Source organism: Streptomyces collinus Tu 365 (assembly GCF_000444875.1).
Taxonomy (GTDB): Bacteria; Actinomycetota; Actinomycetes; order Streptomycetales; family Streptomycetaceae; genus Streptomyces; species Streptomyces collinus_A.
Map to the genome: position 1 here is coordinate 4,112,279 of NC_021985.1, position 918,035 is coordinate 5,030,313.

The 918,035-nt window shown below is 72.1% G+C and carries 785 protein-coding genes, 22 tRNA genes, 6 rRNA genes, 1 other RNA gene, 12 pseudogenes and 4 riboswitches (1 of these 830 cut by a window edge); of the genes and pseudogenes, 465 read left to right on the forward strand and 361 right to left on the reverse strand.

Going from position 1 to position 918,035, the window contains the following annotated elements; translation table 11 throughout:
- Window positions 1–1,289 carry the 3' portion of a PP2C family protein-serine/threonine phosphatase gene (locus tag B446_RS17860; RefSeq protein WP_020940853.1) on the forward strand. 16 nt of this gene lie to the left of the window's left edge, so the window shows 1,289 of its 1,305 coding nt (coding positions 17–1,305); the start codon falls outside the window, past its left edge; its stop codon occupies window positions 1,287–1,289.
- A gap of 125 nt (window positions 1,290–1,414) precedes the next feature.
- Here B446_RS17860 and B446_RS17865 read toward each other — a convergent pair whose 3' ends face one another.
- The 7 genes and pseudogenes from B446_RS17865 to B446_RS17895 all read right to left on the reverse strand — a co-directional run bounded on the left by B446_RS17865 (window position 1,415) and on the right by B446_RS17895 (window position 6,798).
- The gene (locus tag B446_RS17865; protein WP_043478526.1) at window positions 1,415–1,765 is read right to left on the reverse strand and encodes a DUF2516 family protein; all 351 of its coding nucleotides are present in this window, start codon (window positions 1,763–1,765) and stop codon (window positions 1,415–1,417) included.
- A 101-nt stretch (window positions 1,766–1,866) separates the two neighbouring features.
- Window positions 1,867–2,460 (reverse strand): hypothetical protein, encoded by a 594-nt coding sequence (locus tag B446_RS17870; protein WP_020940855.1) that lies wholly within the window; start codon window positions 2,458–2,460, stop codon window positions 1,867–1,869.
- Window positions 2,461–2,545: 85 nt separating this feature from the next.
- Window positions 2,546–3,037 carry a helix-turn-helix domain-containing protein gene (locus B446_RS17875; protein WP_020940856.1) on the reverse strand — a complete coding sequence of 164 codons (492 nt, stop codon included), beginning with the start codon at window positions 3,035–3,037 and terminating at the stop codon, window positions 2,546–2,548.
- A 275-nt stretch (window positions 3,038–3,312) separates the two neighbouring features.
- A complete protein-coding gene (locus B446_RS17880) occupies window positions 3,313–4,692 on the reverse strand; it encodes an MFS transporter (RefSeq protein WP_078614742.1) in 1,380 nt (459 codons plus the stop codon).
- A gap of 140 nt (window positions 4,693–4,832) precedes the next feature.
- Complete coding sequence (locus tag B446_RS17885; protein ID WP_020940858.1) at window positions 4,833–5,330, reverse strand: HAD domain-containing protein; 498 nt, start codon at window positions 5,328–5,330, stop codon at window positions 4,833–4,835.
- An 11-nt stretch (window positions 5,331–5,341) separates the two neighbouring features.
- A pseudogene (locus tag B446_RS17890) lies at window positions 5,342–5,674 on the reverse strand (RraA family protein); the annotation flags it as partial.
- Between the two features lie 68 nt (window positions 5,675–5,742).
- Complete coding sequence (locus B446_RS17895) at window positions 5,743–6,798, reverse strand: aminoglycoside phosphotransferase family protein (protein ID WP_234967509.1); 1,056 nt, start codon at window positions 6,796–6,798, stop codon at window positions 5,743–5,745.
- A 297-nt stretch (window positions 6,799–7,095) separates the two neighbouring features.
- On the opposite strand from B446_RS17895, the gene B446_RS17900 reads away from it, so the two are divergent.
- Both B446_RS17900 and B446_RS17905 read left to right on the forward strand, forming a co-directional pair.
- Window positions 7,096–7,827: an HAD family hydrolase gene (locus B446_RS17900; RefSeq protein ID WP_020940861.1), complete on the forward strand. Its 732-nt coding sequence runs from the start codon at window positions 7,096–7,098 to the stop codon at window positions 7,825–7,827.
- 34 nt (window positions 7,828–7,861) lie between these two features.
- Window positions 7,862–8,845, forward strand: coding sequence for a hypothetical protein (locus B446_RS17905; RefSeq protein WP_020940862.1), 984 nt, complete (start codon window positions 7,862–7,864; stop codon window positions 8,843–8,845).
- Here the strand turns inward: B446_RS17905 and B446_RS40765 are convergent.
- The 4 genes and pseudogenes from B446_RS40765 to B446_RS17915 all read right to left on the reverse strand — a co-directional run bounded on the left by B446_RS40765 (window position 8,842) and on the right by B446_RS17915 (window position 10,814).
- A complete protein-coding gene (locus B446_RS40765) occupies window positions 8,842–8,964 on the reverse strand; it encodes a hypothetical protein (RefSeq protein WP_268825453.1) in 123 nt (40 codons plus the stop codon). The two genes, B446_RS17905 and B446_RS40765, sit on opposite strands and share 4 nt — an antisense overlap.
- Before the next feature lie 17 nt (window positions 8,965–8,981).
- Window positions 8,982–9,188: pseudogene (locus B446_RS41150) on the reverse strand (GntR family transcriptional regulator); the annotation flags it as partial.
- A gap of 37 nt (window positions 9,189–9,225) precedes the next feature.
- A complete protein-coding gene (locus B446_RS17910) occupies window positions 9,226–9,963 on the reverse strand; it encodes an HAD family hydrolase (RefSeq protein ID WP_234967510.1) in 738 nt (245 codons plus the stop codon).
- Window positions 9,963–10,814, reverse strand: coding sequence for a GntR family transcriptional regulator (locus B446_RS17915; RefSeq protein WP_043475910.1), 852 nt, complete (start codon window positions 10,812–10,814; stop codon window positions 9,963–9,965). The genes B446_RS17910 and B446_RS17915 overlap by 1 nt, the downstream gene beginning before the upstream one ends.
- A gap of 157 nt (window positions 10,815–10,971) precedes the next feature.
- Here B446_RS17915 and B446_RS17920 point away from each other — a divergent pair, with 157 nt between their 5' ends.
- Complete coding sequence (locus tag B446_RS17920) at window positions 10,972–11,160, forward strand: hypothetical protein (protein ID WP_020940866.1); 189 nt, start codon at window positions 10,972–10,974, stop codon at window positions 11,158–11,160.
- 5 nt (window positions 11,161–11,165) lie between these two features.
- On the opposite strand, the gene B446_RS17925 is transcribed toward B446_RS17920, so the two are convergent.
- The 3 genes from B446_RS17925 to B446_RS17935 form a co-directional block, all read right to left on the reverse strand.
- The gene (locus B446_RS17925) at window positions 11,166–12,005 is read right to left on the reverse strand and encodes a winged helix-turn-helix domain-containing protein (RefSeq protein WP_020940867.1); all 840 of its coding nucleotides are present in this window, start codon (window positions 12,003–12,005) and stop codon (window positions 11,166–11,168) included.
- A 462-nt stretch (window positions 12,006–12,467) separates the two neighbouring features.
- Entirely contained in the window at window positions 12,468–13,709 is a 1,242-nt protein-coding gene (locus B446_RS17930; protein ID WP_020940868.1) for a GNAT family N-acetyltransferase, read from the reverse strand.
- 93 nt (window positions 13,710–13,802) lie between these two features.
- On the reverse strand, window positions 13,803–14,396 hold the full coding sequence (locus B446_RS17935; RefSeq protein ID WP_020940869.1) for a hypothetical protein: 594 nt from the start codon (window positions 14,394–14,396) through the stop codon (window positions 13,803–13,805).
- 158 nt (window positions 14,397–14,554) lie between these two features.
- Between B446_RS17935 and dtd the strand changes: the two genes are divergently transcribed.
- Window positions 14,555–14,980, forward strand: coding sequence for a D-aminoacyl-tRNA deacylase (gene dtd, locus B446_RS17940; RefSeq protein WP_020940870.1), 426 nt, complete (start codon window positions 14,555–14,557; stop codon window positions 14,978–14,980).
- A gap of 27 nt (window positions 14,981–15,007) precedes the next feature.
- Here the strand turns inward: dtd and B446_RS17945 are convergent, their stop codons facing one another.
- The 3 genes from B446_RS17945 to B446_RS17955 are packed head-to-tail and all read right to left on the reverse strand — an operon-like array spanning window position 15,008 to window position 17,029.
- Window positions 15,008–15,973 (reverse strand): YgfZ/GcvT domain-containing protein, encoded by a 966-nt coding sequence (locus tag B446_RS17945; RefSeq protein ID WP_020940871.1) that lies wholly within the window; start codon window positions 15,971–15,973, stop codon window positions 15,008–15,010.
- A 10-nt stretch (window positions 15,974–15,983) separates the two neighbouring features.
- Window positions 15,984–16,421, reverse strand: a complete 438-nt coding sequence (locus tag B446_RS17950; RefSeq protein ID WP_020940872.1) for a Fur family transcriptional regulator — start codon at window positions 16,419–16,421, stop codon at window positions 15,984–15,986.
- Window positions 16,422–16,453: 32 nt separating this feature from the next.
- A complete protein-coding gene (locus B446_RS17955) occupies window positions 16,454–17,029 on the reverse strand; it encodes an FABP family protein (protein WP_020940873.1) in 576 nt (191 codons plus the stop codon).
- Window positions 17,030–17,292: 263 nt separating this feature from the next.
- Here B446_RS17955 and B446_RS17965 point away from each other — a divergent pair, with 263 nt between their 5' ends.
- On the forward strand, window positions 17,293–17,655 hold the full coding sequence (locus B446_RS17965) for a DsrE family protein (protein WP_020940875.1): 363 nt from the start codon (window positions 17,293–17,295) through the stop codon (window positions 17,653–17,655).
- A gap of 49 nt (window positions 17,656–17,704) precedes the next feature.
- Here the strand turns inward: B446_RS17965 and B446_RS17970 are convergent, their stop codons facing one another.
- From B446_RS17970 to B446_RS18000, 8 genes are all read right to left on the reverse strand, one after another.
- Complete coding sequence (locus B446_RS17970) at window positions 17,705–17,968, reverse strand: DUF3099 domain-containing protein (RefSeq protein ID WP_020940876.1); 264 nt, start codon at window positions 17,966–17,968, stop codon at window positions 17,705–17,707.
- 128 nt (window positions 17,969–18,096) lie between these two features.
- Window positions 18,097–18,384: a DUF1416 domain-containing protein gene (locus B446_RS17975; RefSeq protein ID WP_020940877.1), complete on the reverse strand. Its 288-nt coding sequence runs from the start codon at window positions 18,382–18,384 to the stop codon at window positions 18,097–18,099.
- A 44-nt stretch (window positions 18,385–18,428) separates the two neighbouring features.
- Complete coding sequence (locus B446_RS17980; RefSeq protein ID WP_020940878.1) at window positions 18,429–19,274, reverse strand: sulfurtransferase; 846 nt, start codon at window positions 19,272–19,274, stop codon at window positions 18,429–18,431.
- 136 nt (window positions 19,275–19,410) lie between these two features.
- Window positions 19,411–19,491 (reverse strand): Ms5788A family Cys-rich leader peptide, encoded by an 81-nt coding sequence (locus tag B446_RS41155; protein ID WP_350751515.1) that lies wholly within the window; start codon window positions 19,489–19,491, stop codon window positions 19,411–19,413.
- A 245-nt stretch (window positions 19,492–19,736) separates the two neighbouring features.
- Window positions 19,737–20,474, reverse strand: coding sequence for a DUF2993 domain-containing protein (locus B446_RS17985; protein WP_020940879.1), 738 nt, complete (start codon window positions 20,472–20,474; stop codon window positions 19,737–19,739).
- 149 nt (window positions 20,475–20,623) lie between these two features.
- A complete protein-coding gene (locus B446_RS17990) occupies window positions 20,624–21,889 on the reverse strand; it encodes a hypothetical protein (RefSeq protein WP_020940880.1) in 1,266 nt (421 codons plus the stop codon).
- A gap of 4 nt (window positions 21,890–21,893) precedes the next feature.
- Window positions 21,894–22,148, reverse strand: a complete 255-nt coding sequence (locus B446_RS17995) for a MoaD/ThiS family protein (RefSeq protein ID WP_020940881.1) — start codon at window positions 22,146–22,148, stop codon at window positions 21,894–21,896.
- 73 nt (window positions 22,149–22,221) lie between these two features.
- Window positions 22,222–23,088: an alpha/beta hydrolase gene (locus tag B446_RS18000; protein WP_043475917.1), complete on the reverse strand. Its 867-nt coding sequence runs from the start codon at window positions 23,086–23,088 to the stop codon at window positions 22,222–22,224.
- 159 nt (window positions 23,089–23,247) lie between these two features.
- On the opposite strand from B446_RS18000, the gene B446_RS18005 reads away from it, so the two are divergent.
- The 6 genes from B446_RS18005 to B446_RS18030 all read left to right on the forward strand — a co-directional run bounded on the left by B446_RS18005 (window position 23,248) and on the right by B446_RS18030 (window position 28,853).
- The gene (locus B446_RS18005) at window positions 23,248–24,027 is read left to right on the forward strand and encodes a winged helix-turn-helix transcriptional regulator (protein WP_020940883.1); all 780 of its coding nucleotides are present in this window, start codon (window positions 23,248–23,250) and stop codon (window positions 24,025–24,027) included.
- Between the two features lie 85 nt (window positions 24,028–24,112).
- Window positions 24,113–25,138, forward strand: a complete 1,026-nt coding sequence (locus B446_RS18010; protein WP_020940884.1) for a LacI family DNA-binding transcriptional regulator — start codon at window positions 24,113–24,115, stop codon at window positions 25,136–25,138.
- A 102-nt stretch (window positions 25,139–25,240) separates the two neighbouring features.
- A complete protein-coding gene (locus tag B446_RS18015; RefSeq protein WP_020940885.1) occupies window positions 25,241–26,311 on the forward strand; it encodes a S1C family serine protease in 1,071 nt (356 codons plus the stop codon).
- Window positions 26,312–26,340: 29 nt separating this feature from the next.
- Window positions 26,341–26,571, forward strand: coding sequence for a hypothetical protein (locus B446_RS18020; RefSeq protein ID WP_020940886.1), 231 nt, complete (start codon window positions 26,341–26,343; stop codon window positions 26,569–26,571).
- 87 nt (window positions 26,572–26,658) lie between these two features.
- Window positions 26,659–27,393, forward strand: coding sequence for a response regulator transcription factor (locus tag B446_RS18025; RefSeq protein WP_020940887.1), 735 nt, complete (start codon window positions 26,659–26,661; stop codon window positions 27,391–27,393).
- Entirely contained in the window at window positions 27,390–28,853 is a 1,464-nt protein-coding gene (locus B446_RS18030; RefSeq protein WP_020940888.1) for a HAMP domain-containing sensor histidine kinase, read from the forward strand. Before B446_RS18025 ends, B446_RS18030 begins: the two co-directional genes overlap by 4 nt.
- Window positions 28,854–28,979: 126 nt before the next feature.
- On the opposite strand, the gene B446_RS18035 is transcribed toward B446_RS18030, so the two are convergent.
- Entirely contained in the window at window positions 28,980–30,773 is a 1,794-nt protein-coding gene (locus tag B446_RS18035; protein WP_020940889.1) for a bifunctional metallophosphatase/5'-nucleotidase, read from the reverse strand.
- Between the two features lie 181 nt (window positions 30,774–30,954).
- Between B446_RS18035 and mshD the strand changes: the two genes are divergently transcribed.
- The 8 genes from mshD (at window position 30,955) to B446_RS18075 (ending at window position 39,090) form a co-directional block, all read left to right on the forward strand.
- Window positions 30,955–31,881: a mycothiol synthase gene (gene mshD, locus B446_RS18040; protein ID WP_020940890.1), complete on the forward strand. Its 927-nt coding sequence runs from the start codon at window positions 30,955–30,957 to the stop codon at window positions 31,879–31,881.
- Window positions 31,882–31,983: 102 nt separating this feature from the next.
- Complete coding sequence (locus tag B446_RS18045; RefSeq protein WP_020940891.1) at window positions 31,984–32,370, forward strand: GntR family transcriptional regulator; 387 nt, start codon at window positions 31,984–31,986, stop codon at window positions 32,368–32,370.
- On the forward strand, window positions 32,367–33,263 hold the full coding sequence (locus B446_RS18050) for an ABC transporter ATP-binding protein (protein ID WP_020940892.1): 897 nt from the start codon (window positions 32,367–32,369) through the stop codon (window positions 33,261–33,263). The genes B446_RS18045 and B446_RS18050 overlap by 4 nt, the downstream gene beginning before the upstream one ends.
- On the forward strand, window positions 33,260–34,261 hold the full coding sequence (locus tag B446_RS18055; protein ID WP_020940893.1) for a hypothetical protein: 1,002 nt from the start codon (window positions 33,260–33,262) through the stop codon (window positions 34,259–34,261). Before B446_RS18050 ends, B446_RS18055 begins: the two co-directional genes overlap by 4 nt.
- Complete coding sequence (locus B446_RS18060) at window positions 34,258–35,007, forward strand: hypothetical protein (RefSeq protein WP_020940894.1); 750 nt, start codon at window positions 34,258–34,260, stop codon at window positions 35,005–35,007. Before B446_RS18055 ends, B446_RS18060 begins: the two co-directional genes overlap by 4 nt.
- A 133-nt stretch (window positions 35,008–35,140) precedes the next feature.
- Complete coding sequence (locus B446_RS18065; protein ID WP_193384472.1) at window positions 35,141–37,495, forward strand: RNA degradosome polyphosphate kinase; 2,355 nt, start codon at window positions 35,141–35,143, stop codon at window positions 37,493–37,495.
- Entirely contained in the window at window positions 37,476–38,654 is a 1,179-nt protein-coding gene (locus tag B446_RS18070; RefSeq protein WP_043475921.1) for a CHAD domain-containing protein, read from the forward strand. Before B446_RS18065 ends, B446_RS18070 begins: the two co-directional genes overlap by 20 nt.
- A 22-nt stretch (window positions 38,655–38,676) precedes the next feature.
- The gene (locus tag B446_RS18075) at window positions 38,677–39,090 is read left to right on the forward strand and encodes an NUDIX hydrolase (protein ID WP_020940897.1); all 414 of its coding nucleotides are present in this window, start codon (window positions 38,677–38,679) and stop codon (window positions 39,088–39,090) included.
- A gap of 25 nt (window positions 39,091–39,115) precedes the next feature.
- Here the strand turns inward: B446_RS18075 and B446_RS39675 are convergent, their stop codons facing one another.
- Window positions 39,116–39,289: a hypothetical protein gene (locus B446_RS39675; protein ID WP_167543343.1), complete on the reverse strand. Its 174-nt coding sequence runs from the start codon at window positions 39,287–39,289 to the stop codon at window positions 39,116–39,118.
- Between the two features lie 143 nt (window positions 39,290–39,432).
- On the opposite strand from B446_RS39675, the gene B446_RS18080 reads away from it, so the two are divergent.
- Both B446_RS18080 and B446_RS39680 read left to right on the forward strand, forming a co-directional pair.
- Window positions 39,433–40,311 carry a hypothetical protein gene (locus tag B446_RS18080; protein WP_043475924.1) on the forward strand — a complete coding sequence of 293 codons (879 nt, stop codon included), beginning with the start codon at window positions 39,433–39,435 and terminating at the stop codon, window positions 40,309–40,311.
- 101 nt (window positions 40,312–40,412) lie between these two features.
- On the forward strand, window positions 40,413–40,580 hold the full coding sequence (locus B446_RS39680) for a hypothetical protein (RefSeq protein ID WP_167543344.1): 168 nt from the start codon (window positions 40,413–40,415) through the stop codon (window positions 40,578–40,580).
- A gap of 19 nt (window positions 40,581–40,599) precedes the next feature.
- Here B446_RS39680 and B446_RS18085 read toward each other — a convergent pair whose 3' ends face one another.
- Window positions 40,600–40,905: a metal-sensitive transcriptional regulator gene (locus tag B446_RS18085; RefSeq protein WP_020940900.1), complete on the reverse strand. Its 306-nt coding sequence runs from the start codon at window positions 40,903–40,905 to the stop codon at window positions 40,600–40,602.
- Window positions 40,906–41,111: 206 nt separating this feature from the next.
- Between B446_RS18085 and B446_RS18090 the strand changes: the two genes are divergently transcribed.
- Window positions 41,112–41,732: a DUF47 domain-containing protein gene (locus tag B446_RS18090; protein ID WP_020940901.1), complete on the forward strand. Its 621-nt coding sequence runs from the start codon at window positions 41,112–41,114 to the stop codon at window positions 41,730–41,732.
- Between the two features lie 7 nt (window positions 41,733–41,739).
- Window positions 41,740–42,738 (forward strand): inorganic phosphate transporter, encoded by a 999-nt coding sequence (locus tag B446_RS18095; protein ID WP_020940902.1) that lies wholly within the window; start codon window positions 41,740–41,742, stop codon window positions 42,736–42,738.
- A 128-nt stretch (window positions 42,739–42,866) separates the two neighbouring features.
- On the opposite strand, the gene pstB is transcribed toward B446_RS18095, so the two are convergent.
- From pstB to pstS, 4 genes are all read right to left on the reverse strand, one after another.
- On the reverse strand, window positions 42,867–43,643 hold the full coding sequence (pstB, locus tag B446_RS18100; protein ID WP_020940903.1) for a phosphate ABC transporter ATP-binding protein PstB: 777 nt from the start codon (window positions 43,641–43,643) through the stop codon (window positions 42,867–42,869).
- Window positions 43,644–43,716: 73 nt separating this feature from the next.
- Window positions 43,717–44,778, reverse strand: a complete 1,062-nt coding sequence (gene pstA, locus B446_RS18105; RefSeq protein WP_020940904.1) for a phosphate ABC transporter permease PstA — start codon at window positions 44,776–44,778, stop codon at window positions 43,717–43,719.
- Complete coding sequence (gene pstC, locus B446_RS18110) at window positions 44,775–45,782, reverse strand: phosphate ABC transporter permease subunit PstC (protein WP_020940905.1); 1,008 nt, start codon at window positions 45,780–45,782, stop codon at window positions 44,775–44,777. The genes pstA and pstC overlap by 4 nt, the downstream gene beginning before the upstream one ends.
- A gap of 126 nt (window positions 45,783–45,908) precedes the next feature.
- Window positions 45,909–47,039, reverse strand: coding sequence for a phosphate ABC transporter substrate-binding protein PstS (pstS, locus tag B446_RS18115; protein ID WP_020940906.1), 1,131 nt, complete (start codon window positions 47,037–47,039; stop codon window positions 45,909–45,911).
- Window positions 47,040–47,360: 321 nt separating this feature from the next.
- Here pstS and B446_RS18120 point away from each other — a divergent pair, with 321 nt between their 5' ends.
- Entirely contained in the window at window positions 47,361–48,947 is a 1,587-nt protein-coding gene (locus B446_RS18120; protein WP_043475927.1) for an FAD-binding oxidoreductase, read from the forward strand.
- Between the two features lie 116 nt (window positions 48,948–49,063).
- Here B446_RS18120 and B446_RS18125 read toward each other — a convergent pair whose 3' ends face one another.
- The 3 genes from B446_RS18125 to B446_RS18135 form a co-directional block, all read right to left on the reverse strand.
- Window positions 49,064–49,765 carry a phosphatase PAP2 family protein gene (locus B446_RS18125; protein WP_020940908.1) on the reverse strand — a complete coding sequence of 234 codons (702 nt, stop codon included), beginning with the start codon at window positions 49,763–49,765 and terminating at the stop codon, window positions 49,064–49,066.
- 231 nt (window positions 49,766–49,996) lie between these two features.
- Window positions 49,997–50,983: an NlpC/P60 family protein gene (locus B446_RS18130; protein WP_106960700.1), complete on the reverse strand. Its 987-nt coding sequence runs from the start codon at window positions 50,981–50,983 to the stop codon at window positions 49,997–49,999.
- A 205-nt stretch (window positions 50,984–51,188) separates the two neighbouring features.
- Window positions 51,189–51,959, reverse strand: a complete 771-nt coding sequence (locus B446_RS18135; RefSeq protein ID WP_020940910.1) for a trypsin-like serine peptidase — start codon at window positions 51,957–51,959, stop codon at window positions 51,189–51,191.
- A gap of 547 nt (window positions 51,960–52,506) precedes the next feature.
- Between B446_RS18135 and B446_RS18145 the strand changes: the two genes are divergently transcribed.
- The 6 genes from B446_RS18145 (at window position 52,507) to B446_RS18170 (ending at window position 59,712) form a co-directional block, all read left to right on the forward strand.
- On the forward strand, window positions 52,507–52,815 hold the full coding sequence (locus B446_RS18145; RefSeq protein ID WP_014673544.1) for a hypothetical protein: 309 nt from the start codon (window positions 52,507–52,509) through the stop codon (window positions 52,813–52,815).
- A gap of 168 nt (window positions 52,816–52,983) precedes the next feature.
- The gene (locus B446_RS18150; RefSeq protein WP_020940911.1) at window positions 52,984–53,814 is read left to right on the forward strand and encodes a hypothetical protein; all 831 of its coding nucleotides are present in this window, start codon (window positions 52,984–52,986) and stop codon (window positions 53,812–53,814) included.
- Complete coding sequence (locus B446_RS18155; RefSeq protein ID WP_020940912.1) at window positions 53,804–55,144, forward strand: hypothetical protein; 1,341 nt, start codon at window positions 53,804–53,806, stop codon at window positions 55,142–55,144. Before B446_RS18150 ends, B446_RS18155 begins: the two co-directional genes overlap by 11 nt.
- A complete protein-coding gene (locus B446_RS18160) occupies window positions 55,141–56,700 on the forward strand; it encodes an SCO6880 family protein (RefSeq protein WP_020940913.1) in 1,560 nt (519 codons plus the stop codon). The genes B446_RS18155 and B446_RS18160 overlap by 4 nt, the downstream gene beginning before the upstream one ends.
- Window positions 56,701–56,714: 14 nt before the next feature.
- Window positions 56,715–58,127 carry an ATP-binding protein gene (locus B446_RS18165; protein WP_020940914.1) on the forward strand — a complete coding sequence of 471 codons (1,413 nt, stop codon included), beginning with the start codon at window positions 56,715–56,717 and terminating at the stop codon, window positions 58,125–58,127.
- Between the two features lie 13 nt (window positions 58,128–58,140).
- The gene (locus B446_RS18170; protein ID WP_020940915.1) at window positions 58,141–59,712 is read left to right on the forward strand and encodes a type IV secretory system conjugative DNA transfer family protein; all 1,572 of its coding nucleotides are present in this window, start codon (window positions 58,141–58,143) and stop codon (window positions 59,710–59,712) included.
- A gap of 17 nt (window positions 59,713–59,729) precedes the next feature.
- Here B446_RS18170 and B446_RS18175 read toward each other — a convergent pair whose 3' ends face one another.
- On the reverse strand, window positions 59,730–60,296 hold the full coding sequence (locus tag B446_RS18175) for a GNAT family N-acetyltransferase (protein ID WP_020940916.1): 567 nt from the start codon (window positions 60,294–60,296) through the stop codon (window positions 59,730–59,732).
- Between the two features lie 90 nt (window positions 60,297–60,386).
- Between B446_RS18175 and B446_RS18180 the strand changes: the two genes are divergently transcribed.
- A complete protein-coding gene (locus B446_RS18180) occupies window positions 60,387–60,944 on the forward strand; it encodes a cysteine hydrolase family protein (protein ID WP_020940917.1) in 558 nt (185 codons plus the stop codon).
- 71 nt (window positions 60,945–61,015) lie between these two features.
- Here the strand turns inward: B446_RS18180 and rrf (B446_RS18185) are convergent.
- The 4 genes from rrf (B446_RS18185) to B446_RS18200 all read right to left on the reverse strand — a co-directional run bounded on the left by rrf (B446_RS18185) (window position 61,016) and on the right by B446_RS18200 (window position 67,351).
- Window positions 61,016–61,132, reverse strand: a 5S ribosomal RNA gene (rrf, locus tag B446_RS18185).
- Between the two features lie 69 nt (window positions 61,133–61,201).
- Window positions 61,202–64,322: ribosomal RNA gene (locus B446_RS18190) — 23S ribosomal RNA — on the reverse strand.
- Window positions 64,323–64,624: 302 nt separating this feature from the next.
- Window positions 64,625–66,150: ribosomal RNA gene (locus B446_RS18195) — 16S ribosomal RNA — on the reverse strand.
- A 652-nt stretch (window positions 66,151–66,802) separates the two neighbouring features.
- Window positions 66,803–67,351 carry a MarR family winged helix-turn-helix transcriptional regulator gene (locus tag B446_RS18200; RefSeq protein ID WP_020940918.1) on the reverse strand — a complete coding sequence of 183 codons (549 nt, stop codon included), beginning with the start codon at window positions 67,349–67,351 and terminating at the stop codon, window positions 66,803–66,805.
- Between the two features lie 110 nt (window positions 67,352–67,461).
- On the opposite strand from B446_RS18200, the gene B446_RS18205 reads away from it, so the two are divergent.
- Entirely contained in the window at window positions 67,462–68,745 is a 1,284-nt protein-coding gene (locus B446_RS18205) for an MFS transporter (RefSeq protein ID WP_234967512.1), read from the forward strand.
- Between the two features lie 52 nt (window positions 68,746–68,797).
- Here B446_RS18205 and B446_RS18210 read toward each other — a convergent pair whose 3' ends face one another.
- Both B446_RS18210 and B446_RS18215 read right to left on the reverse strand, forming a co-directional pair.
- Window positions 68,798–70,477: an ATP-binding SpoIIE family protein phosphatase gene (locus tag B446_RS18210; RefSeq protein WP_020940920.1), complete on the reverse strand. Its 1,680-nt coding sequence runs from the start codon at window positions 70,475–70,477 to the stop codon at window positions 68,798–68,800.
- Between the two features lie 130 nt (window positions 70,478–70,607).
- Window positions 70,608–71,987, reverse strand: coding sequence for an NAD(P)/FAD-dependent oxidoreductase (locus B446_RS18215; protein WP_020940921.1), 1,380 nt, complete (start codon window positions 71,985–71,987; stop codon window positions 70,608–70,610).
- A gap of 377 nt (window positions 71,988–72,364) precedes the next feature.
- On the opposite strand from B446_RS18215, the gene B446_RS18220 reads away from it, so the two are divergent.
- Both B446_RS18220 and B446_RS18225 read left to right on the forward strand, forming a co-directional pair.
- Window positions 72,365–73,126: a TetR/AcrR family transcriptional regulator gene (locus tag B446_RS18220; protein WP_043475936.1), complete on the forward strand. Its 762-nt coding sequence runs from the start codon at window positions 72,365–72,367 to the stop codon at window positions 73,124–73,126.
- Window positions 73,127–73,408: 282 nt separating this feature from the next.
- Window positions 73,409–75,343, forward strand: coding sequence for a sigma-70 family RNA polymerase sigma factor (locus B446_RS18225; RefSeq protein ID WP_020940923.1), 1,935 nt, complete (start codon window positions 73,409–73,411; stop codon window positions 75,341–75,343).
- Here B446_RS18225 and B446_RS18230 read toward each other — a convergent pair.
- Together B446_RS18230 and B446_RS18235 are read right to left on the reverse strand one after the other, a co-directional pair.
- The gene (locus B446_RS18230) at window positions 75,340–78,660 is read right to left on the reverse strand and encodes an ATP-binding protein (protein WP_020940924.1); all 3,321 of its coding nucleotides are present in this window, start codon (window positions 78,658–78,660) and stop codon (window positions 75,340–75,342) included. The genes B446_RS18225 and B446_RS18230 overlap by 4 nt on opposite strands.
- Window positions 78,661–79,260: 600 nt before the next feature.
- Window positions 79,261–81,339: an asparagine synthase-related protein gene (locus tag B446_RS18235; protein ID WP_020940925.1), complete on the reverse strand. Its 2,079-nt coding sequence runs from the start codon at window positions 81,337–81,339 to the stop codon at window positions 79,261–79,263.
- A 770-nt stretch (window positions 81,340–82,109) separates the two neighbouring features.
- Here B446_RS18235 and B446_RS18240 point away from each other — a divergent pair.
- The 4 genes from B446_RS18240 (at window position 82,110) to B446_RS18255 (ending at window position 87,193) form a co-directional block, all read left to right on the forward strand.
- A complete protein-coding gene (locus B446_RS18240; RefSeq protein WP_020940926.1) occupies window positions 82,110–83,534 on the forward strand; it encodes a hypothetical protein in 1,425 nt (474 codons plus the stop codon).
- Between the two features lie 63 nt (window positions 83,535–83,597).
- Window positions 83,598–84,815, forward strand: a complete 1,218-nt coding sequence (gene lhgO, locus B446_RS18245; RefSeq protein WP_020940927.1) for an L-2-hydroxyglutarate oxidase — start codon at window positions 83,598–83,600, stop codon at window positions 84,813–84,815.
- A 121-nt stretch (window positions 84,816–84,936) separates the two neighbouring features.
- Window positions 84,937–85,779, forward strand: a complete 843-nt coding sequence (gene trmB, locus B446_RS18250) for a tRNA (guanosine(46)-N7)-methyltransferase TrmB (RefSeq protein WP_020940928.1) — start codon at window positions 84,937–84,939, stop codon at window positions 85,777–85,779.
- A 103-nt stretch (window positions 85,780–85,882) separates the two neighbouring features.
- Window positions 85,883–87,193 (forward strand): PrsW family intramembrane metalloprotease, encoded by a 1,311-nt coding sequence (locus B446_RS18255; RefSeq protein ID WP_043475938.1) that lies wholly within the window; start codon window positions 85,883–85,885, stop codon window positions 87,191–87,193.
- Window positions 87,194–87,491: 298 nt separating this feature from the next.
- Here the strand turns inward: B446_RS18255 and B446_RS18260 are convergent, their stop codons facing one another.
- The 5 genes from B446_RS18260 to B446_RS18280 form a co-directional block, all read right to left on the reverse strand.
- Window positions 87,492–88,439: an aldo/keto reductase gene (locus B446_RS18260; RefSeq protein WP_020940930.1), complete on the reverse strand. Its 948-nt coding sequence runs from the start codon at window positions 88,437–88,439 to the stop codon at window positions 87,492–87,494.
- Between the two features lie 146 nt (window positions 88,440–88,585).
- Window positions 88,586–89,617 carry a M23 family metallopeptidase gene (locus tag B446_RS18265; protein WP_043475941.1) on the reverse strand — a complete coding sequence of 344 codons (1,032 nt, stop codon included), beginning with the start codon at window positions 89,615–89,617 and terminating at the stop codon, window positions 88,586–88,588.
- A gap of 7 nt (window positions 89,618–89,624) precedes the next feature.
- A riboswitch (cyclic di-AMP (ydaO/yuaA leader) is annotated at window positions 89,625–89,793 on the reverse strand.
- A 257-nt stretch (window positions 89,794–90,050) separates the two neighbouring features.
- The gene (locus B446_RS18270) at window positions 90,051–91,244 is read right to left on the reverse strand and encodes a PP2C family protein-serine/threonine phosphatase (protein ID WP_043475944.1); all 1,194 of its coding nucleotides are present in this window, start codon (window positions 91,242–91,244) and stop codon (window positions 90,051–90,053) included.
- A gap of 202 nt (window positions 91,245–91,446) precedes the next feature.
- Window positions 91,447–91,520 (reverse strand) — tRNA-Met (locus B446_RS18275).
- Window positions 91,521–91,586: 66 nt separating this feature from the next.
- Window positions 91,587–92,720, reverse strand: a complete 1,134-nt coding sequence (locus B446_RS18280) for a dihydrofolate reductase family protein (RefSeq protein WP_020940933.1) — start codon at window positions 92,718–92,720, stop codon at window positions 91,587–91,589.
- 70 nt (window positions 92,721–92,790) lie between these two features.
- Here B446_RS18280 and B446_RS18285 point away from each other — a divergent pair, with 70 nt between their 5' ends.
- Window positions 92,791–93,372 carry a MarR family winged helix-turn-helix transcriptional regulator gene (locus B446_RS18285; protein ID WP_020940934.1) on the forward strand — a complete coding sequence of 194 codons (582 nt, stop codon included), beginning with the start codon at window positions 92,791–92,793 and terminating at the stop codon, window positions 93,370–93,372.
- Window positions 93,373–93,495: 123 nt separating this feature from the next.
- Window positions 93,496–94,131 (forward strand): GTP cyclohydrolase II, encoded by a 636-nt coding sequence (locus tag B446_RS18290; protein WP_020940935.1) that lies wholly within the window; start codon window positions 93,496–93,498, stop codon window positions 94,129–94,131.
- Between the two features lie 48 nt (window positions 94,132–94,179).
- Here B446_RS18290 and B446_RS18295 read toward each other — a convergent pair.
- Window positions 94,180–94,252: transfer RNA gene (locus B446_RS18295), tRNA-Lys, on the reverse strand.
- 88 nt (window positions 94,253–94,340) lie between these two features.
- Complete coding sequence (locus B446_RS18300) at window positions 94,341–95,864, reverse strand: amino acid permease (RefSeq protein ID WP_043475946.1); 1,524 nt, start codon at window positions 95,862–95,864, stop codon at window positions 94,341–94,343.
- 245 nt (window positions 95,865–96,109) lie between these two features.
- Here B446_RS18300 and B446_RS18305 point away from each other — a divergent pair, with 245 nt between their 5' ends.
- On the forward strand, window positions 96,110–97,078 hold the full coding sequence (locus B446_RS18305) for an aldo/keto reductase (RefSeq protein WP_020940937.1): 969 nt from the start codon (window positions 96,110–96,112) through the stop codon (window positions 97,076–97,078).
- A gap of 121 nt (window positions 97,079–97,199) precedes the next feature.
- On the opposite strand, the gene B446_RS18310 is transcribed toward B446_RS18305, so the two are convergent.
- The 3 genes from B446_RS18310 to B446_RS18320 form a co-directional block, all read right to left on the reverse strand.
- The gene (locus tag B446_RS18310) at window positions 97,200–99,383 is read right to left on the reverse strand and encodes a DEAD/DEAH box helicase (RefSeq protein ID WP_020940938.1); all 2,184 of its coding nucleotides are present in this window, start codon (window positions 99,381–99,383) and stop codon (window positions 97,200–97,202) included.
- 216 nt (window positions 99,384–99,599) lie between these two features.
- Window positions 99,600–100,118 (reverse strand): hypothetical protein, encoded by a 519-nt coding sequence (locus B446_RS18315; protein WP_043478551.1) that lies wholly within the window; start codon window positions 100,116–100,118, stop codon window positions 99,600–99,602.
- Between the two features lie 104 nt (window positions 100,119–100,222).
- Entirely contained in the window at window positions 100,223–100,573 is a 351-nt protein-coding gene (locus B446_RS18320) for a metallopeptidase family protein (RefSeq protein WP_020940940.1), read from the reverse strand.
- Window positions 100,574–100,656: 83 nt separating this feature from the next.
- On the opposite strand from B446_RS18320, the gene B446_RS18325 reads away from it, so the two are divergent.
- The 8 genes from B446_RS18325 to B446_RS18360 all read left to right on the forward strand — a co-directional run bounded on the left by B446_RS18325 (window position 100,657) and on the right by B446_RS18360 (window position 107,663).
- Window positions 100,657–102,204, forward strand: a complete 1,548-nt coding sequence (locus tag B446_RS18325; RefSeq protein WP_020940941.1) for a metallophosphoesterase family protein — start codon at window positions 100,657–100,659, stop codon at window positions 102,202–102,204.
- An 80-nt stretch (window positions 102,205–102,284) separates the two neighbouring features.
- Window positions 102,285–102,357: transfer RNA gene (locus B446_RS18330), tRNA-Glu, on the forward strand.
- Window positions 102,358–102,393: 36 nt separating this feature from the next.
- Window positions 102,394–102,468, forward strand: a tRNA-Asp gene (locus B446_RS18335).
- A gap of 24 nt (window positions 102,469–102,492) precedes the next feature.
- Window positions 102,493–102,566: transfer RNA gene (locus tag B446_RS18340), tRNA-Phe, on the forward strand.
- A 129-nt stretch (window positions 102,567–102,695) separates the two neighbouring features.
- Window positions 102,696–103,034, forward strand: a complete 339-nt coding sequence (locus B446_RS18345) for a hypothetical protein (RefSeq protein WP_020940942.1) — start codon at window positions 102,696–102,698, stop codon at window positions 103,032–103,034.
- Window positions 103,035–103,141: 107 nt separating this feature from the next.
- Window positions 103,142–107,098, forward strand: coding sequence for an ATP-dependent RNA helicase HrpA (hrpA, locus tag B446_RS18350; protein ID WP_020940943.1), 3,957 nt, complete (start codon window positions 103,142–103,144; stop codon window positions 107,096–107,098).
- Window positions 107,099–107,194: 96 nt separating this feature from the next.
- Window positions 107,195–107,269 (forward strand) — tRNA-Asp (locus B446_RS18355).
- A 148-nt stretch (window positions 107,270–107,417) separates the two neighbouring features.
- Window positions 107,418–107,663, forward strand: a complete 246-nt coding sequence (locus B446_RS18360; RefSeq protein WP_020940944.1) for a DUF6274 family protein — start codon at window positions 107,418–107,420, stop codon at window positions 107,661–107,663.
- Window positions 107,664–108,153: 490 nt separating this feature from the next.
- On the opposite strand, the gene bldC is transcribed toward B446_RS18360, so the two are convergent.
- Window positions 108,154–108,360, reverse strand: a complete 207-nt coding sequence (gene bldC, locus B446_RS18365; RefSeq protein WP_003949541.1) for a developmental transcriptional regulator BldC — start codon at window positions 108,358–108,360, stop codon at window positions 108,154–108,156.
- Between the two features lie 520 nt (window positions 108,361–108,880).
- Entirely contained in the window at window positions 108,881–109,723 is an 843-nt protein-coding gene (locus tag B446_RS18370; protein ID WP_020940945.1) for a hypothetical protein, read from the reverse strand.
- Between the two features lie 200 nt (window positions 109,724–109,923).
- On the opposite strand from B446_RS18370, the gene B446_RS18375 reads away from it, so the two are divergent.
- A complete protein-coding gene (locus B446_RS18375) occupies window positions 109,924–111,021 on the forward strand; it encodes a Leu/Phe/Val dehydrogenase (RefSeq protein WP_020940946.1) in 1,098 nt (365 codons plus the stop codon).
- Window positions 111,022–111,338: 317 nt separating this feature from the next.
- Entirely contained in the window at window positions 111,339–111,590 is a 252-nt protein-coding gene (locus B446_RS18380) for a DUF3073 domain-containing protein (protein WP_020940947.1), read from the forward strand.
- Between the two features lie 83 nt (window positions 111,591–111,673).
- Here the strand turns inward: B446_RS18380 and purM are convergent, their stop codons facing one another.
- The 7 genes from purM to purS all read right to left on the reverse strand — a co-directional run bounded on the left by purM (window position 111,674) and on the right by purS (window position 119,924).
- Window positions 111,674–112,741 (reverse strand): phosphoribosylformylglycinamidine cyclo-ligase, encoded by a 1,068-nt coding sequence (gene purM / locus B446_RS18385; protein ID WP_020940948.1) that lies wholly within the window; start codon window positions 112,739–112,741, stop codon window positions 111,674–111,676.
- A 45-nt stretch (window positions 112,742–112,786) separates the two neighbouring features.
- The gene (gene purF, locus B446_RS18390; RefSeq protein WP_020940949.1) at window positions 112,787–114,316 is read right to left on the reverse strand and encodes an amidophosphoribosyltransferase; all 1,530 of its coding nucleotides are present in this window, start codon (window positions 114,314–114,316) and stop codon (window positions 112,787–112,789) included.
- A gap of 201 nt (window positions 114,317–114,517) precedes the next feature.
- Window positions 114,518–114,961 (reverse strand): META domain-containing protein, encoded by a 444-nt coding sequence (locus B446_RS18395; protein WP_234967513.1) that lies wholly within the window; start codon window positions 114,959–114,961, stop codon window positions 114,518–114,520.
- A gap of 68 nt (window positions 114,962–115,029) precedes the next feature.
- Window positions 115,030–115,827, reverse strand: a complete 798-nt coding sequence (locus tag B446_RS18400) for a maleylpyruvate isomerase family mycothiol-dependent enzyme (RefSeq protein ID WP_020940951.1) — start codon at window positions 115,825–115,827, stop codon at window positions 115,030–115,032.
- An 892-nt stretch (window positions 115,828–116,719) separates the two neighbouring features.
- Window positions 116,720–118,978: a phosphoribosylformylglycinamidine synthase subunit PurL gene (purL, locus tag B446_RS18405; RefSeq protein ID WP_020940953.1), complete on the reverse strand. Its 2,259-nt coding sequence runs from the start codon at window positions 118,976–118,978 to the stop codon at window positions 116,720–116,722.
- Window positions 118,975–119,655 (reverse strand): phosphoribosylformylglycinamidine synthase subunit PurQ, encoded by a 681-nt coding sequence (gene purQ / locus B446_RS18410; protein ID WP_020940954.1) that lies wholly within the window; start codon window positions 119,653–119,655, stop codon window positions 118,975–118,977. Before purQ ends, purL begins: the two co-directional genes overlap by 4 nt.
- Window positions 119,652–119,924 (reverse strand): phosphoribosylformylglycinamidine synthase subunit PurS, encoded by a 273-nt coding sequence (gene purS, locus B446_RS18415; RefSeq protein ID WP_020940955.1) that lies wholly within the window; start codon window positions 119,922–119,924, stop codon window positions 119,652–119,654. The genes purQ and purS overlap by 4 nt, the downstream gene beginning before the upstream one ends.
- Before the next feature lie 311 nt (window positions 119,925–120,235).
- Here purS and B446_RS18420 point away from each other — a divergent pair, with 311 nt between their 5' ends.
- The 8 genes from B446_RS18420 (at window position 120,236) to B446_RS18455 (ending at window position 124,781) form a co-directional block, all read left to right on the forward strand.
- Complete coding sequence (locus tag B446_RS18420; protein WP_020940956.1) at window positions 120,236–120,553, forward strand: histone-like nucleoid-structuring protein Lsr2; 318 nt, start codon at window positions 120,236–120,238, stop codon at window positions 120,551–120,553.
- Window positions 120,554–120,711: 158 nt separating this feature from the next.
- A tRNA-Gly gene (locus tag B446_RS18425) sits at window positions 120,712–120,783 on the forward strand.
- A 79-nt stretch (window positions 120,784–120,862) separates the two neighbouring features.
- A tRNA-Gly gene (locus B446_RS18430) sits at window positions 120,863–120,935 on the forward strand.
- 132 nt (window positions 120,936–121,067) lie between these two features.
- Window positions 121,068–122,009, forward strand: coding sequence for an ABC transporter ATP-binding protein (locus B446_RS18435; RefSeq protein WP_020940957.1), 942 nt, complete (start codon window positions 121,068–121,070; stop codon window positions 122,007–122,009).
- Window positions 122,006–122,785 carry an ABC transporter permease gene (locus tag B446_RS18440; protein WP_020940958.1) on the forward strand — a complete coding sequence of 260 codons (780 nt, stop codon included), beginning with the start codon at window positions 122,006–122,008 and terminating at the stop codon, window positions 122,783–122,785. The genes B446_RS18435 and B446_RS18440 overlap by 4 nt, the downstream gene beginning before the upstream one ends.
- Window positions 122,786–122,805: 20 nt before the next feature.
- A complete protein-coding gene (locus B446_RS18445; protein ID WP_020940959.1) occupies window positions 122,806–124,071 on the forward strand; it encodes a sensor histidine kinase in 1,266 nt (421 codons plus the stop codon).
- Window positions 124,068–124,682 carry a response regulator transcription factor gene (locus B446_RS18450; protein WP_020940960.1) on the forward strand — a complete coding sequence of 205 codons (615 nt, stop codon included), beginning with the start codon at window positions 124,068–124,070 and terminating at the stop codon, window positions 124,680–124,682. The genes B446_RS18445 and B446_RS18450 overlap by 4 nt, the downstream gene beginning before the upstream one ends.
- Before the next feature lie 23 nt (window positions 124,683–124,705).
- A tRNA-Gly gene (locus tag B446_RS18455) sits at window positions 124,706–124,781 on the forward strand.
- Between the two features lie 42 nt (window positions 124,782–124,823).
- Here B446_RS18455 and B446_RS18460 read toward each other — a convergent pair.
- The 6 genes from B446_RS18460 to ffs all read right to left on the reverse strand — a co-directional run bounded on the left by B446_RS18460 (window position 124,824) and on the right by ffs (window position 133,779).
- Window positions 124,824–125,723 carry a phosphoribosylaminoimidazolesuccinocarboxamide synthase gene (locus tag B446_RS18460; protein ID WP_020940961.1) on the reverse strand — a complete coding sequence of 300 codons (900 nt, stop codon included), beginning with the start codon at window positions 125,721–125,723 and terminating at the stop codon, window positions 124,824–124,826.
- Between the two features lie 70 nt (window positions 125,724–125,793).
- The gene (locus B446_RS18465) at window positions 125,794–127,290 is read right to left on the reverse strand and encodes a N,N-dimethylformamidase beta subunit family domain-containing protein (protein ID WP_020940962.1); all 1,497 of its coding nucleotides are present in this window, start codon (window positions 127,288–127,290) and stop codon (window positions 125,794–125,796) included.
- 284 nt (window positions 127,291–127,574) lie between these two features.
- On the reverse strand, window positions 127,575–129,716 hold the full coding sequence (locus B446_RS18470) for a hypothetical protein (protein WP_020940963.1): 2,142 nt from the start codon (window positions 129,714–129,716) through the stop codon (window positions 127,575–127,577).
- Between the two features lie 262 nt (window positions 129,717–129,978).
- A complete protein-coding gene (gene purD / locus B446_RS18475; RefSeq protein WP_020940964.1) occupies window positions 129,979–131,229 on the reverse strand; it encodes a phosphoribosylamine--glycine ligase in 1,251 nt (416 codons plus the stop codon).
- 94 nt (window positions 131,230–131,323) lie between these two features.
- Entirely contained in the window at window positions 131,324–133,612 is a 2,289-nt protein-coding gene (locus B446_RS18480) for a DNA polymerase III subunit gamma and tau (protein ID WP_020940965.1), read from the reverse strand.
- A 70-nt stretch (window positions 133,613–133,682) separates the two neighbouring features.
- Window positions 133,683–133,779, reverse strand: an RNA gene (gene ffs, locus B446_RS36480) — signal recognition particle sRNA small type.
- Between the two features lie 109 nt (window positions 133,780–133,888).
- Between ffs and B446_RS18485 the strand changes: the two genes are divergently transcribed.
- Window positions 133,889–133,976, forward strand: a tRNA-Ser gene (locus B446_RS18485).
- A gap of 82 nt (window positions 133,977–134,058) precedes the next feature.
- Here B446_RS18485 and B446_RS37155 read toward each other — a convergent pair.
- A pseudogene (locus B446_RS37155) lies at window positions 134,059–134,412 on the reverse strand (tyrosine-type recombinase/integrase); the annotation flags it as partial.
- A gap of 177 nt (window positions 134,413–134,589) precedes the next feature.
- Between B446_RS37155 and B446_RS18490 the strand changes: the two are divergent.
- Both B446_RS18490 and B446_RS18495 read left to right on the forward strand, forming a co-directional pair.
- Window positions 134,590–135,153 carry a DinB family protein gene (locus B446_RS18490; RefSeq protein ID WP_020940966.1) on the forward strand — a complete coding sequence of 188 codons (564 nt, stop codon included), beginning with the start codon at window positions 134,590–134,592 and terminating at the stop codon, window positions 135,151–135,153.
- 398 nt (window positions 135,154–135,551) lie between these two features.
- Entirely contained in the window at window positions 135,552–138,365 is a 2,814-nt protein-coding gene (locus B446_RS18495) for a SpoIIE family protein phosphatase (RefSeq protein ID WP_078614746.1), read from the forward strand.
- A gap of 114 nt (window positions 138,366–138,479) precedes the next feature.
- On the opposite strand, the gene B446_RS18500 is transcribed toward B446_RS18495, so the two are convergent.
- Window positions 138,480–138,845 (reverse strand): hypothetical protein, encoded by a 366-nt coding sequence (locus B446_RS18500; RefSeq protein WP_020940968.1) that lies wholly within the window; start codon window positions 138,843–138,845, stop codon window positions 138,480–138,482.
- 53 nt (window positions 138,846–138,898) lie between these two features.
- Window positions 138,899–139,585, reverse strand: a complete 687-nt coding sequence (locus B446_RS18505; RefSeq protein WP_020940969.1) for a TNT domain-containing protein — start codon at window positions 139,583–139,585, stop codon at window positions 138,899–138,901.
- A 194-nt stretch (window positions 139,586–139,779) separates the two neighbouring features.
- Between B446_RS18505 and B446_RS40295 the strand changes: the two are divergent.
- Both B446_RS40295 and B446_RS39940 read left to right on the forward strand, forming a co-directional pair.
- Window positions 139,780–139,977 (forward strand): annotated as a pseudogene (locus B446_RS40295) (SDR family oxidoreductase); the annotation flags it as partial.
- Between the two features lie 15 nt (window positions 139,978–139,992).
- Window positions 139,993–140,421 (forward strand): hypothetical protein, encoded by a 429-nt coding sequence (locus B446_RS39940; protein ID WP_052352298.1) that lies wholly within the window; start codon window positions 139,993–139,995, stop codon window positions 140,419–140,421.
- Here the strand turns inward: B446_RS39940 and B446_RS36135 are convergent.
- The 4 genes from B446_RS36135 to B446_RS18530 form a co-directional block, all read right to left on the reverse strand.
- Complete coding sequence (locus B446_RS36135) at window positions 140,330–140,983, reverse strand: poly-gamma-glutamate hydrolase family protein (RefSeq protein WP_020940971.1); 654 nt, start codon at window positions 140,981–140,983, stop codon at window positions 140,330–140,332. The genes B446_RS39940 and B446_RS36135 overlap by 92 nt on opposite strands.
- 29 nt (window positions 140,984–141,012) lie before the next feature.
- Complete coding sequence (locus tag B446_RS18520; protein WP_020940972.1) at window positions 141,013–142,803, reverse strand: copper resistance protein CopC; 1,791 nt, start codon at window positions 142,801–142,803, stop codon at window positions 141,013–141,015.
- A gap of 227 nt (window positions 142,804–143,030) precedes the next feature.
- A complete protein-coding gene (locus B446_RS18525) occupies window positions 143,031–143,669 on the reverse strand; it encodes a GNAT family N-acetyltransferase (RefSeq protein ID WP_020940973.1) in 639 nt (212 codons plus the stop codon).
- Window positions 143,662–146,115 (reverse strand): penicillin acylase family protein, encoded by a 2,454-nt coding sequence (locus B446_RS18530; protein WP_020940974.1) that lies wholly within the window; start codon window positions 146,113–146,115, stop codon window positions 143,662–143,664. Before B446_RS18530 ends, B446_RS18525 begins: the two co-directional genes overlap by 8 nt.
- 136 nt (window positions 146,116–146,251) lie before the next feature.
- Here B446_RS18530 and B446_RS18535 point away from each other — a divergent pair, with 136 nt between their 5' ends.
- From B446_RS18535 to B446_RS40770, 4 genes are all read left to right on the forward strand, one after another.
- The gene (locus tag B446_RS18535) at window positions 146,252–146,872 is read left to right on the forward strand and encodes an HhH-GPD-type base excision DNA repair protein (protein ID WP_020940975.1); all 621 of its coding nucleotides are present in this window, start codon (window positions 146,252–146,254) and stop codon (window positions 146,870–146,872) included.
- A 60-nt stretch (window positions 146,873–146,932) separates the two neighbouring features.
- Window positions 146,933–147,601, forward strand: coding sequence for an HdeD family acid-resistance protein (locus tag B446_RS18540; protein WP_020940976.1), 669 nt, complete (start codon window positions 146,933–146,935; stop codon window positions 147,599–147,601).
- A 457-nt stretch (window positions 147,602–148,058) separates the two neighbouring features.
- The gene (locus tag B446_RS18545) at window positions 148,059–148,382 is read left to right on the forward strand and encodes a hypothetical protein (RefSeq protein WP_020940977.1); all 324 of its coding nucleotides are present in this window, start codon (window positions 148,059–148,061) and stop codon (window positions 148,380–148,382) included.
- 74 nt (window positions 148,383–148,456) lie between these two features.
- Window positions 148,457–148,588: a hypothetical protein gene (locus tag B446_RS40770; RefSeq protein WP_268825382.1), complete on the forward strand. Its 132-nt coding sequence runs from the start codon at window positions 148,457–148,459 to the stop codon at window positions 148,586–148,588.
- An 18-nt stretch (window positions 148,589–148,606) separates the two neighbouring features.
- Here B446_RS40770 and B446_RS18550 read toward each other — a convergent pair whose 3' ends face one another.
- Window positions 148,607–150,148, reverse strand: a complete 1,542-nt coding sequence (locus tag B446_RS18550; protein WP_020940978.1) for a helicase HerA-like domain-containing protein — start codon at window positions 150,146–150,148, stop codon at window positions 148,607–148,609.
- A 115-nt stretch (window positions 150,149–150,263) separates the two neighbouring features.
- Here B446_RS18550 and B446_RS18555 point away from each other — a divergent pair, with 115 nt between their 5' ends.
- Window positions 150,264–150,560 (forward strand): type II toxin-antitoxin system VapB family antitoxin, encoded by a 297-nt coding sequence (locus B446_RS18555; RefSeq protein ID WP_003986294.1) that lies wholly within the window; start codon window positions 150,264–150,266, stop codon window positions 150,558–150,560.
- A gap of 98 nt (window positions 150,561–150,658) precedes the next feature.
- Window positions 150,659–151,297, forward strand: a complete 639-nt coding sequence (locus B446_RS18560; RefSeq protein WP_234967515.1) for a LytR C-terminal domain-containing protein — start codon at window positions 150,659–150,661, stop codon at window positions 151,295–151,297.
- A gap of 83 nt (window positions 151,298–151,380) precedes the next feature.
- Here the strand turns inward: B446_RS18560 and upp are convergent, their stop codons facing one another.
- Window positions 151,381–152,016, reverse strand: a complete 636-nt coding sequence (upp, locus tag B446_RS18565) for a uracil phosphoribosyltransferase (RefSeq protein WP_020940980.1) — start codon at window positions 152,014–152,016, stop codon at window positions 151,381–151,383.
- Between the two features lie 129 nt (window positions 152,017–152,145).
- Between upp and B446_RS18570 the strand changes: the two genes are divergently transcribed.
- The 9 genes from B446_RS18570 to B446_RS40965 all read left to right on the forward strand — a co-directional run bounded on the left by B446_RS18570 (window position 152,146) and on the right by B446_RS40965 (window position 157,688).
- Window positions 152,146–152,364 carry a hypothetical protein gene (locus B446_RS18570; protein WP_020940981.1) on the forward strand — a complete coding sequence of 73 codons (219 nt, stop codon included), beginning with the start codon at window positions 152,146–152,148 and terminating at the stop codon, window positions 152,362–152,364.
- Between the two features lie 331 nt (window positions 152,365–152,695).
- Window positions 152,696–153,238, forward strand: a complete 543-nt coding sequence (locus B446_RS18575; RefSeq protein WP_020940982.1) for a hypothetical protein — start codon at window positions 152,696–152,698, stop codon at window positions 153,236–153,238.
- A gap of 77 nt (window positions 153,239–153,315) precedes the next feature.
- Window positions 153,316–153,747 carry a tRNA adenosine(34) deaminase TadA gene (gene tadA, locus B446_RS18580; protein ID WP_043478571.1) on the forward strand — a complete coding sequence of 144 codons (432 nt, stop codon included), beginning with the start codon at window positions 153,316–153,318 and terminating at the stop codon, window positions 153,745–153,747.
- A 57-nt stretch (window positions 153,748–153,804) separates the two neighbouring features.
- A tRNA-Ser gene (locus tag B446_RS18585) sits at window positions 153,805–153,889 on the forward strand.
- Window positions 153,890–154,062: 173 nt separating this feature from the next.
- Complete coding sequence (locus B446_RS18590; protein WP_020940984.1) at window positions 154,063–154,242, forward strand: hypothetical protein; 180 nt, start codon at window positions 154,063–154,065, stop codon at window positions 154,240–154,242.
- Between the two features lie 31 nt (window positions 154,243–154,273).
- Window positions 154,274–154,567, forward strand: coding sequence for a Dabb family protein (locus B446_RS18595; protein WP_020940985.1), 294 nt, complete (start codon window positions 154,274–154,276; stop codon window positions 154,565–154,567).
- Between the two features lie 175 nt (window positions 154,568–154,742).
- The gene (locus tag B446_RS18600) at window positions 154,743–155,612 is read left to right on the forward strand and encodes an RNA polymerase sigma factor SigF (RefSeq protein WP_020940986.1); all 870 of its coding nucleotides are present in this window, start codon (window positions 154,743–154,745) and stop codon (window positions 155,610–155,612) included.
- Between the two features lie 312 nt (window positions 155,613–155,924).
- Complete coding sequence (locus tag B446_RS18605) at window positions 155,925–156,839, forward strand: RNA polymerase sigma factor SigF (protein WP_020940987.1); 915 nt, start codon at window positions 155,925–155,927, stop codon at window positions 156,837–156,839.
- A 606-nt stretch (window positions 156,840–157,445) separates the two neighbouring features.
- On the forward strand, window positions 157,446–157,688 hold the full coding sequence (locus B446_RS40965; RefSeq protein WP_420010340.1) for a hypothetical protein: 243 nt from the start codon (window positions 157,446–157,448) through the stop codon (window positions 157,686–157,688).
- An 18-nt stretch (window positions 157,689–157,706) separates the two neighbouring features.
- Here B446_RS40965 and B446_RS18615 read toward each other — a convergent pair whose 3' ends face one another.
- Window positions 157,707–157,910: a hypothetical protein gene (locus B446_RS18615; protein WP_020940989.1), complete on the reverse strand. Its 204-nt coding sequence runs from the start codon at window positions 157,908–157,910 to the stop codon at window positions 157,707–157,709.
- A 204-nt stretch (window positions 157,911–158,114) separates the two neighbouring features.
- Between B446_RS18615 and B446_RS18620 the strand changes: the two genes are divergently transcribed.
- The 3 genes from B446_RS18620 (at window position 158,115) to B446_RS18630 (ending at window position 162,087) form a co-directional block, all read left to right on the forward strand.
- Window positions 158,115–158,621 (forward strand): MarR family winged helix-turn-helix transcriptional regulator, encoded by a 507-nt coding sequence (locus tag B446_RS18620; RefSeq protein ID WP_020940990.1) that lies wholly within the window; start codon window positions 158,115–158,117, stop codon window positions 158,619–158,621.
- A 13-nt stretch (window positions 158,622–158,634) separates the two neighbouring features.
- Window positions 158,635–161,163 (forward strand): MFS transporter, encoded by a 2,529-nt coding sequence (locus B446_RS18625; protein WP_106960584.1) that lies wholly within the window; start codon window positions 158,635–158,637, stop codon window positions 161,161–161,163.
- A 102-nt stretch (window positions 161,164–161,265) separates the two neighbouring features.
- Complete coding sequence (locus B446_RS18630) at window positions 161,266–162,087, forward strand: YceI family protein (protein ID WP_020940992.1); 822 nt, start codon at window positions 161,266–161,268, stop codon at window positions 162,085–162,087.
- Here the strand turns inward: B446_RS18630 and B446_RS18635 are convergent.
- Window positions 162,070–162,774 carry a GAF and ANTAR domain-containing protein gene (locus B446_RS18635; protein WP_020940993.1) on the reverse strand — a complete coding sequence of 235 codons (705 nt, stop codon included), beginning with the start codon at window positions 162,772–162,774 and terminating at the stop codon, window positions 162,070–162,072. The genes B446_RS18630 and B446_RS18635 overlap by 18 nt on opposite strands.
- 41 nt (window positions 162,775–162,815) lie before the next feature.
- A complete protein-coding gene (locus B446_RS18640) occupies window positions 162,816–163,502 on the reverse strand; it encodes a GAF and ANTAR domain-containing protein (RefSeq protein WP_234967516.1) in 687 nt (228 codons plus the stop codon).
- 233 nt (window positions 163,503–163,735) lie between these two features.
- Between B446_RS18640 and B446_RS18645 the strand changes: the two genes are divergently transcribed.
- Window positions 163,736–164,206, forward strand: coding sequence for a PPOX class F420-dependent oxidoreductase (locus tag B446_RS18645; protein ID WP_020940995.1), 471 nt, complete (start codon window positions 163,736–163,738; stop codon window positions 164,204–164,206).
- A gap of 7 nt (window positions 164,207–164,213) precedes the next feature.
- Here B446_RS18645 and B446_RS18650 read toward each other — a convergent pair whose 3' ends face one another.
- The 7 genes from B446_RS18650 to B446_RS18680 form a co-directional block, all read right to left on the reverse strand.
- Window positions 164,214–164,969 (reverse strand): TetR/AcrR family transcriptional regulator, encoded by a 756-nt coding sequence (locus B446_RS18650; protein ID WP_020940996.1) that lies wholly within the window; start codon window positions 164,967–164,969, stop codon window positions 164,214–164,216.
- Window positions 164,970–165,174: 205 nt separating this feature from the next.
- On the reverse strand, window positions 165,175–167,385 hold the full coding sequence (locus B446_RS18655; protein ID WP_020940997.1) for an ArnT family glycosyltransferase: 2,211 nt from the start codon (window positions 167,383–167,385) through the stop codon (window positions 165,175–165,177).
- Window positions 167,382–168,839: a bifunctional glycosyltransferase family 2/GtrA family protein gene (locus tag B446_RS18660; protein WP_043475953.1), complete on the reverse strand. Its 1,458-nt coding sequence runs from the start codon at window positions 168,837–168,839 to the stop codon at window positions 167,382–167,384. The genes B446_RS18655 and B446_RS18660 overlap by 4 nt, the downstream gene beginning before the upstream one ends.
- Window positions 168,840–168,853: 14 nt before the next feature.
- A complete protein-coding gene (locus tag B446_RS18665; RefSeq protein ID WP_020940999.1) occupies window positions 168,854–170,488 on the reverse strand; it encodes a sensor histidine kinase in 1,635 nt (544 codons plus the stop codon).
- Entirely contained in the window at window positions 170,485–171,225 is a 741-nt protein-coding gene (locus tag B446_RS18670; protein WP_020941000.1) for a response regulator transcription factor, read from the reverse strand. The genes B446_RS18665 and B446_RS18670 overlap by 4 nt, the downstream gene beginning before the upstream one ends.
- A gap of 118 nt (window positions 171,226–171,343) precedes the next feature.
- Complete coding sequence (locus tag B446_RS18675; protein WP_043475956.1) at window positions 171,344–172,216, reverse strand: DUF2797 domain-containing protein; 873 nt, start codon at window positions 172,214–172,216, stop codon at window positions 171,344–171,346.
- A 123-nt stretch (window positions 172,217–172,339) separates the two neighbouring features.
- A complete protein-coding gene (locus tag B446_RS18680) occupies window positions 172,340–172,699 on the reverse strand; it encodes an HGxxPAAW family protein (protein WP_020941002.1) in 360 nt (119 codons plus the stop codon).
- Window positions 172,700–172,780: 81 nt separating this feature from the next.
- Between B446_RS18680 and B446_RS18685 the strand changes: the two genes are divergently transcribed.
- From B446_RS18685 to B446_RS18705, 6 genes and pseudogenes are all read left to right on the forward strand, one after another.
- Complete coding sequence (locus B446_RS18685) at window positions 172,781–173,272, forward strand: MarR family winged helix-turn-helix transcriptional regulator (protein WP_043475959.1); 492 nt, start codon at window positions 172,781–172,783, stop codon at window positions 173,270–173,272.
- 114 nt (window positions 173,273–173,386) lie between these two features.
- Window positions 173,387–174,661, forward strand: coding sequence for a lanthionine synthetase LanC family protein (locus tag B446_RS18690; protein WP_043475962.1), 1,275 nt, complete (start codon window positions 173,387–173,389; stop codon window positions 174,659–174,661).
- Between the two features lie 240 nt (window positions 174,662–174,901).
- Window positions 174,902–175,252, forward strand: a complete 351-nt coding sequence (locus tag B446_RS18695) for a hypothetical protein (RefSeq protein WP_234967517.1) — start codon at window positions 174,902–174,904, stop codon at window positions 175,250–175,252.
- A gap of 759 nt (window positions 175,253–176,011) precedes the next feature.
- Window positions 176,012–176,941, forward strand: coding sequence for a helix-turn-helix domain-containing protein (locus B446_RS41160; protein WP_419184160.1), 930 nt, complete (start codon window positions 176,012–176,014; stop codon window positions 176,939–176,941).
- 617 nt (window positions 176,942–177,558) lie between these two features.
- Entirely contained in the window at window positions 177,559–177,789 is a 231-nt protein-coding gene (locus B446_RS18700; RefSeq protein ID WP_020941006.1) for a hypothetical protein, read from the forward strand.
- Between the two features lie 85 nt (window positions 177,790–177,874).
- Window positions 177,875–178,809: pseudogene (locus B446_RS18705) on the forward strand (tyrosine-type recombinase/integrase); the annotation flags it as partial.
- Window positions 178,810–178,886: 77 nt separating this feature from the next.
- Here B446_RS18705 and B446_RS18710 read toward each other — a convergent pair.
- Both B446_RS18710 and B446_RS18715 read right to left on the reverse strand, forming a co-directional pair.
- Window positions 178,887–178,959: transfer RNA gene (locus B446_RS18710), tRNA-Arg, on the reverse strand.
- A gap of 214 nt (window positions 178,960–179,173) precedes the next feature.
- Window positions 179,174–179,264 (reverse strand) — tRNA-Ser (locus B446_RS18715).
- Window positions 179,265–179,446: 182 nt separating this feature from the next.
- Here B446_RS18715 and B446_RS18720 point away from each other — a divergent pair.
- Window positions 179,447–179,989 carry an SSI family serine proteinase inhibitor gene (locus B446_RS18720; protein ID WP_020941008.1) on the forward strand — a complete coding sequence of 181 codons (543 nt, stop codon included), beginning with the start codon at window positions 179,447–179,449 and terminating at the stop codon, window positions 179,987–179,989.
- Window positions 179,990–180,247: 258 nt separating this feature from the next.
- Entirely contained in the window at window positions 180,248–184,729 is a 4,482-nt protein-coding gene (locus tag B446_RS18725) for a PAS domain-containing protein (RefSeq protein WP_078614749.1), read from the forward strand.
- A gap of 55 nt (window positions 184,730–184,784) precedes the next feature.
- Here the strand turns inward: B446_RS18725 and B446_RS18730 are convergent, their stop codons facing one another.
- Window positions 184,785–185,378, reverse strand: coding sequence for a TetR family transcriptional regulator (locus tag B446_RS18730; RefSeq protein ID WP_020941010.1), 594 nt, complete (start codon window positions 185,376–185,378; stop codon window positions 184,785–184,787).
- 126 nt (window positions 185,379–185,504) lie between these two features.
- Between B446_RS18730 and B446_RS18735 the strand changes: the two are divergent.
- A pseudogene (locus B446_RS18735) lies at window positions 185,505–186,725 on the forward strand (MFS transporter).
- Window positions 186,726–187,349: 624 nt separating this feature from the next.
- Here the strand turns inward: B446_RS18735 and B446_RS18740 are convergent.
- From B446_RS18740 to B446_RS18765, 6 genes and pseudogenes are all read right to left on the reverse strand, one after another.
- A complete protein-coding gene (locus B446_RS18740) occupies window positions 187,350–189,005 on the reverse strand; it encodes a long-chain fatty acid--CoA ligase (RefSeq protein WP_020941011.1) in 1,656 nt (551 codons plus the stop codon).
- 140 nt (window positions 189,006–189,145) lie between these two features.
- Entirely contained in the window at window positions 189,146–189,730 is a 585-nt protein-coding gene (locus B446_RS18745; protein ID WP_020941012.1) for a SigE family RNA polymerase sigma factor, read from the reverse strand.
- A gap of 145 nt (window positions 189,731–189,875) precedes the next feature.
- Window positions 189,876–191,042 carry a lipid-transfer protein gene (locus B446_RS18750; protein ID WP_020941013.1) on the reverse strand — a complete coding sequence of 389 codons (1,167 nt, stop codon included), beginning with the start codon at window positions 191,040–191,042 and terminating at the stop codon, window positions 189,876–189,878.
- Window positions 191,043–191,323: 281 nt separating this feature from the next.
- A pseudogene (locus tag B446_RS18755) lies at window positions 191,324–191,746 on the reverse strand (MaoC family dehydratase); the annotation flags it as partial.
- Entirely contained in the window at window positions 191,736–192,719 is a 984-nt protein-coding gene (locus B446_RS18760; protein WP_020941015.1) for a bifunctional MaoC family dehydratase N-terminal/OB-fold nucleic acid binding domain-containing protein, read from the reverse strand. The gene B446_RS18760 and the pseudogene B446_RS18755, both read right to left, overlap by 11 nt.
- A 192-nt stretch (window positions 192,720–192,911) precedes the next feature.
- Complete coding sequence (locus B446_RS18765) at window positions 192,912–193,226, reverse strand: hypothetical protein (protein WP_020941016.1); 315 nt, start codon at window positions 193,224–193,226, stop codon at window positions 192,912–192,914.
- Between the two features lie 372 nt (window positions 193,227–193,598).
- On the opposite strand from B446_RS18765, the gene B446_RS18770 reads away from it, so the two are divergent.
- Entirely contained in the window at window positions 193,599–194,465 is an 867-nt protein-coding gene (locus tag B446_RS18770) for a bifunctional DNA primase/polymerase (protein ID WP_020941017.1), read from the forward strand.
- A gap of 255 nt (window positions 194,466–194,720) precedes the next feature.
- Here B446_RS18770 and B446_RS18775 read toward each other — a convergent pair whose 3' ends face one another.
- The 3 genes from B446_RS18775 to B446_RS18785 all read right to left on the reverse strand — a co-directional run bounded on the left by B446_RS18775 (window position 194,721) and on the right by B446_RS18785 (window position 197,425).
- Window positions 194,721–195,482, reverse strand: a complete 762-nt coding sequence (locus B446_RS18775; protein ID WP_020941018.1) for a hypothetical protein — start codon at window positions 195,480–195,482, stop codon at window positions 194,721–194,723.
- Between the two features lie 187 nt (window positions 195,483–195,669).
- Window positions 195,670–195,756 (reverse strand) — tRNA-Ser (locus tag B446_RS18780).
- 139 nt (window positions 195,757–195,895) lie between these two features.
- Complete coding sequence (locus B446_RS18785) at window positions 195,896–197,425, reverse strand: S1C family serine protease (protein WP_020941019.1); 1,530 nt, start codon at window positions 197,423–197,425, stop codon at window positions 195,896–195,898.
- 212 nt (window positions 197,426–197,637) lie between these two features.
- Here B446_RS18785 and B446_RS18790 point away from each other — a divergent pair, with 212 nt between their 5' ends.
- The 3 genes from B446_RS18790 (at window position 197,638) to B446_RS18800 (ending at window position 200,458) form a co-directional block, all read left to right on the forward strand.
- Entirely contained in the window at window positions 197,638–198,465 is an 828-nt protein-coding gene (locus B446_RS18790; protein ID WP_020941020.1) for a glycerophosphodiester phosphodiesterase, read from the forward strand.
- A gap of 219 nt (window positions 198,466–198,684) precedes the next feature.
- Entirely contained in the window at window positions 198,685–199,323 is a 639-nt protein-coding gene (locus tag B446_RS18795; RefSeq protein WP_043475965.1) for an ATP-binding protein, read from the forward strand.
- Window positions 199,324–199,492: 169 nt separating this feature from the next.
- A complete protein-coding gene (locus B446_RS18800) occupies window positions 199,493–200,458 on the forward strand; it encodes a DUF5926 family protein (protein ID WP_020941022.1) in 966 nt (321 codons plus the stop codon).
- Between the two features lie 244 nt (window positions 200,459–200,702).
- Here B446_RS18800 and B446_RS18805 read toward each other — a convergent pair whose 3' ends face one another.
- Window positions 200,703–201,317, reverse strand: a complete 615-nt coding sequence (locus B446_RS18805; RefSeq protein WP_020941023.1) for a hypothetical protein — start codon at window positions 201,315–201,317, stop codon at window positions 200,703–200,705.
- A gap of 55 nt (window positions 201,318–201,372) precedes the next feature.
- On the reverse strand, window positions 201,373–202,038 hold the full coding sequence (locus B446_RS18810) for a bifunctional DNA primase/polymerase (protein ID WP_020941024.1): 666 nt from the start codon (window positions 202,036–202,038) through the stop codon (window positions 201,373–201,375).
- Between the two features lie 606 nt (window positions 202,039–202,644).
- Between B446_RS18810 and B446_RS18815 the strand changes: the two genes are divergently transcribed.
- The 3 genes from B446_RS18815 (at window position 202,645) to B446_RS18825 (ending at window position 207,273) form a co-directional block, all read left to right on the forward strand.
- Complete coding sequence (locus tag B446_RS18815) at window positions 202,645–204,093, forward strand: PP2C family protein-serine/threonine phosphatase (protein ID WP_043475968.1); 1,449 nt, start codon at window positions 202,645–202,647, stop codon at window positions 204,091–204,093.
- Window positions 204,094–204,266: 173 nt separating this feature from the next.
- Window positions 204,267–205,772, forward strand: coding sequence for an aminopeptidase P family protein (locus tag B446_RS18820; protein WP_020941026.1), 1,506 nt, complete (start codon window positions 204,267–204,269; stop codon window positions 205,770–205,772).
- A gap of 136 nt (window positions 205,773–205,908) precedes the next feature.
- On the forward strand, window positions 205,909–207,273 hold the full coding sequence (locus B446_RS18825; protein ID WP_020941027.1) for a PLP-dependent aminotransferase family protein: 1,365 nt from the start codon (window positions 205,909–205,911) through the stop codon (window positions 207,271–207,273).
- A gap of 13 nt (window positions 207,274–207,286) precedes the next feature.
- Here the strand turns inward: B446_RS18825 and B446_RS18830 are convergent, their stop codons facing one another.
- Together B446_RS18830 and B446_RS18835 are read right to left on the reverse strand one after the other, a co-directional pair.
- Window positions 207,287–207,859 (reverse strand): GNAT family N-acetyltransferase, encoded by a 573-nt coding sequence (locus B446_RS18830; protein ID WP_419184161.1) that lies wholly within the window; start codon window positions 207,857–207,859, stop codon window positions 207,287–207,289.
- A 38-nt stretch (window positions 207,860–207,897) separates the two neighbouring features.
- Window positions 207,898–208,341 carry an ATP-binding protein gene (locus B446_RS18835; RefSeq protein WP_020941029.1) on the reverse strand — a complete coding sequence of 148 codons (444 nt, stop codon included), beginning with the start codon at window positions 208,339–208,341 and terminating at the stop codon, window positions 207,898–207,900.
- Between the two features lie 272 nt (window positions 208,342–208,613).
- Between B446_RS18835 and B446_RS18840 the strand changes: the two genes are divergently transcribed.
- From B446_RS18840 to B446_RS18880, 9 genes are all read left to right on the forward strand, one after another.
- On the forward strand, window positions 208,614–209,468 hold the full coding sequence (locus tag B446_RS18840) for a hypothetical protein (RefSeq protein ID WP_020941030.1): 855 nt from the start codon (window positions 208,614–208,616) through the stop codon (window positions 209,466–209,468).
- Window positions 209,469–209,683: 215 nt separating this feature from the next.
- Window positions 209,684–210,427 carry a YcnI family protein gene (locus tag B446_RS18845; RefSeq protein WP_020941031.1) on the forward strand — a complete coding sequence of 248 codons (744 nt, stop codon included), beginning with the start codon at window positions 209,684–209,686 and terminating at the stop codon, window positions 210,425–210,427.
- A gap of 89 nt (window positions 210,428–210,516) precedes the next feature.
- Window positions 210,517–211,170, forward strand: coding sequence for an SCO family protein (locus B446_RS18850; protein ID WP_020941032.1), 654 nt, complete (start codon window positions 210,517–210,519; stop codon window positions 211,168–211,170).
- Entirely contained in the window at window positions 211,167–211,634 is a 468-nt protein-coding gene (locus tag B446_RS18855; RefSeq protein ID WP_020941033.1) for a copper chaperone PCu(A)C, read from the forward strand. The genes B446_RS18850 and B446_RS18855 overlap by 4 nt, the downstream gene beginning before the upstream one ends.
- Window positions 211,635–211,647: 13 nt before the next feature.
- Window positions 211,648–213,582, forward strand: a complete 1,935-nt coding sequence (locus B446_RS18860) for a copper resistance CopC/CopD family protein (protein WP_020941034.1) — start codon at window positions 211,648–211,650, stop codon at window positions 213,580–213,582.
- A 7-nt stretch (window positions 213,583–213,589) separates the two neighbouring features.
- Window positions 213,590–214,885 (forward strand): iron uptake transporter deferrochelatase/peroxidase subunit, encoded by a 1,296-nt coding sequence (efeB, locus tag B446_RS18865; protein WP_020941035.1) that lies wholly within the window; start codon window positions 213,590–213,592, stop codon window positions 214,883–214,885.
- Window positions 214,886–214,966: 81 nt separating this feature from the next.
- The gene (gene pheA, locus B446_RS18870; RefSeq protein WP_043475971.1) at window positions 214,967–215,899 is read left to right on the forward strand and encodes a prephenate dehydratase; all 933 of its coding nucleotides are present in this window, start codon (window positions 214,967–214,969) and stop codon (window positions 215,897–215,899) included.
- 549 nt (window positions 215,900–216,448) lie between these two features.
- On the forward strand, window positions 216,449–217,726 hold the full coding sequence (serS, locus tag B446_RS18875) for a serine--tRNA ligase (protein WP_020941037.1): 1,278 nt from the start codon (window positions 216,449–216,451) through the stop codon (window positions 217,724–217,726).
- Window positions 217,723–218,526 carry an HAD family hydrolase gene (locus B446_RS18880; RefSeq protein ID WP_020941038.1) on the forward strand — a complete coding sequence of 268 codons (804 nt, stop codon included), beginning with the start codon at window positions 217,723–217,725 and terminating at the stop codon, window positions 218,524–218,526. Before serS ends, B446_RS18880 begins: the two co-directional genes overlap by 4 nt.
- A 35-nt stretch (window positions 218,527–218,561) precedes the next feature.
- Here the strand turns inward: B446_RS18880 and B446_RS18885 are convergent.
- From B446_RS18885 to B446_RS18910, 6 genes are all read right to left on the reverse strand, one after another.
- A tRNA-Ser gene (locus B446_RS18885) sits at window positions 218,562–218,646 on the reverse strand.
- A 316-nt stretch (window positions 218,647–218,962) separates the two neighbouring features.
- Window positions 218,963–219,229, reverse strand: a complete 267-nt coding sequence (locus tag B446_RS18890) for a hypothetical protein (RefSeq protein ID WP_020941039.1) — start codon at window positions 219,227–219,229, stop codon at window positions 218,963–218,965.
- Window positions 219,230–219,368: 139 nt separating this feature from the next.
- Window positions 219,369–220,088, reverse strand: a complete 720-nt coding sequence (locus tag B446_RS18895; RefSeq protein WP_020941040.1) for an ABC transporter permease — start codon at window positions 220,086–220,088, stop codon at window positions 219,369–219,371.
- Between the two features lie 10 nt (window positions 220,089–220,098).
- On the reverse strand, window positions 220,099–221,010 hold the full coding sequence (locus B446_RS18900; RefSeq protein ID WP_020941041.1) for an ABC transporter ATP-binding protein: 912 nt from the start codon (window positions 221,008–221,010) through the stop codon (window positions 220,099–220,101).
- Window positions 221,007–221,924 (reverse strand): integral membrane protein, encoded by a 918-nt coding sequence (locus B446_RS18905; protein ID WP_020941042.1) that lies wholly within the window; start codon window positions 221,922–221,924, stop codon window positions 221,007–221,009. Before B446_RS18905 ends, B446_RS18900 begins: the two co-directional genes overlap by 4 nt.
- Window positions 221,914–222,876 carry an ABC transporter ATP-binding protein gene (locus tag B446_RS18910; protein WP_020941043.1) on the reverse strand — a complete coding sequence of 321 codons (963 nt, stop codon included), beginning with the start codon at window positions 222,874–222,876 and terminating at the stop codon, window positions 221,914–221,916. The genes B446_RS18905 and B446_RS18910 overlap by 11 nt, the downstream gene beginning before the upstream one ends.
- 234 nt (window positions 222,877–223,110) lie before the next feature.
- Here B446_RS18910 and B446_RS18915 point away from each other — a divergent pair, with 234 nt between their 5' ends.
- The 6 genes from B446_RS18915 to B446_RS18940 all read left to right on the forward strand — a co-directional run bounded on the left by B446_RS18915 (window position 223,111) and on the right by B446_RS18940 (window position 229,285).
- Window positions 223,111–223,953 carry a M24 family metallopeptidase gene (locus B446_RS18915; protein ID WP_020941044.1) on the forward strand — a complete coding sequence of 281 codons (843 nt, stop codon included), beginning with the start codon at window positions 223,111–223,113 and terminating at the stop codon, window positions 223,951–223,953.
- Window positions 223,950–225,704, forward strand: a complete 1,755-nt coding sequence (locus B446_RS18920) for an SDR family oxidoreductase (RefSeq protein ID WP_020941045.1) — start codon at window positions 223,950–223,952, stop codon at window positions 225,702–225,704. The genes B446_RS18915 and B446_RS18920 overlap by 4 nt, the downstream gene beginning before the upstream one ends.
- A complete protein-coding gene (locus B446_RS18925) occupies window positions 225,701–226,651 on the forward strand; it encodes a MerR family transcriptional regulator (RefSeq protein WP_020941046.1) in 951 nt (316 codons plus the stop codon). The genes B446_RS18920 and B446_RS18925 overlap by 4 nt, the downstream gene beginning before the upstream one ends.
- A 140-nt stretch (window positions 226,652–226,791) precedes the next feature.
- Window positions 226,792–227,340 (forward strand): RNA 2'-phosphotransferase, encoded by a 549-nt coding sequence (locus tag B446_RS18930; RefSeq protein ID WP_020941047.1) that lies wholly within the window; start codon window positions 226,792–226,794, stop codon window positions 227,338–227,340.
- 70 nt (window positions 227,341–227,410) lie between these two features.
- A complete protein-coding gene (locus B446_RS18935) occupies window positions 227,411–228,313 on the forward strand; it encodes an LLM class flavin-dependent oxidoreductase (RefSeq protein WP_193384473.1) in 903 nt (300 codons plus the stop codon).
- 84 nt (window positions 228,314–228,397) lie between these two features.
- On the forward strand, window positions 228,398–229,285 hold the full coding sequence (locus tag B446_RS18940; RefSeq protein WP_106960585.1) for a Cof-type HAD-IIB family hydrolase: 888 nt from the start codon (window positions 228,398–228,400) through the stop codon (window positions 229,283–229,285).
- A gap of 33 nt (window positions 229,286–229,318) precedes the next feature.
- Here the strand turns inward: B446_RS18940 and cydD are convergent, their stop codons facing one another.
- The 3 genes from cydD to B446_RS18955 are packed head-to-tail and all read right to left on the reverse strand — an operon-like array spanning window position 229,319 to window position 235,506.
- The gene (gene cydD, locus B446_RS18945; RefSeq protein ID WP_020941050.1) at window positions 229,319–232,903 is read right to left on the reverse strand and encodes a thiol reductant ABC exporter subunit CydD; all 3,585 of its coding nucleotides are present in this window, start codon (window positions 232,901–232,903) and stop codon (window positions 229,319–229,321) included.
- 59 nt (window positions 232,904–232,962) lie between these two features.
- Window positions 232,963–233,982 carry a cytochrome d ubiquinol oxidase subunit II gene (gene cydB, locus B446_RS18950; protein WP_020941051.1) on the reverse strand — a complete coding sequence of 340 codons (1,020 nt, stop codon included), beginning with the start codon at window positions 233,980–233,982 and terminating at the stop codon, window positions 232,963–232,965.
- Between the two features lie 15 nt (window positions 233,983–233,997).
- On the reverse strand, window positions 233,998–235,506 hold the full coding sequence (locus tag B446_RS18955) for a cytochrome ubiquinol oxidase subunit I (protein ID WP_020941052.1): 1,509 nt from the start codon (window positions 235,504–235,506) through the stop codon (window positions 233,998–234,000).
- A 168-nt stretch (window positions 235,507–235,674) separates the two neighbouring features.
- Here B446_RS18955 and B446_RS18960 point away from each other — a divergent pair, with 168 nt between their 5' ends.
- Window positions 235,675–236,049 carry a cyclophilin-like fold protein gene (locus tag B446_RS18960; RefSeq protein ID WP_020941053.1) on the forward strand — a complete coding sequence of 125 codons (375 nt, stop codon included), beginning with the start codon at window positions 235,675–235,677 and terminating at the stop codon, window positions 236,047–236,049.
- 70 nt (window positions 236,050–236,119) lie between these two features.
- Here B446_RS18960 and hisC read toward each other — a convergent pair whose 3' ends face one another.
- Window positions 236,120–237,199, reverse strand: a complete 1,080-nt coding sequence (hisC, locus tag B446_RS18965; protein ID WP_020941054.1) for a histidinol-phosphate transaminase — start codon at window positions 237,197–237,199, stop codon at window positions 236,120–236,122.
- 428 nt (window positions 237,200–237,627) lie between these two features.
- On the opposite strand from hisC, the gene B446_RS18970 reads away from it, so the two are divergent.
- From B446_RS18970 to B446_RS18980, 3 genes are all read left to right on the forward strand, one after another.
- On the forward strand, window positions 237,628–238,740 hold the full coding sequence (locus tag B446_RS18970) for a LacI family DNA-binding transcriptional regulator (RefSeq protein WP_043475974.1): 1,113 nt from the start codon (window positions 237,628–237,630) through the stop codon (window positions 238,738–238,740).
- 298 nt (window positions 238,741–239,038) lie between these two features.
- Entirely contained in the window at window positions 239,039–240,118 is a 1,080-nt protein-coding gene (locus B446_RS18975; protein ID WP_020941056.1) for a metallophosphoesterase, read from the forward strand.
- 179 nt (window positions 240,119–240,297) lie between these two features.
- On the forward strand, window positions 240,298–241,161 hold the full coding sequence (locus tag B446_RS18980) for a hypothetical protein (protein WP_020941057.1): 864 nt from the start codon (window positions 240,298–240,300) through the stop codon (window positions 241,159–241,161).
- A 114-nt stretch (window positions 241,162–241,275) separates the two neighbouring features.
- Here the strand turns inward: B446_RS18980 and thiC are convergent, their stop codons facing one another.
- On the reverse strand, window positions 241,276–243,060 hold the full coding sequence (thiC, locus tag B446_RS18985) for a phosphomethylpyrimidine synthase ThiC (protein ID WP_020941058.1): 1,785 nt from the start codon (window positions 243,058–243,060) through the stop codon (window positions 241,276–241,278).
- Window positions 243,053–243,225: riboswitch (TPP riboswitch) on the reverse strand. Its footprint overlaps the gene before it by 8 nt.
- An 80-nt stretch (window positions 243,226–243,305) precedes the next feature.
- Here thiC and B446_RS18990 point away from each other — a divergent pair.
- On the forward strand, window positions 243,306–244,898 hold the full coding sequence (locus B446_RS18990; RefSeq protein WP_419184174.1) for a YibE/F family protein: 1,593 nt from the start codon (window positions 243,306–243,308) through the stop codon (window positions 244,896–244,898).
- Window positions 244,899–245,007: 109 nt separating this feature from the next.
- Here the strand turns inward: B446_RS18990 and B446_RS18995 are convergent, their stop codons facing one another.
- The 4 genes from B446_RS18995 to B446_RS19010 form a co-directional block, all read right to left on the reverse strand.
- A complete protein-coding gene (locus B446_RS18995) occupies window positions 245,008–245,445 on the reverse strand; it encodes an SsgA family sporulation/cell division regulator (RefSeq protein WP_043475980.1) in 438 nt (145 codons plus the stop codon).
- 98 nt (window positions 245,446–245,543) lie between these two features.
- Window positions 245,544–246,458: an IclR family transcriptional regulator gene (locus B446_RS19000; RefSeq protein ID WP_268825383.1), complete on the reverse strand. Its 915-nt coding sequence runs from the start codon at window positions 246,456–246,458 to the stop codon at window positions 245,544–245,546.
- Between the two features lie 201 nt (window positions 246,459–246,659).
- On the reverse strand, window positions 246,660–246,872 hold the full coding sequence (locus tag B446_RS19005) for a DUF5326 family protein (RefSeq protein ID WP_020941063.1): 213 nt from the start codon (window positions 246,870–246,872) through the stop codon (window positions 246,660–246,662).
- Window positions 246,873–247,037: 165 nt separating this feature from the next.
- Entirely contained in the window at window positions 247,038–247,355 is a 318-nt protein-coding gene (locus B446_RS19010) for a cupin domain-containing protein (RefSeq protein WP_020941064.1), read from the reverse strand.
- A 58-nt stretch (window positions 247,356–247,413) separates the two neighbouring features.
- On the opposite strand from B446_RS19010, the gene B446_RS19015 reads away from it, so the two are divergent.
- From B446_RS19015 to B446_RS19035, 5 genes are all read left to right on the forward strand, one after another.
- Window positions 247,414–247,791, forward strand: coding sequence for a phage holin family protein (locus B446_RS19015; protein WP_020941065.1), 378 nt, complete (start codon window positions 247,414–247,416; stop codon window positions 247,789–247,791).
- A 7-nt stretch (window positions 247,792–247,798) separates the two neighbouring features.
- Window positions 247,799–248,290: a low molecular weight protein-tyrosine-phosphatase gene (locus B446_RS19020; protein ID WP_020941066.1), complete on the forward strand. Its 492-nt coding sequence runs from the start codon at window positions 247,799–247,801 to the stop codon at window positions 248,288–248,290.
- Complete coding sequence (locus B446_RS19025) at window positions 248,287–249,435, forward strand: cystathionine gamma-lyase (RefSeq protein WP_020941067.1); 1,149 nt, start codon at window positions 248,287–248,289, stop codon at window positions 249,433–249,435. The genes B446_RS19020 and B446_RS19025 overlap by 4 nt, the downstream gene beginning before the upstream one ends.
- Before the next feature lie 212 nt (window positions 249,436–249,647).
- On the forward strand, window positions 249,648–250,553 hold the full coding sequence (locus tag B446_RS19030; protein WP_020941068.1) for a LysR family transcriptional regulator: 906 nt from the start codon (window positions 249,648–249,650) through the stop codon (window positions 250,551–250,553).
- 87 nt (window positions 250,554–250,640) lie between these two features.
- Window positions 250,641–251,123, forward strand: coding sequence for an NUDIX domain-containing protein (locus B446_RS19035; protein WP_020941069.1), 483 nt, complete (start codon window positions 250,641–250,643; stop codon window positions 251,121–251,123).
- 7 nt (window positions 251,124–251,130) lie between these two features.
- On the opposite strand, the gene B446_RS19040 is transcribed toward B446_RS19035, so the two are convergent.
- Window positions 251,131–252,357 (reverse strand): globin domain-containing protein, encoded by a 1,227-nt coding sequence (locus tag B446_RS19040; protein ID WP_020941070.1) that lies wholly within the window; start codon window positions 252,355–252,357, stop codon window positions 251,131–251,133.
- Between the two features lie 439 nt (window positions 252,358–252,796).
- Between B446_RS19040 and B446_RS19045 the strand changes: the two genes are divergently transcribed.
- The gene (locus tag B446_RS19045; RefSeq protein WP_020941071.1) at window positions 252,797–253,663 is read left to right on the forward strand and encodes a GNAT family N-acetyltransferase; all 867 of its coding nucleotides are present in this window, start codon (window positions 252,797–252,799) and stop codon (window positions 253,661–253,663) included.
- Window positions 253,664–253,735: 72 nt separating this feature from the next.
- On the opposite strand, the gene B446_RS19050 is transcribed toward B446_RS19045, so the two are convergent.
- Complete coding sequence (locus tag B446_RS19050; protein WP_020941072.1) at window positions 253,736–254,155, reverse strand: GlcG/HbpS family heme-binding protein; 420 nt, start codon at window positions 254,153–254,155, stop codon at window positions 253,736–253,738.
- A 152-nt stretch (window positions 254,156–254,307) separates the two neighbouring features.
- Window positions 254,308–255,516: an MFS transporter gene (locus B446_RS19055; RefSeq protein WP_020941073.1), complete on the reverse strand. Its 1,209-nt coding sequence runs from the start codon at window positions 255,514–255,516 to the stop codon at window positions 254,308–254,310.
- 143 nt (window positions 255,517–255,659) lie between these two features.
- On the opposite strand from B446_RS19055, the gene B446_RS19060 reads away from it, so the two are divergent.
- Window positions 255,660–256,118, forward strand: coding sequence for a MarR family winged helix-turn-helix transcriptional regulator (locus B446_RS19060; protein ID WP_020941074.1), 459 nt, complete (start codon window positions 255,660–255,662; stop codon window positions 256,116–256,118).
- A gap of 9 nt (window positions 256,119–256,127) precedes the next feature.
- A complete protein-coding gene (locus B446_RS19065) occupies window positions 256,128–256,583 on the forward strand; it encodes a GNAT family N-acetyltransferase (protein ID WP_020941075.1) in 456 nt (151 codons plus the stop codon).
- Window positions 256,584–256,699: 116 nt separating this feature from the next.
- Here B446_RS19065 and B446_RS19070 read toward each other — a convergent pair whose 3' ends face one another.
- On the reverse strand, window positions 256,700–258,088 hold the full coding sequence (locus B446_RS19070) for a serine hydrolase domain-containing protein (protein ID WP_020941076.1): 1,389 nt from the start codon (window positions 258,086–258,088) through the stop codon (window positions 256,700–256,702).
- Window positions 258,089–258,386: 298 nt separating this feature from the next.
- Here B446_RS19070 and B446_RS19075 point away from each other — a divergent pair, with 298 nt between their 5' ends.
- Window positions 258,387–259,688 (forward strand): phosphatase PAP2 family protein, encoded by a 1,302-nt coding sequence (locus B446_RS19075; protein ID WP_268825444.1) that lies wholly within the window; start codon window positions 258,387–258,389, stop codon window positions 259,686–259,688.
- Between the two features lie 39 nt (window positions 259,689–259,727).
- On the opposite strand, the gene dnaB is transcribed toward B446_RS19075, so the two are convergent.
- The gene (gene dnaB, locus B446_RS19080) at window positions 259,728–261,206 is read right to left on the reverse strand and encodes a replicative DNA helicase (RefSeq protein WP_020941078.1); all 1,479 of its coding nucleotides are present in this window, start codon (window positions 261,204–261,206) and stop codon (window positions 259,728–259,730) included.
- A gap of 459 nt (window positions 261,207–261,665) precedes the next feature.
- Here dnaB and B446_RS19085 point away from each other — a divergent pair, with 459 nt between their 5' ends.
- Window positions 261,666–263,003 (forward strand): MATE family efflux transporter, encoded by a 1,338-nt coding sequence (locus tag B446_RS19085; RefSeq protein WP_020941079.1) that lies wholly within the window; start codon window positions 261,666–261,668, stop codon window positions 263,001–263,003.
- Window positions 263,004–263,145: 142 nt separating this feature from the next.
- On the opposite strand, the gene rplI is transcribed toward B446_RS19085, so the two are convergent.
- From rplI to rpsF, 4 genes are all read right to left on the reverse strand, one after another.
- Window positions 263,146–263,592: a 50S ribosomal protein L9 gene (gene rplI / locus B446_RS19090; protein WP_020941080.1), complete on the reverse strand. Its 447-nt coding sequence runs from the start codon at window positions 263,590–263,592 to the stop codon at window positions 263,146–263,148.
- Window positions 263,593–263,610: 18 nt separating this feature from the next.
- Window positions 263,611–263,847: a 30S ribosomal protein S18 gene (rpsR, locus tag B446_RS19095; RefSeq protein WP_003949403.1), complete on the reverse strand. Its 237-nt coding sequence runs from the start codon at window positions 263,845–263,847 to the stop codon at window positions 263,611–263,613.
- Window positions 263,848–263,889: 42 nt separating this feature from the next.
- Window positions 263,890–264,480, reverse strand: coding sequence for a single-stranded DNA-binding protein (locus B446_RS19100; protein WP_020941081.1), 591 nt, complete (start codon window positions 264,478–264,480; stop codon window positions 263,890–263,892).
- 78 nt (window positions 264,481–264,558) lie between these two features.
- Window positions 264,559–264,849 (reverse strand): 30S ribosomal protein S6, encoded by a 291-nt coding sequence (rpsF, locus tag B446_RS19105; RefSeq protein WP_004950685.1) that lies wholly within the window; start codon window positions 264,847–264,849, stop codon window positions 264,559–264,561.
- A gap of 262 nt (window positions 264,850–265,111) precedes the next feature.
- On the opposite strand from rpsF, the gene B446_RS19110 reads away from it, so the two are divergent.
- From B446_RS19110 to B446_RS19120, 3 genes are all read left to right on the forward strand, one after another.
- Window positions 265,112–265,429 carry a hypothetical protein gene (locus B446_RS19110; protein ID WP_020941082.1) on the forward strand — a complete coding sequence of 106 codons (318 nt, stop codon included), beginning with the start codon at window positions 265,112–265,114 and terminating at the stop codon, window positions 265,427–265,429.
- Between the two features lie 178 nt (window positions 265,430–265,607).
- Window positions 265,608–266,726 (forward strand): lipid II:glycine glycyltransferase FemX, encoded by a 1,119-nt coding sequence (locus B446_RS19115; RefSeq protein WP_020941083.1) that lies wholly within the window; start codon window positions 265,608–265,610, stop codon window positions 266,724–266,726.
- 82 nt (window positions 266,727–266,808) lie between these two features.
- Window positions 266,809–267,840 (forward strand): alanine racemase, encoded by a 1,032-nt coding sequence (locus B446_RS19120; RefSeq protein ID WP_020941084.1) that lies wholly within the window; start codon window positions 266,809–266,811, stop codon window positions 267,838–267,840.
- 115 nt (window positions 267,841–267,955) lie between these two features.
- Here the strand turns inward: B446_RS19120 and B446_RS19125 are convergent, their stop codons facing one another.
- The gene (locus B446_RS19125; protein WP_193384474.1) at window positions 267,956–269,488 is read right to left on the reverse strand and encodes a glycosyltransferase family 87 protein; all 1,533 of its coding nucleotides are present in this window, start codon (window positions 269,486–269,488) and stop codon (window positions 267,956–267,958) included.
- A gap of 129 nt (window positions 269,489–269,617) precedes the next feature.
- Window positions 269,618–272,296, reverse strand: a complete 2,679-nt coding sequence (locus B446_RS19130; protein ID WP_020941086.1) for a transglycosylase domain-containing protein — start codon at window positions 272,294–272,296, stop codon at window positions 269,618–269,620.
- A gap of 362 nt (window positions 272,297–272,658) precedes the next feature.
- Here B446_RS19130 and B446_RS19135 point away from each other — a divergent pair, with 362 nt between their 5' ends.
- From B446_RS19135 to B446_RS19145, 3 genes are all read left to right on the forward strand, one after another.
- The gene (locus B446_RS19135; protein ID WP_020941087.1) at window positions 272,659–273,342 is read left to right on the forward strand and encodes a PadR family transcriptional regulator; all 684 of its coding nucleotides are present in this window, start codon (window positions 272,659–272,661) and stop codon (window positions 273,340–273,342) included.
- A 43-nt stretch (window positions 273,343–273,385) separates the two neighbouring features.
- Complete coding sequence (locus tag B446_RS19140; protein ID WP_020941088.1) at window positions 273,386–274,468, forward strand: inositol-3-phosphate synthase; 1,083 nt, start codon at window positions 273,386–273,388, stop codon at window positions 274,466–274,468.
- Between the two features lie 87 nt (window positions 274,469–274,555).
- Window positions 274,556–275,866, forward strand: a complete 1,311-nt coding sequence (locus tag B446_RS19145; RefSeq protein WP_020941089.1) for an MFS transporter — start codon at window positions 274,556–274,558, stop codon at window positions 275,864–275,866.
- A 44-nt stretch (window positions 275,867–275,910) separates the two neighbouring features.
- Here B446_RS19145 and B446_RS19150 read toward each other — a convergent pair whose 3' ends face one another.
- Entirely contained in the window at window positions 275,911–277,353 is a 1,443-nt protein-coding gene (locus B446_RS19150; protein ID WP_043475987.1) for a CCA tRNA nucleotidyltransferase, read from the reverse strand.
- Window positions 277,354–277,610: 257 nt separating this feature from the next.
- Here B446_RS19150 and B446_RS19155 point away from each other — a divergent pair, with 257 nt between their 5' ends.
- The 7 genes from B446_RS19155 (at window position 277,611) to trxA (ending at window position 287,423) form a co-directional block, all read left to right on the forward strand.
- Window positions 277,611–279,977: a DUF6049 family protein gene (locus tag B446_RS19155; protein WP_020941091.1), complete on the forward strand. Its 2,367-nt coding sequence runs from the start codon at window positions 277,611–277,613 to the stop codon at window positions 279,975–279,977.
- Window positions 279,978–280,023: 46 nt separating this feature from the next.
- Complete coding sequence (gene murJ, locus B446_RS19160; protein WP_020941092.1) at window positions 280,024–282,375, forward strand: murein biosynthesis integral membrane protein MurJ; 2,352 nt, start codon at window positions 280,024–280,026, stop codon at window positions 282,373–282,375.
- Between the two features lie 118 nt (window positions 282,376–282,493).
- Complete coding sequence (locus B446_RS19165; protein ID WP_020941093.1) at window positions 282,494–284,191, forward strand: protein kinase family protein; 1,698 nt, start codon at window positions 282,494–282,496, stop codon at window positions 284,189–284,191.
- Window positions 284,192–284,213: 22 nt separating this feature from the next.
- A complete protein-coding gene (gene sigM, locus B446_RS19170; RefSeq protein ID WP_020941094.1) occupies window positions 284,214–284,963 on the forward strand; it encodes an RNA polymerase sigma factor SigM in 750 nt (249 codons plus the stop codon).
- Entirely contained in the window at window positions 284,960–285,901 is a 942-nt protein-coding gene (locus B446_RS19175; RefSeq protein ID WP_020941095.1) for a hypothetical protein, read from the forward strand. The genes sigM and B446_RS19175 overlap by 4 nt, the downstream gene beginning before the upstream one ends.
- 171 nt (window positions 285,902–286,072) lie before the next feature.
- Window positions 286,073–287,044, forward strand: coding sequence for a thioredoxin-disulfide reductase (gene trxB / locus B446_RS19180; RefSeq protein WP_020941096.1), 972 nt, complete (start codon window positions 286,073–286,075; stop codon window positions 287,042–287,044).
- Between the two features lie 49 nt (window positions 287,045–287,093).
- Entirely contained in the window at window positions 287,094–287,423 is a 330-nt protein-coding gene (gene trxA, locus B446_RS19185) for a thioredoxin (RefSeq protein WP_020941097.1), read from the forward strand.
- A gap of 102 nt (window positions 287,424–287,525) precedes the next feature.
- Here trxA and B446_RS19190 read toward each other — a convergent pair whose 3' ends face one another.
- From B446_RS19190 to rpmH, 9 genes are all read right to left on the reverse strand, one after another.
- Window positions 287,526–288,143, reverse strand: a complete 618-nt coding sequence (locus B446_RS19190) for a GNAT family N-acetyltransferase (protein WP_020941098.1) — start codon at window positions 288,141–288,143, stop codon at window positions 287,526–287,528.
- A 316-nt stretch (window positions 288,144–288,459) separates the two neighbouring features.
- Window positions 288,460–289,557 carry a ParB/RepB/Spo0J family partition protein gene (locus B446_RS19195; protein ID WP_043475990.1) on the reverse strand — a complete coding sequence of 366 codons (1,098 nt, stop codon included), beginning with the start codon at window positions 289,555–289,557 and terminating at the stop codon, window positions 288,460–288,462.
- Window positions 289,554–290,627: a ParA family protein gene (locus B446_RS19200; RefSeq protein WP_078614750.1), complete on the reverse strand. Its 1,074-nt coding sequence runs from the start codon at window positions 290,625–290,627 to the stop codon at window positions 289,554–289,556. The genes B446_RS19195 and B446_RS19200 overlap by 4 nt, the downstream gene beginning before the upstream one ends.
- 288 nt (window positions 290,628–290,915) lie before the next feature.
- Window positions 290,916–291,632 (reverse strand): 16S rRNA (guanine(527)-N(7))-methyltransferase RsmG, encoded by a 717-nt coding sequence (rsmG, locus tag B446_RS19205; RefSeq protein WP_020941101.1) that lies wholly within the window; start codon window positions 291,630–291,632, stop codon window positions 290,916–290,918.
- Between the two features lie 118 nt (window positions 291,633–291,750).
- On the reverse strand, window positions 291,751–292,263 hold the full coding sequence (locus B446_RS19210) for a protein jag (protein ID WP_020941102.1): 513 nt from the start codon (window positions 292,261–292,263) through the stop codon (window positions 291,751–291,753).
- A 15-nt stretch (window positions 292,264–292,278) separates the two neighbouring features.
- Window positions 292,279–293,562 (reverse strand): membrane protein insertase YidC, encoded by a 1,284-nt coding sequence (yidC, locus tag B446_RS19215; RefSeq protein ID WP_020941103.1) that lies wholly within the window; start codon window positions 293,560–293,562, stop codon window positions 292,279–292,281.
- A gap of 3 nt (window positions 293,563–293,565) precedes the next feature.
- Entirely contained in the window at window positions 293,566–293,931 is a 366-nt protein-coding gene (gene yidD, locus B446_RS19220) for a membrane protein insertion efficiency factor YidD (protein ID WP_020941104.1), read from the reverse strand.
- Window positions 293,928–294,299 carry a ribonuclease P protein component gene (rnpA, locus tag B446_RS37170; protein WP_020941105.1) on the reverse strand — a complete coding sequence of 124 codons (372 nt, stop codon included), beginning with the start codon at window positions 294,297–294,299 and terminating at the stop codon, window positions 293,928–293,930. Before rnpA ends, yidD begins: the two co-directional genes overlap by 4 nt.
- 20 nt (window positions 294,300–294,319) lie before the next feature.
- A complete protein-coding gene (gene rpmH / locus B446_RS19230) occupies window positions 294,320–294,457 on the reverse strand; it encodes a 50S ribosomal protein L34 (RefSeq protein ID WP_005482975.1) in 138 nt (45 codons plus the stop codon).
- Between the two features lie 375 nt (window positions 294,458–294,832).
- On the opposite strand from rpmH, the gene dnaA reads away from it, so the two are divergent.
- The 9 genes from dnaA (at window position 294,833) to B446_RS19275 (ending at window position 307,800) form a co-directional block, all read left to right on the forward strand.
- A complete protein-coding gene (gene dnaA / locus B446_RS19235; RefSeq protein ID WP_043475996.1) occupies window positions 294,833–296,860 on the forward strand; it encodes a chromosomal replication initiator protein DnaA in 2,028 nt (675 codons plus the stop codon).
- Between the two features lie 1,025 nt (window positions 296,861–297,885).
- Window positions 297,886–299,016 carry a DNA polymerase III subunit beta gene (gene dnaN / locus B446_RS19240; protein ID WP_020941107.1) on the forward strand — a complete coding sequence of 377 codons (1,131 nt, stop codon included), beginning with the start codon at window positions 297,886–297,888 and terminating at the stop codon, window positions 299,014–299,016.
- 177 nt (window positions 299,017–299,193) lie between these two features.
- Complete coding sequence (gnd, locus tag B446_RS19245; RefSeq protein WP_020941108.1) at window positions 299,194–300,069, forward strand: phosphogluconate dehydrogenase (NAD(+)-dependent, decarboxylating); 876 nt, start codon at window positions 299,194–299,196, stop codon at window positions 300,067–300,069.
- A gap of 52 nt (window positions 300,070–300,121) precedes the next feature.
- Window positions 300,122–301,243 carry a DNA replication/repair protein RecF gene (recF, locus tag B446_RS19250; RefSeq protein WP_020941109.1) on the forward strand — a complete coding sequence of 374 codons (1,122 nt, stop codon included), beginning with the start codon at window positions 300,122–300,124 and terminating at the stop codon, window positions 301,241–301,243.
- Window positions 301,240–301,776, forward strand: coding sequence for a DUF721 domain-containing protein (locus B446_RS19255; RefSeq protein WP_020941110.1), 537 nt, complete (start codon window positions 301,240–301,242; stop codon window positions 301,774–301,776). Before recF ends, B446_RS19255 begins: the two co-directional genes overlap by 4 nt.
- Before the next feature lie 374 nt (window positions 301,777–302,150).
- Complete coding sequence (gene gyrB, locus B446_RS19260; RefSeq protein ID WP_043475999.1) at window positions 302,151–304,232, forward strand: DNA topoisomerase (ATP-hydrolyzing) subunit B; 2,082 nt, start codon at window positions 302,151–302,153, stop codon at window positions 304,230–304,232.
- Window positions 304,233–304,274: 42 nt separating this feature from the next.
- The gene (gene gyrA / locus B446_RS19265; protein WP_020941112.1) at window positions 304,275–306,869 is read left to right on the forward strand and encodes a DNA gyrase subunit A; all 2,595 of its coding nucleotides are present in this window, start codon (window positions 304,275–304,277) and stop codon (window positions 306,867–306,869) included.
- 18 nt (window positions 306,870–306,887) lie between these two features.
- A complete protein-coding gene (locus tag B446_RS19270; protein ID WP_043476002.1) occupies window positions 306,888–307,613 on the forward strand; it encodes a DUF3566 domain-containing protein in 726 nt (241 codons plus the stop codon).
- 110 nt (window positions 307,614–307,723) lie between these two features.
- Window positions 307,724–307,800 (forward strand) — tRNA-Ile (locus B446_RS19275).
- 94 nt (window positions 307,801–307,894) lie between these two features.
- On the opposite strand, the gene B446_RS19280 is transcribed toward B446_RS19275, so the two are convergent.
- Entirely contained in the window at window positions 307,895–308,338 is a 444-nt protein-coding gene (locus B446_RS19280; protein WP_020941114.1) for an STAS domain-containing protein, read from the reverse strand.
- Window positions 308,339–308,467: 129 nt separating this feature from the next.
- Between B446_RS19280 and B446_RS19285 the strand changes: the two genes are divergently transcribed.
- The gene (locus B446_RS19285; protein ID WP_020941115.1) at window positions 308,468–308,836 is read left to right on the forward strand and encodes a helix-turn-helix transcriptional regulator; all 369 of its coding nucleotides are present in this window, start codon (window positions 308,468–308,470) and stop codon (window positions 308,834–308,836) included.
- A 263-nt stretch (window positions 308,837–309,099) separates the two neighbouring features.
- Here B446_RS19285 and B446_RS19290 read toward each other — a convergent pair whose 3' ends face one another.
- Window positions 309,100–313,488 (reverse strand): hypothetical protein, encoded by a 4,389-nt coding sequence (locus B446_RS19290; protein WP_020941116.1) that lies wholly within the window; start codon window positions 313,486–313,488, stop codon window positions 309,100–309,102.
- Window positions 313,489–314,099: 611 nt separating this feature from the next.
- Window positions 314,100–314,579: a hypothetical protein gene (locus B446_RS36140; protein ID WP_148305736.1), complete on the reverse strand. Its 480-nt coding sequence runs from the start codon at window positions 314,577–314,579 to the stop codon at window positions 314,100–314,102.
- A gap of 194 nt (window positions 314,580–314,773) precedes the next feature.
- Between B446_RS36140 and B446_RS19300 the strand changes: the two genes are divergently transcribed.
- Both B446_RS19300 and B446_RS19305 read left to right on the forward strand, forming a co-directional pair.
- Entirely contained in the window at window positions 314,774–315,271 is a 498-nt protein-coding gene (locus B446_RS19300; protein ID WP_020941118.1) for a hypothetical protein, read from the forward strand.
- A gap of 115 nt (window positions 315,272–315,386) precedes the next feature.
- The gene (locus tag B446_RS19305; protein WP_020941119.1) at window positions 315,387–315,575 is read left to right on the forward strand and encodes a ferredoxin; all 189 of its coding nucleotides are present in this window, start codon (window positions 315,387–315,389) and stop codon (window positions 315,573–315,575) included.
- A 39-nt stretch (window positions 315,576–315,614) separates the two neighbouring features.
- Here the strand turns inward: B446_RS19305 and B446_RS19310 are convergent, their stop codons facing one another.
- Together B446_RS19310 and B446_RS19315 are read right to left on the reverse strand one after the other, a co-directional pair.
- Window positions 315,615–316,376 carry a glycosyltransferase family 2 protein gene (locus B446_RS19310; protein ID WP_020941120.1) on the reverse strand — a complete coding sequence of 254 codons (762 nt, stop codon included), beginning with the start codon at window positions 316,374–316,376 and terminating at the stop codon, window positions 315,615–315,617.
- A gap of 168 nt (window positions 316,377–316,544) precedes the next feature.
- On the reverse strand, window positions 316,545–316,892 hold the full coding sequence (locus B446_RS19315; RefSeq protein WP_020941121.1) for a DUF6344 domain-containing protein: 348 nt from the start codon (window positions 316,890–316,892) through the stop codon (window positions 316,545–316,547).
- 348 nt (window positions 316,893–317,240) lie between these two features.
- On the opposite strand from B446_RS19315, the gene B446_RS40305 reads away from it, so the two are divergent.
- Complete coding sequence (locus tag B446_RS40305) at window positions 317,241–317,369, forward strand: DLW-39 family protein (protein WP_003999697.1); 129 nt, start codon at window positions 317,241–317,243, stop codon at window positions 317,367–317,369.
- 296 nt (window positions 317,370–317,665) lie between these two features.
- Entirely contained in the window at window positions 317,666–318,967 is a 1,302-nt protein-coding gene (locus tag B446_RS19320) for a hypothetical protein (protein ID WP_020941122.1), read from the forward strand.
- Here B446_RS19320 and B446_RS19325 read toward each other — a convergent pair.
- Window positions 318,931–320,556, reverse strand: coding sequence for a serine/threonine-protein kinase (locus B446_RS19325; protein ID WP_020941123.1), 1,626 nt, complete (start codon window positions 320,554–320,556; stop codon window positions 318,931–318,933). The two genes, B446_RS19320 and B446_RS19325, sit on opposite strands and share 37 nt — an antisense overlap.
- A gap of 150 nt (window positions 320,557–320,706) precedes the next feature.
- A complete protein-coding gene (locus B446_RS19330) occupies window positions 320,707–321,255 on the reverse strand; it encodes a helix-turn-helix domain-containing protein (RefSeq protein WP_020941124.1) in 549 nt (182 codons plus the stop codon).
- Between the two features lie 183 nt (window positions 321,256–321,438).
- Between B446_RS19330 and B446_RS19335 the strand changes: the two genes are divergently transcribed.
- A tRNA-Ala gene (locus tag B446_RS19335) sits at window positions 321,439–321,511 on the forward strand.
- Window positions 321,512–321,782: 271 nt separating this feature from the next.
- Here B446_RS19335 and B446_RS19340 read toward each other — a convergent pair.
- Window positions 321,783–322,493: a DUF5324 family protein gene (locus B446_RS19340; RefSeq protein ID WP_020941125.1), complete on the reverse strand. Its 711-nt coding sequence runs from the start codon at window positions 322,491–322,493 to the stop codon at window positions 321,783–321,785.
- 241 nt (window positions 322,494–322,734) lie between these two features.
- On the opposite strand from B446_RS19340, the gene B446_RS19345 reads away from it, so the two are divergent.
- Together B446_RS19345 and B446_RS19350 are read left to right on the forward strand one after the other, a co-directional pair.
- The gene (locus B446_RS19345) at window positions 322,735–323,268 is read left to right on the forward strand and encodes a peptidylprolyl isomerase (protein WP_020941126.1); all 534 of its coding nucleotides are present in this window, start codon (window positions 322,735–322,737) and stop codon (window positions 323,266–323,268) included.
- A 115-nt stretch (window positions 323,269–323,383) separates the two neighbouring features.
- Complete coding sequence (locus tag B446_RS19350; RefSeq protein ID WP_043476006.1) at window positions 323,384–324,268, forward strand: rhomboid family intramembrane serine protease; 885 nt, start codon at window positions 323,384–323,386, stop codon at window positions 324,266–324,268.
- 245 nt (window positions 324,269–324,513) lie between these two features.
- Here B446_RS19350 and crgA read toward each other — a convergent pair whose 3' ends face one another.
- Window positions 324,514–324,768: a cell division protein CrgA gene (crgA, locus tag B446_RS19355; RefSeq protein ID WP_020941128.1), complete on the reverse strand. Its 255-nt coding sequence runs from the start codon at window positions 324,766–324,768 to the stop codon at window positions 324,514–324,516.
- A 140-nt stretch (window positions 324,769–324,908) separates the two neighbouring features.
- Here crgA and B446_RS19360 point away from each other — a divergent pair, with 140 nt between their 5' ends.
- The 6 genes from B446_RS19360 to B446_RS19385 are packed head-to-tail and all read left to right on the forward strand — an operon-like array spanning window position 324,909 to window position 329,099.
- Window positions 324,909–325,697: a DUF881 domain-containing protein gene (locus B446_RS19360; RefSeq protein ID WP_043476009.1), complete on the forward strand. Its 789-nt coding sequence runs from the start codon at window positions 324,909–324,911 to the stop codon at window positions 325,695–325,697.
- 31 nt (window positions 325,698–325,728) lie between these two features.
- Window positions 325,729–326,421 carry a class E sortase gene (locus B446_RS19365; protein WP_020941130.1) on the forward strand — a complete coding sequence of 231 codons (693 nt, stop codon included), beginning with the start codon at window positions 325,729–325,731 and terminating at the stop codon, window positions 326,419–326,421.
- A 16-nt stretch (window positions 326,422–326,437) separates the two neighbouring features.
- Window positions 326,438–326,635, forward strand: a complete 198-nt coding sequence (locus B446_RS37185; RefSeq protein WP_193384561.1) for a hypothetical protein — start codon at window positions 326,438–326,440, stop codon at window positions 326,633–326,635.
- Window positions 326,632–327,270 (forward strand): aminodeoxychorismate/anthranilate synthase component II, encoded by a 639-nt coding sequence (locus B446_RS19375; RefSeq protein WP_020941132.1) that lies wholly within the window; start codon window positions 326,632–326,634, stop codon window positions 327,268–327,270. Before B446_RS37185 ends, B446_RS19375 begins: the two co-directional genes overlap by 4 nt.
- Window positions 327,267–328,331 carry a class E sortase gene (locus B446_RS37190; protein ID WP_043476012.1) on the forward strand — a complete coding sequence of 355 codons (1,065 nt, stop codon included), beginning with the start codon at window positions 327,267–327,269 and terminating at the stop codon, window positions 328,329–328,331. Before B446_RS19375 ends, B446_RS37190 begins: the two co-directional genes overlap by 4 nt.
- A gap of 15 nt (window positions 328,332–328,346) precedes the next feature.
- Window positions 328,347–329,099 (forward strand): class E sortase, encoded by a 753-nt coding sequence (locus B446_RS19385; RefSeq protein ID WP_020941134.1) that lies wholly within the window; start codon window positions 328,347–328,349, stop codon window positions 329,097–329,099.
- Between the two features lie 66 nt (window positions 329,100–329,165).
- Here the strand turns inward: B446_RS19385 and pknB are convergent, their stop codons facing one another.
- From pknB to B446_RS19415, 6 genes are all read right to left on the reverse strand, one after another.
- Window positions 329,166–331,160, reverse strand: coding sequence for a Stk1 family PASTA domain-containing Ser/Thr kinase (gene pknB, locus B446_RS19390; RefSeq protein WP_020941135.1), 1,995 nt, complete (start codon window positions 331,158–331,160; stop codon window positions 329,166–329,168).
- A 172-nt stretch (window positions 331,161–331,332) separates the two neighbouring features.
- Window positions 331,333–332,811 carry a penicillin-binding transpeptidase domain-containing protein gene (locus B446_RS19395; RefSeq protein WP_020941136.1) on the reverse strand — a complete coding sequence of 493 codons (1,479 nt, stop codon included), beginning with the start codon at window positions 332,809–332,811 and terminating at the stop codon, window positions 331,333–331,335.
- Window positions 332,808–334,259, reverse strand: a complete 1,452-nt coding sequence (locus B446_RS19400) for an FtsW/RodA/SpoVE family cell cycle protein (protein ID WP_020941137.1) — start codon at window positions 334,257–334,259, stop codon at window positions 332,808–332,810. Before B446_RS19400 ends, B446_RS19395 begins: the two co-directional genes overlap by 4 nt.
- Window positions 334,260–334,286: 27 nt before the next feature.
- Entirely contained in the window at window positions 334,287–335,834 is a 1,548-nt protein-coding gene (locus tag B446_RS19405; protein ID WP_193384545.1) for a Stp1/IreP family PP2C-type Ser/Thr phosphatase, read from the reverse strand.
- A gap of 140 nt (window positions 335,835–335,974) precedes the next feature.
- Entirely contained in the window at window positions 335,975–336,493 is a 519-nt protein-coding gene (locus B446_RS19410; RefSeq protein ID WP_020941139.1) for an FHA domain-containing protein FhaB/FipA, read from the reverse strand.
- 10 nt (window positions 336,494–336,503) lie between these two features.
- Window positions 336,504–337,355 carry an FhaA domain-containing protein gene (locus B446_RS19415; RefSeq protein ID WP_020941140.1) on the reverse strand — a complete coding sequence of 284 codons (852 nt, stop codon included), beginning with the start codon at window positions 337,353–337,355 and terminating at the stop codon, window positions 336,504–336,506.
- Window positions 337,356–337,744: 389 nt separating this feature from the next.
- Here B446_RS19415 and B446_RS19420 point away from each other — a divergent pair.
- From B446_RS19420 to B446_RS19435, 4 genes are all read left to right on the forward strand, one after another.
- Window positions 337,745–337,828 (forward strand) — tRNA-Leu (locus B446_RS19420).
- 364 nt (window positions 337,829–338,192) lie between these two features.
- Window positions 338,193–339,629, forward strand: a complete 1,437-nt coding sequence (locus tag B446_RS19425; RefSeq protein ID WP_020941141.1) for a DUF2252 domain-containing protein — start codon at window positions 338,193–338,195, stop codon at window positions 339,627–339,629.
- Window positions 339,630–339,746: 117 nt separating this feature from the next.
- On the forward strand, window positions 339,747–340,559 hold the full coding sequence (locus tag B446_RS19430; RefSeq protein ID WP_020941142.1) for a hypothetical protein: 813 nt from the start codon (window positions 339,747–339,749) through the stop codon (window positions 340,557–340,559).
- Window positions 340,560–340,608: 49 nt separating this feature from the next.
- The gene (locus B446_RS19435; protein WP_020941143.1) at window positions 340,609–340,938 is read left to right on the forward strand and encodes a rhodanese-like domain-containing protein; all 330 of its coding nucleotides are present in this window, start codon (window positions 340,609–340,611) and stop codon (window positions 340,936–340,938) included.
- A 149-nt stretch (window positions 340,939–341,087) separates the two neighbouring features.
- On the opposite strand, the gene B446_RS19440 is transcribed toward B446_RS19435, so the two are convergent.
- Entirely contained in the window at window positions 341,088–342,221 is a 1,134-nt protein-coding gene (locus B446_RS19440; RefSeq protein ID WP_020941144.1) for an acyl-CoA dehydrogenase family protein, read from the reverse strand.
- A gap of 304 nt (window positions 342,222–342,525) precedes the next feature.
- On the opposite strand from B446_RS19440, the gene B446_RS19445 reads away from it, so the two are divergent.
- The 3 genes from B446_RS19445 to B446_RS19455 are packed head-to-tail and all read left to right on the forward strand — an operon-like array spanning window position 342,526 to window position 345,463.
- Window positions 342,526–343,365, forward strand: coding sequence for a DUF5819 family protein (locus B446_RS19445; RefSeq protein WP_043476023.1), 840 nt, complete (start codon window positions 342,526–342,528; stop codon window positions 343,363–343,365).
- A complete protein-coding gene (locus B446_RS19450) occupies window positions 343,362–344,708 on the forward strand; it encodes an HTTM domain-containing protein (RefSeq protein WP_020941147.1) in 1,347 nt (448 codons plus the stop codon). Before B446_RS19445 ends, B446_RS19450 begins: the two co-directional genes overlap by 4 nt.
- Window positions 344,705–345,463: a TrmH family RNA methyltransferase gene (locus B446_RS19455; protein WP_020941148.1), complete on the forward strand. Its 759-nt coding sequence runs from the start codon at window positions 344,705–344,707 to the stop codon at window positions 345,461–345,463. Before B446_RS19450 ends, B446_RS19455 begins: the two co-directional genes overlap by 4 nt.
- Here B446_RS19455 and paaN read toward each other — a convergent pair.
- Complete coding sequence (paaN, locus tag B446_RS19460; RefSeq protein ID WP_020941149.1) at window positions 345,460–347,151, reverse strand: phenylacetic acid degradation protein PaaN; 1,692 nt, start codon at window positions 347,149–347,151, stop codon at window positions 345,460–345,462. The two genes, B446_RS19455 and paaN, sit on opposite strands and share 4 nt — an antisense overlap.
- A gap of 159 nt (window positions 347,152–347,310) precedes the next feature.
- On the opposite strand from paaN, the gene B446_RS19465 reads away from it, so the two are divergent.
- Both B446_RS19465 and B446_RS19470 read left to right on the forward strand, forming a co-directional pair.
- Window positions 347,311–348,825 (forward strand): 3-hydroxyacyl-CoA dehydrogenase, encoded by a 1,515-nt coding sequence (locus B446_RS19465; RefSeq protein WP_020941150.1) that lies wholly within the window; start codon window positions 347,311–347,313, stop codon window positions 348,823–348,825.
- Window positions 348,822–349,409, forward strand: coding sequence for a TetR/AcrR family transcriptional regulator (locus B446_RS19470; protein WP_020941151.1), 588 nt, complete (start codon window positions 348,822–348,824; stop codon window positions 349,407–349,409). The genes B446_RS19465 and B446_RS19470 overlap by 4 nt, the downstream gene beginning before the upstream one ends.
- A 43-nt stretch (window positions 349,410–349,452) precedes the next feature.
- Here the strand turns inward: B446_RS19470 and B446_RS19475 are convergent, their stop codons facing one another.
- The gene (locus B446_RS19475; RefSeq protein WP_020941152.1) at window positions 349,453–349,938 is read right to left on the reverse strand and encodes an Lrp/AsnC family transcriptional regulator; all 486 of its coding nucleotides are present in this window, start codon (window positions 349,936–349,938) and stop codon (window positions 349,453–349,455) included.
- A 190-nt stretch (window positions 349,939–350,128) separates the two neighbouring features.
- Here B446_RS19475 and pdhA (B446_RS19480) point away from each other — a divergent pair, with 190 nt between their 5' ends.
- From pdhA (B446_RS19480) to B446_RS19510, 7 genes are all read left to right on the forward strand, one after another.
- Entirely contained in the window at window positions 350,129–351,274 is a 1,146-nt protein-coding gene (gene pdhA / locus B446_RS19480; RefSeq protein WP_020941153.1) for a pyruvate dehydrogenase (acetyl-transferring) E1 component subunit alpha, read from the forward strand.
- Window positions 351,271–352,275 carry an alpha-ketoacid dehydrogenase subunit beta gene (locus B446_RS19485; protein ID WP_020941154.1) on the forward strand — a complete coding sequence of 335 codons (1,005 nt, stop codon included), beginning with the start codon at window positions 351,271–351,273 and terminating at the stop codon, window positions 352,273–352,275. The genes pdhA (B446_RS19480) and B446_RS19485 overlap by 4 nt, the downstream gene beginning before the upstream one ends.
- Window positions 352,275–353,609 carry a dihydrolipoamide acetyltransferase family protein gene (locus B446_RS19490; protein WP_020941155.1) on the forward strand — a complete coding sequence of 445 codons (1,335 nt, stop codon included), beginning with the start codon at window positions 352,275–352,277 and terminating at the stop codon, window positions 353,607–353,609. The genes B446_RS19485 and B446_RS19490 overlap by 1 nt, the downstream gene beginning before the upstream one ends.
- A 102-nt stretch (window positions 353,610–353,711) precedes the next feature.
- Window positions 353,712–354,611: an NTP transferase domain-containing protein gene (locus tag B446_RS19495; protein WP_020941156.1), complete on the forward strand. Its 900-nt coding sequence runs from the start codon at window positions 353,712–353,714 to the stop codon at window positions 354,609–354,611.
- Complete coding sequence (locus B446_RS19500; protein WP_020941157.1) at window positions 354,608–355,960, forward strand: molybdopterin molybdotransferase MoeA; 1,353 nt, start codon at window positions 354,608–354,610, stop codon at window positions 355,958–355,960. The genes B446_RS19495 and B446_RS19500 overlap by 4 nt, the downstream gene beginning before the upstream one ends.
- Entirely contained in the window at window positions 355,957–357,054 is a 1,098-nt protein-coding gene (locus tag B446_RS19505; RefSeq protein WP_043476028.1) for a potassium channel family protein, read from the forward strand. Before B446_RS19500 ends, B446_RS19505 begins: the two co-directional genes overlap by 4 nt.
- Window positions 357,055–357,147: 93 nt before the next feature.
- Window positions 357,148–358,128, forward strand: coding sequence for an NAD(P)H-quinone oxidoreductase (locus B446_RS19510; protein ID WP_020941159.1), 981 nt, complete (start codon window positions 357,148–357,150; stop codon window positions 358,126–358,128).
- A 26-nt stretch (window positions 358,129–358,154) separates the two neighbouring features.
- Here B446_RS19510 and B446_RS19515 read toward each other — a convergent pair whose 3' ends face one another.
- Window positions 358,155–358,739, reverse strand: a complete 585-nt coding sequence (locus B446_RS19515) for a hypothetical protein (protein ID WP_020941160.1) — start codon at window positions 358,737–358,739, stop codon at window positions 358,155–358,157.
- Window positions 358,740–358,904: 165 nt separating this feature from the next.
- On the opposite strand from B446_RS19515, the gene B446_RS19520 reads away from it, so the two are divergent.
- Window positions 358,905–359,447 carry a bacterial proteasome activator family protein gene (locus B446_RS19520; protein WP_020941161.1) on the forward strand — a complete coding sequence of 181 codons (543 nt, stop codon included), beginning with the start codon at window positions 358,905–358,907 and terminating at the stop codon, window positions 359,445–359,447.
- A gap of 118 nt (window positions 359,448–359,565) precedes the next feature.
- Here the strand turns inward: B446_RS19520 and B446_RS19525 are convergent, their stop codons facing one another.
- The gene (locus B446_RS19525) at window positions 359,566–361,194 is read right to left on the reverse strand and encodes a Stk1 family PASTA domain-containing Ser/Thr kinase (protein WP_020941162.1); all 1,629 of its coding nucleotides are present in this window, start codon (window positions 361,192–361,194) and stop codon (window positions 359,566–359,568) included.
- A 345-nt stretch (window positions 361,195–361,539) separates the two neighbouring features.
- Here B446_RS19525 and B446_RS19530 point away from each other — a divergent pair, with 345 nt between their 5' ends.
- A complete protein-coding gene (locus tag B446_RS19530) occupies window positions 361,540–363,132 on the forward strand; it encodes a protein kinase domain-containing protein (protein ID WP_020941163.1) in 1,593 nt (530 codons plus the stop codon).
- Between the two features lie 55 nt (window positions 363,133–363,187).
- On the opposite strand, the gene B446_RS19535 is transcribed toward B446_RS19530, so the two are convergent.
- Complete coding sequence (locus tag B446_RS19535; protein WP_020941164.1) at window positions 363,188–364,231, reverse strand: phosphotransferase; 1,044 nt, start codon at window positions 364,229–364,231, stop codon at window positions 363,188–363,190.
- A 514-nt stretch (window positions 364,232–364,745) separates the two neighbouring features.
- On the opposite strand from B446_RS19535, the gene pdhA (B446_RS19540) reads away from it, so the two are divergent.
- The 3 genes from pdhA (B446_RS19540) to B446_RS19550 are packed head-to-tail and all read left to right on the forward strand — an operon-like array spanning window position 364,746 to window position 368,388.
- Window positions 364,746–365,951, forward strand: coding sequence for a pyruvate dehydrogenase (acetyl-transferring) E1 component subunit alpha (gene pdhA, locus B446_RS19540; protein ID WP_020941165.1), 1,206 nt, complete (start codon window positions 364,746–364,748; stop codon window positions 365,949–365,951).
- Between the two features lie 2 nt (window positions 365,952–365,953).
- Window positions 365,954–366,940, forward strand: coding sequence for an alpha-ketoacid dehydrogenase subunit beta (locus B446_RS19545; protein ID WP_020941166.1), 987 nt, complete (start codon window positions 365,954–365,956; stop codon window positions 366,938–366,940).
- Window positions 366,941–366,951: 11 nt separating this feature from the next.
- Entirely contained in the window at window positions 366,952–368,388 is a 1,437-nt protein-coding gene (locus B446_RS19550) for a dihydrolipoamide acetyltransferase family protein (protein WP_043476031.1), read from the forward strand.
- Between the two features lie 87 nt (window positions 368,389–368,475).
- On the opposite strand, the gene B446_RS19555 is transcribed toward B446_RS19550, so the two are convergent.
- The gene (locus tag B446_RS19555; protein WP_020941168.1) at window positions 368,476–369,507 is read right to left on the reverse strand and encodes a Bro-N domain-containing protein; all 1,032 of its coding nucleotides are present in this window, start codon (window positions 369,505–369,507) and stop codon (window positions 368,476–368,478) included.
- Between the two features lie 168 nt (window positions 369,508–369,675).
- Window positions 369,676–370,581: a D-alanyl-D-alanine carboxypeptidase family protein gene (locus B446_RS19560; RefSeq protein ID WP_043476034.1), complete on the reverse strand. Its 906-nt coding sequence runs from the start codon at window positions 370,579–370,581 to the stop codon at window positions 369,676–369,678.
- Window positions 370,582–370,770: 189 nt separating this feature from the next.
- Between B446_RS19560 and B446_RS19565 the strand changes: the two genes are divergently transcribed.
- A complete protein-coding gene (locus tag B446_RS19565) occupies window positions 370,771–371,421 on the forward strand; it encodes a GntR family transcriptional regulator (RefSeq protein ID WP_043476037.1) in 651 nt (216 codons plus the stop codon).
- Window positions 371,418–372,713 (forward strand): MFS transporter, encoded by a 1,296-nt coding sequence (locus B446_RS19570; protein WP_020941171.1) that lies wholly within the window; start codon window positions 371,418–371,420, stop codon window positions 372,711–372,713. Before B446_RS19565 ends, B446_RS19570 begins: the two co-directional genes overlap by 4 nt.
- A 452-nt stretch (window positions 372,714–373,165) precedes the next feature.
- Here the strand turns inward: B446_RS19570 and B446_RS19575 are convergent, their stop codons facing one another.
- The gene (locus B446_RS19575; protein WP_020941172.1) at window positions 373,166–373,945 is read right to left on the reverse strand and encodes an SAM-dependent methyltransferase; all 780 of its coding nucleotides are present in this window, start codon (window positions 373,943–373,945) and stop codon (window positions 373,166–373,168) included.
- A gap of 146 nt (window positions 373,946–374,091) precedes the next feature.
- The gene (locus tag B446_RS19580; protein ID WP_020941173.1) at window positions 374,092–374,916 is read right to left on the reverse strand and encodes a maleylpyruvate isomerase family mycothiol-dependent enzyme; all 825 of its coding nucleotides are present in this window, start codon (window positions 374,914–374,916) and stop codon (window positions 374,092–374,094) included.
- A gap of 218 nt (window positions 374,917–375,134) precedes the next feature.
- Between B446_RS19580 and B446_RS19585 the strand changes: the two genes are divergently transcribed.
- Window positions 375,135–375,929 carry a carbon-nitrogen family hydrolase gene (locus B446_RS19585; RefSeq protein ID WP_020941174.1) on the forward strand — a complete coding sequence of 265 codons (795 nt, stop codon included), beginning with the start codon at window positions 375,135–375,137 and terminating at the stop codon, window positions 375,927–375,929.
- A 57-nt stretch (window positions 375,930–375,986) separates the two neighbouring features.
- Here the strand turns inward: B446_RS19585 and B446_RS19590 are convergent, their stop codons facing one another.
- Window positions 375,987–376,481, reverse strand: a complete 495-nt coding sequence (locus B446_RS19590) for an LURP-one-related/scramblase family protein (protein WP_020941175.1) — start codon at window positions 376,479–376,481, stop codon at window positions 375,987–375,989.
- 215 nt (window positions 376,482–376,696) lie between these two features.
- Between B446_RS19590 and B446_RS19595 the strand changes: the two genes are divergently transcribed.
- Both B446_RS19595 and B446_RS19600 read left to right on the forward strand, forming a co-directional pair.
- Complete coding sequence (locus tag B446_RS19595) at window positions 376,697–377,584, forward strand: calcium-binding protein (protein ID WP_043476040.1); 888 nt, start codon at window positions 376,697–376,699, stop codon at window positions 377,582–377,584.
- Window positions 377,585–377,671: 87 nt separating this feature from the next.
- Window positions 377,672–379,495, forward strand: coding sequence for an NHL domain-containing thioredoxin family protein (locus B446_RS19600; protein ID WP_020941177.1), 1,824 nt, complete (start codon window positions 377,672–377,674; stop codon window positions 379,493–379,495).
- Between the two features lie 10 nt (window positions 379,496–379,505).
- On the opposite strand, the gene B446_RS19605 is transcribed toward B446_RS19600, so the two are convergent.
- The 3 genes from B446_RS19605 to B446_RS19615 all read right to left on the reverse strand — a co-directional run bounded on the left by B446_RS19605 (window position 379,506) and on the right by B446_RS19615 (window position 383,104).
- The gene (locus B446_RS19605; RefSeq protein ID WP_020941178.1) at window positions 379,506–379,757 is read right to left on the reverse strand and encodes a DUF6458 family protein; all 252 of its coding nucleotides are present in this window, start codon (window positions 379,755–379,757) and stop codon (window positions 379,506–379,508) included.
- A gap of 116 nt (window positions 379,758–379,873) precedes the next feature.
- Window positions 379,874–381,172, reverse strand: coding sequence for a M18 family aminopeptidase (locus tag B446_RS19610; protein ID WP_020941179.1), 1,299 nt, complete (start codon window positions 381,170–381,172; stop codon window positions 379,874–379,876).
- Between the two features lie 105 nt (window positions 381,173–381,277).
- A complete protein-coding gene (locus B446_RS19615; RefSeq protein WP_020941180.1) occupies window positions 381,278–383,104 on the reverse strand; it encodes an acyl-CoA dehydrogenase in 1,827 nt (608 codons plus the stop codon).
- Between the two features lie 142 nt (window positions 383,105–383,246).
- On the opposite strand from B446_RS19615, the gene B446_RS19620 reads away from it, so the two are divergent.
- The 3 genes from B446_RS19620 to B446_RS19630 all read left to right on the forward strand — a co-directional run bounded on the left by B446_RS19620 (window position 383,247) and on the right by B446_RS19630 (window position 386,153).
- Window positions 383,247–383,711 carry an SseB family protein gene (locus B446_RS19620; protein ID WP_020941181.1) on the forward strand — a complete coding sequence of 155 codons (465 nt, stop codon included), beginning with the start codon at window positions 383,247–383,249 and terminating at the stop codon, window positions 383,709–383,711.
- Window positions 383,712–383,827: 116 nt separating this feature from the next.
- Window positions 383,828–384,805 carry a pirin family protein gene (locus B446_RS19625; protein WP_043476043.1) on the forward strand — a complete coding sequence of 326 codons (978 nt, stop codon included), beginning with the start codon at window positions 383,828–383,830 and terminating at the stop codon, window positions 384,803–384,805.
- 301 nt (window positions 384,806–385,106) lie between these two features.
- Complete coding sequence (locus B446_RS19630; protein WP_043476046.1) at window positions 385,107–386,153, forward strand: AI-2E family transporter; 1,047 nt, start codon at window positions 385,107–385,109, stop codon at window positions 386,151–386,153.
- Here B446_RS19630 and B446_RS19635 read toward each other — a convergent pair.
- A complete protein-coding gene (locus tag B446_RS19635) occupies window positions 386,123–388,246 on the reverse strand; it encodes an ATP-binding SpoIIE family protein phosphatase (protein ID WP_020941184.1) in 2,124 nt (707 codons plus the stop codon). The genes B446_RS19630 and B446_RS19635 overlap by 31 nt on opposite strands.
- Before the next feature lie 225 nt (window positions 388,247–388,471).
- Between B446_RS19635 and aspS the strand changes: the two genes are divergently transcribed.
- On the forward strand, window positions 388,472–390,235 hold the full coding sequence (gene aspS / locus B446_RS19640) for an aspartate--tRNA ligase (RefSeq protein WP_020941185.1): 1,764 nt from the start codon (window positions 388,472–388,474) through the stop codon (window positions 390,233–390,235).
- A gap of 77 nt (window positions 390,236–390,312) precedes the next feature.
- On the opposite strand, the gene B446_RS40775 is transcribed toward aspS, so the two are convergent.
- The 9 genes and pseudogenes from B446_RS40775 to B446_RS19685 form a co-directional block, all read right to left on the reverse strand.
- On the reverse strand, window positions 390,313–393,420 hold the full coding sequence (locus tag B446_RS40775) for an FG-GAP repeat domain-containing protein (RefSeq protein ID WP_020941186.1): 3,108 nt from the start codon (window positions 393,418–393,420) through the stop codon (window positions 390,313–390,315).
- 170 nt (window positions 393,421–393,590) lie between these two features.
- Window positions 393,591–394,286 (reverse strand): hypothetical protein, encoded by a 696-nt coding sequence (locus tag B446_RS19650; RefSeq protein ID WP_020941187.1) that lies wholly within the window; start codon window positions 394,284–394,286, stop codon window positions 393,591–393,593.
- Window positions 394,287–394,346: 60 nt separating this feature from the next.
- Entirely contained in the window at window positions 394,347–395,285 is a 939-nt protein-coding gene (locus B446_RS19655; protein ID WP_043476049.1) for a hypothetical protein, read from the reverse strand.
- 126 nt (window positions 395,286–395,411) lie between these two features.
- Window positions 395,412–397,010: a methionine--tRNA ligase gene (metG, locus tag B446_RS19660; protein WP_020941189.1), complete on the reverse strand. Its 1,599-nt coding sequence runs from the start codon at window positions 397,008–397,010 to the stop codon at window positions 395,412–395,414.
- Window positions 397,011–397,017: 7 nt separating this feature from the next.
- Window positions 397,018–398,733, reverse strand: a complete 1,716-nt coding sequence (gene metG, locus B446_RS19665; RefSeq protein WP_020941190.1) for a methionine--tRNA ligase — start codon at window positions 398,731–398,733, stop codon at window positions 397,018–397,020.
- Between the two features lie 136 nt (window positions 398,734–398,869).
- The gene (locus tag B446_RS19670) at window positions 398,870–400,732 is read right to left on the reverse strand and encodes a VWA domain-containing protein (RefSeq protein ID WP_020941191.1); all 1,863 of its coding nucleotides are present in this window, start codon (window positions 400,730–400,732) and stop codon (window positions 398,870–398,872) included.
- Between the two features lie 102 nt (window positions 400,733–400,834).
- Window positions 400,835–401,152 (reverse strand): annotated as a pseudogene (locus B446_RS37200) (FUSC family protein); the annotation flags it as partial.
- Window positions 401,153–401,392: 240 nt separating this feature from the next.
- Window positions 401,393–402,346, reverse strand: coding sequence for an endonuclease/exonuclease/phosphatase family protein (locus B446_RS19680; RefSeq protein WP_043476054.1), 954 nt, complete (start codon window positions 402,344–402,346; stop codon window positions 401,393–401,395).
- A 10-nt stretch (window positions 402,347–402,356) separates the two neighbouring features.
- The gene (locus tag B446_RS19685; RefSeq protein WP_020941193.1) at window positions 402,357–403,145 is read right to left on the reverse strand and encodes an alpha/beta fold hydrolase; all 789 of its coding nucleotides are present in this window, start codon (window positions 403,143–403,145) and stop codon (window positions 402,357–402,359) included.
- A 106-nt stretch (window positions 403,146–403,251) separates the two neighbouring features.
- Between B446_RS19685 and B446_RS19690 the strand changes: the two genes are divergently transcribed.
- Complete coding sequence (locus B446_RS19690; RefSeq protein ID WP_020941194.1) at window positions 403,252–404,604, forward strand: PLP-dependent aminotransferase family protein; 1,353 nt, start codon at window positions 403,252–403,254, stop codon at window positions 404,602–404,604.
- Between the two features lie 451 nt (window positions 404,605–405,055).
- Here the strand turns inward: B446_RS19690 and B446_RS19695 are convergent, their stop codons facing one another.
- Both B446_RS19695 and B446_RS19700 read right to left on the reverse strand, forming a co-directional pair.
- Complete coding sequence (locus B446_RS19695; RefSeq protein WP_020941195.1) at window positions 405,056–406,027, reverse strand: hypothetical protein; 972 nt, start codon at window positions 406,025–406,027, stop codon at window positions 405,056–405,058.
- A 163-nt stretch (window positions 406,028–406,190) separates the two neighbouring features.
- Window positions 406,191–406,652 (reverse strand): hypothetical protein, encoded by a 462-nt coding sequence (locus B446_RS19700; RefSeq protein WP_020941196.1) that lies wholly within the window; start codon window positions 406,650–406,652, stop codon window positions 406,191–406,193.
- A gap of 144 nt (window positions 406,653–406,796) precedes the next feature.
- Here B446_RS19700 and B446_RS19705 point away from each other — a divergent pair, with 144 nt between their 5' ends.
- Window positions 406,797–407,951, forward strand: coding sequence for a PP2C family protein-serine/threonine phosphatase (locus tag B446_RS19705; RefSeq protein ID WP_020941197.1), 1,155 nt, complete (start codon window positions 406,797–406,799; stop codon window positions 407,949–407,951).
- A gap of 63 nt (window positions 407,952–408,014) precedes the next feature.
- The gene (locus B446_RS19710; RefSeq protein WP_020941198.1) at window positions 408,015–409,070 is read left to right on the forward strand and encodes a hypothetical protein; all 1,056 of its coding nucleotides are present in this window, start codon (window positions 408,015–408,017) and stop codon (window positions 409,068–409,070) included.
- Window positions 409,071–409,099: 29 nt separating this feature from the next.
- On the opposite strand, the gene B446_RS19715 is transcribed toward B446_RS19710, so the two are convergent.
- Both B446_RS19715 and B446_RS19720 read right to left on the reverse strand, forming a co-directional pair.
- Window positions 409,100–411,067, reverse strand: coding sequence for a hypothetical protein (locus tag B446_RS19715; RefSeq protein WP_020941199.1), 1,968 nt, complete (start codon window positions 411,065–411,067; stop codon window positions 409,100–409,102).
- A 145-nt stretch (window positions 411,068–411,212) separates the two neighbouring features.
- Window positions 411,213–412,454: an amidohydrolase gene (locus tag B446_RS19720; RefSeq protein WP_020941200.1), complete on the reverse strand. Its 1,242-nt coding sequence runs from the start codon at window positions 412,452–412,454 to the stop codon at window positions 411,213–411,215.
- Between the two features lie 536 nt (window positions 412,455–412,990).
- Between B446_RS19720 and B446_RS19725 the strand changes: the two genes are divergently transcribed.
- A complete protein-coding gene (locus tag B446_RS19725) occupies window positions 412,991–414,334 on the forward strand; it encodes a helix-turn-helix domain-containing protein (RefSeq protein WP_020941201.1) in 1,344 nt (447 codons plus the stop codon).
- A 142-nt stretch (window positions 414,335–414,476) separates the two neighbouring features.
- Here B446_RS19725 and B446_RS19730 read toward each other — a convergent pair whose 3' ends face one another.
- Window positions 414,477–415,259, reverse strand: a complete 783-nt coding sequence (locus B446_RS19730) for a hypothetical protein (protein WP_020941202.1) — start codon at window positions 415,257–415,259, stop codon at window positions 414,477–414,479.
- A gap of 223 nt (window positions 415,260–415,482) precedes the next feature.
- On the opposite strand from B446_RS19730, the gene B446_RS19735 reads away from it, so the two are divergent.
- Window positions 415,483–416,448, forward strand: coding sequence for a nucleoside hydrolase (locus tag B446_RS19735; RefSeq protein WP_020941203.1), 966 nt, complete (start codon window positions 415,483–415,485; stop codon window positions 416,446–416,448).
- Window positions 416,449–416,554: 106 nt separating this feature from the next.
- A complete protein-coding gene (locus tag B446_RS19740; protein WP_020941204.1) occupies window positions 416,555–418,201 on the forward strand; it encodes an alpha-amylase family glycosyl hydrolase in 1,647 nt (548 codons plus the stop codon).
- Between the two features lie 15 nt (window positions 418,202–418,216).
- On the opposite strand, the gene B446_RS19745 is transcribed toward B446_RS19740, so the two are convergent.
- Entirely contained in the window at window positions 418,217–418,966 is a 750-nt protein-coding gene (locus B446_RS19745; RefSeq protein ID WP_020941205.1) for a DUF4142 domain-containing protein, read from the reverse strand.
- Between the two features lie 249 nt (window positions 418,967–419,215).
- Here B446_RS19745 and B446_RS19750 point away from each other — a divergent pair, with 249 nt between their 5' ends.
- From B446_RS19750 to B446_RS19765, 4 genes are all read left to right on the forward strand, one after another.
- Window positions 419,216–419,902: a DUF6445 family protein gene (locus tag B446_RS19750; protein ID WP_020941206.1), complete on the forward strand. Its 687-nt coding sequence runs from the start codon at window positions 419,216–419,218 to the stop codon at window positions 419,900–419,902.
- Between the two features lie 94 nt (window positions 419,903–419,996).
- A complete protein-coding gene (locus tag B446_RS19755) occupies window positions 419,997–420,710 on the forward strand; it encodes a DUF4328 domain-containing protein (RefSeq protein ID WP_020941207.1) in 714 nt (237 codons plus the stop codon).
- A gap of 74 nt (window positions 420,711–420,784) precedes the next feature.
- Entirely contained in the window at window positions 420,785–421,450 is a 666-nt protein-coding gene (locus B446_RS19760; protein ID WP_020941208.1) for an SDR family NAD(P)-dependent oxidoreductase, read from the forward strand.
- Between the two features lie 119 nt (window positions 421,451–421,569).
- Window positions 421,570–422,514 (forward strand): MIP/aquaporin family protein, encoded by a 945-nt coding sequence (locus B446_RS19765; protein WP_020941209.1) that lies wholly within the window; start codon window positions 421,570–421,572, stop codon window positions 422,512–422,514.
- Here the strand turns inward: B446_RS19765 and B446_RS39945 are convergent.
- From B446_RS39945 to B446_RS19780, 3 genes are all read right to left on the reverse strand, one after another.
- Window positions 422,415–422,858 carry a transcriptional regulator gene (locus B446_RS39945; RefSeq protein WP_020941210.1) on the reverse strand — a complete coding sequence of 148 codons (444 nt, stop codon included), beginning with the start codon at window positions 422,856–422,858 and terminating at the stop codon, window positions 422,415–422,417. The genes B446_RS19765 and B446_RS39945 overlap by 100 nt on opposite strands.
- A complete protein-coding gene (locus B446_RS39950) occupies window positions 422,855–423,328 on the reverse strand; it encodes a hypothetical protein (protein ID WP_020941211.1) in 474 nt (157 codons plus the stop codon). The genes B446_RS39945 and B446_RS39950 overlap by 4 nt, the downstream gene beginning before the upstream one ends.
- 143 nt (window positions 423,329–423,471) lie before the next feature.
- Window positions 423,472–424,806 (reverse strand): hypothetical protein, encoded by a 1,335-nt coding sequence (locus tag B446_RS19780; RefSeq protein ID WP_020941212.1) that lies wholly within the window; start codon window positions 424,804–424,806, stop codon window positions 423,472–423,474.
- Between the two features lie 113 nt (window positions 424,807–424,919).
- Between B446_RS19780 and B446_RS19785 the strand changes: the two genes are divergently transcribed.
- Window positions 424,920–426,173 (forward strand): molybdopterin-dependent oxidoreductase, encoded by a 1,254-nt coding sequence (locus B446_RS19785; RefSeq protein ID WP_020941213.1) that lies wholly within the window; start codon window positions 424,920–424,922, stop codon window positions 426,171–426,173.
- Between the two features lie 352 nt (window positions 426,174–426,525).
- On the opposite strand, the gene B446_RS40970 is transcribed toward B446_RS19785, so the two are convergent.
- The 3 genes from B446_RS40970 to B446_RS19800 form a co-directional block, all read right to left on the reverse strand.
- Window positions 426,526–427,287, reverse strand: coding sequence for a class I SAM-dependent methyltransferase (locus B446_RS40970; RefSeq protein ID WP_020941214.1), 762 nt, complete (start codon window positions 427,285–427,287; stop codon window positions 426,526–426,528).
- Window positions 427,284–427,895, reverse strand: coding sequence for a TIGR04282 family arsenosugar biosynthesis glycosyltransferase (locus B446_RS40330; protein ID WP_020941215.1), 612 nt, complete (start codon window positions 427,893–427,895; stop codon window positions 427,284–427,286). Before B446_RS40330 ends, B446_RS40970 begins: the two co-directional genes overlap by 4 nt.
- Window positions 427,896–428,443: 548 nt before the next feature.
- Window positions 428,444–429,142 (reverse strand): glycosyltransferase family 2 protein, encoded by a 699-nt coding sequence (locus B446_RS19800; protein ID WP_020941216.1) that lies wholly within the window; start codon window positions 429,140–429,142, stop codon window positions 428,444–428,446.
- 105 nt (window positions 429,143–429,247) lie between these two features.
- Between B446_RS19800 and B446_RS19805 the strand changes: the two genes are divergently transcribed.
- Both B446_RS19805 and B446_RS19810 read left to right on the forward strand, forming a co-directional pair.
- Window positions 429,248–430,015, forward strand: a complete 768-nt coding sequence (locus B446_RS19805; protein ID WP_020941217.1) for a response regulator transcription factor — start codon at window positions 429,248–429,250, stop codon at window positions 430,013–430,015.
- 1 nt (window position 430,016) lies between these two features.
- Window positions 430,017–431,129, forward strand: a complete 1,113-nt coding sequence (locus B446_RS19810; RefSeq protein ID WP_020941218.1) for a sensor histidine kinase — start codon at window positions 430,017–430,019, stop codon at window positions 431,127–431,129.
- A 161-nt stretch (window positions 431,130–431,290) separates the two neighbouring features.
- On the opposite strand, the gene B446_RS19815 is transcribed toward B446_RS19810, so the two are convergent.
- Together B446_RS19815 and B446_RS19820 are read right to left on the reverse strand one after the other, a co-directional pair.
- Window positions 431,291–432,280 carry an NAD-dependent epimerase/dehydratase family protein gene (locus B446_RS19815; protein WP_020941219.1) on the reverse strand — a complete coding sequence of 330 codons (990 nt, stop codon included), beginning with the start codon at window positions 432,278–432,280 and terminating at the stop codon, window positions 431,291–431,293.
- 76 nt (window positions 432,281–432,356) lie between these two features.
- Window positions 432,357–433,415, reverse strand: coding sequence for a PucR family transcriptional regulator (locus B446_RS19820; RefSeq protein ID WP_020941220.1), 1,059 nt, complete (start codon window positions 433,413–433,415; stop codon window positions 432,357–432,359).
- 236 nt (window positions 433,416–433,651) lie between these two features.
- Here B446_RS19820 and B446_RS19825 point away from each other — a divergent pair, with 236 nt between their 5' ends.
- From B446_RS19825 to B446_RS19840, 5 genes are all read left to right on the forward strand, one after another.
- The gene (locus tag B446_RS19825; protein WP_020941221.1) at window positions 433,652–435,718 is read left to right on the forward strand and encodes a hypothetical protein; all 2,067 of its coding nucleotides are present in this window, start codon (window positions 433,652–433,654) and stop codon (window positions 435,716–435,718) included.
- A 123-nt stretch (window positions 435,719–435,841) separates the two neighbouring features.
- Entirely contained in the window at window positions 435,842–440,692 is a 4,851-nt protein-coding gene (locus B446_RS19830) for a DNA repair ATPase (protein ID WP_020941222.1), read from the forward strand.
- Complete coding sequence (locus tag B446_RS39240; protein ID WP_158506768.1) at window positions 440,692–440,832, forward strand: hypothetical protein; 141 nt, start codon at window positions 440,692–440,694, stop codon at window positions 440,830–440,832. Before B446_RS19830 ends, B446_RS39240 begins: the two co-directional genes overlap by 1 nt.
- Window positions 440,833–440,967: 135 nt before the next feature.
- Window positions 440,968–441,807 (forward strand): hypothetical protein, encoded by an 840-nt coding sequence (locus B446_RS19835; protein ID WP_020941223.1) that lies wholly within the window; start codon window positions 440,968–440,970, stop codon window positions 441,805–441,807.
- Window positions 441,808–442,023: 216 nt separating this feature from the next.
- Window positions 442,024–443,421 carry an FAD-binding oxidoreductase gene (locus B446_RS19840; RefSeq protein ID WP_020941224.1) on the forward strand — a complete coding sequence of 466 codons (1,398 nt, stop codon included), beginning with the start codon at window positions 442,024–442,026 and terminating at the stop codon, window positions 443,419–443,421.
- 4 nt (window positions 443,422–443,425) lie between these two features.
- Here B446_RS19840 and B446_RS19845 read toward each other — a convergent pair whose 3' ends face one another.
- From B446_RS19845 to B446_RS19940, 20 genes are all read right to left on the reverse strand, one after another.
- Entirely contained in the window at window positions 443,426–444,301 is an 876-nt protein-coding gene (locus B446_RS19845) for a DUF2637 domain-containing protein (protein ID WP_020941225.1), read from the reverse strand.
- Window positions 444,302–444,338: 37 nt separating this feature from the next.
- Window positions 444,339–444,572 (reverse strand): hypothetical protein, encoded by a 234-nt coding sequence (locus B446_RS19850; RefSeq protein ID WP_020941226.1) that lies wholly within the window; start codon window positions 444,570–444,572, stop codon window positions 444,339–444,341.
- Between the two features lie 156 nt (window positions 444,573–444,728).
- Window positions 444,729–446,117, reverse strand: a complete 1,389-nt coding sequence (locus B446_RS19855; RefSeq protein WP_020941227.1) for a hypothetical protein — start codon at window positions 446,115–446,117, stop codon at window positions 444,729–444,731.
- A gap of 156 nt (window positions 446,118–446,273) precedes the next feature.
- Window positions 446,274–447,731 (reverse strand): FG-GAP-like repeat-containing protein, encoded by a 1,458-nt coding sequence (locus B446_RS19860; RefSeq protein ID WP_020941228.1) that lies wholly within the window; start codon window positions 447,729–447,731, stop codon window positions 446,274–446,276.
- 259 nt (window positions 447,732–447,990) lie between these two features.
- A complete protein-coding gene (locus tag B446_RS19865; protein WP_020941229.1) occupies window positions 447,991–449,121 on the reverse strand; it encodes an acyl-CoA dehydrogenase family protein in 1,131 nt (376 codons plus the stop codon).
- A gap of 82 nt (window positions 449,122–449,203) precedes the next feature.
- Entirely contained in the window at window positions 449,204–456,112 is a 6,909-nt protein-coding gene (locus B446_RS36150) for a hybrid non-ribosomal peptide synthetase/type I polyketide synthase (protein ID WP_020941230.1), read from the reverse strand.
- Between the two features lie 25 nt (window positions 456,113–456,137).
- A complete protein-coding gene (locus B446_RS19875) occupies window positions 456,138–465,494 on the reverse strand; it encodes a type I polyketide synthase (RefSeq protein ID WP_020941231.1) in 9,357 nt (3,118 codons plus the stop codon).
- Between the two features lie 98 nt (window positions 465,495–465,592).
- On the reverse strand, window positions 465,593–465,889 hold the full coding sequence (locus B446_RS19880; RefSeq protein WP_020941232.1) for a putative quinol monooxygenase: 297 nt from the start codon (window positions 465,887–465,889) through the stop codon (window positions 465,593–465,595).
- A complete protein-coding gene (locus B446_RS19885) occupies window positions 465,889–466,857 on the reverse strand; it encodes an NAD-dependent epimerase/dehydratase family protein (RefSeq protein WP_020941233.1) in 969 nt (322 codons plus the stop codon). The genes B446_RS19880 and B446_RS19885 overlap by 1 nt, the downstream gene beginning before the upstream one ends.
- Window positions 466,850–468,103 carry an MFS transporter gene (locus B446_RS19890; RefSeq protein WP_020941234.1) on the reverse strand — a complete coding sequence of 418 codons (1,254 nt, stop codon included), beginning with the start codon at window positions 468,101–468,103 and terminating at the stop codon, window positions 466,850–466,852. Before B446_RS19890 ends, B446_RS19885 begins: the two co-directional genes overlap by 8 nt.
- Window positions 468,100–469,401 carry an amidohydrolase gene (locus B446_RS19895; RefSeq protein ID WP_020941235.1) on the reverse strand — a complete coding sequence of 434 codons (1,302 nt, stop codon included), beginning with the start codon at window positions 469,399–469,401 and terminating at the stop codon, window positions 468,100–468,102. The genes B446_RS19890 and B446_RS19895 overlap by 4 nt, the downstream gene beginning before the upstream one ends.
- Complete coding sequence (locus tag B446_RS19900; RefSeq protein WP_020941236.1) at window positions 469,398–470,660, reverse strand: ATP-grasp domain-containing protein; 1,263 nt, start codon at window positions 470,658–470,660, stop codon at window positions 469,398–469,400. Before B446_RS19900 ends, B446_RS19895 begins: the two co-directional genes overlap by 4 nt.
- A 56-nt stretch (window positions 470,661–470,716) precedes the next feature.
- Complete coding sequence (locus B446_RS19905; RefSeq protein ID WP_020941237.1) at window positions 470,717–471,667, reverse strand: transketolase family protein; 951 nt, start codon at window positions 471,665–471,667, stop codon at window positions 470,717–470,719.
- A complete protein-coding gene (locus B446_RS19910; protein WP_020941238.1) occupies window positions 471,664–472,482 on the reverse strand; it encodes a hypothetical protein in 819 nt (272 codons plus the stop codon). The genes B446_RS19905 and B446_RS19910 overlap by 4 nt, the downstream gene beginning before the upstream one ends.
- On the reverse strand, window positions 472,479–474,335 hold the full coding sequence (locus B446_RS19915) for a M20/M25/M40 family metallo-hydrolase (RefSeq protein WP_020941239.1): 1,857 nt from the start codon (window positions 474,333–474,335) through the stop codon (window positions 472,479–472,481). The genes B446_RS19910 and B446_RS19915 overlap by 4 nt, the downstream gene beginning before the upstream one ends.
- A complete protein-coding gene (gene argC, locus B446_RS19920; protein ID WP_020941240.1) occupies window positions 474,332–475,399 on the reverse strand; it encodes an N-acetyl-gamma-glutamyl-phosphate reductase in 1,068 nt (355 codons plus the stop codon). The genes B446_RS19915 and argC overlap by 4 nt, the downstream gene beginning before the upstream one ends.
- Window positions 475,392–476,711 (reverse strand): DegT/DnrJ/EryC1/StrS family aminotransferase, encoded by a 1,320-nt coding sequence (locus tag B446_RS19925; RefSeq protein WP_020941241.1) that lies wholly within the window; start codon window positions 476,709–476,711, stop codon window positions 475,392–475,394. The genes argC and B446_RS19925 overlap by 8 nt, the downstream gene beginning before the upstream one ends.
- Entirely contained in the window at window positions 476,708–477,337 is a 630-nt protein-coding gene (locus B446_RS19930; protein ID WP_020941242.1) for a DegT/DnrJ/EryC1/StrS family aminotransferase, read from the reverse strand. The genes B446_RS19925 and B446_RS19930 overlap by 4 nt, the downstream gene beginning before the upstream one ends.
- A 14-nt stretch (window positions 477,338–477,351) precedes the next feature.
- Window positions 477,352–478,221 (reverse strand): RimK family alpha-L-glutamate ligase, encoded by an 870-nt coding sequence (locus B446_RS19935; protein WP_020941243.1) that lies wholly within the window; start codon window positions 478,219–478,221, stop codon window positions 477,352–477,354.
- On the reverse strand, window positions 478,218–478,406 hold the full coding sequence (locus B446_RS19940; protein ID WP_020941244.1) for a hypothetical protein: 189 nt from the start codon (window positions 478,404–478,406) through the stop codon (window positions 478,218–478,220). The genes B446_RS19935 and B446_RS19940 overlap by 4 nt, the downstream gene beginning before the upstream one ends.
- Before the next feature lie 296 nt (window positions 478,407–478,702).
- On the opposite strand from B446_RS19940, the gene B446_RS40780 reads away from it, so the two are divergent.
- A complete protein-coding gene (locus tag B446_RS40780) occupies window positions 478,703–481,840 on the forward strand; it encodes an AfsR/SARP family transcriptional regulator (RefSeq protein WP_020941245.1) in 3,138 nt (1,045 codons plus the stop codon).
- A gap of 10 nt (window positions 481,841–481,850) precedes the next feature.
- Here B446_RS40780 and B446_RS39245 read toward each other — a convergent pair whose 3' ends face one another.
- Together B446_RS39245 and B446_RS19950 are read right to left on the reverse strand one after the other, a co-directional pair.
- Window positions 481,851–482,003 carry a hypothetical protein gene (locus B446_RS39245; protein WP_158506769.1) on the reverse strand — a complete coding sequence of 51 codons (153 nt, stop codon included), beginning with the start codon at window positions 482,001–482,003 and terminating at the stop codon, window positions 481,851–481,853.
- Between the two features lie 159 nt (window positions 482,004–482,162).
- A tRNA-Gly gene (locus B446_RS19950) sits at window positions 482,163–482,236 on the reverse strand.
- Window positions 482,237–482,542: 306 nt separating this feature from the next.
- On the opposite strand from B446_RS19950, the gene B446_RS39705 reads away from it, so the two are divergent.
- From B446_RS39705 to B446_RS19960, 3 genes are all read left to right on the forward strand, one after another.
- Window positions 482,543–482,701 carry a hypothetical protein gene (locus B446_RS39705; RefSeq protein WP_020941246.1) on the forward strand — a complete coding sequence of 53 codons (159 nt, stop codon included), beginning with the start codon at window positions 482,543–482,545 and terminating at the stop codon, window positions 482,699–482,701.
- A gap of 91 nt (window positions 482,702–482,792) precedes the next feature.
- Window positions 482,793–483,368, forward strand: coding sequence for a dCTP deaminase (gene dcd, locus B446_RS19955; protein ID WP_020941247.1), 576 nt, complete (start codon window positions 482,793–482,795; stop codon window positions 483,366–483,368).
- A 10-nt stretch (window positions 483,369–483,378) separates the two neighbouring features.
- Entirely contained in the window at window positions 483,379–483,876 is a 498-nt protein-coding gene (locus B446_RS19960; protein WP_020941248.1) for a phosphoribosyltransferase, read from the forward strand.
- Between the two features lie 80 nt (window positions 483,877–483,956).
- Here B446_RS19960 and B446_RS19965 read toward each other — a convergent pair whose 3' ends face one another.
- Complete coding sequence (locus tag B446_RS19965) at window positions 483,957–485,000, reverse strand: YIP1 family protein (protein ID WP_106960588.1); 1,044 nt, start codon at window positions 484,998–485,000, stop codon at window positions 483,957–483,959.
- Window positions 485,001–485,105: 105 nt separating this feature from the next.
- Here B446_RS19965 and B446_RS19970 point away from each other — a divergent pair, with 105 nt between their 5' ends.
- A complete protein-coding gene (locus tag B446_RS19970; protein WP_020941250.1) occupies window positions 485,106–485,432 on the forward strand; it encodes an antibiotic biosynthesis monooxygenase family protein in 327 nt (108 codons plus the stop codon).
- A 74-nt stretch (window positions 485,433–485,506) separates the two neighbouring features.
- On the opposite strand, the gene B446_RS19975 is transcribed toward B446_RS19970, so the two are convergent.
- Window positions 485,507–487,801 (reverse strand): (Fe-S)-binding protein, encoded by a 2,295-nt coding sequence (locus B446_RS19975; protein WP_020941251.1) that lies wholly within the window; start codon window positions 487,799–487,801, stop codon window positions 485,507–485,509.
- Window positions 487,802–487,995: 194 nt separating this feature from the next.
- Between B446_RS19975 and B446_RS19980 the strand changes: the two genes are divergently transcribed.
- The 7 genes from B446_RS19980 (at window position 487,996) to B446_RS20010 (ending at window position 496,154) form a co-directional block, all read left to right on the forward strand.
- On the forward strand, window positions 487,996–489,015 hold the full coding sequence (locus B446_RS19980; protein ID WP_020941252.1) for an MraY family glycosyltransferase: 1,020 nt from the start codon (window positions 487,996–487,998) through the stop codon (window positions 489,013–489,015).
- A 94-nt stretch (window positions 489,016–489,109) separates the two neighbouring features.
- Window positions 489,110–490,948 carry a molecular chaperone DnaK gene (gene dnaK / locus B446_RS19985; RefSeq protein ID WP_020941253.1) on the forward strand — a complete coding sequence of 613 codons (1,839 nt, stop codon included), beginning with the start codon at window positions 489,110–489,112 and terminating at the stop codon, window positions 490,946–490,948.
- Window positions 490,945–491,598 carry a nucleotide exchange factor GrpE gene (grpE, locus tag B446_RS19990; RefSeq protein WP_020941254.1) on the forward strand — a complete coding sequence of 218 codons (654 nt, stop codon included), beginning with the start codon at window positions 490,945–490,947 and terminating at the stop codon, window positions 491,596–491,598. The genes dnaK and grpE overlap by 4 nt, the downstream gene beginning before the upstream one ends.
- A gap of 36 nt (window positions 491,599–491,634) precedes the next feature.
- Window positions 491,635–492,810, forward strand: a complete 1,176-nt coding sequence (gene dnaJ / locus B446_RS19995) for a molecular chaperone DnaJ (protein ID WP_020941255.1) — start codon at window positions 491,635–491,637, stop codon at window positions 492,808–492,810.
- 7 nt (window positions 492,811–492,817) lie between these two features.
- Window positions 492,818–493,273, forward strand: a complete 456-nt coding sequence (locus B446_RS20000; RefSeq protein ID WP_020941256.1) for a heat shock protein transcriptional repressor HspR — start codon at window positions 492,818–492,820, stop codon at window positions 493,271–493,273.
- 412 nt (window positions 493,274–493,685) lie between these two features.
- Window positions 493,686–494,792 (forward strand): sugar ABC transporter substrate-binding protein, encoded by a 1,107-nt coding sequence (locus B446_RS20005; RefSeq protein WP_043476064.1) that lies wholly within the window; start codon window positions 493,686–493,688, stop codon window positions 494,790–494,792.
- Window positions 494,793–495,101: 309 nt separating this feature from the next.
- A complete protein-coding gene (locus B446_RS20010; protein ID WP_020941258.1) occupies window positions 495,102–496,154 on the forward strand; it encodes a helix-turn-helix transcriptional regulator in 1,053 nt (350 codons plus the stop codon).
- Between the two features lie 118 nt (window positions 496,155–496,272).
- Here B446_RS20010 and B446_RS20015 read toward each other — a convergent pair whose 3' ends face one another.
- Window positions 496,273–497,241, reverse strand: coding sequence for a helix-turn-helix transcriptional regulator (locus tag B446_RS20015; RefSeq protein WP_234967523.1), 969 nt, complete (start codon window positions 497,239–497,241; stop codon window positions 496,273–496,275).
- Between the two features lie 217 nt (window positions 497,242–497,458).
- Window positions 497,459–498,496, reverse strand: coding sequence for a helix-turn-helix transcriptional regulator (locus tag B446_RS20020; protein WP_078614755.1), 1,038 nt, complete (start codon window positions 498,494–498,496; stop codon window positions 497,459–497,461).
- Window positions 498,497–498,809: 313 nt separating this feature from the next.
- Here B446_RS20020 and B446_RS20030 point away from each other — a divergent pair, with 313 nt between their 5' ends.
- On the forward strand, window positions 498,810–499,145 hold the full coding sequence (locus tag B446_RS20030; RefSeq protein ID WP_020941262.1) for a hypothetical protein: 336 nt from the start codon (window positions 498,810–498,812) through the stop codon (window positions 499,143–499,145).
- A 179-nt stretch (window positions 499,146–499,324) separates the two neighbouring features.
- On the opposite strand, the gene B446_RS20035 is transcribed toward B446_RS20030, so the two are convergent.
- A complete protein-coding gene (locus tag B446_RS20035; protein WP_020941263.1) occupies window positions 499,325–499,738 on the reverse strand; it encodes a pyridoxamine 5'-phosphate oxidase family protein in 414 nt (137 codons plus the stop codon).
- Between the two features lie 143 nt (window positions 499,739–499,881).
- Here B446_RS20035 and clpB point away from each other — a divergent pair, with 143 nt between their 5' ends.
- Together clpB and B446_RS20045 are read left to right on the forward strand one after the other, a co-directional pair.
- The gene (gene clpB / locus B446_RS20040) at window positions 499,882–502,479 is read left to right on the forward strand and encodes an ATP-dependent chaperone ClpB (protein ID WP_020941264.1); all 2,598 of its coding nucleotides are present in this window, start codon (window positions 499,882–499,884) and stop codon (window positions 502,477–502,479) included.
- Window positions 502,480–502,615: 136 nt separating this feature from the next.
- Entirely contained in the window at window positions 502,616–503,146 is a 531-nt protein-coding gene (locus B446_RS20045) for a YbjN domain-containing protein (protein WP_020941265.1), read from the forward strand.
- Between the two features lie 42 nt (window positions 503,147–503,188).
- Here B446_RS20045 and B446_RS20050 read toward each other — a convergent pair whose 3' ends face one another.
- Window positions 503,189–504,373, reverse strand: a complete 1,185-nt coding sequence (locus B446_RS20050) for a pyridoxal phosphate-dependent aminotransferase (RefSeq protein WP_043476070.1) — start codon at window positions 504,371–504,373, stop codon at window positions 503,189–503,191.
- An 837-nt stretch (window positions 504,374–505,210) separates the two neighbouring features.
- Between B446_RS20050 and B446_RS20055 the strand changes: the two genes are divergently transcribed.
- From B446_RS20055 to B446_RS20065, 3 genes are all read left to right on the forward strand, one after another.
- Complete coding sequence (locus B446_RS20055) at window positions 505,211–505,744, forward strand: DUF2617 family protein (RefSeq protein WP_020941267.1); 534 nt, start codon at window positions 505,211–505,213, stop codon at window positions 505,742–505,744.
- A gap of 79 nt (window positions 505,745–505,823) precedes the next feature.
- Complete coding sequence (locus tag B446_RS20060) at window positions 505,824–507,461, forward strand: polyamine aminopropyltransferase (RefSeq protein WP_020941268.1); 1,638 nt, start codon at window positions 505,824–505,826, stop codon at window positions 507,459–507,461.
- 42 nt (window positions 507,462–507,503) lie between these two features.
- Window positions 507,504–508,445 carry an SRPBCC family protein gene (locus tag B446_RS20065; RefSeq protein WP_020941269.1) on the forward strand — a complete coding sequence of 314 codons (942 nt, stop codon included), beginning with the start codon at window positions 507,504–507,506 and terminating at the stop codon, window positions 508,443–508,445.
- Between the two features lie 51 nt (window positions 508,446–508,496).
- On the opposite strand, the gene B446_RS20070 is transcribed toward B446_RS20065, so the two are convergent.
- Window positions 508,497–508,910, reverse strand: a complete 414-nt coding sequence (locus tag B446_RS20070) for a YciI family protein (protein WP_020941270.1) — start codon at window positions 508,908–508,910, stop codon at window positions 508,497–508,499.
- Between the two features lie 63 nt (window positions 508,911–508,973).
- On the opposite strand from B446_RS20070, the gene B446_RS20075 reads away from it, so the two are divergent.
- The 5 genes and pseudogenes from B446_RS20075 to B446_RS39250 form a co-directional block, all read left to right on the forward strand.
- Window positions 508,974–509,762 carry a hypothetical protein gene (locus B446_RS20075; RefSeq protein ID WP_020941271.1) on the forward strand — a complete coding sequence of 263 codons (789 nt, stop codon included), beginning with the start codon at window positions 508,974–508,976 and terminating at the stop codon, window positions 509,760–509,762.
- Window positions 509,763–509,772: 10 nt separating this feature from the next.
- Window positions 509,773–510,321 carry an orotate phosphoribosyltransferase gene (gene pyrE, locus B446_RS20080; protein WP_020941272.1) on the forward strand — a complete coding sequence of 183 codons (549 nt, stop codon included), beginning with the start codon at window positions 509,773–509,775 and terminating at the stop codon, window positions 510,319–510,321.
- Window positions 510,322–510,466: 145 nt separating this feature from the next.
- Complete coding sequence (fbaA, locus tag B446_RS20085) at window positions 510,467–511,489, forward strand: class II fructose-bisphosphate aldolase (RefSeq protein ID WP_020941273.1); 1,023 nt, start codon at window positions 510,467–510,469, stop codon at window positions 511,487–511,489.
- Between the two features lie 69 nt (window positions 511,490–511,558).
- A complete protein-coding gene (locus tag B446_RS20090; protein WP_020941274.1) occupies window positions 511,559–513,025 on the forward strand; it encodes an MFS transporter in 1,467 nt (488 codons plus the stop codon).
- A 132-nt stretch (window positions 513,026–513,157) separates the two neighbouring features.
- Window positions 513,158–513,416, forward strand: a pseudogene (locus B446_RS39250) (DUF3151 family protein); the annotation flags it as partial.
- Between the two features lie 36 nt (window positions 513,417–513,452).
- On the opposite strand, the gene B446_RS20095 reads toward B446_RS39250, so the two are convergent.
- Window positions 513,453–513,872, reverse strand: a complete 420-nt coding sequence (locus B446_RS20095) for a DUF3151 domain-containing protein (RefSeq protein WP_020941275.1) — start codon at window positions 513,870–513,872, stop codon at window positions 513,453–513,455.
- A 122-nt stretch (window positions 513,873–513,994) separates the two neighbouring features.
- Here B446_RS20095 and B446_RS20100 point away from each other — a divergent pair, with 122 nt between their 5' ends.
- Both B446_RS20100 and B446_RS40345 read left to right on the forward strand, forming a co-directional pair.
- Window positions 513,995–515,443 carry a recombinase family protein gene (locus B446_RS20100; RefSeq protein ID WP_020941276.1) on the forward strand — a complete coding sequence of 483 codons (1,449 nt, stop codon included), beginning with the start codon at window positions 513,995–513,997 and terminating at the stop codon, window positions 515,441–515,443.
- A gap of 160 nt (window positions 515,444–515,603) precedes the next feature.
- A pseudogene (locus B446_RS40345) lies at window positions 515,604–516,161 on the forward strand (mobilization protein); the annotation flags it as partial.
- 194 nt (window positions 516,162–516,355) lie between these two features.
- On the opposite strand, the gene B446_RS20110 reads toward B446_RS40345, so the two are convergent.
- Window positions 516,356–520,036: a caspase family protein gene (locus tag B446_RS20110; RefSeq protein ID WP_020941278.1), complete on the reverse strand. Its 3,681-nt coding sequence runs from the start codon at window positions 520,034–520,036 to the stop codon at window positions 516,356–516,358.
- Complete coding sequence (locus B446_RS36155; RefSeq protein WP_052352166.1) at window positions 520,033–521,256, reverse strand: hypothetical protein; 1,224 nt, start codon at window positions 521,254–521,256, stop codon at window positions 520,033–520,035. Before B446_RS36155 ends, B446_RS20110 begins: the two co-directional genes overlap by 4 nt.
- A 674-nt stretch (window positions 521,257–521,930) precedes the next feature.
- On the opposite strand from B446_RS36155, the gene B446_RS20125 reads away from it, so the two are divergent.
- From B446_RS20125 to B446_RS20170, 10 genes are all read left to right on the forward strand, one after another.
- A complete protein-coding gene (locus tag B446_RS20125; protein ID WP_020941281.1) occupies window positions 521,931–522,779 on the forward strand; it encodes a tryptophan 2,3-dioxygenase family protein in 849 nt (282 codons plus the stop codon).
- Window positions 522,772–523,956: a kynureninase gene (kynU, locus tag B446_RS20130; RefSeq protein ID WP_020941282.1), complete on the forward strand. Its 1,185-nt coding sequence runs from the start codon at window positions 522,772–522,774 to the stop codon at window positions 523,954–523,956. Before B446_RS20125 ends, kynU begins: the two co-directional genes overlap by 8 nt.
- 195 nt (window positions 523,957–524,151) lie before the next feature.
- Window positions 524,152–525,048, forward strand: coding sequence for an alpha/beta hydrolase (locus B446_RS20135; RefSeq protein WP_020941283.1), 897 nt, complete (start codon window positions 524,152–524,154; stop codon window positions 525,046–525,048).
- A gap of 182 nt (window positions 525,049–525,230) precedes the next feature.
- Window positions 525,231–526,235, forward strand: a complete 1,005-nt coding sequence (locus B446_RS20140; RefSeq protein ID WP_020941284.1) for an alpha/beta hydrolase — start codon at window positions 525,231–525,233, stop codon at window positions 526,233–526,235.
- Window positions 526,228–527,514, forward strand: a complete 1,287-nt coding sequence (locus B446_RS20145; protein WP_020941285.1) for an acyltransferase family protein — start codon at window positions 526,228–526,230, stop codon at window positions 527,512–527,514. The genes B446_RS20140 and B446_RS20145 overlap by 8 nt, the downstream gene beginning before the upstream one ends.
- A gap of 10 nt (window positions 527,515–527,524) precedes the next feature.
- Window positions 527,525–528,874, forward strand: a complete 1,350-nt coding sequence (locus B446_RS20150) for a sensor histidine kinase (protein ID WP_234967524.1) — start codon at window positions 527,525–527,527, stop codon at window positions 528,872–528,874.
- Window positions 528,875–528,907: 33 nt separating this feature from the next.
- Window positions 528,908–529,633 (forward strand): response regulator, encoded by a 726-nt coding sequence (locus B446_RS20155; protein WP_020941287.1) that lies wholly within the window; start codon window positions 528,908–528,910, stop codon window positions 529,631–529,633.
- 122 nt (window positions 529,634–529,755) lie between these two features.
- On the forward strand, window positions 529,756–531,117 hold the full coding sequence (locus B446_RS20160) for a sensor histidine kinase (protein WP_020941288.1): 1,362 nt from the start codon (window positions 529,756–529,758) through the stop codon (window positions 531,115–531,117).
- The gene (locus B446_RS20165) at window positions 531,114–531,779 is read left to right on the forward strand and encodes a response regulator (protein WP_020941289.1); all 666 of its coding nucleotides are present in this window, start codon (window positions 531,114–531,116) and stop codon (window positions 531,777–531,779) included. Before B446_RS20160 ends, B446_RS20165 begins: the two co-directional genes overlap by 4 nt.
- A gap of 19 nt (window positions 531,780–531,798) precedes the next feature.
- The gene (locus B446_RS20170; protein ID WP_020941290.1) at window positions 531,799–533,019 is read left to right on the forward strand and encodes a cytochrome P450; all 1,221 of its coding nucleotides are present in this window, start codon (window positions 531,799–531,801) and stop codon (window positions 533,017–533,019) included.
- Window positions 533,020–533,056: 37 nt separating this feature from the next.
- Here the strand turns inward: B446_RS20170 and B446_RS20175 are convergent, their stop codons facing one another.
- Window positions 533,057–533,908: a hypothetical protein gene (locus B446_RS20175; protein WP_020941291.1), complete on the reverse strand. Its 852-nt coding sequence runs from the start codon at window positions 533,906–533,908 to the stop codon at window positions 533,057–533,059.
- 197 nt (window positions 533,909–534,105) lie between these two features.
- Here B446_RS20175 and B446_RS20180 point away from each other — a divergent pair, with 197 nt between their 5' ends.
- The 3 genes from B446_RS20180 (at window position 534,106) to B446_RS20190 (ending at window position 537,666) form a co-directional block, all read left to right on the forward strand.
- Entirely contained in the window at window positions 534,106–535,389 is a 1,284-nt protein-coding gene (locus B446_RS20180) for an adenylosuccinate synthase (protein WP_020941292.1), read from the forward strand.
- A 105-nt stretch (window positions 535,390–535,494) separates the two neighbouring features.
- The gene (locus tag B446_RS20185; RefSeq protein ID WP_020941293.1) at window positions 535,495–535,707 is read left to right on the forward strand and encodes a hypothetical protein; all 213 of its coding nucleotides are present in this window, start codon (window positions 535,495–535,497) and stop codon (window positions 535,705–535,707) included.
- A gap of 141 nt (window positions 535,708–535,848) precedes the next feature.
- Complete coding sequence (locus B446_RS20190; RefSeq protein ID WP_043476077.1) at window positions 535,849–537,666, forward strand: bifunctional metallophosphatase/5'-nucleotidase; 1,818 nt, start codon at window positions 535,849–535,851, stop codon at window positions 537,664–537,666.
- Here B446_RS20190 and B446_RS37220 read toward each other — a convergent pair.
- A complete protein-coding gene (locus B446_RS37220; RefSeq protein ID WP_020941295.1) occupies window positions 537,623–537,826 on the reverse strand; it encodes a DUF397 domain-containing protein in 204 nt (67 codons plus the stop codon). The two genes, B446_RS20190 and B446_RS37220, sit on opposite strands and share 44 nt — an antisense overlap.
- Window positions 537,823–538,671, reverse strand: a complete 849-nt coding sequence (locus B446_RS20195) for a helix-turn-helix domain-containing protein (RefSeq protein ID WP_020941296.1) — start codon at window positions 538,669–538,671, stop codon at window positions 537,823–537,825. The genes B446_RS37220 and B446_RS20195 overlap by 4 nt, the downstream gene beginning before the upstream one ends.
- A gap of 116 nt (window positions 538,672–538,787) precedes the next feature.
- On the opposite strand from B446_RS20195, the gene B446_RS20200 reads away from it, so the two are divergent.
- Window positions 538,788–539,216, forward strand: a complete 429-nt coding sequence (locus tag B446_RS20200) for a hypothetical protein (RefSeq protein ID WP_020941297.1) — start codon at window positions 538,788–538,790, stop codon at window positions 539,214–539,216.
- Here B446_RS20200 and B446_RS20205 read toward each other — a convergent pair.
- From B446_RS20205 to B446_RS20220, 4 genes are all read right to left on the reverse strand, one after another.
- Window positions 539,209–539,859, reverse strand: a complete 651-nt coding sequence (locus B446_RS20205) for a hypothetical protein (protein ID WP_020941298.1) — start codon at window positions 539,857–539,859, stop codon at window positions 539,209–539,211. The two genes, B446_RS20200 and B446_RS20205, sit on opposite strands and share 8 nt — an antisense overlap.
- Window positions 539,860–539,939: 80 nt before the next feature.
- Window positions 539,940–542,378, reverse strand: a complete 2,439-nt coding sequence (locus B446_RS20210) for a glycosyltransferase (protein WP_234967525.1) — start codon at window positions 542,376–542,378, stop codon at window positions 539,940–539,942.
- 20 nt (window positions 542,379–542,398) lie between these two features.
- Entirely contained in the window at window positions 542,399–543,094 is a 696-nt protein-coding gene (locus tag B446_RS20215; RefSeq protein ID WP_020941300.1) for a GntR family transcriptional regulator, read from the reverse strand.
- A 101-nt stretch (window positions 543,095–543,195) separates the two neighbouring features.
- Window positions 543,196–544,551: an aspartate aminotransferase family protein gene (locus B446_RS20220; protein WP_043476080.1), complete on the reverse strand. Its 1,356-nt coding sequence runs from the start codon at window positions 544,549–544,551 to the stop codon at window positions 543,196–543,198.
- Between the two features lie 224 nt (window positions 544,552–544,775).
- On the opposite strand from B446_RS20220, the gene B446_RS20225 reads away from it, so the two are divergent.
- Window positions 544,776–546,725 carry a serine/threonine-protein kinase gene (locus tag B446_RS20225; protein WP_020941302.1) on the forward strand — a complete coding sequence of 650 codons (1,950 nt, stop codon included), beginning with the start codon at window positions 544,776–544,778 and terminating at the stop codon, window positions 546,723–546,725.
- A 37-nt stretch (window positions 546,726–546,762) separates the two neighbouring features.
- Here B446_RS20225 and B446_RS20230 read toward each other — a convergent pair whose 3' ends face one another.
- On the reverse strand, window positions 546,763–547,512 hold the full coding sequence (locus B446_RS20230) for an SLATT domain-containing protein (RefSeq protein WP_043478718.1): 750 nt from the start codon (window positions 547,510–547,512) through the stop codon (window positions 546,763–546,765).
- 300 nt (window positions 547,513–547,812) lie between these two features.
- On the opposite strand from B446_RS20230, the gene B446_RS20235 reads away from it, so the two are divergent.
- The 7 genes from B446_RS20235 to B446_RS20265 all read left to right on the forward strand — a co-directional run bounded on the left by B446_RS20235 (window position 547,813) and on the right by B446_RS20265 (window position 554,280).
- Window positions 547,813–548,157 (forward strand): YbaB/EbfC family nucleoid-associated protein, encoded by a 345-nt coding sequence (locus B446_RS20235; RefSeq protein WP_020941304.1) that lies wholly within the window; start codon window positions 547,813–547,815, stop codon window positions 548,155–548,157.
- Window positions 548,158–548,250: 93 nt separating this feature from the next.
- Entirely contained in the window at window positions 548,251–548,850 is a 600-nt protein-coding gene (gene recR / locus B446_RS20240) for a recombination mediator RecR (RefSeq protein ID WP_020941305.1), read from the forward strand.
- Window positions 548,843–549,502 (forward strand): DUF5063 domain-containing protein, encoded by a 660-nt coding sequence (locus B446_RS20245; RefSeq protein ID WP_020941306.1) that lies wholly within the window; start codon window positions 548,843–548,845, stop codon window positions 549,500–549,502. The genes recR and B446_RS20245 overlap by 8 nt, the downstream gene beginning before the upstream one ends.
- A gap of 160 nt (window positions 549,503–549,662) precedes the next feature.
- The gene (locus tag B446_RS20250; protein WP_020941307.1) at window positions 549,663–550,934 is read left to right on the forward strand and encodes an aspartate kinase; all 1,272 of its coding nucleotides are present in this window, start codon (window positions 549,663–549,665) and stop codon (window positions 550,932–550,934) included.
- A complete protein-coding gene (locus B446_RS20255; RefSeq protein WP_020941308.1) occupies window positions 550,934–552,016 on the forward strand; it encodes an aspartate-semialdehyde dehydrogenase in 1,083 nt (360 codons plus the stop codon). Before B446_RS20250 ends, B446_RS20255 begins: the two co-directional genes overlap by 1 nt.
- A 333-nt stretch (window positions 552,017–552,349) precedes the next feature.
- Entirely contained in the window at window positions 552,350–553,030 is a 681-nt protein-coding gene (locus tag B446_RS20260) for a SigE family RNA polymerase sigma factor (RefSeq protein ID WP_078614758.1), read from the forward strand.
- Window positions 553,027–554,280 (forward strand): hypothetical protein, encoded by a 1,254-nt coding sequence (locus tag B446_RS20265; RefSeq protein WP_237751125.1) that lies wholly within the window; start codon window positions 553,027–553,029, stop codon window positions 554,278–554,280. Before B446_RS20260 ends, B446_RS20265 begins: the two co-directional genes overlap by 4 nt.
- A 187-nt stretch (window positions 554,281–554,467) precedes the next feature.
- On the opposite strand, the gene B446_RS20270 is transcribed toward B446_RS20265, so the two are convergent.
- Window positions 554,468–555,277, reverse strand: coding sequence for an SURF1 family protein (locus B446_RS20270; RefSeq protein WP_020941311.1), 810 nt, complete (start codon window positions 555,275–555,277; stop codon window positions 554,468–554,470).
- 156 nt (window positions 555,278–555,433) lie between these two features.
- Between B446_RS20270 and B446_RS20275 the strand changes: the two genes are divergently transcribed.
- Window positions 555,434–557,260, forward strand: a complete 1,827-nt coding sequence (locus B446_RS20275) for a prolyl oligopeptidase family serine peptidase (RefSeq protein WP_043476086.1) — start codon at window positions 555,434–555,436, stop codon at window positions 557,258–557,260.
- Window positions 557,261–557,297: 37 nt separating this feature from the next.
- Here B446_RS20275 and B446_RS20280 read toward each other — a convergent pair whose 3' ends face one another.
- Window positions 557,298–559,157: a potassium channel family protein gene (locus tag B446_RS20280; RefSeq protein WP_020941313.1), complete on the reverse strand. Its 1,860-nt coding sequence runs from the start codon at window positions 559,155–559,157 to the stop codon at window positions 557,298–557,300.
- A gap of 172 nt (window positions 559,158–559,329) precedes the next feature.
- Here B446_RS20280 and B446_RS20285 point away from each other — a divergent pair, with 172 nt between their 5' ends.
- Both B446_RS20285 and B446_RS20290 read left to right on the forward strand, forming a co-directional pair.
- Window positions 559,330–560,355: a permease gene (locus B446_RS20285; protein ID WP_020941314.1), complete on the forward strand. Its 1,026-nt coding sequence runs from the start codon at window positions 559,330–559,332 to the stop codon at window positions 560,353–560,355.
- Window positions 560,352–561,137, forward strand: a complete 786-nt coding sequence (locus tag B446_RS20290; RefSeq protein ID WP_020941315.1) for a TIGR03943 family putative permease subunit — start codon at window positions 560,352–560,354, stop codon at window positions 561,135–561,137. The genes B446_RS20285 and B446_RS20290 overlap by 4 nt, the downstream gene beginning before the upstream one ends.
- 40 nt (window positions 561,138–561,177) lie before the next feature.
- On the opposite strand, the gene B446_RS20295 is transcribed toward B446_RS20290, so the two are convergent.
- Window positions 561,178–562,101 carry an SCO2400 family protein gene (locus B446_RS20295; protein ID WP_020941316.1) on the reverse strand — a complete coding sequence of 308 codons (924 nt, stop codon included), beginning with the start codon at window positions 562,099–562,101 and terminating at the stop codon, window positions 561,178–561,180.
- A gap of 258 nt (window positions 562,102–562,359) precedes the next feature.
- Between B446_RS20295 and B446_RS20300 the strand changes: the two genes are divergently transcribed.
- From B446_RS20300 to B446_RS20315, 4 genes are all read left to right on the forward strand, one after another.
- Window positions 562,360–562,833: a carboxymuconolactone decarboxylase family protein gene (locus B446_RS20300; protein ID WP_020941317.1), complete on the forward strand. Its 474-nt coding sequence runs from the start codon at window positions 562,360–562,362 to the stop codon at window positions 562,831–562,833.
- Between the two features lie 143 nt (window positions 562,834–562,976).
- Window positions 562,977–565,367: an ATP-binding cassette domain-containing protein gene (locus B446_RS20305; RefSeq protein ID WP_043476089.1), complete on the forward strand. Its 2,391-nt coding sequence runs from the start codon at window positions 562,977–562,979 to the stop codon at window positions 565,365–565,367.
- 64 nt (window positions 565,368–565,431) lie between these two features.
- Window positions 565,432–565,932, forward strand: a complete 501-nt coding sequence (locus B446_RS20310; RefSeq protein ID WP_043476092.1) for a DUF1877 family protein — start codon at window positions 565,432–565,434, stop codon at window positions 565,930–565,932.
- Between the two features lie 104 nt (window positions 565,933–566,036).
- Complete coding sequence (locus tag B446_RS20315) at window positions 566,037–566,465, forward strand: hypothetical protein (RefSeq protein WP_020941320.1); 429 nt, start codon at window positions 566,037–566,039, stop codon at window positions 566,463–566,465.
- 50 nt (window positions 566,466–566,515) lie between these two features.
- On the opposite strand, the gene B446_RS20320 is transcribed toward B446_RS20315, so the two are convergent.
- The 3 genes from B446_RS20320 to B446_RS20335 all read right to left on the reverse strand — a co-directional run bounded on the left by B446_RS20320 (window position 566,516) and on the right by B446_RS20335 (window position 569,858).
- Complete coding sequence (locus tag B446_RS20320) at window positions 566,516–566,755, reverse strand: DUF6234 family protein (RefSeq protein ID WP_020941321.1); 240 nt, start codon at window positions 566,753–566,755, stop codon at window positions 566,516–566,518.
- Window positions 566,756–566,877: 122 nt separating this feature from the next.
- Complete coding sequence (locus tag B446_RS20325; protein WP_148305737.1) at window positions 566,878–568,722, reverse strand: PQQ-binding-like beta-propeller repeat protein; 1,845 nt, start codon at window positions 568,720–568,722, stop codon at window positions 566,878–566,880.
- A 110-nt stretch (window positions 568,723–568,832) separates the two neighbouring features.
- Window positions 568,833–569,858: a glycoside hydrolase family 26 protein gene (locus tag B446_RS20335; RefSeq protein WP_078614759.1), complete on the reverse strand. Its 1,026-nt coding sequence runs from the start codon at window positions 569,856–569,858 to the stop codon at window positions 568,833–568,835.
- A gap of 242 nt (window positions 569,859–570,100) precedes the next feature.
- Here B446_RS20335 and B446_RS20340 point away from each other — a divergent pair, with 242 nt between their 5' ends.
- From B446_RS20340 to B446_RS20355, 4 genes are all read left to right on the forward strand, one after another.
- On the forward strand, window positions 570,101–570,556 hold the full coding sequence (locus B446_RS20340) for a hypothetical protein (RefSeq protein ID WP_020941325.1): 456 nt from the start codon (window positions 570,101–570,103) through the stop codon (window positions 570,554–570,556).
- Between the two features lie 26 nt (window positions 570,557–570,582).
- The gene (locus tag B446_RS20345) at window positions 570,583–572,757 is read left to right on the forward strand and encodes a bifunctional polysaccharide deacetylase/glycosyltransferase family 2 protein (RefSeq protein ID WP_020941326.1); all 2,175 of its coding nucleotides are present in this window, start codon (window positions 570,583–570,585) and stop codon (window positions 572,755–572,757) included.
- A gap of 62 nt (window positions 572,758–572,819) precedes the next feature.
- Complete coding sequence (locus tag B446_RS20350; RefSeq protein WP_078614917.1) at window positions 572,820–574,049, forward strand: acyltransferase family protein; 1,230 nt, start codon at window positions 572,820–572,822, stop codon at window positions 574,047–574,049.
- Window positions 574,050–574,221: 172 nt separating this feature from the next.
- Window positions 574,222–575,706, forward strand: a complete 1,485-nt coding sequence (locus tag B446_RS20355) for an FG-GAP-like repeat-containing protein (RefSeq protein ID WP_020941328.1) — start codon at window positions 574,222–574,224, stop codon at window positions 575,704–575,706.
- A 20-nt stretch (window positions 575,707–575,726) separates the two neighbouring features.
- On the opposite strand, the gene B446_RS20360 is transcribed toward B446_RS20355, so the two are convergent.
- The 3 genes from B446_RS20360 to B446_RS20370 all read right to left on the reverse strand — a co-directional run bounded on the left by B446_RS20360 (window position 575,727) and on the right by B446_RS20370 (window position 577,878).
- Window positions 575,727–576,512, reverse strand: a complete 786-nt coding sequence (locus tag B446_RS20360) for an FG-GAP repeat protein (RefSeq protein ID WP_020941329.1) — start codon at window positions 576,510–576,512, stop codon at window positions 575,727–575,729.
- 85 nt (window positions 576,513–576,597) lie between these two features.
- Window positions 576,598–577,173, reverse strand: coding sequence for an SMI1/KNR4 family protein (locus B446_RS20365; RefSeq protein ID WP_043476101.1), 576 nt, complete (start codon window positions 577,171–577,173; stop codon window positions 576,598–576,600).
- Between the two features lie 177 nt (window positions 577,174–577,350).
- Window positions 577,351–577,878 carry a hypothetical protein gene (locus tag B446_RS20370; RefSeq protein WP_234967526.1) on the reverse strand — a complete coding sequence of 176 codons (528 nt, stop codon included), beginning with the start codon at window positions 577,876–577,878 and terminating at the stop codon, window positions 577,351–577,353.
- A 602-nt stretch (window positions 577,879–578,480) separates the two neighbouring features.
- On the opposite strand from B446_RS20370, the gene B446_RS20375 reads away from it, so the two are divergent.
- Window positions 578,481–578,717, forward strand: a complete 237-nt coding sequence (locus B446_RS20375) for a hypothetical protein (RefSeq protein ID WP_020941332.1) — start codon at window positions 578,481–578,483, stop codon at window positions 578,715–578,717.
- 209 nt (window positions 578,718–578,926) lie between these two features.
- Here B446_RS20375 and B446_RS20380 read toward each other — a convergent pair whose 3' ends face one another.
- Complete coding sequence (locus B446_RS20380; protein WP_419184175.1) at window positions 578,927–579,559, reverse strand: DUF4360 domain-containing protein; 633 nt, start codon at window positions 579,557–579,559, stop codon at window positions 578,927–578,929.
- A gap of 846 nt (window positions 579,560–580,405) precedes the next feature.
- On the opposite strand from B446_RS20380, the gene B446_RS37230 reads away from it, so the two are divergent.
- Window positions 580,406–580,681: a hypothetical protein gene (locus B446_RS37230; protein WP_148305738.1), complete on the forward strand. Its 276-nt coding sequence runs from the start codon at window positions 580,406–580,408 to the stop codon at window positions 580,679–580,681.
- A 237-nt stretch (window positions 580,682–580,918) separates the two neighbouring features.
- Window positions 580,919–582,163 carry a low temperature requirement protein A gene (locus B446_RS20385; RefSeq protein WP_020941334.1) on the forward strand — a complete coding sequence of 415 codons (1,245 nt, stop codon included), beginning with the start codon at window positions 580,919–580,921 and terminating at the stop codon, window positions 582,161–582,163.
- A 277-nt stretch (window positions 582,164–582,440) separates the two neighbouring features.
- Here the strand turns inward: B446_RS20385 and B446_RS20390 are convergent, their stop codons facing one another.
- The 4 genes from B446_RS20390 to B446_RS20405 form a co-directional block, all read right to left on the reverse strand.
- Window positions 582,441–582,737: a carbohydrate-binding module family 14 protein gene (locus tag B446_RS20390; protein WP_148305739.1), complete on the reverse strand. Its 297-nt coding sequence runs from the start codon at window positions 582,735–582,737 to the stop codon at window positions 582,441–582,443.
- 815 nt (window positions 582,738–583,552) lie between these two features.
- Window positions 583,553–583,626 (reverse strand) — tRNA-Pro (locus B446_RS20395).
- Window positions 583,627–583,692: 66 nt separating this feature from the next.
- Window positions 583,693–584,451, reverse strand: a complete 759-nt coding sequence (locus B446_RS20400; protein WP_043476110.1) for a Pr6Pr family membrane protein — start codon at window positions 584,449–584,451, stop codon at window positions 583,693–583,695.
- Window positions 584,452–584,578: 127 nt separating this feature from the next.
- A complete protein-coding gene (locus B446_RS20405) occupies window positions 584,579–585,508 on the reverse strand; it encodes a metallophosphoesterase (protein ID WP_043476113.1) in 930 nt (309 codons plus the stop codon).
- A 93-nt stretch (window positions 585,509–585,601) separates the two neighbouring features.
- On the opposite strand from B446_RS20405, the gene B446_RS20410 reads away from it, so the two are divergent.
- Complete coding sequence (locus tag B446_RS20410) at window positions 585,602–586,069, forward strand: GatB/YqeY domain-containing protein (RefSeq protein WP_020941338.1); 468 nt, start codon at window positions 585,602–585,604, stop codon at window positions 586,067–586,069.
- Between the two features lie 144 nt (window positions 586,070–586,213).
- Here B446_RS20410 and B446_RS20415 read toward each other — a convergent pair whose 3' ends face one another.
- Window positions 586,214–588,538, reverse strand: coding sequence for a transglycosylase domain-containing protein (locus tag B446_RS20415; RefSeq protein WP_052352167.1), 2,325 nt, complete (start codon window positions 588,536–588,538; stop codon window positions 586,214–586,216).
- A gap of 554 nt (window positions 588,539–589,092) precedes the next feature.
- Between B446_RS20415 and wblA the strand changes: the two genes are divergently transcribed.
- Window positions 589,093–589,431: a transcriptional regulator WblA gene (gene wblA, locus B446_RS20420; RefSeq protein ID WP_043476116.1), complete on the forward strand. Its 339-nt coding sequence runs from the start codon at window positions 589,093–589,095 to the stop codon at window positions 589,429–589,431.
- A gap of 375 nt (window positions 589,432–589,806) precedes the next feature.
- Here the strand turns inward: wblA and B446_RS20425 are convergent, their stop codons facing one another.
- Both B446_RS20425 and B446_RS20430 read right to left on the reverse strand, forming a co-directional pair.
- Window positions 589,807–591,162, reverse strand: a complete 1,356-nt coding sequence (locus B446_RS20425) for an ArsA family ATPase (RefSeq protein ID WP_020941341.1) — start codon at window positions 591,160–591,162, stop codon at window positions 589,807–589,809.
- The gene (locus B446_RS20430) at window positions 591,159–592,136 is read right to left on the reverse strand and encodes an ArsA family ATPase (protein WP_020941342.1); all 978 of its coding nucleotides are present in this window, start codon (window positions 592,134–592,136) and stop codon (window positions 591,159–591,161) included. The genes B446_RS20425 and B446_RS20430 overlap by 4 nt, the downstream gene beginning before the upstream one ends.
- 140 nt (window positions 592,137–592,276) lie before the next feature.
- Here B446_RS20430 and B446_RS38275 point away from each other — a divergent pair, with 140 nt between their 5' ends.
- The 4 genes from B446_RS38275 to B446_RS20450 all read left to right on the forward strand — a co-directional run bounded on the left by B446_RS38275 (window position 592,277) and on the right by B446_RS20450 (window position 594,846).
- Window positions 592,277–592,438 carry a DUF4177 domain-containing protein gene (locus tag B446_RS38275; RefSeq protein WP_003975360.1) on the forward strand — a complete coding sequence of 54 codons (162 nt, stop codon included), beginning with the start codon at window positions 592,277–592,279 and terminating at the stop codon, window positions 592,436–592,438.
- Entirely contained in the window at window positions 592,435–592,899 is a 465-nt protein-coding gene (locus B446_RS20440; RefSeq protein WP_020941343.1) for a RidA family protein, read from the forward strand. The genes B446_RS38275 and B446_RS20440 overlap by 4 nt, the downstream gene beginning before the upstream one ends.
- 151 nt (window positions 592,900–593,050) lie before the next feature.
- Window positions 593,051–594,019: an NUDIX hydrolase gene (locus B446_RS20445; RefSeq protein WP_020941344.1), complete on the forward strand. Its 969-nt coding sequence runs from the start codon at window positions 593,051–593,053 to the stop codon at window positions 594,017–594,019.
- Window positions 594,016–594,846 (forward strand): MBL fold metallo-hydrolase, encoded by an 831-nt coding sequence (locus tag B446_RS20450; RefSeq protein WP_020941345.1) that lies wholly within the window; start codon window positions 594,016–594,018, stop codon window positions 594,844–594,846. The genes B446_RS20445 and B446_RS20450 overlap by 4 nt, the downstream gene beginning before the upstream one ends.
- On the opposite strand, the gene B446_RS20455 is transcribed toward B446_RS20450, so the two are convergent.
- Together B446_RS20455 and B446_RS20460 are read right to left on the reverse strand one after the other, a co-directional pair.
- The gene (locus B446_RS20455) at window positions 594,843–595,673 is read right to left on the reverse strand and encodes a nucleotidyltransferase domain-containing protein (RefSeq protein ID WP_020941346.1); all 831 of its coding nucleotides are present in this window, start codon (window positions 595,671–595,673) and stop codon (window positions 594,843–594,845) included. The genes B446_RS20450 and B446_RS20455 overlap by 4 nt on opposite strands.
- A gap of 194 nt (window positions 595,674–595,867) precedes the next feature.
- Window positions 595,868–596,542, reverse strand: a complete 675-nt coding sequence (locus B446_RS20460; protein WP_020941347.1) for a Crp/Fnr family transcriptional regulator — start codon at window positions 596,540–596,542, stop codon at window positions 595,868–595,870.
- A 277-nt stretch (window positions 596,543–596,819) separates the two neighbouring features.
- On the opposite strand from B446_RS20460, the gene nth reads away from it, so the two are divergent.
- The 3 genes from nth to B446_RS20475 all read left to right on the forward strand — a co-directional run bounded on the left by nth (window position 596,820) and on the right by B446_RS20475 (window position 599,865).
- Complete coding sequence (gene nth, locus B446_RS20465) at window positions 596,820–597,812, forward strand: endonuclease III (RefSeq protein WP_020941348.1); 993 nt, start codon at window positions 596,820–596,822, stop codon at window positions 597,810–597,812.
- Window positions 597,813–597,864: 52 nt separating this feature from the next.
- Window positions 597,865–598,569, forward strand: a complete 705-nt coding sequence (locus B446_RS20470) for an NUDIX hydrolase (protein WP_020941349.1) — start codon at window positions 597,865–597,867, stop codon at window positions 598,567–598,569.
- A 96-nt stretch (window positions 598,570–598,665) separates the two neighbouring features.
- On the forward strand, window positions 598,666–599,865 hold the full coding sequence (locus B446_RS20475) for a MarP family serine protease (protein ID WP_020941350.1): 1,200 nt from the start codon (window positions 598,666–598,668) through the stop codon (window positions 599,863–599,865).
- Between the two features lie 96 nt (window positions 599,866–599,961).
- On the opposite strand, the gene B446_RS40350 is transcribed toward B446_RS20475, so the two are convergent.
- From B446_RS40350 to B446_RS20500, 6 genes are all read right to left on the reverse strand, one after another.
- Window positions 599,962–600,141, reverse strand: coding sequence for a hypothetical protein (locus tag B446_RS40350; RefSeq protein ID WP_078614762.1), 180 nt, complete (start codon window positions 600,139–600,141; stop codon window positions 599,962–599,964).
- 298 nt (window positions 600,142–600,439) lie between these two features.
- On the reverse strand, window positions 600,440–601,375 hold the full coding sequence (locus B446_RS20480) for an alpha/beta fold hydrolase (protein ID WP_020941351.1): 936 nt from the start codon (window positions 601,373–601,375) through the stop codon (window positions 600,440–600,442).
- On the reverse strand, window positions 601,372–601,860 hold the full coding sequence (locus B446_RS20485) for a phage holin family protein (RefSeq protein ID WP_020941352.1): 489 nt from the start codon (window positions 601,858–601,860) through the stop codon (window positions 601,372–601,374). Before B446_RS20485 ends, B446_RS20480 begins: the two co-directional genes overlap by 4 nt.
- A 54-nt stretch (window positions 601,861–601,914) precedes the next feature.
- Complete coding sequence (nhaA, locus tag B446_RS20490; RefSeq protein ID WP_020941353.1) at window positions 601,915–603,357, reverse strand: Na+/H+ antiporter NhaA; 1,443 nt, start codon at window positions 603,355–603,357, stop codon at window positions 601,915–601,917.
- 272 nt (window positions 603,358–603,629) lie between these two features.
- Complete coding sequence (gene acs, locus B446_RS20495) at window positions 603,630–605,585, reverse strand: acetate--CoA ligase (protein WP_020941354.1); 1,956 nt, start codon at window positions 605,583–605,585, stop codon at window positions 603,630–603,632.
- Between the two features lie 108 nt (window positions 605,586–605,693).
- Window positions 605,694–608,144, reverse strand: coding sequence for a SulP family inorganic anion transporter (locus B446_RS20500; RefSeq protein ID WP_020941355.1), 2,451 nt, complete (start codon window positions 608,142–608,144; stop codon window positions 605,694–605,696).
- Between the two features lie 332 nt (window positions 608,145–608,476).
- On the opposite strand from B446_RS20500, the gene B446_RS20505 reads away from it, so the two are divergent.
- The gene (locus B446_RS20505; protein ID WP_020941356.1) at window positions 608,477–609,742 is read left to right on the forward strand and encodes a hypothetical protein; all 1,266 of its coding nucleotides are present in this window, start codon (window positions 608,477–608,479) and stop codon (window positions 609,740–609,742) included.
- Between the two features lie 24 nt (window positions 609,743–609,766).
- Here B446_RS20505 and B446_RS20510 read toward each other — a convergent pair whose 3' ends face one another.
- Window positions 609,767–610,747 (reverse strand): ATP-binding protein, encoded by a 981-nt coding sequence (locus tag B446_RS20510; RefSeq protein WP_193384476.1) that lies wholly within the window; start codon window positions 610,745–610,747, stop codon window positions 609,767–609,769.
- Between the two features lie 100 nt (window positions 610,748–610,847).
- Here B446_RS20510 and B446_RS20515 point away from each other — a divergent pair, with 100 nt between their 5' ends.
- Window positions 610,848–611,672 (forward strand): Fic family protein, encoded by an 825-nt coding sequence (locus B446_RS20515; RefSeq protein WP_020941358.1) that lies wholly within the window; start codon window positions 610,848–610,850, stop codon window positions 611,670–611,672.
- Between the two features lie 328 nt (window positions 611,673–612,000).
- Here B446_RS20515 and B446_RS20520 read toward each other — a convergent pair whose 3' ends face one another.
- Window positions 612,001–612,834, reverse strand: a complete 834-nt coding sequence (locus B446_RS20520; protein ID WP_043476125.1) for an HAD family hydrolase — start codon at window positions 612,832–612,834, stop codon at window positions 612,001–612,003.
- Between the two features lie 582 nt (window positions 612,835–613,416).
- On the opposite strand from B446_RS20520, the gene ssd reads away from it, so the two are divergent.
- The 7 genes and pseudogenes from ssd to B446_RS20555 all read left to right on the forward strand — a co-directional run bounded on the left by ssd (window position 613,417) and on the right by B446_RS20555 (window position 618,759).
- A complete protein-coding gene (gene ssd / locus B446_RS20525; RefSeq protein ID WP_020941360.1) occupies window positions 613,417–614,523 on the forward strand; it encodes a septum site-determining protein Ssd in 1,107 nt (368 codons plus the stop codon).
- Window positions 614,520–615,821 (forward strand): TadA family conjugal transfer-associated ATPase, encoded by a 1,302-nt coding sequence (locus B446_RS20530; protein WP_020941361.1) that lies wholly within the window; start codon window positions 614,520–614,522, stop codon window positions 615,819–615,821. Before ssd ends, B446_RS20530 begins: the two co-directional genes overlap by 4 nt.
- A gap of 77 nt (window positions 615,822–615,898) precedes the next feature.
- A complete protein-coding gene (locus B446_RS20535; RefSeq protein ID WP_043478750.1) occupies window positions 615,899–616,744 on the forward strand; it encodes a type II secretion system F family protein in 846 nt (281 codons plus the stop codon).
- Window positions 616,741–617,526 (forward strand): type II secretion system F family protein, encoded by a 786-nt coding sequence (locus B446_RS20540; RefSeq protein WP_078614764.1) that lies wholly within the window; start codon window positions 616,741–616,743, stop codon window positions 617,524–617,526. The genes B446_RS20535 and B446_RS20540 overlap by 4 nt, the downstream gene beginning before the upstream one ends.
- A gap of 114 nt (window positions 617,527–617,640) precedes the next feature.
- Window positions 617,641–617,841: a DUF4244 domain-containing protein gene (locus tag B446_RS20545; RefSeq protein WP_020941364.1), complete on the forward strand. Its 201-nt coding sequence runs from the start codon at window positions 617,641–617,643 to the stop codon at window positions 617,839–617,841.
- A gap of 22 nt (window positions 617,842–617,863) precedes the next feature.
- A pseudogene (locus B446_RS20550) lies at window positions 617,864–618,190 on the forward strand (TadE family type IV pilus minor pilin); the annotation flags it as partial.
- 149 nt (window positions 618,191–618,339) lie between these two features.
- Window positions 618,340–618,759, forward strand: coding sequence for an Rv3654c family TadE-like protein (locus B446_RS20555; protein ID WP_234967527.1), 420 nt, complete (start codon window positions 618,340–618,342; stop codon window positions 618,757–618,759).
- A 24-nt stretch (window positions 618,760–618,783) separates the two neighbouring features.
- Here the strand turns inward: B446_RS20555 and B446_RS20560 are convergent, their stop codons facing one another.
- Window positions 618,784–621,387 carry a DEAD/DEAH box helicase gene (locus tag B446_RS20560; protein ID WP_234967528.1) on the reverse strand — a complete coding sequence of 868 codons (2,604 nt, stop codon included), beginning with the start codon at window positions 621,385–621,387 and terminating at the stop codon, window positions 618,784–618,786.
- An 83-nt stretch (window positions 621,388–621,470) separates the two neighbouring features.
- Here B446_RS20560 and bldG point away from each other — a divergent pair, with 83 nt between their 5' ends.
- The 12 genes from bldG to B446_RS20620 all read left to right on the forward strand — a co-directional run bounded on the left by bldG (window position 621,471) and on the right by B446_RS20620 (window position 639,461).
- Window positions 621,471–621,812, forward strand: a complete 342-nt coding sequence (gene bldG, locus B446_RS20565; RefSeq protein ID WP_010986038.1) for an anti-sigma factor antagonist BldG — start codon at window positions 621,471–621,473, stop codon at window positions 621,810–621,812.
- Between the two features lie 158 nt (window positions 621,813–621,970).
- Window positions 621,971–622,408, forward strand: a complete 438-nt coding sequence (locus tag B446_RS20570) for an ATP-binding protein (protein WP_020941368.1) — start codon at window positions 621,971–621,973, stop codon at window positions 622,406–622,408.
- Window positions 622,409–622,705: 297 nt separating this feature from the next.
- Complete coding sequence (locus B446_RS20575; RefSeq protein WP_043476128.1) at window positions 622,706–625,111, forward strand: sodium-translocating pyrophosphatase; 2,406 nt, start codon at window positions 622,706–622,708, stop codon at window positions 625,109–625,111.
- 225 nt (window positions 625,112–625,336) lie between these two features.
- A complete protein-coding gene (locus B446_RS20580; RefSeq protein WP_020941370.1) occupies window positions 625,337–625,945 on the forward strand; it encodes a hypothetical protein in 609 nt (202 codons plus the stop codon).
- Between the two features lie 978 nt (window positions 625,946–626,923).
- The gene (locus B446_RS20585; protein WP_020941371.1) at window positions 626,924–628,444 is read left to right on the forward strand and encodes a N5-glutamine methyltransferase family protein; all 1,521 of its coding nucleotides are present in this window, start codon (window positions 626,924–626,926) and stop codon (window positions 628,442–628,444) included.
- Window positions 628,445–628,759: 315 nt separating this feature from the next.
- Window positions 628,760–628,957 (forward strand): hypothetical protein, encoded by a 198-nt coding sequence (locus tag B446_RS20590; RefSeq protein ID WP_020941372.1) that lies wholly within the window; start codon window positions 628,760–628,762, stop codon window positions 628,955–628,957.
- A gap of 257 nt (window positions 628,958–629,214) precedes the next feature.
- Window positions 629,215–632,046 carry a type I DNA topoisomerase gene (gene topA / locus B446_RS20595; RefSeq protein WP_020941373.1) on the forward strand — a complete coding sequence of 944 codons (2,832 nt, stop codon included), beginning with the start codon at window positions 629,215–629,217 and terminating at the stop codon, window positions 632,044–632,046.
- Window positions 632,047–632,216: 170 nt separating this feature from the next.
- Entirely contained in the window at window positions 632,217–635,564 is a 3,348-nt protein-coding gene (gene tmk / locus B446_RS20600) for a dTMP kinase (RefSeq protein ID WP_043476132.1), read from the forward strand.
- A gap of 256 nt (window positions 635,565–635,820) precedes the next feature.
- Window positions 635,821–637,035, forward strand: coding sequence for a DNA polymerase III subunit delta' (locus B446_RS20605; RefSeq protein ID WP_020941375.1), 1,215 nt, complete (start codon window positions 635,821–635,823; stop codon window positions 637,033–637,035).
- Between the two features lie 96 nt (window positions 637,036–637,131).
- Window positions 637,132–638,748 carry an alpha/beta hydrolase gene (locus B446_RS20610; RefSeq protein ID WP_020941376.1) on the forward strand — a complete coding sequence of 539 codons (1,617 nt, stop codon included), beginning with the start codon at window positions 637,132–637,134 and terminating at the stop codon, window positions 638,746–638,748.
- 106 nt (window positions 638,749–638,854) lie between these two features.
- Window positions 638,855–638,931 (forward strand) — tRNA-Thr (locus B446_RS20615).
- Between the two features lie 59 nt (window positions 638,932–638,990).
- Window positions 638,991–639,461: a hypothetical protein gene (locus B446_RS20620; RefSeq protein WP_020941377.1), complete on the forward strand. Its 471-nt coding sequence runs from the start codon at window positions 638,991–638,993 to the stop codon at window positions 639,459–639,461.
- A 15-nt stretch (window positions 639,462–639,476) separates the two neighbouring features.
- Here the strand turns inward: B446_RS20620 and B446_RS20625 are convergent, their stop codons facing one another.
- Window positions 639,477–640,043: a hypothetical protein gene (locus tag B446_RS20625; protein ID WP_020941378.1), complete on the reverse strand. Its 567-nt coding sequence runs from the start codon at window positions 640,041–640,043 to the stop codon at window positions 639,477–639,479.
- A gap of 147 nt (window positions 640,044–640,190) precedes the next feature.
- Window positions 640,191–640,379: riboswitch (cobalamin riboswitch) on the forward strand.
- 26 nt (window positions 640,380–640,405) lie between these two features.
- Between B446_RS20625 and B446_RS20630 the strand changes: the two genes are divergently transcribed.
- A complete protein-coding gene (locus tag B446_RS20630; protein ID WP_020941379.1) occupies window positions 640,406–641,527 on the forward strand; it encodes a HoxN/HupN/NixA family nickel/cobalt transporter in 1,122 nt (373 codons plus the stop codon).
- Between the two features lie 77 nt (window positions 641,528–641,604).
- Here B446_RS20630 and B446_RS20635 read toward each other — a convergent pair whose 3' ends face one another.
- Window positions 641,605–642,753 carry a PQQ-dependent sugar dehydrogenase gene (locus B446_RS20635; RefSeq protein WP_078614924.1) on the reverse strand — a complete coding sequence of 383 codons (1,149 nt, stop codon included), beginning with the start codon at window positions 642,751–642,753 and terminating at the stop codon, window positions 641,605–641,607.
- Window positions 642,754–643,145: 392 nt separating this feature from the next.
- Here B446_RS20635 and B446_RS20640 point away from each other — a divergent pair, with 392 nt between their 5' ends.
- Together B446_RS20640 and B446_RS40355 are read left to right on the forward strand one after the other, a co-directional pair.
- The gene (locus B446_RS20640; protein ID WP_043476135.1) at window positions 643,146–644,039 is read left to right on the forward strand and encodes a glycosyltransferase family 2 protein; all 894 of its coding nucleotides are present in this window, start codon (window positions 643,146–643,148) and stop codon (window positions 644,037–644,039) included.
- Between the two features lie 460 nt (window positions 644,040–644,499).
- On the forward strand, window positions 644,500–648,939 hold the full coding sequence (locus B446_RS40355; protein WP_419184176.1) for a BTAD domain-containing putative transcriptional regulator: 4,440 nt from the start codon (window positions 644,500–644,502) through the stop codon (window positions 648,937–648,939).
- Between the two features lie 7 nt (window positions 648,940–648,946).
- Here B446_RS40355 and B446_RS20655 read toward each other — a convergent pair whose 3' ends face one another.
- Together B446_RS20655 and B446_RS20660 are read right to left on the reverse strand one after the other, a co-directional pair.
- A complete protein-coding gene (locus B446_RS20655; protein ID WP_020941383.1) occupies window positions 648,947–650,632 on the reverse strand; it encodes a bifunctional 3'-5' exonuclease/DNA polymerase in 1,686 nt (561 codons plus the stop codon).
- A 161-nt stretch (window positions 650,633–650,793) separates the two neighbouring features.
- The gene (locus B446_RS20660) at window positions 650,794–651,576 is read right to left on the reverse strand and encodes a Clp protease N-terminal domain-containing protein (RefSeq protein WP_020941384.1); all 783 of its coding nucleotides are present in this window, start codon (window positions 651,574–651,576) and stop codon (window positions 650,794–650,796) included.
- A 151-nt stretch (window positions 651,577–651,727) separates the two neighbouring features.
- On the opposite strand from B446_RS20660, the gene B446_RS20665 reads away from it, so the two are divergent.
- Window positions 651,728–652,834 carry a DUF2786 domain-containing protein gene (locus B446_RS20665; RefSeq protein WP_020941385.1) on the forward strand — a complete coding sequence of 369 codons (1,107 nt, stop codon included), beginning with the start codon at window positions 651,728–651,730 and terminating at the stop codon, window positions 652,832–652,834.
- Window positions 652,835–652,840: 6 nt separating this feature from the next.
- Here the strand turns inward: B446_RS20665 and B446_RS20670 are convergent, their stop codons facing one another.
- Together B446_RS20670 and B446_RS20675 are read right to left on the reverse strand one after the other, a co-directional pair.
- Window positions 652,841–653,368, reverse strand: coding sequence for a DUF4232 domain-containing protein (locus B446_RS20670; protein ID WP_020941386.1), 528 nt, complete (start codon window positions 653,366–653,368; stop codon window positions 652,841–652,843).
- 83 nt (window positions 653,369–653,451) lie between these two features.
- Window positions 653,452–653,937: a hypothetical protein gene (locus B446_RS20675; protein WP_234967530.1), complete on the reverse strand. Its 486-nt coding sequence runs from the start codon at window positions 653,935–653,937 to the stop codon at window positions 653,452–653,454.
- A 261-nt stretch (window positions 653,938–654,198) separates the two neighbouring features.
- Between B446_RS20675 and B446_RS20680 the strand changes: the two genes are divergently transcribed.
- The 4 genes from B446_RS20680 (at window position 654,199) to B446_RS20695 (ending at window position 655,811) form a co-directional block, all read left to right on the forward strand.
- Window positions 654,199–654,573: a VOC family protein gene (locus B446_RS20680; RefSeq protein WP_020941388.1), complete on the forward strand. Its 375-nt coding sequence runs from the start codon at window positions 654,199–654,201 to the stop codon at window positions 654,571–654,573.
- 7 nt (window positions 654,574–654,580) lie between these two features.
- Window positions 654,581–654,928 (forward strand): ArsR/SmtB family transcription factor, encoded by a 348-nt coding sequence (locus B446_RS20685; RefSeq protein WP_020941389.1) that lies wholly within the window; start codon window positions 654,581–654,583, stop codon window positions 654,926–654,928.
- Window positions 654,925–655,398: an SRPBCC family protein gene (locus tag B446_RS20690; RefSeq protein WP_020941390.1), complete on the forward strand. Its 474-nt coding sequence runs from the start codon at window positions 654,925–654,927 to the stop codon at window positions 655,396–655,398. The genes B446_RS20685 and B446_RS20690 overlap by 4 nt, the downstream gene beginning before the upstream one ends.
- A gap of 143 nt (window positions 655,399–655,541) precedes the next feature.
- The gene (locus tag B446_RS20695; RefSeq protein ID WP_020941391.1) at window positions 655,542–655,811 is read left to right on the forward strand and encodes a DUF397 domain-containing protein; all 270 of its coding nucleotides are present in this window, start codon (window positions 655,542–655,544) and stop codon (window positions 655,809–655,811) included.
- Window positions 655,812–655,920: 109 nt separating this feature from the next.
- Here B446_RS20695 and B446_RS20700 read toward each other — a convergent pair whose 3' ends face one another.
- Window positions 655,921–656,394: an ATP-binding protein gene (locus B446_RS20700; RefSeq protein WP_020941392.1), complete on the reverse strand. Its 474-nt coding sequence runs from the start codon at window positions 656,392–656,394 to the stop codon at window positions 655,921–655,923.
- A 355-nt stretch (window positions 656,395–656,749) separates the two neighbouring features.
- Here B446_RS20700 and B446_RS20705 point away from each other — a divergent pair, with 355 nt between their 5' ends.
- The 3 genes from B446_RS20705 to B446_RS20715 all read left to right on the forward strand — a co-directional run bounded on the left by B446_RS20705 (window position 656,750) and on the right by B446_RS20715 (window position 659,866).
- Window positions 656,750–657,574: a helix-turn-helix domain-containing protein gene (locus B446_RS20705; protein WP_052352323.1), complete on the forward strand. Its 825-nt coding sequence runs from the start codon at window positions 656,750–656,752 to the stop codon at window positions 657,572–657,574.
- 144 nt (window positions 657,575–657,718) lie between these two features.
- Window positions 657,719–659,179 carry an aldehyde dehydrogenase family protein gene (locus tag B446_RS20710; protein WP_020941394.1) on the forward strand — a complete coding sequence of 487 codons (1,461 nt, stop codon included), beginning with the start codon at window positions 657,719–657,721 and terminating at the stop codon, window positions 659,177–659,179.
- Window positions 659,180–659,323: 144 nt separating this feature from the next.
- Window positions 659,324–659,866, forward strand: a complete 543-nt coding sequence (locus B446_RS20715) for a DinB family protein (RefSeq protein ID WP_020941395.1) — start codon at window positions 659,324–659,326, stop codon at window positions 659,864–659,866.
- Between the two features lie 65 nt (window positions 659,867–659,931).
- Here B446_RS20715 and B446_RS20720 read toward each other — a convergent pair whose 3' ends face one another.
- Window positions 659,932–661,338 carry a glutamate decarboxylase gene (locus B446_RS20720; RefSeq protein WP_020941396.1) on the reverse strand — a complete coding sequence of 469 codons (1,407 nt, stop codon included), beginning with the start codon at window positions 661,336–661,338 and terminating at the stop codon, window positions 659,932–659,934.
- Window positions 661,339–661,366: 28 nt separating this feature from the next.
- Complete coding sequence (locus B446_RS20725) at window positions 661,367–662,653, reverse strand: ion channel protein (RefSeq protein WP_020941397.1); 1,287 nt, start codon at window positions 662,651–662,653, stop codon at window positions 661,367–661,369.
- 122 nt (window positions 662,654–662,775) lie between these two features.
- Between B446_RS20725 and B446_RS20730 the strand changes: the two genes are divergently transcribed.
- Window positions 662,776–663,537 (forward strand): MerR family transcriptional regulator, encoded by a 762-nt coding sequence (locus tag B446_RS20730; protein WP_020941398.1) that lies wholly within the window; start codon window positions 662,776–662,778, stop codon window positions 663,535–663,537.
- A gap of 14 nt (window positions 663,538–663,551) precedes the next feature.
- On the opposite strand, the gene B446_RS20735 is transcribed toward B446_RS20730, so the two are convergent.
- Window positions 663,552–663,917 (reverse strand): YbjQ family protein, encoded by a 366-nt coding sequence (locus tag B446_RS20735; protein WP_020941399.1) that lies wholly within the window; start codon window positions 663,915–663,917, stop codon window positions 663,552–663,554.
- 145 nt (window positions 663,918–664,062) lie between these two features.
- Here B446_RS20735 and B446_RS20740 point away from each other — a divergent pair, with 145 nt between their 5' ends.
- Entirely contained in the window at window positions 664,063–665,214 is a 1,152-nt protein-coding gene (locus tag B446_RS20740; protein ID WP_020941400.1) for a DedA family protein, read from the forward strand.
- Between the two features lie 12 nt (window positions 665,215–665,226).
- Here B446_RS20740 and B446_RS20745 read toward each other — a convergent pair whose 3' ends face one another.
- Window positions 665,227–666,888: a threonine/serine ThrE exporter family protein gene (locus B446_RS20745; RefSeq protein ID WP_020941401.1), complete on the reverse strand. Its 1,662-nt coding sequence runs from the start codon at window positions 666,886–666,888 to the stop codon at window positions 665,227–665,229.
- 117 nt (window positions 666,889–667,005) lie between these two features.
- The gene (locus tag B446_RS20750; RefSeq protein ID WP_020941402.1) at window positions 667,006–667,497 is read right to left on the reverse strand and encodes an inorganic diphosphatase; all 492 of its coding nucleotides are present in this window, start codon (window positions 667,495–667,497) and stop codon (window positions 667,006–667,008) included.
- A gap of 79 nt (window positions 667,498–667,576) precedes the next feature.
- Here B446_RS20750 and dacB point away from each other — a divergent pair, with 79 nt between their 5' ends.
- The 6 genes from dacB to folE all read left to right on the forward strand — a co-directional run bounded on the left by dacB (window position 667,577) and on the right by folE (window position 675,249).
- Window positions 667,577–669,178: a D-alanyl-D-alanine carboxypeptidase/D-alanyl-D-alanine-endopeptidase gene (dacB, locus tag B446_RS20755; protein ID WP_234967531.1), complete on the forward strand. Its 1,602-nt coding sequence runs from the start codon at window positions 667,577–667,579 to the stop codon at window positions 669,176–669,178.
- Window positions 669,179–669,257: 79 nt separating this feature from the next.
- Window positions 669,258–670,391 (forward strand): zinc-dependent metalloprotease, encoded by a 1,134-nt coding sequence (locus tag B446_RS20760; protein WP_043476149.1) that lies wholly within the window; start codon window positions 669,258–669,260, stop codon window positions 670,389–670,391.
- 191 nt (window positions 670,392–670,582) lie between these two features.
- Complete coding sequence (gene tilS / locus B446_RS20765) at window positions 670,583–671,647, forward strand: tRNA lysidine(34) synthetase TilS (protein WP_020941405.1); 1,065 nt, start codon at window positions 670,583–670,585, stop codon at window positions 671,645–671,647.
- A gap of 77 nt (window positions 671,648–671,724) precedes the next feature.
- Entirely contained in the window at window positions 671,725–672,285 is a 561-nt protein-coding gene (gene hpt / locus B446_RS20770) for a hypoxanthine phosphoribosyltransferase (RefSeq protein ID WP_043476152.1), read from the forward strand.
- Window positions 672,286–672,491: 206 nt separating this feature from the next.
- Window positions 672,492–674,531: an ATP-dependent zinc metalloprotease FtsH gene (gene ftsH / locus B446_RS20775; RefSeq protein ID WP_020941407.1), complete on the forward strand. Its 2,040-nt coding sequence runs from the start codon at window positions 672,492–672,494 to the stop codon at window positions 674,529–674,531.
- 112 nt (window positions 674,532–674,643) lie between these two features.
- Window positions 674,644–675,249, forward strand: coding sequence for a GTP cyclohydrolase I FolE (gene folE / locus B446_RS20780; RefSeq protein ID WP_020941408.1), 606 nt, complete (start codon window positions 674,644–674,646; stop codon window positions 675,247–675,249).
- A gap of 26 nt (window positions 675,250–675,275) precedes the next feature.
- On the opposite strand, the gene B446_RS20785 is transcribed toward folE, so the two are convergent.
- The 6 genes from B446_RS20785 to B446_RS20810 form a co-directional block, all read right to left on the reverse strand.
- Window positions 675,276–675,767 (reverse strand): DUF3180 domain-containing protein, encoded by a 492-nt coding sequence (locus tag B446_RS20785; protein WP_020941409.1) that lies wholly within the window; start codon window positions 675,765–675,767, stop codon window positions 675,276–675,278.
- 59 nt (window positions 675,768–675,826) lie between these two features.
- Entirely contained in the window at window positions 675,827–676,438 is a 612-nt protein-coding gene (gene folK, locus B446_RS20790) for a 2-amino-4-hydroxy-6-hydroxymethyldihydropteridine diphosphokinase (RefSeq protein ID WP_020941410.1), read from the reverse strand.
- Complete coding sequence (folB, locus tag B446_RS20795) at window positions 676,435–676,794, reverse strand: dihydroneopterin aldolase (RefSeq protein WP_020941411.1); 360 nt, start codon at window positions 676,792–676,794, stop codon at window positions 676,435–676,437. The genes folK and folB overlap by 4 nt, the downstream gene beginning before the upstream one ends.
- Window positions 676,795–677,044: 250 nt before the next feature.
- On the reverse strand, window positions 677,045–677,584 hold the full coding sequence (locus B446_RS20800; RefSeq protein ID WP_020941412.1) for a nuclear transport factor 2 family protein: 540 nt from the start codon (window positions 677,582–677,584) through the stop codon (window positions 677,045–677,047).
- Complete coding sequence (folP, locus tag B446_RS20805; protein WP_020941413.1) at window positions 677,581–678,495, reverse strand: dihydropteroate synthase; 915 nt, start codon at window positions 678,493–678,495, stop codon at window positions 677,581–677,583. The genes B446_RS20800 and folP overlap by 4 nt, the downstream gene beginning before the upstream one ends.
- Window positions 678,496–678,662: 167 nt before the next feature.
- The gene (locus B446_RS20810) at window positions 678,663–680,477 is read right to left on the reverse strand and encodes a phosphatidylglycerol lysyltransferase domain-containing protein (RefSeq protein WP_043476155.1); all 1,815 of its coding nucleotides are present in this window, start codon (window positions 680,475–680,477) and stop codon (window positions 678,663–678,665) included.
- A gap of 226 nt (window positions 680,478–680,703) precedes the next feature.
- On the opposite strand from B446_RS20810, the gene B446_RS20815 reads away from it, so the two are divergent.
- Both B446_RS20815 and B446_RS39495 read left to right on the forward strand, forming a co-directional pair.
- The gene (locus tag B446_RS20815; RefSeq protein WP_020941415.1) at window positions 680,704–681,828 is read left to right on the forward strand and encodes an alpha/beta hydrolase; all 1,125 of its coding nucleotides are present in this window, start codon (window positions 680,704–680,706) and stop codon (window positions 681,826–681,828) included.
- Between the two features lie 118 nt (window positions 681,829–681,946).
- Entirely contained in the window at window positions 681,947–683,368 is a 1,422-nt protein-coding gene (locus B446_RS39495) for a hypothetical protein (RefSeq protein WP_020941416.1), read from the forward strand.
- A gap of 88 nt (window positions 683,369–683,456) precedes the next feature.
- Here B446_RS39495 and B446_RS20825 read toward each other — a convergent pair whose 3' ends face one another.
- Entirely contained in the window at window positions 683,457–684,782 is a 1,326-nt protein-coding gene (locus tag B446_RS20825; RefSeq protein ID WP_020941417.1) for a PH domain-containing protein, read from the reverse strand.
- Window positions 684,779–685,282, reverse strand: a complete 504-nt coding sequence (locus B446_RS20830; protein ID WP_043476158.1) for a PH domain-containing protein — start codon at window positions 685,280–685,282, stop codon at window positions 684,779–684,781. Before B446_RS20830 ends, B446_RS20825 begins: the two co-directional genes overlap by 4 nt.
- 31 nt (window positions 685,283–685,313) lie before the next feature.
- On the opposite strand from B446_RS20830, the gene B446_RS20835 reads away from it, so the two are divergent.
- Window positions 685,314–686,462, forward strand: coding sequence for an NADH-quinone oxidoreductase subunit D (locus B446_RS20835; RefSeq protein ID WP_020941419.1), 1,149 nt, complete (start codon window positions 685,314–685,316; stop codon window positions 686,460–686,462).
- A 33-nt stretch (window positions 686,463–686,495) separates the two neighbouring features.
- On the opposite strand, the gene B446_RS20840 is transcribed toward B446_RS20835, so the two are convergent.
- Window positions 686,496–687,593: an SAM-dependent methyltransferase gene (locus B446_RS20840; RefSeq protein WP_020941420.1), complete on the reverse strand. Its 1,098-nt coding sequence runs from the start codon at window positions 687,591–687,593 to the stop codon at window positions 686,496–686,498.
- Window positions 687,594–687,711: 118 nt separating this feature from the next.
- Between B446_RS20840 and B446_RS20845 the strand changes: the two genes are divergently transcribed.
- A complete protein-coding gene (locus tag B446_RS20845; RefSeq protein ID WP_020941421.1) occupies window positions 687,712–688,917 on the forward strand; it encodes a sensor histidine kinase in 1,206 nt (401 codons plus the stop codon).
- Window positions 688,918–688,987: 70 nt separating this feature from the next.
- A complete protein-coding gene (locus tag B446_RS20850) occupies window positions 688,988–689,659 on the forward strand; it encodes a response regulator transcription factor (RefSeq protein WP_020941422.1) in 672 nt (223 codons plus the stop codon).
- A 93-nt stretch (window positions 689,660–689,752) separates the two neighbouring features.
- Here the strand turns inward: B446_RS20850 and B446_RS20855 are convergent, their stop codons facing one another.
- Both B446_RS20855 and B446_RS20860 read right to left on the reverse strand, forming a co-directional pair.
- Complete coding sequence (locus B446_RS20855; RefSeq protein WP_020941423.1) at window positions 689,753–690,895, reverse strand: DUF5937 family protein; 1,143 nt, start codon at window positions 690,893–690,895, stop codon at window positions 689,753–689,755.
- Window positions 690,896–691,094: 199 nt separating this feature from the next.
- On the reverse strand, window positions 691,095–692,303 hold the full coding sequence (locus B446_RS20860) for a threonine aldolase family protein (protein ID WP_020941424.1): 1,209 nt from the start codon (window positions 692,301–692,303) through the stop codon (window positions 691,095–691,097).
- A gap of 173 nt (window positions 692,304–692,476) precedes the next feature.
- Between B446_RS20860 and B446_RS20865 the strand changes: the two genes are divergently transcribed.
- The 10 genes from B446_RS20865 to B446_RS20910 all read left to right on the forward strand — a co-directional run bounded on the left by B446_RS20865 (window position 692,477) and on the right by B446_RS20910 (window position 700,681).
- On the forward strand, window positions 692,477–693,433 hold the full coding sequence (locus B446_RS20865) for a Rossmann-like and DUF2520 domain-containing protein (RefSeq protein ID WP_020941425.1): 957 nt from the start codon (window positions 692,477–692,479) through the stop codon (window positions 693,431–693,433).
- On the forward strand, window positions 693,430–694,431 hold the full coding sequence (gene panC, locus B446_RS20870; RefSeq protein ID WP_020941426.1) for a pantoate--beta-alanine ligase: 1,002 nt from the start codon (window positions 693,430–693,432) through the stop codon (window positions 694,429–694,431). The genes B446_RS20865 and panC overlap by 4 nt, the downstream gene beginning before the upstream one ends.
- Window positions 694,428–696,149: an L-aspartate oxidase gene (locus B446_RS20875; RefSeq protein WP_043476162.1), complete on the forward strand. Its 1,722-nt coding sequence runs from the start codon at window positions 694,428–694,430 to the stop codon at window positions 696,147–696,149. Before panC ends, B446_RS20875 begins: the two co-directional genes overlap by 4 nt.
- A 5-nt stretch (window positions 696,150–696,154) precedes the next feature.
- A complete protein-coding gene (nadC, locus tag B446_RS20880) occupies window positions 696,155–697,132 on the forward strand; it encodes a carboxylating nicotinate-nucleotide diphosphorylase (protein ID WP_020941428.1) in 978 nt (325 codons plus the stop codon).
- A 5-nt stretch (window positions 697,133–697,137) separates the two neighbouring features.
- Window positions 697,138–697,935: a type III pantothenate kinase gene (locus B446_RS20885; protein WP_020941429.1), complete on the forward strand. Its 798-nt coding sequence runs from the start codon at window positions 697,138–697,140 to the stop codon at window positions 697,933–697,935.
- Window positions 697,936–698,104: 169 nt separating this feature from the next.
- On the forward strand, window positions 698,105–698,770 hold the full coding sequence (locus tag B446_RS20890; RefSeq protein ID WP_020941430.1) for a hypothetical protein: 666 nt from the start codon (window positions 698,105–698,107) through the stop codon (window positions 698,768–698,770).
- Window positions 698,771–698,830: 60 nt separating this feature from the next.
- A complete protein-coding gene (locus tag B446_RS20895; protein ID WP_020941431.1) occupies window positions 698,831–699,010 on the forward strand; it encodes a hypothetical protein in 180 nt (59 codons plus the stop codon).
- Window positions 699,011–699,186: 176 nt separating this feature from the next.
- Complete coding sequence (locus B446_RS20900; RefSeq protein WP_043476165.1) at window positions 699,187–699,600, forward strand: BlaI/MecI/CopY family transcriptional regulator; 414 nt, start codon at window positions 699,187–699,189, stop codon at window positions 699,598–699,600.
- A 9-nt stretch (window positions 699,601–699,609) separates the two neighbouring features.
- Window positions 699,610–700,143: an amino-acid N-acetyltransferase gene (locus B446_RS20905; protein ID WP_020941433.1), complete on the forward strand. Its 534-nt coding sequence runs from the start codon at window positions 699,610–699,612 to the stop codon at window positions 700,141–700,143.
- Between the two features lie 202 nt (window positions 700,144–700,345).
- Complete coding sequence (locus tag B446_RS20910; RefSeq protein ID WP_020941434.1) at window positions 700,346–700,681, forward strand: histone-like nucleoid-structuring protein Lsr2; 336 nt, start codon at window positions 700,346–700,348, stop codon at window positions 700,679–700,681.
- Here B446_RS20910 and B446_RS20915 read toward each other — a convergent pair.
- Complete coding sequence (locus B446_RS20915; RefSeq protein WP_193384478.1) at window positions 700,660–701,346, reverse strand: SCO3374 family protein; 687 nt, start codon at window positions 701,344–701,346, stop codon at window positions 700,660–700,662. The genes B446_RS20910 and B446_RS20915 overlap by 22 nt on opposite strands.
- A 430-nt stretch (window positions 701,347–701,776) precedes the next feature.
- Between B446_RS20915 and B446_RS20920 the strand changes: the two genes are divergently transcribed.
- A complete protein-coding gene (locus B446_RS20920) occupies window positions 701,777–704,302 on the forward strand; it encodes an ATP-dependent Clp protease ATP-binding subunit (protein ID WP_020941436.1) in 2,526 nt (841 codons plus the stop codon).
- A gap of 67 nt (window positions 704,303–704,369) precedes the next feature.
- On the opposite strand, the gene B446_RS20925 is transcribed toward B446_RS20920, so the two are convergent.
- The gene (locus B446_RS20925; RefSeq protein WP_020941437.1) at window positions 704,370–705,017 is read right to left on the reverse strand and encodes an HAD family acid phosphatase; all 648 of its coding nucleotides are present in this window, start codon (window positions 705,015–705,017) and stop codon (window positions 704,370–704,372) included.
- A 461-nt stretch (window positions 705,018–705,478) separates the two neighbouring features.
- On the opposite strand from B446_RS20925, the gene B446_RS20930 reads away from it, so the two are divergent.
- Window positions 705,479–706,030: a M23 family metallopeptidase gene (locus B446_RS20930; RefSeq protein ID WP_020941438.1), complete on the forward strand. Its 552-nt coding sequence runs from the start codon at window positions 705,479–705,481 to the stop codon at window positions 706,028–706,030.
- A 1-nt stretch (window position 706,031) separates the two neighbouring features.
- Here B446_RS20930 and B446_RS20935 read toward each other — a convergent pair whose 3' ends face one another.
- Window positions 706,032–706,631, reverse strand: coding sequence for a TetR/AcrR family transcriptional regulator (locus tag B446_RS20935; RefSeq protein ID WP_020941439.1), 600 nt, complete (start codon window positions 706,629–706,631; stop codon window positions 706,032–706,034).
- 125 nt (window positions 706,632–706,756) lie between these two features.
- Between B446_RS20935 and B446_RS20940 the strand changes: the two genes are divergently transcribed.
- Window positions 706,757–708,346, forward strand: coding sequence for an MDR family MFS transporter (locus tag B446_RS20940; protein ID WP_020941440.1), 1,590 nt, complete (start codon window positions 706,757–706,759; stop codon window positions 708,344–708,346).
- Window positions 708,347–708,464: 118 nt separating this feature from the next.
- On the opposite strand, the gene cseC is transcribed toward B446_RS20940, so the two are convergent.
- The 5 genes from cseC to B446_RS20965 all read right to left on the reverse strand — a co-directional run bounded on the left by cseC (window position 708,465) and on the right by B446_RS20965 (window position 712,935).
- Entirely contained in the window at window positions 708,465–709,823 is a 1,359-nt protein-coding gene (cseC, locus tag B446_RS20945; protein WP_020941441.1) for a two-component system sensor histidine kinase CseC, read from the reverse strand.
- A gap of 12 nt (window positions 709,824–709,835) precedes the next feature.
- The gene (gene cseB, locus B446_RS20950) at window positions 709,836–710,540 is read right to left on the reverse strand and encodes a two-component system response regulator CseB (protein WP_020941442.1); all 705 of its coding nucleotides are present in this window, start codon (window positions 710,538–710,540) and stop codon (window positions 709,836–709,838) included.
- 31 nt (window positions 710,541–710,571) lie between these two features.
- Window positions 710,572–711,225, reverse strand: coding sequence for a hypothetical protein (locus B446_RS20955; protein WP_234967968.1), 654 nt, complete (start codon window positions 711,223–711,225; stop codon window positions 710,572–710,574).
- Window positions 711,213–711,752, reverse strand: coding sequence for a SigE family RNA polymerase sigma factor (locus B446_RS20960; protein ID WP_020941444.1), 540 nt, complete (start codon window positions 711,750–711,752; stop codon window positions 711,213–711,215). The genes B446_RS20955 and B446_RS20960 overlap by 13 nt, the downstream gene beginning before the upstream one ends.
- Window positions 711,753–712,059: 307 nt before the next feature.
- Window positions 712,060–712,935 (reverse strand): A/G-specific adenine glycosylase, encoded by an 876-nt coding sequence (locus B446_RS20965; protein WP_020941445.1) that lies wholly within the window; start codon window positions 712,933–712,935, stop codon window positions 712,060–712,062.
- Between the two features lie 192 nt (window positions 712,936–713,127).
- On the opposite strand from B446_RS20965, the gene B446_RS20970 reads away from it, so the two are divergent.
- Complete coding sequence (locus B446_RS20970) at window positions 713,128–713,964, forward strand: hypothetical protein (RefSeq protein WP_193384479.1); 837 nt, start codon at window positions 713,128–713,130, stop codon at window positions 713,962–713,964.
- 60 nt (window positions 713,965–714,024) lie between these two features.
- Here the strand turns inward: B446_RS20970 and disA are convergent, their stop codons facing one another.
- Window positions 714,025–715,149, reverse strand: coding sequence for a DNA integrity scanning diadenylate cyclase DisA (gene disA, locus B446_RS20975; protein ID WP_043476169.1), 1,125 nt, complete (start codon window positions 715,147–715,149; stop codon window positions 714,025–714,027).
- A gap of 80 nt (window positions 715,150–715,229) precedes the next feature.
- Window positions 715,230–716,639, reverse strand: a complete 1,410-nt coding sequence (gene radA, locus B446_RS20980; RefSeq protein ID WP_020941448.1) for a DNA repair protein RadA — start codon at window positions 716,637–716,639, stop codon at window positions 715,230–715,232.
- Between the two features lie 200 nt (window positions 716,640–716,839).
- Between radA and B446_RS20985 the strand changes: the two genes are divergently transcribed.
- The gene (locus B446_RS20985) at window positions 716,840–718,522 is read left to right on the forward strand and encodes a BACON domain-containing protein (protein ID WP_020941449.1); all 1,683 of its coding nucleotides are present in this window, start codon (window positions 716,840–716,842) and stop codon (window positions 718,520–718,522) included.
- 58 nt (window positions 718,523–718,580) lie between these two features.
- Here B446_RS20985 and B446_RS20990 read toward each other — a convergent pair whose 3' ends face one another.
- Window positions 718,581–719,435 (reverse strand): hypothetical protein, encoded by an 855-nt coding sequence (locus tag B446_RS20990; protein ID WP_020941450.1) that lies wholly within the window; start codon window positions 719,433–719,435, stop codon window positions 718,581–718,583.
- Between the two features lie 71 nt (window positions 719,436–719,506).
- On the opposite strand from B446_RS20990, the gene B446_RS20995 reads away from it, so the two are divergent.
- From B446_RS20995 to ilvD, 4 genes are all read left to right on the forward strand, one after another.
- Window positions 719,507–720,439 (forward strand): Ppx/GppA phosphatase family protein, encoded by a 933-nt coding sequence (locus tag B446_RS20995; protein WP_020941451.1) that lies wholly within the window; start codon window positions 719,507–719,509, stop codon window positions 720,437–720,439.
- Window positions 720,440–720,554: 115 nt separating this feature from the next.
- A complete protein-coding gene (locus B446_RS21000) occupies window positions 720,555–721,367 on the forward strand; it encodes a sugar phosphate isomerase/epimerase family protein (RefSeq protein WP_043476175.1) in 813 nt (270 codons plus the stop codon).
- Window positions 721,364–721,972 carry a TetR/AcrR family transcriptional regulator gene (locus tag B446_RS21005; RefSeq protein WP_020941453.1) on the forward strand — a complete coding sequence of 203 codons (609 nt, stop codon included), beginning with the start codon at window positions 721,364–721,366 and terminating at the stop codon, window positions 721,970–721,972. Before B446_RS21000 ends, B446_RS21005 begins: the two co-directional genes overlap by 4 nt.
- A 124-nt stretch (window positions 721,973–722,096) precedes the next feature.
- Window positions 722,097–723,950 carry a dihydroxy-acid dehydratase gene (gene ilvD / locus B446_RS21010; RefSeq protein WP_020941454.1) on the forward strand — a complete coding sequence of 618 codons (1,854 nt, stop codon included), beginning with the start codon at window positions 722,097–722,099 and terminating at the stop codon, window positions 723,948–723,950.
- A gap of 55 nt (window positions 723,951–724,005) precedes the next feature.
- Here ilvD and B446_RS21015 read toward each other — a convergent pair whose 3' ends face one another.
- Complete coding sequence (locus B446_RS21015) at window positions 724,006–726,108, reverse strand: serine/threonine-protein kinase (protein ID WP_020941455.1); 2,103 nt, start codon at window positions 726,106–726,108, stop codon at window positions 724,006–724,008.
- A gap of 177 nt (window positions 726,109–726,285) precedes the next feature.
- On the opposite strand from B446_RS21015, the gene B446_RS21020 reads away from it, so the two are divergent.
- From B446_RS21020 to proC, 6 genes are all read left to right on the forward strand, one after another.
- The gene (locus B446_RS21020; protein WP_020941456.1) at window positions 726,286–726,600 is read left to right on the forward strand and encodes an SH3 domain-containing protein; all 315 of its coding nucleotides are present in this window, start codon (window positions 726,286–726,288) and stop codon (window positions 726,598–726,600) included.
- A gap of 43 nt (window positions 726,601–726,643) precedes the next feature.
- The gene (locus tag B446_RS21025; protein WP_020941457.1) at window positions 726,644–727,150 is read left to right on the forward strand and encodes a hypothetical protein; all 507 of its coding nucleotides are present in this window, start codon (window positions 726,644–726,646) and stop codon (window positions 727,148–727,150) included.
- A 186-nt stretch (window positions 727,151–727,336) separates the two neighbouring features.
- On the forward strand, window positions 727,337–728,116 hold the full coding sequence (locus B446_RS21030) for a class I SAM-dependent methyltransferase (protein WP_020941458.1): 780 nt from the start codon (window positions 727,337–727,339) through the stop codon (window positions 728,114–728,116).
- Window positions 728,117–728,262: 146 nt separating this feature from the next.
- Window positions 728,263–729,057, forward strand: a complete 795-nt coding sequence (locus B446_RS21035; RefSeq protein ID WP_020941459.1) for an ABC transporter ATP-binding protein — start codon at window positions 728,263–728,265, stop codon at window positions 729,055–729,057.
- Entirely contained in the window at window positions 729,054–729,851 is a 798-nt protein-coding gene (locus B446_RS21040; protein WP_020941460.1) for an ABC transporter permease, read from the forward strand. Before B446_RS21035 ends, B446_RS21040 begins: the two co-directional genes overlap by 4 nt.
- A gap of 68 nt (window positions 729,852–729,919) precedes the next feature.
- Window positions 729,920–730,732 (forward strand): pyrroline-5-carboxylate reductase, encoded by an 813-nt coding sequence (gene proC, locus B446_RS21045; RefSeq protein WP_020941461.1) that lies wholly within the window; start codon window positions 729,920–729,922, stop codon window positions 730,730–730,732.
- 60 nt (window positions 730,733–730,792) lie between these two features.
- Here the strand turns inward: proC and trpS are convergent, their stop codons facing one another.
- Complete coding sequence (gene trpS, locus B446_RS21050) at window positions 730,793–731,818, reverse strand: tryptophan--tRNA ligase (protein WP_020941462.1); 1,026 nt, start codon at window positions 731,816–731,818, stop codon at window positions 730,793–730,795.
- An 822-nt stretch (window positions 731,819–732,640) separates the two neighbouring features.
- Between trpS and B446_RS21055 the strand changes: the two genes are divergently transcribed.
- From B446_RS21055 to B446_RS21105, 12 genes are all read left to right on the forward strand, one after another.
- Window positions 732,641–734,166: ribosomal RNA gene (locus tag B446_RS21055) — 16S ribosomal RNA — on the forward strand.
- A 302-nt stretch (window positions 734,167–734,468) separates the two neighbouring features.
- A 23S ribosomal RNA gene (locus tag B446_RS21060) occupies window positions 734,469–737,588 on the forward strand.
- Window positions 737,589–737,657: 69 nt separating this feature from the next.
- A 5S ribosomal RNA gene (rrf, locus tag B446_RS21065) occupies window positions 737,658–737,774 on the forward strand.
- Between the two features lie 71 nt (window positions 737,775–737,845).
- The gene (locus tag B446_RS21070) at window positions 737,846–738,490 is read left to right on the forward strand and encodes an HAD family hydrolase (RefSeq protein WP_020941463.1); all 645 of its coding nucleotides are present in this window, start codon (window positions 737,846–737,848) and stop codon (window positions 738,488–738,490) included.
- Window positions 738,491–738,583: 93 nt separating this feature from the next.
- Window positions 738,584–739,306: a VC0807 family protein gene (locus tag B446_RS21075; RefSeq protein WP_020941464.1), complete on the forward strand. Its 723-nt coding sequence runs from the start codon at window positions 738,584–738,586 to the stop codon at window positions 739,304–739,306.
- A gap of 95 nt (window positions 739,307–739,401) precedes the next feature.
- A complete protein-coding gene (locus tag B446_RS21080) occupies window positions 739,402–740,628 on the forward strand; it encodes an MFS transporter (protein WP_043476178.1) in 1,227 nt (408 codons plus the stop codon).
- A complete protein-coding gene (locus B446_RS21085; RefSeq protein WP_020941466.1) occupies window positions 740,579–741,751 on the forward strand; it encodes an acetoin utilization protein AcuC in 1,173 nt (390 codons plus the stop codon). The genes B446_RS21080 and B446_RS21085 overlap by 50 nt, the downstream gene beginning before the upstream one ends.
- A gap of 134 nt (window positions 741,752–741,885) precedes the next feature.
- Entirely contained in the window at window positions 741,886–742,701 is an 816-nt protein-coding gene (locus B446_RS21090) for a phosphatase (RefSeq protein WP_020941467.1), read from the forward strand.
- Window positions 742,702–742,830: 129 nt separating this feature from the next.
- Window positions 742,831–743,043: a helix-turn-helix domain-containing protein gene (locus tag B446_RS21095; RefSeq protein WP_004984898.1), complete on the forward strand. Its 213-nt coding sequence runs from the start codon at window positions 742,831–742,833 to the stop codon at window positions 743,041–743,043.
- 133 nt (window positions 743,044–743,176) lie between these two features.
- Window positions 743,177–743,275 (forward strand): 30S ribosomal protein bS22, encoded by a 99-nt coding sequence (locus B446_RS37255; RefSeq protein WP_003948845.1) that lies wholly within the window; start codon window positions 743,177–743,179, stop codon window positions 743,273–743,275.
- 239 nt (window positions 743,276–743,514) lie between these two features.
- Complete coding sequence (locus B446_RS21100; RefSeq protein WP_020941468.1) at window positions 743,515–744,576, forward strand: NAD-dependent epimerase/dehydratase family protein; 1,062 nt, start codon at window positions 743,515–743,517, stop codon at window positions 744,574–744,576.
- Window positions 744,577–744,590: 14 nt separating this feature from the next.
- The gene (locus B446_RS21105) at window positions 744,591–745,646 is read left to right on the forward strand and encodes a lysophospholipid acyltransferase family protein (protein WP_020941469.1); all 1,056 of its coding nucleotides are present in this window, start codon (window positions 744,591–744,593) and stop codon (window positions 745,644–745,646) included.
- Between the two features lie 72 nt (window positions 745,647–745,718).
- Here the strand turns inward: B446_RS21105 and B446_RS21110 are convergent, their stop codons facing one another.
- The 3 genes from B446_RS21110 to B446_RS21120 form a co-directional block, all read right to left on the reverse strand.
- Window positions 745,719–746,942: a DUF5667 domain-containing protein gene (locus tag B446_RS21110; RefSeq protein WP_020941470.1), complete on the reverse strand. Its 1,224-nt coding sequence runs from the start codon at window positions 746,940–746,942 to the stop codon at window positions 745,719–745,721.
- 235 nt (window positions 746,943–747,177) lie between these two features.
- Window positions 747,178–747,957: an ECF subfamily RNA polymerase sigma factor, BldN family gene (locus B446_RS21115; protein ID WP_020941471.1), complete on the reverse strand. Its 780-nt coding sequence runs from the start codon at window positions 747,955–747,957 to the stop codon at window positions 747,178–747,180.
- A 405-nt stretch (window positions 747,958–748,362) separates the two neighbouring features.
- The gene (locus tag B446_RS21120; RefSeq protein ID WP_078614768.1) at window positions 748,363–749,310 is read right to left on the reverse strand and encodes an HAD family hydrolase; all 948 of its coding nucleotides are present in this window, start codon (window positions 749,308–749,310) and stop codon (window positions 748,363–748,365) included.
- 94 nt (window positions 749,311–749,404) lie between these two features.
- Here B446_RS21120 and B446_RS21125 point away from each other — a divergent pair, with 94 nt between their 5' ends.
- The 8 genes from B446_RS21125 (at window position 749,405) to B446_RS21160 (ending at window position 757,972) form a co-directional block, all read left to right on the forward strand.
- Window positions 749,405–749,686 carry a glutaredoxin family protein gene (locus B446_RS21125; RefSeq protein ID WP_020941473.1) on the forward strand — a complete coding sequence of 94 codons (282 nt, stop codon included), beginning with the start codon at window positions 749,405–749,407 and terminating at the stop codon, window positions 749,684–749,686.
- A 247-nt stretch (window positions 749,687–749,933) separates the two neighbouring features.
- A complete protein-coding gene (locus tag B446_RS21130; RefSeq protein WP_020941474.1) occupies window positions 749,934–750,698 on the forward strand; it encodes a redox-sensing transcriptional repressor Rex in 765 nt (254 codons plus the stop codon).
- Window positions 750,695–752,395: a glutamyl-tRNA reductase gene (locus tag B446_RS21135; RefSeq protein ID WP_020941475.1), complete on the forward strand. Its 1,701-nt coding sequence runs from the start codon at window positions 750,695–750,697 to the stop codon at window positions 752,393–752,395. Before B446_RS21130 ends, B446_RS21135 begins: the two co-directional genes overlap by 4 nt.
- Complete coding sequence (gene hemC / locus B446_RS21140) at window positions 752,392–753,351, forward strand: hydroxymethylbilane synthase (protein ID WP_043476182.1); 960 nt, start codon at window positions 752,392–752,394, stop codon at window positions 753,349–753,351. The genes B446_RS21135 and hemC overlap by 4 nt, the downstream gene beginning before the upstream one ends.
- Window positions 753,348–755,057 carry a uroporphyrinogen-III synthase gene (locus B446_RS21145; protein WP_020941477.1) on the forward strand — a complete coding sequence of 570 codons (1,710 nt, stop codon included), beginning with the start codon at window positions 753,348–753,350 and terminating at the stop codon, window positions 755,055–755,057. Before hemC ends, B446_RS21145 begins: the two co-directional genes overlap by 4 nt.
- A gap of 126 nt (window positions 755,058–755,183) precedes the next feature.
- Window positions 755,184–755,588 (forward strand): hypothetical protein, encoded by a 405-nt coding sequence (locus B446_RS21150; protein WP_020941478.1) that lies wholly within the window; start codon window positions 755,184–755,186, stop codon window positions 755,586–755,588.
- A 73-nt stretch (window positions 755,589–755,661) separates the two neighbouring features.
- Entirely contained in the window at window positions 755,662–756,654 is a 993-nt protein-coding gene (gene hemB / locus B446_RS21155; RefSeq protein ID WP_043476184.1) for a porphobilinogen synthase, read from the forward strand.
- A gap of 112 nt (window positions 756,655–756,766) precedes the next feature.
- Window positions 756,767–757,972 (forward strand): PLP-dependent aminotransferase family protein, encoded by a 1,206-nt coding sequence (locus tag B446_RS21160; protein ID WP_020941480.1) that lies wholly within the window; start codon window positions 756,767–756,769, stop codon window positions 757,970–757,972.
- 10 nt (window positions 757,973–757,982) lie between these two features.
- Here the strand turns inward: B446_RS21160 and B446_RS21165 are convergent, their stop codons facing one another.
- From B446_RS21165 to B446_RS21175, 3 genes are read right to left on the reverse strand one after another with little or no spacing between them, the layout of a single operon-like run.
- Complete coding sequence (locus B446_RS21165) at window positions 757,983–758,795, reverse strand: DUF4253 domain-containing protein (RefSeq protein ID WP_020941481.1); 813 nt, start codon at window positions 758,793–758,795, stop codon at window positions 757,983–757,985.
- 35 nt (window positions 758,796–758,830) lie between these two features.
- Complete coding sequence (locus B446_RS21170) at window positions 758,831–759,019, reverse strand: DUF397 domain-containing protein (protein WP_020941482.1); 189 nt, start codon at window positions 759,017–759,019, stop codon at window positions 758,831–758,833.
- Window positions 759,016–759,831, reverse strand: a complete 816-nt coding sequence (locus tag B446_RS21175) for a helix-turn-helix domain-containing protein (protein ID WP_043476186.1) — start codon at window positions 759,829–759,831, stop codon at window positions 759,016–759,018. Before B446_RS21175 ends, B446_RS21170 begins: the two co-directional genes overlap by 4 nt.
- Window positions 759,832–759,943: 112 nt before the next feature.
- Here B446_RS21175 and B446_RS21180 point away from each other — a divergent pair, with 112 nt between their 5' ends.
- A complete protein-coding gene (locus B446_RS21180; RefSeq protein WP_020941484.1) occupies window positions 759,944–760,414 on the forward strand; it encodes an ATP-binding protein in 471 nt (156 codons plus the stop codon).
- On the opposite strand, the gene argS is transcribed toward B446_RS21180, so the two are convergent.
- Window positions 760,350–762,119: an arginine--tRNA ligase gene (gene argS, locus B446_RS21185; RefSeq protein ID WP_020941485.1), complete on the reverse strand. Its 1,770-nt coding sequence runs from the start codon at window positions 762,117–762,119 to the stop codon at window positions 760,350–760,352. The genes B446_RS21180 and argS overlap by 65 nt on opposite strands.
- Before the next feature lie 143 nt (window positions 762,120–762,262).
- Between argS and lysS the strand changes: the two genes are divergently transcribed.
- Window positions 762,263–764,002 carry a lysine--tRNA ligase gene (gene lysS / locus B446_RS21190; protein WP_020941486.1) on the forward strand — a complete coding sequence of 580 codons (1,740 nt, stop codon included), beginning with the start codon at window positions 762,263–762,265 and terminating at the stop codon, window positions 764,000–764,002.
- Between the two features lie 71 nt (window positions 764,003–764,073).
- Here lysS and B446_RS21195 read toward each other — a convergent pair whose 3' ends face one another.
- The 3 genes from B446_RS21195 to B446_RS21205 all read right to left on the reverse strand — a co-directional run bounded on the left by B446_RS21195 (window position 764,074) and on the right by B446_RS21205 (window position 767,388).
- The gene (locus tag B446_RS21195) at window positions 764,074–765,327 is read right to left on the reverse strand and encodes a DUF2637 domain-containing protein (RefSeq protein WP_020941487.1); all 1,254 of its coding nucleotides are present in this window, start codon (window positions 765,325–765,327) and stop codon (window positions 764,074–764,076) included.
- Between the two features lie 99 nt (window positions 765,328–765,426).
- The gene (locus B446_RS21200; RefSeq protein WP_193384481.1) at window positions 765,427–766,362 is read right to left on the reverse strand and encodes a DUF3558 domain-containing protein; all 936 of its coding nucleotides are present in this window, start codon (window positions 766,360–766,362) and stop codon (window positions 765,427–765,429) included.
- Window positions 766,363–766,473: 111 nt separating this feature from the next.
- Window positions 766,474–767,388, reverse strand: a complete 915-nt coding sequence (locus B446_RS21205) for a hypothetical protein (RefSeq protein ID WP_020941489.1) — start codon at window positions 767,386–767,388, stop codon at window positions 766,474–766,476.
- A gap of 226 nt (window positions 767,389–767,614) precedes the next feature.
- Between B446_RS21205 and B446_RS21210 the strand changes: the two genes are divergently transcribed.
- The 3 genes from B446_RS21210 (at window position 767,615) to B446_RS21220 (ending at window position 769,507) form a co-directional block, all read left to right on the forward strand.
- Window positions 767,615–768,808: an RtcB family protein gene (locus tag B446_RS21210; protein WP_020941490.1), complete on the forward strand. Its 1,194-nt coding sequence runs from the start codon at window positions 767,615–767,617 to the stop codon at window positions 768,806–768,808.
- A 130-nt stretch (window positions 768,809–768,938) separates the two neighbouring features.
- The gene (locus tag B446_RS21215; RefSeq protein ID WP_020941491.1) at window positions 768,939–769,214 is read left to right on the forward strand and encodes a hypothetical protein; all 276 of its coding nucleotides are present in this window, start codon (window positions 768,939–768,941) and stop codon (window positions 769,212–769,214) included.
- Complete coding sequence (locus tag B446_RS21220) at window positions 769,202–769,507, forward strand: hypothetical protein (protein ID WP_020941492.1); 306 nt, start codon at window positions 769,202–769,204, stop codon at window positions 769,505–769,507. The genes B446_RS21215 and B446_RS21220 overlap by 13 nt, the downstream gene beginning before the upstream one ends.
- A gap of 39 nt (window positions 769,508–769,546) precedes the next feature.
- Here B446_RS21220 and B446_RS21225 read toward each other — a convergent pair whose 3' ends face one another.
- Together B446_RS21225 and B446_RS21230 are read right to left on the reverse strand one after the other, a co-directional pair.
- A complete protein-coding gene (locus B446_RS21225) occupies window positions 769,547–770,323 on the reverse strand; it encodes an SDR family NAD(P)-dependent oxidoreductase (protein WP_020941493.1) in 777 nt (258 codons plus the stop codon).
- A 70-nt stretch (window positions 770,324–770,393) separates the two neighbouring features.
- Window positions 770,394–770,732, reverse strand: coding sequence for a YnfA family protein (locus B446_RS21230; protein WP_020941494.1), 339 nt, complete (start codon window positions 770,730–770,732; stop codon window positions 770,394–770,396).
- A 99-nt stretch (window positions 770,733–770,831) separates the two neighbouring features.
- Between B446_RS21230 and B446_RS21235 the strand changes: the two genes are divergently transcribed.
- A complete protein-coding gene (locus B446_RS21235; RefSeq protein WP_020941495.1) occupies window positions 770,832–771,314 on the forward strand; it encodes a MarR family winged helix-turn-helix transcriptional regulator in 483 nt (160 codons plus the stop codon).
- A gap of 21 nt (window positions 771,315–771,335) precedes the next feature.
- Here the strand turns inward: B446_RS21235 and B446_RS21240 are convergent, their stop codons facing one another.
- Window positions 771,336–771,764, reverse strand: coding sequence for a winged helix-turn-helix transcriptional regulator (locus tag B446_RS21240; RefSeq protein ID WP_020941496.1), 429 nt, complete (start codon window positions 771,762–771,764; stop codon window positions 771,336–771,338).
- A 131-nt stretch (window positions 771,765–771,895) separates the two neighbouring features.
- On the opposite strand from B446_RS21240, the gene B446_RS21245 reads away from it, so the two are divergent.
- The 5 genes from B446_RS21245 to B446_RS21265 all read left to right on the forward strand — a co-directional run bounded on the left by B446_RS21245 (window position 771,896) and on the right by B446_RS21265 (window position 776,907).
- Entirely contained in the window at window positions 771,896–772,786 is an 891-nt protein-coding gene (locus tag B446_RS21245; RefSeq protein WP_043476191.1) for an NADP-dependent oxidoreductase, read from the forward strand.
- Between the two features lie 84 nt (window positions 772,787–772,870).
- The gene (locus B446_RS21250; protein WP_020941498.1) at window positions 772,871–773,956 is read left to right on the forward strand and encodes an LLM class flavin-dependent oxidoreductase; all 1,086 of its coding nucleotides are present in this window, start codon (window positions 772,871–772,873) and stop codon (window positions 773,954–773,956) included.
- A complete protein-coding gene (locus B446_RS21255; RefSeq protein ID WP_020941499.1) occupies window positions 773,953–774,573 on the forward strand; it encodes a CE1759 family FMN reductase in 621 nt (206 codons plus the stop codon). Before B446_RS21250 ends, B446_RS21255 begins: the two co-directional genes overlap by 4 nt.
- A 117-nt stretch (window positions 774,574–774,690) precedes the next feature.
- Window positions 774,691–775,425 carry a response regulator transcription factor gene (locus tag B446_RS21260; RefSeq protein WP_078614769.1) on the forward strand — a complete coding sequence of 245 codons (735 nt, stop codon included), beginning with the start codon at window positions 774,691–774,693 and terminating at the stop codon, window positions 775,423–775,425.
- Between the two features lie 3 nt (window positions 775,426–775,428).
- Window positions 775,429–776,907, forward strand: coding sequence for a sensor histidine kinase (locus B446_RS21265; RefSeq protein ID WP_020941501.1), 1,479 nt, complete (start codon window positions 775,429–775,431; stop codon window positions 776,905–776,907).
- 100 nt (window positions 776,908–777,007) lie between these two features.
- Here the strand turns inward: B446_RS21265 and B446_RS21270 are convergent, their stop codons facing one another.
- On the reverse strand, window positions 777,008–778,843 hold the full coding sequence (locus tag B446_RS21270) for a phosphatidylglycerol lysyltransferase domain-containing protein (RefSeq protein ID WP_020941502.1): 1,836 nt from the start codon (window positions 778,841–778,843) through the stop codon (window positions 777,008–777,010).
- A gap of 98 nt (window positions 778,844–778,941) precedes the next feature.
- On the reverse strand, window positions 778,942–779,220 hold the full coding sequence (locus B446_RS21275; RefSeq protein ID WP_020941503.1) for a hypothetical protein: 279 nt from the start codon (window positions 779,218–779,220) through the stop codon (window positions 778,942–778,944).
- 280 nt (window positions 779,221–779,500) lie between these two features.
- On the opposite strand from B446_RS21275, the gene B446_RS21280 reads away from it, so the two are divergent.
- Together B446_RS21280 and B446_RS21285 are read left to right on the forward strand one after the other, a co-directional pair.
- Entirely contained in the window at window positions 779,501–780,517 is a 1,017-nt protein-coding gene (locus B446_RS21280; protein WP_020941504.1) for an ATP-binding cassette domain-containing protein, read from the forward strand.
- Complete coding sequence (locus tag B446_RS21285; RefSeq protein WP_020941505.1) at window positions 780,514–781,353, forward strand: ABC transporter permease subunit; 840 nt, start codon at window positions 780,514–780,516, stop codon at window positions 781,351–781,353. Before B446_RS21280 ends, B446_RS21285 begins: the two co-directional genes overlap by 4 nt.
- A 140-nt stretch (window positions 781,354–781,493) precedes the next feature.
- Here the strand turns inward: B446_RS21285 and B446_RS21290 are convergent, their stop codons facing one another.
- Window positions 781,494–781,991 (reverse strand): hypothetical protein, encoded by a 498-nt coding sequence (locus tag B446_RS21290; protein WP_020941506.1) that lies wholly within the window; start codon window positions 781,989–781,991, stop codon window positions 781,494–781,496.
- 267 nt (window positions 781,992–782,258) lie between these two features.
- On the opposite strand from B446_RS21290, the gene B446_RS21295 reads away from it, so the two are divergent.
- The 5 genes from B446_RS21295 (at window position 782,259) to B446_RS21315 (ending at window position 788,473) form a co-directional block, all read left to right on the forward strand.
- Window positions 782,259–783,224, forward strand: coding sequence for a cyclase family protein (locus B446_RS21295; protein ID WP_020941507.1), 966 nt, complete (start codon window positions 782,259–782,261; stop codon window positions 783,222–783,224).
- A gap of 107 nt (window positions 783,225–783,331) precedes the next feature.
- Window positions 783,332–784,921 (forward strand): GMC oxidoreductase, encoded by a 1,590-nt coding sequence (locus B446_RS21300; protein WP_020941508.1) that lies wholly within the window; start codon window positions 783,332–783,334, stop codon window positions 784,919–784,921.
- Window positions 784,922–785,097: 176 nt separating this feature from the next.
- A complete protein-coding gene (locus B446_RS21305) occupies window positions 785,098–785,937 on the forward strand; it encodes an SDR family oxidoreductase (protein ID WP_234967533.1) in 840 nt (279 codons plus the stop codon).
- Window positions 785,938–785,975: 38 nt separating this feature from the next.
- The gene (locus tag B446_RS21310) at window positions 785,976–787,436 is read left to right on the forward strand and encodes a cytochrome ubiquinol oxidase subunit I (RefSeq protein ID WP_020941510.1); all 1,461 of its coding nucleotides are present in this window, start codon (window positions 785,976–785,978) and stop codon (window positions 787,434–787,436) included.
- Window positions 787,433–788,473: a cytochrome d ubiquinol oxidase subunit II gene (locus tag B446_RS21315; RefSeq protein ID WP_020941511.1), complete on the forward strand. Its 1,041-nt coding sequence runs from the start codon at window positions 787,433–787,435 to the stop codon at window positions 788,471–788,473. Before B446_RS21310 ends, B446_RS21315 begins: the two co-directional genes overlap by 4 nt.
- A gap of 28 nt (window positions 788,474–788,501) precedes the next feature.
- On the opposite strand, the gene B446_RS21320 is transcribed toward B446_RS21315, so the two are convergent.
- Together B446_RS21320 and B446_RS21325 are read right to left on the reverse strand one after the other, a co-directional pair.
- Window positions 788,502–790,340 (reverse strand): glycoside hydrolase family 15 protein, encoded by a 1,839-nt coding sequence (locus B446_RS21320; RefSeq protein WP_020941512.1) that lies wholly within the window; start codon window positions 790,338–790,340, stop codon window positions 788,502–788,504.
- A gap of 204 nt (window positions 790,341–790,544) precedes the next feature.
- On the reverse strand, window positions 790,545–791,063 hold the full coding sequence (locus B446_RS21325) for a gluconokinase (RefSeq protein WP_043478803.1): 519 nt from the start codon (window positions 791,061–791,063) through the stop codon (window positions 790,545–790,547).
- A 173-nt stretch (window positions 791,064–791,236) separates the two neighbouring features.
- On the opposite strand from B446_RS21325, the gene B446_RS36170 reads away from it, so the two are divergent.
- Window positions 791,237–791,572 (forward strand): hypothetical protein, encoded by a 336-nt coding sequence (locus tag B446_RS36170; RefSeq protein WP_020941514.1) that lies wholly within the window; start codon window positions 791,237–791,239, stop codon window positions 791,570–791,572.
- A gap of 15 nt (window positions 791,573–791,587) precedes the next feature.
- Here the strand turns inward: B446_RS36170 and B446_RS21335 are convergent, their stop codons facing one another.
- From B446_RS21335 to B446_RS21345, 3 genes are all read right to left on the reverse strand, one after another.
- Entirely contained in the window at window positions 791,588–792,631 is a 1,044-nt protein-coding gene (locus tag B446_RS21335; RefSeq protein WP_020941515.1) for a cation transporter, read from the reverse strand.
- Window positions 792,632–792,753: 122 nt separating this feature from the next.
- Window positions 792,754–794,271 carry a HAMP domain-containing sensor histidine kinase gene (locus B446_RS36175; RefSeq protein WP_020941516.1) on the reverse strand — a complete coding sequence of 506 codons (1,518 nt, stop codon included), beginning with the start codon at window positions 794,269–794,271 and terminating at the stop codon, window positions 792,754–792,756.
- The gene (locus B446_RS21345; RefSeq protein ID WP_020941517.1) at window positions 794,268–794,939 is read right to left on the reverse strand and encodes a response regulator transcription factor; all 672 of its coding nucleotides are present in this window, start codon (window positions 794,937–794,939) and stop codon (window positions 794,268–794,270) included. Before B446_RS21345 ends, B446_RS36175 begins: the two co-directional genes overlap by 4 nt.
- Window positions 794,940–795,092: 153 nt before the next feature.
- On the opposite strand from B446_RS21345, the gene B446_RS21350 reads away from it, so the two are divergent.
- From B446_RS21350 to B446_RS21360, 3 genes are read left to right on the forward strand one after another with little or no spacing between them, the layout of a single operon-like run.
- Window positions 795,093–795,743: a DUF4956 domain-containing protein gene (locus tag B446_RS21350; protein ID WP_020941518.1), complete on the forward strand. Its 651-nt coding sequence runs from the start codon at window positions 795,093–795,095 to the stop codon at window positions 795,741–795,743.
- Complete coding sequence (locus tag B446_RS21355; protein ID WP_020941519.1) at window positions 795,740–796,564, forward strand: polyphosphate polymerase domain-containing protein; 825 nt, start codon at window positions 795,740–795,742, stop codon at window positions 796,562–796,564. Before B446_RS21350 ends, B446_RS21355 begins: the two co-directional genes overlap by 4 nt.
- Window positions 796,561–797,412, forward strand: a complete 852-nt coding sequence (locus B446_RS21360) for a phosphatase PAP2 family protein (RefSeq protein ID WP_020941520.1) — start codon at window positions 796,561–796,563, stop codon at window positions 797,410–797,412. Before B446_RS21355 ends, B446_RS21360 begins: the two co-directional genes overlap by 4 nt.
- A gap of 75 nt (window positions 797,413–797,487) precedes the next feature.
- On the opposite strand, the gene B446_RS21365 is transcribed toward B446_RS21360, so the two are convergent.
- The gene (locus tag B446_RS21365; protein WP_193384482.1) at window positions 797,488–798,120 is read right to left on the reverse strand and encodes a hypothetical protein; all 633 of its coding nucleotides are present in this window, start codon (window positions 798,118–798,120) and stop codon (window positions 797,488–797,490) included.
- A 300-nt stretch (window positions 798,121–798,420) separates the two neighbouring features.
- Here B446_RS21365 and hemL point away from each other — a divergent pair, with 300 nt between their 5' ends.
- The 8 genes from hemL to B446_RS21410 all read left to right on the forward strand — a co-directional run bounded on the left by hemL (window position 798,421) and on the right by B446_RS21410 (window position 806,666).
- Window positions 798,421–799,740, forward strand: a complete 1,320-nt coding sequence (gene hemL / locus B446_RS21375; protein ID WP_020941522.1) for a glutamate-1-semialdehyde 2,1-aminomutase — start codon at window positions 798,421–798,423, stop codon at window positions 799,738–799,740.
- Window positions 799,737–800,435, forward strand: coding sequence for a histidine phosphatase family protein (locus B446_RS21380; RefSeq protein ID WP_020941523.1), 699 nt, complete (start codon window positions 799,737–799,739; stop codon window positions 800,433–800,435). The genes hemL and B446_RS21380 overlap by 4 nt, the downstream gene beginning before the upstream one ends.
- Window positions 800,436–800,592: 157 nt before the next feature.
- The gene (locus B446_RS21385; protein WP_020941524.1) at window positions 800,593–801,882 is read left to right on the forward strand and encodes a hypothetical protein; all 1,290 of its coding nucleotides are present in this window, start codon (window positions 800,593–800,595) and stop codon (window positions 801,880–801,882) included.
- Window positions 801,883–801,984: 102 nt separating this feature from the next.
- On the forward strand, window positions 801,985–802,575 hold the full coding sequence (locus B446_RS21390; RefSeq protein WP_052352169.1) for a TlpA family protein disulfide reductase: 591 nt from the start codon (window positions 801,985–801,987) through the stop codon (window positions 802,573–802,575).
- Between the two features lies 1 nt (window position 802,576).
- Window positions 802,577–803,341 carry a cytochrome c biogenesis CcdA family protein gene (locus B446_RS21395; RefSeq protein WP_020941526.1) on the forward strand — a complete coding sequence of 255 codons (765 nt, stop codon included), beginning with the start codon at window positions 802,577–802,579 and terminating at the stop codon, window positions 803,339–803,341.
- 4 nt (window positions 803,342–803,345) lie between these two features.
- Complete coding sequence (gene resB, locus B446_RS21400; protein ID WP_020941527.1) at window positions 803,346–805,058, forward strand: cytochrome c biogenesis protein ResB; 1,713 nt, start codon at window positions 803,346–803,348, stop codon at window positions 805,056–805,058.
- Complete coding sequence (ccsB, locus tag B446_RS21405) at window positions 805,055–806,134, forward strand: c-type cytochrome biogenesis protein CcsB (RefSeq protein WP_020941528.1); 1,080 nt, start codon at window positions 805,055–805,057, stop codon at window positions 806,132–806,134. Before resB ends, ccsB begins: the two co-directional genes overlap by 4 nt.
- A 25-nt stretch (window positions 806,135–806,159) precedes the next feature.
- Window positions 806,160–806,666, forward strand: a complete 507-nt coding sequence (locus tag B446_RS21410; protein ID WP_020941529.1) for an SRPBCC family protein — start codon at window positions 806,160–806,162, stop codon at window positions 806,664–806,666.
- A gap of 13 nt (window positions 806,667–806,679) precedes the next feature.
- Here B446_RS21410 and B446_RS21415 read toward each other — a convergent pair whose 3' ends face one another.
- From B446_RS21415 to B446_RS21430, 4 genes are all read right to left on the reverse strand, one after another.
- Window positions 806,680–808,227: an ABC transporter substrate-binding protein gene (locus B446_RS21415; RefSeq protein ID WP_020941530.1), complete on the reverse strand. Its 1,548-nt coding sequence runs from the start codon at window positions 808,225–808,227 to the stop codon at window positions 806,680–806,682.
- The gene (locus B446_RS21420; protein WP_043476197.1) at window positions 808,227–810,341 is read right to left on the reverse strand and encodes a hypothetical protein; all 2,115 of its coding nucleotides are present in this window, start codon (window positions 810,339–810,341) and stop codon (window positions 808,227–808,229) included. Before B446_RS21420 ends, B446_RS21415 begins: the two co-directional genes overlap by 1 nt.
- Before the next feature lie 71 nt (window positions 810,342–810,412).
- Window positions 810,413–811,807, reverse strand: coding sequence for a condensation domain-containing protein (locus B446_RS21425; RefSeq protein ID WP_020941532.1), 1,395 nt, complete (start codon window positions 811,805–811,807; stop codon window positions 810,413–810,415).
- Window positions 811,808–811,961: 154 nt separating this feature from the next.
- The gene (locus B446_RS21430; RefSeq protein ID WP_020941533.1) at window positions 811,962–812,456 is read right to left on the reverse strand and encodes a nucleoside deaminase; all 495 of its coding nucleotides are present in this window, start codon (window positions 812,454–812,456) and stop codon (window positions 811,962–811,964) included.
- A 119-nt stretch (window positions 812,457–812,575) separates the two neighbouring features.
- Here B446_RS21430 and B446_RS21435 point away from each other — a divergent pair, with 119 nt between their 5' ends.
- Window positions 812,576–813,523 carry a DMT family transporter gene (locus B446_RS21435; protein WP_020941534.1) on the forward strand — a complete coding sequence of 316 codons (948 nt, stop codon included), beginning with the start codon at window positions 812,576–812,578 and terminating at the stop codon, window positions 813,521–813,523.
- Here the strand turns inward: B446_RS21435 and B446_RS21440 are convergent.
- Together B446_RS21440 and B446_RS21445 are read right to left on the reverse strand one after the other, a co-directional pair.
- Window positions 813,420–814,301 carry a LysR family transcriptional regulator gene (locus B446_RS21440; protein ID WP_020941535.1) on the reverse strand — a complete coding sequence of 294 codons (882 nt, stop codon included), beginning with the start codon at window positions 814,299–814,301 and terminating at the stop codon, window positions 813,420–813,422. The genes B446_RS21435 and B446_RS21440 overlap by 104 nt on opposite strands.
- Before the next feature lie 3 nt (window positions 814,302–814,304).
- Window positions 814,305–814,622 (reverse strand): PLD nuclease N-terminal domain-containing protein, encoded by a 318-nt coding sequence (locus B446_RS21445; RefSeq protein ID WP_020941536.1) that lies wholly within the window; start codon window positions 814,620–814,622, stop codon window positions 814,305–814,307.
- Between the two features lie 75 nt (window positions 814,623–814,697).
- Here B446_RS21445 and B446_RS21450 point away from each other — a divergent pair, with 75 nt between their 5' ends.
- The 9 genes from B446_RS21450 (at window position 814,698) to B446_RS21490 (ending at window position 821,859) form a co-directional block, all read left to right on the forward strand.
- Window positions 814,698–816,155, forward strand: a complete 1,458-nt coding sequence (locus B446_RS21450; RefSeq protein WP_020941537.1) for a menaquinone biosynthesis decarboxylase — start codon at window positions 814,698–814,700, stop codon at window positions 816,153–816,155.
- Complete coding sequence (gene mqnP, locus B446_RS21455) at window positions 816,152–817,054, forward strand: menaquinone biosynthesis prenyltransferase MqnP (RefSeq protein WP_020941538.1); 903 nt, start codon at window positions 816,152–816,154, stop codon at window positions 817,052–817,054. Before B446_RS21450 ends, mqnP begins: the two co-directional genes overlap by 4 nt.
- An 80-nt stretch (window positions 817,055–817,134) precedes the next feature.
- Window positions 817,135–817,809, forward strand: a complete 675-nt coding sequence (locus B446_RS21460; protein WP_043476200.1) for a UbiX family flavin prenyltransferase — start codon at window positions 817,135–817,137, stop codon at window positions 817,807–817,809.
- A 91-nt stretch (window positions 817,810–817,900) separates the two neighbouring features.
- On the forward strand, window positions 817,901–818,356 hold the full coding sequence (locus tag B446_RS21465; protein ID WP_020941540.1) for an Lrp/AsnC family transcriptional regulator: 456 nt from the start codon (window positions 817,901–817,903) through the stop codon (window positions 818,354–818,356).
- A gap of 38 nt (window positions 818,357–818,394) precedes the next feature.
- Window positions 818,395–819,558, forward strand: a complete 1,164-nt coding sequence (gene mqnE, locus B446_RS21470; protein ID WP_020941541.1) for an aminofutalosine synthase MqnE — start codon at window positions 818,395–818,397, stop codon at window positions 819,556–819,558.
- 36 nt (window positions 819,559–819,594) lie between these two features.
- Window positions 819,595–820,254: a UdgX family uracil-DNA binding protein gene (locus B446_RS21475; RefSeq protein ID WP_020941542.1), complete on the forward strand. Its 660-nt coding sequence runs from the start codon at window positions 819,595–819,597 to the stop codon at window positions 820,252–820,254.
- A 16-nt stretch (window positions 820,255–820,270) separates the two neighbouring features.
- Complete coding sequence (locus B446_RS21480) at window positions 820,271–820,795, forward strand: GNAT family N-acetyltransferase (protein ID WP_020941543.1); 525 nt, start codon at window positions 820,271–820,273, stop codon at window positions 820,793–820,795.
- 87 nt (window positions 820,796–820,882) lie between these two features.
- Complete coding sequence (locus B446_RS21485; protein WP_020941544.1) at window positions 820,883–821,182, forward strand: DUF4229 domain-containing protein; 300 nt, start codon at window positions 820,883–820,885, stop codon at window positions 821,180–821,182.
- Window positions 821,183–821,208: 26 nt separating this feature from the next.
- Window positions 821,209–821,859 (forward strand): TetR/AcrR family transcriptional regulator, encoded by a 651-nt coding sequence (locus B446_RS21490; protein ID WP_052352170.1) that lies wholly within the window; start codon window positions 821,209–821,211, stop codon window positions 821,857–821,859.
- Window positions 821,860–822,255: 396 nt separating this feature from the next.
- Here B446_RS21490 and B446_RS21495 read toward each other — a convergent pair whose 3' ends face one another.
- Window positions 822,256–823,182: a MaoC family dehydratase gene (locus tag B446_RS21495; RefSeq protein ID WP_020941546.1), complete on the reverse strand. Its 927-nt coding sequence runs from the start codon at window positions 823,180–823,182 to the stop codon at window positions 822,256–822,258.
- A 260-nt stretch (window positions 823,183–823,442) separates the two neighbouring features.
- Here B446_RS21495 and B446_RS21500 point away from each other — a divergent pair, with 260 nt between their 5' ends.
- The 4 genes from B446_RS21500 to B446_RS21515 all read left to right on the forward strand — a co-directional run bounded on the left by B446_RS21500 (window position 823,443) and on the right by B446_RS21515 (window position 830,650).
- Window positions 823,443–825,443, forward strand: coding sequence for an AMP-dependent synthetase/ligase (locus tag B446_RS21500; RefSeq protein ID WP_078614770.1), 2,001 nt, complete (start codon window positions 823,443–823,445; stop codon window positions 825,441–825,443).
- A gap of 291 nt (window positions 825,444–825,734) precedes the next feature.
- Window positions 825,735–826,553 (forward strand): biotin carboxylase, encoded by an 819-nt coding sequence (locus tag B446_RS21505; RefSeq protein ID WP_020941548.1) that lies wholly within the window; start codon window positions 825,735–825,737, stop codon window positions 826,551–826,553.
- Window positions 826,554–826,665: 112 nt separating this feature from the next.
- Complete coding sequence (locus B446_RS21510) at window positions 826,666–827,460, forward strand: AfsR/SARP family transcriptional regulator (RefSeq protein ID WP_020941549.1); 795 nt, start codon at window positions 826,666–826,668, stop codon at window positions 827,458–827,460.
- A gap of 172 nt (window positions 827,461–827,632) precedes the next feature.
- Window positions 827,633–830,650 carry an AfsR/SARP family transcriptional regulator gene (locus tag B446_RS21515; RefSeq protein ID WP_020941550.1) on the forward strand — a complete coding sequence of 1,006 codons (3,018 nt, stop codon included), beginning with the start codon at window positions 827,633–827,635 and terminating at the stop codon, window positions 830,648–830,650.
- Between the two features lie 136 nt (window positions 830,651–830,786).
- Here the strand turns inward: B446_RS21515 and B446_RS21520 are convergent, their stop codons facing one another.
- The 3 genes from B446_RS21520 to B446_RS21530 form a co-directional block, all read right to left on the reverse strand.
- Entirely contained in the window at window positions 830,787–830,990 is a 204-nt protein-coding gene (locus B446_RS21520) for a hypothetical protein (RefSeq protein ID WP_020941551.1), read from the reverse strand.
- 117 nt (window positions 830,991–831,107) lie between these two features.
- Entirely contained in the window at window positions 831,108–831,842 is a 735-nt protein-coding gene (locus tag B446_RS21525; RefSeq protein WP_020941552.1) for a class I SAM-dependent methyltransferase, read from the reverse strand.
- A gap of 213 nt (window positions 831,843–832,055) precedes the next feature.
- Entirely contained in the window at window positions 832,056–832,259 is a 204-nt protein-coding gene (locus B446_RS21530) for a cold-shock protein (protein WP_004984723.1), read from the reverse strand.
- A 287-nt stretch (window positions 832,260–832,546) separates the two neighbouring features.
- On the opposite strand from B446_RS21530, the gene B446_RS21535 reads away from it, so the two are divergent.
- From B446_RS21535 to B446_RS21560, 6 genes and pseudogenes are all read left to right on the forward strand, one after another.
- Window positions 832,547–833,395, forward strand: coding sequence for a menaquinone biosynthetic enzyme MqnA/MqnD family protein (locus B446_RS21535; protein WP_020941553.1), 849 nt, complete (start codon window positions 832,547–832,549; stop codon window positions 833,393–833,395).
- Between the two features lie 71 nt (window positions 833,396–833,466).
- Window positions 833,467–834,406, forward strand: a pseudogene (locus tag B446_RS41165) (serine/threonine-protein kinase); the annotation flags it as partial.
- Window positions 834,407–835,785: 1,379 nt separating this feature from the next.
- On the forward strand, window positions 835,786–836,565 hold the full coding sequence (locus B446_RS21545; protein WP_020941555.1) for a prepilin peptidase: 780 nt from the start codon (window positions 835,786–835,788) through the stop codon (window positions 836,563–836,565).
- 71 nt (window positions 836,566–836,636) lie between these two features.
- On the forward strand, window positions 836,637–837,851 hold the full coding sequence (mqnC, locus tag B446_RS21550) for a cyclic dehypoxanthinyl futalosine synthase (protein WP_020941556.1): 1,215 nt from the start codon (window positions 836,637–836,639) through the stop codon (window positions 837,849–837,851).
- A 17-nt stretch (window positions 837,852–837,868) separates the two neighbouring features.
- Window positions 837,869–838,468 (forward strand): hypothetical protein, encoded by a 600-nt coding sequence (locus B446_RS21555; protein ID WP_020941557.1) that lies wholly within the window; start codon window positions 837,869–837,871, stop codon window positions 838,466–838,468.
- 82 nt (window positions 838,469–838,550) lie between these two features.
- Window positions 838,551–839,246, forward strand: a complete 696-nt coding sequence (locus B446_RS21560) for a demethylmenaquinone methyltransferase (RefSeq protein ID WP_020941558.1) — start codon at window positions 838,551–838,553, stop codon at window positions 839,244–839,246.
- A 34-nt stretch (window positions 839,247–839,280) separates the two neighbouring features.
- On the opposite strand, the gene B446_RS21565 is transcribed toward B446_RS21560, so the two are convergent.
- Both B446_RS21565 and B446_RS21570 read right to left on the reverse strand, forming a co-directional pair.
- Entirely contained in the window at window positions 839,281–839,616 is a 336-nt protein-coding gene (locus B446_RS21565) for a PASTA domain-containing protein (RefSeq protein WP_078614771.1), read from the reverse strand.
- A 120-nt stretch (window positions 839,617–839,736) separates the two neighbouring features.
- Complete coding sequence (locus B446_RS21570) at window positions 839,737–840,243, reverse strand: GNAT family N-acetyltransferase (RefSeq protein WP_043476203.1); 507 nt, start codon at window positions 840,241–840,243, stop codon at window positions 839,737–839,739.
- Window positions 840,244–840,290: 47 nt separating this feature from the next.
- Between B446_RS21570 and B446_RS21575 the strand changes: the two genes are divergently transcribed.
- Window positions 840,291–841,625: a geranylgeranyl reductase family protein gene (locus tag B446_RS21575; RefSeq protein WP_052352171.1), complete on the forward strand. Its 1,335-nt coding sequence runs from the start codon at window positions 840,291–840,293 to the stop codon at window positions 841,623–841,625.
- 49 nt (window positions 841,626–841,674) lie between these two features.
- On the opposite strand, the gene def is transcribed toward B446_RS21575, so the two are convergent.
- Window positions 841,675–842,298: a peptide deformylase gene (gene def / locus B446_RS21580; RefSeq protein WP_020941562.1), complete on the reverse strand. Its 624-nt coding sequence runs from the start codon at window positions 842,296–842,298 to the stop codon at window positions 841,675–841,677.
- A 218-nt stretch (window positions 842,299–842,516) separates the two neighbouring features.
- A complete protein-coding gene (locus B446_RS21585) occupies window positions 842,517–843,338 on the reverse strand; it encodes a C40 family peptidase (protein ID WP_020941563.1) in 822 nt (273 codons plus the stop codon).
- Between the two features lie 745 nt (window positions 843,339–844,083).
- Here B446_RS21585 and B446_RS21590 point away from each other — a divergent pair.
- From B446_RS21590 to nuoN, 14 genes are read left to right on the forward strand one after another with little or no spacing between them, the layout of a single operon-like run.
- Window positions 844,084–844,443, forward strand: a complete 360-nt coding sequence (locus B446_RS21590) for an NADH-quinone oxidoreductase subunit A (RefSeq protein ID WP_007383963.1) — start codon at window positions 844,084–844,086, stop codon at window positions 844,441–844,443.
- A 15-nt stretch (window positions 844,444–844,458) separates the two neighbouring features.
- Window positions 844,459–845,013, forward strand: coding sequence for a NuoB/complex I 20 kDa subunit family protein (locus B446_RS21595; protein WP_020941564.1), 555 nt, complete (start codon window positions 844,459–844,461; stop codon window positions 845,011–845,013).
- Window positions 845,010–845,774: an NADH-quinone oxidoreductase subunit C gene (locus B446_RS21600; protein WP_020941565.1), complete on the forward strand. Its 765-nt coding sequence runs from the start codon at window positions 845,010–845,012 to the stop codon at window positions 845,772–845,774. The genes B446_RS21595 and B446_RS21600 overlap by 4 nt, the downstream gene beginning before the upstream one ends.
- On the forward strand, window positions 845,771–847,111 hold the full coding sequence (locus B446_RS21605) for an NADH-quinone oxidoreductase subunit D (RefSeq protein WP_020941566.1): 1,341 nt from the start codon (window positions 845,771–845,773) through the stop codon (window positions 847,109–847,111). Before B446_RS21600 ends, B446_RS21605 begins: the two co-directional genes overlap by 4 nt.
- Window positions 847,108–847,974, forward strand: a complete 867-nt coding sequence (nuoE, locus tag B446_RS21610) for an NADH-quinone oxidoreductase subunit NuoE (RefSeq protein ID WP_020941567.1) — start codon at window positions 847,108–847,110, stop codon at window positions 847,972–847,974. The genes B446_RS21605 and nuoE overlap by 4 nt, the downstream gene beginning before the upstream one ends.
- Entirely contained in the window at window positions 847,974–849,320 is a 1,347-nt protein-coding gene (gene nuoF / locus B446_RS21615) for an NADH-quinone oxidoreductase subunit NuoF (RefSeq protein WP_020941568.1), read from the forward strand. Before nuoE ends, nuoF begins: the two co-directional genes overlap by 1 nt.
- A complete protein-coding gene (locus tag B446_RS21620; RefSeq protein ID WP_020941569.1) occupies window positions 849,317–851,821 on the forward strand; it encodes an NADH-quinone oxidoreductase subunit G in 2,505 nt (834 codons plus the stop codon). Before nuoF ends, B446_RS21620 begins: the two co-directional genes overlap by 4 nt.
- The gene (nuoH, locus tag B446_RS21625; protein ID WP_020941570.1) at window positions 851,818–853,197 is read left to right on the forward strand and encodes an NADH-quinone oxidoreductase subunit NuoH; all 1,380 of its coding nucleotides are present in this window, start codon (window positions 851,818–851,820) and stop codon (window positions 853,195–853,197) included. Before B446_RS21620 ends, nuoH begins: the two co-directional genes overlap by 4 nt.
- Window positions 853,190–853,840 (forward strand): NADH-quinone oxidoreductase subunit NuoI, encoded by a 651-nt coding sequence (gene nuoI / locus B446_RS21630; protein ID WP_020941571.1) that lies wholly within the window; start codon window positions 853,190–853,192, stop codon window positions 853,838–853,840. Before nuoH ends, nuoI begins: the two co-directional genes overlap by 8 nt.
- Window positions 853,837–854,685 (forward strand): NADH-quinone oxidoreductase subunit J, encoded by an 849-nt coding sequence (locus B446_RS21635; RefSeq protein WP_020941572.1) that lies wholly within the window; start codon window positions 853,837–853,839, stop codon window positions 854,683–854,685. Before nuoI ends, B446_RS21635 begins: the two co-directional genes overlap by 4 nt.
- Window positions 854,682–854,981 (forward strand): NADH-quinone oxidoreductase subunit NuoK, encoded by a 300-nt coding sequence (gene nuoK, locus B446_RS21640; protein ID WP_020941573.1) that lies wholly within the window; start codon window positions 854,682–854,684, stop codon window positions 854,979–854,981. The genes B446_RS21635 and nuoK (B446_RS21640) overlap by 4 nt, the downstream gene beginning before the upstream one ends.
- 15 nt (window positions 854,982–854,996) lie before the next feature.
- Window positions 854,997–856,943: an NADH-quinone oxidoreductase subunit L gene (nuoL, locus tag B446_RS21645; RefSeq protein WP_020941574.1), complete on the forward strand. Its 1,947-nt coding sequence runs from the start codon at window positions 854,997–854,999 to the stop codon at window positions 856,941–856,943.
- Between the two features lie 5 nt (window positions 856,944–856,948).
- A complete protein-coding gene (locus tag B446_RS21650) occupies window positions 856,949–858,520 on the forward strand; it encodes an NADH-quinone oxidoreductase subunit M (RefSeq protein WP_020941575.1) in 1,572 nt (523 codons plus the stop codon).
- Entirely contained in the window at window positions 858,517–860,166 is a 1,650-nt protein-coding gene (gene nuoN, locus B446_RS21655; protein ID WP_020941576.1) for an NADH-quinone oxidoreductase subunit NuoN, read from the forward strand. The genes B446_RS21650 and nuoN overlap by 4 nt, the downstream gene beginning before the upstream one ends.
- A 62-nt stretch (window positions 860,167–860,228) precedes the next feature.
- On the opposite strand, the gene B446_RS21660 is transcribed toward nuoN, so the two are convergent.
- Window positions 860,229–860,828 (reverse strand): hypothetical protein, encoded by a 600-nt coding sequence (locus tag B446_RS21660; protein ID WP_052352172.1) that lies wholly within the window; start codon window positions 860,826–860,828, stop codon window positions 860,229–860,231.
- A 368-nt stretch (window positions 860,829–861,196) separates the two neighbouring features.
- Between B446_RS21660 and recQ the strand changes: the two genes are divergently transcribed.
- Window positions 861,197–863,197: a DNA helicase RecQ gene (gene recQ, locus B446_RS21665; protein ID WP_020941577.1), complete on the forward strand. Its 2,001-nt coding sequence runs from the start codon at window positions 861,197–861,199 to the stop codon at window positions 863,195–863,197.
- A 49-nt stretch (window positions 863,198–863,246) separates the two neighbouring features.
- Here recQ and B446_RS21670 read toward each other — a convergent pair whose 3' ends face one another.
- Window positions 863,247–864,185: a M56 family metallopeptidase gene (locus B446_RS21670; protein ID WP_020941578.1), complete on the reverse strand. Its 939-nt coding sequence runs from the start codon at window positions 864,183–864,185 to the stop codon at window positions 863,247–863,249.
- Window positions 864,186–864,382: 197 nt separating this feature from the next.
- Window positions 864,383–865,600 (reverse strand): fumarylacetoacetase, encoded by a 1,218-nt coding sequence (gene fahA / locus B446_RS21675; RefSeq protein WP_020941579.1) that lies wholly within the window; start codon window positions 865,598–865,600, stop codon window positions 864,383–864,385.
- A 280-nt stretch (window positions 865,601–865,880) separates the two neighbouring features.
- Here fahA and B446_RS21680 point away from each other — a divergent pair, with 280 nt between their 5' ends.
- From B446_RS21680 to B446_RS21690, 3 genes are all read left to right on the forward strand, one after another.
- Entirely contained in the window at window positions 865,881–867,131 is a 1,251-nt protein-coding gene (locus B446_RS21680; RefSeq protein ID WP_043478852.1) for a D-aspartate ligase, read from the forward strand.
- 45 nt (window positions 867,132–867,176) lie between these two features.
- The gene (locus tag B446_RS21685) at window positions 867,177–868,379 is read left to right on the forward strand and encodes an FAD-dependent oxidoreductase (RefSeq protein ID WP_020941581.1); all 1,203 of its coding nucleotides are present in this window, start codon (window positions 867,177–867,179) and stop codon (window positions 868,377–868,379) included.
- 196 nt (window positions 868,380–868,575) lie between these two features.
- Window positions 868,576–869,388, forward strand: coding sequence for a Cof-type HAD-IIB family hydrolase (locus B446_RS21690; RefSeq protein ID WP_020941582.1), 813 nt, complete (start codon window positions 868,576–868,578; stop codon window positions 869,386–869,388).
- 35 nt (window positions 869,389–869,423) lie between these two features.
- Here B446_RS21690 and B446_RS21695 read toward each other — a convergent pair whose 3' ends face one another.
- Window positions 869,424–869,903 (reverse strand): transglycosylase SLT domain-containing protein, encoded by a 480-nt coding sequence (locus B446_RS21695; protein WP_020941583.1) that lies wholly within the window; start codon window positions 869,901–869,903, stop codon window positions 869,424–869,426.
- 5 nt (window positions 869,904–869,908) lie between these two features.
- A riboswitch (cyclic di-AMP (ydaO/yuaA leader) is annotated at window positions 869,909–870,122 on the reverse strand.
- Between the two features lie 500 nt (window positions 870,123–870,622).
- Here B446_RS21695 and B446_RS21700 point away from each other — a divergent pair.
- The 4 genes from B446_RS21700 (at window position 870,623) to B446_RS21715 (ending at window position 875,076) form a co-directional block, all read left to right on the forward strand.
- The gene (locus B446_RS21700; protein ID WP_020941584.1) at window positions 870,623–871,633 is read left to right on the forward strand and encodes a polyprenyl synthetase family protein; all 1,011 of its coding nucleotides are present in this window, start codon (window positions 870,623–870,625) and stop codon (window positions 871,631–871,633) included.
- A 243-nt stretch (window positions 871,634–871,876) separates the two neighbouring features.
- Window positions 871,877–873,151 carry a LolA family protein gene (locus tag B446_RS21705; protein ID WP_020941585.1) on the forward strand — a complete coding sequence of 425 codons (1,275 nt, stop codon included), beginning with the start codon at window positions 871,877–871,879 and terminating at the stop codon, window positions 873,149–873,151.
- Between the two features lie 55 nt (window positions 873,152–873,206).
- Window positions 873,207–874,181, forward strand: a complete 975-nt coding sequence (locus B446_RS21710; protein WP_020941586.1) for an ABC transporter ATP-binding protein — start codon at window positions 873,207–873,209, stop codon at window positions 874,179–874,181.
- Window positions 874,168–875,076, forward strand: a complete 909-nt coding sequence (locus B446_RS21715; RefSeq protein ID WP_020941587.1) for an ABC transporter permease — start codon at window positions 874,168–874,170, stop codon at window positions 875,074–875,076. Before B446_RS21710 ends, B446_RS21715 begins: the two co-directional genes overlap by 14 nt.
- 181 nt (window positions 875,077–875,257) lie before the next feature.
- Here B446_RS21715 and B446_RS21720 read toward each other — a convergent pair whose 3' ends face one another.
- On the reverse strand, window positions 875,258–875,845 hold the full coding sequence (locus tag B446_RS21720) for a flavodoxin family protein (RefSeq protein ID WP_020941588.1): 588 nt from the start codon (window positions 875,843–875,845) through the stop codon (window positions 875,258–875,260).
- Window positions 875,846–876,121: 276 nt separating this feature from the next.
- Between B446_RS21720 and B446_RS21725 the strand changes: the two genes are divergently transcribed.
- Window positions 876,122–877,333 (forward strand): hypothetical protein, encoded by a 1,212-nt coding sequence (locus B446_RS21725; protein WP_020941589.1) that lies wholly within the window; start codon window positions 876,122–876,124, stop codon window positions 877,331–877,333.
- A gap of 37 nt (window positions 877,334–877,370) precedes the next feature.
- On the opposite strand, the gene B446_RS21730 is transcribed toward B446_RS21725, so the two are convergent.
- The 3 genes from B446_RS21730 to B446_RS21740 form a co-directional block, all read right to left on the reverse strand.
- Window positions 877,371–877,838, reverse strand: a complete 468-nt coding sequence (locus tag B446_RS21730) for a VOC family protein (RefSeq protein WP_020941590.1) — start codon at window positions 877,836–877,838, stop codon at window positions 877,371–877,373.
- Between the two features lie 187 nt (window positions 877,839–878,025).
- Window positions 878,026–878,991, reverse strand: a complete 966-nt coding sequence (gene rarD / locus B446_RS21735; protein ID WP_020941591.1) for an EamA family transporter RarD — start codon at window positions 878,989–878,991, stop codon at window positions 878,026–878,028.
- 128 nt (window positions 878,992–879,119) lie between these two features.
- A complete protein-coding gene (locus tag B446_RS21740; RefSeq protein WP_020941592.1) occupies window positions 879,120–879,974 on the reverse strand; it encodes an SDR family oxidoreductase in 855 nt (284 codons plus the stop codon).
- A gap of 91 nt (window positions 879,975–880,065) precedes the next feature.
- On the opposite strand from B446_RS21740, the gene B446_RS21745 reads away from it, so the two are divergent.
- The gene (locus B446_RS21745; RefSeq protein ID WP_020941593.1) at window positions 880,066–880,470 is read left to right on the forward strand and encodes a winged helix-turn-helix transcriptional regulator; all 405 of its coding nucleotides are present in this window, start codon (window positions 880,066–880,068) and stop codon (window positions 880,468–880,470) included.
- Between the two features lie 40 nt (window positions 880,471–880,510).
- Here the strand turns inward: B446_RS21745 and B446_RS21750 are convergent, their stop codons facing one another.
- The 5 genes from B446_RS21750 to B446_RS21770 form a co-directional block, all read right to left on the reverse strand.
- Entirely contained in the window at window positions 880,511–881,572 is a 1,062-nt protein-coding gene (locus B446_RS21750; RefSeq protein ID WP_020941594.1) for a 2-oxoacid:ferredoxin oxidoreductase subunit beta, read from the reverse strand.
- Entirely contained in the window at window positions 881,565–883,493 is a 1,929-nt protein-coding gene (locus B446_RS21755) for a 2-oxoacid:acceptor oxidoreductase subunit alpha (protein WP_020941595.1), read from the reverse strand. The genes B446_RS21750 and B446_RS21755 overlap by 8 nt, the downstream gene beginning before the upstream one ends.
- A 286-nt stretch (window positions 883,494–883,779) precedes the next feature.
- A complete protein-coding gene (locus tag B446_RS21760) occupies window positions 883,780–884,439 on the reverse strand; it encodes a response regulator transcription factor (RefSeq protein WP_020941596.1) in 660 nt (219 codons plus the stop codon).
- A 374-nt stretch (window positions 884,440–884,813) separates the two neighbouring features.
- Window positions 884,814–886,178, reverse strand: coding sequence for a sensor histidine kinase (locus B446_RS21765; RefSeq protein ID WP_020941597.1), 1,365 nt, complete (start codon window positions 886,176–886,178; stop codon window positions 884,814–884,816).
- Between the two features lie 196 nt (window positions 886,179–886,374).
- A complete protein-coding gene (locus tag B446_RS21770) occupies window positions 886,375–887,562 on the reverse strand; it encodes a sensor histidine kinase (protein ID WP_020941598.1) in 1,188 nt (395 codons plus the stop codon).
- Between the two features lie 224 nt (window positions 887,563–887,786).
- On the opposite strand from B446_RS21770, the gene B446_RS21775 reads away from it, so the two are divergent.
- The 12 genes from B446_RS21775 to B446_RS21830 all read left to right on the forward strand — a co-directional run bounded on the left by B446_RS21775 (window position 887,787) and on the right by B446_RS21830 (window position 899,565).
- Window positions 887,787–888,206 carry an NADH-quinone oxidoreductase subunit A gene (locus B446_RS21775; RefSeq protein WP_020941599.1) on the forward strand — a complete coding sequence of 140 codons (420 nt, stop codon included), beginning with the start codon at window positions 887,787–887,789 and terminating at the stop codon, window positions 888,204–888,206.
- On the forward strand, window positions 888,197–888,817 hold the full coding sequence (locus B446_RS21780; protein ID WP_020941600.1) for an NADH-quinone oxidoreductase subunit B: 621 nt from the start codon (window positions 888,197–888,199) through the stop codon (window positions 888,815–888,817). Before B446_RS21775 ends, B446_RS21780 begins: the two co-directional genes overlap by 10 nt.
- Window positions 888,817–890,436, forward strand: coding sequence for an NADH-quinone oxidoreductase subunit C (locus B446_RS21785; protein WP_020941601.1), 1,620 nt, complete (start codon window positions 888,817–888,819; stop codon window positions 890,434–890,436). Before B446_RS21780 ends, B446_RS21785 begins: the two co-directional genes overlap by 1 nt.
- Complete coding sequence (locus B446_RS21790) at window positions 890,433–891,401, forward strand: complex I subunit 1/NuoH family protein (protein ID WP_020941602.1); 969 nt, start codon at window positions 890,433–890,435, stop codon at window positions 891,399–891,401. Before B446_RS21785 ends, B446_RS21790 begins: the two co-directional genes overlap by 4 nt.
- 2 nt (window positions 891,402–891,403) lie before the next feature.
- Window positions 891,404–891,958, forward strand: coding sequence for a NuoI/complex I 23 kDa subunit family protein (locus B446_RS21795; protein WP_020941603.1), 555 nt, complete (start codon window positions 891,404–891,406; stop codon window positions 891,956–891,958).
- A complete protein-coding gene (locus B446_RS21800) occupies window positions 891,955–892,620 on the forward strand; it encodes an NADH-quinone oxidoreductase subunit J (RefSeq protein ID WP_020941604.1) in 666 nt (221 codons plus the stop codon). The genes B446_RS21795 and B446_RS21800 overlap by 4 nt, the downstream gene beginning before the upstream one ends.
- Entirely contained in the window at window positions 892,620–893,006 is a 387-nt protein-coding gene (gene nuoK / locus B446_RS21805) for an NADH-quinone oxidoreductase subunit NuoK (protein ID WP_020941605.1), read from the forward strand. The genes B446_RS21800 and nuoK (B446_RS21805) overlap by 1 nt, the downstream gene beginning before the upstream one ends.
- On the forward strand, window positions 893,003–894,997 hold the full coding sequence (locus tag B446_RS21810; protein ID WP_020941606.1) for an NADH-quinone oxidoreductase subunit L: 1,995 nt from the start codon (window positions 893,003–893,005) through the stop codon (window positions 894,995–894,997). The genes nuoK (B446_RS21805) and B446_RS21810 overlap by 4 nt, the downstream gene beginning before the upstream one ends.
- Window positions 894,998–895,003: 6 nt before the next feature.
- On the forward strand, window positions 895,004–896,578 hold the full coding sequence (locus B446_RS21815) for an NADH-quinone oxidoreductase subunit M (protein ID WP_020941607.1): 1,575 nt from the start codon (window positions 895,004–895,006) through the stop codon (window positions 896,576–896,578).
- Complete coding sequence (locus B446_RS21820) at window positions 896,575–898,110, forward strand: NADH-quinone oxidoreductase subunit N (protein WP_020941608.1); 1,536 nt, start codon at window positions 896,575–896,577, stop codon at window positions 898,108–898,110. Before B446_RS21815 ends, B446_RS21820 begins: the two co-directional genes overlap by 4 nt.
- Window positions 898,111–898,312: 202 nt before the next feature.
- Window positions 898,313–899,176: a zinc metalloprotease HtpX gene (gene htpX, locus B446_RS21825; RefSeq protein ID WP_020941610.1), complete on the forward strand. Its 864-nt coding sequence runs from the start codon at window positions 898,313–898,315 to the stop codon at window positions 899,174–899,176.
- Window positions 899,173–899,565: a YccF domain-containing protein gene (locus B446_RS21830; RefSeq protein ID WP_020941611.1), complete on the forward strand. Its 393-nt coding sequence runs from the start codon at window positions 899,173–899,175 to the stop codon at window positions 899,563–899,565. The genes htpX and B446_RS21830 overlap by 4 nt, the downstream gene beginning before the upstream one ends.
- A 77-nt stretch (window positions 899,566–899,642) precedes the next feature.
- Here the strand turns inward: B446_RS21830 and B446_RS21835 are convergent, their stop codons facing one another.
- Complete coding sequence (locus B446_RS21835; protein ID WP_020941612.1) at window positions 899,643–900,920, reverse strand: APC family permease; 1,278 nt, start codon at window positions 900,918–900,920, stop codon at window positions 899,643–899,645.
- 155 nt (window positions 900,921–901,075) lie between these two features.
- Between B446_RS21835 and B446_RS21840 the strand changes: the two genes are divergently transcribed.
- Window positions 901,076–901,342 (forward strand): GlsB/YeaQ/YmgE family stress response membrane protein, encoded by a 267-nt coding sequence (locus B446_RS21840; RefSeq protein WP_020941613.1) that lies wholly within the window; start codon window positions 901,076–901,078, stop codon window positions 901,340–901,342.
- A 113-nt stretch (window positions 901,343–901,455) separates the two neighbouring features.
- Here B446_RS21840 and B446_RS21845 read toward each other — a convergent pair whose 3' ends face one another.
- Window positions 901,456–901,944 carry a YajQ family cyclic di-GMP-binding protein gene (locus B446_RS21845; protein ID WP_020941614.1) on the reverse strand — a complete coding sequence of 163 codons (489 nt, stop codon included), beginning with the start codon at window positions 901,942–901,944 and terminating at the stop codon, window positions 901,456–901,458.
- A 225-nt stretch (window positions 901,945–902,169) separates the two neighbouring features.
- Between B446_RS21845 and B446_RS21850 the strand changes: the two genes are divergently transcribed.
- Window positions 902,170–902,251: transfer RNA gene (locus tag B446_RS21850), tRNA-Tyr, on the forward strand.
- A 164-nt stretch (window positions 902,252–902,415) separates the two neighbouring features.
- On the opposite strand, the gene B446_RS21855 is transcribed toward B446_RS21850, so the two are convergent.
- The 11 genes from B446_RS21855 to B446_RS21905 form a co-directional block, all read right to left on the reverse strand.
- Window positions 902,416–903,783, reverse strand: a complete 1,368-nt coding sequence (locus B446_RS21855) for a tyrosine-type recombinase/integrase (protein ID WP_020941615.1) — start codon at window positions 903,781–903,783, stop codon at window positions 902,416–902,418.
- 72 nt (window positions 903,784–903,855) lie between these two features.
- Window positions 903,856–904,044 carry a helix-turn-helix transcriptional regulator gene (locus B446_RS21860; RefSeq protein ID WP_020941616.1) on the reverse strand — a complete coding sequence of 63 codons (189 nt, stop codon included), beginning with the start codon at window positions 904,042–904,044 and terminating at the stop codon, window positions 903,856–903,858.
- Between the two features lie 184 nt (window positions 904,045–904,228).
- On the reverse strand, window positions 904,229–905,374 hold the full coding sequence (locus tag B446_RS21865; protein WP_020941617.1) for a DUF3631 domain-containing protein: 1,146 nt from the start codon (window positions 905,372–905,374) through the stop codon (window positions 904,229–904,231).
- The gene (locus tag B446_RS21870; protein ID WP_020941618.1) at window positions 905,371–905,712 is read right to left on the reverse strand and encodes a hypothetical protein; all 342 of its coding nucleotides are present in this window, start codon (window positions 905,710–905,712) and stop codon (window positions 905,371–905,373) included. The genes B446_RS21865 and B446_RS21870 overlap by 4 nt, the downstream gene beginning before the upstream one ends.
- Window positions 905,713–905,798: 86 nt before the next feature.
- Window positions 905,799–906,701, reverse strand: a complete 903-nt coding sequence (locus B446_RS21875; protein ID WP_020941619.1) for a bifunctional DNA primase/polymerase — start codon at window positions 906,699–906,701, stop codon at window positions 905,799–905,801.
- 89 nt (window positions 906,702–906,790) lie between these two features.
- Entirely contained in the window at window positions 906,791–907,255 is a 465-nt protein-coding gene (locus tag B446_RS21880; protein WP_020941620.1) for a hypothetical protein, read from the reverse strand.
- 203 nt (window positions 907,256–907,458) lie between these two features.
- Entirely contained in the window at window positions 907,459–909,576 is a 2,118-nt protein-coding gene (locus B446_RS21885) for an FtsK/SpoIIIE domain-containing protein (protein WP_020941621.1), read from the reverse strand.
- A gap of 91 nt (window positions 909,577–909,667) precedes the next feature.
- Window positions 909,668–909,985, reverse strand: coding sequence for a hypothetical protein (locus tag B446_RS21890; RefSeq protein ID WP_020941622.1), 318 nt, complete (start codon window positions 909,983–909,985; stop codon window positions 909,668–909,670).
- A 1-nt stretch (window position 909,986) separates the two neighbouring features.
- Entirely contained in the window at window positions 909,987–910,328 is a 342-nt protein-coding gene (locus tag B446_RS21895; protein WP_020941623.1) for an RRQRL motif-containing zinc-binding protein, read from the reverse strand.
- Window positions 910,328–911,461 carry a hypothetical protein gene (locus B446_RS21900; RefSeq protein WP_020941624.1) on the reverse strand — a complete coding sequence of 378 codons (1,134 nt, stop codon included), beginning with the start codon at window positions 911,459–911,461 and terminating at the stop codon, window positions 910,328–910,330. Before B446_RS21900 ends, B446_RS21895 begins: the two co-directional genes overlap by 1 nt.
- Window positions 911,461–911,730 (reverse strand): DUF6284 family protein, encoded by a 270-nt coding sequence (locus tag B446_RS21905; protein WP_020941625.1) that lies wholly within the window; start codon window positions 911,728–911,730, stop codon window positions 911,461–911,463. The genes B446_RS21900 and B446_RS21905 overlap by 1 nt, the downstream gene beginning before the upstream one ends.
- 452 nt (window positions 911,731–912,182) lie before the next feature.
- Between B446_RS21905 and B446_RS21910 the strand changes: the two genes are divergently transcribed.
- Together B446_RS21910 and B446_RS21915 are read left to right on the forward strand one after the other, a co-directional pair.
- Window positions 912,183–912,977 (forward strand): GntR family transcriptional regulator, encoded by a 795-nt coding sequence (locus tag B446_RS21910; RefSeq protein ID WP_020941626.1) that lies wholly within the window; start codon window positions 912,183–912,185, stop codon window positions 912,975–912,977.
- Window positions 912,974–913,648 (forward strand): YdcF family protein, encoded by a 675-nt coding sequence (locus tag B446_RS21915; RefSeq protein ID WP_020941627.1) that lies wholly within the window; start codon window positions 912,974–912,976, stop codon window positions 913,646–913,648. The genes B446_RS21910 and B446_RS21915 overlap by 4 nt, the downstream gene beginning before the upstream one ends.
- A gap of 145 nt (window positions 913,649–913,793) precedes the next feature.
- Here the strand turns inward: B446_RS21915 and B446_RS38995 are convergent, their stop codons facing one another.
- Both B446_RS38995 and B446_RS21920 read right to left on the reverse strand, forming a co-directional pair.
- A complete protein-coding gene (locus B446_RS38995) occupies window positions 913,794–915,269 on the reverse strand; it encodes a PIN domain-containing protein (protein ID WP_148305740.1) in 1,476 nt (491 codons plus the stop codon).
- A gap of 650 nt (window positions 915,270–915,919) precedes the next feature.
- Window positions 915,920–917,596, reverse strand: a complete 1,677-nt coding sequence (locus B446_RS21920) for an HNH endonuclease signature motif containing protein (protein WP_043478857.1) — start codon at window positions 917,594–917,596, stop codon at window positions 915,920–915,922.
- Between the last annotated feature and the right edge of the window lie 439 nt (window positions 917,597–918,035).

Sequence of the window (918,035 nt, forward strand, 5' to 3'; positions counted from 1 at the left end):
CGCGGCAGAGAGCGATCCCGGCCGTGGAGAGTGGTCAGGCGCACGCCGCAGCCCAAGGTGGCCCCCTCAAGGAAGAGGCTCACCGCAGCGCCACGACCGGCGGCGCGAACGCCGCCCCTCTCACCCTGCTGCTGATCGAGGACGATCCGGCCGGGTCGCCGATCGTGCCCGAACTCGTGGACGCCTCCGGCAAGCCCATCCGGGTCCGCACCGCCCGCAACCTCACCGAGGCCGAGCGGCTGCTCACCGACGACGTCCACTGCATCCTGCTGGACCTCGCGCTGCCCGCGCCCGGCCGGCCCGCCGGCGAGGACGCCGACGAGCTCGCGGTGCTCCGGCACGTGCTGCGGCTCGCCCCCCGGCACGCCGTGCTCGCCCTGACCGCCTCCGGCGACGCCGAGCGCGGCGCCGAGGCCGTGCGTGTCGGCGCCCAGGACTACCTGTTCCGCGACGAGCTGGACGGCCGGCTGCTCAGCCGTGCCATCCGCTACGCCGTCGAGCGCAAGCGCTCCGACACCGCCGAGCGGCGCCTCGCCGAGGGCAAGCTCCGCGCGCAGGAGAACCGGCGCCTCGAGCGCGGGCTGCTGCCCACGCCGCTGCTGGACGGCGCCTCGCTGCGCTTCGCGGCCCGCTACCGCCCCGGCCGCTCCCGCGCGCTGCTCGGCGGTGACTTCTACGACGCCGTCCGCACCCCGGACGGCACCGTGCACGCCATGATCGGCGACGTCTGCGGCCACGGCCCGGACGAGGCCGCCCTCGGCGTGGAGCTGCGTATCGCCTGGCGGGCGCTGACCCTGGCCGGGCTGTGCGGGGACGAGCTGCTGGGCACGCTGCAGCAGGTGCTGGAGCACGAGCGCGCGGACGACGAGATCTTCGCGACGCTGTGCACGGTGGACATCGCCCCCGACGGCCGCCGGGCCGGGCTCTGCCTGGCCGGCCACCCGTCGCCGCTGATCGCCCGCCCCGGCCGCGCGCCGAAGCTGCTGCCGTACGACAACAACGGCCCCGCCCTCGGCCTGCTCCCCGGCGCCCGCTGGCCCCGGATGCAGGTGGAGCTGGGACGCGAGTGGAGCCTGATGCTCTACACCGACGGCCTGATCGAGGGCCGGGTCGGCACGGACGGCGAGCGGCTCGGGCAGGACGGGATGGTGGACATGATCCGCCGCCAGCTCGCCGAGGGCCTGCGCGGCGAGGATCTGCTGCGCGCCGCCGTGAGCGAGGTACGCGACCTCAACGGCGGCGAGCTGACGGACGACGTGGCGGTGGTCCTGCTGGACCGCACCGGCTGAGCGGGACACCTGGCGGCGGCTCAGCGGCAGCGGGTGCCGGCTGAGCCGCTCAGCGGCAGCGGCAGCGGCAGCGGGTGAGGGTGTGGGCGCGGGACCGGCTCAGCGGCCCCGCCGCGGGCGCCGGCTCAGCGGCCGCCGTTGTAGGGGCCGTACGGGCCGTCGCTGCTGCTTCCGCCGCGGCGGCGGCCCCAGCCGTTGCCGCCGCCGGAGACCTGCTTGAGCGCGGGGCGCACGTCCACCAGGTAGACGATGCTCGCGATCAGGCCGGCGATCGGCAGGATGCCGAGGATCGAGAACAGGTAGCTGACCACGAGCGCGATGCCGAGGACGATCAGCCAGAAGACCTTGTTCTGCTTGTCGGCCGCGCGGAAGGCGTCCTCGCGCCGGAACGCGGCGTCGACCAGCCCGAACGCGGCGAGGGCCATCAGGACGATCTTCAAGATCCCCATGAACCCCGCGAAGCCCAACATCAGCATGGTGCCCACCGCCCGCCGTCTCCCGATCCTTACTTCGCCACGCTACCCGGAGAACGGGCCGGTCACCGCAAAGGTGCCCGGCCCGTTCGTGGTTCCCCCGGTCACTCGGCCGGCGGAGTCGTCTTCTTCGTGGTGGGAGTGGCCGCCTTGCGGGGAGCCGGGGCCTTCTTCGCCGCGGGCCTGCGCGCCGCGGCGGGCTCGGTCCTGGCCTCGGCCGGCTTCGGCTCCGCGACCGGCTCGGGCTTGCCCTCGACGGCGATCGCCAGGTCCTCGATCTCCTCGGCGGCCTCGCCGCGCCAGGTCTTCACGGCCTGCTCGCCGTGCTCGGCGACCCGCTCGTAGGCCTCGCGCGCCTTGACGGCGTACTCGGCGGCGACGCCCACCCCGCGCAGGGCGAGGTCCTGGGCGTTCTCACCGAGCTTCTTCAGGTCGACGTCGAGGTTCCCGATGAGCTCGTTGACCCGGGACTGCAGGGTGGCCTGCGCCTCCTTGGCGCGGTCGGCGGCCTTCTCCTGCACGGCCTTCGGGTCGGTGTTGCGCACGGCCTCGATGCGGGCCGGGGCCTCGGCGCGCAACTGCTCGACCAGCGCGGGCACCTTCTTGGCCTGCTGCAGGGCGAGGTCGGCCGTACCGGCGGCGAAGTAGAGCGGAGTCGGGTCGCTGAAGGTCTTGCGCAGGTCGTCGGTGATGGCCATGGTGATGGTCCTCCCGGATTCGCGTTCGGCTGAGGTTGGTGTGGTCCGCGGTGCCACGACCGGGGCTGACTTGTCGAGGGCCCGCCTATCCGGTCGTCCGCCGCGGACCGGCATCACTGCCGCCGGCCGTGCGGGTGCCGCGTACGTCGGTGTCGCTCGGGGCATCGGTGCCGCCGGCCGGTTCCTCCACGGTCCCCTCACCGGGGTCCCGCGCCGGTTCGCCGATCCAGAATCCGTTCTCCTTGCGGAACGACTCGTAGATCTGGAGCAGCACCTGCTTCTGCCGCTCGTTCAGCGTGGGATCGGCGAGGATGACGGCGCGCGTCTCCACCTCGTCCCGATCCCGTTCGGCGTCGAGGATCCCGGCGCGGACGTACAGCGTCTCGGCGGAGATGCGCAGCGCCTTGGCGACCTGCTGGAGCACCTCCGCGCTGGGCTTGCGCAGCCCGCGCTCGATCTGGCTCAGGTACGGATTGGACACCCCGGCGGCGTCGGCGAGCTGCCGCAGCGAGAGCTGGGCGTTGCGCCGCTGCTCGCGCAGGTACTCACCGAGATTGCCGACGTTGAGCGATGCCATGCCTCCACCATGCAGCAACTGCGCTAACAATTGCAAGCATCTGCTTGCAAGAGTGCGCCACACCACGCCGGAGGTTCACCCGCTCGCCGCGGGGCCGGTGGTCACGGCGCCCGCCGCTGCGGGGCGCCGGCCGCCGGGCGGGCCACCGACGCAAGGCGTGCTCGCCGGACGGCTCGCGCGCCCGACGTCCTCTCCGTCCCAGGCCGCCCGGCACGGGCCCCGCCATCGGCGAAACAGCCGCACCGGCCAAATCAGTACCCGTGTGCCGCAGGCTCTCACCTCCCTCCCGCCTCTCCGGCCGACCGGGCCGGGACACGCGGCACGGGGCCGGGGCCTGCGGGGCGCGTGGAACGGTGGAGCAGGAGGGCGGCGGTGAGGCAGACCGTTCCGGCGACCGCCAGTCCCGCGGCGGGGCCGAGCGTCGTCGTCACGCCGGCGGCCGCCGACAGGGTCAGGGTCTCCAGGCTCATCCGCGCCGTGCCGAACAGCGCGGCTCCCGCGCCCCCGCGCTCGGCGGGCACATGGGCCAGCGCCTGCCCGTCCGGGACGCCCTCGGTCAGTCCCAGGCACAGTCCGACGGTCCCGGCGGCGGCGAACAGGGCGGCGGGCCGGTCGGTCACCTGGAGGACGGCCGCGGTGACCGCGCACACCGTGAGCGCCCCGGTCACCAGCGGCCGGGCCCGCCGGCGCGCCAACCGCGCGGCGAACAGCGGAAGGACGGTGGACGGCACGGTCAGCAGGCTGAGCACGACCGCGGCTCCGCCCGGGCCGAGAACCCGGCCGGCAACCAGCCGGGGGAACACCGTCAGCCCCACCACGAGCATGCCCATGAGGGCGCCCGTCGCCACCGCGTACGCCCGGTAGGCGGGGATGCGCAGCAGGTCCAGGGGAATCACCGGAGCCGGGACGCGCCGCTCGACGCGGACGAGCGCGGTGGCGCAGGCGGTCGCGGCCAGAAGCAGGCAGACGGGTCCCCACCACGGGACGGCACCGCCGAAGCCGAGGCCGAACGCGGTCACCGCGGCGGCGACGGCCAGCCCGAACAGGACGGCGCCGGCCCGGTCGAAGCCCTCGGCCGGCTCGCCGCCGCGAAGGCCCGGAAGGCCGAGCGTGGCCAGTGCCGCGAGGGCGGCGACGGCGCCGGGCACGACGAACACGAGAGGCCATCCGCCGACGGCCATGAGGCCCTGGGCGACGACCGGCCCGAGCGCCAGACCGCCGCCGAGGACGGCGCCGACGTAGCCGTAGACCCGGCGCCGTTCGCCGGGCGGATGTACGGCCAGGACCATCGACGACCCGCCGGCGGCGCACATCGCCGCCCCGACACCGGCGACGGCCCGCAGCGCCACCAGGGCCGGGAGGCCGGGCGCGAGGGCGGACAGGAGGCCGGTGGCCGCGACCACGAGGTTGCCGGCGGCGAAGAAGCGGGTGCGGGCGGTGCGGTCCGCGGTGGCTCCCGCCAGCAGCAGGGCCGCGGCGAAGAGGCCGTTGTAGGCGAGGACGGTCCACGGGCCGAGGGCCGCCGGGCCCGGCAGCCCGTCGGTCGCCTCGGGTACGGCGGCCGTGGCGCCGGTGATGGCGAGCGGGAAGACCGCGTCGGAGAGGAGGGCGGCGGCGAGGACACGCCGACGGCGGCGGACGGACAGGGTGAACAAGGGTGCGCTCCGGGACGGAAGGAGTCCGAGCGCCACGAAGGCGCTCCTGGCCTGGGGTCAGGAGCGACGGCGAGAGGCTGGGGTTCGCGCCGCCGCTCTCAGCGGCGGCGCATCCTGTCCGATTCCGGCACGGGCTCACGCTAGCAGCGGGCCCGGTCGAGCCACTCCCGTACGGTCGTGAAGTCGGCGTCGGTCAGGCCGTAGCGGTGGTCCACGCGGTGCAGGAGCGCGGGGCGCGGGTGGTGCACGGCCACCCAGGCGCGGTCGGCCTCGGTGACTTCGTCGTCGATCCAGACGAAGGGCCGGCCGGCCGCCCAGGCGACCAGGGGGCGCGTCTTCCAGTGCAGGAGGTCCGGCGGCTCGTCCTCGTCCGGCCACTCGACGACGGGCAGCGGCGGCAGCCCCAGCCACGGCGCCAGACTGGCGTTCGCGTCGTCCATCCAGGTGGTGGCCCACACCAACTCGCACCCCAGGGACATCAGCCGCCGCCCGAGCGCCGGGTCGACGCGGTGCAGGAGGGGGTGCTCCGCCGGGCCGGGGCCCGGGGCCCCGGCGTGGCCGCGGTCGTACACGGGGTACGCGCGGTCCGCCGCCCCGAAGGGCAGCAGCGGACCGTCGACGTCGAGGAAGAGCAGCATCAGATCAAGGATCAGCCCTCGGAGCCGTGGTCGGCCAGGATCGCGTCGATCCGGGCCCGGTGTGCCGCCTCCCACGCGTCGAGCGTCTCGTCCGCCTCCTTGGCGAGCTTGGCGCGCGCCTCGGCGAGCACCCGCACCCGGCGGGCCGCGGGCACCACCACCACACCCTCCTCGTCGGCCACCACCATGTCCCCGGCCTCCACCCGCACGCCCGCGCACCGCACGGGTCCGTTCAGCGGGCGTACGACCTTCTTGGCGCCCGGGACCGGGACCACACCGCAGGCGAACACCGGGAAGCGCATGGCGCGGACCTCGGCCAGGTCGCGGAGCAGCCCGCGCGATACGGCCGCTGTGGGGGCCCGTGCCGCGGGTTTCGGGGATGTCATGGGTGTGACGGTAGCGCCGACGCCGTTCAACACTCCGCGGCCAGTACGCTCCCGTGCCGCCCGCACCAGCGCATCAGCGCCATCACGATGCGACGCGGACCGGGCACCAGCTCGACTCCGAGTGCCCCGGCCGCGTCGGCCAGAATGGCGCGCAGCCTGAAGGCCGCGGGAACAAAGTGCCGCCAGCCGACCTGCTCGATGGCTCCCAGCACGAGAGCGGTCCGGATGACATCCGTGAAGGCGGACTGGGCCTTCTTGTAGTCGACCAGCCGACGGAGATCGTCCTGCCAGCCGTTCGAGCTGTGCGGACGAACCGCTTCCACGGTGGTGCACCACTGCCGGACCACCGCCCGCGCCTGCCGGGCGGGATAGCGCATCAGGTGGAGGTGAGTGGCCAGGTCGTACAGGGGGTCGCCGACCATCGCCAACTCCCAGTCGATGGTCCACAGGCGCTGCTCCGCGTCCACGATGAAGTTCTCGCGGTGCAGGTCGGCGTGGAGCAGACAGAACGGACGTTTCTTCAGTCCGGACACATGCTTGCGCAGGTGACTGAAACAACCCGCGTTCAGTCCGAGCTCCTGGAAGAGCTCCTCGAACCTGTCCGCGTTGTGCTCGTACACCCGGTGCTCGGTGAAATGGACGAGCCGCTCCAGGAAACCCTGGGTGTCGCCGTCGTCGGGCCGGTCCTGCGCCTCACATCTTCGCTCGACCTCGAGGGCCGTGGGGTCGATGGCGACCAGCTGCCTGAACAGGTCCGTGATCTGACGCCCGAACACGTCCGGGACGACCGTGCCGGACCGGTGGAGTGAACCGAGTGTCTGTCCCTCGATGAAGCGCTGCAACCCCATACCGCCGACCTCGACGATGTCGGGAACGGAACGGATCCGGCCGCCGAGCGCCTTGAGCAACTGCTCTTCCGAGAAGAAGCAGCGCCGGTCGAACCACAGCAGGTCAGCCCGTGGTTCTCGGCATTTCCAGCGTCCCGACCGAAGCGGACCCGCTTCGCCGAGCAGCGGAAACACGTAGGTCTCATGGTGATACCCGTGGAGCGGACCTTCGACGACGCTCGCGTCACCGCTCATCTCGGCAGCGTGCAGCCGAGCAATCGAGGCTGATTCGGGGGACATTGGCCGTTTCTCTCGCCGTGTACCCTTCCGACGGGTGCAGAAGTGGCAGCACGGTACTCCTGTTGCCTCCTGCATCGTGCCAGATGCGTTCGACTCGTCGAGCCGCGTCCCACTGATCGGCGATCGAGCGCACACTTGTGCCGCTCGGGGCGCCATGTCCTCACCGGTGTCCGCGTTCCGCCATGAGCTGCGGTGCTGGCAGCACCGCCCGGCGTGGTCCAGACTGGCCGGGCGACCGGCGGGAGGAGACCCATGGCCTGCACCGAACGAACGGCTCCGGAAGTGCTGCTCCATGACGCGCATGCCGTGCTCTTCGACTTCGACGGGCCGGTCACCGACCTGTTCGGCCGCAAGTCGACCGCGCCCGTCGCTGCGGAGATCAAGAGGAAAGTGCTCGGCATCTGGGGGCACCTGGACCCCGACGTCGAGGCCTGCGACGACTCCCACGGCATCCTCAGGCGCCTCAGTGACATGTACGGCCGCCCCGCCGCCACGCCCTGGGATCCTCGCGCGCTCAAAGAGGCCGAGGCCATCGTCACCGAGGCCGAGCACGTCGCGGTGCGGACGGCCGTGCCCGCACCGCATGTCGAGCGCCTCGTCGAAGCACTGTCCCACTGCGGCCGGCGTCTCGTGATCGTCAGCAACAACGCCGACGGACCGGTTCGCGAGTTCCTCGACAAGTGGAGACTGCACTTCGACTTCGTGGTGGGCCGGGACCCACAACGACTGGACCTGATGAAGCCGCATCCCGCTTCGGTGAAACGGGCCCTCGAGCGCCTGGGGGGCCCGGCGCCCGAGCGGGCCTTCCTCATCGGTGATCAGCTCACCGACCTCCAGGCGGCGCACGCAGCAGGGATCCGCTTTCTCGGCTACACCCAGTCGGAAGAGCGCGCGGAATTGCTGCGGGTCAAACGGGCCAACTGGGTCGTAAAATCCCATGAGCCTCTCATCGAGGCCGCGGAGTTCCTGGTTCGGAGCAACTGACTTCCCACGAGGTTCAGCACACCGGGGGGTATGTGTGACATCTCGCGATCCCGGCAACGACGGCCCGAACAGACTCGACCGTGTCCGGGACACGCTGGGCGAGTGGAAGCCACGCATCGTCAGGGGACTGCTCGCACTGGTCGCCCTGCTCGGAGTCGCCGCCGAGCTCATCGACCCCTTGGGGGACATGCTCAAGGGACAGCAGCTTCTCGGCGGTTCCTTCGCCGCGCTGATGGCGCTCATCCTGTTCGACGCCATCAGCGAGTCCGAGCCCAGAGAGATCTCGGGCGTCCATGTGTTCGCCGACCGCAGCGAGCTGCACGCCGAGTTCCGGAAGGCGTTCAACGCGCGGCTCGTACGCGTCGACTTCTCCGGCTTCACCATGCAGACGCTGTTGGACGCCCTCCGTGAACCACTGGAGAGAATGGCCGACCACGAAGTACGGACGGTCGAACTGAAGCTGTGCGTCATCATCGCCCATCTCAACCTGCCGATGGGCCTGCCCGGAGGCCTCGTTCCCGCAGGCCCTCAGGGAGGGGCCCAGGGCGGGACGTTCCATTTCAGAGACTCCCCGGAGAACCGGAGGCGGATGCGAGTCGACTTCACGGAACACAACTGGCGCGCCTTGAAGGAACTGCTGAACCGCGTCCACCAGAGGAACCCCCGGATCGCCATATCCTGCGAGATACGGGAATCGCCACAGCTGCCCGAGCGGAAGCTGTACATCCTCAACCAGGAGTGCGTCTTCTCCACGCCCTACGGCATCGAGCCGAGAACGGTCACCGGGCACGGGGGCAGCTACGAAATCCTCGACACCGAGGGCTTCGGGCCGCTCTACGGCCGGGCTCGCTACATCGGCTGGGATCTGCGTTCGAAGTCACGCTCGACGAGGGACATCGCCGAGCACCACATGGAATGTCATCGAAATCTCTGGGACAAACTGGGCAATATCAAGCCCGAGCATCCCGTCATCGTGGACCCGGTGTGGGCTTCACCTGACCGCAGAGCGGCCTCCTAGCTGTGATGCTCGGCGATGCCCCGCAACCGCGCCCGCAGCCGGGCCTCGACGTCCGGGTCGGGGTTCCCCGCGTCTGCCTTCTTCGGGTACGGCAGCGCGTCGACGGCCGACGGGAGCATGATGAGCCGTGACCCTGCCGGGTCTCGATCCAGCCCTCGCCGCGCAGCTCGCGCAGCACCCGCTGGACGGTGTCCCGGGAGACACCGAACTCCGTCGCCAGCTTGTGCTGGGACGGCAGCAGGGTGTCGGGCGGACAGCCGCCGTCGGCCATCCGGACCCGCAGCTCCGCCGCGACCCGGCGCGACTCCCGGCCACGGGCCTCGTCCTTGCGCCTCACCGTCACGCGCGGTACGTACCTCCCTCCCTCCGTCGGCAAACGGTCACCGCCCCCGCAACCCCCGCAGCAGCGGCTCCAGCGACGCGACCACGTGCTCTGCTCCGGCCTCCCGCAGAAGCTTTCCCTTCTCTTCGGTGCGCGCGTAGCCGAGGAACGGGACGCCGGCGTGGTCCGCGGCGTCGAGGTCGGAGAGGGAGTCGCCGATCATCAGGGCGGACCCGGGGGCCGCGCCCATCGCGTTCAGGGCGCGGTTGAGGCAGTGCGGGTCGGGCTTGAGGAGGTGCAGGTCGGCGGTGCGGCCGTAGATGTGGGGGGCGAAGCAGGCGGTGAGGCCGCGGCCGTCGAGGTAGGAGCGGACCACGCGGGGCGAGTTGTTGGTGGTGATGGCCAGCCGGGAGCCGACGGCGGTCCAGGTGCGGATCAGCGGGTCGGCGTAGGCGGTGGGCAGCGCGGAGGTCGCGGCCCGCAGCTCCTCCTGGGTGAGGCGTTCCTCCAGTTCGGTGACGAGGTCGCTGCCGGGGTGCCGGCGGTCCACGGCGCGCAGCACCACGTGCGGGTCGAGCGAGGCGCGCTCGCGGTCGCTGAGCAGGCCGTGCAGCCCCCGTCCGGCCAGCCACTCCACCAGCTCGGCCGCCACCAGTTCGGCCTTGTGGCGGGCGAAGAGGCGGCAGATCGGGCCGTCGAAGTCCCAGAGGACCACCCGGGCACTTCTGATCAATTCCCGAAGCTTCTCGGACTCGTTCGTGGTCTCTTCGGTCTGCGTCGTCGTCTCAGAAGTCACTAGGAGAGTGTCAGGTCCGTGGTGATGGTTTCCCAGAGGGCGTCGAACCACTTCTGGGACTGCTCCACGAACGCGGCATCGCGCCGGCCGGCCCGCTTCTCGAAGGAGAACAGCAGGGACTCGGACCCGAGGGTGTCGTACATGTCCAGCGTTCCGCTGTCCGTCGGCTCCTCGCGGCGGGCGATCATGTAGTACGCGTAGAGCGCCTCCGCGCCGTTGAGCAGGTACAGCTTCGCCGGCGGGGTGAAGGGCAGGGCCCGGAAGGTGACGTGCACGTCGATGTCGTGGGTGGAGCGCAGGGCCTGGAGGTTGTACTGGAGCACCTGGCCCTGGGCGTTGCGCATCGCCAGCCAGCGCTGGTGCACGGCGTCGTCGTCGCCGTGGGCGTCGACGGAGACCGGGAAGGCGAGGTTGATGTCCCGGGAGGGCAGCAGGATGCGCACGTCGATGCGGTCGGGGCGGATCCGGCCCTCGTGGATCAGGCGCAGCGGCTCGCCGAGGGCGGGGATGAGGGACTGGGCGGTCAGGCAGGCCGCGTCGATGCGCACGTGCGGCGCGGAGAACGCCTCGGTCAGCCGGGGCGCGAGGCCCACCATCGTGGGCTGGGGCTCGGCGCGGGCGGGGGCGGGCCCGGCGACCCGGGGCGGGCTGCCCTTGCTGACGTCGCTGAGCAGGCCGTCGTCGGCGAGTGCCCGCAGGGCCTGGCGCACGGCGCCGCGCTCCACCCCGAACTCCTCCGCGAGCTCGGCCTGGGTGGGCAGGCGCTCGCCCGCCTTCAGCTCCCCAGCGCGGATGCGCGCGCGCAGGGTGTCGGCGATCTCCTGGGGCGTGAGCCTTCTGCTGCCGTTCACTGCCACGTTCTCCTGGGCCACGACCAAACGCTACAACCCTGATCCATCTTATGGGAGTTGTTGCAAAGTTGTTTGTGAGTATGTGCCAAGTGGGGACAACTTAAACAGAGTTGGTTGCCAACTTGGTCGAGTTGGCACACTGAAAGGGGGAACCACCATGCCCGTCCTCGCACTCGTGTGCGCCCTCTTCGTCGTCGGCTTCGAACAGCTCGTCGAATGGAGGTACGGCGCCGCCGGCGTCATCGGCCTGCTCCTGCTGTCCGTGGGCATCAAGGCCAAGAGCCCGGCGGTCAGCTCCGCAGGGGCCGTCCTGCTCGCGGTGCTCCTCGCGGGGCCGGCCCTCTGACCGGCCTACGAGGTCAGCACCAGCTCCGAACTGATCGTCTCCCACAGCGCGTCGAACCACAGGTGGGACTGCTCCACGAACGTCGTGTCGCGCAGGTCCGCGCCCTGCCCGAAGGCGAACAGCATCGACCGCGTGCCCTCGGCGTCGTACAGCTGCAGGTGCTCGTGGTCGATCTGCCGTTCACGGCGGGTGAGCGTGTAGTACGCGAACAGCGCCTCGGAGCCGTTGAGCAGGTACAGCTTGACCGGCGGGGTGAACGGCAGCGCGCGGAACGAGACGCGCACCTCGATGCCGTGCGTGGTGCGCAGCGCCAGCAGGTTGTTGCGCAGCACCTGGCCCTGGGCGTTGCGCTGGGCCAGCCAGCGCTGATGCAGCAGGGTGCCGTCGGAGGCGTCCACCGGCGCCGGGAAGGCGAGGTCGATGTCCCGGCTGGGCAGCAGCAGCCGGACGTCGATCTTGGCCGGTTTCAGCCGTCCGGCGTGGATCTGCCGCAGCGGCTCGCCGATCGCCAGCGTGAGCGAGACCGCGGTCAGGCACAGGGCGTCTATCTCCACGTGCGGGGCGGCGAACGCCTCGGCGACCCGTGGGGTGAGCCCCACCATGGTGGGCTGCGGCGCCAGCCCCGAGCCGGCGGCGGGACGGGCCTGCCCCGGAGGGGCGGCCACCGTGGCGGGGCTGCCCTTGGACACGTTGGTGAGCAGGTGCTCGGACTGCAGGATCCGCAGGGCCTCCCGCACCGCCCCGCGCTCGACGCCGAACTCGTCGGCCAGCTTCGCCTGGGTGGGCATGCGCTGCCCCGGCCGCAGCACACCGGACCTGATCCGGGCGCGCAGTTCGTCGGCCACCTCGCGATGTGACGTCCGTGACCGCTGTGGCCTCTTCCGCCCACTGGCGGAGGCGAGTTCCGGGTCCACGAAGAAACACTACAACTTCCCGCCATCTTGCGGCAGTTCACGGCAAGGTGGTTATGAGACGCGTCCAAGCGGAGATAAGTACAGTGAAGTTGGTAGCCAACTTGAACAACATGGTCGAGCTTCCCAGTGGTTGGCCGACCGGGCTCCCTTCCGGAGGGGAGCCGGGAGCCCGGTGAGGGGACGGCCACCGGAACGCACAGTCACAACTGAAGAGCAGGCACAGCCACAACTGAACACGGTAGGCGCACAGCCACAACTGAATACGCGGGACAACCGCGGGCAGTACAGGCGGTACAAGCAGTACAAGCAGTACATGAAGCACAACAGCACGAACAGCACGAACAGCACGAACAGCTACGGATGAACGGTCAGGCGCGTTCGGGAGGAAGGAGCCTAGAAGACGTCCGGGCACCAGGGCCGCACGGGCGTACGGAACAGGGCGTCGGCCTTACGGGCGGCGCCCTCGCTCTCTTCCCGGACCCGCCCCAGCGCCAGGAGCCGCACCGGCGACTCGTCCCCGAGCCAGATCCGGCTCAGCTCCTCCACCGGCAGGGTGAGGTCCGCGGCCGCGCCGCCGGCCGGCACACAGGACACGCCCTCGGGCGAGGCGTCCAGCCGGAACCGGCCCCCGGCGAGCCCGCCCGGGTCGACGACCTCCAGCACCAGCGAGCCCGTGCCCTCGTACGTGCGCGTCTCCAGGGCCCGGACGACGTCCAGGATCCGCACCCACAGCCAGTCCGCCTGCGTGGTCACCCGGACCGCGCGCGGGTTGGGCAGGTGGAAGGGCAGCAGGTCGTCCGGGCCGCGCCGGCCGGTCCTGAGCTCCGTGACCCAGTCGATCGAGCACAGGTGGCGCCAGAGCGCGGCCTCGGCCGCCGGCGTCGTCGCGATCAGTGCCCTGACGTCGGCCGTCTGCCGGGGCTGCTTGTCCACCCAGGTGTCGTCGGAGACGTACGCCGCGAGGCCCTCCACCTCGCCGGAGGCCGAGCGGTGGACCGCATAGAACGGCTCGGTCCAGCTCCGGCCGAAGGGCACCTGCCCGGTGTTCACCTGCCACCACAGCTCGTCGCGGCTCACCGCACCGGGCTGGAGACGGCACAGCCGCCGGTGCAGCTCGGGGCCGAGCTTGCGGACGTCCTCGGCGTCGACCAGGTCGATCCGCCCGCCGTCCTCGGGGCCCGCCCAGCGCGGGTCAAGCCCGGCCCGGGTGACGTCCACGCTCCACTCGGTCGTCCAGGTCGCCGGACCGAAGCCGTAGCGGCCGTAGATCGGGTACTCGGCGGCGATCAGGGTGGCGACGACGTCGCCGCGCTCCCGCGCCGCCGCGAGGTCGAGGTTCATCATGCGGGTCAGCAGACCGCGGCGGCGGTGCGTGGAGGTGACGCTGACGTTGGTGATGGCGTCCGCGGGCACGGCGGCCCCGCCCACCGCGGTGAGCTCCTGGGCGAACGACCGGAAGGTCGCCACACAGCGGTCCCCGTCGAAGGCGCCCAGCAGCCGGCCGGGCACGAACTGGCGGCGGCGGGTCTCCAACTGCTCGGGCGTCAGCACCGGTTCCCGCAGGAAGCCGGTGTTCAGCGCGCGCTGCCAGTCCTCGAACTCGGCCTCGGTGACGGTGCGGACTTCGGTGCTCATGGCATCAAGGTAGGCGGCGGCCCCGGTCGTGTCGCCCGAATTCCCCGCGGACGGCACCTCGTCGGGCCGGCGGGCTGTCGGGTCGGCGGCCCGTCAGGTCAGCAGGTCGTCGACCTGCGCCTCGCCGACCCGGTAGCGGCGGGCGATCTCCGCGCTGCAGTCGTCGGTGATGCGCTGCAGACGCTGGCGGCGCCGGGAGACCTCCTGCTCGTAGCGGACCAGCCGGCCCATCGCGGTGGTCAGTTCCAGGTCGGTCCGGGCCTCGAGGTCCGACAGCTCGACCTCGCCGAGCATGTCCGCGGCCAGCCGCCGGTACTCCTCGTTGTGCGGGGGACCGAGCGTGACGTGGCGGGCCGAGGAACGCTGGCGGGCCGGGGCGTCGGTGAGGATCTCCGGGAGCCGTTCCACCAGGGAGGCGTCCGCGGGCGCGGGCACCGCGGCCCGGCCGCGCCGCGCGAGCTCCGCGCGCAGGATGTCGATCCTCCCCTGGAGCAGCCGCCGCACATAGCTGAGATCCGCCTCGTCACGCTGCGCGTCGCGGCGCAGGGTGCGCAGTTCCGGCAGGCTCAGCGCGGACAGGTCGGGCTCCGGTGGGTCCGCGGGCAGCGAGGGGCCGGACGGTTCGTCGTCGCGCTGGGCGGGCGGGCGGTGCGTGTCCAGCCGATCGCTGGTACCCCGTGTGCTCATGTGCGTGTGACCGTCCCCTCGACCAGCGTGTGACAGCATCGTGCCACCCCAAGTGGCCACTATGTGACCGAGTGCCCCCGAACGGCCCACATGCGGGTTTAAGGCTCCATAATGGGCCGCCGCCGACCCCCGCCGGGCCACCCGGCATGATGGTCCGCATGCGTGCGGTGGTGCAGAGGGTGGACGGCGCCAGTGTCGTCGTGGACGGCGAGACGGTGGGCGCGATCGAGGGCGAGGGCCTGTGCGTCCTGGTGGGGGTGACCCACGAGGACACCAAGGAGAAGGCGGCCCAACTGGCCCGCAAACTCTGGTCGATCCGGATGCTGCGGGACGAGAGGTCGTGCAGCGACGTCGACGCGCCGCTGCTCGTCGTCAGCCAGTTCACCCTCTACGGCGACGCCCGCAAGGGCCGCCGCCCCACCTGGAACGCGGCCGCGCCCGGCGAGGTCGCCGAGCCTCTGGTCGACGAGGTGGTCGCGCAGCTGCGCGCCCTGGGCGCGACGGTGGCGACGGGCCGCTTCGGGGCCGCGATGCGGATGTCCCTGACGAACGACGGCCCGTTCACCGTCCTGCTGGAGATGTAGCCCCGGGTCCGCCCGGGTCCGCCGGCCCTAGGGCTCGACGACCGTCTCCTGGGCGGCGGCCGTGTCACCGGCCACCAGCGGGGCGTCGGTCGGCACGTTCCGCTTGACCAGGGCGAGGGCCACCGGGCCCAGCTCGTGGTGGCGCGCCGACGTGGTGACGAACCCGATCTTGCGGCCGTCGGGGCCCTCGTCCGCGAGGCGGATCTCGGTGCCGTGGACCGGCAGGTGGACGTCGCTGCCGTCCAGGTGCAGGAAGACCAGGCGGCGGGGCGGCTTGCCCAGGTTCTGCACCCGGGCGACCGTCTCCTGGCCGCGGTAGCAGCCCTTCTGGAGGTGGACCGCGCTGCCGATCCAGCCCAGCTCGTGCGGGATCGTGCGGTGGTCGGTCTCGAAGCCGAGGCGGGGGCGGTGCTGCTCGACCCGCAGCGCCTCGTGGGCGAGCAGACCGGCGGCGGGCCCGGCAGCGGCCGCGAAGGACTCCAGGTCGGCCCGGGGCAGGAAGAGGTCACGGCCGTACGCCGTCTCGCGTACGACGGCGTCCTCGGGGACCTCGGTGATCGAACCGGCCGGCAGGTGGACGACCGCGATGTCGGCGGTGCGGTCGGCGACCTCGACCCGGTAGAAGAACTTCATCGACTCCAGGTAGGCGATCAGCGCCTCCTCGGTGCCGGGCTCGACGTGCGCCCAGGTCGTCGCGCCGTCGTCCACCAGGTACAGGGCGTGCTCGATGTGGCCGTTCGCGGACAGGATCAGCGCCTCGGTGGCCTGGCCCGCGGGCAGGTCGCTGACGTGCTGGGTGAGCAGCAGGTGCAGCCAGCTCAGCCGGTCCTCGCCGGAGACGGTGACCACGCCGCGGTGCGAGAGGTCGACGAAACCGTCGCCCCCGGCGAGGGCGCGCTGCTCGCGGAACAGGTCGCCGTAGTGGGCGGCGACGCCTTCGTCCACGCCCTCGGCGGGAACGGCGCCGGGCAGGGACAGCAGGGGGCTCTTCATACGGGCAAGCCTACGACGTGGTAGTTGAACTCTTCAGGGAGCAGTCCTTGCAGCGGCCGAAGATCGCGAAGTGCTTCATGTCGGTGTCGAACCCGAACCGCTCGCGCAGCTTGGCCGTGAAGTCGGCGGCCACCTCCACGTCCGCCTCGATGACGTTCTCGCAGTCGCGGCAGACCAGGTGCAGATGGTGGTGGCGGTCGGCGAGGTGGTAGGTGGGCGCCCCGTGGCCGAGGTGGGCGTGGCTGACCAGGCCCAGCTCCTCCAGCAGCTCCAGCGTGCGGTAGACGGTGGAGATGTTGACCCCCGACGCGGTCCTGCGCACCTCGCCTAGGATCGCGTCGGGGGTCGCGTGCTCCAGGGTGTCCACGGCTTCGAGCACGAGTTGCCGCTGCGGCGTCAGCCGGTAGCCGCGCTGCCTGAGGTCGCTCTTCCAGTCGGTGCTCACCACACCGGAAAGTCTAGAGCCACCCGGTGCGGGACCTACTTGAAGAACGCGATGCCGTCGTCCGGCATATCGTCGGGCAGGGCCTTCGCCCAGCGCTCGACATCTTCGGGGGTGACGACCTTCTTCAGGTGGGCCGACATGTAGGGGCGCAGCTCGACCTCGGGGGTCTGCTTCTCGCCGACCCACATGAGGTCGCTCTTGACGTAGCCGTACAGCCGCTTGCCGCCGGTGTACGGCTGGGAGGCCGCCGTGCGCGCCACCGCGTCGGTGACCAGGTCGATCTGCGGCTTCTTGGCGGCCATCTCGCCGTACCAGATCTCGATGACGCCGTCGTCGCGGGTCATCGTCACCTCGACCTTGCGGTCGGCGTCGATCCGCCAGAAGCCGGACTCCGACTCCAGGGGCCGGACCTTGTTGCCCTCGTTGTCCAGGACCCAGGTGTGCGAGCGGTACTCGAGGAAGTCCCGGCCGTCGTGGGTGAAGGTGACTTCCTGGCCGAAGTTGCACTTCTCGGAGCCGGGGAAGTCGTGGACGCCCGCACCGGCCCAGTTGCCGAGCAGGAAGGCCAGCGGGACGAGGTCCTTGTGCAGGTCGGACGGGATCTCGATCATGAGGAAAAGTTCCTGGTCGGTTCTTCGGGGATGCTCAGCGCTGGCCCTGGAACAGCTTCTTCACGGTCAGTCCGGCGAAGGCGAGAACGCCGACGCAGACCAGGACCAGCAGGGTTTCGAAGAAGATCTCCACGGGTGCTCCTTGAGCGAGGGTGGGCGTACGACAGAGCCGGGGCCCAGCTTACGCGGCCCGGGCTCCGGGCTCCTTCCGAGGTAGGCCCTCGGGGCTCCGCCGCCGGCCGGCCGCGGATTACGATGCGGGCATGGCGAAGAAGCTCGTGATCAAGGTGACGGCGGGGGCCGATGCCCCCGAGCGCTGCTCGCAGGCGTTCACGGTGGCGGCGGTCGCCGTGGCCAGTGGGGTCGAGGTCTCGCTGTGGCTGACCGGGGAGTCCTCGTGGTTCGCGCTGCCGGGGCGGGCCGCCGAGTTCGAGCTGCCGCACGCCGCGCCGCTGCCGGACCTGCTCGACTCGATCCTCGCGGCCGGCCGCGTCACCCTGTGCACGCAGTGCGCCGCCCGGCGCGAGATCACCGAGAAGGACGTCCTGGAGGGCGTACGGATCGCGGGCGCGCAGGTCTTCGTGCAGGAGGCCCTGGGGGACGGGACGCAGGCGCTCGTCTACTGAGCCGCGCCCGCTGAACGGCGCCCGCCGGGCCGCATCCTGAGGCCGTGTCCTAGGAGCGGGGGCGCTTCTTGCCGTCCAGCTCGTCCCACCACTCGTCGGACTCCGGGTCGCCCGAGGGGTCGTCCCACCAGCGGTCCTCCGGACCGCGCCGGTTGGCGACCATCGCGGCCACGGGCGGGATGAGCATGGCCACCACGCACATGCCGACGGCCGCCGGCACCGACCAGATGCGCACGACGGCCCACGCCAGGACGAAGAGGCCGATGCAGATCCCCATCATGGCGAAGTACAGGTGCCGCCGCCGGGCGTACATGAGTACAGGGTAGGTCGGCCGGGGCCGGAGGGCCTCACCACGGACGGGACGGGGCGGGGCAGGCCGAAGGGCCGCACCCCGAGGCGTCCAACCCGGTGGGTGCGGCCCTTCGGACGCGCTGATCCTGCTCAGACCGCGATCGCGACCTCCGCGAGGCCGCCCTGCTGGGCGACGACCGTGCGGTCGGCGGTGGCGCCGGGGACGAGGGCGCGCAGCGTCCAGGTGCCCTCGGCCGCGTAGAAGCGGAACTGTCCCGTCGCGGAGGTGGGGACCTCCGCGGTGAACTCGCCCGTCGAGTCGAGCAGACGGACGTAGCCCGTCACCGGCTCGCCGTCGCGGGTCACCTGGCCCTGGATGGTCGTCTCACCGGGCTTGATCGTCGAGGCGTCCGGGCCGCCGGCCTTAGCTCCGCACATGTGTCTCTCCTGAGGGGTCTGACCGGGAAGGTCGGTCGGATGGGTTACTTGCCGGCGCCGAGCTCGATCGGCACGCCGACGAGGGAGCCGTACTCGGTCCAGGAGCCGTCGTAGTTCTTGACGTTCTCCACGCCGAGCAGCTCGTGCAGGACGAACCAGGTCAGGGCGGAGCGCTCACCGATGCGGCAGTAGGCGATCGTGTCCTTGGCGAGGTCCACGTCCTCGTCGGCGTAGAGCGCCTTGAGCTCGTCGTCCGACTTGAAGGTGCCGTCGTCGTTGGCGTTCTTCGACCACGGGATGTTGCGGGCGGTGGGCACGTGGCCCGGGCGCTGCGACTGCTCCTGCGGCAGGTGCGCCGGGGCGAGCAGCTTGCCGGAGAACTCGTCGGGCGAACGGACGTCGACCAGGTTCTGCGCGCCGATCGCGGCGACGACGTCGTCGCGGAAGGCGCGGATCGAGGTGTCCTGCGCCTTGGCCTTGTAGTCGGTCGTGGCGCGCTCGGGGACCTCGGTGCCGTCGACCAGCTCGCGGGCGTCCAGCTCCCACTTCTTGCGGCCGCCGTCGAGGAGCTTCACGCTGTCGTGGCCGTACAGCTTGAAGTACCAGTAGGCGTAGGACGCGAACCAGTTGTTGTTGCCGCCGTAGAGGATCACCAGCGTGTCGTTGGCGATGCCCTTCTTCGACAGGAGCTTCTCGAAGCCCTCCTGGTCGATGAAGTCACGGCGGACCGGGTCCTGGAGATCCTTGGTCCAGTCGATGCGGATCGCGTTCTTGATGTGGTTCTTCTCGTAGGCGGACGTGTCCTCGTCCACCTCGACGATGGCGACGTTCGGGTCGTCCAGGTGGTCCTGGACCCAGTCTGCGTCGACGAGGACGTCGCTGCGACTCATGCTCTTTCTCCTCCGGGGCAGTTACGGCGGGGCGTGCAGATAGAGAAGGTGCGCGCTCGGAAGACGAGCGGTCACACGGGTGCCCTTGACGCAGGGCGGCTGAGAGACGCGGAGGCGCGTGGGCGTCCGCTCGGAGTCAGAAGGGGCGACAGAGCATGGCGGCAACGCGGCACAGGTCCACTGCCCGCCGCTTCGTGAGGTCCGCCTGTCGCTTCATGGTCCCGATCGTAGGGACGTACGGGCGGGCGTGTCACCGGCGTGTCGCATCATGAGACACGATCGTCCGGATAATGGGATACGAAAGCGCCCGGGGCGTCGTTCGACGGCCACCGGGCGCCTGTGTCGGTCAGGGCTTCTGCGGTGCGGACGCGGGCGTCTCGCCTGTCGGACGTCCGCCGTTCACCGGCGGCCCCGCCCGTCTGCCGGCCGGTTCCGCACCGGCCCCGTGGCTGCCCCGCCCGACTACCCCGCGAGCTTGACGCCCGAACCCTTCACGCTGATCTCCACGCCGTCCGGGGCGGCCTGCACCTTGTCCAGCTTGATGCCGCCGGGGAGCTGGTCGATGGCCTGCTGGAAGTCGGTGATCTCGCGGATACGGCCCTCGGCGATGGGGGCACCGCCCAGCTTGGGCAGGGCGTCGGCCTGCACCTTGACCTTGTCGTTCTCGACGGTGACCGTGCTGAGGACGTAGACCGGCTTGGGCAGCCTGGTGCCGAGCACGGTGGCGTCGACCGCGACCTTGATCTTGCCGTTGCCGCCGTCGGAGAGGCCGACGACCCGGGCCGTGACGCCCGGCGCGACCTGGGTCGGCTGGGACTTGGCGGTCTTGAGCAGCTCGTCGTAGGCGATCGTCGCGGTGCCGGTGGCGGTGGAGGCGGTCGCGGAGCTGTAGTCGCCGGAGAAGTCGACGCCCTTCATGTCGGCCGTGAGGTCGTCGATCCGGATGGTCCTGCCGCCGGTGCCGGTGGCCGCCTCGTAGTTCTTGATGCCGACCTGGACGTCGTCCAGGGAGCCGCTCGCGACCTGGGTGAGGAAGGGGAAGCCCTTGATGTTCACGTCCGGGGTGGACGCCAAATTCTCGGTGTTCCGCAGCTTGTCCGCGGCCTCGTTCTCGGCGAAGTGCACGGCCACCCGGTCCGCGATCACGAACAGGCCGCCCAGGATCACGACGAGGATCAGGAGTATTCGCAGGGCACGCATGAGGAGTTCCCCCGGGTCGGCAGTGGTGTACGGCTACGTCACGGTAACCCTGCGGGGAGCGGCCGGGAGGTTTTGTGGATCACTTGTGACAGGGCGGCCGCGCCGGGCCGGCCCGGGCCGGCCCTTAAGGACCGGCCCGGAGAGCCGGCCTAGCCCAGGGCGCGTCCCAGGACCCACACCACCGGCGCCGCCGCCGCCAGCGGCAGCGCCACGCCCGCCGTGAAGTGGACGAAGCGCGAGGGGTAGTCGTAGGCGGCCACCCGGTGGCCGACCAGCGCGCAGACCGCGGCCGCCGCGCCCAGGGCGGCGCCCTTGGCGCCGAAGCCGGTCATACCGCCCACGGCGATGCCCGCGCCGGCGGCGGCGAGCAGCGCGACCACGAGCGAGGCCGGGGTGGGCAGCGGCAGGGCGCGGGCCAGGACCGCCACGGCGACCGCGGCCGCGCCGACCGACACCGCGTGCGGGGCGGCGGCCAGATAGCCCGTCGCGAGGACCGCGAGGGACGAGGAGGCGACGGTCGCCATCAGGCCGTACATGCGCTCGTCGGGGGAGGCGTGCGAGCGCAGCTGGAGGACGAGCGACAGCAGGACCCAGACGCCGAGCGGGCCGAGGATCGCGACCGGCGCGTGCGCGCGGCCCGCGGCGAGGACCGCCACGTCGGCGGTGAGCGCACCCAGGAAGGCCAGCGCGATGCCCTGGCGGGCGGGCCACATGCCGTTCAGGCGGAACCAGCCGGCGGCGGTCACGGCCTGGAGCAGCACCAGCGGCACGACGAGGGCGTACGAGCCGAGGGGGGCCGTCACGGCGAGCAGCAGGCCGAGCCCGGCGGTGAGCAGCGCGGGCTGCATACCGGGGTCGATGATCGGGGAGCGGCCCTCCAGGCGGGCCCGCTGGGCGTCGGTGATCCGGGAGTTCCCGGCGAGGGTGGCGGGCCCGTACTCGGCGACCGGCTCGGCGGCGGCTTCCGGCCCGGCGGCGCCCTCCGGTGCCTGGTGGGGCCGGGGTTCGGGGGCCGGCGCGGGCGGCGTGTACGGCTCCTGCGGGGGCAGGTACGCCGTCTCGGCCGCCCGGACCTGCGCCTGGGACTGCGTCTCCCAGGTGCGGCCCTGCCACTGCTGGGTGTGCTGCGGGTCGTGGCCGGCCTGCGGGTACGGCTCGGCGTACGGCTGCTGCCCGTACGGGTCGTGCCCGGCCCGGCCGTAAGGGGCCTGGTCGTACCCCGCCCGGGCCTCACCGGGCCACGGCTGCGCCGCCTGCTGCTGGTGCGGCTGCGCCTGGTGCCCGCCCTGATACGGCTGGTGCTGCTGGTTGTGGTGCTGCTGGTGCTGCTGGTGAGCCTGGTCCCCGTAAGGGTCGTACGCCTGGTGCCCGTCGTAACCCTCGTACGGCCCGCCCTGGTACGGCTGGTCGCTCATCGCCTCATCCTCCTGCGAACGGCGGGAGCACCTCGACCGTGCCGCCCTCGGCCAGCCGTACGGTCTCATGCGCGCGGGTCCCGACGGGGTCACCGTCGACGAGGAAGGAGCATCGCCGCAGGACGCGCGTGAGTTCACCGGGGTGTCGCTCGCGCACCGCGGCGAGCGCGTCGGCGAGGGTGGCCGCGTCGTACGGCTCCTCGGCGACCTGGGCCGCGGCCTTGGCAGCGGCCCAGTAGCGGACCGTGACCTTGGGCATCTGGTTCCTCAATCGACGGCGGACGGAAGGGGGACGGACGCTGTCAGGCTAAGCCACCGGGCCCGCGGCCCGGTCATGCCTCCCGCCCGCCCCGCGGCGGCCGGACGGCCCAGTCGCCGATCCGGTCGAGCAGCGCCTCGTCCGCCGCGTTCTCGGCGTGCCCCATGCCGGCCTCCACCCACAGCTCGCCGTGCGCACCGGCGGCCTCGGCGAGCATCCGCGGGTGGTCGAGCGGGAAGTAGCCGTCCCGGTCGCCGTGCACGACCAGCAGCGGGACCGGCGCGATCATCGGGACCGCCTGCACCGGGGAGAGCGGCACCGGGTCCCACTGCCGGTGGTGGACGCGGGTGCGCAGGCCGTAGCGGCTCACCAGGCGTCCCCCGGGCCGGGTCACCAGCCAGTGCAGCCGGCGCATGGGGGCGGTGCCCCGGTAGTACCAGCGCGCGGGGGCGCTGACCGAGACCACCGCGTCGACCGTGCCCGGGTACAGGGCCGCGTGCCGCAGCACCACCGAGCCGCCCATGGAGAAACCGACCGTCGTCACGCGGGTGTGCCCGAGGCCGCGCGCCCACTCCACCGCGGCGGCCAGGTCCAGCACCTCCCTGTCGCCGACCGTGGACCGGCCGCCCGAGGCGCCGTGGCCACGGAAGGAGAAGGTCACGACGGCGCCGTAGCGGGCGAGCACGTCCACCACCCTGCGCACGTGCGGCCGGTCCACGTCGCCGGTGAAGCCGTGGGCGACCACGAAGACCGTGCCGCCGGCCGCGGCCGGGGAGGCGTCCGGTGATGCTTCGTATACGACCGGTCCCGGATCGTATACGGCCTCGACCCGAACGCCGTCGGTTGTGCGCAGGAACGTCCTGATAGGGCCCGGTCCGCCGGTCTCGCCATGCGGACGAACGGTGAAACGGGTCTGTCGACCTGCCGGACGGTTGCTCATGTGGGCTATTCTGCTGGGCAGAGGACTCGGGCAGCGCAGCCCCCGGGTCCTTTTGTGCTTTCGAAAGCGTTGTATACGGCGCGGGCGACCGCGACTGTACGGGGCCTTCGGGATCGCAGAGCAGTCACGTACCGCAGGGACCGAGGAGGAACCAGACGTATGAGTTCTCTGCTGCTCCTGACCAACGCCCTCCAGCCGTCGACCGAGGTGCTCCCGGCGCTCGGCCTGCTCCTGCACAACGTGCGGGTCGCCCCGGCGGAGGGCCCCGCCCTCGTCGACACCCCCGGCGCCGACGTCATCCTGATCGACGGCCGCCGCGACCTGCCGCAGGTGCGCAGCCTGTGCCAGCTGCTGCGCTCCACCGGCCCCGGCTGTCCGCTCCTGCTCGTCGTCACCGAGGGCGGCCTGGCCGCCGTCACCGCCGACTGGGGCATCGACGACGTGCTGCTGGACACCGCGGGCCCGGCCGAGGTCGAGGCTCGGCTGCGGCTCGCCATGGGCCGCCAGCAGATCGTCAACGACGACTCCCCGATGGAGATCCGCAACGGCGACCTCTCGGTGGACGAGGCGACCTACTCGGCCAAGCTGAAGGGCCGGGTCCTGGACCTGACCTTCAAGGAGTTCGAGCTGCTCAAGTACCTCGCCCAGCACCCGGGCCGGGTCTTCACCCGCGCCCAGCTGCTGCAGGAGGTGTGGGGCTACGACTACTTCGGCGGCACCCGGACCGTGGACGTGCACGTACGGCGGCTGCGCGCCAAGCTCGGCCCGGAGCACGAGTCGCTGATCGGGACCGTCCGGAACGTCGGTTATCGATTCGTTACGCCCGAGAAGGGCGACCGGTCCGGCGAGGACTCCAGGGCCAAGGCGGAACGGGCAAAGGCGGACGATGCGGACACCTCCGCCGTGCTGGACGGAGTGGAGCTCCACGCGGACGCGTAGCGGGCTCCTCGGCAAGGCGTTGCTACCGCACAGTCAGCTTCGGTTTGCCCTGCCCAGCGGGGGTCCATCCGCGTAGACTCCGCGCGTGGCCAAGGTGACTCGGGATGATGTGGCACGGCTGGCTGGGACCTCCACCGCCGTCGTCAGTTATGTCATCAACAACGGACCCCGGCCGGTCGCCCCGGCCACGCGCGAGCGTGTCCTCGCCGCGATCAAGGAACTGGGGTACCGCCCGGACCGGGTCGCCCAGGCGATGGCGTCCCGGCGCACCGACCTCATAGGGCTGATCATTCCCGACGCCCGCCAGCCCTTCTTCGGGGAGATGGCGCACGCGGTCGAGCAGGCCGCCTCCGAGCGCGGGAAGATGGTGCTCGTCGGCAACACCGATTACATCGGCGAACGCGAGGTCCACTACCTGCGCGCCTTCCTCGGCATGCGGGTCTCCGGCCTCATCCTCGTCAGCCACGCCCTGAACGACCTCGCCGCGGCGGAGATCGACGCCTGGGACGCCCGGGTGGTGCTGCTGCACGAGCGCCCGGAGGCCATCGACGACGTGGCCGTGGTCACGGACGACCTGGGCGGCGCCCAGCTCGCCGTCCGCCACCTGCTGGAGCACGGGTACGAGTACGTGGCCTGCATGGGCGGCACGGCGGACACGCCGGCCGTCGGCGACCCGGTCTCCGACCACGTCGAGGGCTGGAAGCGGGCCATGGCCGAGGCGGGCCTCCCCACCGAGGGCCGGCTGTTCGAGGCGCCGTACAACCGCTACGACGCCTACCGGGTGGCCCTGGACCTGCTCTCCGGCCCCGACCGGCCGCCCGCGATCTTCTGCTCCACCGACGACCAGGCGATCGGCGTCCTGCGGGCCGCGCGCGAGCTGCGCATCGACGTGCCCGGGGAGCTCGCCGTGGCCGGGTTCGACGACATCAAGGAGGCGGCGCTCGCCGACCCGCCACTGACCACGATCGCCTCGGACCGCTCGGCCATGGCCCGGGCGGCGGTGGACCTCGTCCTGGACGACGGGCTGCGGGTCGCCGGCTCCCGGCGTGAGCGCCTGAAGACGTTCCCCTCCCGGCTGGTGGTCCGCACGAGCTGCGGCTGCGAGGCCTGAGCCCCCTCCGAGCCCGCGTCTTCACAAGGGACGAACGAGGTTCTGCCGGGCTTCTCAGGGAGCACTCAGGCGGCTCTCATGGTGGCGGGACATGCTCAAATCATGACCGAGAGCATGCGCCGCAGCGACGAGTACGAGTACGGCAATCCCACCGGCCACGGCAGCCCGCAGGGCCCGTACGCCCAGCAGCCCAGCCACTCCGCTCCCGTGAACCCCGCATGGCCGCCGCCGCCCTCCTACGAGCCGCCGGCGGACCCGGCCGGCACCCCGCAGCCGGGACCGGCCGCGCACAAGAAGCGCACCCGCGGCCCGGTGGCGCTGCTCGCGGCGGTGGCGATCGTCGCGGCCGCCGTCGGCGGCGGCACCGCCTACGCCTTCCAGGAACTCACCGGCAAGGACACCGTCGCCTCCGCCGGCACGACCACCACCGCCGTGGTGCCGACCGGCAAGCGGGGCGACGTCGCCGCGATCGCCGCCGCGGTCAGCCCGAGCGTGGTCGAGGTCCAGGCGAGCCTGGCCAACGGCTCGTCCACCGGCTCGGGCGTGATCATCACGTCCGGCGGTGAGATCGTCACCAACAACCACGTCGTCTCCGGCGCCTCCTCGATCAAGGTGCGCACCAGCGACGGCACGACCTACCCGGCCGAGGTCGTCGGCACCGACAGCTCCAAGGACCTCGCGCTGGTCCGGCTCAAGGGCGCGTCCGGTCTGAAGACCGCCTCGCTCGGCGACTCCTCCGGGGTCCAGGTCGGCGACACGGTCGTCGCCATCGGCTCCCCCGAGGGTCTGACGGGCACCGTCACCAGCGGCATCGTCTCCGCTCTTGACCGGGACGTGACCGTCTCCACCGACGAGAACCAGGGACAGGGCCAGGACGGCGGCGACGGGCAGTGGCCGTTCCAGTTCGGCGGCCGCCAGTTCAACGGCGACACCGGCTCGTCCACCACGACCTACAAGGCGATCCAGACGGACGCCTCGCTCAACCCCGGCAACTCCGGCGGCGCGCTGATCGACGCGAGCGGCCATGTCATCGGCATCAACTCGGCGATGTACTCGTCGGGTTCGCAGTCCTCGTCGTCCTCCGACGCGGGCAGCATCGGCCTCGGCTTCGCGATCCCGGTCAACACCGTCAAGTCCGACCTGGCCAAGCTGCGGGCCGGCTCCACGAGCTGAGCCCCGGCGTCGGCGAAAGGGAGTACGTCATGATCCAGCAGGTCTCGCACGACGCCGGCACCGGCACCGGTCCGGCCGCCCTCGCCCTGGCCCTCGCGGTCGCGCACGAACTGCACGCCCCGGACCCGGCCCCGCGCGCCGGTGAGGTGGCGGTCCCCGAGCTGATGGGACTGCGCACCTCCGCCGACCGCCCGCACCGCCGCAAGGTCCCGCTGTGCCGCCTCACCGCGGTCGGCGGTCTGGCGGCGCTCGGGGTCTGAGCCGTCGCTCGTGCCCGCCGGCCGGGAAACATGCGACGCTGAGAGACGCCCCGACCCCCGTCCCCGCACCCCGAGGAACCGCGAGCGATGAGCCCCGCCGAAGGCGACCGTGAGACCCAGCGCATCCTGATCGTCGACGACGAGCCCGCCGTACGCGAGGCGCTCCAGCGCAGCCTCGCCTTCGAGGGGTACGACACGCAGGTCGCCGTCGACGGCGCGGACGCGCTGGACAAGGCCGCCGCCTACCGGCCCGACCTGGTCGTCCTGGACATCCAGATGCCGCGGATGGACGGCCTGACCGCCGCCCGCCGCATCCGGGGCACCGGCGACACCACCCCGATCCTGATGCTCACCGCTCGTGACACGGTCGGCGACCGGGTGACGGGACTCGACGCCGGCGCCGACGACTACCTGGTCAAGCCCTTCGAGCTGGACGAGCTGTTCGCCCGCATCCGCGCCCTGCTCCGCCGCAGCTCCTACGCGGCCACCGTGTCGGCCCAGGCCCAGGAGGACGAGGCGCTGTCCTTCGGCGACCTGCGCATGGACCTCGCCACCCGGGAGGTCACCCGGTCCGGCCGTCAGGTCGAGCTGACCCGCACGGAGTTCACCCTGCTGGAGATGTTCATGGCCCACCCGCGCCAGGTGCTGACCCGCGAGCAGATCCTCAAGGCGGTGTGGGGCTTCGACTTCGAGCCGTCGTCCAACTCCCTGGACGTCTACGTCATGTACCTGCGCCGCAAGACGGAGGCCGGCGGCGAGCCGCGGCTCGTGCACACGGTCCGGGGCGTGGGCTACGTGCTGCGGCAGGGCGGCGCGGAGTGAAGAGCCCCACCCGCCGGTACCGGGCCCTGCCGATCCGGACCCGCCTCGCCATGCTGGTGGCGGCGGCGGTGGCGTTCGCCGTGGCCGCGGTCTCGGTGACCTGCTGGTTCATCGTGCAGAGCAAGCTGTACGACCAGATCAACGCCGAGCTGCGCAAGGCCTGGGTGCCGCAGCGGCTGAACGACGTGGCGGGCGCGCTCGACTCGTGCCCGCAGAAGCCGAGCGAGTCCGGGCTCGGCGGCTTCCGCACCCACGGCAACTACTACTACGTCGAGCTGGTCAAGACGGACGGCACGGCCTGCGTCTCCTCCAGCTCCGCGGGCCGGGTGCGGACCACCGCGGCGGACACCTCCGTCATCGGCGACCCGAGCGGCGAGGGCGTGCTGCGCAACGGCACCGACTCCGACGGCAACGCCGTACGCGTCATGACCGCGCCCCTCTCCGTCACCACCGGTCCGCTCACCCCGCCGCAGGCGTACCCGGACACCGCCCTGCTCGTCGCGGTACCGCTGAAGAACACCGAGAACACGCTCAACGACCTCGCCCTGATCCTGCTGCTGGTCTCCGGCATCGGGGTGGTCGGCGCCGGGGCGGCCGGGCTCGCGGTGGCCCGCACGGGACTGCGCCCGGTCGACAAGCTCACCGAGGCCGTCGAACACGTCGCGCGCACGGAGGACCTCAGCGTGCGCATCCCCGTCGAGGAGGACAGCGAGGACGAGGTGGCCCGGCTCTCCCGGTCCTTCAACTCGATGACGTCCTCCCTGGCCAGCTCCCGCGACCTCCAGCAGCAGCTGATCGCCGACGCGGGACACGAACTGCGCACCCCGCTCACCTCGCTGCGCACCAACATCGAACTGCTCACGCGCAGCGAGGAGACGGGCCGCCCGCTGCCGCCCGAGGACCGCAAGGCGCTGCTCGCCTCGGTGAAGGCGCAGGTGACGGAGCTGGCCTCGCTCATCGGCGACCTCCAGGAGCTGTCCCGCTCGGAGGGCCAGCGCGGCGAACGCGTCCAGGTGGTCTCCCTCCAGGACACCGTGGAGTCGGCCCTGCGCCGGGCCCGGCTGCGCGGCCCGGAACTGACGATCACCGCTGATGTGGAGCCCTGGTACGCCCGGGCGGAGCCCTCCGCCCTGGAGCGGGCTGTCGTCAACGTCCTCGACAACGCGGTGAAGTTCAGCCCCGAGGGCGGCACGATCGAGGTGCGGCTGAGCGAGGGCGTGCTGACCGTGCGGGACCACGGCCCCGGCATCCCCGAGGACGAACTCCCCCACGTCTTCGACCGGTTCTGGCGCTCACCGAGCGCGCGCGCCCTGCCCGGCTCCGGCCTGGGCCTGTCCATCGTCGCCCGCACCGTCCAGCAGGCGGGCGGCGAGGTGTCCCTGGCCCGGGCGGAGGGCGGCGGGACCGTCGCGACGGTACGACTGCCCGGCGCGCCCACGGCCCCGCCGGACACCCCGTAACCCGGTGGTACCCGCGGTCCCGTGGTCCGGCGCCGGACGCCGAACGACCCCGGGAGACGCCTCCCGGGGTCGTTGCGCTCGTGCCGTGGCCGCGAGGGCCGACGGCCGGGTGCTACCGCGTCCGCGTCACTGCGTGATGGTGATCCGGTTCGTGGCGGGCGGCGCGATCGGCGCGGACGGCGTCGAGTTCGCCGTCAGGTACTTCTCCAGCGCGGTCAGGTCGTCCGCGCCCACCAGGTCGCCGGTGCCCGCACCGAGGGTCGGGAAGCCGTCGCCCCCGCCCGCCAGGAAGCTGTTGGTGGCGATGCGGTAGGTGGCCGACGGGTCGACCGGGGCGCCGTTCACACGGATCGAGTCGGTGACGACACGGTCGGCGCCGGACTTCGTCAGGTCCAGCGTGTACGTCAGGTTCGCCGACGGCTGGAGGATCTTGGGCGCGGCCGCGTTGGCCCCGCTCACCTGCTCCTTGAGCACCTGGACGAGCTGGGCGCCGGTGAAGTCCTGGAGGTTCACGGTGTTGGCGAAGGGCTGGACCGTGAAGCCCTCCGCGTAGGTGACCACGCCGTCGCCCTCGGCGCCCTTGGCCGCGTAGGTGAGCCCGGCCCGGACGCCGCCCGGGTTCATCAGCGCCAGACTGGTCCTCGGGTCCAGCTCCTTGCCGTAGGCGAGCTGGGCGTCGGCGATCAGGTCGCCCATCGGGGACTCGGTGCCGGTGTTGCCGATGTCGGCGGAGATGTAGCCGATGGTGCGGTTGCCGATCGGGGCGGCCAGGGTGTTCCACCGCGCGATCAGGTCCGTCATGTCCTGTGCCTTGGGCACGTCACGGCTGACGACGCGGTTCGCCGACTTCACGGCCGTGCGCGCGATGTCGCCGGTGCGACGGTCGTAGGTCAGCGTGGTGTCGGTGTAGAGCCGGCCGAAGGAGGCCGCCGAGGTGACCATGCGCGGGCGGCCGGACGGGTCCGGGATGTCGCAGACGTACGCGTTGTGGGTGTGGCCGGTGACCAGGGCGTCGACGGCCGGGGTGACGTTCTTGGCGATGTCCACGATCGGGCCGGAGATGCCGGTGCCCGCGCCGCCCGCGTCGCAGTCGTAGTTGTAGGAGCCGGAGGCCGGGAAGCCGCCCTCGTGGATCAGCGCCACGATCGACTGGACGCCCTGGCGCTGGAGCACCTTGGCGTACTTGTTGATCGTCTCGACCTCGTCCTTGAACTTCAGGCCCTTGACGCCGTCGGCGGAGACGATGCCCGGGGTGCCTTCGAGCGTGACCCCGATGAAGCCGATCCTGACGTCCTTCTTCTTCCAGACCCAGTACGGCTTCAGGATCGGCTTGCCGGTCTTGTCGTCCAGGACGTTGGCCGCCAGGTAGGGGAAGTCGGCGCCCTTGAACTTCTTGTCCGTGTAGCAGCCGTCCGTCGGGTGGCAGCCGCCGTTCTGCAGGCGCGCCAGTTCCCTCGCGCCCTCGTCGAACTCGTGGTTGCCGACCGAGGTGACGTCCAGCTTCAGCTTGTTGAGCGCCTCGATGGTCGGCTCGTCGTGGAAGAGGCCGGACAGCAGCGGGGACGCGCCGACCATGTCGCCGCCGGCCGCGGTGACCGAGTACGGGTGGCCCTGACGGGCCTGCCGGAGGTGCGTGGCGAGGTACTCGACGCCCCCCGCGTCGATCGTCTTCGTCGTGCCGTCGGGCTGCCGCTCGGTGACCCGGCCGGAGGAACCGGACGGCGGTTCGAGGTTGCCGTGCAGGTCGTTGAAGGACAGCAGCTGGACGTCCTGGTAGCGGCCCGGGTGCTGGTGGCCGCCGTGACCGGGGTGCGCCTGCGCGGGCAGCGCGGCGGTCAGGGCGGCGGCCGTCGCGAGAGCGGCGGTCGTCCCGAGGAACGCGAACGTACGGCGTCTGGTGCGCCGGGGTGCGGCTGGCATGGACCCCCCTGTGGGTCGGCTGTGGCGAGTGGGCCGTCAGCCGCGAAGCCTAAGGTCAACGCGCGTAGCGCGACAGGGGGTTCGTGGTTACATCCTGGTTTACCTTTGCCGGTCCCTTTACCCGCCGCGTACCCGCTGCGCTGTCGGCACTTCGCCCCGGCGGCCCCGTACCCTCGTACGCATGAGCAGCGACGACACCCTACGGCCCTTCCCCTCCCGCTCCATCGAGACCCGTTCCGCCCTCGACCCGGACCAGGCCGAGGCCGTACTCGGACTGCTCGCCGAGGCCGCCCAGGTCGACGGCCAGCAGCCGGTGTCCGAGCAGGGGCGGCTGCAGCTGCGCGGCGGGGCCCGCGAGGGCGTCTCCCACCTGGTGCTGACCGTCGGGGACGAACTCGTGGGCTACGCACAGCTGGAGGACACCGACCCGGTGGAGGCGCCGGCCGCCGAGCTGGTCGTCCACCCCGCGCACCGCGGGCACGGCCACGGACGGGCACTGGGCTCGGCCCTGCTCGCCGCCTCGGGCAAGCGGCTGCGGGTGTGGGCGCACGGCGGCCACTCCGCCGCCCGGCACCTCGCCCAGGTCCTCGGCCTGACGCTCTTTCGCGAACTGCGGCAGATGCGCCGCTCGTTGACCGACCTGGAGCTGCCCGAGCCGCGTCTCGCGGAGGGGGTGACGGTACGCGCCTTCGTGCCGGGCAAGGACGACGCCGCCTGGCTCACCGTCAACGCGGCCGCCTTCGCGCACCACCCCGAGCAGGGCGGGCTGACCCAGCGCGACCTGGACGACCGCAAGGCCGAGCCGTGGTTCGACCCGGCCGGGTTCTTCCTCGCCGAGCGGCGCGGGGAGCTGGTCGGCTTCCACTGGACCAAGGTGCACGCCGAGGAGGGGCTCGGCGAGGTGTACGTGCTCGGCGTCCGGCCGGGTGAGCAGGGCGGCGGCCTCGGCAAGGCCCTCACCACCGTCGGCCTGCGCCACCTGGCGGCCCAGGGGCTGCCCACGGCGATGCTGTACGTCGACGCGGACAACACGGCCGCGGTGTCGGTGTACGAGCGGCTGGGATTCCGCACGCACGAGACCGACCTCATGTACCGCACCGAGACCTGATTCCGCCCGGGCGGACGCGCGCTCAGGGGCGGCCGACTTGACGGCCGCCCCTCTCTTACACCACCCTTTCACTACTCAATTAGTGAAAGGGTGGTTCAACGCGTGGTCGAATACCGCATCGACCGGCACAGCGGGGTCGCCACCTACGTCCAGATCGTCCAGCAGACCAAGCAGGCCCTCCGCCTGGGTCTGCTGCGGCCGGGCGACAAGCTGCCGACGGCACGCGAGGTCGTCGAGGCCACCGCCATCAACCCGAACACCGTCCTCAAGGCGTACCGCGAACTCGAACGCGAGGGCCTGGTCGAGGCGCGCCGGGGGCTCGGCACCTTCGTCCGGCGCGCACTGGGCGCCGCCCCCGCCGACTCGCCCCTGCGCGCGGAGCTGGACGCGTGGGCGGCGCGGGCCGCGGAGTCCGGGCTCGACCGGGACGACGTGGCGGCCCTGTTCACCGCCGTACTCGACAAGCACTTCCAGGGAGAACGTTCATGAGCGACACGGCTCTCGAGGCCGACGGCCTCGGCAAGCGCTTCGGCCGGCGGGGAGGCTGGGCCCTGCGCGACTGCGCCTTCCGGCTGCCCACCGGGCGGGTGTGCGCCGTCGTCGGCCCGAACGGCGCCGGCAAGTCGACCCTGCTCGCCCTCGCGGCCGGGCTCCTGCCGCCCACCGAGGGCCGGCTGACCGTCCTCGGCCGTACGCCCGCCGGGTCGCGTGCCCGGGTGGGCTTCGTCGCCCAGGACAAGCCGCTCTACCCCCAGCTCACGGTCGCCGAGACGCTCCGGATGGGCGCCGACCTCAACCCCGGGCGCTGGGACGCGGCCACCGCGGAGCGCATCGTGGCCGCCGGCGACCTGGACCCCGGGGCACGCATACGCTCCCTGTCCGGCGGACAGCGCACCCGCGTCGCGCTCGCCCTCGCGCTCGGCAAGCGGCCCGGACTGCTGCTCCTGGACGAGCCGATGGCCGACCTCGACCCGCTGGCCCGGCACGAGCTGATGGGCACGCTGATGGCCGAGGCCGCCCAGTACGGCACCACCATCGTGATGTCCTCGCACGTCGTCGCCGAGCTGGAGGACTCCTGCGACCACCTGCTGCTGGTCGGCGGCGGCCGGATCCGGCTGGCCGGCGAGATCGACGACCTGCTCGCCGCCCACCTGCGGGTCAGCGGCCCGGCCGACTCCGCCGCCCTCGACCCGCACACCGTGGTCGAGTCCCGGGTCACCGGCCGCCAGCTCTCCGCGCTGATCCGGCCCGCCGGACCGCTCGCCGGCGAGCTGCGCTCCTCGGCCCCCTCCCTGGAGGAACTGGTCCTCGCCCACCTGCGCAACCCGCAGGCCCCCGCCCTCACCCCCGCCGGGGCCGCGCGCGAGGAGGACGCCGCGTGAGCGCCGCCACCGCCGCCACCGCCGTCCGGCCCGCCACGGCGCGCCCCCGGCTGATCCGCTGGCTGCTGCGCCTGCACCGGCCTGCGCTCCTGGCCTGGACCGCCCTGGTGGTCCTCGGGGGCGCCCTGCTGCTCTGGCTCGCCGGACCGCTCACCGACGCGGCGGCGGCAGCCTGGCGGCAGTACGACGCCTGCGGCTTCGCCACCAGGTGCGCCTACGACCAGGACGCGATCCTGCGCTACAAGGACTGGTACGGCTACACCACCACCGCCCTGGACGGACTGCCGCTCGTGGTGGCCGCCTGGGCCGGGGCCGCCCTGACCGGCAGGGAACTGGAGTCCGGCACCGCCCGGCTCGCCTGGGCCCAGAGCACCTCACCGGCCCGCTGGCTCGCGGTCCGGCTGGCCGTCCCGGCCGCCGCCGTCACCGCCGGTACCTGCCTGCTGTTCTGGCTGCACCACCGTGTCTGGACCGCGGGCCGGGGCCGCGTCGACACCCTCAAGAGCTGGGCCGACTTCGCCACCTTCTACGCCAACGGCCCCACCGTCACCGGCCTGGCCCTCGCCGGACTCGCGGCCGGCGTCCTGGCCGGCCTGCTGCTGCGCCGCACGCTGCCCGCGCTCGTCACCGGCACGCTGGCCACCGCGGGCGTCTGGGCCCTGGCCCACACGCTGATGCCCCACCTGTGGCCGGCCGTCACCACGGTCGGCGGCCTCGACCGCGGGGCACCGGGCACCGGCATCGTCGTCGAGGAGGGCCTGGTGACCCGGAGCGGCGCGCACCTGCCGCTGCCCCACTGCAGCTCCACCGTCGACTGCGACGCGGCCTACGCGCACGCCGTAGGCCAGTTCAAGACCTACCACCCCTACGCCCACTACTGGCCACTCCAGCTCGTCACGACCGGGCTGCTGCTGGCCGTGGCCGGACTGCTCGTACTCGGCTCGTTCCTGGTGCTGCGGCGCCTGGCCGGGCCCCGGACCGGAGAGACCCCCGCATGACCGGCGCCGCCTTCCAGGGCCTGCCCCGCACCGCGCTGCGGCTGCACCGCCCCGCACTGCTGCTGTGGACCGCCTTCGTCCTCCTCGTGCTCGGCGCACTGCTGTGGGTGCACTTCTCCGGCGCCCCCCGCGACCGGATCTGCTTCCACCGACCGGGCGCCGTGTGCACCTACACCGCCTTCACCGACGTCAACAACGTCATGAACCTCCTCGGCGAGGCGCTCACCTGGGCGCCCTGCGCGGTGGCCGCCTGGGCGGGGGCCTCGCTGATCGGCCGGGAGCTGGAGTCGGGCACCGCCCGGCTGGCCTGGTCCCAGGCCGCCTCCCCCGCCCGCTGGCTCGCCGCCCAGCTCACCACGGCCGCCGTGCCCCTGCTGGCCGGCAGCGGTGTGCTCGCCCTGGCCTTCGGCCGGGTGTGGACCGCCGACGGGGACGACCTGGTCACCCACTGGACCTGGGACCGCGTCTTCGTACCCCGCGGCCCGCTGCTCCCGGCGCTGGTGCTGTGCGCCCTGGCCACCGGCGTGCTCGCCGGACTGGCCCTGCGCCGCACCTTCCCCGCGCTGGTCACCGCGTTCGCGGCGACGCTCGCGCTCCGGCTGTACCTGCGCGAGGCGTGGCAGCCGCTGCGCGGCACGCTGCCCGGATTCTGGCCCTTGCACCTGGCGGCGACCGGCATGGTCCTCGCCCTGACCGCGCTGGCCACCACCGCCGCCTGCCTGCTGCTGCGCCGCCGAGCCGGCTGACCCGGAACCCGGGGTGCGCCCGTGTCACGGGGGGCAGGGGCGCACCCCGACGCACCCCGGGGGCCGCCCCCCGATAGCCGGGACGTCATGTCTCCGTAACCATCGATTCAGACGGGCTTGCGACGCTCGGCCAATGAAGCCCGCCGTGCCAGAGCCTTCGCCGCCCCCCGAGGGGCCCGCGGGGAACGGGGCCGTCAAACTCCCGCCCGCACGTTCCGACGCGCCTGTCTCGCCCCTGGCGCGGAAGAATGGGTTCATGAGTCAGCAAGACACCCAGGCAGAGGTCCAGCACGTCCAGCCCTCCGTGGGCTCCATAGCCGCGCACCGCCAGCATGCCGTGTCCGCGGCGGTGTCCGATCTCGAACCCGACCTCGACGCCGACCTCGACGTGTACGAGGAGGCGCCGAGCGACGGGGCACCGCTGCCGCAGGGCCGGTTCCTCGACCGGGAACGCAGCTGGCTCGCCTTCAACGAGCGCGTCCTGGAACTGGCCGAGGACCCCGACACGCCCCTGCTGGAGCGTGCCAACTTCCTCGCCATCTTCGCCAGCAACCTGGACGAGTTCTTCATGGTCCGGGTGGCAGGCCTGAAGCGCCGCATCGCCACGGGTGTCGCCACCCGCTCCGCCTCCGGCCTCCAGCCGCGCGAGGTGCTGGAGATGATCTGGGCCCGCTCGCGCGAGCTGATGGCCCGGCACGCCGCCTGCTACCACGAGGACGTCGCCCCCGCGCTCGCGGAGGAGGGCATCCACCTGGTCCGCTGGAACGAGCTGACCGAGAAGGAACAGGCCCGGCTGTTCACCCTGTTCCGGCACCAGATCTTCCCGGTGCTCACCCCGCTGGCCGTGGACCCCGCCCACCCCTTCCCGTACATCTCCGGCCTGTCGCTGAACCTGGCCGTCGTCGTGCGCAACCCGGTCAGCGGCCACAAGCACTTCGCGCGTGTGAAGGTGCCGCCGCTGCTCTCCCGCTTCCTGGAAGCCGCGCCCGGCCGCTACGTCCCGCTGGAGGACGTCATCGCGGCGCACCTGGAGGAGCTGTTCCCGGGCATGGAGGTGCTGGAGCACCACGCGTTCCGGCTCACCCGCAACGAGGACCTGGAGGTCGAGGAGGACGACGCCGAGAACCTCCTGCAGGCCCTGGAGAAGGAGCTCATGCGGCGCCGCTTCGGGCCGCCGGTGCGCCTGGAGGTCGAGGAGTCCATCGACCGCGAGGTGCTGGACCTCCTCGTGCGCGAGCTGAAGATCTCCGAGGCCGAGGTGTACCCGCTCCCCGGCCCCCTGGACCTCACCGGTCTCTTCCGCATCCACAGCCTCGACCGCCCCGAGCTGAAGTACCCGAAGTTCATCGCGGGCACCCACCGCGACCTGGCCGAGGTCGAGTCGGCGTCCCCGCCGGACATCTTCGGCGCCCTGCGCGCCCGGGACGTGCTGCTGCACCACCCGTACGACTCCTTCTCCACCTCCGTCCAGGCCTTCCTGGAGCAGGCGGCGGCCGACCCGGACGTGCTCGCCATCAAGCAGACGCTGTACCGCACCTCCGGCGACTCCCCCATAGTCGACGCGCTCATCGACGCGGCCGAGTCCGGCAAGCAGGTCCTCGTCCTGGTCGAGATCAAGGCACGCTTCGACGAGCACGCCAACATCAAGTGGGCGCGCAAGCTGGAGGAGGCCGGCTGCCACGTCGTCTACGGCCTGGTCGGCCTGAAGACGCACTGCAAGCTGTCCCTGGTGGTCCGCCAGGAGGGCGAGACCCTCCGCCGCTACAGCCACGTCGGCACCGGCAACTACCACCCGAAGACGGCCCGGCTGTACGAGGACCTGGGCCTGCTCACCGCCGACCCGCAGGTGGGCGCCGACCTCTCCGACCTCTTCAACCGCCTCTCCGGCTACTCGCGCCGCGAGACGTACCGGCGCCTGCTGGTCGCCCCCAAGTCGCTCAGGGACGGCCTGATCGCCCGGATCAACAAGGAGGTCCAGCACCACCGCGCGGGCCGCCCCGCCTTCGTCCGCATCAAGGTCAACTCGATGGTCGACGAGGCGGTCATCGACGCGCTCTACCGCGCCTCCCAGGCGGGCGTGCCGGTCGACGTCTGGGTGCGCGGCATCTGCGCCGTCCGGCCGGGCGTCGCGGGCCTGTCGGAGAACATCCGGGTCCGCTCGATCCTCGGCCGCTTCCTGGAGCACTCCCGGGTGTTCGCCTTCGGCAACGGCGGCGAACCCGAGGTCTGGATCGGCAGCGCCGACATGATGCACCGCAACCTCGACCGCCGGATCGAGGCCCTGGTCCGGGTCGTCGACCCCGGCCACCGGGCGGCCCTGAACCGGCTGCTCGACACCGGCATGTCCGACAGCACCGCCTCCTGGCACCTCGGCCCCGACGGCGAGTGGACCCGGCACGCGAAGGACGCGGACGGACAGCCCCTGCGCAACGTCCAGGAGATGCTCATAGACGCCCGGAGGCGCCGGCGTGGCACAGCGACACCTTGACCCGACGGACCCCGGGGCCCCGGAGGTGACGGGAGACGCGCTCGCGGTCTACCTGCGCGCCCAGGCCACGGAGTTCCTGCGCGCGCTGCGCCTGCACCGCGAGACGGGCGGCGCCGCGGCGGGCGGCGCGCAGGAGACCGTTGACGCGGCCCGGGCGCTGCGCCGCTCGGCCCGCCGGATCAGCGGCAGCCTGCACACCTTCCGCCCGCTGCTGGACGCCGACTGGTCCGAGGACATCAGGCCCGAACTGGCCTGGCTCTCCGGCACGCTGGGTCTGGAACACGCCTACGCCGCCCGTCTCGAACGGCTGTTGCTCGCCCTGCACCGGCTGTCGGGCGCGGCCGTCTTCCCGGAGCAGAGCGTCGTCGCCGCGGGCACGGCGGCCCAGCGGGGCGGCTCGGTGGCCGCCCTCGCCGGGGGCGCCCGGGCCGCCGCGGCGGCCGGAGCGCGCGGCCCCGGGCGCGCGCAGGCGAGCCTGGCGGAGGCACCGCAGGACACCACGGGCCCCGCCCGCCCCGCACCCGCCCCGGACCGCGGCAACCTGACGGTCGGCGCGGCGAAGGCGGGCGCGCTGCTGGAGCGCCAGCTCACCCTGGCCAGGACCCGGGCCCACTCCACGGCGCTGCAGGCCCTCGGCTCCTCCCGCTTCCACGCGGTCGCCGACAAGGTCGCCCTGCTCGCCAGCGAGGTACCCCTGACGCCCGCCGCCGCAAGCACCGGCCTGCGCCCCCTCGCCGCCGCGGCGGAGGAACGCCTGACGGACTCCGTGGCCGCGCTGCCGCTGCTCACCGCCGGCCACCCCTACAACGCGCAGGCCCTGGTCCACGGCCTCTCCCCGGACCCGGCCCCGCACCCGCAGGACGGCCCCTGGCACCAGGTGCGCCTGCTGCTGCGCCTGCACCGCTACGCCCGGGAGGTGCTGTCCGGAGGCGGGACCCCGGCGGAGCCGGGGCTGCCGGCCGCGGGCCTCGCGCTGAACCGGCACCGGGACGCCTCGGAGGCGGCGGGCGCGGCCGCGCAGGCGGCCCGTACGCCCCGGATCACGCCGGCGACGGCGTACGCCCTGGGCGTGCTCCACGCCGACCAGCGGCACGAGGTGGAGGCGGCCAGGTTCGCCTTCCAGCAGGCGTGGCAGAAGCAGGCGGTCGGCGCGTCCTGATCCCGACACCCGAGGAGGCGGTGTGAACGACACCACGGTCCAGGCGGCGGGCTGCGTCCTGTGGCGCCGCTCGCCGGTGGACGGCGGCCTGCAGGTCTGCCTGGTCCACCGGCCCAAGTACGACGACTGGTCCCACCCGAAGGGCAAGCTGAAGCGGGGCGAGGACTCGCTCGCCGGCGCGCTGCGCGAGGTCGCGGAGGAGACCGGCTACACGGCCGTGCCGGGCAACGAGCTGCCCACCATGCGCTACCTGGCCAACGGCCGCCCCAAGCAGGTGCGTTACTGGGCGGCCGAGGCGGTCGACGGCCGCTTCGCGCCGAACGACGAGGTCGACCGCGTCCTGTGGCTCTCCCCCGCCGCCGCCCGCGACCGGCTGACCCAGCCCCGCGACCGCGACCTGGTGGACGCCCTCGGCCGGCCGGCCGAACGCGGATAGCGGCCGGAACCGGCCGCCGGGCGCCTCAGAGGCCCGCCGTGTGGGCCTCCGCGTCCGTTCTGGCCTGGCTGCGCGCCCGGCGGGCCGGTCCGCGCCAGCCGCAGACGCAGCGGGCCACACAGAAGCGGCCCTGCTCGGTCGTCGTCGTGAGATGGTCCCGCCCCTGCGGAGCCCGTTCCGGGCTCTCCTGCTGCGCCACGGTGACAACGTTACCGACACCCCGGTCAAGGGTTTGTATGCCCTTCCCCCGACCTGGTGCCGTGCGTGACGGCACCCCCTACCGGTCGTTAACCGGAACGACAGGGGGCCCGTGACGGCGTACCGGCTGGGGGTAGGCAGGCGATGGATCGGCGGCAGCACAGGCGGTCGGGCAGAACGGTCGTCGCGGTGGAGATCCTGGCGATCACGGCCGGGCTCGCGGCGGGCGCCACGGGATGCTCCGGCAGGGGAGCGGCGGCCGAGGGGGTGAACGGCGCGGGCGGCGACCCGGTGGCCGTCCTGCGGCAGGCCGCGGGCGCCCTGCGCGAGGCGGGCAGCTCGAAGGCCAGCACCTCCATGGAGATGGCGACCGGCGGCACCCGGGTCACCATCCGCGGCAAGGGCGTCTACGACTACCGGCGCCGGCTCGGGCAGCTGACCGTCGTGCTGCCCGAGGATCCCGCCGGCACCCCCGAGCACCGTCCCATCACCGAACTGCTGGCACCGGGAGCACTGTTCATGAAGAACCGGGGCGCGGGCGTGCCCGCCGACAAGTGGGTACGGGTGGAGACCGCCTCCCTGTCCGACGGCAATCTGGTCACCGGCGGGGTGACGGACCCGTACGCGGCGGCGGAGGTGCTGCGCGGGACGCGCACGGCCACGTACCTGGGACGCGAGGAGGTCGGCGGGATCGCGGTGCGCCACTACCGCGGCACGGCCGACCTGTCCCGCGCGGCCGCGGCCGCCTCGGCGGACGACCGGGAGCCCTTGCGGGCGGCGGCGAAAGGGTTCGCCACACCCGCTGTCCCGTTCGACGCCTATCTGGACGACCTGGGGCGCGTCCGCAAGCTGCGGCAGCACTTCAGCTTCGTCAACGGCCGGGAGAAGACACCGGTCGCGGTCGCCTCGACGACCCTGCTGTACGACTTCGGCGCCGCCGCTGACGTGCGTCTGCCCAGCCCACGGGACATCTACGCGGGCCGGATCGCGGAGAGCGGGGCCGGGAGCCGGACGGTGCACTAGTCCGGGACGCCACCCTGGGACTAGCCCGTCCGTGCCATGCGCGGCGTGTAGAGCCCTGCCTACTCTAGGAAGTCGGTGTCGGCGGAGAAGAGGTGACGCGCGTGGCTGGGGTCGGCGGTACGGCAGTCCAGGACCACGTGGCCCTCGCCGAGATCGAACTGTGCGGCGAGCTGATCATCGCCGCCTCGGCCGCCGAGGACCGGCTGAGCCTGGAGAGCATCGACGAGGTGCTGCGGGTGGCCGAGGAGCGGGAGTCCGCCGAGGTGTGAAAATCCCGGGTCCGGCGGCTCAGGTCCGCAGCAGCCGGCCGATGGCCTTCGTGGCCTCGTCCACCTTGGCGTCGATCTCGTCCCCGCCCTTGAGGGCCGCGTCGGCCACGCAGTGCCGCAGGTGCTCCTCCAGCAGCTGCAGGGCGAAGGACTGCAGGGCCTTGGTGGAGGCGGACACCTGGGTGAGTATGTCGATGCAGTAGGTGTCCTCGTCGACCATGCGCTGCAGGCCGCGGATCTGGCCCTCGATCCGGCGCAGTCGCTTGAGGTGCTCGTCCTTCTGCTTGTGGTAACCGTGCGTGGCGCCGGCCTCGGTCGTCGTCATCGCGGGCCTCCGTTTCGGGACGAACTTCGGATACATACCCCTGGTGGGTATATGGTAACGAATTTCGCGGGGTAGAGGGGCCTTGGTACGCCCCCCTGATGATCGTCGTGCCCGATGGGCGACACTGGAGGGCGGCCCGATAGCCGTGGCCGGATGATGCGCCTAGCATCACCCTGACCGAAACCGAAGCACCCCGAGGACCCCACGTGCGCTTTCGTCTGACCCCCAGGGAGACGAGCTTCTACGACATGTTCGCCGCTTCCGCGGACAACATCGTCACCGGCTCGAAACTCCTGATGGAACTGCTCGGAGCGGACTCCGCCGCCCGGGCCGAGATCGCAGAGCGTATGCGGGCAGCGGAACACGCCGGTGACGACGCCACGCACGCGATCTTCCACCAGCTGAACTCCTCGTTCATCACGCCGTTCGACCGCGAGGACATCTACGCCCTCGCCGGCTCGCTCGACGACATCATGGACTTCATGGAGGAGGCCGTCGACCTCGTCGTCCTCTACAACGTCGAGGAGCTCCCCAAGGGCGTCGAGCAGCAGATCGAGGTGCTGGCCCGGGCCGCGGAGCTGACGGCGGAGGCCATGCCGAACCTCCGCACGATGGAGAACCTCACCGAGTACTGGATCGAGGTGAACCGTCTGGAGAACCAGGCGGACCAGATCCACCGCAAGCTGCTGGCCCACCTCTTCAACGGAAAGTACGACGCGATCGAGGTGCTGAAGCTCAAGCAGATCGTGGACGTGCTGGAAGAGGCCGCGGACGCGTTCGAGCACGTGGCGAACACGGTGGAGACCATCGCCGTCAAGGAGTCCTGAGGCGTCGATGGACACCTTCGCCCTGATCGTGACCATCGCGGTCGCGCTCTTCTTCACGTACACGAACGGCTTTCACGACTCCGCCAACGCGATCGCCACCTCGGTGTCGACGCGCGCGCTGACCCCGCGGGCGGCGCTCGCCATGGCCGCGGTGATGAACCTCGCGGGCGCCTTCCTGGGCTCCGGGGTCGCCAAGACCGTCAGCGAGGGCCTGATCGAGACGCCCAAGGGCTCGACCGGTCTGGGCATCCTCTTCGCCGCCCTGGTCGGCGCGATCGTCTGGAACCTGGTCACCTGGTACTTCGGGCTGCCCTCCTCGTCCTCGCACGCCCTGTTCGGCGGCCTGGTCGGCGCCGCGCTCGCGGGCGGCACCGAGGTCCTGTGGAACGGCGTCGTCGACAAGGTCATCATCCCGATGTTCCTGTCGCCGGTGGTCGGCCTGATCGTCGGCTACATCGTCATGACGGCGATCCTCTGGCTGTTCCGCAAGGCCAACCCGCACAAGGCCAAGCGCGGCTTCCGCATCGCGCAGACCGTCTCGGCGGCCGGCATGGCGCTCGGCCACGGCCTCCAGGACGCCCAGAAGACGATGGGTGTCGTGGTGATGGCACTGGTGATCTCCGGCCACGAGACGTACGGCGACCCGATCCCGGTCTGGGTGAAGATCGTCTGCGCCGCGATGCTGTCGCTGGGCACTTACGCGGGCGGCTGGCGCATCATGCGCACGCTGGGCCGCAAGATCATCGAGCTGGACCCGCCGCAGGGCTTCGCCGCCGAGACCACCGGCGCGTCGATCATGTTCACGACGGCGTACCTCTTCAAGGCGCCGATCTCGACCACTCATGTGATCACCTCGGCGATCATGGGCGTGGGCGCGACGAAGCGGGTGAACGCCGTGCGCTGGGGCGTCGCCAAGAACATCGTCCTCGGCTGGTTCATCACCATGCCGGCGGCCGCCCTGGTCGCCGCCGCGGCCTTCGGGATCATCAACCTGACGATCCTGTAGTCACCGCCGGGGGCCCGCCCCCGAGACCGGTGCCCACAACGCGCTGGGCCCGCCCCCGGAAGCCGGGGGCGGGCCCTTCTGCGTCCTCGCGGTGGCACCGCCATGCAGCACCGCGAGGGGTCTGGGGATCAGCCGAAGCGGCCGGAGATGTAGTCCTCCGTGGCCTGCACCGACGGGTTGGAGAAGATCCGCTCGGTGTCGTCGATCTCGATCAGCCGACCGGGCTGGCCCACGGCGGCCAGGTTGAAGAACGCCGTACGGTCCGAGACGCGCGCCGCCTGCTGCATGTTGTGGGTCACGATGACGATCGTGAACCGTTCCTTCAGCTCACCGATCAGGTCCTCGATGGCGAGCGTGGAGATCGGGTCCAGGGCCGAGCAGGGCTCGTCCATGAGCAGGACGTCCGGCTCGACGGCGATCGCCCGCGCGATGCACAGACGCTGCTGCTGGCCACCCGACAGGCCGGAGCCCGGCTTGTTCAGGCGGTCCTTCACCTCGTTCCAGAGGTTCGCGCCCTTGAGCGACTTCTCGACGATGTCGCCCAGTGCGCTCTTCTTGTAGTTGCCGTTCAGGCGCAGACCCGCCGCCACGTTGTCGAAGATCGACATGGTGGGGAAGGGGTTCGGGCGCTGGAAGACCATGCCGACCTCGCGGCGCACCGACACCGGGTCGATGCCCGAGCCGTACAGGTCCTCGTCGTCGAGGAGCACCTTGCCCTCGACCCGGCCACCGGGGGTGACCTCGTGCATGCGGTTCAGCGTGCGCAGGAACGTCGACTTGCCGCAGCCGGACGGGCCGATGAACGCCGTCACCGAGCGCGGCTCGACGGACATGGAGATGTCCTCGATCGCCTTGTGGGATCCGTAGTAGGCGGTGAGCCCGCTTACGTCGATTCGCTTGGCCATGTCTACTTCACTTCCAGAAATTCAAGCTCGGTCGCTGGGTGGCCGCCATCGGCCGGTAGCCGCTAATCGGTGCTTAGCGACCGGTCTTCGGGGCCTTCCAGCGGGCGATGCCGCGGGCCACGAGGTTGAGGATCATCACGAAGGCGATCAGCGCGAGCGAGGCCGCCCACGCCCGGTCGTACGCCGCACCGCTACCCGCGCTGTTCGCGAACTGCTGGTAGATGTACAGCGGCAGCGACGCCTGCGCCCCCTCGAAGGGGTTGTTGTTGATGAACGGGTTGCCGAAGACCAGCAGCAGCACCGGCGCGGTCTCACCGGCGATACGGGCGACCGCCAGCATGATGCCGGTGGTGATGCCGCCGATCGAGGTCGGCAGGACCACCTTCATGATCGTGCGCCACTTCGGCACACCGAGGGCCAGGGACGCCTCGCGCAGCTCGTTCGGGACGAGCTTGAGCATCTCCTCGGTGGAGCGCACGACGACCGGCATCATCAGGATGGCCAGGGCCAGCGAACCGGCGAAGCCGAACGGCTGCATCTTGAAGATGAGCATCAGGCTGAGGATGAACAGACCCGCCACGATCGACGGGATGCCCGTCATGACGTCGACGAAGAAGGTGACGGCCTTGGCGAGCCTGCCCCGGCCGTACTCCACCAGGTAGATCGCGGTGAGCACGCCGATCGGGGCGCCGATCAGGGTGGCGAGGCCGACCTGCTCCAGGCTGCCGATGATGGCGTGGTAGATACCGCCGCCGGGCTCGGTGTCGGCGACGACACCCATCGAGTGGGTCAGGAAGTAGAGGTTCAGGACCTTCACACCGCGTGCGACGGTCACCCAGATCAGGGAGACCAGCGGCACCACGGCGACCACGAAGGCGACCCAGACCAGGCTGGTCACGATGCGGTCCTTGGCCTGCCTGCGGCCCTCGACGCGCGCGGCGATGCCGTACGTGCCGAGGACGAACAGGACCGCGGCGATCAGACCCCACTGGACGCTGCTGTGCAGTCCGGCGGCGAACGAGATGCCGATGCCGAGGGCGACGGAGCCGGCGGCGATCGCCCAGGGCGACCACGTGGGCAGGCTGGCGCCGCGCAGGGTGCTGGGGCGCTTGTGGCTGACGGCTGCGGTGCTCATGCGTTGGCCCCCGAGTACTCCGCGCGGCGGGCGATGATCAGCCGGGCCGCGCCGTTGACCAGCAGGGTGATGACGAACAGGACCAGACCAGACGCGATCAGCGCGTCCCGGCCGAACTCCGTCGCCTCGCTGAACTTGCTGGCGATGTTCTGCGCGAAGGTGCCGCCGCCCGGGTTGAGCAGGCTGGCCTGGATGTCGAAGGACGGGGAGAGCACCGTGGCCACGGCCATCGTCTCGCCCAGCGCACGGCCGAGGCCGAGCATCGAGGCGGAGATCACGCCGGAGCGGCCGAAGGGCAGCACGGACATGCGGATGACCTCCCAGCGCGTGGCGCCGAGGGCCAGGGCCGCCTCCTCGTGCATGCGCGGGACCTGGCGGAAGACCTCGCGGCTCACGTTGGTGATGATCGGCAGGATCATGATCGCGAGCAGGATGCCCACGGTGAGCATCGAGCGCGGGGCGCCCTGGTCCCAGGAGAACAGGCCGGTCCAGCCGAAGAAGTCGTTGAGCCAGCCGAAGAGGCCGTTCATGTGCGGGACGAGCACCAGCGCGCCCCACAGGCCGTACACGATGGACGGCACGGCGGCGAGCAGGTCGATCACGTAGGCGACCGGACCGGCGAGCCGGCGCGGCGCGTAGTGCGTGATGAACAGCGCGATGGCGACCGCGACCGGGACCGCGAGCAGCATGGCGACGACGGAGGAGACGATCGTGCCGAACGCCAGGACCGCGATGCCGAAGGTCGGCGGCAGGAGGTTGGTGTTCCACTCGAAGGTGGTCAGGAAGTTGCCGTGGTCCTTGCTGATGGCGAGGGAGGCACGGTAGGTGAGGAAGACCGCGATCGCGGCCATGATCACCAGAAGCAGGATGCCCGAGCCGCGGGTCAGGCCGAGGAAGATCCGGTCACCGGGCCGGGTCGCGCCGCGGGCGGCGCGCTTGACCTCGGTCTCGGTGGGACGCGGGGCGGGAGGAGGTGCGTCGGTTGTTTTCGTCGATATGTCCATCGGGTTCTCCGGTCTGCTGAGCCGTGCACCCGGGTGGGGTGTGCGGCTCTTGGCGGCGGTGCACCGGACGGTGCGGCCCGGTCCTCGGGGAAGTCCGTGTGGACCGGGCCGCACTCTCGGATCAGGTCAGCTCAGGCCCTCGATGGTGGTGCGGACCTTGGCGATGATCGCGTCGGGGACGGGCGCGTAGTCGATGCCCGACAGGACCTTCTGGCCGTCCTCGCTCGCGATGTAGCGGAGGAACGCCTTGGTGGCGGGCAGGGTGTCCGCCTTGTTGCCCTTGTCGCAGACGATCTCGTACGTGACCAGGGTGATCGGGTAGGCGCCCTCGGCCTTGGTCTTGTAGTCGAGCTTCAGCGTCAGGTCCTTGCCGGTGCCGACGACCTTGGCGGCCGCGATGTCGGCGGTGGCGCTGTCGGTGCTCGGGGCGACGGGCTTGCTGGCGCCGGTGTCGATGGAGACGGCCTTGATGCCGTCCTTGACGTAGGACAGCTCGAAGTAGCCGATGGCGCCGGAGGTCTGCTTGACCTGCTGGGCCACACCCGCGGACTGCGGGGCGGACTGGCCGCCCTTGGCCTGCCAGGCCTTGCCGCCGGAGTACTTCCAGTTGTCCGGGGTGGTGGCGATCAGGTACTTGGTGAAGTTGTCCGTGGTGCCGGACTCGTCCGAGCGGTGGAACGCCTGGATCTTGAGGTCGGGCAGCTTGACGCCCTTGTTCAGCTTGGCGATCGCCGGGTCGTTCCACTTGGTGATCTTGCTGTCGAAGATCTTCGCAAGGGTCGGGGCGTCCAGGACCAGGTTGTCGACACCCGGGACGTTGTAACCGAGGGCGATCGGGCCGCCGACCATCGGGAGGTCGATGCCCTGACCGCCGTTGCACACCTTCTTGGAGGCGGCGACCTCTTCCGGCTTCAGCGCGGAGTCGGAACCGGCGAAGGCGACCTGGCCCTGCGTGAACGCGGTCACGCCGGCGCCGGAGCCACCACCCTTGTAGTTGATCTGCACGCCACAGGCCTGGGAGAAGGTCTTGACCCAGGCGTCGATCGCGTTCTTCTGCGCGGAGGAGCCGTCGGCGAGCAGCTGGCCCTTGGCGTTGTCGCACTTGACCGAGCTGGCGTTGGCCGAGGCCGTCGACTTGCCGCCCGCGCCGTTGCTGCCGTTGTCGTCCGAGCCGCACGCCGTCAGGGCCAGGGCGCCGGAGACCGCGATCGCACCGAGGGAAAGGGCGCGCAGCCGGTTCTTGCGCTGAAGCTTCACTTTCGGGAGTTCCTTCCAGGAGCCGCCGCGGTGGGCGGCGTGCGAGGGAGTAGTGCGCGAGCGCTCGTAAGGCCGCACTCCGCACCGTGCACGGCCGAAATTAGGCAGAACAGGTGAAGCCGCCGATGGCCGGAAGTGAACGGCGGGTGAACCCCTGCCGTCGCCTCGGTGAGGTCACGGAATGCTCACGGGGAGGGCACGCGAAGGTTCCGACGGCGAGCCGCACACGAACGCACCTTCGACGTTCGCGACCCTGCCCGAGGGAACCCTTGTGCGCATGGCGTCGTCTCGTTCCAGGAGAGCCGAGGAAGGGCGACAGACATGGAACGGCGTACGTTCATTTCGGGCGGCGCGGCCGCGCTGGCGGCGACCGCGCTGACCGGTTGCAGTTCTGGCACGGGCACGTCCGCCGGCCGCCCGGCGCACCTGTCCGCGTCGTCTACGTCCTCTGCGTCGTCTACATCGTCGGTCACGGCCATGAAGACCACCACTCAGGCCGCCGCCGCGAACTGGACCGCCCTGGCCCGGGACCTCGACGGCCCGCTGATACGCCCCGGCGACGCGTCCTGGAAGGCCGCCCACCAGCTCTACAACACCCGCTTCGACGGCCTGAAGCCGGCCGCGGTCGCCTACGTCGCCCACGCCGACGACATCCGCACCACCCTGGCCTACGCCCACTCCCACGGCATACAGGTGGCGATACGCAACGGCGGCCACTCCTACGCCGGCTACTCCTCGGGCGACAACCGCCTGATCCTCGACGTGTCCAAGCTGAACCGGGTCCGGGTCAGCGGCGGCCAGGCGGTGGTGGGCGCCGGCTCCAAGCTGATCGACGTCTACCGGTCCCTGGGCGCGAAGGGCGTGACCATACCGGCGGGCTCCTGCCCCACGGTCGGCGTCTCCGGCCTGGTCCTCGGCGGCGGCCACGGTGTCGCCTCCCGCGCCTACGGCCTGACCTGCGACAGCCTCACCCAGGCCACCGTGATCACCGCGGACGGCACCCAGGTCACCGCGAACGCCACCTCCCACTCCGACCTCTTCTGGGCGCTGCGCGGCGCCGGCAACGGCAACTTCGGCGTCGTCACCGAGCTGCAGTTCCGCACCCACCCGGCACCGCAGGCGGTCACCGCGTACCTGACCTGGTCCTGGTCGAAGGCCGCGGCGGTGTTCAAGGCCTGGCAGGAGTGGGGGCCGACCCAGCCCGACGAGATCTGGTCCTCGCTGCACCTGTCGAACACCCCGGGCGGCACGCCGAGCATCTCGGTGGCCTGCTTCTCCCTGGGCACCTACGGCGAACTGCAGAACGCGGTGGACCGGCTGGCCCACCAGGCGGGCGCCGACGCCCGGTCCGTGACCCTGCGGCGGCGCGGCTACGAGGAGGCGATGGAGATCTACGCCGGCTGCTCCTCCTTCTCCACGGACGCCCAGTGCCACCTGCCGGGCTCCACCCCGGGCCGCTCCCCCCAGGGCGCCCTGGGCCGGGAGACCTACGCGGCCCGCTCCGACTTCTTCGACCGCTCCCTGTCCTCGGCGGGCGTGCAGACCCTGCTCCGGCAGATCGGCGCGGTGAGGGGCGGCGGGGGCAGCATCGCGTTCACCGCCCTGGGCGGCGCGGTCAACCGCGTCTCCCCCACGGCCACGGCGTTCGTCCACCGCCGCTCCCGGATGCTGGCGCAGTACATCGCCTCCTGGGGCGCGGGCGGCACCGGCGGCACGGCCCAGTCCTGGCTGACCTCGGCCCACGCCGCGATGAAGCCGTACGCCTCCGGCGCGGCCTACCAGAACTACACGGACCCGACCCTGACGGACTGGCGCAAGGCGTACTACGGCGACGCGTCCACCCGCCTGACCAAGGTGAAGAAGCAGTACGACCCCCAGCGCTTCTTCTCCTACAAGCAGGGGCTGTAGGGGCGTAGGGGCTGGACCCGCGGAAAACGCGCCCTGTGGAGTCACAGGGCGCGTTCCGACGCACCTCTCCGGGGCGGGCTTAGGAGGTCACCAGCGCTCGCGCGCCCCCGCAGGGGCTACGCGGCCAGGTCCTTCTCCGACTTCGCCGGCTTGCGGGCGCCCGGCAGGAGGGGGTTGTCCCGCCCGTCGGGGGACGTGCGGGCGCGGATCAGCCAGGCCGCACGCGGCGAGCGCTCCACGACCTTCGTCAAGGGCGTCAGCAGGGCCATGGCGAGCGGGGACAGCAGCAGGGCGACGGCCGTGCCGAGGGCGAAGCCGCCGACGACGTCCGTCGGGTAGTGCACACCCATGTAGACCCGGCAGAAGCCCTCCAGCAGCGCCAGCCCTATCCCCGCGAGCCCGAAGCGGCGGTGGGCGACGAAGAGGCCCACACCGAGCGCCATGGTGAGGGTGGCGTGGTCGCTGACGAAGGAGAAGTCGGTCTTGCCGGAAACGAGGACGTCCAGTCCCCGGTGGTCGACGAACGGGCGCGGGCGTTCGACGAAGCCGCGGATCGGGACGTTCACCAGCACCGCGAGACCGGCCGCGAGCGGCGCCCACACCAGGGCGGCCACGGAGGACGCGGCGTCCTCACCACCCCGGCGGCGCACCGACCACCAGCACCACAGCACCAGGAGCACCATCGCGACCGGCAGCCCGTATTCGCCCACGAACTCCATGACCCGGTCGAACCAGTGCGGCGCGTCCTTGGCCAGGCCGTTGATGTCGTAGAGCAGGCCGACGTCGGGGTTGGATCCGGATTCGGCGAGTACAGCCATGGTGCTGCGGCCCCTTCGTCGTCTTCCCGGACGCACCTCGTGTGCGCCGCGCCTGGCCCCCCGTGGGTCGTAGATCCGCTTCCGCTGCACTGGCGCACTGACGTCCGCTCGGCTACGTCAACAGGAACGCACAGGTCCCCTTGATACGTTCCACTCTCCACCGAATGATCACGCAGACGTTATCGAAGAGAGACTCATCACCCCAGCTCAGGGGGTGGGTTCACGCTCGGTTCACACCGCCGTGGGGAGTGCTTTCGCGCCATCTTCGGTGACCCGTGTGGCGCCGAAGTAGTCGGGGGTGTCCACCGGGTCGAAGCGGATCACCGCACCCGAGCGCGGGGCGTCGATCATGTACCCGCCTCCCACGTAGATCCCCACGTGCCGGATGGCCCGCGAGTCGGTGAGATCGTCGGAGAAGAACACCAGGTCACCGGGGAGCAGTTGATCACGCGAGGGGTGCGCGCCCGCGTTGTACTGGTCGTTGGCCACCCGGGGCAGACCGATGCCCACCTTCTCGTACGCCGCCTTGGTCAGCCCCGAGCAGTCGAAGCGCCCGCCCTGGTCGGCGGTGCCGTTGCCGCCCCAGAGGTAGGGCGTGCCCAGCTTGCTCTGCGCGAAGGCGATGGCGCCCGCCGCCTGCCGGGTCGGATCGAGCCGGCGGACCGGCGCGGCGAAGGACTTCTCCAGACTGCGGATCCGCTTGACGTAGTTCTGGGTCTCGCTGATGCCCGGCACCCCGCCGGACCTGATGACCCGGTAGGCGCCCGCGTTGTAGGCGGCGAGCATGTTGTCGGAGACGTTCCCCGGAACGTCCTTGACGTACTTGGCCAGTTCGCAGTCGTACGAGGCGGCCGACGGGATCGCGTCGGCCGGGTCCCAGATGTCGCGCTTGCCGTCGCCGTTGCCGTCGATGCCGTGCGTCGCCCAGGTACCGGGGATGAACTGGGCGATGCCGCGCGCGTCGGCGGGGCTGACGACGGTCGGGTTCCAGCCGCTCTCCTGGTACAACTGCGCGGCCAGCAGGGCCGGGCTGAGCGCCGGGCACAGATTGCCCCACTGCTGCACGAGCGGCTTGTAGGCGGCCGGCACGGCCCCCTTGGCGAGCCCCCGGCTGCCCGTGGTGACGCTGTTGACCAGGTTCCCGGCGACGATGTACACGCCCACGACGAGCAGCATCACGAACGCGAGCGCACCGCCGACGGCGGCGGCCACCGCGATCCACGCCTTACGCACCGTCAACCGCCCCTCACCGCCCGGGAGTACGCCGGGGTCAGTCTACGGCCGCCGGTCCCGGAGCCGGCCGTACCCGGCGCTGGTCGGAATCTGTCCCGTCGGGGCACCGGCCAATCACCCGTCCGGAGCAGTTTCGGAGCAGTGGGCGCCCTTCGGCCGGGGAGACGTCCCGCCCCGGCGGGGGCCGCGTTCAGGAACGGGCCGTGGCGTCCTTGTACAGCTCGGCGGCCTCCTTGCCCAGCACCACGCTGTACGAGGTGTCCGCGGTGGAGCCGCCGTGCTCGTGCCCGCCGAGCACACCGACGACCTGCCGGTCACCGTTCACCCAGGGACTGCCGCTGGTGCCGCCGGTGAACTCGGGACAGTCGATCCGCTGCTGGGTGCCACTGTGCCGGACCGGCTTGTTGGTGCAGCTGATCGGCACCTCACGGGCGTCCGGGTAGCCGGTGACGGTCACGGCGGTGGCGCCGGTGGCCGTGCCGGGGGCGAACCGGTTCCCGCCGACCACGTCCTCCACCCGCCGCCCGCCCAGCTCCCCGACGGTCGCGAAGGCGATGTCGCTGTCCTCGTCCTGCCCCTTGGCCCACCCGTCGGGCAGGAACCGCCTGCCGACCTTCCACACCCCGTAGGGCGCCTGCCCGTCCCGGTACCCCGGCGCGAAGACCAGGTCGCCGTCGCTGCCGTCGACGCAGTGCGCGGCGGTGACGATCAGGTCGCGCCCGGGGCTGTGCACGACGGAGGCGGTGCAGAAGTGCCCGCCGGACAGCCGGCCGGCCCGGTCCGCGCCGAACAGCGCGCCGACCCGGACGGTGTGCCGCGTCATGGCCGTCTCGGCGGTGACCCCGAAGGGCCCGGGCCCGTCATCGGCCGAGGCCACGGACGCGGACGTCAGGGCGAGCGTGATGACCGCGCAGCCCAGGGCGGGTCGCGAGGGGAGCCAGATGCGTGCGAAGCGCTTCATCAGGCGTCACTCTCCCCCACGAAGGTGAGAATCCCGTCCCGACTTCACTGAGATTTTCCTGAGAACCATCCCTACGGCCGCCGGGCCCGCGCAGCACCGCCGGCCGCCGGTGACCCCCCGGGCCCCGCACGGCTCCGGCGCCTGGCGCGCCTGCCTCCCCACCGTACGGGGAGCGCTCCGCGACCGCCTCTCCCGCCCGTCACCCGGAGCGACGCCGGCTCGACGAGGTCACCCCGCCGGCCCGGCCCCCGGCCGTGAGAACATCGTCTCGACACCTCACCCGACCGGCCGTCAGGCAGCCGTCCCAGGACGTCAAGAGGGCCGAAGAAGGTCAACGACGGAACCACACCACAGGTTCCGCACCGACCTCGTTGCCCGGCGTGACCTGCCGTGATACACAGAGTGACCGTACGGGTCATTCGTACGAAACCCGCCAGTCAATGACGTCAAGTCGACATACGACAGCCGGGTTGTCGGCGAGAATGAGTCCTGACCTCTGCACACCGCAGGGGCCACGCGGAACTACCCACCAGGGGCGGTGACTTACATGCTCTTTGCGGCCGACAAGGGAGACATCAACACCATCATCGGCGGGATCGCTCCGGACTGGGGCCCGTTCGGCAGCCTGGGCAACGAGGCCAAGGTGATGATCGAGGTGGTGATGGCCGTCGCCATCCTGCTCTGCCTCGGCATCGCGGTCTGGGGCGCGGCCAAACAGCGGATCGGCGCCACGGCCCTGCGGGACACCTTCAGCGCGGAACAGGGCAAGGGCCTGATCATCGCCGGTCTCACCGGGGTCTTCATCATCGGATCACTGGGCACCCTGTTCACCATCGTGTACGGCATGGCGGTCTGACACCCCCTGCCGCCCCGGGCGCGCCCGGCCGTCCCCCTCCACCCACCCACCCGTCGTGCCCACCGGCTGAGGTTGCGTCTCCCTGATGTCGAGTCACCACACCGCGCCCGCGCGGGAACCAGCACGGCTACCGTCGTATCTCTACGAGGGTGAGGGGGCACAGGCGGCATGAGTCTCGGAGACGAGCAGGGCTACACCGACTACGGCGACACGGGGCACACCCGTACCCGGCTGCCCGAGGGCGACCCCTACGGCGGCGCTCCACGCCGCGGCGGCCGCCGCTCCTCCTCCCGAAGCCTGGTCACGGTGGTCGGCGTGGTCGTCCTCCTCATCGCGGCGATCGCCTTCGCGAACCGCGGCCACGACGCGTCGTCCGACAACGCGACGAACAAACAGCCCCAGCCGAAGGCGGCCCCGACGACCGCGACCGGCACCAAGCCGGTGGAGAGCAAGTCCACCGGCGTGCCCACGGGATTCGCCCACACCGAGCAGGGCGCGCAGTCGGCGGCCTCGAACTACGCCGTGGCGCTGGGCTCCACCGGCATGTTCAGGAAGGACAGCCGACACACGCTGCTGGACCTCCTGTACACCTCCGACGCGGCGTCCCGCCTGCAAGCCCCCATGGACCAGGCCTATTCGGCGGAGTTCCTCGGCAGAATGGGTCTCGACGCTTCGGGCAATCCGCCCAAGGGCAGCACGTTCGTCTCGAGAGTGGTCCCGATCGGCACGACCGTGCGGCAGTACCAGGACGACAGGGCCAAGGTCGCGGTCTGGTACCTGGGGCTCATCGGCATGGCCGGCAACGCCTCGACCGACCCGGTCACCTCGACCTGGAAGACCTGGACGTTCGACCTGCGGTGGTCCGACGGCGATTGGAAGATCGCCTCGGACGCGCAGAAGGACGGCCCCGCGCCGGTGCCCGGCGACGACAAGGCCGCCACCTCCGACGAGATCAGCAAGGCCACCGAAGAGTACGGAGGGTTCACGTATGCCCGGTAGCTCGCACCGTGCGCTCAAGCTCGCCGGAGTCGTGACAGCCGTGCAGACCACGGCCGTACTGCTGGCCACCCGTGCCATCGCCGCGCCCACACCCACCCCTACGGGCAGCCCGTCCCCCTCGCCGTCGAAGAGCAAGTACAACTGCGACGTCATCTCCGGGGAGGCCAAGAAGTACTGCGAGCGCGGCAACACCTCCAGCGGGTCCGGTGGTGCCACCACGCCCGACACGAGCACACTCGACCCCCTGTCGTCGCTGGCGAAGGGATGCGCCGAGGCCGCCTCCTGGACCATCGGGAAGCTCAGCGGTGCCGTGAAGGAGACCGCGAACGTCGACTTCACGAACACCAAGTTCCTCCAGCAGTACGCCGTCGTGTTCGCCGCCTCCACGATCCTCACGCTCCTGCTGTGGCTGCTGGCCGTCGCCAAGCGGGCCGTCCGCGGAGTCCCCCTCACCACCGCCATCTCCGAAGCCGTCGGCTTCCTCTGGCTGACCGTGCTCGCCTCCGCCTTCACCCCGCTGATCCTCTACACCGTCGTCTCGGCAACCGACGGCGTCACGGACGTCCTCGCGAAGGCGACCGGCGACCAGACCCACACGTTCTTCGGCACCTTCTCCGGCGCCCTCGGCAAGGGCAACGACATCGGCGGCGGACCGATCATGCTGATCGTCGTCTCCCTGGTCAGCATCCTCGCCGCCGGCGTCCTCTGGCTCGAACTGGTCATCCGCGCCGCCCTGCTCTACGTCGGCGCCCTCCTCGGCACCGTCGTCTACGCCGGCCTCGTGGACAAGAACCTGTGGGGCCACGTCCGCCGCTGGGCCGGCATCATGATCGCCGTCATCCTGGTCAAACCGGTGATCGTCATCGTGCTCGGCCTCGCCGGCGCGCTCTCCGGCGACAGCGGCCCGGACGCCTTCTCCGCCGTCGTCTCCGGCCTCGCCATCATCCTGCTCGCCATCTTCGCCAGCGCGATGATCTACCGCTTCGTACCCGGCTTCGGCGACGAGATCGCCGGCTCCCGCAACAACCGCATGATGCAGGGCGCCGAGAGCAAGGCCGCCGCCGTCATCAGCTCCCCCGCCACCCTGGTCGCCCAGGGCATCAAGACCCACAGCACCCGCGCCGACAACAACGGAGGAGGCGGCGGCTCCAGCGCCGCCCGCCCCGCCAACCCCGCCTCCGGCGGCGTCGCGGCGCACAGCAGCCGCGGCTCCCAGGGCGGCGGCGGAGCCGTCCCCTCCGCCGCACCCGCGCCCCGCGCGTCCAGCCCGGCCAACACCCCGCACGCCAGTAACACCCGCAACAACCGCTCGGGAGGTGAAGGGCGTTGACGACCGAGTCCCACCTGTCCCATCCGGTCACGCCCCGCCGTACGTATCTGATCGGCCGCGCCCGGCCGAACGCGATCATCGGCAGGAACCGCGAGTCCGGAGAGATCGCGCTGATCGTCGCCGGCGCGTTCCTCGGCATGATGTGCGGCCTCCTCGTCCCGGTCCTGTCCCTGCGCATCGTGCTGCTGACGGGCTTCCCGCTGCTCGCGCTCGCCGCGGTCTACGTGCCGTACAAACGCCGCACCTTCTACAAGTGGTTCGAGGTCAACCGCTCCTACAAGCGCACCGTCAAGCGCGGCGCCGCCTACCGCTCCACCGCCATGGAGGCCGGCACCCGGCTCGACGGGCGGGAGGTGGAGATCGGCCCGCCGCCGGGCATCGGCCGGATCAACTGGCTCGCCGCGCCCTTCGGCCCCGACGAGATCGCCGTACTGCTGCACGCCGACCGCAGGACGGTCACCGCCTGCATCGAGATCGAGGGGCCCGGTGTCGGCCTGCGCGACTCCGAGGACCAGGAAGCCCTCGTCGACCGCTTCGGCACCCTGCTCAAGCACGTCGCCAACGGCGACGGTTTCGTCACCCGGCTGCAGATGCTCGCCCGCACCCTGCCCGCCGACCCCGACGCACACGCCAAGGACGTCGCCGTCCGCGGCGACAACAAGGCCCCGCACTGGCTGTCCGACTCCTACGACCAGCTCCAGTCCATGGTGTCCACCAGCAGCGAGCAGCACCGCGCCTACCTCGTCGCCTGCATGCACTACACCCGCGAACTGGCCGCCGAGGCCCAGGCCATGGCACGGGCCGCCCGGCCGCAGTCCGGCCGCAAGCTGGACCGGGACGCCGGCCTCGCCGTCGTCATGGCCCGCGAGCTGACCGACATCTGCTCGCGCCTCCAGGAGGCCGACATCCGCGTCCGCCAGCCCCTAGGGCAGGGCAGGCTGGCCTCCCTCATCCACTCCATGTACGACCCCGACCACCCCATCGACCACATCCAGGCGATGAGCAAGCGCAACGCCTGGCCGGCCGAACTGGACGCCATGGAGCCCACCTACCTCCAGGCCAAGACCCGCGAGTCCGCCACCCGCGCCCCCTGGTGCCACGCCACCGCCTGGGTGAAGGAGTGGCCGATGACCCCCGTCGGCGTCAACTTCCTCGCCCCGCTGCTGGTCCACACCCCGGACGTCATCCGAACGGTCGCCGTCACGATGGATCTCGAGCCCACCGAGGTAGCCATCGAACGCATGCTGACCGAGAAGACCAACGACGAGGCCGAGGCCTCCCGCGCCGCCAAGATGAACCGCACCGTCGACCCGCGCGACATCGCCGCCCACAACCGGCTCGACCAGCGCGGCGAGGACCTCGCCAGCGGCGCGGCCGGCGTCAACCTCGTCGGCTACATCACCGTCTCCTCCCGCTCCCCGGAATCCCTCAACCGCGACAAGCGGACGATAAGGGCGTCCGCCGGAAAGTCGTACCTGAAGCTGGAGTGGTGCGACCGCGAGCACCACCGGGCCTTCGTGAACACACTTCCCTTCGCCACCGGCATTCGACGGTAGGGGCTGATGCGCTGATGCGGGACCCGCTGTCCGTCCTCACGGACGCCTTCACGTCCTTCCTGTTCGGGAAGGTCGAGACGACCCGGCTGCCGGTACGCACCTCCACCGGCCAGGCCCAGGCGGTCTACCTGCCCACCGCCGCGCCCGGCCTCGGCGACTCCGGCGTCATCATCGGCCGCGAGGTCTACTCCGGGAAGGGCTACATCTACGACCCCTTCCAGCTCTACGGCCAGCAGCTCCCGGCACCGCACTGGCTGGTCCTCGGCGAGTCCGGCAACGGCAAGTCGGCACTGGAGAAGACCTACGTCCTGCGGCAGCTGCGCTTCAAGGACCGCCAGGTCGTCGTCCTGGACGCCCAGGGCGAGGACGGCGTGGGCGAGTGGAACCTCATCGCGGAGGAGCTGGGGATAACTCCCATCCGCCTCGACCCGACGGCCGCCCTGAACCACGGCATCCGCCTGAACCCGCTGGACCCGTCGATCACCACCACCGGCCAGCTCGCCCTGCTGCGCACCATCATCGAGGTCGCGATGGGCCACGGCCTGGACGAGCGCTCGGGCTTCGCCCTCAAGGTCGCCCACTCCTACGTCAACGAGTCCATCCTGGACCGCCAGCCGGTGCTCACCGACATCGTGGAGCAGCTGCGCCACCCCGAGCCGGAGTCGGCGGAGGCGATGAACGTCGCCATAGACGACGTACGGGCCTGGGGCCTCGACGTCGCCCTGGTCCTCGACCGGCTGGTCGACGGCGACCTGAGGGGCATGTTCGACGGCCCCACGACGGTCGGCATCGACCTCGACGCCCCCCTCATCGTCTTCGACCTCTCCCACATCGACCGCAACTCGATCGCCATGCCGATCCTGATGGCGATCGTCGGCGTGTGGCTGGAGCACACCTGGATCCGCCCCGACCGCAAGAAGCGCATCTTCCTGGTCGAGGAAGCCTGGCACATCATCAACAGCCCGTTCGTGGCCCAGCTGTTCCAGCGGCTGCTGAAGTTCGGCCGGCGTCTCGGCCTGTCCTTCGTCGCCGTCGTCCACCACCTGTCGGACGTGGTGGACGGAGCGGCCGCCAAGGAGGCGGCGGCGATCCTCAAGATGGCCTCGACGAGAACGATCTACGCCCAGAAGGCGGACGAGGCCAGAGCCACCGGCCGGGTCCTGGGCCTGCCGCGGTGGGCGGTGGAGATCATCCCCACCCTCACCCCCGGCATCGCCGTCTGGGACGTCAACGGCAACGTGCAGGTGGTCAAGCACCTGGTCACGGAGACGGAACGGCCGCTGGTGTTCACCGACCGCGCCATGACCGAGTCCTCCAGCGACCTGGCGGCCGACGACGCGCTGCGCGCGGCCGAGCTGGAGGCCGAGCAGCGGGCGGCGGCCTTCGTGGAGCAGCACCTGGGCGACGCCGAATCGACGGTGGCGTAGGGGGAGAACGCACGTGAGACCGGACGACCGCCGTGACGAGCGTCGCGACCCCCGCCGGGCCGGGCAGGGCGGCATCCCCGACGGCCTGCTGATCGGCATACTCGCCTTCCTCGTCGGCATGACGGTGCTGGTGTGGACGGCCACCGGTCTGTCGGGCCTGTTCTCCCGGGGGGCCTGGCCCGACGGCGTCACCTTCACCCACACCCCGGTGGCGATGCGCCACCTCATCGGCCGGCCGCACGACCTCGCCGGCGCCTGGCCGGACACCCCCGCCGCCCAGCTCTCCGGCTGGGGCCTGTTCTGGGGCCTCCTCATCGGCCAGCTGATGATCCTGCTCGTCCTCGCCCTGTTCGTGATGGGCACGGTCGCGCGGTGGCGGGCGGGCCGGGTGCGCCGGGCGTTCGACCGGGGCGCGGCACAAGGACGCGGGCAGGGGCACGGGCAGGCGGCGGCACCGGCCGGAGCGCCGCAGGAGCCGTACGAGGTCCCGGAACCGCGCACCGAGCCGCGACCGGCCCCGGAGCCACGACCGGAACCGGCGGCGGCGCCCGTGGCGCGGACGGCGCCCCTGGAGCAGGCGCAGGCCGCACAGCCGGCGGTACCGGTGGAGCGGGTGCCCGCCGGCACCGGTCAGCCGGTCGGCCGGGAGAGCGACCGCCCCGAGGCCGCTGTGCTCTACGGACCACCGGCGGGCCGCCACACGGCCGCGGCGCAGGCCGTCCGCGACGCGGAGGGCCCCGCCCTCGTGGTCACCTCGAACCCGGCCCTCTGGCAGGACACCAAGGACGCCCGGGCCAAGCTCGGCCCCACCCTGCTCTACGACCCCGCCCACCGCTGCGACACCCCGGCGCGGATGCACTGGTCCCCGACGGCCGGCTGCCAGGACAAGCAGACGGCCGTGGACCGGGCCAGGGCCCTCCTCGCACCCGTACAGCCGACCGCCAGGATCGACCAGGCGGTCGCCGACACCGCGACAACGCTGCTGCGCAGCTACCTGCACGCCGCCGCCCTGGAGTCGCGCACGGTCCGCCACGTCCACCGCTGGTCCCAGGGCCTCCAGGTGCAGGACGCGGTACGGACCCTCCGCACCCACCCCAAGGCCGCCCCGGGCGCCGCCGGCGAGCTGGAGGCGGCCCTCACCGCGTACCCGGAACGCCGTGACATGGCCCAGGAGCTGACCAGCCGGGCCCTGGCCGCCCTCTCCACGGTCAACATCCGCGAGGCTTGCACACCAAACCGAACTGATGCCCTCGCCTTGGATTCCTTCGTCCACGAAGGGGGCACGCTTTATGTGGTCGGTGAATCCATCGAGGACCCCAGGACCAGCCCGGGCGCGATGCCCCTCCTGACGGCCCTCGTCTCCAGCGTGGTCGAGCGCGGCCGGCACATGGCCGAACGGTCATCCTCCGGTCGGCTCGACCCACCACTGACCCTGGTGCTGGACGACGTCGCGGCCGTGGCGCCCCTGCCCCAACTGCCCGACCTGCTCACCACCGGAGCCGCCCAGGGACTGCCCACGCTCGCCCTGCTCCGTTCCCGCGAACAGGCCCGGGCCCGCTGGCCGCACCAGGAACTGCCGGTCTAGGCCCGGTTCCTGGCCCGCTACGGCCGCCGTTCGAGAACGAACTCCAGCTCCTTCTCCGACTCGTCCTTCACGAAGCACACGGAGACGCCGCTCGGCACGAACCCCGCCTTGCGGTAGGCCCCCTGGGCCCGCGCGTTGGCCTCGTGCACCAGCAGCCGCACCCGCTCGGCACCACGCTCCCAGGCCCAGGTCACGCCGGCGTCGAACAGCGCCTTGACCAGGCCGGTCCCACGCTGTTCGGGCCGTACGTACACCCCGACCACATGCCCCTGCCGGCGCTCCACCGGGTGCCCGGCCCAGTCCTGGGTGCCGGGCTCCTCGATGAGGACGGTGACGGAACCGGCCCAGGTGCCGTCCGGCGCCTCGGCGATGAACTGCCGGGCCCCGCTGGGCTCTTCCGCGGACCGCTCAGCCCGCTCCCGGTAGAACGAGTCCGGCCGGTCCACGGCGTCCTCGTAGGTCTCCAGGAACGCCATGGGCGCGGCCGGGTCGCGCAGCGCGTCCAGCCGGAGCTGCTTCATGGCGGCCCACTCGTCGGGGCGTATCGGACGGACGACGTGGTCTTCGCCGGTGGGGATGTTCATGCCGTCACGGTAGCGGCGCTCCGGCGACGGCTCATCCGATATAAGACCCGGCAGGCCCCGGTTGTCAGTGGCGCCCCCTACGGTGGGCGCATGACCACGCTCACCGATCGCCCTCATACCGCACTGCTCGTCATCGACGTCCAGAACGGCGTCGTGGCGGACGCACACGACCGCGACGGCGTCATCGCCAACATCGACGCCCTGGTCGGCAGGGCCCGCTCGGCGAACGTGCCGGTCGTCTGGGTCCAGCACTCCGACGCGTCGCTGCCGCGGGACACCGAGCCCTGGGAGTACGTGCCGGAGCTGAAGCGCCAGGACGACGAACCTCTGATCCACAAGACGTACGGGGACTCCTTCGAGGACACCGACCTGGAGGCCGTGCTGGCCGAGCGGAAGGTGGGCCGGCTCGTCGTCGCGGGCGCCCAGACGGACATGTGCATCCGCTCGACGCTGCACGGAGCCATCGCCCGCGGCTACGACGCGACGCTGGTCGCCGACGCCCACACCACGGAGGACCTGACCGAGTACGGGGCTCCCGTCCCGGCCCAGGTGATCGCCCACACCAACCTGTACTGGGCGGGACAGCGGGCCCCCGGCCGCAAGGGCGGGATCGTGAAAACGGCGGAAGTGTCGTTCCAGACGTTCTGACAGCCGGCGGAAAAGGACCCTGAACGCAGAAAACCCCCGCATCTTTCGATGCGGGGGTTTTCTCAAAAATTGTTCGGCGGTGTCCTACTCTCCCACAGGGTCCCCCCTGCAGTACCATCGGCGCTGTGAGGCTTAGCTTCCGGGTTCGGAATGTAACCGGGCGTTTCCCTCACGCTATGACCACCGAAACACTATGAAACTGACAACCGAAAAGGCTGTTCGTGGTTTCAGAACCAACACAGTGGACGCGAGCAACTGAGGACAAGCCCTCGGCCTATTAGTACCGGTCACCTCCACCCATTACTGGGCTTCCAGATCCGGCCTATCAACCCAGTCGTCTACTGGGAGCCTTACCCTCTCAAGGAGGTGGGAATACTCATCTCGAAGCAGGCTTCCCGCTTAGATGCTTTCAGCGGTTATCCCTCCCGAACGTAGCCAACCAGCCATGCCCTTGGCAGAACAACTGGCACACCAGAGGTTCGTCCGTCCCGGTCCTCTCGTACTAGGGACAGCCCTTCTCAATATTCCTACGCGCACAGCGGATAGGGACCGAACTGTCTCACGACGTTCTAAACCCAGCTCGCGTACCGCTTTAATGGGCGAACAGCCCAACCCTTGGGACCGACTCCAGCCCCAGGATGCGACGAGCCGACATCGAGGTGCCAAACCATCCCGTCGATATGGACTCTTGGGGAAGATCAGCCTGTTATCCCCGGGGTACCTTTTATCCGTTGAGCGACGGCGCTTCCACAAGCCACCGCCGGATCACTAGTCCCGACTTTCGTCCCTGCTCGACCCGTCGGTCTCACAGTCAAGCTCCCTTGTGCACTTACACTCAACACCTGATTGCCAACCAGGCTGAGGGAACCTTTGGGCGCCTCCGTTACTCTTTAGGAGGCAACCGCCCCAGTTAAACTACCCATCAGACACTGTCCCTGATCCGGATMACGGACCCAGGTTAGACATCCAGCACGACCAGACTGGTATTTCAACGACGACTCCACCCATACTGGCGTATGAGCTTCAAAGTCTCCCAGCTATCCTACACAAGCCGAACCGAACACCAATATCAAACTGTAGTAAAGGTCCCGGGGTCTTTCCGTCCTGCTGCGCGAAACGAGCATCTTTACTCGTAGTGCAATTTCACCGGGCCTATGGTTGAGACAGTCGAGAAGTCGTTACGCCATTCGTGCAGGTCGGAACTTACCCGACAAGGAATTTCGCTACCTTAGGATGGTTATAGTTACCACCGCCGTTTACTGGCGCTTAAGTTCTCAGCTTCGCCTGGACGAATCCAAGCTAACCGGTCCCCTTAACGTTCCAGCACCGGGCAGGCGTCAGTCCGTATACATCGCCTTACGGCTTCGCACGGACCTGTGTTTTTAGTAAACAGTCGCTTCTCGCTGGTCTCTGCGGCCACCCCCAGCTCACGGAGTAAATCCGATCACCGAGTGTGGCCCCCCTTCTCCCGAAGTTACGGGGGCATTTTGCCGAGTTCCTTAACCATAGTTCACCCGAACGCCTCGGTATTCTCTACCTGACCACCTGAGTCGGTTTAGGGTACGGGCCGCCATGAAACTCGCTAGAGGCTTTTCTCGACAGCATAGGATCATCCACTTCACCACAATCGGCTCGGCATCAGGTCTCAGACTATGTGCAAGGCGGATTTGCCTACCTCGCGTCCTACACCCTTACCCCGGGACAACCACCGCCCGGGATGGACTACCTTCCTGCGTCACCCCATCACTCACCTACTAACCGCTTGGTTCGGCGGCTCCACCACTCCCCTCAACTCCGAAGAGATCAGGGCGGCTTCACGGCCTTAGCATCACGATGCTCGATGTTTGACGCTTCACAGCGGGTACCGGAATATCAACCGGTTATCCATCGACTACGCCTGTCGGCCTCGCCTTAGGTCCCGACTTACCCTGGGCAGATCAGCTTGACCCAGGAACCCTTAGTCAATCGGCGCAAACGTTTCTCACGTTTGTATCGCTACTCATGCCTGCATTCTCACTCGTCAACCGTCCACAACTACCTTCCGGTGCTGCTTCACCCGGCAGACGACGCTCCCCTACCCATCACAGCACCCGTTGGGGCTATATGCTGCAATGACACGACTTCGGCGGTACGCTTGAGCCCCGCTACATTGTCGGCGCGGAATCACTAGACCAGTGAGCTATTACGCACTCTTTCAAGGGTGGCTGCTTCTAAGCCAACCTCCTGGTTGTCTGTGCGACTCCACATCCTTTCCCACTTAGCGTACGCTTAGGGGCCTTAGTCGATGCTCTGGGCTGTTTCCCTCTCGACCATGGAGCTTATCCCCCACAGTCTCACTGCCGTGCTCTCACTTACCGGCATTCGGAGTTTGGCTAAGGTCAGTAACCCGGTAGGGCCCATCGCCTATCCAGTGCTCTACCTCCGGCAAGAAACACACGACGCTGCACCTAAATGCATTTCGGGGAGAACCAGCTATCACGGAGTTTGATTGGCCTTTCACCCCTAACCACAGGTCATCCCCCAGGTTTTCAACCCTGGTGGGTTCGGTCCTCCACGAAGTCTTACCTCCGCTTCAACCTGCCCATGGCTAGATCACTCCGCTTCGGGTCTTGAGCGTGCTACTGAAACGCCCTGTTCGGACTCGCTTTCGCTACGGCTTCCCCACACGGGTTAACCTCGCAACACACCGCAAACTCGCAGGCTCATTCTTCAAAAGGCACGCAGTCACGAGATACAGCAAGCTGCATCCGACGCTCCCACGGCTTGTAGGCACACGGTTTCAGGTACTATTTCACTCCGCTCCCGCGGTACTTTTCACCATTCCCTCACGGTACTATCCGCTATCGGTCACCAGGGAATATTTAGGCTTAGCGGGTGGTCCCGCCAGATTCACACGGGATTTCTCGGGCCCCGTGCTACTTGGGTGTCTCTCAAACGAGCCGCTGACGTTTCGACTACGGGGGTCTTACCCTCTACGCCGGACCTTTCGCATGTCCTTCGTCTACATCAACGGTTTCTGACTCGTCTCACAGCCGGCAGACTGTGAAAGAGAGATCCCACAACCCCGCATGCGCAACCCCTGCCGGGTCTCACACGCATACGGTTTGGCCTCATCCGGTTTCGCTCGCCACTACTCCCGGAATCACGGTTGTTTTCTCTTCCTGAGGGTACTGAGATGTTTCACTTCCCCTCGTTCCCTCCACACTGCCTATGTGTTCAGCAGCGGGTGACAGCCCATGACGACTGCCGGGTTTCCCCATTCGGAAACCCCCGGATCAAAGTCTGGTTGACGACTCCCCGGGGACTATCGTGGCCTCCCACGTCCTTCATCGGTTCCTGGTGCCAAGGCATCCACCGTGCGCCCTTAAAAACTTGGCCACAGATGCTCGCGTCCACTGTGCAGTTCTCAAACAACGACCAGCCACCCATCACCCCCGGTCAACAACCGGAGTTCACTGGGGCCGGCGACTGAGGAAGTTCATTCCCTCAGACACCCAACAGCGTGCCCGACACGATCAGCTGACCAGATCAGCGTTCCACGCTCCGAAGAGCAGTACTTGCGCCTGGTCCATCCTGGACCGTGCCGAATAATCAACGTTCCACCCATGAGCAACCAGCATCAGACGTTCGCTGATGTTCTGGCCTCTGACCGAGCAGGCTCGGTAAGAAGTGCTCCTTAGAAAGGAGGTGATCCAGCCGCACCTTCCGGTACGGCTACCTTGTTACGACTTCGTCCCAATCGCTAGTCCCACCTTCGACAGCTCCCTCCCACAAGGGGTTGGGCCACCGGCTTCGGGTGTTACCAACTTTCGTGACGTGACGGGCGGTGTGTACAAGGCCCGGGAACGTATTCACCGCAGCAATGCTGATCTGCGATTACTAGCGACTCCGACTTCATGGGGTCGAGTTGCAGACCCCAATCCGAACTGAGACCGGCTTTTTGAGATTCGCTCCACCTCACGGTATCGCAGCTCATTGTACCGGCCATTGTAGCACGTGTGCAGCCCAAGACATAAGGGGCATGATGACTTGACGTCGTCCCCACCTTCCTCCGAGTTGACCCCGGCGGTCTCCTGTGAGTCCCCATCACCCCGAAGGGCATGCTGGCAACACAGAACAAGGGTTGCGCTCGTTGCGGGACTTAACCCAACATCTCACGACACGAGCTGACGACAGCCATGCACCACCTGTACACCGACCACAAGGGGGCGCCTGTCTCCAGACGTTTCCGGTGTATGTCAAGCCTTGGTAAGGTTCTTCGCGTTGCGTCGAATTAAGCCACATGCTCCGCCGCTTGTGCGGGCCCCCGTCAATTCCTTTGAGTTTTAGCCTTGCGGCCGTACTCCCCAGGCGGGGAACTTAATGCGTTAGCTGCGGCACCGACGACGTGGAATGTCGCCAACACCTAGTTCCCACCGTTTACGGCGTGGACTACCAGGGTATCTAATCCTGTTCGCTCCCCACGCTTTCGCTCCTCAGCGTCAGTAATGGCCCAGAGATCCGCCTTCGCCACCGGTGTTCCTCCTGATATCTGCGCATTTCACCGCTACACCAGGAATTCCGATCTCCCCTACCACACTCTAGCTAGCCCGTATCGACTGCAGACCCGAGGTTAAGCCTCGGGCTTTCACAATCGACGTGACAAGCCGCCTACGAGCTCTTTACGCCCAATAATTCCGGACAACGCTTGCGCCCTACGTATTACCGCGGCTGCTGGCACGTAGTTAGCCGGCGCTTCTTCTGCAGGTACCGTCACTTTCGCTTCTTCCCTGCTGAAAGAGGTTTACAACCCGAAGGCCGTCATCCCTCACGCGGCGTCGCTGCATCAGGCTTTCGCCCATTGTGCAATATTCCCCACTGCTGCCTCCCGTAGGAGTCTGGGCCGTGTCTCAGTCCCAGTGTGGCCGGTCGCCCTCTCAGGCCGGCTACCCGTCGTCGCCTTGGTGAGCCATTACCTCACCAACAAGCTGATAGGCCGCGGGCTCATCCTTCACCGCCGGAGCTTTACAGCCTCCACCATGCGGTGGAAGCTCATATCCGGTATTAGACCCCGTTTCCAGGGCTTGTCCCAGAGTGAAGGGCAGATTGCCCACGTGTTACTCACCCGTTCGCCACTAATCCCCACCGAAGTGGTTCATCGTTCGACTTGCATGTGTTAAGCACGCCGCCAGCGTTCGTCCTGAGCCAGGATCAAACTCTCCGTGAATGTTTACCGGTAATCCGGTTGAACACCACGAGAGCGGTGCGAGAGGAGGAATAGTCCCCTCGCACACAGCGTCCTCGCTGTGTTTTTCAAAGGAACCTCGTCCCAGCCGTGATGGCCGGAGACGGGGTATCAACATATCTGGCGTTGATTTTTGGCACGCTGTTGAGTTCTCAAGGAACGGTCGCTTCCTTTGTACTCACCCTCTCGGGCTTTCCTCCGGGCGCTTCCCTTCGGTCTTGCGTTTCCGACTCTATCAGATCTTTTCTCGATCCGATTTCCTCGGTGCTTTCCAGGTCTTCGCTCTCGCGTTTCCCTTTCCGGCGGTTCCGACTCTATCAGATCCTTTCGGCGTCTGACTCCCAGTCAGGGGGGTTTGCCTTCCCGGCTGTTGGGCCGTTCCGACGTCTCAAACCTTAGCGGATCCGCTCGGCGATTCCCAATCGGGCCACCGAGTCCCTATTCGAATTGAATTCGGGCACGCCGAAATCAACCCGGTCAGGTGATCGTGCTTGTGGTGTGAGTGCCGCTCGCAGCGGCTGAGGTGCTGCCGGAGAACCGTTACGGCCCGGTGGCAACCCGAAGAACTCTACGGATCGACCAGGGGCGTGTCAAGCATCCCCTGTCAAGATCTTTTCCGACGCCCGGCTGCCGCTCAGTCGAGATCGCTGAGCCGGCCGCCGGCGTCCGGCTGGGCGTCCTCCACCCGGCGCAGCAGCCTGGTCAGCACCTCGCCGAGCACCGCGCGCTCCCCGCCGGTGAGGTCCTGGAGCAGGTCCTCCTCGAACACGGTCGCGAGGCGCATCGCCTCCAGCCACTTCTCCCGGCCCTCGGGTGTCAGCTCGACGATCACCCTCACCCGGTTGGACTCGTCGCGTTCCCGGGTGACCAGCCCCTCGGCGACCATGCGGTCGATCCGGTGGGTCATCGCGGCCGGGGTGAGGCCGAGCCGCTTGGCGAGGTCGCTGGGGCCCAACCGGTAGGGGGCGCCGGACAGGACGAGCGCCTTGAGGACCTCCCATTCGGCGTTGCTGATGCCGAGGGCGGCCGTCTGGCGGCCGTACGCCACGTTCATGCGGCGGTTCAGCCGGGACAGTGCCGACACGATCTTCTCGACCTGGGGGTCGAGGTCCTGGAACTCGCGCTGGTAGGCGGCGATCTGTTCTTCGAGCGTCGGCTCCGTGACGCGGGGGGTCTCGGCCATGGCGGCAGTATCGCACGGGGCGACTTTGCCTTGAAGTCCTTGGATGTGTACTCTTTAGCTTCGAACTTTAGCTTCGAAGTCTTCAGGTCTAACTAGTGAGAGAGGTGAACGTGACCAGGGCGATGGGCGCAGCGATGCGCCGGATCCACGTGGGCAACGCACTCAGCGCATTCGGGCTCGGCTTCACGGTCCCCTACCTGTACGTCTATGTGGCGCAGGTGCGGGGGCTGGGGGCCATGACGGCGGGACTCGTGCTCGCCGTCTTCGCCGTCGCCGCGCTGATCGTGCTGCCGTTCGCCGGCCGGGCGATCGTGCGGCGCGGCCCACTGCCGGTCCTGCTCACCGCTCTGGTCACGGCCGCGCTGGGCGCGCTGAGCCTCGGGCTCGCGAGCAGCGCGGCGGCCGTGCTGCTGTCGGCGGCGGCGCTCGGTGCCGGGCAGGCGGTGATGCAGCCGTCGCTGGCGACGATGATCGTGGACTGCTCCACGGCTGACACCCGGTCGCGGGCGTTCGCGATGCAGTTCTTCCTGCAGAACCTGGGGCTCGGTGTCGGTGGCCTCATCGGCGGTCACCTGGTCGACACCACCCGGGTCTCCTCGTTCACGCTGCTTTTCGCGATCGAGGCCGCGGTCTTCCTGATGCTGGTCGTGGTGCTGGCGACGGTGCGGATGCCGCACTCCCCGCGGATCGCGGACGCGCCGGCCGTGTCGGCCGGGGCCAGCTGGAAGCGGCTGGTCGGGAACCGGGCGATGGTGCAGCTGTGCGTGCTGGGCTTCGTGCTGTTCTTCGCCTGCTACGGCCAGTTCGAGTCGGGGCTGAGCGCCTACGGCGTCGAGGCGGCCGGGATCTCCACCTCCGCGCTCGGTACCGCCCTGGCCGCGAACACGCTGATGATCGTCGTCGCACAGTTCGCCGTGCTGAAGTTCGTGGAGCGCCGGCGGCGCTCCCGTGTGATCGCCGCCGTCGGTCTGATCTGGGCGGTGGCCTGGCTGACCGCGGGGTACGCGGGGCTGGGTCACGGCAGCCAGGAGATGGCGACCGCCGCGTTCGTGTCGACGTACGCGCTGTTCGGGCTCGGTGAGGCCATGCTGTCGCCGACGCTCGCCCCGCTGGTGGCGGATCTGGCGCCGGAGGGCATGGCCGGGCAGTACAACTCGGCGTTCGCCCTGGTCAAGCAGCTGGCGCTGGCCGTCGGTCCGGCGGTGGGCGGCCCACTGGCGGCCTCGCTGCCCGCGCCGTACGTCGTGACCTTCCTGCTGTTCTCGGTGGGCATCACCGTGCTGGCGCTGCGCCTCGGGCGGCAGCTGACCGCCGTGCAGGACCAGCCGTGGGCCGGCGCGAAGAGCCGGGTGGTCGCCCGGGGCACGGCGCCCGCGGAGACCCTGGCCGCGTAGGCCGGCGGGCCACGGCGGTGGCGTACGGCGGTGCGCCCGGGTCGTGTCCGGCCTAGCCCTTCGGGAGAAGGAACTCGCACCACACGGCCTTGCCACCGCCCGGGGTTCTTCGGGAGCCCCAGTGGGAGGCGATCGTCGCGACGATGGCGATGCCCCGTCCCGACTCGTCGCCGGGTTCCGCCCGGCGCCGGCGCGGGAGGTGGTCGTCGCCGTCGGTGACCTCGATGATCAGCCGGCGGTCGGTGCGGCGGAGCCGGAGCCGCATGGGCGGTGTGCCGTGCTGGAGGCTGTTGGCGACGAGTTCGCTGGTCGCCAGGACGCCCAGGTCGTGCAGGTCGGCGGGGAACCGCCAGCTCGTGAGCACGCCGGAGGCGAACGCGCGGGCGCGCGGGGCGGCCTCCACCCCTCCGAGGAGTTCCAGGGCCGCGTTGCGGAACAGTTCGCCCTCGGGACCGGTGCGGGCCGGGTGCTGGAGGACCAGGACGGCGACGTCGTCGTCGTGGTCGGCGGTGACGCCGGCGGAGCGGACCAGGCGGTCGCAGACGACCTGGGGGGTGCCGGTCGCCCCGGACAGCGCGTGCTCCAGGGAGGCGATCCCCTCGTCCAGGTCCTCGTCGCGGCGCTCGACCAGGCCGTCGGTGTAGAGGACGGCGGTCGAGCCGGGGCCGAGCGCGATGGAGCCGGAGGCGTGGATCCAGCCGCCGGTGCCGAGCGGCGGCCCGGTGGGTTCGTCGGCGCGCGAGACCTGCCCGTTCTCGTCGCGGACCAGGATCGGCAGATGGCCGGCCGAGGCGTAGACCAGGTTGCCCTCGTTCGGGTCGTGGACGGCGTACACGCAGGTGGCGATCTGGTTGGCGTCGATCTCGATGGCGAGGCCGTCGAGGAGCTGCAGGACCTCGTGCGGCGGCAGGTCGAGCCGGGCGTAGGCGCGGACGGCGGTGCGGAGCTGGCCCATGACGGCCGCCGCGCGGACGCCCCTGCCCATGACGTCGCCGATGACGAGTGCCGTGCGGCCGCCGCCGAGGGTGATCACGTCGTACCAGTCGCCGCCGACCGCGGCCTCGGTGCCGCCGGGCTGGTAGGTCGCGGCGATGCGCAGGTCGTCGGGCTGTTCCAGTTCCTGCGGGAGCAGGGAGCGCTGGAGCGTGACGGCGGTCTCGCGCTGACGGCGCTCGCTGGCGCGCAGGCGTTCGGCGGCCTCGGCGTGGTCGGTGACGTCGGTGGCGAACACCAGCACACCCCGGTCGGCACGCCCGGCACGGTCGCTGTCGCCGCCTTCGGCCCCGCCGGTCTCCGCGACCGGGGTGCAGGTGAACGTGTAGGAACGGCCGTCGACGGCCTTGCGGGACTTCAGGGTGCGCGACTTTCCGCTGCGCAGCACCTGGTCGAGGAGCGGGAGCAGGCCGAGTTCGGCGAGTTCGGGAAGTGCCTCGCGGGCGGGCGAGCCCGGGGTACGGGTGCCGAAGGCCGCCGTGTAGGCGTCGTTGACGTAGGCGATGCGGTGGTCGGGGCCGTGGACGAGGGCGACGAGGGCCGGGACGCGGTCGAGGACGTCGCGTGCGGGCAGTTCGTCGACGGCGGGCACGGCCGGCGGGCCGTCGGCCGGGTGCTCGGCACGGGCCGCGGGCACGGAGCCTTCCCCCCGCCGGTCGGTGGGGACCGCGGTCTCGGTCCGCGCTGCGGCGCGGCGCTGCGTTCCGGGGAGCCGGGCGCTCCAGCGCGTGAAGTTCACAGTGGGGAAAGCCTCGTGGGTGCTGTGGACGGGCAGGTGCCCGTCCGAGGACGTGGGGCAGTCTGGCAGGTGGCCGTCCGCGGCGATATCCGTCAGACGCCGGGGCGGGCCGTGGAGTTCCTGGGACCGGTCAGGACGACCCCTTCGGGTCGTCCGACGGGTCGTGAGGAGGCTTTCCACCGGCCGCGAGTTCGAACTCGGCTCGGGGGTGTTCGAGTGAACCGAGCGAGACGATCTCCCGTTTGAAGAGCCCGGAGAGGGTCCATTCCGCCAGGACGCGGGCCTTTCGGTTGAAGGTGGGCACCCTGCTGAGGTGGTACGCGCGGTGCATGAACCAGGCAGGGTAGCCCTTCAGCCTGCGCCCGTAGACCTGGGCGACGCCCTTGTGCAGGCCCAGGGAGGCGACGGAGCCGACGTACCGGTGCGCGTACGTCTCCAGGGGCTCGCCGCGCAGCGCGTGGACGATGTTGTCGCCGAGGACCGCGGCCTGGCGCACCGCGTGCTGGGCGTTGGGCGCGGTGTCGGTGCCGGGCTCGGCGGCGGTGACGTCGGGGACGGCGGCGGCGTCGCCGGCGGCCCAGGCGTGTTCCGTGCCGTCGACGGTGAGTTCGGCGGTGCACCGCAGCCGGCCCTGGGGGGTGAGCGGCAGGTCGGTGGCGGCGAGCAGCGGGTGCGGTTTGACGCCGGCGGTCCACACGACCGTGCGGGTCGGGAAGCGCTGGCCGTCGCTGAGGACGGCGACGCGGTCGGCGCAGGAGTCGAGGCGGGTGTCCAGCAGGACCTGGATGTTGCGGCGGCGGAGCTGGGTGACGGTGTAGCGGCCCATCTCCTCGCCGACCTCGGGGAGGATCCGTCCGGAGGCTTCCACGAGGACCCATTTCATGTCCTCGGGGCGGAGGTTGTGGTAGTAGCGCGCCGTGTAGCGGGCCATGTCCTCCAGTTCGCCGAGTGCCTCGACGCCCGCGTAGCCGCCGCCGACGAACACGAAGGTGAGGGCGGCGTCGCGGACGGCGGGGTCGCGGGTGGAGGAGGCGATGTCCATCTGCTCGATGACGTGGTTGCGCAGCCCGATGGCCTCTTCGACGGTCTTGAAGCCGATGCCGTACTCCGCGAGGCCGGGAATGGGCAGGGTGCGGGAGACGGAGCCGGGGGCGAGGACCAGTTCGTCGTAGCCGATCAGTTCGGCGGCCCTGCCGTCCTCCGCGGTGGCGAGGGTGGTGACGGCGGCGGTGCGCACGGCGTGGTCGATGGAGGTGACCTCGCCGACGACCACGTGACACCGGTCCAGGACGCGGCGCAGCGGTACGACGACATGGCGGGGCGAGATCGAACCCGCGGCCGCCTCGGGAAGGAACGGCTGGTACGTCATGTAGGGGTCGGGAGTGACGACGGTGATGTCGACCTCGCCCCGCCTGAGCTCCTGCTTCAACCTCCGCTGCAGACGCAGGGCCGTGTACATCCCGACGTAGCCGCCGCCGACAACCAGAATGCGCGCACGTTCCTTCACCATCCCATGACGCACCCGGCGCTGTTGTTTGTCCACAGCCCCGGCAATTTGTGTGACCGGCGAGCTGATGTGCGCGGGCCCGGGCGCGCCGTCCCGATGGGGAGGAACCGGGCAGGTCAGCACAGACGTACGGACGGGAGTGAGGGGATGGAATCCGGACATAAATGACCCGTACTCCGATCGGGGGGCGCACTGTGCGGAACCTGCCCCTTCTGAATTGACTCCCTCTCAACTATGTTCGTGTGTCGACGGGGTGTAGGGAATGTGGTCGAACGGGTTCGCAAGGGTCGGTCCCGCTCGGGACCGACGCCGGTTCCACGCACTCCGGATTCAGTGGCGGGGAGTCTCCGGGGGGAGACGTCATTAACCGGGGGAAACACATGCATGTTCAGGACACTCATTGGTCGTCGGCAACCGCTCTCGCGACGGGCGGCCCGGCCGTGACCGCGGAGGCGGGCAACGGACGCGCGGACGTGTCGCGTACGACGCCGCTGCGGGTGGACGCACAGCGCAACCTGGAGCACGTGCTGCGTGCGGCGCGTGAGGTCTTCGGCGAGCTGGGCTACGGCGCGCCGATGGAGGACGTGGCGCGGCGGGCACGCGTCGGTGTCGGCACCGTGTACCGGCGCTTTCCCAGCAAGGACGTGCTGGTCCGGCGGATAGCCGAGGAGGAGACCGCGCGGCTGACCGAGCAGGCGCGGGCCGCGCTCGGGCAGGAGGACGAGCCGTGGTCGGCGCTGTCCCGCTTCCTGCGGACGTCCGTGGCGTCGGGGGCGGGCCGGCTGCTGCCGCCGCAGGTGCTGCGGGTCGGGGTCGCGGAGGAGGGCCAGGCCGGCCCCGCCGAGGAGGCCCGGGTGCCGCAGCAGCGGTCGCAGCCGGTGGTGTCGGGTCCGGGTGAGCTGCGGCTGGTGTCGGAGCCGGTCGCGGACCACGGCGGGGCCGACACGCTGCTGGAGGTCGTCGGGCAGCTGGTGGACCGGGCCCGGGAGGCGGGCGAGCTGCGCACGGACGTGTCCGTGGCGGACGTGCTGCTCGTGATCGCCACGGCGGCGCCCGCGCTGCCGGACCCGGCGCAGCAGGCCGCGGCGTCCGCGCGGCTGCTGGACATCCTGCTGGAGGGGCTCCGGTCCCGGCCGGTGTAGGCACCGAGGCCGCCGACGGGGCCGAACGTCCGTCGCCCACGGCCCTCGTTCCGCCGTCCCTCGGTTCCGCCGTTCCACGGTTCCGCCGTCCCCTGTTCCGCCGTTCCGCACGCGGCGGACGGGGGCGCGGGCGCGGTGCCCGTTCGGGTGATGCGCGTGCGCGTGCGGGGCAAGTCCGCCCGGACGAGTGGACGGTGGTGCGGGCGGGGCCCGGGCGCGGGGCGTTGTGGCACCCTGACCCGGTGACGGGTTGGGCTGGTCCGGCGTCGGGGGCTGCGCGCGATGGGCGTTGACGGGTGGGACGGGTCGCGCGGTGACGGTGACCCGGCGGAGGCCGGCGGGCTGACCTCGCCCCAGGTGCCCGGCCAGGGCGGGCGGAGCAGGACCCCGGGCGGGGCGCGCGCCGACGAGAGCGTGCCCGCCCAGCGTGGCCGCGAGGCGTCGGCGGCGCGGCGGACGCCGCCCGCGGACGGCGCGTTGATCGAGCGCATGCGGGCCGGCGACGACTCGGCCTACGAGGAGCTGTACCGGCGGCACGCCGACGCGGTGCGCCGGTACGCCCGTACCTGCTGCCGTGACGCGCACACCGCGGACGACCTCACCGCGGAGGTCTTCGCCCGCATGCTGCAGGCGGTGCGCGGCGGCTCGGGGCCCGAACACGCGGTGCGCGCCTACCTGCTGACCTCCGTGCGGCGGGTGGCCGCGCACTGGGGCAGGTCCGCCCGGCGCGAGCAGCTCGTGGACGACTTCGCCGTGTTCGCCCAGCAGGCCGCCCAGACCTCGGAGGCGTCCGACGACACCACCCTGGAGCTGGGCGCCGACGTGCGCGCCCTGCACCGGGCCGAGCAGTCCATGGCCATGCAGGCGTTCCGGTCGCTGCCCGAGCGCTGGCAGGCCGTGCTGTGGCACACCGAGGTGGAGGACGAGTCGCCCAGCGAGGTGGCCGTCCTGTTCGGTCTCGACGCCAACGGCACCCGGGTGCTGGCCAGCCGCGCCCGCGAGGGGCTGAAGCAGGCCTATCTGCAGGCCCACGTCAGCGCCTCCCTCGCCGGCGACGAGGAGTGCGCCCGCTACGCCGACCAGCTCGGCGGCTACGCCCGCCGCAAACTGCGCGTCCGGGCCGAACGGGGGCTGCGCGGGCACCTGGAGGGGTGTGCCAGGTGCCGGCTGGCGGCCGCGCAGATCGAGGAGGTCGCGAGCGGTATCCCGGGTGTCGTCCCGGTCGCGGTCATCGGCTGGTTCGGGGCCGCCGGGTACGCGAAGGCGCTCGGGATCGTCGCCGGGGGCGCCGGGGTGGGCGCGGCGGGTGCCGCGGCCGCCGCGGGCGGGTCGTCCGGGGGCACGGGCGGCGGAGGCGGAGCGGCGGCCGCTGAGGGGCTCGGCGCGCCGGTGAAGGCGGGGATCGCGGCCGGGGTGGTCGCGGTGGCCGCCGCCGCGGTGGCCCTGGCGCTGGTGAACGACGGCCATCCGGCCAGGGAGGTGGCCGAGCCCGCGCCTTCCACGCCTTCCGCATCCTCCGCTCCGTCCGTGCCGTCCGCTCCGGGCGTCCACCGGCCGCCGGCGCCGGCCCGCACGCCCACCGCGAAAAAACCCGCACCCGGACCGGCCGTACCGGTGTCGCGCCCGGTCCCGGCGGCGAAGCCCAGCCCCACCTCCCAGGCCAGGCCCGGACCCCACCGGTCGCCGGACCCGGCCCCCGAGCCCACCCGCGCCCCCACGCCCGCGCCCGAACCACGGCCCACACCGACCCCGACGCCCACGCTCCCTCCCCCGCCGGCTCCCGCCGTCTACACGTGGAACGGGCTGGGGTACGACGTCGGCGGGGACGGTACGCAGCCCGAGATGCGGCTGGGCGAGAGCAGCTGGGTGTGGCGGCGGTACGGGATGTCGGTCGCCCGTACCCGGTACGCGGGCGGTGTCACCGTGCACGGCCGGTCCTCCGTCACCGTCGACCTCAACCGCCCCTGCACGGCCTACGACGCCCTGGTGGGGGTGGACGACCTGACCCTCGGGCTCGGCCGGGTCACCTTCTCCGTCTACGCCGACGGGGTGAGGCTGTGGCGGTCCGGGCCGGTCGCGGGGCACGACGAGGCCGTGCCCGTCCATGTCGACCTGGCCGGGCGCCGCACGGTACGGCTCGTCGTGGAGCCGCACCGCGACGTCTTCGCCCAGGCCGCGCTCGCGGACTGGGCCGAGGCCAGGTTCACCTGCAGCTAGCGCCTCGGCGCGCCGGCCGCCGTCGCCGTCAGGTCCCGTGCGGCGTCCCGCGCGGTGAGCGCCGCGCCCCGCCTCCGCTCGGCCGCACAGCGGTCCGGGGACAGCGCGGCGCGGGCTGCGGTGTCCACCTCGGCGGCCCGGGTGCGCTCCGGTTCGGGGCGGGGGAGGCCGGCCCGCCAGTGGTCGGCGGCAGCGAACAGCCGGACGGCGCCGGGCAGGTCGCCCAGCCGGGCCAGCAGGTCGGCGCCGACGTCCACCAGACCGGCCGTGATCGACTCGGCGCAGTGCCGCTCCACCGCCTCGCACAGCGCCTCCGCCACGACCGGCAGGGCGGCCGCGGGCCCTGACTCACCGGCCGTGATCAGGGCCTCTACCGAGCGCAGGGCGGCGACGTACTGCGGGGGCGGCGTGCCGGCCCCCGCGGCCGCGCAGGCGGTGTCGTACAGCTCGCGCGCGCGGACCAGGTCGCCGTCCAGCTCGGCGATCCGGGACCGCATCAGCAGGACGAACGCCTCCGACTCGGCCGCCCCGTACCGTTCGGCCGCCGTGCCGGCCTGGTCGAGGGCGGCGAGGGCGGCGGCCCGGTCGCCCGACCGCAGGGCGATGTCGGCCAGCCGCGCCAGCAGGAACGGCGACTCGGCGTAGGCGCCCACCTCGTAGGCGAGGCGCAGCGCCTCCTCGTACTCGCCACGCGCCTCGCCGAACCTGCCCCGCGCCATGGCCACCTCACCGGCCGCGCTGCACACCTGCGCCCGCATCCAGCGGTCGCCGACGCGGCGGCCGATCGTCCGCAGCTCCGCCAGGTCCTCGTCGACGCCGCGCAGGTTGCCGGGCGAGTCGACGACCACGTGCGCGCGGTACATGAGGGCGACACCGAGTTCCCAGTCGCCTCCGTACCGGCGGCAGTTCTCGACCGTGGCGGTCAGGTCGGGGCCCAGGTCGGCCGGGTCGCCCAGGTAGTACGCGGTCAGCGGCCAGACGATGCCGGGGAGGCGGGCCGCCCGGGGACCGCCTTCCTCGAACGCGGCCCGTACCCGCGCGAGGTACCGCCCGGCCCGCTCGTCGGCCGCGAGGTTCCCGGCGCTCGACTCCGAGGTCAGGAACAGGTCGAACAGTCGCAGGTCCATGCGCAGCTCGTACAGCGGGTGGCCCGCCTGCCCGTCGGGGGCGGCGAGGAAGGCGCCGACCGGGTCCGCCGACTCCGCCGGCGGGCCCAGCGCGGCGGGGTCGGCGTCCGCCGGCAGGGCGTCCCGGGCGACGCCGAGGCGCAGCACCTGGCGCACCCGGTCCACCGCCTCCTGGCGGTAGTTGCGCAGCCACCAGAACCAGCCCATCGCCCGCACGATCGCGCCGGCCTCCGCCTCGTCGCCGGCGCGCACCGCGCGGTCCAGGGCGGCGCGGATGTTGTCGAGTTCGCCCTCCAGGAGCCGGATGCAGGGCAGTTGGTCCGCCGACCGCAGCCGCGGCTCGGCCTCCTCGGTCAGGGCGCGGACCCAGGCGCGGTGGCGCCGTTCGGCCGCCGCCCGCAGTTCGGGGACCTCGGCCGCGCGTTCGGTGGCGTACTCGTGGATGGTCTCCAGCATGCGGTAGCGCATGCCGGGCGGTGGCCCCGAGCCGTCCAGGGCGCCCGGGCCGTCCTGGGCGTCCGCCGGTTCCGGGGCGGCCACGACGAGGGACTTGTCCACGAGGGCGCCGATCAGGTCCGCCGCCGGGCCCGTGCACACGGCCTCGGCGGCCGCGAGGTCCCAGCCCCCGGCGAACACCGACACTTCGCGCAGTACGGTGCGCTCGCGCTCGTCCAGCAGGTCCCAGGACCAGTCGACCACCGCGCGCAGGGTCTGCTGGCGGGGCAGGACCGTGCGGCTCCCGGAGGTGAGCAGGCGGAAGCGATCGTCGAGCCGGTCGGCGATCTGCCCGGGGGTCAGCAGCCTGAGCCGGGCCGCGGCCAGTTCGATGGCGAGCGGCAGCCCGTCCAGGCGGCGGCAGATCTCCGCCACGGCCCCGGTGTCGCCCACCGCGCCGGCGCCGGGGCGGACGGCCTGCGCGCGCTCCGTGAAGAGGCGGCGCGCCTGCTCCGGCACGAGGGGTTCGACCGGGCGCACCGACTCGCCGGGAACACCCAGGGGTTCGCGGCTGGTGGCGAGGATCGTGAGCCCCGGGCAGTGGGTGAGGAGGGTCTCGGCGAGGGTGGCGGCCGCGTCGACGACGTGTTCGCAGTTGTCGAGGATCAGGAGGAGTTCGCGCGGGGCGCAGTGCTCGACGAGCAGGGTGGTGGGGTCGGTCTGCGGCGCCGCCAGGTCGTTGGCCAGCAGCACGGTCTCGCGCAGACCGAGCGCGCTGACCACCGCGCCGGGCACCGCCTCCGGCCGGTCGAGCGGGGCCAGCTCGGCCAGCCACGCCTGGGGCAGCCCCGTGGCGGCCTCCTCGGCGAGGCGGGTCTTGCCCGAGCCGCCCGGTCCGGTGAGGGTGACGAGGCGGGCCCTACGCAGATCGGAGCGGATGGCGGCGAGTTCGGGTTCCCGGCCGCCGAAGGAGGTCAACCGGCGGCGGAGGTTGCCGGTGCGCCCGGGCGGCCGGGTGGGCGGCGCCGCCGCGGGCGGCCGCCCGCTCAGCAGCGAGGCGTGCAGGGCCTGGAGTTCCGGGCCAGGGTCGGTGCCGAGGGCGTCGGCGAGGGTGCGGCGGGCGGACTCGTACGCGGCGAGGGCGTCGGCCGGGCGGCCCGTGTCGCGCAGGGCGCGGATGTGGAGGGCGCGCAGGGATTCGTCGTAAGGGTGCGCGGTGGTGAGTTCCGTCAGCTCCGGTACGACGTCCCGGGCGCGGCCGAGGCCGAGGGCGGCGGCGGCGCGGGCGCGGGTCGCCTCCAGGTGCAGCGCCTCGGGGCGGGCGGCGGCGGTGCGGTCGGGGAGGTCGGCCAGGGCGGTGCCGTGCCAGAGGGCCAGGGCCTCGGTGAGGGCGCGGTGGGCGGTGGCGGGGTCGCCGGCGGTGAGCGCTCCGGTGCCCGCGCGGGTGAGGCGGGCGAAGACGTGCAGGTCCACGTCGTCCTCGGTCGCCTCCAGGCGGTAGCCGCCCTCGGTGGAGGAGACGGTGTCCCGGCCGAGGGTGCGGCGCAGGCGGCCCACGAGGGCTTGGAGGGCGGCGGGCGCGTCCTGCGGCGGCGCGTCCGCCCAGACCTCCTCGATCAGCGTCTCGGCCCCGGCGGTGCGGCCGGGCCGCAGAGCGAGGGCGGTGAGAAGCGCCCGCAGCCGCCGCCCCCCGAGGTGCAGGGCGACCCCCTGGTCGTCCGTGACGCGGGCCGTGCCCAGGATTCCGTACCGCACCGGCTCATTGTCCCGGTGAGCCCGGGGCGGGGCCACGGTGTTTCGGTCCGGGGGTGTCCGGGGCGCGGGATGGGAGCGTGGTCCGGGGGCGGGCGCGCGGGCGGGGCGGCTGCGGTGGTTGGGCGAGCGGTACTCGGTGCCGGATGTCGGGGGCGGGCCGGGACGGCCGCCGTGCCCGAGCGGACGCTCGGTCTGCCGGGCCGGGGGGCACGGTGCCCACGTGCCACTGCGGGTGACTGCCGTGACGGCGTGGCTCGGCAAACGGCCGGCCGGCCGGATGCCCAGATGCGAGCCAGGGAGCGGCTGCCGCGGCAAGGCGGACGCCCGGTCGGCGGGGACGGTGGCACCCGGTGTCCCTCCGCCGGCCGCGGGCGACTGCCGCGGCCTCGCGGCTCGGGGAACGGCCGGTCGGCGTGGCCGGGTGCCCGCGTGGCGGCGGCTGCCGCGCTGGGTCCGGGAGCGGGCGGCGCGGGCGGGGCGGCTGCGGTGGTCTGCGGCTCGGTAGCAGGACGGCGGGGCCGGGTGCGAACCCGGAGCGGGGCGGCTGCCGCGATCGCACGGCTGGGCTCACCGGCGGGCTGCGTCAGCCGGGCAGCGGGCTCAGGCTCCCGAGGCCAGGGCGTCGCGTCTCGGCTGGATTCCGGAGGGGACGGCTCGGGCGCGGGCGGGGGTGCCGGTCCAGCAGGTGCCCCGGCGGGACAGCAGGCGGCGGAGCCAGAGTTCGAGGGAGACCAGGTCGGCCAGGCCGTCCAGGGGCAGGGGTTCGCCGGACGCGGCGGCGCGCAGGGCCTTGCGGACCACGCGGGCCTCAATCAGGCCGGCCTCAGCCAGGAACGGGGTGGAGAAGAGGTCCACCAGGGAGTCGGCGGCCAGCCGCAGCCCCGCGCGCGTGGCGGCGGCCGAGGAGGCGTGGGAGGGGGTGCCCCAGCCGGGCGGGAGGTCGGTGACGCCGGCGCCCTCCAGGACCGTGCGCAGGACGGCGGAGCGGGCCCCGGGCTGGACGCGCAGCGCCTCGGGGAGGTCGCGGCAGGCGCGGACGACCTGGTTGTCCAGGAAGGGTGCGTGCAGCCGCTGGGAGCGGATCTCGGCGGCCTGTTCCAGAACGCGCAGGTCGGCCGCGTAGCGGGCGAGCACCGCGCGCGCGTGGAACTCGCCGGGGCGCTGGCTCGCGCCCAGGGTGGAGCGGTCCGCCCCGGAACTGAGCAGAACCGATACTTCAGCCAGTGCCTCTCCGGTCAGCCAGCGCGCCGCCGGCCCGGGTCTCGCCCAGGCGAGCGCGGCGAGGGACGCGCCGACCGCACCCCTGGGTTCGTCGAAGCGGCGCCGGATCAGCCGCTCGGCGAGGAGTTCGAGGCCGGTCCGGTACGGGGTGCGGGCCAGCCGCCGCGCGGCGCCGTACACGCGCGCGGGGACCATCACCGAGCCGTCGGCCCGGGCGAGCGCCGCGACCGGGCGGACCAGGTGGCGCCGCTTGCGGTCCATCAGCAGGTCGGCGAGGCGGGCCGGGTGGGCGTCCAGGACCTGGCGGGCGCCGTGGCCGGTGAAGTGGTCGGCGCTGCCCGCGGCGAACCGGGCGCGGTGGCGGGCCGCGGTGACCAGCGAGGGGCCGGGCTCGTCGGTGAGGGGGCCGTCCAGGTCGGCGTACGGCAGGGCCTCCTCGCCGCCGGTGACCACCACGTGGTGCAGGCGCGGGTTGGCCGCGAGGGTCCCGGCGCGCTCGAGTTCGGCCTCCCGGCCGCCGACGGCCAGGTCGTTGAAGGTGACCGCGAGCAGCCGTTCGCCGGCGCCCGTGCCGTGGCCGAGCAGCGTGCCCGGCCGGCCGGGCAGCCCCGCCGCCAGCAGGGCCAGCGTGCCGGAGGCCGGGCCGCCGGAGAGGTCGGCGCCGATCCCGGGCATCGGCATGCCGCGCGCGGCGCGCCGCTCCGCCGGGCCCATCCCCGGCACCGGTCCGGGGTCGAGGTCGGGCACGTGCCGCGGTGCGGACATCCGCGCGCGTACGGCCTCGACGAGCGCGTCCCGTACGGCGTCCACCGCGCGGTCGGGGTCGGCGGGGGGCGCGGCCACGGCGAGGGATGCCACCGGCTCGTACCCGGTGATCTCGCGCGCTCCCGCGCGCAGTACGAGCGCGTGTCCGGGCGGGATGCGCCGTACCCCTTCGTACGGGGTGGTGTCGCGCAGCGCGGCGGGTACGTCGGGGGCGGCGAGCAGGGCGGCCAGGTGGCCGAAGTCGAGGTTGGCCTCGATGAGGTCGGCGAGCGGCAGGGCGGCCGTGGCGTAGGCCGTGCCGCCGGCCCAGGGGGTGTGGAACACCGGCCGGGCGCCCGCGAGGTCGCCGCAGACGGTGATCCGGCGGCCGACCTGGACGACGGCCGTGTAGCTGCCGGCCCACGCGGTCAGGTGGCGCAGGGCGCCGCCGCGCGCGGTGAACAGCGCGCGCCGCAGTTCCTCGTCGCCGGCCGCGCAGGTGCCGAGGACGGCGATCCGGTTCTGGGCGTCGGCGCGCACCACCCGTACCTCGTCCGGCCGCCAGTCCCCCACGGCCCACAGGGGGTCGGGGTCGCCCCACAGGAGGTGGGAGCCGACCGGGTGCAGGGTCTCGCCGTCGTATCCGGTGGCGCCGGCGGTACCGGTTCCGGAAGCGCCCGCGGCGGTGCTGCTCCACCCCACCAACCACCGCATCGACGCCTCCACAGGCTGTGGACCACCCAGTGCACCGCATGAACCGGATCCCCATGCTGCCATGAAGAACGCGCCGTGGAGGGGCGGTGACGCCGCCTTCGATCGAGGGAAAATCCCGTACCGGCCGGTGCGGCGGGCGGGCGGGCGGCCGCCCGGGCGCGGCGGGGAGGCCGGCCGAACGGCCGTGCCGCGCACGGCGGGTGGCGGCGAGGCACGAAGTCGGCGGCGGTAAGGTGCGATACGAATGCGCCCCCGAAACGCGCTCCGAATACGCCCTTCGCGCCCTCAAGTGCCGTGGTGGGAACGGAAATCACCGCCGGGAGCCGGGGTCGATTTTCAGCCAATTCGACTGCGGGCGCCGAGCTTTGAGCACGCTCCGTACAGGCCTGGGCAGCGCACGGCGGCCCGTGTACGCGCACAGTCCGGGAGGCGGGCATCGCCTCCCGGACCGGTCCGCCACCCGCGGGGATGTAGGTGGCGGTGTCCCCCAGCCCGCTGGATCCAGTACAGCGGGCCGACCCACGCAACAGCCATGGAACCGCTCCCCAGGTGGCCGGAGTAAGGCGCACGGACGGGCGCACGGCCACACGGGCGGGGGCACGTGGCGGCAGCCCGTGCACGGTGCGTACAGGGCCGTACTCCCGTACGGACCACAATCCCGCCAACCGGAACAATGCCCCTTAACGCTTGGGATGCGGCGAACTACGCTGGGTTTACGAATGCCGCACGGTTATGCCAGCGCGGCAGCCGTCTGTGTCGAGGGGTGGCGCATGTCCAGGGAGCAACGCGGGCCGAACGAAAAACTCGGCACCGTTCTCGCCCTCGCGGGAATCAGCAACGCAGGACTCGCGCGACGCGTCAACGACCTCGGCGCCCAACGCGGGTTGACGCTTCGCTACGACAAGACGTCGGTGGCGCGCTGGGTGTCGAAGGGGATGGTGCCGCAGGGAGCGGCGCCGCACCTCATCGCGGCCGCCATCGGCCAGAAGCTCGGCCGCCCGGTGCCGCTCCACGAGATCGGCCTGGCGGACGCGGACCCCGCACCCGAGGTGGGCCTCGCCTTCCCCCGGGACGTCGGCCAGGCGGTGCGCTCGGCGACGGAGCTGTACCGGCTCGACCTGGCCGGGCGCCGGGCCGGCACGGGCGGCATCTGGCAGTCGCTCGCCGGGTCCTTCGCGGTGAGCGCGTACGCGACGCCCGCGTCACGGTGGCTGATAACCCCCGCCGACAGTTCGGTCGCACGGGAGGCGAACCCCGCCGAGGGCTCCGGCGCACCGATCAAAGTCGGCCACAGCGACGTGCAGAAGCTGCGGGAGGCCGCCGAGGACGCCAGGCGCTGGGACTCCAAGTACGGGGGCGGCGACTGGCGTTCGTCGATGGTGCCCGAGTGCCTGCGGGTGGAGGCGGCGCCGCTGCTGCTCGGCTCGTACTCCGACGAGGTCGGCCGCGCCCTGTTCGGGGCCAGCGCCGAACTGACCCGCCTGGCCGGCTGGATGGCCTTCGACACCGGCCAGCAGGAGGCGGCGCAGCGGTACTACATCCAGGCGCTGCGGCTGGCGCGCGCGGCCGCGGACGTCCCGCTCGGCGGCTACGTGCTGGCCTCCATGTCGCTGCAGGCCACGTACCGGGGCTTCGGCGACGAGGGCGTCGACCTCGCGCAGGCCGCGCTGGAACGCAACCGCGGGCTGGCGACCGCCCGCACCATGAGCTTCTTCCGGCTGGTCGAGGCGCGGGCCCACGCGCGCGCCTCGGACGCGCAGGCGGCGGGGGCGGCGCTGAAGGCCGCGGAGAGCTGGCTCGAACGGTCCAGGGAAGGTGACAACGACCCCACGTGGCTCGGCTTCTATGGTTATGACCGTTTTGCCGCCGACGCGGCGGAGTGCTACCGCGATCTGAAGGCGCCGCGCCAGGTGCGGCGGTTCACCGAGCAGGCGCTGTCGAAGCCCACGGAGGAGTTCGTGCGCTCGCACGGGCTGCGGCTGGTGGTCTCCGCGGTCGCCGAACTGGAGTCCGGCAACCTGGACGCCGCCTGCGAGCAGGGGGTGCGGGCCGTGGAGGTGGCCGGGCGGATCTCGTCGGCCCGTACGACCGAGTACGTGAAGGACCTGCTGCACCGGCTGGAGCCGTACGGGGACGAGCCGCGGGTGGCCGAGCTGCGGGAGCGGGCCAGGCCGCTGCTGATGGCTCTGGCGTAGGCGCGCCGCCCTCACCGCGTTTGAAGGCGCTGTCAGTGGCGCAGTGCACTATCGAGGTGGGAGGTGGTGCAGGTGCGGGACGGTGCGTACGACTGCGACGTGCTGGTGGTCGGGGGCGGGATCGTCGGGCTGTCGACGGCGTATGCGATCACGCGGGCGGCGCCGGGTACGCGGGTGACCGTGCTGGAGAAGGAGCCGGGACCGGCCCGGCACCAGACCGGGCGCAACAGCGGCGTCATCCACAGCGGGATCTACTACCGCCCCGGCTCGCTCAAGGCGCGGTACGCGGTGCGGGGCGCCGCCGAGATGGTGAAGTTCTGCGCCGAGTACGGCATCGCGCACGCCGTCACCGGCAAGCTGATCGTCGCCACCGGGCGGGACGAGCTGCCGCGGCTCCACGCGCTCGTGCAGCGCGGCCGGGAGAACGGCATACCGGTGCGCGAGCTGGGCGCCGCGCAGATCGGCGAGTACGAGCCGGAGGTGCGGGGGCTCGCCGCGATCCACGTCGGCACGACCGGCGTGTGCGACTTCGTGGGCGTCGCCCGGCAGCTCGCCCGGGCGTCGGGGGCGGAGATCCGCTACGGGGCGCGGATCGTGCGGGTGGACCGCCGGCCGGAGCGGGGCGTGGCCGTGCTGACCGCGGGCGGGGAGGTCGTGCGCGGCCGGGTGCTGGTCAACTGCGCCGGGCTGTACTGCGACGAGGTGGCGCGGCTGGCCGGGGACGAGCCCGGCGTGCGGATCGTGCCGTTCCGCGGGGAGTACTACGAGCTGGCGCGGCCCGAGCTGGTGCGCGGTCTCGTGTACCCGGTCCCGGACCCGGCGTTCCCCTTCCTCGGGGTGCACCTGACCCGCGGGATCGACGGCGGCGTGCACGTCGGGCCCAACGCGGTGCCTGCGCTGGCCCGGGAGGGGTACGGCTGGGGGGTCGTGCGGCCCCGGGAGCTGGCCGGGACGGTGGCCTGGCCGGGGTCCTGGGTGATCGCCCGGCGGCACTGGCGGTACGGCGCCGGTGAGCTGCGCCGCTCGGTGTCCAAGGGGGCGTTCCTGCAGGCGGTGCGCCGGCTGCTGCCGGCGGTGGAGGAGACGGACCTGGTCCGGGCCCCGGCCGGGGTGCGGGCGCAGGCGGTGCTGCGGGACGGCACCCTGGTGGACGACTTCCTGATCCGCGAGGGCGCCCGCACCGTGCACGTGCTGAACGCGCCGTCCCCCGCGGCCACGGCCTCCCTGCCGATCGGCCGGGAGGTGGGACGCAGGGCACTGTCCATGCTGGCGGCGACGTGAGGCGCCCCACGGGCGGCGGCCGGCGGTGCGTCGCCGGACGGGGGCGTACGGAGGGGCGTCGGACGGGGGCGGGTGGAGCGCCGTCGGGCGGGGGCGGGTGGCGCCGTAAAATCGTGGCACTGTGTCTGACTCGCTGAACGCCTCCGAAGCCCCCCGGTCCGGTCCCGCCGAGCCGGTGTCCCCGCATCTTCCCGGTGTGTCCGTGCGGCACAGCCGGGCCAAGGGGGAGCCTCGGTTCCCGGACGGTCCGCGGGCCGATCCCGCCGGATCGCACTTCGAGCGGCGGATCCGGAGCTTCCAGCCGCGGCGCAGCCGGGTGACGGCGGGACAGGCGGACGCGCTGCAGCGCCTGTGGCCCAAGTGGGGCCTGGACATCGACGGGCAGCAGGTGATCGATCCGGCCGAGCTGTTCGGGAACGACGCCCCCGTGGTGCTGGAGATCGGCTTCGGAATGGGCGAAGCGACCGCACAGATGGCGGCCGGCGACCCCGGCACCAACATCCTCGCCGTGGACGTGCACACCCCGGGCCAGGGCAACCTGCTCAACCTGGCCGAGCAGAACGCCCTGTCCAACGTCCGGGTGGCCAACGGCGACGCGATCATCCTGCTGCGGGAGATGCTCCGGCCCGACTCGCTCGACGGACTGCGGGTGTACTTCCCGGACCCCTGGCCCAAGAAGCGGCACCACAAGCGGCGGCTGATCCAGCCCGAGTTCCTGACGCTGGCCGCGACCCGGCTGAAGCCCGGCGCGGTCGTGCACTGCGCGACCGACTGGGAGCCCTACGCCGAGCAGATGCTGGAGGTGCTCAGCGCGCACCCCGACTTCGAGAACACCCAGGCGGACGGCGGTTTCGCCCCGCGTCCCGGGTTCCGGCCGCTGACCCGTTTCGAGGGTCAGGGACTGGACAAGGGACATGTGGTGAACGACCTGCTCTTCCGCCGCGTACCGTCCCGGAACCCGTAGCCGCCCGGAAACCGCGGCCGCGCCGGAAGCCATGGCCGGGAAGCGCCCGGCCCGGCACCGGTGCCCGCCCCGTTCGCCGGAACCCCCCGTTAGGGTCGATGCCGTGGCCATCAGTCCTCCGTACCCGACCTTCCCGCCCGGCCCCACAAGCGGCGCACACCCGCACTGGTGGCAGCGCCGGTGGGTGCGGTACGGGGCGCTGATCACGCTGCTGGCGCTGTCCGGCCTCGTCATCCTCGCGATGGTGCGCCGGCAGACCGGCACCGAGGGCTTCCTGGTCGGACTGGGACTCGCGGTCCTGCCCGTGCCCTGGCTCATAGCCGCCTTCCGCTGGCTGGACCGGGTGGAACCGGGCCCCTGGCGGAACCTGGTCTTCGCGTTCGCCTGGGGCGCCTGCGCGGCCGCGCTGATAGCCATCGTCGCCAACACCTTCGCGACCAAGTGGATCGCCACGGCGACCGCCGACCCGGCCGGCGCCGACACCCTGGGCGCGACCGTGATCGCGCCGATCGTGGAGGAGTCCGCCAAGGCCGCGGCCGTGCTCCTGGTCTTCCTCTTCCGCAGACGGGACTTCACCGGGATCGTCGACGGCGTGGTGATAGCCGGGATCACCGCCACCGGGTTCGCCTTCACCGAGAACATCCTCTACCTCGGCACGGCCTTCGGGACCGACCAGATGACCGGCGGCCGCGGCATCGCCTCCGTCACCGCCGCCACCTTCTTCGTGCGCGTCGTGATGTCCCCCTTCGCGCACCCCCTGTTCACCGTGCTCACCGGCATCGGCTTCGGCGTCGCCGCGCTCTCCGCCGAGCGGCAGCACGCGCGGCGCGCCCTGGTGCCGCTCGGCGGACTGCTGCTCGCGATGAGCATGCACGCCTTCTGGAACGGCTCCTCGACCTTCGGCCCGTTCGGGTTCTTCGCGGTCTACGGCGCCTTCATGGTGCCCGCGTTCGGCCTGCTGACCTGGCTGGCGATCTGGACGCGGCAGCGCGAGCTGCGGACCGTGCGCGAGGAACTGCCGGTCTATGTGCACGCCGGGTGGCTGGGGCCGGCCGAGCCGTTCGTCCTCGGGTCGATGCGCGCCCGGCGCACGGCGCGGGACCACGCCCGGCAGCACTTCGGGCGGCGGCCCGCGGCCCGGGCGGTGGCCGAGTACGAGGCGTACGCCACCTCGCTGGCGTTCCTGCGGCACCGGGGGCGGCAGGGGCGGGCCGGGGCCGACTTCGTGGACCGGGAGCGGGAGCTGCTGGCCGAGCTGTGGCGGCGCAGGGCGGTGGCCCGGCCGGCGCTGGAGTACGCGGCCAGGGCGTCCGTGCGCCTGCCCGCGGCCCCGGCGTACTGGGCGCCCCACGGGTACCCGGCGCACGGCCACCCGGCGGGGCCGTACCCCGTGCACAACCCGTACCGGACCTAGGTCGTGTCCGTAAAGTCCCGTCATCCGCCCGGAGGGCGGGCCTCGCGGCGTCCGGTGCGTGCTCTCGGCGTGCCGGGCGCAGGCCCTTGTACTGGATGTACTCGGGGCTTCGCCCGGTGCGGCGAGAGTGCGTGCCGGGCGTCGCGGGGCAGGCGGGACTTTGCGGACACGGCCCAGGGCCTGGTGCGTGTCAGCGGCCCGCAGACCTGGGGCCCGCCGCCCGGAGGGTCACGCCGGCCCGTGGACGGGCGCCGGACCGCGCCGGGCCGGTGGTGACCGGGGCCCGGCGCGGCGGGGCTCAGGCGGAGGCCTGGGTCAGCCGCTCCGACTCCTCCTGGGTCAGCTCCAGCTCCGCCACTCCCAGCAGCGCCGGAAGCTGTTCCACGGTGCGGGCCGAGGCGATCGGGGCGGTCACCGTGGGCCGGCCGGCCAGCCAGGCGAGGGCGACCGTGGCCACCGGGGCGTCGTGGGCGGCGGCGATCTCGTCGAGGGCCGTGAGGACCTTCTGGCCGCGCTCCGACTCCAGGTGCTTGGCGGCCGAGCCGGCGCGGGCGCTGTCGACCTGCGTGCCGGGGCGGTACTTGCCGGTCAGGAAGCCCGAGGCGAGGGCGAAGTACGGGACGGCGGCGAGCCCCTCACGGGCGGCGAGGTCCTGCAGCGGGCCCTCGTAGGTGTCGCGGGAGACCAGGTTGTAGTGCGGCTGGAGGGCCACGTACCGGGCCAGGCCCTCGCGGTCGGAGAAGTCCAGCGAGGCCCGCAGACGCTCGGGGCTGATGTTGGAGGCGGCGATGTGCCGGACCTTGCCCGCCCGCACCAGCTCGTCCAGCGCGCCGATGATCTCCTCCACCGGCACTTCGGGCTTGTCGAAGTGGGTGTAGTAGAGGTCGATGTAGTCGGTGTCCAGGCGGCGCAGGGAGGCGTCGGCCGCGGCCTTGATGTTGGCGGCGGTCAGGCCCGGGTACTCCGGGTGCTGGCTGACCTTGGTCGCGACGACGACGTCGGAGCGGTTGCCGCGGGCCTTGAGCCACTTGCCGATGATCGTCTCGGACTCACCGCCCTTGTTGCCCTCGACCCACGACGAGTAGGAGTCGGCGGTGTCGACGAAGTTGCCGCCGGCGGCCGTGTAGGCGTCGAGGACGGCGAAGGAGGTCTCCTCGTCGGCGGTCCAGCCGAAGACGTTGCCACCGAGGGCGAGCGGGAAGACCTCGAGGTCGGAGGTGCCGATTTTGCGCAGGGAAGCAGTCATGTCTGTCTCAACCGTCGCAGCGGCACCGCCCATTCCGGTTCTCCCGCGAACGGTGTGTGAACACGACGGCCCGCGGCCCTGACGTCCGGGGGGTGCCGTCGGGGCCGCGGGGGCCGGTTCAGCGGCCGGTCAGGGGGCGGGGCAGGTCAGGGGGTGAGGCCCTTGCCGCGCAGCCAGGTCATCGGGTCGATGCCGGTGGCCTGCCCGTTCGGGTGGACCTCCAGGTGGAGGTGGGGGCCGGTGACGTTGCCGGTGGCGCCGATCCGCCCGATGACGTCGCCGGTGCCGACCTTCTGGCCGACCTTGACGTTGATCGAGGACTGGTGGCAGAACCACAGCTCGGTGCCGTCGTCCAGGGTGAGGATCGTGCGGTAGCCATAGGCGCCGGCCCAGCCCGCCTCGGTGACGGTGCCGCCGTGGATCGCCTTGATCAGCGTGCCCGTGGGGGCGGCGAAGTCGAGGCCGGTGTGGTAGCCGGAGGACCACATCGAACCGGGCTGGCCGAAGGTGCCGGTGATCGTGTACGAGACGACCGGGAGCTGGAACTGCTTGGCCAGCTCGGCCAGGCGCTCCTTCTCGGCCTGCTTCTCGGCGTCGGCCTCCGCCTTCTTCTTGGCGTCGGCGGCCTTGGCGGCGGCCTCCTTCTCCGCCTTGGCGGCCGCGGCGGCGGTCTGCTTCTCGGCGGCGGCGACGGCGGCGGCCGTGGCCTTGGTCTCGGCCTTGCTCTGCTGCTGCTCGGCCTGGGCCATGATCCGGTTGCGCAGGGCCTCGCCGGCGTCGCTGTGGTCGGTCTCGGCGGAGGCGGTGCCGACGTGGCTCAGCGAGGCCGTGGTGGCCGCGGGCGCGTCGGAGGTGTCGTCGCCGAAGAGGGATCCGACGGAAGGGAGGTCGGGCATGGAGAGGGACACCGGCGGCTTGCCGGTGTGCGCGCTGGCCATGCCTCCGGCGCCGACGGCGGCGATGACGCCGACACCGAGGACCGTGGAGCTGCGGGCGAGTCCGCCGCCGCGCTGCTTGGCGACGCGGTGCCGGCCGCGCACGGGGCGAATGGATTCCTCAGTGGGATTCCATTCCTCCCAGGGGCCCTCTTCGGTGCGGTACTCGCCGTAGCCGAAGGTGTCGGACTCGCGCTGAGCCGGCACGAACGGGGCTTCTGGGGCAGGCGGGTTGGACGCCACGCGGGCGTACTCCTTTCCTTCCTCCGCCTACCGGGTTAGCTGACGGGTTCGGAGCAGGAAGGTCTCCTACGCGCGTATACGAGCCGTGGACCAGTACGGTTCACGGCGGTATTCGCGTGATTCACCCCAGGGTGGTGGTTCCCCGGTTCCCTCGCGGGATTCGGCGCGTGCGCACGGAGCCGCCTCTGGTGACGGCTGGGACGACCGCGCTGCGTTATCGAACGTTAATAGACCCGGCTGTGAGATTCCAAGCCGTTCGGCTTGATCATTAAGGTTCTTTCGGCTGGACGTACGCGCCAGGAACGGCCAAAAACGGGCGAGTTGACCGAAGCTCAGCAGTCTCAGAGGTTTTGATGGTGACTCAGATGTGATGCGGAGGGCTCCCGTCCGGTGACTCTGGGTGAGAACGCTCGACAGGGTGCCGGGGAGCCGGTCAGGGCCGCCGTACGGCGAGCAGCGCCATGTCGTCCTCCGTGCCGCCGCCGGAGTGCCGGCGCACCTCGGCGACGAGGCGGGCGAGCAGGGTGCGCGGGTCGGGGAAGCGGCGTCCGGCGAGCCGGCGCCAGGGGTCGTAGAAACGGCCGTGCGCGTCCCGTGCCTCGGAGAGGCCGTCGGTGTACAGCAGCAGGGTCGCACCGCCCGGGAAGGCCGACTCGATCGCCCGGTCGGGCCACCGGCCCAGGTCGCTCATGCCGAGCGGCAGCGCGGGCTCGTACGGGATCAGGCAGCGCAGCGAGCCGTCGGCGTGCAGCATCAGCGGCGGCGGGTGGCCGCGGTTGACGATCCGGACGGTGTCCGCGCCGTGCGGGAGTTCGGCGAGGACGGCGGTGGTGAACCCCTCGAAGGCGTCGACCCCGTCGCGCCGGGTGCCCTCGCGGGCCAGCGCGCGCTCCAGCCGTTCGGCCACCCCCTCCAGCGCGCTCTCCTGCTCGGCGGCCTCGCGGAACGCGCCGATCACCACGGCGACGGCGGCGACCGCGCCCAGGCCCTTGCCGCGCACGTCCCCGACGATGACCCGGACGCCGTGCGGGCTGTCCTGCACGGCGTACAGGTCGCCGCCGATGAAGGCGTCCTTGCGCGCCGCCTCGTAGCGGGCCGCGATGTCGAAGCCGGCGATCCGGGCGGCCGGCTCGGGCAGCACGGCCCGCTGGGCGGCCTCGGCGATCTCGCGGGCGGAGGCGAGCCGCCGGTCGCCCAGGCGTACGACCCGGTTGATGGCGACGGCCAGCAGCGCGACGGTGGCCACCGTGACGACCTCGGTCACCAGGCTCGCGTCCGCGCCGGTGCCGAAGCGCGCGTGCACGGCGAAGGTGGCGACCAGGGCGGCGAGACCCGTGAGCAGCGTGGTGCGCAGTGCGGACAGGGGCGCGGCCACCAGCGGGGCGGCGGTGAAGAAGGGGACCGCGGTGAAGACGCGCGGGGTGAGCAGGTCGTACAGGATCCCGCCCGCGATCAGCAGCACCGGCAGGGCGCGGGCGAGGGTGCGCGGGGCGGGACGGCGGCCGTGGCGCCCGTCCGGCGGCAGCGGCGGGCCAGGGTGACCGGTCCCGGGATCGGGGACGGGGTCGCCGGGGAGCCGGCCGCCCGCTCTGGCGTACGGACTCTCCTCCACCTCACCAGGGCGCACCGCTCGTCTCCCGTGTCCTTGATCCCGCGTCCAGCGTGGCGGGGGGTGCGGGGTGCGGGCGACCGCTGTGGACCGAGCGGGCGACCGGGTGTGACGCACACCACTCGACGTCGGGGCGGGGGCGGGCCGGTGATCTGGCGGAGTGGGCCGGAAAACACTCAGGACCGGAATCCATTGCTGGATTCCGGTCCTGAGCCTTCAGTAGCGGGGACAGGATTTGAACCTGCGACCTCTGGGTTATGAGCCCAGCGAGCTACCGAGCTGCTCCACCCCGCGTCGTTGTGACTCCAGTGTACGCCATCCGCGGGGTGCCGAGCACACGGGTTTCCCGGGGGGTGCGGATCAGGGCAGGAGGTGGGCGTTGGGCGCCTTCGCGCGGCCCTCGTAGTCGGGCAGCTCGACGACGTCCACGCCGGCCCCGGCAAGGACGCCGGCGCCGTCCGCCGCCGGCACGAACGTGTCGGGCTCCCGCCACGCCGTGACGACCCTGCGGGCGCCCGCCCGCAGGATCAGCTCCGCGCAGGGGGCGGGACGGGAGGCGCGGCGGGAGCAGGGCTCCAGACTGCTGTAGACGGTGGCGCCGGCGAGGCGCGGGTCGGCGGGGTCGATCTTGGCGAGGGCCGCCTCCTCGGCGTGCACGACGGGGTCGCCGCCCTCCCGCGAGTGGCCGCGCGCCAGCTCGGTGCCGTCGGCGGCGACCACCACCGCGCCGACGCTGAAGGCCGTCCGCGAGGGCGGGCAGAGGGCGGCCAGCTCGCAGGCGGTGCGCAGCCAGCGCCGGTCGGCGGCGGTGGGTAGCGGGCCGGTGCCGGGCGCGGTGGGCTCGTAACGCATGAGGACGACGTCCTCGATCCGCCGGGTCTCGGTGAGCCGGAGCCGGCCGCCCTGGTACGCCCCGGGGCCGAACATCCGCGGGGCGGCCGGGTCGCCCACGAACAGCGGGGCGAGGACGAGCTGGAGCTCGTCGGCGAGGCCCTGCTGGAGGAGCTGGGTGTGGACGGTTCCGCCGCCCTCGACCATCAGGCGCCGGACGCCGCGCTCGTCGTGCAGGTGCTGCAGCAGGGCGCGCCAGTCGAGGGCGGGGCCGAGGGAGACCACGTCGGCGGTGCGGCCGAGGGCGCGGGCGGCCCGGGCGGCGCCTTGGTCGGTGGTGTACACGAGCTTCTCGCCACCGGTGTGCCAGAAGTGCGCGCCGGGGTCGAGGTCGCCGGAGGCCGTGACGGTGACCTTCAGGGGGTAGGCGGGCCTGCCGCCGGCCTCGCGGGCCGCGCGCCGCTCGGGCGAGTTCACCAGCAGGCGCGGGTTGTCGGCGCGGATGGTGCCGGCGCCGATCAGGATGGCGTCGACGGAGGCGCGCACCTCGTCGACCCGGTCGAAGTCGGCGGGTCCGGACAGCAGGAGCCGGTCGGGGCCGGTGTCGTCCAGGTAGCCGTCGAGGGAGACGGCGGCGGACAGCAGGACGTACGGGTACGGCATCGGCGCGCTCCCTCGCGAAGACCCCCTACGGGATCTTGGTTCAAGTTTGAAACAAACTTACACTGGTGGCATGACGACCCGCTGGCTCACTCCCGAGGAGCAGCGCGCCTGGCGCGCGTACATCGCCGCCTCCCGGCTGCTGGAGGACGCGATCGACCGCCAGCTCCAGCAGGAGGCCGGCATGCCGCACCTGTTCTACTCCGTGCTGGCCAATCTGTCCGAGGCGCCCGAGCGGCGCCTGCGCATGACCGACCTCGCCGAGACGCTGAAGATCACCCGCAGCAGGCTGACGTACGCGGTGACCAGACTGGAGCGGGACGGCCTCGTACGGCGGGAGGACTGCCCCCGGGACCGGCGCAGCAGCATCGCGGTGCTGACCGACGCGGGGACGGCCGTGCTGGAGCGTACGGCACCGGGGCACGTCGACACGGTCCGCACGACCCTCTTCGACCGGCTCACGCCCGAGCAGGTGGGGCAGCTGGAGGAGATCTGCTCGGGGATCGCCCGGACCCTGGAGGGGGAGGAGGCCGGGGCGGCCCCCGAAGGCGTGCCCTGGCGGCGGCGCTCGTCGCCGTGTGCGGGGACGAGCGGGGGGCTGTCCGGGGAGTCGGCCGAAGGCTCGTCCGCGGGGCCTTCCGGCCCGTCCGCGTAATGGCCGCGGGCACCGCGAGGGCATTGCTTTAACTTTTAAGCATGGGGTAGGGTCCCACACCTGCCGTCTGCTTCAAATCTGAAGCAGACCTCTGCAGCATGGGAACGGAACCCGGAGGCCCGCATGCCCGACACCCCCGCCGCAACGCCGCGCGCCCGCGTGCGGGTACCGCTGCACTTCGCCGACGGGTACGCCGTCGACGCCGAACTCGTCACCTTCCACGGCCTGGCCGACGGCCAGGAGCACATCGCCGTCGTCCTCGGCGAGCCCGGCCCGGTCCCCCTGGTGCGGCTGCACTCCGAGTGCCTGACCGGGGACGTCTTCGGCTCGGCCCGCTGCGACTGCGGCCCCCAGCTGCGCGAGGCGGTCGAGCGGATCGCCGAGCGCGGGGGCGTGCTGCTGTACCTGCGCCAGGAGGGGCGCGGCATCGGGCTGTACAACAAGCTCGACGCCTACGCGCTGCAGGACCGGGGCCTGGACACCTACGAGGCGAACGCCGCGCTCGGCCTGCCGGAGGACGCCCGCGACTACACGGCCGCCGCGCAGATGCTGCGCGCGCTCGGCGTCGACGAGCTCGACCTGCTCTCCAACAACCCCGACAAGGCGGGGCAGCTCCGCGCCCTCGGGGTCGCCGTCCGCGACCGCGTCCCCACGGGCGTCTTCACCACCGCCCACAACGTCCGCTACCTGCGGGCGAAGGTCCTGCAGACCCAGCACACGCTGCCGCTCGCGGAGTTGACGGAACTCAGCGCGGGCTGACACGAAAGGAGCCCCGGTCCGGACGGTGTCCGGACCGGGGCTCTCCCGTAGGCCCTGTGGGACTCGAACCCACAACCAATGGATTAAAAGTCCACTGCTCTGCCAATTGAGCTAAGGGCCCTGGCGATGTTGCCTGTCCGAGCATAGCCGGACGAGGCCGTGTCTCCGATCGGGTATCGGTGACCCGGCCGCGTCGGGTGCGGGATGGGCTACTTTTCGACCGGCTCGGGGGCGGGTCCGGGGACGTGCGCCGGCCTGAGGAACCAGTGGCGGGCGGAGGCCAGCCACCAGGTCGCGGCGAAGCCGAGGACGACCAGGACGGCGACCGGGGCGTAGTTGAACGTCTTCCAGGTGACCGGGGAGACCTGGGGCAGCATGAACAGCACGGTGATCAGCACGACCCAGGTGACGGACACCACGCCGATCGGCACCGACCAGCGGCCCAGGTGCCAGGGACCGCGCTCGAAGTCCGCTCCCCTGCGGACGCGCAGGAAGGTCGGCACGACGTAGGCGATGTAGAGGCCGATCACCGCGATCGACGTCACCGCCGCGTAGGCCGTCGAGTTGATGAGGTAGGGCAGGCCGAGGGCCAGGGCGCCGAACGCGGCCAGCCAGACCGCCGCCACGGGGGTGCGGGTGCGCGGGCTGACCGTGTGCCAGACGTGCGAGAAGGGCAGCGCCCCGTCGCGGGAGAAGGCGTAGATCATGCGGCTGTTGGCGGTGACCGAGGCCATGCCGCAGAACAGCTGGGCACCGATCACCACCAGCAGCAGCAGCTTTCCCGTGGTCGCGCCCAGCGCGTCCAGCAGGATCTGCGCGGGCGGCGCCCCGGTCGGGGAGGCCAGCTCCTTGTCGTACGACTGGATGGCGAAGGTGAAGCCCAGCAGCAGGACGAAGCCCGCGATCCAGGAGGTCCAGATGGACCGGACGATGCCCTTCGGGCCCGCGGTGGAGGCGTCGTGGGTCTCCTCCGTCATGTGCGCCGAGGCGTCGTAGCCGGTGAACGTGTACTGGGCCATGAGGAGGCCGAGCAGGACCACGTAGAAACCGCTGCCCCAGCCCGTCCCGTTGACGAACTTCGTGAACACGAAGGACGCCGACTGATGGCGGTCCGGGACGAGGGCCAGCGCGCCGACGATCACCGCCACGCCCAGGACGTGCCACCACACGCTGACGCTGTTCAGGAAGGCGACGATCCGGACGCCGAAGGTGTTCAGCAGGCCGTGCAGCACGAGGATGCCCGCGAAGAGCAGGACCGTGCGGCCGGGGGTCACCTCGAAGCCGAACTGGAGGTTCAGGTAGGCGCCGAGGAAGGACGCGGCGCCGAAGTCGATGCCCGCCGTCACCGCCACCTGGCCCAGCACGTTGAACCAGCCCGTGAACCACGCCCACGCCGCCGCCGAGCGCGGGGGCGCCAGGCGGTGGGCCCAGAAGTACAGGCCCGCGGAGGTCGGGTAGGCCGAGCAGATCTCGGCCATGGACAGCCCCACGAACAGGGTCATCAGGCCGACCGCGACCCAGCCCCAGGTGATCACCGCGGGACCGCCGGTGATCATGCCGAAGAGGTAGAGGGTCAGGCAGCCGGACAGCACCGAGATGATGGTGAAGGAGACGGCGTAGTTCGAGAACGCCGACATCCGGCGGGCGAGGACCTGGGTGTAACCGAGCTGGGCCAGCCGTTCCTCGTCGGACGGCCCTTCCGCTCTGCTGCGCACTGCCGCGTCTTCTGTCATGCCCCCAGCAATTCCCTGACGCGGGCAGTGACATGCGACACGTCGTCATCGCCCTGGCGTGGACGCGTGGGACGCGGCCCCCGCTCTCCCGCCCCGCCGCCCGCCGCTTCGGCCGCGGCGTCAAGCCGTGGCCAAGTCCCTTACAAATACGCCCTGTTCGTCATGACGGGACTTACGCTGGTGTCGCTCCCGCTGGTCATCCCGCTCCCTAACCGATGGTTCCACCACCACGAAGGGAAACACCGATGCGTCAGGTCGCTCTGGGCAGCCAGGGTCTGCGAGTCTCCGCACAGGGGCTCGGCTGCATGGGCATGAGCCAGTCGTACGGGGTCGGCAACGACGAGGAGTCGATCAGAACCGTCCACCGGGCCCTCGACCTGGGCGTCACCCTGATCGACACGGCCGACGTGTACGGCGCGACCGGCCTGTACGGCGTCGGCGCCAACGAGAAGCTGGTCGGCTACGCGCTCAGGGAGCGCCGGGACGAGGTCACCCTCGCCACCAAGTGCGGCATCGTCGACATGCGGCCCGGCGCCGGTATGGAGCTGCGCGCCGACCCGGAGTACGTCCGGCAGTGCTGCGACGAGTCGCTCAGGCGCCTCGGCGTGGACCACATCGACCTGTACTACCTGCACCGGATCGACCCGAAGACCCCCGTAGAGGACTCCATCGGCGCCTTCGCCGAGCTGGTGAAGGCGGGCAAGGTCCGCTACATCGGCGTCTCCGAGGTGACCGCCGAGGAACTGGAGCGCGCCCACGCCGTACACCCGGTCACCGCCGTGCAGAGCGAGTACTCGCTGTGGAGCCGCGAGCTGGAGGCGCAGGTCCTGCCGGCCGCCCGCCGGCTGGGCATCGGCGTGGTCCCGTTCTCCCCGCTCGGCCGCGGCTTCCTGACCGGCGCGGTCACCAGCCGGGACACCATGGCGGCCAACGACATGCGCCGCAACCTGCCGCGGTTCTCCCAGGACAACCTGGACGCCAACCAGCAGGTCGTGGACGTCATCCGGGAGATCGCCGACGCCCACGGGGTGCGGCCCGGGCAGATCGCGCTGGCCTGGGTGCACGCCCAGGGCGACGACATCGTGCCCATCCCGGGCACCAAGCGGATCAGCTACCTGGAGCAGAACACGGCCGCCGCCGACCTCACGCTGACCGACGACGACCTGGCCCGCCTCGGCGCGGCGGCCGCCCTGATCCAGGGCGGCCGCCGCTGACCCGTACGTGCCGTACGTGACCTCGGTCCGCGTCAGTGGCTGAAACGGCCGCGGGCCCCGGATCTCTCCGGGGCCCGCGGCCGTGGTTCGCGGGGACCGGCGGTCAGCCGGTCACCCTGTGTCAGCCGTTGCGCTTCCAGCGCGGCTTGTCGTCGCGGCGGCCGAACGAGCCGGAACCGGAACCGGAACCGGAACCGCGGTGGTCGTCACGACGGCCGTAGGGGCGGTCGTGACCGGCGGAGCGGAAGCCCGGACGGTCGTCGCGGCGGTCGCGGTTGAACGGACGGTCGCTGCCCCGGTGGCCACCGCGCTCGTCGCGGCGGAAGCCGCCCCGCTCGTCACGGCGCTCGAAGGGACGGCCACCACGGTCGCGGTCGAACGGACGGCGCTCGTCACGGCGCTCGAAGGAACGGCCGCCACGGTCACCGCCGCGGTCGCCCCGGTCGTCGCGGCGCTCGAAGGAACGGCCACCGCGGTCACCGCCACGGTCGTCACGGCGCTCGAAACCACGGTCGTTACGGTCGCGGTCGAACGGACGACGCTCCTCACGACGCTCGAAGGAACGGCCACCGCGGTCACCGCCACGGTCGTCGCGACGCTCGAAACCACGGTCGTTACGGTCGCGGTCGAACGGACGACGCTCCTCACGACGCTCGAAGGAACGCCCGCCACGGTCGTCACGGCGCTCGAAGCCCCGCTCGCCGCGGTCGCGGTCGAAGGAACGGCGCTCCCGGCGCTCGTACGGCGCCGAGGCCGCCGGACGCTCGTCGCGCTCGGTCTCGCGCTGGGCCGGCTCCTCGGCCACGGCCGGCTCGGTCACGGCCTGGGCCGCGGCCGCCTGGGCCTCGGCCACGGCGGTCTCCGGGTCCTCGCCGCGCTCGCGGGCGACCCGGGCGACCAGCCGGTCGGCCTCGTCACGCAGCTCGGCGGCGCGGCGCTGGGCGCGCTCCAGCTCCTTGGTGAGCTGGGCGAGCTCGCGCTCGGCCTGCTGCGCCGCGTTGTTCGCGGACTCGGCCTGGACCTCGGTCATCGACCGGGCGCCGGTGATCTCGGCGACCTCCGGGTCGAAGGTGCCGGCGCCCTGGATGATGTGGCGCGCGGCGTCGACGCCCGCGTCCTCCATCAGGCGGAAGATCTGGCGCCGCTGGTGCGGCAGGGACAGCGAGACGACCGTGCCGGTGCGGCCGGCACGCGCGGTACGGCCCGCGCGGTGCAGGTAGTCCTTGTGGTCGCCGGCCGGGTCGACGTTCAGCACCAGGTCGATGCCGTCCACGTGGATGCCGCGGGCGGCGACGTCGGTCGCGACGAGCGCGTTGACGTAACCGTCCTTGAAGTCGGCCAGCGTCCGGGTGCGGGCGCCCTGGGTCATGCCGCCGTGCAGCGCGTCGGCCTTCACACCGGCGTCACGCAGCTGCTCGGCGATGCGGTCGGCGCCCAGCTGGGTGCGGACGAAGATGATCGTGCGGCCCTTGCGGGAGGCGATCGCGGCGGTGACCGGCGCCTTGTCCTTGGGCTTCACGATGAGGATGTGGTGCGACATGGTCGTGACGTTGCCCTGGGCGCTGTCGACCTCGTGCGTGACCGGGTCGGTCAGGTAGCGCTTGACCAGCGTGGAGATCTCGTTCTCCATGGTCGCGGAGAACAGCATCCGCTGGCCGCCCGCCGGGACCTGGTCGAGCAGCTCGGTGACCTCGGGCAGGAAGCCCAGGTCGGACATCTGGTCGGCCTCGTCGAGGACCGCGATCTGGGTGTCCTCCAGGGAGCAGGCGCCGCGGTTGATGATGTCGCGCAGCCGGCCCGGGGTGGCGACGAGGATGTCGACGCCGCGCTCCAGGGCGTAGATCTGGTTGCCCATCGACGTACCGCCGCAGACGACCTTCATCTTCAGGCCGAGGACGTCGCCGTACGGCTGGAGGGCGTCGGCCACCTGCATGGCCAGCTCGCGCGTCGGGGTCAGGATGACGGCGCGGGGCTTGTGCTTCTGGGTGCGGCCGCCGGCCAGCGTGGCCAGGGTGGGCAGACCGAAGGAGAGGGTCTTGCCGGAGCCGGTGCGGCCACGGCCGAGGATGTCCTTGCCGGCCAGGGCGTCCGGGATGGTCGCGGCCTGGATCGGGAAGGGGACGGTGACACCGTTCTGGGCCAGCTTGCGCACGACGCCCTCGGGAAGCCCGAGGTCGGCGAAGGTGATCTCAGGGGTGTCGGTGGTCTGGGGGGTGTCAGTGGTCTCGGTGACCTCGGTGGTCACGTCGTCGAGCTCGTTCTCGTTCTCGGACACGACGATGTGATCAGTACTGGACACGGACATGCGAATGGGAAACCTTCCGGAGTCTCTTCGGCACGCGCCCGTCAACTCCGTGATTCGCTCTACGACCGCCTCAATGCGGTCCGCCACGGCAAAGGAGAGTACGCGCCACACGGCGCGCTCTGCAGTGGCGCCGGGCAAATGGGATCAAACGATCTACCACCATACGCACCCACGGCCCCCGAAGGCAAACCGCTCCATGGAGACCCTCGTCACTCCCTACACCGGCACTCCCGCCCGCGGCGCCGGCTCCCGCTGCGCCAGCTGCGGCTCCGGGTCCTCGTGCGCCGAGGACGACGGCTCGGCCGACGGCTGATCGGTGGGAGGCGCCGGCGGGGTGGTCGCCGGGGGCTCCGGCGGGGCGGAGGTCGCCGGGGGCGTCGGCTGGTCCTTGGTCGGCGCCGGGTCCCCGGAGACCACACCGCCTCCCGGCCGGCCCGGCTTCGACGGCGCCGCGGACGTGCTGTCCGCGCCGGACGGCGTGGCCGACGCCGACGCCGACTCGCCCTTCTTCGCCTTGCCGCCGTGCCCGTGCTTGCCGTCGGCCGCCCGGCCGCCGTACCCCGGGCCGCCGCCGCCCCCTCCCGGACCACCGTCCGGCGCCTCACCGCCGTGCTGCCCCGCCGAGTGCGCGGGCCGGGCCCGGCCCGCGTCGTCACCCACACTCACACAGCCGGCGGCGGTCGTGACGGCCAGCACCACGACGGCCAGACGGACGGGTACGTACAAGGGGCGCACGGCGGCCACCTCCGCGGAAAAGAAAGGGAGTCAACCTCCCCAACTCCCTTCGCCCGCAAGAGGACACGCGCCCCGTTCGAACCGGCCCCCGGTACGGCCCCCGGTCACCCGTACCCGAGCGCGTGCAGCCGGGCGTCGTCGATCCCGAAGTGGTGGGCGATCTCGTGCACCACGGTGACCTCCACCTCGGCCACCACGTCGGCCCGGGACGCGCACATCCGCAGCGTCGGGCCCCGGTACACGGTGATCCGGTCCGGCAGCACCCCGGCGTACCACTCGCCCCGCTCGGTCAGCGGGGTCCCCTCGTAGAGCCCGAGCAGCTCCGGATCGTCCGCGGGCGGTTCGTCCTCGACGAACACCGCCACGTTGTCCATCAGCCGCGTCAGCTCCGGGGGGATCCGGTCCAGCGCCTCGGCGACCAGTTCCTCGAACTCCTCGCGCGTCATCTCCAGCACACCGTCATTCTCCGGCACCGGGGCGCGGACCGAGAGTGCGCGGCCGCCGCATACCGGCGACGGTGTCCGGGCATACGGCCCCAATGGCCCGCGTCCCCGTCGCAGCCCTGGACCGCATGCTGAAACGCCGCTTCCGCCCGTCCGCCCGCCCGCTCCCCGCCCTCGAACTCGCCGAACGCCCCCGGCCGTGGCTGAACGCCCTCGGCCTCGCCGCGGTGGTGCTCGTCGGCGCCTGGCTGGGCCTGCTCGTCGTCGGCGACGTACGGGCCCCGGTCGGCCCGGTGAACACGACCATGGCGCTGCGCCCGTCCCTCACCGGCGGCACGAAGATCAACGTCTCCCCGCTCGGCGCGCTGACCCTGGACAGCCACGTCGCCCCGGTCCGCCTGGACGTCAACGTCGACCAGCTCGACCCGCTGCGCTCGGCGGCCCTCGTCGACCACCCCGAACGGCTCTCCGGGCTCCAGGACGAGGTGGCCCGGGACGTGGAGCACGGCACCCTCGACCTGGCGGTGCGTTCCTCGGTCGCCGTGGTGGCCGGGGCGTGCGCCCTGGGCCTGGCCGTCTACCGCCGCCCGGGCCGCGCCCTGGCCGCCGGCGGCCTGGCACTCACCCTGCTCGCCGCCTCGGGCGCGACGGCGTACGCCACCTGGAACCCCAGGTCGGTGCTCGAACCCCGGTTCTCCGGCCTGCTGTCCTCCGCGCCGTCCGTGGTCGGCAACGCGCGCAGCATCGTCACCGAGTTCGACGTCTACCAGAAGGAACTGGCCCGCCTGGTGACGAACGTGACCAAGCTCTACGACGTCACCTCCACGCTCCCGGCCTACCAGCCGGACCCCTCAACCCTGCGGGTCCTGCACGTCTCCGACATCCACCTCAACCCGGCGAGCTGGAAGATCATCGCCTCGCTGGTGAGGCAGTACAAGGTGGACGTGATCGTCGACTCGGGCGACACGATGGACCACGGCACGGCGGCCGAGAACGGCTTCCTCGACCCGATCCCGGACCTGGGCGCGCCCTACGTCTGGGTCCGCGGCAACCACGACTCGCGGGTCACCCAGCGCTACCTGCGGCACCTGAAGAACGTGCACGTGCTGGACGACGGGCGGGCGCGGACGGTCGGCGGCCTGCGCTTCGCGGGGATCGGCGACCCCCAGTTCACCCCCGACCGCTCCCAGGCCCGCGGCGGTGACGCGGCCGAGCGGCTCGCGGGCGACCGCCTGGCCTCGGCCCTGCACGACCAGCGGGCGGCCGGCACGCCGGTGGACGTGGCGATCGCCCACGAGCCCGTGGCCGCCCGGGAGACGGACGGCGAGGTGCCCCTGGTGCTGTGCGGGCACCTGCACCACGAGGGCACCGAGGTGCTGAAGTACGGCACCCGGCTGCGGATGGAGGGCTCGACCGGCGGCAGCGGCCTGCGCGCGGTGGAGCGCAGGTACCCGGCGCCCATCGAGGCCTCGATCCTCTACTTCGACCGCGACACCCGCCGCCTGCAGGCCTGGGACGCGATCCAGCTCGGGGGTCTGGGCCTGACGACGGCCGAGGTCAGCCGCCACCTGCCGGAGGAGAACCTGCCCGGCGCCACCCCGTCCCCGGGGCCCACCTCGCCCTCGTCCCCGGCGTCCCCGTAAACCGTTTTGGCGATACTCCCCGCCATCCCATATGCTTCTCACGTCCCCGACGCGCTGAGAAGCGCGCAGGCGGGCCGATAGCCCTCATCGTCTAGCGGCCTAGGACGCCGCCCTTTCAAGGCGGTAGCACGGGTTCGAATCCCGTTGGGGGCACGCAAGATCGTGTGCGACACTGTTGCACACAAGCTTGGTCCTGTGGAGCAGTTTGGAGTGCTCGCCACCCTGTCAAGGTGGAGGCCGCGGGTTCAAATCCCGTCAGGACCGCTGAGGTTTCCCCGGAAGCCTCGTGGCTGGGTAGCTCAGTTGGTACGAGCGATCGCCTGAAAAGCGATAGGTCGCCGGTTCGACCCCGGCCCCAGCCACAACCTCGAAGGCCCCGTCCAACTGGACGGGGCCTTCGTCGTGCGGCCTACGCCGCCGCTTGGCAGCCGGGGCGGGCGGCGCTACGTTCGGGCGGATCACACGGGTTTTCTCGGGGGACGGGGGAGCGGATGGGCCAGGACCGGACCAGAGCGATCGGGGACGCCGACCTGGAGAAGTACCGGGCGCGGTACGGGCTGATGGCGGTCGTCATCAGCAACTGCGCCATCGCCGCGGTCGCGGCCTTCGGCGTGTGGCGGCTCGACGGCGACAAGGCCGTGATCGTCGGCGTGCTGACCGCCGCCTTCACCGCGGTGAGCGGGGTGACCACCGCGTACCTGGGCATCAAGGCCGTCTCCAACACCGCGCGGTCGATCGCCCTCGGGGACGCGGCGGCCCGGCGGCAGAAGGAGCCGGAGCCCACCGCCGCACCGGCACCCGCCGCACCGCCCGCCCCGCGCGCACCCTAGCCGGGCGGGGCGGACACGCGCGGGTCCGCCCCGGGGAACGGGCACGTCACGGCCGCGCGGCAAATCGTTCGCCAGCGATTTCCCCGAGGTGAGATCCTGGACCGCGTATGTCTACGCACCCAGCCCCCGCCCTCGGCGCCCTCGCCCCTCGTCTGACCGAGCTGTCGCTGCGCGACGCGCACCGGCTCGGCAGGCGGCTCGAGGGCGCGCGCAAGATCCGTAAGCCGGAGGCCCGCGCCGCCGTCCTCGCCGAGATCGACGCCGAGGTCGGCAAGGCCGAGGCCCGGATGGCCGCGCGGCGCTCCCGTGTGCCCACCGTCGGCTACCCGGAGCAGCTGCCCGTCAGCCAGAAGAAGGACGAGATCGCGGCCGCCATCCGCGATCACCAGGTCGTGATCGTGGCCGGCGAGACCGGCTCCGGCAAGACGACCCAGATCCCGAAGATCTGTCTCGAGCTCGGGCGTGGGGTCCGGGGCATGATCGGGCACACCCAGCCCCGCCGGATCGCCGCGCGCACCGTCGCCGAGCGCGTGGCCGAGGAGCTGGACACCCCGCTCGGCGAGACCGTCGGCTGGAAGGTGCGCTTCACCGACCAGGTGAACCCGGACGCCACCTTCGTCAAGCTGATGACGGACGGCATCCTGCTCGCCGAGATCCAGACCGACCGCGAGCTGCGCGCCTACGACACGATCATCATCGACGAGGCCCACGAGCGGTCCCTCAACATCGACTTCCTGCTCGGCTACCTCGCCCAGCTGCTGCCCAGGCGGCCGGACCTGAAGGTCGTCATCACCTCCGCCACCATCGACCCCGAGCGCTTCTCACGGCACTTCGGCGACGCGCCGATCGTCGAGGTGAGCGGGCGGACGTACCCGGTGGAGGTGCGCTACCGCCCGCTGCTGGAAGAGGAGTCGGACGACGCCGACCGCGACCAGATCACCGCGATCACCGACGCCGTCGAGGAGCTGATGGCGGAGGGCAAGGGCGACATCCTCGTCTTCCTCTCCGGTGAGCGGGAGATCCGCGACACGGCCGACGCGCTCACCAGGAAGCAGTACCGGTTCACGGAGATCCTGCCGCTGTACGCCCGGCTGTCGCACGCGGAGCAGCACCGGGTCTTCCAGCAGCACACCGGGCGCAGGATCGTTCTGGCGACCAACGTCGCCGAGACCTCGCTGACCGTCCCGGGCATCAAGTACGTCATCGACCCGGGCTTCGCCCGCATCAGCCGGTACAGCCACCGCACCAAGGTGCAGCGGCTGCCCATCGAGCCGGTCTCCCAGGCCAGCGCCAACCAGCGCAAGGGCCGCTGCGGCCGCACCTCCGACGGCATCTGCATCCGGCTGTACAGCGAGGACGACTTCCTCGCCCGGCCGGAGTTCACGGACGCCGAGATCCTCCGCACGAACCTCGCCTCCGTCATCCTCCAGATGACCGCGGCCGGCCTCGGCGACATCGAGAAGTTCCCCTTCATCGACCCGCCGGACCACCGCAACATCCGCGACGGCGTGCAGCTGCTCCAGGAGCTGGGCGCGCTCGACCCGGAGCAGAAGGACCCGCGCAAGCGCCTCACGGACACCGGCCGCAAGCTGGCCCAGCTGCCCGTCGACCCGCGCCTGGCCCGGATGGTGCTGGAGGCCGACAAGAACGGCTGCGTCCGCGAGGTGATGGTCATCGCGGCCGCCCTGTCCATCCAGGACCCGCGCGAGCGCCCGTCCGACAAGCAGGCCCAGGCGGACCAGCAGCACGCCCGCTTCAAGGACGAGACCAGCGACTTCCTCGCCTTCCTGAACCTGTGGCGATACGTCCGCGAGCAGCAGAAGGAGCGGGGCTCCAGCTCCTTCCGGCGGATGTGCAAGCAGGAGTACCTGAACTTCCTGCGCATCCGCGAGTGGCAGGACATCTACAGCCAGCTGCGCACCGTGGCCAAGCAGATGGGCATGCACCTGGAGGAGCCCGCGGCGGGTGCCGACGCCCCGGCCGACCGCGTGCACGTCTCCCTCCTGGCCGGCCTCCTCTCCCACATCGGGATGAAGGACGTGAAGGACGGCAACAAGAACGAGTACCTGGGCGCCCGCAACGCCAAGTTCGCGGTCTTCCCCGGCTCGGCGCTGTTCCGCAAGCAGCCGAGGTTCGTGATGTCGGCCGAGCTGGTGGAGACCAGCCGGCTGTGGGCCCGGGTCAACGCGAAGATCGAGCCCGAGTGGGTCGAGCCGCTCGCCGGCCACCTGCTGAAGCGGACCTACAGCGAGCCGCACTGGGAGAAGGACCAGGCGGCCGTGATGGCGTACGAGAAGGTGACGCTGTACGGCGTCCCGATCGTCGCGCAGCGGAAGGTGAACTACGGCCGGATCGACCCCGAGGTCTCCCGCGAGCTGTTCATCCGCAACGCCTTGGTCGAGGGCGACTGGCGCACGCACCACAAGTTCTTCGCCGACAACCGCAGGCTCCTGAGCGAGGTCGAGGAGCTGGAGCACCGGGCGCGGCGCCGGGACATCGTCGTGGACGACGAGACGCTGTTCGACTTCTACGAGCAGCGGGTGCCCGAACACGTCGTCTCGGGCGCCCACTTCGACTCCTGGTGGAAGCGCAAGCGGCACGAGCAGCCGGACTACCTGGACTTCGAGCGGGAGATGCTCGTCCGCGAGTCGGCCGGTGCGGTCACCAAGGCCGACTACCCGGACAGCTGGCGGCAGGGGCAGCTCAAGTTCCGCGTGACGTACCAGTTCGAGCCCGGCGCGGACGCGGACGGCGTAACCGTGCACGTCCCGCTCCAGGTGCTCAACCAGGTCACCGACGAGGGCTTCGACTGGCAGATCCCGGGCCTGCGCGAGGAGGTGGTCACGGAGCTCATCCGTTCCCTGCCCAAGCCGGTCCGCCGCCACTACGTGCCCGCGCCGAACTACGCGAAGGCGTTCCTGGAACGGGCGGTGCCCCTGCAGGAGCCGCTGACGGTGACGATGGCGCGCGAGCTGAAGCGGATGGTCGGCGTGCCCTTCGATGCGGACGACTTCGACTGGGCCAAGGTGCCCGACCATCTGAAGATCACTTTCCGGATCGTCGACGAGCGGCGCCGGACGCTCGCCGAGGACAAGGACCTGGAGGCGCTCAGGCTGCGGCTGAAGCCGAAGGCACGCCAGGCGCTCTCCCAGGCCGCCGCGGCGACCGCCTCCCGCTCGGGCGGCGAGTCCCTGGAGCGCACCGGCCTGACGGACTGGACGATCGGCACGCTCACCCGGGTCTTCGAGACGCGCCGGGCCGGACAGCCGGTGAAGGCGTACCCGGCGCTGGTGGACGACGGCGACACGGTCTCGGTCCGGCTCTTCGACACCGAGGCGGAACAGGCCGAGGCGATGTGGAAGGGCACCCGCCGGCTGATCCTGCGCAACATCCCGGTCAATCCCGCGAAGTTCGCTTCCGAGAAGCTGACCAACGCCCAGAAGCTGGCGCTCTCCGCCAATCCGCACGGCTCCGTGCAGGCTCTGTTCGACGACTGCGCCATGGCCGCGGCCGACCGGCTGATCGACGGCTTCGGCGGCCCGGTGTGGGACGAGGAGTCGTACCGCAAGCTCTACGACAAGGTGCGCGCGGACATCGTGGACACGACCGTGCGCGCGGTCGGCCAGGTGCAGCAGGTCCTGGCGGCCTGGCAGGCCTGTGAGCGCCGTCTGAAGGGCGTGCGCAGCCCCACGCTGCTGGCGAACCTGACGGACGTCCGCAAGCAGCTCGACGCCCTCGTGAAGCCCGGCTTCGTGACGTGGGCCGGCATACGGCGGCTGCCGGACCTGATGCGCTATCTGGTGGCCGCGGACCGGCGGCTGCAGCAGATGCCGACGAACGTCCAGCGGGACACCACCCGCATGGAGAAGGTCCACGAGATGCAGGACGAGTACGCCTGGCTGCTGGAGCAGCTCCCGCAGGGCCGGCCGGTGCCCGCCGCCGTCCTGGACATCCGCTGGATGATCGAGGAGCTGCGGGTCAGCTACTTCGCCCACGCGCTGGGCACGGCGTACCCGGTCTCCGACAAGCGGATCGTGAAGGCGATCGACGCCGTCGCACCGTGACCGTACGGGTACCGGGGGTGAGTTCGACCAGGCGGCCCACCTCCTGTACAGTCTCTTTTCGCAGCGCAACGCGGTGAGCGGAGCGAGGCGAAACCTGGTCCTGTGGAGCAGTTTGGAGTGCTCGCCACCCTGTCAAGGTGGAGGCCGCGGGTTCAAATCCCGTCAGGACCGCACAGAGAGAAGGGCCCCCGCGAGGGGGCCCTTCTGCTGTTCCCGCCGCGCGCCCGGTCGCCCTCCGGCGCCCTTGACGACGCCCCCGCCCGCCGGTACCCAGGGACCAGGGCCCCGTCCTTCCCCGTGCGGCCCCTGGAGGTGGCGTATGGCGGCATCGGCCAGGCACGAGACGCGGGCGCTGCTGAGGGCGCACCTGTCGGCCGCCTCGTCGTACGGGCATCTCACCCGCCACTGCCCGATCTGCCACCGACTGCTCCGGCTGGCCATGGACGCGGCGCCATCACCCCAGGAGGCGGCCGCCGGCGTCGACGCGGCCGGGGCGGCCGACGAGGCTCCGGAGGCCCTGGAGGCGCTGGAGACGCTGGAGGGGGAGAGCCCCGGCAGCGCGTGACTTTCCGGTCCGGCACGGAGCGCCGACTCCCAACACCCGCGTGCACGTGGCACGGTGGTGCGGTGCGGTGGAGCGGCCGGTTCCACTACCGCACCCGGTCCGTGGGCAACAAGCGCTGAGCCGTGTGACGGGTGTCACCGCATGAGTTTTCAAAAGGGCGGTACTTACCCCCCTCATACAACTGGTCAATTTAATATGTGCAATTGCACCGACCGGAGGGGTCCTTCACAGCGGTTCCGACACCCCTCCCCAGACTCCGACAAGGCCGCTCACAGCCGCGCCGGTCCGCCCACGAGCAGCGCACAAAAAAGATCGCGCTGGACCCGGCGGAGTCCAGCGCGATCTACGACGCACCCTGTGTCGCTGCCTACAACGTTCTCTTCGGCCTGGGCGAGGGCCCTGTTGGGGCAGGTCCCGCGTCGCTCGGAGCTAGGGTTCCGGGCACGTCGACCAGTTGGGGGACCAGCCGGTTTGCCCGGTATTCAGTTGTTCAGGCCTCGCTGCGCTGCTGCGGGATGCCCGCGAGCAGTGCGCGGACTTCGGCCTCGCGGTAGCGGCGGTGCCCGCCGAGCGTACGGATGGACGTGAGCTTGCCGGCCTTCGCCCACCGCGTGACCGTCTTGGGGTCGACACGGAACATGGTGGCGACCTCAGCCGGGGTCAGCAGCGGCTCGGCATCAGGGGTGCGAGCGGTCATGAGCGGCCTCCTCGGGAGAACCGAACCTTCTCGGTTCTTTCCTCTAAATTCTGCACCTTGACCCGCGTTGCCCGAAATGGCGGACGCGAGTCGAGTCGGTTATAGGACGAACGGCTTGTCCTCGGCACTACAACTACACCATCTGTCCAGCCGCGTCGGCCAAACCGATGGAATTGCCCTCCCAGGTGTTCATCAGCGACGGAAGCCGATGGACCATGCCATAGCGGACAGTCACGCCACTGTGACGATCAGTCACAGGGGCGCTCAGGAGTCACCAGACCCCCCAAAGCGTGCAATGCTGAGATTTCGCCCTCGTTGGAGCATAGTTGGGCGAACGGAGCCCTCCCCGGGCTCCTTGTCCTATTTTGGCACGAGGGGCGGCAAGAGGCGCAAGGGCCGCGTAAGTGCCGTCCATCACCCTTGAGGCAAAAGCCCGGATCGGGACCAACATCCCGTCAGGTGGTCTAAGTTCCGTAGACGGTACGTCGTTCGGGGATATTTCGACCGTGACGTGCGTCACTCAGTTCGCGGAGCGCCGGTCCCGGACCGCACGCCACCGCTCCACCAGCCGCGCGTAGGCGGCGCCCGCGGCCGCCCCGTCGCCCCGGCGCAGCGCCTCGATGCCCTCGGCCACGTCCGCCGCCGAGCGGTCGCCCTCCAGGTCGCCGGCCGGCACCGTGTGCACCAGGCCGCCGTAGTCCAGCTCCACCAGGGAGCGCGGGTGGAAGTCCTCCAGCCAGCTGCCGACGTCCACCAGGCCGTCGATCAGCGGCCCCTCCCCCATGGCGTCCTTCAGGGTCCGCAGCGCCCGGGCCACCCGGCGCCTGGCCTGGACCATCGGGGTGCGGTAGCGCAGCAGCGGGGGCACCTGGGCGGTCCCCTTCTCGTACCGGCGCTCCTCGTCGGAGACCAGGACGAACCAGTTCACCGGCACCTGCCAGGTCGCCGTGCGGATCCAGGGGCGGGCGTCCGGGTTACGGGCGAGCCAGCGCTCGTAGTCCTGGGCCGCCTGGCGCCGCACGACCTCCGGCAGCACCGCCTCCAGGACCGGCTTGGGCAGTTCCTCGGGCAGCTCCTGCAGCGCCTGCCAGCCACGCAGCCGAGTCCGCCACGGGCAGACGCAGACCACCCCGTCGGCCTCCAGCACGAACGCGTCACCGCTCTCGTGCACCGGCACCGGGATCGGCGGCGTGGGCAGCAAGTCGGCGAGCGAGCGCCGCAGTTCGTCCTGGTAGGTGGGACGCTCGGGGCGCCGGGCGTAGCGCGCCCAGTGGGTGCGCTCCGGCTCCGGGAAGGCGGCCAGCGGCTCGTACACGCGCAGGTACGCGGCGTACGGGACGACCACGGAGGACACCTTGGGCACGCCTGCTCCCTCCCCATCGGACCCGGCTCGAAACCACGGCAAATCGTCCCACGGTCATGCGTGCAAGTACGGCACGGGAGAGTGATCCTGAACACTGCGAGGATGGCTGGTGGGCCGAGGCTCTACGCTCATGCCACAGCACCCGCCACCCGCACGGGCGCTGAGCCCCACCCGCCGCTCTTTACACAGGAGTCACCACAGTGACCGACGTAACCGGCGCACCTGCTGAGGTCCTGCACACCCTGTTCCACTCGGACCAGGGCGGCCACGAGCAGGTCGTGCTCTGCCAGGACCGCGCAACCGGCCTCAAGGCCGTGATCGCCATCCACTCCACCGCCCTGGGCCCGGCCCTCGGCGGCACCCGCTTCTACCCCTACGCCACCGAGGCCGAGGCCGTCGCCGACGCCCTCAACCTGGCGCGCGGCATGTCGTACAAGAACGCCATGGCCGGCCTGGACCACGGCGGCGGCAAGGCCGTCATCATCGGCGACCCGGAGCAGGACAAGACCGAGGACCTGCTGCTCGCCTACGGCCGCATGGTCGCCTCGCTCGGCGGCCGCTACGTCACCGCGTGCGACGTCGGCACCTATGTCGCCGACATGGACGTCGTGGCCCGCGAGTGCCGCTGGACCACCGGCCGCTCCCCCGAGAACGGCGGCGCCGGCGACTCCTCCGTGCTCACCGCCTTCGGCGTCTACCAGGGCATGCGCGCCTCCGCCCAGCACCTGTGGGGCGACCCCTCGCTGCGCGACCGCAGGGTCGGCGTCGCGGGCGTCGGCAAGGTGGGCCACCACCTGGTGCGGCACCTGCTGGACGAGGGCGCCGAGGTCGTGATCACCGATGTGCGCGCCGACGCCGTGCGGCGGGTCCTCGACCAGTACCCGGGGCGGGTCACGGCCGTCGCGGACACCGAGGCGCTCATCCGGGTCGAGGGGCTGGACGTCTACGCCCCCTGCGCCCTCGGCGGCGCCCTGAACGACCTCTCGGTGCCGGTGCTGACCGCCAAGGTGGTGTGCGGCGCCGCCAACAACCAGCTCGCCCACCCGGGCGTGGAGAAGGACCTCGCCGACCGCGGGATCCTCTACGCGCCGGACTACGTGGTGAACGCGGGCGGGGTCATCCAGGTGGCCGACGAGCTGCACGGGTTCGACTTCGACCGGTGCAAGGCCAAGGCGGCGAAGATCTTCGACACCACGCTCGCGATCTTCGCACGTGCGAAGGAGGACGGCATCCCGCCGGCCGCCGCCGCGGACCGGATCGCCGAGCAGCGGATGGCCGACGCGCGCGCGACCCGCTGATCCGGGGGGCCGGAACCCGACCGGGTGTCCGATCGCACGTATGAGCGGTACCCGTCGGCGGGAACTTAGAGAGAACTCTCACTTCCACCGGCGGGTCGTACCCCGATAAGTGGTTAAAATCGCCACTGACCAGCGAGGAAAGGGCACCTCGAGGGTCCTGTGCACACGCGCGTGCTGCGGGCGACGTACCGTATGGGCGCGGGCTCAGGTACCGTGGAAGCCCTACGGACCGGCCTCTCTGCGGAGGGTCCGTTTCGGATCATGAACGCGTGTCAGACTCTGGGGCCGTCGAGCCCCGTCACCGAGGGGGTCGAGCCATGGGGCGCGGCCGGGCCAAGGCCAAGCAGACGAAGGTCGCCCGCCAGCTGAAGTACAACAGCGGTGGGACTGACCTGTCACGTCTGGCCAGTGAACTGGGCGCATCGACTTCGAGCCAGCCGCCGAACGGCGAGCCGTTCGAGGACGATGAGGGCGACGAAGACGATCTTTATTCTCGTTACGCCGACCTCTATGAGGACGACGACGAGGACGAGGACCAAGGTCCCTCGCAGCACCGTCGCGGCGCTTGACCCAGTACTGAGCACCTGCCCGGTCGGTGGTACTCCCACCGACCGGGTTCTGTGCTACCCGCAGGTCTGTGCGACCCGGGGGGTCAGACCGCGTAGTCCCCGACCAGCTCGGCGCCGGTCGGCTGCTCGGTGCGGTCGGTGATCTCGCCGGCCACCCAGGCGTCGACCCCGCGGTCGGCCAGGGTCGCGAGGGCCACCTCGGTGGACTCCTGCGGGACGATCGCCATCATGCCGACGCCCATGTTCAGGGTCTTCTCCAGCTCCAGGCGTTCCACGTTCCCGGTCCTGCCGACCAGGTCGAAGATCGCGCCGGGGGCCCAGGTGGACCGGTCGACGACCGCGTGCAGCCCGTCCGGGATCACCCGGGCCAGGTTGGCCGCGAGCCCGCCGCCCGTGATGTGGCTGAAGGCGTGCACCTCGGTGGTGCGGGTGAGGGCCAGGCAGTCCAGCGAGTAGATCCTGGTGGGCTCCAGCAGCTCCTCGCCGAGGGTGCGGCCGAGTTCGGCCACCTCGGCCTCCAGGGCCAGGCCGGCCCGGTCCAGCAGGACGTGACGGACCAGGGAGTATCCGTTCGAGTGAAGTCCGGAGGACGCCATGGCGATCACCGCGTCACCCGTACGGATGCGATCCGCGCCCAGCAGCCGGTCGGCCTCCACCACGCCCGTACCGGCGCCTGCGACGTCGAAGTCGTCCTCGCCGAGCAGACCGGGGTGCTCGGCCGTCTCACCGCCCACCAGGGCGCAGCCGGCCAGCACACAGCCCTCCGCGATGCCCTTCACGATGGCCGCGACACGCTCGGGGTGGACCTTGCCGACGCAGATGTAGTCGGTCATGAACAGCGGCTCGGCACCGCACACCACGATGTCGTCCATGACCATGGCGACCAGGTCGTGGCCGATCGAGTCGTAGACGCCGAGTCGGCGCGCGATGTCGACCTTCGTGCCGACGCCGTCCGTGGCGGAGGCGAGCAGGGGGCGCTCGAAACGCTTGAGGGCGGAGGCGTCGAAGAGCCCGGCGAAGCCGCCGAGGCCACCGAGGACCTCGGGGCGCTGGGTCTTCTTCACCCACTCCTTCATCAGTTCGACGGCGCGGTCGCCCGCCTCGATGTCGACGCCTGCCGCTGCGTAGCTGGCACCAGTGGTCTCAGACATGGTCCTTGAGAACTTTCGTGTCGTACCGCTTGAGAACAGCGGGGGTTACGGGCGCCGGATCGCGTCGGAGGCCGCCGTGGCGGCGGGGCCCGCGGCCAGTTCGGTCTCCAGGAGCTGCTTGCCGAGCAGCTCGGGGTCCGGCAGCTCCATGGGGTACTCGCCGTCGAAGCAGGCGCGGCACAGGTTCGGCTTGGCGATCGCGGTCGCCTCGATCATGCCGTCGATGGAGATGTACGCGAGCGAGTCGGCGCCGAGCGAGGTGCCGATCTCCTCGATGGTCATCCCGTTGGCGATCAGCTCAGCGCGGGTGGCGAAGTCGATGCCGAAGAAACAGGGCCACTTCACGGGCGGCGAGGAGATCCGGATGTGGACCTCGGCGGCGCCGGCCTCGCGCAGCATGCGCACCAGGGCCCGCTGGGTGTTGCCGCGCACGATCGAGTCGTCGACGACGACCAGGCGCTTGCCCTTGATGACTTCCTTGAGCGGGTTCAGCTTCAGGCGGATGCCGAGCTGGCGGATGGTCTGCGAGGGCTGGATGAAGGTCCGTCCCACGTACGCGTTCTTCACCAGACCCGCGCCGAAGGGGATGCCGGAGGCCTCCGCGTAGCCGATGGCGGCCGGGGTGCCGGATTCCGGGGTCGCTATGACCAGGTCGGCCTCGACCGGCGCCTCCTTGGCCAGGCGGCGGCCCATCTCCACACGGGAGAGGTACACGTTCCGGCCGGCGATGTCGGTGTCCGGGCGGGCCAGGTACACGTACTCGAAGACACAGCCCTTGGGCTTCGCTTCCGCGAACCGGGAGGTACGAAGGCCGTTCTCGTCGATGGCGACGAACTCGCCGGGCTCGATCTCCCGCACGAAGCTCGCGCCGCAGATGTCGAGCGCGGCCGACTCGGAGGCGACCACCCAGCCGCGCTCCAGGCGGCCGAGGACCAGCGGGCGGATGCCCTGCGGGTCACGGGCGGCGTAGAGCGTGTGCTCGTCCATGAAGACGAGCGAGAAGGCGCCCTTGACCTTCGGGAGAACCGCGTGGGCGGCATCCTCGATGGTCAGCGGCTTGCCGTCCTCGTCGACCTGGGCGGCCAGCAGGGCCGTCAGCAGGTCGGTGTCGTTGGTGGCCGCGACCCGGGTGGACCGGCCGTTGTTGTCCTTGGGGAGTTCGGCGACCATCTCGGCGAGCTGCGCCGTGTTGACCAGGTTGCCGTTGTGGCCGAGCGCGATCGAGCCGTGCGCGGTGGCACGGAACGTCGGCTGGGCGTTCTCCCACACGGAGGCTCCGGTGGTCGAGTAGCGGGCGTGTCCGACCGCGATGTGACCCTGGAGCGAACCGAGCGAGGTCTCGTCGAAGACCTGGGACACGAGGCCCATGTCCTTGAAGACGAGGATCTGGGAGCCGTTGCTGACCGCGATTCCCGCGGATTCCTGACCCCGGTGCTGGAGGGCGTAGAGCCCGAAGTACGTGAGCTTTGCGACCTCTTCACCAGGAGCCCAGACACCGAAGACGCCGCAAGCGTCCTGGGGGCCTTTTTCGCCGGGAAGCAGATCGTGATTGAGTCGACCGTCACCACGTGGCACGGCACCGAGTGTAGGCGAGGTCGACCACTGGTCCGAATTGGGGATGCGTGCCCGTCTCCGGACCACCGCTGTGGATCACCTTGGCGGTTTCCTCGTTTCCGCAGGTCAGCCCAGCGGGGACGGGCCTTGGCCGGTTCTGGGCGGCCCTGCGGACGACGGTCGCGGACCCGTTCGCGGTGTGCGTGAGTGAGGTGTCGCACATCAATCGGGTGCGCCGGGGGCGAGGTGGACGACGTCGCCGTCGCCGTCGGTGAGGGTCGCCTTCCCGTCGTGCACCCGGGCGGTGAGGGTGCCGGTGGTGAGGGTGCGGGCGAGGGCGCGCTCGAAGTCCATCCGCGCCTGGTCGCAGGCCATCCGGGTCGTGCGCAGATCGCCGATGGTGATCCGGTCGCCGTGCACGGTGGCCATGGCGGCGAACTGGTTGCAGCCGAGGTTGCCGGCCGCCCGGCCGTCCGTGCCGATCCGGATGCGCGCGGAGGCGGGCCCGTGCCGGGTGGTGCCGCCCGTGGTGAGGCCGTCGACCCGCCAGTCGACCCCGGTCACGGACCGCGGCACACCGGTCGCGCCGCTGTCCGCCCGCCCGCTCCCGGCGCTGCCGCAGGCCACCGTGAGCGGGACGAGCACGGCGGCGGCCGTCAGGATCATGCACTGCTTGTACCGGTTCATATGCATTCGACGGTCCGGCGGAGCCGCCGGTTCCGTGCCGCCGGTGCTCAGGACAGCAGCGGCAGCAGTTCCCCGAGGTCGGCCCGCTCCCCGCTGGCGCTGACCTGGGCTCCGGCGACGGCGTCCGCCCAGGTCAGCCGGCCGGTCGCGAGCCTGATCCAGGTCATCGGATCGGTCTCCACGACGTTGGGCGGGGTGCCGCGGGTGTGCCGGAGCCCCTCCACGCACTGCACGACGGCGTACGGCGGCACGCGCACCTCGGTGGAGCCGCCGGGCGCCTTCGTCGCGAGGGCGTCGGCGAGGAGCCGGGTGGCGGTGGCCACGGCCTGCCGCTCGCTGGGGACGTCGAGGCCGGGGACGGCGGCGTTGAGGTCGTCGGTGTGGACGACGAGTTCCACCGTGCGGGTGACCAGGTAGTCGTCCACGGAGACGGCGCCCGCGGTGGTGTCCAGTAGCCGGGTGCCGGGGTGCTCCTCGAGGGCGGCGCGCAGGTCCTTCTCGACCCCGGCGAGGTAGGCGTCCAGGTCCGGCTGGGCGGCGGCCACCTCCCGCGTGCGGTCGGCGATGCCGGCGGCCCGGACGGCGGTGCCCAGCGCCCACTCGGCGACCGTCACGGTCGCCTTCGGGGGCGCCGGCGCGGCCAGCGCGCCGTGCACGGCGGTGAGCGCCATGCCGATGTGCGCGACCAGCTCCCGCACGGTCCAGTCGCCGAGCCGGGTGGGCCCGGCGAGCTGCTCGGGGGTGAGGCCGCGCGCGGCCTCCCGGACGTTCGCGAACTGGGCGAGGACCGCGCCGCGGGTCCTGGCGGGGTCATAGCTGCGGGCACGCTTCTTGGCCGGTGGCATGACAGCGACCCTATGCCTTCGACCCGCTCTCCCTCAGGCCGTTTCTCCCCCGCCCCGCAGCGGGCCGGACGCCGGCCGCGACAGGGGGCCCAACCGCCGCTGCCGCCGCCGATCCGCGGCCGACGCACCGGACCCCGGCCACGGCGCCCGGCCCCAGCAGGCCCGCGCTGGGGACAGGTCGAGGCGCGGCGAAGTGACGCGGCCCTGATGCCGGGGAGGCCCTGATGCCGGGGAGGCCGGGAGCCCCGGAGACCCGGAGGCCGGGAGGCCGGGAGGCCGGGAGGCCGGGAGGCCGGGAGGCCGGGAGGCCGGGAGGCCGGGAGGCCGGGAGGCCGGGAGGCCGGGAGACCCGGAGACCCGGAGACCCGGAGACCCGGAGACCCGGAGACCCGGAGACCCGGAGACCCGGAGACCCGGAGACCCGGAGGCCGGAAGCCGGGAGGCCGGGAGACCCGGAAGCCGGGAGGCCGGGAGACCCGGAAGCCGAAAGGCCGGGAGGCCGGGAGACCCGGAAGCCGGAAGGCCGGGAGACCCGGAAGCCGGAAGGCCGGGAGGCCCGGAGACCCGGAAGCCGGGAGGCCGGGAGACCCGGAAGCCGGGAGGCCCGGAGGCCGGGCCGGCCTTCAGCAGAGCGGTGCGCGGCGCCGAAGGCACGCGGAGCGCGACGACGGGTGCGACGGCTGGCGTCGGCGCGTCCCGCGCGCGGGCGGGGCCGGGCGGCTCCGGGAAGCGCGGGTGCACCGCGGCTGCGACCGGCTTCCGGTGGCCGGGGTCGCGGTCGCCGCCGTTCGGGCACCGGGCGGCCGGGCGGGCATGGTCCCGCCCGGTCTCCCGGAACGGGGAAGGCCCCGCCCGGAACACCGGGCGGGGCCTCGCCTCATGCTCCGGGCGGTTACGCCAGCAGCGCGGGGATGGTGGCCTCGTGGGCCTCGCGCAGCTCGGCGAGGGACAGCGAGAACTCGCCCTGCACCTCCACCGCGTCGCCGTCCACGACACCGATGCGGGTGACCGGGAGGCCCCGGGCACCGCACATGTCGTTGAAGCGGACCTCCTCCGAGCGGGGCACCGCGACGACCGCGCGGCCCGCCGACTCGGAGAGCAGGAAGGTGAAGGCGTCCAGGCCGTCGGGGACGACCAGCCGCGCGCCCTTGCCGCCGAGCAGCGCCGACTCCACGACCGCCTGGACCAGGCCGCCGTCGGAGAGGTCGTGCGCGGAGTCGATCATGCCGTCGCGGGAGGCGGAGATCAGGATCTCGGCCAGCAGCCGCTCACGCTCCAGGTCGACCTTCGGGGGCAGCCCGCCGAGGTGGTCGTGGACCACCTGGGACCAGGCCGAACCGCCGAACTCCGCACGGGTGTCGCCGAGGAGGTAGAGCAGCTGGCCCTCCTCCTGGAAGGCGACCGGCGTGCGGCGCGCGACGTCGTCGATGACGCCGAGCACGGCGACCACCGGGGTCGGGTGGATGGCCGCTTCGCCCGTCTGGTTGTAGAGCGAGACGTTGCCGCCGGTCACCGGGGTGCCGAGCTGCAGGCAGCCGTCCGCGAGACCGCGCACGGCCTCGGCGAACTGCCACATGACCGCCGGGTCCTCGGGGGAGCCGAAGTTCAGGCAGTCGGAGACCGCGAGCGGCTTGGCGCCGGTGGTGGCGACGTTGCGGTACGCCTCCGCCAGCGCGAGCTGCGCGCCGGTGTACGGGTCCAGCTTGGCGTAGCGGCCGTTGCCGTCCGTCGCGATCGCGACACCGAGCCCGGTCTCCTCGTCCACGCGGATCATGCCGGAGTCCTCCGGCTGGGCGAGGACGGTGTTGCCCTGCACGAAGTGGTCGTACTGCGAGGTGATCCACTTCTTGGACGCCTGGTTGGGCGAGGCGACCAGCTTGAGGACCTGGTCCTTCAGCTCCTCGCTCGAGGCCGGCCGCGGCAGCTTGTTCGCGTCGTCGGCCTGGAGGGCGTCCTGCCACTCGGGGCGGGCGTACGGGCGCTCGTAGACCGGGCCCTCGTGCGCCACCGTGCGCGGGTCGACGTCGACGATCTTGCCGCCGTGCCAGAAGATCTCCAGCCGGTCGCCGTCGGTCACCTCACCGATGACGGTGGCGATGACGTCCCACTTGGCGCAGATCTCCAGGAACCGGTCCACCTTCTCCGGCTCGACGACGGCGCACATGCGCTCCTGCGACTCGCTCATGAGGATCTCCTCGGGCGAGAGCGTGGAGTCGCGCAGCGGGACGTCGTCCAGGGTGACGCGCATGCCGCCGGAGCCGTTGGAGGCCAGCTCGGAGGTGGCGCAGGACAGGCCGGCCGCGCCGAGGTCCTGGATGCCGACGACCAGCTTCTCCTGGAAGGCCTCCAGGGTGCACTCGATGAGGAGCTTCTCCTGGAAGGGGTCGCCGACCTGGACCGCGGGCCGCTTCGAGGGCTTGGCGTCGTCGAAGGTCTCGGAGGCCAGGATCGAGGCGCCGCCGATGCCGTCGCCGCCCGTGCGGGCGCCGTACAGGACGACCTTGTTGCCGGCGCCGGACGCCTTGGCGAGGTGGATGTCCTCGTGCCGCATGACGCCGATGGCGCCGGCGTTGACCAGCGGGTTGCCCTGGTAGCAGGCGTCGAAGACGACCTCGCCGCCGATGTTGGGCAGGCCCAGGCAGTTGCCGTAGCCGCCGATGCCGGCGACGACGCCCGGCAGGACGCGCTTGGTGTCGGGGTGGTCGGCCGCGCCGAAGCGCAGCGGGTCGACGACCGCGACCGGGCGGGCGCCCATGGCGATGATGTCGCGGACGATGCCGCCGACGCCGGTGGCCGCGCCCTGGTAGGGCTCGACGTACGACGGGTGGTTGTGCGACTCGACCTTGAAGGTGACCGCGTAGCCCTGGCCGACGTCCACCACGCCCGCGTTCTCGCCGATGCCGACGAGCATGGCGTCCGACTGCGGCGCCTTCTCGCCGAACTGGCGCAGGTGGACCTTGGAGGACTTGTACGAGCAGTGCTCGGACCACATGACCGAGTACATGGCGAGTTCGGCGCCGGTCGGGCGGCGGCCGAGGATCTCCACCACCCGCTCGTACTCGTCCTTCTTCAGGCCGAGTTCGGCCCAGGGCAGCTCGACGTCGGGGGTCGCGGCCGCGTGCTCGACCGTGTCCAGAGGCGTCCGGCTCATGCGTTGACCAGCTTCTTGAGGATCGAGGTGAAGAAGGGGAGGCCGTCGGTGCGGCCGGTACCGATCAGCGGCTCGACGGCGTGCTCGGGGTGCGGCATGAGGCCGACGACGTTCCCGGCCTCGTTGGTGATGCCGGCGATGTCCCGCAGCGAGCCGTTGGGGTTGAAGTCCAGGTACCGGAAGACGACCCGGCCCTCCGCCTCCAGCTTGTCGAGCGTGTACTCGTCGGCGACGTACCGGCCGTCCATGTTCTTCAGCGGGATGTGGATCTCCTGGCCCTGGCGGTAGTCGCCGGTCCACGAGGTCTCCGCGTTCTCCACCCGCAGCTTCTGGTCGCGGCAGATGAAGTGGAGGTGGTCGTTGCCGAGCATGCCGCCGGGCAGCAGGTGGGCCTCGGTGAGGACCTGGAAGCCGTTGCAGATGCCGAGGACCGGAAGTCCGGCCTTCGCCTCCTCGATGACCGTCTCCATGACCGGCGAGAACCGGGAGATGGCCCCGGCCCGCAGATAGTCGCCGTAGGAGAAACCGCCGGGCAGCACCACGGCGTCGACCTGCTTGAGGTCCTTGTCCTTGTGCCAGAGGGCGACCGGTTCGGCGCCCGCGAGCCGGATCGCGCGCTGCGTGTCCCGGTCGTCGAGGCTTCCCGGGAAAGTGACGACGCCAATACGAGCGGTCACTTCGCGGCCTCCGCGACTTCCGCCGCCTCTTCCACCTTGACGGTGAAGTCCTCGATCACGGTGTTGGCGAGGAAGGATTCCGCAAGATCGTGGATGCGCGCGAGCGCGGCCTCGTCGACCGGCCCGTCAACTTCCAGTTCGAAACGCTTTCCCTGGCGGACGTCCGAGATCCCGTCGAAACCCAGGCGCGGCAGCGCACGCTGGACCGCCTGGCCCTGGGGGTCGAGGATCTCCGGCTTGAGCATGACGTCGACTACGACGCGTGCCACTGGCACTCCCGGTGTGTGGTGCTGAGCAGGTTCCTTCAGACTACCCGCACAAAATTTCTACGCGGGTAGAGTTGTAGGAAACTACGTGAGGCGCGTCACGATCGGGTGACGGGCGGGCGACTTCGCGAAAAGTTCTGGGAAAGTTCCAGCGGTCCGTCCGTGGCGGCTATTGCACGGGGACACGCGGGCGGATTTAGTCGGGCTTCACTTTGCAATGCCGGGCACTGTACAAATGAATTGGCAATAGCCGATACTCGGCACGTCATCGCCGATGAGCTGTATCGGCGTGCCGCACGAAGGGACCGATATTCGTGGCGCAAAAGGTCGTGGTCACTCTCTTTGACGACATCGACGGCTCGGAAGCGGCGGAAACGATCGCCTTCGGACTCGACGGCAGGTCGTACGAGATCGACTTGAACGAAACCAACGCCAGAAAACTGCGCAAGGCGCTCGCGCCCTACGTGGAGGCCGGCCGCAAGCGGTCCCGGTCGGGCAAGGCGTACAAGCAGACGGAGGTCGCTCCCGACCCCGCGGCCGTGCGCGCCTGGGCCCAGGCGAACAAGATGGACGTGCCGGCGCGCGGACGCATCCCCAAGAAGGTCTACGAGGCGTTCAGCGCCGCGCAGTGAGGGCCCGCGAAGGGGCGGCGCCCGGGGTCCCGTCAGCGGGCCCCGGGCGCCGTGCAGTTGGCCGCGCCGGGAACCGACTTGCGCTACCCCCCTGCTGATCAGCTAATGTCTGGGACACGCCGAGGGGCGAGGCCGAAAGGCCGGATCCCACGGACCGTGCGGGTGTAGTTCAGTAGTAGAACATCCCCCTTCCAGGGGGAAGGCGCAGTGTGCAATTCCTGTCACCCGCTCTGGCACCGGTCAGAACCACTCTTGTGGATCAGGTAGGCTGGTGCTCGCACCGATCGGTGGGAGCCGGTCGGGGGCAGTGCGGACGTAGCTCAGTTGGTAGAGCGCAACCTTGCCAAGGTTGAGGTCGCGAGTTCGAGCCTCGTCGTCCGCTCGGGATGAGACCCCGGTCCTCTGGACCGGGGTCTTCTTCGTGCGCGCGCTCGGTCGCGCATCTGACATTTGTCATGCCGGCCGATGACACCGCGCACTGCTGATCCGCCCCGTCCGGCGGGACGCTGAGGCCATGGACCACACAGACGAACACGAGCACGTGATCGAGGTCACCGACCTCCGGCGTGTCTACGGGGGCGGGTTCGAGGCCGTGCGCGGCATCGGTTTCTCCGTCGCGCGCGGGGAGGTCTTCGCGCTGCTGGGCACCAACGGCGCGGGCAAGACGTCCACCGTCGAACTGCTGGAGGGGCTCGCGCCGCCGTCCGGCGGCCGCGTCCGCGTCCTCGGCCACGACCCCTTCCTGGAGCGGTCCGCCGTGCGCCCGCGCACCGGGGTCATGCTCCAGGAGGGCGGCTTCCCCTCCGACCTCACCGTCACCGAGACCGTCCGGATGTGGGCGGCCTGCACGAGCGGGGCCCGGCCGGAGGGCGAGGTGCTGGAACGCGTCGGCCTCGGCGGCCGGGCCGGCGTCCGGGTGCGTCAGCTCTCCGGCGGCGAACGGCGGCGCCTGGACCTGGCGCTCGCCCTGCTCGGCGCCCCCGAGGTGCTGTTCCTGGACGAACCGACCACCGGGCTCGACGCCGAAGGCCGCCGCGACACCTGGGCGTTGGTGCGCGCGCTGCGCGACGCCGGCACCACCGTGCTGCTCACCACGCACCACCTGGAGGAGGCGGAAGGGCTCGCCGACCGGCTCGCCATCCTGCACCGCGGCCGGGTCGCCGCCTCGGGCACCCCCGCCGAGGTCACCGCGGGCCGACCCGCCCGGATGTCCTTCGAACTGCCCGACGGCTACTTCCTCGGCGACCTGCCGCCCCTCGCGGGGCTCGGCGTCTGCGGACACGAACTCGACGGCAGGACCGTGCGGCTGCGCACCCAGGACCTCCAGCGCACCGCCACCGCGGTGCTCGCCTGGGCCGGGCGGGCCGGGGTCGAACTGCGCGGCCTCGACGCGCGCTCGGCCTCCCTGGAGGAGGCGTTCCTCGGGATCGCGCGCGACAGGGCGGTCGCGGCATGAGCGGCCTCACGGCGGCACCGGCGGGCCGCAGGCTGCGGGCGCTCGCCCGCGCCGAACTCGCCCTCCTCGGCCGCAACCGCGGTGTCGTCCTCACCGCGCTCCTCGCGCCGCTCGCGCTGCCCTTCAGCCTGCGCCCGGCCCTGGACCAGATGGACCTGGGCCGGCAGGGGCTGACGCCCGGAGCGGTCCTGATGACGGCCGCGGTCGGCTTCTCCTTCCTCTTCGCCGTCTACTGCACCCTGGTCAACGCCTACGTCGCCCGCCGCGAGGAACTCGTCCTCAAACGGCTGCGCACCGGCGAACTCACCGACGCCGAGATCCTCACCGGCACCGCCCTGCCCGCCGTGGGCGTCGGCCTCGCCCAGGCGCTGCTGCTGTCCGCCGGGTGCGCGGTGCTGCTGCACAGCGGGGCGCCCAGGGCGCCGTACCTGACCCTGCTGGGACTGGTCGCGGGGCTCGTGCTCAGCGCAGCGCTGGCCGCCCTCACCGCGTCCTTCACCCGGAGCGTGGAGAGCGCGCAGATCACCGCCCTCCCGCTGGTGCTCGTCACCATGGTGGGCTCCGGGATCGCGGTGCCCACCGAGGTCCTGCCCCACCGGCTCGCCTCCGTCTGCGCGTTCCTCCCGCTGTCCCCGGCGGTCCGGCTGGTCCGGGCGGGCTGGACCGGCCGGCTCGACGCGCCGGAGGTGCTGGTGACGGTGGCGGCGGCGCTGGCATGGACCGTCGTGGCGGTGTTTGCTGTACGGCGGTGGTTCCGCTGGGAACCGCGGCGGTGAGCGGGCGGTCAGGGGGGCACATGCTCGGGCGGGTTCGAGGGTGGCACCGACGGCACTGGCGGGACCGGAGCAAGGCCGAGCGGGTCGAACTGCAGAGCCTGGTCACCTGGCACGGCAGCATCTGGGTGGTCCCGCTCGGCTGGCTGCTGCTGCCGATGGTCGGCGGACTCGCCCACCGGCCCGTGGCCGTGGCCCTCGGCATGCTGCTGGTCGCCGTGGTCGTCCTGCAGTGCGCGGCCGCGAGCCGGGTGCTGCGCCCGGCGCTCGACCACTACCTCGGACGCGCCGCGCTGCCCCCGGGCACCCTGCGCGGTCCCACCCTCCTGCTCGGCCTGGCGCTCGCGGCGATCGTGGCACTCGCCTCGGTCCACGGCTTCGACCCGTTCGCCACCCGGCTGGCGGTCGGGGCCGCGCTCATGTCCTTCGGGCTGCCGTACGCGCTCACCGTGTCCGTGCGGGAGTTCCTGCGACGGGCCGCGGTCCTCGCGGCGCTGATCCTGGCGGTCTTCACGGTCGTGCGCCCGAGCGCCCCCGGCCTCGTCGCCACAGCGGTGGTGACCGCCTTCGGCGCCGTCGTCTCGCTGACCGCCGCACGCTGCGGCGCCTGGACCCTGTCGGTGCTGTGGGAGGCGGAGCGCGCCCGGGAGATCGAGGCCCGGCTCGCCGTCGCCGAGGAACGGCTGCGCTTCGGGCGCGACCTCCACGACGTGCTGGGGCGGAACCTGTCCGTGATCTCCCTCAAGAGCGAGCTGGCCGTCCAACTGGCCCGGCGCGGAAGGCCGGAGGCCGTGGAGCAGATGATCGAGGTGCAGCGCATCGCGCAGCAGTCCCAGCGGGAGGTGCGGGACGTCGTGCGCGGCTACCGCGAGGCCGACCTCGGCGTGGAACTCGCGGGCGCCCAGGGCGTGCTGAGTGCCGCCGGGATCGCCTGCGAGGTGCGCGCCGACACCGCGGGGCTGCCCGCCCGGGTGCAGTCGGCGCTGGGCTGGGTGGTGCGCGAGGCGGCCACCAACGTGCTGCGGCACGGCGACGCGGGACGGTGCTCGGTGGAACTGGCGGTGCGCGAGGGACGCGTGGTGCTGGCGGTGGAGAACGACGGGGCGGCGGAGCCGGCCACGGGCGGCGGCTCGGCCACGGGCGGCGGCTCGGGCCTCGCCGGGCTGCGGGAACGCCTGACCGCCGTGGCCGGGACCCTGGAGGCGGGACCGGTCGGCGGGGACCGGTTCCGGCTGGTGGCCGAGGTGCCCTTGGGGCGGCAAGCCGGTGAGGTTGAGGTCCGCTCATGACCGGTCCGGTACGGCTGCTGCTGGCCGACGACGAACACCTGATCCGGGGCGCGCTGACCGCCCTGCTCTCCCTGGAGGACGACCTGCTGGTGGTCGCGGAGGCGGCGAGCGGCCCGGAGGCCCTGGCGATGGCCCGGGCGCACACCCCCGACGTGGCCGTGCTCGACCTCCAGATGCCCGGCGCCGACGGTGTGAAGGTCGCCACATCCCTGCGCGCCGAACTGCCCACGTGCCAGGTGCTGATCGTCACCGGGCACGGCCGGCCCGGACACCTGAAGCGGGCACTCGCGGCCGGTGTGCGGGGATTCGTCCCGAAGACGGTCAGTGCCCAGCGGCTCGCCGAGATCATCCGGACGGTGCACGCGGGAAACCGTTACGTCGACCCGGAGTTGGCCGCCGACGCGATCTCCGCCGGGGACTCCCCGCTGACCGCGCGGGAGGCCGAGGTGCTGGAGCTGGCCGCCGACGGGGCGCCGGTCGCGGAGATCGCCGAGCGGGCCGCGCTGTCGCCCGGGACCGTGCGGAACTACCTCTCCTCGGCCGTCACGAAACTCGGTGCGGGAAACCGTCATGCGGCAGTGCGTCTCGCACGCGAGCGAGGTTGGGTATAGTTGCTCTCGCGCCACGGCGCAGTGCGGACGTAGCTCAGTTGGTAGAGCGCAACCTTGCCAAGGTTGAGGTCGCGAGTTCGAGCCTCGTCGTCCGCTCCACATCGAAAGGCCCCCGGTTCCCACCGGGGGCCTTTCGCACTCCTACGACCAGCGCACACCCGTCAGCCGCTCGTACGCCTCCACGTACTTCGCGCGGGTCGCCTCGACGACCTCGCCGGGCAGCGGCGGCGGGGGCTGCTCGCTCCTGCGGTCCCAGCCGGACGCTGCGGAGGTCAGCCAGTCCCGGACGAACTGCTTGTCGTAGGAGGGCTGCGCGCGGCCCGGCTCCCACCGGTCGGCCGGCCAGAAGCGGGACGAGTCCGGGGTGAGCACCTCGTCGGCGAGGACGAGCGAGTCGCCGTCGAAGCCGAACTCGAACTTGGTGTCGGCCAGGATGATCCCTCGGTCCCGGGCGATGTCCCGGGCCCGCGCGTACACCGCGAGGGTGGCCTGGCGCAGTTCGGCGGCGGTCTCCGCGCCGACCTGGCGGGCGACCTCCTCGTAGGAGACGTTCTCGTCGTGCTCGCCGACCTCGGCCTTGGTCGCCGGGGTGAAGATCGGGGCGGGCAGCTCCGAGCCGTCGACCAGGCCCTCGGGCAGGGCGAGGCCGCAGACGGTACGGGACTCCTGGTACTCCGCCAGGCCGGAGCCGGTGAGGTAACCGCGGGCCACGCACTCCACGGGAACCATCCGCAGCGACTTGCAGACGAGGGTGCGGCCCGCCCAGTCGGCGGGGGCGCCCTCGGGCAGCGCGGTGCTCAGGACGTGGTTCGGGGCCAGGTCACGGAGCTGGTCGAACCACCACAGGGAGAGCTGGGTGAGGACACGCCCCTTGTCGGGGATCTCCGTGGGCAGCACCCAGTCGTAGGCGGAGATGCGGTCGCTGGCGACCATCACGAGGTCGCCCGCCTCGTTGCGGTACAGCTCGCGCACCTTTCCGGTGTGGAGGTGCACCAGGCCCGGAACCTGGATCGGCTCGGGCTTTTCTACGAATCCGGACACGGTTCCTCCCCGTGGTTCTGTCCAATGCCTCGATTCTCCCGTATGCCGGTGACCGGGGTGCGGCCAGGGGTCAGTCCCGTTTGCAGATGCGGTCCAGGAGGTTCGCCGTGGCCCGCTGGACGCGGGCGTCCACGTGGCCGGGGCGGTCCAGGGCCGGTGACCAGGCGAAGGTGCCCGAGGCGAACACCCAGGCGCCGGAGGGCGCGCGGTACAGGGAGGTCTCCTGGTGCCGCCGGGCGCCGTCGTTGTCCGTGTAGGGGGAGTGGGCGAGCAGCACGCGCTCCTCGTGCTCGGGCAGCGGGGTGCGCGGGAAGTAGCGGTCCGCCTCCCCTGCGACCAGCCCGTCGATCGGTTCGCCCTCGTGCGCGCCGGCCGCGTCCCACAGCCAGTGGCCGGCGTTGCGCACGATCAGCGGATGCGGTTCGGGGACCCGGCCCGCGTACTGGATGCCGACCACCTGCTGCTCGGGCCGGTCGACCTCGCGCCACAGCACCGGCCGGCCGGGGCCCCGGCGCTTGCGGCAGGTCAGCAGCCGGTCGGGCACGCCGGACGGGGAGGGGCCCAGCTCCACCTGCCAGTACATGGTGTTCGCGGACAGGAAGACCAGCGAGGTGCCGCGGTCCCGGGCGTCCTCGACGGCGCGCCGCATCGGCGCCGACCAGTACTCGTCGTGGCCGGGGAAGACCAGGCCGCGGTAGCGGGTGGGGTCGACACGGCCCGCGTGCAGGTCGCGGGCGTCGGCGTAGGCGAGGTCGTAGCCGTAGCGCTCGGCCCAGCGGATGAAGTCGTAGGCGTGGCCCACGTGCAGGGGCAGGCCCGCGCCCGCGTACGGGCGGTCGAAGGAGACCGTGGTGGCGGCGTCCGCCTCGCCCAGCAGGCAGCCCTTCTCGTCCCAGGCGTGGTACAGGCTGGCGCCGGTCCGGCCGTCCTCCGGGTAGAGGTTGTACGCCTGCCAGGTGATGTCGGGCAGCAGCAGGAGCAGGTCGGCCGGGTGGTCGTCGCGGACCGTGAAGGGCACGTGGGAGCGGTAGCCGTCGGCGGTGGTCAGGACGGCCACGTAGGCGCCCACGCTCCAGTAGGAGGGCACCTGGAGCCGCCAGGACAGCCACCAGTGGTGGCAGGAGACCGTGCGGTCGGCGGCCAGCGGCTGGGGCTGGACGATGCCGGACAGCCGCGGGCTGGTGGTGATCTTCGCGGCGCCGTCGCCGCCGTAGTGGCCGATCCGGTAGATGTCCACGCCGAACTGCTGGGGCGGGTCGACCGTGATGTGGAAGTCGATCGCCTCGCCGGGCGAGACCGCTCCGGTGGAGGTGAAGCCCTTGATCTGGCGGCGCACGTCGTCGGCCGAGCGCGGTCCCGAGCCGGACGAGCGCGGCGCGGGCACCCGCGGCCGCTCCCCGGTGGGCTGCTGCGGGGTCGGGTCGACGTACCAGGGCACGACGTGGCCCGTGTCGTCGAAGTACGTCTCACTGCCGCGCAGCCAGGGGACGGGGCCCTGGCCGAAGGGGTCCGTGACGGCGTGCGCGAGTGCTCCGGACTCCCAGCGGCGGATGTGGTCCGAGGCCATGGTCGCTCCCCTCCCTCATGTCCCCCGTGTCCCTGGACGATGGTGCTCGGTGCTGCTCGGCGGTGCTCGGCAGGCGCTCGGTCGCGCTGTCGTATGTCGCATGCCTTTGCCATGTGCGCGGTCGGTCCCAGCACATCACATAACGCACGGGGGCGGTCACTATTCGTTGCGAATTGACCTGAAGTGGAAGAAGGTTTTCCGGTAGTCGCGTCGGGGTCCGGCCCGGTCCCGCCACGGCTCCCGCCACGCCTCCCGGCCGGGACGGCGTCCGGCGGCGGCGGGCGTCAGACGAGGCGGACCGGCTTCTCGGGCCGTATCCCCGACGCGGCCAGCCAGTCGCGCAGCGGGCGCGGGTCCCCTTCCTCGATCAGGCTGAGCACCTTGGGCGCGAGGTCGGCGGCCCGTTCGCCGCCCAGCACCAGGGAGGGGCCGTCGAGCCAGTCGAGGCCGGGAGCGGCACCGGCCGTGTCGACGGCGGCGCAGCAGACCATCGCCGTCACGTGGTCGGCGAGGAGTTCGCGGGCGCCGCGCGGGGGTTGGAGCGGGAACAACGGGAGGGAACCGTCGTCCCACAGCGCACTGTCCGGAATCAGCCCACTGGCCGTGGCACCCCGCGGGGCGGCGATCTCCTCCCGCGCCAGCTCCGCGCTGAGCCCGGCGGCCAGAGCGGCACTGCGCTCGGTACTCGGATCGGCGTACTCGTCGTCCGCGTCCGGGTGCGGCGCGTCGTCGGCGGCGGCATCAGGATGCGGGGCCTCGGCGGCCGCGTCGGCCGGCGAGGCCTCGGCGGCGGTATCGGGGTGCGGGGCCTCGGCGGCCGCGTCCGGGAGCGGGGCGTCGGTTCTTCCCGGGGCGGCGGGCCCGGCCTGGTCAGCGGGGGCTTCCGCATGGGGCGCGGTGGCCTCCGGACGGGTCTGGGCGGCCGGTTCCCGGGGGCTCGCGCTGACCGGTTCCCGGGGGCTGTCGGCGACCGCTTCCCGGGGGCTCCCCTCGGCCGCTTCGCGGGGGGTCGCGTCGGCCGGTTCCTCGGGGGTCAGGCCGTCCGGGTGCGGGCGAACCTCGTCCTCCGGCCGGGGGAGGACTCCCTGGGCCACCGCCGGAACGGGCTGGTCACCCTGCTCCCAGTGGCCGGGTTCCGTGAGGTGGTCAAGGACGCGGGCCAGGGTCGGGCCGTCGGAACCGGGGGCGGGGGCGCCGGGGGCCGGGCGGACACCCAGGGAGTCCAGGACCCGGTGCAGCCGGGCCGCGTCCGCGCGCCAGGTGCGGTCGACGACCTCCTCCGGGTACGCCTGCCAGTCCACCGGGGCCCAGTCGGGACCGCACTCGGCCGGGCCGCCGTGGAAGAGGCGGGCGGCGAGCAGGGAGGTGGCCTCGTCGATCGCGCCCGGCTCCTCCAGCAGGTCGCAGGCGGGGCGCTCGCCGAGGCGGGAGGCGAAGCCCTCGGCCAGCCGGTCCCGGCGGGACAGCTCGGTGAGCGCGGCGACCACACCGGCGTCCAGCCGGGAGGGCCAGCGGCCCATCCGCCAAGCGGGCAGCGCCACCCGGGTCAGCAGCCGGTCCCAGCCCGCGTAGGCGAGCCCGACCTGCTCCTGGGCGACGATCCGCAGGCCGTAGTCCACGGCCTGCGCCCGCTCGGCCGCCGCCGCCGCGACCCCGCGCTCCATCAGCACCGCGTGCTCGCGGCAGCCCCGCAGCAGCAGCCGCGCGACCCAGCCGAGGACCGCGCACACGCCCCGGGTCAGCACGCACCGGCCGGGCGTCGAGGCCACGGCCACCGTCGCGTCCAGACCGCGCACGAAGCGGCGGGCGGCGGCTATGTCGGGGTGCGCGGAGGGTCCCGTACCGGCGACGACCGGGGCGAGGACGGCGCGCAGCTCGCCCACGCGCATCCACCACAGGAACGGGGAGCCGATGACGAGGACCGGGGCGGGGGCGGGGCGACGGTGGGCGCCGGGGCCGGTTGCGGGACCGGGTTCCGCAGGCTCGTCGGGCGCCGGCCGGGCGGGCGGACCGTGCGCCGGGTGGGTGCGGTCCTCCAGCCAGCTGTCGCAGTCGGGAGTGAGCGCTATCGCCGAGGGCGCGGGGACGTCGAGCCGGTCGGCGAGGTCACGCACGAGCCGGTACAGGTCGGGAGCCGACTCCTCGGAGACCGGGACCGTGGGGGTCATGGCGGGGCGGGCGCGGGCCACGACCAGGGCGATGCCGGCGGCGGCCAGCAGCACGACCACGGCGACCACGCCCACCACCCAGCGGGCGGTGTCCCAGCCCGGGCCGACGAGATGGCCGGTGGAACCACCGGTCAGCAGGATCACCTCGGCGGCAGCCGGCAGCAGGGCCACGGCCAGCGCCCGGCCCCGGACGCGCAGGACGGCCAGCGCCCGCGAGCGCGCCGCCTGCGCGCCCAGTTCCCCACCGATTCCGGTCATGAGCGGCTTCCACCCCCTCCCTGCCGATCCCGTGCTGTCCTGGCGTTGCTCACTCCCCCACTGTGGCACCCGCCACCGACATCGCAATGCCGGTGGGCCAAGTGCCGGAACGCTTGCGCCGCACCCTAGTTGGGGCCCCGGGCCTCGTCAGCCGTATGGAGGATTGGTCACCCGATGGAATGGCCTTGGTCAGAGGTGGGTGACAGGCAGCAAAGATCAGGCCCCGGATTTTCGTCCGGGGCCTGGAGGACTCAGGGGCAGGTCAGGCACCTGCCGCCCGGGCCGCGATGTCCGTGCGGTGCTGGGAGCCGTCGAGGCCGATGCGGGCCACCGCCCGGTACGCCCGCTCGCGGGCCGCGGTCAGGTCCGCGCCGGTCGCGGTGACGGACAGCACCCGCCCGCCCGCGCTGACGACCGCGTCGCCCTCCCGCCTCGTCCCGGCGTGCAGGACGTAGGCGTGCGGGGCGTGCTCGGCGGCCACCTCGTCCAGACCGGTGATCGGGTCGCCGGTGCGCGGGGTGCCGGGGTAGTTGTGCGAGGCGACGACCACGGTGACCGCCGCGTCCTCGCTCCAGCGCAGGGGCGCGAGGTCGCCGAGGGTGCCGTTCGCGGCGGCGAGCAGGACGCCGGCCAGCGGGGTCTTCAGGCGGGCCAGCACGACCTGGGTCTCGGGGTCGCCGAAGCGGGCGTTGAACTCGATGACCCGGACACCGCGCGAGGTGATCGCGAGGCCGGCGTAGAGCAGACCGGAGAACGGCGTGCCGCGGCGGCGCATCTCGTCCACCGTCGGCCGCAGTACCGTCTCCAGCACCTCCTCGACCAGCTTCGGGTCGGCCCAGGGCAGCGGCGAGTACGCGCCCATGCCACCCGTGTTGGGGCCCTCGTCGCCGTCCAGGGCGCGCTTGAAGTCCTGGGCGGGCTGCAGCGGGACGACCGCGACGCCGTCGGTGACGGCGAACAGGGAGACCTCGGGCCCGTCGAGGAACTCCTCGATCACCACCCGCTCGCAGCCGGCCGCGTGGGCCTTGGCGGCCTCGATGTCGTGCGTGACGACGACGCCCTTGCCGGCGGCCAGGCCGTCGTCCTTGACGACGTAGGGGGCGCCGAACGCGTCGAGGGCCTCGGCGACCTCCGCCTCCGTGCTGCACACGTACGAGCGCGCCGTCGGCACGCCGGCCGTCGCCATCACGTCCTTGGCGAAGGCCTTGGAGCCCTCCAGCTGCGCGGCCTCACCGGAGGGGCCGAACACGGGGATGCCCGCCTCGCGCACCGCGTCGGCGACGCCGGCGACCAGCGGGGCCTCCGGGCCGACGACGACGAGGTCGGCGGCGAGGTCGCCGGCCAGCGCGGCCACGGCCTTGCCGTCGAGCGCGTCGACCTGGTGCAGCTCGGCCACCTCGGCGATGCCGGCGTTGCCGGGGGCGCAGTACAGCGCGGTGACGTCGGGATCGAGGGACAGGGAGCGGCACAGGGCGTGTTCGCGGGCGCCGCTGCCGATGACGAGGACCTTCACGGGGTCAGCCTACTGGCAAGGTCGCCGAAGACCCGGGGCCGGGGATCCTGTGGGTTCCTACGAACGCGCCCGCACCGGCACCGGCACCACCGTCCTACTCGTTGGTGAACTCCTCCACCACGGTCGCGCCCAGTTCCCGCACGATCAGGTCGTGGCCGGACAGGGCCGACTCGTCGAGGTCGGGGTCGTCGTCCTCGGGGATGTCGTCCTCGGGGGCGACCGGGTGCGGCTCCGGCGGTGCGGACCGCGCGGGAGCCGCGGGCGCCGGAGCGGACGGGGCGCCACCTTGCGGGGCGGCGGGCGCCGGGGAGCCGGGCCGGGCCGCCGCCGGGCGCGCGGCGGCGGCCGGGCCGCCACCGGCGGGCGCGCCGGTGAAACCGCCGCCTCCGTATCCGGGGCCGCCTCCGCCGAAGCCGGGGGGACCGCCGGCCGGCGGGGCCGCCGAACCACCCGAGGGGTCGACCAGCGCCTCGATCTTCCACTGCACGTTGAACTGCTCGGCCAGCGCCTGCCGCAGCACGTCCTCGCTGCCGCTGCTCGCGAAGTTGTCGCGGGCCCCCGCGTTGACGAAGCCGATCTGGAGGGTGGTGCCGTCGAAGCCGGTGACCTGGGCGTTCTGGCTGAGCAGGATCCAGGTGAACCGGCGCCGGTTCTTCACCGCCTCCAGGACGTTCGGCCAGAGCATGCGCGGGTCCACGCTCCCGGCGGGCGCGGCCGGGCCAGGGGCCGCGGGCGCCGAGGGGGCGGCGGAAGCCGCGGCCGGGGGCGCCTGATGCTGGGGCTGGGGTCGGGACTGGGCGGGTGCGGCGGCCTGCGGGGCGCCCGCCGGGGCGGCCGTGGGCCAGCCGCCGGGGCGCCGGCCGCCGCCGGCGGGAGCGGCGGTCGGCCAGGCGCCGGGCGCGGGCGCCGAGGCCGCGGCCGCCGCCGGGACCGGAGCCGCGGGAGCGGGAGCGGCCGGGGCCTGGGGTGCCGGAGTCTGCGGTGCCGGAGCCTGGGCCGGGGCGGCGGGCTGGGGCTGGGGGGCCGGGGGCGCCGAGACGGCAGGAGCCACCGGGGCGGCCGGTCCGCCGGGACCCGACGGGACGCCGGGGCCGCGTACGGCCGCGCGCGCGGCGGCCGGTCCGCCGCCCGGCGGCACCGGGGCGCCACCCTGGGCCGGGCCGGCGTGGGCCTCGGGCCCGGGGACGTACCCCATGGCGGGCGCGCCGGCCCCGCCGGCGAAGCCGACACCGCGCTCCAGGCGGTCCAGGCGGGCCATCAAGGACCGCTCGTCGCCGTAGGCGGCGGGGAGCATCACCCGCGCGCAGATGAGTTCGAGCTGGAGGCGGGGCGAGGTGGCGCCGCGCATCTCGGTGAGGCCCTCGTTGACGAGGTCGGCGGCGCGGCTCAGCTCGGCGGCGCCGAACGTGCCGGCCTGGGCCTGCATGCGGTCCAGGACGTCCGCCGGGGCGTCGATGAGCCCCTTGTCGACGGCGTCCGGGACGGCGGCCAGGATCACCAGGTCCCGCAGCCGTTCCAGCAGGTCGGCGACGAACCGCCGAGGGTCGTTGCCCCCCTCGATGACGCGGTCGACGACCTCGAAGGCGGCGGCCCCGTCACCGGTGGCGAAGGCCTCGACCACGGAGTCCAGCAGGGAGCCGTCGGTGTAGCCGAGGAGCGAGGTGGCCATGGCATAGGTCACACCCTCCTCCCGGGCGCCGGCGAGGAGCTGGTCCATGACGGACATGGAGTCACGCACGGAACCGGCGCCGGCCCGGACGACGAGCGGCAGCACGCCCTCCTCGACGGGGATGTCCTCCCGGCCGCACACCTCGCCCAGGTAGTCCCGCAGGGTCCCGGGCGGCACGAGCCGGAACGGGTAGTGGTGGGTGCGCGACCGGATGGTGCCGATGACCTTCTCGGGCTCCGTGGTCGCGAAGATGAACTTGAGGTGCTCCGGCGGCTCCTCGACGACCTTCAGCAGGGCGTTGAAGCCGGCCGACGTGACCATGTGGGCCTCGTCGATGATGTAGATCTTGTACCGGCTGCTCGCGGGCCCGAAGAAAGCCTTCTCGCGCAGCTCACGGGCGTCGTCCACACCACCGTGGGAGGCCGCGTCGATCTCGATGACGTCGATCGAGCCCGGGCCGTTGCGCGCCAGGTCGCGGCAGGACTGGCACTCGCCGCAGGGCGTGGGGGTGGGGCCCTGCTCGCAGTTCAGGCAGCGGGCCAGGATGCGTGCGCTGGTCGTCTTGCCGCAGCCGCGCGGACCGCTGAACAGGTACGCGTGATTGACCCGGTTGTTCCGCAGCGCCTGCTGCAGCGGGTCGGTGACATGCTCCTGCCCGATGACCTCGGCAAAGGTCTCCGGGCGATAGCGGCGGTACAGCGCGAGAGACGACACGCATACGAGGTTAATGGCGTCCACTGACAACGGGCTCCGCCCGGAGAGCCCGGCGGAAGAGCCCCGGAAACACAAGGGCCCCCCACGCACCCGCCAGAGCCAACCTACCCTTGCTGCCTTCCGGCCCTGGGGGAGTTCAGTCAGATAGCGCCGCGTGAGGGGCTGTGCCCCACAGTACCCGATCCCGGGCCGCGGTCAGTACCGCGCCCGACACCCGATGCGGGCCTGCGGGAACGGGTTCGCGAGCACCCTCCTCGGTCATGTAATGTTTCCGGCGGAGGATTCGCCTAGAGGCCTAGGGCGCACGCTTGGAAAGCGTGTTGGGGGCAACCCCTCACGAGTTCGAATCTCGTATCCTCCGCCAGTGCCTCACCGGGCACGATGTCGAAGGACCCCACCGTTCGCGGTGGGGCCCTTCGACGTTCTCCGTCCCGGTTTCCGTCCCAGTTGGTTTTTTCCTCGGGCCCGGCCGCCTCCCAGAGCGCTTCCCCGACCTGCGGGGCGACTTTGCGGAGCATGATCCCCGTCACATGCATGTAGCGAGCGCGCATCCGGGCCGCTCCCCCAGGCTCCCAACCCGTGATCGAGTCGATCACGACGTCTGGGACGCCAAGGATCAGGAGAACGGTCGCGGCGGTGTGGCGAGCGTCATGGAGACGGCCGTCCCGCACACCGGCGTCACGAAGCAGGCGCTTCCAGACGTGGAAGTCAGTGTTCGGGCTCAGCGGCCCGCCGGTCGGCGAGGCGAAGACGTAGCCCTTGCCCTCCCAGTCGGCGCCGGCCGCGAGTCGCGAACCAGCTCCGCGGGCAGGTAGGAGGTCGCCATCTGCACCGGCTCGCCGTCCACCAGGTACCGCCGACTACGGACGACTCGGTTTCCCGATTTGCCTCAAATCCCCTTCATCGGCTGCAACCTGAATGCTTGTAGCTCAGTGGATAGAGCGGAGCCAAGTATCCGCTGTATGTAGTGTGCGGAAATGACAAGAAACGAGCGGCTCGCGGAGCAGCTGGACTGGCACTGGCGCACGAACCTGCGCCCACGGCTGGACGGTCTGGCCGATGAGGAGTACTTCTGGGAGCCGGTGCGCGGCTGCTGGAGCGTCCGCCCGCGTGGTACGTCGGCCGCACCGATGTCGGAAGGTTCGGGGGAGTGGGCGATGGACTTCGCGTCCCCTAACCCGGTGCCGGCGCCGGTGACCACGATTGCCTGGCGGCTGGCACACATCATCGTCTCGTGCCTGGGCTATCGGGTCGGGTGGTACTTCGGCGGCCAGGACGTCGACTCCCAGACATTCGCTTACGCGGGGACCGCTGACGAGGCGCTGAAACAGCTCGATGAGATGTACGGGAGATGGAACGAGGGAGTCCGCGCGCTCTCGGACGCTGACCTGGAGCGTCCGCCCATGGCGGGTCCCGAGCGGTTTCCCATGGAGAACAGGGTCCTGCACGTCAATAGGGAGCTGATCCATCACGGCGCTGAGATTTCCCTGTTGCGCGACCTCTACCGCTGGCAGGGCGGAGCTGTACCGCACCAGGTATGACTTTTCGGCAACCGGCGATCGATCTTCACCGCCGGCGTCCAGCTGGCCCGACGGAGGCAGCGCGGCACGGGCCTGGCCGTCGCGGGACTCCTCGTTTCCGTCTCATTCAGTGACGGACGCCACCGTTCAGGCGGGTCCAGCCCTCGGCTCGTGATGAGCGCCCGGACGGCCATGAACGCAGGTGAATGCCCCGGCACGGCCTCTGGCGGGCCGCCAACAGACTTGGCAAGCGTGTTGGGGGCAACCCCTCACGAGTTCGAATCTCGTATCCTCCGCCGGTTCAGAGGGCCGGGTCACGAAAGTGGCCCGGCCCTCTGGCGTTTTCCGGGGGCGCGGGCCCGCGCGCGCGACTTACCGAGTATGACTCCCGTCACACCTCGCGGTGTTATCAAGGGAGTATGGAGGAATTTTCCGGGCGCTCCAGCGGCCCGGAGCGTCATCCGTCCGCGGGAAGCCGGCCGCCAAGCCGGCCGCGGGGCCGTGCCTCCCTGCTGAACCTGCGCAGTGCGGCGGGCCAGGTGTTCCTCCTCCAGGTCGTCGTCGTGGTGCTGCTGGTCCTGGGGGCGGTGGCGGCCATGGTGCTGCAGGCGGCGGGCGACGCGCTGCAGCAGGGGCGGCGGGAGTCGGTGGTCGCGGCCCAGACGTTCGCCAGCTCCCCCGGGGTGGCCGACGCCCTGCGGAGCCCAGACCCGACGGCGGTGCTGCAGCCGCGGGCCGAAGAGGCGCGCAAGCGCGCGGGGGTGGACTTCGTCGTCGCCATGAACCCGGCAGGGATCCGCTACACGTACCCCTATCAGCGGGAGATCGGTAAGAAGTTCGTCGGGAACATCGGTCCCGCGCTGCGCGGCCGGACCGTCGTGGAGCAGGCCGGCGGCCCGCCGCTGCCCGCGGGCCAGGGAACCGCCGTGCAGGCCACGGTGCCGGTGTACGACGCACACGGCAAGGTCGTCGGACTGGTCTCCGCCGGCATCACGGTCCGCAACGTCGCGCAGCTGTGGATGCCGCAGCTGCCGATCATCCTGGGGTGCGGCGCGGCCGCTCTGGTCCTGGCCACGGTGGGCACGAGGCTGGTCTCCCGGCGGCTGCGGCGGCAGACCCGCGGCCTCGCGCCGACGGAGCTGGCGCAGCTCTACGAGCACCACGAGGCGGTCCTGCACGCCGTCCGGGAGGGCGTGCTGATCATCGACCCCGAGGGGCGGCTGCTGCTGGCCAACGACGAGGCGGCGCGGCTGCTCGCGCTGCCCCCGGACGCGGTGGGGCGGCCGGTGGCGGAGGCGGGACTGCCCGAACCGGTCCTGCGGCTGCTGGAGTCGCCGGAGCCCGCCAGCGACGAGGTGCACCTCGCCGGTGACCGGCTGCTGATGGTGAACAAGCGGCCGACGTACCCGCGGGGCGGGCCGGGCGGCAGCGTCGTGACCCTGCGGGACTCCACCGAGCTGGCGGCGGTCTCCGGGCGGGCCGACGTCGCCCGCGAGCGGCTGAAGCTGCTGTACGAGGCCGGGACGGGGATCGGGACGACGCTCGACGTGGGGCGCACCGCCCAGGAGCTGGCCGACGTGGCGGCGCCGCGGTTCGCCGACCTGGTGACGGTGGACCTGCTCGACGCGGTGCTGCGGGGCTGGGAGCCGACCGCGGAGGGCTGGCGGCATCTGCGCCGGGCGGCGATCGGCGGCGAGCAGGGGATCGTGCCGACCTACCCGGTGGGCGAGGTCATCACCTTCGACCCGGACGCCCCGCAGATGCGGACGCTGCGGGAGGCCCGGGGCGTGCTGGAGAGGGACCTGCGGGAGGCGCCCGGCTGGCGGAAGCAGGACCCGGAGCGCGCCCGCGGGGCCCTGGCGGGCGGACTGCGGTCGCTGGTGACCGTGCCGCTGCGGGCGCGTCACGTGCCGCTGGGCGTGGCGAGCTTCTACCGGACGGCGGACTCCCCGCCCTTCGAGCCGGAGGACCTCGCCCTGGCCGAGGAGCTCGCCGCGCGGGCCGCGGTGGCCCTCGACAACGCCCGCAGGTTCACCCGCGAGCACGCGATGGCGGTGACGCTCCAGCGCAGCCTGCTGCCGCGCGGCCAGCCGGAGCAGGACGCCCTCGAGGTGGCCTGGCGGTACCTGCCCGCCGAGGCGGGGGTGGGCGGTGACTGGTTCGACGTCATCCCGCTGCCGGGCGCCCGGGTGGCGCTGGTGATGGGAGACGTCGTCGGGCACGGGCTGCACGCGGCGGCGACGATGGGCCGGCTGCGCACCGCGGTGCACAACTTCTCCACCCTCGACCTGCCCGTGGACGAGGTGCTGGGCAACCTGGACGACCTGGTCGTCCGCATGGACAACGAGGAGGACACCGGGGACGCCGCCGCGGACCACGAGGGCGTGGGGGTGACCGGGGCGACCTGTCTGTACGCCGTGTACGACCCGGTGACGGGCGTCTGCACGATGGCCCGCGCCGGGCACCCCGAGCCGGTGGTGGTGAGCCCGGACGGGACGGTGAGCTGTCCCGGCGTGCCCGCCTCGGCGCCGCTCGGGCTGGGCGGCTACCCCTTCGAGACCGCCGACGTGCCCCTGCCGGAGGGCTCCCAGCTGGTGCTGTACACCGACGGGCTGGTGGAGAACCGCGCCCGGGGGATCGACTTCGGGATGAAGCGGTTGCGCCGGGCGCTCGAGGGGTCGGGCGACCGCACGCCCGAGCAGACGTGTCAGGCGGTGATCGACGCCCTGGAGCCCTCGCCCTCTCTGGACGACATCGCGCTGCTGGCGGCGCGCACCCGGGTGTTCCCGCCCTCGCGCGTGGCGGAGTGGACCGTACCGCCGGACCCGGCGCTGGTGCCCACCGTGCGGGCGCACTGCCGGCGGACGCTGCGCGAGTGGGGTCTGGAGGAGAGCGGGTTCACCACGGAGCTGATCCTGAGCGAGCTGGTCACCAACGCGATCCGGTACGGCTCGCCGCCGATCGGCGTACGGCTGCTGCGCGGCCGCTGCCTGATCTGCGAAGTGTCGGACGGCAGCGGCACCTCACCGCGCCTGCGGCGGGCGGCGAACACGGACGAGGGCGGCCGGGGGCTGTTCCTGGTGGCGCAGTTCGCCCAGCGGTGGGGAACGCGGTACACGCCCCGCGGCAAGGTCATCTGGGCGGAGCAGGCGCTGCAGGACGGCGCCCCCGGCGGCCAAGGCACCCCGCCGGTCGACTTCCTGCTGGAGCAGTTCGACGACCTCGGGCCGTGAGCCGGGCCCGTGCGTGGCCCCGTGCGCCCGTGCCTGGTCCCGCGCGGCCGGCCCGGGCCGTTCGCCGGCGGGTCCGCCGGCGGAGAGGGCCCGGGCCGCGCGCGGCCGGCGCGCTCAGCGGTCCGGGTCCTCCTCGGGTTCGGCTCGGGCCGCCCGCTCGAAGTCCCGCCACGCCTGCCGCTGGATCTCCTCGGGGTCCGCGAGCAGCTCTTCCAGGGGGTGCGCTGCCCCCGAAGGGGGAGGGGGCAGCGCCGTGAGTTTCGCGTAGAGGTACGCGCAGGCCTCCGCCTCGGTACCGAAACGCCGTGTCGCACCGTCCTGGGAGCGCTGCCGTACGCCCACGGTCCAGGCGCCCGCCTCGTGGCGCATGACGTAGTGGGCGTCCGGCCGTACGGGCACCTCGTGCACGCCGGTGATCTCGTAGTACGCCTCCGGGACGCCGGCCTCGCGGAGCCGTGAGACGAGTTCCGCGCTGTCCATGGCCCCGCCGTCCTCGTTGTCGTCGCCGCCCGGAGCGTCCCCGGCTCGCGGGGTCAGGTCACCGGCACCGCGTCCAGGTGGTGCGAGGAGACGAGGTCGGCGACCGAGGGGGTCGTCACGTACTGCAGGCCGAGGCCGGGCTGGCCGAACCAGGGCCGGATCGGTCCCGCGCGGACGGTGAACGGCTCGTGCACCCGGTAGAGGTGGTAGCTGAACGGATACTGCTCGACGTAGCTGTCGAGGTTGCTCGGCGGGATCGCGCGCTGGGCGTAGGGCGTGCCCGCCGGGGCGAGGAAGTTGCCGAAGCCGCTGCCGAAGAGGTCGACCAGCTGGCCCTTGCGCAGCGTCACGGTGCGCTCCAGGGGCTTGCCGTCGCGCAGCACGAAGCCGTCGTGGTCCGGGTACCACCAGCCCGACCTGCCGGTCTTGGGGTCGGTCTGCCAGTAGCAGCCGAGGAACCAGTAGGGCGAGACGGAGTCCGTGCGGTGGTAGCCGCGCAGCATCTTGCCGAGGGCGCCCGTGCGGGGCAGCTGCCGGGGACCGAGCCGCCAGTCGTCGAGGAAGTACGGCTGGAGTGCGGTCGACGGCGGGCTGTTGGTCCCGCGGCCGCGGTCCGCGGTCGGGCAGTGCGCACCGCGCACCGCGGGGTGCCGGTCGGCCTGGGCCGTGGCCGGCGCGATGCCGGCCACCAGGAGGAGCGAGGCGAGGACGCTCCCCACGAGGGCGCGCAGTACGCGCATCCGGGGTCCCTTCTCTTCCGGCACCCACCAGGCGCCGTACGGGTGGTCGGGCCCAGGTTCACGCGAGGCATATGCCGCGGTGCGGGAGGCGGCCCGCGAAGTCACCCGAAACGACGAGCGGATCGCCCGGACGGCGGACACCCGGCCCGGGACCCCCGTGCCGACGTGGCGTGACGCGCGTGGAGCCGCGCCGACGGGCCGACGCGGTGTCGCCGGGCACCGTCAAGACGCCCACGCATCCGCAGGAGACGTACGCGGCCCCCGCCGCCCTGCACCCGGTCGGGCGGATGGGCGAGCGGAGCGACGTCGTGGACGCGGTGCTGTACTTGGAGAACGCTCCGTTCGTCACCGGCGAGGTCCTCCACGTCGACGGCGGCATGGGCGCGGGCCACCGAAAGGACACCGTGATGAACGGCATGCCGGACACCGAGGCCGTCCTGCGCGGCGTCCTCGACCGGTGGAAGGCGGGCGTCGACGGCCACGAACCGCAGCGGATCGCCGCGCTGTTCACCGTGGACGCGACCTTCCAGGGGTTGCACCCCTACAGCGTCGGCAGGCAGGGCGTCGCCGACTACTACGCGTCCCAGCCGCCCGGACTGACGGCCGCGTACCGCGTGCTGGAGAGCAGGCGCCTCTCCGCGGACGTCGTGCTCGGATACCTGGACGTGGACTTCGGGTTCACCGACCGGCCCACGCTGCACGTCAAGCTCGGCGTGGTGCTGGTGCGGTCCGGGGACGAGTGGCTCATCGGCCACTACCAGGTGTCCCGTCTCGACCAGGTCCTGGGTGGGCGGGACTTGGCGGGCGGGCCGCCAGCCGCTCGACCGCGGCGGTGAGGGCGGCCGTCACCGACGGCGGCGGGAGGTCCGGGACCCCGCGGACCCTCCCGGGGCGCAGAGTCCGGGCGCCGAGCGGGAGTTCGACCTGGACACCCGCGTCGGCGGTGAGGTTGACGGGGTTGCGCGGGTGCAGTCCGCGCAGCCCGGCCGGGATGGCGTCCAGGTCGGTGACGGCCTCGAAGTCCGGTGCGTGCACGGTGAGTTCGTGCCCCAGGACGCGGGCCGCCTCGCGGTTGGCGCCGCCCAGGAAGACGGCCCGCGGCGTCTCGCGCCGCAGGTGGCCGTGGAGGGACACCACCACCGTCACGGAGGCGAGGAACTCCCGCAGCGCGGCACAGTGGTCCACCGCCATCCGGTGCGAGGGGAGGTGCACCGGGTCGCCGGCCGGCTGGGCGAAGACCAGCGCACTCGCCCCGGTCCGGGCCGCCACCTCCTCGGCCAGCTCCGCCGTGCCGCCCTCCGTGCCGGCGTGCAGGGCCAGCAGCCCGATGCCCGACCCGGACGTCAGGAAGGCGGTGAACTCGGCTCCCTCGATCACCACCCGCTCGCCGCGCGTCATGCTCCCGCCTCTCCCCCGGTCCGGGACCGCTACCGCACCACCCGCACGGTCCTCGACACGGTCACCTGGTCCACCTCGGACACCCGCACCGTCACCTTCATGGTCCACGTCCCGAGCAGCGGGACGTCGAAGGAGTCGGCCGCCCAGTAGCCGCCGCGGTCGGTGACCCGGGTGTCCAGGGGGCCGATCCGGCGGTCCGCGAGGGTCAGCGTGATCCGCACCTCGGGGACCGCGGACAGGCCGCCGTCGGGGCCGTAGACGACCGCCTGGACGGAGTTGGCGCCGACCCGGCCCGGGTCCAGGGTGACCTGGACCCTGCCGTGGCCGCCGGGGGTGCCGACGTCGAAGGGGATCGTGGTGACCGAGGCGGCCGGGATGCCGGCCACCGCCGTGCCGGAGCTCACCGCCTCGGCCGCGGCCCGGCCCGGCAGCGTGCTCGTCAGCAGGGTCGTCAGGACCAGCACCACGACGCCCACCGCGACCTCGGCGAGCACCGAGCGGCGCAGGCGGTCCGGCGAGGGCCGCGGCGCGGCGGGCGGCTCGGGTTCCGGCGGCGGGGGACCGCCGGCCGGCTGGGGGACCCGACCGGCGAGCGGCACGGGGGCCGGCTCCGCCAGGCGGGCCGTCCAGCGGCGGGAGCGGGAGGCGACGGCGAGCAGGAGCGTGACGGCCGCCAGTTTCGCCAGCAGGAGGCGTCCGTACGGCGTGCCGGTGAACGCCTGCCAGGAGCCGAGGCCCCGCCAGGACTGGTACACGCCGGTCGCGACGAGGACCGTCACGGAGGCGAAGGCGAGCCGGGAGAAGCGGGTGGCGACACGGGGGGTGGCGGCCATCGGCGCGGGTTCCCGCGGTGCCGTGCGGCGCAGGGTCAGCAGCAGTGCCGTCAGGCCGCCGAGCCAGGCCGCCGTCGCCAGCAGGTGGAGGGTGGCCGAGGCGATGGCGACGGGAACCTGGAGGCCCGCCGAGGCGTGTTCCGCGGCCGCCCAGGTCAGGCACAGGGCGACGGCGAGGACCGCCGCCGCCGTCAGGACGGCCCGGCGGGGGACCGTGTCGCGCCACCGCCGCGCGGACAGCGCGCAGGCCCCCGCGACGGCCAGCAGGAGCAGCCGGGCGAGGAGGAGTTCCCCGGGGCGGGTGGCGGCCGTGCGGGCGACGGCGGCGAGGCCGAGGGCGGAGGCCGGCCCCGTGCCCTCCTCGTAGGGCGCCCGGAGCAGGAACAACGCGGCCGTCGCTGCCGCCAGGGTCCAGCCGGCGGCCAGGGCCGGACGGCGCAGGTGGTCTCGGGCCTCCGGCCGGCAGTACGCCACGAAGGCGGCCGTGCCGAGGAGCAGGGCCACGGCGAGGTAGGCGACGTAGCGGGCGATGTTGTAGAGGGTGGTGGTCGCCGGGTCCTCGGTGCGCTCCGGCGCCAGGGCGGCGGTCGCCGTGCGCCGGCCCACCGAGAAGGTGAGCGCCCCGGACACCGGGTGGCTGTCCGCCGACACCACCCGCCAGGCCAGCGTGTAGGTGCCGGTGCCCAGCCGGGCGGGCAGGGTGACGCGTGCGGTGTCGGAGCGGCCCGGGAGGTGGTCCGCCTCACCGGTGCGCACCCGGTGGTTGCGCGGGTCGTAGACGCGGAAGGAGTCGGTCAGCAGGCCGACCGACTCGGTGAAGGTCAGGGTCACCTGGCGGGGCGCCGACCTGAGGACCGTGCCGTCGGCCGGATCGGTGCCGCGCAGGGCCGCGTGGGCCGAGGCGGGCGCCGCCGTGCCGAGCAGGGCCAGCAACAGGCCCGCGCACAGGACGGTCAGCCGCCGGGCCCACCCGTGTCGGTCGCGCACCCGATGCCTCCGTTCGCCGGCCCGCACGTCCTCCGTATACGTACGCGGCGATCGGCCGCCGTGCTCACCACGGCGGCCGGGCCTTTCCCGGGTACCGTCCGGGGCCGGGGTCGCCCCTACCGGGGCCGCCTCAGACCAGGGTCGCCCGAGACCGCGTCCGTCTCAGGCCAGGTCCGTCTCAGGCCAGGTCCGCCCCGGGGCCGGGGCCGCCTCAGACCGGGGTCGCCTCAGGCCGGGTCGGCCGGGAAGGCCGTCTCCCGGGTGAGGAAGGCCAGCCGGGCGTGCTTCTCCGGCAGGTACACGTCCGGCAGGTCGACCTCGGGCAGGACGACCTCGGGTCCGGGCGTGAATCCCTGGCGGCCGAAGCGGGCGATCGCCCTGGTGTTGCGGACGTCGGGATCGACGACGATCCGCCGGCGCCCCAGCCCCCGCAGGACGTACGAGGTGATCGCACCGAGTAGGGCGGCGGTCCAGCCGGGCTGCCGCCCCGCCGGTCCGGCGGGCGCCAGGAGGAGGTGGACGCCGATGTCGCCGGGCCGCACCTCGTAGCACTCGCCGACCCGGTCGGCGCCGGGCTCGTAGGTCTGGAGCAGGGCGGCCGGCTCGCCGTCCTTGGTGACCAGGTGGGCGTGGTGGGTGTCGAGCGTGGCCAGGTGGGCGTAGACCTCCGTCACCTGGTCCCGGGTGAGGCCGGTCATGCCCCAGAACGCGGCGCGTTCCTCGCTCACCCAGGCGTGCACCGTGCCCGCGTCGGCCGCGGGGTCGAGGGGGCGGATCCGGACGGTGCCGTAGCCGTCGACGCGCTGCTCGTGGGCGGGGGCGGGGCCGGGGCCGGACGCCGCGGTGGGGGCGTGCGGGTCAGTCATCGGTCTCCTCGGTGCGTTCGAGCGTCAGCTGGGCCCAGTCGGTGACGACCGGGGCGAGCTCTCCCCCGAGCCACAGGGGGAGCTGGTCGCGGTGGTGGGGTGCGCCCGGGACGCCGTCGGCGCCGAAGGGGACGACCCAGCGGCTGTCCTCGCGGCGGGCCAGGTCCCAGACGTAGCGGGCGGCGGGGCCGCGGGCCGCGCGGTCGGTGAGGCCGGGGACGGCCGAGGTGCACAGCACGCAGTCGTGGTCGCCGGAGAGCCCCGGCTCCTCGTACGGCTCCCCCGGCAGCGCCCGCCAGGGGGCGAGCCGGTGGCCGTCGGACCAGGTGCCGGCGGGCGGTGCGGCGGCGACCTCCTCCACGGCGGCCCGGACGGCGGCGTCGCGGTCGATGCCGTACAGCTCCTCGGCCCGCAGCAGGTGTTCGAGGGCGTACCCGATCCGCGGGACCAGGGCCAGCCAGGGCAGCAGGACCTCGGGGTGGGCGGGCGGTTCGGCCAGGGCGGCGAACACCGGGTGGGCGGCGAGGCGGCGGACGACCGCCGTGCGCACCGCGGCGTGGACCGCGGCGTCGGTGCTGTCGCCGTCCATGCGGCGGTCCCAGGCGAGCAGCCGGTCGCGCAGCCGGGCCGCCTCCGGGGTGAGTCCGTCCAGGGCGGCGAGCCGGTCGAGGAGGGGGGCGGCGGAGGCGAGGTGGGTGTCGGTGTGGACGGCGGCCGTCGCGGCGGCGGTCCAGGTGCCGCGCTCGGTGAGCAGGGCGCGGATGCGGTCGGCGCGGTGCGGCGGGGCGAACTCGACGCCGAGGGGGGCCGCCGGGCCGCGCTGGTTGGCCATCACCGCGATGCCGTCGGTGAGACCGGCGTACGGCGTCTCGTGCCAGCCCCGCCAGTCGTGGCCGGGCCGCCAGGCGGGGACCGGCTGGACGAGGTTGGCCGCCGCCCTGACCGGCACCCGGCCGGCCACCCGGTGCAGGAGGCCGCCCTCGGTGTCGGCGGCCTGGACGACGTTCACCGGCTCGGCCCAGGCGTCGAAGGCGGCGTCGACGTCCTCGACCCGACGGGCCCGCAGCAACGGCAGAAGCGCCCCGAAGCCGAGGTCACCGGTCACCCGGGGCGGGTAGCGCAGGGCGAGGGCGGTGGGGAAGCGGTGAGCGGGCGCGTGCGCCGCCCCGGAAGCGTCGGCGGACGGGGCGCCGGGAGCCTCCGCGGCCTCAGCGGCCTCGCCGGCATCCATGGCCTCCGTGGCCTCCGTGGGCTCCGTGGGCTGCGCCCCGGGCATGACGGCGGGCTCGGCCGACGGCGTACCGGGCGCTCGGGCGGCACCGGCGGACGGCGTGCCGGGCACGTCGGCGGACCGCGCACCGAGGGCGTCCGCGGCCTCGGCGGACCGCGCCCGGGGTACGTCCGCCGTCCCGGCGGACGGCACGCCGGGCTCGCCGGCAGACGGCGCCCCGGGCACCTTCGCGGTTCCGGCGGCCCCGGCCGGACGGGGCGCCTGCTCGGCGGGCGCCGCCTCCGCCGTCAGGCCCTCCGGGCCGCCGGCGATCACCGGGCCTCGGGCCGTCTCCAGCACCTCGATCTCCAGCGGGCGCTCTCCGGCCGTCTCGACCAGTTCGGTGTGGCGGGCGGCCCGGCGCCAGGTTCCGTCCGGGTCGAGGGCCTGGACCCCGGCGCCGGTGCGGCGCAGGCGCTCGCGGTAGAGGTCCTGGTAGTCGGCCATGGCGTTCGTGACGGACCAGGCGACCGTGCCGGTGTGGCCGAAGTGGGCGATGCCCGGGACGCCCGGCACGGCGAGGCCCACGACGTCGAACTCCGGGCAGGACAGCCGGATCTGCTGGTAGACGCCCGGGTCCTCGATGAAGCGGTGCGGGTCGCCGGCCAGCAGCGGCAGACCGGTCTCGGTGCGGTCGCCGGACAGCAGCCAGCCGTTGCTGCCCGCGGTGCCGGGGCCGTCGGTGGCGAAGAGGCCGACCGCCCCCGGGCCGAGATGCCGTACCGCCTGCTCGCGCCAGAGCTTGGCGGGGAAGCCGGCGAAGAGCAGGTGGGTGGCGAGCCACACGCCGAGCGGGGTCCAGGGCTGCCAGGCCCCGGGCGCGAGGCCGGTCCGCGCGAACTCCGGGGCGCGCCGGGCACCGTCCGCCAGGCCCTCGTTGACACCGTCGACGTACGACCGGACCCATCGCGCGGTCTCGGCGTCACGGCGCTCCAGGGTCGCGAAGCAGCGCCTGGCGGTGTCGTCGAGGCGGGCCCGGCGGACGAGGACGTCCCAGGACAGTGCGGGGGCGCCGAGGAACGCGGCCGAGGTGCCCTGGGCGCGGTGCCGTTCGACCTCGATCTGCCAGGCGCGGTCCAGGGCGGTGACCCGGCCCTGGGCGCGGGCGAGGGCCAGGACGTCGGGGGCCCGCAGATGGGGGATGCCCCAGGCATCGCGGTAGGTCTCGGTCGTCACCCGGGGACACCCCTCACTCGCCATTAATTTAGGTTAGCCTTGCCTAAATGAATCTCGGGCATCCTACGCCGGACGGCAGAGCCGCGGGAGCCACCCCCCGGCTGCGCCCCGCAACCCGGCGGGCGATCATCGAGCCATGGACGTCACCCTGCACCTCGCCCAGGACCCCGAGGCCGACGCGCTGCTCGGGCGCAGTCCGCTCGCCGCGCTGACCGGGATGCTGCTGGACCAGCAGATCCCGATGGAGTGGGCGTTCAAGGGACCCGCGGCCATCGCCGGACGGCTGGGCGCCGAGGACCTGGACGCGCACGAGATCGCGGTCATGGACCCGGAGACCTTCGCCGGGCTGCTCTCCGCCAAGCCCGCCGTGCACCGCTACCCGGGCTCGATGGCCAAGCGCATCCAGCAGCTGTGCCAGTACCTGGTCGAGCACTACGACGGGAACGCCGAGCTGGTCTGGAAGGGCGTCGACGACGGCGCCGAGCTGCTGCGGCGGCTCCAGGACCTGCCCGGCTTCGGCAAGCAGAAGGCGCAGATCTTCCTCGCCCTGCTCGGCAAGCAGCTCGGCGTGCGTCCCGAGGGCTGGCGGGAGGCCGCGGGCGGCTACGGCGAGGCGGAGTCCTTCCGGTCCGTCGCCGACATCACCGGACCCGAGTCGCTGGCCAAGGTGCGCGCCCACAAGCAGGAGATGAAGGCGGCCGCCAAGGCCGACAAGGCCACGAAGGCCGGCAGGACCACCAGGGCCGCCGGGAAGTGACCTCAGCCGCCCGGCCCCGCTCCGCTGGCGGCGGGGGCCGGGCCGGTACCAGCATGGAGCATGACCGAGGCACCCGGCGGCGGCCCCTCCTGGGACCGTGAGTACGACGACCGCACCGTCCACGCGGGCCACGCGCCGCGCGACCACCACGAGCCCGAGCCACCTCTCGAAGGCCCCCTGCACGCCCTGTCCCGGGCCGCCTGGCAGCTCGTCCTGGGCACCGGCGTCGTCTCGCTGGTCCTCGGCGTCCTGGTCCTCGTCTGGCCCGACCAGTCCCTGACGGTGGCAGGGGTCCTGTTCGGCGTGTACCTGCTCGTCAGCGGCGTCTTCCAGCTCGCCGCGGCCTTCGGCACCCACCAGCGGGCCTCGTTGCGCGTGCTGGCCTTCGTCAGCGGCGCGCTGTCCATCCTGCTGGGCCTGTTCTGCTTCCGCGGGCCCATGCAGTCGGTGCTGCTGATCGCCTTGTGGATCGGCATCGGCTGGCTGTTCCGCGGGATCACCCAGACCCTGGCCGCCGTCTCCGACCACCGCATGCCCGCCCGGGGCTGGCACATCGCCCTCGGGATCCTCACCTTCGCCGCCGGCATCGTGCTCATCGACGCGCCGTTCCAGTCGGTCGCGGTGCTGACCCTGGTCGCCGGCTGCTGGCTGGTGGTCGTCGGCGTCGTGGAGATCGTGACCGCGCTGCGCATCCGCGCACGCGCCCGGCAGGTCCCGCGCACGGTGTGAGCCGGACGCTGGGCCAAGCGGCACGGTGATGGCCGGACGCCGGCCCGAGCGGCACGGTGACAGCCGGACGCCGGCCCGAGCGGCACGGTGACAGCCGGACGCTGGGCCGACCGGGCGGCGTGGGCCGAACGCTGTACCGAGCGGCACGGTGACAGCCGGGCACGGGACCGAGCGCCCGGTGATGGCCGAACGCTGGACCGAGCGCACGGCGTGGGCCGAACGCCGGACCGAGCGGCACGGTGACAGCCGGGCACTGGCCCGAGCGCACGGTGATGGCCGGACGCTGGACCGACCGGGCGGCGTGAGCCGGACGCTGGGCCAAGCACACGGTGACAGCCTGACGCTGGGCCGACCGGGCCCTGTGGACCGGGCGCCAGGTCGTGTCGGCCTAGGCCGACCGGGCGGTTCCGGTGCGCCGCGCGAGTCGCGGCGGGGGCCGTGCGGGCACAGACCAGCCGTGAGCGGCACCCCGGGACTCCCCCGCACCCGCACCTGGCTGCGGGTGCTCGTGCTGCTCCTCGCCCTGTGGGTGCCCGGCGCCCATGTGCAGGCCACGACGGCGCCCGCCCCGGCCGCGTCGGCCGGAGCCGCCGAGCACGACGTCCTCGACTCGCTGCTGCGGCCCCCCGCCCGCGCCCTGCACCAGCCCGGCGCGGCCGACCGCGCCGCGCCCCCGGCGGACCCGCCGGTCCCCGCGCGCCCCGCGCCGGGACCGCGTCCCGCCGTGCCGCTGCCGCCGTCGGCCGTGCCCCTGCTGCGCACGGTGGTCCTGCGCTGCTGACCGGTCCCGCCCAGGCCGGTCGGTCCGACGCGAGGAACACCGAGACACACCGAGACACACCGAGGAACACCGCCATGCCCACAGACCCGTACGCGGTCCTGCGCGCCCTGCTGCGCGCGGAGGCCAGGCGCAGCACGCCGCCCCGGCCGGAAGGGCCGGAAGCCGAGAACCCGCCGGCGCCCGCGAAGGAGGAGGACGCCCGCTGACGCACCGGCGGGGGCGGTCTACCGCCTCCGCCGGGCCGTACCGAACAGGGACCGGGTGATCTCGCGGCCGAGCTGGGTGCCGACCGAGCGGGCCAGCGACTTGAACATGCCGCTGCCGACCACCTCCTCGACCAGCGACGGCTCCCGCTCGGGTGCCTTGGTCCGCGGGGCGGGGGCAGGACGGCCGGCCTCGGGCGGCGCGGTGCGCCGGGCGCTCAGCCGCTCGTACGCCGACTCGCGGTCCACAGCCTGTGCATAACGCGCGAAGAGCGCGGACGCCCGTACCTCCCGGTCCAGTTCGTCCGCGTCCACCGGGCCCATCAGGGACTCGGGGGCGCGCAGCCGGGTGGCGGCGACCGGGGTCGGGGCGCCCTGCTCGCCGAGGACGGTCACCACGGCCTCGCCGGTGCCCAGGCCGGTGAGCAGTTCCGCCAGGTCGTAGGGGGAGTCGGGGAAGGTCTTCACGGTGGCCGCGAGGGCCTTCTGGTCGTCCGGGGTGAAGGCCCGCTGGGCGTGCTGGATCCGGCTGCCGAGCTGCCCGAGGACGTCGGAGGGCACGTCCTTCGGGGACTGCGTGACGAAGAAGACGCCGACCCCTTTCGAGCGAATCAGCCGGACGGTCCGGATGATCGACTCCAGGAACGCCTTGGAGGCGTCGCCGAACAGCAGGTGGGCCTCGTCGAAGAAGAAGACCAGCTTGGGCCGGTCGAGGTCGCCGACCTCCGGCAGGTCGTGGAAGAGGTCGGCCAGCAGCCACATCAGGAACGTCGAGAACAGCCGCGGCCGGTCCTGCACGGCGGCCAGTTCGAGCACCGAGACGACGCCCCGCCCGTCCGGTGCCGTGCGCAGCAGGTCGGCCGTGCCGAACTCCGGCTCGCCGAAGAAGTCCGCCATGCCCTCGGCCTCGAAGGCGGTCAGCGAGCGCAGGATCACCCCGGCCGTGGCGGTGGACAGGCCGCCGATCTCGCGCAGTTCGGCCCTGCCCTCGTCCGAGGTCAGGAAGGCGACGACCGCCCTGAGGTCCTTCAGGTCGACCAGTTCGAGGCCCTTGGTGTCGGCGTAGTGGAAGATCAGGCCCAGGGACTGCTCCTGGGTCCGGTTGAGGCCGAGCACCTTGGACAGCAGCACCGGGCCGAAGGCGGTGACGGTGGCCCGCACCGGGACGCCATGGCCGAGCCCGCCGAGCGCCAGGAACTGAGCCGGGAAGCCTGCCGGGGTCCACTCCTGGCCCACCTCGGCGGCGCGCCCGCGCACCCGGTCGCCCGGCTGCCCCGGCCGCGCGATGCCGGACAGGTCGCCCTTGATGTCGGCGAGGAACACCGGCACACCCTGCGCCGACAGCTGCTCGGCGACGAGTTGGAGCGTCTTGGTCTTCCCGGTGCCGGTGGCGCCCGCGACCAGACCGTGCCGGTTGAGCACCGACAGCGGGACGCGCACCGGCGCGCCCGGGTGACAGCGGCCGTCCCACAGGAGGGCGCCGAGTTCAAGGGCGGGCCCGCCGAAGGCGTACCCGGAGGCGATCTCCTGAGCCCCGGCGGGCAGCGTCTCGCTGTCACTCATCTCAGGCCCCTGTTCCCGGTAGTTACCGTTATCACCCGTTTGGACACGGCTTTTCCAGCGTCGCACTCCGGCGCCATGGCTGCGCCCGGAAGGTCTTGACCGGTAGGCTTTCCGTGTGATCTTCAAGCGCATCGGAAACGGCCGGCCGTACCCCGACCACGGCCGGGAAAGCACCCGGCAGTGGGCGGACGTCGCGCCGCGCCCGGTCCGCCTCGATCAGCTCGTGACCACCAAGCAGCAGCTCGACCTGGAGACCCTGCTGGCCGAGGACTCCACGTTCTACGGCGACCTCTTCGCGCACGTCGTGAAGTGGCAGGGCGACCTGTACCTGGAGGACGGCCTGCACCGCGCGGTCCGCGCCGCCCTCCAGCAGCGCCAGGTGCTGCACGCGCGCGTGCTCGAACTCGGCTGACCCGGCGCAACACGCCCGTTGCCCCTTTCGGGTTCCGCTGAGCGGCGTCTGCTGATCATCTAATAGGCATCGCCGCTCGCGCGCACTACGCTGCGCTCATGAGCATGCTGACTCCCCCCGGCATGGGCGGCCAGTACCGCATCACGGGGGACAAATACCCGCGGATGCGCCCTCCGCGGCGGCGCGGCAGGCTCGCGTTCGCCGTCCTGGCGTCCGTCGCCGCGCTCGGCCTGATCGGCTGGGGGACGCTGCAGCTCATCGACGTCTTCACGGGCGGTGGCAAGAAGGACGCGGCGGCCGGGACCAAGGCGGACTGCCGCACCAAGGCACAGACCGCCGCCGTGCTCGCGCTGCCCAGGCCCGGCGACATCACGGTGAACGTCTACAACGCCACCCCCCGCGGCGGGCTCGCCAAGGACACGGCGGCCGAGCTGAAGAAGCGCGGCTTCCGGATCGGTCACGTGGGCAACGCGACCAAGGAGTTCGACAAGAAGGTCAAGGGCACCGGGGTGCTCCTCGGCCCCGCCTCCGCGCTGAACAGCTCGCTGCCCGTGCTCGCCACCCAGCTGGCCGGCGCCGAGCGCCGCACGGACGCCGCCCACAAGGGCGCCGACGTGGACCTGGTCATCGGCGACGGCTTCAAGAACCTCACCGCGCGCACCGACGCCGACCGGGCCCTGACCACCCTGGCCAAGGCCGGGCAGACCCCCGCCGCCCCGGAGAAGAAGCACTGCTGACCCGGACGGGGCCGGGACGGCACAGGCACGGTCACCGAGCCCGGTGACCGTGCCTGAGGAAACGCCGGGACGGCCCGGCGGGACTACTCGGCGGCGCCGTACAGACGGTCGCCCGCGTCCCCGAGGCCGGGGATGATGTAGCCGTGCTCGTTGAGGTGGTCGTCGACGGCCGCCGTCACGACCGTCACCGGGGTGCCCGCCAGCTCGCGCTCCATGACCGCGACGCCCTCGGGGGCCGCCAGCAGCACCACGGCGGTCACGTCGTCGGCGCCGCGCTCGATCAGCTCCTGGATGGCCGCGACCAGCGTGCCGCCCGTGGCCAGCATCGGGTCCAGCACGTACACCTGCCGGCCGGAGAGGTCCTCCGGCATGCGCGAGGCGTACGTGGACGCCTGCAGCGTCTCCTCGTTGCGGATCATGCCGAGGAAGCCGACCTCGGCGGTCGGCAGCAGCCGGACCATGCCGTCCAGCATGCCGAGCCCGGCCCGCAGGATCGGCACGACCAGCGGGCGGGGACGGGCCAGCTTGACCCCGGTGGTCGACGCGACCGGCGTCCGGATGTCGACGGCCTCGGTCCGCACGTCCCGCGTGGCCTCGTAGGCGAGCAGGGTGACCAGCTCGTCGGCGAGGCGCCGGAAGGTCGCGGAGTCGGTGCGCTGGTCGCGCAGCGTGGTGAGCTTGTGGGCGACCAGGGGGTGGTCGACGACGTGGAGACGCATGTCCCCAACAGTAACCGTGCCCGCCGCCCCCTCGTGCTGGCACCGGCCCGCATCCGGCCCCTGACCGGCCTGGCATCAAACCCCCCGTCCGAGGGAAAGTGGGAGGGACGGACCCGGGGTGGTGTGACTGTGCCTGACCTGCCTGACCACAAGACCGATGCCGCCGCGCGCGCCGAGGACGTCGCCGGTCCGGGAGAGCCCGAGACCGAGGCCCAGCGCCGGCGCCGGCGCGCCCAGTTCCTGCGCGACCTCGCCGAGGCACGCGCGCTGCGCGACCGGGTGCAGCCCCGGCGCGCCAAGGCCGCCCGGCTCCGGCACGCCATGCGGATGCGGACGTTCCGCTGGTAGGGAAGGCCGTCGTCGTACGATCCCGGCAGGAAAGACTCTGGTAAGGAAGATCATCGCCCACGCCGGTGTCCCGGGACGGAGTGCGTGGGCCTCCGGAAAAGCCGCGTACGATCCGCAGGTGGCGGCAACGAGCGCGCCGGTGGGTCGAGCACCCGCCGGATGCGGGCGCACGATCAAAAGAGCCGGACACAGGGAGCCGAAGACGTCCCCTGAACGCCTTGTTTCTGCCACGATTCCGAGTGGGCGGGGCTCGGAGCACAGCTCTCCCCGCCCAGAACCTCCGCCGGGGGGACCCCCAACCGGCACGCCTACGACCAGTGGGAGAGTCACGGTGTACTTCGCCGCACTGCTCGCGCGCACCGAAGACGGGTGGGAAGCGAGCGACACAGAGCTCGACGATGTGGAGACCCTGTCCGATCTGGCCGACCTGGCCCGGGAAGCCTCTCCCGACGAGGACACGGTGTTCGTCCTGATCGAGCAGGAGGACGCCTGGTTCGGTCTCGTCCGGGTCGACGGCGAGGAGGACCCTCGCATCTTCGTCTCGGACGCGGCCGCCGCCGCCCGCAGCGCCTACGGGGAGCTGCTGCTCACGGACGAGCTGCTCGGCCGGGAGCCCGGCGCGGACGACGGGCCGGACCTGGACGCCCTCGACCTCGACGGCACCGAGGACGGCGAGTCCGAGGAGGAGTCCGACGAAGTGGAGGAGGAGCCCACCGCCGCGGGCGCCGTGCCGCACGGCCCGGTGGGCGACGGAGGCATCCTCGACGACCTGGGTGTCGGCGAGAAGGAGCTGCGCGCCCTCGACCCGAACGATGCGCTGGCCGAGATCGCCGAGGCCCTGGGCGCCTCGGAGGTGCTGGAGACCGTCCGCTGATCACGCCCGGACAGCCCGAGAACCCCCGGGACGCGCGGCGGGCGGCCGACCCGGTGCGCGACCCCTGGCGGGCCGCGATGCGGCTCGCCCTGGACCAGGCGGAGCTGGCCGTACGGGGCGGGGACGTCCCCGTCGGCGCCGTCATGCTGTCCCCGGACGGCACGACGGTGCTCGGCGCCGGGCACAACGAACGCGAGGCCACCGGCGACCCCACGGCCCACGCGGAGGTGCTCGCGATCCGGCGGGCCGCCGCCGCGCTCGGCCAGTGGCGGCTGACCGGCTGCACGCTGGTCGTCACGCTCGAACCGTGCACGATGTGCGCGGGCGCGCTCGTGCAGTCCCGCGTGGACCGGGTGGTCTACGGCGCCCGTGACGACAAGGCGGGGGCGGCCGGCTCCCTGTGGGACGTCGTACGGGACCGCCGGCTCAACCACCGGCCCGAGGTCGTCGAGGGCGTCCTGGCCGAGGAGTGCGCCGGGCTCCTCACCGCGTTCTTCCGGGACCGCTGACCGGGGCCCGCCCAACCGATTTCAGCGCATGCCCCACCTTGCTGTAGGGTCTCCCTCGGTAGCGTGTCCGAGCGGCCGAAGGAGCTCGCCTCGAAAGCGAGTGTGGCGCAAGTCACCGAGGGTTCAAATCCCTCCGCTACCGCTTCAGAAGGGCCCCGTCGTGAGACGGGGCCCTTCGTGCATGCCCCGCGTCACCCGGTGGGTACCGCGGCAAGAGACCCCGGCGGGCGGGCCGTTGGTCCCTTCGGGGGGTGCGGCGGTTACACTCGCCGCCGGCAACAGAGCCCACGGGGCACAGGCACAGGGGAGGCCGCGGTGGCGGTGAACGCCAAGAAGATCGCCGTGTACGTGCTCGTGGTCTTCGCGCTGTACGTGATCATCACGGACCCGGCCAAGGCGGCCGACTACGTCCAGATAGCCTTCGAGGGCATCTCGGACGCGGCCAAGGCCATAGGCGACTTCATGACCTGGCTCGCCGACGGGGCGAAGAACTGAGAGAGCCGCCGAGGAAGCCGAGGTACACCCCATGATCCGCCACCTGGTCCTCTTCAGGCTCAACGACGGCGTCGAACGCGACGATCCGCGGGTCGTCGCGGGTGTGGAGGCCTTCCGGGCGCTCGGCGGCCGGATCGAGGAGCTGCGCTTCTGGGAGTGCGCCTGGAACATCAGCGACCGGCCGATCGCCTACGACTTCGCGATCAACTCGGCGGTCGAGGACACGGACGCCCTCAAGCGCTACCTGGAGCACCCGGACCACCAGGCGGGCGTCGCCCTGTGGCGGGAGTTCGCCACGTGGGTGATCGCCGACTACGAGTTCTAGGGCCTGTTGCCCCGCAGCCCCCCGCCCGGAAAGGCGGGGGGCTTTCGCGTGTCCGGGGGCCCAACTTGGCGCCGCGGGGCCACAACACGGGGTTATCGGGTGCTTGCACACAGTGCACATGTCTTGTGATGCTATGACCGCTTTTGACGGATGATTGACCGATGAAGAGGTGGCGTTGACCGTGTCGGCCAGTACTGCGCCGCCCCAGGAGGAGGCGCCCGCACCCGCCTCCGCCCCCGGCGCTCCCGGCGCCCCCGCCACCCCCGTCGCCCCCGAGAAGCGCCGCGGTGCCGACACCCGCGCGCTGACCCAGGTGCTCTTCGCCGAGCTGAAGGACCTGCAGCCGGGCACGCCGGAGCACAACCGCGTGCGGGGGGCGCTCATCGAGGCCAACCTTCCGCTCGTGCGCTACGCGGCCGCCCGCTTCCGCTCCCGCAACGAGCCCATGGAGGACGTGATCCAGGTCGGCACCATCGGCCTGATCAACGCCATCGACCGGTTCGACCCCGAGCGGGGCGTGCAGTTCCCCACCTTCGCGATGCCGACCGTCGTCGGGGAGATCAAGCGGTACTTCCGGGACAACGTCCGCACGGTCCACGTGCCGCGCCGGCTGCACGAGCTGTGGGTCCAGGTGAACAGCGCCACCGAGGACCTCACCACGGCCTTCGGCCGCTCACCGTCGACCGCCGAGATCGCCGAGCGGCTGCGGATCAGCGAGGAGGAGGTGCTCTCCTGCATCGAGGCGGGCCGCTCGTACCACGCGACCTCCCTGGAGGCCGCGCAGGAGGGCGACGGGATGCCGGGACTGCTGGACCGCATCGGCTACGAGGACCCGGCCCTGGACGGCGTGGAGCACCGCGACCTGGTCCGCCACCTCCTGGTCCAACTCCCCGAACGCGAACAGAGAATTCTCCTTCTGCGCTACTACAGCAATCTCACCCAGTCCCAGATCAGCGCGGAACTGGGTGTGTCCCAGATGCACGTCTCGCGGCTACTCGCGCGTAGCTTCCAGCGGCTGCGGTCGGCGAATCGGATCGAGGCATGACCGGCGCACGGGTGCACGGTCCGGAACACACCAGATCACCCCGGATCGAAAGCAGTATCGACCGGTAACCGGCACGAGCGAATCGCTCACCAGGGCGGTTCCCGACAGTTGTGCCCCGAAATACCGTCAGACCCCGTCTTTACAGGGCCGATTCGCATCTGACGTGTCGACATGTCACTACAGCGTGTTGCCGACATGTGACATTCTTCCGGAAGCGCGTTTGCCGGACCTCCGGCTCCGGTATTCAGGTGAAGGCTGCGTTGCTCGAATGGCATCGCCGCCGCGACCGTCCCGCGACCCAAAGGGGGTGGCATGTCCGCAGACCAGGGCAGCTCGAAGGTGCTCACGCCCACGAGCGAGGCAGCGCCCAAGGAGCTCGACGCTCTCGACGTGCTCGTTGACGTCACGGCCCTCCAAGCCGTGCCGGCGCCGCCCGTCCCCGCCGAGGCCGTTCCGGCACCGGCGGACCTCGACACCCGCACCCTGTCCCGCTCCCTGTTCCTGCGGCTCGCCGCACTCGACGAGAACAGCCCCGAGCGCGCCTACGTCCGGGACACTCTGATCGAACTCAACCTCCCCCTCGTGCGCTACGCGGCGGCCCGCTTCCGCTCGCGCAACGAGCCCATGGAGGACATCGTCCAGGTCGGCACGATCGGCCTGATCAAGGCGATCGACCGCTTCGACTGCGAACGGGGCGTGGAGTTCCCGACGTTCGCGATGCCGACGGTCGTGGGCGAGATCAAGCGCTTCTTCCGCGACACCTCGTGGTCGGTGCGCGTGCCGCGCCGGCTCCAGGAGCTCCGCCTGGCCCTCACCAAGGCCAGCGACGAGCTCTCCCAGAAGCTGGACCGCTCCCCGACGGTGGCGGAGCTGGCGGCGGTGCTCGGCGTCTCCGAGGAGGACGTGGTCGACGGCCTCGCGGTCGGCAACGCCTACACCGCCTCCTCGCTGGACTCCCCGGCGCCCGAGGACGACGGCGGCGAGGGCTCCCTGGCCGACCGGCTCGGCTACGAGGACAGTGCGCTGGAGGGCGTGGAGTACCGCGAGTCCCTCAAGCCGCTGCTGGCCAAGCTGCCGCCCCGGGAGCGCCGGATCATCATGCTGCGCTTCTTCGCCAACATGACCCAGTCACAGATCGGCGAGGAGGTCGGCATCTCCCAGATGCACGTCTCCCGGCTGCTGACCCGGACCCTGGCCCAGCTGCGCGACGGACTCATCTCCGACTGAGATCTGCGACCGAGCCTTCCCAACTGACGGAGCGTCAGCCACCATGGCCCGATGCTTCGTACCGGGATGCTTCGTACGACGACATGGACACATGGCCGCCGAGGCGCCGTTACGGCAGCGTCGGCGGCCGTCGTGTGTCTGGGCGCGGCGCTGGCCGCCTGCGGGGCCGGGACGGGCGGCGGCGGGTACACGGCGGTGGGCGGGGTGCCCCGGCAGCCGGACACGGCGACGGCGCCAACGGGCGCCGTGCGGATGGTGCCACTGGACGGCCCGGACGACGGCACCGGCCCGGACGACGGCACCGGCTCCGCCGGGAGGGCACCGCAAGGCGGAACGCGGCCGGCCGCCTCTTCGGCTCCGCCGGCCGGCGCGGCCGCTCCGCCGGGCCGGACAGGCAGTCCCGGAACGGCGGGCCCGTCCGGTCCGTCCGGTCCCGGGCACGCCGGACCGGCGACGGCCGAGCCGAGCGCGTCCGGCCGGGGTACGACCGCTCCGAGCCGCCCGGCGCCGGGCCCGACGACCTCCGGTACGGCGTCACCCGCGCCCGCGGCCCTCACCTGGGGTACCGCCGAGCGCGCGGGCACGGACCGGCGCTGGTGCGAGAAGGTGACCGTGCCCTTCCACAACTCGGGCGGCACGCCCGTGCGTTCGGGCACGGTGACGTTCGGGACGCACGTCATCGGCGCGCTCGGCGTCGACTGGGCGACGGTGGAGTCGACCGCCGCGCTCCCGGTGCCGATCGGCCCGGGTGCGCGCACGGACCACACCTGGACGGTGTGCGTCGACGCCTGGCGTGTGCCGCTCGGCATGCACGTCGAGACGCGCGACGTCTCCGTCCGGTGGGAGTAGGAGCAGGGCCGCGGGGCCTTACATGAACGCCAGCGCGGCGACTCCCACCACGACGGCGATCGCCACGACGACGCCGATGATCAGACCGACGCGGGGGCCCGAGGAGGAGGCGGCCGCCGCCTGCTGCTGCCGGCCCTGGGGAGCCTCGTCGACGAACGCGCGGAACATCTGGGTGCTGCCGGCGGGGTCGTAGTTGCCCTGGGGGCCCTGGGTGTTAGCCATGGCCCGAGACACTAGCGAATCACGGGGTCCGGCCCAAGTGCGGGGCCACCGGGACAGACAGGGGCACCCCGCCCGCGCCCACCTGCCTGTTTACGTTCGCAATACTTGCCTTTGCCAAGTTTTTGCGCCTGGCTGCCCGCCCTTATTTGCCTGCAGCAACCAACCGACTTATGGTTGCCCTAAGCAACGAATACGGGAGGTGTGATGGCCGAGCGGGCGCAGTACGAAGAGCTGGCGCGTCAGCTCAGTGCCGTCGGAGCCGTGAAACGGGACATGGGGCGCATCCTGCCGCCCGACTGCCCGACCGGCTCGGCCGCCGTGCTGACCCTGCTGGGCCGCCACGGCGACATGCGCATGAGCAAGCTCGCCGAGCTGCTCTCCGTGGACATGTCGGTCACCAGCCGGCACGTCGCGCACGTCGCCGCGCGCGGCTGGATAGAGCGGCACCCGGACCCCGCGGACAAGCGCTCGCGCATCCTGCGTCTGACGCCCGCGGGGCTCGAGCAGCTCGACGAGCTGTCCCTGCGGACCACGCACCTGCTGGCCGAGCGGCTGAGCGACTGGACCGACGACGAGGTCGGCCAGCTCATCCGGCTCATGACCCGGCTGCGCGACAGCTTCGGCGACTGCCGGTCCGCCCCGCCGCGGCACGCGTCCGCCACGGCCGCCCCCGTGTTCGAAGAGACCACCCGTACACCCGCAAGCACGTAAGAGAAGGAAGCCCATGGCAACGACCACACCAGCCGGTGTGCGGGCTCACGCCAAGCACGGGGGAGGCGCAGGCCAGGCCCCGATGACGCACCGGCAGATCATGGAGGCCCTGTCCGGGCTGCTGCTCGGCATGTTCGTGGCGATCCTGTCGTCCACGATCGTCTCCAACGCCCTGCCGCACATCATCGGTGACCTCGGCGGCGGTCAGTCCGCCTACACCTGGGTGGTCACCGCCGCCCTGCTGTCGATGACCGCGGCCACTCCCCTGTGGGGCAAGCTCGCCGACCTGTACAGCAAGAAGGCGCTCGTCCAGATAGCCCTGATCATCTACGTGGTCGCCTCGATGGCGGCCGGCCTGTCGCAGAACCCCGGCATGCTGATCGCCTGCCGCGTGGTGCAGGGCATCGGCGTCGGCGGTCTGTCCGCCCTGGCGCAGATCGTCATGGCGGCGATGATCTCCCCGCGTGAGCGCGGCCGGTACTCCGGCTACCTGGGTGCCACCTTCGCCGTCGCCACCGTCGGCGGCCCGCTGCTCGGCGGTGTCATCACCGACACCTCCTGGCTGGGCTGGCGCTGGTGCTTCTACGTCGGTGTCCCCTTCGCGGTCATCGCCCTGATCGTGCTGCAGAAGACCCTGCACCTGCCCGTGGTCAAGCGCGAGGTCAAGGTCGACTGGGGCGGCGCGACCCTCATCTCCGCCGCCGTCTCCCTGCTCCTCATCTGGGTCACCTTCGCCGGTGACAAGTACGACTGGGTGTCCTGGCAGACGTACACCATGGTCGGCGGCTCGATCCTGCTCGGCGCGCTCTTCGTGCTCGTCGAGTCGAAGGCCAGCGAGCCGATCATCCCGCTGCGCCTGTTCCGCAACCGCACCATCACGCTCGCGTCGCTGGCCTCGCTGTTCGTCGGTGTCGCGATGTTCACCGGCACCGTCTTCTTCAGCCAGTACTTCCAGCTCGCCCGCGACAAGTCCCCGACGATGTCCGGCGTCCTGACCATCCCGATGATCGGCGGCCTGTTCATCTCCTCGACCGTCTCGGGTCAGTTCATCACCCGCACCGGCCGCTGGAAGGCGTGGCTGGTCAGCGGTGGCGTCCTGGTGACGGCCGGCCTGGCGCTGCTCGGCGGCATCCGGTACGACACGGACTACTGGAAGATGGCCGTCTTCATGGCCCTGCTGGGTCTCGGCATCGGCATGATGATGCAGAACCTGGTCCTCGCCACGCAGAACCAGGTGGCGCCCTCCGACCTCGGCTCGGCCAGCTCCACGGTCACCTTCTTCCGCTCCCTCGGCGGTGCGGTCGGCGTCTCGGCGCTGGGTGCGGTGATGTCCCGCCGGATCACGCACTACGTCCAGGACGGCATCTCCGCGCTGAGCCCGAAGTACCAGGCCGCGATGGCCGGCTCCGGCTCCACCGACAGCATCCCGGACATGAACACGCTGCCCAAGCCGATCCGGACGCTGCTGGAGAGCGCCTACGGCCACGGCATCGCCGACGTCTTCCTGATCGCGGCCGTCCTCGCCGCCGTCGCGTTCCTGATCACGCTGTTCATCAAGGAGGTCCCGCTGCGGACCAAGGGCGGTCTCGCCCAGGCCGCCGAGGGCGAGGCCCCGGTGACCGACCCGGCCGCCGCCCCGGCCGTCGCCGAGGCGCAGCAGGTCCCGGTCCAGGTCGCCGTCGCCGCCGAGACCGCGCCCGCGGCCACGGCTCCCGCGGCCGCCACGGCCACCGCCACGCAGCAACTGACCGCCGTCGCCTCGGCCGCCGGGTCCGGCGCCACCGGCACCCCGGTCCACGGCTTCGTCCGCGGCGCCGAGAGCGCCCCGGTCCCGCAGGCCGCGGTCACCCTGATCTCGCTGGCCGGCCGCCAGCTCGGCCGCGCGGTCGCCCAGGCCGACGGCTCCTACGCGGTGGACGCGCCGGGCACCGGCTCGTACGTGCTGATCGCCTCCGCCGACGGCTACCAGCCGCAGGCCTCCACGGTCGTGGTGGGCGAGGAGCCGCTGGCGTACGACATCCTGCTCAGCGGCACCAGCGGTCTGACCGGTGTGGTCCGGGCGGCCGGCAGCGCGCTGCCGGTCAAGGACGCCATGGTGATCGTCACCGATGTGCGCGGTGACCTGCTGGCCACCGCCGCCAGCGGCGAGCACGGCGAGTTCGCCTTCACCGAGCTGGTGCCGGGCACGGTGACCGTCGCCGTCAACGCGAGCGGCTTCCGGCCGCGCGCGCTGCCGGTCGAGGTCGCCACCACCGGGATCACCCGGATCGAGGTCGACCTGGACGCCGGCGCCCGGCTGCAGGGTGTCGTCCGGGCCCCGCACGGTCCGCTGGCCGACGCCCGCGTGACCCTGGTGGACCAGGCGGGCAACGTGGTCGGCACGGCCACCACCGGGACGGACGGGGCGTACGCCTTCACCGACCTGGACACCGGCGAGTACACCGTCATCGCGACCGGCTACCCCCCGGTGGCCACCGCGCTGACCGTCGCCGGCGCCGGTGCCGACGACCACGACATCGCACTCGCCCACCCCGGCGAGTAGTTCGACCCACGGCCCGTGGCGCGTGCCGCTCCTGAGGTGCGGCGCGCGCCACGGGCCGGTTTCATTCGACCGATTTGTATGGCTTTCCAGGGAGAAAACGGGATGGGACTGACCGCGAGGATCCGCACCCGGGACGGATGGGCCGTGTCGCACGCGGTCGTCACGGTGACCGACATGACCGGTACGCAGGTGCTGCGCGCCGAGGCGGACCCCGAGGGCGCCGTACGGGACGGCACCGAGCTGGCACCGGGGGCGTACACCGTGATCGTGACCGCCGTCGGGTACGCGCCCGCCGCCTCCAGCGCGATCGTCACCGCCAGTGGACGGGCCGAGGTCGGGACGGTGACGCTGGCCCGGCAGGGCGGCGCCGAACTGCCGCCGCCCGGCCCCTGGACCATCGACCCGGCGCACTCCTCGGTCGCCGCCGTCGCCCAGCACCTGGGGATCTCCAGCGTGCACGGCCGGTTCACGGAGTTCGGGGGCACCATCGAGATCGCCCCCGACGACATCACCAAGTCCCGGGTGGAGGCGGTCATCCGGGCGGCCTCCGTCGACACCGGCAACGGCATGCGCGACACGCACCTGCGCTCCGGCGACTTCCTCGACGTCGAGCGGCACCCGGAGATCACCTACCGCTCCACCGGCCTGGCCCAGGCGGGCCCGGACCGCTGGACGGTCCACGGCGAACTGGCCATGCACGGGGTGGTGCGCCCGGTCGACCTCGACCTGGCCTACCTCGGCACCGGCGCCGACCCGTGGGGCGGCACCCGCGCCGCCTTCCGCGCCACCACCGAACTGCACCGCGAGGACTTCGCGATGAACTACAACCAGGTCCTCCAGGCGGGTATCGCCGCCATCGGCACGACGCTCAGGATCGAGCTGGACGTGCAGGCCGTCCAGGGCGAGTCACTGCCCGCCGCCTGACGGCGCCCGGCCCGCGGCCCGGGCCACCAGACGGGCGCACAGGTCACGCAGTTTGACGTTGCGGTCCTGGGAGGCCCGCACGAGGCGGCGCATCGCCGCCTCGGCGTCCAGCCGCTCCCGCGCCATGACGATGCCGACGGCCTGGTCGATCACGCTGCGGGAGAGCAGCGCGAGCCGTATGTCGGCGGCGGAGGAGCGCTCGCGCTCGACGCGCAGCGCGGTGTCCACCGCGCCGCCGACCCGGGCCGCCAGGTCGCGGGCCGGCGCCCGGTCCGCGCCGAGCGCGCCCGGCACGGTGCCGTACAGGTTGAGCGCGGCGCCCGCCTCGCCCTCGACGTCCAGCGGCAGCGCCAGCACACAGCGCACCCCGGTGGACAGGGCGTACGCCGTGTACTGCGGCCAGCGCGTCTCCTCGGCCAGGTCGGGCGCGTACTGCTCCTCGCGGGTCTCTGCCGCGTCGACGCACGGGCCCGAGCCGTTCTCGTACTGCCGCTGGTCGAGGCCGCCGATCAGCGTCCCGCTCCCGGCGAGCGTCAGCAGCCGGTCGGACCGGCTCACCGTGATGCTGCACGCGGCGGCGCCGGGCATCTCGCCCACCGCGCGGTCGGTCAGGTCGCGCAGCAGCGTGTCCAGTCCGCCGCCGCGCGCCATGACCTGTTCCAGGGCCTCCGACGTGTCGGGTCTCATGCCCTACGGGTATCCCGGCAGCGGCCGCCGATGCAGACGGGCTATCCGTCGGCCGACCGGACGATGCGCCGGGCCAGGTCGCGGAGCTTGGTGTTCTCCCGCTGGGAGGCGCGGACCAGGCTCTCGAAGGCGGCCGCCGCGTCGATGTCGAGCCGCTCCATGAGGATGCCGGTGGCCTGGCCGATGAGGTCCCGGGTGTGCATGGCCTCGGTGAGCTGCTCCCGGACCGTCACCGAGTTCAGGGCGAGGCTGACATGGGTGGTGAGGAGGCGGCCGAGCCGGGTGGCGGTCTCGTCGAAGGCGTGCGGATCACGGGAGTAGGCCGTCAGGGCGGTGAGCCGGCGCTTGTCCGAGCGCAGCCGCATGGACAGCACCGAGCGCAGCCCGTGCCCGGACAGCGCGCCCTGGCCGGGCGTGCCGTTGCCGTCCGCGACCCGCACCACGGGCGAGGTCCACAGCTTCTCCCAGTGCGGCAGCCCCGGGTTCTCCGCGTCCCGCACCACCTCGTCGGTCCAGGCGACCGTGCGCAGGTTCTCGCCCCGCTCCAGTTCGCTGACACCGGCGTGCTCGGCGCCGGGCAGCAGATGCACGGCCAGCCGGACGGCGGCGCTGAGCGTGGCCTGCGGAGTGGTGGTCTCGTGCAGCTGACGAGCCGCCACCGTGAGCGCTTCGGCCAGCTCCAGGCCGTCCGAAAAGCGCTCGAGATCGGAAATGTCAGACGAAGCCACCACGAACCTCTCGGATGACACGGCCCTGCGGCCATGCTCAGGAGAGCTCCGCAGCACATTCCCGACTGCGAGCACACGACAGCTGATTATTTTAGCTGCCCCATTGCGGTGAGGTGATGCCCGACCGGCGCCGGACCACCGGCCCCGCCCGCGGCCCCGCGTCACGCCGACATCCCGAGCGTGTGCCCAGCAGGGTCAGGCTGAGCGGGCCCGGTGCGATCTAGGCTGCGCCCATGGCACCCAACATCGCGACGAACATCCGTGTGTCCCTGGACGAACTGCTGGACTTCGTACGCCCCCGCCACCACGCGATCCTGCTCACCCGCCGTGCCGACGGCGGCCCGCAGGGCTCCCCGCTGACCTGCGGGGTCGACGACTCGGGCCGGATCGTGGTCTCCACCTACCCGGAGCGCGCGAAGACCCGCAACGCCAAGCGCGACCCCCGGGTCACCCTCATCGTCCTGAGCGACGACTGGAACGGCCCCTGGGTCCAGATCGACGGCACGGCCGAGGTGGTCGACAGCCCCGACTCGGTGGAGCCGCTGGTCGAGTACTTCCGGAACATCGCCGGTGAGCACCCGGACTGGGACGAGTACCGCGCGGCCATGGTCAAGCAGGGAAAGTCGATCATCCGGGTGACCCCGGAACGCTGGGGACCGGTGGCGACCGGCGGCTTCCCGGCCCGGCTGGCCGGCGACGGGTAGAGCCGGGTCAGCCGCGGGCGACCATCGCCTCGATGCCGGCCACCAGCAGGTCGAGGGCGAAGGCGAAGTCGCGGTCCATCATCTCCGCGACCGTGTCACCGCCGCGGGCGTCCCTGATCTCCTGGGACTCCTGGAGGTGGTCCGCGGCCCCCGGGTGCCGCCGGGCGGCGTCCATGGCCCGCTGGTAGTAGTCGTCCGGGGTCAGACCCGAGTCGGCGACGCGGGACAGGAACTGGCCCTCCAGCGTGCCGTAGCCGTAGACGAACTGGAAGACGGCGGAGATGGCGCCGGTCACCCGTGGTGCGGGCAGCCCGGCCCGGCGGACCACGCGCTGCACGCCGCGGGAGAACGCGAGCGCGTGGGGGCCGATGTTCAGGTACCGGCCGGCCAGCGGCGACAGCCAGGGATGACGGACCAGCAGTTCCCGGTACCCGGTGGCCAGCTCCCGCAGTTCGGCCCGCCAGTCGGCGCCGTCCCGCTCCCCGGGCGGCCGCAGCTCGCCGTAGGCCGCGTCCAGGGCGAGTTCGAGCAGGTCGTCCTTGGTGTCCACGTACCAGTACAGGGACATCGCGGTGACGTTCAGCGCGGCGGCCAGCCGCCGCATGGAGAACCCCGCCAGCCCGCCGGCGTCCAGCAGCCGCACGCTCTCGGCGGTGATCCGCTCCCGGTCGAGCCCCGAGGGCTGCGCGCTGCGCCCGCCGCGCCGCTCCCTCCGCTCCAGCCAGACGCTCTCCCGCGCCGCCCCAGCACCAGCCTTCGCCACCGACGCACCCCTCTCGAACTCCGGCCCCGTCCCGGGGACGCCAGGCGCGCGGGCCGTCCCGGAAGCGCGGCGAACTGCGCGATCCACCACATACCCCATGGGCCGCGCGCCTACCCCGCCCGGCTCCGGACACGGGGAGGGCGGTGGCCTTCCGGCCACCGCCTACCCCGTCCGTGCCGCTCGCGGGCCGGTGCTCGGCCGCGCGTCAGCCGCCCGCCTTCCGGGTGAGGTCGTAGAAGGTCGCCGAACCGGCCGTCACCTTCCTGAAGTTGCTCTGCACCCAGGAGCTGATCTCCGAGCCCGAACCGCTGCCTCCCCTACCGCCACCCATACCGCCGCCGGCGATGAAGTAATGGATCCTCCCTTGCGCCACGTACTTCTTGAACCGGGCCAGGGTCGGGGACGGGTCGGTGCCGTTGAAGCCGCCGATCGCCATCACCGGGGAGCCGGTGGCGAGCTGGTAACTCGCCGCGTTCTGCGAGCCGATGGAGGCCGCGACCCAGGTGTAGTCACCCGCGTCCGTCTCCAGCAGCTTCCTGGCCGCGGAGCCGACGTGCGCGCCGTCCAGCAGGCCGCCTGCACCGCCACCGCGCGCCCGGCCGCCCTCGCCCACCGTGCCGCCGCCGGGGAAGCCGCCGCCCGGGAAGCCGTTCCCGTTCTGCCGGCCCGGTTGGCCCGGCTGGTTCTGGCCCTGGGCGCCGCCGTTCTGCCCCGGCATGCCGCCGCCCGGGAAGCCCTGTCCTTGTCCTTGTCCCTGACCCCGGCCTTGTCCCTGGCCCGGCATGCCGCCGCCGAAGCCGCCGCGTGCGCCGTCGCCCGTCCGGCCGCCCGGACCGCCCGGACCGCCGAAGCCCATCGTGCTCGCGCCCGCCGGGCCGGCCGTCGGGATGGAGCCGGTGTGCGCGGAGTTCACCGTGCTGAGCGTGTACGCCGTCGGGCCGGCCAGCGCGGCCAGCAGGCCCACCGCCGCCGCGCCGAGCGCGAGCCGCCGGGTGAGCCGGCCGGCGAAGACCAGACCGAGCGCGGCCACCAGCCCGCCGACCAGGACCAGCCACTTCAGCCAGGGCAGATAGCCGGGGGTGCGGTTCAGCAGCACGTAGCCCCAGGCGGCCGCGGCCACCACGGCGCCCGCGAGGGTGATCGACGCCCAGGTCCTCGCGCGCTTCTCCCACAGCAGCCCGGCGCCCATGCCGGTGACGGCCGCGACGTAGGGCGCGAGGGCCACCGTGTAGTACTGGTGGAAGATGCCCGCCATGTAGCTGAAGACCACCATGGTGATCAGCAGCGAGCCGCCCCACACCAGGAACGAGGCGCGCGTGACGGACGCACGCCGGGCCCGGCGGGTCGCCCACAGGCCCGCGGCCAGCAGGATCAGCGCGGCCGGGATCAGCCACGAGATCTGGCTGCCGATCTCGGAGCCGAACATCCGGTCCCAGCCGGTGGAGCCCCAGCGCCCGGCGCCGTTGCCGCCACCGCCGCCGCCGACGCTGCCCGTCTCGTCACCGCTGATCCGGCCGAGGCCGTTGTAGCCGAAGGTCAGCTCCAGGAAGCTGTTGTTCTGCGAACCGCCGACATAGGGGCGCGAGGAGGCCGGCCACAGCTCGACGACCGCGACCCACCAGCCGCCGGCCACGACGAGCGCGACGGTCGCGAGGCCGAGCTGCGCCAGCCGCCTGCGCAGCCGCACCGGACCGCAGACGGCGTACACGACCGCCAGCGGCGGCAGGATCAGGAACGCCTGGAGCGTCTTGGCGAGGAACGCGAAGCCGATCGCGACCCCCGCCCCCACCAGCCACCGGGTCCGGCCGTCCTCCACGGCCCGTACGACGAAGTAGCAGGCCAGCGACATCAGCAGGGCCAGCAGGGCGTCCGGGTTGTTGAAGCGGAACATGAGCGCCGCGACCGGCGTGAGCGCCAGCACCGCGCCCGCGACCAGACCGGCGACAGGGCTGAACCGGCGCCGTACGGCCGCGTACACGACCGCCACCGTGCCGACGCCCATGAGGACCTGGGGCGTGAGGATCGCCCACGAGTTCAGGCCGAAGACCCTGACCGACAGCTCCATCGGCCACATGAAGGCCGAGGGCTTGTCGACGGTGATGGCGTTGCCCCCGTCGAGCGAGCCGAAGAAGAACGCCTTCCAGGACGTGCTGCCCGCCTGGACGGCCGCCGAGTAGAAGGAGTTCGCCCAGCCCGAGGCGCTCAGGCCGCAGAGGTAGGTGCCGAGGGTGAGGAGCAGCAGGCCGAGGAAGGCCGGGCGGGCCCAGCGCGGGTCCTCGGGCCGGCCGCGCCACAGCCTGCCCGGCAGACCCTGCCGGGGCGCGCCGGGCCCGGGGGCCTCGGCGGGAGCCGTGGTCGGCGGGCCCCAGGCGGCGGGTGCGCCGTGTGCCCCGGTCCGGTCGTGGTCGGTGGTCATCGAAGATCCCCCGGGTCGGTGTCGTGAGGGTGCACCGGCTGGAGCCGCACGGTGGCGTCCCTCCAGCCGGGGTCCGCGGCCTCGCCGGCGCGGATCTGGGTGGTCCGGTACGAGGTGTACGGCTGGTGCGGGACCGGCCGGTACGGCACGGCCGGCGTGCCCGCGGGCGCGGCCGGGGCGTGCGGGGCGGCCGTCGACGCGGCGCCCAGCTCCGCACCGCGGTCCGGGAAGACCCAGGCGCGGAAGAGCAGGAAGCGCAGCACGGTCGCCGCGAGGTTGGCGGCGATGAGCACCGCCAGTTCGGTGGAGTGCGCCGGGCTGCCGCCGGCCGCGTTCAGGGCGGCCAGCGAGCCGCTGGTCAGGGCGAGCCCGATGGCGAAGACCACCAGGCCCTGCGCCTGGTGGCGGACCGCGCCACCCCGGCCGCGCACCCCGAAGGTCAGCCTGCGGTTGGCGGCCGTGTTGGCGACGGCCGAGACCAGCAGGGCGAGCGCGTTGGCCGTCTGCGGGCCGGCGAACTGCCGGAAGCCGCTGTAGAGGAGCAGGTAGAACAGCGTGGAGAGGCCGCCGACCACGCAGAACCCGACGAGCTGGCGGGCCAGTCCCCTGGGCACGTCCTGGATGTCGCGGTCGCGGGGGTCGTCGCCGAACGGCCGGGTGAGCCGGTCCAGCGGCAGCGAACCGGTGGCCAGGGCCCTGCCGACGCGCCACACGCCCTTGAGGTCGTCGGCGGCCGTGCGCACGAGGTGCACGGTGGAGTCCGGGTCGTCGACCCAGTCCACCGGCACCTCGTGGATCCTGAGCCCGGCCCGCTCGGCGAGCACCAGCAGCTCGGTGTCGAAGAACCAGCCGGTGTCCTCCACCAGGGGCAGCAGCACCTGGGCGACGTCACGGCGGATCGCCTTGAAGCCGCACTGCGCGTCGGAGAAGCGGGCCCGCAGGGAGCCGCGCAGGATCAGGTTGTAGGCCCGGCTGATGAACTCGCGCTTGGGGCCGCGCACCACCCGGGAGGCCCGGGCGAGCCGGGAGCCGATCGCCAGGTCCGAGTGGCCCGAGATCAGCGGTGCCACCAGCGGCAGCAGGGCGTTGAGGTCGGTGGACAGGTCGACGTCCATGTACGCGAGCACCGGCGCCTCGGAGGCGGACCACACGGTCCTGAGGGCGCGTCCGCGGCCCTTCTGCTCCAGCCGGAAGCCGGTGACTTCGGGAAGTTCCGCCGCCAGCCCCGCCGCCACCTGCGGGGTGCCGTCCGTGGACGCGTTGTCCGCGATCGTGATGCGGAAGGCGTACGGGAAGGTGCGGGTCAGGTGCTCGTGCAGGCGGCGGACGCACGGCCGGAGGTCCTTCTCCTCGTTGTGGACGGGGACCACTACGTCCAGGACAGGCGTTCCGGCGTCTGTGGCCGGGAGGTGCTCCCGCGCCGGCAGGGTGCCGGGAGAAGAGTCGGTTCGCATGCCCCCGACTGTCGTCAGGCGCCCTGTCGCACCCATGTGGTGGTGCTGTGCTGTGCCTGTGAGTGGGACCGCCCGGCGGATCCGGCGGCCTGCCGGGGGACGGCGGGAGCGGCCGCGGGCAGGCGCACCGTGAACACGGTGCGGCCGGGCACGCTGTCCACGGTCACGGCACCGCCGTGCGCCGTGGCGACGGCCTGCACGATGGCGAGCCCCAACCCGGTCGATCCGGTGGCACGCGAGCGCGCGGAGTCCCCGCGGGCGAACCGCTCGAAGACGTTCGGCAGCAACTGCGCCGGTATGCCGGGCCCGTCGTCCTCGACGTCGACGCACATCCACGGCCCGCGCCGCTGCACGCGCGCGGTGACGGTCGTGCCGGGCGGGGTGTGCTTGCGGGCGTTGCCCAGCAGGTTGACCAGCACCTGCTGGATGCGTGCCGCGTCCGCCGTGGCCAGGGCCGGTTCGTCGGGCAGGTCGAGCCGCCAGTTGTGGTCCATGCCGGCCGCGCGGGAGTCGCTGACCGTGTCGACGATCAGCGGGACCAGGTCGGTCCGCTCGAACTGGAGCGGGCGGCCGGCGTCCAGCCGGGCCAGCAGCAGCAGGTCCTCCACGAGCAGGGTCATCCGGCCGGCCTCGGACTCGATCCGCCCGAGGGCGTGCCGGGTGTCGGGCCCGACCTGTTCACGGCCGCGCCGGGTCAGCTCGGCGTACCCGCGGATGGAGGCGAGCGGGGTGCGCAGCTCGTGGCTGGCGTCGGCGACGAACTGCCGTACCCGCGTCTCGCTCTGCTGGCGGGCCTGCAGGGCGCCGTGCACGTGGTCCAGCAGCCGGTTGAGCGCGGCGCCGACCCGGCCGACCTCGGTGTGCGGGTCGCACTCGGACTCCGGGACCCGTTCGCTGAGGTTCACCTCGCCGGTATGGAGGGTGAGTTCGGAGACCCGGCCGGCGGTGGCGGCGACCTTGCGCAGCGGGCGGGTGGCGACGCCGACGAGCACGTACCCGGCGATGGCGGCGGCCACCAGCCCGGCCACGGTGACGCTGGCCTCGATGAGGATCAGGGCGTCGACGTTGTCGTCGACGTCCTTGGTGGGCAGCGCGACGTAGAAGGCGTCGGCGCTGTCCACGGCCACCCGGTAGCGGACGAGGTAGTGGCCGAGCCCGGGGAGCTCCACGGTGTGGGCCCTGTCGTCCTTGGGCACCGTGTTCAGGGCGTTCTTCTGCGCGGTGCTCAGGCTGTCGGCGCGCATCCTCCGGAAGAAGCCGTTGCCGTAGTCGAGCTGCTCCGAGACGGCGGCGCTCCTGATCGCGCCGCCGCGCACGTAGGCGGCGACGGTGTTGCGCTGGGTGGGCCCCTTGGTGAGCAGGTTGCCGACCTTCTCGGCCGGGGTGTCGTCCGTCCGCGGCGCGGGGCCGGGGAGAGCCGGTGCGTCCGGGCCCTGCTGCAGGTGGCCGGTGGCGCGCTGGACGATCTCGGACACCTTGCGGTCGAGCTGGTCGTACAGGTGCGAGCGCAGCGCCAGCGTGGTCACCGTGCCGATCACCGCGCACACCACGGCGATCAGCGCGACGGACGCGACGACGAGCCGGGTCCGCAGGGTGCGCGGCTGGGCCGCGCGCCGCCGCCGCGGGCGCGGCCGTCGTCGTCCGCTCATGACACGGCGGGCTTGATCAGGTAACCGGCGCCGCGCCGTGTGTGGATCATGGGCTCGCGGCCCGCGTCGATCTTCCGGCGCAGGTAGGAGATGTACAGCTCGACCACGTTGGCCTGGCCGCCGAAGTCGTAGGACCAGACCCGGTCCAGGATCTGCGCCTTGCTGAGCACCCGGCGGGGGTTGCGCATCAGGAAGCGCAGCAGCTCGAACTCGGTCGCGGTGAGGTGGATGGACTCCCCGGCCCGCGCGACCTCGTGGCTGTCCTCGTCCAGGCTGAGGTCGCCGACGACGAGGACGGAGTCGGAGCGCCGGTCGGCGGCCCCGGACCTGCGGATCAGACCCCGCAGCCGGGCGACGACCTCCTCCAGGCTGAACGGCTTGGTGACGTAGTCGTCGCCGCCCGCGGTGAGTCCGGCGATACGGTCCTCGACGGCGTCCTTGGCCGTGAGGAACAGGACGGGCACGTCGGGCAGGTCGCGGCGGAGCCGGCCCAGCACGGAGAGGCCGTCCATGTCCGGCAGCATCATGTCCAGGACAACGGCGTCGGGCCGGAACTCGCGCGCGGTCCGCAGGGCGCCCTGCCCGTCGCCCGCGCTCCTGATCTGCCAGCCCTCGTATCGGAGGGCCATGCTCAGCAGTTCGGTGAGCGACAGCTCGTCGTCCACCACAAGCACGCGGACGGGGCTCCCGTCCGGCCTCAGCAGTCCGGTGCGCCCCTGGGGCGAGGTCGTGGTCATGGCGGACACCCTGTCGGGATCCTCTGAGAACACGCTTTCACGAATCTGTGATTCTCCTGAGAAACGCACAGGAGCCTTACAGCGAACGCCTGGGTGCCCCGCAGGGGCGGACCGTGCGTCAGAACAGGCCGTCCTGCTCCCTTGCGAACTCCCTTGCGGGGAAGGTGAGTACGTCGTCCGCCGGGGGCAGCGGGACCAGCTCCCAGCCGGTCATCAACCGGGTGTCGAGCACCACGGACTCCCGTCCGGCGACCGCCAGGTGCAGGTCGGGCCCGGCGGCGGCGACCAGCCGGCCGCCGACGGCACCGCCCGCGACGAGCCGGAGCACGGCGCCGGAGGCGGCCGGCGCATCGGCCAGCCCGAAGCCGCGCACATGGTCGACGGGACGGCACGGCTCGGCGGTCAGCGCCTCGGGCCACCCGTCCAGCGCGACGGCGCGGGCGTGCAACGCGCGCACCTCCGCGGCCCGTTCGTCCTCGGTCACCGGGAGCACCGCCCGCACCGCGCGCTTGTCGGCGTACGGGATCCGGTCCGGGACCCGCAGGGCGGCCCGCAGCAACTCCTCGGCGCGCCGGGCGGCCATCAGCGGTCCGGTGCCCAGCCAGCTGAAGCAGACGGCCCCCTGCTCCAGCAGCCGCGCGGGCCCGCGTCCGACGGCGGTGATGCCGACCTTGACCATGCCGGGCCCGAACCACGCCAGGTACACCCGGTAGGGCCGCGGATCGTCGGCGAGGGTGTCGGCCGCCACCGAGTGCGCCCGGTCGAGCCGTGCGCACTCCTCGCACCGGGCCCCGGTGCTCCGTTCCGGCACGGCCGCCCGCACCGGACAGGCGTGCCCGCGGGCGCCCACGCAGTGCCGCACCGAGCCGCCGGGGACGGCGAACGCGACCCGCTTGCCCCAGGACAGCGCACTGCGCCGTCCGCCGTCCCACACCAGTGCGGGACCCTCCGGCGTCCAGCGCAGCCCCGAGCAGCTCCATGTCCGTGCCATCACCGCTGAGCGTAGAAGGCGGGTACGACAACGGGCGCCCCGCGGCCGGGCGGCGGGCGGCGGGCGGAGCTCGGCGCGGGAGCTGACCCGGCGCGGGAGATCACCCGGTGCACGAGCCGGAGATCAGTCGGCCGCCGGTACGGGGAGCGGTTCGACGCGGACCCCCTGCGGCACCACGGCGACCGCGGTCCGGCCCCGCCCCGCCATCCGGCAGCCGAGACACCCGGGGTGCCCGTACCGGGCCTGTTCGTCACGGACCCGCATGCTCCACTGGCTCCTCGGCCGGATGCCCGGCGGTTTCCCCCAGCCCGTCAGGTGCAGCGCCCAGGTGACCAGCGCGCTCACGGCCACGAGCACCAGACCGCCCACCAGGGTGGGCGCCGAGGAGGCGCAGACCCCGGCCCCGGCCACGGCGCTCCCGACGGTCGCGACGGCCACACCGGTCCAGCCGGCGATCGTGTGACCCTCTTCGTACAGACTCATGACGTGCCTCCGGGAGAGATTCCCTCACGGGCTAAGAGATTTACCGAACTGAATATCTCACGAACTAAGGGATTCTGGAAGATGGACGGCACGCCCCGACCGCCCGCCTCCCCGGCGCAGGCGCTGTCGGCAATGGACCACCTCATCGCCGCGCACCTGATCGGGCAACAGGAACTGGCCCGGCGGCTGGGCCTGAACGTCACCGACCTGACGTGCTTCGCCTTCGTGCTGGAGGCGGGGGAGGACCTGCTCACGGCCGGCGACCTCGCGGCCCGCGCGCACGTCACCACGGGCGCGGTGACCGGCATCCTCAACCGCCTCGAACGCGCCGGCTACGTCACCCGCCGCCCCGACCCCGCCGACCGCCGGCGTGTCCGGGTGGCCGCCGTACCGGAGGCGGTGACCCGCGTCGAGGCGGTGTACGCGGGCCACTACCGGCGCCTCACGGCCCTGTTCGCCGACTACTCCCCCGGGGAACTGGCGATCATCACCGACTGGTTCACCCGGGCCACGGCCCTGGCCCACGACTACCTGGAGAAGCTGAACCGGAACGACCCCGAGGAGGAGTGCTGACACACCGGGGCCCGAACGAGACCCGAACTACCGTCCCCCTGGGGCGGTTTCGTGGCACCCCGCCAAGGGCCACTGCCCCTGGGCGGCTCCGGGAGATCATGCGAGAGTGAGCCCATGACGGCACCGGAAGCCATGGTCGTGACGGTCGACGAGGTCGAGGGGCTCGCCGTGGACGGGCTGCGGTGGCTGACCGCGGCGGTGCGGGAAACCGCCGGCGGAGGCCTCGCCTGGACGACCAGGCCCTCGGACGACGAACTCAACCCGATGCTCTACAGCGGTACGGCCGGGATCGTCCCCGTGCTGCTGGAGGCGTGGCGGCACTTCGGAGACGACTCCTACGCCGACACCGCGCTGCGCGCGGCCCGCGGCCTCGCGGACTCCGTCGACGGCATCGACGGCGACTCCCTCTACTTCGGCCGTACCGGAATGGCTCTCGCGCTGAGGGCCGTTCACGACGAACTCGGTGACACGGCCGCCGGCGCCGCCGCGGACCGCGCACTGGAGATCGTGCGGTCACGCTTCGACGGGACGCGTTGGGGCGATCCGTTCGAGCTGATGGGCGGCAACGCGGGGATCGGCCTCGGGGCGCTCCTGGCCGGCGACGCCGAACTGGCCGTCCTCGCGGTGGAGCCGTATCTGCGGACGGCGGAGCGGACCCCGGCGGGCGTCCACTGGGCCCACCGCACGGGCGTCGACTCCCGCCTGCACCACATCTCGCACGGCACGCTCGGCATCGTCCTGGCGCTTGCCCGGGTCGGCCGGGCCACCGGCCGTGCGGACCTGGTCGAGCTGGCACTGGCCGGTGCCGCGGACGTCGTGGCACGTGACGAAGCGGGACCGGAAGGCTTCCTGGTGCCGCATTCCACCCCGCAGTACCGCCCCGATCTGATCGAGCCCATCAGCTACGGCTGGTGCCACGGCCCGGCCGGCGACGCGCAGGTCTTCCGACTGCTGCGGGACCTCACGGCCGACCCCGCCTGGCCCGCCCTCGCCGACCGCTGCTGGCACACGGTCACCCACTCCGGCCTGCCCCGGCGGCCGCGACCCGGCTTCTGGGACAACAACGGCCGCTGCTGCGGCACCGCGGGAGTCCTCGCCCTGGCCTGCGACCGGATCGCCGAACAGCAGGACCCCCACGACTTCGCCCACGTCCTCGTCGCGGACCTCGCCGCCCGCGCGACCCGGGACACCGGCGGCGCCCGCTGGTCCAACGTCGAGCACCGGGCCACCCCGAGCGAACTCGAACCGTGCACCGGCTGGGCGATGGGCAACGCGGGCATCGTCCGCGAACTCCTGCGCTTCGTGCGGCTGAGCCGCGGAGGCGATCCCCGCTACGCGTTCGCCTGGCCGGATCAGCCCCCGGTACCTGCTCAGGTGAGCGGCCCCTGACCTGCCGGTCGATCGGCTGCCGTACACCCTGAAACGCCAGAGGCCCCGGATCTCTCCGGGGCCTCTGGTCTGTGTGCACTCGGCAGGATTCGAACCTGCAACCTTCTGATCCGCAGCTCTAGAGAGATGGGTCGGAGACGGTCATACAGGTTGCGTTCTGGCCTCCAGGGGGCGCTACGGGGTGGGGCCGGTTGCTGTGGTTGCTGCATCCGGCTGCTGTACAGCAGGATCCGGGTGGGGGTGACGGGTGTGGAGCGGGAACGACTCGAACGACTGCTGGTCGGGGGCGATGAGGCGTCTGTAGCCGCTCTGGCGGCGCTCCGCTGCGGCGGCCCCTACATGGTCTGGGACGGGGCTACGTCGGCCCAGTCGCTCGCCCTTGTCTATGGACGCCGGCTGCGGCTCACGCGTCGCCGGGGCGCCCAGACCACGAACCTGGAACGCACCGTGCAGCTACTCAGTCTGCATCAGCAGCCTGTTCGCCTGGGACAGATCAGGGCTGCCGATGGCTCCTGTACGTTCATGCTGTTCCTGACCGAAGACGGCAGCAGGCTGATCGCGTGCACCAGCGTGCGGCGGACCCACGTCTGAACCTCAGCCGACGTCAGCGACGACGGCGGCCGTCGAAACGATCAGGCGCGCGTGTGTCTCGCCGTACCCCCACCGGGCTCAGCCACGCTACTGACGCCGTCGACCAGAGCAAGCCGCAGCGGCCGGCGCGTGACCACCGCGGCGTGCCCTCAGCTTGGAAAGCTCGTTTCCCCTAGAGGCAGTTGGGCTTCTGATCAGCGGGGGAGCGGGCTGGAGCCCCTCGACGCTGGCGGCTCGTTGCCCGCCGTTCCCCGTGATTCCCCGCCCAACCTGGCATGGCTGTGGCACGGCCAAGGCTGAACGCTGGACGGGTGTCGCAGAGGAACGGACGTGACCTGGCGGCGTCGCCTGGGACCTCTGTCACTGCGGTCGCCGTTGGTCACTGTTGTGTGGCCTTGGACGGCCCCGAGACGGACCGAAACCCCAGACAGCGTCCTCAGCCTCCTCCGGTGCCTCCTGGATCAGGTCGTTCGCCTGAGCCGAACTTCTCTTGGTCAGCCTCGCGTAGAAGTGATAGAGCACGGCCAGCACACCGTCGACGCTACCTTGAGACCGGACAGGTTTGGGACGACTCGGCTCCCACGCGCCTCCGACCAGCGCGAACGTCTAGATCGTCGCAGGTCCTTACGCCTGATAACTGCTGGACGTCCCGGACAAAAAGTTTGGTTCGGTGGACAGGGATGCCTCCTCATTGCCACGCTCTTCCTGTTCCACGGAAGCGGGTTTACGACTTTATAGCTGCCTGGCGAGGGGGTATAGGTGCAGCGATATGGAACGCTAGATCGAAATGCGCGGACTGGCCCATTACAGTCCTGGCTGATTCGGGAAAAGTATCGCGCCGGCCTCAGTTTCGGAGAGCTTGCCGCGTTGACATTCATCTCGAAATCTTCGCTGCATCGCGCAACGCAAGGGTTTGAAATGCCTAGTCGGCAAGTCTTTGAAGCATTCGTTCGAGGCTGCGGATCGGACATCACGGCTGCTGAGGAAGTATGGCGGAAGGCTGAATCAGCAAACTCTTTGTCCGGCTTCGCGGCAATGTTGATTCACCCCGATGACGTTACCACTCACAACGGGTTGCGCAGGGCTCTGGGGCGTCTCATGAAGCGGAAAGGGTTGACCTTGCGGCAGGTCGAAAAGATGGCTGAGCAGCGGGGCGTCAAGCTCCGCAGAAGCACGCTCGGTGATGCTCTCAGTGGGCGTCAGAATTTCAGCCGTAGTTCAACAATCGAGCTTGCGCGAACCTGCGGCGAGACGGAGAGTTCGGTCCAAGCATGGGATGAGGCATGGGAGCGAGCTGAGCGTGATAGAAGAAGTAGAAATGGTCATTTGGGTGGGATGTATAGACTGCCAGCGGGTGCCAGGCAGTACGTTCAACTCGGCATTGAGGAGATATTTCGGGTCTGCGAGCGATACAACATTCCGAGCGCAGAGATAGATATGTACATTCGCAGCCAAGTTGAGTTCAGGCGTATCTCGAATTCGCGAACTTTTTGGGGTGATCCTCCCGAGTCGTGGAGGGTTTCTGTGTCGAACCCTGCTAATGATGTATCAGGGCGAATCGAAGAGGCTTTGAGGGGGGTAATGGTGAAAAGACTTCCCTTCCCGTTGGACTGGTCGCTGTTGCGTGTACTAACGAGTTCCGTTCTTCACGCGCTGGGGGAAGATGCAGACGGCGGCACTGACCCGTGAGTAATCGGCACCCGTCGCAGTGCGCAACGGCGATTGACCTGTCCTACAGGCCGTGTAGTGGCCAGGCCAGGGGCTCTCCAAGGTCCGCACGCTCGCTAGTGGCAGCCGGTTGCTGGGGTTGCTATACCTCGTTGCTCTACACCAGCGGCTAGTTGGTGGCCGAGGGCGGGGACGACGAACCGCCGAAGGTGCTGCGTGAGGACTGCGGCCGCGCCAGGACCGCAATGCCCAGCAATGCGGTCTGACGGTGGAGACCTGTGCACCCCTGGTCGGCACAGGCTGTGCCCCGAAGGCGCGTTGACCCGATACAGCTCCAAATCTCCCCTGACGCGGCGAGAGATGGCATCTACCAGTCAATCGGTGGCCCTGATCTGCACTTTTACCGTATACCCCCCGGTGGTACCGCTTCCTGTCGTTGAAGTTGTCGCCCACTTTTGAGTCAAATGCCCTCTTTGGCGAAAGTGTGGGATTGGCTACAGACAGGTGGTTCTAGTTGGCGTTCCACCCAGGGTCCGCAGCAACATTCACCTCAACCGCAAGGACCCGTCGGCGCACCTTCCACAGCATCACCGACGGGTCCTGATGGGCCGAAGTCCGCTTAGAGAACAGGACCCAGAATGGACGGTACACAGGCCGCGCCCCTGAGGCAGCACGTATCGAACGCGACTCTCGTCACTTCGATGGGGCTCGGCGCGGGGGATGTCGGCTTCATCGCTGGCCTCTACGGCAGTTTTGTCGGTCATCAGACCCTGTACGCAGCCACGGTCACCGGCTGCAGTGCGGCCGTCGGAGCCTTCATGGTCGGTATGGCGATCGCCACCTTCATCCGCAAGGGCAGCGCCGGGTAGGCGGCCAGGGGTACGCGCTATAGGAGCCGACCGCGGCACCGCTGCGGTCGGCTCCGCCTGCTAAGGACCAGGGTCGCGTCCACCCCGCGAGGAGACGCAGGAGAAATGGATCAAGCTCCACAGTGAAGCCAGCAGGGGCCCGGTGCAGACCCGGCACCGCACGGTGCAGGCGTTCCCGTCCTACTGGCTCGAGTCGATCGTGAAGCCCCACCTCGCTCCGCTGTCGTACGTGTCGTACGAGGGCTCGGTGCGGCTCTACATCAATCCGCACCTCGGCGGGAAGCGGCTCGACAAGCTGACCGTCCGGGACGTACGGGAGTGGCTGACCAAGCTGGCCGGCATCTGCCAGTGCTGCGCTCAGAGCAAGGACGCCAAGCGCGCCGAGCCGCGTCGGCGGTGCTGTGCCATCGGGGAATGCTGTGAGGCCTATCCGAACCGGCGGGTCGTCCAGGCCGCCCGAGACGCTTTGCGGGCCGCACTCACGCACGCCGTGACCGAGAAGGAGATCACCAAGAACGTGCCTGGCAGTCGATCGACTTCGAGGCCGGTGAGCTGTACGTGGATCACCAGATCCAGCGCGCGGGCCGGCAGATCCTCCACCGGGAGACCAAGACGGAGGAGTCCGACGACTTCCTTCCGCTCCCCGAGTTCTGCCTCCGGGCGCTCCGGATGCGGCGGGCCCAGCAGACCGGGGACCGGAAGGCGGCCGGGGAACTGTGGCAGGACACTCGCGGGCTGATCTTCACCACGAAGTACGGAACGCCGATCGAGCCGGGGAACCTGACCCGCATGTTCGCCCTGCGGGCTCGGCGCGCCGGGCTCCGGGTGATCCCGCTCCGCAACACCCGGCACACCTGCAGCTCGCTCCTGGTCGCCCTGAAGGTGCACCCGAAGGTGGCCCAGCGGATCCTGCGGCACTCGCAGATCGCCATGACGATGGAGGTCTACGCCGAAGCCAGCGAGGAAGAGGTGCGGGCCGCTCTCGGCAAGCTCTCCGATGCCATGGGCGGCGCCGGCTGATGCCGTTGCTGTACTCAGCTGCTGTACGACCCTGAAACGCCAGAGGCCCCGGATCTCTCCGGGGCCTCTGGTCTGTGTGCACTCGGCAGGATTCGAACCTGCAACCTTCTGATCCGTAGTCAGATGCTCTATCCGTTAAGCTACGAGTGCTTGTTCTTTTGTTTTGCCTTCGCTCCCGGCCCTTTCGGCCCGCTCGCGGCGACAGGAAGAACATTACATGACTGCCGCCGCCATGTGAAATCCGATCCGCACACCCCTTGTGACCTGCGAAAACGTCGATCCGGCCCGGATCGGGGGCCGGCGGGCACGTGCCGGGGAACGCCCGAAGCCCCGGTCCAGGGGACCGGGGCTTCGGGATCAGGCGCGGAGGCGGAGGGATTTGAACCCTCGATGGGCTTTAAGGCCCAAACCGCATTAGCAGTGCGGCGCCATAGACCGGACTAGGCGACGCCTCCAGCACAACCACTCACGCGAGCGCGCGAACGGTGCGTGCAGATGATGACACAGTCGAGCGTGCTGTCACCAATCGACGTCCACGGTACTAGGCGCGGGGGTCGCAGGGCAAAGGGCTTCGCCCGGCGGGACGGCGGGCGCGTGTCCGGCGCAACGTGCGGGGCGCGGGAGCGTTGAGCGACACATGATCTCCCTCTCTGTCATGCCGGTCCTCCCGCGGGGCGCCCGGGCCGCCGCCCTCGCCGCCGCCTCCGTCACCCTGGCCGCGCTCACCGCCGTACCCGCCGCGACCGCGGCCGCCGCTCCCACGCCCGTGCGTCCCGAGGACCGCGCCGGCGACCACCTCACCCTCGTGGTGCGGCACGCGGGGCCGGGCCGGGACGGGCGGTACGAGCTGTTCTGCCATCCGGAGTCCGGCCACCACCCGGACCCGGCGGGCGCCTGCCGGGTGCTGGACGCGAACACCCAGTGGGGCCGGGACACCTTCGCCCCGGTGCCCCCGGACAGCGTCTGCACCATGCTCTACGGCGGCCCGGCCACCGCCCGGGTCACCGGCACCTGGGCCGGCCGGCCCGTCGACGCCCGCTACGACCGCGGCAACGGGTGCGAGATCGCGCGGTGGGACCGCATGGTCCCGTTCCTGCCGCGGGCCGGTGCCGCCCCGGGAACGCCCTCGTGGACGACCTCGCGAACCTCCCCGTGGCAGCACCCGCTGCAACCCGCGTGACGTCGCCCGCGGCCGATTACCGAGGGATCGCCCGGTTCGTGAAGGACCGGCGAAGGACCTGCGGAGCCGGGGCCCGTGAGCCCCGCCGGGGAAGCATGCGGTCACATGTTCGCCGTCACTTCCTCGTGCGACCTCCCTCTCATCCGGCGTCGCGAGCGCAACCGAAGCCCTTAGACTCCCTCGCGTGACACGCCGCGGGCCGGTTGGCAAGATGGCCCGAGCGGTCGGCTAGGTGCGGTAACAGGGAGGAAGCGTCTCGTGAGCAGCAGGCCATCCCGAGGCGCTGCTCGCCTCGCAGCCATACTCGACGCGCTGCCCGACGCGTTGGTCCTGGTCAACGCCAACGGGACCGTCGTCAACGCCAACACGATCGCCCTGGAGGCGTTCGAGGCGCCGGGCACCGCGCTCGTGGGGCGCGGGCTGCTCGATCTGCTGCCCCAGTTCGACTCCCGCCTGATCCCCGGCTCGATGCGACGGCCCGACCACATGGACCCGCGCGGCCGGACCAAGCCGACCCGGATGGTCGCGCGCCGGACCGACGGCTCCGAGTTCCCGGTCGAGGTCACGAGCGCGAACCTGGAGAACGGCCAGCAGGCGTACGACGGTTACGGCTACACCGGCGACGAGCTGCTGATGCTCGTCGTGCGCGACCTGTCCGGGACCGTGGACACCGAGGCCGAGCTGGCCCGTTCGCAGCGGCAGACCGAGATGATCCTTCGGGCCGCGTCCGAGGGCGTCGTGGGCACCGACACCGACGGGCGGATCGTCCTGGTCAACCCGGCCGCCGCCCAGATACTGGGATACCGGGCCGGTGAGCTGGGCGGCAAGGAGCTGCACACCCTCGTGCTGCACTCCCGCGCCGACGGCTCCCCCTTCCCGTACGACGAGTCGCCGCTCGCCGACACCCTGCGCTCCGGGCGCAAGCACCGGGTGCGCGGCCAGGTGCTGTGGTCCAAGGGCGACCAGAAGGTGTCGGTCGACCTGACCACCGCGCCCGTGCGCGACGGCGACCAGCTCGTCGGCGCGGTCATGACCTTCACCGACCGGCGGCCCTACGACTCCCTCGCCGAGGAGAAGGACGCGCTGGAGAAGGCGCACGCCGAGGAGCTGGAGCGGCTCGCCGAGGAACACGCCTCCGACCTGACCGCGCTGCGCCAGCAGCACGTCACCGAGGTCGAGGAACTGCGGGAGAAGCACGAGGAGGAGCTCGCGGCCGGCGAGGAGCGGTACGCCGCCCTCGGCGAGCGGGAGAAGGACCGGTACGAGGCCCTGGCCGGCCGGCACGAGCAGCTCCTCACGCTGCTCGGGCAGTCGCTGCGCGGCCCGCTGGACGAGCTGCGCCGCGAGCTGGCCGCGCTGGCCGCGGACGACGCCGGGCAGCTGTGGCCCGAGGCCAACCAGGTGCTGCACCACCTCTCGGCCGGCTACTCGCGCATCACCACCCTCATCGACAACGTCCTCGGCTACCAGCGCCTCGACGCGGGCCTGGAGGACATTGCCCGTACGAAGGTGATGCTGGACGCCGTCGTCGCCGCGGGCGTCGAGGGGGCCGTCGAGCTGATCGGCCCCGGCCGCGTCCAGTTCGCCGTGCACGCGCCGCCCATCGAGGCCGAGGTCGACCCGCAGCGGCTCGCCACCGCGCTCGCGCACCTCGTCGCGGACGTGGCGGGCGTCGACGCCACCGGCAACACGCCCGTGTCCGCGGGCGGTTACCTGGACAACACGGTCGTGGTCGCGGCCGCGCAGCGCGGCGAGGTCGCGCGCATCGAGGTGCGCGGGCCGTACACCGGCGGCGACCCGGTGCACGAGCCGATGGTGCGCGGGATCGTGCGCGCGCACGGCGGCGTGCTGCAGACGCACGACGTGCCCGGCATGAGCGGCAGCGCGTACGTCCTGGAGGTCCCGCTCGGCGGCGGGGCCGGGGCGGTCGCCGTACCGGCGCCGGCCCCCGGCAACGCCCTGGAGGCGGCACCCGGGCCGGCCGACGGCCAGATGGCCGCCGAGCAGGACGCGGGCGGCCGGCGACGGGCCCGGCGGGGCTCCACGGACGCCTTCCTGGAGAGCGACGTCCTCGGTGACCCGGGCGACGGCGAGGCCGGGGAGTACCTGCCGACCGGGCGGCGCCGCAGGCGCGCGGCGGCCGCCGTCGAGGCGGCGCCCGCCCTCGTCGAGAGCCCGGAGACCGGGTCCGGCGGGACCGGACGGCGCCGCGGCCGGCCCGCCGAGACCGACGCGGACCCGGGTGTCTCCGAGGGTGCCGTGATGACCGCGGCCGAGCACGCCGCGGGAACCGCCGCCACGGGCAGCGGACTCGGCGGCACGGCCGTGCCGCCGCAGGGCGTGCCCGCGCCCACCGGGCGCCGCGCCCGGCGCGACGCCGACGAACCGCAGGCCGCCCTGCCACCCGCGCTGCCGGCGGCCGGTGCGCGGCCGGACGGGACCGCGCAGGCCGAGGGCGAGCAGCCGACCGGACGGCGCCGGCGCGCGCTGGCCGCGGCCGCAGAGCGGGCCGCCGCGCAGGAGGCGGGCGCCCGCACGGTGTTCGCCCTGCCCCCGGCGGAGGCCGACCGCTCCCCGGAGCCGGCGGACGCCGCGCCGGGTGCCGGTACGGCCGTGGCCCCGGGCGCCCAGGTGCCCGGCCAGGTGCGGGGGCCCGCCGACGGGGCGCCCGGTCAGGACGGGCGGCACGACGCCGTACCGCTCGACCACGCCGAGGACCACACCCCGCCGCAGCCGCACCCCACGAGCGCGCCGACCGGCCGCCGCAGGCGGGCCGTGGCCCACCCGGGAGAGGCCGCGGAGGCGGCGCCCGCCGCCCCCGGCGCGCCGGGCCAGGTCACCGGAAGCGTCCCGGCCCAGGCGGCTCCGGTCCCGATGCCTCCGGTCCAGGCCACTCCGGTCCAGGCGGCTCCGGTCCCAATGCCTCCGGTCCAGGCCACTCCGGTCCAGCCCGGACAGGTTCCCCCGGCGCCCGGCGCCGGCGTCCCGGCACAGGGTGCCCCGGCCCCGGCACAGGGCGCCGCGGCTCCGGCCGGTCCCGGCGGTGCCGCTGTGGCGCCGCCGGCTCCCGGTCAGCCGGCCGTCGTGCCGCCCACCGCCGTGCCGAACGCGGCGGTGCCCCCCACCGGTGCGCCCCAGGCCCCCGCGCCCGGGGCCGCCGTTCCGAACGCGACCGTGCCCGCCCAGGGCACCCTGGGTCAGGGCGTGCCGGTCGCGCCGGGACAGCAGGTCCCGCCGCAGCCCGCCGCCCCCGGCGGGCCGGTGCCCGCGCAGCCCGTGCCCGCTCCGGCCGCCGTGCCCCAGGGGCAGCAGGCGCCCTCCGTGCCCGGTCCGGCGGCTCAGCCGGCCGCGCCTCAGGCCGCCGGTCAGCCGCTTCCGGCGGAGACCGCGCAGGCCGCCGCCCCCGCGGTGCCCCAGCAGTGGTCCGGCGGCGACGGCACCTCCGGCGCGGGCGTCCCGGCGCCCCGGCCCGGTGCCGCGCCCCCGGCCGCGCAGCCCGGCTCCGCCACCCCCGCGCCCGGCACCCCGCTCCCTCCGGAGCACACCGGTGCGCAGCGGGCGGCTCAGCCGCTGCCCGCCGAGGCGTCCGGAGCGGCGGTCGACCCCAACTCCACCCAGGGACGGGCCATCAGCGTGCGCACGCTGGGCCAGGGCGTGCCGTTCGCCCGGCAGGCGGCCCAGGTGCAGCTGCCGACGGCGACCCCGCCCCCGCACGCCCCGGGCGGTTCCGGCCGCCGGCGCAAGCTGGGCACGCGCCCCGACCCGGCAGCGCAGCAGGAGCAGCAGCCGGAGCAGGCGGCCCGTCCGCACCCGGCGGCCGAACAGCCGCCCGCGCAGCCCTCGCTCGCCGGGCAGTCCCGGCTCGCCCCGGCCACCGAGGGCGCCGGGCGGTCGTACGCCATAGGCGCCCCGGACGCGAACGCGGCCGAGGGCCCCGAGCCGCTGGACGGTCCCGGCGGTGCGGTCGAGGTCGCGGACACCCCGCGCCCGCAGCCGCTGGACGACGAGCTCCCGCCGGAGCCGCTGGACAACCCGCGCCGGCTGCTGGTGTGGCCCGCGCCGGACGTGACGACCCAGCAGGCGCTGAGCGACCGCGGCTACCGGCCGGTGATCGTGCACTCGCGCGAGGAGGTCGACGCCCAGATCGCGGCCTTCCCCGCCGCGCTGTTCGTCGACCCGCTGACCGGTCCGATCACCCGTACCGCGCTGCAGTCGCTGCGCCAGGCGGCGGTCGCGGCCGAGGTGCCGGTGCTGGTCACGGCCGGGCTCGGGCAGGCGACGCGCGAGGCGGCGTACGGCGCCGACCCCGCCGTGCTCCTGAAGGCGCTGGCGCCGCGGGACAGCGAGCAGCACCCGCCGCGCGTCCTGCTCATCGAGGAGCACGCGGAGATCGCGCTGGCGCTGACCGCGACGCTGGAGCGGCGCGGGATGCAGGTGGCGCGGGCCGCGAGCGACAACGACGCGGTGACACTGGCGGGGCAGTTCCGGCCCAACCTCGTGGTGATGGACCTGATGCAGGTGCACCGCCGGCAGGCCGGGTTCAGCGGGATCATCGACTGGCTGCGCGCGAACGGGCAGCTCAACCGCACCCCGCTGGTCGTCTACACCGCCGCGGTCGACCAGGCCGACCTGCCGCGGCTGGCCTCGGGCGAGACGGTGCTGTTCCTCGCGGAGCGGTCCACCAGCGCCGAGGTGCAGACGCGGATCGTCGACCTGCTGGCCGGGATCGGCACCAACTGAGGCGCGCCTCAGGGGCGCGCGCGAACAAGGACGTGGCCCCGGGGGCGCGCACGGACTAAGGCGTACCTCCGGGGGCGACCAGCCGGCGGGCCGCCTCCTTGATCGAGGCGCGCAGCCGCTCGCGGTCGGGGCCGTCGCCACCGGTCAGGATGCGTCCCATCTGCGGGACGACGGCGGTCCAGTTGGCGACGGCGACCAGGAGGAAGAGCAGGTCGCCCGGGGGGATGGCGTCGGTGATGACCCCGCGGTCCTGGCCGTCCTCGATCGCGGCGACCTTGCGGGCGTAATGGGCCTGGCGCTCGCTCTCGTCGGGCAGTTCGGCGCTGCCGTACTCGATGCCCTCCCAGAAGAGCAGGCGCAGCAGTTCGGGGTGGGCCGCGTGGTAGTCGAGGAGCCGGTCGATCCAGCCCTCGATGTCGTCGGGGTCGACGGGCACGGCGGCGGCCAGATCGACCATGGAGCGGCCCAGGACCTGGGTGAACAGCTCCGCCTTGTTGCCGAAGTAGGCGTAGATCAGCTGCTTGTTGGCCTTGGCCGCGGCGGCGATGCGGTCGATGCGGGCGCCCGCGATGCCGTGCCGGGCGAACTCGGCGACCGCCGCCTCGTAGATGCGGGCCCGGGTGGCCTCGGGGTCCCTGACTGCTCCCATGCGGTCAGCGTACCGCTCAAGTAACCAACTGTTTGGTTGACAGGGAATGGGCGGGCGGTGCAGCCTGTTGACGCATCCAACCAACCAGTTGGTTGCAGGAGTCGACTCCAAGGAGTGCCGCCGCTCATGCCGTCAGCGACCACCACCCACCAAGGACCGCGCACCCGGGTCCCCGCCCCCGAGCGGGCCGCCTCCGGCCGGCTCTTCCTCCTGCTGATCGCCGTCTGCACCGCCGTCACGGCCGCCAACATCTATCTCGCGGCCCCGCTGCTGCCGCTCATCGCCCACGACTTCGGCACCGTCCCCTCCGCCGTCACCTGGATCGCCTCGGTCGCCCAGTTCGGCTACGCGGCCGGACTCCTCTTCTTCGCCCCGCTCGGCGACCGGGTCGACCGGCGTCCCCTGGTCGCCCTGCTCTCACTGGCCACCGCGGTCGCCCTGTGGCTCGGCGCGGCCGCGCCCGGCGCCGTCGCGCTCGCGGCGGCCGTCTTCGTGGCCGCGGCGGCGACGGTGATCCCGCAGCTGCTGGTCCCGCTGGTCGCCGAACGCGCCCCGGCCCACCGCCGAGCCCGCCATGTCGCGGCCGTCATCGCCGGCCTGTTCACCGGGATCGTCGCCGCCCGGGTGGCCGGCGGCCTGGCCGGACAGGCCTTCGGCTGGCGCTGGGTGTTCGCCGGATCCGGCGTGCTGACCCTCGTCCTGGGCCTGGCCACCGCCCTGGCCCTGCCGCGGGAGCGGCGCCGGCGGACGGGAGCGCTGTTCTCGGGCGTCGCCGAGCTGCCCGGCCTGGTCCGCCGCTCCCCCGACCTGTGGCGGGCGTGCGTGCGGCAGGCCGGGATGTTCGGCGCCTGGAGCGCCCTGTGGACCTCGCTCGCCCTGCTGCTGACCGGTCCGGCGTACGGCCTGTCCACCGCGACCGCCGGCCTGTTCGGCCTGTTCGGCCTCACGGCCACCGCGGTGGCTCCGCTCGCGGGCGGCCTCGTCGACCGCTTCGGCGCGGGCAAGGTCGTGCGGTTCGCGTAACTGCTGGCCGCCGTCTCGGTGCCGCTGTTCTGGCTCGGCGGTCAGGTCCTGGTCGCGCTGTTCGTGGCCGCCGTCGCCCTCCACGCCGCCCTGGTCGCCTCCCACGTGGCCAACCAGACGCTGGCCCTGACGACCACTTCGGCCCCGGCCACCGCCAACACCGCTTACGTGGTCGCCGGCTTCACCGGCGGCGCCCTCGCCTCCGTCCTGGCCGGTCTCGCCTACGCCCACTGGGGCTGGGGCGGGGTCAGCGCGGTGGCGGGGACCTGGCTGGTGCTGGGCTGGGGGAGCACGGCGACCCGCCGGGACGGCGCCCGCCGGTGACGGTGGCTCGCGGGTGACAGCTCCCGCCGGTCACGAGGGGCCGCCCGGGGCGATGGCACGCCCGAGACGGCACCCGCCGGAATGGCGGCCCGCGCGGGACGACACCCGCCAGGACAGCGGGCCGCCCCGCGACTGTGGAACGCCGGTGACAGCGGCCCGCCCCTGACAGCTCCCGCCGGTCACGAGGGGCCGCCCGGGGCCGTGGCACGCCCGAGACGGCACCCGCCGGAATGGCGGCCCGCGCGGGACGACACCCGCCAGGACAGCGGGCCGCCCTCGACGGTGGCACGCGCGGGACAGCGCCCACCGGAACAGCGGGCCGCCCCACGACCGTGGCACGCCATTGACGATGGGCCGCCCCTGACAGCGCCCGCCGTCACAGCGGCCCACCGGTCCAGCGGCCGCCGGTCACGGCGGCCCACCCGAGGCGACGGCCCACCCGAGGCGACGGCCCACCCGAGGCGACGGCCCACCCGAGGCGATGACTCGCCAGTACGGCACCCCCGGGACAACAGGCCGCCCGCGACGGTGGCACGCCATTGACGATGGCCCGCGGGTGACAGCGCCCGCCGGTGACAGCGGTCCGTCCGCGACGGCGGTCGCGGACGGGCCGCCCGGTGCCGGTCAGAGCCGGGTGACGTCCAGCTCGCCCTCGGCGTACCGCCTGCGGATCACCTTCTTGTCGAACTTGCCGACGCTCGTCTTCGGCACGGCCTCGACGATCGTCCAGCGCTCGGGGAGCTGCCAGCGCGCGATGTGGGCCTCCTCGGAGAGGAAAGCGCGCAGGGTCTCGAAGTCGGCGGTGGCGCCCGCCCGGAGGACGACCGTGGCCAGCGGGCGCTCGCCCCACTTCTCGTCGGGCACGGCGACCACGGCGGCCTCGGCGACGTCCGGGTGGGACATCAGCGCGTTCTCCAGCTCGACCGAGGAGATCCACTCGCCGCCGGACTTGATGACGTCCTTGGCGCGGTCGGTGAGGGTGAGGAAGCCGTCGGGGGAGATGGTGCCGACGTCCCCGGTCTTCAGCCAGCCGTCCTCGCTGAACTTGTCGGCCGGACGCAGCGGTTCGGCGTCGGGACCGTTGTAGTAGGCGCCCGCGATCCAGGGGCCGCGCACCTCCAGCTCGCCCGCCGACTCGCCGTCCCAGGGCAGGCGCTCGCCGCCGGGACCGGTGAGCCGGGCCTCGACACCGGCCGGGAAGCGGCCCTGGGTGAGGCGGTAGGCGAACTCCTTGTCCGTGCCGACCGCGTGGGCCGGCGGGCGGGCCACCGTGCCGAGCGGAGAGGTCTCCGTCATGCCCCAGGCGTGGCAGACCCGCATGCCGAGCCCGTCGAAGGCGGCCATCAGGGAGGGCGGGCAGGCCGATCCGCCGATGGTGACCTGGGTGAGGGTGGAGACGTCCCGGGGCCGCGCCGTCAGTTCGGCGAGCAGGCCCTGCCAGATGGTGGGGACGGCGGCCGCGTGCGTCGGCCGCTCCCGCTCGATCATCTCGGCGAGCGGGGCGGGCTGCAGGAACCGGTCCGGCATCAGCATGTTGACGCCGGTCATGAACGTGGCGTGCGGCAGGCCCCAGGCGTTGACGTGGAACTGCGGCACCACGACCAGGGAGGTGTCCTCGTCGGTGAGGCCCATCGACTGGGTCATGTTGACCTGCATGGAGTGCAGGTAGATCGAACGGTGGCTGTAGACGACGCCCTTGGGATCGCCGGTGGTGCCGGAGGTGTAGCACATCGCGGCGGCCTGGCGTTCGTCCAGCTCCGGCCAGTCGTAGCGGTCGGGCCGGCCGGCGATCAGCTCCTCGTACTCGTGCACGCGGACGGTGCCGCCGTCGAGGGGGGTGCGGTCGCCGGGTCCTGAGACGACGACGTGCTCCAGCGTGGGCAGCTTGGGCAGCAGCGGCGCGATCAGCGGGATCAGCGAGCCGTTCACGACGACCACGCGGTCGGCGGCGTGGTTGACGATCCACACCAGCTGCTCGGCGGGCAGCCGCAGGTTGAGGGTGTGCAGCACCGCGCCCATGGAGGGGATCGCGAAGTACGCCTCGACGTGCTCGGCGTTGTTCCACATGAGCGTGGCGACCCGCTCGTCGTCCCGGACTCCCAGTTCGTCGCGCAGGGCGTGCGCCAGCCGGGCGGCGCGGGCGCCGATCTCGGCGAAGGTGCGCCGGTGCGGCTCCGCCTCGCCGGTCCAGGTGGTCACCCGCGACGAGCCGTGGACCGCCGACCCGTGGGTCAGGATCCTCGAGATCAGCAGCGGTACGTCCTGCATGGTGCTCAGCACGGCGTCCTCCCGGGCGACATTGCCTACGCGGTGGTAGAGGTTGCGCTGATTCTGCGCACATACCGCGCGGTATGTCACTAGGGGAAGGCAAACTCGGGGTCCCTGAAAGCCGTTGAGCGGACGAAATCCGGCGCCAGGGCCTAGCGGACCAGGACCAGCTCGGGGTCCTCGCGCAGCTTGCCCAGGGCCCGCGAGACCGCCGACTTCACCGTGCCCACCGAGACGCCGAGCACCTCGGCCGTCTGCGCCTCGCTGAGGTCCTCGTAATATCTGAGGACGACCATGGCCCGCTGCCGCGCGGGCAGCTTCGTGATCGCGCGCCACATGGCGTCGTGCAGCGCCTGCCGTTCGGCCGGGTCGTCGGCGCCGGGCACCGGGTCCGGCTCGGGCAGCTCGTCGCACACGTACTCGTCCACCCGGCGCTTGCGCCACTGCGACGTCCGCGTGTTCAGCAGCGCCCGGCGCACGTAGCCGTCGAGCGCCCGGTGGTCCTCGATCCGCTCCCAGGCCACGTACGTCTTGGCGAGCGCGGTCTGCAGCAGGTCCTCGGCGTCGCAGGGGTTGGCGGTCAGCGACCGGGCGGTGCGCAGCAGCACCGGCTGGCGGGCCCGCACGTACGACGAGAACGACGGGTACGTGGGGGTCCCCCCGGCCGCGCGGTGCCGGAGGGTCTGTCCCGCAGGATCGGCGGCGGCCGAGGCGCTGGTGCAGACGGGTGTGGTCATGGCTCCACGCTAGGAGCGGACCGTGCCCCGGGGATCGGCCCCAGGTCCCGAAGCCGCGTCCCCCTCAGGTTGTAGGGGTGGGGCTGTCTGCACCTCCTGAAGGTGGACTGCGGGTGTACCTCTCTACGGGTTCACCCCTGAGCCGTCACCCGTCCGGGGCCAGGACCAGCCCCGAGGTGGGCACCCCGGTGCCGGCCGTCACCAGGACCCGGGACGCCCCCGGCACCTGGTTGACGGACGTGCCCCGCACCTGGCGGACCGCCTCCGCCACGCCGTTCATCCCGTGCAGGTACGCCTCCCCGAGCTGACCCCCGTGGGTGTTCAGCGGCAGCCGCTCCGCCGCCACGAAGTCCGGCGCCTCCCCCCTGCCGCAGAACCCGAACTCCTCCAGCTGCATCAGCACGAACGGCGTGAAGTGGTCGTAGAGGATGCCGACGTCGATGTCGGCCGGGCCGCATCCGGACGTCCGCCAGAGCTGCCGGGCCACCACACCCATCTCCGGCAGGCCGGTCAGGTCGTCCCGGTAGAAGCTGGTCATCTGCTCCTGCGCCCGCCCGGAGCCCTGGGCGGCAGCGGCGATCACGGCGGGCGGGCGGCGCAGCTGCCGGGACCGCTCCAGCGAGGTCACCACCAGGGCCTGGCCGCCGTCGGTCTCCTGGCAGCAGTCGAGCAGCCGGAGCGGCTCCGCGATCCAGCGGGAGGCGGCGTGGTCGGCGAGGGTGATGGGGCGGCCGTGGAACCAGGCCGCCGGGTTCGTCGCCGCGTACTTGCGGTCCACCACGGCCACGTGCCCGAACGCCTCCGGGGTCAGGCCGTGGGCGTGCAGGTAGCACTGGGCCGCCATCGCCACCCAGGAGGCCGGGGTGAGCAGCCCGAACGGCAGCGCCCAGCCGAGCGCCACCCCCTCCGCCGACGGCTCCCGGTGCCGCACGCCCGCGCCGAACCTGCGGCCCGACCGCTCGTTGAACGCCCGGTAGCAGACCACCACCTCCGCGACGCCCGCCGCGACCGCGAGCGCCGCCTGCTGGACGGTCGCGCAGGCCGCCCCGCCCCCGTAGTGGACGCGGGAGAAGAAGGACAGCTCCCCCATCCCGCATGCCTGGGCCACGGTGATCTCGGGGCTGGTGTCCATCGTGAACGTCACGAGACCGTCCACGTCCGCCGGGGCGAGCCCCGCGTCGTCCAGCGCGGCCCGGACCGCCTCCACCGCGAGCCGCAGCTCGCTGCGCCCGGAGTCCTTGGAGAACTCGGTGGCCCCGATGCCGACGATCGCGGCCCGGCCGCCGAGCGAGTCCCGGACACGGGCGCTCATGACGCGGCCTCCGGGCCGTGCGGGTCCTCGCAGAGGTCGGGGAGCGGGCCGGCGGGATGGCCAGCGGGCAGGACGGCGGGCGGCTCGGGGGGCAGGCCGGCGGCCAGGTCGGCGGGCGGGTCGGCCGGCGGACCGGCGGGAGGGTCGGCCGACGGCTCGGCGGGCGGCGTGGCGGGCAGGCCGGCGGCCAGGCCGGCGGGCGGCGCGACGGCCAGGTCGGCGGGCGGCGTGGCGGGCAGGTCGGCGGCCAAGTCGGCAGCCAGGTCGGCGGGCGGGCCAGCGGGCGGACCGGCGGGCAGGGTGACGGTCACTGTGCCCGTCACGTGGCGGCCCAGGGCGTTGTCCCCCGTCACCCGTACCGTGGCCGTATCCCCGTCGACCCGCTCGACCCGGCCGGTCAGCACCATCGTGTCCCCCGGGTAGTTGGGCGCCCCCAGCCTGATGGCGACCCCGCGGAGCACCGCGGCCGGGCCGAAGTGGTCCGTGATGTACCGGCCGACCAGCCCGTTGGTCGTCAGGATGTTCATGAAGACGTCGGGCGACCCCTTGCCCCGGGCCAGTTCGGGGTCGTGGTGCACGTCCTGGTAGTCCCGCGAGGCGATGGCACCGGCCACGATCAGGGTGCGGGTGACCGGGATCTCGAGCGGCGGCAGCTCGGCGCCCGGCGCCGGAGTCCTCGGTCCCGGGCGCACGTCAGCCCTCATCCCCGGCCACCCGGAAGACCGGCAGGACCCCCGCGTCCTCGTACGCGCGGAACTCCACCCGGACCGGCAGGCCGATGCGCACCTTGTCGGGCGGCACCCCCACCACGTTGCTCAGCATCCTCACTCCTTCGGCGAGTTCGATCAGGCCGACGACGTAGGGGCTCCCGGCACGCGAACCGCTGCCACTGTCGCGGTCCCTGCCGCTGCCGCCGTGACCGGGATCGGCTCCGTCCCCGGGTTCGGAGAAGGCGGTGGAGGGCGGGTGGTGCATCACCACGTACGAGTAGACCGTGCCCTCACCGCTCGCCTCGACCGTGTCCCAGTCCAGGCACCCGCAGGCGTTGCAGCCCGGCAGCCACGGGTGGCGGGGGGTGCCGCAGTCCACGCAGCACTGGACGAGGAGCCGGTGCGCGGCCACGCCCTCCCAGAAGCCGGCGTTGTCCCGGTTGACCACCGGCCGGGGTCGCCGCGCCCGGGGCTCACGCGCGGCGGGGGCGTACTTGAGGATGCGGAAGCGGTGGGTGCCCACGAGGTCGCCGCCGACCCTGACGTCCATGCGGGTCGTGACGAAGTACCCGGTGCCGAGCTTGGTGGACTTGCGGCCGGAGACCGACTCGATCACCGCGTCGAAGGTGACCTGGTCGCCCGGGCGCAGGGGCCGCAGGTACTCCTGCTCGCAGTCGGTGGCCACCACCGAGGTGCAGCCCGACTCGTCCAGCAGGGCGAGGAGTTCGTCGTAGGCGCCGGTGCGGCCGTCGTGGCCGGAGAGGCCGCCCATCGTCCACACCTGGAGCATCGTGGGCGGGGCCGTGGCGTCCGGTCCGCGGTACGTCGCGCAGGTGTCGCCCATCGCCTCGCACCAGTGCCGGATCATGGGGGTGTTCACCGGGTCCTTGCCGACGCCCCCGACGGCGGCCGGGCGCCCCTCGTACGTTCTGAGCCGTGCTCCCAGCGGGTCCGCCTCACCGCTCACCCCGGCCCCCTCGTCCTCCCGAGTCTGCTCGTCCCGAGCATTTCTGACTGTCCGTCAGATAGAAACCCCTGTCAAGGCCGGCCGGCACCGGGACACGCCTGCGCGGCGGCGCCGAAGCACCGCCGCGCGGACGCCTTGCGACCCCGAAGCACACCCCTGAGGGCCCTCCCCACGAGGGACCTCAGCCTGGACTCACCACCACAGCGGCGTGAAGTGGACGGCCACGTTCCCGTTGCCCTGCTGGAGGGCCGTCCAGGCGGATCCGTTGACCTGCGCGGTGTTGCTCTGGTTCGTGGCCCCCGAGCCGACCGCGTTCTGCTGTGTGGTGGACGAGTTTCCGTTGTTGTCGTGCCCGACGCCGCTGCCGACGACGCTGGCCACTCCGGCGTTCGATCCGTCGCTCGCGAGGGCGCCGTTGTCCGCCGCGGCGACACCGGCGAACAGGGCGGCGGCGAGCGGGAGCGCGGAGACGGCGGCGATGACGCGGGCGGTACGGATGCTTGCCATGTTGTTCCTCCAGAACAGGGCACTCATCGGTCCCAGGGACCGACAGCACGTGAACTACGGCTATCAGCAAGGCGGTTGGCCGACCGCCTCGGCTTTCGTGAACGACGTCGCGAGACCAGAGTTGCCCACCGAATCCCCGGCGAACCATCCCGGAAGCCGTGATTCGCACGCAAGCGTGAGGACAAGTCGATAAACCCCTATCGCCACTTTTGACCCCCTCTCGCCACAAGAGAACACAGAGCAGACCTTCAGCCACCAGGCACCACAAGGGGCGAATCGTTCCGGCGCCCTGTCCTGCCATGTCCCCTGGCCCGGCGCGTCGCCACGGACCCCCCACTTCCCTTTTTCGAACATGAGTACGAACATGGATCCATGGCCACCACCGACCGGCAGGCCACGACGCTGGCCCTCGCACACGCCCTGTCAGCCGTCGAACGCGGACTGGCCGTCATCCCTCTGTCCCGGACGAAGCTCCCGGCCGTGCGCTCCCCGCACCGCGACGCCCCCGGCCCCGCGCCCTGCCACGGCCAGTGCGGCCGCTTCGGCCACGGTGTGTACGACGCCTCGACCGACCCGGCCCGCATCCGTGCCCTGTTCGCCGCCGCGCCCTGGGCCACCGGTTACGGCATCGCCTGCGGCCTGCCGCCGTACCACCTGATCGGCGTGGACCTCGACACCAAGTCGGGCACCGACTCGTCGGCCGCCTTGCGCGAGCTGGCCCTGCGCCACCTGTTCACGATCCCGGAGACGGTCGTCGTCCTCACCCCCAGCGGCGGCCGCCACCTGTGGCTGACCGGCCCGCCGGACGTCGTCGTCCCCAACTCGGCGGGGCGGCTGGCCCCCGGCATCGACATCCGGGGCGCCGGCGGCTACCTCGTGGGCCCCGGCTCCCGCACCGACCACGGCGCCTACGCCACCGCGCCGGGCACCGCCCACCTGCCCCCCGCCGCCTGCCCGCCGGCCCTGCTCCGACTGCTCCTGCCCCCGCCCCGCACCGCCCACCCGGCCGCCCCGGCCGCCGGGGGCCACGGACGGGGCCTCGTCCAGTTCGTACTGAGCGCCCACGAGGGCCAGCGCAACACCCGCCTGTTCTGGGCGGCCTGCCGCGCCTACGAGAACGGCATCGGTCCCGCCCTCCTCACCCCCCTGCTGGAGGCGGCCCTCCACACCGGCCTCGACGAACGAGAGGCCCGCGCGACGATCGCCTCGGCGGCCCGCATGACGGGACACCGTCCGTGAGGCGGGGGCCGGCGCGCTTCACCCCGGCTCGGGCAGGCTCAGTGGCCGGCGGCCGCCTGGGCGTCTCGGCGGCGACGGCGGACGGCCGCGGTGCAGGTCATCAGGCCGCCCAGGACCAGGGCGAGGCCGGCCGCCAACGATGGCTCGAGTGGTGAAGGCAGGGCGCGCGCTGCAGAAAGCGCACGCCCCTCATCATCCGCCCCGGCACACCGGCGTCCGGCCGCCTCGACCGCGGCCGGCGTCGGTGTCCGCTGCCTACTTGGTGTCGACGTAGTCGCCGGGGGCCTTGGCGGAAGCCGTCGTGGCGGTGCCGGCGAAGGCGTAGCGCCAGTAGCCGTCGGCGGAGGCGGTGACGGTGCTCCGCAGGGTGCCGGTGCTGCTCGTGGTGACGTTCCTGACCGTGGTGTAGGTGTTGGTGCCCGCCTTGCGGAACTGCAGCTTCACCGACTGGCCGGCGTACCCGTGGTACGCGTTGTCGTCCCAGTTCGCACGGCTGAGCTTGCCCGTCACGGTCAGGCTCGCGCCCTTGCGGACCGGTTCGGGCGAGGCGTCGGCCGTGAGCTTGGCGTACCGCTTGACGTAGAACTTGGCCGGCCAGTTCTCCGAGACGGCGTCGTGGTCCTTGGAACTGATGTCCACGAACGCCTGCCAGGCCCCCGCCTGCGCGTTCTCCAGCCCGTAGTAGCCCGGGTCCATGACGTAGCTCATCGAGCAGGTGGCGGTGGTGGCGTTGGCGGCCTTGCAGCCCAGGTTGGCGTGGTAACCGAAACCGGTGGCGGTCGCCGTGCTCCAGATGTCGGAGTAGGCCGCGTTGATCCCGGAGCTGTCCGTCGCGGTGATCGCCAGGACGAAGGTCTTCTTCTCGGTGGTGCCGACCACGACGGACTTGCCGCCGTTGAACGACACCTTGGTGATCTTCAGATCACCGTTACCGGTCGCAGCCTCGGCGGCCGGACCGGTCAGAGCCGAGAACGCCACCACACCCGGAAGCAGAACACCGACAGCGAGTCTGCGCATGAAACCCCCCACAGGGCACGACCACCGCCCTGATCCATGGCGGTGGAGTTGAACAGGTGTGCGGAGTGTAGAGACACGCGGACGGGCCGATTCCGGTGGGGGCGTTCAGGCGGGGACGGCCCGCATGCGGAAGGGGTGCCCCCGTTGACGGGGGCACCCCTTCGGCATGCACTGTCTTCCAGCTGTGCGGTGGGTGTGGGATTTGAACCCACGGTGACATCGCTGCCACGACGGTTTTCAAGACCGTTCCCTTAGGCCGCTCGGGCAACCCACCTGCGCCGCCGCCCTGCTGGGGCGGAGCGGGGTACAGCGTACCGGGATCCTCCGGCCGCCGGGGGCGGTGGTCCGCCCCCGGGCCGTGGCCGCACGGGGAAGTGCCCCCGCGTCCGGGGGCACCTACGCGCGCGTGCCGGTCAGCTGTCGCCCACCCGGGAGCCGAGGGTGAGGTCCACCGTGTGCTCGTCGCCGCCCCGCTTGTAGGTGACCGTCACCTTGTCGCCGGGCTTGTGGGTCCAGATCTCGCCGATCAGCGTCGGGCCGCTGTCGATCACGTGGTCGTCGAGCTTGGTGATGACGTCACCGGGCTTGAGGCCGGCCTTGTCGGCGGGGCCGCCCGACTCGACCGCGGCGGAGCCGCCCGTGCCCTGGTCGGTGATCTTCGCGCCGCCCGTGGAGTCCTCCAGGGAGACGGACGCGCCGATCTTGGCGTACACCGGCTTGCCGGTCTTGATCAGCTGCTGGGCGACGTACTTGGCCTGGTTGATCGGGATCGCGAAGCCGAGGCCGATCGAGCCGGACTGGCCGGAGCCGAGGCCGCCGCTGCTGGAGGACTGGATCGCCGAGTTGATGCCGATCACCGCGCCGGAGGCGTCCAGCAGCGGGCCGCCCGAGTTGCCGGGGTTGATCGACGCGTCGGTCTGCAGGGCGCTCATGTAGGAGGCCTTGCTGGAGGCGCTGCCGTCGCTGGAGGCCACCGGGCGGTTCTTGGCGCTGATGATGCCCGTGGTGACCGTGTTCGACAGACCGAAGGGGGCGCCGATGGCGATGGTCTCGTCGCCGACGGCCACCCTGTCGGAGTTGCCGAGGGCGAGCGGCTGGAGATCGGAGGGGGCGTTCTTCAGCTTGATGACGGCGACGTCGTAGCCCTGCGCGTGGCCGACGATCTCCGCGTCGTACTTCTTGCCGTCCGGGAAGGTGGCCGTCAGCTTGCCGCCGTCCACCGCGTCGGCCACCACGTGGTTGTTGGTGACGATGTGGCCCTGCTTGTCGAAGACGAACCCGGTGCCGGTGCCGCCCTCGCCGCTGGTGCTCTCCGCCTCGATGGTGACCGTGCTGGGCAGCGCCCTGGCGGCCACGTTGGCGATGGTGCCGGGGGCGCGCTTGACCTGCGAGGCGCTGCTGTCCGAGGCGGACACGGTGGTCGAGCCGCTGGTGTCGTTGTCCTTGGCCAGGGTGTAGCCCAGACCGCCGCCGAGGCCGCCGGCGACCAGCGCGGCCACCAGGACGGCGGCGACGAGGCCACCGCGTCCGCTGCGCGGCTTCGGGGCGGGCTGCTGGTACGACGATCCCCAGCCGCCGGCACCCGCGCCGCCCGCGCCGTCGCCGTAGGACGGCGTGGCCGGGGGCGGGGGCGGCCAGGAGCCCTCGGGTCCGGGGCCGCCGTAGCTGGTGGGCGTCGGGGCCGGGACCGCCGTAGGCTGCTGCTGGGCGTCGAGGCCGGGACCGGCCGCGTGCGGCTGCCCAGGACCGGCGGCGGCGTGCGCCGCGGGCGCCGTGACCTGCTCAGGAGCGCCGGGGGTGCCCGGAGGCACCGGCGGCAGCTGTGCGGTCGGCGTGCCCGCGTCGGGCGCGGAGCCCTGCGGCGAAGCAGCGGGAGATGCCACCGGCACAGGAGGTGCGGACGGGGCCGGGGGTACCGCGTTGCCCTCGTTCTCGGTGCTCACAGCTCTTCTCCTCGATCCACGGCTGTTGTATGCAGTCAGCTTTTCCCACGGGCCGTCAGAGCACCATAAGCGGTGGCTGTGGGTCCAGGGGCACCCTTTACATAGGACATTTTCTGCAAGAGTTACATAAACCGGCAGAGCGGATGCCTCCGTTCGCCGCACGGACCCCACCGGCCGCCCCGTGTACCCCGCGTCGGTGGCACCATGACGCGGTGACCCACGCACCACAGCACGCGATCCAGGTCGTCGCCCACCGGGGCGCCTCCGAGGACGCGCCCGAGCACACCCTGGCCGCCTACAAGAAGGCGATCGAGGACGGGGCGGACGCCCTGGAGTGCGATGTCCGGCTGACCGCCGACGGCCACCTGGTCTGTGTCCACGACCGGCGGGTGAACCGCACCTCCAACGGCCGCGGCGCCGTCTCCGCCCTGGAGCTGGCCGATCTCGCGGCCCTGGACTTCGGCTCCTGGAAGACCCGGGACGCCTGGCGCGGGCGGGACGAGGAGCCCGACTGGGAGCACCTCCCCGAGGACCCGGCGGAGACCGCGGTGCTCACCCTGGAGCGGCTGCTGGAGCTGGTCGCGGACTCCGGGCGGCGGGTGGAGCTGGCCATCGAGACCAAGCACCCCACGCGCTGGGCCGGGCAGGTGGAGGAGCGGCTGCTGCACCTGCTCAAACGGTTCGGTCTGGACGCGCCCCGCTCGGCCGCCGACTCACCGGTGCGGATCATGAGCTTCTCGGCCCGCTCGCTGCACCGCGTGCGCGCCGGGGCGCCGACGCTGCCGACGGTCTACCTGATGCAGTTCGTCTCGCCCCGGCTGCGCGACGGGCGGCTGCCCGCGGGCGTGCGCATCGCGGGGCCCTCCATGCGCATCGTGCGCAGCCACCCCGCCTATGTGGAGCGGCTGAAACGCGCGGGCCACCAGGTCCACGTGTGGACCGTGAACGAGCCCGGCGACGTCGACCTCTGCGTCGAGCTGGGCGTGGACGCGATCATCACCAACCGCCCCGGCGCGGTGCTGGAGCGGCTGGGCCGCTGAGGTCGTCGCCCTGAGGCCGCCCGCCGCCGGGGCCTTCGGCATCCGATTGCCGGACACGGTCCGGCAAAGGCGGGGCAAGAAGCGGTGCACACCCCTTGACCCCCGCAGGCCGCTCCAGCATCCTCCGTTCTCGGCCACACCAAAGAAATTCAGCCACCCAAGGACAGACTCGTCACCGGGAGTGCTCCGGCGCATCCGCTGCGTGTTCGCGCGTTCCGGATGCGTCACCGGAAGAGGATTGGCCGGTTTCCGGTACAGGCCAATGGGGCATCCACACCGTGGCGTGGGGCGAAGGAGGTCTCGGGGGTGGCGTTGGTGGTGGCACAGGAGGTGCCGACGTCGTCGAGCATGGCCGTACCCCACGGTCCTGCGGGCGTGGGCAAGGCGAGGCACCGGATGCGGGCGCACCTGCGCACCGGCGGTGTGTCGGAGACGGTCATCGACGACGCCGTACTGATCCTCTCCGAGCTCTTGAGCAATGCCTGCAAGCACGGCCGGCCGCTGGGCGACGCCCCGGCGGGTGACGGCGACGTGCGCGCGGCGTGGCGGGTGGACCCGCGCGGGCGGCTGATCGTGGAGGTCACCGACGGCGGTGGCCCGACCCGGCCGGCTCCGGCGACCCCGTCGGTCACCGCGCACGGCGGCCGCGGGCTCAACATCATCACGGCGCTCTCCGACGACTGGGGCGTGCGCGACGACATCCGGGGCGAGGTGACGGTCTGGGTGGTCGTCAACGACGACGTCCACGACCCGGACGCCGGGGCCCGGCACGGCGGTTTCGCTACGCGCGTCACCGCGCCGGCGGTCGCGGCCATGGCCGAGCTGGACTTCACGGACGTCTTCGACGAACTGGACTGAGAACCCGGCCGAGGCCCGGCCGGTCCGCCGGGGCCGCCCCGTCCGTCCGGCCCGGCCCCCGCTGCCGTCGGCTCGCCCAGGTGTCCGTTGTCCACAGGTTCGCGTCCGCCCTGTCCCGAACGGCTAGGCTCCCGCCGTACCAGACGAGCCGTAACCGGGAGACCCCACGATGGCCAAGAAGCGACCCCAGACGAAGGCCGAGCGGCCGCAGCTCAGCGACGCAGACATCCCGGTCGTCGGCGCCCGTGAGCCCTGCCCCTGCGGCAGCGGCCGGCGCTACAAGGCCTGTCACGGCCGGGCCGCGGCCCACGCCACCACCGAGCTGGTGCACCGCCCGTTCGAGGGCCTGCCGGGCGAGTGCGACTGGGTCGCGCTGCGCGAACTGGTCCCCGCCGCCACGGTGGAACTGACCCTCACTGAGGGCCTGCCCGAGGGCGTCCCGTCGGTCATGCTGGCCACCGTGCTTCCGATGGCCTGGCCCGCGCTGCGCCGCGACGACGGCTCGGTCCTGCTCGGTCTGCAGAACGACACGCCCTCCGGCGACATCAGCCGCGACCTCGCCGACACCCTCCAGCGGGCCCTGGCGGCCGACCCCGGCACCCCGGTCGAGGGCCGGCGCGCCCCGGCCGACGGCCCGCGGCTGCAGGACCTGCTCGCCCCGGAAGGCGCGTTCGAGCCAGTTGTGCACGACGGCTTCGAGTTCTGGGTGCCGGACGCGGAGAACGCCACCCCGGAGGTGACCGCCTCCCTGGAGCGGGCCAACGCCGCCGCCATCCCGACCGTGAAGCTGTCCGGCGTGGACGCCGCGTACTGGTGCGAGACCCCGGACAAGAACCACCTGCGCTGGGTCATGCCGCACGCGGAGGAGCAGCTTCTGGACGCTCTGGCCCGGCTGCACGCCGCGGGCCGGTCCAGCCTCGGCGAGGGCACCCGCCTGGTGGGCTCCTTCCGTGCTCACGGCCTCACCGTGCCGGTCTGGGACCTGCCGAGCGGGGTCTCGGCGGACGACGTGGAGAAGCCGGCCGCCGAGTTCGCCGAGCGGCTCGCCGCCGCCCTGTCCGCCACCGAACCGCTCACCTCCGAGGAGCGCCGGGCGCGCGGCGGGCTCACGAGCCGCCAGGTCACGCTGAGCTGAGGCACCCACGGGACGCGGACCGCGGCTGACCGACCGGTCAGCCGCTAGGGGCGTACGGAAACAGGTGACTCCTGTCACAACTCCCCGTCGCGACAGGGAAATCGGTGTCCGAATAGCCGAGATCGAATTTGCGAACCGCCGATCTCTTGTTACCGTTCCAGTAGCCCGGTTGCTGGTGCATCCCCCGTCGCCAGCAACCGGGCCTTTCCATGCCCGGAGCCGGTGTACAGCACCCCTTTGGCCGTCAACTCCCGTCCGAGGCAACCGAGTTGCTCGCGGAACGCAGCAGCAGCGGCCCGTCGGCCCGTGATCCGGAGAACTCGGTGACCGCGGTGTAGCCGTCCAGCGCTCCCCGGGTGCGGTCCCGGGGTGTCTCACAGGTGGCGGGCTCGTCGTCGGCGCCCGCCGCGCAGTGCGTCTGCACGGTCCGGCCGTCCGGGCCCAGCAGGCTCAGCACGGAGTCCACGGCCTCGCCGGTCACGTTGCGGTAGTAGGTGCGCGCCCAGGTGTCCCCGCCCTGCGTCAGCACACAGGTCTGCGCCTCGATCCCGTCGGGGGAGGAGAGCTCGGGTCCGCACCGGGCGGCGGTGGCCAGGCCGAGCCCGAGAAGCAGCGGGGAGTGCGTCGGGGCGGGCGCCGACGGCCCGGCCGCGACGCGGGGGCGCGGCGGCGTGACGGCCCGTCCGTTCTTCGCCGCGGGCCGGCCGGCCTCGCCCACCTGACCCGCGGACGCCACGGCCAGCGGCAGCGCGGCCGCGGCCGTCACGACGCCCGCGAGGGCGAGCAGACGGAGCCTTCGGGGGTCCGGACCGCCGCGGTGCGACGGCCGGCCGCCGGGTCCCCCTGAGATGCGCAGCATGTAGCGGAAGATAACGACCCCGGGCGGCAGCCGGGCGCGCCCGCGCCCGACACCCCTACAACTCGGGCGCGCTCACACCCGTACGAGTGAGGGCGTCGACCACGGCGTCCACCACGGCCTCCACGCCGGGCACCCAGGGTGAGGCGGAGCCGGGCAGCGGGGCGCGCTCCCACCGGACGGCGCCCTGACCGGTCTCGGACGGGGGCAGCGCGAGGTAACCGCCCTCCCCGTGGAAGCGCAGGGAGCCGGGCACGAAGTCCTTGGCGTAGAGCAGTTCGCCGAGCTGCTCCATGGAGTAGGGCTGGACGAGCAGCGCCCAGCGGGTCGGCGAGGCGACCACGGGGCCGAGGCGCATACCGCGCTTGTCGAGCAGCGCGAGCGCGCGGGCCGCCGCGAGCGCCGGCAGGCTGACCGCGCAGGGCGCCTTGCCGCCGGTGGCCATGACGATCGGCGCGCCCGGCCGGTTGGTCCACCACCAGCGCACCATGCGCGGATCGGTGGTGGCCGCGAGCAGGCCGGGGTCGAAGGGGTGGGCGCCGGGGACCGTGCACTCCGGGTCGGGGCAGCCGCAGCGGGCCCGTCCCTGCGGGTCCGGGGCCACACCCGGGAGTACGGGCCACTGCCATTCGGCCGCGAAGGTCAGGGCCGCGCCGAGCAGCTCAGGCCTCCCGCCGTTCCGCCTGGACAGGAGCCTGCGTCGCCTTCCGAGGATCTCGCGCATGAGCGCTCGTTCCTTTCCGTTGCACCGCTGGCAACACCGAGGACCACATCACAACATGTGTCGATCACTTCACTGTGCGTACCTGTTGGCGCATCACACCCCTGCGCATGACAGGGGGAACCCCAGGGGGTCGAGCGTTGACCGCTTCCTTAGTGCGTCCATCGAGAGCACGGGTGCGGCGTAGGGGTGGCGAAGCCTGGCGTTTTGCGGTCGCGCGTGTTTCTCTTCGCCTCCGCCACGGGAGGATGGGGCTCGGTCGTCGGTGGTTATGACGCCCGGGTCCGTCGCCAGGTTCCGGGTGGTCCCCAACCACCCCTGGCCTTCTCCGAGTACGTACCCATCACGACCGATGTGACGCTCCGTGGAGCAGGGCCAGTCGACCGCAATGAACCGATACCTGAGGCAGTTTCAAGCCAACTTGGCAGTAAGGCAAGGGTTTCGGGGGAAACCCACTTCAGACCCATGGACACCAGGAATCCCCGCAGGACAATGCTGGACATCCCCTCACGAGTGCGTGTACATGTGGTTACACCGCCGGCGGCGCAGAATGACATGGGGGTTTGCGATGCTTCTGAGCAATACGCACCGGTCTGAAGGCCGGACGCCATGAACGCCCCGCACCCTCCGAAAGTGGCCGGAATCGATTCAACGGTTCCCACGCCCGCCCACACTGCCGCGCCCACACCTTCCGCCCCCGGCTCAGGTCCCTCCCCCGACGCGGCGCTGCCCGTCCCCAACGCCCCGGTCCCCGGCGGCCCGCCGCCCGGCGCCCTGCTCCAGGACCGGCTGGCCGGCTGGGTCTCCGACCTCACCACCCTGCACGAGCTGACCGAGCGTCTGGCCCGCACCGACGCGCTGGAGCCGGCCCTGCACGAACTGCTGCACGCCGGATCCGCCCTCGTCGGCGCCCGCCGCGGCCTGGTCGTCCTGGAGCCCGCCGACGGGCTCGCCCCCCGCACCACCCTCGGTCTCGGTCTCGGCCGCGCCGACCTCGGCCACATCGAGACCGTGCCGCGCGGCGCCCTGCCCTACGGCAGCCTGCTGGAGGCCGGCGCCGACACCGAGGTCGTGCACGCCGACCTGCTCGCCGAGGACGGCCTTGACCCCCGCCACCGCGAGGTGGCCGCCCGCCTCGGCTACGCCGCCAGTTATGCGCTCCCGCTGGCCGCCGAGTCGGCGGGCCGCCTCGGCGCCGCCGTCTGGCTTTACGACGAGCCGGCCGAGCCGGACGGGCGCCGCCGCCACCTGGTCGGCCTCTACGTGCGGCACGCGGCCGAGCACCTGGCCCGACTCGTGGAGGTGGAGCGCACGCGCGCGTGCATGGCCACCATCGCCGAGGAACTGCTCCCCTCCCGGCTGCCCCGGGTGGCCGGCGTCCAGCTCGCCGCCCGGCACCGCACCGGACCGCGCGGCGGCGGCGACTGGTACGACGCGCTGCCGCTGCCGGACGCCGCCCTCGGCCTCTCCGTCGGCTCGGTCACCGGCTCCGGGCCCAGCGCGGTGGCCGCCATGGGCCGGCTGCGCGCCTCCCTGCGGGCCTACGCCGTGATGGAGGGCGAGGACCCGGTCGCCGTCCTGTCCGATCTGGAGCTGCTGCTGCGGCTGACCGAGCCCGCCCGCTCGGCCACCGCCCTCTTCGCCTACTGCGAACCGGCCCTGCGCAAGATCACCCTGGCCGGCGCCGGGCACAGCCCGCCCCTGCTGATCGGCGAGCGCCGCACCGAGTTCGCCGAGACGTCCGTCTCCGCGCCGCTCGGGATGCTCGCCTGCTGGGAGGCGCCCAGCGTGGAGATCCAGGCCGAGGCCGGGGAGACGGTCCTGCTCTACACCGACGGGCTGCTGCACCGCACCGGCGACCCCACGGACCGTGCCTTCGCCCGGCTGCGCGCGGCGGCCGCGAGCGTCCCACGCGCGCTGCGCCGCGACCCCGGGGCCGTCGCCGACCACGTGCTGCGCACGGTCCTGCCGGACGGCCCGGACGCCGCGGCGGCTCCCGGCGGGGCGGGGGACGGCGGCGAGGAGGACGTGGTCCTGCTCGCGGCACGCTTCGACTGAGGGGTTCCGCCGCGGGACTCCGCCGCCGGATCCCGGGCCGTCCGCGCCCGCCGGTCGGCATGGCCAGGCATAACAGGTCTTCCGGCCCCGGACCGCTCCCGGTGCGACCGTACGATGATGGAGGTCCCCGCTCGGCCACAAGCATGAGCGTCGCGGGCCCGGGGGGAGATCACATGCGTACCGAGGAGGATCACGTGTCCGACGAGCTCAACCCGGCTGTACCCGATTCCGCCACCGCGGAGGGCCCCGAGACCGAGTCCGAGGAGACCGTCAAGCAGCGGAAGAACGGCCTGTACCCGGGCGTCTCCGACGAGCTTGCCGAGAACATGAAGTCGGGCTGGGCCGACACGGAGCTGCGTGACCTGAAGCCGATCGCGCAGGCCGCCGAGACCGCGCGCCGCCGCGCCGCGCTCTCCGCGCGCTTCCCGGGCGAGCGCCTGGTGATCCCCGCGGGCAACCTGAAGACCCGCTCCAACGACACGGAGTACGCCTTCCGCGCCTCGGTCGAGTACGCCTACCTCACCGGCAACCAGACCGAGGACGGCGTCCTGGTCCTGGAGCCCACCGCCGAGGGCCACCGGGAGACGATCTACCTGCTGCCGCGCTCCGACCGCGAGAACGGCGAGTTCTGGCTGTCCGGCCAGGGCGAGCTGTGGGTCGGCCGCCGCCACTCCCTCACCGAGTCCGAGGCGCTGTACGGCATCCCGGCCGCCGACGTGCGCGAGCTGGCCGACCGGCTGCGTGAGGCCACCGGACCGGTGCGGGTCGTGCGCGGCCACGACGCCGGCGTCGAGGCGGCCCTGACCGACAAGGTCACCGCCGAGCGCGACGAGGAGCTGCGCGTCTTCCTCTCCGAGGCCCGCCTGCTGAAGGACGAGTTCGAGATCGGCGAGCTGCAGAAGGCCGTCGACTCCACCGTCCGCGGCTTCGAGGACGTCGTGAAGGTCCTCGACAAGGCCGAGGCGACCAGCGAGCGCTACATCGAGGGCACCTTCTTCCTCCGCGCGCGCGTGGAGGGCAACGACGTCGGCTACGGCTCCATCTGCGCCGCCGGCCCGCACGCCTGCACCCTGCACTGGGTGCGCAACGACGGCCCGGTCCGCTCCGGCGACCTGCTCCTGCTGGACGCGGGCGTGGAGACGCACACGCTGTACACGGCGGACGTCACCCGCACGCTGCCGGTCAACGGCACGTACAGCGAGCTCCAGAAGAAGATCTACGACGCCGTGTACGACGCCCAGGAGGCCGGCATCGCGGCCGTGAAGCCCGGCGCCAAGTACCGCGACTTCCACGACGCCGCCCAGCGGGTGCTCACCGAGCGGCTCGTCGAGTGGGGCCTGGTCGAGGGCCCGGTCGAGCGCGTCCTGGAGCTCGGCCTGCAGCGCCGCTGGACCCTGCACGGCACCGGCCACATGCTCGGCATGGACGTCCACGACTGCGCGGCCGCCCGCGTGGAGACGTACGTCGACGGCACGCTGGAGGCCGGCATGGTGCTCACCGTCGAGCCCGGCCTGTACTTCCAGGCCGACGACCTGACCGTGCCCGAGGAGTACCGGGGCATCGGCGTGCGCATCGAGGACGACATCCTCGTCACGGAGGACGGCAACCGGAACCTCTCGGCGGGCCTGCCGCGCCGCTCCGACGAGGTCGAGGCGTGGATGGCGGCCCTGAAGGGCTGACCGGTCCGCGCGGACCGAGACGGCCGGCACGGCCAACCGGTCTGATAAGACACTGAATGGCCGGGCACCCGGGTGGTGCCCGGCCATCGGCGTGTTCCGTGCGCGCCGGCTTTCACGTGCCTGGGGGAGGGGTCCCGTGGACGACTTCTGGTCCGGTGTCGGGGTGGATCTGCATCTCGAACCCGACGCGGCGGACGGCCGCCGCGTCGGTCTGGAACGGGCGCTCAGGGACGCCGTGCGGGACGGACGGCTCGCGCCCGGCACCCGGCTGCCGGCCACCCGGCGGCTCGCGACGGAGCTGGGCATCTCGCGCGGCACCGCGAAGGCCGCGTACGACCAGCTCGTCGCCGAGGGCTACCTGACGGCCCGGCAGGGCTCGGGCACCCAGGTCGCCGAACTGCCCGCCGTGGAGGCGCCGGAGCCGGGGGCGCCGGCACACGCGCGTGCCCCGCGTCTCGACCTGCGTCCCGGCAGCCCCGACGTCGGCGCGTTCCCGGCCGCGGCCTGGCTGCGCGCGCTGCGCCGCGCCATCGCGACAGCACCCTCCCTGGCGTACGACTACGGCGACCCGCGCGGCCGGATCGAACTGCGCACCGCGCTCTCCGGCTATCTGGGGCGGGCGCGCGGGGTGCTCGCGCCGCCGGAGCGGATCGTGATCACCTCCGGGTACGTCCAGGGACTCGCCCTCCTCACCCGCGTGCTGGACGGCGCCACGGTCGCCATGGAGGACCCGGGGCTGCCGTTCCACCGGGAGGTGGTGCGGCGCAACGGCGGCACCGTCACGCCGGTGCGGGTGGACGAGCGCGGGGTGCGGCCGGCGGAACTGGGCGACGCGGCCGCCGTGGTGGTCACCCCGGCCCACCAGTACCCGACCGGGGTGACGCTGCACCCCGAGCGGCGCCGCGCGCTCACGGACTGGGCACGCGCGCGGGGCGGGCTCATCGTCGAGGACGACTACGACGGCGAGTTCCGCTACGACCGCCAGCCGGTGGGCGCGTTGCAGGGCATGGCCCCGGGCCACGTCGTCTACCTGGGCACCGCGTCCAAGACGCTCGGCCCGGCGCTGCGACTCGGCTGGATGGTGCTGCCGCCGCGGCTGGCCGACGCGGTCGCCGACGCCAAGCTGCACAGCGACCACCACACCGAGACCATCGGCCAGCTCGCGCTCACCGAGCTCATCGGCAGCCACGCCTACGACCGGCACGTGCGCGCGTGCCGGCTGCGCTACCGGCGCCGCCGGGACCAGCTCCTCGACCGGCTGGGGCCCCGGCGGGAGGTGCGGGGCATCGCGGCCGGACTGCACGCGCTGATCGACGTCCCCGACGAGGAGGAGGCCCTGGCCCGCGCCGAGGCCGCGGGGCTCGCCGTCGGCCGTCTGGGCACCCACTGGCACACCCCCGGCGGGGGCCGGCCGCAGGGGCTGGTCGTCGGATACGGCACCCCCCGGGAGCGGGCGTATCCGGAGGCGCTGGAGGCGCTGGCCAAGGTCCTCGGCGCCTGAGCGGGCGCGGGCCTCAGGGCGTGGGCGGGCCGTCGTGCAGCACGCGCTGGAAGAGCCGGCAGTCCCGCCACTCGCCGTTGACGTGCAGGTACTTGGGAGCGAGCCCGATCGGTTCGAACCCGCATTTGCCGAGCACCCGCTGGGACGCGGTGTTCTCGGTCAGCGTGGACGCCTCGATCCGGTGCAGCCCCAGGGTGTCCCGGGCGATCCGGCAGACCTGCGCCACCGCCGCGCCGGCCAGTCCCCTGTTCTGCCGGTCGGCCGCGACCCAGTACCCGAGGTGGGAGCTGCAGAACGGGCCCCGGGAGATCCCGGACAGGGTGACCGCCCCGACGATCCGGCCGTCCGGCGCCTCGAACACCCACGGCATCACCGCGCCTTCGGCGCACTGCCCCAGCAGCCCCTCGATGCGCTCCGCCTGGCCCTCGGCGGTGAAGAAGGACTCCGGTCTGACCGGTTCCCACGGTTCCAGATGCGCACGGTTCTCCGTGTACGCGGAGGCGAGTGCGAGGGCGTCGGCCGCGGCGAGCGGACGCAGCACCACGCCACCGGCCAGTTCCCTGTTCTCCATGGCTTCGACAAGCATGCGCGCACCCTAGCCGCGCGGTGTCCCCGCGGCGTCCTTCATGCCGTGAGCAGGGAAGGATCTTTCCTCCACTTGAGGATCTTGTCGAAGCTCACCACCGTCCCGCTCCGCCCCGGGCGGGCGCCGATGTGCACGTGGTCGGCGAGTTCCCGGATCAGGCACAGCCCCCGGCCGTGCTCGGCGTCCGGGCGGGCCGGCCGTACGTCCTGGGCGCGGACCGCTCCGGGCCCCGAGTCGGTCACCTCGATCCGGCACCTCTCACCGTCGAGGTAGGCGGTCACCCGGTAGGCCTCCGAGCAGCCGCGGGCGGCGTCCCCGCCGTGCTCCACCGCGTTGGCGCAGGCCTCGCTGAGGGCGACGGACAGGTCGTAGGAGACGTCCGGGTCGACGCCCGCCGTCTCCATCGTGCCGATCAGCAGCCGCCGGGCGAGCGGCACGCTCGCGGCCTCGCGACGCAGTTGGAGAGACCACCAGATGCTCATGCTCCAGCCTCCAGGCCGCGGCTCGACATACCGTTACGTATTGCCGCCCGTGCACGTCCGTAAGCACTCCGTGGACGTGACTGTGCCCATAAGGCCGACGCGCCGCGGGAGGAATCGGTGTATGAGGGACGACTCCCGGCGGCAGGCGATCTTCCGGTCCGGCGGCCGTCCCGCGGAGGGTGATCTTCCGCTCCTGGTGGCCGTCCCGCGGTGGCGTGAACCGGTGACCTGCCGCCGGTCCCGGGCGCGGCCGGTGCGATGATGGGGCCGCCATGACTGCCCCCCACCCGCGCACGGCGCGTCCCGGAGCCGGGCTCCGGATCCTGCGGGCCGCGGTGTTCGCCGCGGTCTGTGTCGTGCTGGCCGCGGCCGGGCACACCATGGCCTCCTGCGCGAGCGTCCCGCTGTGGACGCTCGGCGCGGGATTCGCGGGCTCGATGCTGCTCGTGGCACCGCTGGCCGGACGCGCCCGCTCGCTGCCCGGCATCGCCGTGCTCCTCGCGCTCGGGCAGTTGGTGCTGCACACGCTGTTCGGGCTCGGGCAGCACTCGGCGGCCGGCGCGATGACGACGAGCCCGCCGGACGCGTCCCTGAACGACACCGCCCTCGTCGAGCGGGCCGCCCGGCTCGTGTGCGGGTCCGGCCCCTCGGTGCTGACCCCCGGGCACGCCTACCGGCTGCTGCTCGACGCCCACCTCATCGCCCCCTCCGGCCGGGCCGTCGGCGCCATGCCGGCCATGTCCCACATGAACGGCGCGACCGGCATGGACGGCGCGGCCGGTGCCGCGGGCTCCTGGACGGCGCTGCTGCCCTCCCTGCCGATGCTGCTCGGCCACGTCCTCGCGGCCGTCGTCGCCGGCTGGCTGCTGCGCCGGGGCGACCTGGCTCTGCTGCGGCTGATCGAGCTGTCGGCGCACGGGGTCGCGGAGGCCGCGCTCGTGCGTTCCCTGCGCGGTGCGCTCGCCCTGGTCCGCGCCCTGTGCGCCGGACTGCTGCCCACGACCGGGCCCGGCCCGCGCGTGCCTCGCACCGCCCTGGACGAGGCGCCCGCCCCGCACACCACCGCGCTCCAGCACACGGTGATCCGGCGCGGCCCGCCCGCCGCCGCGTTCCTGCTCGCCGCCTGACACGACGCGACCACACTCCACCGGAACCGGAGACGGAAGACCGGACGGGAGGGGCCGCCGTCGTGCGGCACGCGCGCGTGCGCCCGGCCGACCGGTACGGCCGGCAGACCGGCCACGCCCGCGCGTCATCCTCTCCGGATTCCCACCGGACCTCGCACCGGCCGTCCCCCACCGGGACCCGCGCCGGACTCACTCAGAGTGGAGTGCTCCCTGTCATGAGGGCTTCTCGTATCGCCGCCGCCACCGCCGTCGCGGGCACCGCCGTGCTCGCCCTGTCGGGCCCCGCCTTCGCGCACGTCACCGTGCAGCCCGAGGGCACGGCCGCCAAGGGCGGCTACGCGGTCGTCGACTTCAAGGTCCCCAACGAGCGCGACGACGCCTCGACCACCAAGGTCGAGGTCAACTTCCCGGCGGACCACCCCATCGCGTCCGTGATGCCGCAGCCGCTGCCGGGCTGGAAGATCGACGTCACCCGGTCCAAGCTCGCCAAGCCGCTGACCATGCACGGCAAGAAGATCGACGAGGCCGTCACCAAGGTCACCTGGACCGCCGACGGCAAGGGCGTCGAGCCCGGCTACTTCCAGAAGTTCCCGCTCTCCGTCGGCACCCTGCCCGAGGACACCGACCAGCTCGTGTTCAAGGCGATCCAGACGTACTCGAACAAGGAGGTCGTGCGCTGGATCGAGGTGGCCCAGGACGGCCACGAGGAGCCCGAGAACCCGGCCCCGGTGCTGGAGCTGTCCGCCGCCACCGGTGACCACCACGGCGCCTCCACCGCCGACGACGCCTCCGACAGGAGCGACGGCAAGACGGGCGCCGAGACCGAGGCGGCCGCCGCCGGCACCGAGACGCAGGGCGGCAGCGACACCACCGCGCGCGTGCTCGGCGTGATCGGCATCGTCATCGGGATCGCGGGCGTCGGCTACGGCGTCCTCGCGGGCCGCCGCCGGACCGCCTGACCACCGTTCCGCACGCGCGCCCGGGGTCGTGCGACGCTGTCGTACGACCCCGGTGCGCGCCGGAGTTCTGACATCTGGGACATTTTTCTATGCGCAAGAAGACGTTCGCCGCGGCGGCGCTGCTCGCCGCCGCCACCCTGACCCTCTCCGCCTGCGGCAGCGGCGGCGACGGCAAGTCGCCCGTCGCCGTGGTCTCCGAGGAGTCCGGCTCGGGGAAGGCCGCCACCGTCCTCGACCAGCCGTTCACGAAGCCCGCTCTGGTCCTCACCGACACCCACGGCAAGAAGTTCGACCTGCGGGCCGAGACCAAGGGCCACCCCACCCTGCTCTACTTCGGCTACACGCACTGCCCGGACATCTGCCCGACGACGATGAGCAACATCGCCGTCGCCGAGAAGGCCCTGCCCAAGGCCCAGCGGGACAAGCTCAGGGTGGTCTTCGTCACCACCGACCCCGGCCGGGACACCCCCGCCGGACTCGGCAAGTGGCTCAAGGGCATCGACCCCGGGTTCATCGGCCTGACCGGCGACTTCTCCACCATCCAGGCCGGCGCCCGGGCCGTGGGGATCTCCGTCGAGCCGACCACCAAGGACAAGAACGGCAAGCTCGTCTCGGTGCACGGCACCCAGGTCATCGCCTTCTCCCCGAAGACCGACGGCGGCTACGTCCTCTACGGCGAGGACGCCACGGTGGACGACTACACCAAGGACCTGCCCAAGCTCGTCGAGGGAGCGAAGCCGTGAGGCGTGCGCTCCTGCCCGCGGCCGCGCTCGCCGGCGCCCTGGCCCTCGCGGGCTGCGGTTCCGGCACCGACTCCGGGTCCGGCTCCTCGAAGGCCGAGCTGTCCGTGAGCGGGCCGTACATGCCCCAGCCGGTCTCCGCCGACATGGCCGCCGGCTTCCTGACGATCAGCAACGAGGGCGGCGTCAAGGACGAGCTGACCTCGGTGACCAGCGACGTCGCCGGGCACGTCACCATGCACAGCACCGTCGGCGGGGCCATGAAGGAGAAGAGCGCCTTCGCCATACCCGCCCATGGTCAACTCGTGTTCAAAAGCGGTGGCAACCATCTGATGTTCGAGAAGCTGAAGCGCAAGCCGGAACAGGGCCAGAAGGTCACCCTGCGCCTCACCTTCGCGAAGTCCGGTGCCCTCACCGTCGAGATGCCGGTGAAGTCCGCCACGTACAACCCGTCGACCGGCCACTGAGGGAGGGACCACCTTGACGCGGACCATCGCCCCCCGCCTGCGCACCCTGGTGCTGCTGCTTCTCACCGTCACCGGCGCGCTGCTCGCGGGCGCCGCACCGGCCTCCGCGCACGCCGCGCTGACCGGCAGCGACCCCGCACAGGGGGTGGTGGTCGACAAGGCACCCACCCAGGTGTCGCTCACCTTCTCCGAGAAGGTGGCGATGAACGACGACTCGCTCCAGGTCCTCGACCCCAAGGGGAAGGACGTCGCGGTCGGCGCGCCGGTGAACCCGGGCGGCACGACGTACGCCGTGAAGCTCAAGGGCAACCTGCCCAAGGGCACCTACACGGTCGCCTACCAGGTCGTCTCCGAGGACAGCCACCCCGTCTCCGGCGCCTACACCTTCTCCATCGGGGCCCCCTCGCAGACCGTGGTCTCCGGCGTCGGAACGGCGGCGGGCGGCGGTGTCGTCGGCGGGCTTTACGCGGCCGGACGGTACGTGTCGTACGCCGGGTTCATCGTGCTGGCCGGCGGCGCCGCCTTCGTGCTGGCCTGCTGGCAGCGCGGCTCGGGGGTACGGGCCGTGCAGCGGCTCGTCGTCGGCGGCTGGCTCGCGCTCACCGCGGCCACCCTGTGGCTGCTGCTCCTGCGCGGCTCCTACACCTCCTCCGGGAAGTTCGGCGACGTCTTCGACCTGAACCTGCTCGGCCAGGTGCTGCAGACCAAGACCGGCGCGGCGCTGGTCTCCCGGCTGCTGCTGCTCGCCGCCGCCGCGCTGTTCATCGCCGTCCTGTTCGGCGCCTACAACCGGCGCGAGGAGCCCGCGGAGAAGCGGGACCTGACCTTCGGGCTCGCGGTCGGCGGAGTGGTCGTGGCCGCCGGGCTCGCGGCGAGCTGGGCCATGGCCGAGCACGCCTCCACCGGGCTCCAGCCGGGTATCGCCATGCCCGTCGACGTGCTCCACCTGCTGGCCGTCGCCGCCTGGCTCGGCGGCCTCGCCGCCCTGCTGGTCGCCCTGTACCGGGCCCCCGCGGAGACCCCGGTCGGCTCCGCCGCCGTGCACCGCTTCTCCCGGGTCGCCTTCGGCTCCGTCGTCGTCCTCGTCGCCACCGGCACCTACCAGTCCTGGCGCCAGCTCGGCTCCTGGTCGGCGTTCACCGAGACCCGGTACGGACAGCTGCTGCTGGTCAAGATCGCGCTCGTGGCCCTGCTGGTGGGCATCGCGTGGATCTCGCGGCGCTGGACCGGGCGGCTGCTGGAGACGGCCGGCGCCAGGACCGCCGAGAAGGCGCAACGCGAGAAGGAGCGTGAGAAGGAGCAGGTCGGCTCCGCGGCCGGCAAGCCGTCCGGGCGCAAGACCGCCTCCGGTGCCGACGCGCGGGCCGCCCAGCTCGCCCGGCAGCGGGCCGCCGTGGACGCGGCCCGGCAGAAGCGGCTGCGCGACGCCGATCCGAACCGCTTCGGCCTGCGCCGCTCGGTGCTCGCCGAGGCGGGCGTCGCGGTCGTGCTGCTCGCGGTCACCACCTGGCTGACCCAGACCGAGCCCGGCCGCACCGAGCTGGACGCCAAGGCGTCCACCTCGTCGACGAGCCCGTCCTCGTCGTCCTCCCCGGCGGACTCCTCCGGTGCGCTGACCCTGGACATGCCCTTCGACACCGGCGGCACCGACGGCAAGGGCCTCGTCCGGATCGACCTCGACCCCGCCCGTGTCGGCGGCAACGAGATGCACGTCTACGTCCAGCGGCCCAACGGGCGCGCCTTCGACGTCCCCGAGGTGAAGGTCGCCTTCACCCTGGAGGCGAAGAAACTCGGCCCGCTCCCGGTGACCCCCGACCACATCACCACCGGCCACTGGTCGGCCAGCGGGGTGCAGATCCCCATGGCCGGCGACTGGAAGATCGCCGTGACCGTGCGGACCTCCGACATCGACCAGGTGACCGTCTCCAAGAACGCGCAGATCGGCTGATCCACCCATGCCCGACCAGTCCCTCCCCGAGGCCCGTACGCCCGCCGCCCCCGCGGCGCCCGCGGCGCCGGAACCCGCCGACGCCCCCGGCCGGGGTGTCTCCCGGCGCGCCCTGCTCGGCACGGCCGGTGCCACCGGACTCGTGCTCGGCGCGGCCGGCGGCGCCGTGGGCTACACGGCGGCGCCCGCCCAGGCCACTCCGCTCACCTCGGTGGGGTCCGGTCGGGCGATGTTTCACGGGAAACATCAGCCCGGCATCACCGAGGGGCTGCAGGCCCGCGGCCACCTGGTCGCGTTCGACCTGACGCCCGGCGCGGGCCGCAGGGAGGCGGCGGCCCTGCTGCGCCGCTGGTCGGGCACGGCCGAGCGGCTGATGGCCGGCGAGACGACCGGGCACGACGACACCGGCGTCGCCCGGGACGCGGGCCCGTCCTCGCTGACCGTCACCTTCGGCTTCGGACACAGCTTCTTCGGCCGGACCGGCCTGGAGAAGCAGCGGCCCGGCGCCCTGGACCCGCTGCCCGACTTCTCCGGCGACCGGCTCGACAAGCGGCGCAGCGACGGGGACCTGTGGGTGCAGATCGGTGCCGACGACGCCCTGGTCGCCTTCCACGCGCTGCGCGCGATCCAGAAGGACGCCGGGAACGCGGCCCGGGTCCGCTGGCAGATGAACGGCTTCAACCGCACCCCGGGGGCGACGGCCCACCCGATGACCGCCCGCAACCTCATGGGCCAGGTCGACGGCACCCGCAACCCCAAGCCCTCCGACGCCGACTTCGACCGGCGGATCTTCGTGCCCCCCTCGGGCGAGCCCGCCTGGATGGCGAACGGCTCCTACGCCGTCGTACGCCGGATCCGCATGCTCCTCGACGACTGGGAGAAGCTGTCGCGGCCGGACCAGGAGGCGGTGATCGGGCGCCGCAAGGCCGACGGGGCGCCCCTGTCCGGGGGCGGTGAGACGACCCCGATGGACCTGGAGAAGGCCGACGCCAAGGGCGAGTACGTCGTGCCGCTCAACGCGCACGCCCGGATCACCCGGCCCGACCGGAACGGCGGCGCGGCCATGCTGCGGCGCCCGTTCTCCTACCACGACGGGATCGACGCGGACGGCACACCGGACGCCGGGCTGCTCTTCGTCTGCTGGCAGGCGGACCCGCTGCGCGGCTTCGTGCCGGTGCAGCGCAAGCTGGACCGCGGGGACGCCCTGTCGACGTACATCCGTCACGAGGCGAGCGGTCTGTTCGCGGTACCCGGCGGGGCGGCCGACGGGGAGTACGTGGGCCAGCGGCTGCTGGAGGAGTGAACAGGGGGTTCAAACCACCCGGTCGAGTGGCTTCCCTGAGACAAGGGAGTCGCGTCCACCGACGGCCATTAGGGTGAGGACATGCCAGCGAGCTATGCGTATCTCGGTCCCGAAGGCACCTTCACCGAAGTGGCCCTGCGCACGCTTCCGGAGGCCGCCACCCGGGAGCTGATCCCGTACGTGTCGGTGCAGTCCGCGCTGGACGCGGTGCGCGTCGGCGAGGCCGAGGCCGCGTTCGTGCCGATCGAGAACTCCGTCGAGGGCGGGATCACCACCACCCTGGACGAGCTGGTCGCGGGCGAGCCGCTGATGATCTACCGCGAGGTGCTGCTGTCGATCACCTTCGCGCTGCTGGTCCGTCCGGGCACGAAGCTGACGGACATCAAGACGGTCTCCGCCCATCCGGCCGCCCAGCCGCAGGTGCGCAACTGGCTGCGCAACAACCTCCCGGAGGTGCACTGGGAGTCGGCCGCCTCGAACGCGGACGCGGCCCGACTGGTCCAGGAGGGCCGGTACGACGCGGCCTTCGCCGGTGAGTTCGCCGCCGCCCGGTACGGCCTGGAGGCCCTGGAGACGGGCATCCACGACGCGGAGAACGCCCAGACCCGGTTCGTGCTGGTCGGCCGCCCGGCCCGGCCGGCGGCACCGACCGGTGCCGACAAGACCTCGGTGGTGCTGTGGCAGCGGGACGACCACCCCGGTGCCCTGCGCGACCTGCTCGGCGAGTTCGCCACCCGGGGCATCAACCTCATGCTGCTGCAGTCCCGGCCCACCGGGGCCGGCATCGGCAACTACTGCTTCTGCATCGACGCCGAGGGTCATATCTCCGACCGCCGGGTGGCGGAGGCGCTGATGGGCCTGAAGCGCATCTGTCTGCAGGTGCGTTTCCTCGGTTCCTATCCCCGCGCGGACATCCGGCCGGGCGAGGCGCGGCCCCGGCTGCCCGGAACCTCGGACGCGGAGTTCGTGGCCGCGGCCGACTGGGTGGCGCGCTGCCAGGACGGCCGGTTCTGAAGCGCCCCAGCGCGCTTCCGGCCGGTCGTATCTGCACATCATCGTTATCCACAGGAGTTATCCACAGGTCCGCTTCTCGACCTGGGGACAAGTCGACACGGCGGGGCGATGCGGTCGACAAATCGCCCTGGACGCCCCAGATGCGGCCACCGTCCCGCACGTCACCCTTCGTCCATCCGTTTCCTTTGGTTCATCTTTTGGGGCGACCCCTTTCCACCCGAAAGTGGGTGTCGCCCCTGTTTGGACCGGGAATTCATCAGTCCGGCCATAACTTCCGGAGTGATCAATTCCGAAATCCACAGAGTTTCCGCACAGCCTGTGGATAACTCTCCGGAGTCCACGGATTCCTGTGGACAACGGGCCCGCCAAGTGCCCCTCCCCCCAAGGAAATCAGGTCAACGGGAGGCCCACCGGCTGCCTCGTCCCAGGGAAGGTACGGCTCGGCTTGACCTCACGGACACTCTGCGCAATTGCCTCATAACGGCACGCACGGCGCGGGACGCAATAGTGAGTCGTGGCCCGCGAGCCCGCACCGGTAGCCTTGGCCCCGTGATTGACCTTCGCCTGCTCCGTGAGGACCCCGACCGTGTGCGCGCGTCCCAGCGCGCCCGTGGAGAGGACGTCGCGCTCGTCGACTCCCTCCTGTCTGCCGACGAGCGGCGCAGGTCCTCCGGCGTCCGCTTCGACGAGCTGCGTGCCGAGCAGAAGCAGCTCGGCAAGCTGATCCCCAAGGCCTCCGCCGACGAGAAGGCCGAACTGCTCAAGCGTGCCGAGCAGCTGAAGGCCGACGTCAAGGCCGCCGACGCCGAGCGCGACGCGGCCGACGCCGAGACCCAGCAGCTCCTGCTCCGGCTCGGCAACCTCGTCCACCCCGACGTGCCCGTCGGTGGCGAGGAGGACTTCGTCACGCTGGAGACACACGGCACCATCCGCGACTTCGGCGCCGAGGGCTTCGAGCCCAGGGACCACCTGGAGCTGGGCCAGATCCTCGGCGCGATCGACGTCGAGCGCGGCGCCAAGGTCTCCGGCTCCCGCTTCTACTTCCTCACCGGTGTCGGCGCCCTGCTGGAGCTGGCCCTGGTGAACGCGGCGATCGCGCAGGCCACGGCAGCCGGCTTCACACCGATGCTGACCCCGGCACTGGTCCGCCCGCAGTCCATGGCCGGCACCGGCTTCCTCGGCCAGGCGGCCCAGGACGTCTACCACCTCGACAAGGACGACCTGTACCTGGTCGGCACCTCCGAGGTCCCACTCGCGGCGTACCACATGGACGAGATCATCGACGCCGACCGGCTGCCGCTGCGCTACGCGGGCTTCTCCCCGTGCTTCCGCCGCGAGGCCGGCTCGCACGGCAAGGACACGCGCGGCATCTTCCGCGTGCACCAGTTCGACAAGGTCGAGATGTTCTCCTACGTCACTCCCGAGGACTCGCAGGAGGAGCACAAGCGCCTCCTGGAGTGGGAGAAGCAGTGGCTGACCTCGCTCGAGCTGCCGTTCCGCGTCATCGACGTCGCCTCCGCCGACCTCGGCGCCTCGGCCTCGCGCAAGTACGACTGCGAGGCGTGGGTCCCGACCCAGGGCAAGTACCGCGAGCTGACCTCGACCTCGGACTGCACCGAGTTCCAGTCCCGCCGCCTGTCGATCCGGCTCCGCGACGGCAAGCAGGTCAGGCCGCTGGCGACGCTCAACGGCACGCTCTGCGCCGTACCGCGCACGATCGTGGCGATCCTGGAGAACCACCAGCAGGCCGACGGTTCCGTCCGGGTCCCCGAGGTGCTGCGCCCGTACCTGGGCGGCCGGGAGGTCCTGGAGCCGGTCGCCAAGTGAGCGCCGCATTCCCGTACCGCCTGATCGCCACCGACCTCGACGGAACGCTGCTGCGCTCCGACGAGTCGATCTCGCAGCGCACCCGTGAGGCGCTCGCCGCGGCCACCGCGGCGGGCGCGGCGCACATCGTCGTCACCGGACGCGCGGTCCCCTGGACCCGGCACATCCTGGACGACCTGGGCTACGACGGGCTCGCCGTCTGCGGCCAGGGCGCCCAGGTGTACGACGCGGGGGCGCACCGCCTGCTGACCTCCGTCACCCTGGACCGGCAGCTGGCGGGCGTGGCCCTGGCCAAGATCGAGGCCGAGGTGGGCCCGCTGTACCTGGCGGCGAGCCGGGACGGCCTGGACGGCGAGGTGCTGGTGGGGCCGGGTTACGCGGTCACCGGCCGGCTTCCGGCGACGCCGTTCACGGACGCCTCGGATCTGTGGACCGCCCCGCTGAACAAGATCTACATACAGCATCCGGAGCTGGGTGACGACGAGCTGGCGGCGGCGGCCCGCAGCGCGGCCGGCGGTTTCGTCACGGTCGCCATGGCGGGCGAGGGCATCGTGGAGCTGCTGCCGCTCGGCCTTTCCAAGGCCACGGGCCTGTCGCTGGCGGCCCGCCGGCTGGGCCTGAAGGCGGCCGACACGATCGCCTTCGGCGACATGCCCAACGACATCCCGATGTTCGCCTGGGCCGCCCGGGGCGTGGCCATGGCCAACGCCCACGAGGAGCTGCGCGCGGTGGCGGACGAGGTGACGGCCTCCCACGAGGAGGACGGCATCGCGCTGGTGCTGGAGCGGTTGCTGGGCTGAGCGCCGCCCGGCGCTCGTACGGTGGTCACATCGCGCGGAGGATGCACGGATCGAACGTGCGCGGGGTCGCCCCCGACCATGGCTTAGCAAGCCAGTGCCTTACCACTCGGCCAATCCTCCGGGTGGGCGGCCCACGCGAGAGACACGTCGCGTGCTCGAAGCGGCCGCCCCGGGCTGTCCCCTGAGCTCTACGGAGGAGTGAGGATCACTCCGGAGCCCGCCTCGGACCGCCCTGTCGGGAGCTGGACGTACTGCCGTGCATGGACATCGCCCCGCTCCTCTCCCGGTTCACGGCGCCGGGACGTTCCCGGCGGACGGCGCACGACCACTGTGCCCCCGCCGCCCGGTCCGGCGCCACCGATTTAAGCGGGGGCGCAGAGGGCGGAAGAGGCAGCGGGTACGGCCGGAACGCCGAGCAGGGGGAGGCGGCCGGAGGTCACCGGCGGCGCCGTCCGCGCCGCCTGGCCTTGCTGAAGAACCACCCCGCCGGCGGTTCGTCGGACCGCCACGGCCGCGGCTCGGGCTCCTCGGCCCGCCACCGGGCGGCGAGCATCCGGGCCCGGGCCGACGGCTCGGTGGTCCCGGCGGCGCGCACGAAGTCCTCGTCCAGGACCGTCCCGTCCCAGACCTCGTCCCCGTCGCCGTCCCTGCCGACGTCCCCGTCCCTGCCGGCGTCCTCGTGCCGCGGGGTGTCCTGCGCCATCTGCGACCTCCTGACCGTTCGGCCGGGCGTGCGCCCGCCGGCGGTTCGTCCGCTGCGCCGAGTGTGCCCGGGCCGGGGTGAAGCCCCCGTCAGTACTGATCAGAAGTGATCAGTACTGATCGGGAGCACGGACGCCTTCTCACTCCTCGCCGGCGAGTGTGAGCGTCCGCAGCTTCTGCCCGGCGTACCAGGTGGCGAGGACGGTGACCGCGACCAGCAGCACCGTCGCCGTGGTCAGCCCGACGTCCGAGGTGACCAGGTTGCCGCCGGCCACCTTGTGGGCGACGGCGAGCGACCACTGCTGGACGCTCAGGGTGCGCGCGCCGGAGACCAGGGAGCCGAACAGGGCCTCCCAGACCAGGGCGTAGACGAGACCGAACACCACCGCGTGCCGGGAGACCGTGCCGAGCAGCAGGAACATCGCCGCGTAGGCGATCGAGGCGACCAGGGCGGCCACCGTGTAGGCGACGGCGATCTGCTGCCCGTTGCCGTTGAGGATGAAGCCCGCGACGAGGGTCGGCAGGGCCGAGAAAACCATCGTCACGGCGATCGCCACGATCAGCTTGGTGAAGATGATCGTGGACCGCTTCACCGGCTTGGCCAGCAGGTACACCACCGAGCCGTCGTCGATCTCCGGCCCGATCGCGCCCGTGCCCGCGATGACGCCGATGATCGGCACCATGGTGGCGAGCGCGAGCCCGCCCAGCAGGTCGGCGGCCGTCTGGTCGTCGGCGCCCGCGAGGCCCCGGACGACGACGGAGATCGCGATCAGCAGCACGGGCAGCGCGCCCAGGATGAGGGCCCGGCGACGGCCGAGCAGGGCCCGGTAGGTGAGCCGGGCGACTGTGGGGTCGTACATCTTCGGCCTCCTACGCCGCGACCAGATACGAGAACACGGACTCGAGGGACTCGTCGGACGGCGAGACCGTGAGCAGCCGGATGCCGTGGTCGCGGGCGACCTTGGGCAGCAGGGCGGTGAAGCGGCCGAAGTCCACGGCCTGGACGCGCAGCGCGCCCTCGGTGACGTCGACCTCGATGCCGGACGTCGAGGGGTCGGCGATCAGCGCGGCCGCGAGCGCGCGGTCGTCGCTGGAGCGCACCAGGTAGCGGTGCGGGCGGTCGGTCATCAGGCGGCGGATCTTGCGGAAGTCGCCACTGGCCGCGTGCCGTCCGGCGACGACGACCTCGATGTGCCAGGCGAGCTGCTCGACCTCTTCGAGGATGTGGGACGAGAACAGCACGGTGCGGCCCTCGTCCCCCATGCGCCGCAGCAGGTCCATGAGCTGCATCCGCTGGCGCGGGTCCATGCCGTTGAACGGCTCGTCCAGCAGGAGCAGCGACGGGTCGTGCACCAGGGCGCTCGCCATCTTCACGCGCTGGCGCATGCCCTTGGAGTACGTCTGGATCTTGCGGTCCTGGGCGTACTCCATCTCGACCGTCGCGAGCGCCCGCTGGGCGGCCTTGGCGCCCAGGCCGTGCAGCTCGGCGTTGGCGACGACGAACTCGCGGCCAGTGAGGAAGTCGTACATCGCCTCGCGCTCGGGGACGATGCCGATGTGCTGGTAGATGGCCTCGTTGCGCCACACCGGCTGTCCGTCGAGGGTGACGGTGCCGGTGGAGGGGGCCAGGAAGCCGCCCATCATGTTGATGAGGGTGGACTTCCCGGCGCCGTTGGGGCCGAGCAGCCCGGTGACGCCGGGGCCGATGGTCATGGTGATGTCGTTGACGGCGACCACGTTGCCGAACCAGCGGGAGACGTGGTCGATGGAGAGCGTGGTCACAGGCCCACCTTCCGGTAGCGGCGCAGCAGGAGGCCGTAGGCGGCGGCGATCAGGCCCAGGACGACGAGGACGTAGACGACGCCCTGCGCGTCGGAGGGCCCGGCCGCCCCGGGGGACGCGGAGGTCGCGCCGAGGAACACGGACTGGACCCCGTCGATGAGGGTGACCGGTGAGAACAGGCCGATCCACGGGATGGCGCCGGCGTTGTCCTGGTTCTCGGCGATGGCCTGGAGCGTGGAGACCGCCCCGTAGGAGATCGTCATGACGGCGATGACGGCGGCGATGCCGAAGCCGCGCCGCGGGGTGACCGAGGCGATGACCAGGCCGATGCCGGCGAAGAGCAGCGAGAGCAGAGCCACGGACACCAGCCCCTGTGCGAATCCCTCGGTCTGGTCGGCGAAGTCGAGCTTGGCCAGCAGCGCGCCGATGTAGAGCACCAGCAGCGGGGCCGCGGTGAGCACGAACAGGGCCGAGGCCAGCGCCGCGTACTTGGCGCGGACGTAGTCGGCGGTCTCGATCGGCCGCGAGAAGTACAGCGGCACGGTCTTGAAGCGCAGGTCGCGGGAGACCGACTGGGGCGCCTGCGAGGCGACGTACAGGCTGATGACGGCCTGCATGAGGATCGCGTAGCGGGTGTAGTCGACGGGCAGGTCCTTGGCCTTCGTGGCGACCGCGACGGCGACCATGATGGCCGCGGGCACGCACATCACCACGAACAGCAGCATCGGCAGGACCTTGGACTTCACCGAGCGGCCGAGGCCGTAGGAGCCGCGCAGGGACTGCGAGTAGAGCGAGCGGGTGGCGTAGGAGCGGCCGAGGCGGGGGCCGTCGTAGTTGCGGTACCCGATGTTGTGGATGCGGGTCTGGTCGCCCGGCGGTGTCCCGGGGGCCCGGGTGGGCTGCTCAACGGCCATGTCCGACCGCCTCCTCGCGCTGCTCGTCCTCACTGGTGAAGACCTCGGAGATGTGGTGCCTGCGCTGCTCCATGCGCACCAGGCCGAGTCCCAGGTCGGCGACGACGTCGCGCACCAGGTCGTACGTCTCCTCGCCCTGCGCCGTCAGCAGCAGGACGTGGCCGGCGCCCGGCAGACCGCTGCCGGCCTCGACGCTCACCCCGCGCGCGTGCAGCGCCTCGCGGACCGCGCGGGTGCCGTCGGGGTGCTTGTCCGTGTCGGTGACCTCGATCGCGAGCGTCGTGGTGGTCTGCGTGAAGTCCGTGGTGGAACTGGAGCGCAGCAGCTTGCCGCCGTCCACGACGACGACGTGGTCGCAGGTGCGCTCCAGCTCGCCCAGCAGGTGGGAGGTGACCAGGACCGAGATGCCGAAGTCGGTGTGGATCCGGCGGATCAGCCCGAGCATGTCGTCGCGGCCCACCGGGTCGAGGCCGTTGGTCGGCTCGTCCAGGAAGACCAGCTGGGGGTCGTGCACCAGGGCCTGCGCGAGCTTCACCCGCTGCTTCATGCCGGTGGAGTAGCCGCCGATGGGCCGGTAGCGCTCCTCGTACAGGCCCACGTGGCGCAGCGTGTCCGCGGTACGCTCGCGCGCGGCGGTGGGCGGCAGGCCGGACATGCGCGCCATGTGGACGACGAACTCGGTGGCCGAGACGTCGGGCGGCAGGCAGTCGTGCTCCGGCATGTAACCCACGCGCTCACGGATGGCGGCGCCCTCGGTGGCGACGTCGAGGCCGAGCACCGCGGCGCGGCCCTCCGTGGCGGGGGACAGACCCAGCAGGATCTTGATCAGGGTGGACTTGCCGGCGCCGTTGGCACCGACGAGCCCGGTCACACCGGGTCCGATGTCCACGGACAGCCGGTCGAGCGCGGTCACCCGGGGGAACCGCTTGCTCAGGCTTTCGGTCGCGATCACAGTCACGTCCACGACGGTAGTGACGCGGACCACCCCCGGGCGTCAGACCACAGAGCCGTCTTGACGTCAGCCCCAGGTATTACCCGGCCCTAAGGGATGCCCTGCCTGAGACCCACCGCCGGTCGTCCACAGCCCTTGATCGCCCTATTGACGCCGACTCTAACAACTGTCACATTCACCAGTGTCAAGTTACGGACGCGTAGCGCAGCCGACACGACGACGGGACGGGGCGGCATGACCACGGCAGTGAGCGGCGGACTCTCCACGGAGCTCGCCGGGTTCAGACGGGTGCAGCACCTCGCCTACGAATGCGCCGAGGCGGTCGCGGGCCGCCTGGAGCCGGGGGTGACCGAGCGCGAGGCGGCCCGGATGCAGCGCGAGTGGCTGCGCGAGCGGGGCGTGCGGGACTGGTTCCACCTGCCGTTCGCCTGGTTCGGCGACCGCACGGCGTTCGCGAACTTCCGCGTCCCGCTGCAGTTCTTCCCGACCGACCGCGCCCTGGAGCCCGGGATGCCGTTCATCCTGGACATGGCCCCGGTGCACGAGGGCTTCACCGCCGACATCGGCTACTCCGGCTCACTCGGCGCGAACCCGGTGCAGGACCGGCTGATGGCCGACCTGGAGGCGCACCGCGAGCTGATCCTGCGCGAGGTGCGCGAGCGGCGGCCGCTGCGCGCCATCTACGAGGACGTGGACCGGCTCATGGTCCGCCAGGGCTACGCCAACCGGCACCGCGCTTACCCCTTCGGCGTGATCGCCCACAAGGTGGACCGGGTCAGGCGGCGCCGCTGGTCACCTCATCTGTTCGGGTTCGGCACCCAGTCCCTCAAGGGCCTGGCCGCCGACGCCCTGCACGGCCACCGCGAGGGCTGGTCGCCCCTGTGGTCGCCGTACCGCTTCTCCGACCACCCGCCGCGGCCGGGGCTGTGGGCGGTCGAACCCCACCTGGGGTTCAGGGGCACCGGCGCGAAGTTCGAGGAGATCCTGGTGGTCACCGACTCCCGGGACCCCGTGCAGAGCGCCTTCTGGCTGGACGACGATCTGCCGCACGTGCGGCGCTGGGCGGAGGCGAAGTGACACTGAAGGGTGCGCGGGAGCGCCGGGTGCGCACCGGCGGGGTCGACCTGTGCGTGGCCGAACTGGGCGACCCCGGCCAGCCGACCGTGATGCTGGTGCACGGCTACCCGGACAGCAAGGAGGTGTGGTCCGAGGTCGCCGCGCGACTGGCCGAACGCTTCCACGTCGTCCTCTACGACGTCCGGGGCCACGGCCGGTCCACGGCGCCGCGCCCGCTGCGCGGCGGCTTCACCCTGGCGAAGCTCACGGACGACTTCCTCGCCGTGGCGGACGCGGTGAGCCCGGACCGGCCGGTCCACCTGGTCGGCCACGACTGGGGCTCGGTGCAGTCCTGGGAGTTCGTCACCGTGGGCCGCACGGAGGGCCGCATCGCCTCCTTCACGTCGATGTCCGGACCCTCCCTCGACCACTTCGGGCACTGGATCGGCGCCCGCGTGAAGCGCCCCACGCCCGGCCGGGTGGGCCAGCTCCTCGGCCAGGGCGCCAGGTCCTGGTACGTCTACCTGCTGCACACCCCCGCCCTGCCGGAGCTGGCCTGGCGCGGCCCGCTCGGCAGGCGCTGGCCCAGGATCCTCCAGCGCTCCGAGAAGGTGCCCGCGGGCGACTACCCGACCTCGTCCCTGCCCTCCGACGCGGCACACGGCGCCTGGCTGTACCGGGACAACGTCCGCGCCCGGCTGCGCAGACCACGACCCGACGCTTACGCGCACGCGCCCGTGCAGCTCATCACACCCCTGGACGACGCGTTCCTGTCGGAGCGGCTCTACGACGACCTGGAGCAGTGGGTGCCGCGGCTGACCCGCCGCACGCTCCCCGCCCGGCACTGGATCCCGCGCACCCGCCCCGACCAGGTGTCCGCCTGGATCGAGGAGTTCGTGACGTCCGTGGAGGGCGGCCGCCCCGCTCCGGTGGCCGACGGCCGGCACGGTGACCGCTTCGGCGGACAGCTCGTCCTGGTCACCGGCGCGGGCAGCGGCATCGGGCGGGCCACGGCGTTCGCGTTCGCCGAGGCCGGCGCGCGCGTGGTGGCCGTCGACCGCGACGCCGAGGCCGCCGCCCGCACCGCCGAGCTGTCCCGGCTGATCGGCGCCGCCGACGCCTGGGCGGAGACGGCGGACGTCTCCGACGAGCACGCCATGGAGAAGCTCGCCGAGCGGGTGCACCGCGACCACGGCGTGCTCGACGTCCTGGTCAACAACGCGGGGATCGGCCTGTCGGGCTCCTTCTTCACCACGACCACCGAGGACTGGCGCAGGGTCCTGGACGTCAACCTGTGGGGCGTGATCCACGGCTGCCGTCTCTTCGGCGCGCGGATGGCCGAGCGCGGCCAGGGCGGCCACATCGTCAACATCGCCTCGGCGGCGGCCTATCAGCCCTCACGGGCCCTGCCCGCCTACAGCACCTCCAAGGCCGCCGTCCTGATGCTCTCCGAGTGCCTGCGCGCCGAACTCGCCGGGCAGGACATCGGCGTCACGGCGATCTGCCCCGGCATCGTCAACACCAACATCACCGCGACGGCCCGCTTCACCGGCGTCGACGAGGCCGAGGAGAGCCGCCGCCGGCAGCGCTCGGCCCGCCTGTACGGCCTGCGCAACTACCCGCCGGAGAAGGTCGCCAAGGCTGTTCTCGATGCGGTCGCGCACAACAGGGCGGTCGTCCCGGTGACACCCGAGGCGCGCGGTGCGCATCTCATGTCGCGTCTGCTGCCGGGGGTGTTGCGCCGGGTGGCCCGGGTGGAGCCCCGGTTGTGAACGGCGAACCGGCCCGCCCCGCGGACCCGTCGGCGAGACGGGCCTACCGCATCGAGGACCTCGCGCACCGCACCGGCGCCACCGTCCGGACCATCCGCGCCTACCAGGACAAGGGACTCCTCCCCCGCCCGGAACGGCAGGGCCGCGCCAACCTGTACTCCGACGTCCACGTCACCCGGCTCCAGCAGATCGGCCACCTGCTGGAGCGCGGCTACACCCTGGCCTCGATCAGGGAACTGCTGGACGCCTGGGACACCGGCCGGGGCCTCGGCGGTGTGCTCGGACTGGTCACCGAGGTGGAGGGCCCCTGGACCGACGAGGAACCGGTCCGGGTCACCCGCGCGGAGCTGGAAGCCCGCTTCGGCGGCACCCCCGACGAGGACGCCGTGGCCGAGGCGGTCGACCTCGGCGTGCTGGAACCGGTCGACGGCGACCCCGACACCTTCCTCGTGCCGAGCCCCCAGGAACTCGCTGTGGCAGCGGAGTTGCACGCGGCGGGCGTACCGCTGTCCGCGATCTCGGCCCATCTGCGGGAGTTGAGGGGACAGGTGGAGCACATCGCCACCCGTTTCCTGGAGTTCACCACCGAGCACGTCTTCGGGCGCTACCTCGACGATCCGGCCCACCGCACCGACGCGCACGCGGCCGAAGCGGCCGGCCTGGTGCGCCGGCTGAGGCCCCTGGCGCGGCAGACCGTGGACGCCGAACTGGCCCGCGCGATGCGCGTGTTCGCGGTACGGCAGCTGCGCACGCGCCTCGGCGGCGAGACGGGGCCCGAGCCGCTTGCCGGGACACGCGCGGTCGAACTCCCCGCCGAGACGATCAGCGCTGTGGAACGCCTGGTTGGCGACGGACAGGTCGCCACGTTCGTGGCACTCGCCGCCGAACGCGAGATACGCGCACGCGCGTTGGACGCACTGACGTCACGCGAGACCCCTCGCACTTGAGTTGACGAACCTGACTGTCCTGACGCGTAGTTGTCCACAGTTCACCCAACGAGCCTGTGGATAACAGCACTTGCCTGTGGATCAAACCTGCCCGCGGAAAATGGCCTGCGTGATCCGCGTCTCTCCCGCACGCTGGAGGGATGGACGAAAGACGCACCGTGAAGGTGTCGAAGTACCTCTCCAAGCACCTGCGCCACCAGCCGGAGCGCATCGGCCTCACGCTGGACGAGGGCGGCTGGACGGAGATCGACACGCTGATCGCGGCGGCCGCCGCGCACGGGTTCCGGTTCACCCGCGAGGAACTCGACCACGTGGTGGCCGCCAACGACAAGCAGCGCTTCGCGATCGAGGGCACGAGGATCCGCGCCAGCCAGGGGCACAGCGTCGAGGTCGACCTCGGCCTGCCGCCGGCGACCCCGCCGCCGTACCTGTACCACGGCACCGTGGCGCGCAGCCTGGACGCGATCCGCGCCGCGGGCCTCAAGCCCATGAGCAGGCACGACGTGCACCTCTCGGCCGACCGGGAGACCGCGAACCGGGTCGGCGCGCGCCGTGGCCGCCCCGTCGTGCTCACCGTGGACGCCGGCGCCATGCACCGCGACGGCCACGTCTTCCACGTCAGCGCGAACGGGGTGTGGCTCACGGCGGCCGTCCCGGCGCGCTATCTGCGGTTCCCCGGCCCGCACTGACGGTGTCCCCAGGGGCGCGCGAGGTGACCGTTTTCGGCCAATGCCGACGGTCCCCCGTACCCTCGTCCGCATGAGTCTGCGTCTGAGCACCGTGATCCTGCCGTACCGCCGCTGGAACGAGGGCGGCCGTTCGGCCTGGGTGCGGGCCGAGCAGCTCGGCTTCCACACCGCCTACACCTACGACCACCTGTCCTGGCGCAGCTTCCGCGACGGCCCGTGGTTCGGCGCCGTGCCGACGCTGACCGCCGCCGCGGCCGCCACCGAGCGGCTCCGCCTGGGCACGCTGGTCACCTCCCCGAACTTCCGGCACCCGGTGACCCTCGCCAAGGAACTGATCTCGCTGGACGACATCTCCGGCGGCCGCGTCACCCTGGGCATCGGCGCCGGCGGCACCGGATTCGACGCGACGGCCCTCGGCCAGGAGCCCTGGACCCCCCGGGAGCGCGCGGACCGCCTCGCCGAGTTCGTGCCGCTGCTCGACCGGCTGCTCACCGAGGACGCGGTGACGTACGAGGGCCGGTTCTACTCGGCACACGAGGCGCGCAACATCCCCGGCTGTGTGCAGCGGCCCCGGCTGCCCTTCGCCGTGGCGGCCACCGGCCCGCGCGGTCTGCGGCTCGCCGCGCGCCATGGCCAGGCCTGGGTGACCACGGGCGACCCGAAGCTGTACGAGAACGGCACCCCCGAGCAGTCCGTCGAGGCCCTGCGCGGACAGCTGGCGAAGCTGTCCGAGGCCTGCGGCCCGGTCGGCCGGGACGTGGCGGAACTGGACAAGATCCTGCTCACCGGCTTCACCCCGGACCGCGGCCGGCCGCTCGAGTCCCTGGACGCCTTCGTGGACTTCGCCGGCCGCCACCAGGAGCTGGGCTTCACCGAGATCGTCGTCCACTGGCCCATCCCGGACTCCGACTTCGCCGCGGACGAGAAGGTCTTCGAGCGGATCGCCATGGACGCGCTCGCCCAGCTGACCTGATCCGGCGGCGGACGTCGTCCGTCGGCCATCCGCGGTGTGTCGGTGGACTCATCTGCGCGGACTTGCGCACGGTCGTGCGGGCATATGCGCGAGAATGGGCCGGTGACCTCAGCGACCAGACAGCCCGGGACCCCGGCCGCCGCCCTCAGGCCGCGGCTGATCGCCACCGACCTCGACGGCACTCTGCTGCGCGACGACAAGTCGGTCTCCCCGAGGACGGTCGCCGCGCTGGCCGCCGCCGAGGACGCGGGCATCGAGGTCTTCTTCGTCACCGGCCGCCCGGCCCGCTGGATGGACGTGGTGAGCGACCACGTCCACGGGCACGGCCTGGCGATCTGCGGCAACGGCGCCGCCGTGGTCGACCTGCACGGCGGACCGGGCACCCACCGGTTCGTGAAGGTGCGCGAACTGGCCCGCCAGAACGCGCTGGACGCCGTACGGCTGCTGCGCGGGGCGGCCCCCGGCACGGTGTTCGCCGTCGAGCAGACCTACGGCTTCCACCAGGAGCCCGCGTATCCCAAGCTGCACATGGAGATACCGGACAACCTGCAGCCCGCCGAGGCCCTGCTCGCCGCCGACGGCCCCGACGCGGACCAGCCCGTCCTCAAGATCCTGGCCTACCACCCCGACCTCGACCCGGACGCCTTTCTCACCCTCGCCCGCCAGGCGATCGGCGAGCGCGCCAACGTCACCCGCTCCAGCCCCAGCGCCCTGCTGGAGATCAGCGGGCCCGGCGTCTCCAAGGCCAGCACCCTCGCCCTGTGCTGCGCCGAGCGCGGCATCTCACAGGAGGACGTCGTCGCGTTCGGGGACATGCCCAACGACGTCGAGATGCTGACCTGGGCCGGCCGGTCCTACGCGATGGGCAACGCCCACCCGGACGTCATCGCCGCCGCCTCCGGCCGCACGGTCGCCAACAACGACGACGGCGTCGCGGTCGTCATCGAGCGGCTGCTCGCCGAACACGGCTGACCGCGCGGCGGGGGCCACCGGTGACCTCCGCCGTCACCGCGCCCCCATCAGTGACTCCGCCGCCCGCTCCCGGCGGGCCATGGTCCGCAGCGGCCCGTCCACGACGGCCAGCTCCGCGTAGGGGCCCCGCTGCACCACCCGGCCCGCGTCGAGCACGACCACCTCGTCCACCGCTTCGAGACCGGCCAGCCGGTGGGTGATCAGCAGCGTCGTACGGCCCTCGGTGGCGGCCAGCAGATCCGCGGTCAGTGCGTCCGCCGTGGGCAGGTCCAGGTGCTCGGCGGGCTCGTCCAGGACGAGCACCGGGAAGTCGGCGAGCAGCGCGCGGGCCAGCGCGAGCCGCTGCCGCTGTCCGCCGGACAGCCGCGCCCCGTGCTCCCCGACCAGCGTGTCCAGCCCGTCCGGCAGCCCGTCCACCCACTCCAGCAGCCGGGCCCGGTCCAGCGCGTCGCGCAGATCGGCCTCATCGGCGTCCTTCCGCGCGAGCAGCAGGTTCTCGCGCACGCTGCTGTCGAAGAGGTGCGCGTCCTGGGCGCACAGCCCGACCAGCCGCCGTACGTCGTCACCGGCGAGCGCGCACGCGTCCACCCCGGCGAGCGTGTACGAGCCCGCCCCCGGGTCGAGGAACCGCAGGAGCACCTGGGCCAGGGTCGTCTTGCCCGAGCCGGACGGGCCGACGACGGCGATCCGGCGCCCCTGCTCCAGGGTGAGGTCCACCCCGGCGAGCGCCTCCCGGTGCTGCCCCGGGTAGCGGGCGGTCAGCCCACCGAGGACGACCGGGAACGGCACCGCGGGAGCCTGCCGGGGCCGTGCGGGCTCGCGCACCGGCTCCGGGGCGTCCAGCACCTCGTACACGCGCTCGGCGCTGTGCCGCACCCGTTGCCGGTGGCGCACGGCGAGCGGCAGCCCCAGCACGGCCTCGAAAGCGGCCAGCGGGGTGAGGACCACGACGGCCGTCGCGACACCGGCCAGCCGGCCGGCGGCCACCGCCTGGGCGGCGAGCAGCGCGGTCGCGGTGACGGTCAGACCGGACAGCAGCGCGGTCAGGCCGTCGCCGAGCGCGGTGACGGCGGCGGAGCGCGAGGCGATCCGGGTGAGGGTGCCGTCGGCCCGAAGGGCCGCGGCGGTGCGGGCGGGCAGCGCGCCGGCCACGGTCAGCTCGGCGGTGCCGGTGAGCAGGTCGGTCACCCGGGTCGCGAGCACGCCCCGTGCGGGCGCCAGGCGCCGCTCGGTGCGCCGGGCCGCGGCCGCGGTGACCAGCGGTACGCCCACACCGGCCGCGAGCAGCCCCGCCGCGAGCGCGGCCCCGGCCTCGGGCAGCAGCCATGTCGTGAAGGCGACGGAGCCGGCGGAGACGACGACCGCGACACCGGCGGGCAGCAGCCAGCGCAGCCAGTAGTCCTGGAACGCGTCCACGTCGGCGACCAGCCGGGACAGCAGATCGCCCCGGCGTGTCGTGCGCAGTCCCGCCGGCGCCAGCCGCTCCAGGCGCCGGTACACGGCGACCCGGGTGTCGGCCAGCATCCGCAGCACCGCCTCGTGCGACACCAGTCGCTCGGTGTAACGGAAGACGGCGCGGCCGATCCCGAAGGCGCGCGTCGCCGTCACCGCCACCATCAGGTAGAGCACCGGCGGCTGCTGCGAGGCCCGCGAGATGAGCCATCCGGAGGTGGCCATCAGCCCGACGGCGCTGCCGAGCGCCAGGCTGCCGAGCAGCAGGGCGAGGAGCAGCCGGCCGCGTCGAGACCCGGCCGACTCCCGGACCCGGGCCAGGACTCGGCGCCGGGGTGCGGTGACGCCGGGGCACGGCCCGTCCTCGGCGGGTCCGTCCGCCGCGCTCGCTCGGAGGGCGCGGGCCGCGGTGCCGTCCGGCCGGACGGCCACGGCGGCGGAGGTCCGCGGACCGCCCGGCTCGGTGGTGACCGGCACAGCGGTGGCCGACGCGGTGGCGGCGGGCTCGGCCCCGGCCGGCCCGAGGACGCGGGCCGTGGGGAGGGGCAGCCGCACCACGCGGTCCGCCACGTCCAGCAGGGCCGGCCGGTGCACCACGAGCAGCACCGTGCGGCCCACGGCTAGGCGCCGCACCGCCGCCACGACCTCGGCCTCCGTCGCCCCGTCCAGCGCCGCCGTCGGCTCGTCCAGGAGCAGTACGGGCCGGTCGGCGAGGAACGCCCGGGCCAGCGCGAGCCGCTGTCGCTGACCGGCGGACAGCCCGGCCCCGTCCTCCCCGAGCACCGTGTCGGCGCCCTCGGGCAGGCCGTCCACGAACTCCAGCGCTCCCGCGTCCGCGAGGGCCCGGCGTACGGCGGCGTCGTCCGCCCCGGGCCGGGCCAGCCGTACGTTCTCCGCGATTGTCCCCGCGTACAGGTGCGGCCGCTGCGGCACCCACGCGACCCGGGACCGCCATATGTCGAGGTCGAGGTCCGCGAGGTCGGTCCCCCCGATCCGGACCCGGCCCTCGGTGGGCCGCACGAACCCGAGCAGCGTGTTCACCAGGGTCGACTTGCCCGCGCCGCTCGGTCCGACCAGCGCCACGGTCTCACCGGGCTCGACGGCGAAGGACACCCCGGTCACGGCGTCCGCCGAGCGTCCCGGGTAGCGGACCGTCACGTCGTCGAAGGCCACCGGGCCCGCGGGGACCGCTCCGGTGCCGGACGCCGGGACCGGCGTCTCCAGGACGGCGAAGATTTCCTCGGCCGCGGCCAGGCCCTCGGCCGCCGCGTGGTACTGCGCGCCCACCTGGCGCAGCGGCAGGTACGCCTCCGGTGCCAGGATCAGGATGACCAGGCCGATGGAGAGATCCATGTCGCCGTGCACCAGGCGCATGCCGATGGTCACGGCGACCAGCGCGACCGACAGGGTCGCCAGCAGCTCCAGGGCGAAGGAGGAGAGGAAGGCGATCCGCAGCGTCCGCATGGTGGCCTGGCGGTACTCGCCGGTGATCCGGCGGATGGACTCGGCCTGTGCCTTGGCCCGGCCGAACACCTTCAGGGTGGGCAGTCCGGCGACCACGTCCAGGAAGTGACCTGAAAGCCGCGAGAGCAGCCGCCACTGACGGTCCATCCGGGACTGGGTGGCCCAGCCGATCAGCATCATGAAGACGGGGATCAGTGGCAGGGTGCCCACGATGATGGCCGCCGAGACCCAGTCCTGGGTGACGATCCGCGCCAGTACGGCCACCGGGACGACCACCGCGAGCCCCAGCTGCGGCAGATAGCGGGCGAAGTAGTCGTCCAGGGCGTCGACGCCCCGGGTGGCCAGGTTCACCAGTGAGCCGGTCCGCTGCCCGCTCAGCCATCCGGGGCCCAGCAGTGCGGCACGCTCCATGAGCCGGCCCCGCAGCTCCGACTTCACCGCCGCGCTCGCCCGGTGCGCCGCCCGTTCGGTGAGCCACGCGATCGCCGCCCGGCCCACGGCCACGGCCCCGAGCAGCAGCAGGGGGGTACGCAGACCGGAGACCGGTTGCCCGTGCTGGAAGGCTCCGACCACCACCTCGGCGACGAGCATCGCCTGGGCGATGACCAGCACGGCACCGAGGGCGCCCAGGGCGACGACCGCCACCAGGAAGAGGCGGGTGGCCCGGGCGTAGCGCAGAAGACGGGGATCGATCGGTTTCACGTGAAACAGGCCCTTCGGTCCAGAGGGTGTGTTTCACGTGAAACACACCCTCGGCGGACTCAGTGTGCGGCGCCGGCGGCAGCCTCAGGCGCGATGTGCTGCGTACCGATCCGCTTGCGGAACACCCAGTAGGTCCAGCCCTGATAGAGCAGGACGAGCGGAGTGGCGATCGCCGCGCACCACGTCATGATCTTCAGCGTGTACGGGCTCGACGAGGCGTTGGTGACCGTCAGGCTCCAGTCCCCGTTGAGCGTGGACGGCATGACGTTCGGGAAGAGCGACAGGAAGAGCATCGCCACTGAGGCAACGATGGTCACGCCGGACAGGGCGAACGACCAGCCCTCGCGCCCCAGCTGGTTGGCCACCAGAGCGGCCGCCAGGGCGGCGACCGCGACGATCAGGGCCACCAGGCTCTTGCCGTCACCGCTGTCCGCCTGGGTCCACAGCAGGAACCCGAGCACCAGCACCGCCGTGACGAGACCGACCCGCAGCGCCAGCTTCCGGGCCCGCACCCGGATGTCCCCGACCGTCTTCAGCGCCGTGAACACCGCTCCGTGGAAGGTGAACAGCGTGAGCGTCACCAGGCCGCCGAGCAGCGCGTGGGGGTTGAGCAGGTCCCCGACGGTGCCGACGTACTCGAAGTTCCGGTCGATCTTCACGCCCCCCACGATGTTCCCGAAGGCCACTCCCCACAGGAACGCCGGGATGAGCGAGGTCCAGAAGATGGCCGTCTCCCAGTTGCGTTGCCAGTTCTCCTCGGGCCGCTTAGCCCGGTACTCGAAGGCCACGCCCCGCACGATCAGGCAGACCAGGATGGCCAGGAGCGGCAGGTAGAAGCCGGAGAAGAGGGTGGCGTACCACTCCGGGAAGGCCGCGAAGGTGGCGCCACCCGCGGTGAGCAGCCAGACCTCGTTGCCGTCCCAGACGGGGCCGATCGTGTTGATCAGCACCCGGCGCTCGGGCCGGTTGCGGGCGAGCAGCTTGGTGAGGACACCCACCCCGAAGTCGAAGCCCTCCAGGAAGAAGTAGCCGGTCCACAGGACGGCGATCAGGACGAACCAGACGTCGTGAAGTTCCATGACTGTCCCCTCGGCCTAGTACGAGAAGGCCATCGGCTTGTCGGCGTCACGTGTGTCGCCGCCGATCTTCGTGGGCGGATTGAGGTCGGCTTCGGTCAGCTCGGGCGGGCCCGCCTTGACGTACTTCGCGAGGAGCTTGACCTCGACGACCGCGAGGATGGCGTACAGCGAGGTCAGGACGATCATCGAGGTGAGGACCTCGCCCTGGGAGACACCGGGGGAGACGGCCTGCCGGGTCTGCAGCACGCCGTAGACGGCCCACGGCTGGCGGCCCATCTCGGTGAAGATCCACCCCCAGGAGTTGGCGATCAGCGGGAAGGCCAGGGTCCAGACCGCGATGCGCCAGTACCAGGTGGTGAGCGTCGGGGCGAGTGCCTTGTCCCGGAACAGGACCAGGTGCGGCACCTCGTCGTCGGCGACCCTCAGGTGCTGCGGCAGCAGGAACTTCTTGCGGGTCAGCCAGAGGCCGGCCAGGCCGATCCCGAAGGAGGCCATACCGAAGCCGATCATCCAGCGGAAGCCCCAGAAGGCGACCGGGATGTTGGGCCGGTAGTCGCCGGGCCCGAACTTCTGCTGTTCGGCCTTGTTGACGTCGTTGATGCCGGGCACGTACGAGTGGAGGTTGTCGTCGGCGAGGAAGGACAGCAGGCCCGGGATCTCGATGGCCACGCTGTTGTGGCCCTTGTCGACGTCGCCGTAGGCGAAGATCGAGAACGGCGCGGGCTTCTGGCCGTCCCACAGCGCCTCGGCGGCCGCCATCTTCATCGGCTGCTGCTTGAACATCACCTTGCCGAGCACGTCACCGCTGACCGCGGTGAGCAGACCCGCGATGACGACCGTGATCAGGCCCAGCCGCAGCGAGGTCTTCATCTCCCGAACGTGCCGCTTGCGGGCCAGGTGGTAGGCCGAGACACCCACCATGAAGGCACCGCCGGTCAGGAAGGCCGCGGAGAGGGTGTGGAAGGCCTGGCTGAGCGCGGTGTTCTGGGTCAGTACGGCCCAGAAGTCGGTCAGCTCGGCACGGCCCTTCGCCCTGTCGATCTTGTATCCGACGGGGTGCTGCATCCAGGAGTTGGCCGCCAGGATGAAGTACGCCGACAGGACCGTGCCGATCGAGACCATCCAGATGCAGGCGAGGTGGATCCTCTTCGGCAGCTTGTCCCAGCCGAAGATCCACAGTCCGATGAAGGTGGACTCGAAGAAGAACGCGATCAGCGCCTCGAAGGCGAGCGGGGCACCGAAGATGTCGCCGACGAAGCGCGAGTAGTCCGACCAGTTCATGCCGAACTGGAACTCCTGGACGATGCCGGTGACCACGCCCATGGCGATGTTGATCAGGAAGAGCTTGCCCCAGAACTTGGTCGCCCTGAGGTACTTCTCCTTCTCCGTGCGGACCCAGGCCGTCTGCAGCCCGGCCGTGAGAGCGGCCAGAGAGATCGTCAGGGGGACGAACAGGAAGTGGTAGACGGTGGTGATGCCGAACTGCCAGCGCGCCAGTGTCTCCGGCGCCAATGCCAATTCCACGTCGTCAGCTCCTTACCTCGCCAGGGGGTGGCAGGCCCGCTTGTGAATGCGTTCACATTCACAAGCCATTATGACCTACTGATTTTCGGTCCGGAAGGGTGGGGGGGTGCTAACGCCATGACGTCAGTGCCTTGGCAGCGACTTCAACATCTTGTTGAATTGCGCGCCATGCAGATACGGATCTCCTGGCCCTCGGGGCACCTCACCGCGACCTTGAACGACACACCGACCGCACAGGCCCTCGCCAAGGCGCTGCCGCTCTCCTCCACCGCTTACACATGGGGCATGGAGGTCTATTTCGACACAGGTGTCGCTGTTTCACGTGAAACGGACGCCCGGGAGGTCGTGGAGCCGGGCACCGTGGCGTTCTGGACGGACGGGGACTCCCTCGCGCTCCCCTATGGGCCCACGCCCATCTCACGGGGCGACGAGTGCCGGCTGGCAAGCCCGTGCAACGTCCTCGGGCAGGTGGACGGGGACGCCCAGATCCTGGCGACGGTGCGCGCGGGCGATCCCGTACGCGTCGAGTCGGTGGACGAGTAAGGCCCCGCACCAGGCGGGGCCCTCCTCCGAACCGCTACGGGAATCTCTCACGGCACCCCCGCAGCTCTCCTCAGATCTCCTTGCGGAACGCTTCCGCCACCTTCAGGAAGATGTCGTTCGCCTCGGTCTCCCCGACCGTCACCCGCACACCCTCACCGGGGAACGGCCGCACGACCACACCGTGCTCCTCACAGGCAGCGGCGAAGGCGACCGTGCGCTCCCCCAGCCGCAGCCACACGAAGTTGGCCTGAGTCTCGGGTACCGTCCAGCCCTGCGCGCGCAGCGCGTCCACCACGCGCGTGCGCTCGCACACCAGCGAGCCGACCCGGCCCAGCAGTTCGTCCTCGGCCCGCAGGGAGGCGATGGCCGCCTCCTGCGCGAGCTGACTGACACCGAACGGCACCGCCGTCTTGCGCAGCGCCGCCGCCACCGGCTCGTGCGCGATGGCGAAACCGACCCGCAGACCGGCGAGGCCGTACGCCTTGGAGAAGGTGCGCAGGACACAGACGTTGGGCCGCTCCCGGTACAGCTCCACGCCGTCGGGCACCTCGGGGTCGCGGATGAACTCCCGGTACGCCTCGTCCAGCACCACCAGCACATCGCTGGGCACCCGGTCGAGGAACCGCTCCAGTTCGGCCCGCCGCACCACCGTGCCGGTCGGGTTGTTGGGGTTGCAGACGAAGATCAGACGCGTGCGGTCGGTGATCGCGGCCGCCATCGCGTCCAGGTCGTGCACATCGCCCGGCGTCAGCGGGACCTGCACCGAGCGGGCACCGCTGACCTGCGTGATGATCGGGTACGCCTCGAAGGACCGCCAGGCGTACATCACCTCGTCGCCCGGACCGCTCGTCGCCTGGATCAGCTGCTGGGCCACCCCGACCGAGCCGGTACCGGTGGCCAGGTGGGAGAGCGGGACGCCGAAGCGGTCCGACAGCTCGTTCATCAGCCCGGTGCATGCCATGTCCGGGTATCGGTTGAAGTCGCAGGCGGCCGTCGTCACCCTCTCCAGCACCCCGGGCAGCGGCGGATAGGGATTCTCGTTGGAGGACAGCTTGTAGGCGACCGGCCCGCCGGCCGCGGCGGGCTTGCCCGGCTTGTAGGTGGGGATACCCTCCAGCTCGGCGCGCAGCTTCGGGCTCGTCTCGCTCACCGCAGTCCTCCTCGCGACCACCGGCGGACCGTCAACGCCGCCGGCTTCCAATACTGCTCACCTTATGAGGATTCGGCGCCCGTGCGAACAGGTGCGGGACAGCAAGAGGTGAACCTCATGCGCCCCACCGGCATCACGGGCATCACCACCCGAAGGTGTACGTATCGGGGGCGCTCTCTACATATATCTACGCGCCGGTGGCTCGCGCCGTAGCGCGCATCACCCGTGAAGGTGAGTTGAGACCTCTTCGAGACATCCGGCACTTGGCAGGCCCATGCGCGTCGACACAACACGACCTCGCATGAAAGCACTCAAGTGCCTTGTTTTCTTAGGTAGTTGACCCGGTATAGCCATGCAGAAACGTGCCTGTCAACGCCTGCATATGCGTCCGCCCTACCCCACCGCATGAGCCCTACTATCGGCTCGCCATGACAGCAGCAGGGAAGCACCAGGTGAGCCGCGCGGAAACCTCACGTCGAGGCAGTCGGCCGGGCCGGGCAGGCATCAGAGACGTCGCCGCCGCCGCCGGGGTCTCCATCACGACCGTCTCCGACGCCCTCAACGGCAAGGGCCGGCTCCCGGATGCCACCCGGCGCCACGTGCGGGAGGTGGCCGACCGGCTGGGGTACCGCCCCTCGGCCGCCGCCCGCACGCTCCGTACCGGCAAGTCCGGGCTGATCGGCCTGACCGTGACGACGTACGGGGATGAACCTTTCACCTTCACCGAGTTCGCCTACTTCGCCGAGATGGCCCGGGCCGCCACCTCCGCGGCGCTGGCCCGCGGCTACGCCCTGGTCATCCTGCCCGCGACCTCGCGGCACGACGTGTGGTCGAACGTGGCGCTGGACGGCACGGTCGTCATCGACCCCTCCGACCAGGACCCGGTGGTCAGCGAACTGGTCCGGCAGGGGCTTCCGGTCGTCTCCGACGGGCGCCCGGCCGGCACCCTGCCGGTCACCGCCTGGGTCGACAACGACCACGAGGCCGCCGTCCTCGGCATCCTGGACCACCTCGCCGCCGCGGGCGCCCGCCGGATCGGCCTGCTCACCGGCACGACGACGGACACCTACACCCACCTGTCGACCACCGCCTACCTGCACTGGTGCGAGCGTGTCGGCCAGGACCCGGTCTACGAGGCCTATCCGGCCCACGACCCGTGCGCGGGCGCCGTCGCCGCCGACCGGCTGCTCGCCCGCCCCGACCGGCCCGACGCCGTCTACGGCCTGTTCGACCCCAACGGCACCGACCTGCTCGCCGCCGCCCGCCGCTACGGCCTGCGCGTCCCGGAGGACCTGCTGCTGGTCTGCTGCAGCGAGTCCACCGTGTACGCCAACACCGAGCCGCCCATCACCACCCTCTCGCTGAAGCCGCGCCGGATCGGCACGGCGGTCGTGCAGCTCCTCATCGACGCCATCGAGGGCGTCGAGTCGGACCACACCGTCGAGCAGGTGATACCGACGGAGCTGATCGTGCGTACCTCGTCCCAGCGACGCCCCCCGCGCACGACGGTCAGCCCGCCGCGGACTCCCGAGAAGGGCTAGCGCGGTCTCCCGGCGACGGACGGGGCGCCCGGACCGAGCACCGCACGCCCCGTCCGCGCGCCCTCGCACCACGCGCCGACCGCCGCACCCGCACGGCCGACACGTCCCGGGCCACCGGTAGAACCCCTGCCCAAACGGGGCGAAAGCCGCGGCGAACCGGAGTCCTGTTCCGATTCACCACCCCTGGGTCATCACACGGCGCTACGCGCATTCCTATGATGGGCGCACGACACCGCGGGGCCGCTGCGACCAGGCAGTCCGGAGCGGTGCAGCTGCGGCGCGATGGTGGAGGGGTCTGATGACTCAGGGGGCCGGTCAGGGACCCGAGGTGGAGCGGACGGCGACGTTGCGCGACTTCCGGGTACCCGCGTACGTCCACGAGACCGGTCCGTACGTCCACGAGCTGCCCGGCGACACCGCCCCCGTCGTGGACGAGGCCTATCCCGAGGGCTACACGCCCACCCAGCGCGACCTGCCCGTCATCAACCGCGGCGACACCCTCCAGGTGCCCGTGGAGCCGGCCGCCGCGGCCCCCGCCCCGGTGGCCGCGACCGGCCCAGGCCCGCTCTACGTCGTCGGCGACGTCCACGGCTACCTGGACGAACTGATGGCCGCCCTGCGGGAGAAGGGCCTGATCGACACGGCAGGCCAGTGGTGCGCGGGCACCGCCCGGCTGTGGTTCCTCGGCGACTTCACCGACCGCGGCCCCGACGGCATCGGCGTCATCGACCTGGTGATGCGGCTGTCCGCCGAGGCGGCCGCGGCCGGCGGCTACTGCAAGGCCCTCATGGGCAACCACGAGCTGCTGCTGCTCGGCGCCAAGCGGTTCGGCGACACGCCCGTCAACTCCGGCGCGGGCACCGCCACCTTCCAGGCGGCCTGGCTGCTCAACGGCGGCCAGAAGACCGACATGGACCGCCTCCAGGACCACCACCTGCAGTGGATGGCCCGCCTCGACGCCGTCGAGGAGGTGGACGGCTACCTGCTGGTCCACTCCGACACCACCGCCTACCTCGACTACGGCGACTCGATCGAGGCGGTCAACGACACCGTCCGCGAGACCCTGACCCGCAACGACGCCGACGAGGTCTGGGACCTGTTCCGCAAGTTCACCAAGCGCTTCTCCTTCCGCGACGAGGGCGGCGCCGACGCCGTGCGCTCCCTGCTCGACATGTACGGCGGCACCCGCGTCGTCCACGGCCACAGCCCCATTCCGTACCTGCTCGGCGAGGTGGGCTCCGAGGACGACACCGAGGAGGGCGGCGACCCCGTCGTCGTGGGCCCCCACGTCTACGCCGAGGGACTGGCCATCGCCATGGACGGCGGCGTCACCATGGCCGGAAAACTGCTGGTCCAGCAACTTCCCCTGGACGCCTGACGGTTCACCGGGCCCGCGGGCCCGGCCACATGCCCGCAGGTGGGTATGGTTTTTCCGCAAACCCCCTGTCACCGTGTGCCGTCACGGCTCTACCATCGGATTATCCGTAGCAGGCTCCCCTCCGTTTCTGCCCGACGGCTCGCCGGCGTGCGAGCCCCAGCCCTACGGAGCATCGGGGGATGCACATGAACAGCGTTCCGCAGCACCTGCTGAGCGAGGACCGCCAGGAATTCGAGCGGATCCTCGATGAGGCGCTGCGCTCCGCCCCTCACCGACCGGAACTCGCCGCTGTCGGACAGCGGCTCAACCCCGAACAACTGCGCACCATGGCGCTGAACGCCACCGCGCTGATAGCGGCGGCCGCGGCGACCGAGTACCAGCACTACGTGAAGGCCCGGGAGGAACTGCGCCAGCCGGCGCCGGCCACCGCTCCCGCCGGCCGCGACTCCGTCCCCGCCGGCCCGGGCCCGGACGCGCTCGGCCTGGCCGCCGGCCTCGGCGAGGCGGCCGAGACCACCGGCGCCGGGGCCATCGCCGTGATCGCGGTGCTGGCACCCGTCCTCGCCGGCACCGCCGCGGCGATCTTCCTGCTCGTCGGCTACATCCTGAAGATGCTGGACCCCGGCCAGGCCTTCGCCCGGACCATGCTCACCGCGGGCTGGACGTTCGGCGCCATGGCCGCGGCCGCGATCCTCGTCGCCGCGGTCGCCCTGCTGCTCACCGCCCTGCGCAACAAGGCCTCGGACGAGGCCGGGGCGCCCGGCGCGGTGAGCGAGGAAGTGGCCAGGGCCAGAGACGCCTGGCGCGAGGCGCTGCTGGAACGCGGCATCCTGCCGTTCCTGCGGGACGCGCTCGCCCAGCCCGACACGGTCGCCGTGCACCGCACCGCTCCCCAGCCTCCGACCGGCCGGATGCCGCGCCTCGGCTACGACCGGCCCGGCTTCAGCAGCCCCGACGACGGCTCCGCCTCCGGCCGTCCGAGTTTCACCAGTCCCGACTACACGAGCCCCGACTTCGGCGGCCCGGACCACCAGCCGGAATAGCCCGCGGCTCGCGCCCCCGCCCAGGGGCGCGGGCCGAACGGGATTCCCCCAACCGCCCCGCGGCGGCGCCGCGTCCCGGGAGGCCCCGGAACCAGCGCCCGCCTCAGGACGGCGTCACTCCGCCAGCGGCAGGTACACCCGATTGCCCGCGGCGGCGAACTCCTTCGACTTCTGCGCCATGCCCTCCTCGATCTCGGCCTGACTGCCCCCGTGTTCACGGCGGATGTCCTGCGAGATCTTCATGCTGCAGAACTTCGGCCCGCACATCGAGCAGAAGTGGGCCGTCTTGGCGGGCTCGGCCGGCAGTGTCTCGTCGTGGAACTCCCGCGCCGTGTCCGGGTCCAGCGCGAGATTGAACTGGTCCTCCCAGCGGAACTCGAAGCGGGCGTCGGAGAGCGCGTCGTCCCACTCCTGGGCGCCAGGGTGGCCCTTGGCCAGGTCGGCCGCGTGCGCGGCGATCTTGTAGGTGATCACGCCCGTCTTGACGTCGTCGCGGTTGGGCAGACCCAGGTGCTCCTTGGGCGTCACGTAGCAGAGCATCGCGGTGCCCCACCAGGCGATCATCGCGGCGCCGATGCCGGAGGTGATGTGGTCGTACGCCGGCGCGACGTCGGTGGTCAGCGGGCCGAGCGTATAGAACGGAGCTTCATCGCAGATCTCCTGCTGAAGGTCGATGTTCTCCTTGATCTTGTGCATCGGGACGTGGCCCGGGCCCTCGATCATCGTCTGTACGTCAAAACGCCTGGCGATCCGGTTGAGTTCCCCGAGCGTGCGCAACTCCGCGAACTGCGCCTCGTCGTTGGCGTCGGCGATCGAGCCCGGCCGCAGGCCGTCGCCCAGCGAGTACGTGACGTCGTAGGCGGCGAGGATCTCGCAGAGCTCCTCGAAGTTCTCGTACAGGAACGATTCCTTGTGGTGCGCCAGGCACCACGCGGCCATGATGGAGCCGCCGCGCGAGACGATGCCGGTCTTGCGGCGGGCGGTGAGCGGCACGTACGGCAGCCGGACGCCCGCGTGGACGGTCATGTAGTCCACGCCCTGCTCGGCCTGCTCGATGACGGTGTCCTTGTAGATCTCCCAGGTCAGTTCCTCGGCCCTGCCGTCGACCTTCTCCAGCGCCTGGTAGAGCGGCACCGTGCCGATGGGGACGGGGGAGTTGCGCAGCACCCACTCGCGGGTGGTGTGGATGTTGCGGCCGGTGGACAGGTCCATGACCGTGTCGGCGCCCCAGCGGGTCGCCCAGGTCATCTTCTCGACCTCCTCCTCGATGGAGGAGGTGACCGCCGAGTTGCCGATGTTGGCGTTGACCTTCACCAGGAACCGCTTGCCGATGATCATCGGCTCGATCTCCGGGTGGTTGACGTTGGCCGGCAGCACCGCGCGTCCCGCAGCGATCTCCTCGCGGACCACGTCGGGATCGACGTTCTCCCGGAGCGCGACGAACTCCATCTCCGGCGTGATCTCACCCCGGCGCGCGTAGGCGAGCTGGGTGACCGCCTCACCCGCACGGCCCCGGCGGGGCTGGCGGGGGCGGCCGGGGAAGACCGCGTCGAGGTTGCGCAGTCCGCCGCGGGGCGCGGTGTGCTTGATGCCGTCGTCCTCGGGCCGGACGGGACGGCCCGCGTACTCCTCGGTGTCACCGCGAGCGATGATCCAGTTCTCCCGCAGGGGTGCCAGTCCCCGGCGGACATCGGTGTCGACGAGTGGATCGGTGTACGGGCCCGACGTGTCGTACAAGGTGACCGACTGCCCGTTGGTGAGGTGCACCTGACGGACCGGCACGCGCAGGTCGGAGCGGGTGCCCTCGACGTACGCCTTGTGCCAGCCGATGGACTTCCCGGCCTCCTGGGACATGTCGTCCTGAACGGAGGCAGGCGTGCGTGCGTCCTTGTTGGTCATGAGACCTACTCCCTACGCCGGCATTACCCGGTAACAGGTTCGGCGGTCGACGCAGCGGCTTCCGTCCACCGATGCTTCCCGTGGAACACGTTCCACGTGAAACATCGCGTCTACGGAGGTCAGCGCCCTCTCAGCCCGGTGCTCCGAGCTCCCGCGTGTGCAAAGGTGCCTCCACGCTAGCGTCAACTCGGGCGAGGTGAACAGAGGGCCTCTCTCGTTCTTGCGATGATCGGGCGGTGACCACCATGGACCAGTACCCCTATCCGCCGTCCGAGCCACCTCGCGAGGGTGGCTCCGGGCACGGCGACGGACACGGCCATGACGGCCATGTACCGCAGGGTGGGCCGGCGCGGGCCCGTACCGACGACCGGGGCGCCGTCCACCACCAGAGACCCGCCCAGACCGCCCCAGGGCCTGTCCCGGCCCCCGGGCACGGCCCGGCGCACGGTCATGCCCCGGGCCCCGGTCACGGACATGCGCCCGAGGGCCACGGCCAGGGGCACAGTCAGGGCCACGGCCACGGCCACGGCCACGGCCACAGTCACAGCCATGGGCCGGCCGCCCCGGTCTCGAAGCACCTGCGCAAGGTCATCGCGGCCGTCCTGATCCCGTTCACCGCGGCGGTCGTGGTCGGCCTGGTGGTGCTGTGGCCCGGGGGAGCCCCGTCGCACGAGCGCACCGGGGTCGGCTTCGACCGCCAGACGCAGCAGGCCACCGTCGCCCGGGTGGTGGAGGTCAGCTGCAGCGCGGTCAACGCCTCGGGCGGCGGCTCCGCGCCCGGCGGCACCTCCGGGGCCACGGGCGGCTCGGCCGCGCTGGGGGAAAAGGGCCCGAAGGGCCCCTGCAAGAAGGCCACGGTCCGGGTCGACACCGGCAAGGACAAGGGCCGCACGTTCACCGAGATCGTGCAGCCGGACCAGACACGGCAGTTGCACCAGGGCGAGAAGGTCGTGGTCGCCTACGAGCCCTCGGCCCCCAGGGAACTGCAGTACTCCGTCACCGACGTGAGCCGCAAGGTCCCGATGGCCCTGCTCGCGGGGATCTTCGCACTCGCCGTCGTGGTGGTGGGCCGCCTGCGGGGCGTCATGGCGCTGGTCGCGCTCGCCGTGAGCTTCCTGGTGCTCACCCTGTTCATCCTGCCGGCGATCCTCCAGGGATCGAACCCGCTGCTGGTGGCCGTGGTCGGGTCGAGTGCGATCATGCTCATCGCGCTCTACATGTGCCATGGACTGTCCGCCCGCACGTCGGTCGCGGTGCTCGGCACGCTCGTCTCCCTCCTGCTGATCGGCGTCCTCGGCTCGGAGTTCATCGACTGGGCCGCGCTCACCGGCAACACGGACGACAGCACCGGTCTGATCCACGGCCTGTACCCGTCGATCGACATGAGCGGTCTGCTGCTGGCAGGCGTCATCATCGGGTCACTGGGCGTCCTGGACGATGTGACGGTGACCCAGACCTCGGCGGTCTGGGAGCTGCACGAGGCCAACCCGGCCATGGGCTGGCGCGGGCTGTACCGGGCGGGCATCCGGATCGGTCGCGACCACATCGCCTCGGTGGTCAACACCCTGGTCCTCGCCTACGCCGGTGCCGCGCTCCCGTTGCTGCTGCTGTTCTCGATCGCGCAGAGCAGCGTGGGCACGGTGGCCAACAGTGAACTGGTGGCCGAGGAGATCGTGCGCACGCTGGTGGGTTCGATCGGCCTGGTCGCGTCCGTCCCGCTCACCACCGTGCTGGCCGCCGTGGTGGTGTCGGCCGACCGGCCGGGGCCGGGGAAGACGGCCCCGGGCGCGGAGACCGCTCCCGCACGTGCGGGCCGGGGCCGTCGCCGGAAGCGGTGAGCCCGGGGGGCACGCCCCTGAAGAAGCGTTCCTGCATAGCGTCACGTGCTCCCGCACAGGCCGGGACCGCGGCTCGGCGGACACCGCCGGGCCCGCTCCGGCAGGTGCCTCAGCCCGCGCTCTGCTCCTCGGCCAGGATGCGGTCCAGCGCCTCGTCGAGGTGGGCGTCGAAGTCCGCCAGCGCGCCCTCCTGGCCGAGCGGGACCAGCTTGTCCGTACGGTCGAGGAAGGCCACCAGCGGAGGCGTCGAGGAGCGGAACAGGGCATGGTCGCAGCCGACCTGAAGCCGGATCAGCACCTCGCCCAGCACCTCGGCATCGGCGGGAGCGATGTGCACGTCGCCCTCCCCGCACGGCCGCCCTACCCCGTCGATCAGCAGCTCGCGGCCGAAGGCCCAGGTCACCGGGGCATCACCGGGAAGGTGGAAGGTGAGCCGCACGGCATAGGGATCACAGGTCTCGTAGCGCAACTCCACCGGAATGCGGAAGGAGAGCTCCTCGGACACGAGAAAGCTCATCATGACTTCTGCCTGTACGGATTCGCGCATCGCCTACCCCGTCATATGACATCGACTGGCCGGGATTCGTCCCTCGACCGTGGTCAAATCTTGCTGAAAGTACACGAGAGATCACAAGGAGTGAGTTTTCAGATACTGATAGAGAGGGTAAGGGCCCCGAGATGGCGCCCGATCTCGCCCTGCAGCCGACGGGCGGCGGGCAGCAGCCGCTCCGCCTGACGGGCGGGGAGGGAGAGGGCCATCGTGGCCGCCGTGGTGCCGACCGTGATCGGGATCGCCGCGCAGACCGTCCCGAGCGCGTACTCCTGGCGCTCCACCACCGGGCCCATCCGCGGTGTCCTGGCCAGACGGCGCATCAGGGCATGGTTGTCACGCACCGTGTAAGGCGTCAGCGACCGCACCGGATAGCGGGCGAGGTGGTCCCGGCGGGCGTCCTCGTCGAGCTGGGAGAGCAGGCACTGGCCGATCGCGTGGGCGTGCCCGGTCTCGCGGAAGTCGGCCCACTCCTCGACCGCCGGCGTCTCGCGTGAGCCGGAGACGCACATGACCTCGATCTCGCCGTCCCGGTACATCGCGAAGTACATCGGGACACCGATCGAATCACGCCAGTGCGCGAGGGTGTCGGCCACCGTGCTGCGACGTTTCTCCTTCGCTCCGCTGCTGCCGAGCCGTTCGGCCGCGTCACCGAGAAAGAACAGCCCCTTCTCCCGGCGCAGATAGCCCTCGTGCACGAGGGTGCGCAGCAGGTGGTAGGCCGTGGGCAGGGCGAGGCCGGTCTCGCGGGCGAGTTGTTTGGCGGGGGCGCCGTACTCGTGGACCGCGACGGTCTCCAGCAGGCGCATCGCGCGCTGGACGGATCCGATGAGGGTCGCGGCGGGCGAGTGCCCGGGGCCGTCGGCGGGGTGCGCGGACGCAGTGACGGTCGCGGCGCCGGGTTGTCCCGGGACGGCCGCGCCGGGGGGCCGCTGCACCGGGGGAGCACAGGAGCGGGGCGGGGCGGGGCGTGCGTGTGGTTCTGCCGGTGCGGTGTCAACCGTGGCCAAGGGTCACTCCGGAAGCGCGAGGTGGGGGCAGCCCGTGCGCGTGGGACACGGGTGGGGGTGTGTGCCTCCCGCGGGGCCCGGCCCCGCGTAGGGTTCCGGACTCTAACCGCCCGCCACCGCATGCGGACGGCTCGCCGGGGAAACTTCCCTCCCCCGAGGGAACCGGTGGATCCCGTTACCGGTCACCGGCTCCCGCGAGCCTCACCAGTCGCTGCGCGACGAGGAGTTCGACATGAACTTGCGCACGACGTAGATCAGTCCGCCGACCAGGGCGACGAAGACCAGCGCCTTGAAGAGCAGTCCGATCACGAAGCCCACGACGGTCGCTATCAGGCCACCGAACACGACCAGGGCGATGACCGGCACCGCGACCCACTTCACCCACCACGGCAGCCCAGCGAAGATCTCTCGCATTGCCCTCGTCCTTTGCGTTCCGGAGCGTCCGCGGCGCGGTGTGCGCTGCCGCCGGACGCGGTTCTCGATGTCTGCCTCGATGCTAGGGCGCCGGAGGGGCCCGCGGGCGCCCCGCGCCCCTTGTCCTCCCCTGACCCGCCCCCTAGGGAACCCCGAGGGCCGGGCTCACGCCTCAGGCGGAGAGAAGACGACCAGGACCCGCAGGTCCTCGCTGATGTGGTGGAACTTGTGGGCGACGCCGGCCGGCACGTACACCACGCTGCCGCGCGCCACCTGCGTGGTCTCCAGACCCACGGTGATCGAGGCGCGGCCGCTGACCACGACGTAGACCTCGTCCTGCTGGTGCGGCTTCTGCGGGTCGTGCTCGCCCGCGTCGAGCGCGTACAGGCCGACCGACATGTTCCGTTCCCGCAGGAACTGCAGGTAGGCCCCGTCGTTGGCGGCGCGCTCCGCCTCCAGTTCGTCCAGCCGGAATGCCTTCATCGCGTTGCCGCCCTCGCCCCACTGCTCGCCGTCGATCCCGTCTGCCACGATCAGACACATGAAGAATTTCGTAGTCAAGACGATCGCCAACGCGGGCGCCCTGGCGGTCGCCGTGTGGCTGCTCGACAAGATCACCCTCACCGGTGACAGCACCGGGAAGAAGATCGGCACGCTGATCGTGGTAGCGCTGATCTTCGGCCTGGTCAACTTCCTGGTCAAGCCGGTCGTGAAGGTGCTGACCTTCCCCCTGTTCATCCTGACCCTGGGGCTGATCACCCTGGTCGTCAACGCGCTGATGCTGCTGCTGACGTCGTGGGTGTGCGGCAAGCTCGATCTGAGCTTCCACGTGGACGGCTTCTGGACGGCCGTACTCGGTGGCCTGATCATCTCCGTCGTCTCCTGGGCGCTGAACCTCGTGCTGCCCGACGAGGACTGAGTACGCCATGACCTACCGCGTCTGTTTCGTGTGCACCGGCAACATCTGCCGCTCCCCCATGGCCGAGTCCGTCTTCCGCGCGCGTGTGGAGGAGGCCGGTCTCGCGCAGGTGGTGGAGATCGACAGCGCCGGGACCGGCGGCTGGCACGAGGGGGAGGGCGCCGACCCGCGCACCGTCGCGGTCCTCGGCGAGCACGGCTACGGCACCGCGCACACCGCGCGCCGCTTCCAGCCGTCCTGGTTCGCCGACCGCGATCTGGTGGTCGCTCTGGACACCGGACATCTGAAGGCCCTGCGACGGCTCGCGGCCGGCGAGGAGGACACCCGCAAGGTGCGTCTGCTGCGCTCGTACGATCCCGCGGCCGGTGACGACCTCGACGTGCCGGACCCGTACTACGGGGGCCTCGACGGCTTCGAGGAGTGTCTTGCGATGGTGGAGGAGGCGAGCACCGGCCTGCTCGCCGCTGTACGGGAACGACTGGAGGGACGGGCCGCATGAGCGACGCCACCAAGGACGCGGGCCACATCGGCGACGGCACGCGCGCGGTACGGGCCGGGCTGCCCGAGCCGGTCAAGCACGAGCCGACCCTGCCGGGGCCGGTCTTCGCCGCCCACTTCCACCTGCCCGGCGACGTGACGGGACCGTACTCCTACGGCCGGGACGACAACCCCACCTGGACGCTGCTGGAGCGTGCCATCGGTGAGCTGGAGGCGCCCGGACGGGACGACGTCGAGACGCTGGTGTTCGCCTCCGGCATGGCGGCGATCTCCTCGGTGCTGTTCTCGCAGCTGCGCGCCGGCGACGCCGTCGTGCTGCCCTCCGACGGCTACCAGGTGCTGCCACTGGTCCGCGCCCAGCTGGAGGCGTACGGCATCGAGGTGCGCACCGCTCCCACCGGCGGCGACGCCCAGCTGGAGGTCCTCGACGGCGCGCGCCTGCTGTGGATCGAGTCGCCGTCCAACCCGGGGCTCGACGTGTGCGACATCCGGCGGCTGGCGGAGGCGGCGCACGCGCGCGGTGTCCTGGTGGCGGTGGACAACACGCTCGCCACCCCGCTCGGGCAGCGCCCGCTGGAGCTGGGCGCCGACTTCTCGGTGGCCAGCGGTACCAAGCAGCTGACCGGGCACGGTGACGTGCTGCTGGGCTACGTGGCCGGGCGCGACGCGGAGGCGATGGCCGCCGTACGCCGCTGGCGCAAGATCGTCGGTGCGATCGCCGGACCCATGGAGGCCTGGCTCGCGCATCGCTCCATCGCCACCCTCACGCTGCGGGTCGATCGGCAGAACGCGACGGCCCTCGTCCTCGCCGAGGCGCTGCGCCAGCGGCCCGAGGTGTCCGGGCTGCGCCACCCGGGACTGCCCGGCGACCCCTCGCACAAGGTCGCCTCGCAGCAGATGCGCCGCTATGGCTGCGTGGTCTCCTTCACGCTTCCCACGCGTGCGCGTGCCGAGCGTTTCCTTGAGGCACTGCGCCTGGTGGAGGACGCGACGAGCTTCGGCGGCGTGCGGTCCACGGCCGAGCGCCGCGCCCGCTGGGGCGGGGACCCCGTCCCGGAGGGCTTCATCCGCCTGTCCGTCGGCGCCGAGGACCCCGAGGACCTGGTGGCGGACGTGCTGCGGGCACTGGACGAGTCGGCACAGTGACCGCCCCGGGCCGCCCGCCGGTGCTGCGGGCGGTCCGAACCTCCCCCCTCGTGGCTCGGACCGCCCCGGTTCCGCGCGCGAAGAACCGCGCGAACAAGGCTAGTTGACTGTCTGTCAGTGTCCAATCACGCTAGCGACAGAGACCTATCGACTTATTTATAGTTGGGGGCCTGCCCGGGGCCTGAGGAGGCAGGGAAAGGGGAGGGCGTGCCATGGACGTGGCCTTGCTGCGCACCTTCGTCACCGTGCACCGGGCTGGTTCCTTCACCCGCGCCGCCGCCCTGCTGGGACTCTCCCAGCCCGCCGTCACCTCCCAGATCCGCACGCTGGAGCGCCAGCTCGGCCGCCCGCTGTTCCTGCGGCGGGCCCGTGGGGTGACGCCGACGACCATCGGCGACGAACTGGCCCACAAGGCCGCCCCCCACCTCGACGCCCTGGTCGAGATAGCCGAGCGGGGCCTGGACGATGAGTCCTCGTTACGCACCCTGCATCTCGCCGGCCCGCCGGAGTTCACCGCCGAGCGCGCCCTTCCCGCCCTGACCGAACTCACCGGCGACGACGGCCGGGGCTTCGCCCTGCGCGCCTCCTTCGGGACCGCGGAGGAGACGTTGGAGGGGCTGGCGGCCGGCCACCACGACCTGGCCATCAGCACCGTCAGGCCGCGCGGCGCCCTGCTCACCGCCACCGCGCTGTGCGACGAGGAGCACATGCTGGTCGCCGCCCCGCGCTGGGCCGAGCGGATCGGCCCGGCAGCGCTGCGTCTCAAGGGGGCGGCCGCCCTGGAGAACCTGCCCGTCGTGGAGGTCCACGAGTCGCTGCCCTTCGTCTCGCGCTACTGGGCGTCCGTCTTCGACGCGCGCCCGGCGGCCTCGGGCACGGTCATCGTCCCCGACCTGCGCGCGGTGCTCGCCTGCGCCGTCGCGGGCGCCGGGCTGACGGTACTGCCCCGCTATCTGTGCGCCCCGGCCCTGGAGCGCGGCGACATCGTGACCCTGCACGATCCCGCGGTTCCGCCGCTGCGCACGTACTTCCTCGCGGTACGCGCCGGGACGCTCGCCATGCCGCACATCGCCCGGGCCCACGAGTGGCTCCAGCAGGCCGCGACGGGCTGGAGCTGAGGTGACCGTCCGGCGCTTCACGCATCGCGCTCGCCCGGTGGCGCCTCGCGATGTTTCACGTGGAACCAGCCGGGCCACATTTCTCCCATGACCGTCCGACCCGTGGTCAAGCGCACCGCCCGTGCCGTTCTGCTGGACGGTGACGACCTGATCCTGATCAAGCGCACCAAGCCCGGCGTCGATCCCTACTGGGTCACTCCCGGTGGCGGGGTCGAGCCCGAGGACCCGACCGTCGTCGACGCCCTGCACCGCGAGGTGCACGAGGAACTCGGGGCCAAGATCATCGACGTCGTGCCCTGCTTCGTGGACACCGTGGAGCACATCGGCGACGACGGCGGCGCGACCGGCGTGAAGGTCCAGCACTTCTTCGTCTGCCGGCTGGAGTCCATGGACCCCGCCTTGCGTCACGGCCCCGAAGTGGAGGAACCCGCGGGCGAGTACGAGATCGTCCGGGTCCCGTTCACGCGGGTCGGGATCGCCTCCGTCCACCTCGTCCCGCTGTCGCTGCGGCACTACCTGGACGGCAACATCGAGGGTGTACGGGCGATGCACGCGCCTGACCTGGGGTAGCCGGCGGTCAGTGCCGGGCGTCGAGCAGGTCCTCGACCGCGTCGTGCCGTATCCGTTCCCGCGGGATGCCGATGTCCCGCAGGACGTGGACGCCGCTGCGGATCATCCCGGGCGGTCCCGAGAGGTAGGCGTCGTACTCGCGCCAGGGGCCGTACTGCCGTACCGCGTCGGGCAGCCGCAACGGGGCCTGCCGATCGGTGACGGCCCGGACCGAGAGCCACGGGTGCTTCTCCCGGAGACCGAGCAGGGTGTCGATGTCGTACAGATCGTCGTCGGTTCGCGCACCGTAGAAGACCTCGACCGACCGGCGCCGGCCGTGCTCGGCCACGTCCTCGACGAGGGCCTTGACGGGCGCTATGCCGGTGCCGCCGCCCAGGCAGAGCAGCCCGCCGGCGGTGGTGTGGTCGACGGTCATCGAACCGGTCGGCGGGCCCAGCCGGATGACGTCTCCGGGCCGGGCACGGCGCACCAGGGCGTGGGAGACCCAGCCGGCCGGGACGGCCTTCACGTGGAACGTCAGCAGCCCGTCCGGACGCGGCGCCGACGCGAAGGAGTAGTGCCGCCAGACCCTCGGCCACCAAGAGGTCTCCACACCGGCGTACTGCCCGGCGAGGAAGGGGTACGGCCGGTCCGGGCGGACGGTGAGGACCGCGACGTCGGGGGTCCTGAGGTCGTGCGCGACGACCTCGGCCTGCCACCAGGCCGGCGCCCGCAGTTCGTCCGCCGCCGCGGCGTCGATCATCACCTGCGACATCGTCGTGTAGGCCCGCACCCAGGCGGCCTCGGTGTGCGCGTTCCAGATCCGGGCGGCGTACTGGCTCAGCGCCCCGATGAGGCATTCACCCACGGCCGGATAGTGCTCGGCGAGGGTGCCGTACTTCCGGTGGCCGCGGCCGAGGTTGCGCAGGTAGCCGACGAGCACGGGTGTGTCATCGAGGTGTTCGGCGGTGGTGAGCAGCGCCTTCAGCAGCCGGTCGCGCTGCACGTCCATCGCGGCCGGGAACAGCGGCCGCAGTTCGGGGTGGCGGACGAAGAGGAGGGCGTAGAAGTAGGAGGTGACCTCGTCGGCGACCGGGGCGATCTCGGCCATCGTGCGGCGGATGACGAGCGCGTCCGGCGACGCCCCTCCCCGGTCACCGTCCCGCGGCCGGGGAGCAGACGTCCGGTGCGGGGCGAACCAGCCCTCGCCGTCCGGTGTGCCGTCTCCCCCCGGCGTGGTGGTCGGAGCGTCCATGTGCCCTCGCCTCGAACGTCTTACGGTCGGTCTGCGCACCTGTGTCCGAAGGCACGCGCTTCTCCCCGTCGAGCGACCGGCCCGGGATGCCTCCCATCCCGTTCCGGACGTGAACCGGAGTCGACCCTACCGGCCGCCGTCCGGCGCACAAGTCCCGCCTCTCCGCCCGGGGCCGGGGACCCGGAGGCGCACGGTGTGCCCCTCTCAACTGCCGGATGTCCAAGCCCTTTTACGGCCCGGCACCGGTAGTGTGCCGGTGCCGGAACAGGCGGCCGGCCGGGACGGGCGGTCGCCGGGCCGGCCATGGCGCGAACCGGTACGGCAGCAAACGGATTCCTGCCCCCGATCCGGGGCGGGATGCCATGGCGTGGCCAAAAGCATCCGCGTCCCCGGCCAAACAGGTGGACGCCGGGGGTGCCGGTCGGACAGCCTGACCTGCGTGCCGACTCCTTCACCCGCCGCTCTTCCCGTCCGCCGTCTGACGCTCCGCGATCTCCGCGCCTGCGCCGACCTGTCCGAGAACCGGGGGTGGCCACGCGAGGAGCACAAGTGGGGTCTCCTCCTCACCGCGGGCAAGGGCCACGGCGTCGACGACCCGGACGGCGGGCTCGTCGCCGCCTGCGTCGTCACGGAGTACGGCACCTGGGACCGGACGGACCTCGGGGCCATCGGCATGGTCCTGGTGGCCGAGCGCCACGCCCGCCAGGGCATCGGACGCTCGCTGATGCGGCACGTCCTGGCGGCCATGGGCACCACCCCGCTGACGCTGCACGCCACCCCGAACGGACAGCCGCTCTACGAGGAGCTGGGCTTCAAGGTCACGGGCCGGGCGGAGATGCTGCGGGGGCGCTTCGTCCCCGGCGGGCGGGACGTGGAGGTGGCGACGCGAGCCGCCACGGCGGAGGACCTGCCCGCGATCCTGCGGCTGGACGAGGAAGTGTTCGGAGCCGACCGCACCCCTCTGATCGCCCGCCTGCCCGCGTTCGCCGACCAGTTGCGCGTTGCCGAGGACGGCGGCCGGATCACCGGCTATGCGGCCGCCTGGCCCAACGAGGACACCCATGTCGTCGGCCCGCTGATCGCCCGGGACACCGAGACGGCCAAGGCGCTCGTCGCCTCGCTCGCGGCCCACTCGGACCGCCCGCTGCGCACCGACGTCGACGTACGCCACGAGGAACTGCTGGCCTGGGCCAAGGAGCGGGGTCTGGCCTCCGTGGCCTTCAACGCCGTGATGACCTACGGCATCACGGAGCTGCCGGGGGACTGGACGCGCAGGTTCGCGCCGCTCACGGTCGCCGCGGGCTGAGCCGCCCGCCTCGACGCCGAAGCCGGTCACCGCGCACGAGCGGTGACCGGCGTCGGGCTGGTAGCGGCCTGGTCAGACGAGCGCCCGGACGGCGGCGGCCGCGAAGCCGTGGTCCTGGTCGGGCGCGCCGCCGCCGACGCCGATCGCGCCGATCAGACGGCCGTCACGGTGCACGGGAAGGCCGCCGGCGATGAAGAGCAGGGGCCGGTCGAGGGCCGTGGGCAGCGTGTGGAAGGGGCCGCCGGGCTGGACGGCGTCGACGAGGTCGGCGGTGGCCGCGTCGAGCTGGAGCGCCGTGTAGGCCTTGCGGGTGCTGGTCTCGCCGGAGATCAGCACGGCCCGGTCGTCCCGCCGGAAGGCGAGCAGGTGGCCGCCCGCGTCCAGGACGGTGACGCTGACGGTGACTCCGGCCTCGTCGGCCGCGCGGCGGGCCGTCGCGACGAGCAGTTCGGCGTCCTCAGTGGTCAGCGGGGCGACGGCGGTGGTGCTCATGGGGCGTTCTCCTTGGTGCGGTGATGCGGGGGTTCGTCGGGGAATGCGCGGGACAGGGGTGAGGTGGCGGTGCCGGGGCCGGTCCGGGCTGTGCCGCGCCGGGTCCGGTCGACGGCCGGTGTGCGGGGCCGGACCGCGGGGTCCGGGTCGGCTCAGTGGTGGACGGGGGTGCGCTGTCCCGCCGGGGCGCCGGACGCCACCACGGCGCTCCGTGCCCCGTCGCGGCGTTCCAGGGCGGCCGAGAGGACGGCGAGGACCAGGGCGGACGCGGCGAGTGCGGCGCCGACCCAGTTCGGGGAGGTGTAGCCGAAGCCGGCCGCGATCACCATGCCGCCGAGCCAGGCGGACAGGGCGTTGCCGAGGTTGAAGGCGCCGATGTTCACGGCCGACGCGAGCGTCGGGGCGCCGTGCGCCTGGTCGAGGACGCGCTTCTGCAGGGGCGGCACGGTCGCGAAGCCGAGGGCGCCGATCAGGGCGATGGTCACGGCGGCCGCGATCTTGTTGTGCGCGGTGAGGGTGAACAGCGCGAGGACGACGGCCAGGGCGCCCAGGGAGACGTACAGCATGGGCATCAGCGCGCGGTCGGCGAACCTGCCGCCGACGAGGTTGCCGCCGACCATGCCGAGGCCGAACAGGACCAGCAGCCAGGTGACCGAGCCGTCGGCGAAGCCGGCCGTGTGGGTCATCATCGGGGCGATGTAGGTGATCGCCGCGAAGACGCCGCCGAAGCCGAGCACGGTCATCGCCATGGCGAGCAGGACCTGTGTGTTCTTGAAGGCGGCCAGTTCGTGGCGCAGGTGGACGCCCTCGGGCCGGGGCAGGTCGGGCACCAGCCGGGCGATGCCGGCCAGGCCGACCAGGCCGAGGCCCGCCACGACGGCGAAGGTGACGCGCCAGCCGACGTGCTGACCGACGAGCGTGCCGAGCGGGACGCCGATGACGTTGGCGACGGTGAGGCCGGTGAACATCATGGCGATGGCCCCGGCCTTCTTGTGGGGAGCCACCAGCTCGGCGGCGACGACGGAACCGATGCCGAAGAAGGCGCCGTGCGCGAGGGAGGCGATCACCCGTCCGATGAGCATGACCGAAAAGGCGGGTGCCACGGCGGAGAGCAGGTTCCCGGCGATGAACAGGCCCATGAGCAGCATCAGCATGCGTTTGCGCGGCACCTTGGTGCCGAGGACGGTCATCAGCGGGGCGCCGGCGACCACGCCGAGCGCGTAGCCGGTGACGAGCAGGCCCGCCGTCGGGATGGAGACCCCGAAGTCGCCCGCGACCTGGGGCAGCAAGCCCATGATCACGAACTCCGTGGTGCCGATTCCGAAGGCCCCGATCGCGAGGGCCAGAAGCGCGAGAGGCATGGGTGGGTACACCTTCCCAGACGATTGCAGGAGCGCTTTGCGTGCGTTCACAATAGTTGCAGACGCTGGCTAACTGCAAGCGCCGGATATTGCGGATGTGCTCTACCCTTGACTCAGCCGCTCCGGAACGGAGGAGAACGCCCATGACAGCGACGGACCCCGCGCTCACCGCACTGGCCCAGGGCTGGTGCGCCCTCTCCCTGCTGCACGGGAGGATCGAGGCGCACATCGAGCGCGCCCTGCAGGGCGGGCACGACCTGAGCGTGCGCGAGTACTCCCTGCTGGACGTGCTCAGCCGGCAGCACGACGGCGAGGGCGGTCATCTGCAGATGAAGCAGGTCGCCGACGCGGTGGTCCTGAGCCAGAGCGCCACCACCCGCCTGGTGACCCGCCTGGAGGACCGCGGGCTGCTGGAGCGCTATCTGTGCCCCACCGACCGGCGCGGCATCTACACCAACGTCACCGAGGCCGGCCTGCGGCTGCTCGAGGAGGCGCGGCCGACCAACGACGCCGCCCTGCGCGAGGCCCTGGACGAAGCGGCGAAGGACGCCGAACTCGCCCCGCTGGTACGCGTCGTGGAGTCCCTGAACGTGCCCGCATAGAGTGCGGGCATGGGAGATCATCTTGAGATACGCCGTGCGACCGCGGCCGACGTCCCCGCGATCGTCGGCATGCTCGCCGATGACCCGCTGGGCGCCCAGCGCGAGTCGCCCGACGACATGACCCCGTACCTGGCAGCGCTGGAACGACTGGCCGCGGACCCCAACCAGCACGTCGTCGTGGCCGTCCGCGAGGGCCGTGTCGTGGGCACCCTCCAGCTGACGGTCGTCCCCGGACTCTCTCGCAAGGGAGCGACCCGCTCGATCATCGAGGGCGTGCGCGTCCACGCCGACGAGCGCGGCAGCGGTCTGGGCACCCGGCTCATCGAGTGGGCGGTCGAGGAATCCCGGCGGCAGGAGTGCCAACTGGTGCAGCTGACCTCCGACAACAGCCGCACCGACGCCCACCGCTTCTACGAGCGGCTCGGCTTCACCGCCTCGCATGTGGGCTTCAAGCTCCCGCTCTGACCGAGCTGCGGCCGGTGCTCGCGGGCGGACCCGGGCCCGCTGGGAGACGTAGACGGGGCGCGGGTGTTTCACGTGAAACACCCGCTCTCGTGATCAGCCGGTCCTGACGCCGGTCGTCAGTACGCGATCCCTCGCCAGCCCTCGGGGTCCACCCCACCGGGCACCTCTGCCCCCTGCTCGTACGGCTGCCGGGTGAACACGAACGATCCGAGGTCCAGGTGGCTCACGGACCCGTCCGGCCGCCGTACGACCCGAAGGCGCTCTCCGGCGTAGTAGCCCTCCAGCCCGGTCCAGGTACCGTCCGTCTCCGCCCGGAATCGCGCACGGCGGCCGGCTCCGGAGACCGGCCCCAGGGAGATCAGTCCGTCGGCCGTCATCCGCAGGACGAAGGCCTGGGTCCCCCAGTACCACGGTCCGGTCAACTCGAGTACCGCCGCGTCGACTTCGGGCAGCGGACGCCACGGCGCGGGAATGCGGGGCTCGGCCTCCGCGACGATACGGAGGAGATCGGCCGCCACGGCCGACAGCAGGGGCCCCGAGGTGCAGTTGGCCAGCACCACGGCCGCCACGTCGTCCTCGACGCTGATGCTGAGGTTGGCCAGGAATCCCGGCAGCGAACCGGAGTGCCCCACGATCAGCCGGCCGCCGCGGTTCTGGATCTGCATGCCCAGGCCGTACGTCGCGCCGTCCACCACGTCGGCGGCCTCGGCGGGAGCCGCCGGGGTACGCATCTCGCACACCGACTCAGCGCTCAGCACCCGGTCGTCCCCCTGGGCGAGGAAGACGGCGAACCGGGCGAGGTCGGCGGTGGTGGACCACAGCTGCCCGGCCGGGGCCATCCGGCCGAGGTCCTCGACCGGTTCGGGCAGCAGGGCGTCGGCCCACGGGTGCACGGCCCAGCCACCCGCGGAGGGCGCCTGCGGCCGGACACCGGTGCGCTCCAGCCCCAGGGGCCGCAGCACCTCCCTCTCCAGCACCTCCTCCCAGGGCGCGCCCCGCAACTCCTCCACCAGGGCGCCGAGCAGCGTGTAGCCGGGGTTCGAGTAGTGGTGCCGCCTGCCGACGGGATGGAGCAGGGGACGCTCACCGAGCACATCGTCCAGTCCGGGCCGCAGCGAGCCCGGAGTGCGCTCCCACCACGGCCCCGGCGTCTCCGCGGCCAGGCCGCCCGTGTGCGCGAGCAGTTCGGCGATGGTCGCCTCCCCCGCGCCGGTGCCCGGCAGGTACTTCTCCAGCGGGTCACCGAGGTCGAGCACCCCTTCGTCGCGCAGCCGCAGCACCAGGACGGCGGTGAAGGTCTTGGTGATCGAACCGATCCGGTACTGCACGTTCTCGTCCGGCGCGTGACCGTCCACCGCACTCCGGGCCCCGTGCCACACGGCCCGCCCGTCCCGCACGACCGCCGCGACCAGTGAGGGCGCACGTCCTTCGGCCTGCGCGACGGCGATCCGGTGCAGCAACGCCCGCCGCGTGCCGGGCAGCAACTCTTCCTGGTATGTCGTCATGCCCCTAGTCCACCGGGCGGGCCGACCCACGTCGAGTTCATTTCCTCCACCCGAATCGGGGCCTGCCGAGCCACCGGCCGAATCCCGGAGCCCCTCCCGGCCGTTATGAGGACCCGTAGGCCCCCGTGCCGCACTCCGTTAACATGTTCGACTCATGGCGATCACCCTCATCGCCCGTGCCGCACGGGAAGGCCACGCCATTCAGCACGATGAGTAAATTACCTGACCAGGACATAGAAAACCGGCCGAAGAATTGACATCGATAACATCGCGGACGTTTTCGCGAATAAACGGGGCCATCGCATCCTCGGCATGGCGTCGACCACAGGTGATTCTGTGGGCCGTCGCGGGGGTGACGACTCTCGCGTTCCTCATCGCGCTGGAGATCGCGGCACGGCACTACGGCCTGCCGGGGCCGATCACCAACCAGGCGAAGGAAGTGCTCCTCGCCCCCAAGTCGGGTCCGCTGCTGTACGCCAGCATGGCGTTGATGATGGTGGTCCTGCCACGCCGCCAACGGTGGATCGCGACCGCCGCAGCTGTCGGTATCGACCTCGTCTTCTTCCTGGTGCGCTGGGCGGTCGACGCCAAGATGATGTTCGGCAACGGCGCGCTGTGGGTCGTCCTGGCCTACGCCGTCATCGCCGTCACCCGCCGCACCGGCCCGGAGCGCGTCCTACTGCTGAAGGGCGTCGGGCTGGCCCTGCTGCTGGTCACGGGCCGCAAGACCGGTGACGCCTGGCTGCTCATCACGTCCAAGACCCGCCCGACGGTGCTCGACCCGTACGTGGCGACCGCCGACCACGCGCTGGGCGACCCGTCGTGGCTCGCGGGCCGGATCGTCCGGGCCACCGGCACCATCGGCTTCCACGTCCTCGACTACGTCTACATCCAGCTCGCGGTGGCCGCGGTCGTCGTCGCGCTGTACCAGCTGCGCAACGTGGCGGCGGAGGGCCGGTTCCCGCGCCATCACCTGGTGCGTACCTTCCTGGTGATCGGCCTGCTCGGGCCGGGCATCTACATGATCTTCCCGGTGGTGGGCCCGGTCTTCGCCTACGGCCCCGACGGAGGGCACTGGGCGGTCGCCGACCTGTGGCCGAACACCCCGGCCATGAACGCCCCGTACCCCATGCCGTTCGACGGAATCACGCCACGCAATTGCATGCCCAGCCTCCACACGGCATGGGCGACCACGATTTTCGTGCATTCCCGCAAGGGCCCGCGCGCACTGCGATTCGCCGGCACCTTCTGGCTGATCGCCACGCTCGGGGCGACGCTCGGCTTCGGTTACCACTACGGCGCCGACATCATCGCCGGTGTGGTGTTCGCGCTCACGATCGAGGCGGCATTGCGCGCCCAGGCACGCGGCTGGGACCGGTCCGCAATTCAACTGATTGTTCACGGCACGACGGTGTTCGTCGCGCTTCTGCTGTCGTACCGGTATCTCCCGGAGAAGATGGCCGCTCACCCGTGGCTGTTCGGACCGCTTCTCCTGCTGGCCATGGTCTCGGTCGTGCACGGCTACATGAGGACCACCAGGCTGTGGGAACCGGCGATCGCGCCGGCGCCCCGGCCGGAACCGCAGCCCGAACCCGCCTGAGACACCCGGTGCGAGGCTCCGGGCGCACCGCGCACCGGATCAGGTCTGGGCCATGTCCACGAAGCGGGAGTAGTGGCCCTGGAAGGCGACGGTGATCGTCGCCGTGGGTCCGTTTCGGTGCTTGGCGACGATCAGGTCGGCCTCGCCCGCACGGGGGGACTCCTTCTCGTAGGCGTCCTCGCGGTGCAGCAGGATGACCATGTCGGCGTCCTGCTCGATGGAGCCCGACTCACGCAGGTCCGAGACCATCGGCTTCTTGTCGGTGCGCTGCTCGGGACCACGGTTCAGCTGGGAGAGCGCGATGACCGGGATCTCCAGCTCCTTGGCGAGCAGCTTGAGGTTACGGGACATGTCCGAGACCTCCTGCTGACGGCTCTCGGCGCGCTTGGAGCCGCCGGACTGCATCAGCTGCAGGTAGTCGATGACGACCAGCTTCAGGTCGTTGCGCTGCTTGAGCCGGCGGCACTTGGCGCGGATCTCCATCATCGACAGGTTCGGCGAGTCGTCGATGTACAGCGGGGCGGCCGAGACGTCCGGCATACGGCGGGCGAGCCGGGTCCAGTCCTCGTCGGTCATCGTGCCGGACCGCATGTGGTGCAGGGCGACACGGGCCTCGGCGGACAGCAGGCGCATGGCGATCTCGTTGCGGCCCATCTCGAGCGAGAAGATGACGCTGGGGAGGTTGTGCTTGATCGAGCAGGCCCGCGCGAAGTCCAGCGCGAGCGTCGACTTACCCATGGCGGGACGGGCCGCGATGACGATCATCTGGCCCGGGTGCAGGCCGTTCGTCAGCGAGTCGAAGTCGGTGAACCCGGTGGGCACACCCGTCATCTCGCCGCTGCGCGAGCCGATCGCCTCGATCTCGTCGAGGGCCCCCTCCATGATGTCGCCGAGCGGCAGGTAGTCCTCGCTGGTGCGCTGCTCGGTGACGGCGTAGATCTCGGCCTGGGCGCGGTTGACGATCTCGTCCACGTCGTCGTCGGCCGCGTATCCCATCTGCGTGATCCGGGTGCCGGCCTCCACCAGCCGGCGCAGGACCGCGCGCTCGTGCACGATCTCCGCGTAGTACTCGGCGTTCGCCGCCGTCGGTACGGTCTGTACCAGGGTGTGCAGGTACGACGCCCCGCCGACCTTGTTGATCTCGCCGCGCTTGGTGAGCTCGGCGGCGATGGTGATGGGGTCGGCCGGCTCGCCCTTGGCGTAGATGTCGAGGATGGCCTGGTAGATCGTCTCGTGGGCCGGCTTGTAGAAGTCGTGGCCCTTGAGGATCTCGACGACGTCGGCGATGGCGTCCTTGGACAGCAGCATGCCGCCCAGCACGGACTGCTCGGCGTCCAGGTCCTGGGGCGGCACACGCTCGAAGGAGGAGCCCCCGCCGTCCCAGCCGCCGCTCTCCCGGCCCCGGTCGTGCTGCTCGTCACGACCCCGTCCGCCGTCGCTGCGCCGGCGGGAGGCGGGCAGACGATCGCTGGGCCCGCTGTCGGCCCACGGATCGTCCAAGGGCTCGGAAATGCTCACCGAGCCACCTCCTCCCGTCCGCGCGGCGGACCTCGCCGTGCCCTCTGTTCTACGGCACGACACTGACAAATGAGAGGCCCAACTCCGGTTCTGCCGCGTCGGATTTGTGGGCTTTCCCCAGGTCGACGCGAGGAGCGGGCGCCGGACCACGGTAGGCCCCCCGGCACCGTCAGCCAATCTGGTTATCCACAGGCCATGTGGACGACGGCCCCGATGCTGTGGAGAACCTGCCGAAACCTGTGCACGACCCGGTGGACAGCCCTGTGAACAAGCCCTCCCTCATGCCCATCGAAGGGCCCTGACCTGCTTCTTTACCCTCCACCGCCTGTGCAGAAGAAAAACTTTCCCAGTCGGGCCAAGATCGGCTCGAACGGTGTGCGCATGCACACGTGCCGGGATGCGAAGTAAGGACCTCTAAGGCTTTGCATCTCTTACCTGTGGACGATTAGATTAGTGGCCATGACACAGGCTCCAGCGATCCCCCAGGCCAGACGCCGCCGGCACGACCGAGAGATCATCGCGCTGGCCGTCCCGGCCTTCGGCGCACTCGTCGCGGAGCCCCTGTTCGTCATGGCGGACAGTGCCATCGTCGGCCACCTCGGCACCGCCCAGCTCGCCGGTCTCGGGGTCGCCTCGGCCCTTCTCACCACCGCCGTGAGCGTGTTCGTCTTCCTCGCCTACGCCACGACGGCCGCCGTCTCCCGGCGCGTCGGCGCGGGCGACCTCCCGGCGGCCATCCGTCAGGGCATGGACGGCATCTGGCTCGCACTGCTGCTGGGCGTGGCGGTCATCGCGCTCGTCCTCCCGCTGGCACCGGGCATCGTGGACCTCTTCGGCGCTTCCGCCACCGCGGCTCCCCACGCCACCACCTATCTGCGCATCTCCTCGCTCGGCATCCCGGCCATGCTGATCGTCCTCGCCGCCACCGGGGTGCTGCGCGGTCTGCAGGACACCAGGACCCCGCTGTACGTCGCCGTCGGCGGCTTCGTCGCCAACGCCGGCCTCAACGCGGGACTGGTCTACGGCGCCGGCCTCGGCATCGCCGGCTCCGCCTGGGGCACCGTCGTCGCGCAGTGCGGAATGGCAGCTGTCTACCTCACCGTCGTCGTCCGTGGCGCCCGACGGCACGGGGCCTCTCTGCGCCCGGACGCCTCGGGCATCCGGGCCTCGGCCCAGGCCGGTGTACCGCTGCTCGTCCGCACCTTGTCGCTGCGCGCGATCCTCATGATCGCCACCGCCGTCGCGGCACGCCTGGGCGACGCCGACATCGCCGCGCACCAGATCGTCCTGTCCCTGTGGAGCCTGCTGGCCTTCGCTCTCGACGCCATCGCGATCGCCGGCCAGGCCATCATCGGCCGCTACCTCGGCGCGAACGACACCCAGGGCGCCCGCGAGGCGTGCCGTCGCATGGTCCAGTGGGGCATCGCCACCGGCGTCGTCCTCGGACTGCTCGTGGTGGCCGCCAGGCCGTTGTTCCTCCCGCTGTTCACGGGCGACTCCGTGGTCCAGGACGCCGCGCTACCGGCCCTGCTGATGGTGGCGCTCTCCCAGCCCGTCTGCGGCATCGTCTTCGTCCTGGACGGCGTCCTGATGGGCGCCGGGGACGGGCCGTACCTGGCCGGGGCAATGGTCGTCACCCTGGCCGTCTTCGCACCGGTGGCACTGCTCGTCCCCGCCCTGGGCGGGGGACTGACGGCGCTCTGGGCGGCCATGACCCTGATGATGACAGTCAGGATGCTCACCCTGTGGCTGCGCTCCCGTTCCGGACGGTGGATCGTCACCGGCGCGACCCGCTGAGCCGACCGCCCGGACAGAGACCGCCCGGTTTCACGTGAAACACACGCCGTGCGTAGGGACTCTCCCGGCATGCGACGCGGAGAGGGGCCGCTCCCGTGGGGAGCGGCCCCTCTCTCAACTGCTCGACAAGCCGAGCGCGGCGTCAGGCGGCGACGACCTCGATGTTGACCTTGGCGGCAACCTCGGGGTGCAGACGCACGGACGTCTCGTGGGCGCCCAGGGTCTTGATCGGCGCACCGAGCTCGATGCGACGCTTGTCGACCTCGGGGCCACCGGAAGCCTTGATCGCGGAAGCGACGTCGGCCGGGGTGACGGAGCCGAAGAGACGGCCGGCGTCGCCGGAGCGGACGGCCAGGCGGACCTTCACGCCCTCGAGCTGGGCCTTGATCTGGTTGGCCTGCTCGATGGTCTGGATCTCGTGGATCTTGCGGGCGCGGCGGATCTGCTCGACGTCCTTCTCGCCACCCTTGGTCCAGCGGATCGCGAACTTCCGCGGGATCAGGTAGTTGCGAGCGTAGCCGTCCTTGACGTCGACGACTTCGCCGGCGGCACCGAGGCCGGAGACCTCGTGGGTGAGGATGATCTTCATTTTTCGGTCACCCTTCCCTTAGCGCGCGGTGGACGTGTAGGGCAGCAGCGCCATCTCACGGCTGTTCTTGACGGCCGTGGCGACGTCACGCTGGTGCTGCGTGCAGTTGCCGGTCACGCGGCGGGCACGGATCTTGCCGCGGTCGGAAATGAACTTCCGCAGCATGTTCGTGTCCTTGTAGTCCACGTACGTGACCTTGTCCTTGCAGAAAGCGCAGACCTTCTTCTTCGGCTTGCGCACAGGCGGCTTCGCCATGGTGTATCTCCTGTGTGATCAAGAAGTGGGGTTACGAGCCCTTTAGAAGGGGGGCTCGTCCGAGTAGCCGCCACCGGAACCGCCGGAGCCTCCGCCCCAGCCGCCGCCGCCCTGGTTGCCACCGGCGGGAGCGCCGGTAGCCCACGGGTCGTCGGCCGGAGCGCCGCCGCCCTGCTGGCCGCCACCGGGGCCTCCGCCCCAGCCGCCGCCCTGCTGGCCGCCGCCACCGCCGCCGCCGTAACCGCCCTGGCCACCGCGAGCGCCACCACCGGCGGTCTTGGTGACCTTGGCCGTGGCGTTGCGCAGGCTGGCGCCGACTTCCTCGACGTCCAGTTCGTAGACCGTGCGCTTGACGCCCTCACGGTCCTCGTAGGACCGCTGCTTCAGCCGGCCCTGCACGATGACGCGCATGCCTCGCTGGAGCGACTCGGCGACGTTCTCCGCCGCCTGACGCCAGACCGAGCAGGTCAGGAACAGGCTCTCGCCGTCCTTCCACTCGTTCGTCTGGCGGTCGAAGGTGCGGGGGGTGGACGCGACACGGAACTTCGCGACCGCCGCACCGGACGGGGTGAAGCGCAGCTCGGGGTCGTCGACAAGATTGCCGACGACCGTGATGACGGTCTCGCCTGCCATGGGGGAACCTCTCGGCGGGTTTGCTCTGGCTGCTTGGTTGCTGCTACTCGAATCCCGAGATCAGCTGAGCGGGGAAGCTCAGTGGGTCTCGGGGCGGAGGACCTTGGTCCGGAGGACCGACTCGTTCAGGTTCATCTGGCGGTCGAGCTCCTTGACGACCGCAGGCTCGGCCTGCAGGTCGATGACCGAGTAGATGCCCTCGGGCTTCTTCTTGATCTCGTACGCGAGACGACGACGGCCCCAGGTGTCGACCTTCTCCACCTTGCCGTTGCCCTCACGGACGACGGAGAGGAAGTTCTCGATCAGGGGGGAGACAGCGCGCTCCTCCAGATCGGGGTCGAGGATGACCATCACCTCGTAGTGACGCATGTGGAACCCACCTCCTTTGGTCTCAGCGGCCACGGTCGTTCCGTGGCAGGAGGGTTGTGATGCGTACGCAACGGTATCGGCCACCACTGACAATCGGGGGTTCCCGCCGGGATCCCCGCAGCGGCCTGGGCAGACACCGGTGCAGACGGTACAGACTACCTGCACACCGCTTCCGGTTGAAATCCGGCGGTGAGGACCGTCAGTCTGTACACATCGGGTGTGTATGGCGCTACAGTGCGCCGCGATCCGCAGGAGGTGCCACATGGCACAGCAGGCATTGCGACCCAACACCGCCGGATCCCTTCTCGCCACCGACGGCAAACCCCATCCGCTCCAGGACACCCTGATGGCGGTGACGCTGGTCCTCGGCGTACTGGCCTTCGTGACCGGCTTCTTCTCCGGCCTCCACCTGGTCAGCTCCTGGGCCGGCCTGGTGGGCCTGTTCGTGGGCGCGTACGGGCAGTGGGTCTCGATCACCACCCGTCAGCGCTTCGGCATGGTCCTGGGTCTCGGCGCCTCCGGTGTCGGCTTCATGCTCGGCATGGCCAACGGCGGACTGTTCGGCGGCCTCATCGGCTGACCCCGCCGGGCACCTGACGACAACTTCCCCCACACCTCACGGACGCCTCGCCGGCCACCGGCCGTGGTGAAGGTGCCGCACGCCCCAGTCGGGGCGCTCGCAAGGCGCAGTAGGCTTCGGCGCGAGAGCCGGAGCCCCTGAACCCATGGGGACACACCAGCCCGAGGAGCGCCCCGACATGAGCCTGACCCTGAGGACCATCAGCCGCGAGCAGCATCTGGCCTACATCCAGAGCCTGCCCTCGGCCAGCCACATGCAGGTCCCCGCCTGGTCCGACGTGAAGGCCGAGTGGCGTTCGGAGAACCTCGGCTGGTTCGACAAGAGCGGCCAGCTGGTCGGCGTGGGCCTGGTCCTCTACCGCCAGCTCCCCAAAATCAAGCGCTACCTGGCGTACCTCCCCGAGGGCCCGGTCATCAACTGGTACGCGCCGAACCTGGACGACTGGCTCCAGCCGATGCTGGCGCACCTGAAGCAGCAGGGCGCCTTCTCCGTGAAGATGGGCCCGCCGGTGATCATCCGCCGCTGGAACGCGGAGACCATCAAGAAGGGCATCCAGGACCCGGACGTGAAGCGGCTGCGCGACCTGGAGGCCGACTACATCGAGCCGCGCGCCTTCGAGGTGTCCGACAAGCTGCGCCGCATGGGCTGGCAGCAGGGCGAGGACGGCGGCGCGGGCTTCGGAGACGTACAGCCGCGTTACGTCTACCAGGTGCCGCTGGCGAACCGCTCCCTGGAAGAGGTCCACAAGAACTTCAACCAGCTCTGGCGCCGCAACATCAAGAAGGCCGAGAAGGCCGGCGTCGAGGTCGTCCAGGGCGGCTACCAGGACCTGGCCGAGTGGCAGCGGCTGTACGAGATCACGGCGGTGCGCGACCACTTCCGGCCCCGCCCGCTGTCGTACTTCCAGCGCATGTGGACGGCCCTCAACACCGAGGACCCGAACCGCATGCGGCTGTACTTCGCCCGGCACAACGGCGTGAACCTCTCCGCCGCGACCATGCTGATCGTCGGCGGCCACGTCTGGTACTCCTACGGTGCCTCCGACAACATCGGCCGTGAGGTCCGGCCCTCGAACGCGATGCAGTGGCGGATGCTCCGCGACGCCTACGCGCTCGGCGCGACCGTGTACGACCTGCGCGGCATCTCCGACTCACTGGACGAGACGGACCACCTGTTCGGCCTGATCCAGTTCAAGGTCGGCACCGGTGGCCAGGCCGCCGAGTACCTCGGCGAGTGGGACTTCCCGCTGAACAAGCTGCTCCACAAGGCGCTCGACATCTACATGTCGCGCCGCTGAGCCCAGGCGTTTGATTCCATAGCCTTCACAGCTTTCACCCCTGCGGTCCACCGCAGCCACGAGAAAGGTCCCGGGTCCGGCCATGGCGCTCACGCTCTACGTCGACACCGCGCGCTGGCGGGCGCACCACAAGCACGTGCAGGAGCAGTTCCCGGGCCTCGTCCCGGTCTGCAAGGGCAACGGCTACGGCTTCGGACACGAACGGCTGGCGGAGGAGGCCACGCGGCTCGGCTCGGACATGCTCGCCGTCGGCACCACGTACGAGGCCGCCCGCATCAAGGACTTCTTCAGCGGTGACCTGCTGGTGCTGACGCCCTACCGGCGCGGCGAGGAGCCCGTGCCGCTGCCGGACCGGGTGGTCCGGTCGGTCTCCTCGATCGACGGCGTGTACGGCCTCGTGGGTGCCCGTGTGGTCATCGAGGTGATGTCCTCGATGAAGCGGCACGGCATCAGCGAGCAGGACCTGCCGCAGCTGCACCAGGCCATCGAGAACGTGCGTCTGGAGGGCTTCGCCATCCACCTGCCGCTGGACCGCACCGACGGCTCGGACGCCGTCGAGGAGGTCATCGGCTGGATGGACCGGCTGCGCGCGGCCCGGCTGCCGCTGCACACCATGTTCGTCAGCCACCTCAAGGCCGAGGAACTCGCCCGGCTGCAGCAGCAGTTCCCGCAGACGCGGTTCCGCGCCCGGATCGGCACGCGGCTGTGGCTGGGGGACCACGAGGCCACCGAGTACCGCGGCGCGGTCCTGGACGTCACGCGCGTGACGAAGGGCGACCGCTTCGGCTACCGGCAGCAGAAGGCGGCCTCGGACGGCTTCCTGGTGGTCGTGGCGGGCGGCACGTCGCACGGGGTGGGCCTGGAGGCCCCGAAGGCCCTGCACGGCGTCATGCCGCGCGCCAAGGGCGTCGCGCGGGCCGGCCTGGCGACGGTGAACCGGAACCTCTCGCCATTCGTCTGGGGCGGCAAGCAGCGCTGGTTCGCCGAGCCGCCGCACATGCAGGTGTCCATCCTGTTCGTCCCGTCGGACGCCCCGGAGCCGACGGTCGGTGACGAGCTGGTGGCTCATCTGCGGCACACCACCACGCAGTTCGACCGGATCGTCGACCGCTGACGGTCCCGCCACCGGACGGGACCCGGGCAGCGAGAAGGCCGTGCACGAAACGCTCGTGCACGGCCTTTCCCATGTCCGGGGCCGCCGGGGCTCTGCCCGTGGCCGGACCGTTCGCTCAGAGCGAACGGCCCTCGTGGGGAGGCTGCTCCGGCCGCCCCCAGGCCACCTGGGACGCCTCGAAGGGCGCGGCGTGCCGCGCGGGACGGGCCGCAGGGCCGAGCACGAAGACGTCCTCGGCGCCGTCGAGCACCCCGCCCGAGGGGTCGTCGTCCCCGGCCCGGCGCACCACGTCCCGCTCGGGCATGAGGATGTCCCGGACGACGACGGCGCACAGGTACAGGGTGCCGAGCAGATGGATGGCGATCGCCCAGTGGTAGCCCTGGGTCGGCAGTCCCTTGTGGGCGTCCCCGCTGGTCGTGTAGGCGAGGTACATCCAGATGCCGAGGAAGTACGCCACCTCGCACGCCTGCCAGATCAGGAAGTCCCGCCACTTGGGCCGGGCGAGGACCGCGAGCGGCACGAGCCACAGGACGTACTGCGGCGAGTAGACCTTGTTGGTGAGGATGAAGGCCGCGACCATCAGGAAGGCGAGCTGGGCGAAGCGCGGCCGGCGCGGGGCGGTGAACGTCAGCGCCGCGATGCCGAGGAAGCACAGGACGACCAGCACGGTGGCCGCGGTGTTGACGAAGTCGGTCGTCGGCGGGTTGCTGGAGTTCTGCGCCCAGATCAGCCAGAAGGAACCGAAGTCGATGCCCCGGTCGTGGCTGAACGAGTAGAACTTCGACCAGCCCTGGAAGGCGAACAGCATCACGGGCAGGTTCACGACCAGCCAGGCGACGACGGCTCCGCCCACGGCCTGGAAGTACTCACGCCACCGGCCGGCCCGCCAGCACAGGACGAGCAGGGGGCCGAGCAGCACGACGGGATAGAGCTTGGCGGCCGTGGCGAGCCCCAGGAGGACTCCGAAGGCCAGGGCACGGCCCCGGGACCACATCAGCATCGCCGCGGCCGTCAGGGCCACCGCGAGAAGGTCCCAGTTGATGGTGGCGGTGAGGGCGAAGGCCGGTGCCAGAGCGACGAGCAGACCGTCCCAGGGGCGCCGACGCTGGGTGCGGGTCACACAGACCGCGATCACGGCCGTGCACACCATCAGCATCCCGGCGTTGGCGAACCAGTACCACTGCTCCTGGTGCTGGATGGAACCGCTGCCCGGGGTGAGCCAGGCGGCGACCTCCATGAACACACCGGTCAGCACCGGGTATTCGAGGTAGTCCATGTCACCGGGAAGCTTGTCGAAGTACGGCACCAGACCGTCGGCGAAGCCACGCCCCTGGTACAGGTGCGGGATGTCCGAGTAGCAGGCGTGCGTGTACTGCGAGCTGGCGCCGAAGAACCAGGCACTGTGGTAGCAGGGCGCCTTCTGGACGAGGCCGAGCGCGAACATGCCGATCGCGACGAGCGCGATGACGCGAACGGGGGTCCACCAGGTCGTCCCGAGCAGGGCACGCCGCCCGATGGGGCCGCCGATCAGCTCACTCCCGGCCGCGGCGACCTCGTCCTCCCTGGTCGGCCGGACCGGTTCCGCGTCAGGGGGCCGCACAGGCTCGGGCTCGTGCACGCCGGCGGGCGTCATCTCTGCACTGGGCATGGGGCACATCCTGCCGTACCTGTCCATGAAAACACCGTGGGCCGCCGCACCTCGTAGGTGCGGCGGCCCATGTTTCACGTGAAACACCCTTACCGGGCGGTATGGACGGTCTGGGGTCAGATGACCCCGCTAACCATTTTGACCTGCGAAGAGTCCACCGTTGCCGTTTCCTCTGGTGTTCCCGGTCCCGGTGGTGTCCGTGACGGTCGGCGAGGGTGTCCCCCCGTTCGTGCCGCCGTTCCCGTTCCCGTTGCCGTTGCCGCCTCCGTTGGCTCCACCACAGTTGTCGCCCCAGCCGAACTGGCAGGACTCGCTGGGGGACGGGGACGGGGAGCTGGACGTCACGCTCGGCGTCGGGGTCGGCGAGTCGCTCGGCGACTGGCTCGGCGTGATGGTGACCGACGGGGTCGGGGAGGGCGCGCCGGCCTCGTCCTGCACGTCACCGATCTTCTCCGCTGCCGGGAAGCCGGGGTCGTTCGCGTTCTTCAGTGCGGCCTTCATGTACTCGGTCCACACCGCGGTCGGGATGTCACCACCGTGGATGGAGTCCACTCCGGCGGTGCCGTTCATGGACAGCAGCTTGTGGTCCTTGGGGTTCTCGCGGAACATCGCCACCGACGTCGACAACTGCTGGGTGTAGCCGACGAACCAGGCCGACTTGTTCTTGTCGGTGGTACCGGTCTTGCCCGCCGCCGTACGGCCCAGGGCCTTGGCGTTCTGACCCGTACCGTTCTGGATGACGTTCTGCAGGACGTCCGTGACGTTGTTGGCGATCGGCGCATCCATCGCCTGCTTGACCTTGGGCTTCTTTTCGAAGCTCGGCACGTCCGTGCCGTCCTTCTGGACGGCGGTCACCGAGTACGGGTCCGCCTGCTTACCGGAGGCCGCGAAGGTCGCGTAGGCGTCGGCCATGCGGATCGCGCTGGGGGTGGAGGTACCGATGGCGAACGACGGGTTGAGGTCCTGCGACATGCTCGCGTCGAGTATGCCGGCCGACCGGGCCACGTCGCGGACCTTGGACATGCCCACGTCGACACCCAGCTGCACGAAGGGCGTGTTGATGGACTGCTCCATCGCCTTGCGCAGCGTGATGTATCCCCACTTGCGAGGACTCTCGTTCTTCTGGAAGAAGAACGAGTTGTCCTTGTTGAGGTAGTACGACCCGTCCGGCCTTCTCACCTTCAGATGGTCGTCGCCGTTGTACTTGCTCAGCGGCGAGATGCCCAGGCCGTCGGACTTGTACGTTCCGTACTCCATCGCCGCGGCCAGCACGAACGGCTTCCACGTCGAACCGACGGGGACACCGGAGGTGTCGGCGTTGTTGGTGAAGTGGCCGTTCTCGTAGCCGTCACCGCCGTAGAGGGCGACGATCGCACCGTCCCTGGGGACCACCGACGCCGCACCGAACTGGACGTACTTGTCCAGACTGCGGTGCTTGGGGTCGAGCCGGTCCTTCTGAATCTTCTTCACGGCCGCACTCAGCTCGTTGACCTTGTCCTTCCTGAAGGTCGTGTAGATCTGGTAGCCGCCCTTGTCGAACTCCGCCTCCGTGATGTCGGAGTGGTTCAGGACGTACTTCTTCGCCGTGTCGGCCAGGTAGCTGATCTGGCCGGTCATGCCCTTGGTCGCCTTGCGGCCCTGAGGCGTGGGGTACTTCGCGATGGCCTTCTGGTAGTCGGCGTCGCTGATGCGCTTGTCCTTGTGCATCTCACCGAGAATCCAGCGCCAGCGCTCCGTGGAGCGCTTGAGGTTGGACTTGGGGTCCGCAGACTTGTCCAGATCGGCGTTGCCGGCCGGGTCGTAGTACGTCGGGCCCTTCAGCAGCGCCGCGAGGAAGGCGCACTCGCTCGGATCGAGCCTGACCGCGTCCTTGCCGTAGTAGGTCTGGGCGGCCGCCTGGATGCCGTACGCGCCACGGCCGAAGTACGAGGTGTTCAGGTAGCCCTGAAGGATCTGCGGCTTCTTCAGCCTCGTGCCCACCTTGATGGAGATGAACATCTCCTTGAACTTACGGGTGACCGTCTGGTCCTGGCTGAGGTAAGTGTTCTTGACGAACTGCTGGGTGATCGTCGAACCACCCTGCGTCTGACCGCCTCGTGCCATGTTGGCCAGCGCTCGCGCGATACCCATGGGGTCGACGCCCGAGTCCTGGTAGAAGCTCTTGTTCTCCGCCGAGATCACGGCCCACTGCATGGCCTCGGGGATCTTGTCGATGGTGACGTTCTGGCGGTTGACGCCGGTGCCGGTGGCCACCATCTGGGTGTGGTCCGCCCAGTAGTAGACGTTGTTCTGGGACTTGGCGGCGATGTTCTCGCTGGGGATCTCCACCATCGCGAAGCCGATGCCCACCATGGCGACCAGGCAGCCGAGGAAGCCGACGAACAGGCCCGACACGAGCTTCCAGGACGGCACCCAGCGGTGCCAGCCGTACTTGCCCGACCGCGGGTAGTCGATGAACCTCTTCTTGCCGGGTGCGGTCGTGGCACGGCCTCTGCCGCGGCCGGGGCCGGCCGGTCCGCCCGGGCCCCCGCGCCGGCCGCCAGGCCCCGCGTTGTCGGCGGTCCTGCGCCGGCCGCCGCCTCTCTGGGTCGCGCGGCGCGCCTCGGCCCGGCTGCCGTAGGCGCGCTCCTCACCCCCCGAGCCGTAGGTGTCCGACCCGTAGGAACTGGACTCATGGGAGTCGGAAGAAGACCCGGTGGCGCCTCGCGGTGCCGCACGGCGGCCGGAGGCGGGGCCGGACTGTCCGCGTCGGGCCGCGGCACGTCCGCCTCCCTGCGGCTGCGGCGGTTTGCGACGGTGCTCGCTCATCGAACGATTACTCCTCGGGCAGGCGCACCCGTGCGCGCCTGGAAACGGCGGTGGTTTCCGGTCCCCCCGAAGTACGGATGTGGTCGGTCCCGCATTCACCCGTACTGCACCGGGGACGAGGACGCCCCCCAGGCATCACTTGGTTCCCGGTGATGTGCATGCCGCACAGACTACGCACCGTCAAAACCCGCCGAGCCCCGAAGTTCACCCCAAAACAGGCAACTCACCTCCTACGAATCGGTGATGTGATCCCGTTCACCGTCCTCCCTCTTGTCGCGTGAGGAAGGCCGTTCTATCGTCGTGATGTATCGAGTCGATACATCAGAGCGAGATAAAGACGCGGTGGACCGAAGGAGGCGATCATGAGCCGGCGATCCGGCATCCTCGAGTTCGCCGTCCTCGGGCTGCTGCGCGAGTCCCCGATGCACGGCTATGAGCTGCGCAAACGACTCAATACGTCTCTGGGTGTCTTCCGGGCGTTCAGCTACGGGACCCTGTACCCCTGCCTCAAGACGCTGGTCACCAACGGCTGGTTGATCGAGGAACCGGGCAGCACCCATGAGGACGCCCTCGCCGCTCCTCTCGCCGGACGCCGCGCGAAGATCGTGTACCGATTGACGGCAGAAGGTAAGGAGCACTTCGAGGAGCTGCTCTCGCAGACCGGCCCCGACGCGTACGAGGACGAGCACTTCGCCGCACGGTTCGCCTTCTTCGGGCAGACGTCGCGGGATGTGCGCATGCGCGTGCTGGAGGGCCGGCGCAGCCGCCTGGAGGAGCGCCTGGAGAAGATGCGCGCCTCGCTGGCACGCACGCGAGAGCGCCTCGACGACTACACGCTTGAGCTCCAGCGCCACGGTATGGAGTCCGTGGAGCGCGAAGTGCGCTGGCTGAACGAGCTCATCGAGAGCGAGCGGGCCGGTCGGGACCTGAAGGGTTCCGCATCCGGGGGGTCCGCTCAGCAGGACACCACATCTGGATCGACGGGCGGCCTGCCCCGTCCCGGGGGCACCCCGGGGACGGATACGCCCGGCGACACCGCCACGTGAGACCCACTCAGGGCCTCACTCGTACACACAGGGAGCAACCGGAATGGGTTCGGTTCGCGTAGCCGTCGTCGGCGTGGGCAACTGCGCCGCGTCGCTGGTGCAGGGAGTCGAGTACTACAAGGACGCCGACGCGGCCTCCAAGGTGCCCGGCCTGATGCACGTGCAGTTCGGTGACTACCACGTGCGCGACATCGAGTTCGTCGCCGCGTTCGACGTGGACGCCAAGAAGGTCGGCCTCGACCTCGCGGACGCGATCGGCGCGTCCGAGAACAACACCATCAAGATCTGCGACGTGCCCAACTCCGGTGTCACCGTCCAGCGCGGGCACACCCTCGACGGTCTCGGCAAGTACTACCGCGAGACCATCGAGGAGTCCGAGGCCGAGCCGGTCGACGTCGTCCAGGTCCTGAAGGACAAGCAGGTCGACGTTCTGGTCTGCTACCTGCCCGTCGGTTCCGAGGACGCGGCGAAGTTCTACGCCCAGTGCGCCATCGACGCCAAGGTCGCCTTCGTCAACGCCCTCCCGGTCTTCATCGCCGGCACCAAGGAGTGGGCGGACAAGTTCACCGAGGCCGGTGTGCCGATCGTCGGTGACGACATCAAGTCCCAGGTGGGCGCCACCATCACGCACCGCGTGATGGCCAAGCTGTTCGAGGACCGCGGTGTCATCCTGGACCGCACGATGCAGCTGAACGTCGGCGGCAACATGGACTTCAAGAACATGCTCGAGCGCGAGCGCCTGGAGTCCAAGAAGATCTCCAAGACGCAGGCCGTCACCTCCCAGATCCCCGACCGGGACCTCGGCGAGAAGAACGTCCACATCGGCCCGTCCGACTACGTGGCCTGGCTGGACGACCGCAAGTGGGCCTACGTCCGCCTCGAGGGCCGCGCCTTCGGTGACGTTCCGCTGAACCTGGAGTACAAGCTCGAGGTGTGGGACTCCCCGAACTCCGCGGGTGTCATCATCGACGCCCTGCGTGCCGCGAAGATCGCCAAGGACCGCGGCATCGGTGGGCCGATCTTGTCCGCCTCCTCGTACTTCATGAAGTCCCCGCCGGTCCAGTACTTCGACGACGTGGCCCGGGAGAACGTGGAGAAGTTCATCCGCGGTGACGTCGAGCGCTGAAGCGCCGACAGAACGCTCCTGCCAGGGCTGTGAGGGTCCCCGGGCTTCCTGGCCCGGGGACCCTTCGCATGTGTGAGGCTGTTCGCCATGTCCGTCGTCCGTGACCTGCGCGTCCTGCTGAGTCTGCGGGACTTCCGGCACCTGCTGTCCGTACGTCTCCTCTCCCAGGGAGCCGACGGGGTCTACCAGGTCGCGCTCGCCGCGTACGTCGTCTTCTCCCCGGAGAAACAGACCTCCGCAGCGTCGATCGCATCGGCGATGGCGGTCCTGCTGCTCCCTTACTCCCTGGTCGGCCCCTTCGCCGGGGTCCTGCTGGACCGCTGGCGGCGCCGCCAGGTGTTCCTGTACGGCAATCTGCTGCGAGCCCTGCTGGCGGCTGCGACCGCGGTCCTGATGGTCGCCCACGTCCCGGACTGGCTGTTCTACGCCTCGGCGCTCTGTGTGACGGCCGTCAACCGCTTCGTCCTCGCCGGACTCTCCGCCGCCCTTCCGCGGGTGGTCGACACCGAGCGCCTGGTCCTCGCGAACTCCCTGTCCCCCACCGCCGGGACGCTGGCCGCGACCGTCGGTGGTGGCCTCGCCTTCGCCGTACGGCTCGTGGCGTCGGGCTCCGACGCCGCCGTGGTACTGCTCGGCGCCTTCCTGTACCTGTGCGCGGCTCTGACCGCGCTGAGCATGGCGCCCGGCCTGCTGGGGCCCGACCGGACACCGGAACAGCCGCGGCTGGGGACCGCGCTCGCCGACACCGCACGGGCGCTGCTCGCGGCGGTCCGGCACCTGGCCGAACCGCGGCGCCGGGAGGCGGCCTGGGCGCTGGCCGCGATGACGCTGATGCGCTTCTGCTACGGCGCACTGCTCGTCCTGCTGCTCATGCTGTGCCGCTACGCCCTCTCGTCGTCCCCCGACGAGGGCCTTCGGCTGCTCGGTCTTGCCCTGACGGTGTCCGGCGCGGGATTCTTCGCGGCCGCCCTGGTGACACCGTGGGTGGTGGGACGGATCGGCCCCGTCCGCTGGATCGTGGTCTGCGCCGGCGCGGCCGCGCTGCTGGAACCCGCACTCGGCCTTCCGTTCGCGGCCGGCCCTCTGCTGGTCGCCGTCTTCGTGCTGGGTCTCATCACCCAGGGCGCCAAGATCGCCACGGACACGATCGTGCAGGCATCCGTGGACGACGGCTTCCGGGGCCGGATCTTCTCCCTGTACGACGTCCTCTTCAACACGGCCTTTGTCGGCGCCGCCGGACTGGCGGCTCTGATGCTGCCCCCGGACGGCCGCTCGGCGGCCCTGGTGGTGCTCGTCGCTCTGTTCTACGGACTGACCGCGGTGGCCATGGCTCGCTTCGAGAGCTGCCGGAACGACAAAAAGGGCGATGTTTCACGTGAAACATCGCCCCCTCGGTAGGCCACGGCGTGTGTTTCACGTGAAACACCCGCCGCCCCCACGACTCAGCCTTGCTCGGCCCACCACTCCTTGAGTGCCGCCACCGCCGCGTCGTGCTCCATCGGGCCGTTCTCCAGCCGCAGCTCCAGCATGTGCTTGTACGCCTGGCCGATGACCGGCCCCGGCCTGATGCCCAGGATCTCCATGATCTGGTTGCCGTCGAGGTCCGGACGGATCGAGTCCAGCTCCTCCTGCTCCTGGAGCTGGCCGATGCGCTCCTCCAGGCCGTCGTAGGCGCGAGACAGTGCCGCCGCCCTGCGCTTGTTCCGCGTCGTGCAGTCGGAGCGGGTCAGCTTGTGCAGACGGTCCAGAAGCGGCCCGGCGTCCCGCACGTAACGGCGCACCGCCGAGTCCGTCCATTCGCCCGTACCGTAACCGTGGAAGCGCAGGTGGAGCTCGACCAGCCGGGAGACGTCCTTCACCAGCTCGTTGGAGTACTTCAGGGCCGTCATACGCTTCTTGGTCATCTTCGCGCCGACCACCTCGTGGTGGTGGAAGGAGACCCGCCCGTCCCCCTCGAAACGGCGCGTGCGCGGCTTGCCGATGTCGTGCAGCAGCGCGGACAGGCGCAGTGCGAGGTCGGGTCCGTTCTCCTCCAGCGCGATCGCCTGCTCCAGCACGATCAGCGTGTGTTCGTACACGTCCTTGTGCCGGTGGTGCTCGTCCCTCTCCAGCCGCAGGGCCGGCAGCTCGGGCAGGACGTGGCCGGCGAGCCCGGTGTCGACCAGCAGGGTCAGTCCCTTGCGTGGGTGCGCGGAAAGGATCAGCTTGTTCAGCTCGTCCCGGACCCGCTCGGCGGAGACGATCTCGATGCGCCCGGCCATCTCGGTCATCGCGGTGACGACCTCGGGTGCGACCTCGAAGTCCAGCTGAGCGGCGAACCGGGCGGCCCGCATCATCCGCAGCGGGTCGTCCGAGAACGACTCCTCGGGTGTACCGGGGGTGCGCAGCACCCGGGCCGCGAGGTCCTCCAGGCCACCGTGCGGGTCGATGAACTCCTTCTCCGGCAGCGCCACGGCCATCGCGTTGACCGAGAAGTCGCGACGGACCAGGTCCTCCTCGATGGAGTCGCCGTACGACACCTCCGGCTTGCGCGAGGTGCGGTCGTACGCCTCGGACCGGTAGGTGGTGACCTCGATCTGGTAGCCGCCCTTGTGCGCCCCGACCGTACCGAAGGCGATCCCGACCTCCCAGACGGAGTCCGCCCAGGGACGCACGATCTTCAGGACGTCCTCGGGGCGCGCGTCGGTGGTGAAGTCCAGGTCGTTGCCGAGCCGGCCGAGCAGCGCGTCACGGACCGAGCCCCCGACCAGGGCGAGCGAGAACCCGGCCTCCTGGAAGCGGCGGGCGAGATCGTCCGCGACGGGAGCCACTCGCAGCAGCTCGCTCACGGCGCGGTGCTGCGCCTGGTTCAGGGCAGAGGGAGTGTCATCGTTGGCGTTCGGCACAACAGAAGAGGGTACGTGGCCAGGGGCCCCGCAGGCGCCTCCATAAGCGGGGTACACCCACCACCCGCCATACCCGTGCAAGGCCGGTGCTTACGGCGTACTACCGCTCTCTCCTCGATACTGGATATAGAGGACGGGTCGCCGCTCTCTTCCGATCTTGTGAAGCAGACCACGGCACTTCCCCTCGGCGCACATCGTTACCATGCGTGGACGCACATTCCGACGACCACTGACGACGACGAGGGACGGGCGAGCGCGTGGCCGAGGCGGCTGACTTCCAGGGGACCAGTGCCTCACCTGCCCGCCGGTGGCTGCGGCGTACCGGAGCTCTGCTCGCCGGGGCGCCCCTGCTGGCCGGGCTTCTCCAGCTGCCCGCGGCAGGACCGGCTCAGGCCGCCTCCTCGGACCCGGTGTCCGTCTCGCTGGACTCGCTCACCCCCAGCGCCCCCACGGACGGGGACACGCTGACCGTGTCGGGCACCGTGACCAACACCGGCAAGCAGGCCGTCACCGCCGCCCACGTCGGCCTGCGGGTGGGACGCCAGCTGAACACGCGCGCGGCCATCGACGCCATCAGCCGGCACTCCGACTCCCTCCAGAGCCTCAACGGCTCCGAGGTCGGCGGCAAGTACGAGGAGAAGTTCGCCAAGCTCGCTCCCGGCGTCGCCGAGCCCTTCAGCATCTCCGTCCCGGTGGACAAGCTGGACCTCGGCAGCGACGGCGTCTACGAGTTCGGCGTCGCGCTGTCCGGCCAGACCGCCGCCCAGCCCTGGGAGCAGGTGCTCGGTGCCAGGCGGACCTTCCTGCCGTGGCAGCCGTCCGACGCCGACACGAAGACCAGAACCACCTTCCTGTGGCCGCTGCTCTCCTCCGCCCACATGACGGCGAGGACGGGCGCCGGGGAGCTGCAGACCCCGGTCTTCCTCAACGACGACCTGGCCAAGGAGATCGCCCCGGGCGGCCGGCTGGCCCGGATGCTGGAGCTGGGCAAGGACCTGGACGTCACCTGGGTGATCGATCCGGACCTGCTGGCGTCGGTGGACGCCATGGCGAGCAGCTACCGGCTGCAGGGCCGCAACGGCACCACCACGGCCGGCACGCACCAGGCGGTCGCCAAGCAGTGGCTGGCCGGGCTGCAGAAGGCCGTGGCGGGCAAGGAGGTCGTCGCGCTGCCCTTCGCCGACCCCGACCTGGCCTCCCTCGCTCACCGGGGCACCAGCGTCACCGGCTCGCTCAGCCATCTCAAGGACGCCACCGACGTCGCTGCCCTCACGGTGCAGTCCGTGCTGCACGTCACACCGAGCACGGACTTCGCCTGGCCCGTGGACGGCGCCGTGGACCCGTCGATCATGAAGGTCGCCACCTCCGCCGGCGCCGACCGGGTGATCGCCCGCAGCGACAGCCTCCAGGACACCGCCGGACTGACCTACACCCCGTCCGCCGCCCGCCCGGTCGGCGGGGGCACCACGGCAGTGGTGTCCGACGCACGGCTGTCCACGGCCTTCGAGGACGATCTGACCCAGGCCGGCTCGGCCACCCTGGCCGTGCAGAACTTCCTGGCCCAGAGCCTGGAGGTGAACGAGCAGACGGACCAGCAGCGCAGCATCGTCGTCGCCCCGCAGCGCATGCCGTCGGCGAGCCAGGCCCAGGCGATGGCGGCGGCGGCGAAGGCGCTCCAGGGCGGAACCTGGTCCCAGTCGCAGAATCTCACCGCGGCCGCCAAGGACAAGCCCGACCCGAACGCCACGACGCGCATCCCCTCCACGTCCGCCTACCCCTCCTCGCTGCGCAGGCAGGAGCTGCCGCGTTCGGCCTTCGAGCAGATCGCGCGCACCCAGGACAAGCTCGACAACTTCAAGGTCGTCCTCAGCGACCCGTCGCGCGTGGTCACCCCGTTCGGGCTGGCCATAAACCGCGAGATGTCCACGTCGTGGCGCGGCCGCGGCACCGGGGCCGAGAGCTACCGGGACGACGTCGAGAACTGGCTGGACGACCTCACCCAGCAGGTCAAGCTGATCGACAAGTCCGAGACCAAGCTCTCCGGGCGCAGCGCCACCATCCCGGTGACCGTCCAGAACAACCTCGTCCAGCCGGTGAGCCACCTGGTCCTGCGGCTGACGTCCACGATGCCGACCCGGCTGAAGATCGGCGGCAAGGCCTACTACGAGCAGCAGGTGGACGTCTCCGGCGGCCACAGCCAGTCGGTGAAGTTCACCACCTCGGCCAACGCCAACGGCCGGGTCGCGGTCTACGCCCAGCTCTACACCGAGGACGGCCAGCAGTACGGCGACCCCGTCAGCTTCGACGTGAAGGTCACCGAGGTCACCCCCACGGTCATGCTGGTCATCGGCGGTGGCGTGCTGCTCCTCGTCCTCGCCGGTTTCCGGATGTACACCCAGCGCAAGCGCGCGGCCGCACGGCAGGCCGAGGACGGTGGCCCCGACGCCGCCGGGGCCGACTCCGGCGACGAGCCGGGGAACCCCGGGGCCCCCGGGGACCGTCTCCCCGAGGAGTCCGACGTACCCTCTGGGGCAACCGACCCGGAGCAGCCGAGTGACCCTGCGCCGGACACCGCACCGGAAAGCGCCGACCCGTCCGGGACGGGTGAGAGAGTGGACCGTTGAGCGATGTCGTGGCCGGTGTGGCCCGGGACGATGAGGTGGGGTAACCATGAACGCGCCGTACGACGGTGATCGCGGCCAGGGCGCGGCCGGCTCGGGCTACCCCGAGTCGCCGCCGGAGCCCGGCCAGGTGCCGCCGCAGCAAGCGGCTGACATGTACCTCCAGGACGCCTACGACCAGGACCCCTACCGAGGGCAGGACCTGACCGCCCAGGACCCGGTCGCCGAGGCGCTCTACGACCGTGCCGCGCACCCGCCGCCGGCGCCCGGCAGCTACGAGCCGCAGCAGCCGCTGTACGCGCCGCCGGCGCAGTCGCCGTACGCGCCGGACCCCCGTGTGTGGGCGCAGACCCCGGCGCCCGAGCCGGACGGCGGCGCCACCCAGTACCTGCCGCACGGCGACGACCCCCGGACCACCCGGTTCGTGGGCGTGGACGACCTGGTCTCGCACTCCGGCGAGGAGTACCACGAGCCGGACGCCTTCGCGCACCTCTTCAGGGACCAGCAGCAGGGCGGCGGCCCCACGCCTGCGGACCCGGCCGTGCCGGGTCCGCAGGCGCCGGGCGCCGGCTACGGCCCGGCGGGGCACCAGCCGGCGTACGGCCAGGGACCGCAGCAGGGCAACCCCTACGCCGCCTCCTCCCCGGGCGTGCCGGGCACGCCCGGGCAGTCCCCGGTGCCGGCTCCGGCGGCGGCCCCGGATCCCGGCGGGCCCACGCTGTCCGCCGAGCCGGGAACGGCGGAGACCCCCGCGGCCCCGGCGAAGAAGGGCGGCAAGGCCGCCGGGCTGCTCAAGTCCAGCGCCGTCATGGCGGCGGGCACGATGGTCTCCCGGCTCACCGGTTTCGTCCGCTCGGCACTGATCGCCGCGGCCCTCGGCCTCGGGTTGCTCGGCGACTCCTTCCAGGTCGCCTACCAGCTGCCGACGATGATCTACATCCTCACCGTCGGCGGCGGTCTGAACTCCGTCTTCGTGCCGCAGCTGGTGCGGTCCATGAAGGAGGACGAGGACGGCGGCGAGGCCTTCGCCAACCGTCTGCTGACCCTCGTCATGGTCGCGCTGGCGGCGCTCACCGGCCTCGCGATGTTCGCCGCCCCGTACCTGGTGCGGGCGCTGTCGCCCACCATCGCCGGCGACCCGTCGGCCAACAGCGTCGCGGTGACCTTCACCCGCTACTTCCTGCCCTCGATCTTCTTCATGGGCATCCACGTGGTGATGGGTCAGATCCTCAACGCGCGCGGCAAGTTCGGCGCGATGATGTGGACCCCGGTCCTCAACAACATCGTCATCATCGTCTCGCTCGGCGCGTTCATCTGGGTGTACGGCACCGCCGCCAACTCCCACCTGGCCGTCGAGAACATCCCGCCGCAGGGTCAGCGCCTGCTCGGTGTCGGTGTGCTGCTCGGTCTGGTCGTGCAGGCCCTGGCGATGATCCCCTACCTGCGCGAGACCGGCTTCCGGATCCGGCTGCGGTTCGACTGGAGGGGCCACGGCCTGGGCAAGGCCGCCATGCTGGCCAAGTGGACGGTCCTGTTCGTCCTGGCCAACCAGGCGGGCGCCATGGTCGTCACCCAGCTGTCCACCGCCGCCGGCAAGGGTTCCGGCGTCAAGGGCACCGGCTTCGCCGCCTACGCCAACGCCCAGCTGATCTGGGGCCTGCCGCAGGCCATCATCACGGTGTCCCTGATGGCCGCCCTGCTGCCGCGCATCTCGCGCTCGGCCGCCGAGGGCGACGCCGGCGCGGTGCGCGACGACATCTCCCAGGGCCTGCGCACCACCGCGGTCGCGATCGTGCCCATCGCCTTCGGCTTCGTCGCGCTCGGCATCCCGATGTGCACCCTGATCTTCGGCTCGGCCGGTACGGCGTCCGCCGTCAACATGGGCTACATGCTGATGGCCTTCGCCCTCGGCCTGATCCCGTACTCGGTGCAGTACGTCGTCCTGCGTGCCTTCTACGCCTACGAGGACACCCGCACCCCCTTCTACAACACGGTGATCGTGGCGGCGGTCAACGCGGGTGCCGCCGGGCTCTGCTACCTGCTGCTCCCGTCCCGCTGGGCGGTGGCCGGCATGGCGGCCTCGTACGGACTGGCCTACGCGATCGGCGTGGGTGTGGCCTGGCGGCGGCTGCGCAAGCGGCTCGGCGGTGACCTGGACGGAGCACGGGTCATGCGGACCTACGCCCGGCTCGCCATCGCCTCGGTACCGGCGGCCCTGCTCAGCGGCGTGGCCTGCTACGGCATCGGAAGCACCCTCGGCCAGGGCGTCCTCGGCTCCCTCGCCGCGCTGATCGTCGGCGGGGCGGTCCTCTTGGGTGTCTTCTTCGTGGCCGCCCGCAGGATGCGGATCGAGGAACTCAACTCGCTCGTGGGTATGGTGCGCGGGCGTCTGGGGCGCTGAGGCGGGGGTAGGCGCACAACCATCGTCCACCGCTGTGTGTCGTGCATAGCGGCCGACTGTGGGCACAATTGGATTCGGCGTCGGACAGCGTGCAACGGATGGGGAGGCAGGGACGACGGTGGCGGAACGCAGCACGGCTGCCGTCGACGTGGCAGACAACAGCGGTGACAAGCCGCTGGCCGCCAAGGCGGAGTCCACGGCCGACGGGGTGGCCCAGAACCCGGAGCGGGGCACGGACAGCGACGAGGGGCAGGGGAGCGAGGGGACGGAGAGTCCCGGCAAGAAGGCCTCACCGCCTGAACTGCACAGCGGTCACAAACTCGCCAGACGCTACCGTCTCGAGGAGTGCGTCACCCGTCTGGACGGATTCAGCAGCTGGCGTGCGGTCGACGAGAAACTGCGTCGTGCCGTCGGTGTGCACATCCTGCCCGCCGACCACGCGCGGGCCCGTTCCGTACTGGCCGCCGCCCGGTCCTCCGCGCTGCTCGGCGATCCGCGCTTCGTCCAGGTCCTGGACGCCGTCGAGGAGAACGACCTCGTCTACGTCGTACACGAATGGCTGCCCGACGCCACCGAAATGGGCACCCTGCTGGCCGCAGGACCGCTGGAGCCGCACGACGCCTACCAGATGGTCAGTCAGGTCGCCTCCGCCATGGCCGCCGCACACCGCGAGGGACTCGCCCATCTGCGGCTGAACCCGAACGCCGTCCTGCGTGCCTCTACCGGCCAGTGGCGCATCCGCGGCCTCGCCGTCAACGCGGCCCTGCGCGGCATCAGCTCCGACACCCCGCAGCGCACCGACACCGAGTCCATCGGCGCCCTCCTGTACGCGGCGCTCACCCAGCGCTGGCCGTACGAGAACGACGCCTACGGCCTGTCCGGCCTGCCCAAGGACATCGGCCTGATCGCTCCGGACCAGGTCCGCGCCGGTGTCCACCGCGGCCTGTCCGAACTCGCCATGCGCGCACTGGTCAACGACGGCGCCACCGCCTCGCGGCACGAGGCCCCGTGCACCACGCCGGAGGAACTGGTCAAGGCGATCGGCGAGATGCCCCGCATCCGCCCGCCGGAGCCCACCTTCACGGCCCCGCCGGACTACCAGCGCACCACCTACCAGCAGGGCACGTACGGCCGTCCCGCGCCGCGGCCCGGTGCCGCCCAGCCGATCACGCCCCCGCCACCCCCGCTGCAGAGCCGTACCGGCAAGGTCCTGAAGTGGGCGGTCTCCGCCCTCCTCATCGCCGCGCTCGGCCTCGGCAGCTGGCAGCTGGCGGACGCCCTCATGGACCACGGCGACAAGCCGGACGACACCAACAAGACGCAGACGAAGGACGGCGGCGGCAAGAGCCCGCGCAAGCCGCTCGCCGGCAAGCCCATCGCCATCAAGGGCGCCCGGGACTTCGACCCGTTCGGGCCCGACCATTCCGAGAAGCCGGCCACCATAGGGAACGCTTACGACAGCAGCGCCTCCACCTACTGGCAGACGGACGGATACCTGAGCCCGCAGTTCGGCAACCTGAAGTCGGGTGTCGGCGTCATCCTCGACCTCGGCAAGGCCCAGCAGGTCGGCAAGGTCACGGTCTCCTTCGTCGGGGAGACGTCCGTCGAGCTGCGTGCCGCGAGCGCGAACGCGGGATCGGAGCCGACGTCGTTCGACGCCTACTCCAAGGCCGCCGGCGGCTCGGGCACGACCGTGGTGCTGAAGCCGAACGAGTCCCTCAAGACCCAGTACCTGCTGGTGTGGTTGACCAAACTGCCCGCGGACGGTCAGGGGTACTGGCGCGGCCGAGTGGCGGACATCAAGGTGACCGGCTGAGGTCTCCACTCGGGAGGGGTACATGGCAGAGGGCGCCGGATACGACGGCGTGAGCGACAAGGACCTGCTCGCCCGCCACGTCGAAGGCGATCCCGATGCCTTCGGTGAGATCGTGCGGCGGCACCGGGACCGGCTCTGGGCGGTGGCGCTGCGGACCCTGGGGGACCGCGAGGAGGCCGCTGACGCCGTTCAGGACGCCCTGGTGTCGGCCTACCGGGCCGCTCACACCTTCCGGGGGCAGTCGGCCGTCACGACCTGGCTGCACCGCATCACCGTGAACGCCTGCCTGGACCGCGCGCGCAAGGCCGCCACCCGGAAGACCGCTCCGGTCGACGACACCGAGCGGTTTGAGCAGTTGCTGGAGCCGCACGAGTCGGCCTCCGCCCCGGCCGAGCGCAACGACGTGTCCCGGCAGCTCCTGGAGGCGCTCGGCACGCTGCCGTACGAGCAGCGCGCCGCCCTGGTCCTCGTGGACATGCAGGGCTATCCCGTGGCCGAGGCCGCCCGGATGCTCGACGTCCCCACAGGCACCGTGAAGAGCCGGTGTGCCCGGGGCCGGGCCAGGCTCCTCCCGCTGCTCACTCACCTGCGGCCCGGGGCCGCCGAGGGCCGCGGCGAGGAGGAGGACGGGGACCGAAAAGAATCCGGGCCGGGACGGAACCGGGTGCAGGGGACATCCGTCCCACCGTCAACGGGATCCCCGTACGAAGGTTCCCGGGATACCGGGCCAAGCGATTCAGCCGTTGTGAAGGGTGGAGGTGGGCGAGCGTGACGTCGACAGACACCGCCGGGCACCCGGATGTCGCCGAGATCTCCGACCTCACCGAAGGCATCCTTCCTTCGGACCGGAGCACCGAGGTACGGCGCCACCTCGACGCCTGCGAGCTGTGCGCGGACGTGCGCGCCTCGCTGGAGGAGATCCGCGGGCTGCTGGGCACCGTGCCGGGCCCGCCCCGCATGCCGGCCGACGTCGCCGGCCGTATCGACGCCGCGCTCGCCGCGGAAGCACTGCTGGCCTCCACCGCGCCCGAAGCACTGGACCCCCCTGTGTTGGTCTCCGAGACCGAAAAGGCCGGTGCCCTCACCGGTGCCGGTGCCCCTGTTTCACGTGAAACACCGGTACCGGCGGACCGCCCGGTCGGCAGGCCGCACGCGGCGACAGGCCCAGGACGGAAAGGGCGCGATCGCGGTCGGCGGCGAAGGACCGTCGCCCTGGGTGCCGTGCTCACCGCCGCCGTACTCGGGGCCGGCACGCTCATCCTGCAGTCGCTCCACAGCGGCGGCTCCGACACCACCGCACACGGCACCCCGACGTCGTCCGCGGGCGCCTTCTCCGGCGACAGCGTGCGGAGCCAGGTGAAAGATCTGCTCGCGCCGCAGGCGGGCAAGCAGCCGAGCCCGCACAGCAAGCAGCCGCGCTCGGGGGTCGGAACGGAACAGGTCACCCCCACGCCCGCCCAGAGCGCCAACACCCTGCTCCAGACCCAGCCCTCGGTCCCGGACTGCGTGCGGCAGGCCATCCACCGCGACGACAACGTCCTCGGCGCGAAGACGGGCACCTACGCCGGCAAGAGCGCCTACCTCGTCGTGGTCCCCGACTCCCGTGACAGCGCCAAGGTGACGGCGTATGTCGTGGACGCGGCCTGCGTCGACGGGAAGCCCGCCACCGCCGGTACGGTGCTGCTCCAGCAGTCCTTCCCGCGTTCCTGAATCCGCACGGGGATTCGCCTGCGACCCTGCGGTCATCCGTACTGTGTGCGTTCCCCGTGTGCGCGGACACACCGGGAATGCGCGCCCCTTAGGATCCGTTGGGTGGGGTGAGAGTTCCGAAAGGAGCTCTCACCGGTCGACAGACGCAGACCAGAGACGAGGAATCAAGCCGTGAGCGACGTCCGTAACGTGATCATCATCGGCTCCGGGCCCGCAGGCTACACGGCGGCGCTCTACACCGCGCGCGCGTCGCTGAAGCCCCTGGTGTTCGAAGGCGCTGTCACCGCCGGTGGTGCGCTGATGAACACCACCGAGGTGGAGAACTTCCCCGGCTTCCGCGACGGCATCATGGGTCCCGACCTCATGGACAACATGCGGGCGCAGGCCGAGCGCTTCGGCGCCGAGCTGGTTCCGGACGACATCGTCTCCGTCGACCTGACCGGTGAGATCAAGACCGTCACCGACACCGCGGGCACGGTCCACCGGGCGAAGGCCGTCATCGTCACCACGGGCTCCCAGCACCGCAAGCTCGGCCTGCCGAACGAGGACGCCCTCTCCGGTCGTGGCGTCTCCTGGTGTGCCACCTGTGACGGGTTCTTCTTCAAGGACCAGGACATCGCCGTGATCGGCGGCGGCGACACCGCGATGGAGGAGGCGACCTTCCTCTCCCGGTTCGCCAAGTCCGTGACCATCGTCCACCGCCGTGACACCCTGCGCGCCTCCAAGGCGATGCAGGAGCGCGCCTTCGGCGACCCGAAGATCAAGTTTGTCTGGGACAGCGAGGTCGCCGAGGTCCAGGGCGACCAGAAGCTCTCCGGCCTGAAGCTGCGCAACGTCAAGACCGGTGAGCTCTCGGACCTGCCCGTGACGGGTCTGTTCATCGCGATCGGCCACGACCCGCGCACCGAGCTGTTCAAGGGTCAGCTCGACCTGGACGAGGAGGGCTACCTGAAGGTCGCCGCTCCCTCCACGCGCACCAACGTGACCGGTGTCTTCGGCGCCGGTGACGTGGTCGATCACACCTACCGACAGGCGATCACCGCGGCCGGCACCGGCTGCTCGGCCGCCCTCGACGCCGAGCGCTTCCTCGCCGCTCTCGCCGACGAGGACAAGGCCGAGCCCGAGAAGACCGCCGCTGTCTGACCTCTCCCTCGCCCCGCCCCACCGCACGAACCAAGTTAAGGAGCCCGCCGTGGCCGGCACCCTGAAGAATGTGACCGACGACTCCTTCGAGCAGGACGTCCTCAAGAGCGACAAGCCCGTCCTGGTGGACTTCTGGGCCGCCTGGTGCGGCCCGTGCCGCCAGATCGCCCCGTCGCTCGAGGCGATCGCCGCCGAGTACGGCGACAAGATCGAGATCGTCAAGCTCAACATCGACGAGAACCCGGGCACTGCCGCCAAGTACGGCGTCATGTCGATCCCGACCCTGAACGTCTACCAGCGTGGCGAGGTTGCCAAGACCATCGTCGGCGCCAAGCCGAAGGCCGCCATCGTGCGTGACCTCGAGGACTTCATCGCCTAGTAGTCGGGCGGTGCCGCCGACGGCGGCGCATGTTTCACGTGAAACACGAATGGGCCAACCCGCACGGGTTGGCCCATTCGTATGTGGTCCCGGTGCCAGCCGCTAGAGCGGCCGCAGCGCGGGCTCCTTCTGCACGGCCCCCAGGAGCCGGTCCAGAGCGAGCTCCACGTCTTCCCTCCAGGAGAGCGTGGAACGCAGCTCCAAGCGCAGCCGGGGGTGCGCAGGGTGCTGCCTGACCGTCTTGAACCCCACCGCCAGGAGGTGGTCGGCGGGAAGCAGGCACGCGGGCTCCTTCCAGCGGGAGTCCCCGAACGCCTCGATCGCCTTGAAGCCCCGACGCAGCAGATCCTTGGCGACCGTCTGCACCATTACGCGGCCCAGCCCCTGTCCCTGGTAGCCGGGCATGATGAACGCCGTGATGAGCTGAACGGCATCCGGTGACACAGGACTCGTCGGGAACGCCGCGGAGCGGGGCACGTAGGCCGGCGGGGCGTAGAGCACGAAGCCCACGGGGACGTCGTCGACGTACACCACCCGGCCGCACGATCCCCAGTCCAGCAGGACGGCGGAGATCCAGGACTCCTTCTCCACAGCGGCGGTACCCGCGTTCAGCGCGGCTTCGCCACTGACGGGATCCAGTTCCCAGAAGACACACGAGCGACAGCGCTGGGGAAGGTCCTCAAGGTTGTCCAGCGTGAGCGGTACGAGCCGGCGCCCCATGAAGACTGATCCTCGCTTCCTTCGCTCGCGATGTCGCGAGCGGCTGTCAGAGCGCTCCGTTCCCTGAGCAGACTGCCGACGAATCCGCCGATCGCCCCAAGGCTCAGGATCGCGCCCACCAGTCCGGTGCGGCTCATCGATCGCGTCTCCCCACTCAGAGATCTGCCGGGTGGATGCGCCATACCCTTCGCATCGTAGCCACGATGCGATTCCCTCGATACTGCCGCAATGCAAAGAGCGGACCGCGTTCCGGTACCCACCGGACACGATCCGCTTCTCCGCACTTCGAACGTGATCACTCGTGATCACCCGGAACTCAGTCGTCCTGCTCCTCGGACTCGTCCTCGTGCACACCCTTGAGAACCGGCCCCTCGCCCGGGGCGAGCGTGCCGAGGATCCGCTCCAGGTCCTCCATGGAGGCGAACTCGACGGTGATCTTGCCCTTCTTCTGGCCGAGGTCGACCTTCACCCGGGTCTCGAAGCGGTCCGAGAGACGGGTGGCGAGCTCGCTCAGGGCGGGCGAGACGCGGCCACCGGCACGCGGGCCCTTGGACCGCTGGGTGGCCTGGGGCCGCGAACCCATCAGAGTCACGATCTCCTCGACGGCCCGCACGGACAGGCCCTCGGCCACGATGCGATGGGCCAGCCGGTCCTGCTCCTCGGAGTCCTCGACGGAGAGCAGTGCGCGAGCGTGTCCGGCGGACAGGACTCCGGCGGCGACCCGGCGCTGGACTGCCGGCGACAGCTTCAGCAGCCGCAGGGTGTTGGAGACCTGCGGACGGGAACGTCCGATGCGGTCGGCCAGCTGGTCGTGCGTGCAGTTGAAGTCCTTCAGCAGCTGGTCGTAGGCAGCGGCCTCTTCCAGCGGATTCAGCTGAGCCCGGTGCAGATTCTCCAGCAGGGCGTCCAGAAGGAGCTTCTCGTCGTCGGTGGCCCGGACGATTGCCGGGATGGCCTCCAGGCCGGCCTCACGGCAGGCCCGCCAGCGGCGCTCACCCATGATCAGCTCGTAGCGGGCGGGCCCGAGCTGGCGCACGACGACGGGCTGAAGGAGACCGACCTCCTGGATGGAGGTGACCAACTCGTGCAGCGCGTCCTCGTCGAAGACCTCACGCGGCTGGCGCGGGTTCGGCGTGATGGAGTCGAGGGGGATCTCCGCGAAGTGGGCACCCACCGGAGGCGCGGGCGTCTCCGCGACCTGACTTGCCGGCGGCTCCTCGGGCTCCTGCACGACGGGCGGCAGGGTGGCCACCTTCGCCGCGGCGACCCCTCGGTCGCTCGTCAGCACCGGGGCGGCTCCTGCGGACACGGAGGGGCCACTGCCCATCGCGGCCGGAGCCGGGTTCTTCTCGGTCGGGGCAGCCGGGATCAGGGCGCCGAGTCCACGGCCCAGCCCCCTCCGTCGCTCGCTCACTGGATCCCCTCCACCATGTTCGGGTCGTTCTGGGCGCCGATGTGGGCCTGGCTCGCGTCATAGCTGATGCCGACGCCCCTCAGCGCGATTTCTCGGGCCGCCTCGAGGTACGAGAGGGCACCGCTCGATCCAGGATCGTAAGTCAACACCGTCTGCCCGTAGCTCGGCGCCTCGGAGATACGGACCGAGCGGGGGATGCTCGTCCGCAGCACCTCGTCGCCGAAGTGGGTGCGCACCTCGTCCGCGACCTGCGAGGCGAGACGCGTCCGGCCGTCGTACATGGTGAGCAGGATGGTCGATACATGCAGCGTGGGGTTGAGGTGCCCGCGCACCAGGTCCACGTTGCGCAGCAGCTGGCCGAGCCCTTCCAGCGCGTAGTACTCGCACTGGATGGGGATGAGGACCTCCTGGCCCGCGACGAGCGCGTTGACCGTCAGCAGACCGAGCGACGGCGGGCAGTCGATGAGGACATAGTCCAGCGGCTGCTCGTACGCCTGGATCGCCCGCTGGAGTCGGCTCTCACGTGCCACCAGGGACACCAGCTCGATCTCGGCACCGGCGAGATCGATGGTGGCCGGGGCGCAGAAGAGTCCCTCGACGTCCGGGACGGGCTGGACCACCTCGGCGAGCGGCCTGCTCTCCACCAGCACGTCGTAGATGGAGGGGACGTCGGCGTGGTGGTCGATCCCCAGCGCCGTGGACGCGTTGCCCTGCGGGTCGAGGTCGATCACGAGGACGCGGCCGCCGTGCAGAGCCAGCGAAGCGGCCAGGTTGACGGTGGTCGTCGTCTTCCCCACGCCGCCCTTCTGGTTGGCGACCACGATGACCCGGGTCTGCTCGGGGCGCGGCAGACCCTCGCCGGCGCGGCCCAGAGCTTCCACCGCCAGCTGGGCAGCGCGACCGATGGGAGTGTCGTCCATCGGGGACGGTGTTTCACGTGAAACATCCGTCCCCATCGACTCGGTACGGGGACCGGGGACCGGATCGGTCATCGGTCCCGCGATGTTGGCGTCGGACCGCAAGGATTCACTCTCCTCGACTACAGGCTCGCAATGAACAGAGCCTCCCATGTCTTCGGGGTCATGAACCAGTGAGGCCTGTTGTTCTGTGGAGAAATCCACCTCTGTGGACAACTCCGAGACCCCTCCGAGTGAACCGAGGGGCTTCCGGTCGCGAGGTTCGGCCGCGGCTCGACCGCGAGTGATGATGCCGTGCAGCAGTGAGCGACGTTTCACGTGAAACACGATGCACAGCATCGGCGACCGGATCTCTGCGACACTCCGGGTTGCGTGGGTTCGGCAGCTTGTGTGGAGTACGTCTCGTCGCCGACACGCATCAGGAGCGGTGTGGGCTCCGGTTCAGCGACGGCGCCGCGCTCGGCCCGTACGGGCCGCCTTGGCCCGCTTGGCGGCGAAGCGCACACCGCCCGGACTCTCGCCCACCTCGACGCGCACCACCGTGGACGGGGGATCCACCACGCCGTCACCCACATGCAGGATCGACGTCGACACCGCGCCGAGCTTGCTGAGGGCGGTGGCCGCAGCCTTCAGCTCCTCCTCGGCGGTGTCACCCTTCAGCGCCAGCATCTCGCCGTAGGGACGCAGCAGCGGGATGCCCCAGGTGGCCAGGCGGTCCAGCGGCGCCACGGCACGGGCGGTCACCACATGGACCGGCGGCAGCTTGCCCATGACCTCCTCGGCCCGGCCCCGCACCACGGTGACGTGGCCCAGGCCCAGCAGCTCGACGACCTCCGTGAGGAAGGTGGTCCGCCGCAGCAGGGGCTCCAGCAAGGTGATGTTCAGGTCTTCACGGACCAGGGCCAGCGGAATGCCCGGCAGGCCGGCGCCCGAGCCGACGTCGCACACCGTCACCCCCTCGGGAACCGCCTCCGAGAGGACCGCGCAGTTCAGCAGGTGCCGCTCCCACAGCCGGGGCACTTCGCGCGGGCCGATCAGCCCACGCTGCACCCCCGCCTCGGCCAGCAGCTCCGCATAGCGAACCGCATCGGCGAAGCGCTCACCGAACACTTCCCGCGCCTGCTCGGGCGCGGGGGGAAGCTCCGCTGCCTCCGTCACGGGGACCGTCCTTCCGTACAGCGCCGGCGCTTCGCGCGCCGACCACCAGAACTACCAGGCTGACAAAATTCGGCCCCGCCTGCTCAACAGACGGGGCCGGTGAAACGGGGGGAGCCGATCAGGCGGGAAGCACGACGACGAAGCGCTGCGGCTCCTCGCCCTCGGACTCGCTGCGCAGTCCGGCCGCCTTGATCGCGTCGTGCACGACCTTGCGCTCGAACGGGGACATGGGCTTGAGCTTCATGGGCTCGCCCGAGCTCTTGACCTCGGCAGCGGCCTTGGCGCCCAGCTCGGACAGCTCGGCGCGCTTCTTGGCCCGGTAGCCCGCGATGTCCAGCATGAGCCGGCTGCGGTCCCCGGTCTCCCGGTGCACGGCCAGGCGCGTCAGCTCCTGGAGTGCCTCCAGCACCTCGCCGTCCCGGCCGACCAGCTTCTGCAGGTCACGGCCGCCGGTGTCGCTGATGATCGACACGGAGGCGCGATCGGCCTCGACGTCCATGTCGATGTCGCCGTCGAGGTCGGCGATGTCCAGCAGACCCTCCAGGTAGTCCGCCGCGATCTCGCCCTCCTGCTCGAGGCGGGTGAGGGTGTCTGCACCCTCGGCAGCGGCGGAGGTGGTGCCTTCCGTCACGGGATGGGCTCCTTCTTACTTCTTGGACGGGGACTTGGGCCGCTGCGGGCCACCCTTGCGCTGGCCGGACTGGGCCTTGCTGCGGGTGCCGGAGCCGGGCTTCTGGGACTGCTTGGGAGCAGCGGGCTTGTCGTCCTGCGGCTCGCCGACCTGCAGGTCGTCGGACTTCTCCAGCGAGGTGGTCGCAGGGGCGTCGCCGGGCTGCCTCGGCCCGGACTGGCGCTGGGACTTGCTCTGCCTCCTGGGCTGCTGGCGCCGTGCCGTCACGGTGGTGGCCGTGCCGTCCTCGGCCTGCACCACGGTCTGGCTCTCGCTCTTCGCCACGGTGCCGTCGGCGGCTGCGGCGAGGCCGGCCTTGGTCAGCGCGTTGATGAACTTGCGCTCGGACTCGTTGCGGTCGCGGCCCTTGGCGACGATCGCCTTGACGATGGTCTTCTCGCTGCGGCGGCGGACCTTGCCGTGGGTCGTCACGTGCTTGGTCAGGCGCTCCAGGTAGGCGGCCTGGGCCTTGGAACCCGGGGTCGGGTTGTTGTGGATCACGTACATCTGCTGGCCCATGGTCCACACGTTGGTGGTCAGCCAGTAGACGAGGACACCGACCGGGAAGTTGATGCCGAAGACGGCGAACATGATCGGGAAGACGTACATCAGCATCTTCTGCTGCTGCATGAACGGGGTCTTCACGGTGGTGTCGACGTTCTTCGTCATCAGCTGGCGCTGCGTGTAGAACTGCGACGCCGACATCATGACGATCATGATCACCGTCACGACGCGGACGTCGGTGACCGAGGCGCCCAGGTCGTGGATGGTGGCGGCGCTGTCCTTGAACTTCGCGGCCAGCGGGGCCCCGAAGATGTGCGCCTTACGCGCGCTCTCCAGCAGCTGGTCGTTGATGACGCCGATGGTCTGGCCCGAGGCGATGCCGTTGAGCACGTGGTACAGGGCGAAGAAGAACGGGGACTGCGCCAGGATGGGAAGGCACGAGGAGAGCGGGTTGGTGCCCGACTCCTTGTACAGCTTCATCATCTCTTCGGACTGACGCTGCTTGTCGTTCTTGTAGCGCTCCTGGATCTTCTTCATCTCGGGCTGGAGCGTCTGCATCGCCCGGGTTGCCTTGATCTGCTTCACGAAGAGCGGGATCAGGCAGATGCGGATCAGGATCACCAGGGACACGATGGACAGGCCCCAGGCCCATCCGGTGTCAGGGCCGAAGATGGCGCCGTACACCGTGTGGAACTGGACGATGACCCAGGAGACAGGTGTCGTGATGAAGCTGAAGAGGCTGGCAATCGTGTCCACTAATCATGCTCCTTGGGCATGGGGCGAGGTCTCTGCGGCCGGGCTCGAGGGGTGATCGGAGATCGTCTTGTCCTCGAGGGCCGGTTCGGCGGCGGAGGTCCCGCCCTTGCGTGCGCGCCATGCGTCGCGCAGCAGTTCGTGCCACCGCGGGCGCTTGCGCGGCGGGACATGGTCCACACCGCCGAGCGACCACGGGTTGCACCGGAGGATGCGCCAGGCGGTGAGTGCCGTTCCCTTGATCGCACCGTGCCGGTCGATGGCCGTGTAGCCGTAATGAGAGCACGACGGGTAGTACTTGCACACCGGCCCCAGCAGGGGACTGATCGTCCACTGGTACAGCTTGATCAGAGCCAGTAGCGGGTACTTCATCGCGCGCCCCCTCCCAGCAGCCGCTGAACGGCGGCGTCCAGGTCTCGGGCCAGCTGTGCGTGGTCTGCGTCGCCCGCTCCGGGCAGCGCTCGTACGACTACCAGGCTACCGGGGGGGAACAGGGCGACTCGGTCACGCATCAGATGGCGCAGTCTGCGCTTCACTTGGTTGCGCACGACCGCGCCACCCACGGCCTTGCTCACGACGAAACCCGCACGCGTCGGGGGAGCGCTCTCCCCAGGCGCGTGCGGGTCCGTGGCACCGCTTCGAAGGTGGACGACGAGGGTCGGGCGGCCTGCCCGGCGCCCCCGTCGTACCGCGGTCGCGAAGTCCTCGCGCCGCCTCAGCCGATGCTCGGTAGGCAGCACGACGTCACGACCTGATCAGATCAGGCGGACAGGCTGGCGCGACCCTTGCTGCGACGGTTCGCGAGAATCGCGCGGCCGGCACGGGTGCGCATCCGCAGGCGGAAGCCGTGGGTCTTCGCGCGACGACGGTTGTTCGGCTGGAAGGTGCGCTTGCTCACTCGGGGGCTCCAGAAAAGAATCGGTGGTGGCGGGGTGCCGTCCTGGCTGTCACCGTGCGCCCACGAGTAGCTCGCGTCACGCCCGAGTGCACCGCTTCCCGATCACCTGAAGTGATCTGTGCCCATCGGAGGCAGGCGGCAGCAGCCATCGACAACTCGACCTGGTTACGGTACGCGCGGCTACGCCATCCGGTCAAACCGAGAGCGGCGGAGGGACACTGTCCACAGGCTGGGGACAACAACTTGAACCGTAGCGGCCACGCTGACTACCGTGGCTGAACTCCGATTCGTTCCTTTATCCCCGGCCGACCTGATTTACATCCCGACCCGTCCGCGAACCACACGTTCGTGGGACCTGCTGAGAGAGCGTGCCCTGTGGCTGACGTACCTGCCGATCTTGCCGCAGTGTGGCCACGAGTACTGGACCAGCTCCTCGGTGAGGGCCGCGGGCAGGGCGTCGAGGCGAAGGACGAGCACTGGATCCGGCGCTGCCAGCCGCTGGCGCTGGTCGCGGACACCGCTCTCCTCGCCGTGCCGAACGAATTCGCGAAGAACGTGCTGGAGGGCCGTCTCGCGCCGGTCGTGAGCGAGACCCTGAGCCGCGAGTGCGGCCGCCCCATCCGCATCGCGATCACCGTGGACGACTCCGCGGGCGAGCCGCCGGCCCCGCAGCCGTCCCCCGGCCAGCCGCAGCGCTACGAGGAGCCGGAGCCCCCCTCCGCGTACGAGGGCTACGGCCGGCACCGCGCCCCCGAACCGCCGCCGGGCGGCGAGCCGGGTCCCCGCGGCGAGCAGATGCCGACCGCCCGTCCCGCGTATCCGTCCGAGTACCAGCGCCCCGAGCCCGGCGCCTGGCCGCGGTCGGGGCAGGACGACTACGGCTGGCAGCAGCAGCGCCTCGGCTTCCCCGAGCGCGACCCCTACGCCTCGCCGTCGCAGGAGTCCTACGGCTCCTCCGGCCAGGACTCCTACGGCGCGCCGTCCCAGGACTACCGCCCGCAGAGCGTGGACCGTCCGTCGTACGAGCCGAAGCGCGGCGACTACGACGCCCCGCACCCCGACTACGACCGTCCGGAGCGCTCCGACTACAGGCGCCAGGACCGGTCCGACTACGACCGCCAGGAACGGCCGGACTACGACCGTCCCGACCGGTCCGACTACGACCGTCCCGACCGGTCCGACTACAGCGTTCCGCGCGCCGAGTACGACCAGCGCGACCCGGTCCGCCGTGAGCTGCCCGACGCACCGGGCGGCGCCGGACCCGCGCACCGGGGCGGCCCCGGCCGTCCCGACCTGCCGCCGGCCGGCGGAAGCGGTGCGCCCGGTCCGCTGGCGGCGAAGCCCGCCCCGGCGAGCGGCCCCGGTGAGCCGACCGCCCGGCTGAACCCGAAGTACCTCTTCGACACCTTCGTCATCGGTGCCTCCAACCGGTTCGCGCACGCGGCCGCGGTCGCGGTCGCCGAGGCACCCGCGAAGGCGTACAACCCCCTGTTCATCTACGGGGAGTCGGGGCTCGGCAAGACCCATCTGCTGCACGCGATCGGGCACTACGCGCGCAGCCTCTACCCGGGCACGCGGGTGCGGTACGTCAGCTCGGAGGAGTTCACCAACGAGTTCATCAACTCCATCCGCGACGGCAAGGGCGACAGCTTCCGCAAGCGCTACCGCGAGATGGACATCCTGCTCGTCGACGACATCCAGTTCCTCGCGGACAAGGAGTCGACGCAGGAGGAGTTCTTCCACACCTTCAACACGCTCCACAACGCCAACAAGCAGATCGTGCTGTCCTCCGACCGGCCGCCCAAGCAGCTGGTGACGCTGGAGGACCGGCTGCGCAACCGCTTCGAGTGGGGCCTGATCACGGACGTCCAGCCGCCCGAGCTGGAGACGCGTATCGCGATCCTGCGCAAGAAGGCGGTGCAGGAACAGCTCAACGCCCCGCCGGAGGTACTGGAGTTCATCGCCTCGCGGATCTCGCGGAACATCCGTGAGCTGGAGGGCGCGCTGATCCGGGTGACGGCGTTCGCGTCGCTCAACCGGCAGCCGGTGGACCTGGGTCTGACGGAGATCGTGCTGAAGGACCTGATCCCGGGCGGCGAGGACTCGGCGCCGGAGATCACGGCGACGGCCATCATGGGGGCGACCGCCGACTACTTCGGCCTCACGGTCGAGGACCTGTGCGGAACCTCGCGCGGCCGGGCGCTGGTGACGGCGCGCCAGATCGCCATGTACCTCTGCCGTGAGCTGACGGACCTCTCGCTGCCCAAGATCGGGGCGCAGTTCGGCGGCCGCGACCACACGACGGTGATGCACGCGGACCGCAAGATCCGCGCGCTGATGGCCGAGCGGCGCTCGATCTACAACCAGGTCACGGAACTCACCAACCGCATCAAGAACGGCTGACAGAGGCGTACGACAGCGTCCGAGGGCGCCCCGGGATCTCCTCCCGGGGCGCCCTCAGGCGTTTCCGCCGGGTGCCCTCAGGCGTCTCGGCCGGCGCTGCCGGGTCCTGGAGACGCCCCTGGGCGCCGCCGGTGCGCACCCGGAACGCCTGCCGCGGGCGCCGCGAGGCCGCCGCGGGGACGCCCTCCTGCCGCCTCGCGGGGGCTGCGGGCACCCTCGCACCCCCTCCCACACCCTGTGGACCGTCTCCCGTCCGACATCCTGTGTTCGATTAGCCGCCGGGTTACGGCCTCCCTCCACAGATTCGGTGACTTTCTCGCGTCCACATCCTGGGGACCGCCAAGTTGTCCCGAGCCGCGTCCACAGGCAGCCTGGGGAGTCGATGTCCACGCAGGTCAGCACCCTGTGGATTCGTGGACGAACGATCTCCACAGGCTGTGGACGAACCCGGGTTCCACAGCCTGTGCACGAAGTTGTCCACGGGTAGCCCACAGGCTGGGGCCGGTTGTCCCCAGCGATCGGCCGCTTCTCCACATGGCTGTCCACTGTTCGGCAACCCGAAGCCCCCGGTCACCGCGTCGAGTGAAAGCCGTCACACGAAGGTGCCGGATTGGGGTGTGGGAAACGTGGGTAAACCTGGGGACACAGCTGGGGAGAACTGCGCCCTGGCTGTGGGCGGTGTGTGCAGAACTTTCTGTTCTCCACAGAGACCCCTGGTTTTCCACCGCCTCCGCCCACAGGGCCAGTGGACAAAATTGTGGGTGTGACCTGGGAAAACGAGGTTATCCACGGTATCCACAGGCCCTACTACTACTCCCGACTAGAGAGAGCTGGGAATCCGTTTCGAAGCGGGGCCTGTGCACAACTCGCCCTCTCGAGCCCGGCTGCCCCTCGGAGCGACTTGACCCCGACAGGCACCTACTGTCAGTGCGGTGCGTCAGACTGGTCCCCGGCGTCCTTCCCGTCGTGGTGGGCCGGGACGCCGAGTCGGAGGACTCAGTAGCAACAGCAGGAGGCGGCTTACGGTGAAGATCCGGGTGGAACGCGACGTACTCGCGGAGGCAGTGGCCTGGGCGGCACGCAGCCTCCCGGCCCGTCCGCCGGCGCCTGTCCTCGCCGGGCTGCTGCTGAAGGCCGAGGACGGCCAGCTGAGCCTGTCGAGCTTCGACTACGAGGTGTCAGCGCGGGTCAGCGTCGAGGCGGAGGTCGAGGAGGACGGCACCGTGCTCGTCTCCGGCCGGCTCCTCGCCGACATCTCCCGCGCCCTCCCCAACCGCCCGGTGGAGATCTCCACAGACGGTGTACGGGCGACCGTGGTCTGCGGCTCCTCGCGCTTCACCCTCCACACCCTGCCGGTGGAGGAGTACCCGAGCCTGCCGCAGATGCCGAACGCCACGGGCACCGTCCCCGGCGAGGTCTTCGCGTCCGCCGTCTCCCAGGTGGCCATCGCCGCCGGCCGTGACGACACGCTGCCCGTGCTGACCGGTGTGCGCATCGAGATCGAGGGCGACACGGTCACCCTGGCCTCCACCGACCGCTACCGCTTCGCGGTCCGCGAGTTCCTGTGGAAGCCGGAGAACCCGGACGTCTCCGCGGTCGCCCTGGTGCCCGCCAAGACGCTCCAGGACACGGCCAAGGCCCTGACCAGCGGCGACAGCGTCATCCTGGCGCTGTCCGGGTCGGGCGCCGGCGAGGGCCTCATCGGTTTCGAGGGCGCGGGCCGCCGTACGACCACGCGTCTGCTCGAGGGCGACCTGCCGAAGTACCGCACGCTGTTCCCGACCGAGTTCAACTCCGTCGCCGTGATCGAGACCGCCCCCTTCGTGGAGGCCGTCAAGCGTGTGGCCCTGGTCGCCGAGCGCAACACCCCGGTGCGGCTGAGCTTCGAGCAGGGTGTGCTGATCCTGGAGGCCGGCTCCAGCGACGACGCACAGGCTGTGGAAAGGGTCGACGCCCAGCTCGACGGCGACGACATCTCGATCGCCTTCAACCCGACCTTCCTGCTGGACGGTCTGAGCGCGATCGACTCCCCCGTGGCCCAGCTCTCGTTCACCACGTCCACTAAGCCCGCGCTGCTCAGCGGCAAGCCGGCCCTGGACGCGGAGGCCGACGATGCCTACAAGTACCTGATCATGCCGGTGCGGCTGAGCGGCTGAGCCGCCGGCGGCCGTCCACAGGCCGGTGGAGAAGTCCCCCGGCCTGTGGAAGAACCCGCAGGTGAGGGGCTACGCATGAGCGCGTATGCCCACAGCTGTGCATGAGCGTCCGGGTTTAGGCTCGGCACGGCACGAAGGTGCCTCTCACGCCACACAGCGACCTAAGGAAAACAACTGATGGAGCTCGGTCTCGTCGGCCTCGGCAAGATGGGCGGCAACATGCGCGAGCGGATTCGCCGCGCGGGCCACACCGTCATCGGGTACGACCGCAACGCGGACGTCGCGGATGTCCACAGCCTGGAAGAGCTTGTGGGCAAGCTCAGCGGCCCGCGCGTCGTCTGGGTGATGGTCCCGGCCGGTGAGCCCACCCAGTCGACCGTCGACCGGCTGGCCGAGCTGCTGGAGCCCGGTGACGTGGTCGTGGACGGCGGCAACTCCCGCTGGACGGACGACGAGCGGCACGCCGAGGAACTGGCGGCCAAGGGCATAGGCTTCGTCGACTGCGGCGTCTCCGGCGGCGTCTGGGGCCTGGAGAACGGGTACGCGCTGATGTACGGCGGCGACGCGGAGAACGTCGCCAAGGTGCAGCCGGTCTTCGACGCGCTCAAGCCGGAGGGCGACTTCGGCGCCGTGCACGCCGGCAAGGTCGGCGCGGGCCACTTCGCGAAGATGGTCCACAACGGCATCGAGTACGCGATGATGCAGGCCTACGCCGAGGGCTGGGAGCTGCTGGAGAAGGTCGACTCCGTGGAGAACGTCCGCGAGGTCTTCCGCTCCTGGCAGGAGGGCACGGTCATCCGCTCCTGGCTGCTCGACCTCGCGGTCAACGCGCTCGACGACGACGAGCACCTGGCGGGCCTGCGCGGTTACGCACAGGACTCCGGTGAGGGACGCTGGACGGTGGAGGCCGCCATCGACAACGCGGTGCCGCTGCCCGCGATCACCGCGTCGCTGTTCGCGCGGTTCGCCTCCCGCCAGGAGGACTCGCCGCAGATGAAGATGATCGCCGCGCTGCGCAACCAGTTCGGCGGCCACGCCGTAGAGAAGAAGTAATCCACAGGGTCGCACCGCGATCCACAACCCTGGGGGAGGTCGGCGGACGACCATGCACGTGACGCATCTTTCGCTGGCCGACTTCCGCTCGTACGCCCGGGTCGAGGTGCCGCTCGACCCGGGCGTCACCGCCTTCGTCGGACCCAACGGCCAGGGCAAGACCAACCTGGTCGAGGCGGTGGGCTACCTCGCCACCCTCGGCAGCCACCGGGTCTCCTCCGACGCCCCCCTGGTCCGCATGGGAGCCGAGCGGGCCGTCATCCGGGCCCAGGTCAGACAGGGCGAGCGGCAGCAGCTCGTCGAGCTGGAGCTGAACCCCGGCCGGGCCAACCGCGCCCGCATCAACCGGTCCTCGCAGGTCAGGCCGCGGGACGTGCTGGGGATCGTACGGACCGTGCTGTTCGCGCCGGAGGATCTCGCGCTGGTCAAGGGTGACCCCGGGGAGCGGCGCCGGTTCCTTGACGAGCTGATCACCGCGCGCTCCCCGCGCATGGCGGGCGTGCGCTCCGACTACGAGCGGGTGCTCAAGCAGCGCAACACGCTGCTGAAGTCCGCCGCCCTCGCGCGCCGGCACGGCGGGCGCTCCATGGACCTGTCCACGCTCGACGTGTGGGACCAGCACCTCGCGCGCGCGGGCGCCGAGCTGCTCGCCCAGCGGCTCGATCTCGTCGCCGCGCTGCAGCCGCTGGCCGACAAGGCCTACGAGCAGCTGGCGCCCGGCGGCGGGCCCGTCGTGCTGGAGTACAAGCCGTCCGCGCCAGGGGAGGCGCACACCCGCGAGGACCTCTACGCCCAGCTCATGGCCGCTCTCGCGGAGGCCCGCAAGCAGGAGATCGACCGCGGAGTCACCCTCGTGGGGCCCCACCGCGACGACCTGGTGCTGCGCCTCGGCCAGCTGCCCGCCAAGGGCTACGCCTCGCACGGCGAGTCCTGGTCCTACGCGCTGGCGTTGCGCCTGGCCTCCTACGACCTGCTGCGCGCCGAGGGCAACGAGCCGGTGCTGGTCCTGGACGACGTCTTCGCCGAGCTGGACGCCCGCCGCCGCGAGCGGCTGGCCGAGCTGGTCGCGCCCGGCGAGCAGGTGCTGGTCACCGCCGCCGTGGACGACGACGTACCGCATGTGCTGGTCGGCGCCCGGTACGCGGTGGCCGACGGAACGGTGGAGCGCGTATGAGCACCGACGAGCCCAAGCCCCGCAAGGACCCGGAGCCCTCCGGCGTCGACCTCGCGCGCGTGGCGTTGCGCGCGGCGAAGGAGCAGGCACGCGCGCGGGGGGACGCGGCACGGCAGAAGAAGCAGGCGCGGCGCGGTGGCGGTCTGCGCTCCGGCGCGCGCGCCGACGGCCGCGACCCCATGGCGCTGGGGTCCGCGATCAACCGGCTGATCAACGAGCGTGGCTGGGAGGCGCCGGCGGCGGTGGGCGGCGTGATGGGCCGCTGGCCGCAGATCGTCGGCGAGGACCTGGCCAAGCACTGCGTGCCGCAGCGGTACGACGAGGACGAGCGGGTGCTGTCCGTGAGCTGTGACTCGACGGCCTGGGCGACTCAGCTGCGGCTGCTCGCCCCGACGCTGGTCGCCCGGCTCAACGAGGACCTGGGCCACGGCACGGTCCGGATGATCAAGGTGAACGGTCCCGGCGGCCCGGCCCGCCGTTACGGCCCGCTGCGGGCCCCCGGAAGCACCGGTCCCGGCGACACCTACGGGTGACGTACCTCACGTTCCGCGGTGGGCGGGGCGTCTCTTCCGCATGCCTGTCCACAGGTGTGGATCACCACCGGACCACCACCGGATCGCCATCCGACCCCCCGGTAGCCAAGGGTTGACGGCTCAAAGCGCTGAGTGCCGCTGTGAGCCCCTTGGAGCCCCCTTCCGTATATCGGGACCCGGCCGAGGCCGGTTCAGGGCGGCACATGAGGACTCAGGTACCGGCAAACCCCCATCACTGTCGGCGCTACCGGTAGACTGGAAGCCAATCCCGCCCCATCGTGGGGACCGCCCGGGAAAAGCTGAGCAACGCTGATCAAGGCTTACCAACGCAACATGCCGCAGCCGCTCCGGCAACCTGCCGACGAGCCCGGCTCGTGCTGTGCCAGAAAGGGCGCTTCGTGGCCGATTCCGGCAACCCCAACGAGAACATCCCGTCCACCGACGCCGGCGTGAACGGCGCGGCCGAAGACTCCGGCCCGGTCGCCGCTTCTTACGACGCCAGCGCCATCACCGTGCTCGAAGGGCTGGACGCGGTCCGCAAGCGACCCGGTATGTACATCGGCTCCACCGGTGAACGCGGCCTGCACCACCTGGTGTACGAGGTCGTCGACAACTCGGTCGACGAGGCGCTGGCCGGCTACGCGGACACCATCGACGTGACGATCCTCGCCGACGGCGGCGTGCGCGTCGTCGACAACGGCCGCGGCATCCCGGTGGGCATCGTGCCCTCCGAGGGCAAGCCGGCCGTCGAGGTCGTGCTGACCGTGCTGCACGCGGGCGGCAAGTTCGGCGGCGGCGGTTACGCGGTCTCCGGCGGTCTGCACGGCGTGGGCGTGTCCGTCGTGAACGCCCTGTCGTCCAAGGTCTCCGTCGAGGTCAGGACCGACGGGCACCGCTGGACCCAGGACTACAAGATGGGCGTCCCCACTGCGCCGCTGGCCAAGCACGAGGCCATCGAGCAGACGGGCACGTCGGTCACCTTCTGGGCCGACCCGGAGATCTTCGAGACCACCGAGTACTCCTTCGAGACGCTGTCGCGGCGCTTCCAGGAGATGGCGTTCCTCAACAAGGGCCTCACGATCAGGCTCACCGACGAGCGCGAGTCGGCGAAGGCCACCGCCGGGGCGGACGAGGCGGGTGCGGACGAGAAGGACGAGGTCAAGACCGTCACGTACCACTACGAGGGCGGCATCGTCGACTTCGTGAAGTACCTCAACTCCCGCAAGGGGGACGTGGTCCACCCCACCGTCATCGACCTGGAGGCGGAGGACAGGGACAAGAGCCTGTCCCTCGAGGTCGCGATGCAGTGGAACAGCGGCTACAGCGAGGGCGTCTACTCGTTCGCGAACATCATCCACACCCACGAGGGCGGTACCCACGAAGAGGGTTTCCGCGCCGCGCTGACGTCGCTGATCAACAAGTACGCCCGCGACAAGAAGCTGCTGCGCGAGAAGGACGACAATCTCACCGGTGACGACATCCGCGAGGGCCTGACCGCGATCATCTCGGTCAAGCTGAGCGAGCCGCAGTTCGAGGGCCAGACGAAGACCAAGCTGGGCAACACGGAGGCCAAGACCTTCGTGCAGAAGGCGGTCTACGAGCACCTCAACGACTGGCTGGACCGCAACCCGGTCGAGGCGGCGGACATCATCCGCAAGGGCATCCAGGCGGCCACCGCGCGCGTGGCGGCCCGCAAGGCCCGCGACCTGACCCGCCGCAAGGGCCTGCTGGAGTCGGCGTCCCTGCCGGGCAAGCTGTCCGACTGCCAGTCGAACGACCCGACCAAGTGCGAGATCTTCATCGTCGAGGGTGACTCCGCCGGCGGCTCGGCCAAGTCCGGCCGCAACCCGCAGTACCAGGCGATCCTCCCGATCCGCGGCAAGATCCTCAACGTCGAGAAGGCCAGGATCGACAAGATCCTGCAGAACCAGGAGATCCAGGCGCTGATCTCCGCGTTCGGCACCGGCGTGCACGAGGACTTCGACATCGAGAAGCTCCGCTATCACAAGATCATCCTGATGGCGGACGCCGACGTCGACGGACAGCACATCAGCACCCTGCTGCTGACCTTCCTGTTCCGCTTCATGCGGCCGCTGGTCGAGGCCGGGCACGTGTACCTCTCCCGTCCCCCGCTGTACAAGATCAAGTGGGGCCGCGACGACGTCGAGTACGCGTACTCGGACCGCGAGCGCGACGCGCTGATCGAGATGGGCCGGCAGCGCGGCAAGCGCGTCCGCGAGGACTCGATCCAGCGCTTCAAGGGCCTCGGCGAGATGAACGCCGAGGAGCTGCGCGTCACCACGATGGACCAGGAGCACCGCGTCCTCGGCCAGGTCACCCTGGACGACGCCGCCCAGGCCGACGACCTGTTCTCGGTCCTCATGGGCGAGGACGTCGAGGCCCGCCGCGCGTTCATCCAGCGCAACGCCAAGGACGTCCGCTTCCTCGACATCTGAGTCGGTCTCAGCTGACCGCACCAGGAAGGATCTTCACCAGCAATGGCCGACGAGAACACTCCGGAAACCCCTGAGACCGAGGGCGGCGAGCTCGCGATGCGCGTCGAGCCCGTCGGGCTCGAGACGGAGATGCAGCGCTCGTACCTGGACTACGCGATGTCCGTCATCGTGTCCCGTGCGCTGCCCGACGTCCGGGACGGTCTCAAGCCCGTCCACCGCCGCGTGCTGTACGCGATGTACGACGGCGGCTACCGCCCCGAGCGCGGCTTCTACAAGTGCGCCCGTGTCGTCGGCGACGTCATGGGCAACTACCACCCGCACGGCGACTCCTCGATCTACGACGCGCTGGTCCGCCTCGCGCAGCCGTGGTCGATGCGGATGCCGCTGGTGGACTCCAACGGCAACTTCGGCTCCCCGGGCAACGACCCGGCGGCGGCGATGCGCTACACCGAGTGCAAGATGGCGCCGCTGTCGATGGAGATGGTCCGCGACATCGACGAGGAGACCGTCGACTTCACGGACAACTACGACGGCCGCTCCCAGGAGCCGACCGTCCTGCCGGCCCGCTTCCCGAACCTGCTGATCAACGGCTCGGCCGGCATCGCGGTCGGCATGGCGACCAACATCCCGCCGCACAACCTGCGCGAGGTCGCGGCGGGCGCCCAGTGGTACCTGGAGAACCCCGAGGTCTCCCACGAGGAGCTGCTGGACGCGCTCATGGAGCGCATCAAGGGCCCGGACTTCCCGACCGGCGCGCTGGTGGTGGGCCGCAAGGGCATCGAGGAGGCGTACCGCACCGGCCGCGGCTCCATCACGATGCGCGCGGTGGTCGAGGTCGAGGAGATCCAGGGCCGCCAGTGCCTGGTGGTCACCGAGCTGCCGTACCAGACCAACCCGGACAACCTGGCGCAGAAGATCGCCGACCTGGTCAAGGACGGGAAGATCGGCGGCATCGCCGACGTCCGCGACGAGACCTCCTCGCGCACCGGTCAGCGCCTGGTCATCGTGCTGAAGCGGGACGCGGTCGCCAAGGTCGTGCTGAACAACCTGTACAAGCACACCGACCTGCAGACGAACTTCGGCGCCAACATGCTGGCGCTGGTCGACGGCGTGCCGCGCACGCTGTCCCTGGACGCGTTCATCCGGCACTGGGTGACGCACCAGATCGAGGTCATCGTCCGCCGTACGCGGTTCCGGCTGCGCAAGGCGGAGGAGCGCGCCCACATCCTGCGCGGTCTGCTGAAGGCCCTGGACGCCATCGACGAGGTCATCGCGCTGATCAGGCGCAGTGAGACCGTCGACGTGGCGCGCACGGGCCTGATGGGCCTGCTGGAGATCGACGAGATCCAGGCCAACGCCATCCTCGAGATGCAGCTGCGCCGGCTGGCCGCCCTGGAGCGCCAGAAGATCGTCCAGGAGCACGACGAACTCCAGACGAAGATCAACGAGTACAACCAGATCCTCGCCTCGCCGGTCCGTCAGCGCGGGATCGTCAGCGAGGAGCTGGCGGCGATCGTCGAGAAGTTCGGCGACGACCGCAAGACCAAGCTGATCCCGTACGAGGGCGACATGTCCATCGAGGACCTGATCGCCGAGGAGGACATCGTCGTCACCGTCTCGCGCGGCGGTTACGTCAAGCGGACCAAGACGGACGACTACCGGGCGCAGAAGCGCGGCGGCAAGGGCGTGCGCGGCACGAAGCTGAAGGAAGACGACATCGTCGACCACTTCTTCGTCTCCACCACGCACCACTGGCTGCTGTTCTTCACGAACAAGGGCCGGGTGTACCGGGCGAAGGCGTACGAGCTGCCCGAGGCCGGGCGCGAGGCGCGCGGCCAGCACGTGGCGAACCTGCTCGCCTTCCAGCCGGACGAGGCGATCGCCGAGATCCTCGCGATCCGCGACTACGAGGCGGTGCCGTACCTGGTCCTGGCGACCAAGTCCGGTCTGGTCAAGAAGACGCCTCTGAAGGATTACGATTCGCCCCGCTCCGGCGGTGTCATCGCGATCAACCTGCGCGAGCGGGAGGACGGAACCGATGACGAACTGATCGGTGCCGAACTGGTCTCGGCCGACGACGATCTGCTTCTGATCAGCAAGAAGGCCCAGTCGATCCGCTTCACCGCGACGGACGACGCCCTGCGCCCGATGGGCCGTGCCACCTCGGGTGTCAAGGGGATGAGTTTCCGCGAGGGCGACGAGCTTCTCTCGATGAATGTCGTCCGACCCGGTACGTTCGTGTTCACTGCGACGGACGGTGGGTACGCGAAGCGGACCGCCGTCGACGAGTACCGCGTCCAGGGTCGCGGCGGCCTCGGCATCAAGGCCGCCAAGATCGTGGAGGACCGTGGTTCGCTCGTCGGCGCGCTGGTGGTCGAGGAGCACGACGAGATCCTCGCCATCACCCTGTCCGGCGGTGTGATTCGTACGCGAGTCAGCGAGGTCAGGGAGACGGGCCGTGACACCATGGGCGTCCAACTGATCAACCTGGGCAAGCGCGATGCCGTGGTCGGTATCGCACGTAACGCCGAGGCGGGACGCGAGGCGGAGGAGGTCGACGGCGAGGCCGTCGACGAGACCGCCGAGGGTGCCGCGACCACCGGCACGGACGAGGGTGAGGCGCCCTCGGCCGAGTAGCACGAGGAGAGAGTCATCGTGAGCGGAGCCACGGGCGCCGGATCGGCCGGTACCTCCAGGGGTACGGGAGCGGACGGCGGCGGCCGTGGCTCCGCCACGAACGGGGTGGGGGCGGCGGACCCGCACACCACCCAGCTGAGGCCGGTCAAGGCGGCCGCGCCGGACGCGTCGGCGTCCGGCACGCACGGAGCGCAGGGGGTAGCTGTGACGGACACCCGAGGCGGGCAGACCGGTTCGGCCTCGCCACTGCCCGGCGAGCGCAAGCCCGAGCAGCCCGACGGGCCCTACCACCCGCCGCAGGCCTACCCGGCGCAGGCGGGCGCGCCCACCGGCACCGTGCGCCGGCCGCGCACCGGCGCGCGTACCGCGCCGCGCACCCGCAAGGCCCGGCTGCGGGTCGCCAAGGCCGACCCGTGGTCGGTCATGAAGGTCAGCTTCCTGCTCTCCATCGCGCTGGGCATCTGCACGATCGTCGCGTCGGCGGTGCTCTGGATGGTCATGGACGCGATGGGCGTGTTCTCGACGGTCGGCGGCACCATCTCGGAGGCGACCGGCTCGAACGAGGCCAACGGCTTCGACCTGCAGGCCTTCCTCTCCCTCCCGCACGTCCTGATGTTCTCGACGATCATCGCGGTCATCGACGTCGTCCTCGCGACGGCGCTGGCCACGCTCGGCTCGTTCATCTACAACCTCTCCGCCGGCTTCGTGGGCGGCATCGAGCTGACGCTGGCCGAGGACGAGTGACCCACTCGCCGGGCCCACCGGCAGCCCCCCGACAACCGATTTTGGGACTTCCCCGGTCGTGCGCTAATCTTCAGGAGTCAGCGCGCGGGACACACACCGCAGAGCGCGGCGGGGCTATAGCTCAGTTGGTTAGAGCGCATCCCTGATAAGGATGAGGCCACAGGTTCAAATCCTGTTAGCCCCACCAGCACGAAGACCCCCGGCCGGTATCGGTCGGGGGTCTTCGGCGTTTGTCGGTGTCCGCGCAGCCGGCAGCAGTCCCCTTCCGCCCGCCGCCGCGGTCAGGCGGTGGCCGGGGTCAGGGGACGGGGGGACGGGCCGTGGGGTCCCGGGGGTGAGAAGAGGTCCTGCGCGCCGAGGAGGCGCAGCAGCCGGTCGGTCGCCGCGCCGGAACGCCGGATGACCACGGTCTTGCCGCGGCTCAGGGCCCGCAGGCGCAGTTCCATCAGGACGGTGAGGCCGGCGCAGTCGCAGAAGGCGAGCTCGCTCAGGTCCAGGTCGAGGCCGGTGGTGGAAGCGGTGAGCGCCTCGCCGAGCGGGCCCCGGAGCCGGTTGCCCGAGACGAGGTCGAGTTCGCCGCGCACGGTGACCCGCACCCGGTCGCCGCTCGTCGCGTACGACGTGACCGCCCGGCCCGGGGCAAGGTGCTTCGCGGCGGCGTGTCCACGCGTGCAGGGCACGCCCGGCGCGGTGCGGGTCCGTGCCGGGTGGGAAGGGTGCTGCATGGCTCACTCCCGATGTGCTCGCCGTCGTCCGTCTCCACGTTCCCGCACCAGGGGAACGTACGTCAACATATACACGAATCCTTGTACGTGCTTTTGAATGCGCGCATGTCTTTTCAGTAGACTCGGAGCATGGATGAGGTGCCCGAGCCGCACAGCGGATGGACGTTCCTGACGAACCACGCCCGCGTCCTCGCGGCCATCGCGGAGAACCAGAGCGCGCGCGTGCGGGACATCGCCGCCCGCTGCCGTCTCACCGAACGCGCCGTGCAGAAGATCATCGCCGACCTGGAACAGGCCGGCTACCTCTCGCACACCCGCCAGGGCCGCGGCAACACGTACGAGATCGACCCCGCCAGGATCCTGCGGCACCCGACCGAGGCCGGCCAGGGACTCACGGTGGCCGCGCTCCTCGCCCTGCTCGTCCGGGACGAGGACCACCGCGCGATGCCGTACGGCGAGCACACCGACAGGCCCGCGCCCGCGTCGGCGTCCGGCTGACGTTCCGCCAAGCCCTGGGCGCTCGCGCACGAGTTCGCGTGGGGCCCGCAACCCTCCTGGTGGCCTGGTGGCCGCCGTACCGCGGGCGGCGTGCGCCGACGGCGGCTGCCCGACGGATCTCACGGCCGCGGGGTACGCGAAGGCCCGACCGCTGGCGACGGGGGATGCACCAGCGATCGGGCCATGGCCAAGGGTAACAAGGTTGCGCGGGCTGGGGGAGCCAACCGGCTTGTTGCTCACGGTAGTTGGCCGATCTTGGCCGGTCAGTGCGGGCACGGCGGGTCGTACGACAGACGGGGCAGGTACTCGTGCCACCGCTGCGGGGTCAGGACCCCCCTGGTGACCGAGCAGATGTGCCGGATGGCCGTGTCGGCGTCCAGGCGCCACAGCCGCACCGTGTCGGCGCCGCTCGACACCCCGAGCACATGGCTGCCGGGGCTGAAGGCCAGGAAGTTGCCGGTCTTGGCGTAGGGGCTCATCGACTGGCCGATGGGAGTGGCCGAGTCGGGCCGGGTCACGTCCCACAGCCGGACCGTGTTGTCGTTGCCGCCGCTCGCCAGCGTGTTCCCCGACTCGCTGAACGTCAGGGACGTGACCGCCTCCGTGTGCCCGGTGAGCGGCGCTCCCAGCACCGTCGGCGCGCCCGGGTCGGTGACGTCCCAGAGCCGTACGGTGTCGTCGTCGCTGCCGCTGGCCAGGGTGTGGCCGTCGGGGCTGTAGGCGAGCGCGTTGACCGGGCCGGTGTGCTGGGTGAGCATGGGGCCGGTACGGGTGGCGTGGCCGGGGTCGGCGACGTCCCACAGCCGGATGGTGCTGTCCGCGCTGCCGCTGGCCAGCGTGCGCCCGTCCGGGCTGAAGGCGAGGGAGTCGACGAAGCCCCGGTGGCCGGTGAGCGGCTTGCCGAGTGGGACGGTGCGCGCGGGGTCGCTGACGTTCCACAGCTGGATGGTGCGGTCGTCGTAGGCGGTGGCCAGGGTGCGTCCGTCGGGGCTGTAGGCCATCGAGTCGGGGCCGGCGAAGCGGGTGCGCAGGGTCAGCGGGGCCCTGGCCCGGACCGGGCGGGCCGGGTCGCGGACGTTCCACAGGTACAGCGACCCGTTCCCGGTCCGTACGGCGAGGGTGCGGCCGTCCGGGGAGAACGCCATCGACCGCTGGAAGCCGTCCGTCGCCATGAACGGCTTGCCCAGGGACACCGGCCGGCCGGGCGCGGCCACGTCGTACAGCCGGATCCTGCCGTCGCGCGCCGCCGTGGCCAGCACCTTGCCGTCCGGCCGGAACGCACCGCTGCGGCCGATCATGTCCTGCGTCGGGACCGACCAGAGGCGCACCTTGCTGTCCCCGCTGCCGGTGGCCAGGGTGCGGCCGTCGGGGCTGAACCCGAGCGCGTACATCTCACCGCTGCTGCCCGCGAGCGGCTCCCCGACCTGTGAGGGGGACGACGGGTCGGTGACGCTCCACAGACTGGCGGTGCTGTCCGCGCTGGCGGCGGCGAGCCGGCCGCCGTCGGGGCTGAAGGCCACCGACCAGATGGGCCCGGTGTGCCCGGTGAGCGGGGAACCGAGGGCCTTCGCGCGCGCCGGGTCGGCGACGTCCCACAGCCGGATCGTGTCGTCGGCGCTGCCGCTGGCCAGGGTGTGGCCGTCGGGGCTGAAGGCCACCGAGTGGACGAGGTCGGTGTGGCCGGTCAGCACCTTCGGCAGGGGCTTGGGGCGGCGCGGGTCGGCCGTGTTCCACAGCCGGATCGTGTTGTCGTCGCCGCCCGCCGCGAGCGTGCGCCCGTCGGGGCTGAACGCCACGCAGCGCACCGGCGCGGTGTGCCCGCCGAGCCTGCCGAGCGGGGCGGCCCGGCGCGGGTCGGCCACGTTCCACAGCCGTACGGTGCGGTCCTCGCTCGCGGAGGCCAGGGTGCGGCCGTCCGGACTGAAGGCGACCAGGTAGATCGTGCCCGTGTGGCCGGTGAGCGGCCGTCCCAGCGGGGTGGGGCGGGCGGGGTCGCTGACGTCCCACAGCCGGATCGTGCCGTCGTCGCCGGCGCTGGCCAGGGTGTGGCCGTCCGGGCTGAAGACCGCGCTGCTCACCCAGCTGGTGTGCCCGGTCAGGGGCTTGCCCAGGGGCCTGGGGCGGGCGGGGTCCGCGACGTTCCACAGGCGGACGGTCCGGTCGTAGCTGGCCGTGGCGAGGGTCTTGCCGTCGGGGCTGAAGGAGGTGAGGTAGACGGCTCCGGTGTGGCCGAGCATCGGGGTGGCCAGGGGCGCGTTCACGATCGAGATCAGCCTGCTGAACGTCCCCTCGTCGCCGGGTCGCAGCCGGTGGGCCACCAGGTCGAGCTGCGCGGCCAGCGACGGATCCGTGTGCTGCACGCGGTCCGCCTCGGCCAGCACCTGCTCGAACACGGCGTCGTCCCGCTGCTGCCACGCCACCACCGCCGAACCCGCGGCGAGCACCGCGAGCACGACCAGGGCGGCCACGGCGGCCCGGCTGATCAGGACCGTGCGCCGGCGCAGCCGGACCGAGGCGGCCAGGAACTGCACGGCGCCGCGCGTGAGATAGGTGTCCCCGGCGGACTTCGCCCAGGTACGGGCCTGCTCGAGTCGGGAGCCGCGGTAGAGCAGCGAGCTGTCCCGCTCCGACGCCTCCCACGCGCGGCCGTCCTCCTCCAGGCGCTGGCGCAGCAGGTGGTCCCCGCGGTCCTCGTCGATCCAGTGGCGCAGCCGCGGCCAGGCGTGCAGGAGCGCCTCGTGGGTGATCTCCACGGTCTCCGCGTCGAGCGTCACCAGCCGGGCGCGCACCAGCGCCTCCAGCGACTCCTCCGTCTTGCCGGGGTCGGCCGACTCCTGCGCGAGCTGGCGGCGGCTGCCGCGGCGGCGGGTGGCCTGGGTGTCCTCGCCCAGCCGGACGAGCCGCAGCAGGAGCAGCCGGGCGGCCGAGCGTGCGGCCGGGTCGAGGCTGGACCAGGCGCGCTCGGCGGTCGCCGCCACCGCGCCCTGGATACCGCCCGCCGCGCGGTAGCCGGCCAGTGTCAGCCGGCCCGCCTTGCGGCGCTGCCAGGTGGCGAGCAGGGCGTGGGAGAGGAGCGGGAGCACTCCGGCGTCGTGCGCTCCGCGCGGGCCGTCGGCGCTCACCTCGCGCACGATCAGTTCGGCGAGCCCCGGTTCCAGCTCAAGGCCGACGGCCTTGGCGGGGCCGGTCACCGCCTCGCGCAGCTCCGCCGTGGTCAGCGGGCCGAGCACCATGTGGCGGTGCTGGAGGGCGTCGGCCAGTTCCGGGTAGCCGAGGCACTGCTCGTAGAAGTCGGCGCGGACGCCGAGGACCACGAGGGCGGGGGCGGGGCCGGGCGAGTCGGCCGCCGGGGTGCAGGCGGCGCGCAGGAACTGCAGGAACGTCCGGCGGCCGGCTTCGTCGGTGCAGAGGGTGAACGTCTCCTCGAACTGGTCGACGATGATCACCGGACGGGTGGCCGGGGAGCCGGCGTCCGGCTGGGAGGCCGGGGCGGGGGCCGTGCCGGGGGCCGGCTGCGGGGCCGTGCCGGGGGCCGGCGTGGGAGCCGGATATGAGGTCGGGGCCTCGGAGGCGGGCTCCGGGGACGGGACCCGGGTGGCCTCCGGCGCCGGCGCCGGGGCCTCTGGCAGGGGGGACGGGGCCGGTTCCGGGGGCACGTCGGGGCCGGGGGCGGTGTCCGGGCGCGCTTCCGGCGCCATTCCCGGCTCACGGTCCGGTGCTGTGCTCGGCTCACGGTCCGGTGCCGCTTCCGGCTCACGGTCCGTCGCCGTGTCGTCCGGCGGGCGGTGGTGCGCGCGGGAGGACGTCTCCCGGTGCGCCCAGGCCGTGACCGCCTCCCGCACCGCGCGGGCGAAGTGAGGTGCGTCGGCGCCCGGTGCGGCGGGGTGCCGCGCGGCCTCCTCCTCGGCCCCGCGTGCCGCCGAGGCCAGGTCGGCGAGCTCCGGTATGCGGCGGGTCAGCTCGCCGAGCGGATCGGCGCCCGGCACGAGCTGGAGCACGGCGCCCGGCCGCTCCCCGCCGTCCCCCGGCAGGCCGTCCTCCAGGGCACCGCCCCGCAGCGCGGGCACCAGACCGGCGTTCAGCAGGGACGACTTCCCCGCGCCCGAGGCGCCGACGAGCATGATCAGACCGCCCGTCTTCTCCGCGGCCCGCAACTGGGCCACCAGGGCCTCCGTGCTCCGCTCGCGCCCGAAGAACCAGCGGGCGTCCTCCTGGCGGTAGGGCGCCAGGCCCCGGTACGGGCACACGCCGGCGGCGACCGGCGGGGCCGGGCCCGTCGCCCCCCGGTCCTCCTCGGCGGGCGCCGCCGGGCGGTCGGCGGCCGGCCCTGCCAGAGCCTGTTCCCACAGGCGCTGCCACTGGACGAGGTCGTACAGACCGGCGGAGACGGGAACGGGCCTGGCCCTGCGCGCCTCGGGGATCAGGATCTGCAGGACGGCCGCGAGGGCGGCGAACTGGGCCGGCACGTTCTTCGCCCGCCGCCAGTCGCTGATGCGCTGGGCGGACACCCGCACGGGCCGTCCGCGCTCGTCCACCCGCTGGAGCCGGACGACCGACTCCGACACGCTTTTCAGGGGAGGGTTGCCCGCCTCCTTGTAGAGCAGCGCGAGGCGCTCCGCGAAGACCGTACGTGCCCCTGAGTCGGAACCCAAGGCCCCACCCCTTACTTCCCCCCGCGTCTGGACGTCCGGACCGGAAAACTCACCCTATACGGCTGACCTGCGGCGAAGCCCTCGTCCGGAGACCGGTACCTCCTCGCCGGGGGCGACAAATGGCAGGATCACGACCCGGTAGCCGGTCCATCACGCACCGTCCGGACAGGCCACCGGGCCCGCACCCGCCGGACACCGCTCCGGGCGCCGAACGTTCTCGGTCAACTTCGTCCGGGAAGCGCCCAGGGCCACGAGAACCCCCACGACCCGAAGTTCACCGACCCGAACTCCGCCCGACTTCCCGCCCGATCCGAGGTCCCCACGGCCCCGGAACGCACCCTGGGCCAGGCCCCCACGGCCGCCACGGCCCCCGAGGTCCCGAGGTCCCCACGGCCCCGGAGATCCCGAAGACAGCACGGACGCCGCACTCCCCGGACCCGATTCGCGCAGGCACGACGAAAAGCGCGGATCGACGTCACCCGCTCCGTCCGGCACCGGTCCCCACGAGGGGAGGGACCGGTGCCGGACGGGCAGGTGCGGGCGCGCCGTGCGGACAGCGGAGCGGGAGGGCAGGAGCCCCTGCGGAGCACCTGCCCTGTGAGACCGGTGCGTCAGTCCGTCCACCCCGCCGCCCGGGCGGCGGCGACGGCGCTCTCTTCGGCCGCGTCGGCGGCCGTGTTCAGGACGGCGTCCCGGCCCCGGGCCGTACCGCCCGCCGCGGCGGCGGCCGCCTGGGACGCGGTCAGCGCGGCCCGGAGGGCGGGCGAGGCGCCGGTGTCCCCGCGTGCCGCGGCCACCTGGGCCGCCAGGGCCGCCGCCGCGGCCGCGTTCCGGGCGCAGCGGGCGTCCGCCGCCGGATCAGGGGCGCTGCGGGCCAGCGCTTCGAGCGAGCCGGAGGCCAGCCGCAGCGCGCCGGCCGCCCGGCCGACGGGGCTCGTCGGCACCGGCTGGGCCGCTTCCGGCTCGATCCCGCAGTGACGGCAGGTGGCGGCGGCACGGTCGTACGCGCTGCGCGCCCGCCCGGCATGGGCCCTTCTCAGCTCCGCCGCCGACGGCGCGGTTCCTGCCCGCCTCTCCTCGCGTCCGCTCATCCTCGGTCTCCCTCGGCCTCGGGGCACCGTCCCGGCGGGTCCGGGACCGGGCGCGGGCAGGGTGCCACGCCGGTCGTGAGGAGGCCAGACGTGTGTGCGGGGCGGGTGCTATCCGGTGGTCGGCCGATCGCTGGAGATCTGACGGTCAGTCAGTTATGGTTCGCGCGCCGGTCGTTACCGAAGGGGTGAGCGCCATGGTGAAGCGTCCCGACTGCCCGCGACCTCCCGGCGCCCCGCGCTGGGTGGCGATGTTCCACCGGGCGTCCGACGGCTCCTGGCGGGTGGCGGCCGAGTCACCCGACAGGGCCCCCGTGCTGTACGCGGTCGGGGACATGGCGCAGACGGTACGCGCACGCGGTGACGAGGTGGCGGTCGCCCTGTGGGGCCCGCGGGACGGTGACTGGCACCGCTTCGAGACCCCGGCGGCCGCGGCCGTCGCGGGTGGCCGCGCGCAGGAACCGGACGACGGGCGCGCACAGGCCCCGGACGGGCGCGCCGGGGAGCCCGTCAAGCTCGCCGAGCGCATGGCGGACCGCCGGCACCAGGTGCTCATGGCCGGACTGAGCAGGGCGGGTCTGTACGACCTCTCCCCCGAGGACGAGCCGGCGGTACGGGCGCTGGTCGAGCGGCTCGACGAGCCCACGGTCCGCCGGGTCGCGCACTGGCTGTCCGCCGCGGCGGCCGGCCGCTGAGCGCCGGGTGACCCGGTTGACGGCACGGCGCACCGGGCAGTGACGTCCTGAAGCCGGTCGGCCGACCGGCGGGCCGCCCACGGGGAGGCCGAGGTCCGGTACGGCTGGAGGACGTATGAAGGTCACCGTCGACCGGGGCGTGTGCTACGGCTCCGCCGAGTGCGCGCACCGGGCGCCGTCCGTGTTCGCCTTCGAGGACGGGTACGGCGTGGTGCGGCCCGGGCGGGCGGACAGCGGGGACGATCCGCGGGTGCGCGAGGCGGCGGAGAAGTGCCCGTCGCAGGCCATCGTGCTCGCCGAATGACCTTGCGGTTCAGATGACTTGGCGGAGTGCTCCTCCGGGTCACGCCCGCGTGACCCGCGCGGGGTAGGACCAGGCGAGGTCCGCCAGTGCCCGTGCCCTGGACTCCGCCACGGCCATGCGGGCGTCCCGCTCGTCCGGGTCCACGTGCGGGGCCTGCCCGGTCATCTGCCCCTCCCACTTGCGGTACAGCAGTCCGGGCTCGGCGCAGAACCAGCCGCGGGAGACCGCGTCCAGGGCGAGCAGCAGACCGGTGTCCTCGGAGGCGGGCAGCGCCATCCAGCCGCCCAGCGCGATCAGCAGGTCCCGGCGGACGAAGAGGGTCGCGGGGTGCACCGGCGCGCGGAACCCGTTCTCCTTCCACCGGCGCAGGACGGACCCGCGCTCGACCGGTCCTTCGGCCGGGTCGCCGGGGAAACCGGCCGTGGAGCCGTCGGGCAGCAGGTCGAGGACCCGGCAGGTGGCCCAGCCGAGCGTGCGGTCGGCCTCCAGCGCGGCCAGGTCGCGGGCGAGCGCGCCGGGGGTGAGCTGGTCGTCGGCGTCCAGGACCTTCACGTACTCGCCGTCGGCGTGCGCCAGCGCGAGGGTGCGGGCGATGCCGGGGCCGCCCGGCCGGCCCTGACGGAAGCTCACCCGCGCGTCGTCCGGGACGTAGGGCCCGACCTCGTCCGTGCGGCCGTCCTCCTGGATCACCCAGTGCCACTCCCAGCCGTCCGGGAGCCACTGCGCGCACAGCGACTTGTGGGCCTCCGGCAGGAAACGCGCGGACGGTGCGTGGACGGCGGTGACTACGGTGATGCGCACCCGGCCAGGCTATGGCCCCGCGAGGAGGCCGACGACCGAGGGTGGTGGGGTTCGGAAAAGCGCGAGACCCCCGGCCGATCCCGGCCGGGGGTCTGTCCGTGTCGACTGATGCGTACGCAAGTCGCCCGTGCTGTCGAGACGGTCGCGGTCCTGCGTGCTGCGCTCCGCTCAGCAGTCGAGCTGTGCGGTGGTCTGGGGGGCCGCGTCCGTCTCCGCCTCGGTCTCGTCGAGGGGGCGGTGCCGGCAGCTGGGGGACTTTCCGTGGGCCTCGGCCCGGATGCGCTGCTTCATCGTGGGGGGAAGGGCCCTGCCGTGGGACCAGGCCCAGTGGTTCATCAACGGGATCGTCGGGGCCGGCTGCGTCTGCGTCTGCGCCTCGGCGCCGGCGCCGGTGGCCGGGGCCTCGGTCTGGGCGGCCGCGGTGGTCGCGGTGGCGAGTCCGAGCGCCGTGCACAGCGCGAGGAAGGCGGTGACGATGGCGGTCCACAGCTGCGCGACCTTGTTGTTCCCGGTCATGACCCCTCACTTTCAGGTTGGGCGATTTGCGTACTTTGTTCATGATGTGTATGGGGGTCGCGAAGTGTGGGACCGACGCCCACGGCGCGGCGATGTTCCGATGAACACCACCCGGATGGGTGCACGACGGTCAGAAAAGCCGCAAAAGCAGGTGAGGACGAGCGAAGGGGGAGAAAGTAACGGTCCGTGGGGGCCCGATCACCCTGTGGCGGCAACCGTCGCCGACCTGGGCTATTGCGCTGTCGGGGGCGGGAGTTGGGGCCCCACGCAGGTCACCGATCGATATCGGTCGGTGTGTATAGTCGGGCGCCAGAGGTCCCCTACGTCAAGGAAAGACGAGGTCGCGCGGTGAAGAAGCTGCTCCTGGTCGCACTGGCCGCCATCGGCGGGCTCCTCGTGTACCGCCAGATCCAGGCGGATCGCGCCGAGCAGGACCTGTGGACGGAGGCGACTGACTCCGTGCCCACGGGTTCGTGAGTACCGATCCAGATTTCGATCAGACCCCGGCCGCCCTCGCGGTCGGGGTTTTGTGTTGTCCGGGCGGCTGCCTCGCGCCCCCTCGTGTTGCCGCTTCCCGACGCGTGGGGTAGGCGCCCGGTGACACGGCCGCCGACGGGGCCGAAGTTTCGGACGGCCGTACGGATTCCCCGGATGGCGCAGGCCGGTCCGGGGCAGGATGGGCCACGGCCGAAGGCGCGGGTACGGAGCGACGGGAGTGGCACGTGCGGGGGCGTGGGACGTGGTGGTGGCGGGGCGGCCGGCCCGGGGGAGCCGTGCGGGCGGCGGTGGTCGCGGCCGTGCTGTGCGCCGTGGCCGCGCTGCCGGGCGCGACCGCGGCCGCCGACGGACCCGCGGCGTACGCCTTCGCCCCGGACGCCGTGCCCGTCACGGGTACGGCGGGCGTCTCGGACGCCCCCCGGCTCGAACCGGGCCGTACCTACCGCGGTTCCCTCCCCGCGAACGGCCGGCTCTTCTACCGGCTCGACCTCGACCGTGCGACCACGGCGTACGTCCCCGTCACCGCCGTACCCCCCGCGCACGCCACCGTGTCCGCCACCGACGGCATCCGTGTCTCGGTCCGGGACGCGCACGGCGGATCGTGCTCGTACGCCGCCGCCCGCTTCGGCGGCGCGCTGAGCCCGCGTCCCGTCACGGCCCTCGGGCAGCGCGAGGCCGGCCGCACGTCGTGCCAGGGCGCGGGGGCGTACTACCTGCTGGTGGAACGCCTGGACTCCGGGAACCCGGGACGCTCGGGCGGCTCCGCCGCGGCGGGTACGGGGCGGCCCTGGGACCTGGAGATCGCCCCCGTCACCGAGCCGCGCCCGGCGCGTGCCGGGCCCACGACCGCGCCGGGGACCTGGGACTCCGCCTCTCCCGAACCCCTGCCCGGTGAGCCCCGGGAGCGGGCCGGCGGCGCCGGGTTCGCCGGGGCCAGGCCACTGGGCCAAGGGGTCTGGCGGTCCCGCATCGTGCCCGGCCAGACCCTCTTCTACGAGGTGCCGCTCGACTGGGGGCGCCGGGTGCACGCCGTGGCCGAGCTGGGCGGTGCCGCCCGAGGGCACGGCTATGTCGTCGGCGCGCTGGACCTCTCGCTCTACAACCCCGTCCGCGGACACGTCGACGACGCCTCCCTCGGCTACACCGGCACCGCGCGGAGCGCCGCGCTCGACCCGATGCCGCCCGTGGAGTACGCCAACCGGTACGCCGTGCCGACCGGCCGGAGCGCGGTGCGCTTCGCCGGCGCGTACTACCTGGTCGTGCACCTCAGCGAGCGGATGACCGACACCTTCGGGTCCGGGCCGTTCACGGTGACCCTGCGGGTGCGGGTCGACGGACAGGCGCACGACGGCCCCGGCTACGCGGGCCGGCCGGTGCCTGCGGGCGTCTTCACGGTCACCGAGCAGGACCGCGCGGCCGCGGCGGCCGGGAGCGCGGGGGGCGACCGCATCGCGATGAAGGCGCTCGCGGCGGGCGGGATCGGCACCGGGACCGCGCTGCTGCTGGTGCTGGGAGTGTGGACGGTGGCCGCCCGGCGGGCTCAGACGCGGGCCAGCGCCCAGAAGCCCACGGCGTAGCAGGCCAGCGCCAGCAGCAGCAGGGGGACGGCCGCCTTGGCCGGCGGGCCCGGGCGGCGGGCCCGGTGGCCCCGCGCGCGGGCCGGTGCGGCCACGGGCGTGGGCGGTGGCGTGGGCGCCGGGGTCCGCGGGTCCTGGGCGGTGTACGAGGCGGTGCCGGTGTCGGCGCGCGGGACGGCCTCCGCTGCCGGGGCCGACGGGGTGGCCGGAGCGGACTGCCGGGCGCCGTACGGCCGGGGGGCCGGGGGTGCCATGGGAGCCATGGGGTTGGTGGGGGGAGTGGCGGGCTGTTCGGCCGCGGGCGGGCCGACGGCCGGGTGGCCCGGCTGGTCGTACCTGTCGTACCCGTCGTACTGGCCGGACTGGCCGGACTGGCCGGACTGGCCGGACTGACCGGACTGACCGGACTGGTCGCCGTGCCGTGGCCGGTTCCCCTCCTGGGCCGGGAGGCGGGGCCGGGGGCTCGGGGTCGGCTGGGGCGGCGGCAGGTGGAAGCTTCCGGTGTCCGACATCGACACGGCCGCCGACGAGGACGTCGGTGAGGAGGGCGCGGAGGGCTCCGGCCCGTCGGTCTCCCCGCGGGGACCGAGGCGGGGATCGACGGTCCCGCCGGAGGGTTCCAGTCGTGCCGCGCCGCCGGTCCCGTCGGTGCCGGTGCCGGTGAGGCCGTGCGTTCCCGCGGGCCGCACCTGTACGCCGGGGGCGCGCTTGAGCGGGCCGTCGGGACCGAACCCGGGCGGCAGCGGGCCGAGCTGGTCGAAGATCTCGATCAGTTCGTCGTCGGGGCCGGGCTCCGGCAGCAGTTCGGCGGCGGCGGCGAGCGCCTTGCGCGCTCCCGTGGCGGTGCGGAACCGGGCGGCCGGATCGGGCTGGAGCAGAGTGGCCACCACCTGCCACAGCGGCTCGGGCACCCCCTTGGGCGGTCCCGGTGTCCCGTGTTCGGTGAAGTACTGGACGAGCGCCTTGGCGTCCGGCTTGGCCCCTTCGAGCAGGTACAGGGCGACCAGGCCCACGGCGAACAGGTCGGCGGGGAAGTCCGGTTCGGAGCCCAGCATCTGCTCGGGCGCGAGATAGCCGGGCGTGCCCACGACGAGGTTGGTCTCGGTCAGCCGGGGCTCGCCGAACCGCATGGCGATGCCGAAGTCCGAGAGCCGCAACCGGGGCCGTGCGGTGCCGGTGGCTTCGAGCAGCACGTTGGCGGGCTTGATGTCCCGGTGCACGACCCCTTCCGCGTGCACCGCGGCGAGACCCGAGAGCAACTGGTCCAGCAGGGTGCACACGAATCCGGGCGGCAGCGGCCCGTAGTCGCCGACGAGGTGGACCAGCGAGCCGCCCCCGACCAGGTCCATCGTGAACAGGACCTTGTCGTCGTCGGCGGCCCAGCTGGCCGGGGCGAGGACATGCGGGTGGTCGATGCGCAGCGCCTGTTCGCGCACGAAGCGCAGCAGTGAGTGGGCGTCGCGCTGCTGGAGCACCTTGGCCGCCACGTACCGGCGGCGCCGGTGGTCCCAGGCACGCCAGACGGCGCCCGCGCCGCCACGTCCGATCGGATCGGCCAGCTCGTACCGGCCGGCGAAGACCTCACCCATGACAGTCCGCCGCTCCTCCCCCTGGGCCCTGTGGCCTCCCCCAGGGCCTGTGGACTTTCCCCTACCCAAGCGGCCCCCGTCCTGCCCCTGCGGGACCGTGCCGCTGCGGCCCGGTTCCCGGACCCCCCTCCGGGCGACCGGGCCGCGGGGTCAGTTCTGGTGGGACTGGTAGTGCGCGACCGCGTCCGAGGTGCGGCCGGCGCCGTAGACCTTCAGGAACTCGGCCAGTTCGGGGTGGCTCGGGGCGAGGCTGTCGGCGGCGTCGATGATGTCACCGGCGGCGGCCACGGACCGCAGCAGCGACTGGATCTCGCGCACCACGCGCTTGACCGTCGGCGCACCCGAACTACTCGTCGTCTGCGTGGTGTTGCTCAGCACTGAGCCCCCCTGGGACTTCTTGATCTCGTCCATGCGGTCGGTGGCCTCCGCCGCACTGACACTGCCGTCCGCGACCTGGGCCGCCAGCTCCTGCAGCAGCTGCACCCGCTGGACCACGGCGGGATTGCCGATCTTCGCGCGCTGGCCGCTCATCAGCTGCGACAGCATGGGAGCCGACAGGCCCAGCACCGCCGCGAGCCGGGCCTGGTTCAGCCCGAGATCGTCGATGAGCTTACGGAAGAGCGCCCCCAACGGCTCCCCGTACCAGTTCCGCTGCAGCTCCCGCGCTCTGGCGGTGGCTTCCTGCTGTGCGGCGTCCATTGCGTCTCCCCATCGCTTCCCCTGAAAAACCGCGGTTCGCTGTAGCGAACCACGTCGAGCATCCTACGGAGAGTGGTCATCCACGGGGACCCCCAATCTTTTTGCGGGATACGGGGGGTGACCCGGTACTCTGGTCTGCGACGCCCTCCGGATCGCGAGATCTTCGGTCGGTGCTTCCCTCCGGGGGCCTTAGCTCAGTTGGTAGAGCGCCGTCTTTGCATGGCGGATGTCAGGGGTTCGACTCCCCTAGGCTCCACATACGAGACCCCCTCTGATCTGCACGAATGCGGTCAGAGGGGGTCTTTTCGCATGCCGGGCCGTGGCTGCCGGGCCCGTGTCGGCACGAGGACGGTCCGCGGGCGGGCACGGCCGCCGCCGGGCCTCAACTCCAGGAGGACGGGGGCCTCATGGCAGGCCGGCCCGTTCATCGGCGGCACGGGCGGAGCCGGTTCCACGTGAAACATGCGGTGGGGCGGACGACCGCAGTCGTCCGCCCCACCGCATGTTTCATACGACGGCCGGTGGCCTCACTCCAGGTCGTCGCGGTTCGCGGCCTCGTCCTCCGCCTGCTTCGCCTGGACCTCCGGGTCCAGGACCGAGCCGCTGCCGTCCACGGAACTCAGACGGCCGGACTCCGGGACCTCCGTCGCGGCCGGCGGCTCCACCAGCCAGTCGGGATTGGCCTGCTTGTCCCACCACTTCCAGATCGCGAAGGCACCGCCGGCCACCAGGCCGACCGCCGTCAGGATCTTCACGGCACGGCCGGTACGGGAGCGCCGCTCGTGCTTGCGGGCCAGCTTCTGGATCTCCCGCGTCGTGACCTGGCCGCGCAGCGCGGCGAGCGCGGCGGCACCGGCGGCCGCGCTCCGCGCCGCGGCCTCGTCCGCCACCGGGGTGGCCGCGGCCACCGCCTGCTCGATCTTCGGACGCGAGTAGTCGGCCGCCTGCCGGGCGGCCTTGCGGGTACGGGCGGCGGCTTCCTGTGCGGCCAGGTCCACCTTCTGCGGCACATGCGCACGAGCCTGTTCAAGGCGTGGGGCGAGCCGGGCGTCGTACTGCTCGCGGGCCTGCTCTGCGGCCTGCGACACCACGGGCGCCAGTCGTACGCGTGCCTCCTGCGCGTAGAACGCGGCACGCTCCTTGGCCGTGTCGGCGTAGGGCGCCACCACTTCCGCGGCGTGCAGCACGCTGTCCCTCGCCGAGCCGGTCGCGGCGCGCACGCTGTCGATGCGGGTCACGGGTTCCTCCTCCTCGGTGGCGTACGGTAATCGACTTTCCACCCTTTTACGGATCATGCCTGTCTGCGGCCCGCGCGGCATGCGAGGGCGGGCATATGGGTGCAACCGGTGCTTCCCGTCGACACTGCCACGGATCGCCGTCGCGCGCCCCCTCACCGGCGGAACTCGCGGCGGCCCGGTTTCAGGGGCCCCGGGCCGTGCGAGGATCGGGACCTCACACGAGGACAACGGAAGGCACACCGTGGGCGAGCAGCTCTACGCCACCCTGAAGACCGATCACGGCGACATCGAGGTCCGGCTGTTTGCGAACCACGCGCCGAAGACGGTCAAGAACTTCGTCGACCTGGCCCAGGGCGAGCGGGAGTGGACGCACCCGGCGACCGGGGTGGTGAGCCACGACAAGCTCTACGACGGCACGGTCTTCCACCGGGTCATCAGCGGCTTCATGATCCAGGGCGGCGACCCGCTGGGCACCGGCATCGGCGGCCCCGGCTACGAGTTCGCGGACGAGTTCCACCCCGACCTGCGTTTCGACCGGCCGTATCTGCTCGCCATGGCCAATGCCGGGCCGGGCACCAACGGCTCCCAGTTCTTCATCACGGTCAGCCCCGCCGTACACCTGAACCGCAAGCACACCATCTTCGGTGAGGTCAGCGACCAGGCCGGCCGGAAGGTCGTGGACGCCATCGCCGCCGTGCCGACGACACTCCCGAACAACCGCCCGGTCAACGACGTGGTCATCGAGACCGTCGTCGTCGAGAAGCGCCAGGGCTGAACACCGCCTCCGCCCGGCGTCCTCCCGGGAACCAAACGCCCCGCTCGTCCGTATGGAGGGGCGGGGCGGGGTAGGTGCCGGGGGACAGGCTCACGACCAGCAAGGGGATCATCCGATGGACCAGGCCGCAGGGAGCACGCAGGACGCCAGGAGCCTGCCCGTGTGCTACCGGCACCCGGACCGCGAGACCGGTGTGCGCTGCACCCGCTGCGAGCGGCCCATCTGCCCCGAGTGCATGGTCAGCGCCTCGGTCGGTTTCCAGTGCCCCGACTGCGTCCGCGGCGGCTCCGGCACCGGGCACGCCCCCACCGCGTCGCAGCCCCGCACGATGGCGGGGGGCACGGTGACGGCGGACCCCCGCCTGGTCACCAAGATCCTCATCGGGATCAACATCGCCGTGTTCATCGCGGTGCAGGCCAAGTCCTCGCTGCTGAACGACCTGGTCCTCATCGGTCAGTGGCCCCCGAAGCCGTACCAGACGACGATGGGCGTCACCCAGGGCGAGTGGTACCGCTTCGTGACGTCGATGTTCACGCACCAGCAGTTCTGGCACATCGGCTTCAACATGCTCAGCCTCTGGTGGATCGGCGGCCCGCTCGAAGCGGCGCTCGGCCGGGTCCGCTACCTGACGCTCTACTTCGTCTCCGGTCTGGCCGGCGGGGCGCTCACGTATCTGCTCGCCGGACCCTCGACGGCATCGCTCGGTGCCTCCGGGGCGATCTTCGGGCTGTTCGGCGCGACCGCGGTGCTGATGCGCCGGCTGAACTACGACATGCGGCCGATCTTCGTCCTGCTGGCGATCAACCTGGCCTTCACCTTCGGGTTCAAGGACATCGCCTGGGAAGCCCACATCGGCGGTCTGGTCGCCGGTGTCATCACGGGGTACGCCATGGTGCACGCCCCGCGGGAGAAGCGCGCCCTGGTCCAGTACGGCACCTGCGCGCTCGTCCTGGCCGTGTCGGTGGTCCTGGTGCTGGTCAGGACCGCTCAGCTCGGCTGACGACCCTCTTTGTCCACAGCGTGTGCCGGATCTTGTGCATACGGTGCGGGCACAGATGCGCCCCCTGCCGCTCGGATGCGTTTCCGCAGGTCGGGCAAGGGGCGAACGGATGTCTCAGAGCCGGTAGGCCAGTCACACCGGCGTCAACGGCCGATGAGTTATCCACAGATCGTAGTCTTTTCCCCAGGAGGGTGTGGACAGAGGGTCTGGCCTGTGGATAACTCAGCGAACAGCCGTGGGCAGAGCTACTTCCACTGCGTGGAGACGCCGAAGCCGGCGGCGATGAAGCCGAAGCCGACCACGATGTTCCAGTTGTCCAGGCTGTCGATCGGCAGCGAGCCGTCGGTGACGTAGAAGACCACGATCCAGGCCAGGCCGATGAGGAACATGGCCAGCATGACCGGCGCGACCCAGGCGCGGTTGGTGAGCCTGATGGCCTGCGCCTGCTTGGCGGGCGGCGGCGTGTAGTCGGCCTTCTTGCGGATACGTGACTTCGGCACGAGGGTCTCTCCTGTCGATGCGCTGCGTGGCCGCGCAGGTAACTGGGTCGGTCCGGGGCAGCGTACAAGGGGACTCTTAGTACTCCCCCGGGCGTCCGTTAGCGTAGTGCTTCCGCGGCGCAGAAGGAGATAAGGGTACGTTGAGCAATTCTGCCGACTCCCCCGGCACGGGATCAACGGGTTCCGGCCCGGCCCGTCGTCTGCGCTTCCGTCCGGTGCGGATTCTCACGGCGGCCGTCTTCGCGCTCGCCGGGCTGATCTTCTTCACCAGCTTCAACACGGCCAAGGGCACGGACATCCGTACGGACTCCTCCCTGCTGAAGCTGTCCGACCTGATCCAGGAGCGCAGCCGCAAGAACAAGGAGCTGGACGAGTCCAACGCGGCCCTGCGCGGCAACGTGGAGTCGCTCGCCGAGAGCGACGACGGCAGCACCAAGGCGCAGGACGAGCGGCTCAGCGGTCTGGAGAAGCGCGCGGGCACCCAGAAGCTCACGGGCCGGGCGGTCACCGTCACCCTGAACGACGCCCCGCCGAACGCGACCGCCAAGCTCCCCGGCTACCCCGAGCCGCAGCCCGACTACCTGGTCATCCACCAGCAGGACCTCCAGGCCGTGGTGAACGCGCTGTGGCAGGGCGGCGCCAAGGGCATCAAGGTCATGGACCAGCGGCTGATCTCCACCAGCGCGGTCCGCTGCGTGGGCAACACGCTGATCCTCCAGGGCCGCGTCTACTCGCCGCCGTACAAGATCACGGCCGTGGGGGACCCGGGCAAGCTGCAGCAGGCGCTCGCCGCGAGCAAGGCGATCCAGACGTACATGGTGTACGTCAACGTCTACGGTCTGGGCTGGAAAGTCACCGACGACGGGCCGGTGACTCTGCCGGGCTACTCGGGCACAGTGGATCTGCACTACGCGAAGCCAGTGGAGTAGCCGGAGCAGCCTTCCCTGTCAGGAGCCGCCGGTGCGCGTGATCGTCAGGACCGTCAGCGAACTGTGCGTCACCATCGGCACCCTGATCGTGCTCTTCGTCGCCTACCTGCTGTTCTGGACCGGCGTCCGGGCGGACGGCGCCATGAACGACCAGATCGACCGACTGCACCGGCAGTGGGCGGCGAGCGGCACCCGCCCCACGGCGCGGGGCTCCGGCACCGCTCCGGCGAGCGCCCCGAAGCCGGTGGCGTACCACTACGGCAGTCCGTTCGCGATCATGTACATCCCCCGCCTCGGTTTCACGTGGAACAAGCCCGTCCTGGAGGGGACCGGCACCGACGTGCTCGAGAAGGGCCTCGCCCACTACGCCGGGACCGCCCGGCTCGGCCAGGAGGGCAACTTCGCGGTCGCCGGCCACCGGCGGACCTACGGCGATCCCTTCAAGGACTTCCCCCGGATGCGGCCGGGCGACGCGGTGGTGCTCACGGACGGTAGGACCTGGTTCACGTATCGGATCGACAAAGGGCCCTACAAAACCGTGCCGACGGACGTTGAGGTGATCGACCCTGTGCCACGTAAGTCGGGGTACACGCGTCCGGGGCGGTATCTGACGCTGACCACGTGCGATCCGGAATGGGGGCACAGTCACCGGCTGATCGTCTGGGCGCACCTGGACTCCACACAGCCTGTGGAGGCAGGCCAACCGAAGGCTCTGCGCCGCTAGTCTGGTGTTGTACGGCGTGAGTCAGGTGCCGTGGTGGAACGGAAGGGACGGCATGTACGGCTGGATCTGGCGGCATCTGCCGGGGAACGCGTGGGTGAAGGCGCTGGTCTCACTCGTCCTCGCCATGGCCGTGATCTACGTGCTCTTCCAGTACGTCTTTCCCTGGGCCGAACCGCTGCTGCCCTTCAACGATGTGACGGTGGACAACCAGTGAGTGCGCGGATTCTCGTCGTGGACAACTACGACAGCTTCGTCTTCAACCTGGTCCAGTACCTGTACCAGCTCGGCGCGGAGTGCGAGGTGCTGCGCAACGACGAGGTGTCGACGGCCCACGCCCAGGACGGCTTCGACGGCGTCCTGCTCTCGCCGGGCCCCGGCGCCCCGGAGCAGGCGGGCGTCTGCGTGGACATGGTCCGCCACTGCGCGGCGACCGGCGTGCCGGTCTTCGGGGTCTGCCTCGGCATGCAGTCGATGCAGGTCGCCTACGGCGGCGTCGTGGACCGCGCGCCCGAGCTGCTGCACGGCAAGACCTCGCTGGTGGAGCACGAGGGCGAGGGTGTCTTCGCCGGCCTGCCGTCGCCCTTCACGGCCACGCGCTACCACTCGCTGGCCGCCGAGCCGGCCACCGTGCCGCCCGAGCTGCGGGTCACGGCCCGTACCCACGACGGCATCATCATGGGCCTGCGCCACCGGGAACTCCCGGTCGAGGGCGTGCAGTTCCACCCCGAGTCGGTGCTGACCGAGCACGGGCACCGAATGCTGGCCAACTGGCTGGTGGAATGCGGCTACCAGGACGCCGTGGCGAGGTCGGCGGGGCTCGCCCCGGTGGTGGGCAGGGCCACGGCGTGACCGCGCTGCGCCCGGAGCGCGAGACCGATACCTCGTACGGGGATCAGTCGTACGGGGCTTCCGGTGCGCAGGCGGACTGGACCGTGGCGGGCGCGGCACCCGGGGAGCCGTACCGGCCGTCCCTGGACGACGAGACCATGGCGCTGCGGATCCCCGGGCCGCCGACAGGCCCCGACGGAGAGCCCCCGAGGCCTTCTCGCGCCGCTTCCGCGTCAGCGGCCACCGGAACCTCACCGGGAGGGCGCGCGGCCCGCAGGAAGGCCGCCAAGCGGCGCGGTGGGCGTCATGGCGGCACCAGGGAGGCGGCGGGTACGGCCGACGCTCCCCGGTCCGGGTCACGGCCGCCGCTGTCGCGGGTGGAGGCCCGGCGTCAGGCGCGGCTGCGCAAGCCGGGTCCGGCCGTGCTCGCCAGCCGGGCGATCGGCGAGGTCTTCATCACCACCGGCGTGCTGATGCTGCTGTTCGTCACCTACCAGCTGTGGTGGACCAACGTCCGCGCGCACGCGCAGGCCGGCAGCGAGACGCACCAGCTCCAGGACGACTGGGCGAGCGGCAAGCGGGCCCCCGGGGTGTTCGAGCCGGGCCAGGGCTTCGCCATCCTGCACATCCCCAAGCTGGACGTGGTGGCGCCGATCGCCGAGGGCGTCGACAACAAGACGGTGCTCGACAAGGGCATGGTCGGCCACTACGGCGCGGGCACGCTGAAGACGGCGATGCCGAGCGCGAAGACCGGCAACTTCGGTCTCGCCGCGCACCGCAACACGCACGGTGAACCGTTCCGGTACATCAACCGGCTCAACCCCGGCGACCCGGTCGTGGTCGAGACGCAGGACACGTACTTCGTGTACAAGGTGACCTCGACGCTGCCGGTGACACCGCCGTCCAACACGAGCGTGCTGAACCCGGTCCCCCGGGGCTCGGGATTCACCGGGCCGGGCCGGTACATCACCCTCACCACGTGCACACCGGAGTTCACCAGCAAGTACCGGCTGATCGTCTGGGGCAAGATGGTCGAGGAACGCCCGCGCGACAAGGGCAAGCCGGACGCGCTCATCGACTAGGGGCTAGAAGGAACTGTGGCAGGGACCGCCGACGACACCGAAGAGCACACGGACGCCTCCGACGCGGAACCCGCCCCGCGCCCCCGGCGCCCCGGACGGATCGCCCTCGCGATCAGCTTCCTCGGAGAACTCCTGATCACGGCGGGGGTGCTGCTCGCCCTCTTCGTCGTCTACTCGCTGTGGTGGACCAACGTGATAGCGGACCGCAAGGCCGACCGGGAGGCCGGCCGGGTCCGCGACCACTGGGCCCAGGCCACCGACTCGGGCCCCGGCGCGCTCGACACCAAGGACGGCATCGGCTTCCTGCACGTCCCGGCGATGCGCAACGGCGAGGTCCTGGTGGAGAAGGGCACGGACACGGACGTCCTGAACGACGGCGTGGCCGGCTACTACACGGACCCCGTCAAGGCGGTCCTGCCCATGAGCGGAAAGAAGGGCAACTTCGCGCTCGCCGCCCACCGAGACGGTCACGGTGCGAAGTTCCACAACATCGACAAGCTGCGCGAGGGCGACCCGATCGTCTTCGAGACGAAGGACGACTGGTACGTCTACAAGGTCTTCTCGATCCTGCCGGAGACCTCGAAGTTCGACGTCAAGGTCCTGTCCGCGGTGCCGGAGGAGTCCGGCAGGAAGCGGCCGGGCCACTACATCACCCTGACGACCTGCACTCCCGTCTACACCTCCCGCTACCGGTACGTGGTGTGGGGCGAACTGGTCCGCGTGCAGAAGGTCGACAGCAGGCGGACCCCGCCGAAGGAACTGGGCTGACGGACATCACGAGGAAGGCCCCTGCCGGACGCTGCCGGCAGGGGCCTTCCTCGTGAGCGCGGGGCCTCAGCCCCCGACGCCACCGAAGATGTTCGGCCCGCCGTTGTCGTTGTTGCCGTTGTTCCCGCCGCCCTGGTCGACGGTGAACAGGGTCACCGTGTCGCCCTGGTTGACGTTGCTGCCCGGGGCCGGGTTGGAGGTGAGGACCACCGCGTTGTCGTCCTGCGCGCCCTGGACGTTCACCTGGAGACCCAGCTGCTCCAGCATCTTGCGGGCGTCCTTCAGCGAGCGGTTCTGCACCTGCGGGACCTGGACCTGCTGCTGGCCCTGCGCCTTGCCGACGTTGATCGCGACCGGCGTGTTCTTGCTGACCTGCTGGCCGGCCGCCGGGGTGGTGTTCTGGACCTTGCCGTCCTGACCGGGGTCGGTGACGGCGACGTCGTTGCAGTTCGCGTTGGGCGCCAGGCCCTTCGACTGGAGGATGGACTTCGCCTCGTCGCAGGACTTGCCGGTGACGTCCGGGACGGAGACCTTCTCCTCCGCCTTGGCCACCGTCAGCGTGATCGTGGTGCCCTTCTCCTTGGACGTGCCGCCCGCCGGGTCCTGGGCGATCACGACGCCCGGGGTCTGGGCGGACACCTCGGTCTTCTTGTCGACCGTGAAGCCCTTGGCCTCGAGCCGGGACTTGGCCTTGTCGAACTGGATGCCCTGCACGTCCGGCACGTCGATCTTCGGGGCGCCCGTGGACACCACGATGTTGATCGTGTCGTTCTTCTTGACGTCCGAGCCGGCCACCGGGTCCTGCGAGCAGACGTTGCCCTTGGGCTGGTTCGCGCACGGCTTGCGGGTGGGCGGCGCCAGCTTCAGGTCCGAGTTGACGGCCATCTTCTGCGCGACGTCGTAACTGTTGCCGACGAAGTTCGGGGCCTTGAAGGTCCCGTCGTCCTTGTTGCCGGTGAACGCCCACTTCCCGATCAGGATCGCGCCGATCAGGACGAGGACACCGGCGACCACCAGGAGGATCGTCGAGGTGTTGTTCTTCTTCTGCTGACGGCGCCGGTCCGGGCGGTCGTCGTAGCCGTAGCCGCCGTCGTCCGGGTTCATCGGCGGGAGCATGGTGGTCGCGCCCGCTCCGGCGTCCGAGCGCAGGGCCGTCGTCGCCTGGTCGTCGGGGTAGCCGCCGTAGCCGACCGCGCCCATGGCGGCGGTCGCCGCGACCGGCTGGCCGTCGAGACAGGCCTCGATGTCGGCACGCATCTCGTCGGCCGACTGGTAGCGGTAGTTCGGGTCCTTGACCAGCGCCTTCAGGACGATGGCGTCCATCTCGGGGGTGATCTCGGGGTCGAAGACGCTGGGCGCCTGCGGCTCCTCGCGGACGTGCTGGTAGGCCACGGCCACCGGGGAGTCGCCCACGAAGGGCGGCCGTACCGTCAGCAGCTCGTAGAGCAGGCAACCCGTCGAATACAGGTCCGAGCGTGCGTCGACCTGCTCGCCCTTCGCCTGCTCCGGCGACAGGTACTGCGCGGTGCCGATGACCGCCGCCGTCTGCGTCATCGTCATGCCGGAGTCGCCCATCGCGCGGGCGATGCCGAAGTCCATCACCTTGACCTGACCGTTGCGGGTCAGCATGACGTTGGCCGGCTTGATGTCGCGGTGGACGATGCCGCTGCGGTGGGCGTACTCCAGACCCTGGAGGATGCCGATCGTCATCTCCATCGCCCGCTCGGGCAGCAGCTTGCGGCCCGAGTGCAGCAGTTCACGGAGCGTGGAGCCGTCGACGTACTCCATCACGATGTACGGGATCGAGACCCCGTCGATGTAGTCCTCGCCCGTGTCGTAGACCGCGACGATCGCGGGATGGTTGAGCGAGGCGGCCGACTGGGCCTCCCGGCGGAAGCGGGCCTGGAAGGACGGATCACGCGCGAGGTCCGCGCGCAGCGTCTTCACCGCCACGGTGCGGCCGAGGCGGGTGTCATGCGCGAGGTAGACCTCCGCCATGCCACCACGACCGAGCACCTGGCCCAGCTCGTACCGGCCGCCGAGGCGACGCGGCTCTTCCATAGCTACCTACCAGCCCTCTCCGTCGGTCTCGGCCGCACACGTCCGTGCGCGGCCGGAGGCTGCCGTCCGGGCCTACCGTACCCGGCTCGCTCTGTGTGACCTGGCCAAGCCCGTAACCCGATACAGGACCGGTATCGCAACGTGCGACGATGTGAAGAGGGCGTGATGGGGGTCACTTCTTGGAATTGATGACAGCCTCCATGACGTTCTTCGCGATCGGCGCGGCCAGGCCGCCACCGGAGATGTCGTCGCGGTTGGCGTTCTCGTCCTCGACCACCACGGCCACGGCGACCGGCGAGCTGCCGTCGCTGAGCTTGGCGTAGGAGATGAACCACGCGTAGGGGTTCGCGCTGTTCGCCACGCCGTGCTGGGCGGTACCGGTCTTGCCGCCTACGGTGACACCGCCGCCGATCTGCGCGTTCTTGCCCGTGCCGTCCTTGACGACGGTCTCCATCATCTGCTGCAGGACCTGCGCGTTCTTCGGCGACAGCGGCCGGCTCAGCTCCTGCGGGTCGGTCGTGGAGACCGGGTCGACGTTGGAGGACTGCAGCTCGTCGACCATGTACGGCTTCATCAGCCGGCCGTCGTTGGCGACGGCCGAGGCCACCATGGCCATCTGCAGCGGGGTGGCCGCGGTGTTGTACTGGCCGATCGAGGACAGCGCGGTCTGCGAGTCGTTCATGTGGTCGGAGAACACCGACGCGTTGGAGCGGACCGGCGTGAACTGCTCGGAGTCGAAGCCGAACTTCTTCGCCTCGGCGAGCATCTTGTCGTTGCCGAGGTCGGCGCCGATCTTGCCGAAGACGGTGTTGCAGGAGATCCGCAGCGCCTCACGCATGCTGACGTTCTTGCAGCGGATGCTGCCTTCGTTCTTCAGCTCGGTGTGCGTGCCCGTCATGATCCACGGCTGCGGCGAGTCGGTCGGCTCGTCCGCCGAGTTGTACTTGCCGTTCTCCAGCGCGGCCGCGGCCGTGACGACCTTGAAGGTCGAGCCCGGCGGGTAGGTCTCGCGCAGCGCCCGGTTCAGCATCGGGTCGGCCGGGTCGTTCTTCTTCTGGAGCTTGTTCCACGCCTTGGCGTCGTCGTTGGTGTTGCCCGCGAACGACGAGGGGTTGTACGACGGGTAGGAGGCCAGCGCCAGGATCTTGCCCGTGGAGGGCTCCAGCGCGACCACCGCGCCCTTGCCGCCCCGGGACTTCAGACCGTCGAACGCCGCCTTCTGAGCGGCCGCGTTGAGCGTGGTGACGACGTTGCCGCCCTGCCTCGGCTTGCCCGTGATCATGTCGAGCGTGTTGCGGAAGAAGAGCCGGTCGTCGTTGCCGGTGAGGATGCCGTCGTTGAGCTTCTCCAACTGGCTGCCGTCGAAGGCCTGCGAGGAGTAACCGGTGACCGGGGCCCACATGGGCCCGTTCTTGTAGGTGCGCTTGTACTTGAAGTCACCGCTCTTGGACTCGACGGAACCGGTTATCGGGTTGCCGTCGACGATGATGTCGCCGCGCGGGTTCGCGTACCGCTCGATGGCGACCCGGCGGTTGTCCTTTTCACTGCTCAGCTGGTCGGCCCTGACGTACTGCAGGTAGTTGTCACGGATCAGCAGGGCGAGGACGAGCAGACCGCAGAAGATCGCGATCCGGCGCAGGGGCTTGTTCATGACGGTCGGACCACCTGGGTCATCTCGGCGTCGGGGTTGGTCGCGGGGGTGGGCGCCGGGCGGCGGGCGGTGTCGCTGATGCGGATGAGAATCGCGATCAGCGCCCAGTTGGCCAGCACGGAGGAACCACCCGAGGCCAGGAACGGCATCGTCATACCGGTCAGCGGGATGAGACCCATCACACCGCCGGCGACCACGAAGACCTGGAGGGCGAAGGCGCCGGACAGGCCGATGGCGAGCAGCTTGCCGAAGGGGTCACGGGCGGCGAGGGCGGTGCGCACACCGCGCTCCACGATCAGGCCGTAGATCAGCAGGATCGCCATGATGCCCGCGAGGCCGAGCTCCTCACCGAAGGTCGCGAGGACGAAGTCGGAGTTGGCGGCGAACTTGATCAGGTCCGAGTGGCCCTGTCCCCAGCCGGTGCCGAGGGTGCCGCCGGAGCCGAACGCCCACAGGGACTGCTGGAGCTGGTCGGAGTGGAGGATGCCGTCGTGGGTGACCTGGCGGCTGAGCTGGTACTCGCGCATCGGGTCGAGCCAGGCCTGCACACGCGTCTGGATGTGCGGCTCGAAGCTCGCCACGCCGACGGCGCCGACCGCGGACATCAGCAGACCGAAGACGATCCAGCTGGTCCGCTCGGTGGCGACGTACAGCATGATGACGAACATTCCGAAGAACAGCAGCGAGGTGCCGAGGTCGGTCTCGAAGACGAGGATGAGGATCGAGATCGCCCAGACCACCACGATCGGGCCGAGGTCGCGGCCGCGCGGCAGGTACAGGCCCATGAAGCGGCGACTGGCCAGGGCCAGGGCGTCGCGCTTCACCATCAGGTAGCCGGCGAAGAAGATCGCCAGGATGATCTTGGCGAACTCACCGGGCTGGAGCGAGCCGAGACCGGGGATCCTGATCCAGATCTTGGCGCCGTAGATGTTGGCGCCGAGGCCCGGCACCAGCGGCAGGATCAGCAGGATCAGCGCGCCGAACATCGAGATGTAGGTGTACCGCTGCAGGACGCGGTGGTCCTTCAGGAAGATCAGCACCACGGCGAACACGGCGATGGCCAGGGCGGTGTACAGCAGCTGCCTGGGCGCGGCCGCGGAGAAGTGGGGCAGCGACTGGAGCAGCTTCGACTGGTCGAGGCGCCAGATGACCACCAGACCGAGCCCGTTGAGCAGGGTCGCCAGCGGCAGCAGCAGCGGGTCGGCGTACGGCGCGAACTTGCGCACCGCGAGGTGGGCGACGCCGGCCAGCAGCGCGAGACCGAGGCCGTAGCTCAGCAGACCGGTGGGCACCTGGTCGTCGATGGCCAGACCCACGTTGGCGTAGGCGAACACCGGGATGACCACGGCGAACACCAGCAGAGCCAGCTCGGTGTTGCGTCGGCTCGGTGCGCCGATCGCGCCGATCGTGGAGGTGTGGTGCGTCGGCGTATTCGAAGTACTGCTCATCGTGTGACAGGGCCCCTCACGGCGTGCTCACTGCTTGCCGCACTGATCGACGACCTTCTGCTCATCCTCGGAGAGGCTCGGGCCGGGGTTGGGAGTGGCGGTCGCGGTCGGGCTCGGGGACTTCGAAGGCGACTTCGAGGAGCCCGAGGCCGACGGGTTCGGCGTCGGTGATGCCTTGGACGTGAGGGAGGTACGGGTGGTTCCCGTGGTGCTCCCGGTCTTGCCCTGGCTCGCCTTGGCGTTGTGCCCGCTGTCCGCGGCGGCGCGTTCCGCCTGCTTGCGGCACGCGGAGGCCTGCACGGTCAGCGCCTGGATCTTCGCCTGCGCCTGCTGCAGGCCGCCCGCCGCGATCGTGTTCTTGACCTGCTTCTGCTGGTAGGGCGGCAGGTACTTGAGTTCGATCTCGGGGTGGTCCTGCTGCACCTTCGACAGCGACACCCAGGCCAGGTCCTGGCTGATGCCGCGGTACAGCGCGACGTGCTCGCCGCTGGTGCCGACGTAGTACTGCGTCTGCGTCCAGCGGTAACCGCCGTACAGTCCGCCGCCGATCACCGCCAGGGCGAGGACGCCGTACACCGATCTCTTCAGCCACCTGCGGTTCTTGCGGGGCTTGGTGAAGTCCTCGTCGGTGTAGTCGCCGAAGCTGCCGGCGGGCGCGTAGCCGGTGCTGTCGCCGGAGCCGGGCGGGCCGAACTCGCCGCCGCCCTGCCCGTGGCCCTGGCGGCCGAGGTGGGAGGCGCGGCCGGCCGGCGTCTGCATGATGCCGTTGTCGTGCAGGTGGTGCTGGTTCTCGGCGACGGCGCCGACCACGACCGGGGTGTCGGACAGCTGTCCGGCGAGGGTGTCACCGGTGTCCAGGTCGAGCACGTCCGCGACGATCACGGTGATGTTGTCCGGGCCGCCGCCGCGCAGCGCGAGCTGGATCAGCTCCTGCACGGTCTCCTGGGGGCCCTGGTAGCTGGCGAGGGTCTCCTCCATCGTCTGGTGGGAGACGACGCCGGACAGGCCGTCGGAGCAGATCAGGTAGCGGTCGCCGGCCCGCACCTCGCGGATCGAGAGGTCGGGCTCGACGTGGTCGCCGCTGCCCAGCGCGCGCATCAGCAGGGAGCGCTGCGGATGGGTGGTGGCCTCTTCCTCGGTGATCCGGCCCTCGTCCACGAGCCGCTGCACCCAGGTGTGGTCCTGGGTGATCTGGGTCAGCACCCCGTCGCGCAGCAGGTAGGCGCGGGAGTCGCCGACGTGCACGAGGCCGAGCCGCTGACCGGTCCACAGCAGGGCGGTGAGCGTGGTGCCCATGCCCTCGAGCTGGGGGTCCTCCTCGACCATGGAGCGCAGCTGGTCGTTGGCGCGCTGCACGGCGACGCCGAGCGAGGTCAGGATGTCGGAGCCGGGCACGTCGTCGTCGAGCGTGACCAGGGTGGAGATGACCTCGGAGGAGGCGACCTCGCCGGCCGCCTGGCCGCCCATGCCGTCGGCGATGGCGAGCAGGCGCGGACCGGCGTAACCGGAGTCCTCGTTGCCCTCCCGGATCATGCCCTTGTGCGATCCGGCGGCGAAGCGCAGTGACAGACTCATGCGCACCTCGCCCGTCGGCTCCGGGTACAGCCGGTCGTGTCGAGCCACACTGCCCACCCTCCGGTCGGGAGCGCGCCGCAGACCGGGGTGCGGCCTGCCGCTGCGTGCTCGCTCCGCTCGCGCTCACTCATGACGTAGCACTACTTCCGCAGCTCGATGACGGTTTTGCCGATGCGGATCGGCGCGCCCAGCGGGATCGGTGTGGGGGTCGTCAGCCGGGACCGGTCCAGGTAGGTGCCGTTGGTGGAGCCGAGGTCCTCGACGATCCACTGACCGTCGCGGTCCGGGTAGATCCTGGCATGCCGGCTGGAGGCGTAGTCGTCGTCCAGCACGATCGTGGAGTCGTGGGCCCGGCCCAGGGTGACGGTCTGGCCCTGCAGCGCGACGGTGGTGCCGGTCAGTGTGCCTTCGGTCACCACGAGCTTGCTGGGGGCGTTGCGGCGCTGCCGCCCGCCGCCCTGCTGCCCGCGCTGGGGCGGAGGCGCGGCCTGCTGCTGCCGCGCGGCCTGCTGCGGCCGTGCCGCCTCCCGGCGCGCTCCGCGCTGGGTGACGCGCGTACCGAACAGGTCGCTTCGGATGACCTGCACGGCCACGATCACGAACAGCCACAGTACGGCCAGGAAACCCAGCCGCATGACCGTGAGGGTCAGCTCTGACATTGCCCCCGCTTCACCCTTCGGCTTGCCGGTAAATGATGGTGGTGCTGCCCACGACGATCCGCGAGCCGTCGCGGAGCGTAGCGCGGGTGGTGTGCTGCCCGTCCACCACGATGCCGTTGGTGGAGCCGAGATCCTGGATCGTCGAGGGCGTTCCGGTCCGGATCTCGCAGTGCCGGCGGGAGACGCCGGGGTCGTCGATCCGCACGTCGGCCTCGGTGCTGCGGCCCAGCACCAGCGTCGCGCGGGAGATCTGGTGGCGGGTGCCGTTGATCTCGATCCAGTAGCGGGTGCGTCCGCCGCTCATCGGAGCGGCGGCGGGCCGCTGGGTGGCGGGCTGCGGGTAACCGTAGCCGCCGGGCCGGGCGCCGGGGGGCGGCGCGGCCGGCATGGGGGGCGCTCCGGCGGGCGCGGCGGGCGGGTAGCCCGGGCCGCCGCCCTGGCCGGGCCGGCCGGCGGGGGGCGCCGCGGGGGCGCTCTGCTGGCTGGCGGAGGAGGCGAGGGTGCGCGAGCGCACCCGGTACAGACCCGTGTCGAGGTCCTCGGCCTTCTCCAGGTTGACCTTGATCGGCCCCATGAAGGTGTAGCGCTGCTGCTTGGCGTAGTCGCGCACCATGCCGGCCAGCTCGTCGCCGAGCTGTCCGGAGTAGGGGCTGAGGCGCTCGAAGTCGGGCGCGCTCAGCTCCACGATGAAGTCGTTCGGCACGACCGTGCGTTCGCGGTTCCAGATGGTCGCGTTGTTGTCGCACTCCCGCTGGAGCGCTCCGGCGATCTCCACGGGCTGGACCTCGGACTTGAAGACCTTGGCGAAGGTGCCGTTGACCAGACCTTCGAGACGCTGCTCGAACTTCTTCAGGACTCCCATGGGGCACCTCCTCCGTCGTTCCCGCTCTGTCTTGCCCTGCTCCGTGCCGGCGTGCCGGCCGGTACCGCTCACTGATCGTATCTACGCGCCCGGCAATCAGCCGGTTCCCCCAGCGGCTCCCCTTCGAACTCCTCCGGCACATGGATCGTAGAGGCGCCTCACGACCAGTGTCCCGCACCCGGCTGTGCACCCGACCCGCTGTAGGGGGAGATGGCCGTGACCGGTACGAGGTTGATACGTGAACAGGCACTGCTCGATACGCCGGTGGCGCCGGGGGGCGGGGGCGGGCGGCCCGTAAGGGATGTGAACCCACCCCGTACGACGTGCTAATGTTCTGGATGTCGGAAGGGGCCAGCCCGCAAGGGCCGGGAACGGAAGACACACCCAATGCGCGGGTGGCGGAATAGGCAGACGCGCTGGATTCAGGTTCCAGTGCCCGCAAGGGCGTGGGGGTTCAACTCCCCCCTCGCGCACACAGTGGCTACGGGCCCATCGTGAAGACGATGGGCCCGTAGTCGTTTTGGCGCGTCCGTCACGTGAGGAAGCTCTCAGGGGTCGTGCCGGCGCTCGCCGGCACGTGGCGAGGGGCGGGCGCCCGGATCGTGGCGCTTGTCACGGCGGCCGGATGCGGTCGGGGCGGTGGGCGCGGGCGGTCGCTGTGACCGCGATCACGCTCCATGGTGCGGGGTGGCGAGGGTGACCCGGGTCACCGACTTCTCCTCAGGTGCCGAGTTGTCCACAGGGTCTGACGGGTTTCGGTCACCGGCTGTACGGTCTGCACGAGTTGGGCTTCGGCCCGGCGTTCGTGCCAGTACGTGTTCGGGGGAGGCGGTCGTGATGACCGGAGCCGGTGTGGTGGAAGTGACGGAGCCGGGCGGGCGGACGGTGGCTCCTCGGCTGCCCCGGGTGCGGGGGTTCGCCGCGTGGCCGCCGCAGGGGTCGCCCAAGAAGGAGGGCAAGGCGCTCCGGACGAGCGTGCCGCGCGACGCCCACCGCACGCTCGAAGCGGACGGCTCCCGTCCGGGCGCCGTCGCCGCGGTGGAGGAGTCCAACGCCGGCCGCATCCCCGAGCTGACGCCGATCCGGGTGGGACGGATGGCGGCCACCCCCTTCGCCTTCCTGCGCGGCTCGGCCGGCCTCATGGCCCATGACCTGGCGCGCACCCCGGCCACCGGGATCACCACCCAGATCTGCGGCGACGCGCACGCGGCCAACTTCGGTCTCTACGGCGACGCGCGCGGCGGCCTGGTCATCGACCTCAACGACTTCGACGAGACCGTGCACGGCCCCTGGGAGTGGGACCTGAAGCGGCTCGCCGCCTCGCTGGTGCTGTCCGGGCGGGAGGCGGGCGCCGACGAGGACACGTGCCGCCAGGCGGCCCAGGACGCCGTGGGCGCCTACCGGCGCACCATGCGGCTGCTGGCCAAGCTGCCGGTGCTGGACGCCTGGAACGCCATCGCGGACGAGCGGCTGGTCTCCCACGCCGACGCCCACGACCTGCTGGGCACGCTGGAGCGGGTCTCGGAGAAGGCCCGCGCCAACACCAGCGGCCGCTTCGCGGCGAAGTCCACGGAGGAGACCGTCGACGGCGGCCGCCGCTTCGTCGACGCGTCCCCGGTCCTGCGCCGCATACCCGACGCCGAGGCCGCGGCGGTGGCCGCGTCCCTGGAGCCGTACGTGGCCACGCTGTCCGAGGACCGCCCGCCGCTGCTGGCCCGGCACGCGGTGCACGACGTGGCCTTCCGGGTCGTCGGCACCGGCAGTGTCGGCACCCGGTCCTACGTGGTGCTGCTCCTCGACCACCGGGGCGAGCCGCTGGTGCTCCAGGTGAAGGAGGCCCGGCCCTCCGCACTCGTCCCGCACCTGGCCACGGCCGGTTTCGCCACGGCGCCGGTGGAGCACGAGGGGCGCCGGGTCGTCCTCGGCCAGAAGCGGATGCAGGTGGTCAGCGACATCCTGCTGGGCTGGACCACGGTCGACGGGCGGCCCTACCAGGTCCGCCAGTTCCGCAACCGCAAGGGCAGCGTCGACCCGGCCGCGCTCGCCGCCGACCAGGTCGACGACTACGGCCGGATGACCGGGGCCCTGCTCGCCCGCGCCCACGCGCACAGCGCCGACCCGCGTCTGATCGCCGGCTACTGCGGCAAGAACGAGGAGCTGGACGAGGCGATGGCCGACTTCGCCGTGGCCTACGCCGACCGCACCGAGGCGGACCACGCGGACCTGGTCGCCGCGGTGCGCTCGGGACGGATCGCGGCCGAGATGGGGGTGTGACGCGGGGGGCGGTGGCGACGGGGAGCGCGGTGACGGCGGGTGCGGCGGCCGGTTCTCCTGCGGGGTGAGCGGGCCGTCTCCGGGTGATCGGTTTCGGCCGTGGCCTACGCTGGGCGGGTGACCACCCCGGAAGCTGAGCAGTCCCAGGCACCGCGGCCCGAGGAACGGCTGGAACAGGCCGTGCGGGCAGCCGAGCAGGCGTTGATCGAGTACGAGATCGCCGTGGAGACCTTCCGCGTCGAGGTCGAGAACTTCTCCCGGCTGCACGACCAGAAGCTCGGTCCGCTCTACTCCCGGATCGAGGAGCTGGACGCGCGGATCGCCGAGGCCAGGGCCGCTCTCACCGGCGACCCGGAGGACATCCGCCGGGCCGAGGAGGCCCGCGCCCACGTCCTGCCGATCCCTGGCGTGGAGGAACTGCTGCACGGCTGGATGGACGGGCACGGCCTGTTCCCGGAGGCCGCCGCCATGCTCACCGACCAGCCGGTGCGGCCGCCTCAGCGGGTGCGGCCCAGCGAGGAGGCCCGCCGGCTCTACCGCGAGCTGGCCCGCAAGGTGCACCCCGACCTCGCCCAGGAGGAAGGGGAGCGGCAGCGGCGCGAGGAGTTCATCACCCGGGTCAACGACGCCTACGCCCGCGGCGACGAGAAGCTGCTCCAGGAACTGGCCGACGAGTGGGCCGCGGGCCCCGTGCCGCCCGAGCGGCGGCCGAGCCGCGCCGAGGAGCTGTACGCCCGGCTGGAGTGGCTCGACCAGCGCAAGGAGCTGCTCACCCTGGTCGCCCGTGAGCTGGAGGACGGCCCGGTGGCGGGCATGCTGCGGCTCGCCCCGGACGACCCCGACGGCCTGCTCGAGGAGATCGCCGGCCGGCTGCTCGGCGACATCGCGCAGCGGGAGGCCGAGCTGGCGGGCCTGCAGGAGCAGGGCTGAGACGAGCCGCGCTTCGGGTAGCGTCGGGGGCATGAGTTTCGGAGCTGGTGTGCCCACGGTCGAGGTCACGGACCTCAAGGACGGCGACTTCCTGCTGGACGTCCGCGAGGACGAGGAGTGGGACGCCGGCCACGCCGAAGGGGCGCTGCACATCCCCATGAGCGAGTTCGTGGCCCGCTACGGCGAGCTGACCGAGGCCGCCCCGCAGGACGGCCGGGTCAACGTGATCTGCCGCTCCGGCGGCCGCTCGGCGCAGGTCACGATGTATCTGGTCCAGCAGGGCATCGACGCCGTGAACGTCGACGGCGGCATGCAGGTCTGGCAGGCCGCGGGGCGGCCGGTGATCACCGACGGCGGGGCACCGGGCGCGGTCGTCTGAGCGACACGGGGCCCGAACCCGCCCTCCCGGCACCTCGGTGCCGGACGCGGGCCGGATGCCGGATGCGGGCCGGACGCCGGATGCGGGCCGGATGCCGGATGCGGGCCGGATGCCGGATGCGGGCCGGATGCCGGATGCCGGTCGGTGGTTCAGCTGAGGGCGTGGGTCGCCAGCAGATCCCCCAAGGTCTCCTCGTACGCCGCCGCGGGGCCGAGCGACAGCTCCAGGTGCTTGGCCCAGGCGTGGTACCGGTGCAGCGGGTAGTCGGTGTCCGCGCCGAACCCGCCGTGCAGGTGCTGTGCCGTCTGCACCACGCGCCGCACGCCCTCCGCCGCCCAGATCTTCGCCACGGCGACGTCCCCGGCGGCGGGCAGCGCACCCGGCGCGCCGGAGGCGATCCGCCAGGCGGCCTGCCAGAGGGTGGCCTCCATGGCGCGCAGGTCGATGTACCGGTCGGCGGCCTGGACGGCCACCGCCTGGAAGGTGGCGATCGGATACCCGAACTGCTCCCGCCTGCCGGTGTAGTCCGCGGTCATCCGCAGCACCTGTTCCCCGAGACCGAGGGCCAGCGCGCAGGTGCCGGTAGCCAGCAGCGCGTGCAGACCCTCCCAGGCGCCCGCCGCCTCGATCACACGGTCCGCCCCGATCCGCGCCGACCGCAGCCGCAGCTCGGCCAGCCGCTCCCCGCTGGTGGAGATCTGCTCGGCGAGTTCCAGTCCGTCCTGTCCGCGGCCGACCAGCGCGAGCACGGTCCGGTCGGCGTCGGTGTGCGCCGGCACGAGGACGAGGTCCGCGTCGAAGGCCCACGGCACCGCTGTCTGCGTCCCGTCCAGCACCCAGTCAGGGCCGTCCCGCCGCGCGCTGACGGCGAGGCTCGCCGGGTCGTGCCCGGTGCGGCCGTGCGCGGCGACCGTCAGCACCGGCTCGCCGTGTCCCGCCGGGGCCAGCAGCCGCTCCGCGAGTTCCGCGCCGCCGTACGTCTGCAGGGTCGCGAGGGCCGCGCTGTGCTCCAGCAGCGGCACCCGGGCCAGCACGCGCGCTGACTCGCGCAGCACCTGGCACAGCGCGACGGCGTCGAGACCCGCGCCGCCGTAGCGCTCGTCGAGCAGCAGGCCGAGCAGGTCCGCGCCGGCCAGTCGGGACCACAGGTCCCGGTCGAAGCCCTCGGCCACGGCGCCGGTGGTGAGCGCGGGACTGGGCACCGCGTCAGGTGCCACCCCGGCGAACACCCCCCGTGCCGCCTCCGCCGCCGCCACCTGCTCCTCGCTGAAGGTGAAGTCCACGGCCCTGTCCTCCTGGCGGTCCGGTCGTCCTACGGTTCGTCTGACGGGCCGTCAAGATAGAACAGGTTCTAGAAGAAGGGAACGGGAAGGGCGGCGCGGGCCGTATCGAGTACGTTCGAGCCGGCCCACCGCCGCGGGCGGTGCGGCGTGGCGAGGACCACCGCCACGGGGCCGTACCCGGGGCTGCGCCGGGCGACCGGGGCTGAGTACCGTTCCCTCCCGGGCACCGAGCAGTGGCGCCCGGGACGAGCGGGGCGCCGGTGACGAGGCCGGGACGACCGACTGGAGCGGGGGACGGGGCGTAATGGACGCGTACGACGAGGACTCACAGGCCCCGGCCGGGCCGGACGGGTCGGCCGGGCCGGGTGACCTCCACGCCCCCGCCGACCCCGCTGACCAGGTTGATCAAGCTGATCCCGGGGATCCCGGACCTGGTGGTCCTGGTGGTCCTGGTGATTCCCCGCCCGCCGGGCCGGCGGACGCCGCGGCCGCGCCCCGGACCGGTGTCGCCGCCCTCTCCCCCCGCTACCAGGTCGGCGCCGCGGTGGCGCTCGCCGTGGTGGCCGTCACCGCGTGCGTGCACCTGGCCATGGTGTTCCTGAGCGTGGCGCCGGCGAACACGGTCACCAAGCAGCACGGCCAGGCGATAGAGGACTGGGTCTTTCCGGAGTTCGAGCAGAACTGGAAGCTGTTCGCCCCGAACCCGCTGCAGCAGAACATCGCCGTCCAGGTGCGCGCCGAGCTGCGGACGAAGGAGGGCGGCCTGTTCACCACCGGCTGGTACGACCTCTCCGCCCGGGACGGCGCCGACATCGACGGCAACCTGGCGCCCAGCCACACCCAGCAGAACGAGCTGCGGCGCGGCTGGGACTTCTTCGTCGCCACGCACGGCGCCGACAACCGGCCCATCGGCATGCGGGGCTCGCTGTCCGAGCAGTACGTGCGCCGGATCGTCGTGATGCGCCTGAACAGGGAGGACACGATCCACCGCGAGGGCGTCGTGCGGCGCGTGCAGGTCCGCTCCAGCACCACGAACGTGCAGCCGCCCGCGTGGAGTCAGGAGAAGATCTCCGACAAGCCCGTCTACCGTGTGCTCCCCTGGTGGACGGTGAGCGCCGACGAGGCCGCGGGAGGCGTGCGGTGAACCGTCTCTCCCTGACCCTGTCGCGGGCCATCGCCCGCGTGACCGAGTCGCCGCTCGGCCGGTACCAGAGCGCCGTGATCCGCATCGGCTTCGCCGGGACCTGGCTGCTGTTCCTGCTGCGCGAGTTCCCGCACCGCCAGGAGCTGTACGGTCCCGACGGCCCGTGGAGCTGGGACCTCGCCCGGCGGCTCACGTCCGACAACCACGCCTTCACCGCCCTGATGTGGTCCGGCGGGCAGCTCTGGTTCGAGGTCTTCTACCTGCTGGCGATCCTCTCCAGCGCGGCGCTGATGCTGGGCTGGCGCACCCGGACCGCGTCCCTGCTGTTCATGGTGGGCGTGCTGTCCCTGCAGAACCGCAGCGTCTTCGTGGGCGACGGCGGTGACAACGTCCTGCACCTGATGTCGATCTACCTGGTGTTCACGCGGTGCGGCGGGGTGTGGTCGCTGGACGCGCGGCGGGCCGCCCTCCGGGAGGCGGCGCGCGAGCGCGGGCAGCGGGCGTCCGGCGACCGGGTGGGCCCCGCGCTGTGGGTGGTGCTCGGCCTGGTGCTGGGCGGTGTGACGCTGGCGGGCCGGTTCGACGGCGGGCTCGTGCCGGTGCTGCTGTGGACGGCGTGGGCCGGTCTCGGCCTCTGGGGTGCGGTGCAGCGCCTGGAGCGGGCCCGGGAGCCGCGGATCCTGCTGGACGTGATCGCCAACGTCCTGCACAACGGCGCCCTGTGCGTGATCATGGCGGAGGCGTGCCTGATCTACGCCACGGCCGGCTGGTACAAGATCCAGGGGTCGCGCTGGCAGGACGGCACGGCCGTCTACTACCCGCTGCACCTGGACTACTTCTCGCCGTGGCCCGGTCTGGCCGACCTGATGTCGTCCAGCGGCACGATCATGATGATCGTGGCCTACGGGACCGTCATGGTGCAGGTCGCCTTCCCGTTCACCCTGTTCAACCGGCGGGTCAAGAACGTCCTGCTGGTGCTGATGATGACCGAGCACGCCGTGATCGCGGTCGTCCTCGGCCTGCCGTTCTTCTCGCTCGCGATGATCACCGCCGACGCCGTCTTCCTGCCGACGTCCTTCCTGCTCCTGCTCGGCGGCCTGGTGGCACGGGCGCGCGGCCGGATGACCGGGCGTGGTGAAGGCCATGGCGACGGCCACGGTGACGGTGCCCGCCCGGACGACCCGGGCCACGAAGGCGACTCCGGTCTCGAAGGCGACTCCGGTCTCGAAGGCGGCCCCGGCCGCGACGGCGAGTCCGACGGAAGTGGTGACGGCGACGGGACGCTGCCCGCGCCGCGCTCGCCGGAGGAGGGCACGCGGGGCCACGTAGGGTTCACCGCATGACCGACCCCGTGAGCCGCTGGCGCGAGCACGCCGAGGGCGCCGTGCTGCTCGACGGCTTCCACGCCCTCAAGCACGCGCTGCGCTTCGGCGCGCGGGTCCCGGTGGCGGTCACCACCGACCGGCGGGCGACGCTGGCCCTCGCCGGGGAACTGGCCGGGGACGTCAGGGACCGGCTGGACGCGCTGCTGACGGAGGTGCCGGGTGGGGCGTACGCCACGCTGGTGCCGCGCCCGCACCCGACGGGCGTCGCCGCGCTGGCCGTACGGCCCTCCCGGGAGGCGCAGCTCCGGGTGCTCGGCCGCACGCCCCGCAGTACGCCGGTCGTGGTCCTCGACAACCCGCGCAACCTCGGCAACGCCGGGGCGGTGATCCGGTTGGCCGCGGGCTTCGGGGCGACCGGTGTGGTCACCACGGGCACGCTCGACCCGTGGCACCCCACGGTGGTGCGCGGCGGGGCCGGGCTGCACTTCGCGACCGCCGTGGAACGGCTCGACGTCACGGAGCTGCCCGCCGGGCCGCTGTTCGCCCTCGACCCGGAGGGCGAGGACATCCGGGGCACCGTCCTGCCGGACGACGCCGTGCTGGCCTTCGGCTCGGAGCGCACCGGTCTGTCGGACGAGCTGCGCGCGCGTGCCGACCGCCTGCTGCGGCTGCCGATGCGCCCCCAGGTCTCCAGCTACAACCTGGCCACCAGCGTGGCCATGACGCTGTACCACTGGAGTGTCACCGCCGGGGGCGCACCCGCCCTGTCCTAGGCCTGGCGGCGGACCTCCACCACCCGGAAGCGGTTGGCCACGAACGCGCCGTCGGTGAGGGCCGCGTTCGCCGCGGGGTTGCCGCCCGAGCCGTGGAAGTCGGAGAAGGCCGCGGTCTGGTTCACGTACACCCCGCCCGTCAGGTTGAGCGAGAGCTGGGCGGCCTCCTCCAGGCAGACCTCCTCGACGGCCCGCTCGACCTCGGTGTCGGTGGTGTAGGCGCCGACGGTCATGGCGCCCTTCTCGCGGATCGTGCGGCGCAGCAGCTCCAGCGCGTCGGTGACCGAGTCGACGGCGACGGCGAAGGAGACGGGACCGAAGCACTCGCTCATGTAGGCGGCCTCGGCGTCCGGCTTGGCGCCGTCCAGCTTGACGATCACGGGGGTGCGGACGACCGCGCCCGGGAACTCGGGGTTGCTGATCTCGCGGGAGGCGAGGGCGACCTCGCCCAGGCCGGCCGCCGCCTCCAGACGCGCCTTCACGTCCGGGTTGACGATCGCGCCGAGCAGGGCGTTGGCGCGGGCGTCGTCGCCGAGCAGGCCGTCGACCGCGCGCGCGAGGTCGGCGGTCACCTCGTCGAAGGTCTTCGGGCCCGCCTCGGTGCGGATGCCGTCGCGGGGGATCAGCAGGTTCTGCGGGGTGGTGCACATCTGGCCGCTGTACAGGGACAACGAGAAGGCCAGGTTGGAGAGCATCCCCTTGTAGTCGTCGGTCGACTCCACGACGACCGTGTTGACGCCGGCCTTCTCGGTGTAGACCTGCGCCTGGCGGGCGTTGGCCTCCAGCCAGTCGCCGAAGGACGTCGAGCCGGTGTAGTCGATGATCCCGATCTCGGGCCGGGTGGCGAGCGTCTTGGCGACGCCCTCGCCGGGGCGCTCGGCGGCCAGCGCGACCAGGTTCGGGTCGAAGCCGGCCTCGGTGAGCACCTGGCGGGCGACCTGCACCGTCAGGGCGAGCGGCAGCACCGCGCGCGGGTGGGGCTTGACCAGGACCGCGTTGCCGGTCGCGAGGGAGGCGAACAGGCCCGGGTAGCCGTTCCAGGTCGGGAAGGTGTTGCAGCCGATGACCAGGCCGATGCCGCGGGGGACCGGCGTGAACGCCTTGGTGAGGGCCAGCGGGTCGCGCTTGCCCTGGGGCTTGCTCCACTCCGCCGTGCCGGGGGTGCGGACCTGCTCCGCGTACGCGTAGGCCACCGCCTCCAGGCCGCGGTCCTGGGCGTGCGGGCCGCCCGCCTGGAGCGCCATCATGAAGGCCTGGCCGCTGGTGTGCATGACGGCGTGCGCGAACTCGTGCGTCCGGTCGCTGATCCGCTTGAGGATCTCCAGGCAGACCACCGCGCGGGTCTCCGCGCCCGCGTCCCGCCAGGCGCGCTGGCCGGCCTTCATGGCGGGCAGCAGCACGTCGACGTCCGCGTGCGGGTAGGTCACGCCCAGCTCGATCCCGTACGGCGAGACCTCGCCGCCCACCCAGTCGTCGGTGCCGGGCTGGCCGAGGTCGAGGCGGGTGCCGAGCACGGCGTCGAAGGCGGCCTTGCCCGCCGCCGCGTCCAGGCTGCCGTTCTCGCCGTAGGCCTTGGGGTGCTCGGGATGCGGGGACCAGTACGCGCGCGTGCGGATCGCCTCGAGCGCCTGGTCGAGAGTGGGCCGGTGCTTCGCGATGAGCTCGTGCGCGGTCAGTTCGGCGGCCATGCGGGACCAACTCCTCGTCTGGAGAACTCTTCCTCGAGTTCACGACCTGGCGTAAAGAGCAGCGGGATGGGACGGTCAGAGCTAGAGTAACCGAACGATCGGTCGGGACAAGGGGGTCCGCCGCATCTGTGGACAACCCCGTGCGGGAGGATCGCGCACATGACAGCAATCGACCTCAGCAGCCCCGTGGCCGTCGTCGGCACCGGCACCATGGGCCAGGGCATCGCCCAGGTCGCGCTGGTGGCCGGCCACCCCGTGCGGCTCTACGACGCCGTCCCCGGACGTGCCGAGGCGGCGGCCGAAGCGATCGGCGCCCGCCTGGACCGGCTCGTGGCCAAGGACCGGCTCACCGCCGCCGAGCGCGACGCCGCCCGCGACCGGCTCACCCCCGCCGCCGTACTGGCCGAACTGGCCGACTGCGCTCTGGTCGTCGAGGCCGTCCTGGAGCGGCTCGACGTCAAGCAGCAGCTCTTCCGCGAGCTGGAGGAGATCGTCGCCGACGACTGCCTGCTCGCCACCAACACCTCGTCCCTGTCGGTGACGGCCATCGGCGGCGCGCTGGGCAACCCCGGCCGCTTCGTGGGCCTGCACTTCTTCAACCCGGCCCCGCTGCTGCCGCTGGTCGAGGTCGTCTCCGGGTTCGCCACCGACGTCACGTCGGCCACGCGCGCGTACGAGACGGCCCGCGCCTGGGGCAAGACCCCGGTGGCCTGCGCGGACACCCCCGGCTTCATCGTCAACCGCATCGCCCGGCCGTTCTACGCCGAGGCCTTCGCCGTCTACGAGGCCCAGGCCGCCGACCCGGCCACCATCGACGCGGTGCTGCGCGAGTGCGGCGGCTTCCGGATGGGCGCCTTCGAGCTCACCGACCTCATCGGGCAGGACGTCAACGAGTCCGTCACCCACTCGGTGTGGCGGTCCTTCTTCCAGGACGTCCGCTTCACGCCCTCGCTCGCCCAGCGCCGGCTGGTGGAGTCCGGACGGCACGGCCGCAAGAGCGGACACGGCTGGTACGACTACGCCGAGGGCGCCGAGCGCCCCGAGCCGCACACCGCGGACAAGGAGCGTCCGCCCGCCCACGTCACCGTCGAGGGCGACCTCGGACCCGCCGCCGAACTGCTCCCGATGCTCCGTGAGGCGGGCATCCAGGTCCGCGAGGACGACGAGGACAACGGCACCCGGCTGGTGCTGCCCGGCGGCGGCCAGCTGGCCCTCGCCGACGGCCAGACGTCCGTGGAGTTCCGTGACGTCGTCTACTTCGACCTGGCCCTCGACTACCGCAAGGCGACCCGCGTCGCCCTGTCGGCCTCCCAGGACACCTCGTCGCAGACCCTCACCGAGGCGATCGGCCTGTTCCAGGCGCTCGGCAAGGACGTCAGCGTCATCGGCGACGTCCCCGGCATGATCGTCGCCCGCACGGTCGCCCGGATCGTCGACCTCGCGCACGACGCCGTCGCCAAGGGCGTCGCCACCGAGGAGGACATCGACACCGCGATGCTCCTGGGTGTCAATTACCCGCTCGGCCCCTTCGAGTGGAGCCGCAGGCTCGGCCGCGGCTGGGCCTACGACCTGCTGGACGACCTGCACCTGCGCGATCCCTCCGGCCGGTACGCACCGTCCCTCGCGCTCTACCGTCACGCGTACGCCACCGACAAGCGGGAGAGCACCCCATGACCACCGCCAAGCGCGACACGTACACCCCCGAGACCCTGCTCTCGGTCGCGGTGCAGGTCTTCAACGAGCGGGGCTACGACGGCACTTCCATGGAGCACCTGTCCAGGGCGGCCGGCATCTCCAAGTCCTCCATCTACCACCATGTCAGCGGCAAGGAGGAGTTGCTGCGCCGGGCGGTGAGCCGCGCCCTCGACGGGCTGTTCGGCATCCTGGACGAGGAGCACGCGCGCGCGGGACGCGCCGCCGACCGGCTGGAGCACGTCGTACGGCGCATGGTCGAGGTGCTCATAGCCGAGCTGCCCTACGTGACGCTGCTGCTGCGCGTGCGCGGCAACACCGAGACCGAGCGCTGGGCGCTGGAGCGGCGCCGCGACTTCGACCACCGGGTCGCCGAGCTGCTGAAGGCCGCGGCCGCCGACGGCGACATACGGGGCGACGTCGAGGTGCGCCTGGCCACCCGGCTGGTCTTCGGCATGATCAACTCGGTGGTGGAGTGGTACCGGCCGGACACCCGGGGCGCCAGCGGCCGCGAGGTGGCCGACGCGGTGGTCCGCCTGGTCTTCTCGGGCCTGCGCCAGGACTGAGGCAGGGCCGCGGCCGGAACCGAGGCCACGCGCGGCCCGCGGCTCAGGTCTCCGGCTCCAGGTCCTCCTCCTCGAACACCAGCAGGGTGCGGGTGCTGAGTACCTCGGGGATGGCCTGCAGCCGGGTCAGCACCAGTTCGCGCAGCGCCCTGTTGTCGGGCGTGTGCACCAGCAGCAGCACGTCGAAGTCGCCGCCCACCAGGGCGATGTGGGAGGCGCCGGGCAGCTGCCTGAGCTGCTCGCGGACGGTGCGCCAGGTGTTCTGGACGATCTTGAGGGTGACGTACGCCGACGTCCCGTGCCCCGCCCGCTCGTGGTCGACGCGGGCGCTGAACCCCCGGATCACCCCGTCCTCGACCAGACGGTTGATGCGCGCGTAGGCGTTCGCGCGCGAGACGTGCACCCGTTCGGCCACGGAGCGTATCGAGGCCCGGCCGTCCGCCTGGAGGATCTTCAGGATGTCCTGGTCGATCGCGTCGAGCGGACGCGGCACCGTCGGGCCGGCTCCGTCCTGCGGCCCGTCGGCCATTTGTTCAGCTGCCATGTCCCCCCGCTTCATCGCCGTGGACGTCCTGCGTTCATTGCAGGTTGTGGAGAACCGTTTGTCCACAGCCTGACGGGGCCTGTAGCCAAAATGTGCCGACGACCGAACAATCGGTTGGTGAGGCGAGTCACAGCCGACGCGTCTCCCGTAGCCGCTCCCACGAGGAGGTGCCGTCATGACGGTCCTGGAGCAGCGAGGCGCTTACCAGCCCTCGCCGCCGCCCGCCTGGCAGCCCCGTATGGACCCCGCGCCGCTGCTGCCCGACGCCGAGCCCTACCGCGTCCTCGGCACCGAGGCGGCGGCGGAGGCCGACCCGGACCTGCTGCGCCGGCTGTACGCGCAGCTGGTGCGCGGCCGCCGCTACAACGCGCAGGCCACCGCGCTGACCAAGCAGGGCCGTCTGGCCGTCTACCCCTCCAGCACCGGCCAGGAGGCGTGCGAGGTCGCCGCCGCGCTGGCCCTCGAAGAGCGCGACTGGCTCTTCCCCAGCTACCGCGACACCCTCGCCGTGGTCGCCCGGGGCGTCGACCCCGTCGAGGCGCTCACCCTGCTGCGCGGCGACTGGCACACCGGCTACGACCCCTACGAGCACCGGGTGGCCCCGCTGAGCACCCCGCTCGCCACCCAGCTCCCGCACGCCGTCGGTCTCGCGCACGCCGCCCGCCTCAAGGGCGATGACGTGGTCGCGCTCGCCATGGTCGGCGACGGCGGCACCAGCGAGGGCGACTTCCACGAGGCCCTGAACTTCGCCGCCGTCTGGCAGGCACCGGTGGTCTTCCTGGTGCAGAACAACGGCTTCGCCATCTCCGTCCCGCTCGCCAAGCAGACCGCCGCGCCCTCCCTGGCCCACAAGGCCGTCGGCTACGGCATGCCGGGCCGGCTGGTCGACGGCAACGACGCGGTCGCCGTGCACGAGGTCCTCGGCGACGCCGTACGCCGCGCACGCGCCGGCGGCGGCCCCACCCTGGTCGAGGCGGTGACCTACCGCGTCGACGCCCACACCAACGCCGACGACGCCACCCGCTACCGCGGCGACGCCGAGGTCGAGGCCTGGCGCGCCCACGACCCGGTCCAGCTGCTGGAGCGGGAGCTGACCGGGCGCGGCCTGCTCGACGAGGACGGCCTCGCCGCCGCCCGGCAGGACGCCGAGCAGATGGCCGCCGACCTGCGAGAGCGCATGAACCGGGACCCCGAGCTGAACCCCATGGACCTCTTCGACCACGTCTACGCCGAGAACACCGCACAGCTGCGCGAGCAGCGCGCCCTGCTGCGCGCCGAGCTCGAGGCGGAGCAGGGCGACCAGGAAGGCGGCCTGCGATGACCACCGTCGCCGTCAAGCCCGCCACCATGGCGCAGGCCCTCACGCGCGCGATGCGCGACGCGATGGCCGCCGACCCCTCCGTGCACGTCATGGGCGAGGACGTCGGCACCCTCGGCGGTGTCTTCCGGGTCACCGACGGACTCGCCAAGGAGTTCGGCGAGGACCGCTGCACCGACACCCCGCTCGCCGAGGCGGGCATCCTCGGCACCGCCGTCGGCATGGCCATGTACGGCCTGCGCCCGGTCGTCGAGATGCAGTTCGACGCGTTCGCCTACCCGGCGTTCGAGCAGCTGATCAGCCATGTCTCCCGGATGCGCAACCGCACCCGCGGCCGGATGCCGCTGCCGATCACCGTCCGCATCCCCTACGGCGGCGGCATCGGCGGCGTCGAGCACCACAGCGACTCCTCCGAGGCCTACTACATGGCCACCCCCGGCCTGCACGTGGTCACGCCCGCGACCGTCGCCGACGCCTACGGGCTGCTGCGCCAGGCCATCGCCTCCGACGACCCGGTCGTCTTCCTGGAGCCCAAGCGCCTGTACTGGTCGAAGGACTCCTGGAACCCCGAGCAGCCGACGGACGTGGAACCGATCGGGCGCGCGGTGGTCCGGCGGCGCGGCAGCAGCGCCACCCTGCTCACCTACGGCCCGTCGCTGCCGGTCTGCATGGAGGCCGCCGAGGCCGCCCGGTCCGAGGGCTGGGACCTCGAAGTGGTCGACCTGCGCTCCCTGGTGCCGTTCGACGACGAGACGGTCTGCGCCTCCGTGCGGCGCACCGGGCGCGCGGTCGTCGTGCACGAGTCGACCGGGTTCGGCGGCCCCGGCGGCGAGATCGCCGCCCGCGTCACCGAGCGCTGCTTCCACCACCTGGAGGCACCGGTGCTGCGCGTGGCCGGCTTCGACATCCCCTACCCGCCGCCGATGCTGGAGCGGCACCACCTGCCCGGTGTCGACCGCATCCTGGACGCCGTGGGGCGCCTGCAGTGGGAGGCCGAGGGCTGATGGCACAGGTGCTGGAGTTCAAGCTGCCCGACCTCGGTGAGGGACTCACCGAGGCGGAGATCGTCCGCTGGCTGGTGAACGTCGGCGACGTCGTCGCCATCGACCAGCCGGTCGTCGAGGTCGAGACGGCCAAGGCCATGGTCGAGGTCCCCTGCCCCTACGGCGGCGTGGTCACCGCGCGCTTCGGCGAGGAGGGCACCGAACTGCCCGTCGGCGCACCGCTGCTGACGGTCGCGGTGGGCTCCGGGACCGCTCCGGAGCCGGACGGCGACGGCGGGGGATCGGGCAACGTCCTCGTCGGGTACGGCACCTCCGAGGCGCCGGCCCGGCGCCGCAGGGTGCGCGCCACGGCCGCCGGCGGGCCGGCGGGGCAGCCCGCTCCGGCAGTCCCCGCCCCCGCGCCCGCCCCGGTCGCGGCGCCCGCCGCCACGGCCGCGCCCGGCACGGGGCCGGTCCCGGTGATCTCCCCCCTGGTGCGCCGGCTCGCCCGGGACAACGACCTGGACCTGCGGCAGCTCGCCGGATCGGGGCCCGACGGGCTGATCCTGCGGGCCGACGTCGAGGGCGCGCTGCGGGCCAGGACCGCGCCCGCCCCCGCGGCGCAGGAACCGTCCGCCCGTGTCTCCGCCGGCTCCCCCGTCCGCGACGGCGTCCGCATCCCGCTCAAGGGTGTACGGGGCGCCGTCGCCGACAAGCTCTCCCGCAGCCGCCGGGAGATCCCCGACGCCACCTGCTGGGTCGACGCCGACGCGACGGAACTCATGCGCGCGCGGGCCGCGATGAACGCCGCCGGAGCCTCCAGGATTTCGCTCATCGCGCTGCTCGCCCGCATCTGCGCCGCCGCGCTGGCACGCCACCCGGAGCTGAACTCCTACGTCGACACCGAGGCCCGCGAGGTCGTCCGGCTCGACGAGGTGCACCTCGGCTTCGCCGCGCAGACCGAGCGCGGCCTGGTCGTGCCGGTCGTCCGGGACGCCCACGCCCGTGACGCCGAGTCGCTGACCGCCGAGTTCGCCCGGCTCACCGAAGCGGCCCGGACCGGCACACTGACCCCGGCGGAACTCACCGGCGGCACCTTCACGTTGAACAACTACGGCGTCTTCGGCGTCGACGGCTCCACCCCGATCATCAACCACCCCGAGGCGGCCATGCTCGGCGTCGGCCGCATCGTCCCCAAGCCGTGGGTGCACGAGGGCGAACTGGCCGTGCGCCAGGTCGTCCAGCTCTCGCTCACCTTCGACCACCGGGTGTGCGACGGCGGCACCGCGGGCGGCTTCCTGCGGTACGTCGCCGACTGCGTGGAACAGCCGGCGGTGCTGCTGCGCACCCTGTGACCCGACGCGAGCCCGCGGGGGACGCCGCACCCGGGCGTTCCCCGCGCCGCGCGTGAGCGCTCCTCGGTTCCCTGTGATCAACCTGACACGCATACTCGGGGGGTGACCGAGAACGCTCCCGCCCCCGCCGGGGCCGCCGCGCCGTACGACGCCGTCGTGCTGGCCGGCGGGGCCGCGCGGCGGCTCGGCGGGGCCGACAAACCCGGACTGCGGGTCGGTGGCCGGGCCCTCCTCGACCGGGTGCTCGCCGCCTGCGCCGGCGCGGCCACCACCGTCGTCGTCGCCGCTCCCCGGCCGGCCTGCCGCCCGGTGCGCTGGACCCGCGAGAACCCGCCCGGCGCCGGGCCCGTCGCCGCGCTGGAGGCCGGCCTGCGGCTCACCACCGCCGCGCAGACCGTCGTCCTCTCCGCCGACCTGCCGTTCCTCGAACCTGCCACCCTGGACCGCCTGCTGACCACGCTGCGGAACACGGGCGCCGACGGCGCGCTGCTCACCGACGCCGACGGCCGCGACCAGCCGCTCGTCGCCGCCTACCGCACCGCCGCGCTGCGCCGCGAACTGGCCGCCCTCGCCGCCGCGTCCGACGGTCTCACCGGCCTGCCGCTGCGCCGGCTGACGGGCGCCCTCCGACTTACCCGCGTCCCCGATCCGCTCGCGTCCTTCGACTGCGACACCTGGGACGACCTCGTCAACGCCAGGGCACGCATCAGGGAGCATGGGCACGTGTTGGATGAATGGATTTCCGCAGTCAAGGACGAACTGGGCATCGACCTGGACGTCGACATCCGTGGTCTGCTCGATCTGGCCCGTGACGCCGCCCACGGCGTGGACCGGCCCGCAGCGCCCCTGACCACCTTCCTCGTCGGCTACGCCGCGGCCCGGGGCGGAGGCGGCCCGGAGGCGGTCGCCGAGGCCGCCCGCAAGGCCGCCGCGCTGGCCAAGCGCTGGGAGCGGGAGAACGCCGCCGACGACGCGGGCAGCTCCGGCCCGGACGCCGGATGACCGCCCCGGGTACCCGGGCGGGGGCGCCCGCGGCGGACGCCGACGACCTGGACGTCGAGGAGGCCCTGGCCCTCGTGAGGGAACCGAAGGACGACGGCGACGCGCCCGTGCCCACGCCCGCCCGCCCCGAGCGGCGGCACGAGCGGCACCGGGCCACGCCCTGGCCCCGGGCCCGCGACATCGCGGCCCGCGCCGCCCGCTCGGGCAGCCGCCGCACCCCCGTCTCCGTCCCCCTCGCCGACGCCCTCGGCCTGGTCCTCGCGTCCCCTCTCGACGCGCTCACCGACCTGCCCTCCTTCGACACCTCCGCGATGGACGGCTGGGCGGTCGCCGGGCCCGGCCCCTGGGAGGTCAGGGACGAGGGCGTGCTCGCCGGACACGCCCAGCCCGATCCGCTGACCGACGGCGAGGCGGTCCGCATCGCGACCGGCGCCCGCGTCCCCGCCGACACCACCGCCGTCCTGCGCACCGAACACGGCCGCACGGACGCCCAGGGACGGCTGCACGCCACCCGGGAGGTCGTCCACGGCCAGGACATCCGCCCCCGCGGTCAGGAATGCCGCGGCGGCGACCAGCTCCTGCCCGTCGGTACCCTCGTCACCCCCGCCGTCCTGGGCCTGGCCGCGGCGGCCGGATACGACACCGTCACGGCCGTCCCCCGCCCCCGCGTCGAAGTCCTGGTCCTCGGCGACGAGTTGCTGACCGAAGGCCGCCCGCACGACGGACTGATCCGGGACGCGCTCGGCCCGATGCTGCCGCCCTGGCTGCGCGCGCTCGGCGCCGAGGTCACCGCCGTACGCCGACTGGGCGACGACGCACGGGCGTTGCGCAAGGCGCTCACCGGCTCCACCGCCGACCTCGTCGTCACCACCGGCGGCACCGCGGCCGGACCGGTCGACCACGTGCACCCCACCCTGGAGCGCATGGGCGCCGAACTCCTCGTCGACGGCGTCAAGGTACGCCCCGGCCACCCCATGCTGCTGGCCCGCACCAAGGAGGACCAGCACCTCGTCGGCCTGCCCGGCAACCCCCTCGCGGCCGTCTCCGGCCTGCTCACGCTCGCCGAACCGCTGCTGCGCACCCTCGCCGCCCGTCCCGCCCCGGAGCCGTACACGCTCGCGCTCGGGGAGGCCGTGCACGGGCACCCGTACGACACCCGGCTCATCCCGGTGGTGCTGCGCGGCGACCACGCCGTCCCGCTGCACTACAACGGCCCCGCCATGCTGCGCGGTATCGCCGCCGCCGACGCACTGGCCGTCGTACCACCGGGCGGCGCCCGGCAGGGGGAGGATACGGAACTGCTCGACCTGCCGTGGGCGGCGGCTGGAATCGGGGTGTGTTTCACGTGAAACTTCCCGGCCATGACGCCATTGCCCGCCAGGCGGACGAACATCTGGTGACCCATCGGGTGAGACTCCCGCGGAAAGTGGTGGAGCGTCCGATCCGCCAGGTCGCCAAACGGCTGCTCATGGCCTTCGCGGTGCTGGTGGTCACCGCGCTGGTCGTCTACGCCGACCGGGCGGGCTACAACGACAACTCGGACAGCTCGGTCGACTTCCTCGACGCGTTCTACTACGCCACCGTCACCCTCTCCACCACCGGCTACGGCGACATCACCCCGGTCAGCGACAGCGCCCGGCTCACCAACATCTTCGTCATCACACCCCTGCGCGTGCTGTTCCTGATCATTCTGGTCGGCACCACGCTGGAGGTCCTCACCGAACGCACCCGGGAGGAATGGCGCCTGAACCGCTGGAGGTCCACCTTGCGCGATCACACCGTCGTCATCGGGTTCGGCACCAAGGGCCGGTCGGCCATCCAGACCGTCTGCACCACGGGACTGAAGAAGGAGCAGGTCGTCGTGGTCGACCCCAGCAACAAGGTGATCGACGCGGCGACCTCCGAGGGGTTCGCCGGCGTCATAGGTGACGCCACCCGCAGTGAGGTGCTCAGGCGCGCCGAGGTGCACAGGGCCCGGCAGATCATCATCGCCCCGCAGCGCGACGACACCGCCGTCCTCGTCACCCTGACCGCCCGCCAGCTCAACCGGGGCGCGAAGATCGTGGCGGCCGTGCGCGAGGAGGAGAACGCCCCGCTGCTCAAGCAGTCCGGCGCCGACGCGGTCATCACCAGTTCCGGCGCCGCCGGCCGGCTGCTCGGCCTGTCCGTGCTCAGCCCGGCGGCCGGCATGGTCATGGAGGACCTGATCCAGCAGGGCAGCGGTCTGGACATCGTCGAACGCCCCGTGGTCCGGGCCGAGGTGGGCCGCTCGCCGCGCGAGACGGACGACCTGGTGGTGAGCGTCGTACGCGGACACCGGGTGCTCGGCTACGACGACTCCTCCATCGGCGGCCTCCAGCTGACCGACCGCCTGATCACCATCGTCCGGGTGACCCCCGGCGCCCGGGTCGCCCCGCACACCCGCCCCCTCCCCGAGGACTAACGGACCCGGCACCAGCGGCCCCGAGGACCAGCGGACCCGAGGTCGCGCGGGCCTGCCCCGGCAGCGGCGGCGGCGGGGAGTAGCGTCGCCACCATGCATGCGATCACGATTCCCGAACCTGGTGGACCCGAGGCGCTGGTGTGGAGCGAGGTCCCCGACCCGGTGCCCGGCGAGGGCGAGGTGCTGGTCGAGGTGGTGGCCAGTGCCGTCAACCGCGCCGACATCATGCAGCGGCAGGGCTTCTACGACCCGCCGCCCGGCGCCTCCCCCTACCCCGGCCTCGAGTGCTCCGGCCGCATCGCCGCGCTCGGCCCCGGCGTCTCCGGCTGGGCCGTGGGCGACGAGGTGTGCGCGCTGCTCTCGGGCGGCGGCTATGCCCAGAAGGTCGCCGTCCCGGTCGGGCAGCTGCTGCCCGTGCCCGAGGGCGTCGACCTGAAGCAGGCGGCCGCGCTGCCCGAGGTGGCCTGCACGGTCTGGTCCAACGTCTTCATGGTCGCCCACCTGCGCCCGGCCGAGACCCTGCTGGTGCACGGCGGCTCCAGCGGCATCGGCACCATGGCGATCCAGCTCGCCAAGGCCATCGGCGCCAAGGTCGTGGTGACCGCCGGGACGAAGGAGAAGCTGGACTTCTGCGCCGAGCTCGGCGCGGACGTCCTCGTCAACTACCGCGAGCAGGACTTCGTCGCCGAGGTGCGGCAGGCCACCGACGGCGCGGGAGCCGACGTCATCCTCGACAACATGGGCGCCAAGTACCTGGACCGCAACGTCCAGGCGCTCGCCGTCAACGGCCGGCTCGCGATCATCGGCATGCAGGGCGGTACCAAGGGTGAGCTGAACATCGGCACCCTGCTGACCAAGCGGGCCGCGGTCACCGCGACCTCACTGCGGGCCCGCCCGCTGAGCGAGAAGGCGGCCATCGTGGCCGCCGTGCGCGAGCACGTGTGGCCGCTGCTCGTGGCCCGCCACGTGCGCCCGGTGGTCGACCGCGAGCTGCCGATGGAGCAGGCGGCCGAGGCCCACCGGGTGGTGGAGGCGAGCGGCCACATCGGCAAGGTGCTGCTGGTCGCGCCGTAACGTCCGCCGGCCGCGGTGACCCCCGGTCAGCTCCGCCGTACCCGCAGGCCCAGGAACGCCAGTCCCAGGCCGAGGCCGATGAGGACCAGGCCGGAGCCCAGGGGCAGGATGCGCAGGGCCGGCTCGGCGGGGGCGCCTGCCTGGGGGACCGCGTCCTGGGCGGTGGGGGGCAGCGGCTGCCGCGCGGGGTCGAGTCCGGCCTCCTCCGGTGTGTCGGAGGCGGCCGGGGTGGCGCCGGGCGGCTCGGCCTGCTCCGGCTCCTCCGGGTAGCCGTCCCGCGGGTCCGCGAGGGCGGGGGACCCGGTGGTCCTGCCGGGATCGTCGTCGCCCTCCTCCACGGCGGCCGGCCCCTCGGGGCGGCCCGGCCGCATCCTGCCCTCACCGGCGCGGCTCCCGGCCCGCGAGGGCTCGGCGGCGGACGCGGACGCGCGCAGGCCGGAGGCGTGCGCGGCCGGGGAGACGGACACGAGGGGCTGGCCCGGGGGCGCGGACGCGTCCGGCGGGGTGTTCTCCGCGCCGTAGGCGAGGGCGGCGCCGGAGACCGGCGTGGCCGTCGCGAGGACGAGCAGCAGTCGTACGAGGCGCAGCGTGAGGCGCAGCCGTGGAGTCACGTCGGTGACCTTCCGTAGCCCGGTCGTCGAACTCCGACAGAAAGCCAGCCTCACATCCCGGGACGTACAGGGCATTTCATATTGGGCCGACAGGTCTAAAGGGTGGATCAGCCCCAGGAGGGGGCAGCACGGTGATGAGGTTCGGTCGTGCGAGAGAATGGCGGCATGGAGATGCCGAGGAACGAACGGTCGCCGGAGAATCCCCAGATCCTGGTCGTGGGCCAGGACGGCATGGCGATCGGTGGCGGCGGGGACGAGGACTCCCGCGAGATTCCCGTGACGGAGCAGGTCGAGCAGCCTGCCAAGGTCATGCGGATCGGCAGCATGATCAAGCAGCTTCTGGAGGAGGTGCGGGTCGCCCCTCTTGACGAGGCCAGCCGGGTCCGGCTGAAGGAGATCCACGCCAGTTCGGTCAAGGAGCTGGAGGACGGTCTGGCGCCGGAGCTGGTCGAGGAGCTGGAGCGGCTGTCCCTGCCCTTCACCGACGAGGCGACCCCGAGCGACGCGGAACTGCGGATCGCCCAGGCCCAGTTGGTGGGGTGGCTGGAGGGCCTGTTCCACGGCATCCAGACGACGCTGTTCGCCCAGCAGATGGCGGCTCGGGCGCAGCTCGAGCAGATGCGCCGCGCCCTCCCGCCGGGTGTGGCGGGCCCCGAGGGCGTCGAGGACCCCCGGGCCGGCGGCCGCTCGGGCGGACCGTACCTCTAGGCCGTATCCGTAGGACGTACCGGAGCCCGTACCCGCGGGCCGCATCCGAAGGCGTACGAGCGAAAGGGCCCGGCGGACGACCGCCGGGCCCTTTCGCACGCGCCTCGGCGGCGCGGGGTCACTGCGGCGGGTTGCCCGTCGAGACGTTCAGCTGCACGGTCTCGCTGCCCTTGGCGTCGACGTCGGTGCCCTCCGCGGGGAACTGGGACATGACCGTGCCGTCGCCCCAGGTGTTGTCGTCCACCTTCTTGATCTCGTACTTCCAGCCGGCGGCCTGGAAGCACGCCTTCACCGAGTCGATGTTCTTGTACTGGAAGTTGGGAAGCCGGACCTTCTTGGGGTCGGTGTACGACTCCTGCGGCTCGGTGCACTCCGTCTTGTCGATCGTCTTCGACGTGTCCGGGCCGCGGTAGCCCGACGCGTGCGCCGAGGGCGAGGCGCTGGTGCGGCCGCCGCCCTTGTCGTCCTCGCCGCCGCCGTTCAGTGTCAGCGCGACGACCAGGCCGACGACCGCGACGAGCGACACGGCGATGGATCCGATGATCACCGGCTTGTTGCCCTTGCCGCCGCCCTGCGGGCCCTGGACCGCGGTGGGGGCGGTGACGGAGTACGGCGGCGGGGTCGCGTGGCCCTGCTGCCCGAACGCGGCGGGCGGCGTCTGGTAGCCGCCCTGCTGCGGATAGCCGTAGGCGGGGGCGGGCGGCGGGGTGCCGTAGCCGTGCGGGGCCGGGGCCGGCTGGTACGGCGTCTGCACCGGGCCGGTGGGCGCCGGGGTCGCCTGGTCGACCGGCGGGAACACGGCGGAGCCGACGCCCGAGCCGCTCTGCGTCGGCCCGGAGCCCGGCACGATGCTCGGCGCCGCCGCCTGGAAGGAGGCGGCGACGCGCAGGCACTCGTCCCGCATGGACTCGGCGGTCGGGAAGCGCTCGTTCGGGTTCTTCTTCAGCGCCCGCGCGACCAGCGCGTCCACCGCCGGCGGCAGCGCGCGGTTGACCGACGAGGGAGCCACCGGCTCCTCCTGCACGTGCGCGTACGCGATCGCCAGCGGCGAGTCGGCGTCGAACGGCAGCCGTCCGGTGACCAGCTGGAACAGCATGATGCCGACCGAGTAGAGGTCGGAGCGGGCGTCCACCCCGCGGCCGAGGGCCTGCTCGGGCGAGAGGTACTGCGGGGTGCCGACGACCATGCCGGTCTGGGTCATGGAGGTGACCCCGGACTGCATGGCGCGGGCGATGCCGAAGTCCATGACCTTGACCACGCCGCGCTTGGTCATCATCACGTTGCCCGGCTTGATGTCGCGGTGGACCAGGCCCTTCTCGTGGCTGATCTCCAGTGCCGCCAGCACGTCGGCGGTGATCCTCAGCGCCTTGTCGGCGGGCATCGCGCCGAACTGCCGGACGTCCTCGTCCAGGACCGAGCCCAGCGGGCGGCCCTCGACGTACTCCATGACGATGTACGGCGTCGTCATGCCGTCGACGTCGTCCTCGCCGGTGTCGAAGACGGAGACGATGTTGGTGTGCGTGAGCTTCGCCACGGCCTGTGCCTCGCGGCGGAAGCGCTCGCGGAAGGCCTGCTCCCGGCCCAGCTCCGTGTGCAGCGTCTTGATCGCGACCTGGCGGTCGAGCACGGCGTCGTACGCCAGGTGCACCGAGGCCATGCCGCCCTCACCGAGCAGGTCACGCAGCTGGTAGCGGCCGCCCGCCAGCGCGCGCCCCGTGTATCTGCCCTGTGCGCCGTCCTGGCTCATCTCTCCGTGTCCCCCACTGGCCGTCCGGCGCCGTCACTGAGCGGAACATGCCTTGATCGAATGTCTCATTCCCGGCCAAGTCTGCCCCAGGGCAGTGACACGTCAAGCGCGGTGCCCGTTCCGTGACCGTACGCGCAAGAAGCGTCGCGCAAGCGTTACAGCGCTCGTACGACCGGTACACAGAATTTGCACGAGAGCGCGTGCTACAGGTTTCATGACCGATCCGTCCGGGACCGGGTCCCGGTAGCGGATCCGGACCGGCGGCCCCCGCGGAGGCTGTAGCGTGGCCGACGGAGACCGTGACAACACCGCGCGCACCGCGGGCAGAAACGACGGCGAGGACCGATGGCACAGACGCACAGCGCCCAGGGCCCGTCCGACCCCGAGGCGACTGGCGGCGGCATGTCCGAGACGCCGGAGATGTGGGGCAACGGCGGGCTCGTCGGCGACGGCCGGTACCGGCTGACCCACCGGCTGGGCCGCGGCGGCATGGCCGAGGTGTTCGCCGCCGAGGACGTCCGTCTCGGCCGCACGGTCGCCGTCAAGCTGCTCCGCGCCGACCTCGCCGAGGACCCGACCTCCAAGGCCCGCTTCACGCGTGAGGCCCAGTCGGTGGCCGGCCTCAACCACCACGCGATCGTCGCCGTGTACGACTCCGGCGAGGACTTCGTCGGCGGCCAGTCCGTGCCGTATATCGTGATGGAGCTGGTCGAGGGCCGCACCATCCGCGACCTGCTGCTGAACGCCGAGGCGCCGGGCCCCGAGCAGGCCCTGATCATCGTCTCCGGGGTGCTGGAGGCGCTCGCCTACTCGCACCAGCACGGCATCGTGCACCGCGACATCAAGCCCGCCAACGTGATCATCACGAACAACGGCGCCGTCAAGGTCATGGACTTCGGCATCGCCCGCGCCCTGCACGGCGCGTCGACGACGATGACGCAGACCGGCATGGTCATGGGCACCCCGCAGTACCTCTCCCCGGAGCAGGCGCTCGGCAAGGCCGTCGACCACCGCTCCGACCTGTACGCGACCGGCTGCCTGCTGTACGAACTGCTCGCGCTGCGGCCCCCCTTCACCGGTGAGACCCCGCTGTCGGTGGTCTACCAGCACGTCCAGGACATCCCGACCCCGCCGTCCGAGGCTTCCGACGCCTGCCCGCCGGAGCTGGACGGCCTGGTCATGCGCTCGCTCGCCAAGGAGCCCGACGACCGGTTCCAGACGGCCGAGGAGATGCGCGGCCTGGTCCAGTACGGCCTGCAGATGCTGTACGACCAGGGCGGCCACACCGGCACCTGGAACACCGGCCCGGTAGCGGCGCACGACGGCCGGCACACCCCTGCGGCCGGCTTCGCGGGCACCACCGCGATGCAGCACCCCGGCGAGTTCGGCGCGGGTACCACGCAGATCCCGCAGCCGATCCTGCCCACCGGGTACGGCGACGACGGCGGTTTCGAGGGGCACGGCAACAAGGGCAGCGGCCGCGGCAAGCTGTGGATCCTGGCCGTCCTCGCGGTGATCGCGATCGCGGCGGGCGTCGCGATCGCGCTCAACCACAACACCGGCACCGCCGGCCCCGGCGACGACGTCAAGCCGGCGAAGACGCACTCGAAGCCGGCCAAGGACGAGACGAACTCCGCGACGCCGTCCGACGACTCCACCGGCCGGCCCACGGACACGGCCACGAACAACGGCACGGGCACCGGCACCGGCTCCGACTGGCCGCCGTCCTACACGCCGTCGGCGACCCCGTCCCAGACCGTCACCTCCGACCCGACCGACGAGCCGACGGACCCGCAGACCTCGCAGCAGCAGACGGACCCGCAGACCAGCCCGACGCAGTCGACGGACCCGGCGACCGGCGGCACGGACGGCGGCGCCACGGTCGGTGGCACGGACGGCGGCGCCACCGACGGCGCGGCCGGTGGCAACGGAACTTGAAGGCCACCGACGCCCCCGCCGTCGCCCTGAGCCGCGCGGGCGGGGGCCCCGGCGGTCACTCCACGAAGGCGTCGCACACCGCGTCGTACTCCCGGGTCCACCACACCGGGAGCGCCGACGCTGCCGGGAACTGGCAGTCCGCGCGGGTGTCGCCGCGCTCGTAGTGCCAGCGCAGCATCCAGAAGTCGTTCAGGCGCTCCCACCACACCCGGTGCACGGCCGCGGCCAGCTCCGAGGGGGTCGCCCCGGCCGCGCGCCGGTACGCGCGCGCGTACGCCCGTACCTTGCGCAGGTCCAGCGCGCCCACGGGCCGTACGAAGAAGATCACCGCGGCGCGCACGGCCTCCTCGGCGCGCGGCTGCACGCCCAGCCGGTCCCAGTCGACGATGGCGGCCGGGGCGTCGTCCTTGTAGAGCAGGTTGAACGGGTGGAAGTCCCCGTGCACCCACCCCACCGGGCCACCGCGCGGCGGACGCCGGTGCGCGTGCTGCTCCAGGAGCGCGCGCCGCTCCAGTAACCGGTGGCGGGCCAGGGTGTCGAAGGCGTCGGCCGGGCGGTGCCTGCGGACCCGCCCGAGCAGGTCGTCGATGAGGGTGAAGGTGTCGGCCGGGTCGGCGCTCTCCACGGGGTGCGGGCTCGTCGCGGGGCGGGTGCGCCCCTTGGGGGGCATCACGCGCTCCAGACAGGCGTGTACGGCCCCCAGGAGCGCCCCCAGGCGCGCGCTCTCCGCCCGGGTGAGCTGGCCGCCGTGGCGGTGCCTGCCGTCGATCCAGGGGTGCAGGGCGTACGCGTGGCCGCCGACCACGGCGACCGTGCGGCCCTCGCGGTCGGCGAGCGGCTGGGCGACCGGCACCCCCAGGTCGGCGAGGCGCTGGGTGGCGCGGTGCCGGCGCTCGATCGCGGCCGGGTCGGCGGTGTCCGGGTCGAAGTGGTGCTTCAGGAAGTAGCGGCCGCGGGTGGTGCTGACCCGGTAGCCCCGGTTGAGCAGCCCTTGGTCGACGGGTTCGCAGGCGAGGGCGGAACCGGCGGCGTACAGGCGCAGCAGGGCGGCCAGAGGGGGCGCGTGGGAGAGAAGGGGTGGTACACATGAGCGCGGCACGCGCCAGATGTTAGGGCACCTCAAGACCCTGTGAGCTGGGCGTAGTCACAGGCAGTCATCGTCGATCGCATTCGGTCACTCGGCGCACCGGGCCGAAAAGGCGCCCCCGCTGCACCACGGGCGCCGGAACCGGGCGGCGTGCTCTCCGCCCCATGCGACGGGAATATCCCTACATGTCCTTCTTGGTGTGCGAGGCGCGTGTCACAAGAAGGCTCTTCCCGTGTCCGGGGTCGCCGGGATAACGTGCCGTAGCTCCGGCCTCCTGCAAGGCTGTGACCAGCGGCCTTCCGGTCCTCGCGGATTTACTTGGAAATCCAAGCAAAAACGCAGGTCAGGAGGGGTTTCACAGAAATGTGGAGCACTGGGTAACGTAAAAGTCGCAGGGCGCTCGCCGGGGCACCTGTCACGCCTGTTCCCGGCCGAGTGGCACCCACCCCGTGCCCGGTGGTCGACAACAGGTGAGCCGCACTGGCCTACCGGCAACCCCGGGGGCCGGAACGACGGAGGAGCACACGTGACCGTGGAGAGCAGTGCCGCGCGCAAGCCGCGACGCAGCGCCGCAGGCAAGGCCGGCACCACCGGCAGCAGGACCGGAGCCACCGGCACCAAGCGGGCGACCCGCACCGCGAAGAAGAGCGCCGACCCGGAGCTCGTGCAGCTCCTGACGCCCGAGGGCGAGCGGGTCGCGAACGCCGAGTACGACGCGTACGTCGCCGGGATCACCCCCGACGAGCTGCGCGGCCTGTACCGCGACATGGTGCTCACCCGCCGCTTCGACGCCGAGGCCACCGCGCTGCAGCGCCAGGGCGAGCTGGGCCTGTGGGCCTCGCTGCTGGGCCAGGAGGCCGCCCAGATCGGCTCAGGCCGGGCCACCCGCGAGGACGACTACGTCTTTCCGACCTACCGTGAGCACGGCGTCGCCTGGTGCCGCGGGGTCGACCCGACCAACCTGCTCGGCATGTTCCGGGGTGTGAACAACGGCGGCTGGGACCCCAACAGCAACAACTTCCACCTCTACACGATCGTCATCGGCTCGCAGACGCTGCACGCCACCGGCTACGCCATGGGCGTGACCAAGGACGGCGCGGACTCGGCGGTCATCGCCTACTTCGGCGACGGCGCCTCCAGCCAGGGCGACGTGGCCGAGGCGTTCACCTTCTCCGCGGTCTACAACGCCCCCGTGGTGTTCTTCTGCCAGAACAACCAGTGGGCCATCTCCGAGCCCACCGAGAAGCAGAGCCGCGTCCCGCTGTACCAGCGCGCCCAGGGCTTCGGCTTCCCGGGCGTGCGGGTGGACGGCAACGACGTGCTGGCCTGCCTCGCGGTCACCAAGTGGGCGCTGGAGCGCGCCCGCAACGGCGAGGGCCCCACCCTGGTCGAGGCGTACACCTACCGCATGGGCGCCCACACCACGTCCGACGACCCCACCCGCTACCGGGGCGACGAGGAGCGCCTGGCCTGGGAGGCGAAGGACCCGATCCTGCGCCTGCGCCGGTACCTGGAGGCCGCAAACCACGCGGACGAGGGATTCTTCGCGGAACTCGAGACCGAGTCCGAGGCGTTGGGCAGGCGAGTGCGCGAAGCGGTCCGTGCCATGCCGGACCCGGACCGATTCGCCATCTTCGAGAACGTGTACGCGGACGGGCACGCGCTCGTCGACGAGGAGCGAGCCCAGTTCGCCGCCTATCAGGCGTCGTTCGCGGACGCAGAGGGGGTCTGACCATGGCAGCCGAGACCAAGAACCTGGCACTGGCCAAGGCGATCAACGAGTCGCTGCGCCGCGCTCTGGAGACGGACCCCAAGGTCCTCGTGATGGGCGAGGACGTCGGCAAGCTCGGCGGTGTCTTCCGGGTCACCGACGGCCTGCAGAAGGACTTCGGCGACAGCCGGGTCATCGACACCCCGCTCGCCGAGTCCGGCATCGTCGGCGCCGCGATCGGCCTGGCCCTGCGCGGCTACCGCCCGGTCGTGGAGATCCAGTTCGACGGCTTCGTCTTCCCGGCCTACGACCAGATCGTCACCCAGCTCGCGAAGATGCACGCCCGCGCGCTCGGCAAGGTCAAGATGCCCGTCGTCATCCGCATCCCCTACGGCGGCGGCATCGGCGCGGTCGAGCACCACTCCGAGTCCCCCGAGGCGCTGTTCGCGCACGTGGCCGGCCTGAAGGTGGTCAGCCCCTCCAACGCCTCGGACGCGTACTGGATGATGCAGCAGGCCATCCAGAGCGACGACCCGGTGATCTACTTCGAGCCCAAGCGCCGCTACTGGGACAAGGGCGAGGTCGACACCGAGGCCATCCCCGCCCCGCTGCACAAGGCGCAGGTCGTCCGCGAGGGCACCGACCTCACCCTGGTCGCCTACGGCCCGATGGTGAAGCTCTGCCAGGAGGTCGCCGCCGCGGCCGCCGAGGAGGGCAAGTCCCTGGAGGTCGTGGACCTGCGCTCGGTCAGCCCCCTCGACTTCGACACCGTCCAGGCGTCGGTGGAGAAGACCCGCCGCCTGGTCGTCGTCCACGAGGCGCCGGTGTTCCTCGGCTCCGGCGCGGAGATCGCCGCCCGGATCACCGAGCGCTGCTTCTACCACCTGGAGGCCCCGGTGCTCCGGGTCGGCGGCTACCACGCCCCGTACCCGCCGGCGCGCCTGGAGGAGGAGTACCTGCCGGGCCTGGACCGGGTGCTCGACGCCGTCGACCGTGCCCTGGCGTACTGAGGAGAGGGTTCGTGACGACGATGACGGAAGCATCCGTACGCGAGTTCAAGATGCCCGACGTGGGCGAGGGACTCACCGAGGCCGAGATCCTCAAGTGGTACGTCCAGCCGGGTGACACGGTCACCGACGGCCAGGTGGTGTGCGAGGTCGAGACCGCCAAGGCGGCCGTCGAACTGCCCATCCCCTACGACGGTGTGGTGCGCGAGCTGCGCTTCCCCGAGGGCACCACGGTCGACGTGGGCACCGCCATCATCGCGGTGGACGTGTCGGGCGGCGCCCCGGCCGAGGTCCCCGCCGAGCAGGCGCAGGCGGCCCCTGCGGCTCCCGCGCCCGCCGCGGCCCCCGCGGAGACCGTGCAGGCCGAGGGGGAGGCCAAGCCGCCGGCCCGCCAGCCCGTGCTGGTCGGCTACGGCGTGGCGACCACCTCGACCAAGCGCCGGCCGCGCAAGGGCCCCGAGGTGAAGGTCCCGGCGGCCGCCCAGGCCGTCCAGACCGAGCTGAACGGCCACGGCGCCCCCGCCGCCGCTCCCGCCGAGGCCCGGCCGCTGGCCAAGCCGCCGGTGCGCAAGCTGGCGAAGGACCTCGGCGTCGACCTCGCCACGGTCACCCCGTCCGGCCCCGACGGCGTCATCACCCGCGAAGACGTCCACGCGGCGGCGGCGCCCCAGGCCGCCGAGCCGGCCGTGGCGGCTCCCGCGCCCGTGACGGCCCCCGCGGCCGCCGCGCCCGTCGTGTCGCACGACGGTGCCCGGGAGACCCGCGTCCCGGTCAAGGGCGTCCGCAAGGCGACGGCGCAGGCCATGATCGGCTCGGCCTTCACGGCCCCGCACGTCACGGAGTTCGTGACGGTGGACGTGACGCGCACGATGAAGCTGGTCGAGGAGCTGAAGCAGGACAAGGAGTTCCAGGGGCTGCGGGTCAACCCGCTGCTGCTGATCGCCAAGGCCCTGCTGGTCGCCATCAAGCGCAACCCGGACATCAACGCGTCCTGGGACGAGGCGAACCAGGAGATCGTGCTCAAGCACTACGTCAACCTGGGCATCGCGGCGGCCACCCCCCGTGGCCTGATCGTCCCCAACATCAAGGACGCGCACGACAAGACGCTCCCGCAGCTCGCGGAGTCGCTGGGCGAGCTGGTCGGCACGGCCCGCGAGGGCAGGACGTCCCCGGCGGCGATGCAGGGCGGCACGGTGACCATCACCAACGTCGGCGTCTTCGGTGTCGACACCGGTACGCCGATCCTCAACCCCGGAGAGTCCGCGATCCTCGCGGTCGGCGCGATCAAGCTCCAGCCGTGGGTCCACAAGGGCAAGGTGAAGCCGCGCCAGGTCACCACCCTGGCCCTCAGCTTCGACCACCGCCTGGTCGACGGCGAACTGGGCTCCAAGGTCCTCGCCGACGTGGCGGCGATCCTGGAGCAGCCGAAGCGACTGATCTCCTGGGCCTGACGGCCCAGGAGGAGTAACCTCGACGCCTTGGAGGGGTCGGCCGCAAGTTTGGGTTGCGGCCGCCCCCTCCGGCTTTTCACCCGGTCGTCAGACCCGGCCGAGCACGTAGACGGGCGCCCCGTCCTCGGCTCCCCCCTGCGAGCGGATGCAGGCGTGCCGGCGCAGCAGGCGCAGGCACTCGTTGACACGATGCACCGTCAGGCCCGTACGGGCCGCGATCGACTCGAGCGGCTCACGCAGCTCACCCTTCTCGACGAGCACCGGCGCGATCACCACCGCCACCGTCCACACGTCCTCCGTCACCGACAACCTCCGCCGCCAGTCGGCCAGCACGGTCTCCGTGGTGGGGGGACCGGAGCTGGGGGCGGCACGACCGAGGACCAGGACGTCGAACCGGTCGGCGATGCGCTCCATCGCCCGCACCAGGGCTTGCTGCACGGCGAGGGTCGCCTTCTGCGTCGCCAGGGTCTCCCGCTGGATGTCCAGAGTCTCCTTCTGCAGGTCGACGGCTTCCCTTTGCAGTCCGAGAGTCTCCTTCTGGACGTCGACGGCTTCCTGTTGCAGCGCGATCGTCGCGCGCTGCCCGTTCGCAAGCTCCTCGTCCAGCTGAAGGTTGTGCGCCTCCAGCCGGACGATGGCCTCGGCGACCTGCTCCGGCATGGCGTACGCGAGGGGTGCACCCGGCTCGGCCGGCTGCACCTCGGCCTCTTCGAGGGTGTACGAACCCTCTCGCTGCACTGTCTCGATCACTTCCGCCGCCCACTGCTTGAAGGGGGCGCAGGCGGGTTTGGTGCAGGCGTTGACGAGGAGGATGAGACCTTGGAGAGAGATGAGGTTCAGGTCTCGGCGCCACTCCCTACCTGCGGGAACGCTGAGACCGTAAGCTCCAGTTACGGTCTCGAGAATCTCTCGATGGACCTCCGGGACATGATCCGCGAGGGCTTGCCTCGAATTGGTGTGGCCAAGTTCCTTGCACACATCGACAGCCGGAAACCAATGCGTCCCGTCCGGCATCGTCAGCCGTCGCACGCGGGCACCGGTCGCCGCGTAGACGAAGTCGCTGATGTCGATCGCCTCGTGCCGTGCGGCCGAGTCGGATCGCTTGTCGGGTTCATTCATCCGAACCACCTCCGCTGCGGAACGTAGGGCGGAGGAAATCGAACATGCCAACCGCAACCGGGATCTTTCACGATTGCGAGGGAAGATCGCCGATTCCGGTGGCGGTCCGCAGCGCGACGGGCCCGCCGCGTGGTCGCGGCGGGCCCGTCGGGGTGTGCTGGGTGGGTGTCAGCCGAGCTTGGCGAAGCCGTAGCCGAGAAGCTTCTTGGCGTCCGACTCGCGCTGCGGGATGGACGTGGAGGCGAGGACCGTGCCGATGACCGTCTTGCCGTTGCGGGTCGCGGCGAAGACGAGGCAGTACTTCGCCTCGGGGCCGGAGCCGGTCTTCACGCCGATGGTGCCGCTGTAGCTGCTGAGCAGGCCGTTGGTGTTGGTCCACGGCGCCATGGTGCGGGTGCTGCCCGTCTTGGTGATCGTCTTCGCGCTGTACGACTTCGTCTTGACGATCGTGCGGAACGTGGAGTTCTTCATCGCGCTGCTGGCGATCTTCGTCAGGTCGCGCGGCGTCGAGTAGTTGGCGCCGCTGCCGATGCCGTCGAACGAGTCGAAGTGGGTGTTCTTCAGACCGAGGTTCTTGGCGGCGGTGTTCATCTTGCCGATGAAGTTGGCCACGCGCTGGGCGCGGGTCGAGCCGGTGCCGTACTTGTCGGCCAGCGCGTAGGCCGCGTCGCAGCCGGACGGCAGCATCAGCCCGTACAGCAGCTGGCGGACGGTGACCTTGTCGCCGACGATGAGGTGCGCCTGGGAGGCGTTGTTCCGGACGACGTAGTCGCTGTACTCCTTGGCGATAATCACCTTGGAGTCGAGGTTCAGGTTCGACTGCGCGAGCACGACCTTCGCGGTCATGATCTTGGTGGTGGAGCCCGTGGAACGCTTGGTGTCAGCCGCCTTGGTGTACAGGCTGGCCTGGCTCGAGTTGTTCATCACGTAGCCGCCCTTGGCCACGATCGAGGGCGTGGTGACGGCCTGCGCGGGTGCCGCGGTGAGGGCCCCGGTGGCGAGCATCGCGCCGGACGTGACGGCGACGGCGGTGGCTCGGCGGATGCGGCGGGTGCCCATGATGCCGGTAATCAAAGTGAAATACCCCGATTGTCTTTGAATGCCCCTGGTATGCGGCCGAGTTGGACTGCCAAGCGAATGGGGCCGCACGTGTGCGACACGTAATTAGCACAGAAGGTTGTGCGGACGCTGATGAGATCTGCGTCACGTCCACATGGCGGACCGGGCTCACCTATGCGTACGTCTTGTATCTATCCTGTGGACATGGCCACGCCAGTGAAACAACCCCCCGCCGCCGACCGCGTCTACACCCACGTCAAGCAAGCCGTACTGGACCGCCGCTACGAGGGCGGCACGCTGCTCACCGAGGGGGAGCTGGCCGACGCCGTGGGGGTCTCCCGCACGCCCGTCCGCGAGGCGCTGCTGCGACTGGAGGTGGAGGGCCTGATCCGGCTGTACCCCAAGAAGGGCGCCCTGGTCCTGCCGGTCTCCGCGCAGGAGATCGCCGACGTGGTGGAGACCCGGCTACTGGTGGAGGAGCACGCGGCCCGCAAGGCCGTGCCCGCCCCGCCCGCGCTGCTGGAACGGCTGGCGGACCTGCTGGAGCGGCAGAAGGGCGAGGCCGCGGCCGGCGACTTCGCCGCCGCCGCGAAGACCGACCGCTGCTTCCACGCCGAGATCGTGCGCAGCGGCGGCAACGAGATCCTCTCCCGCCTCTACGACCAGCTGCGCGACCGGCAGCTGCGGATGGGCGTCGCGGTCATGCACTCCCACCCCGACCGGATCGCCAAGACCCTCGCCGAGCACGAGGAGATCCTGGACGCGCTGCGTTCGGGGGACGCGGAGGCCGCCGTGGGCGTCGTGCACCGGCATGTGGGCTGGTTCTCGCACCTCGCGCGAGGTGAGGTCCGATGAGCAACGCCACCCTGCCGGGTGACCCCGAGGGCGGCCGGCGCGCCGTCGCGGTGTGGTCCATAGGCGTCGCCGTCTACTTCGTCGCCGTCATCTTCCGCACCTCCCTGGGCGTGGCCGGCCTGGACGCGGCCGACCGCTTCCACGTGGGTGCCTCCGCGCTGTCCACCTTCTCGATCCTGCAGCTGCTGGTCTACGCGGGCATGCAGATACCCGTGGGCCTGCTCGTGGACCGGCTCGGCACCAAGCGGGTGCTGAGCATCGGCGCGGTGCTGTTCACCGCGGGCCAGCTCGGCTTCGCCTTCTCCGCCTCCTACGGCACGGCCCTCGCCTCGCGCGCGCTGCTCGGCTGCGGCGACGCCATGACCTTCATCAGCGTGCTGCGCCTCGGCACCCGCTGGTTCCCGGCCCGGCGCGGCCCGCTGGTCGCGCAGCTCGCCGGACTGGTCGGCATGGCGGGCAACCTCGTCTCCACCCTCGTCATCGCCCGGCTGCTGCACGGCATCGGCTGGACCCCCGCCTTCGCGGGCAGCGCGGTGGCAGGCGCGGTCGTCCTGGTGCTGACCCTGCTGTTCCTCAAGGACCACCCCGAGGGGCACGAGCCCGAACCGTCCCCGCACCGGGGCTCCGCCTACGTGCGCCGGCAGATCGCGGCGTCCTGGCGGGAGCCCGGCACCCGGCTCGGTCTGTGGGTGCACTTCACCACCCAGTTCCCGGCGATGGTGTTCCTGCTGCTGTGGGGCCTGCCGTTCCTGGTCCAGGCGCAGGGCCTGAGCCGGGCCAAGGCCGGTGACCTGCTGACCCTGGTCGTGCTGTCCAACATGGTGATCGGCCTGGTCTACGGCCAGATCGTCGCCCGGCACCACCGGGCCCGGCTGCCGCTGGCCCTCGGCACCGTCGCGGCGACCGCGGCGCTGTGGGCGCTCACCCTCGCCTGGCCCGGCGCCCACGCCCCGACGGGACTGCTGGTGGCTCTCTGCGTGGTCCTCGGCGCCTGCGGCCCGGCCTCGATGCTCGGCTTCGACTTCTCCCGCCCCGCCAACCCGCCCGAGCGGCAGGGCACCGCCTCCGGGATCACCAACATGGGCGGGTTCGTCGCCTCCATGACGACCCTGTTCGCGATCGGCGTCCTGCTCGACGCCACGGGCGACGACTACACGGTGGCCTTCTCGGCCGTGTTCCTCCTCCAGGCGCTGGGCGTCAGCCAGATCCTCCGCCTGCGCGGCCGCGCGGCCCGCCGCGAACGGGAGCGCCTGGTGGCCAGCCGGGTGGAGGCGGTACACGTACCGGCGTGAACCGGTCCCTCCCGGCCCACGCCGGTATCGCCGGCCTTCCCTTCCGGCCCGAGGCAACGGCACGGGCCGGGCTTCCCGGTCCGCGGTGCCGGCGTGGGGCGGCCCTTTCCGCGAGCCGTCGGGCGGCCGGCCGGGAGGGAGGGGCGGGTGTGCCGGGTGACGGCATGCCTGCCGGCGCGGGCCTGCCCTCTCGGTTTGCGGCAACGGCGCGGACCGGCCCTTCCAGCCCGCAGCAACGGCGTGGGCCGGGCTTTCCGGCCCACTGCACTGGCCGGAGTCGGCCCTCCCGGCCCGCGGTAGGGCACAGGCCGGCTTCCCCGTCCGCGGTGCCCGCCTGAGTCGGTCCTCCCGGCCCTCGGGCGTTCTCGGCCTCCCGGCCCCTGGGCGTTCTCGGTCTCCCGGTCCGTGGCCGCCGCCTCTCAACCCCGCGGCTCGTCCCCGGTCGCCGCGTCTCAGGCAGCGACCGGTACGAGGGTGAGGTAGGCGAGGCCGAGCACGCCCCGGTAGGTCATCCACTGCCGCCGGTGCCGGTCCAGGCGTTCGCGGGTCGGGGCGGCCAGCGGATGGTCCGGGTGCCCGGCGAGCCACACCTCGGCGTCCGCCTGGTACGCCGACTCGAACTCCTCCCACTCGTCCGGGCCGGCCGTCTCGGTCCACTCGGGCCGGAAGCCGGCCCCGACCGCGAGTTCGAGCAGGGTGCCCAGGTCGTGGTGGTCGCCGGCGGACGCCGCCGGCCACATACCGGCCAGCTCGGCCTCCGTCGGCGGACGCTGCCAGAACCCCTCGCCGAGCAGCACCCGCCCGCCGTCGGCCACCAGCCGCCGCAACTCCCGCAGCGCCTCCGCGGTGGGCGGCTCGGCCGAGCTCAGCGCCTGGCTCGCCCCCAGGCAGAGCACCAGGTCCGCCGGGCCCCGCCGGGTGCCCGTGGCCGACTCCTGGACGAACTCCACGCGGTCGGCCAGACCCCGCGCCGCCGCGTTCCGCCGGCCCCGCTCCAGGTCCTCGCCGCCCAGGTCGACGCCGACCCCGCGCGCTCCCGGTACCGCCTCCAGCACGCGCAGCATCAGCTCGCCCCAGCCGCAGCCGACGTCCAGCACCCGGCCGGGCCCGGTGACGGCGAGGCGCCGGACCATGGCGGCCGCGCGGGCCTCCGAGAGCGGGCCGTGGAAGCTGAGGCGGGTGAGCCGGGGCGGGAGGTCGTCGGTGTGGGGGAGCGCAGCGCTGTCGGTCATGCCGGCACGCTACGTCCGGCACCGGGGTGCCGGCACCGGGTTTCCGCGGGGGCGGGCCCGAGGCGGCACGTGGCACCCGCGCACCGGGCCGGGGCGCCGAAACCGGTTTCCGCCGGGGACGCCCCGCGGCGGCACCCCCGGCCGCCCTACGGCGTCACCGTGAAGTTCCGCAGGATCGCCGCCGCCAGATCCGGGTCGCCCTCCGTCTTGATCCGGTCCGCGACCGCCTCCGGGGTGACCCGGCCGCAGGCCAGCCGGACGTAGGTCTCCCAGTCGAGGGTGAGCGTCGCGGCCGGGCCGAGCGCGGGAGCGGTCTCCAGGGTGCCCCGGCCCTGGATGTCGACCCGGATGGTGCGCAGGAACTCGACGGGCCCGTGCACGTCGAAGACGATCGCGGAGCTGCGCGGTGCGTCCGCGTCCTTGGCGACCACGTCGGGGAGCGCGGCCAGCAGCACGTCACGGGTGACGAGCGCGCCCGGGGAGTCGAGGTTGCCGGGGCGGCCGAGGGCCGTGCGCAGGTCCTGCTCGTGCACCCACAGGTCGAAGGCGCGGGCCCGCATGGCTTGTTCCAGGGTGATGTCGGAACCCATCGGGCCGCGCACCTTGGTGCCGGGGTCGCGGGACTCGTTGCGCAGCTGGCGGTTGCGGCGGATGACCGTGTACTCCAGCTCGGACGTCATCTCCGGCGCCGTGTGGTGGCGGCGGACGTCGACCTGCATCTCGTTGTACCGCTGGTGCTCGTTGGTGACGTGGAAGAGGTCGCGGGGCAGCGTGTGGATCGGCCGCGGGTCGCCGAGCATCTCGCAGTCCAGGCCGATCACATGCGACACGACGTCACGGACCGACCAGCCCGGGCACGGCGTCCGCCGGTTCCACTCCCCCTCCGCGAGCGGGACCACGAGCTCGGATATCGCTTCGATGGAGTGGGTCCAGGCGTCGGCGTAGGGCTGGAGGGTGGGATGCAGACTCACGGAACAGGACCCCTCGGCGGTCGGTACACGGGCAGGTTGTGGCAGCGTTGCCAGCGGGAGGTGGCTGCACTCGGCGGTGTCTTGGGACTCCCCCAGTTCTCGGCTGGGCTCGAACCGGGGAGACCCCCAAGTTACGCTGCTGTGAGGCACCCCGGCAGTGCTTTCGTGTGACGATCGTAGGCCCGTGTGGACAACTCGAATGCCAGGACGGTGGTAGTGTGCGCGCCTCGCTGATCCAGATCGCCGTGGACGAGGACGAATCGGTTGCCTCCCGGCGGCAGCGAGCGGCCTCGCTCGTCCGCGACCAGGCCGGGTCCGATCTCGTGGTCCTGCCCGAACTGTGGACCACCGGAGCCTTCGCCTACGAGGAGTTCGCCACCGAGGCCGAGCCGCTCGAAGGCCCCACCTACGAGGTCATGGCCAAGGCGGCGAGCGACGCGGGGGTGTGGCTGCACGCGGGCTCGATCCCCGAGCGCGATCCCGAAGGCCCGCTCTACAACACCTCCCTCGTCTTCTCGCCCTCCGGCGACCTCGCCGCCGCCTACCGGAAGATCCACCGGTTCGGCTTCGACAAGGGCGAGGCCGTGCTGATGGGCGCCGGGCGCGAGCCGGTGACGGTCCGTCTGCCGGGGACCACCGTCGGCCTGGCCACCTGCTACGACCTCCGCTTCCCCGAACTCTTCCGCTCCCTCGTCGACGCCGGCGCCGAGACGCTGGTGATCCCGGCGGGCTGGCCCGAGCGGCGACGCGCGCACTGGACGCTGCTGGCCCAGGCACGGGCGGTGGAGAACCAGGCGTTCGTGCTCGCGTGCGGAACGGCCGGGACGCACGCCGGAGTTCCCCAGGCGGGTCACTCGATCGTGGTGGACCCCTGGGGCGAGGTGCTGGCCGAGGCGGGTGCCGGCGAGGAGGTCCTCACCGTCGACCTGGACCCGGCGAAGCCGGCCGCCACCCGCGAGCAGTTCCCGGCCCTGAAGGACCGGGTCCTGGGCCTGGCACCCCCGCGCCACTGACGCGCGGTCAGGAGCGGTCGGTCGTCTTCGGTCGTGGTCGGTCGTCTTCGGTCGTGGTCAGTCGTCCTCCCGCTCCTTCTGCGCCAGGTGGATCACGCACACCGCCACGGCGATCAGCAGGGCCGGGTCCGCGTCGTCGCGCACGATGTCGACGCCGTAGGTGTCCCGCACGGTCAGCCAGCGGCGGGAGATGACGGCGAGCAGCTCCCCGTCGTACTCGATGGCGAACTCGTGGTCGAGGATCCGGCCGCTGACGTCCAGGTCGGTGCCGTCGACCAGGGAGACCCGGTAGTGGTGGCGCAGCAGGGACAGCCGCTTGCGCCGGATGGTGGCCAGGCCCTCTCCGTCCCGCTCGATCACCATGGTGTCGCGCAGGGCGAACATCTTCTGGTGGATGTCGATCAGGACGCGCCCCTGGGCGTCCTTCAGCTCGAAGGTGTCCCGCAGCCGCATCGCCTTGCCGTCGACGAGGAAGACCTTCCGGCCGTGCTCGTCCTCGATCCAGTAGTCGTCTCCGATGCCGAGGAGCCGGTCGCGCACGAGGAATCTCATGCCCATAGCGCTTCCCCGGCAAGGCGTGATCGTCACACGCTCCCGCGCCACCGGGGCTGACCGTCCGCCACCGCCCGCCCGGACCCCGGGTGGCCCCGCGGTGAAGTTCCCGTGCGCGGGCGCCGGTCGGCCAACCATGTGCCGGGCTCCCGGGTCGAACCGGACGAACGCGCCGAACCCGGCGGCACACGTACGGCTCTCCCGGAGGTTCCCCCATGTCCTCTCGACCGTCCTCTCGACCGTCCTCTCGTCCCGCCCGCCGCGGGCCGGCCCGCGCCCTCCCGGCGCTCGCCCTCGCCCTCGGCACCGCCCTGGCCGTACCGCTCACCGCGGCGGGGGCCGCCGGCGCGGCGACGCGGCCGGCCATGGCCGAGGTCAACCCGTACGGCTGGCAGCTTGCCTACCGGGCCGCCGCCGGCCAGACCAACAAGGTCGCCGTCACCGCGTCCCTGACCGGCGGAAGCGGCCCCGGCATCACCTACCTGATCGACGACGTCGTCCCGATCGACGCGGGCCACGGCTGCGTCCACCCCGACGGCGCCGACGCCACCAAGGTCTCGTGCGCCGTCACCGCCGAGGACAGCCAGGACCCGTACCCGGCCCTGACGATGGACCTCGGCGACCGCGCCGACACCGTCACCTACGCCAACACCACCGGCCAGGTCTACCGCTTCGCCCGGATCTCCCTGGGCCCCGGCGACGACCGGCTCACCGACACCGGACGTCTGGACGGCAACGCCGTCTCGGGCGACGCCGGGAACGACACCCTCACGGTGGGCAAGCTGGGGCTCGCCTCCGGCGGTGACGGCGACGACACGATCGACGCGACCGGCGACCAGGTCATCGCCCACGGCGGCCGGGGCGACGACGTGCTGCGCGGCGGCGCGGCCGGCCAGGACCTGTGGGGCGACGACGGCGACGACAGGATCCTCGGCGGCGCGGGCGCCGACACGCTGTACGGCGGCCGGGGCGACGACGTGCTGTACGGCGACAGCGGAGACGACCACCTGTACGGCAACAGCGGAAACGACCGTCTCTACGGCGGCCCCGGTCGCGACACCCTCTCCGGCGGCCCCGGAAGGGACGTCGTCCACCAGGGGTGACCGGCGCTGATCAGTGCCCACCGGCCCTGAGCGGGACCGATCAGCGCCCGGGCCCCGCCGTGGGCACCGGGTGGCACCCTGGGAGCCATGACCGACTCCGCACCCCGCCGCGTTCGCGTTCGCGCCCCCGAGCTCGTCGGCAAGGGCGGCTGGCTCAACACGGGCGGTCGGAACCTGACGCTCGCCGAGCTGCGAGGTAAGTGCGTCGTCGTCGATTTCTGGACCTTCTGCTGCATCAACTGCCTGCATGTCCTGGACGAGTTGCGGGAGCTGGAGGAGAAGCACCGGGACACGGTCGTGGTCGTCGGGGTGCACTCGCCGAAGTTCGCGCACGAGGCCGAGCACGAGGCGGTCGTGGACGCGGTGGAGCGGTACGGGGTGGAACACCCGGTACTGGACGATCCCGAGCTGGCCACCTGGAAGCAGTACGCGGTCCGGGCGTGGCCGACGCTCGTCGTCGTCGACCCCGAGGGGTACGTGGTCGCCCAGCACGCCGGTGAGGGGCATGTGCACGCCATTGAGCGGCTGGTGACGGAACTGGAGGCCGAGCACGCGGCGAAGGGCACCCTGCGCCGCGGTGACGGGCCCTACGTGCCGCCGGAGCCCGAGCCGACGGTGCTGCGCTTTCCCGGCAAGGCGCTGCTGCTGCCCGGCGGGACGTTCCTGGTCAGCGACACCACCCGGCACCAGCTGGTGGAGCTGGCCGCGGACGCCGAGACGGTCGTGCGGCGGATCGGCAGCGGCACGCGCGGGTTCGCCGACGGCGGTCCGGGGCGGGCCTCCTTCAGCGAGCCGCAGGGGCTCGCGCTGACCGAGGACGGCGCCGCGGTGGTCGTCGCGGACACCGTCAACCACGCGCTGCGCCGGCTCGACCTGGCCGGCGGCGAGGTCACCACCCTGGCCGGCACCGGCCGGCAGTGGTGGCGGGGCTCCGCCACCTCGGGGCCGGCCCGTGAGGTGGACCTGTCCTCGCCGTGGGACGTGGCCGTCTTCGGCGGCCGGGTGTGGATCGCCATGGCGGGCGTCCACCAGCTGTGGACGTACGACCCGGGGGCGGGGACCGTCGCGGTGGCGGCGGGCACCACCAACGAGGGACTGGTGGACGGCCCGGGCGCCGAGGCGTGGTTCGCGCAGCCCTCAGGTCTCGCGGCCACCGCGGACCGGCTCTGGCTGGCCGACTCCGAGACCTCCGCCCTGCGCTGGGTGGACCTGGACGGGGCCGTCCACACGGCCGTCGGCACCGGCCTGTTCGACTTCGGGCACCGCGACGGCCCCGCCGGACAGGCCCTGTTGCAGCATCCGCTGGGCGTCACCGTGCTCCCGGACGGCTCGGTGGCGGTCGCGGACACGTACAACCACGCGCTGCGCCGCTACGACCCCGCCACCGACGAGGTCAGCACGCTGGCCACGGACCTGCGGGAGGCCGCCGACGCGGTGGTGGCCGGTGCGGACATCGTGGTGGTGGAGTCGGCCCGGCACCGGCTGACCCGGCTGCGGCTGCCCCCAGAGGCGGTGCGGGTGGACGCGGTCGCGCACCGCACCGCGCGCGAGGCGACCGAGGTCGCCCCTGGCCGGCTGCGCCTCGACGTGGACTTCCGGGCGCCCGCCGGGCAGAAACCGGACGACCGCCACGGTCCCTCGACCCGGCTGCTGGTCTCCTCGACGCCGCCCGGGCTGCTGCGCGCGGGCCAGGGGGAGGGCACCGCTCTGACGCGCGAGCTGGAGCTGGACCCGGCCGTCGCGGAGGGCGTGCTGCACGTGTCGGCGACGGCGGCCTCGTGCGACGACGACCCGGCGAACGCGTACCCCGCCTGCCATGTGCACCAGCAGGACTGGGGTGTTCCGGTGCGCCTGGCCGAGGGGGGCACCGACCGGCTGCCGCTCGTCCTGGCCGGGCTGGACGAGCGGTAGCCGGGGTGTCTCAGACGCCGTAGCCGTTGGTGTAGCCGTCGTGGTGATGGTGGTGGGGTTCCTCCTCGACCACCGGCGTCGTGGGCGGGACGACGACCCGCCTGCGCCGGGCGATGCCGCTGAACGTGGCGACGCCGATGAGACCGACTGCCATCAGGATGATGCCGACGAGGTCGAGGTTGACCCCCTGCATGTGCCAGTCGGTCGCGAACGTGAGGATGGCTCCCACGGCGATGAGGATGATGCACCCGCCGAGGCCCATAAGTCGTCGCCTCCCCTTCCGGTTCCGGGATTTCCGGTGCCGTCCGGGTACCCGGCCCGGCGCCGTGCATGCTCGTCACGGCGCCGGGTGTCCAACGGGGCCTCACCGGACGGGAGTCAGCTCTCCAGGAACGCCGTGAGAGCGTTGGCCAGCAGGAACGGGTCGTCGGCGCCGCACAGTTCGCGGGCGCTGTGCATGGACAGGATGGCGACGCCGATGTCGACCGTCCGGATGCCGTGCCGGGCGGCGGTGATCGGGCCGATGGTGGTGCCGCAGGGCATGGAGTTGTTGGAGACGAAGGTCTGCAGCGGAACGCCCGCCTTCTCGCAGGCGGCGGCGAACACCGCCCGGCCCGAGCCGTCGGTGGCGTAGCGGTTGTTGACGTTGACCTTGAGGATCGGGCCGCGGTTGACCCGCGGGTGGTGCGTGGGGTCGTGGCGCTCGGCGTAGTTGGGGTGGACGGCGTGGCCGGTGTCGGAGGACAGGCAGACCGAGCCGGCGAAGGCGCGGGCCCGGTCCTCGAAGGAGCCGCCGCGGGCGAACACCGAGCGTTCCAGCACGGTGCCGAGCAGCGGGCCGTCGGCGCCGGTGTCGGACTGGGAGCCGTTCTCCTCGTGGTCGAAGGCGGCCAGTACGGGGATGTGGTCCAGCGTGGCGCCGGAGGCCGCGGCGGCGGCGAGGGCGGCGGCGCCGGCGTGCACGGAGAGCAGGTTGTCCATCCGGGGGCCGGCGACGAGTTCCTGGTCGCGGCCGAGGTAGGCGGCCTGTTCCACCGGGCTGGTCATCAGGTCCCAGCCGGCCACCGAGCCGGGCGTCAGGCCCGCCTCGGCCTCCAGGAAGGCGATGAGGTCGCCCTCACGGGGGTCGTCGCCGAGGCCCCAGACGGGCTGCAGGTGGCGCTGCTTGTCGAGCTTGAGGCCGTCGGAGGTGACGGTGCGGTCCAGGTGGATGGCGAGCTGGGGGACGCGCAGCAGCGGCCGGTCCACGTCGACGAGGACGGTGGAGCCGTCGCGCAGGGTGAGCCGGCCGGCCAGTCCGAGGTCGCGGTCGAGCCAGGAGTTCAGCAGCGGGCCGCCGTAGATCTCGACGGCGACCTGCCGCCAGCCGTGCGCGCCGCTGTCGGGCTGCGGCTTGACGCGCAGGTTGGGCGAGTCGGTGTGCGCGCCGACGATGTGGAAGGGGGTGTGGGGGGCGGCGCCGTCGGGGACGTACCAGGCGACGATCGCCCCGCCGCGCAGCACGTACCGGCCGCCGCTCGTCCCGTCCCAGGCGTCCGTCTCCGCGACCTGCCGGAAACCCGCCTTCTCCAGCCGCTCGGCGGTGTTCGCCACGGCGTGGTACGGCGACGGACTCGCCGCCAGGAAGGACATCAGGTCGTCGGTGTGGCCGCGGTCGAAGCGGGCTGGTGCGCTCATGTGGCTTACCTTAACGACGTGCGAGGGCCCGCTCCCGGTACGGGAGCGGGCCCACGGCGACGGTGGAGGGGTGCGGATCCGGGCCTTCGGGAAGAAGCGGAATCCTTAGAACGCGGCCTCGTCCAGCTCCATCAGGTCGAGGTCGACGCCCTCGGCCACCTTGCGGGCCAGGGTGACGCCCGGAAGGACGTTGGCCGCGAAGAACTTCGCCGCCGCGATCTTGCCGGTGTAGAAGGCCTTGTCCTTGGAGGAGGCCGTCTGGAGCTTCTCGGCGGCGACGGCGGCGCCCCGCAGCAGCAGGTAGCCGACGATCACGTCACCGGAGGCGAGCAGCAGACGGGTGGTGTTCAGGCCCACCTTGTAGATGTTCTTGACGTCCTGCTCGGTGGCGGCGAGGTCGGTGAGCATCAGGCCGACGATGGCCTCCAGCTCGACGGCGGCCTTGGCGAGGTGCTCGCGGGCGCCGGCCAGCTCCTCGCCACCGGTGCCGAGCGCCAGGAACTTCTTGATGTCCTCGGCGAGGGAGTTCAGCGCCGCGCCCTGGTTGCGGACGATCTTCCGGAAGAAGTAGTCCTGGCCCTGGATGGCGGTGGTGCCCTCGTAGAGGGTGTCGATCTTGGCGTCGCGGATGTACTGCTCGATCGGGTACTCCTGCAGGAAGCCGGAGCCGCCGAAGGTCTGCAGCGACTGGGCGAGCTGCTCGTAGCCCTTCTCGGAGCCGTAGCCCTTGACGATCGGCAGGAGCAGGTCGTTCAGCGCGTGCTCGGCCTTGGTGTCCTCGCCGTTCGCCTCCTTGACGGCGATCGCGTCCTGGACCGAGGCGGTGTGGAGCACGAGGGCGCGCATGCCCTCGGCGTACGCCTTCTGCGTCATCAGCGAGCGGCGGACGTCGGGGTGGTGGGTGATGGTGACCTTGGGCGCGGCCTTGTCCATGAAGTTGGCCAGGTCGGGGCCCTGGACGCGCTCCTTGGCGTACTCCAGGGCGTTCAGGTAGCCGGTGGAGAGCGTGGAGATCGCCTTCGTGCCGACCATCATGCGGGCGAACTCGATGATGCGGAACATCTGGCGGATGCCGTCGTGCTTGTCGCCGATCAGCCAGCCCTTGGCGGGGTGGCGGTCGCCGAAGGTCATCTCGCAGGTGTTGGAGGCCTTCAGGCCCATCTTGTGCTCGACGTTGGTGGCGTAGACGCCGTTGCGCTCGCCCAGCTCGCCGGTCTCGAAGTCGAAGAGGTACTTCGGGACGAGGAAGAGGGACAGGCCCTTGGTGCCCGGGCCCGCGCCCTCGGGGCGGGCGAGGACGTAGTGGAGGATGTTCTCCTCCATGTCGTGCTCACCGGACGTGATGAAGCGCTTGACGCCCTCGATGTGCCAGGAGCCGTCCTCCTGCTGGACCGCCTTGGTGCGGCCGGCGCCGACGTCGGAACCGGCGTCGGGCTCGGTGAGCACCATGGTGGAGCCCCAGGTGCGCTCGACGGCGATCTGGGCGATCTTCTTCTGGACGTCGTTGCCCTCGTCGTAGAGGATGCCGGCGAACGCCGGGCCGGAGGAGTACATCCACACGGCCGGGTTCGAGCCGAGGATCAGCTCCGCGTACGCCCAGATCAGGGACGGGGGAGCCGTCGTGCCGCCGATGCCCTCGGGCAGGCCGAGCCGCCAGTACTCGGAGTCCATGAAGGCCTTGTAGCTCTTCTTGAAGGACGCGGGGACCGGCGCGGTGTTCGTCTCGGGGTCGAAGACCGGCGGGTTGCGGTCGGCGTCGGCGAAGGACTCGGCCAGCTCGTTCTCGGCGAGCCGGGTCAGCTCCTCCAGGACGCTCTTGGCGGTCTCCGTGTCCATCTCCTCGAACGGACCGGTGCCGTAGAGCTTGTCGCGGCCGAGTACTTCGAAGAGGTTGAACTCGATGTCGCGGAGATTGGACTTGTAGTGCCCCATGGTGACGGCTCCGTTAGGACTCGGCGAGGCACTGTCTCCTCGCATCTGGTTCACGTACCAACAAGTTTCTCCGATGATGCTACCCGTCGGTAATAAGACGCAAGCCCGATCCGGTCATCTGTGACTGAGTACTCTTCTGCGCATGTACGGCTACGACCAGAACGCCGGCGCTCAGCAGCAGTACGCCGCACCCCAGCAGCCGATGGCCGGCGGCTACGGGCAGCAGCCGCCGCTGTATCCCGAGCCGTCCCCGCCCTCGCTCGCGGACGCGGTGCGCGCCTTCACCACCGGGCAGATGTCCGCCGAGGACTTCCAGCAGATCTTCGCGACCTCCAAGGTGTACTGTCCGCGCGGTGACACCCCGGGCTTCCTCGCCCTGCACAACACCCAGCAGCCGGTGATCCCCATGTTCACCTCGCTGAAGGAGTTGCGGCGGTACGCGGGCAAGGAGTCCAAGTACTTCGTGATCACCGGCGCCGAGGTGATCGACCTCCTGCCGACCGGCTACGGCTTCGTGGTGGACATGGAGGGCGAGCACCGGATGGTGTTCGACGCCAAGGCGGTCGAGCAGATGGTCGACTTCGCGATGCGCCGCATGTACGGCTGACCGGCCGCCCCGCTCGATGGAGAGCCCGGAGGGAATGCCCTCCGGGCTCTCTGTGTTGTGAGGGGTGGCAGAAAGTTCAACGCTCAACTAAACTGGGCGTACAAGGAGGTCCCACCATGCCTGCAGTGACCGTCGAGAACCCGTTGACGCTGCCCCGAGTGACCGCTCCCGCCGACGCCGTGGCCCGCCCCGTGCTGACCGTGACGACCGCGCCGAGCGGCTTCGAGGGCGAGGGCTTCCCGGTGCGCCGCGCGTTCGCCGGGATCAACTACCGCCACCTCGACCCGTTCATCATGATGGACCAGATGGGTGAGGTGGAGTACGCGCCGGGCGAGCCCAAGGGCACCCCCTGGCACCCGCACCGCGGCTTCGAGACCGTCACCTACATCATCGACGGGACCTTCGACCACCAGGACTCCAACGGCGGTGGCGGCACCATCACCAACGGCGACACCCAGTGGATGACGGCCGGCTCCGGTCTGCTGCACATCGAGGCGCCGCCGGAGGCGCTGGTGGTGTCCGGCGGGCTCTTCCACGGCCTCCAGCTGTGGGTGAACCTCCCGGCCAAGGACAAGATGATGGCCCCGCGCTACCAGGACATCCGCGGCGGCAGCGTCCAGCTGCTGACGAGCCCCGACGGCGGCGCCCTGCTCCGCGTCATCGCCGGTGAGCTGGACGGCCACGAGGGTCCCGGCATCACACACACCCCGATCACCATGATCCACGCGACCCTCGCCCCGGGCGCCGAGCTGACCCTGCCCTGGCGCGAGGACTTCAACGGCCTCGCGTACGTCATGGCGGGCCGCGGCAGTGTCGGTGCCGAGCGCCGGCCGATCCGGCTGGGCCAGACCGCCGTCTTCGGCGCGGGCTCCTCGCTGACCGTCCGCGCGGACGAGAAGCAGGACGCGCACACCCCGGACCTGGAGGTCGTCCTCCTCGGCGGCCGGCCGATCCGCGAGCCGATGGCCCACTACGGCCCGTTCGTCATGAACACCAAGGACGAGCTGATGCAGGCCTTCGAGGACTTCCAGAAGGGCCGCCTGGGCACCGTCCCCGCGGTCCACGGCATGACGGGAGCCGGCCCGCAGGGCTGACCCCGCCCCCGCCCCACCGTCGCCCGGCCCGCCCAGCGGACCGGGCGACGGCTGTTCCGGGGCCGTGCGGCCGGCCCGGTGGCGCACGGACCGGCGATCGGCGGAGATGCCGCCGCCGGTCGCCCTGCCGTGGCGAGCGCGGCGGCGGTCCGCGCTGCGGCGTGCGTGCCACGAGCCCACGCGGCGGCAGGCTCACCGGGGCCCGACGGCGGTGAGCGCCTCCGCCCGTCGCCCCGCGGTGTCTCACCCGGCCGGGTGTTCGTCGCAGGACAGGCGACGGGTGCCGTGGTCTGGTGGGGGTGTGCCGCCGCTGTCCGAGCCCGTTCGCCGTCTGGCTGCCTGGTGTGTCGTGGTGCTGCTCGTGGCCGGGGTGGGATGGGTCGGTGTGCGGCTGTGCGGCGAGCTGCGGACCGCCGTGGTGCCCGTGCTCCTCGCCCTGCTGGGGACCGCGCTGCTGGGGCCGCTGTACCGGCGGATGGTGGCGGCGGGGGTGCAGCGCTCGCTCGCGGCCGGGCTGACCTGCGTCGCCGTCGTGGCCGTCGTCGGCGGGGCGCTCTACATCGTCGTCGCCGCGCTCATCGACACCGGCGACCAGATCATCGCCTCGCTCCGGCAGGCCGCCCAGTCCGTCGCCCGGCACTTCGGGGCCGCCGGCACCGGCCTCGACGACGTGGCCGCCAACTCCCGCAAGCTGCTGGAGAAGTTCGGCGGGACGGCGGCCTCCAACGTCATCAGCGGGGTCAGCGTGGTCGGCGAGGGCATCGCCATGGCCGTGCTCGCGCTGCTGCTGGTCTTCTTCTTCCTGCGCGACTCCCACCGCGCCGTCGAGGTCCTGCGGGCCGTCGCGCCCGGCGGCACCGCCGACACCGCGGAGGCCGTCGCCCGGCGGGCCTTCACGGCGGTGGAGGGGTTCATGCGCGGGACCACCCTCATCGCCCTCATCGACGCCGTGTGCATCACCGTCGGCCTGCTCGTCCTGCGGGTCCCCGGCGCCGTCGGCCTCGGCGCGCTCGTCTTCGTCTTCGCCTACATCCCCTACCTCGGCGCCTTCGTCTCCGGCGCGGTGGCCGTGCTGGTCGCCCTCGCCGACCGCGGCTTCGTCATCGCGCTGTGGGCGCTCGGTGTGGTCCTCGCGGTGCAGGTCCTGGAGGGGCACGTGCTCCAGCCCGTCATCCAGAGCCGCACCGTGCAGATGCATCCGGCGGTGGTCATGCTGGCGATCACCGCGGGTGCCTCCGTCGCGGGCATCCTCGGCATGCTGCTCTCGGTGCCGCTGACCGCCGCCGCCTTCGGCGTCGCGCAGGAACTGCGGTCACGTCACGAGGTGTCCGCGCCGCCGGACTCGTAGAGCTCGAACCAGATGCTCTTGCCGCGCCCCCGCGGCTCCACCCCCCACGCGTCCGCGAGCACCTCGATCAGCACCAGGCCGCGGCCCGACGAGGCCAGCTCGCCCGGCCGGCGCTTGTGCGGGAGGTCGTCACCGGCGTCCGTGACCTCAAGACGCAGCCGGCGCCCGCCCGGCTCGCCGGTCACCTCGGCGAGCAGCAGCGCGTCGGCGTCGGTGTGCACCAGGACGTTGGTGACCGTCTCGGAGACCAGCAGCACCGCGGAGTCCACCTGGTCGGCCGAGCCCCAGTCGTGCAGCAGCTCGCGCAGGTGCCGGCGGGCCTCCGCGATCCGCTCCGGCTCGTCCTGCGCCACCGACAGCGCCGTGCGCCGCACCGCGGGCCGGGCGGCCGCCGGGTCGCCCCAGCCGCGGTCCGCCCCGGGCCGGCCCAGCAGCAGCACCGCGATGTCGTCCTCGCGGCGGTCGGGCCGCGGGCCGGCGGTGTGGTGCGAGGACGGCCCGAGCACCCCCTGCACCAGCGCGTCGGCCAGCGACTCCGGGTCGCCCCGGTGGTCCTCCAGGATCGCCCGGACGCGCCGCCAGCCGCTCTCCATGTCGTGCCCGCCGGTCTCGATCAGGCCGTCGGTGCACAGCGTCATGATCTCGCCCGGCTCCAGCGTGAACCGGGTCGTCGGATAGTCCGCGTCCGGATCGACACCCAGCGGCAGCCCGCCCGCCGTCGGCCGCGTCATCACCGTGCCGTCGGCCATCCGGATCGCCGGGTCCAGATGCCCGGCGCGGGCGATCTCCAGCAGGCCGGTCTCCGGGTCGGCCTCCACGTACAGGCAGGTCGCGAAGCGCGGGTCGGTCATGTGCTCGTCCTGGGTGATGCCGTGCAGGAACCGGGAGGCGCGGGAGAGGACCGCGTCCGGGCGGTGCCCCTCCGAGGCGTACGCCCGCAGGGCGATCCGGAGCTGGCCCATCAGGCCCGCCGCCCGCACGTCGTGGCCCTGCACGTCCCCGATGGCCAGGGCGTACCGGCCCGAGGGCAGCGGGATGATGTCGTACCAGTCCCCGCCCACCTGGAGCCCGCCGCCGGTCGGGATGTAGCGGGCGGCCACGGTCAGCCCCGGGATCTGCGGGCCCAGCGACGGCAGCATGGAGCGCTGCAGCCCCTCCGCCAGCTCCCGCTGGGAGTCGGCGGCCCCGGCCCGGGACAGGGCCTGGCCCAGCATCCGGGCCACCGTGGTCAGGACGGCCCGCTCGTCGGGCGTGAAGGCCACCGGATAGGCGAAGGCCGCCATCCAGGCGCCCAGGGTGCGCCCGGACGCCGTCAGCGGGAGGAACGCCCAGGAGCGGCGCCCGAAGTGCCGGGCGAGCGGCCAGGTGACCGGGTAGCGGCCGCGGTAGTCGTCGGGCGAGGAGAGGTAGACGGGCCGGCCGGTGCGCACCACCTCGGCGGCCGGGTAGTCGGCCGTCAGCGGCAGGTGCGAGAAGGGTCCGTCGACGCCGGGCCGGTGCCCGTGGTGGCCGATGACCGTCAGCCGGTCGCCCTCGACGCCGAACACCGCGAGCCCGTCCGGGGAGAAGCCCGGCATGGACAGCCCGGCCGCGACCCGCAGCACCTCCTGCGTCGACCGCGCCTCCGCCAGCGCCCGGCCCGCGTCCAGCAGGAACGCCTCCCGCGAGCGCCGCCAGTCCCCGGTGACCGCGCTGCGGCCCGCCGCCGTGCCCGGAGCCGGTTCGGTGACCTCCTGGAGGGTGCCGGTCAGCTCGTAGCTGTGCCGCTCGGGGTCGTACGACGGCTTCGAGCGGCTGCGCACCACCCGCAGGACCCGCCCCTGCTCGTCCATGATCCGGATGCGCACCTCGGCCAGGGTGCCCTCGGCGACCGCCAGCCGGATCACGCCGGTGATCTCGTTCCAGTCGACCGGGTGCAGCCGGGCCCGGGTCTGCGCCTCCGTGAGGGTGGTCGCGCGCGCGGGCAGCCCGAGCAGCCGTGCCGCCTCCGCGTCCACGGTGACCAGGCCGGCGGCCGTGTCCCAGTGCCACAGTCCGGTCGCGAGGGCGGCGAGGACGTCATTCACGGACGGCAGGGGCTCGCCTGTACGCATTGCCCCACTTTAGGAAGATCCGATCGATCGGTGCCACCGTAGGGAGCGCCGACGGGAGGGCGGGACCGCCCGAGGCGGCGCCGGGTGCCGCGGAGCGCGGGGAAAAGGTGGGGAGCCGATCTTGGCGTGCCCGGTACCCTTGATGGGTCCGGGCCCCGTGCCCGGCTCCCGCCGGAGCGGCAGCTCCGGCACTCATCACCCCACCACGAAGGACGATGAACGACGATGCATCGGTACAGGTCCCACACCTGCGGCCAGCTCCGCGCCTCTGACGTCGGCACCGACGTCCGGCTGAGTGGCTGGCTGCACAATCGGCGCGACCTGGGCGGCATCCTCTTCATCGATCTGCGCGACCACTACGGCATCACGCAGCTGGTGGCCCGTCCCGGCACGGCCGCCTACGAGGCCCTGGACAAGATCTCCAAGGAGTCCACGGTCCGCGTCGACGGCCAGGTTGTTTCACGTGGAACCGAGAACGTGAACCCCGACCTGCCCACCGGCGAGATCGAGGTCGAGGTCGCCGACGTCGAGCTGCTCGGCGCGGCCGCCCCGCTGCCCTTCACGATCAACACCGAGGACGGGGTCAACGAGGAGCGGCGCCTGGAGTACCGCTTCCTGGACCTGCGCCGCGAGCGCATGCACCGCAACATCATGCTGCGCACGGCGGTCATCTCGGCCATGCGCCAGAAGATGGCGGTGATGGGCTTCAACGAGATGGCGACGCCGATCCTGTCCGCCACCTCCCCCGAGGGCGCCCGTGACTACGTGGTCCCCTCCCGCGTGCACCCGGGCAAGTTCTACGCCCTGCCGCAGGCCCCGCAGCAGTTCAAGCAGCTGCTGATGATCTCCGGCTTCGACCGCTACTTCCAGATCGCGCCCTGCTTCCGCGACGAGGACGCCCGCGCCGACCGCTCGCCGGGCGAGTTCTACCAGCTCGACATCGAGATGTCCTTCGTCGAGCAGGAGGACATCTTCCAGCCGGTCGAGAAGCTGATGACCGAGCTGTTCGAGGAGTTCGGCGGCGGTCGCCACGTCACCTCCCCCTTCCCGCGCATCCCGTTCCGCGAGGCGATGCTCAAGTACGGCTCCGACAAGCCGGACCTGCGGGCCAAGCTGGAACTGGTGGACATCACCGACGTCTTCGAGGGCTCGGAGTTCAAGGCGTTCGCGGGCAAGCACGTGCGCGCCCTCGCGGTGCCGGACGTCTCCGCCCAGCCCCGCAAGTTCTTCGACCAGCTCGGTGACTACGCCGTCGAGCAGGGTGCCAAGGGCCTGGCCTGGGTGCGCGTGGCCGAGGACGGCACGCTGTCCGGCCCGATCGCGAAGTTCCTGACCGAGGCGAACGTCGCCGAGCTGACCAAGCGGCTCGCGCTGGCCCCCGGCCACGCCGTCTTCTTCGGCGCGGGCGAGTACGACGAGGTCTCCAAGATCATGGGTGCCGTCCGGGTGGAGGCCGCCAAGCGCGCCGGCCACTTCGAGGACGGCGTCTTCCGCTTCTGCTGGATCGTCGACTTCCCGATGTACGAGAAGGACGAGGAGACCGGCGGGATCGACTTCTCGCACAACCCGTTCTCGATGCCGCAGGGCGGTCTGGAGGCCCTGGAGACCCAGGACCCGCTGGACATCCTCGGCTGGCAGTACGACATCGTCTGCAACGGCGTCGAGCTGTCCTCCGGCGCGATCCGGAACCACGAGCCGGACATCATGCTCAAGGCCTTCGAGATCGCGGGCTACGACCGTGAGACCGTCGAGGAGAAGTTCGCCGGCATGCTCCGCGCGTTCCGCTTCGGCGCCCCGCCGCACGGCGGCATCGCCCCCGGCGTGGACCGCATCGTCATGCTCCTCGCGGACGAGCCCAACATCCGCGAGACGATCGCCTTCCCGCTCAACGGCAACGCCCAGGACCTGATGATGGGCGCCCCGACCGAGCTGGACGAGTCCCGCCTGCGCGAGCTGCACCTGAGCATCAGGAAGCCGCAGCCGAAGTAGTAGTACCGGGTGTCCGTGCGCGCCGATCCGTCCTGACTCGCTCTTGACGATCGGCGCGCACAGCCGTCTCCGGCGCGTCAGGACAGGGACGTGTAGCCGCCCCAGCCTGTGGCGATCTTCGTGCGGGCGCCGAAGGAGCCCTTGCCGTCACCGCTGTTGCGGTAGACGTTGCCGCCGCTGTCCCGCGAGACCAGGTCGGCCCTGCCGTCGTCGGTGAGGTCGCCGACACCGACCACCGCGTTGTACGAGGCGCCCCAGTCGGCGAACACCTTCGCCCGGGCCGCGAAGGTGCCGTCGCCCCGGCCGTCGAACCGGTAGAGGGTGTTCGCCTTGTCCTGGGCGAGCAGGTCGCCGATGCCGTCGCCGTTCAGGTCGCCTGCGCCGATGACCTTCTTGTAGCCCTTCCAGTTGTCGTACAGCTTCACCCGGGCCGCCAGCTTGCCGTCGGCCGTGCCCTTGTGGAGGTAGACGGTGCCGGTCGAGGCGGCGCGGCTGATCAGGTCGGGACGCCCGTCGCCGGTGACGTCACCGGGCGAGGTCAGCACGTCGTACTGGGTCCAGCCGCTGCTCGCGAGGGTCGTGTACGACGTCTTCGGGGTGACCGCCTTGCCGCAGCCCGGCTTGTACAGGCGCAGGGCGCCGCTGCTCAGCCGGACCAGCACGTCGTTGCAGCGGTCGCCGTCGAGGTCGCCGAAGGGCACGGCCCTGACGCTCGTCGCCCAGCCGGTGCCGGTGGTCTTGTCGCCGAACCTGCCCGTGCCGGTGCCGGCCTGGAAGGTCAGCCCGCCCGAGGAGTTGAGCGTGAGCAGGTCGCCCCGGCCGTCCGGGCCGTCGGGGCTGGTGAAGTCGTGCCGTACGGGGGCGCCCCGGGACAGGAAGCCCTCGCCGGACGCCACGGTGACCGCGCCGGCGGTGCCGGTGCCGGTGGCCTTGAGGGTCCAGGTGAACATCCCGTTGGGGAAACGGACGTTCGTGGCCGTGGTGCCGGACCAGTGCGCCGCCACCCGGGCCGGGGACGCGCCCCCGGTGATCGTGTCGCTCACCCTGCCCTTCGCGCCGCTCTGCACGGAGGCGAACGTCAGCGACCAGGAGGTGACCGGACGGGACAGCAGCCACGAGCCCTCGAACGGCGTGCCGGGGTCGACGTAACTCGGCGTCCCGGACTCGAAGGCCGTCACGGCCGACGGCGTGACGCCGGTGGTGGCGACGTGCGTCCGCTCGTACAGGTCGGTCCAGGCGACCAGGCCCGTGTACTCGTCCACGGTCCACTTGAAGCGGCGGTCCACGGCGAGGCCGGTGTCCTGGACGGTCGTGGCGATCACCCGGGTGGCGCCGGTGGCCGCCTCGGTCAGGACCAGGGTGCCGACGGCGTGGTCGTGCCGGACGGTGAAGCCGTCGCCCAGCAGCACGTCGCCCCCGGTCACCGCGCGGGACGTGCCCGCCTTGGTGTCGTACACGCCCGCCGAGTCGTCGCCGCACGCCCAGTACACCCAGCGGCCGGCCGCCTGCAGTTCGTCCGGCACACAGCCGAGGCCGGGCACGGTGACCGTGGCCCCCGTCCGGCCCGTGGCGATGTCGTACGAGGTGAGTTCGGCGGCGGTGGCCGTGGCGCTCCACAGCGTGGGGCCGTTCAGCGCGGCGGCGCGCACGGACCGCTTCAGCTTCTGGCCCTGCCCGAACTCGCCGACGTACTGCGCCGGGGACGCGCCGCCGGAGTTGTAGACGGCGTAGCCGTCGGAGACGTCGACGACGGTGCCGCCCCGGGTACGGAACTCCAGGGTGTGGTCGGAGGAGCCGTCCTTCATCGCGATCAGCCGGTCCGACTCGCCGGCGATGCCGGCGTCGTCGTACGTGGTGAGGAAGGCGTCACGCGGGCCGTCGCCGCTGTTGCCCCACAGCACCGAGCAGTCGGCTCCGGCGTAGGGACACACGGGGCTGATCCTGTCGCCGGGCTGCGGCTCGGAGGCGGTCAGCCGGCCGCCGGTCGTGGTGAGCGTGCGCACCGAGGTGGTGTCCGTGGTGCCGCTCGGGTCGTCCTCGGCGACGCGCAGACTGCCGCGGCTGAGCGCGAGGCCCGTCTTGGCGTTCTCCGGCGCGGGGACCTGCGCCGCCTTCGTCGCGGTCAGCGAGCCGTCGGCGGACTGGGTCACCCGCTGGGTCCACCAGTCGGCGGCGTCGGTGCCGCCGGTGACCAGGGCGCTGTCGCCGGAGGCGCGGACCGCGTACGCGCCGGCCTTGGCCAGCAGGGTGCGCGACGAGCCGTCGGCGAGGGACACGGCGGCCAGGCGGACGCCGGTCCCGCTGCCGATGCCGCCGGACAGCGGCAGCAGCAGCCAGTCGCCGACGAGGACCGGGGCGCCCTCCAGGTAGCCGCCCGGCGCGGGCAGGTCCAGCACCTGCTCGACGCCGCCCGGGTCCGTGCGCGACTTCAGGCGCAGGTCACCGGAGCCGAGGTCGTACACGCCGACGCGGTCGTCGCTCATGACGGTGACCGGGCGGGCGCCCACGGCCTCGAACACCTCGGTGGCGACGGCCGTGCCGGTGTCCAGGTGGTACAGGTCGGTGCCCACCTGGAACAACGCGCCGTGCGCGTCGGCGGCCTTGACGGAACCCGAGGTGATCCGCGTGCCGGCGGGCGCGAGGGCGCGGGAGCGCCACGCGCCGTCCACCCGGTCGTGCAGCGCCCGCTCGGTGAGCACGGTCCGCCCGGCAAGTCCGCGGTACGCCTGGTCGGAGGTGAGGACCGACGTCGTCCGGGTCTCCGGGTCCCAGAGGGACACCGAGCCGGCCTGCGGCAGCGCGACCAGGTCGCCGTCGGAGCCGTACCAGGCCTCCGGGCAGGTCGTCGAGCCCAGGTTCGCGCACGCGCCGACCGGCGCGTAGGCGCCGTCCGCCGTGCCGACGACCACGGTGGTGCCGGTGGCGTGATCCGTCCACAGCAGCCCGGCGATCCCGCTCTGCCGGTGCAGGAATCCGCTCGCGCCGGCGACCAGGGGCCGGTCGGTGCGCGGGCGGGTGGAGTTGGGGTCGGTCAGTGTGATCTCGGTGGTGCCGGCCGCCGGGGTGCCCGGTTCGGCCGAGGCGCCGCCGCCCGGCAGGACGGCGGCGGACACGGCCGCCAGGGCGACCGCGAACGAGGAGACGGCCGCGGCCGCGCCGCGCCGTCGGGGGGCGTGTCTGCCCACGTGAGTTTCCCTCCCCGCGAGGGCCCCCGCCCTCGCCAAGTGAGCGGACCTTACCAGGGCTTTTACCGGGGCTTTTACCGGGCTTGGGGAAGGGGTGGGAGAAGGTACGGGGCTCGGGTGGGCGACGGGACGGCGCGAAGACGGGGGTGGAGACCGTGCGGCGGGCCGGGTTACTCGCCCGTGCCGGGATCGGGTTCGTCCTCGGGAGCGGCACCGTCCTCCAGCAGCCGCTCGGCGATGTCGTCCGACCAGGCCTGCGCCCAGGCGCGCAGGTCGGCGACGCGCGGCTCGTCCAGCCCGTACCGCAGGAACTCCAGGGTGGAGTAGAAGTCCGTGCCCGTCAGGCGGGACTGCAGGGTGGGCAGGTCGAAGGGGTCATGGGCGTGCCTGCGGCCCAGTTCCTCCAGGTCCGGCAGGGAGAAGCGGGTGGCGGCGGCCCGCGCGTCGATCAGGTCGACGGCGGCGCCCCGGTCGTACAGGGCCCGGATCTTCGTGCCGACGGCGTCCTCGGCGCAGAGCGCGGGGCCGTACGCGGTCAGCTCGGGCGGCTGCCAGAACGTCTCCTTGTGCAGGGTGAGGGTGCAGGGCTCGCCGCTCGGCGGGTCCGTGACCGTCAGCTCCGCGGTCCGCTCGGTGGCCCTTCCGGCCTGCACCAGCCGCCCCCGCGCCTCCAGGGCGGCGCCGACGGCACCGGCGATGCGGTCCATGGCCTTGGGGCTCTCGGTGGCGAAGTCGACGTTCGCGTGCGGCCGTTCGAGCAGCCCGTGCGCCTGCAACGCGTAACCGCCGGCGAGCACGAGCCCGAACGGCCCGCCGACGCCGACGACGTCGGAGAGGAGCCGGTGGTGGGGGCTGGGTAGGTTCACGAGATCCTTACTCTGCCAGAACGGAGCGGGGGCGGCCGGGCGCGGGGCCCCCGTGTCCGGTCAGGTCTGCGGTACGTCGCGGGTCTCTGCGGCGAGATCATCGGCCTCGCCGAACAGGTCCTCCGCGTGCTCGACCGTGCGTGCCCGGTCGAGCCAGTCGCTGACGCGGCCGGGGTCGGTGCACGCGGTGATGCGCCCACGCACGTCGTCCGGCACCGGGATGCCGCGCACCTCGAGGACCGCCAGCACGCCCTTTGCCTCCCCCTTTGCCTCCCCCTTGGCTTCGCCCGTGGCCTTGCCTTCCAGGTAGGCCCGCTCCATGACATGGCCGCGGCCGGGGAAGTAGTTGACGAACCCCATGATCTGCCTCCACTTGTCGCCGGCGGGGTTGTCCCCCAGGGCGACGTCCAGGAATTGGTAGAAGTAGTCGGCGGCCTCGGCGTCCATGCCCTGCAGAGCACGGCCCAGTGCCTCCAGTATGGCGTCGCGGTCCGCGCTGTTGGCGTGTGTCAGGGCGGAGAACGTGGCGAGTGCGGGCTTCTCCGCCGCCGTCCGCGCGTCCGTGATGACCGGCAGGTTGTCCGGGCCGACCACCAGCGGGTACGTCCGCTGGGTGGTCCAGCCCCGTGCTCCGCACTCGAAGGGGCCCGCCGCCCACTTCGCGGTCGTACGATCCCGGCAGACGACCAGGAGCAGAACCGGCAGGCCGTACTTCGCCCGCAGGTATGCGACGTAGTAGGCCCAGCTCGACCCCTTCTTCGGGTCGCGGCGTTCCTGGGCCTCGATGGCCAGCAGGAACTCCTGGCCGTCCGAGGGGGCGACGCGCAGTGCGGTGTCGATGTGACGGGCCAGTGGCTTGGTCTCCGTCACGTCGGTGATGACCGCGTCCACGGTCGCCTTCTCGGGCAACGCGATCCCCAGCACCTTGAACACGGGCGTGAGGATCTCGGGCCGCTCCTGGAAGATCCGGTGCATGCCCTCATGGGCTGATGTGACCATGTGCGCAACGTAGGGGCGACGAAGAGACGTCTGCCCGGACGATCAGAGGGCGTTCAGTCCTTCGAGTGGCGCAGAAACGTTCAGGAGAACCGGGCCGGTTCGCCGGGTTCCGGACCAGGCGGCGGTTCAGACGGCCGGCTTCTCCTCCAGGCGCGGGAAGAGGATCGCGCCCTTGGTGACGGTCGAGCCCGCCGGCAGGGTGCCCCACCGGCCCGCGTCCTGGACCCGCTGCTCGGCCAGGGCGCCCAGGGACGCCTCCGCGCCGAGCGAGTCCCACAGCTTGCGCGAGGTCCCCGGCATGACCGGGTTGAGCAGCACGGCGACCGCGCGCAGCGACTCGGCGGCCGTGTAGAGGACGGTCGCGAGGCGGGCCCGGCCCTGCTCCGACTCGTCCTTGGCCACCTTCCACGGTTCCTGTTCGGTGAGGTAGCCGTTGACCTGCTTGACGAAGTCGAAGACGGCCAGGATGCCGCCCTGGAAGTCCAGTTCGTCGCCGATCCGCCGGTCGGCCTCGGCGACCGCCCGGACGAGACCCGCGTGGACCGCCGCCTCCGCCTCGCCGTCCGCGGTGGCCGCGGGCAGGGTCCCGCCGAAGTACGTGCCGACCATGGCGGCCACGCGCGAGGCGAGGTTGCCGTAGCCGTTCGCCAGTTCGCTCGTGTAGCGGGCGGTGAAGTCCTCCCAGGAGAAGGAGCCGTCCTGGCCGAAGGCGATGGCGCGCAGGAAGTACCAGCGGTAGGCGTCCACGCCGAAGTGCGAGGTGAGGTCCTGCGGCCTGATGCCGGTCAGGTTGGACTTCGACATCTTCTCGCCGCCGACCATCAGCCAGCCGTTGGCGGCGATCCTGCCGGGCAGCGGCAGGCCCTGGGCCATCAGCATCGCCGGCCAGATCACCGCGTGGAAACGGAGGATGTCCTTGCCGACGAGGTGGACGTCGGCCGGGAAGGTGTCCGCGAACTTCTCCGGGTTCTCGTTGTAGCCGGCCGCCGTCGCGTAGTTCAGCAGCGCGTCGACCCACACGTAGATCACGTGCTGGTGGTCCCAGGGGACCGGGACGCCCCAGTCGAACGTCGAGCGGGAGATGGAGAGGTCCTGCAGGCCACCGCGGACGAAGTTCACCACCTCGTTGCGCGCGGACTCGGGCTGGATGAAACCGGGGTTCGCCTCGTAGTGGGCGAGGAGCCGGTCGCCGTACTCGCTCAGCCGGAAGAAGTAGTTCTCCTCCTTGAGGATCTCCACCGGCCGCTTGTGGATCGGGCACAGCTTCCGGCCCGCGTACTCGCCCTCGCCGTCGATCAGTTCACCCGGGAGCTTGTACTCCTCGCAGTCGACGCAGTACGGGCCCTCGTAGCCGCCCTTGTAGATCTCGCCCTTGTCGTACAGGTCCTGCACGAACTCCTGGACGCGGTCGGTGTGCCGCTGCTGCGTGGTGCGGATGAAGTCGTCGTTCGCGATCCCCAGGTGGTCCCAGAGCGGCTGCCAGGCATCGGTGACGAGCCTGTCCGCCCACTGCCGGGGCGTCACCCCGTTCGCCTCGGCCGTGCGCTGGATCTTCTGGCCGTGCTCGTCCGTGCCGGTGAGGTACCACACCCGCTCACCGCGCTGGCGGTGCCAGCGGGTGAGCACGTCGCCGGCCACCGTGGTGTAGGCGTGGCCGAGGTGGGGCGCGTCGTTGACGTAGTAGATCGGGGTGGTGACGTAGTACGACGAATGCGTCGAGGGCATCGCGCCGTCAGCCCTCCGTGCCGCCGAAGCGCTCCTTGTACGTCTCCAGGTCCTCGTCGGTGAGCTTCGCGAAGAGGACCGGGGGGACGGTGAAGGGGGTACCGGACGGGACCGAGGAGAGGGCCTTCGCCTCGTCCGCGGTGACCCAGGCCGCGGTGTCGTTCTCCAGGGAGAACGCCTCCCGCATGACCTTCGCCGTCGCCGGGATGAACGGCTCGGAGACCACCGCGTACAGGTGGATCAGGTTCATCGCCGTGCGCAGGGTGAGCGCGGCGCCGTCCTTGTCGGTCTTGATCTCCAGCCAGGGGGCCTTCTCCTCCAGGTAGGAGTTGCCGGCCGACCACAGGGCGCGCAGGGCCGCGGCGGCCTTGCGGAACTGGAGGGTCTCCATGTGCGACTCGTACTCCGCCAGGAGCGTCGCGATCTCCTCGCCGAGGCGGGTCTCCGCCTCGCCCGGCGCGCCGCCCTCGGGGACGTCGTCGCCGAAGCGCTTGCGGGAGAAGGACAGGACACGGTTGACGAAGTTGCCGAGGGTGTCGGCGAGGTCCTTGTTGACCGTGGCCGTGAAGTGCTCCCACGTGAAGGACGAGTCGTCCGACTCGGGGGCGTTGGCGATCAGGAAGTAGCGCCAGTAGTCGGCGGGCAGGATCTCCAGGGCCTGGTCGGTGAAGACGCCCCGCTTCTGCGAGGTGGAGAACTTGCCGCCGTAGTACGTCAGCCAGTTGAACGCCTTGACGTAGTCGACCTTCTTCCACGGCTCGCGCACGCCCAGCTCGGTGGCCGGGAACATCACGGTGTGGAAGGGGACGTTGTCCTTGGCCATGAACTCGGTGTAGCGGACCTCGGTGTCCACGTCGTACCACCACGACTTCCAGTCGCGGTTCTCCGGGTCCTGGTCCGCCCACTCCTTGGTCGCGCCGATGTACTCGATCGGGGCGTCGAACCAGACGTAGAAGACCTTGCCCTCGGCGGCCAGTTCCGGCCAGGTGTCCGCCGGGACCGGGACGCCCCAGTCGAGGTCACGGGTGATGGCGCGGTCGTGCAGGCCCTCGGTCAGCCACTTGCGGGCGATGGACGAGGCGAGCTGCGGCCAGTCCTCCTCGTGCCGGGAGACCCACGCCTCGACCTCGTGCTGCAGCTTGGACTGCAGCAGGAAGAGGTGCTTCGTCTCGCGGACCTCCAGGTCCGTGGAGCCCGAGATCGCCGAGCGGGGGTTGATCAGGTCCGTGGGGTCCAGGACACGGGTGCAGTTCTCGCACTGGTCGCCGCGGGCCTTGTCGTAGCCGCAGTGCGGGCAGGTGCCCTCGACGTAGCGGTCCGGCAGGAAGCGGCCGTCGGCGGGGCTGTACACCTGGCGGATGGCGCGCTCTTCGATGAAGCCGTTCTCGTTCAGCTTGCGGGCGAAGTGCTGGGTGATGTCCCGGTTCTCCGCGGAGGAGCTGCGGCCGAAGTAGTCGAAGGCGAGCGCGAAGCCGTCGTAGACGGCCTTCTGGGCGTCGTGCGCCTGGGCGCAGAACACGTCCACCGCGAGGCCCTGCTCCTTGGCGGCGAGCTCGGCGGGGGTGCCGTGCTCGTCGGTCGCGCAGATGTACAGGACGTCGTGGCCGCGCCGGCGGAGGTACCGGGAGTACACGTCCGCCGGGAGCATGGACCCCACCATGTTGCCCAGGTGCTTGATCCCGTTGATGTACGGAAGGGCGCTGGTGATGAGGTGTCGAGCCATCGGGGGCTGCTCCCAGGTCGCTACGTGTACGAACCTTGAAATCGTAGCCGACGTGTGTATGCCGCCCGCTTCCGTTTTACGGGGTGAGAAGCGGGCGGCACGGGGAGTGCGGGGAGTTACGCGGTGTTACGACAGGTCACGGACGCCAGGCGGCGAGTACGCCCTCGTAGAGCTCCGTGTCCGTGAGTTCGCGCGGGGTGGGGCCCGCGTGGAAGAAGGACGTGTTGTCGGTCTTCAGCTTGCGCAGGTAGTCGAAGGCCTTGTTGTCGTGCTCGCCGAAGGCGACGAAGGAGAAGAACACCGAGGGGTGGGTCTTCGCGGCCTCGGTGAGGGACTGGGTGGCGGGGGTCTTCGCGTCCGGGGCGCCGTCCGTCTGGAAGACGACCAGCGCGGGGACGGCCGGGTCGGCGTTCTTCTCGTGGTGCGCGAGTACGGCCTCGACGGCGGCGTGGTAGCTGGTACGGCCCATGCGGCCGAGGCCGGCGTGCACGTCGTCGATCCGGGTCTCGTGGTCCGCGTCGAGGGTGAGGTCGGTGGTGCCGTCGACCTCGGTGGAGAAGAAGACGACGTGGACCGTGGCCTCGGGGTCCAGGTGGGCGGCGAGGGCGAGGGTCTGGTCGGCGAGGGCCTGGGCGGAGCCGTCCTTGTAGTACGGGCGCATGCTCGCGGAGCGGTCGAGGACGAGGTAGAGCTTCGCTCGTTTGCCGGTGAGGTCGGTCTTCTTGAGGGTGGTGGTCGCGGCCTTGTAGGCGGTGGTGAGGGAGGGGGTGCGGGACTTGATCTTGGTGAGGGGTGTGGCGGGCTTGGCCTGCGCGTCGGCCTCCGGCTCGGGCTCGTTGGTCGCCTCGGCTTCGCCTTCGGCTCGGTCGTTCCCACCCGCACCACCCGTGCGGGTCTCGTCGTCGGCCGCGGGTGACTCCTGTGGGGTGTCCTCGCCGTCGGCGGCCTGCGGCGCCTCGGCTGCGACCGGCTGCGGCTCCGGCGTCGGCTCCGGTTCGGCCTCGGGCTTCGCCTCGGCGACGGGCTCTGCGTTGGCCTCGGCCTTGGGCTCGTTGGTCGCCTCGGCTTCGCCTTCGGCTCGGTCGTTCCCACCCGCACCACCCGTGCGGGTCTCGTCGTCGGCCGCGGGTGACTCCTGTGGGGTGTCCTCGCCGTCGGCGGCCTGGGGCGCCTCGGCTGCCACCGGCTCCGGCGCCGGCTCCGGTTCGGCCTCGGCCGCGGGCTTAGCGACGGGCTCGGCCTCGGCTTCGGGCTTCGCGACGGGCTCGGCTTCGGGCTTCGCCTCGGCGACGGGCTCTGCGCCTGCCTCAGCCTTGGGCTCGGTGGTCGCCTCGGCTTCGGGCTTTGCCGCTGCCTCGGCTTCGTGCTTGGCGTCTGCTTCGGCCTCCGCCGCTGCCTCCGCGGCGACCTCGGCCTTTGCCTCCGCCTCGGCCACCGGCTGGACGAACTTGAGCACGGCCTCCGTGACAGCCGGCTCAGCCTCAGGCTCGGCGGCGTCGGCCTTGGACTCCTCTTCGGCCACCGGCTCAGCGGCCTCGGCCACCGGCTCCGGCTCGACGACCTCGGCCTCGCGGTCCGCCTCGGGCGTCTCAGCCTCGGGCTCGGCCACCGGCTCGGGCTTCTCGGCCTCGGGGTCGGCCACCGCCTTGGGGTCGGCCACCGTCTCGGCCGTCTCGGCCTCGGTCGTCGCAGCCTCGGGGGCGGACACCGGCTCGGGCGTCTCCGCCGTGGGCTCGGTCGCCTGAGCTGTGGGTTCGGTCGGCTCGGTCTTGGGCGCCGGCTCAGGCGTCGGCTCTGCCCCCGGCTCGGGTGACGTGGCCTGCTTGGGGACCGTGATGTTGTCGAAGGCCGCGGAGACCAGTTCGTGCTCCTCGGGGGAGGACGTGCGGGGCTCGGGGACCTGGGTGGGCGCAGGGGACTGGGCCGCACCCTCTGCCTCGGCCGTTCGTCCCTTGCGTGAGCGGCCGAATGCGTTCCGCAGGAGAGTGAGAATGCCCATGTGCGCAACCCTTCGTGTGAGTTGATGCCCGTTTAATCCCTGGCCAGGACGGACACGTAAGGTTAGCGGCCCGCGATCCCGTTTCGGTCGGTGGCCGAGCTGTCAATGCGGTGTTGTGATCGTCCGCTCCGCGGCCACCTCCTGGCGCAGCGGCTCCGGCACGCTGCCCGAGGGGCCCGTCAGGTCGGTCCTGACCGCGCTCGGGTGCTCCGACCGGCGCACCTCCTCCGCCAGTTCACGCAGGTGCAGCGCCACCGCGTCGACGATGCGTTCCACGGTTACGACCAGCGGTCACCACGCGGCGGCCCGCCTGCCGGTGGGCGGCGGCTCGGTGAGCGCCCGCGACAGGTCCCGGTAGAGGCGGCGGCGCATGCGGGCCCGGCCCGCGGGGTCGGTTTCCGGGCCGAAGGCCGCCTCGACGCCGAGCGCGCCGAAGAGCTGCGGGACCGCGATGTCCAGGACGCCGGACAGGGCGCCCATGGAGGCGAGCGCGCCGTACGCCGGCTGTCCGGCCGCGAGACCGGTCGCCGGCGGCAGGCTCGTCGCGAGGACGGCGCGGGCCATCGCGGACCGGTTGAGGGGTGCCCGGCGGGGTCGGAGGTTCCGGACCTCACGGGACATGCGCCCATTGTTCCCGCTCCGTTCCGGCCTGCGGTCCCGTCAGCCGGGTGCGTGCAGGGTGACGTCGACGACCAGTGCGCGGTGGTCGGTGCGGGTCAGACGCAGGAAGCGGGCGTCGGCCGCGGAGAAGTCCGGGGAGAGCAGGACGTGGTCGATCTGGGCGCCGATGACGGAGGCGGTGCGGGCGGGCCAGCTCGGGGTGCGGTCGTGTCCGTCGAGGCCGGCGGCGTCGGACAGGCCGGTGTCGAGGATGCGGCGGAAGGCCTGATGGTCCTGGGAGGCGTTGAAGTCGCCGGCGAGGATGGTGGGCGTGCGGGTGTCGGCGGCGGCGAAGGCGCGCAGCCGGTCCAGTTCCCGGCGCCAGAGGCCGACCTGGCCGGGCAGCGGGGGCATCGGGTGGGCGAGCTGGACGCGTACGGCGTGGCCGCGTACGTCGGCGACGGCTCCGGGCATGCCCATCGTGCCGGGGACCCCGGCCGCCGGCCGCAGTGGGTAGCGGCTGAGGACGAGGGAGCCCTTGGAGCCGTCCGCCGCGACGGCCCGCCGGTGCGGGTAGGCGTCGGCCAGGTCCCGCTCCAGGGTGGCCCGGCAGGTGTGCTCGCACTCCTCGACGAAGACGAGGTCCGGGCGTTGCCGGCGGATCTGCGGGACCAGGGACGGGGTGCCGCGGCCGAACTCGACGTTCGAGGTCAGCACCCGCAGGGAGGCGACGGGCCGCCCCGCGGGCTCGTGGACGCGGCCGTAGGGGTCCGCGTACCAGGCCAGCACGGCCAGCGCGGCGACCGCCCACACCAGTCCCGCCCACCAGCGGGCGAGCAGCGCGCACAGCAGGCCGAGCACGGCCGGTACGAGCAGCCAGGGCAGGAAGGCGAGCAGCTGCGGGACGGGTGTGACGCCGTCGGTGCCGGCCGCCCGGCAGCCGAGGACCGCGCTCACCCCGGCCAGCAGCAGCCCCGCGCACCAGGAACCGGGCCTGCGGGGACGATCGCTCACCCGGCCGAGCCTACGAGCCGGTGTCGATCCGTGTCAGGAACTTCTCCAGGACGCGGTTGAACTCCGGGGCCCGCTCCAGGTTCGGCAGGTGGGCCGCGCCGTCGACGACGTGCAGCACCGAGTCGGGGAGCGCCGCGTGCATCGCCTCCGCGTCCGCGACCGGGGTGTAGGTGTCGTCGGCGCCGACCACGACCAGCGCGGGGACGGTCACCTTCGTCAACAGGCCGCGGTAGCCGGGGCGTTCGGCGCGGCCGCGCAGGGAGGCCGCGGCGCCCTGCGGTGCGGTGGCCGTCATCATGCGGTGGACGTGGGACTTGACCTCGGGCGCGGCGTAGGGGGCGACCATCCTCTCCAGCACCTCGTCGGCGTAGCCGCGCATGCCCTCGGCGAGCAGCCGGTCCGCCATGGCGCGCCGGCCCAGCCTTCCGGCGGGGGTCTCGGGGTCGGGGAAGGTGTCGGCGAGGACCAGGCCCCGGACGCGGTCGCCGAAGCGGCCGTAGCACTCCATGGCGATCTGGCCGCCCATCGACAGGCCGGCCAGGACGCAGGTGTCCACGGCCAGGTGGTCCAGCAGGTCCTCGATGTCCCGGGCGTGGCGGGAGAGCGGGACGGTGCCGGGGGTCACCGGGGAGGCGCCGTAGCCGCGCAGGTCGGGGGCGACCACCCGGCGTCCGGCGGCGAACGCGGTGAGCTGCGGGGCCCACATCGTGCGGTCGAAGGGGTGGCCGTGGACGAGGACGAGGGGCACCCGCGCGGAGACACCGGGGTTTTTGTCCTCGTACGAGAGGAAGGGGGGCATGTGTTCGACCCTAGGTGTGGCCTCTCCTTCGGTGCAATGAAATCTTTGCCCTCGGTGCAATCGCGCGCAGCGTCACGGCGGGAGAGACAGAGGAGAAGGGGGACGCGTGGACGACTACCGGCGCATCGCCGGCCGGATCGCCGCGGACATCGGGCGCGGCCGGCTCCGGCCGGGGCAACGGCTGCCGCCGCAGCGGGCGTTCGCCCGGCGGCACGGGATCGCGGCCTCGACGGCGGGGCGGGTGTACGCCGAACTCGTGCGCCGGGGACTGGTGGTGGGCGAGGTCGGGCGCGGCACGTTCGTCCGCGCCACCGAGCCGGACCCGCAGCCCGGGCACGCGCTGACCGAGGCGGCGGACCGCGCCCCCGTGAACCTGGAGCTCAACTACCCGTCGGCGCCCGGCCAGGCGGAGCTGCTGGCACCCGCCCTCGCGCCGCTGCTGCGGCCGGACGCGCTGGCCGAGGCGCTGCGGCCGGCGGCGGCCGCGGGGACCCGGGCGGCCCGCGAGGCGGCCGCCGGGCTGCTCGCCGCCGGTGGCCACCGGCCCGACCCGGACGGCGTCGTCTTCACCGGCAACGCCCGTCAGGCCGTCGCGGCCACGCTCGCCTCGCTGGTACGGCCGGGCGGCCGGGTCGGGGTGGAACCGCTGACGTATCCGCTGGTCAAGGAGATCGCGGCCCGGATCGGCTGCGTCCTCGTGCCGCTCGCCACCGACGAGCGGGGGCCGCTGCCGGAGTCGGTCGCGGCCGCCCACCGCACCGCTCCGCTGTCCGCCCTCTACCTCCAGCCGACCTTGCACAACCCGACCTCGCTGACGCTGTCCGCCGAGCGGCGGGCCGCACTGGCGGAGGTCGTCCACAGCCTGGGGACACCGGTCGTGGAGGACCGGATCTGGTCGTTCCTGCACCAGGGCGGCGAACCGCCGCTCGCCGCCCTCGCGCCCGGGCTGGTCCACGTGGTCGACGGGCTGTCCAAGCGGGTAGCGCCGGGGCTCACCGTCGGGTTCGTCTCGGCGCCGGCCGACCGGGCGGGGGCGGTGGCCCGGGCCGTGCGCTCCGGGGGCTGGGGCGCGGGCGGCTTCGCGCTGGAGGCGGCCGTGCGCTGGATCGGCGACGGCACCGTGGCGCGGCTGGCCGACGCCAAGCGGCGCCAGGCGCGGCGGCGGCAACGGCTGGTCGCGCGGGAGCTGGACGGTTTCGCCGTACGGTCCGATCCGGCCGCCTACTTCGCCTGGTGGGAGCTGCCCGCGCCCTGGCGGGCCGACACCTTCACCGCGGCCGCCCGGGCGCGGGGCATCGCCGTCACCCCGGGCACCGCCTTCGCGGTCGACCCGAACCGGACCCCGTCCGCCGTCAGACTGGGCCTCGCCTCCGCCGGGGAACCGGACCTGACCCAGGCCCTGCGCAGCCTCGCCGAGCTGGCGCGGGAAGGGCCGGGGGCAGGGGCTGGGGGAGGGTGAGGGACCGCCGGGGCGCTGTGCGTGGGCGTCGAGGTGAGCCCGGGGGCTTGCGTGCGGGGCGCTCCGGCCGCCCGGTCGTGGTGACCGACGGGAACGGTACCGAAGGCGGGGGGAGCGCGCTGCGGGGCGGGGGTCACCGGTGGTGGCCCGCCGGCAGGTTGCCGGGGCGCGGTGTGCCTGGGGCCTGAGCCCGGGGGCCTGCGGTCCGGTCCGGCCGGCCCGGCCGTCCCACCGGAGTGGCCGAGGCCAGGGCTGCGGGCGGCTGCCTGGTCGCCGGTACCGGGGCCGTCCGGACCGCCCGGAGCCGGATGCGGGCGGGGAGGGGGTGCTGCGCCTGGCGGGCTCGGCGTCTCGTGCGTCGTCGGTTCAGTGGGGAGGGGGACGGCGGCGCGGGGATACCGGGCGGTGGCCCGTTGTCGGGGCGGCCCTCCCGGGGACCGGTCCGTGTCGCTCAGGTCTGGGCCGGGGTGGACGGCTGGGGCTGGTTCTGGGGGGACGGGGTCGCCGGCGGCTCCGGTGCCGGCTCCGGAGGGGTCCGGTGCGGGTACCGGGCGGTGCGGTGCGGGCGCAGGCGCCGGGTGAGCCAGGTGGTGAGGGCCACGGTCAGGCCCAGGGCGAGCAGCAGCCAGGAGACCGTCCGCAGGGTGGCGGTCAGCGCGTCGTAGACCGCGCCCGCGGCCGGGTGGGGGACGTCGGCGGGCAGGCCGGAGAGGGTGAGGCTGCGGCCGACGGTCAGGGCGACGCCGAGCAGCGCGCCGCCGAGGGCCGTGCCCAGCGCGGTCGCGGTGACGGCGCGGCGGCGGCGGACGGCCAGCGCGATGCCCGCGACGGCGAAGACGCCGGCCGCGACCGGCAGCCAGAAGCCGGCGACCTCGAGCACCTGGAACCCCTTCCTCAGCGGGGCGACCTCGGCCGCCTGGAGCACCGGGACCGCGGTGTGCTCCACCGGGATGCGCGCGGCCAGCGGGATGTGGTCGTGGGTGAGCTGCCGTTTGACCTGCGCGGTGACCGGCGCGAGGTCGACGGTGACCGGCCGGCCGGCCGCGTCGTCGGCCGGGTCCTCGTCGCGCAGCGCGCGCAGGATCGCGTCATGGGTGACCCGGTTGCCGGTGTCCCAGGCGAGCCGGAAGGCGCGGGTCTGGGTGAAGGAGCGCACCGCGTCGTGCACGAACGGGGCGACCGAGCCGCGCAGCGGGCGCACGTCGACCTTCTGGTCCACCTCGCGCAGGATGCCGTCCCCGACCGTCTCCGCGACCGCCTCCCGCACGTCGGGGTCGGCGGCGAGCGGCGCCATCGTGGTGACGTACCGGCCCGTGTCGGCGAGTCCGTACGACGCCCAGGCGGCCAGCGCGCCGAACGGCACGAGGAGGCAGGCCAGGACGATCAGTACGGCCGACAGGGCGTTCCTGACACGTGGGGACACCTTTCCAGCCAAGGGCCCCGGGGGCCGGTGCGCGAGCGGGGCGCCCGCGTTCGGGGGAATCGCGGGACCGGACGGCCGTACGGAGGGCCACCCCGGGAAGAGCGCCCGGACGTGCGGGGGCCCCGGCCGCTGTCCGGCCGGGGCCCCGAGGGGCGCCGCGCGTTCAGCCGACGCGGTGCCCGGTCGCGTCCTCGTGCGTGTAGTAGCGGTAGAAGAGCACGGCGAAGGCGACCCCGGCGACCACCAGCGACATGCCGATCGACCTGATGACCGACTCGCCGGCCTGGCTGTACAGGAACCCGAACGCGCAGCCGTAGAAGGCGGCCCAGGCCAGGGCGCGCAGTTCCCGGCGCAGCCGTGGGGCGAAGGCCAGGAGCGCCATCAGCACCACCGCGAACACGAGCGCCGTGACGAAGCCGAACAGCAGGTTCCAGCCGGTGACGGGACCGCCGCTGCGGCGGTTGGCCGCCGCCCAGTAGCCGTAGACCAGGCCCAGCAGGACCGGGGCGACCAGCCGGCCGATCCGGTGGACGCGCGCGTCGAAGACGTTCGGTGGGGGGCCGGTGGTCACGGCCGGACGGGTGGTGCGGGGCGTTCCGCCCGGCGCGGGTGCCGCTTGAGCCATGAGAGCACTCCTCTCTCTCCTCGCCCCCGGTTCCAGGGCACACCTGGGGGGACGGCCTGGCAAGTCGGCCAGGAGGGTGACGGGTGCCCGGATGCGGCCGTCACGTTCCCGTGTTTGCCTGAGGGGCATGGAGGGCCGCCCGCCGTGACCGAGGTCGAGTACCGCGCCCGGAGGCAGCTGCTGCGGGCCCGCGGGCGGAGCGTGGCCTGGGTGCCGCCCCTGCTGCTGCTCGTGGGCATCGCCCTCGTGGACTTCAACACCACCGAGCGGTTCCGCGTCATCTCGTGGATCGTCCTGGTCCCGGGCACGGCCGCCGCGATCTGCGGGGTGTGGACGACCGCCGGGTACGCGCTGGTGGCGGTGGTGACGTACGTCCTCGTGGACAGCGCCTGGCCCGGTGAGTACCAGGCCGGACTGGCCGACTTCGTCCTCGTGGCGCTCGGCGGTGTGCTGGCCACGCTGGCCTCCGTCGTGCGGGTGCGCCACGAACGGCAGATGCTGCACATGCGGGACATCGCCGAGACCACCCGGCGCACCGTGCTGCGCCCGCTGCCGCCGCGCTGGGCGGGCCTGGAGCACGCGGGCGTGTACCTGGCGGCGGACGTCGAGGCCCGGGTCGGCGGCGACTTCTACGACATCCAGCCCGGCCCGCACGGCACCCGGGTCCTTTTCGGGGACGTCCAGGGCAAGGGACTGGGCGCGGTGGAGGTGGCCGCGGCGCTGCTCGGCACCTTCCGGGAGGCCGGCTACCACGAGGCGGACCTCAGGACCGTCGCGGAGCGGCTCGAGGTGCGCATGTTCCGGCACCGCACGCACACCTCCGCCCTCGGCAGGGACGACGGCGACCGCTTCGCCACCGCGGTCCTGCTGGGCTTCCCGCCGGAGGACCCGGACACGGTCGAACTCGTCAACTTCGGGCACGAGCCGCCGCTCGCCGTCGGCCCGCACGGCGTCCGCGCCCTGCCGAGCGGCGACGGCCTGCCCCTCGGCTACGGCGACCTCGTGGGCGACGGCCCGCACCTGCACCGGGTGCCGCTGGAGCGCGCGGAGACCCTGCTGCTGGTGACCGACGGGGTGACCGAGGCCCGGGACGGCGCCGGGACGTTCTACCCGCTGGCCCGTGAGGTGGCCCGGGCGGTCGAGGCCGACCCGCGCCGGGCGGAGCCGCGGCGGCTGGTGCGCCGGGTCCGCGACGGTGTGCTCCGGCACAGCCGCGGCCACCTCGGCGACGACACCACCGTGTTCGCCGTGCGGCGGACGGTGCGCGAAGCCCCCGTAGGGGGACGTTCGCCGTCCTGAGAAGCGCCTTCGCGGCGGCAGCGGCTACGGTGCTCGCTGTAGGCGATCCACAGGGGAGGGACGATGCCCGGAACCGTGCTGCTGCTCGCGGCCTCGCCGCTGGGCCGGGGACGTCTGGTGGACGCGGCGGGTGTGCTGCCCGTGCTGGCCGCGGTGGCCCCCGCCATACTGTCGGGCACCGACACCGCGAACGTGGTCGAACTCGCCGACCCGCTGGAGCCGCAGGCCGTCCTGACCCGGCTGCGCGCCGCCGCGGCCGCGCCCGGACCGCTCACCGTGTACGTCACCGGTCAGCTCCACCTGGACCGCCGCCAGCGCCTGCCCCACCTCGCGCTGGCCCGCACCACCCCCTCCACCGTCCGCTACACGGCGCTGCCCTGGCACTGGATCAGGGAGGAGCTGCGGCTGCGCCCGGCGGGCGCCACGGCGCTCCTCCTCGACCTGCACACGGACGCGGAGACCTGGCGGCACCTGGCGGGACGGCCGCTGGACTCGGGCCGCACCACCGAGGTCTACGGCCGTATCGCGCCCCCGGCCGGCCGCTGGGGCCTGGCCGAGCCGTCGTACATGAGGACGGTGGCGACGCTGCTGCGCAGCGGGCACCGGCCGCCGCTGGCGGAGCTGCACCGGCAGGCGCTGGCCCGGATCGCGGACGAGGTGGCGACGAACATCGTGCTCACCGCGCGGCCGCCCGCGCCGAGCGATCCGCACGCCGCCATCAGCGCCGCCGTGAGCGCCGGCCGGCACGCCGAAGCGGACGCGCTCGCCGCCCGGCACGAGCAGGCCGCGGTACGCGCGGGCGGCCCGGCCTCCGACGACGCCCTGCACTGGGCGGAGGTACGGGCCGACCTGGCGATGTTCGCGGGGGACGCGGCGCGCAGCTGCCGGGCCTGGCTGGACGTGGCCCGGGTGCGGCTGGCGGCGGGGCAGGCGCCGGACGCGCCCGCCGTGGAGGCGGCGGCCGACCGGGCGCACCACCAGTGGGGGGCCATCCACGACGCGGCGCGGGCCCGTGAACTCGGGCCCGCGCTCGCGGAGTTGAGACTGCGCGTGCCGGGCCGCCGGCAGGGCGCACTGGAGAACGTCCAGCGGCACCTGCGGCAGCTCCAGGCCCGCTAGGGCCGCTGGGCCGGATGCGGCCGGCGGTCTCAGCCGGTGAAGGTGAAGTACTTCCAGGCGCCGTACGTCGTGGAGTTCACCGTGTCCCCCGACGAGCCGTTGATGTAGTCCGAGCGCGTCCGGAACCGCCAGCCGACGTCCTCGGCGTGGTTGCCGGTCACCTGCACCCGGGAGCGGCCGTCGGTGCCGAGCGCGAAGTACTGCGAGTCACCGGGATACCACTTGCCCTGGTAGTACACCTGGAAGTCGAAGCGCTGCGCGCGGTGCGGGTAGTACGGCATCTTCGTGGTGAACATCGGGTTCTTGTTCTTGTGGAAGAAGTAGTACGTGTGGCCCCAGGCGTTCTTGGCCTTGTAGTGGCCGGAGACCGACGTGGACACGCTGACCCTGGCGCCGGCCGTGCTGGTGGCGGACCGCGGCTGGTAGCGGGAGTCGCCGGCGAACTTCGCGGTGACCTTGGTGTCCCGCTTCAGCTCCAGGGTGACCGACAGGTTGCCGGACGAATCGACCTTGCCGGACTTCACCAGCTTGTTCGGCTTGTCGGAGCCGAAGGGGTCGGCCCAGAGCTCCACCGTGCGGTTCTTGTACGTCGTGCCGAGGTGGGCCGTGAACTTCACGTCCTTGCCGTACGCGTACACCTTGCCGTTGTTGCCGACCGTGAGCGCGGGCTTGGCGCGGGAGACGGTGACGGAGTCGGAGCCGGAGCCCGCGGCGTGGTCGGCGTCGCCCGCGGACGCGACGGTGTACGTCACCCTGCCCCCGGCTGGCGGGGTGTCGGTGAAGGAGAAGGTCCCGTCCGCCTTGGCGGTGACCGAGGGCAGCGCCTCGCCCTTCGGGGAGTCCAGGTCGGTGCGGGTGACGGTGAGCCTGGCGCCGGCCGGCAGGGCGACCTTCGAGGTCACCTTGCCCTTGACGGTGAGCTTGTGGGCGCGGGTCGCGTCGGCGGGGGCGTCGACCTTGACGACGGTGGCCGCCTTGGTGGGGGCGTCCAGGACGCGCAGGCGGTAGGCACCGTCCTCGTTGGACGTCACCGCGAACAGCCGGGAGCCGTCGGGGGCCCAGGCGAGGGCGCCGGCGGCGAGCAGGTCGGCGTTGCCGCCGGTGCTGGTGGACGGGAAGTCGTACTCGCGCACCGAGGTGTGCGAACCCGGCTTGAAGACGTAGACGTCCGGTTCGTAGGAGCCGGAGATGCCGGCGGCGACCGAGCCGTCCGGGGCGATGTCCACCGCGTCCGGGTAGGCGTTGGCCGGGTACTGGCCGTCGGCGGTCAGATCCGCCGTCTTGTAGACGCCCTGGTAGTAGGGGTACGAGTTGGCCACCACGACGTCCTTGCCGTCCGGGGTGACGGCCAGCTCCTTCAGGCCGCTGCCCTCCACGCTGCCGTAGGCGGTGCGGGTGAGCGTGCCGGACGAGGCGTCGTACACGGCCATCTCGGACGGGCTCTGCTCGGGCATGCCGGCGACCAGCACGCCCGCCGCGCCGCTCAGCATCGGCGCGGAGAACCACGAGGTCTCGGTGTCCAGGGCCAGGGAGATCTTGTGCTCGGGATCGGTGAGGTCGACCGAGCCGATGTTGCCGCCTGACCCGGCGTCGCCGTAGCCGAACCACAGCCGGCCGTCCATGACGGTCAGGTACACGGGGTTCGGGCCCACGGACCAGCGCGCGGTCTCGGTCCCGGTGACCGTGTCGAAGGCGACGATCGCGCCGCTTCGGGGCACGGCCGCGTAGAGCGTGTCCGAGTCGGACGACAGCGCGAGGTCGGTGACGCCCGGCAGCGAGGTGAGCTGCTTGACGACCGTGCCGCTGTAGTCGGTGACGACGATCTTGCCGTTGGCGGGATCGCTGACGAAGACCTTGTGGTGGGTCCCGTCGGCCACGACGTCACCGGCCGACTTGACCGGCAGGGCCTTGCTGGTGTCGGCGAACGCCGGAGCGGCGGTCAGGGCCGCCGAACTGAGGAGGACCGCCAGGGCCGTGGCGGTGGTGACGGTGCGCATACGCACGCTGATTCGAACCCCCGGAACGAATGAGGAAGACAGAAGAAAGCACGAGGAAGAAGGCGTCGCCACGCGTACGGCGGTGTTGTGGATCCCCTGTGCGCCGTGTGTGGCGGGTGGGTGAAGACTAGGGCGGAAGACTAGGTCATGCCACTGACAAAAAAGCGAGCGCCCCCGAGACCAGGGTCCGTACCCCCGGGACCACCGTGGACAGATCGGGCGCGAAGCGCGGGCTGTGGTTGCTCGGCACCGCCGCGAACTTCTCCGGCAGCGCCTCCCCGGGCGCCTGCTCCCAGACGTCGGCCGGGGTGGTGGTGACGAACCAGTACGAGTACGGGATCGAGCCGAGCGCGAGCTGCGGGAAGTCCTCGCTGCCCATCGCCGGGCCCGGGTCGAACACGGTGCCCGCGCCGAACACCTCGCCGTGCACGGCGGCCACCGTGGCGTCGGTGCCCGCGTCGTTGACGGTGACCGGGAAGGTGCTGCCGACGGTGACGGTGGGTTCGCTCGGGCAGCCGGCGGCCAGGCACTCGCCACGGGCGATGCGCCGGATCGCGGCCAGCATCCGGGTGCGCACCTCCTCGGACTGGGTGCGCAGGTTCAGCGCGATCCGGGCCTCGGTGGGGATGATGTTGTGCCGCGTGCCCGCCTCGATACGGCCCACGGTCAGCACCGCCGCCTCGCGGGCGGCCAGTTCGCGGGAGACGACCGTCTGCAGCCGGACGACCAGGTGGGCGGCGGTCACCACCGGGTCGACGGTGGCCTCCGGCCGGGAGCCGTGGCCGCCCCGGCCGTGCACCACGATGTCCACGTCGGTCGACGCCGACATGATCAGGCCGGGCGCGTGCGGGTACAGGCCCGTCGGGCCCGGTGCCGCGTGCTGCCCCAGCAGGACGTCGGGGCGCCCGAAGCGCTCGTACAGCCCGTCCTCGACCATGCGCCGCGCGCCCTGCCCGGTCTCCTCGGCGGGCTGCCCCACCACCAGCAGGGTGCCGTTCCAGGTGTCCCGGCCGGCGGCAAGTGCCCCGGCGGCGCCCGCCAGCCAGGTGACGTGCAGGTCGTGCCCGCAGGCGTGCATCACCCCGTCCGTGGCGGAGGCGTACGGCAGCCCGGTCTCCTCCCGCACCGGCAGCGCGTCCATGTCGGCGCGCAGCAGCACGGTCGGCCCGTCGCCGCGCCGCAGCACGCCCGCGACCCCGGTGCCGCCGACCCCCTCGGCCGTCTCGAACCCGGCCGCCCGCAGCCGCCCGGCCAGCTTCCCTGCGGTGCGGTGCTCGCGCAGGGACAGCTCGGGGTGGCGGTGCAGGTCCCGGTAGAAGTCCTCGAGGTCGGGGACCGGCAGTGCGGAGGTGAGTTCCAGAGCGGTACGCGCCGCGGCAGAGGTCACGCGGCAAGAGTAGGGCAAGGGGGGTGCGGGGCAACGGGGTTGCGCCGGGGGGTGTGCTTCCTGTCGGAGGCGTGTTCCTCGGCGAGCCGCTCCAGCGCCTCGGCGTGCGGTGTGTCTCCTGCGGACGGCGCGGCGCGGCGTGCGGCGGGATCGTGGTGTGCGCCGTGCGGGCGGTGTGCGCCCGGGCGTGCGGGGGCCGGACCGAGGTGGGCGGTGCGGCTGTGGCACCGACGTGCGCCCTGCCCGGCGGGCGTCATGGCTGGGACCGTTGGACGGCGGTGGGGCCCGGCGGGATGTCCGCGGCGCGGGCCGGACCCGCGTTCGCCGCGGTGATCAGCGCGGCGACCGCCAGCACGGCCGCGGCCACGCCCCGCCAGTACCGTGCGGCGGGGCGTCCGTAGGGTTCGGATGTACGTCCGGGCACGGCGACCTCGCAACAACAAGCGGCGTGTTAAGCATGCTTAATCCGCCGTTTAACCTAGGGGCTGCGGGACGTGAACGGCAAGAGGTTCCAAGGGAGTTGGGGGAGCGCGGCGATGCGGGAACGGGACGACCCGGAGGTCATCGGGCGGCGGGTGCAGCAGTTGCGCACCGAACGCGGGCTCACCCAGCGGCAACTGGCGGAACCCGCCTACACACCCGCGTACATCTCCACCCTGGAGGCCGGCCGGGCACGCGCCTCCGACGAGGCGCTGCGGCACATCGCCGGCCGGCTCGGCGTCGCCTACGAGGAGCTGGCCGTCGGACGGCCCGCCCATCTCGCCACCGGCCTGCGCCTGCGGCTCACCGAGGCCCAGCGCGCCCTGGCCGACGGCAGGGCGGAGGAGGCGGCCGCGCAGTACGCCGCGCTGCTCACCGAGGCGGAGGGGCACGGACTCGCCCACGAACAGGCCACGGCACTGCTGGGGCTCGGCGACTGTTCCCTGGAGACGGGCGACCTGGGGCTGGCGCGCGACCACTTCGAGCGGGCCGAGGCGCGGCTGGCCGGGGAGTCCCTGCCCTCCCGGGTGCCGGCGCTGCGCGGCCGTGCGGTCTCCCACTACCTGGCCGGTGAACTCCGGTACGCCGTCTACCTCCTGGAGTCCACGCTCGACGAGCTCAACCGCGGCGGCCTGCACGACCCCGACGCGCTGCTGCTGCTCTACGCCAGCGCCATCGGGCCCTACATGGACATGGGCGCCCACGCCCGTGCCGCGCAGGCCGCCGAGTTCGCGCTCGCGCTGGCCCCGCAGGCCGAGGACCCGGCGCTGATCGCCCGGATGCACCGGTCGGTCGCCCGCACGCTGCTCGCCGAGGGCCGGGTCGCCGAGGCGGACGCGTCCCTCGCCAAGGCGGCGGAGCTGTACCGCCAGCTCCGGCTGCGCACCGAACTCGCCAACTGCCACTGGATGCGCGGCTACGTCTGCGCCCAGGACGGCGAGCTGGAGCGCGCCGAGTCCGAGCTGCGCCTCGCCCTCGACATGCTCTCGGAGACCCGGGCCGCCCTCTACCGAAGCCAGGCCGCCGTGGAACTCGCCGACGTCCTGCACCGGCGGGAGAAGTCGGCGGAGGCCGCCGAGCTGCTCAACGGCGTCCTCGGCGACCTGTCCTCCGAGCGCGGCGCCGTCCACGCGGCCGCCGCCCACCGCCTGCTCGGCATCATCGCCGAGGACGCCCGCGACACCGAGGCCGCCGAGGAGCACTACGTCCGCGCGCTCAGCCTGCTGGAGCGGGCCGGCGCCGCCGGGGACCTGGCCGACCTGTGCCGCCTCCTCGGCGACCTGCTGCGCCGCACGGGCCGGGTGGAGGCGGCCCTCGACGCCTACCGCACCGGCCTGGGCCACCGCACGGCCCCCGGCACCACCACCCTGGGCCCGGCCCCGGCCCAGCCACCGCTGTGAGCCCGGCCCCCAAGCCGTCCTTCCCCGGCCCCGGCTCGGTCGCGCCACCGTCCCGCCCAAGCCGCCCTTCCCCGGGCCCGGCTCGGCCGCGCCACCGTTCCGCCTGGGCCGTCCTTCCGGGGCCGGCTCGGGCGGAGCCTTCTCATACCTGGGCCCGACCCTGTCTGCGGACGTCCGCCAGGCGCAGCGCGCCGATCTGGACGGCGGCCTGGGTGGCGTCGTTGGGTACGTCTCCCAGGCCGGCGTTGGTGAAGGCGAAGGCGTCGTCGCCGACGCGTACGGCGGCCACGTCCATCGTCAGACGGACCGGCTCGTCGCCGGACGTCATGGTGGCGACGGTGACGTGCAGCCCCTCGCGTGCGTCCCCGACCTCCGGCAGCGGGGCCTGGGCCACCTGGACGTCCTCCTGCAGTCCGGTCTCCGTGGTGGCCGAGAACCGGGCGCACTCGACCGGCATCGTCCGCAGCCACTCCAGCGCCGCGTCCACGTCCGCCGGGCGGCGGGCGCCGATCTGGTAGCGGAGCTGGGCGTCGGTGTCGGCGTCGTCCAGGCCGACCGCGACGCGGGCGGGGGCGCCGAGGAGTTCGTCCGCGTAGAGGGCGTCGAGCAGCCGTTGGCAGTCCCCCACCGAGGTGTTCGCCTTCAGCAGTCCGTCCCGCCAGGTGGCCGCGCCGCGCGTCGCGGCCCACGGGGCGCCGAGGTCCGACTCCGTGATGAGCGCGGCCCGGGCCTGGTCGTCGGTGAGCGTGGACCCGTCGGCCCGGGAGGACGCCTTCGGCGTGGGCGACACCGGGTCGACGGTGGGCAGCGGCTGGTGCGCGGTCGGCGGGTGTTCGAGGCCGAGCGTCGCGCAGCCGGTGAGGGACAGGAGGCCGGTGGCGAGCGCGGCGAGGGTGACGGCGCGGGGGCGTATCGCTGCGGTCATCTAGGTGCCTCCTGGGCGGGCCGGTGGGGTGCCTCCTCTCACGGCACCACCGGCCGGAGCCGCCCACCAGCGGTCCGGGCCGTCCGGGTGAGCGCCGGAAAGGGCCCGCCCCGACCCGCCGGGGCCCGTCCCACCCCACCCCGGCTCGCCGACCGCCGGCGGCACGGCGCGAAGCAGCGCGCCACGGACCTGGCTAGGGTCGACCCGACGGAAGGAGTCCGCTGTGACCGGTGAGCCCATCCCCGTGATCATCGACTGCGACACGGGCGTCGACGACGCCCTCGCGCTGCTGTTCGCCGTACGCCACCCGGGCCTGGACCTCAGGGCGGTGACCTGCGTGGCCGGGAACACGGACGTCGACGGGGTGGTCCGCAACACCCTGACCGTGCTGGAGCGCGCGGGCGCCCCCGGCATCCCGGTGGCGCGGGGCGCCGAGCGCCCGCTGATCGAGCCGGCCCGCTCGGCCCGGCACGTGCACGGCTCGGACGGCATGGGCGACCTCGGGCTGCCCGCCCCCGCCCGCCGCCCGGCCGACGTGGACGCGGTCACCCTCCTGCGCCGGGAGATCCTGGCCGCCCCGCGCCCGGTGACGCTGATCCCGACGGCCCCGCTCACCAACATCGCGCTCCTGCTGCGCACCCACCCGGAGGTGACCCGGAACATCGAGCGGATCGTGTTCATGGGCGGCGCGGTGGCGACCGGGAACGCCACCCCGGTGGCGGAGTTCAACGTCTGGCACGACCCGGAGGCGGCGGCGGTCCTGCTCACGGCAGGCGTGCCGATCACGATGTACGGACTGGACGTCTTCCTGCGGGTCGTCGTGCCCGGCGCCGACGTGCACCGGCTGCGCGCGAGCACCGATCCCGGCACGCGGCTGGCCGGCGACCTGCTCGCGCACCGGCCCACCACCCAGGGCGGCGACCCGGACGTCGAGGAGGCGGGCGGGCTCGGGGACGCGGGAGCGGTCTGCGCGGTCGTCGATTTGGCCGGCATCACCACCCGCAGGCTGCCGGTCGAGGTCGCCCTGGCCCCGGGCCCGGCCCGCGGCCAGACGCTCGTCGACCGGCGTCCCCGTCCCGGCGAGTCCGAGATCCACGAGGGAGCCCGGGAGCAGGCACTCGTGGACGTGGCACTCGACGTGGACGTGGACCGCTTCGTGAAGCTGTACCTGGAGACGGTCGCGCGCTGATCCCCTCGGGGGCGGGGTCCCGTGCCGACGACGGTCCCGTCCGAAGGTTCCCTTTCCAGGCGATGTGGACAGATTCCGTACGGACTTTCTTCCGAACGGAGCCCGCATGGCAGACCTCTCGTCCAGGAACCCCGACTGGTGGCGCCAGGCCGTCATCTACCAGGTCTATCCACGCAGTTTCGCCGACGCCGACGGTGACGGCCTCGGCGACCTCAGGGGCGTCACCGAGCGCCTGAACCACCTCGCCACGCTGGGCGTCGACGCCCTCTGGCTGAGCCCCTTCTACCCCTCCGAGCTGGCCGACGGCGGCTACGACGTCGCCGATCACCGGGACGTCGACCCGCGCCTCGGCACGCTGGACGACTTCGACGCGATGGCCGCCGAGGCCCACCGGCTCGGGCTGAAGGTCGTCGTCGACCTCGTGCCGAACCACACCTCGCACCAGCACCCCTGGTTCCAGGAGGCCCTGCGGGCGGGGCCGGGCTCCGCCGCCCGCGACCGCTACGTCTTCCGGCCGGGCCGTGGCGCCCACGGCGAGCTGCCTCCCACGGACTGGCAGTCGGTGTTCGGCGGCAGCGCCTGGCGGCGGGTCCCCGACGGCGAGTGGTACCTGCACCTCTTCGCCCCCGAGCAGCCCGACCTCAACTGGGACGACGACGAGGTGCGCGCCGACTTCCGGGCCACCCTGCGCTTCTGGTCCGACCGGGGCGTCGACGGCTTCCGCGTGGACGTCGCGCACGGCCTGGCCAAGGACCTCACCGAACCGCTCCGGGACGTCGGCTCCGTCGGCGCCACCGGCGAGGACGCCCTGCCCCTGGTCCCGCCCGGCAGCCACCCGTACTGGGACCGCGACGAGGTGCACGAGATCTACCGCGACTGGCGCAAGATCTTCGACTCCTACAGCCCGCCCCGCACCGCCGTCGCCGAGGCCTGGGTCCCCGACGCCCGCCGCGCCCTGTACGCCCGTCCGGACGAACTCGGGCAGGCCTTCAACTTCGAGTACCTTCAGGCGCGCTGGGACGCCGGAGAGCTGCGCGAGGTGATCACCGGCTCGCTGGAGACGGCCCGCGCGGCCGGCGCCTCCGCCACCTGGGTGCTCTCCAACCACGACGTCGTGCGCCACGCCTCCCGCCTGGTGCTGCCGGCCGGCACCGACGAGAACGCCTGGCTGCTGTCCGGCGGCCGGGCACCGGAGGCCGACGCGGAGGCGGGGCTGCGCCGGGCCCGGGCCGCGACCCTGCTGATGCTGGCGCTGCCCGGGTCGTCGTACCTCTACCAGGGCGAGGAGCTCGGGCTGCCCGAGGTCGCCGACCTGCCGACCGCGGTGCTCCAGGACCCGATCTGGGAGCAGACGGGGCATGTCCGCAAGGGCCGCGACGGCTGCCGGGTGCCGCTGCCGTGGACGGTGACCGGCCCGTCGTACGGCTTCGGCCCGGGGGCCGCCTGGCTGCCGCAGCCCGAGTCGTTCGCCGCGTACGCCGTGGAGGCCCAGGCCGGCACGGCGGGCTCCACCCTGGAGCTGTACCGCACCGCGCTCAGACTGCGCCGCAAGCTGCTGGAGGGCGAGGCGCTGACCTGGACGCCGGATGCCCCGGCCGGGGTACTGGACTTCGCCCGCACCGAGGCCTGGCGGTGCGTCACCAACTGCGCCGCGCGGCCGGTCGCCCTGCCCCCGGGCGAGGTGCTGCTCGCCAGCACCCCGCTCCCGGAGCCGGGCGTCCTGCCGCCCGACACCACGGTCTGGCTGGCCTGACCCGCACGGACGTCTCTACGGCGCGGTCGGGCTCGGCGCGGGGGCCGCGCCCCCGGAGCCGCCGCCCGCGCCGGTGAGCCCGTCGATGTTCACCGGCGTCGACGTGGCGTTCGGCGGCGGGGTGAGCACCACCTCGGGCTGGCCGGCGGGCGGGGGCGGCGGGGTGACCGCCGAGTCGGGCAGCTTCGGCGGGGTGGTCTGCTGGAAGAGGGTCTGGTCGAAGTCGACCAGACCGGTCTTCTCCATCACCGTGATGTGGTCGAGCACGGTGTCGTTGGCCTGGTCGGCCAGGGCCCGCACCAGCGAGTTCTTGGTCGTGGACCGGATCTTCGCGACCGTGTTGAAGATCGCGCCGTGCGTCATCCGCAGGATGTTGGCGAAGTCCGTGTCGAACTGCTTGCCGCTGTCCGCCTTCAACTGGGTGACGAAGCCCTCCTGTTGCGGGCTCGCGATGTTGGGCAGCGTGATGTTCAGCATGGGCGCGATCTTGCGGCAGGTGGTGTCCAGGGCCGCGTGCCCGTCGATCAGGTGCTTGCTGGCCTCCAGCACCCCCTTGGACGTGCCCTTCTGCAGGCCGATCTGGCCCACCGGGTACTCCCACAGCCCCGCCGCGCGCACCTTCACCACGAAGTCCCGGTCCGACTCCGTCAGCGGCCCCCACTGGGTGTTGGCGATGACCCGCGTCGGTGAACTCGAGACGGTGCTCACCCCGAGCATGCTCGGGTAGGCCAGTGCGCCGAGGGTAAGGGCCATCGCACCGCCCACGAAAAGGGTTCCCGTCGCATTCCGCGAAAAGCGCACCGTGCCTCCTGCCCGGTCATGGATCCCGCCGCCAGGCGGTTCGGACGCACAGCAGTACGGACGGCGGAGCCGTTCGTCTCGGTGCTGCGGGTAAAGATTTCGGATCGCGCCGGCAAGGGGCGGTTCACGGGGGGCGCTCCTTTGGGCGGCCGTTGGTCAAAGGTTGACCGTTCCCCGGGCGAAGCGGCCGACGGGCGGGCCTAGATTCGCCGCATGTCCCCGCAGCCACCTCCGCGGACGCCCGCGGCCCTGCCCGTCCTGCCGTACCGCAAGCCCACCAAGGGCCGCGACTACTGGGTGCTGGACGACGTCCTGCCGGACGCCGACGCGGTGCGCGAGCGGTGCCTGGCCAAGGACGACTGGGTCAAGGGGCACCCCTACACCTCCGAGTCCTGGCCGGGACTGCGGGCCATGCCCGGCCTGGAGCCCGGTGAACTCGCCCGGGTCGAACGGCTGGTGAAGAAGGCGACGGGCGCCCGGGAGCTGTGGGTGCAGCGAACGCCCGGCGGCGGCACCCTCAACCACAACTGCGTCCAGGTCGTCGGTGCGGGCGAGAGCGAGCCGCGCCCGCACACCGACTCCCGCGCGCTGTGCCGGTACGCGGCCGTGCTGTACCTCAACCCGCACGTGCCCAAGGACTGCGGCACCAGCTTCTACCGCCAGTCCCTGCCCGGCGGCCGGCTCGGCGGCAACGTCGTCCAGGCACCCCACAACAACCTCGTCGAGGCCCTCGGCACCCGCTACGTGACCCCCGACGCCTTCGAGGAGGACGTCCGCGTCCCGCACCGCGCCAACCGCCTCCTCCTCTACAACGCCAACCTCGTGCACAGCGCCACCGGCTACCACGGAGCCGAACTCGCGGAGAAGCGGATGACGGCGGTCTTCTTCTGGATGGCCTGAGCAGGAGCGGCAGTTCGCTGTAGTCTCCGCGGCTCCCGTGCCTTGTTGGCGTGTCCCTGGCGAGCCGGGCCGGGGGGTGCGCCAGGATGACCAGGTGAACGAAGAGATACGTCAGTCGGCCGTACCGTCCGGTCTCGCCCTGCGGCCCGTCCGGCTCTCCGGGCGGCTGGCCGCCGGGGCGCTGTCGCTCGCGGGGCTGGCCTGGGTGCTGCGGGCGGTGTGGGAGGTGCGGCTGTCGGCCGCGGGGGAGCCCGGCTCCGGGCCGCCGGACCAGGGCGACGGGGTGCACCGGCCGCTGACCGCGCTGGAGGACTCCTACCACCGGGTGTCCTCGGTCGGGGGTGTCGTCGCCTTCCTGTGCGCGCTGTTCTTCCTCGCCTGGCTGTGGCGGGTGCGGGACAACGCGCGTGCGCTGACCGGTCAGCGGCCGAAGTACGCCGGGATCTGGGTGCTGCTCGGCTGGGTCGTGCCGGTCGTGAACCTGTGGTTCCCGCGCGGGATCGTGGCCGACGCCTTCCGCACCACCGCGCCGGGGCGGAAGCTGCCCGTCTGCGTCAACGTGTGGTGGGGGCTGTGGCTGGTCGGCGTGTTCAGCGGGGTCGGACTGATCCAGAACGACTCCACCGACCAGGTCATCGCCCGGGCCTACGGCGAGGTGTGGCCGCTGCTGGTCTCCGACGCCGCCGTCGTCGGGGCCGCCGTGGCCGGTGTGTTCGTCGTGCGGGCCGTCACCGGCGCCCAGCTGGAGCGCATCCGGCAGGGCGCGGCCCCGGCCGTGGAGCGCGTGGGGCCGGGCGGCGAGGACTAGGGGTCCTCTGCCGGGTGGGTTCCGGTGGGTCCCTGCGGGTGGTGGCCGGCCGCCGGAGGGACGAGGATTCCCGCATGAGCGTCTTCGCCGTCGTCGGGGCCGGACCCGGTCTCGGGTACGCCGTCGCCCGCCGGTTCGGGCGGGAGGGGTACGCCGTCGCCCTGCTCGCCCGGGACCGGCACCGCCTCGACGAACTGGTGGCGGGCCTCGCCGGGGAAGGGGTCACCGCCCGGGGGTTCGCCGCCGACGTGCGCCGGCCCGAGGAACTGGTCGCGGCGCTGCGGGACGCCGCCGCCGCGCTCGGCACCGTCGAGGTGCTGCAGTACAGCCCGGTGCCGCACCGGGACTTCATGCGGCCCGTGCTGGAGACCCGGCACCGGGACCTGCTCGGGCCGATCGAGTTCTCGGTGTACGGGCCGGTCGCGGCGGTGCAGCAGGTGCTGCCGGGGATGCGGGAGCTGGGGCGCGGCACCGTCCTGCTCGTCAACGGCGGGACGGCCGCCGTACCGCACCCCGAGCGGGCCGGGACGTCGATCGCGTTCGCCGCGGAGAGCGCGTACGGCCATCTGCTGCACGACCGGCTGGCCCCCGAGGGGATCCACGTCGGGCAGCTGGTGATCCCGGGCGCGATCACGGCCGGGCACGTCCGCAAGGACCCCTCCGTGCTGGCGGACACCCTGTGGGCGATGCACCGGGACCGGCGCGGCTACCGGCACTACGCCGACGACCTGGACGGCTGACCCCCGGCCTGCCCCCGGCCGCCCCCGCCACCCTGTGGAGATCGGGTCGCCCTGCGTGATGGGCGTTTGTGGGCCAATATGGTGATGTTGGCCGCATTGCTCTCTTCAAGGGGGCCTCCATGGCTGTCGAAATCCCTTCGCTCATCAAGCCCTCCCGGCTCAGAAGCCGGGGCGGTCTGCTCGGTGAGTGCGTGGCGGAGTTCCTCGGGACCTTCGTCCTCATCTCCTTCGGCTGCGGCGTGGTCGCGATGGCGGTCGCCGCACTGCCCGGTTCAGGCCGTGCCGCCACCCCCACGACGATCTTCCTCGCGGCGGGCGACTGGCTGCTCATCACCTGGGGCTGGGCCTTCGCCGTGGTCTTCGGCGTGTACGTGGCCGGAGGCGTCAGCGGCGCCCACATCAACCCGGCGGTGACCCTGGCCATGGCCGTGCGCCGAGGGTTCCCCTGGCTGAAGGTGCTGCCCTACTGGTTCGCGCAGATCGTGGGCGCGTTCGCCGGGGCGGCGCTGGTCTACCTGGTCTACCACCAGGCGATCAACGCCTTCGACGCCGCGGTGCCGGGACCGAAGGTGAACGGGCACACCAACGCCACGTTCTCCATCTTCGCGACCTTCCCGGCCGCGTACTTCCACGGCGGCATCTGGGGTCCGCTGATCGACCAGATCGTCGGCACGGCCTTCCTGCTGATGCTGATCGCCGCCGTGCTCGACCTGCGCAACCAGGCCGTGAAGGCCAACCTCGCACCGCTGATCGTCGGCTTCGTCGTCGCCGCGATCGGCATGTCGTACGGCGCGAACGCGGGCTACGCCATCAACCCGGCCCGCGACTTCGGGCCGCGGCTGTTCACCTGGGCGCTGGGCTGGGACAGCCTGGCCTTCCCGGGCACGGTGGCCGGCTCGTACAGCGGCTACTGGTGGATCCCGATCGTGGGTCCGCTGGTCGGCGCCGTGGTCGGCATCCTGATCTACGACCTGTTCATCGGCGACGTGCTGGTGGTGCGCGCGGAGATGGCCGAACTGCCCGAGCCGGGCCGGTCCCGCCCGGTGCTGGAGGAGGACGAGTGACCTGAGCGCTCCGGCTCGGCCGCGGCCGCCGCTCGGCGGGCCGCCGAGGCGATCCCCTCCAGGGCCGCCAGGTGGCCCGCGAGTGCCCGGCGGCCGCTGAGCGTGAGGGCGGCCCAGGTGCGCGGCCGCTTGCCGAAGTAGCCCTTGCGGACACTGACATGACCCGTCCGCTCCAGCGCGGAAAGGGTCTTGCTCAGCGTCGAGTCGGACACCTGGCAGTAGTCCCGCAGGACCGCGAACTCGGCCTCCGAGCAGCCGGAGAGATAGGCGGCCAGGGCGAGCCGGGTGGGGTGGTGGAGCTCCCGGTCCAGGGCGGGGGGCGTACCGTCCGGGCCGGCCGTCACGCCGTACCCGTCCGGGCGGCGCGCAGCAGGTGGTCCGCACCGCCGGCGAGGCCGAAGCCGACGAGCCAGCCGGTCACGCCGTACGGGATCGCGGCCAGCAGGCCCACGGCGGCCGGAGCGAGGGGCAGCAGCCAGGTCTGCCAGGCGGGGCGGCCGGGTCGGCAGTCCCGGCCGAACCAGCGGGTCACGCCGCCGTGGTGGGCGCCGAGCCAGACCAGGACGAGGAAGGCGACCAGGCTCAGCAGCCCGGTGGGCAGCAGCCAGCCGGCCCAGTCGGGCCGCCGGCCGGTGACCCCGAAGGCGGTGAAGCCGGCCGCGAAGGCCAGCCCTTGGGCCACGGTGTAGCCGCGCGGCCGGTTGCGTTCGTCGCTCGCCCTGCGGGCCGCGGTGCGCGCGGCGCACGCGGTCGCGAGGGCGTCCCTGGCCCGTGCCGCGTCCGTCGCGTCCATCGGTTCCCCCGTGCCGTTCATGGCCGTACCCCCGTGATTCCGGTGCGTCTCGTGCGCGAAGGGGGTGGTGGTCGGCCGCCCCTGTTCCGCTCGTTGCCATCCTGGACACTACTTTCCACGAATGCAAGTACTTTCCCCACGGTGGGCCGACATGTGTGGGAGCGTCACCAGCCGGTCAGCAGCAGATGGTTGAGGAGGAGGGCGAGGACCGCCTGCGCGGCGAGCCAGGCACGGGGACGGGGGAGGTAGGCGCACGCCGGGAACAGCCACATCGCGAACGGCAGCCAGATGCGCTCCGTCTCGGCCTTGCTCATCCCCGACAGGTCGGCGATCAGCAGGGCCAGGAGCGCGGCCGCGACGAGCAGGGCCGGCCGGGCGGGGGCGGCCCGCGGCGGTGTGCCGGCGCGGGCGAGCGCGACGGACGTGCGGCGCAGGCCCGCCACCGTCGCCGGTCCGGTGATCAGCACCGTGCAGGCGAGGTTGGCCCACACCCAGTAGCCGTAGGGCCGGCGGCCGCCGACGCCCTGGAAGTAGCGGGTGACCAGCAGGCGGTAGGCCGTCCACCAGTCGAACCCGGCGAGCGTGAACGCGGCCGGTACGACGGCCAGTCCGGCGAGCAGGGCCGCGAGCAGCACCGGGCGGGCCCGGACCCCGTCCCGGCCGAGCAGCAGGACCGCGAGCAGCGGGAGCGCGACGAGCGTCAGACCGTAGGACAGGTAGCAGGTCAGCCCGAGGAGCAGCCCGGAGGCCGCCGCCAGGACCGGGGAGCGGCGGGTGACCGCGAGCGCGAGCAGCGCCACCGTCCAGGCGGCGACCGCGGCGAACCAGCCGTCGGCCGAGACACCGAACCAGACGGCGGCCGGGGTGAGCACCAGGAACGGCGCGGCCCGGCGGGCCGGCGCCTCGTCCGCCAGGGCCCGCACGGCGACCAGGACGGCCACGCAGGCCGTCGCACCGGTGAGCACGCACCACATCCCGGCCCAGCCGCCGCCGCGCAGCCCGACGCGGTCGAGGAGGACGAAGGTGAGGGTGGCGGCCGGCGGGTGGCCGGCGACGTGGGCCGGCCAGGGGTCGGGGGTGCCGGCGACGATGTGGTGGGTGAAGTCGCGCAGGGTCGCGGGGATGTCGTGGAAGCGGCCGATGACCCGCAGGTACTCCTCGCGGGTGGTGAGGCGGCCGGCGAGGCCCCGGTGCCAGCCGTCGACGAGGGCGAGCGAGAGGATCCAGGCAGCGGCCGAGGCCCAGGCCGTGACGAGCAGCGCGGGCCAGGTCAGGCGGGCGGCCAGGGACGGTCCGTAGGCCACGCCGGCCACCGCGAGCAGGACGGCGGCCGGGGTGCCGGGGCCCATGTGCGGGTCCCACCGGGCCAGCAGCGGCGGCCAGTGCACGTAGAGGACGTGGCGGGTGTCCTGGATGTGGCGGCCGACCAGGACGGCTGCCACCACGAGCAGGGCGGCGGCGCCGACGGCGTACAGGTCGCGGCGTGGGGAGCGGGTCACGTCGGCACGTTAGGCCGCCCGGCTCCGGACGGTCCGCCGTCCGGGCCGGACGTCAGCGTTTCGTCATGGGTCGCGCCCCGCCGACCGGGCCCGTTCCGGCCTACGGTCGAAGCATGCGCGACCGTCCCCGGCTTCCCGTCTCACCCGAGTTCTGGCGCAGCCCCCTGCGCGGCCCCTGGTTCACCTCGGTGCTCGGCCTCGTCCTGCTCGTCGGCGTCACGGTGCTGTTCGTGACCGGCCTGCTGTCGTACGCGGCCTACAACCCGGACCTGTCCCCGGTGAACGACACGACCCCCGGCAAGGGGATCCTCGGCTTCTACCTCTTCCCGTGGCCGACCGGTCCGGTATGGCTGTACCGGTTCACCCAGGGCCTGCACGTCACCCTCGGCATCACCCTGGTCCCGGTGCTGCTGGCCAAGCTGTGGTCGGTGGTGCCCCGGCTGTTCGCGCTGCCGCCGGCCCGCTCGCTCGCGCACGCGCTGGAGCGGATCTCGCTGCTGCTGCTGGTCGGGGGCGGCCTGTTCGAGTTCACCACCGGGGTGCTCAACGTCCAGCTCGACTACGTCTTCCCCGGCTCCTTCTATCCGCTGCACTTCTACGGGGCGTGGGTGTTCTTCGCCGCGTTCGTGGCCCACGCCGTCCTGAAGGCACCGGCCGCGGTGCGCACCGTACGGCGGCGGCGAGGTGTGCCGGAGGCAGGCGTGCGGGAGGAGGACGATCTGGTCGCGACGCGTCCCGACGCGCCCACCGTCTCCCGGCGCGGGGCGCTGGCCCTGGTCGGCGGCGGCTCGCTGCTGCTGTTCCTGACCACGGTGGGGCAGAGCCTGGGCGGCCCCTTCCGCCGCACCGCCCTGCTCGCCCCGCACGGCGGGCCCGACCCGGCCGGCGGCCCGAACGGCTTCCAGATCAACAAGACCGCCGCCTACGCCGGGATCGACCCGGCGGAGACGGGGCGGGACGCGTGGCGGCTCGTGGTCACCGGGCGTACCGGCACCGTCCGGCTCGACCGCGCCCAGCTGCTGCGGATGCCGCTGCACAGCTCCTCGCTGCCGATCGCCTGCGTGGAGGGCTGGTCCACCGCCGACCAGTGGTGGCGCGGGGTGCGGCTGCGCGACCTCGCGGCGCTCGTCGGCTACGACGGCGATCCGCCCGACCTGTTCGTGGAGTCCCTGCAACGGCACGGCGCCTTCCGCCACGCGGCGCTGCGCGCGAACCAGGTGGCGGACGGCCGCTCCCTGCTCGCCCTGTACGTCAACGGCGAGGAGCTGTCCCCCGACCACGGCCACCCGGCCCGGATCATCGTGCCCGCGGCGCCCGGGGTGCTCAACACCAAGTGGGTGGCCCGGCTGACCTTCGGAGACCTGTGATGCCCCTGCGCAGTTCCGTGTCGCCGCGGGGTCCCGTGACGCCGCGCCGCCTCCCGCTCGGCAGCCCGTTCCAGCTGTTGCTGCTCGGCTGCTCCTTCGCGCTCGCCGGGTACGCCGCCGTGCGGCTCCTGGCCGGTGACCCGTTCGGGGTGGCGCTGTGGATCGTGGGCGCCGCCCTGCTGCACGACCTCGTCCTGCTGCCGCTGTACACGGTGCTGGACCGGGCGGTGGTGCGCGGCCTCGACGCGGCCGGGCGACGGGCGTGGCTGGCGTACGTGCGGGTGCCGGCCCTGCTGTCGGGGCTGCTCCTGCTCGTGTGGTCCCCGCTGGTCCTGGACCTGGTGGGGCCGCGCTACCGCTCCGCCACGGGGCAGTCGGCCGACGTGTTCCTCGGCCGCTGGCTGCTGATTACCGCCGTGCTCTTCGGCGGCTCGGCGCTGCTGCTGGCGGCGCGGGTGCGCAGGGCGACGAAGCGGCGGCCGCCGGCCGTCCACTGAGCGGCCGCCCGCCACCCGGGCCGCTCCGCGTGCCGGAGCAGCGCGGGGGTGCCGACCCGCGCCCAGGGGAACGGCTCGCCCACGGGGTCCCGGCCGGGGGTGACGACCCGCACCTCGGTCCGCTCCTCGATGTCCAGCGGCGCCGTCTCGGCGATCAGCAGACCGCCGGGCGCGAGCAGCCGGGCCATCCGGCGCAGCAGGGCGGGCACGTCGCCGCCGATGCCGATGTTGCCGTCCATCAGCAGCACGGTGCCCCAGCGGCCCTCGCCGGGCAGCGGCTCGAACACCGAGCGGCGCAGCGCCTGGCCGCCGACGGTCACGGTGCGGGCGACGGCGGCCTCGCTGACGTCGACGCCGAGGACGGTACGGCCCCGGGCGGCGAGCTCCGCCACCAGCCGGCCCGGCCCGCAGCCGACGTCCAGGACGGCGCCCTCGCAGCGGTCCAGCACCGCCCGGTCCACGGCGTCCGCGGCGGCGCACCAGCGCTCCACCTCCAGCGGCAGCAGCCAGCCGTCGGCGCGTTGCAGGAACAGCGGGCCCCGGCCGGTGCGCAGGGCCGTGGCGTACGGGTCGCAGGCGGCCCAGGCGGGCGCGGCCGGGACGGCGGGGGCGCTCACCGGCCGGCCGCGCAGCCGGCCAGCCGGGCGGCGAAGGCGCCGTGCGGGGCGAGCGCGGCGACCGCCCGTGCGTCGTCGGCGGTGTCGACGTCCCGCAGCCGGGGCAGGTCCCGCACCCGCAGCCCCGCGGCCACCAGACGCTCCCGCTGCACGGCCCCGGTCTGCGGGGCCGACATCGGCACGCCCCGCAGCAGCCCGGGTTCGGGGCGAGCCAGGCCCAGCGCCCAGAAGCCGCCGTCCTCGGCCGGGCCGAACAGGGCGTCGCAGTCCCTGAAGTCGACGGTGAGCAGGTCCGGGGTGACCTGCGGGGTGTCCATGCCGATCAGCAGGGCGGGCCCGGAGCAGCGGGCGAACGCGTCGGCGAGCCGGGTGTCGAGGCCGCCCGCGCACTGCGGTACGACGTCGAAGCCGGGCGGCAGCCAGCGGCCCGGACGGCCGTCGAGCACCAGCACCCTGCGGGTGGCCGGGGCCTCGGCCACCGCCCGCAGCGTGTCGGCGAGCGCGGCCTCGGCGAGTCCGGCGGCCTGCTCCGGACTGAACGGCGGGGTCAGCCGCGTCTTGACCCGCCCGGGACGGGGTTCCTTGGCGATGACGAGAAGGGTGATCATGTAAACCTTTCTGAGCCGGAGCCCGAAGCCCGGGCTGTGCTGCCGCCCCCTGGATGTGGGCCTTTCCGGGCCGGAGCCCGTAGCCGGGGCTGTGCTGCCGCCCCCTAGGGGCGCGGGGAACTGCGCGGCCGGCCGCCACCGCCCCGCGGCCGGGGAACGGCCCGCAGCCGGACGGGCCGTCCACGGCCCGGTCCGCCCGGGCCGCGGCTCCTTGGGGATGACGAGAGGGGTGATCATGTGGGCCTTTCCGGGCCGGAGCCCGAAGCCGGGGCTGTGCTGCCGCCCCCTAGGGGCGCGGGGAACTGCGCGGCCGGCCCCCACCGCCGCGCGGCCGGGGAACGGCCTCAGCCGGCCGGGCCGTCCACGGCTAGGTCCGCCCGGACGGGGTTCCTTGGCGGTGACGAGAGGGGTGATCATGTGGGCCTTTCCGGGCCGGAGTCCGAAGTCCGGGCTGTGCTGCCGCCCCCTAGGGGCGCGGGGAACTGCGCGGCCGGCCCCCACCGCCGCGCGGCCGGGGAACGGCCCGCAGCCGGCCGGGCCGTCCACGGCTAGGTCCGGAGGAGGGGCGGCTCCTTCAGCACCGCGCTCATGTCCCGCACCGCCTGCCAGGTCCCCCGCCAGGTACCGGTGACCTTCGACGCGCCCGTGCGGGGCAGATAGGGCACGTCGTGCTCGGTCACCCGCCAGCCCGCGTCCGCCGCGCGGACCACCATCTGCAGGGGGTAGCCGCTGCGCCGGTCGGTCAGGCCGAGGGCGAGCAGCGGCTCGCGGCGGGCGGCGCGCAGCGGGCCGAGGTCGTGCAGCCGCAGCCCGGTGCGGCGGCGCAGCAGCCGGGTGAGCGCGAGGTTGCCGGCGCGGGCGTGCACCGGCCAGGCGCCCGGGGTCAGCGGCCGGCGCCGGCCGAGCACCAGGTCGGCCCGGCCGGCCCGGACCTCCTCGGCGAAGGGGACCAGACGGCCGGGGTCGAGGGAGGCGTCGCAGTCGCAGAAGCACACCACGTCGGCGGTGGCGGCCAGCAGCCCGGCGTGGCAGGCGGCGCCGAACCCGCGCCGCTCCTCGCGCACGACGGTCGCGCCGAGGGAGCGCGCGACGTCGGCGGAGCCGTCCGTGGAGCCGTTGTCGACGACGAGGGCGCGCCAGCCGGCCGGGACGCGGGCGAGGACCCAGGGCAGGGCACCGGCCTCGTTCAGGCAGGGCAGCACGACGTCGACGCCGGGTGGGGGCGATGAGGTGGTCACGACGTTCACCCTACGAACATCAATCGTGACAAAGCGGGCGCACGCTGCTTACGAAACGCGGACGTCCACCGCCGGGGCCGGGCCCCCACGGCCGCGCGGTGCCAGGGTGGAGTCATGCAGCAGCCGTACGCATCCCCGCACACCGGACCGGAGCCCGGGCCGCGGCCGGGCGCGCGGGGCCGGGTCCTCGTCGTGGACGACGACCCGACCGTCGCCGAGGTCGTCGCCGGGTACCTGGACCGCGCCGGATACGCCGTGGACCGGGCCGCCGACGGCCCGGCCGCCCTGGAGCGCGCCGCCGCGCACCGGCCCGACCTGGTGGTGCTGGACCTGATGCTGCCCGGCATGGACGGCCTGGAGGTGTGCCGGCGGCTGCGCGAGCACGGGCCGGTGCCGGTCGTCATGCTCACCGCGCGCGGCGACGAGGAGGACCGCGTCCTCGGTCTCGAGGTCGGCGCCGACGACTACGTCACCAAGCCGTTCAGCCCGCGCGAGCTGGTGCTGCGGGTGGACTCGGTGCTGCGCCGGGCCCGGCCCGCCGCGCCGCGGGACCCGGGGGGCCCGCACGGCCCGTGCGGCGCGGCCGGTCTGAGTATCGACCCGGCCGCCCGCCGCGCCACCAAGAACGGCACCGAACTGGCCCTCACACTGCGCGAGTTCGACCTGCTCGCGTTCCTGTTGCGGCATCCTGGGCGGGCGTTCGCCCGGGAGGAGCTGATGCGGGAGGTGTGGGGCTGGGACTTCGGCGACCTGTCGACCGTCACCGTCCATGTGCGCCGGCTGCGCGGCAAGGTCGAGGACGACCCGGCGCGGCCGCGGCTCATCCGGACGGTGTGGGGCGTCGGCTACCGCTTCGACGCCACCGGGACGGAGGCGGACTGACGTGCGCGACACCCTCCTCATCGCCCTGTACGCCTTCCTCGGCGCCGCCGCCACCGGCGTCGCCGGAGCGGCCGTGCTGCGCCTGATCCGCCGGCGCTCGCTCACCCTGTCGCTGGCGGTGGTGGCCGCCGTCGGGGTGGTGGCCATGCTCGCCGGGACGATGGCCGTGGCCCGGGCGATGTTCCTGTCCGCGCACGACCTGCGGGTGGTCACCGCCGTCGTGGCCATGGCGGCGGTCGTCTCCCTGGTCACCGCGCTGCTGCTGGGCCGCTGGGTCGTCGCCCGCAGCCGGGAACTCGCCGACGCCGCCCGCCACTTCGGCGACGGCGGCGCCTTCGCCGCGCCCGCCGCGCCGGCCACCGCCGAACTGGCCGCGCTCAGCCGCGAGCTGGCCGCCACCAGTGCCAGGCTCGCCGCCTCGCGGGAGCGCGAGCGGGCCCTGGAGACCTCCCGCCGCGAGCTGGTCGCCTGGATCTCGCACGACCTGCGCACCCCGCTGGCCGGGCTGCGCGCCATGTCGGAGGCGCTGGAGGACGGGGTGGCCGCCGACCCCGACCGCTACCTCAAGCAGATGCGCACCGAGGTGGAACGCCTCGACGCCATGGTGGGCGACCTCTTCGAGCTCTCCCGCATCCACGCCGGCACCCTGCCCCTGAGCCCGGCCCGGGTCTCGCTGTACGACCTGGTCGGCGACGCCATCGCGGGGGTGGGACCGCTCGCCCGTGAGCACGGGGTCCGGCTGGTCGGCGACCGGGTGGAGCCGGTGCCGGTGGAGGTCGACGGCAAGGAGATGAGCCGGGTCCTGGCCAACCTGCTGGTGAACGCCATCCGCCGCACGCCCGCCGACGGCACGGTGGCGGTCGCCGCCGAGCGGGCGCCCGACGGCGTGGTGCTCTCGGTGTCCGACGGCTGCGGCGGCATCCCCGAGGAGGACCTGCCCCGCGTCTTCGACACCGGCTGGCGCGGCACCGACGCCCGGACCCCGCCCGCCGGCGCGGGCCTGGGACTGGCGATCGTCCGCGGCATCGTGGAGGCGCACCGGGGCCGTGCGGCCGTCCGGAACATCCCGGGCGGCTGCCGCTTCGAGGTGACCCTGCCGCCGGCGGACGGGTAGGCCCCGCCCTGTGGGCCGTCCCCGAGCGCGGCGCAGCCGCGCAGGGGGTGTCTCACGTCTGTGTCTCCGAGAACGAGGGCCGGGGCGTGCCCTCAGGAGACCGACGACAAGTGCTGAGGGTTGTACGTGAGTTGAGCAGGCACCGGAGTGCCCCGTGGCGCTCACTCCCCCCGCGCGAACTCCCGCATGCCCTCGGCGAAGCCGGTCTCCGGCTTCCAGCCCAGTTCGGCCCGCAGGCGGGAGGAGTCCGCCGTGATGTGCCGTACGTCGCCCAGCCGGTACTCGCCGGTGACCACCGGCTCCGGGCCGCCGAGGGCGCAGGACAGGGCGCGGGCCAGGTCACCGACGGTGTGCGGCTGTCCGCTGCCGGTGTTGTAGACGGTGAGCGCCCCGGGGCGGCCGCCCGCTTCGAGCGCCGTGACGTCGGCGGCGGCCACGTCCCGTACGTGGACGAAGTCCCGCCGCTGCCGGCCGTCCTCGAACACCCGGGGCGCCTCGCCGCGGGCCAGGGCCGAGCGGAAGAAGGAGGCGACCCCGGCGTACGGGGTGTCCCGGGGCATCCGGGGGCCGTACACGTTGTGGTAGCGCAGGGAGATCGCCGAACCGTCCGTGGCGCGGGCCCAGGACGCCGCCAGGTGCTCCTGGGCGAGTTTGGTCGCCGCGTACACGTTGCGCGGGTCGGCGGGTGCGTCCTCGCTGACGAGGCCGGGGGACAGCGGCGCCCCGCAGGACGGGCAGCCCGGTTCGAAGCGGCCCGCCGCCAGGTCGGCGGCGGCGCGCGGCCCGGGGCGCACGACGCCGTGCGCGGCGCACTCGTACCGGCCCTCCCCGTACACGACCATCGAGCCGGCGAGCACCAGCCGCCGTACGCCCGCGGCGGCCATCGCGGCCAGCAGCACGGCGGTGCCCAGGTCGTTGCGGGAGACGTACGCGGCCGCGTCCGCCACACCGTCGCCGAGGCCCACCATGGCCGCCTGGTGGCAGACCGCGTCCACCCCGGGCAGCGCCGCCGCGACGGCCGCCGGGTCCCGTACGTCGGCGCCGGGATCGTCCCGTACGTCGAACACGACCGGCTCGTGCCCGGACGCCCGCAGCGCGTCCACGACATGGGACCCGATGAACCCGGCACCGCCGGTGACCAGTACTCGCATACGCCCACGCTAGGACCGCGACCCGGCCGGGCCCGCACACGACGGGCGGTGCGTCACCGCTCCGTAAGGACTCCGCTCACAGCGGCCTGGCGGGCCAGTCCAGCAGCCGGGCGCCGATCACCGCCGTCTGCAGCGTGTACCGGTGCGCCGGGGCGCACGGGTCGGCGCCGGTCAGCTTGTGGATGCGTTCCAGGCGGTAGGTCAGGGCGCGCACGCTGAGCGCGAGCCGGCGGGCGGCCTCGGCGGCCACGCAGCCGGAGTCGAAGTAGGCGGTGAGCGTGTCCAGCAGCGGCCGCGGACCGCCGCGGGCCGCGGTGAGCGGACCGAGCGTGTGCGAGACCAGGTCGGTCAGGGCCTGCCGGTCGCGGGCGAGCACCGGGTACACCAGCAGGTCGGCGGCGCGCAGCAACGGCTGGTCGAGGTCGAGCCGCTCGGCCATCTCCAGCGCGGCGAGGGCCTCCTCGTACGACTGCACGACCCCGCCGGGGCCCGGCCGCGGCCGGCCCACCGCGACCCGGCTGCCCTCGCCGGCCGCGTACGCCTGCCGGGCGAAGTGGGTGACCACCTCGTCCTCGTCGCCGGGCGCGACGCACAGCATCCGGCCGTTCTTGGTGGTGAGCAGGATGCTGCGGGCGTCGAAGCGGGCGAGGACCGCCCGTTCCACCTGCCGGGTCACCGGATCGCCCTCGGCGTACGGGGCCGGCCCCTGGGCGACGGCGACCGCGTGCGCCCGGGACAGCCGCAGGCCGAACCGCTCGGCGCGCTCGGCGAGCCGGCCCAGGTCGCTGCGGCCGTAGAGCAGGTCGTCGATGAACTCCCGGCGCGCGGCCTCCTCCCGGCGCATGGCGAGCCGCTGCGCACGTTCGTAGCCCTCGGCGAACGCGTCGATCGCCTGCTCCACGGCGGCCAGCGTGCTGTCGGCCGATCCGGGGGTGCCGGGCCAGGCGGCGCGGGCGGCGGCGAGATGGGCGACGACCAGCGCCCGCAGTCCGTGTCCGGCGTCGGCGGCCTGTTCGCCGAGCGCGCGGCGGGCCGCCAACTCCTCCCGGCTCAGCCGCCGGCCGGTGGCCGCCGCCTGCGCCAGGGCGCCCGCGTACCCCTCCAGGTAGTGCTCCGGTATCCCCTGCTCCGACACGCCGTCCCCCGATCGCCGCGATCCTGACGGGACGCTGACGACTCCTTGGCGTCCGTCCGGCATCGAGACCCTAGTGAACATTGCCGGGAACCGGCAATGCGCGGGCGGACCCCTCTCGTGCACCATCGCCGAAGGGGAGCACTACGGATGGCTCCGGTGCCGGGCACCGGAAGGCGTCGCGCACCGGAGCCGGGGGCTCTTCCGCCTTCGTCGCCCGACGCTCAAGGACGTATCCAATGGAAGCCCTCGGCGTGCTCGTCGCCGCATGTCTCGTCGTCGTACTGCTCGCGCTGCTGGCCTTCTCCCGCCTGTACCGCAAGGTGGACCAGGGGCGGGCACTGATCGTGTCCCGGACCCGCAAGGTCGACGTGTCGTTCACCGGCCAGGTCGTGCTGCCGGTGCTGCACCGGGCCGAGGTCATGGACATCTCGGTGAAGACCATCGAGATCAGCCGCTCCGGCCGGGACGGGCTGATCTGCCGCGACAACATCCGCGCCGACATCCGCATCTCGTTCTTCGTGAAGGTCAACAAGACCGTCGAGGACGTCATCAGGGTCGCCCAGTCCGTCGGCACCGAGCGCGCCAGCCACCAGGACACGCTGCAGACGCTGTTCCACGCGAAGTTCTCCGAGGCGCTGAAGACCGTCGGCAAGCAGATGGACTTCACCGACCTGTACACCAAGCGCGAGGAACTGCGGTACCACATCATCGAGTTGATCGGTGTCGACCTCAACGGCTACCACCTCGAGGACGCCGCGATCGACTACCTGGAGCAGACCCCGCTCGCCCAGCTCGACCCGGCCAACGTGCTCGACGCCCAGGGCATCCGCAAGATCACCGAGTTGACGGCGATCGAGCACGTGCGCACCAACGAGGCCCGGCGCACCGAGGAGAAGGAGATCACCCGCCAGGACGTCGACGCCCGGGAGGCCATCCTGGAGCTGGAGCGCCGGCAGGCCGACGCGGAGATCAAGCAGCGCCGGGAGATCGAGACCTCCCGGGCCCGCGAGGAGGCCGAGACCGCCCGCGTGGTGGAGGAGGAGCGGCTGCGCGCCCAGGGCGCCTTCCTGCGCACCGAGGAGCAGCTCGGTGTGCAGCGCGAGAACCAGGCCCGCGAGGTCGCGGTCGCCGCGAAGAACCGCGAGCGGGTCATCGCCGTGGAGAACGAGCGCATCGAGAAGGACCGCATGCTGGAGGTCATCGCCCGGGAACGGGAGACCCAGCTGACGCGGATCGCCGCCGAGAAGGAGGTCGAGGCGGAGAAGCGGGACATCGCCGAGGTCATCCGGGAGCGGGTCGCGGTGGACCGCACGGTCGCCGAGCAGGAGGAGTCCATCAAGAAGCTGCGCGCGGTCGAGCAGGCCGAGCGCGACCGGCAGGCCCTCGTGATCGCCGCCGAGGCGGAGGCGCAGGAGAAGCTGGTCAAGGACATCAAGGCGGCCGAGGCCGCCGAGCAGGCCGCCACCCACCGCGCCGCCGAGGAACTCACCCTCGCCGAGGCCCGGCTGAAGACGGCGGACCTCGACGCGCGGGCCAGGCTGCGGCTCGCCGAGGGTGTGCAGGCGGAGGCCGCCGCCGAGGGCCTGGCCGCCGTCCAGGTCCGCGACAAGGAGGCCGAGGTCACGGTCAAGGCCGGCCGGGCCGAGGCCGAGGCCACCGGGGCCCGGCTGCGCGCGGAGGCCGAGGGCAGCCAGGCCAAGGCGCTCGCGGAGGCCGAGGGCGCCCGCGCGAAGGCCCTCGCGGAGGCCACCGGCATCGGCGAGAAGCTGAAGGCCGAGGCCGCGGGCCTGACCGACAAGGCGGCCGCCATGGCCGCCCTGGACGAGGCGTCCCGGGGCCACGAGGAGTACCGGCTGCGGCTGCAGGCGGAGAAGGAGATCCGGCTGGCCGGCCTGGAGACCCAGCGGCAGGTCGCCGAGGCGCAGGCCACGGTCCTCGCGACCGGCCTGGAGAACGCCGACATCGACATCGTCGGCGGGGAGTCCGTCTTCTTCGACCGGCTGGTGTCGGCGGTCTCGCTCGGCAAGGGCGTCGACGGCTTCGTCGACAACTCCCGTACCGCGCAGGCGCTCGCGGCACCCTGGCTGGACGGTTCGGGCAGCTTCACCGACGACCTGGGCCGGATCCTCGGCTCGCTGGGCGCGGCCGACGTGCAGCACCTGACGGTCTCGGCGCTGCTGATGAAGCTGATGAAGTCCGGCGGCCCGGAGGCCGGACCGTTGCGGCAGCTCCTCGACCGGGCCGGTGAGCTGGGGCTCGCCGACACCCCGCTGACCGCGCTGAACGGCACCGCCCGGGTGTGACGGCCGGGGCCGGGCCCCGCACGGGGGTCGCCGGCCCGGCCCCGCCGTAGCCCGCTGCCCGCAACCGCACCGCGACGCACCGAAGTTCACCGTCCCGCACGCCCGCGAAGGGAAACGTCCTCCATGGCCACCGCCCCGGAGACGGGTTCGTACGACACCGTCGACGCCGGCACTTACCAGGTGCTGCGCGACCGGCTCGCCGCCCAGGCCGCCGACCTGGCCCGGCGCGCCGAGGCCCTCAACGGGCGCCGCGCCGAGGAGTTCGGCTCCGCCGGGTTCGCCCTGCGGGCCACCGGCCGGCTGCGCACCGGGCACGCGTGCGTGCCCCGCGACGTCGTCGCCGTCGGGGACGTGCTGCTGTTCGGCGGCACCGGCCGGCAGACCGAGGACACGGCGGTCGGGGACGTCCTCGGCCTGTACGACCGGGACCTGAACCGGCTGCCCGAGGACGCCGTGCCCGGACTGCTCGACGACCCGGCGTTCCGGCGGGAGTTCACCGCCCTGCACCGCTACTACCGGCAGGCCCGGCTGCTGCGGCTGCGCCGCCTGGACGACCGGCTGCTCGCGGTGTTCCGCACCGGCGAGAAGGCCGACGACGTCCGCGCCCTGCGCTGGGACCTCACCGCCCGGGGCGGCGCCCGGTTCCTGGACGCGCGCGGCGACCGCGACGACGGCGCTCCGCCCGCGCACGACTTCGACTGGACCGCCACCACCCGCGAGGACCACGTCCTCGGCCGCGACCCGTACGTGTCGGTGCCCGGCGGGCTGGGCGTGACGACCGTCGGCGGCCGGCTCACCGTACGCGGCCCGGAAGGCGAGGAGCTGTACGCCGAGCCGGTCGAGGAGCCCCTGCAGGCCCTCGCCGACGCCGCCGTCGCCCACGCGCGCGTGGGGGCGCTCGTCCTGCTGCGGGTGCGGCCGTACAAGGAGGACGCCGACCGCTACCTGGTGTTCAACACGTTGACCCGGTCGGTGCTCCGGCTCGACGGGATCGGCCGGGCGTGCCGCCGGCTGCCCGAGGACCAGGGCATCGTCTTCCCGGGCGGCTACTGCCTGGCCGGCGGCGCCCACAAGACGTACGACCTGGACACGGCCGGCCTCGAACCGGACCGGGAGGTGCGCTCGCCCAACGGCGAGGACGTGCTCTACGCCTTCCGCTCCCGGACGGCCGGCCACACCCTGCTGCTGTCGTACAACACGCTCCGCAAGGAGGTCGCGGGCCCGCTGCCCTGCCGGGGCCGGGCCCTCTTCGAGGACGGCGCCCTGGCCGTGCTGCGCGCGGACGGCGACGAACCCGCGCACGCGCACACCCTGCAGTGGTGGACCTCGCCGTACGTCTCCGACACCCAGGCCGCCGCCCTGCGCACCGGAACCGGGGCCCTGGCCCGGGTCGGCAACGCCGACCTCGTGCGCGGCCTCGCCGACTGCCTGTCCGTCGCCCGGCTCGTCGCCGACGGCATCACGACCGGCGAGGGCTACCGGGCGCTGGCCGCCGCCTGCGTACGCGCCGCCGACACCCACCACTGGCTGCGCGAGCCCGAACTCGGTGACCTCGCAGACCCGTTGGCGGCCGTGCGGGAGACGGCCGAGCAGGTGCTCGGCGAGTTCGAGACGGTACGGGAGCTGACCCGGCAGGCGGCCGCCGCGCTGGAGGAGGCCGCCGACCGGATCGCCGCCGTGGTCCGCCGGCTGCGCGGCGAGGCCCCGCGGGACGCGGCGGCCTGGGTGCGCGGCCTCACCGAACTCCGGCACGCCCACGGCCATCTGCTCACCGTCAAGGAGCTGCGGCACGCCGACACCGTACGCGTGGACGAGCTGGCCGCCGGGGCGGAGGCCGACCTGGCGTCCTTCGGGCGGCGGGCGGTGTCCTTCCTGGCCCGCGAGGACGCCTTCGCCGCGCAGCACGCGGACGTCGAACAGCTCGTGGAACAGGCCGGCTCGATCCCGACCGCGGCCGCGGCCCGACCGGTCACCGCCCGCCTCGACGACCTGGCCGACGGGCTGCGCACGGTCTCCGAGGTCGTCACCGGACTCGACATCGCCGACGCCACCGTCCGCACGGGCGTCCTGGAGCGGATCGCCGAGGTCCTCGGCGGCGTCAACCGGGCCCGCGCCACCCTCGACGCCCGCCGCCGCGCCCTGCTCGACCACGAGGGCCGCGCCGAGTTCGCCGCCGAGACCGCCCTGCTGGCGCAGGCGGTCACCGCCGCGCTCGCCACCGCCGACAGCCCCGAGTCCTGCGACGACCAACTCGCCCTGCTGCTGGGCCGCCTGGAGGACCTGGAGGCGAGGTTCGCCGAGTTCGACGACTTCCTCGCCGAGGTCGCCGGCACCCGCACCGAGGTCTACGAGGCGTTCGCCGCCCGCAAGCAGTCCCTCGCCGACGCCCGCGCCCACCGCGCCGAGCAACTGGCCGGCTCCGCCGCCCGGGTGCTGGAGACCGTCGCCCGCCGCGCCGCCACGCTCGCCGACACCGACGCGATCACCACCTACTTCGCCTCCGACCCGATGGTCGCCAAGGTCCGCCGCACCGCAGCCGAACTGCGGGCCCTCGGCGACAGCGTGCGCGCCGAGGAACTCGACGGCCGGATCGAGGCCGCCCGCCAGGAGGCCGCCCGCGCCCTGCGCGACCGCGCCGACCTGTACGCCGACGACGGCCGCACCCTGCTCCTGGGCGGCCACCGCTTCGCCGTCAACACCCAGCCCCTCGACCTCACCCTGGTGCCGCACGGCGACGGCCTCGCCTTCGCCGTCACCGGCACCGACTACCGCCGGCCGGTGACGGACCCCGGCTTCGCCGGCACCCGCCCGTTCTGGGACCGCCGGCTGCCGTCCGAGTCACCCGGGGTCTACCGCGCCGAACACCTCGCCGCCCGGCTGCTGTCCGAGCACGGTCCGGCCGCCCTCGCCGCCGCCGACCTGCCCGTCCTGGTCCGGGAGGCGGCGCAGGCGGCGTACGACGAGGGCTACGAGCGCGGGGTCCACGACCACGACACCACCGCGATCCTGAGCGCGCTGCTCCCGCTGTACGACGGCGCCGGCACCCTGCGCCACGAGCCGGCCGCCCGCGCGGCGGCCCAGCTGTTCTGGACCCACGGCACCGCCCCGGAGGCCCGCGCGGCCTGGACCCGGCGCGCGGTGTCCCTCGCTCGCGCCCGGGACACCTTCGGCCCCGTCCCCGGGATCGCCGAGCTGACCGGGGAACTGGCCGGGGCGATCGGGGCGTGGGACGCGGCCGCCGACGCCGGTCCGGCCGCCGCCTACCTCTTCGACGAGCTGACCACCGGCGACACCTTCGTCCTCGGCGCGGCCGCCCGCACCCTGCTGGACAAGTTCCGGCACGCGGTCGCCGGCACCGCCTACGCCCGCGACCTGGCGGAGCTGACCGGCCTGAGCGCCCGCCGTCAGGTGGCGCAGGCGTGGCTGACCGCGTACGCCACCGCGTCCGGCGCCGGGACGGCCCCCGGCGAACTGGCCGAGGCGGTGGCCGCCGAACTCTGCCCCGACCTGCCCCGCCACGACGGCGACGCCCCGCTGACCACCACCGTCGAGGGCCTGCTGGGCGACCACCCGCGCACCGCCGGCGGCCGGCTGCCGGTGCGGATCGACGAGTTCCTGGCCCGCACGGCCCGGTTCGCCGAGCGGGAGGTGCCCGCCTTCCGTGCCTACCTGAGCCGCCGCGGCGCCCTGGTGGCGGCCGAACGCGACCGGCTCCACCTGGCCGACCACCGCCCCCGGGTCATGTCCGCCTTCGTCCGCAACCGGCTCGTCGACGAGGTGTACCTGCCGCTGGTCGGCGACAGCCTCGCCCGCCAGCTCGGCACCACCGGCGAGTCCCGGCGCACCGACACCGGCGGCCTGCTCCTGCTGGTCTCCCCGCCCGGCTACGGCAAGACGACGCTCATGGAGTACGTCGCCGACCGGCTCGGCCTGATGCTGGTCAAGGTCAGCGGCCCGGCGCTCGGCCACGCCGTCACCTCGCTCGACCCGGCCGACGCCCCCGACGCCACCGCCCGCCGCGAGGTCGAGAAGATCAACTTCGCGCTGGCGGCCGGCAACAACACGCTGCTGTACCTGGACGACATCCAGCACACCTCGCCCGAACTGCTGCAGAAGTTCATCCCGCTGTGCGACGCGACCCGCCGGGTGGACGGGGTGTGGGAGGGCGAGCCGCGCGGCTACGACCTGCGCGGCAAGCGGTTCGCGGTGTGCATGGCCGGCAACCCCTACACCGAGTCCGGCGCGCGCTTCCGGGTGCCCGACATGCTCGCCAACCGGGCGGACGTGTGGAACCTCGGTGACGTCCTCACCGGCAAGGAGGACGTCTTCGCGCTCAGCTTCGTGGAGAACGCGCTCACCGCCAACCCGGTCCTCGCGCCCCTCGCCGGCCGCGACCGGGCCGACCTGGAGGTGCTGGTACGGCTGGCCGCCGGCGACCCCACCGCCCGCGCGGACCGCCTCGCCCACCCCCTGCCGCCCGCCGAGCTCGACCGGGTCCTCGCGGTGCTGCGCCATCTGCTCGCCGCGCGCGACACGGTCCTCACGGTGAACACGGCCTACATCGACTCCGCCGCCCGCTCCGAGGAGGCCCGCACCGAACCGCCGTTCCGGCTCCAGGGCTCCTACCGGGACATGAACCGGATCGCCCAGCGGCTGCGCCCGGTCATGAACGACGCCGAGCGCGACGCGGTGATCGCCGACCACTACACGGCCGAGGCCCAGACCCTCACCAGCGGCGCCGAGGCCAACCTGCTGAAACTCGCCGAGCTGCGCGGCACCCTCACCGCCGGGCAGGCCGCCCGCTGGGCCGAGGTGAAGGCGGCCCACGTCCGCGCCCGCGCCCTCGGCGGACCCGGTGACGACCCGCTCACCCGCGCGGTGGCCGCCCTCGGCCTGCTCGCCGAGCGGGTGGCCGCGGTCGAGTCCGCCATCACCCGCGCCACCGGATCGCCCGCCCACCCACGGGAGGACTGATGCTGTACTACCTGGCCCCGTTGTCGGCCGCCCTCGCCCTGGTCACGTCGTCCACCTACGCCCTGATCCGCCGCGACCGCCGCCTGGCGGACACCTGCCTGGACCGGGGCCGGGTACCGGGCCGAGGGGAGGGTGCCTGAGGTCGGGGACGTTCGGCGGAGGGGTGCCTGAGGCCGGGGAGGTGCGTCCGGCGGAGGGGTGCCCGAGGCCGGGGACGTCCGTCCTGCGGTGTTTCGCTCGGCGGGGCCCCGCCGCCCGCGGTCTAGGCTCGGCGCGTGGGGCAGCCCGACCAGCGCGCCGAAGGCGCGGGACCGTTCACCACCCGGCTCACCTGGCCGCTGCCCGGCGGCGGCACCGCGGTCTGGGAGTCACGGCGCGCGCGGCGGCGCGGGACGCTCGCCGTCCGGCCGCCCGGCGCGGAGACCGGCCGGCACCGGCCGGCCGACGCCGTGGCCGTCACCCGGCTGCGCCGGCTCAACACCATCGCCTCGATCGCCTTCGTGATCGGCGGCGCCCTCTTCGCGGCCGGGGCCGCCGTCGCCCGGTACGGCTCGGGCGGCGCCGTCGAGAGTGCCTCGGTCTACTTCGCCGGCGGCCTGTTCTTCAACACAGGCGGCTATGTCTCGCTGCTCCAGACGATCAACGCGCCGCGCCACGAGCCCGGCGGCGACCGGCTGGTCACCCGGCCGTGGCGGTGGTGGAGCTACGAACCGATGCGGCTCGACTGGCTCGGCACCTTCCTCCTCTTCGCGGGCACCCTCGTCTTCGGCGTCAACCTGCTGGACTCCTTCCTGCGGGGCCTGAGCGTGCAGCAGGTCAACCGCCTGGTCTGGACGCCCGACGTGATCGGCTGCGTGCTCTTCCTGGTCTCCGGGCACCTCGCGCTCGCCGAGGTCTGCCACGGCCGCCCGCGGCTGCTGCCGCACCGCCTCGACTGGTGGATCGTCGCCGTCAACCAGCTCGGCTCCGTCCTGTTCACGGTCTCCGCGCTCGCCGCCTACACCCGCCCCGCCACCGGCAGCGCGATCAACACCGGCATCGCCGACTGGGGCACCCTCACCGGCGCGCTGTGCTTCTCGCTGGGCGGCGTCCTCCAGCTCTACGAGCACCCCTAGCGTCCGGCGTCCGGCCGTCACCCCGGCCGCGGGGCGGCCGATGTGCGGGGCCGGGCGGGCGGGTGAAGACTGGGACCCGGGCGTGGCCGCGCGTGCCCGTCCGCAGCGGTTCATCGGTCCGGAGGCGCGGACGGCCGGCGCCTCCGCCGCCGTGGACGCGAGGGCACCGCCCCGTCCACGGCTCACCGGACTCGGGCTCACACAGAGGTCCCCGCCATGGGCACCATCGACGAAGCGGCTGCCGGCAGCCTGCGCGAGGCACTGCGGGGACGTGTGATCACCCCGCACGACCCGGGCTACGACGAGGCCCGCACCATCTACAACGCCATGATCGACCGGCGGCCCGCCGCCTTCGCGCGCTGTGCGGACGTGGCCGACGTGCGGGCGACGATCGCCTTCGCCCGCGACCGCGGGGCCGACCTCGCGGTGTTCGGCGGCGGCCACAGCGGACCGGGCCTGTGCCTGGTCGACGACGGACTCGTGCTCGACCTGACACCGATGCGCTGGGTCCGGGTGGACCCCGAGTCGGACACGGTCCAGGTGGGCGGCGGCAGCCGGCTCGGGGACCTGGACCACGCGGCGCACGCCTTCGGCCGGGCCGTGCCGTCCGGGATCATGTCGACCACCGGCGTCGGCGGCCTGACCCTGGGCGGCGGCCACGGCCACCTCACCCGCCGCTACGGCCTGACCATCGACAGCCTGCTCTCGGCCGACGTCGTCCTCGCCGACGGCAGTTACGTCACCGCGTCGCCGGACAACCACCCGGACCTGTTCTGGGCCCTGCGCGGCGGGGGCGGCAACTTCGGCGTGGTCACCTCGTTCACCTTCCAGCTGCACCCGGTCGGCACGGTCGGTGTCGCGGTGACGGTGTGGCCGGTCGACCGCACGCCCGAAGTGCTGCGCTGGTACCGGGAGTTCCTGCCCGCCGCGCCGGAGGAGCTGAGCGGGTTCTTCGCGGTGCTGGCCGTACCGCCGGGCCCGCCCTTCCCCGAGCCGCTGCACGGGCGGAAGGCGTGCGCAGTCGTCTGGTGCTGCACCGGCGACCTGCACGGCGACCGCCTGGAGGAGGTGCTGGCCGCGGTGGACGAACCGGCGCCGCCCGCCTTCCACTTCACCACGCCCATGCCCTACCCGGGCCTGCAGACCATGTTCGACACCCTGATCCCCGCGGGACTCCAGTGGTACTGGCGCGGTGACTTCTTCGACGCCATCCCCGACGGCGCCGTCGACGTGCACCACAAGTACGCGGAGAACCTGCCGACCGCCCTGTCGACCATGCACCTGTACCCGGTCGACGGGGCCGCGCACCGGGTCGGCCCCGGCGACACGGCCTGGGCCTACCGGGACGCCCTGTGGTCCGGGGTGATCGGCGGCATCGACCCGGACCCGGCCAACGCCGAGCTGGTCCGGGAGTGGTGCGTCGACTACTGGAGCGACCTGCACCCGCACTCCATGGGCGGCTCCTACGTCAACTTCATCGGCGAGCAGGAGGGCACGGACCGGGTCAGGGCGACCTACCGGGGCAACTACGACCGGCTGGCCGCGGTCAAGCGCGCCTACGACCCGGACAACCTCTTCCACGCCAACCAGAACATCCCGCCGGCCCCGGAGTGAGGCGTCAGCGGGCCGGCCGCCCCTGTCCCCGGCCCGTGGCGGAGCCACCGGACGCGGGCGGGGTCCGGTCCCTGGGCGTGCGCTGCCTCACGGGGCCCCCGCCGGAGGCGGGCGCGGCGGGCCGGGTCCGGTGCCGGGGCAGCACCCGCCGGGGCGGCCTGGTCAGCGTGATCTGCCGGACCAGCTGCTGGAAGCAGACCAGCGTCGCGAAGCTCGGCAGCGCGGCGGCCGCCCGGTCCAGGATGTTGTCCGGCGCCTCGGCGACGCACAGGGCCATCGCGATCGACGAGAAGAGCAGCACCACGCACCAGGAGTGCAGGGCCCGGCGCTGGTGCAGGGCGGCGCGCAGGATGGACAGCGACCCGACCAGCCAGGGACCGAACACCAGCAGCGGCCACCAGGAGACCGCGCCGCTCACGGTGTGCCCCGTCGCGACGAAGCGCAGCGGGTCGTAGGCGACCAGCCCGCCGAAGACGCTCACCGCCGACGCGACGACGCACGCCATCGCGGCGATGCAGTAGCTGGCGGTCCGGATCTTGTCCAGGCGGCGCCGCTCCCGGACCTTGCGATGACCCCGGGCCGCCCGGGCCGCGGTTCTCACGGGTGGCAGCTCCGCTGTGATCTCCACGAGGGCGTCGCGGTGGGACACCGGGTCCGCGGGCTCACCGGTGCGGGCGGCCGGGATCCTCGGCTGCTCCTCGATGGCGTCCCGCAGCATGAACGCCAGTTCCTCCGCGGGGTCCCAGCCCGAGTCCGGCGGGGTCAGCGGCGGGTAGAGCACCCCGTCCTGCGCCTGGTACAGGGTGCCGTCGCCCTCGTAGCCGCCGTCCGGATAATCGGTGGGGAAACCCTGGTATTGCCCTGTTCGCTCGTCATACATGACGCGAGTCGCTCATTCCTTCACGAAGGGCGGGGTTTCAGATCTCCACCTCCACCCATCGTCTGGAAAGATCACTTTCCAGGCCGCTCATGACGTCCATGAATTCCTGGAGGATCTCCTCGGTCACCTCGAGCGTGACCGGCAGACCGCCCCGCATCAGAATCCCGTTGTACGCGCCTCCGGTGGCCGGCGCGGGGATGTAGGTGAAGGAGCCCAGCCGGGTCGATCGCCTTCTGGAGGGAGGGGACTGGTCCCGGACGGAATCGATCACTTGACCCTCGGTTGCCCTCGTCATATTCCCACTAACGGCGTCTTGCGGTGACGGATGCGCGGCGAACGAGTGAAGGGATTAGCCGGACAAGCACCTTGTTCAGGTATCGGTCGGACGTATATGCAGCCGTATGAAGAATGAAAAGCGGCCGGGACCTCAGTTCACGGTGAAGTAGTAGTCGTAGGAGGCGAGTTCGGCGCCCGAGCGGGTCGTCGCGCGGACCGTGAGGTAGGAGAAGCCGTCCGCCGACGGCGTCCAGCTCACACGGGCGCGGTGGTGGGCGCCCGCCGGGACGGTGACCTCGGGGTCCCCGTCGAAGGAGTACGTGTAGCTCGCCACGCCCTTCACCTTCGGCGCGAACGTGAAGGTGCCCGGGACGCCCGTGCCGCCGCCCGAGCCGTTCTCGGGGTAGACGTCCGAGGTCACGGTGGGCGTGGTGTCGTAGCCGATGCTCCACGAGGCCGCGTCGCTGACCCAGCCGTCCGCACTCCTGCTGGTCACCCGGAGGGACTCGCCGTAGGTGCCGTCCAGGGCCAGCCGCACCTTCGCCGTGCCGTCGGCCGCGGCCGTGACGTCGACGGTCCTGTCGTCCTGGCCGCCGACGGTCTGCACGGAGTAGGCGACGACCGGGCTCACCGACTGCAGGGCCGGGTCGGGCCTGAGCGTGAACCCGGTCGGCCGGCCGAACTCGGGCGACGGCACGGCCGGGGTCACGGTGGGCGCCGTGGAACTGACGCGGAAGGTGTAGTCGGTGCTCGGCGAGCCGTTGTAGGCCCGGTCGAGACTGCGCACCGTCAGGGTCATCGGACCGGCGCCGCTCGGCGGGAGCAGGTCCAGCGTGGCCGGACCGCCGAGGCGGTCGGCGCGGACGAAGTACCGCGCGTCGTCGTACGGGTCGACGGGCTGCGGAACGCCGTGGTCGCCGATGTTCGTGCCGATGACCGGCAGGTCCCGGTGCCAGGTGAACTCGTACCCGGTGACGTCGTCGGCGCCGCCCGCGTCCAGCGTGAACCTGACCGGCGCGCCGCCCTGGTTCCACACGTCCGGAGGGTAGTTGGGCGAGGAGACGGTGGGCGCGTGCGCCGGGCCGGAGTCGTCGACGGTGACGTAGCAGGGAGCCGACCAGTCCGAGGCCGCGCTCCCGGCCACCGTCTGCGCCCGCCACGCGTATGTCTGCCCGTCGGTGAGCGCCTCCGCGGGCAGGTTGACGGTGGCCTCGAACCCGGGGACGGCGCGCTCGCGGGTGACCGTGGTGATCTGTGTGGGGTCGGTGACCGGCCAGAGCTGGAAGCGCGCGGTGAGCGGGGTGGTGTCGGACGCGTCGGTGGTCCCGGGGATGCCCTCGGCGACCAGGCCCTGGCGGCCCCACAGGAACGTGGGCCGGTCCGCGTCGGTCGAGCAGTGCCGGTAGCCGTTGAACAGCTGGGTCGGTGTGGTGGGCGTCCCGCCGGCCGCGCTCGCGGGCGACGCCGCGGCGAGCGCCAGCGCGAGGGTGCCCAGGGAAGCGAGGACGGCACGCGAGTGCGCGCCGAAGGCGATGGTCAAGTGGTCCCTCCCGGATGAATGTCCGTGCCCCGTAGCGCAGTTGAGCCCCGGAGCGCGGACGGCGAGAAGGATCGTAGAGGCGCATTTGACTGCGCGCATGACAATTACGGACCTGGCGGCCGCCCCCGGAACCGGGACCCGGCCGCCGGCCGGCCGTCACCGGCCGCCGAGGTGCCTGCCGTAGCCGAGAGCGCTCTTCGGGGAGGGCAGGCCCAGCCGGGCCGGGGTGAAGGCGGTGGAACCGGCGGCACCCGCGCGGGGGAGCATCCACACCCCGCCCGAGCCGGCGTTCTCGCCCGGGGAGCCGACCGCCAGGTCGAGCCTGCCGTCGTGGTCGTAGTCGCCGGTGGCGAGCGCCGTGCCGAAGGCGTCCCCGGTCTCCGCGATCCCCGGGACGCGCGGGGTGTCCTGCTGGAGGCCGGTGGAGCGCGCCGCGCCCTTCGCGTCGAGGAGGCCCGTCGGGCCGCCGAACAGCACGGTCGCCGCGCCCGCGCCCGCACGCCGGCCGATCGCCTCGCCGGGCGCGCCGGCGACCAGGTCGTCGCGGCCGTCGTGGTCGAGGTCGGCGACCACGAGGGCGGCGCCGAACCGGTCACCGTCCTCCGCCACACCCGCCACACCCGCCGTGTCCTGGTTCAGGGTCTGCTGCCGGTACCCGAACGAGCCGGACCGCGCGCTGCCGTAGTGGACGTGGATGCCACCGCCCTCCGCCAGCTCCTCGGGGCCGCACGGGTCGTCGATGTTCTCGTCGGCGATCTCACGGCACTCGCCGAGCGCGAGGTCGTCGTGGCCGTCGCCGTCGAAGTCGCCCGCGGCGAGCGCGGACACCCCGGCGTTGTCGGTGTTCCAGACGTTGGCCATGGCCTGCTCGGCCGCGTCCCAGGACCACAGCCGCACGTGCGACTGGGTGAACGGGGTCCTCGACCAGTACCCGACCGCGAGGTCCGCCGTGCCGTCCCCGGTGAAGTCACCGGTGGCGAGGACGGGGGCACGGCCGCCCATCGGGGCGGTGACGACCGTGGCGATCATGCTGTCCTCGCCCTGGGCCACCCGGGCGACGACCTTGTCCCTCCCGCCGATCACGATCTCCTTGCCGCCGTCGCCGGTCAGGTCGGCGGCCGCGACCGACAGCCCGTACGCCGCCGAGGGCGAGGGCCCGTCGAGGACCACGGAGCCCGGGCGGGTGCCGTGCCTGGCGCCGGCGACCGCCTCGACCATGCCCACGTCCTTGCCGCGCCCTGCGATGTCCTCGCCGGGGGCGCCGACCAGCAGTTCCGCGATGCCGTCGCCGTTGAGGTCCACCAGCGCCACGGAGGCACCGAAGCGGTCGCCCGTCTCGGGGGTGCCGGGCACCTCGGGGGTGGACTGGCTGATCCGGATGCTGCCGTGGGCTCCGATCCCCTTCGGGCCGCCCCAGACGACGGTGACGTAACCGGCCTTCGCCCTGCCGCCGACCGCGCCGTCGGGCACCCCCACGGCGAGGTCCGCGTATCCGTCGCCGTCGAAGTCACCGGCGGTCCGCGCGGTGGCGGCCGAGGCCGGGAGGGTCAGTCCGGCAGTGGCCGCGGCGACGACGGTGGCTGCGGTGGCGAGGGTCCGTATCCGTGTGCGCACGGGGGCTCCAAGGTGTTCGAGGTGTCCGAGGCGGCGAGTTCACCTGTGGGACACCTCCAGGGCCCCGGGGGTTGTGCGGCGGGGGCGGCTCGGCGCCCCGCACCCTCCTCGCCCTGATACCGCCAACTCCGCACTCGCGACGCCGAGTCCGCGGCCCGCTCGCTCCCGGCCGTCCCACATAAGGGCGTCCACGTCGACGACTCGATCGAGGTGACCTACTGGCAGCGGTCGATGGACGACGCCGTCCGCTGGTGACGGGTCAGAGGTGGGGTGAGGCCGGGTCGCCGCCGAGCCGCAGGTCGCCGACCCCGTCGAGGATCTTCTCCGAGGACGCGACATGGCGGCTCGCGGTGATGAGGTCGCGCAGGCACCGGTCGAGCGGGGTGTGTTCGGTGTAGACCGCGGCCGTTCCCACGGTGTCGTACAGCAGTTGGACCGCCTCCCGGCAGGCGCGGTGCGCGAACCGGCGGGCCAGCGCCGCCGTGCCGCGTTCCGGCGTCAGGCCCGCCGCCTGCGCGGCCCACGCCTTCTCCAGCGTGGCGTACACATAGGCGTCCGCCGCGCCGATGAGCGACTCGGCGTGCGCGAGGTCGGCCGGGACGCCCGGCCGGGGCAGCGCCGCACGACGGGCGGACAGGATGTCCCGCGCCGCCTTCAGCGCGGCCCTGCCGATGCCCAGTGGCACGCCCGCCATCTTGAGCGCCAGGTTGTCGGCGCGCAGATGGAGCGGCTCCCGCCGGGTTCCGGACGGTACGAGACGGAAGGTGTGCCGGTCCGGGACGAACAGCCCGGCGACCTCGAAGTCGTGGGAGCCGGTGCCGCGCAGCCCGGTGGTGTGCCAGGTGTCGAGCACCCGGGCGTGGGCGGCGTCGAAGACGGCGATCGCCGGGGTGCCGTCCGGGGTCAGGAACCCGGCCATCACCCGGTCGGCGTGGCTGATCCCGCTGGCGTGGGTCCAGCGGCCCGTCAGGAGGTGGCCGTCGCCCCGCCGGACCGACCGCCCCGTCGGCGGCAGCACCGTCGCGGTGACCAGGTCCGGCTCCGGGAACAGCTCGGCGAACACGTCCGCGGGCAGGGAGACCTGGGCCAGCGCGGCGTTCAGCGCGACGGCCGCGCACCAGGCGACCGAGGCGTCCCCCTCCGCCAGCAGGTCGACCGCCCGGGTGAGCTCCGGCACGGTCATCTCGACGCCGCCCAGGGCCGGCGGCAGGGCGGCGCGCAGCAGCCCGGTGGCCTTCAGGCCGTCGAGGACGTCGGCGGGGATCCGGCCCGTGCGCTCGATCTCCGGCGCGCCGGCCGGGAGGCCCGCGGCGTACGCCCGCACCCGGGCCATGACCGAGGCGGCGGTCAGGTCCGTCCCGGCCCGGGTGGGCAGTTCGATGGCGGTCATCGGGTCCTCCTGCTGCGGCGGTCGCTCCCGCCCCGGCCGGTTCGGCGGGGCGGGCGGGGCGGGGGGTTCGGGCGGGTCCGGGTCACAGGTCCTCCAGGGCCTTGCCGAGTTCGGCCGCCAGCGTCCGCAGGTGCGGGGAGCGCATGACGCTGTAGTGGTCGCCGGGCACGTCGACGCTCTCCGCCTGGTCGCCGAGCAGGTCCAGCCACTCCCGGGTGGTCGCGGCGCTGGCCCCGTCCATGGCCCGCAGCAGCCGGACCCGGCCCGGGTACGGGGCGGCGTCGTGGTCGGCCAGCGCGCGGGCGAGGCGCAGGAACCGGTTCGCGAGCCGTTCCAGGGTGGCGGCGTCGATCTCGGCCGGCAGGACGGCGGCCTGCCGGGCCCGGCTCAGCAGCTCCTCGACCGGGGACCGGTGCCGCGTGGGCTCGAACTCGGCGGGACCGGGGTGCCAGTCGCTTCCCGCCAGGCCGGCCAGGTCACGGGCGAACCGGGCGAGCAGCGCCGCGTCGGAGGCGGGTTCGGCGCGGCCGGGCGGTTCGAGCAGGTCCACCGCCGCGACCAGCTCGACGGTCCTGCCCCGCCCGGTGAGCAGGCGGGCGGTCTCCAGGGCGAGCACACCGCCCATGGACCAGCCGCCGAGCCGGAACGGGCCGTCCGGGAACCGTGCGGTGAGCGCGTCGGCGTAGTGCGCGGCCAGGCCGGCCACGGTCGTCGGCGCCGGTTCGGCGTCGGGGTACTGCAGGGCGTACAGCGGCTGGTCCTCGTCCAGGAGGGCGCCGAGACCGGCGTAGCAGAGCACGTCGCCACCGACCGGGTGGACCAGGACCAGGGGCGGCCGGGACCCGGTGTCCCGGAGCGCGACCAGGGCCGGCCGGGCATCGTCGCCGGACCGCTCGCGCAGCACCTCGGCGAGCGCGGCGACGGTCGGCCGGGCGAGCAACGTGGCCACCGGCAGGGACCGGCCGGTGGCCTGCCGGACGCGGGCCATCATCCGCACCGCGAGCAGCGAGTCGCCGCCCAGGTCGAAGAAGTCCGCGGTGACGTCCACCTCTTCGCCGGCGGGCCCGAAGAACTCGGCCCAGATCCCGGCCAGCAGCCGTTCGGCCGCGTCGCGCGGTGCGAGCCCCGCACCCGGGCGCGGGGCCGTCTCCCCGGGCGACGGCAGCAGCCCGCGGTTCACCTTGCCGTTGCCGGTCAGCGGCAGTTCGTCCAGCAGGACGATGCGCGCGGGCACCATGTAGCCGGGCAGTTCCCGGCCGAGGGCCTCGCGCAGCTCCTCCTCGGAGGTCTCCGAGACGGCGTACCCGACGAGCCGTCGCGGGCCGCCGCGCTCGCCCTCGGCCACCGCGGCCGCCGCGCGGACGTCCGGCCGGCGCAGCAGTGCCGCCTCGACCTCACCGAGCTCGATCCGGTGCCCCTGGATCTTCACCTGGGAGTCGACGCGCCCCTGGAACTCGATGGTGCCGTCCGGCAGGTACCGGCCGAGGTCACCGGTCCGGTAGAGCCGTTCGCCCGTCACCGGGTGGCGCAGGAACGCCGCGCGGGTCCTCGCCTCGTCGCCGAGGTAGCCGCGGGCCAGGCCGGCGCCGGCGATGTACAGGTCGCCGGTGACCCAGGCCGGGCGCGGGCGCAGCGCCCCGTCCAGCACGTGGAAGCGCTGGTTGCGCAGCGGTGTGCCGTAGGGAACGCTCGTCCAGTCGGGGTCCACCCGGGTGACCGGGTACTGGATCGACCAGACGGAGGCCTCGGTCGCGCCGCCCAGGCTGAGCACCCGGGCGTCCGGCAGGAGCGAGGTGACGGCCCCGGGGAGGGTGACGGGGATCCAGTCGCCGCTCAGCATCACCACGCGCAGCGACGGCGGACCGCCGAACTCCCGGGCGTGGGTGAGGAACATGTCCATCAGCGCGGGGACGCTGTTCCAGATCGTCACGTGGTGCCGGTTCGCCAGTTCGAGCCAGGCGGCCGGTTCGCGCTGCGCCGACGCGTCCGGCAGGACCACGGCCCCGCCGGCCGAGAGCAGGCCGAACACGTCGTAGACCGAGAGGTCGAAGTGGAGCGCGGACAGGGCCAGGACGCGGTCGCGGGCGGTCACGCCGAGCCGGTCGTTGATGTCCTGGACCGTGTTGACCGCGCCGGAGTGCTCGATCATCACGCCCTTGGGCACGCCGGTGGAGCCCGAGGTGAAGATGACGTACGCGAGGTCGCCGGGACGGGCCGGGGACGGCGGCAGGGGGCCGTTCTGCCCGGTGTCCTCCGGTTCGGTGTCGACGTGCAGCGAGCGGGTGCCGTCCGGCAGGTCGAGGCCGTCCGCGACCGCCGACCGGGTCAGCACCAGTCCGATGCCGGCGGTCTCCATGATCAGCCGGAGCCGGCGGCCGGGTGTGGCGGCGTCGACCGGCACGTAGGCGGCCCCCGCCTTGAGGACGCCCAGCACCGCGACGACCTGCTCCCAGCTCTTGTCCATCACGATGCCGACGAGCGTGCCCGGACCCGCGCCGTGGCCGGTCAGCCACCGGGCGATCCGGTCGGAGCGGCGGTCCACCTCGCCGTAGCCGAGGGTCCGGCCGGCGGTGATGACGGCGGGCGCGTCCGGCCGGATCTCCGCCTGCCGCAGGAACCCGTCGTGCAGCAGCCCGGCGGGCACGGGGGCGTCCGTGGCGTTGACCGCCCGGCGCAGCTCCAGGTCGGCCACCGGCGCGAGCACCGACGGCGGACGGCGCCACGCCTCCTCGCCGCACAGGTCCCGCACCAGGTCCAGGTACGCCTCCCACATCCCGTCGACGACACCGTCGGGGAACATCTCCTCCACCACGTCCCAGTTGAGGACCAGTTCCCCGGCCTCCTCCAGAGCCTGGTGGTCGAGCCACACCTGCGGGGTGCGGACCGAGCTGGACGCGGGCCTGCCGCGGACACCCAGCTCGGTCAGTGCCGTGAGCGCGCCGCGCTCGTCGTCGCCCTGCCCCGCGAAGCCGATCGTGCTGGTGAACACCACGGGCATACCGGCCAGTCCGGTCCCGCCCCGGGTGCGGTTGATCTCGCGCAGCACCTCGACGCCGCTGACGTGCCCGTGTTCGAGGTCGGTCAGCAGCCGCCGCTGCAACCGCGCGGCTCCCGAGGCGAAGTCCTCGACGGGGGCGGTGTCGACCTCCAGCAGGGTGGTCGCGCTGAGGTTCCCGACGATCCTGCCCACGTCCTCGTGCAGCGGCCGCCGGTTGAACGCCAGCAGGTTGAGCGTGAAGCGCGGCGAGGCGCTCCAGGCGCCCAGCACCTGCGCGTACGCGGTGCACAGGGCGGCCGAGGGCGAGATGCCCGCCGCGGCGGCGTGGTCCTTGAAGCGCCGCCAGTCCTCGGGCGCGATCCGGTCCGAGCGGTGGGTGAACACCGGCCGCCGTGGCGCGGGTCCCGGGCGCAGCGGCAGGGCGGGCGCGGGCGGCAGGGAGGGGACGCGTGCCTGCCAGTAGGCGAGCGACTTCTCCCGCCGCGCGGTGTCCGCCCCGGCGGCGAGCACGTAGTCGCGGTAGGTGAGGCGCGGGTCGGGGGTGGCGGGCGCCCCGGAGCGGTAGGTCTGGGCCCACTCCCGGAACAGCACCCCGGAGCTGCGGCCGTCCACGATCAGCGCGTCGAAGTTGAGGTGCAGCCGGGTGGTGCGGGCGTCGAGCAGGGTGGCGCGGATGTCGAACAGCGGCCAGACCTCGGTGTCGAAGACCTGGTGCCGCATCTCCTCGTGGATCTCCGCCAGACGGCGGGCCCGTTCGGCGTCGTCGCACGCGCGCAGGTCGGCCGTGGTGATCCGGAAGTCGGGGACCTCGGCGAGCACCCGCTGCCGCCCGTCCCCGGAGACGACCGCGCGGAGCATGTCGTGCCGTCGGACGAGGTGCCGGAAGGAGGCGGCGAGCCGGTCGAGGTCGGTCTCCTCCAGGTCGACCTCGACCAGGAAGGAGGTGGAGACGTTGCCGAGTTCGAAGGCGTCGGTGCGGCCGATCAGGTAGGCCTGCTGGAGGTCGGTGAGCGGGAACGGCTCGTGGCGGCCCGCCGGATCGGCCGCCGGCGTCGGCATCGGCGCGGGTCCGGCGGTGCGGTCCGGGCCGCCGTGGGCCGCCTGGACGGTCCGCGCGATCTCCGCCACGCTCCGGCCGTCCAGCAGGTCGGGCAGCGGAACGTCGACGCCGAGCCGTCGGGCGAGGGTCAGCCGGATGTCCATCGCGATGAGCGAGTCGACGCCCAGGCCGCGCAGCGGCAGGTGCAGGTCGTCGCCGGTGACGGCCGCGCCGCGGGCCCGGCCGACGATGCCGACCACCAGCTCGGCGGCGCTCTGCGAACCGGCGTTCTCCGACCCGGTGCTCTGCGAACCGGCGCTCAACGAACGAGCCTTCTCCGGACCGGCGTTCTCCGAACCGGCTCTCCCGGTCCCGGGCGCGGGCGACTCCTCCGTGCCGGGTGCGGCCGGTCCCCGCGTCCCGGTTCCGGTCGGCCGTCCCGTCCCGGGTGCGGGGGCCTCGGCGGCGCCGGGCACGGCTTCCAGGCGTACGCCGTCGGCGAGCGCCACGGGCGTGCCGTCGGCGCCGACGAGCCGTACCTGCGCGACCAGCGGGCCACCCTCGGCCGGAACCCGCCGGTGCGTGGCTCCCGTCCACAGCCAGTACCGCTCGCGCTGGAACGGGTAGCCGGGCAGCGCGGCGGGCGGCCCGGCGGGCTCGCCGTGCACGCCCGCCCAGTCGATCCGGACGCCTCGCGTGTGGAGCACGCCGAGGCCGTCCAGGAGGGTGCGCCGGGCGTCCTCCCCCTCGGCCGGCGACGGCAGGAACACGGCGTCCCCGGCCGTCGTCCGGACCCGGTCGGGGAGCGGCGCGGCCGGCCCGATCTCCAGGAAGGTGCGGTGTCCGTCCCGCAGCAGCGTGGCGACCTCGTCGGCGAACCCACCCCGTCCGGCGGCGTCCGCCGGGGTCCGGGCCGCCGCCCGCAGCGCGTCCTCCAGGCTCAGCGTGCCCGCGACGCACGCGGCCACCAGCCGGCCGATGCCGTGCCCGGCGACGGCGACGGGCCGCACCCCCCACGACCGCCACAGTTCGGCGAGCGCGTACGCGACGGCGAAGGGCGAGGTCCGGCGGCCTGCCGTGTCGGTGCCCGGGTCCGGGGCGTGACGGGGCTGCGGCCGGGCTCCGGCCGCCTCGGCGACCGCCTCGGCGCACCGGTCCAGGGCGGCGCGGAAGACCGGCTCGGTCGCGGACAGTTCGGCGGCGAGCCAGGCGTACCGTGCGTCCGGGCCGCCGGTGAACAGGAACACCGGGTCCCGGCCGGTCTCCGGGGTCCGCCGGCCGACGCGGACGCCGGGCGGCGGCGCCTCGCCCGGGCGGGTCCGGGTGAGGAGGTCCCGCAGCTCGGCACGGGAGGACGCGACGGCCGTGAGCCGGTGCGTGAAGTGGGGCCGCCCGAGGCTCGTGGTCCGGCAGACCGAGGCGAGCGGATCGCCGTCGGTGCCGTCCGCGCCGCCGGCGAGCAGGTCGGCGTAGCGCGCGGTGAGTGCGGCGAGCGCGGCCGGGGTCTTCGCCGACAGGGTCAGCAGGCGTGGCCCGTCCTGCTCGGCGGGCGGCGCCTGCGCCGCGGACTCCGCGGCGGGCGGGGCCTGTTCGAGGATCACGTGGGCGTTGGTGCCGCTGATGCCCTGCGAGGACACCGCGGCGCGTCGCGGCCCGGGCGTGTCCGGCCACGCGGTCTCCTCGGCGACGAGCTCGACCGCGCCCGCCGACCAGTCGACGTGCGGGGTGGGCTCGTCCACGTGGAGGGTGGCGGGGAGCCTGCCGTACCGCATCGACAGCACCGTCTTGATGACCCCGGCGACCCCCGCGGCCGCCTGGGAGTGCCCGATGTTGGGCTTCAGCGACCCCAGCCGCAGGGGCTGGTCCCGGTCCCGCCCGTAGGCGGCGATCAGGGCGCGCGCCTCGATCGGGTCGCCGAGCGGGGTGCCGGTGCTGCTCGCCTCCACCACCTGGACGTCCCCCGGCGCCAGCCCCGCGTCCCGCAACGCCTGCCGGACGACCCGCTGTTGCGCGGCCCCGCTCGGCGCGGTGAAGCCGTTGCTGGTGCCGTCCTGGTTCACCGCGCTGCCGCGCACCACGGCCAGCACACGGTGGCCGAGCCGCCTGGCGTCCGACAGCCGCTCCACCAGCAGCAGGCCCACGCCCTCGGAGAACCCGCTGCCCGCGGCGGCGGCCGAGAACGGGCGGCACCGGCCGTCCGGCGCCAGGCCCTGCATGCGGGTGAACTCGGTGAACAGCTGCGGTGTCGCCATGACCGTCGCGCCGCCCGCCAGCGCCATCACGCACTCGCCGCGGCGGAGCGACTGGACGGCCAGGTGCAGCGCGACCAGGGAGGACGAACAGGCCGTCTCCACGGTGAGCGCCGGGCCGCGCAGGCCGAGCGTGTAGGAGATCCGGCCGGACGCCACGCCGCCGGCCGTCCCGGTCGTCAGGAAGCCCTCGGCCTCCTCGGGCACCTCGCCCTGCCCCAGCCCGTAGTCGTTGCAGGACAGCCCGGTGAACACGCCGACCTCGGTGTCGCGTACCGACTCCGGGTCGATCCCGGCGTCCTCGAAGACCCGCCAGCTGGTCTCCAGCAGCAGCCGCTGCTGCGGGTCCATGGCCAGGGCCTCGCGCGGGCTGATGCCGAAGAAGCCGGCGTCGAAGTCGGCCGCGTCGTGGAGGAAGCCGCCGGAGCCGGTCAGGCTGCGGCCTCCGTTCGCGGGGTCGTACAGGCCGTCCTCCCAGCCGCGGTCCCGGGGGAACGGGCCGACGGTCTCCCCGCCCGAGGCCAGCAGCCGCCACAGGGCGTCCGGCGAGTCGACGCCGCCCGGATACCGGCACGCCATGCCGACGATCGCGACGGGCTCGTGCCCGCCCTCCTCCAGTTCGCGCAGCCGTTCGCGCGCCTGGTGCAGGTCGAGGGTGACGCGCTTGAGGTACGCGAGCAGCTTCTCGTTCGTTTCTGATCCCATGACGGATCGGTCCTCCGTGGGCCGGTCAGGAGCCGGAGAGCTCGCGGTCGATGAAGTCGAGCAGTTCCTCGGCGGTCGCGGCGTCGACGAGCGCCGCCACGTCCGCTCCGGGGTCCCCGGAGGTGTCCTCCGGTGCGGCCGGTGTCCCGTCGGCCGGTGTCCCCCCGTCCGGTGTCTCCCCGTCCGGTGTCTCCCCGTCCGGTACGAGTTCGCCGTCCAGGAGGGCGACGAGTCCGGGCAGCGTGGGCGCCTCGTACAGCAGGGTGAGGGGGAGGGTGAGGCCCGTCGCCGTGTTGAGGCGGTTGCGGAACTCCACCGAGGTGAGCGAGTCGAACCCGAGCTCGCCGAACGACCTGTCGTCGGGGATCGCCTCGGGCCGGGAGCCCAGGACGGCGGCCATGTGACCGCGGATCACCTCGGCGAGGAGCGCGGCGCGTTCCGCCGCGGCCAGGGCGGTCAGCTCCTCACGCAGCGGCCGCTGCCGCCGGTGTCCGGGGAGACCGCCCGGCCGGCCCGCTCCGGCGGCCGCCACCACCGCGCGCAGGACCGGCGGGAGGTCCTGTCCGAGGGCGCGCAGGGCCTCGTGGTCGAGCCGGGCGGGCGCCAGGACGGCGTGCGGTGACGGCAGGGCCGCCTCCAGCAGGGCCAGGCCGTACTCGGGAGCCATCGCCACCAGTCCGGCCCGGGCGAAGCGGGCACGGTCGGCGGCGGTGAGCGAGCCGATCATGCCGTCCGGGTCGTCCCACAGGCCCCAGGTCAGCGCGAGGGCGGGCAGCCCCCGCGCGCGGCGGTGCCGGGCGAGCGCGTCCAGGAACGCGTTGGCGGCGGTGTAGCCGCCCTGTCCGGCGCCGCCGAGCGTCCCCATGATCGAGGAGACCAGGACGAACGCGGTGAGCGGGTGACCCGCGGTCAGCTCGTGCAGATGCCAGGCGCCGTCGGCCTTGACGCGCATCACCCGGTCGATCTGCGCGGGAGTGAGCGAGGTGACCGGAGCGTCGTCCACCACGCCCGCGGCGTGGACCACGGCGGTCAGCGGGTGCCGGCCGGGTACCGCTTCGATCATCCCGGCGACGGCGTCCCGGTCGGCCACGTCCACGGCCGCGAACCGCACCTCGGCGCCGAGCGCCTCCAGCGCGGACGCCAGCTCCGCCGCTCCGGGCGCGTCACCGCCGCGGCGTCCGGCCAGCAGGAGCCGCCGTGCGCCGTGTGCGGTGACCAGGTGCCGTGCGACGGCCCGGCCGACGGCGCCGGTCCCGCCGGTGATCAGGACGGTGCCGTCGGGGTCGAGGACCGGCGGGACGGTGAGCACCACCTTGCCGACGTGGGCGCCCCGGCGCAGCAGCCCGAAGGCCTCGGGTGCGCGCCGCACGTCCAGGTCGGTGACGGCGGGCCAGGTGAACGCGCCCTCGGCGAACAGCTCGACCACCCGGTTCAGCAGGCGGCCGAGGTGCTCGGGCGGCAACCGCAGGAGGTTGGAGGCCCGGTAGCGCGCTCCGGGGTGCGCGGCGGCCACCTCGGCCGGGTCGCGCGGATCGGTCCGGCCCAGTTCGACCAGGAGCCCGCCGGGACGCAGCAGCCGCAGCGACTCGTCGACCAGTTCGCCGGTCAGCGAGTTCAGGACGACCGCCATGCGCCGGCCGCCCGCGCCGAAGCGCTCGCCGAACCCGGGCTCACGGGACGAGGCCAGGTGGTCGTCGGCCACGCCGAGGGCGCGCAGCGCCGGCCACTTGGCGGCGGACGCGGTCGCGTGGACCTCCGCGCCCAGGTGGCGGGCCAGCTGGACGGCGGCCATGCCGACGCCGCCCGCCCCGGCGTGGATCAGCACGGGGTCGCCCGGCCGTACGCCGCCCAGTTCGGCCAGCGCGTGCACGGCGGTCATGTGGGCGACCGGTACCGCGGCGGCCCGGGTGTAGGACCAGCCCTCCGGGATCTTGACGAGGGTGCGGTGGTCGGCGTGGGCGACCGTGCCGAACGCGCCGGAGAACAGGCCCATCACCCGGTCGCCGGGGGCCAGGCCGGTGACACCGGGCCCGGTCGCGGTGACCACGCCGGCGCCCTCCAGCCCGAGCGGACCCGGGTCGCCGGGGTGCATGTCGAGCGCGCCGAGGACGTCGTGGAAGTTGAGCCCGGCGGCGCGCACCGCGAGCCGGACCTGGCCGGGGCCGGGGGCGGCGGCGGCCTCGGGGCAGGGCCGCAGCTCCAGGGAGGTGAGGGTGCCGCGTTCGGGTATGTCGAGGCGCCAGTCGGGCGCGTCGCCGGGGAGCGGGAGCGCGGGGTCACCGGCGGCGGGCGCGAACCGGGGCACCAGGACGGCGCCGTCCCGGACCGCCACCTGGTTCTCGTCCGGCACGAGTGCGGCGGCCGGCACCTCGGCGGCGTCGGGGGCGAGGTCCACCAGGAAGAACCGGCCGGGGTGCTCGACCTGCGCCGTCCGCACCAGACCCCAGACCGCCGCCTGCGCGAGGTCACGGACGGTCTCGCCGGGCCGGACGGCGACCGCCCCGCGGGTCACCAGCACCAGCCGGGACCCGGCGAGCCGGTCCTCGGCGAGCCACCGGCCGAGCAGCTCCCGCGTTCGGCGGACCGCGCCGCGTGCCGCCGTCGCCGGGTCGGTCCCGCGCTCACCGGCCGGGCAGGCCACGACGGCGTGCTCGGCCGGCTCGGCGGCCAGGGCGTCCGGGGCGAAGGCGTCCCACGGGACGGGCACCGGTCCGGTCGGCGGGACGGCCGTGGGCTCGGACAGCGGTTCCCAGTCCAGCGCGAACAGCGAGCCGCGCGCCACGGCCGCGGGATCGGCCGGGCGGGCCGCCGCGACCGGGCACAGCTCCAGCGACTCGACCAGACCGGCCGGCTCTCCCGAGCCGTCGGCCAGGGTCAGGCGGAGTCCTCCGGCCGCCGCCGGCGTCGCGTGCATGCGCAGGGACGTGCGGCCGCCCGTACCGGACAGGGACACCCCGCGCCAGCGCAGCGGCTGCACACACCGGCCCTCGCGGGCCGCGGCGTCGGCGACCAGGCCGTGCAGGGACGCGTCGAGCAGGGCGGGGTGCAGGTGGTAGGCCCCGGCCTGCGCGGCCTCGGGCTCGGGCAGGACGGCCTCGGCGAACCGTTCGCCGTCGCGGCGCGCGGCGGTCCGCAGTCCCTGGAACACCGGCCCGTGCTCGTGGCCCCGCAGGGCCAGGTCCTCGTACAGGCGGGCCGGCGGCACCGGTGTCGCGTCGGCCGGCGGCCGGTCCACGGTGGCCCGGGCGGGTGCCGTGGCCGGGGCGGGCCCGAGGGTGCCGGTGGCGTACTCGGCCCACTCCCCGCCGGTCGCCCGGCCGGACACCCGGCAGGCCCGCCGTCCGTCGCCGTCCTCGCCCGACACCCGGACGCGCAGGTCGACGGCGCCGTCCTCCGGGAGTTCCACGAGCGGGGAGACCGTCAGCTCCTCGATCCGCGGGGTGCCGGCGTGCGCACCCGCGTGCAGGGCCGTCTCCAGGAACAGGGTGGGCGGCAGGACGATCGTGCCGGACAGGGTGTGGTCGGCCAGCCAGGGGTGGGAGCGGGTGGTCAGCCGCCCGGTGAACACCGTCTCGCCGTCCCCGAGTTCGACGGCCGCGCCGAGCAGGGGATGACCGGCCGGGGCCTGGCCCAGTGCGGCCGTGGCGGACGGCCCGGAGGCGCCGGTGAGCCAGTGGCGGCGCCGCTGGAAGGGGTAGGTGGGCAGCTCGACGTGGCCGGCGGCCGTTCCGGTGAGCCGTTCCCACGCCAGGGGCAGCCCCCGGACGTGGGCCTCGGCGGCGGAGGTGAGGAACCGCCGCAGGCCGCCGTCGTCACGGCGCAGCGAGCCGGTGACGATCCCGCCGGTCCCGGCCTTCTCCAGGATCTGGCCGATGCTGCCGGTCAGCACCGGGTGCGGGCCCGCCTCGACGAACGTCGTGTGGCCGGAGGCGATGAGCGCCTCGACCGCCTCCTGGAAGCGCACGGTGTGCCGCAGGTTCCGGTACCAGTAGGACGCGTCGAGCGCGCCGCCGTCCTGCCAGTCGGCGGTGACCGAGGACATCAGCGGGATCTCGCCGGTGCGCGGCGCCAGCGGCGCCAGTCCGTCCAGGATCCGCTCGCGGATCGGCTCGACCGCCGGGCTGTGCGAGGCGAAGGCCGCGGGGACGACGCGGGCGTTGACGCCCTCGGCCCGGTAGGCGTCGACCAGGTCGGCGATCGCGTCCGCGGCTCCGGCGACGGTGGTGGTGGCCGGTCCGCTGACCGCGGCGACGCTGAGCGCGCCGAGCCGTTCCCGTACCCGCTCCACGGGCAGCGGGACCACCGCCATCGCGCCCGTGCCCATCAGGTCGACGGCCAGGGCGCTGCGCAGGGCGATGGCGCGGGCGCCGTCGTCCAGGCAGAGCGCTCCGGCCACGACGGCGGCGGCGATCTCCCCCTGGGAGTGGCCGACCACGGCGTCCGGGACGACCCCGGCCGACCGCCACAGCTCGGCCAGCGACACCATCACGGCCCACAGCGCGGGCTGTACGACGTCGACCCGGTCGAGCAGCGGCGCCCCGGCCAGGACGTCGGCCAACGACCAGTCGACGTAGGGCGCGAGCGCGCGCTCGCACTCGGCGAGGCGGGCGGCGAAGACGGGGCTCTCGGCGGCGAGTTCCGCCGCCATGCCCCGCCACTGGCCGCCCTGGCCGGGGAAGACCAGAACGGTCCGGCCGGGCTCGCCCGCGCGGCCGACGACCACGTGGGGTGTCTCCTCGCCGCGGGCCAGCGCCGCCAGGCCGTGGCCGGCCTCCCGCCGGTCACCGGCGATCACCACGGCGCGCTCGCCGAGAGCCGCCCTGGCGGTCAGGGCCGGTGCGGCGGCGACCGGGTCGAGCGGTGCGGCGGCCAGCCGCCGGGCCTGCTCCCGCAGCGCGTCCGGGGTCCGCGCGGACAGGACGAGCGGCACCACGGGCGGCCGTACCGGCTCCTCGGCGGGTCCGGCCGGGGCCGGCGGCTCCGCCAGGATCACGTGCGCGTTGGTGCCGCTGATGCCGAACGAGGAGACGCCGCAGCGCCGGGGGCCGCCGGTGTCCGGCCAGGGCCGGGCCCGGTCGAGCAGGGACAGCGGCCCGGACGCCCAGTCCACGTGCGGGGACGGTTCCTCGGCGTGCAGCGTGGCGGGCAGGGTCGCGTGCCGGAGGGCCTGGACCATCTTGATGACGCCGCCGACGCCCGCCGCCGCCTGCGCGTGGCCGATGTTGGACTTGAGGGACCCCAGCCACAGCGGCCGGTCCCGGTCCCGCCCGTAGGCGGCCAGCAGGGCGTTGGCCTCGATCGGGTCACCGAGTGCGGTGCCGGTCCCGTGCGCCTCCACCGCGTCGACCTGCCGCGGAGCGAGCCCGGCGTCGGCGAGCGCGTCCGCGATGACACGCTGCTGGGCGACCCCGCTCGGCGCGGACAGCCCGTTGGAGGCGCCGTCGGAGTTCACGGCGCTGCCGGCGACGACCGCCAGCACGGGATGGCCCCGGCGGCGGGCGTCCGAGAGCCGCTCGACGACGAGCATGCCCGCGCCCTCGCCCCAGCCGGTGCCGTCCGCCCGGGCGGAGAAGGCCTTGCAGCGGCCGTCGGCGGCCAGCACCCGCTGGCGGGACAGTTCCACGAACATGCCGGGGGTCGCCATGACGGTGACCCCGCCGGCCAGCGCGAGCGAGCACTCCCCGGAGCGCACCGCCCGCACCGCCTGGTGCAGCGCGACCAGCGACGCCGAGCAGGCGGTGTCCACGGTCAGCGCGGGCCCGTTCAGGCCGAGGACGTAGGCGATCCGCCCGGAGATCACGCTGGTGCCGGTGCCGGTCAGCAGGTGTCCCGCGACGCCGTGACCGGCCGCCTCCATGGCCGGCCCGTAGCCGGAGTGCATCGCCCCGGCGAACACACCGGTCCGGCTGCCCTTCAGCGCCGTCGGGTCGATCCCGGCGCGCTCCAGCGCCTCCCACGCGACCTCCAGGAGGAGCCGCTGCTGCGGGTCCATGGCGAGGGCCTCGCGCGGGCTGATCCCGAAGAACTCCGCGTCGAAGTCCGCCGCGTCCCGGACGAAGCCGCCCTGGCGGACGTAGGAGGTGCCGGTCCGCTCCGGGTCCGGGTGGTGGAGCGTCGCCAGGTCCCAGCCGCGGTCGTCGGGGAAGTCGCCGATGGCATCGGTCCCGGTGTCGACCAGGTGCCACAGGTCCTCCGGCGAGTGCACCCCGCCGGGGAACCGGCAGGCCATGCCCACGACGACCACGGGGTCGTCGTCGGCGCGCTCCGGCGCGGCCGCCGGGGCGTCACCGGCGGCCGCGCCCGTCCTCAGCCCGTCGACGGCGGCGGCCAGGGCGGCCGGGCTCGGGTGGTCGTACAGGACGGTGCTGTCCAGCTTCAGCCCGGTCGCCGCCGACAGCCGGTCGCGCAGTTCGAGCGTCATGACCGAGTCCAGGCCCAGATCCCGGAACGACCGGCCGGGCGGGACGTCGGCGGCCGTCGCGGCGCCCAGCACGACCGCCGTCAGACTCCGGACCAGCTCCAGCACCGACGGGCCGTCGGCACCCACGGCCGACAGCACCGAGGGGGCGTCGGCACCGACGGCCGACAGCACGGACGGGCCGTCGGCACCCGCGGCCGGCTCCGGCACCCACGGGCCGTCGGCACCCGCGGCCGGTGCCGGGGCCGGGACGCCGGTCGGGTCGGGCACCCGCCCCGCGACACCGGGGCTTCGGGCCGGCCGGCAGGAGACGCGCTGGAACGGGTAGGTCGGCAGGTCGGTCAGCGGCGCGGAGCCGGGCAGCAGCGCGGCCCAGTCCACCGCGACGCCGCGCACGAAGGCCTCGGCGGCCGACGTCAGGAACCGCTGCCGGTCGCCGTGACCGCGCCGCAGGGTGGAGAGCGCCGCGCCGTCCCCGCCGCGCAGGTCGATCGCCTGCCGCACGCCCGTCGTCAGCACCGGGTGCGGGCTGATCTCCAGGAACGTCGAGTGGCCCGCGTCCAGCAGCCGCTCGACGGCCGGGCCGAACCGCACCGGCTCGCGCATGTTGCGGAACCAGTAGCCGGCGTCCAGCTCGGCGGTGTCGACGGGCGCGGCGGTGACGGTCGAGTGGAACGGCACGTCGACGGAGCGCGGGGTGATCCCGGCGAAGGCGGCGAGCAGGTCCTCGCGCAGATCTTCGACGTCCGCGCTGTGCGAGGCGTAGTCGACGCGCAGCCGCCGGGTCCGCACCCGGTCCCCGTAGTGCGCGGCCAGCGCGTCCAGCGCGAAGCCCGGGCCGGCGACGACCGTCTGCGCGGGGCCGTTGACCGCCGCGACCGACAGCGGGGCCGCGACCGCCGCGACGTCCCGCCGCACCTGTGCGGCCGGCAGCTCGACCGACAGCATCCCGCCGCGGCCCGCGATCCGGTGCAGCGTGCGGCCGCGCAGGGCCACGAGCCGCGCGCCGTCCGCGAGGGACAGGGCGCCCACGGCGGTGGCGGCGGCGATCTCGCCCTGCGAGTGGGCCACCACGGCGGCGGGCTCCACCCCCGCCGAGCGCCACAGCGCGGCCAGCGACACCATCACCGCCCACAGGACGGGCTGGATCACGTCGTCGGTCTCCAGCGGCGGCGCGCCCCGGACGCCGCGCAGGACGTCGAGCGGCGACCAGTCCACGTACGGGCCGAGCGCCTCGGCGCACGCGCCGATCCGCCCGGCGAAGACGGGGAAGGTGTCGATCAGCTCCGCCGCCATGCCGGCCCACTGCGAGCCCTGGCCCGGGAACACGAAGACCGGCCGGACCGGCGGTCCGTCGTGCCGGCCCGCCACCACGGCCGCCGCCGGCTGTCCGGCCGCCCGCATCCGGAGGCCGTCGAGGAAGCCGTCCCGGTCGTCCGCGACGACGACCGTGCGGTGCTCGAACGTGGTGCGGGTGACGGCCAGCGACCTGGCCACCGAGGCCGTGTCCAGCTCCGGCCGCGCCTCCACATGCGCGCGCAGCCGGGCGGCCTGCTCGCGCAGCGCGCCTTCGTCGCGTGCCGACAGGACCCAGGCCGGCGCCCCGGCACCGCCGCCTCCGGCCGGGGCCGGGGGGAGGGCCCGGGACGGGGGGAGGGCGGGGCGGTCGGCGTCGCCGCCGGCGGGCTCCGCGCCCTGCCGGTCCGCGAGGATCACGTGGCAGTTGGTGCCCCCGATCCCGAACGAGCTGACGCCCGCGACCAGCGGCCCCTCCGGCACCGGCCACGGCCCGGTCTCCGTGTTCACCCGCAGCCGCAGCGCGTCGAGCGGGATCCGCTCACCCGGTGCGCTGTGGTTGAGGCTGGGCACGAGTTCACGCTCGCCGACGCACAGGACGGTCTTGACGAACCCGGCGATCCCGGCCGCGCCCTCCAGATGGCCGATGTTCGTCTTCACCGACCCGACCAGCAGCGGCTCGTCGCCGGTGCGGGCCGAACCCAGGGCCGCGCCGAGCGCGGCTGCCTCGACCGGGTCGCCGGCCCGCGTCCCCGACCCGTGCAGCTCGACGTAGCGGACCTCGCCCGGCTCGACGCCCGCGTCGGCACAGGCGGCGAGGATCACCCGCTCCTGCGACGCACGGCCGGGCGTCGGGAGCGTCTCGGTCGCCCCGTCGTTGTTGAGGGCGCTGCCACGGATCACGGCGAGGACGCGGTCGCCGTCCCGGACGGCGGCGTCGAGCGGTTTGAGGACGACGATCCCGCCGCCCTCCCCCCGGACGTAGCCGTTCGCGCGGGCGTCGAAGGTCCAGCAGCGCCCGTCCGCCGACAGCGTCCCCGCCCGCTCCAGGGCCAGGGTGCTCTCCGGTGCGAGGATCAGGCTCACCCCACCGGCCAGGGCCAGGTCGGACTCGCCGCTTCGCAGGCTCGCGCACGCCAGGTGCACGGCGGTCAGCGACGAGGACTGCCCGGTGTCCACCACCAGACTCGGACCGTTCAGGCCCAGCGCGTAGGAGATCCGGTTGGCGATCACTCCCCGCTGCGTTCCGGTCAGCGTGTGCCCGGTCACCGCGTCGGGGCCCAGGCCGTGCAGCAGGGTCGCGAAGTCGTCGCCGATCGCCCCGAGGAACACGCCGGTGCGGCTGCCGCTGAGGTCGCCCGGCAGGGTCCTGGCGTGCTCCAGGGCCTCCCACGCGAGTTCGAGGGCCAGCCGCTGCCGCGGGTCCATGACGTCGGCCTCGCGCCGCGAGATGCCGAAGAACCCGGGATCGAACGTGTCGACCCGGTCGAGGAACCCGCCGCGCTCCGGGCCCCGGCCGTCCCGCCGGCCGGTGACGGCGTCACCGCCGTCGCGCAGCAGCCGCCAGAACGCCTCCGGCCCGTCGGCCTGCGGGAACCGGCAGCCGATCCCTATGACCGCGATCGCGCGTGAGCGGCGCTCACGCCTGCCGTGACCAGCACTTCCCATTGTCGATGCACCCCGGTGTCTCTGCCGAATCCGGCGGGTCCCGTGACGGGGGCGGGCCGGCCCGCGCGGGCGGCCCCCCTCGTCGCCCTGTCGTCTGCCTACTGCGCGCTGCTCACCGGACTGCTCGGGTGCACCTCGCGTTCGATGCGCGGCAGGAGTTCGGGCACGTAGATCTTCTGGATGGCGTCGCCGGAGTCGTGCGCCTCCCAGTGGGCGCGGCTCGCCCAGCGCTCGACGAGGACGAAACGGCCGGGGTCGTCCTGCGACTGGTACGCCTCCCAGGCGACGCAGCCGTCCTCGGCGAGACACAGGGGCCGCATCCGGGCCAGGGCGTCGGCCACCGCAGGGATCTCGTCGGACTCGGGTACGCGGACGATGACGATGAGGTCGAACATCACTGCTCCTGGGAGTGGGGGAGGCCGGCCGGGCCGGCGAGGGCGTCACGGGCGACGGCGGGGAGCCACTGGGCGATCGGGGTGAAGGGGTGGCCGAGGGACGCCGCCTTGTCGCTCGCCATGGCGAAGTCGGACGGGCAGGAGAACGGGGACAGACCGGGATCGCCGGAGGGGTCCTCCTTCTCGATCACCTCGGCCGTGAGTCCGGTGGCGCTCTCCACCGCGGCGCAGACGTCGTAGACGTCCGCGGTGTCCGGGGAGGCGACGTTGACCGCTCCGGTGGCCGGGGAGAGGGCCGCCCAGGCGAGGAAGCCGGCGGCCTCCTCGGCCCGTACCAGTGACGTCCGGCCGGGCGACGGGTGGGCGACGACGGGCTGTCCGGCCGTGACGCGGTCGAGGTGGAAGCGGAGGCGGCCGGTGAAGTCGCCCTCGGCGGCGAGCACATGGGCGACCCGGGCCAGCAGCACCGGCACCTTCGCGTGACGCGTCAGCGCGGCCTCGGCCTGGCGCTTGCCCTCGCCGTAGTGGGCGTCCAGGTAGCCGGGGGCGTCCCAGGGCAGGGTGGTGTCGAAGTCGTACTCGGCCGGGTCGAGTTCCTCCTCCCGGGCCCGGGCACCGAACGGCGGGGCCGGGAACCGCCAGCGGAAGGTGTCCTTGTTGTACACCTCGATGGTGCTGGTCATGACGATCTTCCCGGCCCGCTCGCCGAACGCCTCGCACACCTCGACGGCCGCGCCCGGCGTGTAGCACATCTGGTGGATCACGGCGTCGAACCGTTCCCCCGCCACGGCGGCGGTCAGCGCGCCGGGGACGTCGACGTCGGCGCGCAGCCGCCGCACCGTGTCGCCGAACGGGTCGGGGGTCTGCCCGCGGTTGACGAGGGTGACCCGGTGCCCGTCCGCCAGCAGCTTGTGCACCAGCAGCTTCCCGAAGAACCGGGTGCCGCCGATGACGCAGATGTCAGACATTCTCTCTCACTGTTCCTTCGTGCTCGGTGGCTTGCGCGTCCGCGGCCGCGAGGTCCCGCCCGCCGTCGGCCGGGCCGGAGCGCCGGCCGCTCAGACAGACGAGTGCGCAGCCCGCCGCCAGCAGGGCTGCGACGTACCAGTTGCCGCCCGCCACGCCGAGGGAGCGCGACAGGTCGAAGAGGATGCCCGCGGCCAGGGAGCCGGCCATGTTCCCCGCGCTGCGGAAGAAGTGCATCGCGCCCATCGCCTTGGCCAGCCGGTGCTCGGGCACCCGGCGGGAGATCCAGAGGTCGAACGACGGTACGAAGAGGATCTCCCCGAGCACGACCGTCAGACAGCCGACCACCACCCAGGGGCCGGTGCGGCCGGCGCCGAACGCGAGGAACGCGACGGTCATCCCGGTCAGCCCGACGGCCATGACCGTCCCCGGGCTGAACCGCTTGCTGAGCAGCTGGAACAGCGGGTACTGGAGCACCAGGACGCTCAGGCCGGTGATCCAGAACGGTGCGGAGGGCGCCCACCCCGGGACGTACTCCTCCATGTGCAGCGGGATGCCGACCACGAAGCCCAGGGACAGCGACCAGAACGCCGCGGACAGCAGGAAGTAGCGGGTGGCGCCGCGCACTTCGATGCCCTTGAACGCGGCCAGGTTGAACAACGGGACGCGCCCGCCCGCGGTGTGCGGCACCCGTTCGGAGCCGTGCCGGGGGATCAGCGCGGAGGTGATCACACAGAAGCCGGCGAAGAACACGAACACCACCGTGAACAGCGTCCGCAGCCCCACACCGGCCAGGGCGGCGCCCAGCAGCGCGCCGCCGAAGAGGCCGACCTGCCCCGCCATCTGGAACGCGGAGAACGCCTTGGGCCGTTCGTCCTCGGGGAAGGAGACCAGGACGTTCTTCAGGCCGGGGAAGGACGTCCCCGAGCCGAAGCCGATGAAGAACGCCAGCAGGCTGTACCCGAGCACGCCGTCGGCGAATCCCATCAGCCCGAGCGCGACGGCCTCCAGCGCGGTGCCGAGGAACACGGTCGCGCGGACCCCGGCGCGTGCGGCGATCCCCTCGTAGCAGAAGGTGGCGAGCAGCCGGCCGACGTACGTCATACACATGACCACGCCCGCCCAGAACCCGCTGTCGGACCCGCCGAGGGTGGCGACCAGCACGGGGAACCAGATGTAACTCCCGGTGTTCGCCAGGAGGATGCCGCCGACCACCCCGACGAGCGCGCGCCTGCGTTCCCTGCTCATCGCTCCTCCTTCCGGTCCGCGCCCGCGGCACGGATCTCCGCGATGGTGCGGGCGACGGCCTCCCGGTCGATCGGCACACCCCGCACGACCGTGCGCAGCGGGAGGGCGGACAGCGGCCGGCCCGGGGCGTGCAGGTTGTAGGTGGCGGCCTGGCCGGCGCTCAGGGGGTGCGCGGCGCGCCGGTCGCCGCTCAGCTCGTCGAAGTAGCGGCGGCCCCCGACCGTCGCCTGGTGGCGCAGCCGGGTGTCGAGCGAGGCGTCGTCGCCCCGCAGCAGGCCGAGTTCGCTCAGGAAGGAGTAGCCGTGGTACGCGCCCGTGTTGCCGGAGTCGGTGCCGATCAGCAGCCTGTCCCGGGCCAGGGTGGCCAGCGCGTTGCGGCGCATGTCGGCCAGTGCCGCGGTACGGGTCTCCTGGCAGCCGAACTCGATGCCGTACGGCTTCTCGACGGTCCGGGCGAACTCCAGGTTGCGCAGGTCCTGGGTCTCGGCGAAGCCCTCGCGCCCGTACTCCGCCTCGAACTCCTCGCCTGTCATGATCATCGGGCGCAGTCCGGCCAGGGTGGAGACGAAGCGGGCGTCCTCGAGCTCCTTCCAGTCGGCCCCGTCGAGCGTGCGGTCGCGCACGCTGTGGGCGAAGAGGCGGAAGCCGCACTCGTAGGCCCAGCGGGTCTCCTGGAGGGTGTTGCAGTCGATGACCGCGGTGAGGCCCCGCGCGGCGGCGACCCGGGCGGTGAACTCCAGCACCCGGCGGGACAGCCGGGAGAACTTCACCGGGCTGTCCGGCTGTTCGGTGCCGTCCGTGAACATCACCTTGAGGAAGGTGCCGCCGCGTTCGACGTTGGACCGTATCGCGTGTTCCAGGTCGGCCTCGGTGGCGATCATGTGCACCGGGGCCGGGAACTCCACGCCGTGGCCGGTGAGGCCGGCGGCGTTCGTGGTCGCGGTGACCGCGTAGCCGCAGTGGACGATCTCGGGGTACGGCACCGCGGAGGCCGCGCGGCCGGCCGCCCAGGCGTCGGCCACCAGCGGGAAGCCGAACATGTCCACCACATGGGTGACCCCGTGGTAGACGTACTGCAGCGCGACGATCCGCGGGTCGTCGGCGGTGTCGTCCCAGTTGGCGGGCAGCGACACATGGGCGTGGGTCTCGGTGTAGCCGGGCCACAGCTCCGTCTCGCCCCCGCCGCGGGCCCCGGTGGGCTCGACACGGGTGAAGACGCCCTCCTCGACGGTGACGTCGAAGACCGTGTCGGCGTCGAGGCTGGGGATGGCGACGCCGGAGAGCTGGTGGCGGCTCATCGGGCGACCTCGAGCTTCATCCTGAGGTCGATCAGGTCCAGCGCTTCCTCGCATCGCTTGTTGACCTCGGTGCGGTCGGCGCCGGTGAAGATGACGTGCCCGATCCAGTCGAAGTTGCTGGTGGACAGGCGGGTGACCCGGGTCCCGGCCTTCTTGTAGGCGAGGGCGTCGTGGAAGCCGGGCAGGTCCTGCAGCGCCTCGAAGCCGATGGAGTCGACCGTGCCGGCGACCGGGGCGCCGAACCAGTGGCCGCCGGCCGTGGTCTCGCCGGGGAAGGGCAGCTCGGGGCGCTCGCCGAGGGCCTGCCTGATGACCTCCAGGTACGGGTCGACACCGGAGCTGAGCTGCATCAGCGTCGGCACGATCCCGCCGATGAGACGGCCGTTGACCTCGCACAGCACCGGGCCGTCCGGACCGAGCAGGAACTCGGTGTGGATGAAGCCGAAGTCCACGCCGAGCTCGTCCAGTACGCGCGTGGTCATGGCGAACAGCTCGTCCTGCAGCGGGTGTCCGCTGAAGTAGGTGGCGCCCATCTCGATGAAGTACGGGAAGCCGCTGAGCGGACGGTCGGTCAGGCCGAGGTTGACCACCTCGCCCCGGCCGAGGACGCAGGACTCGACCGAGATCAGCTCGCCGGTGACGAACTCCTCGATCAGCACGTCCGGGATGCGCCGCACGCCGCGCCCGTAGTCGGCGACGTCCGCCAGGTCGGCGAGGTAGGCGCGCAGGTCGTCCTCGTCCTTCAGGTGGAGCACGTGCAGGCTCGCCGTGCCGTCGGAGGGCTTGACCACGCAGGGGAAGCCGATCTCGCGGACGGCGGCCTCGACGGCGGCGGGGTCGTCGGCGTCGGCGACGTGCGCGAAGCGCGGCTGGCGGACTCCGGTGCCGTCCAGGGTGAGGCGGGTGAGGTGCTTGTGCCGGGCGTTGCGGGCGCCCTCGACGCTCATGCCGGGCAGGCCGAGCGCCTCGGCGACGGCGGCCGTGTGGACGGTGTGGTACTCGCTGTAGGTGGTCACCCCGTGGATGGGGTTCTCCGCGTGCAGCCGGCGTGCCAGGGCCGTCAGCTCCTCGATGGAGAAGGCCTGTTCGCTCTTGACCACCTGGCAGTTCGGGTGGGCGTAGGCGGCTTCGGCCAGCGGGGAGACGCCGAGGTAGAAGTCGGGGTCCACCGACACCAGCGTGACGTCGTGGCCCAGTTCCAGGGCATTGGCGATGCCGGCGATGCCGTTGGGGTTGCATTCGATCATCAGGATGTGCATGTCAGCGCTCCGTAGGTTCCTGGGGTGGGGGTGGGTGGCGGTCCGGTACGCCGGACTCAGCGGACGCAGGCGCGGACGAGCCCGGCGGCCGCCGGCCGGCCGCGGCGCGCCTGCGCCACGGCCGCGAGCACGGCGGGCAGATCGAGGCCCAGCGCCGCCATGACCTCCTGGTGGTCGCCGCCGGTCGAGGGCCATTCCCGGCCGGCCGCCACCGAGGTGACCTCGCACCCGGGAAGCAGCAGCGCCAGCGCCTCGGCCGCTCCGCCCTGGCTGCGGTGTTCCTCGACGACGACGAACCGGGTGTGCCGGCGGGCCAGTTCCGCGGCCGACTCGGCCAGGTGCTCGTGGTCCAGGTACACGAGGTGGGCGTGGGCGACGCCGGTGGAGGCGCGGGCGGCCAGCGACAGCCGCGTGCCCTCCTCGCCCACCGAGACCAGGCAGACGTCCTCGGGATCGCCCTCGGACTCCCAGTTGACCGGCGGCAGCTGGGTGCCGGGCAGCGGCAGCGACTCGTAGGCGGCGTTGCGGCCCGTGCGGACGTAGTGCGGCCCGCCGCCGCGGGCCGCGGACCGGATCACGGCGCGCATCTCGGCCTCGCCGTGGGGGGCCGCGACGGTCACGCCGGGCACGCTGCGGAGCACCGCGAGGTCCTCCAGGCAGTGGTGCGTGGTGCCGAACCAGGCACCGGACACGCCGGCGTACGGCGCCATGACGGTGACCCCGGCGTTCAGGTAGCCCAGCGTCAGCTTCAGGCTCTCCGCGGCCCGCAGCGCCGCGAAGGGGGCGAAGGTGCTGACGAAGGGCTTGAAGCCGCCGGCGGCCAGCCCCGCCGCCATGTCGATCATGGCGCCCTCGGCGATCCCCACGTTGAAGAACCGGTCCGGGTGCGCGGCCTGGAAGGGGTGGTTCTTGCCGCCCAGGTCCGCCTCCAGGCAGACGATGGTGGGGTCTTCGGCGGCCAGGGCGGTCAGCTCGTCGCGGTAGGCGTCACGGCCGGAGAGGGTCATCGGATCGCTCGCTTCCACTTGGCGGCGCGGGTGGCGTCGATGGTCACGTAGTGAGAACCCGCCCTTCCCTCCACGGCCGGGACGCCCTTGCCCTTGACGGTGTGGGCGACGACGGCGAGCGGGCGGCGGGCGGCCGACCGGTCCCGGTCGAACAGCTCGGACAGCGCCGCCAGGTCGTGTCCGTCCGTCTCCACGACCTCGAACCCGAAGGCGGCGAACCGGTCGGTGAGTCCGGGCAGCGGCGAGATGTCCGCCACGAGGCCGTCGTTCTGCCCGCCGTTGCGGTCCACGACGAGAACGAAGTTGCCCAGCTCCCGCGCCGCCGCCACCTGGCAGGTCTCCCAGACCAGGCCCTCCTGCAGCTCGCCGTCGCCCGCGACGGCGATGCCCAGGCCGCCGTGCCCGCCGATCCGGCGGGACAGGGCCCAGCCCGCCGCGTACGGCACGCCGTGCCCGAGGCTCCCGGTGGGGAACCGCACCCCGGGCACCTTGGGACCCGGATGGCCGGTGTAGGGCTGGCCCGCCCGGCCGTACAGCGGCGCCGGGTTCTCCGGCAGCACGCCGCTGACGTACAGCGCGGCGTACAGGCCCGCGGCGGCGTGCCCCTTGCTCAGCACGACCTCCGTGCCGTCCCCGGCGGCGGCCCGGTGCAGGGCGGCGACCAGGATGTCCAGCACCGACAGGCTGCCGCCGAGGTGGCAGCCCCGCTCGGAGGCCGCCATGTCGACGACCAGCCGCCGGGCCCGCAGGGACCGCTCCGTCAGGGTGGACACGACCGTTCCGGCGGCCGTGGGGGTGTCGAGTACGGCGGTCATCGGCGGCTCCCTTCCGCGAGGGCGAACCAGCGGTCCACCGCGGCGGCGAGCAGCGCGCGGGCGGCCCGGTACTCCTCGCCGCCGATGCGCTCCTCGTCGGTGTGGTCGAGGGCGGAGTCGCCCGGCCCGTACGCCACCATCGGCACGTCGTGCCAGGTGGTCGCCAGGGTGTTCATGTCCGACGTGCCCTTCTTCACCACGAAGCGGGGCTTGATCCCGGCGGCGGCGAAGGCCCGGGTGAACGCCTTGGCCAGCGGGCCCGAACGGCCGCTCTGATGGCCCGGGGTGGCCCGCAGCACCTCGATGTCCACGCCGTCACCGGCGTGCCCGAGCGCGGCGGCGCGCAGCGCGTCCAGATCGGCCCCCGGCGGTACCCGGAAGTTGAGGGTGCCGTCCGCCCGGTCGCGCTCGCGGCCGCGCGCGCACCGGATGTCGATGACCGCGCTGAGCGCCTCGGGCGCCTGGGCGAGCACCGACGCGCGGATCTCACCGAGGACACGCGTCAGGCGGTCCGGGGCCGACACCGCGTCCAGGCCGGCCGAGTGGCCGGTGGGCACGGAGGCGGTCACCGCCAGTTTGAACAGTCCGAAGTAGCCGAGGGTCAGCTTCTGGGAGCCGCTCGGTTCGCCGATGACGACCGCGTCGGCCGGATAGTGGTCCCGTACGTGGAACGCCCCCTTCGAGGAGGAGATCTCCTCCTCGACCGCGCCGACCACGACCAGCCGGCCGTCCTCGGGCACGTCCGCGTCCGCCAGCACCTCCAGGAAGGCGGCGAGACTGCCCTTGGCGTCGACGCTGCCGCGCCCCCACAGCTCACCGTCGCGCCACTCGACCGCCCAGCGGTGCGGGACCGTGTCGAGGTGGCCCAGGAGCAGCAGCGCACGGGGGCCGGTGCCCCGGGAGGCGACGAGGTTGCCCGCCTCGTCGATACGGGCCTCGATGCCCCGGCCCCGGCACCATTCGGCGAGGCAGGAGGCGAGCTCCGCCTCGTCGCCGGAGACCGACGGCACGGAGACCGCGCGGGTGAGCAGGTCGAGGTCGTCGGCGGGCCCCCGGGTGCGCCAGAACCTGGTCCAGCCCGCGGGCTCGCCCAGGGTGTGCGGGCCGGTGATGGCCACGTCGGCGCTGCTGCCCTCCAGGGCGATCTCGGCCGCGCGCACCTTCTGGCGCATGCGCCCGCCGGCGTACCGCGCGCCGTCGCCCGGATAGGCGTCGGTCAGCGTGGAGTCCGGGTCGGCCGGGTCGGTCAGCAGTCCGGCGGTGCCGGTGACCAGCCGGAGGTGGTCGGCGTCCAGGGCGACCGCGAGCACCGCGGCGAGCACGTCGGCGTCCACGTTCAGCGCGGCGCCGCCGTCCCGGTCCGCGACCGGCGGGGACAGGCAGACCACGTCGTACGCGTCGAGCAGTGCGTTCAGCGCCTCGGTGTCGGCCTCGACCGGTACGCCCGCGCGGTGGTCACGGACCACGACGGGGCGGCCCTCGGCCGACAGCGCCTTGAGCGGACGGTTGGCCCGGCCGAGGACCAGGCCGTTGCGGGCGGCGACGGCCGTGAACGCCTTCAGGCCCAGGGCCCGCAGGCCGTGCGCCACGGCGGGCAGGGTCACCCGCTCGTAGGCGTCGACCAGGTGGTCCATCTCCTCAGGCGGGCAGTAGCGCACCTCGTCGCCGTTGGCCAGCCGCAGCGTGGGGACCGGGCGGTCGACGGCCGCGTAGTGGCGGGCGATGCCCGTGGCCCCGCCGGCGACCAGGAGCACCCGGGCGCCGCGGGCGACGACGTCGGCGATCTCCTTGTGGATGGTCTCGCGGTCGAGCGTGGCGCTGCCGACCTTGACGACGTACAGCGGCCGGCTCATGGCGACACCGCCGTGATGGGCAGCCCGGCCGTCTCGTCGAAGCCGTGGATGAGGTTCATGGCCTGGATGGCCTGGCCCGCCGCCCCCTTGATCAGGTTGTCCAGGGCCGCGACGGTGACGCACTGGCCGTCGCGGACGGCGACCGCCACCTCGGCGACGTTGGAGCCGGTGACGGCCTTGAGCATGGGGAAGTCCTGCGGCGCCTTGGGCGCCGGGCGGACCCGGACGAACGGCTTGCCGACGTACGCCTTGGCGTAGGCGCGCTTGACGTCGAGGGCGCTGACCCCCGGCCGCAGGTCGGAGTAGGCGGTCACCATGATGCCGCGCGTCACGTCCATGCTGTGCGTGGAGAACCGCAGGGCCACGTCGGTGCCCGTGAGGTCGGCGAGGGCCTGCTGGACCTCCGGCGCGTGCCGGTGGCCGTGCAGCTTGTGCACCCGGAAGTTGCCGCTGCGCTCGGCCGGCTGCTCGCCGCCGCCGCGGCCGCCGCCGGTGGACCCGGTCTTGGCGTCGACCACCACCCGGTCGGAGACCAGTGGCTCGGCGCCCGCGAACAGCGGGTACAGGGCGTAGATCGTGCTGACGGCCATGCACCCGGGCAGGCTGACGAACCGGCTGTCGGGGACCGCGGGGCTCAACTCCGGTATGTAGTACGCGAAGTCCTCCAGCGGCGGGTGGGCCGCGGTCCCCGGGTAGTGCTTGCTGACCTGCTGCCCGTCGCGCAGCCGGAAGTCACCGCCCAGGTTCAGCACGCGCTTGGCCCGGTCGGCGACCAGCGGCAGCTTCTCCGGCAGGGCGCCGGTGGGCAGGCAGCCGAAGGCGACGTCGACGGTGTCCGCGTCCGCGAGCTCGGCCAGCGGCCGGAACGTCAGGCCGGCCGCCTTGGGGTGGTTGCGCAGCCAGGGGTGGCTGCTGCCGACCGCGGTGCCCGCGGCGCGCTCCGCCGAGAGGAACGCCAGTTCCACCCGCGGGTGCTCCAGGAGCAGCCGGATGACCTCACCGCCGGTGTAGCCGCTGGCCCCGAGGACGGCGACGCGTATCTTCTCGCGCGCTTCGTCAGCCAAGGCGGGCCGCCTTGTCGTAGGGCCGGCGGTAGTCGCGGGTCTCGACCAGCTTGCGGATGGCGTCCGGACGGCGGGCGACCTTGCGGAAGGCGTCGGCGTAGCGCAGGATCCGCTCGTACTCCACCGGGGAGCGCAGCTCGCGGCAGAGGACGAGGGTGCTGTCGAGCATGCCGAGGGTGACCGGGAAGTCCTCGGGCCGGTGGTCGCGCACGGCGCCGGGGTTGAGGGTGAACGGGTAGCCGTTGCCGAAGCCGTCCCGGTGCTGGAAGGGCAGGTGGCACGGGATCGGGGTGTTCTGCCACTCGCGGGCCGGGACGCCCTCGGCGACCAGGAGTTCGTGCACGGCCTCCTTGACCGCGAACACCGGGATGTCCTCCAGGCCCACGGCCTCGGGGTGCAGGGTGGTGCGGTACATGTTGTACGCGTGGACGTGCCCCTGCGGTACGTGCGGCGGGCTGAACAGGCCGGTCCCGCGCAGGGCCTCGCCGAGCAGCGCGGCGTTGCGGGCGCGGATCTCGTCGTAGTACGGCAGCCGCTCGAGCTGGCTGGCGCCGAAGGCCGCCGCGACCCACGACATGCCGTAGTCGATGCCGTGCCGCTCCAGGTAGGCGCGGGCGCGCTCGTAGCCCTCCTCGGTGGCGAAGAACGCGATGCCGCCCTCGCCGCCGAGCGGGAAGTTCTTGTCGGCCATCAGGCTCTGGCCGGCGGCGTCCCCGAAGGAGCCGGCCACCTGCTCGCCGATCTTCGCGGAGTGGGCGTGCGAGGCGTCCTCGACCAGGGCGATGCCGTGCCGGTCGGCGAGGGCGCGCAGAGCGGACACGTCCGCGGGCAGGCCGTGCACGTGGACCGGCATCAGCGCGCGGGTGCGGTCGGTGATCGCGGCGGCCGCGGCCTTGGGGTCCATGCAGTAGGTGGCCGGGTCGATGTCCACGAACACCGGGATCGCGTGCGCGGCGACGACGGCCTGCGCGGTCGCGATGAACGTGAACGCCGGCACGATGACCTCGTCGCCGGGCCGCACCCCGGCGCCCACCAGGGCCATGTGCAGGCTGGAGGTGCCGCTCGCGGTGGGCAGCGCGTACGCCGCGCCGACGTAGGAGCGGTAGGCCTCGGCGAAGTCGGCGACGACCTTCTCGGGCGCCTGCCGCTGGGCCAGCATCAGGTTGAAGACGTCTTCCTTGGTGATGACCGGGAAGAGGGTGCGACGCGACGCCTTGGGGATCATGGCCCCGCCGCCGAGGGCGGCGAGTTCGGAGTCGACCTCGGCGGGTTCGGGCAGGGGCAGCGGGGCTGCCGGGAAATCGGTGATCATGAGCGCGCTCCGGTGGGAGTGGCGGGACGTGCCGCCTGGGTCAGGGCCATCCGCACGCAGGCGGCCACGAGGGGGCTGAGCCGATAGTTGAACTGGACCCCGGGCACCAGGGAGGCGTCGGCCTCCTCCTGCGTCCACATCGTCCGCAGGTCGTACGCGCCGAAGATCTTCAGCCGCTCGGCCCGGGCCCAGACCCGGTCGTCGTCGGTGAGGACGGCGGCGGCCGGCCCGAAGCCGAGTCCGGTGAGGTCCACGACGAGGGCGGGGGCGGTACCGGTCCGGGCCAGCTCGGCCAGCCGGTCGGCGTTGGCGGGGTCCAGCGCCACGTGGTCGTACGCGACCGGCCCCCCGTCCGCGACGCCGACGCCGAGCCAGTCGAGGAAGCGGCCGGTGGCCGCGTCCGGCTCGGCGACGGCGACCGTGTCACCGTGTCCGATGCCCTGGCCGGCGAGCGCCGCGTGGATCGCGGCGGTACGGCTGTTGACGAGGACGGCACGGGTACGTCCGGTCTGCTTGGTCAGCAGGCGTTCGAGACCGGGCAGTTCCCGGTCGCTCTTCTCGATGCTCATGACCACGCCGGTGGTGAGGACGCGGGTGAGCACCGTTGCGGTGTCGAACAGTTCCATGGATCTTCTCCGTGTCACACGGCTGAGGCCGCGAGGGTCTCGGCGACGTAGGCGGCGAGGTGGCCGGCCACGTTCACTCCGTGCCGGGCGGAGGAACGGGCGAATTCCGGGTTGGCGTTCACTTCGAGCACGAGCAGCCGGCCCGTGGACCGGTCCTCGACCAGGTCCACCCCGTAGAAGCCGGGGCCGAGCGCGTCGACGACCCGGTCGCAGAGCTCGTGCATCGCCGGGGTGACCTCGACGCGCCGGACCTCGGCGCCCAGGTGGGTGTTGGTGCGCCAGTCGTCCGACACCCGCTGGATGGCCACCACCGGGGTCCGCCCGACGACCACCACCCGCAGGTCGTGGCCGGGCTTGTCGATGTACTCCTGCACGACGACGGGGAACTGCTTGCCCGTGACGTCGGCGGACTCCCGGCCCGCGGCCCACGCCTCCACGCAGTCGGCGTGGGTCATCTTGCTGACCCCCCGGCCCCAGGAGCCGCTGACCGGCTTGACCACGGCGGGCATGCCCAGGTCGGCGACGCTCTTGCGGACCTGGTCGAAGCTGAAGGCGTGCCGGGTGGTGGGGTGCGGGATGCCGTGCCGCGCGAAGAGGAGCGCCTGCAGCCCCTTGTCGTTGCAGGTCTCGATCGTCGCCGCCCGGTTGAGCGTGGGGACACCGGCGTGTTCCAGGCGACGGGAGACGTTGATCGCGTCCCGGTGGGAGAGGTTCCTGATCAGGGCGAGAGCGGGCGGGCCGGTGTGGCCCGCCACGGTCTCGGCCAGATCCTCCATGAGCAGCGGTCGCGCCGTCAGACCCTGGTCGCGCAGCGCCGCGAGGAGCAGCTTCTCCTCGGGGCGCAGCATCGTGACCGAGAGCAGGACCTGGTCCGAGGCTGTCACTCGCCCCAGTCCTCTTCCACCTCGGGGGCGAGGTCCAGGCGCACGCCGGCCTCGGACTTCTCGACGACCTCGTGCTCCTGGCCGCAGGCCACGCACTCGGTGATCTCGCCCTTCTCCCAGTCGTCGCGCACCTCGAACTCGGTGTCGCACACGAGACAGCAGGCGACAGCGGTCGCAAGCGTCATGCCGATGACTCCTTCACATGGAATGGGCGTCGCACGATGTGCCGGCGCCTTGGCTCGCGCACGGATGTCGTCCGCGCGCATTCCGGGTCCCCCGCGCCTCCCGCGTCGGTGGACGCCTCGGGAGGCGCGGAGGAGCGCCACTTTCGGTGGCAGTGAGGAGCTTTCCGGCCGGTGATACCACTCACCTACCGCTGCGGTACCGCTCGCTGCGGCGGTCGCCTAAGCTGGAGGGCCGTGGGCGTTTGACCTGGTACTTTCCAGCCAACGCCGGGGGCACGCAGGGGGGCGGGCGCACAGTGACGGGCAGCGAAGACCAAGGACTGCGGTTCAACGTTCTCGGGTCCCTGGAATGCCTGGCCGACGGGCACCGGATCAAGCTCGGCGGGCCGCTCCAGGAGCGCATTCTGACGTCCCTGCTGCTGGAGCCCGGGCGCACGGTGCCCATCGAGCGCCTCATCGAGACGGCCTGGGGCGAAGCCGCTCCCGACACCGCCAAGCCGCAGGTCCGCAAGGCCATCGCCGACCTCCGGCGGCGGCTGCCCGGCGGTCCGGCGCTGATCGTGACCGAGGACGCCGGGTACCGCGGGGCGTTGGAGCCGCTCCAGGTCGACCTGCACCTGTTCTCGCAGCACGTGCAGAAGGCCGCGTCCGACCGCGCGGCGGGAGAACCCGGCGCGGCGGCCGGGGAACTGCGCAAGGCCCTGGCGCTGTGGCGCGGTCCGGTGCTGAACGGGACGGGCGGGGCGGTCCTCGACGCGGCGTCCACCGTCGTGGAGGAACGGCGCCTGGCCGCGGTGGAGGAGCTGTTCGCGCTCAGGCTCCAGCTCGGCGAGGACAGCGATCTCGTCAGCGAGATACGCGAGTTCGCCGACGCCTACCCGCTGCGCGAGGGGCTGCGCGCCCAGCTGATGCTCGCCCTGTACCGCGCCGGCCGGCAGGCGGAGGCGCTCCACGAGTACGCCGCTGTGCGGGACCTGCTGGACGAGGAGCTCGGGATCAGCCCCTGCCCCGAACTGGCCGGCCTGTTCGAGAAGATACTGCGGGCCAGCCCCGAACTGGACGCGCCCGCACCGGCGCGCCCGGCGCCCGCCCCCCGGCCGTCCGACGGGCCGCGGGTCGCGGAGAAGGCTCCGTGCACCCTGCCGTACGACCTGCCGGACTTCACCGGGCGGCACCTGGAGCTCCAGACCCTGCTCGACCGGGGACAGCCGGGCGAAGGGGTGCGGATCCTCGCCGTCGACGGCATGGGCGGCGTCGGCAAGACCACGCTCATCATGCGTGCGGCCCACCGCCTGGCGGCCGCGTACCCGGACGGCCAGCTCTACCTCGACCTGCGCGGCTTCACCCCGGGGGAACAGCCCCTCGCCCCCGAGGAGGCGACGCGCATCCTGCTGCGCGCCCTGGGGACCCCGGACAACGCCGTCCCCGACGACGCCTGGAGCAGGCTCGCGATGTGGCAGGCCGCCTCCGCCTCGCGGCGGCTGCTCCTCGTCCTCGACAACGCGGCCGACGCCGGCCAGATACGCCCGCTGCTGCCCGCCGCCTCCCAGTGCCTGGTCCTGGTGGCCAGCCGCCGCCGGCTGCTCGACCTCGACGGGGCGCACTGGACGTCGCTCGGCACACTGCCGCCGCGGGACAGCGCGACGCTGCTCACCCGGACGCTCGGCGAGGAACGCGTGGCCGCCGACCCCGAGGCCGCGAAGTCGCTGGCGACGCTCTGCGGGCACCTGCCGCTCGCCCTGCGCATCGCCACCGCCAGGCTCCACAACCGCCCCCGCTGGTCGCTGCAGTACTTCGTCGACCGGCTGCGCGAGGAGGACGCCCTGCTCACGGAGCTGCGCTCCACCGAACGCAGCGTCGCCACCACCATCCAGCTCTCCTACGAGTCCCTGGGCGACAGGCACCGCCGGGCGTTCCGGCTCCTCGGGGTGCACCCCGGGCCCAACTTCGACCCGCACGCGGCCGCGGCCCTCACGGACCTGACGCCCAAGGACGCGGAGCAGATGCTGGAGGACCTGCTCGACTCCCAGCTGTTGCAGCAGCACGAGGCGGGGCGGTACTCGTTCCACGACCTCATCCGCAGCTTCGCCCTCAGCCTCTGGGACGACTCGGCGCGGCACGAGAAGGACACGGCGGTCGGCCGGCTGATGAACTACTACCTGCGAGCGACCAACGAGGCATGCAGAATCCTTTTTCCGGGACTGCGCCAGTACGCGTCCGCACCGACCGGCGACGCGCCGGGGCTGCCCGCGTTCCGTGACGCGCAGACCGCGCGCCGGTGGTACGACCGGGAGAGCAGGGGCCTGCAGGCCACCGTCCGGCTGGGACAGAAGCACGACTTCCACCGCCTGGCCAGCTACCTGGCCAGGAACACGGTGCTCCACCTGCACGCGCAGGGAGCCATCTGGGACTTCCGCAAGCTGGCGGAGGTCGCGGTGTCCGCGGCCCGCCGGGCGGCGGACACCCAGGCCCTGTGCCTGAGCCTGGCCAACCTGGCGTCGGCGCACCAGATCCTCGGGGAGTTCCGGTCGGCGACGGAGGCCGCGGAGGAAGGACTGCGGGTGGCCCGGTCGCACGGGGACACCGTCAGCGAGGCCGCCTTCCTGGACCTGCTCGGCTGGGCACACATCGTGCTCGGCAGCCTGTCCGAGGGATACGACCTCCTGCTGCGGGGCATCGGGCTGCACCGCGAGTTCGGCAACATCAGGCGGGAATCCATCGCGCTGTGCAACCTGAGCACCCTGCACCTGTGGCAGGGCCGCAACGCGGAGGCGATCGCCGCCGCCGAACGGGCCGTCCTGCTCTGCCAGGAGGTCGGGGAGCAGGAGCACGAGGTGGCCGCCCTCAACGACCTGGTCATCGCCCACCTGGACCGGGGCGACGACGCGTCGGCGCAGAGGCACCTCGACCGGGCCCTGACCCTCGGCGAGCACTCCGCGATGCCGAGGAACCGGGCCATGTCGCTGGCCCTGCGCGCCCTCCTGCACCAGCGCGGCGGACAGGGCGGCAAACGCGACGACGGAGGCGGCGACGGACGCGGCGACGAGGTGATGACGTACGTCGACCAGGCACTCGCGCTCGTCGGCCCGCTGGGCACGGTGACCTGGCAGTGCGAGGTCGAGAACATCGCGGGACTGGTCCACCAGCGCGGCGGGAACCACGACAGGGCCCTCGGCCTGCACCGAAGTGCCCACCAGAGGGCGCTGGACATCGGATACCGCATGGGTATGGCACAGGGACTGCACGGTATGGCGAAAGCCGAGCAGTCCCTGGGGAATCACGAAATCGCCCGGGAACACCTGCGCAGCGCCGAAGAACTGTTCGCTGCCATGAACATTCCGCGAGCCATTCTGGGCTCTTCGGACCATGCGCCCGTGTGCTGCACGCTCGGGTCTTTTTGCTGCGGCACACAGGCGCAGGACAAAGGCCGCTAGGCCGCCCTCGTCACCGGGGGGTGGAACCCGGCCCCTCGTTGGTGGCCAGGACGCGCACACTCTTCCCGGCCGTCGCCGCCTCGACGTCGTGCACCGCCACCCCGGCGCCGAAGGCCATGGCCAAGGCGACGGTTCCGATCAGGCCGGCGAGCTTGCTCCGCATGTTTCTCCCCCTCAGTACGGACGTTCCTCTGAACACACACGATCATCGAGCAGGCACAGACCGTTTATGTTCCGGAGGGATACCTTCGCAGCACTGTGCGGGCGGTTCCTGAATCAGGAGAAACAAAAAACCCCAGACCGTCGGTCTGGGGTTTCCTTCTGGAGCGGGTGACGAGAATCGAACTCGCGCTCTCAGCTTGGGAAGCTGATGTTCTACCATTAAACTACACCCGCGTATTTCGGATATGACGGCCCCGGTGGGGTCGATGCCCGAACGCTCGCTCACTGTACCTCATCGCGGACCCCCGGTGCTCGGAGCGCGGGGGTCCGGGTGCGCCGAGGTCAGGTTCACGGAGTTCGGCAGGCGTGGGATCCCGGTGCGGGGGAACCGAGTTGGGGCGTACCGTGGCCGGGTGGAAGAGGGGCCGGGCGGGGCCGGAGTGCCGCCTGGAGAGTCGTCTCTTTGATCCCGTAATGTGGCTTTTGTCGTCAGGGCAGTCAGCCGGACGCGGCTCTTGGGGAAGGGACTTGAGGGACTTGATGGAACGCACCGTCGTGCGCTGTGTGGACGGCCACGTCTTCAGCACCACTTCGTTCCCGATGCAGAAGGCCGAGCGGCTCGGCCCCGGCCGGCTGCTGCGGTGTCCGCGGTGCGCCCGGCTCCGCAGCGTGGTGCCGGTCACCCTGCAGAAGCAGTAACGGCCCGAGCAGCGGTAACAGCGGGCAGGCCGCAGGCGCGCGGAGCCATCACGATTGTCATGGCTCGGCGCGCCTTGCGTATCCTCGGGGCGTGCTTCTCTCAGACAAGGACATCCGGGCCGAGATCGACGCCGGACGGGTACGCATCGACCCCTACGACGAATCCATGGTGCAGCCGTCGAGCATCGACGTGCGTCTCGACCGTTTCTTCCGGGTGTTCGAGAACCACCGCTACCCCCACATCGACCCCTCGGTCGAGCAGGCCGACCTGACCCGCCTGGTCGAGCCCGAGGGCGACGAGCCGTTCATCCTCCACCCCGGGGAGTTCGTGCTCGCCTCCACCTACGAGGTCATCACGCTCCCCGACGACCTCGCCTCCCGGCTGGAGGGCAAGAGCTCGCTGGGCCGGCTCGGGCTCGTCACCCACTCCACCGCCGGGTTCATCGACCCGGGGTTCAGCGGTCACGTGACCCTGGAGCTGTCCAACCTCGCCACCCTGCCGATCAAGCTGTGGCCCGGTATGAAGATCGGCCAGCTGTGCATGTTCCGGCTGACCTCGCCCGCCGAGCACCCCTACGGCAGTGAGCGCTACGGCTCCCGGTACCAGGGGCAGCGCGGACCGACCGCCTCGCGGTCCTTCCTGAACTTCCATCGGACCCAGGTGTGAGGGCGAGGGCATGAGCGACGTACGTGAGGACCTGACCTACGAGCGGTTCGGTGCCGCCGTCCGCGAACTGGCGCAGACCATCGCCGACGACGGCTACGAGCCCGACGTCGTGCTGAGCATCGCCCGCGGCGGCGTCTTCGTCGCCGGCGGTCTCGCCTACGCCCTGGACTGCAAGAACATCCACCTCGTGAACGTGGAGTTCTACACCGGCGTGGGCACGACGCTGGAGATGCCGGTCATGCTGGCCCCGGTCCCGAACGTGATCGACTTCTCCGACAAGAAGGTGCTGATCACCGACGACGTCGCGGACACCGGCAAGACCCTCAAGCTCGTGCGCGACTTCTGCCTCGACACCGTCGCCGAGGTCCGCTCCGCCGTGATCTACGAGAAGTCCCACTCCCTCGTGAAGTGCGAGTACGTCTGGAAGCGCACGGATGAGTGGATCAACTTCCCGTGGTCCGTTCTGCCTCCCGTCGTGAAGCGCGACGGGCAGGTGCTCGACGCCTGAGCGGGTGGGGACGTGGGAAGGGCCCCCGGCTTGGTGCCGGGGGCCCTTCCCGTGTCTGCGTCCGGGTCGTGGCGGCCGGGCTAGAACGTGCCCAGCTTCACGATCGACAGCAGGGCGATCAGCTGGATCGCCGACGCGCCCAGGGCCTTGGGCCAGGGGAGGTCGTGGGAGCGGGAGACCATCAGGGTGAGCAGGGCGCCCGCGCCGATCCAGGTGGCCCAGCCGAGCACCTGGACGAAGCCCGCGTCGCCGCCGAAGAACATCGCGAAGACCAGGCGGGGCGCGTCCGTCAGCGACGTGATCAGCATGGACAGGCCCACCGTCGGCTGCCAGGCGCCGTCGCCGCCGAGCTGGCGGGCCAGGGTGTGGGTGACCACGCCCAGGACGAAGGCGCTCAGGACCATCGCCACGGCCGTGACGAGGACGATCGGGATCGCGTTGGAGAGCGTCGCGTTGATCGCGTCCGAGCGGGCGCCGTCGAAGCCGAAGACGGCGAGCAGGCCGTAGAGGAAGGTGACGATCAGGGCCGGGGCCCACATCGTGTAGTCCCGCATGCGCAGGAAGGTCTGGTCGGGCGAGAGGATCACGCCCCGCAGCAGTTCCTTCCAGTGCAGGGGCGGGCCGATCGGCCCGGACGGGGCGGCGGCGCCGGCGTGGTAGGTCGCGCCCTGGGTGTAGCCGGACGCCTCGTCGACGGAGAAGGCCTGCGTGTGGCCCGGGTTGTTGGCCGCGTACGGGTCGTGCGCGCCCTGGGCCTGGCCCGGGTGGCCGCCGTCCCCGAAGTACTCCGGGCCGTCGTCGGCCGGGCCCGGGTAGCCGTACGACGGGCCGCCCTGCGGGTACGACTGCCGCGGGTAGGGCGGCTGCGGCGCCGACGGGTAGCCGTACGCCGGGCCGCCGGGCTGCCCCTGCCCGGGTCCGTGCGGCGGCCGGCCGGGCTGTCCGTGCCCGTGCCCGCCGCGTCCGTACGGTCCCTGCGGAGCCTGTTGTCCCTGGGGGGTGCGGTTGTCCCGGCCCCCGCGTCCGATCCTGAATCCAGCCACGTCATCGAACGTACCTGGTCCCGGAGAGTGGTGTGCCGGGCCCGGGGGTCCCGGCCCGGCTTTGCGGCCGACCTGTGACATCCCCTAAGGGACCGTCAGGGGAGCGTTGCGGGAGAGGTCCGGGGTTCCCCGGAGTTTCCGGTGCCCGTCCCTGCGGAGGGAGGTGACGTGGGTCAGGATGGTGGCATGAGCGTAGTGAAGATCAATGTGCTGAGTGTCCCCGCCGAGCAGCGGGAGGTGCTGGAGCAGCGGTTCGCCTCGCGGGCGCACGCGGTGGAGAACTCCGACGGCTTCGAGTGGTTCGAGCTGCTGCGTCCCGTCGAGGGCACCGACCAGTACCTCGTGTACACGCGCTGGCGTGACGAGGAGTCGTTCCAGGCGTGGATGGAGGGGCCGATGAAGTCGGCGCACCAGGGCGGCGGCGAGGGCGGGGAGCGGCCGCGTCCGGCCGCGTCCGGTTCCACGCTGTGGTCCTTCGACGTGGTGCAGCAGGCGGCCCCGAAGGGCGCCTAGCGGTCCCGGGAGAGACGACGACGGCGCCCCCTGCCTGTGCGGGTCAGGGGGCGCCGTCGGCTCGTGGGGGGCCGTTACTTCACCGGCTCCGGCTCGGGCTCGTTCTCGGACTCGGCCGTGCCCGCGGGGGGCTCGTCGTCCGACACCGGGGTGCGGACGGAGTCCAGCAGGAGCTGGGCGACGTCCACGACCTGGATGGACTCCTTCGCCTTGCCGTCGTTCTTCTTGCCGTTGACCGAGTCGGTCAGCATGACGAGGCAGAACGGGCAGGCGGTGGAGACGATGTCCGGGTTGAGGGAGAGGGCCTCGTCGACGCGCTCGTTGTTGATGCGCTTGCCGATCCGCTCCTCCATCCACATCCGGGCGCCGCCGGCGCCGCAGCAGAAGCCGCGCTCCTTGTGGCGGTGCATCTCCTCGTTGCGCAGGCCCGGGACCTTGCCGATGATCTCGCGCGGGGGCGTGTAGATCTTGTTGTGGCGGCCCAGGTAGCACGGGTCGTGGTAGGTGATGATGCCCTCGACCGGGGTCACCGGGATCAGCTTGCCCTCGTCGACGAGGTGCTGGAGCAGCTGGGTGTGGTGGATGACCTCGTAGTCGCCACCGAGCTGCGGGTACTCGTTGCCGAGGGTGTTGAGGCAGTGCGGGCAGGTGGCGACGATCTTCTTGGCGGCCTTCGGCTTCCGCGACTCCGGCGTGACCTTGCCGTCGTCGTCCAGTTCCTCGCCGAACGCCGTGTTCAGGGCCATGACGTTCTCCATGCCGAGCTCCTGGAACAGGGGCTCGTTGCCCAGGCGGCGGGCGGAGTCACCGGTGCACTTCTCGTCGCCGCCCATGATCGCGAACTTCACGCCCGCGATGTGCAGCAGTTCGGCGAAGGCCTTGGTGGTCTTCTTGGCGCGGTCCTCCAGGGCGCCGGCGCAGCCGACCCAGTAGAGGTACTCGACCTCGGTGAGGTCCTCGATGTCCTTGCCGACGACCGGGACCTCGAAGTCGACCTCCTTGAGCCACTCCAGGCGCTGCTTCTTCGCCAGGCCCCAGGGGTTGCCCTTCTTCTCCAGGTTCTTGAGCATCGTGCCCGCCTCGGACGGGAACGCGGACTCGATCATCACCTGGTAGCGGCGCATGTCGACGATGTGGTCGACGTGCTCGATGTCGACGGGGCACTGCTCGACGCAGGCGCCGCAGGTGGTGCAGGACCACAGGACGTCGGGGTCGATGACGCCGTTCTCCTCGGCGGTGCCGATCAGCGCGCGCTCGGCCTCGGCCAGGGCGGCCGCGGGGACGTCCTTGAGCTGCTCCTCGGAGGCCTTCTCCGCGCCCTCCATGGTCTTGCCGCCGCCGGCCAGCAGGTACGGGGCCTTGGCGTGCGCGTGGTCGCGCAGCGACATGATGAGCAGCTTCGGGGAGAGCGGCTTGCCGGTGTTCCAGGCGGGGCACTGCGACTGGCAGCGGCCGCACTCGGTGCAGGTGGAGAAGTCGAGCAGGCCCTTCCAGGAGAACTGCTCGACCTGGGAGACGCCGAAGACGTCGTCGTCGCCCGGGTCCTCGAAGTCGATCGGCTTGCCGCCGGAGGTCATCGGGAGCAGGGCGCCGAGGGAGGTCTCACCGGTGGCGTTGCGCTTGAAGAAGATGTTCGGGAAGGCCAGGAAGCGGTGCCAGGCGACGCCCATGTCGGTCTTCAGGGCGACCGTGATCATCCAGATGAAGGAGGTCGCGATCTTCAGGCCGGCGAAGAAGTAGGTGAGGTTCTGGAGCGTGGAGACGTCCATGCCCTTCAGCCACGCCACCACCGGGTAGGAGATGAAGAAGGAGGCCTCGTAGGAGTCCACGTGGTGCTGGGCGCCCTCGAGCGCGTGCAGCATGAAGATGCAGACGCCGACGATGAGGATGACGGCCTCGACGAAGTAGGCCTGGCCGAAGTTGGAGCCGGCGAAGCGGGACTTGCGGCCCGGGTTGCGCGGGTGGCTCAGCTGGCGGATCGCGATCAGGACGAGGATGCCGACGATCGTCATGGTGCCGATGAACTCGACGTAGACGTTGTACGGCGCCCACTCGCCGATGATGGGCAGGATCCAGTCCGCCTTGAACAACTGTCCGATCGCGTTGACGATCGTCAGCAGCAGGGTGAAGAAGCCCACCGCCACGAACCAGTGCGCGACACCGACGATGCCCCAGCGGTTCATCCGGGTGTGGCCGAGGAACTCCTTGACCACGGTGAGGGTGCGCTGCACGGGCTCGTCGGTCCTGGTGCCCGCGGGCACGCTCTGACCGAGCCGCATGAAGTTGAAGATCTGCAGGAGGGCGCGGGCGAACAGGGCCACGCCGACCACGATCAGAACCAGCGACACGATGATCGCGGCGAGTTGCATTTCGGGGCTCCTCGGGCCTGCGAGGGAAATTACTAAGCGGTAACTTATGCAGTCCGTTCGAGACTACCCGCATCCTCACTCGCACTGTAGCCAGGCGCGAGGTGATCTGGGTCGCTGAGGTGAGCCTGAGCCGGACCGGCAATCAGATCGTGTTATTCGTACCGAATTGCTACGTTCGCGCCTAACTTAGAGCCGTGCTATACGGGATCACCGCGGCCTCCGCCGCCCTCCTCCTGACCGCCGTGCTGGCGGCGCTGCTCCGGGTGCCCGCGCTGCGCGCCGGCATCGTCGACCGGCGCCGGCAGCGACCCCTGCCGGTGCTCGGGGGAGCGGCCGTCGTGGCCGTCACCTGCCTGGTCGCCTGGGCGGGTGAGTGGACCCGCGTCGCCCCGCTGGGTGACGGGGTCGGCCGGCTGCTCGTGGCCGCCGCGGCGGTCGCCGCGCTCGGCCTGGTGGCCGATGTGTGGCGGCTGCGCGCCCGGGTACTGGTGGCCGGTACGACGGTGGCGGCGGCCTTCGTGGTGCCGTACGACGAGACCGGCTTCTGGGGCGGTGTCCTCGCCGTGGGCTGGATCGTCTTCGCCTCCCTGGCCTACCGGGGGCTCGACCACGCGGACGGTCTCGCGGGCACGGTCGGGGTGGTCACCGCCTTCGGGGCGGGTGCCTGCGCCGCCGCCGAGGTGATGGACGGGCTCGCCGTGCTGCTCAGCGTGTTCGCCGCGGCCCTCACCGGCTTCCTGATGCACAACTGGTTCCCGGCGCGGGTCGGCCTCGGCGCCTGCGGATCGCTGTTCACGGGGTTCCTGTTGTCCGCCGCGGCCGTGTTCACGCGCGCGGGGTACGGGCTCGGGGCGAGCGCGGGCGTGCTGTTCTGCCTCGGCGCGGTGGCCGCCGCCGACTTCCTGCTGGTGGTCCTGGCGCGCGCTCTGGGCCGCCGGCCGCTGCTGAGGCGGGGTCCGGACCACGTGGGGCACCGGCTGCGGCGGTTCGGGCTCACCCCGCCCGGTGCCGTCGTGCTGCTGGGCGCCGGGTCCTTCTCCGCGGTCCTGGTGGGGGTGCTCGTGCACACCGGGTGGACCGGGGACGGGGCCGTGCTCTGGGTGGCGGGTGGGGCGCTGTTCGTCGTGCTGGTACTCCTTCGGGTGCCGGCCCAGGCGGCGCGAAGGGATACGTCGACGCAGGTCAGCGGCCACTTGCGTGTAAGGAACGGATAAGACTTGAGCCCGTTCGACTCATGTCTGTTGACCGCACGGACCTCGTCGTGCACACTTGAGCCTGTTCCACTCAAGTCAGCTGGAGGAATCAACCATGGCACGTGCGGTCGGCATCGACCTGGGCACGACTAACTCCGTCGTCAGCGTTCTGGAGGGCGGCGAGCCCACCGTCATCACCAACGCCGAGGGCGCCAGGACCACGCCGTCCGTCGTCGCCTTCGCCAAGAACGGTGAGGTGCTCGTCGGCGAGGTCGCCAAGCGCCAGGCGGTCACGAACGTGGACCGGACCATCCGCTCGGTGAAGCGCCACATGGGCACCGACTGGAAGATCCAGCTGGACGGGAAGGACTTCAACCCCCAGCAGATCTCCGCGTTCATCCTGCAGAAGCTGAAGCGGGACGCCGAGTCCTACCTGGGCGAGAAGGTGACCGACGCGGTCATCACCGTCCCGGCGTACTTCAACGACTCCGAGCGTCAGGCGACCAAGGAGGCCGGCGAGATCGCCGGTCTGAACGTCCTGCGCATCGTCAACGAGCCGACCGCCGCCGCGCTGGCGTACGGCCTCGACAAGGACGACCAGACGATCCTCGTCTTCGACCTCGGTGGCGGCACCTTCGACGTGTCCCTCCTGGAGATCGGCGACGGCGTCGTCGAGGTGAAGGCCACCAACGGTGACAACCACCTCGGTGGTGACGACTGGGACCAGCGCGTCGTCGACTACCTGGTGCAGCAGTTCAAGTCCGGTCACGGCGTGGACCTGGCCAAGGACAAGATGGCCCTGCAGCGTCTGCGCGAGGCGGCGGAGAAGGCCAAGATCGAGCTGTCCTCGTCCACCGAGACCTCGATCAACCTGCCCTACATCACCGCGTCCGCCGAGGGCCCGCTGCACCTGGACGAGAAGCTCACCCGCGCCCAGTTCCAGCAGCTGACCGCGGACCTGCTGGAGCGCTGCAAGACGCCGTTCCACAACGTCATCAAGGACGCCGGCATCTCGATCAACGAGATCGACCACGTCGTCCTGGTCGGCGGCTCCACCCGCATGCCCGCCGTCGCCGAGCTCGTCAAGGAGCTGACCGGTGGCAACGAGGCCAACAAGGGCGTGAACCCGGACGAGGTCGTCGCCATCGGCGCCGCCCTGCAGGCCGGTGTCCTCAAGGGTGAGGTCAAGGACGTCCTGCTCCTCGACGTGACCCCGCTGTCCCTCGGCATCGAGACCAAGGGCGGCATCATGACCAAGCTCATCGAGCGCAACACCACGATCCCGACCAAGCGGTCCGAGATCTTCACGACGGCCGAGGACAACCAGCCGTCCGTGCAGATCCAGGTCTACCAGGGCGAGCGCGAGATCGCGGCGTACAACAAGAAGCTCGGCATGTTCGAGCTGACCGGTCTGCCGCCGGCGCCGCGTGGCGTCCCGCAGATCGAGGTCGCCTTCGACATCGACGCCAACGGCATCATGCACGTGACCGCGAAGGACCTGGGCACGGGCAAGGAGCAGAAGATGACCGTCACCGGCGGCTCCTCGCTGCCGAAGGACGAGGTCGACCGCATGCGCCAGGAGGCCGAGAAGTACGCGGAGGAGGACCACGCCCGCCGCGAGGCCGCCGAGACCCGCAACCAGGGCGAGCAGCTCGTCTACCAGACCGAGAAGTTCCTCAAGGACAACGAGGACAAGGTCCCGGGCGAGATCAAGACCGAGGTCGAGGGCGCGCTCGGCGAGCTGAAGGAGACGCTCAAGGGCGAGGACACCGCCGCGATCCGCACCGCCACCGAGAAGGTCGCCGCCGTCTCGCAGAAGCTCGGCCAGGCCATGTACGCCGACGCCCAGGGCGCCCAGGCGGCGGCCGGCGGTGCCGACGAGGCCCCGAAGGCCGACGACGACGTCGTGGACGCCGAGATCGTCGACGACGAGCGCAAGGACGGTGCCGCGTGACGGAGGAGACCCCGGGCTTCGAGGAGAAGCCCGACGTCCCCTCCGGCGCGACCCCCGACGACGCCGAGTCGAAGGCCGCTCCCGACGAGGGGGCGGCCCCGGCCGGGGACGTGAACGCAGACGCGGGCCTGGTGGCCCAGCTCGACCAGGTGCGCACGGCGCTCAACGAGCGCACGCTGGACCTCCAGCGGCTCCAGGCCGAGTACCAGAACTACCGCCGACGGGTCGAGCGCGACCGGGTCGCGGTCAAGGAGATCGCCATCGCGAACCTCCTGACCGAGCTCCTGCCGACGCTGGACGACATCGGCCGCGCACGCGAGCACGGTGAACTGGTCGGCGGCTTCAAGTCGGTGGCGGAGTCGCTGGAGACGGTCGCGGCGAAGATGGGCCTGCAGCAGTTCGGCAAGGAGGGCGAGCCCTTCGACCCGACGATCCACGAGGCCCTGATGCACAGCTACGCGCCGGACGTCACCGAGACGACGTGCGTGGCCATCCTGCAGCCCGGGTACCGCATCGGCGAGCGCACCATCCGCCCCGCGCGGGTGGCCGTCGCCGAACCGCAGCCCGGCGCGCAGACCGTCAAGGCCGAGGAAGCCGAGGAGAGCGCGGCGGCCGACGACAAGGAGAACGGTGGCCCGGAGGAGGGCTGACGTAATCACCGAGGACAGGAAGGAGGGACGTCGGGGATGAGCACCAAGGACTTCATCGAGAAGGACTACTACAAGGTCCTCGGCGTCCCCAAGGACGCCACCGAGGCCGAGATCAAGAAGGCGTACCGGAAGCTCGCCCGCGAGTTCCACCCGGACGCCAACAAGGGAAACGTCAAGGCGGAGGAGCGCTTCAAGGAGATCTCCGAGGCGAACGACATCCTCGGCGACCCCAAGAAGCGCAAGGAGTACGACGAGGCGCGCGCCCTGTTCGGCAACGGAGGCTTCCGCCCCGGGCCGGGCGGCGCCGGCGGCAACTTCAACTTCGACCTCGGCGACCTCTTCGGGGGCAACGCCCAGAGCGGAGGCGGCTTCGGCGGCGGACTCGGTGACGTCTTCGGGGGCCTGTTCAACCGGGGCGGCACCACCGGCACCGGCACCCGTACCCAGCCGCGGCGCGGCCAGGACATCGAGTCCGAGGTGACGCTGAGCTTCACGGAGGCCATCGAGGGTGCCACGGTGCCTCTGCGGATGTCCTCCCAGGCTCCCTGCAAGGCCTGCTCCGGCACCGGCGACAAGAACGGCACCCCTCGGGTGTGCCCGACCTGCGTCGGCACCGGACAGGTCGCCCGGGGCTCGGGCGGCGGGTTCTCGCTCACCGACCCCTGCCCCGACTGCAAGGGCCGCGGTCTGATCGCCGAGCACCCCTGCCTGGAGTGCAAGGGCAGCGGCCGCGCCAAGTCCTCGCGCACCATGCAGGTCCGCATCCCCGCCGGGGTCACCGACGGGCAGCGGATCCGGCTGCGCGGCAAGGGCGCGCCCGGTGAGCGCGGCGGTCCGGCGGGCGACCTCTACGTCGCCGTGCACGTCGGCACGCACCCGGTGTTCGGGCGCAAGGACGACAACCTCACGGTGACGGTCCCGGTGACGTTCACCGAGGCCGCGCTCGGCGGCGAGGTCCGGGTCCCGACCCTGGGCGGTCCCGCCGTCACCCTGAAGCTGCCGCCCGGCACCCCCAACGGCCGCACCATGCGGGCGCGGGGCAAGGGCGCGGTCCGCAAGGACGGCACCCGCGGCGATCTGCTGATCACCGTCGAGGTGAGTGTCCCCAAGGACGTGTCGGGGAAGGCTCGTGACGCACTGGAGGCGTATCGCGAGGCGACCGCGGGCGAGGACCCGCGGGCGGAGCTGTTCGAGGCCGCGAAGGGAGATTGAGCGCCCCATGGACACGTCCGGCCGTCGGCGTAACCCGTACGAACTGACCGAGGAGACCCCGGTCTACGTCATCTCGGTGGCGGCCCAGCTCTCCGGACTCCACCCGCAGACGCTGCGCCAGTACGACCGGCTGGGTCTGGTCTCGCCCGACCGCACGGCCGGGCGGGGCCGGCGCTACTCGGCCCGCGACATCGAACTGCTCCGCCAGGTGCAGGCGTTGTCGCAGGACGAGGGCATCAACCTGGCCGGCATCAAGCGCATCATCGAACTGGAGAACCAGGTCGCGGCCCTCCAGTCCCGGGTCGCCGAACTCCAGTCGGCGCTCGACGGCGCGGCGGCCGCGATGCGGCAGCGGGAGGCGGCCGTCCACGCCTCCTACCGCCGCGACCTGGTCCCGTACCAGGAGGTCCAGCAGACCAGCGCGCTGGTCGTGTGGCGGCCCAAGCGGCAGCAGAACGACTGACGCGCCGAGCCGTCGGTGCGTCACGAGAGGGGCCCGGGTTCTCCCGGGCCCCTCTCGCGTGTCCGGCGCCCGGCCGTGCGACGGCCGGGCCCGGACACGCGGGTGGCCGGGTTTGTTCGGTCCTCTGATCGAGTCGGCGGGGCGGTCCGCGACCGCCGGCCGGCGCGACTCGTCCGGATGGGCTCCGGTTGCACTGGTCTTTACCTCCCTGTGAACTCCCGTTGGGTGGAGGGTCCGTAAAGACTGTTTGGAGACGATTCCGCTCCTCCTTCACAGGTGCAGCGGAGCGTGCTGTTGCGCACTCGTTAAGTAGTTCCGCTTGACGCCGGGTGTCGGGTCCAAGTTGTCTTTTCAGACACCTGGGTCGTAAAGCAGCACCCACGTCCGGAACGCACCTGAAGTGAGCCCCTGAATGCGTCGTATAGCCATGTCCGTGGCCGCGTCCACGATGACCCTTTCGCTCGCCGGCTGCGGCGTGCTGGACGCTACGGGCGACGGCGCGAGCGCGACGCCGACGAAGGGGGACGACGTCACCATCGGGCTCCTGCTGCCGGAGAAGGCGAACACCCGCTACGACAAGTTCGACTACCCCATCATCAAGAACCAGGTGGCCGAGCTGACCCACAAGAAGGGTCACGTCCAGTACGCCAACGCCGACGCGGACTCCGCCCGGCAGGCCGGCCAGATGCAGCAGATGATCGACGACAGGGTGGACATCATCTTGCTCGACGCGGTCGACTCGCACGCCATCGCCGGTGAGGTGAAGAAGGCCAAGGACGCGGGCATCCCCGTCATCGCCTACGACCGGCTGGCCGAGGGCCCGATCGACGCCTACATCTCCTTCGACAACGAGCTGGTCGGCGAGGTGCAGGCCCGCACCCTGCTGGACGCGCTGGGCTCGGGCGTGGGCACCTCCGACAAGGTCGTCATGGTGAACGGTTCGCCCACCGACCCGAACGCCAAGCAGTTCAAGGAGGGCGCGCTCTCCGAGCTGAAGGACAAGGTCACGATCGCGGACAGCTGGGACACCAAGGACTGGAAGCCGGAGATCGCCCAGGCCAGGATGGCCCAGGCGATCGCCAGGATCGGCAAGAGCAACATCGCCGCGGTGTACGCCGCCAACGACGGCATGGCGGGCGGTGTCATCAAGGCCCTCAAGGCGGCCGGTGCCACCACCCTGCCCCCGATCACCGGCCAGGACGCCGAACTGGACGCCGTCCAGCGGATCCTCGCCGGTGAGCAGTACATGAGCGTGTACAAGTCCTACCCGGACGAGGCCGAGGCCGCCGCGCAGATGGCGGTCACCAAGGTGCAGGGCAAGGACATCCAGTTCGACGCCCTCACCCAGGACCACGTCGACAGCCCGACCGACAAGAACATCCCGTCCAAGCTCGTCCAGGTGAGCGCCCTCACCAAGAACCGGGTCAAGGACACCGTCATCGCCGACGGCATCTACACGGTCGCCGACATCTGCACCCCCAAGTACAGGGCGGCCTGCGCCGCCGTCGGCCTGAAGTAGCCGCCGCGGCCTCCCCGCATCGCGCCACCCCCGTGGGCGCGATGCGGCGGCCCCGGCCGTGCGGGGGGTGCGTGACCGGGACCGTCTCCGGGCGCCGTGGCACCCGGGGGAAGCGGGACCAACGATGCCCGTGTGACGTTCAGGCCACCACCATCAGGTTGTTGCAATGCGACGGGCGGAGGCCGGACGATACCCGGGCACACCCCCCGATTCCGGTGCCCTCGGCGGACGGAGCCGTGTTGCGGACCCGGTCCCGGCCGCGCATAGTTGCGCTGCGGAAGTGGCAGCAAACCGGGGGTGGAATGGGCGATGGCCGGGCGTGGGGCGGAGCAGCATCCACACGGTGCCGACCGGCTGTGCGACGCCGGGGACCGCGTGTACTCCCGGGCCGTACGCCGGGGACGGGTGCCGCGCGCGGACGCGGAGCGGGTGCCCTGCCTGCTGGAGCTGGCCCTGCTGCACCCGGACCCGGACGACATGGACTGGCTGGTGCCGACCTCCCCGCAGGAGGTCATGACCCGGCTGCTGCGCGGGGTCTACGACGAGGTCAGGGAGAGCCAGCGGCGGGTGGGCTCGGCGGTCGGCGCCTTCGAGTGGTACGCCGGTCTCGGCCGCCAGCTCCAGGCGCTCTCGGCGCCGGGTGAGGGCACCGCCATCCGCGTGCTGGACGGGCTCTCCCGTATCCAGGCCGCGATGGACGAGGCCACCGAGGCGTGCGCGAGCGAGGTGCTCACGGTGCAGCCCGGCGGCATCCGGCGCGAGGCCGAGCTGACCGAGGGACTGCACCGGGCGCTGACGCTGCGCGGCCGGGGCGTGCGCATGCGCGACCTGTACACCCACGTGGCCCGGCACGGGCAGGGTCTGCTCAACTATCTGGAGCTGATGGGGGACACGGTCGAGGCCCGCACCCTGGACGAGGTCATCGACCGGCTGATCCTGTTCGACCGCACGGTCGCCTTCATCCCCGCCAACGCCGAGCGCACGATGGCCCTGGAGCTGCGTCACCCGGCGCTGGTGGAGTACCTGGTGACCGTCTTCGAGCGGTTGTGGCGGCTCGCGCTGCCGCTGACCGCGCCCCTGCCCGACACCGGCATCGAGGGCATCTCGCACCGCGAGCGGTCCATCGCGGCCCTGCTCGCGGAGGGCCACCAGGACGCGGTGATCGCCGAGCGGCTCGGCATCAGCGTCCGCACCTGCCGAGCCCACATCGCCCGCCTCTCCGACACCCTCGGCGCGGCCAGCCGCACCCAACTCGGCGTCCGCATCGCCCAGGTGGGCCTGGACGGCCCCCCGCGCCCCGGCTCCCCGGCGGCCCCGCCCGCCCTCAGGATCCCCGACCAGGAGGCCCCTGGCGTCCGCTGAGGCGGCCGTACGGCCGGACGGCGGGGGAGGCGCACAGCCGGGCAGGCGGGCAGCCGGGGAGCCGCACAGACGGGCCCGGCCGGGCCGTCACGGCCGGACCGGTCACGCCGGTGCGCCGTCAGTGCGCCGACCCCGTGTGCTTCAGGATGCCCGACTCACCGATCAGGTAGCCGAGTTGGGCGCGGCTCTCGCTGCCCAGGGTGGCGGCGAGCTTGGCGATGTGCAGGCGGGCGGTGCGTACGTTCATCCCGAGGCGGTCGGCGATGGCGGTGTCGGTGTGGCCCTCCACGAGGAGGGCCGCGATGGCCCGCTGGCGGGGCGTGACGCCGTCCAGGGACGGCTGCCGGACGGCGCGCGGGTGCAGCGGGGTCGCCAGGTGCCAGAGGCGGTCGAAGACGGTCACGAGGTAGTCGACGAGGGCGGGCAGCCGGATCTCCAGGGCGAGGGTGCGGTCCTTGTTCGCTGGGAGGAAGGCGACCGCGCGGTCGAAGACGAGGAGCCGCTCGGTGACCTCGTTCAGGGTGCGTGCCTCGACGTCGCCCCGCAGCCGCTCGTAGCGCGCCTGCACGGTGGGCGCGTGCCGCAGGGTGTGCTGGTAGAGGGTGCGGATCCGGGCGCCGCGGTCGAGCAGGGCCTGGTCGCGGTCGAGGGCGAGCGCGAACAGGCTGGGGGATGTGCGGGTGTGCGTGGGGTGCGAATGGATCGCCAGGAGCTCCTCGCGGGCGTCCGCCATGACCTGGGAGATGGCCTGGTTGATCCGCTCCAGGCCGCTGTGCATCCGGATGGTCGCGGGACCGCCGGCGGGCCCGGCGGGCGGCTCCTGGGTGCGCAGCAGCGGCGCGAAGGTCTCGGTCAGGCGTGCCTCGCGGCGCCGCTCGTCGGCGACGCGCTCCGCCGAGCCGCGCAGCAGCTCGTGCAGGGCGACGGCGGCGGCCACCGGTTCCAGCCTGCCGGGGTCGTCGACGTTCGGCTGCAGCAGACCGAACCGCAGCAGGCAGGGGGCGGACCCGGCCTGCTTGTCGGTGACGTGGCCCGCGCGCAGGGCCTGTGCGTACAGCTCCGATCCTGCCGGACACAGCTCTTCCATGCCGTGCTCCGGATGCGGCGCCGGGGTCACTGCCGGGCTCCCTCCTGCTCGGTGGTGCGGGGTCGGGGCGGGGGTGGGGTGTGCCGTGGGGTGTACCGCGGGGCCGTCGCACGGGATGCCGCGCGGTGGTCCGGGGCCGCCGGGGCCGCCCGTCCGGCACGGCCGGCGCCGGACGGCGTGGCCGGGTGCCGGGCGGCACCGGGTGGCGGGCCCGCGCTCAGGGCCGGTCGGTGTGCCCCGGCGCGGCCATGTCCTGTTCGAGGAGCCCGGACTGGGCGATGAGGTAGCCGAGCTGGGCCCGGCTGCCGCTGCCGAGCGCCTGGGCGAGCTTGGCGATATGGGCGCGGCAGGTGCGCACGTTCATGCCGAGGCGGCGGGCTATGGCCTCGTCGACATGGCCCTCGACCAGGAGTTTGGCGATGGAGTGCTGGACGCCGGTGATGCCGTCCCGTGCGGGCTCGTAGGGCACCTCCTCGCGCAGCGGGGTGGCGCGGCGCCAGAGGTGCTCGAACACCTTGATCAGGTATTTGACGAGGCCGGGGTGGCGCAGTTCGAGGGCGACCTGCTGGTCGTCCTGGGCCGGGACGAAGGCGACGGTCGCGTCGCAGATGATGAGCCGCCCGATCAGCTCCTCCAGTGTGCGTATCTCGACCTTGCCGCGGGACATGACGTCCACGTACGCCATGGTGCCCAGGCTGTGCCGGACGGTGTGCTGGTACAGGGTCCGCATGCTCACCCCGCGCTCCATGAGCGGCCGGTCCCGTTCGAGGGCCTGCTTGAGGATCTGCTCGCTGCGCCCGCCGCCCGGCTGGACGGTCAGGACCTCGTGCCGGCACTCGGCCGTGGCGAGGTTGAGTGCCGCGTTGATCCTGTCGGCGCCTTCGAGCACGGTGATGGCGTGCGTGGGGGCGGGGGCCAGGGCGCTGAGCGCCATGAATGGCTCGAAGGATTCGGTCAGTTCGATGGAGAACCGGCGGCGGTCCAGGATCTCCCGTTCGAGCGGGTGCAGCCGCTGGGCGAGCGCGACGGCCGGGGGAACCGGCCGCAGCCACTTCTCGTCGTCAGGATCCGGGTGCAGCAGAGCGAACTCGAGGAGGCAGGGGGCGTCCTCGATCTCGGCGCGGGCGATCCGGCCGGTGCTCAACGCGCTGGCGTAGAGCTGTGTCCCCTCCTCGCAGAGATCGGTTATCGCGTGCTGATGTGTCCCTTTTGAGTCATTTTTCGGCAAATCTCCACCCCCCAGGGTCCTGAACATGCAGGAACATGATGCATCGCCCCTGTGGCATTGACGTGCCTGAATGAGCCATCGTCTTCGTGGCACGGGGGAAGGAAACTCGTTGAGTGAGGACGAAGCCGACTATGTACAAGAGAATGCTTCGATCGGCGCTTGCCGTTGCCTTCTCTGCGGCCGTGGTCTTCGGTGCTGGGGCGGGGACGGCGCAGGCGATCGGCGTGACCAAGCTGGACACCGGCTGGGGCGCCAGTAAGCCGACGGGAGTCGTCGTCGCCACGCCGACGGACACCGGTTGGGGGCAGAGCGCAAACCTCCACGGGTCGGGGCGGCCGGCATGACCACCCCTCCCGACGACCGGTCCTTCCGTCGTGAGATGGCCACCGCGTACCGCTCGGGCTGGCACTTCATCGACCTGGTCACCGCGATCCCCCACAGCGGTGACTCGTTGATGGTGACCGTGTTCGGCGAGCCGGTCGTCGTCACCCGCGACGACGAGGAGGACGTGCGGGCGTACCGGTGCCTGCGCAAGCCCCGTGGGGCGCCGCAGCCGGTACGGTGCGCCGTCCGGTACGGCATGATCTTCGTGAATCTGGACCAACGGGACCACCGGCTGGCAGAACCGGAAGTCCCGGACGTAAGGACCATTTCGGCCACCCCCCGCAGTGCCTGACGCGATTCCCCCGTCGTAAAAGATCGCTCAGGTGCTTCCCCCCGCAGCGGCGTCACCGTGACCTGAACACGGTGACGCCGCTGCAGTTTGTGGCGACATTTCGGTGTGTGGGAGCGCTGTCACGGTGGCCGAAACCAACCGGTTGACCGCCCCGTCCCGGTCTTCGTCCGGTTCCGCCCTCACCCGTGCCCGAGCGCCCGCTCCAGCTCGATCTCGATCACCACCCGGGAGGGGTTCTCCCGGGGCTGCCGCAGGTACCGCTCGGCGTAGCGCCGCTCGGCCTCGGCCACCCGCTCCGGGTCGTCGCTCACCCGGGCCCGGCCCTCCAGCGTGGCCCAGCGCCGGCCGTCCACCTGGCACACCGCGACCCGCCCGCCCTCGGGGCCGGCCGCGAGGACGTGGGCCACCTTCGCGCTCGTCCTGCTGGTGATCACCCTGGCCAGCCCGGCCTCGGGGTCGTACGTCACCCCCACCGGCACCACGTGCGGGCTGCCGTCGCGGCGCAGGGTCGTCAGGGTGCACAGGTGCCGCTCCCGCCAGAAGGCGAGATAGGGCTCGTCCGGGGAATTCGGGTCCTGGGAGTGCTTGGCCATGGTTCCGAAACGTAGTCGCAGGAAGCTGCGATCCCCACCTTGAGTGGAATAGACTCAACTTTGCGTATGCTGATCAAGGCAGCAGCAGTGGGAGACGAGGGAGACACGGCCACCGGGCCGACGCCGAGGAGGAGAACCGACACGTGGACGCCGAGCTGACCAACAGGAGCCGGGACGCGATCAACGCCGCCGGCAACCGAGCCCTGGCCGGGGGACACCCGGACCTCACACCCGCCCACCTGCTCCTCGCCCTGCTCGCGGGGCAGGACAACGAGAACATCACCGACCTGCTCGCCGCCGTGGAGGCCGACCAGGCTGCCGTGCGCTCCGGCGCCGAGCGCGTGCTCGCCGGGCTGCCCAGCGTGACCGGGTCCACCGTCGCGCCCCCGCAGCCCAACCGCGAACTGCTCGCCGTGATCGCGGACGCCACCGAACGGGCCGCCGAACTCGGTGACGAGTACCTGTCCACCGAGCACCTGCTCATCGGCATCGCCGCCAAGGGCGGGGCGGCCGGCGAGGTGCTCACGGCGCAGGGCGCCGACGCCAGGAAGCTGCAAGAGGCCTTTCGCAAGGCCAGGGGAGGACGCCGCGTGACCACCGCCGATCCCGAGGGCCAGTACAAGGCCCTGGAGAAGTTCGGCACCGACTTCACCGCCGCCGCCCGCGAGGGCCGCCTCGACCCGGTCATCGGCCGGGACCAGGAGATCCGGCGGGTCGTGCAGGTGCTGAGCCGCCGTACCAAGAACAACCCCGTCCTCATCGGTGAGCCGGGCGTCGGCAAGACCGCCGTGGTCGAGGGCCTCGCCCAGCGGATCGTCAAGGGCGACGTGCCCGAGTCGCTGCGCGACAAGCGGCTGGTCGCGCTCGACCTCGGCGCGATGGTCGCCGGCGCGAAGTACCGCGGCGAGTTCGAGGAGCGGCTGAAGGCCGTGCTCGCCGAGATCAAGGACTCCGACGGGCAGATCATCACCTTCATCGACGAGCTGCACACCGTCGTGGGCGCCGGGGCCGGCGGCGACTCCGCCATGGACGCGGGCAACATGCTCAAGCCGATGCTGGCCCGCGGTGAGCTGCGCATGGTCGGCGCGACCACGCTGGACGAGTACCGCGAGCGGATCGAGAAGGACCCCGCCCTGGAGCGCCGCTTCCAGCAGGTGCTGGTCGCCGAGCCGAGCGTCGAGGACACCATCGCGATCCTGCGCGGTCTGAAGGGCCGCTACGAGGCCCACCACAAGGTGCAGATCGCGGACAGCGCGCTGGTGGCCGCCGCGACCCTGTCCGACCGGTACATCACCTCGCGCTTCCTGCCCGACAAGGCCATCGACCTGGTGGACGAGTCGGCCTCCCGGCTGCGCATGGAGATCGACTCCTCGCCGGTCGAGATCGACGAGCTCCAGCGCTCCGTCGACCGGCTGAAGATGGAGGAGCTGGCGATCGCCAAGGAGACCGACCCGGCCTCCCGCGAACGCCTGGACAAGCTGCGCCGCGACCTCGCCGACAAGGAGGAGGAGCTGCGCGGCCTGACCGCCCGCTGGGAGAAGGAGAAGGAGTCCCTCAACCGGGTCGGTGAGCTGAAGGAGCGCCTGGACGACCTGCGCGGCCAGGCCGAGCGCGCCCAGCGCGACGGCGACTTCGACACCGCCGCCAAGCTGCTGTACGGCGAGATCCCGCAGCTGGAGAAGGAGCTGGAGGCCGCCTCCGAGGCGGAGGAGGAGGTCGCCCGGGACACCATGGTCAAGGAGGAGGTCGGCTCCGACGACATCGCCGACGTCGTCGCCGCCTGGACCGGCATCCCGGCCGGCCGCCTGATGGAGGGCGAGACGCAGAAGCTGCTGCGCATGGAGGACGAGCTGGGCCGGCGGCTCATCGGCCAGGGCGAGGCGGTGCGCGCGGTGAGCGACGCCGTACGGCGCTCACGGGCCGGCATCGCCGACCCCGACCGCCCGACCGGGTCCTTCCTCTTCCTCGGCCCGACCGGCGTCGGCAAGACCGAACTCGCCAAGGCTCTCGCCGACTTCCTGTTCGACGACGAGCGGGCCATGGTCCGCATCGACATGTCCGAGTACGGCGAGAAGCACAGCGTGGCCCGGCTGGTCGGCGCGCCTCCCGGCTACGTCGGCTACGAGGAGGGCGGCCAGCTCACCGAGGCGGTCCGCCGGCGGCCGTACAGCGTGGTGCTGCTGGACGAGGTCGAGAAGGCCCACCCGGAGGTCTTCGACGTCCTGCTCCAGGTGCTGGACGACGGCCGGCTCACCGACGGCCAGGGCCGCACGGTCGACTTCCGCAACACCATCCTGGTGCTCACCTCCAACCTGGGCAGCCAGTACCTGGTCGACCCGGTCTCCAGCGAGGCGGAGAAGCGGGAGCAGGTCCTGGAGGTCGTACGGGCCTCTTTCAAGCCGGAATTCCTGAACCGGCTCGACGACCTCGTGGTCTTCTCCGCGCTCACCAAGCCCGAGCTGGAGCGGATCGCGAAGCTCCAGATCGACCGGCTGGCCAGGCGGCTGGCCGAGCGGCGCCTCACGCTGGACATCACCCCCGAGGCGCTCGCCTGGCTCGCCGAGGAGGGGATGGACCCGGCCTACGGCGCCCGTCCGCTGCGCCGTCTGGTGCAGACCTCGATCGGCGACCGGCTCGCCAAGGAGATCCTGTCCGGCGAGATCAAGGACGGCGACACGGTCCGGGTGGACCGCTTCGACCAGGGGCTGCTGGTCGGCCCGGCGACGGGCAAGACCCTCTAGCCGGGGTACGCGGACCCGGTGGCGCCCCGGCGGCCGTGAACCCGTGTCAGCCCTCGGCTGACACGGGGTGGCCGGGGCTTGCCACCCCCCTCCCCCTCTGGGGGAGGATGGCGGAATCCGCATGAAGGGAAAAACAGTGAGCATCGACCCGTCCTCGATCCCGAACTTCGGGGGCCAGCCCGAACCGCAGCCGCAGGGACCGGCCGGCCCCGTCGTCCCGGATCAGGACCTCGTGAAGCAGCTCCTCGACCAGATGGAGCTGAAGTACGTCGTCGACGAGGAGGGTGACCTCGCGGCTCCGTGGGAGCAGTTCCGCACGTACTTCATGTTCCGCGGGGAGGACGAGCAGGCGGTCTTCTCGGTGCGGACGTTCTACGACCGGCCGCACAAGATCGACGAGAAGGCCCAGCTGCTCGAGTCCATCGACGACTGGAACCGCCGCACCCTGTGGCCCAAGGTGTACACCCACACCCACGACGACGGCACGGTCCGCCTCATCGGCGAGGCCCAGATGCTGATCGGCACCGGCGTCGACCTGAACCACTTCGTCTCGTCCACGGTCAGCTGGGTGCGGGCCGCGATCGAGTTCGACAAGTGGCTGGTCGAGCAGCTCGGTCTCGAGCAGGAGGTCAACGACTCCGAGGAGCCCGAGGACGACGGGGAGTAACCGGGTCCGGTCAGGTCTGGGGGCACCGCCCCCAGCCCCTGATCACAGCCGCCGCAGCCGCTCGGCGGCCTCCCGGAGCACCTCCTCGCGCTTGCAGAACGCGAACCGCACGAACGGCGACCCCGCCTCCCGGTCGTCGTAGAACACCGCGTTGGGGACGGCCACCACACCGGCCCGCTCCGGCAGGGCGCGGCAGAAGGCGAGGCCGTCCTTCTCGCCGAGCGGGCGGATGTCGGTCGTGATGAAGTAGGTGCCCGCCGGCCGGAAGACCTCGAACCCGGCCCCGGTCAGCCCCTCGGCGAGGATGTCCCGGCGGACCCGCATGCCCTCGCGGAACCCCTCGAAGTAGGAGTCCGGCAGGGTCAGTGCCTCGGCCACCGCGTACTGGAAGGGGCCCGACGCGACGTACGTCAGGAACTGTTTGGCGGAGCGGACGGCGGTCACCAGTCCGGGTGCGGCCGTCACCCAGCCGACCTTCCATCCGGTGAACGAGAACGTCTTGCCCGCGGAGCCGATCGTCACCGTCCGCTCCCGCATCCCGGGGAACGTGGCCAGCGGCAGGTGCTCCGCCTCGTCGAAGACCAGGTGCTCGTAGACCTCGTCCGTCACCACCAGCAGATCGCGCTCCACCGCCAGCGCGGCGACGGCGGCGAGTTCGGCGCGGGTGAGGACCGTGCCGGTCGGGTTGTGCGGGGTGTTGAGCAGCAGCAGCCGGGTGCGGTCCGTGACGGCCGCGCGCAGCTCGTCGAGGTCCAGCCGGAAACGGCCGCCGTCCGGCCGCAGCGTCACCGGCACCCGCCGGCCGCCCGCCATCGCGATGCTCGCGGCGTAGGAGTCGTAGTACGGCTCCAGGGCCACCACCTCGTCCCCGGGCTCCAGGAGCGCCAGCAGCGAGGCCGCGATCGCCTCCGTGGCGCCGGCGGTGACCAGCACCTCGGTGTCGGGGTCGTACGCCAGGCCGTAGCGGCGCAGCTGGTGCGCGGCGACGGCGGTGCGCAGCTCGGGGACGCCCGGGCCCGGCGGGTACTGGTTGCCGCGCCCGTCCCGCAGCGCGCGCACGGCCGCCTCCCGCACCTCCTCGGGACCGTCGGTGTCGGGGAAGCCCTGCCCCAGGTTGATCGACCCGGTCGCCACGGCGAGGGCGGACATCTCGGCGAAGATCGTCGTCCCGAACTCGGCGAGCCGGCGGTTCAGGAACGGACGCGCGGTGGAGGTCATGCGGGTCATCCTCCGCCCAACCGCCGGAGTTTCTCAACAGGCGCAGGGGTGCCGTACGACCCTGTCTCGCTGCCGCAGGCGGACGTCCTGGAGCTGTCCGCGGACCCGGCGACGGTCGCCGGCACCCGGCGGTACGGGTGACGGCTTCACCGGCCGAGGCCGTCGGGTGCGGACCCTCTGAAGTTCCTCAACTCTGCTTTCGGTGTTCCGGCGGCCGGGCATCCCCCGTTCACCGCGGCCCACGGGGGGCCGGACACCGGGGGACGAAAGAAGGTGGCGCCATGGGCGTCGTGTTCGTGGTGGTGATGGCGGCGGTCATCTGCTTCGGGGTCGTCGTGTCCGCGAAGAGCAGGTCGCGGCGCGGACGGCGGGCGGGCCGGTCGGCTTCGTACGGCGCGGGTGGGAGCGGTGGGAGCTGGTGGGCCGGGGACAGCGGTTCGTCCTCGTCCGGCGGGCATCACTCGGGAGGTCACCACTCCGGGGGCCACCACTCGTGCGGGGGGCACTCGTCCTGCGGGGGTCACTCGTCCTGCGGTGGCTCCTCGTGCGGCGGTGGCTCGTCCTGCGGTGGAGGCGGGTGCGGGGGCGGCAACTGACGGGGCGTCGGGGGAGACGGCCGGCACCGCGTAGTTGAACAGTTGAGCTGTGGGGCCCTCTGAGGGATGGAAACCCCACGAAGTTGGGTAAAAACGCTGTGTTGGCGCCTCTGTTCATGATTCCCTCTAAACCACCTACGCAGCCCCATCGGACGTCCCGCAGACTCCCCTCACCGGCCGGGCCGGCCGGGCTGACCGGGCTGACATGGCCGATCTCCCCCTCTTCTTTGCGTGTTAGCGGAGCCGATCCATGCTCACGACCCTGAACACCTCCTACACCGATACGCGGGCCGCCGACCTCGCCTGGGCCCTCGGACGCGAGCCGCTGCCCGCACTGGCCACCCTCGACCTGGAACTGACCGGCGCGAAACTGCAGTTGAGGCTGCTCGGCGCGTCCCACCAGGTACTGCTCCAGGAGGAACGGGGCGACTGTTCGGAGACGGTCGCCTGCATCCCCGGCTCCAGCACCCCGCTGCCGCTGGGCGTCGCCAAGCGGGTCGGGGACTGGGAGTACGAGTTCGCCGCGCGCGTCGAGGTGCTCACGCCGGGCTCGTTCGCGGGCCGGGCCCAGGAACTGCTCGCCCTCGTCTCCGAACACCCGCACGGCCTCGCCGGGGTCTTCCCCGGCAGCCCGCACGCCTTCACCGCCATGCTGGCCCAGCGGCACGAGGGCCAGGTGCACTGGCGCACCTGGCACGCCTACCCGCAGGACGGGCAGCTGGTGGCGACCCGGACCCGGGTCGGGGCGCGGGTGCCCGGACCTCGTCACGTTAGGACGACATAAACCGCCCGTACGCCGACTGCCGCGAGATCCACACGTGTGGGTGACGAAGCGTACCGGCGATGTGACGTAACGTCGCAGAGTGATCGAACCGCAGGCCCCCGCGCGCCCGGCCGCCCCGCCCTGGCCGGGTCCCGCACGGCTGCCCGTCCGGCCCGGCACCGGGCGGTTCCTGGTCCTCGCCTGCGTCTTCGTCTGCGCGGCCTGCGGACTCGTCTACGAACTGGAACTCGTCGCCTTCGCCTCGTACCTGATCGGCGACTCGGTCACCCAGGCCTCCGTCGTGCTCTCCGTGATGGTCTTCGCGATGGGCATCGGCTCGCTCGCCGCCAAGCGGCTGCGCTGGCACGCGGCCGCCGGCTTCGGGGCGATCGAGATCGTCCTCGCGCTGGTCGGCGGGTGCAGCGCGATGGCGCTCTACGCCGTCTTCGCCTGGACCGGCGGCTGGGGCGGGGTCTGGGCCGAAGGACCGCGCTGCCTGCTGGTCGCCTTCTCGCTCGCCATCGGCCTGCTCGTCGGCGCCGAGGTGCCGCTGCTGATGGAACTGATCCAGCGGATCCGCCGGCAGGACGCGGGCGGCGCGGTCGCCGACCTGTTCGCCGCGGACTACGTCGGCGCCCTCGTCGGCGGGCTGGCCTTCCCGTTCCTGCTCCTGCCGTTCCTGGGCCAGCTCACGGGCGCGCTGCTCACCGGCTCGGTTAACGTCGTGGCCGGCGGCGCCCTGGTCCTCGGCCTGTTCCGGCGCGACCTGACCCGGCGCGCCCGCTGGACCCTGCTCCTCGTCGGCCTCACCGTCCTCGGCGTCCTCGCCGCCGCCGCCGCCCTCGCCGACGAGTTCGAACGGGCGGCCCGCCACGCGGTGTACGGCAAGGACGTCCGCGTCGCCGTGCAGACCGGCGTCCAGGAGGTCGTCCTCGCCGGCGGCACCCGGGGCCGCCCCCTCGACCTCTTCCTCGACGGCCGGCTGCGGGTGGGCGGCCGCGACGAGCGCCGCTACCACGAGGCACTGGTCCGGCCCGCGACGACCGGGCCGCACGCCCGGGTGCTGATCCTCGGCGGCGGCGACGGCCTGGCCGCCCGCGAGGTGCTGCGCCGGCCGGGCGTGCGCCGCGTCGACGTCGTCGAACTCGACGCCGGACTGGTCCGCCTGGCCCGCACCGACCCCGGCCTGTCCGCCCTCAACGGCCACGTCTACGACGACCCCCGCGTCCACGTCACCACCGCCGACGCGCTCACCTGGCTGCGGGCGGCGCCACCGGTCGGGTACGACGTGGTGATCGCGGACCTGCCCGACCCCGGTATCACGGCCAGCACCAAGCTGTACTCGCAGGAGTTCTACGGCCTGGCGCGCCGCGTCCTCGCCGCCGACGGCCGCCTGGTGGTGCACGCCGGACCCGTCGCCGCCCGCCCCCGCGTCTTCTGGACGGTGGCCGCGACCCTGCGCGCGTCCGGTTTCGGGTCCTCCCCCTACCGGGTGCTCGGCCGCGACCCCGGCTTCCCGGCCGGCCCCGACCGCTCGGCCGGGGCGCCCCGGGCCCCGCACGACTGGGGCTTCCTGCTGGCCGCCCCGGGCGGCACGGCACCGCCGCTGCGCCTGGACCCGCGCGGGCCCCGGCCGCACACCCTGACCCCGCGCGAGCTGGCGGCCGACGCATCGGCGGCACGGCGTACGCGGATCGGGGGGCTGCCGGCGTCGACGCTCGTGCATCCGCGGTACTGAAGGGGGGTACGTTCCGGTCACTCCTGGGTAGGCTCAGCCGACATGGAGCACCAGGTCTTCGTCCCGGTTCCGGCCGACCGGCTCAGAGAAGCCCTCGCCGACCCCGCCCGGGTGGCGCGTGCGGTCCCCGGGCTCCAGCAGGACGCCGGGGCCGAACCCGTGACCGGGCGGCTGAAGTTGCGCGTCGGCGGCCATTCCGTCACCTACCGCGGCGCCGTGCGGATCACGCCCCGCGCGGACGGCACGTACGCCGTCGACGGCGAGGCCGCCGAGGCCCGCGGCACCGGCACGGTCAAACTCGCCCTCACGCTGCGCCTCACGGACGGCGGTGACGGCGGTGACGGGGGTGACGGGGGTGACGGCACCACCGTCACGGTCGAGGGCACGGCCGACGCGGACGGACGCATCGCGGAACTGCCCGCGGACGCGGTCCACTCGGCGGTCACCCGCCTGCTGAGCCGCTTCCTGGAGGACCTGCCCGAGAGACGGCCGGACGAGGACGCCCCCGATGGCGAGGCGGCCGAGGAGGCCGAGGCGGACCCCGACAGCCGGGCGGCCCCCGAGAACCAGGCGGCGGCCCCCGAGAACAGCCAGGCGGCCGGCCGGGCCGACTCGGAGCCCGAGCCCGAACCGCGGACCGGCACCGACCCCGGGACCGACGGCGACTCCGGCCGGAGCTCCGTCTTCGACACCGACGTGCCCCCGCCCTCCCTGGACCGCGAGGCGGACCCGGACAGCGACCGCGGGTCCGGCTTCGACGCCACGGGCGAGCCGCCCGCCGAGGCCGCGCACGCGCGCCGCACGATGATCGGCCGCAGCGCGGAGGAGGTCGACCACGCGCCGCCGCGCGGCCGCTACGCCCCGGTCCCGGCCCCGCAGGCCGTCGCCGGGAAGGCGGCCCTGCGCTGGGCGGCGCCCGCCGCCGCGCTGGCCGTCGCCTCGGCCATCGTGCTGGGCCGCGCCCTGCGCCGACGCCACCCCTAGGGCCCGGCCGGCCCCTGGCCCCCGGGCCGCTGCCCGCCAGGCTCGCTCGGCCTAAGCCCCGGCTCCCGGCCCACCGGGCTCACCCGGTGCGTTCCCGGGCGGTTCACCCATGCCGAACCAGTCGTGGACCGGCCGTACCTCGACCGCCACGACGTGGAAGTCCAGGACCCGTTCGGCGATGGCACGGGCCCGCTCCGGGCTCGCGCACTCGATCACGTAGTAGGCGGTGAGCTGGTGGGTCGCCTCCGTGAACGGCCCGTCCGCGGCGGTGTGCGGCCCCCGCGCCTGCCACCGGAGGGTCGTGGTGTCCCCCGGCAGGACGAGCCCGGCTCCGTTCAGCATCTCGCCGGTGTCCGCCAGGTCCCGGTGGAGCGCTTCATGTCTGCGGAACACCTCGGCGCGCTGCTCGGCGGTCATCGCCTCGGTCGCCGCCGGGTCCGCGTACATCAGCACCATGTACTTCATGACGAGATCCTGGCACCGCCCGGCCGGCGGACGCCCTCTTGATCGCCCCAGTAGGGTCGACACGTGAGTAACGAAGACATCACGCTGACCGCGGGCGACGCGGAAGTGAGCGTGCGGCCCGGCAACGGCGGCCGTATCGGTGGGCTCCGGATCGGCGGCGTGGAGCTGCTGCGCCAGGGCGAGCGCTACGGCTGCTTCCCGATGGTGCCCTGGTGCGGCCGGATCAAGGAGGGCCGCTTCATGGACGGCGCCACCGTGCGCCAGATGCCCCTCAACTCCCCGCCGCACGCCATCCACGGCACCGCGCGCGACGGCGACTGGCACACCGCCCGCACCTCGGCCGACGAGGCCGTCATCACCCACGACCTGGCCGACCCCTGGCCGCACCGCGGCCGGGTCACGCACGTCGTCGCGCTGGCCGAGGACAGCCTGACGCTGACCATGTCCGTGGAGGCGTACGACGACTCCTTCCCGGCGCAGATCGGCTGGCACCCCTGGTTCAACCGCAGCCTCGGCGGCGAGGACGTGCGGCTCGACTTCAAGCCGGCCTGGCAGGAGGAGCGGGGCGCCGACCACCTGCCCACCGGCAACCGCCTCGACCCGCGGCCCGGCCCCTGGGACGACTGCTTCGGCATGCCCGGCGGCGTGGACGTCACCCTCACCTGGCCGGGGCAGCTCGAACTCCGGGTCACCAGCCGGGAGGAGTGGGTGGTCGTCTACGACGAGCAGGCCGAGGCCGTCTGCGTGGAGCCGCAGACCGGACCGCCCAACGGACTGAACACCCTCCCGCGCCTGGTCACACCGCTGGAGCCGCTGGAGGCGTCGACCACCTGGAGCTGGCGGCGCCTCTAAGCTGTGCCCCATGACGGACGTACGCGGCGCGCTGCTGCAGCAGATCAAGGACAAGGCCGTGGTGCACGGCAAGGTGACCCTGTCGTCGGGCAAGGAAGCCGACTACTACATCGACCTGCGCCGGATCACGCTGGACGGCGAGGCCGCGCCGCTGGTCGGTGAGGTCATGCTCGACCTGACCGCGGAGCTGGACTTCGAGGCGGTCGGCGGCCTCACCCTGGGCGCCGACCCGGTGGCCACCGCGATGCTGCACGCCTCGCACGCGCGCGGCCGGACGCTGGACGCCTTCGTGGTGCGCAAGGCGGGCAAGGCGCACGGCCTGCAGCGCCGGATCGAGGGCGCCGAGGTCGCGGGCCGCCGGGTCCTGGCCGTCGAGGACACCTCGACGACCGGCGGCTCCGTGCTGACGGCCGTGGAGGCGCTGCGCGAGGCCGGCGCCGAGGTCGTCGCCGTCGCCACGATCGTGGACCGGGCGACGGGCGCGGCCGAGGCGATCGCCGAGCAGGCGGGCGTGCCGTACGTGTTCGCCTTCTCGAAGGATGAACTGGGTCTGGACTGACGCGCCGGATCGACCTGGACTTGACCGGCGCATGGACCAGCGGTCCATGTCTGGAAAGATGGGGACGACGATGACGTCACACCCCAGGTCTAGGTCAGGGCCGTAGTACGCAGATCGCCAACCCGCACACCCAAGGAGCGGACAGATGCCCATCGCAACCCCCGAGGTCTACAACGAGATGCTCGACCGGGCGAAGGCAGGCAAGTTCGCCTACCCGGCCATCAACGTCACCTCGAGCCAGACCCTGAACGCGGCGCTGCGCGGCTTCGCGGAGGCGGAGAGCGACGGCATCGTCCAGATCTCCACGGGTGGCGCCGAGTTCCTCGGCGGCCAGTACAGCAAGGACATGGTGACCGGCGCGGTCGCGCTCGCCGAGTTCGCGCACATCGTCGCCGAGAAGTACCCGGTCAACATCGCGCTGCACACCGACCACTGCCCGAAGGACAAGCTCGACGGGTACGTGCGTCCGCTGCTCGCGATCTCCGAGGAGCGCGTCAAGGCCGGCCGCAACCCGCTGTTCCAGTCGCACATGTGGGACGGCTCCGCCGAGACCCTCGCGGACAACCTGGCCATCGCGCAGGAACTGCTGGAGACGGCCCGCCGGGCGAACATCATCCTCGAGGTGGAGATCACCCCGACCGGTGGTGAGGAGGACGGCGTCTCCCACGAGATCAACGACTCGCTGTACACCACGGTCGAGGACGCGATCCGCACCGCCGAGGCCCTCGGCCTGGGCGAGAAGGGCCGCTACCTGCTCGCCGCCTCGTTCGGCAACGTGCACGGCGTGTACAAGCCGGGCAACGTCGTGCTCCGGCCCGAGCTGCTGAAGGAGCTGGCCGACGGCGTCTCCGCCAAGTTCGGCAAGCAGTCCCCGTTCGACTTCGTCTTCCACGGCGGCTCCGGCTCCACCGAGCAGGAGATCCTGACCGCGCTGGAGAACGGCGTCGTCAAGATGAACATCGACACGGACACCCAGTACGCCTTCACCCGTCCGGTCGCCGCCCACATGTTCAAGAACTACGACGGCGTCCTGAAGGTCGACGGCGAGGTCGGCGACAAGAAGACCTACGACCCGCGCACCTGGGGCAAGCTGGCCGAGGCGTCGATGGCCGAGCGTGTCGTCGAGGCCACCCGCAACCTGCGCTCGGCGGGCAACAAGATCAAGTAGCCCGTGGCGGCACCTCGCGGTGAGCCCGTCGCCTGACCCGGGCGGCGGGCTCGCTGTATACCTGAAGGCATGCCCGACGTCCGGCTGGCCTCGCCCCGCGGCAGGTGGGTCCTGTTCACCACGGTCCTCGGCTCCAGCATGGCGATGCTGGACTCGACCGTCGTCAACGTGGCGCTGCCGACCATCGGCCGCGACCTCGGCGCGAGCCTGGGCGCGCTGCAGTGGACCGTCAACGCCTACATGGTCACGCTGGCCGGCCTGATCCTGCTGGGCGGCTCGCTGGGCGACCGCTACGGCCGCCGGCGGATCTTCGTGCTGGGGGTCGTCTGGTTCGCGGCCGCCTCGCTGCTGTGCGGCCTGGCGCCGGACCCCGGCGTCCTCATCGCCGCCCGCGCCCTCCAGGGCATCGGCGGCGCCCTGCTCACCCCCGGTTCGCTCGCGCTGATCCAGGCGTCCTTCCACCCGGACGACCGGAGCCGGGCGGTCGGCCTGTGGTCCGGCTTCGGCGGCATCGGCGCGGCCGTGGGGCCCTTCCTGGGCGGCTGGCTGGTGGACGGCCCCGGCTGGCGCTGGGTCTTCCTGCTCAACGTGCCGCTGGCGCTGCTGTGCGTGCCGGTGGCGCTGCGCCACGTCCCGGAGTCCGACGCGGGCCGCTCCGGGGCCCGGTTCGACGTGCTCGGCGCGGTCCTCGGCGCGCTGGCGCTGGCGCTGCTCACGTACGCGCTGATCGAGGCCGGCCAGACCGGTCACGACGCCGTGGCGGTCGGGCTGAGCGCGGTGGGGGGTGTCGTGGCCGCCGTCGCCTTCGTCCAGGTCGAGCGGCACCGGGCGGACCCGATGCTGCCGCCGGACATCTTCGCCTCGCGCCAGTTCACGGCGGTCAACCTGGTGACGCTGTGCGTGTACGCGGCCTTCGGCGGCTTCTTCTTCCTCACCGCGCTCCAGCTCCAGGTGGTGGCGGGCTACTCGGCGCTGCAGGCCGGTGTCGCGCTGCTCCCGACGACCGCCCTGATGCTGCTGTTCTCGGCCCGCTCGGGCGCGCTGGCCGACCGCACCGGTCCCCGGCTGCCGCTGACCGTCGGCCCGCTGCTCTGCGCGGCGGCGATGCTGCTGATGCTGCGGGTCGGCCCGGACGCGGACTACCTGCGGGACGTCCTTCCGGCGCTGCTGGTGATGGGGGCGGGCATGGTCGCCCTGGTGGCGCCGCTGACCGCCACGGTGCTCGCCTCCGTCGACACCTCGCGGGCGGGGCTCGCCAGCGGCATCAACAACGCGGCGGCGCGGGCGGCGGGGCTGATCGCGGTGGCGGCGCTGCCGCTGCTGACGGGGATGGGGCCGGAGGCGTACCGGGTGCCCTCGGCTTTCGACGCGGCGTTCGACCGGGCGATGCCCATCTGCTCCGCGGTTCTGGTGGTGGGGGCCGTGCTGGCGTTCGCGCTGGTGCGGCGGCCCGGGCCCGGGTGCCGGCGGCCGGAGTGCCGGAGGCACGGGAATGTGACGAGTCCTCCGTTGGAGGGGGAGCGGAGGGGGAGTTAGGGGGTGGGGTGCGACGGGGTGGGGCTTGGTCGTCGCGTGCGGGTGGGTGGGGGCTTGTCGCGCAGTTCCCCGCGCCCCTTTTTTCATGCCGGCGTGTTCTGCCTCGCGGCCCTGGGGCACGGGTGCGGGAGACTGAGGGTTCTCGGCGGGCCGCCTCCGACCCACCTTCCCGACGACCCGGAGTCGCGCGTCCCTCACCTGGGCCCAGCTGGCCGACGAGGCGTTCGAGCGGGGCTTGGTCGCGGAGTCGTACGCCTACGCCCGCACCGGGCTACCACCGTGGCCTCGACGCGCTGCGCCGCAGTGGCTGGAAGGCCATGTCCCGGTCCCATGGGAAAACGGCGGCACATGTGATCGGTTCGTTTCTGCCTTCCGTGCCGCCGCCGCTGTCTGAGCGACGGCGGCACGGACGTTTCAACCGCGACGACTACCGCTTCAGTTCGGTGTACGCCTCGGCACTGCTGTCCTTGAGGAATTGCCAGCAACGCTCCGTCTCGTCCTTCTCGTCGATTACGCCAGCAGCACGGGCGAGGGCGGCAAGACAGCGCAGGAACCCGCGATTGGCTCGGTGGTCCCAGGGGATGGGCCCATGTCCCTTCCACCCGGCCCGGCGCAGCGCGTCCAGACCACGGTGATAGCCGGTGCGCGCGTAAGCGTACGACTCGACCACTCGCCCTGCCTCGAAGGCGTCGTCGGCGAGCATGGCCCATGCGAGTGAGAACGTGGGGTACTTCGCCGCCACCTCGGCTGGTGACCGGGACTCCTCGCCCAGCAGGCGGTAGGCCTCTTCGTTCTCGGGGAGGTACGTCGGATCCGGACCGCCGAGCAGGTTCTTGTGCGTCGTCATGCCGTCAGTCTGCCACTTGTGTCCAGGCGTTCAGGACGTCCGCACGAGGGATCGGCCGTGGCCCAAGAATCAATGAGAACGGCGGTTCATGTACCGGATCGCGATGTGCGACGATCCGGCGCATGGCAGCACGGCAGGGGTCCTCCGGGGCCATACAGGTGGGCATCTACACCCGGATCAGCAAGGACGACGAGGCCGAAGGGCTGGGCGTCGCGCGGCAGGAGGAGGACTGCCGACTGCACTGTGCCGCCAGGGGTTGGGAGGTGGCCAGGGTCTATGAGGACAACGACCTCTCGGCGTACAAGCGCAAGACCGTGCGCCCGGAGTTCCGCCAGATGCTGGAGGACCTCAAGGCGGGGCGGATCGACGGAGTCGTCGCCTGGGACATCGACCGCTTCACGCGCCAGCCACGAGACCTGGAGGCGTGGATCGACGAGTACGAGGATGCCGAGCGCCGCAAGCGCCACCTCGTCTTCGACTCCGTGTCGGCGTCCGACATCGATCTGTCCACGGAGGACGGCCGGTTCATCGCGCGGATCAGGGTGACCATCGCCAACAAGTCCTCGGCGGACACGTCGAAGCGGACGAAGCGCAAGCATCTGGAACTGGCGGCGAAGGGCAAGCTCCCCGGGGGCCGGGCGCCGTACGGCTGGAACCGCGAGGATCGCAGGACGCTGGTACCGGACGAGGCGGAAAACCTCCGCAAGGCCGTGAGGGACTTCCTGGGCGGCGTCCGATGGGCATCCATCGCGCGAGAGTGGCGTGACAAGGGGGTCAGGTCGCACAGCGGTGGCGTCTTCGACGACTCCAAGATCAAGCGGATGCTCGTGAACCCGCGAATCTGCGGTTACCGGATGCACCAGGGGGAGTTGTTCCTGGACGAGCACGGTGCCCCTGTCGTCGGCGACTGGGAGCCGATCGTCACTCCCGACGAGTGGTACCTGCTCATGGAGAAGGTCCGGAAGGAGTCGGAGGGGCGCACCGCACGGGACTACGCCACCAAGTATCTGCTCTCCGGTATCGCTCGGTGCGGTCGATGCGGCGCCAAGATGCGGGCCTTCCCGTCCTACCGGAAGTCGAAGACGTCATCCCAGTTCCGGTACGCGTGCCCGGGTAGGAACGACGGGGGATGCGGGGGAGTGGCCAGGGCCGGCGAACCGGTTGACCGCCTCATCAGGAGCGCCGTGTTTCTCAGCTCGGACAAGGCACTTGCGCACGTGCGCCAGCGCGCGCCGGAGTGGACGAAGGAGGAGCACCTCGCCTCCCTGGAAAGCGACATGGCCGAGTTCAAGCAGGCTTGGCAGGAGAAGCGCATGTCGGCCACTCGCTACATCGTGCTCACCGAGGACCTGGAGAAGCAGATCGCGGAACTGCACCGGGAACGTTCCCTGCACCGCGCCGAGGTCGCGACCTTCGAAGTCAGGCCCGTCGATATCCGGGAGCGGTGGGAGAAGCTGACGATCGAGCAGCAGCGCGCGGCTGTTCTCAAGGTCTTCCGCGCCGTCGTCGTCAAGCCCGCTTCGAACGGTCCGATCTTCGACCCGGGGGACATCGAGCCAGTGCTCAGGTGACGTGGAGGAGCCGGGCCCCGTTGCGGATGGGGCCCGGCTTCGTTCGTTCACGCCCGTCTATGCCGAAGATTCGGAGCAGGTCATCGACCCACTCCTCGTCTCGGTCGGGGAGCCTGCGCCTCCAGTCGGCGCAGCCACTCGCCTTCAGTCAATGAGCCTAGACCGCTCCGCCCACGCCATGCGCAGCGCGGCACGCGACCTCGTGCACACCGCCACCGGCCCCGACGGCAGCGCCCTGGCCGCCCTTGTCGCCGCCCTCGTTACCAGGCGCTGGCACGAAGTGAAGAACCACGCCCGTCAGGCCGTCGCCGCCCGCCAGGCCGTCCGGCACCTACAGGCAGCCGCCGACATGGCCCTCGCCCCGACGCTCGCCGCACTCAGAGCCCGGCGGCCCAGGGATCAAGCCCGCCGCGTTTTCGCGAACGAAGTACGGGCGGCTGTGCCCGACCACACCGAGCGGATCCTCGCTGACCTGGCCTGGCCCGCGCTCGCCACGGTTCTTGCCGACGCCGAAGCCCGCGGCCACCAGCCTCACCGACTCCTCAAGGAAGCCGCCGCCCAGCGCGAGCTGACCACCGCCCGACAGCCCGCCCGCGCGCTCATCACCCGCATCCAGCACACCGGCCGACACGCGGCACCCAAAGCCAGCGAGGTCTTCTCTACCGCGACTTCCTCCCGCATGGCTACGAGGCGTGGAGGCTGTCCAGGGCGTCCTTAGCTGGCAGGGCGAGCAAGGAACCGACTTGGTCGAGGTCAACCTGAGCGGTCTTCAGGGACTCGTAGCCGGCGGGGTTGGACGAGCGGCGGGAGTGTCCGTGTCGACGCGCCGAAGGACGCCGTGGAGTAAACACCACAGTGGCTGGCATGAAAGGCAGGCGTTCACCGAGGGAGCTTTCCAGGCGCCTGGGTCCGTCACATACCGCGAAGAGGATCTTTTAGATCTCGCAGCAGGTCACGTGCGTCAGAAAGGCTGTGTGCACTCCATTCATCGCCCTTGAAGTCCTTGATCACCTGGGACAGTAGACGTACTGCGTCGCCTCGGGCACTTGCAGCCACAAGGCAGCGGGCGAGGTCCACTGCGTGCCTTGCATCCCGCTGCTTCTCTTTGGACATGGCGACGAGAGTGCTGATGCCAAGCTGAGGGTCGCTCAGCAACAACTCCTCGGCAGCCGGGAGACGCGCGTAACAGGTGGTGTCACGAGCCAATTTGAGCAAGAGCTGTTGATACCTCCCATCTTTGATATCCCTGAGCAACCTCGCCACGTACAACCATTCGTACTCGGTGTAGTGCGTGAGGGTGAGAACGGGTTCAAGAGCCCTTTCCACCTCACGAGTGCATCCCTCCGCCCAGAGCGTGCGAGCCAGTTCTGCCCATCCTCTGAAAGCTTCTCTGTCGATCCGGTTGATCGGATTGTCCGCCAGGTATTTCATTCCAGGTTTGGAATCACCTGCGAGGGCGAGTGCTGTGCGTACGATAGCCCCGTGCTCTCGTTGTGTGATGCTTACAGCTTTCGTGGCGAATTCCCTCGCAAGAGCCTTTTCCTCTGCGTTAATAAAGACATTGACGATTTCCTGAACCGTATCTCCGAATCGTGCTTCCGCCCAAAAATCTTCTCTTTGATAAGTCTCGAACAAATGCTCCGCGACGACCTTGGCGTCTTCTTCCTTGCCTGCGCGCAGCAGGACGAAAATTTCGCCAGCTAGATTACGCCGATCGCCGGATACAGTCCTGATCAACGAGACGGCGAGCCCGTTTTCCCCGATCGCGATGGCGGCCTCTGCTGCCAGCTGCCTTCCGTAGCCATCTTCGGGCGCGAGTTCCAGGCGGTCGAGGAACTGCATTACCAGATCGTGGGCGCTGTCGCCCAGGGTCGAGATGCGGTATGCAGCCACCGCCCGGGCATCGGAGACGGTGACGCTGCTGTGCCCGTTTTCCTTTCTCTGATAAAAATTAGCTGTTTCCGTACCAGTCAGCATTGGCTGGACGGCCGCCTCGACCGCTGATGAACGCGCGCCATAGTTCTCCCCAAGGGCCACCAAAGCGTCGACCCGGACCGTAAGTTGTTGGTTCGTGTCCTTCGTTAAGTTCAATAACGTTTCCAGGGCGCGGGATCGTTGCGGTTGTGTGCCGATGAGAGGACAGTAATAGCGCGCGTTAAAAACGGAACGCGCTCGCTCGCCGAGCCGGTCCAATATTTTGTTGGCCATCCCCTCGGGGGCTTTCACGCCCTCGGCGAGGAGCCTTCCGGCCAGGAAGATATGGCGATCGATGGTGGTGCCGTCGTCGCCGAGGAAGATTCCGCCGCCGTGATACTTGAGCAGGCGGGGAAAAGCGGCACTCTGTTCAACCAGATATTCCAGCAGAGCGTTGGCAGCCTGTGGGTTGCTCTCCGCCCAGCATGCGATGGTGAGGACGGTCTGGTCCTGGCTTTCAGTCGCCAATGACCGGCGCAGGAACGGGTCAAGCTCTGGAGTGCCTCCGGGCCACCGGGAGGGGAGTTCGCCGGCGGCATGGCGCGCGGCCAGGTATTCGGCGAAGCTCCTGTGGATCCAGATGAGTTCACCAGTCAGCCCATTGTGGCTGAGTAGGCCGCTTCCGGTCAGCAGACTCGGCACGATGGAACGCCAATAGTCTGCCCTGGGGCCGAGAGCCTCGGGCACGTTCTCGCGGACCCATGACAGGGCCGTGTCGAGTGTCGGGGTTTCGTCCGTGTCCGTCCGACGGGCCAGGAATTCCAGCATGGCCTCGCGGTTGTCGTAGAGCCATTGCGCGGCTTCGCCGGTGAAGTCGACGTCGGCCCCTACGCGTTGGAGCGCCGTGTAACGCGCCAGTTCACCGTCACGCCCATTGAGCATGTACTGCATGAAAGTGCGATACAGGCCGGGGCGCCCGTTGGGCAGTTGATCTCTTTGCCGGAAGATCGCCAGAGCGAGGGTCGCGAGCAGCGGTGTTCTGATGATTTGACGCAGACCGCTCTGATCAACGCGTCGCAAGAAACGACGAGCTATCTCATCTGCTTTCCGGCGATCGTCAACGCCACGAGCCAGCCAACTGCGTGCCAGCTCACGGAGTTTTTCGTCATCGAAAAGAACAAGTTTGTAGCGTTTGATCCGCGGTTGATGCAGTATTTCTGTTTCTTCGGCCGAGAGTGGTCGGGTGGCTACCACCCACCGGTAGGGGCTCTCTCCACGTTTGATGTCCCCCGCGATCTGGTCGATGACCCGTTTCCTGGCCTCTGGGTCATCGATTTCATCCAGACCGTCTACCAGGACGAGCCAGGTGGTGTCCTTGCGAGGCCGGTGCTCGAATAAATTGGGTGGCAGGTTTTTGCTGACGCTGTACCCGAGTTTTCCGCGCACAGACTCTTGCAGGAGAAGCGCCAGGGGATGTTGACCCGTCAAGTACCTGGCGTGGACTCTGATGGGTACGGCGCCCAGTCCCGCCAGGTTTCCCGCTTGTGACTCACCGTCGAGCCAGGCAGAGGCAAGTCTGCCGCTCACGTGCTGCGCGAAGGTCGTCTTTCCTGTTCCAGCGTCACTTTCAATCAGCACATGCCCGCCCGACGCCAACATCTTTTCGACCGGTAATCGTGGCGTTACCGGGGCCCCCAGATCCTCTGGATTGGGAAGTGCTTCGAACAACAACGGCACATAAACCTCATCCAACCGCAGCGGCTGGTCATCACTGATCCGATACGGCTGTCTGGCGGAGTCCTCGCGTTGAGCGCGCAAGAGAATCTCTATTGCGTCGTCTCGTCGCTGGACTTGATCATGCCTGGGTTCTCTCGGCCCCGAAGCTGTGTCGGCGGCCTCGTAGCTGGTGCGGTCTCCCCTCCAGTTGCGTGTGTGCAGGCTGATTTTCTGGGTGAGTCGGGCGGCCTCAAGCCGTTTCTGGACCGCCCGAGTGAGTTCGTCCACGTTCGGGGGCAGGGGACACGGTGAGGAGGTGTGCAGGTGGTCGAGCAGGGCGTGGGTGAAGCCGAACCTGCCGTTGCCCGCGGTGTCGTTGTCCTGGGTGGCATACACAACCGACACCGTGACGTCCCTCGACGCCTTGGGTGGCACGGGCAGGCTGACGACTCCGTATCCTTCGGCATCCCACTCTCGCGTACGACAGGCATCGATGAAGACGATCTTCGACCGCACGCCCTGGTAGGGCTCGGACAGCAGCATCTCCTGGAGACGGTCCGCTGAGAGGGCCTGTTCGAAGCGCTCCACGCCGTCGCTGAAAGGCAGCAACAGTTCACCGCTGCCGGGCAGCGTCACGCCATGCCCGTTCCAGGCGAGCCACAGCAGGTCGCCCCGCCAGCGGCGCACTTCGCGGGTCAGGAGCTTCTCCAGCTCCTCCCGAGTGGCGGACCGGACCCGGAGACCGAGCTCGTCTGCGGCCGCCTGGATGGTGGTGCTGTCGTACGGTGAGACACAGAGCTGGATCTGTTCGGGCGGCACGCCCTGCGCGCACAGCCACTTGGCGTGGCCAAAGGCATCAGCGGCAGCTCCTCGGAGGGGGGCGAACGCTCGGGATTCGTACTCCTCGATCCCCACAAGCACCGCCCAGGTGCGTTCCGGGTCGGCCGCAAGCGGTGTGTTCATACAGTTCCTCGGAGGATCTGAGCGAGTAGCTCGTGTACGCCGGGGTTGCGGAAGTATCCGCTGTGGGCGGCGAGAAAGGGCTGTCCGTCACTGAGCTCGACGTCGCGTACCCGGCCAGGGAAAACAGGTTCGGCGACGAAGCCGAGCAGGTCGCGCTTGTCATACACGTTGGTCCAGCGGGGAAAGTGGGCGGGCAGCGGACGTCCCGGGGCGAGGCCGGGCAGAGCGCCGATCTCGTGCAGGTGTGCGGCTTGCGATCCCGCCGTGACGAGATGGCGTACGCCGGTGAGCTCCTCCTGCGCCAGTAGGTCCACGGCGGCGATGCCGCCGAGGCTGTGGGCGAATACCACGACCGGGCCGTGGTCGGCAGCGACCTCTCGCACGCGCCGCCGGATGAGTTCGCGCAGCATCTCACCGCGGACGAGGTATTTGAGGATGTCGCCGGCCTGGGGATGGATGCCCGACATGATGTGCGCCCGGCGTCTGTCGACCTGCCGGCCGGCCAGCTTCACCACGCCGAACCGCCGGGCCGTCCAGCCGGACGCCCGCAGGGCCCAGCGGCCGACGCTGCGGGCATCGCCGCCGAGTTCGCCGGTCACGATCCGGACCACCTCGTCGCGTTCTGCCGTGGTCCAGGGCAGAGGGGCTCCCCTCTGGAGGATCCGGCCCAGGTAGTGGGCGACAGCGGCGGTGGCGACAGCGTGGGGCAGCCGACCGGGGCCGACACCACGGGCGAGGGCCCGTCGGCCGACCGCGCTGTCGAGTACGGCGGTCAGCGAGGCGCCGAAATCCAGGAGCGCCAGCTCGCCTGTGAGGTATGACTTCAGGTCGGCCGGCGGATGGTCGGCGAGGGCGCGGCCGAGTGCCTCGACCTCGCGACCCATGCGGTCGCCCAGCGCGGCCCGTGCCCGGTCGTCCTCGTCATAGGGCTGGCGGAGTGCCGTCAGCGGGTCCTCGTAGAGGAGGCCCCACAACAGGGCCTTTTGGTCCTCCTCGGACAAGTCAGATTCGGCGGCAGTGTCCAGTTCGACCGCGAGGGGCGCGCCGGGCAGCGCCCCACTGCCGACGCCGGGTGGCACGCCGAACACATCACCCCAGTAACAATCGTGCACCCGGGCGTCAGGGAGCAGGTCTTCGACCGCTGAGCGCAGAAGGGCCAGCGTCTGCCCGTACTCGGGCTGCCTTACCCCCGTGCCGTGTACGAACAGCAGCGCACTCATAGCCGTCCCCCGTTAGCCTCTGCGACTGGTCCCATTTCCCTTTCAGCATAGGGAAGTTGTGAGGTGGTGTCCCAGGAGTACACACAGGTCGAGACTGCCGAGCTCATGGCCACGAGACCCGGCACCATTGCCACCCAGGTGGTGCGCGCTGTGGCTGCCCTGCGTAGCAACCTCGTCGCCCTGCTCGTAGCAGTTGCCACGACCTTCTCGCTAGCAGGGAGCCATGCCCTCGGAGCCGGTCAGCCATGACGGGCCGATTCCGGTAATGGCTCACGCAGTGGTGGAGAAGGAAGATCAACCGGAACTCGACGCGGTGGGAGCGTGAGCGGACGGAGCCGCACGGACCGTCACGGAAAAGACCGGGTTACCGGCCACATCTCTCCTGACCTGGGTCCGGACACTAAGGGAGCGTCCGGACCCAGGTCAGCAAGATCCCGCCAGGACTTTGCATCCATTGGACGTGGGTGAGCTCCACCCGTCGGCGGCTTGTCCGCCGCCCACGGCGGCCCAGACCCTGGGCTGACCGGTACGGGAGTGACCGGTGTGGCCCGTCTGGCAGCAGACGGGCCTTGCCGTATCCGGGGGGATTACGGAGGATTCCGCTTGGGGACCGGGGCCCCCGTGCCGGCATCGGCAGGGGCGGACCGCTACCCGGAGTAACACAGGAGACAGCGATGTCCCAACCGGCTCACCTCCCTCACGAGGCCGCTGAGCCCGAGACCCCGCATCTCGACTTCGCGGGCACCACGCCGTACGAGGACTACGTCAAGGCGGACGTGCTCACCCACCTCCAGCACACCCTCTCCGACGACCCCGGAGAGATGGTCTTCCTGGTCACGACCCAGGTCATGGAGCTGTGGTTCACCGTGATCGTGCACGAGTGGGAGACCGCCGCGAAGGCGCTCCGCTCGGACGACGTGCCGACCGCCGTCGCCGCGCTGAAGCGCTCCGTACGCGAGCTGGAGGCCCTGAACGCCTCCTGGAAGCCGCTCGGCCAGCTCACCCCCGCGCAGTTCAACGCCTACCGCAGCGCCCTCGGCGAGGGCTCCGGCTTCCAGTCCGCGATGTACCGCCGGATGGAGTTCCTGCTCGGCGACAAGTCCGCCTCCATGCTGGTCCCGCACCGCGGCGCCCCCCGCGTCCACGCGGAGCTGGAGAAGGCCCTGCACGAGCCGAGCCTGTACGACGAGGTCGTACGGCTCCTCGCGCGCCGCGGGCACGCGATCCCGGACGCCGTGCTGGACCGGGACGTGACCCTGCGCCACGAGCCCTCGGACGCCGTGGAGGCGGCCTGGCAGGCGGTCTACTCCGGCGACGAGCACGCCGACCTGGCCCGGCTGGGCGAGGCGCTGACGGACGTGGCCGAGCTGGTGTGGCGCTGGCGCAACGACCACCTGGTCGCCACCCGCCGCGCGATGGGCGCCAAGACCGGCACCGGTGGCTCCGCGGGCGTGGCCTGGCTGGAGAAGCGCGCCCGCAAGAACGTCTTCCCCGAGCTGTGGACGGCGAGGTCCTATGTCTGAGCTGGTCTCGCGCGCGCAGGAGCTGGACGCGGCCGACGAGCTGGCCCCGCTGCGCTCCCGCTTCGTCCTGGACGACGTGGTCTACCTGGACGGCAACTCCCTGGGCGCGCTCCCCGCGCACGTGCCGGGCCGGGTCGAGGACGTCGTCCGCAGGCAGTGGGGCGAGCTGCGCATCCGGTCCTGGGAGGAGAGCGGCTGGTGGACGGCGCCCGAGCGGATCGGCGACCGCATCGCCCCGCTGGTCGGCGCGGCCCCGGGCCGGATCGTGGTGGGCGACTCGACCAGCGTCAACGTCTTCAAGGCGCTGGTGGCGGCCGTCCGCATGGCCGGCCCGGACCGTGGCGAGGTCCTGGTCGACGCGACGACGTTCCCCACGGACGGCTACATCGCCGAGTCGGCGGCCCGGCTGACCGGCCGCACCCTGCGCCCGGTGACGCCGGCCGAGCTGTCGTCGGCGCTGTCCGGGCGTACGGCGGCGGTGCTGCTGAACCACGTCGACTACCGCACCGGCCGCCTGCACGACCTGCCCGGCCTGACGGCCGCGGTCCACGCCCACGGCGCGCTCGCGGTCTGGGACCTGTGCCACAGCGCGGGCGCGCTGCCGGTGGGGCTGGACGAGCACGGGGTCGACCTGGCGGTCGGCTGCACCTACAAGTACCTGAACGGCGGCCCGGGTTCGCCGGCGTACCTGTACGTGCGCGAGGAGCTCCAGGAGCGGTTCGACTCGCCCCTGCCCGGCTGGAACTCGCACGCCGAGCCCTTCGGGATGAGCCCGTCGTACGCCCCGGCGCCCGGTGCGCCGCGCGGCCGGGTCGGCACGCCGGACATCCTGTCCATGCTGGCCCTGGAGGCGGCCCTGGACGTCTGGGACGGTGTGCGGGTCGAGGCGGTGCGGGCGAAGTCGCTCGCGCTGACGGACTTCTTCCTGGAGTGCGTCGCCGCGTACACCGAGCCGGGCCGGGTCGAGTCCGTGACCCCGCTGCCGCACGCGGAGCGGGGCAGCCAGATCGCCCTGCGCTGCGCCGACGCGGGCGAGGTGATGAAGCGTCTGATCGACCGCGGTGTGGTGGGCGACTTCCGCCACCCGGACGTCCTGCGCTTCGGTTTCACCCCGCTGTACGTCGGCTTCGCCGACACCGAGCGGGCGGCCCGGGTGCTGGGCGAGGTGCTCGGCTAGCGCGGCCGGACCGGAGGGGGCGGGGCGCGACCGCGCCCCGCCCCCTCGGGCGTCCCTCTCGGGCGTCCCCCCGCACGTCACGGGCCTGATACCGTCCCGGCCAACGGCCGACGACGTATGCCCGCCCGGTCCGCCTGAACCGCCCCCGGTGCCGAAGGCCCGGGAGGCGCCCCTTCGTCGCTGAGAGGTTGGAGCATGCCGGACGACGCCGCCGCTGCCCGCGCCGCCGCCGAGGAGGAGTCGGCCTTCGCGCACCCGCCGGTCGACCCCGACGCCACCGCCGCCTACGGCGACCACCCCGACCAGGTGATCGACTTCTACGTCCCGCGCACCGACACCCCGCTCGCCCCGCTGGTCGTCCTCCTGCACGGCGGCGCGTGGCGCGCGCCCTACGACCGCCGCCACGTCACCCCCTTCGCCGACTTCCTGGCCCGCCGGGGCTTCGCGGTGGCCAACGTGGAGTACCGCAGGGGCGGCGAGCCGCAGATCCCCGCGCAGAACACCGGGGGCGGCACGGCCCCGGCCCCCCTGGCCGGCCGCTGGCCCGACACCTTCGACGACGTGGCGGCGGCCCTGGACGCGCTGCCCGCACTGGCCCGCGAGCTGCTCCCGTGCGCCGACCAGCGCCGCACGGTCCTCACCGGCCACTCGGCGGGCGGCCACCTCGCCCTGTGGGCCGCGGCCCGCCACGTCCTGCCCGCCGGCTCCCCCTGGCGCCTGGACGGCCCGGCACCGCTGCGCGGCGTGGTCGCGCTCGCCCCGATCGCGGACCTCGCGATGGCCGAGAAGCTGGACGTGTGCGGGAACGCCTCCCTCCAACTCCTGGGCGGCAACGACCGTTTCGCGGAGCGGCAGCCGTACGCCGACCCCGCGCTGCTGCTGCCGACGGGCATCGCGACGACCCTGGTCCAGGGGCGCGCCGACCTCGACGTGCCGCAGGCGGTGGCCGAGGCGTACGCGGACGCGGCGGCGAAGGCCGGCGAGGTGGTGGGCCTGACGCTGCTGGAGGACGTCGGGCACTTCCCGCTGATCGACCCGGCGGCGGACGCGTGCGCGGTGGTGGCGGAGGAGATCGCCCAACTCGCCTGGTGACGAGGCCCGGTGTGGGTCCGCCCGCCCGCGTCCGGTCCCCTCGGGGGCGGTCCCGGTCATACCCGTAGTACCTGAGAGCTACGCCGCCGGACGGCTCTCCAGTGGGACGCGGTCGACGGCCTCCGTTCCCTAACTTCCCTGTCGTACAAGCCCGATGGCCGGGCGGACGGGGGAGGACCAGCATGGGGCGGGCGCCGACGACGAAGACCGCGCGGACGGCCGTGCGCCGGGCCGCGCGCACCGCGCGCCGGGCCCTGATCCCGGCCCTCCTGACCGCCGCCCTCGTCGTGCCGCTCGCGGGCGCCGCCCGCCCCGGGATCCCCGCACCGCCGCCCGCCGCCGTGGGCCCGCTCACCCCGGCCACCCTGCGCACCGCGTACGAGGCGAACCGGGCCGACGCCGCCGAGGCGGCCCGCATGGCCGCCGCGCACGGCGACGGGCACCGCGCCGCCGCCGACCGCGCGCTGGCCGCCCGCTCCCGGCACCTGCTCGCCTACGACGGCCGTGGCGCCGGCCTGGCCACCGAGGTCCTCGGCGACCTGGCGGCCGCCGACCGGGTGGCGGTCCTCGTCCCCGGCTCCGACACCTCCCTGGACACCTACGGCCGCTTCCACCGGGCCGCGGCGGCCCTGTACCGGGACCTCACCCGCCGCGCCCGCGCCGGCACCCGCGTCGCCGTGGTCGCCTGGCTGGGCTACCGGACCCCGGGGACGGTCAGCGCCACGGTGACCACCACGACCCGCGCCGAACACGCCGCACCCCGACTGCGTGCCCTGGTGCGGCAGTTGCGCACGCTGGCGCCGGCCGGGTCCCGGCTCTCCCTGCTCTGCCACTCCTACGGCTCGGTGGTCTGCGGCCGGGCCGCCGCCGGCCTGGACGCCGACGACATCGCCCTCGTCGGCAGCCCCGGCACGGGCGCCGGCACCGCCGCCGGGCTGCGCTCCCGCGCCCGGATCTGGGCGGCCCGCGGCACCGGCGACTGGGTGGCGCACGTCCCGCACGTCCGCGCCGACCTGCTCTTCACCACCGTCGGCTTCGGCACCGACCCGGTCTCCCGCGCGTTCGGCGCCCGGGTCTTCGACGCGGCCGGCGCCGACCACAGCGGCTACTTCACCCCGGGCTCGGCCTCCCTCGCCAACCTGGCCCGGATCACCCTCGGCGAGACCTCGGAGGTGACCCGTGGCTGAGCCGGCCCCCCACACCCCGCGCCGCGCGCTGCACGCGCTGCGCCAGGGCGCCGACCGCGTGGACGCCGCCACCCCGGCGTCCCGCGACCGCGCGGTCGACGCGCTGCGCGCCTTCGCGATCCTCGGCGTCGTCCTCGGCCACTGGCTGGTCACGGCCCTGGTCGCGGACGACGGGACGCTGCGCGCGGCGAGCCCGCTGCAGCACCTGCCCCGGCTCGCCCCGGTCTCCTGGGCCTTCCAGACCCTGGCCGTCTTCTTCCTGGTCGGCGGCCATGTGGCCACCCGCAGCCATGCCTCGGCGCGCGCCCGCGGGGTGCCGTACGGCGCCTGGCTGCGCGGCCGGCTGGGCCGCCTGCTGCGGCCGGTCCTCGCCCTCCTCACCCTGTGGACGGTGGCGGCCACCGCCCTGCTGCTGACCGGCACTCCCCTCGTCACCCTGCACACGCTGGTCAAACTGGCGCTGTCGCCGCTGTGGTTCCTCCTGGTCTTCGCCGTCCTGACGGCGGCCACCCCGCTGGTCGCCCGGCTCAGCCCGCTCTGGCCGCTGGCGGTCGTCGCGCACGTGGACCTGCTCCGCTTCGGCCTGCACGTCGGCCCCTCCTGGCTGGGCTGGGTGAACCTGGCGGCCGGCTGGCTGGTCCCGTACACCCTGGGCGCCGCCTGGACCCGCGGCGAGCTGGAGTCCCGGCGGGCGGCCCTCGTGCTGCTGCTCGGCGGTGCGACGGCCACGGCCGCGCTGGTGCTGACGGCGGGCTACCCGGCGTCGATGGTCGGCGTGCCGGGCCACGCGGTCTCCAACCTCAACCCGCCGACCCTGGCGGCCGTCACCTTCGGCCTGGCCCAGTGCGGGCTCGCCCTGATGCTGCGCGAGCGGCTGCGCGCGGCCATGCGCCGCCCGCTCGCCTGGGCGGCGGTGGCCCTGGTCAACCTGTCCGCCATGACGATCTTCCTGTGGCACCAGACGGCCCTGATGGCCACGACGGCCACCGCGCTCGCGGCCGGCCGCCTGCCCGGGCTGCACACCGTCCCCGACGGCCCGGACTGGGTGGCGTACCGGCTGCTGTGGCTGCCGGTGTTCGCCCTGGTGCTCGCCCTGTGCCGGACCGCGTTCCGCTCCTGGGAACAGGGCTCGCGGCGCCGCCCCGCCGGCAGCGGCCGCGGGCGCTCGCGGGTGGTCCGGGTGCACCGGGCCGGGGACGGGAAGGCGGCGCGGGCCACCCGCGGTGTCCAGGGCCTGTTGGGTCGCACGGCAGAGGACCACTTTCGCAGCAGGCCCTAGGGTGGTCCGCGTGACGGGGACGGGGGGCCGGGTGTTCGGGGTGCTCGCGGGCTGGGCCCGGCGCCGGCTGGCGGTGCTGCACGGCGATCTGTGGACGCTCCGGCCCGATCCGCTGCCCGCCTCGGTGTGGCTGCGCTGGCTGCCGCACGGCCTGCTGTGGCTGGCCGCGTTCGGGGTCACGCTCGGTGCCACGGCCCAGCTCGGGGACCACGGGCGGCTGCCCTTCGGCCCCGCCTTCGCGATCGGCCTCGGGCAGGGCGGCGCGATCGTCCTCGCGATGTCGCGGCCGATCGCGGGCTGGTGGCTGTCGACGACGGCGACCGTGGTGGGGGCCGTCGCGGTGCACGGCGGCCTCGACACGGTGGCGGGGTCGCGGTTCACCTGGCCCTGGACCGCGGCCGGCATCATCGCCCACCTGCTGGTCCTGCTGCTGCTCGCGCTGCGCGTGCGCACCCGGGTGTCGGTCGAGGCGCTGGCCCTGACCGTGCTGCTCACCTACCTCCTGGAAGGCGTGTGGGGCGGCGGGAGGTACCAGCCCACCGGGGTCGTCACGGTGGTGCTCTGCACGGTCGTCGTGGTGCTCGGCACCGCGCTGCGCGGCCGCCGGGAGGCGCGCGCCGAACTCGTCGAGCAGACCACCCTGACCAGCGAGGAGCGGGCCCGGCGCACCCTGCTGGAGGAGCGCAGCCGGATCGCGCGCGAACTGCACGACGTGGTCGCCCACCACATGTCGGTCATCTCCATCCAGGCGCAGGTGGCCCCGCACCTCGTCACCGACCCGACGCCGGAGCTGATCGAGAACCTGGACGGCATCCGGCAGAACGCGCTGGAGGCGCTCACCGAGCTGCGCCGGGTGCTCGGCGTGCTGCGCTCGGAGAACCCCGAGGACCCCTACGGGCTCGGCGCCCCCGGCGGCGGCGCGGCCCCGGACGCCCCGCAGCCCACCCTCGACCGGCTGGACGCGCTGATCGAGAACACCCGCGCGGCGGGCCTGGACGTGACCGCCCAGACCCGGGGCAGGGCGCGGCCCTACGCTCCCGGGGTGGAGCTGTCGGCGTACCGGATCGTGCAGGAGGCGCTGAGCAACGCCCTGCGGCACGCGCCGGGTTCCCGGGTCCGGGTGGAGGTCGCACACCTCCCGGACGGTGTGCGCCTCACGGTGACCAACTCCCCGCCGGGGCGGCCGGTCCCGCCCTCGCCGGGCGCCGGGCACGGACTGCTCGGGATGCGGGAGCGCGCGGCCATGCTCGGCGGTCACGTCACCGCGGCCGGGACCCCGCACGGCGGTTTCGCGGTCTCGGCCTTCCTGCCCCGCGACGGCGCCCCGCTCCCGGCCCCGCCGGTCCCACCCGCCAAGTAGCCCCCCCCTTTCCCGACAGGAGAACAGCCCCCCATGACCAGCGGCACGAACGGCGCGGACGGCACCGGCGGCAGCGACGGCAGGAGCGGCGCCGGTGTCATCCGCGTCCTCGTCGCCGACGACCAGCAGATGGTCCGGCAGGGCTTCACCGTGCTGCTCAACACCAAGCCGGACATCGAGGTGGTCGGGCAGGCGGTGGACGGCCGGGACGCCGTCGCCAAGGTCGGCGAACTGGTCCCGGACGTGGTGCTGATGGACATCCGGATGCCCGAGCTGGGCGGTATCGAGGCGACCCGGCTGATCACGGCCGACCACCCGGGCATCAGGGTCCTGGTGCTGACCACGTTCGACCTCGACGAGTACGTCTACGAGGCGCTGCGGGCGGGGGCCGCCGGGTTCCTGCTGAAGGACGCCTCGGCCGACCAGCTCGCCGAGGCGGTCCGGGTGGTGGCGGCAGGGGACGCGCTGCTCGCACCGGGCATCACCCGCCGGCTGATCGCCGAGTTCTCCCGGCTGGACGGCTCCCCGCGCCCCCCGCTGCGGCAGCGGGTGGGCGAGCTGACCGAACGGGAGACGGAGGTCCTGGCCCTGATCGCGCAGGGCCTGTCGAACGCGGAGATAGCCGGACGGCTGGTGGTCGCCGAACAGACCGTGAAGACCCACGTGGGCCGCATCCTGGTGAAGCTGGGCCTGAGGGACCGCACCCAGGCGGCGGTCTTCGCCTACGAGTCCGGCCTGGTCCGCCCCTCCGGCTACTGACCCCGGCCCCGGACACCGCACCCGCCCCCCGGGTCGTTCCGCCGTAGTACCTGAGAAGGACGCCGAAGGACCCTTCTCACTGGTGACGACCGGGGTGGTCGTTCCGGCCTACCGTGTGGCACGTGACCGAGACGACCCAGACGCGGTCGGTGCCGCCGGGCGGCGCGACCAAGCAGCGCAGCCCGGAGTACCGACTGGCCGCTGACGCCCTGCGCGGGCTGCGGCAGGACCTGTTCCACGACGCCTTCGCCTACCGGCCGCTGCCCCGGGCCGGCGCGGACGGCACCTCCGCCCGCCGCGGCCCGGGCCGTATGCGCGATTACGCGGCCTGGGCCCCGCACGCCGTGGTCGTCGCGCTCGGCGTGGTGGCGATGCTCTTCGCCCTGGCGAGCACGGACCGCGCCGGACTGCTGTCCCTGCTGAGCGGGCTGCTGGCGCTGGGGCCGGTGCTGCTGACCCTGGTGCGCCCGGTCGGGGCGTTCTGGTGCTCGCTCGCCGCCTCCGCGGTCGCCCTGGTCCTCGGCGGCGGCAGCGGCTTCGGCGACTGGCCGTGGCTGCCGGGCAGCTTCCTGACCCACCTGGTGGTGCTCACGGTCGTCGCCCTGCGCACCCGTCCCCGCGTGGCCGCCTGGATGTGGGTGATGACCGCCGCCTACGGCTTCGTCGCCGAGAGCCTCTTCGGTTGGGACCACTACAGCACCGACGTGGGCCCGATGCTGATCCTGTCCGCGCTGATCCTGCTCGTCGTCACCGTCCGGCACATCCGCCGCGAGGCCCAGCAGGAGGTCACCGCCCAGCAGACGGTGACCGAGGCGGAGCGCTCCCGGCGCACCCTGCTGGAGGAGCGCACCACCATCGCCCGCGAGCTGCACGACGTGGTCGCCCACCACATGTCGGTGGTCGCCATCCAGGCCGAGGCCGCGCCCTACCGGGTGGAGAACCCGCCGCCGGAGCTGGAGCAGGCGTTCGCCACCATCCGGGAGAACGCGGTGGCGGCCCTGACCGAGCTGCGCCGGGTGCTGGGAGTCGTCCGCGCGGAGGACTACGAGGCGCCCGACGCCCCCCAGCCCACCCTCGCCGACCTGGACGCGCTGCTCGCCAACGTGCGGGAGGCGGGCCTTGAGGTGACGAAGACGGTGACCGGCGCGGTGCGCGAACTGCCGCAGGGCGTGGAGCTGTCGGCGTACCGGATCGTGCAGGAGGCGCTGAGCAACACCCTGCGGCACGCGCCGGGGGCGGACGCCCGGGTGGAGATCGGGTACGTCCTCGGCGGCCTGGGCCTGCGCATAGTCAACGGCCGGCCGCCCGCGCCCCACCTGGTCAAGCCCTCGCCCGGCGCCGGGCACGGCGTCACCGGGATGCGCGAGCGGGTCTCCATGCTGGGCGGCGAGATGACGGCGGGCCCGGCGGCCGACGGCGGACACGAGGTGACCGTGTTCCTGCCGGTGCCGGCCGGGGCGACCGCGGGCGAGGACGGGGCATGACGATCCGCGTACTGATCGCGGACGACCAGATGATGGTCCGCGAGGGCTTCTCCGTCCTGCTGAACGCGATGCCGGACATCGAGGTCGCCGGCGAGGCCGTCAACGGCCGCGAGGCGGTCGAGCGGGTGCGGGAGCTCGCCCCGGACGTGGTGCTGATGGACATCCGGATGCCCGAGCTGAACGGCATCGAGGCGACCCGGGAGATCGTGGCCGCTGACGCGGCGGCCAAGGTGCTGGTGCTGACCACGTTCGACCTGGACGAGTACGTGTACCAGGCGCTGCGCGCCGGTGCCTCCGGGTTCCTGCTGAAGGACGCCTCGGCGCGGCAGCTCGCCGACGGGGTGCGGGTGGTCGCGTCCGGGGAGGCGCTGCTGGCGCCCTCGGTGACCAGGCGGCTGATCACGGAGTTCTCCCGGCTCGCCGAGACGCCGGGCCTGATGCCGTCGGCGCAGGCGGCGTACGGGGAGCTGACCGAGCGGGAGACGGAGGTGCTGGTGCTGATCGCGCACGGTCTGTCCAACGCGGAGATCGCCGGGCGGCTGGTGGTCGCCGAGTCCACGATCAAGACCCATGTGAGCCGGATCCTGGTGAAACTGGGGCTGCGGGACCGCACCCAGGCCGCGGTGTTCGCGTACGAGGCGAGGCTGGTCACGCCAGGGTGAGCCGGGCTAGCGTCCGTCCATGGCAGCTCCTCGCGATCTCGCTTTCGATCCCTGGGACCCGGCGTTCCTCGCCGACCCGTACCCCGCCTACGCCGAGCTGCGCTCGCGTGGCCGGGTGATCCGGTACGAGCCGACCGACCAGTGGCTGGTCCCGCACCACGCGGACGTCTCGGCGCTGCTGCGGGACCGCCGGCTGGGCCGCGCCTACCAGCACCGGTTCACCCACGAGGACTTCGGCCGGACCCCGCCCGCCCCGGAGCACGAGCCGTTCCACACCCTCAACGACCACGGCATGCTCGACCTGGAGCCGCCGGACCACACCCGGATACGGCGGCTGGTGTCCAAGGCGTTCACCCCGCGCACGGTTCAGGCTCTGGTGCCGTACGTCAGGAACCTGGCGAACGAGCTGGTGGCGGGCCTGGTGGCAGCGGGCGGCGGCGACCTGCTGACGGACGTGGCCGAACCGCTGCCGGTGGCCGTGATCGCCGAGATGCTGGGCATCCCCGAGTCGGACAGGGCGCCGCTGCGGCCGTGGTCGGCGGACATCTGCGGGATGTACGAGCTGAACCCGTCCGGGGACTCCGCCGAGCGGGCCGTGCGGGCGTCGGTCGAGTTCTCGGACTATCTGCGCGAGCTGATCGCCGAGCGGCGCGAGAACCCGGGCGACGACCTCATCTCGGGCCTGATCGCGGCCCATGACGAGGGCGACCGGCTGACGGAGCAGGAGATGATCTCCACGGCCGTCCTCCTGCTCAACGCCGGCCACGAGGCCACCGTCAACGCCACGGTCAACGGCTGGTGGGCGCTGTTCCGCAACCCGGACCAGCTCGCGGCGCTGCGTGCGGACCACTCGCTGGTCCCGGCCGCGGTCGAGGAGCTGATGCGCTACGACACCCCGCTCCAGCTCTTCGAGCGCTGGGTCCTGGACGACATCGAGATCGACGGCACCACGATCCCCCGCGGCGCGGAGATCGCCATGCTCTTCGGCTCCGCCAACCACGACCCGTCCGTCTTCACCGCCCCCGAGCGGCTGGACATCGGCCGCGGGGACAACCCGCACATCTCCTTCAGCGCGGGCATCCACTACTGCATCGGCGCCCCGCTGGCCCGCATCGAGCTCGCGGCCTCCATGACCGCCCTGCTGGAGCGGGCCCCCACGCTGAGCCTGGCGGCGGAACCGGAGCGGAAGCCGAACTTCGTGATCCGCGGCCTGGAGGGCCTGGACGTCGAGGTGAGGTGATCACCGCGCCGTGATCACCGGTCCGTCCGTCCCCGGGTCACCCGGGGGCGGGCAGGGTCAGGGCCCAGGCGTCCTCACGGACGGTCCAGGTGCGGCGGCGGACCGGGCCCGCGACCGCCGCGTCCGCGCGGTAGCGGAAGTCCGCGCCGACCACCGTCACCGAGCGGCCGGAGGCGCGCAGCGGGGTGGCCTCCGCGCCCAGGGACAGGGGCCGTACCTCCACCTCGGCGATCCCGCGGCTGCCGGGGGTCACCGACACCGCCTCCACCGGCTGGTCCAGGTCCACGACCGTGTCGCCGTCGACCTCGACGCGCAGCCGGGAGGGGCCGGGGGCCGGAACGGCGGCGAGGCGGGTGGGGCGCGGGGCGAGGGTGCGGACCAGGGAGCGGTAGCGGGTGCGCAGCCGGGGGCGCTCCGGGGCGACGGTCACCGGTTCGGCGGAAGCCGTCCGTACCGGGGCGGCCGGGATGCCGAGCGCGGTCAGGACCACGCCGTCGCTGTCGTCCACGAGCAGGTCGAGGCGCCGCTCCGCCCCGTCCAGCACGGCGCGGGCCGCCGCCACCGCGCCGGCGGGCACTCCGAGGGACTCGGCGAGCGCGGCCTCCCCGACCGGCACCATCGACAGCGCGCATCCGGCCAGCTCGCGGTGGCGGTGCAGCAGGGTCACGGCGCGGACCAGTGCCCGGTCGTCGCCGATCACGACCGGGCGCCGGGACCCCCGCCGGCCGAGTGCCCGGGCGAATTCCTCGGGGCCGTCCGGCAGACAGACCTTGGTGGTCGCACCCGCGCTGAGCACGTCTTTCGCGATCCGTACGGACTCCCCGTCCGTGTGCCGTGCCGCCGGATCGATGATCACCAGCAGCTGATCGGACGTCGCGAAGGTCGCCACCTCGGTCCTGCCTCGCTTCCTCGGGTAGCATCTTTGTGCAAGAGCCCCTTGCGCTATTGCGCCAGGGGCTTCGTCTATTCCGGGGCATCCGGTCCGACGGTTGTGCGACCAAAGGCGGTCGCGGTGGTGTGCGGCGGTGAACCTTACGCCCAAGCCCCCGACCTTGGACATGCCCCGCCCGGAAGGGGTGTACGCGCGTGCCCGCACTTGTGCTGCTCGGTGCTCAGTGGGGTGACGAAGGCAAGGGGAAGGCGACCGACCTGCTCGGTGGCTCGGTGGACTATGTAGTGCGATACCAGGGCGGCAACAACGCCGGCCACACGGTCGTCGTGGGCGACCAGAAGTATGCACTCCACCTCCTCCCTTCCGGAATCCTCTCTCCCGGTTGTACGCCGGTCATCGGCAACGGTGTCGTCGTCGACCCGTCGGTCCTGCTCTCCGAGCTGAGCGGTCTGAACGAGCGTGGCGTTGACACGTCCAAGCTCCTGATCAGCGGAAACGCGCACGTCATCACGCCGTACAACGTGACCGTCGACAAGGTCACGGAGCGCTTCCTCGGCAAGCGGAAGATCGGTACGACGGGGCGCGGCATCGGACCGACCTACGCCGACAAGATCAACCGTGTCGGCATCCGGGTCCAGGACCTGTACGACGAGTCGATCCTGACCCAGAAGGTCGAGGCGGCCCTCGACGTCAAGAACCAGCTGCTGACCAAGCTGTACAACCGGCGTGCCATCGCCGTCGACCAGGTGGTCGAGGAGCTGCTGGGCTACGCCGAGCAGATCAAGCCGTACGTCACCGACACCGTGCTGGTCCTCAACCAGGCGCTGGAGGAGGACAAGGTCGTCCTGTTCGAGGGCGGTCAGGGCACGCTCCTCGACATCGACCACGGCACGTATCCCTTCGTCACCTCCTCGAACCCGACCGCGGGCGGCGCCTGCACCGGCGCCGGGGTGGGCCCGACGAAGATCAGCCGGGTCATCGGCATCCTCAAGGCGTACACGACCCGGGTCGGCGCCGGCCCGTTCCCGACCGAGCTGTTCGACGAGGACGGCGAGGCGCTGCGCCGGATCGGCGGCGAGCGGGGCGTGACCACCGGCCGTGACCGCCGCTGCGGCTGGTTCGACGCGGTCATCGCCCGCTACGCGACCCGGGTGAACGGCCTGACCGACTTCTTCCTCACCAAGCTGGACGTGCTCACCGGCTGGGAGCAGATCCCGGTCTGCGTGGCGTACGAGATCGACGGCAAGCGGGTCGAGGAGCTGCCGTACTCGCAGACCGACTTCCACCACGCGAAGCCCGTCTACGAGACGCTGCCCGGCTGGTCCGAGGACATCACCAAGGCGAAGTCCTTCTCCGACCTGCCGAAGAACGCCCAGAACTACGTCAAGGCGCTGGAGGAGATGTCCGGCGCCCCGATCTCCGCGATCGGCGTGGGCCCGGGCCGGGACGAGACGATCGAGATCAACTCGTTCCTGTAGGCCGCGACACCGCCTGACGGTTCCGCCCGTCGATCCGCCCCGGCGCGATCGGCGGGCGGTTCCGCGTCCTGGGGTGTCCGCCGTGGTGCGAGGGACAATCGAGGTATGGGCGTCCACCGGAACGCACGGTGCCGGGGGCCGTACGGCGGTGAGGGCGAGGACGCCGGCGGCACGGACTGCTCGGACCCGGCCGTCTTCGAGGTCGTGCGGCACGGCAGGCCCCCGCTGTGGGTGTGCCCGGTGCACCTGGGGCCCGCGCTGCTGTTGGCGCCCGGGGTGCTCTGGCCGCCGGTGATCCGCCTCATCCGGCACCCGTGACGCGGCCACCCCTGACGCATCTTTGACCTGGACATGGCTCACCCCTGGTTCCGGGCCCGTCCGGCCGGCGCCACGATCTACGCGTGTAGTCCCGCCGGGCCCTCCGCCCGGCCCTCTCGCACGCGTCCCCAGGAGCCATGTATGCCCGTCAGTCCCATGAACCGCCGGGAGTTCGTGAAGAAGTCGGCCGTCACCTCGGCGGCCGTGGCCGCCGCCGGCACCGTCTCGGCGGCGCCCGCCGAGGCGGCCGGCCGGCAGCCCGAGAAGGCGCCCCGCACCTGGTCGTTCTCCATCCTCGGCACCACCGACCTGCACAGTCACGTCTTCGACTGGGACTACTACAAGGACGCCGCCTACAGCGACAAGGCCGGCAACTCCGTGGGCGTGGCCCGGGTGGCGACCCTCGTCCGGCAGCAGCGCGAGGCCAAGGGAGAGGACCGGGTGCTGCTGGTCGACGCAGGCGACATCATCCAGGGCACCTCCCTGGCCTACTACTTCGCCCGCGTCGACCCCATCACCGGCACCGGCGGAAAGCGCGGCCCCCGGCACCCGATGGCCGTCGCCATGAACCACATGCGCTACGACGCCGCCGCGCTCGGCAACCACGAGTTCAACTACGGCATCGACGTCCTGCGCCGGTTCGAGAGCCAGTGCCACTTCCCGCTGCTCGGCGCCAACGCCCTCGACGCCAAGACCCTGCGCCCCGCCTTCCAGCCGTACACGGTGAAGCGCGTCCGGGTCCCCGGGGCGCCCGACATCAAGGTGGGCATCCTCGGCCTCACCAACCCGGGCATCGCCCTGTGGGACAAGGACAACGTCGGCGGCCGGATGGTCTTCCCGGGCCTGGTCGAGCAGGCGAGGAAGTACGTGCCGAGGCTGCGGGCGCTCGGCTGCGACGTCGTCTTCCTGACCGACCACTCCGGCCTGGACGGCTCCTCGTCCTACGGCGACGCGCTCCCGTACGTCGAGAACGCCTCGAACCTGGTGGCCGAGCAGGTGCCGGGCATCGACGCGATCCTGGTCGGCCACACCCACGTGGAAGTCCCGTCCTACACCGTCAAGAACGCGGAGACGGGCGAGGAGGTCCTGCTCTCCGAGCCGTACTGCTGGGGCTACCGGCTGAGCGTCTTCGACTTCGAGCTCGAACTGCACCACGGCCAGTGGAAGGTGACGGACAAGAAGGCCCAGACCCTCAACCCCAACGGCGTGGACGAGGACCCGGAGATCAGAGAGCTCCTGGAGGCCGACCACGAGCTGGTGGTGAAGTACGTGAACACGGCCGTCGGCACCTGCACCGCCGACCTCTCGGCGGCGGACTCCTGCTGGCGGGACGTGCCGATCATGGACTTCATCCACAAGGTGCAGGCCGACACGGTGAAGGCGGGCCTGTCCGCGGCCGACGCGGCCCTCCCGCTGATCTCGGTGGCGGCGCCCTTCAGCCGCACCGCGGACATCCCCCGGGGCAGCGTCACCATCAAGGACATCGCCGGCCTCTACATCTACGACAACACCCTCTACGGCAAGAAGCTCACCGGCGCCCAGCTCAGGGACTACCTGGAGTACGCGGCGAAGTACTACCACCAGGTCCCGGCGGGCACCGCGGTCGACACCGCCACCCTCACCAACGCCAACAGCTTCTGGGACTACATGTACGACACGGCGTCGGGCGTCTCGTACGACATCGACATCGCGCAGCCCGAGGGCTCGCGGATCAGGAACCTGACCTACGAGGGTGCCCCGGTCGCCGACGACCAGGTCTTCGTGGTGGCGGTCAACAACTACCGCGCGAACGGGGGTTCGGGGTACCCGCACATCGCCTCGGCGCAGGTCGCCTACAGCTCCACGAACGAGATCCGCCAGCTCATGATCGACTACGTGACCACGAAGAAGACGCTCGACCCGGCGGACTTCGCGGTCACCAACTGGAAGCTGACGCAGGCGGGAACGCCGGTGTTCTGAGGAAGCCGGCCCAGGCCCCCGGCGACACGGTGAGTCGGGGGCCTTCGGGGTTCTTGGAGTCCCGGATGTGGATGGTGGTGGGGGTGGGGGCGACTTCGAGGCACTGTCCGCCCCCGGCGTCGCTGTAACTCGCCTTGTGCCATCGCAGGGTGCCGGTCATGTTCGCTCTTCTCCCGCCAGCGTTCGGATGAGGCTCAACGAGTCGTCCGGGCTCAGAGCCTGTGTGCGGATCTTTGCATAACGGTGTGCGAGGGGGGCCACCGTCGGCGGATCGCTGACCAGGACGCTCTGGTCCTCCACTTCGAGGTAGACCACCTGGTGGTGGTCCTTCGTCACGACCAGCACCATGCTGCCGTGAGCCCCTGCATGGCCGCCTCTCAACGCCCTTTCCATCGGCATCACTTGAACGCTGACATTGTCCCTCTCGGCATCCTCGGCAAGCGAGCGCAATTGCTCGCGCAGGATCTCCCAGCTCCCGAACGGCCGCCTGAGTGCCGACTCGTCGAGAATCAGCTCGACCATGGCAGGCGGGTCCCTGTCGAACAGTGCCCTGCGAGCGATACGGGCCTCGACCAGCTCCTCCACCTTCGTCTCGGGAAGCCGAGGGAACCCGCCTCCGATCAGCGCCCGGGCGTAGGCCGGGGTCTGAAAGAGGCCGTCGACCACGAACGTCTGGTACGAGCAGAGCGTCACCGCCTCCGCCTCCATCAAGGCGAAGTTCTTGAACTGCGGCGGGTACTTGTCCAGCAGCATGAACTTCCGCGCCTTCTCGAAGACCCCGAGCCCGCCCCCGATCTGCTCCTCAAGAGCCACCAGCATCTTGTCGCTGGCCGGCTGCGCGCACGTCTCCATCGCGCTGATCGCGGAGCCCGTGTAGCCGATCCGCCTGCCCAACTCGTCCTGCGTCAGGCTCTGCTGCTCGCGCAGCGCCTTCGCCAGGGCGGCGACGAGATGCGCCGTACCGCCCGCCTCCACCTTGTTCTCCGCCCGCGCCATCGCGGTCACCCCCGGACTCAACCGAACTCAACCGGTCACCGACACTCCGCCCCGACTCCCGACCGTTGTGAAGGGTCGACGGAGAGTTGTGGAAGACCGTAGCGGCCTGCACGGACACTGGGCCCATGAACACGGAAAGTCACCTCGCTCCGGAATGGGTTCCCGCCACCGGCGTCCAACTGCGCAAGGCGGGGGTCCAATTCGACGCCGTGCGGCTCGACGGTGACCGGGGGCGGGAGGTCGCCGACCGGCTGGCGCGGATGACCGGGGGCGATCCGGGGCCGGTGGTGGAGTCGGGCAGCGGGCGGCGGTGCGTCTACTTCCTCGTGGCGGCGGGCAGCACGGGCCACCGCGGCTGGCCCCCGGAGGTGACCCGGCTGACGAGCGGCCCGTACCGCGTCTGCTTCATCCCGGTGCCCGCGCTTCAGGGGCGGACGTGGCCGCTCGCCTGGCGGTACCCGCCGACGGCCCCCGGCCGGTTCGTGCACACACTGCTGCTGCGCGCGGTGCTGGGGGAGCCGGATCACCGGCCGTGCGGCGAGGGCGTCAGCTGAACACGATCATGGAGCCCTGGGCCAGCGAGCGCGTCGCGGCCGCGTGCAGACCGAGCCACACGTGGCGCTCGCGGGCGAAGGGGCTCGGGTCGTACGGCGCCGGGACCGCCGGTTCCTCCAGCTCCGTCGGGGCGGTGGGCGGTTGCGGCGCCGCCGGCGGATTGGCCGGATCGATGCCGATCGACGGGGCCACGAACTCCAGCTCCCGCAGCAGGGCCTGCGAGGAGCCCAGCGGGCCGCCGCCGGCGAGCAGCTCCTCGTTGGACAGCGGGTGCGGGAAGTCCACCGGGACGTAGGCGCCCGCGTGGTCGTAGTGCCAGACCAGATGGGACTGCTGGGCCGTCGACTCGAACATCTCCAGCAGCTGCTCGTAGTCGCCGCCGAGTTCGTCCACCGGTGTCACCGGCAGCCCGCACACCTGGAGCAGGTACACCCGGCGCAGGAAGTGCAGCGCGTCGTAGTCGAAGCCGGCGACCGGGGCGACCTCGCCGGACAGGCCCGGCATGTACTGGTACACCGGCACCGGCGGGAGCCCGGCCGCGGCCAGTGCGTCGTTGTAGTGCGCGAGTTCCTCGGCGAACGGGTTGTCCGGGGTGTGGCACAACACGTCGACGAGCGGTACCAGCCACAGGTCACAGGCCAAAGAGGGCTCCTCGCATCGGCAGGCGCGCGGTCACGCGCGGCAGCGGGTGGTCAGGGAAGGGTAGTCGGTGGCGGCCGGGGTCAGCTCCCCCTGTGCAGGTCCCATACCCATACCCCACCGGTCCACTTGCCGTCGTGGCCGGTGAGCTCTTTCAGGACCGTGCGCAGGGCGCCGTCGTTCTGCTGCGGGGCCAGGACCAGGGCACCCGCCTTCCAGTAGGCGAAGTCCCGCCGGGCCTGGGCCCGCCAGTTCTTGCCGATGACGGGGACGAGCCCGGTGTAGCGCACGTCCCGGAGCATGCCCGCGGTGTAGCGCGGGGCGGCGCCGTAGATCCCGACGCGGTCCTCGCCGTAGGGGCCGTTGAAGTAGCCGCCGGGCAGCCTGAAGCCCAGGTGGGCGGCCGTCTGCCAGTGCAGGGCCTCGGCGGCGCCCGGGTCGGGCAGCGGCACCGGGACCAGTGACTCGCCGTCCCGCACGTACGACTTCCACTCCCCGTCCGTGACGAACGCGGGCACCGCGACCCGGTCGACGGACTTCAGCGGGGCCGGGACGAGCGGGAGCAGCGCGAAGGCCACCCCCAGCAGGGCGAGGTGCCGGCTGGACGGGGTCGTGGAGACCGCCGCACGGTCCAGGGCCAGCGCGAGGAGCATGCCCAGCGCCGGGGCGCAGATCATCGCCACCCGGCCCTCGATGACCGACTCGAACAGCGGCAGGTGGGCGAGCGGGGCCCAGGGGCCGGGCAGGACGCTGCCGGTGAGCGGGATCCGGATCCTCGGGCCGAGGGAGAGGACGGCCGCGGCCACCGCGGTGAACGCCAGCGCCCTGACCACGGCGCGGTCCCACAGCCGCACGGCGACGGCGAAGGCGACGGCGACCAGCGGCCAGCCGTAGAAGGCGTTCTGCTCGGTCGGGTTCAGCGCCAGCCGGCCGGCGGTCTGCGCGTCACCCGCGATCAGGGAGCGTTCGGCGAAGGCGAGCAGGGACAGCGGGCTGTTGCCCGCGTTGTCGCCGTGCGCGATGCCCGCGTAGCTCTGCGGCCCGGCGAACTGCCAGTACAGCGCGTACGCCACCAGCGGCAGGCAGACGGCCCCGGCGATCAGCAGGCCGGTCAGCAGCGGCCGCAGGGCCGCCCGCGCCACGTCGCGGCGCATGGCGCCGTAGGCGGCGGCGAACAGGAGCATGCCCATCGACGCGAGCAGCAGCGGCTCCTCGCCGAGGAAGATCTGGTAGGCGGCCATCAGGCCGAGCACGATCCCGTCCCGGACCACCCGGGCGCCGCCTGCCAGGCGCAGCGCGCGGTCGACGAGCAGCGGGACCATGAACAGGATGACGAAGTTGGGGTGCGCGTTGGCGTGGCTGACCATGGGCGGCGCGAAGGCCGCGAGGGACGCCCCGACGAACGCGGCCGTGCGGCGGCGCACCATCCGCTTCACGATCAGCCAGTACCAGGCGCCCGCGGTGGCGGCCAGGCCCAGCGTCATGCACACACTGAGCGCGACGGCCGGCCCGAACAGCAGCGTGACCGGCGTGAACGGCACCGACAGGCCCAGCATCACCGTGTTGGCCATCAGGTTCACGCCGTCCGGGAAGCCCTGGAGGTCGGTGAAGAGCGGGTTGCGCAGGTGGGCGACGTTGTCGGCGGTGACCGCGAAGAACCACTCCCACTGGTTCTGGTCCTGCATGGAGTCGGTCAGATAGCGGTGGGAGGGGTCGAAGAACCGGCCGGAGTACAGGGCCACCGACATCACCAGGAACAGCACGGCGGCGAAGACGTCGGCGGGGCGCAGGGCACGGGTCCGGATGCGGACCAGGTCGGCGAGGACCCGGAGGTAGTCCAGGGGGCCGACCTTGGAGCCGGGGCGGTGGCTCCAGCGGACCGGGACCTCGGCGACCGGCCAGCCGGCCCGGTGGAAGTGGTGCAGCACCTCCACGTCGATGCCCCAGCCGTCCAGGCGGGCGGCGCCGAAGGCCGCGCGGGCCCGGTCGCCCTCGAACAGCTTGAAGCCGCACTGCGTGTCCCGTATCCCGGGCACGGCCGTGCGGCGGATCAGGAAGTTCCCGGCGCGGCCCAGCAGTTCACGCACCCGGTGCTGCCGCTCGGCTATCTCGGCGCCGGGCACCGAGCGGGAGGCGATCGCCGCCGCGCTGCCCCCGCCGAGCGCCTCGTCCAGGCGCTCCAGTTCCTCGATGGGCGCGGAGAGGTCGGCGTCGGTGACCAGGACCCGGTGGCCGCTGGACGCGGCGACCCCGAGCCGCAGCGCGTGCCCCTTGCCGCGGTTGCCGGGGCTGGTGACGAGGCGTATCCGGGGGTGGTCGAGGGCGCCGACCTCGCGGGTGCCGTCGGTCGAGCCGTCGTCGGCGACGATCACCTCCCAGGTGTCCTCGTACGCGTCGAGGTAGCGGGTGATGGCCTCCAGGGTGGGGCCGAGGCGCCGCTCCTCGTTGTAGGCCGGGATGACGACGGAGAGCCCGACCTGGCCGGCAGCACCGTCGGCGGCCCGTTGGCGGGGTATGCGCACGCCGTGTTCCGCCGCGCCGCTCACTGGGCGGCCAGCCGTTCGACCAGGGCCAGGGCGTGCTCGTTGGCGGCGGCGACGATCGCGCGGGCGGTGTCGGCCTCGCGGCGGGCCAGGGCGTCGACCAGTTCGGTGTGCCCGGCCCACAGCCGGCCGCGCACGTCGGGCAGCCGGCGCAGGTGCTGCACCGCGCACACCCAGGACTGCACGCGCAGCCGGTGCAGGAAGTCGGCCAGGTAGGGGTTGCCGAACAGGCCGCTCAGCTCGCGCCAGAACCGCAGGTCGTAGCCGATCAGCACGGTCAGGTCGCCGGACGCGGAGGCGCGCTGCGCCTCCTCGCCGCGCCGGCGCACCGCCGCCAGGGCGGCCACCGTCCGCGGGTTCTCGGTGTCGGTGAAGGCCGGGTGCCCGGCGGTCAGGCACTGGAAGATGCCGTCGGTGACCAGGGAGCGGGCCTCGATCATGTTCCGGTAGTCGTCGAGCGAGTACTCGGGGACCCGGAAACCGCGGTGCTGGTCGGCCTCCAGGATGCCCTGCGCGGAGAGGTCGACCAGCGCCTCGCGGACCGGGGTCGCGGAGACGCCGTACTGGTCGGCGATCTCCTTGACGGTGAACGCCCGGCCGGGCGTGAGGCGGCCCGCCAGCACCTCGTCACGCAGCGCGTCCGCGATCTGCTGGCGCAGGGTGCTGCGCGTCACGGCGCCGCCGTTGCCGGGCATCGTCCGGACCTCTCCTCACACGTGCGGGTGACGTACTCGTCCTCACTTACGAGCACGTCACCTTACGCGTTCGGGTTGCGGGCGGGGCAGTTCGAGTTCGGCTACACGGTGTACGTGTCGGCCACGCTCAACGCCGCGTCCAGGGCCGCGAGTCCCTCCTTCAGTTCGGCCTCCGTGACGTTGCACGGCGGGACCACGTGGGTGCGGTTCATGTTCACGAAGGGCCACAGGCCGTGCTGCTTGGCGGCGGCCGCGAAGGCGGCCATGGGGGTGTTCGCCTCGCCGGCCGCGTTGTACGGCACCAGCGGCTCCCGGGTCTCCCGGTTCCGCACCAGCTCCAGCGCCCAGAACATGCCGGTGCCGCGCACCTCGCCCACGCTCGGGTGGCGCTCGGCCAGGGCGGCGAGGGCCGGGCCGAGGACCGACGAGCCGAGCCGCGCGGCGTTCTCGACGACGCCCTCCTCCGCCATCGCGGTGATCGTGGCGACGGCGGCGGCGCAGGCCAGCGGGTGCCCGGAGTAGGTGAGGCCGCCGGGGTAGGGCCGCTTGCCGAAGGTCTCCGCTATCCGCGCGGAGATGGCGACACCGCCGAGCGGCACGTATCCGGAGTTCACGCCCTTGGCGAAGGTCATCAGGTCCGGGACGACCCCGAACAGGTCGGCGGCGAACCACTCGCCGGTCCGGCCGAACCCGGCCATGACCTCGTCCAGGACGAAGACGATCCCGTACTTGTCGCAGAGCTCGCGCACGCCGGCCAGGTAGCCGGGCGGCGGCACCATGATCCCGGCGGTGCCGGGGATGGTCTCCAGGATGATCGCGGCGACCGTGCCCGGCCCCTCGAAGGCGATCGTCGTCTCCAGGTGCTCCAGCGCCCGCGCGGTCTCCTGCTCCTCGGTCTCCGCGTAGAAGCGGGAGCGGTAGAGGAAGGGCGCCCAGAAGTGGACGACGCCGGCGCTGCCGCTGTCGGAGGCCCAGCGGCGCGGGTCGCCGGTGAGGTTCACGGCCTGCTGGGTGCCGCCGTGGTACGAGCGATAGGCGGAGAGCACCTTGGGGCGGCCCGTGTGCAGCCGGGCCATGCGCACCGCGTGCTCGACGGCGTCGGCGCCGCCGTTGGTGAAGAAGATCTTGTCCAGGTCGCCGGGGGTCCGCTCGGCGATCAGCCGGGCCGCCTCCGAGCGGGCCTCGATCGCGAAGGCGGGCGCGAAGGTCGTCATCGTCGCGGCCTGCTCCTGGATGGCCGCGACGACCTTGGGGTGCTGGTAGCCGATGTTCGTGTAGACGAGCCCGCTGGTGAAGTCCAGGTACCGCTTGCCGTCGTAGTCCCAGAAGTACGACCCCTCGGCGCCTGCGACGGCGAGCGGGTCGATGAGGTCCTGGGCGGACCAGGAGTGGAAGACGTGCGCGCGGTCCGCGGCCTTCACTGCGGCGCCGGCGGAGGGGTTGGGCTGAGGGGTCATGCGGGCGAGGGTAAATGCCCCGGATACGGACGCGGCATGGGCGTCCTGTTCCCTGGGCGGGCCGTTTCCGCGACAGACTGTCGAAGTAGCGGGTCGGCGGTGGTGGGTACCGGTCGCCCGGTTGTCGCCGTTACGCAACCGTAGAGCCCGCTCCGCACGGCGCCCCGGGCCGCCGCACTATCCTCGGTCCGTTGCAGACCTATGGGGGGGAAGGCGGCGCGGGGATGGAGAAGCTGGGAGCGGGGGAGCCGCTGGGGGTCCCCCCGGGCGTTGGGCCCAGGGGGAGGATCGGGGCGTACCGGCTGCTGGCGCGGCTCGGCGCGGGCGGCATGGGGCAGGTCTACCTGGCCCGCTCCGACCGCGGCCGTACGGTCGCCGTGAAGCTGGTCCGCCAGGAGCTGGCCGAGCAGGAGGAGTTCCGGGCGCGCTTCCGGCAGGAGGTGCAGGCCGCGCGGCGGGTCGGCGGCTACTGGACCGCGCCCGTGCTCGACGCGGACACCGAGGCGGTGGTGCCCTGGGTGGCCACCGGGTACGTCGCCGGGCCCAGCCTGCAGCAGGTCGTCGGGCACGACCACGGGGCGCTGCCCGAGCGGTCGGTGCGGATCCTGGCGGCGGGCCTCGCGAACGCGCTGAAGGACATCCACGCGGCCGGGATCGTGCACCGGGACCTGAAGCCGTCCAACGTGCTGGTGACCATCGACGGGCCCCGGGTGATCGACTTCGGGATCGCGCGGGCGATGGAGACGCCGGCCGGGGACGGGCTGACCCGGACCGGCTCCCTGGTCGGGTCGCCGGGGTTCATGGCGCCCGAGCAGGTGCGCGGGGACCGGATCACGCCCGCGTGCGACGTCTTCTGCCTCGGCTCCGTGCTCGCCTACGCGGCCACCGGCGTCCTCCCCTTCGGGGGCAGCGACAGCGGGGTGCACGCGCTGATGTTCCGGATCGCCCAGGAGGAGCCGGACCTCGACGGGCTGCCGGAGGGCATCGCGGACCTGGTCCGCGACTGCCTGCGCAAGGACCCCGCGGCCCGGCCCTCCCTGGACCGGATCCTGGAGCTGACCGGAGCCGAGGACACCGTCGCCGGCGGCCGCTCCCGCGACCCCTGGCTGCCGGGCGCGCTGGTGGCCCAGCTCGGCCGGCACGCGGTGCGGCTGCTGGACGCGGAGGACCCGGAGAGCACCACGGCGCCGTCCGCCCAGGCCGGCGCGGGTGCCCCGGGCGACGGCCCGGCACCGGCCGGGGGGCCGGCCGCCCTCCCGGCGCCCCGGACCCCGGCGGCCGCGCCCGGCCCCGCCCCGGTGAGCCCGCCGGCCTGGATCCACGAGCACGCCCCCGCCCCCGACGACGTGGCGCCGCAGGCGGCCCACCCGCCCACCCTCGCCGCCGGCCGGACACCTCCCCCCGGCATGCCCGCCGCCCCGCCCGCCCACCCGGCCCCGAGCCCGTACGGCCACCCGCAGCAGCACGCCCAGCAGCACCCGCAGCCCGCCCCCGGCCCCTACGGCTACCCCCAGCAGCCGTACCCGCCCTACGGCGGCGGCCTCGGCTCCACCCCGCCCTACGGGCCGCCTCCCGTCGGCGGCTACCAGGAGCCGGAACGCAAGAACGGCCGCTCCACCGCGCTCCTCGTCGTGATCGCGCTGGTCGTGGCGCTGGGCGCGGGCGGCTCCGTGTTCGCGCTGATGAAGCACGGCGGCGAGGACACGGCCGGCGGCACGGTCGACGCCGCCCCGACCGGCACCCCGAGCGCACCGCGCGAGACGCCCCCGACGCCCACGCCGACGACCTCGGCGCCGTCCTCCTCCGCGTCCGCCGACGGGGCCGTCCCGGACGCCTTCCTCGGCACCTGGCAGACCACGATCGACAACGCCAACGGCTCCAACAGCCGTCGGCTCACCATCGCGCAGGGCAAGGTCGGCGACACCGTGCTCACCCTCGTCGCCGACGGCCCCACCGACGGCGGCGGCAGCTACCACTGCGTCTTCGAGGCCGAACTGGCCGCACAGCCCGGGGCGGACGGCCCGCTGGAGATCGGCCCGTCCACCGTGACCTCGGGCGAGCCGCGCTCGTCCTGCTCCCCGGGCGAGGCCAGCGAGGTCACCCTCCAGTCCGACGGCCGCCTGAAGCGGGCGAAGAAGGGCGGCGGGGAGAGCCTGACGTACACCAGGCAGTGACCCGGGCCGGGCTCCCGCGCACGCGGGGCGGCACGGCCTAGCGGGGCTCCGGCGGGCGCTGGCGGGGCATGTTCGGACGGGTGCCGTTCACGGGCGGCAGCGGGAACCGGCCTGCCGGCGCACCGGTCTCCGCCCGCGCCCCGGCGGCCACCGCCGCCTGGATGCCCAGCGGCGCCGGGCCCGTGCGGAACTCCACCATCCAGTCGGCCGTCTCCGTGCGCACCAGCTCCGTCACGTCCTCCGAGAACCGGCGCAGCACCGCGAGGCACCGCTCGGCCGCCTCGCCGGCCGTGCCCTCCGCCGGGCCCAGCACCTCCCGCACGCTCTCCGACGCCCAGTCGAACTGGAGCACCTGGAGCCGCCGCTGCACGGCCTGTGCGGTGGCCACGTCCCTCATCCACCCCGAGGTGACCCCGAAGAACCGGTCGACGCCGACGCAGGCCACCGCCAGCATCAGCGCCAGATAGCCCCACGGCGCCACCCCGCCGACCACGCCGGTCAGGTCCAGCAGCGGCAGCGCCGTCCCGCAGACCGCGCCCGCGGCCGCACCGGCGCGCAGCGCCCGCGCCCCGCGCCGCTTCCACACCCGGTCCGCGAGGTACCAGGCCGCCGTCCGCAGCGCCCCGAGCTCCACCCACCGGTACAGCTCGTCGAGCCGTTCGGCGGGCTCCCCCCAGTCCCCGAGCGGGAGCACCCGCCCGGTCAGGTCGCCCGGCCGCAGCCCGGCCGCGCCCCCGCCCCAGCCGTCCTGTGGCGGACCCTCGGGCTGCATCTCCGGCTGACCCACCCGGCTCTCCCTACTGAACACGACACCGAACACGGCACCGAACACGACACTGACCACGGCACTGAAGACGACCGGTCACATTGCGTGACATTGCATGCCGACGCGGGGCACCTTTCCTACCGCCCAATGGGTGGCCCGGACGTGGCTTTCCCGACTTTTCCGCCCGTAAGAGCGCCTTGATCAGGTATAGGGCCCCGTTCTTTCTCACTCGAAAGAGTGGCGGGGCGATGGCGGCGGGGACCACGTAGGCTCGTGCACAGCGGAGAAACAACGGAGCAGTCGAGGAACCAGGAGCTGATCGTGATCCCCGGTGGTGGCCAGCCCAACATGCAGCAGTTGCTCCAGCAGGCCCAGAAGATGCAGCAGGACCTGCAGCGGGCGCAGGAGGAACTTGCGAACACGGAGGTCGACGGCCAGTCGGGCGGCGGCCTGGTCCGGGCCACCGTGACCGGCTCCGGCGAGCTGCGCGGCCTGAAGATCGACCCGAAGGCGGTGGACCCGGAGGACACCGAGACCCTCGCCGACCTGATCGTGGCGGCCGTGCAGGCGGCCAACGAGAACGCGCAGACCCTCCAGCAGCAGAAGCTCGGCCCGCTGGCCCAGGGCCTGGGCGGCGGCAGCGGCATCCCCGGCCTGCCGTTCTGACGTTCGCCGGCTCGTGACACCCGCACCGCCTTCCGGGGACGGGCGGGGGCCGACTACCGTACGTACCGCAAGGTCTCCAGGAAAGGCAGTCCGTTGTACGAAGGCGTGGTCCAGGACCTCATCGACGAGCTGGGGCGGCTGCCCGGCGTCGGTCCCAAGAGCGCGCAGCGGATCGCCTTCCACGTCCTGCAGGCGGAGCCGGCCGACGTGAAGCGGCTCGCCCAGGCGCTCCTGGAGGTCAAGGCGAGGGTCCGCTTCTGCGCGACCTGCGGCAACGTGGCGCAGGAAGAGCTGTGCAACATCTGCCGCGACAGCCGCCGCGACCCCTCGGTGATCTGCGTGGTCGAGGAGCCGAAGGACGTCGTCGCGATCGAGCGGACCCGGGAGTTCCGGGGCCGCTACCACGTCCTGGGCGGCGCGATCAGCCCGATCGAGGGCGTGGGGCCGGACGACCTGCGCATCAGGGAGCTCCTGGCCCGGCTGGCGGACGGCGCGGTCACCGAGCTGATCCTCGCCACCGACCCCAATCTCGAAGGCGAGGCGACGGCCACGTACCTCGCCCGCATGATCAAACCCATGGGCCTGAAGGTCACCCGCCTGGCCAGCGGCCTCCCGGTGGGCGGCGACCTGGAGTACGCGGACGAGGTCACCCTCGGCCGCGCCTTCGAGGGGAGACGACTCCTAGATGTCTGACGCCACGCTGCACGACTCGACCCGTAACCCGGACGACTTCTCGGTCCAGATCGCGGACCAGGTCGAGAGCTTCCTGGTGGCCGTCACCGAGGTGGCCAAGGGCGACGAGCCCGGCTCGGCCGTCCCCTTCCTGCTGCTGGAGGTCTCCCAGCTGCTGCTGGCCGGCGGCCGGCTGGGCGCGCACGAGGACATGGTCCCCGACGAGCGCTACGAGCCCGACCCGGGACCCGAGGCGGACGTCGACCAGCTGCGCGAGAACCTGGCCCGCCTGCTGGAGCCGGTCGACGTGTACTCCGAGGTCTTCGACCCGTACGCGCCGCGCACGGCCCCCGTCCCGGCCCGGATCTCCGACGACCTCGCCGACGTCATCACCGACCTGCGCCACGGCATGGTCCACTACCGCGCGGGCCGCACCAGTGAGGCCCTGTGGTGGTGGCAGTTCTCCTACTTCTCCAACTGGGGCCCCACCGCCTCCGCCGTCCTGCGCGCCCTGCAGTCGGTCCTCATCCACGTCCGCCTCAACCAGCCGCTGGAAGAGCTCGACGGCCTCGACACCGACCAGGCGATGGGTGACGAGACCCTGGAGTTCGAGGCGGGCCAGGTCATGGCGGAGGAGATCGGCGGCCCGCTCGGGATGCGGCAGGGGAACTAGCGTTCCGCGGCTGTGACCCGGCGCACTTTCCGCGTGGGGTGCCGCGTGCTGGGCAGGTTCCGGTTCGAGCGTCCGGCGTCTCACCATGCGGGAGCAGGACGGTGGATTTCGGACGCTCGGTAAACTGAGCCGACACAAACGAACCGAGCGAGGAGCGCACGTGGGCCTTGTCGTGCAGAAGTACGGAGGCTCCTCCGTAGCCGATGCCGAGGGCATCAAGCGCGTCGCCAAGCGGATCGTGGAAGCCAAGAAGAACGGCAACCAGGTGGTTGTCGTGGTCTCCGCGATGGGCGACACGACGGACGAGCTGATCGATCTCGCCGAGCAGGTGTCTCCGATGCCTGCGGGCCGGGAGTTCGACATGCTGCTGACCGCCGGAGAGCGCATCTCCATGGCGCTGCTGGCCATGGCGATCAAAAACCTGGGCCACGAGGCCCAGTCGTTCACCGGCAGCCAGGCAGGCGTCATCACCGACTCGGTCCACAACAAAGCCCGGATCATCGACGTCACGCCGGGCCGGATCCGGGAGTCGCTCGACCGGGGCAACATCGCCATCGTCGCCGGCTTCCAGGGCGTCAGCCAGGACAAGAAGGACATCACCACGCTGGGGCGCGGCGGGTCCGACACCACGGCCGTGGCGCTCGCCGCCGCGCTCGACGCCGAGGTCTGCGAGATCTACACCGACGTCGACGGCGTGTTCACCGCCGACCCGCGTGTGGTGAAGAAGGCGAAGAAGATCGACTGGATCTCCTTCGAGGACATGCTGGAGCTCGCGGCCTCCGGCTCCAAGGTGCTGCTCCACCGCTGTGTGGAGTACGCCCGCCGCTACAACATCCCGATCCACGTCCGGTCCAGCTTCAGCGGACTTCAGGGCACGTGGGTCAGCAGTGAGCCGATTGGGGACCAGAAGGTGGAGCAGGCCATCATCTCCGGTGTCGCGCACGACACCTCCGAGGCCAAGATCACGGTCGTCGGCGTGCCGGACAAGCCGGGTGAGGCCGCCGCGATCTTCCGCGCCATCGCCGACGCCGAGATCAACATCGACATGGTCGTGCAGAACGTGTCCGCCGCCTCCACGGGCCTGACGGACATCTCCTTCACGCTGCCCAAGACCGAGGGCCGCAAGGCCATCGACGCCCTGGAGAAGAGCCGCTCCGGCATCGGCTTCGACTCGCTGCGCTACGACGACCAGATCGGCAAGATCTCGCTGGTCGGCGCGGGCATGAAGACCAACCCGGGCGTCACCGCGTCCTTCTTCGAGGCGCTGAGCGACGCCGGCGTGAACATCGAGCTGATCTCCACCTCCGAGATCCGCATCTCCGTCGTCACCCGCGCCGACGACGTGCCGGGTGCCGTGCGCGCCGTGCACACCGCCTTCGGACTCGACTCCGACTCCGACGAGGCCGTCGTCTACGGAGGCACGGGCCGGTAATGGCGCCGACCGGGAAGCCGACGCTCGCGGTCGTGGGTGCGACCGGGGCGGTCGGCGCGGTCATGCTCCAGATCCTGTCCCAGCGCGCGGACGTCTGGGGCGAGATCCGGTTGATCGCCTCCCCGCGTTCGGCCGGCCGCAAGCTGGCCGTGCGCGGGCAGGAGGTCGAGGTCGTGGCCCTGACGGAGGACGCCTTCGCCGGGGTCGACGTCGCCATGTTCGACGTGCCCGACGAGGTCGCCGCCGAGTGGGCGCCGGTCGCCGCCGCCCGCGGCGCCGTCGTGGTCGACAACTCGGGCGCCTTCCGGATGGACCCGGAGGTGCCGCTGGTCGTGCCCGAGGTCAATCCGCACGCGCTGCGCAACCGGCCGCGCGGCATCGTCGCCAACCCCAACTGCACCACCCTGTCGATGATCGTCGCCCTGGGCGCGCTCAACGCCGAGTTCGGGCTGCGCGAGCTGGTGGTGTCGTCGTACCAGGCGGTCAGCGGCGCGGGCCGGGCCGGCGTCGAGACGCTGCGGGCCCAGCTCTCCCTGGTCGCCGGGACCGAACTGGGCACCAAGCCGGGTGACGTACGGCGGGCGGTCGGGGACGACACCGGGCCCTTCCCGGAGCCGGTCGCGCTGAACGTCGTCCCGTGGGCCGGCTCGCTCCGGGCGGACGGCTGGTCGTCGGAGGAGATGAAGGTGCGGGACGAGTCCCGCAAGATCCTCGGCCTGCCCGCCCTGCCGGTCGCCGTGACCTGTGTCCGGGTGCCGGTGGTCACCACGCACTCCCTCACCGTCCACGCCCGCTTCCAGGGCGAGGTCACCGTCGACGGGGCCCGCGAGATCCTCGCCACCGCCCCCGGCGTGGTCCTCTACGACGACCCGGGCGCCGGCGAGTTCCCCACCCCGGCGGACGTCGTGGGCACCGATCCGACCTGGGTCGGCCGGGTGCGGCGGGCGCTGGACGACCCGACCGCGCTCGAGCTCTTCGTGTGCGGCGACAACCTCCGCAAGGGCGCGGCGCTCAACACCGCGCAGATCGCCGAACTGGTGGCGGCGGAGATCACTGGTCACGGGGGTCCCGCCCGTCACTGAATATTTGTAGGATTCAAGTAAGAGTGCGCCCGGGGCGTGGTCCAAACCACTTGTCCCCGGACCGCTCGGCGGCACAGGATTTCCTCCCCGCCCCCCCGCAACCGCGCGGGGGGCGGGGAGCGTCTTTGCGGTCACCTTTGCGGTGCCGTGGGGCGCGTGGCACGCGGGGCGTGCGGGTCGTGGCGTGGGGACGCCGTGACCGGGCGTGGGGACGCCTGTTCAACGGGACAAGGGAAGAGCGGGGCGCATGACGGCACTTGAGGCACCGTCGGTTGTCGCACATGTGACGTCCGGCACGTACAACCCTCGCGGGGGTAGGCGTGTCCAACAGGCGTGGCAGAGGTACTCGAACTCACTGCGGCCCGCGGCACGGCACTGCGGCCCCCTCGCGCGGCGCTCCGGCCGCGTGTCCCCGGCGGCATGCCGGTGATCGCGCCCATGCCCGCAGCGCGGCCCACCCGCATACCCAGTCAGCGTGACGGTTCCGACGACGTCGTGGCGACCGCGGACGGCGCGATCGCCGGCACGACCGTCGACCACCTCACGGAGACCTACCGGGCGCACTACCGGTCGCTGCTCGGCCTCGCCGCACTCCTCCTCGACGACACCGCCTCCTGCGAGGACGTCGTCCAGGAGGCGTTCATCCGCGTCCACTCGGCCCGCAAGCGCGTCCGCGACCCCGAGAAGACGCTCGCCTACCTCCGGCAGACGGTCGTCAACCTCTCCCGCTCCGCCCTGCGCCGCCGCATCCTCGGCCTCAAGCTGCTGTCCAAGCCCATGCCGGACATGGCGAGCGCGGAGGAGGGCGCCTACGACCAGCTGGAGCGCCGGGACCTCATCAAGGCGATGAAGAACCTGCAGCGCCGCCAGCGCGAGGTCCTCGTCCTGCGCTACTTCGCCGACATGACCGAGGCCCAGGTCGCCGAGACGCTCGGCATCTCGCTCGGCTCGGTCAAGGCGTACGGCTCGCGGGGCATCGCCGCGCTCCGGGTCGCCATGGAGAAGACGACATGACGAAGCGAACCGGCGGGGGCGATCCCGGCGAGCGCCGTCCCCAGGAGCGCCACGGGCCGGACCCCGGCCACGAGCCGGAGCAAGGCCACGAGCCGGAGCACGGCCACGAACCGAAGCACGAGCAAGAGCACACGCAATCGCACGCTGGGAACGGAACTGTGAACCACGGCCCCGACGAAAAGGGCCCCGAGAGGCCCGGCCCGGGCCCCGACGGACTCGCCCCGGACGAGCCGGCCTCCGACGAGCTGGACCTGCGCCGGATGCTCCAGTCCGCGGTCGACGACATCGAACCGCGCACCGGCACCCTCGACCACCTGCGCCGCGCCGTGCCCGCACGACGGGCCCGCAAGCGCCAGGCCGCCGTCGGCATGGCGGCCGCCGCGCTCTTCATCGGCACCGCGGTCCCCGCCCTGATCCACGTCTCCGACTCGGGCGGCACCGACACCAACACCGCCATGGCCGGGCAGAGCTCCGAGGCCCAGGGCGGCGCCACCCAGGGCAAGGACCCGGACGGCGGCTCCGCCGGCGCCGGCGGCACGCCCGGGAAGACCGCCGGTCCGGGCCGCAGCAGCGGCAAGCCCGGCAAGCAGGGCAGCACCGGTGACAACGGCACCGGCTCCACCAGCGGCGCCAACCCCTCCGCCAGCGCGGCCGCGGACGCCCCGCCGTGCACGGCGGCCCAGCTCGGCTCGGCCGGCCAGAGCGTCGGCGCGCCGGACTCCGCCGGCGTCGTCTACGGCACCTTCCGCCTCACCAACACCTCCGCCACCGCCTGCACCGTCGGCGGACCGGGCACGGTCGGCGTCACCGCACAGGGCGCCGCCGACCCGGCCAGGATCGGCAGCGCCCGGCACGTGTCCGGGGACCCGGCCGCCGGTCTGCCCGACCCGTCCGTCGAGGTGGCCACGCTGGTGCTGCAGCCGGGCTCGGCCTACGAGGAGAAGTTCGCCTTCGTGCCCGCCGAGACCTGCCCCACCACCGGTGGCACCACCGACGGCGGCTCGGACACCGGCGGCCCCTCGCCCGACCCCAGCCCCACCCCGGACGCCGGTGCGGCCGGCTCCGGCGGGGGCACCGACACCACCGGCACGACCGGTGTCACCACCCAGCTCGTCACCGAGGACGGCGGCCCGGCCGACGGCAGCGTCCTCGTCACCCACACCGCACAGGCGGGCACCACGGTGTCCGCGACGGTCGGCGACGCGTGCGCGGGGACGGTCTACTACACCGGGGTGCTCCCCGGGGCGTAGACCCGGGCGGACGGCCGCGCACCGGGCGACCGCGGCGGGGACGCCGCCGGTTGTCGAGCGCGGCCGTCACGGGTGCCGTCGGTCGCGGGCTGCGGCCGGGGCGGGGCGGAGCTCGTCGTCCTCGGACGGTGGCTGAAGCGGGGCCGTCGGCGCCGGACCGTGGTCGTGACGAGGGCGGCGCCGGCTCTCAGACCGTGGTCGGGGCGGAGGCGTCGTCCTGCTCGGGCTCCTGGTGCGGCTCCGGCACCAGGCCGAGCGCCGCGTCCCGCTGGAACTCCACCTCGCGGCGCAGCAGCCGGAACCACATGAACACCACGAAGCCCGCGAAGACGAACCACTCACCGGTGTAGCCGAGGTTCTGGAACGCCTTCAGGTCCAGGCCGGTGCCGTCCGGCGCGGTCGCGGGCACGGCCTTCATCCCGGTGTCGGCCCGGTCGAGGGTGACCCAGGCGTCGTACAGCCGGTACGGCACCAGGTTCACCAGCGAGGCCGAGCTGATCACCCCGGTCTGCCCGGCGGGCAGACCGCCCTGGGCCGGGACCCCGTTGTCCCCCGGCGTCTCGGACGCCTGGAGCGCGCCGGTGACCGTGACCTCGCCGGCCGGCGGCGCGGGCGCCTTCGCCGGGTCCGCCTCGCCGGGCAGCCAGCCCCGCACCACGGGCAGCGCACGGCCCGAGTCGGTGCGCAGCAGTGTCAGCACGTAGAAGCCGGCCCTGCCGTCCAGCTCCCGGCCCGGCACGAGGAGCTGCCGGCCGTACCGGCCGCTCGCCGTGACCCGCCGCCCGGAGGTGCTCTTGTCCACGGGCAGCATCCGGGCCAGCGGCCGGGCCTGCTCCCGCCCGTCGGAGGCGGCCTGCGCGGTCGAGGCGCGGTGTTCCTGCACCCGCCCCTCGAACCGGCTCAGCTGCCAGGACCCCATGAAGACGCAGAACGGGATGGCGAGCAGCACGAAGACGTTGATGCCCCACCAGCGGGGTGTCAGCAGAAACCGGTACACGCCCTCAACGGTACGGCGCCCCCGGCGGTGGCTCGGCCCGGGGTCGGTCCTCGGCGGGGCGGGTTCCCGGTGGTCCCCGGGGCCGGGACAGGAAGTTATCCACAGGCTGGGTGCAGGTGGCAGCGGATTGTCGGCGGGGCCAGGCAGTATGGGCGCATGACTGGGGCCAAGAGTGAGAGCAGGACGCCGGACACACCGGACATGCCGGACTGGGAGAAGCGCTTCCGGGCGCCGCGGGTCTCGCTGCCCGACTGGGCGGAGGACGCGCCGGACCGCTCCCTGTTCGTGTCGAACGCGACGGGCACGTACGAGCTGTACGCCTGGGACCGGGCGACGGGCGGGCAGCGCCGCGCGACCGACCGGCCGAACGGCACGACGGACGGCGTGCTCTCCCCGGACGGCGAGTGGATCTGGTGGTTCGACGACAAGGACGGTGACGAGTTCGGCGTCTGGCGCCGGCAGCCCTTCGGCGGCGGCCCGGACGAGACGGCCGTGCCCGGCCTCGAACCCTCCTACCCGGCGGGCCTGGCCCTCGCCCGCGACGGCCGGACCGCGGTCGTCGGCCGCTCCACCGACGACGAGGGCACCACGATCCACCTGGCCCGCGAAGGCGCCGACCCGGTCGTGATCTACCGGCACCGCGAGTCGGCGGGCGTCGGCGACCTCTCGCACGACGGCTCCCTGATCGCCGTCGAGCACACCGAGCACGGCGACGCCATGCACGCGGCCCTGCGCGTGCTGCGCCCGGACGGCACGACGGTCGCCGAGCTGGACGACACCAAGGACGGCACCGAGGAACTGGGCCTCGAGGTCCTGGGCTTCGCCCCGGTGGACGGCGACACCCGCCTGCTCATCGGCCACCAGCGCCGGGGCCGCTGGGAGCCGCTGGTGTGGGACGTGGCGAGCGGCGAGCAGACCGACCTCGTCCTCGACCTGCCCGGCGACGTCAGCGCGGAGTGGTACCCGGACGGCAGCGGCCTGCTCGTCGCCCACAGCCACGAGGCCCGCAGTGAACTGTTCCGGTACGACCTGGCCGGGCGCGTCCTGACCCGCATCCCCACCCCGACCGGCACGGTCTCCGGGGCCACCGCCCGCCCCGACGGCAGCGTCGAGTACCTGTGGTCGTCGGCCGCCGAGCCGCCCGTGGTCCGCTCCACCGCCGGCGGGGTCGTGCTGGACCCGCCCGGCCTGAAGTGCCCGCCCTCGGTGGCGGTCGAGGACGCCTGGGTGGAGGGCCCCGGCGGCCGCGTCCACGCCCTCGTGCAGAGGCCCGCCGGGGCCACCGGCCCGCTGCCCACCGTCTTCGACCTGCACGGCGGACCCACCTGGCACGACAGCGACTCCTTCGCCGCGGGCCCGGCCGCCTGGGTCGACCAGGGGTACGCGGTGATCCGCATCAACTACCGCGGCTCCACCGGTTACGGCCGGGCCTGGACCGACGCCCTCAAGCACCGGGTGGGCCTGATCGAGCTGGAGGACGTGGCCGCGGTCCGCGACTGGGCCGTCTCCTCCGGTCTCGCCGACCCCACCCGGCTGGTCCTCACCGGCGGCTCCTGGGGCGGCTACCTCACCCTCCTCGGCATCGGCACCCAGCCGGAGGCGTGGGCGGTGGGCATCGCGGTCGTGCCGGTCGCGGACTACGTCACCGCGTACCACGACGAGATGGAGGCCCTGAAGGCCATGGACCGCACCCTGCTGGGCGGTACCCCGGAGGAGGTCCCCGAGCGCTTCGAGGCGTCCTCCCCGCTCACCTACGTCGACCAGGTGAAGGCCCCGGTGTACATCTCGGCGGGCGTCAACGACCCCCGCTGCCCGATCCGCCAGATCGACAACTACGTCAAGCGCCTGGAGGCCCGCGGCGCGACTCACGAGGTCTACCGCTACGACGCGGGCCACGGCTCCCTGGTGGTCGACGAACGCATCAAGCAGGTCCGCCTGGAAATGGAGTTCGCGCACCGGCACCTGACCGGTCTGGGCGAGTAGGGCGGTCCTGGGCGGCCCGGGGGCACCGTTCCCCGGGTCAGCCCAGTTCGGCCAGGCCCCTGCGGGTCGCCGCGACCACCACGCGGTCGCCGTCGGCCAGTACGTGGTCCGCGCCCGCCTCGGCGCGGCCCTCCAGCGCCAGCACCCGCCAGGCCCCGGCCCGGAACGCCTGGGCCACGGTCCGTCCCTCCAGCTCCGGATGCCCGGCCACGTCGACGGAGGCGAACAGCAGCACCCGCCGCTCCACGGGGATCGCCCCCAGCACCCGCCGCCCCAGCATCGCCCCCGCGAAGGCCGGCGCGGCCAGGTGCGACACGCTCCGGCTCCGTGTCGACGCCCGCGGATGAGCCGCCCGCAGCGTCCGGTACACCGCCGTGGCGAAGTCGTCGTCGTACAGGCGCAGCACCACCCGCAGGTCCGGCCGCACCGACCGCGCGTACAGCACCGCCTCCAGGTTCGTCGTGTCCGCGCTGGTCACCGCGAGCAGCGCGGACGCCCGGTGGATCTTCGCGGCCTCCAGCACGCCTTCCTGGGTCACGTCCCCGAGCACCACCGGAACCCGCAGCCGCCGCGCGGCCGCCAGCCCCCGTGCCTCCGGGTCGGACTCCACGCACACCACGGCCACGCCCAGCTCCCGCAGCCGGGTGAGCACCCGCGTGCCGATCTTCCCGAGCCCGAGCAGCACCACGTGCCCGCCCAGCCCGCGCGGCGGCTTGCGCAGCGCCGAGGCGGTGCGGAAGGTGCCGAGCGCCTCCAGCACCGCGGCCAGCAGCACCGGCAGCAGCAGCAACCCCACCAGTCCGGACAGCAGTTGCAGGACCTGCCGTCCCAGCGGCGCGCCGATCGCCGGATCGTCGATCGCGAACAGATCGAGCAACGTCAGATAGAAGGCGCTCAGCACCGGGATCCTGGTCACCACGCACAGCGCCACGGCGAGCCCGACCACACACGCCACCAGACCGGCCAGCGACCAGCGCAGCCGCCGCGAGAACAGGGAGGCGAGCGGCGGCACCCCGCCCACCCCGCGCCCCGCCGTGGCCGACACGGCCCCGCCGGACGCGGCCGACACCTGCTCCAGCACCACGGCGGCCCGCCCCGCCGCCCGCCTGACCTCCTCGTCGTCCGGCAGCAGCCGCGGCTCCTGCTCGGCACCGCCCCCGGGACCGTCCGCGCCCGCGGTCCCCGGCCCGGTGGGCGAGAGCAGCGCGAGGGTGCACAGCCCCCCGGGGGCCTGCCCGCCCGCGGACGGCGGCCGCTCGACCGCCCGCAGCAGCAGACTGTCGGTCTGGACGACCTTGGTGGTGCCCGCGACGGCGGCGGCCGCCAGCGCGGGCGCGGCCGTGTGGGCGTCGGACAGCACGGTCGTGGAGGCATCCGCGCCGGCCGACGAGCCGTCGCCCAGCGCCAACGCGGCCGCCTGGTCGAGGAGTTCCTCGACGTGCTGGCCCAGCCGGCGGTTGTAGAGCCGCAGGACGAGCCGCAGGCGCGGGTTGAGCCGGCGCGCGGTCAGCGCGGCCCGGATGTTGGTCTCGTCGTCGTCATGGACGAGCGCCAGCGCGGTGGCCCGCTCCACCCCGGCCTCGGCGAGCACGGCCTCCGTGAGCTCGGCCGCCTCCAGCACCCGCTCGCCGTCGGCCCGGTTGCCGTTGGCCCCGTTGCCGCCGGTCCCCGCCGTACCGCCGCCGCCGTGGGGCCCGTTGGGGCCGCCGCCGCGGCCGACGGCGGCGCCGACCACGCGGTCGAGCAGCGCGGCCGAGGCGGCACGGGCCCGCCCCACCACCGCGGGCCGCGCCGTACGCCCGTCGGGCGGCACCACCAGGGTGACCCGCTCCCCGTGCACCCCCCGCAACTCGGCCGCCAGCCGGTACGCGAGACCGTCGTCGCCGCACACCACCATGTGCGCCGACGCGTCACCCGGCCCGCCCTGATACGGAACGCTCACCACGAGGGAAAAGACTGTCCCAAGAGGACCGTTGGTTCCAGCAACGAGGTGAACACCCCCGCCCCCGGCCGCGTACCGAGGACGGGAGACGGAGCAAGCGGGAGCACACAGCCGGAGGTACCCACCCGTGGCCATCACCGAGGACGCCCCGCCCGCCGCGCCGGCGCAGGGTCCTTCGCACCCGCCGGACGGCGGCCGCGAAGGGCGGCACCTCAGTTCACCGCTGGTGCTGACCATGACGCTGCTGCTGGCGGTGCTCGCCCAGTCCCCGATCCGCGGACTGCTCGGCACCCCCCTGATGCAGAGCTGGATGACGGTCTTCGTGGCGGTGACCGTCCAGGCGCTGCCCTTCCTCGTCCTCGGCGTCCTGCTCTCGGCGGCGATCGCGGTCTTCGTGCCCCCGTCCTTCTTCGCCCGCGCCCTGCCGAGCCGCCCCGCCCTGGCGGTGCCGGTGGCCGGGATCGCGGGCGCGGTGCTGCCGGGCTGCGAGTGCGCCTCCGTCCCGGTCGCCGGGGCGCTGGTGCGCCGGGGGGTGACCCCGGCGGCGGCCATCGCCTTCCTGCTCTCCGCCCCCGCGATCAACCCGATCGTCCTGACCGCCACGGCCGTCGCCTTCCCCCGCGACCCGGAGATGGTCGTGGGCCGGCTCCTCGGCGGCCTCCTCGTGGCCTGCGCGATGGGCTGGCTGTGGCAGCGGCTGGGCCGCACCGACTGGCTGCGGCCGCCGGCCCACGGCGCGCACGAGGGCGCCACCAGGGGCGAGGCGTTCTGGAACTCGGTCCGCCACGACACCGTGCACGCGGGCGGCTTCCTGGTCCTCGGCGCGATGGCCGCGGCCACGCTGAAGGCGGTCGTCCCGGCGACCTGGCTGCGCACGGCGGCCGACAACCCGCTCGTCTCCGTGCTCGCCCTCGCCGTCCTCGCCGTGCTCCTGTCCATCTGCTCGGAGGCGGACGCGTTCGTCGCCGCCTCCCTCACCCAGTTCTCCCTGACGGCCAAGCTGGTGTTCCTGGTGGTGGGCCCCATGATCGATCTCAAGCTCTTCGCGATGCAGGCGGGCACCTTCGGCCGCTCCTTCGCGCTCCGCTTCGCGCCCGCCACCTTCGTGGTGGCCATCGCGGGCGCGGTCCTGACCGGGGCGGTGCTGCTGTGAACCGCCAGGCCCAGGCGGCGGTCATGTTCCTGCTCGGCGCCGCCCTGCTGCACGCGGGCACCACCGGCCTGTACCTGCGTTACGTCAAGGCGGGCCTGCAACCGCTGCTGCTCGCCTCGGGCGCGGTGCTGATCGCGGCGGCCGTGGCGACGGTCTGGTACGAGCGCAGGCACGCCCGCGCGGCGCACGGCACCGGACCCGCGGCACCCGGCACGGAGAAGGCCACCGGAGAGGGCGCCGGGGAGGGCGCCGAAGAGGCCCACGCCCACTCCCACCCCGAGCCCCGGATCTCCTGGCTGCTCGTCCTGCCGCTGCTCTCCCTCATCCTCGTCGCGCCGCCCGCCCTGGGTTCCTACAGCGCGCTGCGCAGCGGAACGGCCCTGAAACAGCCTTACGGCTACGGGAAGTTGCCGACGTCCGACCCGGTACCGCTCAGCGTGGTCGACTACGCGTCACGCGCGGCCTACGGCCACGCGGGCTCCCTGCACGGCCGTCCCGTCCGGGTCACCGGCTTCCTCGCCCTGGACCGGGGCGGAGCGCCCTACCTGGTCCGCATGGCCCTCAACTGCTGTGCGGCGGACGCCCAGCCCGTGAAGATCGCGCTGACCGGCGAGCTGCCGCCGGTCCTGCGGCCGGACGCCTGGCTGGAGGTCACCGGCACCTACCGCCCCGGCCTGATGCGCGACCCGGTCAACAACGGCCCGATCCCGTACCTGAAGGTCGTCTCGGCCCGCCCGGTGCCGACCCCGCACGACCCGTACGACGAGACCTGGAACAACTGAGCGGGCGCGAGCGGGCGGGAGCCCGGGGCCGGGGTCGCCGTCAGCCCAGGCACACCACGAGCAGGCAGAGCTGGGACGGCGAGGTCGCCGCGGGGGAGGGGCTGGTCCGGGGCCCAGAGGAGTCCGCCGCGCCGCCGCTGGAGGGCGTGGCGGCGGGGGCTTGCGGCTGCTGGGCCGTGCCGCCGGTGCCGGCACCGGAGCCGCTGGTGGTGGCGGTGCCGGTCGTGGTGCTCGTGGTGGCGTCGTGGCCGGACGTGCCGCCGGAGACGGGGGCGGCGGCCTGCTGCCGCGCGGCCGGGGCGCGTGCGGGCAGCGGTGCGGCGGCGGAGTCCGGGTGGGTGTCCGACGGAGCCGTCCGGGGGGCGGCGAGGCTTCCCCGGTGCCGGACGGACGCGGCCGCCCCGGCGTGCGCGGGGTGCCCGGTGCCCGGCGACGCGTGCGTGCCCGGCGCCGCGGGCTCCGGCTCCACGTCGGCGGCGGCCTGCCCGCCGACCGAGCCCATGCCGCGGTCGTCCGGCGCCGAGGCCGCCTGGGCCCGGGCGGGGGACTGCCGGTCGAGCGAGGCCAGGGTGAGCCCGCCGCCGACGAGCGCGATGGTGGTCGCGACCGCGGCCCGCCGCTTGTTCTTCTTCCAGCGGGCCAGTTGACGGCGCCGGGCCGCCCGCCCCCGCGACGCGGGCGGCGGCCCGTCCACGTCGGCGTCGGGCAGCGGACCCGCGGACTCCTCCGGCCCGGCCGGCACCGCCTCCTCGGGGAGGCCGCCGTCGAACCACGGGCCGCCGAAGGCGTCCGCCCGACCCGCCGCTCCACCGGGCGCCGCGGCCGGCCCCCCGTCCGCCGACGCCGGCCGGGACGCGGGCATGGAGACGGTCGCGGGCGGCGCGATGTCCGGCGCGTAGGCGCCGCACCCGGGGCACACCAGGGCGCCGTTCAGATGCCGACGGCACGAGGAGCAGTAGTCCATTTGCGGTCTTCCTGAGTCGACTGCGCCTGCGGCCTCGGCCGGGGCCTGGCCACGTTCGCACGTGGGATCGAGCGGCCAGTCACGTTAACGATGCTTGCTGAAGACCTTGTGCTCCCCGTGTGGCACTCCTGCGCACATTCTTCGAGGATTCATCCGCGCCCGGACGGACGTGACGCAGGTCACCTCCATGGCTGTCACATCACGCCGGTCCGTTCCGTCGTCCAGGTACAGCCCCCACACACGGCATAGGAGAGCACGATGGACGCTCGTTTGAACCTCTTCGCCAACCCGGTCGCCGGCAAGTTCCTGCGGTACGTCAACTCGGCCGGCAAGGCGGTCGGGGACTCGGCGCTGCCGGCCGCGACCCAGGAACTGGTGAAGATCCGCGCCAGCCAGATCAACGGCTGCGGCTTCTGCACCGACATGCACACCAAGGACGCCGCGCACGCCGGGGAGACCTCGGTCCGCCTCAACCTGGTCGCCGCCTGGCGCGAGGCCACGGTCTTCACCGACGCCGAGCGCGCCGCCCTCGAACTGACCGAGCAGGGCACCCGGATCGCCGACGCGGCCGGTGGCGTGACGGACGAGGCGTGGGCCGACGCCGCCAAGCACTACGACGAGGACCAGCTCGCCGCCCTGGTCTCGCTCATCGCGCTGATCAACGCCTACAACCGGCTGAACGTCATCGTCCAGCAGCCGGCCGGCGACTACCAGCCCGGCCAGTTCGGCTGACGGCGGCGGCCGGCAGGGGCCCACCGCGGTGGGCCCGGCCGGCGGGGCGGCGGCGCCCGGAGATCCGTCAGGAATCGAGAAGCGCCGGCCCTGGGCGAGGGCTAGCGTGAACCGGGCGAGCCGACGGAGAAGATGGGGACAGGATGAGCATGGCCACGAGCACGGACCCGCGGACGGCCGAGCAGCACGCCGCCGACAGCCACGACCTGATCCGGGTGCACGGCGCGCGCGAGAACAACCTCAAGGACGTCAGCGTCGCCCTCCCCAAACGCCGGCTGACGGTGTTCACCGGCGTCTCCGGGTCGGGCAAGAGCTCCCTGGTCTTCGACACCGTCGCCGCGGAGTCCCAGCGGCTGATCAACGAGACGTACAGCGCCTTCGTCCAGGGCTTCATGCCCACGCTGTCCCGGCCCGAGGTCGACGTGCTCGACGGGCTGACCACGGTGATCACCGTCGACCAGCAGCGGATGGGCGCCGACCCCCGCTCCACGGTCGGCACCGCCACCGACGCCAACGCGATGCTGCGGATCCTGTTCAGCCGGCTCGGCACCCCGCACATCGGCTCGCCCAAGGCGTTCTCCTTCAACGTGGCCTCCGTCAGCGGGGCGGGCGCGGTCACCGTGCAGCGCGCCGGGCAGACCGTCAAGGAGCGGCGCAGCTTCAGCATCACCGGCGGCATGTGCCCGCGCTGCGAGGGCCGGGGCACGGTCACCGACCTCGACCTCACCCAGCTCTACGACGCCTCCAAGTCCCTCACCGAGGGCGCGATCACCGTCCCCGGCTACAAGGGGGGCGGCTGGAACTCCCGGCTCTACGCCGAGTCGGGCTTCTTCGACCCGGACAAGCCGATCAGCACCTTCAGCGAGCAGGAGCTGCACGACTTCCTCCACCGCGAGCCGACCAGGATGAAGATCGCGGGCATCAACATGACCTACGAGGGTCTTGTCCCGCGGATCCAGAAGTCGATGCTGGCCAAGGACCGCGAGGGCATGCAGCCGCACATCCGCGAGTTCGTGGACCGCGCGGTCACCTTCACCGCCTGCCCCGACTGCGGCGGCACCCGGCTGAGCGAGGGCGCCCGGTCCTCGAAGATCAGGGGCATCAGCATCGCCGACGCCTGCGCGATGCAGATCAGCGACCTGGCCGCCTGGGTGCGCGACCTCGACGAGCCCTCGGTGGCGCCGCTGCTGGAGGCGCTGGGCGAGACCCTCGACTCGTTCGTGGAGATCGGCCTCGGCTACCTCTCCCTCGACCGGCCGGCGGGCACCCTGTCGGGCGGCGAGGCACAGCGCACCAAGATGATCCGCCACCTCGGCTCCTCGCTCACCGACGTCACCTACGTCTTCGACGAGCCCACCACGGGCCTGCACCCGCACGACATCCAGCGGATGAACGACCTGCTGCTGCGGCTGCGGGACAAGGGGAACACGGTGCTCGTCGTGGAGCACAAGCCGGAGGTCATCGCGATCGCCGACCACGTCGTGGACCTCGGCCCCGGCGCGGGATCGGCGGGCGGCACGGTCTGCTACGAGGGCACCGTCGACGGGCTGCGGACCAGCGGCACCGTCACCGGGCGCCACTTCGACGACCGCGCGGCCCTCAAGGAGACGGTGCGCGAGCCCACCGGCGTGCTGGAGATCCGCGGCGCCTGCACGCACAACCTGCGCGAGGTCGACGTCGACGTCCCGCTCGGCGTGCTCACCGTCGTCACCGGTGTCGCGGGCTCCGGCAAGAGCTCGCTGGTGCACGGGTCGATCCCGGCCGGCGCGGGCGTGGTGTCGATCGACCAGACCGCGATCCGCGGCTCGCGCCGCAGCAACCCGGCGACGTACACCGGGCTGCTCGAACCGATCCGCAAGGCGTTCGCCAAGGCCAACGGCGTGAAGCCGGCCCTGTTCAGCGCCAACTCCGAGGGCGCCTGCCCCACCTGCAACGGCGCGGGCGTCGTCTACACCGACCTGGCGATGATGGCGGGCGTCGCCACCACCTGCGAGGAGTGCGACGGGAAGCGGTTCGAGGCGTCGGTCCTCGACTACCACCTCGGTGGCCGCGACATCAGCGAGGTGCTGGCGATGCCGGTGACCGAGGCCGAAAAGTTCTTCGGCGCGGGCGACGCCCACGTCCCGGCCGCCCACCGCATCCTGCGCCGCCTGGCCGACGTCGGCCTCGGCTACCTCACCATCGGGCAGCCGCTCACCACGCTGTCCGGCGGCGAGCGGCAGCGGCTCAAGCTGGCCACCCACATGGCGGACAAGGGCGGTGTCTACGTCCTGGACGAGCCGACCGCCGGCCTCCACCTCGCCGACGTCGAGCAACTGCTCGGCCTGCTGGACCGCCTGGTCGACTCCGGCAAGTCGGTCATCGTCGTCGAGCACCACCAGGCGGTCATGGCCCACGCGGACTGGATCATCGACCTGGGTCCCGGCGCCGGCCACGACGGCGGCCGGGTCGTCTTCGAGGGCACCCCCGCCGACCTGGTGCGGTCCCGCGAGACCGTCACGGCCGAGCATCTGGCGGCGTACGTGGGGGCGTGAGGCGGGAGCGGGCCGGCCGGCGGCGCGGTGTGACGCTTCGCCGCCCCCGCGCGCTCCTTGGGTGATGAGTACGTACCTGCACCTGCGAGCGGTGCCGCCGCCGGCACTGCGCAACAGCGTCACCTGGTTGGAACGGCTGTTCCACGACGACCTGCGGACGGTCTGCCGGGGCACCGGCCGGCACCGTGCCGAGGTACGCGACCGATGCCGCCCGGACCAGGAGGTCCTGTACTCCGGCGCCACCCCGCACCCCACACCGGCCGGGCCGGAGTGCCAGGCGGTGCTGGGCGGCCTGCCGGTCCTCCACCCCGACCCGCACCGGCAGCCGTTCCTGGTCCTGACGGCGGCCCAGGTGCACCAGGTGTCGGACTTCCTGGAGGCGGCCGACTTCGGGGCGCTGTGGGGGAGCGCCCGGGACGAACTGCTGCCCCGCTACGGCGGCGCGGACGCCGAGCCCGAGGCGCGCGGGGCGTGCGCGGCGGCGCACCGGGAGCTGACGGCGTTCTACACGCGGACGGCCGGGCACGGTGAGGCCGTCGTGAAGTGGCTGGCCGAGCGGGACTGACCCCGGAAACGGCGGATCCCGCGCCCCTCGCCAGGAGGCTCGCCGAGCGACGAGCGACCATGGAAGGGACAACCCGACCGACTCGCAGGAGAGGAGGCGACGGGATGGTTACGGCAGCTCAGACCGTGCTCGAGCCCGCCGAGCGGGAACGGGCCCGCAGGAGGTACTCCGACGCCGCCCTGACCACGATGGAGCCCGCGCAGCGTGTACGGGCCGAGAGGGCGCGGCACGGGACCGTCGGCGGGCGGACACCGACCGGACCCGCGCGTGCGCAGCGGGCACACCCCGGGCAGGGCCACCCCGACGGAACGGGCCTGCGCCTGCACACCCGCACGTTCCACCCGGCGGTCCCGGTCCCGTACCCGAGCGTGGAGAACCTGCCCGCGAGCCTGCGGAAGGCACCGGCCCGCGACATGCTCTTCTACGGCGGCCTCGGAGCCCTGACCGTGGCGGGAGCCCTGGAGTGGCCGATAGCCCTGGCCATCGGCGGCGCGACCTGGGTCGTACGCAGCAGGAGGAAGGACCCCCACTGACCCGCTGACCAGGGGCCCGACCCCACCCGGCCAGGCCCCTGAACGCCGCGTCAGCCGCCGACCGCACCGGCGGCGACCAGGTAACCCCGCACCGGGTCGGCCGCGACCGACTCGGCCGTATCGAGAGCGAACCCCGACAGGAACCAGCGCCCGAAGATCACCGCCAGGGCGCCCAGCTCCAGCACCACCAGCCCGCACCCGGCCCCGATGTCCGCGCCCCGGTCGGCTCGTTGCCGGTGCCCCGAACCGGCGGTGGCGTCGAAGGCGGGCGGCGCGACGGGGAGGTCCATGCCCCACACCCTGCCCGCACGCCCGAGGCGACCGCATGAGCACCCGTACTCACCCCGCCGCGACCTGCCCCGCCGTGGGGGAGGTCCCGCCGGGGTCCTGCCCGGGAACCGGCCGGGAGGCCCTAGCGGTAGAGCCGTACGCCGCCGTTCGAGCCGAGGGCGTTGAGTTCGAGCACGCCGCCGTCCGGGGTGACGTACACCGTGCCGGCGGTGAAGTTCCACTGGCCCGTTCCCACCGGCAGCCCCGCGACCGGGGTGGTGCGACCGGTGCGCGGGTCGACGGTGACGAGCTGCGGGGTGCCGGACGCGGCGACCGCGTACACCTTGCCGTCCGCGCCGGACGCGGGGACGGCGAGCACCGCGGAGCGCAGGGTCCAGAGCTTGCGGCCGGTCCTGGTGTCGAAGCCGTCGAGCACCGCCTTGCCGGCGGACGAGGCCGGAGTGACCAGGACGTCGCCGTGGAGCCGGGCGGAGTGGTCGGCGCCGGAATCGTTGCCGGGGGTGAGTTCGTCGTCGCCCACGGCCAGTTTGCGGCCCGTCCCGGTGGTGCCGAGCACCCGCACGGCGTCCTGGCGTGCCGTGTGGACGGCGGCGACCAGCGGCGAGCCGGACAGGATGTGCGTCACGTCCGAGTGGGCCTTCTCGGACTTGCGCCAGATCACCTTCCCGGTCTTCGCGTCGTACGAGGTGAGGGTGAACCTGGTCTTCTGGTCGAGGCAGTAGTCGTCCACCAGCACGACGCCGTCGGCGCCCCAGCCGTAGGCGTTGCAGTAGTGGCCGCGGGCCTTGTAGCCCCACACGCGGCTGCCGGTGCGGACGTCCACACCGCCGAGGAAGTTCGCGCCGACGACGGTGGCGACACCGCCCTGCACATAGGTGGTGGCGGTCGCCGCCGCGGGATGCCTCTTGCTGGTCAGCGGCATGGTCCAGAGGATCTTGCCGGTGGACGCCCTGACCCCGGCGAGCCAGGTGCAGGTGGCGCCGTCCGTGCCGAAGGCGACCGTGCCGACGCCCTGGGCGCTGAGCGTCGGGGACATCCCGCAGGGGACGGCGCCGCGCTTGACGGCCGCTGCGGAGGACGCGGAGCGCCACACCTCCTTGCCGTCGGCGACGCCGTAGGCCCGCAGGCCGCCCCGGGTGCTGGCCCGGATGAGCAGCTTGTCGGTGAGCCAGCTGCCGACCAGCGCGTCGTCGGCGGCCGGCGCCGGTATCCGCCACGCCTGCGTCAGGTTCTTCGAGGCGACGGCGACGGCCTCCTCCTGCCGGAACATGACGGCCGCGGCCCCGCCGGCGGCGACGAGGACGGCGAGGACGAGCGCGATCCTGCCACCTCGCCTGGTCTTCCCGGGCTTCTTGCCGTTCGCTTCGGCAAGCGGCTGCGACTGCGGCTGTTGCTGCGCGGCGGCCGGCTCGGGTCGGCGGAGCGGCGCCCGGCGCTCCGGCTCGGGCATGTCCTCGTGGGCACCGGTGCGGGGCTCGGGGAACCGCAGCGGCATGGTGGAGTCCCACCGCGTGCCGGCGGACCCGCCGGACGGCTCGCCCGACGGCACGCCGTTCCTCGGTCCGTCCGGCGCCCGGCCGTCCCGCGGCGCGGCCTGCTGCGTGCCGTGGCGCCCGGCCACGGGCCGGCTGTCCTCCCAGGCCCCGGCCGCCGCGTCGCCGTACCGCTCGCCCGGCGATCCGTCGTGCCGCCCGGCCCCCGCCCGGCCGTGCCACGGCGTGGCCGACGGCGCGCCGTACCGCTCGCCCGACGGTGCGCCGTACCGCCCCTCCGGCGAGGCGCCGTACGGCTCGCCCGGCGACCGGTCGTCCCACGCCGCGTCCGACGACTGTTCGTCCCACGGCGCGGCCGGCTCGGGCTGCCGCCGCCCCCGGTAGGGCTGCGGACCCGCGGCCGACCCGCGGGGCCGGAAGGCCCAGCCGTCCTCCTGCGGAGCCCCCTGGCCCGGCGACGATTCCGTCGTCATCTCCGTGATCTCCCCTGGTCGGGCATCCGCATGCGCCAGCCGCAGTGATGCGCCACGATAAGTGTCGTTCCGTGCGGCCCTGCGCGCGGATGTGCCTGTCTGCCCCGGGGTCAGCCGGTCTTGAACGAGTGGCCGAAGCCGTACCGGCCCGACTCCACCTTGAACGCGGCGAGCGCCCCCATCGAGGTGCTGATCCGCCAGTCCATCAACTGCTTGCTGCCCGGCCAGTTCTTGCGCTGGTCGTACCAGACGAGCCCGATGACCCCGGCCTTCGCGGCGCCCCGGAACAGGTCCCGGATGTGGGCCTGCTTCTGGCCGCTCTCCGCCACCCCGGTCTCCGCGATCAGCACCGGCTTGTGGGAGAAGGCCGCGATCTGGTGCAGGGAGGGCGTGAACAGACTGGAGAAGGCGGCGCCGTCGATCGGCCCGTAGTAGCCGATGAGGCCGACCCAGTCGACGTAGGCGTCGCCCGGGTAGTACGGGCGCAGCGTGGCGGGGGTGCCCGAGTCGACCACGTGCGGGGTCCACACCCAGAGCACGTTCGTGACGTGCTGGGCGGCGAAGACCTCGTGCACATGCTTCCACGCCGCGACGAAGTCGGCGGGCTTGGTGTGCTCGGGGCCCCAGGAGTTCCACGGACCGTTCATCTCGCCGGCGAAGGAGAGGGCCAGCGGGCCGTCGTAGTCGGCGATCTGTCCCGCCAGCCGGCGGATGTACGCGTCCTCCTCGCCCTTGGCGATGTCGGCGAGCGCGACGTCGGAGGGCACCAGCGCCATCATGGGCAACTGGCCGTGCTGCCACAGGAAGGCGTTGCCCTCCGTGTCGAAGTCGTCGCTCCAGGAGCTGTAGTACTCGCGGATGCCGGGGGCCCGCCCGGCGTCCTTGGTGAAGGAGTCGACGATGCCGTACTGCCAGGGCGTCTTGTCGTCGACGACGCCCAGCGCGCGGCCGGACGGCTTGCGCAGGGACGAGACGTCGAAGTGCGCGGCCGCGCCGGCGGCCGTGGCCGGTTCGGTGCCGCCGCCGCTTCCCCCGCCGCCGCAGGCGTCCACCAGGAGTGTCACGACGGCCATGAGGAGCGCGGCGACCGTCAGGCGGTTGCGGCGGCGGGATATGGCCATACGTGCGGGTCCCATCGAACAGGAGGTAAAAGGGAGACGCGAGGTCGCTCAACTCTACGAGACCCGCGTGACATTCACTGAATCTTCATATTAATCTAGTTAAATGATTCCGGACAGCTTGGCTGATGTCCGTTTGCTACCAATTCATATGTATTTTAAGCACTTTCGGCATTCCTAGCACTCCCGCACGCACCTCACTGCTTTCGGCGGCGCCGAGCCCGCAGTTGTTACACCCTGAAAGAAGGCTCGAACTGCCGATGACCAGTTCCTCCACGGAGGTCGAGGCTTCTCCCGTCTTTGTGGACCAGACCGGTCTGCGTGGGCGCCGACTGCGCGGGCTGGGCTGGCTGGTGGGCATCGTCTGCACCGGATTCGTGGTGGCGATGTTCTTCGGCCTGGTCGGCACTCAGTCGCAGGCGCCCGGGCTCACCGTCCCGCACACCGCGGACACCACGCCGCCCAGCCAGTACCTGAACGCGCCGCTGCCCGCGGCCCCCGGCATCCCCGGGGCCGGCAAGGGCACCACCACCGCCCCGGCGGCCCTCCCCGACGCCACCGCGTCAGTCCCCGTCGGCGCGGCGGGAGTTGCGACGGTGCCCGGCACCGCGACCGCCACCGCCCCGGCGATCATCCCCGACGCCACCGCGTCGCTCCCCGCCACGACGGCGGCCGGCACCGGAGCGACGAGCTCCGCGACCGTCCCCGCGCAGTAGTTCAGACGCGACCGACCAGGAAGTCCATGTCCCGCTCCCGCCGTCAACGCTCCCGGCAGTCCATCGCCCGGCCGCGCCGACTCGCCGCACCACCCCTGCGTTTCTTCCTGCCGGTGACCGTGCTGGCGACCCTGCTGGCGCTGATGATCCTGCGGGGCATGGCGAACAACGAGGTCTTCCACGACGAGCGCATCGCCGTCTCCGTGGACAAGAAGACCGTCCCGACCAGCGTGCTGGAGGGCGGCCCGATCGTCGACGCGCGGGGTGACAAGAACGACAAGCCGGTCAACTACACGATCCCGCACAAGACCGTCGTCCTCTCCTTCGACGACGGCCCGTCCGCCCAGTGGACGCCGAAGATCCTGAAGGTGCTCAAGGACGAGGACATCCGCGCCGACTTCTTCGTCACCGGCTCGATGGTGACCCGCAACCCGGCGCTGATCCGCCAGATCGTGGCCGACGGCCACGAGATCGGTCTGCACACCTTCACCCACCCCGACCTCGCGCTGCACTCCGGCAGCCGGCTCACCTGGGAACTGGGCGAGACCCAGCTCGCCCTGGCCGGCGTCGCCGGCATCCACTCCAGCCTGTTCCGCCCGCCCTACTCCTCCACCGTGGACGCGCTGGACGACTGGTCCTGGCCGGTGACCAAGCAGGCCGGCTCCGAGGGGTACCTGACCGCCTTCATCGACAAGGACACCGACGACTGGAAGCGCCCCGGCGTCGACTCCATCGTCAAGGCAGCCATGCCCGACCTCCCCGGCCAGGGCCAGATGATCCTGCTGCACGACGCGGGCGGCGACCGGGCCGAGACGCTGGCCGCGCTGCCGGTCATCATCGACAAGCTCAAGGCCCAGGGCTACACCTTCAGGACCATCGGCGAGGCACTGGGCACCGGCCCCGCCAACACCGAGGTCAGCGGCTTCAGCCTGTGGGTCGGCAAGGGCTTCCTGTGGTGCACCACCGCCTCGGTGTGGCTGATGCCGTGGCTGGTCGGCCTGCTCGCCGTCGTCGGTGTGCTGGTCATGGCCCGGTTCGCGCTGATGCTGGTGCTCTCCGCCGTCCACGTGCGCCGCACCCGCAAGAAGGGCTTCACCTGGGGCGACCCGGTCACCGAACCGGTCACCGTGGTGGTGCCCGCGTACAACGAGCAGGAGTGCATCACCAACACCCTGCTCTCCCTGGCCAGGAGCGACCATCCCATCGAGGTCATCGTGGTCGACGACGGCTCGACCGACGACACCTCCGCCATCGTCGAGGAGCTGGACCTGCCCATGGTCCGGCTGATCCGGCAGCCCAACAGCGGCAAGCCGGCCGCCCTCAACACCGGTGTGGCCGCCGCCTCGTACGACCTGATCGTCATGATGGACGGCGACACCGTCTTCGAACCGTCCACCGTCCGCGAACTGGTGCAGCCCTTCGGCGACCCGCGCGTCGGCGCGGTGGCCGGCAACGCCAAGGTCGGCAACCGCGACACGCTGATCGGCGCCTGGCAGCACATCGAGTACGTGATGGGCTTCAACCTCGACCGCCGCATGTACGACGTGCTCAACTGCATGCCGACCATCCCCGGCGCCGTGGGCGGCTTCCGCCGTTCCGCGCTCGAGCAGGCGGGCGGCATGAGCGACGACACGCTCGCCGAGGACACCGACGTGACCATGGCCCTGCACCGGGCCGGCTGGAGAGTCGTCTACGCCGAGAACGCCCGGGCCTGGACCGAGGCGCCCGTCAGCATGAAGCAGCTGTGGTCGCAGCGCTACCGCTGGAGCTACGGCACCATGCAGGCGATGTGGAAGCACCGGCACTCGCTGCTGGAGCGCGGCCCGGCCGGCCACTTCGGCCGGGTGGGACTGCCGTTCGTCGCCCTGTTCATGGTGATCACCCCGCTGCTCGCGCCCGCCATCGACATCGGCATGGTCTACGGCGTGGTCTTCGTCGACGCGTACAAGACCCTGGCCGCGTGGTTCGCCGTCATGGCCCTGCAGGCCGTCTGCGCCTGGTGGTCCTTCCACCTGGACAAGGAGAAGGCGTGGCACCTGATCACGCTGCCCGCCCAGCAGGTGGTCTACCGCGTGCTCATGTACATGGTGCTGCTGCAGTCCGCCATCACCGCCCTGACCGGAGGCCGGTTGCGCTGGCAGAAGCTGCGCCGCACCGGTGAGGTCGGGCTCGACGTCACGACGGGGGCGATGTCTTCGTGAGTACCGTGGAACCGGGTGCCCACGGCATCCAGGACTCCTCCGAGACCATGGCCCTGCGGGTGATGGACCCGGCCGCGTTCCCCACGCAGCGCACCACGGAGCCCGAGGCGCCCGCGGTGCCCGAGGCGCCGGAGGCGGCCGCCCCGGCGGCCGCGCGCAAGCCCGGCCGCGACCGCTACCTCGACCTGCTGCGGGCGCTCGCCCTGGTCCGCGTGGTCGTCTACCACAACTTCAGCTGGACCTGGCTGCCGATCGTCTTCCCGTCCATGGGCGTCATGTTCGCGCTGGCCGGGTCGCTGATGGTGCGCTCCCTCAAGCGGCCGGCGCTCAGCGTGATCCGCGGCCGGCTGCGCCGTCTGCTGCCGCCGATGTGGCTGTTCGGCGCGGTCGTGGTGCCGCTGATGTTCCTGGAGGGCTGGCGGCCCGACCCCGGCCACCCCAACTGGTGGTGGGGCGACCTGCTGTACTGGATCCTGCCGTTCAGCGAGCCGCCGTTCGGTGCCACGCTGCACACCTTCGGCGGGCACCTGCCGGCCTCCTGGGCCGAACAGATCTGCGTCCCGCTGTGGTACCTGCGCGCCTACCTCTGGTACGTGCTGCTGTCGCCGCTGCTGCTCAAGGCGATGCGCCAGCTGCCCTGGGTCACCCTGCTGGTGCCGCTGGCGCTCGCCGTCTTCGTCAACTCCGGCCTGGTCGACCAGTCCGGCCGGCTGATGGAGGCCGCCACCGACTTCACCACCTTCGGCGCCTGCTGGCTGCTCGGCATGGCCCACGCGGAGGGCCTGCTCCGCAAGATCCCCCAGTACGTCGTCCCGTCCGTCGCCCCGCTGGTGCTCATGTTCGGCTTCTGGTGGCTGATGCAGTCACCGGTGGACGACCCCCGGACCGGACACGACCTGGAGGCGGTCCCGGTCGCCCAGGCGATCTGGTCGTTCGGCGCGGTGCTGCTGCTGCTCCACCTGAGCCCCTCCTGGGAACGGTGGCCCAAGCCGCTGGAGCGGTTCAACGGCGTGATCAGCCTGCTCAACTCGCGCGCCGTCACGGTGTACCTGTGGCACTCCTTCGCCCTGGTCCTCACCGAGCCCCTGATCGACCCGCTGTGGAGCAACGACTTCTTCTACCACCACGCCCAGTGGCTGCTCATGAGCCAGTGGACCCCCCTGGCGATCGCCGTCCCCCTGATCTGCCTGGCGATCCTCCTGTTCGGCTGGATCGAGGACGTGGCCGCCAAGCGCCGCCCCCGCCTCTTCCCGTACCCCCGCCGGGCGAAGGGCCGCAGAAGGGGCCGCTGAGCCTCAGGACCGTGGCCGGCCGCGGTCCCCGTACAACCGTTGCGCCGTCATGTGAGTCTCTTGATCGCCGACATGCTCATGACGCCCAGGACAACTCCGGGCGAACACGGGCGGACTCGCACCCCATCGACTGCGGATGCCCCGGCATCCCGCATGCAGCAGGAGACAACGCATGCACAAGCAGCACCTGCGACTCGCCCTCGCGACGGCCACCGCGGCCGCGCTGACGGGCGGTCTGCTCACCCTCACGACGCTTCCGGCCGCCGCCGCGGACTCCTTCAAGGTCGCGCGGGCCGACTTCAACGGCGACGGCGTGGGCGACGTCGTGGCCTCCGCGCCCGGCGCCTCCGTCGGCGGGCACGCCGACGCCGGCGCGGTCGTCGTGCTCTACGGCTCGCCCACCGGCGTCACCAGCACCAAGCGCACCACCCTCAGCCAGAACAGCTCCGGTGTGCCGGGCACGTCCGAGACGGGCGACTTCTTCGGCGTCGACACCGCCTACGCGGACTTCAACGGCGACGGCTACGACGACCTGGCCGTGGGCACCCCGGACGAGAAGGTCGGCACCGACACCGACGGCGGCACCGTGGCCATCCTGTGGGGCTCCAGGAGCGGCCTGACCGGCAAGGGCGTCACCGTGGACGACCCGGCCCCCTCCACGCACGACTTCTGGGGCAAGAACCTCGCCGCGGGCGACTTCGACGGGGACGGCAAGGCCGACCTGGTCGTCGGCAGCTCCGCCGCCACCCTCTACCTCTACAAGGGCGGCTTCACCACGGCCGGCACCCCCGGCGGCCGTACGACCGTCAAGCCGCCGATCCAGTCCGGCTCGCCCTCCCAGGGCCCGATGAACCTGACCGCGGGCGACGTCAACGGCGACGGCCGCACCGACCTCGTCGTCGACGGCTTCGAGACGCAGACCGACCACGGCTGGAACACCAACTACTGGCTGCCCGGCACCGCGTCCGGCCTCGGCGCCGCCGGTGCGGTCAAGCTCAGGACCGGCATCGTCACCGGCATCGGGGACATCAACGGCGACGGCTTCGGCGACATCGTCACGGGTGCCGACTGGAACAGCAAGACCGAGGGCGACAACCCCGTCCCCGTGCCCGACTCCTCCGACGGCGGCCGCGCGAACATCACGTACGGCTCGGCCTCCGGTCCGGCCGGCACGACCTACATCACCCAGAACACCAACGGCGTGCCCGGCACCTCCGAGAAGGGCGACGCGTTCGGCTGGGACCTCGACCTCGGCGACATCAACGGCGACGGCTACCAGGACCTGGTCGTCTCCGCGCCCCAGGAGGACATCGACGGCGTCAGCAACACCGGCTTCGTGACCGTCCTGTACGGCTCCGCGAACGGCGTGAACACCACGTCCGGCGCCCAGTCGTTCGCCCAGAGCACCGCGGGCGTCCCCGGCAGCGACGAGAAGAACGACCTGTTCGGCGCCGACGTCAAGCTGGACGACGTCACCGGCGACGGCAAGGCCGACCTGATCGTCGGCTCCTACGAGAACGGCGGCGACGGCGCGGTCACCTACCTGCCGTCCAACGGCAAGAAGATCGTCACGACCGGCTCCCGGGCCCTCTCCGCGAGCGCCTCCGGCCTCTCCACGTCGGGTACCCCGCAGTACGGGGCGGTGTTCGCCGACTAGCGGTCAAGCCGCCACTGCGGTCACGGCGATCCGTACGCGAACGGACCGCCGTGACCGTGACCGCGCCCTGCCTGGCCCGCGATGTGCGGGCCGGCCACCGCGGCTCCGAAGTACCCCTTGCTGCCGCGGACCGAGATCCCCGCGCTCTTGCCGCACAGGTTCACCGAACCACCGAGGACCGGACCGGCGGCCGAGCCGCGGGCGACCCACAGGCAGCCGTCGCTGTTCTCCCTGGGTACGCCGACGACTGTCTCAGCCCTGCCGTCGCGGTTCAGGTCGGCGAGGTGGGCGGTCCCGCCGAACTGGTCGCCGGTCTCCGCCGCGCCGGGCACGCCCGCCGTGTTCTGGGTGACACCGACCGCCTTGGCCGTGGTCAGGCCGGAGGCGGAGCCGCGCAGCAGGACGGCGGTACCGGCCCCCTCGAGCTTGCCGACCGCCTCACCGGGAGAGCCGACGAGGACGTCCGCGTACCCGTCGGCGTCGACGTCGCCGACGCTGAGCGACTGCCCGAACTGGTCGCCGTTCTCGGCGGTGCCCGGGACACCGGCCGTGGCCTGGTGGAGAACCTGGGGCTGCTGGCCGACGCCGATGCCCCGCGCGCTGCCGTAGAGGACCTGGATTTCGCCACCGCGGTGCGCCGCACCGGTCGCGTTCATGAGGGAGTCGTCGTCCGCGATACCGGTGACGAGGTCGCCGTAGCCGTCACCGTTGACGTCACCGGTCTGTTGTCTCCTGCCCAGCAGTTTGAACTCGCGGCGGTCGTCGTCGACCGCCGCGCTCCGGCCGGTCGTTCTCACCACGAACACGCGGTACTCCCCCTGTCTGAAGCCGGCGAAGAGCCAAGCCGCTTCCCCGGATCACGGCTCATCTTCCCCTGCCGTCCCGATGACGTCAGGCTCGTCCCCAGCCGGGCGGCAGCAGGTCCCAGGAGTCACGGCCGAGCCATTCGCCGAAGGTCACAGGCCGGGCGCCGCCGGCATGGTCGAGGGACAGCGGGATGATCACGCCGCTTGTCGCCCGCCCGTCCCACCAAAGCGTCCCGGCGAACGGACCCGTGATCACCAAAAGCGTGGCGAATCCGCAACCGTGCTCCGTCGCGACGAAAGACCCCGCTGTCTTCCGCTCGTCGAAGTCCCAGTACGCGGTGTTCCAGCTGGTCATGGACTCCGAGAACGCGTCCTCATCTGCGTAGTCCTCAGCCCGAGGCAGGCGCCGACAAAACTCGTCGTCTGCATCCTCGTAGGTGTCAGGGTGGGGGAAGGGCAGGGACAGGAGGTCACGTCGCTTCATGCTGTTGCCCGCCCACCACCAGCCGTTCTCCGTCTTCTCGAGCTGTTCGACCGCCGCGTCCGGACTCCCCTGCAGCAAGTAGTGGCGATACTCGCTGGGGAAGGTGACTCCAAGTTCGGCCTCGGCTTCGACCACCTCGGCCTCGGTCAGCGGACGTGGCACGGCGGGACGGTTCATGGCGTGAGGCTAGACGCCGGCCTTTCGTGCCGACGCTGAGCCCCCCGGGGCTCAAGCACCACAGGCGCACCTCGCACGGATCCGCGTGCACGACACCCGCCACACGTGCGGGGGGTCGGCCCCCTGTTCGGCCCCCGGCCGTGGAGCTCTCGGCGTGCAGGTCAGGTCATTGGAGACTCAGGAGCGTTGTGCGTTTTGCAACCGCTCGACCTGCCGGTTGACCAGATCGGCGGGGAAGGACGCGCTGCCGCCGATGTTCAGCTTGTGGAACGTCACGATCGCGTTCCCGGTCCGCACCACGGTGTACTGCTCGTTGCGCTCCCCGAGGTCGGCATCGGGGCGCGGGGGGTTCGTCTCCCGGAATCGCACGGCTTCGTCACCGACGTCCGGGGCCTGTTCCATCGTCAGCGTGGACTTGAACTTCCCCACCCAGCCTGTGCCTTCATACGAGCGGCAGGAGCCGAGTGCCTGCTTGAGCTGTGCGAAGACCTGCTGGGCCTTCCCGTCTTCGTAGGAGGCAAGCATCGAGCCGCCACCCCAGATGTCACCCTTCCAGTTGAAGACCTGCAAGACGACGGTGGACGCGCCCTCTCCGTCGCGGATGTCGAGCATGGTCTGGCAAGTGGGATCGGACACCGGCGGGAAAGAGCGTTGATCCTTTTTCGGCAGAGGATCCTGCACCGGAACCCCGTTCTTCTCGTACACCCCCGCAACCTCGCCCTCCTTGAAGGTGAGCGCACGCAACTGTGCCCGCGTCAGAGGGGCCACGGCGGCCTTGGCCGATGCGGTCGCCCGCGGCCCCACCGCGTCTGATCCTGCAGCTGCCCCTGTGGAACATCCGGAGGACATCAGTATCCCGGCAAGCACAGTGCCGAGTGCCGGCATAGGCCGCAGCGCGCGGACGTACATGGATGTCCCCCCAGGACTGTGCGAGTGAGGACGCTGACAGTAGCCGTGCCAGGTCATCCATGACCAGGGACTTCCTCCCGCGCTCGTCAGCTTGCCTGAGCCGGCCAGGGCGGCAGTACTCGCGGCGGTTGCAATGATCTCTGCGACCGTGTGGGACATCGCTGCGATGAGCACTCCGGTGAACCCCTGGACGCGGCCAACGTTCGGCGTGACTTCATGGCCGCTGCTGTCCCGCCGCCTGAGGTGCGAGCGGCCGTCCGGTGCGTGATGCCCGAACACGGACAGCCATTCCAGATACAGCTATGTCACCCGAACGGCCTAACATGAGGTGTCGCCCACATGGATGAACATCAAGCTGAGTGGTGTCCCAACCGAGGCAATCCGTGAAAGGCGAACAAATGCGCATTCGACGAGTCCTCGCCGCCGTCATCGCCACGGCAGCCCTCGCCGGGGTCGGCCTCGCAGGCGCCGCCACCGCCACCGCCACAACCGCCACCGCCGCAACCGCCGCCCCCGCCAGCCTCACCCCGGGTGAGTGCGAGCAGGGCGGCGGAACGGTCGATCGGTCGAACTTGTCCTCGGCCCATCTCCCGACCTGCAAGGGCGGCAAGTTCAACGGGCAGGAAGTCGACTAAAACCCCACTAGGCGCCCCGCAGCCACGCGCTGCGGGGCGCTCCCACGCGAGCGGAGCCGGGAGAGCCGACGGCAGCCGGCGACCGCGTGATGGCGAGCTGAGGTACCCCTGCTTCGCCAGCGCATCCTCCTCCAGCGCTCACCACATGGCGCTACCACCGATATGAGAGCCGTGGGTCTGGACGCACCCACCGATCGCAGTGCCAGGAGTCACTGACACTGCTTCAAGGCCACGTGGTACACGGTTTTGATCGTGCCGTCCGTCGAGTCCATCTCCATGAAGCTGGTGGCGCTCGGGCTTGAGGTGCCGGCGTCGACCTGTAGTTCAGTGTTGATGTTGAGGTTGCGCTCCTCCCCGCAGGGGGCGAAGACCAGGGCGGCGACGGGCACGGTGTCGGTCGTCTGCCAGTCGCCGGTGAACCCGGCCTTGAAGTGATGGGTCTTGGTGGTGGTGGCGTTGCCCTGGAAGTGGTAGCTGGCCCGCTGGGTCCCGGACGCACCCGGTGCCAGTGACGCGAAGCCGCGGTAGTCCGCGGACACGATCGCGTAGGTGAGACCACCGGGGACGTGCACGCGCAGGTCGAGCTGACAGTTCTTCCGGAAGTCCGTCGGCGCCGAGCCGGGCCCCACCTTGGCGAGGTAGTTACTGTAGGTGACGGTGAAGGCGGTGTTGTCAGGGGAGACGGCCACGGCGGCCGTCCCCGGCGGGCAGCCGGTACCGTTGGCCGCCACACCGTCGATGACGATCCGGGCCGTCGGCGGGGGCGGAGCCGCGCTGGCACCGAAGGCCGACGAGCCGAACAATGATGTGACGACACCAGCTGCCGCAAGCGCGCGGAGCACCATGGGCTTCCCTTCAATCGTCCACGGATCCAGGGCGAGCGAGCCCGGCCCACCGGATTTGACGTGGGCATCGCACCACATGCGACGTGCCCGCATACGGAACGTGACGTATCAGTCACTCAGTCGGCCTTCGAGGCGGAGGCCTCGTTCACCCACGCGCGGGCACGGAGCGGCGTCGGCTCGGATACAGCGGCTGTCGGGGTGGCGGGATTTGAACCCACGACCTGGGGGCGTCCGCCGTTGTGCGTCTGCGTTGTCACGCAGTCGGACACTCATCGCTGAACGGTCCATCACGACAAGTCCGTTGTCAGTGCCCGCGTCTATGGTCTCAAGCGCGCGGTCGGCTTCCGGGGGTTCCAGCTCTGAAGGAAAGGGTTTCATCCCCGGCCTGTCCGGGGGCGGCTCGGGGACACGTCCGGGACCTAACCGACGGTCGGGCTTCGTCGATGGCCATGAGATGACCTGCCAGCGCCGGCCGCGCACCTCCTCCGGGACCTTCGCCTGTGTTCACGCGTGTCCGGGGCTTCAGCCCGGCAGGTCGTCCCGTCCCGGCTGAACGCCGATGGCCGCTGACGAATGAGACGGAAGCTGAGACGGACAGGCGCCGGCGCCCCAGGCGGTCGGCTGGTGGCCGCTTGGGGCCGGTGCGACCGTAGCCGCAGGCCGGCCTCGGTCTCAAGGGCGAGTGCGCGGTCGCTCGGCTCCAGTTTCCACCAGCGGACCGTGGGCTGACCTCTTGACCGTGGCAAGCCGTCAGTGAGCGTGAGGCGGCCTGTTCCCGCGGGAGCAGGGATAGAAGCGATCACCCAGGTGGGAGCGGATCTGGAACCCTTCCGGGTCGGGCCCGTGGGCATCTCGGCCGCCCTTTGCGCCAACGCGGCCCGCAAGGGTGGCTTCACCCATTGCCTCAAGGGGCACACGACCAGTGAGACCCACGGAGGTACCGAGATGAGCGCCGGAGAACGGGCCAGGGCAAAGGCTGAACAGATCGTCGGTAAGACCGTGCGGACGGCAGCCCACGCGATGCACAAGGAAACGCTCGCGGCGAAAGGCGCCGCTCTCGAAGCACGAGGCAAAATGCGGGGCACGAAGGAACAGGCCAAGGGCTCCTTCAAGCGCTGAGCGGGCTGTCGCAGGCTTACGCGCCCCAGGAACGGCTGAAGACCCAGGGAGAGGGAAACAACCTCTTGCCTGGGCCTTCTTGCCTGGGCCTTCGGCGTTCCGAGCGGGCCGCAGGAATCGGACCCACGTAGCCAGTTCGGAAGATCGCGTATACGGCTCGATGCTGACCTGGCAAGGGCCGCTGGAGTCGCCGCCGGTGGAAGTGACCGAGGACGAATCGGGTTCCCGCTCTGGAACGTGGTCGTCGCTCTGACGCGCACGATGTGGGTTGATGTACGCGACATCGAGGGCGGCGAGGTGGCTGTGGAGCAGGATTCGCGCGGAGATGCTGGTGGCGGTGCTGGCGAGTACGCAGCCGAAGACACGGCGGACCGGTCGGTCGGGACGCTGGAGCTGTTCTTCGACCTGGTCTTCGTCTACGCGATGTCCCAGGTGACGATCCTGATGTTGGCGGACATCTCCTGGGCGGGCTTCGGGCGCGGGCTCCTGGCGCTCGCCGTGGTGTGGTGGGCGTGGGTCTGCTACGCCTGGCTGACCAACACCTCCGACCACGCCGGGCCCGTGCACCGGCTGCTGATCTTCCTGGCGATGGCGGCGATGCTGGTTGCCGCGGTCGCATTGCCCCAGGCATTCGGCGGGCGGGCGCTGGTGTTCGGACTCGCGTTCCTGGCGGTCCGACTGATCCACGTCGCGCTGCTGGCTCTCGACGTGCGGGGCGAGGCCGACGTGGGTGCGCCCGCGCTGCGGCTGGTCCCTTCCCTCCTCGGCGGGCCGTTCCTGCTGGTGACCGCCGCGTTCGTCGACACACCGGGGCGGGAGCTGCTGTGGATCGTGGCCGTGGTGATCGGCTTCTCGGGACCGGTCGTGATCGGTACGGCCGGCTGGGGTGTGGCGCCCGGTTACTTCGTGGAACGGCATGGGCAGATCATCATCATCGCGCTGGGTGAGGCGATCGTTCAGGTGGGCGCCGGCGCCCAACACTCTCTGGGACGGCTGAGCGTGGTGACCGCCGTCCTGTTCGCGGTGCTGATCGCGGCCGGCCTGTGGTGGTCCTACTTCGGTTATCTCCGCGGCGGGGCCGAGCGGCGGCTGCGCGGTACCCGGAATGGGGAGCGGGCCCGGCTCGCGCGCGATTCCTACAGCTACCTGCACCTGCCGCTGGTGGCCGGGGTGGTCTTCTTCGCGCTCGGGGTGAACGAGGCCGTCGCGGGTGCAGACGAACCGCTCCCGCTGTTGCCCGCCGTGGCCATGGCCGGTGGCGTCGCGCTGTTCTTCGCCGGCGACGTCGCCTACCGGTGGCGCGATCACCACCAGCTGGCCGTCGATCGCCTCCTTGCCGCACTTGGGGCTGCCGCGGTGATCCCGGTCGCTGGGGTGGCGCCGGCGTTGGCTGCCCTCGCCGGGCTCATGCTCATCTGCCTGTTCCAGACGAGTTGGGAGCTCTGGCGTCACCCGCCGATCGGGCCGGTCGGCAGCTCCTGACCTTTGAGCGCCTTCGACGTTCCCACTCGTCCTGCCTTCGGGGCATAGCCCACTCACCCCAGCTTCCATCCCGTCCGCCGTCGACCCGTACACCGTGGAGCGGGCGTGGTTCAGGGCGTGTCAAAGGCCCCTCACCTGCGGAAATCCGTAGGTGAGGGGCCTTGTGTCTGCTGTTCCCCGTGGTACCCCGCTCGTTCTGGCACGGTTGTGGCACAACCGCTTCGTCCCGAAGCATCGGGGACGCTCGTCTCTCTTAGAGGGACAGCCCCGTCTCCGCTTAAGGCGATTCCTCTGCTTCCTCCTCCGGCTCTGCCGAGGGCTCTTCTTCCTGTGGCTTCGGAGCTCCACACTCCAGCACAAGCTCGTCGAACACCTCGCCTTCGGGGCAGCTGTACTTGGCACCGAAGAAGAAGCTGCACACGGAGTACTTGGTGGGATCGTTCGGGTCGGGCACCTTTACCGGCAGTAGCCCGGCGTCCGGGGGGCAGTCAGGGATGTTGGGATCGAAGCTTGCAGCTTTGACGGCGAAGAGCGGATTCGCCTGTGCCGTGGTGATGGTGGGCAGGAGAGCCATGCCAGCCAGGCTGAAGCATGCCAAAACCCGAGTCGTAGAGCGATTCACCAGGGACCTTCCATCAAGACGTGGAGCGGCACTGGACGGGTGCCACACGCCATACGAACACGTTGAGTATCGACAATATAACTCAAAGTAATCGACGTGTTGATGGTCTTGTAGGTTCAGTGAGGCTGGAGTCCCGCCGGCCGATCCCCCGCCGGAGGCATCGCCTTGACCTGTTGGCGTTCTGCAGAGATCGACTCACACAGACTGGCGCTTCCTGCGTGTGGGCGCAGCGCGGGCTTAGCGGGCCGAAGGCAGGAGCGGAGCGCAGCCGGGGCTTGACGTTCGCACGATCCGTTCCGCCGACTTCGACGGCGGCCAGGAGCTGACCGAGCGGGCCGTCGCCGGCAACGAAGTGATCACGGCCTTCCCGAGGAGCTGGAACTGATGGACAAGGTCGCCTGCGCGCACACAGCCGATTCTGCCGGGCACGTCCCAGGCCAGGGCCTGGCGCTCACCTCGCCTGGTAGCAGGCATGGGCTCTTCGTTGCCCGCGAGACCTGAGGACGGGGAATGGTGGCGAAGGGCAGAAGAACGGCGTACACCATGGCCATATGTCATCCGTGCCAGTGCCATGTGCGGTTTGGCACACCTCACGCGTCCCTATGCTCCATGGGTCTCTCCGTGATCTGCCGGGTGCTGTCTCGGTGGGAACGGAATGGGAGCCGCCCGGGAGCCGGACTCCGATGTCGGCTCCCAAAACGCCCTGCACAACCACTCAGGGGCCTGACCCGCTGAGCGGATCAGGCCCCTGGCCTGGTACTACGGCGTCGGGGTGGCGGGATTTGAACCCACGACCTCTTCGTCCCGAACGAAGCGCGCTGCCAAGCTGCGCTACACCCCGATCATCGCTGCTCTCGCTGCGACGTCGTTTACTTTAGCCCACTGGTGGCCCCAGACGAAATCCGATTCAGACGCGGCGGCGGGTCGGGGTCGGGCGGGTGTGGTCGACGGCGATCAGGAGGACCGCCAGGGCGTAGATCGCGAGGCCCGTCAGGAGGGCGTTCGCCAGGGTGCTGCGGTAGCCGTCGGTGTCGGCGTCGAGGAACGGGTACAGGTAGTGCGCCGGGGTCGCGGGGGCCAGGAGTGCGGCTCGGGTGAGGTAGAAGGCCAGGTAGGCCAGGGGGTAGAGGAGCCAGGCCGCCGCCTGGCGCAGGTGCAGGCGCGCCGCCGGGGTGAGGAGCAGCCAGTCCAGGACGACCGCCGCCGGGACCAGCAGGTGGAGGACCTGGAGGGTCGCCCACTGGGCGTGCCAGCGGGCCGGGGGCGCGGCCGCGTCCGTCATGGCGAACGGGGGCGCCGTGTGGGCCAGGAGCAGGTGGTACACCAGCGCGGTGATCACGGCGTACAGGAGCGTCGCGCCGGCCACGGACGACGGCAGTGGGCGCCGGGCGCGCCAGGCTCTCGACGCCGACATCAGCATGACCACCGCCACCAGGATGTTCGTCTGGACGCTGAAGTAGCTCAGGGTCCGGGCGGGGGTGCCCAGGAGGAGTTCCAGGGCCACGCCGGCCGCCGCCGCCAGCGCGGTCAGGAAGCGGAACACCGCCACCGGCGGGCGGCGGATCGGGGCGACCACCGCCGTGGCCGGGACCGGGGCGGGCAGCAGGAGGGGCGTGGCCGGGACCGCGGGCAGGTCCGGCATGTCCCTCGGTATCGGAGCGGTCATGCACCTCACGCTAGGCAAAGAGGGGTAATGCGGCTATTTCGGGCACTCCGAATGGGTTGTGTCCACCCCTGGGGCACTGTCGTCCCCGCCCCGCCCCGCTCCGCCCCGGCAACGGCAGCGGCAGCGCCTACTCCTCGCGCCCCACCAGCGTCAGCAGCGTCGCCTCCGGCGGGCAGGCGAACCGTACCGGTGTGTAGCGGTTCGTGCCGCAGCCGGCCGAGACGTGGAGGTAGGAGGTGTGGCCCTCGGCCGTGTGCCGGGACAGGCCCTTCACCCGGTCCGTGTCCAGGTCGCAGTTGGTGACCAGGGCGCCGTAGAAGGGGATGCACAACTGGCCGCCGTGCGTGTGGCCGGCCAGCACCAGCGGGTAGCCGTCCGCTGTGAAGGCGTCCAGGACGCGCAGGTACGGCGCGTGCACGACACCCATCGAGAAGTCGTACGAGCCGGAGGGACCGCCGGCGACGCGCGCGTAGCGGTCGCGCTTGATGTGCGGGTCGTCCAGGCCGGTCAGTTCGACCGACACGCCCTCGACCTTCAGCACGCCCCGCGTGTTCGTCAGGTTCAGCCAGCCCGCCGCGTCGAAGCCGTCCCTGAGGTCCTCCCAGGGGTTGTGGATCACGCCCACCGCCGGCGCGTTGCCGTTCAGGCCGTGCTTGCCGTTGGCCTTCTCCAGCAGGTAGCGGGCGGGGTTGCGCATGCGGGGGCCGTAGTAGTCGTTGGAGCCGAAGACGTACGCGCCCGGGAACTCCATCAGCGGGCCCAGCGCGTCGAGGACCTCGGGGACGCCCTCGGGGTCCGAGAGGTTGTCGCCCGTGTTGATCACGAAGTCCGGGCGCAGGCCGGCCAGCGACTGCAGCCAGCGCTGCTTCTTGCGCTGGCCTCCGACCATGTGGATGTCGGAGACCTGGAGCACGCGCAGCGGGCGCATGCCCGGCGGGAGGACGGGGACCGTCACCCGTCGGAGGCGGAAGGAGCGGGCCTCGAAGCCCGCCGCGTACGCCACTCCGGCGGCTCCCGCCGCCATGATTCCCAGGGGTACTCCGTATCGCGCGCGCATACCTCCATCGTGTCAGACCTCACCAGGGCTCCGGGACCGGCCGCCCTTAAATGCGTGGGCGCCCGCACCGCCGTAGCTGCGACAATCGACGGCATGACCACCACGCTCAAGTCGAAGCTGCAGGACGACCTCAACGCCGCGATCAAGGAGCGCGACGAGCTCCGCTCCTCGACGCTCCGGCTGACGCTCGCCGCGATCACCAAGGAGGAGGTCGCCGGCAAGGAGAAGCGCGAGCTCTCCGACGACGAGGTCCTCAAGGTGATCACCAAGGAGGCCAAGAAGCGCCGCGAGGCGGCCGACGCCTTCGCACAGGGTGGTCGCCCGGAGTCGGCCGAGCGGGAGAAGGCGGAGGGCGAGCTGCTCGCCACCTACCTGCCCAAGCAGCTGTCCGACGACGAGCTGAACGTCATCGTCGCCCAGGCCGTCGAGGAGGCGAAGGCGGGCGGCGCCGAGGGGCCGCGTGCCATGGGCGCTGTGATGAAGATCGTGAACCCGAAGGTGGCCGGCCTGGCCGAGGGCGGCCGTGTCGCCGCCGTGGTGAAGAAGCTGCTCCAGGGCTGAGCCCGGAGGGCCTCGCCCGGGGAGAGGCGTGACGACAGCGGGGCCGCACCCCTGTAGAGAGGTGCGGCCCCGCTGTCGTACGTCAGGGGCGGAGACGCCCGCCGCCGTCAGGGGCGACGCCCGCCGCCGCCGCCCGGTCCCGGACTAGCCGTGCCGGCCGCCGTTGCCGTTGTGCCCGCCGTTGGACTGACCCTGGATGAAGTTGCCGGGGAGGGAGAAGGTGGGCGTCGGGATGGTGCCGCCGGTGGCGTCACCCGTGGTGCCCCCGGTTGCCCCCGTTGGTCCCCCGTCCGTCTGTCCGCCGATCAGTCCCCCGATCAGCCCCCCGTTGTTGTTGTCCCCGTTGTTGCCCCCGTTGTCCCCCCCTTGTCCTTTTCCCTGGCCGTCCCCGGGGTTCTCGTCGTCGGGGATGTCGACCAGGTTGAAGTCGGGTGCGTCCTTGCCCTCCAGGGCGCCCGCCATGGCGTCGCGCCAGATCGGGCCGGGGACCTGACCGCCGTAGACGAGGTCGCGGTAGACCCCGCCGATGGTGATGTGGGTCATCTCCACGTTCTGCTTGGCACTGCCGACCCAGACCGCGCCGGCCATGTTCGGCGTGTAGCCGACGAACCAGGCGTTCTTGCGGGAGTCGGTCGTACCCGTCTTGCCCGCGCTCTCCCGGTCGCTCAGGCCGGCCTCCTGGCCGGTGCCGGAGTCGACCACACCGCGCAGCAGGGTGTTGACGGTGTCGGCGGTCTGCTCACTCATCGCCCGTGAGCAGGTCGACTTGGGCACCGGGAGCGACTTGCGCTCGTTGCCGACCTTCTGGGTGATGGACTCGATGGCGACCGGGGTGCAGTACATGCCCCGGGAGGCGAAGGTGGCGTACGCGCTCGCCATGGTCAGCGGCGAGAGGCCGATCGAACCGAGCGCGATGGACGGCGTCTGGGGGAGCTTCGAGCCGTCGCCCTGCACGACGTGCAGCGCGTCGGTCATCTTCACCACCGGGCACAGGCCGATGTCGGAGATGAGCTGCACGAAGTAGGTGTTGATGGACTTCGCCATCGCCTCCTTCATGCGGTACGGGCCCTTCTCCGACTCGTTCTCGTTCTCGACCGTCTCGTTCCTGGTGTTGACGTACGGGCTGCTGCTGCACCGCTGGACCGGGCTCGGGTAGTTCATCTTGTACGGCGCCGAGTACTCCTGCGTCGCGGGCTTGCCGCCCTCGATCGCGGCCGCCGCCACGAACGGCTTGAACGTCGAACCGGTCGGGAAGCCGTAGTTGGAGCCGCCCATGGCCCGGTTGACCGAGAAGTTGTACTCGGTCTCGTTGTTGCCGTAGCCGAAGGGCTTGGACTGGCCCATCGCCAGGACCTTGCCGGTGCCGGGTTCGACCAGGGTGGCGGCCGCCGCGACCTTGTCCGACTTGTAGACGTGGTCCTTGAGGGACGCCTGTACGGACGCCTGCGCCTGCGGGTCCAGGGTCGTACGGATGGTCAGTCCGCCCTGGTTCCAGAGCTTGGCGCGCTCCTCGCGGGTCTTGCCGAAGGTCGGGTCGGTCAGGAAGACGTTCTCGACGTACTTGCAGAAGAACGCGGAGCTCTTGGTGGCCGTGATGCAGCCGTTCTTCGGCTGGCTGACGTGCAGCCCGAGCGGCTTCTCCTTGGCCTGGTCGGCCTCCGCCCGGGAGATGTCGCCCAGCTCGGCCATGCGCTGCAGGACGGTGTTGCGCCGCTTGGTGGCCTCGGCCTCGTCGTTCACCGGGTCGTAGCGGCTCGGGGACTGGACGATGCCCGCGAGCAGCGCGGACTGCTGCAGGTTGAGGTCCTTGGCGTGCTTGGAGAAGTAGCGCTGGGCGGCCGCCTCGACGCCGTAGGCCTGCTCGCCGAAGAAGGTGATGTTCAGGTAGTTCTCGAGGATCCGCTTCTTGCCGAGCTTCTCCTCGATCTGGATCGCGTACTTCAGCTCGCGGACCTTGCGGCCGAGGGTCTGCTGGGTGGCCTCGGCGACCTTCGTCGGGTCGTCGCCGGCCTCCTCGATGAAGTAGTTCTTCACGAGCTGCTGGGTGAGCGTGGAGGCGCCCTGGGCGACCCCGCCCGACTGCGCGTTCTTGTTCAGGGCGCGCAGCACGCCCTTGAGGTCGATCGCGCCGTGCTTGTAGAAGCGTGAGTCCTCGATCGCGACGATCGCCTTCTGCAGGTACGGCGAGATGTCCTTGAGCTCCACCACCGTGCGGTCACGGGAGTAGACGGTCGCGAGTTGGTCGCCCCGGCTGTCCAGTATGGTCGTGCGCTGGCTGAGCTGGGGGCTCTTGAGATTGGCCGGGATCTCGTCGAAGCCCTGCACCGAGCCCTTGGCCGCGAGGCCCAGCGCGCCGGCCGCGGGCAGCGCGATGCCCGCCATGACGGCTCCCGCGAGCACACTGACACCGAGGAACTTGGCGGCCTGCTGTGTTGCCGACAGGCCACCGCCCGAGCGCTTCTTTGGCATGGGGGCAGCCTAATCCGTACTGATGAGCGTTCCGATGGAGGCGGCCGCTTCTCGGGATGTTCGGGTGCCGGATCGTGATGTCCGCGATGTCAGGTGAGGGCGTATCCGGGCAGGTGAAGGGGGTGCAGGGCGCGTCAAGGCGCGGCAGGGCGGTCGCCTACGTTTCCATTCGCCGGACACGCGCACAGGCATTGGCCTAAGCTGCTATCAACTGTCACAGCGGTGCGGCCACGTATCAATACGTCCGACGACCCCGAATCGTTCCGGAAGTACCCGACTTTCTGATGCGGGCGTGTCCGAAACCGCCTCGTGTGTCACCTGGCGCCCGGTGTGGCGCGTCACAGCCGTCCCGGTATGCCGGGATGGTCGCGCATGTCGTCAGCTCACTCCCGCGGGTGATCTGCCGCTTACCCATAGTCCGTTCGGGCCATTCAAGATTGGGCCCGAAGGGGGTGTTGCGCTGTCTCCACCTTCCGTAACGTCCTCAACTGGCGGCGGTGAATATGCCGCTGCCGCCGTGGGGGAGCCTCGATTCGGGAGAGGACGGCGCCGGTATGGGCTGGGTTACCGACTGGAGTGCGCAGGCCGCCTGCCGCACTACCGATCCGGATGAACTGTTCGTTCAGGGAGCAGCGCAGAACAGGGCCAAGGCGGTGTGCACCGGATGTCCGGTACGCACCGAATGCCTGGCCGACGCGCTGGACAACCGCGTGGAGTTCGGCGTGTGGGGAGGCATGACGGAGCGGGAGCGCCGCGCACTGCTGCGCAGGCGGCCGACCGTGACCTCCTGGCGCCGGCTGCTGGAGACCGCCCGCTCGGAGTACGAGCGCGGCCTCGGCATCGTGCCCCTCGACAGCGACGAGGTGTACGAGCACTACGCGGCGGTGAGCTAGGGCTCCGCCCCGGCGCTGACCCGGGGCCACTCCGGCCGGCCGTGAGGCGGAGGAAGCAGCGGCCGGACGTGTGTTCAGGAACACCACCCGTGGGATGCCCGCGGAGACACCCGCTGTGCGGGGTGTGCCAGGTGCACGCCCGCGGGGCACGCGTGCACGAGCGGCGGCCGTCGGCACGCTCACGGGGCATGGCCGAGGGCGTCGAGAGCCATCGGGCTCGGACGCGGGGGCCTCGCTGGGCCGAGGCCGGGTCGCTGGGCCGAGGCCGGCCGCTGAGCCGAGGCCGAGTCACGTACGCGCGCCGCAGCGGCCCGTACGGCTGGTCCGCGCGCTGTCACGACAGCCCGCGCGCCGTCCGGACAGCTCCGTATGCCGTCAGGACGGCTCCGTGCGTCCCGCCGCCAGCCGGTCGCCGATGTCGCGCAGACCCGTGAGGTCGTGCACGTCGCCGGGCAGCGCGGGCACCTCGACGACCGCCACCTCGGGGTGGCGGGCGGTGAACCGGTCACGCGTGCGCCGCTCGCGCGAGAGCAGCTGCATGCGGTCGGCGTGCAGCCTCAGCAGGCCCACGGTGAGCTGGTCGACGGAGTGCTCCGTGGGGGCGGGGGAGCCTTCTTCGGAAGCGGTGTCCACAGCTGCGGCCCGGGAAGCCGGAGAGTCTGAACTGCCGTACGTGTCGGGAGAGTTACGAAGTCCAGCTTTCCCGTCCCCCTGATCGACAATGCCGGACTCCTCAAGATTTTCCGCGGCGGCGAGCGCCCGCTCGGCCGTGAGCCCGCCGGCGCCGCTGCCGTGCACCCGGTTGAGCACGAGTCCCACCAGCGGCATCTTCTCGGCGGCCAGCCGCTCCACGAAGTACGCGGCCTCACGCAGCGCGTCCCGCTCCGGCGCCGCCACCACGAGGAACGCCGTACCGGGCGCCTGGAGCAGCTTGTACGTGGCGTCCGCGCGCGTGCGGAAACCGCCGAACGTGGTGTCCATCGCGGCCACGAAGGTCTGCACGTCCTTCAGCAGCTGGCCGCCCAGCAGCTTGCCCAGGGTGCCGGTCATCATCGACATGCCGACGTTGAGGAAGGCCATCCCCGCGCGGCCGCCGAGCTTCGCCGGAGCGGTCAGCAGCCGGATCAGCCGGCCGTCCAGGAACGAGCCGAGCCGCTTGGGCGCGTCCAGGAAGTCCAGCGCCGAACGGGACGGCGGGGTGTCCACCACGATCAGGTCCCACTCGTCCCGGGCCCGGAGCTGGCCCAGCTTCTCCATGGCCATGTACTCCTGCGTGCCGGCGAAGCCCGCCGAGAGCGACTGGTAGAAGGGGTTGGACAGGATCGCGGACGCCCGGTCGCGGTCCGCGTGCGCCTCGACGACCTCGTCGAAGGTGCGCTTCATGTCGAGCATCATGGCGTGCAGCTCGCCGTCGCCCTCGGTGCCCTTCACCCTCCGGGGCACGTTGTCGAGGGAGTCGATGCCCATCGACTGTGCCAGCCGCCGGGCCGGGTCGATGGTGAGGACGACCACCTTGCGGCCCCGCTCGGCCGCTCTGAGGCCCAGCGCCGCCGCCGTCGTCGTCTTGCCGACACCACCCGAGCCGCAGCACACCACGATGCGGGTCTCGGGGTCGTCCAGCAGCGGATCGACGTCGAGCACCCGCCCGGGGGAGATGCGGGAGCGCGCGCCGTCCCGGGCCGAGGACTGGGCGGACGCCGAGGTCGGGGACTGCGCCGGGTCCGGACTCATGACAACCCCTGCTTCCGCAGCTCGCTGGCGAGTTCGTACAGGCCGCCGAGGTCCATGCCCTCGGCGAGCAGTGGCAGTTCGTGCATCGGCAGGTCCAGGTCACCGAGGACCGCGCGCTGCTCCTGCTCCAGCGCGTACCGCTCGGCGTACTCCGAGGCCTGCTCCAGCAGCGGGTCCACCAGCCGCTCGGCGTGCCCGCCGCGACGCGCCCCGCCGAGGCCCGCGGTGGACAGCGCCCGTGCGACGGATGAACGCTCCACGGTCCGTACGAGTTCCAGGTCCGTCGCGTCCAACACCTCCGGGCGGACCATGTTCACGATGACCCGGCCCACCGGAAGACGCGCGGCGCGCAGCTCGGCGATGCCGTCGGCGGTCTCCTGGACCGGCATCTCCTCCAGCAGCGTCACCAGGTGCACCGCCGTCTCCGGGGACTTCAGCACACGCATGACGGCCTGCGCCTGATTGTGTATCGGGCCGATCTTCGCCAGGCCCGCCACCTCGTCGTTGACGTTGAGGAAGCGGGTGATGCGCCCGGTGGGCGGGGCGTCCATCACGACGTAGTCGTACGTGAAGCGGCCGCTTCTGTCCTTGCGGCGCACGGCTTCGCACGCCTTGCCGGTCAGCAGGACGTCCCGGACGCCCGGCGCGATGGTGGTGGCGAAGTCGATCGCGCCGAGCTTCTTCAGGGCCCGGCCCGCGCCCCCCAGCTTGTAGAACATCTGGAGGTAGTCCAAGAGGGCCAGTTCCGCGTCTATGGCCAGGGCGTACACCTCCCCGCCGCCCGGAGCGACCGCGATTTTCCGTTCCTCGTAGGGCAGCGCCTCCGTCTCGAAGAGCTGGGCGATGCCCTGTCGGCCCTCGACCTCCACGAGAAGCGTGCGCTTCCCCTCCGTGGCGAGAGCCAACGCGAGTGCGGCGGCGACCGTCGTCTTTCCGGTCCCGCCCTTGCCGCTGACGACCTGGAGCCTGCTCACGTCTTCGAGCCTAACCAGTCCGGCCGACGGTCACGCGCGAGGCTGTGGACAACGGCGTCCGCGGTCGGCCGCGGGGGCGGTGCACGACGGTGCCGCGGTCGGCCGCCGGCGCGGTGGTCGACAGCGGCTACAGTCGGCCCATGACCAAGTGGGAATACGCAACCGTGCCGCTGCTCGTCCATGCCACGAAGCAGATTCTGGACACCTGGGGCGAGGACGGCTGGGAGCTCGTCCAGGTCGTGCCCGGGCCCAACAACCCCGAGCAGCTCGTCGCCTACCTGAAGCGGGAGAAGCAGGCATGAGCGCGGTCGAGGCCAAGCTGGCCGAACTCGGTCTGACCCTTCCGGACGTCGTCCCGCCGCTGGCCGCGTACCAGCCGGCCGTGCGGTCCGGTGCGTACGTCTACACCTCCGGCCAGCTCCCGATGGTGGAGGGCAAGCTGCCGGTCACCGGCAAGGTGGGCGCCGAGGTCACCGCGGAGGAGGCCAAGGAACTGGCCCGCACCTGCGCGCTGAACGCGCTGGCCGCCGTCAAGTCGGTCGCCGGTGACCTGGACCGTGTCGCGCGCGTGGTGAAGGTCGTCGGCTTCGTCGCCTCCGCCGCCGACTTCACCGGCCAGCCCGGTGTCATCAACGGCGCGAGCGAGCTGCTCGGCGAGGTCCTCGGCGACAAGGGCGTGCACGCCCGCAGCGCGGTGGGCGTCGCGGTGCTGCCGCTGGACGCGCCGGTGGAGGTCGAGATCCAGGTCGAGCTGGCCCCCTGAGCCCGCCGGGCCGCTGTCGGGCCCCGTGCCGGGCCGTCGTCGGGCCCCGTGCCGGGCCGCCGGGCGGCTCCCTGAGCGCCCCGCGGCCCCGGAACCCCTCTGACCTCGGGTACCTCTCGAACATTCGCCCTACACGGGATAGCCTCCGGCCATGGCGAATGGGCAGTGGTACCCCCCGGAGTGGCCGGACCGCATCCGCGCGCTCGCGGACGGCACGCTGACCCCGGTGACCCCCCGGCGCGCGGCCACGGTGCTGCTCCTGCGGGACACCGAGGCCGGCCCCGTCGTCCACATGCTGCGCAGACGCGCCTCCATGGCCTTCGCCGGAGGCGCGTACGCCTACCCCGGCGGCGGGGTCGACCCGCGCGACGACGACCTCCACGTCCGCTGGGCGGGCCCCCCGCGCGCGTGGTGGGCCGACCGGCTCGGCGTGGACGAGTCCGGCGCCCAGGCGATCGTCTGCGCGGCCGTGCGGGAGACGTACGAGGAGGCGGGCGTCCTGCTCGCCGGGCCGGACGCCGACTCGGTCGTCGGCGACACCACCGGCGACGACTGGGAGGCGGACCGCGCCGCCCTGGTCGCGCGCGAGCTGTCCTTCGCCGAGTTCCTTGACCGCCGCGGCCTGGTGCTGCGCTCCGACCTGCTGGGCGCCTGGACCCGCTGGATCACCCCCGAGTTCGAGGCCCGGCGCTACGACACCTGGTTCTTCGTCGCCGCGCTCCCCGAGGGCCAGCGCACCCGCAACGCCTCCACAGAGGCCGACCGCACGGTGTGGATCCGCCCCGAGGAGGCCGCCGCCGGGTACGACAGGGGCGAGCTGCTGATGATGCCGCCCACCGTCGCCACCCTGCGTCAGCTCCTCCCGTACGGCACCGCCGCCGAGGCGCTGGCCGCCGCGCCCGCGCGCGACATGACGCCGGTGCTGGCACGCGCCCGCCTGGTGGACGGCGAGATCGTCCTGTCCTGGCCGGGGCACGACGAGTTCACCAAGCACGTCCCGACGGCCGGGGCGGCCTCCGGACCGGACGGATCCACGGTGGCCGGGGCGGCCCCCGGAGCGCATGGATCGACGGTGGCCGGGGCGGCGACCGCCCCGCGGACCGGTGGAGGCCCCGCATGACCGACGCGGCAGCCCTGCCCGGCCAGCCCCGGGGCGCGGTACGCACCGGCCCCGCGACCGAACGGGCCGTCAACGTCCTGGCGCCCAACGCCTCCGCGATGACCCTGGACGGCACCAACACCTGGATCCTCGCCGAGCCCGGCTCCGAGCTGGCCGTGGTGATCGACCCGGGCCCGCTGGACGACGCCCACCTGCGCAACGTCGTCGACACGGCCGAGAAGGCGGGCAAGCGGATCGCCCTCACCCTGCTCACCCACGGCCACCCCGACCACGCCGAGGGCGCCGGCCGGTTCGCCGAGCTGACCGGCACGCGCGTGCGTGCGCTCGACCCGGCGCTGCGGCTCGGCGACGAGGGCCTGGCCGCCGGAGACGTGATCACCGCCGGCGGCCTGGAGCTGAGGGTCGTGCCCACGCCCGGGCACACCTCGGACTCCCTGTGCTTCCATCTCCCGGCCGACCGGTCCGTGCTGACCGGGGACACGATCCTCGGGCGCGGCACGACCATGGTGGCGCACCCCGACGGCCGTCTGGGCGACTATCTGGACTCCCTGCGCCGTCTGCGGTCGCTGACCGTGGACGACGGCGTGCACACGGTCCTGCCGGGCCACGGGCCGGTCCTGGAGGACGCGCAGGGCGCGGTCGAGTTCTACCTCGCCCACCGCGCCCACCGGCTCGCCCAGGTCGAGACGGCCGTCGAGGACGGCCACCGGACCCCCCAGCAGGTCGTCGCCCACGTGTACGCCGACGTGGACCGCTCCCTGTGGCCGGCCGCCGAGCTCTCGGTGCGCGCGCAGTTGGACTACCTGAGCGAGCACGGCCTGATCTAGCCGGACGGGTCCGGGCGGGGTGCTTTGACGCCGTGCACGCGCGCGTACTCCCCGGCCAGCCAGGGCCCGAGGTCGTCGACGTACGAGCGCAGGACGTCCGGGTCGCCGACGGGCTCGTGGCCGTACTCGGCCGCCTGCCGCAGCTGTGCGGCCCGCTCCGGGTAGTACGCGCCGAACACCCCGGCCATCTCCCGCAGATCGCTGGTCCAGCCGTTCCAGCGGGGCATGACGAGGGTGAAGCCCGTGCGCACGAGGTGCCGGGACATGGAGCGGACCAGGGGCCTGCGGGCCCGCTCGGAGTCCTCCGCCGCGGCGATCCGCTCCCGCCAGCGCGGGAGGAGGAGCGCGAGGTCACCGTTGGTCTCCCGCGCGAGCAGGGCGTCGGGGCGGTAGCGGGGCAGGTACTCGGCGAGGTCGTCCCCGAGCAGCGGTGTACACAGGCAGGCCACGAACCAGCCGAGGTCGTACCGCTCCGGCTCGCTCAGCAGCCGAGCCCGGCCGTACAGCAGCGTGCCGACGCCGTCGATCTGCGGGAACTGCCCGTCGAGCGCCTCGCCGAGGGCACGGACGGCCGCACGGTCGGCGTCGGCCGGTTCGTCGCGCAGGGCGACCAGCAGGTCCAGGTCGCTGCGCGCCACGCGCGCGGTGCCGCGCGGTACGGACCCGTAGAGGTACGCGCTGTGCAGACGCGAGCCGAAGAGGTCGAGCAGCCGGTCGCGCGCCGCGGCCACGACCGGCCGGAAGACGTCGGGCACCCGCGCGAGGGAGCCCTCGCGTTCGATGAAGCCCTGGGCGTCGAGCCCCGGACGGCGCACGGTTTCGGCCATGTGTTCACTGTGCCCGGTCGCGGCCCCGGGGGCAGGTGGATTCTGCCGGGGCGGGCCGGACCGGTGGGGTGACGGCCCGGGGCGGTCGGCCCTCTGAGGGGTCGGCAAGCGGACCCGGACCCCAGGGCAACGGGCCCCGGGGAAGCAGCACCCGGGAGGTGGGGGCTGCCGGAACGCGGGGCCCCCACAAGGCGTCAGCGCGAACGCTTGGCCAGGCGCTCCACGTCCAGCAGGATCACGGCCCGCGCCTCGAGACGGAGCCACCCGCGCTGGGCGAAGTCGGCCAGCGCCTTGTTCACGGTCTCGCGCGAGGCGCCGACCAGCTGGGCCAGCTCCTCCTGCGTGAGGTCGTGGACGACGTGGATGCCTTCCTCGGACTGCACGCCGAAGCGGCGGGAGAGGTCGAGCAGGGCGCGCGCCACCCGGCCGGGGACGTCGGAGAAGACCAGGTCCGACATGGCGTCGTTGGTCTTGCGCAGTCGGCGGGCGACGGCGCGCAGCAGGGCGCCGGCCACCTCGGGACGCGCGTTCAGCCAGGGCTGGAGGTCGCCGTGGCCGAGGCCCAGCATCTTGACCTCGGTCAGCGCGCTCGCGGTGGCGGTGCGCGGGCCCGGGTCGAACAGCGACAGCTCGCCGATCAGCTCGCCGGGGCCGACGACGGCGAGCATGTTCTCGCGGCCGTCGGGGGAGGTGCGGTGCAGCTTGACCTTGCCCTCGGTCACGACGTACAGCCGGTCTCCGGGGTCCCCCTCATGGAAGAGTGAGTCACCGCGCGCGAGGGTCACCTCACTCATGGAGGCGCGGAGCTCCGCGGCCTGCTCGTCGTCGAGCGCCGCGAAGAGCGGGTTGCGCCGCAGAACGTCGTCCACGAGTTCTCTCCCTTGTCGACCTGCTCAGGGGATCTTGCTCCCCTGGTGTGCCAGGGGACCGTGTTCCCCATTTTGCCGGACGGTCCAAACAGTGTGATCTGTCACAAGGATGCCGCACAGGTGTCCCGAGGTAAGCGGCAGGGGTCCAATCGGGGGCCGATCTTCGGGGGTCGGGGCGGATGTCCGTGCCGGGCTTTAGGCTGGCCGGGTGTCCAAATCGCCGGTGAGAGCACAGGCCAAGGGGGCTGGGCGGGTGGCTGTACGTCGAGATTCCGCTGTGGGCGAACAAGGCCCCGACGGTAGTAATAAAAAACGCAAAACGGATGAAAGGGTCGCGCCGGTCACGCCTGCCGCGCCGGTCGCGAAGACAGCCAGGCAGACAGCCAAGACGGCCGCGAAGAAAATCGCCGCCAAGAAGACCGCCGTCAAGGGGACCACCGCCAGGGGGACCGCCGCGAAGAAGACCGCCGCGAAGGAGACCGCGAAGCCCCCGGCGAACGAGTCCCGCACCGCGCTGGTCCGCCGTGCCCGCCGCATCAACCGCGAGCTCGCCGAGGTGTATCCGTACGCCCACCCCGAGCTGGACTTCGACAACCCCTTCCAGCTCCTCGTCGCCACGGTGCTGTCGGCCCAGACCACCGACCTGCGCGTCAACCAGACGACCCCGGCGCTCTTCTCGAAGTACCCCACCCCCGAGGACCTGGCCGCCGCCAATCCGGAGGAGGTCGAGGAGATCCTGCGCCCCTGCGGCTTCTTCCGCGCCAAGACCAGGTCGGTGATAGGGCTCTCCAAGGCCCTCACCGAGGACTTCGGCGGCCAGGTGCCCGGCAGGCTCGAGGACTTGGTGAAGCTGCCCGGCGTCGGCCGCAAGACCGCCTTCGTCGTCCTCGGCAACGCGTTCGGGCGGCCCGGCATCACCGTGGACACGCACTTCCAGCGGCTGGTGCGGCGCTGGCAGTGGACCGCCGAGACCGACCCGGACAAGATCGAGGCGGCCGTCGGGGCGCTGTTCCCCAAGAGCGACTGGACCGAACTGTCCCACCACGTCATCTGGCACGGCCGCCGCATCTGCCACGCCCGCAAGCCCGCCTGCGGCGCCTGCCCCATCGCCCCGCTCTGTCCGGCCTACGGCGAGGGCGAGACCGACCCCGAGAAGGCGGCGAAGCTCCTGAAGTACGAGAAGGGCGGCTTCCCCGGCCAGCGGCTGAAGCCCCCGCAGGCCTACCTCGACGCCGGCGGGAAACCCGCCCCGCCGCTGGGGGCCGGATGACGGAACGATCTCGGTGTCGTCGGGCGTTGAACACGGCAGGACGGGGGTGGCGATGACGTACACGCACGGCACGCACGACACGGACAGGGGCCCGGTGGCGCTCAGCAAGGAGGGCCTGCCGGGCTGGCTCGACCCGGTGGTGCGGGCGGCGGAGACCGTCGAGCCGCTCCAGCTCAGCCGCTTCCTGCCGCCGGAGAACGGCTCGGGACGCCAGTCGGCCGTCCTCATCCTGTTCGGCGAGGGCGAGCGCGGCCCCGAACTGCTGCTCATGGAGCGGGCCGGCTCCCTGCGCTCCCACGCCGGGCAGCCCTCCTTCCCCGGTGGTGCCCTCGACCCGGAGGACGGCGACCCGGGAGACGCCGGCCCGCTGCGGGCCGCGCTGCGCGAGGCCGAGGAGGAGACCGGCCTCGACCCCCGCGGAGTCCAGCTCTTCGGCGTCCTGCCCGCCCTCTACATCCCGGTCAGCGGCTTCGTCGTCACCCCGGTGCTCGGCTGGTGGCGCGAGCCCAGCCCGGTCGGCGTCGTCGATCCCAACGAGACGGCCCGGGTCTTCACCGTCCCCGTGGCGGATCTCACGGACCCCGCGCACCGCGCGACCGCCGTCCACCCCAGCGGCCACCGGGGCCCGGCGTTCCTGGTCGAAGGGGCTCTGGTCTGGGGTTTCACCGCCGGAGTGATCGACCGCCTGCTGCACTTCGCGGGCTGGGAGCGGCCCTGGGACAGAGACAAGAAGGTCCCGCTCGACTGGCGGTCATGACAGGGTGTCTGCCGTGCTGTGTTTTTCCGGGGGCGCCCACCCCCGGACCCCCGGCCGCGCTGCTGGGACCGGAGTGAATAGGCGAGGCCTCAAGCAGTGAACGTGCTGGACATCCTGTTGCTGGTCGCGGCCGTGTGGTTCGCGGTCGTGGGCTACCGCCAGGGCTTCGTCGTCGGCATCCTGTCGGTGATCGGGTTCCTCGGCGGAGGTCTCGTGGCCGTCTACACGCTGCCCGTCATCTGGGACGCCGTCACCGGCAACGCCCAGGTCGGCACCACGGCCGCCGTCGTCGCCGTGGTCGTCGTCATCGTCTGCGCCTCCGTCGGCCAGGCCCTGACCACCCACCTCGGCAACAAGCTGCGCCGGCACATCACCTGGTCCCCGGCCCGCGCCCTGGACGCCACCGGCGGCGCCCTGGTCAACGTGGTGGCGATGCTGCTCGTCGCCTGGCTGATCGGCTCGGCCCTCGCGCAGACCACGCTGCCGACGTTGGGCAAGGAGGTCCGCAACTCCAAGGTGCTGCTGGGCGTCTCGCAGGCGCTGCCCGCCGAGGCCGACACCTGGTTCAAGGACTTCACCTCGGTCCTCGCGCAGAACGGCTTCCCGCAGGTCTTCAGCCCGTTCTCCAACGAGCCGATCAAGGACGTCGAGCCGCCCGACCCGGCCCTGGCGCGCAGCACGGTCGCCACTCATGCCCAGCGCTCCATCGTCAAGGTCACCGGCACCGCCCAGAGCTGCGGCAAGGTGCTGGAGGGCACCGGCTTCGTCTTCGCCGACCGCCGCGTCATGACCAACGCGCACGTGGTCGGCGGCGTCGACGAGCCCAGCGTGCAGATCGGCGGCGAGGGCCGCAAGTACGGGGCCAAGGTCGTCCTGTACGACTGGAAGCGCGACATCGCCGTCCTCGACGTGCCCGACCTGCGAGCCAAGTCCCTGCGGTTCACCTCGCGCGACGCGGCCGGCGGTGACGGCGCCATCGTCGCGGGCTTCCCCGAGAACGGCTCGTACGACGTCCGGGCCGCGCGCGTGCGCGGACGCATCACGGCGAACGGCCCGGACATCTACCACCGCGGCACGGTCAGCCGAGACGTCTACTCCCTGTACGCCACCGTCCGCCAGGGCAACTCCGGCGGCCCGCTGCTCACGCCCGACGGCAAGGTGTACGGCGTGGTGTTCGCCAAGTCCCTCGACGACGCCGACACCGGGTACGCGCTCACGGCGGACGAGATCCAGCAGGACATCGCCCGGGGCCGTACGGCGAACGAGCAGGTCGGCACCGACAGCTGCGCCCTGTGAGGGAACCGCGGAACGCCCGCCGGGACTGAGCCGTCCGGATGACGCCCCGCGCGTCCGGCCCTCACGGGCTCAGCCGCGCGGCTCAGCCCTGCGCGCTCAGCCGCGCGGGTGACGCAGGCGTACCGAGACCCAGCGCGCCCGGCGGCGCAGGATGTGCGGAATACCGACCCTGAGGTCCGCCTCCGCGAGTTGCGGAGTACCTCGCCGCGACGCGCCGAGCCCGGCGGCCGAGCGGCGATTGCGGGGTGCGTCACTGTAGTCGTGCGTCCAGCCCATACCCCGACGTCTGCCCGGGCCCCAAGGTCGATAACCGCCTCCACGGCGCCCAATTGGCGTATGCGGCAGGCATGTGGCCGTTCGGGGGACAAGTGTTCAGGAAGTGGATACTCCACGCACCGATCCGGTCACCGAATCGGTCATGGAGGCGGTCACCCGATCGTCGTGGGACCGGTCACCCGATCGTCGTGGGACCGGTCACCTGATCGTCCGTCGGAACGGCCGTCCGTACGTTCGCCGGTACGGTCGTCGGAGCCCACCCGCCGCTGATCTGACCGCCCGTCGGGCGGCCGTCCGCTCACCGGTCCGGCTCGGGGTCCTTCAGCCAGTTGATCAGCTCGGCCGAGAACGCCGCCGGGTCCTCCTCGTGCGGGAAGTGGCCGAGGCCGTCGAACAGGCGCCAGCGGTACGGCGCTTCGACGTACTCGCCCGATCCGGCCGCGCTGCGGGTCCGGGTCACCGGGTCGAGCGAGCCGTGCAGATGCAGCGTCGGCACCCGCACCGGGCGCTTCATGCGGCGGTTGAACTGGATGCCGTCAGGACGCGCCAGTGAGCGCACCAGCCAGCGGTAGGGCTCCACCGCACAGTGCGCGGTGGACGGGATGCACATGGCCCGCTGATACGTCTCGACGTCCTCGTCGTCCGGCAGTCGCGGCCCGGACCACTCCCGGATCAGCCGGCCCACCAGCGCACCGTCGTCGGCGGTCAGCTGACGCTCGGGCACCCAGGGCCGCTGGAAGCCCCAGATGTAGGAACTCGCCGCCGTCTGCCGGGGGTCCCGCAGCATCGCGGAGCGCCAGCGCCGGGGGTGCGGCATCGACACGACCGCGAGCCGCCGTACGAGCTTGGGCCGCATCGCCGCCGCCGTCCACGCCAGATAGCCGCCGAGGTCGTGGCCGACCAGCGCGGCGTCCGGCTCGCCCAGCGAGCGGATCACGCCGGTGACGTCCAGGGCGAGGTTGGCGGGGTCGTACCCGCGCGGGGTGCGGTCGCTGCCGCCGACGCCCCGCAGGTCCATGGCCACCGCCCGGTAGCCCGCGCCGGCGAGCGCGACGAGCTGGTGCCGCCACGTCCACCAGAACTGCGGGAAGCCGTGCAGCAGCATCACCAGCGGTCCGTCGCCGAGTTCGGCGATGTGGAAACGCGCGCCGTTGGCGGCGACGTCCCGGTGCGTCACCTTCGCCCCGTGGGGGAGGTCGATCCTTACGGCCGATGCCGCGGCGGGCTCCGTCATGACGACGTGCGGACCCCCGCCTCGATCGCCTCGGGCGTCCGCTCACGCGGCAGCTCCGGGCGCGGGTGCGGCTTGGCGTTCTGCAGCACGCCCGCCGACTCCTTCACCGACGCGGCGACCTTCTGCGGGCCCTGGCTCTTCTTCGCCTTCTTCGCGAACACCACACCGATCAGGGCGAGGAGGCCGGCGACCAGGACGTTGGCCGCGAAGGACAGCAGGAAGCAGACGGCCAGGTTCCAGTGGCTCCAGGTCCGAATGCCGTACGCGAGCGCGAAGTTGAGCATCGGCAGCGAGAACAGCAGGAGCACACCGGCCGCCGAGAAGGCGCCACCGCTGGTCGCGCCGCGCTTGACGTCCTGCTTGAGCTGGGCCTTGGCCAGCGCGATCTCGTCGTGCACCAGGGCCGACATCTCGGTCGTCGCCGAGGCGAACAGCTGGCCGATGCTGCGTTCGGCGCCGACCGGGCTGCCGTCGGGTGCGCTCATCGCGTTCTCCCTCTGAGGTCTTTCGTGCCGCTTGATTTGTACCGTCTCGTCAGATCATGCCGGACGGTCGCCCTCCTCGCCTGCCCCGCCCGCCACTTCCTGAAGCCCGTGGCGTGCCGCGGCGGCCTTCTCGGCGGCCAGACGCCGGTGCCCGGCGGCCTTGCGCTCGTGGATCTCGGCCATCCGCAGATGGTAGGCCGGATCGTCCTGTTCGTAGATGTCCGGGATGCCGTCCTCGTCCTCGTCGCGCTCCTCGTCCTCGCACAGTCCGCGGTACCTGGCGTTGCGGATCTTCAGCAGCACCGTGGCACACCCGGCCGCGATCAGCGATCCGGCGAGCACGGCCGTCTTCACCTCGTCGGTCAGCAGTGCGTCGCCCGCGAAGGCCAGCTCGCCGATGAGCAGCGAGACGGTGAAGCCGATCCCGGCGAGAGCGGCCACCGCGAAGACGTCCGCCCAGGCCAGGTCGTCGCTGAGGGAGGCGCGGGTGAAGCGCACGGTCAGCCACGCGCCGCCGAAGATGCCGAGCGTCTTGCCGACGACCAGCCCGAGCACCACCCCGAGCGTCTCCGGGCGGGTGAACACGTCCGCGAGCGCCCCGCCGGTGACCGACACACCGGCGCTGAACAGCGCGAACAGCGGGACGGCGAGCCCGGCCGACAGCGGCCGCACCAGATGCTCGATGTGCTCGGCCGGGGCGTGCTCCTCGCCCTTGCGAGGGGTGCAGGGGAGTATCAGGCCCATCGCCACACCGGCGATGGTGGCGTGCACGCCGCTGTTGTACATCAGCGCCCAGACGACCAGAGCCAGCGGCACGTACACGTACCAGCCGCGTACGCCCCGGCGCAGCAGCAGCCAGAAGACGACCAGACCGGCGACGGCCCCGCCGAGCGCCGGCAGACTGATCCGGTCGGTGAAGAAGATCGCGATGATCAGGATGGCGAAGAGGTCGTCGACGACCGCCAGGGTCAGCAGGAAGGCCCGCAGGGCGCTGGGCAGCGAGGTGCCGATGACGGCCAGGACGGCGAGCGCGAAGGCTATGTCGGTGGCGGTGGGCACCGCCCAGCCGTGGGCCGAGCCGTGTCCGACGACGTTGGTGAGGGTGTAGACGAGCGCCGGTACGGCCATCCCGCACAGCGCGGCGACCACCGGCAGCACCGCCGCCCTCGGGTCGCGCAGGTCCCCGGTGACCAGTTCCCGTTTGAGTTCGATACCGGCGACGAAGAAGAAGACGGCGAGCAGGCCGTCGGCGGCCCAGTGCGCCACGGACAGGTCGAGGCCGAGGGCGGCGGGGCCGAGGTGGTAGTCGCTGACGGCCTCGTAGCTGTGGTGGAGCGCGGGGATGTTCGCCCAGGCCAGGGCGGCGACGGCCGCGAGGAGGAGCAGCATCCCGCCGACGGTCTCGGTGCGCAGCGCGTCCGCGATGTAGGTCCGCTCGGGCAGCGACAGACGTCCGAGAACCTTGCGGGCGGTGTTCGGGGTGCGGGGCGCGGCCACGGCGGGGACCTCCGGTTCGGTGCGGCGGTTCGTCGGCCGTCGCCGGGGTCGCCGACGGCCCTGCCGACCAGACTTCCCGGCACACCTAGAGGTTCTTCTCGCCCTGTGGGCTTTAGTTACCGTACCTAAGGTTGTCGCGGGACGCATCCGGCGCTTCCCACGGTAGGCGCAAAAGGGGCGCCCGGCGTTTCCTGCCGGGCGCCCCGCGCGTGGCCTCGGCCCTCGCGTCGCCCCTGGGCCTCACGTGGCCCTTGGACGTGGCCCTTGCTCGGCTAGTCCTCGCTGGGCGCGGCCGGGAGCTTGTCCTGGATGAGGTCCATGACCGTGGAGTCCGTCAGCGTGGTGACGTCACCGAGCTGACGGTTCTCGGCCACGTCCCGCAGGAGGCGGCGCATGATCTTGCCGGAGCGGGTCTTGGGCAGTTCCGCGACCGGCAGGATGCGCTTGGGCTTGGCGATCGGTCCGAGCGTGGCGCCGACGTGGTCGCGGAGCTGGCCGATCAGCTTGTCGTCCTCGGACGCCGTGCCGCGCAGGATGACGAAGGCGACGATGGCCTGGCCGGTGGTCTCGTCGGCGGCGCCGACGACGGCCGCCTCGGCGACCGACGGGTGCGAGACCAGGGCCGACTCCACCTCGGTGGTGGAGATGTTGTGCCCGGACACGAGCATCACGTCGTCGACCCGGCCGAGCAGCCAGATGTCGCCGTCGTCGTCCTTCTTCGCACCGTCGCCGGCGAAGTACTTGCCCTCGAAGCGCGACCAGTAGGTGTCGAGGAACCGCTGGTCGTCGCCCCAGATGGTGCGCAGCATCGACGGCCACGGCTCGGTGAGGACCAGATAGCCGCCACCGCCGTTGGGCACCTCGTTCGCCTCGTCGTCCACCACCGTGGCGGAGATGCCGGGCAGCGGGGTCTGCGCGGAGCCGGGCTTGGCCTCGGTGACGCCGGGCAGCGGCGAGATCATCATCGCGCCGGTCTCCGTCTGCCACCAGGTGTCCACGACGGGCGTCCGGTCCGCGCCGATGTTCTTGCGGTACCAGACCCACGCCTCGGGGTTGATCGGCTCGCCCACGGAGCCGAGGATCCGCAGCGAGGTCAGGTCGAACCGCTCGGGGATGTCGTCGCCCCACTTCATGAAGGTGCGGATCGCGGTCGGCGCGGTGTAGAGGATCGTGACCCGGTACTTCTCGACGATCTCCCAGAACCGGCCCTGATGCGGGGTGTCCGGGGTGCCCTCGTACATGACCTGCGTCGCGCCGTTGGCCAGCGGCCCGTACACGATGTACGAGTGCCCGGTGACCCAGCCGACGTCCGCCGTGCACCAGTAGACGTCCGTCTCCGGCTTGAGGTCGAACACCGCCCAGTGCGTGTACGCCGTCTGGGTGAGGTAGCCGCCGGAGGTGTGCAGGATGCCCTTCGGCTTACCCGTCGTGCCGGAGGTGTAGAGGATGAACAGCGGGTGCTCCGCCTCGAACGCCTCCGGGGTGTGCTCGGCGGACTGGCGCTCCACCAGCTCGTGCCACCACACGTCCCGGCCGCTGTCGAAGGCCACGTCCTGCCCGGTGCGGCGCACCACCAGCACGTGCTCCACGTTGTCGACCTTGGCGATCGCCTCGTCGACGGCCGGCTTCAGGGCGGACGGCTTGCCGCGCCGGTAGCCGCCGTCGGCGGTGATGACGACCTTGGCGTCCGCGTCCCGGATCCGGGTGGCGAGGGCGTCGGCCGAGAAGCCGCCGAAGACCACCGAGTGGGCCGCGCCGATCCTGGCCGAGGCCAGCATCGCGATCGCGGTCTCCGGGATCATCGGCATGTAGATGGCGACCCGGTCGCCCTTGCGCACACCCAGCTCCAGCAGGGCGTTGGCCGCCTTGGAGACCTCGTCCTTCAGCTCCGCGTAGGTGATCGAGCGGCTGTCGCCGGGCTCACCCTCGAAGTGGATGGCGACCCGGTCGCCGTTCCCGGCCTCGACATGCCGGTCCACGCAGTTGTAGGCGACGTTCAGCTCGCCGTCCTTGAACCACTTCGCGAACGGAGGGTTCGACCAGTCCAGTGTCTCGGACGGTTCCTTGGCCCAGGTCAGCCGGCGGGCCTGCTCGGCCCAGAAGCCGAGCCTGTCAGCCTTGGCCTGTTCGTACGCCTCTGCCGTGACGTTGGCGTTCTGGGCCAGGTCAGCGGGCGGCGCGAAGCGTCGCTCCTCCTTCAAGAGGTTGGCCAGGCTTTCGTTGCTCACGACATCTCCCTTTCCCAGGGTGTCCGTTGTGTCCCAGGCCACAGCTCATCAGACGCGGGGGGCCGGTGACAAGGGTCGACGGCCAAATTGGTTTAGACCTGTCGGGAGTCAGGTCGCTCGGACCGGACTGCGGGCCTCTTTCACAGCGGTCACGTCCCTACCCTCAACCTTCCCCTCCTGACCCTCCTTCCCCTCCTCTTCCTCGTGCTCGTCCTCCATTCCCCACCGCCTCGCCGGTGGCCCGCCCGCGGCCTCGGCGTCGTCGGCGTTCTCGGTCACCTCACCGAACACCCCGCCCTCCGCCGCCCCGTCGAGCAGGTACGCCTGCGCCTCGCCCACGTGGAAGTACATCCCGTGCAGCTCAAGCGCACCCGCCGCCAGGGCGCGGGCCACCGGGCCATGGGCCCGCAGGTGATCCAGCTGCTGGACCACGTTGGTCAGGCACAGCCGCTCCACCGCGTCGGCGGAAGCCCGCCCGGCCAGCCGGGGCCCGGCCCGGTGGTCCTCGGCCATCCGGGTGAGGCTCGGCAGCCCGTGCCGGAGCCACCGCTTCAGCGGAGTCGCCGCGTCCCCGGGTCCGGCGGCCAGCAGCGCCTGCATCGCCCCGCATCCCGAGTGCCCGCACACGGTGATCGACCGGACCTTCAGCACCTCCACCGCGTACTCGATGGCGGCGGCCACCGAGTCGTCACCGTGCTCCTCGCCCGGCGGCGGCACCAGGTTGCCGACGTTGCGGACGACGAACAGATCGCCGGGACCACTGGCGGTGATCATGGACGTGACGAGCCGGGAGTCGGCACAGGTGAGGAAGAGCTGCGAGGGCCGCTGCCCCTCCCGCGCCAGCCGCGCCAGCTCCTCCCGCACCAGCGGGGCGGTGTTCCGCTGGAACGAGCTGATGCCGCGGGCCAGCTCCTGGGCCGCCGGCACCGCCGGTGCCGCGGGACCCGGGGAAGCGCCGGTGAGGCAGGTGCGGTGGTTGCGCCAGGGCGTCCAGGGCCGGCACCGGCAGACGGCGGCCGGGGCGGGTTCGGCGGTCCGGACCGCCGCGCGCCGGCCCCTCAGCTCGGCCGAGCCGCCCCGGGCGGTGTGGGAGTTCTGCCAGTCCTGCAGTGACTCGTACGCCGCGTGGTCCATGAACGAACCGTCCAGTTCCACCACGGCGTGGGCGCCTTGGGGTACGAGATGCAGGGCTCTGCTGAGCCGGGGTACGGCGAGGAACGTCAGCTGGCCTCGTACGTGGACGCGATGGACTCCTTCCTTCTGGTCGTGCGTGATCCGGGTGCGGGTGAGGCGGTGAAGGGCGAGCGCGACGGCCACGGCGACCCCGAGGGCCACGCCGGCCAGCACGCCGAGGAACACCACGCCGAGGGTGGTGGCGGCGTACACCAGCACCTCGCGGTGGCGGGTCACCGTGCGGATGTGGTGCAGGGACACCATCTGGATGCCGACGGCCATCACCAGGGCGGCGAGCGAGGCGAGGGGGATCCGCTCCAGGAGCGGGACCATCAGCAGCGCGGCGACTACTACGAAAACGCCGTGCAGCATCGTGGAGTTCCGGCTCACGGCACCTGAATTCACATTCGCCGTGCTGCGCACGGCCACCCCCGCGACCGGCAGTCCGCCGAGGGTCCCGGAGACGATGTTGGCGGCGCCCTGGCCGAGCAGTTCGCGGTCGAGGTTCGACCGTCCGACGTGGGCGGACCCGGGCCGGGCGGTCACCAGCTTGTCCACGGCGACCGCGCCGAGCAGGGACTGCACGCTGCACACCAGCGTGGTGGTGAGCACGGCAGCGGCGACACCGAGCACCGGCCCCTCGGGCAGTCCGGCCAGCGCGTGGCTGCTCCAGGACGGCAGGCCGACCCGGGGCAGTGCCAGCCCGCTCAGCGCGGCGGTCGCGGTCGCCCCGGCCACGGCGACCAGAGCCGCGGGGATCCGGCGCAGCAGGCGGCCGGCCCGGCCCGGGATGCGCGGCCAGGCCAGCAGCAGGGTCAGGGTCAGGGCGCTCATCGACACGGCGGCCGGGTCCACGCGGGCCAACTGGGCGGGCAGGGCTTCGAGGTTGGCGAGGACCGAGCTGTCCGGGCTGCCGCCCAGGACGATGTGCAGCTGCGCCACGGCGATGGTGACGCCGATGCCGGCGAGCATGCCGTGCACCACGGCGGGGCTGACGGCGAGCGCGCCGCGCGCCACGCGCAGACAGCCGAGCCCGAGTTGGGCGAGTCCGGCGAGGACGGTGATGCCGCAGGTGGTCCGCCAGCCGTAGCGGTGGATCAGGTCGGCCGTGACGACGGTGAGTCCGGCCGCGGGTCCGCTGACCTGGAGGGGGCAGCCGCCGAGCCGGCCGGCGACCAGTCCGCCGACGGCGGCGGCGACCAGCCCGGCCTGGAGCGGGGCGCCGGTGGCCAGGGCGATGCCGAGGGAGAGGGGCAGGGCGATCAGGAAGACCGCCACGGACGCGGACAGGTCGGCGCCCTCGACACGGAAGCGGCGGTGCCCGGCCGCCGGGGGGCCGTGCGGCGGGTGGGGGTGCTGGGTGCGAGGGGGTGCGCAGGCTGGCATGGTCCCGTCTCCTCCGGGTGGGCGCGGTCGTGGGCCGGTGTTCCCTGGGGCGGCGAGCCGGTCGCTGCCGTGGGGGCACGGCGTGCAGCGGCGGTATGCGATCAAAACTTGGTAAACGAACCGTAATGGAACGTAAAGGCTATGCATAGCTTTTCGTGGCAAATGGAGTACGGCCTCACTCAGCCGAATGAAGCGGTCATTTCATCGGCTTGTCGTATTAATTCCCTCTCGGCTCCGTGCGACTTTGGCGGCGCTGCCGGCACAACCCGGCAGACCACCGGAAAACGCCCTCGTCAGCGTTTGCCTGAGAGAAGGAAGAAGGTGGGCGGAAGATGGCCGCCACCCAGAGGATCGCCGTCGGCGCCATGGTCGCCGCGGCCTGTGCGACATCGCTGGCCGGCTGTGCGGCCGGCTCCCCCGGCACCAAGGAAGGAGCGCCCGGCCCGCGGAAGGGCGCGCCCGCGCCCGGGAGCGTGGTCCGGCTGATCGGCGACGGATCCACCGCATACACCGGTGCCCAGCCGCACCTGCCCGTGCCGGAGCGGCTCAAGCCCGGTGAGAAGCCTCCGCAGTTCGTGGTGTTCTCGTGGGACGGGGCCGGCGAGGACAGCCAGAAGCTGTTCTCCCACTTCCGCAAGGTCGCCAAGGAGAACCACGCGACGATGACGTATTTCCTCAGCGGCGTCTACATGCTGCCCGAGGACAAGCGTGACCTGTACAGACCTCCGCAGCACGCGCCCGGAAGCTCGGAGATCGGCTTCAACGACCAGCAGGGCATCGCCGACACGCTCAAGCAGGTGCGGCTCGCCTGGCTGGAGGGCAACGAGATCGGCACCCACTTCAACGGCCATTTCTGCGGCACCGACGGCGGCGTCGGCCAGTGGTCGGTGAAGGAGTGGAAGAGCGAGATCGCCCAGGCCAAGCAGTTCGTGAAGACCTGGAAGACCAACACCGGGATGACGAAGGCCCCCGCGCTGCCCTTCGACTACGACAAGGAGCTGATCGGCGCCCGCACCCCCTGTCTGGAAGGGCAGAAGAACTTCCGGAAGGCGGCCACCGAACTGGGCCTCCGCTACGACTCCAGCGGTGTCAACCACCAGCTCTGGCCCCAGAAGCGCGAGGGCCTGTGGGACGTGTCGATGCAGCTCGTGCCCTTCCCCGGGCACGACTACGAGCAGTTGACCATGGACTACAACTTCATGGTCAACCAGTCCGGCACCCAGACCCAGGGCGACCCCGACAAGTTCGACTACTGGGGCGATCAGATGCGGGACGGCCTGCTCAAGGGCTTCTACCGGGCGTATGACGGCAACCGCGCCCCTCTGGTCATCGGCAACCACTTCGAGTCCTGGAACGGCGGCACCTACATGCGTGCCCTGGACGACGTGGTGAAGCAGGTGTGCAACAAGCCCGAGGTGCGCTGCGTCTCCTTCCACCAGCTCGTCGACTGGCTCGACGCCCAGGACCCGCAGACGCTGGCGAAGCTGCGCACTCTCAAGGTGGGCGAGGCGCCCCGGCAGGGCTGGGCCTCCCTCCTCTCCGGCCGCCCGGCCCCGGCGCCCAAGGGGGTCCCCGGCGCGCCGGCGCTCAAGCAGTAGACGTCGGGCTGCGGCCCGTACACCTCAGGCGGGGGCCGCCACTTCCTCGCCGAGCACGAACTCGGGGTCGACCTGTGCCGCCAGGTCGGCCCCGGTGCGCTCATTGCCCCAGGCCTCGGCGTTCTTCAGGTGGAAGTGCACCATCTGGCGGGTGTAGCGCTCCGGGTCGCGCAGCCCGTAGGTGGCGTCGGCGGCGGTCCGCAGGGTGTGCAGGGCGTGGGCGTTGGCCTCCTCCAGGAGGTCGAACCGGGGCGGCCGGCCTTTCTCCATGGCACGCACCCAGTCCGAGTGCCCGACCGTCACGAGCAGGTCGTCCCCGACCTCCGAGCGGAGGAAGTCGATGTCGTCCTGCGCCTGGACCTTGTTGCCGACCACCTTCAGGGCGACGCCGAAGTCGCGGGCGTACTCCTTGTACTGGCGGTAGACGGAGACCCCCTTCCGGGTCGGCTCGGCGACGAGGAACGTCATGTCGAAGCGGGTGAACAGGCCGGAGGCGAACGAGTCCGAACCGGCCGTCATGTCGACCACGACGTACTCGTCGGGGCCGTCGACGAGATGGTTCAGGAACAGCTCCACCGCTCCGGTCTTGGAGTGGTAGCAGGCGACCCCCAGGTCGGCGTCCGTGAAGGGGCCGGTGACCATCAAACGGACGGCGCCGCCGTCGAGTTCCACCGGGCGGGCGCAGGCGTCGTAGACCGGGTTGGGCTCCCGGACCCGGACCAGCCGCGAGCCCCTGCCGGGCGGGGTGGTCTTGATCATCGTCTCCGCGGAGGCGATGCGCGGGTTGGAGCCGCGCAGGTGGTTCTTGATCAGCGGCAGCCGTTCGCCCATGGCGGGCAGCGCGGCCGCCTCCGCCTCCTCGAGCCCGAGCGCGGGGCCGAGGTGCTGGTTGATGTCGGCGTCGATGGCGACCACCGGAGCGCCGGCGGCCACGACGTGGCGGACGAAGAGGGAGGAGAGCGTCGTCTTGCCGCTGCCGCCCTTCCCGACGAAAGCAATTTTCATGTTCACCAAGGGTAGTCAAGTGGTAGCTGTATGTGGCAGTCGGAGTGAAGAAGACCACTCCTTCGTGGGCAGCGCGGGTGGGGTGCGTAGTGTCGTACTCATGAGTACGACAGGTGCGACCGCCGATCCGCTGGCGACGCTGGGCTCGCTGCCCGGCGTGGCCGAGTCCGTGGAGACCGTGCGCAAGGCCGTGGACCGGGTCTACGGGCACCGGATCATGCGGCGCCGCAGCAACGCGGTCACCTCCGAAGCCGCTCTGCGCGGCTCCCGCGGCTCGGCCGCGCTGTCCGGCGCCGACTGGGCTCTGGAGGAGGTCAGGCGGCGTACCGACTTCAGTGCCGACCCCGAGGCCCGCGTCGTGGGCGGGGCGCTGCGGCTGACCGCCGAGGCGGGCCAGCTGCTGTCCATCTGGCGACAGTCCCCCCTCAGGGTGCTGGCCCGGCTGCACCTGGTGGCCGCCGCGAGCGAGGGCCCGGAGACCGGCCGGCCGCGCCAGGCGGGCGAGGCGGTCGACGAGGCGCTGGTCGAGCTGCCGCTGCCGGACGCGCCGGAGGTGTCCGGCCGGCTGGAGGGCCTGGCGGACCTGATCATCGCGGGATCCACCGCGCCCGCGCTGGTCACGGCCGCCGTGGTGCACGGGGAACTGCTCGCTCTGCGCCCTTTCACCTCCCACAACGGCCTGATCGCGCGCGCGGCCGAGCGGATCGTCCTGATCGGCAGCGGACTCGACCCCAAGGCCGTCTGTCCGGCCGAGGTGGGTCACGCGGAACTGGGGCGCGCCTCCTACCTCGCCGCACTGGAGGGGTACGTGTCCGGCACGCCCGAGGGCATGGCGGCCTGGATCGCCCACTGCGGGCGGGCCGTGGAGCTGGGGGCGCGCGAGTCCACGGCGGTGTGCGAGGCGCTGCAGCGCGGGGCGGCCTGACGGAAGGGCCCGGAAACGGGTTGCGGCGGTACGAATACTCGTACCGCCGCTGGCATGTTCACCCGGTTACCAAGCGTCCTCGAAGTGTTGCCCATCAGGCCGGGAACTTTGCCCGTGACCTGGTGCGGCTGGCCCGTAATCGACGGGTCGACGTCGCGTGGGTGCCCGGTGTTCATGCGGGGCTCCGTGGGCCAAGTGCGTAGTGGTAGGTGATCCTCTCGGATGTCCTTTGGTCGCGCGGGCCTGAAACCTTTGTACTGCAAGCCCGGACCAAGCGGAACCCCTGCCTGCACTTCTTTACTTTCACGTTCAAACAGGGGTGAATCGGTCAGGAAGTGACGCTCCGGCGCCGGCTGGCGTACCAGACGAGGCCCGCCGTGGCGGCCGCGGCTCCGATCGCCGCCGCGGCCACCAGTACCGGGCGGGGCGGCACGGAGAGCGCGGGCAGCCGCTGCTTGAGCCGGACCGGCCGGCGGAACTCCAGGACCGGCCACCCCCGGGCGACGGCCTCGCGGCGCAGCGCCCGGTCCGGATTCACGGCGTGCGGGTTCCCGACGGCCTGGAGCATCGGCAGGTCGGTCGCCGAGTCGCTGTAGGCGTAGCAGCGTTCGAGGTCGTACCCCTCGGAGAGGGCGAGTTCCCTGACCGCCTCGGCCTTGGTCGGGCCGTAGGCGTAGTACTCCACCTCTCCGGTGAAGCAGCCGTCCTCGCCGACGACCATGCGGGTGGCGACCACCCGGTCGGCGCCGAGCAGCTCGCCGATCGGCTCGACGACCTCGGCGCCCGAGGTCGAGACGATCACGACGTCTCGGCCGGCGGTGTGGTGCTGCTCGATGAGGGAGGCTGCCTCGTCGTAGATGAGCGGGTCGATCAGGTCGTGCAGGGTCTCGGCGACGATCTCCCGTACCTGCTGGACGTTCCAGCCGCGGCACATCGCGGACAGGTACTCACGCATCCGCTCCATCTGATCGTGGTCCAGTCCGCCGACCAGGAAGACGAACTGGGCATAGGCGGTCCGCAGTGCGACCCTGCGGTTGATCAGGCCACCCTGGTAGAAGGACTTGCTGAAGGTGAGCGTGCTCGACTTCGCAATGACCGTCTTGTCCAGGTCAAAGAAGGCCGCTGCGCGGGGCAAGGAGTGGTTTTCCACGCCCCTGAGCATAGGCGCCCACCATTCGGCGTAAGGTGAGGCGTGTGGGTTTGCCTGAGAGGGCTCTCGGGTACACCATGGAAGTCACGGATCGTTCGCGACCGTGCTAACCCGGTCCGACTCCTCCCCCCCCCGAGTCGGCCGTGGGGACGACCCCCGCTCTCCCCCCCGGCGGGGGTCGTCGCATGTCCGGACACGTTTTCCTCCTCTTTTCAACCAGTCGCGTGAGCGGCCGCGGCCCACTGGGCCGCCCTTCGCCATGCCCTCCCGCTGTCACGCACGGTAATCATCGGGCTGCGCTGTGGAAGTCGTCCAGGGATCGGTGCACGGCTCACCGGTATGGGTGACGGCGATATTCACAACCACTGAGTTGTCCACTGTTTTCCACCAAGATCCACATGATTTCCCGCTTCGCCGCACCGTGATTCCTGCGCGCTCCGACCGCGGCGAGTTCGAGGCCGGTTCCGATTGCCGGGCGCGTATGGCCGATTCCGTTCGGCCGTTCATATGGAGGCCGCTTGCCGGTTCTTCACATCTTCGGGAATCGCGTGGCCGCAGGGGCCGCGCGGAACGCGCAGCGAAGGGGGACCACACGTGTCCGCAACCGTCACCCACGACCCACCGCCCGGCACGGCGGACCGGCCGGGGCGGCCGCTCATCGTCACCGAGGACGCCCAGCTCCTCGACGACCTGCTGCGCCTGTGCGCGGCCGCCGGCGCCACCCCGGAGGTCCACCACGCCGTGCCGGACCACGGCGACGGCTGGGACACGGCCCCACTCGTCCTGGTCGGAGACGACGCCGCGCGCCGGGTGCGCGGAGCCCCGCGCCGCCGCGGCGTGGTGCTGGTCGGCCGCGACCAGGACGACTCCGGGGTGTGGAAGCGGGCCGTCCAGATCGGCGCCGACCACGTCCTGATGCTGCCGGACGGCGAGCAGTGGCTGGTCGACAGGATCGCGGACGTCGCCGAGGGCGTCGGCCGCCCCGCCCTCACCGTCGGAGTCATCGGCGGCCGGGGCGGGGCCGGTGCCTCCACACTGTCCTGCGCCCTCGCCGTCACCTCGGCGCGCGAGGGGCTGCGCACCCTTCTCGTGGACGCCGACCCACTCGGCGGCGGGCTCGACGTGCTGCTCGGCGGCGAGAGCGCCGAAGGACTGCGCTGGCCGGCCTTCGCCGCCTCCCGCGGCCGGGTCGGCGGCGGCGCCCTGGAGGAGTCGCTGCCCCGGCTGCACGCGCTGCGGGTGCTCAGCTGGGACCGCGGCGACTGTGTCGCGATCCCGCCCCAGGCCGTGCGCGCGGTACTCGCCGCCGCCCGGCGACGCGGCGGCACCGTCGTGGTCGACCTCCCGCGCCGTCTGGACGACGGGGTCGCCGAGGCCCTCGCCCAGCTCGACCTGGCGCTCCTGGTCGTCCCCGGTGAACTGCGGGCCGTCGCGGCCGCCGGACGGGTCGCCTCGGCGGTCGGCATGGTCGTACGGGACCTGCGGGTGGCGGTACGGGGCCCGTACGCACCCGGCCTGGACGACCGCGAGGTCGCCCGGCTGCTCGGCCTGCCGCTGGCCGGCGAGGTGCCCCTCGAACCGGCGCTGCTGCGCCCGCGCGGGACCGCGAAACCGCCCGCCGCGACCGGACGCGGCCCCCTGGCCCGGTTCTGCGCCACCTTCTGGGAGCAGGCCCTGGTCGAGGCGGGAGGCGCCCGATGACCCTGCCCGGGATGGACCTGGCCGACGGCGCGGCCCTGCTCGACGGAGTACGCCGGCGACTGGCCGAGAGCGGCGCCGAACCCACACCCGCGCGCGTGGCCCAGGCGCTGCGCGAACAGGGCCGCGTGCTGGGCGACGCGGAGGTCCTCGGGGCGGCCGAGCACCTGCGTTCCGAACTCGTCGGCAGCGGCCCGCTCGAACCGCTGCTCACCGACCCGGGCGTCACCGACGTCCTGGTGTCCGCTCCCGACCGGGTGTGGGTGGACCGCGGCGGCGGCCTGGAGCTGACCCGGGTGACCTTTCCCGACGCGGCGGCCGTACGACGCCTCGCGCAGCGCCTCGCCGCCGTGGCGGGACGCAGGCTGGACGACGCGCGCCCTTGGGCGGACGCCCGGCTGCCCGACGGGACCCGGCTGCACGCGGTGCTGCCTCCCGTGGCCGTCGGCTGCACCTGCCTGTCCCTGCGCGTGGTACGGCCCAGGGCCTTCACCCTCGACGAACTGGTCGCGGCGGGGACCGTGCCGCCCGACGGTGACCGCATCCTCCGGGCGCTGCTGGCCGCCCGGCTGTCCTTCCTGGTTAGCGGCGGCACCGGCAGCGGCAAGACGACCTTGTTGAGCGCCCTGCTCGGCCTCGTCGGACCCGGCGAACGGATCGTGCTGGCGGAGGACTCGGCCGAGTTGAGACCCGATCACCCGCACGTCGTCCGGCTGGAGACGCGGCCGGCGAACCAGGAGGGGGCCGGCCTGGTCACCCTGGAGGACCTCGTCCGTCAGGCGCTGCGGATGAGGCCCGACCGGCTGGTCGTCGGCGAGGTGCGCGGCCCCGAGGTGGTGCATCTGCTGGCCGCGCTCAACACCGGACACGAAGGCGGCTGCGGCACCGTGCACGCCAATGCCGCCGGGGACGTGCCGGCCCGCCTCGAAGCGCTCGGCACGGCGGCCGGGCTCGACCGGGCCGCGCTGCACAGCCAGTTGGCCGCCGCGCTGTCGGTGGTGCTCCACCTCGTGCGTGATCCCACCGGGCGGCGCCGGATCGCCGAGGTCCACGTGCTGGAACGGGACGCCTCCGGACTGGTGCGGACGGTGCCGGCGCTGCGCTGGGGCGCCCGGTCCTTCCACCGGGAGAGCGGCTGGGCGCGGCTCAGGGAGTTGCTGGGGGGTGGGTTCGCGAGCGGGGACGAGGAGCGGTGCGGGCTTGCCCAGCCCCAACTGCGGGCGGGCGACGAGCGGGACGAGAACGACGGGAGGTCGGGGTGGGGGAGAGCACCGGATGAGCGAGCGGTGCGGGGTGAGTGAGCGGTGCGGTGTGAGCGAGAGGGCTGAGATGAGGGAGAGGGGTGAACGGCGTGAGTGAATTGAGCGCTGAGACCACGATGGGCGCCGCGGTGGCCTGCGTCGGGGCCGCGGTCTGGATGGTGGGTGGCCGGCAACAAGGGGTGCGCCGGGCGCGGCTGCTGCTGGCCGACGGCGGGGCGGTCGCGACCGGACCGCCCTCCTGGGAGCGGGTTTTGGCCGAACTGCGCGAGTTGAGGGCGCGGTTGGGGGCGGAGTGGTGGGCGCTTGCCGCAGGGGCGCTGCTCGCGCTGCTGGGTTCCTCGCCGATCCCGGTCGTCGCGGGAGCGGCCGGGGTGCCGGTGCTGCGCCGGATGCGGCTGGCCCGGCAGGCTGGGAGGGACCGGGAGGCGCGCGCGGACGCGGTGATCGGTCTGTGCGGGGCGCTGGCCGGCGAGGTACGAGCGGGACGGCAGCCCGGTGACGCGCTGCTGCGGGCCGCGCGGGACTCCGGTGGCCTGGGCGACGCACAGGCGGCGGTGGTCGCGGCCGCCCGCTTCGGCGGGGACGTGCCGGGAGCGCTGGCCGTCGCGGCCCGCCAGTCCGGCGCCGAAGGGCTGCTGGGTCTGGCCGCCTGCTGGCGGGTGGCCGTGGACCAGGGCGCCGGACTGGCAGCCGGTCTCGACCGGCTGGACGGGGCGCTACGAGCGGAGCGCGACCAACGAGCTGACCTGCGAGCCCAGTTGGCGGGAGCCCGGGCCACCGCCCTGATGCTCGCGGTGCTACCCGCCCTCGGGCTGCTGCTCGGCTCCGCCATGGGCGCGGACCCGCTACGGGTGCTGTTGCACAGCGGAGCAGGACTGGGCTGCCTGGTGGCCGGAGCGGTGTTCGAGGCCGCCGGGACGTGGTGGGCGGCCCGGATCGTGCGGGGAGCCGAGGCGGCATGAGCGGAGAAGTCGTCCACAGGCTGGGGATGACGGTTGCCGTCGCACTGGCCCTCGGCTGGGCGGTCCGGTCGTTGGAGAGGGCCCGGATCCGACGCCGTGCACGTCGTCGGGTGACCGCACTGCTGGCCGCACGGGAGGTCGAGTCCGGTCCGGCCCCGGAGGTCCGGCAAGCCCTGCGGCGGTGGCTGCCGATGGCCGGTGCGGTGTGCGGGGCGTGGGTGCTGGTCGGCGGGATCGGCGGTGTGGTCGTCGGGCTCGCTGTCGCGATCGGACTGTGGCGGTGGCGGCGCAGACAGGAGCCCGCTGATCCGGCCGGGGAGATCGATTCGGGCTTGGCAGCAAGTCAACTACCGCTGGCGGCGGACCTGCTGGCCGCCTGCATCGCGGCCGGCGCCGGACCGGTGATCGCCGCGCACGCGGTGGGGGAGGCCCTGGGCGGCCCGGTCGGGGACGCGCTGGCCCGGGGCGCGGCGGAAGCCCGGCTCGGCGGTGAGCCGGCGGACGCCTGGCGGCGGTTGGGCCGACTGCCCGGAGCCGGACCGCTGGCCCGGCTGCTGGAGCGGGCCGACGAGTCGGGTCTGCCCGCGGCGGGACCCGTCGCCCGGCTCGCCTCGGACGCGCGGGCCGCATGGGCGCGCAGCGCCACGGCGCGGGCGCGCAGGGCCGCCGTGCTCATTTCCGCACCGGTGGGGTTGTGCTTCCTGCCCGCGTTCATCGCGATCGGCGTGCTGCCCGTGGTGATCGGGTTGGCGGGCGGGGTGCTGAGAGGAGGAGGCGGCTGACTGCGGCGAGTAGGACCTGCGCATGACGGCGGTAGGTGAAGACCTGCGCAGGCGAGTGAAGACCGTTCGACCGTTCGACCGTTCGACAACAGGATCTGGCGAAAGGAAGTTGGGATGAGGAAGAAGGCTGCGGAGATGTGGGCGCGTCTGCGGGAGCGATGCCGCAGGGACGCGGGAATGGTGACCTCCGAGTACGCGATGGGGATCATCGCGGCGGTCGGGTTCGCGTTGCTGTTGTACGAGGTCGTCACCAGTGGCCAGGTCAAGGCGGAGTTGCAGTCCATCGTCAAGCGAGCCCTCAGTGCGCGGACGTGAGCGGAGGGGGGACCGCGGGTTCGTGACCGTGGAGTCGGCCCTGGTGCTCTCCGTGCTGGTGGCGTTCACCATGGCGCTGGTCTGGGGGCTGCTCGTGGTGGCGGCGCAGATCCAGTGCCTGGACGCCGCCCGCACGGGTGCCCGGGCCGCTGCCCGGCAGGACCCGGCCGACAAGGTGGTGGAGGTGACCCGGCAGGCGGCGCCGGACGGGGCGCGGGTGACGGTGGGGCGGACCGGCGACCAGGTGCGGGTGACGGTGGTGGCCCGGCCTCCGGTGCTGAGCGGGCTGCCGTTCGAGGTACGGGAGGAGGCCGTCGCGGCGGCGGAGGAAGCGGTGGGGGCGGGTTCCCCGGGCCTGGGCCGGGGCCCGGAGGCCGATCCGAGTTCGGCGACGCCGCCGGGATCGGCGAGAGGGCCGGGGCCGGGTAGAGGCGCGGTAACAGGGGCCGGTACCCGGGAGGTGGTGCCGTGAGGCGGTGGTGGCGGGGCGGGAGCGGTGTGTTCCGGCCTCTTGCCCGCCCCGGCCGCTGGGCCCTCGGCGCTCGCCGACTGGGTTCGGACCGCGGCTCGGCCACCGTCTGGAGTCTCGGGGCGATCACCGTGCTGTGCGTCGTCTTCGGTGCCGTGCTGGCGCTCGGACAGGCCGTCGCCGTCCGGCACCGGGCGGCCGGGGGCGCCGACCTGGCGGCGCTGGCCGCGGCGGACCACTGGTTCGAGGGCGGCCCGGGGGCCTGCGCACGGGCCGAGCGGGTGGCGCGGGCCCAAGGGGCGCGGTTGGTGCGGTGCACGATCGTGGGCGAGACCTCGGACGTGACGGCGGCGTCGGGACACGGCGTGTTCGCGGCGGAGGTCAGGGCCAGGGCGGGGCCCGCGGGGCCGCTGCCGACCGTACCGGCGCCGGCCGGGTCCCCCGGCTGACGCCCGCCCCGCAAGTCGCACGGCTCAGCTCTCGGCGGGCTCCTGCCGGTCCGCAGGCGGCTGCTGGTCCACCGGCTCCTGCCGCTCAGCCGGCTCCAGCCGCTCGGCCGGCTCCTGCCGCTCAGCCGGCTTCAGCCGCTCGGCCGGCTCCTGCCGCTCCTGCACCTCCTGCGGTTCCTCCTCGGGTGCGTCGCGCAGCAGCACCGTGAGGAGGCGTACCGCGCCCCTCTTGTGCAGCGGGTCGTTGCCGTTGCCGCACTTGGGGGACTGGATGCAGGAAGGGCAGCCCGACTCGCACTCGCAGGACGCGATGGCCTCACGGGTGGCGGCGAGCCAGGCGCGGGCGGTGTGGAAGGCGCGCTCGGCGAAGCCCGCTCCGCCGGGGTGGCCGTCGTAGACGAAGACCGTGGGCAGGAGCGTGTCGGGGTGGAGCGGCACCGACACACCGCCGATGTCCCAGCGGTCGCAGGTGGCGAACAGGGGCAGCATGCCGATCGAGGCGTGCTCGGCGGCGTGCAGGGAGCCGCCGAGGATCTCCGGGGGGATTCGGGCCTCGTCGAGCTGGTCCTCGGTGACCGTCCACCACACCGCGCGGGTGCGCAGCGTACGAGGAGGGAGGTCGAGTTTCGTCTCGCCCAGCACTTCGCCCGTGATGAGCCGTCGGCGCAGGAAGGAGACCACCTGGTTGGTGACCTCGACGGAGCCGTAGCACAGGCGGCCCGAGCCCCAGGGCACCTCCACGTCCGTCTCCAGGACGGAGATGGCGGTGGTGTCGCGGGCCACCGTGGAGTAGGGCGGTTCGGCCCGCTCGACCAGGGCGACCGAGTCCTCCAGGTCGAGGGAGCGCACCAGGTAGGTGCGGCCCTGGTGCAGGTGGACGGCGCCCTCGTGGACCGTGGAGTGCGCGGCGCCCGCGTCGACCGTGCCGAGCAGCCGGCCCGTGCCCTCCTCGACGACCTGGACCGGGCGTCCGCCGGCGCCGCGGATGTCGGTCAGGTCGGCGGCGCGCTCCCGGCGCGTCCAGTGCCAGGCCTTGGTGCGGCGGCGCAGCAGCTTCGCGGCCTCCAGCTGCGGCAGCAGGTCCGTGCAGGCCGGGCCGAAGAGGTCCAGGTCCTCCTCGGTGAGCGGGATCTCCGCGGCGGCGGCGCACAGGTGCGGGGCGAGGACGTAGGGGTTGTCGGGGTCGAGGACATTGGATTCGACCGGTTGGCCGAACAGTGCCTCCGGGTGGTGGACCAGGTAGGTGTCCAGCGGGTCGTCGCGGGCGACGAGTACCGCGAGCGCCCCCTGGCCGGAGCGGCCCGCGCGGCCCGCCTGCTGCCACACAGAGGCCCGCGTGCCCGGGTACCCGGCGATCACCACGGCGTCCAGCCCGGAGACGTCCACACCCAGCTCCAGGGCCGTCGTGGCGGCAAGACCGAGGAGCTCGCCGGAGTGCAGGGCGCGTTCCAGGGCGCGGCGCTCCTCGGGGAGGTAGCCGCCGCGGTAGGCCGCGACACGCCGGGCGAGGGAGCGGTCGACCTCGGCGAGCCGTTCCTGGGCGATCACGGAGATCAGCTCGGCGCCACGCCGGGAGCGGACGAAGGCGACCGACCGCACGCCCTGCACCGTGAGGTCGGTGAGCAGGTCGGCGGTCTCGGCGGTGGCGGTACGCCGTACGGGTGCGCCCCGCTCGCCGCGCAGCTCGGTGAGCGGGGGCTCCCAGAGGGCGAAGACGAGCTCTCCGCGCGGGGAGGCGTCGTCGGCGACCTCGACGACCGGCAGGCCGGTCAGCCGGCGGGCGGCGACGGCGGGCTCGGCGGCGGTCGCGGAGGCCAGCAGGAAGACGGGGGAGGCGCCGTAGCGGGCGCACAGGCGGCGCAGCCGGCGCAGTACCTGGGCGACGTGGGAGCCGAAGACGCCCCGGTAGGTGTGGCACTCGTCGATGACGACGTACTTGAGCGTCTTCAGGAAGGAGGACCAGCGGGGATGGGAGGGCAATATGCCCCGGTGGAGCATGTCGGGGTTGGTCAGGACGTAGTTCGCGTACTGGCGGATCCACTCGCGTTCCTCGAACGGCGTGTCCCCGTCGTACACGGCTGGCCGAACGGCGTTCCCCAAAGGTTGGGAAAGTTCTTTCACCGCCCGGCACTGGTCGGCCGCGAGGGCCTTGGTGGGCGCCAGGTAGAGGGCGGTGGCGCCCCGGCCGTTGGGGGCCTCGGAGCCGTCCAGGAGGGCCGTCAGGACGGGCACGAGGTACGCGAGGGACTTGCCGGACGCGGTGCCGGTCGCGACGACCACCGAATCGCCGTCCAGGGCGTGCTCGGCGGCCAGCGCCTGGTGGGCCCACGGGTGCTCGATCCCGCACGCCTGTACGGCGGCGATCACTTCCGTGCGAATTCGATCAGGCCAGACGGCATGCCGACCCGCGCGCGGGGGCAAGTGCTCCGTATGAGTGATGCGCGCGGACCGACTCGGCCCGGAGGCGAGTCGGTCCAGGACCATGCCCGGAGACGGGCGGGACGCCGGGTCTGCCAGGGGTCTGTCGGATCGGTGATTCTTGGCCATCGGCACCGAGTGTGTCACCGGCGTGACGGACAATGGGGCCAAGGCGTCGTGCACGCCTGCCGGTAAGTGATTGAATGCCATCGCGGCTGGCGTTGCGTCCCGGGGGCCGCAAGCCCGAGGTGTCCCGAGGGACGACCGCTCGATAGCAAGGTGCTGGAGGATCCGTGGACCTGTCCCTGTCGACCCGTACCGTCGGCGATCGTACGGTCGTCGAGGTCGGTGGCGAAATCGATGTATACACCGCGCCCAAGCTGCGCGAGCAGTTGGTCGAGTTGGTGAACGACGGGAATTTCCACCTCGTCGTCGACATGGAGGGCGTGGACTTCCTCGACTCCACCGGACTCGGCGTACTGGTCGGCGGCCTGAAGCGGGTACGTGCCCATGAGGGCTCCCTGCGTCTGGTCTGCAACCAGGAGCGCATTCTGAAGATCTTCCGTATCACCGGCCTCACCAAGGTGTTCCCGATCCACACCTCGGTCGAGGAAGCGGTGGCGGCCACCGACTGACCCAGGGCCGGTCGCCGTGTCCGGACCGCTGGCCGGTCCGGACACCGGTAGGCCCCGGCCCCCGGCCGGTTCGTCGTGGGGGCCAATAGTTCCGCAGGGGTGCGGGCTCTCGGCGGCCCCGCCCCGACAACGCACGCCCGTAGTCGCGAGGGGGATGCATGGCCACCGTCGAACTCCGCTTCAGCGCGCTGCCCGAGCACGTCAGGACCGCCCGGCTGGTGGCGGCAGCGGTGGCGCGCAGGGCCGGAGTGGACGAGGCCGTGCTGGACGAGGTCCGGCTCGCCGTCGGCGAGGCGTGCTCCCGTGCCGTCGGCCTGCACCGGAGCCATGAGATCGCGGCTCCGGTGAAGGTGGCGCTGATCGAGGACGAGAAGCTGTTCTCCATCGAGGTCGGCGACGAGGCCCCGCACGCCGTGCCCGCCGAGCGGGTGGCCGGCGGTCCTGCCGCCGACGCCGACGTGGAGGCCGAGGAGGACGAGATGGGCCTCGCGGTCATCAGCGGCCTCGTGGACGACGTGGAGGTCACCACGGGCGAGAACGGCGGGCTGATCCGGATGAGCTGGCCCACCGCTCCACCGGCCGTCGCACTCGCCTGACCCAGGCGCACAACGCACCGAAGGGCCCTGCTGAGCAGGGCCCTTCTCGCTTTTCCGGGCACCCCGCCGAATTCGTGAAGGAATTCACGATCAATACCCCGATAATTCGATCAAGCATCAATGTGCCCGTCAATGCCCCAAGGGCGTTACTACTTTCGGGTTCCATGGGTTGACCTCGATCATTTGCTGAAGTGGCACGAGAAGGCCAATTCCGTTTACCGTCCCCTGTTTAGATCACTCGGCGGTACCTAGAATCCGTCCACATCTTGAGCTCAGCCCAAGCGTCAAGGAGGACGAATGGCGGGGCTTTCTACCCCTCAGCAGTTGGGTCACCCCACAACACTCGCGGCAGCGGTCCTGACCGACGACAACCGGATCATCGTGGCGGTGATCGCGGTGGTCGCCCTGGCCGCGCTCGCGGTCGCGGGCATCCTGGTGCGCCAGGTGCTGGCGGCCGGCGAGGGCACCGACGGCATGAAGAAGATCGCCGAGGCGGTCCAGGAAGGTGCCAAGGCGTATCTCGCCCGGCAGTTGCGCACGCTCGGCGTATTCGCCGTCGTCGTCTTCTTCCTGCTTCTGCTGCTGCCCGCGGACGACTGGAATCAGCGCGCCGGACGATCACTGTTCTTCTTGATCGGCGCGGTGTTCTCGGCGGCCACCGGCTATATCGGCATGTGGCTGGCGGTGCGCAGCAATGTGCGCGTCGCAGCAGCGGCCCGGGAAGCCACTCCGGCACCCGGTGAACCGGAAAGAGATCTCACCACCGTCTCGCACACCGCGATGAAGATCGCATTTCGCACGGGCGGTGTGGTCGGCATGTTCACGGTGGGGCTCGGCCTGCTGGGCGCCTCCTGCGTGGTGCTGGTCTACGCGGCCGACGCGCCGAAGGTGCTCGAGGGCTTCGGCCTCGGGGCCGCCCTGATCGCCATGTTCATGCGTGTGGGCGGCGGCATCTTCACCAAGGCCGCCGACGTCGGCGCCGACCTGGTCGGCAAGGTCGAGAAGGGCATTCCGGAGGACGACCCGCGCAATGCCGCGACCATCGCCGACAACGTGGGCGACAACGTCGGCGACTGCGCCGGCATGGCGGCCGACCTGTTCGAGTCGTACGCCGTCACCCTGGTGGCCGCACTGATCCTCGGCAAAGCGGCCTTCGGCGACTCCGGGCTCGCCTTCCCGCTGCTCGTGCCCGCCATCGGTGTGATCACCGCGATGATCGGCATCTTCGCGGTCGTGCCGAGGCGAGCCGACCGCAGCGGCATGACGGCGATCAACCGCGGCTTCTTCATCTCCGCGGTGATCTCCCTCGCGCTGGTCGCGATCGCGGTCTTCGTCTACCTGCCGGGGACGTACGCGGACCTCGACGGCGTCACCGACGCGGCCATCCGGAGCAAGAGCGGCGACCCGCGCGTCCTCGCTCTGGTCGCGGTCGCCATCGGCATCCTGCTGGCCGCCGTGATCCAGCAGCTGACCGGCTACTTCACGGAGACCAACCGCCGCCCGGTCCGGGACGTCGGCAAGACCTCCCTCACGGGCCCGGCCACCGTCGTCCTCTCCGGCATCTCGCTGGGCCTGGAGTCGGCCGTCTACACCGCGCTGCTGATCGGGCTCGGCGTGTACGGCGCGTTCCTGCTCGGCGGCACCTCGATCATGCTCGCGCTGTTCGCGGTGGCGCTGGCCGGCACCGGCCTGCTCACCACGGTCGGCGTGATCGTCGCCATGGACACCTTCGGGCCGGTCTCCGACAACGCCCAGGGCATCGCCGAGATGTCCGGTGACGTCGAGGGCGCCGGCGCCCAGGTGCTCACCAACCTGGACGCGGTCGGCAACACGACCAAGGCCATCACCAAGGGCATCGCCATCGCCACCGCCGTTCTCGCGGCGTCGGCGCTGTTCGGGTCGTACCGGGACGCCATCACCACCAACGTCCAGGACGTCGGCGCGAAGCTCAGCGGGCCAGGCTCACCGCTGAGCCTGTCGCTGGACATCTCGCAGCCGAACAACCTGGTCGGGCTCATCGCGGGCGCCGCGGTCGTGTTCCTGTTCTCCGGACTCGCGATCAACGCGGTGTCGCGCTCGGCCGGTTCGGTGGTCTTCGAGGTGCGGCGGCAGTTCCGTGAGCGGCCCGGGATCATGGACTACACGGAGACGCCCGAGTACGGCAGGGTCGTCGACATCTGCACCAAGGACGCCCTGCGGGAGCTGGCCACGCCCGGTCTGCTCGCCGTCATGGCGCCCATCTTCATCGGGTTCACCCTCGGCGTCGGCGCGCTCGGCTCCTATCTCGCGGGCGCGATCGGCGCGGGCACGCTCATGGCCGTGTTCCTCGCCAACTCCGGTGGCGCGTGGGACAACGCCAAGAAGCTCGTGGAGGACGGCCACCACGGCGGCAAGGGCAGCGAGGCCCACGCCGCCACGGTCATCGGCGACACGGTCGGCGACCCGTTCAAGGACACCGCGGGGCCGGCCATCAACCCGCTGCTGAAGGTCATGAACCTGGTCTCGCTGCTCATCGCGCCCGCGGTGATCAAGTTCTCCTACGGCGACGACAAGAACATCGGGGTACGGATCGGGATCGCGATCCTCGCCCTCCTCGTGATCATCGTCTCCGTGTACGTGTCCAAGCGGCGCGGTATCGCGGTCGGCGACGACGAGAACGCGGAACGCGTCACCAACTCGGCCGACGCGGCAGTGGTTTCGTAGGCCCTCTGTACAGGGTCCGGTCAACGGGCGGGCGGGCGGTGCGTGTTGACGCGCCGCCCGCCCGTTCGTGTGCGGGTGTCCGCTGCGGCTCCGGCCATGCCGTGAGCCTTCTCTCCCATGGTGCGAAGAGTCACAAAAGCAGACCAATGGGCCGATCGGTATACGGAGGGCAGCGGTCCGCCGTGTAGATTCCGGTGGCCGAGAGCCATGGAAGGGACCAATCCGGTGAACAAGAAGCTCACGGCCGCGCTGTCCGGCGGTGCGGTACTGGTAGTGGCGCTGTCGGGATGCAGCAGCAGCAACAAGGACAGCGGACCCGACCCCAAGCTGGTGGCCTGGGCCAAGAAGGTGTGCGACGCGGTGCCCGCGCAGGACGCGAAGATCAGGGCGGCGAACGCGTCGATAGCCAAGATCGCCACCGACAGCAACCTGCCGCCCAAGACGGCCAAGGAGACCTACGCGCAGGCCTTCCAGGACATGGCCGACGGCTACAAGGGCCTCGCCGCGGCCATCAGCAGCGCCGGAGCGCCCCCCAGCGTCGAGGGCGGTGCCAAGCGTCAGCAGGACGCGGCCAAGAACCTCAACGGCCTGGCCACCTCGTACAGCGACCTGAAGAAGAAGGTCGACGGGCTGGACACCAAGGACCAGGGCAAGTTCGCCAGCGGGCTGCACGACGTCGCCGACCAGACGAAGGCCATCGGTCAGCAGAGCAACAACGGCACCGAGGCGCTCAAGCGGCTCGAGCAGGGTGACGTCCAGGCGGCGATCGCCAAGCAGCCCAGCTGCAAGGTGGCCGCGTCGGCCACGGCGTCGTCCTCCACGACGGCCGGCTGACACCGGCGCTCCGGTCCGGACGGCCGCGCGGGCCGGCGCCGTGGGCGGGCCGCGCCGGCCGTGTGAGCCGACATGGGCGGTCGGGTCCGGACGCCGTGCCGCCGTGCCGACCTGCAGGGGCCACCGACGGCGGTCAGGCCCGCTCCCGCGGGCCGACACTGCCGGCCCCGGCGGCCTCGCGGCCGCGACATCGGCGGTCCCGTCCGGTCTCGCTGCCGCGACATCGGCGGTCCCGTCCGGTCTCGCCGCCGCGACATCGGCGGTCCGCACCGGCCGAGCTGCCCGGCACCCGCCGGGTGGCCCAGGGCCGGCCAAGCCGGCGGGCACCAGGGGGCCGGTTCGGCCGCCCTGACCCACAGCGGCGGTCTGCAGCCGCCGAGCTGCCCGGCACCCGGGCCGTGTCACGCCCGGCCAGGCCGGCTGACGCCCGAGATCCCATCCCCCGCTTGCCGGGCACCCGGGCGGCCCGGCCCGGCCAGGTCGGCGGGCACCGGAGATCCGGTCCGTCCGCTTGCCCCACCGCCCGGGCACACCAGGGCCGACCGAGCCGGCGGGAACCGGGGATCCAATCCGCCCGTGCTGTCCCGTGCCCGGCGGTTCGCACCGATCACGCTGCCCGATACGCGCGGCACACCAGGCCCGGCCGAGCCGGCTGGGGCCGGGGGCCGGGGCCGGCCGTGCTGTCCCGTGCCCCGCGCCCGGCGGTCCTCACCGGCGACGTGGCCGGACCGCTGCGGCCCAGGCCGGCCATGCCGGTCGGCACCAGCGATTCGGCACGGCCGAGCCGTCCGACACGGGACGGCCGGCCCGGCCACGCCGACCGGCCGGCCCGGCCACGCCGACCGGCCGACCCGGCCACGCCGACCGGCATGGCCGGCCTGGGCCGACCGGCTGCGTCGGCCACGCCGGCCGGCACCGGCGGGCCGGGTCGTTGTGCCGGGGCGGCCTCCGGTGGTGCCCGCGGGACACAATGGATGCGTGACTGACACCGGCCTCGCCCCCCTGCCCGCCACCGACCGGCCCGCCGTCGCCGCACGCCTGCGCGACGCCCTGCTCGCCGCCTCCTTCACCGCCGACGGGCTGCTCGATCTGCTCGGCGCGCCCGCCTACGCGGCGCTGGCCCGCAGCGAGACCGTGCCCGCCCTGCGGGCCACCCGCGGCGACACGCCGCTGGAGACCCTCGTCCGGCTGTTCCTGCTCCAGCAACCGGCGCCCTACGCGCGCGTGGCGGCCGTTCTGCCGGTCGACGAGGCCTTGGCGGGCGGCTGGCTCACCGAGGCGGGGCACGGCCAGGTGGCCGCGACCGTGGACGTGCGGCCCTTCGGCGGACCCGAAGGGGAGGACTGGTTCATCGTGTCCGACCTGGGCTGCGCGGTCGGCGGCGCGGGCGGGATCGGGCAGCGCGACGAGGAGGTCGTGCTGGGCGTCGGCGGCGCCTCCACCACCCTCGCCGGCATCACCGTCCGCACCCCCGTCGGCTCGGCGCTGGACCTCGGCACCGGCTCCGGCATCCAGGCGCTGCACGCCTCACGGCACGCCACGCGCGTGACGGCCACCGACGTCAACCCGCGCGCGCTGCACATCACCGCGCTCACCCTCGCGCTCTCCGGCGCGCCCGCCGCCGACCTGCGCACGGGTTCGCTGTTCGAGCCGGTCAGGCAGGACGAGACCTTCGACCTGATCGTGTCCAACCCGCCGTTCGTGATCTCCCCGGGCGCCCGGCTGACGTACCGCGACGGCGGGATGGGCGGGGACGATCTGTGCCGCTCGCTCGTTCAGCAGGCGGGGGAACGGCTGAACCGGGGCGGGTTCGCGCAGTTCCTCGCCAACTGGCAGCACGTCGCGGGGGAGGACTGGCAGGACAGGCTCAGGTCGTGGGTGCCGCGCGGGTGCGATGCCTGGATCGTGCAGCGCGAGGTGCAGGACGTCACGCAGTACGCCGAGCTGTGGCTCAGGGACGCCGGCGACCACCGCGGCGACCCGGCGGAGTACCAGGCGCGGTACGACGCGTGGCTGGACGAGTTCGAGGCGCGCAAGGTCAAGGCCGTCGGCTTCGGCTGGATCACCCTGCGCAGGACCGGTGCCGCCGAGCCCTCCGTGACCGTCGAGGAGTGGCCGCACCCGGTCGAACAGCCGCTCGGTGAGGTGATCCGCGCGCACTTCGACCGGCTCGACTACCTTCGGGAGTACGACGACGCGGCGCTGCTCGAAGGCCACTTCAAGCTGGCCGCCGAGGTGGTGCAGGAGCAGGTCGGGCTGCCCGGCGCCGAGGACCCGGAGCACGTGGTGCTGCGCCAGCACCGCGGGATGCGCCGCGCCACCAAGGTCGACACGGTCGGCGCGGGCTTCGCCGGGGTGTGCGACGGCACGCTGAGCGCCGGCCGCATCCTGGACGCCATCGCCCAGCTCGTCGGCGAGGACCCGGTGATGCTGCGCGACCGCACGCCCGCGCAGATCCGGCTGCTGGTGGAGCAGGGCTTCCTCGAGCCCCAGGTGTGACGCACCGGGCGTGGTGCCCCGGATATGACGCCACTCCGAGCCCGTGGGTCTGTGAGAAGCAGCACGGGCACGGCTACCCGGCCCCTCGCAGCCGGGTACGGAGCGTCGTCGTATGCCACCGGCACGGGCCGCAACGCGCCGGGTCCGGCAAATCGGCCGGAAAAATATGGGTGGGGGCCGAGCGGGCACCGTTCGTGTGCCCGTTCGGTGACGCGCCGGCCTTCCGTTCACCCTGATGTCGCCCGTGCGTTTCCCGCGCGTGCCACTCTCCCCGCGCTGGGTTCGGGCGGCGGCGCTGGAGGGGCGGGCGGAACCATGGAGAGTGGGCCGGCGATCTTCGCGGGAGTGGTGTTCGCCCTGTTCGGAGGGGCTCTGCTGGTGTGGACCGGCACGCGCGTGCGGCGCGGTGAACCGGTCGCCCTCGGTGTGAACCAGGTCGCATCGGCGGCCCTCGCCGGCGCCGCCGGTGTCCTCGCGCTCGGCCTCGCCGCGTACTGCCTCACCCGCCTCTGACATCGGCGGCCGACGTGCCGTACGGGTAATTGGAGCGTCACGCTCCGGACAGGGGGCGCGGGAACGCTGCCCACTCCGGGCGGCAGGAATGCCGGTAGTCGGGTTACCGTTCGAGTGGCCGTTGTGGGCTTTTCCCGTTTGACACGGGGGCGGGATGTAGCGTCACACTCCGCAGCGTCACACGAGCCAGAAGCACGCCGCGACCCCGGGACCAAGGCCTGGGGAGGCCACAGCGTCGACCGGAGAGAAGAGCGAAGTTGTCCCCGACCAGCGAGACCGCACAGGGCGGCCGCCGACTCGTCATCGTCGAGTCGCCTGCCAAGGCGAAGACGATCAAGGGCTACCTCGGCCCCGGCTACGTAGTCGAAGCGAGCGTCGGGCACATCCGTGACCTTCCCAACGGCGCCGCCGAGGTGCCCGACAAGTACACCGGTGAGGTCCGCCGCCTCGGTGTGGACGTCGAACACGACTTCCAGCCGATCTATGTGGTCAACGCCGACAAGAAGGCGCAGGTCAAGAAGCTCAAGGACCTGCTGAAGGACTCCGACGAGCTGTTCCTCGCCACCGATGAGGACCGGGAGGGCGAGGCGATCGCCTGGCACCTCCAGGAGGTCCTCAAGCCCAAGATCCCCGTCAAGCGGATGGTCTTCCACGAGATCACCAAGGACGCGATCCGCGAGGCCGTCGCCAACCCGCGCCAGCTCAACCAGAAGCTGGTCGACGCCCAGGAGACCCGCCGCATCCTCGACCGCCTCTACGGCTACGAGGTCTCGCCGGTCCTGTGGAAGAAGGTCATGCCGCGCCTGTCGGCCGGCCGTGTCCAGTCCGTCGCCACCCGGCTCGTCGTCGAGCGGGAACGCGAGCGCATCGCGTTCCGCTCCGCCGAGTACTGGGATCTGACCGGCACCTTCGGCACCGGCCGCGCGGGTGATTCGAGCGACCCGTCGTCCCTCGTCGCGCGCCTGCAGACCGTCGACGGCCGGCGCGTCGCGCAGGGCCGCGACTTCGACTCCCTCGGGCAGATCAAGAGCGCGAACACCCTCCACCTCGACGAGGCGAACGCCCGCGCCCTCGCCGCGGCCCTGGAGAACACCCGCTTCTCCGTGCGCTCGGTCGAGTCCAAGCCGTACCGCCGCTCGCCGTACGCCCCGTTCCGTACGACGACGCTGCAGCAGGAGGCCAGCCGCAAGCTCGGCTTCGGCGCGAAGGCCACCATGCAGGTGGCCCAGAAGCTGTACGAGAACGGCTACATCACGTACATGCGTACGGACTCCACGACGCTGAGCGAGACCGCCATCGCGGCGGCCCGCGCCCAGGTCACGCAGCTGTACGGCGCCGACTACCTGCCGCCCCAGCCGCGCACGTACGCCGGGAAGGTCAAGAACGCCCAGGAGGCGCACGAGGCGATCCGCCCCTCGGGTGATCGTTTCCGCACCCCGGCGGAGACCGGCCTGACCGGCGACCAGTTCAAGCTCTACGAGCTGATCTGGAAGCGGACCGTCGCCTCCCAGATGAAGGACGCGACGGGCAACTCCGTCACCGTGAAGATCGGTGGCACCGCGGCCGACGGCCGGGACGTCGAGTTCAGCGCCTCCGGCAAGACGATCACCTTCCACGGCTTCCTGAAGGCCTACGTCGAGGGTGCCGACGACCCGAACGCCGAGCTGGACGACCGCGAGCGCCGGCTGCCGCAGGTCGCCGAGGGCGACCCGCTGTCCGCCGAGGAGATCACGGTCGACGGCCACGCCACCAAGCCCCCGGCCCGCTACACCGAGGCCTCCCTGGTCAAGGAGCTGGAAGAGCGCGAGATCGGCCGCCCGTCGACGTACGCGTCGATCATCGGCACGATCCTCGACCGCGGCTACGTCTTCAAGAAGGGCACGGCCCTGGTGCCGTCCTTCCTCTCCTTCGCCGTGGTCAACCTGCTGGAGAAGCACTTCGGCCGGCTCGTCGACTACGACTTCACGGCCAGGATGGAGGACGACCTCGACCGCATCGCCCGCGGCGAGGCGCAGGCCGTGCCGTGGCTGAAGCGCTTCTACTTCGGCGAGGGCAACGTCACCGGCGCGGCGGCGGACGCCGGCAACGGCGACGGGGACCACCTCGGCGGCCTCAAGGAACTGGTCACCGACCTGGGCGCGATCGACGCCCGCGAGGTGTCCTCGTTCCCGGTGGGCAACGACATCGTGCTCCGCGTCGGCCGCTACGGCCCCTACATCGAGCGCGGCGAGAAGGACACCGAGCAGCACCAGCGCGCCGACATCCCGGACGACCTGGCGCCCGACGAGCTGAGCGTCGAGCTGGCCGAGGAACTGCTGGCCAAGCCCAGCGGCGACTTCGAGCTGGGCGCCGACCCGGCCACCGGCCACCAGATCGTCGCCAAGGACGGCCGCTACGGCCCGTACGTCACCGAGATCCTCCCCGAGGGCACCCCGAAGACCGGCAAGAACGCGGTCAAGCCGCGCACGGCCTCCCTCTTCAAGTCCATGGCGCTGGACACGGTGACCCTCGACGACGCGCTGAAGCTGATGTCGCTGCCGCGTGTCGTCGGCACCGACGCCGACGGCGTGGAGATCACCGCTCAGAACGGCCGCTACGGCCCGTACCTGAAGAAGGGCACGGACTCGCGCTCGCTCCAGGCCGAGGACCAGATCTTCACGATCACCCTGGAGGAGGCGCAGGCGATCTACGCCCAGCCGAAGCAGCGTGGCCGCGCCGCCGCGAAGCCGCCGCTGAAGGAGCTCGGCGAGGACCCGGTGTCGGGCAAGCCGGTCGTGGTCAAGGACGGCCGCTTCGGCCCGTACGTCACCGACGGCGAGTCCAACGCCACCCTGCGCTCCGGCGACAGTGTGGAAACGATCACACCGGAGCGCGGCTTCGAGCTGCTCGCGGAGAAGCGCGCGAAGGGGCCCGCCAAGAAGACGGCGAAGAAGGCCCCGGCCAAGAAGGCCGCCCCGGCGAAGAAGACCGCCGCCAAGAAGACGGCGGCGAAGAAGACGACCGCCGCCGCGAAGAAGACCACGGCCAAGAAGACCACCGCCAAGAAGGCGACGGCTTCGAAGGCCACGGCGTCCGGCACCGAGGACTGACACCCCGTCGGACCAGCGGACGGCCCCTACCCCGGGCCGCACGTGGATGCGTACCTCGGTCCGCGCCCCGGCTTCGCGAAACGAACGCCCCGGCATCACTTTGGTGTCGGGGCGCGCGGACGTCCGGGCGGCCTGGGTGTGGTGTCGGATCCTGCGGATAGGCTGAACGCATGACGCGAGCCGAGCAGCCAACGGCCCCCACCACAGCACCGGACGACGCCCTGGTCGCGGACTCCCGCGAACGGGCAGTCCGTTCCCTGCTGCGCCGACCGGAGTTGAGGCGCCTGTGGAGCGCACAGCTCGTGAGCGGCGTCGGTGACGCCCTCGCGCTCCTCGTGCTGGTCCTCCTCGTCCTCCAGGCCGCCGTCGCCGAGGGTTCCTTCGGCGGCGGCTACCGCGGCGTGGCGTTCGCAGTGGCGACGGTCTTCGCCGCGCGCATCCTCGCCACCCTGCTCTTCGGCGCGGTCCTGCTCGGTCCGCTGACCGCGCTCACCGCCCCCGAGGGCCCGCTCGACCGCCGCTGGACCATGGTCGGCGCCGACGGCCTGCGGGCCGCGCTGCTGATCGTCGCGCCGCTGTGGATCGACTGGAGCCCGGCCAACGCGCTCGCGATCCTGCTGGTCACCGCCTTCGTCGTCGGCGTCGCCGAGCGGCTGTGGACGGTGTGCCGGGAGAGCGCGGCGCCCGCCCTGCTGCCCGTCCCGCCCCTGGAGGGCGCCACGGTGCGCCCGCTGCCGGACCACCTGGACGCCCTGCGCCGCCTCTCGCTGCGCACCGGCTTCCTGGCCGTCCCGCTGGCGGCCGCCGCGCTCGTGGTGGCCGCACTGCTCAACAACCTGCTCGCCACCGGCGTCGCCTGGTTCGACCAGCACCACGCGGCCCTCGCCGCCTACGTGGCGGCGGGACTCTTCGCCGCGTCCCTGTCCGTGCTGGCCGCTCTGGACCTGCCCGGCCGGAGCACCCCGCGCCCGCGGTCCCCGCTGGAGGGCCTGCGCCGCCCGCGCACCGGCACCGGCGTCGACAAGGGACGTACCGGCGCGATCCCGCTGCTCGTACCGGCCTGCGCCGCCGTGGCCGGAGCCATCGCCGCCGCTGTCTCGGTGTGCGTGCTGCACGCCACCGACCTGGGCGGCGGCCCGGTGCTCTACGGCCTGCTGGTCCTCGGCCTGACCGGCGGGGTCGCCGTCGGCATCCGCACGGCGCCCTCGGTGCTGCCCTCGCTCTCCCGCCGCCGGCTGCTCGCCCTCGCGATCGCCTTCACCGGCATCGCCCTGCTCGCCGCCGGCCTCGTCCCGGACGTCACCACCGTCCTGCTGATCGTCACGCTGGCCGGCATCGCCGCAGGCGTGGCCGCCAACACCGGGCACGCCCTGCTGGACCAGGAGACCGAGGAGTACCGCCGGGCGCGGGTCACCGAGCACCTGCACGCGGTGGTGCGCGTCTTCGTGGCGCTGGGCACCGTGATCGCCCCCGTGGTCGCCGGCCTGATCGGCCGGCACCGGATGGAGAACGGCCGCTTCGTCTTCGCGCACGGCGGTGCCTCCTTCACCCTGATGCTGGTCGGCGCGCTGCTGCTGCCGGTGGCCGCGCTGGTGCTCGCCAAGGTGGACGACCGCTCCGGCATCCCGCTGCGGCAGGACCTCAGGGACGCGCTGCTCGGCGGCGACGACCCGGACACGGCCCCGGCGACGAACGGCTTCTTCATCGCCCTGGAGGGCGGCGACGGAGCCGGCAAGTCCACCCAGGCCGAGGCGCTCGCCGACTGGATCCGCGCCAAAGGCCACGAGGTCGTGCTCACCCGCGAGCCCGGGGCCACCCCCGTGGGCAAGCGGCTGCGCTCGATCCTGCTGGACGTGTCCTCGGCCGGCCTGTCGCACCGCGCGGAGGCGCTGCTGTACGCGGCCGACCGGGCCGAGCACGTCGACACCGTCGTACGCCCCGCCCTGGAGCGCGGCGCGGTCGTCATCTCCGACCGGTACATCGACTCGTCCGTCGCCTACCAGGGCGCGGGCCGTGACCTGTCCCCGACCGAGATCGCCCGCATCAACCGCTGGGCGACCGACGGGCTCGTCCCGCACCTGACCGTCCTGCTGGACGTCTCCCCGGAGGCCGCGCGCGAGCGGTTCACCGAGGCGCCGGACCGGCTGGAGTCGGAGCCGGCCGAGTTCCACGCGCGCGTACGGGCCGGTTTCCTCACCCTCGCCGCCTCCGACCCCGGCCGCTACCTGGTGGTGGACGCCGGGCAGGAGCCCGAGGCCGTCACCACCGTCATCCGGCACCGTCTCGACACCGTGCTGCCGCTCTCCGAGGCCGAGATCAAGGCCCAGGAGGAAGCGCGCAGGAAGGCCGAGGAGGAGGCCCGCCGCAAGGCCGAGGAGGAGGCCGCGCGCAAGGCCGAGGAGGAGCGCCTGGAGCGTGAGCGCCAGGAACAGCTCGCCAAGCTCCGCGCCGAGGAGGAGGAGCGCAAGCGCCGCGAGCTGGAGGAGGCGCAGCGCCGCGAGGCCGAACGGCAGGCGGAGGAGGCCCGGCAGCGGGCCGAGGAAGCGCGCCGGCGCGCCGAGGAGGAGCGGCAGCGGCTGCTCGCCGAGGAGCAGGCCCGGGCCGAGGAGGAGGCCCGCCGCAAGGCCGAGGAGGAGCGGCGGCGCAAGCAGGCCGAGGAAGAGGCACGGCTGCGCGCCGAGGAAGAGGCACGGCAGGCCCGGCTCCGCGCCGAGGAGGAGGCGCGGCGCCTGGAGAAGCAGCGCAAGGCCGAGGAAGCCCTGCTGCGCGCCGAGGAGGCCCGACGGCAGGCGGCCGAGGCCGCGGCGGCCGCCGACGAGGCGGCCCGCAGGCCCAGCACCCCGCGGCCCAAGGCGCCGAGCGTGAACCCGCAGGCGGCGGCCCGGCCGACCCCCGCCGCGGCGGCGGGCTTCGACGAGACGGTGCCGACGCCGGTCGTGTCCCCCGGGACCGACGAGACCGCCGTGCTGCGTCCGGTGCGCGAGGAGCGGGCCGACGGCGCGGGTTCGTCCGGGCCCGGCCGCGACTCCGAGGTGACGGCCGAGCTCCCCCAGCCGCCCGCTCCCGGCGCGGCGGACGAGACGGCCGTCCTGCCGCCGGTGCCTTCGGGCGCGGCCGACGAGACCGCCGTGCTGCCGCCCGTGTCCGCGGACGAGACGGCCGTCCTGCCGCCGGTGCCCCCGGGCGCCGCCGACGAGACCGCCGTGCTGCCGCCGGTACGGAACGCCGCCTCGGGCGACCGGGTGCCGCCCGGCTTCTTCCGCGACGAGCGGCCCGCGGCCGGCCCCGACGGCTCCGAGGACCGTACGCGCGAGATGCCCCAGCTGGACGCCGACGGCACGCCTCGCCGCAGGCCCCGCCCCGACTGGGCCGAGGAGACCCCGCTGGACGACCTGCCCAGCCTGGCGGACGAACTGCTGGGGTCGTACGGCGAGCGCGAGTTCCCGGAGCGCCAGGAGCAGGGTGACTCCGGTGAGGACCGCGGCCGCCGGGGCCGGGGACGCGGCCGCCGCGGCTGAGCGCGCACACCCGCACGGCGTGCAGGGCGGCGCCCGCCGGACCCCCCGGGGGGTCCGGCGGGCGCCGCCGTCGTCTTCGCCGCCTGCGGTGATCGGCGCCGCCGTCGTCACTCACCGCTGCCGTGATCGGCGCTGCCGTCGTCCGGCGCTCACCGCTGTCGCCCGCCCGCTCCTCGTCGGTGCCCGTCCGGGCTGTCAGTGCGCACCCGCACAATGGATCCGGAACGCGGAACGTGACGGAAGGGCGGCGTGACCCATGACCGTGTGGGACGACCTCGTCGGGCAGGAGAAGGTGAGCGCGGTGCTCGACGCCGCAGCGCGGGACGCCGACGCCCTGGTCACGGCCGCCTCGGCGGCCCAACCGCTGCCCGAGGCGTCGAAGATGACCCATGCCTGGCTGTTCACGGGACCGCCCGGAGCGGGCCGCAACCAGGCGGCCCGGGCCTTCGCCGCCGCCCTGCAGTGCGTGAGCCCCGACCGCGCTCTCGGCGGTTCCCCCGGCTGCGGCTTCTGCGACGGCTGTCACACCGCGCTGCTCGGCACCCACGCGGACGTCACCACGGTCGCCGCCGTCGGCGCCGAGATCCTGGTCAAGGACATGCGGGACACCGTCCGCAAGTCGTTCACCGCGCCCGCGAACGGCCGCTGGCAGATCATCCTGGTCGAGGACGCCGAGCGGCTCAACGAGAAGTCGGCCAACGCCGTCCTCAAGGCGGTGGAGGAACCGGCGCCGCGCACGGTCTGGCTGCTGTGCGCCCCCTCCGTCGAGGACGTCCTGCCCACGATCCGCTCCCGCTGCCGGCACCTGAACCTGACCACGCCGTCCGTGGCCGCGGTCGCCGACATGCTCGTACGGCGCGACGGCATCGAACCCGAGGTGGCGGCGTCCGCCGCGCGCGCCACCCAGGGCCACGTGGACCGGGCCCGCCGCCTGGCCACCGATCCGGCGGCCCGCGAGCGCCGCGCCGCCGTGCTCAGACTCCCGCTGCGCCTGGACGAGGTGGGCGCCTGTCTCCGGGCGGCGCAGGAACTGGTCGACGCGGCCGCCGAGGACGCCAAGCAACTCGCCGAGGAGATGGACGGCAAGGAGACCGACGAGCTGAAGGCGGCGCTGGGCGCGGTCCAGGGCGGCCGGATGCCGCGCGGCACGGCGGGCGTGATGAAGGACCTGGAGGAGATGCAGAAGCGCCGCCGGACCCGGACCCAGCGCGACAGCCTGGACGTCGCGCTCGGCGACCTGACCGGCTTCTACCGCGACGTCCTCGCCCTCCAGCTCGGCTCGCGTGTGGCGATCGCCAACGCCGACACCGCCGACTCCGAGGCCGCCCTGGACCGGCTGGCCCGGGGCAGCACGCCCGAGTCCACGCTGCGCCGCATCGAGGCGATCGCTGCCTGCCGCGAGGCCCTGGACCGCAACGTGGCGCCGCTGCTGGCGGTGGAGGCGATGACGATGGCCCTGCGGGCGGGGTGAGCCGGGCGTACGGTGGTTGACGGACCGCGTCCCCCGTACGAGGCGTCGGCCCGCACGCACCGCATCTGTTCCATCGCACAGCGTTACGCTCGCCTGATGCAGACCTGGCCTTCCCCTCGCCGGACCCGCCGCCCCCGGACCCGCGGCCGTCACCGGGCGGCACCGCGCGCCGCGGGCACCCTGATCGCCGCCGCAGCGCTGCTCGTGTCCGCCTGCTCCGCCGGGAGCCCGAGCACGTCGGCCCGCGGTGCGGCGGAGGCGGCGCTGGCCGCGCTGCCGAGTTCCACGCCGTCGGCGCTGTCGTCGTACTACCACCAGCACCTGCAGTGGCACGACTGCGGAGTCTCCGGATTCCAGTGCGCCACGATGAAGGCCCCGCTGGACTACGCCAAGCCCGACGCGGGTGACATCCGGCTCGCCGTCGCCCGCAAGCACGCCACCGGCAAGGCGAAGCCGATCGGCTCGCTGCTGGTCAACCCGGGCGGCCCGGGCGGCTCGGCGATCGGCTACCTCCAGCAGTACGCCGGGATCGGCTACCCGGCCGAGATCCGCGCGCGCTACGACATGGTCGCGATGGACCCGCGCGGCGTCGCCCGCAGCGAGCCCGTCGAATGCCTCACCGGCCGGCAGATGGACACGTACACCGAGACCGACACCACGCCCGACGACCAGCGGGAGACGGACGCGCTGATCGGGCAGTACAAGAAGTTCGCGGAGAGCTGCGGCGCGCACTCGGCGCGGCTGCTGCGGCACGTGTCCACCGTCGAGGCGGCGCGGGACATGGACATCCTGCGCGCGCTGCTCGGAGACCCCAAGCTCAACTACGTGGGCGCGTCGTACGGCACCTTCCTCGGCGCGACGTACGCGGGACTGTTCCCGCACCGGGTGGGCCGGCTGGTGCTGGACGGGGCGATGGACCCGTCGCTCGACGCCCGCCGGCTCAACCTCGGTCAGACGGCGGGGTTCGAGACGGCGTTCCAGGCGTTCGCGAAGGACTGCGTGCGCCATGCCGACTGCCCGCTCGGCGGCAAGGGCACCACGCCCGCGCAGGTCGGAGACCACCTCAAGGCCTTCTTCCGCAAGCTGGACGCCCACCCGATCCCGGCGGGCGACGCGAGCGGCCGCAAGCTGGGCGAGTCGCTGGCCACCACGGGGGTGATCGCGGCGATGTACGACCAGGCGGCCTGGGGGCAGTTGCGCGGGGCGCTGACCTCGGCGATGAAGGACAACGACGGCGCCGGCCTGCTGGCCCTGTCCGACAGCTACTACGAACGTGACGCCAAGGGCGGCTACAGCAACCTGATGATGGCCAACGCGGCCGTGAACTGCCTGGACCTGCCGTCCGCCTTCGCGAACCCCGAGCAGGTGAAGCAGGCGCTCCCGGAGTTCGAGAAGGCTTCGCCGGTCTTCGGTGAAGGCCTGGCCTGGGCCTCCCTGAACTGCGCGTACTGGCCGGTGCACGCCACCGGCAAGCCGCACCGGATCGAGGCCGAGGGGGCCGCGCCGATCGTCGTGGTCGGCACCACCCGCGACCCGGCGACCCCCTACCCGTGGGCCCAGTCCCTCGCCCACCAGCTCTCCTCGGGGCGCCTGCTGACGTACGTCGGCGACGGCCACACCGCCTACGGCCGGGGCAGCTCCTGCATCGACTCGGCGATCGACACCTACCTGCTCCACGGCACCCCGCCGCCCCCCGGCAAGCGCTGCACCTGACCCCCGACCGGCCCCGGCACCCCCGCCTCCGGGGCCGGTACGAAGCACCCCGCGAAACTGTGTAGACTTACCGACGTTGCCGATCGCACCATAGTGCGGGCAGCGCGCCGCTTTAGCTCAGATGGCCAGAGCAACGCACTCGTAATGCGTAGGTCTCGGGTTCGAATCCCGAAAGCGGCTCCATTCGAAGCCCAGCCCGGACACTGTCCTGGCTGGGCTTTTTCGTTCGAGGGGGCCGGGGGATGGGGTACGACCTGTACGCCGTGATCGGTGACGGTGAGGCGCTGAGCGCCGCGGCGAGAGAGCTCCCCGCCGCCCGGCCCGCGTCGATCGGGCAGGGGCTGGTTCTCATACCGATGACGGACACCCTGTTCGACGCGATCACGGGCGGCAGCCTTGAGCGCGCCCCGGGATTCCGGCGGTTGCCGGGAGGGTTCGAGCACACCCTCGCCGCCTGGTCGGCCGACGGGCCGGTGGCCTACGTGGAGGCCGACTACTTCGGCGGCGTGGGGGAGCAGCGGGCCGCCGTGTGGGACGGCGGGGCCCTGGTGCTGGGGCCGCTTCATCTCGACGAGGGGCAGCCGTTCGCGCCTGACGGCAGTCCGGTCTCCCAGGCGCTGCGGAGGCTGGGCGTGGTCGCGACCGCCGGGGAGGACGAGTTCTCGGCCGTGGGGCTGGGGCGGCACCGGCACAGTGAGGCGTGGGCCGGCTGACACGACGCTTCCGGCTCAGGGCCTCGTGCGGCCGATGGTCATCGACCAGCGGACCGTTGGGGGTGCCTGCACGGAGGCGGTGCCGCCGCGGGCCGTTCCGGTGACGCGTACCTCGTGGTGGACGGTGTCGGCCCGGTCGGCGGGGCATCGCAGCGGGAAGGCGACGTGCACGGGGTGCACCGTGACCTCGACGCCGCCCTCGCCCTGGCAGCGGACGGCCAGGATCAGGGTGTCCCCCTTCCTGCCCCCGGTGTAGGCGAAACTCGCGCTGCCCGTGATCGGCTCCTGGCGGCCGACGAGGATGTCGTCCGGGTCCAGTTCCGGTGCCCGGCGGAACAGGGGACGGGCGGCCGACGTGCCCGTGGGGGCCGTGGGCGTCGTGGTGGGGCCGGTGCCCGCCGAGGTCGTGCCCGCCGTGGCCATTCCTGCCGGAACCGTTCCCGCCGTGCCCGTTGCCGGGCTCGGCATGGACGGCACGGCGGTGCGTGGTGGCTTGCCGGTGGCGGTGGTGTGGGCGGTGGCGCAGCCGGTGGGCAGGGCGGCGCACGCGAGGGCCAGGGCGGCGTGGGTGCGGAGGGTCATGACTGGTTCCCCGTTCTTCCGTGGTCGCCCGGATCATGTCAGCGGCCCGGGGCGGACCGCGGGCCATCGCGCATTTCCTGAGCTGGACGAGAGGTCGGGGGCGCCGCGGCCTCCCGGGGCCGCCTTGCCGCGGGCGCTGGCGTCCTTCTAGGGTGAACGGGCCGTGGTGCTCGGGAAGACCGGTGACCGCCCTCAGGGGCGCAGTCCGGAGCGGCCCTCGCCACTGTGATCGGGAAGTTCCCGCCCCCTGGACGCCACTGGCCGCACGGCCGGGAAGGCAGGGGCGGGCGCGTCGACCCGTCAGCCAGGAGACCGGCCACGGCATCACGAAGCTGATCCACGAGGTGCTGGAGCGTGACCGTATGACCGTGCCCACAGGCGTGCCCGAGAGCGGGCCCCGGCCCGCCGCCACCCCGACCTTCCGGTGGCGCCGCGAGGACACCGTCCGGACGGCCGGCCTCCTCGCCGTGATCGTCGCGCTGCACGTGGTCGCGTTCGGGATCCTGTTCCTGCTCGTGATCCCGCGTCACTACGAGGTCAACACCCAGGCGTTCGGGATCGGACTGGGTGTCACGGCGTACACGCTCGGCATGCGGCACGCCTTCGACGCGGACCACATAGCCGCGATCGACAACACCACCCGCAAGCTGATGGCCGACGGCAAGCGGCCGGTGTCGGTCGGCTTCTGGTTCGCGCTCGGCCACTCCAGCGTGGTGGTCCTCATGGCCGCGCTGGTCGCGGGCGGCGCCAAGCTCGCCGGCACCCTGATGAACGACGGCTCCCGGACCCACCAGGTGCTCGGCACCGTCGGCACCACGGTCTCCGGCTCCTTCCTGTACCTGATCGCCGCGCTCAACCTCGTGGCCCTGGTGGGCATCGTGCGGGTCTTCAGGGCGATGCGGTCCGGGCACTACGACGAGGCCGCGCTGGAGGCCCACCTCGACGCGCGGGGCTTCATGAACCGGCTGCTCGGCCGGCTCACCCGGTCCATCCGCCGGCCCGGGCAGATGTTCCCGCTCGGCTTCCTCTTCGGGATCGGCTTCGACACGACGACGGAGGTCCTGCTCCTCGCCCTGGCCGGCAACGGGGCCGCCGCCGGGCTGCCGTGGTACGCGGTGCTGTGCCTTCCGTTGCTGTTCGCGGCCGGCATGAGCCTGTTCGACACCCTCGACGGGACCTTCATGAACTTCGCGTACCAGTGGGCGTTCTCCAACCCGGTGCGCAAGGTCTTCTACAACCTCACCATCACCGGCCTGTCCATCGCGGTCGCCTTCTTCGTCGGCACGATCGAGCTGGTCGGCGTCCTGCACGACAAGCTCGGCCTGGACGACGGGGTCACCGGCTGGATAGCGGGACTGGACCTGGACAACGTCGGCTACGTCATCGTCGGCCTGTTCGTGGTCGTCTGGGCCGTGGCCGTCGGCTACTGGCGGCTGGCCAGGGCCGAGGAGCGCTGGACGGCTCGCGCCGCCGACACCGGCTGACCCCCGTACGGCCCGCCCCCGGGCCGGCGTGCGCGTCCGGCCCGAGGGGGCCCGGGGGGCCCGGGGGAGAGGGGGGCTCAGCGGATGTCGATCTTGTAGATGGCGTCCTGGCCAGGGCCGTTGCTCGACCCCAGCCACAGCTGGTCCGCGCCCGGCACCTTGGCCAGCGCCCGGAGGCGGCCGTAGGCGCCGCTGTAGTAGGACGTCGCCGTGCCGACCGCCTTGCCGGTCGCGTCGATCGGCAGCCGCCACAGCCGCTCGCCGCGCAGCGTGGAGACGTAGATGACGTCGTTGACGATCGCGATCTGCGAGGGCACGCCCCCCGCCTCCGGCTTCCAGACCGACTTCGGGTTCTTCATCCCCGCGGTGGAGCACTTGCCCTCGCAGGCCGGCCAGCCGTAGTTGCCGCCCTTCTCGACGAGGTTCAGCTCGTCCCACTGGGAGCCGCCGATCTCGACCTCCCACAGCCGGCCCCGGGAGTCCCAGGCGAGGCCCTCCGCGTTGCGGTGGCCGTAGCTGTACACCCGGTTGCCGAAGGGGTTGCCCGGTGCCGCGGCGCCGGTCCTGGTGATGCGCAAAATCTTGCCGTTGAGCGAGTTCTTGTCCTGCGGGGTCGTCTTGTCCAGGGCGTCGCCGGTGGTGACGTACAGGTATCCGTCGGGCCCGAAGGCGATGGCGCCGCCGTTGTGGTCCGAGTGGAACTTGATGCCGCCGAGCACGACGGTGTACCCGCTGAGCGAGGTGCCGTCGAAGCGCATCTTCACGACCCGGGTGCCGGTGGCGGTCGTGTGGACGAAGAACACGTCCTTGTCCGTCGTGCCGTTCCAGGTCGGCGGGACCGCCACGCCCAGCAGCCCGCCGCTCGCGGTGGTGGCGTCGCCGTCGTCGGCGACGGTGTTCGGGACCGTGCCCACCTTCTTCCTGCCGCCGTCGGACTTCTGCAGCCACACCGCGGACGTGTACCGCTCGGTCACCAGCGCCTTCGCCGTCTTCGGCAGGAAGGACATCCCCCACGGGAACGTCCACTTGCCGGCCAGGGTGCTGATGCCCGACGGCGCACCGCCCTGCCGGACGTCACCGTGGCCATCGGGCCCGCCGGCGGACGCCGGCTGCGCGGCCGCGCCCGGCGCCTGGAGCAGGGCCGCGGTCAGCGCGGCGGTGACGGCGGCGGCCGCCGTGACACCCGGACGGACTCGATGCAGCACCTGCTGCGCCAAACGTGACATGTCGATGCCTTTCCTGTCGTGGGGGGAGGAGACCGCGGCGTTCCCCGAGCGGAGGAAGCGGAGGAACGGACGGCCGGGGGAGAGCGTGAGGGGCCAGGAGTAGCGCAATGCGGCTCCGCCGGGTGAGGCCTCATGGGAAGGGCCGGGCCGAAGCGTGGCAAGGGGTCCCGCACTCCTGCCAGGAGTATTGGTGTCCTCTCGACGCGGCAGCCACCCGGGTTGACCCATCTGCTGGGCGAGAATGGACCGCGAGGGGACAAAAGCACAGCAAAGGGGCTGCAAAGTGAATCCACGTCAGGTGAACCCCCGCCGCTGAGGCAACATCTTGGTGAACGGCGAGCGCCGCGCGGTCCGGACGCCGGTGCAGCCACAGCCCGGACGGGGTGAGGGACGTGGTGGAGCCGAGGATCGCGGTCGCCGTGGTGACCATGGGCAACCGGCCCGCCGAGGTCGACGCCCTGCTGGAGTCCGTGGCCAAACAGGACGTCGCCCCCGCCCGGATCGTGATCGTCGGCAACGGCTGCCGGCTGCCCGAGTACGCCCACCGGCTGTCCCTGCCGGGTGAGGTCACCACCGTCGACGTCGAGGAGAACCTGGGCTGCCCGGGCGGGCGCAACGTGGCCCTGGCCCGGCTCCGCGCGTACGGCGACGTCGACGTCGTGGTCGAACTGGACGACGACGGGCTGCTCGCCGACGCCGACGTGCTGCGCCGGGTGCGCGACCTGTACACCGCCGACCCGCGCCTCGGCATCGTCGGCTTCCGGATCGCCGACGAGCACGGCGAGACCCAGCAGCGGCACGTGCCCCGGGTCGGCAAGTCCGATCCGATGCGCGGCGGTTACGTCACCTGCTTCCTCGGCGGCGGCCACGCCCTCCGCATGGCGATGCTGGCCGAGACCGGTGACTGGCCCGCCGAGTTCTTCTTCGCGCACGAGGAGACCGACCTCGCCTGGCGGGCCGCCGATGCCGGCTGGAAGATCCTTTACGCCCCGGAGCTGCTCCTGCGGCACCCCAGGACCTCGCCGGCCCGGCACGCGATCTACTACCGCGTCAACGCCCGCAACCGGGTCTGGCTCGCGCGGCGCCGGCTGCCCCTGCCGCTGATCCCGGTGCACCTCGGCGTGTGGCTGCTGCTCACCCTCGCCCGTACCCGGTCCGCGGCCGGACTGCGGGCCTGGTTCGGCGGGTTCGCGGAGGGGCTGCGGGAGCCGGCGGGCGAGCGGCGGCCCATGCGCTGGCGGACGGTGTGGCGGCTGACCCGGCTCGGACGGCCGCCCGTGATCTGAGCGGACGGCGGGGCGAGCGGGGCGCGGGTTCGGTACCGGCGCACGGGACGCGGGTACGGGACAGGACCCCGGTCGTTCACCTCCGACGACCGGGGTCCTCCTACGTCCCCGGACCCGACCTGCGGCGACACTCCCCCGAGTTACGCGTCATGACGCGCGCGCCGTCGGACCGGATCCGATGAAAGGATCACATCAGGGCTCACCAACGGATCGCTAACATGTGGCCAACGGTTCGTCCGCAGGTCGTGGGCCGGGTGGCCGGAAGTCGCCGGACGGCGGGGGACGGCAGCCGGAACCCTAACGGAATCCGGTCGCGACCGGCAGATGCACGGTGGCGGGAAACTGTGGTGGACGGGGCGGAATTCCGCCAGGGAACGCAGGGAACGCAGGGAACGGCGGGGGGACACCCGCCGCGCGGCGGGGTCGCGGGAGACCGCGCGGAAAGGCAGTGGGCGGCGTGATGCGGCGGTACGAGCTGCGTTTCGGACTGCTGGGACCGCCCGTGCTGTACGACCGACAGCCGTACGGGATTTCGTACGACGCCCCGGACGGTACGGCCGACGCGGACGACGCCCCTGACAACAGCGTGCGGGCCATCGGCAGCCCCAAGGTCCGCGCCCTGCTCGTCGCGCTGCTGCTGGAGGCGGGCCGGGTGGTGTCCGTCGAGTCACTGAAGGACGCCCTGTGGAGCGGGGCGCCGCCCGTCTCCGCGCAGGCGTCGCTGCACAACCACGTCACCCGGCTGCGCCGGCTCCTGGACGACCCCGAACGGCTCAGGGCCGTCGCCCCCGGCTATCTGCTGCGGGTCGACGACGGTGAACTGGACGTTCACGTATTCGAAGCCCGGGTGGCCGAGGCGCGCGCAGCGCACGCCCGGAGTGACTGGGCGGGAGTCGTGCGCCCCTGCACGGCCGCGCTGTCGCTCTGGCGCGGCGCACCGCTCAGCGGGCTCCCCGCCGACTTCGGCGGCTACGCCTTCGTCCAACGCCTGGAGGAGGCGCGGCGGCTCCTGCTGGAGTGGCGCTACGACGCCGAACTCGCCCTCGGTGGCGCCAGGGTCGCCGGGCTCGTTCCGGAGCTGGCGGCCCTGGTGGCCGAGCATCCGCTGCGCGAGGCGTACCACCGCCAGCTGATGCTCGCCCTGCACCGCACCGGCCGTCAGGCCGAGGCCCTGGCCGTCCACCGGGATCTGCGCGCCCGCCTGGTCGACGAGCTCGGCATCGAGCCCGGACCCGCGGTCCGCCAGGCCCATGTGGAGGTGCTGCGCGGCTCCTCGGACACGCCCGCGGTCCCGGCGGCGCGCACCGGGGGAGCGGTTCCGCTCCGCCGCGTGTCGACCGGGGCGGCCGCCGGGGCCGCTGCCGGGGTGGCCGTCGAGGCCTCCGTCGGTGGGGCGTCGGCCGGTGGGGCGGTCGGCAGCGGGCCGGTGGGCAGTGGGGCGTCGGCCGGTGGGCCGGTGGCCGGCGGGCCGGTCGCCACCGCGACGATCCCCGTCCCCAGGAGTTCCACCGCGCCGGGTGAGGGGCGGCGCCCGGGTGAGCCGACGATCCACGACGCATCGGCGCCCGCGTCCGCGCCGGTGCCTGTGTGTGCCCCCGCATCCGCGCCCGCTCCCGTGTCCGCGCCCGCTTCCGTGTCCGCGCCCGCTCTCGTGTCCGCGACCGCGTCCATGCCCGCGACCGCGTCCATGCCCGTGCTCACCCCTGTGTCCGCGCTCCCGGTCGCCGGCGGTGAGGCGGCCCGTACGGCTGAGGGGCCGGTGCCGACCACCTCCGGTACGGCGGGCCCGCGTACCCCCGCCCCCGCTCAACTGCCCCCACCACCCGCCCACTTCACCGGACGAGCCGCCGAGCACCGGGAGCTGCACCAGAGCCTCGCCGAACGGAGGAGCCGGCTCGCGGTGATCAGCGGCATGGCCGGGGTCGGCAAGAGCGCCCTCGCCCTGCACGTGGCCCATGGGCTGCGGGAACGCTTCCCGGACGGCCAGCTGTACGTCAACCTGCACGGCGCCGCTCCCGGTACGGGCCCGCTGACCTCGGCGCAGGCGCTCGCCGCCCTGTTGCGGGACCTCGGCGCCGAGCCCCGCACCATTCCCGAACACCCCGACGCGGCATCCGCTCTGCTCCGCTCGCTGCTCGCCCCCGCCCGTGTCCTGCTGGTGCTGGACGACGCCGCGAGCGCGGCCCAGGTGCGTCCGCTGCTGCCGGCCGGGCCCGGCTGCGCCGTGATCGTCACCAGCCGCTCGCCGCTGACCGCCCTCGACGGCGCCCGGCGGCTGCCGCTCGGCCCGCTGACCGGCGAGGACAGCGCGGCGCTGCTCCGGGCCGTGAGCGGCCGTGCGGGACTGGACGCCGGTCACGCGCTGGTCGAGCTGACCGGCAGGCTTCCGCTGGCGCTGCGGGTCGTCGCCGCCCGGCTGGCGGCCCGCCGTGCGCTCACCCCTGATGCGCTGGCCGGGCAACTCGCCGCCACCGGGGGCCGGCTGCACCACCTGGAGTACGACGACCTCAGCGTCCGCCGCTCCCTCGCGGTGGCGCACGACGCGCTCGCCGCCGCCGACCGCGAGGCGGACCGGGACGCGGCCCTCGTGCTGCGCCGCATCGGAGCCCTCGACCTGCCCAGCTACAGCGCCCCGCTGGTCGCCCGCCTGACCGGCACCGACGCGCGCCGTGCCGAGGCCGCGCTGGACCGGCTGGTCGACGTGGCCCTGCTGGAGGAGACGGCGTTCGGCCGCTACGCCCCGCACGACCTGGTACGGGACTTCGCCCGCGAACTGGCGGACGCCGACGCCCGCCCCGGCACGGCAGCCGCCGGTGGGGATGCAGGCAGGGCACCCGGCTCCGGCCCCGACCGCCGTACGACCCCCGGCTCCGACCGCCGTATGAGCCCCGACCGGCGCACGGGGGTCGACCGGCGCAGGGGCACCGACCGGCGCGGAGGCGACGACCGCCGCACGGACACCGGCAGCCCCACGGGCCAGGACCGCCGCACAGGCATCCCCGCGCCCGCCGGTGAGGAGCACCGAACTGAGACCTCCGCGCCCGCCGGTGAGGAGCGTCTAACTGACGCCTCCGCGCCCGCGGGCCAGAAGCGCCGCGCAGACGCCTCCGCGCCCGCGGGCCAGGACCGCCGAACGGGCATCCCCGCGCCCGCCGGTGAGGAGCGCCGAACTGGCGCCTCCGCGCCTGCCGGTCAGGAGCGCCGCGCAGGCACCTCCGCGCCCGCCGGTGAGGAGCGTCGAACTGACGCCTCCGCGCCCGCCGGTCAGGAGCGCCGAACTGGCGCCTCCGCGCCCGCGGGCCAGGACCGCCGAACGGGCATCCCCGCGCCCGCCGGTGAGGAGCGCCGAACTGACACCTCCGCGCCCGCCGGTGAGGAGCGCCGAACTGGCGCCTCCGCGCCCGCCGGTCAGGAGCGCCGCGCAGGCACCTCCGCGCCCGCGGGCCAGGACCGCCGCCCAGGCATCCCCGCGCCCGCCGGTGAGGAGCGCCGCGCAGGCACCTCCGCGCCCGCGGGCCAGGAGCGCCGAACGGGCATCCCCGCGCCCGCCGGTCAGGAGCGCCGCGCAGGCACCTCCGCGCCCGCCGGTCAGGAGCGCCGAACTGACACCTCCGCGCCCGCCGGTGAGGAGCGCCGCGCCGGCACCTCCGCGGTCGCCGGCCAGGACCGTCGTTCAGGCACCTACACGCCCAGCCTCACCTCCGCAGCCGCGGCCACCCTCACCGCCGGTGCCACGACTGCTCCCGTCCCGGCCGCCGACACCGACTTGGCAGCCCTCCGCTGGTACGCGGCGGCCGCCGAGTGCGTGCTCACCGCCATCGTGGAGCCCGGCCTCGACCAGGAGGACCGCCGGCGGCCCACCTCCGCGCAGCCTCCGGGGCACGCCGCCGACGTGGTGGCGCTGGGTTCCTTCGAGTCCGCGGAGGAGGCCTTCGCCTGGGGGGACGGGGAGCTGGAGAACATCGTCGCGCTGGTGGAGCGCAACGCGGACGGTGCCGACGAGCCGCGCGCCGCCCACCTCTCCCTCCTGGTCAGGCTGTTCTACCCGTACGTGCAGCGCAGCGGGCGGGTCGCCGAGATGGAGGTGCTGGGGCGGGCCGGGCTCGGTGCGGCGCGGCGGCTGGGGGACGCGGCGGCCGAGGCGTACGCCCTGGGCGACCTCTCGGGCCTGCACTTCCTGACCGGGCGGCAGAACGACGCCCTCGCCCTCACCGACCAGGCCCTCGCGATCTGGCGGCGGCTGGGCGCGGTCTCCAGGATCCGGCGCTGCCTGAACAACCGCGGGCTGCTGCTGGAGGGGCTCGGCCGGTTCGAGGAGTCCGGCGAGGCGCTGCGGCAGAGCCTCGGCTACTCCCGGCAGCTGAACGACCCCTACGGGGAGGCGGTCACCCGCAGCCACCTCGGCAACCTCTACGAGCACACCGACCCCCGGGCCGCGATCGAGCAGCACCGGCGCTCGCTGGCGATCGGGGACGCCCTCGGCGCGGTCATCGTGCAGCACTCGGCGCACTGCAACATCGGCTACGCCCACCTCACCCTGGACGAACCGGCGGCCGCCGCCGGGCACTTCGAGGAGAGCCTGCGCATCCTCGGCGGCCACGGCGACTGGCACGGCGAGTCGCAGACGCGGCTCGGGCTGGTCCGGGCGCTGCGGCGGCTGGGCGACGGCGAGCGGGCCGCGCGCGAGTGCGCCGAGCTGCTGAGCCGGGCCGACGCCCGCGCGGACCGTTACATGGGCGGTCTCGCCCGCCACCAGCACGGACTGCTGCTGCGTGAAGAGGGGCGGCGCCCGGAGGCGCGCGACGTCTGGCGCGCGGCCCTCGCGGCCCTGGACGGCACGGACGAGCAGACGGTGATGGAGGAGTTGCGGGAACTGCTGGCCGAGGGTCCGGGCCGGTGACGGGCGTTCACTTGGCGTCGGCGTAGCACTCCACCACCGCCGTGGTGAACGGGAAGCGCACCGGGGTCTCGCCGAAGGTCAGCCGCGCGGCGAGGCCGGAGGCTTCGTCGATGGCGCGCACGACGGTGTCGGCCTCCTCGGCGGGGCAGTGCACGATCACCTCGTCGTGCTGGAAGAACACCAGTTCGGCACGGAGGCCGGCGCAGGCCCGGCGGAGTGCGGCGAGCAGCAGCAGGGCCCAGTCGGCGGCGCTGCCCTGGACCACGAAGTTCCGTGCGAAGCGGCCCCGGGCGCGCGAGTCGGTGGAGGCGTACCCGGGGAGCCAGGTGGATCCGTCGGGGTCCTCGTCGCCGACCGGGATGCCCGCCTCCTCCGCCGGGTCCTCGCCGGTCCTGGCGGCGGGCGGACAGGTGCGGCCCAGCCAAGTGCGCACGAGCCGGCCCTCCTCCCCGGCCCGCGCGGCGTCGTCGACGTAGGCCACCGCCCGGGGGAAGCGGCGGCGCAGCGCCGCCAGGTTCTTCAGGCCGTCGCCCGAGGTCTGGCCGTAGACGGCGCCGAGGACGGCGAGTTTGGCCTGGTCGCGGTCGCCGGAGAAGGCGCGGTCGGAGACGGACTGGTAGAGGTCGTCGGCGCGGCCGGCCACCTCCATCAGACCGGGGTCGCGGGAGATGGCCGCGAGGACGCGCGGCTCCATCTGGTCGGCGTCGGCCACGACGAGGCGCCAGCCGGGGTCGGCGACCACCGCCCGCCGGATCACCTTGGGGATCTGCAGCGCGCCCCCGCCGTTGGTCACCCAGCGCCCGGTGACCGTGCCGCCGGCGAGGAACTCGGGCCGGAAGCGGCCGTCGCGGACCCAGTCCTGGAGCCAGGACCAGCCGTGCGCCACCCAGATGCGGTACAGCTTCTTGTACTCCAGCAGGGGCGGGACGGCGGGGTGGTCGACCGAGGCGATCTCGCGGCGGCGGGTGGACCGCACCTTGATCCCGGCCTGGGCGAAGGCCCTTATGACGTCGGCGGGCAGGTCGGGCCGGACTCGGCGGCCGAAGGCGGCGGACACCTCGTCGGCCAGCTCGGCCAGGCGGCGCGGCTCGCCGCCGCCCGCGTACCGCTCGCCGAGCAGTCCGTGCAGCAGGCCGCGGTGGACCTCGGCGCTCCAGGGCAGGCCGGAGCGGTTCATCTCGGCGGCCACCAGCATCCCGGCCGACTCCGCCGCGGTCAGCAGCCGCATCCGGCCGGGGTGGGCGGTCTTCTCGTGCCGCCGCTGCTGGTCGGCGTAGACCGCGAGCAGGTCCGTCAGCGGCAGCCGGGTGCCGGCCGGTTCGAAGAGCGGGGACTGGGCGCCGGGCTCGGCCGGGCGCTGCGGCGGGTCGGGCGGTACGGGTCCGCCGCGGAGGCGGGCCAGGGCGGCGGCGGCCGAGCGCGGCTCGCCGTGTCTGCCCTCGTGGCCCAGCAGCAGGGTCTCGGCGTCCTCGATGTCGTAGCACCGCTCCACTCGCACCCCCGTGGCGAGCAGCAGCGGGTAGACCTCGGCGGTCGACCGCCAGACCCAGCGCGTCACCTCCGGACGGCTCCGCACCGCCCCGGCGGGATCGCTCTCCCGCCGCACCGGACCGGCGGGCAGCCCGTCCGGGCCGAGGGGGGCGACGTCCACGCCACCGTCCTCGGCCGGCGCGAGAGCCCACCGGTCGCTCATGTCCGCGAGTGTGGCAGGCACCTCTGACAACGGCCCTCCGGGCGATGACCCTCCGAGCGATGACCCTCTGGGCGATGGCCCTCCGAGCGATGACCTCTGACGACTGCCTCGGCCCGTGGATCCACCGGGGCAAGCCCGCCAGGGCCGATCCGATGCGCCGGTCAGTCCGCCGCGTCGCCCGCCGCGTCGCCCGCCGCGCCGCCCGCCGCGTCGCCCTCCGCCCGCTTCTGGTCGAGGACGGCCGCCAGCACCCGGTCGACGAAGGTCTCCGTCGCCTCCTTGGTGAGGCCGAGCCCGCTCAGGACGCCCTCGCCGTTCTCGTGCTCCAGCAGGGCCAGCAGCAGGTGTTCGGTGCCGATGTAGTTGTGGCCGAGCCGGAGGGCCTCGCGGAAGGTGAGTTCCAGGACCTTCTTGGCCTCCGGGCCGTAGGGGACCAGCTCGGGCGCGTCCTGCGCGGCCGGCGGGAGCGCGGCGGTCGCGGCCTCGCGCACCGAGTCCAGCAGGACGCCCTGCGTGGTGATCGCCTTGGCGGCCAGGCCGTCAGGCTCGGCCAGCAGGCCGAGGACCAGGTGCTCGGGCCGGCCCTCCGCGCTGCGGGCCGCCACGGCCTCGTTGTGGGCGGCCATGACCACGTTCCGCGCGCGCGGGGTGTAGCGGTTGAAGCCCTGGCTGAGGTCGAGGTCGGCCGACTCCTTGGGCACGAAGCGCTTCTGCGCCGCCTGGCGGGTGACGCCCATGCTGCGGCCGATGTCGGTCCAGGAAGCGCCCGAGCGGCGGGCCTGGTCCACGAAGTGGCCGATCAGGTGGTCGGCCACGTCGCCGAGGTGATCGGCGGCGATCACCGCGTCCTGGAGCTGCTCCAGGGGTTCCACGTGGGCCTTCTTGATGGCCTCGATGAGGTCGTCGAGGCGTACGGATGCCGTGATCTTCGGTTGGTTCGCCATGTGTCAACCGTAGGTTGCGCCCCGTTCACTGTCAACTGAAGGTTGACAGTATGTTTCCTCGTCACCCCGGGTTGTCCACAGGCTGTGGACGGCCTCCGGGATCGCGGCCCGTCCCGCGTCCCTGTCGGTGGCGCGTGGCACGATCGAGAGCGTGACCAGCACCCCCAGCACCGTGGAGCGCGCCTTCCGGGCCGCCCTGTACGACGACACCGACGCCGGGCTCGACACGGGCGCCTCCCTGCTCGCGGCCGACCCCGCCGCGGACGGCGAACTCGCGCGCCGAGGCGAGGAGTTCGTGGCGACGGCCTGGCAGCGCGGCTGGCAGCCCGCCGACGTCGTACGGCTCGTCCGGCGGGAGCTTGAGGAGGTCCACGTGGGGCTGGCCGCGGCGCTGATCCGGGCCCAGGCCGGACGGGACCGCCCGCGCGGACACCGCTGGGCCGCCCAGCTCGACGCGCTGCCGCCGGACCCCGCGCGCCCGGCCGACCGCTTCTCGCACGCCACCGCCGTCCTCCAGCTCCACCGCCTGCTGCTGCGCCTGCCCGCCCTGGAACCCCTCGACGAGCCCCGCCGCGCGCACGGGCCCGCCGCCACCCGCATGCTCACCCGCATCCGCGCCCTGCTCGCCAAGGCCGAGGCGACCGACTACCCGGACGAGGCGGAGGCGCTGAGCGCCAAGGCGCAGGAACTGATGGCCCGGCACAGCGTCGACGAGGCGCTGCTCGCCGCTGCCGCGCCCGCCGCCGACGCGCCCGGCGCCTGCCGCATAGGCGTCGAGCCGCCGTACGAGCAGGCCAAGGCCGTGCTGCTGGACGCGGTCGCCACCGCCAACCACTGCCGGGCGGTGTGGAACGAGCCGCTGGGCTTCTCCACGGTCGTCGGCTTCGAGGCGGACCTGGAGTCGGTCGAGCTGCTCTACACCTCGCTGCTGGTGCAGGCCACGCATGCGATGACCCGGGCCGAGGCCGCCCAGCGGGCCGGCGGGCGCAAGCGCACCAAGACCTTCCGCCAGTCGTTCCTCGCGGCCTACGCCCACCGCGTCGGCGACCGGCTGGCGGCCGCCGCCGAGACGCAGGTGACCCAGGACCTGCTGCCGGTCCTGGCCACCCGCGAGGTCGCCGTCACCGACCGGCTGGAGCGCATGTTCCCGCAGACCACCACGGCCCGGCTGCGGGGCGTGAGCGACGCGGCGGGCTGGACGGAGGGCGCGGCCGCGGCGGACCGCGCCCAGGTCAGGGCGCGGCCGCGGCTGGGCTGAGGCGTCTCAGTCCCCGGCCTGCTGGAAGGCGCCGACGGAGGCGTTCGGGTCGCTCTGGCCGGTACGGCCGGCGATGGGCCCGTACTTCCAGGGGATGACCTGGGCGTGGTCGCTCCCGGGCAGCGTGACGGCCATCGACGCGGCCTTCAGGCTCTTGGCGTCGCCGTCGGCGCCGCGCACGTAGGTGACGGTGAAGGTCGCGGAGTCGCCCTTGGCGAGCTTCAGCTTCTGCGCCTTGGCCCCCTGCTGGGGCTTGAGGACGACCGAGGGCCCGCCGGTCTGCTCGACCTTGACGTGTGGGAAGCCCTCCAACGTGCAGGGCGCGCTCTGGTTGGTCATGCTGACGACCACCTGGCCGGTGTCCCCGGCCGCGGGTGCCTCGCTGGTGGAGCCGCCGGCCTGCACGGAGACCTTGCCGACCGCGCAGCCGGACCCGGACTTGCTCTTGGCGCCGTCGCTGCTGCCCCCGCCCCCGCAGGCGGTCAGGGCGAGGGCGGCGGTGAGAGCGGTGACACTGAGCCGAATGGCGCGCATGTGCTGTTCCCCATCGAGGTCGTGGCGGTCTCCCCGCATCATGGCGCCTGCCCGGGGGGCGCGGTCACGCACCCCTCGGTAATTCACTGCTTCAGGGCAGTCGGGAGCCCGGACGGGAGCTTGCCGCCCTCGGCCTTGGTGTAGGTTTCCTGGCCGAGCTTGCCGGACCAGGTGACCTTCATGCCGTCCTTGTCGACGGAGTCGACCATGCCGGTGACCCGGTCCTCGCTGCCGTCGGTGCACGTCAGATGGATCATCCGCATGCCCGCCTCGGTGCCCGCGGCGCCGCTGCACACGGTCCCGCCGGTGGCGAAGAGGCCGGCCTGCTTCCCGGTGATCACGAGGGCGACCACCGTGCCCTTGCTGGTGGTGATCCAGCTGCCCTGAAGCTTGTCCGAGGAGCCCGTCACCGCGCCGGAGCCGGCGGACGCGGTGGCCGCCGGGGTCCGGCTCGCAGGGGCGGAGGAGTCGTCGCCGGAGCCGCCCCCGCCGCATCCGGTCAGTGCGAGCGCACCCACCAGGCCCGCGGCCGTGGCCGCCGCCCGCACCTTCGCAGTCGCCGTCGTCACGTCAAGCTCCCGAGTTCCAGCGAGCCGGCCACCCCGGGGCCGTCGGCCCGTTTCCGGAGGGCACCCCCCCGGGGCGGGGGGACCGCAGCAAGTTACCAGCCGTCACCCGGGGGGCTTCCGGACACCGGGCCGGAGTCCCGTGCGGATCCGGATCGGTTCCGTCCGGCGGAGCCACGCGGGCCTGATTCGGCCGGTGAAACGCCATGGGTAGGGAATCTCCTACGATTGACGCGTAGGGAATTTCCTACCTAATCTGGAGTCATGACCGTCACACACGCCTCGTTCGTCACGCTCCCCGTCTCCGACCAGGACCGCGCCCTGCGCTTCTACACGGAGGTCCTGGGCATGGAGGTCACCGCCGACCGGGAGATGCCCCAGGGCCGCTGGCTCCAGGTGGCCCCCGAGGGCGCGCAGACCGTCTTCACGCTCTCGGGCCCGGGGATGGGCGGTTTCGAGCCCGGCTCCGTCCGGGGGATCATGTTGGCCACGACCGACGTCGACGCGGACTGCGCCCGGCTCGCCGCCGCCGGGACCTCCGTGCAGGGACCGGACGAACTGCCCTGGGGACGCATGGCGTCCTTCACGGACCCCGACGGCAACGGTCTGATGCTGCTGACGGAGAAGGAAGGCTTCTGAGCGCTCCATGAACGGGCCGGACACCGCCGCCGAGGACCGCGTCTTCGCCGCGCTCGCCAACGCCACCCGCCGCGAGGTGCTGCGGCTGCTGCGCGAACGCGGGCCGCAGCCCGTGCAGGAGCTGGCCGACCACTTCGACATGCGCCGCCCCAGCCTCTCGGAACACCTCAAGGTGCTCCGGGAGGCCGGCCTCGTCTCCGAGCGGCGCTCCGGCCGCCTGCGCGTCTACCGCCTGGAGGCGGCCCCGCTCGCCGAGGTGCAGGACTGGCTCCATCCGTACGAGCGGTTCTGGCGCGAGCGGCTGCGGGGGCTCGGCGAGCTGCTGGACCGGATGCCCGACGATGAACAGCCATGACCACCGCACCCGGCGGTGACGCCGACGACCTCACCACGGTCCGCGTCGCCCAGTTCTTCCCGCACCCGCCCGCCAAGGTCTGGCGGGCCCTGACCGAGCCCGGACTGCTGGCCCGCTGGCAGATGCCCGGTGCCGAGGAGTTCCGCCTGGAGGTCGGGCACCGGTACCGGATGACCTCGGTCCCGCGTCCCCACAGCCGCTTCTCCGGCGTCGTCGAAGTGCGGGTCCTCGCCTACGACATCGAGCGGATGCTGTCCCTCCGGTGGGAGGACGCCGATCCCGCCAATCTCGCGGAGTGGACCGTCACCTGGACCCTGGAACAGGAAGGGCGCGGTACGCGTCTGTTCCTAGTGCACGAAGGATTCGATCCGGACGATCCGGCGCAGATGTCGGCGCGGAAGATCATGGACGGGGGCTGGAGAGGGCGTGTGCTGCCCTCGCTCGGGCGGACGCTGGACCAGCTGGGGTAAAGCGGACGTCAAAGCTGTAATCGCGGGAACACCCCCCGTGCACGTGCATCTGCTCATGCAGCTGCACATGAACAAGGTTATGATCCGGGTCAGTTGACCGCAGCATCTATGGCCACATCAGCCAGTGCACCAGGGAGCGACCTGTGGACCGCGACGTTGAGAGCGTGTACGGGGAGTACGACGTGTACAACGGCATGGCTGCCGCGCAGCTGGACGGAGTGGCCTGGCAGAAGAGCAGGCACAGCAACTCGCAGGGCTCCTGTGTGGAGTTCGCGCGACTGCCGGGGGGTGACGTGGCCGTGCGCAACTCGCGCTTCCCGGACGGGCCGGCGCTCGTCTACACCCGCGCCGAGATCGAGGCGATGCTCCTCGGTGTCAAGGACGGCGAGTTCGATCATCTGGTGCTCGGCTGAAACGACTCAGCCGTCCCGGCGCCATCCCTGAGGGCGCGAAGGGGCGGTAACGGGACGAACGGCGGGTGTACGCGCGTAGACACCCGGCGTCGGTCGACGCCGCCGGGCGTCAGCCGGTCGTCCCGAGCCGGAACATCGCCCAGACCACCTTGCCGTCGAGGGTGCCGGCGAGCGGGTGCCAGCCCCAGCTGTCCGCGAAGGAGTCGACGAGGAACAGCCCCCGGCCCGACTCGGCCGAGAAGTCGTCCGAATCGCGCGGGGTGGGCGTCTCGTGGCTGGGGTCGCGCACCGCGCACACCAGCCGCCCGGTCCAGCGCATCAGGTGCAGCCGCACGGAGGGCGCGTGCTCGGCGCCCACCGCGTCGGCCGGCAGCGCGTGCCGCAGCGCGTTGGTCACGAGTTCGGAGACGACGAGGGCTATGTCGTCGAAGCGGTCACCGACGTCCCACCGGTCCAGGGTGCCCCGGGTGAAGCGCCGGGCCTCGCCCACCGCCTCGTACCGGGCGGGCAGTGCGCAGGAGGCGGCATCGGACACGGCTGCGGGGTCCAACGGCGGAAGGCCCTGCCGTAACGGCTTGAGCATGGTCGATCCATTCGTCCCCATGCGAGGCACTCCCGGGAATTCGCGGTCGTTGCGATGCAGCGGTGGCGCGGCACCATGGTTTCGGATGGGAAGAGCAGATGCAAGGGCAGATGCACGTGCACGCGACCGAATTGAACCTGCCCGTACCGCTTCTTGGCCATTTTTTCCGCCAAGTTCGATCTCGGTTCTGCCAGAGGTCCGGACCTCTGGGGGCGGAAAACGGCCGACCTCTTTCCGTTTCCGTAACCGTACGAGTACTGCTCGGAGTGTTTTAGTGGCAGACTTCGGCCCCTGAAGACGGTTGGGGAGGCTGGCGAACGTGAGCGCGGGAGAGCCCGGATCGGTGGTGCGGCGCATGCTGCTCGGCTCGCAACTCAGGCGACTGCGTGAAGCACGGGGGATCACGCGCGAGGCTGCGGGGTACTCGATCCGCGCGTCCGAGTCGAAGATCAGCCGGATGGAGCTGGGCCGGGTGAGCTTCAAGACCAGGGACGTCGAGGACCTGCTGACGCTGTACGGCATCACGGACGAGGCGGAGCGCGAGTCGCTGCTCTCGCTCGCCCGCGAGGCCAACGTGGCGGGCTGGTGGCACAGTTACACGGACGTGCTGCCGACCTGGTTCCCCACCTACGTGGGCCTGGAGGGCGCCGCCTCGCTGATCCGGGTGTACGAGGTGCAGTTCGTGCACGGCCTGCTCCAGACCGAGGAGTACGCCCGCGCGGTGGTCCGGCGCGGCATGAAGGGCGCGAGCGCGGCCGACGTCGAGCGGCGGGTCGCCCTGCGCCTGGAGCGGCAGAAGCACCTCCTCGCCGACAACGCGCCCGAGTTCCACATCGTCCTGGATGAGGCCGCCCTGCGCCGTCCCTACGGCGACCGCGACGTGATGCGCGGCCAGTTCCAGCATCTGATCGACATCTCCGAGCGCCCCAACGTGCGGCTCCAGGTGATGCCGTTCAGCTTCGGCGGCCACTCCGGCGAGAGCGGCGCCTTCACCCTGCTCAGCTTCCCCGAGTCGGACCTGTCCGACGTGGTGTACGTGGAGCAGCTGACCAGCGCCCTCTACCTCGACAAGCGCGAGGACGTCGCCCAGTACGAGCAGGCGCTCAAGGAGCTGCAGCAGGACAGTCCGGGACCGGACGAGAGCCGCGACCTGCTGCGCGGCCTGCTCCAGCTGTCCTGAGGCGGGGCCGCCCCGGTGCGCCGCACGCGTCCCGGGCCGTGGCCGTCTTGAGGTGACACCTTCAACTGGGTTGAAACACAAGTACGATGACGGGCGATCAGACCGTGACCGGGATCTGGCGTCTGCTAGTGATTGAGGGATCACATGTCGTCCTACTTCAGCGACCTGGCCCAGCAGTACATCGACGGTGAATGGCGTCCGGGCACCGGTTCCTGGGATGTCATCGACTTCAACCCGTACGACGACGAGAAGCTGGCCTCGATCACCGTGGCCACGGTCGACGAGGTCGACCAGGCCTACCAGGCCGCCGCGCGCGCCCAGAAGCAGTGGGCGGCGACCAACCCGTACACCCGGCGCGCGGTCTTCGAGCGGGCGCTGCGGCTGATCGAGGAGCGCGAGCAGGAGATAGCCGACCTGATCATCGCGGAACTCGGCGGCACGCGTGTGAAGGCCGGCTTCGAGCTGCACCTCGCCAAGGAGTTCCTGCGCGAGTCGGTCCATCTGGCGCTGCGCCCCGAGGGGAGGATCCTGCCCTCGCCGGCCGACGGCAAGGAGAACCGCGTCTACCGGGTGCCGGTCGGGGTGGTGGGCGTGATCAGCCCCTTCAACTTCCCGTTCCTGCTGTCGATCAAGTCGGTCGCCCCGGCCCTCGCGCTGGGCAACGCCGTGGTGCTCAAGCCGCACCAGAACACCCCGATCGCCGGCGGTACCCTCCTCGCCAAGATCTTCGAGGAGGCCGGCCTGCCCGGCGGTCTGCTGAACGTGGTCGTCACCGACATCGCCGAGATCGGCGACGCGTTCATCGAGCACCCGGTGCCCAAGGTCATCTCGTTCACCGGCTCCGACAAGGTCGGCCGGCACGTTGCCACCGTCTGCGCCGCCAACTTCAAGCGCTCGGTGCTGGAACTGGGCGGCAACAGCGCGCTGGTCGTCCTGGACGACGCCGACCTCGACTACGCGGTGGACGCCGCGGTCTTCAGCCGGTACGTCCACCAGGGCCAGGTCTGCATGGCCGCGAACCGGGTGCTCGTCGACCGCTCGGTCGCCGACGAGTTCACCGAGAAGTTCGTCGGCAAGGTCCGGTCCCTCAAGGTGGGCGACCCGCGCGACCCGCAGACCGTCATCGGCCCGGTCATCAACTCCGCCCAGGCGAACGCCCTCACGGGGACGGTCGAGCAGGCGCTCGCCGAGGGCGCCACGGCCCTGGTGCACGGCACCACCACCGGCAACCTGGTCGAGCCCAGCGTGCTCACCGGCCTGCCGGCGGACTCCGCCCTGCTGCGCCAGGAGGTCTTCGGCCCGGTCGTCTTCCTGGTGCCCTTCGACGGCGAGGAGGAGGCGGTCCGGATCGTCAACGACACCCCGTACGGCCTCAGCGGCGCCGTCCACACCGGGGACGTCGAGCGCGGTGTGGCCTTCGCCCGGCAGATCGACACCGGCATGTTCCACGTGAACGACGGCACGGTGCACGACGAGCCGCTGGTCCCGTTCGGCGGTGAGAAGCACTCCGGCATCGGCCGGCTGAACGGCGAGACCACCCTGGAGGCCTTCACCACCGTCAAGTGGATCTCGGTGCAGCACGGCCGCAGCGGCTTCCCGTTCTGACCCCTCCTCGCTGATCTCGCGATCTCACCGACCCTCTTCGCGTCATTTGCGCGCGCCGGGCCCTTGCGGACAGAAGCTGACCGCAAGGGCCCGTAGCTTCGTCGGTGTCAGGGAAAGACGGGATCCGATGAGAGGCGGCCGGTCATGGTCACACACGTAGCGGCGGAGGCTCGGGGCGACGAGCGCGGGGCGCTGCTGGCGTTCCTGGAGGAGCAGCGCGGGGGGATCCGCCGGGCGCTGCTCGGGCTGACCGAGGAGCAGGCCCGTTCCCGCCCCAGCGCCAGCGAGCTGTCCCTGGGCGGCCTGCTCAAGCACGTCGCCGAGACCGAGCAGGGCTGGCTGGCCCGGGCCCGGCAGGAGCCGCCGGCCGTCCCGCGTGACGAGTCGAACTGGCACGAGACCTTCCAGCTGACCGGTGACGAGACGGTCGCCTCCCAGCTCGCGTACTGGGCGGAGGTCGCCGCCGGGACGGAGAAGTACATCCGCTCCGCGCCCAGCCTGGACGACACCTTCCCGCTGCCGCCGGACCCCTGGTTCCCGCCGGAGGGCCGGGTCTCGCTGCGCTGGCTGTGCCTGCACCTGATCCGCGAGACGGCCCGGCACGCCGGCCACGCCGACATCATCCGCGAGTCGCTGGACGGCAGGACGGCGTTCGAGCTGGTGGCCCTGGAACAGCAGGGCGGCTGAACGGAGTTCGCAAGGCCGGCGCCGGCCGGGCCCCACGGGGCCCGGCCCGGTCCGGACGACGGGCCCTAGTGGTGGAAGCTGGTCGCCGCCGCCTTGTCCCGGGTCTGCGGGTGCGGCTGCCGGCGCAGCTCGGGCAGCAGGCGGGACAGGTCGTCCATGAAGAGGTCGGCGAGGTCGCGGGAGAAGCCGTTGCGGCACACGATCCGCACCACGGACAGGTCCTCCCGGTTCGGCGGGAAGGTGTAGGCGGGCACCAGCCAGCCGCTCTCGCGCAGCCGCCGGGAGAGGTCGAACACGTCGTACGACTCGACGCCCGGCGCGGTCGTGAAGGCGAACACCGGCAGCTCGTCGCCCCGGGTCAGCAGGCGGAAGTCGTCGAGCGCCTCGATCCGGTCCGCCAGCTCGGTCGCCACGTCCCGCGTGGTCTGCTGCACCGCCCGGTAGCCCTCGCGGCCCAGCCGAAGGAACGTGTAGTACTGCGCCACCACCTGGGCGCCGGGGCGGGAGAAGTTGAGCGCGAAGGTGGGCATGTCGCCGCCCAGGTAGTTGACCCGGAAGACCAGCTCCTCGGGCAGCGACTCCCCGTCCCGCCACAGCGCCCAGCCGACACCCGGGTACACCAGGCCGTACTTGTGCCCCGAGGTGTTGATCGACGCCACACGCGGCAGCCGGAAGTCCCACACCAGGTCCTCGTCCAGGAAGGGCGCCACCATCGCGCCGGACGCGCCGTCCACGTGCACGGGCACGTCGAGGCCGGTGCGCTCCTGGAGGGCGTCGAGGGCCGCGCACAGGTCCGCGATCGGCTCGTACGACCCGTCGAAGGTCGAGCCGAGGATGCCGACGACCCCGATGGTGTTCTCGTCGCACAGCTCGGCCGCCGCCTGCGGGTCCAGGTGGTAGCGGTCGCCCTCCATCGGGACCAGCCGGGCCTCCACCTCCCAGAAGTTGCAGAACTTCTCCCAGCACACCTGGACGTTGACGCCCATGACCAGGTTCGGGCGGGCTCCCGGGTAGCGGTCCGCGTTGCGCTTCGCCCAGCGCCGCTTGAGCGCCATGCCGGCGAGCATGCACGCCTCGCTCGACCCCGTGGTCGAACAGCCCACGGCGGCGGCCGGGTCGGGCGCGTTCCACAGGTCGGCGAGCATCGCCACACAGCGCCGCTCCAGTTCGGCGGTGCGCGGGTACTCGTCCTTGTCGATCATGTTCTTGTCGCGGCACTCCGCCATCAGGTCCCCGGCCTGCGGCTCCATCCAGGTGGTGACGAAGGTGGCCAGGTTCAGCCGGGAGTTGCCGTCCAGCATCAGCTCGTCGTGCACGAGCTGCGCCGCCGTGTCGGGCGGCAGGGGCGAGTCGGGCAGCCGGTGCTTGGGCGGGGCCTGGGTCATCTCGGCGACCGGGTTCGCCTGCCCGAAGAACGGGTTGACCGACATCGGCCGCTCGTTGTGCTTCTCGGGGCCTTCGTGCAGAGCCATGAACGTGCCTCCAGACGGGGAGTGAGGATCAGCGGACCGGTGTGCCGTCCTCGCGCAGCTGCATCTGCGGCCGCCCGGTGACCAGCAGCCAGGCGGGCAGCGAAGCGATGCACAGCAGGGCGATGATCGCGGGTGAGGCCACCAGCACGGCGGCCGTGAACAGGCTCACCCAGCCCTGCCGGGTGATCGCCAGGAGGATGCCCAGCACCGCCGTGGCCACACCCAGGGCGGCCGGCACGCCGGGGACCAGCGCGTGTGCGCACAGACCCAGGGCGGTGCCGATGAAGACGGCGGGGAAGATGCGCCCGCCGCGGAAGCCGCTGGAGGCCGCCACCACCAGCGCGGCCAGCTTCACGACGGCCATCAGGGCGAACTGCCCGGCCGTCCAGCCCGCGGGGTCGTGCGCCAGCTCCGAGACCTCGGCCAGCCCCTTGAAGAGCGTCAGATGGCCGCCCAGGGCCGCCAGTGCCCCGAGGACGACGCCGCCGGCCGGGAGCATCAGCATCGGGTGGCGCAGCCGCTGGAAGGCGGCGTGGACGTACGGGAAGGCCGCGACGGCGCACAGGCCGAGCAGGGCCGCCGCCGGGGCGATCACCACCGCGGCCAGCACGTCCTGCCAGTGCGGGGCCCCCATCGCGGGCAGCCCGAGGTCGAAGGCGGGACGGAAGAGCAGGGTGGTGGTCATGGCCCCGACCGCGGCCGCCGTCAGCGGCGCGAACAGGTTGTCCCACAGCATCCCCCGGATCGGCCGCCCGGCCAGCGCCTCGGAGATGACCAGCGCCGCCGCGACGGGCGTGCCGAACAGCGCCCCGATCGTCCCCGCCTCGGCCAGCATCGGCCACAGCGCGCCCGGCGCGCGGCGCATCCAGCGGCCGCCCAGCCAGGCCGCCACGCTCACGTTCACGGCGATGATCGGGTTCTCCGGGCCGAGGCTCGGGCCGCCGGCCAGCATCAGGGCGGTGGCCAGCAGCAGGCCGGGCAGCACCAGCGGAGGCAGAGCGGGCGCGTTCAGGCCGGTCGTGGCGGGGTCGGGCCCGGCGTGCCCGGGCACCTTCCAGACCACCAGGCCGACGGCGATGCCGGTCGCCACGAGCATGACGAACATCCACAGCACCGAGTACGGGCCCACCCCCAGCGCGTGGGGCAGCGGCCCCCACAGCACGTGCTGGAGCTGCTCGGCCGCCGAGCTCACACCGATGTACAGCAGACTCGCGCCCACGCCCACGGCCACCGCGGGCAGCACCAGCGGCAGCAGCGTCCGCGCCGGGGTCGCCGGGCGGGTCGTGCGAGCCTGCTGCTCGGTGTCCTGGGCCACGGGCTCACCATAAGCGGACAGAACATAACGAACACCCCGAGGCGGACGCGGCTTGCACCTCACGCGACGTCAGGCCTCACCGTGGACGGCGTACCGACGTCACCGACGACAAGGAGCGAGAGGTGGGCTACCTGGTGGGACAGGTCGCGGGGTTCGCCGGCATCACGGTGCGCACCCTGCACCACTACGACGAGATCGGACTGCTCGTGCCGGGTGAGCGCACCCACGCCGGGCACCGGCGCTACACCGGGGCCGACCTCGACCGGCTCCAGCAGATCCTGTTCTACCGCGAGCTCGGCTTCCCGCTCGACGAGGTCGCGGCCCTGCTCGACGACCCGGACACGGACCCGGCCGCGCACCTGCGCCGCCAGCACGGCCTGCTGACCGCCCGGATCGAGAAGCTGCAGAAGATGGCCGCGGCCGTGGAACACGCCATGGAGGCACACAAGATGGGCATCGACCTCACCCCCGAGGAGCGGTTCGAGGTCTTCGGGGAGAACGATCCGGAGAAGTACGCCGAGGAGACCGAGCGGCGCTGGGGCGGCACCGAGGCCTACGCGGAGTCGCAGCGCCGCGCCGCCCGCTACACCAAGGACGACTGGAAGCGCGTGCGGGCCGAGAGCGACGAGTGGACCGCGCGCTACGTCGCCCTGATGACCGCGGGCGGCCTGCCGTCCGGCGAGGCGGCCATGGACCTGGCCGAGGAGCACCGCCTGCACATCGGCAAGTGGTTCTACGAGTGCCCGCACGCCATGCACCGCTGCCTGGGCGGCATGTACGTCGCCGACGAGCGCTTCAGGGCGTTCTACGACTCCACCCGGCCCGGGTTCGCCGACCACCTGAGCGAGGCGATCGCCACGAACGCCGACCGGCACACCGCGTGACCCCTGGCCCGGGGCTACTCCCGGGCCAGGACCACCGCGGTCCCGTACGCGCACACCTCCGTGCCCACGTCCGCCGCCTCGGTCACGTCGAACCGGAACATCAGCACGCCGTTGGCCCCACGCGCGCGTGCCTGCTCCACCAGGCGTTCCATGGCCTGGTTGCGGGTCTGCACGAGCGTCTTGGTGAGCCCCTTCAGCTCGCCGCCGATCATCGACTTCAGCCCGGCGCCGATCTGGCTGCCGAGGTGCCGGGAGCGCACGGTGAGCCCGAACACCTCGCCCAGCACCTGCTGCACCCGGTGGCCGGGCACGTCGTTCGTCGTCACGACCAGCACGTCCGGCTGGGGCCCCTGGCCGCCGCCGTAGTCATCGAGTCCCATGGCTCACAGCTTTGCCCGGGTCGTCGCACAGTGCATCCTGGAGTCGCCGGTGGAACCCGGGGCGGTCACCTCACGTTGATAGCTTTGTGCGGCCGTCCCCCAGACGCCGTAGCCGCCTCTTCCCCTCAGGAGCCCGGACCCCGTGATGACACTCGCCCTCGGCCCGAGCTGGCTCGATCCCAACCACCTGCTCAGCACCTACAGCATCTGGGGTCTGCTGCTCATCGTCTTCGCCGAGTCCGGCCTGCTCATCGGCTTCTTCCTGCCGGGCGACTCGCTGCTGTTCACCTGCGGCCTGCTGATCACCGGCCACAAGCTGGACTTCCCGCTGTGGGGCGCGATCGCCCTGATCTGCCTGGCCGCGGTCCTGGGCGACCAGGCGGGCTACATGTTCGGCAAGAAGGTCGGCCCGTCGCTGTTCAACCGGCCGGACTCCCGTCTGTTCAAGCAGGAGAACGTCACCAAGGCGCACGAGTTCTTCGAGAAGTACGGCCCGAAGTCCCTGGTCCTGGCCCGCTTCGTGCCCGTCGTGCGCACCTTCACGCCGATCATCGCCGGCGTCAGCGGCATGAAGTACCGCTCCTTCGTGGTCTTCAACGTCATCGGCGGCGTCCTGTGGGGAGCCGGTGTCACCCTGCTCGGCTCCTGGCTGGGCAAGCACGACGTCGTCAAGAACAACATCGAGGCGATCCTCATCCTGATCGTCCTGGTGTCGGTGGTCCCCATCGCGATCGAGTTCCTCCGCGCGCGCGGCAAGGCCAGGAAGGAAGCCGCGGCCGGCCCGGCCGAGCGGCAGGCGGACCCCGGGCAGTTCCGGCCCCCGCACCAGTCGGGGCCGGTCATGGACGACGCCACCACGCGCCTGCGCCGCATCGAGCCCGAGCAGCCGCAGTACCGGCCCCGGCACCAGTCCCAGCCGCAGCAGTACCAGGAGCCCCGGCAGGAGCAGGGCCACTGGGACCAGGGCGGCTACGGCGACCGCTCCTACGACCAGCAGGGGTACCCGCAGCAGCACGATCCGCAGCAGCCCGCCCACCAGCAGTACGGACAGCCCCGGTACGACCAGCAGCAGCCCGCCCCGCAGCAGCACCACGGGCACCCCGGCTACGGTGGGCAGGGCCATGACCAGCAGGGCCATGACCAGCAGGGTTACGGCCGGCAGGGTTACGACCAGCAGGGCCATGAACAGCCCGGTTACCACCAGCAGGGCTACGGCCGGCAGGGGTACGACGAGCAGGGCTACGACGAGCAGGGCTACGACCAGCAGCAGTACCCGTACGGCCACCGCGACCGCTGAGCGGCCGGGCGGTCAGAAGCCGCGCGTGCGCTTCGCCGCCCGCCGCTTGCCGGCGGAGCCGATCCGCAGGGTCAGCCGGGAGATCTCCGAGCCCAGGTTGACCCCGATCGCGATGGCCATGGCCAGCGACGCCGCGTTCGCCAGCGACACCAGGCCCTTGTCGACCTGGTTCTGCGCCATGTTCAGCAGCCCGAAGTAGGTGGCGGAACCCGGCAGCAGGGGCCCGATCGCCGCCGTCGTGTACGGCAGCGCGGAGGCGAACCGGTAGCGGGACAGCAACTGCCCGAACAGCCCGACGAGGCCCGCTGCCACGGCCGTGGACGCCACCGGCGAGATACGGCCCGCGACGTGCATCGCGCCGTACACCGACCACGCGACCCCGCCGTTGAGCGTGACCCACACCACCGTGGACCGCTCCTGCTGGAGCAGCACCGCGAAGGTCAGCGACAGCAGCATGGAGGCCACGATCTGCACCACCGGCCGCTGCGAGACGATCAGCGCCGCGTCCGGGTTCAGCTGGCCGCCCACCTTCACGCCGAAGTACAGGACGATCAGCACGCCGGTGACGATGCCGACGAAGAAGTACATGACCTCCAGCAGCCGGGCCGACGCCGTGATGTAGAACCCCGTCAGCCCGTCCTGCACGCCCGCCACCAGGGCCCGCCCGGGTAGCAGCGCGAACAGACCACCGGTGACCACGGCGGACCCGGCCACGCCCACGTGCGCCAGCGCGAACGCCACCCCGATCGCCGCGGGGGGCATCGCGGCCACCGTGAACTGGTAGAACTCCGGCAGCCCGCGCCCCGCGCACAGCCACGCCAGCCGGTCGCCGAGCATCGCGCCCAGCGCGGCCGCCACGAACACCAGCACGTCACCGCCGACCAGCACCGAGGCGGAGCCCGCGAGCAGCCCGCTCGCCAGGGTCAGCGCCCAGCCGGGGTACGGGTGCCGGTTGCGGCGGATCTCCGCCAGCCGCCGGTACGCCTCCTCGAGGGAGACATGGGCCTCCGGGTCGGTCAGGTCGTCCACCAGCCGGAACACGGCCGCCAGCCGGGTGTAGTCCGTGCCACGCCGCCGTACCGTCCGCGACGCCGTGACCGGGTCGTCCACCAGGGACGGCTGGTGGGAGATCGACAGCAGCGTGAAGGTGACGTTCGGCTCGCAGCGGTCCAGGCCGTAGGACCGGCACACCGCGAACATCGCGGCCTCCACGTCCTCCGCACCCTCACCGCCCGCCAGCAGCAGCTCGCCGATACGCAGCGTCAGGTCGAGCACGCGCGGGACCGCGGGCCCGCCCTCCTCGGCCCGCTGCACGGGCTCGGGCGCCGGCCGCTCGGTCACCGGCATGCGCAGCATCGTGCGCATCCGGTCCTGCCAGGGCGCGTCCTTGATCAGGCTGACCGCGGGGATGCCCGTCGCCGGGGTGAACGCCGGCGGGGCGTCCTGGGCGCTGTAGGTGCTCGGCAGGCTGAACGCCGACCCCTCCGCCTCCGCGGCCGGCGGCTGCCGCGTCTGCAGACCCGACGGCACCGCGAACTCGGACGTGGTCTCCGGCTCACCGCCGCCCTTGGACACCTCCAGGCCCGCGGGGATGGCGAACTCGGACGTGATCTCCGGGTCGTAGGTGGTCCGCGCCTCGTCCGACCGCGGCTTCCTGTCCTCCGCCTGCGTCACCTCGTACCGCTCCCTGAACGACGCCTTCCGTCAGCCTCAGTATGCGCACGCGTACGCGAACGGGCCGCGCCCACCCCCGAGAGGGTGACCGCGGCCCGTGGCAGGCAAACCGGCCGGTCAGTGACCGCCCGTCTCCTTGAAGCGCTTGTACGAACGCTCGATCTCCAGCTCCGCGTCCGTGCGGCCGACCCAGTTGGCACCCTCGACCGACTTGCCGGGCTCCAGGTCCTTGTACACCTCGAAGAAGTGCTGGATCTCCAGGCGGTCGAACTCCGACACGTGGTGGATGTCGCGCAGGTGCTCCACCCGCGGGTCGGTGGCCGGGACGCACAGCAGCTTGTCGTCGCCGCCCGCCTCGTCCGTCATCCGGAACATGCCGATCGCACGGCACTTGATCAGGCAACCCGGGAAGGTCGGCTCGTCCAGGATGACCAGCGCGTCCAGCGGGTCGCCGTCCTCGCCGAGGGTGTTCTCGACGAAGCCGTAGTCGGTCGGGTAGGCGGTCGAGGTGAAGAGGCGACGGTCCAGGCGGATCCGACCGGTCTCGTGGTCCACCTCGTACTTGTTCCGCGAACCCTTCGGGATCTCGATCGTGACGTCGAACTCCACCGGTGGCTCCTCCATGATCAGCACATAGTTCTGGTGATTAAGTGTCCCTCACGCAGGTGTGTGATCGCGAAAGGGGCTGGTGGTCGTGCCAGAGGTGAGACCTTGGCGAGCCGCGAAGCCGCATGTGGTGCGGATCGCGAACGCCGTACGACCGCGTCTGGCGCGTGCGGCGGCGGCCGCGAAGCCGCGGGTCACGCGGCTGACGGAGGCGGTACGACCCGGGCCGGACCGCCCTTCCCGCACGCGGAACGTCCGGACCTGGCAGTACAGCGCGGGCGCCGCCACCGCCGGGCTGGCACTGGCCGCCGGTGTGGTGACCGCCGCCGGCCCCTGGGACGCCAACGGTCAGCGTACGGCCGAACGCGACCGGGCCGCCGCCCTGGAGCGATCAGGTGGCGCAGATCACGGCTCCTCCGGCACCGCCTCCGGGGCGCCCCGGCCCGCCCCCAGCGCCGCGGCCGTCCTCGCCGGCCTGGACGCCGGCGCGGACACCGTCAGCACCAAGAAGGCCCCGCCCGGCCGGAAGGCCCTCGCGGACGTCCTGAAGCCGCTCCTGAACGCCCCCGCGCTCGGCGGCACCCACACCGCGTCCGTCGTGGACATCGGCACCGGCAGGCGGCTCTACGGCTCCGGCGCCGGCAAGGCGCTCACCCCCGCCTCCACCACCAAGATCGCCACCGCCGTCGCCGCGCTGTCCGCCCTCGGCCCCGACCACCGCTTCACCACCCGCACCGCCCTCGAACCCGGCACCGGGGAACTCGTCCTCGTCGGCGGCGGCGACCCCACCCTCACCGCCCACCGGAAGGCCGACGGCTGGGCGAGCCTGCGGACGCTCGCCACCGGCACCGCCGGGGCACTGAAGAAGCGCGGCGTCCACGAGGTCACGCTCTCCTACGACACCACGCTCTACTCCGGCCCCGCCCTGCACCGCATCGGCGTCAACGAGAACCTCGCCCCCGTCAGCGCGCTCACCGTGGACGAGGGCCGCACGGACGCGTCGAGCAGCGGCCCCGTCACCCGGGTCGGCGACCCGGCCGCGGACGCGGCGCACAAGTTCGCCGGCTTCCTGAACGACGCCGGCGTCAAGACCTCGGCGCCCGGCCCCTCCAAGGCCGGCGGCACCGCCGAGACCCTCGCCACCGTCTCCTCGCCCCCGCTGTCGGCCCTGGTCGAGCGCATGCTGACCAACAGCGACAACGACATCGCCGAGGCCCTGGCCCGCCACACCGCCCTGGCGAGCGGCGGCCAGGCGAGCTACGCGGGCGGCGCCAAGGCCGTCGCCGCCCGGCTCGGCAGGCTCGGCCTGCCCCTGTCCGGCACCGCCTTCCACGACGGCAGCGGCCTCGACCGCGACGACCGGCTCACGGCCGACCTGCTCACCGCCCTGCTGGTCAAGGCCGGCGACCCGGCGGACCCCGGCCTGCGCCCGGTCCTCACCGGCCTGCCCGTCGCCGGCTTCACCGGCACCCTGGCCGCCCGCTACAGCAACGGCGCCGCGGGCGTCGTACGCGCCAAGACCGGCACCCTGACCGGCGTGAACACGCTGGCCGGCACGGTCGTCGACCAGGACGGCCGGCTCCTCGCCTTCGCCTTCCTGGCCTCCGGCACCACCAACCCGCCCGAGGCTCAGGCGGCCCTGGACGTGACGGCCACGGCGCTGGCCGGGTGCGGCTGTGGGTGACCCCGGGGCCGCGCGACCCGGCCGGCCCCGCCCCGCGCACGGCCTGCCCCAAGCGGTGACGCTCACGTACCGTTGACGCATGACGAGCTTCGGTGGCACCGCTTCTCCCGGGATGGTCGACTGGAACCTCGCGGTGGCGACCGCGACACGGCTCGTACGACCGGGCCCCGAGGTCAGCCGTGACGAGGCCCGCTCCGTCGTCGCGGAGCTGCGCCGGCACGCCAAGGCATCGGAGGAGCACGTCCGGGGCTTCACCCGGCTCGGCACCGGCGATACCCACGACACCCCGGTCCTCGTCGTCGACCGCCCCGGCTGGGTGCGGGCCAACGTCGCCGGCTTCCGGGAACTCCTCAAGCCGCTCCTGGACAAGATGCAGGAACGTCGCGGCAACAGCCCGGGCAACGCCGTCCTCGGCACCGTCGGCGGCAAGGTCACCGGCGTCGAACTCGGCATGCTGCTCTCGTTCCTGTCCTCCCGCGTCCTCGGCCAGTACGAGACCTTCGCCCCCTCCACCCGCGACCTCCCGGCCGGCGAGAACGGCGGCGGCCGCCTGCTCCTCGTCGCCCCCAACATCGTCCACGTGGAGCGCGAACTCGACGTCGAGCCGCACGACTTCCGGCTCTGGGTGTGCCTCCACGAGGAGACCCACCGCACCCAGTTCACCGCCGTGCCCTGGCTCCGCGACCATCTCGAGGGTGAAATCCAGTCGTTCTTGGCCGAGACCGACGTCGACCCGATGACCGTCCTCGAACGCGTCAGGGACGCCGCCCAGTCCCTCGCCGGCGGACGCCCCGAGGGCGAGGAGGACGACGGCGGACGCTCGTTCGTCGAACTCGTGCAGACCCCGGCCCAGCGCGAGATCCTCGGCCGCCTCACCGCCGTCATGTCCCTGCTCGAAGGCCACGCCGACTTCGTCATGGACGGCGTGGGACCGCAGGTCGTGCCGTCCGTCGCCGAGATCCGCGAGAAGTTCCAGCAGCGCCGCGCCAAGGGCGCCTCCCGTCTCGACCTCGCGCTGCGCAAACTCCTGGGCCTGGACGCCAAACTGAGGCAGTACCGGGACGGCGAACGCTTCGTCCGCGGCGTCGTCGACCAGGTCGGCATGGACGGCTTCAACCGCGTGTGGACCTCGCCCAACACCCTGCCCACCAAGGCCGAGATCGCCGCTCCGGCGGACTGGGTCGCCCGCGTGCACCGCAAGGCGGAGTCGTGAACCGGTGAGCAGGTCGTGAAAGGAATCCGGCCGACGGCAGGTGAACGCCTCCCCAATCACCCGTCCGAGGGACCGTGAGCCATGGGTAGGCGTGCAATGCTCGGGGAACGGCCCGCTTCTGTCACCATCTACACACTCTGAGTGACCGGATTCGGGCTCGCCCCCCGACAACTTCATGAAGGGAACCGGACATGGGTCCCCATCCTGCGGTCGCAGCGATACGCCTGGCGGTTCGCCGCGTCCTCCACGACCTCCTCACCGACCACAGCCGAACACCCGAGAAAGCGGCGGCGGCCACCGCGGCCCCCGAAGGCGCCCGCGCGCCGGGCCGCGCCGAGCGCCCCGCCCCGCTCGTCCTCGTCGCGTGCTCCGGCGGCGCCGACTCCATGGCGCTCGCCTCCGCCCTCGCCTTCGAAGCCCCCAAGCTCGGCATCCGCGCCGGCGGCGTCACCGTCGACCACGGCCTCCAGCCCGGCTCCGGCCTGCGCGCCGACGAAGTCGTCCTCAGGCTGCGCGAACTCGGCCTCGACCCGGTCGAGTCCATCGCCGTGACGGTGGGCCGCGAGGGCGGCCCCGAAGCCGCCGCCCGCGACGCCCGCTACGCGGCCCTCGACGACGCCGCCCTCCGCCACGGCGCCGACGCGATCCTGCTCGGCCACACCCGTGACGACCAGGCCGAGACCGTCCTGCTGGGCCTCGCCCGCGGCTCCGGCATCCGCTCCCTGTCCGGCATGGCCGCGGTCTCGGGGGCCGACGGCCGCTACCGGCGCCCCTTCCTCCACCTCGACCGGCAGACCGCCCGCAAGGCCTGCATGGTCCAGTCCCTGCCCGTCTGGGACGACCCGCACAACGCCGACCCCGCCTACACCCGCTCCCGGCTGCGCCACGAGGGCCTGCCCGCCCTGGAGAAGGCCCTCGGCAAGGGCGTCGTGGAAGCCCTGGCCCGCACCGCCCAGCTCTCCCGCGACGACGCGGACGCCCTCGACGCCTGGGCCAGCCAGGCCGAGGCCTCCGTACGCGACGCCGCAGGGCAGCTGGAGTGCGCCAAGCTCTACGCCCTGCCGCCCGCCGTACGCCGCCGCATCCTGCGCCGCGCCGCCATCGAGGCGGGCGCTCCGGCCGGCTCGCTCTTCGCCCGCCACATCGAGGAAGTCGACCGGCTGATCACCGGCTGGCGCGGCCAGAAGGCCATCAATCTCCCGGGCAAAGTCGTCGCCCGGCGCCAGGGTGGCAGACTGGTGATTCGGCAAGGCTGAATCCCGACCTCCCGGAGCGACACTCCGGCGGCCGGTCCGGGAAGCCGGAGGCCGTAAGTGCGGGACGACCGAAAGTGATGCGGGTGGACGCGAAAGACATGGGTGCCGACCTCCAGCAGGTGCTCATCACCAAGGAAGAGATCGACGCGAAGCTGGCCGAGCTGGCCGCGAAGATCGACGCGGAGTACGCGGGCAAGGACCTGCTGATCGTCGGCGTGCTCAAGGGCGCCGTGATGGTCATGGCGGACCTCGCCCGGTCGCTGTCCACCCCCGTCACCATGGACTGGATGGCCGTGTCCTCCTACGGCGCGGGCACCCAGTCCTCCGGTGTCGTCCGGATCCTGAAGGACCTCGACACCGACATCAAGGGCAAGCACGTCCTGATCGTCGAGGACATCATCGACTCCGGCCTGACCCTGTCCTGGCTGATCAACAACCTCGGGTCCCGCGAGCCCGCCACCCTCAAGGTGTGCACGCTGCTGCGCAAGCCCGACGCCGCCAAGGTCGCCATCGACGTCGAGTGGGTCGGTTTCGACATCCCGAACGAGTTCGTCGTGGGCTACGGCCTCGACTACGCCGAGAAGTACCGCAACCTGCCGTTCGTGGGTACGCTCGCGCCCCACGTCTACGGCGGCTGACCGGCGGCTGCGCCCACCGGGCCAGCCCCTGTAAGACGATCGGGAACCCCAGCGGGTTTCACGGCGTTGGAGCATGCAGAGACGGGAATGCCGGCCGTCGATGCCGCTTCGTGCGGCTTCGGGCAACAATGCTGGGGTACCGTCAGAAGAACTGTCTTATCAAACTCACTATGGCAGGAGGGACGGGGCGACTCCGCTCCGTATGGATGGACGTGAAGCGATACTTCCGTGGGCCGGTCATGTGGATCGTGCTGGCCGTCCTTGCCGTGGTCGTGTTGATGCAGGTCGTCGGCTCGTCCGGCGGCTACAAGACGGTGGACACCGGCCAGGTCGTGGCGGCGATCAACGACAACAAGGTCGAGTCGGCCAAACTCACCACCGGTGACGAGCAGACCGTCAAGGTCACGCTCAAGGACGGGGTGAAGGTCGAGGGCAGCTCGAAGATCCAGGCGAGCTACATCGGCGACCAGGGCGTGACCATCGCCAACACGCTGCAGACCAAGTTCCAGGACAAGCAGATCCCCGACGGCTACACGGTGTCGCCGTCGAAGCAGAACCCGTTCGTCGGCGTCCTGCTTTCGCTGCTGCCCTTCGTCCTGATCGTGGTCGTCTTCCTGTTCCTGATGAACCAGATGCAGGGCGGCGGCAGCCGGGTCATGAACTTCGGCAAGTCCAAGGCCAAGCTCATCACCAAGGACACCCCGAAGACCACCTTCTCCGACGTCGCCGGCTGCGACGAGGCCGTCGAGGAACTCCACGAGATCAAGGAGTTCCTCCAGGAACCGGCCAAGTTCCAGGCCGTCGGCGCCAAGATCCCCAAGGGCGTGCTGCTCTACGGCCGCCCGGGTACGGGCAAGACGCTCCTCGCGCGCGCCGTCGCCGGCGAGGCGGGCGTCCCCTTCTACTCGATCTCCGGTTCCGACTTCGTCGAGATGTTCGTCGGTGTCGGTGCCTCCCGTGTCCGTGACCTGTTCGAGCAGGCCAAGGCGAACGCCCCGGCGATCGTCTTCGTGGACGAGATCGACGCGGTCGGCCGCCACCGCGGCGCCGGCCTCGGCGGCGGTCACGACGAGCGCGAGCAGACCCTGAACCAGCTCCTCGTCGAGATGGACGGCTTCGACGTGAAGGGCGGCGTGATCCTCATCGCCGCCACGAACCGCCCCGACATCCTCGACCCGGCGCTGCTGCGCCCCGGCCGCTTCGACCGCCAGATCGCGGTCGACCCGCCGGACCTGCAGGGCCGCATGGAGATCCTCAAGGTCCACCAGAAGGGCAAGCCGGTCGCGTCCGACGTCGACCTGGCCGCCGTCGCCCGCCGCACCCCCGGCATGACCGGCGCCGACCTCGCCAACGTGCTCAACGAGGCCGCGCTGCTCACCGCCCGCAGCGACCAGAAGCTGATCGACAACAAGGCTCTGGACGAGGCGATCGACCGCGTGGTGGCGGGCCCGCAGAAGCGGACCCGGATCATGTCGGACAAGGAGAAGAAGATCACCGCGTACCACGAGGGCGGCCACGCCCTGGTCGCGGCGGCCTCCCCGAACTCCGATCCGGTGCACAAGATCACGATCCTCTCCCGCGGCCGCGCCCTCGGCTACACGATGGTGCTCCCGGACGAGGACAAGTACTCGACCACCCGCAACGAGATGCTCGACCAGCTCGCCTACATGCTGGGCGGCCGCGCGGCCGAGGAACTGGTCTTCCACGACCCGACCACCGGCGCCGCCAACGACATCGAGAAGGCCACCAACCTGGCCCGCGCGATGGTCACGCAGTACGGCATGACCGAGCGGCTCGGCGCCATCAAGTTCGGCGGCGACAACAGCGAGCCCTTCCTCGGACGTGAGATGGCTCACCAGCGCGACTACTCGGAAGAGATCGCCGCTCTGGTGGACGAAGAGGTCAAGAAGTTCATCGAGACCGCTCACAACGAGGCCTGGGAGATCCTGGTCGAGAACCGGGACGTGCTGGACAACCTCGTCCTGGCCCTCCTGGAGAAGGAGACCCTGGGCAAGGAGGAGATCGCCGAGATCTTCGCCTCGATCCACAAGCGCCCGCCGCGGCCCGCGTGGACCGGCTCGTCCCGCCGTACGCCCTCCACCCGCCCGCCGGTGCTCTCCCCCAAGGAGCTCGCACTGACCAACGGCGCGAACGGGGCATCGGCTGCGATCAGCACGGTCAAGTCCACGGCGTCCGAGTCCGCTCCGGTGACGGAGCAGACCCCGGAGGACCGCCCCGAGAGCTGACCTCGTACCGGCCGACAGGGCCGGAATGAATGCCGCGCCCCCCAGGTTTTAGCCTGGGGGGCGCGGCATTTTGTTATGCCCGCGGGCAAGACGTACAGGAACGAGGCATCAGATGACCGACCCCGTGACGCTGGCCGGCGACGGCTTTATCGGCGAGTTCGACGAGAAGCGAGCCGAGAACGCCGTACGCGAACTGCTGATCGCGGTGGGCGAGGACCCGGACCGCGAGGGCCTGCGGGACACGCCGGCGCGGGTGGCGCGGGCCTACCGGGAGCTCCTGGCAGGGCTGTGGCAGGAACCCGAGGACGTGCTGACGACGACCTTCGATCTGGGCCACGACGAGATGGTCCTGGTGAAGGACATCGAGATCGTGTCGCTGTGCGAACACCATCTGCTGCCGTTCCACGGCGTGGCCCACGTCGGCTACATCCCCGCGGAGACCGGCAAGATCACCGGCCTGTCGAAGCTGGCCCGCCTCGTCGAGGTGTTCGCCCGCCGGCCGCAGGTGCAGGAACGGCTCACCACCCAGATCGCGGATTCACTCGTCCGGATCCTGGAGGCGCGTGGCGCGATCGTCGTCATCGAGGCCGAGCACATGTGCATGTCGGTGCGGGGGATCCGCAAGCCCGGTGCCAAGACGACCACGTCGGCGGTGCGGGGCCAGCTCCGCGACGCCACCACCCGCGCCGAGGCGATGAGCCTGATACTGGCGCGCTGACCGACCCGGCTCCGCGGAGCCGGCGGTCAGGCCGCCGGTTCCGCGCCCGCGTGGTTGTTCTGGTCGTCGTCCTCGGGGAGCCGGCAGACCCGCTCCAGGAACAGGGCCGCCGCTATCACGCCGACGCCCGCCAGGACCGAGAAGCCCGCGTAGATGGCCTGGTCGCGGCGGGTGGGGATGTCGAGCAGTTCCAGCAGGAAGACGCCCGTGCCGCCGTACATGCCGGCGACCAGGGCGGCCACCAGGGCGCTGGCCTGGCCGAAGACGACGGCGCGGGCGGCCATCAGGGGGTCGACGCCCTTCGCCCCGGGGCGGCGCTCGCGCTGGGCCTTGAAGCGGGCGCGCAGCGAGAGCGCCGTGGAGAGCAGGACCACCGCGATCAGCGCGAGGACGATGGGGGCGGCCAGGGGGACGCTCGGGAGGGTCCCGACCGAGTTCCAGAGGCGGGCGCCCGCCCAGGACAGGACGCCGGCCACGACGAACACGCCTACCAGCACCCTGATGCGCAGCTCTCTCACGGTGTCCCTTCAGCTCCCCCGGACCGTCCCCGGACTGTGGTCGTCCCTGACCTTAACGACTACTCGGGCAGTCGGAGTTCCAGGTCCGTACGCGCTTCGACGCCTTCGCGGGTGAGGGCCGAGAGGAGTTCGGCCACCGGGCCGCGGCCGGGCAGCTGGGCCTCCGGGTCCACGTCGTGCCAGGGGGCGAGCACGAAGGCGCGTTCGTGGGCGCGGGGGTGCGGGAGGGTGAGCTGCGGGTCGTCGGAGGTGACGCCCGCGTACGCGACGATGTCGACGTCCAGGGTGCGGGGGCCCCAGCGCTCGTCGCGGACGCGGTTGAAGGCCTCCTCCACGGCGTGGGCGCGCTCCAGCAGGGAGGAGGGCGGCAGGGTGGTCTTGAGGGCCACGACCGCGTTCAGGTACGAGGGCTGGGAACCCGGCTCGACGCCCCAGGGCTCGGTCTCGTAGACGGGGGAGACGGCCTTCACCCGGAGACCGGGGGTGTCCTCCAGCGCGTCCACGGCTCCCTGGAGGGTCTCCAGGCGGTTGCCGAGGTTGGAGCCGATGGAGATCACGGCCCATTTCGGGTTGCTCAGGGTGGTGTCGGCGGCGTCGACCTGCTCGACGACCGACGCGGGCACCGGCTGGACGGTCGGGTCGCTGTGGCCCAGGGCGAAAGGTCGGGTCATACTCGGCTCCGGGTGATCGTGACGGTCACGTCGTCGAAGGGGACGGTGATCGGGGCGTCCGGCTTGTGGACGCGGACCTCGACCTCCTGGACATGCTCGTGCTTCAGGCAGGTCTGGGCGATGCGCTCCGCGAGCGTCTCGACGAGGTTCACCGGCTCGCCCTCGACCACGGCCACGACCTCCTCCGCCACGATGCCGTAGTGCACGGTCTTCGTCAGGTCGTCGTCGGCGGCGGCCGGCCGGGTGTCCAGGCCGAGGACGAGGTCCACGAGGAAGGTCTGGCCCTCCTCGCGCTCCCTGGGGAACACCCCGTGGTGCCCGCGGGCCTTCAGGCCGCGCAGCGCGACACGATCCACGCGAATCACTCCTGCAATCGTCGGGAACGGCCGGCGGATGTCGCGTGCGGGCGGCACACCGGCCTCAGACGAATCTACCTGCGGGCACCGACACGACCGGGTCGCGGGGGCGGGGGCCCGGCCTGGTGTGCGCAGGCTTCACCTTGTGTTTCCCCTGGGGAACCCGGCCGCGTCATGGGCTGGTAGCCGCTCCTACCCGCGGGTTCGTGATTCCAACCACTTCTTGGTCCCCTCGGACCGTGTACCCCGCTCATGCGAGTGGACTGTCGTCCGGATTCGCGCCGTTCACCCCGTTCCGGCCGTTCTCGTCGTCCTCGCCGGTCTCGGCCAGGACCGGGGAGGCGTGGTGGGACCACAGCTTCCAGCCGGTGGGGGTGCGCCGGAACACGTTGGTGGCGACGACGAGCTGGCCGACCAGGGGACCGAGTTCGTCGCCGTCCTCGGGGGCGGGGCCGCCGCTGAGGATGTTCTCGGTGCAGTTCACGAGGGCCGTGTCACCGGTGACGGAGACGTGCACGTCGGTGAGGAAGAACTGGATGTAGTCGGTGTTGGCCATGATCAGGGCGTAGGACCTGAGCACCTCGGCGCGGCCGGTGAGGACCGGCCAGCCGGGGTGGACGCAGGAGATCACGCCGCTGTCCGCCGGGTCGTGGTACTCCTCGTCGACGCCCAGGTCGGAGGGGGTGAGCCAGAGCGAGGACAGTTCGTCGAAGTCCCCGCGTTCCATCGCCTCGTAGAAGGCGGTGTTGGCGGCCTCCACCTGCTCGACGTCGGTATGGGGGGCGCTCACCTGGCTCCTTCCGCCCCGTTCGCGCTGTCCTGCGCCGGCGTGCCGGGCGTCGTGCGCGCTCCCTCCACGGCCCGGGCGACCCGTACCGCGTCCGCCGTCGCGCGTACCTCGTGCACGCGTACGGCCCACGCGCCGGCGTGCGCGGCGAGGGCCGAGACCGCGGCCGTGGCGGCGTCGCGCTCCCGGGCGGGCGGGGGCGCGCCCTGCGGGCCGGCCAGGACGCGGCCGAGGAACCGCTTGCGGGATGCGGCGACGAGCAGGGGGTGGCCGAGGGTGTGCAGGCGGTCGAGGTGGGCGAGGAGGCTGAGGTCGTGGTCGGCCTCCTTGGAGAAGCCGAGGCCGGGGTCGACGACGATGCGGTCGGGGGCGACGCCGCCGGCGAGGACGGCGTCCACGCGCGCGCGGAGTTCGTCGACGACCTCGGTGACGACGTCCTCGTACGTGCCGTGGACGTTGCCGCCGGCGAGGAAGCCGCGCCAGTGCATGACGACGAAGGGGGCGCCGGTGGCGGCGACCACGGGGATCATCGCGGGGTCGGCGAGGCCGCCGCTGACGTCGTTGACGAGGGCGGCGCCCGCCGCCAGGGACTGCTCGGCGACGGAGGCCCGCATGGTGTCGACCGAGACGACCACGCCTTCGGAGGCCAGGCCGCGCACGACGGGGATGACGCGCCGCAGTTCCTCGGCCTCGTCCACCCGGGTGGCTCCGGGGCGGGTGGACTCGCCGCCGACGTCGACCAGGTCGGCGCCCTCGGCGACCAGGTCGAGGCCGTGCTTGACGGCGGCGGTCGTGTCGAACCAGCGGCCGCCGTCGGAGAAGGAGTCGGGGGTCACGTTGACGACGCCCATGACCGCGCACCGGTCCCAGTCCGGTAGGCCTGCCAGGTGGCCGCGCCCGCTGTGGTTGTTCATATGTTCAGCGTAGGCCCAGGGGGTGGGGGTGAACGCCCGGCGGCCCGGGCGGAAGCCCCTGTGCTGGAGGGGGCGGGGCTTCCGTCCGGGCCGGTCGGGGCCGCTCCGCGGCCGGTCCGTGGGTGGTGCGGGGGCACGGCCGGGGCGGGTGGGTCGGGACGGCGGGGTCAGGCGGCCCGGACGTCGTGTTCCGCGACGGCGTGCGCGCAGGGGCGCCCGCCGGCCGCCCTGCGCCGGCGCAGGAAGCGCGGCAGCGGCAGGGCGAGGTCGACGAATCCTTCGGCCTGCATGGCGGCGAAGCCGATGCGGGGCAGGTCGGCGGAGGCGCGGTAGACGACGAAGCGGGGCTCCCAGCGCGGCTGGAACTTGGCGTTGAACTTGTACAGCGACTCGATCTGGAACCAGCGGGAGAGGAACACCAGCAGTCCGCGCCAGGCGCGCAGCACGGGGCCCGCGCCGATCTTCTCGCCGCGGGCGAGGGCGGAGCGGAACATGGCGAAGTTCAGCGAGACGCGGGTGACGCCGAACTTGGGCGCGGCCTGCAGGGCGGCGACGATCAGCAGTTCGTTCATGCCCGGGTCGGCGGCGCGGTCGCGACGCATGAGATCCAGCGAGACGCCGTCCTCGCCCCAGGGCACGAAGTGCAGGATCGCCTTCAGGTCGCCGTACTCGCCGGGCTGCTCGTCGGCCTTGTGGGCGGTGGCTATCAGGCAGTCGCCGTCGGCCGCGTCGCCGATGCGGCCCAGCGCCATGGAGAAGCCGCGCTCGGTGTCGGTGCCGCGCCAGTCCTCGGCGGCCAGCCGGATGCGCTCCAGTTCTGCCTCGCCGAGGTCACGGATGCGCCGTACCCGGGTTTCGTAGCCGGCCCGCTCGATGCGCTTGACCATCTGGCGCACGTTGCGCATCGCGCGTCCGGCGAGCGAGAAATCCGCCACGTCGACCACCGCCTCGTCGCCCAGTTCCAGGGCGTCCAGGCCGGTCTCGCGGGTCCAGACCTCGCCACCGGTCTCGGAGCAGCCCATGACCGCGGGGGTCCAGGAGTGGGCCTTGGCCTCGTCCATGAAGCGCTCGATGGCGCCGGGCCAGGCCTCGACGTCACCGATGGGGTCGCCGCTGGCGAGCATCACGCCGGAGACGACGCGGTAGGTGACGGCGGCCTTGCCGCTGGGGGAGAAGACGACCGCCTTGTCCCGGCGCAGCGCGAAGTGGCCGAGGGAGTCGCGGCGGCCGTGCCTGGCCAGCAGGGCCCGCAGCTTCTCCTCGTCCTCCTCGGTGAGCCGGGCGGCCGGGTGCTCGGGGCGGAAGGCCAGGTAGACGGTGGTGACGGCGGTCAGCCAGCCGAGGGCGCCGAGCGAGAAGGCGACCGTCCAGGAGGTGTTGCCGGCGTAGTCGACGGGGCCCTCGAAGCCGAACAGGCCGTAGATGACGTGGGTGAGCCGGTCGGCGACGCTCGGGTCGCCCACCATGCGGTGGGGGTGCACGCTGACGATGACCATGCCGAGGGCCAGGGAGCCGGCGCTCATCAGGACGAAGTTGGCGAGCGCCCGCCAGCGGCTGCGCGGGTCGGGCAGGGCGGCGAACTCGTCGCGGTGGCGCAGCAGCGGGAACAGGAGCGCCGCCGAGATGAGCACGCCGATGAGCGAGTGCCGGTAGACGAACTCGGCGACGGCGCCGGCCGGCAGCAGGGCGACGGCCGCGCGCCAGGCCCGGCGCTTGCGGCGGCGCAGGCCGTGGGCGAGCAGCAGGAGGAGCACCCCCACGCTGAGCGAGAGCGCCGCGGCGAAGGGCCCGAAGGAGCCGGGCAGTACCTCGGCGATGGCGTGCATCCGGCTGTGCCGGAAGCGCGGGAACACGCCCGCCGCGATGTCCACCGCGCCGACGAGGGCGCAGGCCCTGGCGACCAGGGTGGGCACGGCCTCGGGGCGCGGGCCGCGCAGTATGCGCCGCGCCCGGCTTGATCGGCCCGGAACCCCGCCCGACAATTCCCCATCTATCCTGACAGACATCGCATCCCGTAGTTCTGCGAGAGACCTTGAACCCGGTGCCGATTCGGGCATCCGGCGACATTGCGCCCTCTAGGACGGTGTCTCGGGGAGAGAGGTTCACTCCCCACCGGAAAGCTGGGTCAAAGGCCACGGAAAGCCCCGGGCAAGTCCTCGCGACGAAGTGCGGGGCGGCGCGGGCGGAAAGCGCAGGCAGGAACAGCCCATGGGTCTCACGAGCAACAAGGTGCTTGCGCTGGCGGCCGTCTTCGCCGCGCTGCTGTTCGTCGCCACGGTGTGGCTGTGGCCGCGGCTGGCACGCCGGAGCTGGCGTGCCGTCACCGGCCGCGTCGGCCTGCTCCTGGTGACCCAGGTGGCGCTCCTGGCGTCCCTGGGGATCGCCGCCAACCAGGTCTTCGGGTTCTACGCGAGCTGGGCGGACCTGTTCGGCCGGGAGACCGACCAGGGCGTCGTCGTGAACCACACGGCCGGGGGCAGGGGCGGCCCGCTCCAGGTGGTCTCCAGCGGCGCCGTGCAGGGCGTCAGCGGCGACCGGCCGCAGACCACCGGGCAGATCCAGCGGGTGGACATAGCGGGCCGTACGTCCCGCCTCGCCACACCGGCGTACGTCTACCTGCCGCCCGAGTACTTCCAGCCGCAGTTCCGCACGCGTACGTTCCCGGTCACCGTCGTGCTGACGGGATATCCCGGTACCGCCCGGGCGCTGGTCGACAAACTGCGCTACCCGCGCACGGCCCAGGAGCTGGCGAAGAACGGGCGGATGCAGCCGATGATCCTGGTGATGCTGCGCCCGACGGTGGCGCCGCCGCGCGACACCGAGTGCGTGGACGTCCCCGGCGGCCCGCAGACGGAAACGTTTTTCGCGAAGGACCTCCCGGAGGCGGTGCTGGCCCACTACCGGGTGGGCAAGCGGCCCGGGAGCTGGGGCGTCATGGGCGACTCGACCGGCGGCTACTGCGCGCTGAAGCTCGCCATGCACTTCCCGGGGGTCTACACGGCCGGGGTCGGTCTCTCGCCGTACTACAAGGCGCCGATCGACCCCACGACCGGCGACCTCTTCCACCGCGACCGCGCGCTGCGCGACCGGGCCGACCTCATGTGGCTCATCGGGCACGCGCCCGCGCCGGACACCTCGCTGCTGGTCACCAGCAGCAGGGTGGGCGAGCACAACTACGCGGCCACGCTCAGGTTCATAGAGCGGGTGCAGGCCACCAACAAGACCCGGATCGCGTCGATCATCCTCGGCAGCGGCGGGCACAACTTCAACACCTGGCGGCGGGAGATCCCCGCGGCGCTCCAGTGGCTCAGCGGCCGGCTGAGCGACCGGTGAGCCCCGTATGCGTCTGATGTCCCCTGTGTGCGCCTGATGCCCCGTGAAGCCGGCGGTGTGGCCGGGTTTTTGCGGGGCGGGGGTCCGCGAACCGCCTACGCGCGGTAAGTTTCTGGCCATGCCACGTGGACGCCACCGCCATTCACCGCCTCTGCACCGGCTGCTGCCACCGTCGGCGATCGCCGGCGTCTCCGCCGTCTGCGCGCTGGGTCCCTGGGTGTTCTCCGAGGCCGCCGTGTTGCGGGCGCTCGCCGCCGCGGCCGCGGCCACGGCGATCGCGGGCGCCTTCGTGATGCGCCGCTGGGACGCCCACGCGGGCAAGCAGGTCGCCGACCTCACGCGCGCGCGTGCCAGCGACGAGTGGCGCTTCGAGGAGCGGGTCGCCGAACTGGAGACCGACCTGGAGGAGTCGCGCGAGCTGCGCACCAAGCTGGAGCAGCGCCTGCGCGCCAAGCGCGCGGAGCTGGCCGGGCTGCGCAACGAGCACGCCTCCCTGCTGCGCCGCTACGCCACCGCCGAGACCGAGCGCGCCAGCGCCCTGGAGGGGCGCCGGCTGCTGGAGATCGAGGCGGCCGAGCCCTCCGGGCCGCCCGCGCTGCCGCCCGCGCGCAGCGCCGAACCCGAGTCCGCCGACGCGGCGGAAGCAACCGGGGCCACCGAGGCCGACGCGACCGACGCCGAGGAGAAGCCCGGTACGCGGGCGGCGTTCTCCGCCGCGGGTGCCCGGCTGTTCCTCGACGCGGCCGTGGCGCTGGCCCGGCTCGACCGTGACAGTGCGGCGGCCGACGCCGGTGGCGCCGATGCCGATGCCGACGGGTCCGAGGACGCGGTCGCGGTCGAGGGCGCGGCCGATTCCGAGGTGGAGTCGGTGGCGGAGTCGGCATCCGAGCCCGAGCCCGCGGCCGACGCCGCGGCCGGGCGGTCCGGGGTGCAGGGCGCGGACGCCGAGCCGGCCGGCTCGGCACCCGACCCCGCCGCCGACTCCGCCTCAGCCGCCAGGTCCGCGTCCGCCGCCGAGCCCGAGCCCGCGCCCGTGACCGGGACCGGGACCTCGGGGACCGAGCCCGGCGGTGACCCGGGCGACGGCCCGGGTAAGCGGCCCGCGCCGGAGCCCGCTCAGGAGGGCGAGGCCCAGGGGAAGCCCGGGGCGGCCGGTGGGCACGAGCACGCGGCCGCCTCCTCGACCGCGCCGGAGCGGCCCGCCCGGTCCGCCGGGCAGCAGCCCTCCGGCCACTTCACGGTGCCGACCGCGGTGGCCGTCGTACCGGCCGCTCCCGTGCGGCGCCCCACGGTCGAGGGCGGGTTCGACTTCTTCGGCACCCAGAAGGAGACCTCGTCCGACGCGCTGGACGCGGTGCAGAACGAGGACCTCGCCGACGTCGTCGGCCAGGAGGCCCTCGCCCTGCACAAGGCCGAGACCGAGGCGCAGTTCAAGCCGGCCGACGAGGAGTCGCGCGGCGTCGGCCAGGTGATCGACCTGACCGCGCACGACGAGACCGAGCAGATCGACGTCCAGGGGCTGCGCACCGCCGCCTCCTGAGACCGCGCCGAGCACCGGGCCCGGCCCGCCCCGCGAGGGTGAGCCGGGCTCACGGCTGTCCGGGCCGCTGCTCGCCCGGGAGCCGGGCTCACGCCATCCAGCGGTCCGGACGGGCGTCCCGGCGGCCGGTGCGGGACCGCTCCGCCTGTTCCGCGAGCAGCCGGGCCGCCTCCTCGGCGTCCCGCAGCCGGGCCGTGACGGTCTTGCCCGCTCCGGTGTCCACATGGACGTCGGCGAGCCGCCACAGCCGCTTCCAGGGCCCCTGGGTGAGCCGTACGCTCTGCACCTTGGCGTGCGGGACCAGCGAAAGGCGGCGGCGCAGCAGTCCGTGCCGGGCCGCGAACACCGACCCGGTGACCGCGAGGCCGTAGCCCCGCCACCGCACCGGTGCGCACCGGCCGGCCCGGCGCGGCGGGCGGGACGGCGCCGCCGGCACGGTCACGCCGGGCAGGACGTGCGCTATCACCGACTCGGCGACCGCGCGGGGAGCCACCGGCACCAGCACCGAGTTCTCGGACCCCGCCACGTCCAGCTCGACCCGCACCCAGCCCAGCCGCCGCCACAGCAGCGGCTCCACGATCCGCACGGTCTGCACCCGGCCCGGAGGCACCGTCTCGTGCGCGCGGTCGAGCAGCCCGTGGTCGATGCGCAGCCCGTCGGGGGACTCCGCCACCGTCCAGTCGTACTCGGCGACGAACCGTCCCGCGCTCCTCGCGCCCGCCGCGCCGAGCAAGGGCAGCGCCACGGCGAGCACCGTCCACAGGCTGTGGGTGGCGAGCCAGAGCAGCGGCGGGACGACGAGGGCGGCGATCAGGGAGCCCCAGGTGGCGCCGGTGAGCAGCAGGGAGAGGGCCAGTCCGCGCGGTGGCACCCGCAGCAGTTCGCGCGCCGGTGCCTCGCCGACCTCGCGGGCCGCCTCGGGCGCGAAACCCGCCGCGCGGGCGAGCAGTTCCGCGCGCAGCGCGCGGGCCTCCCGCTCGCCCAGGAAGGCCAGTTCGTCCTTCTTGTCGGCTCCCACGACGTCTATCCGCAGCTTGGCCACACCGGCCACGCGCGCGAGGAGCGGACGGGTGACGTCGACGGCCTGGATGCGTTCCAGCCGGATGTGCGCCGTGCGCCGGAAGAGCAGCCCGGTGCGGATGCGCAGTTCGCTGTCGGTGACCGCGTAGTGGGTGAACCACCAGGACAGGAAGCCGTAGAGGCCGGCCGCCGGGACCAGCACGGCGAGCCCGGTCAGGAGCATGGCGGAGGTCAGCCGCTGCACCTGCTCCTGCGCGCCGTTCGGGTCGTGCACGGCCCAGCCGGCGAGGACGGTGACCGGCGCCCAGGCCCGGCGGAAGGGGGTGACCGGGTGCAGCCGCCGCTCGGCGACGGGCGGGCGCGTCGCCGCGTCGTCGAGTCCGGTGGCGGTCACAGGCCCGCCGACCGGGCCTCGCCCAGCTCCGTGAGCCGGTCGCGCAGCCGCTCGGCCTCGGCCGGCTCGAGACCGGGGATGGCCGCGTCGGTCGCCGCGGCGGCGGTGTGCAGCTGTACGCCCGCCAGCCCGAACCAGCGCTCCACCGGCCCCGAGGTGACCTCGACGAGCTGCATCCGCCCGTACGGCACCACGGTCTGCTCGCGCCACAGGACGCCGCGGCTGATCAGCAGGTCGTCGGCGCGCTCCGCGTACCGCCAGGAGCGCCAGTTGCGGCCCAGCAGCCGCCAGCCCCACGCGCCCAGGGCCACGGGCAGCAGCGCGCAGGCGGCCCAGGCGGGCCCCGCGAGCAGGCCGGGCAGCAGTCCCGCCGCCAGGGCGAGCGCGGCCGTCCACACCGCCAGCAGCAGCCGCCGCATGCGCAGCAGTCCGGGCGGCAGGCCCCGCCACTCCGGCTCGTCCCCCGTCATCCCGGTCCCCGCCGGGATCCCCGTCTCCATGGGGCCAGCGTACGTAGGGGAAACTGGGTCCATGACTGCGACGGAGACCACGGTCGGCGTCGGCGGCGCCGCCGAGAGCACCGACATGGTGCTCAACATCGGCCCCCAGCACCCGTCCACGCACGGCGTGCTGCGCCTGAAGCTCGTGCTGGACGGCGAGCGCATCGTGCACGCGGAGCCGGTGATCGGCTACATGCACCGGGGTGCGGAGAAGCTGTTCGAGGCGCGCGACTACCGGCAGATCATCATGCTCGCCAACCGGCACGACTGGCTGTCGGCGTTCTCCAACGAGCTGGGCGTGGTCCTCGCGGTGGAGCGGATGCTCGGCATGGAGGTGCCCGAGCGCGCGGTGTGGACCCGCACGCTGCTCGCCGAGCTGAACCGGGTGCTGAACCACCTGATGTTCCTCGGGTCGTACCCGCTGGAGCTGGGCGGGATCACGCCGGTGTTCTACGCGTTCCGGGAGCGCGAGGTGCTCCAGAACGTCATGGAGGAGGTCTCCGGCGGCCGCATGCACTACATGTTCAACCGGGTCGGCGGCCTCAAGGAGGACCTGCCGGCCGGCTGGACGGCACGCGCGCGTGCGGCCGTCGCCGCCGTGCGCTCGCGCATGGACGTCTTCGACGACCTGGTGCTCGGCAACGAGATCTTCCGCGGCCGCACCCGGGGCGTGGGGAAGCTCGCGCCCGAGGCGGTGCACGCCTACGGCGTGAGCGGACCGATCGCGCGCGCCTCCGGCGTCGACTTCGACCTGCGCCGTGACGAGCCGTACCTGGCCTACCCCGAGCTCCAGGACACGCTGAAGGTCGTCACCCGGACCGAGGGCGACTGCCTGGCCCGCTTCGAGTGCCTGCTGGAGCAGACCCACAACGCGCTGGACCTCGCCGACGCCTGCCTCGACCGGCTGGCCGGACTGGCGCCCGGCCCGATCAACCAGCGGCTGCCCAAGGTGCTGAAGGCGCCCGAGGGCCACACCTACGCCTGGACCGAGAACCCGCTCGGCATCAACGGGTACTACCTGGTCAGCAAGGGCGAGAAGACGCCGTACCGGCTGAAGCTGCGCTCGGCGTCGTACAACAACATCCAGGCGCTGACCGAGCTGCTGCCGGGGACGCTGGTGGCGGACATGGTGGCGATCCTGGGGTCGATGTTCTTCGTGGTCGGGGACATCGACAAGTAGGCCCGGGGCGGGCGAGCGGGCCGGGCCGGCGGGCTAGGCGAGCGGGTCCGCGATGCCGACCGGCACGAGCAACCAGCCGAAGTCGCCCAGGCCGCCGGGGGCGGTGAGCTCGGCCGCCTCCCCGGCGCTCGCGAGGGCGCGCACGTAGGCCGCCGGATCCGTGGAGGCCAGCGCGAGTGGGGGGCGTGCGCCGGCGAGGTCCAGGGCGCGCAGAGCGGCGCGCTGCGTGAGAAGGCGCGCGCCGGTGAGCGTGTGCGCCTGCTCGGAGGGCGTGCGCGCCGCGTCGGCGGGCGCGGGCGCGGCGCCGGGGGGCGTGGGCGTGGTGCGGGCGGCCCTGCACGCTTCCGCGCACGCGTCGAGTGCGACGTGCGCCGTGATGTCGCACGACCCGTCCGGCACCGGCGCGGTCTCCCGTCCCTCCCGGAAGCCGGTGAGCGTCCCGTACGGGGGCCGGGCAGGGGCGGTGTGCGCGTAGTCCACGGCGACCGCGAGCCCCTGCTCCATCCGGCCCACCGCGGCCGCCCACGCCCGGTCCCTGGGCAGCCCGATCTCCGCCCGAAGGCCCTCCTCCGCGGGCAGCGGCCACCACCGCGCGAGCCAGCGCGCCTCCGGGCCCGGCACCGGCGGCCCGAGCCGCTCCGAGCCGTCGTCGGCGACCAGCACCAGCCGGGGCACACCCGCGGCGTCCACCTCGGCGACGTCCACGGGCACGTTGTCCAGCCACTCGTTGGCGAACAGCAGCCCGGTGACCGCCGGTGGGGGCTCGCTCCGCCAGACGATCCGCTCGTCCAGGCCGGACGGACGGCCGGCGATCTCGACGGCGTACGCGCGCGTGCGGGCGGCGACCGGGGCCGGCAGGGCGGCGAGCACGCCCGAGACCAGCTCGCCGCGCCCCGCCGCCATGTCGACGAAGTCCAGGGTGGCCGGCCGCCCGAGCGCCTCGTCGACCCGGCACAGCAGCCGGGCCACGGCCCCCGCGAACAGCGCGGACGCGTGCACGGAGGTGCGGAAGTGCCCGGCCGGGCCCTCGGGCCGCCGGTAGAAGCCGCCGGGGCCGTAGAGCGCCGCCTCGGTCGCCTCCCGCCAGCCGCGTCCCGCGGGGCCGCCGCCCGCCGTCGCCTCTCCTGTCACCGCAACAGACTAGGCGCACAGGTGATCACGGCATCCACCTTGCGGAGTACACGTGCCGGGTGCGGATCGGCCCTCCGGTTGACCCATGCACGCATCCGGTTTCCCTACTCTGGGTTACGTGCAGCGCCTCTATGACTTCCTCCGCAGGCACCCGACGTGGGTCGACACCTTCTGGGCCGTCGTCCTGTTCGGGCTCTCCGGCGTGAGCGTGATGAACCAGAGCGGGGCGCCCGAGCACCACATGCCGGTCACCGGCGGGCTGGCCGTGTCAGCCGTCCTGTGCGTCGTCGTCGCCCTGCGCCGGCGCCTGCCGGAGCCGATGCTCCTGCTGGCCTTCGCCACCGGGCTGGTCCAGCTCGTGCTGGACATCGAGACCACCGTCGCCGACTTCGCCATGCTGGTGATCACCTACACGGTCGCCACGGTCGGCGCGCGCTGGGCCTCCCGGCTCGCGCTCGCGGTCAGCCTCGTCGCCGCGGCCCTCGCGCAGGTCCGCTGGCCCGCCCAGCACAGCAGCGCGCTGGGCCAGGTCGCGATCGCCGTGTTCCAGACGGTGCCGTTCGCGCTGGCCTGGGTGCTCGGCGACTCCATGCGCACCCGCCGCGCGTACTTCGCGCAGCTGGAGGAGCGCGCCGCCCGGCTGGAGAAGGAGCGCGAGGCGCAGTCCAAGGTGGCCGTCGCCGCCGAGCGCGCCCGGATCGCGCGCGAGCTGCACGACGTCGTCGCGCACAACGTGTCGGTGATGGTGGTCCAGGCCGACGGTGCGGCCTACGTCCTCGACGCCGCGCCGGACCAGGCCAAGAAGGCCCTGGAGACGATCTCGTCCACCGGCCGCCAGGCGCTCGCCGAGATGCGCCGCCTGCTGGGCGTGCTGCGCACCGGCGAGCACCAGGAGAGCGGGGAGTACGTCCCGCAGCCGGACGTCGAGCAGATCGACGACCTCGTCGAGAAGTGCCGCAGCTCCGGCCTGCCCGTCGACTTCCGGGTCGAGGGCACCCCGCGCCCGCTGCCGAGCGGGGTGGAGCTGACCGCGTACCGCATCGTGCAGGAGGCGCTCACCAACACCCGCAAGCACGGCGGGCCCAACGCGGGCGCGAGCGTACGGCTGGTCTACTTCGACGACGGGCTCGGCCTGCTCGTCGAGGACGACGGCAAGGGCGCCCCGCACGAGCTGTACGAGGAGGGCGGCGCCGACGGCCAGGGCCACGGCCTGATCGGCATGCGCGAGCGGGTCGGCATGGTCGGCGGCACCCTGGACGCCGGGCCGCGTCCCGGCGGAGGATTCCGGATCAGCGCGCTGCTCCCGCTCAAACCGGCGCACTGACGCCGTCGCACGCCCCTCGTTGGCACCTGTACATGTCACACCCCACGTTCTGGACACGGAAGAGGACCCGATGACGATCCGCGTGATGCTCGTCGACGACCAGGTGCTGCTGCGCACCGGGTTCCGGATGGTGCTCGCCGCCCAGCCGGACATGGAGGTCGTCGCGGAGGCGGGGGACGGCGTCGAGGCCCTCCAGGTGCTGCGGGCCACCGCCGTGGACGTGGTCCTCATGGACGTGCGCATGCCGAAGCTGGACGGCGTGGAGGCCACCCGGCGGATCTGCTCCGAGCCCGAGCCGCCGAAGGTGCTGATCCTGACCACCTTCGACCTGGACGAGTACGCCTTCTCCGGGCTGAAGGCGGGCGCCTCCGGCTTCATGCTCAAGGACGTGCCGCCCGCTGATCTGCTCACCGCCATCCGCTCCGTGCACAGCGGCGACGCCGTGGTGGCGCCGTCCACCACCCGCCGGCTGCTGGACCGGTTCGCGCCGATGCTCCCCTCCGCGGGGCAGCAGCCGCAGCACAAGGAGCTGGAGCGGCTCACCGACCGGGAGCGCGAGGTCATGGTGCTGGTCGCGCAGGGCCTGTCGAACGGCGAGATCGCGGCCCGACTGGTGCTGTCCGAGGCGACCGTGAAGACCCACGTGGGCCGCATCCTGACCAAACTCGGCCTGCGCGACCGGGTCCAGGTCGTGGTCCTGGCCTATGAGACCGGCCTGGTCCGCGCGGGCGGCCACGGCTGACACCCTGCCCCGCACGCTGCGCGGCGTCGGCCGGGCGCGGCCTGCGACGGGCTGGTTGCAGCCCCCTCCGCCGCCCGCACCCCGCGGAGCGGGTCAGCGCAGGACGCCCTCGATGAAGTCGGTGCCCAGGCGGGCCACCACCGAGAGGTCGAGCTGGTGCTGGACGTAGCGGCCGCGGCGGCCGCTGGTGATCAGGCCCGCCCGTCTCAGCACCGCGAGGTGCCGGGAGATCTCGGGGGCGGACATGCCGTGCGCCTGCGCCAGTTCGCCCGTCGTGTGCGCGGCGCGGGCCAGGTGGCGGCACAGCCGCATCCGCACCGGGTGGGCCAGCGCCTCGAGGCGGAGCGTGAGCTGCTCGACCGAGGGCGCCTCGGGGTGGGAGCCGCTGACGGGGTAGGTGAGCGTGGGCTGCCAGCCGTACCGGTGCAGGACCAGCAGATGCGGCCAGCCCAGGCTGGTCGGCACCAGGACCAGGCCGCCGTCGCCGGTGGCCGTGCGGCCCACCAGGAGCTTGTCGACCGTGATCAGGCCGGCCTCCTCGTCCAGCGACACGGCGCCCGAGAGCGAGGAGAGGGCCTCGCCGAGGCCCTTGCGGCGCAGCAGATCGGTCCGGTGCCGGGCGTCCGCCGCGAGTTCGGGCCGGAGCCGGGCCCAGGTGTCGGCGAAGAACGCCTCATCGCAGTCGAGCAGGAGCTGCCGGAACCAGGCGCGGACCGCCGGCGGGTCCTCCAGCAGCCGCCGGGTGAACCGCTCCTGCACGACCCCGCGCGCGGCGGCCAGCTCCAGGGAGCGCCGGCGCATCACGGGGTCGTCGAGCGGGCCCGGGTCGGCCACGTCGTAGCGCAGCTGGCAGGTGAACTCCAGGGCCGCGTGGACGAACTGTTGGTCCGTCAGCCCGTCGAGCTGGTCCAGCTCCTCGGCCAGCGTGGCGCCCGGTCGCGCGCGCCCGCCCGGGATGCCCGCGAACGGGGCGAAGACGTCGGAGAACGTCGTGCGCCACAGGAAATCCGCCTCGCACAGCCGGTCGGCCAGGCCCGGGTCCAGCCCGGCCGTCACGGCGGTGGCCCACCCGCGCAGCCGCGGGTGGTGGCCGGGCTCGCTGAGCGCGTGCAGTGCCATCCCCAGCTCCGCCAGCGGGGAGGGCGTGAAGCTCACCCTTCGCCATCTCCCGGCGTCACCGGTGCCCAGGCCGTCCCCGGCGGCGGCCAGCCCGGTGATGTCGATGGTCACGCTCATGCCCCCATCGTGCACCCGGCCACCGACAGCGCCGGACCCCGGCCCGGCGCGTGACCTGCGCGAACCGGTCGTGGCCGCCTGCCCGCGGATCCCGGCACCGCGGGGACCCGGCACCGCAGGGTCACCACCGCAGCGTCGCGGCACCACTGGGTCACGGCAGCACGGGGCTATGGCACTGTCGGGCCACGGCACCGTTGGGCTACGGCACCGCCGGCAGGCGGGCCGCGAAGTCCCGCACCGCCGCGCGGACGTCGTCGGCCGTCCACTCCAGGCCCGCGGCCCGCACCGACACCTCGGTGCACGCGATGCCGGGCCCGGCGCCGGTCCAGGCGCTCGCGAAGAGCATCACCGACGTCTCCTCGGCCTGGCGCACGGCCGCCTCCGCCACCACGTCGGGCTCGTACGGCAGCCAGACCTGGAACTCGTGGGTGTGCGGCACCCCGGGGTGCACCCGCGACCAGGCCACCCCGGCCCCGGCGAAGCCCTCGCGCAGCGCGGCGGCCACCACGCGCGCGTGGCGCACGTATTCCGGCAGCCGGGGCAGCTCACGCTCCAGGCCGACCAGCGCGGACAGCACGGTCGGGAACTGCTGGAAGATCATGCCGCCGTACCGGTGCCGCCAGGTCCTCGCCTCCTCGACCAGCGTCCGCGGACCCGCGAGCGCGGCACCCCCGAGCCCGCCGAGGGACTTGTAGAACGACACGTAGACGCTGTCGGCCAGCCCCGCGATCTCCTCCAGCGGGCGCCCGAAGTGCTCGGCGCACTCCCACAGGCGCGCGCCGTCGAAGTGCACCACCGCGTCGCGCTCCCGCGCCGCCTCGACGAGTGCGGTCAGCTCCTCCCAGGACGGCAGCAGGAAACCGGCGTCCCTGAGGGGCAGTTCCAGCATCAGCGTGCCGAACGGCTCGGCGAGGTCGCGTATCTCCTCGGCCGTCGGCTGGCGCGGCTCGTCGGTCACGAGGATCGGGCGCAGACCGCTGACCTGGCTGAACGCGTGCCGCTCATGGACCTCGGGATGGGCGAGGGCGTGCAGCGCGACCGCCTGGTCGCCGGTGCGGCCCGCCCAGCAGCGCAGGGCCACCTGCTGGGCCATCGTGCCCGTCGGGAAGAAGGCGGCGGCCTCCGTGCCGAGCAGCGCCGCGACCCGCTCCTCCAGGGCGGCCACGACCCGGTTGCCGTAGATGTCGGCCGGCTCGTCCAGGTCGTACACCCCGGCCGCCGACTCGGTCAGGTGCGCCAGGCGCTCGCGCATCGTGCTGCCCCAGTCGGCGTGGGACAGCGTGCGCCGCGCCTGCCGCTGGGCCGCGGCGCGCCGTTCCCGCAGCAGCTCCGCCGCCGGCCGCTCCGCCGGCTCCGGCCGTGCCTGCCCCGCCGGCTGTTCTTCGTGCAGCTCACCCTTGTCAGTCATGCCGGGATCATCCCCCGCCCCGTCCCGCGCGGGCAGCGGATTTTCCCCGGGGTGCGGGGCGTGGGGAAACCCACAGCCTGTGGACGACCGGCCGCCGCCGCACCGGATAGCGTTAACATGACGAGAAATCGTCCGGTACCCAGTGCGGACTGGAACGGGAAGGCCGCCGTCGCGTGAGTACAGTCCACCAGCAAGACCTCAGGGACCGCCCCGCGCGGCTCACCGTCGGCGTCGTGGGCGCCGGCCGCGTGGGCCCCGCCCTGGCTGCCTCCCTCCAGCTCGCCGGACACCGCCCGGTGGCCGTCTCCGGAGTCTCCGAAGCCTCCCGCAGGCGCGCCGAGACGATGCTCCCGGACGTGCCGCTGGTGCCGCCCGCCGAGGTCCTCCAGCGCGCCGACCTCGTCCTGCTCACGGTCCCCGACGACGCCCTGCCCGGCCTGGTCGCCGGCCTCGCCGAGACCGGCGCGGTCCGGCCCGGACAGCTCCTCGTGCACACCTCGGGGCGGTACGGCGCGAAGGTGCTCGACCCCGCCCTGCGCGCGGGCGCCCTGCCCCTGGCGCTGCACCCGGCGATGACCTTCACCGGCACCCCGGTGGACGTCCAGCGCCTGGCGGGCTGCTCCTTCGGCGTCACCGCGCCCGCGGAACTGCGCCTGGCCGCCGAGGCCCTGGTCATCGAGATGGGCGGCGAGCCGGAGTGGATCGGCGAGGAGAACCGCCCGCTCTACCACGCGGCCCTCGCCCTGGGCGCCAACCACCTGGTGACCCTGGTCGCCCAATCCATGGAACTGCTGCGCACGGCCGGGGTCACGGCCCCCGACCGGATGCTGGGCCCGCTGCTCGGCGCCGCCCTGGACAACGCGCTGCGCTCCGGTGACGCGGCGCTCACCGGCCCGGTCGCGCGCGGGGACGCGGGCACCGTCGCCGCGCACGTCACCGAGTTGCGCAGGCACGCCCCGGGGACCGTGGCGGGCTACCTGGCGATGGCCCGCGCCACCGCCGACCGCGCCCTCGCCCACGGCCTGCTGAAGCCGGAGCTCGCCGAGGACCTGCTCGGCGTCCTGGCCGACGGCACCACCGGCACGGAAGGCACCGACGGCACCGACGGCACCGAGGGGAACGCCCGATGACCACCGCCCTGCTGAGCACCGCCGACGAGCTGCACGCGCGCGTGCGTCACGGCCGCCGCGCCGTCGTCATGACCATGGGCGCCCTGCACGAGGGCCACGCCACCCTGATCCGCGCCGCGCGCGAGATCGCCGGACGGGACGGCGAGGTCGTCGTCACCGTCTTCGTCAACCCGCTCCAGTTCGGTGCCGGCGAGGACCTCGACCGCTATCCCCGCACCCTCGAAGCCGACCTGAAGCTCGCCGAGCAGGCGGGCGCCGACGCGGTGTTCGCGCCCTCGGTGGACGAGGTGTACCCCGGCGGCCAGCCCCAGGTGCGGATCTCCGCGGGCCCGATGGGCGAGCGCCTGGAGGGAGCCGCGCGGCCCGGGCACTTCGACGGTGTGCTCACCGTCGTCGCCAAGCTGCTGCACCTCAGCCGCCCCGACGTGGCCCTGTTCGGGCAGAAGGACGCCCAGCAGCTCGCCCTGATCCGGCGCATGGTGCGGGACCTGAACTTCGGCGTCGAGATCGTCGGCGTCCCGACCGTGCGCGAGGCCGACGGGCTCGCCCTGTCCAGCCGCAACCGCTACCTGTCGCCCGACGAGCGCCGTACCGCCCTCGCCCTGTCCCGCGCCCTGTTCGCGGGGCGCGACCGGCACGCGGCGCAGGAGGCGCTGCGCGCCCGGGCCCGTGAGGTGCCCTCCACGCACGCGCGGGCCGAGGCGCTGAGCGCCATAGGCGAGTCCCGGGCGGCAGCCGACGCGCACGCCGTGGCCACGGCCGCCCCCGGCGGCCCCGCGGCCGTCCGCGCGGCCGCCCGCCAGGCCCTGGACGAGGCCGGCCGCGTGGAGCCCCCGCTGAAGCTGGACTACCTCGCCCTGGTGGATCCCTCGGACTTCACCGAGATCGGCGACGGCTTCACCGGCGAGGCCGTCCTCGCCGTGGCCGCCCGGGTGGGCACCACCCGGCTGATCGACAACATCCCCCTCACCTTCGGAAACCTCGGAGCCGCCTCGTGACCAGCACAGGCATACGACTGCACGCACCCGCGCCCGGGTGGTCGATCTCCGCGGACGTGGTCGTCGTCGGCTCCGGGGTGGCGGGCCTGACCGCCGCCCTGCGCTGCGAGGCCGCGGGCCTGACGACCGTCGTCGTCACCAAGGCCCGTCTGGACGACGGCTCCACGCGCTGGGCGCAGGGCGGCATCGCCGCCGCCCTGGGCGACGGCGACACCCCCGAGCAGCACCTCCAGGACACCCTGGTGGCGGGCGCCGGCCTGTGTGACGAGGAGGCCGTGCGGCTCCTCGTCACCGAGGGCCCCGACGCCGTGCGACGGCTCATCTCCACCGGTGCCCACTTCGACACCGACGACGGGGGCGACATCCAGCTCACCCGCGAGGGCGGCCACCACCGGCGCCGTATCGCGCACGCGGGCGGCGACGCGACCGGAGCGGAGATCTCCCGCGCCCTGGTGGAGGCGGTCCGCGCGCGCGGACTGCGCACCGTCGAGAACGCGCTGGTCCTGGACCTGCTCACGGACGCGGAGGGCCGCACCGCCGGCGTCACCCTGCACGTGATGGGCGAGGGCCAGCACGACGGCGTGGGCGCCGTGCACGCGCCCGCGGTCGTCCTCGCGACCGGCGGCATGGGCCAGGTGTTCTCCGCGACCACCAACCCGTCCGTGTCCACCGGCGACGGGGTGGCGCTCGCGCTGCGCGCCGGAGCCGAGGTCAGCGACCTGGAGTTCGTCCAGTTCCACCCGACCGTGCTGTTCCTCGGCGCGGACGCCGAGGGCCAGCAGCCGCTCGTCTCGGAGGCGGTGCGCGGCGAGGGCGCCCACCTGGTCGACGGCGACGGCGTGCGCTTCATGGTCGGCCAGCACGAGCTGGCCGAGCTGGCGCCCCGGGACATCGTCGCCAAGGGCATCACGCGGCGGATGCTGGAGCAGGACGCCGAGCACATGTTCCTCGACGCCCGGCACTTCGGCGCCGACATGTGGGAGCACCGCTTCCCGACCATCCTGGCCGCCTGCCGGGCCAACGGCATCGACCCGGTCACCGAACCCATCCCGATCGCACCGGCCGCCCACTACGCCTCCGGCGGCGTGCGCACCGACGCGCGCGGCCGGACGACCGTGCCCGGCCTGTACGCGTGCGGCGAGGTCGCCTGCACCGGCGTGCACGGCGCCAACCGGCTCGCCTCCAACTCCCTCCTCGAAGGGCTCGTCTACGCCGAGCGGATCGCCGCCGACATCGCCGCCGGGCACGCCGGGAACGGCCTGCACGCGCGCGTGCCCGCGCCGGTCCCGGTCCCCGAGCGGCCCGCGCACCCGCTGCTCGCCCCCGAGGCCCGGTTCGCCATCCAGCGGACCATGACCGACGGCGCGGGCGTGCTGCGCTCGGCGGAGTCCCTGGAGAAGGCCGCCGACCAGCTCCAGCGGCTGCACAGCGAGGCCCGCGACGCCCTGGACGAGAACGGCAAGACCGCCGAGCCGGGCGTCGACACCTGGGAGGCCACCAACCTCCTGTGCGTGGCCCGCGTCCTGGTCGCCGCCGCCCGGCTGCGCGAGGAGACCCGCGGCTGCCACTGGCGCGAGGACCGCGCCGAGCGCGACGACACCGCGTGGCGGCGCCACATCGTCGTACGGCTCAACCCGGACCGGTCCCTGGCCGTACACACCACCGACAGCGCGCATTTCCCCCCGACCCGGCACCACCGGCTTTCCCAGGAGCAGTGACAGACGTGAGCACCGACGACCTTCCCCTCGCCCCGACCGGCGGCTGCGGCGACGGCTGCGCCTGCGGCGCCGAGGGCGACGAGGAGTACCTGGAGAGCGGACTCGACCCCGCGCTCGCCGAGCTGCTGGCCGCCGCCGGGCTCGACCCCATCGAGGTCGAGGACATCGCCAACGTCGCCATCCAGGAGGACCTGGACGGCGGGGTGGACGTGACCACCGTCTCGACCATCCCCGAGGACGCGGTCGCCACCGGCGACTTCACCGTGCGCGAGGCCGGCGTGGTGGCCGGCCTGCGGGTCGCCGAGGCCGTGCTCTCCGTGGTCTGCACCGACGAGTTCGAGGTCGAGCGGCACGTCGAGGACGGCGACCGGGTCGAGGCCGGGCAGAAGCTGCTCTCGGTGACCACCCGCACGCGCGACCTGCTCACCGCCGAGCGCAGCGCCCTCAACATCCTGTGCCGCCTGTCCGGCATCGCGACCGCCACGCGCGCGTGGGCGGACGTGCTGGAGGGCACCGGGGCGCGCGTGCGCGACACCCGCAAGACGACGCCGGGCCTGCGCTCGCTGGAGAAGTTCGCCGTCCGCTGCGGCGGTGGCGTCAACCACCGCATGTCGCTCTCCGACGCCGCCCTGGTGAAGGACAACCACGTGGTGGCCGCCGGCGGTGTCGCGCAGGCGTTCAAGGCCGTGCGGGAGGCCTTCCCGGAGGTTCCCATCGAGGTCGAGGTCGACACCCTGCACCAGCTGCGCGAGGTCGTCGACGCGGGCGCGGACCTGATCCTGCTGGACAACTTCACGCCCGGCGAGTGCGCGGAGGCCGTCGGCATCGTCGCCGGCCGGGCGCTGCTGGAGGCCTCCGGCCGGCTCACGCTCGACACCGCACGCGCGTACGCCGAGACCGGCGTGGACTTCCTGGCGGTCGGCGCCCTCACCCACTCCTCGCCGATCCTCGACATCGGCCTGGACCTGCGCGAGGCGGAGTAACGGCCATGCTGCTCACGATCGACGTCGGTAACACGCACACCGTGCTCGGCCTGTTCGACGGCGAGGACATCGTCGAGCACTGGCGCATCTCCACGGACGCGCGCCGCACGGCGGACGAGCTGGCGGTGCTGCTGCAGGGCCTGATGGGCATGCACCCGCTGCTCGGGGACGAGCTGGGCGACGGCATCGACGGCATCGCGATCTGCGCGACCGTCCCGTCCGTGCTGCACGAGCTGCGCGAGGTCACCCGGCGCTACTACGGCGACGTGCCCGCGGTCCTGGTCGAGCCGGGCGTGAAGACGGGGGTGCCGATCCAGTTCGACAACCCCAAGGAGGTCGGCGCCGACCGCATCATCAACGCGGTCGCCGCGAACGAGCTGTACGGCGGCCCCGCGATCGTCGTCGACTTCGGCACGGCGACCACCTTTGACGCGGTCTCCGCGCGCGGGGAGTACGTCGGCGGGGTGATCGCCCCCGGCATCGAGATCTCGGTGGAGGCGCTCGGCGTCAAGGCCGCGCAGCTGCGGAAGATCGAGGTGGCGCGGCCCCGCAACGTGATCGGCAAGAGCACCGTCGAAGCCATGCAGTCGGGGATCGTGTACGGCTTCGCCGGCCAGGTCGACGGCGTGGTGGGCCGGATGGCCCGGGAGCTGGCAGACGACCCCGACGACGTCACCGTGATCGCCACGGGCGGGCTCGCGCCGATGGTGCTGGGCGAGTCCACGGTGATCGACGAGCACCAGCCGTGGCTGACCCTGATCGGCCTGCGCCTGGTCTACGAGCGGAACGTGTCGCGCATGTGAGCGCCGGCGCCCGTGACGGGCGCCGCACTCCGCCCGCCACGCGCGCACGTGGCCCCGGTCGGGCGAAACCCGGCCACGACACGCGGCGACACAACATCCCGATCTGTCACTTTTGTCCGATTAGCGATAGCGTCGCCGCATGCCCACGCCCTACGGATCCCGCGGCGGCATGGCGTTCGGTGCGGAGGAGCTGCGTGTGCTCCGCCGCGCGCTCGCCCTCGCCCTCCACCCCGGCCGAGCGTCCGCCGAGGACGTCAAGGACTGCTTCCGCCTCGCCGAGTCCCTCGACGAGGCGACGCGCGAGGCGGCCCGGCTGCGCGCCTTCCTCGTGGCCGACCTGGGCCGCTACCGCGCCGCCCTGCCGGGCACGGCCGCCGGCTATCTGGGGCTGCTGGAGGAGGCGCTGGGCGCCGGGCACCGGCCCACTCCGGACGACCTCGCCGCGCTCCGCGCGCTGCGCGGCAACCCCCGCGCGGCCGGTCTGCTGGACCGCTGCCAGGCGCTCGCCGAGCAGGACGTGCGCGCCCGCTTCGCGCAGGGCGCCCGCAGGGTCCCCGCGCCCGCCGTGCCGCCCTCCAGAACGCGCCTGCTGGCCCTTCCGGGCGGCGCGGGGGAGATCCCGGGCGTCCGGGCCGAGGAGGCGGAGAAACCCGCTCAGAAGCCCACTCCGGGCCCCGGGCCCGGCCAGCCGCCCGGACGGCCCGCCGAGCGCCCCGGCACCGAGCCGGGCCCCCCGAAGCGGCCCATCCCCACGCCGGGCGAGGTCTTCCCGCGCCGCAAGCCGCCCGCCGACCCGGCGCGGCCCGAGGAGTCCCGGCAGCTCGCCGCCGGCTGACCGGGCCGGTCCGCGCACCCCGCCCCTTTCGCCCCGAACCGGATGGCTACTCTGGATTCCATGGACTACGTCTCCGCGCTCGTGCCCCCGGTCGTCATGGCCCTGTTCTTCGTCGGTGTGGTCAGGGTGATCGTGAAGACCCAGGGCGGGGCCGCCAAGGCCAAGGAGGACGCGGCCGTGGACGCCGCCCTCGCCCGCTCGGAGGGCGTCCACCAGGCGTCCGTCGCCCGCGACGCCTGACGGCACCGCGTCCGACCTCCTCGCACCGGGGCCCCGTGCCCCGGTGCTTTTGCGCGTCGTACGCCCTTTTTGTCGCCGTTTGCCGCGTAAGCGCACGTCCGGCACGCCATTGACGGGATCTCCCACTATTGTTCTGAGCTGTGCCTCGCCCATTGGGAGAACTCGAAGACGCGGTCATGACGCGGGTGTGGAAGTGGAACCGCCCGGTGACCGTTCGAGAAGTCCTGGAAGACCTCCAGCAGGAACGGTCCATCGCGTACACCACCGTGATGACCGTTTTGGACAATCTCCATCAGAAGGGCTGGGTGCGCCGCGAGGCGGAAGGGCGCGCCTATCGATATGAGGCGGTCTCCACCCGGGCCGCGTACGCGGCCGCCCTCATGAACGACGCCTGGTCGCAGAGCGACAACCCGGCGGCCGCTCTCGTCGCCTTCTTCGGGATGATGAGCGAGGAACAGCGGCAGGCCCTCAGGGACGCCGTACGGATCGTGCGGGTTCCGGAAACACTGGAAGCCCCGCAAGCCCCGCAACCGCCACAGTCTCCCCAGGAGGAGAACCCCGGCTCGGCGGGGGAGGCGACCGGGCGATAGCGTCCGCTCATGGCACCAGAGCGCCCCGAAGTCACCGCAAAAGCCATCACCGTCCGGCGGGCCCGCACCAGCGATGTCCCGGCCGTCCGCCGGCTCCTCGACGCCTACGTCCGTGACCGCATCCTGCTCGACAAAGCGATGGTCACGCTTTACGAGGACATCCAGGAGTTCTGGGTCGCCGAACGCGACGACAACGCCGAGGTGGTCGGCTGCGGCGCGCTGCACGTCATGTGGGAAGACCTCGCGGAAGTGCGCACTCTCGCGGTGAAGCCCGGCCTCAAGGGCGCCGGTGTGGGACACCGGGTGCTGGAGAAGTTGCTGCAGACCGCGCGCTGGCTCGGTGTTCGGCGGGTTTTCTGCCTCACCTTCGAAGTGGACTTCTTCGGCAAGCACGGCTTCGTGGAGATCGGGGAGACACCGGTCGACACCGATGTGTACGCGGAGCTGTTGCGTTCCTATGACGAGGGCGTCGCCGAGTTCCTCGGTCTCGAACGAGTGAAACCGAACACCTTGGGCAACAGCCGGATGCTTCTGCATCTGTGATCGACATTGCCCGCGGTCCCTATGTCCGAAACGCGCATGTTTCCGGCCGTGGGCGGTCCCCCGGGGCTCTCCCAGGGGTTTGTGTTTTTCCGGCAAAAGCGGTTTGCTTTCCGACGTACTGCAGTACTGCATATAACAGGGGCGGCGAAACGGCGGACGCCGCGGACCCTTGACCCTCACGTTATCGATGAAAGGAAATCCGGTGGCACAGAAGGTTCAGGTCCTTCTTGTCGACGACCTCGACGGTGGCGAGGCGGACGAGACCGTGACGTTCGCGCTGGACGGCAAGACATACGAGATCGATCTCACGACCGCCAATGCGGACAAGCTGCGTGACCTTCTCGACCCGTATGTGAAGGGCGGTCGTCGTACCGGTGGCCGTGCCGCCGGCGGACGCGGAAAGGCGCGTGCCGCTTCCGGTGGCAACCAGGACACCGCGGCGATCCGCGCCTGGGCCAAGGAGAACGGCTACGAGGTCAACGACCGCGGCCGTGTTCCCGCTTCCATTCGCGAGGCCTACGAGAAGGCCAACGGCTGATTCCGCCGACAGGCGGGCGGTCCGGCGTCCAGGCGCCGCAGCCGGATGCGGTGGCATCGCGCCGCCACCGTGTCGACCAGTCGCACGAGATCGGGGGCGTCCTTCGGGCTCCCCATGGCCGGCAGCGCCGGCAGCGAGACCTCGACCTCGCCCCCGGGTACGGGGGGCCGCAGCCACGCGGCGGCCCCCTGGACGGAACCGGTGCGGGCGGGATCGCCGGGACCCGGCCGACGGCCGACGCCCGCACCGCCGGGCGGCACCGGCGCCTCCATCGCGCCGCCCGCGCCCAGGACCTCCAGGTCCAGCGCCAGCGGTCCCCATTCCAGCCAGTCCAGCACCCCGGGCAGTTCCTCCGCGCTGCCCGCCGCCACCAGCAGCCGCATCCGGTCGCCCCGCAGGGCCACCGGTGAGCCCGGCGCGAGGTGCCTGAGCGCGTCGGCACCGGCCTCGGCGGGCACGTCGAGGACGTCGAACCGCAGCCCCGTGACCAGCCGCAGCGGCCGTCCGGGCACGGTCGCCCACCCCAGTTCGTTCTCGTACCAGTGCCGGGCCCGGGACTCCGGGCCTCGCGGGAGGTCGCGGGCAGCCGTGCCGAGCGGAAGACGGGGCGGGGGGAGAAGGGGGACCGTGGAGAGTGTGGAAACGGTACGGACCGAGCCAGCCATGCCCAGTGCAACCGCCGAAGCGGCCCGAGGGTTACGCTGTGTGTGATCATGATCGCACACGGTGCCTGAGAAGGGGGCGCGCGGGGGCCGGGGGAGGCGCGAGGTTGTTCGCCCATAGCGGAGGGATCCGGGGCGCGCGGCATGGACCGTCCGTCACCGCGGGTAAGACATGCCTAGTGGGAGGGGGCGACGCGCGGGAAGGGCCGTCTCACGTTCGCCATCGGCGTAGTGGCGAGTGGGGTAACTGCCTGGCCTGCGGGAACATCGTCTCGCACCATCGGGTTGGAGCAGATGTCGGCGTTCGGGGTCAGGAGGCCATCGACGGTGTCGGCAGTTGGAATGAGCGGTCCCCGCTTGCGGGACTAAGCTGCGGAAGGACAGGGAGGGGAAGTTCCCCCCACTGCCTGACCGCTCTGAGGAGCGATTAACGATGTTCGAGAGGTTCACCGACCGCGCGCGGCGGGTTGTCGTCCTGGCTCAGGAAGAAGCCCGGATGCTCAACCACAACTACATCGGCACCGAGCACATCCTCCTGGGTCTCATCCACGAGGGCGAAGGTGTCGCCGCTAAGGCCCTGGAGAGCCTCGGCATTTCGCTTGAGGCGGTCCGCCAGCAGGTGGAGGAGATCATCGGTCAGGGCCAGCAGGCCCCGTCCGGCCACATCCCCTTCACCCCCCGTGCCAAGAAGGTCCTGGAGCTGTCGCTCCGCGAGGCCCTTCAGCTGGGCCACAACTACATCGGCACGGAGCACATCCTGCTCGGCCTGATCCGCGAGGGCGAGGGCGTCGCCGCCCAGGTCCTGGTCAAGCTGGGCGCAGACCTCAACCGGGTGCGGCAGCAGGTGATCCAGCTGCTCTCCGGTTACCAGGGCAAGGAGACCGCCACCGCCGGCGGCCCGGCCGAGGGCACGCCCTCGACCTCTCTGGTCCTGGACCAGTTCGGCCGGAACCTCACCCAGGCCGCTCGTGAGTCCAAGCTCGACCCGGTCATCGGGCGCGAGAAGGAGATCGAGCGGGTCATGCAGGTGCTGTCCCGCCGCACCAAGAACAACCCGGTGCTGATCGGTGAGCCCGGCGTCGGCAAGACCGCCGTCGTCGAGGGCCTCGCCCAGGCCATCGTCAAGGGCGAGGTGCCCGAGACCCTCAAGGACAAGCACCTCTACACCCTCGACCTCGGCGCGCTGGTGGCCGGCTCCCGCTACCGCGGTGACTTCGAGGAGCGCCTGAAGAAGGTGCTCAAGGAGATCCGCACCCGCGGCGACATCATCCTGTTCATCGACGAGCTGCACACGCTGGTCGGTGCGGGTGCCGCCGAGGGCGCCATCGACGCCGCCTCCATCCTGAAGCCGATGCTGGCCCGTGGTGAGCTCCAGACCATCGGTGCGACCACGCTGGACGAGTACCGCAAGCACCTGGAGAAGGACGCGGCCCTCGAGCGCCGCTTCCAGCCCATCCAGGTCGCGGAGCCGTCCCTGCCGCACACGATCGAGATCCTCAAGGGTCTGCGCGACCGGTACGAGGCGCACCACCGCGTGTCCATCACGGACGAGGCGCTGGTCCAGGCCGCCACGCTGGCCGACCGCTACATCTCGGACCGCTTCCTGCCGGACAAGGCGATCGACCTGATCGACGAGGCCGGTTCCCGGATGCGCATCCGCCGGATGACCGCGCCGCCGGACCTGCGCGAGTTCGACGAGAAGATCGCCGCCGTCCGCCGGGACAAGGAGTCCGCGATCGACTCGCAGGACTTCGAGAAGGCCGCCTCCCTGCGCGACAAGGAGAAGCAGCTCCTGGCCGCCAAGGCCAAGCGGGAGAAGGAGTGGAAGGCCGGCGACATGGACGTCGTCGCCGAGGTCGACGGCGAGCTGATCGCCGAGGTCCTCGCCACGGCCACGGGCATCCCGGTCTTCAAGCTGACCGAGGAGGAGTCCAGCCGCCTGCTCCGCATGGAGGACGAGCTCCACAAGCGGGTCATCGGCCAGGTCGACGCCGTCAAGGCGCTGTCGAAGGCGATCCGCCGTACGCGTGCCGGTCTGAAGGACCCGAAGCGTCCCGGTGGTTCGTTCATCTTCGCCGGCCCGTCCGGTGTCGGTAAGACCGAGCTGTCCAAGGCGCTCGCCGAGTTCCTCTTCGGCGACGAGGACGCGCTGATCTCCCTCGACATGTCGGAGTTCAGCGAGAAGCACACGGTCTCGCGTCTCTTCGGTTCGCCCCCCGGCTACGTGGGCTACGAGGAGGGCGGCCAGCTGACCGAGAAGGTCCGCCGCAAGCCGTTCTCCGTCGTCCTCTTCGACGAGGTCGAGAAGGCGCACCCGGACATCTTCAACTCGCTGCTGCAGATCCTGGAGGACGGTCGTCTGACCGACTCCCAGGGCCGGGTCGTGGACTTCAAGAACACGGTCATCATCATGACGACCAACCTCGGCACCCGGGACATCTCCAAGGGCTTCAACCTGGGCTTCGCGGCCTCGGGTGACACGAAGACCAACTACGAGCGCATGAAGAACAAGGTCCAGGACGAGCTCAAGCAGCACTTCCGGCCCGAGTTCCTCAACCGCGTCGACGACGTGGTCGTCTTCCCGCAGCTGACGCAGGAGGACATCCTGCGGATCGTCGACCTGATGATCAGCAAGGTGGACGAGCGCCTGAAGGACCGGGACATGGGCATCGAGCTCTCCCAGTCCGCCAAGGAGCTGCTGTCCAAGAAGGGTTACGACCCGGTGCTGGGCGCGCGTCCGCTGCGCCGCACGATCCAGCGTGAGGTCGAGGACACGCTCTCGGAGAAGATCCTCTTCGGCGAGCTGCGTCCCGGTCACATCGTGGTCGTGGACACCGAGGGCGAGGGCGACGCCGCCACCTTCACCTTCCGGGGTGAGGAGAAGTCGGCGCTGCCGGACGTCCCGCCGATCGAGCAGGCGGCCGGCGGTGCCGGGCCGAACCTGAGCAAGGACGCGTAAGCGTCACGGCCGAAAGGGGCCGGTGCCTTCGGGCACCGGCCCCTTTCGCATGCCCGTGAGCCGCCGGTTACGACAACTGACCGTCGTAGTCGGGCAGTTTGTACGTCTTCTCGGCGTGGCCGCCCGACAGGTCGGTGGCGCTGTTGCCGATGTTCGCGATGATCGTGTAACCCTTGCGCTCGATGTCGGTGCGCTGGGCCGTCTTGTAGGCGGCGACGTCCTTGAAGAGGTCGAGGAAGCCGCGGACGTAGAGCCCGGAGACGTCGTAGCCGTCGTACTTCAGGTTCCACTCGGTGGGGTCTTCGATGATGCCCGGGCGGGCGGTGACGAAGAACAGCGAGACGCCGTGCGCCTGGGCGTACTTGGCGACGTCCAGCACCGGCTTGTTGGCCGGCTGCGGGAAGTGGAAGCCGAAGTCGGTCTCCAGCGTGGTGTTGTCGATGTCGAAGACGATGGCCTGCTTCTCGCCGGGCCCGGCGGCGGCGATGCGGTCCTTGAGGTACGGCAGGGCCTGGTCCATGACGGCCTGGCAGTCCTTCTGCCAGGTCGCGTAGTCGACCTTGGCGGCGGACGCTGACGCGCCGGCCGGGGCGGAGGCGGTGCCGTCGGTGCCCGCGGCCGTACCGGCGGCCTCGGCGGGCACCGCCAGCGCGGCCAGCGCGGCCACGGAGACGGCGGTGGCGGATATGCGGCGCGCCCAGGGGCGTCTGGTCATCGGTGGGGGTCCTCTCACGTCCGTACGCTGCACGGCCTGAACAAGTGGTGTCAGGTGCATGATCTTTGGTGAGGGTGGCGCGAGGGGAACCGTAGGGTTACCGAAGGGTAGGTCGCTAGAGGCCTGCGTCACATTTAATCGGTCGGGGATTCCGGGGGCCGGTGACATGCCGCACAGGCGAAATGTCCGGTACTAGCCGCGATAGTGGGAATTCCTGCCCGGACAAAGGGGACTTTAGTCACCCAACTTAACGGAAAGCCGCCGCTGGTGGGGCTATCCAGGGAGTGGGTGATCTGTCGGGCCTGTCAAGAAGTGCCCGATATTCGGCTCGTGTACTAAATGACGCCGTACTCAGGGGGTTTGAGCGGGGTTGGGAAGTCGGGTTACCAATGAATCGCCCCACCGGCGAACGTCTCTGTGCCGGGCGGTCGTTCTGTCCCCGAATCTCCATGAGGTCTCGCATGTTCCAGCGCTTCACGTCCCGCACCACCCGTACGTCCTCCCTCCGCAACCGCGTGGCCGTGCTGGCCGCCGGAGCCGGCGTCACGGCCGTGCTGGGTGCCGGGGTCGCGAGCGCCGCGACGCCGCCCGCCGCCGCCTGGGTGGACCCGGTGAAGCAGTACACGCTCTCCGCCAGCTTCATGCAGGACGGCGCCCACTGGGCGCACAAGCACAGCGGTCAGGACTTCGCCGTGCCGACCGGCACCGAGGTTCTCGCCGCGCACGGCGGCACCGTCGTCAAGGCCGGCCCCAACGGCGCCGGTGACGGCCCGGCGTACGGCAACGCCATCGTCATCAAGCACGGCAACGGCACCTACTCGCAGTACGCGCACCTGTCCCGGATCGACGTCAAGGTCGGCCAGGTCGTCAAGACCGGTCAGCACATCGCCCTCTCGGGCAGCACCGGCAACTCGACCGGCCCGCACCTGCACTTCGAGATCCGTACGACCCCGAACTACGGCTCCGCGATCAACCCGGTCGACTTCCTGCACGCCAAGGGCGTGAAGGTCTGATCTAGTCCCTCCGGTGGGCGTGTTCGTGCGCCTGCGCGATGAGGTCCAGGGCGACTTCGAGAACGGCCTCGTGCTTCTTCTCGGGGTCGCCTTCGAGGTCCTGCATCACGAACATCCCCGCGTGCAGCGTGAACATCGCGCTGACGGACCGCACCTGGTCCACGAGTTCGGCCTCGGGGTCTATGAGGATGTCCCGCAGGCCGCGCATCCGGTCCTTGAACGTGTCGCCGATGCGCAGTTCCCTGACCGTCGCCTGGTTCTCCTGCATGAAGCGGAACAACGGCTCGGCGCCGCACAGGGCCTCGCTGTAGCGGCGCACCAGGTCCTGCTTGGTCTCCAGGGTGGGCGGCTGGCTGCGGCCCCACTCGATCAGGTCCTCGATCGGCTGCGTCAGGTCCGCGAAGAGGCTGACGATGATCTCTTCCTTGGTCTTGAAGTGGTAGTAAAGGGCCGCCTTCGTGACGTCGAGGCGCTCGGCGATCTCACGCAGGGAGGTCTTCTCGTAGCCCTGCTCGGCGAAGAGTTCGAGTGCGACGTCCTGGATGCGCTGGCGGGTGTTTCCGCGGCGCTGCTGCTTGGTGCCGTCCATGGTGACGCCCATCCTCGTACTCCTCGCGCTCCCGCGGAAACTTACTTGACGCCCGGCTAGTTACGGGCTTACCTTCTCCAGTGTAATGAACTAGCCGGGCGGCAAGTAAGTAGCAGTCGTCAGGGGGAGTGGGAGAGATGGCGGACACGCAAGCGGCCGTGGCGGGCCAGACGCAGCCGGAGCAGCCGGAGAAACAGCCGAAGAGCGTCCGGGTGGTCCTGCTCGCGCTCATGATCGCGATGATGCTCGCGATGCTCGACAACATGATCGTGGGTACGGCGATGCCGACGATCGTGGGCGATCTGGGCGGCCTGGAGCACCTGTCCTGGGTGGTCACCGGGTACACCCTGGCCACCGCGGCCTCGACCCCCATCTGGGGCAAGGTCGGCGACATGTACGGGCGCAAGGGCGCCTTCCTCAGCTCGATCGTGATCTTCCTGATCGGCTCCGCGCTGAGCGGCATGGCGCAGGACATGGGCCAGCTCATCGGTTTCCGCGCCGTTCAGGGGCTCGGCGCCGGCGGTCTCATGGTCGGCGTCATGGCGATCATCGGCGACCTCATACCGCCGCGGGAGCGCGGCAAGTACCAGGGCATGATGGCCGGCGTGATGGCGCTGGCCATGATCGGCGGCCCGCTGGTCGGCGGCACGATCACCGACAACTGGGGCTGGCGCTGGGCCTTCTACATCAACCTGCCGCTCGGCGCCGTGGCGCTGGCGCTGGTCACCGCCGTGCTGCACCTGCCGAGGAAGCGGTCCAAGGCGGGCATCGACTACCTCGGCGTCGTGCTGCTCACCGTCGGCATCACCTCCATCGTGCTGGTCACCACCTGGGGCGGCACGGAGTACGCCTGGACGTCCGCGCGGATCATGGAGCTGATCGGCATCGGCGTCGCCACGCTGGTCGGGTTCGTCTTCTGGCAGACCCGCGCCTCCGAGCCGGTGCTGCCGCTGCACATCTTCCGCAGCCGCAACTTCACCCTCATGTCGGTCATCGGCTTCATCACCGGCTTCGTGATGTTCGGCGCCACCCTCTACCTGCCGCTCTACCAGCAGTCGGTGCAGGGCGCCTCGGCCACCAACTCGGGCCTGCTGCTCCTGCCGATGCTCGGCGCGATGCTCGTGACCTCCATGGTCGCGGGCCGGGTCACCACCAACAGCGGCCGCTACAAGGCCTTCCCGATCGTCGGCGGCGCGCTGATGATCACCGGTCTCTACCTGCTGTCGCTGATGGACACCGGGACCACCCGGCTGACCTCCGGCGTCTACATGGCCGTGCTGGGCGCGGGCATGGGCTGCCTGATGCAGATCACCATGCTGGTGGCGCAGAACAGCGTGCAGATGAAGGACATGGGCGTCGCCTCCTCGTCCACCACCCTGTTCCGTACGCTCGGCTCCTCGTTCGGCGTGGCCATCATGGGCGCCCTGTTCAACCACAAGGTCCAGGACGTCATGGCGACCCGGGCCGGCGCGCTGGGCAAGCAGATGACCGAGAAGTCCGCCGCGCTGGACGCCAAGCACATCAACATGCTGCCCGCCCCCCTCCGGGAGGCGTACCAGCACGCGGTGTCGGCCGGTACGCACTCGGCGTTCCTGCTGGGTGCGGTGATCGCGGTGGTCGTGCTGGTCGCCGCCCTGTTCGTCAAGGAGGTGCCGCTCAAGGGCGGCCCGCAGAAGCCCGCGGAAGGCGCCGAAGCGGTGCCGGCTCCGGTGATCGAAGCCGTCTGAGCCACCCCTGACCGAAGGCCCCCGGCTGGTGTCCGCCCCGGGGGCCTTCGCCGTGCCCGAGCCGCTGTCGGGCCCCCGGCCGGCACCGGCCACCGGCCCGGGTCCCGCGCGCGAGCCGTCAGGCGGCGCCGCCGGACAGCGGCAGCATCGGATGGCTGCCCGTGTTCGTCGGGGCGTGCTCCGGGAGCCAGAGGACGGCGACCGCGCCCTCGGCCGGGACGTGGCCGGGGAGGCCGGCGGGCCGCACGTTGCGGAAGGTCAGGCGGGCGCCCAGCACCCGGGCCTGGCCGGCCGCGATGGTCAGGCCCAGGCCGTGGCCCTGCCCGGCGCGGTCCATGCTGCCGGTGCGGAAGCGGCTCGGGCCCTCGTCGAGCAGTTCCTCCGGGAAGCCGGGGCCGTGGTCGCGGACCCGGATGACCCGGCCCTCGACGGTGACCTCGATCGGCGGCCGGCCGTGCCGGGCGGCGTTGGCGAGCAGGTTGAACAGCACCCGTTCGAGCCGCCGCGGGTCGGTGGTGACCGCAGACTCGTGCACCACGCGTACGGCGACGGCCGGGTCCCTGGCGGCCACGCGCCGGGCCACGAACTCGCCCAGCATGATGTCCTGCAGCTCGGCCCGCTCGGAGGCGCTGTCCAGCCGGGCCACCTCCAGCACGTCCTCGACGAGGGTGCGCATCGCCTTGGCCCGGTCCAGGACGAGCTCCGTCGGGCGGCCGGGCGGCAGCAGTTCGGCGGCCGTGAGCAGGCCGGTCACCGGGGTGCGCAGCTCGTGCGCGATGTCCGCGGTGACCCGCCGCTCGGCCTCCAGGCGCTGGCGCAGCGCGTCCGCCATGGCGTCGACCGCGCGGGCGAGGTCGTCGGTCTCGTCCCGCACCACGCCGCCGATGGCCTCCCGGACCCGTACGTCGGTCTCGCCCTTGGCCACCTGGCCCGCGGCGGCGGCCGCCTTGCGCAGCCGCCGCGAGAGCTGCCCGCCGATCAGCACGCCGAGCGCGCTGCCGCCGAACACCACCGCGATGGACCCGATGACCAGGGCCTGGTCGAGGTCCTTCATCACGTCCGTGGAGCGGTCGGGGAAGTGGGTGTGCAGGGACAGCACATGGCCGTCCTTGACCGGTACGGCCGCCCAGATGTCCGGCGGCCCCCCGCCGCGCTCCGAGACGTCGCTGGCCCTGCGGCCCTCTTGGACCTTCTCGCGCAGGGCGCCCGGCAGCTCCGGATCGTCGATCTTGATGTCCGGGAAGTTCGTCCGCTTGTACCGCTCGTAGTTGCCCTGCGCGATCTGCACCCGGGCGTTGGCCAGGTCGCGCGCGTTGTCCAGCATCGAGACCCGGGCCGCGTTGTGCACGACCAGGCTCAGCGCGATCGCCACGAGCCCGGCGACCAGCGCGATCGCCGCGCTGAGCTTCCATCTGAGCCCGGTGCGCAGGCCGGCCCTCTCCATGTGCCGGACCGGGTGCCGAATGATCCCCCGCATGCCGCGCCCCGCTCAGGCCTTCAACTTGTAGCCGAAACCGCGGACCGTCTCGATCCGGTCCTGGCCGATCTTCTGCCGCAGCCGCTGCACATGGACGTCGACGACCCGGGTGTCGCCGCCCCAGCCGTAGTCCCACACCCGCTCCAGCAGCTTGTCGCGGGAGAGCACGGTGCCGGGCGCGCCGGAGAACTCCAGCAACAGCCGCATCTCGGTCGGGGTGAGCGCCACCGGCTGCCCGGCCCGGCGCACCTCCATGCCCTCGGTGTCGATCTCCAGGTCACCGAAGGTCAGCGTGCCGCCGGTCAGCGGGGCGGCGGGCTCCTCCGGGTGCGCGGCACCGCCGGCGTGGCCGAAGCGGCGCAGCACGGCGCGGATCCGGGCGACCAGCACGGCGCCGTCGAACGGCTTGGTCACGTAGTCGTCGGCGCCCGCCTCCAGGCCGAGGACGACGTCGATGGAGTCGGCGCGCGCCGACAGCATGATCACCGGCACGGTCGACTCGTCCCGGATGCGCCGGCACAGGCTGACCCCGTCCAGGCCCGGGACCATCACGTCCAGCAGGGCGATGTCCGGCCGGTCGGCCCGGAACGCCTCCAGCCCCGACAGGCCGTCGGGCATGGCCGTCACCGCGAAGCCGTCCCGCTCCAGGGCGAGCTGCGTGGCCTCGCGGATGACGTCGTCGTCCTCGACGAACAGGACATGGGTCTGGTCTGCCATCCCGCGCTCTCAGTCCTCGGTGATGTGTCGGTCAGTTGCCCGGCGTGGGCGTCGCATCCCCGCCGACGGAGTTGCTGTAGAACCTGTGGACGCCCTTGCCCTGCACGAACCGCCCCGCCGTCCACCGGTAGGGCGTCACGTCCTCGCCGGACGGGCTGGAGATGGGGTCGCCCTTCCGGTAGAACTGCTTGGTCACCGACAGGACGCCGTCCTCGATCTCCGCGTAGACCGGGGACTCCTCGCTCTTGAAGACATTCTTGTACGCGCCGTTGTCGTCCCGGTAGACGTACGAGCCGATGCCGACCGCGTCGGCACAGGTCAGCACGTTGACGACGACGTCGTCGACGGAGCCGCCGGTCAGCGCGCCGTAGGAGACGTCGACGGGGTAGTCGTCGCCGCTGCACGGCTTCAGCTCACGCTTGACGGTCGCCGAGACCGCCGGGTCGTGCTTGACCAGCGCCACCGCGTCCACCCGCCGGTAGGAGTCGGAGGGGCTCGGCGCCGGTGAGGCGCCGGACCCGGCCACGGCGGAGGCGTGCGCCGGGCCCTCGTCCCGTGCGCCCGTGCCGCCGGTGCCGCAGGCCGCGACGAAAAGGGCGATGGCGGTGAGCGTGGCCACCGCCGCGATCACCGCCTGAGTACTGCCTCGGGCCTCACTGGGCCCGGCCCCGGTCAGGCCGCGCAACGCTCCCGCTCCTCACGCTCCAGCGCGCGTGCGTCCAGATCGCGGGCCTCCAGCTCCTCACGGAGCCGGGCGAGCGCCCGGTGCAGCGTGCTCTTGACCGTACCGGCCGACATGCCGAGGGCCGCGGCCGTCTCCTCAGTGGACATCTGCTCCCAGTGTCGCAGCACCACGACACTGCGCTGCTTGGGTGCGAGCACCTTCATGATGTCCATCAGCAGGGCCCGGTCGGCGTGCTGCTCGGTGGAGTCCTCCACGGACGCGTCCGGCAGCTGCTCGGTCGGGACCTCCTCCAGCTTGCGGGCGCGCCACCACTCGGTGCGCGTGTTGATCATGACGCGGCGCAGGTAGGCGTCGGCGAGCCGCTTGTCGGCGATGCCGTCCCAGCGGCCGTACGTGCGCACGAGCGCGGTCTGGAGCAGGTCCTGGGCGTCGACCGGGTCCGGCACCAGCCGGCGGGCACTGCGCAGCAGCGCGTCCTGCCGGGTCCGCACGTACTCCTCGAACTCGAGCACCTCGCCCTGCGCCATGATCAACCGCCTCCGTTCCCCGTGTCTCCGGCTCGTGTCCGGAGTCCCGCTCTTCCCGCTGTCCCGTGGTCTGCCGGGTACGGGAAAGAAACTACGGAGCGGTTGTCACGGGGCTGTGCGGAGCAGCCTTCGGCTAGCAGTCGGCTGTCCGTCGGTTGTGTAACGGAAGTAGGCTAGGGGTAAAGGGTGCGTGGCTTATTTCCCTTTAAGGGATGCTTTGTTAGGTGGGTCGGTCCGTAACGGAGCCTTCGCGGCACCGACTTGTCCGTACGTCAGCTCCGCCAGGTTCGTCAGGCTCTGTCGGCCGTCAGGTCAGGGGCAGCCGGTACAGGCCGCCGGGCAGCGGCTCCACCAGACCGTCCGTGACGAGTCCGTCGAGCGCGCGGGCGCGCTGCACCGGCTCGTGCCACACCCGGTCCAACGCCGCCTGCGGCACCGGCACGTGCGCCTCGCGCAGCACGGCCAGCAGCTTGCCGCGCACCTGCCGGTCCGTGCCGGCGTACGTCTGCCCGCGGCGCGGCGGCCCCTCGTGCTCCGGCTTGCCCGCGAGCCGCCAGGCGCACTGCGGGGCGATCGGGCAGCGCTGGCAGCCCTCGTTCTTCGCCGTGCACACCAGGGCGCCCAGCTCCATGGAGGCGGCGGCCCACCGGGCGGCCGTCCCCTCGTCCTCCGGCAGCAGGTCGCGGGCCAGCCGGCGCTCGGCCGCCGTGGTGGCGTTCGGCGGGTACTGCACACCCGTCACCGCCCGCGCCAGGACCCGGCGCACGTTGGTGTCCAGCACCGGGTGCCGCTGCCCGTACGCGAAGGAGGCCACCGCGGCCGCCGTGTACTCGCCGATGCCGGGCAGCGCCAGCAACTGGGCGTGGTCCGTCGGCACGTCGCCGCCGTGCCGCTCCGTTATGGCCACCGCGGCGCCGTGCAGCCGCAGGGCGCGACGCGGGTAGCCGAGCCGGCCCCAGGCGCGCACCGCCTCACCGGGCGCCTCCTCGGCGAGGTCGGCGGGGCGCGGCCAGCGGCTCAGCCACTGCTCGTAGACGGGCTGGACGCGGCTCACGGGGGTCTGCTGGAGCATGAACTCGCTGACCATCACACCCCAGGGGCCCGCCTCCGGGCGGCGCCAGGGGAGGTCGCGGGCGTGTGCGTCGAACCAGGAGATCACGGGGGTGTGGAGCTTCTCAGTCATGGCCCTTCCGATCCTGCCACGGCTCGGGCGGGCGTGGTCGGCGTCGGCGCGATTGCGGAGCGTCGCATCGGGTCGCGCTGTGTGAAGCTCCCTCTGCTTCAGGGCAGTTGCCGGAATGATGATCCGGAAAAGTTGCGTGCCGGGCGGCGGGTGGCGCCAGCAAGGGCGCTGATCTCTCGTACAGTTTGGGCCGTGGGATCTCTGCGCAATCCGGTCGGGCCGCTTCCCTCCTCCATCTACTGGCGACGGAGGGCCGTACTGCTGTCCATGTTGGCGGTGTTGGCCCTGGTGATCGTCTGGATCGTGGTGTCCGGCGGCGGGGGCGGCAAGAAGAACGCCGACGGGTCGAACGGCAAGGGTCCCGTGTCCACGATCACGCCGGGGCCCACCCCGTCGGGGTCGGCGATCAGCCAACACCCGGGCGGGCGCGACGATTCGAGTGGCGGCGCCGGCTCCGGTGGCAGCGGCTCGGGCGGCAGCGGCTCCGGGTCGGACGGCGGCTCGGGCTCCGACGGCAAGGGCGGCTCCGGCTCCGCCGGGTCCTCCGGTTCGGCGGGCGGCCCGGGTTCGGGTGCGGGCGGCGGTCCCGTGGTCGCGGCCGACGCGCTGCCGGCCTCCTCCTCGCTGCCCGGCTGCACCGCCGGAGCGGTCACCTTGAGCCTGCGCAGCGTGCACAACTCGTACTCGCCGGACCAGACGCCGACGTTCGAACTCACCGTGAAGAACGCCTCGTCCACCGACTGCAAGGTCGATCTCGGGCCCGAGAAGGCGGTGCTGACCATCACGCCGGCGGACGGCGGCGACGACTACTGGTCCTCGGCCGACTGCCCCAAGGGCGCCGTGAGCCTGGTGTTCCGGGTGCCCGCCGGGCAGAGCATCACGTACGCCGTGAAGTGGGACCGCAAGCCGAGCGCCGCGCACTGCGCGACGCCCCCGGCCGGGTCGGCGAAGCCGGGGACCTACCTGCTGGAGGCGAAGGCACCGGGCTTCGGCAAGACCCAGGCCTCGTTCGTGCTGGCGGAGGACTAGACCGGCGGCGGTTCCCCGCGGAGGGCGGGCGGCCGCACCCCGGCCGGCCGCCGCCGCGGCTCAGACGTAGCGCTCCAGGATGGAGGACTCGGCCAGGCGGGACAGGCCCTCGCGCACGCTCCGCGCCCGGGCCTCGCCGACGCCGTCGACGGCCTGGAGGTCGTCCACACTGGCGGCGAGCAGCTTCTGCAGACCGCCGAAGTGCTCCACCAGCCGGTCGATGATCGCGCCCGGCAGCCGCGGCACCTTCGCCAGCAGCCGGAAGCCGCGCGGGGAGACCGCCGAGTCCAGGGTCTCGGGAGAGCCCGTGTAGCCCAGCGCCCGGGCCACCGTGCCCATTTCGAGCAGTTCCGCGTGGCTGAGGGCGTCCAGCTCGAACAGCGCCTCCTCGACGGTGCGGGAGCGCTTCGCGGTGGGCTCGGGCACGTAGTCCCGGACGACCAGCTCGCGGTCGGGCTCCACCCCGGCGATCAGCTCCTCCAGCTGGAGGGCCAGGAGACGGCCGTCGGTGCCCAGTTCGACCACGTACTCGGCGATCTCGGTGGCGATGCGCCGGACCATCTCCAGGCGCTGGGCCACCGCGGAGACGTCCCGGACCGTCACCAGGTCCTCGATCTCCAGCGCCGACAGCGTGCCCGCGACCTCGTCCAGCCGGAGCTTGTAGCGCTCCAGGGTGGCCAGCGCCTGGTTCGCGCGGGACAGGATCGCCGCCGAGTCCTCCAGCACCCGGCGCTGCCCGTCGACGTACAGCGCGATCAGCCGCATGGACTGGGAGACGGAGACCACCGGGAAGCCGACCTGCTTGGAGACCCGGTCCGCCGTACGGTGCCGGGTGCCGGTCTCCTCCGTCGGGATCGTGGGGTCCGGGACCAGCTGCACGCCGGCCCGCAGGATCTTCGACAGGTCGGAGGAGAGCACGATGCCGCCGTCCAGCTTGCACAGCTCCCGCAGCCGCGTCGCCGCGAACTCCACGTCCAGGACGAAGCCGCCCGTGCACATGGCCTCGACGGTCTTGTCGGAACCGAGGACGATCAGCCCGCCGGTGTTGCCGCGCAGGATCCGCTCCAGGCCGTCACGCAGGGGCGTGCCGGGCGCCACGGCGCTCAGAGAGGCGCGCATCAGGCGATCGGAGCCGGCACTCCCACCGGATTTTCCGGGAGCTGCTGCCCGGTCGTTGGCTGCCACTGCACTCCTCCGGTCGCAGGTTGTGGGCGCTGCCGTCGTGCGCACTCTGTTCGTACGGACGGGCGAGACCTGGGCAAAGTCTACCGGCGGTCCTCCGCCTCCCGTGGGGCCTCTCGGCGACGGGAGCGCGGCAGCACCCGCAGCGCGTCCCCCATGTCGGCGACTTCCAGCACCTTCATACCGGCCGGGACCTTGCCCGGATCGCCCGGCACCAGCGCGTGCGTGAAGCCCAGCCGGTGCGCCTCGGCGAGCCTGCGCTGCACGCCCGTGACCCGTCTCACCTCGCCGGCCAGGCCCACCTCGCCGATCGCGACGAGGTTCTTGGGCAGCGGGGTGTCACTGGCGGCCGAGGCGAGGGCGAGGGCGATCGCCAGGTCCGCGGCCGGTTCGGACAGCTTCACGCCGCCGACCGTCGCGGAGTAGATGTCCCGCTTGCCGAGCGCGCTGATCCTCCCGCGCTGCTCCAGCACCGCCAGCATCATCGACACCCGGGAGGTCTCCAGGCCCGAGGTGGTCCGGCGCGGGGAGGGGATCTGGGAGTCCACGGTCAGCGCCTGCACCTCGGCCACCAGCGGGCGGCGGCCCTCCAGGGTGACGGTCAGGCAGGTGCCGGGCACCGGCTCGGCACGCCGGGTCAGGAACAGGCCGCTGGGGTCGGCCAGGCCCGTGATGCCCTCGTCGTGCAGCTCGAAGCAGCCGACCTCGTCCGTGGCGCCGTAGCGGTTCTTCACACCGCGCACCAGGCGCAGCCGGGCGTGCCGGTCGCCCTCGAAGTGCAGCACGACGTCCACCAGGTGCTCCAGCAGCCGGGGGCCCGCGATCGCGCCGTCCTTGGTGACGTGGCCCACCAGGAGCGTCGACATCCCGCGCTCCTTGGAGGCGCGGATCAGCGCCCCCGCCACCTCGCGGACCTGGGCCATGCCGCCCGGCGCTCCGTCGATCTCCGGGGAGGCCACCGTCTGCACCGAGTCGAGGATCAGCAGGGACGGCTTCACCGCGTCCAAGTGGCCGAGGACGGCCGCGAGATCCGTCTCGGCGGCCAGGTACAGGTGGTCGTCCAGGGCGTGGATGCGGTCGGCGCGCATCCGGACCTGGCTCGCCGACTCCTCGCCGGTCACGTAGAGGGTCGGGTGCTCCTCGCTCGCCGACTTGGCCGCCACGTCCAGCAGCAGGGTGGACTTGCCGACGCCGGGCTCGCCGGCGAGCAGTACGACCGCGCCGGGGACCAGGCCGCCGCCGAGCACCCGGTCCAGCTCCGGCACGCCGGTGGAGCGGGCGGTGGCCTGCCGGCCGTCGACCTGCCCGATGGGCAGCGCGGAGGAGGTGACCCGGCCCGGTGCCGTGGTGCGGACCGCGGGCGCGCCGTACTCCTCGACCGTGCCCCAGGCCTGGCACTCGGGGCAGCGGCCGAGCCACTTGGCCGTCTGCCAGCCGCACTCGGTGCAGCGGTAGGACGGTCGGTCCTTGGTGGTCTTGGTACGGGCAGCCATGCGGAAACCGTAGCCCGGAGCACTGACAGAGCCCGCCCGGGGCGCATGTGGGTGGTCCGGTATCGGCCACCATCCACGGAGATCGCGCCACGGAATGAAAGGTTCCTGTCCCCTTATGAGGGATCGTTTCACCCGTACGGATTAAAAGTGCTCAAGGTGCCCGAAGGGACACTCCGCCGCCGCCTACGGTCGCACAGGTGATGAGCAGCAGTTCTCGGACCACGACCCGCACCACCGGCGCACACCGGGCGCACCGGGAGGCGCGCGACCGCGCCGCCGCGCGCACGCTCGCCCAGCGGCCGCCGGCGCGCTACGAGCCGTACCTGGACGGACTGTTCACCTACTGTCTGTCGGTGCTCTGCGACCACGACGCGGCCACCACCGCCCTCGGCGACGTCCTGGCGCTGGCCGAGCGGCGCGGGCAGCGCGTCCCGCAGGCCGCCGACGACCGCAGGGCCTGGCTGTACGCGCTGGCCCGCTGGGCGTGCCTGCGCGGGCTCGCCGAGGCCAAGCAGAAACGTCAGGCCACCCACGCGGCCGGCCGTCCGGCGGCCACGAAGCAGGCGTCCCAGCCGGCCGTCCCCGCCGAGGTCGAGGAGCAGCGGCGGCGCGAACTGGCCCTGCTCGCCTGGCCGGAGGCGGCGGGCACCACCCCCGAGCAGCGCGAGGCCCTGGAGCTGGCCGTCCGCCACCACCTGGCCGCCCATGAGGTCGCCGCCGTCCTCGGCATGGAGCCCGCCGCCGCGCGCGAGCTGCTGTCCGCCGCCGCCTGCGAGGTCGAGCGCACCCGCGCGGCGCTCGCCGTGGTCGAGGCCGGTGGCTGCCCGAGCGTGGCCCATCTCACCGGGGACAGCCGGCTGGTCCTCAGCACGGCCCTGCGCCGCGAGCTGGTCCGGCACGTCGACGACTGCCCGCGCTGCCGCCGTACCGCCGAACGCGCCGTGCCCGGCCGCTGGCCCGGGGCCACGGTCACCCCGGCCGAGCTGCCCGTCCTGGAGGCGCCGCGCGCCGCCCTGCACGCCGCCCTCGCGCACCACGCACGCGCGCGGGGCGCGGCCGCGCCCCGCTTCGACCGGCGCGGCTTCCCGATGGACCCCAAGGACCACGCCGCCCGCCGGGACCGCCTGCGCGCGCGTGCCGTCACCACCACGGTCGTCGCCACCGTCGTCGCGGCCCCCGTGATCGCCCTGTGGGCCGCCTACCGGGCCACCCCGGTCGGCGACGAGGACGGCCGCTCGGCCACCGCGCGCGAGGCGCAGGGACCCGACGCGCTCGGCGGCGACACCGCGGGCGGCTACGAGAACGCGGGCAACGCCAGCGTGAAGCCGGGCGGCCCGGGCAGATCCGGCGGCCCGGACGTCTCCGTCGAGGTCGTCAGCGTCGGCGGGGGCGACCACAAGGGCGCCGGCCGGCTCACGGTCGGCGCGAGCAACGACGGCGACACCACGCTGATCACCCTCACCGCGTCCGGTGCGGGACCGGTCCGCTGGTCCGCGTCCACCTCGGCGGACTGGCTCTACCTGAGCCAGTCCGCGGGAACCCTCGACCCCGGCGACGCGTTGACGATCAAGGTGTACGTCGACCACCTGCGCGAGCCGTCCGGCCACTGGCACGCCCAGGTGGCCGTCGCACCGGCCGGCGCCGTCGTCACCATCGACGGCTACGGCACCGCCCCGCGCGGCCCCTCGGCCCCGCCGTCGACGTCAGGCCCCGGCCCGACGTCCGCGCCCTCGGCCCCCTCCGACCCGCCGGCCGGCCAGTCCCCGTCCCCGAGCGACCCGGGCTCCAGCCCCAGCCCCACGGAGTCCGCCCCGTCCGACCCGCCGAGCTCCTCGCCGCCGCCCGCCGACGACGGCAGCCCGAGCCCCTCGGACGGACAGTGACGCCCGAGGGACGAAGACGGGCCCGGGCCCCGGCGCGAAGCCGGTCCTGGGCCGTGTCCTAGGCGCCAGGCGCCGGGTCCGCCGGGTGCGGTGCCACCAGCGGGAGCTGCGAAGCGAGCCGCTGCTCGCACAGCTCGACCAGCCGGTCGTAGCCCGCCTTGCCCATCAGCTCGGTCAGCTCGGGCCGGTAGGAGACGTACACCGGCTCGCCCGCGCCGTGCGCCGAGGTCGCCGACGTGCACCACCAGTGCAGGTCGTGGCCGCCCGGGCCCCAGCCCCGCCGGTCGTACTCGCCGATCGACACCTGCAGCACGCGCGTGTCGTCCGGCCGGTCGATCCAGTCGTACGTCCGCCGGATCGGCAGCTGCCAGCACACGTCGGGCTTGGTCTCCAGCGGCTCGCGGCCCTCCTTCAGGGCCAGGATGTGCAGCGAGCAGCCCGCGCCGCCCGCGAAACCGGGGCGGTTCTGGAAGACGCACGAGCCCTGGAAGGGCCGGGTCTGCCGGGAACCCTCCTCGTCCTCGGAGACCCAGCCGTTGCGGGTGCCCTCGGCGTGGTTCTGCCAGATGTCCGGTGTGAGCCGTGCGACGTGCTCGGCGACGCGCTTCTCGTCGTCCTCGTCGGAGAAGTGGGCGCCCAGCGAGCAGCACCCGTCGGCCGCACGGCCCGGCTGGATGCCCTGGCAGCCGCTGCCGAAGATGCAGTTCCAGCGAGAGGTCAGCCATGTCAGATCGCAGCGGAAGACCTGCTCGTCGTCCGCCGGATCAGGGAACTCCACCCACGCGCGCGCGAAGTCGAGCCCCTGCTCGTCGCTCGCCCCCGGCGCCTCGACGGACGGGGCCTTGCGGCCCGCCTTGCCCGTCTTGTCCGCCTTCGCAGCTTTTCCGTAGTTCGCCTTTTTCGTCTTTGGCACGCGTCCAGGGTAAGTGGCCGGGGCCCGCAGCGGGGACCGGGAAAAGCGAATCTGGCAGTAGCGTTCCGTACATGAGACTCGGTGTCCTGGACGTGGGCTCGAACACGGTGCATCTGCTGGTGGTGGACGCCCACCCCGGCGCGCGCCCGCTGCCCGCGCATTCGCACAAGGCCGAACTGCGGCTCGCCCAGCTGCTCGACGACAGCGGTGCCATCGGCGACGACGGCATCGCCAAGCTGGTCGACGTCGTGCGGGAGGCGCTCCAGGCCGCCGAGGACAAGGGCGTCGAGGATCTCGTCCCGTTCGCCACCTCCGCCGTCCGGGAGGCGTCCAACGCCGACGACGTCCTCGCGCGCGTGGAGGCCGAGACCGGGGTGCGGCTCCAGGTCCTGACCGGCGAGGAGGAGGCCCGGCTCACCTTCCTGGCCGTGCGCCGCTGGTTCGGCTGGTCGGCCGGGAAGCTGCTCGTGCTGGACATCGGCGGCGGCTCCCTGGAGATCGCCTACGGCATCGACGAGGAGCCGGACGCCGCCGTCTCCCTGCCGCTCGGCGCCGGCCGCCTCACCGCCGGCTGGCTGCGGGGCGACCCGCCCGACGCCGAGAACGTCCGCGCCCTGCGCCGCCACGTCCGCGCGCAGATAGCCCGTTCGGTCGGCGAGTTCAGCCGCTTCGGCGCCCCCGACCACGTGGTGGGCACCTCCAAGACCTTCAGGCAGCTGGCCCGCATCGCCGGAGCCGCCCGCAGCGCCGAGGGCCTCTACGTCCAGCGCGAGCTCAAGCGCGAGTCCCTGGAGGCCTGGGTGCCGCGGCTGGCCGGCATGTCCGCCGAGCAGCGCTCCGAGCTGCCGGGGGTCTCGGACGGCCGGGCCGGCCAGCTCCTCGCCGGCGCGCTGGTGGCCGAGGGCGCGATGGACCTGTTCGGCGTCGAGTGCCTGGAGATCTGCCCGTGGGCGCTGCGCGAGGGCGTCATCCTCCGGCGCCTCGACCACATGGACGCCGACTGACGTACCCGGGGCGCGGAACCCGTCCCGCCGGGGCCGCGCCCGCCCGCATGGCAAACGTCACAACGGCGAAGAGGGACCCGACACCCTTCCCACTCGACCCTTTAAGGTGACGGACGTGGCAGAACCAAGGGACGTGACCGTCGCGCTGTCCACGGCCTCCGTCTATCCGGAGTCGACCGCGACGGCCTTCGAGATCGCCGCGCGCCTCGGCTACGACGGCGTAGAGGTCATGGTGTGGACCGATCCGGTCAGCCAGGACATCGAGGCGCTGCGCCGGCTGTCGGACTACCACGGCATCCCGATCCTGGCCGTCCACGCCCCCTGTCTGCTGATCACCCAGCGGGTCTGGTCCACCGACCCCTGGGTCAAGCTCCAGCGGGCCCGGGCGGCCGCCGAGAAGCTGGGCGCCCACACGGTCGTCGTCCACCCGCCCTTCCGCTGGCAGCGGCAGTACGCCCGCGACTTCGTCTCCGGGATCTGGCGGATGGCCGACGAGACCGACGTGCGGTTCGCCGTCGAGAACATGTACCCCTGGCGCTACCGCGACCGCGAGATGCTGGCGTACGCGCCCGACTGGGACGTCACCAGGGACGACTACCGGCACTTCACGATCGACCTCAGCCACACGGCGACGGCCCGCACGGACGCGCTCGACATGGTCGACCGCATGGGCGACCGCCTCGGGCACGTCCACCTCGCCGACGGCCGCGGCTCGGCCAAGGACGAGCACCTGGTCCCCGGCCGCGGCACCCAGCCCTGTGCCGAGCTGCTGGAGCGCCTCGGGCGGCGCGGCTTCGACGGGCACGTCGTCATCGAGGTCAACACCCGGCGGGCGATGTCCAGCGCCGAGCGCGAGGCCGACCTCGCCGAGGCCCTCGCCTTCACCCGCGCCCACCTGGCCGCCGCCGTGAAGGTGCCCCGGCGGTGACCGGCACCGCCGGAGCCCGCCGCCGCGGCCGCCCGCCGCGCACGGAGTCCGCCGACACCCGCGACCGCATCCTCGCGGCCGCCCGCGAGGTGTTCTCCGAACACGGCTACGAGAAGACCTCCGTACGCGGCATCGCCAAGGCCGCCGGGGTCGACGCCGCGCTCGTCCACCACTACTTCGGCACCAAGGAACAGATCTTCGAAGCGGCCGTCGCGGTGGCCTTCGCGCCGGCCCTGGACGCACCCGAGGCGCTGGCCGCCGGCCCCCTTGAGGAGGTGGGGGAGCGGCTCACCCGCTTCGTCTTCGGCGTGTGGGAGAACCCCACGACCCGCACGCCGCTCCTGGCGATCCTGCGCTCCGCCGTCAACAACGAGACCGCGGCCGCCGTCTTCCGCCGCCTCGTCTCCGCCCAGCTGCTGCGCCGCGTCGCCGCCCAGCTCGACCTGCCGGACGCGGAACTGCGGGCCGAGCTGGCGGCCGCGCAGCTGGTGGGCGCGGCCCTGATGCGGTACGTGATCAAGCTGGAGCCGCTGGCGTCGGCGGACCTGGAGTCGATCATCAGGCGGGTGACGCCGGTGGTGCAGGGGCATCTGACGCAGCCCTGACAGCCGCGCCCGTGGAACACACGTCCCGCATTCCGGACAACCTTGTCCAGTCCGTGGAGGGGCGGCGTACGCTCGTAGACAGTCAGTACCCACTGGCAGAAGGTCTTCGAAGGAGCGAGCGACGATGCCCGAGCTGAGGTCCCGCACAGTCACCCACGGCCGCAACATGGCGGGCGCCCGCGCCCTTATGCGCGCCTCCGGTGTACCCGGTGCGGACATCGGCCGGAAGCCCGTCATCGCCGTCGCCAACTCCTTCACCGAGTTCGTGCCGGGCCACACCCACCTCCAGCCGGTCGGCCGGATCGTCAGCGAGGCGATCAAGGAGGCGGGCGGCATCCCCCGCGAGTTCAACACGATCGCCGTGGACGACGGCATCGCGATGGGCCACGGCGGCATGCTGTACTCCCTGCCCTCCCGCGACCTGATCGCCGACTCGGTCGAGTACATGGTCGAGGCGCACTGCGCCGACGCCCTGGTCTGCATCTCCAACTGCGACAAGATCACCCCGGGCATGCTGATGGCGGCCCTGCGCCTGAACATCCCGACGGTCTTCGTCTCCGGCGGCCCCATGGAGTCCGGCCGGGCCACCCTCGTCGACGGCACGGTCCGCACCCTCGACCTGGTCGACGCGATCTCCGACGCCGTCAACGACAAGATCTCCGACGAGGACATCCTCCGCATCGAGGAGAACGCCTGCCCCACCTGCGGCAGCTGTTCCGGCATGTTCACCGCCAACTCGATGAACTGCCTCACCGAGGCCATCGGCCTCTCCCTGCCCGGCAACGGCTCGGTCCTCGCCACCCACACCGCCCGCCGCGCCCTGTACGAGAACGCGGCCCGCACGGTCATGGACCTCACCCGCCGCTACTACGAGCAGGACGACGACACCGTCCTGCCGCTCAACATCGCCACCTTCCAGGCCTTCGAGAACGCCATGGCCCTGGACATCGCGATGGGCGGCTCCACCAACACGATCCTGCACCTGCTGGCCGCCGCCCAGGAGGCGGGCGTCGCCTTCGGCCTGGAGGAGATCGACGCCGTCTCCCGCCGCGTCCCCTGCCTCGCCAAGGTCGCCCCCAACGTCGCGAAGAACCGCACGTACTACATGGAGGACGTGCACCGGGCCGGCGGCATCCCCGCCCTGCTCGGCGAGCTGCACCGCGCGGGCCTGCTCAACGAGGACGTGCACGCGGTCCACAGCCCCTCCCTCTCCGACTGGCTCAAGACCTGGGACGTCCGCGGCGGCTCCCCGTCCCCCGAGGCCGTCGAGCTGTGGCACGCGGCCCCCGGCTGCGTCCGCTCCGCCGAGGCCTTCTCCCAGTCCGAGCGCTGGGAGGCGCTGGACGACGACGCCGAGGGCGGCTGCATCCGCAGCGCCGAGCACGCCTACTCCAAGGACGGCGGCCTCGCCGTCCTGAGGGGGAACCTGGCCGTCGACGGCTGCGTGGTCAAGACGGCCGGCGTCGACGAGTCGATCTGGACCTTCGAGGGCCCGGCCGTGGTCTGCGAGTCCCAGGAGGAGGCCGTCCAGCGGATCCTCACCCAGGAGGTCAAGGACGGCGACGTCGTCGTCATCCGCTACGAGGGCCCCAAGGGCGGACCCGGCATGCAGGAGATGCTCTACCCGACCTCGTACCTGAAGGGCCGCGGCCTGGGCAAGACCTGCGCCCTGATCACCGACGGCCGCTTCTCCGGCGGCACCTCCGGCCTCTCCATCGGCCACGCCTCCCCCGAGGCGGCCTCCGGCGGCACCATCGCCCTGGTCCGGGACGGCGACCGCATCCGCATCGACATCCCCAACCGCGCGATCGAGCTGCTGGTCGACGAGGCGGAACTGAACCGCCGCGAAGAGGCCCTCGGCGGCGTGTACGCCCCGCGCGACCGCGACCGCAAGGTCTCCGCCGCGCTGCGTGCCTACGCGGCGATGGCGACCAGCGCGGACAAGGGCGCGGTGCGCGACGTGAGCCGACTGGGCTGACCGCACCCGCACGACCCGAAGGGGCCGCCTCCCTCGAGGCGGCCCCTTTCGTTCGTCACCAGGACGCCGGGTCCCGCCCGTCACGGGCGAAGACGGAGCCGTCGGGGGCGGTGGCGTAGACGTGGGGGCCGATGAGGAAGGGGGCGGGCAGGGTGCTGGCGACCTGCCCGCCGGCGGTGCCGAGCCGCGGGGACGTCTGCCCGAGCAGCCGGCCGTCACGGGACCCCACGGCGAGCAGGCGCCCGTCAGGGGCGCTGAAGTACACGTGCCCGGCGGTGGCGACGGGGAGGGAGCCGCGGCTCACGCCCGTCTCCAGGTGCCAGAGCCGCTTCCCGGTGTGCAGGTCCACGGCCTCCAGCAAGCCACCGGCGGCCAGCAGATAGACCTGGCCGCCGTGCACGGCGGCCTGAGGAGCCACCAGCGCGATCGGCAGGGGCACACGCCGCGTCGTCCGCGTGGCGGGTGAGTAACGGACCACCGCACCGGTGACCCCAGCGCCATCGTCGGACAGCATGACCAGCGATCCGTCCTCGCTGCCGACGGGCCGGAGCACCCCCCGCAGCCGGGCCGTCCAGCGAGCGGTCCCGGTGTGCGCGTCCAAGGCCGTGAACAGCGTGTACGCCCCGTCCGCCGAGGCGGTGGCCGCATGAACCAGCGGATCGCCGGGGAAGACGGCCAGGGTCGGTGTGTCACGGCCGGGCAGCCGGTGGTGCCACCGCTCCTTCCCCGACCTGCCGTCGAATCCCGTCACCACGCGGTCCGTGCCGGCGACGAGGACCATGCCGTCGGCGACGCGCAGTCCCGTGTTGGCGGGCAGCGCGCGCTGCCAGCGGGGTCTTCCGGATGCCGGGTCGAGGGCCACCACCCGCCGCCCTCCGTCCGTCGGCAGTACCAGCAGACCGCCGGCCGGCGCGGGCGGCCCGCTCGCTCGGTCCTCGGCGACCGTGCGCCGCCACAGGAGCGAGCCGTCCTTGGGATCGAGCGCGTAGGCCGTTCCCGAGCGAAGACACAGCAGCCGTCCGGCACCGTCCGCGCACCGCGGCATCCCGGGCTTCATCCCGCCCGGGTCGGCCTGCCAGGCCGCGCCCCCGGCCGCCGCCGCGGCGTGCGTGGCGGTCACCTCCGTGTAGGGACCGTCCCCACCGCTGCCCGGCCACAGCGATGCGGCGAGCGCGGCGCCCACGGCGAGTGCCAGCGCCCCGGCGGCCAGGACCGTGCGTCTGCCCGGGCGCCTGCGGGGTGCCGGCGCCGGTTCGTCGCGGGGAGGCCGCTGCTTCGGCGAGCCGTCGTCCGTGCGCTGCGCCGGTATGAACGCCTGGGTGTCGTACGAGGCGGCCACCGACCGCAGTTCCCGCATCAACTCGTCCGGCGTCGGCCGCTCCTCGGGCTCCTTGGCCAGGCAGCGCAGCACCAGCGGCGCCAGACTCTCCGGCACCCCGGTCAGGTCCGGCTCGTCGTGCACGACCTGATAGGCGACGACGTACGGGCTGTCGGAGTCGAACGGCCCGCGCCCGGTCGCCGCGTGCACCAGCACCGACCCGAGGGCGAAGATGTCCGCCGCCGGGCCCACCTCCCGCGGCCGCCGGAACTGCTCGGGCGCCATGAACGGCGGTGTGCCGATCAACTTCCCGGTCTCGGTCCGCAGTTCGCTGTCCTTCGGCCGGGAGATCCCGAAGTCGATGACCTTCGGCCCGTCCTCGGCGAGCAGCACGTTGCTCGGCTTGAGGTCCCGGTGCACCACCCCCACCCGGTGGATGTCGCGCAATGCCTCCGCGAGCCCGGCCATGAGCCGGCGCAACTGCGCGGGAGCCATAGGCCCGTTCCGCTTGACCTCTTCGGACAGGGTCGGGCCGGGAATGAACAGCGTGGCCATCCACGGCCGTTCGGCCTCGGGATCGGCGTCCACGACCGGCGCGGTGAAGGCGCCGCTCACCCTCCGGGCGGCGGCCACCTCCTGCCGGAACCGGCCTCTGAACTCGGGGTCCGCGGCGAATTCCGCGTGTACGACCTTCACCGCGAGCTTCAGGCCGGAGGTGCTGCGGGCGAGATGCACGACGCCCATGCCACCGGAGCCGAGGCACGACTCGAGGTGGTACTGGCCGGCGTACTCGGGAAGTTCCGCTTCCGCGCCCGCTCCGATGTTGCGCTGTGGCGCCATGGACCACCCCCGTGCTGTTCGTCCGCGCGCGCGACGCACGGAGCCTAGTCGATGACTCGTACGAGACAGAGGCGGCTTGCTAGCCTCCGCGTGCGAGTCGCGCACAGGTGTTCCGTGACGCGCTTCCAGGAGTCAGCGGTCCCCCTGGCATCGGTGGGGACAAGGGGGAGAGGTCTCATGTCCGTAGACGAAGCAGTCACCGGTCCCGGGGCGGGGGAGTCGCTCACGGCCGAGACGGCCGTGCGTACCTTCGCGGTGGCCCCGGGGGTCCGCCTCAACGTGCGCAACGGCCCCGGCACCGACTACAGCATCGTCCGTGTCCTGCCCGAGGGCTCCCGCGTCCCGATCTTCTGCCAGGCACCGGGCACGGCGGTGACGGGCCCGTACGGCACGTCGAAGATCTGGGACAACATCGACAACGGCGAGTTCGTCTCGGACGCCTACGTGCACACCGGCACCGACGGCTACGTCGCCTCCCGCTGCTCCTTCTGACCCCGCACCGGAGCCCGCCCCGGCCCGGAGCCATAATCGTCCCGTGAGCGACGAAACCGGCACCCCGGGCACACCGGCGGGCTCCCCGGGCGGCCCCCGCCCCGAGCCCCTGCGCTTCTTCGGCACGTCCTGGGTGGACCACGACCACGGGTACGCGGCCCGCCGGGCCGGCGTCGCGGCCGGGTCCCTCGCCGCTGCCGCCGCCTCCTGTCTGATCCTGCGCTTCGCCTACGAGGGCATCCGGATCGCCGACAGCGGTGCCTTCGTGACCGTGCTGGTCGTCGCGATGTTCGCCATCTGCAGCGCGCTCGCCTTCCGCAACACCTGGGAGGGGTTCGGCAAGCGCCACGACCCCCAGCGCCAGGCCACCCTGCGCGGCCTGCTCGCCATCGGCTTCGTCGGCTCGCTGCTCGCCTACTTCTTCCGCTCCCTCACCGAGGCCCCGGGCGAGAAGCTCCACCGCGAGGAGTACGACCGGGCCCGCGAGGAGTACACCCGTCGCACCTCCCGGCGCACCGGCAACCCGTCGAGGAAGAAGCGCCGCGGCTGAGGCCGGCGCGGGCGGTCAGCAGTACCGGCTCGTGACGGACGGCGGTCGCCTCCTTCGGCCCGGTCCCGCCCTGCGGCCCGAACTCCGCCATGTCGCGGCGAACTCGGGTCATGGCGACCGCGCTGCCCGGACCCGCGGCCCGATATCCGCTGTCGCCGGTGCGGCCGGTCCCGCGACGATGGCCGTATGACCACGACGCAGCCTCCCTCCCACGCCGCCCGAGCCCGTTCCTTCGACGACGCCGCGGCGCAGTACGCGGCGAACCGGCCCTCCTACCCGCCCGCCCTCCTCGACGCCGTCGAGGAACTGGCCGGACGGCCGCTGGCCGGGGCCCGGGTCGTGGACGTCGGTGCCGGCACCGGGATCGCGACCGCGCTGCTCCACGCCCGGGGCGCCGACGTCCTCGCGGTCGAGCCCGGCGCGGGCATGGCCGCCGAGTTCCGCCGCTCGCTGCCGGACGTCCCGGTCGTGCGGGGCAGCGGCGACGCGCTCCCCGTCGCCGACGGCCACGCCGACCTCGTCACCTACGCGCAGGCCTGGCACTGGACCGACACCGCCCGCTCGGTCCCGGAAGCGCTGCGCGTGCTGCGGCCCGGGGGCGCGCTGGCCCTGTGGTGGAACACCGACGCCCTCGACATCGAGTGGATCGCCGAGGCCGCCGACCGCAGCGGAAGGTTCTTCGGCGTGGACATCGCCGCCGAGAAGCGCAAGGCCGGGGACCGCCCCGAGCGCGCCGACCCGAGCGGCCGGCTCAGCTTCGCCCGCCGCGAGGTCCGCTGGAGCCGCCGCGTCCCGGTCGACACCCACCTCGCCAACATCGGCAGCCACTCGGCCTTCCTGGTCACGGCCGAGGAGCGCAGCCGCGCGTTCCTGGAGGAGGAGCGGAGCCATCTGCTGAAGGTGTTCCCCGACGGCGTCGTCGAGGAGACGTACGACGTGCTGCTGCTCGTCGCGACCAAGACCTGAACCTCCCCCTCTCTCTGCCCTCTCCTCTCTTCCTCGGCGGCGGCCCGGTTCTTTCCGGGCCGCCGCTCTCGTCTGCCACCGCACCTGCCCGCCCGCGACGGACGAACCCCTTGACGGCGCGGCCCGACGGGAACATTATTCATCGCATGATGAATTATCTGGCCGACCCACCCCACGCCACGGCACCCCACGCCGTCCACGCCGACGGCCTCACCGTCGTCCGTGGCGCCCGCACCGTCCTCCACCACCTCGACTTCACCGTCCCGCGCGGCCAGATCACCGGCCTGCTCGGCCCCTCCGGCTGCGGCAAGTCCACCCTCATGCGCTCCGTCGTCGGCACCCAGGCCAAGGTCACCGGCACCCTCGACGTCCTCGGCCGCCCCGCCGGACACCCCACCCTGCGCAGCCGGGTCGGCTACGTCACCCAGGCACCTTCCGTCTACGACGACCTGACCGTCCGTCAGAACCTCGACTACTTCGCGGCGATCCTCGAACCCCACCGCGCGCCCGCCGACCGCCGCCAGGACACCGAACGCGTCCTCGCCGAGGTCGACCTCACCAGCCGCGCCGACGCCCTCGCCGGCAACCTCTCCGGCGGCCAGCGCAACCGCGTCTCCCTCGCCGTCGCCCTCCTCGGCAGCCCCGAACTGCTCGTCCTCGACGAGCCCACCGTCGGCCTCGACCCCGTCCTGCGCCGCGACCTGTGGACCCTCTTCCACGACCTCGCCGCCCGGGGCGCCACCCTCCTCGTCTCCTCCCACGTCATGGACGAGGCCGAGCGCTGCCACCGCCTCCTCCTCATGCGCGACGGCCGGATCCTGGCCGACGGGACGCCCGACGCCCTGCGCACCCGAACCGGAACCGACACCGTCGAGGCCGCCTTCCTCCGCCTCGTGGACGAAGCGGCCGCCGCCGACCGCACCAAGGAGACGACCCGATGAGCACGACCGCCCCCACCACCCAGGCAGCCCCCACCCAGGCGGCCCCCGCCCGCGCCCTGAACGCAGGCCGCACCACCGCCACGGCCGCACGCGTCCTGCGTCAGCTCCGCCACGACCCGCGCACCATCGCGCTGCTGCTCCTCATCCCCTGCCTGATGCTGGTCCTGCTGCGCTACGTCTTCGACGCCAGCCCGCGCACCTTCGACAACATCGGCGCTTCGCTGCTCGGCGTCTTCCCGCTGATCACGATGTTCCTGGTGACCTCCATCGCCACCCTGCGCGAACGCACCTCGGGCACCCTCGAACGGCTGCTCGCCATGCCGCTGGGCAAGGCCGACCTCATCGCCGGCTACGCCCTCGCCTTCGGTGCCCTCGCCATCGTCCAGTCGGCCCTCGCCACCGGGCTCTCGGTCTGGCTCCTCGGCCTGGACGTCACCGGCTCGCCCTGGCTGCTCCTGCTCGTGGCGCTGCTCGACGCCCTGCTCGGCACGGCCCTCGGACTCTTCGTCTCGGCCTTCGCGGCCTCGGAATTCCAGGCGGTCCAGTTCATGCCCGCGGTGATCTTCCCCCAGCTCCTCCTGTGCGGCCTGTTCACTCCCCGCTCCGACATGCACCCCGTCCTGGAGGCCGTCTCCGACGTGCTGCCGATGTCGTACGCCGTCGACGGCATGAACGAGGTCCTCCACCACACGGACATGACGGCGACCTTCGTCCGCGACATCCTGATCGTCGCCGGCTGCGCCCTGCTCGTCCTGGGCCTCGGGGCGGCGACCCTGCGGCGGCGCACCGCCTGACGACCCGTCCGTGTTCCGCCTGCCGGACAACCACCCGGGCCCCGTGGAGCCGGTGCGAGGATGACTTCATGAGCCAGAAAGTCGCAGTCCTCGGCACCGGCAAGATCGGCGAAGCCCTGCTCAGCGGAATGATCCGCGGTGGCTGGAAGCCGGCCGACCTCCTGGTCACCGCCCGCCGTCCCGAACGCGCCGAGGAACTCCGCACCCGCCACGGAGTCACCCCGGTCGGCAACGCCGAGGCGGCCAAGACCGCCGACACCCTGATCCTCACGGTCAAGCCGCAGGACATGGGCGCCCTCCTGGACGAACTCGCCCCGCACGTCCCCGCCGGCCGGCTGGTGATCAGCGGAGCCGCCGGTATCCCCACCTCCTTCTTCGAGGAGCGCCTCGCCGCGGGCACCCCGGTCGTGCGCGTCATGACGAACACCCCCGCCCTCGTCGACGAGGCCATGTCCGTCATCTCCGCCGGAAGCCACGCCACCGACGACCACGTCGCCACCGCCGAGGAGATCTTCGGCGCCGTCGGCAAGACCCTCCGGGTCCCCGAGAGCCAGCAGGACGCCTGCACCGCCCTGTCAGGCTCCGGGCCGGCCTACTTCTTCTACCTGGTCGAAGCCATGACCGACGCCGGCATCCTGCTCGGCCTGCCCCGTGACAAGGCGCACGACCTCATCGTCCAGTCCGCCATCGGCGCCGCCGTGATGCTCCGGGACAGCGGCGAGCACCCCGTCAAGCTCCGGGAGAACGTCACCTCCCCGGCGGGCACGACGATCAACGCCATCCGCGAGCTGGAGAACCACGGGGTCCGCGCCGCACTCATCGCCGCTCTCGAAGCCGCCCGCGACCGCAGCCGCGAACTCGCCTCCGGCAAGAAGGACTGACACGGCCGACCGGCCGGTGGGCGGCGGGCCACCCCGCCGCCCCGTGTCCGGTGAGCCGCGCTAGTGAGCCGCTCTCAGCGCGGGCTCCGCCACGGGAGGCAGCAGCCCGATCGCCCGGTAGGCGCTGTCGACGGTCGGCCGGGCCGACGCCCGGGCCTTCTCCGCACCGATCCGCAACACCTCCTCCACGTACGCGGGTTCCGCGCACAGCTCCCTGTGCCTGGTCTGCACGGGCCTGAGGACCTCCACGACCGCCTCCGCGGTGTCCTTCTTCAACGCGCCGTACGAGTCGTAAACGGCCGCCAGTGACTCAGGGTTCCCGCCCGTGCACGCAGCGAGAATGTCCAGCAGGTTGGCGACCCCCGGCCGCCCCTCGCGGTCGTACTCCACATCCCGCCCGCTGTCGGTCACCGCGCGCATCACCTTCTTGCGCACCACGTCCGGCTCGTCCAGGAGATAGACGATCCCCGGCCCCGAGTCGTCCGACTTCCCCATCTTCGAGGTCGGATCCTGGAGGTTCATCACCCGTGCGGCCACCTCCGGACGGGTGGCTCTCGGCACCGTGAACGTGTGCCCGTACCGCTGGTTGAACCGCACCGCCAGATCCCGGGTCAGCTCCACGTGCTGCACCTGGTCGTCACCCACCGGCACCTCGTCCGCCCCGTAGGCCAGGATGTCCGCGGCCATCAGTACCGGATACGTCAGCAGGGACAGGCGCACGCTCCCGCCGCGCAGGCGCTCACGCGCGGCCTTCTCCTTGTACTGGATCATGCGGCGCATCTCGCCGTCCGTCGCCACGCACTCCAGCAGGTACGACAGCCGCGTGTGCTCGTCGACGTGGCTCTGCAGGAACACCGTGCACAGCTCGGGCTCCAGCCCCGACGCCAGCAGCAGCGTCGTCGCCTGCCGGCTGAGCCGGCGCACCCGCGCCGGATCGTGGTCCACGGTGAGCGCGTGCAGGTCGACGATGCAGAACAGCGCGTCCGACCGGTGCTGGTCCACCTCGGCCCAGCGCCGCATGGCACCGAGGTAGTTCCCCAGGGTCAGGTGTCCGGTCGGCTTGATCCCGCTGAAGACCCGCGTCATCTCTGTGTCTCCTCCTGGTCGAGGCCGCCGTCCCGGTCGGCCGGCTCCCGGAGTCCTGGAGGGAGATACGAGAACGGCCGCCGGGTCGGCGGCCGTTGGGTGCATACGTGAGAGCGGCCGCCGTCAGGCGGCCCACCACTGCTGGGTGCACGTACGCGTAGGCATGTCCCCAGCGTACGCCCGGGGAGGGGCCAGGGCAGCGAGTTGACACACCCCGGGCCGATCCGTACTGTTCTCCGGGTTGTCCGACGTGAGCGCCGACTCCGGTCGGTCCCCGGACAGCCATTCCGCAAGTACCCGTCACTCATCGACGCCTCGGTGTCGACTGCTTTGACGCGCGTATTTGCGAATGAGGAATCCGCGTTCGAAAGGGCGCCGCCCCGATTAGCTCGGGGCGCGGGAATCCGCTAAAGTCTCACTCGTCGGAACGGCCCAACAGCCGGGAAGACACCCCGCCGACCGGGAATCGGACGCCGAAAGGATCTGATAGAGTCGGAACCGCCGGAAAGGAAAACGCGAAAGCGAAGACCTGGAAAGCACCGAGGAAATCGGATCGAGAAAAGATCTGATAGAGTCGGAAACGCAAGACCGAAGGGAAGCGCCCGGAGGAAAGCCCGAGAGGGTGAGTACAAAGGAAGCGACCGTTCCTTGAGAACTCAACAGCGTGCCAAAAATCAACGCCAGATATGTTGATACCCCGTCTCCGGCCGTCACGGCTGGGACGAGGTTCCTTTGAAAAACACAGCGAGGACGCTGTGTGCGAGAGGACTATTCCTCCTCTCGCACCGCTCTCGTGGTGTTCAACCGGATTACCGGTAAACATTCACGGAGAGTTTGATCCTGGCTCAGGACGAACGCTGGCGGCGTGCTTAACACATGCAAGTCGAACGATGAACCACTTCGGTGGGGATTAGTGGCGAACGGGTGAGTAACACGTGGGCAATCTGCCCTTCACTCTGGGACAAGCCCTGGAAACGGGGTCTAATACCGGATATGAGCTTCCACCGCATGGTGGAGGCTGTAAAGCTCCGGCGGTGAAGGATGAGCCCGCGGCCTATCAGCTTGTTGGTGAGGTAATGGCTCACCAAGGCGACGACGGGTAGCCGGCCTGAGAGGGCGACCGGCCACACTGGGACTGAGACACGGCCCAGACTCCTACGGGAGGCAGCAGTGGGGAATATTGCACAATGGGCGAAAGCCTGATGCAGCGACGCCGCGTGAGGGATGACGGCCTTCGGGTTGTAAACCTCTTTCAGCAGGGAAGAAGCGAAAGTGACGGTACCTGCAGAAGAAGCGCCGGCTAACTACGTGCCAGCAGCCGCGGTAATACGTAGGGCGCAAGCGTTGTCCGGAATTATTGGGCGTAAAGAGCTCGTAGGCGGCTTGTCACGTCGATTGTGAAAGCCCGAGGCTTAACCTCGGGTCTGCAGTCGATACGGGCTAGCTAGAGTGTGGTAGGGGAGATCGGAATTCCTGGTGTAGCGGTGAAATGCGCAGATATCAGGAGGAACACCGGTGGCGAAGGCGGATCTCTGGGCCATTACTGACGCTGAGGAGCGAAAGCGTGGGGAGCGAACAGGATTAGATACCCTGGTAGTCCACGCCGTAAACGGTGGGAACTAGGTGTTGGCGACATTCCACGTCGTCGGTGCCGCAGCTAACGCATTAAGTTCCCCGCCTGGGGAGTACGGCCGCAAGGCTAAAACTCAAAGGAATTGACGGGGGCCCGCACAAGCGGCGGAGCATGTGGCTTAATTCGACGCAACGCGAAGAACCTTACCAAGGCTTGACATACACCGGAAACGTCTGGAGACAGGCGCCCCCTTGTGGTCGGTGTACAGGTGGTGCATGGCTGTCGTCAGCTCGTGTCGTGAGATGTTGGGTTAAGTCCCGCAACGAGCGCAACCCTTGTTCTGTGTTGCCAGCATGCCCTTCGGGGTGATGGGGACTCACAGGAGACCGCCGGGGTCAACTCGGAGGAAGGTGGGGACGACGTCAAGTCATCATGCCCCTTATGTCTTGGGCTGCACACGTGCTACAATGGCCGGTACAATGAGCTGCGATACCGTGAGGTGGAGCGAATCTCAAAAAGCCGGTCTCAGTTCGGATTGGGGTCTGCAACTCGACCCCATGAAGTCGGAGTCGCTAGTAATCGCAGATCAGCATTGCTGCGGTGAATACGTTCCCGGGCCTTGTACACACCGCCCGTCACGTCACGAAAGTTGGTAACACCCGAAGCCGGTGGCCCAACCCCTTGTGGGAGGGAGCTGTCGAAGGTGGGACTAGCGATTGGGACGAAGTCGTAACAAGGTAGCCGTACCGGAAGGTGCGGCTGGATCACCTCCTTTCTAAGGAGCACTTCTTACCGAGCCTGCTCGGTCAGAGGCCAGAACATCAGCGAACGCCTGATGCTGGTTGCTCATGGGTGGAACGTTGATTATTCGGCCAGGACCTCGGGTCGGAGGCTGCTAGTACTGCTCGCAAGAGCGTGGAACGCATGATCTCCGGACGGGATCCGGCCGGGCACGCTGTTGGGTGTCTGAGGGAATGAACTTCCTCAGTCGCCGGCCCCGGTGAAGCATCGCGTAAGTGGTGTGTGACGGGTGGCTGGTCGTTGTTTGAGAACTGCACAGTGGACGCGAGCATCTGTGGCCAAGTTTTTAAGGGCGCACGGTGGATGCCTTGGCACCAGGAACCGATGAAGGACGTGGGAGGCCACGATAGTCCCCGGGGAGTCGTCAACCAGACTTTGATCCGGGGGTTTCCGAATGGGGAAACCCGGCAGTCGTCATGGGCTGTCACCCGCTGCTGAACACATAGGCAGTGTGGAGGGAACGAGGGGAAGTGAAACATCTCAGTACCCTCAGGAAGAGAAAACAACCGTGATTCCGGGAGTAGTGGCGAGCGAAACCGGATGAGGCCAAACCGTATGCGTGTGAGACCCGGCAGGGGTTGCGCATGCGGGGTTGTGGGATCTCTCTTTCACAGTCTGCCGGCTGTGAGACGAGTCAGAAACCGTTGATGTAGACGAAGGACATGCGAAAGGTCCGGCGTAGAGGGTAAGACCCCCGTAGTCGAAACGTCAGCGGCTCGTTTGAGAGACACCCAAGTAGCACGGGGCCCGAGAAATCCCGTGTGAATCTGGCGGGACCACCCGCTAAGCCTAAATATTCCCTGGTGACCGATAGCGGATAGTACCGTGAGGGAATGGTGAAAAGTACCGCGGGAGCGGAGTGAAATAGTACCTGAAACCGTGTGCCTACAAGCCGTGGGAGCGTCGGATACAGCTTGCTGTATCTCGTGACTGCGTGCCTTTTGAAGAATGAGCCTGCGAGTTTGCGGTGTGTTGCGAGGTTAACCCGTGTGGGGAAGCCGTAGCGAAAGCGAGTCCGAACAGGGCGTTTCAGTAGCACGCTCAAGACCCGAAGCGGAGTGATCTAGCCATGGGCAGGTTGAAGCGGAGGTAAGACTTCGTGGAGGACCGAACCCACCAGGGTTGAAAACCTGGGGGATGACCTGTGGTTAGGGGTGAAAGGCCAATCAAACTCCGTGATAGCTGGTTCTCCCCGAAATGCATTTAGGTGCAGCGTCGTGTGTTTCTTGCCGGAGGTAGAGCACTGGATAGGCGATGGGCCCTACCGGGTTACTGACCTTAGCCAAACTCCGAATGCCGGTAAGTGAGAGCACGGCAGTGAGACTGTGGGGGATAAGCTCCATGGTCGAGAGGGAAACAGCCCAGAGCATCGACTAAGGCCCCTAAGCGTACGCTAAGTGGGAAAGGATGTGGAGTCGCACAGACAACCAGGAGGTTGGCTTAGAAGCAGCCACCCTTGAAAGAGTGCGTAATAGCTCACTGGTCTAGTGATTCCGCGCCGACAATGTAGCGGGGCTCAAGCGTACCGCCGAAGTCGTGTCATTCATGCAACAGCCCCAACGGGTGTATGGATGGGTAGGGGAGCGTCGTCTGCCGGGTGAAGCAGCACCGGAAGGTAGTTGTGGACGGTTGACGAGTGAGAATGCAGGCATGAGTAGCGATACAAACGTGAGAAACGTTTGCGCCGATTGACTAAGGGTTCCTGGGTCAAGCTGATCTGCCCAGGGTAAGTCGGGACCTAAGGCGAGGCCGACAGGCGTAGTCGATGGATAACCGGTTGATATTCCGGTACCCGCTGTGAAGCGTCAAACATCGAGCATCGTGATGCTAAGGCCGTGAAGCCGCCCTGATCTCTTCGGAGTTGAGGGGAGTGGTGGAGCCGCCGAACCAAGCGGTTAGTAGGTGAGTGATGGGGTGACGCAGGAAGGTAGTCCATCCCGGGCGGTGGTTGTCCCGGGGTAAGGGTGTAGGACGCGAGGTAGGCAAATCCGCCTTGCACATAGTCTGAGACCTGATGCCGAGCCGATTGTGGTGAAGTGGATGATCCTATGCTGTCGAGAAAAGCCTCTAGCGAGTTTCATGGCGGCCCGTACCCTAAACCGACTCAGGTGGTCAGGTAGAGAATACCGAGGCGTTCGGGTGAACTATGGTTAAGGAACTCGGCAAAATGCCCCCGTAACTTCGGGAGAAGGGGGGCCACACTCGGTGATCGGATTTACTCCGTGAGCTGGGGGTGGCCGCAGAGACCAGCGAGAAGCGACTGTTTACTAAAAACACAGGTCCGTGCGAAGCCGTAAGGCGATGTATACGGACTGACGCCTGCCCGGTGCTGGAACGTTAAGGGGACCGGTTAGCTTGGATTCGTCCAGGCGAAGCTGAGAACTTAAGCGCCAGTAAACGGCGGTGGTAACTATAACCATCCTAAGGTAGCGAAATTCCTTGTCGGGTAAGTTCCGACCTGCACGAATGGCGTAACGACTTCTCGACTGTCTCAACCATAGGCCCGGTGAAATTGCACTACGAGTAAAGATGCTCGTTTCGCGCAGCAGGACGGAAAGACCCCGGGACCTTTACTACAGTTTGATATTGGTGTTCGGTTCGGCTTGTGTAGGATAGCTGGGAGACTTTGAAGCTCATACGCCAGTATGGGTGGAGTCGTCGTTGAAATACCAGTCTGGTCGTGCTGGATGTCTAACCTGGGTCCGTTATCCGGATCAGGGACAGTGTCTGATGGGTAGTTTAACTGGGGCGGTTGCCTCCTAAAGAGTAACGGAGGCGCCCAAAGGTTCCCTCAGCCTGGTTGGCAATCAGGTGTTGAGTGTAAGTGCACAAGGGAGCTTGACTGTGAGACCGACGGGTCGAGCAGGGACGAAAGTCGGGACTAGTGATCCGGCGGTGGCTTGTGGAAGCGCCGTCGCTCAACGGATAAAAGGTACCCCGGGGATAACAGGCTGATCTTCCCCAAGAGTCCATATCGACGGGATGGTTTGGCACCTCGATGTCGGCTCGTCGCATCCTGGGGCTGGAGTCGGTCCCAAGGGTTGGGCTGTTCGCCCATTAAAGCGGTACGCGAGCTGGGTTTAGAACGTCGTGAGACAGTTCGGTCCCTATCCGCTGTGCGCGTAGGAATATTGAGAAGGGCTGTCCCTAGTACGAGAGGACCGGGACGGACGAACCTCTGGTGTGCCAGTTGTTCTGCCAAGGGCATGGCTGGTTGGCTACGTTCGGGAGGGATAACCGCTGAAAGCATCTAAGCGGGAAGCCTGCTTCGAGATGAGTATTCCCACCTCCTTGAGAGGGTAAGGCTCCCAGTAGACGACTGGGTTGATAGGCCGGATCTGGAAGCCCAGTAATGGGTGGAGGTGACCGGTACTAATAGGCCGAGGGCTTGTCCTCAGTTGCTCGCGTCCACTGTGTTGGTTCTGAAACCACGAACAGCCTTTTCGGTTGTCAGTTTCATAGTGTTTCGGTGGTCATAGCGTGAGGGAAACGCCCGGTTACATTCCGAACCCGGAAGCTAAGCCTCACAGCGCCGATGGTACTGCAGGGGGGACCCTGTGGGAGAGTAGGACACCGCCGAACAATTCTTGAGAAAACCCCCGCATCGAAAGATGCGGGGGTTTTCTGCGTTCAGGGTCCTTTAGGGTCGGGGTATGCGTTACGACCTGATCATCTTCGACAACGACGGAGTGCTCGTGGACAGCGAGCCGATCTCCAACCGGCACCTGGCCGCCTACCTGACCGAGCTGGGGCACCCCACGTCGTACGAGGACTCCATTCGGGACTACATGGGATCGGCGATGCACCGCATCCACGACCTGGTGCTGGAGCGGACGGGCCGGCGGCTGCCGGACGACTTCGACGACGTCTTCCACGCACGGGTGTTCGCCGCCTTCGAGCGGGAGCTGAAGCCGGTGCCCGGCGCCGGCGGGGTGCTGGAGAAGCTGGCCGCCGACGGAGTGGCCTTCTGCGTCGCTTCCTCCGGGAGCCATGAGCGGATCAGGGTCGGGCACCGTGCGACCGGACTCGACCGGTGGTTCGACGAGCGGCGCGTCTTCAGCTCGCAGGACGTGGGGCGGGGCAAGCCGGCGCCGGATCTCTTCCTGTACGCCGCCGAGCGGATGGGCGTCGCCCCCGGGCGGTGCCTGGTCGTGGAGGACTCCCCGCTGGGCGTACAGGCCGCCGTGGCGGCCGGGATGGACGTGTACGGGTTCACCGCCATGACGCCCGCGGAGAAGCTCGCGCAGGCGAACCAACTGTTCTCCAGCATGGGGGAGTTGGCTGACCTGCTCGTGTGACCCGGGCCAGTGTCCCGGTGCTGACATTTGTCACGCGGACCTCCGGACGTTCGTTTCTACTGGCGGACCCCGCCCGGCGGCGAAGCTGTGAGCATGACGACGAACACGGGTTCCCGGGGCCAGAGCACGCTGCAGAACTTCGCGCCGCTGATCGTGGACGTGGCGGTGCCCCTCGCTTCGTACTACCTGTTCAGGGACGGCCTCGGGATGAGCACCTTCGCGGCGCTCGCCTGGAGCAGCGTGGTGCCGGCGCTGCGGACCGGGTGGAGCGTGCTGAAGGAGCGCAGGACCAACGCGCTGGCCGGGCTCATCCTCGTCGTGAACGTGGTGTCCCTGCTGCTGAGCTTCGTCTCCGGGGACCCGCGGCTGATGCTCGCCAAGGACAGCGGGGTCAGCAGCACCGTCGCGATCGGCATCCTGGTCTCGGTCGTCCTCGGCAGGCCGATGATGACCGCCGGTCTCAAGCCCTTCCTGGTGAAGGGCGACGCGGTCAGGGAGGCCGCCTGGGAGCGGCTGATGTCGGGCGGCTCGGCCGCCTCGGCGGACTTCCGGCGCCGGGAGCGCGCGTTCTCCGTGGTGTGGGGCGTGGTGCTGCTCGCCGAGTGCGTGGTACGGGCCGTGGGGGCGTACACCGTCCCCGTGGACACCATGGTCTGGCTCGGCGGAGTCGTCCTGGCCGGCGCGGTGCTGATCGGGATCGTGGTCGGCGGCGCCCTCGGGGCCGGGCCGATGGAGGCCATGGTCTCCCACGAGACCGAGCGGTCCGAGCCCGCGAGCACCGAGTCCGCGAGCGCCGAGGTCGCCGTCGCCGCGTGACACGACCGACGGCACACCCTCCGGGCCGAAGCTGAAGGAAATTCATCTTTGGCCGGATCTACCCACAGGTAGCCAGGGGCCCTACGCTCGCCGCCATGACAGATGTGCTGCGGCGCGGCAGGGCCTCGCTGGCGTTCAGCTTCTTCGCCCAGGGCGCCGCCTTCGCGCTGCTGGTGACGCGCATCCCGGCGATCCAGGACCGGTACGGCATCTCCGACGGGCTGCTGCCTGTCTTCCTGGCCGCGGTGCCGATCCTCGCCGGCGTCGGCAGCGTGACGACCGAGCAGCTGGTGAAGCGGGTCCGGCCCAGCCGGCTGCTGCGCTGGTCCCAGCCGGTGGTGCTGCTGGCGCTGCTCGGGGTCGGGGCCGGCGGCAGCGGGGTGATGGCGGAGCTGGGTCTCGCCCTGGCCGCGTTCGGGCTCGCCGTCGGCGCCCTGGACGCCTCGATGAACATGCTGGGGGTCAGCCTCCAGCGGACGTACGGGCGCAGCATCATGCTGAGCTTCCACGCCGCCTACAGCCTGGGCGGCATCGTGGGCGCCTCGCTGGCCTGGGCCGGGGCGCACTGGCAGCTCGCGCTGTGGGTGTCGTACCTGCCGGTGGTGGCCGTGCTGCTGCCGGCGACGCTGGTGGGGAGCCGGTGGTACGTCGACGGGGACGCGGGGGCCGTCGAGGAGGGGGCCGGCGCGGGCGCGGGCGGTGGCGCCGTCGTCTTCAGGCTGCTGCTGCCGCTGTGTCTGGTGATGACCTTCGCCTACATCGGGGACTCGACGGTGTCCAACTGGAGCGCCAAGTACCTGAAGGACGTGCTGGGCGGTTCCGAGCAGCTCGCGACGGTGCCGTACAACGTGTACATGGTCACCACGCTGGTGGGCCGGGCCATCGGGGACTTCGGGGTGCGGCGGTTCGGGGCGGCGACGGTCGTACGGATGGGGGCGCTGGTGGCGGCTGCGGGCTTCGCGGTGGTGTCCGCGGCGCCGGACGCCTGGGTCGGCATGCTCGGGTTCACCCTGCTGGGCCTGGGGCTGTGCGTCCTGGTGCCGCAGACCTTCGCGGCGGCGGGCCGGCTGTTCCCGGGGGCCTCGGACGCGGCGATAGCCCGGCTCAACATCTTCAACTACGTGGGCTTCCTCGTCGGTTCGCCGCTGGTGGGTGCGCTCGGGGACACCTGGAGCTACCGGGGCGCCATGCTGGTGCCGATGGGGTTGGTGCTGGTGACGTTGGCGTACGCCAGATCGTTCGCGGCTCAACCGGACCGATACGGTGGCGGGCATGAGCGGCCGCGCACAGCTGATGTGGGACGAGGCAGTAACGGGCTATGACTTCGGCCCGGACCATCCGATGGATCCGGTCCGGCTGGAGCTGACCCGGAAGCTGGTGGACGCCTTCGGGCTCGACCGGCAGGTGACGGTGGTCGCGGCCAAGCCGGCCGGTGATTCGACGCTGCGCCTGGTGCACCGGCAGGACTACATCGACGCCGTGAAGGCCGCCTCTGCCGACCCGGGGGCGGCCGACGGCTCGTACGGGCTCGGGACGCTGGACGATCCCGCGTTCGCCGGGATGCACGAGGTGTCGGCGCTGATCGCCGGGCAGTCGGTGGGGGCGGCGGAGGCGGTGTGGCGGGGTGACGCCGAGCACGCGGTGAACTTCGCGGGCGGCCTGCACCACGCGATGCCCGGCGGCGCGTCCGGGTTCTGCGTCTACAACGACGCCGCCCTGGCCATCGCCCGGCTGCTCGAACTGGGCGCCGAGCGGGTCGCGTACGTGGACGTCGACGTGCACCACGGGGACGGGGTGCAGGCGGCGTTCTGGGAGGACCCGCGGGTGCTGACGATCTCGCTGCACGAGCATCCGAGCACGCTGTTCCCGCAGTCCGGGTGGCCGCAGGAGACCGGGGCCGGGGCGGGCGAGGGCGCGGCCGTGAACGTGGCGCTGCCGGCCGGGACCGGGGACGCCGGGTGGCTGCGGGCGTTCCACGCGGTGGTGCCGGAACTGCTCGCCGACTTCCGGCCGCAGGTGCTGGTGACGCAGCACGGGGCGGACACGCACTTCGAGGACCCGCTCGCGCACCTCGCCGTGTCGCTCGACGCGCAGCGGGCCGCGCAGGTGGCGTGCCACGAGCTGGCGCACGAGTACGCGGACGGCAGGTGGGTCGCGCTCGGCGGCGGCGGGTACGCCGTGGTCGAGGTGGTGCCGCGGTCGTGGACGCATCTGGTGGGGATCGCCGCGGGGCGTGAGGTCGCCCCGGAGACGGTGATTCCCGAGGGGTGGCGGCACGAGGTGTACGCGCGTACCCGGCAGTTGGGGCCGCAGCGGATGACGGACGGGCGGTGGCCGGTGTCGTTCGCGTCGTGGGAGGCGGGGTACGACCCGGCCGACCGTCTGGACCAGGCGGTGCTGGCCACCCGGCGGGCCGCGTTCCCGCTGCGGGGGCTGCTGCCGTGAGGCGCGGCTCCGCCGGGGCCGGCTGAGGGGGCGGGGCCCCGCGGGTGCCGGGCGGGGGGCCGCCGTTGGGCCAACCGTGCGATGTTCCGCCGTTTCGCGCGCGGGGCCTTCCGTGATGGGCCAGCATCGCACCCGTGTTGACCGCCGATGCCCTCCGCGCGCATCTGCTCGCCGCCCGGCTCGCCGGGGAGGTGGCCACGTCCCGGGAGACCAGCCTCCGCAGCTACCGGCTGTTCGCCGCCCGGGACCCCCGGGCGCTGATCGGGATCGACCCCGAACGGCACTGGGGGCAGCGGGAGCTGCTGTCGCTGATGGCGGCCAGGTGCGGGGTGTCGGCCGATCCGGGGTACACGACCGGGCCGGACGTGATCGACCCGGAGCGGACGCTGGCCGCGCTGGACGCGTTCGCGCAGCGGATCGGGGAGGCGGCCCGGCGTGGGGCTCCGGTGCTGCTCGGGACCGGGCACCCGCACCGGCTGCTCGGTTTCTACGGTGGCCTGGCGGACGCGTTGTCGGCAGTGGGGTGTGAGGTACTCACACCGGCGCAGGGTCGCTCTGTCGACATATTGACCCGGTTCGGTCTACGCACGTACGCACTGGACTACGTACGAGGTGTTGCCCTGGTGCGGGAACCGGAGGTCGGGCGCCCCGGTTGTGAGCCGGGAGCGCACTGCCATTCACCGCTCCCGGTTCGGGTCGCCCTGGCCGCCGCGGCCGACGCCGGCGGACCCCTGCCCGAACTGGTCATCGGGGACCATGGCTGGGTCTGCGGCGCAGGTCAGCTGGGGTTCGAGGCGATCGGCCTGGCGGACACGGACGATCCCGCGCTGTTCGTGGGGGAGGCCGAGGGCGTCGTCTCCGTGGCCGTTCCGGTTGATGACGGAGTGCGGTCTGATCACTACCGGCCGCTCACCCGTTACGTAGTCAATAGGGCGTGCCTGTCACAGTAGGCCGCCGATGGGTGCACCTCTTCCCCACTCGCATCACCCGCCCCTAGTCTGGGGAGTGAGCACGCAACGACGAAGAGTCACCGGAAGGGGAAGCCGGTGGCCGTCGAGTGCGGAAGGTTCAGGTGTGTCATGGCTGCTGCAGGCGAAAGGCCTCTGAACGAGGTTCAGTTCCTTACCGTGGCGGAGGTCGCCTCGGTGATGCGAGTGTCGAAGATGACCGTGTACCGGCTGGTGCACAGCGGTCATCTGCCCGCGATCCGGGTGGGGCGGTCGTTCCGCGTCCCGGAGCAAGCGGTACACGAGTACCTCCGCGAGAGTTACGTGGGGGTGGAGACGGCCTGACGGCCTTCCGGGGAACCCCCGGAGGCCCCCTCGATTACGACCTCAGCGCTCGGACGGGTAGGCTGGCCCCTCGTAGGTCGTATGGGCCCATGGCGCCCAAACACCGAGTGATGAGAAGTGAGCGAGGGTAGTCGTGGGCTCTGTTATCAAGAAGCGGCGCAAGCGGATGGCCAAGAAGAAGCACCGCAAGCTGCTCAAGCGCACGCGCGTTCAGCGCCGCAACAAGAAGTAAGCGGCGCCGCGAGAGCGTGTTCTGTGGCCCCCCGTCCATCAGGGCGGGGGGCCACAGGCGTGTCCGGGCCCCCGCGCGGGGAGTTCTCGGCGAGGATCGGCATATTCCATCTGGTGAATTTCCGTCACCTCGGGCAGCGGGCGGTCATCACGGCGCAACATCGACCCGCTAAGTTGGCCGCACACGGGGAACGCGGGCTTGGACCAGGTTTCGCACCGGACCGAAGGAAGGCGCTGATCTTGGGGAAGGTCGTGCTCGTCACCGGCGTGGCCCGGCAGCTGGGCGGCCGGTTCGTGCGGCGCATCCAGCGGGACCCCGAGGTGGACCGGGTGATCGCCGTGGACGCGGTGCCGCCCGCGCACCATCTGGGCGGGGCCGACTTCATCCAGGCCGACATCCGGCAGCCCACCATCGCCCGGGTGCTCGCGGAGACGGCCGCCGACACGGTCGTCCACATGGACATCACGGGCACCGCCCTGGGCGGCGGCAGCCGGGCCACGGTCAAGGAGACCAATGTCATCGGCACCATGCAGCTGCTCGGCGCCTGCCAGAAGTCGCCGGCCGTGCGGCGGCTGGTGGTGAAGTCCAGTACCAACGTCTACGGCTCCGCACCGCGGGATCCGGCCGTCTTCACCGAGACCACCCCTGCCAAGTCGCTGCCCAGCGGCGGGTTCGCGAAGGACGCGGTGGAGGTCGAGGGGTACGTGCGCGGCTTCGCCCGGCGGCGGCCCGACGTCGCGGTGTGCGTGCTGCGCTTCGCCAACATCCTGGGTCCCGCCGCGGACACCCCGCTCGCCTCGTACTTCGCGCTGCCCGTCCTGCCGACCGTGTTCGGCTACGACCCGCGGCTGCAGTTCGTGCACGAGGACGACGTCATCGAGGTGCTGCGGATCGCCTCCCACGAGCCGCGCCGGGGCACCCTCAACAGCGGCACGTTCAACATCGCGGGCGACGGCGTGCTGCCGCTCTCGCAGTGCGCCCGGCGCCTGGGCCGCCCCACGGTGCCGCTGCTGCTGCCCGCGGTCACCTGGGCCGGCTCGCTCGTGCGTACGCTGGGCATGACGGACTTCTCGCCGGAGCAGATCCGGCTGCTCACGCACGGCCGGGTGGTGGCCACCGACCAGATGCGCGAGACGCTGGGATTCCAGCCGACGTACACGACGGCGCAGACGTTCGCGGACTTCGCACGCGGCCAGGGACCCGGGCTGCTGCCGCCGGAGGCCCTCGCGGGGGCCGTCGACCGGGTCGCCGCGCTCGCCGCGAGGGGCGGCGGGCACCACCCGACGCAGAGCGCCAACTGAGGAGCGCAGCAACGATGGCGGACGCCAAGGTCATTCCGTTCGACGACGACCGGTCCCGCGGGAACGCCGGTCAGCGGCCGTCCCGGCGCCGCGGCGCCGGGAGCAGGCGCGGCGCGGCCGGTGAGCCCGCGCCGGTCCGCGAGGTCCAGCCGCTGCCCACCCGGAGCACTGCGCCCGAGGAGGGGCCCGGCACCGGCGAGGAGCAGCCGGCGGGCGGGCGGCACGGCGAGGGCGGTCTCGAGCGCCGGGTCGCCGCCGGCCTGTCGTTCCTGCGGCGCCGGCTCACCGGGGAGTACGAGGTCGACGACTTCGGCTACGACGAGGAGCTGACCGACCAGGTCCTGATGTCGCTGCTGCGGCCGGTGTACGAGAAGTACTTCCGGGTCGAGGTGAAGGGCGTCGAGAACATCCCGGACAAGGGCGGGGCGCTGATCGTCGCCAACCACTCCGGGACGCTGCCGCTGGACGGGCTGATGATGCAGGTCGCCGTCCACGACCACCACCCGGCCGACCGGCACCTGCGGCTGCTCGCGGCCGACCTGGTGTTCGTGCTTCCGGTGGTCAACGAGCTCGCCCGCAAGCTGGGGCACACGCTGGCCTGCGCGGAGGACGCCGAACGGCTGCTGGCGCAGGGCGAGCTGGTCGGGGTGATGCCGGAGGGCTTCAAGGGCATCGGCAAGCCGTTCGGCGAGCGCTACAAGCTCCAGCGGTTCGGCCGGGGCGGTTTCGTCTCCACGGCGCTGCGCCAGGGCGCGCCGATCGTCCCGTGCTCGATCGTCGGGGCCGAGGAGATCTACCCGATGATCGGCAACGCGAAAACGCTCGCGCGGCTGCTGGGGTTCCCCTATTTCCCGTTGACGCCGACGTTCCCGTGGCTGGGGCCGCTCGGGATGGTGCCGTTGCCGACGAAGTGGACGATCCAGTTCGGGGAGCCGATCGCGACGGACGGGTATCCGCCGGAGGCGGCGGAGGACCCGATGCTGATGTTCAACCTGACCGACCAGGTCCGCGAACAGATCCAGCACACGCTGTACAAGCTGCTGGTGCAGCGGCGGTCGGTGTTCTTCTGATCCGCGGCGCGGTACGGCCGCGGGGGCGCCCCTGCTCGGAAAGGGGCGCCCCCGCGGCCGTGTCCGCACGCCTCAGTCGGCGTCCTCGCCGTCGATGCCCAGGCCGGGAAGCAGACCCGGGAGCAGCGGCGGGAGGGTGACGTCCGGCGCGCTCGTCGGCAGCTTCGGGATGGCCGGGGTGCTGCCGGAGCCGGTCTTCGGCGGATCGAGCAGACCGCCCGTGTCGCCTCCGATCAGACCGCCGCCGCCGTCATGGCTGGCCGAACCGCTGGGGCTGCCCGAGCCCGTGTGCCTGCCGGCGGACGGGGTTTCGCCGGAGCTGGGCGCGGTGGAGCGGTGGGTGCCGCCGGAGCCGGTGGGTGTCGACCCGGACGTGTGCCGGGTGCCCGTCCCGCCGGACTGCGCGGGCGGCTGCGGCAGCAGCGACTGCAGTGGGGCGACCTCGTCGTCTATGGCGTCGAACACCGACGACACCTGCTGTTTGACGTCGCCCAGTTGCACGGGCAGCCGGTCGCTCAGCGCGCTCCACGCCTCGCGGTGGGACCGCGAGAAGGCGGACAGTGCCTGGATGGGGCCCAGGGACTCGGGGTCGCGCTCGTAGGCCGCGTGCAGCAGGCGGTGGCCTTCGGTCGCGTCGTGCTGCATACCGGACAGGGTGCGGCGGATCTCGCCGATGGACTCGTGGTCGAGGTGGCCGCCGCGGCCGCGCTCCATGAGCCGGCGTGCCTCGTTCAGCCGCGTGGAGGCCTGGTCGAGGTACGTCTGCCCGCGCTGGGTGTCCCCGTCGCTCATGTAGTTGAGCTTGAAGTCCTCTATGCCGCGCTTGAGTCCGTAGAGCGAGTCACCGGGCAGCGCGTTGGAACTCGCCGCGGCGACTCCGCCGAACGCCCCTGCGGCCACGCCGACGCTGAGCCCGCCCGCGGCGAGCCCCTTGGTCAGTCTGGAGCGCGGCCGGAGCTTGCCCAGCGGGCTCGCCCGGTGCGCGCCCCGGCTGCGGGAGCGCTGCTCGGGCAGCGATGCGTCCGCCGCGGTCCCCTCCTGGAGCATGGCCTCCATCGCGGCCACCAGCTGGGCGCGCTGGACGGCCTTGACCTCGGGATCGAGCTGCGGCCTGGGCAGCGCGCTGAGGCTCGTCGCCAGGGCGAGCAGCTCGCCCGGCTCGGAGTGTTCCCCCGCGGTCGGCGGCGAAGCCGCCGGTGCTGCGGACTGCTCGGCCGCCGTGTCCCGGTCGGACTGCTCCTCCAGGGCCTGGGCGAAGGCGTTCGCCCGCCGGTGTGCCGATACGTTCGCGATCACTGGCGGCACCTCCTCTCGTCATGACGGTCGACTCCCCAGGGGGTCCTGAGGGTTGCACGCCCACGACCAGTTCCACACGATCGAGCGATCAGGGTCGGCCAGGACGTGACCACAGGGAGCCTGTATCCCGCACAACGAGCGGCGCGGCACTTGGGTTACGGACGGCCGATGATCGGATCGAGAACGCAACGATCTCTCACGGAGGGTGAGTTGACCGTCGCCCAGGGTGTGGGGGTCAGCGGGCGTCATCCGGCAGCAGCCGGGCGAGCGTGCGCACGGCCCGGTACTGGAGGGTCTTGATGGCGCCCTCGTTCTTGCCCATCACCCGGGCGGTCTCGGCGACCGAGAGCCCCTGGAGGAAGCGCAGGGTCACGCACTCCTGCTGCTGGGGGTTGAGCCGGCGGACGGCGTCCAGCAGCGCGGCGTTGGAGAGGGACTCCAGGACCGAGTCCTCAGGGGAGCGCTCGACCTCGTTGGCGTCGAGCATCTCACCGGTGGTGACCTCGAGACGGAACCGGCTCGACTTGAAGTGGTCGGCGACGAGGTTGCGGGCGATCGTCACCAGCCAGGCGCCGAAGTCACGGCCCTGCCAGGTGAAGGTGCCGATCCTGCGCAGCGCCCGCAGAAAGGTCTCGCTCGTCAGGTCCTCGGCGGTCGCCTTGCCGCCCACCCGGTAGTAGATGTAGCGGTAGACGGTGTCGCTGTACTGGTCGTACAGCCGGCCGAAGGCCTCGGCCTCCCCCGCCTGGGCGCGCTCCACGAGGTCCATCATCCGGGCGCTGTCGCTGTCCGCGGCCGGTCGGCGGGCGGTGGCCGCGCCGGTGGAGCGCCCTCGTCTGCCGACCGCGGCGCCGCTCTCGGCCAGTGCGTAGCACGGGCCGAGGGGCGCGGCGGTGGCGAAGGCGGGGACGGCGTACGCGGTGGGGACGAAGCCGCGCAGCGTCTCCTTGACCGTTGCGACTGCTGTGCGCAGCGTAGCCAGGCCCGAGGCGTCAACCCCGACGTGTGGGTACACGGGACTCCCAGAGGCAGAGCTTCCATCACGTGCAGTGCGGAACCGTTCACCCGTCGTAGCGACGGAGAGGTACCGGTTTGCGTCTGAGGAGAATAACGCTTCGTACAGGCACTGCTACACCGAGTTGCTCAAATCACCGATTGCGTCGCTTCTGTTGCTGAATGACGCCCCATCAAGTTCCACAGAGTGATCGGTTGTTGATCGGAAAAGGATGGTTTTCGGCGAACTGGGGGGCGTGTTGGGGGAACGACGGCATAATCCGGCCGCGGGCGAACGGTTTCGGCGGCGCCGGGACGATGACGGCGGGTCAACGACGGCGAGTCGGTGACGCCGGATCAGTGACGTCGGATCAGTGACGTCGGAGGAGTGACGTCGGAGGAGTGACGGCGGATCGGCGACGGCGGATCAGCGACGGCGGCGGCTGAGCGCGATCGCCGCGGCCGTGCCGCCGGCGACGGCGCCCACGCCGGCCGCGGCGGGGATGCCGACCTTCGCCGCCTTGCGGCCCGTGCGGTAGTCGCGCAGCCGCCAGTCCTTCTCGCGGGCGTGCTTGCGGAGCTTGGCGTCCGGGTTGATCGCGTACGGGTGGCCGACCAGGGACAGCATCGGGATGTCGTTGTGGCTGTCGCTGTAGGCCGCGCAGCGGGAGAGGTCGAGGCCCTCCGCCGAGGCCAGGGCGCGCACCGCCTCCGCCTTCGCGGGGCCGTGCAGGGGCTCGCCGACCAGCTTGCCGGTGTAGACGCCGCCGACCGACTCGGCCACGGTGCCGAGCGCGCCGGTCAGGCCGAGGCGGCGGGCGATCACCTGGGCGATCTCCACGGGTGCCGCCGTGACGAGCCACACCTTCTGGCCCGCGTCGAGGTGGGCCTGGGCCAGGGCGCGGGTGCCCGGCCAGATGCGGTCGGCCATGTACTCGTCGTAGATCTCCTCGCCGATCGTCTCCAGTTCGGCGACGCGGTGGCCCTTGACGATGGAGAGGGCGGAGTCCCGGGCCTCCTGCATGTGCTCCGGGTCCTCCACGCCGGCCAGCCGGAACCACGCCTGCTGCCAGGCGAACCGGGCGAGGTCGCGGGTCTCGAAGAACTTGCGCTTGTACAGGCCGCGCCCGAAGTGGAACAGGGCGGCGCCCTGCATCACGGTGTTGTCGAGGTCGAAGAAGGCGGCGGCCTTGTCGTCGCCGAGCACCGGGAACTCCGGCTCCCGGTCGGCGGTCCGCTGGACCTGTGCGGTCTCCTGCGCCTCCTGCGCTTCCTGCGAGGACTTGCGGGCGGCCTCCGCCGAAGCCTCGCCTGCCAACACGCTCCGCGCCGTGGCGGAGCGCCTACGGGGAGTGAGCCATCCGAGAGCGGCCATGGCGTGAGCATAGCCAGTCTGTTCGGTGGTTCCGGAGTCGAGAGGTTTGAAGGGTGTGAACACTCCGAGGCCGTGTCGTTAAAGAGGCGCGAGAATGGCCGACATGAGTCCCCTCTTCCGGCGTAAGGCCGCACCGCAGGAGCGCTTGGTCACTCTCGTCCGCAAGCCCGGCTGCCATCTGTGCGACGACGCGCAGGCCGTGGTCGAGAAGGTCTGTGGCGAGCTCGGCGTCCCGTGGGAGCGCAAGGACATCACCGAGGACCCGGAGCTGCACGACCGGTACTGGGAGCAGATCCCCGTGGTCCTGGTGGACGGCAGGCAGCACACGTTCTGGCGGGTGGACGAGACCCGGCTCCGCAAGGAACTGACCGACTAGTACAACGATCAGCCGAACGTCCCTTAGGATCGAAGGCGGTTTGGGTCTCGGGGGCGGGATACGCAAGGAGTGTGGCGTTTTGCCCCCACGTAGGGCGCCGGGTGGGACGTGCGTGACCCCGGTCACGTTGGCCGGGCAAATCGGACACCATCTTTGTGCACGCGTTCACAAAGGCATAGCCTGCTGTCGACGGGGCGGTCTGGGGACGTATGACCGCCTGCAGCCCCGCTCTACCCGCAGGAGCACCGTGGCAACTGGCCGAACACACCGACCGGCGACCCGTAGCCGAGGGATTCCCGAGGCCACCGTCGCCCGCCTTCCGCTGTACCTCCGAGCCCTGACCGCACTGTCGGAGCGCTCGGTGCCCACGGTCTCCTCCGAGGAGCTGGCCGCGGCGGCGGGGGTCAACTCCGCCAAGCTGCGCAAGGACTTCTCTTACCTGGGTTCTTACGGAACGCGCGGTGTCGGCTACGACGTGGAGTATCTCGTCTACCAGATCTCCCGCGAACTCGGCCTGACCCAGGACTGGCCGGTTGTCATCGTCGGTATCGGCAACCTCGGCGCCGCCCTGGCCAACTACGGCGGGTTCGCCTCCCGTGGCTTCCGGGTGGCCGCGCTGATCGACGCCGATCCGGCGATGGCCGGGAAGCCGGTCGCGGGCATCCCCGTGCAGCACACCGACGAGCTCGAGAAGATCATCAAGGATAACGGGGTCTCCATCGGCGTCATCGCCACCCCGGCCGGCGCCGCCCAGCAGGTCTGCGACCGGCTCGTGGCCGCGGGTGTGACCTCCATCCTGAACTTCGCGCCGACCGTCCTGTCCGTCCCGGACGGCGTCGACGTGCGCAAGGTCGACCTCTCCATCGAGCTGCAGATCCTCGCCTTCCACGAGCAGCGCAAGGCCGGCGAGGAGACCGCCGCCGGCGACGGCGCGCAGCCCGCGGCCCGTACCCGCGGCGACTCCGCCGACCAGGGACCCGACGGGGACGTGCCCGCCGTGATGCCGGCATGAGCCTCCTCGTCGTCGGACTGAGCCACCGCAGTGCCCCGGTCAGCGTGCTGGAGCGGGCCGCGCTGAGCGTGGACGCCCAGGCCAAGCTGGTCCAGGACACGGTCGCCGCCGAGCCGGCCACCGAGGCCGCGGTGCTCGCCACCTGCAACCGCATCGAGCTGTACGCCGACGTGGACAAGTTCCACGCCGGTGTCGCCGAGCTGTCCACGCTGCTCGCCCAGCACAGCGGCGTGGGCCTCGAGGAGCTGACTCCCTACCTCTACGTGCACTACGAGGACCGGGCCGTCCACCACCTGTTCTCGGTGGCCTGCGGCCTGGACTCGATGGTCGTCGGCGAGGGGCAGATCCTCGGCCAGATAAAGGACTCCCTGGCCCGTGCCCAGGAGCTGCACACCGCGGGCAAGCTGCTGAACGACCTGTTCCAGCAGGCGCTGCGGGTCGGCAAGCGCGCCCACTCCGAGACCGGCATCGACCGCGCCGGCCAGTCCCTGGTCACGTTCGGCCTGGAGCAGCTGGCCGCGGGCGGCGACGTGCAGGGCTGGGCCGCGGGCCGCAGGGCGCTGGTCATCGGCGCCGGCTCGATGTCCTCGCTGGCCGCCGCCACGCTCGCGCGTGCCGGGGTCGCCGAGGTGGTCGTGGCCAACCGCACCTTCGAGCGGGCCGAGCGGCTCGCGCGGATCCTGACCGAGGGCGACGACACGGACGTGGCCGCCCGCGCGGTACCGATGGACGCGGTGCCGGGCGAGCTGACACGTGCCGACGTCGTGGTCTCCTGCACGGGGGCCACGGGCCTGGTGCTCACCGCGGAAGCGGTCGCGCAGGCGGTCGAGGACCGCACCGGCCGGCCGGCCGAGGACGAGGGCGACGACACCGGCACCGGCGGCACCGCCGTGGCCGCGCTGCCGCCGACCAGCCTCGGCGCCGAGGAGAACTGCCCGCTCGACCTGGCCGCCGTGCAGGGTTCCACCGGCTTCTCCGTGGCCGGTGAGGCCGCCGTGGCCGGGATGGACGCGGCCACCCTGGAGCAGCACGCCGCCTGGGTGGACAACGGCACCCTGGACCGGCGCGCCCGGCGCGGTCCCGAGGCCGACGCCGAGCTGATCACCGCGCTCGCCGCGACCGTCGCCACGGTCGGCCGGATCCCCGAGCGCCGGCGGCCCGAGCCGGTTGCCGGCATCCCGCGTCCGGCGCCCGCCCTGTTCCTCCTCGACCTCGCCATGCCCCGTGACATCGACGCGGCCGCCCACCGGCTGGCCGGGGTGCGCCTGGTGGACATCGAGTCGCTGGCGGAGGCGTCCGCGGACGCCCCGATGGCGGCCGACGTGGACCAGGTCAGGCGTATCGTCTCCGACGAGGTCGCGGCCTTCGGCGCGGCGCAGCGGGCGGCGCACATCACGCCGACCGTGGTCGCCCTGCGCACCATGGCCGCCGACGTCGTCGCCGGTGAGATCGCGCGGCTCGACGGCCGCCTGCCCGACCTGGACGAACGCCAGCGCGGCGAGATCCGGCAGGCCGTGCACCGGGTCGTCGACAAGCTGCTGCACGCGCCGACCGTACGGGTCAAGCAGCTCGCGGCCGAGCCCGGCGGCGCCGGGTACGCGGACGCGTTGCGCACCCTGTTCGACCTCGATCCCGAGACGGTGGCCGCCGTCTCCCGGGCCGGGGACAGCACAGACAAGAAGGACCGACCGGCATGACTGAGAAGGCACTGAGACTGGGGACGAGGCGGAGCAGACTCGCCATGGCCCAGTCCGGGCAGGTGGCGGAGGCCGTGAGCCGGGTGACCGGCCGGCCCGTCGAGCTGGTCGAGATCACCACGTACGGCGACGTCTCCCGTGAGGCGCTCGCGCAGATCGGCGGCACGGGCGTGTTCGTCACGGCGCTGCGTGACGCGCTGCTGCGGGGCGAGGTGGACTTCGCGGTTCATTCGCTCAAGGACCTGCCGACCACGCAGCCCGAGGACCTGGCCCTGGCCGCCGTCCCGGTGCGCGAGGACCCGCGGGACGTGATCGTCGCCCGGGACGCGCTGAAGTTCACCGACCTGCCGCGCGGCGCCCGCATAGGCACGGGCGCGCCGCGCCGCATGGCCCAGCTCAACGCGTACGCGCGTGCCCACGGGCTGGACATCACGACGGTGCCGATCCGCGGCAACGTCGACACGCGTATCCGGTACGTCCGTGACGGTGAGCTGGACGCGGTCGTCCTGGCCGCCGCCGGACTGAACCGGATGGGCCGGATCGAGGAGGTCACCGACTTCCTGTCGGTCGACACGGTTCTGCCCGCCCCCGGCCAGGGGGCCCTGGCGATCGAGTGCACCGCGGACAACGCGGGCCTCGTCGCCGCGCTCGCCGAGCTCGACGACCCGTTCACCCGGGCCGCCGTGACCGCCGAGCGGTCACTGCTCGCCGCCCTGGAAGCCGGCTGCAGCGCCCCCGTGGGCGCGCTGGCCGACCTCCTGGCCGACGGGCAGTCTGTCAAGGAAATGCGCCTGCGCGGCGTCGTCGGCACGACCGACGGTTCCCGCACGGTGCAGCTGTCCACCACCGGTCCCGTGCCCCACACGCACGAGCAGGCGCTGGCACTCGGTCGCGACCTCGCCACCGAGATGCTCGCCCAGGGCGCGGCCGGTCTGATGGGGGAGCGAGCACAGTGAGCCCCACCGCCTTTCCCGCCGGTCCGGAACACGGGCACGTCACCTTCCTCGGTGCCGGACCCGGGGATCCGGGACTGCTGACTCTGCGCGCCGTGGAGGCGCTGTCGAGCGCTGACGTCCTGGTCGCCGAGCACGATGTGCTCGACGTGATCCAGACGCACGCCCGGCAGGGCGTCTCCGTGGTACGGACGGATGCCGACGCCTCCTCGGTCTCGCCACCGGGCACGGGCGCGCCGCAGCTCACGGTCGTTGACGGCACGTCAACAGCCGCTGCGGTCCCGTCTCCTGCCCGGGATGCCGCTCATCTTGTCATGGAGGCCGCGCGGGGCGGCAGGCGGGTCGTCCGTGCGGTGCCCGGGGACCCGGGACTTGATACGTACGCGGCCGAGGAAATGCTCGCCTGCGCCGCCGCCGGTGTGCCCTTCGAGGTGGTACCGGGTGTGGCGGCCGCGGTCGGTGTGCCGGCGTACGCCGGTGTGCCGCTGCGGGACGCGCACGGCGCGGACGTCCGGTTCGTGGACGCCCGTACCGCCTCCGGCCGCTGCTGGACGGAGGTCGGCGCCTCGGACGGCACGGTGGTCGTGTCCACGACGCTGGACTCGGTCGCGGCCGCGGCCGGGGAGCTGGTGTCGGCGGGCCGCAAGCCGGACACCCCGCTGAGTGTCACGGTCGCCGGTACGACGACCCGGCAGCGCACCTGGACGGCGACGCTCGGCACGATCGCGCAGACGCTGAAGCAGGCGAAGGTGCTGCCGTCGCCGGACGGCGGCCGGCCGGTGATAGCCGTGGTCGGTGAGCGGTCCGCCGCCGCCCAGCGCGACCAGTTGTCGTGGTTCGAGTCCAAGCCGCTGTTCGGCTGGAAGGTGCTCGTGCCGCGGACGAAGGAGCAGGCGGCGTCGCTCTCCGACCAGCTGCGGTCCTACGGTGCCGTGCCGCACGAGGTCCCGACGATCGCCGTGGAGCCGCCGCGCACGCCCCAGCAGATGGAGCGTGCCGTCAAGGGCCTGGTGACCGGCCGCTACGAGTGGATCGCGTTCACCTCGGTCAACGCGGTGAAGGCGGTCCGGGAGAAGTTCGAGGAGTACGGCCTCGACGCTCGGGCCTTCGCGGGCATCAAGGTGGCCGCGGTGGGCGAGCAGACCGCGAAGGCGCTCGTCGCGTTCGGTGTGAAGCCGGACCTGGTGCCGAGCGGCGAGCAGTCGGCCGCGGGCCTGCTGGAGGACTGGCCGCCCTACGACCCGGTGTTCGACCCGATCGACCGCGTCTTCCTGCCGCGTGCCGACATCGCCACGGAGACCCTGGTCGCCGGTCTGATCGAGCTGGGCTGGGAGGTCGACGACGTCACGGCCTACCGGACCGTGCGGGCGTCGCCGCCGCCGGCGGACACCCGTGAGGCCATCAAGGGCGGCGGTTTCGACGCGGTGCTGTTCACGTCGTCGTCGACCGTCCGGAACCTGGTGGGTATCGCGGGCAAGCCGCACAACGTGACGGTGATCGCCTGTATCGGCCCGGCGACGGCCAAGACGGCCGAGGAGCACGGGCTGCGGGTCGACGTGATGGCTCCGGAGCCGTCGGTGCACAAGCTGGCCGAGGCGCTGGCGGACTTCGGTCTGAAGCGCCGGGCGGCCGCGCTGGAGGCGGGGGACCCCGTCACCCGGCCGAGCGAGCGGCGGCCGGGGGCGCGCAGGCGCCGGTCGACGACCTGAGCGCCGGGCGGCCGTGAGGCCATGAGGCGATGAGGGCGGGACGTGCCGTGACGGCGCGTCCCGCCCTTCGCCGTACGCCTCCGGGCGCCTCCCGGGGCGGGTTGTGTGCATGCCATGATCGGGCGCATGAGCGAGTACGCCGTGTACGCGGAGATCGTCTACTGGCGGCGGAGCCTGTGGAACGGGGCGCGCTGCGTGCCCCTGGTGCTGAGCCTGTCCCCCGGGGAGTTGCGGGCCGAGGACCGGGACGGGCAGGTCGTCGTCCAGAGCGATCCCCGGGAGGTCGAGGGCCGCCTCACCCGGCTCGGGACCCTGCTGATCACCGTCCGCGGGGAGCGGTACGCCCTGGTCGGGCGGGGCGGTGGCCTGTCGCCGGCGCCGAGTCCCGGGCAACGGGCCGCGGTGAGCGCCTTCGGGGCGTCGCCGCCGGCGGCCGGGGGAGCGGTGGACCAGGTGTTCAACGCCGGTGCGGGGGCGCGGATGCGCGCCTGGCACACCCGGCTGGGCGGGGCCGGCGCCCGGCTGTGGTGAGCCGTCCCGCGGTGGCCGTGCGCCGACGCCGCGTCGGCAAAGGTGCCTCCGGGGCGGGCGTAGCGTAGAAGGCATGACGAAGTACGGATCCTTTCCCGGTACGCGTCCCCGGCGGCTGCGGACCTCGCCCGTCATGCGGCGGATGGTCGCCGAGACGCGACTGTCCCCCGCCGACTTCATCCTTCCGGCGTTCGTCCGTGAAGGCGTCAGCGAGCCGGTGCCGATCGCGGCCATGCCCGGTGTCGTCCAGCACACCCGGGACAGCCTGAAGAAGGCGGCCCTCGAGGCGGTCGAGGCCGGGGTCTCCGGGATCATGCTGTTCGGCGTGCCGGAGGAGAGCAAGAAGGACGGCCTGGGCACGGTCGGCACCGATCCGGACGGGATCCTCCAGGTGGCACTGCGCGACGTGCGGGCCGAGGTCGGCGACGACCTGCTCGTCATGTCGGACCTGTGCCTGGACGAGTTCACCGACCACGGCCACTGCGGGGTGCTGGACGCCGAGGGGCGGGTCGACAACGACGCCACCCTGGAGCGGTACGCCGAGATGGCCCAGGTGCAGGCGGACGCCGGCGCGCACGTGGTCGGCCCGAGCGGGATGATGGACGGCCAGATCGGCGTGATCCGTGACGCGCTCGACCAGATCGGCCGCGAGGACGTCGCCGTCCTGGCCTACACCGCCAAGTACTCCTCCGCGTTCTACGGGCCCTTCCGCGAGGCGGTCGGCTCCTCGCTCCAGGGCGACCGCAAGACCTACCAGCAGGACCCGGCCAACTGGCGGGAGTCCTTGCGGGAGGTGGAGCTCGACCTCGCCGAGGGCGCCGACATGGTGATGGTCAAGCCGGCCGGCCCGTACCTCGACATCGTCGCCCGGGTCGCGGACGCCGTGGACGTGCCCGTGGTCGCCTACCAGATCTCCGGCGAGTACTCGATGATCGAGGCCGCCGCCGAGAAGGGCTGGATCGACCGCGACCGCGCCATCTTCGAGACTCTGACCGGCATCAGGCGGGCCGGCGCCCGCACGGTCCTCACCTACTGGGCGACCGAGGCCGCGCAGAAGCTGCGCTGACGCCCCGGCGGTCATCCTGCCCGTCCGGATCGCGAAATGGACGGTGTAGGGGGCAGCTAGTTCCCTAGGCTGCGGGCGCAGTGGAGCTTCCGCAGTCGAAGGAGAGCCGGTCATGACCGTCACCGAACCCGCTCCGTCGCGTGCCCCCGTGCCGCCGCTCGCCGCCCGTGCCCGGGGTGTGGGCGGGTCGCCGGTGCGGGAGATCCTGGCGGTCACCGCCCGCCCCGAGGTGATCAACTTCGCGGGCGGGCTGCCCGCGCCCGAGCTGTTCGACCAGGACGGCATAGCGGCCGCGTTCCGTGAGGTGCTGGAACTGACCCCGGCGCAGGCGCTCCAGTACTCCACCACGGAGGGCGAACCGGCCCTGCGCACCGCCCTGGCCGCCCGGGTCACCGCCCAGGGTCTGCCCACCGCCCCCGACGACCTCCTCGTCACCACCGGCTCGCAGCAGGCCCTGTCCCTGCTCGCCACCGCGCTGATCGAGCCCGGCGACACCGTCCTGGTCGAAAGTCCCTGCTACCTGGCGGCACTTCAGGTCTTCGCGCTCGCCGGCGCCCGGGTGGTGTCCGTGCCGGGGGACGAGGACGGGGTCGACCCCGCCGCCCTGGAGGAGGCGGTGCTGCGCGAACGCCCGAAGCTGCTCTACCTCGTCCCCACCTTCCAGAACCCCACCGGCCGTACGATGCCCGCGCCGCGCCGGCGGGCCGTCGCCGCCGTGGCCGCCCGGCAGGGCGTGTGGATCGTCGAGGACGACCCCTACGGCGAACTCCGCTACGACGGCGAGCGCGTCCCCTGGATCGCCGCCCACCCCGGCGCCGAGGACCGCGTGGTGCTCCTCGGCTCCCTCTCCAAGGTGATGGCCCCCGGCCTGCGCCTCGGCTGGCTGCGTGCCCCCGCGGAGCTGCGCCGGGCGTGCGCCGTGGCCAAGCAGGCCGCCGACCTGCACACGCCCACCGTCAACCAGCTCGCCGCCGCCCGCTACCTGGACGTCCTCGACACCCATGTGGCCCGTGTCCGCGCCGTCTACGGCGAACGCCGTGACGCCATGCTCGCCGCACTCCCCGACGCGCTCCCCGAGGGCTCGGTGTGGACCCGCCCCGAAGGCGGCATGTTCCTGTGGGCGCGGCTCCCCGACCCGTACGACACCACCGCCCTGCTGCCCCAGGTGGTGCGGCAGGACGTCGCCTACGTCCCCGGCGCCCCCTTCTACGCCGCCGACCCCGACCGCTCCACCCTGCGCCTGTGCTTCGTCACGCAGACTCCGGACGAGATCCAGGAGGGCCTGCGCAGACTGGGCCGGGGGCTCGCCGCGCGCTGACCGCGACGGCTCAGTCCCACCAGAAGGACCAGGTCGGCTCGCCGACCAGCTCCTTCGCGTAACCACGCAGGGAGTCCGGGCCGTTCTGCAGGATGTTGTCCGCGCAGAAAGCGAAGTGCTCCGCCGCCACCGCCTCGGCCTCCGCCACGGTGGCCGGCGGGGCCGCCACCGACACGACCAGCAGGTCGAAGCCGAGCCCCACCACCCGTATGCCGAAGCGGTCCTCCCACGAGCGCAGGACCGCGCAGAGCCGGGCCACGTCGTTCTCGTAGTTCAGCGGGCCGGTCCAGCCGATCGCCGCCGGGACGTCGGCCGACCGGCGGGCCGGGACCAGCGCCAGCCGCGGCTCCTTGAACCACCGGGCCCCGTCCGTCAGCGAGTCCGCGACCGAGGCGGCCCTGGTGTCCGGGTCCGCGGTCGGCCGGCCCGCGGGCGCGAGACCGGGCCACTCGGGCCCGAACGGCGCTATCTCCGCGCCCACTTCGTCCTCCGCGTTCTCCTCCCAGTACTCCGCGAGCTGCTCCTCGGCGTCGTGGTCGCCCGGGTACGACATCCGCTCGGGCATCAGCTGCCAGTCCTCCGGGCCGCCCTGGGTCCCGCCCACGTCCAGGAGCACCGGCAGCAGCCCCGCCCGCGCGGCCGGCGCGCCCAGCGCCTTCCACGTGCCGGGCGCCGCCGCCTTCCCGGACTGCCACAGCAGGGGCTCGTGCCAGTCCCCGTCGTAGGTGGTGTCGATCAGCCTGCCGGGCGGAAGCTGGAGCCCGAGGCCACGGCCGCTGGGATCGGTGGCCAGCCTGGGCAGCGGGTTGGGAAGAGTCGCCATACCGGTGACTCTAGGTGCCCCCACTGACAACGCGGCTAGCCTGCGGCGAACTCCGCGAACTTGACCCAAGTCGCTTGCGCGAGCTTGAGAGTTGGGCTGTCCTCAGGGTGCTGCTTGGAGTCCCGGACGTGGATGACACCGGAGGTGACGGCCACTTCGAGGCACTGGCCGCCTTCGCTACCGCTGTAGGTCGACTTGAACCACTGAAGTGCTTCGGCGCTCATTGCTCTCCTAGCAGGCGGTCGAGGAGGCCCACTGAGTCCTGAGGGGTCAGGGCCTGCGTCCGCAGCATCGCATACTTGCGCGCCAGGATGGACACCTCGTCCAGGTCGGAAACCCACTGGCTGCCGCGTTGCGACTCGGTGTACGCGACGTGCTGGTGGTCCGGCGTCTCCAGGAGCGTGAACGGGCCGTCGACGCCCGCGTGGAAGGGGCTGGACAGCGGGAGGACCTGGAGCGAGACGCAGGGCAGCTCGGTCATCTCGCGTAGGAAGTCGAGCTGTTGCCTGCGTACCTCCTGGGAGCCGACGCTCAGCAGCAGCGCGGGTTCCCAGATCACGAAGCTCAGCGTCGGCGGGTGCTTTCGGTGCAGGATCTCCTGGCGGGCGAGGCGGAGCCTCAGAGTGGTCTCCAACTTCTCCTCGGGATAGGCCGGGACGCGATTCTGCAGGATCGCGCGAGCGTACGGCTCGTTCTGCAACAGACCCGGCACCACGAGGGCGTCGTACCACGACAACGCGATCGCCTCCCGCTCCTGATCCATGTACTCCTCGGCCCACAGCGGGAACTGGTCCACCTCCGGCAGGTTCGCCACCCCTGCGGCCAGCGTCCCCTTCGTGCCCAAATACTCGTCGAGCAGCTCCGCGATGTCCGGCTTGAGGGACCGGCGGCCCTGTTCGATGGAGGCGATCGTCTCCTCGTTGAGGTTGAGCGCGGCGCTCAGGCCCGACTGGCTCAGTCCCGCCGCCCTGCGTGCCGTGGCCAGCTGACGGCCGAGCATCCGCATCGCCGACTGGTTCCTCCGAGAAGTCGTCATGCCGCTGAACTCCCCACACGTGCCCGTACCCGACCCCGCCCGATCCCGTACAAACGCTTTGTACGGGATTGCGCACTGATCAAGGCTAGTCACTCTGCGCGACCTTCGTCCCGTGAATGCGCAAACCGAACTGCCCTGCCAGCGCGACCAGTTCTACGGCCGCGCTCGCCGCTCCGTCCCTGCTGCCAGGCGGTTCACGGAGTGGTCGCTGAGCTACTGGGGACTCACCGCCTGGGAGCGGTCCGCCGACGTGTCGCTGTGCGTGAGCGAGCTGGCCACGAACGCGCTGCTGCACGGGGCACCGCCCGGGCGCGGCTTCCTGGTGCGGCTGCGGTACGACGGCGACCTCGTACGGGCCGAGGTGCACGACAGCGGCCCCGGTCTCCCCCAGGTGGTGGGGGAGACCGGGGCCGCTGACGAGGAGGGCGGGCGGGGGCTGCTGCTGGTCGCGTCCCTCGCCGACAAGTGGGGCGTGGGTCGGCGCGCCCCGGGCAAACTCGTCTGGTGCGAGTTCGCCGTCAGAGCTTCTCGGGCGTGCGGATGCCCAGCAGGGCCATGCCCCGGTGCAGCGTGCGCGCGGTGACGTCGACCAGGAACAGGCGGTTCTCCACCTGCTCCGGCGACTCGGCCTTCAGGACCGGGCACTGGTCGTAGAAGGACGTCAGCAGCGTCGCGAGCTGGTACAGGTACGCGGCCAGCTTGTGCGGCTCGTAGGACTCCGCCACCTCCAGCACGGTCTCCGCGAAGCGGTCCAGGTGCAGGCCGAGCGCCCGCTCCGCCGGGGCCAGCGCCAGCTCCGGGTGGGCGGCGGGGCGGGCCTCGCCGGCCTTGCGCAGGATGGACTGGATCCGGGCGTAGGCGTACTGGAGGTACACGCTCGTGTCGCCGTTGAGCGAGACCATCTGGTCCAGGTCGAACTTGTAGTCCCGGACGGCGGAGGTCGACAGGTCGGCGTACTTGACCGCGCCGACGCCGACGTAGCGGCCGTTCTCGACGATCTCCTGCTCGGTCAGGCCCACCTTCCCGGCCTTCTCCCGGACCACCGCGGTGGCCCGCTCGACGGCCTCGTCGAGCAGGTCCTCCAGCTTGACGGTCTCGCCCTCACGGGTCTTGAAGGGCTTGCCGTCCTTGCCGAGGACCGTGCCGAAGGCGAGCTGGAACGCCTTGACGTCGTCGCCCAGCCAGCCGGCCCGGCGGGCGGTCTCGAAGACCATCTTGAAGTGCAGGGACTGGCGGGCGTCGACCACGTACACGATCGAGTTGGCCTTCAGGTTGAAGACGCGGTCGCGGATCGCGGAGAGGTCGGTGGCCGCGTAGCCGTAACCGCCGTCCGACTTCTGCACGATGAGCGGGACCGGCTTGCCGTCCGGGCCCTTGACGTCCTCGAAGAAGACGCAGAGGGCGCCCTCGGAGCGGACGGCGACGCCGGACTCCTCCAGCAGGCGGCAGGTCTCGGCCAGCATGTCGTTGTAGCCGGACTCGCCGACGATGTCGGGGTCGCGGACCTCCATGTCCAGCTTCTCGAAGACGGAGAAGAAGTAGATCTTCGACTCGTCCACGAACTTCTGCCACGTGGCGAGCGTCTTCGGCTCGCCGGCCTGGAGGTCGACCACCCGGCGCCGGGCCCTGGTCTTGAACTCCTCGTCCGAGTCGAACAGCTTGCGCGCCGCCTTGTAGAGGCGGTCGAGGTTCGACATCGCCTCCTCACCGGTGACCCGGGCCGCCTTGTGGTCCAGCTCGTGCGGGTGCTCGTCCAGGTACTGGATGAGCATGCCGAACTGGGTGCCCCAGTCGCCGATGTGGTGACGCCGGACCACCTGCTCGCCGGTGAACTCCAGGATCTGCACGACCGCGTCGCCGATGACCGCCGAGCGCAGGTGGCCGACGTGCATCTCCTTGGCCACGTTGGGCTGCGCGTAGTCGACCACCGTGGTGCCCGCGTGCTCGGCGTGCGGCACGCCGAGCCGGCCCGACTCGTCCGCGTACCGCGCGGCCAGGTTCTCGGTGATCGCCCGGTCCGCGATCGTGATGTTCAGGAAGCCGGGCCCGGAGACCTCGACGTCCGCGATCACGTCGCCCGTGGCCACCTGGGAGACGACCTGGTCCGCCAGCTCCCGCGGGTTGGCCTTCGCCTTCTTGGCGAGCGCGAGGATGCCGTTGGCCTGGAAGTCGGCCCGGTCGCTTCGTCGCAGCAGCGGGTCCGAACCGGCGGCCTCCGGCAGGGTGGCCGTGAGGGCGGAGGCGAGGTGCTGCTGGACGGAGTCGCTGAGGGACGTGACCGAGGCCATAGGTAGGGGTGCCGTTCTCCTCGTGGGGATGGATAGACCCAACCAGTATCCCATGGGGGGTAAAGCCGTTTTCTCGGTCGCGGGGCCGTCTGGGAGTATGGGAGTGCCAGAACGACTCCCCACTGCTCGAGAATCAAGAGGACGTGCCGATCGTGGCTCAGAGCACCGAGACCACCGACTGGGTCTCCCGTTTCGCGGATGAGGTCATCGAAGAGTCGGAGCGCCGTGCCCCGGGCAAACCGGTCGTCGTCGCGTCCGGTCTCTCCCCGTCGGGCCCGATCCACCTGGGCAACCTGCGCGAGGTGATGACCCCGCACCTGGTCGCCGACGAGATCCGCCGCCGCGGCCACCAGGTCCGGCACCTGATCTCCTGGGACGACTACGACCGCTACCGCAAGGTGCCGGCCGGGGTCGCGGGTGTCGACGAGTCCTGGGCCGAGCACATCGGCAAGCCGCTCACCTCGGTGCCGGCGCCGAAGGGCTCCGCGTACGGGAGCTGGGCCGAGCACTTCAAGGCCGCGATGGTCGAGTCGCTGGCCGAGCTGGGCGTGGAGTTCGACGGGATCAGCCAGACGGAGCAGTACACGTCCGGCACCTACCGCGAGCAGATCCTGCACGCCATGAAGCACCGCGGCGACATCGACGCGATCCTCGCCCAGTACCGCACGAAGAAGGCGCCGAAGAAGCAGCAGCAGAAGGCCGTCGACGAGGCCGAGCTGGAGGCCGAGGAGGGCTCGGGCGCCGCGGCCGAGGACGACGGCAGCTCCGGCGTCTCCGGGTACTTCCCGTACAAGCCGTACTGCGGCGACTGCGGCAAGGACCTGACGACGGTCACCTCGTACGACGACGACACCACCGAGCTGGCCTACACCTGCACGGCGTGCGGCTTCGGCGAGACGGTCCGGCTGAGCGAGTTCAACCGCGGCAAGCTGGTCTGGAAGGTCGACTGGCCGATGCGGTGGGCGTACGAAGGCGTGATCTTCGAGCCCTCCGGTGTCGACCACTCGTCGCCGGGCTCCTCCTTCCAGGTCGGCGGGCAGATCGTCGGCATCTTCGGCGGCGAGCAGCCCATCGGCCCGATGTACGCCTTCGTCGGCATCTCCGGGATGGCGAAGATGTCGTCCTCGCGCGGCGGTGTGCCCACCCCGGCGGACGCGCTGCAGATCATGGAGCCGCAGCTGCTGCGCTGGCTCTACGCCCGCCGCCGGCCCAACCAGTCGTTCAAGATCGCCTTCGACCAGGAGATCCAGCGGCTCTACGACGAGTGGGACAAGCTGGCGGGCAAGGTCGCCGACGGCTCCGCGCTGCCGGCCGACGTGGCGGCGTACAGCCGGGCGGTCGGTACGGCCGCCGGTGAGCTGCCGAAGACCGCGCGTCCGCTGCCCTACCGCACCCTCGCGTCCGTCGCCGACATCACCGCAGGGCACGAGGACCAGGCCCTGCGCATCCTCGGCGAGCTGGACCCGGAGCAGCCGCTGGCCTCGCTCGACGAGGTACGGCCGCGCTACGACAAGGCCGAGGCGTGGATCAACACGCACGTCCCCGCCGACCAGCGGACGATCGTGCGCGACGAGCCCGACGCCGAGCTGCTGAAGTCCCTGGACGAGGCGTCCCAGCAGTCCGTGCGCCTGCTGGCCGACGGGCTCGCCGAGCACTGGTCCCTGGACGGGCTGACCCACCTCGTGTACGGCGTGCCCAAGGTGCAGGCCGGGTTCCCGGCCGACGCCACGCCGAAGGAGCTGCCGCCGGAGATCAAGACGGCCCAGCGGACCTTCTTCGCCCTGCTGTACCACCTGCTGGTGGGCCGGGACACCGGTCCGCGGCTGCCCACGCTGCTGCTGGCGGTCGGGCAGGACCGGGTGCGCAAGCTGCTCGGGGAGTAACGGCCCGCGTCATGCGAGGAGGGGGCGCCCGGTGTCACCGGGCGCCCCCTCCTCGTACGTCACGTACGCCGTCAGGCGATGTGGTCCTCCTCCAGCTCCGCCGAGTGGCGCTGCTGGAACCGGTCCACCAGGGTCTTCAGGGCACTGGGGCTCAGCGCGGTGCCGAACGTGGCCTGGATGTTGTCACCCAGCACGCGCGGCGTCGGGTAGCTGCCGTCGATCGACTGCCGGAAGACCTGGTAGTAGGCCTCCTCGTCGGGCTCCGGCGGGCCGCCGCCCTCGCCCAGCTCCCGGGTCCGGTTCGGGCCCACCGGGATGGGGAAGCTGCCGGTCTCCTCCGGGGAGGGCTGCTGGAACCGCTCCGGCGGCTGCTCCTCGTACCAGTCCTCGTACTGCTCCTCCGGCAGGTACTGCGGGTCCGGCGGAGGCTCGTACGTGGGGTCGTAGCCGCCGTGGTAGTCGACCTCGCGCGGGGTCTGGAACCAGGGGCTCTGCTCGTCGTCCACCGGCGGCTCGGCGTACTGCCCGGCGGGGGGCGCCGCCGCCGCGCCCGCGTGCGCCCGCGTCGCCGCGGGCACGGGCTCGGCCGCCCGGGCGGGCGCGGCGCCCCGGTCCGCGGCGTGGGCGAGTTCGGGCTGCCGCTGCGCGGGGATCACCGCGGGCTCGATGCCGGCCGCGGCCAGGCCCGCCGGGGCCGTCTCGGCCAACGGGACGCCGTAGCGCGCGAGCCGCAGCGGCATCAGGGACTCCACCGGGGCCTTGCGGCGCCAGGCCCGGCCGAACCGGGCGTGCAGGCGGGCGCGGTAGACCAGCCGCTCCTGCTCCAGCTTGATCACCTGGTCGTAGGAGCGCAGCTCCCACAGCTTCATCCGGCGCCAGAGCAGGAAGGTGGGGACCGGGGAGAGCAGCCAGCGGGTGAGGCGGACGCCCTCCATGTGCTTGTCGGCCGTGATGTCCGCGATCCGGCCGATGGCGTGCCGGGCCGCCTCGACGGCGACCACGAACAGCACCGGGATCACCGCGTGCATGCCCACGCCCAGCGGGTCCGGCCAGGCGGCGGCGCCGTTGAAGGCGATCGTGGCCGCCGTCAGCAGCCAGGCCGTCTGCCGCAGGAGCGGGAAGGGGATACGGATCCAGGTCAGCAGCAGGTCAAGGGCGAGCAGAACGCAGATGCCCGCGTCGATGCCGATCGGGAAGACGTAGGCGAAGTTCCCGAAGCCCTTCTTGATCGCCAGTTCGCGGACCGCCGCGTAGGAACCGGCGAAGCCGATACCGGCGATGATCATGGCGCCGGACACGACCACGCCGATGAGAACGCGGTGCATCCGAGTCAGCTGAAGTGGCGCGGCCACTCGCACTCCCCTCCCCTTGCGTGTTGTTGCGCGCAACAGAGTGGCACACGTGTGCGGCGCACGTGTGGCCGGTCAGCTCTTCTTCGCGGCCGACTTCGAGGGGGACGCTTCGGCGGAGGCCGACTTGGACGCCGCGGCGGACGGGGACTTCGACGCCGTCTTCGACCCCTGCTTCGAGGGCGACGTGGAGGGCTTGGTGGACGAACTCCCTCCGGATCCCTGGCCGTTGGCCGCCGTGACGGCCGCCACGACCTCCTTCACGGCCTTCTGGGCCGCCTTGCTCAGGTCGTCGGAGCTCGGGGTCTTCTCACCGGCCAGACCGGCGCCGTTGTAGTCGAGCGTGACGACCACGTTCTCGACCCGGGCGACGATCGTCTGCTGCTTGAAGGCGCCTTCCTTCTTCTTCAGGTCGTAGCGCACCAGGGTCGCCTCGGTGCCCGTGCCCGCCACCGGCTGCGCCTTGGTGTTCTTGGCCCCGGACACGCTCTGCGCGTCCCCGACCTGCTGGGTGAAGTACGCGTGCGCCTGCTTGTCGGCCGCGCCGCGGTCGGCGTCCGAGTCGAAGCGCAGCAGGGAGACGTTCAGCCAGCGGAACTGGGAGCCCTTGACGCCGTTGTTGTCCAGGCTGCTCCAGGAGCAGGAGGAGCGGGTCGCCGTGTCGTCGGAGGTGCCCTCCTTGCCCGAGCTCGCGCCCTTGGGCACCAGGTCGGACAGGGTGTTCTTGGCCAGGACGTGGCAGGGCTCCGGGAGCTTGCGGTACGCGGCCGCCTGCACGGTCGGGGACGCGCTCGCCGACGGCTGCTTCGACGTGGTGCCGCTCGGGGTCTGCTGCGCGCCGGCGCCGCCCTTGTCCTGGGAGTCGCCGGAATCCGAGGAGCAGGCCGCGGTGATCAGCACCGCGGGAACGGCCGCCGCGCAGACAAGGGCACGGCGAAGGCGCTTGGCTCGCTGGTGAGGCTGGGCAAGGACGTCTCGCTGGGCTGCTCGCTGCATGGTTCCTTCACTCATGACGCTCGGTGTTCGTGCGGGTTCCTGCGGGGCCACCGTACGCGGTGAAGGAGCTGTGCGGTTTCCGTTCGCGTCCTTCGCGGGCCCGGCCGGCCGGGCGCCCCGGGGTGCTCAACCGTTGAGCGCGTCGGCCAGTTGGGAGGCCAGATCACGGGCCCTGTCCTGCATTTCCTTGCTGTCGGGGACCGTTCCGGTGGCCGTCGGCTGCTCCTCGTACTCGAGGGTGACGACGACGTTGGACGTGCGGAACACCACAGTCACGGTCCGCTGTTCGGCCGTCGAACCGGAGGTGTTCAGCTCGTCGTCCAGATACGCCTCGTCACCGAGATCGGTCAGCACGCGGGGCTGGAGATCGGCCGAGGCGGTGCCGGAGGAGGAGTCCGACGGGGTCCCGGAGCCGTCCGGGGAGGCAGGCGTCCCGCCGCTCGCGCTCGCCTTGGGCGTCGGGGTGGTCGTGGCACCCGCGGGCGAGGGGCCGGAGCCGGAAGAACCCGAAGAACCCGAAGAAGCAGAAGAAGCAGAAGAATCCGACGAGTCGGGCGATCCGGTCGGGTCGGCCGGGGTGGAGGGGCTCGGCGCCGGCAGGTCGGCGGCCGTCTCCATGCCCTGGAACAGCTTCCGCGCCTGGTCGTCGTCGCTGACCGCGTTGTCGTACGACACCACGCGTTCGAGGTCGACCGAGAGGCGGTCGACCGCCTCGCTGGACTCCACCTTCCAGTGACAGCCCACCTTGCGCTCGGTGTTGTAGGTGAGCGTGGCCTCGCCCCGGTACGCCTTGTCCCGCTGGCCGGGGTCGGTGATCTGCTTGATGCCGGGCAGCATGGCGTCGAGGGTGTCGTGGCCGACGGCGCCGCAGGGCTCGGGCAGGCTGCGGTACTTGCCGGGCTGGGCGGCCACCGTCGCGGTGCCGGCGTCGTCCGGGTTGGCGTCGTCCGTCCGGCCGCCGCTCCCGGAACCGCTCGTGCAGCCGGTCAGCAGGGCCGCGAGGAGGGCGGCGGTGCCGGTTACGTACGCCTTCCGCTGCACGGTCGGGCTCCTCTCGACGGTCTGCGCCCGTTCGGCGCTCCAGTGTCCCCGCTGGTTATTCGCTTGCCGGGGTGGGGCGTCCCCTGGAGACAATGTGTATCGCACGCACCGCCGTGGATGCCGTTCCCTTGTCCCTTTCGGTCGACTCAGGCACCACTTTTGCGTTTTGTTGCTCTTCAGCCTTTTGTCATCTTTTTGTCATTGTTCTCGGGGGAAAGAGGAAGTCATGTCGTACGTGGAGATGCCCGGCGCGAAGGTCCCGATCCGGATGTGGACCGATCCCGCGACGGTGGAGGACGTGGCCCTGCGCCAGCTCCAGAACGTGGCCACCCTGCCCTGGATCAAGGGCCTGGCCGTGATGCCGGACGTGCACTACGGGAAGGGCGCGACCGTCGGCTCGGTCATCGCGATGCGCGGAGCGGTGTGCCCGGCCGCGGTGGGCGTGGACATCGGGTGCGGCATGTCCGCGGTGCGGACGTCGCTGACGGCGAACGACCTGCCCGGTGAGCTGTCCCGGCTGCGCTCGAAGATCGAGCAGGCGATCCCGGTGGGCCGGGGGATGCACGAGGACCCGGTCGAGCCGGGCGCGTTCCACGGCCTGGCGACCGCCGGGTGGGACGACTTCTGGGGGCGGTTCGACGGCGTCGCGGAAGCGGTCAGGTTCCGTCAGGAGCGCGCCACGAAGCAGATGGGAACGCTCGGAGGCGGTAACCACTTCATCGAGGTGTGCACCGACACGGACGGTACGGTCTGGCTGATGCTGCACTCCGGGTCCCGCAACATCGGCAAGGAACTCGCCGAGCACCACATCGGCGTGGCCCAGAAGCTCCCGCACAACCAGGACCTGGTCGACCGCGACCTCGCCGTCTTCGTCTCGGACACCCCGCAGATGGCGGCCTACCGCAACGACCTGTTCTGGGCGCAGGAGTACGCCAAGCACAACCGGGCGCTCATGATGGCGCTCCTGAAGGACGTCGTCCGCAAGGAGTTCAAGAAGGCCCGGCCGACCTTCGAGCCGGAGATCTCCTGCCACCACAACTACGTGGCCGAGGAGCGCTACGAGGGCATGGACCTGCTCGTCACCCGCAAGGGCGCGATCCGGGCCGGCTCCGGCGAGTTCGGGATCATCCCGGGCTCGATGGGCACCGGCTCGTACATCGTGAAGGGCCTTGGCAACGACGCGTCCTTCAACTCCGCCTCGCACGGCGCGGGCCGGCGCATGAGCCGGAACGCGGCCAAGCGGCGCTTCTCCACGAAGGACCTGGAGGACCAGACGCGGGGCGTGGAGTGCCGCAAGGACTCCGGCGTCGTGGACGAGATCCCGGGCGCGTACAAGTCCATCGACCAGGTCATCGACCAGCAGCGGGACCTGGTGGAGGTCGTGGCCAAGCTGAAGCAGGTCGTCTGCGTGAAGGGCTGACGCTTCTGCCCGCGCCCTCTCCCGCCCGGCGGGCCGGAACCGTTCGGGCCCGCCGCGCTGTCTACCGCTGTGTCCGTCGCTGTGCCATCAACTTCTCGCTACGGGGGCCGGGTTGACGAAGCGTACGCGTGTGGCTGCCGGGACGTGGGCGGCCGTGCTCCTGCTGGCCGGGGGCAGCCTGCTCACCGGCTGCTCCGACAGCTACAACGACAAGCGGGGCAAGGGGGACGCCCCGGTGCGGGGCCGGGCCGGGGACGACACCCCGGCCGAGGTGTTCAACATGCCCGACGGCTTCGGGAACCTGGCCACCAAGTGTGTGGGGCACGGCTTCCGGGCCTATGTGACGACCAATGCCAGCGGCCCGTCCAACGTCCAGATCGTGGAGGACAAGGCGTGCGCCGGCTGACCCGGGGTCTGCTCGGGGCGGCGCTGGCCGTGCTCGTCGTATCGGGCTGCTCCGAGAAGCACTACGACGAGCGCGGCAAGGCCGACGCACCGGTGGCGGGCCGGGCCGGAGAGGACTCCCCGGCCGAGGTCTACAACTTCCCGAACGGCTTCGGGAACCTCGCCACCAAGTGCGTGGGGGACGGCAGGCGGGCGTACGCGACGACGAAGTGGGTGAGCGACGACGAGGACGATCCCGAGATCGTCCCCGCCAACGCCGTCATCGTCGACGATCCCGGCTGCCGCGGGCGCTGAGCCCGACCTGCCCGGCGTGCCGCACCGGGCGGGCCGGCGTCACAGCTCCCGGTGCACCTTGGTGTTGGACGCCTGGGCGCGCGGACGCAGGACGAGCAGGTCCACGTTGACGTGGCTGGGGCGGGTGACCGTCCAGGTGATGGTCTCGGCGACGTCGTCGGCGGTGAGCGGCTCGGCCACGCCCGCGTAGACCTTCTCGGCCTTCTCGGTGTCGCCGCCGAAGCGGGTCAGCGCGAACTCGTCGGTCTTGACCATGCCGGGCGCGATCTCGATCACCCGGACCGGCCGGCCGACGATCTCCAGCCGGAGGGTCTCGGCGAGGACGTGCTCGCCGTGCTTGGCGGCCACGTAGCCCGCGCCGCCCTCGTAGGTGCCGAGGCCCGCGGTGGAGGAGACCACCACGACGACCCCGTCGCCGCTCGCCTCCAGCTTGGGCAGCAGCGCCTGGGTGACGTTCAGCGTGCCGAGGACGTTCGTCTCGTACATCGTGCGCCAGTGGGCCGGGTCGCCCGTCGCCACGGGGTCCGCGCCGAGGGCTCCGCCGGCGTTGTTGACCAGGACGCCGATCGCCGTGAAGGCCGTCGCGAACTCGTCCACCGCCGCCCGGTCCGTCACGTCGAGCTGGTAGGCGGTCGCCGAGTGGCCGGCCGCGGTGAGCTCCTCGGCCAGGGCCTCGATGCGGTCCTTGCGGCGGGCGGTGAGGACGACGCGGTACCCGGCCGCCGCGAGCCGGCGGGCCGTCGCGGCGCCGATGCCGCTGCTCGCACCCGTGACGACGGCGATGCGGGAGGCGGCGGACGGGGCGGCGGTGGCCATGGGCTGCTCCTGGGGAGGAAGGGAGAGGCGGAGCCTCTGCGGTCGGCGCTCCTCCCAGCCTAGGCGAGGGTCAGCCGCCGTTCCTCGGCGCCCACATGATCACCGCCATGCCGGCGAGGCAGATCAGCGCCCCGGTGACGTCGTAGCGGTCGGGCCGGTAGCCGTCGGCGACCATGCCCCACAGGAGGGACCCGGCCACGAAGATCCCGCCGTAGGCGGCGAGGATGCGGCCGAAGTGGGCGTCCGGCTGGAAGGTGGCCACGAAGCCGTAGGCGCCGAGCGCGACGACCCCGCCGGTGATCCACAGCCAGCCCCGGTGTTCGCGCACGCCCTGCCACACCAGCCAGGCACCGCCGATCTCGAAGAGCGCGGCGACGACGAACAGGGCGGCGGAGCGAAGGACGGGCATGCGGGCAGCTTCGCACGCGGGGACACGGGCCCGGGGCCGGTCCCCCGTGGCGGGGGCGTCGTACGATCGCTGCTTCACGCGGACGAAGGGGAGTGCGGCATGGCCGGGAACGGTACCGGGCGGTCCCGACTGCTGGCGGAGCTGGGCGTGGTGGCCCGGCGGTACATGGCGTCGTACGCGCTGTTCAACCAGGCGGTGGCCGACCGGATCGGGCTGCACCCCACCGATCTGCAGTGCCTGAACCTGCTGACGCTGGAGGAGGGGCCGGTCACCACGGGCCGGGTCGCGGAGCTGACGGGGCTGACGACGGGGTCGGCGACCCGGCTGGTGGACCGCCTGGAGCGGGCGGGGTACGTGGTGCGGCGGCGGGACGAGGTGGACCGGCGGCGGGTGCTGGTGGTGACCGTGCCGGAGCGCATCGCCGAGTTCGGGCGGCTGTGGGACTCGCTGGCCGGTGACTGGTCGCGGATCTTCGACGACCTGGACGACGCCGAACTGGCGGTGATCGTCCGGCACATGGAGCGCACGGTCGAGTTCGGCGGGGAGCAGATCGCCCGGCTGCGGGCGCGCCCGGAGTCGTAGGGGACCCGGTCCGGACGGACGCTAGGCGACGTCGGCGGCGTCCGTGTTCTCCGCGGTCTCCTCGTCGTACCGCTCGCGGGCCGCCCGTACGTCGTCGAAGTGGGTCTCCGCCCAGTTCTTCACCGCGGTGAGCAGGCCGGCCAGGCTGCGGCCGAGCGGGGTGAGCTCGTAGTCGACCCGGACCGGGACGGACGGGGTGACCGTGCGGCTGACGATGCCGTCGCGCTCCAGGGCGCGCAGGGTCTGGGTGAGCATCTTGGGGCTGACGCCGGCGATCCTGCGGCCGATGTCGCTGTAGCGCATGGGGCCGGGGACCAGCGCGGCGACCACGAGGCCGACCCACTTGTCGCTGAGCCGGCCGAGGAGCTGGTTGGTGGGGCAGTCGCGCAGGAAGGCGTCGTAGTCGCTACGGGCCTGCTCGCGCCGCTGCGCCGCGGTCATCGTCGCCATGAACTCTCCTCCGGGGCACCTACGCACTCTCAGGTAACTACTTACCAATGGATAGTACCTCTCCTAGGGTTTGTGGTGCGGCGGGAAAGCGCCGCGGATCCCCAAAACCCTTGTTTCATAGGAGAGTTGACATGCGTGCTGCTGTGGTGACGACGTTCGGTGGACCGGAGGCCGTGGAGATCGCCGAGGTGGCGGTGCCGGAACCGGGGGCGCGACAGGTCCGGATCAAGGTGGCCGCCGGTGCGCTGAACCCGGTGGACCTGGCGCTGCGGGCCGGCCTCTTCGGCGGGACCGGCGGGGCGGTCGGACTGGGCTGGGACGTCGCCGGGACGGTGGACGCGGTGGGCGCGGACGCCGGCCCGAGGGTGGGGGACGCGGTGGTCGCGCTGGTGCCGGGGGTGACCGGCCCGCTGGGCGCGCACGCCGAGTACGTGGTCGCGGACGCGGACGCGGTGGCCGCGGCGCCCGCCTCGGTGGACGCCGTGCACGCCGGCACCCTGCCGCTGAACGGGCTGACCGCCGCGCAGGCCCTGGACCTGCTGGACCTGCCCGCGGGCTCCTCGCTGCTGGTGACCGGCGCGGCGGGCGCGGTCGGCGGTTTCGCGGTGCAGCTCGCCGCGCACCGGGGGATCGCGGTGACCGGGCACGCCCGGGCGGCCGACGAGGAGCTGGTGCGGTCGCTGGGGGCCACTTCCTTCACGGCCGGCGAGGTGGCGCCGGGGAGTGTGGACGCGGTGCTGGACGCGGCGATGCTCGGCGAGCCGGCGCTCGAGTGGGTGCGCGACGGGGGTGCGTTCGTCAGTGCCCGGCCCGGCGGGGAGCCCGCCGGGGTGCGCGGGGTGCGGACCACGGCGGTGTCGGTGCGGCCCGACGGGGCGCGGCTGGCGGAGCTGGCCGGCCTGGTGGACGCGGGGGTGCTGAGCCTCCGGGTGGCCGAGACCTACCCGCTGGCCGAGTCCGCGAAGGCGCACGCCCGGCTGGCGGAGGGCGGCGTGCGGGGGCGGCTGGTGCTGGTGCCGTAGGGGCGCCGTGGGCTGGGGGAATAGCCCGGGTGGGCGCTCGGTTCCAGGGGTATAGTTGAACCGTCAACAACCTGGAGGGTGGCCATGCAGTTCGGGATCTTCACGGTCGGCGACGTCACGCCGGACCCCACCACGGGGCGTACGCCGACCGAGCGCGAGCGGATCAAGGCCATGGTCGCCATCGCGCTCAAGGCCGAGGAGGTCGGGCTCGACGTCTTCGCCACCGGCGAGCACCACAACCCGCCGTTCGTGCCGTCGTCCCCGACCACCATGCTCGGGCACATAGCCGCGCGGACCGAGAACCTGATCCTCTCCACGTCCACCACCCTGATCACCACCAACGACCCGGTGAAGATCGCGGAGGACTACGCGATGCTCCAGCACCTGGCGGACGGCCGGGTCGACCTGATGATGGGCCGCGGCAACACCGGTCCCGTCTACCCGTGGTTCGGCCAGGACATCCGCGAGGGCATCAACCTCGCCATCGAGAACTACGCCCTGCTGCGCCGCCTGTGGCGCGAGGACGTCGTCGACTGGGAGGGCAAGTTCCGCACGCCGCTGCAGGGCTTCACCTCCACCCCGCGGCCGATGGACGGCGTACCGCCGTTCGTCTGGCACGGCTCCATCCGCTCCCCGGAGATCGCCGAGCAGGCCGCGTACTACGGTGACGGCTTCTTCCACAACCACATCTTCTGGCCCGCCGACCACACCAAGCGGATGGTCGAGTTCTACCGGAAGCGGTTCGCGCACTACGGGCACGGCACGCCCGAGCAGGCGATCGTCGGACTCGGCGGCCAGGTGTTCATGCGGAGGAACTCCCAGGACGCCGTGCGCGAGTTCCGGCCGTACTTCGACAACGCGCCGGTCTACGGGCACGGGCCCTCGCTGGAGGACTTCACCGAGCAGACCCCGCTGACCGTCGGCTCCCCGCAGCAGGTGATCGAGCGGACCCTGTCCTTCCGGGACTACGCCGGCGACTACCAGCGCCAGCTCTTCCTGATGGACCACGCCGGTCTGCCGCTGAAGACCGTGCTGGAGCAGCTCGACATGCTGGGCGAGGAGGTCGTACCGGTCCTGCGCAAGGAGTTCGCGAACGGCCGTCCGGCGAACGTGCCGGAGGCGCCCACCCACGCTTCCCTCAAGGCCGCCCAGGAGGTGACCACCGTATGAGGCTCGTCGTCGTCTCGGCGGGGCTGAGCGCCCCGTCCTCCACCCGGCTGCTGGGCGACCGGCTGGCCACGGCCGTGGACCGGCACACCCCGGTCGACACCCAGGTGATCGAACTGCGCGACCTCGCGGTCGAGATCGCGCACAACTTCACCAACGGCTTCGCCGGCAAGAACCTCGCCGCCGCCCAGGAGGCGGTGGCGGGGGCCGACGGGCTGATCGTGGTCACGCCCGTGTTCAGCGCCTCCTACAGCGGGCTGTTCAAGTCCTTCTTCGACGTCCTCGACAAGGACGCGCTGGCCGGCAAGCCGGTGCTGATCGCCGCCACCGGGGGCTCGGCCCGGCACTCGCTGGTCCTGGAGCACGCGCTGCGGCCGCTCTTCGCCTACCTGCGGGCCGTGGTCGTCCCGACCGCCGTCTACGCGGCCTCCGAGGACTGGGGCGCCGAGGGGCTGCCCGAGCGGGTCGAGCGGGCGGCGGGGGAACTGGCCGCGCTGCTGCCGTCGGTCACCCGGCCGGCGGGGGCGGCGGCGCCGGCCGCGCCGGTGGAGCCCGCGGAACCCGACGAGCCCGTCGTGGTGCCGTTCGCCGAGCGACTGGCGGCACTGGGCGCCGGGTGAGGAGAGGGCGGGCCACCCCTACGGGTTGCCCCCGTCACGGTGAGAGCCGGGTAAAAAGGGTGATGGTACGCCCGCCCGGCCCGGCCGAACCGGCACATGCCTTGGCAGACTGGGCACGTGTCCCAGACTGTGCTGCTCGCCGAAGACGACCGTGCCATCCGTCATGCCCTCGAACGTGCCCTGACGCTGGAGGGCTACGCGGTGACGGCGGTCGCCGACGGCGTGGAAGCGCTGGCGCAGGCCCACAAGACCCCGCCGGACGTCCTGGTGCTCGACGTGATGATGCCCGGCATCGACGGACTCCAGGTCTGCCGGGTGCTGCGGGCCGAGGGCGACCGCACCCCGATCCTCATGCTGACGGCCCTGGTGGAGACCGCCGACCGGATCGCCGGCCTGGACGCCGGCGCCGACGACTACGTGGTCAAGCCGTTCGACGTCGAGGAGGTCTTCGCACGCCTGCGGGCCCTGCTGCGGCGCACCTCCCCGGTGCCGGCGGCCGGCGGCGGCACGGGCACCGCAGCCGAGGCCGGCCGGGAGGCGCAGATCTCCGACCGGCAGGTGGAGGCCGCGGGCATCCGGATGGACCTCCAGGCCCGCCGGGCCTGGCGGGACCGGCGTGAGCTGGAACTGACCCGCACCGAGTTCGAGCTCCTCGAACTGCTGGTGCGCAACGCCGGGATCGTCCTCGACCACTCCACCATCTACGACCGCATCTGGGGCTACGACTTCGGCCCCGGCTCCAAGAACCTCGCCGTGTACGTCGGCTACCTGCGCCGCAAGCTCGACGAGCCCGGCGCGCCGCAGCTGATCCACACCGTGCGGGGCGTGGGCTACGTGCTGCGGGAGGACTAGCCGATGCGCGGTTGGCCGCCGGCCGGGCCGCGGCCCCGGCTGGTCTCGCTGCGCACGACCTTCGCGGTGTCCTTCGCCGCCGTCACCGCCGCCGTGACCATCCTCGTCGGCATCCTGTCCTACGGCTCGGCGGCGCGGCTGGTCCGGGTCGACCAGCAGTCGGTGTTCACCCAGGTCGTGCAGGACGTGCGGGACGAGGTGCGGCAGCACGAGATGGTCCCCGAGGACTTCTCCTCCTCCCGCCCGGGCCACGACCTCGTCCGGCCCGCCCGCACCGACGTGCAGGTGCTCGGGGCGCGGGGGCAGATCGTCGACCACGGCAGCCCGGCGCTGCCCGTCACCGCCCGGGACCGCGCGGTGGCCTCTGCGGGAGCGGCCGGCCGGCTGGTCCAGCACAAGGACGTCCGGGTCGGCGAAGACCTGTTCCGCATCGCCACCGTCTCGCTCGGCGACGGCAAGGGCGCGGTGCAGGTCGCCCAGGAGTTCAGCGACACCGAGGACCTGCTGCGGGCGCTCCAGCAGCGGACGCTGATCCTGATGTCGGCGGTCGTGGTCGCCGCCGGACTCTTCGGCTGGTGGCTGGCCCGCCGGATCACCCGGCGCCTGGTGATCCTCACCTCCGCCGCCGAGGACGTGGCCCGCACCCGGCAGCTCGGCATCGAGGTGCCCGTCACCGGCCTGGACGAGGTCGGCCGGCTCGGCCGCGCCTTCGACCGGATGCTGGGCCGGCTCGCCCAGTCGGAGGAGGACCAGCGCCGGCTGGTCCAGGACGCCGGGCACGAGCTGCGCACCCCGCTGACCTCGCTGCGGACCAACATCTCGCTGCTGCGCCGGATCGACGAGCTGCCCCCGGCGACCCGGGAGGACCTCGTCGCCGACCTCGGCCAGGAGGCGCGCGAGCTGACCGACCTGGTCAACGAGCTGGTGGACCTCGCCGCCGGGCAGTCCGACAGCGAGCCGCCGCAACAGGTGGACCTCGCGGACATCGCGGAGGAGGTGCTGGGGCTGGCCAAGCGCCGCACCGGCCGGGAGGTCGTCCTGCGGGTGAGCGGCGACACGCGCACCGACGGGCGGCCCGGGATGCTGCAACGGGCCCTGTCCAACCTCGTGGAGAACGCGGCGAAGTTCGACCGTGACGGCACGGCCCCCATCGAGATCAACCTCACCGGCCCGGCCCGGCCCGGCACCGTGCGGGTCGAGGTGCTCGACCGCGGCCCCGGCATCGCCGAGGGCGACCTGATCCGGATCTTCGACCGCTTCTACCGCGCCGCCGACGCGCGGTCCCTGCCCGGCTCGGGCCTCGGACTGTCCATCGTCCGCGAGGTCGCCATGGCCCACGGCGGGGCCCCGTTCGCGTTCCGCCGGGAGGGCGGGGGCGCGGTCATCGGGTTCACCGTGGGCGGCGGCATCGTCGGCGGCAGCGGCAGCGGCAGCGGAAGCGGCATCGTCGGCGGCAGCGGGCGCGGGCGCGGGGCGGTCTGAGAGCCTTCCCGGCCGACGGGGTCAGCGGGTCCTCGGCGGCTCGGTGACGGCTCGGCGGTGGCTTCCCCCGCGGCGGGCGAGGGAAGCCGTGCCCTGGAGGTCAGCGGGTTCCGGACGGCTCGGTGGTGGCCGGTTCCGCGTCGGCCGGCTGCCTGCGGCGGGTGAGGGCAGGCAGGCTCGGCGGGGCCAGGAAGCCCTCCGCCCGGGCGCTGGCCAGGCCGATGCGCGGGATGTCGCTGCTCTTGGCGAAGAGCAGGAAGCGCGGCTCCCAGACCGGGCGGTACTTGGCGTTCGCGCGGTACAGCGACTCGATCTGCCACCAGCGTGAGAAGAAGGTGAGGACCGAGCGCCACAGGCGCAGGACCGGGCCCGCGCCCAGCCGGGAACCCCGCTCGAAGACCGAGCGGAACATCGCGAAGTTCAGCGACACCCGGCGCACCCCCAGCTCCTCGGCGCGCAGCAGCAGTTCCACGACCATGTACTCCATCAGGCCGTTCTCGCCGTCGCGGTCGCGGCGCATCAGGTCGAGGGAGAGCCCGGCCTCGCCCCAGGGCACGAAGCTCAGCAGGGCGCGGGGCACGCCCTCGGCGTCCCGGCACTCCAGCATCACGCAGCGGCCGTCGGCCGGGTCGCCGAGCCGGCCCAGGGCCATGGAGAAGCCGCGCTCGGTGGCGCCGTCCCGCCACCGGTCGGCGCGGTCGACGAGCAGGGCCATCTCCTCGTCCGGGATGTCCTCGTGGCGACGGATGCGGACGGTGTAGCCGGCCCGGCGGACGCGGTTGTGGGCCTGGCGGACGACCCGCATGGCCCGGCCCTCCAGGGTGAAGTCGGGGAGGTCCACGATCGCCTCGTCGCCCAGCTCCAGGGCGTCCAGGCCGTGCCGGGCGTAGACCGTGCCCGCCTCCTCGCTCGCGCCCATGACGGCCGGCGCCCAGGCGTGCCTGCGCGCCTCGGCGAGCCAGGCGTCGATGGCGCCGGGCCACGCCTCGGGGTCGCCGATGGGGTCGCCGGAGGCCAGGCTGACGCCGCCGACGACCCGGTAGGTGACGGCGGCCTTGCCGCTGGGGGAGAACATGACGGCCTTGTCGCGGCGCAGCGCGAAGTAGCCGAGGGAGTCGCGGTCGCCGTGCCGGTCCAGCAGCTCCCGCAGCCGGCGCTCGTCGTCCGGCGCGAGCAGGCACTCGCCGCGCGGGGCACGGAAGCAGGCGTACAGCACCAGCAGGAAGGTGGCGGCGATCAGGACGTTGACGACGATGTCCGCCCAGCGGGGCGCGTGCACGGCGGCGACCCGGTCGGCGAGCGGGCCGACGCTGATGCCGCGCAGCAGGGTGTAGGCGATCTCGTCCTTGAGGGCGGCGCCCGGCCGGGTGTTGGTCGCGTGCACCAGCAGGGTGCCGATCGAGGCGCTGACCAGCGCGCCGACGGTGCCCACGACGAGGGCGAGGCGCGGGTTGGAGCGGTCGCCGACGGCGTCGAAATCGCGCCGGCCGAGCAGCAGGGCGGCCACGAACAGGCCGGTCAGGGCGGTCGAGAGCCAGTTGAAGACGTGGTCCTGGTAGGGATCGCGGGTGAGCGCGACGACGTAGAGGCAGAGCAGGGGCCCGGCCAGGATCAGGTTGAAGACCCACGCGGCGCGCTTGCGGCGGCGCATCACCACCGCGAGGAACAGGGCCAGCGCGGCCGACACCAGGCCGGCGGTGGCCAGGTACGGGGTGAAGAAGTCACCCGCGTTGTGCTCGTGCACCTCCTCGCGGAAGGGCAGCGAGAGGACCGCGGCGACGTTGAGCACCACCTGCAGCCGCAGGTACCAGACGGTGGCGGCCGCCGCCCGTTTTCTGAGCCGGTCGTCGCCGCCCGGCAGGAACGGGATGCCGGGGCGTGGACCGCGCTGAGCGGGTACCTGAGGAGGGATGGGGCTCGACTGTCGTGCGGGCATGGTGACGGGCACCTTGGGGGAGGGGACGGGGCGACTCTGACCCTACAGCTTGTAGGGTAGCGCGGGTGGGGCCGCCCGCACAGACGCTGCACAGCGTCTCATTCCGTGCCCCGGCCGCGCCGGGCCGCCGCCAGCGTCCACGCCAGGTTGCCCACCGCCGCCCCGGCCGCCACCGCGGCGACGATCACCCCGCCGGTCGCGAGGCCGTCGCTGAACAGGTGCGGGCGCCGGTCGAGGCTGTGCAGCCCGAAACCGCACAGCTCGTACACGCCGACGGCGGCGACGACCAGGCTGACGACCAGCACGGTCAGCGTCGGGGCGAGCCCGCGGACGTCGGCCCGTGCCGCCGGACGCGGCTCCGCTTGCGTCTCCTGCATGGTCTCCCCCGGACAGCCGACATGTGGTCCTTGCCGGTTGGGAACCTACATCACGTAGGGTCGCGGCAGGACCGGCCCTCCCGCGGGGCCCGCGCCGGCGGGACCGCTCCATGATGGCCGAGGGGGCGAACCAGGCGCGCGCGGACCGCGCGGAGCGGCAAGGACCACCCGCTTGGGCGTGCATCGGGCCCCACACTGCGAAATCGGGGCGATTGCGGTCATAGCGTTACGGGTGAGGCGTCAGACGCGACGGACGCCCGGTCCGACAGAGAGAGCGCCCATGATCGACGCACGACAGCTGACCAAGAGGTACGGAGAGAAGACGGCCGTGGACGGGCTGGACTTCGTGGTGAAGCCCGGCACCGTGACCGGCTTCCTGGGGCCCAACGGCGCGGGCAAGTCCACGACGATGCGGATGATCGTCGGACTCGACGCGCCGACGGGCGGCACCGTCACCGTCAACGGCCGCCACTACGCCCGCCACCGCGCGCCGCTCCAGGAGGTCGGCGCGCTGCTGGAGGCGAAGTCCGTCCATCCGGGCCGCTCGGCCTACCACCACCTCAGGGCGCTCGCGCTCACCCACGGCATCCCGCGCCGCCGGGTCGACGAGGTCGTCGAGCTGGCCGGCCTGGGCAGCGTGGCCCGTAAGCGGGCCGGGTCCTTCTCCCTCGGCATGGGCCAGCGGCTCGGCATCGCCGCCGCGCTGCTGGGCGACCCGCAGACGGTGATGCTGGACGAGCCGGTCAACGGCCTCGACCCGGAGGGCGTCCTCTGGATCCGCCGTCTGCTGACCTCGCTCGCCGCCGAGGGCCGCACCGTGTTCGTCTCCTCCCACCTGATGGGCGAGGTGGCGCTGGTCGCGGATCACCTGATCGTGGTGGGCCGGGGACGGCTGCTGGCCGACACCACCGTGGCCGACCTGGTCCGTGAGGCGGGCGGCGACACGGTGAAGGTGGCCACCCAGGACCCGGCCCGGCTGCGCGACGTGCTCGCCGGTCCGGGCGTCGACGTCACCGGCCGGGCCGGCTCCGAGGAGCTCCAGGTGACCGGGATGGGCGCGCGCGAGATCGGGCTGAAGGCGGCCGAGCACGGCATCCCGCTGTTCGAGCTGACCCCGCGCACCGTCTCCCTGGAGGAGGCGTTCATGGACCTGACCCGGGACGCGGTGGAGTACCACGGCTCGACGGGCGGCGGGATCCCGGGGGACCCGGGCCTCCCGGGCCTCGCCGGGACCGCCCGGAGCGCCGGGAACACCGCGACCGCCGAGACCGCCGAGACCGCCGGGAGGACGGTATGAGCACCCTCACCGCGACCGCCGAGAAGCCCCGCACCGCCTCCCCCCGGCCCGACTACCGCGTGACCGGACGGCGGGTGCTGGCCTCCGAGTGGGCCAAGCTCTGGACGCTGCGCTCGACCTGGATCACCCTCGGGCTCGGCCTGCTGTTCCTCGTCGTCTTCGGGCTGATCGCCGCGAGCCGCTACAAGTCGCTGGTCGGCTCCCCCCGCATGGACCAGGACTTCGCCCGGTCCACCGCCGTCAGCCTGTCCCTCTTCGGCGCCAACTTCGCCCAGCTCGCGCTCGGCGTCCTCGGCGTCCTGGCCATGGCCGGGGAGTACTCGAGCGGCACCATCCGCTCCACCCTGGCCGCCGTACCGCGCCGGCTGCCCGTCCTGTGGTCCAAGTCCGTCGTGTACGGGCTGGTGGCCCTGGCCCTCGGCACCGTCGGCGCCTTCATCGCCTTCCTGATCGGCAGCCGCATCCTGGCCGGCACGCCCGCCGCGATGGGGCTCGGACACGCGGGAGCCGTCCGCAGTCTGCTGGGCGCAGGTCTCTACCTCGGCCTGGTCGGCGTGATCGGCATCGCGCTGGGCGGCCTGCTGCGCTCGGTGGCGGGCGGCATCTCCGTACTGGTCGCCACCCTGATGCTGGTCCCCGGCCTGATGTCCCTGCTGCCCAGTTCCTGGCAGGACCACATCACCCCTTACCTGCCCAGCAGTTCCGGACGGGCGATGTTCGCCCTGACCCAGGACGCCACCACCCTCTCCCCGGGCACGGGCCTGCTGGTCTTCCTCGTCTGGACGTCCCTCGCCCTGGCGGGAGCGGCGTACCGGCTGCTCCGCAACGACGCCTGACACCCCCTGCCCCACCCGGCACCGGCCACGCCGGCGCCGGGTGGGGCGGGCTGCCGCCGGCGAACGACCCGGCTCCCCGTCCCGTCCGCCGTGAGCGGCGGGGGGCGGGGAGCCGGGAGGGAGGGGCGGTGGGGCCGCGGTCAGTAGCGCAGGGCCGTGCCGACGACCGCCTTGACCTGGCCGGTGAGCTTGCGGTTGCTGGTGACCGTGGCATCGGCGGTGGTGCCCGCGGCCACGTTCTTGAGGGTCACCACGGTCACGTCCAGCAGGTTGCCGCTGCTGTCGGTGAAGTTGACCTGGACGGCGAAGGACTTGGCGGACGTCGCGGTGTTCCTGGCGGTCACCTTGGCGGTCGCCTTGCCGTCGCCGCCGATCGTCGCGGTGCCGAGCGTCACCTCGTTCTTGGCGTTCACCCCGCCCTTGGCCTCATCCAGCTTGCGCTTGGCCTCCGCCGAGGCCGAGGCCAGCACGTCGGCGCCCCGGGAGGCGAGGGAGGAGGCGGCGGACGCGGCCGCCGTGGCCGCCTTGCTGGCGGTGCCCGACGCGTTGCCGGAGTCGTCGGAGCACCCGGCCGCCGCGCCCACGACGACCACGGCCAGCACCGCGCCCGCCGCACCCCGTGTCCAGTGCCCTGCCATACCGTGCCTCCTGACCTGGGACCGATTCGTCCCGTCCAGTGAAGGCGGCACGGCGGTGCCCCGCACGCCGGGTGGGACGCCCGGGACGCGCGGACACCCGAACGGCCGTACGCCCGGGCTCCGCGACGCGGGTGGGTCCGGCGGCTCCGGCGACCCGGGGGAGGGGGCGGTCCGGGCGTCCGGCGTGCGGGTGCACCGGCCGGGTGCTGCAATGGCCGGAGCCGGGACGACGGCCCCCCCCGGGGGGCCGATGAGGAGGAGTCCCCGATGACGTCGTATCCGCACCCGTCGCCCGGGACCCCCGAACCCCCGGCCATGTCCGAGGCGGCGTTCCGGGAGCTGTACCGGCGGATGCGGGACGAGCGGGTCCCGGGCGGCACCGGCGACCGGCCCGGCGCGCTGGCGGAGCTGACGCCCGAGCGGGTGGCGGCCGCCGCCGCGGAGGTCCGCCTCGGGCGCAGCGTGTCGCTGGCCGCGCCGGTCGAGACCCGGCCGGGACCGGACAGCCCCGAGCCCGCCACCCACCGGATGACCGCGCCGGCCCGCCGGGAGCCGGACGGGTACGGACTGCGGTTCGCGCGCGACCGGTTCGCGATGAACGTGCACGGGGACGTCGACAGCCACCTGGACGCGCTGTGCCACGTGATCTTCGACGGTGAGTTGTACGGGGGCGTCCCCGCGAGCACCGTGACACCGGACGGCGCGGACGCGCTCACGCTCGACCTGGTGCGCGACGGCATCGTCGGGCGCGGTGTCCTGCTGGACGTGCCGCGCCTGAAGGGGGTGCGGTGGCTCGAACCCGGCGACGCCGTGACCGCCGGGGACCTGGCCGCGGCCGAGGCCGCCCAGCGGACCACGGTCGGGCCGGGCGACCTGCTGTTCGTACGGGTGGGCCACCGGCTGCGGCGCCGCACCCTCGGGCCCTGGGACGTGACCGGGGCGCGTGCGGGGCTGCATCCCACGGCGATGCGGTTCCCGGCCGAGCGGCGGGTCGCCGCCCTGGGCTCGGACGGCAACAGCGACACCGCGCCCAGCCCGGTGGCCGGGGTCGCGTTCCCCGTCCACGTGCTCGCCGTCAACGCCCTGGGACTGCACCTGATGGACTACCTGGACCTCGAAGAGCTCGCCGCGGAGTGCGCGCGGCAGGACCGCTGGCACTTCCTGTGCGTGGTGGCCCCGCTGCGGCTGCCGTCGGCCACCGGTTCCCCGGTGAACCCGATCGCCGTCCTCTGACCTGGCGGAAGCCGGCCCGGGCGCGCCCCGTTCCAGGTGCCGCACACCCGTTCGGAGCGTACGTTCGAAAGGAAGGCCAACGGCCGCGGACCGCACGGACAAGGACGGTGGTCGCCGTGGACGCCCTGCCCCTCTACGACGTCATCGTCATCGGCACCGGAGCCGGCGGCGGCACGCTCGCCCACCGCCTCGCCCCGTCCGGCAAACGGGTGCTCGTCCTGGAACGCGGCGACTACCTGCGGCGCGAGCGCGACAACTGGGACTCCACGGCGGTGTTCGTCAAGGCCAAGTACCGCGCCCCGGAGTTCTGGCTCGACCGGCACGGCGACGAGTTCCCGCCCGAGGTGAACTACTACGTCGGCGGCAACACCAAGTTCTACGGCGCCGCCCTGTTCCGGCTGCGCCCGGAGGACTTCGGCGAACTGCGCCACCACGGCGGCATCTCGCCCGCCTGGCCCATCGGCTACGACGACCTGGAGCCGTACTACACCGAGGCCGAGCACCTCTACCTGGTGCACGGCCGGCACGGCGAGGATCCCTGCGAAGGGCCGAGCAGCGCGCAGTACGCCTATCCGCCCGTCGAACACGAGCCGCGCATCGAGCAGTTGAGCCACGACCTGGAGAAGCGCGGTCTGCACCCCTTCCACCTGCCGATCGGGGTCAACCTCACCCAGGACGAGTACGGCCGGGCCACCCATTCCAGCGCCTGCATCCGCTGCAACCGGGTCGACGGCTTCCCCTGCCTGGTCCGCGCCAAGTCCGACGCGCAGGTGATCTGCGTGGAGCCGGCCCTCCGGCACCCCAACGTCGACCTGGTCACCAACGCCCGGGTGACCCGGCTGGAGACCGACCCGACCGGGCGCAGCGTCACCACCGTCGTCGCCCAGCTCCCCGACGAGGAGGAGGCCCGCTTCTCGGCGGACGTCGTCGTCGTGGCCTGCGGGGCGGTCAACTCCGCGGCGCTGCTGCTGGCCTCCGCCGACGACCGCAACCCGCGCGGCCTGGCGAACAGCTCGGACGTGGTCGGCCGGTACTACATGCGCCACAACAACCTGGCTCTGATGGCCGTCTCCAGGGAACCCAACGACACCCAGTTCCAGAAGACGCTCGCGCTGCACGACTGGTACCTCGGCGCGGACGACTGGGACTACCCGCTCGGCGGGATCCAGATGCTCGGCAAGTCCGACGCCGAGCAGATCCACGGCGAGGCCCCGCGCTGGGCCGGAGCGGTCTCGCCCGACATGCCGTTCGAGGTGCTGGCCCACCACGCCGTCGACTTCTGGCTGTGCGGCGAGGACCTGCCGCAGCCGGACAACAGGGTCACCCTGGAGGACGACGGCCGGATCCGGCTCACCCTCGACGAGGACAACAACACCGAGGGCCTCAAGCGCCTGCGGCACAAGCTCCAGCACATGCTCGGCCACCTCGGCATGCACGAGCACAAGCTGCTGTCCCGCAGCATCTACCTGCACAAGGGCATGCCGATCGGCGCCACCGCCCACCAGGCCGGCACGGTCCGCTTCGGCACCGACCCCGAGACCTCCGCCCTGGACGTCAACTGCAAGGCGCACGACCTGGACAACCTGTACGTCGTGGACACGAGCTTCTTCCCGAGCATCGGCGCGGTCAACCCGTCCCTGACGGCCATGGCCAACGCCCTGCGCGTGGGCGACCACCTGCTGGAGCGGCTGGGCTGAGCCCCGGACTCCGGCACGGGCTCCGTACGGACGCCGACCGGGCGAAGATCCTCAGCCGGGCAGCGCAACGCTCCCGGCCCCGGCGTGCCGCCCGACCTCCACGGTGTTTGTCTGACGCCACAACCGCCGAGTCCCGGCCCGGCCGCACCGGGCACGCAGTGGAGGAGCAGGACATCGTGAGTTCCACCGAGGGTGCACCCCGGGGCGTGATCCCGGCTCATCTGCTCAAGGGCCAGAAGGCGCTGGTGACCGGCGCGAACTCCGGGATCGGCCGGGCGACCGCGGTCGCCCTCGGCCGGGCCGGGGCCGACGTGGTGGTCAACTACGTGGCCGGCAAGGAGGAGGCCGAGCAGGTCGTCGAGGAGATCACCGCGCTCGGGGTGCGGGCCGCCGCCTACGAGGCGGACGTGTCCAGCGAGGACCAGGTCATCGCCATGACGAACCGGATGGTCGAGGAGTTCGGCACGATCGACATCCTCGTCGCCAACGCCGGACTCCAGCGCGACTCCCGGTTCACCGACATGACCCTCGCCCAGTGGCAGAAGGTCCTGGACGTCAACCTCACCGGGCAGTTCCTGTGCGCCCGCGAGGCGACCAAGGAGTTCCTGCGCCGCGGCGTGGTCCCGGAGGTGTCGCGCGCGGCCGGGAAGATCATCTGCATGAGTTCGGTGCACCAGCTCATCCCGTGGGCCGGGCACGTCAACTACGCGTCGTCCAAGGGCGGCGTGCAGATGATGATGCAGACCCTCGCCCAGGAGCTCGCCCCGCACAAGATCCGGGTGAACGCGGTCGCGCCCGGCGCCATCAAGACCCCCATCAACCGCTCCGCCTGGGACACCCCCGACGCGGAGCGCGACCTGCTGCAGCTGATCCCCTACGGCCGGGTCGGCGAGCCGGACGACATCGCCAACGCCGTCGTCGGCCTCGCCTCCGACCTCATGGACTACGTGGTGGGCGCCACCCTGTACGTCGACGGCGGGATGACCCTCTTCCCCGGCTTCGCCACCGGCGGCTGACTCCTCCCACCCGCGTCGGCCCCCGGGGGAGATCCCGCATGCACACCCTGATCCTGGCGGCTGCGGACGTGCCGCCGCAGATGCTCCCGGCCAGATCCATGATGGCGTTCACGCTGGCCTCCCACATCATCATCGTGCCGCTGGGCGTGGCCCTGCCGCTGATCACCGTGATCACGCACGGCTACGCGCTGCGCCGCGGTGACGCGGACGCGCTGCTGCTGGCCCGGCGGTGGTCGGCGGTGATGGCCGTCCGGTTCGCCATCGGGGTCGTCACCGGCACCGTGCTGTCCTTCGAGTTCGGGCTGCTGTGGCCGGGCATGATGGGCCGCTGGGGCGACGTCTTCGGCCTCGGGTTCGGGGTCGAGGCGTGGGCCTTCTTCCTGGAGGCCGTGCTCATCGCCGTCTACCTGTTCGGCTGGCGGCGGCTGCCCTCCCGCACCCACTTCCTGCTCGGGCTGCCGCTGCCGTTCGTCGCGCTGCTCGGCGCCTTCGGCATCCTGGCCGCCAACTCGTGGATGAACACCCCGCGCGGCTTCACCCTGGACGCCGCCGGCAACCCGGTGGACGTGGACGTCCGCAAGGCGATCTTCACCCCCATGTTCGGCCCGGAGTACTGGCACTTCGTCATGGCGATGTTCGTGACCGCCGGTTACGTCGTGGCCGGCGTCTACGCCACCGGGTGGCTGCGCGGCCGCCGCGACCGCTACCACCGGCTCGGCTTCACCATCCCCTTCACCCTCGCCGCCGTCTGCACCCCGGTCCAGTTCATGCTGGGCGACTCCATCGCCCGGCAGGTGTTCCACAAACAGCCGGTGAAGTTCGCCGCCATGGAGATCGTCTGGAACACCGACACCCACGTGCCGGAGTACCTCTACGGTCGGCTGCACCCGGACGGCACGGTCTCCGGCGGCATCAGGGTCCCGCAGCTCGACTCGATCCTGGCCGGCTTCCGCCCGGACACCAAGGTCACCGGGCTCACCTCGGTCCCGGCGAGCGACCGGCCGACGGCCACCCAGGCCACCATCGCCCACTTCACCTTCGACACCATGGTCTTCATCGGCTCCGCGCTGGTGCTGCTCGCGCTCTGGTACGGCGTCCTGTGGCTGTGGCGCCGCCGGCTGCCCGCCTCACCCTGGTTCTACCGGGCCGCGGCGTGCGCGGGCGTCGCCTCCGTCGTCGCCGTCGAATGCGGCTGGATCACCACCGAGGTGGGCCGCCAGCCCTGGATCGTCTACCAGAACATGCGGGTCGCGGAGGCGGTGACGGCGACCCGCTCCACCAGTCTGTGGATCACCTTCGGCGTGGTCGTCCTGGTGTACGTCTTCGTCTTCGGGTCGTTCCTCGTGGTGCTGCTCAAGATGCGCTCGCGCTGGCGGCTCGCCGACGAGGGCGGCGGACCGCGGCCGCCGCGGGACGCGTCGGGGAGGACCGCGCCCGAGACCGTCCCGCCCGAGTCGGACACGCCGTACGGGCCGCGCGCCACGGGGAGCCGGCTGTGATCGCCGGGGTCATCGCCGTCTTCCTGCTGCTCGTGATCGCCGCCTACGCCTGCGGCGGCGGCACCGACTACGGAGCCGGCTTCTGGGACCTGACCGCGGGCGGTGCGGAGCGCGGCGAGCGCCCGCGCCGGCTGATCGACCACGCCATGGAACCGGTCTGGGAGGTCAACAACGTCTGGCTGATCTTCGTGCTGGTCGTGATGTGGACCGGCTTCCCGGTCTTCTTCCAGCAGGTGTTCACCACCATGTGGCTGCCGCTGACCCTGGCCGCCCTCGGCATCGTGCTGCGCGGCGCCGGCTTCGCCCTGCGCAAGCCCATGCGGCGGCTGGTCGGCCGGCGTCTGTACGGGGCCGTCTTCGCCGTCGCCTCGCTGCTGACGCCGTTCTTCCTCGGTGCCGCGGTCGGGGGAGTGGCCTCGGGCCGGGTGTCCGCCACGACGACGGCGTCCACCGACGCCTGGGCCAATCCGACGTCCCTGCTGTTCGGCCTGCTCGCCATCGCGTGTTCGGCGACGCTCGGCGCGGTCTTCCTCGCCGCGGACGCCCGGCGCTTCGAGGCACCGGACCTCGACCGGTACTTCCGGCCGCGGGCCCTGGCCGCCCTCGGCTGCGTCGCCGTGCTCGCGATCGTCACCCTCGTCGTCACCCACGGGGACGCGCCGCACGTGTGGCACGGGCTGACGCACGGCGCGGGGCTCGTCTTCGTCGTCATCGCCGTGGTCGCCACCGCCGCGACCGTGTGGCTGCTGACCCGCGCCTCCGGCGCGTGGTCCCGGGTGGCCGCGGTCGGCATGGTCGCGTCGGCCGTCATCGCCTGGGGCACGGCCCAGCGCCCCTACCTCATCCCGACCTCCCTCACCATCGCCGCCGGGGCGGGCGCCCCCACCACCCTGCGCTGGCTGGGGATCGTCATCATCGTCGCCCTCGTGCTCGTCATCCCCGCGGTGGCCGTCCTGTACTGGCTGGACACCCAGGGCGAACTGGAAGGGCTCACCGACGCCGAACTGCGGCGCGGAGGTACCGGCGAGGAGACCTGACCGGCCCGGTCCGCCGGTGCCCGGCCGGCTAGCGCCGGTCGAGGGCGTCGTTCAGGGTGATGGCCGCGTCGATCAGCGCGAGATGGGTGAACGCCTGCGGAAAGTTGCCCAGTTGACGGCCGGTCGGGTCGATCTCCTCCGAGTACAGGCCCAGGTGGTTGGCGTACCCCATCATCTTCTCGAACACCAGCCGCGCCCGGGTGGTCCGCCCGGCCCGGGCGAGGGCGTCGACGTACATGAACGTGCACAGCGAGAAGGTGCCCTCCGAGCCGCGCAGGCCGTCGGGCGAGGCCGCCGGGTTGTACCGGTAGACCAGGCTGTCGCTGACCAGTTCGTCCTCCATGGCGTCGAGCGTCGAGGACCACATCGGGTCGTCGGGCGTGAGGAACCCGACCGTCGCCATGCGCAGCAGCGAGGAGTCCAGGACGTCACTGCCGTAGTGCTGGACGAAGGCCCGCCGGTCCTCGCTCCACCCCTTGGCCATCACCTGCTCGTAGACCGCGTCGCGTTCGGCGCGCCAGCGCGCGGTGGCGGCCGGCCAGCCCTTCTCGTCGGCGAGCCGCACGGCACGGTCGAACGCCACCCACGACATCACCCGGCCGTACGTGAAGTCCTGGCGGCCGCCGCGGGTCTCCCAGATGCCCTCCTCCGCCTGGTCCCAGTGGTCCGCCAGCCAGTCCAGGTCCGTGCGCAGCGAGGACCAGCCTCCGTGCCCGACCTGGAAACCGTGCCGGTGCGCGAAGTAGATGCTGTCCAGCGCCTCGCCGTAGATGTCCAGCTGGAGCTGGGTCGCGGCGCCGTTGCCGATCCGCACCGGGGCGGAGCCCGCGTACCCCTCCCAGTGGTCCAGGATCAACTCGTCGAGGTCGGAGGAGCCGTCGACCTTGTACATGATGTTCAGCGGGCCCGTCTCGCCCTCGCTGCCGATCCGTTCCTTGACCCGGTCGCTCAGCCACAGGATGAACGCCCTGGCCTCCTCCTTGAAGCCGAGGCCCAGCAGGGCGTACACGGAGAAGGACGCGTCGCGGATCCAGGTGAAGCGGTAGTCCCAGTTGCGCTCGCCGCCCAGCTGCTCGGGGAGGGCCGCCGTCGGGGCGGCCACCATGGCACCGCTGGGGGCGAAGGTCATGAGCTTGAGCGTGATCGCCGAGCGTTCCACCATCTCCCGCCAGCGCCCGGTGTAGCGCGACTGGCCGAGCCAGGAGCGCCAGAACGCCACCGTCTCCTCGAACAGCCGCTGGTGCTCGTCGAGGCGGACCTCCGTGGGCGGCCCCTCGGCGCCCGCCTCCAGGATCAGGCCGCGCTGTTCGCCGGCCTCGAGCGACAGCGAGAAGTGCAGGTCGGCGTCCCGGTCCAGGAGGACGTCCACGAGCTGCGGGTCCTCCGGTTCCCGGATGGGGTGCACGGTGAGTTCGGAGCCGTCCGCCGCGACGAAGACCGCCCCGTGCTGCGTCATGCGCAACTCGTGCGCCTGGCGGCCGTAGTCGAAGCGCGGGGCGATCTCCACGTCGAACGTCATGCTGCCGCGCACACAGCGGATCATGCGCACCAGCCGGTGGCGGGCGGTGACCGTCGTCCCGGTCACCGGCATGAAGTCGAGCACCTCGCCGGCGCCCGCCTCGGTCATGAACCGGGTCACCAGCACCGCCGTGTCCGGCAGGTACAACTGCTTGGTCGCGTACGTCTGGTGGGCCGGGCGGACCGTGCAGTGGCCGCCCCGTCGCCTGTCCAGCAGGGCCCCGAAGACACTCGGCGAGTCGAACCGCGGGGAGCAGAACCAGTCGACCACGCCGTCGGTGGTCACCAGCGCCGAGGTCTGCAGGTCACCGATCAGGCCGTGGTTCTCGATCAGCGGGTAGTCGTCCACGGGGGTGCCCCCTTCGTAGGCGTACGGCTCCTGCCCTGCACCCCCACCCGATCAGCCTAGGCCGGGGGCGTCCGACCGGCTCGTCGGACGCGGGCGCGGCCGGCCGGCGCGGAGCCCCCGGCCTGCCGCTCTGCGAGTTCGCGCAGCCGGTCCAGCACCTCGCCCGCGGCGCCCTTCGCCACGTCGCATTCGACAGTGTCGCCGCTACCGGTCCGGCCCGCACACGGCGCGCAGCGCCTGCGCCATGACCCGCTCCGGGCCGCCGGACGCGTCGATGGTGACGCCCGGTTCGTCGGCCTGCAGCGGATCGAGGGTGGCGTACTGGGAGCCGAGCAGTTCCGGCGGCATGAAGTGCCCGGTGCGCCGGGCGATGCGCTCCGCGGCCAGCACCGGGTCCAGGGCCAGGTACAGGAACCACACGTCCGCTCCCGTGGCGCGGAACCGGTCGCGGTAGGCGCGCCTGAGCGAGGAACAGGAGACCACCCCGCCGCTGCCGTTCGCCGCGGCGGCCCGGATCCACTGGGTGAGCGCCGCGAGCCAGGCCCGCCGGTCGGCGTCGTCGAGCGGATGCCCGGACGCCATCTTGGCGCGGTTCGCCGCGGAGTGGAGGTCGTCGCCCTCGAGGAACGGCACGCCGAGCCGGTGCGCGAGCCGTGCCCCGACCGTGGACTTCCCGGACGCCGAGACGCCCATCACGACCACCACCCGAGAACCGCCGGCCATGTCGGCCAACACGCCTCCCCGGGGGACGGTGGAACACGCGTACCCCTCCACTATCGCCCGGCTCCGCCCGCCGCGCCGGACGTCCCCGCCAGGCGGTCACACCCGCTCTGGCGGATAGTGGGAAGGACGGGACCCCGTCCCAGCCGGCTCCCCGGAACGGCACAGGAGGACCGATGCGCGTTTCACGGCCGCTGGCCGCGCTCACCGGTGTCGCGTTGTTCGGTATCGCGCTGACCGGCTGCCAGGACCAGGCGTCCGGCACGATCACGGCGCGCAACGGCGCCACACATGTGCAGTCCCTCACCAACCCGCCGATCAAGGGCTGCCACCGGTTCGACCAGGGTGTGACCCATGTCGACAACTTCACGCTGAGCAGCATCCTCCTGTACACGACCCCCGACTGCACCGTGCCCAAGGGGCAGCAGAGCGTCTACGTGGACATGCAGGCGTCGGACGAGGTGGTCAGGTCCACCGGTCCGTGGCACAGCTTCAGCTTCGCGCCCGACTGACCGTCGGACGCGGGTTCACGGGTCCCGCGTGCCCTCGTCGTCCCGCAGCCGCCGCCAGAGGTGCGTGCGGTGCAGCACGTAGAGGGCGCCGCCCAGGACGAGCACCTGAAGGGCGACGGCGAGCAGCCAGAAGACGGCCCTGCTCTCCATCTCGTCCGTCAGATAGCTGAAGTTCATGCCGAAGTAGCCGGTCAGGAACGTCAGCGGCAGGAAGATCGTCGACACGATGGCCAGCCGGTTGATCACGCCGTTCTGCTCGCCCGACACCAGCGAGGAGTAGCTGGCGAAGGCCCTGCGGGTGGCGTCCTGGAGCGACTGGATGTCGGTGAGCACCAGCCGGCCGGTGTGCTGGAACTCCTGGGCGAGCCGCCTGCGTTCCTCCGGGAAGTCGCGGCTGAGCATCCTGCGCATCACGATCTCGTCCGTGGCCTGGAGGTACGGCAGCAGGTAGTGGTGCAGCAGCGCGGCCCGCCGCCGCATCCGGGCCAGCCGGTAGACCTGCTCGGGGCGCCGACGGTCGAACATCTCGTCCTCCAGGTCCTCCACGGCCAGCAGGCCGGCGACCGCGGCCCGGCGGAACGTGTCCAGCGCCTCCTGGAGCAGCAGGAACAGCACGGCTACGGCGTCGGCGGGGCGTTCCTGCGCCAGCCGGCCGGCGAGGTTCTCCAGCGGGGCGACCGGTCCCCGGTGGACGGTGACCAGGTGCCGTTCCGTCGCCATGGCGTGCACGTGGACGACACGGCCGTCGTCGACGACGGGCACGACGAAGGCGGCCCGGTCGCCGAGGAAGTCGGCCCGCACCGGTTCCCCGGTCACGCCGAACCAGGCCGGGCTCTCGGAGGCCAGCCCGAGCGCCTCGACGACCCGGCGCCCGTCGGCGTCCGCCAGGTCCGACGCGCCCTGGCCGCCTTGGGAGGTCGCCGGGTCCGGCCGGTCCGCCGCGAGCGGCAGGGCCACGTCGACGAGGACGAAGTCGGATGCGGCGAGGCGCTCGCGGGCCCCCGCCGGATCCGTACGCGTGGTGGTCCCTCCGGGCATCGACACCACCGATACGATCATCTGCCCTCACCGTCGTCCCGGGTCAGTAGGTCCACGGTGTCCCACGGTGCGCACACTCGGGCGTCCCCGGCCGCGGACACACGCGGGCAACGCGCCGGGTGCCCCGGACGGGGGAGCGCCGTTCAGCAGGGCAGGTCGAGGACGACCGCCGCTCCCCGCCCGGTGTTCTCGGCGTGCGCGGTGCCTCCGTGGGCGGTGGCCACCGCCTGCACGAAGGCGAGCCCCAGTCCGGAGCCCTCGCTGGTGCGGCTGGCCTCGGCGCGGGCGAAGCGGTCGAACGCACGGGGCAGGAAATCCGGCGGGAAGCCCGGCCCCTCGTCGGCGACGACCAGCCGCAGCCTCGGCCGGCGCACCTCGGCGGTGACCGGACCCCGCGCCTCGGCGATGACCTGCCCGCGCATCTCGGCGGTGACCGGCTCGCGCGCCTGGGAGGTGACCGGTCCGTGCGCCTCGGCGGTGACCGGCCCCCGCGCCTCGGCGGTGTCCGGCCCGTGGACTTCTGCCGTGACCCGGACGGGGCCCGCCGCGTGGCGCAGGGCGTTGTCGACGAGATTGCCCAGGGCGGGCCGCAGCCAGCGGGCGTCGACCTCGACCGTGGTGCCGGCCGCGTCGACGGTCAGCGCCCGTCCCTCCCGCCCGGCGGTCCGCAGATGCGGGGCCACGGCCGCCTCGACGAGGTCGGCCAGGCACACCGGCGCCCGGACGACGTGGTCCGTGCCGCCCAGCTCCTCCAGCGCGAGCAGCGCGTTGGACAGGTCGATCAGGCGCTGCACCTCGCCCTCCACGGCGCGCAGCGTCCCGGTGAGCTCCTCGGCGGAGCGCGGCCGGTGCAGCGCGACGTCCAGCTCGGCCCGCAGCAGCGCCAGCGGGGTGCGCAGTTCGTGGCTGGCGTCCGCGACGAACCGGCGCTCGCGCACCGCCGACGCCTCCAGCCGGTCCAGCATCCGGTTGAGGGTGTGGCCGAGCCGGGTGATCTCGTCGTCGCGGTCGGCCGGCACGTCCAGGCGCAGGTTCTGGGCGCCGTCGGCGAGGGTCGCCGCGCCGCTGCGGTAGCGCTCGACCGGCCGCAGGGCGGCGCGGGCGGTCCGGTAGCCGACGAAGGAGGCGGCGATCAGGGCCAGGACGGAGGCGAAGGCGAGCTGGGCGAGCAGTTCGCGCAGGGCCTCGTCGCGGTGCCCCCGGCGGACGGCGGCGACGACGACGCGGCTCTGCCCGCCGGCCCGCACCCGCCGGGCCTGCAGCCGCAGCGTGTCCGGGGTGATCGGCAGCAGGGACCCCACGTCGCGCCGGACCGTGTGCCCGTGGGCGGCCGAGTCCAGCTCGGCGGCGGAGAGCAGCGGGCGGTGCCGTACGGCGTCACTGGCGGCGAGGACCCGGCCGCGGGTGTCCAGCACCTGGTAGAGGCTGCCGCTGGGGCCCGGCGGCGGCGCGGTGCCGGCGCGGACGGCCCGGTCGAGGCTGTGCCGGTAGGCCGCCAGGTCGTCGTGGAGCTGCCGGTCGAGGGCGGTCTGCACCCGCCAGTACACGAGCCCCGCCGTCCCGGTCAGCACGAGCGACATGGTGATGGCGACGGCGAGTACCAGGCGGGTGACGACGGGCAGCCGCCCGAACCGGGCCCGCAGTCCGGCGGACCGGGTCACGGGGCCGTCTCCAGGCGGTAGCCGACCCCGCGCAGGGTGGTGATCGAGGTGCGTCCGAAGGCGCGGTCGACCTTCGCGCGGACCTTGGAGACGTGCACGTCGATGGCGTTGCTGCGCAGGTCGGTCTCACCGTCCCAGACCTCGTCGAGCAACTGGAGCCGGGTCACCACCCGGCCGGCGTTCTCCATCAGCACCCGCAGCACGGCGAACTCCCGCCGGGACAGGTCCAGCTCCGTGTCCGCCCGCCAGGCGCGCCGTCGCTCGGCGTCCAGCACGAGGTCGCCCACCTGGAGGCGGCCGGAGCACTCCGGGCGGCGCCGGGATATCGCGCGCAGCCGGGCCAGCAGCTCCTCCATGGCGAACGGCTTGACCATGTAGTCGTCGGCGCCCGCGTCCAGACCCGCGACGCGTTCGCCGACCGCGCCGCGCGCGGTGAGCAGGACCACGGGCACGTCGATGCCCTCACCGCGCAGCGTGCGGCACACCTCGACGCCGTCGAGGCCCGGCAGCATCACGTCCAGGACCACCCCGTCCAGCCGGGGATCGCGGGCGGCGGCGAGTCCCGAGGGCCCGTCGTAGCGGCCCTCAGCGGTGTGGCCCGACTCGCTGAGGTAGCGGACGACGAGGTCCGTGAGGCGCGCCTCGTCGTCGACGACCAGGTAGTGCATGGCGGTCAGGCTAACCGCACACGCGGCCGAATCCAGCAGTCCGGAAACCTTCATGGTCTGTTCATGTGACATCCCTACCGTCCTTCAGGTCGCGGTGCCCCGCGGGCCGCGACCGGTCCGCCGTCCGATGCGCCGGGACGGAAAGGGACAGCCATGGACGCACTGGTGCTCGCGGCGAAGGGCATCGCCCCGCACATCGCACCGACCGACCTCCTCACCCGCGGCGGCCTCGACGTCGTCGCGCTGCTGATCCTGGTCGGCTGGCTCTACCGGCGCCGTCCGAGCGCGCCGGCGATGCCGCTGGTCCTGGTGGCGCTGAACGTGGGCCTGTTCGCGGCCATGGGGGCGATCAGCGCGGGCAAGTTCCCGGCCGGGGTGGGCTTCGGGCTGTTCGGCATCCTCTCCCTGGTCCGGCTGCGCAGCGCCGCCTTCACCCTGCGCGACGTCGCCTACACCTTCGTGAGCCTGGTCACGGCCCTGTGCACCGGGCTACCGCAGCGCGAGAGCTGGTTGGTCATCGTCCTCGACGCGGCCGTCCTGCTGGCCGTCCTGGTGGTCGACGACCCCCGCTCCTACGAGCCGCCGACCCGCACGGTGAAGCTCACCCTCGACCGGATCTACGACGACCCCGCCCTGATCCCGCAGGACGTCGCGTTCCGCTTCGGGCAGGCCCCGCTGTCGGTGGTCGTCGACGAGGTCGACTACGTCCGCGAGACCACCCGGGTCTCCGCCCGCTACCCGGCCGCGGAGGAGTCCGCCGCCGTCCAGGACTCCGAGCCGCGCGAGCAGGTGACCGCCGCGTGACGCCCGCCGTCCCCTCGTCCCTCGTGGCCGCCCTCGGCCTGGCCGCCCTGCGCGGCGCCACGCTCGCCGAGGTCGACGCGGCCGCCGCGCTCCAGCACCGCACCGACCGCAAGTACCTGCTGCCCGTCGACCGGGCCCGCCTCCTCGTCGAGGGACTGTCCGCCAGCCACCACGTGCTCGACCTCGGCGGCCGCCGCACCACCGGCTACCTGAGCACCTACTTCGACACCGAGGGGCTCGGCGCCTGGCGCGCCCACGTCCAGCGGCGCCGCCGCCGCTGGAAGGTGCGCACCCGGCTGTACGCGGAGGACGGCCTGTGCCGGGTCGAGGTGAAGACCAAGGACGGCCGCGGCGCCACCGTCAAACACGCCCTCAGGGCACCCACGCACGCCTACGGCCGCCTCGACGAGCACGCGGCCGAGTTCGTCGACGGGGTCCTGCGCACCGCGGGCGTCCCCGTCACCACCGCGGCTCTGACCCCCGCCGCCGAGGTCCGCTACGTCCGCGCGGCCCTCGCCGACCTGGACCACGGCAGCCGGGTCACCCTCGACGGCCACCTCACCTGCCACCGCGACGGCCGCACGGCGGCCCTCGACCCCGGACACGTGCTCGTCGAGACGAAGGGCGGCGCCCGGCCCGCCCCCGCCGACCGGCTGCTGCTGCGGCTGGGCGCCCGGCCGGTCTCCCTCAGCAAGTACATCGTCGGCCAGTCCCTGCTCACCCCGTCACTGCCCGGGAACGACATGCGCCGCATCGCGCGCGCCCACTTCACCACCCGGACCGAGCCCGTACCGTCCCCCGAAAGGACCACCGCCGCATGAACGCCCTGCGCGGTATCAAATGGCCGTACGCCGTCATCGCCCTCGTCGCCGTGGCGGCCGCCGCCTTCGGCCTGCTGCGACCGCAGCTGACCCCCGCCGCCACGGCGAAGAAGAAGCTGTCCGCGACCGACCGCGTCAAGCGCAACCCGCCGCCGGCCCTGTTCACGGACGGGCAGATCGCCCCGATCGGCAAGCAGGCCGACGCCCAGCGCCAGAAGGCCGACGCGCTCTTCGCCGAGTGGAAGAAGGCGCACGGCACCACCCGTGACGACAAGGCCTTCGCCGACTGGGCCGCCCGGCAGGTCCCCGCACCGCCCACGGCGAAGCAGCGCACCGCCCAGCTCCACGAGGTCCAGGCACTGGCGAAGACCCGCACGGCGGCCGGACGCAAGGCCGCCACCTGGCTGGAGCTCAACGGCAAGAAGGACATCTGGAAGGTGTACCTGCACGACCAGCGCGAACTGGTCCCCGCGCAGCAGGGTGCGGCGCAGAAAGCCCAGCTCAAGGCGGCCCTGAAGCTCGCCAAGACCATCAGCGACCAGGTCGCCGCCCGCGACAGGCAGCCCGCGCCCTTCGTCCTCGACCCGACCCTGCGCCCCGAGAAGCACATCGCGGCCGGCGCCAAGGGCCCGTACTCCTACCCCTCCCGCCACGCCACCCGGGCCGCGGCCGCCGTCACCTACCTCAGCGCCCTCGCCCCGCACCGTGCCGAGGACTACCGGTGGATGCGGGACGAGGTCCTCTACTCCCGCCTCTACATGGCGGGCCACGTCTCCGGCGACCTGACCGCCGGAACCCTGCTGGGCGACCTGATCGGCGACTACGAACTCGCCGTCACCGGCCACTGACCCCACCCGGCGCACGACAGAAGGCAGCGACCCGCACCGGGTCGCTGCCTTCCGTGCGTCGGACGGGGCCCCGCCTCAGGGCCACACCAGGCAATAAGGCTGATGCCCCGCCTCGTGCAGGCGGTGGCTGAAGTCCTGCCACTCGTGGAGCAGCTGGTAGACGTTGAAGGCGTCGCGCGGGCCGCCCCGGTCGGGGACCGTCGACCAGATGAAGGCCGCCGCGCCGACCGCCTCCTCGCCTATGCCGCGGAGCGGGTCGACGACCGTGGTGGGCAGCTTGACGACCGCGTAGTCCGGGTGCAGGACGACCAGCTCCAGCGGCGGCACCTTGTGCAGCGGAACGCCCTGGATGCCGGTGAGCACCATCGCGGCCATCGTCTCCGGCTTGATCTTGGTGAACATGCCGTTCATGCCCAGCTCGTCGCCGCCGAGTTCTTCGGGACGCATCGAAATGGGGACGCGGGCCGCGGTCGCGCCGTCCGGCGCGCCGAAGTATTTGTACGTCACCCCCACCCGACCACCATTCCTGCTCTGCCGGTCGACCTGCCGGTCGTACCGTCCGGGCTCACTCGGTACACCCTGTGCCTGACGAGCGTCAGTCTGCCGTGCCTCGGTCGATTCCTCCGCCTCGCGCCGGTGCCTTCCCCGCCGGGCACGTCGAGGACCCAGGTCGTCAGTCCCCTCGCCCAGTCCGCCACCGCGATGCATATCTCCACCCGACTGCTTTTCTAGGACGCGTGGCCCCCGCCGCGCAACCCGATCATCGTGTCAGTGACCTCCCCCACGGCCGCCCGCCGAAACGTAAGGCGAAACATCCCGTCCGCGGGTTCCTCCCGGTCCCCCATCACTACGTGCCGCATGAGCTGTGTGTATCAGTCCTCAGTCTCGCAGATGGCGCGGCCGTGATCTTGAGGTCGGCGGCGGGACGGGCGAGCCGCGGCCTACCCTGAGGAGGTCACCACGCAACCGGAGTCCGAGAAGTCGGAGAAGTCGCACGTCATGAGTGCCATGAGCGATCTGCCCTATCCCTACGACGCGCCCGTCTCGCAGGCGCTCTTCGACCGTGCGTCCGTCGTCACGCCGGGCGGCGTGAACTCGCCCGTGCGCGCCTTCCGCGCCGTCGGCGGCACGCCCCGGTTCATGGTCTCGGGCAAGGGCCCGTACCTGACCGACGCCGACGGCCGGGAGTACGTCGACCTGGTCTGCTCCTGGGGTCCGATGATCCTCGGGCACTCCCACCCCGAGGTCATCGCCGCCGTCCAGGAGGCCGTCGCCCGCGGCACGTCCTTCGGCACCCCCGGTGAGGGCGAGGTCGCGCTCGCCGAGGAGATCGTCGCCCGGGTGGCGCCCGTGGAGCAGGTGCGGCTGGTCAGCAGCGGCACCGAGGCGACCATGTCGGCCATCCGGCTCGCCCGCGGCTTCACCCGCCGGTCGAAGGTGATCAAGTTCGCCGGCTGCTACCACGGCCACGTGGACTCGCTGCTCGCGGCGGCGGGCAGCGGCGTCGCGACGTTCGCGCTGCCCGACACGCCCGGCGTCACCGGCGCCCAGGCGGGTGACACGATCGTGCTGCCGTACAACGACCTCGAAGCGGTGCAGGAGGCCTTCCACCGGCACCCGGGCGAGATCGCCTGTGTCATCACCGAGGCCTCGCCGGGCAACATGGGCGTGGTCCCGCCCGGCCCCGGCTTCAACCAGGGGCTGAAGGACGCCTGCGCCAAGAACGGCGCCCTGTTCATCTCCGACGAGGTGATGACCGGGTTCCGTACCAGCCGCGCCGGCTGGTACGGCGTCGACGGGGTCAAGCCCGACCTGATGACCTTCGGCAAGGTCATGGGCGGCGGCTTCCCCGCGGCCGCCTTCGGCGGGCGGGCCGACGTGATGGCCCACCTCGCCCCGGCCGGACCCGTCTACCAGGCCGGCACCCTCTCCGGTAACCCGGTCGCCACCGCCGCCGGGCTCGCCCAGCTCCGGCTCCTGGACGACGCCGCCTACGAGAAGGTGGACGCCGTCTCCGAGCAGATCCGGTCGCTGGTCACCGAGGCGCTGAGCAAGGAGGGCGTCGCGCACCGGCTGCAGACCGCCTCCAACATGTTCTCGGTCTTCTTCACCGACCGGCAGGTGCGCGACTACGAGGCGGCCAAGCGCCAGGAGTCGTTCCGCTTCACCGCCTTCTTCCACTCGCTGCTGTCGAACGGCGTCTACCTGCCGCCGTCGTCCTACGAGTCCTGGTTCGTGTCCACGGCCCACGACGAGCGGGCCATCCAGAAGATCGCCGACGCCCTCCCGGCGGCGGCCCGAGCGGCCGCGGAGGCCACCGCAGCATGAGCAACCTCGACACCCCCGGTAGCAAGGACGTCACCGTCGTCCACCTGATGCGGCACGGCGAGGTCGCCAACCCGGACGGGATCCTGTACGGGCGGCTGCCCGGCTACCACCTCTCCGAGCTGGGCCGGCAGATGGCCGACCGGGTCGCCGAGCACCTGTCCGCGCGGGACGTGACGTACGTCGCCGCCTCGCCGCTGGAGCGCGCGCAGGAGACCGCCACCCCGATCGCCAAGGCGCACGGACTCGCCCTCGCCACCGACGCGCGGCTCATCGAGGCCGACAACGTCTTCCAGGGCAAGACCTTCGGGGTCGGGGACGGCGCCCTGCGCAAGCCCGACAACTGGAAGCACCTGGTCAACCCGTTCCGGCCGTCCTGGGGCGAGCCGTACGTCGACCAGGTCGTCCGGATGATGGGCGCGCTGCACGCGGCCAAGGACCAGGCGCGCGGGCACGAGGCGGTGCTGGTCAGCCACCAGCTGCCGATCTGGATCGTGCGCTCGTACGTCGAGAAGCGGCGGCTGTGGCACGACCCGCGCAAGCGGCAGTGCACGCTCGCCTCGCTGACGTCCTTCACGTACCTCGGGGACCGCATCGTGTCCGTGGGCTACAGCGAGCCCGCCATCGACCTGGTCCCGCCCCATCTGCGGGCCGGGGCCAGGCCGGTGCAGGGCCAGGGCAAGGCATTCGGTGCCTGACGGCCGCGGCCGGCCCGCCGCCGACGGCCCGTCAGCCGCGACTTAGGACGCTTTTGTCAGGTCCGTTACGAAAAACATAAGAATCGAAGGAACCTCCCCGTTCGTCGCTGCCTCTGAATGAGTGACGACCAGCAGGCGCGACGAATCGGGGACCTCCATGCGCACCAACTCCCGGCATTTCTCCCGTCGGGGAGCACTCGGCCTCGGGACGGGTGCGGCGGCCGCCGCCGGTCTCGCCGGCTGCGGGAGTCTCAAGGCCTCGGACGGCGGCAGGCACCCGGGCGGTTCCCCGAAGGGCGGGCCCGGCCACGACGGCGCCGCGCGCCCCGCGGCCCGGCCGATCGGCGACGGCTCCACCTCGTTCACCGGCCGGCAGCCGCACCAGCCCGCCAGGCCCGAGCCGCTGGAGCCGGGGCAGACCCCGCCGCAGTTCGTGATCTTCTCCTGGGACGGGGCCGGTGAGGTCGGCAACGGGCTCTTCCCGCGCTTCCTGGACCTCGCCAGGGAGCACGGCGCGAGCATGACCTTCTTCCTGTCGGGCCTCTACCTGCTGCCCGAGTCGAAGAAGCGCCTGTACGAGCCGCCGAACAACCCCCGCGGCGCCTCCGACATCGGCTATCTCACCGACGAGCACGTCAAGGCGACGCTCGCCAATGTCCGCCGCGCCTGGCTCGAGGGCCACGAGATAGGCACCCACTTCAACGGCCACTTCTGCTCCGGAAACGGCACGGTCGGCCGCTGGACGCCCAGGCAGTGGCGCAGCGAGATAGACCAGGCCAAGGCGTTCGTGAAGGAATGGCGCACCAACACCGGCTGGACCGAGCTGCCCTCGCTGCCGTTCGACTACGACAAGGAGCTGGTGGGCGGCCGCACCCCGTGCCTGCTGGGCCAGGACAACCTGCTGCCGACCGCCCGGGAGCTGGGTTGGCGCTACGACGCCTCGTCGCCGGGCGGCCGTCAGACGTGGCCGGTGAAGCGGATGGGGATCTGGGACCTGCCGTTGCAGCAGATACCCTTCCCCGGACGCAGCTTCGAGGTCCTGTCCATGGACTACAACATGCTCGCCAACCAGTCGGTCAACTCGACCAAGGCGCCCGCCTACAACTACCCGGGCTGGCGCAAGCAGTCCGCGCAGGCGTACATCCAGGGATTCCAGCGGGCGTACGAGACGAACCGGGCGCCGTTCTTCATAGGCAACCACTTCGAGCAGTGGAACGGCGGCATCTACATGGACTCCGTCGAGGAGGCCTTCAAGCACATCGCGCGGGAGAAGGAGAAGGGCGCCGACGTGCGCCTCGTCTCCTTCCGCCAGTTCGTGGACTGGATGGACGTCCAGAAGCCCGGGGTGCTCGCCCGGCTGCGCACGCTGGAGGTCGGGCAGCGGCCGGCCGGTGGCTGGCGCGCCTTCCTGCGGGACGCCAAGACCGCCCACTCCGACGCCGCGTGAGAAATATGTGAATTGTCCGGTGTAAAAACCGCCTGATATGCGGTTTTCCGCCCGGCAGGGGGGTGCGCGAGATCCCCGGAACAGGCATGCGAAACTTTTCACATGAGTACCCGTAGTCGCGCCGTCCAGCTCAGCGCCATGGCCGCCGTCGCGGCCCTGTCCCTGTCCGCGTGCGGCAACGGCGGCACCTCCGGCGGCGGTGGCAACACCAACTTCGTCACCGGCAACAACGGCATCGACACCGCCGCGCGCGGCGAGCGGGCCGCGGCCCCGGACCTGTCCGGGAAGACCATCGACGGCAAGACCCTGGACGTCGCCGACTACAAGGGCAAGGTCGTCGTCATCAACGTCTGGGGCTCGTGGTGCGGACCCTGCCGCGAGGAGGCCCAGTACTTCGCCAAGGTCTCCAAGGCGTACGAGGGCAAGGACGTGCAGTTCGTCGGCATCAACACCCGGGACACCAGCACCACCCCCGCGGTCGCCTTCGAGAAGGAGCACGGGATCGGCTACCCGAGCCTGTACGACCCGACGGGCAGGCTCATGCTCCGCTTCAAGAAGGGCACGCTCAACCCGCAGCTCATCCCTTCCACGCTCGTCCTCGACAGGGACGGGAACGTCGCCGCGCGGGCGCTGGAGGCGCTCGACGACACGGCGCTGCTGAAGATGCTCAAGCCGGTCCTCGCGGAGAAGTGACGTGAGCGCACTCCTGACGCTGGCGGTGGAGAACCAGACCGTGAAGAGCGGCGCGCTGCCGATCGCGCTGCCGATCGCCCTGCTCGGCGGCCTGGTCTCGTTCTTCTCGCCCTGCGTACTGCCCCTGGTCCCCGGCTACCTCTCCTACGTCACCGGAGTCGCCGGCACCGACCTGGGGGAGAGCAGACGGGGGCGGATGGTCACCGGGGCCGCGTTGTTCGTGCTCGGCTTCTCGGCGGTGTTCATCTCCGGCGGGGCCCTGTTCGGCTTCTTCGGCTCGACCCTCCAGGAGTACAAGGACACGCTGTCCAAGGTGCTCGGCGTGCTCATGATCGTCATGGGTGCCTTCTTCATGGGGCTCATGCCCTGGCTCACCCAGCGCGAGTTCCGCTTCCACCGGAGGCCGGCGACCGGCCTGGTGGGCGCGCCCCTGCTCGGCGCCCTGTTCGGCATCGGCTGGACGCCCTGCATCGGCCCGACCCTCGGGGCGGTCAACTTCCTGGCCATGAACGAGTCGAGCGCCGGGCGCGGCTCCCTGCTGATGGTCGCCTACTGTGTCGGTCTCGGCGTGCCGTTCGTGCTGGCGGCCGTGGCCTTCCGCAAGGCCCTCGGCGCCTTCGGCTGGGTCAAGCGCCACTATGTGTGGGTGATGCGCATCGGCGGCACGATGATGATCGTGACCGGTGTGCTGCTGCTGACCGGGGTCTGGGACAGCCTGGTGCAGGAGATGCAGACCTGGTCCAACGGCTTCGATGTGGGGATCTGACTCGATGAGCAAGACCGAAACGGACACCTCCCCCGGCGGGGCCGAGGGCCGGGACGAGGACCTGGGGGCGGCCGGCTCCCAGCTGTCCACCGCCCCGCGGGAGGAGACCACCGTCGCGCCGGGCCTCGGCGTGATCGGCTGGGTCCGCTGGTTCTGGCGGCAGCTCACCTCCATGCGGGTCGCCCTGCTGCTGCTCCTGCTGCTCTCCCTCGGCGCGATCCCGGGCTCGCTCATCCCGCAGACCGGCGCCGACCTGAACAAGGTCGACGAGTTCCGCAAGGCGCACGGCACGCTCGCGCCGGTCTACGACAAGCTCGGCCTGTTCCACGTCTACAGCTCGGTGTGGTTCTCCGCGATCTACATCCTGCTGTTCGTCTCGCTGATCGGCTGCATCGTCCCGCGCACCTGGCAGTTCGTCGGCCAGCTCCGCGGCCGGCCGCCGGGCGCCCCCAAGCGGCTGACCCGGCTGCCCGCCTACACCACCTGGCGCACCACCGCCGAGCCGGAGCAGGTCCGCGAGGCCGCGCTCGCGCTGTTGCGCAGGCGCCGGTTCCGGGCCCATGTCGCCGGTGACGCGGTCGCCGCCGAGAAGGGCTACGTGCGGGAACTGGGCAACCTGGCCTTCCACATCGCGCTGATCGTGCTGCTGGTCGCCTTCGCCTCCGGCCAGCTCTACAAGTCGGACGGCACCAAGCTGATGGTGGAGGGCGACGGCTTCTCCAACGCGCTGCCGATGTACGACGACTTCAAGTCCGGCAGCCTGTTCCGCAACGACGAGCTGGTGCCGTTCAGCTTCGACCTGAAGGACTTCCGCGCCACCTACGAGGTGAGCGGGCCCAACCGGGGCACCCCGCGCACCTTCGAGGCGAGGATCAAGTACAGCGAGGGCGCGTACGGCAAGGAGAAGCCGGCCACCGTCAAGGTCAACAAGCCGCTGGAGATCGGCGACTCGAAGGTCTACCTGGTGAGCCACGGCTACGCGCCCGTCATCACCGTCCGCGACGGCAGGGGCAAGGTCGTCTACCACGACGCGGTGCCGCTGCTGCCGCTCGACGGCAACGTCACGTCCAACGGCGTGATCAAGGTGATGGACGGCTACCGCGACGCCAGGGGCCACAAGGACCAGCTCGGGTTCCAGGCCTTCTTCGTGCCGACCTTCGACCCCAAGAGCGGCACGATGCTCTCCCAGTTCCCGTCGCTGGTGAACCCGCTGCTCGCGGTGAACGCGTACCACGGCGACCTCGGTGTCGACGCGGGCCAGTCGCAGAACGTGTACCAGCTCGACACCCAGCACATGAAGGCGTTCAAGGACGCCAAGGGCCAGCTGCTGAAGAAGCTGCTCAGGCCGGGCGACACCCTCCAGCTTCCGAACGGCGCCGGCTCCCTCACGTTCGACAAGGACGTCAAGGAGTGGGCCGGCTTCGAGATCGTCCAGGAGCCGGGCAGCGGCTGGGCGCTGGGCGGCGCCCTCGCGGCGATCTTCGGCCTGGCCGCGTCCCTGTTCATCCAGCGCCGCCGCGTCTGGGTGCGCGCGGTGCGCGGCGCCGACGGCGTCACCGTGGTGGAGATGGGCGGCCTCGGCCGCAGCGAGTCCGCCAAGGTGCCCGAGGAGCTGGGCGAGATCGCCGGAATCCTCTACGACCAGGCGCCGGGGGCACCCGACCCCGACGACGTCCACGAATCCACCGTCGTACCTGCCGAAGGGGCTGAGAAGTGACTCTCGCCGCCGCGACCAACGAACACCTGGCGAGCATCAGCAACACGCTGATCTACTCGTCGATGGCCGTCTACACCCTGGCCTTCTTCGCGTACATCGCCGAATGGCTCTTCGGCAGCCGCAGCAAGGTCGCCCGTACGGCCGCCGCGCTGACGGCGGACGCCCGGCAGACCGGCGCCCCGGCCGTCACCGTGCGGGGGGCCGGCGGCACCGCGGTGCTGGAGCGGCCCCAGGTCGTCGTGCGCTCCGCGTCCGGCGCCCGGGACGTGCCGGACGGCCCCGGCGCGCACGGCGGGGACGAGCAGGGCGACCTCTATGGGCGGATCGCCGTCTCCCTCACCGCGCTCGCGTTCGTGGTGGAGCTGTGCGGGGTCGTCGCCCGCGCGGCCTCCGTGCAGCGGGCGCCGTGGGGCAACATGTACGAGTTCAACATCACCTTCTCCACGGTCGCCGTCGCCGTGTACCTGGGCCTGCTGGCGCTGCGCAAGAACGTGCGCTGGCTCGGGCTGTTCCTGATCACCACGGTCCTGCTCGACCTCGGTCTCGCGGTCACCGTGCTGTACACCGCCAGCGACCAGCTCGTCCCCGCCCTGCACTCGTACTGGCTGTACATCCACGTCTCGACCGCGATCTTCTGCGGCGCGGTGTTCTACGTCGGCGCGGTCGCCACGATCCTGTACCTGTTCAAGGACGCGTACGAGAACAAGCTCCAGACCGGCGGCAAGCCGGGCGCGTTCGCCCGCTCCGTGCTGGAGCGGCTGCCCGCCTCCGCCTCCCTGGACAAGTTCGCCTACCGCGTCAACGCGGCCGTCTTCCCGCTGTGGACGTTCACGATCATCGCGGGCGCGATCTGGGCGGGCGACGCCTGGGGCCGCTACTGGAACTGGGACCCGAAGGAGACCTGGTCCTTCATCACCTGGGTCGCCTACGCCTGCTACCTGCACGCCCGGGCCACGGCCGGCTGGAAGGGCCGCAAGGCCGCCTACCTGGCGATGATCGCCTTCGGCTGCTGGCTGTTCAACTACTACGGCGTCAACATCTTCGTGACCGGCAAGCACTCCTACGCGGGCGTCTGATCGGCCGGTCGGCGACACTGGTGTCATGAGCGGTTCCATCGAACAGGGCATCAGCCAGACGCACGGGAACACGCACATACTCCACTTCGTGGTGCGGATCCCGGTGCGCGCGGAAGACATCTGGGCGGCGGTGGCCACCCCCGAGGGGCTCGGGGGATGGTGCACCGCCGTCGACGTCCTGGAGCCCCGTCTCGACGGCCTGGTCACCCTGCGCGGCCTGGGCACCGGCCGGGTCACCGCCTGGGACGTGGACCGCGTCGCCGAGTACACCGTGGAGGACGGCGGGCGCATCCGCTTCCACCTGGAACGGGACGGCGCGGAGGCGGCCGTGCTGCGCTTCACCCACGAGTTCCAGGGCGAGGGGGAGTCCGAGTCCGGCTGGCGCACCCGGTTCGAACGCATGATCGAAAAGTTCGCGGGTTCCCAGGGCGGCCCGCGCCCCGGGTCGTCCGAGCCGCCCGGCCAGGGTGCGCCCGGCGAGCCCGGCGAGCCCGGTGAGCCGACCGAGCCGTTGCCCGGCCAGCTCACCTAGGCGGCTCGCTCACCTAGGACGGCGGCAGGCACTCCTTCGCCGGCGGTTTCCCCTCCGGCCAGGCGATCCGCACGAACCGCGAACCGCCCCGCGGGGTCAGCTCCACGACCGGCACGGCCTTGTCGTACGGGTTCCCGTGCGCGTCCAGGCAGATCCAGCCGCTCGCCCCGCTCACCCGCAGCGAGCCCTTGACCTGCGGCCACTGCAGGCCGACGTCCGCGAGGGCCGGGAAGTCCCGGCCGTCCGGCACCGCCTCCCGGATGCCGTGCACCGCGAGCTGGAGGGCGTCGTACCCGATGATCGTCTGGCCGTCGTCCAGCGCGGCCGGGCCGATGGGCCCGACCGGTTCCCGTCCGGACCGCGCCAGCAGCCCGCGCAGCACCCCGAAGTCGGCCGCCGAGCCCCCCGTCCGCGCCGGGTCCGCGGTCCAGGCGTCCGGGTGGGCGAGCGAGGTGTAGCGCACGGCGAGCCGGCGGCCCAGGGCGCCGCGGTCCAGGTCCCGCTCATGGGTCAGGTACGAGGCCTCGTCCCCGGTCAGCACGGTGAACCTGCGGTCCTGGCAGCCACGCCCGCCCAGCGCGTTGATGAACTGCCTGAGCTGGGTGTGCCGGCCCGCGAACAGGATCGTGTCGGTCTCCCGGGACGTGTCGCACACCAGGTGCGTGATCTGCCGGAAGGTGTTCGCGGTCGTGCCCTCCTGGCTGCGGTCGGCGGGCGGCGTGAACGGCTGCGGCTCGTACGGCGAGCCCTTGATCAGCGCCGCGAACGACTCCTGCAGCGTCCGCGTGTACGGATCACCGGGCTTGTCGTAGACCAGCAGCGCCTTGCCCGCGCTCACCTTGGCGAAGGACGCCAGCGCCCGCGCCTCGTCGGTGTTGGTCGGCGACACCCGGGCCAGCCCCGGGAACGGGTCGGCGCCGTGCTGCCCGTTGGCCAGGTCGTCGGCGGTGATGGAGGAGCCGACCACCGGGATCCCGCGCCGGGTCAGCTCCCGGACCGCCTTCTTGTTGTTGTCGGTGCTCTGCCCTATGCCCGCGACCGCCCGCAGCCGGTCCGCGCTCCTGGTCATGCGGGTCAGCTGGTCCACCGTCCGGCGCCACTGGCCCCCGGTCGCCCCGGGGTTGGCCAGCACCAGCCGGATCGCGGGCCCCTCGCCGTTGGACTCGTGGTTGGCCCGGTACTGGGCCAGGTACGCGCCCTGCAGCTGGTGCTGGATGTCGTTCAGACTGGTCCGCGAGGCGGAGCTGTACGGCAGCATCAGGGCCACCGTGACGTAACTCCCGGGCTTGAGCCGGCTGTTCTCCCGGGCGACGGCCCGGACCGCGGGCCGCAGCTGGGCGTGCCCGAAGTCGTAGCCGCCCGTCGCCACGCCCACGCACTCCTCGCCGCCCTCCGGCCGCTCCACCCCGGGCGCGCACGTCCGGTCCACGTGCGCGAGCGCACGGACCGCGAACACCACCCCGGTCACCAGGGCCACCGCGACCAGCAGGGCCAGGGCGCGGCGCAGCGGGATCTCCCACACGCTCTCGCGCACCCATGTGCCCACACCCCTGCGCGCCATCACGCCTCCCCGCTGCGGTCGTCCGGGCCGTCGTCGTCGCCGTCGGCACCGTCACCGGTGCCGCCGGGGCCGGGTATCGGGCGGCCCGCGAGCGCCGCCGCCGGCCAGTCCCGGGACGCCCGCCACAGCAGGGCGTTGCCCGCGGGCCGCAGGTTGGAGAGCTGCTCCAGCTCGAAGCGGAGCCGGTCGCACACCTTCGGGTCGGGCAGCACCAGCGGATCGCCGAGCTGCCACACCGCGTGCAGCAGTCGCCGCACCCGCAGGTGCAGGACCGCGTCGGCGCCCTCGGGCGGATCCTGCCCGGCGTCCGGGCGGCCGAGCGCCACCGCGGCCCGCCGGTCGCCGCGGCCGGTGAAGTCGCGGCCCTCGGCGTCGTGCGCGTGGAAGTAGGGCGCGGACGCGACGAAGCGCAGGGTGTCCAGCCAGACGCGGGTGTCCAGCGTGTGGAAGGTGTCGCGCAGCCGCGCGACCGCGGACTCCGTGCTGCCCAGGGCGAGTTCGTGGTGCAACCGGTAACGGGCCTGCCCGGGGTCCGGGTAGTGCGCGATCAGCGTCTCGTGCGCCGTGCGCCACGACGCGTGGTCGGCGTCCCGCAGGTGCAGCCTCAGCAGCAGCAGGGTGCGGACGAACGGGTCGCCGACGAACTGGCCCGGCACGGTCGCCAGTCCCTCCTCGGCCAGCCGCGTCCGCAGCGCCCGTACGTCCGCGGGTCCGAAGGTGTCCGGGAGCAGGGCCGCGGCCAGCGCGCAGGCCGAGTCGTGGTCGTGGGCGGCGGCCAGCACGGTCAGCTCGTCCAGGTGCTCGGCGGGCACCAGCCGGTCCAGCAGCTCCCGGTAGGCGGGCGCGGTGGGCCGGTCCTCGGCGGTCCGCACGTCCGCCGTGAGCAGCTCGCCCAGCGAGGCCACCCCGGGCAGGTGCTGCGCGGCGGACTCCGCGAGCAGCGCGATGCCCAGCGGGTTGCCGCCGGTCAGCCGGTGCGTGGCGGGCGGGAGCTGGGGCGGCACCGGGGTGCCGTCGCAGACCGCGCCGACGATGTGCAGGGTGTCGTCCGGGCTCAGCGGCGGCAGTGCCAGCAGCAGCGCACGCGAGGACGGTGCCGCCTCCGGCACCCAGCCGCTGCGCCTGGCCACCTCGGGCAGCTCCCGGCGGACGGCGCTGCGCAGTTCGTCGCCGCCCTCGCCGCGCCGCGCGGCGACGAACACGACGTGGTCCTCGATGCCCTCGGCGCGGTCGCGCAGCACGGCCTCCACGAGCCCGGGGCCCGGTGCGGTCTGCGCGTCGTCGATCAGGACCAGCGGCCGGCCGAGCCGCTGCATGCGCGGCAGCACCCCCGCGTACGCCTCGGTCAGGTCGGCCAGCAGCGCCCGCACCAGGTACCGCTCGGCGTGCTCGCGCGAGGTGCCGTCCGCCCGGAAGTGGCCCGCCAGCAGGATCAGCCCGCGCTGGGCGTGCCCGCCCGCGTTCGGGTAGGTCCGGTACCAGACCGACGCCTTCTGGTGCCGTCTGCTGGTGAAGCCCTCGGCGACCGACTCCAGGGTCGCCTCGATCGCGCCCGACAGCAGCGGCCCGGTGCCGGTGGCCGCGGCCACCACCTTCGCCGCCACCTTCCCCGCCCAGCGCCCGGCGAGGCCGCTGATCCACGAGCCGCTCTCGTTCAGCAGCAGGATCCGCTCGACCTCCCGCCGGATCCGCTCCGAGTCCGCGTCTCCCCAGCCGCTCGCGGCCACCGCCACCAGGCCCGACATCAGCCGCGGGAAGGTGATCCGCCCCGCTCCCGTCACCGGCTCCGCGAGCTGTTCGGCGATCACCAGCAGCGCCTGCGCCACCGGCGACCACGACTCGGCGGGCCGGTCGGCGGGCGGCCCCGCGAACTGCCCCTCCGCGCAGTCGACCAGGGCGACCGGCGTGTGGCCCCGGTAGGCGTCCCGCAACTCGCCGAGCACCGCGCTCTTGCCCAGCCCCCGGGCCCCGGTGAGCACCACGAAGGGCAGTTCGCCCGGGTGCTCGAACGGATGGCTCCGGTGCTGGTGGGGGCGCAGGCCCACGAGCCGGGGAGCGAGACCGGCCGGATCGACGTCGAACAGCGCTCCGCGCCCGTGCAACCGTCTGTGCACTGCATTCCCCCCTCAACATCAGTGTAGGAAGGGGAAGTTGCTTCGTACCAGGGTCCGTGGCGACCGTTGGGTCACGAAACCGTGGCCGCGACCAGATCCCTGAGCCGTTCCACGTACAGCCGCATGTTCTTGGCCGCCACGTCGGTGTCCGGGTACCGGCTGGCCAGCCACAGCCCGTCGGGCAGCCGGCTGACCCACACGCACACCTGGTCGCCGTACGACACCCGCAGCAGCCCGTACGCCCGCTGCTCGGCCCACCGGTCGGCGCCGGGGATCCCGCGGGCGTCCACGTAGGAGACGATGGAGTACAGGTCGGGCGAGGTCGGCCGGAAGTCCGTGCCGAGCAGGCTCAGTACCCGGGCGAGCGGCATCCGGGCCAGCGGCCGGGCGGCCTGCAGCGCGGCCCGCACGGTGCGCAGGACCTCGGGCAGACCGGGGCTGCCGGTGACGGGGACCTCGATCGGGGCGCCGCCCACGTACCAGCCCACCGAGTCGGACCACCGGGACTTCACCCGGGTGTGGAACGGCACCACCGTCCGGTACACCGACTGGCCCCCCAGTTCCTGGACGATCAGGGCGGTGGCCGCCAGCAGCCCGACCAGACTGCCGCCGTAGGGCCGGCAGTACGCCTCGAACGCGGCGGCCGCGCCGGCGTCCGCGAGCGGCTCGCAGATCATCTTCTGCGGGGGCAGCGGGCCGCCGGGCTCGAGGCCGAGGTCGACCGGGAAGCCGGGCAGGGTCCCGTCGCACCGCCGGATGAACTCCCGCCAGCGGGCGACGGTCTCGTGGCTGTCGTCGATGCGGTCCGCGTCCGCCCGCTCCAGCTCGCAGAAGTCGACGTAGCTGGCGGCCGGTGTCCGCACCACCGGCCCGCGCCCTTCGAGGCCGGCCGTGTACAGCTCACTGATCTCGGCGGCGATGCCGTGCAGGGAGTAGGCGTCCACGTTGCTGTGGTCGAACGCCATGTACACGCTGGTGGAGTCGTCCCGGACGACCGCGGCGTAGATCAGGTTCGGCCAGCGCAGGGCGTCCGCGACGGTGTCGAACCGGTTCTCCAGGTGCCGGACCAGGGCGTCCGGGTCGGTGAAGTCGCCGACGCGCTCCCGGTGCAGGGACACGTCACCGGCGTCCAGCGTGAACCTGCGCAGCCCCTCGCCCGAGCCGCCCGTCCAGCGGAAGCCGCTGCGCAGCGTCTCGTGCCGTACCGTCCACGCCCGCAGGGCCTCCTGGAGCACGTCGAGGTCGACCGGACCGGGGAGGTCGAAGACCGTGCCCAGCCAGGTCGGCACGAACAGCCCCCCGTCCCGCACGGTCCTGGCGGTTCTGATGTGCGACTCCTGGATGTAGGCCGGCGGCCGGGAGTCCTCCGGCAGGCCCGCCGCCGTGGCGACGGTCGCCGGGCTCAGCGTCCACTCGACGAGCCGCCCCGGCCGGACCTCGCAGCGCTGGATGTCAGTGATTCGCACGCGTCTCCGATCGCAGAGGGGGCCCCTGAGTGTGGGCCCCCTTCAAGGGAATGCCGTCGGACGCGGCCGGGACATGCCCGCCCGGGGCATTTCAACGGAACGGGTGGCGGGCCGAACGCGGAAGTGATTAACGGACGGTGAGGCGCGGGGGACGTCAGCCGGCCGGCCGGGACGCGGGCCGCCGGCCGGGGTCCCCGGGCCCGGCGCCGATGTCCTCCTGCCACAGCGCGGGGTGCGTCGCGACGAAGTCGCGCATCAGCGCCACGCAGTCCGGGTCGTCCAGGAGCACGATCTCCACCCCGAGGCCGGCGAGCCAGTCGTGGCCGCCGTGGAAGGTGACGGCCTCGCCCACCACCACCCGGGAGATGCCGAACTGGCGGACCAGACCGCTGCAGTACCAGCAGGGCGAGAGGGTGGTCACCATGGTCGTGCCACGGTACGTCCGCTGCCGTCCCGCCGCCCGGAAGGCGGCCGTCTCCGCGTGCGCGGAGGGGTCGTCGTCCTGGACGCGGCGGTTGTGGCCGCGCCCCAGCAGGGTGCCGTGGGGGCCGTAGAGGGCGGCGCCGATGGGGATGCCGCCCTCGGCGAGCCCGGCGCGTGCCTCGGCGACGGCGGTGGCGAGCCAGGCGCGTGCCTGTTCCTGATCCATGCGTTCACCGTTCCCCGGAGCCGCTCACCAGCACCCATCGGCGGGGCCGATGCGCCCATCGGCAGGACACCCCACCGGGCCGTGGACCGGCGGCTGCGCTCCTTCGTAGCGTCGGCCGCATGACCCCGGAACACAAGGGCACGGCCCAACTGACCACCGCGATGATGCTGTCCGGCACCCTCGGTGTCTTCGTCGTCGAGTCCGGCGCCCCGCCCTTCGACGTCGTCCTCTTCCGCGTCCTGTTCGGCGCCCTCGCCCTCGGCGGCTACGTCGTCGCCCGGGGCTGGCTGCGCGACCACGGCTTCACCCGGCGCACACTCTCGCTCGCCGTCCTCGGCGGGGTGCTCATCGTCCTCAACTGGGTGCTGCTCTTCGAGTCGTACGCGAACACCTCGATCTCGGTGGCCACCGTCGTCTACCACACCCAGCCCTTCTACGTGGTGCTGCTCGGCGCCCTGCTGTTCCGCGAACGGCTGACCGCCGCCAAGGTCGGCTGGACCGCGGTGGCCTTCGCCGGGCTGGTCCTGGTCTCCGGGGTGACGCCCGCCGACCTCGGCGGGGGCGGCGCGTACCTGACCGGCGTCGGCCAGGCCCTGCTGGCGGCGCTCCTCTACGGACTGTCCACGCTGGTGACCAAGCGGATCACCGGCGTGCGCCCGCACCTGATCGCCCTCGTCCAGGTCCTCGTCGGCATCCCGCTGCTGCTGCCCTTCGCCGACCTCGGCGCGATGCGCGGCACGGGCGCCGGCTGGGGCTGGCTGGCCGGGCTCGGCCTGCTGCACACCGGCGTGATGTACGTCCTGATGTACGCCGCCTACGCCAAGCTGCCCACCTCGAAGATCGCCGTCCTCGCCTTCGTCTACCCGGCGGTGGCGATGGTGACGGACTGGGCGGTCTACGGGCACCACATCGGGCCGGTCCAGGCGCTGGGCGTGCCGCTCATCGTCACCGCGAGCCTGAAGGTCACCCTTGCTCGGACACCAGCCGCCGCGCCTGCTCCACGAACAGCCGGACATGCGGCGCGAGACGCCTCCCGGACCGCCACGCCAGCTGCGTGCGAAGCGTGAAGGGCGGCTCCCAGGCCAGCCGGACCAGGGAGCCCTCCGCGAGTTCCGCGGCGACCGTCACCTCGGGCAGCAGCGCGATCCCGAGGCCGGCCGCCGCGGCGCGCTTGGTGGCCTCGATCGTGCCGAACTCCAGGAAGTCCACCGGCGCCGACGCGGTCAGCTCCCGCTCGAACAGGTCCCGGTAGGCGCAGCCCGGCTCGGTGGCCAGCAGGGGCTGACCGGTCAGGTCGGCCGTCGCAAGGGTCCGGCCGGCCATCGCGTGCCCGGGCGCCGCGACCAGCGCCAGCGGCTCCACCGCCAGCACCACGCTCTCCAGGCCCGGGTGCCCGGTCTCCTCCTCCATCAGGAACCCGACGTCGTACGTCCCCTGCCGCAGGGCCTGCCGGGTCTCGTCGCCGATCGTGGTGCGCAGGGCGATCCGCACCCCGGGGTGGCGGTGGTGGAAGTACTCCAGCAGCGGGGGCAGCCGGTAGGAGGTCAGCGACTCCATGGTGCCGACCGTCAGGGTGCCGGACGGCTCCCCGGCGCCGGTGACCGCCGCCCGCGCCTCCTCGGTCAGCTCGATGATCCGCCGGGCGTAGGGCAGCAGCCGTTCGCCCGCCTCGGTGAGCCGGATCCGGCTGCCGAGCCGGTCGAACAGCTCGACCCCGAGGGAGGACTCCAGGGCCCGGACCTGACCCGTCACGCTGGACTGCGCGTACGCCAGCTCGGCCGCGGCCCGGGTGAAGCTCCCCACCGCGGCGACCTTCTCGAAGGTGACGAGCAGCCGGAGTTCCACGGCTCAGCCCTTCCCGCGGTCGTCCTGGTCGTCCTGACCGAGGGACCTCAGGAACTCGGGGTTGTCGTCGGGGGCCACCCAGCGGGCGTCGTCGCGCCGCCACCCGGCGGGAGCCGGGCCACCGGTCGCGGGGGAGCGCCGCACCTTGCCGGTGAGCAGCCAGGCGACCGGGCCGACCAGCACCTCGCCGAAGAGCAGCACGATGATCACCCACACCACCTTCGGCAGGTGGCGCACCTCTTCCTCGGGAGTGTTGAGACAGTCCACGAAGGCGTAGATCCACAGCGCCAGGACCAGCAGGAACGGCAGATACCTGAGCATGTCGTGCGATCTCCCCGAGTGGTGGGACGGCCCCGGTGACCGGGCCAGGTTAGCCCGTGGCCGATACTGGGACACATGGCTTACGACGATCTTCGCTCCCTGCTGCGGGCGCTGGAGCGCGAGGGCGACCTCAAGCGCATCAAGGCCGAGGTCGACCCGTACCTGGAGGTCGGTGAGATCGTCGACCGGGTGCAGAAGGCCCAGGGACCGGCGCTGCTCTTCGAGAACGTGAAGGGCTCGGCGATGCCCCTCGCGATGAACGTCTTCGGGACCGACCGCCGGCTGCTGAAGGCGCTGGGCCTGAAGTCGTACGGCGAGATCTCCGAGAAGATCGGCGGGCTGCTGCGGCCCGAACTGCCGCACGGCTTCGTGGGCGTGCGCGAGGCCTTCGGCAAGCTCGGCGCGATGGCGCACGTGCCGCCGAAGAAGGTGAAGGCCGACAACGCCCCCGTGCAGGAGGTCGTCCTGCGCGGTGACGAGGTCGACCTCGACCGGCTCCCGGCGCTGTTCACCTGGCCCCAGGACGGCGGCTCCTTCTTCAACCTCGGGCTCACCCACACCAAGGACCCCGAGAGCGGCGTGCGCAACCTCGGCCTGTACCGGCTGCAGCGGCACGACAAGCGCACCATCGGCATGCACTGGCAGATCCACAAGGACAGCCGCAACCACTACCAGGTGGCGGCGCGCCGGGGCGAGCGCCTGCCGGTCGCGATCGCCTTCGGCTGCCCGCCCGCCGTGACCTACGCCTCCACCGCCCCGCTCCCCGGCGACATCGACGAGTACCTCTTCGCCGGCTTCCTCGCGGGCAAGCGGATCGAGATGGTCGACTGCAAGACGGTCCCGCTCCAGGTCCCGGCGAACGCCGAGGTCGTCCTGGAGGGCTGGCTGGAGCCGGGCGAGATGCTGCCCGAGGGCCCGTTCGGCGACCACACCGGCTTCTACACCCCGCAGGAGCCGTTCCCGGCGCTGACCATCGACTGCGTGACCATGCGGAAGCGGCCGCTGCTCCAGTCGATCGTGGTCGGCCGCCCGCCCACGGAGGACGGCCCGCTCGGCCGCGCCACTGAGCGGTTCTTCCTGCCCCTGCTGAAGATCATCGTCCCGGACATCGTGGACTACCACCTGCCCGAGGCCGGCGGCTTCCACAACTGCGCGATCGTCTCGATCGACAAGAAGTACCCGAAGCACGCCCAGAAGGTGATGCACGCGATCTGGGGCGCGCACATGATGTCCCTGACGAAACTGATCGTGGTCGTGGACGCCGACTGCGACGTCCACGACCTGCACGAGGTCGCCTGGCGGGCCCTCGGCAACACGGACTACGCCCGCGACCTGACGGTCGTGGAGGGTCCGGTCGACCATCTCGACCACGCCTCCTACCAGCAGTTCTGGGGCGGCAAGGCGGGGATCGACGCCACGAGGAAGTGGCCCGAGGAGGGCTACACCCGGGACGGAGGCTGGCCGGACATGGTCCTCTCCGACCCCGACACGGCGGCCCTGGTGGACCGCCGCTGGAAGGAGTACGGCCTGTGAGCAGCGCCTCCGCGGCACTCCCGCGGCCGGGACGCACCAAGGCGTTCCTGCGCCTGGTGATGATCGAGCACTCGGTCTTCGCGCTCCCCTTCGCCTACATCGCCACGCTGACCGCGATGTTCGAGCTGGACCGGAACATCCACTGGGGCCGGCTGCTGCTGGTCACGGTCTGCATGGTCGGGCTGCGCACCTTCGCCATGGCGGTCAACCGGATCATCGACCGCGAGATCGACGCCCGTAACCCGCGCACCGCGCACCGGGAGCTGGTGACGGGCGCGATGTCCGTCCGGCACGCCTGGACCGGCGCCCTCGTCGCCCTGGTGGTCTTCCTCGGGTCGGCGGCCCTGCTGAACCCGCTGTGCCTGGCCCTCGCGCCGGTCGCGGTGATCCCGATGGTGGTCTACCCCTACGGGAAACGGTTCACCGACTTCCCGCAGGCCATCCTGGGACTCGCCCAGGCCATGGGCCCCATCGGCGGCTGGCTCGCCGTCACCGGTTCCTGGTCCTGGGACGCGGTGATCCTCGGCCTCGCCGTGGGCGTCTGGATCGGCGGCTTCGACCTGATCTACGCCTGCCAGGACGTCGAGACCGACCGCGAGATCGGCGTCAGGTCGGTGCCGGCCCGGTTCGGCATCCCGGCGGCGATCTGGGGCGCCCGGGCCTGCCACACCGTCACCACCGCGCTCTTCGTCTGGTACGCCCTGGCCACCCACGCCGGCGCGTTCTTCTGGCTGGGCCTGGTGATCGTGGCGGCCGCCTTCGTCTACGAGCACCGCATCGTCCGCCCGCACGACCTGTCCCGGCTGAACCGGGCGTTCTTCTCGGTCAACGGCTTCATCGGGATCGCCCTGTTCGTGTGCGCGCTGCTGGACCTCCTGGTGCGCGGTCTGACCGTCTGACCGGCCCCGCCCGCCGCCCGGCGGCGGCGCGAGGGGCGACCCGGGCCGAGGGCCGGGCGGCCCGCCGGTACGCTCAAGGTGTGAACGCAGGAGAAACGCAGCGCGCGCCTTGGATCGTGGGGGTGTCCGGAGCTTCCGGGACGCCGTATGCGGCTGCCGTGCTGCGGGCGCTGCTGGACGCCGGGGAAGCGGTCGACCTGGTGGTCAGCCGGGCCTCGCGGCTGACGCTGCTGGACGAGACGGGGATCTCGTTCCGGGACGCGCACTGGCAGGACGACCTGCGGGAATGGCTCGGTCGTGGCGCCGACGGCAAGCCCGGCACGTTCGACGTGGACGTCAGCGGGGTGCGGTACTGGAACCCGGGCGACCTCGCGGCCGGGCCGTCCTCCGGGTCGTACCCGGCGCGCGGGATGCTCGTGGTGCCGGCCTCCACCGCCTGTGTCGCCGGTGTCGCCCTCGGCCTGTCGAAGGACCTGCTCCAGCGTGCGGCGAGCGTCACACTGAAGGAGCGCCGCCCGCTGGTCGTGGCCGTACGGGAGACCCCGCTGAACGGGCAGACCCTGCGGCACCTGGTGGCGCTCGACGACGCCGGGGCGAGCGTGGTCCCGGCCTCGCCCGCCTTCTACGCGGGCGCGACCCACATCCAGGACCTGGTGGACTTCGTCGCGGGCCGGGTGCTCGACGCGGCGGGCGTCGGACACGGCCTGTACCGGCGCTGGAAGGGCGAACTGGGCGGCGGCACGGCGGGCCGCTGACCCTGGGCCGGCCGGGCCGGGGCCGGGCAGGGCGCAGTACCTCTCATCACTCTTCACTCCTCGGAACTCTTCAGTGGAAGGCTTCGATCGCATGGACGCGGTGGACAGGCAGCTCATCCAGGCCCTGAGGGAGAACGGGCGGGCCTCCTACGCGGAGCTGGGGCGCCTCGTCGGTCTGTCGGGGCCCAGCGTCACCGACCGCATCAACCGGCTCGAGGCGGCCGGGGTCATCACCGGCTACCGGGCCACCGTGGACTCGGCGTCCCTCGGCCTCGGTGTGACCGCCCTGATCGGCATCTCGCTGTCCGACGCCGCCGACCACGAGGACGTGGCGCAGCGGCTGCGGGACCTGCCCGAGATCGAGGACTGCTGGTTCATCGCCGGCGACGACTCGTACATGCTCAAGATCCGGGCGAATGACGTGGACGGCCTGGAACGGATCATCCGGCGGCTCAGCGGGACCAAGGGCGTCTCGCGCACCCGTACCACCATCGTGCTGTCCACGAAGTGGGAGAACCGGGTCGGGGAGCTGCCCGAAGAGGTCTAGGGATACCGTTGGTCGGGCTGTCGTAGAAAGGTGTTGGCATGGACGTCGGGCTCAAGCGCGAGCTGGAGGAGAAGGTCCGCTCCGGGGAGCGGCTGACCCGCGAGGACGGCATCGCGCTGTACGAGTCGGACGACCTGGCCTGGCTGGGCGGCCTCGCGCACGAGGTGCGGACCCGCAAGAACGGTGACGTCGTGCACTTCAACGTCAACCGTCACCTGAACATGACCAACGTGTGCACGGCCTCCTGCGCCTACTGCTCCTTCCAGCGCAAGCCGGGGGAGAAGGACGCGTACACGATGCGCATCGAGGAGGCCGTCAAGCTCGCCAAGGCGATGGAGTCGGAGAACCTCACCGAGCTGCACATCGTCAACGGCCTGCACCCCAACCTGCCGTGGCGGTACTACCCGCGCTCGCTGCGGGAGCTGAAGGCCGCCCTGCCGCACGTCTCGCTGAAGGCGTTCACGGCCACCGAGATCCACCACTTCGAGACCATCTCCGGGCTGTCCGCCTCCGAGATCCTCGACGAGCTGATCGACGCCGGTCTGGAGTCGCTGACCGGCGGGGGCGCCGAGATCTTCGACTGGGAGGTCCGGCAGCACATCGTGGACCACCGCACCCACTGGGAGGACTGGTCCCGCATCCACCGGCTGGCGCACGAGAAGGGGCTGAAGACCCCGGCGACGATGCTCTACGGCCACATCGAGGAGCCCCGCCACCGGGTCGACCACGTGCTGCGGCTGCGTGAGCTGCAGGACGAGACCGGCGGCTTCCAGGTCTTCATCCCGCTGCGCTACCAGCACGACTTCGTGGACATGAAGGACGGCAAGATCCGCAACCGTCTCCAGGCCCGCACCCAGATGGCGACCGGCGCCGAGGCCCTGAAGACGTTCGCGGTCTCCCGGCTGCTGTTCGACAACGTCCCGCACGTGAAGGTCTTCTGGGTCATGCACGGTGTGCAGACGGCCCAGCTCGCCCTCCAGCACGGCGCCGACGACATGGACGGCTCGGTGGTCGAGTACAAGATCACGCACGACGCGGACAACTACGGCACCCCGAACAAGCTGACCCGCGAGGACCTGCTCGACCTGATCCGCGACGCGGGCTTCCGCCCGGTGGAGCGCAACACCCGGTACGAGATCATCCGCGAGTACGACGGCCCGGACCCGCTGCGCCGGGAGTCGCCGCAGCCGATGCGCGTGTGACGTGACGCCGCGCCGCCGGACGGGTACCCGTCCGGCATGCCCGGCCCCGGGGAACCGACGGCGCCCGAGGACGCCTACACCGCCGAGCCGTTCGTGCCCGCGCGCGGCGGCCTCGCGGCCCTGCGCCGGGCCGCGGCCGGCTGCCGCGGCTGCCCGCTGCACCGGGACGCCACGCAGACCGTGTTCGGGCAGGGGACGCGGGACGCCCGGGTCATGCTCGTCGGGGAACAGCCGGGCGACCAGGAGGACCGGCAGGGCAGGCCGTTCGTCGGACCGGCCGGACGGCTCCTGGACCGGGCGCTGGCGGAGGCCGGGATCGACCCCGCCGAGGCGTACGTCACCAACGCCGTGAAGCACTTCAAGTTCACCCGGGCCGAGCCGCGGGGGCGCCGGATCCACAAGGCGCCGAGCCTGCGCGAGGCGGCCGCCTGCGGGCCCTGGCTGGCGGCCGAGCTGGCCCTCGTCGAGCCCGAGCTGATCGTGGTGCTCGGCGCCACCGCGGGCAAGGCGCTGCTCGGGTCGTCGTTCCGGGTCGGCGGGGTGCGCGGCACGCTGCTGGAGCGGGAGATCCACGGGCGGCCGGAGCGGCTGCTGCCGACGGTGCACCCGTCCTCGGTGCTGCGCGCGGACGACCGCGAGGGGGCCTTCCAGGGGCTGGTGGCGGACCTGAAAGTGGCTGCACGCACCCTCTCGTAATAGATACCATCGCCCCATGCCCCTTACTTTCACCCTGGATCCGGCGATCTCGCCCGCCCTGCGCGACGGGGTCCTCGACCTGTGGACGGACGTCTCGAACGCGGGCGGGGCCGTGGGGTTCGTCCCGCCGGTGACCCGCGACGAGATACGGCCCGAGCTGGTCCGGCACCTCGTCGCCATGGTCGAGGGGCGCCACCGGCTGCTGGTCGGGCACGACGAGTCGGGGCAGGTGGCCGCGACCGCCTTCTTCTCCTTCAACACGCACCGGCTGATGACCCACTGGGTGTGGCTGTACACGGTGATGGTGCACCCCCGGCACCAGGGCCGCGGCTACGGCAGGGAGCTGCTGGCGGCCGCCGCCGACGCGGCCCGCGGCTTCGAGGGCATCGACGCGATCCGGCTGACCTGCCGGGGCGGCCTCGGCCTCGAACGGTTCTACGCGTCCTGCGGCTACAAGGAGGTCGGCCGGGTGCCCGGCGCCATCCGGGTCGCCCCCGGCGACGACCGGGACGACGTCCACATGCTGCTGCCGCTGGCCTGACGCCGACCGGACCCCGCCCCCAAGATCGGGGCCGCACCGTGCTTCACTGGACGGTGCCCCATTTCATCATCGGAAGACTGGATTGAGATGCTCCGCTACACGCTGATGCGCCTCGGCATCTTCGCCGGCTGCCTCGTCGTCGTCTGGGGGGCCGTCTACTCGGGCATCTTCCCGCGCGGCTTCGGCGACTCCAACTTCCTGTGGGTGCTGCTGCTGGCGATGGTGCTCTCGGCGCCGATCAGCTTCGTGGTGCTGCGCAAGGAACGGGACCGGGCCTCGGTGCGGATCGTCGGCAGGGTGGACCGGATGAAGGCCAACCTGGAGGCCAACCGCAACCAGGAGGACGCGGCCGACGAAGGCCCCCGGGCGCAGAGCCAGCCTTCCTGACCCGCCGGGCCCCATAGGCTGGTCCCATGGGTGCGGTGAAGACCAGGCGGATGCCGAGGGCGGTCCGTGAGCAGCAGATGCTCGACGCTGCCGTACGGATCATCGGACAGCGCGGCTACATGGCCGCCTCGATGGACGAGATCGCCGAACTCGCGGGCGTGTCGAAGCCGTTGGTGTACCTGTACCTGAACTCCAAGGAAGACCTCTTCACGGCCTGCATCCGCCGCGAGGCGGCCGCCCTCACCGAGGCCGTCCGCACCGGGGTGCGCCGTGACCTGCCGGCCGACCGCCAGCTCTGGGACGGCCTGCGGGCCTTCTTCGCGTACACCGCCGAGCACCCCGACGGCTGGTCCGTGCTGCACCTCCAGGCCCGTACCCACGGGGAGGTCTTCGCCGCCGAGGTCGCCGCGATGCGCGAGGACATCGTCGCGTTCGTCACCCAGCTCATCGCGGCCGCGGCACGCGACGCGCACCGGGACCCCCGGATGCCCGAGCGTGAGGTCGCCGGGCTCGCCGAGTCCCTCGTGGGCGCCGCCGAGTCCCTCGCGACCTGGGCGAACGCGACCCCGGGCGTCACGGCCCGGCAGGCGGCGGCGACCCTGATGAACTTCGCCTGGGCGGGCCTGGGCAACCTGATGGGCGGCCAGGTGTGGACCCCGCCGCCGGGCGAGGCGTAGCGGCTGCCGCCGGGGGCGGCGGTTGTCGCGGGCCCCGTTGCGAGGGCGTGCCGGCCGGCGGCTGTCCACGGGTGCCGTGCCCAGGGGCGGGTGTCCCGCCGGTGGTTGTCCGCGAGGCTTCGGTTGAGGGCGTGTGCCGGCCGGTGGGTGTTCGCGGGGGCTGTTCCCGTGGCGGGTGTGGCGGCCGGCTGGTTGTCCGCGCGGTCGGCGCGAGGGCGTGTGCCGGCCGGTGGGTGTTCGCGGGGGGCGTTTCCGTGGCGGGTGTGGCGGCCGGCTGGTTGTCCGCGCGGCCGGCGCGAGGGCGTGTGGCTCGGCCGGTGGTGGTTCGGTGGCCCGTCCGTCACGGCCGGTGGCTGTCCGAGGGTCCTCTTGCCGTGGCGCGGGTCCCGTCCGGGGCTATCCGCGTGCCCCCTGGGCCAGTGGCCGTACCTGGCCCGTCAGGTGGAGTCTGCCGTCCGGGGCCCGGAGTTCGAAGCGGCCGGTGCCGTCCGCGCCGTAGCCGACCGTCCCCGGCAGCAGCACGGGCGCCCGGAACTCGGCCCGGACCGTGGCGGCCCCGCCGGTGCCGTGGGCGGCCAGGCAGCGGGCGACGGTCCACATGCCGTGCGCGACGGCGCGCGGGAAGCCGAAGAGGCGCGCGGTGAAGGGGTGCAGGTGGATGGGGTTGCGGTCGCCGGAGGCGGCCCCGTAGCGGCGGCCGACGTCCGCGCCGATCCGCCACTCGGCCACCGCGGGCAGCGGTGCCGGTGAGCGCTCCGGGCCGGTCCCGGCAGGGGAGTGGGCGGTGCGGTGCCGGGCCAGGTAGGTGCTGCGGGACTCCCACACGGGCGCGCCGCCGCTCCGCAGCTCCGTGACCACGGTGGCCTCGGTCCCGCGCCGGTGCGGCGCCAGCGCCTCGACGTGCACGGCGAGTTCGTGGGTGCCGCCGGCCGGTACGGCGGCGCGGTGCGTGATCTCGATCGAGGTGTGCACCAGGCCCAGCAGCGGCAGCGGGAAGTCCCGGCGGCTCATCAGCCGCATGGCCAGCGGGAAGCCGAGGACGTGCGGATAGGTGACGGGCAGCGCGTCCTCGCCGTCGGCGGCGCCGGGCGCGAAGCCGCACACCCGCTCGTAGGCCGCCAGCCGGGCCAGGTCCACGCGCAGGCCGGGCAGCACCAGGCGGGTGCGCGGGAAGGCCGCGTCCGGGGCGGGGCGCTTGAAGGGCGAGCGCAGGGCGCCGCGGGCCAGCAGCGGGGCCAGCGCGGGGGCGGAGGCCAGGGACACGGCGGCGGGAGCCCCACCGCTCGGGGCCGGGCCGGCGGAGCTCGGGTAGCGGTCGGCCATGTGCGACTCCCACGCGACTCGGTGCGAATTCCTTACTCTGGAGTAAGGTTACCGGAGGTAAGGCCGCGTGGGCGATCCCGGAGCGAACCTGAGCATCCCTCACACACCCCCTTGAGGCTGCACATGTCCGGCTCCGGATCATTCCGGAACCAGCACAGGCCCCCCACAGCCGCCTCGTACGATCCACCTGCCTGAACCGGCGGTAACCCCCCACACGGCCCACCGTCGCTGAACGCCTCGGGGCCCGAGGCACGTACGTCATGCAGCAAGCAGTGCACCGCTGCGCGCCCGAGGAGCCGCCGTTGTCCACCCCGTACCCGAACGCCCCGTACCCGAACACCCCCGTCTCCTCCGGCGCCCCCGTCTCGGCCACCGACTACGACGGCCGCCCCGTCCTCGTGGAGCCGGAGACCCGCCGCCTGGACGGAGCCGTACGGGAGGCGTACGTGCCGCCCTTCGCGGCACCGGTGACGCACGGCTCGCTCGCCGACCTGCCCTTCGACAACGCCGAGGCGGACCCCGGCGCGGTCGTGCTCAGCCGCAGGTCGGACGACGGCCACTGGACGGACGTGACCGCGGACGGGTTCGCCGCCCAGGTGCTCGCCGTGGCGAAGGGACTGATCGCGGAGGGCCTGGTGCCCGGCGACCGCATCGCCGTCATGGCCCGCACCACGTACGAGTGGACCCTGCTCGACTTCGCCGCCTGGGCGGCCGGCCTGGTCACCGTCCCCGTCTACCCCACCTCCTCCGTCTACCAGACCCGCTGGATCCTGCACGACTCCGGCGCCGTCGCCCTGGTCACCGAGACCGCGGGACAGGCCGCCGCCATCGGCCCCGAACTCGGACGCATACCGGACCTCGGACACCTGTGGGTCATGGAGAAGGGCCACGTCGACCGGCTGGCCGAGCTGGGCACGCAGGTACCCGACGGCGAAGTGGCCGTCCGCCGCGGCATGCTGGGCCCCGACACCCTCGCCACGCTCATCTACACCTCCGGCACCACCGGCCGCCCCAAGGGCTGCGCCCTCTCGCACGGCAACTTCTTCGCCGAGGTCGACAACGCCGTCGAACTCCTCTACCCGATCTTCAAGGCGAAGGCGGGCGAGGAGGTGTCGGTCCTGCTGTTCCTGCCCATGTCCCATGTCTTCGGGCGGATGGTGGCGATCGCCTGCGTCCGGGCCAGGGTGCGCCTCGGCCACGCCCCGAGCCTGAAGGCCGAGGACCTGCTGCCCGACCTCGCCGCCTTCCGGCCGACCTGCCTGCTGACCATCCCGTACATGCTGGAGAAGATCTACAACTCGGCGCGGGCCAAGGCCGAGTCCGGCGGCCGGGCCGCCGCCTTCGACCGGGCCGCCTCGGTCGCCGTGCGGTACGGGGAGGCGCTGGAGGCCCGCCAGACCGGTGCCGGTGGCGGCCCCAACCGCGCGCTGCGCACCGCCCGTTCCTTCTACGACCCGCTCGTCTACCGGCGCATCCGCACTGCCATGGGCGGCCGGGTCAAGTACGCCATCTGCGGCGGCTCGCCGCTCGGCCGCCGCCTCGCCGCCTTCTACGCCGGGGCGGGCATCGAGATCTTCGAGGGGTACGGCCTGACCGAGACCACCGGCGCCTCCACCGTCACCCCGCCGCTCAAGCCCCGCCTGGGCACGGTCGGCTGGCCGCTGCCCGGCACCCGGGTGCGGATCGCCGCCGACGGCGAGATCCTGCTCGCCGGCGACCACGTGCTGCGCGGCTACTGGGACCCGGCGGCCGGTGGCGTCGTCCCCGCCACCCGGGACGGCTGGCTGCCCACCGGCGACCTCGGCGAGCTGGACGACGAGGGCTACCTGACCATCACCGGCCGCAAGAAGGAACTGCTGATCACTGCGGGCGGCAAGTCGGTGGCCCCCGCGCCGCTGGAGAACTGGCTGCGCCAGCACCCGCTGATCTCCCAGTGCATGCTCGTCGGCGACGGCCGCCCCTACGTCGCCGCGCTCGTCACCCTCGACCCGGACGGCATCACCCACTGGCGCCTGATGAACGGCAAGCACCCCGTGCCGCCCGAACTCCTCACGGACGACGCCGAACTGACGGCCGTGCTGCAACGGGCGATGGACGAGGCCAACAAACTCGTCTCCCGGCCCGAGTCCATCCGCCGGTTCACCGTCCTGCCGGTGGACTTCACCGAGGAGGCCGGCCACCTGACCCCGTCGATGAAGCTGCGCCGCGAGCGGATCATGCGCGACTTCGCGTCCGAGGTGGCCGCGCTCTACACCCGCTGAACCGGCCCCGCCGCCGGACGGAACGCCGGTGGACCGGCCGGGACAACGCGGAAACCGGCTGATCTGCATTTGCCGTGAATCTGCCCGTGGCATGGAATCCGCCCGCGGCGAGTGCCGGTGAACGGGTAGCGTAGGAGGGATGCATGCCCGTCCACCGGCTTGTCACCGAGCGGAAGAAGTGAGCGACTTGGGCGAACCCGCCACCCCGGGACCCGGCCGGGACCGGATCGGTAACGTCCGCTCGTAGCCTGCCTTTCCACCCTCGCCGACTCCGTGATCACGAGCAGAGGTATGAAAGAAGACAACGACGTCCGCCGGATCTTCCTGCTCAACCCGGACCAGCGCCTCGTCCGCGAGGCGGCGCACGCCGGTGTCCAAGTGCGCTCCGTCCGGGTCGACGCAACCGACGAGGCGGCACTGCGCGCGCCGCTCAGGGAAGCCGCCGAGGCCGGACTGTGCGTCAACCCCGCACGCGCCCTCAGAGTGCTGTCCGACCCCGCCGCCGTACAACGCCTGGTCCGCGACAACCGGCTCTCGCCCGGCGGCACCCAGGTGGCGTCCGGCGACCTGCGGCTGACCGTGGAGACGCTCAGCGTGCACGGCATGCACCAGACGGCCGGCATCACCGCGGTCACCCCCTACGGCCTGCTGCACCCGGCCCCGCTCACCGACGACACGGCCGCCGAGGTGCGCGCCGTGGTGACCGCGCTGCTGGACCTCACCGGGTACCAGTACGGCCCGGCCCACACCAGCGTCGCCGTCACCCCGCGCGGCCCGGTGATCACCGGCAGCCGGGCGGGCCTCGGCGACGACCCGGTGCCCGAACTGGTGAAGGCGGCCGGCGGGTTCGACCTCGCGGCCGCGGCCATCGAGGTGCTCGCCGGACGGCTGGTCGACGCCGTGCGCCCGAACCGGTTCGCCGCGGCGGCCCTGCTGAGCCCGCCGTGGCGGATGAAGACCACCGACGTCGGGGGACTGCCGCACGTCCGGCACGTCACACCGCCCCAGGCGCTGCGCCCCGGGCACCTCGTCGTGCACGCCGACTCCCCCGAGGGCGCCGCCCGCCGGGTGGCCTCGCTGAAGGACCTGGTGGTCGGCGACGACCGCTGATCCGCGACCGGGAACGGATCGGGAACGATCCGGTACGGGCCGACCGCACCGTTGATACGTCGCCGGAAGAAGGACGACGACGCCAGCGACGTCAACGGGAGGCGGAGCCAGGATGCTGAAGTTCTCGATCCTCGGGGCACTGCAGATCCGTACCGTGTCCGGCCCGGCGGAGATCTCCGGCGATCTGCAGCGCGTTCTGGTGCAGACGCTGCTGGTCAGCGAGGGTCAGCCGGTGTCCGGGGAGAGCCTGGTCGAGGAGATGTGGGGCGACAGCGTCCCCGACAACCAGTCCAACGCCCTGCAGGCCCACGTCAGCAGGCTGCGCCGCAAACTGCGCGGCCTGGAGCCGGGCCGGTCCGGGCCCCGGGTGACCATCCACCCCTCCGGCTACCGGCTCGCCGTGGCCGACGGCGAGCTCGACGCCGCCGAGTTCGTCAGGACCGTACGGCAGGCCGAGTCGGCCGCACCGGGGGACGCGGAGCGCACCGCGCGGCTGCTCGGCGACGCCCTGGCCCTGTGGCGCGGCCCGGTCTTCGGCGGGTTCACCGGCGGGACGCTGTGCCAGCTCGCCGGCGCCCGCTACGAGGAGTACCGGATGCGCGCCATGGAACTGCGCTTCGACGCCGAACTGCGGCTCGGGCGGCACGCGGCGGTGCTCGCCGAGCTGACCGAGGCCCACACCAACCACCCGCTGCGCGAGCGCTTCTGCGAACAGCTGATGGTCGCCCTGTACTGCTCGGGCCGGCAGGCGGACGCCCTCGACGTCTTCCGCCGGATGCGCCGTCACCTCGACGACGAGCTCGGAATCCAGCCATCTCCGGCCCTGCGGCAGGTCGAAAGCGCCATTCTCTGCCACGACCCGGCCCTGACCGGCGATGCGCGTTCTCCTCTCCTCCAACTGGCCTGAAGATGGTTAGCCTTCGGCTCGGACCGAGACGCACCGCGAGTAACGCGAAGTTGCCTTCCGGCGTCGCTCGTTCGGGGTACAACCTAGGATTGTCCCGAACAACTCGGGCTGGGTCACGCGATGGGGCGGGGGGGACGGGTTCGTGGAGTCGGCGGCATCCGGTCGGCCTGTCGTGCGCTTCAACATCCTCGGCTCGTTGGAAGGCTGGCACGGCGAACGGCGGCTGCGACTCGGCAGCCCCACCCAGGAACGGGTGCTCGTCACGCTCCTGCTCGAATCCGGGCGCATGGTGCCGGTGCCGCGTCTGGTGGCCGCCGCCTGGGACGACGAGCCGCCGCAGACCGCGGGCCACCAGATCCGCAAGGCAGTCGCCGCGCTGCGCACCCGCATCCCCGGCGGCGCCTCGCTGATCGTCACCGACGGCGCCGGTTACCGGGCCGTCCTCGGCGACAACGAGCTGGACCTGGACGAGTTCGGCCGCCGTGCGGCCGAGGCCCGGCAGGCGGTGGCCGCCGGACGGCCCGCCGAGGCGGTCGGCCATCTGCGGGCCTGTCTGGACCTGTGGCGCGGCCCGGTGCTGTCCGGCGCGGGCGGCGCGGTGATCTCCGCGGCCTCCGCGGCGCTCGAGGAGCGCCACATGGCGGTCGCCGAGCAGTACTTCGAACTCCAGCTGGAACTCGGTGAATCGGGCCAGCTCATCGGTCCTCTACGCGAGTTGGTCAACGCCCACCCGCTGCGGGAGACCCTGCGCGGACGGCTGATGCTCGCCCTGTACCGGGCGGGCCGGCAGGCGGACGCCCTGGAGGAGTTCGGCCGGGTGCGCGAACTGCTCGTCGAGGAGCTGGGCATCGACCCGGGCGCCGAGCTGACCCGGCTGTACGAGGCCATCCTGCGCGACAGCCCCGAGGTGGCGCCCCGCGTCCCGCAGTCCGTGTCCGACCGCGCCGCCCTCCTCGTCCCCGCCCCGCTCGCCGAGCCCGACCGGTCCGAGCCCGCGCCCTGCACCCTGCCCTACGACCTGCCGGACTTCACCGGCCGGGACGAGGAACTGGACCGGTTGCTTGAGGTGGGCCGGGACCCCGCCGGGCAGGGCACCCGGATCGTCGGCGTGGACGGCATGGGCGGCAGCGGCAAGACCGCGCTCGCCGTGCACGCGGCCCACCTGCTCGCCGCGGACTACCCGGACGGTCAGCTCTTCGTCGATCTGCGCGGGTTCAGCCCGGGCGAGAAGGCCCAGGAACCGGGCGCCGTCCTGCACTCCCTGCTGCGCACCGTCGGCATCCCGGACGACCGGATCCCGGACGACCTGGAGCGCCGCACCCTCCTCTGGCGAACCGTTTCCGCCCAGCGCAAGATGCTGCTCCTGCTCGACAACGCCGCCGACGCCGCCCAGGTGCTGCCCCTGCTGCCCGCCTCCGAGGACTGCCTGGCCATCCTCACCAGCCGGGTCCGCATGCTCGAACTCGACGGCGCCGAATGGCTCTCCCTCGGCCTGCTCTCGGCCGACGACAGCACCACCCTGCTCACCCGCATGCTCGGCACCCAGCGCACCGCCGCCGAGCCCGACGCCGTCGCCGAACTGGCCCGGCTGTGCTGCGGCCTGCCGCTCGCCCTGCGCATCACCACCGCCCGGCTGCGCAACCGGCCCCGCTGGACCGTCCGGTACCTGGTCGACCGGCTCGCCGACGAGACCCGGCGGCTGCGCGAACTGAGCGCCGGCGAACGCAGCGTCGAGGCCACCCTCAGACTGTCGTACCAGGCGATGGAGGCGGACCGGCGCGTCGCGTTCCGGCTGCTCGGACTGCATCCGGGCAGCGCCATCGACGTCCACTCGGCCGCCGCGCTGCTCGGCACCGACGTCCACGACGCCGAGGACGTCCTGGAACACCTGCTCGACGCGCACCTGCTGGAGCAGCACGAGGCGGGCCTGTACGGCTTCCACGACCTGGTGCGCACGTACGCGATGAGCGTGCGGGAGGTGCAGGACGACGAGGAGGGCGCGGTCGAGCGGCTGGTCGTGTACTACATGCTCGCCACCGACCGCTCCTGCGACGTGCTCTTCCCCGGCCGCAACCGGTTCGGCGAGCCACCGGACGAGGGCACGCCCGAGCTGCCCCGGATCGAGGGCCGGGACCAGGCGCTGCGCTGGTTCGACCGGGAGCACGAGGCGCTGCTCGCGGTCGTCGCGCAGGCCGGCGCGCAGCGGCTGCACAGCACGGCCGCCCTGCTCGCCCGCAACGTGCTGTTCTACCTCCACCTGCGCGGCCACTACGAGGAGTTCCGGGTCGTCAACCGGATCGCGGTCACCGCCTGCCGGCAGCTCGACGACCCGGGGCTGCTGAGCCTGAGCCTGTCCAACCTGGCCGTGGCCCACTGGTGGCTCGGCGACTTCCAGGACGGCATCACGACCGCCCAGGAGGGTCTGGAGGTGGCCGCGGGCCACGACCGGCGCACCGAGGCGAGCTGCCTCGACGTGCTCGGCCTGCTGCACGGCGCGCTCGGCAACTTCGACGCGGCCCGCACCTACCTCGCCCAGGGCATCGCCCTGCACGGGGAGCTGGGCGCGGTCCGGATGGAGGCCCAGGCGCTGGCCAACCTCAGCACCGTGCAGACCTGGGCGGGGCACTACGCCGAGGGCGCCCGGTACGCGGCCCGGGCCACCGAACTGAACCGGCGCATCGGCGAGCGCGGCAACGAGATCCACTCGCTGACCTACCTGGCGCTGGCCCACCTCGGCACCGGGGAGGACGAGCGGGCGCGCGCCTGCCTCTCCCAGGCACTCGAACTGTGCGACGACTCCCGGCAGCCCGGGAACGTCGCCTTCGTGCTGGCGCACTGGGCCCGGATCTGCCAGCGCCTCGGCGAGCAGGACGCGGCCGCCGAGCACGCCGAGCGCGCCCTGGACCTGGTCTCCGCGGAGGGCACGGTGCTGCGCCAGGCGGCCGTGGTCAACGTGGTCGGTCTGGTCCACCTGCGCGGCGGCGCCCCCGCCCGGGCGATGGAACTCCACCGGCACGCCCATGAGCTGGCCTCCCGGCTCGGCTACCGCTTCGAGACGGCCCGCGCCCTGCACGGCATGGCCGAGGCGGCACAGGCCCTGGGCGACGAACCGACGGCGTCGCGCCACCAGTCGGCGGCGGACGAGCTGTACGACGCGATGGGGGTGACCCCGGAGGGCCGCCGCCTGTGACCCCGCGGTACCGCCGTCCGCGCGCCTGCCGCCTGCGGCGATACCGGTCCGGTCCCGGTGCGCGACGGCACCGACCGGGCGGGTGCCCGGCCGGTGCCGTCGACGTCGTGCGCGGGCCGTGCGAGCGGCCGCGGGATCAGGCGTGGATCATCGTGGGCTCCCGGTCGTCCGCCAGGAAGGACACGGAGTGCGCGTGGCTTCCCGTCGCTCCCGAGGTGATGTGCACCAGGGCGTCCTGCACACCGGTCGCCGGGACGGCCGCCGCGGTGCCGAGCGACAGGACACCTGCGCCGGCGAGCGCGGCCAGGACCGTCTTCGTACGCAGTGTGATGGTGCGCATAGGTGAACCCCCAGGTAGAGACGGATCGTGATCCGGTCGCCGGGCCTCTCCCCAGCGCCGTCACCGATGCTCTTGGGGGGCGATCCCCATGCCGTCCCCGCCGGTTCCCGGCCCGGGTCAGGCTCCCGGTACTCCTGGTTTCAACTGCTTCTGGGCCTCCTCGGGGCCGGGTTTCCGGGCGAACAGGAAGGCCTGTGCCACCTGCTCACCGAGGGATTCCGAGGGTTCGCGCACGGTCCGGGAGAGGATGCCGAAACCGGTATCGGTGAGCAGCTCCGCGACGTGCTCGGGGCGGCGCCGGTGGAAGTCCAGCACCACCGGGTGGCCCCAGGGCCGGTCGTGGCGGCGGGTGTGGTCCCCGGCCTGGAAGCCGAGCAGGAGGTGGCCTCCCGGCGCCAGCACCCGGTGGAACTCGGCGAAGAGCGCGGGCAACCGCTCGGCGGGGGTGTGGATGCTGGAGTACCAGGAGACGACCCCGGACAGCGCGCCGTCCGGGAGGTCGAGCTCCAGCATGGAGCCGAGCTCGAAGCGCAGCCCCGGGTTCTCCCGCCGGGCGATCGCGAGCATGGACTGCGACAGGTCGAGCCCGAACACGTCCAGGCCGAGCGCGGCGAGGCGCCCCGTCACCCGCCCCGGGCCGCAGCCGAGGTCGGCCACCCGGCCGCCGGGACCGACGAGTTCGGCGTACGTGGCGAGCAGGGCCGGCTCCAGGGGCCGGCCCGCGAACTCGTCCCGGAAGCGCTCGGCGTAGTCGTCGGCGACGGTGTCCCAGAAGACGCGGGTGGCGGCGATGAAGTCGTGGGCGGGCGGCCCGGAAGGAACGGGGCCGGAAGGGGCCTGGGCGTCAGTCATGGACAGCGACCGTAGTGGCCGGCTGTGACAGTGCGCGGTGGCGCCGGACGGCGAGGAAGGGAAACTCCGGCACCGGCGGTTGCGGGCGGTCGGGCACCCGGAGAATTCGCCGGGAATTCACCGGGACGACGGGCCGGAAAAGGCAGGAGCCCCGTCGCCGTACGGCGTGGGGCTCCTTGGGTACTGCACTCAGGTTCTGCGATCAGGCAGTGATCAGACGGGGGTGACGTTCTCCGCCTGCGGGCCCTTCGGGCCCTGCGTCACGTCGAAGCTCACCTGCTGGTTCTCCTCGAGGGAGCGGAAGCCGGTGGCGTTGATCGCGGAGTAGTGAACGAAGACGTCGGGGCCGCCGCCCTCCTGGGCGATGAAGCCAAAGCCCTTTTCGGCGTTGAACCACTTAACGGTTCCGGTAGCCATAAGCCCTCCTTGGGCTCAAAAGGGTTGCCCTGCTCCAGAACCTGCACGTGCGAAACGGTGCTGCACAACTGCATTCGTCTGAAAACGACGAGAGCCCGCGGTCACATGCTCCGCAGGCTCTGTACTGCAAGGGAAACCAAACTGCAACTTGCGGCGAGCCTAGCATGTGGGCAGCCGGATGCAATAGAGGTCAAGATCACTTCACCCGAATGTTTGAAACCCCGGGTGGGTGTGCTGACGGTGGGGTCGGTCTCAGCACGGTACAGGACGGGGTCTAGCCTCGCGATGTGGACAATTCTCGCACTCGGCCGCGCGTCGGCCACATCCAGTTCCTGAACTGCCTGCCCCTCTACTGGGGGCTCGCGAGAACCGGCACGCTCCTCGACTTCGAGCTCACGAAGGACACCCCGGAGAAGCTCAGCGAGCAGCTCGTGCGTGGCGACCTGGACATCGGTCCGGTCACCCTCGTGGAGTTCCTGCGCAACGCCGACGACCTCGTCGCCTTCCCGGACATCGCCGTCGGCTGCGACGGCGACGTGATGTCGTGCGTGATCGTCTCGCAGGTGCCCCTCGACCGGCTGGACGGCGCCAGGGTCGCCCTCGGCTCGACCTCCCGGACCTCGGTCCGGCTGGCCCAGCTCCTGCTGGCCGAGCGGTTCGGCGTGCGGCCCGACTACTACACCTGCCCGCCCGACCTGAGCCTGATGATGCAGGAGTCGGACGCCGCCGTCCTCATCGGCGACGCCGCCCTGCGCGCCAACCTGATCGACGGACCCCGCTACGGCCTCGAGGTGCACGACCTGGGCGCGCTGTGGAAGGAGTGGACCGGCCTGCCGTTCGTCTTCGCGGTCTGGGCGGCCCGGCGCGACTACGCGGAACGCGAGCCGTTCATCACCCGCAAGGTCCACGAGGCCTTCCTCGCCTCCCGCAACCTCTCCCTGGAGGAGGTCGGCAAGGTCGCCGAACAGGCCGCCCGCTGGGAGTCCTTCGACGAGGCCACCCTGGAGCAGTACTTCACCACCCTCGACTTCAGCTTCGGCGGACCGCAGCTGAAGGCGGTCGCGGAGTTCGCCCGCCGGGTCGGCCCCACGACCGGCTTCCCGGCGGACGTACGGGTGGACCTGCTTCAGCCGTGAACCCCGCGGCACTACGCTGCGGGCAGCAGTGAGGCGTTGCGCAAGGGCGTTACGGGGGAGAGGTGGACGCCATGCAGCCGCTCGGAGCCGACGAACCGGCCGCCGTCGGGCCCTACCGGCTGCTCGGCCGGCTCGGCTCCGGCGGCATGGGCCGGGTCTACCTGGGCCGCAGCGCGGGCGGCCGCACGGTCGCCGTGAAGATCGTGCACCCGCACTTCGCGCTCGACGAGGAGTTCCGGGCCCGCTTCCGGCGTGAGGTGGAGGCCGCCCGCCGGGTCGGCGGCGCCTGGACGGCGTCCGTCCTGGACGCCGACCCCGAGGCGGCCGTGCCCTGGGTCGCCACCGCCTACGCGGCCGGTCCCTCCCTCGCCGCGGCCGTCACCGAGGGCGGCGCGCTGCCCGCGCACACCGTACGGGCCCTGGGCGCCGGCCTCGCCGAGGCCCTGACGGCGGTGCACGAACTGGGCCTGGTCCACCGGGACGTGAAGCCCTCCAACGTGCTGCTGACCCTGGACGGCCCGCTCCTCATCGACTTCGGCATCGCGCGGGCCACCGCAGGCACGGCGTCCCTGACCGCGACCGGCGTCTCGGTCGGCTCGCCCGGCTACATGGCCCCCGAGCAGATCCTCGGCAAGGGCGTCACCGGCGCGGCCGACGTCTTCTCGCTCGGTGCGGTGCTGGCCTACGCGGCGACCGGCGAGCCCCCCTTCCCCGGCGACTCCTCGGCCGCGCTGCTCTACAAGGTGGTCCACGAGGAGCCGGAACTGGGCTCGCTGACCGGCGAGCTGCGCCAGGCGGCGGCCGCCTGCCTGGCGAAGGACCCGGCGGCCCGCCCGGCCCCCGCCGAACTGGCCCGTCGGCTCGCCCCCGAGGGCGCCGCCCGGCTGGTCACCGGCGGCTGGCTCCCGGGCCCCCTGGTGGAACAGGTCAGCCGCAGCGCCGTACACCTCCTCAACCTCGACACGACGGACCCGGCCCCTTCGGGCCCGATCCGTTTCAGCAGCCCCTCGATCAGCGGGACTTCCCCCACGGGGACACCGGCGGCGGGCGTGCCGGCGGCCCGCCCGGCCGACTTCCCGGGCGGCTCCCCGGCGGGCGGCTCCCCTGTGGGCGGGGCTGCGGGGGTGACGCCGCCGGGGGCGGTTGCTTCGGCGGGTGGGTTCGCGGGGGCCGGTTCTTCGGTGGGTGGGGTTGCGGGGGCTGAGCCTTCGGTGGGCGGTGCCTCGGGGGCGGGTGCTTCGGTGGGTGGGTTCGCGGGGGCCGGTTCTTCGGTGGGTGGGGTTGCGGGGGCTGAGCCTTCGGTGGGCGGTGCCTCGGGGGCGGGTGCTTCGGTGGGCGATGCCCCGGGCGCAGGTGCTCCGGTGGGTGGGTTCGCGGCGGCCGGGCCTTCGGTGGGCGGCGCCCCGGTGGCCGGTCCGCCCGGGGGCGAGTTCCCGGTGGCCGGCCTCTCCGACGGCGGGGCCGTGGTCCCCGGGTTCGCCAGGGGCGGCACCGCGGGCTCCGGGTTCGCCGGGGGCGGCTCGGCCGCAAAGAGTCCCTCGGTGCGCGGGCCCGCCGGGCCGGTGCCGGACGGCGGGTGGCCGGGAGGGGGCCCGGGCGGGTCCGGGGCGGCCGGCGGGGTGTTCGGGCCGGCTCCGTCGATGACGCCGCCGCCGGCCGGGTCTCCCGCCACGGGGGCGGGTCCCGCGGGCGGAGAGCCGACCGTGGTGCCCGGGCAGCGGGACGCGGTGGCCCCGCCCGGCAAGGTCACCGTCAGCGTCGCGGCCGCCTCGACGCCGGGGGAGAGCGGGCGCGGACGGCGGGTGAGCTGCACCGTCGCGCTGGCCGTGGCCGGCGCCCTGGCCGCGGTGACCGTGGGACTCGGGGCGCTGCTGCAGCCGTGGGCCCGAGGTGACCACGACTCGGCGGGCAGCGCGCCCCCCGCCCCCCACTCGTCGCGGCCGGCCGACGGTCGGACCCAGGAGCCGGGTGCCACCCAGGGCGCCCGGACGCCGTCCCCCAGCCGCAGCCGAGGCACAGGCACTTCGGGCGCCGTCCCCGCCCGCTACATCGGCACGTGGGAGGGCGAGGCCAGCGGGCTCGGCGGCAGCCTGCCCATGGGCACCTTCCGGCTCACCGTCCACCGGGCGGGACCGGGCCAGGAACTGGGCCGGCTCAAGCAGACCGACCAGCTCGGCGGCGTCTGCACCGACATCCTCACCCTGGGGAAGGTGACGGACACCGGTATCGAGGCGACCTCGACGGGCGCGCCGGGCAACCACGCGGGCTGCAACCCCACCCCCCACCCGGTGCGGTTGACGCCGGTGGGCGACGACCTGAAGTACGCCTCGGACAGCTCGGCCGAGGGCAATCCGGTCGCCCGCATGTCGAAGGTGGGCTGATCCGGCCCCATGAGCACCGCACTGACCAGCACCGCACTGACCGACTTGGCCGAGGCGAGCACCGGTGTGCTGGTCCTCGTCGCCGTGCTGTGGGGCGCGGCGGCGGGCGCTCTGCTCCCGCGGGCCGCCTACCGCTTCGCCGCCCCGGAGGAGGAGCCCTGGCGCGACCGGTGCCCGGCGGGCCACCCCGTCCACGGCTGGCTCGGCCGGACGGTGTGCCGGGAGTGCGGCCGGGCTCCGTGCCCGGCGACCCCCTCCGCGGCCCGGCTCGCCGTCGCCACCGCCGTGGTCTGCGCCGTGCTCGCCGTGGCCACCGGCACCCGGCCCGAGCTGGCCGTCTGGCTGCTGCTCACCCCGGTGTGGGTGCTGCTGGCCGCCGTCGACCTGCGGGTGCGGCGGCTGCCCGACCCGCTCACCCTGCCGCTCGCGGCCGCGGCGCTCGCCCTGCTCGGACTGGCCGCGCTGCTGCCCGAGCACGCCGGGCACTGGCCCACCGCGCTGTACGGCGCCCTCGCGCTCGGCGGCGGCTACTTCGTGCTGTGCCTCGTCAACCCGGCGGGCATGGGCTTCGGCGACGTGAAGCTGGCCCTGGGCGCGGGCGCCGTCCTCGGCTGGTACGGCTGGCCGACCCTCCTGCTCGGCACCTTCGCCGGTTTCGCGCTCGGCGCGCTCTACGGCGGCGCGCTGGTCCTCGCCCGGCGGGCGGGCCGCAAGACGGGGATCCCGTTCGGGCCGTTCCTCCTCGCGGGAACCGTCGCGGGCCTGCTGGTCGGCGCGTACGCGGCCTGACGGCGGGCGGACAAAGGGGCTGGCGTAGGCTGGTTCGGTCCGTCCACAACCCTTGACGAAAGGGACGCCCGGTGACCGAGAAGGCCGACCTCGCTTCCGTTGATGTCACAGCCGTACTCGACCGAGCGGCAGGGGGCGGACGCATCACGCCCGAGGAAGCGCTGGTCCTCTACCGCGACGCGCCCCTGCACGCGCTGGGCGCCGCCGCCGACGCCGTACGCCGCCGCAAGTACGCCGGCGTCGAGCACATCGCGACGTACATCATCGAGCGCAACATCAACTACACGAACGTGTGCGTCACGGCGTGCAAGTTCTGCGCGTTCTACGCGGCCCCCAAGGACACCGCCAAGGGCTGGACCCGCGACCTCGACGACATCCTGCGCCGCTGCGCCGAGACGGTCGAACTGGGCGGCACCCAGATCATGTTCCAGGGCGGCCACCACCCGGACTACGGCGTCGAGTACTACGAGTCGCACTTCAAGGCCATCAAGGACGCCTTCCCGCAGCTCGTGATCCACTCGCTGGGCGCCTCCGAGGTCGAGCACATGGCCCGGATCAGCGGCGTCTCGGTGGAAGAGGCCATCACCCGCATCCACGAGGCGGGCCTGGACTCCTTCGCCGGCGCCGGCGCCGAACTCCTCCCGGAGCGGCCGCGCAAGGCCATCGCCCCGCTGAAGGAGAGCGGCGAGCGCTGGCTGGAGATCATGGAGACCGCGCACCGGCTCGGCGTGGAGTCGACGTCCACCATGCTGATGGGCACGGGCGAGACGAACGCCGAGCGCATCGAGCACCTGCGCATGATCCGGGACGTGCAGGACCGCACGGGTGGCTTCCGCGCCTTCATCCCGTACACCTACCAGCCCGAGAACAACCACCTGAAGGGCCGCACCCAGGCGACCCTCTTCGAGTACCTGCGGATGATCGCGATCGCCCGCCTCTTCCTGGACAACGTCCAGCACATCCAGGGCTCGTGGCTGACCACCGGCAAGGAGGTCGGCCAGCTCTCCCTGCACTACGGCGCGGACGACCTCGGCTCGATCATGCTGGAGGAGAACGTGGTCTCCTCGGCCGGCGCCAGGCACCGCTCCAACCGGCTCGAGATCATCGACCTCATCCGCAAGGCCGGCCGCGTCCCGGCGCAGCGCGCCACGACCTACGAGCACCTCGTGGTGCACGACGACCCGGCGAACGACCCGGTCGACGACCGGGTGGTCTCCCACATCTCCTCCACGGCGATCGAGGGCGGCACCGCCCACCCCGAACTGAAGCTGCTGGCCTCCAACTAGAGCGAAGCGGACGTCCCGTGCTGACCCTTCACGTGGCCGAGCAGTCACCCGGGGCGGCGGTGCTGGCCGACGGCGCGTCCGTCGCCGCCGTCGGCCCGTTCCAGGAACTGGCCGACGGCCACCCCGGGGCCCGGGTGCGGCGCTGGCCCGGCATCCTGACCCCGGGCCTGCTGAACCCGTACGGCCCGGAGCTGCTGGAGGCCACCTACCACCCCGACCCGCGCGAGGCCGACGAGTTCGGCACCGAGCCCGTCGGCGGGGAGCGGGCGCGGGAGATCTTCCGCGCCGAGCCCGCGCGCCTCGGCGCGAGCGCGCGGCGCGGGGTGCAGCGGATGCTGGCGCACGGCACGGTGGCGGTGGCCGGGGAACTGCGGTCGCGGGCCGCGCTCGACGCGGTGCGCAGGGCGGGCCTCGCGGTGGGACGGCGGCCGGACCGGCTGCCCGGCCCGGCGGCGCTGTCCCCGGCACCGCTGATCCTGCTGCCCGGCCTGGTGCCGGGCGGTCCGGCCCGGTTCGCCGTGTTCGACGTCGGCGACCGCGCCGAACTGGTCCGGCGCGGCGCCGGGACCTGCGTGGCGACCGTGATCGGCGGGCGGCTGGTCTACCGCGCCCGCTGATCCGGGCTCAGCCCGACCGCGACGTGGCCGCGAGGAAGAAGCCGCGACCGGTCCCGTGAGACCGTGCTGCAACAATGGGCGGGTGACCCGCGCTTCCCTGAACAAGCAGCCGCACGAAGTCGCCTCGATGTTCGACGACGTGGCGGAACGGTACGACCTGACCAACGACGTGCTGTCGCTCGGCCAGGACCGGCGCTGGCGCAAGGAGGTGGCGAAGGCGGTCGACGCGCGTCCCGCGCAGAAGATCCTCGACCTCGCGGCCGGCACCGCGACCTCCTCGCTGCCCTTCGCGCAGGCGGGCGCGTACGTGGTGCCCTGCGACTTCTCCCTCGGGATGCTCCAGGTCGGCAAGAAGCGCAACACCTGGCTGCCGTTCACGGCGGGCGACGCGACGCGGCTGCCGTTCCGGGACGACACCTTCGACGCCGTCACCATCTCCTTCGGGCTGCGCAACGTGCAGGACACCGACGCGGCCCTGCGCGAGATGTACCGGGTGACCCGGCCCGGCGGCCGCGTGGTGATCTGCGAGTTCTCGCACCCGACCTGGGCGCCCTTCCGCACCGTCTACACCGAGTACCTGATGCGGGCGCTGCCGCCGGTCGCGCGCGCGGTGTCCTCGAACCCGGACGCGTACGTCTACCTCGCCGAGTCCATCCGGGCCTGGCCCGACCAGCCGGCCCTCGCCGAGCGGCTGCGCAAGGCGGGCTGGTCGAAGCCGGCCTGGCGCAACCTGACCGGCGGCGTGGTCGCGCTGCACCGGGCCTTCAAGGAGGGCTGAACCCCGCCGGGCCGTGGGCGGCGCGGCGGCGCGCTCAGCGGTTGATCATCTCGAAGGCGTCCCCGGGCTCGCCGAGTTCCCGCTGGACCCCTCCGGAGGGCGGCCGTGGGATGCGTGGCTCGCGCACGCCTCCGCCGCCCTCGCCCTCACCGAAGTCGAACCACACGTAGACCATCGAGTCCGGCGGCACCTCGGCGCCGGGCTGCGGATACTGGCGTACGACGTAGTCGACGACCGTGTGCGCGAAGTCGGGGCGGTCCGGCGCGTTGAGGAACAGGCCCCGCGCCCGGGCCGTTTCGCGCGCGTCCATGGCCATGAGGCCGACCAGACGAGGGACGCGCGTCTCAGGTGATTTGGGTGTTATACGCAAGATGTCACCCCCAGCGGTACTGGCAGGGTAACTCCGTGCCGGTGCCACCCGGAAGCTTCGGGTGGCTATCTGTAACACTTGGTCACTTTCCGTCACCAAAGCGGTGATCGCCGGTTCCGGTCACAGGTCGAGCCGGTAGCAGTGCCCCTCCCGCTCCGAGGCCGGGGTCGTGAACTGTTCCACGAGCCGCATGCCCAGCCGCCGGGTCACCGCGATGGAGCGGGTGTTGCGCGCGTCGACCATCGCCACCACGTGCGGCACCCCCGCCTCCCGCAGCCGGCCGAGGGTCTCCTCGGCCGCCGCCGAGGCGTACCCCAGGCCCCAGTGCGCCCGGCCGAGCCGCCAGCCGATCTCGATCTCGCCCGCCGGACCCCACGCGTGCGGCCACGGCTGCGCGCCGGTGAAGCCGACGACGTCCCCGGAGCCGTCCAGCACCGACCACAGGCAGAACCCGCGCTCCGCGTCGTGCCGGCGCTGGCGCGCGGTCAGCTCCTCGTACACCGAGAGCTCGGCCGCGCGGCCACCGTGGAACTCCATGACCTCGGGGTCCGCGAAGACCCGGTGCCAGGCGAACGCGTCCTCGTCGGTGGGCACACGCAGCCGTACTGCGGGGAGAGCTCGGTTCACTGGGCAGCCCTTCAGCCGGGTGATCAATTCTGCTGAATAGACTGCCCATGTCCAGTGCCGGTCGGCACGCAGATTTCAAACCTTGGGGAGATCCCGCCGTGACCGAGCCCCTCTCCGAAAACACCGCCGATGTGATCGTCGTCGGCGCGGGGCCAGCCGGCTCCACGACCGCGTACCACCTCGCCAAGGCCGGTCTCGACGTACTGCTGCTGGAGAAGACCGAGTTCCCGCGTGAGAAGGTCTGCGGCGACGGTCTCACCCCGCGCGCGGTCAAACAGCTCGTCGCCATGGGCATCGACATCTCCGAGGAGGCCGGCTGGCTGCGCAACAAGGGCCTGCGCATCATCGGCGGCGGCAGCCGTCTCCAGCTCGACTGGCCCGATCTGGCCTCCTTCCCGAACTACGGCCTCGTCCGCAAGCGCGACGACTTCGACGAGCAGCTCGCCCGCAACGCCCAGAAGGCCGGCGCCCGCCTGTACGAGCGCTGCAACGTCTCCGGCCCCGTCGTCGACGACCGCACCGGCCGCATCACCGGCGTGACCGCCAAGCTCGGCGAGGAGAAGCGCGAGGTCACCTTCCACGCGCCGCTCGTCGTCGCCGCCGACGGCAACTCCACCCGCCTGTCCCTCGCGATGGGCCTGCACCGCCGCGAGGACCGTCCGATGGGCGTCGCGGTCCGCACGTACTTCGAGAGCCCCCGGCACGAGGACGACTACCTGGAGTCCTGGCTGGAGCTGTGGGACCGGCGCGGCGCCCAGGACCGCCTGCTGCCCGGCTACGGCTGGATCTTCGGCATGGGCGACGGCACCTCCAACGTCGGCCTCGGCGTCCTCAACACCTCCGCCTCCTTCAAGGAGCTGGACTGGCGCGAGATCCTCAAGGCCTGGTGCGCCTCCATGCCCGAGGACTGGGGGTACACCCCCGAGAACATGACCGGCCCGATCCGCGGCGCCGCCCTGCCCATGGCCTTCAACCGCCAGCCGCACTACACCAAGGGCCTGCTGCTCGTCGGCGACGCCGGCGGCCTGGTGAACCCCTTCAACGGCGAGGGCATCGCCTACGCCATGGAGTCCGGCCAGCTCGCCGCCGACGTCGTCGTGCAGGCCCACGCGCGGGCGACGCCCGCCCAGCGGGAGATCGCGCTCCAGCGCTACCCGCGCGTCCTCAAGGACACCTACGGCGGCTACTACAGCCTCGGCCGCGCCTTCGTGAAGCTCATCGGCAACCCGAAGGTCATGCAGATCGCCGCCCAGCGCGGTCTCACCCACCCGATGCTGATGAAGTTCACCCTCAAGCTGCTGGCGAACCTCACCGACCCCACCGGCGGCGACGCCATGGACCGCATCATCAACGGCCTGAGCAGGGTGGCCCCGAAGGCCTGAGCCCTCGCGGGGGCCGTCGTGGGGGGCCTTCGCGGGTCCTGGGCCCGGCTCAGCCGCTCAGCTGCTCGGCCCTGGCGGCCCGGCGGGCGAACACCTCGTCCCGCCGGTCCGCCATCTGCCGCAACGCGTCCTTCTTCTCCCGTTTCGAGAGCCGGTCCAGGTAGATGTGGCCCTCGGTGTGGTCGGTCTCGTGGACCAGGCAGCGCGCGAAGTACCCCGTGCCCTCGATCAGCAGCGGGTTGCCGTCCCTGTCCTGCCCGCGCACCACGGCGCGTTCGGGCCGGGGCACGTCCATCACGGCACCCGGCACGGACAGGCACCCCTCGCCCTCGTCGATCAGCCGCCGCCCGGCCGAGGCGGCCTCCAGCACCGGATTGACGATATGCCCGACATGACGGACACCGTCGTCGTCGGGGCAGTCGTACACGAACAGCCGCAGATCCACCCCGACCTGATTGGCCGCCAGTCCCGCGCCCTCGGCGACGTACATGGTGAGGAACATGTCGTCGATGAGCGCGGCGAGGTCGGGCCCGAACTCGGTCACGTCCCGGCAGGGCCGGTGCAGGACCTCCTCGCCGACCTCGGTGATGCGGCGCACCGCGCCGCGCCCGGCCTCGGGGGCGTGGCGGGGGTAGTGGTCGGCGGGGGCGCCCTGTACGAACACACTGGGCATCGCTGTGTCTCCCTGCGTCGTGAGGATGTGCGTCTCATGACAACAGAACGGGCCCGGCCGTCACAGGGGCACGCCGGACACGCGGGACCCGCCGGAACCGGCCGGGAGGCGCCGGAACCGGCCGGGAGGCGCCGTACACGCCCTCCGGCGGGTACGCCGAAGGGCCGCTGCCCCCAAGCGGCTGCGGCCCTGCGTGCGTGAGACGGCGTCCCGGATGCTCAGAGCACCCGCACGGCGCCGGTCGGCGGGTCGTACGACAGCGGGTGCTCCCCGACGCCGCTGGACGGGTTCTGCGCGCCGACGAACATGCCGTCGCCCACGTACACCGCCACGTGGTACGCGCTGCCCGCGCTGCCCCAGTACAGGATGTCGCCCGGCTGCAGGTTGCTCAGCGAGACCTGGGTGCCGGCGGTCGACTGGTCCTGGGAGACGCGCGGCAGGCTGATGCCCACCTGCTTGAAGGCCGTCTGCACCAGACCGGAGCAGTCGTAGGCCGAGGGGCCGGTGGCGCCGGAGACGTACGCCTTGCCGATCTGCGCCTTCACGAAGTTCACGACGGCGGCGGCCGAACCGGTGGCCGTGGACGTGCTGGTGGAGGTGGAGGTCGAGACGTCGGCGCCCGCCGTGGTGGAGAGCGTCGTCCGCTCCGCGTTGCGCGAGGCGCGCGCCGCGGCGGCCTTCCGGGCGGCCTCCTGGGCCTTCTTCTTGGCTTCCGCCGCCTTCTGCTTCGCGTCCGCCAGGTCCGACTTGGCCTGCTTGGCGGCGTTTGCGGCGGCCGCGTCACGCTCGGCCTGCAGCTGGTAGTTGGCGGCGGCCTGCTGCGTGGCGTCAGCGGACTGGGCGACCTGGGCGGCCAGGTCGGCCGTCAGGGTGGGCAGTTCGAGGGTCTGCGTCACGGGCTCGGCGGCGTTCGCCGAGCCGGCCGCCCCGGCTACTGCCAGGGTGCCGAGAACGCCACCGGCAACTCCCGCCCGCATCGCGATGGTGGACGCGCTGCGGCGGGGCTTCCGGTGGCTGCGTATGTGAGCGGTGTGGGACATGGGAACAACCGGTACCAGGGGCTCCTTCATATCTTCAAGAAACGTGTGGTGCGCCACAGTTACTCAATCGAGGCCGGAAAACCCGGGCGCGTCACTCTTTATTGACGCCGTAACGGACATTGCGGACCCACACGATCAAGCCCTTGATCACGGTCTTTGATCATTAAGTCCGAATTGCGGCGCGCCTACCATCGGTTGGGGTGGATGGCCAAGCCCCGTTCTCAGACGACTCTCATGGATGTGGCGGAGGTCACGGAACGGATGCCCGGAGGGCGGCGTCTCGCGCGCCCGGCAGTTCGTGAACGCGTGCACGCGTCCGCACCCCGTCCACATCGCGCCCCGGACCTCCCCCTGACGTGTGAACGCGGCTCTCTATCAGGGGGCACCGTCCAACGCCAATTTGCATGCAGCGGAACTCTCTTGATATGGAGACGCCCCTTCTGGCCTGCGATGACGAGCGAAAATGTCACTTCTGGTGATCAGCTGAACGCTTCGCGTGCGAAGATCACCCATCATCCGACTTCATGATCCTTCGTCAGGTGGTGGAGATCACAAAGCTTGTGTAATACCCCGTGTCGCAGATCACAGAGCGGCAGGCATAAGATGCGAGGCAGTTGGGCTTGTGACCTGCTTCACATGTTCTCGATCTTCGCTCGCGACGGGCGTGGCGCGAGGGACCGGTGGGACGGACGTGAGCCCAGTGCAACCGCCAGCAGTCAGCGCCGACTGAGAGGAGCGAGGAGCGGTGAACGCGTATGCGCCCATCCTCGTACTGGGAGCCCTCGGGGCAGGCTTTGCGATCTTCTCCGTGGTCATGGCCACGCTGATCGGTCCGAAGCGGTACAACCGGGCCAAACTCGAGGCCTACGAGTGCGGCATCGAGCCGACCCCCACGCCGGCCGGCGGCGGGCGCTTCCCCATCAAGTACTACCTGACGGCGATGCTCTTCATCGTCTTCGACATCGAGATCGTCTTCCTCTACCCCTGGGCCGTCACCTTCGACGCCCTGGGTGTTTTCGGGCTCGTGGAGATGCTGCTCTTCGTGCTCACCGTCTTCGTCGCGTACGCGTACGTATGGCGGCGCGGCGGCCTGGAATGGGACTGAGGGGCCTTTAGAGACATGGGACTCGAAGAAAAGCTGCCGAGCGGCTTCCTGCTCACCACCGTCGAGCAGGCCGCGGGCTGGGTGCGCAAGGCGTCCGTCTTCCCGGCCACGTTCGGCCTGGCCTGCTGCGCCATCGAGATGATGACCACCGGCGCCGGACGCTACGACCTCGCGCGCTTCGGCATGGAGGTCTTCCGCGGCTCGCCGCGCCAGGCGGACCTGATGATCGTCGCCGGCCGGGTGAGCCAGAAGATGGCGCCGGTGCTCAGGCAGGTCTACGACCAGATGCCGGCCCCGAAGTGGGTGATCTCCATGGGCGTCTGCGCCTCCTCGGGCGGCATGTTCAACAACTACGCGATCGTCCAGGGCGTCGACCACATCGTCCCGGTCGACATCTATCTCCCCGGCTGCCCGCCCCGGCCCGAGATGCTGATGGACGCGATCCTCAAGCTCCACCAGAAGATCCAGTCCTCCAAGCTCGGCGTGAACGCCGAGGAAGCGGCCCGCGAGGCGGAGGAGGCGGCGCTCAAGGCCCTGCCCACGATCGAGATGAAGGGGCTGCTGCGGTGAGCGACGGACACGGCACCAACGGCGCCGACGGGTCCGCGAACGGGGTGAACCCCGAGAAGGACCTCTCCGCCTCCAACCTCCCCGGCCAGCGCGGCCAGGGCGGTGAGGAGATCCGCGTCCAGCGCGGCATGTTCGGCGCCGACAACGGCGGCGACACCTCCGGCTACGGCGGACTGGTCCGCTCGGTCCGGCTCCCCGGGCCCGCGGCCCGGCCCTACGGCGGCTGGTTCGACGAGGTCGCCGACGAGCTGGAGGGCGCGCTGGAGGAGCAGGGACTGCTCCCCGGCAACGCCATCGAGAAGACGGTCGTCGACCGCGGCGAGATCACGTTCCACATCGAGCGCGAGCACCTGGTCCGCGTCGCCCGCACCCTGCGCGACGACCCCGCCCTGCGCTTCGAGCTGTGCACGGGCGTCAGCGGCGTCCACTACCCGCACGACAAGGGCCGCGAGCTGCACGCCGTCTACCACCTGCGCTCGATCACCCACAACCGGCTCGTCCGGCTGGAGGTCAGCGCCCCGGACGGCGACCCGCGCATCCCGTCGCTGGTCCCCGTCTACCCGACGAACGACTGGCACGAGCGCGAGACGTACGACTTCTTCGGAATCGTCTTCGACGGCCACCCGGCCCTGACGCGGATCATGATGCCGGACGACTGGCAGGGCCACCCGCAGCGCAAGGACTACCCCCTCGGCGGCATCCCCGTCGAGTACAAGGGCGCCCAGATCCCGGCTCCGGACCAGCGGAGGTCGTACTCGTGAGCACGCAGTCAGCATCAGCGGCCTCGGCCGCCTCGGCGCGCGAGACCACCGAGGGCACCGTCTACACGGTCACCGGTGGCGACTGGGACGAGGTCGTCCAGTCCGCGGCCCGCGCCGACGACGAGCGCATCGTCGTCAACATGGGTCCCCAGCACCCGTCCACCCATGGAGTGCTCCGCCTGATCCTGGAGATCGAGGGCGAGACGGTCACCGAGGCCCGCTGCGGCATCGGCTACCTGCACACCGGCATCGAGAAGAACCTCGAGTTCCGCACGTGGACGCAGGGCACCACGTTCGTGACGCGCATGGACTACCTGACGTCCTTCTTCAACGAGACCGCCTACTGTCTCGCCGTCGAGAAGCTGCTCGGCATCGAGGACCAGATCACCGAGCGCGCCAAGATCATCCGGGTGCTCCTGATGGAGCTGAACCGGCTCTCCTCGCACCTGGTGTGCATCGCCACCGGCGGCATGGAGCTGGGCGCCACCACGATCATGATCTACGGATTCCGTGATCGTGAAATGATTCTCGACATCTACGAGCTCATCACGGGCCTCAGGATGAACCACGCGTACATCCGGCCCGGCGGACTCGCCCAGGACCTGCCGCCCGGCGCGGTGGACCAGATCCGCGAGTTCGTCAAGAAGATGAGGAAGAACCTCCCGGAGTACGACAAGCTCGCCACCGGGAACCCCATCTTCAAGGCCCGTATGCAGGACGTCGGCTACCTCGACCTGGCCGGCTGCATGGCCCTCGGCGCCACCGGCCCGATCCTGCGCTCCACCGGCCTGCCGCACGACCTGCGCAAGTCGCAGCCGTACTGCGACTACGAGACGTACGACTTCGACGTCCCGACCGCCGACAGCTGCGACTCCTACGGACGGTTCCTGATCCGTCTGGAGGAGATGCGCCAGTCGCTCGGGATCGTCGAGCAGTGCCTCGACCGGCTGCAGCCCGGCCCGGTCATGGTCGCCGACAAGAAGATCGCCTGGCCGGCCCAGCTCGCCCTGGGACCGGACGGGCTCGGCAACTCCCTCGACCACATCAAGAAGATCATGGGCACCTCCATGGAGGCCCTGATCCACCACTTCAAGCTGGTCACCGAGGGCTTCCGGGTACCGCCGGGACAGGCCTACGCGGCCGTCGAGTCGCCCAAGGGCGAGCTCGGGGTCCACGCCGTCTCCGACGGCGGCACCCGCCCCTTCCGGGTCCACTTCCGCGACCCGTCCTTCACCAACCTGCAGGCCATGGCGGCGATGTGCGAGGGCGGCCAGGTCGCCGACGTCATCGTCGCCGTCGCGTCCATCGACCCCGTGATGGGAGGCGTCGACCGGTGACCACCAGTTCCTCGGAGCGGGGCGTCAGCCTGGGCATGCCCGAACTGCCCGCACCCGCGTACCCGGACGACGTCCGGGCCCGGCTGGAGACGGACGCGCGCGAGGTCATCGCGCGCTACCCGGACTCCCGGTCGGCCCTGCTGCCGCTGCTCCACCTCGTGCAGTCGGAGGAGGGCCACGTCACGCGCACCGGCATGCGGTTCTGCGCGGAGATGCTCGGCCTGACCACCGCCGAGGTCACCGCCGTCGCCACCTTCTACACCATGTACCGGCGCAAGGCCTCCGGCGACTACCAGGTCGGCGTCTGCACCAACACGCTGTGCGCGGTGATGGGCGGCGACGCGATCTTCGAGACCCTCCAGGAGCACCTGGGCATCGGCAACGGCGAGACCACCGGCGACGGCAAGGTCACCCTGGAGCACATCGAGTGCAACGCGGCCTGCGACTTCGCGCCCGTCGTGATGGTCAACTGGGAGTTCTTCGACAACCAGACCCCCGGCAGCGCCAAGCGCCTGGTCGACGACCTGCGCGAGGGGCGGCCCGTCCAGCCCACGCGCGGGGCGCGGCTGTGCACCTTCAAGGAGACCGCGCGGATCCTGGCCGGCTTCCCCGACGAGCGGCCCGGGGCCGTCGAGGAGAGCGGCGGCGCGGGACCGGCGTCGCTGGTGGGCCTCCGCCTGGCGAGGGGGGAGACCGCACCCGCGCGCGTGGTCCATCCGCGCGGAGGCCCGCACGAGCAGCCGCACGGCACCGCGCACGAGCCGTCGCCCGCCGAGCACCTCAGCTCCCACGACGCGCCGCAGGACACATCGGCCTCCGACCCCGCCCACCCGGCCGGGCCCGCCGCCGAGGAGGGGGAGTGATGACCGTGGTACCCGAGGTCAAGGACACGAGCCCGGAGAAGCTGCTCGCACCGGTGCTGTCGGCCTTCTGGGACGAGGACCGGTCCTGGAGCCTGGACGTCTACCGCAGGCACGGGGGGTACGAGGGGCTCCGCAAGGCGCTCGCCATGTCCCCGGACGACCTGATCGCCTACGTCAAGGAGTCCGGGCTGCGCGGCCGCGGCGGCGCGGGATTCCCGACCGGGATGAAGTGGCAGTTCATCCCGCAGGGGGACGGAAAGCCGCACTATCTCGTCGTCAACGCAGACGAGTCGGAGCCCGGGACCTGCAAGGACATCCCGCTCCTCTTCGCGAACCCGCACAGCCTCGTCGAGGGCATCGTCATCGCGTGCTACGCCATCAGGTCGTCGCACGCCTTCATCTATCTGCGGGGCGAGGTCGTCCCCGTCCTGCGGCGGCTGCACGAGGCCGTGCGCGAGGCCTACGCGGCGGGCTACCTCGGCGAGAACATCCTGGGCAGCGGGCTCGACCTGGAACTCACCGTGCACGCCGGCGCCGGCGCGTACATCTGCGGTGAGGAGACCGCCCTGCTCGACTCGCTCGAAGGCCGCCGCGGCCAGCCGCGGCTGCGTCCTCCCTTCCCCGCCGTCGAAGGGCTCTACGCCTGCCCCACTGTGGTGAACAACGTCGAGTCGATCGCGTCGGTTCCCGCCATCCTGAAGAACGGGAAAGACTGGTTCAGGTCCATGGGCAGCGAGAAGTCCCCGGGCTTCACGCTCTACTCGCTCAGCGGCCACGTCGCCAGCCCCGGCCAGTACGAGGCCCCGCTCGGCATCACGCTGCGCCAGCTCCTCGACATGAGCGGCGGGATGCGCGCCGGGCACCGCCTCAAGTTCTGGACCCCGGGCGGCTCCTCGACCCCGATGTTCACCGACGAGCACCTCGACGTCCCCCTCGACTACGAGGGCGTCGGCGCCGCCGGTTCCATGCTCGGCACCAAGGCCCTGCAGTGCTTCGACGAGACGACCTGCGTGGTGCGGGCGGTGACCCGCTGGACCGAGTTCTACGCCCACGAGTCCTGCGGCAAGTGCACGCCCTGCCGCGAAGGGACGTACTGGCTGGTGCAGTTGCTGCGGGACATCGAGGCGGGCAAGGGCGTCATGTCCGACCTCGACAAGCTGGGCGACATCGCCGACAACATCAACGGCAAGTCCTTCTGCGCCCTCGGCGACGGCGCGGCCTCACCCATCTTCTCCTCGCTGAAGTACTTCCGCGAGGAGTACGAGCAGCACATCACGGGCCGGGGCTGTCCCTTCGACCCGGCCAAGTCGACGGCCTGGGCGGACCGCCCGGAGGTGAACGCATGACCGTGACCACCAGTGCTCCCTCCGGAGGGGGAGAGGCGGCGGTCCCGCCGGAAGACCTCGTCACGCTGACGATCGACGGCGCCGAGATCAGCGTGCCCAAGGGCACCCTGGTCATCCGGGCCGCCGAGCAGCTCGGCATCGAGATCCCGCGCTTCTGCGACCACCCCCTCCTGGACCCGGCCGGTGCCTGCCGCCAGTGCATCGTCGAGGTCGAGGGCCAGCGCAAGCCGATGGCGTCCTGCACCATCACCTGCACGGACGGGATGGTGGTGAAGACCCACCTCACGTCGCCCGTCGCCGAGAAGGCCCAGCACGGGGTGATGGAGCTGCTGCTCATCAACCACCCGCTGGACTGCCCGGTCTGCGACAAGGGCGGCGAGTGCCCGCTGCAGAACCAGGCCATGTCGCACGGCAACGCGGAGTCCCGCTTCGAGGGCCGCAAGCGGACCTACGAGAAGCCGGTCCCCATCTCCACGCAGGTGCTGCTCGACCGCGAGCGGTGCGTGCTGTGCGCCCGCTGCACCCGGTTCTCCAACCAGGTCGCGGGCGACCCGATGATCGAGCTGGTCGAGCGGGGCGCGCTCCAGCAGGTCGGCACCGGCGAGGGCGACCCCTTCGAGTCGTACTTCTCCGGCAACACCATCCAGATCTGCCCGGTCGGCGCCCTCACCTCGGCCGCCTACCGGTTCCGCTCCCGCCCCTTCGACCTGGTCTCCTCGCCGTCGGTGTGCGAGCACTGCGCCGGCGGCTGCGCCACCCGCACCGACCACCGGCGCGGCAAGGTCATGCGGCGGCTCGCCGCCAACGACCCCGAGGTCAACGAGGAGTGGATGTGCGACAAGGGACGCTTCGCGTTCCGCTACGCACAGCTCAAGGACCGCCTCGACGTCCCCCTGGTGCGCAACGCCGAGGGCGTCCTGGAGGCCGCCTCCTGGCCCGAGGCGCTGGAAGCGGCCGCGCGCGGACTGACCGCCGCCCGGTCCCGGGCCGGTGTCCTCACCGGCGGCCGGCTGACCGTCGAGGACGCCTACGCGTACAGCAAGTTCGCGCGCGTGGCGCTCGACACCAACGACATCGACTTCCGCGCGCGCGTGCACAGCGGCGAGGAGGCCGACTTCCTGGCGTCCCGGGTGGCCGGCCGGGGCCGTGACCTCGACGGCACGGGCGTCACGTACGCCTCCCTGGAGAAGGCGCCCGCCGTCCTGCTCGTCGGGTTCGAGTCGGAGGAGGAGGCGCCCGGCGTCTTCCTGCGGCTGCGCAAGGCGTGGCGCAGGCACAAGCAGCGGGTCTACGCCCTCGCCACACACGCCACCCGGGGCCTGGAGAAGGCGGGCGGCACCCTGCTGCCGGCCGCTCCCGGCACCGAGACCGAGTGGCTGGACGCCCTCGCGAGCGGCGTCGGCCTGGAGGACTCCGGCACGGAGGCCGCGCAGGCGCTGCGCGCCGAGGGCGCCGTGCTCGTGGTGGGGGAGCGGCTCGCCGCGGTCCCGGGCGGGCTCACCGCCGCCGTACGCGCCGCCGCCGCGACCGGCGCCCGGCTCGTGTGGATTCCGCGGCGGGCCGGCGAGCGCGGCGCCGTCGAGGTGGGCGCGCTGCCGTCGCTGCTGCCGGGCGGCCGCCCGGCGACCGACCCGCGCGCGCGGGAGGAGGTCGCCGCCGTCTGGGGGCTGGCCGAACTGCCCGCGCGCTACGGCCGCGACACTCACCAGATCATCGAGGCCGCCGCCACCGGTGAACTCTCGGCCCTCGTGGTCGCCGGCGTGGAGCCGGCCGACCTGCCCGACCCGGCACGCGCGCGTGAGGCGCTCGACAGCGTCGGCTTCCTGGTGTCGCTGGAGCTGCGGCCCAGCGAGGTCACCGAACGCGCCGACGTCGTCCTGCCGGTCGCCGCGGTCGCCGAGAAGCCCGGCACCTTCCTGAACTGGGAGGGCAGGGTGCGGTTCTTCGACGCCGCCCTGAAGCCCGAGCAGATGACCCGCCGCCTCGCCCCGACCGACACGCGCGTGCTGCAGATGCTGGCCGACGCCATGGACGTCCACCTGGGCCTGCCCGATCTGCGCACCACGCGCGCGGAGATCGACCGGCTCGGCGCCTGGGACGGCCCGCGGGCCTCCGCGCCCGTGGAGTCCGCCAGGGCGCTGCCGCGCCCGGCCGCCGGGGAGGCCGTGCTCGCCGGCCACCGGCTGCTGCTCGACCAGGGCGTCCTGCAGGAGGGCGACGAGGCGCTCGCCGGCACCCGGCACGCCGCCCACGCCCGGCTGTCGTCCGCCACGGCCGCCGAGGCGGGCGTCGCGGACGGCGAGGTCCTGACCGTCACCGGTCCCCGGGGCACGGTCGGACTCCCGCTCCGGATCACCGACATGCCCGACCGGGTGGTCTGGCTCCCGCTGAACTCCGTCGGCGGCGGCGTCGCCTCCGACACCGGGGCCACTCCCGGCTCCCTCGTCCGCATCGGCCCGGCGGCCCGTGCCGAAGAAGCCCCCGAGGAGGTGGAGGCATGAGCCCGTACCTCGCCGCTGAAGACCTCTCGATGTTCGGCCGCGACCCCTGGTGGCTGGTCGTGATCAAGGCGGTCTTCTGCTTCGCCTTCCTGATGGTGACCGTGCTCTTCTCCATCGTGTGGGAGCGCAAGGTCGTCGCCTGGATGCAGCTGCGCATCGGCCCCAACCGGCACGGCCCCTGGGGCATGCTCCAGTCGCTCGCCGACGGCGTGAAGCTGATGCTCAAGGAAGACATCATCGTCAAGCGCGCGGACAAGGTGGTCTACGTCCTCGCACCGATCGTCGCGGCCATCCCGGCCTTCATGGCGATCGCGGTGATCCCCTTCGGCCCGGCCGACAACGAGATCTCGATCTTCGGCACCCGGACCACGATGCAGCTCACCGACCTGCCGATCGCGATGCTCTACATCCTCGCGGTCGCCTCGGTCGGCATCTACGGCATCGTGCTGGCCGGCTGGAGCTCCGGCTCCACCTACCCGCTGCTCGGCGGCCTGCGCTCGTGCGCCCAGATGATCTCCTACGAGATCGCCATGGGGGCCGCGTTCGCCTCGGTGTTCCTCTACTCCGGGTCGATGTCGACCTCCACGATCGTGGCGCAGCAGCACGACCGCTGGTACATCCTGCTGCTGCCGGTCTCGTTCATCCTCTACATCGTCACGATGGTCGGCGAGACCAACCGCGCCCCCTTCGACATGCCCGAGTCCGAGGGTGACCTCGTCGGCGGCTTCAACACCGAGTACTCGTCCATCAAGTTCGCGATGTTCATGCTCGCCGAGTACGTGAACATGGTGACGGTCTCGGCCGTGTCGACCACCCTGTTCCTCGGCGGCTGGCGCGCCCCCTGGCCCATCAGCGGCTTCTGGGCGGGCGCGAACCACGGCTGGTGGCCGCTGCTCTGGTTCGTCATCAAGGTCCAGCTGCTGCTGTTCTTCTTCATCTGGCTGCGCGGCACGCTCCCACGCGTCCGCTACGACCAGCTGATGAAGCTCGGCTGGAAGGTCCTCATCCCGGTCTCCGTGACCTGGCTGATGCTCGTCGCGACCGTACGGGTGCTGCGCAACGAGCACTACGACTTCGCCGACATCGCCCTCTACGTCGGCGGGGGCGTCCTCGCCCTGCTGCTGCTCTCCTTCGTCGCCGACATGTTCCGCGACCGGGGCGACAAGGGCGGCAAGGGAGCCGGGCAGCCGGCCGCCGCCGGACCGGCCGGGTTCGACCCGATGGCGGGCGGGTTCCCCGTACCGCCGCTGCCCGGACAGGAGCTGCCCCCGGTGCCCAGGCGCCGCTCGCGCCGCGAGGGCGAGCTGATTGTCAGTGGCGGACCGGACACTGTCAGTGACGGATCCACGGAGGGAAAGGAGGCGTCCGATGGCTGAGGAGCCGAAGGAGTCCGGGCAGGCGAAGCCCGGCTTCCAGAACCCGGTGGCCGGCTTCGGCGTGACCTTCAAGGCCATGTTCAAGAAGCGGCTGACCGAGCAGTACCCGGAGCAGCAGAAGACCACGGCTCCGCGGTTCCACGGACGGCACCAGCTCAACCGCCATCCGGACGGCCTGGAGAAGTGCGTCGGCTGCGAGCTGTGCGCCTGGGCCTGCCCCGCCGACGCCATCTACGTGGAGGGCGCCGACAACACCGAGGAGGAGCGCTACTCCCCGGGCGAGCGCTACGGCCGCGTCTACCAGATCAACTACGCCCGCTGCATCCTGTGCGGGCTGTGCATCGAGGCGTGCCCCACGCGCGCGCTGACGATGACCAACGAGTTCGAACTGGCCGACTCCAGCCGCGCCAACCTCATCTACACCAAGGAGCAGCTGCTCGCCGGTCTCGAGGACGGCATGGTCGACACGCCCCACGCGATCTTCCCGGGCACCGACGAACAGGACTACTACCGGGGCCTGGTGAGCGAGGCGGCGCCGGGGACGGTGCGGCAGGTCGCCGTGTCCAAGGGCGAGGAGCCCGAGGAGGCCGCGGCCACCACCGGTGCGCAGGAACCCGCCTCGCGGGAGGTGACCGGCCGATGAGCGCGCAGCAACTCGCCGCCGCCTACACCACGTCCACCGGTGAGGCCTTCCAGTTCTGGATCCTCGGCACCGTCGCGGTGCTGGGCGCCCTCGGCACCGTCTTCATGAAGAAGGCCGTGCACAGCGCGCTCAGCCTCGCCGGGACCATGATCGTCCTGGCGGTGTTCTACCTCGTCAACGGCGCCTACTTCCTCGGCGTCGTCCAGATCGTCGTCTACACCGGCGCGATCATGATGCTGTTCCTGTTCGTGGTGATGCTCGTCGGCGTCACGGCCGCGGACTCGCTCAAGGAGACCATCAAGGGCCAGCGCTGGCTCGCCCTGCTGTGCGGGGTCGGCTTCGGCGTCCTGCTGTTCGCGGGCATCGGGCACGCCTCCCTGACCCAGTTCGACGGCACCGGACAGGCGAACGCGAACGGCAACGTGGAGGGGCTCGCGTCCCTCATCTTCACCAAGTACGTCTTCGCCTTCGAGATCACCGGCGCCCTGCTGATCACGGCCGCCGTCGGCGCCATGGTGCTCACCCACCGCGAGCGCACCGAGCGGGCGAGGACCCAGCGCGAGCTGTCCGAGCAGCGCATCCGCGAAGGCAAGCACATCCCGCCGCTGCCGGCCCCCGGCGTCTACGCCCGGCACAACGCCGTGGACATCGCCGGCCTGCTGCCCGACGGCACGCCGTCGGAGCTGACCGTCAGCAAGACGCTGCGCGAGCGCGGCCAGATCCGCGACGTGTCCACCGAGGCGCTCAACGACCTGCGGGCGCTGGAGCAGCGCGCCGAGGAGCGCCTGGAGCGGACCGCGATCGAGCCGACGACGTTCAAGCGGTCCGAGGAGGCGTCGAAGTGAACCCGGTCAACTACCTCTATCTCGCGGCCCTGCTGTTCACCGTCGGCGCGACCGGGGTGCTGATCAGGCGCAACGCGATCGTCGTGTTCATGTGCGTCGAGCTGATGCTCAACGCCTGCAACCTCGCGTTCGTCGTCTTCTCCCGGATGCACGGCAACCTCGACGGCCAGATCATCGCCTTCTTCACGATGGTCGTCGCCGCCGCGGAGGTCGTGGTGGGCCTCGCGATCATCGTGTCGCTGTTCCGCACCCGCCACTCGGCCTCGGTCGACGACGCCAGCCTGATGAAGCTGTAAGGGGTCGGAAGAATCGTGGAGAACCTGATCGCGCTGCTCATCGCGGCGCCCCTGCTCGGAGCGGCCGTCCTCCTGACCGGCGGCCGGCGGCTGGACGCCGTCGGCCACTGGATCGGCACGCTCCTGTCGGCCGCATCCTTCGTGATCGGCCTGACCCTCTTCGCCGACCTGCTCGGCCGGAACGCCGAGCACCGCACGCTGACCCAGCACCTGTGGACGTGGATCTCGGTCGGCAGCTTCCAGGCGGACGTCACCTTCCGCCTCGACCAGCTGTCGATGACGTTCGTCCTGCTGATCACCGGCGTCGGCTCGCTCATCCACCTCTACTCGGTCGGGTACATGGAGCACGACGAGCGGCGCCGCCGCTTCTTCGGCTACCTGAACCTGTTCCTCGCGGCGATGCTGCTGCTCGTCCTCGCCGACAACTACCTGCTCCTGTACGTCGGCTGGGAGGGCGTCGGTCTCGCCTCCTACCTGCTGATCGGCTTCTGGCAGCACAAGCCCAGCGCCGCCACGGCGGCGAAGAAGGCGTTCCTGGTCAACCGGGTCGGCGACATCGGCCTGTCCATCGCGATCATGCTGATGTTCACCACCTTCGGCACCTTCGCCTTCGGCCCGGTCCTCAGCCACACCGGTGACGCCTCCGAGGGCAGGCTGACCGCCATCGGCCTGATGCTGCTCCTCGCCGCCTGCGGCAAGTCGGCCCAGGTGCCGCTGCAGTCCTGGCTCGGGGACGCCATGGAGGGCCCCACCCCGGTGTCGGCCCTGATCCACGCCGCCACGATGGTGACCGCCGGCGTCTACCTGATCGTCCGCTCCGGTGCCCTCTTCAACGCGGCTCCCGACGCGCAGCTCGCCGTCACCGTCGTCGGCGCGGTCACGCTGCTGTTCGGTGCGATCGTCGGTTGCGCCAAGGACGACATCAAGAAGGCGCTGGCCGGCTCGACCATGTCGCAGATCGGCTACATGGTGCTGGCCGCGGGCCTCGGCCCGATCGGCTACGTCTTCGCGATCATGCACCTGGTCACGCACGGCTTCTTCAAGGCCGGGCTGTTCCTCGGCGCCGGTTCCGTCATGCACGGCATGAACGACGAGGTCGACATGCGCAAGTACGGCGGCCTGCGCAGGTACATGCCGGTCACCTTCGTCACCTTCGGCCTCGGTTACCTCGCCATCATCGGCTTCCCGTTCCTGTCCGGCTTCTACTCCAAGGACGCCATCATCGAGGCGGCCTTCGCCAAGGGCGGCACCCAGGGCTGGATCCTCGGGAGCGTGGCCCTGCTGGGCGCGGCCATCACGGCCTTCTACATGACGCGCGTGATGCTGATGACCTTCTTCGGCGAGGAGCGCTGGCGCAACCAGCCCACCCGTTCCCCGCAGGCGCCGAGCGCCGAGCCCGCGGCGGAGCGGCACGGCGAGCACGCCGAGCCGCACCCGCACGAGTCGCCCAAGATCATGACGATCCCCATGATCGTGCTGGCCGCCGGCTCGGTCTTCGCCGGCTTCTTCTTCCACCTCGGCGACCGCTTCCTGCACTGGCTGGAGCCGGTCACCGGCCACAGCGAGGGCCACTCCCCGGTCAGTGCCATGACCGTCACCGGCGCGACCCTGGTCTGCCTGGTCGTCGGCGTCGGCATCGCCTGGGCCCAGTACGGCCGCAAGCCCGTCCCGGTCGTGGCCCCGCGCGGCTCGCTGCTCACCCGGGCGGCACGGCGCGACCTGCTCCAGGACGACTTCAACCACGTCGTCCTGGTGCGCGGCGGCGAGCACCTCACGCGCTCCCTGGTCTACGTCGACCACACCCTGGTCGACGGGGTCGTCAACGGCACGGCGGCCGGCTTCGGCGGCCTGTCCGGCCGGCTGCGCCGGGTCCAGAACGGCTTCGCCCGCTCCTACGCGGTCTCGATGTTCGGCGGTGCGGCACTCCTGGTCGCCGCGACCCTGCTGATGAGGGCGGTCTGATACCGATGTCCTTTCCCCTGCTGACAGCGGCGGCGGCGCTCCCGGCCCTGGGAGCGGTCGCCACGGCCGCCGTGCCGGCCAAGAGCCGCACCGCCGCCAAGTGGCTGGCGCTGGTGGTCTCGCTCGCCACCCTCGCGCTGGCGATCACCGTCCTGGTCCGCTTCGAACCGGGCGGGGCCCGTTACCAGCTCACCGAGTCCCACGCGTGGATCGCGGCCTTCGGGGTCAGGTACGAACTGGGCGTCGACGGCATCGCCGTGGCCCTGATCGCCCTGACCGCGCTGCTGATCCCCTTCGTGATCCTCGCCGGCTGGCACGACGCCGACCCGCTGGAGACCGGCAGCCGGCGCTGGCGGCCCACCCAGGGCTTCTTCGCGCTGATCCTGGCCGTCGAGGCGATGGTGATCATCTCCTTCGAGGCGACCGACGTCTTCCTCTTCTACATCTTCTTCGAAGCCATGCTCATCCCGATGTACTTCCTGATCGGCGGCTTCGGGGACCGTGCCCACGAGCACGGCGAGGAGGCGGCGTCGACGCAGCGGTCGTACGCGGCGGTGAAGTTCCTGCTCTACAACCTCGTCGGCGGCCTGATCATGCTGGCCGCGGTGATCGGCCTCTACGTGGTGGCGGGCAACTTCTCGCTCACGGAGATCGTCCAGGCCCGCGCCAACGGCTCGCTGCACATGGCGTCGAGCACCGAACGCTGGCTGTTCCTCGGCTTCTTCTTCGCCTTCGCGGTGAAGGCGCCGCTGTGGCCGCTGCACACCTGGCTGCCCAACGCGATGCAGGAGTCCACCGCCCCGGTCGCCGTGCTCATCACGGCGGTCGTCGACAAGGTGGGCACCTTCGCGATGCTCCGCTACTGCCTCCAGCTGTTCCCGGACGCCAGCCGGTGGGCGACACCGGTCATCCTCGTGCTGGCGCTCATCAGCATCATCTACGGGGCGCTGCTCGCGGTCGGCCAGCGGGACATCAAGCGGCTGGTGGCCTACGCGTCGATCTCCCACTTCGGGTTCATCATCCTGGGCATCTTCGCGATGACCACCCAGGGCCAGTCCGGCGCCACGCTCTACATGGTCAACCACGGCATCTCCACGGCCGCCCTGATGCTGGTCGCCGGCTTCCTGATCTCCCGGCGCGGCTCGCGGCTCATCGCCGACTACGGCGGGGTCCAGAAGGTCGCCCCGGTGCTCGCCGGCACCTTCCTGATCGGCGGCCTCGCCACCCTCTCCCTGCCCGGACTCGCCCCGTTCGTGAGCGAGTTCCTGGTCCTGGTCGGCACGTTCACGCGCTACCCGGCCATCGGCGTCATCGCCACCTTCGGCATCGTCCTCGCCGCGCTGTACACGCTGGTGCTGTACCAGCGGACGATGACGGGCCCGGTGAAGCCCGAGGTCTCGGCGATGCCCGACCTCCGGGCGCGCGAGCTGGTGGTCGTCGCGCCGCTGATCGTGCTGCTGATCTTCCTGGGCGTCTACCCGAAGCCCGTCACGGACATCGTCAACCCGGCGGTCAAGCAGACCATGTCCGACGTACACAAGACCGACCCCAAGCCCTCGGTGGAGGCGGCCAAGTGAGCGCAACAGCCGTCCACAGCCTGTGGACAACCGCGGCCGACCCGATCTCCAAGATCCCGACGCCGAAGATCGAGTACGGGCAGTTGTCGCCCACCCTGATCGTCATCGGCGCGGCGCTGGCCGGGGTCCTCGTCGAGGCCTTCGTCCCGCGGAAATCCCGTTACTACGCCCAGGTGTTCGTGTCCGTCGTCGCGCTCTGCGCCGCGTTCGCCGCGGTCGTCGCGCTGGCGGCCGACGGGTACGGCACCACCAAGGCGCACATCGCGGCCATGGGCGCGATCGCGGTCGACGGGCCGTCCCTGTTCCTCCAGGGCACGATCCTGCTGGCCGGTCTGGTCGCCCTGTTCACCTTCGCCGAGCGGCGCCTTGACCCGGAGGCGCACGGCAACCGGGTCGACTCCTTCGCCGCGCAGGCCGCCTCGGTGCCGGGCAGCGACAGCGAGAAGGCCGCCGTCAAGGCCGGGTTCGCCACGACCGAGGTCTTCCCGCTGCTGCTCTTCGCGATCGGCGGCATGCTGGTGTTCCCCTCAGCCAACGACCTGCTGACGCTGTTCGTGGCCCTGGAGGTCTTCTCCCTGCCGCTGTACCTGCTGTGCGCGCTGGCCCGCCGCAAGCGGCTCATGTCGCAGGAGGCCGCGGTCAAGTACTTCCTGCTCGGCGCGTTCGCCTCCGCGTTCACCCTGTTCGGCATCGCCCTGCTGTACGGCTACGCGGGCTCGGTGTCGTACGCGCGCATCGCGCAGGTCGTCGACGGGACCGTCGCCAACGTCGATCCGGCGCTGGCGAACACCATGGGCAACGACGCGCTGCTGCTGATCGGCACCGCGCTGGTCGTCATGGGCCTGCTGTTCAAGGTGGGCGCGGTGCCGTTCCACATGTGGACGCCCGACGTCTACCAGGGCGCGCCGACCCCGGTGACCGGCTTCATGGCGGCGGCGACGAAGGTGGCGGCGTTCGGCGCGCTGCTCCGCCTGCTGTACGTCGTCCTGCCGGGCATGCGCTGGGACTGGCGGCCGGTCATGTGGGGGGTGGCGGTCATCACCATGCTGGGCGGTGCGATCGTCGCGATCACGCAGACCGACATCAAGCGGCTGCTGGCGTACTCGTCCATCGCGCACGCCGGCTTCATCCTCGCGGGTGTCATCGCGACGTCGAAGGACGGCGTGTCGTCCGTCCTCTTCTACCTGGCCGGGTACTCGTTCGTGACGATCGGCGCCTTCGCGGTGGTCACGCTGGTGCGCGACGCGGGCGGCGAGGCGACCCACCTGTCCAAGTGGGCCGGGCTCGGCCGCCGGTCGCCGCTGGTGGCGGCGGTGTTCGCCGTGTTCCTGCTGGCCTTCGCCGGTATCCCGCTGACCTCCGGCTTCGCCGGGAAGTTCGCCGTGTTCAAGGCGGCGGCGGACGGCGGCGCGGCCCCCCTGGTCGTGATCGGTGTGATCTCCTCGGCGATCGCCGCGTTCTTCTACATCCGGGTGATCGTGCTGATGTTCTTCAGCGAGCCGAGGCCGGAGGGCCCGACGGTGGCCGTGCCCTCGCCGCTCACGATGACGGCGATCGGCGTGGGTGTGGCGGTGACGGTGGTGCTCGGCGTGGCGCCGCAGTACTTCCTGAACCTGGCGAGCCAGGCGGGAGTCTTCGTGCGCTGAGGCGCCGAGGCGCTGTGCCGCGGCCCCGGTTCCTCCCCCTGAGGAACCGGGGCCGTCGCACGTCAGCGACCGGACATGCCCTTCATGTCCTTCGCACCGCTCATGCTGCTCATGCCCTTCATGCCCTTCATGCCCGACATGCTCGGCGCGGCCGAGGCGGGGCACGTCACCCGCGGGTTCCACTGCGCGAAGAGGCCGCTGGGGTTCTTCTTGTACAGCCACACGTGCAGGTCGTAGTGGGTGGGCATGCCCGGGTAGTGGCCCGGCATCGGGCCCTGGAAGTCCTGCCCGAACAGCCGGGGCCGCTTCATGTTCTTGCCCTTGACCGGGACGACCCACTCCACACCGATGAGCCGGCGCTTGCCGTGCCCGGCGTCCTCGTAGAGCAGCGCGGCGGGCCGCTTCGGGTCCAGCGAGCCGAAGTGGGACTCGTTGAAGTAGTGGAAGCCCATGCCGCCCTGGGCGCGGGCCAGGCAGACGCGGGCCCGGTAGCCGTCCGTGGCCGCGAACGGCGTGTAGCCGTACCGCGCCGTGGCCGCGTACGCCTCCCCGAGCTGCTGTTCGACGGCGGGGTCGAGACCGGTGGCGTGGGCGGGCGCGGACGCGGGCACGGCGACGGCCGCGACGAGGGCGAGGGCGGCTCCTGCGAAACGAGCGATCATGAGGCGGGGCTCCTAGGGGCGGGCGCGGGTGGGATCGCGCACCCCTCGCGGGAGCGCGCGACGTGATCCGTCGGCGGGCGGGCCTCCTCCCGGCCCGCTCCAGCAGCCTTTTCCCGCACCGGGGCGGGCGGCCCTCCAGAAGCACCCGATGGGTCGATGGGCGGCCGCCGATAAGCACCCGATCGGTTCAGCGACGACCGCCGGGCCGCACGCGATGAGCCGGGCCGCCCGCGATGAGCTGATACGACAAACCATGCGCATCTGTGGACAACTTCCGGCACTGTCGGCGCGGACCCCTATCGTGGAGGCAGTGGTCGAGGGACGACGACGCACGGGGGACGGGAAGACAGGACACGGGGGACCGGACGATGAGCACGACGGGCGGGATCAGCGAGATGCAGGCGGCGACCGAAGGACCGGACGCGACCACGAGCGAGGCGCTGGCCACGCTGCACCGGGTCTTCGGGTACGAGGCCTTCCGCGGCGAGCAGCAGGCGGTCATCGAGCACGTGGTGGCGGGCGGTGACGCCGTCGTCCTCATGCCGACCGGTGGCGGCAAGTCGCTGTGCTACCAGATCCCCGCCCTGGTCAGACCGGGCACGGGCGTGGTGGTCTCGCCGCTGATCGCGCTGATGCAGGACCAGGTGGACGCCCTGCGCGCGCTCGGCGTGCGGGCCGGCTTCATCAACTCCACGCAGGACTTCGACGAGCGGCGCATGGTCGAGGCGGAATTCCTGGCGGGCGAGCTGGACCTGCTCTACCTGGCCCCGGAGCGGCTGCGGGTGGAGAGCACGCTCGGCCTGCTCTCCCGCGGCAAGATCTCCGTGTTCGCGATCGACGAGGCGCACTGCGTCTCCCAGTGGGGCCACGACTTCCGCCCCGACTACCTCACCCTCTCTCTGCTCGGCGAGCGCTGGCCGGACGTCCCGCGGATCGCCCTCACGGCCACCGCCACGGACGCCACCCACCAGGAGATCACCCAGCGGCTGAACCTGCCGGCCGCCCGCCACTTCGTCGCGAGCTTCGACCGGCCCAACATCCAGTACCGGATCGTGCCCAAGGCCGACCCCAAGAAGCAGCTCCTCGCCTTCCTGAGGGAGGAGCACGCGGGTGACGCCGGGATCGTCTACTGCCTCTCCCGCAACTCGGTGGAGCGCACCGCCGAGTTCCTGAGCGCCAACGGCATCGAGGCGGTGCCCTACCACGCGGGCCTGGACGCCGGCACGCGCGCGGCCCACCAGTCGCGGTTCCTGCGCGAGGAGGGGCTGGTCGTGGTCGCGACCATCGCCTTCGGCATGGGCATCGACAAGCCGGACGTGCGGTTCGTCGCCCACCTGGACCTGCCCAAGTCGATCGAGGGCTACTACCAGGAGACGGGCCGCGCGGGCCGCGACGGACTGCCGTCCACGGCCTGGATGGCCTACGGCCTCAACGACGTCATCCAGCAGCGCAAGCTGATCCAGTCCGGCGAGGGCGACGAGGCGTTCCGCCGCCGGGCCGCCTCCCACCTCGACGCCATGCTCGCCCTGTGCGAGACCGCCCGATGCCGGCGCGGCCAGCTGCTGGCCTACTTCGGCCAGGACGCCACCGCCGCGGGATGCGGCAACTGCGACACCTGCCTCACCCCGCCGGAGACCTGGGACGGCACGGTCGCCGCGCAGAAGGCGCTGTCCACGGTGGTACGGCTGCAGCGCGAGCGCGGGCAGAAGTTCGGCGCCGTGCAGATCGTCGACATCCTGCTCGGCAAGCGCACCGCCAAGGTCATCCAGTTCGACCACGACCAGCTCTCCGTCTTCGGCATCGGCCAGGACCTGAGCGACGGCGAGTGGCGGGGCGTCATCCGGCAGCTGCTGGCGCAGGGACTCCTCGCGGTCGAGGGGGAGTACGGCACGCTCGCCCTCACCGAGGCGAGCGGCGCGGTGCTGCGCCGGGAGCGGGAGGTGCCGCTGCGCAAGGAGCCGAAGCGGCCGACCGCGTCCCGGTCGGGCACCTCCTCCGGCCGGGGCGAGCGCAAGGCCAAGGCCGCCGCGGCCGAACTGCCCGACGAGCTGCTCCCCGCCTTCGAGGCGCTGCGCGCCTGGCGTGCCGAGCAGGCCCGGGAGCAGGGCGTCCCGGCGTACGTCATCTTCCACGACGCCACCCTGCGGGAGATCGTCGCCCGCAGACCCGGTTCGGTGCGCGACCTGGGCACGGTCAACGGCGTCGGCGAGAAGAAGCTGGCGACGTACGGCGAGGGCGTGCTCGCGGTGCTGAACTCGCTGGACGGCCGGGCACCGGCCGCCGCCGCGCCGCCGTCCGCCGCGGATCCGGACCCGGCGGACGAGTGGCCCGAACCGCAGGACGAGCCGGAGCCGGACGACTGGATGTAGCCCCCGGGCGCGCGCCCCGGCACGGCCGGGGCGGGGCCGGCCGCGCCGGCTACGTCAGCGCCGTCAGCCCCGGGGCGAAGGTGATCAGCAGCGGCAGCAGCGGCACCAGGGCCGCCACCGTCGTCGTCAGGGCCCGGTGGCGGCGCAGCAGCCGGGGCGGCGGCTGCAGCAGGCGGTCCACCCGCTCGCCGAGCAGGCGCCGGCTGGAGGCGCAGGACAGGACGCCGCGGTGCTGGTTCAGCTCGATCAGGGCCAGGGCGGTGGTCAGGTGGCCGCAGCGGCGGGAGGCCGTGTCGTCGGCGGCCAGTTCGACCAGCCGGTGCGTCTGGTCGCAGAAGTGGGCGAAGAGGGGGACGCGCGGGAAGCCGGTGGCGAGCGCGGTGGACAGGTGGAGCAGCCAGTCGTGGTGGGCGCGGGCGTGGCCGCGCTCATGGGTGAGGACGGCGTCCAGCTGGTGGTCGGTGAGGCGGTGCAGTGCCCCGGTGGTCACCACGAGCTGCGCGGGGTGTCCGGGCATCCACCAGGCGTCCGGGTACTCGTCCTCCAGCACCAGCATCGGACCGCGCGCCGCGGGCAGCCCCCCGGGCAGGTCGGGCGCCCGCTCGCGCAGGTGCGCCCGGGTCAGGCCACGGCGCCGGCGGACCTCGGCCAGCTGCCGGGTCAGCATCGCCGTCGTCCAGGCCGCCCCGCAGGCCAGCAGCACGGTGAGGGCGACCGCCCAGACCGGGGCCGCGGAGAGGTCGTAGGCGGCGGTCACCGCGGGCGGCGCAGGGGCGAACACGCGGTCGCGGACGGTGTGGAAGACGGCCGCCGCGCCCAGCACCAGCGCGGTGAGACAGCACAGCAGGACCGTGGCGACCAGGCACTGCCACACCCACAGCGCGACCACGGGTTCCCGCTCGGTCCAGGCCGCCCGGGTCAGCGCGCGGGGTGCCGGCACGGCGGCCGTCAGGGCGACGACGCTCAGCAGGAGCAGGCAGACGGTCATGCCGGGGCTCCGGTTCCTGGTCGGAGAGGCGTGCGGGGCGGGTGGTGCGGTGCCGACACACCGGCCGGCGCGTCACGAGGTGCGTGTCCCCGTCAGTATGACGGGGACCGGGCCACGAGTCAGGTGTCCGGCACCGAATCGCCTCGTCCCGGCGCCTCGTGCCGGCGCCCGCTACGAGGAGGGGCTCACCCCGGGGTTCACCCCGACACGACCCGCCCGCTGACCTCGCCCAGGCCGACCCGGGTGCCGTCCGCGCCCGGCGCCCACGCGGACATCGTGACGACGTCCCCGTCCTCCAGGAACGCCCGCTTGCCGTCCGGGAGTTCGAGCGGGTCCCGGCCGTTCCAGGTCAGCTCCAGGAGTGAACCGCGCTGGTTCTCCAGCGGGCCGCTCACCGTGCCCGAGCCGTACAGGTCGCCGGTGCGCAGCGAGGCCCCGTTCACCGTCATGTGGGCGAGCTGCTGGGCGGCCGTCCAGTACATGGTGGAGAACGGCGGCTCGGACACCACCTGGCCGTTGATCGCGACGGAGATCCGCAGGTCGTAGCCGCCCGGCTCGATACCGGCGGCCGAGTCGTCCAGGTAGGGCAGCAGGTCGTGGGTGCGCTCCGGAGGCGCCACGCGCGCGTGGTCCAGGGCCTCCAGCGGGGTGATCCACGCCGACACCGAGGTCGAGAAGGACTTGCCGAGGAACGGGCCGAGGGGGACGTACTCCCAGGCCTGGATGTCCCGTGCCGACCAGTCGTTGAGCAGGCACAGCCCGAAGACGTGTTCCCGGAAGTCGCCGAGCGCCACCGGGTCGCCCAGCCGCGAGGGCACGCCCACCACGAAGCCGACCTCGGCCTCGATGTCCAGCCGGACGGACGGGCCGAAGACGGGCGCGGGGTCGCCGGGGCCCTTGCGCTGGCCGGAGGGCCGGACGACGTCGGTGCCCGAGACGACCACGGTGCCGGAGCGGCCGTGGTAACCGATCGGCAGGTGCTTCCAGTTGGGCGTCAGCGAGTCCTCGGCGTCGGGGCGGAAGATCTGGCCGACGTTCCGGGCGTGGTTCTCGGAGGCGTAGAAGTCGACGTAGTCGGCGACCTCGAAGGGCAGATGCAGCGTCACCTCCGACAGGTGGTGGAACAGCGGTTCGATCGTCGTCCGGTGCGAGGGCACCGTGACCCACGCCGTCAGCGCCCGCCGCACGTCCGACCAGGCGGTGCGCCCGGCGGCCAGGAGGGGGGTGAGGGTGGGCCGCGCGAGCAGGGAGACGTACGGCGAGCCGAGGGCGGCGGCCGCGGCGCCCGCGTCGAGGACGTGCTCACCGAGCCGGACGCCGACCCTCCGTTCCGTGCTGCCGGAGGGCGAGAACACGCCATAGGGAAGGTTGTGCGGACCGAAGGGGTCGCCCTCGGGGACGTCGAAGGGGGGCATGGGGTGCTGCCTCACTCTCATCCGCGCCATGCATGGCGATGCGTTCCATATGGTCGGGCCACACGTTACGGCCGAGGCACGGGTCTTGGGCAGTGCCTCCCCCCTCGTGGCGCCGACCTCGAATGGTTGCTCGATTGATGTCTAAAGAGTTCGCAATGTCCGGATAGGTCTTGTCGGAGCGGGCAATTCCGGCTTAGCGTCCTTTGGGGGACACGGACGGGGTGGGTCCGTTCCGTAGGGGGGACACGTGGGGGGACCCGTGGCCGGAAACACCGTCGGCGTGCCGTGCCAGGCCGACCGTGACGTACCAGGCCTGATCGTCAAATTCGGTGACTACCCGCTGCACCACGGCGGGGTCGGCGCGATCCGCAGTCTGGGCCGGCTGGGCGTGCCCATGTACGCCATCACCGAGGACCCGTACACACCGGCGGCGTCCTCCCGCTATCTCACCCGCGCGTTCGTCTGGCCCACGACCGGGGCCGAGGAACCGGCGCACCTGGTCGAGGGCCTGCTGCGCATCGGCCGCCGCATCGGCCGCCCGGCCGTCCTGATCCCGACGGACGAGGAGGCCGCCGTCCTGATCGCCGAGCACCAGGACGACCTGGCCGGTCCCTTCCTCTTCCCGCGCGTCGACCCCGCGCTGCCGCGCCGGCTGGCCAGCAAGCAGGGCCTGCACGAACTGTGCGTCGAACACGGCGTCGCGAGCCCGACGGCCGCGTTCCCCGAGTCCTACGAGGAGATCACCGCCTTCGCCGACGAGGCCCGCTTCCCGGTGGTGGCCAAGAACCGCGAGGCGTTCGTGCGGCGCAGACGCCCCGCCGTCAACGGCACGACGCGGATCGCCACCCGCGAGGGACTGCTCACCCTGGCCCGCGACTGGGGCGAGCGCCCGGGGGTGATCCTCCAGGAGTACCTACCCAGGGAGGAGGCCGAGGACTGGATCGTGCACGCCTGCTTCGACGCCGACTCCGCCCCGCTCGCCCTCTTCACCGGCGTCAAGGTCCGCTCCTGGCCCCCGCACGCGGGCATGACGGCGAACGCCTACGTCGTCGACAACCCGGAACTCGCCGACCTCGCCGCACGTTTCATCAAACAGATCGGCTTCAGCGGGATCATCGACCTGGACCTGCGCTTCGACCGGCGCGACGGTCAGTACAAACTCCTCGACTTCAACCCGCGCATGGGCGCCCAGTTCCGGCTCTTCGAGAACGAGTCGGGCGTGGACGTCGTCCGCGCCATGCACCTGCACCTGACCGGCCGGCCCGTTCCCGAGGGGGAGCAGCGGGCCGGCCACCGCTACGTCGTGGAGAACATCGACCTGCCCGCCCTGCTCGCCTACCGCCGCAGCGGCTACACGACGCCGCACGCACCGGCCAGGGCGAGCGGCACCGAGCTGGCCTGGTTCGCGGGTGACGACCCGCTGCCGTTCCTCACGATGCTCGCCCGCTTCGTGCGCCCGGGCGCGAAGCACCTCTACCAGCTGTGGCGGACCAGCCGCCGCGGCGGCAGCACCATCACCACCACGAAGTAGGCAAGGCCACGAAGGTGGCGCACCGTGTCTCTGGGGAGGGACTTCGTGATTCGACCGGTTGCAGTCATCGGGGCCGGGCCGTTCGGCCTGTCCACCGCCGCCCATCTGCGGGCCCGCGGTATCCCCGTCCGCGTCTTCGGCGACCTCATGGTCAGCTGGCGCGACCACATGCCCGCGGGCATGCTCCTGAAGTCGACGCCCGCCGCCTCCAGCCTCGACTGCCCGCAGGCGGGCCACACCCTCGCCGACTACTGCGACGCGGCGGGTATCCGCCGGCTGGTGACCGACGAGGACATCATCCCCGTGGAGACCTTCATCGCCTACGGGGAGTGGTTCCAGCAGCAGCTGCTGCCCGACCTGGAGCGGGTCCGGGTCGTCTCCGTCGACCGTGACCGCAGCGGCGGGTTCGCGCTCAAGCTGGACTCGGGAGAGACGTTCACCGCGCGCGCGGTCGTCGTCGCCACCGGCCTGTCCGGACTCGACCACCTCCCGGCCGAGCTGGCCGGAGCGGCGGCCGACGGACCGGCGCCGACGGCCCCGGTGTCCCACAGCTCCCAGCACCACGACCTCACCCGGTTCGCCGGCAAGGAGCTGATCGTCGTCGGCGCCGGCCAGTCCGCCCTGGAGACGGCCGTGCTCGCGGCCGAGGCGGGCGCCCGGGTGCGCGTGGTCTCGCGCGGCCGCGGCCGGGTGGACTTCGGCGAACCGCCGTGGCGGCAGCCGGGGCTGCGCCCCGAGTCGCCGTTCGGCCGGGCCTGGTCCCTGTGGGCGCTCAGCTACTACCCCCACCCCTACCGCTTCCTGCCCGAGCGCACCCGCCACTACCTGGTCCGCAGGGTCCTCGGCCCGCTCGGCGCCTGGTGGCTGCGCGACCGCTTCGAGGGCAGGGTGCAGGTCCAGGAGGTGGACCGGGTGCTGGCCGCCGAGGCACGGGACGGCAGCCCCGTCCTGACCGTCCGCACCCACGCGGGCGGCACCGAGCGGCTCTGCGCCGACCATGTCGTCGCGGCCACCGGCTACCGGGTGGACATCGCGGCGATGGACTTCCTCGGCCACGGACTGCGCACCCGGCTCGCCGTCAGCCGGGGCACGCCCCGGCTGGGCGCCGGTTACGTCTCCTCCGTCCCCGGCCTGTACTTCACCGGCCTTCCGGCGGCCTCCTCGTACGGTCCGGTGATGCGCTTCGTGTGCGGCACCGAGTTCGCCTCGCCCCGGCTGGCCGGGCATCTGGCGGCCGCCCACGGCTGAGCCCGGGGGCGCCTCCGGCGGCTCCCCGGCCGTCCGCCGCCCGCCGCCACGGGGCGGCGGGCGGCCGGAGGTCGTCGCCCGGGCGCGGACGACAGGACCATCGGGCGGGCGACGGGCACCACTTGGGTCCGGGCAGCACACAAGTCCGGCCGCAGCGCGGTGAGTCGGCGGGGCGTGGGGTCCGTATTCTCTGATCATGGCCGTACCCCCCGCATACGCACTGATCGCCACCGACCTGGACGGGACGCTGCTGCGTGCTGACGACACCGTCTCCGACCGGTCGCTGGCCGCGCTCGCACGGGCGGCGCGGGCCGGCGCCCGGCACCTGGTGGTGACGGGCCGGCCGGCTCCCCGGGTGCGGCCCCTGCTGGACGCGCTCGGCTGTACGGGGCTCGCGGTGTGCGGGCAGGGCGCGCAGGTGTACGACGCCGGGACGGACCGCATGCTGTGGTCGGTCCGGCTGGACCGGGAACTGGCCGAGACCGCGCTCGGCAAGATCGAGGCCGAGGTGGGGCAGGTCTACGCGGCCGTCGACCAGGACGGTGTGGACGGGCTCACCCTGATCGAACCGGGGTACCTGATGCCGCACCCGACCCTGCCCGCGGTACGGGTGGGCCGGCGCGACGACCTGTGGCGCGAGCCCATCAGCAAGGTGCTGCTGCGCCACCAGACGCTGTCCGACGACGCGTTGGCGTCGATCGCGCGGTCGGCGGTGGGCTCGCTCGCGACGGTCACGATGTCGGGGCCGGGGACGGTGGAGCTCCAGCCGTGCGGTGTGACCAAGGCGACGGGTCTCGCGCTGGCCGCGGACCACCTGGGGCTCGCCGCCGACCGGGCCCTGGCCTTCGGCGACATGCCCAACGACATCCCCATGTTCGGCTGGGCCGGGCACGGGGTGGCCATGGCCAACGCCCATCCCGAGCTGAAGGCGGTGGCCGACGAGGTCACCACGTCGAACGAGGACGACGGCATCGCCGTCGTCCTCGAAAGACTGTTCCCGGCCGGCTGACCGGGACCTCAGTGGTGATCGGTCACCGGAGCCCGTCAGTAGGCGCCGAAGACGTTGTCGATCGACCCGTAGCGCTTGGCCGCGTAGTTGCAGGCGGCCGTGATGTTGGCGACCGGGTCGTAGATGTTGAAGGACGTTCCGGCCACGTGGTACGCGTTGAACGTCGGGTCGATGACCTGGAGCAGGCCCTTGGACGGGATGCCCGCAGCGGCGTTGGAGTCCCACAGGTTGATGGCGTTCGGGTTGCCGGACGACTCACGGATCACGTTGCGGTAGATGCCGTTGTAGGTGCCCGGGATGGCCTTCTCCTTCATGATCGCGAGGGATTCGCGGATCCAGCCGTCGAGGTTGTTCGGGTACCCGGCCGGGGTGGTGGAGACGGTCGTGGCGGCGGGGGTGGCGGCGGAGGCGCTGGTCGCGCCGATGAGGGGGAGCGCGAGAACGGCGGCACCGGTACCGGCGACGGCGAGCGTGCGGAAGAGACGGTTGGTACGGCGCTGGGCGGCAGCAGGCATGGCGAAGATCCTCTCCGTCGCCTGCGAGGTGAGCTGTCGGGTTCGGGCGGGGAGGTGCCCGGCCGTGCCCCTGGGGGGAGGCACGACTTCACCCCTAGCCGTTCCGGCGCGACATGTGCCGTCCGGTCCGGCGACTTACCTGGGTCCCCCGCTCCTGCCCTACGAATGAGTCCGTCGATGGGTGATGCCAGGCGCGGCAGGATTCGGCGTTCGCCTGACAGGCCCGGAAGCTATGCGAGAGCACATGTCCGGAACAAGCGTCGGATTCACATAAAGCGCTAGTTGACCTTGATCTGTGCCTTATGGGGTGCTTGATCCTTTGCGGTTGCCAACCCTCAACTGGCCGCTGCGGCAAGGGCGCACCGCCGGTGGCGCGATCGTTCGGGTGCGATGGCCGCCGTGACCCAACTCACGAAATGACAAAGCGTACCAAATCAGACATGGGGGATTCGGGATATTTGCTGGTCATGGCACGAAAGGAGTAATCCTCCCTCCGTATGGGTCGCAACAAAATGGACTAATACGTACTAAGTCCGTGTATCTCGTTTCTTATCCGATGATCGAAAACATACCGGCCGTGATCCGATACCGCCCGGGCTGGACCGGTGGGCGCTATCGGTGATCGAAACAGGACCGGATACGCTGACTTGAGTGATGGCAGCGACCTATCGACAAACCGCGTAATCGCGCAGCAGACACCAGCAGACAGGAGACCCCTCGTGACCGTCGTCGGGCCGTTCGGGCTGAGCGTGCGGGACCAGGCTCTGGAAGCCGATGTCCAAGCCGGATTGGCGGCTGTCGAGGAAGGCTTGCTCGAAGCCACCAAGAGCGAGGTCCCGTTCATCACGGAGGCCGCGCAGCACCTTGTCAGGGCCGGCGGGAAGCGGTTCCGGCCGCTGCTCGTGATGCTCGCGGCGCAGTTCGGCGACCGGCACGCGCCCGGCATCGTGCCGTCGGCCGTGGTCGTGGAGCTGACCCACCTGGCGACGCTGTACCACGACGACGTCATGGACGAGGCGGCCGTGCGCCGCGGCGTGGACAGCGCCAACACGCGCTGGGGCAACTCCGTCGCGGTCCTGACCGGCGACTTCCTGTTCGCCCGCGCCTCCCAGATCCTCGCCGACCTCGGCCCCGAGGCGGTCCGGGTGCAGGCCCTCGCGTTCGAGCGGCTGGTCACGGGCCAGATCCTGGAGACCGCGGGCCCCTCGGACGGGCGTGACCCGGTCGAGCACTACCTGGACGTGCTGGGCGGCAAGACGGGCTCGCTGGTCGCGGTCTCCTGCCGCTTCGGCGCGATGATGTCCGGCGCCGACGAGACGGTCGTCGACGTGCTCACCCAGTACGGCGAGCGGCTCGGCGTCGCCTTCCAGCTCGCGGACGACGTCCTGGACATCGCCTCCGACTCCCACGAGTCCGGCAAGACGCCCGGGACCGACCTGCGCGAGGGCATCCCGACGCTGCCCGTGCTCCGGCTGCGCGAGCGGGCCGCCCGGCTGGGGCTGCCCGAGGACGCCGCGCTGTGCGAGCTGCTGGACTCCGACCTCAGCGACGACGCCCGGCTCGCCGAGGCGCTCGCCGCGCTCCGCGCGCACCCCGCGCTCGAACAGGCCCGCCGGGACACCGTCCGGTACGCCGAGGAGGCGCGCGCCGCGCTGGCCCCGCTGCGTGAGTGCGAAGCCAAGGCGGCCCTCCTGGAGCTGTGCGACGCGGTCGTGCACCGGGCAGGCTGAGCCCCCCGTACCCGCCGCGAGGGCGGTGCCTCCCGCTCGACCCCTACGGGTCGGGGAAGGCACCGCCCTCGCGTGTCATACCGCAGTCGTACACGAGTTGGCTCCGTGGTCTGACGATTCCTCACGGCCGATTTGGTCAGATGGGAACCACGGAAATCACCACTCCTCACCGATTCGGGTGAGAATGGCGGCTCAGGTGGACCAGCGTGGACAGCCGCCGCCGACGACGGAGGTAAGGCACTGATGGCACCGTACGAATCCGACGACACGACGGGCACCGCGCAGGACGACGACCTGCGCACGGGGCGCCGCAAGGCCGCCCGGTACGTGGTCCCGGTCGCGGTGGTGGGGGTGGCGGCGGTCACGATCGGGCTCGTCCCGGCGCTCGCCGACTCCGGTGACCCCGACCTGCCGAAGATCACCGCCCAGCAGCTCATCGACAAGATCGCCAAGTCGGACGTGCAGCGGCTGTCCGGCACCGTGAAGATCACCACCGACCTCGGTCTGCCGAACCTCGGCGGCCTGGAGAGCAGCCTGGCGTCCGGCGCGGCCGGGCGCGGCGGCGGTTCCTCCGCCGACCCCAAGGGCAAGCTCACCGAGCTGGTCTCCGGCACGCACACCCTGCGGGTCGCGGCCGACGGCCCGGACCGGCAGAAGCTGTCGCTGCTGGAGAGCGGCGCCGAGTACAGCCTCATCCACGACGGCAAGGACGTCTGGGGCTACGACAGCAAGAGCAACGAGGTCTACCACGGCACCGCCGCCGACGCCGGCAAGGAGCATCGCGCCGAGCAGCCCGCCACGCCGAAGGACTTCGCCGACGAGGCCCTGAAGTCGGTCGACGACACCACGTCCGTGACCGTCGACGGCACCGCGCACGTCGCCGGGCGCGACGCCTACAAGCTGCTGATCAAGCCCAAGCAGTCCGGCACCACCGTCGGCGCGATCAGCATCGCGGTGGACGCCGAGACGGGCCAGCCGCTGAAGTTCACCCTGACCCCGAGGAGCGGCGGCGCCGCCGTGCTCGACGCGGGCTTCACCCAGGTCTCCTTCGACCGGCCGGCCGCCTCCACCTTCGACTTCACCCCGCCCAAGGGCGCGAAGGTCACCGAGGGCAAGGCCGGCGACAAGGCCGGGCACGGGATGTTCGGCGAGTTCGGCCACGGCTGGTCGTCCGACGGCAAGGGCGCGGACGGCAAGGGCGCCCACGGCAAGCCGGATCTCGCGAGGCCCGGCAAGGGCTTCGGCACGGGCACGCAGGGCGCCACCGTCCTCGGCAAGGGCTGGACGTCCATCGCCACCTTCGACACCGGCGCCAAGGGCGGCCTGCCGACCGGCTCCTCCGGCGGCGCCCTCGGCGGCTTCCTGGGCTCGCTCGGCGACCACGTCTCGGGCAAGTTCGGCAAGGGCACGGTCTTCTCCACCCGCCTGGTCAACGCCCTGATCACCGACGACGGCAAGGTATACGCCGGAGCGGTCACCAAGGACATGCTGGTGAAGGCGGCCGACGCGGGGAAGTGATCCCGCACCGGGGGGAAGCGGCCCTTCGCGGGCACGACGAGTCGAGGGGGAGCCGATGGACGAACCGTCCGCCGCACGGCGCGAGCCGGAGGAGGGGCCGGCGCCTGTCATCGCCACGCGCGGCCTCACCAAGCGCTACCGGGGCGGACAGCTCGCCGTCGACGGTCTCGACCTGACCGTCCCGGCGGGCAGCGTCTTCGGCTTCCTCGGACCCAACGGCTCCGGCAAGACGACCACCATCCGCATGCTGATGGGCCTGATCGAGCCGACCTCGGGTACGGCCCGGGTCCTGGGCCGCCCCATGCCCAGGGCCGGCCGTGCGGTCCTGCCGCACGTCGGCGCGCTGATCGAGGGCCCGGCCCTGTACGGCTTCCTGTCCGGCCGGGACAACCTGCTGCGCTACGACGCCGCCGACCCGACCGCCGACCCGCGCACCCGGCGCGCGCGGGCCGCGGCCGCCCTGGACCGGGTGGGCCTCACGGCCGCCGCCGGCAAGAAGGCGCGGGCGTACTCGCTCGGCATGAAGCAGCGCCTGGGCCTGGCCGCCGCCCTGCTCCGGCCGCGCCGGCTGCTGGTCCTGGACGAGCCGACCAACGGACTCGACCCGCAGGGCATGCGCGAGATCAGGACCCTGATCAGGGAACTGGCCTCCGACGGCACGACCGTGCTCCTCTCCTCCCACCTCCTCGACGAGATCGAGCAGGTGTGCACGCACGCGGCGGTGATGACCCAGGGCCGCCTGGTCACGCAGGGCGCGGTCGCCGACCTGGCGGCCGGTGCGCGCGGCCGGCTGGTGGTGACCACCCCGGACCCCGGTGAGGCGGCCCGGGTGCTGAAGGAGCAGGGCGTCGCCGATGTGATCACGGACGGCGACCGGGTGACCGGTGAACCGCCCGAGCGTGACCTCGCCGAGGTGACCGCCGCGCTGGTCACGGCGGGCGTCCGGGTGCGCGGTCTGATGCTCGAACGCGCCTCACTGGAGGACGCGTTCGTGGCACTGACGGGGGAGGGTTTCGATGTCGCGGGCTGAGGCCCTGCGGGGCGTGGCGGCACAGGACGGCGCGGCGCCGGCCGTGCGTCGGCCCCGCCCCCTGTGGACCTTCGGGCTGCTGCGCAGCGAGCTGGTCACCACGCTCCGGCGCTGGCGCACGCTCGCGCTGCTCGGGGTGCTGGCGGCGGTGCCGGTGCTGGTCGGGATCGCGGTGAAGCTGGAGACGCGCGGCGGCTCGTCGGCCGGTCCGGACGGCGGCGGGGGACCGGCGTTCCTCGCGCAGATCACCAACAACGGCCTCTTCCTGGTGTTCACGGCGCTGGCCGCGACCCTGCCGTTCTTCCTGCCCATGGCGGTCGGCGTGGTCGCGGGCGACGCGATCGCGGGCGAGGCGGGCGGCGGCACCCTGCGCTATCTGCTCGTCGCCCCGGCGGGCCGTACCCGGCTGCTGCTCACCAAGTACACGACGGTCATGGCCTTCTGCGTCCTGGCCACCCTGGTCGTGGCCGTCTCCGCGCTGGCCGCCGGGGCGCTGCTGTTCCCGCTCGGCGACCTCACGACCATCTCCGGCACGCAGATCTCCTTCGCCGAGGGCCTCGGCCGGGCGCTGCTGATCGCCCTCGTGGTCGCCGCCTCGCTGGTGGGCGTGGCCGCCCTCGGCCTGTTCGTGTCGACCCTGACCAACAGCGGCATCGCGGCGATGGCGACGACCGTCGGACTGCTCATCACGGTCCAGATCCTGGACCAGATCCCCCAGTTGCACGCCGTGCAGCCGTACCTCTTCCCGCACTACTGGCTGTCCTTCGCCGACCTGATGCGCGACCCCGTCTACTGGGACGGCCTGGTGCGCAACCTCGGCCTCCAGGTGCTGTACGCGGCCGTGTTCGGCTCGGCGGCCTGGGCGCGGTTCACGACGAAGGACATCAGCGTCTAGGGCCTGTTGCGAAAGTGGCCTCGTCGCCCGAAGGGCGGCCGGGCGGCGTCCGGTGCGTGCTCTCGGCGTGCCGCCCGGAAGTCCTCGTACTGGGCGTACTCGGGCTTTCGGGCGGTGCGGCGAGAGTGCGTGCCGGGCGTCGCACGGCAGAGGACCACTTTCGCAGCAGGCCCTAGCGGGCTCAGGCGTCCTGGTGGGGGAAGCGGGCGAGCGGTGCCTCGCGGGCGAAGAAGGTCTTGGCGCGGGCCAGCGCCTCGGTGTCCCTGGCGACGTCCCCGGGTGCGCTGCCGTTGCCCAGCAGCACCCCGCCGAAGCGCATCCCCAGGTAGGCGGCGGAGTTGTTGAGCGTGCCCACCAGCGGGTCGGCGACCGAGGGCTCCCGGTCCGCGAGCGCGGCGACGCCCCACAGGGTGTGCCCGGCCATCCCGGCCCGGAAGTCCAGGCCCGGGGTGCGCAGCCAGCCCGACCAGTGGTCGAGGTAGCGCTTGGTGAGGCTGGACACCGAGTACCAGTACAGCGGCGAGGCGATCACCAGGTCGGTCGCCGCGAGCGTCTCGTCCAGCAGCAGACCGGAGGCGGTGTCCGAGGACGGGCGCACGCGGTCGCTGTCGTGCCGCAGGTCCTCGAAGTCGGGCAGCGGATGGGCGGCGAGGCGGATCCAGCGCTGTTCGACGTCCGCGGGCAGTTGTTCGGCGGCCTCGCGGGCCAGCAGTTCGGTGTTGCCGTCGAGGCGGGCGCTGCCCAGGACGAACAGGAAGCGGCGGCTCATGGGACCCCCAGAGTGAGCGATGTCGTACCGCGAATGCAAGCGTATGCATCTTATGCATACGCAAGCAGTTTTTCTCAAGGGGTTTCCGGGGCTCTCAAGGGGTTCGCGGCGTCTCGGAGAATCCGAGGAGTCCCGAGGAGGTCTCGGAACGGGTTCCGGGGGTAGGGCTGGTGCGAGGCTGTGACGTCGTGGTGACGCGTGAGCCGGGCCGAACCGACACACTGGTCAGCAGGACGCGTACGACCGGATCGTGACGCCGGGGGAGTGAGGGAACCGATGTCTCGACTCAGCTTCGAGAAGAGGCGGGCGCAGCAGCCCGCGGCGCACCCGTCGGCGGTGCACGTCCGGGTGTCCGGCGAGGGCGGCGCTTCGGTGGGCGGGACGGTGCTGGCCGCCGCCGAGGGCGAGGACATCCAGCAGGCCGTGCTGAACCACCTGCAGCGCCTGGCCATCAGCCTGGGCGCCCCGATACGGGCCACGATCCACGACGACCGCGCCGGCTGCGTGGTCCCGCTGGAGGTCTTCGCGGACGGCTCCAGCCGGATGGCGGGCGCCCCCGTACGCGTCGCCCCCGGCGCCTCCACCGCGAGCACCGGCGTGCCCCAGGGGCCCACCGGACAGTTCGGCCCGCCCCCGGCCATGACCGGGGACGCGCCCCGCGCCGCCACCGGACCGGAGCCCGCCCCCGCGGCCGACGCGCGGCCCGGGACTCCGGGAGCCGCCGCGGTGTCGCGGGCCGTGACCGCCACCGCCTCCTGGCCCGAGCCCGCCGCCGACGTGCGTCCCGTACCCGCCGTCGTGTCCTGGCCCGAGCCCGCTGACGCTTCCCGGCCAGCCGCCGCCCCCGACTCCCACCGGCCCGCCCCGGAGCTCCGGCGGATGCCCGTGGCCGCTCCGGTTCCCGCGCCGCTGCTCGACCCCGCGCCCGTGCCGGCCGGTTCCGCCACGCCCACCCCCGCGCGCGGCTTCGACGCCGTCGCCGAGGAGGTGCTCGGGGACGAGCCCGTGACCGAGACCGCCGAGGGCGCGGAACTGCTCGCCGGGCCCCTGGCGCGGATCAACGAGGCCGTGCGGGACGGCCGTATCGAGGCCGCGGCGGAACTCGCCGACCGCGCGGTCACCGAGGCCTCCGATGCGCTGGGCCCGCACCACCCCGAGGTGCTGCACCTGGGCGAACTCACCGCGTACATCGCCTACCTGGCGGGCGATCCGGTGCGCTCCTTCCACCGCTGCCTGGACCTCGCCCGGCTGCGCCGGCGGGCCGGGGACGCGGAGGCGGCCTACGGCAACGTGCAGAGCGCGGCCACCGCCTGGCGGGCGGTGCGCGACCCGCAGGAGGGCCTGCGGCTCGGCGGCGAGCTGATCGAGCTGTGGACCGAACTCGCGGCGGAACCGGGCCCCGCGGCCGAGGACCCGGACCCGTTGCGCTCCGCGCGGGCCCGCATGGTCCGCCTGACCGACCGCGCCGCCCGCGCCGAACGGTCCTGACCGGCCGATCGGGCGCGGGCATCGGCTCACCCGAGGGTCAGTGGACGCAGAACTCGTTGCCCTCCGGGTCGGTCATCAGCACCCACTCGCCGCCCGCCTCCTTCACCTCGCGCAGGACGCGGGCGCCGAGCGACTCCAGCCGGGCCACCTCGTCCGCGCGCCGGCCGGCGCGCGGGTGCAGGTCGAGGTGGAGCCGGTTCTTGACGGTCTTCGCCTCCGGGACGCGCTGGAAGAGCAGCCGCCGCCCCAGCCCGGTCCCCGAGTCCGGGTCGACCGGGTCGTCGGGGTGACGTACCGCGATCAAGTCCCGGAAGGCGGGACGGCCGTGGTGGTCGACGGTGGCCGCTTCGGGCAGCGCGCCGAGCGACAGCAGCCGCTCGACGAGCGCGCTGTTGTCCTCGGTCTCGTAGCGCAGCGCGGCGGCCCAGAAGTCGGCCTGCGCGTGCGGGTCGGCGGCGTCGACGACGAGCTTCCAGTGCAGCGGTTCAGGTGTCTGCGTCGGCATGGGCCCAGTTGTAACGGCCACCACTGACAGCCGGCCCCCACCGGCGACGACGCCCGACGCGGGCCTCGCGGGCACCGTGGCCGGACCCCGCCGGGCACGGCTCCGGAGGTCCCGCCGGGCACGGCTCCCTGGGCCCCGCGGGGACCGCCCCGTCAGGCCTCGCACCGGGGCCGAGCCGAGGGCCGAGTCAGGCCTCCACCCGGGTCGGGTCAGGGGCCGGGTCGGGCCTCGTCTCCGCGCGCGGGGACACCACGACCACCCTCGTCCTGCGCGCGGAGCGCAGCGCGTCGGCGGTCAGCAGGCCTAGCGCCAGCCACACCAGCGCGAAACCGGCCCAGCGCGCGAGCGGCATCGACTCGTGGAAGTAGACGACGCCGAGCACGAACTGGAAGACGGGCGCCAGGTACTGCAGCAGCCCCAGCGTGGACAGCGGCACCCGGATCGCCGCGGCGCCGAAGCAGACCAGCGGCAGCGCGGTGACGAAGCCGGTCGCGGCCAGCAGGGCCCCGTGGCCGGCCCCCTCGGAGGTGAAGGTGGAGCCGCCGTGCGCGGACAGCCACAGCAGATAGCCGAGCGCGGGCACGAACTGGATGGCGGTCTCCGCGGCCAGCGACTCGACGCCGCCGAGGGCGACCTTCTTCTTCATCAGCCCGTAGGTGGCGAAGGAGAAGGCGAGGCAGAGGGAGATCCACGGCGGATGGCCGTAGCCGACGGTCAGCACGACGACGGCGGCGAAGCCCACCGCGACCGCCGCCCACTGCGCGCGCCGCAGCCGCTCCTTGAGCAGCAGCACGCCCATCGCGATGGTCACCAGCGGGTTGATGAAGTACCCGAGCGACGCCTCGACCACGTGGCCGGAGTTCACCGCCCAGATGTAGACGCCCCAGTTCACGGTGATGACGGCCGCGGCCAGCACCACGAACGCCAGCCGCCGCGGCTGCCGCAGCAGCTCACCGGCCCAGGCCCAGCGCCGTACGAAGACCAGGGCGGCGATGACGAAGACGAGGGACCACACCATGCGGTGGGCCAGGATCTCCATGGCCCCGGCGGGCTTCAGCAGCGGCCAGAACAGCGGGACGAGGCCCCACATGCCGTACGCGGCGAAACCGTTCAGCAGGCCTGTCCGATGCTCACCCTTGGACGTCCCGGGCACGGGCCCCTCCTTCTCACCTCACACACGCAGCACGCGAGAACGAAGGTAGCGCCGGAAACCCCGCCTGTCATGTCCGTATCGCCATACGGTCATGACAGGCGGGGTGAGGGTGCTCACGCGCGCCTTCGTCAGCCCTTGAGCGCGGTGGCGACCGCCTCCGCGAGCGGGGTGGTCGGACGGCCGGCCAGGCGGGACAGGTCGCCGGTGGTGACGACCAGTTCGCCCTTGCCGATCGACACGTCGACCCCGGCGAAGATCTCGACGAGCGGCTCCGGCAGTCCGGCGCCCGCCAGGATGCCCTTCAGCGCCTCCACGGTGACGGCGTTGTAGGCGATCTCCCGGCCGGTCTGCCGGCTCAGCTCGGCCGCGTACTCGGCGAAGCTCCACGCCTCGTCGCCGCCCAGCTCGTACGTCGTGTTCTCGTGCCCCTCGCCGGTCAGCACGGCGACCGCCGCGGCGGCGTAGTCGGCGCGCGAGGCCGAGGAGACCCGGCCCTCGCCGGCCGCGGCGACGACGGCGTCGTGCTCCAGCACCGGGCCCAGGTTCTCGGTGTAGTTCTCGTGGTACCAGCCGTTGCGCAGCAGGCTGTAGGGCAGGCCGGAGGCGAGCAGCGCCTCCTCGGTGGCCCGGTGGTCGTCGGCGAGCGCGGCCTTGAGGCTGCCGGGCGCGCTCGTGTAGGCCAGCAGGGCCACGCCCGCCGCGCGTGCGGCGTCGATGACGACCCGGTGCTGGCCCACCCGGCCCTTGTCGAACTCGTTGCCGGAGATCAGCAGGACCTTGTCGCCGGCCGCGAACAGGCCGTCGAAGGTCTCGGGCCGGTTGTAGTCGGCGACGGCCAGACGGACACCGCGGGCCGCGAGCCCGGCGGCCTTCGCCTCGTCGCGCACGACGGCGGTGATCCGCTCCGCCGGGACCTTCTCCAGCAGCTGCTCCACGACGAGACGGCCGAGGTGTCCGGTGGCTCCGGTGACGACGATGCTCATGAGGGGGGCACTCCTTGGGGGTTGGCTTTGCACTCACCCTAGGAGTGGCACTAACCAATTGAAAGTACCCACTTTGAAGTAAGGTACTTCCATGGCGGTAAGCGAGAAGGTCCTGGAGTCCGAGGCGATGTGCCCCCACCGGCTCGTGCTGGAGCACGTCACCAGCCGCTGGGGCGTCCTCGTGCTGATCGAGCTGCTGGAGCGGCCGTACCGCTTCAGCGAGCTGCGCCGGGCCATCAGCCGGTGGGGCGGCCGGGGCGTCAGCGAGAAGATGCTCACCCAGACCCTCCAGACCCTGGAGCGCGACGGCCTGGTGCACCGCGACGCCAAGCCGGTCATCCCGCCCCGCGTCGACTACTCGCTCACCGGCCTCGGCCGAGAGGCGGCTCAGCAGGTGCGCTCGCTGGCCCGGTGGACGCACGAGCGCCTGGCCCAGGTGGAACAGGCCAGGCAGGCGTACGACGAGGCCCGGGAAGCGACGCCCCGGGCCTCGTAGGAACCGCCGCGACGGCGCCGGCCGTCGCGGTCCGGACGGCTCAGCCGACGACCGTCCAGGTGTCGCCGCCGGCCAGCAGCGCCCCGAGGTCGCCCTTGCCGCGCTGCTCGATGGCCGCGTCGAGCTGGTCGGACATCGCGGTGTCGTAGACCGGCCGCTCCACGGACCGGAACACGCCGATCGGGGTGTGGTGCAGCGTGTCCGGATCGGCCAGCCGGGAGAGCGCGAAGGCGGTGGTGGGGGACGCCGCGCCGGCGTCGTGCACCAGGATGTCCGCCTCGTTCTCCGGGGTCACCGTCACCACCGTCAGATCGCCGGTCCGCCGGTCCCGCACCACACCGCGGCCGCCGTCGGTCCCGAACCGGATCGGCTGCCCGTGCTCCAGGCGGATCAGCGCCTCCTCGGCCCGCTGCTTGTCCTTCAGCGCGTCGAAGGCACCGTCGTTGAAGATGTTGCAGTTCTGGTAGATCTCGATCAGGGCCGTGCCCGGGTGGTCGGCGGCCGCCCGCAGCACCTCGGTCAGGTGCTTGCGGTCGGAGTCGATCGTGCGCGCGACGAAGGACGCCTCCGCGCCGATCGCCAGCGACACCGGGTTGAACGGCGCGTCCAGCGAGCCCATGGGCGTCGACTTGGTGACCTTGCCGACCTCCGAGGTGGGGCTGTACTGCCCCTTGGTCAGGCCGTAGATCCGGTTGTTGAACAGCAGGATCTTCAGGTTCACGTTCCGGCGCAGGGCGTGGATCAGGTGGTTGCCGCCGATGGACAGCGCGTCGCCGTCACCGGTGACCACCCACACGCTCAGGTCGCGGCGCGAGGTCGCGAGACCGGTGGCGATGGCCGGGGCACGGCCGTGGATGGAGTGCATCCCGTAGGTGTTCATGTAGTACGGGAACCGGGAGGAACAGCCGATCCCGGAGACGAAGACGATGTTCTCCTTCGCCAGCCCCAGCTCCGGCATGAAGCCCTGCACCGCCGCCAGGATCGCGTAGTCACCGCAGCCCGGGCACCAGCGCACCTCCTGGTCCGACTTGAAGTCCCGCATCGACTGCTTGGCCTCGGCCTTCGGGACCAGCTGCAGCAGCCCGTTGGTGGCGTCAGTCATCGATGGCCTCCTTCAGCGCGGCGGCGAGCTGTTCCGCCTTGAACGGCATGCCGTTGACCTGGTTGTACGAGTGGGCGTCGACCAGGTACTTCGCCCGGATCAGGGTGGCCAGCTGCCCGAGGTTCATCTCGGGGATCACGACCTTGTCGTAGCGCCCCAGCACCGCGCCCAGGTTGCGCGGGAAGGGGTTGAGGTGCCGCAGGTGCGCCTGCGCGATCGACTCGCCGGCCGCGCGCAGCCGCCGTACCGCCGCCGTGATCGGGCCGTACGTCGAACCCCAGCCGAGGACCAGCGTGCGCGCCTCGTGCGGGTCGTCGACCTCCAGGTCCGGGACCTCGATGCCGTCGATCTTGGCCTGGCGGACGCGGACCATGAAGTCGTGGTTGGCCGGGTCGTAGGAGATGTTGCCCGTGCCGTCCTGCTTCTCGATGCCGCCGATGCGGTGCTCCAGGCCCGGAGTGCCCGGGACCGCCCACGGCCGCGCGAGGGTCTGCGGGTCCCGCTTGTACGGCCAGAAGACCTCGGTGCCGTCCTCCAGCGTGTGGTTCGGGCCCGAGGCGAACTGCACCCTCAGGTCCGGCAGCTCCTCCAGGTCCGGGATCCGCCACGGCTCGGAGCCGTTGGCCAGATAGCCGTCGGAGAGCAGGAACACCGGGGTGCGGTAGGTCAGCGCGATCCTGGCCGCCTCCAGCGCCGCGTCGAAGCAGTCCGCCGGCGTCATCGGGGCGACGACCGGGACCGGCGCCTCACCGTTGCGGCCGAACATCGCCTGGAGCAGGTCCGCCTGCTCGGTCTTGGTGGGCAGCCCCGTCGAGGGGCCGCCGCGCTGGATGTCGACCACCAGCAGCGGCAGCTCCAGCGAGACCGCCAGACCGATCGTCTCGCTCTTGAGCGCCACACCCGGGCCGGACGTGGTCGTCACCGCCAGCGAACCGCCGAAGGCGGCGCCCAGCGCGGCGCCGATGCCGGCGATCTCGTCCTCGGCCTGGAAGGTGCGCACGCCGAAGTTCTTGTGCTTGGACAGCTCGTGCAGGATGTCGGAGGCCGGGGTGATCGGGTAGGAGCCGAGGAACAGCGGCAGGTCCGCCTGCTGGGACGCGGCGACCAGGCCGTAGGCCAGGGCCAGGTTCCCGGAGATGTTCCGGTAGGTGCCGACCGGGAACGCCTTCGTGGCCGGGGCGACCTCGTAGGAGACGGCGAAGTCCTCCGTCGTCTCGCCGAAGTTCCAGCCCGCGCGGAACGCGGCGATGTTGGCCGCGGCGATCTCGGGCTTCTTGGCGAACTTGCTGCGCAGGAACTTCTCGGTGTTCTCGGTGGGCCGGTGGTACATCCAGCTCAGCAGGCCCAGGGCGAACATGTTCTTGCTGCGCTCGGCCTCCTTGCGGGAGAGGTCGAACTCCTTGAGCGCCTCCACGGTGAGCGTGGTCAGCGGCACCGGGTGCAGGTTGTAGCCGTCCAGCGAGCCGTCCTCCAGCGGGGAGGCGGCGTAGCCGACCTTCTGCAGGGCGCGCTTGCCGAACTCGTCGGTGTTCACGATGATCTCGGCGCCGCGCGGCACGTCGCCGATGTTGGCCTTCAGGGCGGCCGGGTTCATCGCGACCAGCACGTTCGGCGCGTCGCCCGGGGTCAGGATGTCGTGGTCGGCGAAGTGGAGCTGGAACGAGGAGACACCGGGCAGGGTGCCGGCGGGGGCACGGATCTCGGCGGGGAAGTTGGGGAGCGTGGAGAGGTCGTTGCCGAAGGACGCGGTCTCCGAGGTGAACCGGTCACCGGTGAGCTGCATGCCGTCACCCGAGTCCCCCGCGAACCGGATGATCACCCGGTCCAGGCGCCGCACGTCCTTCGCTCCGCCCGGTTTGCGCTGCTCTCCCACGACGGCGGCGTCGGCCTGCTCCGCTGGGCTGCTGACCTGGCTGGTCACTGAACTGGACCTCCTTCGAGGCGGCTGTCCGGGCGTGGTCTTCCCAGGGACCATCCCAGGATCAACCCTACGTCGGTTAGGTAGCCTTCCCGTGGCCATCCGTATGATGGACGGCTTTTCGAGACGGCCTGTCGCGCTGACTTGTCATGATGTCCCGCACCGCTCGAGCGCCGGTGTAGACGCTCCCCGCGATTTCCTCGGTCCTCCCTGCGTGGCCTCCCACCCGAGTACCCGGCTTCCACAGAAGCCGGACCGTCTGACGCGCTGCTGACACAGTGTCGGCCCGTTACGAGTTCAGGTAGGTCAGTACGGCCAGAACACGCCGGTGGTCGCCGTCGCTCGGGGACAGCCCGAGTTTCAGGAAGATGTTGCTGACGTGCTTCTCCACCGCCCCGTCGCTGACCACGAGCTGCCGCGCGATGGCCGAGTTCGTCCGTCCCTCCGCCATCAGCCCCAGCACCTCGCGCTCACGCGGAGTGAGCCCCGCCAGCACGTCCTGCTTGCGGCTGCGGCCGAGCAGCTGCGCGACCACCTCGGGGTCCAGCGCCGTACCGCCCTCCGCCACCCGCACCACCGCGTCGACGAACTCGCGCACCTCGGCGACCCGGTCCTTCAGCAGGTAGCCCACGCCCCGGCTGGAACCGGCCAGCAGTTCGGTGGCGTAGCGCTCCTCGACGTACTGTGACAGCACCAGCACGCCGAGTCCCGGGTGCTCCTTGCGCAGCCGTACGGCGGCCCGCACCCCCTCGTCGGTGTGCGTCGGCGGCATCCGCACGTCCGCCACCACCACGTCCGGCAGCGCGCCCTGCGCGTCCAGGTCGGCGATGGTCTTGACCAGCGCCTCCGCGTCCCCGACGCCGGCCACGACGTCATGCCCGCGGTCGGTCAGCAGCCGGGTCAGGCCCTCCCTGAGCAGCACCGAGTCCTCGGCGATGACCACCCGCACCCTGTCCTCCACGTTCTCCCGGCCCCCCACAGCCCCGACCTTCCGACGGCGTCCTCGTACGGAAGTCCAGCATTCCAGCAAACGGGCCGTCGTGCGCAGGAGCCGGGCAAAGCGCGGCGCCGGGGACCGCGGGGGATCGTCCTGACGCGAGCCGGGGCGGGAGCGGCCGGTCGGACCGGTCGGATGCGCCGGGGCAGCTCGGCCGTCACCGGGTCAGGCCCGTCCGGGGCAGCCCGGCGGTCCCCGCCCGGCAGGGCGGCTCGGCGGCCTCCCGGTCAGGCCCGTCGGGGCAGCTCGGCCGTCACCGGGCCAGGCCGCCGGGGCCATTCGGCAGTCGCCCGCCCGCCCGGCAGGGCAGCTCGGCGGTCTCCAGGTCAGGCCCGCCAGGGCAGTTCGGCGATCACGCGGGTGGGGCCGCCGGCCGGGGAGTCCACCACCAGGACGCCGTCCACCGCGCCCAGCCGGCCCGCCAGGCCGCCCAGGCCCGAGCCGCGGGTCGCGTCCGCGCCGCCCACCCCGTCGTCCATCACCTGGATCATCAGCCGGTCCGCCGAGCGCCACACGTCCACCGACGCCGACCGCGCCCGGCTGTGCTTGCTGACGTTCTGCAGCAGCTCCGAGACGGTGAAGTAGGCGATGCCCTCGATGGCCGGGACCGGCCGGGCCGGCAGGTCGACCTCCACCCGCACCGGCACCGTGCACCGGGAGGCGACCGACGACAGCGCCGCGTCCAGACCGCGGTCGGTCAGCACCGCCGGGTGGATGCCCCGGGCCAGGTCCCGCAGCTCCTGCAGGGCCGTCTTCACCTCGCCGTGCGCGTCCTCCACCATCCGGGCCGCCGCCCGCGGGTCCTCCCGCAGCTTCTCCTTGGCCAGCCCCAGGTCCATGGCCAGGGCCACCAGCCGGGCCTGCGCCCCGTCGTGCAGGTCCCGCTCGATGCGGCGCAGGTCGGCGGCCGCCGTGTCGACCACCATCCCGCGGTCCTCCTCCAGCTCCACGACCCGCGCCGACAGCCGCGACGGCCCCAGCAGCCCCCGCACCATCAGCCCGTCCACCGCGGTCAGCCCGCGCACGACCCACGGCGTGACCAGCGTGAACAGAAGTCCGACCAGCGAGGTCATGGTGATCTCGAACGGGTTGTCGAGATACACGCTGTGGTGCGCGTCGCCGTACAGCTGCAGACCGCCCTGCCCGGCGTACATCGGGAACACCCAGAACCACAGCGGGTACGTCAGCAGCGCCCAGCCGTACACCCAGAAGTTCACCGCCACCACGAACGAGAACACCGACCACGGGAACTGCAGCAGCGCGTACAGCAGGCTCCGCCACGAGGCGCCGCTCTTGAGCACCGCCCCCATCCACGCGAACACACCCGGCTTGGCCGTCCGCAGCGGCTCCGGGGCCGCCACCGCCACGCCCAGCAGCGCGCGGGCCCGGGAACGCTCCAGCGCACCGAACCCCCGGCAGCCGGCCAGCGCCACCGCGAGCACCGGGACACCGAGGAAGGTCACCAGCAGGCCGGCGCCGAGCGCCACCATGGTGACCGTCCAGGTGAACAGCACGATCGCGACCGGCAGGCTCAGCAGCACATAGCCGAACTCGCGCCGGCTGCGCACCTCGAAGGGCGCCCGCAGCACGGCGGGCAGCCCGGAGCGCCCGGCCCCCTCGTAGGCGGGGAAGCCGGATCCGGCCGGGTGCCCGTGTCCCCGCCCGTGCTCCTGTCCGTACTCCGTGGCCATCGGCTTCGTCCCGTTCTCCTCGTCATGGCGGTGGTGCCGCCGTGTCCGCCGTGTCTTTTCGCGGCGTGCAAGAAGCCTGGCGCGCGGAGCCTCGGCGGGCCATGGAGGCCGTCGGCCTCTTGGAGCGGGGGTTTTCCCCACCCCCGGCCCCGCCTTCGGCACCCCCGGCCCCGCTTCGGGCCCGCCTCGGGCCCGGTCAGTCCGTGCCCGCGCGGTCCCGCCACGGCAGTTCCGCCGTGACCACGGTCGGGCCGCCCTCCGGCGAGTCCACGACGAACAGCCCGTCCACGGCGCCCAGCCGGTCCGCCAGCCCCCGCATCCCGCTGCCGCCGTCCAGCCGGGCGCCCCCGCGGCCGTCGTCCAGGACCTGGATCAGCAGCCGGTCCTCCGAGCGCCACACCTCCACCGACGCGGTCCGCGCCCCGCTGTGCTTGCTGATGTTCTGCAGCAGCTCCGAGACGGTGAAGTAGGCGATGCCCTCGATGGCCGCCGCCGGACGCGCCGGCAGGTCCGCCGTCACCCGCACCGGCACCGTGCACCGGGAGGCGACCGACGACAGCGCCGCGTCTAGGCCACGGTCGGTCAGCACCGCCGGGTGGATGCCCCGGGCCAGGTCGCGCAGCTCCTGCAGCGCGAGCTTCACCTCGCCGTGCGCCTCCGCCACCATCGCCGCGGCCGTGTCCGGGTCCTCCAGCAGCTTCTCCTTGGCGAGACCCAGCCCCATCGCCAGGTTCACCAGCCGGGCCTGCGCCCCGTCGTGCAGGTCACGCTCGATGCGGCGCAGGTCGGCGGCCGCCGTGTCGACGACCACCCCACGGTCCGACTCCAGCTCGGCGATCCGGCGCTCCAGCTCGTCCGACGGCGACAGCAGCCCGCGCACCATCGCCCGGTCCGCGTTGGCCAGCCCCCGGGCGACGAACGGCAGCACCGGCCACAGCACGAACAGCGAGACCAGCACGACGGCGAAGGTGAGCACCCCCCACGGCAGCCGGATCAGGTCGTACAGCAGGGTCCGCCAGCCCACCGGGTCCTTCAGCGCCAGCCACAGCCGCTGCACCGGACCGCCGCCACGGGCGATCGGCAGCGGCGTCGGCTCCTCCACCCACAGCCCGAGCAGCGCACGGGCCCGGGCCCGTTCCAGCTTGCCGAGCTGGCGGGCGCCCAGCAGGCAGACGGCCAGCAGCGGGAGCCCGACCACCGTGACGGTGAGGACCCCGCTGACGAGCACCACGGTGAACACGTACGTGAAGCCCAACAGCGACACCGGCAGGTTCAGCAGGAGATGCGCGATCTCCTTCCAGGTGTGCGCGTCCAGGGCGAGCCGGGCCGCGGGCAGGCGGTCGGGGCCGTCGGTCCGGCCGGCGGCGGAGGCGGAAGCGGTCATGGCGGCCAGCCTGCCGTGCCCGGCACCCCTCGCGCCATGCGGTGCGCCGCCGCCGTGTGCGGGGGAAAACCCCACCCCGCGCACGGCCCCCGCGTCTCACGCCGTGACGGGCCGCTTACCGTGTCTTTATCAGGGCCTAGACTCCCGTGCGTACAGATCCTCGAATCACGGCGCGCCACAGGGTTCGGCAAGGTCACGAGGTCAGGGAACGAGGGAGACGGACGGTGCGGGAGACGTTGGGGCACTCGGCGGTCGCCGCGGGGAACGTCGTCGCGGCCGGCTACTTCCGGTCCTACTCGGTCGTGGGACTGCTCGCCCTCGTCGGCGTGCTGTTCGTCGCGGTCGCCTTCGGCGCGGGCCGCCTGCTGCGGCCGGTCGTGCCCACCCCGGAGAAACTCCTCACCTACGAGTGCGGCGTCGACCCCGTCGGCGAGGGCTGGGCCCACACCCAGGTCCGCTACTACGTCTACGCCTTCCTCTACGTGATCTTCGCGGTCGACTCCGTCTTCCTGTTCCCGTGGGCGACCGTCTTCGCCGCCCCCGGCTACGGCGCGACGACCCTCGTGGAGATGTTCGTCTTCCTCGGCTTCCTCGCCGTGGGCCTGCTCTACGCCTACAAGAAGGGGGTCCTGGCATGGACGTGAACCCCGAGCCCGCGCACCAGCCCGCGCACGAGCCCGTTCACCTGCCGGAGCCGAAGCGCCTGGGCGCGCTCGCCCGGCTGGCTCCCGAGCCGATGAAGGTGGTCCTGAACTGGGGCCGCCGCTACTCGCTGTGGGTCTTCAACTTCGGCCTGGCCTGCTGCGCGATCGAGTTCATCGCCGCCTCGATGGCCCGCCACGACTTCATCCGGCTCGGCGTCATCCCCTTCGCGCCGGGCCCCCGCCAGGCCGACCTGATGGTCGTCTCCGGCACGGTCACGGACAAGATGGCCCCGGCCGTCAAGCGCCTGTACGAGCAGATGCCGGAACCGAAGTACGTCATCTCCTTCGGCGCCTGCTCCAACTGCGGCGGCCCCTACTGGGACTCCTACTCCGTCACCAAGGGCGTCGACCAGATCATCCCGGTGGACGTGTACGTCCCCGGCTGCCCGCCGCGTCCGGAGGCGCTGCTCCAGGGCATCCTCAAGCTCCAGGAGAAGATCGCCCGCGAGTCGCTCGCACACCGCTACGGCGACGCCCGGCCGTCCGCCGCCGCGCTGCAGAGCGGCCTGGTGAAGCCGCCGGTGCCCGCGGCCGCCGAGGGGGACGCGTGATGAGCACGGCAGGCTGGCTGCCCGCCCCCGCCGAGGAGCTGTTCGGCCCGGAGGCCACCGCCGAGGAGGCGTACGAGGTCCTGACGGTGGACGTCCCGCCGTCCTCCTGGCTCACCGCCCTCGAAACCGCCCGTACGACCCTGTCCTGCACCTACTTCGACTGGCTCAGCGCGGTCGACGAGCCCGGCACCGGCTTCCGCGTCTCCGCCCACGTCGTCGCCCTCTCGCCGGTCCGCCGGCTGCTGCTGCGCACGACCGTCCCGCACGAGGCGCCGGCCCTGCCCTCCGCCGTCGGCGTCTACGCGGGCGCCGCCTGGCACGAGCGCGAGACACACGAGATGTTCGGGGTCGACTTCGCGAACCACCCCGGCCTCGACCACCTGCTCCTGCCGGACACCTTCGAGGGCCACCCGCTGCGCAAGGACTTCGTCCTCGCGGCCCGCGTCGCCAAGGCCTGGCCCGGCGCCAAGGAGCCGGGCGAGTCCGACCACGGCGGCCCCAAGCGCCGCCAGATGCTGCCCCCAGGCGTCCCGGACCCCAACGAGTGGGGCCCGCTCAAGGGCACCCTCCCCGCCGCCCCGGCCCGCCTGGCCCGCCCCGCGCGCGCGGCGGGCGACCGCCCGGTACGGCGCACCCGCACGGCAGCGGCAGGCTCGGCGAGCCAGGCGGCCGAGCCGGACACCGCCGCGACCGCCCCCGGCGCGGTGGAGACCAAGTCCGGCGCGGCGGCCGGTCCCGCCGGTGCGGCAGCGCGGCCGCGGCGGAGCAGAAGCGCGAGCGAGGGCTCGGCGAGCCAGACGGCAGGGGCGGCGGAGGCCGGGACCGCGGCCGGGACGCCGTCCGGTACGGCCGCCGGGACGCCGTCCGGTGCTGCGGCCGAGTCGGCGACCGGTGCGGCGGCTGGTTCCGCTGGTGCGACTGGTCCGGCTGGTGCGGCCGGTCGGCCGCGGCGGTCGAGGAGTGCCGGGGAGGGCTCGGTGAGCCGGACGGCCGAGTCGGCGGCCGGGGACGACGCGGCGGAGCGGAAGCAGGCGGCCGCCGAGGGCGACGCCTCCCGTCCGGCGGCGGAGACTCCCGAGGTCGAGGGCCCGGCGGCCGAGGCATCGGTGGCGCATGAGCCCACGTCCGCGCCCGCGCCGGCGGGGCCGCGCCGCGCCCGCAGCGCCTCGGGCGGCTCGGCCTCGCAGCGGGCGGCGACGGAGGAACCGGCGGGGACCGAACCGGCGGGGACCGAACCGGCAGAGGGCGAGCCGGCGGGAAGCGGGCCGGCGAGCACCGAACCGTCGGGTCCGGGCGACGGCCCCGGCCGTCCCGCCCGGCGCGGCACGGCCCCGCGCAGCTCGGACGCCCCGTGGCACCACGCCCGCCCGGCCTTCGACGAGGAAAGCGAGCCGGAGCGGGCACAGTCGCCCGAACCCGGGCCTGAGCCCGAGGCACCGGAGCCCCAGCCCGAGGCACCGGAGCCCGCGGCGGAGGCGCCCCGGCCCGAGGAGCCCCGGCCCGAGGCGGAGGCGCCCCAGCCGGAAACGCCAGAGGCCCTCCAAGCCCCCCGGGCCCCCGAAGACCGTGCCCCCGCCGACCGGGACACCCCCGAAGACCCCACAGGAGGTCCGCAGTGAACGACGCGCTGGACGTCGCCCTGCGACTCCTGATCGTGTTCGTCGTCTTCCTCACCTTCCCGCTGATCGTCGGCCAGACCGAGCACAAGGTGATGGCCCACATGCAGGGCCGTCTCGGCCCGATGTACGCGGGCGGCTTCCACGGCTGGGCCCAGCTCATCGCCGACGGCGTGAAGTTCGCGCAGAAGGAGGACGTGGTCCCGGCGGGCGCCGACCGCCGCGTCTTCCAGCTGGCCCCCGCCGTCGCCCTGCTGCCGTACCTGCTCGTCCTGCTCGCCATCCCGATCGGACCGGGCGAGGGAGCCGTCGGCCAGGTCCTCGACGCGGGCGTCTTCTTCGTGCTCGCGGTGATGGGCGTCGGCGTCCTCGGCTCGCTCATGGCCGGCTGGGCCAGCGCGAACAAGTTCTCCCTGCTCGGCGGCCTGCGCACGGCGGCCCAGCTGCTCGCCTACGAACTCCCGATGCTGCTCGCCGCGGCCTCCGTCGCCATGGCCGCCGGAACCGTCTCCCTGCCGGGCATCCTGCACGCCTTCCACTGGTGGTGGCTCCCCTGGCAGATCGTCGGAGCGGTGGTGTTCTTCGTGGCCGGCCTCGCCGAGCTGCAACGGCCGCCGTTCGACATGCCCGTCGCCGACTCGGAGATCATCTTCGGCGCGTACACCGAGTACACCGGCCTCAGGTTCGCCCTGTTCCTGCTCGCCGAGTACGCCGGGATCATCGTCCTGTGCGGCCTGACCACCGTCCTCTTCCTCGGCGGCTGGCACGGCCCCTGGGGTGCCGACGGCCTGGGCTGGGTGTGGACCCTGCTGAAGACCGCGGTCCTCGCCTTCGTGGTCATCTGGCTCCGCGTGACCTATCCCCGCCTGCGCGAGGACCAGCTCCAGAAGCTCTCCTGGACCCTCCTCGTCCCCCTCGCCCTCGCCCAGATCGCCCTCACCGGCATCGTCAAGGTGGTGATCTCCTAACCATGTCCCCCATCCCCGGCTCCGGCCTCGCCAAGGGCCTGGCCGTCACCCTGCGCACGATGACGAAGAAGACGGTCACCGAGCAGTACCCGGACGTCCTGCCCGAACTGCCGCCCCGCACCCGCGGCGTGATCGGCCTCTTCGAGGAGAACTGCACGGTCTGCATGCTGTGCGCCCGGGAGTGCCCGGACTGGTGCATCTACATCGACTCCCACAAGGAGACGGTCCCGCCCGCCGCACCCGGCGGACGCGAGCGCAGCCGCAACGTCCTCGACCGGTTCGCCATCGACTTCTCCCTGTGCATGTACTGCGGTATCTGCATCGAGGTCTGCCCCTTCGACGCGCTGTTCTGGTCGCCGGAGTTCGAGTACGCCGAGACCGACATCCGCGAACTCACCCACGAGCGCGACAAGCTCCGCGAGTGGATGTGGACCGTCCCCGCCCCGCCCGCCCTGGACGCCAGCGCGGAGGAGCCCAAGGAGATCGCCGCCGCCCGCAAGACCGCCGAGAAGCTGGCGGCCGCGCAGGCGGAGCCGCAGCAGGGCGGTGAGTCATGAGCCCCGCCGCAGCCCGGCACGGCATCGGGCTCGGTCTCGCCGCGGCCCAGCACGGCTTCCTCTCCCCGAACGGCGTCGAGATCGCCTTCCTGCTCGTCGGCCTGGTCACCCTCGGCGCCGCGCTCGTCACGGTCACCACCCGGCAGCTGGTGCACGCCGCACTGTGGCTGGTGGTCGCGCTCGGCGGCCTCGCCGTCGAGTACCTGCTGCTCACGGCGGAGTTCATCGCCTGGGTGCAGGTCCTCATCTACGTGGGTTCCGTCGTCGTCCTCCTCCTGTTCGGCCTGATGCTCACCCGCGCCCCCATCGGGCGGTCCCCGGACGCGGACTCCGGCAACCGGTGGGCGGCCCTCGCCGTCGCGCTGGCCGCCGCGGTCGCCCTGGTCTGGGTGGTCGTCGACGCGTTCCGCACCACCTGGATCGACCTGGGCGGCCCGGCCGCCGGCACCACCCGCGTCACCGGCGAGAGCCTCTTCCGGCACTGGGTCCTGCCCTTCGAGGCCCTCTCCGTGCTCCTCCTGGCCGCCCTGGTCGGCGCCATCGTCCTGTCCCGCAAGGCGAAGGCGGAGGCCCCGACGGACCCCGCGACCGGCGCCGAGGCCGCCGGCGCCCCGGGCACCGCTCCCGCGCCCCGCCCCGGCGCGAAGGAAGGCGCCCGCTGATGCACCTCGCCTACCCCGCCGTCCTCTCCGCCCTCCTCTTCTGCACCGGCCTGTACGGCGTCCTCGCCCGCCGCAACGCGATCCTGGTCCTGATGTCGGTCGAGCTGATGCTCAACGCCGTCAACCTCAACCTGGTCGCCTTCGACGTCTGGCTCAGCCGGGCCGCCCGGGACACCCTGCACTCCGGCCAGGCGCTGACCCTGTTCACCATCGCCATCGCCGCCGCCGAGATCGGCATCGGCCTGGCCATCGTGCTCGCCGTCCACCGCAACCGCGGCACCTCCGACATCGACCGACTCCGCGACACCGCCGAGGGCCACGGCGACGACACCGACGGCCCCGGCACCGGTACCTCCGCGGCCGAGAAGGCTGAGGCCACCGCGTGACCACGACCACCCTCGCCGTACTCGTCCCCCTCCTGCCGTTCCTGGGCGCCGCCGCCGGACTCCTCCTGGGCCGCACCGCGCCCGGATTCGTCCGCCCGCTCGCCGTGCTGCCGGCCCTGGCCGCGCTCGCGCTCGCCGCCACGGTCGCCGTGCGCCAGGGCGGCGGCCCGGCCCTCCACGCCCAGACCGAACTGACACCCACCGGCTCGGTCCCGATCGACCTCGCCCTGGACATCGACGGCTTCGCCGCGCTCGTCGCCGTCCTCGTCGCCTTCGTCGCGACCTGCGTGCAGATCTACTCCACCGGCTACCTGCGCGACGATCCGCGCTACGCCTCCTACGCGGCCCTCGTCTCCCTGTTCACCTCCGCGATGCTCCTCGTCGTCTACTCGGGCGACCTGATCGTGCTGCTGGTCGGCTGGGAGGTCATGGGCATCTGCTCCTACTTCCTGGTCGGCCACTACTGGGAGACCCCCGAGGCCCGTGCCGCCTCCCTGAAGGCCTTCCTCGTCACCAAGCTCGGCGACGTGCCCTTCCTCATCGGCCTGTTCGCGCTGGGCACCGACGCCGGGTCCTTCGACATCCCCCGCGTCCTCGCCACCGTGGCGAGCGGCGGACTGCACCACCCGACCCTGGTCGCCCTGCTGCTGCTCGCGGGCGTGGCCGGCAAGTCGGCCCAGTTCCCGCTGCACACCTGGCTCCCCGACGCGATGGCGGGTCCGACCCCCGTCTCGGCGCTCATCCACGCCGCGACGATGGTCGCCGCCGGTGTCTACTTCGTCGCCCGCCTCCTACCGGTGTTCGAGGCCTCCCAGGCCGCGATGGTGGTCCTCGCCGTGATGGCCGCCGTGACCATGACCGGCTCGGGCCTGGCTGCCCTGGCCCAGGACGACATCAAACGCGTCCTCGCCTACTCGACCATCGGCCAGCTCGGCTACATGACCGGCGCCCTCGCCGTCGGCGAACGCGGCGCCGCCGTCTTCCACCTCCTGTCCCACGGCGCCTTCAAGGCGCTGCTGTTCCTCGCCGCCGGCGTGATCATCCACGCCGCCGGCACCAACTCGCTGGCCGCCATGTCCCGCATGAGCCACCTGCGCGACCGGGTCCCGGACGCCTACTGGACGATGACCGTGGCGCTCCTCGCGCTCGTCGCGATCCCTCCCTTCAGCGGCTTCTTCTCCAAGGAGTCCGTCCTCGGCGCCGCCGAGCACGCGGCCACCGGGCACACCGCCCACGCCCCCGGCGCCGCCGGCTGGCTCGTCCTGGTCGCCGGCCTGCTCACCGCCCTGCTGACCGCCGCCTACGCCACCCGTCTGTGGCTGCTGGCCTTCCACGGCCGGGGCGCCGAGGCACCCGACCACGGCCGCCAGCCGCTGACCATGACCGTGGTGCTGTGGGTCCTGGCCGTGCCCTCCCTCGCCTTCGGCGGGCTCGCCTACCGCTCGCTGCCCGGCTGGTTCGACGGCCACGACCTGACCCCGACCCTCACCACCTCGATCCTCGGCACCGGCCTCGCCGTGGTCGGCGGCCTCCTCACCTACGGCGTCTGGCAGCGCACCAGCCCGCTCGCCGCCCTGGTGCCGCTGGGCGCGGTCGCCGCCCACCCCGAGGGCGACGCCGGGCTGGTCGAGGCGGAGGCCATCGCCACCCACGAACCCGCCTACGGCGACATCGCCTACGCACCCGACCCGGCCGACCCCGGCCGGCTGCTGCTCGGCCCGCTGCACCGGCCCGCGGCCGCCGGCTTCCACCTGGACGCCGTGTACGCGGCACTGTTCGTCCGCCCGGTCCAGGCCGGGGCGAGCCTCGTCCGGTTCCTCGACCGCGAGGTCGTCGACACCTACGTGCGCGGTGCGGCCGCGCTGCCCCGGCTGCTCGGGGCCGCCGTACGCCGTGCGCAGACCGGCAACGTGCAGACCTATGTGAGCGCGCTGCTCGCCGGCACCGTCGTCCTGGCGGTCGCCGTCCTCCTCGTCGCCACGGGAGCGTGAGCAGGCGTGATCGATATCAGCGAGTCCGTGATGCAGTTCCTTCTGGCGTTCGTCGTCGTCGGCCCGCTCCTCGGCGCCGTCGCCGCCCTCCTGCCCGCCCCGCCCGGACTGAAGGGGAAGTCACCCGAGCAGGCCGTGCTCCGGCACGGCGTGAGCGTCACCGGCGTGATCCTCGCCGCGGCGATCGTCCTCGCGCTCGGCTTCGACCACGACCACCCGTCGAAGATGCAGGCCACGACCGACATCAGCTGGATCCCCGCACTCGACGTGCGGATCCACCTCGGCATCGACGGCATCTCCCTCCCCCTCCTGGTCCTGACCGCGCTGCTGACCTTCCTCTGCGCGCTCTACTCCTACTTCAAGCCGCCCACGGGCCCGTCCCCCAAGGCGTTCGTCGCGCTGCTGCTCCTGCTCGAGACCGGCACCCTCGCCACCTTCGCCGTCCTCGACCTGCTGCTGTTCTTCCTCGCCTTCGAGACCGTGCTCATCCCCATGTACTTCCTCATCGCCCGCTGGGGCGGCGAGGGGCGGACCCGGGCCGCGTGGAAGTTCATCCTGTTCACGCTGCTCGGCTCCGTCGTCATGCTGCTCGGCCTGCTCCTGATCGGAATCAAGGCGGGCACGTTCGACATGGTGGCACTCGCCACTGACAACGGCCGGTCACTGACCACGTCCGTGCAGGTCATCGCCGTTCTGGCGATCGGTCTCGGGCTCGCGGTCAAGACACCGATGTGGCCGCTGCACAGCTGGCTGCCCGACGCCCACACCGCCGCCCCGACCGTCGGCTCCGTCCTGCTCGCCGGCGTCCTGCTGAAGATGGGCACGTACGGGTTCGTCCGCATCCTGCTGCCCGTCGCGCCGGACGGCTTCCACACCTTCGCCCCCTACCTCGCCGCCTTCGCCGTGGTCGGGATCATCTACGGATCCCTGGCCTGCCTGGCCCTGGCCAAGCGGGGCGCCAAGGGCGACCTCAAGCGGCTCATCGCCTACTCCTCCGTCGGCCACATGGGCTTCGTCCTGCTGGGCATCGCCACCATGACCCCGACCGGCGTCAACGGCGCCCTGTTCGCGAACATCGCCCACGGCCTCATCACCGGCCTGCTGTTCTTCCTGGTCGGCGCGCTCAAGGACCGGACCGGCAGCACCGACCTCGACACCCTCGCCGAGGAGACCGGCGCCGCCCTCTACGGCAAGGCCCCGCGCCTCGGCGGACTGCTCGCCTTCGCCGCCGTCGCCTCCCTCGGCCTGCCCGGACTCGCCGGGTTCTGGGGCGAGATGCTCTCCCTGTTCGGCGCGTTCGAACCCGGGGCCGGCCTCAGCCGCCCCGCGTTCCTCACCTTCATGGCGATCGGCGCCTTCGGCACCCTGCTGACCGCCGCGTACATGCTCGTCGTGGTCCGCCGGGTCTGCATGGGCGACGTGCCGCGGGAAGCCCCCCGCCTCGCCGACGTGCACGGCTACGAGTTCGCGGCCTGGACCCCGCTCGTCACCCTCACCGTCCTCGCCGGACTGTGGCCGAGGGCGCTGCTCGGCCTGACCGACCCGGCCGTGCAGCAGCTCCTCGCAGGAGGCACCCGATGAGCGCCCTGGCCCAGGCCCTGGCCGAGTCCGCGGTCCCGTCGGCGGTCCAGTCCGTCGACTGGCTCGCCATCGCGCCGCCCACCGTCACCGCCCTGGTCGGCCTCGCGGTGCTGGTCGCCGACCTGTTCGTGCCCGAGGCGCGCAAGCCGCTGCTCGGCTGGGTCTCCGTCGCCGGCCTGGCCGTCGCCGCCCTGACCCTGCTGCCGCTCCTGGACGGCGACCGCAGCACCTTCTGCCTGCCCGGGAACCCGCGCGTGTGCAGCTACACCGCCGACCACTTCACACTCGTCATCCAGTTCCTCGTCCTCGGCGGCGCCCTGCTCGCGGCCCTGCTGTCGGTCACGAACGTCCAGGACGAGCACCGGCGCGTCCCCGCGGGGGAGTTCTGGTTCCTGCTTCTCTCCTCCGCGGCCGGCGCAGCCCTGCTGCCCGCCTCCCGCGACCTGGCCACCCTGATCGTCGCCCTGGAGGTCGCCTCCCTGCCCGCCTTCGCCCTCGTCGGCATCCGGCACGGCGACAAGCGGTCCTCCGAGGCGGCCCTGAAGTTCTTCCTGTCCTCGGTCACCGCCACGGCGGTCAGCCTCATGGGCATCAGCTTCGTCTACGCCTCCACCGGCACCCTCTACCTCACCCAGGTCGCCCAGCGGATCCAGCACGTCGACGGACAGCTCCACACCCTCGCCCAGACCGGCGTCGTCCTCACCCTCGTCGGCTTCGCCTTCAAGACGGCCGCCGTCCCCTTCCACTTCTGGGTGCCCGACACCTACGTGGGCGCCCCGCTGCCCATCGCCGCCTACCTGTCGGTCGTCGGCAAGGCGGTCGGCTTCTCCGGCCTGATCCTCGTCACCGTCCTCGCCTTCCCGTCGTACGCCGACGTCTGGGGACCCGCGCTCGCCGCCCTGGCCGCCCTCACCATGACCGTCGGCAACGTCGGCGCCCTGCGCCAGAAGGCCACGCGCGCGTACAGCGCCGTACGGCTGCTCGCCTGGTCCTCCGTCGGCCAGGCCGGCTACCTGCTGGTGCCCATCGCCGCCGCCGGATACGTCAGGGACGGCCAGAAGGCGATCGGGTCCACGGTCGCCTACGCCCTCATGTACGCCGCTGTGAACCTCGGCGCCTTCGCCGTGGCCGCCGTGGTCGGCCGGTCGAAGTCCCTCAACCGGATCAGCGACTACCGCGGCCTGTACGCCACCAACCCCGTCACGGCGCTGCTGCTGGCCTTCTTCCTGCTGTGCCTCGCCGGCCTGCCGCCCGGCGTCATCGGCCTGTTCGCCAAGGTCACCGTGTTCGCCACGGCCGTCGACGCGGGCCTGGGCTGGCTCGCCGTGGTCATGGCCGTCAACGTCGTGATCGCCCTCTTCTACTACCTGCAGTGGGCGGCCCTGCTCTTCCGCGCCCCCGAGGGCGAACCCGCGCGACACCGGGTCCCCGCGCCCCTCACCGCGGCCCTCGCCCTCACCGGCGTCCTCGGCGTGGCCCTGTCCGGCGTGCCCCAACTGGTCCTGCGCTTCGCCGCCACCGGACTGTTCTGAGGACTTGTCACGCGCGCGTAGGGCACCCGAGGCCCCCACGCGCGCGTCGGCCGTACGGGCACGTACGGGCACGTCACCCGTACGGCCGACGCGCGCCCACGCACGCACCAGGGAACTCGCGCCCGCCGCCTGGCGTTGACCAGAGCGGGAGGGTCCACTGGACCCAAAGGGTTCCCCCGCTGCACGACTTGGAGGGCGTACCGTGCACCGCCGGCACAACGGGCTCAGGACCGCAGTACTCCTCGGGGGACTGTCCGCGCTCATCATCGTCATCGGCAGCTTCTTCGGCCGGACGGGACTGATCGTGGCCGTCCTGATCGCGCTGGGCACGAACGCGTACGCCTACTGGAACAGCGACAAGCTGGCGCTGCGCGCGATGCGCGCCCGCCCGGTCAGCGAGTTCGAGGCCCCGGCGCTGTACCGGATGGTCCGCGAGCTGTCCACGCAGGCCCGCCAGCCCATGCCCCGCCTGTACATCTCCCCGACCGAGGCGCCCAACGCGTTCGCCACCGGCCGCAACCCGCGTAACGCGGCCGTGTGCTGCACCGAGGGCATCCTGCGCCTGCTCGACGAGCGCGAGCTGCGCGGGGTCATCGGCCACGAACTGAGCCACGTCTACAACCGCGACATCCTGATCTCCTCCGTCGCCGGCGCCCTCGCCTCGGTGATCATGTTCCTGGTCAACTTCGCCTGGCTGATCCCCATCGGCCGGTCGGACGACGACGACGGCCCCGGCCTGCTCGGCATGCTGCTGATCATGATCCTGGGCCCGCTCGCCGCCAGCCTCATCCAGCTCGCCATCAGCCGCTCCCGGGAGTACGAGGCCGACGCCTCGGGCGCCCAGCTCACCGGCGACCCGCTGGCCCTCGCCGGCGCCCTGCGCAAGCTGGAGGCCGGCACCCAGCAGCTCCCGCTGCCCCCCGAGCCGCGGATCGAGACCGCGAGCCACATGATGATCGCGAATCCCTTCCGCGCCGGTCAGGGCTTGACGAAGATGTTCTCCACCCACCCGCCGATGGCGGACCGCATCGCCCGGCTCGAGAAGATGGCAGGTCGACACCAGTGAGAATCATCCTGAACATCATCTGGCTCGTCCTGAGCGGCTTCTGGCTGTTCCTCGCCTACCTGCTCGCGGGCGTCCTGCTCTGCGTCACGATCATCGGCATCCCGTTCGGGATCGCCTCCTTCCGCATCGGCGTCTACGCCCTGTGGCCCTTCGGGTACACCACGGTCGAGCGCCGGGACGCGGGCGCGCCCTCCTGCGTCGGCAACGTGCTCTGGCTGGTCCTCGCCGGCTGGTGGCTGGCCCTCGCGCACATCACCACCGGCATCGCCCTGTGCCTGACGATCATCGGCATCCCCTTCGGCATCGCCAACTTCAAGCTGATCCCGGTCTCCCTGCTGCCCCTGGGCCGCGAGATCGTCAGCACGGACGAGCCGTTCGCGGGACGCTGAGCACCGCCCCTGGACGCCCCCGGGCGCCGGACCCGCGGCCCCCGGCCGCCGGACCCGCCGCCCCCCCGGCGCCGGCCCTACCGCCCCCGAGCCCGACCGGAGCCGTCGGCGCCCCGCCCCGCCCACCGGCGCCGTACGCCGTAGGCCAGCACGCCCACGACCAGCACCGCCGCCCCCACGGCGACCGAGGCCGCCGGAAGCGCGCACGCCAGCGTGGCGCACCCCAGCAACCCCACGGCCGGCACCACCCGCGTCCTCACGGCGGGGCTCAGCGTCCAGGCGGAGGCGTTGGCCACGGCGTAGTAGGCCAGGACGCCGAACGAGGAGAAGCCGATCGCGCCGCGCACGTCCACCGTCGCGGCCAGCACGGCGACCACCGCGCCGACGGACAGCTCCGCCCGGTGCGGGACCCGGTACCGCGGATGCACGGCGGCCAGCGCCCCCGGCAGATGGCGGTCGCGGGCCATGGCGAGCGTCGTGCGGGACACACCGAGGATCAGCGCGAGCAGCGACCCGAGCGCCGCCACGGCGGCCCCCACGCGCACCACGGGCACCAGACCGGGCACCCCGGCCGCCCGCACCGCGTCGGCCAGCGGCGCCGTGGCCTGCCCCAGCCGGCCGGGGCCGAGCACGCTCAGCACGGCGACGGCAACGGCCACGTAGAGGACCAGGGTGATCCCGAGGGCCAGCGGGACGGCCCGGGGGATGGTGCGCGCGGGATCGCGTACCTCCTCGCCGAGGGTCGCGATCCGGGCGTACCCGGCGAACGCGAAGAACAGCAGCCCGGCCGCCTGGAGCACACCGCCGGCCCCGGACGGCACCCCGATCCCGAGCCGCCCGGCACCGGCCGCCGGCGAGGTCAGGCACACCACCACCACGGCGGCGAGGACGGCGAGCACGAAGGCCACGATCAGCCGCGTCAGCCAGGCGGACTTCTGGATGCCGCCGTAGTTCACGGCGGTCAGCGCCACCACGGCCGCCACCGCCACCGCGTGCGCCTGCCCCGGCCAGACGTACGCCCCCACGGTCAGCGCCATGGCCGCGCAGGAGGCCGTCTTGCCGACGACGAAGGCCCAGCCGGCGAGGTAGCCCCAGAACGGGCCCAGCCGCTCCCTGCCGTACACGTACGTCCCACCGGACGCCGGACAGCGGGCGGCCAGACGGGCCGAGGACATGGCGTTGCAGTAGGCCACCACGGCCGCGACGGCCAGCCCGAGCAGCAGACCCGGCCCAGCGGCGCGCGCGGCCGGGCCGAGGGCGGAGAACACGCCCGCGCCGATCATCGAACCGAGACCGACTAGGACGGCGTCCCGCAGCCCCAGGCTGCGTCGCAGCTCGGTGCCGGAAGTGGTCATGGGGCGCACCCTACTGAGGCGCGCAACCGTGCGAGCGACCGGCGACGTCCTCTTCACCGACACGACATGAACACGCGCGCGCCGGACAGCCGATCCTCACCGGATTCTCAGAGGCCGGTCAGCACGGGGACAGCGCGGGAGGGCAGGTTCAGGGCATGAGCATCATCGGTTGGATCATCCTGGGGCTTCTGGCCGGAGCCATCGCCAAGCTTCTGCTCCCGGGCCGCGACCCGGGCGGCTTCATCGGGACGACCCTCATCGGCGTCGCGGGCGCGTTCATCGGCGGCTGGATCTCGGCCCGCTGGCTGGACCACCCGGTCAGCAAGCACTTCTACGACGGCGCGACCTGGGCCGCCGCGATCGGCGGCTCCCTCGTCCTGCTGATCCTGTACCGCATCCTGTTCGGCAACTCGCGCGACTGAGGCGGCGCGGCTCGGCGCTGCGGGGGCGCCCGGCGGCGCGCGGGCGGCATGACGGAGGGGCGGGCATCACCGGATGCCCGCCCCTCCGTCATGTCACCTGCCGCCCACCGGTCCTACCGGTAGTTGACGAACTGCAGCGCGAAGTCGAAGTCCTTGCCCTTCAGCAGGGCGATCACGGTCTGGAGGTCGTCGCGGCTCTTGGAGCTGACGCGCAGTTCCTCGCCCTGGACCTGGGCCTTGACGCCCTTGGGGCCCTCGTCACGGATGATCTTCGCCACCTTCTTGGCGTTCTCCTGCGAGATGCCCTCCTCGATGGAGGCGAAGATCTTGTACTCCTTGCCGGACAGCTGCGGCTCGCCGGCGTCCAGCGCCTTGAGCGAGATGCCGCGCTTGATCAGCTTGGACTGGAAGACGTCGAGGACGGCGTTGACCCGGTCCTCGGAGTTGGCCTCCATCAGGATCTTCTCGCCGGACCACGAGATCGAGGCGCCCACACCCTTGAAGTCGTAGCGCTGCGAGATCTCCTTGGCGGCCTGGTTGAGGGCGTTGTCGACCTCCTGCCGCTCGACCTTCGAGACGATGTCGAAACTGGAGTCGGCCATGTCCTGTGGCTCCTTGTATCGGGGTGCGTATCGGGTGCGTACCGGCGTACGCGGCGGCGGCCGCCGGGCCCGGCAGGGAGCCGGTCCGCATCCGCCCCAGCCTAGCCACCCCGCGACCCGCCGGGTGCAGATCAATCGGGTGGCGAAGCACCCCTGTGCATCGGGTATTGTTTACGTCGTTGCCACGGAGCACCGCCGAAAAGCGGTTCGAACGGCAGCATCCCCGGCGGTGTGCCCGAGCGGCCAAAGGGAGCAGACTGTAAATCTGCCGGCTCAGCCTTCCCAGGTTCGAATCCTGGCGCCGCCACACGACCGAAAGGGTCTGTGACCAGCAGCAATGCTGATCGCAGGCCCTTTCGTCGTTGACGGGGTCAGTGTGGGTGCTATGTGCGCTTTTTCCCAGTCTGTCTCACTTGGATTCGCGTGCTGACCAGCCCGTGTGGGGCAGGCGTGGGGCAGCTTCGCGTACCTCTACCCGCCGTTCTTCAGCGCTCGCTCGATCCGGGCGTTCGCCGTGGCGGCGCCGCCGTCCAGGCACTTGGCGTACACCCGGAACAGTACGGCCACGCTGTGGCCGGCGCGCGCGGCCACTTCCTGCGGCTCCACCCCGGAACTGAGCCATGTGGACACGGCAGCATGCCGAAGGTCATAAGGACGCTTGGCCAACTGCGACGCGCGCTGAGCGGGCGTGAGGGCCCGTGCGCGAGCTTCTGCCCACACCTCGCCATATCCGGTGTCCTGGATGAGCCCACCGCGCTGGGTGCGGAACAGGCGTCCGTCTGGGGCGACGCCGTACGCGATGACGTGCCACCGCAGCAGGCTCACGAGGTCGGGCGGGATCGGCACCGGGCGGACCGCCTTCCGAGGCCGGTGCTTGAGCCCTCGCCGGTCGTGTGCTTCGCCGCTGTCGGTCCATGCTGATCCTGAGCGCGGACGGGTCTCCCGTAGCCATAGGGTCCCCCACCCTCGGCGGGGGAGGTCGCAGTCCTGTAGGCGGAGGCCGATGACTTCCGCCGGCCGTGCTGCCGCGTAGTACATGCACCCGAAGAATGCGACCAGGCGGCGCCCGCGGGCGCTCTGTGTGCGCACGGCGTCGAGCAGTGCGAGAGCCTGCCGGGGATCTGGGACCGAGGCCGGGTCCAGTTCCTCCGCAACCTGCTCCGGAGCCTTCCACTGCACTTGTGGCAGAGGGTTATCCGTCAGTCGGCCGGCGTCGACGGCGTAGCCGAGCGCGTTGTGAAAGATGGCCCGCTTCCGGCGGATGGTCGACGCGGACGCCGTGGTGCCGTCCAATTTCATGGTCAGGGCGTCCAGGGCGGCGCGCACCTGCATGCGGTCCGCCAGTGCAGAGGTCGGCAGGGATTTCCGCTCGAACCATGCCAGCACGGCGGCTACCTCGTCCGGCGGTTCTTCGTTCCGGCGGCTCACGTTGAATGCCCAACTGTAGAGAGCCGTCCGCACCGTCCTAGCGTCGGCCATGCCCTTGCTGTCCTTGACGAGCGCCGGCGTCACCGTGGCCATGGCTTCCGCGAGTGTCCGGCGCGTCGAGCCGGGGGAGTGCTGCCACTTCATCTCGATGTACTCGCGGGCGTGTTGATACCAACTCACGTCGTTGCGCTGCCGCAGCTCGGAGAGTGGTACGCCGGTGAACTCGTCGAAGGGCTCGCCGGCGTGTGCCGCGCGCAGAAGTTCAGCGCGTCGCCCCTCTGCCAGCGTCTTTGTGCGGAACGTCTGAGAGTGCGGAGTCTCGCCTGTCTTCCAGCGCAGCTCTGCGGAGGTTTGGCCCCGGTCTTTCCTCTGCCGTACTGACCAGATGCGAACGTCGTATGTCTTCCCCATCGGGGGCCTTCCTGTGAAAGGGGGCCCGGTATGCGCCGGGCCCCCTTGGGCGATGCCGGTGAGCTGGTGGAGTCAGTAGGCGGGCGAATCCAGGCGGTTGAGCCAGTCGTCGAGGTCGGTGCGTCGCACCCGCAGGTGGCCGTTGGGCAGCTTCACCAGCCGCGGCCCCTGGCCACGCGCGCGCATGCGGTAGAAGGCGGCGCGGCTCATGCTGATCTCTTGGAGGACTTCGGGGAGTTTGAGCATCTTGGTGCTGGCCAAGGCGGTGACTCCTTCTTGGGGTGAGGCGTCCGGCGGCACTCTCAGAAGTCCGCTACTTCCGCTACCGCCGCTACCTCGCAGGTCACGGGCCTGTTGGAGGTAGCGGGAAGGGGTAGCGGTAGCGGACGGGTAGCGGTGCGGTAGCGGCTTCGGATGCCCGTTACCGCTACCGCGTTATCACTGGTCAAGCCGTGTTTTCGGTGCCAGGTAGCGGAGGTAGCGGACTTTCCGGGGGTGGGGGGCAGTAGCGGGCCCACGCGTCGTGCAGATCAGCGGCGTAGTAGCCCTTGAGGACGCTTCCGGCGGTCTTGATGTTGCGGGAGGCGATGGGCTCGTTGTCGGCCGTCATGTACTCGGCGAGCATCCGGGACAGGCGCCGGTTGTCGAGCGGCTTGCCGTGCAGGTCGGCCCAGGGTGCGTCGTCCAGGGCGTTGAGCCGGTCCAGGATGGCGACGGTGGGCAGGCGGTCGATGCCGACCATGACGTGATCGCGTAGATCGGCAAGCAGCCGAATCCCCATGCTGCCCTTGTCGTTGGCCTTGGACGCCGTCACCAGGGTCACGCATGCTTCCCGAGCCCGCTCGGGCCAAGCACCGCCGGCGGCGTCCGCGACCGCGAGCAGGGGTTCCCATACGTCCGCCGGTCGGTCGGTGACACCTTCGGGCATGTCCGGCCAGGCGTCCACCACTCGCGCACGTGCCTGTTCGGCCCACTGCGCCAGCCGCTCACGGAGCTTGTGCCCCTGCGCCTCGTGGATGCGAGCCCGGAACGGTTCCACGCGTTCGTTGCGGGCCCGGCGGCGCATGCGGATGACAACGGAGCGGGTCAGGATCGTGTCGGGCAGGGAGCCGAGCCCGGCGACCGCGACCGCGCAGTACGAGGGGAACGCCTGCACAGTCTGGTTGCCGCCATCGCCGATACACCGGTAGGTGACCCCGGAGCGGCGGTGTCCGGCGTTGAGGAACCCGCGCAGTTCCTCGTTGTCCCCCGCCTTCGGCCCGAAGATCGTGTCGATCTCATCGAACAGGATCGTCGGCCGGCCGTTCGCCCCCGACACCGCGCGGAACAGAGCGGCGGCGGACGCGTTCACGGCCGTCATGGACTGCGGCACCAGCGTTTCCACGATCTCCAGGGCTCGCGACTTGCCCGATCCCGGCTCGGGGGACAGGAAGGCCAGGCGGGGCGTGGAGTCGAAGCAGTCGAGCAGGTGGGCGTGTGCGTCCCACAGGGCGACGGCGACGTAGGCGGCCTCGGTGGGGAAGACGTTGAACCGTCGGTGGAAGGCTTCCACCTCGTCCAGCAGCGCGGCCCCGTCCATGGTGGGGGTCATGCGGCGGCCCTCCCTTCGGTGGATACGGCGGGCATTCCGGTGCAGGCGGATCGGTGGGCGTCGTACTCGGTGACCAGCGCGGTCACGGCCTGGGGGCCGGTGGCGGTGCTGGTCTGTCCGCAGGGGCAGGTGTAGGCGGCGGTGGGAGTGTCGCCGGGGCGGGTGGACCAACGGGCGCCGTCCCAGTGGTGGCGGTAGACCGGTGGGGCGTAGATCCGGATACCGGGCCGCTCCGGGGTGGGGTCGGCCGTGCCGTGCCGGGCTTCGTCGGTCTGGAACCGCTCAGAGCGAAGTGCAGTGACGACGCCCTTGCGGGCGGCGCCTGTCGGCTCGCCCACGGCTGGCCCGGGCCCGGCTTTCTCGGCGCCGTGCCGGCCGGTGGGTGTCGGGGCTTGGCCTTCCAAGCGGGGAGTGGCGGGGGCGCTCATGCCGCCTGCCTGGGTCGGGCTTTGCGGATGGAGCCGTCCAGGGCGCTGCGGATGGTGGTGCGGCACTCGGCCGCGGTGAGTCCCACCGCCTCGCCCGCCCCTTGGAAGGCGTCCTCAACCGTCTGCCGGGGGAGGTCGCCCCACGCGACGAATCGCCCCACCTTGAAGGCGCATCGGTTTAGCACGGTGTTGCGCAAGCCTTCCGGGGCGGCGGTCACCACCGCGCACTCGGCTTCCAGCGCGGCCAGTGCCGCCCGGCTGCCGCCCACCGCTGGCAGCCGCAGCGACCCCTCAGGGCGCGCGGGCGCGGGCTCCAGGATGCTCAGCAGCCACGCGGGCAGAGGGGCGGCCAGAGAGGCGCACAGCGCCTCGTACCATCCGGCGGCGGTGACGCTACCGGCGGCGACGACGTATCCGCCCCACGCGCGGGTGTCGACCGAATCCGCCACGGTGCCCGCCGTGTTGCCCAGCCGGGCGCCCGGCGGGCAGGTGAAGTAGAGATGCTCTCCACCGCTCGCGGTCCGCACCCGGTAGGTGTTGGGGACGGCGTGTCCGGCGCGCTCGCAGAGCGCTGCAAAGGTGGTCGCGCCGCAAGGCGCGTCCGAACTGTTCTTGTCCTTGGGCACGTCCAGGTCGATGACGACCAGCCCGGACGGGCCGGTGGCGATGCCGACGTTGAACGGCGCCCGCGACCATGCGGCGCGGATGCGGGCGGGGTCGGTGGTGGCGCGCTGCTCCCACTTCACGTGCCCGGTCGTGCACGGGTCGGTGCGGGTGCAGGTCTTCTCTCCGTGCAGGGCGGGCGGCTTGCTGCCGGGCCTGCACGGGAAGACGTGCCAGCCGCGCTCGGCGGCGGTTAAGGCTGCACGGAGCAGCGCGGTTTGGGCGTCATGGGTCATGCTGGATGTCTCCAGTTCTCTTGATGGTGCTGGGTGACAAGGGCGGCCCCGCGGCTTTGGCGAGACGATGGGGGCCGCCCTTGGCGTAGCTAGCTGTGGAAGTGGTTGCGCTTGAAGACCGCCCGGCGGATGTGGACCGTGGTGCCGCCCTTGTGGCCGTTGGAGCTGAAGACCTGGACGGCGATCCAGCCGCCGAAGAGGACGGCGGCGAGGATGATGAGCTGGGTGATCAGCGCCGTGAGTGCGGTGATGAACGTGGTGAGCAGGAGCAGTCCGCCGCACACGGCGAGGAACCCGACACCCCCGAGGGCGACGTTCACCGCCGTCCGGGACACGGGTGGCTTCGCCGCGAGCGGTTCGGGCTGCAGGGCGTTGACGGCGTAGCCGGTGACGATCCGCCCGTTGGGCAGGACGATGCTCGCCACCGCCGGCACGGCGCCCGGTTGCATGAGGACGACCGGCGCCGGTACGACAGCGGCCGGGGTGATGGGGGCGGGCTGATGGACCGCGACATCCCGCAGCGCGGACGCCGGGAGGTGCTGTTCGGGGTACATGTGGAATCCCTTCCGGTGCTGGGTCAGGGAGGCGGCGGCACCCCCTTGGGGATGCCGTGTGGAGGGGGTTTCGGGCCGCTGAGCTGGGGTGCCTCCCTGCCTCCCTGGGCGATCATTTGCACTGGTCACGGCCAGGGAGGCGGGTCAGGGAGGGGGTGAGGGAGTTCTCCCTGCCTCCCTGATCCGGGCGGGGCGGCTCCCTGCTATCCGGCGTCGGAAGCGGAACCGTCGGTGTCACGATGGGCAAGGGCGCGGGCGATGTGGTCGCGGCCGACGACCATGCGGCCGTCGGACTTGTACGGCTCGGCGCCGGTGCCGTCCAGGACGCGGGTGAGGTCGACGGGCGACCAGGTGCCGTAGGCGTCCGGGTTCAGTACGGAGAGCCGCTTGAGCACGTCCTGGGTGCGCAGCCGCGGGGCGTCGCCGATGACGGCGGCGATGTCGGCGAGCGGGTCACGCTCCTCGTCGTCGCGTTCGATGGCGTGCAGGGTGGTGACGCCGTCGCGCAGGGCCTTGGCCCGGTCGGTGATGGCTTCGGCGGTGGCGTCGTCGATGAAGTGCGTGCGCACGGTGATGGAGGACTGGCCGGCCGGGATGGTGATGCCGTCGGAGGCGACGACCAGGGTGCCCCGGTCCAGCCCTGGGCGCAGCAGGTTCGGGGCGGCGCCGCCGTCCACGGCCTTGTCGCCCAGCGCCATGCGGGCCTGCGATTCGGTGCCGAGTGCGAGGGAGGCGCGGGTGTGGGCGCCCTCGCGGACCAGCTTGGGCAGGTTCTCGTTGGTGGGGTCCTGGGTGCCCTGCCACATCAGGACGTTGACGGCGCGGCCCTGGTTGTGGATTTTGCGGACGGCCATGAAGTACCGGGAGTTGGCCTTGGCGCCGCCGTAGGGGCGCTTGTCCTCGTCCTTGGCCGGGCACATGAACGCGACCTGTGCCTCATCGACCAGCACGATCAGCGGCGGGAACTGGGTGCCGGGCGGGGCCTGGATGCGGCGGTTCATCTCGTCCACCGCGCCTTCGACCATCTCGGTCACCTGGATCACGTGCTCATCGGTGGGGCCCTGGATGAGGGTGAGGGCGAGGCCGTCGAACATCTTCCAGTCGCCCACGCCCTTGAGGTCACCCATGAGGAACTGCACCGACTTGTCCAGGGACAGCCACAGCGCCAGGGACCGCAGGGCCACGGTCTTGCCCTGGTTCGACAGGCCGGTGATGAGCAGGTGCCGCTGATACAGGCTCAAGTTCGCGGCGTCGCCGCGCAGGTCCTGACCCCACGGCGCTTTGCCCTTGGCGTAGTCGGCGGTCATCGTGTCGTCGGTGGCCAGCGGGGACGGGCCGATCGGCTCGTCCAGCGCCCCGGAGTCGGCCACCCACAGCCGCACTGTGCGGGCGGCGGTCGGGATGGTGATGAACACCTCGTGCTCGTGCCGGGACAGGTTCTCAGCGAGCTTCCGACGCCGGTTCTGCACCTCGATCGTGGACACCCCCGACGGGAGGGTGACGTCGACTTCCACGCCGCATCCGGCGATGACGATCGGGGACAGCATCGACGCACCCGCGTCGCCCATCTCCTGAATCGCCTTACGCAGGGCAGGTACCCCCAGGTCGCGTAGGGCCTTGACCACGATCGACGGGGTGATCGGCTCGCCCTCACCGTTGCGGACGCCTGCCGGCAGTGCCCACTGGGGTGCGGCCTGTTGGTGGGCCCCGACGGACCACAGGGCGAGCAGGGCGAGGAACGGGCCGACCGTCAGGGCCGGTCCCCACACCACTTGCACGATGGTGATCAGCAGGTTGATGAACTTGATGACCGCCATGAGCGGAGTGACGACCTCGGTGGCGTCCTTGGTGGCGATGGCCATCGCGACGCCGAGCAGGACCAGTCCACCGACGCCCATACCGGCGCTCACGGCCGCGCCCTTGGCCGCGTCCAGCGGCGAGTGCAGCAGGTCCATGCGGCGGCGGTGGCGGGCGTCGCGGAATCGCTGCCCCCGCTCCTCCCACTCGGCAGCCGCCTCGAAGTTCCCCGCGGCTTCAGCGGCGCGGAGCATGCGCTCGTACCGGGCGGCGGTGCGACCGTCCCACGCCCGGCGGCCCACGATCCGCGCGCCCCCGAGGACGTACAGGCTGTGCCGGGCGACCGTGCGCGCGGCCGTCCTGGTGGCCTCGTGGGTGACGGCCGTGCGTACGGCGCGTCCGGACCGGAGCCACAGGGGGACCGGCGGTGCGGCCGGCGGGTCGGGGACCACGGTCAGTGTGGTCACGGGCGGGTCGGGCTCGGGGTTGGTGTCTTTGTGCAGGTGGACGACGTTGCCGCTCATAACGGCAGGCTCCTGACTGCCCCGGATCGGGGCGAAGCGAGGGGGGAGGGCGCGGTGAGGGGGCCGGGCCGCGTGGGCCCGGCCGGGCTGGTCACCACCAGCGGGAGGACTTCTGCGCGGCGCGGGCGGTGGCGGCCTCGTTGACGATCCGCTGCCGCTCGGTGTGGAGCGCGGCGATCTCCGCGACGAGCCGGGTCTCGGCCGACTGCCACGCGGTGTCCAACTGCCGTTCGGCGCGGGCGGGGCTGTTGCCCCTCACGATCCGGTACGAGCCGCCGGCGAGGGCACCGAGGACGGCGCGGCGCTCGCGGCCGTCCAGCGGCCACATCTCGCGGTTGCGGACGGCTTCGAGCTTGCGGTTGGTCTGCTGGATGGCCTTGTCCAGGCGGCGGGTGTCGGGTTTGCCCATGTCAGGCACTCCTCAGGGAGGGTTCGGGGAAGGCGCAGGGGGTGCACATGCCGAGCGATGCGGGGATGACGTAGCCCGCGTCACGGCGGCAGGAGGGGCAGAGGCGGCGGGCGCGGTTGGCCTTGGCCAGCGCCGCTCGCCGTGCGGGCGTCATGGGCCGGACGGGCTTGGCCAGGTCGACGCGGTACAGGTAGGCGACCAGCGGGCCCCGCCGTCGGCGCGGCCGTTCGAGCTGTGCCGCCACGTCCTGGCCGCCCGGCCGCAGGCCGCGTGCGCGGAGTTGGCGGCGGGTGGCGTAGCCGTCCGGGGCGAGGCGCCACCGGAAGACCGGCAGTGCCCCCATCAGCCGGCCCGCTCGGCGAGCAGCGCGTCACGCAGCTTGCGCGCGTTGGCCGGGGAGGTGCGCAGTTCCCGGCGGATGCCCTCGCCGGTGATCTGCGCGTCCGGCCAGTCGGCGGTCATGGTGCGGGCCTCGGTCAGGAGTTGTTCGGGGGTGCGTCGCGTCCGGGGTGCCTTGGCGGCGTCCGGGACCCGGTACGTCGCCCGACGCTGCCGGGTCGACTCGGCAGCCACTGATCGGCGCACGGTCGGATGCGTAGGGGTCGACTCGATCGGGGCAGCAAGCGCGGGGATCGGCTTGAGCGGCAGGCTGGACTTGCCCGCGTCCGCCGGGACCGGGTCGGGTACCGGGAGGCGAGTCAGGGTGATCGTGACCGGGGTCGATTCCGGCTGGTCAGCCGTAGACCGAATCATCTCGGTCTTTGTCGATTCCTCCGCATTCGTGCTCGCGGTGGTCGCCGGACCGATCAGGCCGACCGACGGCAGGGACGGCGGGTCGGTCGGGGTGGTGAACATGCCTGCCAGCGCGGCATCCGCACCTGCCGTGACGCGCTCGCACTGCACATCGAGCAGCCGGGTGCCTAGGGTGTGGTCGCCGGTGCCGACCCTGCGGGCCAGACGCCACGACTTGCGCTCGGACCACTTCTTAACGCGGTCGCTGGGGTGGTTGGCGGCCACCGCCCGGTAATAGGCCAGTTGCCGTACGACGGCCGCCGCGCGGGCCTCGGCTTCGGCGTCGTGGCCATCGGTGTGGACGACGATCCGCCGGGCAAGGAACGCCATGCCCTCGGCCGAGACGCACATGCCCATGGGGGTCACGGCGTAGATCACGGTACGGCCGGCGTCCGGGCCGACCATCGCGGCCATGACCGAGGCGGCGGCGGGCAGCGCCCACAAGCCGAGTCGGACGAGGCGGGGTGAGGACTGTCCCAGCATGGTCAGGCCGAGCAGGACCAGGCCGAGCACGGCGGTGGCGCCCTCGCCGGCGGCGACCGCACCGAGCGCGGTGCCGGTGCCGTAGGCGTGGCCGATATTGCTGAACGTGCCGTAGGCGCCGATGCCGCCGACGGCGGCCATGATGACGAATGCGACCCCGAGAACGATGCGCTGCGGGGTGGTCAGTTCCTTGCGATTCATTACGCGGCACCGCCCGACAGGCGCGTGCCGGCCGCACGGTTGACCAGCGCGACCCGCGCGGCGAGAGCCCGGCGGCGGGCGCGACGGATGCGGCGGGCGTCCAGCTCGGTCGGGGTGCGGTCCAGGGTGACGATGTGCGCGTCCAGCAGGTCGACGTCCGCCAGGATGACGGGCATCTCGCGCTCGATCGCGTCCAGCTCCGCGTCCGTCGGCTCCATGAAGTCGGCGAACGCGGTAACAGCGTCCTGAACTGTGACGATGTGCTCCATTGGGTCGTGTTCCTTTCGAGGTGGAACGGCCCGAACAGCACCCCTCGGAGTTGCCCCTCCGGGGGGTGCGCGCCGGTGATCGGAGAAAGCCGCGCGTTTCACGCGGCCCGGCCACTGAGCAGCGGCCGAAGTGCCCCGGACCGGACTCGAACCGGTCGGGCTGCGTACGGGGCACGCCGGTCTTCTCCGCCTTGTTTCCGACCCCTTCGGGCAGGCGGACCACGGGTTACCAGCAGTTCCCTGTGTGAGGTTGTCAAGGACCCAGCAGCTCAGGGCCCCACATGGAAGCGAGCTATCCCGAACCGCACGGCTTGAAGGCAGCCCTAAGAAAGCCCCTCCCGGCCCGCTGTCCTAGGACTGCGAGCGACCTGAGGAGACCATGGCACGCAGTCCTAGGACTGTCAACAGTCCTAGGACTGTGCTTGACTGAATCGCGTCGAGAGGAGTTCTGCGTGGCACCGAAGTGGCGCGACCTGGCGGACAGGTTCGCGGAGCAGATCAAGAGCGGTGAGTATCCGCCGGGCGCCCAGTTGCCCCAGATCAGAGACCTAGTCGAGGCTGGGGAAGGCTCCAAGGAGACCGTCCACAAGGCATACAAGGCGTTGGAGGCTGAAGGTCTCGTAACCTCGACGCGCGGACACGGCACCGTGGTGCGGTCGCGTACGCCGCTCAAGAGGCTCGGCATTGCCCGATACGACAAGGCAAAGTGGCGCGACGGCGAGGAAGTCGCGTTCATCGCTGACCGCGTCGCATCGGGTCGCGCATACAAGCGCGACGAGCAGACGCAGACTGTGAGCCGCGTCCAGGCGGACAGCCTTGTAGCGGAGGGGCTCGGCGTCCCAGTTGGCTCCGAGGTGTACGCACGAGCACGTCTCGTGAAAGAGGGGACGCAGCCAACTCATACCCTGACCAGCTACTACAAACCAGAGCATGTAGAGGGGACGCGCATTGTTGACCCCACTCCAGGCCCTGCCGGCCGTGGTGGCGGGTACCGGGTCCTCTATGACGCCGGATACGAGATCGACCACATGAGAGAGGCCCTGTTCGCCCGCATCCCCACGGCTGACGAGGTGCAGCTCCTGCAGCTCCCCGCCGGTGAACCTGTAGTCGAGCTGCACAGGACCACTTACATGGCAGACGGCACGGTGGTCGAGTTCGCGGTGGGCGTCCACTCGGCTTCTCGATTCGCATGGGAGTACGACTTCAAGATTCCGGACTCAGCGCACGACGGGAAGGGGCAGGAATGATCTCGACACAGACGTGGGAGGATGCCCGGCTTCTGTGGAACTACCACCGTATGCATCACGATCTGCGGCCCTGTTCGGTAGCCGTCGGTCTGGGCAGTCACGATCTCGGTGTAGCTGATGTGACGGCGGAGCTGTATCACCAGGGCATGGCGCCGGTCATCGTGTTCACAGGGGCCACCAGCCCCACGACCCGGGCGCGCATGCCACGCGGTGAAGCTGTCCAGTACCGCGAGCGAGTGCTGGAGCTCGGCGTGCCCGATTCGGCCGTAATCTTGGAGCCGCGAGCGACGAACACGGGTGAGAACATCGAGTTCACCAAAGCAGTTCTGGCGGACGCTGGCGTCGAGGTGACCTCTGTCCTCCTAGTGAGCAAGCCCTACGAAGAGCGGCGTTCGTACGCCATGATGCGGAAGCTCTGGGCTGAGGTCGATGTGGTGTGCGCGTCCACGCCGATGGAGCTAAAGGAGTACGCCGACTCCATTGGGGACGCTCGCATGGTCATCGACATGATCGTGGGCGCCCTGCAAAGGGTGCTTGTCTTTCCGGGCTGGGACTTGGCCATCGAACAGGCTGTGCCGGACACCGTCGTGGCTGCTTATGAGCGCCTGTGTACCGAGGGCTTCACGAGCCGACTCCTGTCCGGTGAGGTCGCCTCTCGTCCTAACGTGTGACGGGTTGGCGGGTCCACTACTACATGGACCCGCCAACCGGAGTGGTGCGCCAGCGATGCTCCGCATGCGGGCTAGTAGGTAAGACCGCGCGGCCATCACTCAGAAGCCGCCAGGTACAGGCGCATGAGCGAGTCGTAATCAATGATCATATCGGCGAATTGTGATCACCGTCATTACTGCCGTCGATGAGCGGTTGGTGGTAACTGGGCATCCGCTGCTCTAGCTGTGCAATTTCTTCGTTCAGGACGTCGCGTTCCATCGCTAGCTGCTGGCGCCGCCCAAGGAGCGAAATGGGTGCATTGGCACCCTGTTCGCGAATTTTTTCATCCAGTTCGGCCAGATGCGTATTCATTGCATCGAGTCGGCCACGGGTGTAGGCAAGCTTGTGCTGAGACTCCTTAGAAGGGCGAGGTGTCCCGACCTGAGTGGATTTCTCCCTTCTGTCAGTAGAGGAATTCAAATCGCCCAGGAGTGCTCTAAGATCTTCCGTCATTTCCCAATCCCGCCGCGAGATATTGAGTGCTACTGACCCGTCGGGCAATTCTTCGATGCTCCTCTCGATGAGGTACAGGAGCTGATCTGCCCGATTCGCGATTGTGCGTGCGGCTCGGACTCGGCTTGGATTGCGTCCGGGTGAGATCGTTTCCTCATGAAAATGATCCCTTATCTTCAAGAGGTCAACCATCAGGGCGTTGAATTCGTCCGGGTGTAGGTGCAAGGTTTTGGTGTTGGAACTACCCTCTTGCGCCTGGGCGACGGTGGACTCGCTGACGATCGCCCCTAGCTCAGACTTAGCGACCTTCAGAAACGTTCCCAAATCGGTTAGCAAGAAATCCTGGCCACAGCGCTCCTTAAACTCAGAAATCAGCTTAGGGTGGGGACCAATCGTTAGTCCGGCCTCGCTGTAAACCCAATCGTCCTTAGTGTCATTCGTTACTAAAATCACTGGCATTTCGCGGAGTTTGGCCTCGCGCAATACTTGCTCCCAGACGAAATAATCACCGTGGGCATTGTCTGCCTTGCCTGAGTCTCGATATCCCGGCGGGATCCTATCGCCTGCTCGCGTGCTGTAATTCTCTAGGAACTCCTTTTCTTCTTCGTCGGCGAACGGCGCTCCGACCTTCTGATCGAAGATATCAGCCAATGACTGCAGGATTGGGTCATCGGTGATGACCTTAACCAAATCCAAATCAAACGCGTCACCATGGCGTTTGATTTCGTCTATTGCCATATCGAATGCCTTGTTTAGGGGATCGATCAACGCCCTCTTTTCCTCTGGAGACATGGAGCGCCGCTTGGTGAAGGTGTTGATCTCTTGGATCGCTTTGTTCCTTGATTCATTCAACACCTTGGGGACGGTCGTGTAGAGGGCGATGTGCTCCTTTATGGCATCAACTCGACGAGAATAATACTCCTTCACCACCTGATGGGAGACCCACAAGCGATCTTCCAGTTTTGTCAGAGCCTGCAAAAGCTCGTCACGCGCTTGAGGGGTGAATCTATATAGATTCAGCAGGACGTTAGTGTCGAGCGTTACGAGATACTCGGTAACTCCTTTCTTGTAGTCTTCCGTTGACCTTCTCCACATTCCTTCGAACCCTGTCAGGAAGGAAGATTCCATTTCGTGACCCCCAGGAAGGTGTGCCCGCGCATCGACAAGGTAGCTCAATGGGGGCAACTGCCGGGCCTACTTGCGAAATATCGGTAGGGTTAATTGTGTGGCCTGTAGCCAGCTTCGTCCGAGATGGGCGGCCTGGCCGCTCCCTCCAGTGCATTGGAGGTCAGGGGCAGGGCTTGGCTAATCCAAGGGCCTCCGAAGCCGCCTAACCAACTGCGTAAGGCCGGGGCAACTGACGCGTCCGTACACGCTGACGGCAGCCTTCGACGGCAACAGCGGCGGCGGTGCCGTATCAGATGAGACAGCCTCCCACCTCGCAGGGCGGCCGCCGACGCGACTCTGACACTGGCGCCAGGGCGTGCGGAAGGAACTAGAAAGGCGGCGGTCTTGCGCCAGCCGATGGCGGATCGTCCCGGCTTGGCATGAGGCCTCTGCCCCTGGTCTCAGTTGCAGTCCCAGTTGACACTAATTCCGAGGTGGTTCGTTTCTGTCCACGGCCGTCTGGCACGGCGCCTGACCAGCGGCGCAAGGCTCATGACAGATGTCCGTGGACACGTCCGGACCAAGATCTGACAACTCGTAATGCGTAGTCCTTGCGGACAGGTAGGAAGACCCATCCCTCCCCTGGTCTCCAGGGGAGGGCCTGCCGAGGACTAGCGGAGTGCCGCTGAGTGCCGGTCTTTTGCGGTGGCGGCGAGGATCCGGCGAAGCTTCTCTCGGTTGACGCCATACGTCTTGAGAGCGTGGCAGTTGGGGCACAAGGCGATCATGTTCCAGGGGACGTCAGGCCCGTCCTTGGCCAGGTCCTGTACGTGGTCGACCTGCAAGATTGGGTTGCCGGCTGCAGTGAGCTCCTTGGGGTGGCCGGCGCATCGGGGGCTCTCACAGTTGCCCTTGCTGCGGCGGATGACTGCCGCTCTGGCGCCGGGGTCACGGACAAAGCGGTCCGCAAGCGAAGGCTTCTGGAGCCGCCCTCGTCGCTCGGCGTTGGCTTCTGCGTTCAGAGTCAGACGCTTGTATGCGTCCTCGTCGCTCTCGGAGGTGTCACGCACCTTCGGATCTACGTCGCTCGGGCGGTAGGAGTCTGTGTCGTCGTACAGGATGCCCGTGTCGGCATCCAGGGCCTCGAAGACTTCCGAAGGCCATGTCTCCCGCTCCGGAGAGGGAACCGGAGCCAGGATCCAGTGGAACTCGCGTCGCCACTCTTTGTCTGCTCCGACGCCCCATCGCATCCGGCGCTGGACGATGACAGCCCAAGTCTCGAAGCTGAACTGCCCCTGGTAGGGCTTGTGCCAGTAGCGGAGAGGGCGCCCCGCGGCCTGGTATTCGGCCATCAGCTCGTTGCCATCGGTGATCTTCTGGTCGCCAGACAGTCCGTCTCCCACGTAAGCGATCCAGTTCGTGTCCGGGATGCGGCTGTCGTTATATGGCCCCTTCTCGTCCGAGAAGGCACTCAAGATGCCGTCGGCGAGGCAGCCGATCCCTGCCATTTTTTGACCGCCGTACGCCCGCCAGATGGCGTCGCGGTCCTTGAAGCTCTCGCCTAGCTGTGGGCGAAGCGCGTCGGCCCACCGGCCGGCGAGTAGCTCGTGCAGCCCGAAGTCCTTGAGCAGGTCGGGGGGCAGCGGGTAGAAGTACCGCAGGATGAGGCCAGCTGCGGCAGAGGCCGCGGCTTCGGGATGAGACTGCAGCAGTGCATAGTCGTCCTCACGGAGCCCGCCGGCGGGGTCGACTTGGTTCAAGGACTCCTGGGTGGGACGGCGTCCCCGGCTGGTGAGGATGAGGTCTTCTGCACAATCCAAGACCCACAAGTCGTCGCGCACGAGTGCCCAAAATGGATATCGGGCGGCATCCGTTCCATCATCGACCTGGGCATATTTCACCAACAGCGATGCCACGGCATCACGCGTAGCCGACCAGGATCGCGTGCGAGGGGTGCCGGCCACAGCCTGCCCGATTGCCCACAGAAGAAGCACGGGCCTGTGCAACGCCGTTCCGTCCACGCGGCGTGCCGGCCGTACGTCTCCCACGCGGCGATGGAAGGTCTTGGGCGGCTCCACGACGGTGAAGCCTTCCCGTCTCAACCAGGCCACCGCGTGCTTAAGGCCTCCGCTGAACCCCGGCGTTGAGGGCTTGAGCGCTACGCCGAAGTCGTACAGATGGGCGACCCCGGCTATGGCCTTCGAGTCGTACTGCCGCCCCTCGTGAACGAGCAGGTACTTTGCGGCCGCCTGGTAGCCGTACTCGGCACGGAAGGCTTCGGGGCCGCGCCGGTCACACTCAGCAATCGCTCGCAGGATCCCCGCGCGCGTGATCTCGGAAGGTGGCATGGGCGACACGGTAGATCAGAGCCCTGACAACCGTACTCAGTTGGGCAGTGCCCAGAGACGCCGCGGGCAGACAGCGAGTAACCGCCGGCAGCAATGACGATCGATGGCCGCACCCGCTTACCGACTATTTTCGGCCATGTATAAATGCTCATTCAAATGTGAATCAATGTGGATGAATCGGTCAAGCTATAGACAAAATTGTGCCTATAGGGAAATGTGCACTTCAATTTAACTGAAGTGGACATTCCTGACCGTGTCACTGCAGGTCAGCCCAGGCGTAGCACCCTTGTGGAAAATACCGCTAGAAGCCCCTTTAGGCAACCTTTGCCTTCTTGATCGCTGGAATTCTCGGCGCCGGAACTTTTTTGCAGGTCAGCGGCCTACTGCGGGCGTCGGCTAGGTTTCTCTGCAACAGGAACGGCCGGACGGTTCGCACCCG

What these genes read in the sequence shown, in the direction of transcription:
- B446_RS21855 (WP_020941615.1), bottom strand. Translation starts at nt 903,783, where the DNA reads ATGGGGAAGACATACGACGTTCGCATCTGGTCAGTACGGCAGAGGAAA.
- B446_RS19255 (WP_020941110.1), top strand. Translation starts at nt 301,240, where the DNA reads ATGAGCACCGACGAGCCCAAGCCCCGCAAGGACCCGGAGCCCTCCGGC.
- B446_RS18840 (WP_020941030.1), top strand. Translation starts at nt 208,614, where the DNA reads ATGACTGCCCCCCACCCGCGCACGGCGCGTCCCGGAGCCGGGCTCCGG.
- B446_RS21310 (WP_020941510.1), top strand. Translation starts at nt 785,976, where the DNA reads ATGCACACCCTGATCCTGGCGGCTGCGGACGTGCCGCCGCAGATGCTC.
- B446_RS20890 (WP_020941430.1), top strand. Translation starts at nt 698,105, where the DNA reads ATGGCGTTCGGTGCGGAGGAGCTGCGTGTGCTCCGCCGCGCGCTCGCC.
- B446_RS18220 (WP_043475936.1), top strand. Translation starts at nt 72,365, where the DNA reads ATGCATGTTCAGGACACTCATTGGTCGTCGGCAACCGCTCTCGCGACG.
- B446_RS20680 (WP_020941388.1), top strand. Translation starts at nt 654,199, where the DNA reads ATGACCGTCACACACGCCTCGTTCGTCACGCTCCCCGTCTCCGACCAG.
- B446_RS21390 (WP_052352169.1), top strand. Translation starts at nt 801,985, where the DNA reads ATGAGTACCCGTAGTCGCGCCGTCCAGCTCAGCGCCATGGCCGCCGTC.
- B446_RS18175 (WP_020940916.1), bottom strand. Translation starts at nt 60,296, where the DNA reads ATGAACATCCCCACCGGCGAAGACCACGTCGTCCGTCCGATACGCCCC.
- B446_RS21485 (WP_020941544.1), top strand. Translation starts at nt 820,883, where the DNA reads ATGCTCCGCTACACGCTGATGCGCCTCGGCATCTTCGCCGGCTGCCTC.
- B446_RS19060 (WP_020941074.1), top strand. Translation starts at nt 255,660, where the DNA reads ATGACAGCGACGGACCCCGCGCTCACCGCACTGGCCCAGGGCTGGTGC.
- B446_RS18750 (WP_020941013.1), bottom strand. Translation starts at nt 191,042, where the DNA reads ATGAGCGCCCGTGTCCGGGACTCGCTCGGCGGCCGGGCCGCGATCGTC.
- B446_RS19760 (WP_020941208.1), top strand. Translation starts at nt 420,785, where the DNA reads ATGAGCGTCTTCGCCGTCGTCGGGGCCGGACCCGGTCTCGGGTACGCC.
- B446_RS39950 (WP_020941211.1), bottom strand. Translation starts at nt 423,328, where the DNA reads ATGAACGGCACGGGGGAACCGATGGACGCGACGGACGCGGCACGGGCC.
- B446_RS20935 (WP_020941439.1), bottom strand. Translation starts at nt 706,631, where the DNA reads ATGGGCGTCACCATGGACGGCACCAAGCAGCAGCGCCGCGGAAACACC.
- B446_RS20560 (WP_234967528.1), bottom strand. Translation starts at nt 621,387, where the DNA reads ATGGCATTCAATCACTTACCGGCAGGCGTGCACGACGCCTTGGCCCCA.
- B446_RS19620 (WP_020941181.1), top strand. Translation starts at nt 383,247, where the DNA reads ATGTACGGCTACGACCAGAACGCCGGCGCTCAGCAGCAGTACGCCGCA.
- B446_RS19485 (WP_020941154.1), top strand. Translation starts at nt 351,271, where the DNA reads ATGACCACCGTCGCCGTCAAGCCCGCCACCATGGCGCAGGCCCTCACG.
- B446_RS18345 (WP_020940942.1), top strand. Translation starts at nt 102,696, where the DNA reads ATGGGCCAGGACCGGACCAGAGCGATCGGGGACGCCGACCTGGAGAAG.
- B446_RS39705 (WP_020941246.1), top strand. Translation starts at nt 482,543, where the DNA reads ATGGAACGCACCGTCGTGCGCTGTGTGGACGGCCACGTCTTCAGCACC.
- B446_RS19895 (WP_020941235.1), bottom strand. Translation starts at nt 469,401, where the DNA reads ATGAGCCGCCACCAGCTCTCCGGCGTCGCCATCCCCAGCCTCGACGCC.
- B446_RS20690 (WP_020941390.1), top strand. Translation starts at nt 654,925, where the DNA reads ATGACCACCGCACCCGGCGGTGACGCCGACGACCTCACCACGGTCCGC.
- B446_RS19020 (WP_020941066.1), top strand. Translation starts at nt 247,799, where the DNA reads ATGACCTACCGCGTCTGTTTCGTGTGCACCGGCAACATCTGCCGCTCC.
- B446_RS18445 (WP_020940959.1), top strand. Translation starts at nt 122,806, where the DNA reads ATGCTCGGGCGGGTTCGAGGGTGGCACCGACGGCACTGGCGGGACCGG.
- B446_RS17990 (WP_020940880.1), bottom strand. Translation starts at nt 21,889, where the DNA reads ATGAGCGACCAGCCGTACCAGGGCGGGCCGTACGAGGGTTACGACGGG.
- B446_RS21160 (WP_020941480.1), top strand. Translation starts at nt 756,767, where the DNA reads ATGACCGTCACCGAACCCGCTCCGTCGCGTGCCCCCGTGCCGCCGCTC.
- B446_RS40350 (WP_078614762.1), bottom strand. Translation starts at nt 600,141, where the DNA reads ATGGGCTGGACGCACGACTACAGTGACGCACCCCGCAATCGCCGCTCG.
- B446_RS21350 (WP_020941518.1), top strand. Translation starts at nt 795,093, where the DNA reads ATGGACGCACTGGTGCTCGCGGCGAAGGGCATCGCCCCGCACATCGCA.
- B446_RS20070 (WP_020941270.1), bottom strand. Translation starts at nt 508,910, where the DNA reads ATGAAGTACATGGTGCTGATGTACGCGGACCCGGCGGCGACCGAGGCG.
- B446_RS20140 (WP_020941284.1), top strand. Translation starts at nt 525,231, where the DNA reads ATGGGGCGGGCGCCGACGACGAAGACCGCGCGGACGGCCGTGCGCCGG.
- B446_RS20930 (WP_020941438.1), top strand. Translation starts at nt 705,479, where the DNA reads ATGTTCCAGCGCTTCACGTCCCGCACCACCCGTACGTCCTCCCTCCGC.
- B446_RS19035 (WP_020941069.1), top strand. Translation starts at nt 250,641, where the DNA reads ATGACCGTCCGACCCGTGGTCAAGCGCACCGCCCGTGCCGTTCTGCTG.
- B446_RS19555 (WP_020941168.1), bottom strand. Translation starts at nt 369,507, where the DNA reads ATGAATGAACCCGACAAGCGATCCGACTCGGCCGCACGGCACGAGGCG.
- fbaA (WP_020941273.1), top strand. Translation starts at nt 510,467, where the DNA reads ATGCCCATCGCAACCCCCGAGGTCTACAACGAGATGCTCGACCGGGCG.
- B446_RS18805 (WP_020941023.1), bottom strand. Translation starts at nt 201,317, where the DNA reads ATGCTGCGCATCTCAGGGGGACCCGGCGGCCGGCCGTCGCACCGCGGC.
- B446_RS20100 (WP_020941276.1), top strand. Translation starts at nt 513,995, where the DNA reads ATGGCAGCACGGCAGGGGTCCTCCGGGGCCATACAGGTGGGCATCTAC.
- B446_RS19135 (WP_020941087.1), top strand. Translation starts at nt 272,659, where the DNA reads ATGAGCCGGCGATCCGGCATCCTCGAGTTCGCCGTCCTCGGGCTGCTG.
- trpS (WP_020941462.1), bottom strand. Translation starts at nt 731,818, where the DNA reads ATGACGCGGGTCTTCAGCGGGATCAAGCCGACCGGACACCTGACCCTG.
- B446_RS19785 (WP_020941213.1), top strand. Translation starts at nt 424,920, where the DNA reads ATGCGCGACCGTCCCCGGCTTCCCGTCTCACCCGAGTTCTGGCGCAGC.
- recF (WP_020941109.1), top strand. Translation starts at nt 300,122, where the DNA reads ATGCACGTGACGCATCTTTCGCTGGCCGACTTCCGCTCGTACGCCCGG.
- B446_RS20365 (WP_043476101.1), bottom strand. Translation starts at nt 577,173, where the DNA reads ATGAACCGTCCCGCCGTGCCACGTCCGCTGACCGAGGCCGAGGTGGTC.
- B446_RS18020 (WP_020940886.1), top strand. Translation starts at nt 26,341, where the DNA reads ATGATCCAGCAGGTCTCGCACGACGCCGGCACCGGCACCGGTCCGGCC.
- B446_RS18505 (WP_020940969.1), bottom strand. Translation starts at nt 139,585, where the DNA reads ATGCGCGTACTGCGCGCCCTCGTGGGGAGCGTCCTCGCCTCGCTCCTC.
- B446_RS20020 (WP_078614755.1), bottom strand. Translation starts at nt 498,496, where the DNA reads ATGTTCAGGACCCTGGGGGGTGGAGATTTGCCGAAAAATGACTCAAAA.
- B446_RS19350 (WP_043476006.1), top strand. Translation starts at nt 323,384, where the DNA reads ATGGACCAGGCCGCAGGGAGCACGCAGGACGCCAGGAGCCTGCCCGTG.
- B446_RS20425 (WP_020941341.1), bottom strand. Translation starts at nt 591,162, where the DNA reads ATGAGTCCGGACCCGGCGCAGTCCCCGACCTCGGCGTCCGCCCAGTCC.
- B446_RS18595 (WP_020940985.1), top strand. Translation starts at nt 154,274, where the DNA reads ATGATCCGCCACCTGGTCCTCTTCAGGCTCAACGACGGCGTCGAACGC.
- B446_RS19725 (WP_020941201.1), top strand. Translation starts at nt 412,991, where the DNA reads ATGCGGGAACGGGACGACCCGGAGGTCATCGGGCGGCGGGTGCAGCAG.
- B446_RS21125 (WP_020941473.1), top strand. Translation starts at nt 749,405, where the DNA reads ATGGCCGACATGAGTCCCCTCTTCCGGCGTAAGGCCGCACCGCAGGAG.
- B446_RS39495 (WP_020941416.1), top strand. Translation starts at nt 681,947, where the DNA reads ATGCCACGTGGACGCCACCGCCATTCACCGCCTCTGCACCGGCTGCTG.
- B446_RS18630 (WP_020940992.1), top strand. Translation starts at nt 161,266, where the DNA reads ATGGGACTGACCGCGAGGATCCGCACCCGGGACGGATGGGCCGTGTCG.
- B446_RS21070 (WP_020941463.1), top strand. Translation starts at nt 737,846, where the DNA reads ATGCGTTACGACCTGATCATCTTCGACAACGACGGAGTGCTCGTGGAC.
- B446_RS18645 (WP_020940995.1), top strand. Translation starts at nt 163,736, where the DNA reads ATGGCACCCAACATCGCGACGAACATCCGTGTGTCCCTGGACGAACTG.
- B446_RS18155 (WP_020940912.1), top strand. Translation starts at nt 53,804, where the DNA reads ATGCCCGGTAGCTCGCACCGTGCGCTCAAGCTCGCCGGAGTCGTGACA.
- B446_RS20255 (WP_020941308.1), top strand. Translation starts at nt 550,934, where the DNA reads ATGGCGCCGACCGGGAAGCCGACGCTCGCGGTCGTGGGTGCGACCGGG.
- B446_RS19130 (WP_020941086.1), bottom strand. Translation starts at nt 272,296, where the DNA reads ATGAGCGAGCACCGTCGCAAACCGCCGCAGCCGCAGGGAGGCGGACGT.
- B446_RS19120 (WP_020941084.1), top strand. Translation starts at nt 266,809, where the DNA reads ATGGCGCTCACGCTCTACGTCGACACCGCGCGCTGGCGGGCGCACCAC.
- B446_RS18915 (WP_020941044.1), top strand. Translation starts at nt 223,111, where the DNA reads ATGACCACGGCAGTGAGCGGCGGACTCTCCACGGAGCTCGCCGGGTTC.
- B446_RS21385 (WP_020941524.1), top strand. Translation starts at nt 800,593, where the DNA reads ATGCGCACCAACTCCCGGCATTTCTCCCGTCGGGGAGCACTCGGCCTC.
- B446_RS19010 (WP_020941064.1), bottom strand. Translation starts at nt 247,355, where the DNA reads ATGAAGGCATTCCGGCTGGACGAACTGGAGGCGGAGCGCGCCGCCAAC.
- B446_RS20480 (WP_020941351.1), bottom strand. Translation starts at nt 601,375, where the DNA reads ATGACGGAGCCCGCCGCGGCATCGGCCGTAAGGATCGACCTCCCCCAC.
- B446_RS21715 (WP_020941587.1), top strand. Translation starts at nt 874,168, where the DNA reads ATGTCGCGGGCTGAGGCCCTGCGGGGCGTGGCGGCACAGGACGGCGCG.
- B446_RS18280 (WP_020940933.1), bottom strand. Translation starts at nt 92,720, where the DNA reads ATGCCGTACCCGTACGTCCTGCTGTCCGCCGCCGTCTCCCTCGACGGC.
- B446_RS21740 (WP_020941592.1), bottom strand. Translation starts at nt 879,974, where the DNA reads ATGAGCATCGTCGTCACCGGAGCCACCGGACACCTCGGCCGTCTCGTC.
- B446_RS21105 (WP_020941469.1), top strand. Translation starts at nt 744,591, where the DNA reads ATGGCGGACGCCAAGGTCATTCCGTTCGACGACGACCGGTCCCGCGGG.
- B446_RS20275 (WP_043476086.1), top strand. Translation starts at nt 555,434, where the DNA reads ATGACTGGGGCCAAGAGTGAGAGCAGGACGCCGGACACACCGGACATG.
- folE (WP_020941408.1), top strand. Translation starts at nt 674,644, where the DNA reads ATGACCGACCCCGTGACGCTGGCCGGCGACGGCTTTATCGGCGAGTTC.
- B446_RS20700 (WP_020941392.1), bottom strand. Translation starts at nt 656,394, where the DNA reads ATGCTCAAGCCGTTACGGCAGGGCCTTCCGCCGTTGGACCCCGCAGCC.
- B446_RS19065 (WP_020941075.1), top strand. Translation starts at nt 256,128, where the DNA reads ATGGGAGATCATCTTGAGATACGCCGTGCGACCGCGGCCGACGTCCCC.
- B446_RS20850 (WP_020941422.1), top strand. Translation starts at nt 688,988, where the DNA reads ATGACGATCCGCGTGATGCTCGTCGACGACCAGGTGCTGCTGCGCACC.
- B446_RS21765 (WP_020941597.1), bottom strand. Translation starts at nt 886,178, where the DNA reads ATGGCCACGGAGTACGGACAGGAGCACGGGCGGGGACACGGGCACCCG.
- B446_RS17955 (WP_020940873.1), bottom strand. Translation starts at nt 17,029, where the DNA reads ATGATCGAGATCCCGTCCGACCTGCACAAGGACCTCGTCCCGCTGGCC.
- B446_RS19970 (WP_020941250.1), top strand. Translation starts at nt 485,106, where the DNA reads ATGAGCGTAGTGAAGATCAATGTGCTGAGTGTCCCCGCCGAGCAGCGG.
- B446_RS19670 (WP_020941191.1), bottom strand. Translation starts at nt 400,732, where the DNA reads ATGGGCATTCTCACTCTCCTGCGGAACGCATTCGGCCGCTCACGCAAG.
- B446_RS21200 (WP_193384481.1), bottom strand. Translation starts at nt 766,362, where the DNA reads ATGAGTGAAGGAACCATGCAGCGAGCAGCCCAGCGAGACGTCCTTGCC.
- B446_RS18025 (WP_020940887.1), top strand. Translation starts at nt 26,659, where the DNA reads ATGAGCCCCGCCGAAGGCGACCGTGAGACCCAGCGCATCCTGATCGTC.
- B446_RS18770 (WP_020941017.1), top strand. Translation starts at nt 193,599, where the DNA reads ATGGCCACCACCGACCGGCAGGCCACGACGCTGGCCCTCGCACACGCC.
- B446_RS21240 (WP_020941496.1), bottom strand. Translation starts at nt 771,764, where the DNA reads ATGGCGACGATGACCGCGGCGCAGCGGCGCGAGCAGGCCCGTAGCGAC.
- B446_RS20505 (WP_020941356.1), top strand. Translation starts at nt 608,477, where the DNA reads ATGGCCGCCACCCAGAGGATCGCCGTCGGCGCCATGGTCGCCGCGGCC.
- paaN (WP_020941149.1), bottom strand. Translation starts at nt 347,151, where the DNA reads ATGGCCGCCGAACTGACCGCGCACGAGCTCATCGCGAAGCACCGGCCC.
- B446_RS20165 (WP_020941289.1), top strand. Translation starts at nt 531,114, where the DNA reads ATGACGATCCGCGTACTGATCGCGGACGACCAGATGATGGTCCGCGAG.
- B446_RS36170 (WP_020941514.1), top strand. Translation starts at nt 791,237, where the DNA reads ATGCGCGTTTCACGGCCGCTGGCCGCGCTCACCGGTGTCGCGTTGTTC.
- B446_RS19965 (WP_106960588.1), bottom strand. Translation starts at nt 485,000, where the DNA reads ATGTCACAGGTCGGCCGCAAAGCCGGGCCGGGACCCCCGGGCCCGGCA.
- folK (WP_020941410.1), bottom strand. Translation starts at nt 676,438, where the DNA reads ATGACCCGACCTTTCGCCCTGGGCCACAGCGACCCGACCGTCCAGCCG.
- B446_RS18165 (WP_020940914.1), top strand. Translation starts at nt 56,715, where the DNA reads ATGCGGGACCCGCTGTCCGTCCTCACGGACGCCTTCACGTCCTTCCTG.
- B446_RS21865 (WP_020941617.1), bottom strand. Translation starts at nt 905,374, where the DNA reads ATGACCCCCACCATGGACGGGGCCGCGCTGCTGGACGAGGTGGAAGCC.
- B446_RS20915 (WP_193384478.1), bottom strand. Translation starts at nt 701,346, where the DNA reads ATGGCTGGCTCGGTCCGTACCGTTTCCACACTCTCCACGGTCCCCCTT.
- B446_RS18120 (WP_043475927.1), top strand. Translation starts at nt 47,361, where the DNA reads ATGGAACGGCGTACGTTCATTTCGGGCGGCGCGGCCGCGCTGGCGGCG.
- B446_RS21325 (WP_043478803.1), bottom strand. Translation starts at nt 791,063, where the DNA reads ATGGCCGGCGGTTCTCGGGTGGTGGTCGTGATGGGCGTCTCGGCGTCC.
- B446_RS21150 (WP_020941478.1), top strand. Translation starts at nt 755,184, where the DNA reads ATGAGCGAGTACGCCGTGTACGCGGAGATCGTCTACTGGCGGCGGAGC.
- B446_RS21235 (WP_020941495.1), top strand. Translation starts at nt 770,832, where the DNA reads ATGGCCGGGAACGGTACCGGGCGGTCCCGACTGCTGGCGGAGCTGGGC.
- B446_RS21780 (WP_020941600.1), top strand. Translation starts at nt 888,197, where the DNA reads ATGGACGTGAACCCCGAGCCCGCGCACCAGCCCGCGCACGAGCCCGTT.
- B446_RS17885 (WP_020940858.1), bottom strand. Translation starts at nt 5,330, where the DNA reads ATGCTGCTCTTCCTCGACGTCGACGGTCCGCTGCTGCCCTTCGGGGCG.
- purL (WP_020940953.1), bottom strand. Translation starts at nt 118,978, where the DNA reads ATGAGCCGGACGCCTCTGGACACGGTCGAGCACGCGGCCGCGACCCCC.
- rpsR (WP_003949403.1), bottom strand. Translation starts at nt 263,847, where the DNA reads ATGGCGAAGCCGCCTGTGCGCAAGCCGAAGAAGAAGGTCTGCGCTTTC.
- B446_RS18500 (WP_020940968.1), bottom strand. Translation starts at nt 138,845, where the DNA reads ATGGACAGCGCGGAACTCGTCTCACGGCTCCGCGAGGCCGGCGTCCCG.
- sigM (WP_020941094.1), top strand. Translation starts at nt 284,214, where the DNA reads ATGGCAGAGGGCGCCGGATACGACGGCGTGAGCGACAAGGACCTGCTC.
- B446_RS20900 (WP_043476165.1), top strand. Translation starts at nt 699,187, where the DNA reads ATGACGCGGGTGTGGAAGTGGAACCGCCCGGTGACCGTTCGAGAAGTC.
- B446_RS18260 (WP_020940930.1), bottom strand. Translation starts at nt 88,439, where the DNA reads ATGACTGCTTCCCTGCGCAAAATCGGCACCTCCGACCTCGAGGTCTTC.
- B446_RS36135 (WP_020940971.1), bottom strand. Translation starts at nt 140,983, where the DNA reads ATGACGCGCGGCGAGCGGGTGGTGATCGAGGGAGCCGAGTTCACCGCC.
- B446_RS21750 (WP_020941594.1), bottom strand. Translation starts at nt 881,572, where the DNA reads ATGACTGACGCCACCAACGGGCTGCTGCAGCTGGTCCCGAAGGCCGAG.
- resB (WP_020941527.1), top strand. Translation starts at nt 803,346, where the DNA reads ATGAGCAAGACCGAAACGGACACCTCCCCCGGCGGGGCCGAGGGCCGG.
- B446_RS18810 (WP_020941024.1), bottom strand. Translation starts at nt 202,038, where the DNA reads ATGCGCGAGATCCTCGGAAGGCGACGCAGGCTCCTGTCCAGGCGGAAC.
- B446_RS19490 (WP_020941155.1), top strand. Translation starts at nt 352,275, where the DNA reads ATGGCACAGGTGCTGGAGTTCAAGCTGCCCGACCTCGGTGAGGGACTC.
- B446_RS18360 (WP_020940944.1), top strand. Translation starts at nt 107,418, where the DNA reads ATGGCGGCATCGGCCAGGCACGAGACGCGGGCGCTGCTGAGGGCGCAC.
- B446_RS18310 (WP_020940938.1), bottom strand. Translation starts at nt 99,383, where the DNA reads ATGTCCGTGTCCAGTACTGATCACATCGTCGTGTCCGAGAACGAGAAC.
- B446_RS19915 (WP_020941239.1), bottom strand. Translation starts at nt 474,335, where the DNA reads ATGAGCCGGCCGCTGTACGTCGTCAAGGTCGGCAGCGCCACGCTCGAC.
- B446_RS19865 (WP_020941229.1), bottom strand. Translation starts at nt 449,121, where the DNA reads ATGACCGCCATCGAACTGCCCACCCGGGCCGGGACGGACCTGACCGCC.
- B446_RS18690 (WP_043475962.1), top strand. Translation starts at nt 173,387, where the DNA reads ATGACGGCACCGGAAGCCATGGTCGTGACGGTCGACGAGGTCGAGGGG.
- B446_RS18685 (WP_043475959.1), top strand. Translation starts at nt 172,781, where the DNA reads ATGGACGGCACGCCCCGACCGCCCGCCTCCCCGGCGCAGGCGCTGTCG.
- B446_RS18490 (WP_020940966.1), top strand. Translation starts at nt 134,590, where the DNA reads ATGACAAGAAACGAGCGGCTCGCGGAGCAGCTGGACTGGCACTGGCGC.
- B446_RS19015 (WP_020941065.1), top strand. Translation starts at nt 247,414, where the DNA reads ATGAAGAATTTCGTAGTCAAGACGATCGCCAACGCGGGCGCCCTGGCG.
- B446_RS18080 (WP_043475924.1), top strand. Translation starts at nt 39,433, where the DNA reads ATGGATCGGCGGCAGCACAGGCGGTCGGGCAGAACGGTCGTCGCGGTG.
- B446_RS20510 (WP_193384476.1), bottom strand. Translation starts at nt 610,747, where the DNA reads ATGAAAATTGCTTTCGTCGGGAAGGGCGGCAGCGGCAAGACGACGCTC.
- B446_RS18800 (WP_020941022.1), top strand. Translation starts at nt 199,493, where the DNA reads ATGGCCAAGAAGCGACCCCAGACGAAGGCCGAGCGGCCGCAGCTCAGC.
- B446_RS20830 (WP_043476158.1), bottom strand. Translation starts at nt 685,282, where the DNA reads ATGGAGACGGGGATCCCGGCGGGGACCGGGATGACGGGGGACGAGCCG.
- B446_RS17965 (WP_020940875.1), top strand. Translation starts at nt 17,293, where the DNA reads ATGGCGAAGAAGCTCGTGATCAAGGTGACGGCGGGGGCCGATGCCCCC.
- B446_RS19475 (WP_020941152.1), bottom strand. Translation starts at nt 349,938, where the DNA reads ATGGCCGACGGGCCGCAGGACGGAGCCGGCCCGACGGTGCCGCGTCCG.
- B446_RS20570 (WP_020941368.1), top strand. Translation starts at nt 621,971, where the DNA reads ATGGCCACCGTCGAACTCCGCTTCAGCGCGCTGCCCGAGCACGTCAGG.
- B446_RS21785 (WP_020941601.1), top strand. Translation starts at nt 888,817, where the DNA reads ATGAGCACGGCAGGCTGGCTGCCCGCCCCCGCCGAGGAGCTGTTCGGC.
- B446_RS18240 (WP_020940926.1), top strand. Translation starts at nt 82,110, where the DNA reads ATGTCCAGGGAGCAACGCGGGCCGAACGAAAAACTCGGCACCGTTCTC.
- gnd (WP_020941108.1), top strand. Translation starts at nt 299,194, where the DNA reads ATGGAGCTCGGTCTCGTCGGCCTCGGCAAGATGGGCGGCAACATGCGC.
- B446_RS20190 (WP_043476077.1), top strand. Translation starts at nt 535,849, where the DNA reads ATGCCCGTCAGTCCCATGAACCGCCGGGAGTTCGTGAAGAAGTCGGCC.
- B446_RS18125 (WP_020940908.1), bottom strand. Translation starts at nt 49,765, where the DNA reads ATGGCTGTACTCGCCGAATCCGGATCCAACCCCGACGTCGGCCTGCTC.
- B446_RS19100 (WP_020941081.1), bottom strand. Translation starts at nt 264,480, where the DNA reads ATGGCAGGCGAGACCGTCATCACGGTCGTCGGCAATCTTGTCGACGAC.
- tadA (WP_043478571.1), top strand. Translation starts at nt 153,316, where the DNA reads ATGCGGCTCGCCCTGGACCAGGCGGAGCTGGCCGTACGGGGCGGGGAC.
- B446_RS18150 (WP_020940911.1), top strand. Translation starts at nt 52,984, where the DNA reads ATGAGTCTCGGAGACGAGCAGGGCTACACCGACTACGGCGACACGGGG.
- B446_RS19545 (WP_020941166.1), top strand. Translation starts at nt 365,954, where the DNA reads ATGGCAGCCGAGACCAAGAACCTGGCACTGGCCAAGGCGATCAACGAG.
- B446_RS19830 (WP_020941222.1), top strand. Translation starts at nt 435,842, where the DNA reads ATGGCCACCGCCCCGGAGACGGGTTCGTACGACACCGTCGACGCCGGC.
- pyrE (WP_020941272.1), top strand. Translation starts at nt 509,773, where the DNA reads ATGACGGACGTACGCGGCGCGCTGCTGCAGCAGATCAAGGACAAGGCC.
- B446_RS18095 (WP_020940902.1), top strand. Translation starts at nt 41,740, where the DNA reads ATGGACACCTTCGCCCTGATCGTGACCATCGCGGTCGCGCTCTTCTTC.
- B446_RS21820 (WP_020941608.1), top strand. Translation starts at nt 896,575, where the DNA reads ATGAGCGCCCTGGCCCAGGCCCTGGCCGAGTCCGCGGTCCCGTCGGCG.
- B446_RS20735 (WP_020941399.1), bottom strand. Translation starts at nt 663,917, where the DNA reads ATGGGACTCGATGACTACGGCGGCGGCCAGGGGCCCCAGCCGGACGTG.
- B446_RS21120 (WP_078614768.1), bottom strand. Translation starts at nt 749,310, where the DNA reads ATGGCCGCTCTCGGATGGCTCACTCCCCGTAGGCGCTCCGCCACGGCG.
- B446_RS21905 (WP_020941625.1), bottom strand. Translation starts at nt 911,730, where the DNA reads ATGGAGCACATCGTCACAGTTCAGGACGCTGTTACCGCGTTCGCCGAC.
- B446_RS20470 (WP_020941349.1), top strand. Translation starts at nt 597,865, where the DNA reads ATGACGTACACGCACGGCACGCACGACACGGACAGGGGCCCGGTGGCG.
- B446_RS18540 (WP_020940976.1), top strand. Translation starts at nt 146,933, where the DNA reads ATGACCGAGGCACCCGGCGGCGGCCCCTCCTGGGACCGTGAGTACGAC.
- B446_RS19285 (WP_020941115.1), top strand. Translation starts at nt 308,468, where the DNA reads ATGGATGAGGTGCCCGAGCCGCACAGCGGATGGACGTTCCTGACGAAC.
- B446_RS19930 (WP_020941242.1), bottom strand. Translation starts at nt 477,337, where the DNA reads ATGGAACTGTTCGACACCGCAACGGTGCTCACCCGCGTCCTCACCACC.
- B446_RS18435 (WP_020940957.1), top strand. Translation starts at nt 121,068, where the DNA reads ATGGACCACACAGACGAACACGAGCACGTGATCGAGGTCACCGACCTC.
- B446_RS20450 (WP_020941345.1), top strand. Translation starts at nt 594,016, where the DNA reads ATGACCGACGCGGCAGCCCTGCCCGGCCAGCCCCGGGGCGCGGTACGC.
- B446_RS20320 (WP_020941321.1), bottom strand. Translation starts at nt 566,755, where the DNA reads ATGGACCTCCCCGTCGCGCCGCCCGCCTTCGACGCCACCGCCGGTTCG.
- B446_RS21415 (WP_020941530.1), bottom strand. Translation starts at nt 808,227, where the DNA reads ATGGCGCGCAGGGGTGTGGGCACATGGGTGCGCGAGAGCGTGTGGGAG.
- B446_RS19880 (WP_020941232.1), bottom strand. Translation starts at nt 465,889, where the DNA reads ATGTTCGACCTCATCGTCATCGTCCGCGTACCCGAGTCCGACGAGATC.
- B446_RS18290 (WP_020940935.1), top strand. Translation starts at nt 93,496, where the DNA reads ATGCCCGACACCCCCGCCGCAACGCCGCGCGCCCGCGTGCGGGTACCG.
- B446_RS19565 (WP_043476037.1), top strand. Translation starts at nt 370,771, where the DNA reads ATGGCCACGCCAGTGAAACAACCCCCCGCCGCCGACCGCGTCTACACC.
- B446_RS18655 (WP_020940997.1), bottom strand. Translation starts at nt 167,385, where the DNA reads ATGACCACCGACCACGACCGGACCGGGGCACACGGCGCACCCGCCGCC.
- B446_RS19455 (WP_020941148.1), top strand. Translation starts at nt 344,705, where the DNA reads ATGACCGACCCCGTGAGCCGCTGGCGCGAGCACGCCGAGGGCGCCGTG.
- mshD (WP_020940890.1), top strand. Translation starts at nt 30,955, where the DNA reads ATGAGCAGCGACGACACCCTACGGCCCTTCCCCTCCCGCTCCATCGAG.
- B446_RS19005 (WP_020941063.1), bottom strand. Translation starts at nt 246,872, where the DNA reads ATGCGAGAGATCTTCGCTGGGCTGCCGTGGTGGGTGAAGTGGGTCGCG.
- B446_RS19825 (WP_020941221.1), top strand. Translation starts at nt 433,652, where the DNA reads ATGGAAGCCCTCGGCGTGCTCGTCGCCGCATGTCTCGTCGTCGTACTG.
- B446_RS19400 (WP_020941137.1), bottom strand. Translation starts at nt 334,259, where the DNA reads ATGAGCAGTACTTCGAATACGCCGACGCACCACACCTCCACGATCGGC.
- B446_RS21265 (WP_020941501.1), top strand. Translation starts at nt 775,429, where the DNA reads ATGCGCGGTTGGCCGCCGGCCGGGCCGCGGCCCCGGCTGGTCTCGCTG.
- B446_RS20280 (WP_020941313.1), bottom strand. Translation starts at nt 559,157, where the DNA reads ATGGTGGTGTGCGGCGACGACGGTCTCGCGTACCGGCTGGCGGCCGAG.
- B446_RS20005 (WP_043476064.1), top strand. Translation starts at nt 493,686, where the DNA reads ATGCGTCGTATAGCCATGTCCGTGGCCGCGTCCACGATGACCCTTTCG.
- B446_RS19470 (WP_020941151.1), top strand. Translation starts at nt 348,822, where the DNA reads ATGACCACCGCCAAGCGCGACACGTACACCCCCGAGACCCTGCTCTCG.
- B446_RS17895 (WP_234967509.1), bottom strand. Translation starts at nt 6,798, where the DNA reads ATGAGCGGTGACGCGAGCGTCGTCGAAGGTCCGCTCCACGGGTATCAC.
- bldC (WP_003949541.1), bottom strand. Translation starts at nt 108,360, where the DNA reads ATGACCGCTCGCACCCCTGATGCCGAGCCGCTGCTGACCCCGGCTGAG.
- B446_RS21290 (WP_020941506.1), bottom strand. Translation starts at nt 781,991, where the DNA reads ATGGCAGGGCACTGGACACGGGGTGCGGCGGGCGCGGTGCTGGCCGTG.
- B446_RS20500 (WP_020941355.1), bottom strand. Translation starts at nt 608,144, where the DNA reads ATGCCAGCCTGCGCACCCCCTCGCACCCAGCACCCCCACCCGCCGCAC.
- B446_RS20685 (WP_020941389.1), top strand. Translation starts at nt 654,581, where the DNA reads ATGAACGGGCCGGACACCGCCGCCGAGGACCGCGTCTTCGCCGCGCTC.
- cseC (WP_020941441.1), bottom strand. Translation starts at nt 709,823, where the DNA reads ATGCGGGGGATCATTCGGCACCCGGTCCGGCACATGGAGAGGGCCGGC.
- B446_RS19600 (WP_020941177.1), top strand. Translation starts at nt 377,672, where the DNA reads ATGACCGACTCCGCACCCCGCCGCGTTCGCGTTCGCGCCCCCGAGCTC.
- B446_RS21880 (WP_020941620.1), bottom strand. Translation starts at nt 907,255, where the DNA reads ATGTACCCCGAACAGCACCTCCCGGCGTCCGCGCTGCGGGATGTCGCG.
- B446_RS19115 (WP_020941083.1), top strand. Translation starts at nt 265,608, where the DNA reads ATGAGCCTGACCCTGAGGACCATCAGCCGCGAGCAGCATCTGGCCTAC.
- B446_RS18745 (WP_020941012.1), bottom strand. Translation starts at nt 189,730, where the DNA reads ATGACCACACCCGTCTGCACCAGCGCCTCGGCCGCCGCCGATCCTGCG.
- B446_RS21080 (WP_043476178.1), top strand. Translation starts at nt 739,402, where the DNA reads ATGACAGATGTGCTGCGGCGCGGCAGGGCCTCGCTGGCGTTCAGCTTC.
- B446_RS20415 (WP_052352167.1), bottom strand. Translation starts at nt 588,538, where the DNA reads ATGCCAAAGAAGCGCTCGGGCGGTGGCCTGTCGGCAACACAGCAGGCC.
- purM (WP_020940948.1), bottom strand. Translation starts at nt 112,741, where the DNA reads ATGTCTGAGACCACTGGTGCCAGCTACGCAGCGGCAGGCGTCGACATC.
- B446_RS20760 (WP_043476149.1), top strand. Translation starts at nt 669,258, where the DNA reads ATGACGAGCTTCGGTGGCACCGCTTCTCCCGGGATGGTCGACTGGAAC.
- B446_RS17945 (WP_020940871.1), bottom strand. Translation starts at nt 15,973, where the DNA reads ATGAAGAGCCCCCTGCTGTCCCTGCCCGGCGCCGTTCCCGCCGAGGGC.
- B446_RS18395 (WP_234967513.1), bottom strand. Translation starts at nt 114,961, where the DNA reads ATGATCCTGACGGCCGCCGCCGTGCTCGTCCCGCTCACGGTGGCCTGC.
- B446_RS19900 (WP_020941236.1), bottom strand. Translation starts at nt 470,660, where the DNA reads ATGCACATCCTGATGATCGAATGCAACCCCAACGGCATCGCCGGCATC.
- dnaK (WP_020941253.1), top strand. Translation starts at nt 489,110, where the DNA reads ATGGCACGTGCGGTCGGCATCGACCTGGGCACGACTAACTCCGTCGTC.
- B446_RS19445 (WP_043476023.1), top strand. Translation starts at nt 342,526, where the DNA reads ATGGACGCGTACGACGAGGACTCACAGGCCCCGGCCGGGCCGGACGGG.
- rplI (WP_020941080.1), bottom strand. Translation starts at nt 263,592, where the DNA reads ATGAAGATCATCCTCACCCACGAGGTCTCCGGCCTCGGTGCCGCCGGC.
- B446_RS18550 (WP_020940978.1), bottom strand. Translation starts at nt 150,148, where the DNA reads ATGAGTGACAGCGAGACGCTGCCCGCCGGGGCTCAGGAGATCGCCTCC.
- B446_RS20855 (WP_020941423.1), bottom strand. Translation starts at nt 690,895, where the DNA reads ATGAGCGTGACCATCGACATCACCGGGCTGGCCGCCGCCGGGGACGGC.
- B446_RS39240 (WP_158506768.1), top strand. Translation starts at nt 440,692, where the DNA reads ATGCTGTACTACCTGGCCCCGTTGTCGGCCGCCCTCGCCCTGGTCACG.
- B446_RS20895 (WP_020941431.1), top strand. Translation starts at nt 698,831, where the DNA reads ATGGACTACGTCTCCGCGCTCGTGCCCCCGGTCGTCATGGCCCTGTTC.
- B446_RS20185 (WP_020941293.1), top strand. Translation starts at nt 535,495, where the DNA reads ATGGGCGTCCACCGGAACGCACGGTGCCGGGGGCCGTACGGCGGTGAG.
- nuoF (WP_020941568.1), top strand. Translation starts at nt 847,974, where the DNA reads ATGACCGTGGTACCCGAGGTCAAGGACACGAGCCCGGAGAAGCTGCTC.
- B446_RS18730 (WP_020941010.1), bottom strand. Translation starts at nt 185,378, where the DNA reads ATGGGAGCAGTCAGGGACCCCGAGGCCACCCGGGCCCGCATCTACGAG.
- B446_RS21225 (WP_020941493.1), bottom strand. Translation starts at nt 770,323, where the DNA reads ATGGCCACCGCCGCCCCGTCCGCCGCCTCCCGCATCGCCGTCGTCACG.
- B446_RS38275 (WP_003975360.1), top strand. Translation starts at nt 592,277, where the DNA reads ATGACCAAGTGGGAATACGCAACCGTGCCGCTGCTCGTCCATGCCACG.
- B446_RS20110 (WP_020941278.1), bottom strand. Translation starts at nt 520,036, where the DNA reads ATGAACACACCGCTTGCGGCCGACCCGGAACGCACCTGGGCGGTGCTT.
- aspS (WP_020941185.1), top strand. Translation starts at nt 388,472, where the DNA reads ATGCATCGGTACAGGTCCCACACCTGCGGCCAGCTCCGCGCCTCTGAC.
- B446_RS18050 (WP_020940892.1), top strand. Translation starts at nt 32,367, where the DNA reads ATGAGCGACACGGCTCTCGAGGCCGACGGCCTCGGCAAGCGCTTCGGC.
- B446_RS21410 (WP_020941529.1), top strand. Translation starts at nt 806,160, where the DNA reads ATGAGCGGTTCCATCGAACAGGGCATCAGCCAGACGCACGGGAACACG.
- B446_RS20325 (WP_148305737.1), bottom strand. Translation starts at nt 568,722, where the DNA reads ATGACGACGGAATCGTCGCCGGGCCAGGGGGCTCCGCAGGAGGACGGC.
- B446_RS19305 (WP_020941119.1), top strand. Translation starts at nt 315,387, where the DNA reads ATGAAGGTCACCGTCGACCGGGGCGTGTGCTACGGCTCCGCCGAGTGC.
- B446_RS21575 (WP_052352171.1), top strand. Translation starts at nt 840,291, where the DNA reads ATGTCCAGTGCCGGTCGGCACGCAGATTTCAAACCTTGGGGAGATCCC.
- B446_RS20655 (WP_020941383.1), bottom strand. Translation starts at nt 650,632, where the DNA reads ATGAGCGACCGGTGGGCTCTCGCGCCGGCCGAGGACGGTGGCGTGGAC.
- B446_RS20050 (WP_043476070.1), bottom strand. Translation starts at nt 504,373, where the DNA reads ATGACCCGCATGACCTCCACCGCGCGTCCGTTCCTGAACCGCCGGCTC.
- B446_RS19590 (WP_020941175.1), bottom strand. Translation starts at nt 376,481, where the DNA reads ATGAGATTCCTCGTGCGCGACCGGCTCCTCGGCATCGGAGACGACTAC.
- B446_RS20055 (WP_020941267.1), top strand. Translation starts at nt 505,211, where the DNA reads ATGCTCACGACCCTGAACACCTCCTACACCGATACGCGGGCCGCCGAC.
- B446_RS20940 (WP_020941440.1), top strand. Translation starts at nt 706,757, where the DNA reads ATGGCGGACACGCAAGCGGCCGTGGCGGGCCAGACGCAGCCGGAGCAG.
- B446_RS21245 (WP_043476191.1), top strand. Translation starts at nt 771,896, where the DNA reads ATGCGTGCTGCTGTGGTGACGACGTTCGGTGGACCGGAGGCCGTGGAG.
- B446_RS19500 (WP_020941157.1), top strand. Translation starts at nt 354,608, where the DNA reads ATGACCGCCCCGGGTACCCGGGCGGGGGCGCCCGCGGCGGACGCCGAC.
- B446_RS19805 (WP_020941217.1), top strand. Translation starts at nt 429,248, where the DNA reads ATGCAGCAGCCGTACGCATCCCCGCACACCGGACCGGAGCCCGGGCCG.
- B446_RS19570 (WP_020941171.1), top strand. Translation starts at nt 371,418, where the DNA reads ATGAGCAACGCCACCCTGCCGGGTGACCCCGAGGGCGGCCGGCGCGCC.
- B446_RS20310 (WP_043476092.1), top strand. Translation starts at nt 565,432, where the DNA reads ATGAGTACGTACCTGCACCTGCGAGCGGTGCCGCCGCCGGCACTGCGC.
- B446_RS19145 (WP_020941089.1), top strand. Translation starts at nt 274,556, where the DNA reads ATGTCCGTCGTCCGTGACCTGCGCGTCCTGCTGAGTCTGCGGGACTTC.
- B446_RS20660 (WP_020941384.1), bottom strand. Translation starts at nt 651,576, where the DNA reads ATGGCGAACCAACCGAAGATCACGGCATCCGTACGCCTCGACGACCTC.
- murJ (WP_020941092.1), top strand. Translation starts at nt 280,024, where the DNA reads ATGAACGCGCCGTACGACGGTGATCGCGGCCAGGGCGCGGCCGGCTCG.
- B446_RS18635 (WP_020940993.1), bottom strand. Translation starts at nt 162,774, where the DNA reads ATGAGACCCGACACGTCGGAGGCCCTGGAACAGGTCATGGCGCGCGGC.
- B446_RS21445 (WP_020941536.1), bottom strand. Translation starts at nt 814,622, where the DNA reads ATGCTCAGGTATCTGCCGTTCCTGCTGGTCCTGGCGCTGTGGATCTAC.
- B446_RS20015 (WP_234967523.1), bottom strand. Translation starts at nt 497,241, where the DNA reads ATGGAAGAGCTGTGTCCGGCAGGATCGGAGCTGTACGCACAGGCCCTG.
- tmk (WP_043476132.1), top strand. Translation starts at nt 632,217, where the DNA reads ATGACGCGAGCCGAGCAGCCAACGGCCCCCACCACAGCACCGGACGAC.
- B446_RS21730 (WP_020941590.1), bottom strand. Translation starts at nt 877,838, where the DNA reads ATGCCGACGCAGACACCTGAACCGCTGCACTGGAAGCTCGTCGTCGAC.
- B446_RS20605 (WP_020941375.1), top strand. Translation starts at nt 635,821, where the DNA reads ATGACCGTGTGGGACGACCTCGTCGGGCAGGAGAAGGTGAGCGCGGTG.
- B446_RS18665 (WP_020940999.1), bottom strand. Translation starts at nt 170,488, where the DNA reads ATGAGCGGACGACGACGGCCGCGCCCGCGGCGGCGGCGCGCGGCCCAG.
- B446_RS21165 (WP_020941481.1), bottom strand. Translation starts at nt 758,795, where the DNA reads ATGGCGACTCTTCCCAACCCGCTGCCCAGGCTGGCCACCGATCCCAGC.
- B446_RS21690 (WP_020941582.1), top strand. Translation starts at nt 868,576, where the DNA reads ATGGCCGTACCCCCCGCATACGCACTGATCGCCACCGACCTGGACGGG.
- B446_RS21745 (WP_020941593.1), top strand. Translation starts at nt 880,066, where the DNA reads ATGGCGGTAAGCGAGAAGGTCCTGGAGTCCGAGGCGATGTGCCCCCAC.
- B446_RS20225 (WP_020941302.1), top strand. Translation starts at nt 544,776, where the DNA reads ATGGAGAAGCTGGGAGCGGGGGAGCCGCTGGGGGTCCCCCCGGGCGTT.
- B446_RS18035 (WP_020940889.1), bottom strand. Translation starts at nt 30,773, where the DNA reads ATGCCAGCCGCACCCCGGCGCACCAGACGCCGTACGTTCGCGTTCCTC.
- kynU (WP_020941282.1), top strand. Translation starts at nt 522,772, where the DNA reads ATGTCTGAGCTGGTCTCGCGCGCGCAGGAGCTGGACGCGGCCGACGAG.
- B446_RS19710 (WP_020941198.1), top strand. Translation starts at nt 408,015, where the DNA reads ATGCCCGGAACCGTGCTGCTGCTCGCGGCCTCGCCGCTGGGCCGGGGA.
- B446_RS19085 (WP_020941079.1), top strand. Translation starts at nt 261,666, where the DNA reads ATGACACAGGCTCCAGCGATCCCCCAGGCCAGACGCCGCCGGCACGAC.
- B446_RS19030 (WP_020941068.1), top strand. Translation starts at nt 249,648, where the DNA reads ATGGACGTGGCCTTGCTGCGCACCTTCGTCACCGTGCACCGGGCTGGT.
- B446_RS18225 (WP_020940923.1), top strand. Translation starts at nt 73,409, where the DNA reads ATGGGCGTTGACGGGTGGGACGGGTCGCGCGGTGACGGTGACCCGGCG.
- B446_RS21770 (WP_020941598.1), bottom strand. Translation starts at nt 887,562, where the DNA reads ATGACCGCTTCCGCCTCCGCCGCCGGCCGGACCGACGGCCCCGACCGC.
- B446_RS21035 (WP_020941459.1), top strand. Translation starts at nt 728,263, where the DNA reads ATGATGAATTATCTGGCCGACCCACCCCACGCCACGGCACCCCACGCC.
- B446_RS21500 (WP_078614770.1), top strand. Translation starts at nt 823,443, where the DNA reads ATGCAGCAAGCAGTGCACCGCTGCGCGCCCGAGGAGCCGCCGTTGTCC.
- B446_RS18625 (WP_106960584.1), top strand. Translation starts at nt 158,635, where the DNA reads ATGGCAACGACCACACCAGCCGGTGTGCGGGCTCACGCCAAGCACGGG.
- B446_RS18440 (WP_020940958.1), top strand. Translation starts at nt 122,006, where the DNA reads ATGAGCGGCCTCACGGCGGCACCGGCGGGCCGCAGGCTGCGGGCGCTC.
- B446_RS17995 (WP_020940881.1), bottom strand. Translation starts at nt 22,148, where the DNA reads ATGCCCAAGGTCACGGTCCGCTACTGGGCCGCTGCCAAGGCCGCGGCC.
- B446_RS19425 (WP_020941141.1), top strand. Translation starts at nt 338,193, where the DNA reads ATGACCGGAGCCGGTGTGGTGGAAGTGACGGAGCCGGGCGGGCGGACG.
- B446_RS19315 (WP_020941121.1), bottom strand. Translation starts at nt 316,892, where the DNA reads ATGACCGGGAACAACAAGGTCGCGCAGCTGTGGACCGCCATCGTCACC.
- B446_RS19110 (WP_020941082.1), top strand. Translation starts at nt 265,112, where the DNA reads ATGGCACAGCAGGCATTGCGACCCAACACCGCCGGATCCCTTCTCGCC.
- cydB (WP_020941051.1), bottom strand. Translation starts at nt 233,982, where the DNA reads ATGGAACTTCACGACGTCTGGTTCGTCCTGATCGCCGTCCTGTGGACC.
- B446_RS18285 (WP_020940934.1), top strand. Translation starts at nt 92,791, where the DNA reads ATGACGACCCGCTGGCTCACTCCCGAGGAGCAGCGCGCCTGGCGCGCG.
- B446_RS20835 (WP_020941419.1), top strand. Translation starts at nt 685,314, where the DNA reads ATGACTGCGACGGAGACCACGGTCGGCGTCGGCGGCGCCGCCGAGAGC.
- B446_RS18930 (WP_020941047.1), top strand. Translation starts at nt 226,792, where the DNA reads ATGGACGAAAGACGCACCGTGAAGGTGTCGAAGTACCTCTCCAAGCAC.
- B446_RS21230 (WP_020941494.1), bottom strand. Translation starts at nt 770,732, where the DNA reads ATGCCCGTCCTTCGCTCCGCCGCCCTGTTCGTCGTCGCCGCGCTCTTC.
- pdhA (WP_020941153.1), top strand. Translation starts at nt 350,129, where the DNA reads ATGACGGTCCTGGAGCAGCGAGGCGCTTACCAGCCCTCGCCGCCGCCC.
- hpt (WP_043476152.1), top strand. Translation starts at nt 671,725, where the DNA reads ATGCGGGTGGACGCGAAAGACATGGGTGCCGACCTCCAGCAGGTGCTC.
- B446_RS19575 (WP_020941172.1), bottom strand. Translation starts at nt 373,945, where the DNA reads ATGACCGACAGCGCTGCGCTCCCCCACACCGACGACCTCCCGCCCCGG.
- B446_RS21890 (WP_020941622.1), bottom strand. Translation starts at nt 909,985, where the DNA reads ATGGGCAAACCCGACACCCGCCGCCTGGACAAGGCCATCCAGCAGACC.
- B446_RS18775 (WP_020941018.1), bottom strand. Translation starts at nt 195,482, where the DNA reads ATGCGCAGACTCGCTGTCGGTGTTCTGCTTCCGGGTGTGGTGGCGTTC.
- B446_RS21695 (WP_020941583.1), bottom strand. Translation starts at nt 869,903, where the DNA reads ATGCCTGCTGCCGCCCAGCGCCGTACCAACCGTCTCTTCCGCACGCTC.
- cseB (WP_020941442.1), bottom strand. Translation starts at nt 710,540, where the DNA reads ATGGCAGACCAGACCCATGTCCTGTTCGTCGAGGACGACGACGTCATC.
- B446_RS20400 (WP_043476110.1), bottom strand. Translation starts at nt 584,451, where the DNA reads ATGACCGCTCCGATACCGAGGGACATGCCGGACCTGCCCGCGGTCCCG.
- ilvD (WP_020941454.1), top strand. Translation starts at nt 722,097, where the DNA reads ATGCCCGAGCTGAGGTCCCGCACAGTCACCCACGGCCGCAACATGGCG.
- B446_RS21705 (WP_020941585.1), top strand. Translation starts at nt 871,877, where the DNA reads ATGGCACCGTACGAATCCGACGACACGACGGGCACCGCGCAGGACGAC.
- B446_RS21095 (WP_004984898.1), top strand. Translation starts at nt 742,831, where the DNA reads ATGGCTGCTGCAGGCGAAAGGCCTCTGAACGAGGTTCAGTTCCTTACC.
- B446_RS20170 (WP_020941290.1), top strand. Translation starts at nt 531,799, where the DNA reads ATGGCAGCTCCTCGCGATCTCGCTTTCGATCCCTGGGACCCGGCGTTC.
- B446_RS18835 (WP_020941029.1), bottom strand. Translation starts at nt 208,341, where the DNA reads ATGAGCATCTGGTGGTCTCTCCAACTGCGTCGCGAGGCCGCGAGCGTG.
- B446_RS19685 (WP_020941193.1), bottom strand. Translation starts at nt 403,145, where the DNA reads ATGCCCCCCTTCCTCTCGTACGAGGACAAAAACCCCGGTGTCTCCGCG.
- B446_RS20405 (WP_043476113.1), bottom strand. Translation starts at nt 585,508, where the DNA reads ATGCGCGCGCGATACGGAGTACCCCTGGGAATCATGGCGGCGGGAGCC.
- B446_RS17865 (WP_043478526.1), bottom strand. Translation starts at nt 1,765, where the DNA reads ATGCTGATGTTGGGCTTCGCGGGGTTCATGGGGATCTTGAAGATCGTC.
- B446_RS18525 (WP_020940973.1), bottom strand. Translation starts at nt 143,669, where the DNA reads ATGACTGACCCGCACGCCCCCACCGCGGCGTCCGGCCCCGGCCCCGCC.
- B446_RS19395 (WP_020941136.1), bottom strand. Translation starts at nt 332,811, where the DNA reads ATGAACAAGCCCCTGCGCCGGATCGCGATCTTCTGCGGTCTGCTCGTC.
- B446_RS20030 (WP_020941262.1), top strand. Translation starts at nt 498,810, where the DNA reads ATGACCACCCCTCCCGACGACCGGTCCTTCCGTCGTGAGATGGCCACC.
- B446_RS21480 (WP_020941543.1), top strand. Translation starts at nt 820,271, where the DNA reads ATGCCCCTTACTTTCACCCTGGATCCGGCGATCTCGCCCGCCCTGCGC.
- B446_RS18890 (WP_020941039.1), bottom strand. Translation starts at nt 219,229, where the DNA reads ATGGCGCAGGACACCCCGCGGCACGAGGACGCCGGCAGGGACGGGGAC.
- B446_RS21295 (WP_020941507.1), top strand. Translation starts at nt 782,259, where the DNA reads ATGACGTCGTATCCGCACCCGTCGCCCGGGACCCCCGAACCCCCGGCC.
- B446_RS21525 (WP_020941552.1), bottom strand. Translation starts at nt 831,842, where the DNA reads ATGACTGACGCCCAGGCCCCTTCCGGCCCCGTTCCTTCCGGGCCGCCC.
- B446_RS20545 (WP_020941364.1), top strand. Translation starts at nt 617,641, where the DNA reads ATGAGGAAGAAGGCTGCGGAGATGTGGGCGCGTCTGCGGGAGCGATGC.
- B446_RS21725 (WP_020941589.1), top strand. Translation starts at nt 876,122, where the DNA reads ATGTCTCGACTCAGCTTCGAGAAGAGGCGGGCGCAGCAGCCCGCGGCG.
- B446_RS18680 (WP_020941002.1), bottom strand. Translation starts at nt 172,699, where the DNA reads ATGAGTCTGTACGAAGAGGGTCACACGATCGCCGGCTGGACCGGTGTG.
- B446_RS18700 (WP_020941006.1), top strand. Translation starts at nt 177,559, where the DNA reads ATGGACGGTACACAGGCCGCGCCCCTGAGGCAGCACGTATCGAACGCG.
- B446_RS18215 (WP_020940921.1), bottom strand. Translation starts at nt 71,987, where the DNA reads ATGGTGAAGGAACGTGCGCGCATTCTGGTTGTCGGCGGCGGCTACGTC.
- B446_RS18060 (WP_020940894.1), top strand. Translation starts at nt 34,258, where the DNA reads ATGACCGGCGCCGCCTTCCAGGGCCTGCCCCGCACCGCGCTGCGGCTG.
- B446_RS18970 (WP_043475974.1), top strand. Translation starts at nt 237,628, where the DNA reads ATGACAGCAGCAGGGAAGCACCAGGTGAGCCGCGCGGAAACCTCACGT.
- B446_RS21495 (WP_020941546.1), bottom strand. Translation starts at nt 823,182, where the DNA reads ATGGCCGACCGCTACCCGAGCTCCGCCGGCCCGGCCCCGAGCGGTGGG.
- B446_RS19815 (WP_020941219.1), bottom strand. Translation starts at nt 432,280, where the DNA reads ATGCGAGTACTGGTCACCGGCGGTGCCGGGTTCATCGGGTCCCATGTC.
- B446_RS18620 (WP_020940990.1), top strand. Translation starts at nt 158,115, where the DNA reads ATGGCCGAGCGGGCGCAGTACGAAGAGCTGGCGCGTCAGCTCAGTGCC.
- B446_RS21335 (WP_020941515.1), bottom strand. Translation starts at nt 792,631, where the DNA reads ATGATCGTATCGGTGGTGTCGATGCCCGGAGGGACCACCACGCGTACG.
- B446_RS20965 (WP_020941445.1), bottom strand. Translation starts at nt 712,935, where the DNA reads ATGACTGAGAAGCTCCACACCCCCGTGATCTCCTGGTTCGACGCACAC.
- B446_RS17875 (WP_020940856.1), bottom strand. Translation starts at nt 3,037, where the DNA reads ATGGCATCGCTCAACGTCGGCAATCTCGGTGAGTACCTGCGCGAGCAG.
- pstA (WP_020940904.1), bottom strand. Translation starts at nt 44,778, where the DNA reads ATGAGCACCGCAGCCGTCAGCCACAAGCGCCCCAGCACCCTGCGCGGC.
- B446_RS21620 (WP_020941569.1), top strand. Translation starts at nt 849,317, where the DNA reads ATGACCGTGACCACCAGTGCTCCCTCCGGAGGGGGAGAGGCGGCGGTC.
- B446_RS18560 (WP_234967515.1), top strand. Translation starts at nt 150,659, where the DNA reads ATGAGCATGCTGACTCCCCCCGGCATGGGCGGCCAGTACCGCATCACG.
- B446_RS19520 (WP_020941161.1), top strand. Translation starts at nt 358,905, where the DNA reads ATGGAGATGCCGAGGAACGAACGGTCGCCGGAGAATCCCCAGATCCTG.
- B446_RS18675 (WP_043475956.1), bottom strand. Translation starts at nt 172,216, where the DNA reads ATGGCACGGACATGGAGCTGCTCGGGGCTGCGCTGGACGCCGGAGGGT.
- B446_RS18765 (WP_020941016.1), bottom strand. Translation starts at nt 193,226, where the DNA reads ATGGCAAGCATCCGTACCGCCCGCGTCATCGCCGCCGTCTCCGCGCTC.
- B446_RS18615 (WP_020940989.1), bottom strand. Translation starts at nt 157,910, where the DNA reads ATGGCTAACACCCAGGGCCCCCAGGGCAACTACGACCCCGCCGGCAGC.
- B446_RS18400 (WP_020940951.1), bottom strand. Translation starts at nt 115,827, where the DNA reads ATGCCACCGGCCAAGAAGCGTGCCCGCAGCTATGACCCCGCCAGGACC.
- B446_RS19940 (WP_020941244.1), bottom strand. Translation starts at nt 478,406, where the DNA reads ATGACGCTTGCGACCGCTGTCGCCTGCTGTCTCGTGTGCGACACCGAG.
- B446_RS18815 (WP_043475968.1), top strand. Translation starts at nt 202,645, where the DNA reads ATGAACGCCCCGCACCCTCCGAAAGTGGCCGGAATCGATTCAACGGTT.
- B446_RS21170 (WP_020941482.1), bottom strand. Translation starts at nt 759,019, where the DNA reads ATGAGCGCCGAAGCACTTCAGTGGTTCAAGTCGACCTACAGCGGTAGC.
- B446_RS20960 (WP_020941444.1), bottom strand. Translation starts at nt 711,752, where the DNA reads ATGGCGCAGGGCGAGGTGCTCGAGTTCGAGGAGTACGTGCGGACCCGG.
- B446_RS19890 (WP_020941234.1), bottom strand. Translation starts at nt 468,103, where the DNA reads ATGAGCAGGGAACGCAGGCGCGCGCTCGTCGGGGTGGTCGGCGGCATC.
- B446_RS21365 (WP_193384482.1), bottom strand. Translation starts at nt 798,120, where the DNA reads ATGCATCGCGGTGGCGGACTGGGCGAGGGGACTGACGACCTGGGTCCT.
- B446_RS21075 (WP_020941464.1), top strand. Translation starts at nt 738,584, where the DNA reads ATGACGACGAACACGGGTTCCCGGGGCCAGAGCACGCTGCAGAACTTC.
- B446_RS20625 (WP_020941378.1), bottom strand. Translation starts at nt 640,043, where the DNA reads ATGACCCTCCGCACCCACGCCGCCCTGGCCCTCGCGTGCGCCGCCCTG.
- B446_RS39940 (WP_052352298.1), top strand. Translation starts at nt 139,993, where the DNA reads ATGAACGGCATGCCGGACACCGAGGCCGTCCTGCGCGGCGTCCTCGAC.
- B446_RS19040 (WP_020941070.1), bottom strand. Translation starts at nt 252,357, where the DNA reads ATGGACGCTCCGACCACCACGCCGGGGGGAGACGGCACACCGGACGGC.
- B446_RS20520 (WP_043476125.1), bottom strand. Translation starts at nt 612,834, where the DNA reads ATGCTCAGGGGCGTGGAAAACCACTCCTTGCCCCGCGCAGCGGCCTTC.
- B446_RS18850 (WP_020941032.1), top strand. Translation starts at nt 210,517, where the DNA reads ATGCGCAAGAAGACGTTCGCCGCGGCGGCGCTGCTCGCCGCCGCCACC.
- B446_RS18905 (WP_020941042.1), bottom strand. Translation starts at nt 221,924, where the DNA reads ATGGCCGTTGAGCAGCCCACCCGGGCCCCCGGGACACCGCCGGGCGAC.
- B446_RS20340 (WP_020941325.1), top strand. Translation starts at nt 570,101, where the DNA reads ATGACCAGTTCCTCCACGGAGGTCGAGGCTTCTCCCGTCTTTGTGGAC.
- B446_RS18470 (WP_020940963.1), bottom strand. Translation starts at nt 129,716, where the DNA reads ATGACCGGAATCGGTGGGGAACTGGGCGCGCAGGCGGCGCGCTCGCGG.
- B446_RS21920 (WP_043478857.1), bottom strand. Translation starts at nt 917,596, where the DNA reads ATGCCACCTTCCGAGATCACGCGCGCGGGGATCCTGCGAGCGATTGCT.
- dtd (WP_020940870.1), top strand. Translation starts at nt 14,555, where the DNA reads ATGCGTGCGGTGGTGCAGAGGGTGGACGGCGCCAGTGTCGTCGTGGAC.
- B446_RS19405 (WP_193384545.1), bottom strand. Translation starts at nt 335,834, where the DNA reads ATGAGTCTGTCACTGCGCTTCGCCGCCGGATCGCACAAGGGCATGATC.
- ftsH (WP_020941407.1), top strand. Translation starts at nt 672,492, where the DNA reads ATGGACGTGAAGCGATACTTCCGTGGGCCGGTCATGTGGATCGTGCTG.
- B446_RS21895 (WP_020941623.1), bottom strand. Translation starts at nt 910,328, where the DNA reads ATGGGGGCACTGCCGGTCTTCCGGTGGCGCCTCGCCCCGGACGGCTAC.
- B446_RS20540 (WP_078614764.1), top strand. Translation starts at nt 616,741, where the DNA reads ATGAGCGGAGAAGTCGTCCACAGGCTGGGGATGACGGTTGCCGTCGCA.
- radA (WP_020941448.1), bottom strand. Translation starts at nt 716,639, where the DNA reads ATGGCTGCCCGTACCAAGACCACCAAGGACCGACCGTCCTACCGCTGC.
- folP (WP_020941413.1), bottom strand. Translation starts at nt 678,495, where the DNA reads ATGAACAACCACAGCGGGCGCGGCCACCTGGCAGGCCTACCGGACTGG.
- B446_RS40765 (WP_268825453.1), bottom strand. Translation starts at nt 8,964, where the DNA reads ATGCTCCCGTCGGCCGTCGACGCGCTGCCGTACCCGAAGAAGGCAGAC.
- B446_RS21670 (WP_020941578.1), bottom strand. Translation starts at nt 864,185, where the DNA reads ATGACCGTCTGCCTGCTCCTGCTGAGCGTCGTCGCCCTGACGGCCGCC.
- B446_RS19125 (WP_193384474.1), bottom strand. Translation starts at nt 269,488, where the DNA reads ATGCCCAGTGCAGAGATGACGCCCGCCGGCGTGCACGAGCCCGAGCCT.
- B446_RS19845 (WP_020941225.1), bottom strand. Translation starts at nt 444,301, where the DNA reads ATGTATGACGAGCGAACAGGGCAATACCAGGGTTTCCCCACCGATTAT.
- B446_RS20315 (WP_020941320.1), top strand. Translation starts at nt 566,037, where the DNA reads ATGGTTACGGCAGCTCAGACCGTGCTCGAGCCCGCCGAGCGGGAACGG.
- B446_RS19910 (WP_020941238.1), bottom strand. Translation starts at nt 472,482, where the DNA reads ATGACCGCCGTACTCGACACCCCCACGGCCGCCGGAACGGTCGTGTCC.
- B446_RS19190 (WP_020941098.1), bottom strand. Translation starts at nt 288,143, where the DNA reads ATGGGGCGCCGGCTCGTACCGCTCACGCTGGACAACCTTGAGGACCTT.
- B446_RS21595 (WP_020941564.1), top strand. Translation starts at nt 844,459, where the DNA reads ATGGGACTCGAAGAAAAGCTGCCGAGCGGCTTCCTGCTCACCACCGTC.
- B446_RS19885 (WP_020941233.1), bottom strand. Translation starts at nt 466,857, where the DNA reads ATGTCTGACATCTGCGTCATCGGCGGCACCCGGTTCTTCGGGAAGCTG.
- B446_RS20065 (WP_020941269.1), top strand. Translation starts at nt 507,504, where the DNA reads ATGGAGCACCAGGTCTTCGTCCCGGTTCCGGCCGACCGGCTCAGAGAA.
- B446_RS20630 (WP_020941379.1), top strand. Translation starts at nt 640,406, where the DNA reads ATGACCGTGCCCACAGGCGTGCCCGAGAGCGGGCCCCGGCCCGCCGCC.
- B446_RS20335 (WP_078614759.1), bottom strand. Translation starts at nt 569,858, where the DNA reads ATGGGACCCGCACGTATGGCCATATCCCGCCGCCGCAACCGCCTGACG.
- B446_RS19615 (WP_020941180.1), bottom strand. Translation starts at nt 383,104, where the DNA reads ATGGGGCACTACAAGTCCAATCTCCGCGACATCGAGTTCAACCTCTTC.
- nuoI (WP_020941571.1), top strand. Translation starts at nt 853,190, where the DNA reads ATGGCTGAGGAGCCGAAGGAGTCCGGGCAGGCGAAGCCCGGCTTCCAG.
- def (WP_020941562.1), bottom strand. Translation starts at nt 842,298, where the DNA reads ATGCCCAGTGTGTTCGTACAGGGCGCCCCCGCCGACCACTACCCCCGC.
- B446_RS20485 (WP_020941352.1), bottom strand. Translation starts at nt 601,860, where the DNA reads ATGAGCGCACCCGACGGCAGCCCGGTCGGCGCCGAACGCAGCATCGGC.
- B446_RS21345 (WP_020941517.1), bottom strand. Translation starts at nt 794,939, where the DNA reads ATGCACTACCTGGTCGTCGACGACGAGGCGCGCCTCACGGACCTCGTC.
- hemL (WP_020941522.1), top strand. Translation starts at nt 798,421, where the DNA reads ATGAGCGATCTGCCCTATCCCTACGACGCGCCCGTCTCGCAGGCGCTC.
- B446_RS19925 (WP_020941241.1), bottom strand. Translation starts at nt 476,711, where the DNA reads ATGATCACCGATTTCCCGGCAGCCCCGCTGCCCCTGCCCGAACCCGCC.
- B446_RS21450 (WP_020941537.1), top strand. Translation starts at nt 814,698, where the DNA reads ATGGCTTACGACGATCTTCGCTCCCTGCTGCGGGCGCTGGAGCGCGAG.
- B446_RS20390 (WP_148305739.1), bottom strand. Translation starts at nt 582,737, where the DNA reads ATGGCTCTCCTGCCCACCATCACCACGGCACAGGCGAATCCGCTCTTC.
- B446_RS20710 (WP_020941394.1), top strand. Translation starts at nt 657,719, where the DNA reads ATGTCGTCCTACTTCAGCGACCTGGCCCAGCAGTACATCGACGGTGAA.
- B446_RS21875 (WP_020941619.1), bottom strand. Translation starts at nt 906,701, where the DNA reads ATGACCCATGACGCCCAAACCGCGCTGCTCCGTGCAGCCTTAACCGCC.
- B446_RS20220 (WP_043476080.1), bottom strand. Translation starts at nt 544,551, where the DNA reads ATGACCCCTCAGCCCAACCCCTCCGCCGGCGCCGCAGTGAAGGCCGCG.
- B446_RS21360 (WP_020941520.1), top strand. Translation starts at nt 796,561, where the DNA reads ATGAACGCCCTGCGCGGTATCAAATGGCCGTACGCCGTCATCGCCCTC.
- B446_RS21915 (WP_020941627.1), top strand. Translation starts at nt 912,974, where the DNA reads ATGATCTCGACACAGACGTGGGAGGATGCCCGGCTTCTGTGGAACTAC.
- B446_RS19700 (WP_020941196.1), bottom strand. Translation starts at nt 406,652, where the DNA reads ATGGCTCAAGCGGCACCCGCGCCGGGCGGAACGCCCCGCACCACCCGT.
- B446_RS21475 (WP_020941542.1), top strand. Translation starts at nt 819,595, where the DNA reads ATGCCCGGCCCCGGGGAACCGACGGCGCCCGAGGACGCCTACACCGCC.
- B446_RS18300 (WP_043475946.1), bottom strand. Translation starts at nt 95,864, where the DNA reads ATGACAGAAGACGCGGCAGTGCGCAGCAGAGCGGAAGGGCCGTCCGAC.
- B446_RS19730 (WP_020941202.1), bottom strand. Translation starts at nt 415,259, where the DNA reads ATGACCGCAGCGATACGCCCCCGCGCCGTCACCCTCGCCGCGCTCGCC.
- B446_RS20440 (WP_020941343.1), top strand. Translation starts at nt 592,435, where the DNA reads ATGAGCGCGGTCGAGGCCAAGCTGGCCGAACTCGGTCTGACCCTTCCG.
- B446_RS20720 (WP_020941396.1), bottom strand. Translation starts at nt 661,338, where the DNA reads ATGGCTCTGCACGAAGGCCCCGAGAAGCACAACGAGCGGCCGATGTCG.
- B446_RS18940 (WP_106960585.1), top strand. Translation starts at nt 228,398, where the DNA reads ATGCGCGAGAATGGGCCGGTGACCTCAGCGACCAGACAGCCCGGGACC.
- upp (WP_020940980.1), bottom strand. Translation starts at nt 152,016, where the DNA reads ATGCGTCTCCACGTCGTCGACCACCCCCTGGTCGCCCACAAGCTCACC.
- B446_RS21430 (WP_020941533.1), bottom strand. Translation starts at nt 812,456, where the DNA reads ATGGATCAGGAACAGGCACGCGCCTGGCTCGCCACCGCCGTCGCCGAG.
- B446_RS19655 (WP_043476049.1), bottom strand. Translation starts at nt 395,285, where the DNA reads ATGGTCACATCAGCCCATGAGGGCATGCACCGGATCTTCCAGGAGCGG.
- B446_RS17975 (WP_020940877.1), bottom strand. Translation starts at nt 18,384, where the DNA reads ATGTGCGGAGCTAAGGCCGGCGGCCCGGACGCCTCGACGATCAAGCCC.
- B446_RS19200 (WP_078614750.1), bottom strand. Translation starts at nt 290,627, where the DNA reads ATGGGAGGCTCTGTTCATTGCGAGCCTGTAGTCGAGGAGAGTGAATCC.
- B446_RS18450 (WP_020940960.1), top strand. Translation starts at nt 124,068, where the DNA reads ATGACCGGTCCGGTACGGCTGCTGCTGGCCGACGACGAACACCTGATC.
- pstB (WP_020940903.1), bottom strand. Translation starts at nt 43,643, where the DNA reads ATGGCCAAGCGAATCGACGTAAGCGGGCTCACCGCCTACTACGGATCC.
- B446_RS17900 (WP_020940861.1), top strand. Translation starts at nt 7,096, where the DNA reads ATGGCCTGCACCGAACGAACGGCTCCGGAAGTGCTGCTCCATGACGCG.
- recQ (WP_020941577.1), top strand. Translation starts at nt 861,197, where the DNA reads ATGAGCACGACGGGCGGGATCAGCGAGATGCAGGCGGCGACCGAAGGA.
- B446_RS18005 (WP_020940883.1), top strand. Translation starts at nt 23,248, where the DNA reads ATGAGTTCTCTGCTGCTCCTGACCAACGCCCTCCAGCCGTCGACCGAG.
- B446_RS21255 (WP_020941499.1), top strand. Translation starts at nt 773,953, where the DNA reads ATGAGGCTCGTCGTCGTCTCGGCGGGGCTGAGCGCCCCGTCCTCCACC.
- B446_RS19635 (WP_020941184.1), bottom strand. Translation starts at nt 388,246, where the DNA reads ATGCGTACAGGCGAGCCCCTGCCGTCCGTGAATGACGTCCTCGCCGCC.
- B446_RS19325 (WP_020941123.1), bottom strand. Translation starts at nt 320,556, where the DNA reads ATGGGTGAGGTCTTCGCCGGCCGGTACGAGCTGGCCGATCCGATCGGA.
- metG (WP_020941189.1), bottom strand. Translation starts at nt 397,010, where the DNA reads ATGCCCTCGACGCATTCGTCGTACTACGTCACCACCCCGATCTACTAC.
- B446_RS19025 (WP_020941067.1), top strand. Translation starts at nt 248,287, where the DNA reads ATGAGCGACGCCACCAAGGACGCGGGCCACATCGGCGACGGCACGCGC.
- yidD (WP_020941104.1), bottom strand. Translation starts at nt 293,931, where the DNA reads ATGAAGTACCCGCTACTGGCTCTGATCAAGCTGTACCAGTGGACGATC.
- B446_RS21280 (WP_020941504.1), top strand. Translation starts at nt 779,501, where the DNA reads ATGATCGACGCACGACAGCTGACCAAGAGGTACGGAGAGAAGACGGCC.
- B446_RS21510 (WP_020941549.1), top strand. Translation starts at nt 826,666, where the DNA reads ATGCTGAAGTTCTCGATCCTCGGGGCACTGCAGATCCGTACCGTGTCC.
- B446_RS21505 (WP_020941548.1), top strand. Translation starts at nt 825,735, where the DNA reads ATGAAAGAAGACAACGACGTCCGCCGGATCTTCCTGCTCAACCCGGAC.
- B446_RS19050 (WP_020941072.1), bottom strand. Translation starts at nt 254,155, where the DNA reads ATGAGCACCACCGCCGTCGCCCCGCTGACCACTGAGGACGCCGAACTG.
- B446_RS20295 (WP_020941316.1), bottom strand. Translation starts at nt 562,101, where the DNA reads ATGGACTACTGCTCCTCGTGCCGTCGGCATCTGAACGGCGCCCTGGTG.
- pstC (WP_020940905.1), bottom strand. Translation starts at nt 45,782, where the DNA reads ATGGACATATCGACGAAAACAACCGACGCACCTCCTCCCGCCCCGCGT.
- B446_RS21660 (WP_052352172.1), bottom strand. Translation starts at nt 860,828, where the DNA reads ATGATCGCTCGTTTCGCAGGAGCCGCCCTCGCCCTCGTCGCGGCCGTC.
- B446_RS21585 (WP_020941563.1), bottom strand. Translation starts at nt 843,338, where the DNA reads ATGTCCCACACCGCTCACATACGCAGCCACCGGAAGCCCCGCCGCAGC.
- B446_RS21195 (WP_020941487.1), bottom strand. Translation starts at nt 765,327, where the DNA reads ATGCACCGCGTTCTCATCGGCGTGGTCGTGTCCGGCGCCATGATCATC.
- B446_RS18830 (WP_419184161.1), bottom strand. Translation starts at nt 207,859, where the DNA reads ATGCTTGTCGAAGCCATGGAGAACAGGGAACTGGCCGGTGGCGTGGTG.
- B446_RS20095 (WP_020941275.1), bottom strand. Translation starts at nt 513,872, where the DNA reads ATGACGACGCACAAGAACCTGCTCGGCGGTCCGGATCCGACGTACCTC.
- B446_RS18305 (WP_020940937.1), top strand. Translation starts at nt 96,110, where the DNA reads ATGCGTCAGGTCGCTCTGGGCAGCCAGGGTCTGCGAGTCTCCGCACAG.
- B446_RS19905 (WP_020941237.1), bottom strand. Translation starts at nt 471,667, where the DNA reads ATGACCCTCTCCGGCCGTGACGCCTACCGCGACGAGCTGACCGCCCTG.
- B446_RS20575 (WP_043476128.1), top strand. Translation starts at nt 622,706, where the DNA reads ATGGCGGGGCTTTCTACCCCTCAGCAGTTGGGTCACCCCACAACACTC.
- B446_RS21650 (WP_020941575.1), top strand. Translation starts at nt 856,949, where the DNA reads ATGTCCTTTCCCCTGCTGACAGCGGCGGCGGCGCTCCCGGCCCTGGGA.
- B446_RS18200 (WP_020940918.1), bottom strand. Translation starts at nt 67,351, where the DNA reads ATGGCCGAGACCCCCCGCGTCACGGAGCCGACGCTCGAAGAACAGATC.
- B446_RS17870 (WP_020940855.1), bottom strand. Translation starts at nt 2,460, where the DNA reads ATGGCCATCACCGACGACCTGCGCAAGACCTTCAGCGACCCGACTCCG.
- B446_RS20705 (WP_052352323.1), top strand. Translation starts at nt 656,750, where the DNA reads ATGCTGCTCGGCTCGCAACTCAGGCGACTGCGTGAAGCACGGGGGATC.
- B446_RS21250 (WP_020941498.1), top strand. Translation starts at nt 772,871, where the DNA reads ATGCAGTTCGGGATCTTCACGGTCGGCGACGTCACGCCGGACCCCACC.
- proC (WP_020941461.1), top strand. Translation starts at nt 729,920, where the DNA reads ATGAGCCAGAAAGTCGCAGTCCTCGGCACCGGCAAGATCGGCGAAGCC.
- B446_RS36140 (WP_148305736.1), bottom strand. Translation starts at nt 314,579, where the DNA reads ATGAGCGGACGCGAGGAGAGGCGGGCAGGAACCGCGCCGTCGGCGGCG.
- B446_RS19750 (WP_020941206.1), top strand. Translation starts at nt 419,216, where the DNA reads ATGTCCCCGCAGCCACCTCCGCGGACGCCCGCGGCCCTGCCCGTCCTG.
- B446_RS19875 (WP_020941231.1), bottom strand. Translation starts at nt 465,494, where the DNA reads ATGGGAAGTGCTGGTCACGGCAGGCGTGAGCGCCGCTCACGCGCGATC.
- B446_RS20590 (WP_020941372.1), top strand. Translation starts at nt 628,760, where the DNA reads ATGGAGAGTGGGCCGGCGATCTTCGCGGGAGTGGTGTTCGCCCTGTTC.
- B446_RS20135 (WP_020941283.1), top strand. Translation starts at nt 524,152, where the DNA reads ATGCCGGACGACGCCGCCGCTGCCCGCGCCGCCGCCGAGGAGGAGTCG.
- B446_RS18135 (WP_020940910.1), bottom strand. Translation starts at nt 51,959, where the DNA reads ATGAAGCGCTTCGCACGCATCTGGCTCCCCTCGCGACCCGCCCTGGGC.
- B446_RS19960 (WP_020941248.1), top strand. Translation starts at nt 483,379, where the DNA reads ATGAGCGACGTACGTGAGGACCTGACCTACGAGCGGTTCGGTGCCGCC.
- B446_RS17935 (WP_020940869.1), bottom strand. Translation starts at nt 14,396, where the DNA reads ATGAGCACACGGGGTACCAGCGATCGGCTGGACACGCACCGCCCGCCC.
- B446_RS17980 (WP_020940878.1), bottom strand. Translation starts at nt 19,274, where the DNA reads ATGAGTCGCAGCGACGTCCTCGTCGACGCAGACTGGGTCCAGGACCAC.
- B446_RS20925 (WP_020941437.1), bottom strand. Translation starts at nt 705,017, where the DNA reads ATGACCAGACGCCCCTGGGCGCGCCGCATATCCGCCACCGCCGTCTCC.
- B446_RS20535 (WP_043478750.1), top strand. Translation starts at nt 615,899, where the DNA reads ATGGGCGCCGCGGTGGCCTGCGTCGGGGCCGCGGTCTGGATGGTGGGT.
- B446_RS40330 (WP_020941215.1), bottom strand. Translation starts at nt 427,895, where the DNA reads ATGATCACCCTTCTCGTCATCGCCAAGGAACCCCGTCCCGGGCGGGTC.
- B446_RS18325 (WP_020940941.1), top strand. Translation starts at nt 100,657, where the DNA reads ATGGCCCGCGTCCCCGTCGCAGCCCTGGACCGCATGCTGAAACGCCGC.
- B446_RS21030 (WP_020941458.1), top strand. Translation starts at nt 727,337, where the DNA reads ATGACCACGACGCAGCCTCCCTCCCACGCCGCCCGAGCCCGTTCCTTC.
- B446_RS18180 (WP_020940917.1), top strand. Translation starts at nt 60,387, where the DNA reads ATGACCACGCTCACCGATCGCCCTCATACCGCACTGCTCGTCATCGAC.
- B446_RS18605 (WP_020940987.1), top strand. Translation starts at nt 155,925, where the DNA reads ATGTCCGCAGACCAGGGCAGCTCGAAGGTGCTCACGCCCACGAGCGAG.
- B446_RS19610 (WP_020941179.1), bottom strand. Translation starts at nt 381,172, where the DNA reads ATGAGCGCACCAGCCCGCTTCGACCGCGGCCACACCGACGACCTGATG.
- B446_RS20455 (WP_020941346.1), bottom strand. Translation starts at nt 595,673, where the DNA reads ATGGCCGAAACCGTGCGCCGTCCGGGGCTCGACGCCCAGGGCTTCATC.
- B446_RS20375 (WP_020941332.1), top strand. Translation starts at nt 578,481, where the DNA reads ATGCGCATTCGACGAGTCCTCGCCGCCGTCATCGCCACGGCAGCCCTC.
- B446_RS17920 (WP_020940866.1), top strand. Translation starts at nt 10,972, where the DNA reads ATGCCCGTCCTCGCACTCGTGTGCGCCCTCTTCGTCGTCGGCTTCGAA.
- B446_RS20740 (WP_020941400.1), top strand. Translation starts at nt 664,063, where the DNA reads ATGACACTCGCCCTCGGCCCGAGCTGGCTCGATCCCAACCACCTGCTC.
- rpsF (WP_004950685.1), bottom strand. Translation starts at nt 264,849, where the DNA reads ATGCGTCACTACGAGGTGATGGTCATCCTCGACCCCGATCTGGAGGAG.
- B446_RS21270 (WP_020941502.1), bottom strand. Translation starts at nt 778,843, where the DNA reads ATGCCCGCACGACAGTCGAGCCCCATCCCTCCTCAGGTACCCGCTCAG.
- B446_RS36150 (WP_020941230.1), bottom strand. Translation starts at nt 456,112, where the DNA reads ATGGGATCAGAAACGAACGAGAAGCTGCTCGCGTACCTCAAGCGCGTC.
- panC (WP_020941426.1), top strand. Translation starts at nt 693,430, where the DNA reads ATGACCACCGCCCTGCTGAGCACCGCCGACGAGCTGCACGCGCGCGTG.
- B446_RS19605 (WP_020941178.1), bottom strand. Translation starts at nt 379,757, where the DNA reads ATGGGCCTCGGCGGGTGCATCATCCTCATCGCCGTGGGAGCCATCCTC.
- B446_RS20410 (WP_020941338.1), top strand. Translation starts at nt 585,602, where the DNA reads ATGACCACCACGCTCAAGTCGAAGCTGCAGGACGACCTCAACGCCGCG.
- B446_RS20815 (WP_020941415.1), top strand. Translation starts at nt 680,704, where the DNA reads ATGGGTCTCACGAGCAACAAGGTGCTTGCGCTGGCGGCCGTCTTCGCC.
- B446_RS18990 (WP_419184174.1), top strand. Translation starts at nt 243,306, where the DNA reads ATGGACCAGTACCCCTATCCGCCGTCCGAGCCACCTCGCGAGGGTGGC.
- B446_RS21135 (WP_020941475.1), top strand. Translation starts at nt 750,695, where the DNA reads ATGAGCCTCCTCGTCGTCGGACTGAGCCACCGCAGTGCCCCGGTCAGC.
- B446_RS20355 (WP_020941328.1), top strand. Translation starts at nt 574,222, where the DNA reads ATGCACAAGCAGCACCTGCGACTCGCCCTCGCGACGGCCACCGCGGCC.
- B446_RS21845 (WP_020941614.1), bottom strand. Translation starts at nt 901,944, where the DNA reads ATGGCCGACTCCAGTTTCGACATCGTCTCGAAGGTCGAGCGGCAGGAG.
- B446_RS20995 (WP_020941451.1), top strand. Translation starts at nt 719,507, where the DNA reads ATGAGACTCGGTGTCCTGGACGTGGGCTCGAACACGGTGCATCTGCTG.
- B446_RS21800 (WP_020941604.1), top strand. Translation starts at nt 891,955, where the DNA reads ATGAGCCCCGCCGCAGCCCGGCACGGCATCGGGCTCGGTCTCGCCGCG.
- tilS (WP_020941405.1), top strand. Translation starts at nt 670,583, where the DNA reads ATGGGTCCCCATCCTGCGGTCGCAGCGATACGCCTGGCGGTTCGCCGC.
- B446_RS18235 (WP_020940925.1), bottom strand. Translation starts at nt 81,339, where the DNA reads ATGCGGTGGTTGGTGGGGTGGAGCAGCACCGCCGCGGGCGCTTCCGGA.
- B446_RS21520 (WP_020941551.1), bottom strand. Translation starts at nt 830,990, where the DNA reads ATGCGCACCATCACACTGCGTACGAAGACGGTCCTGGCCGCGCTCGCC.
- B446_RS20350 (WP_078614917.1), top strand. Translation starts at nt 572,820, where the DNA reads ATGGACCCGGCCGCGTTCCCCACGCAGCGCACCACGGAGCCCGAGGCG.
- B446_RS18935 (WP_193384473.1), top strand. Translation starts at nt 227,411, where the DNA reads ATGAGTCTGCGTCTGAGCACCGTGATCCTGCCGTACCGCCGCTGGAAC.
- B446_RS21900 (WP_020941624.1), bottom strand. Translation starts at nt 911,461, where the DNA reads ATGAATCGCAAGGAACTGACCACCCCGCAGCGCATCGTTCTCGGGGTC.
- B446_RS18380 (WP_020940947.1), top strand. Translation starts at nt 111,339, where the DNA reads ATGGGGCGCGGCCGGGCCAAGGCCAAGCAGACGAAGGTCGCCCGCCAG.
- B446_RS19765 (WP_020941209.1), top strand. Translation starts at nt 421,570, where the DNA reads ATGGCTGTCGAAATCCCTTCGCTCATCAAGCCCTCCCGGCTCAGAAGC.
- B446_RS20985 (WP_020941449.1), top strand. Translation starts at nt 716,840, where the DNA reads ATGAGCAGCAGTTCTCGGACCACGACCCGCACCACCGGCGCACACCGG.
- B446_RS20515 (WP_020941358.1), top strand. Translation starts at nt 610,848, where the DNA reads ATGAGTACGACAGGTGCGACCGCCGATCCGCTGGCGACGCTGGGCTCG.
- metG (WP_020941190.1), bottom strand. Translation starts at nt 398,733, where the DNA reads ATGGCTCGACACCTCATCACCAGCGCCCTTCCGTACATCAACGGGATC.
- B446_RS19330 (WP_020941124.1), bottom strand. Translation starts at nt 321,255, where the DNA reads ATGGACGCCGCACAGCAGGAAGCCACCGCCAGAGCGCGGGAGCTGCAG.
- B446_RS19410 (WP_020941139.1), bottom strand. Translation starts at nt 336,493, where the DNA reads ATGTCAGAGCTGACCCTCACGGTCATGCGGCTGGGTTTCCTGGCCGTA.
- B446_RS19625 (WP_043476043.1), top strand. Translation starts at nt 383,828, where the DNA reads ATGCCTGCAGTGACCGTCGAGAACCCGTTGACGCTGCCCCGAGTGACC.
- B446_RS21285 (WP_020941505.1), top strand. Translation starts at nt 780,514, where the DNA reads ATGAGCACCCTCACCGCGACCGCCGAGAAGCCCCGCACCGCCTCCCCC.
- B446_RS20530 (WP_020941361.1), top strand. Translation starts at nt 614,520, where the DNA reads ATGACCCTGCCCGGGATGGACCTGGCCGACGGCGCGGCCCTGCTCGAC.
- hemB (WP_043476184.1), top strand. Translation starts at nt 755,662, where the DNA reads ATGACGAAGTACGGATCCTTTCCCGGTACGCGTCCCCGGCGGCTGCGG.
- B446_RS19465 (WP_020941150.1), top strand. Translation starts at nt 347,311, where the DNA reads ATGACAGCAATCGACCTCAGCAGCCCCGTGGCCGTCGTCGGCACCGGC.
- mqnE (WP_020941541.1), top strand. Translation starts at nt 818,395, where the DNA reads ATGGACGTCGGGCTCAAGCGCGAGCTGGAGGAGAAGGTCCGCTCCGGG.
- B446_RS19070 (WP_020941076.1), bottom strand. Translation starts at nt 258,088, where the DNA reads ATGACGACATACCAGGAAGAGTTGCTGCCCGGCACGCGGCGGGCGTTG.
- B446_RS20345 (WP_020941326.1), top strand. Translation starts at nt 570,583, where the DNA reads ATGTCCCGCTCCCGCCGTCAACGCTCCCGGCAGTCCATCGCCCGGCCG.
- B446_RS18065 (WP_193384472.1), top strand. Translation starts at nt 35,141, where the DNA reads ATGAAGCCCGCCGTGCCAGAGCCTTCGCCGCCCCCCGAGGGGCCCGCG.
- B446_RS40770 (WP_268825382.1), top strand. Translation starts at nt 148,457, where the DNA reads ATGCCCACAGACCCGTACGCGGTCCTGCGCGCCCTGCTGCGCGCGGAG.
- B446_RS19280 (WP_020941114.1), bottom strand. Translation starts at nt 308,338, where the DNA reads ATGCAGCACCCTTCCCACCCGGCACGGACCCGCACCGCGCCGGGCGTG.
- B446_RS20905 (WP_020941433.1), top strand. Translation starts at nt 699,610, where the DNA reads ATGGCACCAGAGCGCCCCGAAGTCACCGCAAAAGCCATCACCGTCCGG.
- B446_RS20200 (WP_020941297.1), top strand. Translation starts at nt 538,788, where the DNA reads ATGAACACGGAAAGTCACCTCGCTCCGGAATGGGTTCCCGCCACCGGC.
- B446_RS19415 (WP_020941140.1), bottom strand. Translation starts at nt 337,355, where the DNA reads ATGGGAGTCCTGAAGAAGTTCGAGCAGCGTCTCGAAGGTCTGGTCAAC.
- B446_RS20265 (WP_237751125.1), top strand. Translation starts at nt 553,027, where the DNA reads ATGACGAAGCGAACCGGCGGGGGCGATCCCGGCGAGCGCCGTCCCCAG.
- B446_RS18960 (WP_020941053.1), top strand. Translation starts at nt 235,675, where the DNA reads ATGCAGATACGGATCTCCTGGCCCTCGGGGCACCTCACCGCGACCTTG.
- B446_RS19715 (WP_020941199.1), bottom strand. Translation starts at nt 411,067, where the DNA reads ATGCGCACCGTCACCACCGCCACGGCCCTGGCGGTCCTCCTCAGTTCG.
- B446_RS21885 (WP_020941621.1), bottom strand. Translation starts at nt 909,576, where the DNA reads ATGAGCGGCAACGTCGTCCACCTGCACAAAGACACCAACCCCGAGCCC.
- B446_RS21275 (WP_020941503.1), bottom strand. Translation starts at nt 779,220, where the DNA reads ATGCAGGAGACGCAAGCGGAGCCGCGTCCGGCGGCACGGGCCGACGTC.
- B446_RS20245 (WP_020941306.1), top strand. Translation starts at nt 548,843, where the DNA reads ATGTCTGACGCCACGCTGCACGACTCGACCCGTAACCCGGACGACTTC.
- B446_RS18795 (WP_043475965.1), top strand. Translation starts at nt 198,685, where the DNA reads ATGCGTCACCGGAAGAGGATTGGCCGGTTTCCGGTACAGGCCAATGGG.
- B446_RS21530 (WP_004984723.1), bottom strand. Translation starts at nt 832,259, where the DNA reads ATGGCTACCGGAACCGTTAAGTGGTTCAACGCCGAAAAGGGCTTTGGC.
- B446_RS20090 (WP_020941274.1), top strand. Translation starts at nt 511,559, where the DNA reads ATGCCCGACGTCCGGCTGGCCTCGCCCCGCGGCAGGTGGGTCCTGTTC.
- B446_RS18980 (WP_020941057.1), top strand. Translation starts at nt 240,298, where the DNA reads ATGCACATGAACAGCGTTCCGCAGCACCTGCTGAGCGAGGACCGCCAG.
- B446_RS20445 (WP_020941344.1), top strand. Translation starts at nt 593,051, where the DNA reads ATGGCGAATGGGCAGTGGTACCCCCCGGAGTGGCCGGACCGCATCCGC.
- B446_RS21210 (WP_020941490.1), top strand. Translation starts at nt 767,615, where the DNA reads ATGTCGTACGTGGAGATGCCCGGCGCGAAGGTCCCGATCCGGATGTGG.
- hrpA (WP_020940943.1), top strand. Translation starts at nt 103,142, where the DNA reads ATGTCTACGCACCCAGCCCCCGCCCTCGGCGCCCTCGCCCCTCGTCTG.
- B446_RS18000 (WP_043475917.1), bottom strand. Translation starts at nt 23,088, where the DNA reads ATGAGCAACCGTCCGGCAGGTCGACAGACCCGTTTCACCGTTCGTCCG.
- B446_RS19975 (WP_020941251.1), bottom strand. Translation starts at nt 487,801, where the DNA reads ATGCAACTCGCCGCGATCATCGTGTCGCTGGTTCTGATCGTGGTCGGC.
- gyrA (WP_020941112.1), top strand. Translation starts at nt 304,275, where the DNA reads ATGGCCGACGAGAACACTCCGGAAACCCCTGAGACCGAGGGCGGCGAG.
- B446_RS20620 (WP_020941377.1), top strand. Translation starts at nt 638,991, where the DNA reads ATGGGGTACGACCTGTACGCCGTGATCGGTGACGGTGAGGCGCTGAGC.
- B446_RS20125 (WP_020941281.1), top strand. Translation starts at nt 521,931, where the DNA reads ATGTCCCAACCGGCTCACCTCCCTCACGAGGCCGCTGAGCCCGAGACC.
- B446_RS21435 (WP_020941534.1), top strand. Translation starts at nt 812,576, where the DNA reads ATGACCCCGGAACACAAGGGCACGGCCCAACTGACCACCGCGATGATG.
- B446_RS20000 (WP_020941256.1), top strand. Translation starts at nt 492,818, where the DNA reads ATGGACACGTCCGGCCGTCGGCGTAACCCGTACGAACTGACCGAGGAG.
- hemC (WP_043476182.1), top strand. Translation starts at nt 752,392, where the DNA reads ATGACTGAGAAGGCACTGAGACTGGGGACGAGGCGGAGCAGACTCGCC.
- B446_RS19300 (WP_020941118.1), top strand. Translation starts at nt 314,774, where the DNA reads ATGGTGAAGCGTCCCGACTGCCCGCGACCTCCCGGCGCCCCGCGCTGG.
- B446_RS41155 (WP_350751515.1), bottom strand. Translation starts at nt 19,491, where the DNA reads ATGAAGCGACAGGCGGACCTCACGAAGCGGCGGGCAGTGGACCTGTGC.
- B446_RS21015 (WP_020941455.1), bottom strand. Translation starts at nt 726,108, where the DNA reads ATGGCGCCACAGCGCAACATCGGAGCGGGCGCGGAAGCGGAACTTCCC.
- B446_RS19740 (WP_020941204.1), top strand. Translation starts at nt 416,555, where the DNA reads ATGGCAGACCTCTCGTCCAGGAACCCCGACTGGTGGCGCCAGGCCGTC.
- B446_RS21465 (WP_020941540.1), top strand. Translation starts at nt 817,901, where the DNA reads ATGGACGCGGTGGACAGGCAGCTCATCCAGGCCCTGAGGGAGAACGGG.
- B446_RS20860 (WP_020941424.1), bottom strand. Translation starts at nt 692,303, where the DNA reads ATGACTGACAAGGGTGAGCTGCACGAAGAACAGCCGGCGGGGCAGGCA.
- B446_RS18975 (WP_020941056.1), top strand. Translation starts at nt 239,039, where the DNA reads ATGACTCAGGGGGCCGGTCAGGGACCCGAGGTGGAGCGGACGGCGACG.
- B446_RS20305 (WP_043476089.1), top strand. Translation starts at nt 562,977, where the DNA reads ATGAGCATGGCCACGAGCACGGACCCGCGGACGGCCGAGCAGCACGCC.
- pheA (WP_043475971.1), top strand. Translation starts at nt 214,967, where the DNA reads ATGCCAGCGAGCTATGCGTATCTCGGTCCCGAAGGCACCTTCACCGAA.
- B446_RS18015 (WP_020940885.1), top strand. Translation starts at nt 25,241, where the DNA reads ATGACCGAGAGCATGCGCCGCAGCGACGAGTACGAGTACGGCAATCCC.
- B446_RS21635 (WP_020941572.1), top strand. Translation starts at nt 853,837, where the DNA reads ATGAGCGCGCAGCAACTCGCCGCCGCCTACACCACGTCCACCGGTGAG.
- B446_RS38995 (WP_148305740.1), bottom strand. Translation starts at nt 915,269, where the DNA reads ATGGAATCTTCCTTCCTGACAGGGTTCGAAGGAATGTGGAGAAGGTCA.
- B446_RS21795 (WP_020941603.1), top strand. Translation starts at nt 891,404, where the DNA reads ATGTCCCCCATCCCCGGCTCCGGCCTCGCCAAGGGCCTGGCCGTCACC.
- B446_RS19530 (WP_020941163.1), top strand. Translation starts at nt 361,540, where the DNA reads ATGGCACAGACGCACAGCGCCCAGGGCCCGTCCGACCCCGAGGCGACT.
- B446_RS21175 (WP_043476186.1), bottom strand. Translation starts at nt 759,831, where the DNA reads ATGACGACTTCTCGGAGGAACCAGTCGGCGATGCGGATGCTCGGCCGT.
- B446_RS37220 (WP_020941295.1), bottom strand. Translation starts at nt 537,826, where the DNA reads ATGACCGGCACCCTGCGATGGCACAAGGCGAGTTACAGCGACGCCGGG.
- B446_RS21490 (WP_052352170.1), top strand. Translation starts at nt 821,209, where the DNA reads ATGGGTGCGGTGAAGACCAGGCGGATGCCGAGGGCGGTCCGTGAGCAG.
- B446_RS19525 (WP_020941162.1), bottom strand. Translation starts at nt 361,194, where the DNA reads ATGAGCCAGGACGGCGCACAGGGCAGATACACGGGGCGCGCGCTGGCG.
- B446_RS19055 (WP_020941073.1), bottom strand. Translation starts at nt 255,516, where the DNA reads ATGCCTCTCGCGCTTCTGGCCCTCGCGATCGGGGCCTTCGGAATCGGC.
- B446_RS17930 (WP_020940868.1), bottom strand. Translation starts at nt 13,709, where the DNA reads ATGAGCACCGAAGTCCGCACCGTCACCGAGGCCGAGTTCGAGGACTGG.
- B446_RS18465 (WP_020940962.1), bottom strand. Translation starts at nt 127,290, where the DNA reads ATGGCCTCGGACCACATCCGCCGCTGGGAGTCCGGAGCACTCGCGCAC.
- B446_RS18820 (WP_020941026.1), top strand. Translation starts at nt 204,267, where the DNA reads ATGCGTACCGAGGAGGATCACGTGTCCGACGAGCTCAACCCGGCTGTA.
- dnaJ (WP_020941255.1), top strand. Translation starts at nt 491,635, where the DNA reads ATGAGCACCAAGGACTTCATCGAGAAGGACTACTACAAGGTCCTCGGC.
- B446_RS21545 (WP_020941555.1), top strand. Translation starts at nt 835,786, where the DNA reads ATGAGCACCGCACTGACCAGCACCGCACTGACCGACTTGGCCGAGGCG.
- B446_RS18495 (WP_078614746.1), top strand. Translation starts at nt 135,552, where the DNA reads ATGGAGGAATTTTCCGGGCGCTCCAGCGGCCCGGAGCGTCATCCGTCC.
- nuoK (WP_020941605.1), top strand. Translation starts at nt 892,620, where the DNA reads ATGCACCTCGCCTACCCCGCCGTCCTCTCCGCCCTCCTCTTCTGCACC.
- nuoH (WP_020941570.1), top strand. Translation starts at nt 851,818, where the DNA reads ATGAGCCCGTACCTCGCCGCTGAAGACCTCTCGATGTTCGGCCGCGAC.
- B446_RS21380 (WP_020941523.1), top strand. Translation starts at nt 799,737, where the DNA reads ATGAGCAACCTCGACACCCCCGGTAGCAAGGACGTCACCGTCGTCCAC.
- pknB (WP_020941135.1), bottom strand. Translation starts at nt 331,160, where the DNA reads ATGGAAGAGCCGCGTCGCCTCGGCGGCCGGTACGAGCTGGGCCAGGTG.
- B446_RS19510 (WP_020941159.1), top strand. Translation starts at nt 357,148, where the DNA reads ATGCATGCGATCACGATTCCCGAACCTGGTGGACCCGAGGCGCTGGTG.
- B446_RS21835 (WP_020941612.1), bottom strand. Translation starts at nt 900,920, where the DNA reads ATGACCACTTCCGGCACCGAGCTGCGACGCAGCCTGGGGCTGCGGGAC.
- B446_RS36155 (WP_052352166.1), bottom strand. Translation starts at nt 521,256, where the DNA reads ATGAGTGCGCTGCTGTTCGTACACGGCACGGGGGTAAGGCAGCCCGAG.
- B446_RS21710 (WP_020941586.1), top strand. Translation starts at nt 873,207, where the DNA reads ATGGACGAACCGTCCGCCGCACGGCGCGAGCCGGAGGAGGGGCCGGCG.
- B446_RS40355 (WP_419184176.1), top strand. Translation starts at nt 644,500, where the DNA reads ATGCGGCGGTACGAGCTGCGTTTCGGACTGCTGGGACCGCCCGTGCTG.
- B446_RS20715 (WP_020941395.1), top strand. Translation starts at nt 659,324, where the DNA reads ATGGTCACACACGTAGCGGCGGAGGCTCGGGGCGACGAGCGCGGGGCG.
- B446_RS17970 (WP_020940876.1), bottom strand. Translation starts at nt 17,968, where the DNA reads ATGTACGCCCGGCGGCGGCACCTGTACTTCGCCATGATGGGGATCTGC.
- B446_RS21020 (WP_020941456.1), top strand. Translation starts at nt 726,286, where the DNA reads ATGTCCGTAGACGAAGCAGTCACCGGTCCCGGGGCGGGGGAGTCGCTC.
- B446_RS19140 (WP_020941088.1), top strand. Translation starts at nt 273,386, where the DNA reads ATGGGTTCGGTTCGCGTAGCCGTCGTCGGCGTGGGCAACTGCGCCGCG.
- B446_RS20215 (WP_020941300.1), bottom strand. Translation starts at nt 543,094, where the DNA reads ATGCCCGGCAACGGCGGCGCCGTGACGCGCAGCACCCTGCGCCAGCAG.
- B446_RS21840 (WP_020941613.1), top strand. Translation starts at nt 901,076, where the DNA reads ATGAGCATCATCGGTTGGATCATCCTGGGGCTTCTGGCCGGAGCCATC.
- B446_RS19840 (WP_020941224.1), top strand. Translation starts at nt 442,024, where the DNA reads ATGGGCACCATCGACGAAGCGGCTGCCGGCAGCCTGCGCGAGGCACTG.
- B446_RS21085 (WP_020941466.1), top strand. Translation starts at nt 740,579, where the DNA reads ATGAGCGGCCGCGCACAGCTGATGTGGGACGAGGCAGTAACGGGCTAT.
- B446_RS21040 (WP_020941460.1), top strand. Translation starts at nt 729,054, where the DNA reads ATGAGCACGACCGCCCCCACCACCCAGGCAGCCCCCACCCAGGCGGCC.
- fahA (WP_020941579.1), bottom strand. Translation starts at nt 865,600, where the DNA reads ATGCCCCCCTTCGACGTCCCCGAGGGCGACCCCTTCGGTCCGCACAAC.
- B446_RS18895 (WP_020941040.1), bottom strand. Translation starts at nt 220,088, where the DNA reads ATGTACGACCCCACAGTCGCCCGGCTCACCTACCGGGCCCTGCTCGGC.
- B446_RS20920 (WP_020941436.1), top strand. Translation starts at nt 701,777, where the DNA reads ATGTTCGAGAGGTTCACCGACCGCGCGCGGCGGGTTGTCGTCCTGGCT.
- B446_RS18670 (WP_020941000.1), bottom strand. Translation starts at nt 171,225, where the DNA reads ATGACCACGACCTCGCCCCAGGGGCGCACCGGACTGCTGAGGCCGGAC.
- B446_RS18085 (WP_020940900.1), bottom strand. Translation starts at nt 40,905, where the DNA reads ATGACGACGACCGAGGCCGGCGCCACGCACGGTTACCACAAGCAGAAG.
- B446_RS20155 (WP_020941287.1), top strand. Translation starts at nt 528,908, where the DNA reads ATGACCAGCGGCACGAACGGCGCGGACGGCACCGGCGGCAGCGACGGC.
- B446_RS20635 (WP_078614924.1), bottom strand. Translation starts at nt 642,753, where the DNA reads ATGTCACGTTTGGCGCAGCAGGTGCTGCATCGAGTCCGTCCGGGTGTC.
- B446_RS18995 (WP_043475980.1), bottom strand. Translation starts at nt 245,445, where the DNA reads ATGCGCGAATCCGTACAGGCAGAAGTCATGATGAGCTTTCTCGTGTCC.
- wblA (WP_043476116.1), top strand. Translation starts at nt 589,093, where the DNA reads ATGGGCTGGGTTACCGACTGGAGTGCGCAGGCCGCCTGCCGCACTACC.
- B446_RS18660 (WP_043475953.1), bottom strand. Translation starts at nt 168,839, where the DNA reads ATGCGAACCGACTCTTCTCCCGGCACCCTGCCGGCGCGGGAGCACCTC.
- B446_RS20610 (WP_020941376.1), top strand. Translation starts at nt 637,132, where the DNA reads ATGCAGACCTGGCCTTCCCCTCGCCGGACCCGCCGCCCCCGGACCCGC.
- argS (WP_020941485.1), bottom strand. Translation starts at nt 762,119, where the DNA reads ATGGCCTCGGTCACGTCCCTCAGCGACTCCGTCCAGCAGCACCTCGCC.
- B446_RS20010 (WP_020941258.1), top strand. Translation starts at nt 495,102, where the DNA reads ATGGCCGGGCGTGGGGCGGAGCAGCATCCACACGGTGCCGACCGGCTG.
- B446_RS20300 (WP_020941317.1), top strand. Translation starts at nt 562,360, where the DNA reads ATGGACGCTCGTTTGAACCTCTTCGCCAACCCGGTCGCCGGCAAGTTC.
- B446_RS19595 (WP_043476040.1), top strand. Translation starts at nt 376,697, where the DNA reads ATGTCCTCTCGACCGTCCTCTCGACCGTCCTCTCGTCCCGCCCGCCGC.
- B446_RS39245 (WP_158506769.1), bottom strand. Translation starts at nt 482,003, where the DNA reads ATGCGGAGCAAGCTCGCCGGCCTGATCGGAACCGTCGCCTTGGCCATG.
- B446_RS20035 (WP_020941263.1), bottom strand. Translation starts at nt 499,738, where the DNA reads ATGGCCAAGCACTCCCAGGACCCGAATTCCCCGGACGAGCCCTATCTC.
- thiC (WP_020941058.1), bottom strand. Translation starts at nt 243,060, where the DNA reads ATGACCAACAAGGACGCACGCACGCCTGCCTCCGTTCAGGACGACATG.
- B446_RS18535 (WP_020940975.1), top strand. Translation starts at nt 146,252, where the DNA reads ATGGACGTCACCCTGCACCTCGCCCAGGACCCCGAGGCCGACGCGCTG.
- B446_RS21720 (WP_020941588.1), bottom strand. Translation starts at nt 875,845, where the DNA reads ATGAGCCGCCGCTTCCTGTTCGTCCTGGGCAGCGCCCGCCTCGACGGC.
- B446_RS18145 (WP_014673544.1), top strand. Translation starts at nt 52,507, where the DNA reads ATGCTCTTTGCGGCCGACAAGGGAGACATCAACACCATCATCGGCGGG.
- B446_RS18845 (WP_020941031.1), top strand. Translation starts at nt 209,684, where the DNA reads ATGAGGGCTTCTCGTATCGCCGCCGCCACCGCCGTCGCGGGCACCGCC.
- efeB (WP_020941035.1), top strand. Translation starts at nt 213,590, where the DNA reads ATGCCCGACCAGTCCCTCCCCGAGGCCCGTACGCCCGCCGCCCCCGCG.
- B446_RS18720 (WP_020941008.1), top strand. Translation starts at nt 179,447, where the DNA reads ATGATCTCCCTCTCTGTCATGCCGGTCCTCCCGCGGGGCGCCCGGGCC.
- B446_RS20885 (WP_020941429.1), top strand. Translation starts at nt 697,138, where the DNA reads ATGCTGCTCACGATCGACGTCGGTAACACGCACACCGTGCTCGGCCTG.
- B446_RS17985 (WP_020940879.1), bottom strand. Translation starts at nt 20,474, where the DNA reads ATGCGTGCCCTGCGAATACTCCTGATCCTCGTCGTGATCCTGGGCGGC.
- B446_RS20670 (WP_020941386.1), bottom strand. Translation starts at nt 653,368, where the DNA reads ATGCGCGCCATTCGGCTCAGTGTCACCGCTCTCACCGCCGCCCTCGCC.